Annotated in this window: 803 protein-coding genes, 2 tRNA genes and 33 pseudogenes (2 of these 838 running past the window's edge); 402 read left to right on the forward strand and 436 right to left on the reverse strand. The window is 70.6% G+C overall.

Features of this window, described 5'->3' with window-relative positions; all coding sequences use genetic code 11:
- The 3 genes in view from ABR737_RS37475 to ABR737_RS37485 are tightly spaced (at most 15 nt apart) and all read right to left on the reverse strand, a layout consistent with a single transcriptional unit that may run on beyond the window.
- A protein-coding gene (locus ABR737_RS37475; RefSeq protein WP_350255619.1) for a GMC family oxidoreductase crosses the window boundary here: on the reverse strand, positions 1-174 show its 5' portion. It extends 1,389 nt beyond the left edge of the window; the window shows 174 of its 1,563 coding nt (coding positions 1-174); the start codon lies at positions 172-174; its stop codon lies beyond the left edge, outside the window.
- A 15-nt stretch (positions 175-189) separates the two neighbouring features.
- On the reverse strand, positions 190-1,764 hold the full coding sequence (locus ABR737_RS37480) for an APC family permease (RefSeq protein ID WP_350255620.1): 1,575 nt from the start codon (positions 1,762-1,764) through the stop codon (positions 190-192).
- Positions 1,761-3,230: an aldehyde dehydrogenase family protein gene (locus ABR737_RS37485; RefSeq protein ID WP_350255621.1), complete on the reverse strand. Its 1,470-nt coding sequence runs from the start codon at positions 3,228-3,230 to the stop codon at positions 1,761-1,763. The genes ABR737_RS37480 and ABR737_RS37485 overlap by 4 nt, the downstream gene beginning before the upstream one ends.
- A 246-nt stretch (positions 3,231-3,476) precedes the next feature.
- Between ABR737_RS37485 and ABR737_RS37490 the strand changes: the two genes are divergently transcribed.
- Complete coding sequence (locus ABR737_RS37490; RefSeq protein ID WP_350255622.1) at positions 3,477-4,067, forward strand: DUF6314 family protein; 591 nt, start codon at positions 3,477-3,479, stop codon at positions 4,065-4,067.
- 130 nt (positions 4,068-4,197) lie between these two features.
- On the opposite strand, the gene ABR737_RS37495 is transcribed toward ABR737_RS37490, so the two are convergent.
- The gene (locus ABR737_RS37495; protein ID WP_350255623.1) at positions 4,198-5,718 is read right to left on the reverse strand and encodes a hypothetical protein; all 1,521 of its coding nucleotides are present in this window, start codon (positions 5,716-5,718) and stop codon (positions 4,198-4,200) included.
- Between the two features lie 191 nt (positions 5,719-5,909).
- Here ABR737_RS37495 and ABR737_RS37500 point away from each other — a divergent pair, with 191 nt between their 5' ends.
- Positions 5,910-7,295 carry a PucR family transcriptional regulator gene (locus ABR737_RS37500; protein ID WP_350255624.1) on the forward strand — a complete coding sequence of 462 codons (1,386 nt, stop codon included), beginning with the start codon at positions 5,910-5,912 and terminating at the stop codon, positions 7,293-7,295.
- Between the two features lie 112 nt (positions 7,296-7,407).
- On the opposite strand, the gene ABR737_RS37505 is transcribed toward ABR737_RS37500, so the two are convergent.
- Together ABR737_RS37505 and ABR737_RS37510 are read right to left on the reverse strand one after the other, a co-directional pair.
- A complete protein-coding gene (locus ABR737_RS37505; protein WP_350257073.1) occupies positions 7,408-8,217 on the reverse strand; it encodes a class I SAM-dependent methyltransferase in 810 nt (269 codons plus the stop codon).
- Between the two features lie 247 nt (positions 8,218-8,464).
- Positions 8,465-9,112, reverse strand: a complete 648-nt coding sequence (locus tag ABR737_RS37510) for a TetR/AcrR family transcriptional regulator (RefSeq protein WP_350255625.1) — start codon at positions 9,110-9,112, stop codon at positions 8,465-8,467.
- Positions 9,113-9,766: 654 nt separating this feature from the next.
- On the opposite strand from ABR737_RS37510, the gene ABR737_RS37515 reads away from it, so the two are divergent.
- Positions 9,767-10,582, forward strand: coding sequence for an SAM-dependent methyltransferase (locus ABR737_RS37515; protein WP_350255626.1), 816 nt, complete (start codon positions 9,767-9,769; stop codon positions 10,580-10,582).
- 99 nt (positions 10,583-10,681) lie between these two features.
- On the opposite strand, the gene ABR737_RS37520 is transcribed toward ABR737_RS37515, so the two are convergent.
- Both ABR737_RS37520 and ABR737_RS37525 read right to left on the reverse strand, forming a co-directional pair.
- Entirely contained in the window at positions 10,682-11,590 is a 909-nt protein-coding gene (locus ABR737_RS37520) for a Sco1979 family transcriptional regulator (RefSeq protein ID WP_350255627.1), read from the reverse strand.
- Positions 11,591-11,702: 112 nt separating this feature from the next.
- Positions 11,703-11,945: a DUF397 domain-containing protein gene (locus ABR737_RS37525; protein WP_350255628.1), complete on the reverse strand. Its 243-nt coding sequence runs from the start codon at positions 11,943-11,945 to the stop codon at positions 11,703-11,705.
- A gap of 264 nt (positions 11,946-12,209) precedes the next feature.
- Here ABR737_RS37525 and ABR737_RS37530 point away from each other — a divergent pair, with 264 nt between their 5' ends.
- Both ABR737_RS37530 and ABR737_RS37535 read left to right on the forward strand, forming a co-directional pair.
- On the forward strand, positions 12,210-12,647 hold the full coding sequence (locus tag ABR737_RS37530; protein WP_350255629.1) for an ATP-binding protein: 438 nt from the start codon (positions 12,210-12,212) through the stop codon (positions 12,645-12,647).
- A 143-nt stretch (positions 12,648-12,790) separates the two neighbouring features.
- A complete protein-coding gene (locus tag ABR737_RS37535; protein WP_350255630.1) occupies positions 12,791-13,738 on the forward strand; it encodes a LysR family transcriptional regulator in 948 nt (315 codons plus the stop codon).
- Positions 13,739-13,788: 50 nt separating this feature from the next.
- Here the strand turns inward: ABR737_RS37535 and meaB are convergent, their stop codons facing one another.
- From meaB to mutA, 3 genes are read right to left on the reverse strand one after another with little or no spacing between them, the layout of a single operon-like run.
- Positions 13,789-14,790: a methylmalonyl Co-A mutase-associated GTPase MeaB gene (meaB, locus tag ABR737_RS37540; RefSeq protein WP_350255631.1), complete on the reverse strand. Its 1,002-nt coding sequence runs from the start codon at positions 14,788-14,790 to the stop codon at positions 13,789-13,791.
- Positions 14,791-14,800: 10 nt separating this feature from the next.
- Positions 14,801-17,032: a methylmalonyl-CoA mutase gene (scpA, locus tag ABR737_RS37545; RefSeq protein ID WP_350255632.1), complete on the reverse strand. Its 2,232-nt coding sequence runs from the start codon at positions 17,030-17,032 to the stop codon at positions 14,801-14,803.
- Positions 17,032-18,915 carry a methylmalonyl-CoA mutase small subunit gene (gene mutA, locus ABR737_RS37550; protein ID WP_350255633.1) on the reverse strand — a complete coding sequence of 628 codons (1,884 nt, stop codon included), beginning with the start codon at positions 18,913-18,915 and terminating at the stop codon, positions 17,032-17,034. The genes scpA and mutA overlap by 1 nt, the downstream gene beginning before the upstream one ends.
- Positions 18,916-19,172: 257 nt before the next feature.
- Between mutA and ABR737_RS37555 the strand changes: the two genes are divergently transcribed.
- Entirely contained in the window at positions 19,173-20,447 is a 1,275-nt protein-coding gene (locus ABR737_RS37555; protein WP_350255634.1) for a DUF5005 domain-containing protein, read from the forward strand.
- 125 nt (positions 20,448-20,572) lie between these two features.
- Here the strand turns inward: ABR737_RS37555 and ABR737_RS37560 are convergent, their stop codons facing one another.
- Genes ABR737_RS37560 through ABR737_RS37570 form a run of 3 tightly spaced genes read right to left on the reverse strand, consistent with a single transcriptional unit; the run spans position 20,573 to position 23,579 of the window.
- Positions 20,573-21,271, reverse strand: coding sequence for a hypothetical protein (locus ABR737_RS37560; protein WP_350255635.1), 699 nt, complete (start codon positions 21,269-21,271; stop codon positions 20,573-20,575).
- Positions 21,268-22,854 carry an ATP-binding protein gene (locus ABR737_RS37565; protein ID WP_350257074.1) on the reverse strand — a complete coding sequence of 529 codons (1,587 nt, stop codon included), beginning with the start codon at positions 22,852-22,854 and terminating at the stop codon, positions 21,268-21,270. Before ABR737_RS37565 ends, ABR737_RS37560 begins: the two co-directional genes overlap by 4 nt.
- A gap of 17 nt (positions 22,855-22,871) precedes the next feature.
- Positions 22,872-23,579: a response regulator gene (locus ABR737_RS37570; protein ID WP_350255636.1), complete on the reverse strand. Its 708-nt coding sequence runs from the start codon at positions 23,577-23,579 to the stop codon at positions 22,872-22,874.
- Positions 23,580-23,724: 145 nt separating this feature from the next.
- Between ABR737_RS37570 and ABR737_RS37575 the strand changes: the two genes are divergently transcribed.
- Positions 23,725-24,495, forward strand: coding sequence for a polysaccharide deacetylase family protein (locus ABR737_RS37575; protein WP_350255637.1), 771 nt, complete (start codon positions 23,725-23,727; stop codon positions 24,493-24,495).
- Positions 24,496-24,672: 177 nt separating this feature from the next.
- On the opposite strand, the gene ssgD (ABR737_RS37580) is transcribed toward ABR737_RS37575, so the two are convergent.
- The 3 genes from ssgD (ABR737_RS37580) to ABR737_RS37590 form a co-directional block, all read right to left on the reverse strand.
- Positions 24,673-25,086, reverse strand: coding sequence for a spore wall synthesis regulator SsgD (ssgD, locus tag ABR737_RS37580; RefSeq protein ID WP_350255638.1), 414 nt, complete (start codon positions 25,084-25,086; stop codon positions 24,673-24,675).
- 293 nt (positions 25,087-25,379) lie between these two features.
- Positions 25,380-27,107 carry a PH domain-containing protein gene (locus tag ABR737_RS37585; RefSeq protein WP_350255639.1) on the reverse strand — a complete coding sequence of 576 codons (1,728 nt, stop codon included), beginning with the start codon at positions 27,105-27,107 and terminating at the stop codon, positions 25,380-25,382.
- Complete coding sequence (locus ABR737_RS37590; protein ID WP_350255640.1) at positions 27,104-27,622, reverse strand: PH domain-containing protein; 519 nt, start codon at positions 27,620-27,622, stop codon at positions 27,104-27,106. Before ABR737_RS37590 ends, ABR737_RS37585 begins: the two co-directional genes overlap by 4 nt.
- Positions 27,623-27,875: 253 nt before the next feature.
- Here ABR737_RS37590 and ABR737_RS37595 point away from each other — a divergent pair, with 253 nt between their 5' ends.
- On the forward strand, positions 27,876-28,496 hold the full coding sequence (locus tag ABR737_RS37595; RefSeq protein ID WP_350255641.1) for a TetR/AcrR family transcriptional regulator: 621 nt from the start codon (positions 27,876-27,878) through the stop codon (positions 28,494-28,496).
- Between the two features lie 154 nt (positions 28,497-28,650).
- Here ABR737_RS37595 and ssgD (ABR737_RS37600) read toward each other — a convergent pair whose 3' ends face one another.
- Positions 28,651-29,064, reverse strand: coding sequence for a spore wall synthesis regulator SsgD (gene ssgD, locus ABR737_RS37600; RefSeq protein WP_350255642.1), 414 nt, complete (start codon positions 29,062-29,064; stop codon positions 28,651-28,653).
- A gap of 871 nt (positions 29,065-29,935) precedes the next feature.
- Between ssgD (ABR737_RS37600) and ABR737_RS37605 the strand changes: the two genes are divergently transcribed.
- On the forward strand, positions 29,936-31,009 hold the full coding sequence (locus ABR737_RS37605) for a WD40/YVTN/BNR-like repeat-containing protein (protein WP_350255643.1): 1,074 nt from the start codon (positions 29,936-29,938) through the stop codon (positions 31,007-31,009).
- A gap of 49 nt (positions 31,010-31,058) precedes the next feature.
- On the opposite strand, the gene ABR737_RS37610 is transcribed toward ABR737_RS37605, so the two are convergent.
- Together ABR737_RS37610 and ABR737_RS37615 are read right to left on the reverse strand one after the other, a co-directional pair.
- Positions 31,059-31,565, reverse strand: a complete 507-nt coding sequence (locus tag ABR737_RS37610; RefSeq protein WP_350255644.1) for a MarR family winged helix-turn-helix transcriptional regulator — start codon at positions 31,563-31,565, stop codon at positions 31,059-31,061.
- Positions 31,566-31,647: 82 nt separating this feature from the next.
- Entirely contained in the window at positions 31,648-33,657 is a 2,010-nt protein-coding gene (locus ABR737_RS37615) for an FUSC family protein (protein WP_350255645.1), read from the reverse strand.
- Positions 33,658-33,893: 236 nt separating this feature from the next.
- On the opposite strand from ABR737_RS37615, the gene ABR737_RS37620 reads away from it, so the two are divergent.
- On the forward strand, positions 33,894-34,511 hold the full coding sequence (locus ABR737_RS37620) for a TetR/AcrR family transcriptional regulator (protein ID WP_350255646.1): 618 nt from the start codon (positions 33,894-33,896) through the stop codon (positions 34,509-34,511).
- A 66-nt stretch (positions 34,512-34,577) separates the two neighbouring features.
- Here ABR737_RS37620 and ABR737_RS37625 read toward each other — a convergent pair whose 3' ends face one another.
- The 4 genes from ABR737_RS37625 to ABR737_RS37640 all read right to left on the reverse strand — a co-directional run bounded on the left by ABR737_RS37625 (position 34,578) and on the right by ABR737_RS37640 (position 38,148).
- On the reverse strand, positions 34,578-34,889 hold the full coding sequence (locus tag ABR737_RS37625) for a hypothetical protein (protein WP_350255647.1): 312 nt from the start codon (positions 34,887-34,889) through the stop codon (positions 34,578-34,580).
- Positions 34,890-35,343: 454 nt separating this feature from the next.
- Positions 35,344-36,147 carry a DeoR/GlpR family DNA-binding transcription regulator gene (locus tag ABR737_RS37630; RefSeq protein ID WP_350255648.1) on the reverse strand — a complete coding sequence of 268 codons (804 nt, stop codon included), beginning with the start codon at positions 36,145-36,147 and terminating at the stop codon, positions 35,344-35,346.
- A gap of 142 nt (positions 36,148-36,289) precedes the next feature.
- Positions 36,290-37,171, reverse strand: a complete 882-nt coding sequence (locus tag ABR737_RS37635; RefSeq protein WP_350255649.1) for a class II fructose-bisphosphate aldolase — start codon at positions 37,169-37,171, stop codon at positions 36,290-36,292.
- Positions 37,172-37,242: 71 nt separating this feature from the next.
- Positions 37,243-38,148 (reverse strand): SIS domain-containing protein, encoded by a 906-nt coding sequence (locus ABR737_RS37640; protein WP_350255650.1) that lies wholly within the window; start codon positions 38,146-38,148, stop codon positions 37,243-37,245.
- A gap of 449 nt (positions 38,149-38,597) precedes the next feature.
- On the opposite strand from ABR737_RS37640, the gene ABR737_RS37645 reads away from it, so the two are divergent.
- Entirely contained in the window at positions 38,598-40,058 is a 1,461-nt protein-coding gene (locus ABR737_RS37645) for a sugar porter family MFS transporter (protein WP_350255651.1), read from the forward strand.
- Between the two features lie 90 nt (positions 40,059-40,148).
- Here the strand turns inward: ABR737_RS37645 and ABR737_RS37650 are convergent, their stop codons facing one another.
- Both ABR737_RS37650 and ABR737_RS37655 read right to left on the reverse strand, forming a co-directional pair.
- Entirely contained in the window at positions 40,149-40,448 is a 300-nt protein-coding gene (locus ABR737_RS37650) for a YciI family protein (RefSeq protein ID WP_350255652.1), read from the reverse strand.
- Positions 40,449-40,683: 235 nt separating this feature from the next.
- The gene (locus tag ABR737_RS37655; RefSeq protein WP_350257075.1) at positions 40,684-42,105 is read right to left on the reverse strand and encodes an amidase; all 1,422 of its coding nucleotides are present in this window, start codon (positions 42,103-42,105) and stop codon (positions 40,684-40,686) included.
- 214 nt (positions 42,106-42,319) lie between these two features.
- On the opposite strand from ABR737_RS37655, the gene ABR737_RS37660 reads away from it, so the two are divergent.
- A complete protein-coding gene (locus ABR737_RS37660; protein WP_350255653.1) occupies positions 42,320-43,024 on the forward strand; it encodes an endonuclease V in 705 nt (234 codons plus the stop codon).
- 32 nt (positions 43,025-43,056) lie between these two features.
- On the opposite strand, the gene ABR737_RS37665 is transcribed toward ABR737_RS37660, so the two are convergent.
- A complete protein-coding gene (locus ABR737_RS37665) occupies positions 43,057-44,244 on the reverse strand; it encodes a saccharopine dehydrogenase family protein (RefSeq protein WP_350255654.1) in 1,188 nt (395 codons plus the stop codon).
- Between the two features lie 366 nt (positions 44,245-44,610).
- On the opposite strand from ABR737_RS37665, the gene ABR737_RS37670 reads away from it, so the two are divergent.
- From ABR737_RS37670 to ABR737_RS37695, 6 genes are all read left to right on the forward strand, one after another.
- Positions 44,611-46,179 (forward strand): sialate:H+ symport family MFS transporter, encoded by a 1,569-nt coding sequence (locus tag ABR737_RS37670; RefSeq protein ID WP_350255655.1) that lies wholly within the window; start codon positions 44,611-44,613, stop codon positions 46,177-46,179.
- 408 nt (positions 46,180-46,587) lie between these two features.
- Complete coding sequence (locus ABR737_RS37675; RefSeq protein ID WP_350257076.1) at positions 46,588-46,968, forward strand: MmcQ/YjbR family DNA-binding protein; 381 nt, start codon at positions 46,588-46,590, stop codon at positions 46,966-46,968.
- A 177-nt stretch (positions 46,969-47,145) separates the two neighbouring features.
- Positions 47,146-48,330 carry a CaiB/BaiF CoA transferase family protein gene (locus ABR737_RS37680; RefSeq protein WP_350255656.1) on the forward strand — a complete coding sequence of 395 codons (1,185 nt, stop codon included), beginning with the start codon at positions 47,146-47,148 and terminating at the stop codon, positions 48,328-48,330.
- 214 nt (positions 48,331-48,544) lie between these two features.
- Positions 48,545-49,687 (forward strand): acyl-CoA dehydrogenase family protein, encoded by a 1,143-nt coding sequence (locus ABR737_RS37685; RefSeq protein WP_350257077.1) that lies wholly within the window; start codon positions 48,545-48,547, stop codon positions 49,685-49,687.
- Positions 49,688-49,753: 66 nt separating this feature from the next.
- A complete protein-coding gene (locus tag ABR737_RS37690) occupies positions 49,754-50,968 on the forward strand; it encodes an acetyl-CoA C-acetyltransferase (protein WP_350255657.1) in 1,215 nt (404 codons plus the stop codon).
- Between the two features lie 31 nt (positions 50,969-50,999).
- Complete coding sequence (locus ABR737_RS37695) at positions 51,000-53,204, forward strand: 3-hydroxyacyl-CoA dehydrogenase NAD-binding domain-containing protein (protein WP_350255658.1); 2,205 nt, start codon at positions 51,000-51,002, stop codon at positions 53,202-53,204.
- Positions 53,205-53,313: 109 nt separating this feature from the next.
- Here ABR737_RS37695 and ABR737_RS37700 read toward each other — a convergent pair whose 3' ends face one another.
- Positions 53,314-54,075 carry a MerR family transcriptional regulator gene (locus ABR737_RS37700; protein WP_350255659.1) on the reverse strand — a complete coding sequence of 254 codons (762 nt, stop codon included), beginning with the start codon at positions 54,073-54,075 and terminating at the stop codon, positions 53,314-53,316.
- Between the two features lie 482 nt (positions 54,076-54,557).
- On the opposite strand from ABR737_RS37700, the gene ABR737_RS37705 reads away from it, so the two are divergent.
- On the forward strand, positions 54,558-56,018 hold the full coding sequence (locus tag ABR737_RS37705; protein ID WP_350255660.1) for an amino acid permease: 1,461 nt from the start codon (positions 54,558-54,560) through the stop codon (positions 56,016-56,018).
- 227 nt (positions 56,019-56,245) lie between these two features.
- Entirely contained in the window at positions 56,246-56,767 is a 522-nt protein-coding gene (locus ABR737_RS37710) for a macro domain-containing protein (RefSeq protein WP_350255661.1), read from the forward strand.
- Between the two features lie 44 nt (positions 56,768-56,811).
- Here ABR737_RS37710 and sph read toward each other — a convergent pair whose 3' ends face one another.
- From sph to ABR737_RS37725, 3 genes are all read right to left on the reverse strand, one after another.
- Positions 56,812-57,783: a sphingomyelin phosphodiesterase gene (gene sph, locus ABR737_RS37715; protein ID WP_350255662.1), complete on the reverse strand. Its 972-nt coding sequence runs from the start codon at positions 57,781-57,783 to the stop codon at positions 56,812-56,814.
- Between the two features lie 241 nt (positions 57,784-58,024).
- Positions 58,025-59,671: a DUF6895 family protein gene (locus ABR737_RS37720; RefSeq protein ID WP_350255663.1), complete on the reverse strand. Its 1,647-nt coding sequence runs from the start codon at positions 59,669-59,671 to the stop codon at positions 58,025-58,027.
- Positions 59,672-59,749: 78 nt separating this feature from the next.
- Positions 59,750-59,962, reverse strand: coding sequence for a hypothetical protein (locus tag ABR737_RS37725; RefSeq protein ID WP_350255664.1), 213 nt, complete (start codon positions 59,960-59,962; stop codon positions 59,750-59,752).
- Positions 59,963-60,514: 552 nt separating this feature from the next.
- Between ABR737_RS37725 and ABR737_RS37730 the strand changes: the two genes are divergently transcribed.
- Positions 60,515-61,441 carry an oxygenase MpaB family protein gene (locus ABR737_RS37730; RefSeq protein WP_350255665.1) on the forward strand — a complete coding sequence of 309 codons (927 nt, stop codon included), beginning with the start codon at positions 60,515-60,517 and terminating at the stop codon, positions 61,439-61,441.
- Between the two features lie 90 nt (positions 61,442-61,531).
- On the opposite strand, the gene ABR737_RS37735 is transcribed toward ABR737_RS37730, so the two are convergent.
- Positions 61,532-63,019, reverse strand: coding sequence for a M1 family metallopeptidase (locus tag ABR737_RS37735; protein ID WP_350255666.1), 1,488 nt, complete (start codon positions 63,017-63,019; stop codon positions 61,532-61,534).
- 274 nt (positions 63,020-63,293) lie between these two features.
- Between ABR737_RS37735 and ABR737_RS37740 the strand changes: the two genes are divergently transcribed.
- From ABR737_RS37740 to ABR737_RS37755, 4 genes are all read left to right on the forward strand, one after another.
- Entirely contained in the window at positions 63,294-65,258 is a 1,965-nt protein-coding gene (locus ABR737_RS37740; protein ID WP_350255667.1) for a Xaa-Pro dipeptidyl-peptidase, read from the forward strand.
- 108 nt (positions 65,259-65,366) lie between these two features.
- On the forward strand, positions 65,367-66,713 hold the full coding sequence (locus ABR737_RS37745; RefSeq protein ID WP_350255668.1) for a M14 family metallopeptidase: 1,347 nt from the start codon (positions 65,367-65,369) through the stop codon (positions 66,711-66,713).
- Between the two features lie 39 nt (positions 66,714-66,752).
- Entirely contained in the window at positions 66,753-68,531 is a 1,779-nt protein-coding gene (locus ABR737_RS37750; protein ID WP_502964437.1) for a BCCT family transporter, read from the forward strand.
- Between the two features lie 320 nt (positions 68,532-68,851).
- Positions 68,852-69,613 carry a GNAT family N-acetyltransferase gene (locus ABR737_RS37755; RefSeq protein ID WP_350255669.1) on the forward strand — a complete coding sequence of 254 codons (762 nt, stop codon included), beginning with the start codon at positions 68,852-68,854 and terminating at the stop codon, positions 69,611-69,613.
- 97 nt (positions 69,614-69,710) lie between these two features.
- Here ABR737_RS37755 and ABR737_RS37760 read toward each other — a convergent pair whose 3' ends face one another.
- Together ABR737_RS37760 and ABR737_RS37765 are read right to left on the reverse strand one after the other, a co-directional pair.
- Complete coding sequence (locus ABR737_RS37760; protein ID WP_350255670.1) at positions 69,711-70,583, reverse strand: D-alanyl-D-alanine carboxypeptidase family protein; 873 nt, start codon at positions 70,581-70,583, stop codon at positions 69,711-69,713.
- 237 nt (positions 70,584-70,820) lie between these two features.
- A complete protein-coding gene (locus ABR737_RS37765; protein ID WP_350255671.1) occupies positions 70,821-71,864 on the reverse strand; it encodes an NAD(P)/FAD-dependent oxidoreductase in 1,044 nt (347 codons plus the stop codon).
- A 229-nt stretch (positions 71,865-72,093) separates the two neighbouring features.
- Here ABR737_RS37765 and ABR737_RS37770 point away from each other — a divergent pair, with 229 nt between their 5' ends.
- Positions 72,094-74,100, forward strand: coding sequence for an FUSC family protein (locus ABR737_RS37770; RefSeq protein ID WP_350255672.1), 2,007 nt, complete (start codon positions 72,094-72,096; stop codon positions 74,098-74,100).
- A gap of 120 nt (positions 74,101-74,220) precedes the next feature.
- Here the strand turns inward: ABR737_RS37770 and ABR737_RS37775 are convergent, their stop codons facing one another.
- Positions 74,221-74,808 (reverse strand): TetR/AcrR family transcriptional regulator, encoded by a 588-nt coding sequence (locus ABR737_RS37775; RefSeq protein ID WP_350255673.1) that lies wholly within the window; start codon positions 74,806-74,808, stop codon positions 74,221-74,223.
- Positions 74,809-74,976: 168 nt separating this feature from the next.
- Between ABR737_RS37775 and ABR737_RS37780 the strand changes: the two genes are divergently transcribed.
- Complete coding sequence (locus tag ABR737_RS37780; RefSeq protein ID WP_350255674.1) at positions 74,977-75,957, forward strand: alpha/beta hydrolase family protein; 981 nt, start codon at positions 74,977-74,979, stop codon at positions 75,955-75,957.
- 147 nt (positions 75,958-76,104) lie between these two features.
- Here ABR737_RS37780 and ABR737_RS37785 read toward each other — a convergent pair whose 3' ends face one another.
- Together ABR737_RS37785 and ABR737_RS37790 are read right to left on the reverse strand one after the other, a co-directional pair.
- Entirely contained in the window at positions 76,105-78,570 is a 2,466-nt protein-coding gene (locus ABR737_RS37785; RefSeq protein WP_350255675.1) for a Tex family protein, read from the reverse strand.
- Between the two features lie 204 nt (positions 78,571-78,774).
- Positions 78,775-79,644: an SCO6745 family protein gene (locus tag ABR737_RS37790; protein ID WP_350255676.1), complete on the reverse strand. Its 870-nt coding sequence runs from the start codon at positions 79,642-79,644 to the stop codon at positions 78,775-78,777.
- 143 nt (positions 79,645-79,787) lie between these two features.
- Here ABR737_RS37790 and ABR737_RS37795 point away from each other — a divergent pair, with 143 nt between their 5' ends.
- Both ABR737_RS37795 and ABR737_RS37800 read left to right on the forward strand, forming a co-directional pair.
- A complete protein-coding gene (locus tag ABR737_RS37795; protein ID WP_350255677.1) occupies positions 79,788-80,759 on the forward strand; it encodes a GlxA family transcriptional regulator in 972 nt (323 codons plus the stop codon).
- Positions 80,760-80,827: 68 nt separating this feature from the next.
- Positions 80,828-81,472: a DJ-1/PfpI family protein gene (locus ABR737_RS37800; protein WP_350255678.1), complete on the forward strand. Its 645-nt coding sequence runs from the start codon at positions 80,828-80,830 to the stop codon at positions 81,470-81,472.
- A gap of 129 nt (positions 81,473-81,601) precedes the next feature.
- On the opposite strand, the gene ABR737_RS37805 is transcribed toward ABR737_RS37800, so the two are convergent.
- Positions 81,602-82,372 carry an enoyl-CoA hydratase/isomerase family protein gene (locus ABR737_RS37805; RefSeq protein WP_350255679.1) on the reverse strand — a complete coding sequence of 257 codons (771 nt, stop codon included), beginning with the start codon at positions 82,370-82,372 and terminating at the stop codon, positions 81,602-81,604.
- A gap of 55 nt (positions 82,373-82,427) precedes the next feature.
- On the opposite strand from ABR737_RS37805, the gene ABR737_RS37810 reads away from it, so the two are divergent.
- The 3 genes from ABR737_RS37810 (at position 82,428) to ABR737_RS37820 (ending at position 85,035) form a co-directional block, all read left to right on the forward strand.
- Complete coding sequence (locus tag ABR737_RS37810; RefSeq protein ID WP_350255680.1) at positions 82,428-84,101, forward strand: ABC-F family ATP-binding cassette domain-containing protein; 1,674 nt, start codon at positions 82,428-82,430, stop codon at positions 84,099-84,101.
- Positions 84,102-84,219: 118 nt separating this feature from the next.
- Positions 84,220-84,293: transfer RNA gene (locus ABR737_RS37815), tRNA-Met, on the forward strand.
- Positions 84,294-84,543: 250 nt separating this feature from the next.
- Positions 84,544-85,035 carry an ATP-binding protein gene (locus tag ABR737_RS37820; RefSeq protein WP_350255681.1) on the forward strand — a complete coding sequence of 164 codons (492 nt, stop codon included), beginning with the start codon at positions 84,544-84,546 and terminating at the stop codon, positions 85,033-85,035.
- On the opposite strand, the gene idi is transcribed toward ABR737_RS37820, so the two are convergent.
- The gene (gene idi, locus ABR737_RS37825; RefSeq protein WP_350255682.1) at positions 85,010-85,621 is read right to left on the reverse strand and encodes an isopentenyl-diphosphate Delta-isomerase; all 612 of its coding nucleotides are present in this window, start codon (positions 85,619-85,621) and stop codon (positions 85,010-85,012) included. The genes ABR737_RS37820 and idi overlap by 26 nt on opposite strands.
- 561 nt (positions 85,622-86,182) lie before the next feature.
- Here idi and ABR737_RS37830 point away from each other — a divergent pair.
- From ABR737_RS37830 to ABR737_RS37905, 16 genes are all read left to right on the forward strand, one after another.
- Positions 86,183-87,988 carry a DUF5941 domain-containing protein gene (locus ABR737_RS37830; RefSeq protein ID WP_350257079.1) on the forward strand — a complete coding sequence of 602 codons (1,806 nt, stop codon included), beginning with the start codon at positions 86,183-86,185 and terminating at the stop codon, positions 87,986-87,988.
- On the forward strand, positions 87,985-88,722 hold the full coding sequence (locus ABR737_RS37835; protein ID WP_086720811.1) for a phosphocholine cytidylyltransferase family protein: 738 nt from the start codon (positions 87,985-87,987) through the stop codon (positions 88,720-88,722). The genes ABR737_RS37830 and ABR737_RS37835 overlap by 4 nt, the downstream gene beginning before the upstream one ends.
- Positions 88,710-89,771, forward strand: coding sequence for an iron-containing alcohol dehydrogenase family protein (locus ABR737_RS37840; RefSeq protein ID WP_350255683.1), 1,062 nt, complete (start codon positions 88,710-88,712; stop codon positions 89,769-89,771). The genes ABR737_RS37835 and ABR737_RS37840 overlap by 13 nt, the downstream gene beginning before the upstream one ends.
- Complete coding sequence (locus ABR737_RS37845; RefSeq protein ID WP_350255684.1) at positions 89,749-90,528, forward strand: CDP-alcohol phosphatidyltransferase family protein; 780 nt, start codon at positions 89,749-89,751, stop codon at positions 90,526-90,528. The genes ABR737_RS37840 and ABR737_RS37845 overlap by 23 nt, the downstream gene beginning before the upstream one ends.
- Before the next feature lie 23 nt (positions 90,529-90,551).
- Positions 90,552-91,424: a glycosyltransferase family 2 protein gene (locus ABR737_RS37850; protein WP_350257080.1), complete on the forward strand. Its 873-nt coding sequence runs from the start codon at positions 90,552-90,554 to the stop codon at positions 91,422-91,424.
- Positions 91,425-91,502: 78 nt separating this feature from the next.
- Positions 91,503-92,432, forward strand: coding sequence for an ABC transporter permease (locus ABR737_RS37855; protein WP_350255685.1), 930 nt, complete (start codon positions 91,503-91,505; stop codon positions 92,430-92,432).
- On the forward strand, positions 92,425-93,228 hold the full coding sequence (locus ABR737_RS37860) for an ABC transporter ATP-binding protein (RefSeq protein ID WP_350255686.1): 804 nt from the start codon (positions 92,425-92,427) through the stop codon (positions 93,226-93,228). The genes ABR737_RS37855 and ABR737_RS37860 overlap by 8 nt, the downstream gene beginning before the upstream one ends.
- A gap of 450 nt (positions 93,229-93,678) precedes the next feature.
- Positions 93,679-94,545, forward strand: a complete 867-nt coding sequence (gene hpnC / locus ABR737_RS37865; RefSeq protein WP_350257081.1) for a squalene synthase HpnC — start codon at positions 93,679-93,681, stop codon at positions 94,543-94,545.
- Positions 94,542-95,495 (forward strand): presqualene diphosphate synthase HpnD, encoded by a 954-nt coding sequence (gene hpnD, locus ABR737_RS37870; protein ID WP_502964438.1) that lies wholly within the window; start codon positions 94,542-94,544, stop codon positions 95,493-95,495. The genes hpnC and hpnD overlap by 4 nt, the downstream gene beginning before the upstream one ends.
- A 100-nt stretch (positions 95,496-95,595) precedes the next feature.
- Positions 95,596-97,053 carry a hydroxysqualene dehydroxylase HpnE gene (hpnE, locus tag ABR737_RS37875; protein ID WP_350255688.1) on the forward strand — a complete coding sequence of 486 codons (1,458 nt, stop codon included), beginning with the start codon at positions 95,596-95,598 and terminating at the stop codon, positions 97,051-97,053.
- A gap of 53 nt (positions 97,054-97,106) precedes the next feature.
- On the forward strand, positions 97,107-98,171 hold the full coding sequence (locus tag ABR737_RS37880) for a polyprenyl synthetase family protein (protein WP_350255689.1): 1,065 nt from the start codon (positions 97,107-97,109) through the stop codon (positions 98,169-98,171).
- Between the two features lie 107 nt (positions 98,172-98,278).
- On the forward strand, positions 98,279-100,390 hold the full coding sequence (gene shc / locus ABR737_RS37885) for a squalene--hopene cyclase (protein ID WP_350255690.1): 2,112 nt from the start codon (positions 98,279-98,281) through the stop codon (positions 100,388-100,390).
- Positions 100,390-101,055, forward strand: coding sequence for a phosphorylase family protein (locus ABR737_RS37890; protein WP_350255691.1), 666 nt, complete (start codon positions 100,390-100,392; stop codon positions 101,053-101,055). The genes shc and ABR737_RS37890 overlap by 1 nt, the downstream gene beginning before the upstream one ends.
- Before the next feature lie 5 nt (positions 101,056-101,060).
- On the forward strand, positions 101,061-102,086 hold the full coding sequence (gene hpnH / locus ABR737_RS37895) for an adenosyl-hopene transferase HpnH (RefSeq protein WP_311621631.1): 1,026 nt from the start codon (positions 101,061-101,063) through the stop codon (positions 102,084-102,086).
- A gap of 126 nt (positions 102,087-102,212) precedes the next feature.
- Positions 102,213-104,093, forward strand: a complete 1,881-nt coding sequence (gene dxs / locus ABR737_RS37900) for a 1-deoxy-D-xylulose-5-phosphate synthase (protein WP_350255692.1) — start codon at positions 102,213-102,215, stop codon at positions 104,091-104,093.
- The gene (locus tag ABR737_RS37905; protein WP_350255693.1) at positions 104,090-105,475 is read left to right on the forward strand and encodes an aspartate aminotransferase family protein; all 1,386 of its coding nucleotides are present in this window, start codon (positions 104,090-104,092) and stop codon (positions 105,473-105,475) included. Before dxs ends, ABR737_RS37905 begins: the two co-directional genes overlap by 4 nt.
- Before the next feature lie 70 nt (positions 105,476-105,545).
- On the opposite strand, the gene ABR737_RS37910 is transcribed toward ABR737_RS37905, so the two are convergent.
- Together ABR737_RS37910 and ABR737_RS37915 are read right to left on the reverse strand one after the other, a co-directional pair.
- Positions 105,546-106,196 (reverse strand): hypothetical protein, encoded by a 651-nt coding sequence (locus ABR737_RS37910; RefSeq protein ID WP_350255694.1) that lies wholly within the window; start codon positions 106,194-106,196, stop codon positions 105,546-105,548.
- The gene (locus tag ABR737_RS37915) at positions 106,196-106,741 is read right to left on the reverse strand and encodes an RNA polymerase sigma factor (protein ID WP_350255695.1); all 546 of its coding nucleotides are present in this window, start codon (positions 106,739-106,741) and stop codon (positions 106,196-106,198) included. The genes ABR737_RS37910 and ABR737_RS37915 overlap by 1 nt, the downstream gene beginning before the upstream one ends.
- Positions 106,742-107,498: 757 nt before the next feature.
- On the opposite strand from ABR737_RS37915, the gene ABR737_RS37920 reads away from it, so the two are divergent.
- A complete protein-coding gene (locus ABR737_RS37920; protein WP_350255696.1) occupies positions 107,499-107,912 on the forward strand; it encodes a hypothetical protein in 414 nt (137 codons plus the stop codon).
- A complete protein-coding gene (locus ABR737_RS37925) occupies positions 107,909-109,882 on the forward strand; it encodes a hypothetical protein (RefSeq protein WP_350255697.1) in 1,974 nt (657 codons plus the stop codon). Before ABR737_RS37920 ends, ABR737_RS37925 begins: the two co-directional genes overlap by 4 nt.
- 75 nt (positions 109,883-109,957) lie before the next feature.
- On the opposite strand, the gene ABR737_RS37930 is transcribed toward ABR737_RS37925, so the two are convergent.
- Positions 109,958-110,767, reverse strand: a complete 810-nt coding sequence (locus ABR737_RS37930; RefSeq protein WP_350255698.1) for a tyrosine-protein phosphatase — start codon at positions 110,765-110,767, stop codon at positions 109,958-109,960.
- Between the two features lie 241 nt (positions 110,768-111,008).
- Here ABR737_RS37930 and ABR737_RS37935 point away from each other — a divergent pair, with 241 nt between their 5' ends.
- Positions 111,009-111,809: an SGNH/GDSL hydrolase family protein gene (locus tag ABR737_RS37935; protein ID WP_350255699.1), complete on the forward strand. Its 801-nt coding sequence runs from the start codon at positions 111,009-111,011 to the stop codon at positions 111,807-111,809.
- Between the two features lie 102 nt (positions 111,810-111,911).
- Here the strand turns inward: ABR737_RS37935 and ABR737_RS37940 are convergent, their stop codons facing one another.
- Complete coding sequence (locus ABR737_RS37940; RefSeq protein ID WP_350255700.1) at positions 111,912-112,373, reverse strand: ATP-binding protein; 462 nt, start codon at positions 112,371-112,373, stop codon at positions 111,912-111,914.
- A gap of 137 nt (positions 112,374-112,510) precedes the next feature.
- On the opposite strand from ABR737_RS37940, the gene ABR737_RS37945 reads away from it, so the two are divergent.
- Genes ABR737_RS37945 through ABR737_RS37955 form a run of 3 tightly spaced genes read left to right on the forward strand, consistent with a single transcriptional unit; the run spans position 112,511 to position 114,561 of the window.
- A complete protein-coding gene (locus ABR737_RS37945) occupies positions 112,511-113,377 on the forward strand; it encodes a Sco1979 family transcriptional regulator (protein WP_350255701.1) in 867 nt (288 codons plus the stop codon).
- Between the two features lie 3 nt (positions 113,378-113,380).
- Positions 113,381-113,659: a DUF397 domain-containing protein gene (locus tag ABR737_RS37950; protein WP_350255702.1), complete on the forward strand. Its 279-nt coding sequence runs from the start codon at positions 113,381-113,383 to the stop codon at positions 113,657-113,659.
- Positions 113,656-114,561 (forward strand): SAM-dependent methyltransferase, encoded by a 906-nt coding sequence (locus tag ABR737_RS37955; RefSeq protein WP_350255703.1) that lies wholly within the window; start codon positions 113,656-113,658, stop codon positions 114,559-114,561. The genes ABR737_RS37950 and ABR737_RS37955 overlap by 4 nt, the downstream gene beginning before the upstream one ends.
- A 43-nt stretch (positions 114,562-114,604) precedes the next feature.
- On the opposite strand, the gene ABR737_RS37960 is transcribed toward ABR737_RS37955, so the two are convergent.
- Both ABR737_RS37960 and ABR737_RS37965 read right to left on the reverse strand, forming a co-directional pair.
- Positions 114,605-115,645 (reverse strand): carbohydrate kinase family protein, encoded by a 1,041-nt coding sequence (locus ABR737_RS37960; RefSeq protein ID WP_350255704.1) that lies wholly within the window; start codon positions 115,643-115,645, stop codon positions 114,605-114,607.
- Positions 115,646-115,950: 305 nt separating this feature from the next.
- A complete protein-coding gene (locus tag ABR737_RS37965; RefSeq protein WP_350255705.1) occupies positions 115,951-116,172 on the reverse strand; it encodes a hypothetical protein in 222 nt (73 codons plus the stop codon).
- Between the two features lie 711 nt (positions 116,173-116,883).
- Between ABR737_RS37965 and ABR737_RS37970 the strand changes: the two genes are divergently transcribed.
- Together ABR737_RS37970 and ABR737_RS37975 are read left to right on the forward strand one after the other, a co-directional pair.
- Positions 116,884-117,585: a hypothetical protein gene (locus ABR737_RS37970; protein WP_350255706.1), complete on the forward strand. Its 702-nt coding sequence runs from the start codon at positions 116,884-116,886 to the stop codon at positions 117,583-117,585.
- 261 nt (positions 117,586-117,846) lie between these two features.
- Positions 117,847-119,022 carry an MBL fold metallo-hydrolase gene (locus ABR737_RS37975; protein WP_350255707.1) on the forward strand — a complete coding sequence of 392 codons (1,176 nt, stop codon included), beginning with the start codon at positions 117,847-117,849 and terminating at the stop codon, positions 119,020-119,022.
- A 223-nt stretch (positions 119,023-119,245) separates the two neighbouring features.
- On the opposite strand, the gene ABR737_RS37980 is transcribed toward ABR737_RS37975, so the two are convergent.
- The 4 genes from ABR737_RS37980 to ABR737_RS37995 form a co-directional block, all read right to left on the reverse strand.
- Positions 119,246-119,533 carry a DUF3817 domain-containing protein gene (locus ABR737_RS37980; RefSeq protein ID WP_350255708.1) on the reverse strand — a complete coding sequence of 96 codons (288 nt, stop codon included), beginning with the start codon at positions 119,531-119,533 and terminating at the stop codon, positions 119,246-119,248.
- Between the two features lie 2 nt (positions 119,534-119,535).
- Positions 119,536-120,018: a DUF2269 family protein gene (locus ABR737_RS37985; RefSeq protein ID WP_350255709.1), complete on the reverse strand. Its 483-nt coding sequence runs from the start codon at positions 120,016-120,018 to the stop codon at positions 119,536-119,538.
- Between the two features lie 17 nt (positions 120,019-120,035).
- Positions 120,036-120,197, reverse strand: a complete 162-nt coding sequence (locus ABR737_RS37990) for a hypothetical protein (protein WP_350255710.1) — start codon at positions 120,195-120,197, stop codon at positions 120,036-120,038.
- Between the two features lie 157 nt (positions 120,198-120,354).
- Positions 120,355-121,038, reverse strand: a complete 684-nt coding sequence (locus tag ABR737_RS37995; RefSeq protein ID WP_350255711.1) for a DJ-1/PfpI family protein — start codon at positions 121,036-121,038, stop codon at positions 120,355-120,357.
- Positions 121,039-121,287: 249 nt separating this feature from the next.
- Between ABR737_RS37995 and ABR737_RS38000 the strand changes: the two genes are divergently transcribed.
- The 6 genes from ABR737_RS38000 (at position 121,288) to ABR737_RS38025 (ending at position 126,619) form a co-directional block, all read left to right on the forward strand.
- Positions 121,288-122,226, forward strand: coding sequence for a GlxA family transcriptional regulator (locus ABR737_RS38000; protein WP_350255712.1), 939 nt, complete (start codon positions 121,288-121,290; stop codon positions 122,224-122,226).
- Positions 122,227-122,446: 220 nt separating this feature from the next.
- Positions 122,447-124,582, forward strand: coding sequence for an ATP-binding protein (locus ABR737_RS38005; protein ID WP_350255713.1), 2,136 nt, complete (start codon positions 122,447-122,449; stop codon positions 124,580-124,582).
- Entirely contained in the window at positions 124,572-125,021 is a 450-nt protein-coding gene (locus ABR737_RS38010; RefSeq protein WP_350255714.1) for a roadblock/LC7 domain-containing protein, read from the forward strand. Before ABR737_RS38005 ends, ABR737_RS38010 begins: the two co-directional genes overlap by 11 nt.
- 2 nt (positions 125,022-125,023) lie before the next feature.
- The gene (locus ABR737_RS38015) at positions 125,024-125,422 is read left to right on the forward strand and encodes a DUF742 domain-containing protein (RefSeq protein WP_088801078.1); all 399 of its coding nucleotides are present in this window, start codon (positions 125,024-125,026) and stop codon (positions 125,420-125,422) included.
- Positions 125,400-126,020, forward strand: coding sequence for a GTP-binding protein (locus tag ABR737_RS38020; protein ID WP_350255715.1), 621 nt, complete (start codon positions 125,400-125,402; stop codon positions 126,018-126,020). The genes ABR737_RS38015 and ABR737_RS38020 overlap by 23 nt, the downstream gene beginning before the upstream one ends.
- Complete coding sequence (locus ABR737_RS38025; protein ID WP_350255716.1) at positions 126,017-126,619, forward strand: GAF domain-containing protein; 603 nt, start codon at positions 126,017-126,019, stop codon at positions 126,617-126,619. The genes ABR737_RS38020 and ABR737_RS38025 overlap by 4 nt, the downstream gene beginning before the upstream one ends.
- A 183-nt stretch (positions 126,620-126,802) precedes the next feature.
- Here the strand turns inward: ABR737_RS38025 and ABR737_RS38030 are convergent, their stop codons facing one another.
- Complete coding sequence (locus tag ABR737_RS38030; protein WP_350255717.1) at positions 126,803-128,128, reverse strand: acyl-CoA dehydrogenase family protein; 1,326 nt, start codon at positions 128,126-128,128, stop codon at positions 126,803-126,805.
- Between the two features lie 298 nt (positions 128,129-128,426).
- Positions 128,427-131,651: an amidohydrolase family protein gene (locus tag ABR737_RS38035; protein WP_502964439.1), complete on the reverse strand. Its 3,225-nt coding sequence runs from the start codon at positions 131,649-131,651 to the stop codon at positions 128,427-128,429.
- Between the two features lie 211 nt (positions 131,652-131,862).
- Here ABR737_RS38035 and ABR737_RS38040 point away from each other — a divergent pair, with 211 nt between their 5' ends.
- Positions 131,863-132,786 (forward strand): alpha/beta fold hydrolase, encoded by a 924-nt coding sequence (locus ABR737_RS38040; RefSeq protein ID WP_350255718.1) that lies wholly within the window; start codon positions 131,863-131,865, stop codon positions 132,784-132,786.
- Between the two features lie 182 nt (positions 132,787-132,968).
- Here ABR737_RS38040 and ABR737_RS38045 read toward each other — a convergent pair whose 3' ends face one another.
- Positions 132,969-133,262: a YiaA/YiaB family inner membrane protein gene (locus ABR737_RS38045; protein WP_328382723.1), complete on the reverse strand. Its 294-nt coding sequence runs from the start codon at positions 133,260-133,262 to the stop codon at positions 132,969-132,971.
- Positions 133,263-133,427: 165 nt separating this feature from the next.
- On the opposite strand from ABR737_RS38045, the gene ABR737_RS38050 reads away from it, so the two are divergent.
- Positions 133,428-133,501, forward strand: a tRNA-Pro gene (locus ABR737_RS38050).
- Between the two features lie 175 nt (positions 133,502-133,676).
- Here the strand turns inward: ABR737_RS38050 and ABR737_RS38055 are convergent.
- Entirely contained in the window at positions 133,677-134,855 is a 1,179-nt protein-coding gene (locus ABR737_RS38055; RefSeq protein WP_350255719.1) for an MFS transporter, read from the reverse strand.
- A gap of 161 nt (positions 134,856-135,016) precedes the next feature.
- On the opposite strand from ABR737_RS38055, the gene ABR737_RS38060 reads away from it, so the two are divergent.
- Positions 135,017-135,868 (forward strand): helix-turn-helix transcriptional regulator, encoded by an 852-nt coding sequence (locus ABR737_RS38060; protein ID WP_350255720.1) that lies wholly within the window; start codon positions 135,017-135,019, stop codon positions 135,866-135,868.
- A gap of 381 nt (positions 135,869-136,249) precedes the next feature.
- On the opposite strand, the gene ABR737_RS38065 is transcribed toward ABR737_RS38060, so the two are convergent.
- Positions 136,250-137,509: an MFS transporter gene (locus ABR737_RS38065; RefSeq protein WP_350255721.1), complete on the reverse strand. Its 1,260-nt coding sequence runs from the start codon at positions 137,507-137,509 to the stop codon at positions 136,250-136,252.
- A gap of 54 nt (positions 137,510-137,563) precedes the next feature.
- Here ABR737_RS38065 and ABR737_RS38070 point away from each other — a divergent pair, with 54 nt between their 5' ends.
- The 4 genes from ABR737_RS38070 to ABR737_RS38085 all read left to right on the forward strand — a co-directional run bounded on the left by ABR737_RS38070 (position 137,564) and on the right by ABR737_RS38085 (position 140,908).
- Entirely contained in the window at positions 137,564-138,310 is a 747-nt protein-coding gene (locus tag ABR737_RS38070; protein ID WP_350255722.1) for an AraC family transcriptional regulator, read from the forward strand.
- Between the two features lie 205 nt (positions 138,311-138,515).
- Entirely contained in the window at positions 138,516-139,004 is a 489-nt protein-coding gene (locus ABR737_RS38075; protein ID WP_336051647.1) for a helix-turn-helix domain-containing protein, read from the forward strand.
- A 79-nt stretch (positions 139,005-139,083) separates the two neighbouring features.
- Complete coding sequence (locus ABR737_RS38080; RefSeq protein WP_350257083.1) at positions 139,084-139,695, forward strand: hypothetical protein; 612 nt, start codon at positions 139,084-139,086, stop codon at positions 139,693-139,695.
- On the forward strand, positions 139,688-140,908 hold the full coding sequence (locus tag ABR737_RS38085; protein ID WP_350255723.1) for an MAB_1171c family putative transporter: 1,221 nt from the start codon (positions 139,688-139,690) through the stop codon (positions 140,906-140,908). Before ABR737_RS38080 ends, ABR737_RS38085 begins: the two co-directional genes overlap by 8 nt.
- A gap of 170 nt (positions 140,909-141,078) precedes the next feature.
- Here the strand turns inward: ABR737_RS38085 and ABR737_RS38090 are convergent, their stop codons facing one another.
- Positions 141,079-141,648 (reverse strand): TetR/AcrR family transcriptional regulator, encoded by a 570-nt coding sequence (locus ABR737_RS38090; RefSeq protein ID WP_350255724.1) that lies wholly within the window; start codon positions 141,646-141,648, stop codon positions 141,079-141,081.
- An 83-nt stretch (positions 141,649-141,731) separates the two neighbouring features.
- Here ABR737_RS38090 and ABR737_RS38095 point away from each other — a divergent pair, with 83 nt between their 5' ends.
- The 3 genes from ABR737_RS38095 to ABR737_RS38105 all read left to right on the forward strand — a co-directional run bounded on the left by ABR737_RS38095 (position 141,732) and on the right by ABR737_RS38105 (position 145,832).
- Positions 141,732-142,652, forward strand: coding sequence for an NADP-dependent oxidoreductase (locus tag ABR737_RS38095; protein ID WP_350255725.1), 921 nt, complete (start codon positions 141,732-141,734; stop codon positions 142,650-142,652).
- 547 nt (positions 142,653-143,199) lie between these two features.
- Entirely contained in the window at positions 143,200-144,435 is a 1,236-nt protein-coding gene (locus ABR737_RS38100) for a cytochrome P450 family protein (protein ID WP_350255726.1), read from the forward strand.
- Between the two features lie 209 nt (positions 144,436-144,644).
- The gene (locus ABR737_RS38105; protein WP_350255727.1) at positions 144,645-145,832 is read left to right on the forward strand and encodes a D-alanyl-D-alanine carboxypeptidase family protein; all 1,188 of its coding nucleotides are present in this window, start codon (positions 144,645-144,647) and stop codon (positions 145,830-145,832) included.
- A gap of 68 nt (positions 145,833-145,900) precedes the next feature.
- Here ABR737_RS38105 and ABR737_RS38110 read toward each other — a convergent pair whose 3' ends face one another.
- From ABR737_RS38110 to ABR737_RS38135, 6 genes are all read right to left on the reverse strand, one after another.
- Positions 145,901-146,581 carry a DUF309 domain-containing protein gene (locus ABR737_RS38110; protein WP_502964531.1) on the reverse strand — a complete coding sequence of 227 codons (681 nt, stop codon included), beginning with the start codon at positions 146,579-146,581 and terminating at the stop codon, positions 145,901-145,903.
- 206 nt (positions 146,582-146,787) lie between these two features.
- Complete coding sequence (locus ABR737_RS38115; protein WP_350255728.1) at positions 146,788-147,120, reverse strand: DUF427 domain-containing protein; 333 nt, start codon at positions 147,118-147,120, stop codon at positions 146,788-146,790.
- Positions 147,121-147,305: 185 nt separating this feature from the next.
- The gene (locus tag ABR737_RS38120) at positions 147,306-147,788 is read right to left on the reverse strand and encodes a thioesterase family protein (RefSeq protein ID WP_350255729.1); all 483 of its coding nucleotides are present in this window, start codon (positions 147,786-147,788) and stop codon (positions 147,306-147,308) included.
- Entirely contained in the window at positions 147,785-148,774 is a 990-nt protein-coding gene (locus tag ABR737_RS38125; RefSeq protein WP_350255730.1) for a 3-hydroxyacyl-CoA dehydrogenase NAD-binding domain-containing protein, read from the reverse strand. Before ABR737_RS38125 ends, ABR737_RS38120 begins: the two co-directional genes overlap by 4 nt.
- A 71-nt stretch (positions 148,775-148,845) precedes the next feature.
- A complete protein-coding gene (locus tag ABR737_RS38130; protein ID WP_350255731.1) occupies positions 148,846-149,733 on the reverse strand; it encodes a beta-keto acid cleavage family enzyme in 888 nt (295 codons plus the stop codon).
- A gap of 109 nt (positions 149,734-149,842) precedes the next feature.
- A complete protein-coding gene (locus ABR737_RS38135; RefSeq protein ID WP_350255732.1) occupies positions 149,843-150,712 on the reverse strand; it encodes a TetR/AcrR family transcriptional regulator in 870 nt (289 codons plus the stop codon).
- Between the two features lie 206 nt (positions 150,713-150,918).
- On the opposite strand from ABR737_RS38135, the gene ABR737_RS38140 reads away from it, so the two are divergent.
- The 7 genes from ABR737_RS38140 (at position 150,919) to ABR737_RS38170 (ending at position 159,864) form a co-directional block, all read left to right on the forward strand.
- Positions 150,919-152,982, forward strand: coding sequence for a SpoIIE family protein phosphatase (locus tag ABR737_RS38140; RefSeq protein WP_350255733.1), 2,064 nt, complete (start codon positions 150,919-150,921; stop codon positions 152,980-152,982).
- Positions 152,983-153,066: 84 nt separating this feature from the next.
- Positions 153,067-154,461, forward strand: coding sequence for a type I glutamate--ammonia ligase (locus ABR737_RS38145; RefSeq protein ID WP_350255734.1), 1,395 nt, complete (start codon positions 153,067-153,069; stop codon positions 154,459-154,461).
- Positions 154,455-155,597, forward strand: a complete 1,143-nt coding sequence (locus ABR737_RS38150) for an amidohydrolase family protein (protein WP_350257084.1) — start codon at positions 154,455-154,457, stop codon at positions 155,595-155,597. Before ABR737_RS38145 ends, ABR737_RS38150 begins: the two co-directional genes overlap by 7 nt.
- Before the next feature lie 151 nt (positions 155,598-155,748).
- Positions 155,749-157,023, forward strand: a complete 1,275-nt coding sequence (locus ABR737_RS38155; RefSeq protein ID WP_350255735.1) for an MFS transporter — start codon at positions 155,749-155,751, stop codon at positions 157,021-157,023.
- A 237-nt stretch (positions 157,024-157,260) separates the two neighbouring features.
- Entirely contained in the window at positions 157,261-158,499 is a 1,239-nt protein-coding gene (locus ABR737_RS38160; protein WP_350255736.1) for a cytochrome P450, read from the forward strand.
- Positions 158,500-158,514: 15 nt separating this feature from the next.
- Positions 158,515-158,709, forward strand: a complete 195-nt coding sequence (locus ABR737_RS38165; protein WP_350255737.1) for a ferredoxin — start codon at positions 158,515-158,517, stop codon at positions 158,707-158,709.
- 369 nt (positions 158,710-159,078) lie between these two features.
- Positions 159,079-159,864 carry an EamA family transporter gene (locus ABR737_RS38170; RefSeq protein WP_350255738.1) on the forward strand — a complete coding sequence of 262 codons (786 nt, stop codon included), beginning with the start codon at positions 159,079-159,081 and terminating at the stop codon, positions 159,862-159,864.
- A 22-nt stretch (positions 159,865-159,886) separates the two neighbouring features.
- Here the strand turns inward: ABR737_RS38170 and ABR737_RS38175 are convergent, their stop codons facing one another.
- The 3 genes from ABR737_RS38175 to ABR737_RS38185 all read right to left on the reverse strand — a co-directional run bounded on the left by ABR737_RS38175 (position 159,887) and on the right by ABR737_RS38185 (position 164,032).
- Positions 159,887-160,516: a response regulator transcription factor gene (locus ABR737_RS38175; RefSeq protein ID WP_350255739.1), complete on the reverse strand. Its 630-nt coding sequence runs from the start codon at positions 160,514-160,516 to the stop codon at positions 159,887-159,889.
- Positions 160,517-160,947: 431 nt separating this feature from the next.
- On the reverse strand, positions 160,948-162,777 hold the full coding sequence (locus tag ABR737_RS38180) for an MOSC domain-containing protein (protein ID WP_350255740.1): 1,830 nt from the start codon (positions 162,775-162,777) through the stop codon (positions 160,948-160,950).
- Positions 162,778-163,312: 535 nt separating this feature from the next.
- Positions 163,313-164,032 carry a L,D-transpeptidase family protein gene (locus ABR737_RS38185; protein ID WP_502964532.1) on the reverse strand — a complete coding sequence of 240 codons (720 nt, stop codon included), beginning with the start codon at positions 164,030-164,032 and terminating at the stop codon, positions 163,313-163,315.
- Positions 164,033-165,120: 1,088 nt separating this feature from the next.
- On the opposite strand from ABR737_RS38185, the gene ABR737_RS38190 reads away from it, so the two are divergent.
- A complete protein-coding gene (locus ABR737_RS38190) occupies positions 165,121-166,518 on the forward strand; it encodes an NADP-dependent succinic semialdehyde dehydrogenase (protein ID WP_350255741.1) in 1,398 nt (465 codons plus the stop codon).
- Positions 166,519-166,981: 463 nt separating this feature from the next.
- On the opposite strand, the gene ABR737_RS38195 is transcribed toward ABR737_RS38190, so the two are convergent.
- The 5 genes from ABR737_RS38195 to ABR737_RS38215 form a co-directional block, all read right to left on the reverse strand.
- Positions 166,982-169,126 (reverse strand): SpoIIE family protein phosphatase, encoded by a 2,145-nt coding sequence (locus ABR737_RS38195; protein WP_350255742.1) that lies wholly within the window; start codon positions 169,124-169,126, stop codon positions 166,982-166,984.
- A 464-nt stretch (positions 169,127-169,590) separates the two neighbouring features.
- Positions 169,591-170,811, reverse strand: a complete 1,221-nt coding sequence (locus ABR737_RS38200; RefSeq protein ID WP_350255743.1) for a metallophosphoesterase — start codon at positions 170,809-170,811, stop codon at positions 169,591-169,593.
- A 253-nt stretch (positions 170,812-171,064) separates the two neighbouring features.
- Entirely contained in the window at positions 171,065-171,571 is a 507-nt protein-coding gene (locus ABR737_RS38205) for a DUF1990 domain-containing protein (protein ID WP_350255744.1), read from the reverse strand.
- A 136-nt stretch (positions 171,572-171,707) separates the two neighbouring features.
- On the reverse strand, positions 171,708-172,481 hold the full coding sequence (locus tag ABR737_RS38210; protein WP_350255745.1) for a crotonase/enoyl-CoA hydratase family protein: 774 nt from the start codon (positions 172,479-172,481) through the stop codon (positions 171,708-171,710).
- Positions 172,481-174,151 carry an acyl-CoA dehydrogenase family protein gene (locus ABR737_RS38215; RefSeq protein ID WP_350255746.1) on the reverse strand — a complete coding sequence of 557 codons (1,671 nt, stop codon included), beginning with the start codon at positions 174,149-174,151 and terminating at the stop codon, positions 172,481-172,483. The genes ABR737_RS38210 and ABR737_RS38215 overlap by 1 nt, the downstream gene beginning before the upstream one ends.
- A 150-nt stretch (positions 174,152-174,301) precedes the next feature.
- Between ABR737_RS38215 and ABR737_RS38220 the strand changes: the two genes are divergently transcribed.
- Positions 174,302-175,129, forward strand: a complete 828-nt coding sequence (locus ABR737_RS38220; protein WP_350255747.1) for a PaaX family transcriptional regulator C-terminal domain-containing protein — start codon at positions 174,302-174,304, stop codon at positions 175,127-175,129.
- Between the two features lie 327 nt (positions 175,130-175,456).
- Positions 175,457-176,608: an ABC transporter substrate-binding protein gene (locus ABR737_RS38225; RefSeq protein ID WP_350255748.1), complete on the forward strand. Its 1,152-nt coding sequence runs from the start codon at positions 175,457-175,459 to the stop codon at positions 176,606-176,608.
- 136 nt (positions 176,609-176,744) lie between these two features.
- Here the strand turns inward: ABR737_RS38225 and ABR737_RS38230 are convergent, their stop codons facing one another.
- Positions 176,745-177,968 carry a lactonase family protein gene (locus tag ABR737_RS38230; RefSeq protein ID WP_350255749.1) on the reverse strand — a complete coding sequence of 408 codons (1,224 nt, stop codon included), beginning with the start codon at positions 177,966-177,968 and terminating at the stop codon, positions 176,745-176,747.
- Positions 177,969-178,267: 299 nt separating this feature from the next.
- Between ABR737_RS38230 and ABR737_RS38235 the strand changes: the two genes are divergently transcribed.
- Complete coding sequence (locus tag ABR737_RS38235) at positions 178,268-179,356, forward strand: tetratricopeptide repeat protein (protein WP_350257086.1); 1,089 nt, start codon at positions 178,268-178,270, stop codon at positions 179,354-179,356.
- Here ABR737_RS38235 and ABR737_RS38240 read toward each other — a convergent pair.
- A complete protein-coding gene (locus ABR737_RS38240) occupies positions 179,250-180,674 on the reverse strand; it encodes a lipase maturation factor family protein (protein ID WP_350255750.1) in 1,425 nt (474 codons plus the stop codon). The genes ABR737_RS38235 and ABR737_RS38240 overlap by 107 nt on opposite strands.
- A gap of 390 nt (positions 180,675-181,064) precedes the next feature.
- Here ABR737_RS38240 and ABR737_RS38245 point away from each other — a divergent pair, with 390 nt between their 5' ends.
- Complete coding sequence (locus ABR737_RS38245; protein WP_158686011.1) at positions 181,065-181,235, forward strand: hypothetical protein; 171 nt, start codon at positions 181,065-181,067, stop codon at positions 181,233-181,235.
- 265 nt (positions 181,236-181,500) lie between these two features.
- Here ABR737_RS38245 and ABR737_RS38250 read toward each other — a convergent pair whose 3' ends face one another.
- Complete coding sequence (locus tag ABR737_RS38250; RefSeq protein WP_350255751.1) at positions 181,501-183,330, reverse strand: alpha-L-fucosidase; 1,830 nt, start codon at positions 183,328-183,330, stop codon at positions 181,501-181,503.
- Positions 183,331-183,641: 311 nt separating this feature from the next.
- On the opposite strand from ABR737_RS38250, the gene ABR737_RS38255 reads away from it, so the two are divergent.
- Positions 183,642-185,204: an AMP-binding protein gene (locus ABR737_RS38255; protein ID WP_350255752.1), complete on the forward strand. Its 1,563-nt coding sequence runs from the start codon at positions 183,642-183,644 to the stop codon at positions 185,202-185,204.
- 36 nt (positions 185,205-185,240) lie between these two features.
- Here ABR737_RS38255 and ABR737_RS38260 read toward each other — a convergent pair whose 3' ends face one another.
- Both ABR737_RS38260 and ABR737_RS38265 read right to left on the reverse strand, forming a co-directional pair.
- Positions 185,241-185,675, reverse strand: coding sequence for a VOC family protein (locus ABR737_RS38260; RefSeq protein ID WP_350255753.1), 435 nt, complete (start codon positions 185,673-185,675; stop codon positions 185,241-185,243).
- 231 nt (positions 185,676-185,906) lie between these two features.
- Entirely contained in the window at positions 185,907-186,110 is a 204-nt protein-coding gene (locus ABR737_RS38265) for an SCO3870 family protein (RefSeq protein ID WP_350255754.1), read from the reverse strand.
- Between the two features lie 237 nt (positions 186,111-186,347).
- Here ABR737_RS38265 and ABR737_RS38270 point away from each other — a divergent pair, with 237 nt between their 5' ends.
- The 7 genes from ABR737_RS38270 (at position 186,348) to ABR737_RS38300 (ending at position 194,742) form a co-directional block, all read left to right on the forward strand.
- Positions 186,348-186,689 (forward strand): DUF1330 domain-containing protein, encoded by a 342-nt coding sequence (locus ABR737_RS38270; RefSeq protein ID WP_350255755.1) that lies wholly within the window; start codon positions 186,348-186,350, stop codon positions 186,687-186,689.
- Positions 186,690-186,949: 260 nt separating this feature from the next.
- The gene (locus ABR737_RS38275; protein WP_502964440.1) at positions 186,950-189,031 is read left to right on the forward strand and encodes a restriction endonuclease; all 2,082 of its coding nucleotides are present in this window, start codon (positions 186,950-186,952) and stop codon (positions 189,029-189,031) included.
- Positions 189,032-189,102: 71 nt separating this feature from the next.
- Positions 189,103-190,164: a protein kinase family protein gene (locus tag ABR737_RS38280; RefSeq protein WP_350255757.1), complete on the forward strand. Its 1,062-nt coding sequence runs from the start codon at positions 189,103-189,105 to the stop codon at positions 190,162-190,164.
- A 143-nt stretch (positions 190,165-190,307) separates the two neighbouring features.
- Positions 190,308-190,502 carry a ferredoxin gene (locus ABR737_RS38285; RefSeq protein WP_350255758.1) on the forward strand — a complete coding sequence of 65 codons (195 nt, stop codon included), beginning with the start codon at positions 190,308-190,310 and terminating at the stop codon, positions 190,500-190,502.
- Positions 190,499-191,956, forward strand: a complete 1,458-nt coding sequence (locus ABR737_RS38290; protein WP_350255759.1) for an NAD(P)/FAD-dependent oxidoreductase — start codon at positions 190,499-190,501, stop codon at positions 191,954-191,956. The genes ABR737_RS38285 and ABR737_RS38290 overlap by 4 nt, the downstream gene beginning before the upstream one ends.
- A 34-nt stretch (positions 191,957-191,990) precedes the next feature.
- The gene (uvrA, locus tag ABR737_RS38295; RefSeq protein ID WP_350255760.1) at positions 191,991-194,447 is read left to right on the forward strand and encodes an excinuclease ABC subunit UvrA; all 2,457 of its coding nucleotides are present in this window, start codon (positions 191,991-191,993) and stop codon (positions 194,445-194,447) included.
- 82 nt (positions 194,448-194,529) lie between these two features.
- Positions 194,530-194,742, forward strand: coding sequence for an EF-hand domain-containing protein (locus ABR737_RS38300; protein WP_350255761.1), 213 nt, complete (start codon positions 194,530-194,532; stop codon positions 194,740-194,742).
- Between the two features lie 18 nt (positions 194,743-194,760).
- Here ABR737_RS38300 and ABR737_RS38305 read toward each other — a convergent pair whose 3' ends face one another.
- Entirely contained in the window at positions 194,761-195,684 is a 924-nt protein-coding gene (locus ABR737_RS38305; protein WP_350255762.1) for a LysR family transcriptional regulator, read from the reverse strand.
- 98 nt (positions 195,685-195,782) lie between these two features.
- On the opposite strand from ABR737_RS38305, the gene ABR737_RS38310 reads away from it, so the two are divergent.
- Positions 195,783-196,439 carry a LysE family transporter gene (locus ABR737_RS38310; RefSeq protein ID WP_350255763.1) on the forward strand — a complete coding sequence of 219 codons (657 nt, stop codon included), beginning with the start codon at positions 195,783-195,785 and terminating at the stop codon, positions 196,437-196,439.
- On the opposite strand, the gene ABR737_RS38315 is transcribed toward ABR737_RS38310, so the two are convergent.
- From ABR737_RS38315 to ABR737_RS38335, 5 genes are all read right to left on the reverse strand, one after another.
- Positions 196,404-198,788, reverse strand: coding sequence for a GH92 family glycosyl hydrolase (locus ABR737_RS38315; RefSeq protein ID WP_350255764.1), 2,385 nt, complete (start codon positions 198,786-198,788; stop codon positions 196,404-196,406). The genes ABR737_RS38310 and ABR737_RS38315 overlap by 36 nt on opposite strands.
- 142 nt (positions 198,789-198,930) lie before the next feature.
- Positions 198,931-199,311 (reverse strand): hypothetical protein, encoded by a 381-nt coding sequence (locus ABR737_RS38320; protein WP_350255765.1) that lies wholly within the window; start codon positions 199,309-199,311, stop codon positions 198,931-198,933.
- A 160-nt stretch (positions 199,312-199,471) separates the two neighbouring features.
- The gene (locus tag ABR737_RS38325) at positions 199,472-200,593 is read right to left on the reverse strand and encodes an alkene reductase (protein ID WP_350255766.1); all 1,122 of its coding nucleotides are present in this window, start codon (positions 200,591-200,593) and stop codon (positions 199,472-199,474) included.
- Between the two features lie 56 nt (positions 200,594-200,649).
- A complete protein-coding gene (locus ABR737_RS38330) occupies positions 200,650-201,300 on the reverse strand; it encodes an SAM-dependent methyltransferase (RefSeq protein ID WP_350255767.1) in 651 nt (216 codons plus the stop codon).
- A complete protein-coding gene (locus ABR737_RS38335; RefSeq protein ID WP_350255768.1) occupies positions 201,297-202,841 on the reverse strand; it encodes an MFS transporter in 1,545 nt (514 codons plus the stop codon). Before ABR737_RS38335 ends, ABR737_RS38330 begins: the two co-directional genes overlap by 4 nt.
- 114 nt (positions 202,842-202,955) lie before the next feature.
- On the opposite strand from ABR737_RS38335, the gene ABR737_RS38340 reads away from it, so the two are divergent.
- On the forward strand, positions 202,956-203,534 hold the full coding sequence (locus ABR737_RS38340; protein ID WP_350255769.1) for a helix-turn-helix domain-containing protein: 579 nt from the start codon (positions 202,956-202,958) through the stop codon (positions 203,532-203,534).
- Between the two features lie 11 nt (positions 203,535-203,545).
- On the opposite strand, the gene ABR737_RS38345 is transcribed toward ABR737_RS38340, so the two are convergent.
- A complete protein-coding gene (locus tag ABR737_RS38345) occupies positions 203,546-204,607 on the reverse strand; it encodes an NAD(P)/FAD-dependent oxidoreductase (protein WP_350255770.1) in 1,062 nt (353 codons plus the stop codon).
- A 331-nt stretch (positions 204,608-204,938) separates the two neighbouring features.
- Entirely contained in the window at positions 204,939-205,397 is a 459-nt protein-coding gene (locus tag ABR737_RS38350; RefSeq protein WP_350255771.1) for a bestrophin-like domain, read from the reverse strand.
- Between the two features lie 98 nt (positions 205,398-205,495).
- On the opposite strand from ABR737_RS38350, the gene ABR737_RS38355 reads away from it, so the two are divergent.
- The 7 genes from ABR737_RS38355 to ABR737_RS38385 all read left to right on the forward strand — a co-directional run bounded on the left by ABR737_RS38355 (position 205,496) and on the right by ABR737_RS38385 (position 209,880).
- Entirely contained in the window at positions 205,496-205,879 is a 384-nt protein-coding gene (locus ABR737_RS38355) for a hypothetical protein (RefSeq protein ID WP_350255772.1), read from the forward strand.
- Between the two features lie 313 nt (positions 205,880-206,192).
- Positions 206,193-207,062, forward strand: a complete 870-nt coding sequence (locus ABR737_RS38360) for an alpha/beta hydrolase (protein ID WP_350255773.1) — start codon at positions 206,193-206,195, stop codon at positions 207,060-207,062.
- Between the two features lie 258 nt (positions 207,063-207,320).
- Positions 207,321-207,713, forward strand: a complete 393-nt coding sequence (locus ABR737_RS38365; protein WP_350255774.1) for a VOC family protein — start codon at positions 207,321-207,323, stop codon at positions 207,711-207,713.
- 256 nt (positions 207,714-207,969) lie between these two features.
- Positions 207,970-208,296 (forward strand): PadR family transcriptional regulator, encoded by a 327-nt coding sequence (locus ABR737_RS38370; RefSeq protein ID WP_350255775.1) that lies wholly within the window; start codon positions 207,970-207,972, stop codon positions 208,294-208,296.
- Positions 208,293-208,649 (forward strand): DUF1048 domain-containing protein, encoded by a 357-nt coding sequence (locus ABR737_RS38375; protein ID WP_350255776.1) that lies wholly within the window; start codon positions 208,293-208,295, stop codon positions 208,647-208,649. The genes ABR737_RS38370 and ABR737_RS38375 overlap by 4 nt, the downstream gene beginning before the upstream one ends.
- 1 nt (position 208,650) lies before the next feature.
- The gene (locus ABR737_RS38380; protein WP_350255777.1) at positions 208,651-208,977 is read left to right on the forward strand and encodes a DUF1048 domain-containing protein; all 327 of its coding nucleotides are present in this window, start codon (positions 208,651-208,653) and stop codon (positions 208,975-208,977) included.
- Between the two features lie 426 nt (positions 208,978-209,403).
- The gene (locus ABR737_RS38385; protein ID WP_350255778.1) at positions 209,404-209,880 is read left to right on the forward strand and encodes a hypothetical protein; all 477 of its coding nucleotides are present in this window, start codon (positions 209,404-209,406) and stop codon (positions 209,878-209,880) included.
- A gap of 94 nt (positions 209,881-209,974) precedes the next feature.
- Here ABR737_RS38385 and ABR737_RS38390 read toward each other — a convergent pair whose 3' ends face one another.
- The 4 genes from ABR737_RS38390 to ABR737_RS38405 all read right to left on the reverse strand — a co-directional run bounded on the left by ABR737_RS38390 (position 209,975) and on the right by ABR737_RS38405 (position 213,217).
- Complete coding sequence (locus ABR737_RS38390; protein ID WP_350255779.1) at positions 209,975-211,441, reverse strand: amino acid permease; 1,467 nt, start codon at positions 211,439-211,441, stop codon at positions 209,975-209,977.
- A gap of 125 nt (positions 211,442-211,566) precedes the next feature.
- On the reverse strand, positions 211,567-211,782 hold the full coding sequence (locus ABR737_RS38395) for a dodecin (protein ID WP_350255780.1): 216 nt from the start codon (positions 211,780-211,782) through the stop codon (positions 211,567-211,569).
- 107 nt (positions 211,783-211,889) lie between these two features.
- Positions 211,890-212,351: a universal stress protein gene (locus tag ABR737_RS38400; RefSeq protein ID WP_350255781.1), complete on the reverse strand. Its 462-nt coding sequence runs from the start codon at positions 212,349-212,351 to the stop codon at positions 211,890-211,892.
- A gap of 134 nt (positions 212,352-212,485) precedes the next feature.
- Positions 212,486-213,217, reverse strand: a complete 732-nt coding sequence (locus tag ABR737_RS38405; protein ID WP_350255782.1) for a PAS domain-containing protein — start codon at positions 213,215-213,217, stop codon at positions 212,486-212,488.
- Positions 213,218-213,323: 106 nt separating this feature from the next.
- On the opposite strand from ABR737_RS38405, the gene ABR737_RS38410 reads away from it, so the two are divergent.
- Complete coding sequence (locus ABR737_RS38410; protein WP_350255783.1) at positions 213,324-216,500, forward strand: bifunctional cytochrome P450/NADPH--P450 reductase; 3,177 nt, start codon at positions 213,324-213,326, stop codon at positions 216,498-216,500.
- Positions 216,501-216,630: 130 nt separating this feature from the next.
- Here the strand turns inward: ABR737_RS38410 and ABR737_RS38415 are convergent, their stop codons facing one another.
- Positions 216,631-217,170 (reverse strand): DUF2165 domain-containing protein, encoded by a 540-nt coding sequence (locus ABR737_RS38415; RefSeq protein ID WP_350255784.1) that lies wholly within the window; start codon positions 217,168-217,170, stop codon positions 216,631-216,633.
- A gap of 176 nt (positions 217,171-217,346) precedes the next feature.
- Between ABR737_RS38415 and ABR737_RS38420 the strand changes: the two genes are divergently transcribed.
- Positions 217,347-218,381: a phosphatidylinositol-specific phospholipase C domain-containing protein gene (locus ABR737_RS38420; RefSeq protein WP_350255785.1), complete on the forward strand. Its 1,035-nt coding sequence runs from the start codon at positions 217,347-217,349 to the stop codon at positions 218,379-218,381.
- On the opposite strand, the gene ABR737_RS38425 is transcribed toward ABR737_RS38420, so the two are convergent.
- The 7 genes from ABR737_RS38425 to ABR737_RS38455 all read right to left on the reverse strand — a co-directional run bounded on the left by ABR737_RS38425 (position 218,353) and on the right by ABR737_RS38455 (position 226,811).
- On the reverse strand, positions 218,353-219,561 hold the full coding sequence (locus ABR737_RS38425) for a trypsin-like serine peptidase (protein ID WP_350255786.1): 1,209 nt from the start codon (positions 219,559-219,561) through the stop codon (positions 218,353-218,355). The genes ABR737_RS38420 and ABR737_RS38425 overlap by 29 nt on opposite strands.
- Before the next feature lie 273 nt (positions 219,562-219,834).
- A complete protein-coding gene (locus ABR737_RS38430; protein WP_350255787.1) occupies positions 219,835-220,764 on the reverse strand; it encodes a phosphatidylinositol-specific phospholipase C in 930 nt (309 codons plus the stop codon).
- A 147-nt stretch (positions 220,765-220,911) separates the two neighbouring features.
- Positions 220,912-221,874 (reverse strand): L-histidine N(alpha)-methyltransferase, encoded by a 963-nt coding sequence (egtD, locus tag ABR737_RS38435; RefSeq protein WP_350255788.1) that lies wholly within the window; start codon positions 221,872-221,874, stop codon positions 220,912-220,914.
- Entirely contained in the window at positions 221,871-222,626 is a 756-nt protein-coding gene (gene egtC, locus ABR737_RS38440; protein WP_350255789.1) for an ergothioneine biosynthesis protein EgtC, read from the reverse strand. Before egtC ends, egtD begins: the two co-directional genes overlap by 4 nt.
- A 37-nt stretch (positions 222,627-222,663) precedes the next feature.
- Entirely contained in the window at positions 222,664-223,983 is a 1,320-nt protein-coding gene (gene egtB / locus ABR737_RS38445; RefSeq protein WP_350255790.1) for an ergothioneine biosynthesis protein EgtB, read from the reverse strand.
- A complete protein-coding gene (egtA, locus tag ABR737_RS38450; protein WP_350255791.1) occupies positions 223,980-225,257 on the reverse strand; it encodes an ergothioneine biosynthesis glutamate--cysteine ligase EgtA in 1,278 nt (425 codons plus the stop codon). Before egtA ends, egtB begins: the two co-directional genes overlap by 4 nt.
- 342 nt (positions 225,258-225,599) lie before the next feature.
- Positions 225,600-226,811 carry a pyridoxal phosphate-dependent aminotransferase gene (locus ABR737_RS38455; RefSeq protein WP_350255792.1) on the reverse strand — a complete coding sequence of 404 codons (1,212 nt, stop codon included), beginning with the start codon at positions 226,809-226,811 and terminating at the stop codon, positions 225,600-225,602.
- Positions 226,812-226,925: 114 nt separating this feature from the next.
- Here ABR737_RS38455 and ABR737_RS38460 point away from each other — a divergent pair, with 114 nt between their 5' ends.
- The 5 genes from ABR737_RS38460 (at position 226,926) to ABR737_RS38480 (ending at position 231,794) form a co-directional block, all read left to right on the forward strand.
- Positions 226,926-227,660 carry a winged helix-turn-helix transcriptional regulator gene (locus ABR737_RS38460; protein ID WP_350255793.1) on the forward strand — a complete coding sequence of 245 codons (735 nt, stop codon included), beginning with the start codon at positions 226,926-226,928 and terminating at the stop codon, positions 227,658-227,660.
- On the forward strand, positions 227,657-228,139 hold the full coding sequence (locus ABR737_RS38465) for a phosphatase domain-containing protein (protein WP_350255794.1): 483 nt from the start codon (positions 227,657-227,659) through the stop codon (positions 228,137-228,139). The genes ABR737_RS38460 and ABR737_RS38465 overlap by 4 nt, the downstream gene beginning before the upstream one ends.
- A gap of 300 nt (positions 228,140-228,439) precedes the next feature.
- Positions 228,440-229,438 (forward strand): NADPH:quinone oxidoreductase family protein, encoded by a 999-nt coding sequence (locus ABR737_RS38470; RefSeq protein ID WP_350255795.1) that lies wholly within the window; start codon positions 228,440-228,442, stop codon positions 229,436-229,438.
- On the forward strand, positions 229,435-230,637 hold the full coding sequence (locus ABR737_RS38475; protein WP_350255796.1) for an acyl-CoA dehydrogenase family protein: 1,203 nt from the start codon (positions 229,435-229,437) through the stop codon (positions 230,635-230,637). The genes ABR737_RS38470 and ABR737_RS38475 overlap by 4 nt, the downstream gene beginning before the upstream one ends.
- Positions 230,634-231,794, forward strand: a complete 1,161-nt coding sequence (locus tag ABR737_RS38480) for an acyl-CoA dehydrogenase family protein (RefSeq protein ID WP_350255797.1) — start codon at positions 230,634-230,636, stop codon at positions 231,792-231,794. The genes ABR737_RS38475 and ABR737_RS38480 overlap by 4 nt, the downstream gene beginning before the upstream one ends.
- Before the next feature lie 54 nt (positions 231,795-231,848).
- On the opposite strand, the gene ABR737_RS38485 is transcribed toward ABR737_RS38480, so the two are convergent.
- Positions 231,849-232,418, reverse strand: coding sequence for a hypothetical protein (locus tag ABR737_RS38485; RefSeq protein ID WP_350255798.1), 570 nt, complete (start codon positions 232,416-232,418; stop codon positions 231,849-231,851).
- 202 nt (positions 232,419-232,620) lie between these two features.
- Here ABR737_RS38485 and ABR737_RS38490 point away from each other — a divergent pair, with 202 nt between their 5' ends.
- Entirely contained in the window at positions 232,621-233,988 is a 1,368-nt protein-coding gene (locus ABR737_RS38490) for a hypothetical protein (RefSeq protein WP_350255799.1), read from the forward strand.
- Positions 233,989-234,129: 141 nt separating this feature from the next.
- Here the strand turns inward: ABR737_RS38490 and ABR737_RS38495 are convergent, their stop codons facing one another.
- A complete protein-coding gene (locus ABR737_RS38495) occupies positions 234,130-234,669 on the reverse strand; it encodes a cell wall hydrolase (RefSeq protein ID WP_350255800.1) in 540 nt (179 codons plus the stop codon).
- A gap of 103 nt (positions 234,670-234,772) precedes the next feature.
- On the opposite strand from ABR737_RS38495, the gene ABR737_RS38500 reads away from it, so the two are divergent.
- The 13 genes from ABR737_RS38500 to ABR737_RS38560 all read left to right on the forward strand — a co-directional run bounded on the left by ABR737_RS38500 (position 234,773) and on the right by ABR737_RS38560 (position 249,733).
- Positions 234,773-236,002 carry a S1 family peptidase gene (locus ABR737_RS38500; RefSeq protein ID WP_350255801.1) on the forward strand — a complete coding sequence of 410 codons (1,230 nt, stop codon included), beginning with the start codon at positions 234,773-234,775 and terminating at the stop codon, positions 236,000-236,002.
- Positions 236,003-236,302: 300 nt separating this feature from the next.
- Positions 236,303-236,728, forward strand: a complete 426-nt coding sequence (locus ABR737_RS38505; protein ID WP_350257087.1) for an acyl-CoA thioesterase — start codon at positions 236,303-236,305, stop codon at positions 236,726-236,728.
- A 116-nt stretch (positions 236,729-236,844) separates the two neighbouring features.
- Positions 236,845-237,750 carry a LysR family transcriptional regulator gene (locus tag ABR737_RS38510; RefSeq protein ID WP_350257088.1) on the forward strand — a complete coding sequence of 302 codons (906 nt, stop codon included), beginning with the start codon at positions 236,845-236,847 and terminating at the stop codon, positions 237,748-237,750.
- Between the two features lie 146 nt (positions 237,751-237,896).
- Entirely contained in the window at positions 237,897-239,066 is a 1,170-nt protein-coding gene (locus ABR737_RS38515; RefSeq protein WP_350255802.1) for a CaiB/BaiF CoA transferase family protein, read from the forward strand.
- Between the two features lie 82 nt (positions 239,067-239,148).
- Positions 239,149-239,961, forward strand: coding sequence for a crotonase/enoyl-CoA hydratase family protein (locus ABR737_RS38520; RefSeq protein WP_350255803.1), 813 nt, complete (start codon positions 239,149-239,151; stop codon positions 239,959-239,961).
- 11 nt (positions 239,962-239,972) lie between these two features.
- Positions 239,973-240,710, forward strand: coding sequence for an acetoacetate decarboxylase (locus ABR737_RS38525; protein ID WP_350255804.1), 738 nt, complete (start codon positions 239,973-239,975; stop codon positions 240,708-240,710).
- 27 nt (positions 240,711-240,737) lie between these two features.
- A complete protein-coding gene (locus ABR737_RS38530; RefSeq protein ID WP_350255805.1) occupies positions 240,738-241,709 on the forward strand; it encodes a 3-hydroxyacyl-CoA dehydrogenase NAD-binding domain-containing protein in 972 nt (323 codons plus the stop codon).
- Positions 241,706-243,034 (forward strand): acyl-CoA dehydrogenase family protein, encoded by a 1,329-nt coding sequence (locus ABR737_RS38535; RefSeq protein ID WP_350255806.1) that lies wholly within the window; start codon positions 241,706-241,708, stop codon positions 243,032-243,034. The genes ABR737_RS38530 and ABR737_RS38535 overlap by 4 nt, the downstream gene beginning before the upstream one ends.
- Before the next feature lie 363 nt (positions 243,035-243,397).
- A complete protein-coding gene (locus ABR737_RS38540) occupies positions 243,398-245,419 on the forward strand; it encodes a LodA/GoxA family CTQ-dependent oxidase (RefSeq protein ID WP_350255807.1) in 2,022 nt (673 codons plus the stop codon).
- Positions 245,416-246,564, forward strand: coding sequence for an NAD(P)/FAD-dependent oxidoreductase (locus ABR737_RS38545; protein WP_350255808.1), 1,149 nt, complete (start codon positions 245,416-245,418; stop codon positions 246,562-246,564). Before ABR737_RS38540 ends, ABR737_RS38545 begins: the two co-directional genes overlap by 4 nt.
- Complete coding sequence (locus ABR737_RS38550) at positions 246,561-247,280, forward strand: hypothetical protein (protein ID WP_350255809.1); 720 nt, start codon at positions 246,561-246,563, stop codon at positions 247,278-247,280. Before ABR737_RS38545 ends, ABR737_RS38550 begins: the two co-directional genes overlap by 4 nt.
- A 263-nt stretch (positions 247,281-247,543) precedes the next feature.
- Positions 247,544-248,014, forward strand: coding sequence for a GNAT family N-acetyltransferase (locus tag ABR737_RS38555; protein WP_350255810.1), 471 nt, complete (start codon positions 247,544-247,546; stop codon positions 248,012-248,014).
- A gap of 528 nt (positions 248,015-248,542) precedes the next feature.
- Positions 248,543-249,733 carry an IS110 family RNA-guided transposase gene (locus ABR737_RS38560; RefSeq protein ID WP_502964441.1) on the forward strand — a complete coding sequence of 397 codons (1,191 nt, stop codon included), beginning with the start codon at positions 248,543-248,545 and terminating at the stop codon, positions 249,731-249,733.
- Between the two features lie 24 nt (positions 249,734-249,757).
- Here the strand turns inward: ABR737_RS38560 and ABR737_RS38565 are convergent, their stop codons facing one another.
- Positions 249,758-251,200 (reverse strand): NF041680 family putative transposase, encoded by a 1,443-nt coding sequence (locus ABR737_RS38565; protein ID WP_350257089.1) that lies wholly within the window; start codon positions 251,198-251,200, stop codon positions 249,758-249,760.
- 105 nt (positions 251,201-251,305) lie between these two features.
- On the opposite strand from ABR737_RS38565, the gene ABR737_RS38570 reads away from it, so the two are divergent.
- A complete protein-coding gene (locus ABR737_RS38570; RefSeq protein ID WP_350255812.1) occupies positions 251,306-251,908 on the forward strand; it encodes a hypothetical protein in 603 nt (200 codons plus the stop codon).
- Between the two features lie 283 nt (positions 251,909-252,191).
- Here ABR737_RS38570 and ABR737_RS38575 read toward each other — a convergent pair whose 3' ends face one another.
- Positions 252,192-252,641, reverse strand: coding sequence for an SRPBCC family protein (locus tag ABR737_RS38575; protein WP_350255813.1), 450 nt, complete (start codon positions 252,639-252,641; stop codon positions 252,192-252,194).
- Between the two features lie 214 nt (positions 252,642-252,855).
- On the reverse strand, positions 252,856-253,638 hold the full coding sequence (locus ABR737_RS38580; RefSeq protein ID WP_350255814.1) for a DeoR/GlpR family DNA-binding transcription regulator: 783 nt from the start codon (positions 253,636-253,638) through the stop codon (positions 252,856-252,858).
- A gap of 374 nt (positions 253,639-254,012) precedes the next feature.
- Here ABR737_RS38580 and ABR737_RS38585 point away from each other — a divergent pair, with 374 nt between their 5' ends.
- The 14 genes from ABR737_RS38585 to ABR737_RS38650 all read left to right on the forward strand — a co-directional run bounded on the left by ABR737_RS38585 (position 254,013) and on the right by ABR737_RS38650 (position 281,900).
- Complete coding sequence (locus ABR737_RS38585) at positions 254,013-255,338, forward strand: MFS transporter (protein WP_350255815.1); 1,326 nt, start codon at positions 254,013-254,015, stop codon at positions 255,336-255,338.
- Between the two features lie 13 nt (positions 255,339-255,351).
- On the forward strand, positions 255,352-256,914 hold the full coding sequence (locus ABR737_RS38590; RefSeq protein WP_350255816.1) for an FGGY family carbohydrate kinase: 1,563 nt from the start codon (positions 255,352-255,354) through the stop codon (positions 256,912-256,914).
- Positions 256,907-258,421: an FGGY-family carbohydrate kinase gene (locus ABR737_RS38595; protein ID WP_350255817.1), complete on the forward strand. Its 1,515-nt coding sequence runs from the start codon at positions 256,907-256,909 to the stop codon at positions 258,419-258,421. The genes ABR737_RS38590 and ABR737_RS38595 overlap by 8 nt, the downstream gene beginning before the upstream one ends.
- Positions 258,418-259,044, forward strand: a complete 627-nt coding sequence (locus ABR737_RS38600) for a histidine phosphatase family protein (RefSeq protein ID WP_350255818.1) — start codon at positions 258,418-258,420, stop codon at positions 259,042-259,044. Before ABR737_RS38595 ends, ABR737_RS38600 begins: the two co-directional genes overlap by 4 nt.
- Positions 259,045-259,198: 154 nt before the next feature.
- Positions 259,199-260,242 carry a 2-hydroxyacid dehydrogenase gene (locus tag ABR737_RS38605; RefSeq protein ID WP_350255819.1) on the forward strand — a complete coding sequence of 348 codons (1,044 nt, stop codon included), beginning with the start codon at positions 259,199-259,201 and terminating at the stop codon, positions 260,240-260,242.
- Positions 260,243-260,487: 245 nt separating this feature from the next.
- Positions 260,488-267,939: an SDR family NAD(P)-dependent oxidoreductase gene (locus ABR737_RS38610; RefSeq protein WP_350255820.1), complete on the forward strand. Its 7,452-nt coding sequence runs from the start codon at positions 260,488-260,490 to the stop codon at positions 267,937-267,939.
- Positions 267,932-272,977: a type I polyketide synthase gene (locus tag ABR737_RS38615; RefSeq protein ID WP_350255821.1), complete on the forward strand. Its 5,046-nt coding sequence runs from the start codon at positions 267,932-267,934 to the stop codon at positions 272,975-272,977. Before ABR737_RS38610 ends, ABR737_RS38615 begins: the two co-directional genes overlap by 8 nt.
- Complete coding sequence (locus ABR737_RS38620; RefSeq protein WP_350255822.1) at positions 272,967-273,284, forward strand: phosphopantetheine-binding protein; 318 nt, start codon at positions 272,967-272,969, stop codon at positions 273,282-273,284. Before ABR737_RS38615 ends, ABR737_RS38620 begins: the two co-directional genes overlap by 11 nt.
- Before the next feature lie 8 nt (positions 273,285-273,292).
- Positions 273,293-274,093 (forward strand): alpha/beta fold hydrolase, encoded by an 801-nt coding sequence (locus ABR737_RS38625; RefSeq protein WP_350255823.1) that lies wholly within the window; start codon positions 273,293-273,295, stop codon positions 274,091-274,093.
- Positions 274,090-275,577, forward strand: a complete 1,488-nt coding sequence (locus tag ABR737_RS38630) for a glycosyltransferase (RefSeq protein ID WP_350255824.1) — start codon at positions 274,090-274,092, stop codon at positions 275,575-275,577. Before ABR737_RS38625 ends, ABR737_RS38630 begins: the two co-directional genes overlap by 4 nt.
- A gap of 5 nt (positions 275,578-275,582) precedes the next feature.
- Entirely contained in the window at positions 275,583-277,520 is a 1,938-nt protein-coding gene (locus tag ABR737_RS38635; protein WP_350255825.1) for a class I SAM-dependent methyltransferase, read from the forward strand.
- Positions 277,517-278,650 (forward strand): galactokinase, encoded by a 1,134-nt coding sequence (locus tag ABR737_RS38640; protein WP_350255826.1) that lies wholly within the window; start codon positions 277,517-277,519, stop codon positions 278,648-278,650. The genes ABR737_RS38635 and ABR737_RS38640 overlap by 4 nt, the downstream gene beginning before the upstream one ends.
- 178 nt (positions 278,651-278,828) lie before the next feature.
- On the forward strand, positions 278,829-280,019 hold the full coding sequence (locus tag ABR737_RS38645) for an alkaline phosphatase family protein (RefSeq protein WP_350255827.1): 1,191 nt from the start codon (positions 278,829-278,831) through the stop codon (positions 280,017-280,019).
- 261 nt (positions 280,020-280,280) lie between these two features.
- On the forward strand, positions 280,281-281,900 hold the full coding sequence (locus ABR737_RS38650) for a phospholipase D-like domain-containing protein (protein ID WP_350255828.1): 1,620 nt from the start codon (positions 280,281-280,283) through the stop codon (positions 281,898-281,900).
- Between the two features lie 130 nt (positions 281,901-282,030).
- Here the strand turns inward: ABR737_RS38650 and lysX are convergent, their stop codons facing one another.
- Positions 282,031-285,348: a bifunctional lysylphosphatidylglycerol synthetase/lysine--tRNA ligase LysX gene (gene lysX / locus ABR737_RS38655; protein WP_350255829.1), complete on the reverse strand. Its 3,318-nt coding sequence runs from the start codon at positions 285,346-285,348 to the stop codon at positions 282,031-282,033.
- A gap of 67 nt (positions 285,349-285,415) precedes the next feature.
- Entirely contained in the window at positions 285,416-286,273 is an 858-nt protein-coding gene (locus ABR737_RS38660) for an Ig-like domain-containing protein (protein ID WP_350255830.1), read from the reverse strand.
- 416 nt (positions 286,274-286,689) lie between these two features.
- On the opposite strand from ABR737_RS38660, the gene ABR737_RS38665 reads away from it, so the two are divergent.
- A complete protein-coding gene (locus ABR737_RS38665; RefSeq protein WP_086718035.1) occupies positions 286,690-286,884 on the forward strand; it encodes a hypothetical protein in 195 nt (64 codons plus the stop codon).
- A gap of 90 nt (positions 286,885-286,974) precedes the next feature.
- Here the strand turns inward: ABR737_RS38665 and ABR737_RS38670 are convergent, their stop codons facing one another.
- From ABR737_RS38670 to xylB, 6 genes are all read right to left on the reverse strand, one after another.
- Positions 286,975-288,189, reverse strand: a complete 1,215-nt coding sequence (locus ABR737_RS38670; RefSeq protein WP_350257090.1) for a phosphodiester glycosidase family protein — start codon at positions 288,187-288,189, stop codon at positions 286,975-286,977.
- 200 nt (positions 288,190-288,389) lie between these two features.
- On the reverse strand, positions 288,390-289,028 hold the full coding sequence (locus tag ABR737_RS38675; protein ID WP_350255831.1) for an N-acetylmuramoyl-L-alanine amidase: 639 nt from the start codon (positions 289,026-289,028) through the stop codon (positions 288,390-288,392).
- Positions 289,029-289,272: 244 nt separating this feature from the next.
- Complete coding sequence (locus tag ABR737_RS38680; protein ID WP_350255832.1) at positions 289,273-290,688, reverse strand: family 2B encapsulin nanocompartment shell protein; 1,416 nt, start codon at positions 290,686-290,688, stop codon at positions 289,273-289,275.
- 140 nt (positions 290,689-290,828) lie between these two features.
- On the reverse strand, positions 290,829-292,241 hold the full coding sequence (locus ABR737_RS38685) for a family 2B encapsulin nanocompartment shell protein (protein WP_350257091.1): 1,413 nt from the start codon (positions 292,239-292,241) through the stop codon (positions 290,829-290,831).
- Positions 292,242-292,397: 156 nt separating this feature from the next.
- Positions 292,398-293,684, reverse strand: a complete 1,287-nt coding sequence (locus ABR737_RS38690; RefSeq protein WP_350255833.1) for an ROK family transcriptional regulator — start codon at positions 293,682-293,684, stop codon at positions 292,398-292,400.
- 59 nt (positions 293,685-293,743) lie between these two features.
- Complete coding sequence (xylB, locus tag ABR737_RS38695; protein ID WP_350255834.1) at positions 293,744-295,171, reverse strand: xylulokinase; 1,428 nt, start codon at positions 295,169-295,171, stop codon at positions 293,744-293,746.
- A gap of 129 nt (positions 295,172-295,300) precedes the next feature.
- Between xylB and xylA the strand changes: the two genes are divergently transcribed.
- Positions 295,301-296,464 carry a xylose isomerase gene (gene xylA / locus ABR737_RS38700; RefSeq protein WP_350255835.1) on the forward strand — a complete coding sequence of 388 codons (1,164 nt, stop codon included), beginning with the start codon at positions 295,301-295,303 and terminating at the stop codon, positions 296,462-296,464.
- 80 nt (positions 296,465-296,544) lie between these two features.
- Here xylA and ABR737_RS38705 read toward each other — a convergent pair whose 3' ends face one another.
- Both ABR737_RS38705 and ABR737_RS38710 read right to left on the reverse strand, forming a co-directional pair.
- Positions 296,545-296,892 (reverse strand): YciI family protein, encoded by a 348-nt coding sequence (locus ABR737_RS38705; protein ID WP_350255836.1) that lies wholly within the window; start codon positions 296,890-296,892, stop codon positions 296,545-296,547.
- Positions 296,889-297,536, reverse strand: a complete 648-nt coding sequence (locus ABR737_RS38710) for a CatB-related O-acetyltransferase (protein ID WP_350255837.1) — start codon at positions 297,534-297,536, stop codon at positions 296,889-296,891. The genes ABR737_RS38705 and ABR737_RS38710 overlap by 4 nt, the downstream gene beginning before the upstream one ends.
- A 53-nt stretch (positions 297,537-297,589) precedes the next feature.
- Between ABR737_RS38710 and ABR737_RS38715 the strand changes: the two genes are divergently transcribed.
- Positions 297,590-297,802 carry a LysR family transcriptional regulator gene (locus tag ABR737_RS38715; protein ID WP_502964533.1) on the forward strand — a complete coding sequence of 71 codons (213 nt, stop codon included), beginning with the start codon at positions 297,590-297,592 and terminating at the stop codon, positions 297,800-297,802.
- 61 nt (positions 297,803-297,863) lie between these two features.
- Positions 297,864-298,139 (forward strand): hypothetical protein, encoded by a 276-nt coding sequence (locus ABR737_RS38720; protein WP_350255838.1) that lies wholly within the window; start codon positions 297,864-297,866, stop codon positions 298,137-298,139.
- A 253-nt stretch (positions 298,140-298,392) separates the two neighbouring features.
- On the opposite strand, the gene ABR737_RS38725 is transcribed toward ABR737_RS38720, so the two are convergent.
- From ABR737_RS38725 to ABR737_RS38760, 8 genes are all read right to left on the reverse strand, one after another.
- Positions 298,393-299,358, reverse strand: coding sequence for an acetylxylan esterase (locus ABR737_RS38725; protein ID WP_350255839.1), 966 nt, complete (start codon positions 299,356-299,358; stop codon positions 298,393-298,395).
- A gap of 179 nt (positions 299,359-299,537) precedes the next feature.
- Positions 299,538-300,377 (reverse strand): amino acid ABC transporter ATP-binding protein, encoded by an 840-nt coding sequence (locus ABR737_RS38730; protein ID WP_350255840.1) that lies wholly within the window; start codon positions 300,375-300,377, stop codon positions 299,538-299,540.
- The gene (locus ABR737_RS38735; RefSeq protein WP_350255841.1) at positions 300,374-301,168 is read right to left on the reverse strand and encodes an amino acid ABC transporter permease; all 795 of its coding nucleotides are present in this window, start codon (positions 301,166-301,168) and stop codon (positions 300,374-300,376) included. The genes ABR737_RS38730 and ABR737_RS38735 overlap by 4 nt, the downstream gene beginning before the upstream one ends.
- Before the next feature lie 11 nt (positions 301,169-301,179).
- Positions 301,180-301,977, reverse strand: a complete 798-nt coding sequence (locus ABR737_RS38740; RefSeq protein WP_350255842.1) for an ABC transporter substrate-binding protein — start codon at positions 301,975-301,977, stop codon at positions 301,180-301,182.
- Between the two features lie 287 nt (positions 301,978-302,264).
- Complete coding sequence (gene mmuM / locus ABR737_RS38745) at positions 302,265-303,185, reverse strand: homocysteine S-methyltransferase (protein WP_350257092.1); 921 nt, start codon at positions 303,183-303,185, stop codon at positions 302,265-302,267.
- A gap of 215 nt (positions 303,186-303,400) precedes the next feature.
- The gene (locus ABR737_RS38750) at positions 303,401-306,499 is read right to left on the reverse strand and encodes a glycoside hydrolase family 2 TIM barrel-domain containing protein (protein WP_350257093.1); all 3,099 of its coding nucleotides are present in this window, start codon (positions 306,497-306,499) and stop codon (positions 303,401-303,403) included.
- 492 nt (positions 306,500-306,991) lie between these two features.
- Positions 306,992-308,419, reverse strand: a complete 1,428-nt coding sequence (locus ABR737_RS38755; protein WP_350255843.1) for an SWF or SNF family helicase — start codon at positions 308,417-308,419, stop codon at positions 306,992-306,994.
- Positions 308,419-311,565, reverse strand: a complete 3,147-nt coding sequence (locus ABR737_RS38760; RefSeq protein WP_350255844.1) for an SCO1167/SCO6262 family helicase — start codon at positions 311,563-311,565, stop codon at positions 308,419-308,421. The genes ABR737_RS38755 and ABR737_RS38760 overlap by 1 nt, the downstream gene beginning before the upstream one ends.
- Positions 311,566-311,711: 146 nt before the next feature.
- On the opposite strand from ABR737_RS38760, the gene ABR737_RS38765 reads away from it, so the two are divergent.
- Entirely contained in the window at positions 311,712-311,894 is a 183-nt protein-coding gene (locus tag ABR737_RS38765) for a tail-anchor membrane protein (RefSeq protein ID WP_030077786.1), read from the forward strand.
- Between the two features lie 229 nt (positions 311,895-312,123).
- Here ABR737_RS38765 and ABR737_RS38770 read toward each other — a convergent pair whose 3' ends face one another.
- Positions 312,124-312,906, reverse strand: coding sequence for a hypothetical protein (locus tag ABR737_RS38770; RefSeq protein ID WP_350255845.1), 783 nt, complete (start codon positions 312,904-312,906; stop codon positions 312,124-312,126).
- 201 nt (positions 312,907-313,107) lie between these two features.
- On the opposite strand from ABR737_RS38770, the gene ABR737_RS38775 reads away from it, so the two are divergent.
- Positions 313,108-313,365: a hypothetical protein gene (locus ABR737_RS38775; RefSeq protein ID WP_350255846.1), complete on the forward strand. Its 258-nt coding sequence runs from the start codon at positions 313,108-313,110 to the stop codon at positions 313,363-313,365.
- 224 nt (positions 313,366-313,589) lie between these two features.
- Here the strand turns inward: ABR737_RS38775 and ABR737_RS38780 are convergent, their stop codons facing one another.
- Positions 313,590-314,213 (reverse strand): class I SAM-dependent methyltransferase, encoded by a 624-nt coding sequence (locus ABR737_RS38780; RefSeq protein ID WP_350255847.1) that lies wholly within the window; start codon positions 314,211-314,213, stop codon positions 313,590-313,592.
- A 341-nt stretch (positions 314,214-314,554) separates the two neighbouring features.
- Here ABR737_RS38780 and ABR737_RS38785 point away from each other — a divergent pair, with 341 nt between their 5' ends.
- On the forward strand, positions 314,555-315,169 hold the full coding sequence (locus ABR737_RS38785) for a GTP-binding protein (RefSeq protein WP_350255848.1): 615 nt from the start codon (positions 314,555-314,557) through the stop codon (positions 315,167-315,169).
- Positions 315,170-315,226: 57 nt separating this feature from the next.
- On the opposite strand, the gene ABR737_RS38790 is transcribed toward ABR737_RS38785, so the two are convergent.
- A complete protein-coding gene (locus ABR737_RS38790; protein WP_350255849.1) occupies positions 315,227-315,655 on the reverse strand; it encodes a PPOX class F420-dependent oxidoreductase in 429 nt (142 codons plus the stop codon).
- 165 nt (positions 315,656-315,820) lie between these two features.
- Between ABR737_RS38790 and ABR737_RS38795 the strand changes: the two genes are divergently transcribed.
- Together ABR737_RS38795 and ABR737_RS38800 are read left to right on the forward strand one after the other, a co-directional pair.
- Positions 315,821-316,228: a roadblock/LC7 domain-containing protein gene (locus ABR737_RS38795; protein ID WP_350255850.1), complete on the forward strand. Its 408-nt coding sequence runs from the start codon at positions 315,821-315,823 to the stop codon at positions 316,226-316,228.
- Positions 316,229-316,307: 79 nt separating this feature from the next.
- The gene (locus ABR737_RS38800; RefSeq protein WP_350255851.1) at positions 316,308-317,201 is read left to right on the forward strand and encodes a DUF6397 family protein; all 894 of its coding nucleotides are present in this window, start codon (positions 316,308-316,310) and stop codon (positions 317,199-317,201) included.
- A gap of 16 nt (positions 317,202-317,217) precedes the next feature.
- On the opposite strand, the gene ABR737_RS38805 is transcribed toward ABR737_RS38800, so the two are convergent.
- Positions 317,218-318,081: an acyl-CoA thioesterase gene (locus tag ABR737_RS38805; protein ID WP_350255852.1), complete on the reverse strand. Its 864-nt coding sequence runs from the start codon at positions 318,079-318,081 to the stop codon at positions 317,218-317,220.
- 52 nt (positions 318,082-318,133) lie between these two features.
- Positions 318,134-320,647, reverse strand: coding sequence for a DEAD/DEAH box helicase (locus ABR737_RS38810; RefSeq protein WP_350255853.1), 2,514 nt, complete (start codon positions 320,645-320,647; stop codon positions 318,134-318,136).
- A 971-nt stretch (positions 320,648-321,618) separates the two neighbouring features.
- Between ABR737_RS38810 and ABR737_RS38815 the strand changes: the two genes are divergently transcribed.
- The 3 genes from ABR737_RS38815 (at position 321,619) to ABR737_RS38825 (ending at position 324,340) form a co-directional block, all read left to right on the forward strand.
- Positions 321,619-322,410, forward strand: a complete 792-nt coding sequence (locus ABR737_RS38815) for a metal-dependent hydrolase (protein ID WP_350255854.1) — start codon at positions 321,619-321,621, stop codon at positions 322,408-322,410.
- Between the two features lie 198 nt (positions 322,411-322,608).
- A complete protein-coding gene (locus ABR737_RS38820) occupies positions 322,609-323,412 on the forward strand; it encodes an alpha/beta fold hydrolase (RefSeq protein ID WP_350255855.1) in 804 nt (267 codons plus the stop codon).
- A gap of 223 nt (positions 323,413-323,635) precedes the next feature.
- Positions 323,636-324,340, forward strand: coding sequence for an alpha/beta hydrolase (locus tag ABR737_RS38825; RefSeq protein ID WP_350255856.1), 705 nt, complete (start codon positions 323,636-323,638; stop codon positions 324,338-324,340).
- 97 nt (positions 324,341-324,437) lie between these two features.
- Here ABR737_RS38825 and ABR737_RS38830 read toward each other — a convergent pair whose 3' ends face one another.
- On the reverse strand, positions 324,438-326,219 hold the full coding sequence (locus ABR737_RS38830; RefSeq protein ID WP_350255857.1) for an ABC transporter ATP-binding protein: 1,782 nt from the start codon (positions 326,217-326,219) through the stop codon (positions 324,438-324,440).
- Positions 326,216-328,018, reverse strand: coding sequence for an ABC transporter transmembrane domain-containing protein (locus tag ABR737_RS38835; protein ID WP_350257094.1), 1,803 nt, complete (start codon positions 328,016-328,018; stop codon positions 326,216-326,218). Before ABR737_RS38835 ends, ABR737_RS38830 begins: the two co-directional genes overlap by 4 nt.
- 227 nt (positions 328,019-328,245) lie before the next feature.
- On the opposite strand from ABR737_RS38835, the gene ABR737_RS38840 reads away from it, so the two are divergent.
- Positions 328,246-329,013 (forward strand): hypothetical protein, encoded by a 768-nt coding sequence (locus ABR737_RS38840; RefSeq protein ID WP_502964442.1) that lies wholly within the window; start codon positions 328,246-328,248, stop codon positions 329,011-329,013.
- Between the two features lie 117 nt (positions 329,014-329,130).
- On the opposite strand, the gene ABR737_RS38845 is transcribed toward ABR737_RS38840, so the two are convergent.
- The gene (locus ABR737_RS38845; RefSeq protein WP_350255859.1) at positions 329,131-330,597 is read right to left on the reverse strand and encodes a Gfo/Idh/MocA family protein; all 1,467 of its coding nucleotides are present in this window, start codon (positions 330,595-330,597) and stop codon (positions 329,131-329,133) included.
- Positions 330,598-330,930: 333 nt separating this feature from the next.
- Between ABR737_RS38845 and ABR737_RS38850 the strand changes: the two genes are divergently transcribed.
- Positions 330,931-332,301, forward strand: a complete 1,371-nt coding sequence (locus tag ABR737_RS38850; protein WP_350255860.1) for an alpha-amylase — start codon at positions 330,931-330,933, stop codon at positions 332,299-332,301.
- Here ABR737_RS38850 and ABR737_RS38855 read toward each other — a convergent pair.
- Both ABR737_RS38855 and ABR737_RS38860 read right to left on the reverse strand, forming a co-directional pair.
- Positions 332,291-335,254, reverse strand: a complete 2,964-nt coding sequence (locus ABR737_RS38855; protein WP_350255861.1) for an FAD-binding and (Fe-S)-binding domain-containing protein — start codon at positions 335,252-335,254, stop codon at positions 332,291-332,293. The genes ABR737_RS38850 and ABR737_RS38855 overlap by 11 nt on opposite strands.
- Before the next feature lie 32 nt (positions 335,255-335,286).
- On the reverse strand, positions 335,287-335,799 hold the full coding sequence (locus ABR737_RS38860) for a MarR family winged helix-turn-helix transcriptional regulator (protein WP_350255862.1): 513 nt from the start codon (positions 335,797-335,799) through the stop codon (positions 335,287-335,289).
- A 257-nt stretch (positions 335,800-336,056) separates the two neighbouring features.
- Between ABR737_RS38860 and ABR737_RS38865 the strand changes: the two genes are divergently transcribed.
- The 4 genes from ABR737_RS38865 (at position 336,057) to ABR737_RS38880 (ending at position 339,711) form a co-directional block, all read left to right on the forward strand.
- Positions 336,057-337,874: an ABC transporter ATP-binding protein gene (locus ABR737_RS38865; RefSeq protein WP_350255863.1), complete on the forward strand. Its 1,818-nt coding sequence runs from the start codon at positions 336,057-336,059 to the stop codon at positions 337,872-337,874.
- A 148-nt stretch (positions 337,875-338,022) separates the two neighbouring features.
- Entirely contained in the window at positions 338,023-338,427 is a 405-nt protein-coding gene (locus ABR737_RS38870) for a DoxX family protein (protein WP_350255864.1), read from the forward strand.
- A 74-nt stretch (positions 338,428-338,501) separates the two neighbouring features.
- Positions 338,502-338,942: an ASCH domain-containing protein gene (locus tag ABR737_RS38875; protein WP_350257095.1), complete on the forward strand. Its 441-nt coding sequence runs from the start codon at positions 338,502-338,504 to the stop codon at positions 338,940-338,942.
- 184 nt (positions 338,943-339,126) lie between these two features.
- The gene (locus ABR737_RS38880) at positions 339,127-339,711 is read left to right on the forward strand and encodes an NUDIX hydrolase (protein WP_350255865.1); all 585 of its coding nucleotides are present in this window, start codon (positions 339,127-339,129) and stop codon (positions 339,709-339,711) included.
- Here ABR737_RS38880 and ABR737_RS38885 read toward each other — a convergent pair.
- The 5 genes from ABR737_RS38885 to ABR737_RS38905 all read right to left on the reverse strand — a co-directional run bounded on the left by ABR737_RS38885 (position 339,605) and on the right by ABR737_RS38905 (position 345,183).
- Entirely contained in the window at positions 339,605-340,390 is a 786-nt protein-coding gene (locus tag ABR737_RS38885; protein WP_350255866.1) for a hypothetical protein, read from the reverse strand. The two genes, ABR737_RS38880 and ABR737_RS38885, sit on opposite strands and share 107 nt — an antisense overlap.
- Before the next feature lie 243 nt (positions 340,391-340,633).
- A complete protein-coding gene (locus ABR737_RS38890) occupies positions 340,634-341,875 on the reverse strand; it encodes a hypothetical protein (RefSeq protein WP_350255867.1) in 1,242 nt (413 codons plus the stop codon).
- A gap of 328 nt (positions 341,876-342,203) precedes the next feature.
- Positions 342,204-342,893 (reverse strand): LutC/YkgG family protein, encoded by a 690-nt coding sequence (locus tag ABR737_RS38895; protein WP_350255868.1) that lies wholly within the window; start codon positions 342,891-342,893, stop codon positions 342,204-342,206.
- A complete protein-coding gene (locus ABR737_RS38900; protein WP_350255869.1) occupies positions 342,890-344,434 on the reverse strand; it encodes a lactate utilization protein B in 1,545 nt (514 codons plus the stop codon). The genes ABR737_RS38895 and ABR737_RS38900 overlap by 4 nt, the downstream gene beginning before the upstream one ends.
- The gene (locus ABR737_RS38905) at positions 344,431-345,183 is read right to left on the reverse strand and encodes a (Fe-S)-binding protein (RefSeq protein WP_350255870.1); all 753 of its coding nucleotides are present in this window, start codon (positions 345,181-345,183) and stop codon (positions 344,431-344,433) included. Before ABR737_RS38905 ends, ABR737_RS38900 begins: the two co-directional genes overlap by 4 nt.
- A 133-nt stretch (positions 345,184-345,316) precedes the next feature.
- On the opposite strand from ABR737_RS38905, the gene ABR737_RS38910 reads away from it, so the two are divergent.
- On the forward strand, positions 345,317-346,633 hold the full coding sequence (locus ABR737_RS38910) for an MFS transporter (protein ID WP_350257096.1): 1,317 nt from the start codon (positions 345,317-345,319) through the stop codon (positions 346,631-346,633).
- 357 nt (positions 346,634-346,990) lie between these two features.
- Here the strand turns inward: ABR737_RS38910 and ABR737_RS38915 are convergent, their stop codons facing one another.
- The 6 genes from ABR737_RS38915 to ABR737_RS38940 all read right to left on the reverse strand — a co-directional run bounded on the left by ABR737_RS38915 (position 346,991) and on the right by ABR737_RS38940 (position 353,433).
- Positions 346,991-348,262 (reverse strand): NAD(P)-binding domain-containing protein, encoded by a 1,272-nt coding sequence (locus ABR737_RS38915; protein ID WP_350255871.1) that lies wholly within the window; start codon positions 348,260-348,262, stop codon positions 346,991-346,993.
- Between the two features lie 171 nt (positions 348,263-348,433).
- The gene (locus tag ABR737_RS38920; RefSeq protein WP_350255872.1) at positions 348,434-349,639 is read right to left on the reverse strand and encodes an LLM class flavin-dependent oxidoreductase; all 1,206 of its coding nucleotides are present in this window, start codon (positions 349,637-349,639) and stop codon (positions 348,434-348,436) included.
- Between the two features lies 1 nt (position 349,640).
- Positions 349,641-350,693, reverse strand: a complete 1,053-nt coding sequence (locus ABR737_RS38925) for an ABC transporter substrate-binding protein (RefSeq protein WP_350255873.1) — start codon at positions 350,691-350,693, stop codon at positions 349,641-349,643.
- 393 nt (positions 350,694-351,086) lie between these two features.
- On the reverse strand, positions 351,087-351,965 hold the full coding sequence (locus ABR737_RS38930) for an ABC transporter ATP-binding protein (RefSeq protein WP_350255874.1): 879 nt from the start codon (positions 351,963-351,965) through the stop codon (positions 351,087-351,089).
- Positions 351,938-352,861: an ABC transporter permease gene (locus ABR737_RS38935; RefSeq protein ID WP_350255875.1), complete on the reverse strand. Its 924-nt coding sequence runs from the start codon at positions 352,859-352,861 to the stop codon at positions 351,938-351,940. Before ABR737_RS38935 ends, ABR737_RS38930 begins: the two co-directional genes overlap by 28 nt.
- A 482-nt stretch (positions 352,862-353,343) precedes the next feature.
- Positions 353,344-353,433 carry a putative leader peptide gene (locus ABR737_RS38940; RefSeq protein ID WP_350255876.1) on the reverse strand — a complete coding sequence of 30 codons (90 nt, stop codon included), beginning with the start codon at positions 353,431-353,433 and terminating at the stop codon, positions 353,344-353,346.
- 144 nt (positions 353,434-353,577) lie between these two features.
- On the opposite strand from ABR737_RS38940, the gene ABR737_RS38945 reads away from it, so the two are divergent.
- From ABR737_RS38945 to ABR737_RS38955, 3 genes are all read left to right on the forward strand, one after another.
- Positions 353,578-354,000: a secondary thiamine-phosphate synthase enzyme YjbQ gene (locus ABR737_RS38945; RefSeq protein WP_350255877.1), complete on the forward strand. Its 423-nt coding sequence runs from the start codon at positions 353,578-353,580 to the stop codon at positions 353,998-354,000.
- A 142-nt stretch (positions 354,001-354,142) separates the two neighbouring features.
- Positions 354,143-354,957, forward strand: a protein-coding gene (locus ABR737_RS38950) for an IS5 family transposase (protein ID WP_190842255.1) whose coding sequence is annotated in 2 segments (ribosomal slippage) — positions 354,143-354,500 and positions 354,500-354,957 — 816 coding nt in all. Because the reading frame shifts where the segments join, the coding sequence is not laid out codon by codon here.
- Positions 354,958-355,159: 202 nt separating this feature from the next.
- Positions 355,160-355,726: a hypothetical protein gene (locus tag ABR737_RS38955; RefSeq protein ID WP_350255878.1), complete on the forward strand. Its 567-nt coding sequence runs from the start codon at positions 355,160-355,162 to the stop codon at positions 355,724-355,726.
- A gap of 56 nt (positions 355,727-355,782) precedes the next feature.
- Here ABR737_RS38955 and ABR737_RS38960 read toward each other — a convergent pair whose 3' ends face one another.
- The 3 genes from ABR737_RS38960 to ABR737_RS38970 all read right to left on the reverse strand — a co-directional run bounded on the left by ABR737_RS38960 (position 355,783) and on the right by ABR737_RS38970 (position 361,128).
- Entirely contained in the window at positions 355,783-359,910 is a 4,128-nt protein-coding gene (locus ABR737_RS38960) for a golvesin C-terminal-like domain-containing protein (protein WP_502964443.1), read from the reverse strand.
- Between the two features lie 47 nt (positions 359,911-359,957).
- Positions 359,958-360,542, reverse strand: coding sequence for a hypothetical protein (locus ABR737_RS38965; RefSeq protein WP_350255880.1), 585 nt, complete (start codon positions 360,540-360,542; stop codon positions 359,958-359,960).
- A gap of 106 nt (positions 360,543-360,648) precedes the next feature.
- Positions 360,649-361,128: a hypothetical protein gene (locus tag ABR737_RS38970; protein ID WP_350255881.1), complete on the reverse strand. Its 480-nt coding sequence runs from the start codon at positions 361,126-361,128 to the stop codon at positions 360,649-360,651.
- A gap of 197 nt (positions 361,129-361,325) precedes the next feature.
- Here ABR737_RS38970 and ABR737_RS38975 point away from each other — a divergent pair, with 197 nt between their 5' ends.
- Positions 361,326-361,517 carry a hypothetical protein gene (locus tag ABR737_RS38975; RefSeq protein ID WP_350255882.1) on the forward strand — a complete coding sequence of 64 codons (192 nt, stop codon included), beginning with the start codon at positions 361,326-361,328 and terminating at the stop codon, positions 361,515-361,517.
- A 1,194-nt stretch (positions 361,518-362,711) separates the two neighbouring features.
- Positions 362,712-363,005, forward strand: coding sequence for a transposase (locus ABR737_RS38980; RefSeq protein ID WP_502964444.1), 294 nt, complete (start codon positions 362,712-362,714; stop codon positions 363,003-363,005).
- 242 nt (positions 363,006-363,247) lie between these two features.
- On the opposite strand, the pseudogene ABR737_RS38985 reads toward ABR737_RS38980, so the two are convergent.
- Positions 363,248-363,993: pseudogene (locus ABR737_RS38985) on the reverse strand (LysR substrate-binding domain-containing protein).
- Between the two features lie 6 nt (positions 363,994-363,999).
- A complete protein-coding gene (locus tag ABR737_RS38990; protein ID WP_350255883.1) occupies positions 364,000-364,392 on the reverse strand; it encodes a hypothetical protein in 393 nt (130 codons plus the stop codon).
- Between the two features lie 1,502 nt (positions 364,393-365,894).
- Between ABR737_RS38990 and ABR737_RS38995 the strand changes: the two genes are divergently transcribed.
- On the forward strand, positions 365,895-366,884 hold the full coding sequence (locus ABR737_RS38995; RefSeq protein WP_350255884.1) for a phage tail tip lysozyme: 990 nt from the start codon (positions 365,895-365,897) through the stop codon (positions 366,882-366,884).
- Between the two features lie 294 nt (positions 366,885-367,178).
- Here the strand turns inward: ABR737_RS38995 and ABR737_RS39000 are convergent, their stop codons facing one another.
- From ABR737_RS39000 to ABR737_RS39020, 5 genes are all read right to left on the reverse strand, one after another.
- The gene (locus tag ABR737_RS39000) at positions 367,179-367,718 is read right to left on the reverse strand and encodes a hypothetical protein (protein ID WP_350255885.1); all 540 of its coding nucleotides are present in this window, start codon (positions 367,716-367,718) and stop codon (positions 367,179-367,181) included.
- A 1,161-nt stretch (positions 367,719-368,879) separates the two neighbouring features.
- The gene (locus ABR737_RS39005) at positions 368,880-369,797 is read right to left on the reverse strand and encodes an NADP-dependent oxidoreductase (protein WP_350255886.1); all 918 of its coding nucleotides are present in this window, start codon (positions 369,795-369,797) and stop codon (positions 368,880-368,882) included.
- 107 nt (positions 369,798-369,904) lie between these two features.
- The gene (locus ABR737_RS39010) at positions 369,905-370,003 is read right to left on the reverse strand and encodes a nuclear transport factor 2 family protein (RefSeq protein ID WP_350257097.1); all 99 of its coding nucleotides are present in this window, start codon (positions 370,001-370,003) and stop codon (positions 369,905-369,907) included.
- A gap of 282 nt (positions 370,004-370,285) precedes the next feature.
- Positions 370,286-371,521 (reverse strand): serine hydrolase domain-containing protein, encoded by a 1,236-nt coding sequence (locus tag ABR737_RS39015; RefSeq protein ID WP_350255887.1) that lies wholly within the window; start codon positions 371,519-371,521, stop codon positions 370,286-370,288.
- Positions 371,522-371,866: 345 nt separating this feature from the next.
- Entirely contained in the window at positions 371,867-372,307 is a 441-nt protein-coding gene (locus tag ABR737_RS39020) for a substrate-binding domain-containing protein (RefSeq protein ID WP_350255888.1), read from the reverse strand.
- Here ABR737_RS39020 and ABR737_RS39025 point away from each other — a divergent pair.
- Positions 372,230-372,688 carry an NUDIX hydrolase gene (locus ABR737_RS39025; protein WP_350255889.1) on the forward strand — a complete coding sequence of 153 codons (459 nt, stop codon included), beginning with the start codon at positions 372,230-372,232 and terminating at the stop codon, positions 372,686-372,688. The two genes, ABR737_RS39020 and ABR737_RS39025, sit on opposite strands and share 78 nt — an antisense overlap.
- A gap of 274 nt (positions 372,689-372,962) precedes the next feature.
- On the opposite strand, the pseudogene ABR737_RS39030 reads toward ABR737_RS39025, so the two are convergent.
- From ABR737_RS39030 to ABR737_RS39045, 4 genes and pseudogenes are all read right to left on the reverse strand, one after another.
- A pseudogene (locus ABR737_RS39030) lies at positions 372,963-373,117 on the reverse strand (transposase); the annotation flags it as partial.
- 65 nt (positions 373,118-373,182) lie between these two features.
- Positions 373,183-374,625 (reverse strand): FG-GAP-like repeat-containing protein, encoded by a 1,443-nt coding sequence (locus ABR737_RS39035; RefSeq protein WP_350255890.1) that lies wholly within the window; start codon positions 374,623-374,625, stop codon positions 373,183-373,185.
- A 584-nt stretch (positions 374,626-375,209) separates the two neighbouring features.
- Positions 375,210-375,446 (reverse strand): annotated as a pseudogene (locus ABR737_RS39040) (ABC transporter permease); the annotation flags it as partial.
- Between the two features lie 575 nt (positions 375,447-376,021).
- Positions 376,022-376,894, reverse strand: coding sequence for a helix-turn-helix transcriptional regulator (locus tag ABR737_RS39045; protein ID WP_350255891.1), 873 nt, complete (start codon positions 376,892-376,894; stop codon positions 376,022-376,024).
- A gap of 205 nt (positions 376,895-377,099) precedes the next feature.
- Between ABR737_RS39045 and ABR737_RS39050 the strand changes: the two genes are divergently transcribed.
- On the forward strand, positions 377,100-377,954 hold the full coding sequence (locus ABR737_RS39050; RefSeq protein ID WP_350255892.1) for an oxidoreductase: 855 nt from the start codon (positions 377,100-377,102) through the stop codon (positions 377,952-377,954).
- 37 nt (positions 377,955-377,991) lie between these two features.
- Here the strand turns inward: ABR737_RS39050 and ABR737_RS39055 are convergent, their stop codons facing one another.
- On the reverse strand, positions 377,992-378,537 hold the full coding sequence (locus tag ABR737_RS39055; RefSeq protein WP_350255893.1) for a transposase: 546 nt from the start codon (positions 378,535-378,537) through the stop codon (positions 377,992-377,994).
- On the reverse strand, positions 378,534-378,875 hold the full coding sequence (locus ABR737_RS39060) for a winged helix-turn-helix domain-containing protein (RefSeq protein WP_350257098.1): 342 nt from the start codon (positions 378,873-378,875) through the stop codon (positions 378,534-378,536). Before ABR737_RS39060 ends, ABR737_RS39055 begins: the two co-directional genes overlap by 4 nt.
- On the opposite strand from ABR737_RS39060, the pseudogene ABR737_RS39065 reads away from it, so the two are divergent.
- Positions 378,871-379,110: pseudogene (locus tag ABR737_RS39065) on the forward strand (winged helix-turn-helix transcriptional regulator); the annotation flags it as partial. The gene ABR737_RS39060 and the pseudogene ABR737_RS39065 overlap by 5 nt on opposite strands.
- Positions 379,111-379,452: 342 nt before the next feature.
- On the opposite strand, the pseudogene ABR737_RS39070 reads toward ABR737_RS39065, so the two are convergent.
- Positions 379,453-379,601 (reverse strand): annotated as a pseudogene (locus ABR737_RS39070) (LysR family transcriptional regulator); the annotation flags it as partial.
- A gap of 158 nt (positions 379,602-379,759) precedes the next feature.
- Between ABR737_RS39070 and ABR737_RS44020 the strand changes: the two are divergent.
- The gene (locus tag ABR737_RS44020) at positions 379,760-379,987 is read left to right on the forward strand and encodes a hypothetical protein (RefSeq protein WP_502964445.1); all 228 of its coding nucleotides are present in this window, start codon (positions 379,760-379,762) and stop codon (positions 379,985-379,987) included.
- 206 nt (positions 379,988-380,193) lie between these two features.
- On the opposite strand, the gene ABR737_RS39080 is transcribed toward ABR737_RS44020, so the two are convergent.
- Positions 380,194-380,331 carry a hypothetical protein gene (locus ABR737_RS39080; RefSeq protein ID WP_350257169.1) on the reverse strand — a complete coding sequence of 46 codons (138 nt, stop codon included), beginning with the start codon at positions 380,329-380,331 and terminating at the stop codon, positions 380,194-380,196.
- Between the two features lie 137 nt (positions 380,332-380,468).
- On the opposite strand from ABR737_RS39080, the gene ABR737_RS39085 reads away from it, so the two are divergent.
- Positions 380,469-381,638, forward strand: coding sequence for a hypothetical protein (locus ABR737_RS39085; protein WP_350255894.1), 1,170 nt, complete (start codon positions 380,469-380,471; stop codon positions 381,636-381,638).
- A gap of 191 nt (positions 381,639-381,829) precedes the next feature.
- Here ABR737_RS39085 and ABR737_RS39090 read toward each other — a convergent pair whose 3' ends face one another.
- Entirely contained in the window at positions 381,830-382,810 is a 981-nt protein-coding gene (locus ABR737_RS39090; RefSeq protein ID WP_350255895.1) for a DNA-3-methyladenine glycosylase family protein, read from the reverse strand.
- Between the two features lie 2 nt (positions 382,811-382,812).
- The gene (locus ABR737_RS39095) at positions 382,813-383,184 is read right to left on the reverse strand and encodes a VOC family protein (RefSeq protein ID WP_350255896.1); all 372 of its coding nucleotides are present in this window, start codon (positions 383,182-383,184) and stop codon (positions 382,813-382,815) included.
- Positions 383,185-383,272: 88 nt separating this feature from the next.
- On the opposite strand from ABR737_RS39095, the gene ABR737_RS39100 reads away from it, so the two are divergent.
- Positions 383,273-383,734 (forward strand): MarR family winged helix-turn-helix transcriptional regulator, encoded by a 462-nt coding sequence (locus tag ABR737_RS39100; RefSeq protein ID WP_350255897.1) that lies wholly within the window; start codon positions 383,273-383,275, stop codon positions 383,732-383,734.
- 776 nt (positions 383,735-384,510) lie between these two features.
- Here the strand turns inward: ABR737_RS39100 and ABR737_RS39105 are convergent.
- Positions 384,511-385,359 carry an ABC transporter ATP-binding protein gene (locus ABR737_RS39105; RefSeq protein ID WP_350255898.1) on the reverse strand — a complete coding sequence of 283 codons (849 nt, stop codon included), beginning with the start codon at positions 385,357-385,359 and terminating at the stop codon, positions 384,511-384,513.
- A 139-nt stretch (positions 385,360-385,498) separates the two neighbouring features.
- Here ABR737_RS39105 and ABR737_RS39110 point away from each other — a divergent pair.
- Positions 385,499-385,555: pseudogene (locus ABR737_RS39110) on the forward strand ((2Fe-2S)-binding protein); the annotation flags it as partial.
- A gap of 4 nt (positions 385,556-385,559) precedes the next feature.
- Here the strand turns inward: ABR737_RS39110 and ABR737_RS39115 are convergent.
- On the reverse strand, positions 385,560-387,017 hold the full coding sequence (locus tag ABR737_RS39115; protein WP_350255899.1) for a hypothetical protein: 1,458 nt from the start codon (positions 387,015-387,017) through the stop codon (positions 385,560-385,562).
- 97 nt (positions 387,018-387,114) lie between these two features.
- On the opposite strand from ABR737_RS39115, the pseudogene ABR737_RS39120 reads away from it, so the two are divergent.
- The 4 genes and pseudogenes from ABR737_RS39120 to ABR737_RS39135 all read left to right on the forward strand — a co-directional run bounded on the left by ABR737_RS39120 (position 387,115) and on the right by ABR737_RS39135 (position 390,115).
- A pseudogene (locus ABR737_RS39120) lies at positions 387,115-387,784 on the forward strand (HEAT repeat domain-containing protein).
- Between the two features lie 3 nt (positions 387,785-387,787).
- Positions 387,788-388,792, forward strand: coding sequence for a MerR family transcriptional regulator (locus ABR737_RS39125; RefSeq protein ID WP_350255900.1), 1,005 nt, complete (start codon positions 387,788-387,790; stop codon positions 388,790-388,792).
- Positions 388,793-389,147: 355 nt separating this feature from the next.
- Positions 389,148-389,828 carry a nucleotide-binding protein gene (locus ABR737_RS39130; RefSeq protein WP_350255901.1) on the forward strand — a complete coding sequence of 227 codons (681 nt, stop codon included), beginning with the start codon at positions 389,148-389,150 and terminating at the stop codon, positions 389,826-389,828.
- Positions 389,825-390,115 carry a hypothetical protein gene (locus tag ABR737_RS39135; protein WP_350255902.1) on the forward strand — a complete coding sequence of 97 codons (291 nt, stop codon included), beginning with the start codon at positions 389,825-389,827 and terminating at the stop codon, positions 390,113-390,115. Before ABR737_RS39130 ends, ABR737_RS39135 begins: the two co-directional genes overlap by 4 nt.
- Positions 390,116-390,187: 72 nt before the next feature.
- On the opposite strand, the gene ABR737_RS39140 is transcribed toward ABR737_RS39135, so the two are convergent.
- The 7 genes from ABR737_RS39140 to ABR737_RS39170 all read right to left on the reverse strand — a co-directional run bounded on the left by ABR737_RS39140 (position 390,188) and on the right by ABR737_RS39170 (position 402,801).
- Complete coding sequence (locus tag ABR737_RS39140; protein ID WP_350255903.1) at positions 390,188-390,883, reverse strand: formyltransferase family protein; 696 nt, start codon at positions 390,881-390,883, stop codon at positions 390,188-390,190.
- A 158-nt stretch (positions 390,884-391,041) separates the two neighbouring features.
- A complete protein-coding gene (locus ABR737_RS39145; protein WP_350255904.1) occupies positions 391,042-391,239 on the reverse strand; it encodes an MbtH family NRPS accessory protein in 198 nt (65 codons plus the stop codon).
- Positions 391,239-392,477, reverse strand: a complete 1,239-nt coding sequence (locus tag ABR737_RS39150) for a cytochrome P450 (RefSeq protein WP_350255905.1) — start codon at positions 392,475-392,477, stop codon at positions 391,239-391,241. Before ABR737_RS39150 ends, ABR737_RS39145 begins: the two co-directional genes overlap by 1 nt.
- Positions 392,474-394,258 (reverse strand): beta-ketoacyl synthase N-terminal-like domain-containing protein, encoded by a 1,785-nt coding sequence (locus tag ABR737_RS39155; RefSeq protein WP_350255906.1) that lies wholly within the window; start codon positions 394,256-394,258, stop codon positions 392,474-392,476. Before ABR737_RS39155 ends, ABR737_RS39150 begins: the two co-directional genes overlap by 4 nt.
- A gap of 35 nt (positions 394,259-394,293) precedes the next feature.
- Positions 394,294-396,114: a non-ribosomal peptide synthetase gene (locus ABR737_RS39160; protein WP_350255907.1), complete on the reverse strand. Its 1,821-nt coding sequence runs from the start codon at positions 396,112-396,114 to the stop codon at positions 394,294-394,296.
- Positions 396,111-402,182 (reverse strand): acyltransferase domain-containing protein, encoded by a 6,072-nt coding sequence (locus ABR737_RS39165; RefSeq protein ID WP_350255908.1) that lies wholly within the window; start codon positions 402,180-402,182, stop codon positions 396,111-396,113. The genes ABR737_RS39160 and ABR737_RS39165 overlap by 4 nt, the downstream gene beginning before the upstream one ends.
- A 466-nt stretch (positions 402,183-402,648) precedes the next feature.
- A complete protein-coding gene (locus tag ABR737_RS39170) occupies positions 402,649-402,801 on the reverse strand; it encodes a hypothetical protein (protein WP_350255909.1) in 153 nt (50 codons plus the stop codon).
- A gap of 717 nt (positions 402,802-403,518) precedes the next feature.
- Between ABR737_RS39170 and ABR737_RS39175 the strand changes: the two genes are divergently transcribed.
- The gene (locus tag ABR737_RS39175; RefSeq protein WP_350255910.1) at positions 403,519-404,895 is read left to right on the forward strand and encodes an MFS transporter; all 1,377 of its coding nucleotides are present in this window, start codon (positions 403,519-403,521) and stop codon (positions 404,893-404,895) included.
- 182 nt (positions 404,896-405,077) lie between these two features.
- On the opposite strand, the gene ABR737_RS39180 is transcribed toward ABR737_RS39175, so the two are convergent.
- From ABR737_RS39180 to ABR737_RS39230, 11 genes are all read right to left on the reverse strand, one after another.
- On the reverse strand, positions 405,078-405,491 hold the full coding sequence (locus tag ABR737_RS39180) for a PaaI family thioesterase (protein ID WP_350255911.1): 414 nt from the start codon (positions 405,489-405,491) through the stop codon (positions 405,078-405,080).
- A gap of 231 nt (positions 405,492-405,722) precedes the next feature.
- Positions 405,723-407,342 carry an ABC transporter ATP-binding protein gene (locus tag ABR737_RS39185; RefSeq protein ID WP_350257099.1) on the reverse strand — a complete coding sequence of 540 codons (1,620 nt, stop codon included), beginning with the start codon at positions 407,340-407,342 and terminating at the stop codon, positions 405,723-405,725.
- A 58-nt stretch (positions 407,343-407,400) separates the two neighbouring features.
- Positions 407,401-408,339 carry an ABC transporter permease gene (locus ABR737_RS39190; protein ID WP_350255912.1) on the reverse strand — a complete coding sequence of 313 codons (939 nt, stop codon included), beginning with the start codon at positions 408,337-408,339 and terminating at the stop codon, positions 407,401-407,403.
- Positions 408,336-409,289 (reverse strand): ABC transporter permease, encoded by a 954-nt coding sequence (locus ABR737_RS39195; protein ID WP_350255913.1) that lies wholly within the window; start codon positions 409,287-409,289, stop codon positions 408,336-408,338. The genes ABR737_RS39190 and ABR737_RS39195 overlap by 4 nt, the downstream gene beginning before the upstream one ends.
- Positions 409,286-410,857, reverse strand: a complete 1,572-nt coding sequence (locus ABR737_RS39200) for an ABC transporter substrate-binding protein (RefSeq protein ID WP_350255914.1) — start codon at positions 410,855-410,857, stop codon at positions 409,286-409,288. The genes ABR737_RS39195 and ABR737_RS39200 overlap by 4 nt, the downstream gene beginning before the upstream one ends.
- 34 nt (positions 410,858-410,891) lie before the next feature.
- Positions 410,892-411,707 carry a class I SAM-dependent methyltransferase gene (locus tag ABR737_RS39205; RefSeq protein ID WP_350255915.1) on the reverse strand — a complete coding sequence of 272 codons (816 nt, stop codon included), beginning with the start codon at positions 411,705-411,707 and terminating at the stop codon, positions 410,892-410,894.
- A gap of 13 nt (positions 411,708-411,720) precedes the next feature.
- Entirely contained in the window at positions 411,721-412,980 is a 1,260-nt protein-coding gene (locus ABR737_RS39210) for an MFS transporter (protein WP_350255916.1), read from the reverse strand.
- A complete protein-coding gene (locus ABR737_RS39215) occupies positions 412,964-414,028 on the reverse strand; it encodes a dipeptide epimerase (protein WP_350255917.1) in 1,065 nt (354 codons plus the stop codon). The genes ABR737_RS39210 and ABR737_RS39215 overlap by 17 nt, the downstream gene beginning before the upstream one ends.
- Positions 414,025-415,119: a PLP-dependent cysteine synthase family protein gene (locus ABR737_RS39220; protein WP_350255918.1), complete on the reverse strand. Its 1,095-nt coding sequence runs from the start codon at positions 415,117-415,119 to the stop codon at positions 414,025-414,027. Before ABR737_RS39220 ends, ABR737_RS39215 begins: the two co-directional genes overlap by 4 nt.
- Positions 415,116-415,964: a Rossmann-like domain-containing protein gene (locus ABR737_RS39225; RefSeq protein WP_350255919.1), complete on the reverse strand. Its 849-nt coding sequence runs from the start codon at positions 415,962-415,964 to the stop codon at positions 415,116-415,118. Before ABR737_RS39225 ends, ABR737_RS39220 begins: the two co-directional genes overlap by 4 nt.
- Positions 415,961-417,217, reverse strand: coding sequence for an ATP-grasp domain-containing protein (locus ABR737_RS39230; RefSeq protein WP_350255920.1), 1,257 nt, complete (start codon positions 417,215-417,217; stop codon positions 415,961-415,963). The genes ABR737_RS39225 and ABR737_RS39230 overlap by 4 nt, the downstream gene beginning before the upstream one ends.
- Before the next feature lie 139 nt (positions 417,218-417,356).
- Here ABR737_RS39230 and ABR737_RS39235 point away from each other — a divergent pair, with 139 nt between their 5' ends.
- Positions 417,357-418,850, forward strand: a complete 1,494-nt coding sequence (locus ABR737_RS39235) for an alpha/beta fold hydrolase (RefSeq protein WP_350255921.1) — start codon at positions 417,357-417,359, stop codon at positions 418,848-418,850.
- Positions 418,851-418,982: 132 nt separating this feature from the next.
- On the opposite strand, the gene ABR737_RS39240 is transcribed toward ABR737_RS39235, so the two are convergent.
- Positions 418,983-419,117 (reverse strand): hypothetical protein, encoded by a 135-nt coding sequence (locus ABR737_RS39240; RefSeq protein WP_350255922.1) that lies wholly within the window; start codon positions 419,115-419,117, stop codon positions 418,983-418,985.
- A gap of 43 nt (positions 419,118-419,160) precedes the next feature.
- Entirely contained in the window at positions 419,161-419,856 is a 696-nt protein-coding gene (locus tag ABR737_RS39245) for an alpha/beta hydrolase (protein WP_350255923.1), read from the reverse strand.
- A gap of 52 nt (positions 419,857-419,908) precedes the next feature.
- Here ABR737_RS39245 and ABR737_RS39250 point away from each other — a divergent pair.
- Positions 419,909-420,281, forward strand: a pseudogene (locus ABR737_RS39250) (IS5/IS1182 family transposase); the annotation flags it as partial.
- A gap of 80 nt (positions 420,282-420,361) precedes the next feature.
- On the opposite strand, the gene ABR737_RS39255 reads toward ABR737_RS39250, so the two are convergent.
- A complete protein-coding gene (locus ABR737_RS39255; RefSeq protein ID WP_350255924.1) occupies positions 420,362-420,790 on the reverse strand; it encodes a VOC family protein in 429 nt (142 codons plus the stop codon).
- A gap of 82 nt (positions 420,791-420,872) precedes the next feature.
- Positions 420,873-421,439 carry a DUF1648 domain-containing protein gene (locus ABR737_RS39260; protein WP_350255925.1) on the reverse strand — a complete coding sequence of 189 codons (567 nt, stop codon included), beginning with the start codon at positions 421,437-421,439 and terminating at the stop codon, positions 420,873-420,875.
- 215 nt (positions 421,440-421,654) lie between these two features.
- Here ABR737_RS39260 and ABR737_RS39265 point away from each other — a divergent pair, with 215 nt between their 5' ends.
- Positions 421,655-422,326, forward strand: coding sequence for a DUF6445 family protein (locus ABR737_RS39265; protein ID WP_350255926.1), 672 nt, complete (start codon positions 421,655-421,657; stop codon positions 422,324-422,326).
- A 358-nt stretch (positions 422,327-422,684) separates the two neighbouring features.
- Here ABR737_RS39265 and rpsR read toward each other — a convergent pair whose 3' ends face one another.
- Genes rpsR through rpmG form a run of 4 tightly spaced genes read right to left on the reverse strand, consistent with a single transcriptional unit; the run spans position 422,685 to position 424,635 of the window.
- A complete protein-coding gene (gene rpsR, locus ABR737_RS39270; protein ID WP_350255927.1) occupies positions 422,685-422,921 on the reverse strand; it encodes a 30S ribosomal protein S18 in 237 nt (78 codons plus the stop codon).
- 54 nt (positions 422,922-422,975) lie between these two features.
- The gene (locus ABR737_RS39275) at positions 422,976-424,166 is read right to left on the reverse strand and encodes a CobW family GTP-binding protein (RefSeq protein WP_350255928.1); all 1,191 of its coding nucleotides are present in this window, start codon (positions 424,164-424,166) and stop codon (positions 422,976-422,978) included.
- A complete protein-coding gene (locus ABR737_RS39280) occupies positions 424,166-424,420 on the reverse strand; it encodes a type B 50S ribosomal protein L31 (protein WP_350255929.1) in 255 nt (84 codons plus the stop codon). Before ABR737_RS39280 ends, ABR737_RS39275 begins: the two co-directional genes overlap by 1 nt.
- A 50-nt stretch (positions 424,421-424,470) precedes the next feature.
- Complete coding sequence (gene rpmG, locus ABR737_RS39285; protein ID WP_350255930.1) at positions 424,471-424,635, reverse strand: 50S ribosomal protein L33; 165 nt, start codon at positions 424,633-424,635, stop codon at positions 424,471-424,473.
- Positions 424,636-424,698: 63 nt separating this feature from the next.
- Here rpmG and rpmB point away from each other — a divergent pair, with 63 nt between their 5' ends.
- Both rpmB and rpsN read left to right on the forward strand, forming a co-directional pair.
- On the forward strand, positions 424,699-424,935 hold the full coding sequence (gene rpmB / locus ABR737_RS39290; RefSeq protein WP_350255931.1) for a 50S ribosomal protein L28: 237 nt from the start codon (positions 424,699-424,701) through the stop codon (positions 424,933-424,935).
- The gene (rpsN, locus tag ABR737_RS39295) at positions 424,935-425,240 is read left to right on the forward strand and encodes a 30S ribosomal protein S14 (RefSeq protein ID WP_350255932.1); all 306 of its coding nucleotides are present in this window, start codon (positions 424,935-424,937) and stop codon (positions 425,238-425,240) included. Before rpmB ends, rpsN begins: the two co-directional genes overlap by 1 nt.
- A gap of 516 nt (positions 425,241-425,756) precedes the next feature.
- On the opposite strand, the gene ABR737_RS39300 is transcribed toward rpsN, so the two are convergent.
- Both ABR737_RS39300 and rpmF read right to left on the reverse strand, forming a co-directional pair.
- Positions 425,757-426,962 carry a GTP-binding protein gene (locus ABR737_RS39300; protein ID WP_350255933.1) on the reverse strand — a complete coding sequence of 402 codons (1,206 nt, stop codon included), beginning with the start codon at positions 426,960-426,962 and terminating at the stop codon, positions 425,757-425,759.
- A 9-nt stretch (positions 426,963-426,971) separates the two neighbouring features.
- Entirely contained in the window at positions 426,972-427,142 is a 171-nt protein-coding gene (rpmF, locus tag ABR737_RS39305; RefSeq protein WP_350255934.1) for a 50S ribosomal protein L32, read from the reverse strand.
- Positions 427,143-427,690: 548 nt separating this feature from the next.
- Here rpmF and ABR737_RS39310 point away from each other — a divergent pair.
- Both ABR737_RS39310 and ABR737_RS39315 read left to right on the forward strand, forming a co-directional pair.
- Positions 427,691-428,806, forward strand: a complete 1,116-nt coding sequence (locus ABR737_RS39310) for a hypothetical protein (protein WP_350255935.1) — start codon at positions 427,691-427,693, stop codon at positions 428,804-428,806.
- A 94-nt stretch (positions 428,807-428,900) separates the two neighbouring features.
- On the forward strand, positions 428,901-429,404 hold the full coding sequence (locus ABR737_RS39315; protein ID WP_350255936.1) for a hypothetical protein: 504 nt from the start codon (positions 428,901-428,903) through the stop codon (positions 429,402-429,404).
- 140 nt (positions 429,405-429,544) lie between these two features.
- Here the strand turns inward: ABR737_RS39315 and ABR737_RS39320 are convergent, their stop codons facing one another.
- The 11 genes and pseudogenes from ABR737_RS39320 to ABR737_RS39370 all read right to left on the reverse strand — a co-directional run bounded on the left by ABR737_RS39320 (position 429,545) and on the right by ABR737_RS39370 (position 444,185).
- Entirely contained in the window at positions 429,545-431,599 is a 2,055-nt protein-coding gene (locus tag ABR737_RS39320) for a collagenase (protein ID WP_350255937.1), read from the reverse strand.
- Positions 431,600-432,077: 478 nt separating this feature from the next.
- Positions 432,078-433,367 (reverse strand): condensation domain-containing protein, encoded by a 1,290-nt coding sequence (locus ABR737_RS39325; RefSeq protein WP_350255938.1) that lies wholly within the window; start codon positions 433,365-433,367, stop codon positions 432,078-432,080.
- Between the two features lies 1 nt (position 433,368).
- Positions 433,369-436,536: a non-ribosomal peptide synthetase gene (locus tag ABR737_RS39330; protein ID WP_350255939.1), complete on the reverse strand. Its 3,168-nt coding sequence runs from the start codon at positions 436,534-436,536 to the stop codon at positions 433,369-433,371.
- 55 nt (positions 436,537-436,591) lie between these two features.
- On the reverse strand, positions 436,592-437,764 hold the full coding sequence (locus tag ABR737_RS39335; protein ID WP_350255940.1) for a cytochrome P450: 1,173 nt from the start codon (positions 437,762-437,764) through the stop codon (positions 436,592-436,594).
- Positions 437,761-438,147: a condensation domain-containing protein gene (locus ABR737_RS39340; RefSeq protein ID WP_350255941.1), complete on the reverse strand. Its 387-nt coding sequence runs from the start codon at positions 438,145-438,147 to the stop codon at positions 437,761-437,763. The genes ABR737_RS39335 and ABR737_RS39340 overlap by 4 nt, the downstream gene beginning before the upstream one ends.
- The gene (locus tag ABR737_RS39345; RefSeq protein WP_350257100.1) at positions 438,144-438,683 is read right to left on the reverse strand and encodes a phosphopantetheine-binding protein; all 540 of its coding nucleotides are present in this window, start codon (positions 438,681-438,683) and stop codon (positions 438,144-438,146) included. The genes ABR737_RS39340 and ABR737_RS39345 overlap by 4 nt, the downstream gene beginning before the upstream one ends.
- A 192-nt stretch (positions 438,684-438,875) precedes the next feature.
- Positions 438,876-439,385, reverse strand: a pseudogene (locus tag ABR737_RS39350) (AMP-binding protein); the annotation flags it as partial.
- A gap of 29 nt (positions 439,386-439,414) precedes the next feature.
- Positions 439,415-439,915 (reverse strand): AMP-binding protein, encoded by a 501-nt coding sequence (locus tag ABR737_RS39355; RefSeq protein ID WP_350255942.1) that lies wholly within the window; start codon positions 439,913-439,915, stop codon positions 439,415-439,417.
- Positions 439,916-440,172: 257 nt separating this feature from the next.
- Positions 440,173-441,132, reverse strand: a complete 960-nt coding sequence (locus tag ABR737_RS39360; RefSeq protein WP_350255943.1) for a LysR family transcriptional regulator — start codon at positions 441,130-441,132, stop codon at positions 440,173-440,175.
- A 293-nt stretch (positions 441,133-441,425) separates the two neighbouring features.
- Complete coding sequence (locus tag ABR737_RS39365; protein ID WP_350255944.1) at positions 441,426-443,165, reverse strand: PKD domain-containing protein; 1,740 nt, start codon at positions 443,163-443,165, stop codon at positions 441,426-441,428.
- A gap of 441 nt (positions 443,166-443,606) precedes the next feature.
- Positions 443,607-444,185 (reverse strand): TetR/AcrR family transcriptional regulator, encoded by a 579-nt coding sequence (locus ABR737_RS39370; protein ID WP_350255945.1) that lies wholly within the window; start codon positions 444,183-444,185, stop codon positions 443,607-443,609.
- Positions 444,186-444,556: 371 nt separating this feature from the next.
- On the opposite strand from ABR737_RS39370, the gene ABR737_RS39375 reads away from it, so the two are divergent.
- From ABR737_RS39375 to ABR737_RS39415, 9 genes are all read left to right on the forward strand, one after another.
- Positions 444,557-445,168 (forward strand): 2Fe-2S iron-sulfur cluster-binding protein, encoded by a 612-nt coding sequence (locus ABR737_RS39375; RefSeq protein ID WP_350255946.1) that lies wholly within the window; start codon positions 444,557-444,559, stop codon positions 445,166-445,168.
- Entirely contained in the window at positions 445,165-446,157 is a 993-nt protein-coding gene (locus tag ABR737_RS39380; RefSeq protein ID WP_350255947.1) for an FAD binding domain-containing protein, read from the forward strand. Before ABR737_RS39375 ends, ABR737_RS39380 begins: the two co-directional genes overlap by 4 nt.
- Complete coding sequence (locus ABR737_RS39385) at positions 446,154-448,301, forward strand: xanthine dehydrogenase family protein molybdopterin-binding subunit (protein ID WP_350255948.1); 2,148 nt, start codon at positions 446,154-446,156, stop codon at positions 448,299-448,301. Before ABR737_RS39380 ends, ABR737_RS39385 begins: the two co-directional genes overlap by 4 nt.
- A 238-nt stretch (positions 448,302-448,539) precedes the next feature.
- Complete coding sequence (locus ABR737_RS39390) at positions 448,540-449,697, forward strand: XdhC family protein (protein ID WP_350255949.1); 1,158 nt, start codon at positions 448,540-448,542, stop codon at positions 449,695-449,697.
- Positions 449,698-449,968: 271 nt separating this feature from the next.
- Positions 449,969-450,466 carry a SigE family RNA polymerase sigma factor gene (locus ABR737_RS39395; protein ID WP_350255950.1) on the forward strand — a complete coding sequence of 166 codons (498 nt, stop codon included), beginning with the start codon at positions 449,969-449,971 and terminating at the stop codon, positions 450,464-450,466.
- Positions 450,459-450,899 carry a hypothetical protein gene (locus tag ABR737_RS39400; RefSeq protein ID WP_350255951.1) on the forward strand — a complete coding sequence of 147 codons (441 nt, stop codon included), beginning with the start codon at positions 450,459-450,461 and terminating at the stop codon, positions 450,897-450,899. Before ABR737_RS39395 ends, ABR737_RS39400 begins: the two co-directional genes overlap by 8 nt.
- Positions 450,900-450,974: 75 nt before the next feature.
- Positions 450,975-452,429, forward strand: a complete 1,455-nt coding sequence (locus tag ABR737_RS39405; protein ID WP_350255952.1) for a mannosyltransferase family protein — start codon at positions 450,975-450,977, stop codon at positions 452,427-452,429.
- Between the two features lie 90 nt (positions 452,430-452,519).
- On the forward strand, positions 452,520-453,293 hold the full coding sequence (locus ABR737_RS39410) for a DUF72 domain-containing protein (protein ID WP_350255953.1): 774 nt from the start codon (positions 452,520-452,522) through the stop codon (positions 453,291-453,293).
- Positions 453,294-453,354: 61 nt separating this feature from the next.
- Entirely contained in the window at positions 453,355-453,648 is a 294-nt protein-coding gene (locus ABR737_RS39415) for an acylphosphatase (RefSeq protein WP_350255954.1), read from the forward strand.
- A 19-nt stretch (positions 453,649-453,667) separates the two neighbouring features.
- On the opposite strand, the gene ABR737_RS39420 is transcribed toward ABR737_RS39415, so the two are convergent.
- The 6 genes from ABR737_RS39420 to ABR737_RS39445 all read right to left on the reverse strand — a co-directional run bounded on the left by ABR737_RS39420 (position 453,668) and on the right by ABR737_RS39445 (position 462,674).
- The gene (locus tag ABR737_RS39420) at positions 453,668-455,179 is read right to left on the reverse strand and encodes a lanthionine synthetase C family protein (RefSeq protein ID WP_350255955.1); all 1,512 of its coding nucleotides are present in this window, start codon (positions 455,177-455,179) and stop codon (positions 453,668-453,670) included.
- The gene (locus ABR737_RS39425; RefSeq protein ID WP_350255956.1) at positions 455,176-458,352 is read right to left on the reverse strand and encodes a lantibiotic dehydratase; all 3,177 of its coding nucleotides are present in this window, start codon (positions 458,350-458,352) and stop codon (positions 455,176-455,178) included. The genes ABR737_RS39420 and ABR737_RS39425 overlap by 4 nt, the downstream gene beginning before the upstream one ends.
- Positions 458,353-458,473: 121 nt before the next feature.
- Positions 458,474-458,614 (reverse strand): hypothetical protein, encoded by a 141-nt coding sequence (locus ABR737_RS39430; RefSeq protein ID WP_164993100.1) that lies wholly within the window; start codon positions 458,612-458,614, stop codon positions 458,474-458,476.
- A 461-nt stretch (positions 458,615-459,075) separates the two neighbouring features.
- Positions 459,076-460,251: a UDP-N-acetylmuramate dehydrogenase gene (locus tag ABR737_RS39435; protein ID WP_350255957.1), complete on the reverse strand. Its 1,176-nt coding sequence runs from the start codon at positions 460,249-460,251 to the stop codon at positions 459,076-459,078.
- 243 nt (positions 460,252-460,494) lie between these two features.
- Positions 460,495-461,508, reverse strand: coding sequence for a 2-hydroxyacid dehydrogenase (locus tag ABR737_RS39440; protein WP_350255958.1), 1,014 nt, complete (start codon positions 461,506-461,508; stop codon positions 460,495-460,497).
- A complete protein-coding gene (locus ABR737_RS39445; protein ID WP_350255959.1) occupies positions 461,505-462,674 on the reverse strand; it encodes a lactate 2-monooxygenase in 1,170 nt (389 codons plus the stop codon). Before ABR737_RS39445 ends, ABR737_RS39440 begins: the two co-directional genes overlap by 4 nt.
- 115 nt (positions 462,675-462,789) lie before the next feature.
- On the opposite strand from ABR737_RS39445, the gene ABR737_RS39450 reads away from it, so the two are divergent.
- On the forward strand, positions 462,790-463,962 hold the full coding sequence (locus tag ABR737_RS39450; RefSeq protein ID WP_350257101.1) for a PucR family transcriptional regulator: 1,173 nt from the start codon (positions 462,790-462,792) through the stop codon (positions 463,960-463,962).
- A 135-nt stretch (positions 463,963-464,097) separates the two neighbouring features.
- On the opposite strand, the gene ABR737_RS39455 is transcribed toward ABR737_RS39450, so the two are convergent.
- Positions 464,098-464,559 (reverse strand): MarR family winged helix-turn-helix transcriptional regulator, encoded by a 462-nt coding sequence (locus tag ABR737_RS39455; protein WP_350255960.1) that lies wholly within the window; start codon positions 464,557-464,559, stop codon positions 464,098-464,100.
- A 99-nt stretch (positions 464,560-464,658) separates the two neighbouring features.
- Between ABR737_RS39455 and ABR737_RS39460 the strand changes: the two genes are divergently transcribed.
- Together ABR737_RS39460 and ABR737_RS39465 are read left to right on the forward strand one after the other, a co-directional pair.
- Positions 464,659-465,498, forward strand: coding sequence for an SDR family NAD(P)-dependent oxidoreductase (locus tag ABR737_RS39460; protein ID WP_350255961.1), 840 nt, complete (start codon positions 464,659-464,661; stop codon positions 465,496-465,498).
- 648 nt (positions 465,499-466,146) lie between these two features.
- Positions 466,147-467,229: a sugar ABC transporter substrate-binding protein gene (locus ABR737_RS39465; protein ID WP_502964446.1), complete on the forward strand. Its 1,083-nt coding sequence runs from the start codon at positions 466,147-466,149 to the stop codon at positions 467,227-467,229.
- Positions 467,230-467,509: 280 nt separating this feature from the next.
- Here ABR737_RS39465 and ABR737_RS39470 read toward each other — a convergent pair whose 3' ends face one another.
- Both ABR737_RS39470 and ABR737_RS39475 read right to left on the reverse strand, forming a co-directional pair.
- Positions 467,510-467,986: an Lrp/AsnC family transcriptional regulator gene (locus ABR737_RS39470; protein WP_350255962.1), complete on the reverse strand. Its 477-nt coding sequence runs from the start codon at positions 467,984-467,986 to the stop codon at positions 467,510-467,512.
- 167 nt (positions 467,987-468,153) lie between these two features.
- Positions 468,154-469,326, reverse strand: a complete 1,173-nt coding sequence (locus ABR737_RS39475; RefSeq protein WP_350255963.1) for a winged helix DNA-binding domain-containing protein — start codon at positions 469,324-469,326, stop codon at positions 468,154-468,156.
- Positions 469,327-469,768: 442 nt separating this feature from the next.
- Here ABR737_RS39475 and ABR737_RS39480 point away from each other — a divergent pair, with 442 nt between their 5' ends.
- A complete protein-coding gene (locus ABR737_RS39480) occupies positions 469,769-471,277 on the forward strand; it encodes an FUSC family protein (protein ID WP_350255964.1) in 1,509 nt (502 codons plus the stop codon).
- A 252-nt stretch (positions 471,278-471,529) separates the two neighbouring features.
- Positions 471,530-472,591, forward strand: coding sequence for a lactonase family protein (locus ABR737_RS39485; protein WP_350255965.1), 1,062 nt, complete (start codon positions 471,530-471,532; stop codon positions 472,589-472,591).
- 39 nt (positions 472,592-472,630) lie between these two features.
- On the opposite strand, the gene ABR737_RS39490 is transcribed toward ABR737_RS39485, so the two are convergent.
- The 7 genes from ABR737_RS39490 to ABR737_RS39520 all read right to left on the reverse strand — a co-directional run bounded on the left by ABR737_RS39490 (position 472,631) and on the right by ABR737_RS39520 (position 479,729).
- Positions 472,631-472,972 (reverse strand): nuclear transport factor 2 family protein, encoded by a 342-nt coding sequence (locus tag ABR737_RS39490; RefSeq protein WP_350255966.1) that lies wholly within the window; start codon positions 472,970-472,972, stop codon positions 472,631-472,633.
- Between the two features lie 503 nt (positions 472,973-473,475).
- Entirely contained in the window at positions 473,476-474,429 is a 954-nt protein-coding gene (locus tag ABR737_RS39495; RefSeq protein WP_502964447.1) for a sirohydrochlorin chelatase, read from the reverse strand.
- 93 nt (positions 474,430-474,522) lie between these two features.
- Positions 474,523-475,560, reverse strand: a complete 1,038-nt coding sequence (locus ABR737_RS39500; protein ID WP_350255968.1) for an N-acetylglucosamine kinase — start codon at positions 475,558-475,560, stop codon at positions 474,523-474,525.
- Positions 475,553-476,614, reverse strand: coding sequence for an LURP-one-related family protein (locus ABR737_RS39505; RefSeq protein ID WP_350255969.1), 1,062 nt, complete (start codon positions 476,612-476,614; stop codon positions 475,553-475,555). The genes ABR737_RS39500 and ABR737_RS39505 overlap by 8 nt, the downstream gene beginning before the upstream one ends.
- A 23-nt stretch (positions 476,615-476,637) precedes the next feature.
- Positions 476,638-477,315, reverse strand: a complete 678-nt coding sequence (locus tag ABR737_RS39510) for a uracil-DNA glycosylase (RefSeq protein ID WP_350255970.1) — start codon at positions 477,313-477,315, stop codon at positions 476,638-476,640.
- 78 nt (positions 477,316-477,393) lie between these two features.
- Positions 477,394-478,479 (reverse strand): WD40/YVTN/BNR-like repeat-containing protein, encoded by a 1,086-nt coding sequence (locus ABR737_RS39515; RefSeq protein ID WP_350255971.1) that lies wholly within the window; start codon positions 478,477-478,479, stop codon positions 477,394-477,396.
- A 146-nt stretch (positions 478,480-478,625) separates the two neighbouring features.
- Positions 478,626-479,729, reverse strand: coding sequence for an NADH:flavin oxidoreductase/NADH oxidase (locus tag ABR737_RS39520; protein ID WP_350255972.1), 1,104 nt, complete (start codon positions 479,727-479,729; stop codon positions 478,626-478,628).
- 175 nt (positions 479,730-479,904) lie between these two features.
- Here ABR737_RS39520 and ABR737_RS39525 point away from each other — a divergent pair, with 175 nt between their 5' ends.
- On the forward strand, positions 479,905-480,276 hold the full coding sequence (locus ABR737_RS39525; RefSeq protein WP_350255973.1) for an ArsR/SmtB family transcription factor: 372 nt from the start codon (positions 479,905-479,907) through the stop codon (positions 480,274-480,276).
- 190 nt (positions 480,277-480,466) lie between these two features.
- Here the strand turns inward: ABR737_RS39525 and ABR737_RS39530 are convergent, their stop codons facing one another.
- Complete coding sequence (locus ABR737_RS39530) at positions 480,467-481,849, reverse strand: FAD-dependent oxidoreductase (protein WP_350255974.1); 1,383 nt, start codon at positions 481,847-481,849, stop codon at positions 480,467-480,469.
- A gap of 136 nt (positions 481,850-481,985) precedes the next feature.
- Between ABR737_RS39530 and ABR737_RS44025 the strand changes: the two genes are divergently transcribed.
- Positions 481,986-483,251: a DUF6214 family protein gene (locus ABR737_RS44025; RefSeq protein WP_502964448.1), complete on the forward strand. Its 1,266-nt coding sequence runs from the start codon at positions 481,986-481,988 to the stop codon at positions 483,249-483,251.
- 9 nt (positions 483,252-483,260) lie between these two features.
- Here ABR737_RS44025 and ABR737_RS39545 read toward each other — a convergent pair whose 3' ends face one another.
- Positions 483,261-483,902, reverse strand: a complete 642-nt coding sequence (locus tag ABR737_RS39545) for a TetR/AcrR family transcriptional regulator (protein ID WP_350255975.1) — start codon at positions 483,900-483,902, stop codon at positions 483,261-483,263.
- Between the two features lie 596 nt (positions 483,903-484,498).
- Between ABR737_RS39545 and ABR737_RS39550 the strand changes: the two genes are divergently transcribed.
- The 3 genes from ABR737_RS39550 to ABR737_RS39560 are packed head-to-tail and all read left to right on the forward strand — an operon-like array spanning position 484,499 to position 488,286.
- Positions 484,499-485,068: a 2Fe-2S iron-sulfur cluster-binding protein gene (locus tag ABR737_RS39550; protein ID WP_350255976.1), complete on the forward strand. Its 570-nt coding sequence runs from the start codon at positions 484,499-484,501 to the stop codon at positions 485,066-485,068.
- Entirely contained in the window at positions 485,065-486,048 is a 984-nt protein-coding gene (locus tag ABR737_RS39555; RefSeq protein ID WP_350255977.1) for an FAD binding domain-containing protein, read from the forward strand. Before ABR737_RS39550 ends, ABR737_RS39555 begins: the two co-directional genes overlap by 4 nt.
- Before the next feature lie 9 nt (positions 486,049-486,057).
- The gene (locus ABR737_RS39560; RefSeq protein ID WP_350255978.1) at positions 486,058-488,286 is read left to right on the forward strand and encodes a molybdopterin cofactor-binding domain-containing protein; all 2,229 of its coding nucleotides are present in this window, start codon (positions 486,058-486,060) and stop codon (positions 488,284-488,286) included.
- Between the two features lie 97 nt (positions 488,287-488,383).
- Here the strand turns inward: ABR737_RS39560 and ABR737_RS39565 are convergent.
- Both ABR737_RS39565 and ABR737_RS39570 read right to left on the reverse strand, forming a co-directional pair.
- Positions 488,384-488,551: pseudogene (locus ABR737_RS39565) on the reverse strand (HAMP domain-containing protein); the annotation flags it as partial.
- Positions 488,552-488,657: 106 nt separating this feature from the next.
- The gene (locus ABR737_RS39570; protein ID WP_350255979.1) at positions 488,658-489,416 is read right to left on the reverse strand and encodes a DinB family protein; all 759 of its coding nucleotides are present in this window, start codon (positions 489,414-489,416) and stop codon (positions 488,658-488,660) included.
- A 572-nt stretch (positions 489,417-489,988) separates the two neighbouring features.
- Between ABR737_RS39570 and ABR737_RS39575 the strand changes: the two genes are divergently transcribed.
- The 9 genes from ABR737_RS39575 to ABR737_RS39615 all read left to right on the forward strand — a co-directional run bounded on the left by ABR737_RS39575 (position 489,989) and on the right by ABR737_RS39615 (position 501,346).
- On the forward strand, positions 489,989-491,260 hold the full coding sequence (locus ABR737_RS39575; RefSeq protein WP_350255980.1) for an MFS transporter: 1,272 nt from the start codon (positions 489,989-489,991) through the stop codon (positions 491,258-491,260).
- Positions 491,257-493,110, forward strand: coding sequence for a S9 family peptidase (locus ABR737_RS39580; RefSeq protein ID WP_350255981.1), 1,854 nt, complete (start codon positions 491,257-491,259; stop codon positions 493,108-493,110). Before ABR737_RS39575 ends, ABR737_RS39580 begins: the two co-directional genes overlap by 4 nt.
- Positions 493,111-493,381: 271 nt before the next feature.
- The gene (locus ABR737_RS39585; protein WP_350255982.1) at positions 493,382-495,310 is read left to right on the forward strand and encodes a RiPP maturation radical SAM C-methyltransferase; all 1,929 of its coding nucleotides are present in this window, start codon (positions 493,382-493,384) and stop codon (positions 495,308-495,310) included.
- An 87-nt stretch (positions 495,311-495,397) separates the two neighbouring features.
- Positions 495,398-496,084 carry a DUF5825 family protein gene (locus tag ABR737_RS39590; protein ID WP_350255983.1) on the forward strand — a complete coding sequence of 229 codons (687 nt, stop codon included), beginning with the start codon at positions 495,398-495,400 and terminating at the stop codon, positions 496,082-496,084.
- 188 nt (positions 496,085-496,272) lie between these two features.
- Entirely contained in the window at positions 496,273-497,394 is a 1,122-nt protein-coding gene (locus ABR737_RS39595) for an NADH:flavin oxidoreductase (RefSeq protein WP_350255984.1), read from the forward strand.
- Between the two features lie 209 nt (positions 497,395-497,603).
- Positions 497,604-497,978 carry a DUF2267 domain-containing protein gene (locus tag ABR737_RS39600; protein WP_350255985.1) on the forward strand — a complete coding sequence of 125 codons (375 nt, stop codon included), beginning with the start codon at positions 497,604-497,606 and terminating at the stop codon, positions 497,976-497,978.
- Positions 497,979-498,373: 395 nt separating this feature from the next.
- Entirely contained in the window at positions 498,374-500,107 is a 1,734-nt protein-coding gene (gene ctaD, locus ABR737_RS39605; protein WP_502964449.1) for an aa3-type cytochrome oxidase subunit I, read from the forward strand.
- A 12-nt stretch (positions 500,108-500,119) separates the two neighbouring features.
- Positions 500,120-500,548 carry a hypothetical protein gene (locus tag ABR737_RS39610; protein ID WP_350255986.1) on the forward strand — a complete coding sequence of 143 codons (429 nt, stop codon included), beginning with the start codon at positions 500,120-500,122 and terminating at the stop codon, positions 500,546-500,548.
- A 387-nt stretch (positions 500,549-500,935) separates the two neighbouring features.
- The gene (locus ABR737_RS39615; protein WP_350255987.1) at positions 500,936-501,346 is read left to right on the forward strand and encodes an Asp23/Gls24 family envelope stress response protein; all 411 of its coding nucleotides are present in this window, start codon (positions 500,936-500,938) and stop codon (positions 501,344-501,346) included.
- Positions 501,347-501,450: 104 nt separating this feature from the next.
- Here the strand turns inward: ABR737_RS39615 and ABR737_RS39620 are convergent, their stop codons facing one another.
- The 3 genes from ABR737_RS39620 to ABR737_RS39630 form a co-directional block, all read right to left on the reverse strand.
- Entirely contained in the window at positions 501,451-502,758 is a 1,308-nt protein-coding gene (locus tag ABR737_RS39620; protein ID WP_350257105.1) for an NAD(P)/FAD-dependent oxidoreductase, read from the reverse strand.
- Positions 502,759-503,019: 261 nt separating this feature from the next.
- The gene (locus ABR737_RS39625) at positions 503,020-503,502 is read right to left on the reverse strand and encodes a DUF5709 domain-containing protein (protein WP_350255988.1); all 483 of its coding nucleotides are present in this window, start codon (positions 503,500-503,502) and stop codon (positions 503,020-503,022) included.
- Positions 503,503-503,617: 115 nt separating this feature from the next.
- A complete protein-coding gene (locus ABR737_RS39630) occupies positions 503,618-504,028 on the reverse strand; it encodes a DUF2795 domain-containing protein (RefSeq protein WP_502964450.1) in 411 nt (136 codons plus the stop codon).
- Between the two features lie 337 nt (positions 504,029-504,365).
- Here ABR737_RS39630 and ABR737_RS39635 point away from each other — a divergent pair, with 337 nt between their 5' ends.
- Positions 504,366-505,505, forward strand: coding sequence for a baeRF2 domain-containing protein (locus ABR737_RS39635; RefSeq protein ID WP_350255989.1), 1,140 nt, complete (start codon positions 504,366-504,368; stop codon positions 505,503-505,505).
- Positions 505,506-505,722: 217 nt separating this feature from the next.
- Here the strand turns inward: ABR737_RS39635 and uriT are convergent, their stop codons facing one another.
- A complete protein-coding gene (gene uriT / locus ABR737_RS39640; protein ID WP_350255990.1) occupies positions 505,723-507,165 on the reverse strand; it encodes a uridine transporter UriT in 1,443 nt (480 codons plus the stop codon).
- A complete protein-coding gene (gene uriH, locus ABR737_RS39645; RefSeq protein ID WP_350255991.1) occupies positions 507,162-508,109 on the reverse strand; it encodes a uridine-preferring nucleoside hydrolase UriH in 948 nt (315 codons plus the stop codon). The genes uriT and uriH overlap by 4 nt, the downstream gene beginning before the upstream one ends.
- A 346-nt stretch (positions 508,110-508,455) precedes the next feature.
- Here uriH and ABR737_RS39650 point away from each other — a divergent pair, with 346 nt between their 5' ends.
- Together ABR737_RS39650 and ABR737_RS39655 are read left to right on the forward strand one after the other, a co-directional pair.
- Positions 508,456-509,532, forward strand: coding sequence for a LacI family DNA-binding transcriptional regulator (locus ABR737_RS39650; RefSeq protein WP_350255992.1), 1,077 nt, complete (start codon positions 508,456-508,458; stop codon positions 509,530-509,532).
- 365 nt (positions 509,533-509,897) lie between these two features.
- Complete coding sequence (locus ABR737_RS39655; RefSeq protein ID WP_350255993.1) at positions 509,898-510,845, forward strand: hypothetical protein; 948 nt, start codon at positions 509,898-509,900, stop codon at positions 510,843-510,845.
- 230 nt (positions 510,846-511,075) lie between these two features.
- Here ABR737_RS39655 and ABR737_RS39660 read toward each other — a convergent pair whose 3' ends face one another.
- A complete protein-coding gene (locus ABR737_RS39660; RefSeq protein ID WP_350255994.1) occupies positions 511,076-511,501 on the reverse strand; it encodes a DUF779 domain-containing protein in 426 nt (141 codons plus the stop codon).
- Between the two features lie 370 nt (positions 511,502-511,871).
- Here ABR737_RS39660 and ABR737_RS39665 point away from each other — a divergent pair, with 370 nt between their 5' ends.
- From ABR737_RS39665 to ABR737_RS39700, 8 genes are all read left to right on the forward strand, one after another.
- Entirely contained in the window at positions 511,872-514,793 is a 2,922-nt protein-coding gene (locus ABR737_RS39665; protein ID WP_350255995.1) for a helix-turn-helix transcriptional regulator, read from the forward strand.
- 313 nt (positions 514,794-515,106) lie between these two features.
- The gene (locus ABR737_RS39670) at positions 515,107-515,487 is read left to right on the forward strand and encodes a hypothetical protein (protein WP_350255996.1); all 381 of its coding nucleotides are present in this window, start codon (positions 515,107-515,109) and stop codon (positions 515,485-515,487) included.
- Positions 515,488-515,579: 92 nt separating this feature from the next.
- Complete coding sequence (locus ABR737_RS39675; protein ID WP_350255997.1) at positions 515,580-516,275, forward strand: hypothetical protein; 696 nt, start codon at positions 515,580-515,582, stop codon at positions 516,273-516,275.
- A gap of 44 nt (positions 516,276-516,319) precedes the next feature.
- Positions 516,320-516,706: a hypothetical protein gene (locus ABR737_RS39680; RefSeq protein ID WP_350255998.1), complete on the forward strand. Its 387-nt coding sequence runs from the start codon at positions 516,320-516,322 to the stop codon at positions 516,704-516,706.
- A gap of 39 nt (positions 516,707-516,745) precedes the next feature.
- Positions 516,746-517,129: a hypothetical protein gene (locus ABR737_RS39685; protein ID WP_350255999.1), complete on the forward strand. Its 384-nt coding sequence runs from the start codon at positions 516,746-516,748 to the stop codon at positions 517,127-517,129.
- Positions 517,130-517,267: 138 nt separating this feature from the next.
- On the forward strand, positions 517,268-517,843 hold the full coding sequence (locus tag ABR737_RS39690) for a PadR family transcriptional regulator (RefSeq protein WP_350256000.1): 576 nt from the start codon (positions 517,268-517,270) through the stop codon (positions 517,841-517,843).
- A 137-nt stretch (positions 517,844-517,980) separates the two neighbouring features.
- Positions 517,981-519,702, forward strand: coding sequence for an acyl-CoA dehydrogenase family protein (locus ABR737_RS39695; protein WP_350256001.1), 1,722 nt, complete (start codon positions 517,981-517,983; stop codon positions 519,700-519,702).
- A gap of 110 nt (positions 519,703-519,812) precedes the next feature.
- Positions 519,813-520,433, forward strand: coding sequence for an L-threonylcarbamoyladenylate synthase (locus ABR737_RS39700; RefSeq protein ID WP_328382202.1), 621 nt, complete (start codon positions 519,813-519,815; stop codon positions 520,431-520,433).
- Between the two features lie 133 nt (positions 520,434-520,566).
- On the opposite strand, the gene ABR737_RS39705 is transcribed toward ABR737_RS39700, so the two are convergent.
- Positions 520,567-521,361 carry an oxidoreductase gene (locus ABR737_RS39705; protein WP_350256002.1) on the reverse strand — a complete coding sequence of 265 codons (795 nt, stop codon included), beginning with the start codon at positions 521,359-521,361 and terminating at the stop codon, positions 520,567-520,569.
- 291 nt (positions 521,362-521,652) lie between these two features.
- Between ABR737_RS39705 and ABR737_RS39710 the strand changes: the two genes are divergently transcribed.
- Complete coding sequence (locus ABR737_RS39710; protein WP_350256003.1) at positions 521,653-524,502, forward strand: helix-turn-helix transcriptional regulator; 2,850 nt, start codon at positions 521,653-521,655, stop codon at positions 524,500-524,502.
- Between the two features lie 124 nt (positions 524,503-524,626).
- Here ABR737_RS39710 and ABR737_RS39715 read toward each other — a convergent pair whose 3' ends face one another.
- The 8 genes from ABR737_RS39715 to ABR737_RS39750 all read right to left on the reverse strand — a co-directional run bounded on the left by ABR737_RS39715 (position 524,627) and on the right by ABR737_RS39750 (position 538,634).
- Positions 524,627-525,766, reverse strand: a complete 1,140-nt coding sequence (locus ABR737_RS39715) for an RICIN domain-containing protein (RefSeq protein ID WP_350256004.1) — start codon at positions 525,764-525,766, stop codon at positions 524,627-524,629.
- Positions 525,767-525,983: 217 nt separating this feature from the next.
- A complete protein-coding gene (locus ABR737_RS39720; RefSeq protein ID WP_350256005.1) occupies positions 525,984-527,135 on the reverse strand; it encodes a substrate-binding domain-containing protein in 1,152 nt (383 codons plus the stop codon).
- A 44-nt stretch (positions 527,136-527,179) separates the two neighbouring features.
- Positions 527,180-528,220, reverse strand: coding sequence for an ABC transporter permease (locus tag ABR737_RS39725; protein ID WP_350256006.1), 1,041 nt, complete (start codon positions 528,218-528,220; stop codon positions 527,180-527,182).
- Positions 528,217-529,752: a sugar ABC transporter ATP-binding protein gene (locus ABR737_RS39730; protein WP_350256007.1), complete on the reverse strand. Its 1,536-nt coding sequence runs from the start codon at positions 529,750-529,752 to the stop codon at positions 528,217-528,219. The genes ABR737_RS39725 and ABR737_RS39730 overlap by 4 nt, the downstream gene beginning before the upstream one ends.
- A gap of 208 nt (positions 529,753-529,960) precedes the next feature.
- Positions 529,961-532,951: an ATP-binding SpoIIE family protein phosphatase gene (locus ABR737_RS39735; protein WP_502964534.1), complete on the reverse strand. Its 2,991-nt coding sequence runs from the start codon at positions 532,949-532,951 to the stop codon at positions 529,961-529,963.
- Between the two features lie 215 nt (positions 532,952-533,166).
- Positions 533,167-534,162, reverse strand: a complete 996-nt coding sequence (locus tag ABR737_RS39740; RefSeq protein ID WP_350256008.1) for a cyclase family protein — start codon at positions 534,160-534,162, stop codon at positions 533,167-533,169.
- A gap of 139 nt (positions 534,163-534,301) precedes the next feature.
- Entirely contained in the window at positions 534,302-536,146 is a 1,845-nt protein-coding gene (gene asnB / locus ABR737_RS39745) for an asparagine synthase (glutamine-hydrolyzing) (RefSeq protein WP_350256009.1), read from the reverse strand.
- Positions 536,147-536,546: 400 nt separating this feature from the next.
- A complete protein-coding gene (locus ABR737_RS39750; RefSeq protein WP_502964451.1) occupies positions 536,547-538,634 on the reverse strand; it encodes a SpoIIE family protein phosphatase in 2,088 nt (695 codons plus the stop codon).
- A gap of 377 nt (positions 538,635-539,011) precedes the next feature.
- Here ABR737_RS39750 and ABR737_RS39755 point away from each other — a divergent pair, with 377 nt between their 5' ends.
- The gene (locus tag ABR737_RS39755; protein ID WP_350256010.1) at positions 539,012-539,167 is read left to right on the forward strand and encodes a DUF6131 family protein; all 156 of its coding nucleotides are present in this window, start codon (positions 539,012-539,014) and stop codon (positions 539,165-539,167) included.
- 76 nt (positions 539,168-539,243) lie between these two features.
- Here ABR737_RS39755 and ABR737_RS39760 read toward each other — a convergent pair whose 3' ends face one another.
- The 3 genes from ABR737_RS39760 to ABR737_RS39770 form a co-directional block, all read right to left on the reverse strand.
- Complete coding sequence (locus tag ABR737_RS39760) at positions 539,244-540,758, reverse strand: PepSY-associated TM helix domain-containing protein (RefSeq protein WP_350256011.1); 1,515 nt, start codon at positions 540,756-540,758, stop codon at positions 539,244-539,246.
- Positions 540,759-540,909: 151 nt separating this feature from the next.
- Positions 540,910-541,359, reverse strand: a complete 450-nt coding sequence (locus tag ABR737_RS39765) for a DUF3237 domain-containing protein (RefSeq protein ID WP_350256012.1) — start codon at positions 541,357-541,359, stop codon at positions 540,910-540,912.
- The gene (locus ABR737_RS39770; RefSeq protein ID WP_350256013.1) at positions 541,356-542,522 is read right to left on the reverse strand and encodes a flavin-dependent oxidoreductase; all 1,167 of its coding nucleotides are present in this window, start codon (positions 542,520-542,522) and stop codon (positions 541,356-541,358) included. The genes ABR737_RS39765 and ABR737_RS39770 overlap by 4 nt, the downstream gene beginning before the upstream one ends.
- Before the next feature lie 74 nt (positions 542,523-542,596).
- Between ABR737_RS39770 and ABR737_RS39775 the strand changes: the two genes are divergently transcribed.
- Positions 542,597-543,100, forward strand: a complete 504-nt coding sequence (locus ABR737_RS39775) for a MarR family winged helix-turn-helix transcriptional regulator (RefSeq protein WP_350256014.1) — start codon at positions 542,597-542,599, stop codon at positions 543,098-543,100.
- Between the two features lie 23 nt (positions 543,101-543,123).
- Here ABR737_RS39775 and ABR737_RS39780 read toward each other — a convergent pair whose 3' ends face one another.
- The 6 genes from ABR737_RS39780 to ABR737_RS39805 are packed head-to-tail and all read right to left on the reverse strand — an operon-like array spanning position 543,124 to position 548,856.
- Positions 543,124-543,708: an O-methyltransferase gene (locus tag ABR737_RS39780; protein WP_350256015.1), complete on the reverse strand. Its 585-nt coding sequence runs from the start codon at positions 543,706-543,708 to the stop codon at positions 543,124-543,126.
- A 32-nt stretch (positions 543,709-543,740) separates the two neighbouring features.
- Positions 543,741-544,511: a sulfite exporter TauE/SafE family protein gene (locus ABR737_RS39785; RefSeq protein WP_350256016.1), complete on the reverse strand. Its 771-nt coding sequence runs from the start codon at positions 544,509-544,511 to the stop codon at positions 543,741-543,743.
- Positions 544,508-545,035 (reverse strand): hypothetical protein, encoded by a 528-nt coding sequence (locus ABR737_RS39790; protein WP_350256017.1) that lies wholly within the window; start codon positions 545,033-545,035, stop codon positions 544,508-544,510. The genes ABR737_RS39785 and ABR737_RS39790 overlap by 4 nt, the downstream gene beginning before the upstream one ends.
- A 4-nt stretch (positions 545,036-545,039) precedes the next feature.
- Complete coding sequence (locus ABR737_RS39795; protein ID WP_350256018.1) at positions 545,040-546,818, reverse strand: FAD/NAD(P)-binding protein; 1,779 nt, start codon at positions 546,816-546,818, stop codon at positions 545,040-545,042.
- A 13-nt stretch (positions 546,819-546,831) separates the two neighbouring features.
- Complete coding sequence (locus ABR737_RS39800) at positions 546,832-548,127, reverse strand: pyridoxal phosphate-dependent aminotransferase (RefSeq protein ID WP_350256019.1); 1,296 nt, start codon at positions 548,125-548,127, stop codon at positions 546,832-546,834.
- 9 nt (positions 548,128-548,136) lie between these two features.
- Complete coding sequence (locus ABR737_RS39805) at positions 548,137-548,856, reverse strand: iron-containing redox enzyme family protein (RefSeq protein ID WP_350256020.1); 720 nt, start codon at positions 548,854-548,856, stop codon at positions 548,137-548,139.
- A gap of 965 nt (positions 548,857-549,821) precedes the next feature.
- Here ABR737_RS39805 and ABR737_RS39810 point away from each other — a divergent pair.
- Positions 549,822-550,631 carry a HipA family kinase gene (locus ABR737_RS39810; RefSeq protein ID WP_350256021.1) on the forward strand — a complete coding sequence of 270 codons (810 nt, stop codon included), beginning with the start codon at positions 549,822-549,824 and terminating at the stop codon, positions 550,629-550,631.
- Positions 550,632-550,987: 356 nt separating this feature from the next.
- Here the strand turns inward: ABR737_RS39810 and ABR737_RS39815 are convergent, their stop codons facing one another.
- Complete coding sequence (locus tag ABR737_RS39815; protein ID WP_350256022.1) at positions 550,988-551,482, reverse strand: peptidylprolyl isomerase; 495 nt, start codon at positions 551,480-551,482, stop codon at positions 550,988-550,990.
- 864 nt (positions 551,483-552,346) lie between these two features.
- On the opposite strand from ABR737_RS39815, the gene ABR737_RS39820 reads away from it, so the two are divergent.
- The 7 genes from ABR737_RS39820 to ABR737_RS39850 all read left to right on the forward strand — a co-directional run bounded on the left by ABR737_RS39820 (position 552,347) and on the right by ABR737_RS39850 (position 559,977).
- Complete coding sequence (locus tag ABR737_RS39820) at positions 552,347-552,469, forward strand: hypothetical protein (RefSeq protein WP_350256023.1); 123 nt, start codon at positions 552,347-552,349, stop codon at positions 552,467-552,469.
- Between the two features lie 497 nt (positions 552,470-552,966).
- A complete protein-coding gene (locus ABR737_RS39825; protein ID WP_350256024.1) occupies positions 552,967-553,449 on the forward strand; it encodes a hypothetical protein in 483 nt (160 codons plus the stop codon).
- 418 nt (positions 553,450-553,867) lie between these two features.
- Positions 553,868-554,977: an IPT/TIG domain-containing protein gene (locus ABR737_RS39830; protein WP_350256025.1), complete on the forward strand. Its 1,110-nt coding sequence runs from the start codon at positions 553,868-553,870 to the stop codon at positions 554,975-554,977.
- Between the two features lie 481 nt (positions 554,978-555,458).
- The gene (locus tag ABR737_RS39835; protein ID WP_350256026.1) at positions 555,459-556,193 is read left to right on the forward strand and encodes an IPT/TIG domain-containing protein; all 735 of its coding nucleotides are present in this window, start codon (positions 555,459-555,461) and stop codon (positions 556,191-556,193) included.
- Between the two features lie 601 nt (positions 556,194-556,794).
- Positions 556,795-557,511, forward strand: coding sequence for an AfsR/SARP family transcriptional regulator (locus tag ABR737_RS39840; protein WP_350256027.1), 717 nt, complete (start codon positions 556,795-556,797; stop codon positions 557,509-557,511).
- A 520-nt stretch (positions 557,512-558,031) separates the two neighbouring features.
- Positions 558,032-558,754, forward strand: coding sequence for a DUF5819 family protein (locus ABR737_RS39845; protein WP_350256028.1), 723 nt, complete (start codon positions 558,032-558,034; stop codon positions 558,752-558,754).
- Positions 558,751-559,977 (forward strand): HTTM domain-containing protein, encoded by a 1,227-nt coding sequence (locus ABR737_RS39850; RefSeq protein WP_350256029.1) that lies wholly within the window; start codon positions 558,751-558,753, stop codon positions 559,975-559,977. The genes ABR737_RS39845 and ABR737_RS39850 overlap by 4 nt, the downstream gene beginning before the upstream one ends.
- Before the next feature lie 258 nt (positions 559,978-560,235).
- Here ABR737_RS39850 and ABR737_RS39855 read toward each other — a convergent pair whose 3' ends face one another.
- Together ABR737_RS39855 and ABR737_RS39860 are read right to left on the reverse strand one after the other, a co-directional pair.
- Complete coding sequence (locus ABR737_RS39855; protein ID WP_350256030.1) at positions 560,236-561,018, reverse strand: hypothetical protein; 783 nt, start codon at positions 561,016-561,018, stop codon at positions 560,236-560,238.
- 265 nt (positions 561,019-561,283) lie between these two features.
- Positions 561,284-562,204, reverse strand: a complete 921-nt coding sequence (locus ABR737_RS39860; protein ID WP_350256031.1) for an alpha/beta fold hydrolase — start codon at positions 562,202-562,204, stop codon at positions 561,284-561,286.
- A 106-nt stretch (positions 562,205-562,310) separates the two neighbouring features.
- Here ABR737_RS39860 and ABR737_RS39865 point away from each other — a divergent pair, with 106 nt between their 5' ends.
- Together ABR737_RS39865 and ABR737_RS39870 are read left to right on the forward strand one after the other, a co-directional pair.
- A complete protein-coding gene (locus ABR737_RS39865) occupies positions 562,311-562,949 on the forward strand; it encodes a helix-turn-helix domain-containing protein (RefSeq protein WP_350256032.1) in 639 nt (212 codons plus the stop codon).
- A 99-nt stretch (positions 562,950-563,048) separates the two neighbouring features.
- Positions 563,049-563,327: a hypothetical protein gene (locus ABR737_RS39870; RefSeq protein WP_350256033.1), complete on the forward strand. Its 279-nt coding sequence runs from the start codon at positions 563,049-563,051 to the stop codon at positions 563,325-563,327.
- Between the two features lie 95 nt (positions 563,328-563,422).
- On the opposite strand, the gene ABR737_RS39875 is transcribed toward ABR737_RS39870, so the two are convergent.
- The 6 genes and pseudogenes from ABR737_RS39875 to ABR737_RS39900 all read right to left on the reverse strand — a co-directional run bounded on the left by ABR737_RS39875 (position 563,423) and on the right by ABR737_RS39900 (position 570,207).
- Positions 563,423-564,307, reverse strand: coding sequence for an ABC transporter ATP-binding protein (locus ABR737_RS39875; RefSeq protein WP_350256034.1), 885 nt, complete (start codon positions 564,305-564,307; stop codon positions 563,423-563,425).
- Between the two features lie 209 nt (positions 564,308-564,516).
- Positions 564,517-565,539, reverse strand: a pseudogene (locus tag ABR737_RS39880) (ABC transporter ATP-binding protein); the annotation flags it as partial.
- Between the two features lie 5 nt (positions 565,540-565,544).
- On the reverse strand, positions 565,545-566,414 hold the full coding sequence (locus ABR737_RS39885) for an ABC transporter permease (protein WP_350256035.1): 870 nt from the start codon (positions 566,412-566,414) through the stop codon (positions 565,545-565,547).
- Positions 566,411-567,361, reverse strand: coding sequence for an ABC transporter permease (locus tag ABR737_RS39890; protein WP_350256036.1), 951 nt, complete (start codon positions 567,359-567,361; stop codon positions 566,411-566,413). The genes ABR737_RS39885 and ABR737_RS39890 overlap by 4 nt, the downstream gene beginning before the upstream one ends.
- A 6-nt stretch (positions 567,362-567,367) precedes the next feature.
- A complete protein-coding gene (locus ABR737_RS39895) occupies positions 567,368-569,053 on the reverse strand; it encodes an ABC transporter substrate-binding protein (protein ID WP_350256037.1) in 1,686 nt (561 codons plus the stop codon).
- Positions 569,050-570,207, reverse strand: a complete 1,158-nt coding sequence (locus ABR737_RS39900) for a C45 family autoproteolytic acyltransferase/hydrolase (RefSeq protein WP_350256038.1) — start codon at positions 570,205-570,207, stop codon at positions 569,050-569,052. Before ABR737_RS39900 ends, ABR737_RS39895 begins: the two co-directional genes overlap by 4 nt.
- 174 nt (positions 570,208-570,381) lie before the next feature.
- Between ABR737_RS39900 and ABR737_RS39905 the strand changes: the two genes are divergently transcribed.
- The gene (locus ABR737_RS39905) at positions 570,382-571,266 is read left to right on the forward strand and encodes a MurR/RpiR family transcriptional regulator (protein ID WP_350256039.1); all 885 of its coding nucleotides are present in this window, start codon (positions 570,382-570,384) and stop codon (positions 571,264-571,266) included.
- Between the two features lie 598 nt (positions 571,267-571,864).
- Positions 571,865-572,035 (forward strand): hypothetical protein, encoded by a 171-nt coding sequence (locus ABR737_RS39910; RefSeq protein ID WP_350256040.1) that lies wholly within the window; start codon positions 571,865-571,867, stop codon positions 572,033-572,035.
- Positions 572,036-572,212: 177 nt separating this feature from the next.
- Here the strand turns inward: ABR737_RS39910 and ABR737_RS39915 are convergent.
- From ABR737_RS39915 to ABR737_RS39925, 3 genes and pseudogenes are all read right to left on the reverse strand, one after another.
- Positions 572,213-572,916, reverse strand: a pseudogene (locus ABR737_RS39915) (SDR family oxidoreductase).
- Positions 572,917-573,129: 213 nt separating this feature from the next.
- Positions 573,130-573,867: an SDR family NAD(P)-dependent oxidoreductase gene (locus tag ABR737_RS39920; RefSeq protein ID WP_350256041.1), complete on the reverse strand. Its 738-nt coding sequence runs from the start codon at positions 573,865-573,867 to the stop codon at positions 573,130-573,132.
- A 141-nt stretch (positions 573,868-574,008) separates the two neighbouring features.
- Positions 574,009-575,163, reverse strand: a complete 1,155-nt coding sequence (locus tag ABR737_RS39925) for a 2Fe-2S iron-sulfur cluster-binding protein (protein ID WP_350256042.1) — start codon at positions 575,161-575,163, stop codon at positions 574,009-574,011.
- 129 nt (positions 575,164-575,292) lie between these two features.
- Here ABR737_RS39925 and ABR737_RS39930 point away from each other — a divergent pair, with 129 nt between their 5' ends.
- The 3 genes from ABR737_RS39930 (at position 575,293) to ABR737_RS39940 (ending at position 578,167) form a co-directional block, all read left to right on the forward strand.
- On the forward strand, positions 575,293-575,907 hold the full coding sequence (locus tag ABR737_RS39930; RefSeq protein ID WP_350256043.1) for a TMEM175 family protein: 615 nt from the start codon (positions 575,293-575,295) through the stop codon (positions 575,905-575,907).
- 465 nt (positions 575,908-576,372) lie between these two features.
- On the forward strand, positions 576,373-577,242 hold the full coding sequence (locus ABR737_RS39935; protein ID WP_350256044.1) for an alpha/beta fold hydrolase: 870 nt from the start codon (positions 576,373-576,375) through the stop codon (positions 577,240-577,242).
- A gap of 220 nt (positions 577,243-577,462) precedes the next feature.
- On the forward strand, positions 577,463-578,167 hold the full coding sequence (locus tag ABR737_RS39940; protein WP_350256045.1) for a DUF2470 domain-containing protein: 705 nt from the start codon (positions 577,463-577,465) through the stop codon (positions 578,165-578,167).
- A gap of 152 nt (positions 578,168-578,319) precedes the next feature.
- Here the strand turns inward: ABR737_RS39940 and ABR737_RS39945 are convergent, their stop codons facing one another.
- From ABR737_RS39945 to ABR737_RS39955, 3 genes are all read right to left on the reverse strand, one after another.
- Positions 578,320-579,078: an SDR family NAD(P)-dependent oxidoreductase gene (locus ABR737_RS39945; RefSeq protein ID WP_350256046.1), complete on the reverse strand. Its 759-nt coding sequence runs from the start codon at positions 579,076-579,078 to the stop codon at positions 578,320-578,322.
- A gap of 268 nt (positions 579,079-579,346) precedes the next feature.
- Complete coding sequence (locus tag ABR737_RS39950; RefSeq protein WP_350256047.1) at positions 579,347-580,213, reverse strand: helix-turn-helix transcriptional regulator; 867 nt, start codon at positions 580,211-580,213, stop codon at positions 579,347-579,349.
- Positions 580,214-580,328: 115 nt separating this feature from the next.
- Complete coding sequence (locus tag ABR737_RS39955; RefSeq protein WP_350256048.1) at positions 580,329-581,282, reverse strand: helix-turn-helix domain-containing protein; 954 nt, start codon at positions 581,280-581,282, stop codon at positions 580,329-580,331.
- A gap of 135 nt (positions 581,283-581,417) precedes the next feature.
- Here ABR737_RS39955 and ABR737_RS39960 point away from each other — a divergent pair, with 135 nt between their 5' ends.
- Positions 581,418-582,224 (forward strand): alpha/beta fold hydrolase, encoded by an 807-nt coding sequence (locus ABR737_RS39960; protein WP_350256049.1) that lies wholly within the window; start codon positions 581,418-581,420, stop codon positions 582,222-582,224.
- 348 nt (positions 582,225-582,572) lie between these two features.
- The gene (locus ABR737_RS39965; RefSeq protein ID WP_350256050.1) at positions 582,573-583,010 is read left to right on the forward strand and encodes a VOC family protein; all 438 of its coding nucleotides are present in this window, start codon (positions 582,573-582,575) and stop codon (positions 583,008-583,010) included.
- 29 nt (positions 583,011-583,039) lie between these two features.
- Here the strand turns inward: ABR737_RS39965 and ABR737_RS39970 are convergent, their stop codons facing one another.
- From ABR737_RS39970 to ABR737_RS39980, 3 genes are all read right to left on the reverse strand, one after another.
- Positions 583,040-583,678 carry a molybdopterin-dependent oxidoreductase gene (locus tag ABR737_RS39970; RefSeq protein ID WP_350256051.1) on the reverse strand — a complete coding sequence of 213 codons (639 nt, stop codon included), beginning with the start codon at positions 583,676-583,678 and terminating at the stop codon, positions 583,040-583,042.
- A 257-nt stretch (positions 583,679-583,935) separates the two neighbouring features.
- Positions 583,936-584,730 carry a phosphotransferase gene (locus ABR737_RS39975; protein WP_350256052.1) on the reverse strand — a complete coding sequence of 265 codons (795 nt, stop codon included), beginning with the start codon at positions 584,728-584,730 and terminating at the stop codon, positions 583,936-583,938.
- Between the two features lie 315 nt (positions 584,731-585,045).
- On the reverse strand, positions 585,046-585,498 hold the full coding sequence (locus tag ABR737_RS39980; RefSeq protein ID WP_350256053.1) for a VOC family protein: 453 nt from the start codon (positions 585,496-585,498) through the stop codon (positions 585,046-585,048).
- A 524-nt stretch (positions 585,499-586,022) separates the two neighbouring features.
- Here ABR737_RS39980 and ABR737_RS39985 point away from each other — a divergent pair.
- Entirely contained in the window at positions 586,023-586,700 is a 678-nt protein-coding gene (locus tag ABR737_RS39985; RefSeq protein WP_350256054.1) for an HdeD family acid-resistance protein, read from the forward strand.
- Between the two features lie 276 nt (positions 586,701-586,976).
- On the opposite strand, the pseudogene ABR737_RS39990 reads toward ABR737_RS39985, so the two are convergent.
- The 3 genes and pseudogenes from ABR737_RS39990 to ABR737_RS40000 all read right to left on the reverse strand — a co-directional run.
- Positions 586,977-587,348 (reverse strand): annotated as a pseudogene (locus ABR737_RS39990) (YdcF family protein); the annotation flags it as partial.
- Between the two features lie 147 nt (positions 587,349-587,495).
- Positions 587,496-587,855 (reverse strand): DoxX family protein, encoded by a 360-nt coding sequence (locus ABR737_RS39995; protein ID WP_350256055.1) that lies wholly within the window; start codon positions 587,853-587,855, stop codon positions 587,496-587,498.
- A 174-nt stretch (positions 587,856-588,029) separates the two neighbouring features.
- Entirely contained in the window at positions 588,030-588,524 is a 495-nt protein-coding gene (locus ABR737_RS40000; RefSeq protein ID WP_350256056.1) for a cupin domain-containing protein, read from the reverse strand.
- A gap of 81 nt (positions 588,525-588,605) precedes the next feature.
- Between ABR737_RS40000 and ABR737_RS40005 the strand changes: the two genes are divergently transcribed.
- The 3 genes from ABR737_RS40005 to ABR737_RS40015 all read left to right on the forward strand — a co-directional run bounded on the left by ABR737_RS40005 (position 588,606) and on the right by ABR737_RS40015 (position 591,998).
- Positions 588,606-589,457 carry a LysR family transcriptional regulator gene (locus ABR737_RS40005; protein ID WP_350256057.1) on the forward strand — a complete coding sequence of 284 codons (852 nt, stop codon included), beginning with the start codon at positions 588,606-588,608 and terminating at the stop codon, positions 589,455-589,457.
- Positions 589,458-590,391: 934 nt separating this feature from the next.
- Positions 590,392-590,550 carry a hypothetical protein gene (locus ABR737_RS40010; RefSeq protein ID WP_350256058.1) on the forward strand — a complete coding sequence of 53 codons (159 nt, stop codon included), beginning with the start codon at positions 590,392-590,394 and terminating at the stop codon, positions 590,548-590,550.
- Positions 590,551-590,801: 251 nt separating this feature from the next.
- On the forward strand, positions 590,802-591,998 hold the full coding sequence (locus tag ABR737_RS40015) for an acyltransferase family protein (RefSeq protein ID WP_350256059.1): 1,197 nt from the start codon (positions 590,802-590,804) through the stop codon (positions 591,996-591,998).
- Positions 591,999-592,144: 146 nt separating this feature from the next.
- On the opposite strand, the gene ABR737_RS40020 is transcribed toward ABR737_RS40015, so the two are convergent.
- The 5 genes from ABR737_RS40020 to ABR737_RS40040 are packed head-to-tail and all read right to left on the reverse strand — an operon-like array spanning position 592,145 to position 597,727.
- Positions 592,145-592,597 (reverse strand): hypothetical protein, encoded by a 453-nt coding sequence (locus tag ABR737_RS40020; RefSeq protein ID WP_350256060.1) that lies wholly within the window; start codon positions 592,595-592,597, stop codon positions 592,145-592,147.
- A gap of 20 nt (positions 592,598-592,617) precedes the next feature.
- Positions 592,618-593,676 (reverse strand): hypothetical protein, encoded by a 1,059-nt coding sequence (locus ABR737_RS40025; RefSeq protein WP_350256061.1) that lies wholly within the window; start codon positions 593,674-593,676, stop codon positions 592,618-592,620.
- The gene (locus tag ABR737_RS40030; RefSeq protein WP_350256062.1) at positions 593,673-595,670 is read right to left on the reverse strand and encodes an nSTAND3 domain-containing NTPase; all 1,998 of its coding nucleotides are present in this window, start codon (positions 595,668-595,670) and stop codon (positions 593,673-593,675) included. The genes ABR737_RS40025 and ABR737_RS40030 overlap by 4 nt, the downstream gene beginning before the upstream one ends.
- The gene (locus ABR737_RS40035) at positions 595,667-596,422 is read right to left on the reverse strand and encodes a toll/interleukin-1 receptor domain-containing protein (protein ID WP_350256063.1); all 756 of its coding nucleotides are present in this window, start codon (positions 596,420-596,422) and stop codon (positions 595,667-595,669) included. Before ABR737_RS40035 ends, ABR737_RS40030 begins: the two co-directional genes overlap by 4 nt.
- 12 nt (positions 596,423-596,434) lie before the next feature.
- Positions 596,435-597,727, reverse strand: a complete 1,293-nt coding sequence (locus tag ABR737_RS40040; RefSeq protein WP_350256064.1) for a helix-turn-helix domain-containing protein — start codon at positions 597,725-597,727, stop codon at positions 596,435-596,437.
- 290 nt (positions 597,728-598,017) lie between these two features.
- On the opposite strand from ABR737_RS40040, the pseudogene ABR737_RS40045 reads away from it, so the two are divergent.
- Positions 598,018-598,675 (forward strand): annotated as a pseudogene (locus ABR737_RS40045) (HAD family hydrolase).
- Positions 598,676-598,756: 81 nt separating this feature from the next.
- Here the strand turns inward: ABR737_RS40045 and ABR737_RS40050 are convergent.
- The 4 genes from ABR737_RS40050 to ABR737_RS40065 all read right to left on the reverse strand — a co-directional run bounded on the left by ABR737_RS40050 (position 598,757) and on the right by ABR737_RS40065 (position 603,105).
- Positions 598,757-599,983: an MFS transporter gene (locus ABR737_RS40050; RefSeq protein WP_350256065.1), complete on the reverse strand. Its 1,227-nt coding sequence runs from the start codon at positions 599,981-599,983 to the stop codon at positions 598,757-598,759.
- 488 nt (positions 599,984-600,471) lie between these two features.
- The gene (locus ABR737_RS40055) at positions 600,472-601,542 is read right to left on the reverse strand and encodes a hypothetical protein (RefSeq protein ID WP_350256066.1); all 1,071 of its coding nucleotides are present in this window, start codon (positions 601,540-601,542) and stop codon (positions 600,472-600,474) included.
- 164 nt (positions 601,543-601,706) lie between these two features.
- The gene (locus ABR737_RS40060; protein WP_350256067.1) at positions 601,707-602,882 is read right to left on the reverse strand and encodes a cupin domain-containing protein; all 1,176 of its coding nucleotides are present in this window, start codon (positions 602,880-602,882) and stop codon (positions 601,707-601,709) included.
- Positions 602,883-602,964: 82 nt separating this feature from the next.
- Positions 602,965-603,105 (reverse strand): hypothetical protein, encoded by a 141-nt coding sequence (locus tag ABR737_RS40065; protein ID WP_350256068.1) that lies wholly within the window; start codon positions 603,103-603,105, stop codon positions 602,965-602,967.
- A 565-nt stretch (positions 603,106-603,670) separates the two neighbouring features.
- Here ABR737_RS40065 and ABR737_RS40070 point away from each other — a divergent pair.
- The 5 genes from ABR737_RS40070 to ABR737_RS40095 all read left to right on the forward strand — a co-directional run bounded on the left by ABR737_RS40070 (position 603,671) and on the right by ABR737_RS40095 (position 609,680).
- A complete protein-coding gene (locus ABR737_RS40070) occupies positions 603,671-604,330 on the forward strand; it encodes a YceI family protein (protein ID WP_350256069.1) in 660 nt (219 codons plus the stop codon).
- A 538-nt stretch (positions 604,331-604,868) separates the two neighbouring features.
- Positions 604,869-606,167 carry an erythromycin esterase family protein gene (locus ABR737_RS40075; RefSeq protein WP_350256070.1) on the forward strand — a complete coding sequence of 433 codons (1,299 nt, stop codon included), beginning with the start codon at positions 604,869-604,871 and terminating at the stop codon, positions 606,165-606,167.
- A 670-nt stretch (positions 606,168-606,837) separates the two neighbouring features.
- Positions 606,838-607,146: a hypothetical protein gene (locus ABR737_RS40085; protein WP_350256071.1), complete on the forward strand. Its 309-nt coding sequence runs from the start codon at positions 606,838-606,840 to the stop codon at positions 607,144-607,146.
- 969 nt (positions 607,147-608,115) lie between these two features.
- Positions 608,116-608,871, forward strand: coding sequence for a nuclear transport factor 2 family protein (locus tag ABR737_RS40090; protein ID WP_350257108.1), 756 nt, complete (start codon positions 608,116-608,118; stop codon positions 608,869-608,871).
- Between the two features lie 380 nt (positions 608,872-609,251).
- Positions 609,252-609,680, forward strand: coding sequence for a PPOX class F420-dependent oxidoreductase (locus ABR737_RS40095; protein WP_350256072.1), 429 nt, complete (start codon positions 609,252-609,254; stop codon positions 609,678-609,680).
- A gap of 279 nt (positions 609,681-609,959) precedes the next feature.
- On the opposite strand, the gene ABR737_RS40100 is transcribed toward ABR737_RS40095, so the two are convergent.
- From ABR737_RS40100 to ABR737_RS40120, 5 genes are all read right to left on the reverse strand, one after another.
- Positions 609,960-610,889, reverse strand: a complete 930-nt coding sequence (locus ABR737_RS40100) for a helix-turn-helix transcriptional regulator (protein WP_350256073.1) — start codon at positions 610,887-610,889, stop codon at positions 609,960-609,962.
- A gap of 520 nt (positions 610,890-611,409) precedes the next feature.
- The gene (locus ABR737_RS40105; RefSeq protein ID WP_350256074.1) at positions 611,410-612,243 is read right to left on the reverse strand and encodes a PIG-L family deacetylase; all 834 of its coding nucleotides are present in this window, start codon (positions 612,241-612,243) and stop codon (positions 611,410-611,412) included.
- Positions 612,244-613,073: 830 nt separating this feature from the next.
- The gene (gene adh / locus ABR737_RS40110; RefSeq protein ID WP_350256075.1) at positions 613,074-614,597 is read right to left on the reverse strand and encodes an aldehyde dehydrogenase; all 1,524 of its coding nucleotides are present in this window, start codon (positions 614,595-614,597) and stop codon (positions 613,074-613,076) included.
- Positions 614,598-614,664: 67 nt separating this feature from the next.
- Positions 614,665-615,990, reverse strand: a complete 1,326-nt coding sequence (locus ABR737_RS40115) for a GAF domain-containing protein (RefSeq protein ID WP_350256076.1) — start codon at positions 615,988-615,990, stop codon at positions 614,665-614,667.
- 254 nt (positions 615,991-616,244) lie between these two features.
- Positions 616,245-617,528, reverse strand: a complete 1,284-nt coding sequence (locus ABR737_RS40120) for a glycoside hydrolase family 18 protein (RefSeq protein WP_350256077.1) — start codon at positions 617,526-617,528, stop codon at positions 616,245-616,247.
- A 335-nt stretch (positions 617,529-617,863) separates the two neighbouring features.
- Between ABR737_RS40120 and ABR737_RS40125 the strand changes: the two genes are divergently transcribed.
- Entirely contained in the window at positions 617,864-619,036 is a 1,173-nt protein-coding gene (locus ABR737_RS40125) for an acyl-CoA dehydrogenase family protein (protein WP_350256078.1), read from the forward strand.
- 122 nt (positions 619,037-619,158) lie between these two features.
- Here the strand turns inward: ABR737_RS40125 and ABR737_RS40130 are convergent, their stop codons facing one another.
- Entirely contained in the window at positions 619,159-620,316 is a 1,158-nt protein-coding gene (locus ABR737_RS40130; RefSeq protein WP_350256079.1) for a pyridoxal-phosphate dependent enzyme, read from the reverse strand.
- Between the two features lie 180 nt (positions 620,317-620,496).
- Between ABR737_RS40130 and ABR737_RS40135 the strand changes: the two genes are divergently transcribed.
- Positions 620,497-621,636, forward strand: a complete 1,140-nt coding sequence (locus ABR737_RS40135; RefSeq protein ID WP_350256080.1) for an Rv3169 family protein — start codon at positions 620,497-620,499, stop codon at positions 621,634-621,636.
- Positions 621,633-622,742 carry a phosphotransferase family protein gene (locus ABR737_RS40140; protein WP_350256081.1) on the forward strand — a complete coding sequence of 370 codons (1,110 nt, stop codon included), beginning with the start codon at positions 621,633-621,635 and terminating at the stop codon, positions 622,740-622,742. Before ABR737_RS40135 ends, ABR737_RS40140 begins: the two co-directional genes overlap by 4 nt.
- A 31-nt stretch (positions 622,743-622,773) precedes the next feature.
- Here the strand turns inward: ABR737_RS40140 and ABR737_RS40145 are convergent, their stop codons facing one another.
- Positions 622,774-623,202: a hypothetical protein gene (locus tag ABR737_RS40145; protein ID WP_350256082.1), complete on the reverse strand. Its 429-nt coding sequence runs from the start codon at positions 623,200-623,202 to the stop codon at positions 622,774-622,776.
- 209 nt (positions 623,203-623,411) lie between these two features.
- On the opposite strand from ABR737_RS40145, the gene ABR737_RS40150 reads away from it, so the two are divergent.
- From ABR737_RS40150 to fxsA, 5 genes are all read left to right on the forward strand, one after another.
- Positions 623,412-623,852, forward strand: a complete 441-nt coding sequence (locus tag ABR737_RS40150; RefSeq protein WP_026170119.1) for an Lrp/AsnC family transcriptional regulator — start codon at positions 623,412-623,414, stop codon at positions 623,850-623,852.
- Between the two features lie 57 nt (positions 623,853-623,909).
- Positions 623,910-625,565, forward strand: a complete 1,656-nt coding sequence (locus ABR737_RS40155) for an amidohydrolase (RefSeq protein ID WP_350256083.1) — start codon at positions 623,910-623,912, stop codon at positions 625,563-625,565.
- A gap of 561 nt (positions 625,566-626,126) precedes the next feature.
- A complete protein-coding gene (gene lnt / locus ABR737_RS40160) occupies positions 626,127-627,800 on the forward strand; it encodes an apolipoprotein N-acyltransferase (protein ID WP_350256084.1) in 1,674 nt (557 codons plus the stop codon).
- Positions 627,797-628,552, forward strand: a complete 756-nt coding sequence (locus tag ABR737_RS40165) for a polyprenol monophosphomannose synthase (RefSeq protein ID WP_350256085.1) — start codon at positions 627,797-627,799, stop codon at positions 628,550-628,552. Before lnt ends, ABR737_RS40165 begins: the two co-directional genes overlap by 4 nt.
- A gap of 139 nt (positions 628,553-628,691) precedes the next feature.
- Entirely contained in the window at positions 628,692-629,336 is a 645-nt protein-coding gene (fxsA, locus tag ABR737_RS40170) for an FxsA family membrane protein (RefSeq protein WP_350256086.1), read from the forward strand.
- Positions 629,337-629,531: 195 nt separating this feature from the next.
- Here fxsA and ABR737_RS40175 read toward each other — a convergent pair whose 3' ends face one another.
- From ABR737_RS40175 to yczE, 4 genes are all read right to left on the reverse strand, one after another.
- The gene (locus ABR737_RS40175; RefSeq protein WP_100605284.1) at positions 629,532-629,909 is read right to left on the reverse strand and encodes an RNA polymerase-binding protein RbpA; all 378 of its coding nucleotides are present in this window, start codon (positions 629,907-629,909) and stop codon (positions 629,532-629,534) included.
- Positions 629,910-630,221: 312 nt separating this feature from the next.
- Positions 630,222-631,604 carry an MFS transporter gene (locus ABR737_RS40180; RefSeq protein ID WP_350256087.1) on the reverse strand — a complete coding sequence of 461 codons (1,383 nt, stop codon included), beginning with the start codon at positions 631,602-631,604 and terminating at the stop codon, positions 630,222-630,224.
- A 145-nt stretch (positions 631,605-631,749) separates the two neighbouring features.
- The gene (locus tag ABR737_RS40185; RefSeq protein ID WP_350256088.1) at positions 631,750-632,550 is read right to left on the reverse strand and encodes a glycerophosphodiester phosphodiesterase family protein; all 801 of its coding nucleotides are present in this window, start codon (positions 632,548-632,550) and stop codon (positions 631,750-631,752) included.
- Positions 632,547-633,230: a membrane protein YczE gene (gene yczE, locus ABR737_RS40190; RefSeq protein WP_350256089.1), complete on the reverse strand. Its 684-nt coding sequence runs from the start codon at positions 633,228-633,230 to the stop codon at positions 632,547-632,549. Before yczE ends, ABR737_RS40185 begins: the two co-directional genes overlap by 4 nt.
- A 100-nt stretch (positions 633,231-633,330) precedes the next feature.
- Between yczE and ABR737_RS40195 the strand changes: the two genes are divergently transcribed.
- The gene (locus tag ABR737_RS40195) at positions 633,331-634,836 is read left to right on the forward strand and encodes an SCO1417 family PLP biosynthesis transcription factor (protein ID WP_350256090.1); all 1,506 of its coding nucleotides are present in this window, start codon (positions 633,331-633,333) and stop codon (positions 634,834-634,836) included.
- 48 nt (positions 634,837-634,884) lie between these two features.
- Here ABR737_RS40195 and ABR737_RS40200 read toward each other — a convergent pair whose 3' ends face one another.
- Entirely contained in the window at positions 634,885-636,804 is a 1,920-nt protein-coding gene (locus tag ABR737_RS40200; RefSeq protein WP_350256091.1) for a hypothetical protein, read from the reverse strand.
- A 254-nt stretch (positions 636,805-637,058) separates the two neighbouring features.
- Entirely contained in the window at positions 637,059-637,253 is a 195-nt protein-coding gene (locus tag ABR737_RS40205; RefSeq protein WP_018092434.1) for a hypothetical protein, read from the reverse strand.
- 266 nt (positions 637,254-637,519) lie between these two features.
- On the opposite strand from ABR737_RS40205, the gene ABR737_RS40210 reads away from it, so the two are divergent.
- Positions 637,520-637,933, forward strand: coding sequence for a YchJ family protein (locus tag ABR737_RS40210; protein WP_350257109.1), 414 nt, complete (start codon positions 637,520-637,522; stop codon positions 637,931-637,933).
- 12 nt (positions 637,934-637,945) lie between these two features.
- Here ABR737_RS40210 and ABR737_RS40215 read toward each other — a convergent pair whose 3' ends face one another.
- Positions 637,946-638,320: an RNA-binding S4 domain-containing protein gene (locus ABR737_RS40215; RefSeq protein ID WP_350256092.1), complete on the reverse strand. Its 375-nt coding sequence runs from the start codon at positions 638,318-638,320 to the stop codon at positions 637,946-637,948.
- 81 nt (positions 638,321-638,401) lie between these two features.
- The gene (gene ku / locus ABR737_RS40220) at positions 638,402-639,526 is read right to left on the reverse strand and encodes a non-homologous end joining protein Ku (protein ID WP_350256093.1); all 1,125 of its coding nucleotides are present in this window, start codon (positions 639,524-639,526) and stop codon (positions 638,402-638,404) included.
- Between the two features lie 30 nt (positions 639,527-639,556).
- On the opposite strand from ku, the gene ligD reads away from it, so the two are divergent.
- On the forward strand, positions 639,557-640,504 hold the full coding sequence (gene ligD, locus ABR737_RS40225) for a non-homologous end-joining DNA ligase (RefSeq protein WP_350256094.1): 948 nt from the start codon (positions 639,557-639,559) through the stop codon (positions 640,502-640,504).
- Between the two features lie 276 nt (positions 640,505-640,780).
- Positions 640,781-642,349 carry a murein biosynthesis integral membrane protein MurJ gene (gene murJ / locus ABR737_RS40230; protein WP_502964535.1) on the forward strand — a complete coding sequence of 523 codons (1,569 nt, stop codon included), beginning with the start codon at positions 640,781-640,783 and terminating at the stop codon, positions 642,347-642,349.
- 63 nt (positions 642,350-642,412) lie between these two features.
- Here the strand turns inward: murJ and ABR737_RS40235 are convergent, their stop codons facing one another.
- Positions 642,413-642,844, reverse strand: coding sequence for a hypothetical protein (locus tag ABR737_RS40235; protein WP_350256096.1), 432 nt, complete (start codon positions 642,842-642,844; stop codon positions 642,413-642,415).
- A gap of 157 nt (positions 642,845-643,001) precedes the next feature.
- Here ABR737_RS40235 and ABR737_RS40240 point away from each other — a divergent pair, with 157 nt between their 5' ends.
- From ABR737_RS40240 to ABR737_RS40255, 4 genes are all read left to right on the forward strand, one after another.
- Positions 643,002-643,628, forward strand: coding sequence for a class I SAM-dependent methyltransferase (locus tag ABR737_RS40240; protein ID WP_350256097.1), 627 nt, complete (start codon positions 643,002-643,004; stop codon positions 643,626-643,628).
- 309 nt (positions 643,629-643,937) lie between these two features.
- Positions 643,938-644,837, forward strand: a complete 900-nt coding sequence (locus ABR737_RS40245; RefSeq protein ID WP_350256098.1) for an endonuclease I family protein — start codon at positions 643,938-643,940, stop codon at positions 644,835-644,837.
- 187 nt (positions 644,838-645,024) lie between these two features.
- Positions 645,025-646,272 carry a D-alanyl-D-alanine carboxypeptidase family protein gene (locus tag ABR737_RS40250; protein WP_350256099.1) on the forward strand — a complete coding sequence of 416 codons (1,248 nt, stop codon included), beginning with the start codon at positions 645,025-645,027 and terminating at the stop codon, positions 646,270-646,272.
- 293 nt (positions 646,273-646,565) lie between these two features.
- Positions 646,566-646,769: a cold-shock protein gene (locus ABR737_RS40255; RefSeq protein ID WP_006601696.1), complete on the forward strand. Its 204-nt coding sequence runs from the start codon at positions 646,566-646,568 to the stop codon at positions 646,767-646,769.
- A 181-nt stretch (positions 646,770-646,950) separates the two neighbouring features.
- Here ABR737_RS40255 and ABR737_RS40260 read toward each other — a convergent pair whose 3' ends face one another.
- Together ABR737_RS40260 and ABR737_RS40265 are read right to left on the reverse strand one after the other, a co-directional pair.
- Positions 646,951-647,142, reverse strand: coding sequence for an antitoxin (locus ABR737_RS40260; protein WP_350256100.1), 192 nt, complete (start codon positions 647,140-647,142; stop codon positions 646,951-646,953).
- Positions 647,143-647,280: 138 nt separating this feature from the next.
- Positions 647,281-648,306, reverse strand: coding sequence for an alpha/beta hydrolase (locus tag ABR737_RS40265; protein WP_350256101.1), 1,026 nt, complete (start codon positions 648,304-648,306; stop codon positions 647,281-647,283).
- 196 nt (positions 648,307-648,502) lie between these two features.
- Between ABR737_RS40265 and ABR737_RS40270 the strand changes: the two genes are divergently transcribed.
- A complete protein-coding gene (locus ABR737_RS40270; protein WP_350256102.1) occupies positions 648,503-648,817 on the forward strand; it encodes a hypothetical protein in 315 nt (104 codons plus the stop codon).
- Between the two features lie 204 nt (positions 648,818-649,021).
- On the opposite strand, the gene ABR737_RS40275 is transcribed toward ABR737_RS40270, so the two are convergent.
- The gene (locus ABR737_RS40275; RefSeq protein WP_350256103.1) at positions 649,022-649,735 is read right to left on the reverse strand and encodes an SDR family NAD(P)-dependent oxidoreductase; all 714 of its coding nucleotides are present in this window, start codon (positions 649,733-649,735) and stop codon (positions 649,022-649,024) included.
- 101 nt (positions 649,736-649,836) lie between these two features.
- Between ABR737_RS40275 and ABR737_RS40280 the strand changes: the two are divergent.
- A pseudogene (locus ABR737_RS40280) lies at positions 649,837-650,684 on the forward strand (helix-turn-helix transcriptional regulator).
- Positions 650,685-650,771: 87 nt separating this feature from the next.
- Here the strand turns inward: ABR737_RS40280 and ABR737_RS40285 are convergent.
- Together ABR737_RS40285 and ABR737_RS40290 are read right to left on the reverse strand one after the other, a co-directional pair.
- Positions 650,772-651,155: a hypothetical protein gene (locus tag ABR737_RS40285; protein ID WP_350256104.1), complete on the reverse strand. Its 384-nt coding sequence runs from the start codon at positions 651,153-651,155 to the stop codon at positions 650,772-650,774.
- A gap of 92 nt (positions 651,156-651,247) precedes the next feature.
- Positions 651,248-652,498, reverse strand: a complete 1,251-nt coding sequence (locus ABR737_RS40290) for an erythromycin esterase family protein (protein ID WP_350256105.1) — start codon at positions 652,496-652,498, stop codon at positions 651,248-651,250.
- A gap of 380 nt (positions 652,499-652,878) precedes the next feature.
- On the opposite strand from ABR737_RS40290, the gene ABR737_RS40295 reads away from it, so the two are divergent.
- Together ABR737_RS40295 and ABR737_RS40300 are read left to right on the forward strand one after the other, a co-directional pair.
- Complete coding sequence (locus ABR737_RS40295; protein ID WP_350257110.1) at positions 652,879-654,378, forward strand: SDR family oxidoreductase; 1,500 nt, start codon at positions 652,879-652,881, stop codon at positions 654,376-654,378.
- A gap of 70 nt (positions 654,379-654,448) precedes the next feature.
- Positions 654,449-655,888: a phytoene desaturase family protein gene (locus ABR737_RS40300; RefSeq protein ID WP_350256106.1), complete on the forward strand. Its 1,440-nt coding sequence runs from the start codon at positions 654,449-654,451 to the stop codon at positions 655,886-655,888.
- Between the two features lie 63 nt (positions 655,889-655,951).
- Here ABR737_RS40300 and ABR737_RS40305 read toward each other — a convergent pair whose 3' ends face one another.
- The 3 genes from ABR737_RS40305 to ABR737_RS40315 form a co-directional block, all read right to left on the reverse strand.
- Positions 655,952-656,410 carry a spore-associated protein A gene (locus ABR737_RS40305; RefSeq protein WP_350256107.1) on the reverse strand — a complete coding sequence of 153 codons (459 nt, stop codon included), beginning with the start codon at positions 656,408-656,410 and terminating at the stop codon, positions 655,952-655,954.
- 226 nt (positions 656,411-656,636) lie between these two features.
- Positions 656,637-657,506, reverse strand: a complete 870-nt coding sequence (locus ABR737_RS40310) for a lysozyme (protein WP_350256108.1) — start codon at positions 657,504-657,506, stop codon at positions 656,637-656,639.
- A 387-nt stretch (positions 657,507-657,893) separates the two neighbouring features.
- Positions 657,894-658,538, reverse strand: a complete 645-nt coding sequence (locus tag ABR737_RS40315; protein WP_350256109.1) for a transglycosylase SLT domain-containing protein — start codon at positions 658,536-658,538, stop codon at positions 657,894-657,896.
- Positions 658,539-659,252: 714 nt separating this feature from the next.
- Here ABR737_RS40315 and ABR737_RS40320 point away from each other — a divergent pair.
- The gene (locus tag ABR737_RS40320) at positions 659,253-659,471 is read left to right on the forward strand and encodes a hypothetical protein (protein WP_350256110.1); all 219 of its coding nucleotides are present in this window, start codon (positions 659,253-659,255) and stop codon (positions 659,469-659,471) included.
- A 249-nt stretch (positions 659,472-659,720) separates the two neighbouring features.
- On the opposite strand, the gene ABR737_RS40325 is transcribed toward ABR737_RS40320, so the two are convergent.
- The 7 genes from ABR737_RS40325 to ABR737_RS40355 form a co-directional block, all read right to left on the reverse strand.
- Complete coding sequence (locus ABR737_RS40325; protein ID WP_350256111.1) at positions 659,721-660,425, reverse strand: transglycosylase SLT domain-containing protein; 705 nt, start codon at positions 660,423-660,425, stop codon at positions 659,721-659,723.
- A 524-nt stretch (positions 660,426-660,949) separates the two neighbouring features.
- Positions 660,950-661,801 carry an SRPBCC family protein gene (locus tag ABR737_RS40330; protein WP_350256112.1) on the reverse strand — a complete coding sequence of 284 codons (852 nt, stop codon included), beginning with the start codon at positions 661,799-661,801 and terminating at the stop codon, positions 660,950-660,952.
- A complete protein-coding gene (locus tag ABR737_RS40335; protein WP_350256113.1) occupies positions 661,798-662,115 on the reverse strand; it encodes an ArsR/SmtB family transcription factor in 318 nt (105 codons plus the stop codon). The genes ABR737_RS40330 and ABR737_RS40335 overlap by 4 nt, the downstream gene beginning before the upstream one ends.
- Before the next feature lie 78 nt (positions 662,116-662,193).
- The gene (locus ABR737_RS40340; RefSeq protein ID WP_350256114.1) at positions 662,194-663,099 is read right to left on the reverse strand and encodes an alpha/beta fold hydrolase; all 906 of its coding nucleotides are present in this window, start codon (positions 663,097-663,099) and stop codon (positions 662,194-662,196) included.
- 115 nt (positions 663,100-663,214) lie between these two features.
- Entirely contained in the window at positions 663,215-664,453 is a 1,239-nt protein-coding gene (locus ABR737_RS40345) for a beta-ketoacyl-[acyl-carrier-protein] synthase family protein (protein ID WP_350256115.1), read from the reverse strand.
- Positions 664,450-664,683 (reverse strand): acyl carrier protein, encoded by a 234-nt coding sequence (locus ABR737_RS40350; protein ID WP_350256116.1) that lies wholly within the window; start codon positions 664,681-664,683, stop codon positions 664,450-664,452. Before ABR737_RS40350 ends, ABR737_RS40345 begins: the two co-directional genes overlap by 4 nt.
- Positions 664,684-664,954: 271 nt before the next feature.
- Positions 664,955-665,416, reverse strand: a complete 462-nt coding sequence (locus tag ABR737_RS40355) for a MarR family winged helix-turn-helix transcriptional regulator (protein ID WP_350256117.1) — start codon at positions 665,414-665,416, stop codon at positions 664,955-664,957.
- Positions 665,417-665,542: 126 nt separating this feature from the next.
- Between ABR737_RS40355 and ABR737_RS40360 the strand changes: the two genes are divergently transcribed.
- Positions 665,543-665,953, forward strand: coding sequence for an organic hydroperoxide resistance protein (locus ABR737_RS40360; protein ID WP_350256118.1), 411 nt, complete (start codon positions 665,543-665,545; stop codon positions 665,951-665,953).
- A gap of 93 nt (positions 665,954-666,046) precedes the next feature.
- Here the strand turns inward: ABR737_RS40360 and ABR737_RS40365 are convergent, their stop codons facing one another.
- Both ABR737_RS40365 and ABR737_RS40370 read right to left on the reverse strand, forming a co-directional pair.
- Complete coding sequence (locus ABR737_RS40365; protein ID WP_350256119.1) at positions 666,047-667,762, reverse strand: amidohydrolase; 1,716 nt, start codon at positions 667,760-667,762, stop codon at positions 666,047-666,049.
- 175 nt (positions 667,763-667,937) lie between these two features.
- The gene (locus tag ABR737_RS40370; protein ID WP_350256120.1) at positions 667,938-669,464 is read right to left on the reverse strand and encodes an APC family permease; all 1,527 of its coding nucleotides are present in this window, start codon (positions 669,462-669,464) and stop codon (positions 667,938-667,940) included.
- A 285-nt stretch (positions 669,465-669,749) separates the two neighbouring features.
- Here ABR737_RS40370 and ABR737_RS40375 point away from each other — a divergent pair, with 285 nt between their 5' ends.
- From ABR737_RS40375 to ABR737_RS40390, 4 genes are all read left to right on the forward strand, one after another.
- On the forward strand, positions 669,750-670,445 hold the full coding sequence (locus ABR737_RS40375; RefSeq protein ID WP_350256121.1) for a TetR/AcrR family transcriptional regulator: 696 nt from the start codon (positions 669,750-669,752) through the stop codon (positions 670,443-670,445).
- Between the two features lie 76 nt (positions 670,446-670,521).
- A complete protein-coding gene (locus ABR737_RS40380) occupies positions 670,522-671,763 on the forward strand; it encodes a PP2C family protein-serine/threonine phosphatase (RefSeq protein WP_350256122.1) in 1,242 nt (413 codons plus the stop codon).
- A 400-nt stretch (positions 671,764-672,163) separates the two neighbouring features.
- Positions 672,164-672,400 (forward strand): DUF6400 family protein, encoded by a 237-nt coding sequence (locus ABR737_RS40385; protein WP_350256123.1) that lies wholly within the window; start codon positions 672,164-672,166, stop codon positions 672,398-672,400.
- Between the two features lie 2 nt (positions 672,401-672,402).
- On the forward strand, positions 672,403-672,633 hold the full coding sequence (locus ABR737_RS40390) for a hypothetical protein (RefSeq protein WP_350256124.1): 231 nt from the start codon (positions 672,403-672,405) through the stop codon (positions 672,631-672,633).
- 23 nt (positions 672,634-672,656) lie between these two features.
- Here the strand turns inward: ABR737_RS40390 and ABR737_RS40395 are convergent, their stop codons facing one another.
- Positions 672,657-673,565 carry a S41 family peptidase gene (locus tag ABR737_RS40395; protein WP_350256125.1) on the reverse strand — a complete coding sequence of 303 codons (909 nt, stop codon included), beginning with the start codon at positions 673,563-673,565 and terminating at the stop codon, positions 672,657-672,659.
- A gap of 22 nt (positions 673,566-673,587) precedes the next feature.
- Here ABR737_RS40395 and ABR737_RS40400 point away from each other — a divergent pair, with 22 nt between their 5' ends.
- Entirely contained in the window at positions 673,588-674,481 is an 894-nt protein-coding gene (locus ABR737_RS40400) for an SCO6745 family protein (RefSeq protein ID WP_350256126.1), read from the forward strand.
- 44 nt (positions 674,482-674,525) lie between these two features.
- Here ABR737_RS40400 and ABR737_RS40405 read toward each other — a convergent pair whose 3' ends face one another.
- Complete coding sequence (locus ABR737_RS40405; RefSeq protein WP_350256127.1) at positions 674,526-675,383, reverse strand: SCO4651 family lipoprotein; 858 nt, start codon at positions 675,381-675,383, stop codon at positions 674,526-674,528.
- A gap of 236 nt (positions 675,384-675,619) precedes the next feature.
- Here ABR737_RS40405 and ABR737_RS40410 point away from each other — a divergent pair, with 236 nt between their 5' ends.
- The 3 genes and pseudogenes from ABR737_RS40410 to ABR737_RS40420 all read left to right on the forward strand — a co-directional run bounded on the left by ABR737_RS40410 (position 675,620) and on the right by ABR737_RS40420 (position 678,083).
- Entirely contained in the window at positions 675,620-676,480 is an 861-nt protein-coding gene (locus ABR737_RS40410) for a hypothetical protein (protein WP_350256128.1), read from the forward strand.
- A 126-nt stretch (positions 676,481-676,606) separates the two neighbouring features.
- Positions 676,607-677,545, forward strand: a pseudogene (locus tag ABR737_RS40415) (SDR family oxidoreductase).
- Positions 677,546-677,690: 145 nt separating this feature from the next.
- Entirely contained in the window at positions 677,691-678,083 is a 393-nt protein-coding gene (locus ABR737_RS40420) for a hypothetical protein (protein ID WP_350256129.1), read from the forward strand.
- A 51-nt stretch (positions 678,084-678,134) separates the two neighbouring features.
- Here ABR737_RS40420 and ABR737_RS40425 read toward each other — a convergent pair whose 3' ends face one another.
- Positions 678,135-679,007, reverse strand: coding sequence for an undecaprenyl-diphosphate phosphatase (locus ABR737_RS40425; protein WP_350256130.1), 873 nt, complete (start codon positions 679,005-679,007; stop codon positions 678,135-678,137).
- A gap of 278 nt (positions 679,008-679,285) precedes the next feature.
- Positions 679,286-679,987, reverse strand: a complete 702-nt coding sequence (locus tag ABR737_RS40430; protein WP_350256131.1) for a TVP38/TMEM64 family protein — start codon at positions 679,985-679,987, stop codon at positions 679,286-679,288.
- 104 nt (positions 679,988-680,091) lie between these two features.
- On the opposite strand from ABR737_RS40430, the gene ABR737_RS40435 reads away from it, so the two are divergent.
- The 4 genes from ABR737_RS40435 to ABR737_RS40450 all read left to right on the forward strand — a co-directional run bounded on the left by ABR737_RS40435 (position 680,092) and on the right by ABR737_RS40450 (position 683,548).
- Positions 680,092-680,253, forward strand: a complete 162-nt coding sequence (locus tag ABR737_RS40435; protein WP_350256132.1) for a hypothetical protein — start codon at positions 680,092-680,094, stop codon at positions 680,251-680,253.
- A 109-nt stretch (positions 680,254-680,362) separates the two neighbouring features.
- Positions 680,363-681,535 (forward strand): elongation factor Tu, encoded by a 1,173-nt coding sequence (gene tuf, locus ABR737_RS40440; RefSeq protein WP_350256133.1) that lies wholly within the window; start codon positions 680,363-680,365, stop codon positions 681,533-681,535.
- A 170-nt stretch (positions 681,536-681,705) separates the two neighbouring features.
- Entirely contained in the window at positions 681,706-682,551 is an 846-nt protein-coding gene (locus ABR737_RS40445; protein ID WP_350256134.1) for a patatin-like phospholipase family protein, read from the forward strand.
- Between the two features lie 142 nt (positions 682,552-682,693).
- Positions 682,694-683,548, forward strand: a complete 855-nt coding sequence (locus tag ABR737_RS40450) for a spermidine synthase (RefSeq protein WP_350256135.1) — start codon at positions 682,694-682,696, stop codon at positions 683,546-683,548.
- A 42-nt stretch (positions 683,549-683,590) separates the two neighbouring features.
- Here ABR737_RS40450 and ABR737_RS40455 read toward each other — a convergent pair whose 3' ends face one another.
- Entirely contained in the window at positions 683,591-684,874 is a 1,284-nt protein-coding gene (locus ABR737_RS40455; RefSeq protein WP_502964536.1) for an MFS transporter, read from the reverse strand.
- A 349-nt stretch (positions 684,875-685,223) separates the two neighbouring features.
- Here ABR737_RS40455 and ABR737_RS40460 point away from each other — a divergent pair, with 349 nt between their 5' ends.
- Both ABR737_RS40460 and ABR737_RS40465 read left to right on the forward strand, forming a co-directional pair.
- Complete coding sequence (locus tag ABR737_RS40460) at positions 685,224-685,679, forward strand: DUF4442 domain-containing protein (RefSeq protein WP_006601666.1); 456 nt, start codon at positions 685,224-685,226, stop codon at positions 685,677-685,679.
- Between the two features lie 255 nt (positions 685,680-685,934).
- Complete coding sequence (locus ABR737_RS40465) at positions 685,935-686,585, forward strand: DedA family protein (RefSeq protein WP_350256137.1); 651 nt, start codon at positions 685,935-685,937, stop codon at positions 686,583-686,585.
- Positions 686,586-686,733: 148 nt separating this feature from the next.
- Here the strand turns inward: ABR737_RS40465 and ABR737_RS40470 are convergent, their stop codons facing one another.
- On the reverse strand, positions 686,734-686,943 hold the full coding sequence (locus tag ABR737_RS40470) for a hypothetical protein (protein WP_350256138.1): 210 nt from the start codon (positions 686,941-686,943) through the stop codon (positions 686,734-686,736).
- Positions 686,944-687,044: 101 nt separating this feature from the next.
- The gene (locus ABR737_RS40475; RefSeq protein ID WP_350256139.1) at positions 687,045-689,099 is read right to left on the reverse strand and encodes an ATP-binding protein; all 2,055 of its coding nucleotides are present in this window, start codon (positions 689,097-689,099) and stop codon (positions 687,045-687,047) included.
- Between the two features lie 296 nt (positions 689,100-689,395).
- On the opposite strand from ABR737_RS40475, the gene ABR737_RS40480 reads away from it, so the two are divergent.
- From ABR737_RS40480 to ABR737_RS40520, 9 genes are all read left to right on the forward strand, one after another.
- Positions 689,396-690,388 (forward strand): alpha/beta hydrolase, encoded by a 993-nt coding sequence (locus ABR737_RS40480; protein WP_350256140.1) that lies wholly within the window; start codon positions 689,396-689,398, stop codon positions 690,386-690,388.
- Between the two features lie 132 nt (positions 690,389-690,520).
- A complete protein-coding gene (locus tag ABR737_RS40485) occupies positions 690,521-690,877 on the forward strand; it encodes a DUF4333 domain-containing protein (RefSeq protein ID WP_350256141.1) in 357 nt (118 codons plus the stop codon).
- 433 nt (positions 690,878-691,310) lie between these two features.
- The gene (locus ABR737_RS40490) at positions 691,311-692,549 is read left to right on the forward strand and encodes an ATP-binding protein (protein ID WP_350256142.1); all 1,239 of its coding nucleotides are present in this window, start codon (positions 691,311-691,313) and stop codon (positions 692,547-692,549) included.
- Positions 692,546-692,962 carry a roadblock/LC7 domain-containing protein gene (locus ABR737_RS40495; RefSeq protein WP_350256143.1) on the forward strand — a complete coding sequence of 139 codons (417 nt, stop codon included), beginning with the start codon at positions 692,546-692,548 and terminating at the stop codon, positions 692,960-692,962. The genes ABR737_RS40490 and ABR737_RS40495 overlap by 4 nt, the downstream gene beginning before the upstream one ends.
- The gene (locus ABR737_RS40500) at positions 692,959-693,339 is read left to right on the forward strand and encodes a DUF742 domain-containing protein (RefSeq protein WP_350256144.1); all 381 of its coding nucleotides are present in this window, start codon (positions 692,959-692,961) and stop codon (positions 693,337-693,339) included. Before ABR737_RS40495 ends, ABR737_RS40500 begins: the two co-directional genes overlap by 4 nt.
- Complete coding sequence (locus tag ABR737_RS40505) at positions 693,314-693,904, forward strand: GTP-binding protein (protein WP_350256145.1); 591 nt, start codon at positions 693,314-693,316, stop codon at positions 693,902-693,904. The genes ABR737_RS40500 and ABR737_RS40505 overlap by 26 nt, the downstream gene beginning before the upstream one ends.
- A gap of 10 nt (positions 693,905-693,914) precedes the next feature.
- Entirely contained in the window at positions 693,915-695,282 is a 1,368-nt protein-coding gene (locus tag ABR737_RS40510; protein ID WP_350256146.1) for a cytochrome P450, read from the forward strand.
- A 132-nt stretch (positions 695,283-695,414) separates the two neighbouring features.
- Positions 695,415-696,653, forward strand: a complete 1,239-nt coding sequence (locus ABR737_RS40515) for a cytochrome P450 (RefSeq protein ID WP_350257111.1) — start codon at positions 695,415-695,417, stop codon at positions 696,651-696,653.
- 24 nt (positions 696,654-696,677) lie between these two features.
- A complete protein-coding gene (locus ABR737_RS40520; protein WP_350256147.1) occupies positions 696,678-697,442 on the forward strand; it encodes an enoyl-CoA hydratase/isomerase family protein in 765 nt (254 codons plus the stop codon).
- A gap of 136 nt (positions 697,443-697,578) precedes the next feature.
- Here the strand turns inward: ABR737_RS40520 and ABR737_RS40525 are convergent, their stop codons facing one another.
- Entirely contained in the window at positions 697,579-698,118 is a 540-nt protein-coding gene (locus ABR737_RS40525; protein WP_350256148.1) for a gamma carbonic anhydrase family protein, read from the reverse strand.
- A gap of 143 nt (positions 698,119-698,261) precedes the next feature.
- Between ABR737_RS40525 and ABR737_RS40530 the strand changes: the two genes are divergently transcribed.
- Positions 698,262-699,044 (forward strand): acyltransferase, encoded by a 783-nt coding sequence (locus ABR737_RS40530; RefSeq protein ID WP_350256149.1) that lies wholly within the window; start codon positions 698,262-698,264, stop codon positions 699,042-699,044.
- Between the two features lie 40 nt (positions 699,045-699,084).
- Here ABR737_RS40530 and ABR737_RS40535 read toward each other — a convergent pair whose 3' ends face one another.
- Entirely contained in the window at positions 699,085-699,954 is an 870-nt protein-coding gene (locus tag ABR737_RS40535; protein WP_350256150.1) for an EamA family transporter, read from the reverse strand.
- A 106-nt stretch (positions 699,955-700,060) separates the two neighbouring features.
- Here ABR737_RS40535 and ABR737_RS40540 point away from each other — a divergent pair, with 106 nt between their 5' ends.
- A complete protein-coding gene (locus tag ABR737_RS40540; RefSeq protein WP_350256151.1) occupies positions 700,061-700,633 on the forward strand; it encodes a cupin domain-containing protein in 573 nt (190 codons plus the stop codon).
- Between the two features lie 42 nt (positions 700,634-700,675).
- Positions 700,676-701,233, forward strand: coding sequence for a YbaK/EbsC family protein (locus ABR737_RS40545; protein ID WP_350256152.1), 558 nt, complete (start codon positions 700,676-700,678; stop codon positions 701,231-701,233).
- Between the two features lie 54 nt (positions 701,234-701,287).
- Here the strand turns inward: ABR737_RS40545 and ABR737_RS40550 are convergent, their stop codons facing one another.
- A complete protein-coding gene (locus tag ABR737_RS40550) occupies positions 701,288-701,779 on the reverse strand; it encodes a GNAT family N-acetyltransferase (RefSeq protein ID WP_350256153.1) in 492 nt (163 codons plus the stop codon).
- Positions 701,780-701,953: 174 nt separating this feature from the next.
- Between ABR737_RS40550 and ABR737_RS40555 the strand changes: the two genes are divergently transcribed.
- The gene (locus tag ABR737_RS40555) at positions 701,954-702,181 is read left to right on the forward strand and encodes a hypothetical protein (RefSeq protein WP_350256154.1); all 228 of its coding nucleotides are present in this window, start codon (positions 701,954-701,956) and stop codon (positions 702,179-702,181) included.
- 25 nt (positions 702,182-702,206) lie between these two features.
- On the opposite strand, the gene ABR737_RS40560 is transcribed toward ABR737_RS40555, so the two are convergent.
- Together ABR737_RS40560 and ABR737_RS40565 are read right to left on the reverse strand one after the other, a co-directional pair.
- Positions 702,207-702,614, reverse strand: coding sequence for a CoA-binding protein (locus ABR737_RS40560; RefSeq protein WP_350256155.1), 408 nt, complete (start codon positions 702,612-702,614; stop codon positions 702,207-702,209).
- 191 nt (positions 702,615-702,805) lie between these two features.
- Positions 702,806-703,594, reverse strand: coding sequence for a type VII secretion system-associated protein (locus ABR737_RS40565; RefSeq protein ID WP_350256156.1), 789 nt, complete (start codon positions 703,592-703,594; stop codon positions 702,806-702,808).
- 263 nt (positions 703,595-703,857) lie between these two features.
- On the opposite strand from ABR737_RS40565, the gene ABR737_RS40570 reads away from it, so the two are divergent.
- Together ABR737_RS40570 and ABR737_RS40575 are read left to right on the forward strand one after the other, a co-directional pair.
- Positions 703,858-704,484, forward strand: a complete 627-nt coding sequence (locus ABR737_RS40570) for a YigZ family protein (protein ID WP_350256157.1) — start codon at positions 703,858-703,860, stop codon at positions 704,482-704,484.
- A gap of 186 nt (positions 704,485-704,670) precedes the next feature.
- Complete coding sequence (locus ABR737_RS40575) at positions 704,671-706,215, forward strand: APC family permease (protein WP_350256158.1); 1,545 nt, start codon at positions 704,671-704,673, stop codon at positions 706,213-706,215.
- A 489-nt stretch (positions 706,216-706,704) separates the two neighbouring features.
- On the opposite strand, the pseudogene ABR737_RS40580 reads toward ABR737_RS40575, so the two are convergent.
- Positions 706,705-706,938 (reverse strand): annotated as a pseudogene (locus ABR737_RS40580) (chaplin); the annotation flags it as partial.
- A gap of 385 nt (positions 706,939-707,323) precedes the next feature.
- On the opposite strand from ABR737_RS40580, the gene ABR737_RS40585 reads away from it, so the two are divergent.
- Together ABR737_RS40585 and ABR737_RS40590 are read left to right on the forward strand one after the other, a co-directional pair.
- Positions 707,324-708,490 carry an exonuclease SbcCD subunit D gene (locus ABR737_RS40585; RefSeq protein ID WP_350256159.1) on the forward strand — a complete coding sequence of 389 codons (1,167 nt, stop codon included), beginning with the start codon at positions 707,324-707,326 and terminating at the stop codon, positions 708,488-708,490.
- A complete protein-coding gene (locus tag ABR737_RS40590) occupies positions 708,487-711,696 on the forward strand; it encodes an AAA family ATPase (protein ID WP_350256160.1) in 3,210 nt (1,069 codons plus the stop codon). The genes ABR737_RS40585 and ABR737_RS40590 overlap by 4 nt, the downstream gene beginning before the upstream one ends.
- A gap of 67 nt (positions 711,697-711,763) precedes the next feature.
- Here the strand turns inward: ABR737_RS40590 and ABR737_RS40595 are convergent, their stop codons facing one another.
- From ABR737_RS40595 to ABR737_RS40620, 6 genes are all read right to left on the reverse strand, one after another.
- A complete protein-coding gene (locus ABR737_RS40595; RefSeq protein WP_350256161.1) occupies positions 711,764-713,296 on the reverse strand; it encodes a GNAT family N-acetyltransferase in 1,533 nt (510 codons plus the stop codon).
- Between the two features lie 94 nt (positions 713,297-713,390).
- Positions 713,391-715,085 carry a DUF885 domain-containing protein gene (locus tag ABR737_RS40600; RefSeq protein ID WP_350256162.1) on the reverse strand — a complete coding sequence of 565 codons (1,695 nt, stop codon included), beginning with the start codon at positions 715,083-715,085 and terminating at the stop codon, positions 713,391-713,393.
- Positions 715,086-715,258: 173 nt separating this feature from the next.
- The gene (locus tag ABR737_RS40605; protein ID WP_350256163.1) at positions 715,259-716,656 is read right to left on the reverse strand and encodes a GNAT family N-acetyltransferase; all 1,398 of its coding nucleotides are present in this window, start codon (positions 716,654-716,656) and stop codon (positions 715,259-715,261) included.
- Positions 716,657-716,740: 84 nt separating this feature from the next.
- Positions 716,741-718,363, reverse strand: coding sequence for an alkaline phosphatase D family protein (locus ABR737_RS40610; RefSeq protein WP_350256164.1), 1,623 nt, complete (start codon positions 718,361-718,363; stop codon positions 716,741-716,743).
- A gap of 442 nt (positions 718,364-718,805) precedes the next feature.
- Complete coding sequence (locus ABR737_RS40615; RefSeq protein ID WP_350256165.1) at positions 718,806-719,648, reverse strand: alpha/beta fold hydrolase; 843 nt, start codon at positions 719,646-719,648, stop codon at positions 718,806-718,808.
- Between the two features lie 186 nt (positions 719,649-719,834).
- Positions 719,835-720,500 carry an aspartate/glutamate racemase family protein gene (locus tag ABR737_RS40620; protein ID WP_350256166.1) on the reverse strand — a complete coding sequence of 222 codons (666 nt, stop codon included), beginning with the start codon at positions 720,498-720,500 and terminating at the stop codon, positions 719,835-719,837.
- A 299-nt stretch (positions 720,501-720,799) separates the two neighbouring features.
- Here ABR737_RS40620 and ABR737_RS40625 point away from each other — a divergent pair, with 299 nt between their 5' ends.
- Positions 720,800-721,546, forward strand: a complete 747-nt coding sequence (locus ABR737_RS40625) for a GntR family transcriptional regulator (protein ID WP_350256167.1) — start codon at positions 720,800-720,802, stop codon at positions 721,544-721,546.
- 175 nt (positions 721,547-721,721) lie between these two features.
- Here ABR737_RS40625 and ABR737_RS40630 read toward each other — a convergent pair whose 3' ends face one another.
- Both ABR737_RS40630 and ABR737_RS40635 read right to left on the reverse strand, forming a co-directional pair.
- Positions 721,722-722,909 (reverse strand): ROK family transcriptional regulator, encoded by a 1,188-nt coding sequence (locus ABR737_RS40630; RefSeq protein ID WP_350256168.1) that lies wholly within the window; start codon positions 722,907-722,909, stop codon positions 721,722-721,724.
- 191 nt (positions 722,910-723,100) lie between these two features.
- Positions 723,101-724,855 (reverse strand): CocE/NonD family hydrolase, encoded by a 1,755-nt coding sequence (locus ABR737_RS40635; RefSeq protein ID WP_350256169.1) that lies wholly within the window; start codon positions 724,853-724,855, stop codon positions 723,101-723,103.
- 136 nt (positions 724,856-724,991) lie between these two features.
- On the opposite strand from ABR737_RS40635, the gene ABR737_RS40640 reads away from it, so the two are divergent.
- Both ABR737_RS40640 and ABR737_RS40645 read left to right on the forward strand, forming a co-directional pair.
- Positions 724,992-725,693 (forward strand): TetR/AcrR family transcriptional regulator, encoded by a 702-nt coding sequence (locus tag ABR737_RS40640; protein ID WP_350257112.1) that lies wholly within the window; start codon positions 724,992-724,994, stop codon positions 725,691-725,693.
- A 114-nt stretch (positions 725,694-725,807) separates the two neighbouring features.
- Positions 725,808-726,245, forward strand: a complete 438-nt coding sequence (locus ABR737_RS40645; protein ID WP_350256170.1) for a hypothetical protein — start codon at positions 725,808-725,810, stop codon at positions 726,243-726,245.
- A gap of 37 nt (positions 726,246-726,282) precedes the next feature.
- On the opposite strand, the gene ABR737_RS40650 is transcribed toward ABR737_RS40645, so the two are convergent.
- From ABR737_RS40650 to ABR737_RS40680, 7 genes are all read right to left on the reverse strand, one after another.
- The gene (locus tag ABR737_RS40650; RefSeq protein ID WP_350257113.1) at positions 726,283-727,299 is read right to left on the reverse strand and encodes a TolB family protein; all 1,017 of its coding nucleotides are present in this window, start codon (positions 727,297-727,299) and stop codon (positions 726,283-726,285) included.
- A gap of 56 nt (positions 727,300-727,355) precedes the next feature.
- Entirely contained in the window at positions 727,356-728,681 is a 1,326-nt protein-coding gene (locus ABR737_RS40655; RefSeq protein WP_350256171.1) for an MFS transporter, read from the reverse strand.
- Between the two features lies 1 nt (position 728,682).
- Positions 728,683-729,561, reverse strand: coding sequence for an alkaline phosphatase family protein (locus ABR737_RS40660; RefSeq protein WP_350257114.1), 879 nt, complete (start codon positions 729,559-729,561; stop codon positions 728,683-728,685).
- 162 nt (positions 729,562-729,723) lie between these two features.
- Positions 729,724-730,281 (reverse strand): G/U mismatch-specific DNA glycosylase, encoded by a 558-nt coding sequence (gene mug, locus ABR737_RS40665; RefSeq protein WP_350256172.1) that lies wholly within the window; start codon positions 730,279-730,281, stop codon positions 729,724-729,726.
- A gap of 11 nt (positions 730,282-730,292) precedes the next feature.
- Positions 730,293-731,726: an adenylosuccinate lyase gene (gene purB / locus ABR737_RS40670; protein WP_350257115.1), complete on the reverse strand. Its 1,434-nt coding sequence runs from the start codon at positions 731,724-731,726 to the stop codon at positions 730,293-730,295.
- A 206-nt stretch (positions 731,727-731,932) separates the two neighbouring features.
- Positions 731,933-732,436, reverse strand: a complete 504-nt coding sequence (locus ABR737_RS40675) for a tyrosine-type recombinase/integrase (RefSeq protein ID WP_350256173.1) — start codon at positions 732,434-732,436, stop codon at positions 731,933-731,935.
- Positions 732,437-732,619: 183 nt separating this feature from the next.
- The gene (locus ABR737_RS40680) at positions 732,620-732,745 is read right to left on the reverse strand and encodes a hypothetical protein (RefSeq protein ID WP_350256174.1); all 126 of its coding nucleotides are present in this window, start codon (positions 732,743-732,745) and stop codon (positions 732,620-732,622) included.
- Between ABR737_RS40680 and ABR737_RS40685 the strand changes: the two genes are divergently transcribed.
- Together ABR737_RS40685 and ABR737_RS40690 are read left to right on the forward strand one after the other, a co-directional pair.
- Complete coding sequence (locus tag ABR737_RS40685; RefSeq protein WP_350256175.1) at positions 732,739-733,089, forward strand: hypothetical protein; 351 nt, start codon at positions 732,739-732,741, stop codon at positions 733,087-733,089. The genes ABR737_RS40680 and ABR737_RS40685 overlap by 7 nt on opposite strands.
- A 95-nt stretch (positions 733,090-733,184) precedes the next feature.
- Positions 733,185-733,898, forward strand: coding sequence for an esterase-like activity of phytase family protein (locus ABR737_RS40690; RefSeq protein ID WP_350257116.1), 714 nt, complete (start codon positions 733,185-733,187; stop codon positions 733,896-733,898).
- Positions 733,899-733,970: 72 nt separating this feature from the next.
- Here ABR737_RS40690 and ABR737_RS40695 read toward each other — a convergent pair whose 3' ends face one another.
- From ABR737_RS40695 to ABR737_RS40710, 4 genes are read right to left on the reverse strand one after another with little or no spacing between them, the layout of a single operon-like run.
- Entirely contained in the window at positions 733,971-734,543 is a 573-nt protein-coding gene (locus tag ABR737_RS40695) for a phosphatase PAP2 family protein (protein ID WP_350256176.1), read from the reverse strand.
- Positions 734,540-735,706, reverse strand: coding sequence for an MAB_1171c family putative transporter (locus ABR737_RS40700; RefSeq protein ID WP_502964537.1), 1,167 nt, complete (start codon positions 735,704-735,706; stop codon positions 734,540-734,542). Before ABR737_RS40700 ends, ABR737_RS40695 begins: the two co-directional genes overlap by 4 nt.
- 52 nt (positions 735,707-735,758) lie before the next feature.
- On the reverse strand, positions 735,759-736,346 hold the full coding sequence (locus ABR737_RS40705) for a toxin (protein WP_350256178.1): 588 nt from the start codon (positions 736,344-736,346) through the stop codon (positions 735,759-735,761).
- On the reverse strand, positions 736,343-736,753 hold the full coding sequence (locus ABR737_RS40710) for a hypothetical protein (RefSeq protein ID WP_350256179.1): 411 nt from the start codon (positions 736,751-736,753) through the stop codon (positions 736,343-736,345). The genes ABR737_RS40705 and ABR737_RS40710 overlap by 4 nt, the downstream gene beginning before the upstream one ends.
- A gap of 333 nt (positions 736,754-737,086) precedes the next feature.
- Between ABR737_RS40710 and ABR737_RS40715 the strand changes: the two genes are divergently transcribed.
- Positions 737,087-737,494 carry a hypothetical protein gene (locus ABR737_RS40715; protein ID WP_350256180.1) on the forward strand — a complete coding sequence of 136 codons (408 nt, stop codon included), beginning with the start codon at positions 737,087-737,089 and terminating at the stop codon, positions 737,492-737,494.
- A gap of 1,128 nt (positions 737,495-738,622) precedes the next feature.
- Here the strand turns inward: ABR737_RS40715 and ABR737_RS40720 are convergent.
- Positions 738,623-739,393 carry an SGNH/GDSL hydrolase family protein gene (locus ABR737_RS40720; RefSeq protein ID WP_350256181.1) on the reverse strand — a complete coding sequence of 257 codons (771 nt, stop codon included), beginning with the start codon at positions 739,391-739,393 and terminating at the stop codon, positions 738,623-738,625.
- Between the two features lie 125 nt (positions 739,394-739,518).
- Between ABR737_RS40720 and ABR737_RS40725 the strand changes: the two genes are divergently transcribed.
- Positions 739,519-740,142, forward strand: coding sequence for a TetR/AcrR family transcriptional regulator (locus tag ABR737_RS40725; protein WP_350256182.1), 624 nt, complete (start codon positions 739,519-739,521; stop codon positions 740,140-740,142).
- Here the strand turns inward: ABR737_RS40725 and ABR737_RS40730 are convergent.
- The 5 genes from ABR737_RS40730 to ABR737_RS40750 all read right to left on the reverse strand — a co-directional run bounded on the left by ABR737_RS40730 (position 740,117) and on the right by ABR737_RS40750 (position 745,481).
- Positions 740,117-741,397, reverse strand: a complete 1,281-nt coding sequence (locus tag ABR737_RS40730; RefSeq protein WP_350256183.1) for an FAD-dependent oxidoreductase — start codon at positions 741,395-741,397, stop codon at positions 740,117-740,119. The two genes, ABR737_RS40725 and ABR737_RS40730, sit on opposite strands and share 26 nt — an antisense overlap.
- A gap of 165 nt (positions 741,398-741,562) precedes the next feature.
- Positions 741,563-742,582 carry a hemolysin family protein gene (locus tag ABR737_RS40735; protein ID WP_350256184.1) on the reverse strand — a complete coding sequence of 340 codons (1,020 nt, stop codon included), beginning with the start codon at positions 742,580-742,582 and terminating at the stop codon, positions 741,563-741,565.
- Entirely contained in the window at positions 742,579-743,922 is a 1,344-nt protein-coding gene (locus tag ABR737_RS40740) for a hemolysin family protein (RefSeq protein WP_350256185.1), read from the reverse strand. The genes ABR737_RS40735 and ABR737_RS40740 overlap by 4 nt, the downstream gene beginning before the upstream one ends.
- Positions 743,923-744,199: 277 nt before the next feature.
- Positions 744,200-744,625, reverse strand: coding sequence for a GNAT family N-acetyltransferase (locus ABR737_RS40745; protein ID WP_350256186.1), 426 nt, complete (start codon positions 744,623-744,625; stop codon positions 744,200-744,202).
- A gap of 160 nt (positions 744,626-744,785) precedes the next feature.
- A complete protein-coding gene (locus ABR737_RS40750; protein ID WP_350256187.1) occupies positions 744,786-745,481 on the reverse strand; it encodes a maltokinase N-terminal cap-like domain-containing protein in 696 nt (231 codons plus the stop codon).
- 218 nt (positions 745,482-745,699) lie between these two features.
- Between ABR737_RS40750 and ABR737_RS40755 the strand changes: the two genes are divergently transcribed.
- Together ABR737_RS40755 and ABR737_RS40760 are read left to right on the forward strand one after the other, a co-directional pair.
- Positions 745,700-746,071: a nuclear transport factor 2 family protein gene (locus ABR737_RS40755; RefSeq protein ID WP_350256188.1), complete on the forward strand. Its 372-nt coding sequence runs from the start codon at positions 745,700-745,702 to the stop codon at positions 746,069-746,071.
- Between the two features lie 77 nt (positions 746,072-746,148).
- Complete coding sequence (locus ABR737_RS40760) at positions 746,149-746,571, forward strand: hypothetical protein (RefSeq protein WP_350256189.1); 423 nt, start codon at positions 746,149-746,151, stop codon at positions 746,569-746,571.
- Between the two features lie 147 nt (positions 746,572-746,718).
- Here the strand turns inward: ABR737_RS40760 and ABR737_RS40765 are convergent.
- Positions 746,719-746,943: pseudogene (locus ABR737_RS40765) on the reverse strand (pyridoxamine 5'-phosphate oxidase family protein); the annotation flags it as partial.
- Between the two features lie 50 nt (positions 746,944-746,993).
- On the opposite strand from ABR737_RS40765, the gene ABR737_RS40770 reads away from it, so the two are divergent.
- Positions 746,994-747,530: a hypothetical protein gene (locus ABR737_RS40770; RefSeq protein WP_350256190.1), complete on the forward strand. Its 537-nt coding sequence runs from the start codon at positions 746,994-746,996 to the stop codon at positions 747,528-747,530.
- 36 nt (positions 747,531-747,566) lie between these two features.
- On the opposite strand, the gene ABR737_RS40775 is transcribed toward ABR737_RS40770, so the two are convergent.
- Entirely contained in the window at positions 747,567-748,040 is a 474-nt protein-coding gene (locus ABR737_RS40775) for a carboxymuconolactone decarboxylase family protein (RefSeq protein ID WP_350256191.1), read from the reverse strand.
- 862 nt (positions 748,041-748,902) lie between these two features.
- Here ABR737_RS40775 and ABR737_RS40785 point away from each other — a divergent pair.
- Complete coding sequence (locus ABR737_RS40785) at positions 748,903-750,447, forward strand: helix-turn-helix domain-containing protein (protein ID WP_350256192.1); 1,545 nt, start codon at positions 748,903-748,905, stop codon at positions 750,445-750,447.
- A gap of 105 nt (positions 750,448-750,552) precedes the next feature.
- Here ABR737_RS40785 and ABR737_RS40790 read toward each other — a convergent pair whose 3' ends face one another.
- Together ABR737_RS40790 and ABR737_RS40795 are read right to left on the reverse strand one after the other, a co-directional pair.
- Positions 750,553-751,296, reverse strand: coding sequence for a DUF4232 domain-containing protein (locus ABR737_RS40790; RefSeq protein ID WP_350256193.1), 744 nt, complete (start codon positions 751,294-751,296; stop codon positions 750,553-750,555).
- 439 nt (positions 751,297-751,735) lie between these two features.
- Positions 751,736-752,476: a MerR family transcriptional regulator gene (locus ABR737_RS40795; RefSeq protein WP_350256194.1), complete on the reverse strand. Its 741-nt coding sequence runs from the start codon at positions 752,474-752,476 to the stop codon at positions 751,736-751,738.
- 47 nt (positions 752,477-752,523) lie between these two features.
- On the opposite strand from ABR737_RS40795, the gene ABR737_RS40800 reads away from it, so the two are divergent.
- The 8 genes and pseudogenes from ABR737_RS40800 to ABR737_RS40835 all read left to right on the forward strand — a co-directional run bounded on the left by ABR737_RS40800 (position 752,524) and on the right by ABR737_RS40835 (position 758,293).
- Positions 752,524-752,979 carry a DUF6194 family protein gene (locus ABR737_RS40800; RefSeq protein WP_350257117.1) on the forward strand — a complete coding sequence of 152 codons (456 nt, stop codon included), beginning with the start codon at positions 752,524-752,526 and terminating at the stop codon, positions 752,977-752,979.
- 106 nt (positions 752,980-753,085) lie between these two features.
- Positions 753,086-753,820, forward strand: a complete 735-nt coding sequence (locus ABR737_RS40805; RefSeq protein WP_350256195.1) for an SDR family oxidoreductase — start codon at positions 753,086-753,088, stop codon at positions 753,818-753,820.
- A 26-nt stretch (positions 753,821-753,846) separates the two neighbouring features.
- Positions 753,847-754,320 (forward strand): nuclear transport factor 2 family protein, encoded by a 474-nt coding sequence (locus tag ABR737_RS40810; protein WP_350256196.1) that lies wholly within the window; start codon positions 753,847-753,849, stop codon positions 754,318-754,320.
- A 362-nt stretch (positions 754,321-754,682) separates the two neighbouring features.
- Entirely contained in the window at positions 754,683-755,522 is an 840-nt protein-coding gene (gene sigJ, locus ABR737_RS40815) for an RNA polymerase sigma factor SigJ (RefSeq protein WP_350257118.1), read from the forward strand.
- Positions 755,510-755,950: pseudogene (locus tag ABR737_RS40820) on the forward strand (SRPBCC family protein); the annotation flags it as partial. The gene sigJ and the pseudogene ABR737_RS40820, both read left to right, overlap by 13 nt.
- Before the next feature lie 798 nt (positions 755,951-756,748).
- Entirely contained in the window at positions 756,749-757,309 is a 561-nt protein-coding gene (locus ABR737_RS40825) for a CAP domain-containing protein (protein ID WP_350256197.1), read from the forward strand.
- 343 nt (positions 757,310-757,652) lie between these two features.
- On the forward strand, positions 757,653-757,925 hold the full coding sequence (locus ABR737_RS40830) for a toxin-antitoxin system HicB family antitoxin (protein WP_350256198.1): 273 nt from the start codon (positions 757,653-757,655) through the stop codon (positions 757,923-757,925).
- Positions 757,922-758,293, forward strand: a complete 372-nt coding sequence (locus ABR737_RS40835; RefSeq protein ID WP_328381855.1) for a fic family toxin-antitoxin system, toxin component — start codon at positions 757,922-757,924, stop codon at positions 758,291-758,293. The genes ABR737_RS40830 and ABR737_RS40835 overlap by 4 nt, the downstream gene beginning before the upstream one ends.
- A gap of 256 nt (positions 758,294-758,549) precedes the next feature.
- Here the strand turns inward: ABR737_RS40835 and ABR737_RS40840 are convergent, their stop codons facing one another.
- The 4 genes from ABR737_RS40840 to bioB all read right to left on the reverse strand — a co-directional run bounded on the left by ABR737_RS40840 (position 758,550) and on the right by bioB (position 762,749).
- Complete coding sequence (locus ABR737_RS40840; protein ID WP_350256199.1) at positions 758,550-759,257, reverse strand: class I SAM-dependent methyltransferase; 708 nt, start codon at positions 759,255-759,257, stop codon at positions 758,550-758,552.
- Between the two features lie 168 nt (positions 759,258-759,425).
- On the reverse strand, positions 759,426-760,271 hold the full coding sequence (bioD, locus tag ABR737_RS40845; RefSeq protein ID WP_502964452.1) for a dethiobiotin synthase: 846 nt from the start codon (positions 760,269-760,271) through the stop codon (positions 759,426-759,428).
- Positions 760,247-761,551 (reverse strand): adenosylmethionine--8-amino-7-oxononanoate transaminase, encoded by a 1,305-nt coding sequence (locus ABR737_RS40850; protein WP_350256201.1) that lies wholly within the window; start codon positions 761,549-761,551, stop codon positions 760,247-760,249. Before ABR737_RS40850 ends, bioD begins: the two co-directional genes overlap by 25 nt.
- A complete protein-coding gene (gene bioB, locus ABR737_RS40855; RefSeq protein ID WP_350256202.1) occupies positions 761,544-762,749 on the reverse strand; it encodes a biotin synthase BioB in 1,206 nt (401 codons plus the stop codon). The genes ABR737_RS40850 and bioB overlap by 8 nt, the downstream gene beginning before the upstream one ends.
- Before the next feature lie 156 nt (positions 762,750-762,905).
- On the opposite strand from bioB, the gene ABR737_RS40860 reads away from it, so the two are divergent.
- The gene (locus tag ABR737_RS40860; protein WP_350256203.1) at positions 762,906-764,132 is read left to right on the forward strand and encodes an 8-amino-7-oxononanoate synthase; all 1,227 of its coding nucleotides are present in this window, start codon (positions 762,906-762,908) and stop codon (positions 764,130-764,132) included.
- A 31-nt stretch (positions 764,133-764,163) separates the two neighbouring features.
- Here the strand turns inward: ABR737_RS40860 and ABR737_RS40865 are convergent, their stop codons facing one another.
- Positions 764,164-764,916, reverse strand: coding sequence for a hypothetical protein (locus ABR737_RS40865; RefSeq protein WP_350256204.1), 753 nt, complete (start codon positions 764,914-764,916; stop codon positions 764,164-764,166).
- Positions 764,917-765,067: 151 nt separating this feature from the next.
- On the opposite strand from ABR737_RS40865, the gene ABR737_RS40870 reads away from it, so the two are divergent.
- Positions 765,068-765,604 carry a GNAT family N-acetyltransferase gene (locus ABR737_RS40870; protein WP_350256205.1) on the forward strand — a complete coding sequence of 179 codons (537 nt, stop codon included), beginning with the start codon at positions 765,068-765,070 and terminating at the stop codon, positions 765,602-765,604.
- Positions 765,605-765,795: 191 nt separating this feature from the next.
- Here the strand turns inward: ABR737_RS40870 and ABR737_RS40875 are convergent.
- Positions 765,796-766,712, reverse strand: a protein-coding gene (locus ABR737_RS40875; protein WP_502964538.1) for an IS5 family transposase whose coding sequence is annotated in 2 segments (ribosomal slippage) — positions 765,796-766,355 and positions 766,355-766,712 — 918 coding nt in all. Because the reading frame shifts where the segments join, the coding sequence is not laid out codon by codon here.
- A gap of 201 nt (positions 766,713-766,913) precedes the next feature.
- Between ABR737_RS40875 and ABR737_RS40880 the strand changes: the two genes are divergently transcribed.
- The 3 genes and pseudogenes from ABR737_RS40880 to ABR737_RS40890 form a co-directional block, all read left to right on the forward strand.
- On the forward strand, positions 766,914-767,780 hold the full coding sequence (locus ABR737_RS40880) for a helix-turn-helix domain-containing protein (protein WP_350256206.1): 867 nt from the start codon (positions 766,914-766,916) through the stop codon (positions 767,778-767,780).
- A pseudogene (locus ABR737_RS40885) lies at positions 767,777-768,677 on the forward strand (aldo/keto reductase). Before ABR737_RS40880 ends, ABR737_RS40885 begins: the two are co-directional and overlap by 4 nt.
- 131 nt (positions 768,678-768,808) lie before the next feature.
- A pseudogene (locus tag ABR737_RS40890) lies at positions 768,809-769,558 on the forward strand (alpha/beta fold hydrolase); the annotation flags it as partial.
- Positions 769,559-769,646: 88 nt separating this feature from the next.
- Here ABR737_RS40890 and ABR737_RS40895 read toward each other — a convergent pair.
- Together ABR737_RS40895 and ABR737_RS40900 are read right to left on the reverse strand one after the other, a co-directional pair.
- Positions 769,647-770,555: an NAD-dependent epimerase/dehydratase family protein gene (locus tag ABR737_RS40895; protein WP_350256207.1), complete on the reverse strand. Its 909-nt coding sequence runs from the start codon at positions 770,553-770,555 to the stop codon at positions 769,647-769,649.
- Positions 770,552-770,968: a nuclear transport factor 2 family protein gene (locus tag ABR737_RS40900; protein ID WP_350256208.1), complete on the reverse strand. Its 417-nt coding sequence runs from the start codon at positions 770,966-770,968 to the stop codon at positions 770,552-770,554. Before ABR737_RS40900 ends, ABR737_RS40895 begins: the two co-directional genes overlap by 4 nt.
- A gap of 104 nt (positions 770,969-771,072) precedes the next feature.
- Here ABR737_RS40900 and ABR737_RS40905 point away from each other — a divergent pair, with 104 nt between their 5' ends.
- The 3 genes from ABR737_RS40905 (at position 771,073) to ABR737_RS40915 (ending at position 774,619) form a co-directional block, all read left to right on the forward strand.
- Positions 771,073-771,660, forward strand: a complete 588-nt coding sequence (locus ABR737_RS40905; RefSeq protein ID WP_350256209.1) for a TetR/AcrR family transcriptional regulator — start codon at positions 771,073-771,075, stop codon at positions 771,658-771,660.
- A 550-nt stretch (positions 771,661-772,210) separates the two neighbouring features.
- Positions 772,211-774,181, forward strand: a complete 1,971-nt coding sequence (locus ABR737_RS40910) for a hypothetical protein (RefSeq protein WP_350256210.1) — start codon at positions 772,211-772,213, stop codon at positions 774,179-774,181.
- A gap of 114 nt (positions 774,182-774,295) precedes the next feature.
- Complete coding sequence (locus tag ABR737_RS40915) at positions 774,296-774,619, forward strand: hypothetical protein (RefSeq protein ID WP_350256211.1); 324 nt, start codon at positions 774,296-774,298, stop codon at positions 774,617-774,619.
- 183 nt (positions 774,620-774,802) lie between these two features.
- Here ABR737_RS40915 and ABR737_RS40920 read toward each other — a convergent pair whose 3' ends face one another.
- Positions 774,803-775,009, reverse strand: a complete 207-nt coding sequence (locus ABR737_RS40920; protein WP_350256212.1) for a Ku family protein — start codon at positions 775,007-775,009, stop codon at positions 774,803-774,805.
- 289 nt (positions 775,010-775,298) lie between these two features.
- On the opposite strand from ABR737_RS40920, the gene ABR737_RS40925 reads away from it, so the two are divergent.
- The 5 genes from ABR737_RS40925 (at position 775,299) to ABR737_RS40945 (ending at position 777,840) form a co-directional block, all read left to right on the forward strand.
- Entirely contained in the window at positions 775,299-775,523 is a 225-nt protein-coding gene (locus tag ABR737_RS40925) for a hypothetical protein (RefSeq protein ID WP_350256213.1), read from the forward strand.
- Between the two features lie 50 nt (positions 775,524-775,573).
- Positions 775,574-776,005 carry a DUF6313 family protein gene (locus ABR737_RS40930; RefSeq protein ID WP_350256214.1) on the forward strand — a complete coding sequence of 144 codons (432 nt, stop codon included), beginning with the start codon at positions 775,574-775,576 and terminating at the stop codon, positions 776,003-776,005.
- Complete coding sequence (locus ABR737_RS40935; RefSeq protein ID WP_350256215.1) at positions 776,002-776,301, forward strand: hypothetical protein; 300 nt, start codon at positions 776,002-776,004, stop codon at positions 776,299-776,301. The genes ABR737_RS40930 and ABR737_RS40935 overlap by 4 nt, the downstream gene beginning before the upstream one ends.
- Positions 776,302-776,581: 280 nt before the next feature.
- Positions 776,582-777,082, forward strand: coding sequence for a hypothetical protein (locus tag ABR737_RS40940; RefSeq protein ID WP_350256216.1), 501 nt, complete (start codon positions 776,582-776,584; stop codon positions 777,080-777,082).
- A 140-nt stretch (positions 777,083-777,222) separates the two neighbouring features.
- Entirely contained in the window at positions 777,223-777,840 is a 618-nt protein-coding gene (locus ABR737_RS40945; RefSeq protein WP_350256217.1) for a hypothetical protein, read from the forward strand.
- A gap of 35 nt (positions 777,841-777,875) precedes the next feature.
- Here ABR737_RS40945 and ABR737_RS40950 read toward each other — a convergent pair whose 3' ends face one another.
- Positions 777,876-778,400 carry a hypothetical protein gene (locus ABR737_RS40950; RefSeq protein ID WP_350256218.1) on the reverse strand — a complete coding sequence of 175 codons (525 nt, stop codon included), beginning with the start codon at positions 778,398-778,400 and terminating at the stop codon, positions 777,876-777,878.
- Between ABR737_RS40950 and ABR737_RS40955 the strand changes: the two genes are divergently transcribed.
- A complete protein-coding gene (locus ABR737_RS40955; protein ID WP_350256219.1) occupies positions 778,387-778,944 on the forward strand; it encodes a hypothetical protein in 558 nt (185 codons plus the stop codon). The genes ABR737_RS40950 and ABR737_RS40955 overlap by 14 nt on opposite strands.
- Before the next feature lie 81 nt (positions 778,945-779,025).
- On the opposite strand, the gene ABR737_RS40960 is transcribed toward ABR737_RS40955, so the two are convergent.
- The 11 genes from ABR737_RS40960 to ABR737_RS41010 all read right to left on the reverse strand — a co-directional run bounded on the left by ABR737_RS40960 (position 779,026) and on the right by ABR737_RS41010 (position 788,730).
- On the reverse strand, positions 779,026-779,250 hold the full coding sequence (locus ABR737_RS40960; protein WP_350256220.1) for a helix-turn-helix domain-containing protein: 225 nt from the start codon (positions 779,248-779,250) through the stop codon (positions 779,026-779,028).
- Positions 779,250-779,864 carry a DUF2975 domain-containing protein gene (locus tag ABR737_RS40965; RefSeq protein ID WP_350256221.1) on the reverse strand — a complete coding sequence of 205 codons (615 nt, stop codon included), beginning with the start codon at positions 779,862-779,864 and terminating at the stop codon, positions 779,250-779,252. The genes ABR737_RS40960 and ABR737_RS40965 overlap by 1 nt, the downstream gene beginning before the upstream one ends.
- 118 nt (positions 779,865-779,982) lie before the next feature.
- Positions 779,983-781,944 (reverse strand): ATP-binding protein, encoded by a 1,962-nt coding sequence (locus tag ABR737_RS40970; RefSeq protein ID WP_350256222.1) that lies wholly within the window; start codon positions 781,942-781,944, stop codon positions 779,983-779,985.
- 458 nt (positions 781,945-782,402) lie between these two features.
- Entirely contained in the window at positions 782,403-782,753 is a 351-nt protein-coding gene (locus tag ABR737_RS40975) for a helix-turn-helix domain-containing protein (protein WP_350256223.1), read from the reverse strand.
- A gap of 11 nt (positions 782,754-782,764) precedes the next feature.
- A complete protein-coding gene (locus ABR737_RS40980) occupies positions 782,765-783,871 on the reverse strand; it encodes a tyrosine-type recombinase/integrase (protein WP_350256224.1) in 1,107 nt (368 codons plus the stop codon).
- A gap of 65 nt (positions 783,872-783,936) precedes the next feature.
- The gene (locus tag ABR737_RS40985; protein WP_350256225.1) at positions 783,937-784,092 is read right to left on the reverse strand and encodes a hypothetical protein; all 156 of its coding nucleotides are present in this window, start codon (positions 784,090-784,092) and stop codon (positions 783,937-783,939) included.
- Complete coding sequence (locus ABR737_RS40990) at positions 784,086-785,204, reverse strand: hypothetical protein (RefSeq protein ID WP_350256226.1); 1,119 nt, start codon at positions 785,202-785,204, stop codon at positions 784,086-784,088. The genes ABR737_RS40985 and ABR737_RS40990 overlap by 7 nt, the downstream gene beginning before the upstream one ends.
- A gap of 5 nt (positions 785,205-785,209) precedes the next feature.
- On the reverse strand, positions 785,210-786,388 hold the full coding sequence (locus ABR737_RS40995; protein ID WP_350256227.1) for a site-specific integrase: 1,179 nt from the start codon (positions 786,386-786,388) through the stop codon (positions 785,210-785,212).
- On the reverse strand, positions 786,289-787,017 hold the full coding sequence (locus ABR737_RS41000) for a site-specific integrase (protein ID WP_350256228.1): 729 nt from the start codon (positions 787,015-787,017) through the stop codon (positions 786,289-786,291). The genes ABR737_RS40995 and ABR737_RS41000 overlap by 100 nt, the downstream gene beginning before the upstream one ends.
- A gap of 351 nt (positions 787,018-787,368) precedes the next feature.
- Positions 787,369-787,644, reverse strand: a complete 276-nt coding sequence (locus ABR737_RS41005) for a transposase (protein ID WP_350256229.1) — start codon at positions 787,642-787,644, stop codon at positions 787,369-787,371.
- Between the two features lie 171 nt (positions 787,645-787,815).
- A complete protein-coding gene (locus ABR737_RS41010) occupies positions 787,816-788,730 on the reverse strand; it encodes a LysR family transcriptional regulator (RefSeq protein WP_350256230.1) in 915 nt (304 codons plus the stop codon).
- Positions 788,731-788,801: 71 nt separating this feature from the next.
- Between ABR737_RS41010 and ABR737_RS41015 the strand changes: the two genes are divergently transcribed.
- Positions 788,802-789,551, forward strand: a complete 750-nt coding sequence (locus tag ABR737_RS41015) for a LysE family translocator (protein WP_350256231.1) — start codon at positions 788,802-788,804, stop codon at positions 789,549-789,551.
- 295 nt (positions 789,552-789,846) lie between these two features.
- On the opposite strand, the gene ABR737_RS41020 is transcribed toward ABR737_RS41015, so the two are convergent.
- The 3 genes from ABR737_RS41020 to ABR737_RS41030 form a co-directional block, all read right to left on the reverse strand.
- The gene (locus ABR737_RS41020) at positions 789,847-790,323 is read right to left on the reverse strand and encodes a C40 family peptidase (protein WP_350256232.1); all 477 of its coding nucleotides are present in this window, start codon (positions 790,321-790,323) and stop codon (positions 789,847-789,849) included.
- A 481-nt stretch (positions 790,324-790,804) separates the two neighbouring features.
- Positions 790,805-791,113: a hypothetical protein gene (locus ABR737_RS41025; RefSeq protein ID WP_350257120.1), complete on the reverse strand. Its 309-nt coding sequence runs from the start codon at positions 791,111-791,113 to the stop codon at positions 790,805-790,807.
- Between the two features lie 5 nt (positions 791,114-791,118).
- The gene (locus ABR737_RS41030; protein ID WP_350256233.1) at positions 791,119-791,754 is read right to left on the reverse strand and encodes an ATP-dependent Clp protease proteolytic subunit; all 636 of its coding nucleotides are present in this window, start codon (positions 791,752-791,754) and stop codon (positions 791,119-791,121) included.
- Between the two features lie 369 nt (positions 791,755-792,123).
- Here ABR737_RS41030 and ABR737_RS41035 point away from each other — a divergent pair, with 369 nt between their 5' ends.
- The gene (locus ABR737_RS41035) at positions 792,124-792,552 is read left to right on the forward strand and encodes a hypothetical protein (protein ID WP_350257121.1); all 429 of its coding nucleotides are present in this window, start codon (positions 792,124-792,126) and stop codon (positions 792,550-792,552) included.
- 117 nt (positions 792,553-792,669) lie between these two features.
- A pseudogene (locus ABR737_RS41040) lies at positions 792,670-794,814 on the forward strand (catalase); the annotation flags it as partial.
- 47 nt (positions 794,815-794,861) lie between these two features.
- On the opposite strand, the gene ABR737_RS41045 reads toward ABR737_RS41040, so the two are convergent.
- Entirely contained in the window at positions 794,862-795,590 is a 729-nt protein-coding gene (locus ABR737_RS41045; protein ID WP_350256234.1) for an SDR family oxidoreductase, read from the reverse strand.
- A 75-nt stretch (positions 795,591-795,665) separates the two neighbouring features.
- Here ABR737_RS41045 and ABR737_RS41050 point away from each other — a divergent pair, with 75 nt between their 5' ends.
- Positions 795,666-796,043 carry a MerR family transcriptional regulator gene (locus tag ABR737_RS41050; RefSeq protein WP_350256235.1) on the forward strand — a complete coding sequence of 126 codons (378 nt, stop codon included), beginning with the start codon at positions 795,666-795,668 and terminating at the stop codon, positions 796,041-796,043.
- 49 nt (positions 796,044-796,092) lie between these two features.
- On the opposite strand, the pseudogene ABR737_RS44030 reads toward ABR737_RS41050, so the two are convergent.
- Together ABR737_RS44030 and ABR737_RS44035 are read right to left on the reverse strand one after the other, a co-directional pair.
- Positions 796,093-796,281, reverse strand: a pseudogene (locus ABR737_RS44030) (hypothetical protein); the annotation flags it as partial.
- A 44-nt stretch (positions 796,282-796,325) separates the two neighbouring features.
- Positions 796,326-797,201, reverse strand: a pseudogene (locus ABR737_RS44035) (helix-turn-helix domain-containing protein); the annotation flags it as partial.
- A 21-nt stretch (positions 797,202-797,222) separates the two neighbouring features.
- Between ABR737_RS44035 and ABR737_RS41060 the strand changes: the two are divergent.
- Positions 797,223-797,513, forward strand: coding sequence for a hypothetical protein (locus ABR737_RS41060; protein ID WP_350256236.1), 291 nt, complete (start codon positions 797,223-797,225; stop codon positions 797,511-797,513).
- Positions 797,514-797,618: 105 nt separating this feature from the next.
- On the opposite strand, the gene ABR737_RS41065 is transcribed toward ABR737_RS41060, so the two are convergent.
- Positions 797,619-798,587, reverse strand: a complete 969-nt coding sequence (locus ABR737_RS41065; RefSeq protein WP_350256237.1) for an Lrp/AsnC family transcriptional regulator — start codon at positions 798,585-798,587, stop codon at positions 797,619-797,621.
- Positions 798,588-798,732: 145 nt separating this feature from the next.
- Here ABR737_RS41065 and ABR737_RS41070 point away from each other — a divergent pair, with 145 nt between their 5' ends.
- From ABR737_RS41070 to ABR737_RS41080, 3 genes are all read left to right on the forward strand, one after another.
- Positions 798,733-800,352 carry an amidohydrolase gene (locus tag ABR737_RS41070; RefSeq protein WP_350256238.1) on the forward strand — a complete coding sequence of 540 codons (1,620 nt, stop codon included), beginning with the start codon at positions 798,733-798,735 and terminating at the stop codon, positions 800,350-800,352.
- A 178-nt stretch (positions 800,353-800,530) separates the two neighbouring features.
- A complete protein-coding gene (locus tag ABR737_RS41075; protein WP_350256239.1) occupies positions 800,531-800,998 on the forward strand; it encodes a PhzF family phenazine biosynthesis protein in 468 nt (155 codons plus the stop codon).
- Positions 800,999-801,059: 61 nt separating this feature from the next.
- Positions 801,060-801,647: a hypothetical protein gene (locus ABR737_RS41080; RefSeq protein ID WP_350256240.1), complete on the forward strand. Its 588-nt coding sequence runs from the start codon at positions 801,060-801,062 to the stop codon at positions 801,645-801,647.
- Between the two features lie 396 nt (positions 801,648-802,043).
- On the opposite strand, the gene ABR737_RS41085 is transcribed toward ABR737_RS41080, so the two are convergent.
- Positions 802,044-803,390: an FG-GAP repeat domain-containing protein gene (locus tag ABR737_RS41085; protein ID WP_350256241.1), complete on the reverse strand. Its 1,347-nt coding sequence runs from the start codon at positions 803,388-803,390 to the stop codon at positions 802,044-802,046.
- 762 nt (positions 803,391-804,152) lie between these two features.
- Between ABR737_RS41085 and ABR737_RS41090 the strand changes: the two genes are divergently transcribed.
- Positions 804,153-804,410 (forward strand): hypothetical protein, encoded by a 258-nt coding sequence (locus ABR737_RS41090; protein WP_350256242.1) that lies wholly within the window; start codon positions 804,153-804,155, stop codon positions 804,408-804,410.
- A 198-nt stretch (positions 804,411-804,608) separates the two neighbouring features.
- On the opposite strand, the gene ABR737_RS41095 is transcribed toward ABR737_RS41090, so the two are convergent.
- The 4 genes and pseudogenes from ABR737_RS41095 to ABR737_RS41110 form a co-directional block, all read right to left on the reverse strand.
- Positions 804,609-805,895: an outer membrane protein assembly factor BamB family protein gene (locus ABR737_RS41095; RefSeq protein WP_350256243.1), complete on the reverse strand. Its 1,287-nt coding sequence runs from the start codon at positions 805,893-805,895 to the stop codon at positions 804,609-804,611.
- A 130-nt stretch (positions 805,896-806,025) separates the two neighbouring features.
- Positions 806,026-806,388, reverse strand: coding sequence for a hypothetical protein (locus ABR737_RS41100; protein WP_350256244.1), 363 nt, complete (start codon positions 806,386-806,388; stop codon positions 806,026-806,028).
- Positions 806,389-806,673: 285 nt separating this feature from the next.
- Positions 806,674-807,344, reverse strand: a pseudogene (locus ABR737_RS41105) (nucleotidyl transferase AbiEii/AbiGii toxin family protein).
- Positions 807,341-807,706 carry a hypothetical protein gene (locus ABR737_RS41110; protein ID WP_350256245.1) on the reverse strand — a complete coding sequence of 122 codons (366 nt, stop codon included), beginning with the start codon at positions 807,704-807,706 and terminating at the stop codon, positions 807,341-807,343. The pseudogene ABR737_RS41105 and the gene ABR737_RS41110 overlap by 4 nt, the downstream one beginning before the upstream one ends.
- A gap of 154 nt (positions 807,707-807,860) precedes the next feature.
- Here ABR737_RS41110 and ABR737_RS41115 point away from each other — a divergent pair, with 154 nt between their 5' ends.
- On the forward strand, positions 807,861-808,145 hold the full coding sequence (locus tag ABR737_RS41115) for a hypothetical protein (protein ID WP_350256246.1): 285 nt from the start codon (positions 807,861-807,863) through the stop codon (positions 808,143-808,145).
- Positions 808,142-808,540, forward strand: a complete 399-nt coding sequence (locus ABR737_RS41120) for a PIN domain-containing protein (protein WP_350256247.1) — start codon at positions 808,142-808,144, stop codon at positions 808,538-808,540. Before ABR737_RS41115 ends, ABR737_RS41120 begins: the two co-directional genes overlap by 4 nt.
- A gap of 77 nt (positions 808,541-808,617) precedes the next feature.
- Here the strand turns inward: ABR737_RS41120 and ABR737_RS41125 are convergent, their stop codons facing one another.
- The 4 genes from ABR737_RS41125 to ABR737_RS41140 all read right to left on the reverse strand — a co-directional run bounded on the left by ABR737_RS41125 (position 808,618) and on the right by ABR737_RS41140 (position 810,569).
- Positions 808,618-809,031: a hypothetical protein gene (locus ABR737_RS41125; RefSeq protein ID WP_350256248.1), complete on the reverse strand. Its 414-nt coding sequence runs from the start codon at positions 809,029-809,031 to the stop codon at positions 808,618-808,620.
- 279 nt (positions 809,032-809,310) lie between these two features.
- Positions 809,311-809,637 carry a hypothetical protein gene (locus ABR737_RS41130; protein ID WP_350256249.1) on the reverse strand — a complete coding sequence of 109 codons (327 nt, stop codon included), beginning with the start codon at positions 809,635-809,637 and terminating at the stop codon, positions 809,311-809,313.
- Between the two features lie 136 nt (positions 809,638-809,773).
- A complete protein-coding gene (locus ABR737_RS41135; protein ID WP_350256250.1) occupies positions 809,774-810,268 on the reverse strand; it encodes an NUDIX domain-containing protein in 495 nt (164 codons plus the stop codon).
- A 103-nt stretch (positions 810,269-810,371) separates the two neighbouring features.
- Positions 810,372-810,569 (reverse strand): hypothetical protein, encoded by a 198-nt coding sequence (locus tag ABR737_RS41140; RefSeq protein WP_350256251.1) that lies wholly within the window; start codon positions 810,567-810,569, stop codon positions 810,372-810,374.
- A gap of 572 nt (positions 810,570-811,141) precedes the next feature.
- Here ABR737_RS41140 and ABR737_RS41145 point away from each other — a divergent pair.
- From ABR737_RS41145 to ABR737_RS41175, 7 genes and pseudogenes are all read left to right on the forward strand, one after another.
- Positions 811,142-811,456 (forward strand): type VII secretion target, encoded by a 315-nt coding sequence (locus tag ABR737_RS41145; RefSeq protein WP_336052252.1) that lies wholly within the window; start codon positions 811,142-811,144, stop codon positions 811,454-811,456.
- A 1-nt stretch (position 811,457) separates the two neighbouring features.
- Positions 811,458-812,552, forward strand: a complete 1,095-nt coding sequence (locus tag ABR737_RS41150) for a WXG100 family type VII secretion target (protein ID WP_350256252.1) — start codon at positions 811,458-811,460, stop codon at positions 812,550-812,552.
- Between the two features lie 6 nt (positions 812,553-812,558).
- Positions 812,559-813,305 carry a hypothetical protein gene (locus tag ABR737_RS41155; protein ID WP_350256253.1) on the forward strand — a complete coding sequence of 249 codons (747 nt, stop codon included), beginning with the start codon at positions 812,559-812,561 and terminating at the stop codon, positions 813,303-813,305.
- Between the two features lie 551 nt (positions 813,306-813,856).
- Entirely contained in the window at positions 813,857-814,210 is a 354-nt protein-coding gene (locus ABR737_RS41160) for an ALF repeat-containing protein (protein WP_350256254.1), read from the forward strand.
- Between the two features lie 99 nt (positions 814,211-814,309).
- Positions 814,310-814,354 (forward strand): annotated as a pseudogene (locus ABR737_RS41165) (hypothetical protein); the annotation flags it as partial.
- 616 nt (positions 814,355-814,970) lie between these two features.
- Positions 814,971-815,597 carry a hypothetical protein gene (locus ABR737_RS41170; RefSeq protein WP_350257170.1) on the forward strand — a complete coding sequence of 209 codons (627 nt, stop codon included), beginning with the start codon at positions 814,971-814,973 and terminating at the stop codon, positions 815,595-815,597.
- Entirely contained in the window at positions 815,594-816,034 is a 441-nt protein-coding gene (locus ABR737_RS41175) for a hypothetical protein (protein ID WP_350256255.1), read from the forward strand. The genes ABR737_RS41170 and ABR737_RS41175 overlap by 4 nt, the downstream gene beginning before the upstream one ends.
- Positions 816,035-816,580: 546 nt before the next feature.
- Here ABR737_RS41175 and ABR737_RS41180 read toward each other — a convergent pair.
- Positions 816,581-817,144, reverse strand: coding sequence for a TetR/AcrR family transcriptional regulator (locus tag ABR737_RS41180; RefSeq protein WP_350256256.1), 564 nt, complete (start codon positions 817,142-817,144; stop codon positions 816,581-816,583).
- A 125-nt stretch (positions 817,145-817,269) separates the two neighbouring features.
- Between ABR737_RS41180 and ABR737_RS41185 the strand changes: the two genes are divergently transcribed.
- Positions 817,270-819,453, forward strand: a complete 2,184-nt coding sequence (locus ABR737_RS41185; RefSeq protein WP_350256257.1) for an alpha/beta fold hydrolase — start codon at positions 817,270-817,272, stop codon at positions 819,451-819,453.
- A 310-nt stretch (positions 819,454-819,763) separates the two neighbouring features.
- Here the strand turns inward: ABR737_RS41185 and ABR737_RS41190 are convergent, their stop codons facing one another.
- The gene (locus tag ABR737_RS41190) at positions 819,764-820,096 is read right to left on the reverse strand and encodes a site-specific integrase (RefSeq protein WP_350256258.1); all 333 of its coding nucleotides are present in this window, start codon (positions 820,094-820,096) and stop codon (positions 819,764-819,766) included.
- 195 nt (positions 820,097-820,291) lie between these two features.
- Between ABR737_RS41190 and ABR737_RS41195 the strand changes: the two genes are divergently transcribed.
- From ABR737_RS41195 to ABR737_RS41205, 3 genes are all read left to right on the forward strand, one after another.
- Positions 820,292-820,435, forward strand: coding sequence for a hypothetical protein (locus tag ABR737_RS41195; protein WP_350256259.1), 144 nt, complete (start codon positions 820,292-820,294; stop codon positions 820,433-820,435).
- A gap of 476 nt (positions 820,436-820,911) precedes the next feature.
- On the forward strand, positions 820,912-821,307 hold the full coding sequence (locus tag ABR737_RS41200; protein WP_350256260.1) for a hypothetical protein: 396 nt from the start codon (positions 820,912-820,914) through the stop codon (positions 821,305-821,307).
- A gap of 113 nt (positions 821,308-821,420) precedes the next feature.
- Positions 821,421-822,238, forward strand: a protein-coding gene (locus ABR737_RS41205; protein ID WP_350256261.1) for an IS5 family transposase whose coding sequence is annotated in 2 segments (ribosomal slippage) — positions 821,421-821,766 and positions 821,766-822,238 — 819 coding nt in all. Because the reading frame shifts where the segments join, the coding sequence is not laid out codon by codon here.
- 20 nt (positions 822,239-822,258) lie between these two features.
- Here ABR737_RS41205 and ABR737_RS41210 read toward each other — a convergent pair.
- Together ABR737_RS41210 and ABR737_RS41215 are read right to left on the reverse strand one after the other, a co-directional pair.
- Entirely contained in the window at positions 822,259-822,858 is a 600-nt protein-coding gene (locus ABR737_RS41210) for a YdcF family protein (protein WP_350256262.1), read from the reverse strand.
- Positions 822,859-822,927: 69 nt separating this feature from the next.
- On the reverse strand, positions 822,928-823,914 hold the full coding sequence (locus ABR737_RS41215; protein WP_350256263.1) for a L,D-transpeptidase: 987 nt from the start codon (positions 823,912-823,914) through the stop codon (positions 822,928-822,930).
- Between the two features lie 303 nt (positions 823,915-824,217).
- Between ABR737_RS41215 and ABR737_RS41220 the strand changes: the two are divergent.
- Positions 824,218-824,478: pseudogene (locus ABR737_RS41220) on the forward strand (DnaB-like helicase C-terminal domain-containing protein); the annotation flags it as partial.
- 107 nt (positions 824,479-824,585) lie between these two features.
- On the opposite strand, the gene ABR737_RS41225 reads toward ABR737_RS41220, so the two are convergent.
- Together ABR737_RS41225 and ABR737_RS41230 are read right to left on the reverse strand one after the other, a co-directional pair.
- Entirely contained in the window at positions 824,586-825,662 is a 1,077-nt protein-coding gene (locus ABR737_RS41225) for a M4 family metallopeptidase (RefSeq protein WP_350256264.1), read from the reverse strand.
- A gap of 174 nt (positions 825,663-825,836) precedes the next feature.
- The gene (locus tag ABR737_RS41230) at positions 825,837-826,010 is read right to left on the reverse strand and encodes a hypothetical protein (RefSeq protein WP_502964453.1); all 174 of its coding nucleotides are present in this window, start codon (positions 826,008-826,010) and stop codon (positions 825,837-825,839) included.
- Positions 826,011-826,197: 187 nt separating this feature from the next.
- On the opposite strand from ABR737_RS41230, the gene ABR737_RS41235 reads away from it, so the two are divergent.
- The 4 genes and pseudogenes from ABR737_RS41235 to ABR737_RS41250 all read left to right on the forward strand — a co-directional run bounded on the left by ABR737_RS41235 (position 826,198) and on the right by ABR737_RS41250 (position 828,209).
- Entirely contained in the window at positions 826,198-826,407 is a 210-nt protein-coding gene (locus ABR737_RS41235; RefSeq protein ID WP_350256265.1) for a hypothetical protein, read from the forward strand.
- 42 nt (positions 826,408-826,449) lie between these two features.
- Positions 826,450-826,746 carry a hypothetical protein gene (locus tag ABR737_RS41240; protein ID WP_350256266.1) on the forward strand — a complete coding sequence of 99 codons (297 nt, stop codon included), beginning with the start codon at positions 826,450-826,452 and terminating at the stop codon, positions 826,744-826,746.
- A gap of 240 nt (positions 826,747-826,986) precedes the next feature.
- A pseudogene (locus tag ABR737_RS41245) lies at positions 826,987-827,223 on the forward strand (Tn3 family transposase); the annotation flags it as partial.
- Positions 827,224-827,309: 86 nt separating this feature from the next.
- The gene (locus tag ABR737_RS41250; RefSeq protein WP_350256268.1) at positions 827,310-828,209 is read left to right on the forward strand and encodes a hypothetical protein; all 900 of its coding nucleotides are present in this window, start codon (positions 827,310-827,312) and stop codon (positions 828,207-828,209) included.
- Between the two features lie 612 nt (positions 828,210-828,821).
- On the opposite strand, the gene ABR737_RS41255 is transcribed toward ABR737_RS41250, so the two are convergent.
- Entirely contained in the window at positions 828,822-829,712 is an 891-nt protein-coding gene (locus tag ABR737_RS41255; RefSeq protein WP_350256269.1) for a universal stress protein, read from the reverse strand.
- Positions 829,713-829,786: 74 nt separating this feature from the next.
- Between ABR737_RS41255 and ABR737_RS41260 the strand changes: the two genes are divergently transcribed.
- Positions 829,787-832,786, forward strand: coding sequence for a cation-translocating P-type ATPase (locus tag ABR737_RS41260; RefSeq protein WP_350256270.1), 3,000 nt, complete (start codon positions 829,787-829,789; stop codon positions 832,784-832,786).
- A gap of 92 nt (positions 832,787-832,878) precedes the next feature.
- Here the strand turns inward: ABR737_RS41260 and ABR737_RS41265 are convergent, their stop codons facing one another.
- Positions 832,879-833,355, reverse strand: a complete 477-nt coding sequence (locus ABR737_RS41265; protein ID WP_350257122.1) for a DUF488 domain-containing protein — start codon at positions 833,353-833,355, stop codon at positions 832,879-832,881.
- 72 nt (positions 833,356-833,427) lie between these two features.
- The gene (locus tag ABR737_RS41270) at positions 833,428-833,760 is read right to left on the reverse strand and encodes a cupin domain-containing protein (RefSeq protein ID WP_350256271.1); all 333 of its coding nucleotides are present in this window, start codon (positions 833,758-833,760) and stop codon (positions 833,428-833,430) included.
- A gap of 339 nt (positions 833,761-834,099) precedes the next feature.
- Here ABR737_RS41270 and ABR737_RS41275 point away from each other — a divergent pair, with 339 nt between their 5' ends.
- A complete protein-coding gene (locus ABR737_RS41275) occupies positions 834,100-834,570 on the forward strand; it encodes a universal stress protein (protein ID WP_350256272.1) in 471 nt (156 codons plus the stop codon).
- Between the two features lie 468 nt (positions 834,571-835,038).
- On the opposite strand, the gene ABR737_RS41280 is transcribed toward ABR737_RS41275, so the two are convergent.
- Positions 835,039-837,810, reverse strand: a complete 2,772-nt coding sequence (locus ABR737_RS41280; RefSeq protein WP_350256273.1) for an aconitate hydratase — start codon at positions 837,808-837,810, stop codon at positions 835,039-835,041.
- A gap of 421 nt (positions 837,811-838,231) precedes the next feature.
- Here ABR737_RS41280 and gap point away from each other — a divergent pair, with 421 nt between their 5' ends.
- The 6 genes from gap (at position 838,232) to ABR737_RS41310 (ending at position 845,836) form a co-directional block, all read left to right on the forward strand.
- Positions 838,232-839,296, forward strand: coding sequence for a type I glyceraldehyde-3-phosphate dehydrogenase (gene gap, locus ABR737_RS41285; protein WP_350256274.1), 1,065 nt, complete (start codon positions 838,232-838,234; stop codon positions 839,294-839,296).
- Positions 839,297-839,310: 14 nt separating this feature from the next.
- On the forward strand, positions 839,311-839,760 hold the full coding sequence (locus tag ABR737_RS41290; protein WP_350256275.1) for a CBS domain-containing protein: 450 nt from the start codon (positions 839,311-839,313) through the stop codon (positions 839,758-839,760).
- Positions 839,761-839,800: 40 nt separating this feature from the next.
- The gene (gene pdhA, locus ABR737_RS41295; protein WP_350256276.1) at positions 839,801-840,904 is read left to right on the forward strand and encodes a pyruvate dehydrogenase (acetyl-transferring) E1 component subunit alpha; all 1,104 of its coding nucleotides are present in this window, start codon (positions 839,801-839,803) and stop codon (positions 840,902-840,904) included.
- Between the two features lie 2 nt (positions 840,905-840,906).
- Positions 840,907-841,923 (forward strand): alpha-ketoacid dehydrogenase subunit beta, encoded by a 1,017-nt coding sequence (locus tag ABR737_RS41300; protein ID WP_350256277.1) that lies wholly within the window; start codon positions 840,907-840,909, stop codon positions 841,921-841,923.
- A gap of 9 nt (positions 841,924-841,932) precedes the next feature.
- On the forward strand, positions 841,933-843,228 hold the full coding sequence (locus ABR737_RS41305; protein ID WP_350256278.1) for a dihydrolipoamide acetyltransferase family protein: 1,296 nt from the start codon (positions 841,933-841,935) through the stop codon (positions 843,226-843,228).
- Between the two features lie 241 nt (positions 843,229-843,469).
- Entirely contained in the window at positions 843,470-845,836 is a 2,367-nt protein-coding gene (locus ABR737_RS41310) for a glycoside hydrolase family 65 protein (protein ID WP_350256279.1), read from the forward strand.
- Between the two features lie 40 nt (positions 845,837-845,876).
- On the opposite strand, the gene ABR737_RS41315 is transcribed toward ABR737_RS41310, so the two are convergent.
- On the reverse strand, positions 845,877-846,371 hold the full coding sequence (locus ABR737_RS41315) for a universal stress protein (protein ID WP_350256280.1): 495 nt from the start codon (positions 846,369-846,371) through the stop codon (positions 845,877-845,879).
- A 469-nt stretch (positions 846,372-846,840) separates the two neighbouring features.
- Here ABR737_RS41315 and ctaD (ABR737_RS41320) point away from each other — a divergent pair, with 469 nt between their 5' ends.
- Positions 846,841-848,511, forward strand: a complete 1,671-nt coding sequence (gene ctaD / locus ABR737_RS41320; protein ID WP_350257123.1) for an aa3-type cytochrome oxidase subunit I — start codon at positions 846,841-846,843, stop codon at positions 848,509-848,511.
- Positions 848,512-848,667: 156 nt separating this feature from the next.
- Entirely contained in the window at positions 848,668-850,482 is a 1,815-nt protein-coding gene (locus ABR737_RS41325) for an APC family permease (RefSeq protein ID WP_350256281.1), read from the forward strand.
- 545 nt (positions 850,483-851,027) lie between these two features.
- On the opposite strand, the gene ABR737_RS41330 is transcribed toward ABR737_RS41325, so the two are convergent.
- On the reverse strand, positions 851,028-852,266 hold the full coding sequence (locus tag ABR737_RS41330; protein ID WP_350256282.1) for an NAD(P)/FAD-dependent oxidoreductase: 1,239 nt from the start codon (positions 852,264-852,266) through the stop codon (positions 851,028-851,030).
- On the reverse strand, positions 852,263-853,390 hold the full coding sequence (gene tal, locus ABR737_RS41335; RefSeq protein ID WP_350256283.1) for a transaldolase: 1,128 nt from the start codon (positions 853,388-853,390) through the stop codon (positions 852,263-852,265). Before tal ends, ABR737_RS41330 begins: the two co-directional genes overlap by 4 nt.
- Before the next feature lie 422 nt (positions 853,391-853,812).
- Between tal and ABR737_RS41340 the strand changes: the two genes are divergently transcribed.
- From ABR737_RS41340 to ABR737_RS41350, 3 genes are all read left to right on the forward strand, one after another.
- Complete coding sequence (locus ABR737_RS41340; RefSeq protein WP_350256284.1) at positions 853,813-854,289, forward strand: Rv1733c family protein; 477 nt, start codon at positions 853,813-853,815, stop codon at positions 854,287-854,289.
- 151 nt (positions 854,290-854,440) lie between these two features.
- A complete protein-coding gene (locus ABR737_RS41345; protein WP_350256285.1) occupies positions 854,441-854,584 on the forward strand; it encodes a hypothetical protein in 144 nt (47 codons plus the stop codon).
- A 193-nt stretch (positions 854,585-854,777) separates the two neighbouring features.
- Entirely contained in the window at positions 854,778-856,028 is a 1,251-nt protein-coding gene (locus tag ABR737_RS41350; RefSeq protein ID WP_350256286.1) for an NAD(P)/FAD-dependent oxidoreductase, read from the forward strand.
- A 97-nt stretch (positions 856,029-856,125) separates the two neighbouring features.
- Here the strand turns inward: ABR737_RS41350 and ABR737_RS41355 are convergent, their stop codons facing one another.
- On the reverse strand, positions 856,126-856,629 hold the full coding sequence (locus ABR737_RS41355; RefSeq protein ID WP_350256287.1) for a beta-class carbonic anhydrase: 504 nt from the start codon (positions 856,627-856,629) through the stop codon (positions 856,126-856,128).
- 452 nt (positions 856,630-857,081) lie between these two features.
- On the opposite strand from ABR737_RS41355, the gene ABR737_RS41360 reads away from it, so the two are divergent.
- The 5 genes from ABR737_RS41360 (at position 857,082) to ABR737_RS41380 (ending at position 861,641) form a co-directional block, all read left to right on the forward strand.
- Entirely contained in the window at positions 857,082-858,224 is a 1,143-nt protein-coding gene (locus ABR737_RS41360; RefSeq protein ID WP_350256288.1) for a PP2C family protein-serine/threonine phosphatase, read from the forward strand.
- A 57-nt stretch (positions 858,225-858,281) separates the two neighbouring features.
- A complete protein-coding gene (locus ABR737_RS41365; RefSeq protein WP_350256289.1) occupies positions 858,282-858,761 on the forward strand; it encodes a universal stress protein in 480 nt (159 codons plus the stop codon).
- Positions 858,758-860,572, forward strand: a complete 1,815-nt coding sequence (locus ABR737_RS41370; protein ID WP_350256290.1) for a glycoside hydrolase family 15 protein — start codon at positions 858,758-858,760, stop codon at positions 860,570-860,572. The genes ABR737_RS41365 and ABR737_RS41370 overlap by 4 nt, the downstream gene beginning before the upstream one ends.
- Complete coding sequence (locus ABR737_RS41375; protein ID WP_350256291.1) at positions 860,569-861,054, forward strand: hypothetical protein; 486 nt, start codon at positions 860,569-860,571, stop codon at positions 861,052-861,054. The genes ABR737_RS41370 and ABR737_RS41375 overlap by 4 nt, the downstream gene beginning before the upstream one ends.
- Before the next feature lie 239 nt (positions 861,055-861,293).
- Positions 861,294-861,641: a DUF3040 domain-containing protein gene (locus tag ABR737_RS41380; protein WP_350256292.1), complete on the forward strand. Its 348-nt coding sequence runs from the start codon at positions 861,294-861,296 to the stop codon at positions 861,639-861,641.
- A gap of 216 nt (positions 861,642-861,857) precedes the next feature.
- Here the strand turns inward: ABR737_RS41380 and ABR737_RS41385 are convergent.
- Positions 861,858-862,106 (reverse strand): annotated as a pseudogene (locus ABR737_RS41385) (DUF488 family protein, N3 subclade); the annotation flags it as partial.
- A 195-nt stretch (positions 862,107-862,301) separates the two neighbouring features.
- Here ABR737_RS41385 and ABR737_RS41390 point away from each other — a divergent pair.
- Positions 862,302-863,891 carry an FMN-binding glutamate synthase family protein gene (locus ABR737_RS41390; RefSeq protein ID WP_350256293.1) on the forward strand — a complete coding sequence of 530 codons (1,590 nt, stop codon included), beginning with the start codon at positions 862,302-862,304 and terminating at the stop codon, positions 863,889-863,891.
- Between the two features lie 63 nt (positions 863,892-863,954).
- Here ABR737_RS41390 and ABR737_RS41395 read toward each other — a convergent pair whose 3' ends face one another.
- Both ABR737_RS41395 and ABR737_RS41400 read right to left on the reverse strand, forming a co-directional pair.
- Positions 863,955-865,397, reverse strand: coding sequence for an NF041680 family putative transposase (locus ABR737_RS41395; protein ID WP_350256294.1), 1,443 nt, complete (start codon positions 865,395-865,397; stop codon positions 863,955-863,957).
- 149 nt (positions 865,398-865,546) lie between these two features.
- A complete protein-coding gene (locus ABR737_RS41400) occupies positions 865,547-866,737 on the reverse strand; it encodes an IS110 family RNA-guided transposase (protein ID WP_502964441.1) in 1,191 nt (396 codons plus the stop codon).
- 921 nt (positions 866,738-867,658) lie between these two features.
- On the opposite strand from ABR737_RS41400, the gene ABR737_RS41405 reads away from it, so the two are divergent.
- A complete protein-coding gene (locus tag ABR737_RS41405) occupies positions 867,659-869,788 on the forward strand; it encodes an insecticidal delta-endotoxin domain-containing protein (protein WP_350256295.1) in 2,130 nt (709 codons plus the stop codon).
- Positions 869,789-870,223: 435 nt separating this feature from the next.
- Here ABR737_RS41405 and ABR737_RS41410 read toward each other — a convergent pair whose 3' ends face one another.
- From ABR737_RS41410 to ABR737_RS41435, 6 genes and pseudogenes are all read right to left on the reverse strand, one after another.
- Positions 870,224-870,391: a hypothetical protein gene (locus ABR737_RS41410; protein ID WP_350256296.1), complete on the reverse strand. Its 168-nt coding sequence runs from the start codon at positions 870,389-870,391 to the stop codon at positions 870,224-870,226.
- A gap of 139 nt (positions 870,392-870,530) precedes the next feature.
- Positions 870,531-871,378: pseudogene (locus tag ABR737_RS41415) on the reverse strand (IS5 family transposase).
- A 68-nt stretch (positions 871,379-871,446) separates the two neighbouring features.
- Positions 871,447-871,599 (reverse strand): hypothetical protein, encoded by a 153-nt coding sequence (locus ABR737_RS44040; protein ID WP_502964454.1) that lies wholly within the window; start codon positions 871,597-871,599, stop codon positions 871,447-871,449.
- A 71-nt stretch (positions 871,600-871,670) separates the two neighbouring features.
- A pseudogene (locus ABR737_RS41425) lies at positions 871,671-871,940 on the reverse strand (DUF488 domain-containing protein); the annotation flags it as partial.
- A gap of 419 nt (positions 871,941-872,359) precedes the next feature.
- Complete coding sequence (locus tag ABR737_RS41430) at positions 872,360-872,809, reverse strand: hypothetical protein (protein WP_350256297.1); 450 nt, start codon at positions 872,807-872,809, stop codon at positions 872,360-872,362.
- 273 nt (positions 872,810-873,082) lie between these two features.
- On the reverse strand, positions 873,083-873,361 hold the full coding sequence (locus ABR737_RS41435; RefSeq protein ID WP_350256298.1) for a DUF6343 family protein: 279 nt from the start codon (positions 873,359-873,361) through the stop codon (positions 873,083-873,085).
- A 438-nt stretch (positions 873,362-873,799) separates the two neighbouring features.
- Between ABR737_RS41435 and ABR737_RS41440 the strand changes: the two genes are divergently transcribed.
- Complete coding sequence (locus ABR737_RS41440; protein WP_350256299.1) at positions 873,800-874,060, forward strand: hypothetical protein; 261 nt, start codon at positions 873,800-873,802, stop codon at positions 874,058-874,060.
- A gap of 14 nt (positions 874,061-874,074) precedes the next feature.
- Here the strand turns inward: ABR737_RS41440 and ABR737_RS41445 are convergent, their stop codons facing one another.
- The gene (locus tag ABR737_RS41445) at positions 874,075-875,694 is read right to left on the reverse strand and encodes an ISAzo13 family transposase (RefSeq protein ID WP_350256300.1); all 1,620 of its coding nucleotides are present in this window, start codon (positions 875,692-875,694) and stop codon (positions 874,075-874,077) included.
- A gap of 44 nt (positions 875,695-875,738) precedes the next feature.
- Between ABR737_RS41445 and ABR737_RS41450 the strand changes: the two genes are divergently transcribed.
- A complete protein-coding gene (locus tag ABR737_RS41450; RefSeq protein WP_350257124.1) occupies positions 875,739-876,164 on the forward strand; it encodes a DUF5996 family protein in 426 nt (141 codons plus the stop codon).
- Positions 876,165-876,244: 80 nt separating this feature from the next.
- On the opposite strand, the gene ABR737_RS41455 is transcribed toward ABR737_RS41450, so the two are convergent.
- The 4 genes from ABR737_RS41455 to ABR737_RS41470 form a co-directional block, all read right to left on the reverse strand.
- Positions 876,245-876,607, reverse strand: a complete 363-nt coding sequence (locus tag ABR737_RS41455) for a UBP-type zinc finger domain-containing protein (protein ID WP_350256301.1) — start codon at positions 876,605-876,607, stop codon at positions 876,245-876,247.
- 327 nt (positions 876,608-876,934) lie between these two features.
- Entirely contained in the window at positions 876,935-878,359 is a 1,425-nt protein-coding gene (locus tag ABR737_RS41460) for a glycoside-pentoside-hexuronide (GPH):cation symporter (RefSeq protein ID WP_350256302.1), read from the reverse strand.
- Complete coding sequence (uidA, locus tag ABR737_RS41465; RefSeq protein ID WP_350256303.1) at positions 878,323-880,104, reverse strand: beta-glucuronidase; 1,782 nt, start codon at positions 880,102-880,104, stop codon at positions 878,323-878,325. The genes ABR737_RS41460 and uidA overlap by 37 nt, the downstream gene beginning before the upstream one ends.
- A gap of 40 nt (positions 880,105-880,144) precedes the next feature.
- Positions 880,145-880,825 (reverse strand): cytidylate kinase-like family protein, encoded by a 681-nt coding sequence (locus ABR737_RS41470; protein ID WP_350256304.1) that lies wholly within the window; start codon positions 880,823-880,825, stop codon positions 880,145-880,147.
- A 112-nt stretch (positions 880,826-880,937) separates the two neighbouring features.
- Here ABR737_RS41470 and ABR737_RS41475 point away from each other — a divergent pair, with 112 nt between their 5' ends.
- Positions 880,938-882,320: a glucose-6-phosphate dehydrogenase gene (locus ABR737_RS41475; RefSeq protein ID WP_350256305.1), complete on the forward strand. Its 1,383-nt coding sequence runs from the start codon at positions 880,938-880,940 to the stop codon at positions 882,318-882,320.
- 23 nt (positions 882,321-882,343) lie between these two features.
- On the opposite strand, the gene ABR737_RS41480 is transcribed toward ABR737_RS41475, so the two are convergent.
- The gene (locus ABR737_RS41480; protein WP_350256306.1) at positions 882,344-883,426 is read right to left on the reverse strand and encodes an FUSC family protein; all 1,083 of its coding nucleotides are present in this window, start codon (positions 883,424-883,426) and stop codon (positions 882,344-882,346) included.
- Between the two features lie 180 nt (positions 883,427-883,606).
- Here ABR737_RS41480 and ABR737_RS41485 point away from each other — a divergent pair, with 180 nt between their 5' ends.
- Positions 883,607-884,458: an SMP-30/gluconolactonase/LRE family protein gene (locus tag ABR737_RS41485; protein WP_350256307.1), complete on the forward strand. Its 852-nt coding sequence runs from the start codon at positions 883,607-883,609 to the stop codon at positions 884,456-884,458.
- Between the two features lie 207 nt (positions 884,459-884,665).
- The gene (locus ABR737_RS41490) at positions 884,666-885,067 is read left to right on the forward strand and encodes a hypothetical protein (RefSeq protein ID WP_350256308.1); all 402 of its coding nucleotides are present in this window, start codon (positions 884,666-884,668) and stop codon (positions 885,065-885,067) included.
- A gap of 278 nt (positions 885,068-885,345) precedes the next feature.
- Here the strand turns inward: ABR737_RS41490 and ABR737_RS41495 are convergent, their stop codons facing one another.
- The 10 genes from ABR737_RS41495 to ABR737_RS41540 all read right to left on the reverse strand — a co-directional run bounded on the left by ABR737_RS41495 (position 885,346) and on the right by ABR737_RS41540 (position 893,179).
- Complete coding sequence (locus ABR737_RS41495) at positions 885,346-885,855, reverse strand: gluconokinase (protein ID WP_350256309.1); 510 nt, start codon at positions 885,853-885,855, stop codon at positions 885,346-885,348.
- Positions 885,856-885,891: 36 nt separating this feature from the next.
- Positions 885,892-886,938: a glucose 1-dehydrogenase gene (locus ABR737_RS41500; RefSeq protein WP_350256310.1), complete on the reverse strand. Its 1,047-nt coding sequence runs from the start codon at positions 886,936-886,938 to the stop codon at positions 885,892-885,894.
- A gap of 263 nt (positions 886,939-887,201) precedes the next feature.
- Complete coding sequence (locus ABR737_RS41505; RefSeq protein ID WP_350256311.1) at positions 887,202-888,149, reverse strand: RibD family protein; 948 nt, start codon at positions 888,147-888,149, stop codon at positions 887,202-887,204.
- Positions 888,142-888,756: a GTP cyclohydrolase I gene (folE, locus tag ABR737_RS41510; RefSeq protein WP_350256312.1), complete on the reverse strand. Its 615-nt coding sequence runs from the start codon at positions 888,754-888,756 to the stop codon at positions 888,142-888,144. The genes ABR737_RS41505 and folE overlap by 8 nt, the downstream gene beginning before the upstream one ends.
- Positions 888,757-889,007: 251 nt before the next feature.
- Positions 889,008-889,370 (reverse strand): DUF488 domain-containing protein, encoded by a 363-nt coding sequence (locus tag ABR737_RS41515; protein WP_350256313.1) that lies wholly within the window; start codon positions 889,368-889,370, stop codon positions 889,008-889,010.
- A 380-nt stretch (positions 889,371-889,750) separates the two neighbouring features.
- Positions 889,751-890,047, reverse strand: a complete 297-nt coding sequence (locus ABR737_RS41520) for a hypothetical protein (protein WP_350256314.1) — start codon at positions 890,045-890,047, stop codon at positions 889,751-889,753.
- A 183-nt stretch (positions 890,048-890,230) separates the two neighbouring features.
- Positions 890,231-890,689, reverse strand: a complete 459-nt coding sequence (locus ABR737_RS41525) for a Crp/Fnr family transcriptional regulator (protein ID WP_350256315.1) — start codon at positions 890,687-890,689, stop codon at positions 890,231-890,233.
- Between the two features lie 232 nt (positions 890,690-890,921).
- Positions 890,922-891,284 carry a DUF488 domain-containing protein gene (locus ABR737_RS41530; protein ID WP_350256316.1) on the reverse strand — a complete coding sequence of 121 codons (363 nt, stop codon included), beginning with the start codon at positions 891,282-891,284 and terminating at the stop codon, positions 890,922-890,924.
- Positions 891,285-891,322: 38 nt separating this feature from the next.
- Positions 891,323-891,820: a VOC family protein gene (locus tag ABR737_RS41535; RefSeq protein WP_350256317.1), complete on the reverse strand. Its 498-nt coding sequence runs from the start codon at positions 891,818-891,820 to the stop codon at positions 891,323-891,325.
- A gap of 975 nt (positions 891,821-892,795) precedes the next feature.
- Positions 892,796-893,179 carry a hypothetical protein gene (locus tag ABR737_RS41540; protein ID WP_350256318.1) on the reverse strand — a complete coding sequence of 128 codons (384 nt, stop codon included), beginning with the start codon at positions 893,177-893,179 and terminating at the stop codon, positions 892,796-892,798.
- On the opposite strand from ABR737_RS41540, the pseudogene ABR737_RS41545 reads away from it, so the two are divergent.
- Positions 893,115-893,372, forward strand: a pseudogene (locus tag ABR737_RS41545) (cation:proton antiporter domain-containing protein); the annotation flags it as partial. The gene ABR737_RS41540 and the pseudogene ABR737_RS41545 sit on opposite strands and share 65 nt — an antisense overlap.
- 17 nt (positions 893,373-893,389) lie before the next feature.
- Here the strand turns inward: ABR737_RS41545 and ABR737_RS41550 are convergent.
- Together ABR737_RS41550 and ABR737_RS41555 are read right to left on the reverse strand one after the other, a co-directional pair.
- Positions 893,390-894,198, reverse strand: a protein-coding gene (locus tag ABR737_RS41550; protein ID WP_502964539.1) for an IS5 family transposase whose coding sequence is annotated in 2 segments (ribosomal slippage) — positions 893,390-893,883 and positions 893,883-894,198 — 810 coding nt in all. Because the reading frame shifts where the segments join, the coding sequence is not laid out codon by codon here.
- 435 nt (positions 894,199-894,633) lie between these two features.
- On the reverse strand, positions 894,634-895,989 hold the full coding sequence (locus ABR737_RS41555) for a hypothetical protein (protein ID WP_350256319.1): 1,356 nt from the start codon (positions 895,987-895,989) through the stop codon (positions 894,634-894,636).
- Between the two features lie 427 nt (positions 895,990-896,416).
- Here ABR737_RS41555 and ABR737_RS41560 point away from each other — a divergent pair, with 427 nt between their 5' ends.
- Positions 896,417-896,884 carry a hemerythrin domain-containing protein gene (locus tag ABR737_RS41560; RefSeq protein WP_350256320.1) on the forward strand — a complete coding sequence of 156 codons (468 nt, stop codon included), beginning with the start codon at positions 896,417-896,419 and terminating at the stop codon, positions 896,882-896,884.
- 185 nt (positions 896,885-897,069) lie between these two features.
- Here ABR737_RS41560 and ABR737_RS41565 read toward each other — a convergent pair whose 3' ends face one another.
- Positions 897,070-897,294: a hypothetical protein gene (locus ABR737_RS41565; RefSeq protein ID WP_350256321.1), complete on the reverse strand. Its 225-nt coding sequence runs from the start codon at positions 897,292-897,294 to the stop codon at positions 897,070-897,072.
- A gap of 224 nt (positions 897,295-897,518) precedes the next feature.
- On the opposite strand from ABR737_RS41565, the gene ABR737_RS41570 reads away from it, so the two are divergent.
- From ABR737_RS41570 to ABR737_RS41585, 4 genes are all read left to right on the forward strand, one after another.
- A complete protein-coding gene (locus tag ABR737_RS41570) occupies positions 897,519-898,166 on the forward strand; it encodes a hypothetical protein (RefSeq protein ID WP_350256322.1) in 648 nt (215 codons plus the stop codon).
- Between the two features lie 196 nt (positions 898,167-898,362).
- Positions 898,363-899,256 carry a hypothetical protein gene (locus ABR737_RS41575; protein WP_350256323.1) on the forward strand — a complete coding sequence of 298 codons (894 nt, stop codon included), beginning with the start codon at positions 898,363-898,365 and terminating at the stop codon, positions 899,254-899,256.
- A 213-nt stretch (positions 899,257-899,469) separates the two neighbouring features.
- Entirely contained in the window at positions 899,470-899,811 is a 342-nt protein-coding gene (locus ABR737_RS41580; protein WP_350256324.1) for a hypothetical protein, read from the forward strand.
- A 364-nt stretch (positions 899,812-900,175) separates the two neighbouring features.
- The gene (locus ABR737_RS41585; RefSeq protein ID WP_350256325.1) at positions 900,176-900,490 is read left to right on the forward strand and encodes a type II toxin-antitoxin system Phd/YefM family antitoxin; all 315 of its coding nucleotides are present in this window, start codon (positions 900,176-900,178) and stop codon (positions 900,488-900,490) included.
- Positions 900,491-900,528: 38 nt separating this feature from the next.
- On the opposite strand, the gene ABR737_RS41590 is transcribed toward ABR737_RS41585, so the two are convergent.
- A complete protein-coding gene (locus ABR737_RS41590; protein ID WP_350256326.1) occupies positions 900,529-901,473 on the reverse strand; it encodes a M28 family metallopeptidase in 945 nt (314 codons plus the stop codon).
- A 538-nt stretch (positions 901,474-902,011) separates the two neighbouring features.
- Between ABR737_RS41590 and ABR737_RS41595 the strand changes: the two genes are divergently transcribed.
- The 6 genes and pseudogenes from ABR737_RS41595 (at position 902,012) to ABR737_RS41620 (ending at position 906,764) form a co-directional block, all read left to right on the forward strand.
- Positions 902,012-902,314: an urease subunit gamma gene (locus ABR737_RS41595; RefSeq protein WP_026170153.1), complete on the forward strand. Its 303-nt coding sequence runs from the start codon at positions 902,012-902,014 to the stop codon at positions 902,312-902,314.
- Positions 902,315-902,331: 17 nt separating this feature from the next.
- A complete protein-coding gene (locus tag ABR737_RS41600) occupies positions 902,332-902,643 on the forward strand; it encodes an urease subunit beta (RefSeq protein WP_159473013.1) in 312 nt (103 codons plus the stop codon).
- Positions 902,636-904,357 carry an urease subunit alpha gene (locus ABR737_RS41605; RefSeq protein ID WP_350256327.1) on the forward strand — a complete coding sequence of 574 codons (1,722 nt, stop codon included), beginning with the start codon at positions 902,636-902,638 and terminating at the stop codon, positions 904,355-904,357. Before ABR737_RS41600 ends, ABR737_RS41605 begins: the two co-directional genes overlap by 8 nt.
- A gap of 140 nt (positions 904,358-904,497) precedes the next feature.
- Positions 904,498-905,173 (forward strand): annotated as a pseudogene (locus ABR737_RS41610) (urease accessory protein UreF).
- 56 nt (positions 905,174-905,229) lie between these two features.
- On the forward strand, positions 905,230-905,925 hold the full coding sequence (gene ureG / locus ABR737_RS41615) for an urease accessory protein UreG (RefSeq protein ID WP_350256328.1): 696 nt from the start codon (positions 905,230-905,232) through the stop codon (positions 905,923-905,925).
- Complete coding sequence (locus ABR737_RS41620) at positions 905,922-906,764, forward strand: urease accessory protein UreD (protein ID WP_350256329.1); 843 nt, start codon at positions 905,922-905,924, stop codon at positions 906,762-906,764. The genes ureG and ABR737_RS41620 overlap by 4 nt, the downstream gene beginning before the upstream one ends.
- A 16-nt stretch (positions 906,765-906,780) precedes the next feature.
- Here ABR737_RS41620 and ABR737_RS41625 read toward each other — a convergent pair whose 3' ends face one another.
- The 4 genes from ABR737_RS41625 to ABR737_RS41640 all read right to left on the reverse strand — a co-directional run bounded on the left by ABR737_RS41625 (position 906,781) and on the right by ABR737_RS41640 (position 909,052).
- Positions 906,781-907,155, reverse strand: a complete 375-nt coding sequence (locus ABR737_RS41625) for a hypothetical protein (RefSeq protein ID WP_350256330.1) — start codon at positions 907,153-907,155, stop codon at positions 906,781-906,783.
- 171 nt (positions 907,156-907,326) lie between these two features.
- On the reverse strand, positions 907,327-907,707 hold the full coding sequence (locus ABR737_RS41630; protein ID WP_350256331.1) for a roadblock/LC7 domain-containing protein: 381 nt from the start codon (positions 907,705-907,707) through the stop codon (positions 907,327-907,329).
- Between the two features lie 70 nt (positions 907,708-907,777).
- Positions 907,778-908,626: a hypothetical protein gene (locus ABR737_RS41635; protein ID WP_350256332.1), complete on the reverse strand. Its 849-nt coding sequence runs from the start codon at positions 908,624-908,626 to the stop codon at positions 907,778-907,780.
- Between the two features lie 42 nt (positions 908,627-908,668).
- Positions 908,669-909,052, reverse strand: a complete 384-nt coding sequence (locus tag ABR737_RS41640; protein ID WP_088801471.1) for a hypothetical protein — start codon at positions 909,050-909,052, stop codon at positions 908,669-908,671.
- Positions 909,053-909,688: 636 nt separating this feature from the next.
- Between ABR737_RS41640 and ABR737_RS41645 the strand changes: the two genes are divergently transcribed.
- On the forward strand, positions 909,689-911,329 hold the full coding sequence (locus tag ABR737_RS41645) for an alpha/beta hydrolase (RefSeq protein ID WP_350256333.1): 1,641 nt from the start codon (positions 909,689-909,691) through the stop codon (positions 911,327-911,329).
- Between the two features lie 159 nt (positions 911,330-911,488).
- Here the strand turns inward: ABR737_RS41645 and ABR737_RS41650 are convergent, their stop codons facing one another.
- The 4 genes from ABR737_RS41650 to ABR737_RS41665 form a co-directional block, all read right to left on the reverse strand.
- On the reverse strand, positions 911,489-912,313 hold the full coding sequence (locus tag ABR737_RS41650) for a TIGR02452 family protein (RefSeq protein ID WP_350256334.1): 825 nt from the start codon (positions 912,311-912,313) through the stop codon (positions 911,489-911,491).
- A 123-nt stretch (positions 912,314-912,436) separates the two neighbouring features.
- Complete coding sequence (locus ABR737_RS41655) at positions 912,437-913,489, reverse strand: NAD-dependent epimerase/dehydratase family protein (protein WP_350256335.1); 1,053 nt, start codon at positions 913,487-913,489, stop codon at positions 912,437-912,439.
- Between the two features lie 92 nt (positions 913,490-913,581).
- A complete protein-coding gene (locus ABR737_RS41660; protein WP_350256336.1) occupies positions 913,582-914,316 on the reverse strand; it encodes a lysophospholipid acyltransferase family protein in 735 nt (244 codons plus the stop codon).
- A 273-nt stretch (positions 914,317-914,589) separates the two neighbouring features.
- Complete coding sequence (locus tag ABR737_RS41665) at positions 914,590-915,345, reverse strand: type 1 glutamine amidotransferase domain-containing protein (RefSeq protein WP_350256337.1); 756 nt, start codon at positions 915,343-915,345, stop codon at positions 914,590-914,592.
- Between the two features lie 154 nt (positions 915,346-915,499).
- Between ABR737_RS41665 and ABR737_RS41670 the strand changes: the two genes are divergently transcribed.
- Positions 915,500-915,829, forward strand: partial view of an SCO2207 family protein gene (locus tag ABR737_RS41670; protein ID WP_350256338.1) — the 5' end (the start) only. The gene runs 357 nt beyond the window's last position; 330 of the gene's 687 nt are visible here — the first part of the coding sequence; it begins with the start codon at positions 915,500-915,502; the stop codon falls past the right edge of the window.

Here is a 915,829-nt window from a genome sequence, read left to right on the forward strand (position 1 = left end):
CATCCAGCGGTCCAGGCGCAGCACGTTCTCGTCACCGACGTCGGAGGGGCCGGCCTCCAGCAGGCAGACGGTGGCCGTCGGGTCCTCGCTGAGCCGGGCCGCCACGACGGCGCCGGCCGTGCCGCCGCCGACCACGACATAGTCGAACTCGTCCACAGGGGCCTCTTGGGGCATCGCGCCGTCTCCTGATCAGGGGGTGGGGGTGCCGCTGCTGCCCGGGGTGCCGCTGTCCGGGGCGACGGCGGCGTGCATGGCCAGGACTCCGGTGCGCTTGCGCTGGACGAACCAGTAGTAGGTGAACCCGCCGATCGCGACGACGCCGATGAACAAGAAGGCGCCCCAGCGCAGGTACCAGTGCTGCGGACCGGTCGCGTTGTAGACCGCGGCGCGTGGCCAGGCGAGGTTGAGGGACATGCCGAAGCCCCAGAGCACGGCGAGGACGTTCACCGGAAGGCCGAACTTGCCCAGGGAGAACTTCCCCTTGGCCGGCGTCCAGTTGCCGCGCAGCCGCTGGAAGAGCATCGGCAGGGTGACCGCCAGGTAGGCCAGGTAGATCATGATGATCGCGATGCTGGTGATCACCGAGAAGATCTGCGGCTGGTTGACGTTGATGAGGAGGATGCCGATCGCCACCAGGCCGATGATCACGGCCGGCAGCACCGGCGTCTGGAAGCGCGGGCTGACCTTGGCGAGCAGCGAGGCGGCCGGGAGGTTGTTGTCCCTGGCCATCGCGAACGCCAGCCGGATGCCCGCGGTGTGCACCGCCAGCTCGCACACGGTGATCGCAATAACCACACACCAGAGCACGATCTGCCCGATGGTCGAGCCGAGCGTGGACAGCACCACGTACTGCAGGCCGTCCACGGACAGCTTCGCGGAGTGCAGATCGGGCACCGAGAGCAGGGCGAAGAGGAGGATCAGACCGCCGATGAGGAAGGACGCGATCAGGGCCCGCAGGATGGCGCGGGGCGCGTTGCGGCCGGGGTCCTTGGACTCCTCACCGAGCGAGGAGGCGGTGTCGAAGCCGTACATGACGTACGCCGAGGCCAGTGCCGCGGTGAGGAACGCACCGAAGTAACCGAGGGTTTGGCCACTGCCCAGACCGAAGGTGTTCAGCACGACGCCGGGTCCGCGGGTGACGTGCGCGGCGAGAAGAATGATCAGAACGACGGCGGCGATCAGCTCGATCGCCACGCCCGCGGAGTTGATCCGCGCCATCAGCTTGACCCCGAAGGCGTTCACCAGGGTGGTGAAGGTGATGAGGATCGTGCCGAGCACCACGGCGTTCTCGGCCGCGGATTTGCCGGTGCCGTCGCCGATGAACTGGAACCACGACGAGATCTGCGGCAGCGTCACCTGGTACGCCAGCGCCACCGCGGACAGCGACACCATGGTGGCGGTCACCATCATCCAGCCGCCGAGCCAGCCGATGTGCGGACCGCCGAGCTTCTTCGACCAGTTGTAGACCGACCCGGCCACCGGGTAGCGGGCGGCCAGCTCGCAGAAGCACAGCGCCACCATCAGCTGCCCGAGGAAGACCATCGGCCAGGACCACCAGTACGCCGGGCCGCCGTGGGCGATACCGAAGTAGAACAGCTGGAAGGTGCCGGTGAGGATGGAGATATAGCTGATGCCGGCGGCGAAGGTGTGGAAGTTGCCCAGGGTGCGCTTGAGTTCCGGCTTGTAGCCGAGTTCGGCCAGGGAATCGTCGTCGTGTGAACCGTCGGCCCGGGTGCCGGGGCGCGGGGACTCGGAGTCGGTCACTCGAACCACCTCTGCGGACGTGGCGCGGTATTGCGCCAGACGTGCTTGGCCTCCTGGTACTCGGCCAGTCCCGCGGGCCCCAGCTCGCGCCCGATGCCCGACTGCTTCATCCCGCCCCACTCGGCCTGCGGCACATAGGGGTGGAAGTCGTTGATCCATACCGTGCCCGCGCGCAGCCGGGCGGCGACCCGGTGCGCACGCCCGCTGTCCTGCGTCCACACCGCCCCGGCCAGCCCGTACACCGTGTCGTTGGCGAGCGAGACCGCCTCGTCCTCGGAACGGAACCGCTCGACGGTCAGCACCGGGCCGAAACTCTCGTCACGCACGACGGACATGTCCGGGGTGCACTCGTCCAGCACGGTCGGCAGGTAGTAGAAGCCGTTGGCCAGCGACGGATCGTCGGGCCGGGAACCGCCGCAGAGCAGTACGGCGCCCTCTTCGAGCCCCGCCGCCACATACGCCTCGATCTTCGCGAGGTGCGCGGCCGAGATCAGCGGGCCGGTCCTGGCATGCTCGTCGAACGGCCCGCCGAGCCGGATCCGCTGGGCGCGGGAGACCAGTTCGTCGACGAACGCATCGTGCAGCTCTTCCTGGACGAGCAGCCGGGCGCCCGCCGAGCAGACCTGCCCGGAGTGCAGGAAGACCGCCATCAGGGCGTAGTCGACGGCGGTGTCGAAATCGGCGTCCGCGAAGACGATGTTGGGGTTCTTGCCGCCCAGCTCCAGGGCGATCTTCTTCACCGTCGGCGCCGCCGCTGCCATGATGCGCCGCCCGGTGAGCAGACCGCCGGTGAACGACACCATGTCCACCCGGGGGTCCTCGGTCAGCGGCGCGCCCACCACCTGGCCGGTGCCCAGCACCAGATTGGCGGCGCCGTCCGGCAGCCCGGCCTCGGCCAGCAGCCGCATGAGGTGGACGGCGGTGTGCGGGGTGAGCTCACTGGGCTTCAGGATGAAGGTGTTGCCCGTAACCAGGGCGGGGGCGACCTTCCAGGCGGTCTGCAGCAGCGGGTAGTTCCACGGGGTGATCAGCGCGCAGACGCCGACCGGCTCGTGCCGCACCGTACTGGCGATCTCCGGGGCGCCGGCGTCCACCACCCGGTCGGTCCCGCCGGCCGCGCCGAGGTTGCCGAAGTAGCGGAAGCAGTTGGCGATGTCGTCCATGTCGTAGGCGCTCTCGACCAGCCGCTTGCCGGTGTCCAGCGACTCGGCCCTGGCCAGCGCGTCCTTGTCGCGCTCCAGCAGCTCGGCGACGCGCAGTACGAGCCGGCCGCGCTCGGCCGCCGGTGTCCGCGGCCAGGGCCCGTCGTCGAAGGCCGTCCGGGCAGCGCCGATCGCCGCCGCCACGTCCTTCGGCCCGCCCTCGTCAACGGTCGCGACCAGCGTGCCGTCCGCCGGGCAGCGGATCTCCCGCACCTGCCCGTCGGCCGCTGCGGTCCACTGACCCCCGATGAACAGCTCCGGCATGGTGGTGCCTCCGGTCTCCGGCTCGTACGAGGCGGCGGCGTCGGCCGCGGCGCCCCGGCCGACGGCGTCGGGCCGACGGGCGGCCCGCCGCGCGGACCTCGGTGACGATCACTGAACCGAGAGTAAGACGGGCGGTGCGGCTCCGCACGGTACGAAGGGCCGGGGGAGAAGGAGCCGGAGGAGAGGGGAACGCCGCCGGGCGGGGCCGACGGGGTGACGCCCGCGGGCGCACGGGAGAATGGGGGGATGGGCAGTGAGCTGGACCGAGGGCAGGGGCAGGAAGCGGCGCGGGCGCCGCGGCCGGGGCGGCCCCCGGAGCCAGAGCCAAAGCGGCACTCGAAGCCGGGGCGGGCCCTGGGGCAGGAGCCTGAACCGGGGCCGGTTGCCGGACCGCATCCGTCCCCGCACCCCGTCCCCGACGCCGCGGCGTACCTCTCCGGCCGCTGGAGCATCGAGCGCACCGTGTGCGACCTGCGGACCGGCGTCGAGGGCAGCTTCCGCGGCACCGCAGAGTTCCGGCCCGACCCGGCGGGGAAGGGCCTGTTGCATAGCGAGGAGGGCCGGCTGCGGTGGGGCGCCGTGGTGCATCCGGCGAGCCGCACCCTGCGACTGCGGCCCCGCCCGGACGGCACCGCCGAGATCGACTTCGCCGACGGCCGGCCCTTTCACGACCTCGACCTCAGGACCGGCCGCTGGCGTGCCGTCCACCCCTGCGCCGAGGACCGCTACGAGGGAACGTTCACCGTCACCGGGGCGGACACCTGGCATCTGGAGTGGCGGGTCGGCGGGCCGGCGAAGGATCAGCTGCTGCGCTCGGCCTACCGGCGGCTGAGGTGAGAGCGACGGGGCAGGGTGCGGACGGCCGCCGGGCGCGGCCGACCGCCGGGCCCGTACGCGGACGCACGGACGGCGCCGCCGGGGAGCGGATGTCCCCGGCGGCGCCGTCCGGTGTGTGCTGGGCGAGGGCTCAGGCGGCGGGCAGCTTCCCGCGTCCGAAGAGCTTGCGCTCGTCGTGCAGCGCGAACGGTGTGGTGCGCAGATCGGCGATCTGAATGCCGAAGATCTTCAGTTGCAGCATCAGCTCGGTCTTGAGGTCGTACCCCGCGCTGAGCGCCCACGCCGGGGCACCGCCGTCACTGGCCGCCGCGGCACGTCCGGTCAGGTGGACGGAGAGCTCACCGCCGACGCCCGCGGTGTCGTAGAGGAACACCTGGGCGCGCGTCCCGACGCGGGCCGTCGCGGTGGCCGCCCCCTCGACCCGGGGAGTCGCCCCCTTGGTCTGCTGGTATGCCTCGTGCAGCGGCTGCCACCCGTTCTGCCGGTCGTACTTCGCGCCGACGGCGAAGGCACCGGAGGTGCGCTGGTCGGCGTCGAGCACGATGCGGCCGCCCGCGGTGAAGCGGTAGGTGAAGGTGACCTCGGTGCTGACCACGACGGGGACCGGGCCCACCCAGAAGACGTGCCGCCCGGTGACCGCCGCCAGCGGCACCGCGATCTGCCCGGTGTCAGCGGTCTTGCGGACCTTGCCGTGCACCTGCCAGCCGTAGCCGTACGAGCCGCCGAGGCCGATGGCCGCGCGCTGGGGCAGCAGGTTCAGCCCGCCGCGCTTCTCGTACTGGAAGATCAGCTCGGGCCGGAACGTCACCTCGCCGGCCAGCCGGGCGGGAGACTTGCCGGTCGCCTCCACACCCTTGGGCAGCGGCACATTGACGCCCAGCCGCAGGGTGGTGAGCGCCTTGCGCGCCTCGGGCGACAGCGCGCTGCCGGAGGAGGTGGGGGCGGGACGGTTACCGGAGGGAACGAGCTGGGTGCGGATCCCGGAGAAGTCGGACGCCGAGGGGCTCGGGGAGCCGGAGGCGGTGGCGCCAGGGGTGCCCGACGGCGCGTCCGGACCGCCGGACGGAGTGGCGGGGCCGCCGCTGCCCGCCCCGCTGCCGGAAGCGGGCTTCTGCATGGTGACACCCGAGGAGAGCGGCTTGACCGAGACCTCGCCGGGCCGCAACGCCGTCCGCTGGTCCACCTTCTGATCGCCCAGCAGCTCCGAGAGCGTCGCGGGAGCGGTGGTGACCCGGACCTTGCCGTCGTGGGAGCCGGTGACCTTGCCGACCTTGAACAGCGCACCCGAAGGGGCGTGCCGGTTGGGCGCGGCGGCGATCACATCACCGGTCCGTACGGTCTTACCGGCGGACGGCTTGAGCTCCGCCTGCTTGCGGTGCGCGTCGTACGACGAGAGCTGCACGGAGACCGAATTGCCGGAACGGGTCGGCGCGTCGGACGGCCTGGCGACCGCGGCACCGCCCTCGGGACCGGAGGCCCGGGCATCGTCCGGCACGGCACCGGGGACCGTCGCCCCGGTGGCCGGTATGCCGGCCGAGGACGTGCGCGGTGTGTCGGGGCCCGAGAGCAGTGCATGGGCGCCGAGAGCCGCGGGGACGAGTACGCCGACCGCGGCGGCGGGCACCGCGATACGGCGCCAGGAAACAGCCATGGGATTCCTTGGTGGTGCGGGGGGGTGGGGAGGAAAGCGGGGCCGGGCGCCGAACGCCGAACGCATGCCGGACGACCGGGGAAAAGTCGTCCAGGATCGAACATCTGTAGGGGTTCGGGCGGCTTCCTCGTAGCATGGCGACGAATGATCGCTTTCGCCATGGGGAAAGACACCGAGTCGGGAGGGGACGGGTGGAGACTTCCACAACGGTGCCGGAGGCCGTCGCCGCGCTGCACGCCGGGATCGGCGCCCTCACCGACGAGGTCATCGGCGGCCTCCGGGCCCAACTCCCCTCCTATGCGGCGCTGTCGGCCGATCAGCTCCGGCCGCGGGTGCAGGCGTCCCTGCGCAACGGCCTGTCGCTGGTGCAGCGCTGGTCCGCGGAGCGCAGGACACCACAGGGGCCGGGCGACGGGCGGGCGTACGGCATCCCGGAGGCCCACCTCGACGAGGTGACGGCCCTGGCGCGCTCACTGCCCGTTGAGGACATCATCTCCGCCTACCGGATCGGCACGGATATCGTCTGGCGGCGGTTCGGCGAGGAGATGGCGGCCCGGCGCGGGACCGCCGAGGACCTGCTGCCGATCGCCGAGACGCTGCGTGCCTGGGCCGACGCGAACACGCTGCGCATCGTGCGCAGTTGCCGGGTGGGCGCCCAGGGCGACTCGATGACGGACCGTCGGCGCGCGGCGAGGGTCCGCGCCCTGCTGCTCGGCGAGGCGCGGTGGGGCACCGCCGGTTCCCCGGGCGGTGCGTGGGGCGCCGGGCCGGCCGGCGGCGGCACGGGCGAGGGGCACCACGTCGGCTACCCCGTCGGCGGCTACCCCGACGATGGGCGCCGCGCCGGCGGATACCCCGAGGACGGGGCCGCAACGGAGGGCGGGTACGACCACAGCGCGCTCCGTCTGCCCTTCCGTGCGCGCCTGCCCGAGGATCCCGCGCCCGGCGCGCCGGACCGCACCCCGGAGCCCGGACCCGCCCCGCATGACACCGTCCATCCCGGCCCCGGTGACCGCGCCTTCGGCCGGATCGTCGCCCTGTTGCGCCCCTGGCTCGCCCTGGACGGGACCGGGAAGCCTCTGGTCACGACCGTGGACGGGGAGGTGGCGGGGCTGCTGACGGGGCGACCGGGCGGGCTGTGCCGCGGCCTGGTCCTGGGGCTCGGTGCCCCGGCCCCCGCGTCCGGACTCGCCGCGGAGTTCACCCGGGCGACCCAGGCGTTCCGGGCCGCCGTCGGCTTCGGGCTCGTCGGGGCGTTCACCCGTGAGGAACTGGGGCTGCGGGCCACGGTCGTGGCGCTCCCGGCCCTGGGGGAACAACTGGTGGGGCTCCGTCTGGCGCCGCTGGCCGAACGGGGCGAGGAGGGCGTCCAGTTGGAGGAGGCCGCGGCCGCCTATCTGCAGCAGGGGCTGCGCCTGGAAGCCGCCGCGCGGACCCTCTACGTCCACCCCAACACCCTGCGCAACCGCCTGCGGCGCTTCGAGGAGATCACCGGCACCAGCCTCCGCGACCCGGCCGATCTGGCGGAGGTCTGGTGGGCGCTGACACACCGAAGGATCCACGGGCCGGCGAGCTGAGGCGCCCACCGGCTCCGGTGCCGCCCGGTGCCGCCCGGTGCCGCCCGGTGCCGCCCGGTGCCGGCCGGGCGGGGGCCGGCGGGCCGCCGGGCGCCCGCGCCGGCCGTGTGGCTCAGGCCTTGACCGCCCTTAGCGCATACAGCAGCGGAACGATCGGCTCCGACGGCGGGAGACGCCACCAGCCGTTCTCGGACGGCACCATCGCATCGAACCGCTTCCAGGGCAGCAGTTCGGTCTCCCTGACCAGCTGCACGGTCAGCCCCGCCCCGATCACGGCCGAGATGACCTCCCCGAGGCCGTGCCGCCACTCGTAACTCGTCGTGGCGCCCTGCACCGGCGGACCGTCGGTGTACGTGGACGGGGTATCGCTCCTCAGCGGGCCCCGGCCTCCCAAGTAGTCATGATGGAGCCGGAGTTCCTGCCGGTCCGGGCTCGGCGTCGGCCCCAGGGAGTCGAGCAGGGGATGGAACTCGACGAGGTAGAACGTCCCGCCGGGCCGGAGCAGCGCGCTGACGATCCCGGCCCAGGTGGCCAGATCGGGGAGATAGCACAGCGCGCCCTTGCCGGTGTAGATCACATCGAACCGGCGCTCACCCAGCGCCTCCACGGCCCGGTGCACATCGGACCGGACGAACTCCATACTCCGGCCGCCCTCCTGGGCGAGCCGCCGCGCCTCCGCGACCGCCGCAGCGGAGAAGTCGAGCCCCACCGTGCGCGCGCCCCGCGCGGCGAACGCGGCGGTCTCGGTGCCCAGATGACACTGCAGATGCAGGACGTCCCGCCCGGTCAGATCGCCCAGATCCGTCCACTCGAACGGCGCGAACCAGCCCTCGGCGGTCCGGGAACCGTCCAGGCCGTAGAACTGGCTGGCCACATGGACCGGCGTACGGGCGTCCCAGTTCGCCTCATTGGCACGCACCATCTCGTCGGTGGTGGGCGCCTTGGCGGCAGGCTCCTCGGTGGTGGGTGCCGGGGTGGTGGGTGAGGCCCCCGGGGCGGTCGGCAACTCGCTCTGCTCTGTGGTCATGCCTCTCTTGTACCGGCCGGGCGGGGGAGTGGGCCAGTACGGCTCGGCGCGGCAGACGGGACAGGATGCAGCCGACGGGACGCGGCGCGGCGGGGTGGGCAGGGTGCACCAGGCGGGGCCGGCGCACCCCAAGCCCCCACGCCTAAGAGTCCCGGGCCGGCGTCGTCCACACCTCGCCGACGAGGGCATTGCGCATCCCCACCCACACCATGTTCATCAGCCGCAGGGTGATCCGCTCCGGCGGCTCGCCAGGGTGGAGCGTCATCCAGTCGGTGAGCGAGTCCGCCGCCCCGACCAGGGCGTACGTCACGAACCCGGCCTCGTCGTCGGGGCGGGCGGGCCCGGTGTCCACCGTGCCGCCGGCCCGGACCAGCCCGAAGACCTCCGTCATCACCGCCCGCCGGGTCCGGACCAGCTCCGCCGCGATCGCCGGGCTCAGCTCCGCCGCCTGACGGTGCAGCACCACCCAGCTGTCCCGGTGCTCGGTGACGAAGGTGAAGAACGCGAGCAGCCCTGCCCGCAGCCGCAGTTCGGGAGTGTGCGCAGGGCTCGCGGCAGCGCGTAACACGGCCACCAGGCGCTCGGCCTCACGCCGCAGACAGGCGAGGAACAGCCCCTCCTTGGAGTCGAGGTAGAGATAGACCATCGGCTTGGAGATTCCGGCGAGTTCGGCGATCTCGTCGACCGAGGCGGCGTGGTAGCCGCGCCTGGCGAAGACCCTGATCGCCGCGTCGATGATCTGCTGCTCCCGGACCGGACGGGGGACACGTCGCCTGCGTATGTCAGTCATTGGCGCCAGCCTACCGTAACCTTACTGGCTGGTAAGTTTACGCAAAAGTAAGGCAGCAGGCGGGTGTGCGGATGTCTCGGCGGCACTTCCAGGGGGTGTAAAGCGGGTCGATGGTGGTAGGCGACCTTATACAACGCCCCGCTCCGCACCGGCTGTTGCTCGGGTGTGTGCCGAGGCGGAACCGGATGCGGTCCGGGCCCGGGGGTGCTCCTGCCCGGGACGGGTCGCGCGGGGGCGTACCCGGCGTTGGGTGTCGCCGGGGGAAAGAGGAACGGGCCGCCGCCTGTGAGTGGCGTGGCGGCGGCCCGTACCCCCGGCCAGGGGGCTTCAGTTGCCGGGTACGGACTTGGATGCAGGCCCTCGACGCAGGCCCTCGATGCAGGTCCTGGATGCGGAGCCTGGATACGGGGTGGTCGTCGGGCCCCGGAGCGCGATCTGGCCGATTGAACACCCTTCATTCGTACGCTTGTTGGGGCGCTCATCCGTGCTGACCGACCGGCACCCGTCACTTCTTCTCAAGGGACCCTGCCGCTCGTCTGCAACAACCGCCTTCCGATGGGTATGTTGGGGGCTCGCAGCGTGTGGTCGCTCCTATACGGAGAGATCACCCCTGCCCCATGGCTGATGACTGTCGAACCGACGGGAAAGTGTGGAATGAGCCAGGAATCACGACCGCAGGCCGGCGTCGTCGATGTCAGTACCCCGAGTGTGGCGCGGATGTACGACTACTACCTGGGCGGCAAGGACAACTACGCCGTGGACCGCGAGGCCTGCGAAGAGCTGAGCAAGGTCGTCCCGAGTACCCAGGTGCTGGCGATCAACAACCGGCGCTTCCTCCAGCGGGTGGTCCGCTGGCTGGCCCGCGAACACGGCATCCGCCAGTTCATCGACCACGGCTCAGGCCTGCCGACCCAGGACAACGTCCACCAGGTCGCCCAGCAGGTCGACCCGGAGTCCCGGGTGGTGTACGTCGACAACGACCCCATCGTGCTGGCGCACGGCCGTGCGCTGCTGGAGGAGAACGCCCACACCGCCGTGATCCAGGCGGATATGCGGGACACCGAGGGCATCTTCGGCAGTGCCGAGGTCGAGCGGCTGATCGACTTCGAGCAGCCCGTCGCCGCGCTGTTCGTCTCGGTCCTCCACTGCATACCCGATGCCGATGACCCGGCCGGGCTCATCAAGAGGGTCGCCGACCGGCTGGCTCCCGGCAGCTTCCTGGTGGTGTGTCAGTTGGTCAGCGAGGACGCCGCCACCCGCGACTTCGTCACCGAATTCATGCGGGTCAGCACGCACGGCCAGTGGGGCCGGGTGCGGCAGGCTCATGAGCTGGCCGGGTTCCTGGAGGGGCTGGAGATCCAGGAGCCGGGCCTGGTGGAGGTCTCCACCTGGAAGCCGGACGCGGACCTCGGTCCCAAGCAGCTCACCCAGGAGTGGATCGAATACGGCGGAGTGGCCCGCAAGCTGTAGCGCGCACGCGCCGCAGCAGGAAAGAGGGGGCGGGGCGCCCGATGGGTACCCCGCCTCCTTTTGTTGGGCTCCGGGTTCCGCGCGTCAGCCGCCCGCGCCTCAGCTCTCCTGCTTGAGCAGCCGCTCCAGGATCGCCAGGGACTCACGGGGCGACTCGGACTGCGCGCTGAGCCGGTCCATCACCGCGAGGTAATGATCGACGTCATCGCGCTTGTCCAGATAGAGCGCGCTGGTCAGCTGCTCCAGATAGACGATGTCCGGCAGATCCGGCTCCAGGAACCGGAGGATCGTGATCGGACTACCGGCCGCCGCCAGACCGCCCAGGCTGAACGGCGCGATCTGCAGCGTGACATTCGGCAGCTCGGCCATCTTCAGCAGATGTCTCAGCTGGCCAGCCATCACCTCAGGGCCGCCGAGCGGACGGCGCAGCGACGCCTCGTCGATCACGGCCCATACCCGCGGTGCATCCGGGACGGTCAGCAGCTCCTGACGCTGCACGCGCAGCTGTACCCGTCGCTCGATCTCCTCCTGAGAGGAGCGCGGATGACCGAGCTGCGCCACCGCGCGGGCGTAGTCCGAGGTCTGCAACAGGCCCGGCACGAACTGGACTTCGTAGGTACGGATCACCGAGGCGGCCTCTTCGAGACCGATATGCGTCTCGAACCAGCCGGGCAGGACATCGTTGTACTGATGCCACCAGCCCGGAGTGCTGGTCCTGCGGGCCAGCTTGAGGAAGTCGGAACGGACCGCGTCGTCCGTGACGTTGTAGAGCGTCAGCAGATCGGCGACATCCCGCTCCTTGCAGCTCACCCGGCCCAGCTCCAGGCGGCTGATCTTCGCGTGGGAACCCCGGATGGCGTCCCCCGCGGCCTCACGGGTGATGCCCGCCCCTTCACGCAGCCGGCGAAGCTGGGTGCCCAGCACGATCCGCAGGACGGTCGGGCCGCCCCGCGGATGCTCCAGGTAGCGGCGCAGGGACGGATCGCTGCTCGGCTGCGCGGCGGTCATGCTGACTCCCCTGAGTGGTCGGGCGAGCGCCCAGTGTCCCACCGCCCCGCGCGCTTCGTACAGCCGGGGCGACTATCCGATCGACATATGCGCCAATCACGACGGCGCATCGTCAGTGGCCGGCGATGAGATCGTCGAAGTCACCGTCCTTGGCTCCCTGGACGAAAGCCATTATCTCGTCGTGGGTGTAGACGAGCGCCGGACCCGAGGTGAACCGGGAGTTGCGCACCGCCACCCCGCCGTCCGAAAGAACGGCCAGCTCCACACAGTTGCCGCTGGGGTTACTGCGGCGGCTCTTGCGCCAGACGACGCCTTCGATGCTGGTCGCCTGCATGCCGTTGGTCACCGGCTCCATAACAGTTGCTCCTTGCTGGAGGTCTCTCCTCCGACCGATCCCGAGCCTGCGATCACGTTGGCGTGAACAAGCCCCTGAGCGACCGTCCTTACTGATGTAATTGCAGATGCACTTGCATCCTGTGACGGCTGACGAGGATATTAGCCCTCCGAGGCAGTCCGGCCCAGCCCTGAATTCCCCCTCGCGGAGATGTTGATGACCACACATCCGGCAGAGACCGTGCACGACGCCCTTCGGGAGGAACCGTGTGAGGGCGGATGGTGGATGCCAGCCCCCGACGGCTTCGCCGCCTGCGCCCTCAGCGGCACCGCGCGCACCGTGCCGGAGGCCCGCCGGTTCACCCGGGCGACTCTCGCGGGCTGGCAGATGTGCGCCGATGTGGCCGATGACGTGGCCCTGGTCGTCTCCGAACTCGTCAGCAACGCCTTGCGTTACGGCGCCAAGGACGCGGGGGACGACGACGCCGTCGAGGCACCCGCCCCCTTCTGCAACGCCTGGCTCGCGCTGACCCGGCAGAACTCCACCGTGCTCTGCGCGGTCTCGGACGCCGGAACCGACGCCCCCGTCGTCAAGCCGCCGGACGCCCTGTCGGAGTCCGGACGCGGCCTGCACATCGTCGACCAGCTGAGCGACTCCTGGGGCTGGACACCGCCGGACGGGACCGGGAAGACGGTCTGGGCGACGGTGTCGAGTCGGGGCTGAGACGCGGCTGAGGCGGGGGCCGGGGGAGCGCGGCGCGGGCCGGCCCCGCGGAACGGGGCCCGGTCGCCCCGCGGAACGGGGCCCGCTCCCGCCGTGTGACGATTCCCGGGTCGCCCTCACCCGAGCGGAAGGCCCGAGAAGCCGTGGATCTGCTGTCCCTGCGCTACTTCCGGGAGGTCGCGCGCCGGGAGCACGTCAGCCGGGCCGCCGAGGAACTACGAGTGGCCCAGCCCTCGGTGAGCCGGACGATCGCCCGGCTGGAGGCCGAGCTGGGCGTGCCGCTCTTCGACCGGCAGGGCCGCACCATCCGGCTCAACCGCTATGGCGCCGCGTTCCTGGCCCGGGTCGAGCGGGCCCTGGACGAACTCGACGACGCACGGCGGGAGATGGCCGATGCCGCCGGACTGGACGACGGCTCCGTCGCCGTGGCCGCCGAGACGCTGTTGCCCCTCACCGAACTGCTGGCCGGATTCCGCGCCGCCCACCCCGGGGTCATCGTCCGCTGCCTGCAGTCGACTCCCGATGTGATGCACCAACAGTTACGGTCCCGGGAGGTCGACTTCTGTATCGCCTCCCAGCCGCTGTCCGGGCCCGGTCTGGGCGCCGTGCGGCTCTCGCGCGAAGAGGTGCTGCTCGTGGTGCCGGCCGGTCATCCGCTGGCCGCCCGGGAGCGGGTCACGGTGGCCGAGATCGCCGACGAGCCCTTCATCACCACCAGGACGGGGCACTGGCAACGTGCGCTGCTGGAGCGGCTGTTCAGCGGGATCGGGCGGCGGCCGGTGATCTCCTGCGAGGGAGACGAGCCGGGTGCCACGCACTTCCTGGTGGCAGCCGGCCTCGGCATCGGCCTGATCCCCGCGCTCGCCCGCGCCGAGCTCCCGCAGGTGCCGCTCGCCTGGCTGCACCTCGACACCCCTGACTGCGTACGGACCCTGAGCCTGGTCCGGCGCGAGGACAGCTATCTCTCCACGGCCGCCAGGCGGTTCCGCGACATGGCCGTGGCGCACTTCGCGGCACGGGGGCGAGGCGACCGGCCGGGAGATGTCCGGCCGGGCACGGCGCGACCGGAGGAGGCATCGGGGTCCCGGTAGCGCGGAACTTCCCTATGCCTCGCCCGTCAGCCCGTCAGCCCGCAAGGCCTTCAGCCCGCGAGGCCGTCCCCGAGCCCGAACGCCTCCAGCAGGCGTTCGGCTGCCAGCGTCGCGGTGATCTCGCCGTCGCGCACCGCCTTTTCGACGCCGGGGCCCAGCCGGCGCACCTCGGGGTGCTCCTGGAGGCGGTCGATCAGCCGGTCGCGGACCATCGACCAGGTCCAGTCGACCTGCTGGGCGCGGCGCCGCTCGGCCAGTGCGCCGGTGGACTCCAGGAGGGTGCGGTGCTGCTCGACCCGCTCCCAGACCCCCTTCAGACCGGTGCCCTCGCGGGCGCTGCAGGTCAGGACGGGAGGTGTCCAGGCCGCGTCAGGGGGCTGCAACAGCCGCAGCGCTCCGGACAGTTCGCGGGCCGCCGAACGCGCGTCCCGCTCGTGCGGGCCGTCGGCCTTGTTGACGGAGACCAGGTCCGCCAGCTCCAGTACGCCCTTCTTGATGCCCTGGAGCTGGTCGCCGGTGCGGGCCAGGGTCAGCAGCAGAAAGGTGTCGACCATGCCGGCGACGGTGGTCTCGGACTGGCCGACGCCGACCGTCTCCACCAGGACGACGTCGTAGCCCGCGGCCTCCATCACCACGATGGACTCCCGGGTGGCCCGCGCCACCCCGCCCAGCGTGCCGGAGGTGGGGGAGGGGCGGACGAACGCCGCCGGGTCCGTGGCCAGCCGCTCCATCCGGGTCTTGTCGCCCAGGATGGAGCCGCCGGTACGGCTGGAGGACGGGTCGACGGCGAGCACCGCCACCCGGTGTCCGGCGCCGGTCAGCAGCGAGCCGAGCGCGTCGATGAAGGTCGACTTGCCGACGCCCGGCACCCCGCTGATGCCCACTCTGCGGGCCGCGCCGGAGTGCGGCAGCAGCTCGACCAGCAGCCGCTGGGCCGCCGCCCGGTGGTCGGGCCGGGTGGACTCCACCAGGGTGACGGCGCGGGCGATCCAGGCGCGGGAGCCCGCACGGACACCTTCGGCGTACCGGTCGACATCGATCGTCGCAGGCATGACCCCCCGCTCAGAGCTCGTGGCCGAGGACCGACGCCAGGTCCCGCACCAGGTCGTGCGCGGCCTCCGGAATGACCGTGCCGGGCAGGAAGACCGCGGCGGCGCCCATGTCGCGCAGCGGCTGCACGTCCTGCGGCGGGATCACCCCGCCCACCACGATCGTGATGTCCTCGCGGTCCTCGGCGGCCAGTGCCTCCTTGAGCGCGGGCACCAGGGTCAGGTGCCCGGCCGCCAGCGAGGACACCCCGACGATATGGACGTCCGCCTCCACCGCCTGGCGGGCGACCTCGGCCGGGGTCTGGAACAGCGGGCCGACATCGACGTCGAAGCCCAGGTCGGCGAAGGCCGTGGCGATCACCTTCTGGCCGCGGTCATGGCCGTCCTGGCCCATCTTGGCCACCAGGATGCGCGGCCGGCGCCCCTCGGCGCGCTCGAACTCGGCCACCAGGTCCCGGGTGCGCTCGACACCGGAGGAGGGGCCCGCTTCGTCTCGGTACACACCGGAGATCGTACGGATCTGGCCGGAGTGCCGCCCGTAGACCGATTCCAGGGCATCCGAGATCTCGCCGACGGTGGCCATCGCACGGGCCGCGTCCACCGCCAGCGCCAGCAGATTGCCCTCCAGGCCCTCGCCGGGACCGGACTCGGCCGCCGCGGTCAGTGCCCGCAGCGCTGCCTGGCAGGCGTCCTCGTCGCGCTCGGCACGCAGCCGCTTCAGCTTGTCGATCTGCTGGGCGCGCACCGAGGAGTTGTCGACCTTGAGGACGTCGATCTCCTCATCGGTCTCCACCCGGTACTTGTTCACGCCGATCAGCGCCTGCCGCCCCGAGTCGATCCGCGCCTGGGTTCGGGCCGCGGCCTCCTCGACCCGCAGCTTGGGGATGCCCGCGTCGATGGCCTTGGCCATCCCGCCGGCCGCCTCGACTTCCTCGATGTGCTGCCAGGCCCGCCGCGCCAGGTCGTGGGTGAGCTTTTCGACGTAGGCGCTGCCGCCCCACGGGTCGATGACCCGGCAGGTGCCCGACTCCTGCTGCAGGAACAGCTGGGTGTTACGGGCGATACGGGCGGAGAAGTCGGTGGGCAGGGCCAGCGCCTCGTCGAGGGCGTTGGTGTGCAGGGACTGGGTGTGGCCCTGGGTGGCGGCCATCGCCTCCACACAAGTACGCGTGACGTTGTTGAAGACGTCCTGCGCGGTCAGCGACCAGCCCGAGGTCTGCGAATGGGTGCGCAGGGAGAGGGACTTGGGGTTCTTCGGCTCGAAGCGCTGGACCAGGCGTGCCCACAGCAGCCGGGCCGCCCGCAGCTTGGCGATCTCCATGAAGAAGTTCATGCCGATCGCCCAGAAGAACGACAGCCGCGGGGCGAAGGAGTCCACGTCCATGCCCGCCGCCATGCCCGCGCGCAGGTACTCCACCCCGTCCGCGAGGGTGTACGCCAGTTCCAGGTCGGCCGTCGCGCCCGCCTCTTGTATGTGGTAGCCGGAGATGGAGATGGAGTTGTAGCGCGGCATCTTCTGCGAGGTGTACGCGAAGATGTCGGAGATGATCCGCATCGAGGGCTGCGGTGGGTAGATGTAGGTGTTGCGGACCATGAACTCCTTGAGGATGTCGTTCTGGATGGTCCCGGCCAGCTTCTCGGGCGGTACGCCCTGCTCCTCGGCGGCCACGATGTAGAGGGCGAGAACGGGCAGCACCGCGCCGTTCATCGTCATCGACACCGTCATCTTGTCCAGCGGGATGCCCTCGAAGAGCTGCCGCATGTCGTAGATCGAGTCGATCGCGACGCCCGCCATGCCGACGTCGCCGGTCACCCGTGGGTGGTCGCTGTCGTAACCGCGGTGGGTGGGCAGGTCGAAGGCGACCGACAGGCCCTTCTGGCCGGCCGCGAGGTTGCGGCGGTAGAAGGCGTTGGACTCCTCGGCGGTGGAGAAGCCGGCGTACTGCCGGATCGTCCAGGGCTGGTTGACGTACATCGTCGGGTACGGGCCGCGCAGATACGGCGTGATCCCCGGGTATGTGCCCAAGAAGTCCAGGCCGTCGAGGTCCACGTCGGTGTACAGCGGCTTGACGTCGATGCCCTCCGGCGTCTCCCACGTCAGATCCGCCACGCCCTTGCCGGTGGACTGCGCCACGGCCTCGGCCCACTCCCCGGTGCCGCCGGCGGTGTCCGCCGCAGCCGGCTTCCCCAGCTCGACCGTGCTGAAGTCCGGGATGGCGCCCGTCTGCTGTGTCGTGTCGTTCATCACGCCACCTCCATGACATCCAGGGCCGAGGACAGCACCTCGACTGCGTCGCAGCCCGCGAAGACGAAGGAGTCCACCCCGGCCGCTACGAATTCCTCCCGGCGCTCACCCGGCTTGCCGGCCAGGTGCACCCGCAGCGCCCCCGCCGACTTCAGCGCGGTCGCCACGGCCGCCGCCTGCTCGCCGTACACCGCGTCGCTCGAACACAGACAGGCGATCCGCGCGCCGCTGCGGGCGAACGCCTCGGCCACCGACTCCGCGTCCACCGGCGCGGCCTCCTGCACCGTCTCGATGCCGCCGGCCTGGAAGAGATTGGCGGCGAACGTCACCCGCGCGGTGTGCGCCGCGACCGGGCCCAGCGCGGCCAGGAAGACCTTCGGCCGGTCACCGCTCGCCGCCAGACGGTCGTCGGAGCGCGACCGCAGCCGCTCGTAGGCATCGTCCCTGCGCACCCGAGGCAGCCCTCCGCCGATCGGGTCGGGCGCCGGCTCGCGGTGCACCGGGGGCTCGGCGAGGTGCGGGAACTCGCTGACCCCGGTGATCGGTTCGCGCCGGTGGGCGAGGTCCTTGCTGCGGCGCTCCCAGGTACGGGCCAGCCGCCCGGCGATCATCCCGGACCGCAGCGCCGCGGCCTGACCGCCCGCGCCCTCGATCTCCTGGAAGAACGCCCAGGCCGCACCGGCCAGCTCGTCGGTCAGGTTCTCCACGTACCAGGAACCGCCCGCCGGGTCGATCACCTTCGACAGATGCGACTCCTCCAGCAGCACGGACTGGGTGTTCCGGGCGATCCGGCGGGCGAACGCATCGGGCACGCCCAGTGCGGCATCGAACGGCAGGACCGTCACCGCCTCCGCGCCGCCCACGCCCGCGGACAACCCGGCGACCGTGGTGCGCAGCATGTTCACCCACGGGTCCCGACGGGTCATCATCACGGTGGAGGTGACGGCGTGCTGGCGCTGCGCGGCGGCCGCGGGGGAGGCCCCGCAGACCTCGGCGACCCGCGCCCACAGCCGCCGGGCAGCGCGCAGCTTGGCGATCGTCAGGAACTGGTCGGCGGTGGCGGCATAGCGGAACTCCAGTTGCCGGCAGGCGTCGTCGATGCCCAGGCCGGACTCCGTCAGCTGCCGCAGATAGGCGACACCGGTCGCCAGCGAGGCGCCCAGTTCCTCGGCCGCGGAGCCGCCCGCCTCGTGGTACGGCAGCGCGTCCACGGCCAGCGCGCGCACGCCGGGCGCCTCCGCGGCGCAGCGCGCGGCGATCCGGGCGGCCGACTCCCCCTGCAAGCGGAGCTTGGCGTCGTCGCCCGTACGGGCCAGCAGACCGAGCGGGTCGGCGCCCAGGCAGCCGACCGCCTCGGTGAGCGGCGCGCCGGACGCGGTGTAGAGCCGCAGCAACTCCTCGGCGGCGGGCGCGAAATCGGCGCCGGCGTCCAGCACCACCGCGGCCAGGTCCAGATAGACACCGTCGAGCGCGCGCTCCAGGCCGTCCACCGGCAGCCCGCCGTCGCCGACGGCCAGCCAGACCGAGGTGACGCCGTTCTCCAGGTCGGCCAGTACCGCTTCATTGGCACGCACCGGATCGGTGTGGACATGGCGCTGGCGTACGTCCCACCCGGCGACGGTCGTGCCCTCGGGCCGGCCGGCCCGTACGAACGGCGGGAAGCCCGGAAGGCCCAGGGAGCCCGTGGCGTCCTCGGCGGTGTAGAGCGGGCGGATGCGGATACCGTCCTGCAGATCGGTGGCGAGCGCATCCTCGGCGGCGGTGCCCGTCGCCTCTGAGGCGCCCGATTTGCGCAGCACGCCTTCGACGAGGCGCTGCCACTGCTCTCGATCGGCATCGGGGAAGGCGGCGGCCAGGGGGAGTTCGGAGGGCTCGGCGGTCATAGCAGCAGGCTAAGCGAACGACCGTTAGCTGGAGCAGGGGCTCCAGCTGTGACCTTGCCCTCGTTGACCTCCCATGGATCTTCATATTTATGCGCCGGAAGGGGCAGGTGAGACGGTTCGGTCCTACGGTGCCGAGTCATCCTTTTCCCCCCGCGGGACGCGCCTGCCGCGGGCCGCCGCGGAGGTTCCGTAACGTGGGCGCGGCACCCTCCCTCAAGCCCGCGAGCCCTCAAGGGGCAGGGGCCCGGAGGAGCGCGATGCCCAAGGCGACGATGATCCGTACCGCGGCCGCCGCTGCCCTGCTCCTCGCCGGTGCCGGGCTGCTGTGGGCGCTGCCGGGGGCGGCCTCTCCCGGCAGCGCCGCGGACTGCCGCGGGCGCCGGATCGCCTCCTGGCCCGCCGATTCCCGGCATACCGCGGAATTCGCCCGCTACGGCGACGACAACACCCGGGTGGACGACTGGACCGGCGGTGACGGCACCCACTCGGTGCGCCTTCCCGACGGCCGCACGCTCTGGCTCTTCTCCGACACCTTCCTCGACCGGATCCAGCCGCCGCCCAACCCGCAAGGGGAGCGGCATCGTTGGCGGACCGCCGACGCCGGGGGCACCCCGCTCCTGCGGCACAACGCCGCCGTGGTGATGTCCCGTTCGGGCCGGCCGACGCGCACCCTGACCGGCGGCACCGCGGCCGCCCCAGGGCCGATCTTCCCCGACCCGCCCGGCGGCGGACTGCGCTGGCCGGTCCGCGCGAGCGTGGAGCCCCGTACGCCCGGCGCGCACGAGAAGGTCGTCCGGGTGCTGCTGTGGAACCGTGCGCCCGGAACCGGACCGTGGATCTTCGGCCTGCCGTGTGGCACCGAGGTGGCCACGCTGTCACTCCCCGGCCTGCGGCTGGAAGACATCACCGAGACCGTCGGCCGGATCGCTGCCGACCCGGGCCGGCGCGTTCTCTACGGAGCGGCGGCGGTCCGTGCCGGCGGCTGGACCTATGTCTTCGGCGGCGACGACCCGCCCTCGTCACCGGCCTCCAGCGCCTATGTCGCACGGGTCCCGGGCGGGCGGCTCGCGGACCGCAAGAGCTGGCGGTTCTGGGACGGCGCCCGCTGGCAGCCGCAGGCCGGGCGGGCCGGGCCGGTGCTGCGGGCCGGCGGCCGGCGCGGTGTCGGGAGTGCCTTCTCCGTGGTCCGCGACGGTCCGGCCTGGCTGCTGTTCACCATGGACACCGGTGGCGGCGGGGCGGCCGGGCTGCGGGCGATCACCACCTACTGGTCCTGCTCGCCGACCGGCCCCTGGCACGGGCCGGACGGCCGCCTCACCCCGCCCCGCCCACCGGCCCCCGACCCGCAGTACGTCGCCGCCTACAACCCCCAGGTACACCCCGAATTCACCACGAACGGGGAGTTTCTGCTCAGCTACGACATCAACTGGCTCGGCCCGCCCGGCGTCCCGCCCGATGCCCGGCTCAACGGCGATGTGGAGCTGTACCGGCCGCGGTTCCTGCGGGTGCGAACGGGCCCCGCCGGGTGGTGACGGCGGGGTGGGCGGAAACGGGCCCGCCCGTCTTGACGGGACCTCCGGGCTTCAAGGGACCTCCGGGCTTCAAGGGAACTCCGGGACGGGCCCGTGGGCCGGCCGACCGCTCAGCCCGTCGGGTCTCAGCCCGTCGGGTCCGGTTCCGCCGCCTCCGGGCCCGGGGCGGTCGTGCCGGTGCCGGTCCCGGTCGGGCTGGGCTCCACGACGGGGAAGGCATTGTTGCCCCCGCACACCATGGGGCCCACGCGCACGGTCTTGCTCACCAGCGTCACGGAGACCTCGCCCGACGGCTTGTTCCCGGGCACCCGGGCATTGGCCGCGGTGCACACCAACTGGTTCAGCGAGGCGGAGTCCAGCCGCTTGACGTCCATCGGCAGGGTGATCACGACACTGCCCACATGGGTGGTGGCGGTCAGCGGACCGGGGAACTTCGGCAGCACGCTGGACAGACCACGCATCCGCTCCGCGTGGTTCGGCCCCTTCATCAGCATGTCGATGGCCATCTCCGGGTCGACCGGCACCTTGGCCGGGCGGGTCGCGGAGCGCAGGCCGGAGGGCCCGTAGAAGAACAACTGGACATCGGCCGCGGGCTGGCCCGGCGACTTCACGCCGGTGGCGGGCTCGCCGGCGTCGATGACATCGGTGGGGGCGATACCGCAGCCGGTCAGGCCGCCGGCCAGTGCGCCGGTGAGTACGCCGGCCAGCACACCGGTGAGCCCGCCGGTCAGCACCCGCCGGCGGGCACGCGTCGCACGCAGGGCGTTCAGGGCGTTCAGGGCGTTCAGGGCGTTCAGGGCGTTCAGGGCGTTCGTGCGGCTCATGCGTGCAGCTCCTTTCCGGCCGCGGAGCGGAGGCCGCCCCGGTCGTCATCCGCGGTCTGCTCGTCGACCGCCCCTCCGTCGTCGTCCGGCGGGTCGCCGTCCCCTTCGGTCACCGGCTCGCCCGCCTCCCGCAGGCGCAGCGGCAGATCCACCGTGAACACCGCGCCCCCCTCGGGGGAGTTGGCGGCGCGCATGGAGCCGCCGTGCAGCCGTACGTTCTCCTGCGCGATGGCCAGGCCCAGGCCGCTGCCCTCCGAGCGGGCGCGGGCGGAGTCCGCCTTGTAGAAACGGTCGAAGACATGCGGCAGGACCTCGGGGTCGATGCCGGGGCCGCTGTCGGAGATCTCGATCAGCAGCCGGTCGGCGCCCGGCTCCGGGGCGTGCAGCCGCACCCGGACCGGCTCGCCGCCGTGGTGCAGGGCATTGCCGACCAGGTTCGCGACCACGACATCGAGCCGCCGTGGATCGAGTCCGGCCCGTACGTCCGCGGGCAGTTCCGCCGTCACCCTCTTCTGCCAGGCCCGGGCCTGGAGGGTCTTGCGGATGGTCTCGCCGACGTCCACCTCGTCCAGATGGAGCGCCGCGGCCCCCGCGTCGAAGCGCGACACCTCCATCAGATCCTCCACCATCCGCGCCAGCTTCCCGGTCTCCTGGCTGATCAGCCGGACCGCGGAGGCGGTGTCGGGGTCGAGGGAGTCGGCGTCCTCGTCGAGCACATCGGTCACCGCGGTCATCGCCGCCAGCGGTGTCCGCAGCTCGTGCGAGACATCGGCCGCGAACCGCCGGGAGTTGGACTCCAGGCGGCGCAGCTCGGCCATGCTCTCCTCCAGCCGGGCCGCCATGTCGTTGAAGGTCCGGGACAGATCCGCGATCTCGTCGGCGCCCTTGACCTCCAGCCGGGTGTCCAGCTTGCCCTCGGCGATCCGTCCGGCGGCCTGCCGCAGACCCCGTACGGGCCGCAGCACTCCGCGCGCGGCGAGCAGCGCCAGGACCACGGTCAGTACCAGCACCGGCAGCGCGCCCCGCTGGGCCGCGCTCACCAGCGCCTCGACGTTGGACTCCTCGGCGCTCAGCGGAAGTTGGGCATAGACGGTCAGCGCGGAGGCCCGGCCGTCGGACTGCCGTACCGGCATCCCGATCAGCAGCCAGGGGTCCCCGCTGCGGTCCACGCGCTGGAAGGCCGGCACATGCCGCTTCTCCACCGACGCCTTGAGGTCGTCCGGTATCACGACGTCGCCCCGCAGGCCGCCGTCGCCACTGTCCCGTACGCCGCTGTAATGCACGGAAATGTCCCAGTCCCGGGACTTCCCTGAGCGCTCCAACTGGACGCGCAAGGAATCCAGATCCGCCTGGGACGGCGGGACCGGGAGCTCGGGTGCCAGCGAGTTGACCTGCGCCCTCAGGTCGTTGACGGCAATGTCCTGGGAGCGCTGCAGTATGGCGTTACGGGCTTCCTGGTAGGTCAGCAGAGCGGTGGTCAGCGCACTGACGGCGGCCACCACCAGGAACCCCACGACGAGCCGGGCCCGTAGTCCCCGCAGCAACTGGGGGTTTCCCGTCCGCAGGCGGGGCAGGGCCGGCATCCGGGGGCCGGGGCGCTTCACAGGGGTCCGAAGCGGTAGCCGAAGCCACGCACGGTCTGGACGTAACGGGGGCTGCGCGGGGTGTCCTCTATTTTCGTCCGCAGCCGCATGACACAGGCATCGACCAACCGCGAATCGCCGTGATAGCTGTGCTCCCACACATGCTCCAGCAGCTGCTGGCGGCTGAAGACCTGCCCCGGGGTGGCGGACAGGAACAGCAGCAGCTTCATCTCCGAGGGGGCCAGCGACAGATCCTGGCCGCCCTTGCCGACGACCAGACCGGCGCGGTCTATGGCCAGTTCGCCGTAGGTCTCGACCGGGGCGGGGCCGGGCTCCGCGACGGCCGGCGTGCCGTCGGCGGGCAGCGCGGTACGGCGCAGCACGGCGCGCATCCGTGCTTCGAGGACTTCGCCGCGGGCCGGCTTGACGATGTAGTCGTCGGCGCCGGCCTCCAGACCGAGCACCACGTCGAGATCTTCGCCACGGGCGGTGAGCATGATGATGGGCAGCTGCCGCTCGGCGCGGATCAGCCGGCAGACCTCGAAGCCGTCCTTGCCGGGGAGCATCAGATCCAGCAGCACGATGTCGGGGCGGAAGCCCGGCAGGACCTCCAGCCCCTCCTCGCCGCTGGCCGCGGCCGCCACTTCATGGCCGCGCCGCCGTAGGGCCAGGGACACTCCGTCCCGTACGGCGGCGTCGTCCTCGATCAGAAGTACACGTGGCATGGGTCCAGTATCAATAAGTTTCATGATGGATCGGTAACAGGAGCAGCCTGCCCGGGCTCTGGTGCATCTCACGTGGTGCAGGGCGGTGCGCACACGCGGCCACCGCCGGTCGTACGCACACGAGCAGGGTAGGGACGGGGTCGGGATGACACGGCGCTTCGGCATTCAGAGCGGCATCATCGGAGTGGCCGCGGCGGCGGTGGTTTCACTCGCGGTCGCGGGGACGCTCGCCTTCGGTGATTTCGGGGCCACTTCACAGGCCGAGGCCGGCACCGTCGGCTCCGGCCAGGCCAAGCAGGCTCCGGTCGTCAAGGTCGACCCCTCGATCGTGCACGCCTCGGACCGCCCCGGCCGCAGCCTGAACATCACCATCGACGACGGCCCGGACCCGACCTGGACCCCGAAGGTGCTCGCCGTGCTGAAGAAGCACAACGTCAAAGCGGTCTTCTGCATGATAGGTCCGCAGGCCAAGGCGCATCCGGACCTGGTCAAGCAGGTGGTGGCCGCGGGGCACAAGCTCTGCGACCACACCGTCAGCCACAACACCGGTATGGATCACCAGCCGGAGAGCTACCAGTCGCAGCAGATACTCGACGCGCAGAAGATGATCGAGGACGCGGCGGGCGGCGCGCGGGTCGAGTACTACCGCGCCCCCGGCGGCGCCTTCACCCCCTACAGCCGGAAGCTGGCCGCGGACCGCGGGATGCGGCCGCTGGGCTGGAACGTCGACAGCAAGGACTTCGAGGGCGGCACCCTCGAGGGGATCAAGGCGACGGTGCGCGGTGAACTCCCCAACGGGCCGACGGTCCTGTTCCACGACGGTGGGGGCGACCGTTCCCGGACCGTCGAGGCGCTGGACGCGCTGCTGCCGTGGATGCAGCAGCAGGGCTACGGGTTCGGGTTTCCGAAGCGCTGAGCGGTGGTGGGGGCGGCTGACCGCCTCCACCGGAACGCCCGGGGCCTGTCCGTCACCGACCTGCCGGACAGGCCCCGATGCGTGCCGTCACCTTCCGCACCCTTGGGCGACGGCCTCCTCCCCCGGCCTCATGCCGTGCACGGCCCGCTTCTGACTGCCGTGCACGGCCCGTCTTCCTTACGCCGTGCCGAACAGCTCCGCGAGGCCGCGCTCCATACCGAGGTGCGCCGGCTCGCCGCCCGCGGGTACGGCCTCGTAGGAGCGGGCGAGGAACAGCTGGACGTCCGCGGTCTTCAACTGGACCAGCGCGACGCCCTCCTCCGCGTGGAACTCCATCACCGTGCGGTCCGGGCCGGACGGCCGCACCCGCACATCACCCCGCCCGACCGGTCTCCGCATACCCTCGTCGAGCAGTTCCCGGGCGAAGGCCCAGTCCACGGCGGCGCCGTCCAGCGAGATCTCCGGCGGGAAGAACATCCGCACCGCCAGCGGATCGGCGGGCTGATAGTGCAGCACCGCGGGCACCGCATGCGGGCCGAAGGTGGTGGCGATGAGGCGGACCTGGACGGCTTGGTCGATGGCGGTGTTCATCGCGCTGCTCCCCCTGCGGCTGTCGGGTCATGGGCAATGGCTCGTCCGGTAAGACGGTGTGCCCACGCTCGCCGTGCACGCGACATCGGTGTGAGATGTGTCTCATGTGGCCGGAGGGGGTGCCCGGTGGTCCGTTGTACGCGCTGTGCTCGGGGGGTGGTGCGGGGACGCGCTCGGCGTGCGCGGAGCGCGGTCCGTTCGACGTGCGGGGTGCGCGGTGCGCTCGGCGTGCGCGGTGCGCGGTGCCTGCGCCGGGGACGCGCCGCTTGCCTGGGGAGGAAGTGCCCTTTCCGCTACGGCAGTCGCTGCCCCGGAAGGTGATCCGGCGCCTCGGGGTACGTCAAGAACTCCTCCAGGATCCCCGGGGCCGCCATCGCGGCGAAGGCCGGCGCCTCGGCCGCCGCAAGGTCCGGGATGCGATAGCCGTCCTCGCCCGCCGCGACCGCGGCGGTGAGCGTGACCAGGCCGGACCGGCGGGTGAACGGCGAGGTCGAGAACGTCCAGGCGGAGATGGCTTCACGCTGGAGGGCGAGGGTGTCGCGGCTGAAGGTGCCCGAGCGGGCAACCAGGTAGGGGCCCTCGACCCCGTGTCCCAGATTGCGGTACGCGTCCCGGGCCAGCCACAGCACCAGCGCCGTGGTCACCACCGCGTAGACCCAGGCGCAGTGCAGCAGGACGGGGGTGAACGCCGCACCGAGACCGGCCAGGACGGCGGTGCCGGGCAGTACCGCCCACAGCAGTCCCCGCACCCGGCGCGGGCGAAGCGCAATGCGGGGGTGCGGTGCCAGCGCAGCCGGAGACCCGCTTCCCGGGAAGGGGGACCGCAGGGCGCCGCCCGCCACCCGCAGCGCCTCCGGGCGGGGCGCCGGAGGCAGTAGCCCGCTGCGCTTGCGGTTCTCCTCGCGGTTGCCCAGACCGCCCGCCACCGCGCGCACCAGCGCTCCGCCACCGGCCCTCAGCAGCAGTGGCTCGCGCAGCAACACCCCGCGCAGCCGCGCCCGTTCGATGGTCACCGACCGGGTGGTGAACAGCCCGCGGCGTACCCGCAGGGTGCGCGCATCGGTCCAGTCCAGGCAGTAGTGGAACCAGTTCTCGACGTACAGGGCGACGGCGCCGACCGAGCCGAGGGCGAGGACGACGAGCAGTGCCGCCGGTACCGTCAGCCAGAGGGCGCTCGCGCCGAACTCGGTGAACGCCCGCTGGACGAAGCCCAGTTTCCAGGGCTCGATGCCGATGCCGTCCAGGACCCGGTAGGCCGAACCGGCCGCCACGAACACCCCGCCGATGACCCAGAAGGTGAGCGGCGCGTACCGCAGCCAGCGCCAGCTGATACGGGCCACCACCGGGTCGTTCGCTGCCGCCTCGGCGTCCGCATACGCCAGCAGCTCGGCGCGCAGCCGTTCCGCGTCAGCGACCGTGAGCGCCTCCAGCGACAGCTCGCTGCGGCCGTCCCCCGAGCCCGCCGTGCCGGCCCGCAGCACGGTGACCCCCAGCAGCCGGTGCAGCGGTGACGCGGTCAGGTCGACGGTGCGGATGCGGTGCAGGGGCACAGTGCGCAGCCGGCGCGTCAGCAGCCCGCTGCGCACCTCGAGGGTGGGCGAAGCGTGGCCGTGGCCGCCGGAAGTACCCGTTCCCGTGCCGTCCGGGCCCCCGGGGAGCGTGACCCGGAACTCCGTACGGGCCCAGCGGATCAGGCCGATGGTGGTGACGACCGCGAACGAGGCGGCGATGGCGGCGAGCGTGATCCAGGCCTGGGCGGTGATCCGGCCCCCGGTGGCCAGCGCCGTCAGCGCCAGCGAACCGAGCGGGGCGGCCATCCAGCCGCAGTGCACCAGCAGGGTGCGCGGATCCAGTCGCTGCCACTGGCCGGTGCCGGGGAGGGGGGCAGAGGAGGCAGTAGTGGGGGCGGCAGAGGAGGTGGCAGAGGAGGTGGCAGAGGTGGTGGTGGGCGCGCCGGATGCCGCGTCAGGTATGTCGCGGTCCACGCCGTCGGGTGCGGAGGGCTCGTGTGGCGTGCTCATGTGGCATCACCCGATACGTCCTGCGCCGCCTCGCCGATCCGCCGGGACAGCTCCTCGGCGTCCGCATCGGACAGCCCGGCGATCTTGATGTCGCCCGCGGTCGAGGCGGTGGTGACGGTCACCGTCGCCAGCCCGTAGCGCCGTTGGAGCGGCCCGCGCACGGTGTCCACCGTCTGCACCCGGGTCAGCGGGGCGATCCGCCGCTTCTGCCAGAACCAGCCGCCCGCCGCATAGACCGCACGCTCGCCCAGCTCCCAGGCGTGCACCGCATACCGCCACCGCGGCATGACCACGAGGTAGCCGACAGCCGGCAGCACCAGCACGACCAGCAGCAACGGCCCCAGCCACGGCAGTGCGCCGGGGAAGAAGAGGAGGGAAAGGACCGCCATGACGAGGGCGACGAGCAGCATCGGGCCACTGAGCGTCAGCAGGGCCTGGGCCGTCCACCAGTGGCGGGCCCGGGGATCGACCCGGTGGCGGGGTGGGCGCAGCAGCGGGGCGGCATGCTCGGGCATGAAGGTCACCGGTTTCCAAGTCAAGCGTATTGAGTGCTGGTACGTTATAACGGTACAGGCGACTTGTAAAAGCGGGCCGGTCTTCCTGAGCCGGCCCTGCTGAGTAGGCCCTCCTGAGTCGGAGCATGCGCCAAAACCATGCGCTGGAGTCATGAGCCGGAGTCAGGAGCCGGAGTCAGGAGCCGATTCCTGCGAAGGGCCGGGTCGCGCACGGTAGGAGAGCGGTACGAGGACGGTAGGAAGGAGGTCATCCGTGCCCAAGAAGGTGGACCACGAAGCGAGGCGCCAGGAGATCTCCGAGGCGCTGGGGCGGATTGCCGGCACCCGCGGGCTGGACGGCGCGAGCCTGCGCGATGTCGCGGCAGAGGCCGGGATCTCGCTCGGCCGGCTGCAGCACTACTTCCGCACCAGGGACGAGATGCTCCTCTTCGCCCTGCGGCACATCAACCGCCTCGCCGCGGACCGGATCCGCGCCCGCATCGAGGCGCTGGCCGAGGAGTCGGCCGAGGAGCCGACGCCCCGTGAGGTGCTGCGCGCCTGCCTGTCGGGCATGCTGCCGCTCGACGACAAGAGCCGTACCGGGCTGCTGGTCGGCGCCGCCTACTTCGCCCGCGCGGTGCACGACAAGACCCTGCGTGCGGAGGCCGAGAACGGCATCCCCCAGCTCCGTGCCTTCTTCGCCGGTCAACTGCGGCTGGCGGCGGACCGCGGCGAACTGCCGCCCGAACGCGCCACCGAGGACGAGGCGATGCTGCTGATCAGTATGACCGACGGGCTCGCCACCCACGTCCTGCTGGGTGTGCACAGCCCCGAAACCGCGCTACGGCTGCTGGATCTGCAGTTGGCGAACCTCTTCGGGGCGGCGGGGGCGTGAGCGGCAGACGCGCCGGAACTCATCGCTGCGGCTGCGGCTGCGGCTGCGGCTGCGGATGCGGTCAGGGGGGTACGGCTGCGACTGCAGCGGCGGCTGCGACGGTGGGCGCCCCGGACCCTCGGTGCCCGCGCCCTTGCCGTCGTCTCTTTTGGGGTTACGCCTCGCGCAACAAGGCGACGAGATCGGCCTCGACATCCAGGTGCCGCGCCTCGTCACCCTTCGCGACCACCTGGTACGACCGGGTCAGAAAGGTCCGCAGCTCCTGTGCGTCGAACTGCACCACCGCCATGCCGCCTACGGCATGGAACTCCACCACCACGGCGTGGGTGTCGTACGGCCAGATCTGCACATCGCCCGCCCCGGCCGGCTCGCACAGTCCCTCCTCCAGCAGCTCCCGCGCGAACGTCCAGGTCACCTCGGCCCCGTCCAGCGACGCGGCGGGCGGAAAGACCAGACGCACCGCGAACGGATCGGCGCGGTCATAACGCAGGCTCGCCGGTATCACCTGCGACCGGGGAGCGGTCGCGATGAGACGGGCCTGAACGGCTTGGTCGATGACGCTGGACATCGCCGGCTCCCTTGCATTCGGTGCGGATCGTCGGTGCTGTGACCACTAGGACGCGTAGGTCATCACGCCAGGTGCATTGGATTCCTGCGTGACCTGCATCACGGGCCATTGAATGTACGCAAATGCCCTCTTTGCTGTGCGTCAGGGGGCGCGATGGGGCCTCAACTGGTTGATGTGACGGATCGTTAGATGTGCTTGAGGTGCTGGTGGTGTGCGCTGTGGGTGCGTGCGGCGTGGGCGAGCGGTGTGGGTGGGGGAGCGGGTGGGGGAGGGGTGTCGGCGGAGGTGAGTGGTGCGCGTCGCCGGCGGGCGTGGTGGGTGCGGGTGGTCGGCGGGCGTGGACGGTGAGTGCGGTCGGTGTGTCATGAGTGCGGCTCACGGTGACTCGCGGGGCTCACCGGCTCGCGGCGGCTCAAGGTTGCCTCTGGCTCTCGTCGGCTGTCGCCGGTTGTCGTGAGCGGGGGTGGGCGATGGCATCGGCGACGGTGCGAGGGGTGGGTATCGGCAGCTGAGGGCGGTGGTCCGGGTGATGGCCCGGATGGCGGTCTGGGTGGTCGCCCGGATGGTGATCGGGACGATGGTCTGGGCGGTGGTCTGGACGGCCGGGTCGGGCTGGGCTAGCTTCCAGCCCACAATCAGAGCGGGGTGGGGCGAATTGCGGCGCACGGGACGCTTGTTGCGCGGGGAACGGGACCATGACTGGGGTCGGATCCGTTACCGGGGCCGGAACCGGGAGTGGGACTGGGAAGCGGGCCGCGACCGGGAAGAGGGCCGGGACCGGTTAGGAAATCGGGGCGCGCGACGAGTGCTGCGTACCCGTAGGGCTCGGTGGTGGGCGGCCATGGCGGCCGGTATGGCGGTGCTTGCCGCAATGACAGCCGGGCCGGCGACCGCGGCCCCGGTGGGTTCGCCCGCGGTGCCACCGGTATCGGAAGGCGCCGGGCCGGCAACGGCGGCATCACTCACCGCCCCGCACGCCGGCTGGCGCCTCAAGGACAGCGGCAGCACCGCCCGCTTCCGCGGCCTGGCGGCCGTCAGCCGTACGACCGCCTGGGTCGCCGGTACGGCCGGGACGGTGCTGCGCACCCACGACGGGGGCAAGCACTGGAGCGACATCTCCCCACCCGGTGCCGGTGCGCTGGAGTTCCGCGACATCGAGGCGTTCGACGCACGCCGTGCGGTGGTTCTCGCGATCGGCGAGGGGGAGGCCTCGCGGGTCTTCCGCACCGAAGATGCCGGCGCCACCTGGACCGAGAGCTTCCGCAACACCGACCCTCGCGCCTTCTACGACTGCCTGACCTTCTTCGACCGGCGGCACGGCATCGCGCTGAGCGATCCCGTCGACGGCAGGTACCGCATCCTGTCCACGGCGGACAGTGGACGCAGTTGGCGCGTACTGCCGTCAAAGGGCATGCCGTCGGCCCAGCCGGGCGAAGCCGCGTTCGCCGCCAGTGGCCAGTGCCTGGTCTCCGCCGGCAGCCGTGATGCCTGGATCGCGACCGGTGGCGCGGGCACCGCCCGCGTCCTGCACACCGCCGACCGCGGCCGTACCTGGTCGGTCACCGACACCCCGATACCGGCGGGCGACCCGGCCCGCGGTGTCTTCGCGCTCGCCCTCCGCGACCGGACCCATGTCCTCGCCGTCGGTGGTGATTTCCGCCCGGACCAGCCCTCGCCCCACGCCGCCGCGGTCAGCGACGACGCCGGCAAAACCTGGACACCGGCCGCCGAACCTCCCAAGGCCTACCGCTCCGGCGCCGCCTGGCTCCCGCATTCCCGGCGCTTGGCTGTGGCCGTCGGCCCGTCCGGCAGCGATCTGACCCTCGACGGCGGCCGCACCTGGAACACCTTCGACCAGGGTTCGTACGACACCGTCGACTGCGCCCCGGACCTGGGATGCTGGACCGCGGGCGAGCGAGGCCGGATCGCACGACTGGAGCCGTGACGGCGAGTCCTGGCGGCAGGCCTGAGGCGGGGCTTGGCGGGCGGTGGGTTTACTCCATCAGGCTGCCGAGCCGCCCCTCCAGCACCACCAGCAACTCGCCCAAGGCCACGGAGAGTTCCTCCTGCCGCTGATCGCCGATGCCTTCGAGCAGCGCCGCTTCGTACCGCAACTGTTCGGGCAGCAGCCGGTCGATGGTCTCGCGTCCCTCGTCGGTGAGCGAGAGATGCGCGACGCGGCGGTCCCGGTCGTCGGGGCGACGGGCGATCAGCCCGCGCTCCTCCAGTTGCCGTACGCGCTTGGTCACCGCGGCACCGGACGCAAAGGTCTCGCGGGCCACCCGCCCGGGGGTCAGCTCGCGGTCCATCCGGCGCAAGGTGCCGAGGATGTCGAACTCGGGACGGGTGAGTCCGGCCTTCCGCAGTGGCGCATCTGCCGCCTGCTGCAGCAGTGCGGAACAGCGGTTGAGCCGCCCGATCACCGCCATCGGGCCGGTGTCCAGCCCGGGGTGCACCTGCTGCCACTGGCGCAGCACCCCCGCGACGATGTCCTCGGTCACCCGCACACTCCTCTCGGCCATGCCGTACGCCTGCAATTGTGCCTGGCGTGGTGCCGGCCGCCGCGCCGGGCGGGCCCGCGGGTCAGGCGACGGGAACCGGTGCCGGGAGCCGGCGGACGAGGCCGGCCAGCGTCCGGTGGCCTTGCTGCTCGGCACGGACGATCCGCTCCTCGGGGAGGGCACGCTGCCACCACTCGCCGGCCGCCACCTCCACGGCTTCGCGGAGCTCGACCAGCCCCGCGACCAGCCGGTCACGGGCCCAGCGGATTTCCTGGTCCCGGTCGGTCTCCTGGGCCCGGTCGGCCCCGGGGGCCCAATCAGCCTCCCGGGCGCCGTCCGCCCCGGGCGCGGTACTTGCCGCGAGCAGCCGCAAGGCGGCGGTCTCCGCGGCCGCAACCCGCCCCAGGGCGACCTCGATACGGTGGGCGGCCCGCCGGTTGGTGATCAGGACGCAGCAGGCCAGCCCCATCATCGCGCCCACCACGGTGTCGATCCAGCGGTCGGCGATCAGCGTGCCGGCCGGCAGCCGTCCGCCGAACTCGGTCAGCAGCAGCGCCATCGGGGTGACGCACACCGAGCCGAGCCAGTAATTACGGGTGATACAGGCCTCCGCGCCGAGCTGGAAGACCAGCGCCAGCGCCACCATCGCGAGCTCCCCGAGGTGTGTCAGCGGCAGCAGTGCGGTGTAGAGCAGCAGACCGAGAAGGTTGCCCAGGGTCCGCTGGAGCGCCCGTTGCCAGGAGAGCGTGGTGTTGGCCTGGTAGATCGAGGCCGCCGTGACCACGGCCCAATAGGGGTGCCCGACGCCGATGGCCATCGACACCCAGCCCGCCAGCACACACCCGGCGGCCACCCGCGCGCCGATGGGCAGCAGCGGTGACCCGGGTGCGAGTCGGGCGAGCACCGCGCGCACCCCGCGCGGACGGCCGGGCGCAGGCTGCCGCGGCTCCCGCGCCTCGTCGGCGACACCCACCAGCTCCTCGGCCTCCACAGCCGAGAGCGCAACCCGGGGCAGCGGCCGCCCGCTGCGCAGTTCACGTACCCAGGCGCAGAGCTGCTCGGCTTCGCCCGCGGCGGACCGGCCGTCGTGGCCCAGCACCGATTCGGCCCGCACCAGCAGCCGTTCGAGCCCGGCCCGCGCGGCGGCTCTCTCCGGGGTGTGCACCGGAACCAGAAACAGTGTGTGCCAGGCGGCATTCACGGCGGCCGCCGTGGCATGCCGCGCCTGCGCCACACCGGCGAGCTCCTCACCAGCGGTTTCCTGACCGGCGGGCTTCTCACCGGCGGGTTCCCGACCGGCGGATTTCCCATCAGCGGGTTTCCGACCGGCGGGTTCACCCCCAGCGGATTCCCGACCGGCGCCCCCAGCGGTTTCCTGACCCACGGGTGCCTGGCCGGCGGGTTCCCAACCGGCAGATTCCCCACCAGCCCCTTCCGTCCCGCCCAAGCCTGCTGCGGCAGTACGCAGCAGTCCTGCCGCAGCCTCCAGGGCGCGGGCGACGGCGATCCGCTCCGGCCCCTGCGGCCGTATCAGTGCCGGCGCCATACAGACCAGCCAGGCGAGTCCTCCGGCGCCGAGTGCCGCCGCCGTATGCAGGGGCACCTGGCCCAGGCGCTGCGGCACGAAGAACGCCGAGGCCGCGATGAACGTCAGGATGATGTTCGCCGGCGGGCCGATACGCGTGGCGTCGCAGACCATCTTGTGGACCGCGGCCAGCAGTGAGGCGAACACGACGAGCAGCGCGGTCGACGTGATCAGCGAGGCGGCGGTCAGCGCGATGCCGAGGCTCGCGACCATCCCGAGCACCACCCACACCAGGGTGCGGGCGCGGGCGGCATACGGCAGACCGTGTGCGTACAGGGCGCACATCGCCCCTGCCGAGGTGTACAGGATCAGATCCAGCCGCCCCAGGAAGAACAAGGTGAGATCGGGAATCGCCAGCGCTGCCACCGCACTGAGCGCCGGTTTGTGCCAGATGTCGACGGGCCGGCGCAGCCGCACGGTGCTCCTGAGGGGCAGCGGCTGGACCCGCACGGCACTCCCCGAAGCGGTATAGGCGCTCTTCCCGGACTGTCTGGCATGCTTCCCCATGCCAAAAGATTAACAGGTGTTTTACTAGTGAAATATATGCGCCTCGTCACGTCGGGCTCAGAGAGCGGAGCTTTGGGCCGCGCCGGGGGACGGCAGCGCGGGAGGGGGCGATCAGAGCGAGAAGGGAGAGGATTGGCGGAGCGGGAGGGGAGAGGGCTGGTAGAGCGGGAGGGGAGAGGGTTGGTAGAGCGGGACTGGGAGGGGAGAACGCCGGCGCAGGGGGCGACAATAGCCAGGTGCCAGCCGCCAAGAAGAAGACAACGACCGCGAACGCGTCACCGGAGCGCCGCCGCGAACTGCTCAACATCGCGGCGGAGGTATTCGCCGCACACGGCTACAACGCCACCACCGTCCGCCGCATCGCCGACGAGGCGGGAATGCTCGCCGGCAGTCTCTACTACCACTTCGATTCCAAGGAATCGATGCTGGACGAGATCCTGTCCAGCTTCCTGACCGAGCTGTGGGACGGCTATGACGCCGTACTCGCCGCCGGGCTCGGCCCCAGGGAGACCATCGAAGCCCTGGTCACCGAATCCTTCCGGGAGATCGACCGGCACCGCGCGGCCGTCGCCATCTACCAGAAGGAGTCCCGGCATCTGGTCGGGCAGTCCCGCTTCGGCTATCTCGCCGACTCGCAGCGGAAGTTCGAAAAGGCCTGGCTCGGCACACTGGAACGAGGCGTGGCAGATGGAGTCTTCCGAGCCGACCTCGACATCCGGCTCACCTACCGCTTCGTGCGCGACACCGTCTGGGTTGCGGCGAGCTGGTACCGGCCGGGCGGACAGCACAGCCCCGAGGAGATCGCCCGTCAGTACCTCTCCATGGTGCTGGACGGCGTCGCCGTACGCGCCTGACCCACCCGGACGCGGTGGCGGCCCGCGAACTTGTCAGCTCTACCGGAGCGCCCGGCAGGAACCCGTTCAGCAGGAACTGTTCTTCACGTACAGGGCCCGCGAGGCCCAGGTCGTGCCGTAGCGGACGTCCTTCGTCGTGCCCTTGGAGAGGCGGCCGTGCGGGTCGCGCTGATGCGGGACGACGATGGTGTAGCACGCGGTGCGCCGGCTGCACAGGTTCGTCAGGCGGACGTAGCGCTGATGCCCCTTGTTGAAGTACTTCCGCACCACCACGCAGTGTGGCGGCCGGTCGGCCGCTGCCGCGGTCGAGGCGCTGAGCATTGTCAGCGAGGCGCTGCACGTCACCGTTGCCAGCGCTATGGCCATGAACTTCCGCACGTCATCTCCCCCGCTGGAAACCTCGGACACCCCCGCGAAGCCCACATCGGGTTCGCACGTTCATTCCCATTGTCCATACCCACCCAGGGAAAAGCAGCCCCGGGGGTCACACAGGGACAAGACCGCGACATAAGACACGACATACGAGCAGCCCTTCTCGGAAGGGGCCGGGCGGGACGGGAGCGAGCCGGGAACGGTCGGGGCGGGGTGGTCGGGGCAAGCGAGCGAGGGGTGAGTCAAGCGACCCACGGCGCTGTCCGGGCGGGCTGGGGCGGTGATCGGGGCAGGCGAGGCGAGGGTCTGGCCGGGCAGGGTTCGGCTCGCAGCTGACCGGGCTGACCGGGCTGACCGCGCTGACCGCGCTGACCGGGTTGACCGGACCGCTGACCGCCGAGGGCCGGCGATCGGGGGCCGGCTGCCGAGGGCTGGGCTCGCCTCCGCCCTCGGCCGGGTATCACTCGCCCGAGGGCGGGCGTGCCGCCACCACCTTCAGTCCTCGATCCGAGAACTCACGGCGGATTGCCTCCTTCGCTCCGTTGTCCGTGATGAACGTGTCAAAGACATCAGCGTCGCCGACCCGGGCGAAGCAGCGCTCGCCGATCTTCGACGAGTCCGCGACGACCACGGCACGCCGGGCACGCTCGGCCATCAGGCGGTTGACCCGGGCCTCCGCCTCGTCGTGCACCGTGGCCCCCATCATCGGGTCCATGCCGTTGGCGCCGATGAACGCGATGTCGATGGAGATCTGCTGCAGCACCAACTCGCTGAACGGCCCGACCAGTTCAAATGACCGCGAGTGCGCCACCCCACCGGTGAGCACGATCTTGATCTGCGGCCGCACGGCCAGCTCATTGGCGATATTGAGGGAGTTGGTGACGATCGTCAGATGCGGCTGCGGGCCGGCCTCCGCGAAGTCCGCACGGGTGGCAAGCACCCGTGCGATCGCCGTGGTGGTCGTGCCGCCGCTCAGGCCGACCACATGCCCCCGCTCGACGAGCTTCGCCGCGGCCCGTGCCACTGCCTCCTTCTCTTCCGACCGGTGAGCGTGCTTGTAACGGATGGGCAGGTCATACGCCACCGAACTGAGCACCGCCCCACCCCGGGTACGGGTCAGCAACTGCTGCTCGGCCAGGGCGTCCATGTCGCGCCGCATCGTGGCGGCCGAGACCTCCAGCTCGGTCGCCGCCTCCTCGACATCCACCCGGCCTCGGTCGCCGAGCAGCTCGAGCAGTGCGTTCATCCGTTCATGGCGCTTCATGGCGCGAGCCTAATTCGTCTCAGCAGGTCAGCGTGACGCGCCGTAGGCGCCCTGGTACTCCGCCGCGCCGGACCCTCCCCTCCGCTGTGACGAAGCGCCCCGGAGGCGGTGACCGCCTGCCGCCGTCTCACCCCCGGGTGCCTCACCCCCGGGCCGGTGCCTGGGCTGCGTACTGGTCCGGCACCGTCGCCGGAGTGCCCAGCACCTCCAGCAGCCTCGCCGCTTCCTCGGCCACTGCCTCCCGGGCGGGCTTGAGGTACTTCCGGGAGTCCACGAGCGAGGGGTCGGCGCCCAGCGTGTGCCGTATCGAGTGAGTGAAGACGGAGACCAGATGAGTGGAGATATTGATCTTCGTCATTCCGGCGGCGATGGCCCGCCGCAGCTCGTCGTCGGGCACCCCGGACGAGCCGTGCAGTACCAGCGGCACCGGCAGGGTGGTGTGCAGCGCCTCGATGAGGGCCTTGTCCAGTACGGCCGTGCGCTCATGCATGGCATGGGAGGAACCGACGGCCACGGCGAGAGCATCCACCCCCGTCGCACGGACGAAGGCCAGGGCCTCGCCCGGGTCCGTACGCACCCCTGGCGCATGGACCCCGTCCTTGCCGCCGACCTCGCCGAGCTCCGCCTCGACATAGGCGCCACGGTCATGGCACCAGGCGGTGAGCTCGGCGGTGGTGGCCACATTCTCTTCGTACGGAAGCGCCGAGGCATCCACCATGACGGATCCCACCCCGGCGGCGATGCCCTGATGGACCAACTCGGCATCGGTGATGTGGTCGAGGTGCACCGCGATCGGAGCCGTGGAGCCTTCGGCCAGAGCGAGGGTGGCGCGGGTGAGGGGCAGCAGACTGCCGTGATAGCGGATGCAGTTCTCGCTGATCTGCAGGATCAACGGGATCGCGGTGCGCTCGGCGGCGGTGACGAGCGCTTCGGCCGTCTCCAGATGAATGACGTTGAAGGCCGCGGCACCGACCCGCGCCTCACGCGCGGCGTCCACGATCGATGAGGTCGGAACGAGGGGCATCGGAGGCTGGCTCCCTTGCGGACGGGACTGATTGACGGTGGGAGGAGGGGCGACGTGGGGGAGGCGGGTGTTTAGGAGGCGGCCGGCGTTTCGAGCATCACCGAGCGGGTCAGGCCGCGGGGGTTGTCCGGGTCCAGACCACGGGCGCGCGCCCGCTCCAGCGCCACCCGCTGCACCAGCACCAGATCGGCCAGCGGATCGCGTGCATGGCACACAAAGCGCGCCCCGGTCCGCACCACTTCGGCCTCCAGTCCGTCCGGTGCCGGACCGAACAGCCAGGTCACCCGGCCGGGTGCGGCTATCGAGATCGGACCGTGGCGGTACTCCATCGCGGGGTACGACTCGGTCCAACTCTGCGATGCCTCCCGCATCTTGAGGGCCGCCTCATTGGCCACACCGAACGTCCAGCCCGTCCCGAGGAAGGCGAACTGCTCGGCGTCCACCCATTCCTTCTCCACCGGCGCGGTCAGCGCCTCCTCCGCGTCGGTCACCGCCCGGGAGACGTCCTCGCCCAGTTGTGCACGCAGCATCGTCAGCGCAGTCGTCGCGAAACGGGTCTGTACCACCGACTCCTCATCGGCGAAGGGGAGCGCGACCATCTCGTCGGAGACCGCCGCCGCTGGTGTCGCGGCGCTACCGATGATCGTCACCGTCGGGATGCGCCCCTTGACCGCATCGAGTACGCGCAACACCTCGGTCGTGGTGCCGGACCGGGTGATCGCGACCACCGCGTCATAGCGGCGGTCGGTGCCGAGGAACGCCTCGGAGGCGGCGAAGGGGTCCGTCACCCCCTGTCCGGATGCCTCGCGCAGTGCCGCATACGACTGCGCCATGAACCATGAGGTGCCGCACCCGACGACGGCCACCCGCTGGCCGGCCTTGGGCAGCGGGTTCGTGGCCGCCCCGATCCGCGCGGCCTCCCGCCAGGTCTTCGGCTGGCTGTGCAGCTCCTGCTCCATGTACGAGATCTCGCTCATGGCCCACCCTCCTGCGATGTGCATGTGCTCATCGGTCTGCATGTCTGCATGGCTTGTGTGTCTGCGTCTCTGCGTGCTGTGCAGCGACGCAGTTCTGCATGAAAGTGCAATATTCGCGTTCGTTGCAATCGACTGTACGCAGAAAGTTGCCAGGCTTCCATCCCTCGTTCGGGCGGATGCGCCAGAGGGGAGGGGTGGGTCGGCGGCTCTGCGGGGCGCCGTGCACCGCTCTCACCTGGGTGAAGGTGGGGTTGTCGCAGGATGCCGAGGATGAGGGCGGGGAGGCGCAGGGGGTGCAAGCGGGCGGGGGAAAGTGTTGACAGCTGCGAGAAACGCGTCGAATACTTGCAAGATCACTCATGCGCTTGGAGCTTGCAGTGCAAGCGCGCAGTCCAGTCACGCAGCTCAGTCATGCAGCAAGGCCCGCTCCGCCGCACAAAGGACTTCCCATGTCCATTGCCACGCTCTCCGCGACGCCCCCGCCCCCGTCATCCGGGACCGCTCGCCGCACCGGCAGACTGTTCGCGCTCACCGGCGCCGTCGTCGGCGTCATCTACGGCTACGACACCGGCAGCATCTCCGGTGCTTTGGTATTCCTGAGCAAGGACTTTCATCTCACCGAGGCCGAAAAGGGCCTGGTCAACAGCATCCTGGTGTTCGGCTCCATCGTGGGCGCGCTGATCGGCGGCAAGCTCGCCGATGCCCTGGGCCGCAAGGCGGCGATGCTGATCGTCGCCGGTTCGTACGCCGCATTCGTCGCACTCTCCGCGGTCGCGCCCAATGTCATCGTGCTGGATGCCGTCCGCTTCCTGCTCGGCATCGCCATCGGCATCTCGATCGTCGCCGCCCCGCTCTATGTCGCCGAATCGACTCCGGCGCGTATCCGTGGAGCCTCCGTCGCCGCCTACCAAGTGGCCACGGTCGCGGGCATCGTCATCACGTACTTCGTCAACTGGGGCCTGTCCGGCGGCGGTCACTGGCGCTGGATGCTCGGTCTGTCCGCGATCCCCGCCGCACTCGTGCTGATCCCGCTGCTCAGGCTGCCGGACACCCCGCGCTGGTATGTCCTCAAAGGACGCACGGAACGAGCTGTCGAGGTCATGGCCATGACCGACCCGGACGTCGATCCGCGTGAGGAGGTCGCTGTCGTGGCGTCCGCGCTCGCCCAGGAGAGCGGTGGATCGGCGCGCTCCTTGCTGCGCAAGCCGTACGCCCGTGCCGCGCTCTTCGTCGTCGGCCTCGGGTTCTTCTGCCAGATCACCGGCATCAATGCCGTGACGTACTACAGCCCGCAGATCTTCGAGGAGATGGGCTTCACCGGCAGCGGCCAGAGCTTCCTGCTGCCGTCCTTCGTCCAGCTGGCCTCGCTGGCCGCGACCGTGCTCGCCCTCCTCATCATCGACCGACTCGGCCGCCGGGTGGTGCTGCTCTGCGGTATCGGCACGATGGTCGTCATGCTCGCCGTCCTGACCGCGGTCTTCGCCAGGGGCGAGCTGCACGGCGCCTCGACCTGGGTGGGCTTCGCCGCGATCCTGCTGTTCACCGCAGCCTTCAACTTCGGTTTCGGATCGCTGATCTGGGTCTACGCGAGCGAGGCCTTCCCCGCCCAACTGCGTTCAACGGGGGCTTCGGTGATGCTCACCGCCGATCTGGTGGCCAATCTCCTGATCGCCCAGTTCTTCCCCTCGTTGATGGCCCGGGCCGGTGCGGCCCTGACCTTCGCGGGCCTTGGCGTCCTCGCGCTCGCCGCACTGGTCTTCGCCGCCGCCACGGCACCCGAGACCAAGGGACGTCAGCTGGAGGACATCCAGGACTACTGGCGTAACGGGGGGCGCTGGCCCGCGTCGCCCGTTCCCGTGAGCGCCGGCTCGCTCAGTGGTTCAGCGGTGCCGCCGACGACGACTCCGTAGTCCGGGGGAGGGGCCGGGCCGGGGGGCGTCCACAGCGCCGAGGGTGGACGCCCGGAGCGCCGGCGGTCCGGGGCCGAGGGGGACGGCCGCTCAGGACGGCAGTTGTTCCCGGTACTGCTCCAGAGCCGGGGCGGTCGTCGTCGCCGCGAACTCCATGATCCGGTACTCACACACCCCGGCGAGGACGAACGGGTCCTGGGTCACGATCCGCTCGACGGTCGCACGGTCCGTCCCCGCGGCGAGAATCACGCCCCCGTCCCGCGGGATCTTGCGGCCGGCGGCGAGGAAGTGCCCGGCGGCGTACTCCTTCTCCAGCCACTCCCGGTGCTCCTGAAGGACAGCGTCGACGCGTTCGAGGGGCGCGGTGTAGGTCAGTTCCAGTACGAACATAGCTGCAATATAGACGAGATGGACGAGGCATCAGGCGGAAGCGCAGCTTCTCCCGGAAAGGGAATGCGCAGGCCAGGGCGGATGCCACAGCATGTGTCTCCGGCTGGTGCGGCGAACGCCGCGGACACGTCTCTGCGGCATGCCTCTGCAGCATGTCTCCCCGGACACGTCTCTGCGGGCGTGCCTGCCCAGGTCCGGGAAGTGTCGCGACTTCAGGGGCAGAACGCCGGGACGGTCAGACCGCGGGCAGGTCCGGACGGCGCCGGCCGTGCCGCGTTGCGCGCTCGTAGGCATGCCCTGCCTGGAGGACGGCGAGATCCGCACGCGGCGCACCGATGAACTGCAGCCCCACGGGAAGACCGGCCGGGGTGAATCCCGCGGGGACCGAAAGGGCGGGCACGCCGAGGACGGAGATGAGGTAGGCGGAGCGCATCCAGTCCAGATAGGAGCGTGTGGGCCGGCCCGCGACCTCCCGGGGATACTCCAGCTCCGCGTCGAACGGCGTGACTTGGCTGACCGGCGCCAGGAGCAGGTCGTACCGGGAGAAGAAATCCACCATGCCGAGGTACAGCCGGCTGCGGGTCGCGGTGGCGGTGCGCAGGTCGGCGGCGGTCAGCCGGCGGCCCTGCTCGATGTTCTCGACGATGCTGGGTTTGAGAGCCTGCCGGTCGGAGTCGAGCAGGGTGCCGAGCGCCAGGTCGAAGCTGTGGGCCCGCAGCGTACGGAAGGTGTCGTCGGCCCCGGTGAGGTCCGGACAGGCGATGTCGACACGGCAGCCGAGTTCCTCGAAGACCCTCAACTGCGGCTCCAGAACGGCGAGTACGTCCGGGTCGGCCGGGGCGTGGCCCCCGAGGTCCGGTGTCCAGGCGATGCGCAAGCCGCGCAACTCGCGATCGAGGGGCACACGGAACGCCTCGCCGGGGGTCTCCAGGCCGATGGGGCAGCGCGGATCCGGCCCCGCCATCGCCGACAGCAACAGCGCCGTATCCGCAACGGTCCGCCCCATCGGGCCGGGGACGGACAGGGTGTCCCAGAGGTCGCCACCGGGGTGCCGGGGGACGCGGCCCGGCGTCGGCCGCAGCCCGACGACATTGCAGAAGGACGCGGGGTTGCGCAGCGAGCCGCCCATGTCACTGCCGTCGGCGAGGGGTTGCAGCCCGGCCGCGAGTGCCGCGGCGGCGCCGCCACTGCTGCCGCCTGCCGAACGTGTGGTGTCGTAAGGATTGCGGGTGGTGCCGAAGACGGGGTTGAAGGTGTGCGAACCGGCGGCGAATTCCGGCACATTGGTCTTGCCGAGGCGGATGGCGCCGGCCTGCTGCAGCCTGTTGACCAGCAGCTCGTCCTCGTCGGGGACGTGGTCGGCGAAGAGCGGTGAGCCGTGTGTGGTGCGCATACCGCGGGTGAGATGCGTGTCCTTGAAGGCGATCGGAAGCCCGTGCAGGGGCGGGACGGCGGCGCCGCGGGCGAGGCGTTCGTCGGCGAGCGCGGCCGCGGCGAGTGCGCCCTCGGGGTCGAGGGTGACGAGGGCGTTGACGGCCGGATTGACCTGTTCGATGCGGTCCAGATGTGCCTGGACGACTTCCCGGGCGGAGAGGTCGCGGCGGCGCAACCGGGCGGCGAGGTCGAGGGCATCGAGCTGATGGAGCGCGTCGGGCATGAAGACCTCGGAGGGTTGTTTCAGGGCGGCGAGGCACCGGTGGTGGGGCACGAGCCGATCGTCGAGAGGCTGCCCTCGGCGGCGGCGCCTGTGCGGTCGGCGGGGTCCGGGTTCACGCTCACCAAGGTACCCAGCGCCACTGACAACGCCTCATGATCAGGCCTCCCGGCCTGGTCAGAGGCTCGCTCACCGGTTCGGTAGCGTGGTGGTCACCATGGACACTCCCGGAATGATCTCCTGCGACGACGAACTGCGGAACTGGCCGGCCGACGAAGACCAGGCGCGGGCGGTCCAGGACCGGTTGCGGCCCTGTGTGCGGCTCGATGAACCCGGTCCGGAACCGGGGTTCGAGGGCACGGTCGTCGGGGTGGACGTCGCCTATGACGACGCGCGTGACGTCGTCGCGGCTGCCGCCGTCGCGCTGGACGCCCGTACGCGCGCCGTCGTCGACGAGGCGACCGCCGTCGGGCAGATCTCCTTCCCGTACGTCCCCGGCCTGCTCGCGTTCCGCGAGATTCCCACCGTGCTCGACGCCCTCGCCCGCCTCACCCGCACCCCTGACCTCGTGGTCTGCGACGGTTACGGGCTGGCGCACCCGCGCCGCTTCGGGCTCGCCAGCCACCTGGGAGTGCTGACCGGGCTGCCCACCATCGGTGTCGCCAAGAACCCCTTCACCTTCCGCTATGAGCTTCCCGGACCGGACCGCGGCGCCACCTCTCCTCTTCTGGACGGGGCCGAGGAGGTGGGACGTGCGCTGCGTACCCAAAGGGGCGTCAAACCGGTCTTCGTCTCCGTGGGGCATCGCATCGACATCGACCATGCCTGTGCGCATACGCTCCACCTGGCAGCGCATTACCGGCTTCCCGAGACGACCCGCGCCGCGGACGCGCTGTGCCGGAGGGCGCTCGCCGACGCCTGAGGCGGTGGAGGCAGGGAGAGCCGGGGCCGGGGCTACCCCTGGACGACGCGAAAGGCGATGCCCGCCTCCTGGAGGCGGGCCGTCAGCGCGTCCCCCATGGCAACCGCGGTGGTCACCTGGCCGGCAGTCTCCGGCAGGTCGTCGAAGGCCAGGCTGAGCGCCGACTCGGCGAGCATCTTCGCCGTCTCGTCGTAGCCGGGGTCACCGCCCGAGACCTCGGTGATCAGGCGTTCGCCGCCGCCGGAGGCGACGAAGCGGATCCTGAACCAGCTGCGTGCGCGCCGCTCGGGGCCCGGCCCGTCGCCCGGTTCCAGACGCCGCGACAACCAGCGCCGCGCGGCCGGCACCTGGGCGAGTGCGCACATGGCCCCCACTCCCACCGCCCCGCCGACGGCGACCGGCAGCCGTCGTACGCCTGCGTAGTGGCGGTAGCGGAAGTCGGGCCCGTAACGGTCCAGTGCGGCGGCGGAGCGAGCGATGACCTGAGGATCGAGGGTCGGCAACGGCACGCCCCAGGTGCGCGTTTCGCCGCTCCTGAGCGGCGGCCCGAAGGACGCCCGCACTGTACGGCCGGCCGGTCGCGGCTCCGCTCGCTGCCGCTCGCGGGCGGCCCGCGCCATGGCGACCGGACGCGATGCGACGGTCAGTGCCGAGGCCAGGGTGCCGCCGGAAAAGGCGCCGTTGGTCCGCACGAAGCCGTCGATGCGTACGGGGACGCCTTCGGGGAGGAGCCCCACCGTGAAGAGCACCCCCAGGTCGTGCGGGACGGAGTCGAATCCGCAGGCGTGTACGAGGCGCGCACCGGAGGCGCGGGCCGTCGCATCGTGACGCACGTACATCCGGTCGATGAACTCCGGCTCACCGGTCAGATCGACATAGTCGGTGCCTGCCGCGGCGCACGCGGCGACCAGCGGCTCACCGTGGAGCAGATACGGCCCGACGGTCGTCACCAGCACCTTGGTGCCGGCGGCGAGGGCGCGCAGCGACTGGGGATCGTCGCTGTCGGCCTGCAGTAGCGGCAGGCCGGCGCAGTCCGGGTTGATCGCTGTCAGCCGGTCGCGCAGCTGCTCCAGTTTGGCGGTGTTGCGCCCGGCCAGCGCCCAGCGGCAGCCCTGGGGAGCATGTGCGGCCAGGTAGGCGGCGGTGAGGGCGCCCGCAAAACCGGTCGCGCCGTAGAGGACGAGGTCATGGTCCCGTCCGGAGGTGTCCTGCCGTCGCATCGTGCGTCCTCTCGACCACCCACTGGGCACGGAGCCCGGACATTAGGCAGTCACCGTCGACCCGTCAACGTACGCTTCCGGCCGCCGCCTTGGTTGTTCCCTTGCCGTCCCATGGGCGGCACGGAGTGTGGCACGCAGTCTTGACAGAGCACGGCGACCGGTCCAGATTCACCGATGGCACCGATGACATAGGACGTCCCATGTCTGGCCTGCTGCCCCGACCGTGGTCCGGCCCTGCTGCCCCGACCGTCGTCTGGCTGTACTGCCCCGAATGTCACCCAGACAGCCCCGAATGTCACCCAGCGGCTTCCCCGACGATGCCGCGAACCGTACCGTCCGCCGATTGCCGGAGGAGGCCGGACAGCCGTGACGCTGCGTCCCGCGGACCCCCCTGAGCACAGCCGGAACCGGTGGCAGGAGGTCACGCCGGGCCAGTGGAAGGCGATGTTCGCCGCCTGGATCGGCTATCTCCTGGACGGCTTCGACTTCGTCCTGATCACCCTCGTGCTGACCGAGATCGCCGCCGACTTCCATCTGAGCACCGCCACCGCCGCCTCGCTGATCTCCGGCGCCTTCATCACCCGGTGGCTGGGCGGCGCCGTCCTGGGCGCGATGGGTGACCGCTACGGCCGCAAGACCGCCATGGTCACCAGCATCCTGCTGTACTCGCTCGGTACCTTCGCCTGCGGTTTCGCCTGGGACTACACCAGCCTGTTCGTCGCGCGGCTGGTGATCGGTCTGGGCATGGCGGGGGAGTACAGCGCCGGCGTGACGTATGTGCTGGAGAGCTGGCCCGTCCGATGGCGCAACCGCGCTTCCGGATTCATCATCTCCGGTTACGCCGGCGGCACCGTCCTCGCGGCGCAGCTCTACAAGTGGGTGGTGCCGCACTGGGGCTGGCGCTGGATGTTCTGGATCGGCGTCCTGCCCGTACTGGTCGCCGTCTGGATGCGCCGATCGCTGCCGGAGGCCGGTGACTGGCAGCGGCAGATCGGCACCACCGGCACGGAAGAGGAACGTCCCCATCCCTTCCGGCCGTTGTTCACCGGCCGCATCCGGCCCTGGACCAACACCGCCCTGGCGGCGGCTGCCTCGGTCGCGCTGTTCTGCGTTTTCACACCCGTCGGCGCGGGCGCCGTACCGGGGCTGTCCGTCGTCGCGGCGGTGTGTCTGGTGGCATTCGCCGTGCAGCTCGGCGGCCGTCGCGGGTGGCTGCTGTATGTGGCCCTGATGGCGACGGTGTTCTGTGCCTTCCTCTACAGCTGGCCGGTCCAGGCCCTGCTGCCCACCTACCTCAAGACCGACCTCGGGTACGCCCCCGGACAGGTCACCGACGTGATGTTCTACGCGGGCTTCGGCACCATGGCGGGCTGCTGGCTGGCGGGCTTCGCCGGCGACCGGTTCGGTACCCGCCGCGCCTATGCCGGCACCCTGCTGGCCTCCCTCGCCTTCGTCTTCCCGGTCTTCGCGGTGCAGGACAGCCTGCCGGCGCTCGGTGTGCTGGTCTTCGGGCTGCTCGCGCTCGGTCAGGGCATCTCCGGGATCCTGCCGAAATACCTGGCCGGGCACTTCCCGACCGCCACCCGCGCCGCCTCTCTGGGCTTTGTCTACAACGTCGGAGCCCTGGGCGGCGCGGTGGCGCCCGTCCTGGGAGCTCATCTGGCCGAAGGCATGTCCCTGGGGCGGGCGCTGGCCGTGCTCACCTTCGGGCTGACGCTCGTGGTCATCATCCTGGTGGGCGGCGACGTCCCGCGGCGGCTGGGCCGGCTCGTGGACGGTCAGGCGCCCGAAGACCACCTTGCGCCGAAGGCCGGGGAAACGGGGGCGCTGCCCGCGGGGCAGGCGCCTGCTCCGGCTTCCACGCCCATGCCCACTCCCACATCCGCTCCCGCTCCCGCTTCCGCCTCCGGGGAGGTGCCGCCGGACTCCGCGTAGCGGTGCTCCACCGGGCGCCGGGGGAGCAGGCCCGGCCGGTTGGGCGCCGGGCCCTTTCGGTAGGCGGCGCGCGGAGTCGGCCCCCGCCGGACGGAGCAGCGCCGCGGCCGGCGCTCTGCTGTCTCGCCTCGCGCTCCAGGCCGGTCAGTGAGGGCAGCAGCAGCGCTCTCGCAGGCTCGGTGAACTGCCGTCACCCCTGACCGCTGGGGAAGTCGAACAGCGCAGTGGCGAGTTGCGGGGCGGACATGACAGCGATCGTCCCTCGGTCGGCCCGGCGTCCGGCGCTCCGCGGGCCGTTGTCAGTGGTCGCCGTTAGCGTGGAATGCGTTGGGCGGCCCGCGCGTGACGAGCGTGGCGCCGGGCGGCGGCGCGGGCGGTGCCGTACGGGGGACGGATGTGGAGGAGCGCATGGCGAAGGTGGCGGATCCGGCGGCGGTGCGGGAGCGGGTGCGCGTGTTCGCGCTCGGGCTTCCCGGGGCCGTGGAGGAGTTCCCCTGGGGCGAAAGCGTCATCAAGGTCAACAAGAAGGTCTTCGTCTTCCTCGGCATCGATGACGGCGGCTGTCCGCGCGGGGTCACGCTGAAGCTGAAGGATCCCGCAGCGCATGCCCATGCCCTGACCTTGCCCGGCGCCAAGCCCGCGGGCTACGGCCTGGGCAAGTCCGGATGGGTGCAGGTCCCGCTGGCGGAGCCGGGCGCTCCGCCGGCCGAACTGCTCTGTGACTGGGCGGAGGAGTCGTATCGCGTCATAGCCCCCAAGAAGCTCATCGCCGAGCTCGACGGGGGATAGCGGCGCAGCGGCAGCAGGCGCGCAAAGGCCCGCGACGGCGATGGCAGTTCAGCATCGCCGTCGCGGGCCTTTCACCTGCTGCCACGGGGCACGGGGGTCTTGTGGAAAGTGGAACACGTTCTTAACATCGCGGGTGTTACATCAGAAGTGTCACAGTGCGGAAAGGCATGGGGCGCGATGACGGAGTCAGGGAACGGCCCGCTCAGCGGGGTGCGGGTGGTCGAACTCGCGGGCATCGGCCCCGGTCCGTTCGCCGCCATGCTCCTGGCCGACCTCGGCGCGGATGTCGTCCGCGTCGACCGGCCCGGAGGCCCGGGGCTGGGCGTCGATCCGGCCTGCGACGTCACCAACCGCAACAAACGCTCCGTGCTGGTGGACCTCAAGAGCCCCGAGGGGGTGGCGCAGGTCCTCGAACTCGCCGGGCGCGCCGATGTGCTGATCGAGGGGTACCGCCCGGGCGTGGCCGAGCGGCTGGGAGTGGGCCCCGAGGAGTGTCTGGCGCGCAACCCCCGGCTGGTCTACGGCCGGATGACGGGCTGGGGACAGCAGGGCCCGCTCGCCGGCACCGCCGGGCACGACATCGGCTATATCGCCATCACGGGCGCCCTGGGCATGATCGGCCCGCCCGACGGCCCGCCCGCGATCCCCGCCAATCTCCTCGGTGACTACGCCGGCGGCTCCCTCTACCTCGTCATCGGTGTCCTCGCCGCCCTCCAGCACGCCCGCGCCGAGGACGGGACGGGTCAGGTCGTCGACGCCGCCATCGTCGACGGCACGGCTCATCTGACGGCGATGATCCACGGCATGCTGGCGGCCGGCGGCTGGCAGGACCGGCGCGGCGCCAATCTGCTCGACGGCGGGGCACCCTTCTACGGCACCTACGAGACCGCCGACGGCGGCTATATGGCGGTGGGCGCGCTGGAGACGCGGTTCTACGGCGCATTCATCCGGCTGCTGGGCATCGAGCAGGAGGCACCCAGTCGCGACGACCTCACCGCCTGGGGCGAGCTGCGCACCACCATCGCCGCCCGCTTCAAGACCCGTACCCGCGAGGAGTGGACGGCGGTCTTCGCTGAGTCCGACGCCTGTGTGGCGCCGGTGCTCTCCCTGGGAGAGGCCCCGCGGCACCCGCATCTCGCCGCCCGCGGCACCTTCGTCGAGCACGGCGGCCTCACCCAGCCCGCGCCCGCGCCGCGCTTCTCGCGCACTCCGGGCGCGGTACGCAGACCCCCCGCGCAACCCGGCGCCGACTCGGCCGAGATCGCCCGTGACTGGCAGGTCCCCGGCCTCCTCGCGCCGCGCGTCGGCGGCGAACCGCCCGCCGGCCCGGTCCGCGCCGGGCAGAAGGACACGGCCGGCTGATGGCACCCGCTATCACGCTTCCGTACGCGGCCGGTCCGCGTCCGGTTGCCGAAGGGGCCGAGGCCTTCCCCCGGGGGAGGGCCGGCGACGTGTGGGGCGGGCCGCTCGCCCTGAGCGCCCTCCGGCACGCTCCCGTGGGCCGGCCGGGGGCCCCACACCGACCGACACCGCCAGGAACCGGCTCCGAGGAGGGCCCGAACCGATGACCGCGCAGATGAAGCGCCAGATTTTCACCGAGGACCACGAGGCGTTCCGCAAGGTCGTACGGACCTTCCTGGCCAGGGAAGTGACGCCGTATTACGAGCAGTGGGAGAAGGACGGCATCGTCAGCCGTGACGCCTGGCGGGCGGCCGGCAAGCAGGGACTCCTGGGCCTGGCGGTTCCCGAGGAGTACGGCGGGGGCGGGCAGCACGACTTCCGCTACAGCGCGGTGCTGGCCGAGGAATTCACCCGGGCGGGGGCAGCCGGGCTGGCCGTGGGCCTGCACAACGACATCATCGGCCCCTACCTGACGACGCTGGGCACCGAGGAGCAGAAGAGCCGCTGGCTGCCCGGCTTCTGCAGCGGCGAGATCATCACCGCCATCGCCATGACCGAGCCCGGGGCGGGCTCCGACCTGCAGGGCATCCGCACCCACGCCGAGGACGCGGGCGACCACTGGATCCTCAACGGGTCCAAGACCTTCATCTCCAACGGCATCCTCGCCGACCTGGTCATCGTCGTGGCCAAAACGACACCGGAAGGCGGGGCGCACGGCCTGAGCCTGCTGGTCGTCGAGCGGGGCATGGCGGGCTTCGAGCGTGGCCGCAACCTCGACAAGATCGGACAGAAGTCCCAGGACACCGCCGAGCTGTTCTTCCACGACGTCCGCGTCCCCAAGGGGAACCTCCTCGGCACGCTGAACGGCGCCTTCGTCCATCTGATGACCCATCTCGCCCAGGAGCGGATGGGCATCGCCGTCGCCGCCGTCGCCGGTGCCGAACACCTGCTGGAGATCACCAGCGAGTACGTCAAGGAGCGCGAAGCCTTCGGAAGGCCGCTGGCCAAGCTCCAGCACATCCGCTTCGAGATAGCCGAGATGGCCACCGAATGCGCCGTCACCCGGGCGTTCCTCGACCGCTGTATCGCCGACCACTCCGCCGGCGAGCTGGATGCGGTGCACGCCTCGATGGCCAAGTGGTGGGCCACCGAACTGCAAAAGCGCGTCGCCGACCGCTGTCTGCAACTCCATGGCGGCTACGGCTATATGGCGGAATACCGCGTGGCCAAGGCCTTCACCGACGGCCGTATCCAGACGATCTACGGAGGGACCACCGAGATCATGAAGGAGATCATCGGACGCTCCCTGCTCGGCTGACCGCGGACCGGCCCCGGTCCCCACCCGCTGCCCCTGCCTCCACCCTCATGCGAAAGGCTTGTTGACTTGAGTACCGAAGCGTACGTATACGACGCGATCCGCACCCCGCGCGGCCGCGGCAAGGCCAATGGCGCGCTGCACGGCACTAAGCCGATCGACCTGGTCGTCGGTCTGATCCACGAAGTGCGCCGGCGCTTCCCCGGACTGGACCCGGCCGCCGTCGACGACATCGTGCTCGGCGTCGTCGGACCGGTCGGTGACCAGGGCTCCGACATCGCCCGGATCGCGGCGATCGCCGCCGGGCTGCCCGACACCGTGGCCGGCGTCCAGGAGAACCGCTTCTGTGCCTCGGGTCTGGAGGCCGTCAACATGGCCGCCGCCAAGGTGCGTTCCGGCTGGGAGGACCTGGTCCTGGCGGGCGGCGTCGAATCCATGTCGCGGGTCCCGATGGCCTCGGACGGCGGTGCCTGGTTCGCCGACCCGATGACCAACTTCGACACCAATTTCGTCCCGCAGGGCATCGGTGCCGACCTGATCGCCACCCTTGAGGGCTACTCGCGGCGCGATGTCGACGAATTCGCCGCGCTCTCCCAGGAGCGCGCCGCCGAGGCCTGGAAGGACGGCCGCTTCGACCGCTCCGTCGTCCCGGTACGCGACCGCAACGGCCTGGTCGTCCTCGACCACGACGAGCACATGCGCCCCGGCACCACCGCCGACTCCCTGGCCGGCCTCAAGCCGTCCTTCGCCACCATCGGTGACGCCGGCGGCTTCGACGCGGTCGCCCTGCAGAAGTACCACTGGGTCGAGAAGATCGACCACGTCCACCACGCCGGCAACTCCTCCGGCATCGTGGACGGCGCGGCGCTCGTCGCCATCGGCTCCAAGGAGGTCGGCGAGCGCTACGGCCTGACCCCCCGGGCCCGTATTCTCTCCGCCGCGGTCTCCGGCTCCGAGCCGACGATCATGCTCACCGGCCCCGCGCCCGCCAGCCGCAAGGCCCTCGCCAAGGCCGGGCTGACCATCGACGACATCGACCTGGTCGAGATCAACGAGGCCTTCGCCGCCGTCGTCCTGCGCTTCGTCAAGGACATGGGCCTGAGCCTGGACAAGGTCAATGTCAACGGCGGCGCCATCGCCCTGGGACACCCCCTCGGCGCCACCGGCGCGATGATCCTCGGCACCCTGATCGACGAGCTGGAGCGGCAGGACAAGCGCTACGGCCTGGCCACCCTCTGTGTCGGCGGCGGTATGGGCATCGCCACCGTCATCGAGCGCCTCTGACCCTCGTCCCACCCACTACGGAGTACGCACCATGAGTGAATCCGCTGCTGTGTCGACCATTCGCTGGGAACAGGACGAGACCGGCATCGTCACCCTGGTCCTGGACGACCCGGGCCAGTCCGCCAACACCATGAACAACGCCTTCAAAACCTCCCTCACCGCGGTCGCCGACCGCCTGGAGGCAGAGAAGGACAGCATCCGCGGCATCATCTTCACCTCCGCCAAGAAGACCTTCTTCGCCGGCGGCGACCTGCGCGACCTGATCGCCGTCACCCCCGACAAGGCCGAGCAGGCCTTCGAGTCGGGCATCGGCATCAAGCGCGACCTGCGCCGCATCGAGACCCTCGGCAAGCCCGTCGTCGCCGCGATCAACGGTGCGGCGCTGGGCGGCGGTTACGAGATCGCCCTGGCCTGCCACCACCGCATCGCCCTCGACACCCCCGGCACCAAGATCGGCCTGCCCGAGGTCACCCTCGGCCTGCTGCCCGCAGCCGGCGGCGTCACCCGTACGGTCCGGCTGCTCGGCATCGCCGACGCGCTGCTGAAGGTGCTGCTTCAGGGCACCCAGTACAACGCCACCCGCGCCAAGGACGCCGGGCTGATCCACGAGGTCGCGGCCACGCCGGAGGAGCTGCTGGCCAAGGCCCGTACCTTCATCGAGGAGCACCCCGAGTCCCAGCAGCCCTGGGACGTCAAGGGCTACCGCATCCCCGGCGGCACCCCCGCCCAGCCGAAGTTCGCGGCCAACCTCCCGGCATTCCCCGCCAACCTCAAGAAGCAGCTCAACGGCGCGCCCTACCCCGCCCCGCGCAACATCCTGGCCGCGGCGGTGGAGGGCTCCCAGGTCGACTTCGAGACCGCGCAGACCATCGAGGCGCGCTACTTCGTCGAGCTGGTGACCGGCCAGATCTCCAAGAACATGATCCAGGCGTTCTTCTTCGACCTGCAGGCCGTCAATTCCGGCGCCAACCGGCCCAAGGACATCGCGCCCCGCAAGGTCGAGAAGGTCGCGGTCCTCGGCGCCGGCATGATGGGCGCGGGCATCGCCTACTCCTGTGCCAGGGCCGGCATGCAGGTCGTCCTCAAGGACATCACCCCGGAGGCGGCGCAGAAGGGCAAGGCGTACGCGGAGGGACTGCTCGCCAAGGCGCTCTCCCGGGGCCGGACGACCGAGCAGCAGCGCGACGAGCTGCTGGCGCGCATCACGCCCACCGCCGAGCCGGCGGACCTCGCGGGCTGTGACGCCGTCATCGAGGCGGTCTTCGAGGACGTCGCCCTCAAGCACAAGGTGTTCAAGGAGATCCAGCACATCGTCGCCCCCGACGCGCTGCTGTGCTCCAACACCTCCACCCTGCCCATCACGCTGCTGGCCGAGGGCGTGGAGCGCGACCAGGACTTCATCGGACTGCACTTCTTCTCGCCGGTCGACAAGATGCCGCTGGTGGAGATCATCAAGGGGGAGCGGACCGGCGACGAGGCACTGGCCCGGGCCTTCGACCTGGTCCGCCAGATCAAGAAGACCCCGATCGTCGTCAACGACTCGCGCGGCTTCTTCACCTCCCGCGTCATCGGCCACTTCATCAACGAAGGCGTGGCGATGATCGGCGAAGGCGTCGACCCGGTCTCCGTCGAGCAGGCCGCGGCCCAGGCCGGCTACCCGGCCAAGGTGCTGTCCCTGATGGACGAGCTGACCCTCACCCTGCCGCGCAAGATCCGCGAGGAGACCAAGCGGGCGGTCGAGGAGTCCGGCGGCGACTGGCAGCCGCACCCGGCCGACGCGGTGATCGACCGGATGGTCGACGAGTTCGGCCGCCCCGGCCGCAGCGGCGGCGCCGGCTTCTACGAGTACGGGGACGACGGCAAGCGCGCCGGCCTGTGGCCCGGCCTGCGCGAGCACTTCACCAAGAAGGACGCGGCCGTTCCGTTCCTCGACATGCAGGAGCGGATGCTCTTCTCCGAGGCCCTGGACACCGTCCGCTGCTTCGAGGAGGGCGTGCTCACCTCCGTCGCCGACGCCAACATCGGCTCCATCTTCGGCATCGGCTTCCCGGGCTGGACCGGCGGCGTGATCCAGTACATCAACGGCTACCAGGGCGGGCCGGGGCGGGAAGAACTCGTCGGCCTGCCCGGCTTCGTGGCTCGCGCCCGCGAGCTGCAGGCGGCATATGGAGACCGGTTCGCGCCGTCCGCGCTGCTGGTCGAAAAGGCCGAGAAGGGCGAGAAGTTCAGCGACTGAACGGCCAGGGACTGCCAGGCCAGGGACCGACCGGCCATGGACTGACAGACCACGGACGGACCGGTCAGGGACCGACCGGTCAGAGGGGCGGGCCCCGGCGGCCCGTCCCTCACCCCGGTGAGGTGCGGCCGCCTCCGGGGCCCTGGTCGCCCTCCTTGCCGAACGACTCCCGCAGCTCCTGCTTCATCGACCGCTGGAAGGCGGTGACCAGGGCCTGCACCACCATCGGCTGCATATGGGCCGAGAGCGACTTCATCCGCGCCAGCTCCTCCTCGTCCGGCCCGCCGCCCCGGTTCGGCTCCCACACCTCGTCCTTGAAGAGCCGGCTGAGCTCCCGGGCCGCCGAGCGGGTGTGCTCGATGACGACGGTGCGCGCCGCGATGACGGTCTCCAGCGCGATCGGGACGTCCAGCAGCCGGGCGCCCAGGTGCAGCAGCCCCGGATCGACCCGGAAAACGTGCCGGTCCTCGGTCCGTACGAGCACACTCATGGCTGCCAGCCGGTCCAGGTCCTCCTCGGTCAGCGCCCGGCCGACCCGCCGCTCCAGCTGGTCCCGGGTGGCGTCCTCGGCCTTGTCCGGAATCCAGCTCGCCACCAGCGCCCGGTGGATGGCGAGATCCTGGGCGCTCAGATCAGGCGGCAGCTGGTCCAGATAGCGTTCGATGGCGGAGAGTGTCAGCCCCTGGTGCTGAAGTTCCTCGATGAGCGCGAGCCGTGAGAGGTGGTCGGGCCCGTAGCGGCCGACCCGGCGCGGCCCGATCTCCGGCGGCGGCAGCAGGCCGCGTGTGCTGTAGAAGCGGATCGTGCGGACGGTGACGCCGGCGCGGGCGGCCAGTTCGTCGACCGTCAGGCCGGTGGCTGACTCCATCATGTTCAACAGTATTGCTGTCTCACCACCTCTGTAAAACCTTCTGGGCGCTTCTGCCCCTTCTCCGCCTCTTCGCTCGCCCTTCTCTGGCTCGGGAGCCGGCCGGGCATCCGGGGGCGCGCGGAAGTCGAGCGGATCGTCGTGGCCGCCGAGCGGACCGCAACGGAGGTCGATCGGACCGTTACGGAGACCAAGCGGACCGTCACGGAGGCAAACACGCCCCTGAGCCGGATCAAACAGGTCAAGAAATTCCGGTTGTCGGGCGCGAGGGGAGGCCCGGAATGCGGCGAGCTGAAACCTCCCTGAAACTATTCCGCCGGGTAATTCGTGACAAATGCGGACAGATCTTAGGTGGCCTGTACACGATGTGATCTTGCACACAGACGGGGGAGCACTCTTCGTGGAAGGTGTGCCGTCGGCCGTCCGCGCGATCCGCGGGATTGGCAATCGCTCAAGCGCCTCCCCGAAAGCGAGATGCACCACCAGTGAGCACAGAAGCCGTCACCGAGACAGCCCACAGGTCACCTGACGGGGGAAGCGGCGCGCAGCAGGATGCGGGCGACGCGGGCTACAGCAAGGGCCTCAAGGGCCGGCACGTCAACATGATCGCCATCGGCGGAGCGATCGGCACCGGCCTGTTCCTGGGCGCCGGTGGCCGACTGCACTCCGCCGGACCCGCACTGGCGATTGCCTATGCGGTGTGCGGTCTCTTCGCTTTCTTCGTGGTACGGGCCCTGGGCGAGCTGGTGCTGCACCGCCCGTCGTCGGGTTCGTTCGTCTCCTACGCCCGTGAGTTCCTGGGGGAGAAGGGCGCCTACGTCGCCGGCTGGATGTATGTCGTCAACTGGTCGACGACCGGTATCGCCGACATCACCGCGATCGCGCTCTACACCCACTACTGGAGCTTGTTCACCGATGTCCCGCAGTGGGTCATGGCGATGATCGCGCTGGCGGTCGTCCTGACGGTGAACCTGATCTCGGTGAAGATCTTCGGTGAGCTGGAGTTCTGGTTCGCGATCATCAAGGTCGCGGCGCTGGTCGCCTTCATGTTCATTGGCATCTTCCTGCTGGCCACCCAGCACCCGGTCGACGGGCACACACCGGGCATGAGCCTGCTCACCGACCACGGCGGCATCTTCCCGACCGGCCTGCTGCCGGTGGTGATCGTGCTCCAGGGCGTGGTCTTCGCCTACTCCGCCGTGGAACTGGTCGGTGTGACCGCCGGTGAGACCGGTGAGCCGCAGAAGGTCGTGCCGAAGGCCGTCAACTCCATCATGTGGCGTGTGGGCGTCTTCTACGTCGGCTCGGTGATCCTGCTGGCCATGCTGCTGCCGTGGAACAAGTACACCGGCGACGAGAGCCCGTTTGTCACGGTGCTGTCCAACGTCGGTGTTCCGGCGGCCGGCGATGTGATGAACCTCGTGGTCCTGACCGCGGCGATGTCCAGCCTGAACTCCGGGCTCTACTCGACCGGCCGCATTCTGCGCTCCATGTCGATGGCGGGCTCCGCTCCCAAGTTCGCCGGCCTGATGAACCGCAACCAGGTGCCGTACGGCGGCATCATGCTCACCTCCGCGGTGTGTGTGCTGGGCGTCGGGCTCAACTACGTCATGCCGGGCGAGGCGTTCGAGATCGTGCTGAACATCGCGGCGCTGGGCATCATCAGCACCTGGTGCACGATCATGGTTTGCCACATGGTGTTCGTGCGGCGGTCGAAGGAGGGCCTGGTCGAGCGCCCGCGCTTCCGGCTTCCGGGCACCCCGATCACCGATATCGCCACCATCGCCTTCCTGCTCGGCGTCATCGTCCTGATGTGGTTCGACGACGGTGTCGGCCGGAAGACCGTGATGCTGATCCCGGTCCTCGCCGTCGCGCTGGTCGTCGGCTGGTTCGCGGTCCGCGGCCGGGTGAGCCGGATCGCCGAGGAACGCAAGCTGGCGAAGTAGTCGCGCAGTAACGCACGCCTGCGGAATCAAGGGCGGTCGCGGAGGCCGGAAGGCATCCGCGACCGCCCTTTCGCCTAGGCGAGGAGCAACGGCCGGGGACGGGCCCCGCGGTGGTCCTGCCCCCGCTCCTGCCCTCGCTCCTGTCCTAGCTCCCGTCCTTGGTCAGGTCCTCGGTCCGGTCCTCCCGGCCCCGGTCGATTGTCAGTGGTCGCCCTTACCGTGGAGACATGACTGAGAACACGGGGATCTCATACGTCAAGGGGGACGCCACAGCGCCGCACGGCGAGGGCGTCAAGGTGATCGTGCATCTCTGCAACGACCTGGGCGGCTGGGGCAAGGGCTTTGTGCTTGCGCTCTCCCGGCGTTGGCCCGAGCCGGAGGTCGCCTACCGCCGGTGGCACCGCGAGCGTGCGCGGAACGACTTCGGGCTGGGCGCGGCTCAGTTCGTCCAGGTCGCGGACCAGCTCTGGGTGGCCAACGTCGTCGGGCAGCGGGGAATCCTCTCCCGAGCTCCCGGCTCCGTCCGAGCCGGGGAGACTCCGCAGGGCAGCAAAGGTGCCCCCGTGCGGTACGAGGCCATCGACGCCGGACTCGGCCGGGTCGCGGACCGGGCCAGGAAACTCGGCGCCTCGGTCCATATGCCACGGATCGGCTACGGCCTGGCGGGAGGAGAGTGGTCCCGGGTGGAGCCGCTGATATCCGGGCGGCTCACTCGGCGCGGCATAGGGGTGACGGTCTACGACCGCTGAAGCCCCTGGTCGCCGCCGCCCAAGACCGCAGTACGGCCGCGGGTTCAGCTGCCGATCAGCGGATAGTGATCGGAGAGATTGGTGTAGGTGTATTTCTTGCCCCAGCTGGAGACCGTCCAGGGCGCCGACTCCTCCTGGACCACGGTGTTCCGCCAACCGGCGGGCCGGGCGTGACCCTTGCGGTGGAGGACATAGTCGAGGTCCTCGCGGGGGTCGTTCGGGTAGCGGTACTTCGCGATCGAGTTTTCCTGGGTGTCGAAGGAGTAGGGGTGACCCGTGCGACTGTCGGCCGGCGCCAGATCGGCGTTGCGGAGCAGTGCGTCGTATTCGGCGCTGTGTGAGTCGATGTTCAGATCGCCGGCGACCAGCACCTCTTCGTCCGCCGGGATGTTCTTGGCGTCGAGAAAGGCGTCCATCTCCTTGAGCTGCTTGGCGCGGTCGGCGGCCGCTTCTCCCGCCTTGCAGCCCGAGTCGGTGGACTGGGTGTGGGTGCCGACAACATGCACCCTGGTGCCGTTGACGTCCAACACCGCATAGACGAAGCCCTTGTTGGAGAAGTAGTCCGAGCCGCAGGCGTCCTTGTAGATGTACTGCTCCTTGCGCAGGACCGGCCACTTGCTCAGCAGGGTCACCCCGCCGTCCTCCGGGGTGACGGTGGAGTAGGCGCCGCCGGTGGCGTCCCAGCCGCTCCTGCTCCGGCCCACCACGGGGGTCTGGTACGGATACTGCGCCGCGGCCCGGGATTTCAGTGCATCGGAGGAGGAGTTGTCGAAGGCTTCCTGGAGGACGACGACATCATTGCCCTGGAAGAAGTCCGCGGCCGCGAGTGCCTGGGTGCGGTGGTCCTGGCCCCAGTTGGGGTAGAGATTCTTGCTCATCAGGAAGGTGTTGTAGCTGAGCACCTTGAGACGCGGGGCGTCGGCGGCCGACGCGGGCGGTGCGGCGGCCACTGTGACCGCGGCAAGGGTTGCGGCGAGGGCGGCGATCCGGGACGTGCGCAGCGATGAGTGCGGCACTGAATCTCCCTGTGGGGGTGGGGACTTGCTCCGGCGACGCCTATCCAAGCAGCTGGAATTACCTCTAGGTAACCTTCTGGGGGGTGCGAGATGGACAGCCCGAAGCTCCGACCGCTGATGTCGTGGGGAGCGCATGGTCCACCGGCAGCCGGTACCCGAGCCTCCGCCTGGCGCCTGGGGCCTGGCGCCTGGGCCCTAAGGCTCGGGTTCGTGGGGCTCGGGCGGGTCCCGGGTTCCCGGGTCAGGGGCAGGGCTGCCGGGCCGCGGGAACCGGGCCGCAGGTGGTGTGTACGGCGGCCAGGGCGGTGATGATGCTCTGGGTCCAGGAGAGCATGGTGCGTTCCCGTGTTGCCGGATCGTCGCAGGCCGGGCGGCCGAAGGCGCCGCAAGGGCTTTGCTGGGCGAGGAGAAAGGCGATCGCGTCGCGGGTGATGCGGTGCTGTGCCCGGCCGGTGCGAGACCAGTCCCGGACCAGGGCGGCAATGTGCCCCAGGCGGTAGTTCTTCCAGGCGTGGGGAAGGGTGGCAGCGGCCGTCGTCGGTGCTGAGTACGGTGCGTCTACTCTCTCGTCCCCCAGCGCGGCCGCGCACCCGGGGGAGAGCAGCCCCAGGTCGACGAGGCGTTGGGCGTTGCACGCGGCCTGCGGCGGAACGTCCTCCAGGAGTTCGACGGCAGCGGCGGTGGACTTGAGGAAGGCGTCGAGTGACGTGCAGGTGAGCGCGTGAGTCCGCAGACCGAACGCGAACTCGCCCACGACCTCCATCCCGTGTCCCTGCCACACGTCCGCGTCCACGTCCGCGAGACGTCCGGAGAATTCCAGGAGCAGGGGACGGGCGAGCTCGGGTTCCCCCAAGGCCTCGGCCGCATGCGCGACAGCTGCCGCGGCCGGCAGGTACGTGACAGGGTCATGGCGCCGGGTCGCGTCGGCCAGCCACACCACCGCCTGCCGCAGCGGTTCCTCCACGCTCAGGTGGGGCTTCGGCGCGGGCGGCCGGTGCCTGCGCACCACCCTGGGACTGCGGTCCAAGAGCGCGGCCAGGGCGGCGACGATGGTGGTGTGGTAGCCGGTGGCCCAGTGTTCGTACGCGTCGTCCCCGTCGGCCAGTTCGGGGTGGACCACACCAGGGGGCCCGTTGACCCGTCCGTCAGCCTCTTGCACGGCGGCGAGGAACTTCCATGCCCGGCGGGCTTCCTGGGAGTCCCGCACCCCGAGGCACAGCAGACAGCACAGGAGTTCCCCCACCAGGTCGGCATTCTCCTGGCCGAGGGTGAGCACGAGCAGAGCTTCGAGCAGTTCCACCGCCGCGCCCGCGTCGAAGTCCCGTGGCCAGCGGGGCTCGCGGAGGCCGAAGTCCGTGGCGTAGAAGATCGTGTGGGTGATGGCGTAGATGTCGCGGTCGGTGAGCTTGGCGACATTGGGGCCGTTGCAGAGCAGGGTGAACGGCAGGACGTCGTCCATCTCCGGCAGCGTGTGGCGGACGCCGCACAACTCCAGGGTGTGCAGCAGATCGAGCTGCCGGTACGGGATCCGTTCGAAGACCGTCGCGTACCCTCCGGCCGCGGCCTGCGTGATGACGTGCCGGAATTCCGGGTCCTCGCGTCCGCAGAGCCGGAGTGCCGCATAGGTCCCCGCGTACAACAGGAGGGCTGCTTCATCCCGGGCGATCAGCTCCCGGTAGGAGGGGCGGGCCGTGATCTCCTCGATCTGAGTGAGGAGGGCCGCGTAGTCGTGCTCCAGTGGCTCCGGGTCGAGGCGCGCCCGCAGGCCCACGAGGAAGGCGGTTTCGATGAGCGCCTTGCGGGCGAACAACACCCGGTCCGTGGCGGCTCCGGCTGGATCGATCAGATGGCGGCGCGCAGCGAGCCAGGCGACTGCCCGGGTCTCCACCGCGCGCCTTTGTGACATTCCGTCACCGGGTTGCGTCATGTCCATCGGATGCCTCCCGGCGATCGGTGCAGTCAACGATCAGTTGCGCGCAGCGGAGTCGTCGGGCTCCGCGACCTGGTTGGCGACCACCAGGACGTAGCGCTCCCAGGCGAGTACGTAGCCGGCCACATCGTCGAGCTGGCTGACCTGATCTACGACTCGCTCCAGCGGAACGCTGAGGTCGACGAGTCCGCTCGTTCTCAGGAAGTCGAGTGCCTTGCGGGCGTCAACCGGAGGGGGAGGACAGGACATGTGTTGCTCCTTTCGGGTGGTTCGGGCAGATGTCGCGAGTGTCGCGTTACGTGATGCCCTTGTCACTATCTGCGCCCGGCAAGGAAAAGTGGCGATGCCGTCAACCCAGCTCATGGGGGGTTATCTCAAGGCAAAATCACCCTTACGGTCTAATGTCGCTCCAGGGGATGTGGTGGCTGCGGTGTGGCATGTGACATGCGGCGGGATGACGGGTGGAGGGTGGAGTTGCTTCATGGGGTGCGCCATGGGGGTGGGGTGGGGGGCGTGGTGATCTCCCCGCGGCGGCGCAGCGGCCCTGGAGTGGTCCGTCTGCAGTGGCCGGCCGTGGCGATCTGCCTCTGGTGCACACGCCCCCGGCCCGATCGAGGGCAACTCGCCTGTGCGCAAGCCTCGTTCCATGCCGACCCGGTCGGGCGCGTCCATGCGGCAGAGGTGGTGAAGGGGCGCACCGGCCGGGCACGGTACGGCCCTTCAGTGCCGAGCCGGCCGGGCGCGCCCCGTGCATCCGTTGCGTCCACCAGCCACCGGACTCGCCGTATCATGATTAATGACATGAATACGGTAGAAAATTATCCAAAACCCCCTCCGGTCGGAGGTGTGCTCTGGTCGCTGGCCGGCGACGTCCGCATTCTGCTGACCCTGCCGGCCGCGCTGACGATGCAGGTCGCGCACCCGGCGGTGGGTGCCGGAGTGGATGACCACTCCGTGTTCCGTACGGACCCGTGGGGGCGCGGGGAGCGGTCGCTGACCTCGTTGCAGCTGTGGGTGTACGGAGGCGAGGGTGCGGCCGCGGAGGGGCGCCGGCTGCGGCAGCTGCACAAGACCATTCAGGGGACCGACGCGCACGGCCGCAAGTATCACGCGCTCACCCCCGCGTACTACGCCTGGGTGCACGCCACCGGCTATCCCGTCTTCCGGAACGCGCAGCGCTATCTCGGGCGTCCCTTCACCGAGGCGCAGGAGCGGCAGCTGTATGCGGAATGGCTCCAGGTGGGGCGGGTCCTGGGGATCCACGACCGCGATATGCCGCGGTCCGTCGAGGAGTTCTGGCCTTACTACCAGAAGGTTCTTGACAACGAGCTCGAAGACACCGTTGTGGTGCGGGAGTTGGTGGCGAGGAATCCGTCGTTGCCGGTCCCGGACCGTGGTCCGTGGTGGCTGCGGCTGCTCCTCCGGCTGACGTGGCCGTGGCTGTGCCCGCGGTTCGCCCGCTTCCGGCGCTTCCTCACGATCGGCCTGATGCCGCCGGACGCCCGGTGTGCCCTCGGGCTGGAATGGACGGACGCACAGGAGCGCAGGCTGCGCCGCTTCGGGCGGGTCGTCCGCGCCGTGGTCCCGGTGCTTCCGGAGCGCCTGCGCTTCCTGCCGGTCGCTCGCCGGGCCCGGCGAGCGGCACGCGGGCAGGCGGCACGCGGACAGACGGCGCGCAGGCAGGCGGCGCCCGACCAGGCGTCGCTCGGGCACGCCGCGCCCGGGTAGACAAAGCGAAGCCGGCCGGAGCCGGGGGATCACCCCAGGCTCCGGCCGGATCGCTGCCACGGGCGCCGGAGCGGGCGCCCGTGGGCCGCGTCAGCGCCGGTGCACGTCGTGCGTGGCCGCGATCTGCTTCCACGACTTGGGCTCGGCGACCGGCGACTTCCCCGCGCCGAATGCCTGCTTGCCCGCGCCCACCGCGGGCTTGGACGGCTGGAACAGCCAGGTGTCGAAGAACCCGGCCAGATTCTTGCCGGACTTCTTCTCGGCGAACTTCACGAAGTCGGCCACCGAGGCGTTGCCGTACCTGTGCTCCGTCGGCCAGGTCTTGAGGAGCCCGAAGAAGGCCTTGTCGCCGATCTTGTTGCGGAGCGCCTGGAGGGCCAGCGCGCCACGGTCGTAGACGGCGTCGTCGAACTGGTTCTCCGCGCCGGGGTTGCCCGGCTTGACCTTCCAGAACGGATCGTCGGCCGGGTGCTGGGCGTAGACGTAGTCCGCGAGCTCCTGAGCGGTGCCCTCGCCCTCCTTCTCGGACCACAGCCACTGGCTGTACGAGGCGAAGCCCTCGTTGATCCAGATGTCCTTCCAGTCCTTGAGCGAGACGCTGTCGCCGTACCACTGGTGGGCCAGCTCGTGCACCACGACGGAGACGTTCGTCCCGCGGTCGAAGGCCTTCTCGCCGTAGAACGGGCGGGTCTGGGTCTCCAGGGCGTAGTGGGCCGGAACGTTCGGCACATAGCCGCCCACCGCATTGAACGGGTAGGGGCCGAAGACGCTCTCCAGCCACTCGGTGGTCTCGGCGGTGCGCTCGATGCTGGCCCGGGCCGAGCCCGCGTTCGCACCGAGGTCCTTGCTGACCGCGTTGATGACCGGCAGGCCGTTCGCGGTCGTGTCGGTGGTGATGTCGAACTTGCCGACGGCCAGCGTCGTGAGGTACGTCGCCTGCGGCTTGTCCGAGCGCCAGTTGTAGCGCGTCCAGCCCAGCTTGGAGGACTGCGAGGCCAGCACGCCGTTGCTCAGCGCCTGGGTGCCGTCCGGGACCGCCACCGAGATGTCGTAGGTCGCCTTGTCGGTGGGGTGATCATTGCTCGGGAACCACCACACGGCGGCGTCCGGCTCCTGTGCGATCACCCCGCCGTCGGGTGTACGGGCCCAGGCGCTGTAGTTGTCAATCTTCAGCTCCGAGGGCTTGCCCGCATAGCGCACCACGACGCTGATCTGCTTGCCCTTCTCCAGCGGCGTGGCCGGGGTGACCTCCAGCTCGTGCTTGCCGGACGTGGCGAAGGAGGCCTTCTTGCCGTTGATCCGGATCTCACTGACCTTGAGACCGAAGTCCAGGTTGAAGCGCGAGAGGTCCTGGGTGGTCCTGGCGAGCAGCGTCGCCGTGCCCTCCAGCAGGTCCGTCTTGGGCTGGTACTTGAGTCGCAGGTCGTAGTGGGAAACGTCGTATCCGCCGTTTCCGCTCTCGGGGTAGTAGCTGTCGCCCACACCCGGAGCGCCCGGGGTGAAGCCGGCCGCGGAGGCCGGGACCGCCAGCAGCAGGCTGAGTGCGGCGGCACCCGGGACCAGGAGTCTGTGACGCACGAGTCCTCCAACTCGTAGGGGGATGGCTCGAGTCAGACCCTATGTACTCCGTCGGGGCCGCGTCATGTACATGGCCTTATCTGACACATGACCGACATGAACCCCACCCGCGGGCCCCGTTGGCCGGCCGGTCGCAGCGAGCCGGCCGGGTTTCCCGTGAGCGCCGCACCCGGGGCCGCTTTCACCGGTGCCGCGTCCTCCGCTACGGCCGCGGCCGCCCTGCTTGCGGGACAGGCTCTTACGCACGGGAGTTGAGCCGCGCTACCGTCCGCCCGTGACGAATCCTGCGCGGATCCTCCGCACCCCCTTCACCGTGCTCGTGCCGGCGATCGTCGCCGCCTTGCTGTCCGCCCTGATCGGGCCGGCCGCCGCGCAGGCGGCGCCCCGCGAGAGCAGACCCGTCTACTCCTACGACCACGCGATACGCGAATCGGTCTGGGTGGACACACGGCTCGACGGCGACGCGGACGGGAGGACCGACCGCGTCGCCGTCGACATCGTGCGGCCCGCCGAACCCGCACAGCAGGGGCGCCGGATCCCCGTGATCATGGACGCCAGCCCGTACTACTCCTGCTGCGGCCGCGGCAATGAGAGCCAGAAGAAGACCTACGACGACCACGGCCGGCCGGTCCAGTTCCCGCTCTACTACGACAACTACTTCGTGCCGCGCGGCTATGCGACCGTCCTCGTCGATCTCGCGGGGACCAACCGCTCGGACGGCTGCATCGATGTCGGCGGCCGCTCCGACATCGGCTCGGCCAAGGCCGTGATCGACTGGCTCGGCGGCAGAGGCCGCGCCTATACCGCCCGTACGGGAGGCACACCCGTCACCGCGGACTGGTCCAACGGCAGTACTGGCATGATCGGCAAGAGCTGGGACGCCACCATCGCCAACGGCGTCGCGGCCACCGGCGTCAAGGGGCTGAAGACCATCGTCCCGATCGCAGGCATCTCCTCCTGGTACGACTACTACTTCGCCCAGGGCGCCCCGCTCTACGACTCGGGCCCCGACGCCCTGGCGGATCTGGTCAACAGTCCCGACGCGCACCGGCGCTGTGCCGCGATGCAGAAGAGACTCGCCGACGGAGCGCCGCGCAGCGGCGACTGGACCGGTCTGTGGACCGAGCGCGACTATGTGCGGCGCGCGGACAAGGTCCGGGCCAGTGTCTTCATGGTGCACGGCATGCAGGACCTCAACGTCCGCACCCGGCACGCCGGGCAGTGGTGGGACGCGCTCGCCCGGCACGGCGTCGAACGCAAGGTCTGGCTCTCCCAGACGGGGCACGTCGACCCCTTCGACTACCGCCGCGGGGAGTGGGTCACCACCCTGCACCACTGGTTCGACCACTACCTGATGGGCTACGACAACGGCATCGATCGCGCCCCGATGGCCGATATCGAGCGGTCTCCCGGCACCTGGTCCACCGACCCGCAGTGGCCCGCTCCCGGCACCCGGACCACCACCCTGCGGCCGCGCGGCGGCAGCGCACCCGGCGTCGGCGTGCTGGGCACCGCCAAGGCGCCGCACGGTGCGAGTGCGGCCTTCACCGACGACCCGAAGCTGAGCGAGGCCGACTGGGCGGCCCGGATCGACGAACCGACGCCCGCCAAGGCCGGGTTCAGCACCGCACCGCTGCGCGCCCCGCTCCGGCTGTCCGGCTCCGGCAAGGTGACGGTGACCGCCACCCCCAGCACCTCGACCGCCCATCTCTCCGCCGTCCTGGTGGACCTCGGCCCCGACACCATCCGCAACTACGCGGCCGACGGCGAGGGCATCACCACCCTCGGCAAGCGCACCTGCTGGGGCGCCGGAACCCCGGGCGACACCGGCTGCTTCAAGGAGACCGCGGCCGACACCCGGAACGTCGGATACACCGTCTTCAGCCGTGGGTGGGCCGACCTCGGCACCTACGCCGACCCCCGCAAGGGCCGCCCGCTCACCCCGGGCAAGCGCTACACCCTCACCCTGGATCTGGCCGCGAGCGATCACGTCGTGCCCGCCGGACACCGGCTTGCGCTCATCGTGGCCGGAACCGACGCTGGCCTGATCGACCCGCCCGCATCCACCCCGAAGCTCACCCTCGACCTCTCCCGCACCTTTGCCCGACTGCCGCTGACCGGCGGCGCCCCGGCCTTCGCACGGGCCACCGCGGGCGCGCCCCGGCACCCGGCCGCCGCCACACCGCACGACGGGATCGCCCCGCCGCGCTCGATCAGCCGGATGCCGGCCGGCGGATGACCGCATGGGGCCGCCCGCCGCGGGCGGCCCCGCCCCGGCCCCAACGTCGCGTCACCGCACGTCACCCCACATCACCGCACGTCACCCCCACTCAAGGGAGGCACCCTCGTGAGGTCCCGCTGCTGTCGCCTCGCCCTGGGGACGCTGGTCATCGGACTGACGGCCCCCCTCCTCGGCGCGACCCCGCCGGCCTTTCCCGCCGGCGCAACCGGAACCCCCGCGCCCCGTACGGGATTCGAAACCAGCCATGGTGCCCGTTGGACCACCGGAGCCGAGGAGCAAACGTTCCTCAGCACGGTCGACCGCGCCTCGGCACGGGTGCGCATCGACCGGATCGGCACCACGCAGCAGGGCCGCCCGATCCGGCTGGTCAGGATCGGCGCCCCGGCCCCCGAGCGCCCGGAGGACGTCCGCCGCGGCAACTCCGTCCTGTTGGTCTGCTCCCAGCACGGGGATGAGCCCGCCGGGCGCGAGGCGTGTCTGACCACCGTCCGCAACCTCGCCTACAGCAAGGCCCCGGCCACCCGGCGGCTCCTGGAGCACACCAGCGTGCTGGTCCTCCCGACCGCCAACCCCGACGGCCGGGCCGCGGACACCCGTGGCAACTCCGACGGCGTGGACATCAACCGCGATCACCTGGAGCTGCACACCGCCGAGTCCCGCGCCATGGCGGCCGTCCTCCGCGACTACCGCCCCGACACCCTCCTCGACCTGCACGAATACGGTCCCACCGCGCCGTATTACCTGAAGGACCTGCTGTCCCTGTGGCCCCGCAACCTCAACACCGGCGACGGGGTGCACCGCGAGGCCACCGCCCTCTCCCGGGACTTCGTCGAACCCGCCGTCCGCCACGCCGGATTCTCCACCGGCGTCTACGGCATCTGGACCGACCCGGAGACCGGCGACCCCGTCAAGCAGGTCGCGGGCGACGGCCAGGAACGGATTCTGCGCAACACCACCGGCGTGAAGGGCTCGGTCGGACTGCTCGTCGAGACCCGGGTCGACGCCCTCACCGCCGCCGAGAAGGCCGACCCCGCGCTCAACAACCGACGCCGGGTGGACTCCCAGCTGGCCGCGCTGGACGGCGCGTTCACCTTCGCCGTCCGGCACCGCCCACGTATCGAGGCGGCCACCGCGGCCGCCCGCCTCGCCGGATACACCGACCGCGGCCCGGTCTACCTCGGCGGTGCGGACAACGAACCCCCCGGCGCCGGCGAGGTCCTGGCCGACCCGCCCTGCGCCTACCGCCTCGACGCGGCACAGTTCGCGCAGGTCAAGGACGAACTGGCGCTGCACGGGGTGCTCTGGCAGCGGGCGGGGGACGGCGTCGTCGTACCGCTGCGCCAGTCGCTGCGCCCGCTCGTCCCGCTGCTGCTGGACCAGCGGGCCGGTTATCACCTTACGGTCGCGAAACCCATGAACGTCTGCCCTCGTGTGGTAGGGGGTAACGGGTAAGGAAAATATGGCCCATTGACGTCCATGGAAGGTTGACACGTGTCGGACACAGTCAAGGAAACCAGAGACGGGGGTGCCACCCCCTCCCTTGCGGATCTTCCCGAAGACCCGCGGCGGACCGGGCCCCCGCAGACCGACCGTGTGGTCTTCGGTGTGACCGCCCTGCTCACCCTCGCCTTCATCGCCTGGGGAGCGACGTCCACCGAATCCCTCAAGAGCGCCTCGACAGCCATGCTGAACTGGGTGATCGACAACGGGGGCTGGGCGTTCGTGCTCTCCGCCTCCGGCTTTGTGATCTTCGCGATCTGGCTCGCGGTGAGCAAGTACGGCCGGATCACCCTCGGCAAGGAGGGCGAAGACCCCGAATTCCGGACGGTGTCCTGGATCGCGATGATGTTCAGCGCGGGCATGGGCATCGGCCTGATGTTCTACGGCGTCAGTGAACCACTGGGGCACTTCAGTACACCGCCGCCGGGCACCGACCCCAAGGACGCCGCCCAGGCGATGGACACCGCGATGGCGACCACGATGTTCCACTGGACGCTGCACCCGTGGGCCATCTACGCGGTCGTGGGGCTGGCCATCGCCTACAGTTGCTTCCGGCGGGGGAGGCGGCAGACGATAAGCGCGGTGTTCACCCCACTGATCGGGACCCGGCGGGCGAACGGCTGGGGCGGTCAGGTCATCGACATCCTGGCCATCTTCGCCACCCTCTTCGGCTCCGCGGCCTCGCTCGGGCTCGGCGCGCTGCAGATCGGCAGCGGCATCAAGGTGCTCGGCTGGATGGACAGCGTCAGCACCAGCCTGCTGGTCATCATCATCACCGTGCTGACCATCGCCTTCATCCTGTCCGCGGTCTCCGGCATCGCCAAGGGCGTCCAGATGCTGTCCAACATCAATATGGTGCTGGCGCTGATCCTGGCGGTCTTTGTGTTCGTGGTCGGCCCGACGATTCTCATCCTCAACCTGGTGCCGACCTCCCTCGGCTCTTTCATCGGCGAGCTGCCGCAACTGGCGGGCCGTACGGAGGCCAGCAGCGGCGCCGACGTGGGCAGCTGGTTGCGCAGCTGGACGGTCTTCTACTGGGCGTGGTGGATCTCCTGGACGCCGTTCGTCGGGATGTTCATCGCCCGGATCAGCCGTGGCCGGACGATCCGTCAGTTCATCGGCGGCGTCATCCTCGTCCCGAGCGTGGTCAGCCTGGCGTGGTTCGCGGTCTTCGGCGGCTCGGCGATGAAGCTCCAGGCCGACAAGAAGCTCAGCGGGTCGAGCACCCCGGAAGGCCACCTCTTCGACGTGCTGCACCAGTATCCGCTCGCCACGGTCATGAGCATCCTGGTCATGGTCCTGGTCGGCATCTTCTTCGTCTCCGGCGCCGACGCCGCGTCGATTGTCATGGGCACCCTCTCGCAGAAGGGCACCTTCGAGCCGACCCGGCTCGTGGTGATCTTCTGGGGAGTGGTGACCGGCGCGGTCGCCGCGATCATGCTGCTGATCGGCGGCGGCTCGGGCGACGCCCTGACCGGACTGCAGAACCTGACGATTCTGGTCGCGGTGCCGTTCATGGTCGTGATGATCGCCATGTGCTGGGCGCTGATGCGCGATCTGCGCAGCGATCCGCTGATCGTGCGCGGCCAGAGGGGCGAGGAGGCCGTCGAGATGGCCGTCATCGCGGGCCATGAGCAGTACGACGGTGACTTCGAGATCCAGATCGGGCCGGGCGGCAACGGGAACGCTGACGCCAGCGCCAGCGGCAGCGGCGACGGGGACGGTCACGTCGCCGGGGTCCGGAGTGAGGACCGGCGCGCGAGTCCCTGACGGATCCCTGACGGATTGCCCGCCGCACCGGATGCGGGCTGCCCGGTGAGCGGTCACCGAGGTGGTCCGCGGGGCAGGTGAGGGGCCGGCCGGACGCGGTGTCCGGCCGGCCCCTGCTGCGTCCGCTTCCTGGCAGGTGAGGGCCCCGGGACCCTGATTTGCACCGGCCCGGGGGCGGTATGCCAGAGTGGACGCCCCGGTCGGCCGGGCGCGCGGGTGCGCAGCCGCTGCCGGGATCCCCCTGTACCCAGATCGACGGACTCCGGTCGCGCGCGTGCGCGTGTCCGGGCGCCGTTCGCCTCCTTTACTTCTTGAGAGCGATGCAGGCAACGACTCTTCTCCCCCGGACCGCAGACCTGTTCGACCAGGGCCTGGAGCGGCAGGCCGGCGGCGCGCTGCTGCGCTTCGGCGCCGCCCGGCGCCGTCCGTCCGGCCGCGTCAGCTGGTCGGGCCAGGGCGCCGCCGCCTGGCTCGACGACGCCCGCGGGCATCTGTGGTGTGTCGGCGAACCGGATCCCGCCGCCGGACTCGTGCTGCGTGCCGCGCAGGGCCTGCCCGAGCGGGTGCGGGAGTTCACCGGGCCGCGCGGCACCGTCGGCCAGGTCAGGCGGCATCTGCCGGTGACCGAGGTGGTGGAGTGGATCTTCCGTTGGACGCTGGAGGAACCGCCCGTACACCCGGCGGAGGAGCGGGTGGTCACTCTTGACGCCTCACACCACGGGGAACTGCTCGACTTCCTCAACGAGCACAGCCCGGCCCACTCCACCGGCCCCGGCTCCAGCGAGGTGACCCTGTGGACCGGGATCCGCGGCACGGACGGGCAGCTGGTGGCCTGCGGCGCCCTGAGCAGCCTGCGGGACAGCGGCGCTCCGCTGATGGCGTCCGTCGCGACGGACGCCCGCCAGCGCGGTCAGGGGCTCGGGGCGGCCGTGACCTCGTGGCTGACCCGATACGCCGTACGCCGCCACGGCTTCTGCACGCTGTGGCAGCTCGCGGACAACACTCCCGCCGAACGGCTCTACGACCGCCTCGGCTACCGCAACGAGGACCCCTGCGTGTCGGCGCGCATCGCCACCGGCTGATCTGCTGACCTGCGGCGGCCTGAGGGCAGCGGGACGACGAAGGGGCCTGCGTGCGGCCGGATGGCTGCGCGCAGGCCCCTCGTACGTCCCGACCGGGCTACTTCTTGAAGCTGTAGTCCATCAGCTTCTTGGCGTCCGCGGTGCGGTTGACCACCGAGGAGGAGGCCAGGACCGTGCCGATGACCGTCTTGCCACCCCGGGTGGCGGCGAAGACCAGGCAGTACTTGGCCTCCGGACCCGAGCCGGTCTTGACGCCGATGGTGCCCGAGTAGCTGCCGAGCAGGGCGTTGGTGTTCTCCCACGACATGCTGCGGTAGCCGCCGCTCTTCGTCGTGACCTTCTGCTTGGTCGACTTCGTCTTCACGACCGTACGGAAGGTGGAGTACTTCATCGCGTTGCTTGCCAGCTTGGTCAGGTCGCGCGGCGTCGAGTAGTTCGCGCCCTTCCCGATGCCGTCGAACGAGTCGAAGTGCGTGTTCTTCAGGCCCAGGGACTTGGCGGTGGAGTTCATCTTGCCGATGAACGACTTCACGCGCGCGGCCCGGGTGGAGCCGCTGCCGAACTTGTCGGCCAGCGCGTACGCCGCGTCGCAGCCGGACGGGAGCATCAGCCCGTACAGCAGCTGGCGGACGGTGACCTTGTCGCCGACGATCAGCTTGGCCGAGGAGGCCCAGTTGTTGTCAACGATGTAGTCGCTGTACGCCTTCTGGACCGTGACCTTGGCATCCAGGTCGAGGTTCGCCTGCGCCAGCACCACCCGAGCCGTCATGATCTTGGTGGTGGAGCCGGTGGACCGGCGGGTGTCCGCGGCCTTGGAGAAGAGGGACTTCCCCGTGCCGTTGTTCATCACGAAGCCGCCCTTGGCGACGATCGTGGGGGGCTTGGGCGTGGCGGCCTGCGCCGGAGCGGCGAGCGCCCCGGCGGTCAGGACGGCTCCCGCGGTGACAACCGCCGCGGACGCGCGACGCATGCCCCTTTTGCCGATTTTGCGGTTTTTCAAAATGTATACTCCAAATGCCCCTGAAGTGCGGCGATATGGAAATGCCGCTTGCTCATGAGACGCACGAGACCGGTGAAGGGATGTGCGCCCCTGGGTGGCAACTTCATCTCGTCCGGCGCCGATTCACAAGTCCCGGGTGTCCTTCGGCCGGGCGGCCGGCAGGCGCCACGGAGCCCGGCGCCGTGGCCGGGCGGGACTTCGCCGCCGTCACCGGCCCAATGGCCCGTCACCCTCCCGGAGGGTCCGCACACTCCGCAACACCTCGTCGGCGCATCCCCACGACACGGTCACCCCCGCACCCCCGTGCCCGTAGTTGTGGACGCACGGCGTGCCGCCGGGCAGCCGCTCCACCGCCAGCCGCACCGCCGGGCGGGCCGGGCGCAGCCCTACCTTGTGCTCCCGTACCCGGGCCCCCGCAAGCTCCGGGAAGCGACGCGCACAGCGCGCCACGATCGCCTCCGCCACCGCCGGATCGGGCTCCCTCGACCACGCGTTCTCCCGCGCCGTCCCGCCCAGCACCACGCCGTACGGCTGCGGCAGCACATACGTCGTGTCCGCCGAACCCGCGTCGGCGGCCACGTACCACTCCTCGATACCGGGGTTCTCCACGATCACCAGCTGCCCCTGGACCGGATGGACGTCCGGATCGGGTACGAGCTCACGCGCGCCCAGCCCCGAGCAGTTCACCACCACGTCGGCCGTCCGGCCGGCCTCGGTCAGCGAGGTGATCTCCTGCCGTTCCACGCTGCCGCCCGCGTCCGTCAACCGCCGCTCCAGGTAACGGAGATGGGCCGGCATGTCCACCAGAGGAGTACGGGCCCGCCACCCGGCCGCATGCCCCTCGGGGAGCTCCGTGACGCTCGCCCGCCGCAGCCCGGGCACCGCGTCGTACCAGGCGGACAGGTCGTCGTCGGGGCGGTCGCCGGAGTGGGCTTCCCGGCCGCCGTCCGTGCTGTCCGTGGCGTCCGTCATCGTGCCCGTCACCATCCGGGCGCCCGTCTCCTCCGGCCGCTCGGCGAGCGCGGCGAGCACGTGGAAGGACCGCACGGACCACTGCACCGCCCGCTCGTAGGGCCGGATGCGGTACGGCCAGCACAGCCCGCCGGCCACCGCCGACGTCGTACCGCCCGCGGCGTCCCGGCTCAGCACCCGCACCCGGTGCCCGTCCTCCGCCAGCGCGATCGCCGACGTCAGCCCGATCACACCGCCGCCGATCACCGCTACATCCATGCCACCTGTGTTGATCGCCATGACGGGACGCTAACGGGTGGGGCGGGGACTGACGAGGGTGGGGGAGGGGGCGGGACGGCAGATGTCCACCGGGGGGAGCCGCCTTCCTGCCGTGTGTTCGTGATCTTGCGGTAACCCCGCGGCAGTGGTCCGGACAGGCCCGGACCTTAGGGTGGTGGCAGCACCGTTGGCCGATGTCGCCCCTCGGATTCCGTTCCTGCCGTCCGTACGCCGTCGTCTGAGGAGGCTCATGCTCCGCGCGCAGCGCGCCGTGCCCGCCTGGCTGGCCCACCCCTTCCGCTGGCAGCGGCTGCCCGTGCCCTGGGCGGCCGTCGTCCGCGGTGCACTGTGCGCGGGACCGCTGCTGGGCGCGGGCATCGCCACCGGCCACCCGGCGCCCGGCGTACTGAGCGGTCTCGGCTCCATGCTGGCGGGGGTCAACGACCGCCCCGGCACCCGGCGCACCGGCATGGTCCACGTCGGTCTGCCCGCCCTCGCCTCCGCTTTCGGCATACTGATCGGCGCCTCGCTGCAGACGGCAGATGCGGGCTGGTGGATCGTCCCGGCGCTGTTCGCCGTCGGCTTCGTCTCCGGCGCGGGCAGCGTCGCCGGGCCGGTGCGCTCCAACGCCGGAATGCAGATGCTGGCCACCACCGTCCTGGGCGCCGGGATGCCGCTGCCCGGAGCGCCCTGGGCGAAGGCCCTCTTCGTCCTCGCCGGCTGCCTGTGGCTGCTCCTGCTGCGGCTCGTCCTGCGCTCGCCGCGGCCCGCGGGGGGTGCGCTCAGCGGCGAGCGGGCGGCGGTCGCCACAGTCTTCGACGCGCTCGCCGATGCCCTGGGCGCGGCCGGCGGGGCCGGTGCCGAGAGCGCCAGGCGCCGGCTCACCGCCGCCCTGGACCGCGCCGACGAGGCCCTGCGGCTGCGCCGGCTCACCAGCAGCCTGCTGCGCCGCCACGCCCGTACGGAAGAACTCCTGCTCGCCGAGCGGTTCGCCGCGGCGACCGCGCTGTGCGAGGCCAGCGTGGCACTGCTGTGGGAGGCCCGGCCGCTGCCGTCCCGGGTGGCACAGAGCCCCCGGCAGTTCGCCGAGGCCCTGCGCACCGGGCGGTCCCCGGGCCGGCTGTCCGCTCCGGAGACCAGTACGGCCGCCCGCGGCGCCTTCGACCAGGCGTTGCTGGACGCGGCAGTCGCGTTCGCCCGCCGAGAGCCGCTGCCCCCGGCACCGGAGCCACCCGCACCGGCCCCCTCAGGCCGTCCCGTCTGGCTGGCCGTGCCGCGCACCGTGGCCCGGGCGGCGCTGGCTGCCGCCGGCGGGCGGACCCGGCGCGGACGCAGCCTGTTCGGGCCCGCCGGGCGGGACTACGGCCTGCGGGTCGCCGTCTGCATCGCCGCGAGCGCCGCCGTGGCCCTGCTGCTGCACCCCGAGCACTGGTACTGGCTCCCGGCGACCACCACCTTCCTCGTCAAACCCGACCTCGGCCCGCTCTTCTCCCGTACGGTCAACCGCTTCGCCGGGACCATCGCCGGCGTGCTGCTCTTCGCCGGGGCGGGCCTGGTGCTGACCGGTTCCTGGTGGCCCGCGCTGGTGGCGGGTGCGGGCGGAGCGCTGCTGCCGTTCGCCACACGGCACTTCGCGCTCCAGACCGTGGCGATCACCCTCATGGTGCTGTCGTTCGTCTACGTCGGCGGCTCCCCGGAAGCCGCCGCCGAGCGAGTCGTCGACACCTCCATCGCCTGCGGCATCGTGCTCGTCGTCGGACATCTGCCACGGCTCGCCGACCCGCGCCGAAGGGTCGGCCACCGCGTCACCTCGGCGCTGCACAGCACCGAGGAATTCCTCCGGCACGTCCTGGAGTCGGAACCGGGCACGGACCCCACCAGGCGGCTGGCGCTGCGCCGGGCCGCCTACCGGTCGCTGGGGGAGGCCAGGGCCGCGGCGGAGACCGCCGCGGCCGAACTCCTCGCCGCCCGCGACCGCAACCCCGACTGGCTGACCGTTGTCACCGCGGCCGAACGCATCGTGGACGCCGCGACCGCCTGCGCGGTACGCCTGGACCACGGCGCCCACCGCCCGAGCGTGGCCGAGGCCGAGCGGCTGTGCCAGGCGCTGTCGGCAATGGCCGACGCCCTGGAGGACCCGCGCCGCCGGTCCGCCGATGTGCCGGGCCCTGATCTGCTGCCGGTTCCGGACTGCGCCACGCTCACGGATGTGGCGGCGGAGGTGGAGCGCATTCGCGGCTATGCGGGGGCGTCCTGAACCGCAGGGCCCCGTCGCACGCCGTCGGCGGTGAACGCCGCAGGCGGTGAAGGCCGGTGAACGTCGGTGTCGGTGAACGCCGGTGAACTTGGCCGTCGGTGAACGCGGCCGTCAGGCCGGTCAACGGTGCTGGAGCCCCTGGAGAAGCAGTTCGATCAGGCGGCGGGGGTCATAGCGGGGGTCGCTGTCGCGTCCGATGCAGAGGTTGCCGATGCCGCGCATCAGCTCGTAGGGCTGTGTGCCGGGCCTGATGTCGCCGGCGTCGACCGCGGCGTCGAGCAGTTGGGCGCAGACGGGCAGCAGGCGGTCGAGGAAATAGGTGTGCAGCGCGGCGAAGCGGTCGCTGTCGGACTGCAACGCGTCGGCGAGTCCGTGCTTGGTGACCAGGAAATCGACGAACAGGTCGATCCACCGGCGCAGTGCGTCGAGCGGGGAGTCGGCGCCGGCCAGCAGGTCGGGGCCGGCTTCGGCGCAGGCCTCGATCTGGTGGCGGTAGACCGCGGTGACGAGATCCGCCCGGGTCGGGAAGTGGCGGTAGATCGTGGCCATCCCGACGCCCGCCCTGGCCGCGATCTGCCGGATCGGCGCGTCGACGCCGGAGGTGACGAACACCTCGGCGGCGGCGCTGAGCACCGTCTGCCGGTTGCGCTGGGCGTCGGCCCGCTTGCTTCGGGCCGGCGGCTCCGTGGTGGGGCCATCGGTGGGCATCACGTTCTCCTTCGGCACCTTGACAAAGCGGAGCGCTGTTCCGGATATTAAATGGAACAGTGTTCCGTTTCAGCTTAGCCGAAGCGGGACGCTCTCTACTGCCCTGCCCGCCGCCGGCCGCACGAGACCGCCGGGCGGCAGGGCTCACAGAAGGGGAACCCACGCCTCGTGAACGCCTCCACCGACACCGCCACCGCCGCTTCCGACACCGCCGACGCGACGGGCGCGCCCGCCCCGGTCCTGTCCTACAGCCCGGTGGTGCTGCCCATTCCCGGACGTCCCGTGGACCTGCAGGTCCGCGTCTCGGCACCCGCGACCGGAACGGGACTTCCGGTCATCCTGTTCTCGCACGGTCACGGACCCTCGAACCATCTCTCCTCGCTGAACGGCTACGCACCGCTCGCCAACTTCTGGGCGGCACACGGGTTCGCCGTCGTCCAGCCCACCCATCTCACTTCCAGGACCCTGAGCCACCTGGTCGCCGACGCCCCGGGAGCACCTTTCTTCTGGCGCTCGCGTGCCGAGGACATGACGCACCTCCTCGACCGGCTCGACGTGATCGAAAAGGCCGTGCCGCTGCTCGCCGGACGGATCGACCACACCAAGGTCGCCGTTGCCGGACACTCTTTCGGCGGCTTCACCGCGAGCCTCCTGCTCGGCGCCCGGGTCACCGACCCCGACAGCGGCGAGGAAGTGAGCCTCATCGAGCCCCGGATCAAGGCGGGGGTGCTGCTGGCCGCGCCCGGCAGGGGCGACGTCCTCAACGGGCCCATGGCGCAGACGCTGCCCGTCCTGCGGACCACCGACTTCGCCACGATGACCACGCCCGCGCTGGTCGTCGCCGGCGACGAGGACGACTCCCGGCACTTCACGGACCGGGGGCCGGACTGGCACGCCGACCCCTACGCCCTGAGCCCCGGCCCCAAGTCGCTGCTCACCCTGTTCGGCGCGGGGCACGCACTCGGCGGGATCCCCGGATACGACGCCGCCGAGACCACGGACGAGAGCCCCGAGCGGGTCGCCGCCGTGGGGCGGCTCACCACGGCCTACCTCCGGACCGAGCTCCACCCCGGCGACCACACCTGGCAGGCCGCACGTGAGGCGCTGCCCGGCGGCGCCCACCCGGTCGGACGGGTCGAATCCAAGTAGGCCGTTGCTCGGACGGGCCGACTCCGAGCAGGCCATCGGGCGGACGGGGCGACTCCGAGCAGGCCGTCCGCATCGCCTCGGCACCACGGCCGTGCCGGCGGCAGCGGGCGTCCGGCCCGCTGCCGCCGGTGGCAGCCGTGCTCCGCGTCAGCGGCCGCCGCGCTCCGTGCCCAGGAGCCCGGCGCGCCGCAGGGCGTCCGCCATCGCGTCGTTGGCCGGTCCGGCGTCACGGCCGCCGCGGCGGTCACCGCCGCGCTGCCCGCCGCCCTGCCGCTGCCGCGGCGCACCGCTCCGGCCACCGCCCTCACGTGGTCCCCGGCTGCCGCCCTCACGGGATCCCCGGCCGCCGCCGGAGCTGCCGGAGCCGCCCCGGCGCTCGCCGCCGCCGGCCGCCGCGGCGCCCTTGCCGTGCTCGTCGTCCAGCCGCAGCGTCAGCGAGATCCGCTTCCGCGGAATGTCGACATCGAGCACCTTGACCCGCACGATGTCGCCCGGCTTCACCACGTCCCGCGGGTCCTTGACGAAGGTCTTCGACATCGCCGAGACATGCACCAGACCGTCCTGGTGGACGCCCACGTCCACGAACGCCCCGAAGGCGGCGACATTGGTCACCACGCCCTCCAGGAGCATCCCCGGCTGCAGATCGCCGATCTTCTCCACGCCGTCCTTGAAGGTCGCCGTCTTGAAGACCGGACGCGGGTCGCGGCCCGGCTTCTCCAGCTCCTGCAGGATGTCGCTCACCGTCGGCAGGCCGAAGGAGTCGTCGACGAAGTCCGCGGCCTTCAGCGTGCGCAGCACCGTGGCGTTGCCGATCAGCGAACCGACCTCGGTGGCCGCCGACTTCACCATCCGGCGCACCACCGGGTACGCCTCCGGGTGCACGCTGGAGGCGTCCAGCGGGTCGTCGCCGCCCCGGATCCGCAGGAAGCCCGCGCACTGCTCGTACGCCTTGGGGCCGAGCCGCGCCACGTCCTTGAGGGCCTTGCGGGAGCGGAACGGGCCGTTGCCGTCGCGGTGCGCCACGATGTTCTCCGCGAGACCGGAGCCGATGCCCGACACCCGCGAAAGCAGCGGCGCGGAAGCGGTGTTGACATCCACGCCGACGCCGTTCACACAGTCCTCGACCACCGCGTCCAGCGAGCGCGACAGCTTCACCTCGGACAGGTCGTGCTGGTACTGCCCGACGCCGATCGACTTCGGGTCGATCTTGACCAGCTCGGCCAGCGGGTCCTGCAGACGGCGGGCGATGGACACCGCGCCACGCAGCGAGACGTCCAGCTCGGGCAGCTCCTGCGAGGCGAACGCGGAGGCGGAGTACACCGAGGCGCCGGCCTCGGAGACCATCACCTTCGTCAGCTTCAGCTCCGGCTGCGCGGCGATCAGATCGGCTGCCAGCTTGTCGGTCTCGCGGGAGGCGGTGCCGTTGCCGATCGCGATCAGTTCGACGTCGTGCTCGCGGGCCAGCTTCGCCAGCGTGGCCAGCGAGGCGTCCCACTTCTGCTGCGGTACATGGGGGTAGATGGTCTCCGTGGCGGCCACCTTGCCGGTCGCGTCCACCACCGCGACCTTCACGCCGGTACGGAAACCGGGGTCCAGGCCCATCGTGGCGCGCGTACCGGCGGGCGCCGCCAGCAGCAGGTCGCGCAGGTTCGAGGCGAAGACCCGCACCGCCTCGTCCTCGGCGGCCTGCCGCAGCCGCAGCCGCAGATCGATGCCGAGGTGCACCTGGACCCGGGTGCGCCAGGCCCAGCGGACGGTGTCCTGCAGCCACTTGTCGCCGGGCCGGCCCCGGTCGGCGATGCCGAAGCGGTGCGCGATGGACTGCTCGTAGGAGCTGGGGCCCTCGGTCGCCGCCGACGGATCCTCCGGCTCCAGGTTGAGATCCAGGATCTCCTCCTTCTCCCCGCGGAGCATCGCCAGCACCCGGTGGGAGGGGAGTTCGGTGAACGGCTCGGCGAAGTCGAAGTAGTCGGCGAACTTCGCGCCCGCCTCCTCCTTGCCCTCACGGACCTTCGCCGCGACCCGCCCGCGCGACCACATCCGCTCGCGCAGCTCGCCGATCAGGTCCGCGTCCTCCCCGAACCGCTCGGTCAGGATGGCCCGCGCGCCCTCCAGGGCGGCGGCCGGATCGGCGACGCCCTTGCCGTCGTCCACGAACGCCGCGGCGGCCGCGGACGGCTCCACCGAAGGATCGGCGAGCAGTCCGTCGGCGAGGGGTTCCAGGCCCGCCTCCCTCGCGATCTGCGCCTTGGTGCGCCGCTTGGGCTTGAACGGGAGGTAGATGTCCTCCAGCCGCGCCTTGGAGTCGGCGCCGCGGATCTGCGCCTCCAGGGCGGCGTCGAGCTTGCCCTGGGACCGTACGGACTCCAGGATCGCGGTCCGCCGCTCCTCCAGCTCCCGCAGATAGCGCAGCCGCTCCTCGAGCGAGCGCAGCTGCGCATCGTCGAGCGTTTCGGTGGCTTCCTTGCGGTAGCGCGCGATGAACGGGACCGTCGAGCCGCCGTCGAGCAGTTCGACCGCGGCCTTCACCTGCCGCTCCTTGACGCCGAGCTCCCCGGCGATCCTCGCTTCGATGGACCCGAGGGTCCCGATGGGCTCAGTGGCTGCCGTCACGTTGATCCTGACCCGCCTTCCAGCGCTTGCGTAAGCCTGCATTGTGCCGGTTGGCGGGCCGGACTGTCGCACCGCCCGGCCGCCCGGGGGTGTCCGCGCGGCCCCCGCGCCCGCCCGCCGGCGGGGAGAGCCGCCCCGGCCCCGGGCGGCGCGAACGGATCCGCCCCTCCCGGAGACCGCGGGCCCGGCGGTGCTACGAAGGCCTCACTTGCCGAACAGCGCGGCGGGGAACGCCCCGGCGTTCATGGCGGCGGTGGTGAAACCGGTCGCCAGCTCGGTGAGCCGGGCCACGCCGTCGGCGCCCAGGTGCTCGTAGGGCGCCCGGTCCAGCCGGTCCGTCGTCCGCTCCAGGTCCTTGCGCAGCTGGACACCGGCCTCGGTCAACTCGCCCTCGGCGTCCAGCAGGCCGCGGGTCCGCAGCCGCTCCTGCGCCGCCGCCCAGTCCTCCTCCGACCAGCCACGGGTCGCCATGACGCCCTTGTAGCTCATCCCGCGGCCGCTGGCGGTGTGGCTGACCAGCGCTTCCAGCCCGTCCAGTTCGGCGTCGAACAGCGCCAGCAGGTGGCCGTCGCCGCGGTGTTCGCGCAGCAGCGTCGCGGCGTGCCAGTACGCCAGGTGCGGGGCGTCCGGCACCGGCTGGTCGGCGTGCGCGGCATACAGCGGCCGGGCCTGGCGGGTGCAGCCCTCGACGGCGCGCAGCGCCAGCTGCGCGGCCTCGGCCATCTCCGGCGACTCGACGGCCTCCGGGCCCAGGAGCCGGCGCAGCGTGGCGTCCACGGCGCGCAGCCGGGCGTCCAGCACGGCCTGGGGCGTGGTGACCGTCCAGACGTCCGGGACGTGCTCGGCGATGAGCTCGTGCTTGAAGTTGTAGAAGGTGGCCGTGATGGTGCCGGGGCCCACCGCGCCCATGGCCGCTCCTCGGCAGGCGAAGTAGGCGGCGCTGCGGTTCTCTATCCCGGCCTTGGCCATCTCCGCGGCGAGCTCCGGCGCGAAGTAGTGCGTGGAGTGGAACGGGTTGACGACGTTGTGACAGGTACGGCCGGCCTGCTCGGGAAGTGCACTGGAAGAGGTCATACGGGCAGGCTACCGACCCGTCGGTATGGGGGTGAGCGCAGGGCGCCGGAGGAGGGCCGTAAGCCGCTGCCGGCCCGGGCGATGGCAGAAAGGGTGGGAAATCCGTCGTTGCCGCCTTCGCCGCCGCTGACCAGGATGGAGGCATGGAACAGCGCGAGGTACTCGTCGTTCTCTTCGACGGTGTGCAGGCTCTCGACGTCTCCGGACCGGTCGAGGTCTTCCACGGTGCGGCCCAGGAAGTCCCGGGCGTCTACCGGATCCGCACCGCCAGTCTTGACGGCGCCCCGGTCCGCACCACCAGCGGGCTGACCCTGGTCCCCGACACCACGCTCGCCGCCGCCGGGGCGCCGCACACCCTGCTGGTGCCCGGCGGCCAGGGCACCCGCACCCCCGACCCCCGGCTGATCGACTGGCTGCGCGACAACGCCCACCGCGCCCGGCGGAAGGTCTCGGTGTGCAGCGGAGCGCTGCTGCTGGCCGAGGCCGGGCTGCTGGACGGCCGCCGCGCCACGACCCACTGGATGCTCTGCGACACCCTCGCCGAACGGTTCCCCGCGGTACGGGTCGAACCCGAGCCGATCTACGTACGGGACGGCGATCTGGCCACCTCCGCGGGCGTGACGGCCGGTATCGACCTCGCCCTGGCCCTGGTGGAGGAGGATCTGGGCCGGGACGTCGCGCTGAGCATCGCCCGCCATCTGGTCGTGTTTCTGCGGCGGCCCGGCAACCAGACCCAGTTCAGCGCCCAGCTCGCCGCGCAGACCGCCCAGCGCAGACCGCTGCGCGACGTCCAGCAGTGGATCACCGAGAACCCGGCGGGGGACCTCTCCGTCGACGCCCTCGCGCAGCGTGCGCGCCTCTCCCCGCGGCACTTCGCCCGTGCCTTCCGCGACGAAGTGGGCATGACGCCGGGGCGCTATGTCGACCGGGTCCGGCTGGAGGCCGCCCGACGGCATCTGGAGGACTCTGCCGACGGCATCGAGCAGGTGTCGCGCCACTGCGGCTACGGCACCCCCGAGGCGATGCGCCGCGCCTTCCTCCGGGCCCTGGGCGCCTCTCCGGCCGAATACCGCCGCCGCTTCCGGACCGCCGGACCACCCCTCATCTCTTCCTGAACCCCTACCGGCCGTCATCGCTCCACCGGGCCGGCACCACCTCTACCGATCCACCGACAGGAGACGCCATGCAGCTCGCGATCCTTCTCTTCGACGGCTTCACCACGCTGGACGCCGTCGGCCCCTACGAAACGCTCAGCAGGCTGCCGGGTGCCGAGGCGGTGTTCGTCGCCGAGCGCACCGGCCCGCACCGCAATGACCTCGGTTCGCTCGGGCTGGTCGCCGACGCCACGCTGGGTGAGGTCACCGCACCGGACATCCTCGTCGTGCCCGGCGGCCCGGGGCAGGCCGCGCAGATGGCGGACGGCCCGGTGCACGAGTGGATCCGCGCCGTGGACGCCGGCACCACCTGGACCACCTCGGTGTGCACCGGCTCGCTGATCCTGGCCGCCGCGGGGCTCCTCAAGGGGCGCCGGGCGACCTCCCACTGGCTCGCGCTGGACCAGCTCCCGGCGCTGGGGGCCGAGCCGACGGGGGAGCGGGTGGTCGTCGACGGCAAGTACGTCACGGCGGCCGGCGTCTCGTCCGGCATCGACATGGGGCTGACGCTGGCCGGCCGGATCGCCGGGGACACCGTGGCCCAGACGATCCAGCTCGGCATCGAATACGACCCGCAGCCGCCCTACGACGCGGGCTCGCCTGACAAGGCACCGGCCGAGATCACCGCGATGATGCGGGAGGGCGGCCGGGCCCTGCTGACCGGGCAGCAGTGAGCAGCCGTCCCAAGTCCCGGGCCGGCCTGACCCGCCCCGGTCCCGCGTAAGACCTGGCCCGCGTAAGACCTGGCCCGCGTAAGACCCGGACCGCGTAAGGCCCGGACCGCGTAAGGCCCGCCCCCGGCGTCAGCCCGCCGGCCAGGTGAAGCGCGGCGCCCTGCGCTCCAGGAAGGCGGCGGCACCCTCCGCGGTGTCGCCGCTCGCCCGCGCCTGCTCGGCCCAGTGGGCGCCGCGCGCCTCGGCCTCGGTCGGCGGCACGTCCCACGTCCCGTCGGCCAGTTCCTTCGCCGCGGTCTGCGTCAGCAGCGACCGGCTGGCCAGGACCGCCGAGAACTCCGCCACCCGCTTGTCCAGCGCGCCCTCGGGCAGCACCTCGTCCACCAGACCCGCTCGCAGCGCCCGTGTGCAGTCGATCAACTCGCCCGAGAACAACAGGTACTTGGCGGTGGACAGCCCGGCCAGCCGGACCAGTCGCCGGGTCGCCGCCGCCGGATAGGCGACCGCCAACTTGGCCGGCGTCACCCCGAACAGCGCGCCCTCCTCCGCGAACCGCAGATCGCAGGCGGCCGCCAACTGGGTGCCGCCGCCCACGCAATAGCCGCGTATCGCCGCCAGCGTCGGCCCGGGGTACGCCGCCAGCGCCTCCTCGGCCGCCGCCGCCAGGCCCTGCGACTCACCCGCCGGATCCCGCAGCGACCCGATGTCGGCGCCCGCGCAGAACGTCCCGCCCTCGCCGGTCAGCACCAGCGACCGGACCGAGCGGTCGGCCGTCAGCCGCTCCAGCAGCGGCGGCAGGTCCCGCCACATCTGCACGGTCATGGCATTCCGCTTGCCGGTATTGCTGATGGTGACGGTCGCTGTGCCGTCGCTGACATGCGTCTTCAGGCCGGGTTCCATGCTCCGGATATTAGAGCGACCGCGACGGACCGGGCCGGATACGATCGGCGGCCTGATGTCAGCAACTCTTGTCGCCAAAGACCTCGCCGCCGGCCACGGCGAGCGCGTCCTGTTCTCCGGCCTCGATCTGGTCGTCGCCCCCGGCGATGTGGTCGGCCTCGTCGGCGCCAACGGCGCGGGCAAGTCCACGCTGCTGCGCCTGCTGGCCGGCCTGGACACCCCGGAGGACGGCACGCTCTCGATCGGCCCGCCCACCGCCACGGTCGGCCACCTCCCCCAGGAGCCCGACCGCCGCCCGGGAGAGACCGTACGCGCCTTCTTCGCCCGCCGTACGGGCGTGACCGAGGCCCAGCTCGCGCTGGACACCGCCACCCAGGCGCTGGTCGACGAGCGGCCCGGCGCCGACGACGCCTATGCCACGGCGCTGGAGCGCTGGCTCGCGCTGGGCGCGGCCGACCTCGACGAGCGCGCCGAGGAGACCGCCGCGCAGCTCGGCCTGTCCATCGGCCTCGACCAGCCGATGACCACGCTCTCCGGCGGCCAGGCGGCCCGCGCCTCGCTCGCCTCGCTGCTGCTCTCCCGTTACGACCTCTTCCTGCTGGACGAGCCGACCAACGACCTCGACCTGGACGGCCTGCACCGGCTGGAGTCTTTCGTCACGGGCCTGCGCGCCGGCACCGTCCTGGTCAGCCACGACCGCGAGTTCCTGGCCCGCACGGTCACCCGCGTCGTCGAACTCGACCTCGCCCAGCAGCAGGTGAACACCTACGGCGGTGGCTACACCTCTTACCTGGAGGAGCGCGAACGGGCCCGGCGCCATGCGCGGGAGCAGTACGAGGAGTACGCCGACACCAAGGCCGCCCTGGAGACCCGGGCGCACACCCAGCGCAACTGGATGGAGAAGGGTGTCAAGAACGCCCGCCGCAAGGCCCCCGACAACGACAAGATCGGGCGCAAGGCCCGGGTGGAGGCCACCGAGAAGCAGGCCGCCAAGGCCAAGCAGACCCAGCGCCTGATCGAGCGGATGGAGGTGGTCGAGGAGCCGCGCAAGGAGTGGGAGCTGCGGATGGAGATCGCCGCCGCGCCCCGGGCCGGCGCGGTCGTGGCCACCCTGCGCGGCGCCGGCCTGCGGCGCGGCGACTTCCGCTTCGGCCCGGTGGACCTGCAGATCGACTGGGCGGACCGGGTCGCCATCACCGGCCCCAACGGCTCCGGCAAGTCGACCCTGCTCGCCGCCCTGCTCGGCCGGCTCCCGCTGGACACCGGGCACGCCGTCCTGGGCCCCGGCGTGGTGGTCGGCGAGGTCGACCAGGCGCGCGGCCGGCTCTTCGGCGCACCCGGCTCGGGCGACCAGGCACAGGGCGACCAGCCGCTGATGGACGCCTTCCGGGCCTGTGTTCCCGACCTTCCGCCCGCCGATGTCCGCACACTGCTGGCGAAGTTCGGGCTGAAGGCGGCGCATGTGCTGCGCCCCGCGCGCACCCTGTCACCGGGGGAGCGGACCCGCGCCGCGCTGGCCCTCCTCCAGGGCCGCGGGGTCAACCTCCTCGTCCTGGACGAGCCGACCAACCACCTCGATCTGCCGGCCATCGAACAGCTGGAGTCCGCGCTCGCCTCGTACCCCGGCACCCTGCTGCTGGTCACGCACGACCGCCGGATGCTGGAAGCGGTGCACACCACCCGCCGTATCGAGGTCGACGGCGGACGGATCACCGACCGGGCGGTCTGAGGACCGCGGCGGGGCGCCGTCCGAAGGGCCCAGGACGCCGCCCGTGGAGGCCCGCGGCACCCGCGATGATTATCGATTTGGCCCTGAGGCGGCCGACCCGTAGTGTGGTGTTCACCGACGCGGGGTGGAGCAGCTCGGTAGCTCGCTGGGCTCATAACCCAGAGGTCGCAGGTTCAAATCCTGTCCCCGCTACTGAAACAGCGCGGCGGGACCGGTGCCAGACACCGGTCCCGCCGCGCTGTGCGTTCCGGATGCACCGCCCGGGGGCGCGGATCGTACGGGGGTCACCTCCGGTAAGTCCGCGAACAACCCATAAAAGCAACAGGATCGGTCGCCGGGCCGAGCGCCTCATTCGCAATCGGCCATAAGGCGTCGATAAGCGCTGACTTGTGTTCAGCTGGCCGGTCCGGACCAACGCATTCTCAACACTCTTCCTGTGAGGATGCCTTCCGGACCCCCTGCAGAACCCCCCGAAGAGCTGACCTCCCCGCTCGCGTACGAAGGTGTCTGGCGGTTCACCGCCCCGGCACTGGAGTCTTCGGTGCCGCAGGCACGCCACGCGGTCCGGGATCTGCTCGCCGAACAGCGTGTTCCCGTGGCCGCCGAGATCATGGACGGCCTGTTGCTCATCGTCTCCGAACTCGTCACCAACGCCGTCCGGCACGCCGCCCTGCTCTCGCCCCAGATCGCCGTCCAGGTCACCATCGGGGCGAACTGGCTACGGGTCGCGGTCGAGGACAGCCACCCCTACCGCCCCAAGGCATTGGAGGCGGATCAGGGCGACGTCGGCGGCCGCGGGCTGTGGCTCGTCAAGACGCTCACTGCGGAGGCGGGCGGCAAATGCGATGTGGAGGACACGAGGAGCGGCGGCAAGGCCATCTGGGCCGAACTGCCGCTCACCCCGCTCGCTACCAGCCCGCCGAACCTCCGGTGAGCTCACGCACCGCCGGTCGCGCCGCGTCCAGCACGGTCATGAACCAGGCGGAGAACGGCGCCTCGGCATGCCGCTCGGCAAGCTCCTCCGGCGTCACGAACGCGATCTCGCCGATCTCCTCGGGGTCGGGTGCCGGCTCGGCCCGCACCAGCCCGACGAACAGGTGGTTGTACTCCTGCTCGACGAGGCCGGAGGCCGGGTCGGGATGGTTGTAACGCACGGTTCCCGCCTCCGCCAGCAGAGCGGGCGCCAGGCCCAGCTCCTCCGAGGTCCGCCGGGCCGCGGCGACGAACGGTGCCTCACCGGGATACGGGTGGCCGCAGCAGGTGTTGGACCACACACCGGGGGAGTGGTACTTCCCCAGCGCCCGGCGCTGCAGCAGCAGCCGCCCCTTCTCGTCGAAGAGGAAGACGGAGAACGCCCGGTGCAACTGCCCGGGAGCCTGGTGTGCCGCGAGCTTTTCCGCGGTGCCGATCGTCGTACCGTCCTCGTCGACCAGCTCCAGCATGATCGGTTCGGCGGCGCCGCCCGGTGTGCTCACCGCCGGGTCGCCGGCGGTCTGTCCGTTGGCAGGTGTGATCGGCATGCCCATCCTTGTCGTCGGTTCTTCGACGCCAAGTCTGCCCTAGCCGGGTCCGCATCACCGGCAGAGTGCGTGCGCGGCGCCACATGCCAGCGCGCCGCTCCTGCCGTGCGCCCGGCCGTGAGATGGTCCACACCCGCTGCCGCGCCCCGCACCCCCGATACGGACGGCGCCGCGCGTCCCCGTGACGGCGTCCCCGTGACGGCGGACCGCCCCCGGACCTGGGATGGCTCTCGCCACACCGGCCCCGGCACAACCCGCCCGCCCCGTGACCAGCCCTCTCATAACCGGCACCGGAGGGAGTGCCAGGTCCGCGGGCCAGTTGTTCATGGACCACCTGATCCACCATGATGATCGCGGCAGGCGCAGCCGTCGGTCACCCGATCGAGCGGTGAATGCGCGGTGAACGGCCGCATCCGGCGATCCGATAGCCTCTGCCGACGTGCCACCCCAGCCCACCGGGCGCCAGGTGTGCCACGCCCGCTGCCCGGGTAGTTCGTATCGAATGCGGATCGATCACGAACCGTCCGTGCTGCCTTGTCAGCATCCAAGGAGTGAGTTCGACTGTCGACCGCCATCCTCACCGGTCCGCCGGTCGCCGGGTCGCCGCTCGAAGCCGACCTGCGCACGCTGGGCTTTGACGTCCGTATTGCGGACGATGCCGCCTCCGCCGCCGAGCTGCTTGCCGCGGTGCCCGCCCAGGAGCGGGTCGCCGTCGTCGACCCCCGTTTCGTCGGCCATCTGCACACCCTGCGGCTCGCGCTGACCGACCCCCGCTTCCCCGCCGCGGCGGTGCCGGGCGCGCTCACCGCGCAGCCCGGGGCGCGCGCCGCGCTGGCCCGTGCGGTCGGCAGGATCCCGGTCGGCGCCGGCACCGCCCACCTCACGGATGTCCTCACCGACACCCTCACCGATTCCCTCGACCGCGAGGTGACCGGAGTGCACCGCGTCGAGCTCGGCAGCCTGGTCGCCACTGTCGCGCTCACCCCGGCGCAGCGCGAGGAGGCCCGGGAGGCCGTCGCCGCGGTCGACGACGAGGCCGTACGGCTGCGCACCGCCGTGAAGTCCCGCGACGGGTTCTTCACCACGTACTGCATCAGCCCGTACTCCCGCTACCTCGCCCGCTGGTGCGCGCGCCGCGGGCTGACCCCCAACCAGGTCACCACCGCGTCCCTGCTCACCGCGCTGATCGCGGCGGGCTGCGCGGCCACCGGAACCCGCGGCGGCTTCGTCGCGGCCGGCTTCCTGCTGCTCTTCTCCTTCGTCCTGGACTGCACCGACGGGCAGCTCGCCCGCTACTCCCTGCAGTACTCGACGATGGGCGCCTGGCTGGACGCCACCTTCGACCGGGCCAAGGAGTACGCGTACTACGCGGGCCTGGCCCTGGGCGCGGCCCGTGGGGGGGATGATGTCTGCGCGCTGGCGCTCGGCGCGATGGTCCTGATGACCTGCCGCCACGTCGTCGACTTCTCCTTCAACGAGGCGAACCACGACGCGAGCGCCAACACCAGCCCCACCGCCGCGCTCTCCGGCAAGCTCGACAGCGTCGGCTGGACGGTCTGGGTACGCCGCATGATCGTGCTGCCGATCGGTGAGCGCTGGGCCATGATCGCGGTGCTCACCGCGCTCACCACCCCGCGGATCGTCTTCTACGCCCTGCTCATCGGCTGTGCGCTGGCCGCCTGCTACACCACGGCAGGACGGGTGCTGCGCTCGCTCACCCGCCGGGCCCGCCGCACCGACCGCGCCGCCCAGGCGCTGGCCGATCTCGCCGACTCCGGGCCGCTCGCCGAGTTGATCGCCGCCGGGGCGCGCGGCCGCGGCCGGACCGGTTCCTACCTGGCGCCCGCTATGGCGTTTCTCTCGGCCGCCGTGCTGCTGGTCTGGGTGATCTTCCAGGACGACCCGATGTCCTGGCTCACCGTCGGCGTCGCCCTCTGCTCCGCGCTGCTGGCCGGTGCCGCCGTGTCCCGCCCGCTCAAGGGCGCCCTCGACTGGCTCGTGCCGCCCTTCTTCCGGGCCGGCGAATACGTCACGATTCTGGTCCTGGCCGCCCGTGCGGACGTCCCCGGAGCGCTGCCCGCGGCGTTCGGGCTGGTCGCGGCGGTCGCCTACCATCACTACGACACCGTCTACCGCATCCGCGGTGGCACCGGGGCCCCGCCGCGGTGGCTGGTCCGGGCAACCGGCGGACATGAGGGACGGATCCTTGTGGTCACCGTCCTTGCCGCCGCACTGTCCCCCTCAGGTTTCACAATCGCGCTGACGGCCCTTGCTGTGGCCCTGGCGCTGCTGGTGCTCATCGAGAGCATCCGTTTCTGGGTGTCCTCCCAAGCACCCGCCGTACACGATGAAGGAGAACCCGCATGATCGGCCTCGTGCTGGCTGCCGGCGCCGGACGGCGTCTGCGCCCCTACACCGACACCCTGCCCAAGGCCCTGGTGCCGGTCGACGGGGACACCACCATCCTCGACCTGACCCTCGGTAACTTCGCCGAGATCGGCCTGACCGAGGTCGCGATCATCGTCGGCTACCGCAAGGAAGCCGTCTACGAGCGCAAGGAGGCCCTGGAGCAGAAGTACGGCCTCAAGCTCACCCTCATCGACAACGACAAGGCCGAGGAGTGGAACAACGCCTACTCCCTGTGGTGCGGCCGTGACTCGATCAAGCACACCGTGATCCTCGCCAACGGCGACACCGTGCACCCGGTCTCCGTCGAGAAGACCCTGCTCGCCGCCCGCGGCAACGGCCAGAAGATCATCCTCGCGCTGGACACCGTCAAGCAGCTCGCCGACGAGGAGATGAAGGTCGTCGTGGACCCCGCCAAGGGCGTCCAGAAGATCACCAAGCTGATGGACCCGGCCGAGGCGACCGGCGAGTACATCGGTGTCACCCTCATCGAGGGCGAGGCGGCAGAGGAGCTGGCCGACGCCCTGAAGACCACCTTCGAGCGGGACCCCGACCTCTACTACGAGGACGGCTACCAGGAGCTCGTCAACCGCGGCTTCAAGGTGGACGTGGCCCCGATCGGCGACGTCAAGTGGGTCGAGATCGACAACCACGACGACCTGGCGAAGGGCCGTGACATCGCATGCCAGTACTGACCCGCCTCATTCCGTCCCCGGTCGTCGTTGACATCAACGCCGGCGCTCTGGACGACCTGGCGGGCCTGCTGGCCGATCAGCGCATCTCCGCGTCGGGCAAGCTCGCCATCGCGATCAGCGGCGGATCGGGGGCACGGCTGCGCGAGCGGCTGTCCCCCGCGCTGCCCGGCGCCGAGTGGTACGAGGTCGGCGGCGGCACCCTGGACGAAGCGATCAAGCTCGCCGACGCCATGAAGAAGGGGCACTACGACGCGGTCGTGGGCCTCGGCGGCGGCAAGATCATCGACTGCGCCAAGTTCGCCGCGGCCCGCATCGGCCTGCCCCTGGTCGCCGTCGCGACGAACCTGTCGCACGACGGCCTGTGCTCGCCGGTCGCCACCCTCGACAACGACGCCGGCCGTGGCTCCTACGGTGTGCCGAACCCGATCGCCGTGGTGATCGACCTCGACATCATCCGCGAGGCCCCGGTCCGGTTCGTCCGCTCCGGTATCGGTGACGCGATCTCCAACATCTCCGCGGTCGCGGACTGGGAGCTCTCCCACCGCGAGACCGGTGAGGCGATCGACGGACTGGCCGCCGCCATGGCACGCCAGGCGGGCGAGGCCGTGCTCCGGCACCCCGGCGGGGTCGGCGACGACGCCTTCCTCCAGGTGCTGGCCGAGGGCCTGGTCCTGACCGGCATCTCGATGTCGGTGGCCGGTGACAGCCGTCCGGCGTCCGGCGCCTGCCACGAGATCAACCACGCGCTCGACATCCTCCACCCCAAGCGCGCCGCGAGCCACGGCGAGCAGTGCGGCCTCGCCGCCGCCTTCGCCACGCATCTGCGCGGCGACAAGGAGACCCGTGACCTGATGGTCCAGGTGCTGCGCCGGCACGGCCTGCCGGTCACGCCGGGCGAGATCGGCTTCACGGACGAGGAATTCGTCGAGGTCGTCGAGTACGCACCCAAGACCCGCCCCGGGCGCTACACCATCCTCGAACACCTCGACCTGTCCACCGACCAGATCAGGGACGCCTACGCCGACTATGCACAAGCCATCGGTAGCTGAGCTCCGGCCGGTCGTTCACCCCCCGGGGGTGAAGGACCGGCGGAGCGGCGAGCACTGGGCCGGCCGGCTCTACATGCGCGAGCTCTCGCTGCGCATCGACCGCCACCTGGTGAACACGCGGATCACGCCCAACCAGCTGACCTACGTGATGACCGTCGCCGGCGTCCTCGCCGCCCCCGCCCTGCTGGTGCCGGGGATCCCGGGGGCCCTGCTCGGCGTGCTGATGGTCCAGCTCTACCTGCTGCTCGACTGTGTCGACGGCGAGGTCGCCCGCTGGAAGAAGCAGTTCTCCCTGGGCGGGGTGTACCTGGACCGGGTCGGTGCCTACCTGTGCGACGCTGCGGTGCTCGTCGGCTTCGGCCTGCGCGCCGCCGACCTGTGGGGCTCCGGGCGGATCGACTGGCTGTGGGCCTTCCTCGGCACCCTCGCCGCGCTCGGCGCCATCCTGATCAAGGCCGAGACCGACCTCGTCGGTGTCGCCCGTCACCAGGGCGGTCTGCTGCCGGTCAAGGAGACGGCGTCCGAGCCGCGCTCGTCCGGTATGGCGCTGGCCCGCAAGGCGGCCGCGGCGCTGAAGTTCCACCGCCTGGTCCTCGGGGTCGAGGCCTCCCTGCTGATCCTGGTCCTGGCGGTCCTGGACCAGGTCAGGGGCGACCTGTTCTTCTCGCGGCTCGGTGTCGCCGTGCTGGCGGGCATCGCGCTCCTGCAGACCCTGCTGCACCTCGTGTCCATCCTCGCCTCCAGCAGGCTCAAGTGACGGGAGCCGGTGTGGGTAGGAGCATGCGGCTCGGTGCGGTTGTCCTGACCATGGGCAACCGCCCCGAGGAACTGCGCGCGCTGCTGGACTCGGTCGCCAAGCAGGAGGGCGACCCGATCGAGATCGCGGTCGTCGGCAACGGTTCGCCGCTGCCCGAGCTCCCCGAGGGCGTACGGACCGTCGAGCTGCCGGAGAACGTCGGCATCCCGGCCGGCCGCAATGTCGGTATCGAGGCGTTCGGCCCCGGCGGCAGCGAGGTCGACGTCCTGCTCTTCCTGGACGACGACGGGCTGCTGGCCAGGGAGGACACCGCACAGCTGTGCCGGGAGGCCTTCGCTGCGGACCCCGAGCTCGGGATCATCAGCTTCCGGATCGCCGACCCGGACACGGGGGAGACCCAGCGCCGCCATGTGCCGCGACTGCGGGCCTCGGACCCTCTGCGTTCGTCGCGGGTCACCACCTTCCTCGGCGGTGCCAACGCGGTCCGTACGCAGGTGTTCGAGGAGGTCGGCGGGTTGCCCGACGACTTCTTCTACGCCCACGAGGAGACCGACCTGGCCTGGCGGGCGCTGGACGCCGGCTGGCAGATCGACTACCGGTCGGACATGGTGCTCTTCCACCCGACGACGGCGCCGGCCCGGCACGCGGTCTACCACCGGATGGTGGCCCGTAACCGGGTGTGGCTGGCCCGGCGCAACCTCCCCGCCGCGCTGGTTCCGGTCTATCTCGGTGTCTGGTTCCTGCTCACCCTCGCCCGCCGGCCCTCGCGACCGGCGCTGCGGGCCTGGCTGGGCGGCTTCAAGGAGGGCTGGGCGACCCCGAGCGGTCCCAGGCGCCCCATGAAGTGGGCTACCGTTTGGCGACTGACCCGACTGGGCCGCCCTCCCGTCATCTGACAAGCTCATATCTGAGAGCATCAGGCGCGAACCGGGGCGTGGCCCCGGCAGCGCACCTTGAGGACGAAAGTGTCAACTGTGAGCGAGACCACGCACGACGGTGCGGTCGCCATGAGTGCCCCGCCATCTTCCGATGACGGGCTCACGCCTGCCCAGCGGGCCCAGAAGTACGGGCTCTCGCAGAGCGGGGCCCGTCCCTCGCTGCCGGAGTACGTCCAGCAGCTGTGGGACCGGCGGCATTTCATCTCCGCGTTCGCCGGCGCCAAGCTGACGGCGCAGTACAGCCAGGCCAAGCTGGGCCAGGTCTGGCAGGTGGCCACACCGCTGCTGAACGCGCTCGTGTACTACCTGATCTTCGGTGTGCTGATCGGCACGAGCCGGGGCGTCCCCGACTTCGTCCCGTTCCTGGTGACCGGTGTCTTCATCTTCACCTTCACCCAGAGCTCGGTGATGGCCGGTACGAGGGCGATCTCCGGCAACCTCGGTCTGGTGCGGGCGCTGCACTTCCCGCGGGCCTGTCTGCCGATCTCGTTCTGCCTGATGCAGCTGCAGCAGCTGCTGTTCTCCATGGGCGTGCTGGTGATCATCCTGCTCGGCTTCGGGCAGGTCCCGACCTGGTCGTGGCTGCTGGTCGTGCCGGCGCTGACGCTGCAGTTCGTCTTCAACACGGGCCTGGCGATGGTCATGGCGCGGATGGGGGCGAAGACGCCGGACCTGGCGCAGCTGATGCCCTTCATCATGCGGACGTGGATGTACGCGTCCGGCGTGATGTTCAGCATCGACCTGATCCTGAAGGGCAAGCACGTCCCCGCCTTCGTGGAGGTCCTGCTCAACGCCAACCCGGCCGCCGTCTACATCGACCTGATGCGTTTCGCGCTGATCGACAGCTTCACCTCCGCGAAGCTGCCCCCGCATGTGTGGGCGTTCGCCGGCGGCTGGGCGCTGCTGATGGGCGTGGTCGGCTTTGTGTACTTCTGGAAGGCTGAGGAGCGGTACGGACGTGGCTGAACAGAAGAACGGCATCGAGCCGGCCGAGGCCGCCGAGGCCCGTATCCCGACGGTGATCGCGGATGATCTGCACATCGTCTACCGGGTCTACGGCACCGGCGCGGGCAGGGGCAGTGCCACCGCGGCGCTGAACCGCATCGTCCGCCGCAAGCCCTCGTCGGGTGTGCGCGAGGTGCACGCGGTCAAGGGCGTCTCCTTCACCGCCTACCGCGGCGAGTCGATCGGCCTGATCGGCTCCAACGGCTCGGGCAAGTCGACGCTGCTCAAGGCGGTGGCCGGGCTGCTGCCCGCCGAGCGCGGCAAGGTCTACACCCACGGCCAGCCCTCGCTGCTGGGCGTGAACGCGGCCCTGATGAACGACCTGACCGGCGAGAAGAACGTCCTGCTGGGCGGCCTGGCCATGGGCATGAGCCGCGAACAGGTCCGCGAGCGCTACGACGGCATCGTCGACTTCTCCGGCATCAACGAGAAGGGCGACTTCATCTCGCTGCCGATGCGCACCTACTCCTCCGGGATGGCGGCCCGGCTGCGGTTCTCCATCGCCGCGGCCAAGGACCACGACGTGCTGATGATCGACGAGGCCCTGGCCACCGGCGACCGCAGCTTCCAGAAGCGCTCCGAGGCCCGCATCCGCGAACTGCGCAAGGAGGCCGGCACCGTCTTCCTCGTCAGCCACAACAACAAGTCCATCCGCGACACCTGCGACCGGACCCTGTGGCTGGAGCGCGGCGAGCTGCTGATGGACGGCCCGACGGACGAAGTGATCAAGGCGTACGAAAAGGAGACGGGCAAATAGTCCGTCCCGCACCCGAAGGCCTCCGTGAGTCCGCCTCGCGGGGGCCTTCGAGCGTGACGAAAAGGTCAACTCCGTTGACACCTGGAACAGTTCGGGCGTAATGGATGTTGACGGGATGGTTGCCCCGGGCTTCGGTACCCCCTCGGACGCGGGTGAGGTGTACGGCGTAAGCTGTACGGGTGCCGAACGGCACAAGTGGGATATGTCGGGCAATGCTCGCCCAAGCGGGTGAAGCGGGCTCGATCAGGGCGTGGCGTCGAGTGCGGCGTGTCCGAAATGGGATGTTTTGGCTTGGCGGTGTAGAACGGGAGACGTGACGGCAATGGCTACTGGTTCGCTCCGGCACCGGAATGCGCCGGGCAGTCCCCGGTGAGCCGAGACGACGAGCAGGCGCGTCGCGCCTTCCTCCGGAGGGGGGCGGCAGGTGACGGACGGGAGCAGACGCGCACCGTGCTCGAACAGGCCGCACACGAGAACTTCCCCGTCGCACCGTTCTTTCTGCCCCGTGCCTGGCGGACCGATCTGATGGCCGTCTACGGCTTCGCCCGGCTCGTCGACGACATCGGTGACGGCGATCTCGCACCCGGCGGCGGCGATGCCGTACTCCTCGGGCTCGACCGCGCACAGTACGACGACCGGCCCGCGCTGCTGGACGCCCTCGAGGCGGACCTGCGCCGCGTCTTCAGTGACCGCGCCCCCGGCCCCGGGCATCCGCTGTTGCGCCGCCTCGGCCCGACCGTCCGCCGCTGTGGGCTGACCCCGGGGCCGTTCCTCGATCTCATCGAGGCCAACCGGCAGGACCAGCGGGTGAGCCGCTACGGCACCTACGGCGACCTGGCCGCCTACTGCGAGCTCTCCGCCAACCCCGTCGGCCGCCTCGTCCTCGCCCTCACCGGCACCGCGAGCCCCGAACGCATCCGCCACTCCGACGCGGTCTGCACCGCCCTCCAGATCGTCGAACACATCCAGGACGTGGCCGAGGACCTGGGGCGCGACCGCATCTACCTGCCGGCCGAGGACAGGAAGCGCTTCGGTGTCGACGAGGCCGATCTGGCCGCGCCGAGCGGGGGCGCATCGGTGCGCGCGCTGATCGCTTACGAGGCCGAACGCGCCCGTGAGCTGCTGCGTGAAGGCACCCCGCTGGTGGGTAGCGTCCACGGCAGACTCAAGCTGCTGCTGGCCGGTTTCGTGGCCGGCGGACGCGCTGCACTCCAGGCGGTCGCGGCCGCCGATTACGACGTACTCCCTGGACCGCCCAAGCCGACCAAGCTCAGCCTGCTGCGCGAGGTAGGGGCGACATTGCGAAGAGAGGGGTGAGTCGGACCGTGGAGGCAACCGCACACGCGTCCGCGCCGGTGCTCGCTGCGTACCGCTACTGTGAGGCCGTCACCGGGCAGCAGGCACGGAACTTCGCCTATGGCATCCGGCTGCTGCCGGCCGACAAGCGGCAGGCCATGTCGGCGCTCTACGCCTTCTCCCGCCGGGTCGACGACATCGGCGACGGCACCCTGGAACCCACCGACAAGCAACGCCGCCTGGAGGACACCCGGGCGGTGCTGGCGCGCATCAAGGACGGCCGGATCGACGAGGACGACACCGACCCGGTGGCCGTCGCGCTGTCCGACGCAGCCCGCCGCTTCCCGCTGCCGCTGGAAGGGCTCGACGAGCTGATCGACGGCGTGCTGATGGATGTGCGCGGCGAGACCTACGAGACCTGGGACGAGCTGCGGGATTACTGCCGCTGCGTCGCCGGCGCCATCGGCCGGCTCTCGCTGGGCGTGTTCGGCACCGTCCCGGGCGCGCCGGACGCCGAGCGCGCCTTCGAGTACGCCGACACCCTCGGCCTGGCCCTGCAACTCACCAACATTCTCCGGGACGTTCGCGAGGACGCCGGGAACGGCCGTACGTACCTCCCCGCCGAGGACCTTGCCAAGTTCGGCTGCGCGGCGGGCTTCGAGGGGCCCGTGCCGCCGCCCGGCTCCGACTTCACCGGCCTGGTGCACTTCGAGGTGAAACGTGCCCGCGCGCTGTTCGCCGAGGGGTTCCGGCTGCTGCCGATGCTCGACCGGCGCAGCGGCGCCTGCGTGGCCGCGATGGCCGGCATCTACCACCGGCTGCTGACCCGGATCGCCGCCGACCCCGAGGCGGTGCTGCGCGGCCGGGTCTCGCTGCCCGGCAGGGAGAAGGCCTTCGTCGCGGTGCGCGGGCTCTCCGGGCTCGACGCGCGGGCGATCGGCCGGCGGGAGTCCGTGCGGAGGCGCGGATGATGCGCCGGGCGGCGAACGACAGCGGTGATCCCGCTTCACTGCGGCGGGCAACCCTCCCCGGGCAGGCTGCGTCCCTCACAGCAGCACGGGGGGAGACCACATGACATCGGGAGCCAGGCGGCCCGGCCTGCGGCACGACCTGCCGTCCGGCCGTCCCGCAGGGGCGGCGGCGGTGGTGATCGGCGGCGGGCTCGCGGGCACCACGGCGGCGCTCGCGCTGGCCGACGCGGGGCTGCGGGTCACCCTGGTCGAGGGCCGGCCCCGGCTCGGCGGACTGGTCTTCTCCTTCCGCCGCGAGTCCGGCGCCGGGGAGCTGACCGTCGACAACGGCCAGCATGTCTTCCTGCGCTGCTGCACCGCCTACAGCCGGCTGCTGGAACGGCTCGGCGCCGCGCACCTGGTGCCCCTGCAGGACCGGATGGACGTACCCGTCCTCGACGCCGACCGGATGCGGCTCGGCCGGCTGCGCCGCACGGCGCTCCCCGTACCGCTGCACCTCGCCGCGAGCCTGGCCGGCTACCCGCACCTCTCGCCCGCCGAGCGCGCCGCGGTCGTCCGCGCCACCCTCGCGCTGAAGGGCCTCGACCCGGCCGACCCCGCCCTGGACCGGCAGGACTTCGGCAGCTGGCTGCGCCGCCACGGCCAGTCCGCCCGCGCCGTCGAGGCGCTGTGGGACCTGGTCGGCATCGCGACCCTCAACGCCCCTGCCGGGGACGCCTCGATGGGCCTGGCCGCCAAGGTCTTCAAGACCGGACTGCTCTCCGCTCCCGGTGCCGCCGACATCGGCTGGGCCCGGGTCCCGCTCGGCGACGTCCACGACGACCTGGCCCGCACGGCCCTGGAGAAGGCCGGTGTCCGCATCGCCCTGCGCACCCGCGCCGGGGCCCTCGCCCGCCGCGATGACGGCTGGCAGGTCACGGTGGAGAAGGGGCCGCACGACAGCGAGCAGCTGACCGCCGACACCGTCGTCCTCGCCGTACCGCAGCGCGAGGCACACGCCCTGCTGCCCGACGCGGCGCTGGACGCCAAGGACCGGCTGCTGGACATCGGCACGGCCCCCATCCTCAACCTCCATGTCGTCTACGACCGCAAGGTGCTGCGCCGCCCCTTCTTCGCCGCGCTCGGCTCCCCGGTCCAGTGGGTCTTCGACCGCACCGATGCCTCGGGGCTGACGGGCCTTCCCGGCCAGGAGCGCAGCCAGTATCTGGCGGTCTCGCAGTCCGCGGCGCAGGAGGAGATCGACCAGCCGGTCGCCAAGCTCCGCGCCCGTTACCTGCCCGAGCTGGAGCGGCTGCTGCCCGCCGCCCGCGGCGCCAGGATCCACGACTTCTTCGTCACCCGCGAGCGCACCGCGACCTTTGCGCCCGCCCCGGGCGTCGGCAGGCTCCGCCCCGCCGCCCGCACCCAAGCCCCCGGCCTGTTCCTGGCCGGTGCGTGGACCGCCACCGGGTGGCCCGCGACCATGGAAAGCGCTGTGCGCAGCGGCACTGCCGCCGCTCGCGAGGCACTCAGCGAACTCGGCTTCCCTCAGGGCCAGTTGCCTCAGGAGGCGGCATGACGACGCGTACGAGCGCTCCCACGAGCACGAGCACCGGAAACAGAGGAGAAACCGTGAATCCGGCTTCCCCAGCTATCGACACCGAGAGCGTCACCGCGCTGCTGGAGCGCGGGCGGACACTCGCCACTCCCGTGCTGCGTGCCGCCGTGGACCGGCTCGCTCCTCCCATGGACACCGTCGCCGCCTACCACTTCGGATGGATCGACGCCGAGGGCCGCCCCACCACGGGCGACAGCGGCAAGGCCGTACGGCCCGCGCTCGCCCTGCTGTCGGCCGAGGCCGCCGGCGCGGCCCCCGAGACCGGTATCCCCGGCGCGGTCGCCGTCGAGCTGGTGCACAACTTCTCGCTGTTGCACGACGACCTCATGGACGGCGACGAGCAGCGCAGGCACCGCGACACCGTCTGGAAGGTGCACGGTCCCGCACAGGCCATCCTCGTCGGTGACGCGCTGTTCGCCCTCGCCAACGAAATACTGCTGGAGCTCGGCACGGTCGACGCCGGCCGGGCCACCCGCCGGCTCACCCAGGCCTCCCGCAAGCTGATCGACGGTCAGGCCCAGGACATCTCCTACGAGCACCGCGAGCGGGTCACCGTCGAGGAGTGCCTGGAGATGGAGGGCAACAAGACCGGCGCACTGCTGGCCTGTGCCGTCTCCATCGGTGCGGTGCTGGGCGGCGCCGACGACCGCACCGCCGACACCCTGGAGCGGTACGGCTACCACCTCGGCCTCGCCTTCCAGGCCGTGGACGATCTGCTCGGCATCTGGGGCGACCCGGACGCCACCGGCAAGCGGCCCTGGAGCGACCTGCGCCAGCGCAAGAAGTCGCTGCCGGTCGTCGCCGCGCTGGCCGCCGAAGGCCCGGCCGCCGAGCGGCTTGCCCGGATCCTCGCCGAGGACGCGAAGAAGAGCGAGACCGAGATCGCCGACTTCACCGAGGAGGAGTTCGCCTCCCGCGCGGCCCTCATCGAGGAGGCCGGCGGCCGCGAGTGGACCTCCCAGGAGGCGCGCCGCCAGCACGCCACCGCCATTGCCGCCCTGAACGAGATCGAGATGCCGGAAAAGGTCCGCGCACAGCTCGTCGCACTCGCGGACTTCGTCGTTGTCCGGGAGAGATGAGCACCAGCGACACCGAATAGATCGCAGTCGCCGGCCGGCGCCAGCCAGGCGCCGGCCGACGGAATCCCTGAGCACGCTTTGCACAGTTCACTGCAGAAGGGGAAGCCATGACAGCGACGACCGACGGAAGCACCGGGGCGCTGCCGCCCCGGGCCCCCTCGGCCAGCGACGCCACCGCTGAGACAGCCGGAACCGCTCCACCCACGCGCACCGCCGCAGCCACGGACACGGCGGACGCCGCCCGGCGTGCGACCGCCCGCGCCACGGACTATCTGCTCTCCGTGCAGGACCCCACCGGATGGTGGAAGGGCGACCTCGAGACCAACGTCACGATGGACGCCGAAGATCTGCTGCTCCGTCAATTCCTGGGCATCCAGGACCCGGAGCTCACCGAGGCCGCGGCCCGTCACATCCGCGGCGAGCAGCGCGCGGACGGCACCTGGGCCACCTTCCACGGCGGGCCCGGTGAACTCTCCACCACCATCGAGGCCTATGTCGCCCTGCGCCTCGCCGGCGACGCCCCGGACGCTCCGCACCTGGCCAAGGCCTCCGCATGGGTACGCGAACAGGGCGGAGTCGCCGCGGCCCGGGTCTTCACCCGCATCTGGCTGGCCCTCTTCGGCTGGTGGAAGTGGGACGACCTGCCCCAACTCCCGCCGGAGCTGATCTATTTCCCCGCGTGGTTCCCGCTCAACATCTATGACTTCGGATGCTGGGCGCGGCAGACCATCGTGCCGCTGACGATCGTCTCGGCGAAGCGCCCGGTGCGCCCGGCGCCGTTCGCCCTCGACGAGCTGCACACCGACCCGCAACGGCCCAACCCGCCGCGGCCGCTCGCCCCCGCCACCAGCTGGGACGGGCTCTTCCAGCGCCTGGACAAGGCGCTGCACCTCTACCGCAAGGTCGCCCTGCGCAGGCTGCGCGGCGCCGCGATGCGCTCCGCCGCCCGCTGGATCATCGAGCGGCAGGAGAACGACGGCTGCTGGGGCGGCATCCAGCCCCCCGCCGTCTACTCCGTCATCGCCCTGCACCTCCTCGGCTACGACCTCGACCACCCCGTGCTGCGCGCCGGCCTGGCCTCTCTCGACCGCTTCGCCGTGTGGCGCGAGGGCGGTCCCGCCGGGCCTGACGGCCAGGGTGGCGGTCCCGCCGGGCCTGACGGCCAGGGTGGCGGTCCCGCCGGGCCTGACGGCCAGGGTGGCGGCCCCACCCGGATGATCGAGGCCTGCCAGTCCCCGCTCTGGGACACCTGCCTGGCCACCATCGCGCTCGCCGACGCCGGGCTGCCCGCCGGCCACCCGCGGCTGCTCAAGGCCGTCGACTGGCTGCTCGCCGAGCAGATCCGCCGGCCCGGCGACTGGAGCGTGAAGCGGCCCCAACTCCCCTCCGGTGGCTGGGCGTTCGAGTTCGAGAACGACAACTATCCGGACATCGACGACACCGCCGAGGTGGTGCTCGCGCTGCGCCGGGTCGAGCACCCCGACCCGCAGCGGGTCGACGCCGCGGTGGACCGCGCGGTGCGCTGGATCTTCGGGATGCAGTCCAAGGGCGGGGGCTGGGGCGCCTTCGACGTCGACAACACCAGCCCGTTCCCCAACCGGCTGCCGTTCTGTGACTTCGGGGAGGTCATCGACCCGCCGTCGGCCGATGTCACCGCCCATGTCGTCGAGATGCTGGCCGATGTCGGCCGTACCCACGACCCGCGCACCCGCCGCGGCATCGCCTGGCTGCTGGCCGAACAGGAGCCCAGCGGCGCCTGGTTCGGCCGCTGGGGCACCAACTACCTCTACGGCACGGGCTCGGTGCTCCCCGCGCTCGCCGCGGCGGGCATCCCCGCCTCGCACCCCGCGGTGCGCCGGGCGGTGCGCTGGCTGGAGCAGGTGCAGAACGACGACGGCGGCTGGGGCGAGGACCAGCGCTCCTACCAGGACAAGGAGAAGTGGGCCGGGCACGGCGCCTCGACCGCCTCCCAGACCGCCTGGGCGCTGATGGCGCTGCTCGCGGCCGGGGAACGGGACAGTGCGGCGGTACGGCGCGGAGTGCGCTGGCTGACCGCGACCCAGCGCGAGGACGGGTCCTGGGACGAGCCGTACTTCACCGGCACGGGCTTCCCCTGGGACTTCTCCATCAACTATCACCTCTACCGCCAGGTCTTCCCGCTGACCGCCCTGGGACGCTACCTGGGCGGGGGACCGGCCGGCCTGCCGGTGAGGGCCTGATGCCACGTCCCCCGGCGGACGCGGACCCGCCCCTGCTGGTCGCCTGTGCGCTCGGCATCGAGCGGTTCGCGCTGCGCGGCGGTGACCGCGGGGGAGCGGCGCGCGGGGACGGTCCGCAGTTGGTCACGCTCCGTACCGGCATGGGCCCCCAGGCGGCCGAACGCGCCCTCGCCCATGCGCTGAGTGCGGGCGCGGTCACCGAACGTTCCCCCGTCGTCGCCAGTGGTTTCTGCGCCGGCCTCGCGCCCGGGATGCGCCCCGGGGACGTGGTCGTCGCCGAGGCCACCCGCGATCACCACGCGGATGCGCCGGAAACGCTCTGTCACGACAACGGCCCGCTGCTCCGGGCGCTGCGGCAGCGGGGGCTGACCGTGCACACCGGGCTGCTGCGCGGCTCCGACCACGTCGTACGCGGTGCGGAGCGGGCCGCGCTGCATGCCGCCGGTGCGGTCGCGGTGGACATGGAATCCGCCGCGACCCTCCGGGTGGCCCGGCGCGCCGGGATCCGTCCGGTTGCGGCCGTCCGGGTGGTCGTGGACGCTCCAGAACATGAACTCGTACGCATCGGCACGGTGCGCGGTGGAATATCGGCCTTCCGCGTGCTGCGCTCCGTACTTCCCGTTTTCTACGAATGGCACCGTTCTTTGCTGCTCCCCTGGAGGTGAGCCAGATGGCTATGCCGCTCCGTCAGTCCATCCGGGTCGGAACCTATCTTTTTGAACAGAAGATGATCCGCCGGCGTGAGAAGTTCCCGCTCATCGTCGAGCTGGAACCGCTCTTCGCGTGCAACCTGAAATGCGAGGGCTGCGGGAAGATCCAGCATCCGGCGGGCGTGCTCAAACAGCGTATGCCGGTGGCGCAGGCGGTCGGTGCAGTGCTGGAGTCCGGCGCCCCGATGGTTTCCATTGCCGGTGGCGAGCCCCTGATGCACCCGCAGATCGACGAGATCGTGCGGCAGTTGGTGGCCAAGCGGAAGTATGTCTTCCTGTGCACCAACGCGATGTTGCTGCGCAAGAAGATGGAGAACTTCACCCCCTCGCCGTATTTCGCCTTCGCCGTGCACATCGACGGCATGCGTGAGCGGCACGATGAATCCGTCGCGAAGGAAGGCGTGTTCGACGAGGCGGTGGCGGCGATCAAGGAGGCCAAGCGGCGCGGTTTCCGGGTCACCACCAACTCCACCTTCTTCAACACCGACACCCCGCAGACCATCATCGAGGTCCTCAATTTCCTCAATGACGATCTGCAGGTCGACGAAATGATGCTGTCGCCCGCCTACGCCTACGAGAAGGCCCCCGACCAGGAGCACTTCCTCGGTGTGGAGCAGACCCGTGAGCTGTTCAAGAAGGCCTTCGCCGGCGGCAACCGGCGCCGCTGGCGGCTCAACCACAGCCCGCTCTTCCTGGACTTCCTGGAGGGCAAGGCGGACTTCCCGTGCACGGCGTGGGCGATCCCCAACTACTCGCTCTTTGGCTGGCAGCGCCCCTGCTACCTCATGAGCGACGGGTACGTCCCCACCTACCGGGAGCTCATCGAGGAGACCGACTGGGACAAGTACGGCCGCGGCAAGGACCCGCGCTGCGCCAACTGCATGGCGCACTGCGGCTACGAGCCGACCGCCGTCCTCGCCACCATGGGGTCGCTGAAGGAGTCCCTGCGGGCGGCCAGGGAGACCGTCGCGGGCAACCGCGGGTGACCGCCCACCAGCGGTGAGCCGCACCCGGGCGCACCGTCGTCCCGGTCAGGCCCGGCTCGTGCGCCTCATGGCCGCACGAGCCGGGTCCGGCCGGTCCCTGTCAGCCGAACCGGAGGGGGAGCGCACATGACGATGCTGGAGAACATCCGGCAGCCACACCACCTCAAGGCGCTCCCCGCGGAGCGCCTTGCCGAACTCGCCGAGGAGATCCGGCACTTCCTCGTGCACGCCGTCTCCCGTACCGGCGGCCACCTGGGACCCAACCTGGGCGTGGTCGAGCTGACCATCGCCCTGCACCGGGTCTTCGACTCACCGGCCGACCGCATCCTGTGGGACACCGGCCACCAGACCTACGTGCACAAACTCCTGACCGGCCGGCAGGACTTCTCCAAGCTGCGGGCCAAGGGCGGCCTGTCCGGCTACCCCTCACGCGCCGAGTCCCCGCACGATGTCATCGAGAACAGCCATGCCTCGACGGTGCTGGGCTGGGCCGACGGCCTGGCCAAGGCCCGCCAGGTACGGGGCGGCAGCGAGCAGGTGGTGGCCGTGACCGGGGACGGCGCGCTCACCGGCGGGATGGCCTGGGAAGCCCTCAACAACATCGCCGCCGCCAAGGACCGCCCGCTGATCATTGTCGTCAACGACAACGAGCGCTCCTACGCCCCCACCATCGGCGGCCTCGCCGACCACCTGGCCACCCTGCGCACCACCGACGGCTACGAGAAGTTCCTGGCCTGGGGCAAGGACGTGCTCCAGCGCACTCCGGTCGTCGGACCACCGCTCTACGGGTCGTTGCACGGTGCCAAGAAGGGCTTCAAGGACGCCTTCGCGCCCCAGGGCATGTTCGAGGACCTGGGACTGAAGTACCTCGGGCCGGTCGACGGCCATGACATCGCGGCCGTCGAATCGGCGCTGCGCCGCGCGAAGGGCTTCCACGGCCCGGTGCTGGTGCACTGCCTCACCGAGAAGGGCCGCGGCTGCCTGCCCGCCCTGGAGGACGAGGCCGACCACTTCCACACGGTCGGGGTGATGGACCCCCTGACCTGCGCACCCGTCACCGTGGCAGACCGGCCCTCCTGGACCTCCGTCTTCGGCGACGAGATGGTCCGCATCGGCGCCGAGCGTGCGGACGTCGTCGCCCTCACCGCGGCGATGCTGCAGCCGGTCGGGCTCGGGAAGTTCGCCGAGGCCTACCCCGACCGGGTGTGGGACGTGGGCATCGCCGAACAGCATGCGGTGGTGTCGGCCGCGGGGCTGGCCACCGGCGGTCTGCACCCCGTCGTCGCGGTCTATGCCACCTTCCTCAACCGGGCCTTCGACCAGGTGCTGATGGATGTGGCGCTGCACAAGTGCGGGGTCACCTTCGTACTGGACCGGGCCGGCATCACCGGCACCGACGGTCCCTCGCACAACGGCATGTGGGACATGTCGGTCCTGCAGGTCGTCCCCGGTCTGCGGATCGCCGCGCCGCGCGACGCCGACCAGCTCCGCGCCCAGCTGCGCGAAGCGCTGGACGTGGCCGACGCCCCGACCGTCGTCCGCTTCCCCAAGGAGCCGGTGGACGACCCGGTCCCGGCCGTGGACCGGATCGGCGGTGTCGATGTCCTCCACCAGGCGCCGCATCCCGACGTCCTGCTGGTCGCCGTCGGCGTGCTGGCTCCGGTCTGTCTGCGGGTCGCGGAACTGCTCACGGCACGCGGCGTCGATGCGACCGTCATCGACCCGCGGTGGGTCAAGCCGGTCGACGAGGCCGTCCCCCGGCTCGCCGCGGACCACGCCATGGTGGTGGTCGTCGAGGACAACTGCCGGACCGGAGGCGTGGGCTGGGCGGTCGGCCAGGCGCTGCGGGACGCTGGCGTGGATGTGCCGCTGCGCACCTTCGGCATCCCCGAGCAGTTTCTGGCACCCGCCAAGCGCGGTGAGCTGCTGGCCGACGTCGGCCTCACCCCGGCCGAGATCGCCGGCCGGATCAGCGCCGCGCTGGCCCGTAAGGAGAGCCACGCGTGACCGGATTCGATCTGACCCGGCTGCTCGCCGAACGCGGCGGCGAACGCTACGACCTGCACGCCCGCCATCTCAACCACCAACTCCCGCGCATGCTGCACACCATCGGCTTCGACAAGGTCTACGAGCGGGCCGAGGGCGCCTACTTCTGGGACGCCGACGGCCAGGACTACCTGGACATGCTCGCGGGATTCGGGGTGATGGGCCTCGGACGGCACCACCCCGTCGTCCGCAAGGCGCTGCACGACGTCCTGGACGCCCAGCTCGCCGATCTCACCCGCTTCGACTGCCAGCCGCTGCCTGGCCTGCTCGCCGAGAAGCTGCTGGCCTGCGCGCCCCACCTGGACCGGGTCTTCTTCGGCAACAGCGGCACCGAAGCCGTCGAGACCGCCCTGAAGTTCGCCCGCTACGCGACCGGCAGACCGCGCATCCTCTACTGCACCCACGCCTTCCACGGCCTGACCACCGGCGCGCTCTCCGTCAACGGCGAGGACGGCTTCCGGGACGGCTTCGCCCCGCTGCTGCCGGACACCGCCATCGAGATGGGTGACCTGGACGCGCTGGCACGGGAGCTGAAGCGCGGCGATGTGGCGGGCTTCGTGGTCGAACCGATCCAGGGCAAGGGAGTCCACCCGGCCCCGCCCGGATTCCTGCGCGCCGCACAGGAGCTGCTGCACCGCCACAAGGCCCTGCTGATCGCCGACGAGGTGCAGACCGGCCTCGGCCGCACCGGCGACTTCTTCGCCTACCAGCACGAGGACGGAGTCGAACCGGACCTGGTCTGTGTGGCCAAGGCGCTGTCCGGCGGCTACGTCCCCGTCGGCGCGACCCTCGGCAAGGACTGGATCTTCAAGAAGGTCTACTCGTCCATGGACCGGGTGCTGGTGCACTCCGCCAGCTTCGGCGCCAACGCCCAGGCGATGGCGGCCGGTCTGGCGGTGCTCTCGGTGATGGAGGACGAGCAGATCGTCGCGGGCGCCCGGCACACCGGCGAGCTGCTGCGCTCCCGGCTCGCCGCGCTGGTCGGCACGTACGAGCTGCTGCACGACGTACGGGGCCGCGGCCTGATGATCGGCATCGAGTTCGGCCGCCCCACGTCGCTCGGCCTGCGCAGCCGCTGGACGATGCTGCAGGCGGCCCGCAAGGGGCTGTTCGCGCAGATGGTCGTGGTGCCGCTGCTGCAGCGCCACCGCATCCTGACCCAGGTCTCCGGCGACCACCTCGAAGTCATCAAGCTGATCCCACCGCTGATCATCGGCGAACGCGAAGTGGACCGCTTCGTCGAGGCGTTCACGGCCGTCATGGACGACGCCCACGGGGGCGGCGGCCTGATGTGGGACTTCGGCCGGACGCTGGTCAAGGCACACCTGGGGCGCCGGGAGTAGCCGGGTTCCCGGCCGCGTACGTGGGAGGCCGGTTGTCCGGCGGCAGATGGCCGCCGGACAACCGGTGGGTTCAGAGGCCGGCCGGCAGACGGCTGCCGGTCAAAAATGTCTGCAGGCTCCTGTCCAGGGAGCGGGCGAAGCCCTGGGCGAGTTCGGAGGACCCGCGTACGGGCACCGGCAGGTGCACCTCGAAGGCGAAGCCCATCAGGCGCGCCATCGCACGCCACACCCGGGCTTCGGGCCAGGGCCCGACGGCCGCGTGATGAACCGCCAGCAGATGGGCCGCCAGTTCGTCGCCGGCCCCGGCGGCGAAGCGCCACCAGTACAGCGCGCCCTCCCACTTGTCGAGGCTGTAGAGCAGACAGGCGAACGTCCGGGCGCCCACGGGGTCGTAGTCCGCGGCGAACGCGCCGAGCGCATCGACGTCATCGCTGCGCAGCACGATCTGACACAGCCGCCGGACCTCGACCAGGACAGCCGCGGGAGCGACCGCCGGGTCGAGGAGGGGAGTGGGCCGGCGCCGACGGCGGCCGCGGAGCACCGCCGGGCGGACCGGGACGGGACGGCCGCCGCCGGCCGCCGCGCGGGTGACGCGCGCGGGCGGCCGGCACCCCTTGTCGGCGATGGCCTCGGCGAGGCGCCGGGTGAAGGCGGCCACGTCGTGGTCGGCGTACTCGTCACGGATCTTTTCGGCTTGGAGCCGGAGCACGTTTTCGAGCATCACTCGTCCCTTCCGGAACGTTTCGTCATGATCTCTTTGAGGCGTTGCAGACCGATGCTCACGCTGACCTTCGCCGAGCCGGGAGTGGTTCCCAGCCTTTCGGCGATCTGCTCGTACGACAGCCCCGCCAGGTGGTAGAGGCGCACGGAATTGGCCTGGAGAGGAGCCCGGGACTCCAGCTCGTCCAGCGCAAGATCGAGCGGTTCGTGGTCCCCCAGCTCCTTCAGGTACGAGCTGTCCGGCCTGTCCGGAGGCTCGGCGAAGGCCTGGACGCGCGCGTCGCGGATTTCGCGGCGGTAGAAGTCGCCGATCACGCCATGGAGGATCCGGTAGGCCATCGCCGTCGGATTCACATGGGCCAGGATCCGCTCCCACTTCGCGTACATGCGGCGGCCGGCTTCGAGGACGGCTTCCTCCGCGTCGCGCCGGTCCCGGAGCTTGAAGCACGCGAGGGCGAGAAACGCCTTCTGCTCGCGCTGGAAGAACGCCTCGAAGTCCAGCGGCAGGTCGGCGGTGGGCCGGGCCGCGGGGAAGTTCTCGTTCACCGCACCTCCCCGCAGCGCGGGCCCGACGGAGGCCGGGGCACCGCGGGCCTGGCGGGGGCGGGGTGGGTGCCGTTCTCGGGACGGGGGCTCAGGCGTGGGCCGGGCTGTTGTCCCGGCGCAGCGCCGGTACAGGGGTGTCGGTGCAGCGCGGCCTGCAAGGCGGTGTGGGTCACGCGCCGGACAAGGGCGTCGAGTCCTGCGGCGGTCAACCGGTAGGCGCCGAAAACGGCCAGCGCGTACCAGGGCCATGAGTGCCCCAAGTGCTCCACGTGCCCTCCCTTCAAGAGAGTTGCTGCCCACCCGCACTGTGGCGGGTGGGTCGGAACGTGCGTTCCTGCCCCTCTCACCGACGGGGGACCCCCTCAGGGTTAACCGCGGCGCACACATCATCAGCCGAACGTGATCGATCAACTGCGCACAGTGCTACGACCTGCGCTTTTCTCTGGGTGAGTGACGGAGGACACATTGACTATATGTTTAATGACCAGTAACTAGCGTTCGAATGCTGCAAGTTCACGCTCGCAAAACAGATGGGTGGCGGGCGCAGAGGGCCGTCGCCGCGCGAGTCGAACGGGCCGCGTGTGCCGCTGCCGAGCCCGAAGTGACGGGCATGCATGGGAGTAAACGGCAGAGTTCCGGGAAGACGTAGGGCGGTCAGTGTGGAGCTGAGCGTGAAGCTCTGCGTGAAGCCCGGTCCGGGAAGAGCCGCACCGGCGGAGCTGACTGCTGTTCATCGGGACAACCACGGGGGAGAACAGTGTCCGACATCAATTCCTTAGTCGGTCAGATCGTGCCCGCCGTCGGCGCGGCAGTGGGCGCCTATGGCGTCAACGTGCTGAACCAAGCCGAGGGCCAGGCAGCCGATGCGACGGTCCTGCTGGGCCGGCGACTGCTCGACCGGATCCTGCGCCGTGCTCCTGACGGCGCGCCGATCGAGGCGGCGGTGACCGACCTGGCGGAATCAGACGGAGATCCGGACGCGCTGGCGGCACTGCGCCTTCGGATCAGGGGCGTTCTGGCGGCCGACCCGTCGCTGGCCGCGGAGTTGGCGGCGCTGCTTCCCGCACCGCCGGCGGCACAGGCCGACGGTGCCCGGAGCGTGGCGGTGAGCGGGAGCGTTCCCGGCATCGTGTCGACCGGGGACGACGCGATCAACATCCAGCGCCGGTGAACGGGAAGTCCGGGCCGGCCGACCGGTCCGCGGCCCAGATGTCCCAGGATCCGGCCCAGATGTCCCAGGACCCGGCCCGCTCCGCCGCCCGGCGGTCGGTCGTGGTCCACGGCGATGTCCAGGGCAATGTGAGCACGGGTGACTACACCCTCAACGTCGTCTACGTCGACGGCAAGTTCGTCGAGACCGAGAGCGTGCTGGAACTGCCGCTGCGGGAGCCCCGTCCTCTGCGGGCTCCCGCCCGCGCCGACCTGTTCGGCCGCGACGAGATCGTGGAACAGACCGTCAGGCAGCTGACCGAGGGCACCAGTGTCCAGCTGTACGGGGCCGCGGACGTCGGGAAGAAGGCGATCGCCGAGGAGGTGCACCGGAGGCTGGCCGCGCAAGGCCGGCGCGGTCACGTCCTGTCGCCCCGGGCCGGGGAGACCGGCACGCTGGAAAGCCTCTACCAGCGGCTGACCGAGGCGTTCTTCGGCAAGACCTTCCTGCGCGGGGTCGACGAGGCCGTGCTGCACGAGGCCGTCGCCCATGTCTCCGACGTCCACCTCACCGTCTTCGACTGCGCACTGAGCCGGGAGGAGGTGGCCCGGGTGATGCAGACCTTCTCCGGGTGCACATTCCTCTTCACGTCCCCGTACGCGACCCTGCCGGACTCGGCGGCGGCGCACCATGTCCAGCCCCTGGCCCGGGCCGCCGCGATCAAACTGCTCAGCTCCGAACTCGGGCTGACGCTGGGCCCGGTCGGTCTGCAGAACCTGCAGTTCGACCACGCCTACCGGATGGCCGAGGGCAAGCCTCAGCGCCTGCGCCAGTACGCGGAGTTCATCAAGGGCTCCGACCAATGGCGTGCCAGGGCGGACAGGGAGCCCCACGACCAGCCCCCGCCGGTCGACCCGGACCAGCTGAGCCCGCAGCGTCAGGCCGAGGCCCTGGCCGTCGCCCTGAGCGAACCGGCCCGCAGCGCGCTGGTCGCGCTGGCGACCTTCGGCGTGCCGCTGCCCGCCGCCTGGTTCGCACCGGTCACCGGAGACCCGCAGGCCGCAGGGGCCGGGCCGGAACTCTACGACCGCCGCCTGGTCACCTACAGCGGCGGCACCTACCTGATCACCGAGGACGCCTTCGCCGCGGTCCGCCACCAGAACTGGGCCCCCACCGCGGCGGCCACCGCCGCTGAAGGCCTGACGGCGGGGCTCACGGCGAAGACCGCGCAGCCGGGACCGGACCCGTATCTGCTGTTGACCGTGGCACGCGCCCTGAACGACGCGCAGCAGTGGGTACCGCTCTCCCGCCTGGTCAGGGTCGCCGCGCCGACCGCGCTGGCCGCCGGCCGCGGGCAGATCGCGCTGCAGCTCTACATGCTGGGCAAGATCGCCGCGACGCACGGCGGAATGAGCAAGGACCTCAAGTTCTTCGTCAGCACCGAGGAGCAGATCCGCAATCTCCTGAAGGGCGACAAACTCGCCGTGGCCGCGGCCCTGGCGATCCTCGCCGCGCCCGTCGCCCCCACGGCGAAGATCGGCAGCCTCTTCGGCTACCTCGCCAAACTCGCCTCCGCTAACACCGCCGCCACGGCAGGAACCGCCGCCGTGGCGGTCGCGGCCGCCACCACCGTCCTGGTGGTGACGCACGCGAACGAGGTGCCGGCCGGCTGCGCCGAGGCCAAACAGATCATTGCTCCCACGCAGCGGCCGACGGAGCTGCGCACGACGAAAGCTTTCGTCGACCGGTCCAGGCAGGTGGCAGCCGGCCTGCATGCCGCGGCCGGAAAGGCGACCGATGCCAAGGTGAAGTCCGCCCTCCAGACCCGGGCGGACGAGCGGAACAGCGCGGCCGACGCCAAGGAGCGCGAGGGGGACGAGGCCGGCATGCACCCCGATGTCGTCGCCGCGCTCGTGGCGAGCAAGGCGCTGCGAGAGGAGATCAAGGACACCCAGGAGATCTCCCCGGTCTGCTCCAACGTGCTGGAGTGACACGGGGATCCCGCGCTCCGACGCGCCGGCCGCGGGGCGGGGCGTCGGAGCGCAGGACGGGTCGTGTCCCGCTGGTCAGTCCGTCAGCAGCCGGTCACGCAGCCGCTCGCGGGTGGCGGGCGCCAGCTTCAGGCCGTCGGTGAGGTACTTCTCCGTCGAGCCCCAGGTCTGCTCGATGGCGTCGTAGGCGGCCGCGAGGTAGTCGGTGTGTGCCCCGAACAGCGGCGCAAGCAGCTCCATAACCTCCTGCGACATCCCGACCGCGGAGTTGTCGGAGCGGCGGATCTTGTAGCGCCGGTGGGGATCGTTGGACTTGAGGTAGTCCGCCTCGATGGCGTCCCGCTCCACGCCGACCGCGAGCAGGGTCACGGCAACGGACAGGCCGGCGCGGTCCTTGCCGGCCGCACAGTGCATCAGCGCAGGGACGCTGTCCTCGGCAAGCGCATTCAGCACCCTGCTGTGGTCTTCGGTGCGGGTGGTGATGATGTGGCGGTAGGTCTTGGCCATCCGGGCCGCGGCCTTGCCGTCGCCGAGCGCGGAGCGCAGCTGGTCCAGCTCACCGTCGCGCACCATGGCCCAGAATTCCGCGCCGTCAGCCGGGTCGGTGAGCGGGATGTTCACATTGCGCACGCCGGGCAGCGTGACATCGGGGCCTTCCAGCTTGATGTCCGAGGCATTGCGGAAGTCGAAGATGGTGTGCAGCCCGAGGCCGGCCAGAAATGCGGCATCCGTCTCGGTCGCATGGGCGAGGTGTCCGCTGCGAAACAGCCTCCCCTCCCGTACGCGACGCCCGTCCACGGTCGGCAGACCGCCCACATCGCGGAAGTTGCGGACCTCCGCGAGCTCGGGCTGGGCCTGTGGGACCTGCGGCGTCTGCTGCGTCACGCGCGCTCCTCGGGTTCGTTCGCCGACGCCGCTCGTCGGCGAGGCGGGCACTTCCGACGATACGACATTGATGCAATAGGCAATCGGGCCGACATGGAGGCTCCGCGATATGCGGGGGAGCAGGGCGTTGCCGATCTTTATTCCAACTTGACAAGAATTTGACTTGGTGGCATTAATCACCCCTCGTCAACCCCTGGTTACGGTGGCGTAAGTCACTTCTTGAGGTGAAGTATGTCTTGACGTGGCAGACGATTCGAAGTACTTCAGCAACGGCGCCCACGGCGCCATCGGGTCGTACGCAGCCGTCGGGGACAGCTTTACAGAGGGGGTCGGGGATCCCGGCCCTGACGGGGCGTACATCGGTTGGGCGGACCGCCTGGCGGTCCTTCTCTCGGACCAGCAGGCCGAAGGGGACTTCCGCTATGCGAACCTCGCGGTCAGGGGGCGGCTCTTGGACCAGGTCGTCGAGGAGCAGGTGCCCCGGGCGAAGAAGCTCGCCCCCGCTCTGGTGACGTTCTGCGCCGGCGGCAATGACATCCTGCGGCCCGGTTCGGACCCGGACGCGGTCGCCGAGCGCTATGAGGCGGCGGTCGCCGATCTGCGGCAGGAGGTCGGTACGGTCCTGCTCTGCACCGGCTTCGACACCCGCGGCGTCCCCGTCTTCAAGCATCTGCGCGGCAAGATCGCCACGTACACGGCGCATGTCCGGGCCATCGCGGACCGGCACGACTGCCCGGTACTGGACCTGTGGTCGTTGAAGTCGGTGCAGGACCGGCGGGCCTGGGACGGCGACCGGCTGCATCTCTCCGCCGACGGGCACACCCGGGTGGCGCTGCGCGCGGGGCAGGTGCTCGGACTGCGGGTGCCGGCCGACCCGGACCAGCCGTGGCCGCCGGAGGCGGAGCGGTCGGCCGCCGAGGCGCGGCGGGACAACATCCACTGGGCGCGGGAGCACCTTGTCCCGTGGATCGGGCGCCGGCTGCGCGGTGAGTCGTCCGGTGACCATGTCGAGCCCAAGCGGCCCGATCTGCTGCCGCTGTAGGGGACACCCGCCCGGGAGGTGTCGTCCCCTGGGGCGGCCGGGGCCGTCAAAGGCCCAAGGCGCGCCGGAGGCCCCGTTTCCGCCGATGCGGAGCGGGGCCTCTCAGTGGGCGAGCGAGGAGTACGGCAGATCCGCCCAGACGACCCGGCCCCGGCCGCTGTCGGCGGGCCGCGATCCCCAGCTGTCGGAGAGCGCGCCGACGAGGAACAGTCCTCGTCCGCACTCCTTGTCCACGCTGCCGGGCTGGACGTGCGGCGCCGAATCCTCCGGGCCGCCCTGGTCCGTGATCTCTATGCGTATGTGCGCCCCGAAAAGGGCGAGTTCGCAGCCGACCTTCTCGCTGTCGGTGTGCCGCAGCGCGTTGGTGAACAGCTCGGAAACCACCAACTCCACGTCGTCATGGACGTGTTGAGCCGCGCCCCACTCGTGCAGCAGCGCACTGACGCGTCTGCGCGCCTCGGGAACGGAGGTGCGCCGCGCCGGCAAGTGGAACGCGTCCTGCGGGTACTGGGCGACGAAGCCGCCACAGCGCCCTAACGAGGGAGCGTTGTTGGAGGAAGCCACTCCGTAACTATGTGCGATGCCGGTCACCGATGGCAAGGATCACTCTGCAATTTGCAGAATCGTAAGGTGCAGTCTGTTCGTGCTGTTGACGGCATGACACACTGCTGACCACTGAAGTCAGTTGGAGGCGATCGGACGTGGCGGACCCACGGTCGGCAGGTGCACCGACCGTCCTGCGGGTGGTGCTCGGCAAGCGACTGCAGGACCTGCGCGAGAAGGCGGGAATCTCCTTCGAACGGGCCGCCGCGGCCCTCGATGTGACCCACGCCACGATACGACGTATGGAAAAGGCCGAGGTCGGCCTCAAGCTCCCCTACGTCGAGAAGCTGCTCGCGACCTACGGCGTCACCGACGAGGGCGAGATCGAGGGCTTCCTCTCCCTCGCGCGCGAGGCCAACAAGCCCGGCTGGTGGCACCGGTTCCGGGACGTCCTTCCCGAGTGGTTCAGCGCTTACGTCAGCCTGGAGAGCGAAGCCAACCTCATCCGGGCCTATCAACCGCACTACGTCCCGGGGCTGTTGCAGACCGAGGACTACGCCGCCGCCGTCCTGCGGGCCGGCATGCCGCACGCCTCCGCGGCGGACATCGACCGCATCGTCGCGCTGCGCATGGAGCGGCAGTCGCTCCTCACCCGTGAGGGCGCACCGATGCTGTGGGTGGTCATGGACGAGACCGTGCTGCGGCGGCCGATCGGCGGGGCCCAGGTGATGCGCGACCAGATCACCCGGCTGATGGAGGCCACCGCACTGCCGAACGTCCGCCTGCAGGTCATGCCCTTCGCCGCGGGTCCGCACCCCGCCATGTACGGCCCCTTTCACATTTTCCGCTTCCCGATTCCGGAACTCCCGGACATGGCCTACGCGGAAAGCCTCGTCGGAGCCGTGTACTTCGACCAGCGCAACGACGTCTCGCAGTTCCTGGAGGCCCTGGACCGGATGTGTGCGCAGGCCGCGCCGGCACACACCACCGAGGCCATTCTGGGTGGCTTTCGCAAGGAGATCTGAACCATGGATCGCATACGCATCTACAACGGCATGCCCGCCAAGGAACTGGGCACTGAGGGCTGGCACAAGCCGTGGAGCGGCGGAAACGGCGGCGAGTGCGTCGAGGCCATGCGGCTGGGCGACGGCCGGATCGCGCTGCGCCAGTCGACCGACCCGGACGGCCCGGCGCTGATCTACACCCACCACGAAATGGTGAGTTTCATCGAGGGCGCGAAGGCCGGCCACGCCGACTTCCTGCTCGCGGCGGCGCCGGGCCGGCGGTCCGAGCGGAGGACGGCATGAACGAGCAGGACATCTCCCCGGGGGTACCGGAGGGCACGGTCCATGAGATCGGACCGTACGTCCAGGGGCCGGAGGCCTCGGGCTTCCCTGCCGAGGAGATCGACACCAGCCGGCCGCATCCGGCCCGGATGTACGACTACTACCTCGGCGGCTGGGACAACTACGAGGTCGACCGGGTGGCCGCGGAGCGCGTCATCGAGGTCCACCCCCAGGTCCGGCTCAGCGCCCGCGCCAACCGGGCCTTCATGCGGCGGGCGGTGCGCGAACTGACCGCCTGCGGCATCCGCCAGATCATCGATATCGGCACCGGCATCCCCACCTCCCCCAACACCCATGAGGTGGCCAGGGAGACCGCTCCCGACACCCGCGTCGTGTACGTCGACAACGACCCGATCGTCGCCACCCACGCCGGGGCCCGGCTGACCAACACCGAACGCACCGGATTCGTGCTCGGCGACGTCCGCGACCCCAAGGCGCTGCTCGACCACCCCACCGTCCGGGAACTGATCGACTTCGACCGTCCCGTGGCGCTGCTGCTGGTCGCCGTACTCCACTTCGTCCGGGACGACGAGGATCCCGCCGGCCTCATCGCCACCCTGGCCGAGGCGCTGCCCGCAGGCAGCCATCTCGTCCTGTCGCATGCGACCGGGGAGCCCTACGAGGCCTATGCGGCGGGCCGCACGGACGAGCAGGCGCGCGACGGCGTCGTGAACGTCTACAAGAGCGCCACCGCCTCCCTCAACCTGCGGTCGAAGGCCGAGATCGCGCCGCTCTTCGGGCCGTTCGCCCTGCTGGAGCCGGGGGTGGTACGGGTGCCGCTGTGGCGTCCCGACGGCCCGGTGCCCGGTGCGCAGGAGCTCAACAACACCATTTTCTACGGCGGGGTGGGCCGCAAGGGCTGACCGGCCGGGCTCGCGGGCCCGGCCGGAGGTTCCCGCCGGCGAGCTACGCGCCCGCGGGGGAGACCCGGGCGTCCGGCGGACCCGCGAGCGGCTGCCCGTCGCCGGGCGGTGCGGTGGAGGGCGGTGCGGTGGCCGGCGCCGTCGAGTTGAGGGGCGCCGCCGGGGTGAGAGCCGAGTGCAGGTCCTCCGGTCCGGCGAGGCGGGTGTGGGTGCCCGGCGAGGTGCAGGCGTACGCCCCCGCGATCGCACCCAGGCGCGCGCACTCGTCGAGATCCCGGCCCGCCAGCCGGCCGTAGAGGAACCCGCAGGTGAAGGCGTCGCCCGCGCCGTTGCTGTCCACGACCGGGCCGGGCGGGACCGCGGGCGGGACCAGGCGTGGGGTGCGGTCGTCGGTGGTGAGGAGGTAGGCGCCGCCCGCCCCGGCCGTCGCGATCACCGCCTCGGCCCGCCCCTCGTGCAGGATCTCCCGCATGACGGAGCCGATCCGCTCGCCCGCCCCCGCCGTACTGAGGAACACCAGGTCCGAGCGGAGCGCGAACTCGCGGTGATGGTCCGTCAGTCCGTCCCAGTCGTGCAGATCCGTGGAGACGGGGATGCCCAGAGCCTCGATGTCGTCGTAGAGGAACCGGGCGAAGTGCATGATCGACAGATGGACGTGCCGGGCCCGGCGCAGCGGGGGGAGATAGTGCTCGGGCGGCATCCGCAGCTCGACCGGGTCACGGCCGTCGTAGAACGACATCCGGCGGCCGTCGGAGGCCACGAGGTTGACCGCCCGCCGGGTGCCGTGCGGCGAGAGCAGCGGCCGGAAGTCGACGCCGGTACCGGCCAGCCGCTCACGGACCAGGCGGCCCGGATGGTCGTCGCCGAGGAAATCCACGAATCCCGTGGTGAGCCCGAGCGCCGCGCAGCCGAGCGCGACGCCGGTGCCGGTGTGTCCCGCCCCTTCGTGAAGAGGGGGGACCGCATAGGAGTCGGCGAGCGGTACGGGCAGCGCGGCGACCGACACGACGGTGTCCACGCCCGACCCGCCGACGACGAGTACGTCGTAGGCGTCATACGGCTCAGAAACCTGCTGGAATGTCACAAGCGTCCCTGAATCCCTTGCTGGTGAGACGAATCCCTTGCTGGTGGAACCGTTTGCGGACGATGTGCGTCCGCTGCCGGGAGTCTAGACGCACACTCGGCTCATCACGGGATGTCAGGGACTCCGGTGACACGAGGGAGAAAAGGGACCGCAAGAAGCCGCGCCGGTGATCAGGGGCCGGTGCGGAACGGGCGAGGAGGCCCGGCTCGCGGTCCGCGGGACTGCAGGGATGTCCCTCGAACGGTTGGCGGAAAGGGCCGTTGACGGGGAGGGTGAGGGCACTGAAGCCTGAGGTCCCTCGGTGATCAAGCTCCGTGGGCGGCGCGGGCGGTGAGGCCGGTGCGGGCCGCGGTCGAAACCCGGCGCGGGCGGCGATCGGAAATCCGGCGCGGCGTACGGACCCCGGGGAGGAAGAGCGGATCCGGGGCAGTGACGGGCGGGCGCCGGCGGCCGGACGGGCCGGCGGGGGACGAGGCGGAAATGGCGGACAGGGCGGACAGGACGAACAGGGCAGACAGAGGAGACATGGCAGAGCGCTCCCGGGGCGGGCGCACCGCGATCGTGATCGGTGGCGGGCCGGCCGGGACGCTGGCCGTCACCGCCCTGGTCGGACAGGTCGACGCGATCACCGTCGTCGAGCGCGACCGCTACCCGGCGGGGCGGGCCTTGCGCAAGGGCCTCCCGCAGGCCCGCCATCTGCACATCCTCCTCAGCGGTGGTCAGCGCGCGCTGGAGAAGCTGCTGCCCGGGACGCGGGACGGTCACCGCGCTCGGTGCGGCGGGCGCGCGCAGCCTGTATCTGCCGCGCGATCTGCTCACCCGTACCCCCACGGGCCGGCAGCGCCGCTTCGACGAGCGCCGGCATCTCACGCTGAGCGTCACCCGTCCGGTGCTGGACACGGTGGTCCGGGAACGGGCGCTGCGGGCTGCGGCGGGCTCCGCCACCCGGGTGGAGGTCCTGGAGGCGACCGAGGCCATCGGGCTGAGCGGGGACGCCGGCCGGGTGACCGGGGTACGGGTCCGGTCACGGGACGGTGAGCCGGGCGCGCGGTCCGAGCGGGAGCTGCCGGCCGCGCTCGTGGTGGACGCCTCGGGCCGCGGCTCCCGTACACCCCAGTGGTTCGCCGCGCTGGGCCGGGCCGCGCCGCAGGAAGAGACCGTGGACGCGGGGCTGGCCTACGCCACCCGGATGTGCCGCCCCCAAGGACCCGGCCACCGCGCCCGACGCGGGCGTCAACGTGCCGGGCCGGCCGGAGTGCCCGCGCGGGGCCGCGTATGTGCCGGTCGAGGACGGCAACTGGCTGCTGACGCTGTCCGGCGTACGGGGGCACCACCCGCCGACGGACGCGGCGGAGTTCACCGCCTTCACCGCCACCATCGGCGACCCCTACGTCCATGAACTGCTCGCCCGGGCCGAACCGCTCTCACCGGTCCACGGCTTCCGCGATACCTGCAACCGCCGCCGCCACTACGAGCGGCCCGGTGCCCTCCCCGAGGGATTCCTCGTCCTCGGGGACGCCGGCTGTACCTTCAACCCCGTATACGGCCAGGGCATGTCGGTCGCCGCACTCGGCGCGCCGGCCGTGCGCACCACGTTCGCCGAGGGCGGCGGCCTGCGCCCGGGGATCACCGCCGAGGCGCAGCGGGCGGTGGCCCGCGCCGCGGAACCCGCCTGGCTCGCCGCGGTCGGCTCGGACCGCCCGTACGCGGGCACCGCCGACACCACGGCGGGTCTCGGGGAGCGGCTGACCACGTGGTACCTCGACCGGCTCGCCGCCCGTGCCGCCATCGACCCCGTCGTCGGGGCGGCCTTCCGGGACGTCTTCTGCCTCACCGCGCCGCCCGCCCGCCTGGTCGCCCCGCAGATCTTCCTGCGCACGGTCTTTCTGCCCCGCCGGCCCGGGCTCCCCGGCCCGCCCACTGTCGTGGAACGGGTGTGAGGGCGGCCTGCCCGTCGCCGCTCCCATGGACGCGTTCGAGTTGCCGGGCCGGCCGGCATCTGCGGTGGCGCCGGGGAAAGGTCACACCCTTACTCCGGAATGTCACGGCCGGTCGCGCCGTTGCTGTCTACGGGTGATGGTGTGGAGAGTCCGGGTGTCGTGGTGCGGAAACCGTACGGCGGCGCCGTGTGGCGCGGCGTACCGGAACCCGCCGCCCAGGCGGCCCGTTCACTTCGCGACTACCCCGACCATGGAGGTGCCGTGACCGGTTCCAGACCCCGTCGTACCCGACTCTCCGCGCTGCGGCCGGCGGCTTTCGGCGCTGTGCCCACCGGGGAGCGGCTGGCCAGGCTGCGCAGGTCGCCCCAGTTCGTGGACGGCCAGTTCCGCAATCCCGTGGAGACCAGGCAGCTGCTCCACGGCTCCGCGCTGCCGATGGTGCGTACCCAGCTGAGCCGGGAGGGGCGGCGGCGCCGGGCGCCGGCCGGCCGGATCCCGGTCTACCGTCCGACCGCCGCGGACGGGACCGAGCCGCCCGCCTCCGGGCTGCGGCTCACCTGGATGGGTCATTCGAGCGTACTGGTCGAAATAGACGGGCAGCGGGTGCTCTTCGACCCGGTCTGGAGCGAGCGCTGTTCACCGTTCGGCTGGGCGGGCCCCAAGCGGATGCATCCGGTCCCCATCGGGCTGGACGAGCTGGAGCCGGTCGATGTCGTGGTGATCTCCCATGACCACTACGACCATCTCGACATGCCGACGGTCCAGGGCCTGACCGGCAGCGGCGCGGCCTTCGTCGTTCCGCTCGGTGTCGGTGCCGACCTGGAATTCTGGGGTGTGCCCGCGGAGCGGATCACCGAGCTCGACTGGCACGAGTCCACCCGCATCGGCGGGCTGACCCTCGCCGCCACCCCCGCGCAGCACTTCTGCGGCCGCGGTCTGCGCGGCCCGCAGCACACCCTGTGGGCCTCCTGGGTGGTCGCAGGACCCGATCACCGGATCTACCACAGCGGCGACACCGGCTACTTCTCCGGCTTCGCGGAGATCGGCGCGGCGTACGGCCCGTTCGATGCGACGATGATCCAGATCGGCGCCTACAGCGACTACTGGCCGGACATCCACATGGATCCCGAGCAGGGGGTGCAGTCCCACCTCGACCTGCAGGGCCACGCGCCCGGCGGTGTGCTGCTGCCGATCCACTGGGGCACGTTCAACCTTGCACCGCACCCGTGGGCGGAGCCCGCCGAGTGGACCCTGACCGCCGCCCGGAAGGCCGGGGTCACCAGCGCCCACCCCCGGCCGGGCGAGCCGTTCGAGCCCGCCGACCCGCCGGCCGTCTATCCGTGGTGGCGGGCGATTGCGGTGCCCCCCGCCCATGGCTGGCCGGCCTGGCAGCCGGCGGTTTCCCCCACCGACGTGGATCTCGTCGCCGACCGCTGAGGCGGCAGCGGGATGGTGCCTTGTGGGGCCTGTGGGGCCTGCGGCCCTGTGGAGCGTGGCGTCGTACACACCGGTGCGTACGGGGTGGGGTGGCCCTGTGGCCCTGTGGCCCTGTGGCCCTGCGGTCCGGCGGTCCGGCGGTCCGGCGGCCCTACGGTCCGGCGGCCGCGGACGTCCCGGCGTACGGCGCGGCCCCCGGTATCCGGCTGCGGCCGTGCCGCGGCTACGGGAGGCCGCGCCCCCGGAAGGCCGGATTCCTCGTACGGTCGATCCGGCGGTGGGCGAGGAGACCGCCGATGCCGGGGATGACCGCCGCCGCCTTGGCCGTGCTGTCGGCGCTCTCATGGCGCCATGCCGCGATCACGACGAAGAGGTAGGCACAGCCGTGGAGGGGGCCCATCAGGGCGGCGAGGGACCGCAGGTGGACGGTGGCGAGGTTGGCCAACAGCACGATCAGTGAGACGAGTTCGAGCTGGGCGGCGGACCACAGCGGGCGTGGACGCATGCGCATCCTCATGCTCCCGTGGTGGATCCGGGCCTGATGATCATCAGGACGGTGACGGTTGCCCACAGCAGGTTGAAGAGGCCGGTGAGCATCGCCAGCCGGCCCGCGGCTTGATGACCGGGAATCGGGGCGCCGGCGAGGTCCGCCGCGGCCTCGACCGCGGCGAGTGCGCTGTCCTGGCAGGGCAGGACGAGCAGCGCCAGGACCGCGGCGGCACCCGCGGTGAGCACCACGGACGCGATCAGCCAGGGGCTGCTCAGAACGCCGAGGCTGCCGGCGGTGGCGAGCCCCAGAACGGGTACGGCGATGCCGATGGTGGCGTATGCGCGGCAGATGCGGTGCAGGATGCGCAGGCCGCTGCGGGCGGCGCTGTCCCGCGGATCCCTCTGGGCGCGGCGCAGGACCCGGGGGAACATGCCGGCGGCGACGGTGACCGGCCCCACGGCGATGATGGCGGCCAGGACGTGCAGCGCAAGGAAGAGCTTTGTCACGGTGTGTGTCCTCAGGTTCAGTGGCTGCGGCGCCGGCCGGTGACCTTGGAGACGGGCTGCCGGCCGGCGCGGGGGGTGCCGGCCGGTGAGCCGTCGTCCGCGGAGCGGAGTTCCGTGACGGCCTCGATCTTGCCGATGGGGGTGGAGATGTCCAGGTCCCGGGTGCCTTCGACGGGCATAGGTGCGGTCTTCCTCGGTGTGCTGCGGCCCTGTTGACGGGCCGGGGGCGGGTGAGCGGAGTGAGGGGGGCTGAACTGCCTTGCCATACGTGCGAGTTGACGGTTGACGGTCGCGACTGCCGTGAACGGGCGGCAGGGCGGCGGTCGCGAAGAGAAGTCAGCGCGCGGTGGGTGCCCGCCCTCGGTTGCGCCAGACGACGCCGCGGCGCTCGTGGGCGAACAGCTCCTCCACGGCGTGCGCGACCTTGGGTCCCACCTCGCGTTCCAGCAGGTAGAGCCCCAGGTCCAGGCCGGACGTCACCCCCGCGCCGGTGACCAGATCGCCGTCGTCGACCACGCGGGCCCGCACCGCCTGCGCACCGGTGGCGTCCAGCAGGTCCATACCCATGTGATGGGTCGTCGCATGGCGTCCCTCCAGGAGCCCGGCCATGGCGAGGATGAGCGAGCCGCCGCACACCGCGCCGACCGTCAGCCCGGGCCGGTCCATGGCGGCCCGGAGGAGCGGCGGCAGGCCCGTCTGCAGGGTGCGGCCCAGCACGGCGGGGATGGAGTCGTCCGGTGTCAGGTCGCCGGTCTCCGGATCGGGCACCTCGCCCGGCTCCCCGACGCGGCCCGAAGCGCCGGGCACCACGATGAGGTCGGCCCGCTCCGGATCGAGGGCGGCCGTGGCCCGTAGTGCCAACCCGCCGGTGCCGCTGACCACTTCACGCGGTCCTTCGGCGGATACCAGCTCCACACGCACCGCCCCGTCGGTGGCGGCGCCTCCGGCGTGCAGGACCTCGAAGGGGGCGACGACATCGAGCGGATCGAAACCATCGAACAGGACGATCTGGGCGTGCATGGGCATTCCTTCGGCGGGGGAGTGGCCCGGTCCGTGCCGGGGCACCACCGAAGTTAATCCGCGCTGCCGTCAGGCCCCAGTGGCATTACTGTCAGGGTTCAACGGAATATCGCCAGCTCGCCCGGCGCACTGTCCGCGGGCAGTTGAGCTGGAGTTATGCCACGGGTGAAGGTCACCCGCCCGTCGGTGACTGCCCTCACCGGAGTAGGCGGGCGGTGGCGGAATTCCGGTGGCCGGTACGTTATGGCCATGCATACCGTGGCCGTTCTGGCGCTCGACAAGGTGATCCCCTTCGACCTCTCCACCCCGATCGAGGCCTTCACCCGCACGCGCCTGCCGGACGGCCGCCCCGGCTATCAGGTCCGCGTCTGCGCCGAGCGGCCCGAGGTCGATGCCGGTGCGTTCACGCTGCGTGCGCCGTGGGGGCTGGAGGGGCTGGCGGGCGCGGACACCGTCATCGTTCCCGGCACCGCCGACCCGGCCGCCCCGCTCCCGCCCGCCGTCCATGACGCGCTGAACGAGGCCGCCGCCCACGGCACCCGCATCGCCTCCATCTGCTCGGGCACCTTCCCCCTGGCCGCTTCCGGGCTCCTCGACGGGATGCGCGCCACCACCCACTGGGCGGCGGCCGGCATGCTGGCCGCCGCCTACCCGGACATCGAGGTCGACCCCGATGTCCTCTACGTCGACAACGGGCAGATCCTCACCTCGGCCGGTGCCGCCGCCGGACTGGACCTGTGTCTGCATCTGATCCGCCGCGACTACGGATCGGCCGTCGCCGCCGACGCCGCCCGGCTGTCGGTCATGCCTCTGGAACGAGAGGGCGGACAGGCCCAGTTCATCGTCCAGCCCTACCCGGCCGCACCCCGCGGCTCTGCCCTCGAACCTCTGCTGACCTGGCTGCAGGACAACCTGGCCCGCGATCTCACCCTGGCCGATATCGCCGCCCGCGCCGACACCAGCACCCGTACCCTGATCCGCCGCTTTCGCGAACAGACCGGCACCACACCGCTCCAGTGGCTGCACCGCGCCCGTGTCCGCCAGGCGCAGCATCTGCTCGAAACCACCGCGCATCCCGTCGAACGCATCGGCGCCCAGGTGGGCTTCGGCTCACCCACCGCCTTCCGCGACCGCTTCAAACGCACCACCGGCGTCAGCCCCCAGACCTATCGCCGCACGTTCCAGTGAGGGCCCCGCACGGAAGGGCTCTTCGTCAGGGGTTTCAGCTTTCCTTCCAACTGACCCTCCATGAACGGGAGTTCGGATTGCCTCGCACTGATGTGCGCAAGGCGCCCACTCAAGGAGGTGGCGAGGGGTAGCGAAACCCCGAAGTGGGCCCGGACCCCACCCGTGCAACAACTAGCGTGCGTGCTCCGCGAACTGCCAACGGCCGATCCGGAGGGCGCCGATGCCTACCGCATTCCCCCAGGGGAACCAGACGTTCCAGGAGGCTCACAGATCCCCAGGGCCCCAGGGTTCCCCGGGGGCTGTCCCTGTCCCCGCCTCCGTCCGGCGGCGGGAGCGTGAGGGCGGACGACACGGCCGGGCCTCGTTCCCCGAATCCGCTGCCGACTCGGCGATACGGGCGCGTCTGGTCCGGCTCGCCGCCGTCCCCTGCCTCCTCGTCGCCGTCATCTGCACGGCCGCTGCCGCCTTTGTGGTGCACACCGGCGGCGCCCGGCTCACCGGCCACGAGTGGGTGGTGCTGTGCGGCGGTCTCGCGCTGGTCTGCGTCATCGTGCTCACCGCGAGCGCCGCCGCCAACGCCGAGGCCCGCGCCACCGTCACCCGCTACGCCCGGCTGCGCCAGGTCTGCGCCCGCAGCCAGTCCGACCTGTACGACCTGCTGGACCGCGTACGGCAGGGCGAATGGATCCAGCGCCGCGAGCCCGAACAGGGCCTGGTGCCCACCGGTGACACGCTCGACCTGCTCGCCCACGAGGTGGCCGCCGCGGGCCGGGCCGCCGAGTCCGCCGTCATCGACGCGGTCGCCATCGCCCGCAGCAACGCCAGCGGCAGCGAGCAGAAGGTCGAGGTGTTCGTGAACCTCGCCCGCCGTCTGCAGTCGCTGGTGCACCGGGAGATCGAGCTGCTGGACGAGCTGGAGAACCAGGTCGAGGACCCGGACCTGCTCAAGGGCCTGTTCCACGTCGACCACCTGGCCACCCGGATCCGCCGGCACGCCGAGAACCTCGCGGTGCTCGGCGGCGCCATCTCGCGCCGCCAGTGGAGCCGCCCGGTGTCCATGACCGAGGTGTTGCGCTCCTCGATCGCCGAGGTCGAGCAGTACCCGAGGATCAAGCTGGTGCCGCCGATCGAGGGCACCCTGCACGGACACGCCGTCGCCGACGTCATCCACCTGCTCGCCGAACTCGTCGAGAACGCCTCGATCTACTCCGCCCCGCAGACCCCGGTCCTGCTGCGCGCCCAGCTCGTCACCGCGGGCCTCGCGGTCGAGGTCGAGGACCGCGGCCTGGGCATGTCGGCGGACGAGCAGTCGCGGATGAACGCCCTGCTGGCCGACCCCGAACACATCGATGTCGCCGAGCTGTTGAGCGACGGACGGATCGGACTGTTCGTGGTCTCCTCGCTCGCCCGGCGGCACGGCATCGTGGTGCGGCTGCAGAGCAATATCTACGGCGGCGTGCAGGCCGTGCTGATCGTGCCCCAGGAACTGCTCGGCGACGAACCGGCCGACGGGGACGCGGAGGGAGCGGACACAGCGGACGGAGCGGAGGGGCCGCGCGCCGGATCGCCGGACACCGACCCGGCGCGTGAGCACGACGGGGGCTACGCCGGCGGCTTCGCCGACGACCCCGACTACCCCGACGGGAGCCCTGCGCGTCACGAACGCCCCCGGCATCACGACGCCGTCGAGCCTCCCGAGCGCCATGACCCGGGCCTCAGCCCCGGCCGCCCGACCGTGGCCATCCCCAGCCCGGCTCCCGCCCCCGACGCGCTCGACATGGCGCCGCACGGATACGGCGACCGTACGGCCCCGGTTCCGGCCCCGAGCACCCTCCCCGCGGACACCCATGCCCTCTCGGATCCCGACGCCGGTGCGGCTCGTCGCCGGCTGGTCCGCGCAACGGGCGTCTACACTCCCGACGTCCACCTGCCCGGCGCGCGGCTGCCCGAGCCGCACAGCCCTGACGCCGCTCCCGCCGACCGCCCCGCCGATCCCGGCCCGGTCGTGCTTCCGCCCGCGCCGCCTGCCGTGGACAACAGCGCCCGCCCGCGGCTGCCCCGGCGGCGCAAGCAGACGCACCTCGTCCCCGAGCTGCGCGGCGACCCGATCCTGCCCTCCACGACCCCGCGTACGGGGCCCGAGCCCGAGCACGACCCCGGCCTGATGGCCGCCTTCCGGCGCGGCTTCAGCCTCGCCGACGACACCTACGCCGGCGACACCGCCGGCGGTAACGGCACCACCCCGGCCGACGGCGGCGACACCAGCAGCCCGGCCGGCAACGACCTGCACTACGACCGTGACCACGATGCCACGATGGCCCGCCCCCGAGGAGACGACCGCAACCATGGTGAGTGATGTGCGTGCGCAGGCGCATTCGCAGTTGCAGGGAGGCCAGCACACCGATCTGTCCTGGCTGCTGACCGGGCTCGTACAGCGGGTGCCGCACGCCCGGAGCGCGCTGCTGCTGTCCTCGGACGGCCTGGTGAAGGCCGCCCACGGCTTCGACCCGGACAGCGCCGACCACATGGCCGCCCTGTCCTCCGGCCTCTACTCCCTCGCCCGCAGCGCCGGTGTGCGCTTCGGGGAGGGCGACGAGGTGCTGCAGGTGGTCGTCGAGCTGGAGTCCGCCTTCCTGTTCGTCTCCACCGCCGGATCGGGCGCGTGCCTGGCCGTGCTCGCCGGCCGCGAAGCCGATGTGGCGGTGCTGGGCTACGAGATGTCGATGCTGGTCAAGAGCGTCCGGCCCTATCTGTCCACCCCCGCACGCCACCAGACGCCCGCGGGCGGTCGTTGACCATGACCGTGCGTCGCCGACGGCGGCAGGGCGGCGAGCCGTGGTATGACGACGCGGCGGGCCGGCTGGTCCGCCCGTACACCGTCAGCAACGGCCGGACCCGTCCGACGGCGCACTTCGACCTGCTGACCATGGTGATGGCCACCGGCCGGCGGCCCGTCTCCTGCCAGGGCCCCGACTACGCCCAGGTGCTGGGGCTGTGCGGCGGGCCGGTCTCCGTCGCGGAGATCGCCGCCCACATACGGCTGCCCGCCGTGGTCACCAAAGTGCTCCTCGCCGACCTCGTCGACTGCGGGGCGCTCACCGCGCGGGCCCCCGCAGCCGTTTCGGCAGGGCCCGCGTCCCGTACCGACCGAGCCCTGCTGGAGGCGGTGCTGAATGGACTTCGCAAACGACTGTGACCCCCACACCCCGGGGGACCCCTCGACCGATCTCTTCCCCACCGCGCTCAAAATCCTGGTCGCGGGGGGCTTCGGGGTCGGCAAGACGACCTTTGTCGGCGCGGTGAGCGAGATCGAGCCGCTGAGCACGGAAGAGCTCCTGACCCAGATCAGCGTGGGCACGGACGATCTGGCGGGTGTCGAGAACAAGGACACCACCACCGTCGCCATGGACTTCGGCCGGATCACGCTCAGCCCCGCGCACGTGCTCTACCTCTTCGGGACGCCGGGGCAGCAGCGCTTCTGGTTCATGTGGGACGAGCTGTCCAACGGTGCGCTCGGCGCGGTCATCCTCGCCGACACCCGGCGCCTGGACCAGTGCTTCGCGGCCGTCGACTTCTTCGAACGGCGCGGCATCCAGTTCATCGTCGCCGTCAACGAGTTCGACGGCTCCTACCACTACGACCCGGACGAGGTCCGCACCGCCATGGACATCCCTCCCCACATCCCCGTCGTGCTCTGCGACGCCCGCCGGTGCAGCTCGGCCACCCACGTCCTGGTCTCGCTCGTCCAGCATCTGCTCACCCCCGCCCTCGCCGCGACCCCGGAGCTGCCGTGAACCACCCCGCCTCCCGCGTCCCGTACCTCTCCTACGATCCGACGCGCCATCTGCTGCTCACCCCGCAGGACGACGAGGCCCCGGCGCGGGTCGCCCGGCTGCGCGCCCTGGGGATCGGGGAGTCCCCGCTGCCCGCCTTCGACGAGTTCGCCCGCAAGCTCGCCCGGACCACCCGGGCGCCGTACTCGATGGTCAACTTCATCGACGAGCGGCGGCAGTACTTCGCCGGCCTCTACACCCCCGCGCAGGACCGGGCCGTCGAGCTGGGACCGGCCCCCGCCAGCGCCCAGCCGGGCCGGGTGATGGACCGTGACCACGGGTACTGCCCGCATGTCATCGTCCGCCGGAAGGCCCTGGTGCTGGAGGACGTCTGCGACTACCCGCGGTTCGCCGGCAACCCCGTCGTGGACGAGATCGGCATCCGCTCCTACCTCGGTGCGCCGCTGATCGACCGTACGGGGATGGCACTGGGCACCGTCTGCGTCGTGGACCTCGAACCGCGTCCCTGGGGCCGGGAGGGGCTGGAGACCATCAAGTCGATGGCCGCCGAACTCGTCGAGCAGATCCACCGTATGGAGAAGCAGCAGAGCGACGCCTGAGGAGGCGTCCGGGGGAGGCGCGCGAGGCGTCCTCTCCTTGGCGCTTCCCCGGTCCGGAATCCGGCCCCGGTGCCCGGCGCGGACTGTCCCAGGGGGTATCTCTCCCGGGGCAGTCCGCCCGGCCCGGGGCCGCGGCATCGGCCGGCTGCCGATGACCGCGCACCCCGTGACGGAAGCTGCCGCTCACCTCGGCCGGGCGCACCACGAGCGTCCGGACACCGGACCGGTGCGCTGGCCGGGCACCGTGGCCGTGGTGTCCTCGCTCCGCCCTGCGGGAGCCGGTACCTCCGCGGGGGTACCGCCCTCCTCCGGCCACTCCGAGGGCTCCAGCCGCAGCAGATCCGCGAGCTTGCTGGACCACTCGCCCCGCGCCCGTCCCAGGGCCAGCTCGCCCAGGCGCAGCAACTGGATCTCGGAGGTGCCGGCCGGCGCGACAATGTGGTGGGCGTCGCGCAGGAAGCGCTCCACCGGCCGGTCGGTGAACAGCCCGCACGCGGCATGGATGTCCATCGCGTCGCGCGCCGACTCCAGCGCCGACTCCACATTGACCAGCTTGGCGTTCATCAGCTCCGCATCGCACGGCAGCCCCTGGTCCAGCAGGTGCACCGCGTGGTACGCGGACAGCCGGGACAGCAGCAGCCGCGACTGGATCCGGCCGAGCTTGAGCTTGATGTTGCCGAGGTCCGCCAGCGGATTGCCGTAGCGCTGCCGCTCGGCGCAGAACGCCGTGGTCTCGTCCAGCACCGCCTGATGGATGCCGAGCGATACGGCGGTCAGATTCGGCCGTCCGTACAGCACGCTGGAGGAGTAGGCGACCGACAGTCCGTCGCCCTCCCGGCCCAGCAGGTTCGCCGCCGGAATCCGGCAGTTGTCGAAGAACAGCTCGCCGAAGCTGAAGCCGTGCAGCCCCATGGCGGGCTGCTGCGGCCCTACCCGGAAGCCCGGGCTGTCGGACTCGACGAGGAACGCCGACAGGCCCCTGGAGCCCTCACCGGTGCGGGCCACCACGCCGTGGAGATCCCCGACATGGCTGTTGCCGACGTAGATCTTCCGGCCGTTGAGGACGTAGTCGTCGCCGTCGCGGACGGCGGTGGTGGCCATGCCCAGCACATGGCCGCCGGACTGCGGTTCGGTGACCGCGATGGTCGGCAGGCAGTCGCCGGAGGCTATGGCCGGCAGCCAGGTCTTCTTCTGCTCCTCGCTGCCGAAGTGGACGATCTTCGCGACGCCCAGCTGCGACGCCTGCGCCATGGCGCCCATCGCGGCGCTCACCCGGGAGAGCTCTTCGATGATCAGGGTCTTGGCGACATGGCCGGCTCCCATTCCGCCGTAGGCGCGGTGCACGGTCGCGCCTATCCAGCCCTGCCGCGCGATCAGGCGCGAGAGGTCATGGCACACGGAACGGTTCGCCTCCATTTCTGCCACCCGGGGGCGGACCTCCCTCTCGGCGAACTCCCGCACCTGGTGCCGGAGTACCTCATGCCGCTGGTCCGTGAAGTAGCGGTGCAAGACGAGCCCCTCCTTCGCGATCTCCCCCGTGCTGGTCGCATCACGCCTCGGACGGCACCCGGTGGTGCCGTCGCAGCGAACGTTCCGGAAAGTGATCTTTCGCTTACCCCGTGCAATACCCGTTGGCATACCTACTGCGGGGCGCATAAAACATCAACTGGGTGCATTTAAGTGAAGAGTTGAAGCGCGAAGCAGATGCGCACCACCCCCGGATTCGAGGACGCCTGTGCGCGGTTCCGAGGGTTCCGGAACCGCGCCACCCCACGCCTCCCACCCCGCCGCGGCGGGGTGCCGCGCATCAGTGTGAGGCGTCGCAGCAGGACTCGCGGCGCTGCTGCCGGCCCACCTCCAGCCAGTCGGTGCCGGCTGATCGCAGCGAACGGGTGGCGGGCGCCGGGAAGGAGTCGGTCAACTCCTGCTGAGCGAACAGCCGTCCGCCGCGCAGGACCGCCGAGGTCCGCACCAGCGCGTCGAAGTCCCGGAACGGATCGCCGTCCACCAGCGTCATATCGCCGAGCTTGCCGACTTCCAGCGTCCCCAGATCCCGTTCCGCGCCGAACACCCGGGCGGGCAGCGCGGTCGCCGTGCGCAGCGTCCGGCTCACGCTGAGGCCGCCGCGGTGCAGGGCCCGCAGGCACAGGTGCAGGCCCAGTCCCACCGGCACCAGGGGCTGGTCCGTACCCAGCGCGACCAGCCCGCCGCCCTCCAGTACCCGCCGGTAGACGCCGACCTCGGTGTCGATGTCGGCCAGCTGCGCCGGGGTGGGGCGATGGCCGGCGTTCTCCCGTACGAGCGCGGTGTCCCAGGGCGGCATCAGCCGGGTGACCCGCACATCCTCGGCCAGCGCCGGATCGTCGCCCAGCAGCGCGGCCGCGGAGAACGGCGTGGCGAGGAGGTGGAAGCCGGTGCCGGTGTAGATCTCCTCGACATCCTGGTAGGCGTGCCGGGAGGCGCTGACGGCATGGCCGAACTCCAGTCGCTGAGTGGCTTGCAGATGGGTCGTCAGGTCCTGGCCGAGCTGGACGCCCGGGGAGAGCAGGTGACTCCCGGCCCGGACCCCCAGCCGCTGGTGGGCGAAGCGCGCGGCCTCCTCCATCACCCAGCCCGGCGCCCGTACATAGGTCTTGACGAAGTCCCAGTCCAGGGCCGCACCGCGCGCCAGCGAGCGGCGCAGCCCCGCACGGGTGCGGTGCGCCCGCCCCATGCTGTACGCGACCCGGCTGCCGTCCAGCAGCTCTCCGCAGGTCAGCAGTCGGGGCCCGGCGAGCACACCGGCCGCCACGGCCTCCCGGATGCGGGCCTGTTCATAGGAGAAGCCGCCGCAGGAGACCGCGGTGGTGATGCCGTAGGCGAGCTGCAGCGCGGTCTGCCGGCCGCCGTAGGTCGTCTGCCAGGGGTGCGTGTGGGCGTCCCACAGTCCGGGCAGCACGGTCTGCCGGGAGGCGTCGACCCGGCGGACGGCGCCGGACCGGGCCGGGCGGTGCGCCTCCACCGCGGTGATCCGCCCGTCCCGCACCACCACATCGACGTCCTCCCGCACCTCATCGCCCGTGCCGTCCCAGAACCGGCCCGCGTGCACCACGGTGTCCCGGGCGCGCGCGGGGCGGTGCCCGAGGGGCAGCGGCACGGTCCGCGCCGTGCCGCCGAACACCCCGATCAGCCGCAGCTTCCCGGCCGAGAGGTACAGGAGCGTGCCGGAGTCCCCGGACCACGACGGATGGTCGGCGCTCTCCTCTGTCAGCTGCCGCGGCGCCCCGTCCGGCGTGCCGTCGGGCCGCACCGGCAGCACCCACAGCGCGGACTCGACGATCACGGCCAGCCAGTGCCCGTCGGGCGACCACACGGGCCCGGAGTCGTAGCGGTCGGCGATCGACACGTGCTCGGCGACCGGGTGCAGCCGGTCCTTGCCGGTCTCGGTGTCGACGATCCGGATGACGTTGTAGCCCTCGCGGAAGCGGCGGTTGAGGCGGGTGCGGTCGCAGTACGCCAGGTAGCGCCCGTCCGGTGACCAGCTGGGACGGCTGGGCAGCCCGCCGGCACCCATCGGTGCGGCCAGCACCTTCTCCGTGCCGTCGGACAGCGTCCGTACGACCAGGTTCCCCGACATGTCCAGTGCGGCCAGCCGTCCGCCGTCGGGCGACAGCGCGGGCTGCACCCGGCCGCCGGCGGCCAGCACCGTCTCCTCGCCGGAGGCGAGATCGCGGCGGCGCACCGCGAACAGCCCGTCCCGGTCGTCGGCGTAGAGCAGCGCCCGCCCGTCGCGGGACCAGCTCGGCGCCAGGACGTAGCGGGTGGCATCGGCCCGGACGATCCTGCGCGGGGCGCCGCCACCCGAAGTGGGCGCAATCCAGAGGCCGTTGAGTGCGGCGAAGGCGACCCTGCGGCCGTCGGGCGACAGCGCGGGCAGATGCACCCCGCGCACCGGGCCGGCCGCCGTCCGCTCGAAGCCGTAGTCCTTGACGCGGTAGCGGGGGCGGGCCAGCGGCAGCCGCGCGGTGAACGGGATGGTCTCGGCGTGCTGCGGGGCATCGACCGGGACGATCCGGAACTGTCCGCCGACCGTCAGCAGCAGCTCGTCCCGCGAGATCCAGCGCGGCGGCACCGGCTCCACATCGCCGTCGACCGCGACCCTCCCGCCGTCCACCACCAGCGCGCAGGTGGGCCCCGGGTAGTCCGTGGTCCGCAGATAGGCGAGCCGCCCCGTGGGGGACAGTGCCGGCGCCATCACCTGCGCGGTCGCCGTCTCGGTGTGCTCGGTGCGCACCGCGCCCCGCCCGTCGGCCGGCACGGAGGCGACGGTGCGGGAGACCAGCGCCGCGCCCGCCACCTGCCCCCGTACGAACACGATCCGCGCGCCGTCCGGCGACCAGCAGGGGTCGAAGTCCTCCCAGGCGGCGTCCTGGTGAGGGCCCTCCTGACCGGACAGGCCGGTCACCCGGGTCAGCCTCCGCGTCGCCACCTCCAGCACCCAGATCCGGTACGGGCTGCCGGCCACCGGGTCCCCGCCCCGCTCCGAGGCGAAGGCGATCCGGGTGCCGTCGGGCGACCAGGCGGGGCCGCGGTCGTCCCACGGGCCGTCGGTCAGCTGCCGGAGACCGGAGCCGTCGGCGCCGAGCGTCCACAGATGGAAGGCGCCGCCCCGGTAGGCGCAGACGGCGATCCGCCGGCCGTCCGGGGAGTACACCGGACGGGTGGGCTCCAGGTCGGGCGGGGTCAGCGCCACCGCGTCGCCGCCGGCCCGCGGCAAGGACCACAGGACGTTCTGGACCTCGGCGACCAGCCGGTCCCCGGCCGGGGAGAGCGAGGCGGCGCCGTTGGTCGCGGCCGTGAAGGACAGGGCGGCGCCGCGCGCACCGGCGTCCTGCGCCCAGGCGCCGGCGTTCGTGACGCCGGCCAGACCCGCCGCAGCGGCGGCCGTGGCGGTGCCCTGCAGAAATCTGCGGCGGGACAGCGGCGCGGAGGGAAGGGGGGAGTTCTCGAAATGATCCTCGAAACGGTCCTCGGAACGATCCGTGGTGTCCAACGTTCCTCCTGCGAAGGGGGGTTGCGGCACAGAGTCATCAAAGAACCGGCTGATCGTGTCACGCCGCCGGGGGACCGGGGCAACCACGCCACGCGCGCCCCATGGCGCACGGCCGCCTCGCGCGCCAGAGTGGGCGCCGACGACTCGTCAGCCACCGCCCCGCCAGCCACCCGCCCGTCAGCCACCGCCCCGGCAGTCAGGAGACGACGCCATGCAGGCCACGCAGCAGGACTTCCACCAGGCCCCGGACGGCGCCCGTATCGCCACCTACACCTGGCTCCCGCAGTCCGGTCACCCGCGCGCCCTGGTCCAGATCGCCCACGGCGCCGCGGAACACGGACGGCGCTATGACCGCTTCGCGCGCTTCCTGACCGGCCACGGCTATGCCGTCCTCGCCTCCGACCACCGGGGCCACGGCGCCACCGCCGCCTCCACGGGCGGCCGCGGGGTGGTCGGCGAGGACGCCTGGCGGGCGATCGTCAGCGACCTCAAGGGCATCGGCAACCATGCGGCCGCCGCCCACCCCGGCGTCCCGCTGGTGCTGCTCGGCCACAGCATGGGCGCGATGCTCGCCCGCGACTACGCCCAGGAGTACGGCGCCGACCTCGCCGGACTGATCCTCACCGGCGCCTTCCGCACCCTGCCGGGACTGGACATCGACGGCGCCCTCGCCGAGCTGGACCAGGAGATCGCCGAACACGGCCGCGACGCGCTCTCCTCCTTCATCCCGCGCACCTTCAGCTCCCTCAACGACGCCTTCCCCCACCGCACCGGCTACGAATGGCTCTCCCGCGACCCCGCCGAGGTGGACGCCTACGTTGCCGACGAGGACTGCGGCTTCCCGTTCTGCGCCGGTCTCGCCGCCGACTGGGTGCGCGCCATCCGCAAGATCAACGACCCGGCACACCTCGCCCGCATCCCGCGCGGACTGCCCGTCCACCTCGCCGTCGGCGACCAGGACCCCTGCCATCAGCGGCTGACCCTGATCCATGAACTCCTGGAGGACTTCCGCTACCTGGGCACCCGCGACCTGACCTGGCGCGCCTACCCGGACGCCCGTCACGAGATCCTCAACGAGACCAACCGTGACGAGGTCCAGGACGACCTGCTGGCCTGGCTCGACAAGCACGTCTGAGCCGCCGCCGCGCTCCGGGGCACGGCGGCGCGCCGGCTGTCAGGGCCGTGCCGCCAGGAACCCGGTGATCCGTTCGCGCAGGCCGTGCGGGGCGAAGCGTGCATGGCCAGGCTGTGCGGGTCGAAGCCGCGCGCGTCGAGGTCCCCGCCCCCGAGAGCGGGGAGACCCCCGGCCTGCCGAGATCAGACCTGCCCCGGCTTGAAGACGTCCTGCTCGATGAGGATCTTGTCGATCCGGGCCTTGTCCACCCGGTTCGTCACCTCCTCGACCTCCTGGCGGTCGCGGATGCACTTGGCCAGCGTGAATGCCGAGGACACCACGAAGACCAGGCCGATGGCGAGGAAGCCGCGCTCCCAGGGGCCCACCGGCAGTTTGATGATCCCGATCACCAGCGCCACCAGCGACAGCCCGAAGGAGATCGCGGCCTGTACGAAGAAGGCCGTGGTCGTCGGCCGCTGAATCGATGGAGTAGTCATGCGCGTAGCGTGACGGCACCGTGACGGCGGTGCATGAGTACGGGTACTCATCTCTTCTGCCGTCCGTACGCGTGCCGACCCGCGGGATATGGCAGCACCCACCCTCTGACATGCGGTATTGTTCTCGTGCGCGGTCAGCCGGGGATTCCCGGCCGAAACGGGCACCGGGACGTGGCGCAGCTTGGTAGCGCACTTGACTGGGGGTCAAGGGGTCGCAGGTTCAAATCCTGTCGTCCCGACTGGAGTTCTCTCCATTGTCGCAGGTCAGAGCCTTGTTTCACGAGAGTGAAGCAGGGCTCTTGACCGTTTTCCGGGCCTCTCTCGGCTTCTCGCACCGGTAATGATCATGGTTGGCCAGGCGGGTGGCCTGGCTGGACGTCGGCCAGGCCGCCCGTCCGGCGCGGCGCCCTCAGGTCACCGGTACCGACTGCGCCCCACCGCCGCCGCGAGGGTCAGCGGAACCGTCAGCAACAGGGCGATCAGGAAGAGCTGCCCGTACCTGTGGCCGGCCGCCATGGTGGCCGTCAGGCTGCTGGCGAGGGCGCTGCCGCCGTAGAGGCTGACCCCGAACATCGCCACGCCGGTGGCCCTGGCCGCCGGGGCGACGGCGATCGCCCATGACTGCAGCGTGGTGTGCATGAACGACCAACTGCCGCCCAGCAGCAGTGCGGTGACCGCCAGTGCCGGGACGGACCGGCTCGTCGCTGCGGTGGCGTAGGCCGCGGCCGCCGCCGCCCCGCCGGCCAGGATCAGCACCGCAGGGCTCCACCGTCCCACCAGCCTCTTGACCACCTGCGCGAAACCCATGGCCCCCGCGCCGTACAGCGCGGACACCGCCCCGGCCACGGCGGTCGGCACGCCCCGGGCTTCCAGCGCGGGCGCCAGGTACGTCAAGAAGCCCAGTAGTACGGCCCCTTCGGTCAGGGCGAGCGCCATGACGTACCACATCCACCGCGAGCCCAGCACGATACGGAAGGGCGCCGGCAGGGAACCGGCGGGCTCCCGCTCGGGCTCGGGCAGGTGCCGCAGCGCCCGGGCGAGGTAGGCCGCGGCCAGGCCCGGCAGCAGGAACACCGTGCGCCATCCGGCGTAGTGCGCCAGCGCCCCGGCCACCACGGTGCCCAGCGCGGTCCCCAGGGAGAAGGCGGTCATCAGGTCGCTGAGCGGACGCTGACGGACCTCGGCGGGCACGACGTCACCGACATAGCTCAGCGAGGCCGGTACGCAGGCGGCGAAGCAGGCCCCGGCGAGGGCGCGGGCCACGATCAGGAAGGTGAGGTCGGGGGCGAGGGCGGACAGCAGTGAGGAGAGCGTGCCCGCCATCAGCGAGAGCCGCAGCACCCGCACCCGGCCCAGGCGGTCACTGGCCAGCCCCCACACCGGCTGCGTCAGGCCGTAGCACAGGAAGTAGACGCTGGCCGTGAGCACCACCGTGGCCATGCCGGCACCGAGTTGGGCGGCGATGAGCACCAGCATGGGGGTGATGCAGAAGCGGTCGAAGTTGCTGACGAATCCGGCCGAACGCAGCAGCCGGAGTGAACGGGGGGACAGTGCGCCGGAGTTGGGAGGTGCGGTGGTGGGGGCGGCGGACATGGGCAGCCGGCTCCTTTCTGTGCCCGGGTGTACCGGGGTCCCCTCAAGGTCACCACCCTGGCCGTCCGGATGGTCGTCCCAGGCGATTACGATCGCTCACACCCTGCCGTGCGTCGCTGTGCGAACACCGTGGCCCGGCGGAGAGGGGAAGGGGGCGCGTGATGGGCGGGGTGGAGCGGCCGTCCGGCGAGGGCGGCGCGGCGCAGGCCCTGCGCCGGGAGCTCGGCGCGTTCCTGCGCTCGCGCCGGGAGCGGCTTTCCCCGGCGGAGCTGGGCCTGCCGGTGGCACCGCGGCGCCGCACCCCGGGGCTGCGCCGCGGCGAGGTGGCCGAACTGGCCGGCATCAGCAGCTCCTGGTACGCGTGGCTGGAACAGGGGCGGGTGCGCACCTCCGAGCAGGTGCTGCGGTCGGTGGCGCGGGCCCTGCGGCTGGACGAGGCGGAGACCGCGCACGTCCTGTCGTTCACCGAGGACGCGGCACCGCCGGGGAAGCCGCCGGGCTGGGTCTCGCGCAATCTTTTGTCGCTGGTGGAGTCGGTCTCACCGAACCCGGCCGCGGTCATCGACCCGCACTGGGACCTGCTGGCCTGGAACGCCGGTTACGCGGCGCTGCTGACCGACCCCGCGCGGCTGCCGCCCCCGCGGCGCAATCTGCCGTGGTTGGTCTTCCGCTGGGCTCCCGCCCGCAGCCTGATCGTCAACTGGGAGTCCGAGGCGCGCTATCTGCTCGGGCAGTTCCGCGCCAATGCCGCCCGCCACCCCGCGGACCGGCGGTACGCCGAGATCGCCGCCGAGATCACCCAGGACCCGGACGCGGCCCGCTGGTACGGCGGGCGGGAGACGGCGCTCTACCGTCCCGCGGTGCGGCACTTCAGACACCCCACGGCAGGTGAACTGCGCCTGCGCTACGTCAAGTTGGCGGCCGTCGACGAGCCCGGCCATCACCTGCTGTGCTACCTGCCCGATGACCGGGACGCCGAGGCGGCCGTGCGCAGGCTCACCGAGGACGGGTGAACCACTCAGTCGGGCCAGGCCATGTAGCGGCGCCGGCCGTGGAGCAGCGGCCCGGGGCCGGACTCTGGTCAAGTGCCCCCCCCGAGCTCAAGAGTTCGTCACCATGAGTGCTTCCTCCACCCAGGCGCAGCGTGCCGTCGCTGCCGTCGGCCCGGAGTCCTGAACCGCGTGCGCGAGCTGTGCGGGCGTCACGCGGTCGGCGGACAGGTCGAAGTCCCTTATGTCAGCGAGGCGTTCTACGGAGCCGCCGCTCCATGGCCGGGGTCCGCTCCATGACCGGAGTCCGCTTCGTGCCCGGGTGTGAGGCGGACGCGGCGGCCCCCTGCGCGCCCGTCGGCTCGGCTCCGGCCATCCTCGTGGCCCCGGGTGCGGAACGCCGGCTCACGAACGGGAAACGGGCGTGGTGTTGCCCTGGGGGTCGGGGTCAGGGCCGGGTCCGGAGCCGGTGCCGGAGGCGGTGGTCGCCATGTTTTCCGGCATTTCTGGTTCGTGCAGGGTGCGCAGGAGCAGCCAGCCCAGGGCGGGCAGGGCGATGAGCGGGGCGAGTGCGGTCTGCAGGGAGGTGGCGTCGGCGGCGGCGCCGATGAGCGGGCTTGCGAGGCCGCCGATGCTGACGGTCAGGCCCAGGGTGACGCCGCCGGCGGTGCCGACGTGCCGCGGGAGGTAGTCCTGGCCGAGGGTGACGTGCAGGGAGAACGGCACGTACAGGCCCGCCGAGGTCAGGGCGGTGAACAGGTACAGGAGCGGGCCGGGGACCAGGACCACGCCGGCGACGGCGGGGACGGTCAGGGTGTAGGACCAGCGGACCACCGCGATCCGGCCGTAGCGGGTGGCGAGCCGGCCTCCGGCGACGGTGCCGATCGCGCCGCCCAGGTAGAGCACGAACAGGGCCGCGGTGCCCGCGAATTCCCCTCCTCCGGTGCGCTGGCGCGCGTACAAGGAGAGGAAGGCGCTCAGGCCGACGAAGACGATCGAGCGGCACACGACGGCGCCGGACATCGTGAGGAAGGCCGGCCAGTCGTCCCTGCCCGCGGGACGGCCTCCGGCTGAGGAGGTGGTTGCGACCGTGGCGGGGAGGCTGACGGTCCGCAGTGCGGCCACGCACAGGGCGGCGCCCGCCAGGGCCGGGACGACCAGCAGGGGCGAGGCGCGCAGGCCGCCGGTGGCGATCACGGCGGAGACCAGCAGCGGCGCGGTCGCGAAGCCGATGTTGCCGCCGAGGGAGAAGAGGCCCATCGCGGTGTGGCTGCCGCGGCTCGCGATACGGGCGACACGGGCGGACTCGGGGTGGTAGGCCGCCACCCCGATACCGGCGACGGCGACGACGGCCAGGGTCACGGCGTAGGAACCGCTGAGGCCGCTGAGGGCGACGCCGATGCCCGCGGTCAGGGCGCTCACGGGCAGCAGCCAGGGCATCGCGCGTCGGTCGGTCAGCGCGCCGAACAGCGGCTGCGCCACCGAGGAGAGCAGGGAGGCGGCCAGGACGATGCCGGAGGCCGCGGCGTAGGTGTAGGCCCGTTCGGAGAGGAAGAACGGTACGAGCGCGGCCACGGCGCCCTGGTAGACGTCCACGCAGACGTGGCTCAGGGACAGCAGTTTGAGGGATGTGGTGGAGCGAGCCGGGGGCTGGGTGGTGGACATTTTCCGATCGTCACCGCCGCGCCCGCTGTCCCGCTTCCGATAAAGTGCCAACGTATGCCGAATATCCGCCACACGCCCGCCGCGCCGACCCACACGCTGGCGCTGGCGGCCGGCGAACGCATCGACGCCCACCGCCATGACAACCACCAGATCGTCTACGCGGGCTCCGGCGTCCTGGCCGTCACCACCGACGCCGGCACCTGGTTCGCCCCCGGCACCCGCGCCATCTGGGTCCCCGCCGGCACCGTCCACGCCCACCGCGCCTACGGCCACCTCGACCTGCACACCCTCGGCCTGCCCGTCGGCGACAACCCCCTGCGTCTGGACGCGCCCACCGTTCTGGCCGTCAGCCCCCTCCTGCGCGAGCTGATCCTCGTCTACACCCGCGAGCCCACCGGGAGCGGACCGGAGCGCCGCCGGCTGCGCGCCGTTCTCCTCGATCAGCTCCGCGCCTCACGGCAGCAGCCCGTACAGCTGCCGTCGCCCGCCGACCCGAGGCTGGCCGCCGCCTGCGCCCTCCTGCACGACAACCCCGCCGACCCCCGCACCCTTGCCGAGCTCGGCGCCCACACGCATACCGGGGAACGCACCCTCAGCCGCCTCTTCCGCTCCGAACTCGGGATGACCTTCCCCCAGTGGCGCACCCAACTGCGCCTGTACCACGCCCTGAAGATGCTCGCCGACGGCGCATCCGTCACCACCGTCGCCCGTCGCTGCGGCTGGTCCTCCACGAGTGCCTTCATCGATGTCTTCCGCCGTGCCTACGGATACACCCCGGGCAGTCACCACCGCCGGGGGTAGCCGTGTGGTCCGGCCGGCCCGCCCTGCCCCGGTCGGCGGGCGATCGGCGGCGAACCTCAAATCCAGCTCAACTCCCGGTTAAGCCGGTGCGGTCCCTACTGTCCGTAAGTGGACTGGTGCACCGCGTACCCCTCGTGCCAGGATGAGAGCGGCGGTGACGGGGCCTTAACTGTTCGTTGGGGCCGATCGATGGGGGACGGTGGGCATGAGCGTGGGGGACGACGGCCGGTCCGACGAGGCGGGCAGCACGCTCGCGGAGCGGCTGAGCCACCTCTTCGCGAATATGCACCCGCCGGGGGCCCCGTATACCAACGCCTTTGTGGCCGAGGAGATCAGCGCCGGGGACGAGGAGTACGGCGGCGTCAAGGTCACCGAGCAGTATCTGTCGATGCTGCGCAACGGCCGGCGTACGAACCCGAGCCCTGAGCTGCTGCGCGCGCTGTCCAAGTTCTTTGCCGTTCCGGTCGGTTATCTGCTGGGCGACCTCTCGCAGCCGCAGGCCGCGCGGGTGGAGGAAGAGGTCCGCTTCCTCGCCGCCATGCGGGACCAGCGGGTGCGGGCCATTGCGCTGCGCTCCGTGGGGCTGCCGCCGGAGGTGCAGGACAGTCTGACGACGATCATCTCCCAGTTCCGGCAGCAGATGAACCTGCCGGCCGACCCGCCGGAGCAGGGCGGTGACCGGCACGGTGAGTGAGCCGACGCGGACCGCTGAGCGCGGCCGGATTTTCGCTTCCTGGCAGCGGGCCGGACACGAGGACGGGACGAGCATGCGAGTGGGGCAGATACGCAGGCGGTGCAAGCGGCTCATCAAGGAGCTGGCGCTGCCCGCCACAACCGACCTGCGGGGGATGTGCGACATCGTCGCCGCACGGGTGGGGCGGCCCGTCCATCTGGTGCCGATGAGCCTGGGCGGGGTGGTCTCGGGGATGACGGCCGTCACCGACGACGGCTACTGGGTCTTCTACGAGCTGAAGACCTCTCCCTGGCACCAGGCCCACATCGTGCTGCACGAACTGAGTCATCTGCTCCTGGGGCACGGCCAGGACCCCGCCGTCACCGAGGACGCGCTGAAGCTGTGGACGCCCTCGGTCGACGTGGCCACCGCCATGCGGCGCATGGGGCTGACCATGGGCTTCGCGCGGCACCACGGCTATGACAACCTCGCCGAGCGGGAGACCGAAGTGCTCGGCACGCTGCTGATGGAACGGGTGGCGCCGTCCGCCGGCGAGCGCGAACTCCCCCTGGAGGGGCAGGCGGCCGAGCTGGCGGCGGCGCTCGGGCCCGCGCTGCAGCACCTCAGGCGCCGGGAGGAAGCGCCGTCCGGCGGTGCGGGCTGTGACGGTGTCGGTGCGGGGGCGACGGGGGACGGGGGACCGCGTGTTTGATGTCATCTATCTGTCGTTCGGCGTGGCGGCCTGGGCGATCGTCGGGTACAAGTCCCGGGCCTGGTTCCGCGACCGCAGCAATGCCGACCTGGGGCTGGCCTGTGTGATGACCGGTGGCGTGGCCACGGTCTTCCTCTTCTCCGCGCCGAGCCTCTACCGCGCCTTCGACCGGCTGACCGGCGTGTCCAACCTCGCCATGGTCTTCCTCTACTCCTCCGTCGTGGTGTTCGCCGCAGGCGCGTTGGTGCTGATGCTGCGCTGGACGTCGGGCGAGGGTGCGGCCGCGCGGACTCGTGCGCGCAGCAGAGCGCGCGCCGCCGTCGGGGCCGTGGCCGCGCTGTGGGCGGTGGCGATCACCGGGTTCGTGGTCGGCAGGCCGGACGCCGTCGAGCACCCCCGCGACTTCAGCACCGCCTACACCGACTCGCCCGGCGTCATGCTCTTCCTGGTGCTGTATCTGGCCATCTTCGGCCTGAGCTCGGCGGCCCTGGGGACGCTGTGCCCGCGGCTCGCCGCCCGGCTCGGCACGACGTATCTGGCCCGCGGGCTGCGGCTGCTGGCCGCCGGCTGCTGGCTCGGCCTGGGCTACTGCGGCTGCAAGGTCATCGGCTTCGTGCTGTCCTGGACGGGCCACCCGGCACTGTGGCTCTCCAACGGGGTGGCTCCGCTCAGCGCCTCGGTCGCGGCGCTCATGGTCCTTGCCGGATTCGCGCTGCCGGCGGCCGGCCCCCGGGTCGCCGCCTGGCGCCGGCTGCGCCGGCTCTCCCCGCTCTGGCGGACCGTCACCGCCCGCTCCCCGGAGGTCACGATGGAGGCCTCGGCGTGGGCCGTACGGTGGCCGTTCGCGGATCTGGAGTGGCGGGCCAACCGCCAGATGGCCGAGATCCGGGACGTACAGCGCGGCATCCGCCGCCATGTGGAGTCCGACGCCCTCGACATCGCCCGTGAACGCGCCCGCGCGGTCGCCCTGGACGACCGGCAGCTGGCGGCCGTCGCGGAGGCCGCCGCCCTCCGCCGTGGCCTGGAGAACCGCGCGGTGGGCCATGTCCCCGTCCACGGCGCCGACAGCGTGGTGGTCTCCAGTGGCACGAAACCGGCCGAACTCACCGCGGAGTACGAGCACTTGGCACTGGTCGCGGACGTCTACCACTCACCGTTGATCGAGACCGTGCTCACCGAGCTGCGGCAGCGGAGCACGCTGGCACGCAGCTGAGGAAGCACCACACAGACGGGGTGGCCCGGTACGGGGGTCCGGGCCGCCCGAACCACCAGGCGGCACCGGTCCGGCGGACCGGTGCCGCTGCCGTCAGATGGCCTGCGGGGGAGAGGACTTGGGCGTCCCGGCCCCGGCCTGCCGGAGGGCGCAGGGCGGTAAGACCCTAGCTAGCGCACGGCTCCGGCCGCGCGTACTTCGGCGAGCGCTTGCCGTGCCAGCGGGCCGAAGCCCTCGCTGTTGTCGGTGTCGATCCACTGGTCGTAGGCGATCTCCCAGACGAGCGTGCCCAGTTTCGCGGCCACGCGCGCGGTCAGGCTCGGGACTCCGCGGCGGTTGAGGGCCTCGATCATCGAGGCGGTGAGCTCGATCCTTTTCAGGGCTTCGCGTTCACGCAGTTCCGTATTGGCGTTCAGCACGGCCTGGCGCCGGCCGCTGAACTCGCGGCGGTCGACGGTGAAGAACGTCCGGCCGAGCGCGTCGAGGGCGTGGGCCACCGCGTCGAGCGGCCCGGCTGCAGGCGGCGCCGAGGCGATCCCTTCGACGAGCAGACCGGTCACCGTGCCCCTGCCGAAGAGCACCTCACGCTTGTCCGGGAAGTACCGGAAGAACGTGCTCTTGGTAAGCCCCGCGCGCTCCGCGATCTCGATCACGGTCGTGTTCTCGTAGCCGTGCTCCTCGAAGAGGTCGAGGGCGGCGGCGGCGAGTCGTCCGGGTGCGTCGGGTTGCCAGCGAGCCATGGGAGCAGTGTACGGGACTTCGTCCCATCACTGGTGTACGGTCAATGAGACCAAGTCCCATCACCGGCCAGGAGAGGTCACCGATGAGTAAAGCTGTCCGATACCGGCGCTTTGGCGGTCCCGAAGTACTCGAACTGCAGGAGATACCCGAGCCGCACGCCGCACCGGACGAGGTTCGCGTCCGGGTCACGGCCGCCGGGCTGAATCCGATGGATTGGCAAATCACCACACAGCCCGACATGGCGGCGCGGTTCGGCATCACCTTGCCGGCCGGGTTCGGCAGCGACTTCGCCGGAGTGGTGGACGAGGTGGGCGCCGAAGCCACGGGATTCGCGACCGGCGACCGGGTGTATGGGGCTGCGATTGGCCGGTCCGTCGCCGATTTCGTGCTGGTCAAGACATCCGCGGAAACGCTGTGGCCCACCCCGGAGGGCATCGGCGACGAGGTGGCCTGCACGCTTCCGGTGTCCGGTCTGACGGCCTCCGCCGCGCTCGCCGCGATCGGGCTCCGCACCGGGGACACCGTCCTGATCGGTGGGGCGGCGGGTGGCGTGGGCATCTTCGCCGTGCAGCTGGCGAAGCTTGCGGGTGCCCGGGTGCTCGGCACCGCCTCCGAAGGAACGTTCGGATTCCTGCGCGGGCTCGGCGCCGAACCCGTGGCGTACGGCCCTGGCCTGACGGATCGGGTGCGGGCCCTGGCGCCCGAGGGGATCACCGCCGCAACCGACCTGTTCGGAAGGGAGGCGGCCGAGACCGCGCTCAAGCTCGGCGTGGCACCCGAGCGGATCACCGTCGTGGCCGACGGCCCCGCCCCGCCGCCCGGTGTGCGCAAGACGGGCGCCCTCGATGCGGGGCCGGGCACCCTGGAACGGATCGCCGACGCGATCCGTTCCGGCGAGATCACGGTGCCGATCGCGGCGACCTTCCCGGTCGAGCGGATTCGCGAAGCCGTGACGACGCAGGCCGAGAGGCATGTTCACGGCAAAATCGTGGTCGCTCTGTGAACCGGCACAAGGTGGACGTGGACTCAGCGACCAGGATTAACAGGCGTGCTGAATTCCCGATTCAGCCCGCAAACTTACGGGGTCGTGTGTGGTGGGTGGTGGCGCGTCGATGCCGTGATCGTTGACCGTGACCTGTGTGGTGGGGCCCGGTCTCGCGCAGTGGTCACCCGAGATCGGCGGGTCACGGGGCTGACGCCCGAAGTAGTCGCCGAGTTCGTCGCAAAGGTCGGCCCGTTGTGGCATGAGCGTCACAGGCGGCACTCGTCGCACGTCATCGCCGCAGGGCTGTGGGTGCCGGGACCAAACACAAACTAGTGACGTCCTGTCCGGAGTTCCGGACTTGTACACGGAACGCAGCACCGTGGAACGGTCCATCCAACCGACTGCGGAACTGACGCGGCATAGCGACCCGGTTCGACAGCCCCGCAGAGCTACGAGGCCGGGCTCCACCTCTGCGGTGTGATGCTTTGGCTCCGCAGCATCGCACGGCACCCGTGATCCGAACTCCGGACAGGACCTAGGGAAGTCACCCCCTAAGGTCGGGATCATGCCGAACACCGCCGATACCGGACCTGACGCCCCCATCGACGTGACGCCGCTCCTCGACGATCCGCACGCCACCTACGCCGCGTTGCGCGAAGCCGGGCCGGTGCACCGGATCACCGGCCCCGACGGGAACCCCGCCTGGCTGGTGACCCGCTACGACGACGTCCGCCGTGGTCTCGCCGACCCCCGGCTCTCCCTGGACAAGCGCCACGCCGCGCCCGGCGGCTACCGCGGGTTCTCGTTGCCGCCCGCGCTGGACGCCAACATGGCGAACATGGACCCCCCGGACCACACACGGATCCGGCGTCTGGTGGCCAAGGCCTTCACTCCGCGCCGGATCGAGGCGTTGCGGGGGCCCGTACGGAAGATCGCCGACGAACTGCTGGACGCGATGGCGGAGCGGGGGCGTGCGGATCTGATCGCCGACTACGCGGGGCCGCTGCCGATCACCGTGATCTGCGATCTGCTCGGCATTCCGCACCGTGACCGCCGCGACTTCCTGGCCTGGTCGGACGCGCTCATCACACCGGATCCGAAGCGCCCGGAGGCGATGAAGGAAGCGGTCGGGGCGATGCTGGAGTTCTACACCGGCCTGATCGCCGCCAAGCGCGCGGAGCCGGGCGACGATCTGCTCTCGGACCTGATCGCGGTACGCGATGAGCCGGGCGCCGGTGAAGCGGGCGGCGAGGGGAGCGAGAGGCTCAGCGAGGACGAACTGACCTCGCTCGCCTTCCTCATCCTCTTCGGCGGATACGAGAACACCGTCCACCTCATCGGCAACGCCGTGCTCACTCTGCTCGACCACCCCGACGAGCTCTGCCGGCTGCAGCACAATCCGGCCGAACTGCCTGCCGCCGTGGAGGAGTTCCTGCGCTACGACGGGCCCGGACCGCTGGCGCTGCGCCGCTTCCCCAAGGAGGACCTGGAGATCGGTGGCGTACGGATCGCGGCCGGGGAGAGCGTGTTGCTGTCGATAGCGTCCGCGAACCGCGACCCTGTGCGCTTTGCGGATCCGGACACTTTCGACCGCGGCCGGGACCTCTCGGGGCACCTCGCGCTGGGACACGGCATCCACTACTGCCTGGGCGCACCGCTGGCCCGTATGGAGGCGGTCATTGCGCTGGAAGCGCTCCTCGACCGCTTCCCGGAGCTGCGTCTGGACGTCCCGCGTGGTGATTTGCGGCACCGGCGGTCCCTGCGGTCACGTGGCCTGATTTCGCTCCCCGTCGCCTTCTGAACGGCGAACGAACAAGTTTTTGAGGCATAACCGTTCGCTCATGAGGTAGAAAGGTCTCTGAGACCCGCCCGGTGTGCATCCCCCGTCGCACCGGGCGGGTCCTTCTTTGCAGCCGTTGCAGTTGCGACACGCCGGGTGCGCGGCATACCGCGTGGTCCGTCTGGCTCAACTGTGCTGCGGGCCGCGGCACTGCTTCTTAGCGTGACGGCATGGCAATTGACGCGCGAGTGTCCCAGAAGGCAGCGGCGATGACCCTGATCGCCGTCGCCGGTGTATCGCTGACGTCCATACCGGCCGTGGCGCACGGCTCGACGGCGCGTCAGCCCGCCGCGGCCGGTGCCGGGGTGCAGGCCGTCGCCGCTCCCGGCACACCGAGGCTGCCCGGTGGTCTGTCCGCCCTGTCCTGGATGGTGGCCGACGCGGACACCGGCAGCGTGCTGGCCGCGAAGAACGCCCACCGCAAGCTCCCCCCGGCCAGCACCCTCAAGACGCTGTTCGCGGTCACCGTCCTGCCGAAGTTCCCGTCCGGCTCCGTACGCCGGGTCAGCACGGCGGACCTCGCGGGCATCGGGTCCGGCAGCAGCGTCGTCGGCGTCAAGGAGGGCCGCCGCTACAGCGTCGCCGACCTGTGGCGCGGGGTCTTCCTGCGCTCCGGCAACGATGCGGTGCACGTGCTGGCCGCGATGAACGGCGGCTGGCGGACCACTGCGCAGGAGATGCAGGAGACCGCCCGCAAACTCGGAGCGCGCGACACCACCGTCAAGTCCCCGGACGGCTATGACGCGCCCGGCCAGGTGTCCTCGGCGTACGACCTGTCCGTCTTCGCCCGCGCCGGGCTCGCCAATGACGACTTCGCCCGCTACTGCGCCACCAGCCGTGCCGCCTTCCCCGGCGCCGGCGGCACCACCATGATCGAGAACACCAACCGGATACTGGTGGGCTCGCACGGACTGTCCCGCTACCCCGGCATCATCGGCGTCAAGAACGGCTACACCAGCAAGGCCGGCAACACCCTGATCGCCGCCGCCCGGCGGAACGGCCGCACCCTGCTGGTCACCGTGCTGAACCCGCAGTCGAACGCGACCAACGCCGTCTACAAGGAAGCCGGTTCGCTGCTGGACTGGGGCTTCGACACCGACGGAAAGGCCCAGCCGGTGGGCACTCTGCACGCCGTGCGCACCCCCGACGGCGACGGCGACGCGCCGCTCCGCCCGGTCGCCGCCGAGATCACCGGGGCCGAGGCGCACGGCGGTCCGCCCAGGCGCTCCACCCTCGTCCTGGGCGCGGGCGGAGCAGGTGTCGCGGCCCTCGGGCTGGGCGCCCTGCTCGGCCGGTGGCGCCAGGCGCGAGGGCGTCGCAGGCAGGGGGAGGGGCGGCGTAGGTCCTTGGGGCGGTAGCTGTTGGCCGGTGGCTCTTGGCCGGCGGCCCAGGCCCGTGGCTCCGCCCGTCCCGGCGGCGCCCGGCGTCAGCCGCCCGCGCCGGGGCGGTCGCCGGTCCCGTTGCCGGTGGGGCGGTTCCCGGTGTCGTTCCCGGCAGGGCGGTTCCCGGTGTCCTGCCCGGTGGCCCGCAGCCGGGGCGCGGTCCGTGCTGCCGGTACGGCCGCCCCGGTGCCGGTCAGACGTCCGGTCAGCTCCGCGGCCCACGACATCAGTCCCGCGACATCGATCCCGTAGGGGGCGGTGTCCGCGTACGGCGTGATGGCCGCCGTACCCCGTTCGAGCAGCGCCGTGCCGCCCACGGCATTGCCACGCGCCGCATGGGTGAGGCCCACCGCGAGCTGGGCGAGCCCCCGCCACAGCTCCCGCTCCGCCTCCGGAGCCGCCTTCCAGGCGTCCTCCAGTACCTCATGGGCGTGGAACGGCATCCCCTCGTCGAGCAGCCGCTGCGCCTCGGCCAGCGACTGCGCGGGCGTACGGGACACCCCCTCCGGCTGCCGTGCCACGCCCGGGGAGCCGTACGGCAACGGCCGGCCGAGGCCGTCGCGCGGGCGGGCGTTGCGAGCCCGGCCCTCCTCGTCGCGATCCCGGCGGGGGGTCCGCCGGCCGGCGGCGGAGGAGCCCGCCCCGCTCGGCGCCGCCTCCGTCGTCGTGCCGTCCGGCCCGGCCCCGCAGTGTTCGCAGACCGCGCTGCGGGGCCGTTCGCGGATCCGGCCGCAGGCGTCGCACACCTGGTCCAGCCAGCAGGCCGGGTCGCCGCCCTCGTGCGGCGGAGGCGCGCCGGGCGCGCGGGAGGTGCCGGGCTCGTGGGAGGCGCCTGGCTCGTCGTGGGGTCGCTCCGCGTCGTTCACCCTTCGATTGTGCGCCGTGCGGGGGTCCCGCGGCGCGGGAGGGGTGCCCGCTCCCGCACCCGGGCTCAGTCCGGGTCGACCTCGTAGAAGCAGAAGTGATCTTTGATCTGCGCCACCTCGGGGCGCGGTTCCGGGTAGGCCCACGCGATGTCCTCCGGCCCGTCGGGAAGCGACCAGTAGGAGGCGGTGCCCTTGAAGGGGCAGACGGTGTGTGTCTCGGACGGGGTCAGCAGATCGGTGCGGACGTCCTCGGGCGGGAGGTAGTAGCGCACGGGGTAGCCGGTCTCCTGGAGGAGGAGCGGGCGGCGGCTGTCGGCCAGCAGCCGGCCGCCGACCGTGACGCGGACGTGGTCCGTTCCCTGCCTGACCTCGATGTGATGGCCCCTGGTGGCGGTCATGGTGGCTTCTCCTCGGTGAGTGGTGAAGATCCTCGCTCCTTCCAGGATGGCACCGGAACGACGGGGCGGGCCCGGTCGCTCCGGTGCCGCGTGGCGGAGGGACGTGGCACCGGGATGCGGTGGAGGTACGTGGCGGAGGCACGGCCGGGGCCGCGGCGCTCCGGCCGTGCCTGCGGTCGTCGTCCTTACCGGTGCGGCTGCACCGCGCGGATCCCCTTGCCCGCCCACGGGGGCGCCGGCGCCAGGAGCCCGGCGAAGTACTCCCGGCTCGCGTCGGGCAGCGGTGCCGCGCTCCCGGCGGCCTGGTCGACATGCAGGGCGAACAGCTCCTCGGTGGCCACCGGGGAGCCCGACGGCGCCCGGGCGAACATCTCGTGGACGAGGCGCAGTTTCCTGTCGTCCACGCCCAACACGGTCGTGCGGACGGTGAGTTCGCTGCCGCGGGCGACCTCGTGGAGATGGCGGACGTGGGCCTCGACCGTGTACAGGGAGCAGCCGGTCCGGTCCCGGTAGGCCGCGTCGAGGCCGGCCGCGTCCATCAGGGCATCGGTGGCGAAGCCGAAGACCAGGACGTAGTAGGCCTCGCTGAGGTGGCCGTTGTAGTCGATCCAGTCGTCCCGGACGGTCTGGTGGAAGAGCGGGAGGCCGCCCGCAGCGTCGGCGGTCATCGGCGGGCGCTCCCCAGCCGGCCCGTGGCGCGCAGGACGTCGATGACGCCCTGGTCGCGTTCGGCGACCAGATCCGCGTACGTACGGCCGCCCGCCGCCTCCGCGCACCCGTCGACCATGGCGTCGCGCAGCTCGCGGTCCAGCTCGGGAGCCGCCAGCCGGGTCCACGGCGACTTCAGGGACGGGCCGAAGTGGTCGAGCATATGGGCCATCCCGCCCTCGCCGCCGGCCAGCGCGAAGGTCAGACAGGGGCCCATGAATGCCCAGCGCAGCCCCGGGCCCTCGGTGATCGAGGCGTCGATGTCCTCGACCGAGGCCTCGCCGTTCGCGACCATGTGCAGCGCCTCGCGCCAGAGGGCTTCCTGCAGGCGGTTGGCGATGAAGCCGGGCAGCTCGCGGTCCATGGTGATCACGGACTTGCCCGCCAGGTCGTAGAAGCGCGCGGCCCAGGCGACGGCCTCGCGGTCGGTGCGCTCGCCGCCGACGACCTCGACCAGCGGGATGAGGTACGGCGGGTTGAAGGGGTGACCGACGACCAGGCGGCCGGCGTCCTCGGCTGTCGTCTGCATATCCGTCATCGGGTAGCCGGAGGTGGAGGAGGCGATGACCACGCCGGGGCGCGTCGCGGCGGCGAGCTCGGCGAGCAAGGAGCGCTTCAACTCCAGGTTCTCGGGGGCGCTTTCCTGGACGAAGTCGGCGTCGGCGACCGCCTCGGCGAGGGTGGGAGCGAGCGTCAGCCGGTCCGGCGAGGCGCCGTCGGTCAGGCCTATCTGCTCCAGCGCGGGCCAGGCGGCGGCAACCAGGCGGCGGAGCTTGTCCTCGGCGTCGTCGGCCGGGTCCCAGGCGGTGACGTCGTAGCCGCGGGCGAGGAAGTGGGCGACCCAGCCGCCGCCGATCACCCCGGCGCCGATACAGGCGATACGGCGTACGTCCTCGGGGGCACAGGGGGCGGAGGGGGCACAGCGTGCGGAGGTGGATTCGGGCATGGGGAATCGACTCCTGGTGGAGAGGAGGAAGAGAGGAAAAGAGGGGGAAGGGAAACGAGGACCAGGGGCGCTCAGCCGCGCGGCTTCAGGCCCAGGCGGGCACGTGCCCGGTCGGGGGTGGCGACCGTGGCTCCCAGCAACTCGGTGATGTGGACCGCGCGTTCGACGAGCTGGCCGTTGGTGGCCTTGACGCCCTTGCTGAGGTAGAGGTTGTCCTCCAGGCCGACCCGCACATGGCCGCCGAGGAGGATCGACTGGGCGACCCACGGCATCTGCATACGGCCGAGCGCGAAGCTCGCCCACTGGGCGCCCTCGGGCAGCAGGTTCACCATCGACTGCAGGACGCCCGGGTCGGCCGGCGCGCCCCACGGGATGCCCATGCACAGCTGGAAGACCGTCGGGTCGTCCAGCAGCCCCTCGGCCAGCAACTGCTTGGCGAACCACAGCTGACCGGTGTCGAAGATCTCCAGCTCGGGCCGCACCCCGAGCTCCTGGATGCGCCGGGCACCCGCCCGCAGCATGTCGGGCGTGGAGACATAGAGGTTGGAGCCGTCGCCGAAGTTGAGGGAGCCGCAGTCCAGGGTGCAGATGTCGGGCAGCAGTTCCTCGACGTGCGGCAGCCGCTCCAGGCCGCTCACCAGGTCCGTACCGGGCAGCTGCCGGAGCGGTTGCTCGGGGTCTATCACCAGGTCGCCGCCCATACCCGCGGTGAGGTTGATGACGACGTCGGTGCCGGTCTCCTTGATCCGCCCGACCACCTCGGCGTACAGCCGCGGGTCACGCGACGGGGCGCCGGTCTCGGGGTCGCGTACGTGGATGTGCACCACCGCGGCGCCCGCGGAGGCCGCCTCGACGGCCGACGCGGCGATCTGCTCGGGCGTCACGGGGACGTGCGGGGAGCGGTGGGTGGTGTCGCCGGCGCCGGTGAGCGCGCAGGTGATGATGACCTCGTTGTTCACGGGGGTTCCCTTCGGTGGGGTGTCGTGCCTGGTGCCGTGCTTCGTGTCGTTCCTCGGGGCTCGGTCCGGTGAGCGGCGGGGGAGTGGCGGCTGAGCGGGGGCGGCGGCCTCAGCCGGCCGGGGCGGCGGCGAGTTCGCTGTCGACGAAGGCGAGCAGCGCGGTGTGCATCGTGTCGGGGCCGGTGCTGTCCGGCGCGGTGGCGAGCACCTGGGTGGCCAGGCCGTCGATCAGGGCGGTCAGCCGCAGCGCGGCGAACTCCGGATCGACGGCGCGGAAGACGCCCTGGCCGACGCCGCGGCGTACGACATCGGCGACGGTGGTGCGCCACTGCCGGTAGTAGTGCTCGTGCAGCCGCCCCACGGCGGTGGAGCGGGCGGCCTGGGCCCACAGATCCAGCCAGACCAGCCACTGCCGGCGCTGCTGCTCGGTGCGCGGCGTCTGCAGCGCGATCAGGTGCAGCAGCTCGCCGCGGGCGTCGGGGGCCGCGGCCAGGCCCGCCGCGCGGCGTTCGGTGTCCTCGTCCATGCACCAGCGCACGGCCGCTTCCAGCAGTTCGTCGCGGCCGGGGAAGTGGTAGTGCACCGCGGCCGGGCTGGTACCGCAGGCGGCGGCGATATCGGCGACCCGTACACCGTGGAAGCCGTGCTCGGCGATCAGCCGGACGGTTTCCCGCACGATCTGCAGCGGCCGGCCGCCCTCGGGGACGGCCGCCGGTGCGCGGTCCGGCGCTGCCGAGGGCCGCTCGGGGGCGCCGAGCAGCCAGCCCGTGTCCACCTCGCCGATGTCGGCGATGCGGACGATCTCGGCCAGGGTGAAACGCCGGGTGCCCCCCAGTGACCTGGACAGTTTCGACGGGTCCATCACGATCCGGCGGGCGAATTCGCGGTGGCTGCAGCCGAGCCGGCCGATCACCTCACGGACGCGGTCCGTGACCTCTCCGGCGTCGTCGGTGACCCGGGTTCCGGGGGTGTCCTTCATGGTCAGGGACCGTAACAGCGCGTTGAGAACATCGCAACGGATCGACGAGGGAGTAGCCCCGGGAATGCCGGTTCTGGTGGGCTTCGAGAGAGGGTGTTGCGGGAGAGCTGATGACCGAGTCAGTGCGATGGCCGATGCCGCCGCAGCAGGGAGGGGTGAAGCGGCCGGACCCGCCGCAATCCGGGTGAATGTGGCAAAGTGACGACATGGCTGACCGGGGAGCGAAGCGGCCCACCGTGTCGGTGCCGGACGACTGGCCCGCCCACCCGGACCTGACCCTGGCCCTCAACGGCATGGGCGGCTTCGACTGGGACCTCGACAGCGGGCTGATGCACATGGACGCGCCCGCCCTCGAGGTGTTCGACATGCTCCCGTCGGAGTACGACGACCGCCCCGCCACACTCGGCTGCCGCGTCCCGGCCCACGAGGCGGCCCGGCTGGACGCCCTGGTCGCCCGCGCGCTCAAGGACGGCAGCGACTCCTACGGCGCGTACTTCCGGGTCCGGCTGCGCGACGGCGAGCTCCGCTGGACCCACAGCCAGGGCAGCATCCGCCGGGACGGCACCGGCAAGCCCCGCCGCATCATCGGCGTGGTCCGCGACGCCAGCCACGAATACACCCATGCGGCGGAGCGGCTGGCCGTCGACGAGGAGCGCCGCCGGCACACCAGCGTCGTCGAGCGCACCACCGCCGCCCTGGCACACGCCAGAACGGTCGGCGAAGTGATCGCCGTGCTCGCCGACGAGCAGGGGCTGAGCCGGCTGGGTGCCGAGAACGTGATCCTCGGGCTGGTCGAGGCGGGGCGCATCCGGCTGATGTCCGAGGGCAAGGCGGGCAGCTTCGTACCCGATCTCGAATACACCCGGGTGGGGGACGAATTCCCGATGAGCGAAGTGGTCCGCACCCTCACTCCGCGCTATGTGGGCAGCCGCGAGGAATTCCGGCGCAACTACCCACGGCTGTGGCCGGCCATCGAGCCGCTGAACGTCCACTCCGCGGCCTACCTGCCGCTGATCGCGCAGGGCCGCCCGATCGGTGTGATCGGCCTGTTCTTCGAGCGGGAGAGCGACTTCCACGACCCGGAGCGCAACGTCCTGGTGGCGCTCGGCAGCAGCATCGCGCAGAGCCTGGCCCGCGCCATGCTCTACGACCAGGAACACGATCTCGCCGCCGGCCTCCAGCAGGCCATGCTGCCGCGCCGGATCCCCGGCGTCGCCGGTGCGCAGATCGCCGTCCGCTACCGCTCCGCCCGGATGGGCCGGGACATCGGCGGCGACTGGTACGACGTGATTCCGCTGCCCGACGGCCGGGTCGCCGCCGTCATCGGCGACGTCCAGGGCCACGACACCCAGGCCGCCGCCCTCATGGGCCAGCTGCGGATCGTGCTGCGCGCCTACGCCTCCGAAGGGCACGCCCCGGCCACCGTCATGGCCCGCGCCTCCGCCTTCCTCAACGAGCTCGACACCGACCGCTTCGCGACCTGCATCTACGTCGACGCGGATCTGAGCACCGGCGCAGCCCGGATCGTCCGGGCCGGCCATATCGACCCGCTGCTGCGGCACGCCGAGGGGATCTGCCGCAGGCTGCCGGTCGCCGGCGGGCTGCCGCTCGGTATCGCCTCCGAATTCCGGCGGCTCGACTACCCGGTCACCACCGTCCTGCTCGCCCCCGGCGACACCCTGCTGTTGTGCACCGACGGCATCGTCGAACAGCCCGGCACCGACCTCGACGACGGGATGCGGCATCTGGCCCGCGAGGTCCGCCAGGGCCCCCAGGACGTCCAGCAACTCGCCGACCGGCTGTGCGAATCGGCGGACGAGCGGACCGGCGAGGACGATATGGCGCTGCTTCTGCTCCGCCGCCTCGGTGCCCCCGAACACGACATCGTCGGACGCTTCCGCCAGCACATCGCGCCCGCCGACCCCGAAGGCCTCTCCGCCGCCCGGCACATGATCCGGGCCGCGGTACGCGCCTGGGGCGCGGCGGAGCGCGCCGAGGAGATCGAACTGGTCGCCGACGAGCTGATCACCAACGCGCTGCTGCACACCGACGGCGAGGCCGTGGTCAACATCCGGATGCCGCACAGCGTCGGGCGGCTGCTGCGGCTGGAGGTCGAGGACCAGTCCAGCAGTCTGCCGCGGCGCCGCGAGCCGGGGGAAGCCGGTGTCTCCGGCCGGGGGCTGCTGCTCGTGGACCGCCTGGCCGATGTCTGGGGTGTGGAACCGCGCGGCAGCGGAAAGTGCGTATGGTGCGAGTTCAACTGCTCCTGACCGGGGAGGCGTCGCACCGTCCCGGGAAGGGCACACAGCGCGAACGGGCGCCGAGGCATCGGCATGGTCAGTGAGGACGGCTCTATGGGATCGCGGGCTGCACAACAGCGCCAGGAAGCCCGCCAGTTGGCGGCACGTCTCTCCGCGGAAGGCGTCCGGAACGTGGCGCTGACCTGGGTGGACAATGCGGGTATCGCCCGCGTCAAGACCGTGCCGGCCGAACGGCTCGCGGCCGCGGCGGAACGCGGAGTCGGGATGTCGCCCGTCTTCGACGTGTTCACCTCCGACGACGCCATCACCGCCTCCGACCACCTCGGCGGACCCGACGGCGACCTGCGGCTCTTCCCCGACCTGGACCGCGTCACCACGCTCGCCGCACAGCCCGGCTGGGCCTGGGCGCCGGCGGACCGCTACGACCAGCTCGGGCTGCCGCACGCCGCCTGCCAGCGGCAGTTCGCCCGGCGGATGACGGAGCGCGCGGCCACCGCCGGCCTGGAGCTGCGGATGGGCTTCGAAACCGAGTGGGTGGTCACCCGTGCCCCCGCGGGGCACCAGACCGCCACCGGCGACGAACCGCTCGACTACCCCTGCGCCGGCCCCGCCTACGGCATGACCCGGGTCGTCGAACTCTCCGACTACCTCCGCGATGTCACCGAGGCGCTGAGCGTCCAGGGCATCGACGTCCTCCAGCTCCACCCCGAGTACGCCCCCGGCCAGTTCGAGGTCACCACCGCCCCCGGCGACCCGGTCCGCGCCGCCGACGATGTGGTGCTGGTCCGCGAGACCATCCGCGCCGTCTCCGTCCGGCACGGACTGCGTGCCTCCTTCGCCCCGTCGTTCGTCGCCGGGCAGGTCGGCAACGGCTGCCACCTCCACCTCGGCCTGTACCGCGACGGCACCAGCCTGCACCGCAGCCCCGACGCCCCCTGGGGCCTGGCGCCGGACGCGGCGGCCTTCCTCGGCGGCGTCCTCGGCGCCCTGCCCGCCCTGCTCGCCATCGGCTGCCCCTCACCCGCCAGCTACCTGCGGCTGCAGCCCTCCCAATGGGCCGGCGTCTACCAGTGCTGGGGCGTGGAGAACCGGGAGGCGGCGCTGCGCCTGATCACCGGCGCCCCCGACGACCCGGACGGCGGACACGCCGAGATCAAGACATTCGACGCCGCCGCCAACCCGTACCTCGCGGTGGGCTCGGTCATCGCCGCCGGACTGCACGGCATCGACTCCGGGGACCGGCTGCCGGAACCGCAGACCGGTGACCCGGGCGTGCTCGGCGTCCGCGAGCGCGCCCGGCGGGGCATCGTCCGGCTGCCCGCCACCCTCACCGAGGCGGCCGACCGGCTGGAGAAGTCGGCCCCGCTGCACGAGGCGATGGGCGAGGTGCTGCACGGCGCGGTGCTCGCCGTCCGGCGCGCGGAGGAGGCCCACTTCGCCGAGAGCGAGGACGACGAGATCGCCGCGGCCACCCGCTGGCGCTGGTGAGGCCCGCGGACGCGGTGGGAAGCGTCCCCGGCGACGGCCTGCCGCCGCTGGTGGACCACCACTGCCACGGAGTGCTCCGGCAGGCCCCGGACCCCGGGACGTTCGCCGCCTACCTCACCGAGTCGGACCGGCCGCCCGCCGCGGGCACCACCTTCTTCGACACCCAGGCGGGCTTCGCCGTGCGCCGCTGGTGCCCGCCGCTGCTCGACCTGCCGGCGCACTGCCCGCCCGACCGCTATCTGGCCCGCCGCGCCGAACTGGGCCCGGACGAGACCCGCCGCCGTCTGCTGCGTGCCACCGGCATCGGCGCCTACCTCCTGGACACCGGGCTGCCCGGCGACCTGACGGGCCCGGCCGAGACCGCGGAGGACGGCGGCGGCGCCGGCTTCGAGGTCGTACGGCTGGAGACCCTGGCCGAGCGGATCGCGGCCGGCTCCCGCGACGCGGAGGAGTTCACCGACACCCTCGCCCGTGCGGTCCGGGACGCCGCGCGCACCGCCGTCGCCTTCAAGTCGGTCGCCGCCTACCGCCACGGTCTCGCCCTGGATCCCGCGCCGCCCGCCCCGGGCGCGGTGCACACCGCCGCCCGCTCCTGGCTGGCCGCCGGCGCGCCCCGGCTCACCGACCCGGTCCTGCTGCGCCATCTCGTCCAGCTCGCCGTCGCCACCGGCCGCCCCCTCCAGCTCCACACCGGCTTCGGCGACCCCGACCTCCGGCTCGACCACGCCGACCCGGCGCTGCTGACCGACCTGGTGCGGGCCACCGCCGGCACCGGTACGGACCTCGTGCTGCTGCACTGCTACCCGTACCACCGCCAAGCCGCCTACCTGGCCGCCGTGTTCCCGCACGTCTACGCCGACATCGGGCTGACACTCACCCACACCGGCCCGCGCGCCGCGGCCGTGCTCGCCGAATTCCTGGAGCTCGCCCCCTTCGGCAAACTGCTCTTCTCCACCGACGCCTACGGCCTGCCGGAGCTGTATGCCGTCGGCAGCGCCCTGTTCCGGACCGCACTGGCGACCGTCCTCGGCGACTGGACGGCCTCCGGGGCGTGGTCCGACGAGGACGCCCGGCGGGTCGGCGCGATGATTGCCGCGGACAATGCCCGTAGGGTGTATGGGCTTCCGGGCGGCTGACCGGGCCAGCGGGGAGGGAAGAGCCCGTTACGGCCGTACGCACCGAGCCTGCCGAGCGTGCCGAACACCGGGCGGGTAAGGGGCGATCGGCCCGGGCGCCGCTTCCGCCCTGCCGTCCGCCGCGCCCCTGCCACGTGCTTTACTGCGCCGCGTGGCCCCTACAACGACCCCCAGGAAGAGCGATATATCCCCGCGCTCCCGGATATTCGCCGACCTGACCCCGCTGCGTCTCTCCCCGGACTACCGCCGCTTGTGGTGCGGCAACACCATCTCCTGGATGGGCCAGCAGATGACCGCGCTCGCGGTCTCCCTGCAGGTCTACACCCTCACCCACTCCACCTTCGCGGTCGGCCTGGTGGGCCTGTGCTCACTGGTCCCCCTGGTCGTCTTCGGGCTGTACGGCGGCGCCATCGCCGATACCGTCGACCGCCGCAAACTGGGCCTCTACAGCGCCGCGGGCGCCACCGTGATGTCCCTCGCACTGGCCACCGCGGCCCTGGCCGGATACCACCGGGTCTGGCTGCTCTACACCGTCGTCGCGCTCCAGGCCGTCTGCTTCGCGATGAACTCGCCGGCCCGCTCGTCGATGATCCCGCGGCTGCTGCCCACCGAACAGCTGCCGGCCGCCAACGCCCTCAACTCCCTGACCAGCAACCTCGGTCTGATGGGCGGACCGATGCTGGGCGGCGTCATCGTCGGTCTGTGGGGTTACCAGGCCGCCTACCTGATCGATGTGGCGGCCTTCAGCGGCTCGCTGTACGCGATGTGGCGGCTGCCGTCCATGCGGCCCGAGCAGGGGGAGGGGCCACGGCGCCGGGCCTCCGTACTGGACGGCCTGCGCTTTCTCGCCACCCGGCCGAATCTGCGGATGACGTTCTTCTCGGACCTGGCCGCGATGGTGCTCGCCCAGCCGCGCGCCCTGTTTCCCGCGGTCGCGGTGCTCTGGTTCGCCGGGGACGCCAAGACCGTCGGCCTCCTGGTCGCCGCGCCCGCGGTGGGCGCCGTACTGGGCGGGCTGTTCTCCGGCTGGCTCGGCGGGATCCGCCGGCACGGCCTGGCCATCCTGATCGCGGTGGCCGCCTGGGGCGCGGCCATCGCCTCCTTCGGTCTCTCCCGGCAGCTGTGGCTCGGCCTGTTCTTCCTGGCCGTCGCCGGCTGTGCGGACACCATCTCGATGGTGTTCCGCAGCACCATGCTGCAGGCCGCGACACCGGACGCGATGCGCGGCCGGCTCCAGGGCGTCTTCATCGTCGTGGTCGCCGGCGGGCCGCGGCTGGGCGACTTCCTCGCCGGATCCATGGCCGATCTGACCTCCCCGGCCACCGCGGTGATCGGCGGCGGGCTGGCCTGCGTCCTGGTGGTGACCGGCCTGGGCCTCGGCCGCCGCGCCTTCGCCCGCTACGACGCACGGGATCCGCAGCCTTAAGGGCGCGTCAAGCGGGTCTCCCCGATCGTGCGATTCGGTCCGGTCGATCACCTCACTGATGGGCGGCGGACGGAACCCGGCCGCCGCTCCGACCGCTGGGACCTGCGCTACATCTTTTGATGCATCACCACTGCACCGTCAGGCATGCTCCGGAACACCCCGGCCGGGCAATGCGCCCGCATTCCTGAGCGACCTACCTTTGAGGCACTGCTGATCAGATTCGAGGAGACAGGTGACATGCACGTGCCTCATGCAACCGACTCCGCAGCCCAGAGCATGCACACCGAATTCCCGGAATTCCCCATGCCCCGGTCCTGCCCGATGCGAATACCCGAAAAGTACGCGCAGTTACGTGCCGAGGCGCCCATTTCCAAGGTGACTCTTCAGCACGGAAGCACCGCGTGGCTGCTGACCCGGCAGGAGGACATCCGAGAATTCCTCGTCCATCCCCAGGTGGGCACGGACCGCCTGCTCCCCGGCTCCCCCCTGCAGGTGCGGCTTCCCGTCGGGGTGCCGAAAGAACGACTCGTCGGCATGGTCGGGATGGACGGCCCGGAGCACCTCGCACGACGCCGGCTGGTTCTCCCGGAGTTCACGGTCAAGCGGATCCGGCAGATGCGGCCACGCGTCCAGGAGATCGTGGACGCATGCCTCGCGTCCACGCTCGACGCCGGCCGTACGGCGGACCTGATCGAGGCCTTCGCCGCCCCGGTGCCCTCGATGATCGCCTGTGAACTGCTGGGAGTGCCGTACGAGGACAGCGCGTTCTTCCTGGCCAAGACGGCGGTCATCCTCTCCCGCAACGCGACCCGCCCGGAGCAGGAGAACGCCTACGCCGCACTCCTCGACTATCTCGAGGTGGTGGTCTCCGACAAGGAGCGCGAACCGTCAGACGACCTGATCGGCCGGCTCATCGGCAACCTCCGTGCATCGGGCTCCTACGACCGGGACCTGGTCCTCGGCATGGCCAGACTGCTCCTCGTCGCGGGCCACGAGGCGACACCGAACATGATCGCCCTCGGCACGGTCGGCCTGCTGGAGCATCCTGACCAACTGGCGGAACTGCGGGCCGACCCAGGGCTTGTCCCGCAAGCCGTCGAGGAGTTGCTCCGCTATTTCAGCATCTCGGACCAGGCCACTTTCCGTGTCGCTCTGTCCGATATCAAGATCGGCGACGTGACGATACGGGAAGGTGACGGCGTACTCGGGCTCAACGCATCGGCCAATTGGGACAGTGAATTCTACGAGAACCCCGAAGTTCTGGACATCCATCGTGACGTGGGCCGTCATCTGGCATTCGGCTACGGCCCGCATCAATGCATCGGTCAGAACCTTGTCCGGATGAACCTGGAGGTCGTCTTCAGCACCTTGTTCGCCCGTGTTCCCGGTCTACGCCTGGCAGTTCCCGCGGCGGAACTCCCGCTGAAAAACGATCAGATCGTGTACGGGGTTCATGAACTGCCCGTCACCTGGTGACCTGGAGGACATGTCATGCGGATCACCATCGACCGGGAAGTCTGCGTCGGATCGGGACTGTGCGTGCTCATCGAGCCTGCCGTTTTCGATCAGAACGACGACGGTCTCGTCGAACTGCTCGACGAAGGCCCTCTGACGGACGCCGGCGGTACGGTCGAAGACGCTGTTCAGCGCTGCCCTGCGGCCGCCCTCGGCATCACCCCGGACTGACCGGGCACCGCTCGCCGCGGGCGGGCAGCCGAAGGATCTCCGACCGGCCTCGACGCGGCACGGCTCGGGAGGCGTCTGCCCTTGGCGGGCGGTCGTCACCCGGCCGTGGAACCGCGGGACCGGATTACCGGAGGACCAGGACAAGAAGGCCGGCACCGGGTCGGCCCGCCGGGTGTGTGCGCCGGCCGCCCGGCCGGCGTTGTGCCGCTGCGAAGATTTTCTAGGAGCACCATGACGGGGACTCAAGAAACGACTACTGCACAGACGGTGCAGCAAACTGACCGGGCGGCGCGCCCCCGGCCCGGTGCCGGGCGGAGCGCCGGACGCCTTCTGGAGGTGGTGCCGCCGCCGGGGCTCATCCTGTGCGGAATGCTCTTCCGGCAACTGGGAGCCGCACTGGCCAAGCCGTTGTTCCAGGTCACCGGGGCGTTCGGAGTGACGACGCTGCGGCTGGTCTTCTCCGCCCTGGTCCTCTCGCTCGCGTGGCGCACGTCCCTGCGGGTCGGACGGCGCGCTCTGCCCGCCGTGTTCGCCTGTGGAACGGTGCTCGCCGGCATGAACTTCGCCTTCTACCAAGCGCTGGACCGTATCCCCATGGGCGTCACCGTCGCCATCGAACTGCTGGGGCCGCTGGCTCTTGCCGTCGTGAGCTCCCGTCGCTGGTCCGATGCCGCGTGGGCACTCCTGGCCGCCGCGGGGGTGGTACTGCTCACCGAGGTCGACGGCGGCCTTTCCTGGGTCGGTGTCGCCTTCGCGTTGATCGCCGCAGGATGCTGGGTGGGGTACATCCTGCTGGGTGCGAAGCTCAGCAGCCGTACCAACGACGGCGCGGGCCTGGCCCTGGCCATGGTGTGGGGCGCACTGCTCGCTCTCCCCGTGGGCTTCGCCGACGCCGGAACCAGTCTTCTGCAGCCGCATGTGCTGGCCATCGGCTTCTGTCTCGCCCTGCTGTCCTCCGTGGTTCCCTACTCCCTGGAGTTCAGGGCCCTTCGGCAGATACCTCCGCGGGTTTTCGGAGTGCTGATGAGCCTCGAGCCGGCGATCGCTGCCCTGGTAGGTCTCGTGATCCTCTCCCAGCGGCTCGGCCCCAGCCAATGGGTGGCGTTGGGCTGTGTGGTGGCTGCGTCCCTGGGAGTGGTGACGAGGAACCGATGACTCGCCGTACAGCTTCGTACCGTCAATGAATTCCCGTGATCAGCCGCAGTTTCACGCCGGTGTGCACGGCCTCCATGCGCGATCCGACATCAAGCTTCACATAGATGTTGGAGAGATGTCGTTTCACTGTCCCTTCCGTGACGCACAGAGACGAAGCGACCTGTGCATTGCGGAATCCACTGGAGACGAGTTGCAGAATCTCTTTCTCCCGAGCCGTAAGGGGGTTCTTCGTGGGAAACCTCAATTGCTCGGCCACCCCTCTGGAGAAGGAGATGAACATGCGGTCCCCGTTGCTCACTATGGCCCGTACCGTCTCGAACAGCTCCTCACGCGTCGAGTCCTTTGAGATGCAGGCGTGCGGCCTTACGGACATCGCCCGCTCCATCAGATGCGCATCTTCATGCGGGGTCAGCATCACCAAGCGCGGGGCCACAGGCTCCTGGTGAGCCGTCCGTACGGCTCCGACTTCGGGAAGCTCGGCATCGATGAGCACAACTTCGGGGCGCTCCTTGCGAATGAGCGACAGGGCCTCGAGTCCATCGTCGGCCTGGCCCACCACCTGGATTCCCGGCTCCGCCGTACAAAGCGCAGACAACCCTTCACGGAATAGTTCGCGGCTGTCGGCGACGACTAACCTGAACTGCGCAACCACGGCTCTCGACTCCCCCGTAACAGCGACTCCGCGTGAATGCATACCCCTTGATCATCGGCTAATCTACGGCGGTTCCGGGCGGGCGTCAACGCTGGGCAGAACCGGGCCGCAGTGGCTGAAAATCAATTTCCGCTCGTTTGCGGAGCCCGAGTTCAAAACCAGAGTAATCGTGAGTTACCGCAGAAGAGAGACCGCTCCGGCGGCGGGGCGAACTCCCGCCGGGAGGAACGCGGCGGTGGCTGAGTCGCGCCCGTTCGGCCACCACCACCCTCCTGCTCCGCCCGACTCCGTGACGGACCTCACGCCTCTGCAGGGACAGAGCTTCGGCGGAGCATCGTGGACCGATTCCCGCGTGCGCGGAACACGGGGCGGGTCCGTTCCCGCGGCTCGCCGATCGCCTTGCGACCCGACAGGCGGATCGACCGGCGGGCTCACAGCGGCATATCGACGTCGCCGGTGGGGACAACGCAGCACAGGAGCGCGCAGTCGGGCTTCGGAGGCAGGGCGGGCGGCGTGGTGTAGGTGACGCTTCCGCTGCTGATGCGTTGTTGACAGAGGTGGCAGGCACCGACGCGGCAACCGGACGGGGCCGATATCCCCATTTCGTCGGCAAGGTCGAGGAGCGTTCCGTGGTCCGGTGTCCAGTGTGCCTGGCGGTGGCTGACGGTGAACGACACGCGGAACGGGCCGGGGAGCGGCGGCCCGGGAGTCTGCAGTGGAGCTCGGGGCGAGGCGAAGATCTCCTGGTGAACCGCCTTGGCGGGCAGCCCGCGGCGTATCAGGCTGTCCCGAGCGGCGTCCATGAACTCAGGGGGGCCGCAGAGGTAGGCCGTCGCACTCGGAAGGTCGAGCAGCGGAGTGGCGACGGCGCCGAGATCGGGGCGACCGGCTGTGGCGTTCCACCGGGTGAGGTCGCCTTCTTCGGGGCGGGTCAGGAACAAGCGGGCCCGCCCTTGAGGCAGCGCGGAGATCAATGCGCGGGCTTCCTCCCACAGGGCGAGCCAGCGGCCGCTGCGGGCGGTATGGCAGAGCACGAGGGGACGACCGGGGTCTTCCTCGGCTGCGGCCTGCAGAAGGGCGAGGGTCTGGGTGATTCCGATTCCGGCGCCGGCCAACAGCAGCGGCGAGCGGGAGCCGGAACCGGAGCCGGGCCCGCCGGTCAGGGACCCGTGCGGGCCGGAGACGAGCAGCGTCGCACCGAGGCGGGCGTGGCGGTGCAGCCACGGTGACATGCGTCCGTCGGGATGGCGTTTGACGCTGATGCGCAGGTCGCCGTGGTGGCTGCCGGAGATGGTGTAGCAGCGCCAGACCGGCCCTCGGTCGTCGGTGACGTGGATCCGCAGGTGCTGTCCTGGGCTGTGGGGGCCGCGAAGGTGCTGCAGCGGATCGCGCAACCAGAGGCTCGCCACATCGTCGCTCTCGGCCTCGTACCGGACGACGCGGGCAGGTCGGGGCCACTGCTCGGGCGGCAGCCCCGCTGTGGGCGGCCGAGGCCTGCCGCGGTGCCGGAAGCGGGTCAGCCGATCCCCGGTGTGCAACGCTCCGGGGGAGATGACGCGGGCCCGGACACCGCAGAAGAGATGCCCGAAGTGGGTCATCAGCGAGGCGGGAATGTTGAGGTCCACCTCGCTGGTCACGGGGTTGACGCAGGTGGCCCGGCACCGGTTGACGGGGTGCAGTACCTCGAGTTCCGCCTCGCCGAGCATGATGCGTTCGCCGGGGAGGGACATTTCCGCCCATGCGCCGAGTCCGGCCAGGTAGACGTTGCCGCGGAAGCGCAGCGGATCGACCGGTGTTCCGACCGCGTCAGCCAGTGCGTTGACGGTGTCCAGGTTGATCAGTGAGACGGTGCCCGTCCGATCGTCCCAGTAGCCCCGATCGGCGCGTACCAGCTCCGGTCCGCCATAGGGGCCGGCCGGTAGCCAGTGGCGCAGCAGCGCATCGGCTTCCCTGCGGCTCTCCGGCTGATCCAGCAGTACGGTCACCGGGCTCTGATCCGTGGGGTGCAGGGTGACGGTGGCGGTGGTGTCGTCGAAGGCGGCTCTCAGCCTAAGGAGGTCATGGTGGGTGGTCAGCCGGGCGAAGGTTTCGGTGGGAGCCCATTGTCCCGCGCGGGGCAATGGGCTCTGCCCGTTGGCGATGGCCAGCACGCGGTCACCCGGCAGTCCGAGCCCCGGGCGCAGCCAGGCGCTGGTGATGTCCTGCCCGGCGCAGCCCTTGACCGGATACCGGACCAGCCGTCGCACGTGCACTTCGTTCACCGGATGCCGTTCCCCTTCCCTCGACGCTGGGCTTTGCCCGCCGGCCGGGCCCATCCGCACGGGTCACGTCCGATCGGCATCAGCCTGCGCCCGCACGCCTTCGATGTCTACGGAAGAGCCGCTTTCGGGGCGCGATGCGGGCTCGATGCGGCGCCCCCCACGGCCGGATTCCATCGGCGCGTGTCGCAGCCGATGCGTGTCGTCGCGGCCCGTTACCCACTGGAGTCCCGCAGGCGTGCCTTGGTGCAAAGCCGCAAGGTGGCAGGACGGGGCGGCAGCCCTGTGATCCGGTGTCAAGTTGTCCTGGTCTGTGCGGCGTTCGGTGGGCGCCGGACGTTCGGAGCTTCGCGTCCATGGGCCCGCGGATGCGCGCGGGCACCATGCTGCGCGAACCGCTGGTGGAACCGCAGGCCGGTCGAACTGCCGTCGGCCGAACCGCCGCCCACCGGACCGCCGTCGGCCGAACCCGAGCCGGCAGGGCACCGGGGTGGCCTGCCACCCCGGGCACCTCATCTCCCGCGCACCGCGGCCGCTGTCAGTAACGGGTGATGACGGTTGGCCCGTACGCCGTGCCGAGGGCGATGTGCGGGTGGGCGGACGGACGGATCCAGGCCAGGATCCGTGCCATTGCCCCGGCCGGTACGGAGACACAGCCGGCCGTGGCGCCCTTCCCGTTGACATGGAGGAAGATGCCGGCGCCGCGGCCGTGCGCCGGACGGTGATAGTTGAAGCCGATGACCAGGGCCCGGGCGTACTGCGTGGGATAGTCCGCCAGCCGTTCGGACTCGCCCGCCGCGCAGTCCGGCGGCAGCGGCGCCACCCAGCGGTTGTAGGAGGCGGAGGCATTGTCCTCGCACCACCAGGAGTCCGCGCCCACTCGGCGGTACGGCACGGCGGTGCCGGGCGGGGGCGGAGCGGTCCCGAAGCCGAACGGCAGGTCGTAGAGCCCGGTCGGGGTGGTCGACGTGCCCTGCACCCGGCTGCTGCCCTCGGCCAGCCCGTTGGCTCCGAAGCGGGCCGGCGCCCAACCCGCCTGCCCCCAGCGGCCGTTGTGCCGCTGCCACCACCGCACGGTCCCGGTGGTGGCGCGCGTCGTGGGCGCACGGGCGGTGATCAGCTGCTCGCCGCCGCCGGTGTCGGCCATGAGGTCGGGTAGGGGGACGCGGCGGTCGGGAAGGGGGATGTGGCGGCCGGGAGCGGCTGCGGACGCGCCGGCCGCCGCCGGGGCGGGCACGGCGAGCGCGAGCAGCGCCAGGGTGACCGCGGACAGCGAGGCCGAGGCCCGGCCCCGGACCGTGCCCCGGGCCGTGACCCGGGCTGTGCCCCGCACCGCGGCCCACCCCGTCCGGGCCCTCCGCTCCGTTCGCACCGCCGGGGCCGTCAGTACCCTCCGCACCCTCCCCGCTGTCCGCACCCACCTCACTGTCCGCACTCTCCGCACCGCCCGGAGCGCGCGCCCGGCTACGGCCCTGTTCCCGGCTACGGCCGTCCTGCCGGTCACGGCGGCCCTACCGGCCATCACCAGGCGCATCGTCCTCGTACGCAGCATCACGGGCATGAGCGCAATCTAGGGGGTGTCTCCCCGACCATGCCGGGCTCGCGGGGGCTGGCACGCACTCCCCCACGCCTGAACGGCGCGGGGGGACCCCCATCCGTGTTGTCGTCACTCTTCCCCAAGCTCTCGGCTCCGCTCGAGCAGGGGAGACCCCAACCGCTCCGCGTCGACTCCCTCCTCCGCCTTGCGATCGCGCTCGGCATCCGGTGGCTGATGTGGAGCCGAGACGGAGAGAGCGCAGCGAACGAAGTGCACCAGCCCCCGCTCCCTGATCCGGCCTGATCGGGGAGACACCCCCTAGAACGCGACCGGCCCGCCCGGCGCCGTCCGATCAGGTCACATACGCCGCCCCCGGGCCGTGCGCAACCCGTCCGCGGCAATCCGCCGTGCGCGGGGGCCATGGACGGGCGAAACTCGGGTACGGGGGCTCATGTGCCACTAGCCGTCTCAGTCTGGAGGCCCACCGTGCAGCGGCAACCGCATACGCGCAGTGAGCGCACGCTCGACCGCGATCCGCAGCCCACGCCCCCGGATCCGGGAGGCCCGCCGCCCGTCCCGGACCCGCTTCCCGGCCCACCGAGCCCGCCTGGGCAACCGGATCCCATTCCGCCGGAACCGTCGCCGATACCCCGTCCGCCCGGACCCGATCCCGATCCGGTCCCGGAGCCGTCACCGGAGCCTTCGCCCCTCTCCTAGGCCGTGGCCGCTCTCCTAGGAGGGCCGCCCGGACCCGTCGCCCTCTCCACCGGGGGTATCCCGCTCCCGCACCCACCAAGGAGGTGCTGATCATGGCCATCGCCACGGTCAACCCGGCCACCGGCGAGACCCTGAAGACCTTCGACGCCCTCAACGGGGGTGAGATCGAAGATCACCTGGTCCGGGCGGACCAGGCCTTCCAGGAGCACCGCACCACCAGCTTCGGCTACCGCAGGGAGCGGATGCTCGCGGCCGCCGACCTGCTCGATGCCGACCAGGACGGCATCGCCCGCACCATGACCACCGAGATGGGCAAACCGCTGGCCCAGGCGCGCGCGGAGGCGGCGAAGTGCGCCAAGACCATGCGCTGGTACGCCCACCACGCCGAGGCACTGCTCGCCGACGAGCACCCCGATCCGGCCGATGTCAGCGACTCCGGCGCGATCCGTGCCGTGGTGCGCTACCGCCCCCTCGGCCCCGTCCTCGCGGTGATGCCCTGGAACTTCCCGCTCTGGCAGGTCGTACGGTTCGCCGCGCCCGCCCTGATGGCGGGCAACACCGGGCTGCTCAAGCACGCCTCGAACGTGCCGCAGACCGCGCTCTACCTGGAGGAGCTGTTCCGCCGCGCCGGTTTCCCCGAGGGCTGTTTCCAGACCCTGCTGGTCGGCTCCGGGGCGGTCGAGGACATCCTGCGCGACCCGAGGGTGGTCGCCGCCACGCTGACCGGCAGTGAGCCGGCCGGCCGCGCGGTGGCGTCCATCGCCGGTGACGAGGTCAAGAAGACCGTCCTCGAACTCGGCGGCAGCGACCCGTTCCTCGTGCTGCCCTCCGCCGACCTCGACAAGGCGGTCCGCGTCGCGGTCACCGCCCGCGTCCAGAACAACGGACAGTCGTGTATCGCGGCCAAGCGGTTCCTGGTGCACCAGGACATCTACGACACCTTCGCCGAGCGGTTCACCGCCCGCATGGCCGCGCTGACCGTCGGCGACCCGATGGACGAGCAGACCGACGTCGGACCGCTCTCCAGCGAGCAGGGCCGCTCCGACCTGGAGGAGCTTGTCGACGACGCGGTCCACCAGGGCGCCACCGCACTGTGCGGCGGCCGGCGGCCGCCCGAGCACAGCGCGGGCTGGTTCTACGAGCCGACGGTGCTGTCCGGCATCACCGAGGGGATGCGTATCCACCGCGAGGAGGCGTTCGGCCCGGTCGCCACGCTCTACCGCGTCGCCGACCTCGACGAGGCGGTGCGCCTCGCCAACGACACCCCGTTCGGGCTCAGTTCCAACGCCTGGACCAGGGACCCCGAGGAACAGCAGCGCCTCGCCCGCGATATCGAGGCCGGCGGTGTCTTCTTCAACGGGATGACCGCCTCCCACCCGGGCCTCCCCTTCGGAGGGGCCAAACGCTCCGGCTACGGGCGGGAGCTGTCCGGGCACGGCATCCGGGAGTTCTGCAATATGACGACGCTCTGGTACGGGCCGGAGGAGTGAGCCGGTGCCGGAGGAGCGGGCCGGCGCCGCGACCTGAGTCGGAAACCCGGTCCGGCGTCGGAGAACTGAGCCGGTGTCGGGAGGCCGAGTCAGGAGCCCGGGCCGGCGCCGCGCATCAGGAGCCCGGGCCGGTGCCGCGAACCTGAGCCGGTGACAGAAGACCGAGCCGGGTGGCGGAAACGGTCGCCCCGGGAGGGCGCAGGCGCCGGAGCGGTTTGCGTCATGGACGTGAAGGTGTACGTTCCGGTCAGGTCGAGTCGGCCAACGGCCAGGTTGGTCGGCTCGGCCACTGCCGGGCCGCGACGTGGGAGCCCATTCCCCGGACCCAACAGCTCAGTTGATGTGCCGTCATCGATCCTGAATGCGGACATGTTCCCTGGGCGAACGCCACCCCTCGCCGGACCGGACGTTCACCACACCGCAGCCCGGGCCTTGACCACACCGCACACCGCAGCCCGGACGTTCACCACACCGCCTCCTGGCCGTCCGGTACCGCGAATTCACACCACAGCGCCTTGCCCGCGCCCCGCGGTTCGGCGCCCCAGTCGTCCGCCAGCGCCTCGACCAGCATCAACCCGCGCCCGGAGGTGGCGGTCTCGCCGGGACTGCGCCGCCGCGGCCACCGGCTGGAACGGTCCTCGACCTCCAGCCGGATCCGGCGCGGCGTGCCCGGCAGCAGTTCCATGGAGACCAGGGCGCCGCTCTCGGTGTGCGTCAGCGCGTTGGCGATCAGCTCGGAGGCGGCGACCTCGATGTTGTGCATGACGGTGCCCGCCCGCCACTGGTCCAGCGTACGGCGCAGCGCGGAGCGGACCTCCGCGGTGCCCGACGGGTCGGCCTGATGGACGTGCAGCCGCAGCCGCGGGGTGGCGACGACGCCGGAACCGGGCAGCCGGTGCAGCAGCAGGAGGGCCATATCGTCCTCCGAGCCGGGGTCGGCCCACAGATGGTCCGAGAGCCGGTCGGCAAGCGCCTCCAGATCCGTGGGCCCGGTGCGGACCGCCGCGGACAGCGCGTCGATACCGCGGGAGATGTCCTGGCCCGGTTGTTCGACCAGGCCGTCGGTGCACAGCAGCAGTGTCGAGCCGGGCTCCAGGAACAGCTGGGTCTCCGGGAAGTGGTCGTGCCCGAAGACCGTGGCCAGACCGAGCGGCAGCCCACCGCGGACCTCGGGCCAGTCGATGTGCCGGGAGCTGTTGCTGATCAGCGGGCCGAGGTGGCCGGCCCGGGCGAGGTGCAGCGCTCCCGATTCCATATCGGCCTGGATATACGTGCAGGTCGCGAACCGCTCGGTGTCCAGCTCCGCCAGGAACCGGGAGGCCCGAACCAGCACGGTCTCCGGTGAGTGTCCCTCACTGGCGTAGGCCCGCAGGGCGATGCGCAGCTGGCCCATCACGGCGGCTGCATGGGTGTCATGGCCCTGTACGTCGCCCACCACCAGCCCGGTCCGCCCCTGGGGCAGGGCGATCACGTCGTACCAGTCGCCGCCGATGTCCCGCCCGACGCTCGCCGGGTGGTAGCGGACGGTGACCGCGCCGCCCTCGATGGGCGGGAGCCGGCGCGGCAGCATCGTCGCCTGCAGCCCCGTCGCGAACTCCCGCTCCTGGTCGAAGAGGGTCGCCCGCTGCACCGACTGCGCGACGACACCGGCCAGCGCCAGCGCCAGGTTCCTGGCCTCCGGCGACCGCACCGCCGGCTCGGCGTTGAACAGTCCCAGCGCCCCGATGACGGTGTCCTGGGCGATCAGCGGCAGGAACGCCGCGCTGCCCGTCGGCAGCACCCTGGTGTACGGGCGCAGCCGCGGGTAGCGGGCGATCAGCTCGCCGCGGGTGCTGAGGAAGATGGGACGCCGCGAGCGCGCCGCGTCCGCCAGCGGGAGGGTGTCGTCGAGCCGCGAGGTCATCATGTTGTCGGGCACGTCGCCCTCCAGCCCGGCGGTGGCGATGACCTCGAACCGGTCGTTCGCGACCAGGCCGAGGACCAGCCCGTCCGCGCCGAACCGCCGGGCGCCGCCGGTTCCGGTGAGCACCCGGGTCACGTCCTTGACCGACAGCGCACGGGCCAGTGCGGCGGTGGTCTGCTGCACCATCACCGTCTGCCGCTGCCGCTCCTGCTGGAGCGAGCGCAGCAGTGCGGAGTCCGCCAGCTCGCTGGTCGCCTCCCGCACGATGCCGATGACCCGGTACGGCACCCCGTCGGCGGTGTGCAGAATCCGGCCCTGGGAGTGTGTCCAGCGCTGGGTGCCGTCGCGGCACCGGACCCGGAAGTAGGCGCCGTACGACGAGTGACCGTCCAGCAGTGCCTGGGAAAGTGCCTCGTCCAGGCGGCGGCCCTCCGCCGGCGGCACCCGCTTGACCAGGGACGCCGGCGCGCCGTCGTATTCGTCCGGGCGCAGATCGAAGACGTCCATGGCACCGGGGTCCAGATTCATGTAGCCGCGGTCCAGGTCCCAGTCGAAGGTGCCCATCCGGTTGAGCGAGAGCCGTTGGCGCAGTCCGATCGGCTCATGGTCCGACACCCCGGAGGCGTCCTCCTCGACGAGGCGCCAGTCCCGGTCGGTCCGGGGGTCGTAGCCCTCGTCGAACGGGTGCGGAGGGACGTCGGTCATGGCGTGCCACGCCTGGGGGCCGGGGGGCGCAGAACTTCCGCACGCACGCGTCGCAGAAGCTCCATACGCACGCGGCGCAGAACCTCCGCACGCACGCGCCCGCGGCATCGGCGTATCGCGGCAGTGGCCGGCGGCACCGGGCCGAGCCTGCCTCGTGCCCACGGTCGCGGGCCGTTGACCGGGGCCGATATCCACCGGAACGCGGCCATGCGCTCACCCTAGGCGCGCGCCGGAGGGCCCGCATGTCCGGTGCTCCGGATGCCGTCCGGGGGGAGGGGAGAGGGGTGAACGCGCGGGTGGGGACAGTGTGCCGGCACCCCCGTTCGGTGTCCGCCGCCGTCGGTCCCGGCCCCGCCGTCCGGTCCCGTTCACAGCCGCCGTCCGGCCCCGCGCGGCCGTCCTCCGGTCCCGCAGGGTGAGCCGTCCCGGGCGCGCATCACCCCGGCCCGGGACGGCCTCCGCCCTCAGGCGTGTGCCGGTACCGCCGCGACCGGCCGGGTCTGCCGGGCGCGGTGCCGCAGCGTGGCCTTCCGCGTGGCCACATCGACCGTGTACGCATCGATGGTCAGCCGCGCGCCGGACACCTTCAGCACCATGAATCCGTGGTCGGAGAAGTTCTGCCAGGCAGCCGGGTTGTGGAAGTGCGCCGTGCCGCCCTCCGTCTTGGCCGACGCACCGCACACCACCTGCCGGGTGCCGCCCGTACGGGCCGTCGGCTCCAGGATCTGCAGCGTGTGGTCGTGGCCGGACAGAATCAGATCGGCCCGTCCGCACACCACCTTCTCGTACATGTCCTTGAGATGGACACCGCTGGTGTAGTTCCCGATCTCGAAACCGTCGTACGAACCGGCGCTGCCGTGCTTGCCGTTGTTGAGGTACGGGTGGTGCCCGATCACCACCTTCCAGCGGGCCCGCGAGGCGCGCAGCGCACCGTCCAGCCAGCTTCGCTGCTCGCGCATGTACGGCCCGTCCCAGCGGTAGTGCGGGTCGAGCTGGGCGACGTACGACGACCAGGGGATGGTGTCGATGGCAAAGAACTCCACCAGCGGATCGGCGGCCGGCAGCGGCACGCTGTAGTAGCGGCTCGGCATGTACCAGCGCCGTGAGGTGGCGGCATAGGCGACCTCGCGGTCACCGCGCGACGGGTCGCCGCCGCTGCCGGGGATCAGCCCCGAGCAGTCGTGGTTGCCCAGCACCATCAGCCAGGGCACATCGATGCCGCCGTTCGGCTTCTCGAACTTGTCCTGGAACTCGGAATCGTCAGCGGACTCCGGGCCGTTCTCGTAAATATTGTCGCCGAGTCCCACCGCGAGGCCGATGCCCTCGGTCTTGCAGATATCCCGCGCGGCGGCCGCCACCGCATACTGCGCCTCGTCCCCTGTTCCCGCATCACCGGTCACCAGAATCGCGAAATCGCCGTCACCATTGGGGTGTTCGGGGAACGGAAAGGCCCCGGGGGCCTGGTGGCGGGGCGCGGCGGACGCGGGCGACTGGGCCGGCGACGGCAGCACCGTGAGCGCCGCACCGGCCATCGCACCGCCCAGCAGGGTCCGCCGGTTCACCCACTGCGGAACGCGTCCCGTCGTACGCATCGGCGGTTCCCCGGCCGTCGTCGCCGAGCCGGTCCGCAGCCACTCCCGCTCGGTCATGTCCGCCTGCGGCGGGATCATTTCGTCTTCACACATGCCTGGTTTTCTTTCACAGTCGGCAGAGGTGATGGTGACGAAATGATGAAGCAGAGGTGGACGTATGGCGATCACGGATCACGCCCCTACGCGCCGGTAACAAAGCGTATTCCAGGGGTCATCAGGCGGTGAGCGGAACGCCGAACCAGAAGGCGGGGGCGTGCACTCAGCCGCTGTGACGGGGGACGCCCGGGCCCCGCCCGGCAGGGCAGGCTCAGCGCAACATCACGAGTTCGGCATCACGAGTTCAACATCACGGGTTCACCAGGCGACGGAGCGTCCGGCCCAGGTGGCGGACGTACCGGTGCTGGAACACGGGCACCAGCGGGCCGGCGAGCCGGGTGACTGCCTTGGCGGGCCGGCTGAAGGCGGTCACGGTGAACCACACCGCACCGTCGGGGCGCAGCTCGGCGACGAACGCCTCCTCGCCGCACATGGGGTGCCCCTTCCTCGCCCCGTATCCGAAGCCGATCCGGTCCTCCTCGGCGACCGTCCACACCACGGCGCACGGCGCCCGCAGCCGGAACGGGCCGACGCCCAGCGACACCTCGACGTCCACCCCAGGCGCGGCCCGCGGGGCATCGGACCGGATCCGGGCGCCGGCCGCGCGATGCATCCGGAAGGTGGTGATCGCCTCGCCCGCCGCGGCCAGCACTGCCGGACCGTGGCCGATCGGCAGCTCCTCGTGGAGGTGGTGGTAGCCGGGCGGCAGAGGAGTACGCCGAGTGCCGCCCTCCTCGGGATAGTTCAATCCGGTCATGGCATGCGCTCCTCGGGGCGGGCGGCTGTGGGCGGGGGAGGCGAAGGCAATGGTTAGGAGGAGACCGTAAGCCAGACGGCTACGCGGAGACCGTAAGCGACCAGCAGCCCCGCTCACGGTCGCCGTTCCCGTCCGTTCAGCCCCCCAGCCCCCCGTCCGGCGCCCCGTGCCGCCCCGCTCCCGCGGTGAACCGGGCCGCGCCCGTCATCGACTCGGCCAGTACCGCCTGGCCGTGGCGGAGTTCCGCGGCCATGGCCGACTGTTCGTCCCGGCCCTCCTGGTCCAGGAGGGAGGCGCGGTCGCTGCGCAGACAGGCCTGCGGGAAGCGGGCGATCTCCGCCGCCAGCAGTTCCGCCTCCGCGCGGGCCGTCCCGGTGGGCACCACGCGGTGGACGAGGCCGATGTCCAGCGCCTCGGCGGCCGGGACCGGGCGCCCCGTCAGCACCAGGTCCATGGCCCGGCTCGCGCCGATCAGCCGGGGCAGCCGCACCGTGCCGCCGTCGATCAGGGGTACTCCCCAGCGCCGGCAGAACACCCCGAAGACGGCGTCCTCCTCGGCCACCCGGAGATCGCACCACAGTGCCAGCTCCAGGCCGCCGGCCACCGCATGACCGGCGACCGCCGCGATCACCGGCTTGCCGAGCCGCATCCGGGTCGGCCCCATCGGCCCGTCCCCGTCCGGGGCCACACGGTTGCCGCGCTCGGTGCCGACCGCCTTGAGGTCGGCGCCGGAGCAGAACGTCCCGCCCTCGCCCCACAGCACCGCTACCCGTGCGCCGTCGTCTTCGTCGAACTCCCGGAAGGCATCGGCGAGTCGGTCGGCCGTCGCGCCGTCCACGGCGTTGCGCGACGCGGGCCGGGAGAGCACCACCGTCGTCACCGGTCCGGCGCGCTCCACCCGTACGGACATCAGGCCCCGCTCCCGGCCGCGGCCGCATCCGGCGTTGCCGACCGGGTGCGCTCCAGGATCGCGGTCAGGTCGGCGCCGGCCGGCAGGGTGCCGAAGGCATTGCCCCACTCCCCGTCGAGCCGCGAGGCGCAGAACGCATCGGCCACCGCCGGGTGGCTGTACCGCACCAGCAGCGACCCCTGCAGCACCAGTGCCATCCGCTCCGCCAGCGACCGCGCCATCAGCTGCGCCCGCTCCGGATCGGTGAGCCCGCCGAGCATCTTGCGGACCCCGGCCACCGCCGCGTCCAGCCTGCGGTCCGCGCCGGCCGCGGTCTCCACCTCCGCGAAGAACGCGTCCAGCGCCGCCGGTTCCTTGCCCAGCGCCCGCAGTACATCGAGCGCGGCGACGTTCCCCGAGCCCTCCCAGATGGACAGCAGCGGCGCCTCCCGGTAGAGCCGCGGCATGCCGGAGTCCTCGACGTAGCCGTTGCCGCCCAGGCACTCCAGCGCCTCTGCGGCATGGGTGCTGCCCCGCTTGCAGACCCAGTACTTCCCGGCCGCCAGCGCCAGGCGGCGCAGCGCCGTCTCGCCGGCGTCCCCGGCCAGCGACCGGTCCACCGCCGTCGCCAGCCGCATCCCCAGCACGGTCGCCGCCTCCGACTCGACCGCCAGGTCGGCGAGCACCGAGCGCATCAGCGGCTGCCGGTCCAGTTCCCGTCCGAAGGCCTGCCGGTGCGCGGTGTGGTGCAGCGCCTGCCGCAGCCCCGCCCGCATCCCGGCGGCCGACCCCAGCACACAGTCCAGCCGGGTCATGTTCACCATCTCGACGATGGTCCGCACCCCGCGGCCCGGTTCACCGACCGGCCAGGCCACCGCCTCGTCGTACTCGATCTCGGAGGACGCATTGGAACGGTTGCCCAGTTTGTCCTTGAGGCGCATCAACCGCATGCCGTTGAGCGTGCCGTCCGGCAGCACCCTCGGGACCAGGAAGCAGCCGAGACCCTCCGCGGTCTGCGCCAGCGCCAGGAAGACATCGCTCATCGGCGCCGAGGTGAACCATTTGTGACCGGTGAGGCGGTAGGTGCCGTCGCCGGCCGGGACGGCGCGGGTGGTGTTGGCCCGTACGTCGGAGCCGCCCTGCTTCTCCGTCATCGACATGCCGGCGATCAGGCCCGACTTGGTCAGCGGCGCCCGCAGCCCGAAGTCGTAGCTGCGGGCGGCGAGCAGCGGCTCGTACTGCGCGGCGAGCTCCGGGGCGGCGCGCAGGGCGGGGACGGCGGCGTACGTCATCGAGACCGGGCAGCCGTGCCCCGCCTCGGCCTGCGACCAGACGTAGAACTTCGCGGCGCGCACCAGATGCGCCCCGGGGCGGTCGTCGGCCCAGGGTGCGGCATGCAGACCGTGCTCCACCGCGACGGTCATCAGCTGATGCCAGGCGGGGTGGAAGGCGACCTCGTCGATGCGGTGCCCGAAGCGGTCGTGGGTGTGCAGCCGGGGCGGCTGCTCCTCCGCCCAGCGTGCCTGGTCCTGGACAGCGGCGGAACCGGCCAGCGCGCCGAGCTCGGCCACTTCCCGGGTGCCCCACTCGGCGCCGTCCCGGACCAGCGCCTCCCTCAGGGCCGGTTCGTCCGCCGTGCTGAAACCGGTCAGCGGCGGGGCCTGATTCACGACTTCATGAGTGACGGTCATACCTTGACGTTACAGAATCAGAACAGCCGAGGGAAGATTGTAAGACGCACGGTGTCATGTGCGGGTTGGTGTGCGCTCATCGACGAGGGCCATGCGCTGACCTGCGAAAGGCTGTTCTGGCGCCCTGCGTCGCTAGAATTTCCTGCACATATGAACGACGACGACACCGGCACCCCCGACGACACCGGCACCCCCGACGGCACCGGCACCCCCGACGGCACCGGTACCTCCGACGCCACCGAGGCCGCCGCCCTGGCACTGCGGCCGCTCACCGCACGTTCGATCGTGCTGAGCACGCTCCTCGGTCACCACCCGCCACGGCTGCCCGCGCGCGCCCTGGTGCGGGTGGGCGAGTTGTTCGGTATCGCCGAGGGCACCGTCCGGGTCGCGCTCTCCCGCATGGTGGCCGCCGGCGACCTGCGGCAGGACGACGGCTCCTATGCCCTCACCACCCGCCTCCTGGCGCGCCAGGCCCGGCAGGACGAGAGCCGTTCGCCGAGGACCCGGCCCTGGAGCGGGGAGTGGGAGATCGCCGTGGTCGCCACGGCGGAGGGCCGGCCGCCGGCCGAACGCACCGCGCTGCGCCAGGCCATGGCGGCGCTGCGGCTGGCCGAACTCCGCGAGGGCAGCTGGCTGCGCCCCGCCAACCTCGACCGGCCCCGCCCCGCCGTCGTCACCGAGCAGTGCACCTGGCTCACCGGCGCCCCGGACGGCGACCCGGCCGCGCTCGCCGAGCGGCTGTGGGACCTGACCGGATGGGCACGCCGCGCCCGCGCCCTGGCCTTGGCACTGGACCGCGCCGACGCCCCCGCCGACCGTTTCACCGTCGCCGCGGCCGCACTCCGCCATCTCCTCTCCGACCCCCTGCTCCCCGCCGAGCTCCTGCCCAAGGCCTGGCCCGGTGACCGGCTCCGCCGCCGGTACGCGGCGTTCGAGACCGATCTGCGCGATCTGCTGCGGCAGTACCTGGCCGGCTAGGGAGAGTCCTGTGCATCAGTCCGCCCCGGCTCCCCGGCGATCGCCTCATGACGTGCCGCCCTGCTGCCCGGGCCGCGCGGAGTTGTGTGCGGAGTGTGCAGCGCGGCCGGCCCGGGCGAGGTGCCGTCGTGACCCCCGCGAGCTGCGATTGCGAGCGAATCGGAGTCAGTACTTTTACCAATGTTTACCTGCCGGACACCATAGTTGGGCCTACTGAGGCCCACTTGTCAGACAACCCATCGGACAGGTGCTCACCCCCCACGTGCATCCCCTGTGTGGCCCCGCATGAATCCCCCTCAACCCTCTGCGCGTACCCCTGGAGAGATCGTGACCGTGTTCCCGCCGAGGACTGCCGTCCTCACCGGCGTCCTCGCCATACCCGCCGCACTCGCCCTCAGCGCATGTGGCGCGGCCTCTGACGCGAACAACGCCGACGGAAAGAACGCGGCCACCGCGACCACGGCCGAAGCCCTCGGCGGCATCGACGCCCTGGCCGAGGCGGCCAAGAAAGAAGGCACCCTGCATGCGATCGCGCTGCCCCGCGACTGGGCCAACTACGGCGCCCTGATCGACGGCTTCACCAAGAAGTACGGCATCAAGGTCGAGGTCGAGAACCCGAAGGGGGCCAGCCAGGACGAGATCAAGGCGGTCACCTCGCGCAAGGACAAGGACAGCGCGCCCGACGTCCTCGACCTCGGCAGCTCCTTCGCGCAGAGCGCCGCCCAGGACGGGCTGCTCGCGCCGTACATGGTCGCCGGATTCGCCGACATCCCCGACGTCCAGCGGGACTCGATCGGCCGCTGGGCGAACGACTACGGCGGCTATGTCTCCTTCGGCTGCGACGCCAAGCAGGTGCAGACCTGCCCGACCAAGTTCAAGGATCTGCTCCAGCCGCAGTACAAGGGGAAGGTCGCGCTCAATGGCGACCCGACCACTGCAGGTTCGGCCTTCGGCGCCGTGTACGCGGCCGCCCTCGCCCGCGGCGGCTCCTTCGATGACATCCAGCCCGGCATCGACTTCTTCACCAAACTGAAGAAGGACGGCATTCTCGCACCCGTGAAGTCCACCGCGGCCACCATCGCGAAGGGCCGCACGCCGATCAGCATCGACTGGGACTACCTCAACGCCGGCTACACCGACGCGTTCAAGTCCAAGGGCCTCGACTGGAGGGTCACGGTCCCCACGGACGGCAAGTTCTCCCAGTACTACTCGCAGGCCATCAACAAGGACGCGCCGCACCCCGCGGCCGCGCGCCTGTGGCTGGAGTACCTCTACAGTCCCGAGGGCCAGAACCTCAGACTCAAGGGGTTTGCCCGCCCGGCGCTGATGGACGCCATGAAGAAGGCCGGCAAGCTCGACAAGTCCGCGGCGGCGAAGCTGCCGAAGGTCTCCGGTACGCCGGACTTCCCGACCGAGACCCAGCAGAGCAATGCCAAGCTCGCCATCACCCAGAGCTGGGGCGGCGGCGCTTCCCAGTAGCCGCGACGCGCGCCCGGACCGGCGTGGTGCCGGCCGCTTCCGGTCGGCGGCGGCACCGCGCGGCCGGTCGGCCGGCCCGTTTCCCCCGGCCGCGCAGTTCCGGCAACGGGGTGCCGCGTGGCGCCGTGATCCGCCCTCACAGCGGCAGGACGCAGACAGGGACGGGAGCCGCGAACGGCGCGTCCGTGCGGTGGAGCGACCCGGTCCGGGCATCCACCGAGAACACCGTCACCGACCCGGACTTCTGGTTCGCCGCGAACAGCCACCGCTGATCCGGCGAAAAGGCGATCTGCCGCGGGAAGTCCCCGCCCACCGGCACGGTGTCCAGCAGCCGCAGCCGTGCCCCGGCCGCTTCCACGGCATAGCGGGTGAGGCTGTTGTGACCGCGATTGGCGAGAAAGGCGAAGCCGCCGCCGCGGGTGACCAGGAGCTGCGCCGGATAGCTGGTGCCCGGGCCGGTCCCCGTGGACTGCGGCGCACCGGGCGTCAGCCGCCCGGTTCTCCCGTCGTAGCGGCAGACCACGACCGTGTTGTCGACCTCGTTCGCCAGATAGGCGAAGGCGCCCGACGGGTGGAACGTCAGATGCCGGGGGCCGGCGCCGGGCCGCAGCGACGTATACGACACCTGGGTGAGCTCTCCGGCCGACTCGTCCAGCCGGTAGGTGTAGACGGTGTCATTGCCGAGATCGACGGCCAGTACGTGCCGGCCGTCCGGGGCGGTGATGATCTGGTGGGCATGCGGCCCGTCCTGGCCGGGACCGGGCGGCGGTCCGGTGTGGGTGACCAGATCCGTGCGCGCGCCCAGGGAGCCGGTGGCGCGGTCGACCGGATGCACGGCGACGCTGCCGGAGAGGTAGTTGGCGCTGAGCAGCCAGCGGCCGCCGGGGTGCACCGACAGATGACAGGGACCGGCGCCGCCGGTGGACCGGGTGCCCAGCACCGTGGGCGGTCCGTCCGGCCTCAGCGTCATCGCGGTCACCTCGCCCCGCTCCTGCTCGTTGACGGCGTAGAGGGTGCGGCCGGACGGGGCCAGTGCGAGGTAGGAGGGGTCGGCGACCCCCTCGACGGCACCGGTGCCGGTGATCCGGCCGGTCACGGTGTCGTACGTACCGAGTCCGACCCCGGCCCCGCCGCCCGCGGCGGAGGTGTACGTCCCCAGGAAGAGCGGCCGGACCCGGCGCCGGCGGTGCCCGGCGGCGTGGTGGGTGGCGTGCCCGGGCGCCGGATCCTCCGCCGTCAGCAGGCCCGCCCCACCTGCCCCGCCCGCCGCGGCCAGCCCCGCCGCGATGCCGAGGAACCGTCTGCGGTCGGTGCGGTTGCTCCCTGTCCCGGTCTGCGTTCCCGTGCGCGCTGCGCTCATGCCACACCTCGGTGCTCGGCGGTCGGTGGTCCGTGATCGGGTGGTCGTGGCAGCAGGGTGGCCCGCCCTCGCCGCTGCGGCAAGTGACGCCGCCCGAGTGGCGTGGCGTACCACGCCATGGCGGTACCCCACCGGCCGGGGTGACCCTGACCTCCCCCTACATCCTCATGATGACCATGACCCCTGCCGTAGCACTCCAGTCGTACGGCATAACCCATACGCGGACTGATTCGCCGCGCCTTCATGGCTCGTAGGTTGTTGATCAAGGCACAAAGATGATCGAGAGGCCACGGGTATCTATGTACGGCAAGGCATTCGCCCCGGAATACCAGGGCGAGTTGGGAACGGCACTGGGCGTGAACTCCTCTTACGAGGAGGTGCTGACGAAGGCGAGCCGCGCGCATGCCGAAGCCGGCACGGCGCTGGAGCGGTCCCGGGCCGCGCTCGCGGTCGCCGAGGCGAACCGGCGGCTCGGCCGGGTGGCGCAGGCGGGTGAGGCCTGGCGGGAGAGCTACCGCAGTGCCCGTGGAGCCGGTGACCCTGGTGCCATGGCCTGGGCGCTGTGGAGCGGTGGCACCCTGGCCCGCCAGTGCGGCTCCCTGCCGCTCGCCCGCCGGCTGCTCACCCATGCCGTGGCGCTGGCCGACGGCAGCGGCGACCGCCTCGCCCACGGCTACTCGCTCGCCGGCCTCGCCGAGACCGGCCGCATACAAGGCGACTACGAAGCGGTCGCCGAGCTCCACGAGCAGTTGCTCGCCCAGGGCCGGGCGCACGGCGAGGCCCGGCACATGGTCTGGGCGATGTCCGGCATAGCCCAGATGCACCGCAACACCGGCGGCTACGACAAGGCCCTGGAGCTGTTCGAGGAGTCCGCCCGTATCGCCGCCGAGGCCGATGACTTCCGCGGGCGCGCCTGGTCGCTGCGGGGCGTCGCCGATGTCCTGTCCGTCCAGGGCGAGACGGAGCGGGCGCTGACGCTGCTGTCCGAGGCGGAGACCATCTGCCGCACCATGGACCTGGCCAGCGCGCTCGCCTACAACCACAAGATGCGCGCCAATGTGTTCTACCGGGCGGGCCGTTACGAGTCCGCGCGCGAGACGTACACCCGCTCGCTGCGGGAGTTCCGCGAGATGCAGGAGCCCCGCGGGGTGGCGCTCTCCCGGCTCGGTCTGGCCAAGTCCCGCGCCCGCCTCGGCCGCGACCGGGACGAGACCCTGGTCGAACTCGCCGCCCTGGAAGGGGACTTCACCCGCATCGGACTGCGCCACGCCCGCGATATGGTCATCGCCTTCCGTGCAGAGCTGACCGCGCAACCGGCGCCAGAAACTCCCGCTCCTCGGTGCGATGCCACCACTCCCGGGTCTCCCGCAGTTCCCGCCAGGTCGTGAAGCGGTAACGGAAGACCCGGGCCCTGATCCGGGCCGGCGGCAGATCCGGGAACGGATTGCGGTGCAACAGCCGCAGCGTGTCCCGGTCGTTCTCCAGCAGCCGGGCGATGAACGGGACGAACCACGACCGGGCATAGGCCGGTGACAGCGCGGCGAACCACATCAGCCAGTCCAGCCGGAGGTGATAGGGCGCGAATTGGCGCGGCAGCCGTCCTACCGCGCCCGGCTTGCCCCGGAATTCATAGGGGAGCCAGGTCGTCTCCGGCCCGGTCACGGCGTCCGCGGTCCCTTCCACCACGATTTCCCGGCGCACTCGCGTAATGGTGCCGAAGGCTCCATAGGAATTGACCAGATGCAGTGACTCGTAGGACGTGTTCATCATCTGCTGCCGGGCCAGCAGATTGCGCGCCGGGCGATAGCTGAGGACGAGGACCCCGGCCGTGGCGATGAGGACCAGGACCTCGAACCACACCGGAGGCGCGGGCAGCGGCGTGGACGGCCTGCCCCACAGCGGGGCCGCGGCCGACAGGGCGAGCGCGATGGTCACCCAGTTCAGCCAGGCGAAGTTGCCGGAGAGCACCAGCCACAGCTGGGTGACGACCATCGCGACCGCGGCCCACCCGGCGACCGGCTGCGGGGTGAACAGCAGGACGGGCACCACGAGTTGGGCGACGTGGTTGGCTGCCACCTCGACCCGGTGCAAGGGTCTTGGCAGATGGTGGAAGAACCAGCTCAACGGGCCGGGCATCGGCTGCGTTTCGTGGTGGTAGTACAGGCAGGTCAGATCCCGCCAGCAGTGGTCGCCGCGCATCTTGATCAGCCCGGCCCCGAACTCCACCCGGAACAGCACCCAGCGCAGCAGCCAGATCACGGGCACCGGGGGAGCGATCGCGTCGTTCCCGAGGAACACCGCGAGCGAACCCGCCTCCAGCAGCAGCGACTCCCAGCCGAAGCTGTACCAGGTCTGTCCCACGTTCACGATCGACAGGTACATCGCCCACAGCACGGCCCACAGCACCATCGCCGCCCACAGCGGTACGGCATCCGCGGCCCCCGCCGCCACGGCCGCGGCCAGCAGCGCCCCGCTCCACGACCAGAGGGCGAAGAAGCGGTCCGAGAAGCGCCAGTGAAAGACCGAGGGCGCGGCACGGAACGGCACCTGCGCCACGAACACGGGCACCGGCAGCATGCCGCGGGCGCCGATGAGTGCCCGGAACTGCCGGGCCGCCGTGAGGAACGCGACCACGTAGAGAACGGCCAGCGTGCGCTGGAAAGCCAGCCGCCCGAGCCAGTAACCGGAATCCGAGAACCATGCCACCCGCCCATGGGTAGCACTGCCCCCGCGTGCCTCGCAGCAGGGCACGCGGCGACCGGAGCCGGATCCGTCGCTCACTCTTCAGCGTAGGGATCGGGGCGAATGCAGCAACCTGAGGGCCATTGGAGTGAGTGACGTGCATCACATATTCCGCCCGATTTCCCCTCGTTCAGGGGCCCCGTATCCGCATCTTCCGATGACGGGCCCTTGCCGCCGGGAAACGTCGAGCGCGCGGAGTGCGGCCTCGTTACTCTGAGGGGCGACGGACGACCTTTCTGGGAGACGCCAACACCATTGGCCCGTCGCGGGAACGCCACAAACCTTGGCTGACCTCCCGGTTTGTGAACAAGGCGCCACCGCGTCGGACCAATACCTCAGATGAAGGAGTGCGTGGTGGCATTGCACAAGGCTCAACACAAGCAGCCCCGTTTGAAGCAGGGCGAGCGGCCCGGACGGATCAAGGAAGTCCGCAATCTGGAAGTCTGGGACCGCTGCGCCCCCGTGCGTCTCGCCGGCTGCGATGACGATCCCGCCGAACCGAATATCTTCCGCGGCATCGACTGAATCACCGATCGCTCGGGCGTCGGCCCTGACCCGTGGGCCTCCTCCTCCGGGGTCAGGGCCGGCGCCCGAGCAGACCCAGCGGCCGGGTGAGCTCGTCGGCATCGGCCGGCGGCGCCACCGCGGGGGACGAACCGGGCACCCCAGGGGCTCGGACTGACCCGAACGGCCCAACCGGGGGGCGAAACCCTTCTCGCTTGCCCGACCCGGTCTGCCCGTCTGCCCGTCTGCCCGCCGCCCGGCCGTGGCCGGCCCGGTACGGCCGTGGTCAGTCGGCGTAGAGCTGCCGCTGCGGCACGATCTGCTGGGGCTGACTCGGGCTGGACCACAGCAGCTTCAGATAGGCCTCGCCGGTCTGCTCCGTGTAGTCGAGGCGGATGCTGTGCCGGTGACCGGCCCGCAGGGTGACGGTCCCCTTGTCGGCCTTCGGGCCGTGCGGGGTGGTGCTGTCGATCACCGGCTTGCCGTCGATCCACAAGCGCACGGTGTCGTCGGAGACGGTAGTGAAGGTGTACGTCTCGTCGAAGCGCGGCTGAATGCTGCCGGTCCAGCGGGTGCTGAAGTGATCGGAGGGGATCGCCGGGTCCGGTGATCCGTCGAAGCGGTAGGCCTTGTTCACCGTCGGGTCGACGGTGGTCGCCGCGGGCGGGCCGGTGAAGGAGTCGTTCGCCCAGCTCTGCGCCGTCAGCCCTGTTCCGGTGCCGGCGGGTGCGGCGGCCGGCGGTGTGATCGTGAGCCGGATGACGGTCGCGAGCGGACCGGTGGCGGTGCCGGACGGGGTGAGGTCGAAGCCGTCCCCGGCCCGGGCGACCTTGACCTGCTGAGAACTTCCCAGCACCCGGGCCGCGGTGATCTCGAACCGCCCCTTGGCGGTGAGGTGAAGGGGCGCGCCGGCGGCCGGCCAGGAGGTGACCGAGGCGTACAGCGTGTCGCCCCGCCGGGAGACCGTGCCCCAGGCCGGGTCCGCCACCAGCCCGGTGTACCCGGCCCCGTGGACCGCGTCGCCCTGACCGTGCGCGGCCAGCCACCGGCCGGTCTCGCGCAGCCGGTCGACGGACGGCTGCGGGATGCGCCCGGATTTGTCGGGGCCTACGTTGAGCAGATAGTTGCCGCCGCGGCTCGCCACCTCCAGCAGGTTGCGCACCACCGTCGCCGCCGGCTTCCAGTGGGTGTCGTACTTGGCGAAGCCCCAGTGGTCGTTGAGCGTCATACAGCTCTCCCACAGCTGCCCGTCGACCGGCTCTGCGGGAATCTCCTGCTCCGGCGTGCCGAAGTCCCCGTCGACCACCTCGCGCTTGCCGACGCGGTTGTTGACGATCAGGTGCGGGTCCAGCCCGTGCAGATACGCCTGGAGGTCGGCGCCGTCCTGGCGCGACCAGCGGTTGGTGGGGCGGTCCGCGTCCCATTCGCCGTCGAACCACAACAGCGCCGGGTCGTAGCTGTCGATCAGCTCCTTGAGCTGGGCGTACATCCGCTTCTTGTAGCGCGGGAAGGTCGCCGGGCCGGCGAAGTCCGGGTCGTGCCAGTCCCAGATCGAGTAGTAGAAGCCGAGCTTGATCCCGGCGGCGTCGGCGGCCTTCTTCAGCTCGGCGAGGATGTCGCGGCGGGGATCGAAGGAGGAGTGGTCGCGCAGATTCCAGGTGTTCTGCCGCGTCGGCCACATCGCATAGCCGTCGTGGTGCTTGGCCGTGATGACGATATAGCGCTGGCCGGCGTCCTTGGCCGCCCGGACGATCGCCCTGGCGTCGAAGGCGGACGGGTTGAAGGCGGCGGCCTGCTTCTCGTACTCGTCGTCAGGGATCCCGCACTCGCGCTTGATCCACTCCGCGTTGCGGCACACCGTGCCGTCGGGCCGGGTGTACTCGCCCTCCAGATGGGAGTAGGCGCCGAAGTGGATGAACATCCCGAAGCGGTCCTGACGCCACCACGCGGTGCGCGACGAGGTGAAGGGGTCGTCCGTCGCGTGGTTGGTTCCGGGGCCGGCGGTGGGCCGCGGCGGGGGCTTCGCGGCGGCCACGGGGCCGCCTGCGGCCAGCAGCAGGGTGCCCAGCACCCCCATGAGCCCCAGCAGCCGGAACGGTCTGGTGCGGCTGTGCATCGCATGCTCCTCGGGTCAGTTGGTCACGTACGTGCCTCCTGTGCCACCCCGCATGGTGCAGCGCCCGAACCCGGACCGGAAGACCCCGGACGCGACAAACATCGGAGCATCTTCCGGAAACCGGACGGAAGTTGGGGAAAGAGGGGACCAGAAGGGCGCAAGACCTCGGATCTAAGCGGGGTTTAGGGGGAGAGCGACCGAAAGAGACGCCGCCGAGGGCCCGGGGGAGGGCCGGCCCGCGGCGGGCGCTCTGGATAACCACCGGACTTGTCGGTTCAATGGGCCTTCCGGTCGCACTCACTGGAGGCACCATGGAAGCCGTCGTCCCGCCCGCCGCCGGCGCCCCGGCCATTCGCTGCGCGGGGCATGAACGCGACTATCCGTCCTTCCTCGACCGTGCAGCGCGGATCGCCACCGGGCTGCGGGCGGCGGGCGTCGATCCCGGCGACCGGATCGCCGTCGTGATGCGCAACGAGCCCGCCCATCTGGAGATCACCGCCGGGGCCGCCCTGCTGGGCGCCTCGGCGGTACCCGTCAACTGGCATTTCCGCCAGGACGACCTGCGGCATGTGCTCACCGACAGCGGCAGCAAGGTCGTCTTTGCGCACAGCGACATGCTGGACGCGGTGACCGCTGTGCTCCCCGACGGCGTACGGATCGTCGAGGCCGCCGTTCCCGCGGGGGTCGCGGCCGCCTGCGGGATCGCCGTACCGCCCGTCACGGGAGAGCATCCGCTGCTCGACCGGTGGCTGGAAGGCTTTGCCCCGCTGGACCAGGCCGCGGGGGAACGCCCGCCCACCGTGATCTACAGCTCGGGAACCACCGGGCTCCCCAAGGGAGTTCTGCGCGAACCGGTCGCCCCCGACCAGCTCGACGAAGCGGTACGGCTGTTCCTGGAGTACTTCGCCGTCGCCCCCGGCGGACGCACGCTCATCCCCGCCCCGCTCTACCACGCCTCGCCCAGCCAGCACGCCGTCCTCGCGCTCGCGGCCGGCCTGGACGTCACCCTGATGCCGCGCTTCGACGCCCAGGAATTCCTCCGGCTGATCGACCACCACCGCATCGAGCAGGTGCAGGTCGTGCCCACGATGTTCGTACGGCTGCTGCGGCTGCCGAAGGACGTACGCGAGCGCTACGACCTGTCCTCGCTGACCTCCGTCGTACACGCCGCGGCGCCCTGTCCGCCGCATATCAAGTACGCCATGATCGACTGGCTGGGACCGGTACTGCGGGAGTACTACGGCGGCAGCGAGACCGGCGCCGTGACCTGGTGCGACAGTGCGGAGTGGCTGGCCCACCCCGGCACCGTCGGACGCGCCACCGAGACCTGCGGGGTGGCGGTCGTCGGCCCCGACAACAAGCCGCTGCCGGCCGGAGCCACCGGTGACATCTACCTGAAACCCGGCGACGGCTGGCCCCGCTTCACCTACCTCGGCGACCCCGGCCGGCGCGCCGCCATGGAAGCACCGGACCTGCCCGGATACGTCACCATCGGCGACATCGGCCATCTCGACGCGGACGGCTATCTCTTCCTCAGCGACCGCCGGAACGACATGGTCATCTCGGGCGGCGTCAACATCTACCCCGCGGAGATCGAAGGCTGCCTGCTCGCCCTCGACGGGGTCCGTGACGTGGCGGTCTTCGGCATCCCCGACGAGGAGTTCGGCGAGGTCCTGGCCGCCCATCTGCAGACCGAACCCGGTGTGCTGCTCAGCGCCGAGGAGGTACGCTCCCACGTCGCCGGGCGGCTTGCCGGGTACAAGGTCCCCCGGGCCGTGGTCTTCGAGGAGCTGCTGCCGCGTGACGAGTCGGGAAAGCTCTTCAAGAGGCAGCTGCGGGACCCGTACTGGGCGGAGCACGACGGCGCGATCTGAGCGTCGGGCCCGCCCGCCCGTGCGTCATCCCTTGCGTCAGGTCGATACGCAGAGTTCGTTGTTCTCCGGGTCGGCGAGTGTGGTCCAGGCAAAGGGACCCTGCTTGCCGTGGTGCACGAGCGTGGCCCCCTTGGCGATCAGCCGCTCGACCACGGCCTGGGGATCGTCGCCACCCGTGCGCACGTCCAGGTGGACGCGGTTCTTGACCACCTTGGGCTCGGGCACGAGCTGAAAGAGGATGCGCGGCGCCCGGTCCAGGCCCTCCGGATGGCGGATCGCGGCGCCGACCCTCCAGACGAGAGTGCCCCGGTGCGTGGTGGTGTCGTCCTCGCTCGCCCGGCCCTCGGCGACCATCCGGCGGATGAACGTCTCGTCGCTCGGCTCCACTTCCCAGCCGAGAGCGTCGGCCCACCAGTCGGCGAGGGAGTGCGGGTCGGCCGAGTCAACGGTGACCTGGAAGGTGTATGCCATGGCTGGACTCTACTGAGGGTGTTCACGGCACGGCGGCATTCCCTGTCGGCAATGCGCTCACCTCCGTACGGCCTCCGGCAGTACCGGAGCCGGGGGAAGAGGTGGGACGGCTTCCCCATCGGCGTCATGAGCTTCAAGAGCGTTGGATGAGGCAATCGGCGCGCCCGAGGAAAGCGCCGCGCGCAACGGGCGCCGGGCTGATGCCTCGGCGCCCGTCGGCGGGTGGGGAACTCAGCTCGATTTCCCCTGGCGCCAGCGGGTCCAGGTCACGACCGTCAGGCAGGCGGTCGTCCACATCACGACGCTGGCGGTGGCCACGGACTCGACGTACTGCTCGTAACCGTCCGTACGCAACTGGACTGCGAGAAAGCCCAGCACCGTCCCGAGCGCCGCAAGTGCGGCGGCCAGGGAGGCGAAGGGGGGCGGCTGTTTCATTCCATCTCCTTTTTCAACTGTGATCCGGCACGGTGTCCGTCGAGTCTAAGGCGATCTCGTCACGCGGTGACCGCACTTGGCCAACGGCGAGGCTGTGCAAAGGACCTGGTGCATTCCCTGCCAACTGGCGCCGCCCGCCCGGTGCCTGGCGTCTTACCCGGGAGGTAATCGACCCGTACGGCGAGGACTGGAAACGTGGACGCCGATGGACCGGCAACCCGCAGGAAAGGCAGTCCCATGACGGCATACGCCATCGCTCACCTCCGCCCCGCCGCCCCGCATCCGGAGATCTTCGACTACATCGAGAAGATCCAGGCGACGCTGGACCCCTTCGGCGGTCACTTTCTCGTTCACGGCTCCGAAGTGGAGGTCACGGAAGGTGACTGGCCCGGAGCCGTGGTCGTCATCGCCTTTCCCGACCTGGCCCGGGCCCGCGGCTGGTACGACTCGCCTGCCTATACGGAGATCCTGCCGCTGCGTACCCGGCACATCGACGGTGATGTGGTGCTGGTGCCGGGGGTGCCCGACGGCTACGACCCGGCCGCGACGGCGGCGAAGCTGCGGGCGGCGGCGGGGTGACGGCGGGCGGCCGGGCCCGTACGGTGGCCGGCTCACGTCCGGACGGGCCGCAACGGCGGCCGGGCGATGCTGCCGGGCGCCCCCCCCGGAGCGGTTCAGGAAACGGCGTCGGCGGGCACCGCACGAAGGGCGCGGGATATTCCTCCCCGACCGTGACCAGCCTCTCCTGCCCCCGCTAAAGTCTCACCCAACAACGCAGGTGAAACCGCTTCCACAGGGTTCCGGGGGCAGCCCGCCCCGGGGGGAGGACACACAGCGATATGAGCCGCCGTTCCCATGGATTAATGGCCGTCTGGGCCGAGGCGCAGCGTCAGCAGCAGCGCCAGCAGGAAGCCCAGCGCCGCGCGCGAGCACAGCAGCAGCGCGACCAGGAACGGCAGGCACGGGACGCCGAACGCGCCATGGCCCGGATGCACCGTGAGCGGCAGACGGCCTACCGGCAGCAACGCGAGGCAGACGCCCGCCGGCGGACCGAGGAACTGGACGCCCGCGTCACCGCCCTGACCGGCTTGCTCGCCGACGGCTGCCGCGCCCCCGCCTTCTCCGCCGCCGCGCTGCTGCGCCCCGAGCGGATCGAGGAGTTCGCACCCGGCGCCCTCGCCACGCCGGTACCGATGCCCGACCCGGCCCGCTATCACGCACCGACGGGCGGCTGGCACCTCGGCGCCCGTCGCGACCGGGCCCAGGAAGAGGCCCGCGCCCGCTACGAGCAGGACTGGTACACGGCGCAGGCCGCGGAGAGCCGCCGGCAGGCCCAACTCGCCGCCTACCGGCAGCAGTACGACCAGTGGGCCGCGGGCGCCGTGGCCGAGATCCGGCAGCACAACTCCGGCATCGAGGAGCTGCTGTCGGGCCTGCGCGGCGGCGACGCGGACGCGGCCGTCGAGTACTTCTCCGCCGCGCTGTACTCCTCCACGGCCTGGCCGGAGGGCTTTCCCCGGCAGGTCGCGGCGGCCTACGACCCGACGGCCCGCCAGCTCGTTCTGGACTGGGAACTCCCGGGCTACGACATCGTCCCGGAGGCCAAGTCCGTCCGCTATATGCCCACCGCCGACCAGGAGAAGGAGACCGCCCGGCCGGCCGCGCAGCGACGGGCGCTCTACCGCGAAGTGCTGGCCCAGAGTGTCCTGCTGGTGCTGCGCGACCTCTTCGCCGCCGACGGTTACGGCACGCTCGACTCGGTCGCGCTGAACGGCTTCGTGGACGACGTGGACCCGGTGACCGGCCGCCCGGCCCAGGTGTATCTCGCGACCGTCATGGCTCCCCGCAGTTCCTTCGACACCTTCCGCCTGGAGCAGGTCAGCGCGGTGGAGTGTCTGACCGACGGGCTGCGCGGGCAGCTCGCCGCCCGCCCCGACCAGCGGACCGCGGTGCGCCCCGTGCGCCTGCCCGGAGACGTGGGCGGCGGGGTCGTCTCGCACGGCACGGACGGCGAACCGGATCTGTACGAGATGGACCCGATCGCCTTCGAGAACCTGATCGCCGAGCTGTTCCGCGCCATGGGCATGCAGGCCGTGACCACCCAGCGGTCCGGCGACGGCGGGGTCGATGTGGATGCGCTGGACCCCGACCCGATCCGCGGCGGCAAGATCGTCGTGCAGGTCAAGCGCTACCGCAACACCGTCCCGCCGACCGCCGTCCGCGACCTGTACGGCACGGTCCAGTCCGAAGGTGCCAACAAGGGGGTGCTGGTGACCACCTCCCGGTTCGGCCCCGGCGCCCACACCTTCGCCAACGGCAAACCGCTCAGCCTCATAGCCGGCCCCGAACTCGTCGATCTGCTCGGCCGTTACGGGCTGCGCGGACGGCTCGGCGGGGACGCCCCGTCCGGCTCGGCCGCCGCCGCCGACGAGCCGGCGGACCACAACATCCTCGGGATGAACTGGTCCGGCGAGGTCGCCCTCGATGTCTGTGCCCTGGTGTGCAAGGGGGGCGACGTGCTCAGCGACGATCACTTCGTCTTCTACAACAACCCGCGCAGCCCGGACGGTTCGGTCCGGATGCTGCCCGGCTTCGCCCCCGACCGGGCCGCGATGCAGGTGCGGTTCGACGCGCTGCCGCCGGCCGCCGACCGGCTGGTCCTGGTCGCCGCGATCGACCCCCAGGTCAACCCCGACGCCGATCTCTCCGGTTTCACCGACGCCGGGATCCGGCTGCTGGACGCGTCGGGGGAGGAGCTGGGCCGCCTGGAGGTCTCGGACGGGCGGCGCGGGGAGACCGCTCTGGTCCTCGGCTCGTTCCGCCAGCGGGCGGGCGGCGACTGGGATTTCGTGATCGGCGGCAAGGGCTTTCCCGGGGGGCTGGAGGCGCTGGTGCAGGAGTATGGCATCGAGGTCGCCTGAGAGCCGGGCGGGGCAGGGCCGGGCCGGGGCGGCGCGTGTCCTATGGGAGCCGAACCCGGCTGGAGGTACGAATGGATGGTCACGACAGGTCCCGCCGCGCACGGCTGGCCGCCCACAGCGCCGTTTCCACCTCCCTGGCCCTGTGCAGTGATCGCGGACTGCGTGAGCTCGTGGACGCGGCCGCGCCGCTCGGCTCCGGCATCGGTGGACAGTCGGCAATGCTGGACGTTTCCGGAACCCCGGTCTTCGTGAAGCAGGTGCCCCTCACCGATCGGGAGCGACAGCCGGAAAACGTCCGGTCCACGGCCAATGTGTTCGGATTGCCGCCCTTCCTCCAGTATGGCATCGGCAGCCCGGGCTTCGGTGCCTGGCGGGAGCTGGCCGCGCACACCATGACGACGAACTGGGCGCTGGCGGGGGAGTACGAGGGCTTTCCCCTCATGTATCACTGGCGGGTGTTGCCGGACACGGTGACGCCGCTTGCCGGGGAACTGGCGGACGTGGAACGGGCCGTCGCCTACTGGGGCGGCGGGCCGGAGGTGCGCAGCCGTATCGAGGCGCGTCACGGTGCCTCGGCGACGGTTGCGCTGTTCCTGGAGTACATCCCGCAGAACCTGCACGACTGGATGGGCGGTCAGCTCGAAGCCGGTGACGAGGCGGCCGGCCGGGCGTGCGCCATGGTGGAGCGGGAGCTGGCAGCCGGCACCTCGTTCATGAACGCGCGCGGACTCCTGCACTTCGACGCCCACTTCGAGAACATCCTGACCGACGGCCGGCGTCTCTTCTTCACGGACTACGGCCTGGCGGTCTCCTCCCGGTTTGAGCTGTCACGGGACGAAACCGCCTTCTTCGACCGGCATCGGACCTACGACCGCTGCTACACCGTCACGCGCCTGGTGCACTGGCTGGTCACCGCTCTGTACGGGTACGGCAGGGACGACCGCGACGCGTGGGTGCGCGCCTGCGCCGCCGGCGCGCCTCCCTCGGGAATCCCGGCCCCGGCCGCGGAACTCATCGCCCGTCATGCGCCGCTCGCCGCGGTGATGGCGGAGTTCTTCCGCAAGGTGCAGAAGGAGAGCAGACAGGCGCCGTACCCGCTGGAGGAGATCCGCCGGGTGACCGGCGGGAGGTAGCTCGTCCGTCGGCTGATGGTCCGTGGGCTGCACGGACGCCGTTCTCCGCCCGTCACCTGGTGACACCGGTTCGCCGCCGGGCACTCCCGGTGCGTCCCGGCCGTTGTTCCCCACGCCACCTCACCGCAAGGGAGCCCACTGACGTGAAGATCACCCTCGACGCCGACAAGTGCTGCGCCGCCGGCCAGTGCGTGCTGATCGCCCCCGAGGTCTTCGACCAGCGCGACGAGGACGGCGTGGTCGTGCTGCTCGACGCCGAGCCGCCCGCCGCACAGCACGACGCGGTGCACGAGGCGGCCGCCATCTGCCCCGCCGCCGTGATCGAGGTCCACGCATGACCGGCCTGCCGATCGCCGTCGTCGGCGCCTCGGCGGCCGGTCTCGCGGCGGCCGAGACGCTGCGCCGCTCCGGCTGGCGCGGCCCGCTCACCCTCATCGGTGACGAACCCCATCTCCCGTACGACCGGCCGCCGTTGTCCAAGCAGCTGCTGCACGGCGCCTGGGCGCCGGAGAAGCTGCTGCTGCGCACCACGGACCAGCTCGCCCCGCTCGACCTGGACCTGCGGCTCGGCACCCGCGCCACCGGCCTCGACGTGGCCACCCGTACCCTCACCCTCGACGGCGGCGCGGAGCTCGCCTGCGCCGGCGTGATCATTGCGACCGGCGTCTCGGCCCGTACCCTGCCCGGCGCCGACCGCATCGCCGGGGTGCACACCCTGCGCACTCTCGACGACGCCCTGGCCCTGCGAAGCCGGCTGGCTGATGGGGGTGCCCCCGCCGGTGAGGGCGTAGCCGCCGGCGGAGCGGGAGGCGGACTGCGCCTGGTGATCGTCGGAAACGGCGTACTGGGCTGCGAAGCGGCCGCGGTGGCACGGGAGTTGGGGCACGAGGTCACCCTCGTCGGCATCGAGGCGACACCGATGGCCGCCGCCGTCGGCACCGAGGTCGGCGACCTGCTCGCCGAGGAGCACCGCGCCCGCGGCGTCCGGCTGCTCACCGGAGTGGTGGACGGCTTCGAGACGGCGCCCGCGGACCCGGCGGGCGCCAACGGCCTGCCTGGTGGCGGCGACCAGCGGGTCACCGCCGTACGACTGGCCGGTGGGGGACCCGCCGGCAGTGGGGGCGTGGCCGCCGGGGGAGGAGGAGGCCACCGCCTGCCCGCGGACCTCGTGCTGCTGGCGATCGGCTCCCGGCCCGCCGTCGAGTGGCTGGACGACCCGGCGCTGGACACCAGCGACGGGCTTCGCTGCGATGCGTACTGCGCCGCCGCCCCCGGCATCTATGCGGCGGGCGATGTGGCCCGCTGGGACCATCCGGTCCACGGCCGCCCGCTGCGCTTCGAACACCGGATGAACGCCACCGAACAGGGCATGGCCGCGGCCCGCAACCTCCTGGCCGAACTCGCCGCGGAGGCGCCCGCCCCCGCCGGGCCGGAGGACCCCGCCGGGCCCGAGGACCCCGCCGGGCCCGAGGCCGCCGCCGGGCCCGAGGCCGCCGCCCCCGCCCCGGAGCGCCGCCCCTTCGCCCCCGTGCCGTACTTCTGGTCCGACCAGTACGCCGTCAAGATCCAGGCGTACGGCCTGACCGCGGGCGCCGACCGGGTCGAGACCACCGTCGTGGACCGGGCCGAGCGGCGCGTCCTGGCGCTCTACGGCCGGGACGGCAGCGCCGTCGGCGTGCTCATGGCCGGGCTCCCGCCCCGCCAGGTCCGGGCGCTGCGGGCGGTCGTCGCCGCTCCGCTGCCCTGGGAGGAGGCACGCGAGCGGATCGCCGCCGCCACGGCGCCCGGCTGACCGCGCACCGGCGGCCGTGCCCGATCATGGAGGTATGGCCGACTCGTACGTACGGGTGCGCGGCGCCCGTGAGCACAATCTCCGCTCCGTCGATGTGGACATCCCGAGGGACGCGCTGGTCGCGTTCACCGGGGTGTCCGGATCGGGCAAGTCCTCCCTCGCCTTCGGCACCCTCTACGCCGAGGCGCAACGCCGCTACTTCGAATCCGTGGCCCCCTACGCCCGGCGGCTGATCCACCAGGTCGGCGCGCCCAAGGTCGAGGACATCACCGGACTGCCGCCCGCCATCGCCCTGGAACAGCGCCGCTCCGCGCCCACCTCCCGCTCCTCGGTCGGCACCGTCACCACCCTCTCCAACACCCTGCGCATGCTCTTCTCCCGCGCCGGCGACTACCCGGAGGGGGTGCGGGAACGGCTCGATTCCGACGCCTTCTCGCCCAACACCGCGGCCGGCGCCTGCCTGGAGTGCCACGGGCTGGGCACCGTCCACCGCGTCACCGAGGACTCCCTCGTCCCCGACCCCTCGCTCACCCTCCGCGAGGGCGCCATCGCCGCCTGGCCCGGGGCCTGGCAGGGCAAGAACCTCCGTGACATCCTCGACGCCCTCGGGTACGACACCGACCGGCCCTGGCGCGAGCTGCCGCAGACCGACCGGGACTGGATCCTGTTCACCGACGAACAGCCCGTCGTCACCGTGCACCCGGTCCGCGACGTGGGACGGATCCAACGCCCCTACAAGGGCCAGTACATGAGCGCCAAGCGCTATGTGCTGCACACCTTCGCCGACTCGAAGAGCGATACCCTGCGCAGGCGCGTCCAGGGGTTCATGGTCGCCGAGCCCTGCCCGGTGTGCCACGGGCGGCGGCTGCGCCCGGAGGCGCTGGCCGTCACCTTCGAGGGCCACGACATCGCCACCCTCGCGGGCCGGCCGCTGAGCGCCCTCGCCCGGCTGCTGCGGCCCACCGCCGGGCGGGCCGACGACGAGGTGGCACCGGTGCTGGCCCGCGACCTGGTGGCCCGCATCGACGTCCTCACCGAACTCGGCCTGGGGTACCTGAGCATGGACCGGCCGGCGCCCACCCTGTCGGCCGGTGAACTCCAGCGGCTGCGGCTGGCCACTCAGCTGCGCTCCGGTCTCTTCGGCGTCGTCTACGTCCTGGACGAGCCGTCCGCCGGCCTGCACCCCGCCGACACGGAGTCCCTGCTCACGGTCCTCGGGCGGCTCAAGGAAGCCGGCAACTCGCTGTTCGTCGTCGAGCACGACATGGACGTGGTGCGCCGCGCCGACTGGATCGTGGACGTCGGCCCGCACGCCGGGGAACACGGCGGGCAGGTCCTGCACAGCGGCCCCGTCGCCGCCCTCGCGGACGCCCCCGCCTCCGCCACCCGCCGGTTCCTCTTCGAGCCCGCACCACCCGCCGCACGCACGGTGCGCAGCCCCTCGGGCACCCTCACGCTGCGCGGCGTCACCCTGCACAATCTGCGCGGCCTGGACGCCACCTTCCCGCTCGGCGTCTTCACCGCCGTCACCGGCGTCTCGGGATCGGGTAAATCGACGCTGGTCACCCGCGTGCTCGCGGACGCCGTACGGGACCACCTCGGCGCGGGCGAGGAGCAGCAGGACGCCGCCGACGGTGATTCCGCCGGACCGATGGCCCGCGCCCGGCTCACCGCGGCCGAGGGCCTGGAGACGATCGACCGGCTGGTCCGCGTCGACCAGAAGCCGATCGGCCGGACCCCGCGCTCCAACCTCGCCACCTACACCGGGCTCTTCGACGCGGTGCGCAAGGTCTTCGCCGCCACCGACGAGGCCCGCGCCCGCGGCTACACGCCCGGACGGTTCTCCTTCAACGTCGCCGGCGGCCGCTGCGAGACCTGCCAGGGCGAGGGCTTCGTCGCCGTCGAACTCCTCTTCCTGCCGGGCACGTACGCCCCCTGCACCGACTGCCACGGCGCCCGCTACCGCCCCGAAACCCTGGAGATCACCTACCGGGACCGGACCGTCGCGGACGTCCTGGCGATGACCGTCGACGCCGCGGCCGGCTTCCTGGCCGATCTCCCCGCGGCGGCCCGCAGCCTGCGCACCCTCCAGGACGTGGGCCTGGGCTACCTGCGGCTCGGCCAGCCCGCCACCGAGCTGTCCGGCGGCGAGGCCCAGCGCATCAAGCTCGCCACCGAACTCCAGCGCACCCGCCGCGGCCACACCCTCTACCTCCTCGACGAGCCCACCACCGGACTGCACCCCGCCGACACCGAGGTGCTGCTGCGCCAGCTGCACGGCCTGGTCGACGCCGGGCACACCGTCGTGGTCGTCGAGCACGACATGGGGGTGGTCGTGGGCGCCGACCACGTCATCGACCTCGGCCCCGGCGGCGGCGCGGACGGCGGCCGGATCGTGGCGGCCGGAACCCCGGCCGAGGTCGCGGCGGCACCGGAGAGCCGTACCGCGCCCTACCTGGCCCGGCGGAGGGCGCGGCCGGACGCCTCTTGACGGTCCGCTAATGTACGCAGGTCAGATCAGCAGGCAACAGCACCGCGCAGCACTGCGCAGCACCACGAAGGGGGCACCTCTCATGGCAGACATCGAGAAGGCCAGGGCGGCGTTCGCCCGGTTCGACGCGGACGGCGACGGCCAGGTCACGCCGGAGGAGTTCAAGCACGCGATGGCCGAGATGGGCGACCCGTTCGTCACCGGCCCGGTCGCCGAGGCGGTCATCAGGGCAAAGGACACCGACAGCGACGGCCGGATGTCCTTCGACGAGTTCTGGAAGGCCCTGCAGGACTGACGTCCGCACCTGCCTTTCTCACACCCCCTTCGCCTCTCGTTCGCCCGCGGCCGCGCGCAGCGCCGCCAGCCCGCGGGCGACCGGGGGCTGCCGCTCGCTCCCGCGACGGACGGCAGCCACGAACCGCCGTACGGGAAGGGGCTCCCCGCGCAGCGGCACCCTGACGACCGGGTACCGCTCCGGCACCGGCGCCAGCCGTGGCACCAGACAGATCCCGAAGCCGTGCGCGACCAGCGCCGCGACCGCGGACCAGTCGACCGCGTGATGGTGCACCCGCGGGGTGAAGCCCGCCGAGGCGCAGGCGGCCAGCAGCAGCCGGTGCTGATCGGCCGGATCGCCGGCGCGGATCCAGCTCTCCCCGCCCGCCTCGGCCAGCGTCACGCCCCGTGCCGCATGCCCGGCGAACCGGTGCCCGGCCGGCACCAGCAGATCCTGCGGCTCCGCCAGGACCGGCTGCTGGACGAACCGCGCATCGTCAGGCGCCGGGGCGCCCTCCGCCACGATCACCACCGCGATGTCCGCCCGCCCGGCCAGCAGCAGTTCGAACCGGTTCACGTCCGGATCCTCCCCGATCTCCACCGCCAGCCGCGGCAGCTCCTCGCGCAGCCGCGCCGCCGCCGGCGCGATCACCCCCGTGATCGCCGTCGCCACCCCCGTGATCCGCAGCCGCCCCGCCACCCCGTCCGCGTACCCGGCGAGATCCGCCCGGGCCTCCTCCCAGCGCAGGAACAGCGCATCGGCGTGCTCGACCAGCGCCAACGCCGCCGGAGTCAGGCGCACCTTGCGGCCGTCCGGCTCCAGGAGTTCCAGCCCGAGCCGGGCCGAGAGCTGGCGCAGTTGCTGGGAGACCGTCGACGGCGTCAGCTGCAGCGCCGCGGCGGTCGCGGTGACGGTGCCCTGGGTGTGCAGGACGCGCAGGGTCTGGAGCCTGGGATCGATCATGCGCGCAGCGTAGGGCGCAACCATGTGGGGATACCACACGGTTCCCTGCGGAAACTTTCGATGGACCCGCACGGTTGCCGCGTCCGACGCTGGACGGCATGACCGAGATCCTGACCGATGCCTTTCTGCCGGGACTGTGGGCGGGCTACGCCCTGGCCGTCCCCGTCGGCGCGCTGGCCGTGCTGCTGGTGAGCGTGACCGCCCGGACCTCCTTCCGGGTCGGCGCCTCGGCGGCGCTCGGGGTGGCGACCGCCGACGGCCTCTACGCGCTGGCTGCGGTGGCCGGCGGCGCCGCCCTCTCCCGTGCCGTCGCGCCGATCGCGGGCCCCTTGCGCGTGCTCGCCGCCGTCTTCCTGCTCGGCATGGCGTTACGGACCGCCGTCCAGGCACTGCGCCACCGCCGCACGCACCACGGCCCGGAACGGGACGTCCTGCAACGCCCCGCCCGGGCCTATCTCGCCTTCCTGGGGCTGACGTTGATCAACCCCTGGGCTCTCCTCTACTTCTCGGCGCTGGTGCTCGCCGGCGGTGCGGGCACCCCCGGTCCCTTGGGCACCCCCGGCTCCGGCGTCGCCGGCCCCGCCGCCTTCGTGACGGCGGTGACCCTGGCCTCCCTCAGCTGGCAACTGTGCCTGGCCGCCGGCGGGACCGTCCTGGGCAGGGCGCTCACCGGCCCACGGGGGCGGGTGGCCACCGCCCTGCTCTCCGCCGTGGTGATCTCAGCGTTGGCGACCGGACTGCTGCTGCGCGGCTGAGGACGTGCCCACCGGCGGCGGCGCGGCACGGTCGCCGGTACCCCAGCCGGACGGCTCCGTGCCCACGGCGAAGGCCAGTTCACGGCCCGATCGCAGCTCCTCGGTGGTGAGGTACGTCCGGTCGTGGCCGGCGCCGTCCAGACGCACCGACTGCACATAACGGCGGGCATCGGACGTACCGGGCGCGGTGACGGTGAAGTGCCCGGCCGGGTAGTAGCGCCGGTCCAGCGTCAGCTCCACCCGGTCGAAGACGGGGGTGCTCAGTCCCCAGGTGCCGGTGCCCGGCTGCACCGGGAACACCCCGATCGAGGAGAGCACCATCCACGCCGACATCGTCCCCAGATCGTCGTTCCCGGTCATACCGGTGGGGGTGTCGGTGAACAACGTCAGCGCCGCATGCACCACATCGGTGGTCTTCCAGGGGTGGCCGGTGGAGAGATAGGTGTACGGCGCGATGAGGTCGGGCTCGTTCTGCGGGTTGTACTTGTCCGCGTTGTAGTAGTCGTACGGGCCGTTGACCCACACCTCCCGGGCGGTCTTCGCCGGATCCTGGAGCAGCTTCGGGTAGGCGAAGAACGCGTCCAGACGCTCCTCGGCCTTCTCCTTGCCGCCGATCAGCCGCACCATCCCCGGCAGGTCCTGCGGCACCAGCCACTGGTACTGCCAGGAGGTGCCTTCGTGAAAGCCCTCGCTCTTGGCCGGATCGGCGGGTCCGGCGAAGGCGCCCTTCTCGTCACGCGCCCGGAAGAAACCGGTCGAACCATCAAAGATCTTCCGGTAGTTCTGGGCGCGGGCCGCATAACGGTCCGCGTCCTCGCCGTGCCCCAGATCGCGCGCCATCTGTGCCAGCATCGCGTCCGACAGGGCGTATTCGAGGGTGGCCGAGGCGCCGTGGTCGAAGTCCGAGTCACCGGGCTTGGTGTGCGGACGCCCCTTGAGGTACGGGACGAAACCGTCCTTCAGGTACTGCGCGTTGGCCTCCCGCCCGACGGCCGGCGAACCGGCCGACGGCACACCGTCGGCGTTCTTCTTCAGCGCCGCGTACGCCTCCTCCTCATGCCCCCGCAGCAGCCCCTGCTGATAGGCATTGGTGAGGAACGGAGTGACCGGATCGCCGGTCATGATGTTCGTCTCGACCGTTCCGTAGCCCCACTTGGGCAGCCAGCCGCTCTCCTTGTCGATCCGCAGGACCGACAGCGCCATATCGCGGGACTCCTGTGGCGCCAGCAGCGCCAGCAACTGCGCCTGGGTGCGGTAGGTGTCCCACAACGACCAGTTCTGGTAGTACGTGAACCCCTTGGCGCGATGGGTCCGCTGGTCCCAGCCCGTATAGCGGCCGTCCACATCACTGCCGATGTTCGGCGCGAGGAAGGACCGGTAGAGGGAGGAGTAGAAGGTGCGGCGCAGCGTCGTGTCACCGCCCTGGGCCCGCACCAGCCCCAGCCGCCGCTCCCATGCGGCGTCGGCCGCCGCCCTCACGCGGTCGAAGGAACCGCCGCCCTCCGCCCGCAGATTGGCTGCCGCGCCCGCCGCGTCCACATAGCTCAGGGCGGTGGTCGCCTCGACGGTCCGGTCCTTGCGGGTGTCGAACCGGACATAGGCGCCGTGCCGGCCGCTCGCGGTGGAGCTCTTGGAGCCGGCCGTCACCTTGTCGCCGTCCCAGGTCCCGTACGACGCGAAAGGACGGTCGAAGCGGGTGATCGTGTAGACGGTGTACGGCTTGGTGTCCTGGCAGAAGCCGCGGCCGGTGAGGGTGGTCCGGACGGTGCGGGAATCCAGCACCTCGACCCGCGTCGAGACCGTCCTGTGCAGCGACTGGCCCGCGTTGAGCAGCACATTCGCCTTGTCGGTGGCCGGGAAGGTGTAGCGCTGCCGGCCGGTGCGGGCGGTGGCGGTCAGCTCGGCGGTGATCCCGCCGTAGGACGTCAGACCGACGCGGTAGTAGCCAGGCCGGGCCGACTCGTCGTCATGGCCGTAGCCGGCCGCGTACTTCGCATAGTCGGTCTCGGTGATATCGCCGGTGGTGGGCAGCACCGGCAGATCTCCGCCGAGTCCGCAGCCGACGCCGGAGAGGTGCACCGAACTGAAGCCCCGGATGTGGTCGTCGTCGTAGCTGTAGCCGGTGTCATGCCCGGTGTCCGGGGAGAGCTGCACCATCCCGAACGGGACGGCCGCACCCGGGTAGGTGTTGCCGTCGTTCCGGCTGCCGATGAACGGGTTGACCAGGCCGGTGAGCGGGCCACCGGCCGACTCGGCCTGCGCGGCGGGGGCCGCGAGCGCGCCCCCGATGAGCGCGGCCGCCAGCACCGCCCCTGCGGCGCGCAGCCGGGTGCGACTGAGCCATGGCATGGTTCCAGACCTCCGGTATCCGGGCCGCACAACGGCCTCCGAGCCCTCCGGAAGCCGCCTGAGGGTCTGCGGAAGCCCCTACGGCCCAAGCGTCGACAACGTTGTCAGGACGCGCTCATTCTTGGTACTCGTCAGGTCTGCGTCAAGAGGGCCCGCGTCGCGAGGGCGTCGCGAGGGCCCGCGTCGCGAGGGGCCGCGTCAAGTGGCACTGCGACGCCAACTCCGGTGTGCTTGGCGCCCGCTGCGAGGCCGGGCGCGGTGAGCGGATCTTCTTGCGGTGGCCGCGGACCAGGTCGGCGAGACAGTCCGAGGTGGCGCTCGACAGCGGCAGTAGGGCGGTCTGCCGCACCGCGGTCAGGACGCGCTGACAGTCCGCCGGCAACGCGGACTCGTCCGCCCCCGGCGCACGGTCCAAAACCAACCGCACCGCCCGGCCCGCCACCTGCGCGACCGGCGACCCGGCCGCTGGTCGCTCGCCGGCGAGCTGCTCCCTCATCCGCTCCAGCACCTCGGGATTCACCATGCGCCGGTGCGTAGGAGCGGCACCAGCGGCGACGGGCCGGAAGGTGCAAACCCACCCTGCCAGGCGATCTACGCTCCGGACTGCCGACCACGACCCGCACGACTACGCCGAAGACCCCTCACGCCACCCCCGTGACCTGCAGCTTCACGATGCACAGTGCTCAATGCGCGGATCCTCGGGCGCAGTGAGGCCAAGCCGTCTCCGCCGTCTCCTGGGTCAACGGCGGGTAGTCGGTGTAGCCGCGGTGGTCGCCTCCGTAGAAGGTGGTGCCGTCGGGCTGGTTCAGCGGGGCTCCGGTCTGCCAGCGGTGCACCAGGTCGGGGTTGGCGATGAAGGCCCGTCCCACGGCCACCAGGTCGGCCCCACCGGTGTTGATGAGGTCTTCCGCAGCGGTGACATCCGTGACCGGGTCCCAGCCGTTGCTGACGATGTGGGTACCCGCGAAACGGTCAGCCAGGTCGGTGAGCAGATCGGAGGCAGGGTCGCCGATGGTGTGCAGGTAGGCCAAGCCCATTTCGGACAGGGCGTCGACGAGGGGGCGGTACGTGGCCGCAGTGGTCTCGGGGTCGGCCTCCAGTGCGCCGTGGAGGTTGATCGCCGGAGAGATGCGGATTCCCACACGTTCACTGCCGATGGCGTCACTCACGGCCTGGGCCACCTCAAGGACGAAGCGGGTGCGGGCCTGGGGCGAGCCGCCGTAGCTGTCGGTGCGTTGGTTGGTGGAGGGGGCGAGGAACTGGTGGAGGAGGTAGCCGTTGGCGCCGTGCAGTTCGATGCCGTCCAGGCCGGCGTCGACCGCGGCACGGGCGGCCTGGACGTATCCATCGACGACATCCGGGATGTCGTCAGTGGTCAGGGCGCGCGGCGTGGGGTGCGGCTGGCGGCCGGTGGCGGTGAACATCTCCCCCGGTGCGGCGATGGCGCTGGGGGCGACGGTTTCGGCCTGGTGCTTGTTGTCGGGGTGGGAGATGCGTCCGGCGTGCATGAGCTGTGCCACGATCGTGCCGCCTGCCTGGTGTACGCCGTCGGCGACGGCGCGCCAGGCGTCGATCTGTTCGGGGGTGTGCAGGCCGGGTGAGTTCATGTAGCCCTGCCCGACGGCGCTGGGCTGCACTCCCTCGGTGATGATCAGGCCGGCGGTGGCCCGCTGGGCGTAGTACGTCGCCATGAGGTCGGTGGGTACGCCGTCCGGGGTGGCCCGGTTGCGTGTCATGGGGGCCATGACGATGCGGTTGTGCAGCGTCCACTTGCCCACTGTGACGGGCGCGAAGATGTCGGTCATGAGAGGTGCTCCTGTGAGGGGTGTTCAGCATGCGTGGCGGGCACGGCATGCGGTTGTCAGGCGATGCGGCGCACGGCGATGACGGTGTCGGTGACGGGCGCGGTCTGTCCGTTGGGGCCGGTGGCCACCCGTTCCGAAGTGGCCAGGCGCTGGGGTATCCACCGCGCCGCCTCGAGGGCGAGGTCGTCGTAGATGTCTTCCGGGTCGGGGAAATGGGCGTCGGGGTCTGTGTGCCAGGCCCAGGGGCGTATCGAGCCGTGATCGACGATGAGGAGGATCCCGCCGGGAGTGAGCGCGTGTGCGGCCTGGCGCAGGATGCCGGTGCGCGGGAAGGAGTAGGGGGTTTGCAGGTACTGGGCGGAGATGAGGTCGAAGGTGCCGGCGGGGAATGTGCCGGCCAAGTCGTGCTGTTCAGTGCGCACACGGTCCGCGACGCCGTTTCGGGCCGCGAGTTGGGCAGTGCGCTGCAGGGCGGTGGGGGCGATGTCGACGGCCGTGACGTGCCAGCCGTGAGTGGCGAGCCGTAGTGTGTCGCCGCCTTCACCGCAGCTCAGGTCGAGGGCGCGGCCGGGTGTGAGGTGTGCGGCGGTTTCGGCGAGCAAGGGGTTGGCGGTGTTCTTCCAGACGCCGTCTTTGCTGCGGTAGAGCCGCTCCCGGAACCGGGCGGCGTCGTTGGCGGCGTGGATCTCGCGGACGACCTCGTTCATCGCGGTGTCTCTCCTTCAGACGACCTGGGCGGGGGTGCTTCAGTGGACGGGGATGAGGCGGGCATGGCACCGGGGTTGGTCTTGGGGGTTCTCACCAGGGCGAGCAGGGCGATCAGGGCGGCAGCCAGGAGAGCGCCGGCGACGATGAACGCGATGCGGTAGCCGTGGAGGAAGGCCTCCAGCCGTACGGTCTGCGGACCCTCGCCCGGGGCCACGGTGTGGGAGGCGAGGTAGCCGGTGACGGCGGAGATGTAGAGGGTGTTGAGCAGGGCCGGTCCCAGGGCTGCGCCGATCTGCTGGCTGGTGCTCAGGGCGGCGCTGGCTACGCCCGCGTCGTGCGGCTTCACGGCGGAGAGCGCGACGTTGGGGCCGGCGAGGAAGAAGAACCCGACGCCGATGCTGACCAGGGTCTGGGTCGGCAGTACCTCGCCCGTGTAGCCAGAAGCCGAGTCCAGGCGGGTGAGCCAGAGCAGTCCCACCGTGGCCAGGGTGGTTCCTGCCGCCATCAGGGTCTTGGGGCCGAAACGGGTGACCAGGGGAGCGCCGAGGGTGGTGGTGGCGATGATGCCGACACTGAAGGGCAGGAAGGCGCAGCCGGCCTGCAGCGGTGTGTAGTTGAGGTTGACCTGCAGGAAGTAGGTCATGAAAAGGTTCATGCCGAACATGCCGGCGCCGATGAGGAGGTTGGCCAGGAACACTCCGGCGCGGGAGCGGTCGAGGACAACCCGAAGGGGAAGCAGCGGGTGCGTGCTGCGGTGCTCCACCATCACGAAGACGGTCAGCAGGACGACCGCGGCCGCCAGGAGTACAAGCGTTGCGGGGGCGGTCCAGCCGTCGCCGTCGGCTGCCTGGGCGAAGCCATCGACGAGGGCGACAAGGCCGCCGGTCACCAGTAGAGCCCCGGGAATGTCGTAGTGGCGGTCCCCCTCCGCACGGCTTTCACGGATGTAGGGGCGAGCAGCGAGGGCTGCGGGCAGGGCGATGGGAATGTTGATGTACATGCACCAGCGCCAGCCCGCGTACTCGGTCAGCACGCCGCCGAGCAGCAGCCCGACGGCGCCGCCTCCGGCTTGGAAAGCGCCGAAGATGCCGAAGGCCTTGGCACGTTCCTTCGGGTCCGTGAAGGCGACCGTGATCAGGGAGAGGGCGGCGGGGGCCAGAAGGGCGGCGAAGCCACCCTGCAGAGCACGGGCGCTGAACAGGGTCCCCGGGTTGGGAGCCAGGCCGCCGAGCATGGAGGCGGCGGCGAAGCCGAGCAGGCCGATGAGAAGGGCCTTCTTGCGGCCGACGAAGTCGGCGATACGGCCGCCGATCAGGAGCAGGCCGCCGAATGCCAGCGCGTACGCGGTGATCATCCACTGGCGGTTGGAGTCACTCATCCCGAGATCGCTCTGTGCCTGGGGCAGAGCGATGTTCACGATGGACACGTCGAGGACGACCATGAGCGTGGCAACGGACGCCACGATCAGTGTTATCCACCGGTGCGGGTCCGCCACGGCAGGATCGGGCGTCGTGCGGGCGCGGCGAGCTGGGCTGGTCATCGGGAGCTCTCCTGAGCAGTAATCGAAAGTGAGGGCGGCGGGACAGGTGCCGCGCCGCCTGGAGAGTGGGACGCGGACTGCCAAACTTGCAAACCGTCATGCCGCTTCAGCAAGATGCGTGACATGAAGAACGTCGATCAGGTTCTGGCCACCGTCGGCCCGCGGCTGCGTGCACTGCGCCAACAGCGCGGCATCACACTGGCAGCCCTCTCCCAGCTCACCGGAGTCTCCGAGAGCACGCTCTCCCGCCTGGAGGGCGGTGGCCGCAAAGCGAACCTGGAACTGCTACTCCCCTTGGCCCACGCCTACCAGGTCCCCCTGGATGAACTGGTCGGGGCGCCCGAGACCGGCGACCCGCGCGTGAACCTCCGGCCCGTCACGCGCGGCGGAATGACGTACGTGCCGCTCAGCCGCCGGCCCGGCGGGCTGCACGCGCACAAACTCGTCATCACCCCCTCCGCCGGCGAGCCCGAGCTGAACATCCATGAGGGCTACGAATGGATCTACGTGCTGGACGGCCGGCTGCGCCTGCTGCTCGGCGAGCGCTCCTTGAGCCTGGCACCGGGTGAAGTGGCGGAATTCGACACGCATGTGCCGCACTGGCTGGGCCCGGACGACGATCAGCCGGTCGAGCTCCTGGTCATCTTCGGCAAGCAAGGCGAGCGGGCCCATCTCAAGGCCCACCCTGCCTAGCAGTACCGCCGTCACTCCCCGAAGGGCAGCAGGGAGTCGAGGCCGTGGCGACTCTCGCCCAGAACGCGCGCGCTGACCTTCGCCTCACTCTCGGCGCTGAAGGTCTCCTGAAACCGGGCCGCACGGTGGCGTGCGACCGCTTCGTCCACGTCGGCGTTGACGAGGTCGGCGTTGATGGCCGCTGCCGCCGACACGCCCCCGGCCTGGGCCTGGGCGAGACCGGCCATCACATCGGTGACGTTCCCGGCCACCCACACTCCGGCGACGTCCGTCGCGCCGCCGGCGTCGGCGGGCACATAGGTGCCCACTCCCATGGCGTGCGGTGCCGGAACGACGCCCAGCCGGGCCAGGACTCCGCCCTGCGCGATGAACCGGGGGGCCACCACCAGGGACTGAACGGGAATCACCAGACCGGAGGCGAGTCGGACACCGCCCAGCTTGTCGTCCGCGATCTCCAGGCCGGTCACCTCGCCCTGCACGACCTCGATACCGCGGGCGGCAAGGCGTTCCCACTGGTCCTCCTCGGGCTCGGGGCCGGTGTGGAGGAACAGGGTCACCTGGCTGGACCACTGACGAAACAGCAGTGCCTGGTGCACCGATGCAGCCCCCGTGCCGAGCACACCGATCGGCGTGTCACGCACCTCCCAGCCATGGCAGTACGGGCAGTGCAGCACATCCCGCCCCCACCGCTCGGACAGCCCCGGCACCTGAGGCAGTTCGTCCACCAGGCCCGTGGTCACCAGAAGCCGCCGGGCCCGGAAGGTCTTGCCGCCTTGCGTGCCGACGGCGAAGACTCCGTCCACGCGCGTGGCGGTCGTGGCGCGCTCCGAGAGCACCCGTCCGCCGTACAGGCCCACTTCCGCCCGCCCGGCACGCAGCAGATCCAGGGGCGCGACGCCATCACGCGACACCAGGCCGTGGGCCGCAGCGGCGGGCACGTTGCGGGGCTCTCCCGCATCCAGTACCAGAACAGAGCGCCGGGCACGCGACAGGGTCAGCGCCCCAGACAGACCGGCCACACCGCCACCGATCACGATCACATCAAAAACGTCAGAATCCAGTTCCTCACTCATGCGACACACCGTGCGGTGACCTGGGGCAGAGCGCCATTCTTCTTGCCGGTTCGGCAAGGCCGAAGCCGTGTACACGGTGTGCCCTGGCGTGACGAACCCGCCCCTGTCCGGCCCGGAGAGCGATGACATTCGCTGCCCGGCCAAGGCCGCTTCCCGCTTCGCGAGCACCGGCAGGCGTACGGCTGACTACCCTTTCCCTGCAGATCAGGGCCGCGTGGCGTCAAGTGCCTCGAAGAGGGTCACATCTCGGGAAACGGATCGAAGGACGGCAGACGCAACGACTCCGGCTCCTCAAGCCAGTGCAGCCGCCGCAGCAGATCTGCCGGCTCGGTCACCGTCGCGTACTCCTTGTGGTCCTGGGCACTTTCCCCAACTCGCCCAGGAAGGGGTGGGAGAGTTCTGTGACGAGGAACAGGTTGGCGGCGACGAGTATGCTCACCGCCCCGACCATCCCGTAGCGCATCGTGGTCTGCCCGGCGTCGAAGATGACGGCGAAGCCGAGGACCGGTGCACTGGTCAGGAAGACCACCATCCACAAGGACAGGGGTGGGCCGACGTTGGCGCGTGCCTGGAGCAGGCGTTCCGTTCGTGCGAGAGCCAATTCCCGCAGGGACGCGAGCGTGCCGGTGAGGAAGGCCCGTTGGGAATCGCTGCGGGGTTTGACGTTCTCGTATGTGCTCTGCAGACGGTTCAGCGCGTTCTCGGCCTCGGGTGTGGTGCGGCCGATGGCGGCACGGGGCCACTCGGCCGCTGCCGCGGGTGGCCAACGACCGCACCGGGCCGCGGACACGCCCTCGCCGCCTCTTCGGGGAGAGGCGACCGCACCTGTCCGGCATCTTCCATGGGGCGTCGGTCATGGTCCGGGATGCCGTCAGGGAGCATGGGGCGATGAACTCGGATCAGCCGGTGCCCCGCGAGCTGAAGGCCCTTGATACGGCTTCGCTGCTCAGACTGGAGGAGCGAGCCGGTGAACTCGGCCTCAACCAGCGGCTGAGCCCTGCGTGGGTCGAGGCGCATGCGGCGTCCGACGGAACCCACTACCTGTGGCCGGGCTTGTGGGTCAGCTTGTCCCATCGTCCCGGGATCCCACGTCAGTTGCGGTGCGAGTTGCTGATCGCGCTTCGTGCGGGAGAGCGGGTGAGGAGTCTGCTGGACGTGCTGCCCGATGACTTCGCCCCGCTGACGCAGGTGACCTCGCGTGACGAGGGCATGCAGGCCGGCCGGCTCTGGGACGGTGCCCGGAGCGTCAGGGAACGGAGGCCGGCTTTCTGAGCAAGTCCCGTCCGGCGGGGACGCGGGCGCGCTTGTGTGCGGCGCCACTGGGGTGGCGGAGCGCGTAAGCGGAAGGGCTTATACCGGTAGTGCGGATGATCTTCTGCTGGGTAATGTGGGCCGTCGGGTAGGGGGCAGTGGGCGCCGGGCATCCGGCACTTGGCACTTGGACTTGGCATCCCCGCACTGGGTATCGGTCACCGGCCCTCCGGCCCCGAGCCTCCGGCACCGGCAACGCGCCGGGACCGGCGCCGTGCGTCCCGCCGACGCCGCCGAGGTCAGAGAGTGAGTGGCAGTAGTAGTGAGTAGACAGATGCAACCGACGTTCGTGCTGGTTCACGGAGCCTTCGCGAACTCCTTCTCCTTCGCCCCGCTCCAGGCCGAACTCGGCCTCCTCGGGCACCGTTCGGTCGCCGTCGACCTGCCGGGCCACGGATTCGGGGCGTCCTACTCGCGTGCTTATCAGGCACCGCAGGATCTCGAAGGGCTCGGCACCGAGCCCGGCTCGATCAGGGGTGTGACGCTCGCCGACAACGCCGCGTATCTGATCGGGATCCTGGAACGGGCCAAGCGGAACGGCCCCGTGATCCTCGTCTCGCACAGTCGCGGCGGCGTGACGGCCACGGCCGCGGCCAACGCACGGCCGGATCTGATCGACCGCATCGTCTACGTCTCGGCTTGGTGCCCGGTCGAGCTCGACGTCGGCGACTACTACGCGGAGCCGGAGATGGCCGGCGTCGACGTCGCTTCCCTGGCCCCGGCGATGGTCGGGAACCCGGCTGAACTCGGCCTGCTCCGCACCAACTTCCGCACAGCGGATGCGGATGTCCTCGCGGCGTTCAAGGCGGCCCTCCTCGCCGACGGCACCGACGAGGAGTTCCTGACCTTCCTGAACACCTTCCAGCCCGACGAGAACCTGGACGCCGGTACTTCCGCCGACCGGGCGCAGGCCGCGACCTGGGGCCGTATACCCAAGACCTTCGTCCGACTGGCCCGCGATGTGAGTCTGCCGCTCGCCGTGCAGGACCGGCTGATCAGCGAGGGCAACGAGCTGACCCCGGACAACCCGTACGACGTCCGCACTCTCGACAGCAGCCATCTGAAGTGGCTGATCGACGCGGCACCGGCGGCCCGGGTTCTGGGTGAACTCGCCGCGCCTTTGGGCATGCCTGACGGGTCGTGACCGGAGCCTCCTGCTGGGGCGCCGTCATCGGAGCCGATGAAGCGGCGTGCGGTGGCCGTGATGGTGATGTGATGGTGATGGTGCCCACGTGCCCATGCAGCGGGTGCCTGGACGTGTCCGCGCTGGTGCTATCGGGCCGGCCACTGCACGCCACCGGGCCGAGCCGGCGAATCGACTAGGATGCGCAGCGACATCGCGTGTCGGTCACCGGCTGGGTGAGGCATGGAGGTGTCGGGGAGATGCCCCTGGAGGCATTCCTTGTCAGTCGAGTTGAACCACACGATCATCCACGCCCGGAACAACCGGGAGTCCGCCGAGTTCTTCGTGGACCTGCTGGGCCTTGAGATCACCGATGAGTGGGGCCCCTTCATCGCCGTCGGCCCGAGCAACGGCGTCACGCTGGACTTCGCCACGATCCCCGAGGAAAGCATCACACCGCAGCACTACGCCTTCCTGGTCTCCCAGGAGGAGTTCGATGCGGCATACGCACGGATCACGCAGCGCGGCATCGAGCACTACGCCGACCCGCAGCGGCAGCATCCCGGCGAGATCAACCACAATGACGGTGGCTGCGGCGTGTACTTCATGGACCCGGCCGGCCACGCCATGGAACTGATCACCCTCCCGTACGGCGGCCGGCCGTCTCGCTGATCGCTTCAGAGCTTGGTCACGCGCCGCATGCTCATGCGGCGCGTGACCAGTGCTGCGGTGCAGCAGAGTAAGACGTTCCGCTACGGCAAGTGCCCGCGTCCAAGCAACGTCCAGTCCCCTCACATGCCGCGCATCAAGCGTGCCGCTGAGGATTCGCCTCGCTTCCCCGCCCCCGAGCCCGCGGGCTACTCGGTGATACTGTGTAGTGGTACTCAGTGCTACGCAGTACTGGGAGAGGGTGAAGGGGAGATCCGCGATGGACGACCTGACGGAGATGCTGAAGGGCACGCTGGAGGGCTGCGTGCTGGAAATCATCGGCAGGGAGGAGACCTACGGGTACGCGATCACGCGTCGTCTGAATGAACTCGGCTTCGCCGACGTCGTCGAGGGGACGGTCTACACCATCTTGCTGCGGCTGGAGAAGAACGGGCTCGTTCAGGTGACGAAAAGGCCTTCCGGGATGGGTCCGCGGCGCAAGTTCTATGCACTCAATGACGCGGGGCGCGAAGAGCTCGGCAGGTTCTGGGCGAAATGGGAGTACCTCTCCTCGCGAATCAACAAGCTCAAGGAGGGCGGGAGATGAATTTCCGGGAGACCATTACCGGCAGTGACCTCACCAGGGAATGGAAGGCGTTCGCAGCCCGGGCCGAGGCATTGCCGGCCGACCACCGGGCGGCGTGGGAACAGATCAAGGTTCACCTCTGCCCCTACTCGGGCTTCACAGGTCGCCACCTGACGTCGATCCTCGACGGTGCCCTGGGGCTGCTCGAAGAAACGGCGGCGGACGGGCAGAGCGTTCACGAGGTGCTGGGCGACGACATCGAGGGCTTCTGCGCGTCGCTGGCCGGCGAAGAAGGGGCTCGGAGCTATCGCGACCGGTGGCGCGAGCAGTTGAACCGGAACGTCGCAAGGAAATTGGGCCGGCTAGGAGGCTGACGTGGGCATCCAGGACATCATCGAGGGCAAGAAACGGTGGCGAGCGCACAGGGCGCGGCTCAAGGCACTCCCACCGGACTACCAGATCGTCTACAAGGAGATGGAGAGGTACTACTTCAAGATCGGACCGATCGACTTGCCTGACTGGACCTTACTTTCAGGGATTGTCGATTTCTTCGAGGAGGGTGTCGCGGCCGGCAAGGGAGTCCTGGAACTCATCGGCAACGATGTCGCTGCCTTCTGTGACGACCTGGTCAAGGACTCGCGCACCTACGCGGACATCTATCAGGAGTCCATCGGCGGGAAATCCGGCACGGTCGAGAAGTAAGACTGATCGGCAGATGGACTGCCCGGTCGGGCCCTGTCCTGAGGGCCGCACCCCGGCTCGGGGGTGCGGCCCTCAGCCGTCAGCAGCACCCAAAACAGCGGCTCCGAAGGGGTCCTGAAACGACGCCTTGGGCAGCGGTGTGCCGCTCATTGCGGGATCAGTGTCCCGATGCCGGGCCGGCCGGGTGCGGGGCATGGCTTGTTTTGGTGTAGGCATGTCAAAAATCATGAGGTGGCTGCCTTGCTCTCTTCAGGGGTGCGTGCCTCAATGGTCAGCGATTCAGGTCGCTGACCATCCGTCAGGTCTGGACGGTGGTCGGCACGGGGGTCCGACCGCGGGCTCCTGCGTGGCTGCCGGCCGTTCCCGCGCGTCCCCCCGACGGCCGGGGCCATGGGCCTGCACCCCCCTCAAGAAGGCGGTACCCCCATGAGACACCTCGGATCAGGCACGTGCAGATTCGGTACGGCACTCGTCGTTGCCGTCGCCGCCGCGGGCACGCTCGCGATGGCGCCGGCCGCCTCGGCGGTTACCCCCGACACCGCCACCGTTTCGTTCGACTGCGGAAGCTTCGGGTCCGGCACGGCGACGCTCACCGCGACCCAGGACGGTACGGCCGCGACCATCAGTCTTTCCACGTCGGCGATCACCTCACCGATAGACGTCGGTGCGAACTCGGTCAGCTCCACGCTGACCCTCACCAAGAACGGCTCCGGGACCACGGAGTTCAGCGGCAGCTCCAACCCGGCGATCCCGGCCGGCAGTCAGGTCTCCACCGGCCCCCTCACCGGCACGGTCGCCGCGGGCGACAGCCTGGAGGCCACCTCCCTGAAGGTCGTGGTCTTCGGCGTCACGGCCACCTGCACTGCCACGTCGCCGCAGTCCCCGGGGCCGTTCGTCTTCTGATACCGAGGGCAGGCGGGGGCCGGCGGGATGTCGTCCGCCGGCCCCCGCGGGTCACCGCTGCGTGCTTCACCGTTGCGCGGTCAGTGGCCGCGGCTCATGGCCGCGCTCCGCCGCTCTCCCCGCCGCCGCCCTTCCCGCCGGCGTTCGCCCGCTCCGCCCGTGCCAGGTTCGAGCGACGGTAGGAGTAGGTGAAGTAGATGACCATGCCGATCAGAAACCAGACCACGAACCGCACCCAGGTCTGCCATTCCAGGAACGTGATCAGCCAGATCGAGAAGCACACCCCGATGGCCGGCACCACCGGCATCCCCGGCGTACGGAACGTCCGCGGCAGTTCGGGACGCTTGTAGCGGAGCACGATCACCGCGACGCAGACCACCACGAACGCGAGCAGGATGCCGATGTTGGTGAGCTCGGCGGCCTCGCCGATCGGGAGGAAGCCCGCGATGACCGCGGAGGCGAAGCCGACGATCCAGGTGACCCGGGTCGGCACATGGTGCTTGGGGCTGGTCTTGGCGAACCACTTCGGCAGCAGTCCGTCCCGGCTCATCGAGAACCACACCCGGGTCACCCCGAGCATGAAGGTGAACATGACCGTCAGAATGCCGATGATCGCGCCGACCGCGATGACATCCGCCAGACCGCTCAGGCCCACCGACTTGAACGCCGAGGAGAAGCCGCTCTCCGGGTCGATGTGCTTGTAGTTCTGCATACCCGTCAGGACCAGGCAGGCCAGGACGTACAGCACCATCGAGATGGCCAGCGAATACATGATCGCCTTGGGCATATGGCGCTGGGCGTCCTTGGACTCCTCGGCCGCGGTGCTCATCGCGTCATAGCCGAAGACCGCGAAGAAGACGGTGGCCGCGCCGGTGAAGGCGCCGCTCACGCCGAACGGGAAGAACGGCGTGTAATTCGAGGTCTTGATGTGGAAGAAGCCGACCGCGATCACCACGATCACCACCAGGACCTTCAGGGCCACCACGATCGTCTCGAAGCGTGCGGCGTTCTTGATGCCCAGGGTCAGCAGATAGGCGATCAGGAGGCAGAGGACCGCGGCGAAGAGGTCCACCTGGTGTCCCGGCCCCGTTCCCGGCGCGCCCAGCATCCAGGCGGGCAGATCGAGGCCCATTTCGCCGAGCAGAAAGCCGAAGTAGCCGGAGATTCCGATCGCGACCACCGCCACGATCGCGGTGTACTCCAGCAACAGGTCCCAGCCGATGAACCAGCCCGCCACCTCGCCGAGGACCGCGTACCCGTAGGTGTAGGCCGAGCCCGCCTTCGGGATCAGGCCGGCGAATTCCGCGTACGAGAACGCGGCAGCGGCGCTGGCGATGCCCGCGATGAGGAAGGAGATCAGGACCGCGGGTCCCGCTTTCCCGTTCGCGACGGTACCGGCCAGCGTGAAGATTCCCGCGCCGATGATGCCGCCGACGCCGATGGCCGTCAGCTGCCACAGGCCGAGCGCACGGGTGAGCTGTTCGCTCGCGGTGCCTTCCGTCTCTTCAATGTGTTCGATCGGTTTACGGCGCAAAATGCCCTGTCCCGCGCGCAGACCCATACGTCATCCCTCCGTACGCTCCGTCGTGGTCCGACGGCGGATCATCATGGACCCTCGGGGGCGACTAGGGAAGGCGACTCCCTAGTACTGCCGGGACTCGCCGGGAGACGTACACGGGAGAGGCGTCAATCGGCGTCCTCGAGCCGGAATCCGACCTTCAGGCCGACTTGGTAATGGTCGATCTCGCCGTCGACGATATGGCCGCGGACCTGGCTGATCTCGAACCAGTCGAGGTTGCGCAGGGTCTGCGAGGCGCGCTTGATGCCGTTCTCGATCGCGGCGTCCACGCTCTCCTGGGACGTTCCGACGATCTCGGTCACGCGATACGTGCGGTCGGTCACGGTGGTCTCCCTCGCCGGGGCGGCGCTCCGCCCGTGCACTGTCCACCGTGCCTCAGGGCGGCCCGCCCCACCAGCGGAGCGCCGGGGCGGGCCCTGGGGTGTGCGGCTCAGGGGACGACGGTGACCGGCCAGCGCCCGGCCTTGACCAGGCGCACCGCGACCGAGCCCATGATGCGGTGCCCGGCCTGCTCCGAGGCGCCGACCACCACGGCATCGGCCTTGAGCTCGTCGGCCATCTGCACCATGCCGTTGTACGGGTCGCCGCGCAGGGTGTGGAACTCCCAGCGCAGGCTGTATATCCCCGCCAGCCGCTCGGTCGCCTTGCGGATCTCGGCCATCAGCTCCTCGGCGACCTGGTCGGTCGCATCCGCGATCGGGGCGCCCATCGCGGCGCCGGCCGGCAGCACCGGCTGGACGTAGACCAGCACCAGCTTCGAGGACTGGCGCCTGGCCAGGCCCGCCGCGTACGAGGCGGCACGCCACGACGAGTCGGAGCCGTCGATGCCGACGACGATGACCTTCGGGCCGTCCGTTCCGCGCTCGAACGGCGCGGCTGCGTTCTCCTCCACACCAGGGAGGTTATCCGCACAGGTGTGCTGGGGGAGTGGCGGGCCCGGGTCGCCGACCGCGCGCTGCCGGGCCCCTGCCGTCGGGCTCGCGCTGCCGGCTCCCGGTCGCCCGGCCCGCACAGGCTCCTGCCCGGTCAGGCAGGGGCCGGGGGCCAGCTGTCCGGGGAGAGGACGCCCAGCACATAGGCCCTGGCGACCAGCGCGGTACGGCCCTGGACCCGCCAGCGACGGGCCAGTCGGGTGAGGTGGTAGTTCACCCCGTCGACCGTCAGCCCCAGTGCCGTGCCGATCGACGAGGTGGTCGCGCCGCCCGCGGCCAGCGCCAGGATCCGGGCCTCCACCGGGCTCGCCGCACCGCGCGGTGCCGGCTGCGGAGCGCTGTCACTCACCCGCAGCAGCGCCAGCAGGGCGGGCGGGTTCACCGAGGGGTCACCCACCGGGTCGATGGTCAGTTCCCCTTCCCGCTCGGCCCCGTCCGTCCCGGCGCGCCAGCGCACCTCGACCGGATAGCGGGAACGGCGTCCCAGGCGCAGGGCCTCGGTGAGCCGGTCGATCTGGGCCATCGCGCGGGGCTCGAACAGGTCCAGCAGGTTCCGGCCACGCAGCTGTCCCGGGGCCGTGCCCCACTGCTCGGCCATCGCCGGATTGGCGATCAGCACCTCGCCGTGGGCCCGGCACACCGCGATCGGCGTGGGGATACGGTCCAGCAGGATCAGGAAGTAGTTGCGCCACGGGCCGCCCGCGTACGGCCCGGCCGGGTCGATGTAGGTGCGCTCGCAGGGCGCCTTCTCCCCTTCGTCCGCGTCAGCAGCCGCAGCCGCAGCCGCGTCCCCGTCCGGCATCCGGTCGGCAGTCCCGTTGTCCATTGCCCCTTCTCTGGTCCGTGCGCAAGAGCGAGCACCGAAAAACCACTGCACAATCATGCAGTTGTCCGGGCGTGACCTGCACGTGGGGGGCTGCACGCTTGGAGACATGACCGACACCATCGCGCTCCACAGCGACGAACGCGCCGCCGATGACGGCATTCCGGTGGCCGACCTCACGGCGGCCGGGCTCACCCACACGCCCATCCAGCAGTCCATGGACCTCGCCCGGCTCCACGGCCCGGTCTTCAAGCGCAAGTTCGGCGAGCGCGAGACGCTGTTCCTCTCCTCGCTGGACCTGGTCACCGAGGTCGCCGACGAATCCCGCTTCGCCAAGGGCGTGTCGGTCGTCCTGGAGAACGTCAGAGAGTTCGCCGGTGACGGTCTGTTCACCGCCTACAACGACGAGCCGAACTGGGCCAAGGCGCACGAGGTCCTGATGCCGGCCTTCGCGCTCGGTTCGATGCGCACCTACCACCCGGCGATGCTCAAGGTCGCCCGCCGGGTCATGGCGGCCTGGGACCGACGGGTGGCCGACGGTACGCCCGTCCAGGTCGCCGAGGACATGACCCGGATGACGCTGGACACCATCGGGCTCGCCGGTTTCGGCTTCGACTTCGAGTCCTTCTCCCGCGGCGACGGCGCCCATCCGTTCGTCGAGGCGATGGTGCGCTGCCTCGAATGGAGCATGACGAAGTTCTCCCGCGACCCCGGCGCCGACCACTCCGCGGCGGACGCGGCGTTCCAGGCCGACGCCGACTACCTCGCGTCGGTCGTCGACGAGGTCATCGCCGCCCGGACGGAGAGCGGACAGACCGGCGACGACGACCTGCTGGGCCTGATGCTCGGCGCCGGGGGCCAGGGGGACGACGGTCCTGCCCTCGACCTCGCCAACATCCGCAACCAGGTCATCACCTTCCTGATCGCCGGCCACGAGACCACCTCGGGCGCGCTCTCCTTCGCCCTCTACCACCTGCTCAAGGACCCGCTGGCGCTGCGCATGGTCCAGCGCGAGGCCGACGAGCTGTGGGGCGACCAGAGCGACCCCGACCCCTCGTTCGAGGACATCGGCCGGCTGCCGTTCACCCGCCAGGTCCTCAACGAGGCGCTGCGGCTGTGGCCCACCGCCGCCGCCTTCACCCGGCAGGCCCGCGAGGACACCCTGCTCGGCGGCCGCTACCCGGTGAAGGCGGGGGAGCTGGTCACGGTGCTGACCCCGATGCTGCACCGCGACCCCGCCTGGGGCGACAACCCCGAGCTGTTCGACCCGTCACGCTTCAGTCCGGAGGCCGAGGCGGCCCGCTCGCCGCATGCCTACAAGCCGTTCGGGACCGGTGAACGTGCCTGCATCGGGCGGCAGTTCGCGCTCCACGAGGCGACCATGCTGCTCGCCCTCCTCGCCCAGCGCTACCGCCTGATCGACCACGGCGACTACCGGCTGCGCATCAAGGAGACGCTGACCCTCAAGCCGGAGGCGTTCACCCTCACCCTGGCCGCCCGTACGCCCGCCGACCGGGCCGCGGTCCGCGCCGCGCTGGCCGTGCTCCCCGGCGGCGGCGCCGGCGCCGCGGACGACCCTGCGACCGACGACGGGCTGCCCACCCGCGCCGTCCAGGGCACCGGCCTGCTGCTGTTGCACGGCAGCAACTACGGCACCTGCCGGGAGTTCGCCGAGCGGCTCGCCGACGAGGCCACCGGGCTCGGCTTCGCCGCCGACGTCGCGCCGCTGGACGCATACGCCGGAGCGCTGCCCGCCGACCGGCCCGTCGTCATCGTCGCTGCCTCCTACAACGGCCGGCCCACCGATGACGCCGCCGCCTTCGTGGACTGGCTGACCACCGCCCGGGACGGCGCCGCCACGGGTATCCCGTTCGCCGTCCTCGGCGTCGGCGACCGCAACTGGGCCGCCACCTACCAGCACATACCGACCCTCATCGACGACCGGCTCGACGCGCTCGGCGGCGACCGGCTGCTGCCGCGGGCTGAGGCGGATGCCTCCGGCGACCTGGGCGGCACCGTCAAGGAGTTCACCGCGGCGCTGCGCACCCGGCTGCTGACGCGCTACGGCGACCCGGCGAGCATCGGCGCGAGCGCACCGGACGCCGAGGACACCGGCTACACCGTCACCGAGATCACCGGCGGTCCGCTGGACGCGCTCGCCGCCCGCCACGACCTCGTCCCGATGACCGTCACCGAGGCCCACGACCTCACCGCCGAGGGCTGGCCGCGGCCCAAGCGCTTCCTGCGGATCGCCCTGCCGGACGGCGTCGGCTACCGCACCGCCGACCACCTCGCCGTGCTGCCGGCCAACGCCCCGGCCGCCGTCGAGCGGGCCGCCCGGGTCCTCGGCGCCGACCTCGACACCGTCCTCGCGCTGCACTCCGGCCGCCGCCCGAGCCGCGACACCCTGCCCGTCGACCGGCCGCTGACGGTGCGCGAACTGCTCACCCACCACCTCGAACTGGGCATGCGGCCCACACCGGAGCAGGTAGCCGTGCTCGCCGCGCTCAACCCCTGCCCGCCCGAGCGCCACGCCCTGGAGAACCTCGCGGAGGACGATCCGCGCACCGTGATCGACCTGATCGAGGCCCACCCGGCGCTGCGCGGCGCGCTGCCCTGGCCGGCGGTCCTGGAGCTGCTGCCGGCCCTGCGCATCCGGCACTACTCCCTGTCGTCCGCACCCGCCGCCGACCCCCGGCACGCCGATCTGATGGTCTCGCTGCTGCCCGGCGGTACCGGCTCGACCCATCTGCACTCCCTGCGGCCCGGCGACACCGTCCTGGCCCGTGTCCAGCCCTGCCGCGAGGCCTTCCGCCTCGCTGCGGACGATGACACCCCCGTCATCCTCATCGCCGCGGGGACCGGTCTCGCGCCGTTCCGCGGCGCCGTCGCCGACCGCCTCGCCGCGGGCCAGAAGGCCCCCGCCCGGCTCTACTTCGGCTGTGACGACCCGGAAGCGGACTTCCTGCACGCCGCGGAGTTCGCCGCCGCCGAGGCCGCCGGTGTCGTCTCGATGCACCCCGTCTTCAGCGAGCGCCCCGAGAACGGCCACCGCTTCGTCCAGCACCGGATCGCCGCCGAGGGGGCCGAGGTGTGGGAGCTGCTGCAGGCCGGCGCGCGGGTGTACGTCTGCGGTGACGGCAGCCGGATGGCCCCCGGTGTACGGGCCGCCTTCCGCGAGCTGCACGCCGCGAGCACCGGTGCCTCGCCCCAGGAGTCCGAGGCCTGGCTGCGCGAACTGACCGCCTCGGGGCGCTACATCGAGGATGTGTACGCGGCGGGCTGAGGCCCGGCGCCCTTCTCCCGGCGGGCTGGACCCGGCGCGCCGGCTCTCCCGGCGGTCCGGATCTTCCGGCCCGCCGGGGCCGCGGGGTGGGGGGAGAGGACGTGGCGGGGAGTGGTGGGCCGAGTGCCCGCTACTCCCCGCTTCCCTGTTTCCCGGCCGCACCCGGCAGATGGACCACCACCAGCGCGATTCCGGCGACCGTGAGGTTGCGGGTCGCGGCCTCCAGCCCGTTCCACTGCTTGGACTGCCACATCGAGAACCACTCACCGCCTATCGCGAGGAACCCCACCCCGAACAGCAGCACCATCATCAGCAGTCCGACCGTGCTCACCTGCCGGGCACGGGTGAGGCTCCCGCGCCGGGCGCCGGTGACCCACAGCGCGGTGGCCGCGAGCAGCACCACCGCGGCCACCGTCTCCCAGGCGATGATCGCCAGATACGCGGCGTCCTGCAGCCCCTGCGAGGTGAGGGCCCGCCACATCAGGTCCGGGTCCTTGAACGTGGTGTCCATGGCCAGCACATGGCGGACGAAGTCCCGGTTGGTGTCGAAGTCGGTGATGTTGCCGAAGGCGACGAGTGAGATGTAGAGCGCGACCGTCCCGGTGAGCACGGCCGCGGCGAGCGGCAATCCGGTACGTGGTGCGAGTTCGGTGGGGTTTCTGTCGGTCATGCGCCCTCCACGGCGGTTCCTGTCATCTGCTGTTTCCTTGTCTGTCGCGGCCCTTATGGTCCCTCATCCGTCGAACTCCCGTACGCTGCTCCCCGGTCGGCCGGGGGACGCACCGGTCGACCGGGGCGTTCGGGAGCAGTGCCGGCGGCCCGAAGACCTAGAGGAAAGCGGGGCACATGAACGGGAAGCGGTGTGTGGGAACGGTAGCCGCCGCGGCGGCGGCGGTGATCGCGGTGAGCGGACCGGCGGTCGCCGAGCCGGCCGCCACGACATACGGCACCAGCACGTCCGTGGGCGTCCACAATGCGTATGAAAAGGAGAAGTACCCCTACTTCGCGGACGCCCTGGACTCCGGCGCCGCGCTGCTCGAACTCGACCTCTGGTCCAACGGGCTGGGCCGGTCCTGGCGGGTCTCGCACAGCAACCCGCTCGGGAACAACAGCAACTGCGAAGGCGCCGCGAACGCCTCGGAACTGCGCACCAAGAACCGCGATCAGGACTTCGCCGGCTGCCTGGCCGATATGAAGGCCTGGCACGACGCCCACCCGGGACACCGCCCGATCCTGCTCAAGGTCGAGATGAAGGACGGCTTCAACGCCAAGGGCGGCCGAGGGCCCGCCGAGTTCGATGCGCTGGTGCGGCAGAAGCTGGGCGATGCGGTCTACGGCCCCGGGGACCTCACCGGCCGGCACGCCACCGCCGACGAAGCCGTACGGGCCGGCGGCTGGCCCTCCCGGGCCGACCTGGCGGGCAAGTTCCTGTTCGAGCTGATACCCGGCACGGTCGAGGAGAAGAACCCGTTCGACAAGCTGTGGACGGACGTCGAGTACGCCGGCCACCTCAAGGACCTTGCGGCGCAGGGGAAGCTGGCGCAGTCGACGGCGTTCCCCGCGGTGCACGGGGCCGCTCCCGGTGACCCCCGCGAGCGCTACACCGACCCGGCGCTGCGCCCCTGGTTCGTGGTCTTCGACGGCGATGCCGCGACGTATCTGAACGGCAGTATCGACACCTCCTGGTACGACACCCGCAACTACCTGCTCATCATGACCGACGCCCACAACGTGCCGCCGGTCATCGACGGTACCCACCCGACCGAGGCGCAGGCACTGGCCAGGGTCCGGCAACTCGCCGCGGCACACGCCAGCTTCGCCACCGCCGACTGGTACCCGCTGCCGTCCGTCCTCAAGACCGTGGTGCCGCGCGGGGCATGACGCCGGACGCGGCGGCGCGGGAGCCGGGCTGGGCGGCCCGCGGGTCCGGCTCCGTGGTCGCCCGCCGGTAGAGCGCGGCCACATCCTCGCCGAACCGGCTGCTGTACGAGACGAAGTCGTCACCGCCCTCGTTGAGGCCGCCTATCACGCCGATCAGCGACCCGGTGCCGGTGGCCGGGTCGAGGTCGGTGAGCATCGGCCCGCCGCTCGTCCCTTTCGGGAAACCCGGGCAGACGAACCGGAGTTGGGTCGGGCCCTGGGCGTCCGCGGTGTGCCGGCAGCTGACCGGGGATTCCTGGTCCTCGGGGTAACCGGTCAGCTGCGCCGGGCGTCCGGCCGGTGCGCCGAACCGGATCCGTTCGGCGCCGGTGACGTCCTCGATCCGGCCGCCGGGCCGCCCCGCCCGGCGCACCCGCAGGAACGCCACGTCGTGGTCGGGGTCCCGGTCGCTGATCCAGCGCGGGTCGACAAGGATCCGGGTGGGCACCCACAGTCCGTACGGCGCGATCCCGTCGTGCAGGCCGGGCGCGAACACCAGCCGGGTACGGAAGCCGTCGTCGTGGACACAGTGCGCCGCGGTGACGATGAGGTCACCCCCGGGGGCGTGCACCACGCCGGCCGTGCAGTGGTGGACCGGGGCACCGTCGTCGCCGGGGGAGAAGAGCGCACCGATCGCCGGTGCGGGCGCCGCCGGGGCCGCCCGCAGGGGCCGGGACGCCGTCAGCGGGACCGGTGCCCGCGGGGCCGCCGTCCCACCGCCGTACCGTGCCGTCACCGGCGGTCCCGGCCGCTCCTCATAGGGGCCGGCGAGCACCGCGGCGGCGGCCTGCTCGCCGTCGGCCCTGGTCGCGAGGTAGGAGCCGGTGGCGGTGTCCCCGGCGGCGAGGAACGGATCGCGTGACGGGGGCCCCAGGGCCAGCGCGGTGCTGCCCACGACCACGGTCAGCACCCCGAGCGCCAGGGTCGCCCGCAGCGGCACGCCGGCCCGGCCGCGGCCCGTGCAGGCCGGGCCGCCGGGACCGAGGCAGTCCTCGGCCGCCGGTACCCCGGCGTTCCGGTCCGCCCCGCCGGCGTGGTCCGCCGGCTCGGTCCCGCGTGCGCTCGTCTCCACCAGCAGCCGCCTCGCCGCATCAGCCGGTATTACCCCGTCGGATGCTGGGGTGACACCGGAACCAGACATTTCACCCAGTCTGATGCAGGGATGCATGCCGTGGTTCGGTCAGTTGGCGCAACTTTCCGCTCAGGCGGCGAAGATCACGGACAGAAACCGGCATCGGAAGCCCGGCGCACCCGCCCTCCGAGAGGCCCGGCGGGCCCGGCGTGTCGGGTCAGGCGGCCGCGTCGCCGGGCCCGGCCTCGTTGGGCCGGTCGGGTGACGCGCGCCGTGCCCCCGTCCGGGCCCGGCCCGGTCCTTGGCGGTGCACCGTCCCGCGCGTGCCCGACGGCTCCCCGCTCACGCCGCGAGCCGCACCCCCTGCCCCGCGAGCTGGTGCCGGATCAGCGTCTCCGCCAGGCCGGCCTCGTTCGGGAAGTCCATCGGGACGATCCCCAGGCCCGTCCAGCCGCTCCCTTCCGGGCCCTCCAGCAGCCGCTTGACCTGCGGGTTGAGACGGTCCGCGTTGGAGCGGGGCGGAAGCAGGGCGGCGGTGCTGACGTAATTGACGAAGAGCTTGCCGGGCTGGGTGACGGCCTTGCGGAACTGGGCCTCGATCTTCGGGTACTTGCCGAACGGCTCCGCCATGTAGTCGTCCTGGATGTCGAACAGCTGCGGATCGGCGTAACGGACGCCGCCCAGACCGTCGGAGTCCGCCAGCAGGACCACCCGGCCGCGGGCCTGGCCCAGCGTCGGCAGCCCGGCGTCCAGCCGGAACAGCGACCGGTAGCCCTTGTCGTCCAGGTAGATGCCGAAGATCCGGCGGAACTCCTCGGCGCTGACCTCCGAGTACTCCTGCTTGACCCGCATCAGCACCGTCTCGGAGGGATGCGCCTGCAGGAACGCCCGGCAGGCGTTGAGCACATCACCGAACATCAACTCCTGGTAGAAGGCGCCGTGATGGATGGCGAAGACGTTGTCGATGGCCCGGCAGCGGACGTCCAGGAAGCGGATACCGCTGCTCAGCTGGGCGTCGACGGGGGTGTTCTGGCAGGCCACCCAGGGGCCGCCCACCCGGGCGCCCGAGTCATGGGTGCCGGGAATCGTCAGCCGCTGGACGGGGGTGGCGTCGCCGAGCGCCGACATCCAGTCCTGTACGGACAGCCGGGGCGCCCGGCGCTGGGCCGCCTCCGCCGTGTACTGCCCGCTGCCGACGCCCGCCAGCACACCGGCGGCCGACAGCCCGGCCGCGCCCCGGAGGAAACCCCGTCGATCCAGTCCCAGCCCCATACCGCTTCCCCTGTCCGTCGAGTCTGCGTGGGTGCGCAGCGACAGCCCCGCTGTGCACCGGCGATCGGGGTATCGAACCACAGGGAACGTACGAGCGGCACCCGGCCGGCGGACCCGGGGGGCACGCCGGCCGGGAAGGGACGGAAATCAGACGCGGAAGGACAGCGACAGCGCGAAGCGGTCCGCGCTGTCCGTCCACCAGCTGCTCAACTCCAGTCCGGCCGCCGCGAGTTCCGCCCGCACGCCCTCCTGGCGGAACTTGGCCGAGACCTCGGTCCGCAGATCCTCGCCCGCGGTGAAGCTCACCGCCAGGTCCACTCCGGGGATCTTGACGTTCAGGTCCTTACGGGCCCGCAGGCGCATCTCGATCCACTCGCACCCGTCGTTCCACAGGGCGACATGGTCGAAGTCCGCCGGGTCGAAGTCGCCGCCCAGTTCGCGGTTGATGACCTCCAGGACGTTCTTGTTGAACGCGGCCGTCACGCCCTGCGGGTCGTCGTAGGCGGCGACGAGCGTGGCCTCGTCCTTGACCAGGTCGGTGCCGAGTAGCAGCGCATCGCCCGGGGAGAGCATGGCGTGCACGGAGTGCAGGAACGCGGCGCGCTCCTCGGGGAGCAGATTGCCGATGGTGCCGCCGAGGAAGGCGAGCAGCCGCGGGCCGGGGGTGTCGGGGAGTTCGATGCCCTGCTGGAAGTCGGCGACCAGGGCGTGCACGGCGAGGCCGGGATGGTCGGCGAGCAGTGTCTCGCCCGCCACGGCCAGCGCGGATTCGCTGACGTCGATGGGTACATAGGAGTGCAGTTCGGTCAGCGCGCCCAGGAGATGGCGGGTCTTGTCAGAAGAGCCCGACCCCAGCTCGATCAGGGTGCGGGCCCCGGTGGCCGCGGCGATGTGATCGGCACGGGTGAGCAGGATCTCCCGCTCGGCGCGGGTCGGGTAGTAGTCGGGCAGCTTGGTGATGTCCTCGAACAGCTCGCTCCCGCGGGCGTCGTAGAACCACTTGGGCGGCAGCTGTTTGGGAGTACGGGACAGGCCCTGGGTGACATCGGCGCGCAGCGCGGCCGCGGTGGCGTCGGCAGGGAGGGTGCGGGTGATGCTGAGCGGGCTCACGTGGCGGGCTCCTTGAGCGGGGTGAGGTGGACCTCGGTTCCGGTGGCGCGCAGCAGCGTGCGGTCCGGGACCTCGGCCCAGTGGGGGGAATCGTCGTACGGTTCGGAGGCGACCACCGTGCCGCCCTCGGGAACGGCCAGGTGGGACAGCGTGTCGCCCCAGGTGGTGGCGGCGATGGCGGTGCCGTCGGTCAGCAGCAGATTGAGCCGGGAGGCGGGTGCGGCCGCGGCGACCGCCGCCACCGTGCCGGCCAGCGCCTCGCCGAGCTCGTCGCCGCGCGCCAGCCGGTGGCGGACCAGCGCCCACAGGAACGCCGCATCGCAGCGGGCCGGCAGCCGCAGCAGCTCTCCCGGCGGCAGCTCGGCCGCCAGCGGGGCGAGCGAGTCCGGCCAGCCGGACACCGCGCCGTTGTGGCTGAACAGATAGCGCCCCTCGGCGTACGGCGCGGCCGCGGCCTCGGCGTCCGCGCCGGCCACGGTGGCATCACGCACCGCGGCCAGCAGCGCGCCGGTGCGCACCACCCGCCCCAGGTCGGGCAGCAGATCGTCGCCCCAGATCGGCCCGGCCCGCCGGTAGCGGGCGGGCACCGGATCGCCCGGCGCGTACCAGCCGACGCCGAACCCGTCGGCGTTCACCGTCCCGTACCGCTGCCGGCGCGGTTCCCACGACTGCCGGTACAGGCTGTGCGGCGGGGCCAGCACCACCTGTCCGATGGGGATCTCGGGCCCCACATAGGCAAGATGACGGCACATCAGGCACCGGCCTCCTGGGCCGGCGGAGCCGCGGCCGTCATGCGCCCACCGCCGGATCCGCGTCCCGGGCGGTGCGGAACCCGGAGAAGATCTGCCGGCGGACCGGCAGGTCCCAGTTGCGGAAGGTGCCCCGGCAGGCGACCGGGTCGACGGCGAACGAGCCGCCGCGCAGCACCTTGTACTCGTCGCCGAAGAACACCTCCGAGTACTCCCGGTAGGGGAAGGCGGCGAAGCCCGGATACGGCAGGAGGTCGCTCGCCGTCCACTCCCACACATCGCCGATCAGCTGCCGTACGCCGAGCGGCGACCCGCCCTCCGGGTAGCTGCCGATGGGCGCGGGCCGCAGATGCCGCTGGCCGAGGTTGGCATGCGCCGGTGTGGGGTCCTCGTCGCCCCAGGGATAGCGCCTGGACCGCCCGGTCGCCGGATCGTGCCGGGCGGCCTTCTCCCACTCGGCCTCGGTCGGCAGCCGCCGGCCTGCCCAGCGCGCATAGGCGTCCGCCTCGTACCAGCTCACGTGCAGCACGGGCTCGTCCGGCGGCACCGGCTCGGTCACCCCGAACCTCCGGCGCAGCCACTGGCCCCCGTCGCGCTTCCAGAACAGCGGTGCCCGCAGCGAGTGCTCCTGCACCTGGGCCCAGCCCTCCGGGGCCCACCAGCGCGGCTCCTCGTAGCCGCCGGCCTCGATGAACCGCTGGTAGGCGCCGTTGCTGACGGGGGTGGTGTCGATCAGGAAGGAGGGCACCAGCCGGTGGTGTGCGGGCCGTTCGTTGTCCAGCGCCCAGGGCTCGGTGGAGGTGCCCATGGAGAACGGCCCGCCGGGCACGAGGACTTCCGCGGGAAAGATGTCGTCGGGGGCGGGCGGTGGCTCGGGTGCGGTGAGGACGGCCGGGCCGCGGCGGAGCTGGTGGGTGATGAGCATGGTCTCGTCGTGCTGCTGCTCATGCTGCGCGATCATGCCGAAGGCGAAGCCGGAGTCGAGCAGCGGACCGCCGTGCAACTCGGCGCGCTCCAGGATGTCCAGCACCCGGCCGCGGACCTCGGCGACATAGCCGTGCGCCTCGTCGGGCGCGAGCAGCGGAAGCGAGGGGCGCCGGGCACGGGGGTGTTCGAAGGCGTCGTAGACGGAGTCGATGTCCGGGCGCAGCGCGTCCCGGCCGCCCACCGTGCGCAGGAGCCACTGCTCCTCCTGGTTGCCTATGTGCGCCAGGTCCCACACCAGCGGGGACATCAGCGGGGAGTGCTGCGCGACGAGGTCGGGATCCTCGACACAGGTGGTCAGCAGGCGGGTGCGGTTACGGGCGGTGAGCAGCGCCGAGGCCGCGCGCTCACGCAGGAGCTCGGGATCGGGGGTCACTGGCTGTCCTTCCCAACGATGAGATCGCCCTCCGCGGCGTACAGGGCGTCGAGATGATCGTCCGCGGGGCAGCGGCCGCGTGCCACATACCGTTCGGTGAACTCCGCGACCGCCGCCAGCACCTCGGGGGAGGCTCCGAGCCGTGGCAGGGCATCCTGCGCGGCGGCGAAACAGGCCACCGCCGCCGAGTGCAGTTCCGGGTCGGTCAACGCCGCGCGGGCGGCACGCCGCCACAGCGGATTGCGCGGGGCCGGCCGGGAACCCGCCGTCTCCGCCAGGGGTTTGACGATGCGGTACGCCCGCTCCGCGGCCTCCGGGTCGTCGAACAGCGCGGCTGTGACGGCCAGCGGTACGACCCACCCGGCGTCGCCCGACTGTGCGTCGATCATCCGCAGTTCCAGATGGCCACGCGGCCGTACCGGCGGGAAGAGGGTGGTGAGGTGGTAGTCCAGGTCCTCCCGGGTGGGCGGTCGGGGCACGCCGGTGCGGATCCACTCGCGGAAGGTGAGCCCTTCCGGTGCGTCCCAGGGCCCGTCCTCGGTGCGGATGCACAGCACCGGAGCGTCCAGGACGTACGCCACCCAGGCGGTGCGCGGGTCGGGCCCCTGCGGCGGGGCGAGCGTACGGCCCGGGTCGAGCTGCGACCAGACGACCTGGCGGGTGGTGCGGTAGCCGGTGGGGCAGCCCTCGCTGGTGGGCGAATTGGCGAAGGCCGCGGCCAGCACCGCGCCCAGCAGGTGCGCCAGCAGCCAGCGCCGGCCGTGCCCGAGCGGCCCCGGCTCCTCGTAGCCGGCGTCCACGCACACCTGCACGGAGGCGGTGGCGCACATCATGGACCGCCCGGCGGAGCCCCAGCGGTCGAAGTACGCCTCCATGGCGTTGTAGCGCGGCTCGGTCAGCACCCGCTGCGGGCGGTGCCACGGATTGTGACCGTGGCCGGCCATGCCCAGGCCCATGGCCAGCATGGCGGGGCGGACCAGTGCGAGATCGGCGGTGACCGCCTCGATGCACTCGGTGAGGGTGCGGGCGGGGGGTGAGCTGAGCTCCAGCTGGCCGCCGGGCTCGAAGGTCAGCAGGGAGCTGAGGGGAAGGGCGCGCAACGTGGTTGCCGCGCTGTGCAGCCGGGCAGGCTCAAGGGGACATCGGGGGTTGCGCGCGTCGTGGACCAGCCATTCGATCTCGACGCCGATGCGGCGCGGGGGCCCCGTCTTGAAGCATATTCCGCGCAGGTGAGCTTCCAGCTCCGCTTCTGTTTCCGCAGGCCGTACGGGCATGGAATACCTCTCCCTGGTGGGGTGGCGGCAGGATTGCCGCCCTCCACCTAATCCGCTGCGGGCGATGCGCTCAAGGGCGCGTTCGCGCCGCGATCGGCGGGACGGGCTTTCACGGGGCGAGCGGGCCGTCCGGGCCGGGAGACCCCGGAAGGAGCCGCGGCGCCCTCCCGGCGCCAGGACGGCCTTCTGGCCCGCCGCGGCGGCCGGTGACCGGACCGGTGGACGGCGGACGGGGGGTGCCAGAGGCGTACGGCCGTTCGAGTGAGTGCCGGGCGGGGTGTGTTTTGCCGTGACGGCGGTCCGGCGCGTCCGCCTTCCGGTGCCCCCGGCGGCAGCCCGGCGTCACTGGCGATAGCCCGCCAGGAAGCGCCCGATACGGCTGATCGCGGCGTCGAGGTCGTCGGCGTGCGGGAGGGTGAGGATGCGGAAGTGGTCGGGGTGCGGCCAGTTGAAACCGGTGCCCTGGACGACCTGGATCTTCTCCCGCAGGAGGAGGTCGAGGACGAACTTCTCGTCGTCGTGGATCTTGTGGACGGCGGGATCGAGGCGGGGGAAGGCGTAGAGCGCGCCCTTGGGCTTGACGCAGGAGACGCCCGGGATCTCGTTCAGCCGCTCCCAGGCCCGGTCGCGCTGCTCGCGCAGCCGGCCGCCCGGCAGCACCAGGTCCTCGATGCTCTGCCGGCCGCCGAGTGCGGCCTGGATGGCGTACTGGGCGGGCGCGTTCGGGCACAGCCGCATGGACGCGAGGGTGCCCAGGCCCTCCAGATAGTCGGCGGCGTGCTGCTTGGGTCCGGAGACCACCAGCCAGCCGGAGCGGAAGCCGGCCACGCGGTAGGACTTGGAGAGCCCGCTGAAGGTGAGGCAGACCAGGTCGGGGGCGAGCACCGCGGCGTGGTGGTGGACCTCGTCGTCGTACAGGATCCGGTCGTAGATCTCATCGGCGAAGACCATCAGGCCGTGGCGGCGGGCGAGGTCGAGCATGCCCTCCAGCAGCTCGCGGGGGTAGACCGCGCCGGTCGGGTTGTTCGGGTTGATGATGACCAGGGCGCGGGTCCGGTCGGTGATCTTCGAGGCGAGGTCGTCGAGGTCCGGCAGCCAGTCCGCCGACTCGTCGCAGAGGTAGTGCACGGCCTTGCCGCCCGCGAGGGTGGTGACGGCCGTCCACAGCGGGAAGTCGGGGGCCGGGATGAGGACTTCGTCGCCGTCGTCGAGCAGCGCCTGCACCGCCATCGAGACGAGTTCGGAGACACCGTTGCCGAGGTAGATGTCGTCCACGCCGACATCCGGCAGCCCGCTCTGCTGGTAGCGCTGGGCCACCGCGCGGCGGGCCGAGAGGATGCCCTGGGACTCCGTGTAGCCGTGCGCGCGGGAGAGGTTGCGCACCATGTCCTGCAGGATCTCGTCCGGGCACTCGAAGCCGAACAGCGCCGGATTTCCGGTGTTCAGCCGCAGCACGCTGTGGCCGGCCTCCTCCAGTGCGTCCGCGTGCTCGATCACCGGCCCGCGGATCTCGTAGCAGACGTCGGCCATCTTGCTGGACTGCTTGAACTGCATGCGGTGGCCTCCCGGTCCCTCGCTCACCGCGCGGCGCGGCAGCATTCGATACACCGTACTTGGTTTTACCAAGCTGGGACTTGGAAAGTCCAACTTCTGTCTATGCTGGGTGTCATGCCGCGCCGAAGTTATGACCAGTACTGCGCCGTTGCCCGAGCCCTGGACGCCGTGGGCGACCGCTGGACGCTCCTGATCGTCCGGGAGCTGCTGGGCGGCTCCCGGCGCTACACCGATCTGCACGCCGATCTGCCGGGCGTCAGCACCGACATGCTCGCCTCCCGCCTCAAGGACATGGAGCGGGACGGCCTGGTCACCCGCCGCCGGCTCGCCCCGCCCGGCGCCGTCTTCGTCTACGAACTCACCCCCCGCGGCCGCGCGCTGCTGCCCGCGCTGACCGCCCTCGCCGACTGGGGCGCCCCCGCCCTCGACGAGAAGCGCCCGACGGACGCGGTGCGGGCCCACTGGTTCGCGGTGCCCCTCGTCGCCCGGCTCGCCCGGCACTTCGCGGAGGGCGTCGAGGTGATCGGTATCGCCCTCGACGAGGGCGAGTTCCATGTCGTCCTCGGGGGTGGCGGAGCGGAGGCCGGCGGCTCGCATTCCGGCGGCCCGCAGCGCGGCGGTCGGGACGGCGGGTCCGGCTCCGCGGACGGCTTCGCGGACGGCGGTCCCGGCTATGCGGACGGCCCCGCCGAGCGCCCCGATGTCCGGCTGCGGATGGACACCGCGACCTGCGCCGAGATCGCGTACGATCGCCTCTCCCTCGCGCAGGGAATCGAATCCGGCCGGATCGTGGTCACGTGGCCCGAGAGGTCCGGCGAACGGCGGCGGAAGAGGACGGCAACGGCATGACGACGCGCCCCCTGGCGGTCTTCGACCTGGACGGCACGCTCGCCGACGCCGGTCACCGGCAGCATCTGCTGCAGCGCACCCCGCGCGACTGGAAGGCCTTCTTCGCGGCCGCCACCGAGGACCCGCCGCTCGCCGAAGGAGTGGCCCTGGCCCTGCGCAGCACCGAGGACTGCGAGGTCGTCTATCTGACCGGCCGTCCGGAGCGCTGCCGCCGCGACACGCTCGCCTGGCTCGCCCGGCACGGGCTGCCCGAGGGCCGGCTGTGGATGCGCCCCGAAAGCGACCGGCGCCCGGCCCGGCACACCAAGCTGGAGATCCTGCGCCGGATCGCCCGCGGCCGCGAGGTCCGCCATGTCGTCGACGACGACGAACTCGTCTGCGACGCCTGCGAGAAGGCCGGCTTCCCGGTGGTACGCGCCCGGTGGGCCACACCGTCCGAGACCCTGCGGGACGCCCAGCAGCGGTCCGGGCGGACCTGAGCCTCCTCGCGGCCCGGGTCCGGACGGACCTGAGCCTCCTCGTGTGCCGGGTCCGGGCGGACCTGCCTGCCCCGGGCATCGGCGAGGAGGCGAGTAACCGCAGCGCCGCCTCGGGCGGTCGACCCTGCGCCGCGGGGAAGCGCCATCACACCGGGGCAGGCGCCGGGGGCGCCGAGGGCCGTCGCCGCGATGTGGCGGAGACTGTTCCCTGGAGGATACCGACCGCTTAGTATGTCGCTGGCGAGGGCGCCGGCGCGCCCTCCGCCCCACCCGCGTATCCAAGGTCTGTGGAGGCACCAGGTGAAGGCATGGCGCGTACACGCGAACGGCGAGCCGCGTGAAGTGATGCGGCTGGAGGAGGTGCCGGATCCGCAGCCGGGACCGGGTCAGCTGCTGCTGCGGGTGCGGGCCGCCAACGTCAACTTCCCCGACGCCCTGCTGTGCCGCGGCCAGTACCAGGTCCGGCCGCCGCTGCCGTTCACCCCCGGAGTGGAGATCTGCGGCGAGGTGATCGCCACGGGGGAGGGGGCGGCCGGTGAGACCGGGGCGCGGGTGCTGGCCCAGCCGCCGCTGCCCGACGGCGGTTTCGCCGAACTCGCCGTCGTCGACGCGGCGACGGTCCGCCCGGCCCCCGAGGCGCTGGACGACGCCGAGGCCGCCGCACTGCACATCGGCTACCAGACCGGCTGGTTCGGACTGCACCGCCGGGCCCGGCTCCAGGCGGGCGAGACCCTGCTCGTGCACGCCGCCGCCGGGGGCGTCGGCAGCGCCGCCGTACAGCTCGGCAAGGCCGCCGGCGCGCGGGTCATCGGTGTCGTGGGCGGCGAGGACAAGGCCCGCACCGCCCGCGAGCTGGGCTGCGATGTCGTCCTCGACCGGCGCCACGACGACATCATCGGCGCCGTGAAGGAGGCCACCGGCGGCCGCGGCGCGGATGTGGTCTACGACCCGGTGGGCGGCGAGGCCTACGCCAAGTCCGTCAAGTGCATCGCCTTCGAGGGCCGGATCATCGTCGTCGGCTTCGCCGGCGGCGCCATCCCCACCCCGGCCCTCAACCACGCGCTGGTGAAGAACTACGCGATCCTGGGCCTGCACTGGGGCCTCTACAACACCAAGGACCCGGCCGCGGTCGACGCCAGCCACGAGGAGCTGGCCAAGCTCGCCGCACAGGGCGCCGTCAAGCCGTTCATCGGCGGCAGGTTCCCCCTGGAGGACGCCGCCGAAGCCGTCCAGCGGGTCGCCGACGGTACGTCCACCGGCCGGCTCGTCATCCTGCCCGCGGCAAAGGAGACCCGATGACCGACGCCGAAGACCTGCGCCGGCGCACCGCCGAGCTGCTTGCCGCACATCCTCCCGCCGAGACGGAGCGACTGGAGTTCCTGCGCGCCCGCTTCGACGCCGGACTGGCCTGGGTTCACTACCCGGAGGGCCTGGGCGGACTGGACGCGCCACGCTCCCTGCAAGCGGTCGTGGACGCGGAGCTGGCGGCCGCCGGCGCCCCCGGCAACGACCCCGGGCGCATCGGCATCGGCCTCGGCATGGCCGCGCCCACCATCCTGCGCTTCGGCACCGACGAGCAGAAGCGGCGTCTGCTGCGCCCGCTGTGGACCGGCGAGGAGGTGTGGTGCCAGCTGTTCAGCGAGCCCGGCGCCGGCTCCGACCTCGCGGCCCTGGCGACCCGCGCGGTCCGGGAGGACGGGGGCGAAGCCGGGAGCGCGGGCGACTGGATCGTGGACGGCCAGAAGGTCTGGACGTCCAGCGCCCATCTGGCCCGCTGGGCGATCCTGATCGCCCGCACCGACCCCGGCCTGCCCAAGCACCGCGGCATCAGCTACTTCATCTGCGATATGACCGACCCCGGGGTCGAGGTCCGTCCGCTGCGGCAGATCACCGGTGAGGCCGAGTTCAACGAGGTCTTCCTCACCGGCGTCCGCATCCCCGACAGCCGCCGCCTCGGCGAGGTCGGCGAGGGCTGGAAGGTCGCCCAGACCACGCTGATGAACGAGCGGGTCGCCATCGGCGGCGCCCGGATCCCCCGCGAGGGCGGCATGATCGGCGTGGCCGCCGCCGACTGGCGCGCGCGGCCCGAACTGCGCACCCACGATCTCCACCAGCGGCTGCTGACGCTGTGGGTGGAGGCCGAGGTCGCCCGGCTGACCGGCGAACGGCTGCGCCAGCAGCTGACCAAGGGCCAGCCCGGCCCCGAGGGCAGCGGAATGAAGCTGGCCTTCGCCCGGCTCGCCCAGGAGATCAGCGGCTGGGAGGTGGAATTCCTCGCCGAGGACGGTCTGACCTACGACGACTGGACGATGCGCCGCCCCGACGGCGTCGACTTCACTGGCCGCGAGGCCGGCTACCGCTATCTGCGCGCCAAGGGGAACTCCATCGAAGGAGGCACCTCGGAAGTGCTGCTCAACATCGTCGCCGAACGTGTGCTGGGGCTGCCGCCCGAGCCGCGCACCGACAAGGACGTCGCGTGGAAGGACCTCCCCCGATGAACGACGGGACACCCCTGACCGGCACCCCGGCGCCCGACCCCGACCTCCTCTACTCCCAGGAGGAGGACGCGCTGCGCGATGCCGTACGGTCGCTGTTCGCCGACCGCAGCGATCCGGCCACCGTGCTCGCCGGCCTGGAGTCGGAGGCCGCCTACGACACCGCCCTGTGGCGGGCGCTCGCCACGGACATCGGCGCCGCCGGGCTGCTGGTGCCCGAAAAGCTCGGCGGAGCGGGCGCGAGCGCCCGCGAGGCCGCCGTGGTGCTGGAGGAGGTCGGCCGCTGTGTCGCGCCCGTCCCCTATCTGACCAGCGCGGTCATCGCGGTGACCGCCCTGCTCGGCTGCGACCACGACCAAGAGGATGTGGCCGCGCCGCTTGCCGCGCTCGCCGGGGGCGGCACCGTCGGTGTACTCGCCGTCCCGCTGCCCACCGCTCCGGGCGGGCCGGCCCCATCCGCCGTACGGGCCGCGGCGGACGGCGCCCTGACCGGCCGGGTGACCTCGGTCGCCGACGCCGCGGGCGCCGGACTCCTCCTGGTCCCGGCCGAGGGTCCCGACGGCCCGGCCCTCTACGCGGTCGAGGCTGCGGCGGACGGTGTCCGCACCGAGCCCGTCACCCCGCTCGACCTCACCCGCCCCCTGGGGCACCTCACCTTCGACGGTGCCCGCGGCCGGCTCCTGGCGACCGGGGACCGGGCCCGCACCGCCGTCGCGGGCGCGCTGCTCACCGGCGCCGGGCTGCTCGCCTCGGAACAGCTGGGTGTCGCCGAATGGTGCCTGGCCGAAACCGTGCGCCACACGGCCGAGCGCACCCAGTTCGGCCGCCCCGTCGGCTCGTTCCAGGCGCTCAAGCACCGGATGGCCGCGCTCTGGCTGGAGGTGGCATCGGCCCGCGCCGCCGCCCGCAACGCCGCGGACGCACTGGCCACCGGCAGCGCCGATGCCCCGGTGGCGGTGGCCGTCGCCCAGGCGTACTGCGCGCCGGTGGCGGTGCGCGCCGCCCAGGAGTGCATCCAGCTGCACGGCGGCATCGGCATGACCTGGGAACACCCGGCCCATCTGTTCCTCAAGCGGGCCAAGAGCGATGAGCTCGCCCTGGGGTCGCCGGGGCGGCACCGGGAGGCCCTGGCGGGGCTGGTCGCTCTCGACGCCCCGTAGCTCTTGACGCCCGGTAGGCCACCTCCTGTCGAATGACCGGCCGCCGCCGGCCGGTCATTCGGTGATGGCGAAGGTCCGGCTGACGGCGCCGACCGCGCCGTCACCGGCGGTGGCCACCTCCAGGACGTAGCGGGGGCCCGGCGGCACCTTGGGCAGCGTCACGATCGCCTCACCGGTCGGTCCGGCCTCCGCCCTGGGCACCACCAGCGCCACCCGCTGCGAGCGGCCGTGGCCCGTCGCCGCCCGCAGCCAGACGTCCACCTCCTCGCCCGTGCTGTTCTTCCAGGCCGCCGTGAAGCTGCCGTTCGCCTTGTAGTCGACGCCGGGCTTCGGTGCGGTCACCTCGATCCGCCCCGTCGGCGGTGCGGCGAAGTCCTCGGGCTCCCCGGGTTCCTCGGGCCGTTCGGGTCCGGCGCCTGCGGCGGTGGTGTTGAGGGCGGAGGTGGCGGCCCGCGCGGCCGAGCCCGCATGGCCGGACACGGCGGCCGCCGAACCGCCGGCCGAGGGCCGGCTCCGGCCGGTGTCCGGGCGCGACGGCGTCAGCGAGATCACCAGCATGCATCCGACGGCGGTGGCGGCGACGGCGACGGCCAGATTGGTGGCCATCGAGGTGGCCCTGCACATCGTCTCCTCGTTTCCTCGGGGGAGTGGCGAGCCGGAACATCCCCGGCGCTTTGATCATCAAAAACGACGCGCGGAGCGATCACCTGGATGGACATCCCCGGCGCGACAGCCGTCCGTGGACGGAGGAGAATCCCCCGGTGCGGGACGAATCGACCCCTGCACCGGTGATGTCTGGAAAGTGCGGTTCAGGTAGCGTCGAACCATGAAGACCGCAACACGTCGTGCGCTGATCGGACCGGTTCTGCTGCTGATGGCCGCCCTGCTGGTGGTGGCCGCCGCACTGGCACCGGGAGCCCGTGCCGCCGGCGGGCTCGACGAGGCGGCGGCAGCCCTCAAGAAGGGCCCGGTCTATGTGGATCCCCGTGCCGCGGGCCAGTTCTCCTCGGCCGAAGCGGATGCGCTGGCCAAGAAAATCAAGGACGCGAACAAGCCGGTCTTCGTCGCCGTGCTGCCACGGGCCGCCGAGTACCAGCCCAGCACGCTGCTGCGCGATCTGCGCACCAAGACCGGCATCAGCGGCGTCTACGCCGTCGAGCTGGGCAACGGCTTCAACGCCGGTGCCGACCCGCGGGTGATGCCGCACAGCGCGGTGCAGAACCTCGTCGGGTCGGTCAAGCGCTCCCACTACCCGAGCGTCAACGCCCGGCTGAACAGCTTTGTCGACACCGCGACCGCCTCGGCGCACGGCCAGGCACCCGCCTCCTGGGGCGACTCCGGCGGCACCGGCTTCGACGCTGGCACCGCGATCGGTCTCGGTGTGCTGGTGGTCGTCGGCGGTGGCGGCGCGTACGCCCTCGCGCGCCGCAACCGCAGAAGGCGGGCCGAGGAGGAGCGGGCGGCGCTGGAGGACCTGCGGGTCGTCGTCGACGAGGACATCACCGCCTTCGGCGAGGAGCTGGACCGGCTCGACTTCCACCCCGGCGAGCCCGGTGCCGACGACCCGATGCGCGCGGACTACAGTCATGCGCTGGACGCGTACGAGAACGCCAAGTCGTCGATGGCGGCGGCCGGGCACCCCGGCGATGTGCAGGCCGTGACCAAGGCCCTGGAGGAAGGCCGGTTCTCGCTGGCCACCCTTGCCGCGCGACGCGAGGGCAAGCCGCTGCCCGAGCGCCGGCTGCCCTGCTTCTTCGATCCGCGCCACGGTCCGTCCGTCGTCGATGTCGCCTGGGCCCCCGCGGGCGGTGCGGAGCGCACCGTGCCGGTCTGTGCCGCGGACAAGAGCCGCCTGGACGACGGCCGGGAGCCGCTGGCCCGTACGGTCCGCACCCCGGGCGGCGACCGCCCCTACTGGGACGCGGGCCCGGCCTACGGCCCCTGGGCGGGCGGCTACTTCGGCGGCGGCCTGCTGCCCGGCCTCCTGGTGGGCACGCTGCTCGGCAACATGATGTGGTCGACCGACGCCTATGGCGCCGGCTTCGGCGGCCCCACGGGTGCCGAGGGCGGCGACTCCTCCGGAGCCGACTTCAACTCCGACGACTTCGGCGGCGGCTTCGGCGACGGCGGTGGCTTCGGTGACGGCGGCGGCTTCGGCGGCGGAGGCGACGGGGGCTTCGGCGGCGGTTTCTGAGCGCGGGGCGCCTCCCGCGCTCCCGCGCCGCCGCCTCGAGGCGCGCACCGCCGCGGCCGCACGCGCTGGGCGCTCACCGCTGCGTGGCACTCGCCGGGCGCTGCACTCGCCGGGCGCTGAGCGCTTCGCCCCCCGCCGCGCTCAGCCTTCCGTAGTGCCCACCGCCCGCTTGGCGCCGAGGAACCGCCCGTAGCGCGGGCGCGCCGCGAAGTCCGCATAGCGCCATACGGCGGGTTCGCCGACCTCCCGGCACAGGTGCAGGACCTGGTCGGGCCCCAGGTGCACGCCCACATGTGCGCCGTACCCCGGTGGCCGGCCGTCGAGCGGCCCGGAGTCGAACAGCACCAGATCCAGCGGTTGCGGAGCGGCGGCCCGCCGTGTTGCGTGCTCGTCCGCCCAGAGCTCCGCCGAGCGCAACGGCGGTATCCGCAGGCCGAAGTGGCGCAGCACGGCATAGGCGTAGCGCTGGCAGTTCGCGCCCCCGGCCACGTCGGCGAAGGGATCAAGGGCGCCGCCGGGTGCCTCGCCCGCCCTCGCCGGGTCGTGTGACGGGCATTCAGGTGTCGGGGCTCCCGGATGGCGGGCGCCCGAGTAGGTCACCTTCCGCAGGGCTCGAGGAAGCCGCCGGAACGCTACCGTGCCACCGGAGGCGGGGATTTGACGGCCGGGGTCGTACCTCACCCGGTCATGATGCAGGGGATCTCCCTCGTGCCGCACGTCCCGGTGTCGAGCAGGCTCGACGAATCGGATCCGACGTGCACTCGACACCGCGAGGAGATCCCCGATGGAACGCCGCTTTCGCAAGGCAGCTCTCTGGGGCGCGACCGTCGCCGCCGTCGTGGCGGCCGCCGGCCCGCTCGGCCCGGCGCATGCCGTGCCGCGGCACGACCCGTCGCCCCCGCCCTCGCCGCGCGCCATGCTCGATGCGATGCGCCGGGACCTCGGGCTGACGGCACAGCAGGTGCGCACCCGGCTCGCGCAGGAATCCGAGGCGCACCGTGCCGTGGCCACCGTGCACCGGGCGCTCACCGCACCGTCCGCCGGGATGTGGTTCGACAAGACGACCGGCAAGCTCGTCGTCGCGGTCACCGGCGCCGCCGATGCGCAGCGGGTACGTGCCGCCGGGGCGGTGCCCAAAACGGTGCCGCACAGCCGCGCCACGCTCACCGCACTGGTGCAGCAGATCAGCCGGAAGGCCGGCAAGGGCGTACCGGGCGTCACCGGGTGGGGCGTGGACGAGCGCGCCAACGGCGTCGTGGTCCGTATCGACCACACCAGGCGCACCGCCCGCACCGATGTCTTCGAGGAGGACGTCCGCGGTCTCGGGGCACGCGCGAAGGTCCCCGTCACCGTCGAAGGCGGCGACCGGCGACCACGCCAGCAGGGCGGCTCGGTGGTGGGCGGCGAGCGGTGGATGCCGGGCAGCGAGGGCATCTGCTCGATCGGCTTCTCGGTGACCGGGCCGGACGGCTTCCAGGGATTCCTGACGGCCGGTCACTGCACCCTCACCGCCGACCAGACCGCGTACGGCAAGGACGGCACCCGTATGGGGATCTCCAACGAGGGTGGCCATCACAGCGTCAACGACCGCGAGGGCGACTTCGGGCTGGTGGGCGTCGACCAGCCGGGCTGGATCGTCAGCTCGTACGTGGCGGGCCAGGGCGGTACGCCGGTCACCGTCACCGGTTCCCAGGAGGGCCTGGTGGGGATGTCGATCTGCCGCTCGGGGCAGAGCAGCGGCTGGCACTGCGGGGAGATCACCCGGACCGACCAGGCCGTGGACTACGGCAATACGGTCATCGAGGGCCTTTCGTTCACCAACGCCTGCTCGGCGCCCGGCGATTCGGGCGGCTCGTACGTCACCCAGCCCAACGCCCCGATGGCGATCGGCATGCACTCCGGCGGTGGCGCCGCCACCTGCGGCAACTTCGGCGGTGCCACCGTCACCATCTTCCAGCCGGTCGGGGAGCCGCTGGCCAAGTGGAACCTGAGACTGAAGACGGGCAGCCCGTGACGGACGGCTCGTGACGGGCAGCCCGTGATGGACAGCCCGTGATGGACAGCTCTTGACGGCCGGTGCCCGACGCGGTCGGTGTCCGCCGGCCCCCGGCGCCTACGATGAGAAACCGGTGGCCAGAAGGCCCGGGTGCGCCCGAGCGGCGGACCGGCAGGTACGGGTACGGGTATGGGGACGGGAGAAATCGTGGTGGGAGCGGCACAGGCGTCGGACAGGGAAACCGGTACGGACGCGGGATCCGGTACGGACACGGGGAATGGTGCGGGCGCGGAGACCGCCGGTGCGGACGCGGCGGCCGTGCCGTTCGCCGTCCCGGTCACCGTGCGCGGCTACGAAACCGACACCCAGGGCCATCTCAACCAGAGCGTCTATCTGCAGTACGCCGAGCACGCCCGCTGGTCGCTGCTGCAGGTGAGCGGCATCCGCCAGAGCGCGATGGTGGAGCGGCGGGTCGGCCCGGTGACCGTCGAGACCACCATCCGCTATCGGCGCGAGCTGCGGGCCGGTGACGAGGTCGAGGTGAGCTGCGCCTTCGTCTGGGGCGAGGGCAAGACCTTCCGGATCGAGCAGACCGTCCGCAAGACGGACGGCACGGTGGCCGCCGAGGTGAGCGCGGTCTGCGGGCTGCTCGACCTCACCGAGCGCAAGCTCCTCAAGGACCCGCGCGCGGCCTTCCGCGACCTGGCCGACGACCCCTCGCTGCTCGGTCTCACCGACGGCTGACGAGAGCACCGCCGGGCCGGTCGGGGGCGCTCCGGGCTGCTCCGGGGTGCCACCACGGTCCGTGAAAGTGCGGTCCCTTCCCCCTTGGGTGGCCCGGGTAATGTGGGCCTGTGGACATGCTGCACTTGCGCTACTTCGTGGCGGTCGCCGAAGAGTTGAATTTCTCCCAGGCGGCACGCAAGCTGCACATGGCGGCGTCTCCGCTGAGTCAGCGGATCAAGGACCTCGAGCGTGAGCTGCACCAGACGCTCTTCGACCGCACCACCCATCACGTCGAGCTGACACCCGCGGGTGCCGCGTTGCTGCCGATGGCGCGCGATGTGCTCGACCGCGTCAACTCCATTCCCTGGCGGCTGCGTGAGGCGGTCCGTCCGCAACGCACCACCCTGCTCATCGGGATGCCCTCCGGGGTGCACCCCGGCCTCCGTGCCCGGGTCCGGGAGCTGGCGGAGGCCTGCGGGGAGACCTACGAGCTCAAGCGCTGGCCCGGCCGCTCCACCAGCCTCGCCGAGGCGGTCCGGGACGGGCGGCTGGCTCTCGCGCTGGCGCGGCTGCCGGTCGCGGACCCCGGGCTCGGCATCATCGAGGTCATGCGCGAACGGCTCGGGGCGGCGGTTCCCGCCGACCGATTCGAGGGCCGGGAGTCGGTCACCCTGGACGAGCTGAAGCAATTCCCCTATGTGGCCACCGCCCCCGAGGCCATGCCCGCGTACTTCGATGAAATCGATGCCCGGCTGAATTCCGCGGGGCTGAAGAAAAGAATTCGCATCAATAGCTCCGATTATGCCGGAACCTCGGAACTGGTATCCGGCGGCCTTGCGTTCTCGATGACGATGCTTTCTCCGGAAAGCCCGATGCATCTTTACCGGCTGGAGAATGTGAAGGTGCTGCCGGTGCTGGACTTCCAGCCCGAACTGGCCACCGGCCTGCTCTTCCGTACGGACCGGGCCGAAGTCGGCGGCGACCTCGAAGAGCTCGTCACCGCGGCTCGGCGCATCTTCGCCGAGGAACTTTTCGCCTGATCCACGGGCGCCGGCAATCCGACGAGAAGGGTATGACCGCTGTGGTCATACCCTTCTTCGTTTCTTGATCGTTCTCATTCTGTGGCATCTCGCCTAACGTCGAAAGCGGAAACATTCGCAGTACAGCTACTTCCGCAGGAGCGACAATGGACGCCACGACCGAAAGCGCCAACGGCCCGCTGGACGGCGTACGGGTGATCGATCTGTCCACGGTGGTGATGGGGCCCTATGCCGCCCAGATCCTCGGGGACCTCGGCGCGGACGTCATCAAGATCGAGTCGCCGTCGGACACCGTACGGTCGGGCCGGTACCGGACCACGCCCGGGATGACTCCGCTCAACCTGAACGTCAACCGCAACAAGCGCAGCGTCTCCCTGAACCTCAAGGACGAGGCCGACCGCGAGCGGGCCGTGGCGCTCATCGGCACGGCCGACGTGCTGATCACCAATATGCGCCCCGGCGCCCTGGCCCGGCTCGGCCTGACCTACGCCGACCTCGCCGAGCGCCACCCCGGACTGGTCTACGCCCACGCCCAGGGCTTCCGCAGCGACTCCGACCGGGCCGGTCACGCCGCGTACGACGAAACGGTCCAGGCGTCCTCCGGGCTGGTGGACGTGGCCCACCGCGCGCTGGGCCGGCCCGTCTACCTTCCGACGATCATCGGCGACAAGGTCGCCGCGCTGACCATCGTCTACGCGGTGCTCGCCGCGCTGGTGCACCGCGACCGCACGGGGCGCGGCCAGCACGTCGAAGTCCCCATGACGGACACCCTCCTCGCCTTCAACCTCGTCGAGCACCTGTCCGGCCACGTCTACGAGCCGGCCGAAGGCTCCACCGGCTTCTCGCTGTCGATGAAGCGCGGCCACCGGGCCGTGCCCACGGCCGACGGGCTCGCCTGCATCGTGCCGTACTCCCCGCAGAACTACCGCGACTTCTTCGCCGCCGCCGGCCGCCCCGACCTCGCCGAGGACCCCCGGGTGGCGGGCCCGGCCATCGAGGACGCCGATGTCGACCCGCTGCTGGAACTGGTCGCCGGGTGCGCGCCGGTCCTGACCACCGAGGAGTGGGAGGAGATCTGCGCCAAGCACAGCATCCCGATGGCGCCCGTGCTGGAACTGGACCGGGCGGCCGACGATCCGTACGTCCGTGACGGTCACCTCCTCGACCTGGTCGAGCACCCGAGCGAGGGCCCGATCCGTTCGGTCGGCATCCCCGTGCGCTACTCCGCCACGCCGGGCTCGGTCCGGCGGCTCGCCCCGCTGCCCGGCCAGCACACCGACGAGGTCTTCGACGAGCTCGCCGCGCACCGGCGCTGACGGTACGTCGACACGTCACGCCGCACGCCGCACGCCGCACCCTTCCCGCGCCACACCCGACGACCACCGAAGGACCCGGGCCATGCCCAGCACACCGGACACCACTCCTGCCCACGACCGTCCCGCGGACCCCGCTCCCGAAGTCCGCACCGAGAGGATCGGCACCTCCCTCCTCATCACCCTCGACCGGCCCCGCGCCCGTAACGCGGTCAACGCCAACGTCGCCCTCCAACTTGCCCACGCAATCGACGAGTTGGAGGCCGACCCCACACTGCGGGCCGGTGTCCTCACCGGCGCGGGCGGCACCTTCAGTGCCGGTATGGACCTCAAGGCCGCGCTGGCCGGTGAATCGCCCGAGATCCCCGGCCGTGGCTTCGGCGGACTCACCGAGACCGTGACGACCAAGCCGCTGATCGCCGCCGTCGAGGGCTGGGCCATGGGCGGCGGCTTCGAACTCGCCCTGGCCTGCGACCTCATCGTCGCCGCCGAGGATGCCCAGTTCGGCCTGCCGGAGGTCAAGCGCGGCCTCATCGCGGCGGGCGGCGGGGCGATCCGGCTGCCGAAGCGGATCCCCTACCACCTGGCCATGGAACTGCTGCTGACCGGAGAGCCGGTCTCCGGCGGGCGGGCCGGGCTGCTCGGTATCGCCAACCGGGTGGTACCGGCCGGTGAAACGGTTGCCACCGCACTGGAGTTGGCCGCGCAGCTCGCGGCGAACGCGCCCCTCGCCCTCGCCGCCGTGAAGAAGATCGCCCACGCCGCCGACGGCAGGCCCGAGCCGGCCGCCTTCGCCGCCCAGCGCGACGAGATGGCCGCGCTCGCCGCATCGGCCGACGTACGGGAAGGCATGACGGCCTTCGCCGAGCGCCGTGCCCCCGTATGGCAGGGAAAGTAGGAGGAGCACCCATGAAGCAGAGCGACGTTCTCCGGCACCATGCCACCCCCCTGCTCAATCCGGCCTATCCGCCCGTCATCCCCCGCTTCACCCACCGCGAGTACTTCAACATCGTCTACCGCACGGACTACGACGCCCTGCGCGCGGTGGTACCCGAGCCGCTGGAGATCGACGAGCCGCTGGTCCGCTTCGAGGTGATGCGGATGGGCGATGTCACCGGATACGGGCCGTACACCGAATCCGGCCAGGCGATCCCGGTGCGCCTCGACGGCGAACGCGGCGAGTACCTGCACGCCATGTACCTCGACAACTTCGCGGCCACGGCCTCCGGGCGCGAGGCGAGCGCCTACCCGAAGACCATTGGATCGCCCGCCCTCTACGTGGACCACGGCGCGCTCGTCGGCGTCCTCGACTACGGCACGGTCCGGGTGGCGACCGCCACCATGGGCTACAAGCACCACGAGCTGGACCCCGGCGAAGCGGCCGCACAGATCACCGTGCCCACCTTCATGCTCAAGCTGGTCCCGGGCTACGACGGAGCGCCGCAGGTGGCCCAGTTGGTCCGCACCGAGATCAGCGACGTGGTGGTCAAGGGCGCCTGGACCGGCCCCGCCCGGCTGCAGCTGCAGGCGCATGCGCTGGCACCGCTGGCCGATCTTCCGGTCTGCGAGATCGTCTCGGCGAGCCACCTCCTCACCGACCTCACCCTGGCACCGGTCGAGCCGGTGCACGACTACCTCGCGCGCTGACGCCGCGCACGGAAAGAAGCAGCTGTCATGAGTACCACCCACCCCACCGTGCGCACCGTGGCCGTGATCGGCGCCGGAACCATCGGCCTCTCGTGGGCTGCCTTGTTCGCCGGGCACGGACTGCAGGTGCGGGTCACCGACCCGCGCCCCGACCTCGCCGAGGCCGTCGACGCGGCGCTGGCCGAGGCGGCCCCGCAACTGGCCCGGCAGGGCCTGGACACCGACGGCCTGGCCGGCCGCGTCCACCTGGCCGGCGAGGTCACCGAGGCGGTCCGGCACGCCGATGTGGTCCAGGAGAACGGCCCGGAGAACACCGCCTTCAAGCGTGAGCTCTTCGCGCAACTGGTCCGTGAAGCCCCGTCCCATGCCCTCCTGCTGAGCTCGTCCTCCGCCATTCCCTCCACCGCGTTCACCGACGGGCTCGACGACGCCGGGCGCATCCTGATCGGCCATCCGTTCAACCCGCCGCACCTCGTACCGCTGGTGGAGGTGGTGCCCGGACGGCGCACCCGCGAGGACTCCGTCACCAGGGCGGTGGAGTTCTACCGCTCGGTCGGCCGGGTCCCGGTGGTCGAGCGCAAGGAGATCCCCGGCTTCGTCGGCAACCGCCTGCAGAACGCCCTCAGCCGCGAGGCGATCCACCTGGTGGAACAGGGCGTGGTCGGCCCGGCCGAGCTCGACGCGATCATGGTGAACTCGCTGGGGCTGCGCTGGTCGACGGTGGGTCCCTTCCTCGGTGCCCACCTGGGTGGCGGCCCCGGCGGCTACCGGCACATGGCCGAGCACATCGGCCCGTCGATGCAGCGGATGTGGGACTCCCTCGGCCGCCCCGAGGCCGGCCCCGAACAGACCGAACGGCTCATCAGGGCCGTGGAGGACGCGTACGGCTCCCGCTCGTACCGCGACCTCAGCCAGGAGCGCGACCGCAAGCAGCTCGCGGTCCTCGGCGCCCTGGAGAACGCCACCGCCCACGAGCAGAACGAGGAGACCCGGTCATGACCGCCACCGACGCCACCGACGCCGCCGCCACCACCGACGACGCCGGCGCCACCGCCGCCGAGACCGCCACCGCCGCCGCCGAGACCACGCCGACCGCCACGCGCCCCGAGACCGCTCTGGCCGACGGCCACCCCCAGACCGTCTTGACCGACGGCCTCACCGCCGACTTCTACGGCTACGAGGACCTGCTGCCCGACGACGAGCGCAAACTGCTCCTCCACGCCCGCGACTTCCTGCAGACCGAGGTGAAGCCGCTGGTCAACGATGCCTGGGCCAAGGGGGAGTTCCCCCGCGAACTGATCGACAGGTTCCGCGGGCTGGGCCTCGCCGGTGTCCCGTACGAGGGGTACGGCGACCCGCTGCCCGCCGGGAGCAATCTGCTGGTCGGCATGCTCGCGATGGAGTACACCCGCACCGACGCCTCGTCCGCGACCTTCTTCGGCGTCCACAACGGACTGGCCATGTACAGCATCTACCGCGGCGGCGACCAGGAGCAGCGCGACCGCTGGCTGCCGGCGATGGCCGCCCTGGACAAGATCGGTGCCTTCGCCATGACCGAACCCCTCGGCGGCTCCGATGTGGCGGGCGGGATGCGCACCACCGCCCGCAGGGCCGGCGACCACTGGATCCTCAACGGCGCCAAGCGCTGGATCGGTAACGGAACCTTCGCCGACCTGGTCATCGTCTGGGCCCGCGACGAGGCCGACAACAAGGTCAAGGGCTTCGTGGTGGAGCGGGGCACCCCCGGCTTCTCGGCCACCAAGATCGAGAACAAGACCGCCTTCCGGATCGTCGAGAACGCGGACATCACCCTGACCGACGTCCGGGTTCCGGAGGCCAACCGCCTCCAGCGGGTCGACTCCTTCCGCGATGTCGCGGAGATCCTGCGCGCTACCCGCAGCGGCGTCGCCTGGCAGGCCCTCGGCGTGATGATCGGCGCCTACGAGCTCGCGCTCGCCTACGCCAAGGAGCGCCGGCAGTTCGGGCGCCCGATCGCCCGCTTCCAGCTGGTACAGGACCTCCTCGTCAAGAGCCTCGGCAACATCACGGCCTGCTGGGGGATGCTCGTCCAGCTGGCCCGCCTCCAGGACGCCGGCATCTTCCGCGACGAACACTCCTCGCTGGCCAAGGCCTTCGTCACCGCCCGGATGCGGGAAGTCGTCGCCTGGAGCAGGGAGATATTCGGCGGCAACGGCATCGTCCTGGACTACGACGTGGCCCGCTTCTTCGCCGACGCCGAGGCCATTTACTCCTTCGAGGGCACCCGCGAGATGAACACCCTCATCGTGGGCAAGGCCATCACGGGCGAGAGCGCCTTCGTCTGACCGTTCTCTGACCGTTCTTTGGCCATCGCTGACTGCCCCTGACCGTCCCCGACGGCCCCGACCGTCCCGGCCCCTGCCGCGCCACTCGGCGGCGGGCGGCGCCCCCCGCCGCGCCCGGTGCTCCGGTACCACCGGGCGCGGCTTTCGGCCGGGTGCGCCGTTCGGCGGGGTGTGCCCTTCCGGCCCACCCGGCGGCCGGTGTCACGGTCCGTGAGCAAGCCGGAAGCGGCTCGGCGTGCCGGCCTCTCGAAAGGGTGAATCCGTGCACCCATTGTGACGCCTCGACGGCACAGCACGAACGACGGCGATCCTACGTTTGAGGCCTTGGGGACCATCCACGCCCGCCCAGCGAAAGGCTCCTCGATGGACACACGGATCGCACAGGTGAAGATCCACCCCGCCATAGGCATCGCCCGGGTCGGCAACAGCGACAAGCAGCCCTTCATCGGCCCGGAGTCACCGGACCAGCCCCCACTGCCGCCCGGCTCCTACAAGGACAGCTCGGGAAAGATCGTCCGGCAGGCCGCCCGCTTCCGGATCTACGGCTACAACCAGGCGGGCGAGATCGTCCGGGAGCTGACGCTGGACGACGAGGACGTCACCGAGATCACGTGGTCGGTGCACCTGGCCAACAAGAAGGCCGCTTGGTACCAGTTCCACATCCCGCTCGACATCCCCGAGGCCACCGGACTGCCGGACAGCCAGCGGACCCGGCGCAACGCCGACGTCCGGGGAGCGGAGCGCAAGAAGCTCGTGATCGACCCCGGCCGCCAGACCATCCGCGCCTCCCGGCACGAGACCGCCACCTTCGCCGGAAAGATCATGACCAGGGCGGTCGCCCTGGGCTCGATCGCCACCCAGACCGACGGACGCCTGCTGGTCGTCGGCGGTGCCGGCACGTCGGCCTCCTACGCCACCCCCGAAAAGCCGATCTCGGGCGTCGCCAACAACGACACCTGGTACGACGACGTCTCCGACGGCCCGGTGACGGCGGAGATCACCATCGGGGGCGTCACGAAGAGTGCGACCCCGGCGTGGGCCGTGGTCGCCCCGCCGCACTACGCGCCCGGCGTGAAGACCGTCCGCACCCTCTACGACGTGCTCCACGACGTGTTCGTCACCGAGCACACCCTCCCCGCCGAACAGCAGGTGTCCTTTCCCGACCACATCGAACCGATCCTGCGACGGTTCTGCGATCTGCAGTGGGTCAACCACGGCTTCGCCACCCAGTTCGGCTGGGACGGCCCGAACCACTTCCTCGACCCGGCCATGCGCAAGCGGCTCGCCGACCCGGGCGAGGCCAGCCGGGAACTCCGCGGCCAGGTCTACGTCCACATGCGCGACTACGACCGGGACGGCACGTCCCCGCTGCCCTGGCCCTGGCTCTACGGCGATGCCATGTCCGGCGGCAAGCCCACCTCCGTCCGGCAGCACATCACGCTCTCCGCCGCCCAGGACCGGATGCTGGCCCTGTGGGCCGACGGCCGCTTCACCACCGGCCCGCCCCGCACCGGCTTCCCGGACGTGGACCAGGCGCCGCCCGCCGACCAGCCGCAGCTGCTGGACCGGGCCGCGCTGGAGAACTGTGCCGCCGACGCGTTCCACCCCGGCTGCGAGGTCACCTGGCCGATGCGGCACAAGACCCTGTACTCCGAGCCGTTCCGTATCCTGCACCGCGGCCCGGAGAACCCGGAACGCGACTACGGCGATGTGCTCACACTCCAGGACGCCCTGGGCAAGAACGGCCCGCTCTTCGCGCAGGGGCCGGGCGACCTCACCCGCTGGATGGCCGCCCCCTGGCAGTGCGACACGGCCAGCTGCCGCTCCGGCTACCAGGTGCAGTCGGGTCTCGGCCCCCGCTACAGCCCCTATCTGCCCACCTTCTGGCCCGCCCAGATGCCCAACCATGTGCTCAAGCAGTCGGACTTCGCCATCGTCAACACCCCGCCGACCGGCTCCGACGACAGCGCCAGGGAGAAGGCCTTCGAGAACCGCGCGGTGTGGCTGCGCGGCCTGAAGGGCACCAACTTCAATATTCAGCGCCGGCAGATGATCGACGACTGGTTCAAGTTCGGCATCGTCGAGCCGCACGAATACACCGTGGGCGACGCGAAGTTCCCCCGGTACCTCCAGGTGGAGTCCGAGCCCGGCTATCCGCCGGCCGCCGATCACGCCAACCTGATCAACATCCAGGTCCCCGAGGCCGGCGTGCCCCAGCGGGCCGGCGCGGCCGATGCCTGGACCGGGGAGATCCCGGCCGAGACCGTCGAGTCCATGCTCGTGGACCAGGCGGTCCAGGAGGTCAAGGAGGCGACCGGCCGGGACGAGGAGGCGATCGCCGCCGGGTACCTGGAGAAGCTCGACCCCTTCCACGGCGCCCGGTGAGCCCCGTACCGGGCTATGACGTGGTGGTCGCCGGCGGTGGCCCGGCCGGCTGCGCCGCCGCGCTCGCCCTCGTACAGGCCGGGCGCAGCGTCCTGCTGGCCGACGCGGGCACCGGCCCGCCCAAGGCCGGCGAGGCGTTGGTGTCCGTCGGGCGGCTGCTCCTGGCCGACCTCGGCATCGAGGAGCCGGTCCTCGGCAGCGGCCATCTGCCCTGCCACGGCAACCTGTCCGCCTGGGGCTCGGCCGAACTGCACGCCGTGGACTCCATCGACGACCCGTACGGCCACGGCTGGCACCTCGACCGGCCGCTCTTCGACCGGCGGCTGCGCGATGCCGCCCGCGCGGGGGGTACCGAGGTCGCCGAGCACACCGGCGTACGGTGCCCCTCCCGGCAGCCGGACGGCACCTGGCGGCTCGCCCTGCGCGACCGCGCAGGCGGCCGGGAGCGGACGGTCCGCTGCCGCTGGGTGGTGGACGCCACCGGACGGGGCGCCGCGATCGCCGTCCGCTCCGGTGCCCGGCGGCGCACCGGGGACCGGCTCACCGCCTTCCACCTCACCCTCGAACCGGCCCCGCAGGCCACCACCGACGGCCGTTCGCTGGTCGAGTCCGACCAGGACGGCTGGTGGTACACCGCCCTGCTGCCCTCCCGGCACCGGCTGGTCGCCTACTTCACCGACCCCGACCTGCCCGCCGCCGCCGCGCGCGGCGCCGAGCGGTTCCACGACCGCCTGCTGGCCACCCGGCACATCTCCCGCCGGGCCCGCCCGCACGGCCTCACCGTCCTGCAGCCGCCCCGCCGCGCCCCCGCGCACAGCGCACATCTGGATCGGGTGCACGGCGACGGCTGGACGGCCGCCGGAGACGCGGCGGCCGCCTTCGACCCGCTCAGCTCCCAGGGCATCCTCACCGCCCTCTACACCGGACTGAGCGCGGGCCAGGCGGTCCACGCCCGGCTGCACGGCGACCGGGCGGCGCTGCCCGACTACGCGGCGAAGGTCGCCACGGCCCGCGCCGCCTACCAACACGGCCACCAGGCCGTGCACGCACAGGAAACCCGCTGGACCGACCACCCCTTCTGGGCCCGGCGGCAGCGGCACACCCGACCGAACCCCCACCCGACGAAAGGTGAAACCTCAGCATGAACACCACACCCGGACCCGACCATGACGGACACGAGCACATCCACCGCTTCCTGCTGCTGGGCAAGAAGAAGCTGTTCTTCTACCACCTGGCGCTGTACAACCCCCAGTCCGGCCACAACTACCAGGCGGTGTTCACCTTCACCATCAAGGACAGCGGTGAGCTGCGGGAGATGTACCTGAAGGATCTGGCGCAGCACGAGAACGAGCGGGTCTTCTACTCCCTGCGCTGTCCGCACCACTTCGAGCTCCCGGAGCTGCAGCAGGGCAAGGAGTTCCGCGTCCACCTGGAGCGGGTCATCGTGAAGCCGGACGGCAGCCGCGACTTCCAGCAGATGACGACCACCGAGACCCCGGTGGAGTGCAAGAGGGAAGACGTCCTCTCCTTCCGCAAGCTCGGGCAGCTGCCCTACCCCGAATACCTCACCTACCTGATCTTCGGCGAAGGCGACGAGATCCACCTCGCCCACCAGCTCGCGGAACGCCCGAACTGGGACGAGGCCATGACCATCAGCACCGCTTCGCCGATCGACCAGGCGATGCTCAAGAAGGTCCCGACCCTCGTCATCGACTCGATCCAGGACGCTCACGACAAGCTGATCGAGAGCCCGCTGAAGAAGGGCCAGCAGTACCAGGGCAAGATCGACGCAACCGGCCCGACGGTCGACTTCACCGTCGGCCGCCAGAGCTGGTGGAACCACACCAGCCTCAACAACTGACCTGCCACAGCACACCTTCGTTCGTCCTCGTCTCCCCCGGCCCGGGCCGCGACACCGTCGCGACTCGGGCCGTCCGGGATGGGCGGGGGCTTTCGGGTCCAGTTCCCGGGAGAGCCTTGCTGAAAAGGGGAGTTGCAGACCGGCGTAGCGATTCGGCCAGGCTCGTGGAGTGTGCCGGTCAGCAGGCTGATCGGCCGCCGGCAGCCCTTAGGCTCTGAGCTGACCACTTCGGCGATGATCTTGCGGAGGCTGACACCACCCCCATGGACATATCCCTGCGCGAACTTCAGGACAGCGACCTGCCGGTCTTCTGGGAGCAGTTGACGGACCCCGAACTGCACCAGATGGCGGCTCTGACCAGGAAGTACCACTACGACCGCGGTCACTTTGACCGGCACTGGGCCAAGGTGCGGTCCGATCCGGCAGTGCTCTTGCGGACCGTTCTCGCCGACGGCGTCGTGGCTGGGCATGCCGCGGTATTCGGTTCGCCGTCCGAGCGCGAGGTGACCTATGTCGTCGGACGGTCTCACTGGGGGCGAGGCATCGCTTCCCGGGCGCTCGCTGAACTGATCGAGCTGGAGAGCGCCCGTCCTCTGCACGCCGAGGCCGCTGCCGACAACACCGGCTCCCTCCGCGTACTGGAAAGGTGCGGCTTCGTCGCCACGGGCCGCAGTCGTTGCTTCGCGAGGGCTCGCGGTGAGGAGATCGATCTCGTGCACTTGACGTTGAGCTGAGGAAAGCGTGTCCGCGCAGGCTGCTCACCCGGCCGAGGCGCGGTGGTGCAGGCGGGCGATGCCGGGCATGAACTGGATTTGAAGGGATCGGAAAAGGCCCACGAAGAGCGACGCAGCCAAGCAGCGGATGCGCAGCATTCTCACCGGAGAGGTTCGTCGCGTGGCCAAGGTCTGTGCATCAGACCGACGCTTCAAAGTTTGGCAATACACCGTCAGTCATCGGCGGCTGTTGCCGAGGAGTTCTCGCGAAGAATGCGGTACGCGTATCGATATTCTCTTTGCGGGCGTTGAGCTTGTCCTACCTTCCAAGCGTGGGTCTGAGGCGGTCATTCGTAAGATCGTCGGGCCCGGGGGTTCTGGGTATGGCTGTGAGCTTGTCGCCGTTGGATGGCTCAAAGAACTTGGCCGCCCGGAGCCCCGCGACGACTCGACCGCTAATTGGGATACGCGACTTGATCGCTGTGTAGGACAACGTCGGCGAGGTCGTCTGCGGGATCGATCTGTAGCGACGAGCTGGCGGAGGTGACCGTGCCCCAGATCTGGGCCGGAGTGGACATCGGCAAGGAACACCACCACTGTGTGGTGCTCGATGAGCGAGGAGACCGCCTCCTCTCTCGCCGCGTCCTCAACGATGAGTCGGCCCTGCTGGAGCTGATCTCAGACGTCCTCGCACTGTCCGAGGACACCTTGTGGGCGGTGGACATCAACCACGGTGGTGCCGCTCTGCTCATCGGCCTCCTGCTCAGCCACGATCAGCCGATGGTTTACATCACCGGCTTGGCCGTGCATCAGGCCTCGACCGCCTACCGCGGCCAGGGCAAGACGGACGAGAAGGACGCCTTCGTCATCGCCGACCAGGCCCGCATGCGCCAAGACCTCGGCTTCCTTCGCCCTGGCGATGAGATAGCCGTTGACCTGCGTACTCTGACAGCTCGACGCCTGGATCTGGTCAACGATCGGACCCGCCAGACCAACCGACTGCGTGCCCAACTGCTGGAGTTTTTCCCGGCTTTGGAGCGTGCACTGAATCTGAGCAAGAAGGGCCCGGTCGTCCTGCTGACCGGTTACCAGGTGCCGGCATCGATACGCCGCAGCGGAACCAAGCGGATCGGAACCTGGCTGAAGAACCGCAAGGTGAAGAACGCTGCAACGCTCGCCGAAACCATCGTTGAGGCGGCCAAGTGCCAGCACACCGCGCTTCCCGGTGAGACGCTCGCGGCCGCCATGGTGGCCCGGATCGCCAAAGGTGTATTGGTCATTGATGAGGAGATCGCCGAACTCGACGCGCTCATCGAGGCCCGCTTCCACGAGCACCGTCACGCCGCCGTAATCCGCAGTCTGCCCGGCATGGGCGCCCTTCTCGGCGCCGAGTTCATCGCCGCCACCGGCGGAGACATGGACGCTTTTGGCACGGCCGACCGCCTGGCCTCCTTCGCCGGCCTATCACCCGTGCCACGGGACTCCGGCCGCGTCAGCGGGAACATGCGCCGTCCGCGCCGCTATCACCGCGGCCTACTCCGAGCCTTCTACCTTTCCGCCATGGCCAGCCTGAGAACCTGCACCGCCTCGCAGGCCTACTACGGACGTAAGCGGAACGAGGGGAAGGGGCACAAACAGGCCTTGCTCGCTCTGGCCCGTCGACGAGCCAACGTCTTGTGGGCCATGATCCGCGACGGAGCGTGTTATGAGGTACTACCAACCGTCACGGCAGCCGCTTGACATCGTCATTGGGAAGTTCTTTATCTACCAAGATCTTCCAGGTCTGCCGATGGCCTTGAGGGTCTCGGGGCGTTTGACGGTTTTGCCGACGTCGTAGCGAGGTGCCCGGTGCTTGTTCTTGGCGCCGGGTGGACGTCCGGGGCCAGTGCCTGTGGGTTTGGGAACACGGGTCGGGCAGGCGAGGTGAGCGCGGATGTTCCTGAACCCCCGGCGGACCCGGGCCGGGGTGAGCCGGTTGAAGGTGGCGGGTTTCTCCCACGGGCGGCGGAGGTCCTCGGCGAGGGGCCTGGCGAGCCGGAGCTGGGTGTGGGCGACGACCAAGAGCCAGGTCCAGCGGTCCGCGGCCTCGGGCGTGCGAAGTTTCGGGGTGGTCCAGCCGAGGGTCTGTTTCGTGAAGCGGAAAGTGTGCTCCAGATCGAAGCGGCGCAGAAACGCCTGCCAGCAACGGTCCACATCGTTGGAGGCGGCGCGGGTCTTCGAAGACCACAACCACACCGGCGGAGCATCCCGTTCCTTCGACAGGTGCTCGACTTTCAGGCGGATCAACGTGCCTTCCACCAAGGGGAGTTCACCCTCGTGGTCCAGCCATGCCGAGCGGTGGGTGAGCCGGGGGTGGACCCGGTCCCATGCCTGGGTTTCGGCCTTGCCGTAGTTGCTGGTGTCGGTGGCCGTGGTGATCGCGGGATCGGGCCAGGTCTCCGGCTTGGCGAAGCGGAACTCCGGACCGTGCTTGGGCGGCCGGCCGTTGACGCCGTGCGTCCGCGGTGGCTTCGGCAGTCGCATGACGCGGTCGGAGCGGACTCGGCCGACCAGCTCGACGGGCAGATCGCGCAGGACCCAGGCCAGGCGGGTGACGTCGTAGCCGGCATCGCTGACGATCACGATGTCCGGGTCCCCGGCCTGCCACTGGCCCGCGGTGATGAGCCGCTCGACGACTCCTCGGAGCTGGACGGCGGTGACAGCGGTCGCGTCGTCCACCGGTCCGAGCCGCACGGCGTCCAGGATCGCGGTCCAGGAGGTGGCGCCCGGCTCCAGCACGGCGACGAAGGAGTAGGGCCACCCCGGAATGAACTGCGAGGCCGATTTCGCGCGACCGTAGACGTGGCAGAACAGCCGCTCCGCCGAGCACGGCGCGTCTGAACGAAGCCACGGCGACACATCGACCGCCAGCACCAGCCGCCCGCCATCGAACCGAGGCAGCGACAGCCCTGCCAGCACGGTCCGCAGCCGGTCCATGTTGATCCGGCCATGGTTCAAGCCGCCGTACATCGCTCCGTGCCCACGCCGATGCTCGGGCAACAGCGTCAAGTCCACCGGGGACTTCACCGCCCCGTCTGCGCACAACACCGCGTCGGACAGCTCGAACAGTTCATCGCGCCGTGCGGTCAGACACTCGTAGAACTCACCCCGGAAGCGTGACGCCTCCGCCAACGCTTCCCTCCGGACAGCATCTGGCAGCAGACTCACCCTCACGGCCTTCGTCTTGGTCACGTGCACCTTGGTCGGAGCACATGATCAGACGAAGGCCGCCTCCACGTCCGGTGAATCCCCAGGTGAGCGACTCAGTTCGAGATGCCGTTCGAGGCCGAAATGGCCCGCCTCATCCGATGTGTGGTGGACATGACGAGCTGGCAGGATTACCCGAAAGGCGCTGAGGCAGGTGACGTAGGGTGCCGCCAACCAACCGGGGGCAGCATGAAGCAGCAGGCATCGACAGGTCCGCTTGCCCAAGGGGAAGGGCGACCGAGTCACCTGTCGCGACGGGTGCTGTTCGTCGTGACGGTGTACGTCATCTGTTTCCTCTGGGGGACCGCCATGCACCTCGTGGACCTGGCAGGTGGCGGTCACCACAGCTATGCCTCTGCTGCACCGGCTCCCATCCGGGTCTACTTCGTCGCCCTGGTCCTGCTCGACCCTCTGGTGGCCGTTCTGCTGACACGACTCCGGCCCATCGCTGTGATTGCGGCTTGCGCGGTCATGACCGTGGACGTGTCCGCCAACTACTACGTCAACTGGCCGCAGATCTCACAACACCCTGACTACCTGCTCCGGCCCCTCGGGCTGCTGCCATTCACCCTGTTCGCGCTCTTCGTCGCCCTGACCGCGTCGCCCCTCTACCAGCACCTGGCCCGCATTGCCGGAGCACGGAAGCCGATAAGTGACAACGCCGGTTGATGCAGTCCGCTCCATCCTCACCACGAGCGACAACACCTCGCCTGGCAGCGAACTCAACAGGTCCCGTCCCGCGAGAAGAGGGAACACTCGTTGCCACGGGGTGTGGAAGATAAAGAACAAGTTGAGTACATGTGCGTGAAGCGGATGTATGACGGTTTGGCCCTCCATGCCGTGGTGGACGACGAGGACGGGCGCCGGCCCGGCCGGGCGGAGAGCGGACGAGCGAGCAAGGCCGAGGTGACGCTCCCCGGGGCATCGGCCCTGCCGTGTCCGGCCCGGCCGCTCAGTCGAAGGTGCCGGCCAGGTGGGCGTTGCGGGCTCTGATGAGGTGGGGCATGTACCGGCTCAGGAGGACTCTGTCGACGATGCGACCGACAGGCCCCAGGGGCGAGGCGAAGTCGATGACGTCTCTCATCACGGTGCCACCGGCGCCGTCCGGCTCGAAGTGGTGGGCGTGATGCCATCGCTTGAAAGGCCCGGACTCCTGCTCGTCCACGAATCGTCGGGGCCGGTCGTATGCGGTGATGCGGGCCTTGAGCCGCCAGGTCAGGCCGAAATGCCGAGCCTGGAAGGTCACCGTGTCACCGAGCGACAGCTCGCCCCGGGTCCTGCCGTCCACCGCTCGCTCCGACGACGAGGACATCGAGCGGGTATGCGCCTGGACATCCAGGCATACCGCGAACACTTGGTCCGGGGGTGCGGCAACGGCTGTCACGACCTCGAAAATCGGCACCATCTCACCCTAGGCGCACTGCTCTTGGCCAAGGAGGCGGGCCCGTCGTTGCAGGCGATGCCGAGGGTTTGGATGCGGCGCCCCTCCGCGCGCAGGGGCGCCGTCCGCGCTGCTGGACAGGGCGGTTCAGAGTTCACGGCGTGGCCCCGTCCTTGCCGGCCCCACCCGCTGAGTCCGCGGACACCTCTACCCCGCTTGAATTCAACGACCCGTATCAGCCCCGGGCCGGTACCACCAGCACCTCGGTGCCGGCCGTCCGGATGTTCCGTACCTGGTCCGGCGGGAGTCCGTCGTCGACGATCAGGAGGTCGAAGTCGGTCAGGGGGGCCAGGGCGTAGAGGCCGCCCTTGGTGAACTTGGTGTGGTCGGCGACCAGGATGCGGCGGCCGGCGCTTTCCATCATGGCTCGCTTGACCTGCACGGTCTCCGGTGAGGTGTGGTAGCAGCGGCCGTTGGTGACGGCCGTGGTGGACATGAACAGCACATCGGCGCGGAAGGCCCGTACCGCCTCCGCGGTGTGCGGGCCCATGAAGGCGTCGTACGCCGGGAAGTACGCGCCGCCCAGCGTGATCAGTGAGATGCCGGGCTCCTTGGCGAGGGTGGTGATGGCGGGCAGGGAGTTGGTGATCACCGTCAGCGGGGTGTGCCCGGCGACCTGGTGGGCCAGCAGCAGGCACGTCGTGCTGTCGTCGAGCAGCACCGACTGCCCGGGGACCAGCAGGGTGGCGGCGGCCCGCGCCAGCTGCTGCTTGGTCTGCGCCATGGTGGCCATCCGCTCCGCGACGCTGCCGTGGAACTGTGCCGACGGCAGCCCCGTCGCGCCCCCGCGGACCTTGCGGAGCCAGCCCTGCGCCTGCAGGGCGTCCAGATCGCGGTGCGCGGTCATCAGGCTGACGTCGAACTGTTCGGCGAGGTCCGCGGTGCGGACGAAACCGCGGGCGATGACGGCGTCCCGCATCCGGCGGCGCCGTTCCTCCTGGGCCTCGACCCGGTCCATGGCTCTGTTCCCTTTCGTTCCCGTGCGGCGGGGCCCGTGCGGGAAGGGGTTCGTGCGGCGGAGTCCGTACGGCGGGGTGGGTGCCGCCACCGCGCCGAGCCGACTCCGCTGCGCAGGACTCCGCCGAGCCGGCTCCGCTGCACCGGCCCTGCCGCACCCGCTCCGCCGCGTGAATTCGCCGCGTTATGTTCGCACGGACTTCACATGGCGCGCGCGGTGAAGGCGGCGGCCACATGCGGGTTCCGGTACGACACAACATGGCAGGTCGCGGCCCGGATGCGAAGATTCCGGCGGCCATTGACGCCCGTTTCCGCCCGGCGGTTCCATCGCTGCGTTCACCCCTCCTGCCCCGCCGCCGCAGAAAGGGAGCTTCGATGACGAACTCTCCTCCGCGTTCGCTGATCACACGCATGGGTATCCCGCCGACGCTCGCCTGGGGATACCTCGGACTCCTCCTCTTCATGATCGGAGACGGGGTCGAGTCCGGCTATCTGTCGCCCTACCTCGCCGACCAGGGCATCCCCGAGCCCCGGGTCGCGCTGCTGTTCACCGTCTACGGGGTCGCGGCGGGCCTCGCCGCCTGGCTTTCCGGCGTGCTGTCCGAGCTGTGGGGGCCGCGCCGCGTCATGTGGGCGGGCCTGGGCATCTGGGGCGCCTTCCAGTTGCTCTTCCTGCTGGCCGCCGTTCCGCTGACCAGCTACCCGATGATGATGCTCGCCTACGGGCTGCGCGGGCTGGGGTATCCGCTGTTCGCGTACGGGTTCCTGGTCTGGGTCGCGGGGGTGACGCCGCGCGCCCGGCTCGGTACGGCGATGGGGTGGTTCTGGTTCGCCTTCACCGGCGGCCTGCCCACGCTCGGCTCGCTGGTCGCCGGCGGACTCATCCCGCACATCGGTGCCTACGCCACGCTGTGGGCCGCGCTGGTGCTGGTGGCCGCGGGCGGGCTGACCGCGCTGCTGCTGGTGCGGGACGACCACGGCGCACGGCGGCCCCGCGGGGCGGGGAAGGGACCGGTGGCCACCCTGGTCGGCAGCGTCACGATCCTGTGGCGCAACCCCAGGGTCGGGGCCGGCTCGGTGGTCCGGGTGATCAATACGGCCTCGCAGTTCGGCTTCTTCGTGATCATGCCGATCCACTTCACCCGGACGGTCGGCTTCAGCCTCACCCAGTGGCTGCATCTGCTCAGCGCCATGTTCGCCACCAATATCTTCGCCAACCTGCTGTTCGGCGTGCTCGGCGACCGGTTCGGCTGGCGCCGCACCATCGCCTGGTTCGGCGGCGCCGGCTGCACGCTCAGCACCCTGCTGCTCTTCTACGTCCCGGACGCGGCGGGCCCGAACTTCCCGCTCGCCCTCCTGGTCGCCGCCTTCTACGGCGCTACGCTGGCAGGTTATGTACCGCTGTCGGCGCTGGTGCCCACCCTGGAGCCGAAGCACCAGGGGCAGGCGCTGGCCGCCCTCAACCTGGGCGCGGGAGCCAGCACCTTCGTCGGCCCGGCCGTCGTCGCGGCCTTCGTCGGGCCGCTCGGCGTCGAAGGGGTGGTCTGGATCTTCGCGGGGATGTACGCCGTGAGCTGTGTGCTCGCCCATTTCCTGAAGCTGCCGGACGAGCCGGGTGCGGCGGCTGCGGGCGACGCCGCCATACGGCGCGGCGAGGCCCCGGAGGACACCGCGGCCGGCGCCGCCCCGTCCCCGGCGTGAGAGGACCCCACTGATGTCCGTACTGACCATCGATGTCGGCACCACGGTGATCAAGTCCGTGGTCTTCGACGACCAGGGCACCGAGATCGCCGTCGCCCGCCGGGCCACCGAGGTCCTGCGCCCGCACCCCGGCTGGGCGGAACAGGACATGGACGCGGTCTGGGACGCCGTCGTCCACACCGTCCGCACGGTCCTCGACGGGCTGGCCGACCCGGTCTGGCTGGTGTCGTTCACCGCCCAGGGCGACGGCGCCTGGCTCGTCGACGATCGTGGCCGGCCCACCGGGCCTGCCCTCCTGTGGTCCGACGGCCGGGCCGGGGACCTGCTCACCGGCTGGCAGCGCGGCGGCGTCCTGGAGGCGGCCTTCCGCCGCAACGGCTCGCTGACCTGCGCGGGGATGCCCAACGCCCTCTTCAGCTGGCTCGCCGCACACGACCCGGACCGGCTGGCCCGCTCCGCCACCTCGCTCACCGCGGCCGGCTGGCTCTTCCTGCGCTTCACCGGCGTGTGCGCCAGCGATGAGTCCGACGCCTCCGCGCCGTTCCTCGACCACGCCACCGGTGACTACGACCCTTACATCCTGGAGCTGTTCGGCCTCGGGGAGTACGAGCGGCTGCTGCCCACCGTCCTCGGGGAGTCGCAGCGGATCGCCGAGATCACCGGCGCGGCGGCGGACGAACTGGGGCTGCCGGCCGGGCTCCCGGTCGTGATGTCCCCCTACGACATCGCCGCCACCGCCCGCGGCGTCGGCGTCGTCAACCCCGGCCAGGCCTGCAGCATCCTCGGCACCACCCTGTGCACCGAGATCGTCCGGACCGACGTCGACACCAGCGGCGAACCGTCCGGAATCCATATCGCCTACCGGGGCCGCGAGCGGGTGCTGCGTGCCTTCCCCACGCTCAACGGCGCCGAGGTGCTCGGCTGGGCGGCCCGGCTGCTGCATCTGCCGGGGCCGCCGGAGCTGGCACAGCTGGCCTTCGAGTCGGAGCCGGGCGCCCGCGGGCTGATGTTCCTGCCGTACCTCTCGCCGGCCGGGGAGCGGGCCCCCTTCCTCGACCCGGGCGCCCGCGGCACCTTCTGGGGCCTGTCCCTGGAACACACTCCCGCCGATCTCGCACGCGCCGTCTTCGACGGGCTCTCGCTGGTCCTGCGGGACTCGCTGGCCGCCGCCCGTACGGACGTCAGCGAGCTGCGGCTGTGCGGCGGCGGAGCCAACAGCGACGCCTGGTGTGCGCTGATCGCCGATGCCACGGGCGTGCCCACCGCCCGCTCCGGCGACACCGAACTCGGCGCCAAGGGCGCCTTCCTCACCGGCCTGGTCCGCACCGGCGCCGAGACCAGCATGCACAGCGCCGCCGCCAAGTACGTCCGGATGCAGCGCGGTTGGGAGCCCGACCCGGAGCGCACGGAGTTCTATGCCGCGCTGTACGAGGACTTCCTCGGGTGGCGGGCGCACGCCCGGGAGGCCGGCTGGCGGGGCGGCGCGGTCTGGCGGGGGAACTCCCGCCGCCGGGCCGAGGCCCCCGGCCGGCCGACCGAGACCACCGGCACCACCCCTGGAGACCCCCGTGACTGACCCGCGCCGAAACCGCGGCACCCCCGCCTCCGCCCTCGACGGCATCTGGCTCGGGCTCGACCTGGGCACCCAGAGCGCGCGCTGCGTCGCCGTCGACGGCACCGGGCAGGTCCTGGCCACCGCCGCCCGCCCGCTCACCGGCCGGCGCGACGGCAACCGGCACGAGCAGGACCCCGAGGAGTGGTGGAGCGCCCTGGCCGCCGCCTGCCGGGAAGCGCTGGGGCAGATCGACACCCGGCGCGTCCGCGGACTGGCGATCGACGGGACCTCCGGCACCATCCTGCTCGCCGACGCCCACGGCACCCCGCTCACCCCCGGAGTGATGTACGACGACGGGCGCGCCGCCGCACAGGCCGCGGCCGTCAACACCGCCGGGGAGACGATCTGGCAGGAGCTGGGCTACCGCAGCATGCAGCCGTCCTGGGCGCTGCCCAAACTCGTGCACCTGCTGGCCGATGCTCCCGCCCCCGGCCCGGGAGTCCGGCTGCTGCACCAGGTCGACCTGGTGACCTGGCGGCTGGCGGGCCATCAGGTCGCGGCCGACGCCAGCCATGCCCTCAAGACCGGCTACCACCTCGTCGAGGAGCGCTGGCCGCACCGGGTGATGGCGGAACTGGGCGTGCCCGAGGGGGTGTTGCCCGAGGTCGTACGCCCCGGCAGGGTGCTCGGCTCGGTGTGCGCCGCTGCCACCGCGGTCACCGGCATCCCCGAAGGAACCACGATCGTCGCCGGGATGACCGACGGCTGCGCCGCACAGATCGGCGCCGGGGCACTCGCCCCGGGCGCCTGGAACTCGGTACTCGGCACCACCCTCGTCCTCAAGGGAAGCAGCCCGCACCTGGTCCGCGACCCGGCGGGCGTCGTCTACTGCCACCGGGGACCGGGCGACAACTGGCTGCCGGGCGGCGCCTCCAGCAGCGGCGCCGGGGTCCTCTCCCGGCACTTCCCCGGCGAGGACCTGGACGCGCTCACCGCGCGGGCCGCGGCCCTGCCCGATCCGGACGCGGTCGCCTACCCCCTGGTCGCCGGCGGCGAACGCTTTCCCTTCCGTGCCCCTGACGCCGAGCCCTTCGTCCTGGGCCACGTCCCCACCCGTGCACACGAGTTCCATGCCTATCTGCTCGGTGTCGCCTGCCTCGAACGGCTCTGCTTCGACTACCTCGACCACCTCGGCGCGCCCGTCGACGGGCCGCTGACCCTCACCGGCGGCGGCGCCCGCAACGCCTACTGGTGCCAGTTGCGCGCCGATGTCCTCGGCCGTCCCGTACGGCTGCCGCAGCAGGCCGAGGGCGCCCTCGGCATGGCGGTCCTCGCCGCCACCTCCTCCGGCGCCGGCCTCCGGGAAGCGGCCGCCGCCATGGTCCGCATCGACCGGGAGCTCACGCCCGACCTCGCCCGCACCGCCCGCTACGCCCCCGTCCACCTCCGCTTCATCGACGCACTCACCCGCCGCGGCTGGCTCGACCCGGCCGTGGCCGACCACGCCCGCAGGAGGGCAGCACCGTGACCGACTTCCTCCTCGTACGCCACGGCGAGACCGTCTGGCATGCGGAGAACCGCTACGCCGGCCGCACCGATGTGCCCCTCACCGACCGCGGCCGCGAGCAGGCCGCCGCCCTCGCCACCTGGGCCGCCACCGCAGGCCTCACCGCCGTCCACAGCTCCCCGCTCGCCCGGGCCCGCCTCACCGCCGCGCCCGCGGCCGCCGCCTGCGGCCTCGCCGCACACACCGACGAACGGCTCTACGAGCTCGACTTCGGCCAGGGCGAGGGCCTGACCAGGGACGAGATGCGCCAACGCTTCCCGGAGCATCTGGCCGCCTTCCTCGCCGACCCGGTCGGGAACCACCTGCCCGGCGGGGAGGACCCGCGCCGCGCCGCCGAGCGCGCCGCCGACTGCCTCGCCGACCTCGCCCGCGAACAGCCGCACGGCCGGATCCTGGTCGTGGCGCACTCCACCCTCGTCCGGGTTCTGCTCTGCCATCTGCTGGGCATCCCGCTCGCCGACTACCGCCGGGTCTTCCCCGTGCTGCACAACGGTGCGCTCACCGAGATCCGCATCGAGAACGGGCGCACCGCGCTGCTCAGCTTCAACACCCCGGCTCTGAACCGGGCGCCTGCCCTGCACTGACCGTCTCGCCACTGACCGTCCGTCCACTGAACGTCCGTCCACTGAACGTCCGTCCACTGACCGTCCCTCCACGGGCCGTCTCTTCACCGACCGTCCGGCCACCGCACCGGCCGCCCCCCGGCGCCACCGCTCCCGCCCTTCAGGAGAAGCCCTCATGAGCACCACCGTCCTCGCTGCCGGCAACCACTTCATCCGCCCGGGCCTGTTCACCCGGGCCGTGCACGAGGCCGCCGGGGAGACACCGCTGGAGGTGCGCGAGATCCGGTTCGACTGGCCGCACACCCCCTTCGGCCCGGTCGGCGAGGTCATCGAGGCCTCCGGCACTGAGGACGAGATGATCGAGGCGCTGCGCGGCGTCGAGATCTGCGTCACCGAGCACGGCCCGCTCACCGAGCGGATTCTTGCCCACTGCCCCGATCTGAAGCTGTTCTGCACCAGCCGCGGCGGCCCGGTCAACGTGAACGTCGAAGCCGCCACCCGGCACGGGGTCGCGGTCTGCTACGCCCCCGGCCGTAACGCCACCGCCACCGCGGAGCACACCCTCACCCTGATGCTGGCCGCCGCCCGCGGCGTCGGCGACACCCACACCGCTCTGCGCCGGGGCGTCTGGCGCGGCGACTACTACGACTACGACAACTGCGGCATCGAGATCGAGGGCGCCACCGTCGGGCTGATCGGCTTCGGCGCCATCGGCAGCCGGGTCGCCAAGGTCCTCGCCGCCATGGGCGCCCAGGTCCTCGTCCACGACCCGTACGTCCGCCCCGAGGCGCTGGCCGGCCTCGCCGAACAGGTCTCGCTCGACGCGCTGCTGACCCGTTCCCGCATCGTCTCCCTGCACGCCCGGGTGACCGCGGAGACCACCGGCATGATCGGGCGCGCGGAGATCGCCGCGATGCCCCGTGGCGCGATCCTGGTCAACTGCGCCCGCGGCGCGCTCCTCGACTACGACGCGGTCTGCGATGCGCTGGACTCCGGACAGCTCCGCGGAGCCGGCTTCGACGTCTTCCCCGAGGAACCGCTGCCCGCCGGCTCCCGGCTGCTGACCGCCCCCGGCGTGGTGCTCACCCCGCACATCGCGGGCGGCAGCCAGGAAGTCGCGCACAAGGCCGCACGGATCGCCGCCGCGGAGGCCGGCCGCTATCTGCGCGGCGAGCCGTTGGTGCACTGTGCCAACCCTGGTGTATTTCAGGCCAGGTGAGATCCCGAAAACCGGCGTTCGAGTGTGTGTTCGCCCAGGTGGTGGGGTGGTGGGGGAGGTGGCGCGGCACCTTTGTGACCTTGGCGGAATCAACTACCGCCTGATGCACGTGCGTTGACAGTGCATGGGGGTGGCTCCACCATGCAACGCGGCATCAGCGGGTCAGGGCCTGCCCTCCGGGTCTGACCGCTGGTTACCGCAGGTGGCAGTGGTAAGCGTGTCCGCCCCCAGCAGAAGGAGCGCCCGTGGCCCCCTGGCCCCCACTCTCCGGCACCCCTCTCCCCGGTACCCCCCACTCCGGCCGTGACCTCGTCGTTGCGCTCTCGCCCTTCGAGGAACCGGGCGAACGGATCGTCGTGGCGGCCGAACGCGCCGGCGCGCTCGGCCTGCTGGACCTCGGCAGGGACGCCGGGGCCGCGCGCGAGGCGCTGGCCCGGCTCGGGCGATTACGCCACGGCGTACGGGTACCGGCGGGGTGTCCGCTCACGCCCGCCGATCTGCCCGAGGGGACCGACACCGTGCTGCTCGCCGACCCGCGGGCGTACGGCGGCGGCCCGCGGGCGTGCGGCGCCGATCCGCGGGCGTACGGCGCCGGCCCGGGCGCGGTCCCGGGATCAGAGGGCGCGGCTTCCGGCCCGGACGGGGCGGCTCACGCTCCGGCCGGCGCGGTCCCCGGCCCCGACGACTGGGCCGGTGGCGGGCGGCGCCGCGTATGGGCCGAGATCACCACCCCCGAGGAGGCCGCGGCGGCGTGTGCCGCCGGCGCCACCGCGCTCGTCGCCCGGGGCCACGAGTCGGGTGGCCGGGTCGGCGAACTCACCACCTGCGTCCTGCTCTCCCGCGTACTGGCCGACCCGTCCGTGACGGTCCCCGTGCTCGCCGCCGGGGGAATCGGCCCGCACACCGCCGCCGCGGCCGTCGCCGGCGGAGCGGCCGGGGTGCTGCTCGACTCCCAGCTCGCGCTCACCGCCGAGGGGGCGGCCCGGCTGCCGCGCGCGGTCGCCGACGCCGTCCGGGCCATGGACGGCAGCGAGACCACGCTCGTCGCGGGCCACCGGGTCCTCACCCGCCCCGACCTCGCCGCCCCGGCGGCCGCCATGGCCACCGCAGGCGACGACGCCGGGAGCGCCGGAGGGGACGACGCCGGGAGCACCGGGGCGGAGACCGGCCCCGCCGCCCGCATCGCCGCCCTCCTCGGTGCCCGGGACCTGCAGACCCAGCTGCTCCCCATCGGCCAGGACGGGGCGTTCGCCGCCCGGCTCGCCGCGCGGCACCGCACCACCGGCGGCGTCGTCCAGGCGGTACGGACCGCCCTCGCCGAGCACCTTGCCGCGGCGGCCCGTACCCGGCCGCTCGCGCCGCGCCCCGGTGCCCGCCACCTCCCCGTGGCCCAGGGGCCGATGACCCGGGTCAGCGATGTGTCCGCCTTCGCCGCCGCGGTCGCCGCCGAGGGCGGGCTGCCCTTTCTCGCCCTCGCCGTCATGGACGGGGAGCAGGTGCGCCGGCTGCTGGCCGAGACCGCCGGGCGGCTGGGCGAGCGGCCCTGGGGCGTCGGCCTGCTGGGTTTCGCCCCGCCCGAGCTGCGGCGTGAACAGCTCGCCGCCGTCGCCGAGTTCGCCCCGGAGTACGCGCTCATCGCCGGTGGCCGCCCCGCCCAGGCCGCGCCGCTCGAAGCGGCCGGGACCCGGACCTATCTGCATGTCCCGGCACCTGGCCTGCTGGAGCGCTACCTCGCCGAAGGCGCCCGGAGATTCGTCTTCGAGGGGCAGGAGTGCGGCGGTCACATCGGCCCCCGGGCCAGCTTCCCGCTGTGGGAGGAGCAGATCGAGCGGCTGACCGCCCACGCCCGGACGCACGGTGGGACGGCCGACGGCCTGGACCTGCTCTTCGCGGGCGGCATCCACGACGCCCGCACCGCCGCCATGGCGGCCGCCGCCGCGGCCCCGCTCGCCGGACTCGGCGCCCGCATCGGCGTCCTGATGGGCACCGCCTACCTCTTCACCCAGGAGGCCGTGGCCACCGGCGCGGTCCTGCCCGGCTTCCAGGACACCGCCCTGGCCTGCGACCGGACCGTCCTGCTGCGGACCGCACCGGGCCATGCCACCCGCTGCGCCGAGACCGCCTACGCCGAGGAGTTCACGGCCGCCGAACGGCGCCTCGCCGCCCAGGGCACGGACCCGCGGGCCCGGTGGGAGGAGCTGGAGCGGCGCAACCTCGGACGCCTGCGCCTGGCGAGCAAGGGCCTGCGCCATACGGACGGCGGGCGGCCCGCGCCGGCCGGGGAGCGGGAACAACGCCGGGAGGGCCTGTACATGCTGGGCCAGGCCGCCACCGCCCACAGCGCCACCACCACCGTCGCCGCGCTGCACACCGCCGTGACCGAGGGGGCCACCGCGCAGCTCACGGCCCGGGCGGAGCAGTTCGCGACCCCCGACGGGCAGCACGAAGGACACCGGGAACCGGAGGCGGAGCCGCTGGACATCGCCATCGTCGGCATGGCGTGCTGCTATCCCGGCGCGGCCGACGCCGCCCGCTTCTGGTCCAACATCGTCTCCGGCGCCGACTCCGTCACCGAGGTACCCGCCGAGCGCTGGGACACCGGTACGTACCACGACCCGGACCCCGCACGGGCGGGCGAACGCACCCCGTCGCGCTGGGGCGGCTTCCTGCCCGCCATCCCCTTCGACGCCCTCGCCCACGGCATCCCCCCGGCCTCCCTCGCCGCCATCGAGCCGGTGCAGCTGCTCGCCCTGGACGCGGCCGCCAAGGCCCTGGCGGACGCCGGATACGCTGAGCGCGACTTCGACCGCGCCCGCACCAGCGTCGTCTTCGGCGCCGAGGCGGGCACCGAACTGGCCGGCGCCTACGGCCTGCGCGCCCTGCACCCGGCCTACCTGGGGGACCTGCCGCCCGCACTCGACGCCGAACTGCCCCGCCTGACCGAGGACTCCTTCCCCGGCGTCCTCGCCAATGTCATCGCCGGACGCATCGCGAGCCGGCTCGACCTCGGCGGTGCCAACTGCACCGTGGACGCCGCCTGCGCCTCCTCGCTCGCCGCCCTCGACCTGGCCTGCCGCCAACTGCGCGACCGCGACAGCGACATGGCGCTGTGCGGCGGCGCCGATCTGCACAACGGCATCAACGACTACCTGATGTTCGCCTCCGTGCGCGCCCTGTCGCCCACCGGCCGCTGTCGCCCCTTCGATGCGGCGGCCGACGGCATCGCGCTCGGCGAGGGCGTCGGCGCCTTGGTCCTGAAGCGGCTCGCCGACGCCGAACGCGACGGCGACCGGATCTACGCGGTCGTCAAGGCCGTCGGCACCTCCAGCGACGGCCGGTCCCTCGGGCTGACCGCACCACGGCCCGAGGGCCAGCGGCGGGCCCTCGAACGCGCCTACCGGCGCGCCGGGATCAGCCCCGCGCAGGTCGGACTCCTCGAAGCCCACGGCACCGGAACCGTCGTCGGCGACACCGCCGAACTCGGCGTCCTCACCGAGGTGTTCGAGGCCGCGGGAGCCACCCCGGGCAGCTGCACGCTGGGCTCGGTCAAGTCGCAGATCGGGCACACCAAATGCGCGGCCGGCCTGGCCGGGCTCGTCAAGGCCGCCCGCGCCGTGCACACGGGCGTACGGCCGCCGACCCTGCATCTGACCCGGCCGGCCGCGGACAGCGGACCGTTCCGCTTCGACACCGGGAGCGCCCGGCCCTGGCCGGTCCCCGCGGGGCGGCGCTTCGCCGGGGTGAGCGCCTTCGGCTTCGGCGGCACCAACTACCACGCCGTGCTGGCCGGTTACGACGGTGCGCCCGAGCCCGCCCACGCCCTGACGGACTGGCCCGCCGAACTCTTCTGCTTCCGGGGGAGCGACCGCCCCGCCGCCGTACGGGCCATGGAACGGCTTGCCGCACGGCTGGCTGACAACGACGCCGCCGGGCGGCCGTGGCCGCTGCGCGACCTGGCCGCCGAGTCCGCGGCGGCCCAGGGGCCGGTCCAGATCTGTGTGGTGGCCGACGACCTCGACGATCTCGCCGTCAAGCTGGCGGCCGCCCGCCGGTTCGATGCCGCCGAGGGCGTGTATCCGCGCCGCCGGGACGCCGACCCCGGACTGGTCTCCTTCCTCTTCCCCGGCCAGGGAAGTCAACGTCCGGGAATGATGGGGGAGTTGTTCCTCGCCTTCCCCGCCCTGCGCGGTCTTCTGGAGGACGCCGATCAGGAGTGGGTCGCGGCCATGTTCCCGCCCACCGCCTTCACCGCCGAGCGGCGGGCCGCCCAGCAGGCCGCCCTCACCGACACCCGCGTCGCCCAGCCGGCGCTCGGTCTCGCCTCCGCCGCCGCGAACCGGTTGCTCACCACGCTCGGCGTGCGCCCCGACTGCACGGCGGGGCACTCCTACGGCGAGCTGACCGCACTGTGGGCCGCGGGCGCCTACGACACCGCGACGCTGCTGCGCCTCAGCGCCCGCCGTGGCGAGGCCATCCTCGGGGCTGCCGGGGACGACCCCGGCGCGATGGCCGCCGTCGTGGCCACTCCGGAGCGTGTCAGGGAGCTGATCCACGCGGCCGGGGTCGTCGTCGCCAATCACAACGCGCCCGAACAGAGCGTCATTTCCGGTCCCACGGATGCCGTGGAAGCGGCGGTGGCGGCACTGCGCGCGGCCGGCCTGGACGCGCGCCGCCTGACGGTGGCCTGCGCCTTCCACAGCCCGCAACTCGCCGCGGCCCGCGATGCGTTCGGCGCCGAATTGTCCGCGGCGCAGGTGTCCGTGCCCGCCTTCCCGGTCTGGTCCGGCGCCACCGCGCGCCCGTACGACCGCGCGGCGTCCGCGGTCCGCGCCACGCTGGCGGACCAGGTCGCCGCACCCGTGCGCTTCGTGGAGCAGATCGAGGACATGTACGCCGCCGGGGTGCGCACCTTTGTGGAGGCCGGGCCCGGCCGGGTGCTGACCGGCCTCGTCGGGCGCATCCTGGAGGGCCGGCCGCACACGGCCGTGGCACTGGATGTCCCGGGCGAGCCGGGACTGGCCCGGCTGCCGCACGTGCTGGCCCGGCTCGCGGCGGCCGGCGTCCCGATCGCCCCGGAAGCCCTGTTCCACGGGCGTACGGAGACGCTGCCCGCGGTCGCACCGCGCCGCCCGGGATGGCTGGTCGACGGGCATCTGGTGCGCACCGCCGACGGCGCCTGCCTGCCGGGGGGACTGCGCCCCGCGCGACGGGTGGAACCGGGGTGGCGGGACGGGGAGGGTGTGGTGTCGGGCTCTGCCGCACCCGGGGGCTTCACGGCATCCGGAGGTTCTACCGTGTCCGGAGGTTCTACCGTGTCCGGGGGCTCTACCACGTCCGGGGCCACCGCGTCCGGAGGCTCCGCCGCGTCCGGAAGCTCCGCGGCGTCCGGGGGCGTTGCCCAGCAGGATGTGGTGCTGGAGTATCTGCGGGCGTCGCGAGAGCTGATCACGGCCCAACGGGATGTCGTGCTGCGGTATTTGGGTGAGTCGGGGGTGGCCGGGGAGGCTGCTGCGGTCGCACCATCGAGGGCCGTGCCCGAGCAGGCCGCCGCGTCGTATGCCGCGCCCGTCCGGTCCGGCGCCGGGGACGCGGCCGACGCCGATGCCGGGCCCGACGCCGATGCCGGGCCCGACGCCGGTGCCGGGCCCGACGCAGGGCTCGGGGCCGCCGACGCCGCCGCAGGGCAGGCGCCCGGCACCACGGCACGGCGTCTGAGCCCCGCGGAACTCCTCGATGCCGTACGGGACATCATTCACACCAGGACCGGATATCCGCACGAGATGCTTGACGCGGGTCTCGACCTGGAGGCCGACCTCTCGGTGGACTCCATCAAGCGGGTGGAGATCATCGGTGCCCTGGCCGACCGGATCGGACTGCCCCAGGACGCCGACGGAGCCATGGAACCGGCGGTGGAGCAGCTTTCCCGGGTCAAGACCATCAGCGGCATCGTCGACTGGATCGCCGCCGCCCACCGCGAGAGCGCAGCGGAGACGCCCCCTGCTCCCGAGCCCGCAGCGGAGACGCCTCCTTCACCCGTGCCCGCAGTGGCCCTCGCGGGGGCGGCCGGTCCCGCGAGGGCGCCGTCCCTGTCCGAGCCATCCGATCCCACGCCGCCCACCTCCGCGCACCCGCCCGCCACCCCGAACCAGCCTGTCATCCCGAACCCGTCCGCCATCCCCAACCCACCCACCGGGCCCCGGGCCGAAGCCGACGGCACCCCCGTGCCCCGGCCCCCCACCCGCTACCTGGTCCAGGTAGCGCCCCTCGGCCCGCCGGCGAGCCGGCCACCCGCCGAGGTGGTGGCGGGCAGTGACTTCGCCGTGGTGGAGGACGGCCAGGGCGTGGCGGTCGCCCTCACGGCCCTTCTGGAGAGCCATGGCGCCCGGGTCCGTACCGTGCCCGCCGAGCGGCTGGCCGAGGTCATCGCCGACGGGGTGGGCGGACTGGTGGACCTCAGCGCCCTGCGAGCGGGCCGCGGCGCGGTACTGCCCGGACAGTACGCGGGGCTGCGCACCGCCCTGACCGGCGGAGCCCGGTGGCTGCTGCTGGCCACCGCGGCCGGGGGCACCTTCGGCCAGGACGCCGCCGAGGACGCCCCCGACCCCCTGCCAGGCGCCGGGCTGCGCGGCTTTGCCCGTACGGCCGCCCTCGAATACCCCGGCGTCCTGATCCGCGCCGTGGACATCGACCCGAAGGACCGCCCCGAACGCATCGCGGCTCACCTCCTCGCCGAACTCTGCGCCCCCGGCGAACCGGTCGTCGTCGGCCGCACCAACGGCACCCGCACCACCTTGCGCACCGTTCCCACACCGCTGCCGCACGACCGGCTCCCCACCGGCCGGCCGGCGCTCGACGCCGGTTCCGTGGTGCTGCTGACCGGCGGCGCGCGCGGCATCACCGCCCGTACGGCGCACGCCCTGGCCCGCGCCCACGGCTGCCACCTCGAACTCCTCGGGCGCACACCCCTGGACGAGACCCCCGAGGACCCGGCCCTCGCCCATGCCCACGACCGCATCGCGCTGCGCGCCGCCCTCCTCGCCCAAGGGCTGCGCAGGCCGGCCCGTATCGAGGCGGCGGCCACCCGCGTCCTGGCCCGCCGCGAGATCACTGCCACCCTCGCCGCCCTCGCACCGCACGCCGCTTCCGTGCGCTACCACGCGGCCGATGTCTCCGACGCCGACGCCGTACGCGCCGTGGTGGACGACATCCGGCACCGGCACGGCCGCCTCGACGGGATCGTGCACGGCGCGGGCACCCTGGAGGACAAGCTGCTGCGGGACAAGGAACCGGTGTCCTTCGCCCGGGTCTTCGCCGCCAAGGTCGACGGCGCCCGCCACCTCCTGGAGGCCGCCGGCGACGACACCGGCTTCCTGGTCCTCTTCGGTAGTGTCGCCGGAGTCTTCGGCAACCGCGGCCAGGCCGACTACGCCGCCGCCAACGACGCCCTGGACACCCTCGCCAGGGCCTGGTCGGCCCGTGCGGCCGGGCGCGTCCTCGCCGTCGACTGGGGACCCTGGGCGGCCGACGGCGGCGGCATGGTCACCCCGGAGCTGGAACGCGCCTACGCCCGCCGGGGCATCCCGCTCCTGGACCCCGGCGCCGCGGCCGACGCCTTGCTGGCTGAACTGGCCCACGGCACCTCGCCCCAGGTCGTCCTGGCGGCAAAGGCCGCCGGGGAGGCGGCGGGCGATGAGTGACACCGCTGCCGGGCGGGCCGGCCCGCGCCCCACGGACGCCGCGATCGTCGGCATGGGGGCGCTCTTCCCAGGTGCCGCTGATCTCGCCGCGTACCGGCGCAACCTGATGGCCGGCCGGGACTGCATCACTCAGGTGCCGCCCGGCCGCTGGGACCCCGAGGTCTACTACGACCCGCACGGCGCCGAGGGCCCCGTCCGCAGCGACCGCTTCTACTGCCGGCGGGGCGGCTTCCTGGACGAGCTCGCCGCCTTCGACCCCACCCGCTTCGGCATCATGCCCGCCACCGTCCCGGGGGCCGAGCCCGACCAACTGCTCGCGCTGCGCGTCATCGCCGACGCCATCGCCGACGCGGGCGGCCAGGAGCGGCTGCCCGCCGACCGCTCCCGTATCGGGGTCATCCTCGGCCGCGGCGGCTTCATGGGCGTGGCCACCGCCCGGCTCGACCAGCGGGTCCGTACGGCCCACCAGCTCGCCGCCACCCTGCGCCAACTCGCCCCGGAACTGGGGGAGTCGAAGATCTCCGCGGTACGCGACGCCTTCCAGGAGAGCCTGGGCCCCGAACGGCCCGAGGCCTCCATCGGCCTGGTGCCCAGCTTCACCGCCGCCCGGACCGCCAACCGGCTGGACTTCCGGGGGCCCGCCTACACCCTGGACGCGGCCTGCGCCTCCTCGCTGCTGGCCGTGGCCCAGGCCGTCGATCTGCTGGCCGCCGGGCGCTGCGACAGCGTGGTCGCCGGAGCCGTGCACCACTGCCATATCGCCACCCTGTGGAGCGTCTTCACCCAGCTGCGCGCCCTGAGCCCCAGCCAGTGCATCCGTCCCTTCGACCGCCGGGCCGACGGCACGCTGCTGTCCGAGGGCACCGGCGTCGTCCTCCTCAAACGTCTGGCCGACGCCGAACGCGACGGGGACCGGGTGTATGCGGTCATCCGCGGGGCGGGGGTGGCGGGGGACGGCCGCGCGTCGAGCCTGATGAACCCCCGGACGGAGGGGCAGACCAGGGCGCTGCAGCAGGCCTGGGGCAGCGCCGGCCTCGATCCGGAGCACCCCACCGCGCTCGGACTGCTGGAGGCGCACGGCACCGGGACGCCGGTCGGTGACGGCGTCGAACTGGACACCCTGGCCCGGGTCTTCGGGCCGCCCGGCGCGGGACGGCCGCCGGTCGGCCTGGGTTCGGTGAAGTCGATGCTCGGCCACACCATGCAGGCCGCCGGGATCGCCGGACTGATCAAGGCCGCCCTCGCGGTGCACGACCGCACCCTGCCGCCGACCCTGCACCTGGACGAGCCGCACGAGGGCCTGGCACGGACCCGGATGCGTCCGGTCACCGAGGCCGAGCCCTGGGACGCCGGACGGGCACCCTTACGGGCCGGCGTCAACGCCTTCGGCTTCGGCGGCATCAACGCCCACGTCATCCTGGAGGAAGCCCCGGGAAGCCGGCCCGCCGCCGGGGCGCCCGTGCCCCACACCTCCCCGTTGCGGACGGCGGAGCCGGAGCGCACCGTACTGCTCGCCGCGCACTCGCCCGCCGAACTGGCGGAGAAGTTACGGAATGGGGGAGGGGGCGGGGGACAGGGCGAGGGTGAGAGAGCGGGGGAGGGGGAGGGAGCGGGGGGCGCGGGAACCGGCGTTCCTGTGGGCGACGGCCCTTGCCGTCTCGCTCTCCTCGGTCCCACCCCGCAGCGCCGCGCCCTGGCCGCCAAGATCCTCGCCCGAGGGCTGCCCTGGCGGGGGCGCGGTGAGGTGTGGTTCACCCCGAGCCCCTTCTTCGGGCCGTTCGCCCGGGAGACGGGAGCGCGGCTCGCTTTCGTCTTCCCGGGACTGGAAGCGGACCTGCCGCCGTGCGTGGACGAGATCGCCGACCGGATGTCCCTGCCCCGCCCTGTGGTTTCCGGGGGCAGCGGCCTGGTCGAGCGGGCCGTCGACTCGCTCGCCGTCGGCCGGCTGCTCGCCCGCGCCCTGGCCGGACTCGGCATCGCCCCCGATCTGCTGACCGGCCACAGCCTCGGGGAGTGGACGGCCATGGTGGTCGCCGGAATGTACCCGCCGCAGGCCGTGGACACCTTCCTCGGCTCGCTGCGGCCCGGCTCCCTCGCGGTGCCCGACCTGGTCTATGCGGCCCTGGGCTGCGGTGCCGCACAGGCGGCCGCGGCGCTGGAAGGCCTGGAGCGGGTGGCGGTCAGCCACGACAACTGCCCGCACCAGTCGGTGATCTGCGGAGCTCCGGAGCCGCTGGCCGAGGCCGTCCGCAGACTTGCCGCACAGGGCGTATCGGCCCAGGAGATGCCGTTCCGCTCCGGCTTCCACACGCCGATGTGGGCGCCCTACCTCGCCCAGGTCGGGGCAGCCTTCGACGCCCTCCCGCTGCGGGACCCGGACGTCCCCGTCTGGTCGGCGACGACCGTCGCGCCCTTCCCCGAAGACCCGTCGGAGGTCCGTGAGCTGGTGCTGCGGCACCTGCTGGAGCCGGTCCGCTTCCAGCACCTGACCAGGCGGCTGTACGAGACGGGTGTACGCGCCTTCGTCCAGATCGGCGCCGGCAGTCTTACCGGCTTCATCGGCGACACCCTCCACGGGGAGGACCATCTCGCCGTGGCGGCGGCCGGCACCCGCGGCGGGGGAGGGGCACAACTACTGCGGACCGCAGCCGCGTTGTGGGTGGAGGGGATTGCTCCGCGCTGGGAGCGGCTGGCTCCACCCGTCGGCGGCGTCCCGGGCGCGGGGCGCGCCACCGGCCTGGACGGTGTCACGGCCGCGGGCCGCGCCACGGTCCCGGGCCTCGCCACCGTCCCGGAGGGAGCCACCGACTCGGAGAGAGGCACGGGCCAGGAGGGAGCCGGCGCATCGGTGCGGCTCGATCTCGGGTCGCCGCTGGTCCGCCTGGGCGGGGCGGCGCCGGGGGGACTGCTTTTCGCGTCCGCGGGCCCTCCCCCACCCCCGAACCCACCCCCCGCCCCCTCCCCCGAAGGGGGAGGAGGGGGAGGGGGCGGGGGAGCGCTGCCGGACGACGGAGGAGCCGGTGGTGCGGGAGCGTTGCCGCACCCCTGGCCTTCCGTCGGGGACCCCGTACGGCAGACCTTGGACGCCGTCCTCGCCGAAACCCGGGCCGCCACCCGCGCGGTCGCCGCCGCGGCCACTGCGGCCACTGCGGCCACCGCGGCCGCCCGGCCCACCCCGGCATCCTTCGCCGGCCGGACCGCCGGCCCGGCCCCGGCCCCGGGCCTTTGCCACACCGCCGAGCCGGCGCCCGCACCGGGCAGCCACACCGCCGAGTCGGCCGCCTTACCGACCCCTGGCCGTACCGCCACCCCGGGGCCGGCCCCGGGCCTTGGCCGCTCCGCCGAGCCGACCCCCGTACCGGGCTCTGGCCACACCGCCGCCCCGGCCCCGGGCCTTCGCCACACCGCCGCCAAGGCCCCGGCCGCCGCCCCGGGCCTTGGCCGTACCTCCGTCCCCACCCCGTCCCCCGCCCCCCGCCACACCACCCGTCACCTCTCCCTCCGCACCCTCCCCTACGTCCGTGACCACTGTGTCTACCTCCAGCCCGGCGACTGGCCGGAGCCCGCCGACCGCTTCCCCGTCGTCCCCATGACCACACTGCTGGAACTGGCCGCCGAGGCGGCCCACGAGGTGCGCCCCGGGCTCACCGTCACCGGCTACTCCGACGTCCGGGCGCTGCGCTGGATGCCCGTCGCGCCGCCCGTCGACCTCGGCGTCACCGCGACCCCGGCCGACGGCGGCCGGGTACGGGTGCGCCTCGGTGACCATGCCACCGTCACCGTCCATCTCGCGGCACACCATCCGCCCCCGCCGCCCTCCGGCCCCCCGGCCCTGACGTCCTGCGGGCCGGCGCCCGTCAGCGCCGCGGCCCTGTACCGGGACCGGTGGATGTTCCACGGCCCGGAGTTCGCCGGGGTACACGAGGTCAGCGCGCTCGCCGCCGACGGCATCCGCGGAACGCTGCGCGCACTGCCTGCCCCCGGCGCCCTCCTGGACGCCGCGGGCCAGCTCCTCGGCCACTGGATGCAGCTCAAACTCGCCGGCGACCGGCTGGTCTTCCCCGCGACCCTGGAGCGGGTACGGCTCTACGGACCCCCGCCCCCCGAGGGCGCGCTGCTGGCGGCCACCGCCCGGATCCGCGAGGTGGGCCCCGGCTCGGTACGCGGCGACGTGGAACTGCGCGGCGCCGACGGCGCCGTATGGGCGCAGCTGGAGGGCTGGACGTACCGGCGCTTCGGCGCCGACGAACGGGTGTGGCCGATGAAGTTCACCCCGGAGGTGTGCGGCATCGGCGAACCCCGGCCGGGCGGCTGGTGTCTGGCCCGGCGCCGCTGGACGGACCCGGCCTCGCAGGAGCTGGTGATGCGCCGCTATCTGGGCGCCGCCGAACGCGCATGCTACGAACGGTGCGTGCCGCGCGCCCGCGCGGGCTGGCTGCTGGGCCGGATCGCCGCCAAGGACGCGGTCAGGGAGCTGCTGTGGGAGTCGGGAGCAGGCCCCGTCTTCCCCGCCGAGGTCGCGGTCGGCGCCGACCCCCACGGCCGCCCCAGGCCCGAGGGTCCGCTCGCCGCCGGCCTCCACCTCTCGCTTGCTCACAAGGACCACGTCGCCGTCGCCCTCGCCCACCGGTCGGGCCCCGTCGGCATCGGCATCGAGCCGGTCACCGACGACCCGCGAGCCCTCGAACAGATCGCCCTCACCCCGGCCGAACGCCGCCTGGCGGACGGCCTCCAGGCCCGCGAGGCAACCGGCGGAACGGGCCGCGCCTACTGGCTCACCGCCCTGTGGTGCGCCAAGGAGGCCGCGGCCAAGGCGGCGGGCAGCGGTCTCGGCGGCCGCCCGCTGGACTGGGCCGTGACGTCCGCGCCGGGCGGCGCGCTGCGGGTGGACTCCCCGGACGGCCGGCACCACCTCGTCCACCTCGACTCCGTCCACGACCTGTCCGCGCACCATGTCGTCGCCTGGACCGGGCCGCCGCCCGGGCCCCGTACGGACACCGACACCCCCACTTCCACGGAGGCCACCCATGGCAGCTGACCCGCTCCCCGAGCGCACCGGGACGATCCTGGCCGAGATCACCGACATGCTGGTGAGCGTCGTCGGCGACGAACTGCTCGTCGTGGGCGAGGTCACCCCCGCGACCACCTTCAACGACGATCTGGCGCTGGAGAGCATCGAGTTCGTCGCCCTCGCCGAGCTGCTGCAACAGCGCTACGGCAGCGCGGTGGACCTCCTCGGCCTCCTCGCGGAGAAGGACATCGACCAGATCCTGGCCATGACGGTCGGCGAACTCGCCGTCCATATCGACACGGTCACCGCCGCCGACCAGGCCTGCACGGGCTGAGCGCACCCATGTCCCTGACCCCCGCGGGCGGGCTGCGCCTGCACACCCAGCGGCTGCCGGGCCGCGGCGACGGCGACGGCGGCCCCACGGTCGTCTTCCTCCACGGCCTCGTGATGGACAACCTGTCGAGCTTCTACTGCACCCTCGCGGGTCCCGTATCCCGCGCCGGTCACCCGGTGCTCCTCTACGACCAGCGCGGACACGGCCGCAGCGACCGCCCGCCCGGCGGCTACGACCGGGACACCGCGGCCGCCGACCTCGCCGCCCTGCTCGGCTCCCTCGGCCTCGACCGCCGCCCGGTCCATCTGGTCGGCAACAGCTACGGCGGGGTGCTCGCCCTGCACACCGCGCTCGTCCGGCCCGAGCTGGTCGCCTCGGTGGTGCTGATCGACGCCCAACTGACCGGCGACTGGGTGGAAGACATGACCGACACGCTCTCCGTCGCGGCCCTCGGCCTCGAACACCGCCGGCTGCCCGAGCAGCTTGCCGCGCTCGGGCGGCGCAAGGAGGCCCGGCTGACCGCCGGTGCCGACGCCCTGCTCAACCGCACCTCCCTGATCGAGGACATCGCAGCGGGCGCCGCCTTCACCTCCCACGACTTCGCCCGGCTGAGGTGCCCGGTCCTCGCCGTCTACGGAGAGCACTCCGAACTCCTCCCCGGAGCCCGGGAGCTCGCGGCCGGCGCACCGGACTGCGAGCTGTACGTGCTCCCGGGCGTGGGACACACCGTGCTCAACGAAGCCACCGAAGGGCTCTGCGCCGCCGTGCTGGAACGTCTCGGCGAGCGGGCCGGGGCGGTGGTCCGATGAGAGTGCTGTTCGTCGTCCCGCCGCTCGCCGGACACGTCAACCCCACGCTCGCCGTCGCCGCCGAACTCACCGCGCGCGGCCACCGGGTCGCCTGGACCGGACCCGACGCGGCCCTTGCGACCCTGCTCCCCGCGGGCTCCCTCCTGTACCCGGCGGGAGACCGGAGCGGGGGCGACGGCATCGACGTCCTGCACGGGCGGTGGCGCGATCTGCGGGGCATCGCCGCCCTGCGCTTCCTGTGGGCGGACGTCCTGCTGCCCCTGGCCCGCGCGATGCTGCCCGGTGTGCACGCCGCCGTCGAGGACTTCGCGCCCGACCTGCTGGTGACCGACCAACAGGCCCTGGCCGGGCCGCTGGTGGCGCGGCGGCACGGTCTGCCCTGGGCGACCTCGGCGACCACGACGGCCGAGTTCACCCGGCCCTTCGACGGGGTTCCCAAGGTGGGGGAGTGGGTGGCACAGCGCATCGCCGCACTGCTCGCCGAATGCGGCGCGCCCAGCGGCTGGGACCCCCGCTTCTCCCCGCACCTCGTCCTGGTCTTCTCCACCCCCGCGCTCTTCGGGGACGGCGGACCGGCTGGAGACGGGGCCGGGGTGCCGCCCGGTGCCGAGGCCCGCGCGAACGCACCGGCCGCCGTCGGCGTAACGGGTGCGGCGTCGCGTCCCGCACAACGGCGGTATCCGCCCCACTACGCCTTCGTCGGGCCCGCCTTCGGCGCCCGCCCGTCCCCCGGAGACTTCCCGTGGCACCGGCTGGACCCCGATCGCGCGCGGGTGCTCGTCTCCCTCGGCACCCTCAACCGCGAGGCGGGCGCCCGCTTCTACCCCGCGGTCCTGCGTGCCGCGGACGCCCTCGCGGACCGGGCGCAACTGATCCTCGCGGCCCCCGCGGACCTCGCCGGGACCGTCCCGCACCATGTGGTGCACCAGGAGTACGTCCCCCAGCTCGCCCTGCTGCCGCACCTCGACGCGGTGCTGTGCCACGGCGGCCACAACACCGTGTGCGAGGCGCTTGCGTACGGGCTGCCGCTGGTCGTGGCGCCGGTCCGCGACGATCAGCCGATCGTCGCCGGTCAGGTGACCGGGGCCGGGGCGGGGGTACGGGTGCGGTTCGGCCGGGCCCGTGCGGACGAGCTGCACCAGGCGCTGGCCGCCGTCCTGGACGATCCGGCCCACCGCCGTGCGGCCCGCCGTATCCAGGCGTCGTTCGCCGCAGCGGGCGGCGCCCGCACCGCGGCCGACCGTCTGGAGAAGCTGCAGGCCGGCGCCGTGGCCGCCGGTACATCCGGTGCCGCGCACCCCGGCACGTCCGGTGCCGCGCACCCCGGCACATCCACCGGCCGGCCCGCCGGCGCATCCGCAGCCCGGCACCCCCGCCCGCCCGGGCCGGGTACCGCCCCCACCAAGGCCGCGACCGAGCCCGAGAACGAGCCCGAGAACGAGGCCAAGCCCGAGCCCGAGACCGAGAACGAGAAGGGACCGTGAGCCCGATGACGCGAGCGCACCGTTCGGGAGCCCGCACACGATGGGTGGCGGCCGCCGCCGTGACGGCCCTGGGGGCGGGCACCGTGCGCGCCCGCCGCAGGCTCGCCGCGCTGCCCGTGCTCGACCCCGCCCCGGCCCAGGACGCCCCGCTACCGCCGCTGCCCGGCTGGCACCTGATCACCGCGCCCGGTGTCACGGCCGACGCGGCGACCCTGCGTGCCGCTGCCGACCACGCCGTACGCGACGGTCTGCGCGTCGTGGACCTGATTCCGGCACGCCTGGACGCCGAGAGCGCCCTCGGCCTGCTCCGGCTGCTCGACCCCACGGCCCACCGCGCCGACCGGTGCGCCCCGGGCCACGGCGCGGGTCACGCCCTGCTGGTGGCCGACGACGTCCACCGGCGGGCCGGACTCGGCGCCGGGACCCCGCCGCGTTCGGTGGCCGATCTGCTCCGCCTCGTCCGCACGCTCAAGGAGTACGCTCCCGACGCCACCGGCTGGGCCCTCGCCCCCGGGCTGACCGGTCCGCCCCCCGACCCCGCGCGGCACGCCGAGGAACTGCGGGCCCGTGGCCTGCCGCCCGCCCTGCTGTCCGCAGCCCAGCTCGCCGGTCTCGCCCTGCTGGTGAAGTGCCTGGTATCCGCGCCGCGTTGGGGTATTGCGGCGAGCGCCCTGTACTGGCTGCAGCCCGCCGTCGTCCTGGGCCCGGTCCGGGGACCGCGCCCCGCGGGCCTCGCCCGCGCCACCGCCCTGCGTCCGCTGCGCGCCCTGTCGACCGCACTGCGGACCCTCGCCGCACCGGCCGCCGAAGGGCCCGGCGCCACCACCGAAGAGTGTGGTGTCACCGGAGATTCCGGTGTCACCGAAGAGTCCGGTACCACGGAGGAATCCGGTCCCGCCGGTGTTGCGGCGCGCCGGGCCGCGTACGCCGGCGCACTCGCCCGCGGCACGGACCGGTTCTTCGAGCCGCGCCGTACGGACTGCCCCTGGTGCTCGGCGCCCGACCCCGTGGTGCGAGTGCGCACGCCCGACCTGATGCAGGGCAAGCCCGGCCGGTTCACTTTGGAGGAGTGCCGCCAGTGCGGCCACATCTTCCAGAACCCCAGGCTCACCCCGGACGGACTCGACTTCTACTACCGCGACTTCTACGAAGGCCTCGGCGGTGACGGCACCGCTCTGGTCCTGGGCCGGATGAGCGGCACCTACCGCGACCGCGCCGAACTGCTCCGGCCGTTCACCACCCCCCGGGCCTGGCTCGACGTCGGAACCGCCGCCGCACACTTCTGCAACGCCGCCCGTGCCGTATGGCCCGACACCCGCTTCGACGGGCTGGACATGGGCGAAGGGGTCCACGAGGCCGCACGCCGGGGCTGGATCGACACCGCCTACCAGGGCCAGTTCCCCGACCTCGCCGACCGGCTCGCGGGCCGCTACGACACCGTCAGCATGCACCACTACCTCGAACACACCCGGGACCCGCGCGCCGAACTCGACGCCGCCGTCAAGGTCCTGGCCCCCGGCGGTCATCTGCTGATCGAACTCCCCGATCCCGAGTCCCGGGCGGGCCGGCTGTTCGGCCGCTACTGGCTGCCCTGGTTCCAGCCCCAGCACCAGCACCTCATGCCCGTAGGGAACCTCAAACAGGCCCTGGCGGCACGGGGGTTCACCGTGCTCGTCGAGCAGCACGGGGCGGCCCACCAGCCCAACGGCGACTTCCTCGGCGCCACCGTCCTCGCCGCGAACAGCCTCGTCCCCGACCCGGACACCCCCTGGTCCGCCGTTCCCTCGACCCCGGCCCGCCGTGCCGCCCGAAGCGCCGTACAGGCCATGGCGGTGCCCTGCTACGCCGCCGCGCTGGGCCTCGACAGCCTGCGCACCGCGGTGGCCCGGGTCGCCGACGGCGGCAACGCCTACCGGCTGCTCGCCCGCAAGGAGCTCGGGTGAGCGCGGTGGGCCTGGCCGGGAGCACCACGGCGGACCCGCTGCTGCGCCTGCTCTCCCATGGCTTCTCGATGGGCTGTCACCGTCCGCCCGATGCGGTGTGGCGGGCCCCGTACGCCTTCCGGGTCTCCGCCTCCGCCTGCCAGGCCTCCGCGGCCGCCTTCCGCGACACCTCGGCCGCCCCCCGGGCCTCCGCGCCCGCCTTCCAGGGCTCCGCCTCCGCCGTCCCGCCCGGCCCGCCGGGTACCGGGCCGGCGCCGGGGACCGACTGGTTCGGGGCGGCCGGGCACTACGTCGATGTGGCCGTCGCCCCGCGCGCCGACGGGATGCTGCGCTGCGCCTCGCTCAACCACCCGGCGGAGACCGCCGAACTCCCCCTCACCGGACCGGCCGCCCGCGCCCCCGACTGGGCCGCCCGCCCGTATGCCGTGCTGCGCAGCCTCGCCGCCGCCGGTTGCGGCCGGGGCGGCGCCGATCTGCAGCTGAACGCCCCCTTGCCCGAGGCCGTGGGGCTGCCCGTCGCCGAACCGCTGGAGTGCGCGGTCGCCCTGGCCGTCTCGGGTGTGCACGCCGGCCGGGGCGGGGACCCGCCGACCCGCCCGCAACTGGCGCGCCTCCTCGGCGCCGCCGTGCCCGGGGACGACGGGCTGCGGCGGGCGGTGCTCTTCGCCCGGGCCGGCCACCTCCTCGCGGCCGACGGCCACACCCATCTGCCGCTGCGCGCCCCCGACAGCGCCAGGGATGCCTGCCTGCTCCTCCTGACGGCCCGTCCCACCGCGTCCCGCGACGCGGATACCGGCGATGCCGCCCCTGCCACCACGCCCACCCTCACCACCATTGCCACTCCCGCCTCTGCCACCCCCGACACCCCAACCGCCCCTGCCCCCGCCTCCTCCCCGTCCACCGAGCTCGCTACCGGACTCGCCGCCGCGGTACGTGAGGCCCTGCGCGCCGGTGCCTGGTCCGCCTGGTGGCCCGGCACCCGCCCGGGCCGCAGCGTGCTGCTGCTGGTACCCCCGGACCGGCGCGCGGCGGTCCGCTCCGCCACCGCCGAGGCCTTCCGCCGCTGCGACCTGCCCGTACCCCGCCTCCTGCGGATCAACGTCGTGGACGCGGCCCGCCGCGAAGCCTGACGCCCACGACCACGACCACGACCACGACCACGAGCCCGGCCCCGACCCCGGCCCCGGCCCCGGCCCCGACCCCGGCCACCGCCTCGACCTCGACCACCGCCCCGACTTCGACCACCGCCCCGACTTCGACCACCGCCCCGACCCCGGCCCCGGCATCTCCGGAACGGAGGGAGACCTGATGAAGCGAACAGCCGTCCATCTGCGCAGGGCGCTCGTGGCGGTGCTCGGCGCGCTCGGCCTGACGTTTGCCGCCACCACCGCCGACGCCCGCACCACCCCGGAAGTCACGGCGGCCCACGCGAGCGGCACCGGCACCCGGGCCGCCCTGCCGAACTACGACCACGTCGTGATCGTCGTCTTCGAGAACAAGCAGTACGGCGAGATCATCGGCAACGCCGCCGCGCCCTACCTCAACCAACTCGCCCGGGAGGGCGCCGACCTGACCGGTATGCAGGCGCTGACCCACCCCAGCCAGCCGAACTACTTCAACCTGTTCTCCGGCGCCACCCAGGGGATCACCGGCGACGGCTGCTACACCGCGCAGTCGACGACCGCGCCCAACCTCGGCCAGGAACTGCTCGCCGCCGGCAAGACTTTCGCGAGCTACAACGAGGGCCTGCCGAACGAGGGCTCCACGACCTGCTCCGACGGCCGCTACGCCCAGAAGCACAACCCCTGGTTCGCCTTCAAGAACGTGCCCGTGAGCACCGGAAAGACCTTCGCCCAGTTCCCCCGGGACGACTTCACCCGGCTGCCGACCGTCTCCTTCGTCATCCCGGACATGTGCAACGACATGCACGACTGCAATGTCGGCAGCGGCGACACCTGGCTCAGCAACAACCTCGCCTCCTACGCCCGGTGGGCCAAGGAGCACAACAGCCTGCTGATGGTCACCTGGGACGAGGACAACTACCTCGGCTCCAACCGGATCGCGACCGTGTTCCACGGAGCCCATGTCGCACCGGGCAGCCTCAGCGGCGCCTACAACCACTACAGCCTGCTGCGGACGGTCGAGGACATGTACGGCACCGGACATGCGGGCAATGCCGCCACCGCCACGCCCGTCACCGGTGTGTTCGACACCGGCGGCGGCGAACCGCCCGGCGGTGACCTGAAGTTCACCGCCCCCGGCCCGCAGACCTGCCGATTCCTCCAGGACTGCACCGTCCAGCTGACCGCCACCGGCGGCACACCCCCGCTCACCTACCGCGCCACCGGCCTGCCGCTGGGCCTGGGCGCCGACGCCCCCGGCGGCCGGATCGGCGGCAGACCCTGGCAGACCGGTACCTTCCAGATCACCGCCACCGTCACCGACTCCCGCGGCGCCACGGCCACCGCCGCCTTCCCGTTCACCGTCAACTGGTTCTGAACACCCGCACCTTTGCGGCATCCACGGCAGCGACCTCCACGGCAGCGGCCCCCGCGTCAGCACCATCCACGACAGCGGCGTCCGCGACCGGGGAACCCCGGACGCCGCAACCGGGGGCCCGTAGTTGTAGCGGAGATCGTCTCCTGCACGAAGCGCACAGAACGGAGCCCGATACCTTCTGAGGGCAACCGGAGCCGGGCATGCGATCAGTGACATGTGATCAGCGCCCGGCTCGCCTCATCACCCAAAGAAGGCAAGCTCTTGGCTCCCCACCGGCTCCACCGGCTCATACCGGTGTCCGTCGCCCTGACGACGGTATGTGCGACATTGCCGACCTCGGCCGCATACGCCGCGGACACACCGCCCACCCCTCATCTGGACTCCATCGAGCGGTCGCTCCGCGAAACCTCCCCCGGCCTCGAAGGCTCGGTATGGGAGCGCACCAACGGCAACCGCCTGGACGCCCCGGCGGACAACCCCTCCGGCTGGCTGCTGCAGACCCCCGGCTGCTGGGGCGACGTCGGCTGCAAGGACCGCGCGGGCACCCGGCAGCTGCTCGACAAGATGACCCGCAACATCGCCGACGCCCGGCACACCGTGGACATCTCCTCGCTGGCGCCCTTCCCCAACGGCGGGTTCGAGGACGCCGTCGTCGCCGGTCTCAAGGCGTCCGTCAAGGCAGGACACTCCCCGCGGGTGCGCATCCTGGTCGGCGCCGCCCCGATCTACCACCTCAATGTGGTGCCGTCCCGCTACCGGGACGACCTGATCGGCAAGCTCGGCGCGGCGGCCGGCAAGGTCACGCTCAATGTCGCCTCGATGACCACGTCCAAGACGTCGCTCTCCTGGAATCACTCCAAGCTCCTTGTGGTCGACGGGAAGACGGCCATCACGGGCGGGATCAACGGCTGGAAGGACGACTACCTCGACACCGCCCACCCGGTGTCGGACGTGGACATGGCGCTCAGCGGGCCGGCCGCCCGCTCGGCGGGGAAGTACCTCGACACGCTGTGGGACTGGACCTGCAGCAATGCGTCCGACCCGGCCAAGGTGTGGCTCGCCACGTCGAACGGTTCCTCCTGCATGCCGTCGATGGAGAAGGAGGAGGCGGGCGCCACCCCCGCCGGGCCCACCGGTGACGTCCCGGTCATCGCGGTCGGCGGTCTCGGCGTGGGCATCAAGGAGTCCGACCCCTCCTCGGGGTATCACCCGGACCTGCCCACGGCCCCGGACACCAAGTGCACCGTGGGGCTGCACGACCACACCAACGGCGACCGCGACTACGACACGGTCAACCCCGAGGAGAACGCGCTGCGTTCGCTCATCGGGAGCGCGCGCAGCCACGTCGAGATCTCGCAGCAGGACCTCAACGGCACCTGCCCGCCGCTGCCGCGCTACGACATCCGGACCTACGACACCCTCGCGGGCAAGCTGGCCGCCGGGGTGAAGGTCCGCATCGTCGTCAGCGACCCCGCCAACCGCGGAGCCGTCGGGAGCGGGGGCTACTCCCAGATCAAGTCCCTGGACGAGATCAGCGACACCCTCCGCAAGCGGCTGGTGGCGCTCACCGGTGACAACGAGAAGGCGTCGCGGGCGATGTGCGGCAACCTGCAGCTCGCCTCGTTCCGCAGCTCCGACGCCGCGAAGTGGGCCGACGGCAAGCCGTACGCGCTGCACCACAAGCTGGTGTCGGTGGACGACTCGGCGTTCTACATCGGTTCCAAGAACCTCTACCCGGCCTGGCTGCAGGACTTCGGCTACATCGTCGAGAGCCCGGCCGCGGCGAAGCAGCTGAAGACCGGACTGCTCGACCCGGAGTGGAAGTACTCCCGGCAGGCTGCGGCGACCCCGGCCGGGTGCCCGGCCCCCGCAACGGGCTGACCCCGCGGGCGGACAAGCCCCTTCGGCCCCGGCAGCATCGGGGACCCGGACGCGGCGGCGAAGGCCGCCCCCACCGCTCGGTGGGGGCGGCCTTCGCCGCAGGCCCGCCGGCAGCGGGCCCTTGCTGCCGTCAGCGGCGCCGCACCAGCGGGAACGGCAGCGTCTCGCGGATCGACAGCCCCGTGAGGAACATGACCAGCCGGTCCACGCCGATGCCCAGACCGCCGGTCGGCGGCATCGCGTACTCCAGGGCCTGCAGGAAGTCCTCGTCCAGCTCCATCGCCTCCGGGTCACCGCCGGCCGCCAGCAGCGACTGGGCGGTGAGCCGGCGCCGCTGCTCCACCGGGTCGGTCAGCTCCGAGTAGGCGGTGCCCAGCTCGGTGCCGAACGCGACCAGGTCCCAGCGCTCGGCGAGCCGCGGGTCCCGCCGGTGCTGACGGGTCAGCGGCGAGACATCGGTGGGGAAGTCCTTGTAGAACGTGGGAAGCTCGGTCCGCTCCTCCACCAGCCGCTCGTACATCTCCAGCACGATGTCGCCCCGGCCCATCTCCGGCTTCACCGGCACCGACGAGGCAGCGCACAGCCGCCGCAGCGCCTCCGGCGAGGTGTCCGCGTCGACCTCTTCGCCGAGCGCTTCGGAGATCGCGCCGTAGACGGTCTTCACCGGCCAGAGCCCCGAGATGTCGTGCTCGACCAGCCGGCCGCTCTTGTCCGCCTTACGGGCGGTGGCGCTGCCGAACGCGGCGATCGCCGCACCCTGGATCAGCTCCCGGGTCAGGTCGAGCATCACGTCGTAGTCGGCGAACGCCTGGTACGCCTCCAGCATCGTGAACTCGGGGTTGTGCTTGTAGGAGATGCCCTCGTTGCGGAAGGTCCGCCCCATCTCGAAGACCTTCTCCATACCGCCCACGCACAGCCGCTTGAGATACAGCTCCGGCGCGATCCGCAGATACAGATCGAGGTCGTAGGCGTTGATATGGGTCTGGAAGGGACGGGCGTTGGCGCCGCCGTGGATCTGCTGCAGCATCGGCGTCTCGACCTCGAGGTAGCCGCGCTCGATCAGACCCTGGCGCAGTGCCTGTACGGCCGTGCTGCGCGCCCGGACGTTGTCCCGCGAATCCGGCGAGACGACCAGGTCCACGTACCGCTGGCGGACCTTGGCCTCCGGGTCGGTCAGCCCGCGCCGCTTGTCCGGCAGCGGCCGCAGGCACTTGGCCGTCAGCCGCCACTGCGTCACGAACACCGTCAGCTCACCGCGGTCGCTGGTGCCGACCTCGCCCTCGGCCTCGACATGGTCACCGAGGTCGATGTCCGCACCGAAGCGTTCCAGCAGCTCCTTGCCGCTGCCCTCGCGCGTCAGCGCGATCTGCAGATCGCCCGACCAGTCGCGCAGCACCGCGAAGAGCACGCCACCGTGGTCGCGGGTGAGCAGCACCCGCCCGGCGATGCTGACGGTCTTGCCGGTCCGCGCGCCGGGCGTCAGGTCCGGGTACTCCTCGCGGACCTCGCCCAGGGTGTGGGTACGCTCCACGCCCACCGGGTACGGGTCGGTGCCGGCCTCCCGCAGCCGCTCCAGCTTCCGGTGGCGCACCCGCACCTGCTCGGGCAGCGCGGCCAGCTCCCGTTCGTGCAGCTCCTCCTCGGTGGCCGGTCCGCTCTGCACCAGGCCGAGCTCGTCCAGCGACGGCAGGCCCGCGGTGCTCGCCGGGGCCAGCACCCGCTTCTTGTGGCCCTTGCCCCACAGCTTGCCCAGGCTCGGCACGGCCACGAAGCCCTCGGCGATACCGGAGGCCAGACCGATCCGGGCCAGCGCACCGGCGTCCGCGTAGCACAGGAAGCGCGGGTACCACTCGGGGTTGTACTTCGCGTTGGAACGGTAGAGGGCTTCCAGCTGCCACCACTTGGAGAAGAACAGCAGCAGCCGGCGCCAGAACTTCAGCACCGGTCCGGCACCGATCCGGCCGCCCTCCTCGAAGGCGGACCGGAACACCGCGAAGTTCAGCGAGATCCGGCGCACGCCCATGGCACCGGCCTGGCCGCAGAGCCGGGCCACCATGAACTCCATGACGCCGTTGGGCGCGGTGCGGTCACGGCGCATGACGTCCAGCGAGATGCCGTCCTTGCCCCACGGCACGAAGGACAGCAGCGCGATCATGTTGCCGTCGCCGTCGAACGCCTCGGCCAGCAGGCAGTCCCCGTCCTCCGGGTCGCCCAGCCGGTCCAGCGCCATCGAGAAGCCGCGCTCGGTCTCGGTGTCCCGCCAGGCATCCGCCCGGTGGATGACCTCCTGCATCTCCTCGTCGGTCAGCGCGGAGTGGCGCCGGACGCGGAAGGTCGCGCCGGTGCGCTCGACGCGGTTGACGGCCTGGCGGGTCACCCGCATCTCCCGGCCGTCGAGGTCGAAGTCCTTCACATGCAAGATCGCTTCGTCGCCGAGCTGCAGGGCCCCGAGGCCGCTGCGGGCGAACGCCTTGGCGCCGCTCTCGCTGGCCCCCATGACGGCGGGCTGCCAGCCGTACCGTCCGGCGACCTCCAGCCAGGCCTCGATGGCCTGGGTCCACGCCTCCCGGTCACCGACCGGGTCACCACTGGCCAGGCAGACACCTGCCTCGACGCGGTAGGTGACGGCGGCCTTGCCGCTGCGGGAGAAGACCACGGCCTTGTCGCGGCGGGAGGCGAAGTAGCCGAGCGAGTCCTGGCTGCCGTAGCGGTCCAGCAGCGCCCGGATGCGGGCCTCTTCGTCGCCGTGCAGCGCGGCCTCCATGCGCTGCGAACGGAACAGGGTGGCCGCGGCGTTCAGCAGCGCCAGCGCCCCGAGCAGGCCGAGCACGGCGCTGGTCCAGTGCGGGGGATGGCCCTCGATCAGCCGGCCGCCGACGAGTCCGCCGCAGACGCGGTTGGCGGCCCACAGCAGCCGGTTGGTGGCGCCGGGCTCCAGCGTGCCGGGGGCCAGCGAGACCAGGCCCCAGCCGATCAGCACCGCCGCGGCGAGCCCGCCGACCAGCACCAGGATCGCGCGCAGGAACGCACCCCGCCGGGTGATCGCATAGAACTCGCGGTGCGAGACGAGCAGGAGCACCAGCGCACCGGCGCACAGCACCAGGGAGAAGGTGTACTCCCAGTACCTCTCGACCAGGAACAGCGCATCCGCGAGGGTGACCAGCACCATGTAGGTCACCACGAACCACAGTGCCACCTGTTTGCGGGCGGTCATCGCCGCGGCCAGGAGGAAGAGGAACACCGCGTAGGCGAAGTTCGGCACCACCGGGATGGTGAGCGTGTCCAGCCAGTAGATCACCGGGTGGAATCCGCGCCGGAGGGGCCCGATCAGCGCCATCAGGGCACAGAAGAGCCCCAACACGCTGAAGATGATGGCGAAGCCATTGGGGACGCGGCGCCGGAAGCGCTGCCACCCCGTGAGTTGATCCTGGTCCTGCACGGTGCTCATTCCGTCACATTAGGTTTGGAAAGGGTTCAGCTGCGCGCCGCGCGGCGCTGGTTCTCTGCCACGGGGATCAGCCGTCATTCCAGTCTCCGATCCCGATGGCCCTGTTGTCTCCCCCTCGTAGGGAGGGTGTGGTGACCTCTATGGGGTCACTCCCGTGGACCTTGCCACAAACTGGCTCCATGTCCGAGTCGGTGCAACTCCGGCCGATGGTGAACTTCAGGTCATAGTCATGGACGAAGTAGCGGCCGCCCCCGGAGTCCACCCCGTCGAGAGCCGCCCGCAGCGTGACCTCGGTGCCCGGTTTCCAGGGCCGCGCGGGCCGCCAGTCCACCCGGTCACCGCCGCCGTGGTCCTGTTCCCAGTCCCACGACCCGGTCATCCGGCTGTCGGTGGTGACGCTGAGCCGCCGCTCGACCGCGGCCCGGTCGGCCACCGGGAAGTTGAAGAGGATCGTCAGGGGCCGGTCGGCTCCGGACACCACGCCCGGCGAGTGGGGATCGAGCATCAGTGTGTTGAGCCTGGCCGCGTTCGCGGTGGTCAGCGACTCCTTGGCCGCGCCGACGCCGCCCTGTGCGTTCCTGGTCCTGGCGACGACGGAGTACTTGGTACCCGGTGCGGTTTTCGCCCGGGATGTCCAGCTGGTCCCGCCACGGCTGAGTCCGCCGGGCAGCTGCCGCCCCCTGGGGTCGGTGACGGACACCTCGGTCAGGACGCCGCCCTCCGCGGTCACCTGGAGGCGGTCGCCGGCCTGTACGGTCCTGGCCCCGCCCGCCGCGCCCAGCGCCACCTGCACCGGATCGCCCTGCGGGGACGCCTCCGCGCTGCCCCCGCACCCGGTGAGCGCGCCCATTCCGATCACCGGGACCAGCGCGAGTGCGATACGCCGCGGCCGGGAGGACCGGCGGCGGGAGGGGGGCTGGCTCATGTCGGGTGCTTCCGTCTGCGGTGCGGAGAGGGTGGTGATGCGGGCAGGGGCATCGGCGTGGGGGAGGGGCTGCGTTGTCGGCCGCTAAGACGAGGGATCGCCATACTTCGTTGCAGGGAGTGATGTGATCCACGGCACAGTGGCCGACGGGGCGTGGTGGCGCGGGGGTGACGGGTCGGAACCCGGAGCTTGTGCTGATATGGGCGATTGATTCCGTACGGGCCGGTTGCCGTCGGCCCTGCCGCGCCTCTGTTGCCTGCCCGCTGCGTCCCGCAAGCGCCCGCCCGGCGCCGGCAGTGACCCGCAGTGATCACCTGATCGGAGCACCCGGAGGAGAACCTGACATACCCCGAAATACGCCAAACTGGCCACCCCTTGCTGCCCGTTCGGGCGGCGGTTGAGGAGGTGTGCGTCCCATGGCCATTTCCATCTCGGTCGTACTGCTGCTGGTCGTCCTGACCGTGATCTTCCTGCGCAGCGGCAAGCTCAAGATCTCGCACGCCCTGGTGTGCGCGCTGCTCGGCTTCTACCTGGCGAACAGCAGCCTCGCGCCGGACATCCACCAGGGTCTCTCCGGCGCCGCGGATGTGGTGAGCAGCGTGCGTCCGTGACGGTGGCGGGCTGCGTCCGTGACGATGGTGCCCTGCCCGCCGTGACGGTGGCGGCCTGCGGCCGGGCGCCGCGGGCGGCTGCCCCGGTGCTCACCCGGCGGAGAACACCCCGATCGCATTGGCCACCGGCCGCTCCGCCCCGCCCGACGGATGATTGCGGACCGTGGCCCCGTACCTGTCGCCGGTGACCAGCGTCGACGACCCGCCGCCGTCCAGGTCCATCGCGTCCCGCGCACCCAACTCCACCATCAAGTCCGCCAGTTCGCGCACCGTCAGGCCGGTCTGGCCGGGGGCCCCGTCCAGCGCCATGAGATACAGCAGCCGCCCGCCGTCCCCGGTCCCCGCGGACGTACGCACCGCCACCGCGACGCCGTCCAGGCCGGCCACCGGCTCGTCGTCCCGCACGATCGGGAAGCCGCCCACCGCGAACCGCAGGGGGACGGGCCCCCGGCCGACGAGGCGGGAGACGAGATGCACCGGCTCACCGGGCTCCAGGGTGCGCAGCCGCCGCGCCCCTTCCTCCCGGCCCACCAGCACCACACTGCCCCCGGGCACCCCACCACTGCCCGGGACGTCCTCCACCGCCGTCACCCGGCCGTGCCGGACGGTCACCTCCGTGGTGTCCCTGCTGCACGGCGCCGCCCGGTCGGTGTCCGTGCCGCAGGTGGCGCGCAGCCGGGACACCGTGCCCCACTGCGGGGTGTAGGCGCCGATGCCGCCGACGGGGAGGGCGTACTGGTTCAGACCGCGCAGCGGCAGCGTCCCCTCGGAGGTCAGCACCGCGCCGCGCAGCGTGAGCCGGTCCAGCCGCGCCCGGTGGTCGTAGCCGACGCCGATGACGTCCTCGGTGGTCGCGCCCGGCGGCATGACAGGGCCGAACCGCTGGCCGCCGGGCACCGCGCCCTTGAGCTGCCGGCCCGAGGCCACCGCCGGGCCGACCGAGGCGCCGGTCGCCTGCACGCCCGGGTGCTGGGTTTCGGTGATATTGAAGAAGTCGCCGTTGACGGCCCCCACCACGCCGCGGTCGGCCGCCAGCGCGGACACCGGCGACCGTGCGCCGACCGCCCCCGGGTACAGCAGATCGACCGACACCCGTGGATCGGCCAGGTCGACCGTCAGCAGATGCCCGTGCACGAGGCCGCGCGGCACCGTCATCCGGAATTCACCGTAGGCCACACCGGGTGCCACCAGCCGGGCGGAAGAGCGGTGCAGAGCGCTGTCCGCGGCGGTGGCCCGTGCCCCGCCCGCCATCCCTCCGCCGGCCAGCACCCCCCACGCCACCAGCACCGTCAGCACCGCGTGCACTCGACCGAATCGCCGCTTCACGATCCCCCCTGACGTCGTGCCAACTGTCCCTGGTGCCGGAGACGTTCACTATGACCCGGAGATGTCATCAATGCGTAGACCCGCGCAACAGCCGTCGTGTCGCCGTCTCCGGCGCCGCCGGGGGCCGCACCGTGCCGATCCGGACACCCCGAAGGGCGTGCCACGGCGCCGCGTCCGCGTCATCCCAGGCCTCGCCAGGAGGCCGCTTGAACCAGCACCAGATAGCGCGCCCAGTCCCAGAACTCACCCGGGTCGGTGTGGTCGGTGCCCGGCACCTCGACATGGCCGATGATGTGCTCGCGGTCCTTGGGGATCCGGTAGCGGTCGCAGATGGCGGCGGTGAGCCGGGCGGACTGCTCGTAGAGCGGGTCGGTGAACCATGTCGGGTCGTCGATCCAGCCCTCGTGCTCGATGCCGATGCTGCGGGTGTTGTAGTCCCAGTTCCCGGCGTGCCAGGCGACGTCCCGCTCCCTGACGCACTGCGCGACCTTGCCGTCCGCGGACCGTACGAGATAGTGCGCGGCCGCCTTGTGCCGGGGGTCCTGGAACAGCTTGAGGGTGTCCTTGTAGGTCTCCTGGGTCACATGCACCACGACCTTCTTGACCGGATACTGCGTCGGGCGGTCGGCGGCGGTGAAGTTGGACGGGCTGGCCGGAACCCACTGGTGCGGGGGGTAGGCGCCGCCGCGCGGAGCCTGCCGGCGCACGGCGGCCCCGGCCCCGGCCGCGGTGAAAGGGACGAGTGCGGCGGATGCGGCGAGCGCGGCCGCACCGGTGAGCAGGCGACGGCGGTCCGGGCAGCGGCGGTCGGGCTCCATGTGAACTCCTGACAGGGACCGTGGGGGCATGGTCGCGTACATGTCACACACCTGCGGTGCGTTCATGATGCGCAACAGGGCACGCCCTGCCAAGGGAATGGCCGCTTTGCCAATGGCTCGACCAAAGGCAGGAACGGTGCAGGTCAGGAGAGCGGAGATACCTGATCGGACGTCACCCGGGTGCCGCGCCCCGGCCCTGACGGCCGAACGCGGGCGTGGCACCCGGACCGAGGTCCCCCGCCGGTCAGTGACCGATCTCTACGTCCTCCAGGATGCCCAGCGCGTCCGGCACCAGCACGGCCGCCGAGTAGTAGGCGCTGACCAGGTAATTGATGACGGCCTGGTCATTGATCCCCATGAAGCGCACCGACAGCCCGGGCCGGTACTCGTCCGGGATGCCGGTCTGGTGCAGCCCCACCACGCCCTGGTTCTCCTCGCCCACCCGCAGCGCCAGAATCGAGCTGGTCTGGTCCGGGGTGATGGGGATCTTGTTGCAGGGCAGCAGCGGGATGCCCCGCCAGGCGCGGACCGCCGTGCCCTCGCACTCCGCGGTGGTCGGGTAGATCCCCCGGGCGTTCCACTCCCGGCCGATCGCCGCGATGGTGCGCGGATGCGCCAGCAGGAACTGCGTCTTACGGCGCCGGGAGATCAGCTCGTCCAGGTCGTCGGGGGCCGGCGGGCCGCTGCGGGTGTGGAGGCGCTGCTTGAGGTCGGCGTTGTGCAGCAGCCCGAACCCGGGGTTGTTGATCAGCTCGTGTTCCTGGCGCTCGCGCAGCGCCTCCACGGTCAGGCGCAGCTGCTGGTCCAGCTGGTTCATCGGGTCGTTGTAGAGATCGGCCACCCGCGAGTGCACCTTCAACACGGTCTGGGCCACGCTGAGTTCGTACTCCCGCGGCGCCAGGTCGTAGTCGACGAAGGTGCCCGGCAGCGCCGGTTCGCCGACATGGCCCGCGGTCAGCTCGATGGCCGCCTCGCCGTGCTTGTTCTGCGCGGGGACCAGCGCCTCGCGGAACTCCGCCAGGTGGCTGCGCAGCGACTCCGACCGGCCCAGCGCCTCTTCGAGGTCACTGCGGTAGAGGGTCAGCGCGGTCACCCGGGTCACCGCCCGCACGGAGTGCTCCCACTCCGCGTCCGGCGTCAGCAGGGCCGCGGCGCCGAGGGCGTCACCGTCGGCCAGCACCCCCAGGACCGTCTCGTCGCCGTACTTGCCGGCGCCGATACGGTCGAGCTTGCCGTGGGCGATCAGGATGACCCGGTCCGTGGGCGCGCCGCTGCGGGCCAGCACCTCACCGGGGGCGAACTCCCGCTGGACGAAGCGGTCCGCCAGCGCCTGGAGCGTCGCGGCGTCGGTGTACCCGCGCAGCGGCGCCAGCTCCCGCAACTCCGCCGGGATCACCCGGACTTCGGAGCCGGTCGAGGTGAACTCCACCCGGCCGTCACCGAGGGTGTGGGTCAGGCGGCGGTTGACGCGGTACGTACCGCCGGAGACCTGCGTCCAGGGCAGGATGCGCAGCAGCCAGCGGGAGGAGATCCCCTGCATCTGCGGCACGGTCTTGGTCGTGGTCGCCAGCTTGCGGGCGGCCGCGGTGTCCAGGCTGGACCGGCTCTGCTCGACCGGGGACTGCTGCGGGCCGGACGTCGGATCCACCGATGTGGTCATGGAGAAGGCTCACCTGTTCTTGTCGGTGCGTGCTGTGCTGTGCGGGCGAGGCCTGCCGGTGCGTATGGCCGGCGCGGCCGGGCGGGGATCGGGCCGCTCGCGGGCGCGCCGTCACGTTTTGCGGGCCGGTCAGTGGCCGGTCAGTGGCCGATCTGTACGTCGTCGAGAACGCCCAGCGCATCGGGCACGAGAATGGCCGCCGAATAATAGGCGCTGACGAGATATTTGATAACGGCGCGGTCGTCGAGTCCCATATAACGCACCGAAAGGCTCGGCTCGTATTCATCGGGAATTCCGGTCTGGTGCAGACCGACAACTCCCTGCTTTTCCTCGCCGGTGCGCAGCAGCAGAATCGAACTCGTCCGCTCCTTCGTCACCGGAATTTTATTGCACGGGAAAATCGGCACCCCGCGCCAGGACGGCAGGGAATGCCCCATGACATCGACCGCGGTCGGATACAGTCCGCGGGCGCTGCACTCCCGCCCGATCGCGGCGATCGTGAGGGGATGGGCGAGCAGGAAGCCCGGGTCCTTCCACACCGTCGCCAGCAGGTCGTCGAGGTCGTCGGGGGTGGGCGGGCCGGTGCGGGTGTGGATGCGCTGCTTGAGGTCGGCGTGGTGCAGCAGCCCGAAGCCGGGGTTGTTGATCATCTCGTGTTCCTGGCGCTCGCGCAGCGCCTGGACGGTCAGCTTCAGCTGCTCCTCGACCTGGTTCATCGGGTCGCTGTAGAGGTCGCCGACCCGGCTGTGGGCGCGCAGCACCGTCTGCGCGACGCTGAGTTCGTACTCCCGCGGCGTCAGGTCGTAGTCGACGAAGGTGCCGGGGAGGGACGGCTCGCCGTGATGCCCCGAGGTGATGGAGACCGCCGATTCCCCCGTGGAGTTCGTCGGCTGTGCGGTGTCCTGCCCGGCCTCCGCCAGATGGTCGCGCAGCCCGGGGGAGCGGTCGGTGATTTCCGCCACGGCCTGCCGGGGTAGCGCCATCACGGTCACCCGGGTCACCGCGCGATAGCTGAACTCCCACGTGGCTTCCGGGTCGGTGAGCGGCGCGTCACCGAGGTGGTCCCCGCCGGCCAGCGCCTCGAGCACCGCCTCGTCGCCGTACTTGCCGGTGCCGATACGGTCCACCCGGCCGTGTGCGATCAGCACCAGCCGGTCGCCCGGGGTGCCCGCCTCGGCGATCAGTTCACCGGGTGCGTAGTCCTGCTGGGTGAACCGCTCGCCGAGTGCGGCCAGCACCTCGGTATCGGTGAATTCCCGCAGGGCCGGCAGCTCGCGCAGCTCGTCGGGGATGACCGAGACGTCGCTGCCGCTGATATCGAAATCGATGCGCCCGTCGCCCAGGGTGTACGTCCGCCGGCGGTTCACCCGGTAGGTGCCACCGGACACCTGCACCCAGGGCAGCAGCCGCAGCAGCCAGCGGGACGTGATGCCCTGCATCTGCGGCGCGGTCTTGGTGGTGGTCGCCAGATTCCGCGCGGCGGTGGTACTCAGACTGGAATTCTGAGCTTCTTCCGCACTGCCGGGCAGTGATTCGTCGGCAATCGTCACAATGCCACCTGTCTCTTCGGAGGGCGCGATGCGGACCGCCTCCGAAGCACCCTTTCACGGGAGTTCCGCGGCAGCCCGCCGAACCGAAGATAGTGGTGCTGTTTTTATCGACACAATCGCTCGATGGGGTGGCATGGAATTCTCGTTCCATGGATAGGTTTAGCGGGTTCCATTCCGGGGAGAGTGTGCCGGGGCGCACGAGCGGAGGGGATCGTCCAGCACGGCCTGCAGTGCCGCGTGCGCCGCCCCCAGCAGTGGTCCGTCCGCGCCCAGGCGGGACACCGTCACCAACGGCCCGGCGTCTTGCCCGCGATCCGCCGCGACGGCCGTGCGCAGCGCCAACTCCCGCTCCAGGGAAGGCAGAATCCAGGGCGCCAGCCCGGCCAGCGCGCCCCCGAGGACCACCGCCCGGGGATCGAGCAGATTCACCGCCCCGGCGAGCGCGATACCGAGTGCCGTCCCCGCCTCGTGCAGCGCCCGTACGACGGCCGTGTCCCCGTCGGCGGCACACCGCGCCAGCAGTCCGATACGGGCACCCGGTCCCGGATGAGCGGCCGCCGCCCGCCCGGGGACGAGCCCGCCCGCGCGCAGCACGGCCTCCTCCCCGGCGTACTGCTCCAGGCAGCCCCGGCCGCCGCAGCCGCACACCGGGCCGTCCGGATACACCGGCACATGCCCCAGCTCGCCCGCGAACCCCCGTGCCCCCCGCAGCAGTTGACCGTCCACGACGACCGCGGCACCGATACCGATCTCCGCCGACACATGCACGAAGTCCGGGGGCGGGCCCGGCCGTCCGCCGCTCCCGTCCAGCCGCAGTTCGGCCAGCGCCCCGAGGTTGGCCTCGTTCTCGACGGTGAGCGGGAGGGCCGGGGAGCCGTCCCGCGGGGCCGTCGCCCCGGCGAGCCCCGGCGCGAGATCGGCGGCCCGCCAGCCGAGATTGGGGGCGTGCACCACGGTCGTCGCACCGCGGGCCACCAGACCGGGTACGGCCACCGCCAGCCCGGCCGGCCGCAGCCCCTCGGCGGCGATCGCCTCGGTCACCTCCGCGAGCAGCGCGGACAGCCGCCGCAGCACCGGCCCGGGAGCGCTGTGCCGGTTCGCCGCACCGGCCGCCACCCGGGCCCGGACCTGCCCGCGCAGATCGACCGCGCACACCGCCAGATGATCGACGCCTATCTCGGCACCGAGCCCGGCCGGGCCGCGGTCGCTGACCACCAGCTCGCCGCCAGGACGGCCCCGGCCGCCGGTGGCCGCCCGCCCCGCCTCCACCAGCAGGCCCGCCCGCAGCAACTCGTCGACCAGCGGGGCCACCCCCGCCCGGGTCAGCCCGATCCGCGCCGCGACCGCAGGACGGGAAAGCGGCCCCTGCGCGGCCACGGTCCGCAGCACCCGGGCCAGATTGCGCCGCCGGATACCGTGCTGGGTGTCGCCGCCGGGCGCGGTCACGGGGGTCTCCTCGGGGTGCGGGCGGGAGCGTGTCCCGGTGGACGACTGCGGTGGCGCGGTCACCGTCGCAGCAGTGCCCCGCCGTCGGCGAGCGTCGCCGCCAGCCGGTCCCAGGTCGCGCCGTCCCTCGGCTGCGCCTCGTACTCCGCGCCGCGCGCCGTCCCCCACCGCCGGGCCACCGCCGCCGGGTCCTCCTCCAGCAGCAGCCCGGCCGCCTGCGCCGCCGCGCCGAGCGCCACCAGCTCCTGCGCCTCGGGCACCACCACCGGGCGGCCCGACATCCGGCGGACGGTCTCCCGCCAGGCCCGGCCCTTCGCTCCGCCGCCGATCAGCAGCAGCGGCGTATCGGGCGCGGCATCCGCGTCCAGCACCCGGTCCAGGGCCTGCAGCAGCGCGAACACCGCGCCGTCGTACGCCGCCTGGAGCAGCTGGCCGGCGGTGGTGTCGTGCCTCAGCCCGTGGACCAGGCCCGAGGCGCCCGGCAGGTTCGGGGTGCGCTCCCCGTCGAGGAACGGCAGCATCACCACCTCGCCGCCGCCTTCCACGGCCTCCCGCTCACGCCCCAGCAGCGCCGCCACCCGGTCCACGGCGAGGGTGCAGTTCAGGGTGCAGGCCAGCGGCAGCCAGTCGCCGCGGGCATCGGCGAAGCCCGCCACGGTGCCGGTCGGGTCGGCGGGCCGGTGGGTGGAGACCGCATAGACCGTCCCCGAGGTGCCCAGGCTCAGCACCGGCTGCCCGGGACGCAGGCCCAGCCCGAGGGCGGCGGCCATGTTGTCTCCCGTCCCGGCGGCCACCAACGCGCCGTGGGGCAGCGGCAGATCACCGGCGTGCACCGCCCCGGCGGCCTCGCCGGGGAGCGCCACCCGCGGCAGCGCCTCGGGGGAGAGACCGACGTGTTCCAGGATCTCCGGGTCGTAGGCCCCGGTGGACGACGCCCACCAGCCCGTCCCGGACGCATCGCCGCGGTCGGTGACGGACTCGCCGGTCAGGCGCTGGGTGAGGTAGTCGTGCGGCAGCCGCACCGCGGCGGTGGCGGCGGCCGCGGCCGGCTCGTGCTCCCGCAGCCAGGCCCACTTGGCCACCGTGAACGCCGGCCCCGGCACGCTCCCCACCCGCTCGGCCCAGGCCCGCGCGCCGCCCAGCTCCGCGATCAGCCGCTCGCTCTGGGGCGCGGGACGGACGTCGTTCCACAGCAGGGCGGGACGCACCGGCTCACCGGCCGCGTCCAGGGTGACCAGCCCGTGCTGCTGTCCGCCGACGGACACCGCCGAGGCCTGCCGCGCCGCGTCGCCGCACTGCGCCAGCGCCTCGCCCAGCGCCCGCCACCACTGTGCGGGGTCGCTCTCCTTGCCGTCGCCGCCGACCGTGTGCGGCGCCTGGCCCCGGGCGATGACGGCTCCGGTCGCCGCGTCCACGACCAGCGCCTTGGTGGACTGCGTCGAGCTGTCCACCCCGACGACCAGCGGTCCCGCTGACTGTGTGCCCATCGTGCACTCTCTCCCTCGGTGGCCCTGCTCCACGGCCCGGGTCCAGGGGGTTCCCCGGCGTGCTGCCGCATATTAGTTTGGCCGCGGCGTAATTTGTAAAGCGCGTTGACGAAATCACCGGGAGTCGCGATGAGCCACCAGCCCGTGCCCGAGGACAAGTTCAGCTTCGGCCTGTGGACCGTCGGCTGGCAGGGCCGTGACCCGTTCGGTGACGCCACCCGCCGGGCCCTGGACCCCGTCGAGTCGGTCCACCGCCTCGCCGCCCTCGGCGCCTGGGGCGTCACCTTCCACGACGACGATCTGATCCCGTCCGGCGCCGGGGACATCGAGCGCCAGGCGGCCGTCACCCGCTTCCGGAAGGCGCTGGACGCCACCGGCCTGACCGTGCCGATGGCCACCACCAACCTCTTCACCCACCCCGTCTTCAAGGACGGCGCCTTCACCGCCAACGACCGCGACGTGCGCCGCTACGCCCTGCGCAAGACGCTCCGCAATATCGACCTCGCCGCCGAGCTGGGGGCCCGTACCTATGTCGCCTGGGGCGGCCGGGAGGGCGCGGAGTCCGGCGCGGCCAAGGATGTACGGGCCGCCCTGGACCGGATGAAGGAGGCGTTCGACCTCCTGGGCCAGTACGTCGTCGAGCAGGGCTACGACCTGCGGTTCGCCATCGAACCCAAGCCCAACGAGCCGCGCGGCGACATCCTGCTGCCCACCGTCGGCCACGCCCTCGCCTTCATCGAGCGGCTGGAGCGCCCGGAGCTCTACGGCGTCAACCCCGAGGTGGGGCACGAGCAGATGGCCGGGCTCAACTTCCCGCACGGCATCGCCCAGGCACTGTGGGCGGGCAAGCTCTTCCACATCGACCTCAACGGCCAGAGCGGGATCAAGTACGACCAGGACCTGCGCTTCGGCGCGGGCGATCTGCGGTCCGCCTTCTGGCTGGTCGACCTGCTGGAGACGGCCGGATACGACGGGCCGCGGCACTTCGACTTCAAGCCGCCGCGTACCGAGGACCTGGACGGCGTCTGGACCTCGGCGGCCGGCTGTATGCGTAACTATCTGCTCCTCAGGGAACGCGCCGCGGCCTTCCGTGCCGACCCGGCCGTCCAGGATGCGCTGCACGCCGCGCGCCTGGAGCAGCTGAGCCGGCCCACCGCTGAGGACGGCCTCGCCGGGCTGCTCGCCGACGGCACGGCGTACGAGAACTTCGACGCCGAGGCGGCGGCCGCCCGCGGGATGGCCTTCGAGCATCTGGACCAGCTGGCGCTGGAGCACTTGATGGGGGCTGTCTGAGGGGGCTCTATGAGCACTGGGCTGTTTTCCATGCCCTCGGAGGACACTCCGTCGGGCGCGAGGTGAGCTGCGGGCCCGGCTCAGGCGGAGCCGAGGATCGGGCGGATCTCGATCGTCTCCGGGGTGGGCAGGGTCTTGGCCAGCGCGAGTGCTTCCGCCCGGTCGTCGACTTCCAGCACGAACCAGCCACCGAGGGTCTCCTCGCCCCTGTGAGCGGGCCCGTCGGTCACCGTGGGCGTTCCGTCGGCCGCCTTGCGCACCGTGAGCGGGGTCTGGAGCTCGGTCTCGAAGGCCTCGCCGCCGACGAGGTGGCCCCTCGCAGCGATCTCGCCGATCCATGTCTCGTACACCTTGCGGTACGCGTCCCGGTCGGCCTGGATCCGTCGGCGCGACTCGTCCGTCTCGAAGATCATGAGCGCGTACTTCATGAGTGGTCCCCTCCATTGGCGACTCGTTCGATGTCGGCCGGAGTTCCAGCCATGATGGTGCGGGCGTGTTCGGTGACCAGGTCGGCGGGCCAGTCCCACCACGTGGCGCGCAGCAGGCGCTCGATGTCGGGGTCGGTGAAGCGCTGCCGGATCGGTGTGGCCGGGTTGCCGCCGACGATCGTGTAGGGCGGAACGTCGCCGGTGACCACGGTGCCGGCCGCGATGATGGCGCCGTCGCCGATCCGGACGCCGGGCATGACGGTCGCCCCGTACCCGAACCAGACGTCGTTGCCGACGACGGTGTCGCCGCGGCTGGGCATGGCGGTCACGATGTCCAGGGTCTGTTCGGCCCATCGGCCGCCGAACATCGTGAACGGGTAAGTGGACACTCCCATCGTCGGGTGCTCGGCACCGGCCATCAGGAACCTGGTTCCCGCGGCGATGGCGCAGTACTTGCCGATGATCAGCCGCTCCGGCCCGTAGGCGTAGAGCACGTTGCGGTGCTCGAACTCCCGGGCGCCGTCCGGGTCGTCGTAGTAGGTGTAGTCGCCCACGACGACCTTTGGTGAGGCGACCAGGGGCTTGAGGAACACCACTCTGTCGTGTGCGGGCAGCGGATGGACGGAGGTGGGATCGGGCGACAAGGCCAGGCCCTTCGTAGAGCGGATCGTGACGAAATCGAGCCTCGCCCATCTTCCTGACGCTCGCCGAGGAACTGCACTTCGGCCGGACGGCGCAGCGGCTGCACCTGTCCCAGGCGCGTGTCAGCCAGTCGATCCGTCAGCAGGAACGCCGCCTGGGCGGTGCCCTGTTCGACCGCAGCACCCGCACCGTCGCGGTGGAGTTCGCGGAGTTCCACTTCAGCGATCCGCTCGCGCGGATGCGGGCCGGCGAGACCGATGTGAGCTGATGTGGCTGCCGGTGGTGGAGCGAGGCTTGCGCACCGGCCCGTGGTGCTCACGGAGGGCAGAGTGCCGGCCGTCGCCGCTGGTTCCCGGCTGGCGTCGCGGGAGCGCCTGTCGCTGGAGGATCTGGCCGGGCGGACGGTGCCGGAGTTCGGTGATCGTGGCGACGGGCAGTGGATACGGGCGATATGCCCTGACCGGACACCAGGCGGACGCCTGATCCACCACGGCTGCCACCACCGACCTGGGATGTGTCGGCTCGATGACAGCGGCCCGGACGCTGACCCGGCGGTGATCACCGGCTACAAGGCCACCCCGAACCGTCCTGACCCCGAGGTCTGAAATTTCCAAGCCCGCCGCTTTGCGCCGAAGGCGGCGGCCCGGCTCACCTTCGCCAGGTCGCCCGTCGGCGTACGTGGAGGAACTGGGCCAACAGCAGCGCCGCGTCTGTTGACGAACTCCGTCAGAGAGAGTTGCTGCAGATTGCCATGATCGGAAACCTACCGGGCGCTGTGCACGCGCACACGAATATTCCGGTGCCTGATCGCGAGATTGGCGAGGCCCTCGGAGGCTGCGGTGGGTTGATGTCTGTCGCTCAGCCGAACAGCTTGCGCAGGAAGGCGATTTCGGCGGCCCGTTGTTCGCCGCCGCCGCTCTCGTGGGCGTTGAAGCGCCACACCTTGAGTTCCTTCTCGCCCGCGTAGTGGTGGTGGGCGGCGAAGCCGGTGGACGGGGGGACCACATCGTCGCGCAGGGCGGTGCCGAAGAGGGCCGGGGCGGTGGCGCGGGCGGCGAAGTTCAGGCCGTCGAAGTGGTCCAGGGTGTGCAGCGCGGTGTCGATCCGGCCGCGTTCTCCCGCGAAGTAGCGGGTGAGCTCGCCGTAGGGTCCGCTGTCCGTGATCTCGACGGCGCGGCGGATGTGGGTCAGGAACGGTACGTCGATCAATGCGCCCGCCAGACCGGGGGCCAGTCCCGCGGCCGCCAGGGCGGCGGCGCCTCCCTGGCTGCCGCCGGCGACCACGATCCGGCCGGCGTCCACCGCCGGGTGCCCCCGTGCCGTCTCCACGGCCCGTACCGCGTCGGTGAACAGCCGCCGGTAGTAGTAGTCCTCGGGGCGGAGCAGCCCCTGGGTCATCTTGCCGGGCACGCCCGGATTGCCGGAGCCGACCGGATCGAGGGTGTCACCGGGCCGGTTGGGGCCGCTCTGCCCGCGGGTGTCCATGACGAGGGTGGTGTACCCCGCGGACGGCCACAGCAGCCAGTCGTGCACCAGCCCCCGGCCGCCGCCGTAGCCGAGGTACTGCACGACGCACGGCAGCGGCTCGTCGGCCGCGCGCGGGAAGAGGAACCAGCCGCGGATACGGTGCCCGCCGAAGCCGGAGAACGTCACATCGTGGGTGCGCAGCAGCGCCAGCCCCGCATCGACCTCGGTGAAGTGTGCATCGAGGTCATGGGCACGGGCTTCGTCGAGGGTGCGCTGCCAGAAGGCGTCGAAACCGGCCGGCTCGGGGCGCGGCGGGCGGTAGTTGTGCAACTCGTCCAAGGGCAGGTCGGTGAACACAGAAAACCTCCGAGCCGTAGGTGGCTTGCTGCTTGCTTGCCTGTCGCCAACGGTGCCCACGAGCCGGACAGTTCAGACGTGGCTTCGGGCCGGTCAGCGCCCGCCGTGGACGGCGACTTCGAGAGCAGCCCGCCGACGCCCGCCGACGCCCGCCGATGCCCGCCCACGGCAGCGGCCGGTCAGCGGTCGATACGCTTGCCCGCCGCGCCGGCGTCCGTGACCTCGCCCACCTCGGCGGCGGCCGGATCCAGCACCCGCGCCAGGAACGTCCTGGTCCGCTCGTGCCGAGGGGCGCCCACCACCTGCTCCGGAGTGCCCTGCTCGACGATCACTCCGCCGTCCATGAACACCACCCGGTCGGCGACCTCCCGCGCGAAGCTCATCTCATGGGTGACGACGAGCATCGTCATGCCCTCCTGCGCCAGACCCCGCATCACCGCCAGCACATCGCCGACCAGCTCCGGGTCCAGCGCCGAGGTCGGCTCGTCGAAGAGCATCAGCTCCGGGTCCATGGACAGCGCCCGGGCGATGGCCACCCGCTGTTGCTGCCCGCCGGACAACTGCGCCGGATAGGCAGTCGCCTTGTCACTGAGCCCGACCCGTTCGAGGTTGGCACGGGCGATCCGCTCCGCCTCGGTGCGGTCGCGGCGCAGCACCCGCCGCTGGGCAATCGTCAGATTCTCCAGCGCGGTCAGATGCGGAAAGAGGTTGAAGGCCTGGAAGACCATCCCGATCCGCTGCCGCACCCGGTCGATGTCCACGTCCGGGTCGGTCACCTCGGTGCCGGCCACCACGACCCGGCCCGCGCTCGGCTCCTCCAGCAGATTCACACAGCGCAGCAAGGTCGACTTCCCGGACCCCGAGGGCCCGATGACACACACCACCTCACCGCGCGCCACCGAGAAGTCGATCCCGCGCAGCACCTCCAGCTCACCGAACGCCTTGCGCAGCCCCTGTACGTCGATGGCCTTCGCATCCGTCGTCCCCGGTGCCGCCTGGTCGGTCGTCACACAGCTCACCTGGCCTTCGCCGTACGGGCCTCCAGCCGACGGACCAGTTGGCCGAGCGGGAGGGTGATCACGAGGTAGAGCAGCCCGGCGATCAGGATCGGGGTCAGGCTCTTGTGCTCATTGAGCGCATCGCGCCCGAAGTTCGCCAGCTCGAACTGGCTGAGGGAGAGCCCCAGCAGGTACACCAGCGAAGAATCCTTGGTCAGCAGGATCAGTTCATTGGTCAGCGGCGGCAGCACGATGCGGAATGCCTGCGGAATGACGATCGAGACCATCGCCCGGCCGTGCGACATCCCCAGGGAACGCGCCGCCTCCGTCTGGCCCTTGGGAACCGCCTGAATACCGGCCCGGATGGTTTCCGCCATGTACGCCGCGCCCACCAGCCCGAGCGACAGCATGACCGTGACGTTCATATCGAGCGCGACCTCGAAGGCCAGCGGCACACCGAAGCCGAGCGCGATGAACACCAGCAGACAGGGAATGCCGCGGAAGAACTCGATATAGGTGACCGCGATCCAGCGGTAGGGCGGCACCGAGGAGAGGCGCATCAGGGCGAGCACCAGTCCCAGCGCCAGACCGAAACCGAAGCCGAGCAGGGTGTAGAGGACGGTGTTGACCAGCGCCGTGGTGATGATGTCGGGGAACAGCGCCTTCGCGACCTCCACGTCGAAGAATGCCATCCGCAGCTGATGCCAGTCGGCGATCAGCGCGAAGACCACCACGGCGAGGACCAGCACGCCGTACTGCACGCCGCGGATCACCCGGGCGCGCTGTCGTTTCGACAGAGGAATGACAGACATGACGGCGGGCCTCAGCTCTGCGGGGTGGTGCCGAACCACTTCTTGTAGATCCGGTCGTAACTCCCGTCCGATTTCGCCTTCTTGATGACCGTGTTGATCTTCTTCCGCAGTGCGTCGTTCCCGGTGCGCACACCGATGCCGTAGTGCTCACCGGTATTGAATTCCGCGGTGACCGTGGTGTCCGGATTCTGCTTCACATAGTCGAAGAGCACACCGTTGTCATTGATGCCGGCATCGACCTGGCCGGACTTCACGGCGGTCAGCAGCAGCCCCAGATCCTCGAACTCCACCAGCTCGACGCCCTTGCCGTGCTTCTTGGCGTAGATCCCGCCGGTGGTGGCCTTCTGGTAGCCGAGCTTCTTGCCCTTGAGGTCCTCGACCTTCTTGAAGGGCTTGCCCTTCTTCGTCAGCAGCGCCTGCGTGGCATTGAAATACGGGTCGGAGAAATCCATGACCTTGTCCCGCGCGGACGTGATCGTCATACCGGCGGCGGCCAGATCGCATTTGCGGATCGTGAAATCCTGGCCGGTCTCAATGCCTTCGAAGGGGGTGTTGACGATCTCCTGCTTCACACCCAGGTCCTTGGCGACCAGGTCCACCAGATCCACATCGAACCCGACGGCCTTGCCGTCCTTCTTCACCTGGAACGGCGCGTAGGGAAGGTGGGTGCAGGTCTTCAAGGTCCCGGAGGAGACCAGTTCCAGGCCGCCGGAACCCTTCTTCCCGCCGGACGTGGTGCTGCTGCACCCCGCCAGAACGGCGACGGCTGCGGCGACGGCTATGACAGGCAACGCGGAGCGAGCGGACACAGGCCCTCCAGGGGCAGGATGAACATCAACCAAGCCGTGCGTGCTGCGATGTGGCTGCATCCTGCCACCGGTCCTGGGCTCTGTCCCCGCTGCGTCGGTTGCGTCTGTGTAACGCCTTCGGCCCGCATCCGGGACCGTGAACGGGCGCCCGGGCGTGCGCCCGGCTGCCGCTCATGCGCCTGTGCCGACGCGCCGGCTGCCGCTCACACGCCCGGGCGTGCGCCCGGCTGCCGCTCATGCGCCGCCGATGTCTCTGGCCCTGGCTGACGCCCCCCCGGGCCGCTGCTTCAGCGGCCGAGCCCCGCCGCCAGCTCGGCGATGGCTTCCGGACCCACCCGGCAGCAGCCGCCGATGAGCCGGGCACCGTCCGCGGCCCAGGCGGCCACCCGGTCCGCGCGGAACGCCGCCTCGCCGCACCAGGCCCGCGCCCCGGCGTCCCAGCTCTCCCCGCTGTTGGGGTAGACCACCACCGGCTTGCCCGTGACCTGCGCCGCCAGCCGCACCGCCCGGTCCGCATCCTCCGGTGCGCAGCAGTTCACCCCCACCGCGATCACCTCATCGGCCTCGGCCGCCACCGCGAACGCCTCCGTCAGCGGCTGCCCGGCCCGGGTGCGGTCACCGGCCACGCTGTACGACAGATAGGCCGGCACGCCCAGTCCGCGCACCGCCCGCAGCAGCGCCCGGGCCTCCTCGGCATCCGGCACCGTCTCCAGCGCCAGCACATCGGGCCCCGCCGCGGCCAGCACCTCCAGGCGCGGCCGGTGGAAACGCTCCAGCTCGTCCACCGACAGGCCGTACCGGCCGCGGTACTCGGAACCGTCCGCCAGCATCGCCCCGTACGGGCCCGCCGACGCGGCCACATACAGCGGCCCGGCAACCCCGCCGGCCAGCGCCCGCCCTGCCGCCTCGCGGGCCAGCTCCACACTCCGGCCGAGCAGCGCCGCGGCCCGCTCCTCGCCGATACCGCGCCGCGCGAAGCCCTCGAACGTCGCCTGATAGCTGGCGGTGATCGCGACCTGCGCCCCGGCTTCGTAGTACGCCAGATGCGCTTGCAGCACCGCCTCCGGCTCCTCGGCCAGCAGCCGGGCCGACCAGAGCGCGTCGCCGAGGTCGTGCCCGGCGGCCTCCAGTTGATTGGACAGCCCGCCGTCGAGGACGAGCGGCCCCGCGGCGAGGGCGTCGGTGAGCGGCGGGGACGTGCTGACCATGGTGCAGAACCTCTCGTTGTTGCGGGACGCGCGGGTGCTCACGCCTCACCCCGGAGCGTAACGCCGACCGCTGACACAACCCCTTGCCGCAGTGCTGCGCACGCCGCGGCGTAGGACACCTGCGTACCCCGCGGGGTAGGGCACGTGCGCCGGCCGTTACGGCACGGCGGCCGGCGCACCACCGGCGACTGGCCGACGCCACGTCCGGCGCGGGCTCAGTGCAGCGACGAGAACACGAACGAGAACCGCGCCGGCGCCACCTCCAACCGGTGCCGCGGCAGCACCCCGGGCCCGCACGACTGGCTGCCGATGCCGTGCTGTGCATGGTCGAGATGGAGCCACAGATCCTCGCCGGGCCGCAGATCCGTGGTGTGGCGGGCCGCGGCCAGCTCCTCGGTCGTCCACCGGCGGGCGGTGAGGAAGAAGTCCGGATCGCCCTCGATCCGCAGGCCCGAGCCGTCTGAACGGGTCAGCTCCGCCCAGCGCACACCGGGCCGCGCACCGTTCTCCTGCGGCCGCACATACGGCGTCTGCAGGGCGTCCACCGACATCGACCAGCGGCTGACCCGGGCGGCCGCCCGGCTGTCCGGATAGCCCTCGCCCGGCCCGCCGCCGAACCACCGGACCAGGCCGAGGCTGCCGCACACCCGCATCCGCACTCCGAGCCGCGGCAGCGGCACCGGCCAGTCACCCTCGGGATCGACGCTCAACTCCAGCCGCAGCAGACCCCGTTGTGCTGTCCAGCGATAGACCGCGCGCAGCGCCAGCGGCGACCCGGCCGGGGCGACCCGGGACCGTACGACCACGGTGTCCGGGCCGGTCTCGACGGCATCGACGCGGTGCCGCATCCGGTGCAGGCCGATCCGCCGCCACTCGGTGGCAGGACGCGGCCCCGGCTGCCAGGGCGCGGCCTCGTCGTTGTCGGTCGGCGCCCGCCAGACGTCCAGCCGGGGGCCGCCGATCCGGACGCCGTCCAGATAGGCCAGCGTCCCCGTCCCCGCGTCGAAGGTCCCCGGGCCGAGGACGATCACATTGCCCTCGCCACGGCGCGGCGCGGCGGTGGCCGCCGGGGGAGTGGCGGCGGGGCGCGGGGCGGCCGGCAGCTGGCCCCAGGCGATCTCGTGCCCGGCGGATGCCCAGGGGGTGTCCTCGTCCAGCACCGCCCGGACCGTCCAGAGCGCTTCGCCTACGTCCCTCTCGTCGCCCTTATCGCCCCCGTCCGCCCGGTCGCCCTTGTTGTCCGGCCCGGCCGGCGGCGCCGGCAGCTGCACGACGGCCGACTCGCCGGGGCCCAACGGCGGCACCGTGAGCCGGCCGTGACCGCGCGGCTCACCGTCCACCTCGTAGCTCCACCGGAAGCCGAGGTGGCCCAGGCCGGCGAAGTCGTACAGATTGGTGATCCGGACCGTGCGGGCCGCGCCGTCCTCGTCGGTCCCGGTCCCGGTCCCGCCCCCGGTCCCTGCCCCAGCCCCGGTCCCGTCGGTCCCGGTCTCGATCCGTACCGGTTCCACGACCTTCTTGAACTCCAGCAGGCCCGGGGAGGGCACCCGGTCGGGAAAGACCAGGCCGTCGCAGACGAAGTTCCCGTCGTGCACCTCCTCGCCGAAGTCTCCGCCATAGGCGTGGAACACCTCGCCGGCGGGCGTCTGCTGCCGCAGCCCGTGGTCGATCCACTCCCAGACGAAACCACCCTGGCAGCGCTCATAGCGCTCGAACAGCCGTTGGTACTCGCTCAGCCCGCCCGGCCCGTTTCCCATCGCATGCGCGTACTCGCACAGGAGGAAGGGGAGTTGGCGCCGTCGGGCGTCCAGCTCCGGATCCGGCAGCGGCGCCTCGGCGCGCTGCCCGATGCGCTCCACCTCGGCGTGGTCGGCATACATCCGGGAGTAGACATCGGTGTCGGCGCAGCTGGGGTCGCCCTCGTAGTGCAGCGGCCGGGACGGGTCGCGCTCGCGCATCCAGGCGGCCATGGCGGACAGCCCGCGCCCCGTACCGCACTCGTTTCCCAGCGACCACAGCACGACGGCGGGGTGGTTCTTGTCCCGCTCGACCATCCGCCGGGCCCGGTCGAGCAACGCCGGCTCCCAGCGCGCGTCATCCACCGGGTTGTCCCGCCGGCCCTGCCCGCCGAACCCATGGGTTTCCAGATCGCACTCCTCGACCACCCACAGGCCCAACTCGTCGCACAGGCCGAGGAAGGCGGGGTGCGGCGGATAGTGGCTGGTACGCACCGCGTTGATGTTGTGCTGCTTCATCAGCAGCAGATCGCGGCGCATCGTCTCGGGGTCGAGGGCCCGTCCATAGCGCGGATGGAACTCGTGGCGGTTGACGCCGCGCAGCAGGATCCGGCGGCCGTTGACCTTCAGCAGCCCGTCCTCGACGCGGACCGTACGGAATCCGATGCGCAGCGGGATCCGCTCACCGGAGGTCACCAGCTCCCCGTCGTAGAGGTGCGGCGCTTCGGCCGTCCAGGGGTGCACCGGCACCGTCGCGCTCTGACCGGTCGCCAGATCGAGGCCGAGCGCCGGAACCGTCACCCGTCCTTCCGGCTCGGACTCCACCCGCAGGGTGCCCTGGCCCGTGACGTGATCGAACTCGGCGTGGACGAAGTGGTCGGCGACCGACCCCTCCGGACGGCGGTGCAGCGAGACCTCCCGGAAGATGCCGGCCAGCCACCACTGGTCCTGGTCCTCCAGATAGCTGCCCGACGACCACTGGTGGACGCGCACCGCCAGCACATTGCCGCTCGGTCGCAGCAGCGGCCCGACCTCGAATTCGTGCGGCAGCCGGCTGCCCTTGAAATGGCCCAGCTCCTGGCCGTTGAGCCAGACCCGGGCGCAGGATTCCACCCCGGCGAAGTGCAGCACCGCGGGGCCCTCGCCCCACCCCTCGGGCAGGTCGAAGACCTGCCGGTGATCGCCCGTCGGGTTCTCGTCCGGCACCCGCGGCGGATCGACCGGGAAGGGGTAGGCGGTGTTGGTGTAGACGGGTGCCCCGATCGGCTGCGCGGTGCCGCTGCCCTCGTAGGAGCCTTCCGAGGCGAAGCGTCCCTGGAGCGCCCAGTGGCCGGGCACCCGCAGCTCCGGCCAGTGCGCATCGTCGAAGTCCGGGCGGGCGAACGAGTCGTCCTCGGCGGTGGCGCTCGCCGAGAGCCGGAACCGCCAGCGGCCGTGCAGCGAGAGCCGGACCGCATCCGACCTCGGGTACCAGGCACGCGGCGGAAGGGCGCCGCTGCCCGGTGAGCGGTCTTCGTAGTACGGGGGGTGCTGGTCCTGGCCGGGGTGGTGCGGTGCGTTGTCCGTCCCGTCGGCGATCGGGGGCGGCGGTGCGTTCTCCGTCCCGTGGGCGCTCCGGGGCGGCGGTGCGCTGTCCGTTCCGTCGGTGTTCCGGAGCGGCGGGGCGTCGGCGGCGTGGGTCGGCGGTGCGTCGGCGGTCCGGGGTGGCGGCCCGTACGACGTGTGGTGCGGCGCGTGCGGCGAGGTGCCGGTCACTGGTCCTCCTGCTGCGGGCGACGTGCCTGGCGTGGGGGGATCAGTTCAGCGAATCATGTGCGGCGGCACGGCGCAGCCGGATGAGGAGGATGGGGCCGGGGCGCCGCGGGGGTGCTGCCCGGCCGGCGCCCGGGCCAGGGGGCAGCGGCGCACCTCGGCGGCGGAACTGAGCTACCGGCAGCGGGCGTTGGCCCGCTCCGCAGCCCTGGCGGCCCTTCCCCGCACCCGCCGGCCTCACGTCCCCTCCCTTCATCCCCTCCTCTCATCTCCCTCCCCCTCATCCCTCACCGCTCACCTCATCCCTCACCGCTCACCTCACCCCTCGGCCGACAACACCGCCCAGGCGCCCGCCGGATCGTCCGTGGCCGGGCCCGCGGGCGCCCACTGTCCGTCTTCCCTGCGATACGGCCGCCAGCGGCCGTCCCGCCCGTAGCGCAGCTGGGCCCCGCCACCGATCACCGTCCACCGGTTGCGGGTGGCCCGTAGCCGCGGCCGGATCTCGCCTTCCTCCCAGGCGGCCGCGAGCCGCCCGGTGGCCCGCGTCAGCTCCTCCGGTTCCGGTGTCCAGTCCTCCTCCAGGACCGCGAGCCCGGCCGGGCCGCCCAGTTCCCAGGCCCGTACGGCCAGTGCCAGCGCCCGCGTATCACGCCCCGAACCGGCGGCCAGCCGCGCCGATATGGCCTCCCCGGGATCGGCCGCCGCCAGCCGGACCGCGTCCTGGGCGGGGGTGAGCTCCGGCGGCAACGGGGCGTCCGGATGCCCGGCGGAGAGCGCATCCGCCAGCAACCCCCGGGCGCGCGCCGCCGCGTCCCCGATCAGGAACTCCAGCGCCGCCACTTCCACCCCGGGCGCGGGAGGGGTGGCGCCGCCGAGCACCGGCGGTACGCCCGGTGCGGCGACCGGCGACGGTGCCGCGGGCAGCGACGGCAGGATGTCGCGCGCCGCGTAGGCCTCCGCTGCCGGCACCCCCGAACCGGGACGCTTGTCCCCGTCCCCGTCCCCGCCTCTGCTCGCTGCTCCGGCCCCGCCCGCCGGCCCCTCAGCCCGCGCCGCGCTGCGTGCCTGCAAGGCGTCGAGCAGGTCCCGCTCACCCCGGCCGCGCAACAACAGCAGGACGAACGGGTCTTGATCCAGCAGCCGCGCCAACTGGTAGCAGAGCGCAGCCGTATGCGCGCAGTGGTCCCATGCGCCGCAGCTGCACTCCGCCTCCAGGTCGCCGATGCCCGGCAGCAGTTCGATCCCGGCGGCCGACGCGTCCTCGACGAGTACCGGCGGCATGTCACGGTCCAGCAGCGCCGCGATATGCCCGGCCCGGTCCGCGACCACGTCGAGAAGGCGGTCCCAGCCCGCCGCGCCCAACTGCTGCAACAGGACGTCGGACCGGTGACGCGTATGGTCACGGTCCTGGACGATCGCGGTGATCCGGCCGGGTCGCACCGAGACCGCGCCGACCGCACCGGCCCGCGCATGCCGCCGGCCCAGCTTCAGCTGCCCGTTGTCCAGCGCGGTGTCCTCCAGTGCCTTGATCCACGCCTGCCCCCACCAACTCCGGGCAAAGGCCCGCCCGCGTGCCGGGGGCAAGGCACCGAACGTCCGCTCACCGGCCGCCGGGCCCCTGTCGTCCGCGTGCCTCGCCTGCGCCGGGCCTCTGCCGTCCGGATTCCCGTCCCGGCCCGGGTCCCTCTCGTCCGGATACCGCTCCTGCGCCGGGTCCATCGCTTGTTCCTCTCCGGGCCTCGTCATCACTCACTCCCTCGCAGTGCGACCAGGTCCGCCAGCTCGGCGTCGGTGAGTTCGGTCAGCGCGGCCTCACCGGACCCCAGCACCGCATCCGCCAACTGCTGCTTACGGGAGAGCATGTCGGCGATCCGGTCCTCGATCGTGCCCTCCGTGATGAACCGGTGGACCTGCACCGGGCGGGTCTGCCCGATGCGGTACGCGCGGTCGGTGGCCTGCGCCTCGACGGCCGGATTCCACCAGCGGTCGAAGTGGACGACATGCGACGCCCGGGTGAGGTTCAGACCCGTACCCGCCGCCTTCAGCGACAGCAGGAACACCGGTGCCGCGCCGTCCTGGAAGCGCTGCACCATCTCCTCGCGGCGGGCCACCGGCGTCTGGCCGTGCAAGAACTGCGTGGGCACCCCGCGCGCCGCCAGATGGCTCTCCAACAGCCGCGCCATCTGCACATACTGGCTGAACACCAGCACGCTGGAGCCCTCGGCCAGGACGGTGTCGAGCAGTTCGTCCAGCAGCTCGACCTTCCCCGAACGGCCCGCGGTCCGCACCGCTTCCGCCGCCTGCCCGCGGTCCGCCCGGCCGCCGCCTTCCTTGAGGTACTGCGCGGGGTGGTTGCAGATCTGCTTGAGCGAGGTGAGCAGTTTGACCACCAGCCCGCGGCGGGCAAACCCGTCCGTCTTGGCGATCTCATCAAGCCCCTCGCGCACCACGGCTTCGTAGAGCCCGGCCTGCTCCATGGTGAGCGCCACCACCCGGTCGGTCTCCGTCTTGGGTGGCAGCTCCGGCGCGATCCCCGGATCGGACTTACGGCGGCGCAACAGGAAAGGCCGCACCAGCCGGGCGAGCCGTTCGGCCGCCGCGCCCGCCTCCGGGGACGCCGCCGCACCGCCCTCGATGGCCTGCGCATAGCGCGTCCGGAACCGGCTGAGCGGCCCCAGCAGGCCGGGCGTCGTCCAGTCCAGGATCGCCCACAGCTCCGACAGATTGTTCTCCACCGGGGTGCCGGTCAGCGCCACCCGTGCCTTGGCGGGCAGGGTGCGCAGCGCCTTGGCGGTCGCGGAGAAGGGGTTCTTGACGTGCTGCGCCTCGTCGGCGACGACCAGCCCCCAGCGCACCTGCGCCAGCTTCCCGGCGTCCAGCCGCATCGTTCCGTAGGTGGTGAGCACGAACTCGTCGTCCGCCGGCTCCGCCAGGCTGCGCCGCCCGCCGTGGAAGCGGCGCACCGGTGTGCCCGGCGCGAACTTCTCGATCTCCCGCTGCCAGTTGCCCATGAGGGAGGCGGGACAGACGACCAGCGTGGGGCCGGCCGAGGCGGGGGTGGTCTGCCGGTGCAGATGCAGGGAGATGAGCGTGATCGTCTTTCCCAGCCCCATGTCGTCGGCGAGACAGGCGCCCAGTCCCAGCGACGTCATCCGGTGCAGCCAGCCGAGTCCGCGCACCTGGTAGTCGCGCAGCGTCGCGGTGAGTGCCGCCGGCTGCCGGACGGGTGCGGCACCGTCGTTCTCCGGGTCGGCGAGCAGGTCGCGCAGCCGGGCCGGCCATCCGGAGGCCTCCACTTCCACCCGCCCGCCGTCCGGGGTCCCGGCGGATCCGATGAGCGCGGCGCCGAGCGCATCGAGCGGCGTGATCTTATGGTCCGGGCGGTCCCGGGCGGCCCGCACCGTCTCCGGGTCGATCAGCACCCACTGGTCGTGCAGCCGCACCAGCGGCCGTCCCGCCTCGGCGAGCCGGTCCAGCTCGTTCCTGTCCACTTCCTGGCCGCCCACCGCGAACCGCCAGCTGAAGGAGAGCAGGGCATCCGCCGACAACAGCGAAGGCAGCCCCGACTCCGGTCCCTCCCAGCCGCTGCCGTCGCCCGCCTCGGGCGACCCCACCACGGCCCGGCTGGTCAGCGTGCGGGCCAGATCCTTCGGCCAGTGCACCTGCACCCCGGCGGCGGCCAGCGCACGGCCGGCCGGGCCGAGCAGTTCGGCGACCTCTTCCTCGGCCAGCTCCAGTGCCCCGGGTACCGCGGCGGACAACAACGGGCCGAGTGGCGCCCAGACATCCGCCGCACGACGCAACGCCAGCAGCGTGTCCATCCGCGCCCGCGGCCCGAAGGCCTGCCCGGCGGACGACGCCCCCGCCCACACCTCGGCGGCCTCGGCGACCAGCGTCGGATCGGTGAGGCTGTGCAGTTGGAGCACGGCGGTGAAGGTGATGCCGGCGTCCGGGGCGTCCGCAGTCTCGGCGTCCGTGAGGTCCGTAGCCTCGGCGGCCTTGGTGGTCTTCGTGGCCTCGGCGGCCTTGGTGGCCCCCGTAGCCTCGGCGACCTCGGTGGCCCCCGTGGCCTCGGCGATCTCGGTGGGCTCCGAGGTCTCGGTGTTCCCCGCCACCTCCGTGCCCCGCACGTCCACCCGCAGTGAGATCCGTACGCCCGCGTCATGCCCCGCGGCGACATCCGCGGCCCAGGCGCGCTGTTCGGGGATCTGCTGCGGTGCCGGCGCCGCGAAGGCCGGCGCGCCGGTGACCAGCGCCGCGCCGGGGGAGCGCGGCAGCCCGTCCGCCACCGCGTCGAGGAAGGACCGGAGCTGCCGCTCGGGGTCCGGCAGCGCCGGCGGTGCGGAATCCGGCAGCGGGACGGCGTGCGCGTACGGCGGCATGGCGGCGGCGAGATCGCGCAGCCGCTCGATGTCCACCGGATCGAGCGGACCCAGCCGCCAGGCGTCATACCCGTCGGGACTCACCCCCGGCAGCAGCCGGCCGCGGGCCGCGAACTGCAGCGCCAGCACGGCCGCGGCCCCCCAGAAGGCGGCGGCCGGATGGGTGCCCCGTGCGGCCCGCGCGCGGGTGAGCACCGGCACCGCCTCGGCAACCGTCAGGACGAGCGCCGGGACCTCGCACAGGGGAACCCCACCGTCCTCGTCCGGCAGGACCACCTCCAGCCGCTCTGCCGCCCAGCCCTCCCCGTCCGTCGCACCGCCGTCCTCGTCCGCCGCCCCGCCTTCTCCGTCCGTCGCACCGGCCGGGCTACGTGCCTCTTCAATGGGCGCGCCATCGGGGCGCCAGAACGCCACCCGCCCGGCACGCGGCGGATCCGACGGCAGGAAAACCGCTGCACAGCGGGACAGAGCGGAGAGCCGAGCGGGCGTGACCGCCGGGGGTGGTGTCACCGGACAGAACTCCTCAAGTTTGACTACTGGCGCCTGAAGCGCCCGAGAGTACAGGACCGGGCGCGAATACATGGAACCTGTTACGCGAAAACGGCGTTCAATGGAGTACACAGAGCGCGGCGTACGCCGCGGAAGGGGCGTGAAGGATGTCCACACAGGCGAAGGTCGCGGTCGGCGGCGTGGCGGTGGGAGTGATCCTGCTGTGGCTGCTGCCCTTCTGGGCGGCCCTCTTGGTCATGGTCGGGGTCCCGGCCGTCGCGTATCTGACGCTCGACTCCTCCCAACGACGCCGGCTCCGCCGCGTCAGCCGCAAACAGATCGGCCGCTGACCGAGCCCGAGCGCCCTCCCGCGCCACGCCGCGCCGTCCGCCCGGCGCCCGTCCAGCACCTGTCCGGCATCCTCGCCCGGCCTGAGCCTTGTCGGCTTGGGCCTTGCCTGGCTTGCGCCTCGGACGGTTCCGCCCTTCGTCCCCGGTGTCCCGCCCGCGCCCTGCCCGTTCCCGCGCGAACAGCCCACCGAAGCAGCCTGCCGAAGCAGTCCGCCGAAATCAGTCCGCTTCAGACCGGCCGTGCCGCCAACTCGTCGAGCGACGAGAGCAGCGCGGGAAGCGCAGGCCCGCGCCCCACCGGATGCACCTCACCCGGTTCGTCGTCCAGCAGCACGAACGCAATGTCATCGGTACGCGCGACCATGCTCCAGCCGGGACCGTCGACCCGCAGGGTGCGCGCCTCACCGGCCGCGAACGACGACCGCACCCGCCCGGGCGGCGGCGGCTCGCTCACATAACCGTGCGCCTCCTCCAGCACCCTCCGCACCCCCTTGTGCGCATGATCCCCCGGCTCGGCAAAGGTGTCCTCGTCATCCACCTGCTCGCGCCACGCCGCCCACTGCATGGCGATCTCGTCCGCGCCGAGCCGCCGTTGCGCAGGCCCCCACTCCTCGGCGTCCGGCGGCGCGAGCGGCGCCGGGTCGCCTTCCTGCGGCTCCGGATCGTGCGGCTGCGGCACACCCGGCGCCGCCACCGCGAGCGAGAGCGGCCAGCCGGGAAGCGCTCCGACGATGCTGTGCTCCCCGGGGGAGAGGTCGTACTCCATCCCGCAGTCCCAGGCCGCGATCGCACAGGCCACCAGCGACACGTCCTCCGTCGCCACGGTCCAGCGCGCGCCGTCACTGTCCTGACCGAGGACCAGCCCGTAGCCCTCCGCGTACGGTTCGAGGCCGAGGCCCGCACACACCTCGGGGTAGTCGTCGCCGAGCACGCTCGGGAACTGCGCGGGCGTCAGCAGCACCGCCGTCAGCACGAACAACTGGTCGTTGTCGGCGCTCTCGGTCGTGGGCACGCGAGCCTCCCCATCCAATCCATCGCGGAGTATGTCGGCGCACCCTAATTGGCTCGGTACGGGCTTGTCACCAGCCATACGCTGCGCAGATGTGTTTTTACAGCAGCCGGATGCACTTCGTGTGCCTGGGCTGCCGGGCCGCGTGGAAGAAGACGGCAACCTCACGGGGGCCGGGCCGCTGCCCGCAGTGCCGCGCCGAGCTTGATCGACGCGGGCGCCGACCTCGCCGTCCCCAGGCGGCGCGACGCAGCAGGCCGGCGCGCCCTGGAGGCCGTCCTGCGTGCGGGACTGGCCTTCCACGGCGGCTGCTGCGGTACGGGACCCGGCTACCGCCCGCGCACCCCGCGCGAGGTCCGGGAGCGGCTGGCGCTCGCCGGCCGCACCGGGATGCCGCTCACGAAGGCCCTGGCCGTGGCGGATCCCACGCGCATGCCCTTCAACGACCGCCCACGCCCCTGAAATTGGCCGTCGGAAAAGTCAGCGAACGTCGGCGGACGAAGGGGCGGCTGCCGCCAAGTGCGGGGCTATGGCGCTATGTCGTCTGCACGTTGTCCTCCGCACGTCCGTGGAGACGCCCAAGCGGTGGCGCGACGCCTACGGCTGGCGCCGTTCACCGGGTACCCCGCCCCTTGGGCAGGCAGCCCCGGCCAGGGCCTCTGGTCAGACCCCGCCCGGATGGCCCGCTACGCCCGGCGTACCGCCAGCGCCAGGTAGCGGGAGTCGCGGTCCTCGTACCGGATCAGGTCCCAGCCGCACGCCGCCAGGAGGGGCCGCAGATTCGGCTCGGCACGCAGGTCGTCGGGGGTGATCGGGCGGCCCTTGCGGGCGGCGAGGGCCGCCCGCCCGATGGGGTGGAAGAGCGCCAGCCGGCCACCGGGACGTACGGTCCTGGCGAGTTCGGTGAGGCCGCCCGCCGAGTCCGGCAGATGGGAGATGAGCCCGGCGGCGAAGACCGCGTCCAGCGCGGCGTCGGGCAGCGGCAGCCGGGTCACGTCGGCGAGCAGCAGCGCCGCGTAGCGGTCGCGCCCGGCCCGTACGGCGGCCTGCAGCATCTCGGGCGTGAGATCGGCGCCCAGCACCGTCCCGCGCGCTCCCACGGCTCCCCGGAGCGCGGACAGCGCGCGCCCCGTGCCGCAGCCGGCGTCCAGCACCCGGTCGCCCTCCCGGAGGCCCAGTTCGGCGGTGCCCGCCGCATAGGCGGGACCGTCGCCGGGGAACTTCGCATCCCAGCCGGCGGCGCGTGGCGCGAAGAACGCCCGGACCTCGTGCGGGCGGTCGGCGTGGTGGTCGCCGTGCTGGCCGGTCATCGGGCTCCTCCGGGGGCGGAACGGTCAGGGGGAGGGAGACGGTACAGGTAGGTCGTCGGGGCGCCCGTCCTCCGACCCGCTCCCGGACGTGACCCGCTCGGCCTCCCGCTTGCCCGGTGGTGCCCCACAGGGGTCCAACTACCATGAAGGGGACGGTTGATGAGTTTCTTGATCCGAAGACGTGGCGGCTTTGGCGAATCCGGGGAAATCCCCCTCAGCGGGGGGTACGGTCCACGCCATGGATTTCGGACGGCCCTCCGCCGCCGAAGGCTCCCTTCGTCGAGCCGTGGATCCGTACACCCCGTGACGCGCAGGACCCTGCATCCTGGAGGAGACGGCAGATGAACGCCGCACAAGGGGCCCCGGAGGGCGCAGCCCCGGGCCCCGACGCCGAGTTGACCCTGAAGATCTTAGTCGCGGGCGGCTTCGGCGTCGGCAAGACAACCCTGGTGGGCTCGGTCAGCGAGATCCACCCGCTGCGCACGGAGGAACGGCTCAGCGAGGCGGGCGAGACGGTGGACGACACCGGGGGAGTGGACGCCAAGGGCACCACCACGGTGGCGATGGACTTCGGCCGCATCACCATCAGGCAGGGACTGTCCCTCTACCTCTTCGGCACCCCCGGACAGGACCGCTTCTGGTTCCTGTGGGACGACCTCTCGGAGGGTGCGCTGGGCGCCGTGGTGCTGGCCGATACCCGGCGGCTGCAGGACTGTTTTCCGGCCGTCGACTACTTCGAGCGCCGGGCGATCCCGTTCCTGGTGGCCGTCAACTGCTTTGCGGAGGCCCGGTCCTACGGGGCCGACGAGGTCTCCCGCGCACTGGACCTGGACCGTGGTACCCCGGTGGTGCTCTGTGATGCGAGGGACCGGGACTCCGGCAAGGAAGTGCTGGTCCGGCTCGTCGAGCACGCGGGGCGGCGGCACTCCGCACGGGTGCTGGACTCGGTGGGCTGAACTGGCGGGCGGAGGTGGCGCGGACGCCGGACGGCGCGCGCCACGCACCCGTGCCCCTCAGCTCGCGACACCCGCGAGGGCGACGGCCTTGTCGATCCTGACCCGGACCACCACCTCGCCCGGAACGCCGTTGCGGGCGCCGTACTCCTGCGCACGGTCCTCGCCCATGTAGCGGGCCGCGATCCGGGTCGCCCAGTGACGGACGTCCGTCAGATCGTCGCTGATCTCCGCTGTTCCCTGCACGGACACGAAAGCGAACGGTGGCCGATCGTCGTCGACGCACAGTGCCACCCTGCCGTCCCGGGCGAGATTGCGTCCCTTGACCGTGTCCGCGCCGGTGTTGAACACCAGCTCGTCACCGTCCAGGAGGAACCACACCGGTGCGAGGTGCGGGCTGCCGTCGGCCCGTACGGTCGCCAGCTTCCCGGTACGCGTGCCCTCGGAAAGGAACCTCTGCCACTCATCCTTCGTCATCTTGTGTGCCATGCCGACATCCTCAGCCATGCGGCCCGCACACGCACCGTGTGGCACGCCGGACCGCGGGGCCGCTTGCCGAGACGGCGGAGGTGGGACAGGCTGGCACGGCAGTTCGCGGACCGCGGGCTGCCGTCCGGCCAGGGATGCGGACGGAGACACGGGGAGGAAGCAGCAATGGCATTGAGCAGCGGACTCGACTGGCTGCTGGACGATCTGACCAAGCGGGTGCAGAAGGTACGGCACGTGTTGGTGCTCTCCAACGACGGGCTGGTGACCGGGGCGAGCGAGCGACTGGAGCGGGAGGACGCCGAACATCTCGCGGCGGTCGCCTCGGGACTGCACAGCCTCGCGAAGGGCTCGGGGCTGCACTTCGGAATCGGCCGGGTGCGTCAGACCATGGTCGAATTCGACGACGGAGTGCTGTTCGTGACGGCCGCGGGAGACGGCAGCTGTCTGTGCGTGCTGGCGGGCGCCGACGCCGACATGGGGCAGATCGCCTACGAAATGACGCTGTTGGTCAATCGCGTCGGGGAGCATCTGGCCGTCGCGGCCCGCCAGCCGGAAAGTTATCCACAGGTCTGAGGCGGGGGTTGACCCGCTGTCGCCGCCTGCGGCTATCGTCGTCACTGTCAGTGATCGAACGAGGTGCGGGGGAAGCGACATGACAGTGGTGTGCGACGGGCAGCAGACGCTCACGACGGGGCGGGCGGCCCGCGAACTGGAGCTGCGGACAGGCGAGTTGGAGCTCGCCACCCAGCTCGGCGAAGTACGGACGGCCGCGGCCGGGGCCGACGGTCGGCCGGCCGGAGCCGGAGCGCTCGGCCGGCGCCGGGTTCCGGCGGAGGAGATCGCCCGGCTACAGGCCGAGCCGGGCTTCCCGGACGCGCTCCGCGAGCGGATCCGCGCAGTCAGCACGACCGAGGCCGCCGCTCTCATGGGCATCGGGCCCGGCCGGGCGGTCCGCCTGACCCGGGCGGGCTGTCTGGGCCCCGTCCGGTTCTATGTGAACCGCTTCGGCGCGGTGGTCTGGCTCTATCTCGCGGCCGAGGTGGCCGACTTCGCCGACCGTGAACCCGACCTGATGCGGGGCAACACCCCGGCGGCGATGCGGGTGATGCTCGACAGCGGACAGGACTGGCGGGCCCGCCAGTGGCGCAGCCGGCGGATCGCCCAGCTCATGGGGCAGACCGACGATCCCTGGGAAGCGGCCGCGGTGATCGCCGCCGTGCTGCCGCCGGAGGAACTGGCCTCGGTGGCCGAGAACCCGCTGGAGCGGTCCCTGCTGCGCCGGCTCAGGCCCACCCTGGCCTCCGTGATCACGGTGACCCCGGCCGCCAGGGAATCCTTCGAACGCGTCCTGACGGCGGATGAGTTCGACGAAGTCCTGTGGTACCGCGTCCATCTCTCCCGCTGCCTGGAAAGGGCCCGCAGGGAAGACCCGGGCCGCCCGCGGACACCGGTCGCCGTACCCTCCGCCGTCGCCCGCCCGGGTCAGTCCCCGAGCTTTCTGAACAGCCCTTCCTGGGATGGTCGGACACTTCCTGCAGTGCCCTGAACAACCCGTTCCGGGATTAGACAGGACGAAACAATCCCTCCTGGACGACCGAGACCAGCAGTCTGCCCTCGCGGTCGTAGATCCGTCCGCGGGCCAGGCCGCGGCCGCCGGTGGCGATGGGCGACTCCTGGTCGTAGAGGAACCACTCGTCCGCGCGGAACGGACGGTGGAACCACATCGCGTGGTCGAGCGAGGCCATATCGAACCCGCGCGGGCCCCAGAGGGGTTCGACGGGGATGCGGACGGCGTCGAGCAGTGTCATATCGCTGGCGTAGGTCAGCGCGCAGGTGTGCACGAGCGGGTCGTCGCCCAGCGGACCCACCGCGCGCATCCACACCGCGCTGCGGGGTTCCGCGCCCTCGATCTCCTCCGGGGTCCAGCGCAGCCGGTCGGCATACCGGATCTCGAAGGGCATCCGGCGGGCCATCCGCTCCAGCGACTCGGGCAGGCTGCGCAGGCGCTCGCGGACCTCTTCCGCGACCGTCGGCAGCTCCTCAGGGTCGGGAACCACCCGACGCAGCGGCAACTGGTGATCGAAGCCGGGTTCCGGCTTGTGGAAGGAGGCGGTCAGATTGAAGATCGTGCGTCCCTGCTGGACGGCGACGACCCGGCGGGTGGTGAAGGACCGCCCGTCGCGGACCCGCTCGACCAGGTACACGATCGGCACCCCGGGCCGGCCCGGGCGCAGGAAGTACGCATGGAGCGAGTGGACCGGGCGGTCCCCTTCCGTGGTCCGCCCGGCAGCCACCAGCGCCTGGCCCGCGACCTGCCCGCCGAAGACCCGCTGCAACGATTCCTGCGGGCTGCGGCCCCGGAAGATGTTCACCTCGATCTGCTCCAGGTCCAGCAGATCGACCAGCTTTTCGGCGGGATTGGTCATGACCGGTGGCCCTCCGTCAGATCCTTCGGCGGCCTCGGTCGAAGCCGTCGCCTCACAACTGACCCACATCCGTGACCCGCACCACCGCGCGCCCCTCCTCGTCGGAGGCGGCCAGGTCCACCTCCGCGGAGATGCCCCAGTCGTGATCACCGTTCGGGTCGGCGAAAGTCTGCCGCACCTTCCACAGTCCGTGCTCGGCATCCTCCTGAATCTGCAGCAGCTTCGGGCCGCGCGCGTCCGGGCCGGTGCCCAGCTCGTCGTATTCGTCCCAGTAGGCGTCCATCGCCTCGCCCCAGGCGTCCACGTCCCAGCCGGAATCGGCGTCCATCTCGCCGAGCTCCTCGACCTTGTCCAGCGCCGCCAGCTCCACCCGCCGGAACATCGCATTGCGCACCAGCACCCGGAACGCCCGCGCGTTGGACGTGACCGGCCGGACCTGATCCGCCCGCTCCGCGGCCTGCTCGGCCGTCTCCACCTCCGGGTTGGCGAGCTGTTCCCACTCGTCCAGCAGACTGGAGTCGACCTGCCGCACCATCTCGCCCAGCCAGGCGATGATGTCCTCGAAGTCCTCGGACTTCAGATCGTCCGGGACGGTGTGGTCCAGCGCCTTGTACGCACTCGCCAGGTAGCGCAGCACGATTCCCTCGGTGCGGGCCAGCTCGTAGAAGGACGTGAACTCCGTGAAGGTCATGGCGCGTTCGTACATATCGCGGATGACCGACTTCGGCGACAGCGGATGGTCGCCGACCCACGGGTGGCTCTTGCGGTACAGGCCGTAGGCGTGGAAGAGCAGTTCCTCCAGCGGCTTGGGGTACTCGACGTCCATGAGCCGTTCCATACGGTCTTCGTACTCGACGCCGTCGGCCTTCATCTGGGCGACCGCCTCGCCCCGGGCCTTGTTCTGCTGCGCGGCCAGGATCTGGCGCGGATCGTCCAGTGTGGACTCCACGACCGAGACCATGTCCAGCGCGTAGGACGGCGACTCCGGGTCGAGCAGGTCGAAGGCGGCCAGCGCGAACGTCGACAGCGGCTGATTGAGCGCGAAGTCCTGCTGAAGATCCACGGTCAGCCGGACGATCCGGCCCTCGGCGTCCGGCTCCGGCAGCCGCTCCACGATCCCGCCGTCCAGCAGCGAGCGGTAGATCGCGATGGCCCGCCGGATGTGCCGGAGCTGATTCCGGCGCGGCTCATGGTTGTCCTCGAGCAGCTTGCGCATCGCCTCGAACGCATTGCCCGGCCGGGCGATCACGGACAGCAGCATCGCGTGGGTCACCCGGAAGCGGGAGTTCAGCGGCTCCGGGTCGGACGCGATCAGCTTCTCGAAGGTGTTCTCACCCCAGTTGACGAAGCCCTCCGGTGCCTTCTTGCGCACCACCTTCCGGCGCTTCTTGGGGTCATCGCCCGCCTTGGCCAGCGCCTTCTCGTTCTCCACGACATGCTCGGGGGCCTGTGCGACCACAAAGCCCGCGGTGTCGAAGCCGGCCCGTCCTGCGCGACCCGCGATCTGGTGGAACTCCCGTGCCCGCAGCGTCCGCACCCGCGACCCGTCGTACTTGGTCAGCGCGGTGAACAAAACCGTACGAATAGGGACATTGACCCCCACGCCGAGGGTGTCCGTGCCGCAGATGACCTTCAGCAGGCCTGCCTGTGCCAGCTTCTCGACGAGCCTGCGGTACTTCGGCAGCATCCCGGCGTGGTGCACGCCGATGCCATGGCGGACATACCGCGACAGATTCCGGCCGAACTTGGTGGTGAACCGGAAATTCCCGATGAGCTCCGCGATCTGGTCCTTCTCGGCACGCGTGCACATATTGATGCTCATCAGCGCCTGCGCCCGTTCGACGGCGGCGGCCTGGGTGAAGTGCACGATATACACGGGCGCCTGGCGGGTTTCCAGCAGCTCGGTGAGGGTTTCCGTCATCGCCGTCGTGCGGTATTCGTACGACAGCGGCACCGGCCGCGTCGCCGAGCGCACCACCGACGTGGGCTTCCCCGTGCGCCGGGTCAGGTCCCCCTCGAAGCGCGACATATCGCCGAGCGTGGCCGACATCAGGATGAACTGCGCCTGCGGAAGTTCCAGCAGCGGAATCTGCCAGGCCCAACCACGGTCCGGTTCGGCATAGAAATGGAACTCGTCCATCACGACCTGGCCGATGTCGGCGTCCTTCCCGTCCCGCAGCGCTATCGAGGCAAGGACCTCGGCAGTGCAGCAGATGACCGGGGCATCGGCATTGACCGAGGCGTCACCGGTGAGCATGCCGACGTTCTCGGTGCCGAACATCTTGCACAGGTCGAAGAACTTCTCCGAGACCAGCGCCTTGATGGGGGCGGTGTAGAAGGTGACCTGATCATTGGCGAGCGCGGTGAAGTGCGCGCCGGCCGCCACCAGGCTCTTACCGGAACCGGTCGGGGTGGACAGGATGACGTTCGCCCCGGAGACCACCTCGATCAGCGCCTCCTCCTGGGCAGGGTAGAGCGAAATGCCCTGCTGCTCGGCCCAGCCCGAAAAGGCTTCGAAGAGGGCATCGGGGTCGGCGTCGTTCGGGAGATGATCGATGAGGGTCACGCCCCCATACTGCCTGTCTTCGGCCCGGATCAGGGAACCGGCGACCCGGAGGGAGCCCGGTTCAAGATCGACGAGGCCTGTGGCCGCCCGCCCGGAAGGCCCCCGGACCCTGCCCTCCCGGCCCCGGCGCCGGCTCGGGACGCCGTTCCGGCGCCCCCGGCCTGCGGAAATACGCCCCGTCGTGGCGCAAACGGGAGGGGAGAGAGGCGCCGCCCCATTACCCTCCGTACAGAGTTGAGGTCACACGGTTGCCGCCGGCATCACCCTCTGCGCCGACGCCCGGAGGGTGCGTGGCGCAGATCACGCGTGGGGCGTAGGGGCGGACGCTTCGGACCGTTCCGGTCCTCGCCGGTCGCCCGGTCGCCCGGTCGCCCGGTCGCCCGGTCGCCCGGTCGCCGGCCACTCACCACCGGCCACCCACCACCGACCAGCCCATCACCGACTTGCGACGACCGATCGTCGACGACCCACCACCGACCAGCCCATCACCGACTTGCGACGACCGATCGTCGACGACCCACCTCCGATCGCCGATCGTCGTGGGGGAGGAGGCGCGTGAGATGGCCTCCCTAGTTAGGGGCCAGGCGGGAGGGCCATCCCAACGGCATTCACCGTCCGAGCAGTTGGCGTCGCCTGCAGGGCGCGCCCCGATGGCATCATCCGGGACGACAGACAGGAAGGGGCGCGGGACGAGCAGTGGACCCTGGGCGGTGCCCATGGCCGCCGCCTGTCCGTCAGCCGGTCCTGCGGACGCTGCGCCCGTGCGGGGCGTGTGCCCATGTGCCCATGTGTCCGTGCGCTCGTGTGCCTGTGCGGGCGTGGCCTCACCCCCTCCTCGTAGGGAGATCATCTGACGCTACGCTGAGTCGCCGACCGGGCGTCAGGGGCGCGGCTCAGCAGTACGAGAGGCACACCGTCCGCGCCGGAGCACGAGCGCAAGAGAACCAAGAGAACAAGGGGTGGGAACAACCATGATGGGACCGGCGCACTCACTGTCCGGGGCCGCGGCCTGGCTGGGGGCGGGTGCGGCGGCCGCTGCCGCCGGACATCCCATGCCCTGGCCGGTGCTCGTCTGCGGAGCTCTGATCTGTGCCGGTGCGGCACTCGCCCCGGACCTCGACCACAAGTCCGCGACCATCTCGCGGGCCTTCGGGCCGCTCTCGCGGTGGCTGTGCGAACTGGTCGACGCGATCTCGCACGCGGTCTACAAGGCGACCAAGATGCGCGGTGACTCGAACCGCAACGGAGGCCACCGCACGCTCACCCACACCTGGGTGTGGGCCGTGCTGGTCGGCGCCGGGATGTCGCTGCTGGCGATGCAGGGCGGTCGCTGGGCCGTCCTCGGCATCCTCTTCGTCCATATGGTGCTCGCCATCGAGGGGCTGTTGTGGCGGGCGGCGCGGGTCTCCAGCGATGTGCTGGTGTGGCTGCTGGGCGCCGCCTCGGCCTGGATCCTGGCCGGCATTCTCGACCAGCCGGGCAACGGCGCGAGCTGGCTGTTCAGCGAGCCGGGGCAGCAGTACCTCTGGCTGGGGCTCCCGGTCGTACTCGGAGCGCTCGTCCACGACATCGGCGATGCCCTGACCGTCTCGGGCTGCCCCGTCCTGTGGCCCATCCCGATCGGCCGCAAGCGCTGGTACCCGGTGGGCCCGCCCAAGGGCATGCGCTTCAAGGCCGGCAGCTGGGTGGAGCTGAAGATACTGATGCCGGTGTTCATGCTGCTGGGCGGCGTCGGCGGGCTGAGCGCGCTCGGCTATCTCTGACGTGTATCTCTGACGTGCGCGACCCGGTCACCGAAGGCTGATGCGGAGGCATGGGGGAGGTCCTGCGTCCTTCCCGCGAGCCTCACGAAGCGGGCGCGCTCGTGGGCTCTGACCCGCGGGGTCGGCACGGAGCCTGCAGACCGTCGCTGTCGGTGGAATGTCGGTGCGTTGTAGGCCCAGCGGCACAGAATTGCCCGCATGGCTGAACTTGTCACCACCTCCACTGACGGCACGCCCGTCACTGCTCTCGATCACGGCAGAGGGCCGACGCTGCTCCTCGTACACGGGGGCGGTGGGGACGCCACGTCCTGGGACGGCGTCATGCGGTCGCTGGTCGACGACTTCCGGGTGGTCAGGATGACCCGGCGCGTCTATGCCCCGGGGGCGAGTATCCCGCCGATGCACTCCATGGCTGTCGAGGCGGCGGACGTGCTGGCAATCGCCGGACTCCTCGACCGGCCTGTGCTCGTGGTCGGTCACTCCTCGGGTGCGGTGGCCGTGTTGGAAGCCGCCTTGTCGGCGCCCGGGATGTTCGCAGGCTTGTTCCTCTACGAGCCGCCGATGCCCACCAGCTCGCTGGTCGGAGCGGAGGCGGCCCGGCGCGCCCGCGAGGCCCTCGCCGCAGGGGATCCGGGTGAGGCGATGCGGATCCACCTGCGGGACATCGTCCAACTCCCCGCGGAACTGGTCGACACCCTGGTCGTGGATCCGACGGGGCTGGCTGTGTTCGCTTCGAAGGCGGCGGGGCAGGTCGCCGATGTCGATGCGCTCGATGCGCTCGGGGTCGGCATCGACCGCTTCAGGCGGCTCGATGTGCCGACCACCCTGGTCGAGGGCGACATGAGCCCGGCGCACCTGCGGGAGCGACTGGCCGACTTGGCGGTCACCCTGCCCACGGCCCAGGTCCGCACCCTCGCGGGCCAGGGGCATGCGGCTCACCTCACAGCCCCTGAGGTACTGGCGGACGCGATCCGGGAGGCGGCCGAGCGGGTGTTCAGCTGACTTCTCGCCGGGGCTGAGGGGTGTGCCGAGGTGGTGTGCCCAACGGGCCGCAGTCCGTCCGGTGAAGGCCGGATGCCGCCGGCTCAAGCAGGTGACCGGGAACGTTTCCGGGTTCCCCTCAGCGGTTTCGTGGTGTGCGGACGGACGCGGTGCTTGCTTGCCCGGCCGCGCGCGTCCTGCCGCGAGATGGCGGGAACGGGTCTGATCGATGGGGAGGGTAGGCGTGTTCACATCGCGCGAACGCAGTGCAGCGCTGACGGAGTGGCAAGGGGAGGGCGTGGTCAAGGCGGTGGCTCTGCTGCTGCCCGGTGGGTTCGTCCGCAGTCGGCGGGGGCCGCTGAAGATCGCTGAGGTGGGACTGCAGGACCTGGTGGCCGAACTCACGGAGCGGGGACGCTCCGACGGCATCGCCGTGCACCTGCTCCACTACCGCTATCGGGGCTGGAACGGTGATGCCGCAGACACGGCCGTCGACACCCGCTGGGCGCTGGACGAGATCAGCCGTCGCTACGGCGACGTCCCCGTCGTACTGATCGGCAACTCGCTCGGTGGTCGCGCTGCCTTCTGGACTGCCGGCCACCCCTCCGTGGTGGGTGTGGCCGGTATCGCCCCCTGGCTGCCGGGCGGCGACCCGGTGGAGCATCTGGCGGGCCGCCGGGTGCTGATCATCCACGGTGAGCGGGACCGCAGTGCGGCGAGCGCCGCCCGATCGTTGGAGTACGCCAGGCGGGCCCGCGAAGTGGTGCCGGACCTGGGCCGGTACGAGGTGCCCGACGGCCGTCACTACCTGATCAAACGGGCCGACGACGTCCGCGCCCTCACCACGGCCTTTGTGCTCGCCGTCCTTGGAGCGGGGCCGTCGCCCGCCCCCTCCGGCGACCTGCGTACCCCGCTGCCGTCCCGGGCCGGGAGCCTTTCCGGGCCCTGATCCCGCGCCGGCGACGTCCTCGCGGCGACCTCGCGGAGGCCGCGCGCGCTGCGGTCGGCTCCGTAACAGCCGTGCCGGGCTCCGCCCGTGCCCCGTATCAGCCGTGCCAGGACCGCCACAGCGCGGCGTACGCGCCACCGGCCGAGACCAGTTCGTCGTGGCTGCCGAGCTCGCTGATCCGGCCTTCCTCGACGACCGCGATCACATCGGCGTCATGGGCGGTGTGCAGCCGGTGCGCGATCGCCACGACCGTACGGCCCTCCAGCACCCTGCTCAGCGAGCGCTCCAGATGGCGGGCCGCCCGCGGGTCGAGCAGGGACGTCGCCTCGTCCAGCACCAGGGTGTGCGGATCGGCGAGCACCAGCCGGGCCAGTGCGATCTGCTGGGCCTGGGCGGGCGTCAGCGTGTGGCCGCCCGAGCCCACCCCGGTGTCCAGCCCCTTGTCCAGGGCCCGCGCCCAGTCGTCGGCGTCCACCGCGCCGAGCGCCGCCCATAGTTCGGCATCGGCCGCACCGCTGCGCGCCAGCAGGAGGTTGTCGCGGAGCGAGCCGACGAAGACATGGTGTTCCTGGTTGACCAGTGCCACCTGCTCGCGGATCCGCTCGGCCGGCAGCGCGGAGAGTTCGGCGCCGCCCAGCGTGACGCTGCCCACCCGGGGGCCGTAGATGCCCGCCAGGAGCCGGCCCAGTGTCGACTTGCCGGCGCCGGAGGGCCCGACCAGCGCCAGCCGGGTCCCCGGACGGACCCGCAACGACACCTCCCGGAGCACATCGACGCCCGCACGGTAGCCGAAGCTGACCCCGTCGGCGCGGACCTCCCGGCCGTCCGGGAACCGCTCCGCAGCGGTGTCCTCCGGCTCGATCTCCCGGACGCCGACGAGCCGGGCGATGGACACCTGGGCCACCTGCAGCTCGTCGTACCAGCGCAGGACCATGCCGACCGGCTCGATCATCATCTGCGCCAGCAGTGCCCCGGTCGTCAGCTGCCCCGGAGTGATCCATCCCTGGATGACGAAGGCTCCGCCGAGCAGCAACACCGAGCCCAGGAGCAGCACATGGGTCAGATCGACGACGGGGAAGAGCACCGAGCGCAGATAGAGCGTGTAGCGCTCCCACTGGGTCCACGATCGGATCCGGTCCTCCGACAGGGCGATCCGGCGGGCGCCCAGCCGGTGAGCCTCGACCGTACGCCCCGCGTCCACGGACTCGGTGAGCACCGCGGACACCGCCGCGTAACCGGCCGCCTCGGAGCGGTAGGCGCTCGGTGCCCGTTTGAAGTACCAGCGGCAGCCGACGACCAGTAGTGGCAGGGCGATGAGTACGGACAGCGCGAGCGGCGGTGCGGTCACCGTCAGCCCGCCGAGCAGCAGCGCCACCCACACCACGCCGATGGACAGCTGCGGAACGGCCTCGCGCATCGCGCTGGAGAGCCGGTCGATATCGGTGGTGATCCGCGACAGCAGGTCGCCGGTGCCGGCCCGCTCCAGAACGCCCGGCGGCAGCGCCACGGACCGTACGAGGAAGTCCTCGCGCAGATCCGCGAGCATCTGCTCACCGAGCATCGCTCCCCGCAGCCGGACCATGCGGACGAACACCGTCTGGGCGGCCAGCGCCACGGCGAACAGCCCGATGGTGCGCTCCAGCGGGAGGTCACGGGCCCCCGCGGACAGCTTCTCGACGACTCCGCCGAGCAGATACGGGCCGGCCATGGAGGCGATCACCGCGGCCGCGTTCACGGCGACCAGCAGGGTGAACGCCCTGCGGTGACGGCGGATCAGGCCGCCGACATAGCTGCGCACCGTGGCCGGCGAGCCGACCGGAAGGGTGGTGAGGGTCTGCGGGGCGTCCGGATCGTGCTCCGGCGGCGCCAGGCCGATCATGCGGTCTCCTCGATCGGGGCGGTCGGCATGGCCGGCTCGGGGTCCGGTTCGCGGGTGACGATCGCGCGGTAGTCGGGGTGGCTGTGCAGCAGTTCGCGGTGGGTCGCCTCGGCGACGGCCTTCCCCTCCTGGAGGAACACCACCTGTTCGGCCCGGTCCAGCAGGAGCGTGCTGGAGGTGAGCACGACCGTCGTACGCCCCTTCCTGATCTCCCGCAGGCCCTCGGCGATCCGGGCCTCGGTGTGCGCGTCGACGGCGCTGGTCGGTTCGTCGAGCACCAGCACCTCCGGGTCGGCGACCAGCGACCTGGCGAGGGCGAGCCGCTGGCGCTGCCCGCCGGACAGCGAGCGGCCGCGCTCGGTGATGTGGGTGTGCATCGGGTCTCCCGAGTCGTCGGCGGACGCCTGCGCGAGCGCGGTCAGCACATCGCCGCACTGCGCAGCGGTCAGCGCCTCCTTCGCGCCCACCCGGCCGGATGCCGGTACGTCGAGCAGTTCGCCGAGCGTGCCCGAGAGCAGCATCGGGTCCTTGTCCTGGACGAGCACGGCACCACGGGCCGTGTCACGTGCCAGGTCGTCCAGCGGGGTGCCGCCGAGCACGACCGGGACCGGCACGGAGCGGTCTCCGCCGCCCTCGGCTGGCTGCGGCGGGTGTCCGCCGAGGCGTTCGGCGAGCCGGCCCGCGCTGTCGGGGTCGCCGCAGACCACCGCGGTCAGCCGGCCGGCCGCGGCGGTCAGGCCGCTGACCGGGTCGTGCAGATCGCCGGTGGGTGCCGCCTCGCGGCCCGTGTCCCGTCCGCCGGCCGGGCGGCTCTGTGCCAGTACGCGGGCCGTGCGCGTGGTGGACGGTTTGGCGAAGGAATAGGCCTGGGCGATCTCTTCGAAGTGTCTGAGGGGGAGGAGCAGGAAGGTGACCGCGCTGTAGACGGTGACGAGATCGCCGACGGCGAGGGTGCCGTCGAGGGCCAGCCGGGTGCCGTACCAGACCACCGCGATGAGCAGCAGGCCCGGCAGCAGTACCTGGATGGCCGAGATCAGCGACCACATCCGGGCGCTGCGGACGGCAGCCTGGCGCACTTCCTGGGAGGCGCTGCGGTAGCGGCCGAGGAAAAGCTCCTCGCCGCCGATGCCGCGCAGGACGCGCAGTCCGGCGACGGTGTCGGAGGCCAGCTCGGTGGCCTGGCCGGCCTTCTCGCGCTGTGCGTCGGCGCGCCGGGTGGCGTGCGGCAGCAACGGCAGTACGGCCAGGGCCATGACGGGCACGCCGACGGCTACCAGGACGCCGAGCTCCGGCCGGTAGAGGGCCAGGGCGACGGAGACGCCGATGGCGGCGACCGCGGCGGCAGCGAACCGGGAGAGCGCTTCGACGAACCAGCCGATCTTCTCCAGGTCGCCGGTGCTGACGGCGACGATCTCGCCGGCCGCGACCCGCCGCGTCATGGCCGATCCCAGTTCCGTGGTCTTGCGGGCGAGCAGTTGCTGCATCCGGGCGACGGCGGTGATCCAGTTGGTGACGGCCGCGCGGTGCAGCATCGTGCCACCGATCGCGATCAGGGCGCCCAGGGCCAGGATCAGGGAGCCGGCCAGGAGGAGCCGCCCGGCGTCGCGGTCCACCACGGCCTGGACGGCCATACCCACCGGCACCGGGGAGGCGGCGATGCCGCCGAAGTTCACCAGCCCCCAGGCGAGGGCCTTGAGCTGCCCGCCGAGCTGTTGTGCGCACAGCCAGCGGAGAAAGGCGCCGCCCGTACGGACGTCAGGGACGCCCGGGTCGGGATGCGGAAGGTCGCGAATGTGCATGATGTCCCAGGCGAAGTCGTGGTGGGTGGGCGGCAACAGGCCGTTGCGGCAGGCGAAATGCCCCTCTCGCCCGTCTCGTTTCCGGCGGAGGTCCTGGAAGACTGGCCCGCGACGTGGGCGGATTTCAAACGGTTTTTCCGCTGTGGCCATGCGATCCGGACAATCGTGCGGTGGCGGCCCGCGGGCGGCGTCGGGTGCCCGCCGGCTGCCAGGCCGACGGTGCGACCATGGGCGTCATGCGAACAGCGGGCAGTGCGATGCGGATGGCGGCGGTGGTTGCGGCGGGACTGGTCCTTCTGGCGGGCTGTGGCGGCGGTGCGACCGGCGGCAAGGACGGGGACGGCAAGGGCGAGGGCGCGGGTAAGGGGGAGCGCCCCGGCGGCCCGGCCCGGGGCGCGTCGGCCACCACCCACCTCAAGAACATCCCCGAGGTCGGCACTGCCCTGCGGTCGCGGATCCCGGCCGGCTCCCGGCAGGTCGTGGCGGTCTACGGCAAGGGCGTGAACTCCACCCAGGCCACGGTCGTCCTCTACGACAAGGGCACCAAGGGCTGGGACCGCAAGGGCAGTTGGACCGCCCACAACGGCCGGCGCGGCTGGACGGTGGACCACCACGAAGGGGACAAGCGCAGCCCCGTCGGGGTCTTCCCGCTCACCGATGCCGGCGGGGTGCTCCAGGACCCCGGCGCCAAGCTGCCCTATACGCACTCATCGGCGTTCACCCCGCCGTCGTACTGGTCCAGGAACACCCGGCACGACTTCGACTACGTCGTCGCGATCAACTACAACCGCGTGAAGGGAACCTCCCCGCTGGACCCGACCCGTCCGCAGGGCGAGTCCAAGGGCGGCGGGGTCTGGCTGCACCTGGACCACGGCAGTGGAACCTCCGCATGTGTCAGCGTCCCGAAGGCCGGGATGCAGGCATTGCTGCGCGCCCTCGATCCCGCGCGGCACCCCGTGGTGGTCATGGGGGACAGGGCGCACCTGGCGGGGTGAGCGCCCGGGGCGCGGTGCGCGTCCGAGGGGCGCGCGCCACCGGACCACCCGCGACACCGGAGGCCACGGGCCCGGCCGGCGCACCGCCGCCCGCCGGGCCCCGCACCGTTGCGGGCCTTACCCCTCCGGCTTGGACGAATCCATCCCCGGCCGCGCCTTCTTCCACAGCCCGCGGGTGAAGTCGGGGATCTCCTGCGGGGCGCCGTTCGCCTTGATCGAGAGGTCGCTCAGCGGCACCGGCGCGGTCCAGGTCGCCGCGTCATAGACATCGAAGTCCGGTACCAGGCCGAGCCGCATGCACTGCATCAGCCGGAAGACCAGCATGTAGTCCATGCCGCCGTGCCCGCCGGGCGGATTGGCGTGCTCCTTCCAGAGCCAGTGGTCCCACTCCGCGTACTTGGCGAAGTCGCCCCACTCGTCGTTGCTCTGGTCCGGCTCCAGGTAGATCCGCTCGGGGTAGTCCTCGAAGAGGCCCTTGGTGCCGCCGAGGCTGTTGATCCGGCTGTAGGGGTGCGGGGTGGAGACGTCGTGCTCCAGCCGGATCACCCGCCCCTTGGCGGTCTGGACGAGGCTGATCGTCCGGTCGCTCCCGATGTACGACTCCTTCCAGCTGGGGTCGTTCGCCGGCATGTGCTCCTTGCGGTACTTGGCGAGGCCGAGGGCGGGCGTGCCGATGCTGGAGATGCGCACGGCGCGGTCCCCGCGGTTGATGTCCATGTAGTTGGCGACCGGGCCGAAACCGTGGTTGGGGTAGAGGTCGCCGCGCAGCCGGGTGTGCCACAGCCGCCGCCACGGCCCCTCGTAGTACGTGGGGTCGAACATCAGGCCGCGCAGATCGTGGATGTACGCACCGGCGCCGTGCAGCAGATCGCCGAACAGGCCCGCATGGGCCATCCGCAGCACCCGCATCTCATTCCTGCCGTAGCAGCAGTTCTCCAGCTGCATACAGTGTCTGCGGGTGCGCTCGGAGAGGTGGACCAGTTCCCACAGCTGGTCCAGACGCAGCGCGAGGGGGCATTCCACGCCCACGTGCTTGCCGTTGAGCATCGCCGTCTTCGCCATCTCGAAGTGCCGGTCCCACGGCGTGGCCGCGTACACGAAGTCGATGTCGCCGCGCCGGCAGAGGTTTTCGAAGTCCTGGTCGCCGTTGGTGTAGACGGCGGGCGCCGGCTGTCCCGCAGCGGTGACCTTCTTGGCGGCCTTGGCGGTCTTGTCCTTCACCGGATCGCACAGGGCGACGACGCGGACGCCCGGCATCGCGAGAAAGAGGTCGATCATCGTGCCGCCGCGGTTGCCGAGTCCGATGATGCCGACGCGGACGGTGCTGCGCCGCTCGAACGGCACCCCGATCATGGTTCTGCCCTTGGCGTCGGGCGACGCGGCGGCGGCCGTGGCGGATTCGGCCGCCGCGGTCGTCGAGGGTGCGGCCGCCGCGGCCGGTCCGGACGGCAGGCCGCCGAGCCCGAGTCCGGCGCCCGCCGCACCGGCGGTCCACAGCACCGAACGGCGGCTCGGACCAGCCTCGTCGTGGTTGCCGTCGTGGTGGTGGTCGTGGTCGTGGTTCTGCGAGGGTGCCTCGTTCATCGGTCCTCCAGGGGAGCGGTGGTGTGCCGGGGCATACGTGAACCTCGGTCAGGACCCTGTCGGTCGGCGGCCTGAGGCACAAGAGGGCCGATTGGACTCTTGATGCGGCGCTCTTGGACTCTTTGCCGCAATACCGGACGGCTCATGGCAACACCGGAGATGCCGTCACCCGCACCTTTCGCAAGTCGCTGAAAAGTCTTGCGGAAAACCTTGACGTGTCCACAAGGCAAACGGCAGGCTCCGATGCGGACATCCCCCCATGGCGGCCCGGCGCGTGGCTGCACTCGCGGGCGCGGTGCGTCCTGCCGTGCCCCATGACCAAGGAGCCGCAAGATGCAGCAACGTTCCCGTGTGCTGGGCGGGGCGCTGGCCGGAGTGCTGGCCGCGGCCGGCCTCGCCACCTTCGCGCCGTGGTCCTCCCAGGCCGCCCCAGCCGGTGAAAAGACCGTCACCGCCACCCTGTTCGAGTGGAAGTACGCAGAGGTCGCCAAGGCCTGCCGCACGCAGCTGGGCCCGGCCGGCTACGGCTATGTCGAGGTCTCGCCCGCCTCGGAGCACATCCAGGGCGACCAGTGGTGGACCTCGTACCAGCCCGTCAGCTACAAGATCGCCGGACGGCTGGGCGACCGGAACGCGTTCGCCTCGATGGTCAGCGCCTGCCACGGCGCGGGCGTCAAGGTCATCGCCGACGCCGTCATCAACCACATGGCGGCAGGCGGCGGTACGGGCACCGGCGGCACCCGGTACAGCAAGTACCACTACCCGGGTTACTACCAGGACCAGGACTTCCACGGCTGCCGCAAGAGCATCTCCGACTACACCAACCGCGACGACGTCCAGAACTGCGAACTCGTCGGGCTCGCCGACCTCGACACCGGCAGCGACCACGTCCGCACCACCATCGCCAAGTACCTTGACGACCTGCGGTCGCTGGGCGTGGACGGCTTCCGGGTGGACGCCGCCAAGCACATCTCCGCCACCGACCTCGCCGCCGTCAAGGGCAAGATGCACGACCCCGGTTACTGGGTGCAGGAGGTCATCCACGGCGCCGGCGAGGCGGTGCAGCCCGAGGAGTACACCGGCATCGGCGATGTCGACGAGTTCCGCTACGGCACCCACCTCAAGAGTGCCTTCCAGAGCGGCAACCTTGCGCAACTGAAGTCCGTCGCCGACGGCAAGCTCGGCAGCGACAAGGCCCGCACCTTCGTCGACAACTGGGACACCGAGCGCAACGGCTCCACGCTGACCTACAAGGACGGCGCCGCCTACACCCTCGCCAACGTCTTCATGCTGGCCTCGCCGTACGGCTCACCGAACGTCTACTCCGGCTACGAGTGGACCGACAAGGACGCCGGACCGCCCAGCGGCAGCGGCGGCTGGACCAACGAACACGCCAAGCAGGCGATCACCGGGATGGTGGGCTTCCGCAACGCGGTGGGCTCGGCGGAGCTGACGGACTGGTGGGACAACGGGGGCAGCGCCCTCGCCTTCGGCCGGGGCGGCAAGGGATTCGTGGCCCTCAACAACGGCGACGCCGAGTTGCACCAGACCTTTGCGACCTCGCTGCCGGCCGGCACGTACTGCAATGTCGTCGCCGCGGCGCCGTCCTCCTGTGAAGGGCACACGGTCACCGTCGGGAACGACGGCAAGGCGCAGCTCTCGGTCCCGGCCAAGGGAGCGGTGGCGCTGCACGTCACCCGCTGAGGCGCGCCCCCGAAGGCAGCTCACGGGCGGGGCGGGTGGCCCGCTCCAGCGCCAGGAGGGCCGAGCAATAGCCTCGGCCCTCCGCTGCCTGGTCCATGCCGATCTCGCACATCCGGTTCGCCGACAGATACGCGTCGAAGTGCCGGGTGTTCACCTCGGCTGCTTCCTTCGCGGTGGCCGACTCCGTGAGCTCCTTGTGCAGCATCCCGCGGTCACCGGCGAAGGCGCAGCAGCCCGCGTCGTCCGGCACCACCACCTCCCGTGCACACGCCCCGGCGACCCGGCGCAGTTGCTCCTCGGCCCCCAAGTGCTGCAGGGAACAGGTGGGATGGAGCACCGCGGAGCCGACCGTGCGCAGGATGTCCAGCCGCGGCAGCAGCTCCTCGGCGGCCCAGACCACCGAGTCGACGACCGTCAGCCCGGCGTGCAGTGCGGCATTGTCCGGCGTCAGATACGGCACCACCTCACGGCCGAGGCCCAGGGTGCACGAGGACGCGTCCACCAGCAGCGGCAGCCTGCCGCCGGCCGTCCACCCCCAGGCCGCCTCGACGATGCGGTTGGCCATCAGCACGTTGCCGCGCCGGTACCCCTTGGAGTGCCAGATGGTGGCGCAGCAGGTCCCGGCCACGTCCGACGGGATCCACACCGGCCGGCCCGCCCGCTGCGACACCGCCACCACCGCCTCGGGCAACGACGGCCCCCGGTACTCCGCGGGCTCACCGAAGATCCGGTTCACACATGCCGGGTAGTAGACCGCCGCCGCCCCGGACCTCCGTGTCGCGGGCAGCGTACGGGCCGCCGCGCCGGGCATCCGCGGGAGCCATTCGGGCACCAGGTCGGGGCGTACGGCCCTGCGGGCGGCGCGGGTCAGCGACGCCGTCAGCCGGTCGCCGAGCCGGTCGGCGGCGGCCACCGCCAGCCGTGCCGCCCGCTCGGCGGCCTTGAAGTGGCGGGCGGACCGTGCGGCGACCCACTCCTCGCGCGGCGAGTGGCGCCGGTGCCGGAAGTCCCTCATCAGCGCGCCGGTGTCGATCCCCACCGGGCAGGCCGGCCGGCAGAGCGAGTCGCCGGCGCAGGTGTCCACCGCGTCATGGCCGTACGACTCCAGCAGCGCGGCGGTGACCGGTGAGCCCGGTGACTGCCGCGCCATCTCGCGCAGCAGCACGATCCGTTGGCGGGGCGTGGTGGTCAGATCCCCGCTGGGGCAGGCCGGCTCGCAAAAGCCGCACTCGATGCAGGGGTCGGCAGGGGCCTCGGTCTCCGGGATGGTCTTGAGCCCCCGCAGATGCGCCCGCGGATCGCGGTCGAGCAGGATGCGCGGAGCCAGAATGCCGTGCGGATCCACGGTCTCCTTGATCCGCCACATCAACTCCGTTGCCCGCGGCCCCCATTCGAGCTCCAGGAACGGTGCGATGTTCCGGCCGGTGGCATGCTCCGCCTTCAGCGATCCGTCGAAGCGCCGGACGGTCAGCCGGCAGAAGGCGTCCATGAAGGCGGCGTAGCGCGCCACGTCCGCCGGGTCCGCCGCGTCGAAGGCGAGCAGGAAGTGCAGATTGCCGTGTGCGGCATGGCCCGCGACCGCCGCCTCGAAGCCGTGCCGCGCCTGCAGTTCCCGCAGGGCCGTACAGGCCTCGGCGAGCCGGTCCGGCGGCACCGCGAAGTCCTCCGTGATCAGCGTCGTACCGGGCGGCCGGCTGCCGCCCACCGCGGTCACGAACGCCTTGCGGGCCTTCCAGTAGCCGCCGATGGCCGCCGGGTCCCGGGTGAAGGCGTTGGTGACGGACGCGACCGGAGCGATCAGCTCCAGCTCCGGCAGCACCTGGGCCGCGGCCCGTTCGTACGCCTCCCGGGCGGCCTCGTCGGGCGCCCGGAACTCCACCAGCAGCGCGGCGGTCTCCCGGGGCAGCGCCGCCCAGTCGGCCGGTACTCCGGCCACGCTCACCGAGGCGCGCAGGGTATTGACGTCCATCAGCTCCACGGCCCGCGCCCCCGCCTCGTTGAACCGCGGTACGGCCGCGGCCGCGGCACTCAGCGTCGGGAAGAACAGCAGCGCGCTGGACGTGTGCCGGTCCAACGGAAGGGTGCCGAAGACCGTCTCGGCGATGAAGCCGAGGGTGCCCTCGGAGCCGACCGTCAGGCCGCGCAGGATCTCCACCGGCGTCGCGCCGTCGAGAAAGGCGTCCAGACGGTAGCCGTTGGTGTTCTTGATCCGGTACTTGGCACGGATCCGGGCCACCAGCTCCCCGTCCGCCTCGATCTCCGCCTTGAGCGCCAGCAGGCCCGCGCACAGCGCCGGCTCGGCGTGCGCCAGTTCCGTGTCGGCGTCCGGCTGCGCGGTGTCCACGACCGTGCCCGACGGCAGGACGAGGGTGACCGAGGCCAGCGTCCGGTAGGAGTTACGGGTGGTGCCGGCCGTCATCCCGGAGGCGTTGTTGGCGACCACACCGCCCACCGTGCAGGCGACGGCACTGGCCGGATCGGGCCCGAGCAGCCGCCCGTAGCGGGCCAGGGTGGTGTTGGCGCGCAGCACGGTGGTGCCGGGCCGGATCCGGGCGCGGGCGCCGCCGTCGAGCACCTGGATCCCGCTCCAGTGCCGGCGCACGTCGACGAGGATGTCCTCGCCCTGCGCCTGGCCGTTGAGCGAGGTCCCGGCGGCCCGGAAGACGACGTTGCGGCCCTTGCCATGGGCGTAGGAGAACACCGCGGAGATGTCGTCAAGGTCCTCGGCCACCACCACGACCTGCGGGACGAAGCGGTACGGACTGGCGTCGGAGGCGTAGCGGACCAGGTCGGAGACCTTGTGGAGCACCTTGTCGGGGCCCAGGAGCGCGATCAGTTCGCTGCGCAGCGGCTCGGGGGTGCCCAGGGCCCGCCGGTCGGCCACCCGGTCGTGCGCGGGGCTGCCGGTCGCGGTGGGGCGCAGGGCCTGTGGGTCCGGTTCCAGCAGGGGCATGGCGGCACTCCTCCGGTTGACTCCGCGTCAGCTCAATGCGGTCGGTCCGGTCGATGCGGTCGGTCCGGTCGATGCGGCAGGTCCGGTCGATGCGGCCGGTCCGGATCGTCGACCAGGGTGGACAGCAGACCGCCGAGCACCTCGCGCTGATCGGCGGTCAGGGGGGCCAGGATCTCCTCCGCCGCGGCCCGCCGCGCGCTGCGCAACGCGCGCAGCGTGGAACGGCCGGTGTCGGTCAGCTCGATCCGTACCACGCGGCGGTTGGCCGGATCCGGTACCCGGCGCACCGCGCCATGCGCCTCCAGTGCGTCCACCAGGGTGGTCACCGCCCGGGGCACCACCTCCAGCCGTTCGGCGAGGTCGGCCATCCGCGGCGGGGTGTCGCGGTAGTGGTCGACGATCCGCAGCAGCCGGGACTGGGCGGGGGTGAAGACGAGGTCCAGGTGCTCCAGGTGGTGTTTCTGGGCGCGGTGCATCCGGCGGGTCAGCCGTACCAGTTGCTCGGCGAGGTTGGTGGTGCTGACCGTCGGCTCGGGGGAGGGCATGGCGCGAGGATAGCGGATGGCAGGACTTAATTCATTGTGAGCATAGGTAACAATGAGCTAAGCTCCACGATGCTCGTCCCGTATCCGGCCGTTCGAAATCCGGCCCGTCCGTAGTGCCGGTCCCGTCAGCGGCTCCTGCTCGTCCGTAGGCCCGGCCCCGACCGTGGCTCCGGCGCCGACCGTGGCTCCGGCCCCGTCCGAAGTTCCCGCCCGTCCGTAGTTCCGCCCCGTGAAATCCGCACCCCTCGAAGGAGCCCATGCGCAGCGACGAACCCCAGTGGACCCCACCGCCGAAGGACCCTGAAACGCCGGTCCAGCTGCGGCGGATCCTCGCGCTCTTCCGCCCCTACCGCGCCCGGCTGGCCCTCGTCGGCCTGCTCGTCGGCGCCTCCTCGCTGGTCTCGGTCGCCTCTCCCTTTCTCCTCCGCGAGATCCTGGACGTGGCGATACCCGGCCGGCGCACCGGCCTGTTGACCCTGCTCGCCCTCGGCATGATCGCCACCGCCGTCACCACCAGCGTCTTCGGCGTGCTGCAGACCCTGCTGTCCACCACCGTCGGCCAGCGCGTCATGCACGATCTGCGCACCGCCGTCTACGCCAAACTCCAGCAGATGCCGCTGGCCTTCTTCACCCGCACCCGCACCGGCGAGGTCCAGTCCCGGATCGCCAACGACATCGGCGGGATGCAGGCCACGGTCACCTCCACCGCCACCTCCCTGGTCTCCAACCTGACCTCCGTCATCGCCAGCGTGTGTGCGATGCTCGCCCTCGACTGGCGGCTGACCGTCGTCTCGCTGCTGCTGCTTCCGCTCTTCGTCTGGATCAGCCGCCGGGTCGGCAACGAACGCAAGAAGATCACCACCCGGCGGCAGAAGCAGATGGCCGCGATGTCCGCGATGGTCACCGAATCCCTCTCGGTCAGCGGCATTCTGCTCGGCCGCACGATGGGCCGCGCCGACTCCCTCACCAAGAACTTCGCCGATGAGTCCGAGCGCCTGGTCGACCTGGAGGTCCGCGCCAACATGGCCGGCCGCTGGCGGATGGCCACCATCGGGATCGTCATGGCCGCCATGCCCGCACTGATCTACTGGGCGGCGGGCCTGGTCCTCCAGCTCGGCGGCCCGGTCTTCTCCCTCGGCACCCTGGTCGCCTTCGTCTCGCTCCAGCAGGGCCTGCTGCGGCCGACCGTCTCGCTGCTGTCCACCGGCGTGCAGATGCAGACCTCGCTGGCGCTCTTCCAGCGCATCTTCGAGTACCTCGATCTGCCGGTCGCCATCACCGAGCCCGCCGAGCCGGTCCGCCTCCCGGCGCCCCGCGGCGAGATCCGGTTCGAGAACGTCCGCTTCTGCTACGACCCCGAGGCCGCTCCCACCCTCGACGGCATCGACCTGACCGTCCCGGCCGGCGGCAGCCTCGCCGTCGTCGGCCCCACCGGCAGCGGCAAGAGCACCCTGAGCTACCTCGTACCGCGGCTCTACGACGTGACCGGCGGCCGGGTCAGCCTCGACGGCACGGACGTCCGTGACCTCGACTTCGACACCCTCGCCCGGTCGGTCGGCGTGGTCTCCCAGGAGACCTACCTCTTCCACGCCTCGGTCGCCGACAACCTCCGCTTCGCCAAGCCCGACGCCACCGACGACGAGATCGCCCGAGCCGCCAGGGCCGCCCAGATCCACGACCACATCGCCGCCCTCCCCGACGGCTACGACACCCTCGTCGGCGAGCGCGGCCACCGCTTCTCCGGCGGCGAGAAACAGCGCCTCGCCATCGCCCGCACCATCCTGCGCGACCCGCCCGTCCTCGTCCTGGACGAAGCGACCAGCGCCCTGGACACCCACACCGAACACGCCGTACAGCAGGCCATCGACGAGCTGTCCGCGGGCCGTACCACTCTCACCATCGCGCACCGCCTCTCCACGGTCCGCGACGCGGACCAGATCGTCGTGCTGGACGCCGGCCGGATCACCGAGCGCGGCACCCATGACGAACTGCTCGCCGCCGACGGGCACTATGCAGCGCTGGTACGGCGTGACGCACACCTCACTCCCGCGGACGATCAGATGATGGCCCCGTAAGTGACCCGCGGGTAAGGTCGAACGCGCGGCGGCCAGTTCACTGGTCGGGGTGGCCGCCGCACCCACTCCCCGGCCGCCGGGCCTGCGGATTGCGGCACGCGCTGCCCTTCCTGCCCTGCCTTCGTCCGTCCGATCAGGGGAGTCCTCCGTGACAGCCGACGACCGTTCCGCCCGCGCGCTGGCCCGTCTGCTCGCGGGGATGGGGACCCTCCACTTCCTCGCCCCGAAGCCGTTCGACGCGATCGTGCCCCGGCAACTGCCCGGCAGCCCCCGCACCTGGACGTACGCCAGCGGGGTCGCCGAACTCGCGGTCGCCGCCGCCGTCGCCCTGCCGCGCACCCGCCGGGCCGGCGCGCTGGCCGCGGCCGGCCTGTTCGCCGCGGTCTTCCCGGCCAACCTCAAGATGGCCCACGACTCGCGGCACCGCCCCGCCCCGCTCAAGGCCGTGGCCTACGCGCGGCTGCCCGGCCAGCTCCCGCTGATCGGCTGGGCCCTGCACACCGCCCATACCGCCCACGCGGCCCGCGAGACCACACCCGCACGGCGTCGGTAGCGCCTACGCTGCGTGGCGTGACCACGCACCAGGACCACCAGGATTATCAGGACTACCGGGACCACCACGGTTACCTGGATCTCCCGCAGTTCGAGCTCGGCTTCCCCGGGCCGTTGCGCGACCAGCTGGTCTCCGCGGTGCTCTCCGGAGCCAAGACCGCCACGACCGGTCTGCTGACCGAGTACGAGCGGGACGACGAGCCGCTGCCGTCCGCCGGTCAGCGGTCGGTCGTACCCGACTCCGCCGGCCGGCCGGTGGCCGTGATCGAGGTGACCGGGGTACGGGTGGTGCGCCTGGCAGAGGCCGACCGGGCGCACGCGCAAGACGAGGGCGAGGGCCACACCACGGTGGCCGCCTGGCGCGCCGCTCACGAGGCCTTCTGGCACGGCCCGGACGTGCGCACCGCACTCGGGGACCCGGAATTCACCGTCGACGACGACACCCTGGTCGTGCTCGAACGGTTCCGGATCGTCGAGCGTCTGGAGAGCAGGAGAGCTTCCGCTCAAGAGCGGTGAGGCGGACGTAGCGAGGTCAGGCAGACGTAGCGAGGTCGGGCGGACGTAGGGCCGTACCGCACGCCGGGGCGCCCGCCGGGTGCTCCCACGGGTGCCCGCCAAACCGGCCCGCCGTGGAGTCATCGCCGGTACGGTGGACCTCCGCCACGGGCCTGCGCCCGTCTCTTCGGATTGCGAGAGTCCGATGAACCAGATTGCAGCAGACACTTATCTGGCCGCGGCGGTGGTGGTGCACGATGCTCGTGTGCTGATCGTGCGCCGTAGCTACCGCGAGCGTTTTCTGCCCGGCGCGTGGGGCGTGCCGTGCGGCAAGCTCGATCGAGGGGAGTCCGCCGAGAGCGGTGCCCTGCGCGAGCTGAAGGAAGAGACCGGGATTCTCGGCACCATCGTCGCGCACACCGGATCCTCCGGCTTCCTGAGCGACTATCAGGGCCGCCGGGTCCACAACCACCAGGACAACTTCATCGTCCGCCCCCTGACGCTGGATGTGGTCCTGCCCAGCACGGATCAGGCCTATGCCTGGGCACGGCCCGCCGAGCTGGCCGGGATCGGGGTGGACGCCTACAACCTCGGGGTGATCCGCCAGGCACTCGGCGGCCGGCTCGACGCCGCGGGTATCCGTGCCCTGACGGCCCGCTTCGAGCGCCTGGCGCCGGCCCCTTTCAGTAGCCCAAAGAGCCTGCCAGGGAGTCGAGTTCGGCAAGGTAGACGGCCGGTGACAGCGGAGTCTTGGGTGGCGGATCCGCCCGCTCGGCGCCGCCGGCCCTGAGGGCGCCGCCGGTCAGGACCCCGCCGCCGTCGGGGGCGGCGCCGCCCCCGGCGACGGTGCCCCTGACGCCGCCGCTGTTCCTGACGTAGACATCGGTCACCGACCGCTGCGGGGCGGTCTCCAGGAACAGCGTCACCGTCGGCTCGTCGCTCACCACCCGGTGCAGCGTATGGGCGGCCAGGCCGTAGCTCCGGCCGGGGCCGTACCGCTCCGTGCACATGAGCCGCAGGCGTGCGTCCCCGACCCGTCGGAGCCGCCAGGCGCCGCCGGGGCCGTCGATCGTCTCCCGGTAGGCGGTCGCGGGCACGCCGTTCGCGGCCGTTTCGTAGCACTCCATCCGGACGCTGCCGCGCACCACCGCCGAGGCGATCGCGCACCGGTGGTTGTGGATGTCCTCGGGGGCCCCGCCGGCCCTGCCGTGCCAGAAATGCACCCGCAGCATGAACCGCGGGGCGCCGGCCAGCAGCAACAGTTTGTCGAAGCCCAGTACATGACGGTACGAGAGCCGGGCGCACTCCGCCAGGTCCAGATCGCCGGCGGCTAACCGGCGCGCCAGCGGACCGAGCGTGTCCGGGTGCGCCAGCCGGGCGGTCACCGCGCGTGCCGACTCGGGCGACGGCGGCCCCGGTCCGCCGCCCAGCCGTTCCGCCAGCAGCCGACGGGCTTCCTCGATCTGCATGAGTCCGACTCCTCTTCGCCGCCGCCGACCGTTCCGCCGCTGCTCATCGCACCCTTGGCTCTTCGGGCCGACCCGAGCGCCCGACCCGATCAACCCCAGTTCGGTCACCCCCGGTTCGACGAGTCCAGCTCGATCACCCTGACTCGACCAGCCCGCCCCTGGCCCGTCACCGCCATGAGCGTCATCGCGCCCCGGGTGGCCCGGCCCCGCCTCTCGCACCCCCGGGGAAGTAGCGCCGTCGCCTCATGGCCGGTAGACCATCAACGCATGCCGCCGCAGCACCGAAAGACCCTGATACGCCATCCACACCGGATGCCCCATGGGCCCGTCGTCCCACCGCCACACCCCGCCCCGCTGCATGCTGTGGACCCGCGCCACGGCAGCGGTCAGCTGCGCCTCCCACGCCGGCAGCCCCGCGTCCTCGGCCGCGACCTTGCGGGCTCCGTCCGTCATCAGCGCACGCGCCACCCATGCCGCGGCGAAATGCCGTACCGACAGCAGCTCTTGGTGCAGCGGATCCTCCTGGTCCGGCCGTCGTACCTCTTCCTGGCAGTTCTGCAGATCGGTCATGCCACCCGCCGGCGTCGCCGGGCCGGCCAGCAGCCAGCGCAGCCCCTCCTCGCGCACCGTACGCTGCCGCTCGTCCTCGCCCAGCACGCCGGCGGCCCGGTCCAGCGCCACCACAGCCCGCGCGGTGTGCGCCGCGGACGGTGCCGGGTTGCCGCGGCCGCCGGCCAGCGCCGCGCCCCAGCAGCGATGATTGCCGCGCGCCGGGTCGGCCGTGGCGCCATGGACCAGCACCTCGCGCAGTCCTTCCAGTGCGGTGGCGCCGGGCGCCGCCCGCAGCAGTCCGCGCAGGACGTTCGTCACGACATAGGTGTTGGCCAGCCCGGACGCGTCATGGTCGGGATTCCACAACACCTCGCAGGAGCGTATTTCGGCCTCCAGCAGTCGCGGATCGGCGCCGGCCCGCGCCAGCGCACCCAGCACGATCGCGGACACCTCGGGCCGCGCCCCGCTGCCCTGGGAGCGGGCGGCCCACCCACCGCCGGGAAGCCGCAGCCGCCACAGCGTCTCGGCCACCTGCCCCGCCCGTATGCGGCCGTCATACGGCGCGATGTCGAGCAATAGATGCAGCCCGTACGCCGTACCGAACGCCGTCGGATGCACCGGCGGATCGCTCTCCGCGAGAGAGTGCGGCCACCCGGTGAGCGGTCCGTGCCCGGACACCTCGATCACCGAGAGGCCGCGCCGCAGTGCCTGGTACGTGCCGTCGGTCAGCTCGGGGAGTGATCCGGCGGGCGAGGGCGCGGTGCCCGCCGGTGCTGCCGCGACGGCGTCCGTGGCCACCGCACGCGTCCGCAGCAGGGCCGCGGCGAGCCACACCACCGCGCCGACGCCTGCGCCGGCGGTCGCCGCCACGCAGTAACGCGCCGCCTCGCCCGCGAGGTTCTGCGGCAGGATTCCCAGCAGCGTCTGGAACACGGCGAATGCGGCGGCCGGTACGCCCAGCCGCCCCAGCCACGTCAGCAGCCGCGAGGGGGCGGAGTCCGGCGGAGGGGCAAGAGGCGGCCGTCCGGGATCCGGTGCGGGTAAGCGGCCGTCCGGGCCGGAACGTCGTGAGGGTAAACGGCCGGCCGCGCCGGAACGCCGTGGTGGTAAGCCCTGCCGAAGCACCATGTGCTCCCTCCTCCCCCCCCCGGGCGCGCACCCCGCACAGCGTGTGCGAAAGGCATCCCGATCAGTGTAGGAATCCCCACTGACAGCGGGGTCGCACACCTGTCGTAGCCCTCCGCGGCCGCGGCCACCGCGCTCAGTCCGCCCTTTGTGCCGCCGACAGCAGAATCACCTCCAGCGTCCGCGGCCCGTGCACCCCCTCCACCCGGTCGAGTTCGATGTCGCTGGTCGCGGACGGGCCGGAGATCCAAGTCAGCGGGCGGTCCGGCGCCACCCGTGGCAGCGCCTCCGGCACCGAGCCGACCACCTGGTCAGGGACCCGGACGACACAGAGGTGATGGTCCGGCACCAGGGTGATCCGCCGTCTGCCCTGGCCGGGGCCCGCATCCAGGATCAGGGTGCCGGTCTCCGCGACGGCCACCGCACAGCCGGTCAGCACGCTGTCCACGCGGTCGAGTTCACGGGCCGTGCTCGATACGCGGTCCTCGACGAGGGTGACATCGGCGCCGGTCGTCCAGGAGGCGTCCAGGCCCGGCGGCACCAGCACCGACCGAGCCCCGCGCTCCGCCAGCAGCCGGCCGATCAGCCCGGGCAGCCCCTCGGCATCGGTGCGGTGCACGATCGCCCGGTAGTCCGCGAGATTCTCCGCGAGCAGATCCACGGTCTGCGCTTGCGTCCGGGACCCGTGCACCCGGTGATAGTCCCGCACCACCGGCGGCCCGGCCGACCCCTGACCGCCCGTCCCCCCGTCGCCCGGCCCCTCACCGCCCGGCACATCAGCCAGAGCCTGCCGCACCCGCGCCAAAACCAGGTCCCGGCTGCTCACTTGGCGTCCCCTCGCTGCTCCGACGACGTACCGGGCTCCGATGACGTACCGGGCTCCGCCCAAGTTCCGCGCCCCGAAGACGTACCGCGGGTGCGCTGCCACCAGTCGCGGAAGGACTCGGCGGGCACCTCGGGCAGATCGCGTGTCCGCGACCAGACGCGGCCCGGCCCCGGCAGCCGCCGTGGATGCAGCCTGCGGGTGCGAGCCGCCAGCCGCATCCCGGTACGCAGCGCGCCCGGGTGATCGAAGGCCCAGCCCGCCGCCCGCATCGCGGCCCGCTCCGCGGCATGGCCCTTGGCCGGTTGGAGGACGGTGCGCGTCCCGCCAAGGGTGACCGGCCCGCCCTGCACGACCCGCTCCCGCAGATGCACCAGCACCTCGGGGATGTCGATGGCCACCGGGCACACCTCGTAGCAGGCCCCGCACAGCGACGAGGCATACGGCAGCGATTCCTCCAAGGGACCGGCCAGACCGCGCAGTTGAGGGGTGAGGATGGCGCCGATCGGACCGGGGTAGGGCGAGCCGTACGCATGCCCGCCGGCCCGCTCGTACACCGGGCAGACGTTCAGACACGCCGAACAGCGGATGCAGCGCAGCGCCTGCCGCCCGACGGTGTCGGCGAGGGTGTCCGTGCGCCCGTTGTCGAGCAGCACCAGATGGAAGGTCTGCGGCCCGTCGCCGTCCGTGGTGCCCGTCCAGGTGGAGGTGTACGGATTCATCCGCTCGGCGGTGGAGGAGCGGGGCAGCAACTGCAGAAAGATCTCCAGGTCCTGCCACTCGGGCACCACCTTCTCGATGCCGACGACGGAGATCAGCGTCTCGGGGAGGGTCAGACACATCCGGCCATTGCCCTCGGACTCCACGACGACCAGGGTGCCGGTCTCCGCGACCATGAAGTTGGCCCCCGAGATCCCGACCTTCGCGGACAAGAACTTCTCCCGCAGATGCAGCCGCGCCGCCTCGGCGAGCTCGGCGGGGGAGTCGGTCAGCCCTTCGGGTGCCGGGCGGCCCCAAGAGGCCATCTCACGGCGGAAGATGTCGCGGATCTCGGCGCGGTTGCGGTGGATCGCCGGGACCAGGATGTGCGACGGCCGATCGTGGCCGAGCTGCACGATCAGCTCGGCCAGATCCGTCTCGTACGCACGGATACCTGCCCGGGCCAGGGCCTCGTTGAGCCCGATCTCCTGCGTCGCCATCGACTTGACCTTGACGACCTCCGTCTCGCCGGTCTCTCGTACCAGCCGGGTGACGATCCGGTTGGCCTCGTCGGCGTCGAGGGCCCAGTGGACCTGCCCGCCCGCGGCGGTGACCGCGGCCTCCAGCTGCTCCAGATAGTGGTCGAGATGGCGCAGCGTACGGTCTTTCACCGCGGCGCCCGCGGCCCGCAGCTCCGCCCAGTCGTCCAGCTCCGCCACGGCCTTGGCCCGCTTGTCGCGGATGGTGCGGGTGGCATGGGTGAGGTTGGCGCGCAGCCGGGTGTCGCGGGTGGCGGTGGCAGCGGCACGGGGGAAGGCCGGCATGCCCAGGTAGGTGCCGCTCACCGCACGCTCCCTTCCGTACTGGCCAGGATCTCGGCGATATGGACCGGGCGGACCGGCGCGCCCCGGCGGCTGAGGGTGCCGCCGATGTGCAGCAGACAGGAGTTGTCGACCGCGCAGACCACCTCCGCACCGGTGGAGAGGATGTGGCGGACCTTGTCGGCACCCATCGCCGCCGAGACCGCCGGGTTCTTCACCGCAAAGGTGCCGCCGAACCCGCAGCACTCCTCGGCGCCCGGCAGCTCCCGCAGCTCCAGCCCCTCGACGTGCTCCAGCAACCGCCGCGGCCGGTCGCCCAGCCCCAGCACCCGCAGACCGTGACAGGTGGGGTGGTAGGTGACGGTGTGCGGGAAAGAGGCGCCGACATCCTCCACCTTCAGTACGTCCACCAGAAACTCGGTCAGCTCGTACATCTTGGGCACCGCGACCGCTGCCGCGTCGACGAGCCCCCGGCCACGCCGCTCGGCGGCCGCCTTCGCCCCGATCCGCGGGTAGTTGTCCCGCACCATCGCCGCGCATGAAGCGGACGGGGTGACCACATACTCGTAGTCCTGGAATGCCCGGTCGAAGCGGCGCATCAGCGGCTCGGCCGCATGCCGGTATCCGGTGTTGAACTGCGGCTGGCCACAGCAGCTCTGCTCGGTGGGGAAGCCGACCTCGACCCCCAGCCGCTCCAGCAGCGCCACCACCGCCTGCCCCGTCCGCGGATGGAGCATGTCGTTGATACAGGTGACGAACAGTGCTACGCGCACGTTGCCCTCTCCTTTCGGCTGCCTTTCGGCTGCCACAGCCCCTGGCGGCCACCCGCTTCCGCGGTACATGATCACCTGGCGGCTCATCCTGCCCCAGCAGCAGGCCAACGAGAAGAACCAGGAGCGGAGGACCATGTCGAGTGCCGAGCACATAGCCAAGGATCAGGCACCGAACGATGCCCGCCCACCGTCACGGCTGCGGCAGCTGGCCGCAGCCTCCATCGGCAACGCCGTCGAGTGGTACGACTGGTACGCCTACTCCTTCCTCGCGGTCTACTTCGCGGGGCAGGTCTTCCCCCAGGGCGCCGGCAATTCGCTGGTGCCGCTGCTCTCCACCTTCGCCGTCTTCGCGGTCGGCTTCTTCATGCGCCCGGTCGGCGGACTGCTGATGGGCGCGATCGCCGACCGCCGCGGCCGGCGGACCGCACTGACGCTGACCATCCTGCTGATGGGCGGCGGCAGCCTGCTGGTCGCGCTCACCCCCACCTACGGGGCCACCGGCCTGCTGGCACCCTTCGTCCTGGTCATCGCCCGTCTGGTGCAGGGCCTGTCGGTGGGCGGTGAGTTCGCGGCCTCCACGACCTTCCTCGTCGAATCGGCGGGACCGGGCAGGCGCGGCCTGTTCTCCAGCTTCCAGTACGTGTCCACGACACTCGGCCAACTGCTGGCCTCCGGGACCGCGGCGCTGCTCGTGGCGCTGCTCAGCGAGCGCCAGATGGGGCAGTGGGGCTGGCGGGTGCCGTTCCTCATCGGCGCGCTGCTGAGTCTGCTGGGGCTGTGGATCCGTCGCGGTGCCCAGGAGACCCTTCCCCAAGCTCTTGACGCCTCCCCCGAGGCGGCAGACCGGCCCGGACTCTTCGAGGCGCTGCGCCGCTACCCCCGCCAGTCCCTGCTGATCTGCGGCATCACCGCGGGCGGCACCATCGCCTACTACACCTGGACGACCTACCTGCCCACCTACGCGCAGGTCAACGCAGGCTTCGACAAGGGCGATGCGCTCACCGTCGGCACCCTCTCGCTCGCCTTCTTCGCCCTGCTCCAGCCGCTGGGCGGCATGCTCTCGGACCGCATCGGCCGCAAACCGCTGCTGCTCGGCTTCTCGCTGGGCTTCGCCGTCCTCGTGGTACCGCTGCTGCACCTGGTCACCGATACGTTCGCCTCGCTGCTGCTGGTGCAGTGTGCGGGCATGGTGCTGCTCACCGGCTACACCGCGGTCGCCGCGGCCGTGAACGCCGAGGTGTTCCCCGCGCGGGTGCGTGCCGCCGGTATCGGCTTCCCGTACTCGCTCACCGTGGCCCTCTTCGGCGGCACGGCCCCCTATGTGGGCACCTGGTTCAAGCAGGCCGGCCACGCCGACCTCTTTCCGTGGTACGTGGCCGTGCTGTGCTTCGTCTCGTTCCTCGTCTATCTGACGCTTCCGGAGACCTCCAGGCGGAAGCTGGAGAAGTAGCCGGGAGGGAACGGGGGAACGGGACCAAAGGAACGAGGTTCGAGGAACGGGAACACAGAAAAGCGCCGCCCCTCCCGGGACGGGGAGGGGCGGCGCCTTGGGGATGAGGCCTGTCAGATGAGCCAACCCACGAGGTGGAGGACGTGGGCCAAGAGAGCGGTGAGGATGTCCATCGGGATCTTCTCCTTGAAGTTGTGGGACTCAACTCTCCGGCCCAGCAAGGGGTTTGGGCCGGAGGCGTGGTAACGGTCTGCAGCCCGCCGCTCGCGCCCCGTCATCATCGCCCGTTGCAATGAGTCAATTGAAGCCCTTCCCTTTTCGATCATGCGCACCGACGAACAGATGCTCACGGGGTCGTCAGTTCGCCTGAACGTGTGCGGGGAGAGGCTCCTGGGGAGGGCGGTTGTGGTGTGGTGCCGCATGGGCTGGTTGCGGTCGTGGTCGAGCTCGTGACCGCGTAGGCGTGGCGAGCAGTCGGCGGAGGTCGCCGACCGCGGCACGTCCCGCGCGGTTGGCGCCGATGGTGCTCGCCGATGGCCCGTAACCGACGAGGTGGATCCGTGGATCGCGCAGCGTGTGGGTGCCGTCCATCCGGATGCCGCCGCCTGGTTCGCGCAGATGCAGCGGGGCGAGATGGTCGAGGGCGGCACGAAAGCCCGTGGCGTAAAGGATCACGTCGGCCTCGGCGGTGCGTCCGTCGTGCCAGCGCACGCCCGTGGGGGTAAGGCGCTCGAAGAGCGGCAGCCGCTCCAGTACGCCGCTCTCCCGGGCCTGCCGGACGGCCTCGGTCATCGATAGCCCGGTCACGCTCACCACGCTCCGCGGCGGCAACCCCTGCCTGACCTGCTCCTCCACCAGGGCGACCGCGGCCCGCCCCTGTTCCGCGCCGAACGGCCCCTCGCGGAACACCGGCGGCCGGCGGGTCACCCAGGTCGTGGCGGCCGCGACCGGCGCGATCTCCATCAACTGCTGGACGGCAGAGGTCCCGCCGCCCACGACCACGACCCGCGTGTCACGGAAGCTCTCCGGCCCGTTGTAGGCAGAGCTGTGCAGCTGACGGCCGCCAAATGTCCCCTGCCCGGGAAATCGCGGCCAGAACGGCCGGTCCCAGGTCCCGGTCGCATTGATCAGCGCCCGCGCCGCGTAGGTCCCCTCCGAGGTTTCGACCAGCAGCCGCCTTCTCTCCAGGGCCCCCAGGGCCCCCATGGCCCCGACGGCCCCCATGGCCCCGACAGGCTCGGTCCAGGGGGGCCCACCGCCATCCCGCACCGCCGTCACGCTCACCGGCCGGTGCACCCGCAGCCCGAAGGCCTGCTCGTAACGCTCGAAGTACGCGCCGATCACCTCGGACGACGGGCGTCGCGGATCGGCACCGGTCAGTTCCATGCCCGGCAGTGCATGCATCCCGTGCACCTTCGCGTACGTGAGCGAGGGCCACCGGAACTGCCAGGCACCCCCGGGGCGCGGCGAGTGATCGAGCACCACGAAGTCGCGGTCCGGCGCATAGCCGGCCCGCCGCAGATGAAACGCGGCGGCCAACCCGGCCTGCCCGGCACCGATCACCACGACGTCGACTTCGGTCACGACGTCGGTCTCGGCCGCGGCCTCGCGCACCCCGGGGTAGTTCATGTTTCATCTAACGAGGTGAGGGGTGGTTGTCTTCCCGCGAGGTGCGGGGGCCTTCCGCGAGGCGTGAGCCGTTTCCCACCCTGCCTCACGGCCCACGGCCCACGGCTCACGCCTCACGGCTCAGCTCACGCCCCACGGCCCCACGGCCCCACGCCCCACGGGCACCCAAACTCAGCGCCCACCCGCGATCAGCAGCGGCGCCCCACCCGGTGCGGACGCCGGACGGCCATGGGCGGCCGGTACGCCCGCCAGGGGAGAAGGGCCCGCATCCAGCAGCCCGCGGGCGGCAAGTTCCGGCCGTACGCCCTCGCCGAACCAGTACGCCTCCTCCAGATGCGGATAGCCGGAGAGCACGAAGTGCTCGATGCCCAGGGAGTGGTACTCCTCGATCCGGTCGGCCACCTCGGCGTGACTGCCGACCAGAGCAGTGCCTGCCCCGCCCCGCACCAGCCCCACACCCGCCCACAGATTGGGTGAGATCTCCAGCTTGTCGCGCGAGCCGCCGTGCAGTGCCAGCATCCGCTGCTGACCCACCGACTCGCTCTTGCTCAGCGCCTGTTGTGCGGCCGCGACCGTCGCCGGATCGAGGTCGTCGAGCAGCCGGCCGGCGGTCGCCCAGGCCTCCTTGGCGGAGTCCCGGGAGATCGTGTGCAACCGGATGCCGAACCGGACCGTACGCCCCTCCTTCTCCGCCAGCCCGCGTATCCAGTCGATCTTCTGCTTGACCTCCTCGGGCGGCTCTCCCCAGGTGAGGTACACATCCACATTCCGGGCAGCGACCGGACCGGCGGCAGCGGACGAGCCGCCGAAGAAGATCTGCGGCAGCGGATCCGGCGGCAGCGCCGTCAGACCGCCCTCGACCTGATAGTGCTCACCCTGGAAGTCGAACGGCGCGCCGCCCCACACTCCACGTACGACCTGCAGAAACTCATCCGTACGGGCGTACCTCCGGTCATGGCCGAGATGATCGCCGAACCGCTTCTGCTCGGTCGAATCACCCCCGGTCACCACATTCAGCAACAGCCGCCCGCGCGAGATCCGCTGATAGGTGGCGGCCATCTGTGCCGCCAGCACCGGCGAGATCACTCCCGGCCGGAAGGCGACCAGGAACTTCAACCGCTCGGTGACCTGGGTGAGCGCCACCGTCGTCAGCCAGGCGTCCTCGCACCACGTACCGGTCGGCGTGAGCACCGCCTCGAACCCCAACTGCTCGGCAGCCTTGGCGATCTGCGCCAGATATTCGATGTCAGGGGCCCGTACCCCGCTGACCGGGGTGATGCGGTCACGCCTGATGCCGCCGTCGGTGTAGGCGTGGCGGTCGACGAGGGTCCGCCCGTCTCCGCCGGTCGGCAGGAACCAATGCAGGTGTACGGACATTTCACTGAGCCTTTCCATAGGTACGCGGCGCCGTGCCCGAAGGCGGCAGGTCACCGTTGAAACGGGGATCGACGAACTGCCCGAAGTCGAAGGAGCGGGGAATCAGCTTCAGCGCCGCGAACGAGTCGACGATCTGCTGCTCGGAGGCGATGGCGGCCTTGTCCACGGCGACCGCGACCGCCGTACCCCTGGTGCGCTTGACCGCGTCCAGCGCCACCTTGTCCGGCAGCCCGGTCTCCTTCGCCCAGGCCTTCGCCCAGACTCCGGGATGCTTGAACACCCAGTTCTGCGCGCGCCGCAACCGGTCCGTGTAGTCCTTGAGCGCCGCCGCCTTCTTCTTGTCGTCCAGGGCGGCAGGCGCGGCCACCTGAAAGCTCAGCCCGTTGACGACCCCTTGCCCCGTGGTCAGTACCCGGGCGTCGGCCTGGTCCAGTGCCTGCGAGGTGTACGGGTCCCACACTGCCCAGGCATCCACCTTCCCCCGGGTGAACGCGGCGAGCGCATCGGCCGGCTGGAGGTAGTTGAGCGTGACGTCCTTCGAGGTCAGCCCGGCCTTCTTCAGCGAGGCAATGAGCTGATAGTGCGCGGAGCTGCCCTGGGCAACGGCGATGGACTTGCCCTTCAGCTGTGCCGGCCGCTTGAGGGGCGACCCCTTCTTCACCAGGATCGACTCACCGTCCGACCTGCTGTGCGTCCCGGCGATCACCTTGATCTTCGACTTCGCCGCCGCGGCGAACACGGGCGGGGTGTTGCCGACCGCACCGACATCCACCGCCCCCGCGTTGATCGCCTCCAGCAGCGGCGGCCCCGAGGTGAAGGTCGACCACTTGATCTTGTACGGCAGGTCGTCCAGTTCGCCGGCGGCCCGTAGCAGCGCCTCCGAACCCCCCTTCTGGTCACCGACGTTGAGGGTCAGCGACCCCTTGCCGTCGGTACCGCTGCCGGTACCCCCGCCGGCCCCATTGGCCCCCGACGAACCACCCCCGCAGGCGGCCAGCAGCAGGGCGAGCGGGAGCAGCAGGGCGGCGGCTGGGGCGATGGGGCGAGCTCTCATGGGGCAGTCCGTTTCCTTCGGGGGGAGGTGGGGGCGGGGTGGGGTGGTGCGGGCTGGAATGGTTGAGGGGAGTGGGTGGTGCGGGCTGGAATGGGTGAGGGGAGTGGGCGGTGCGGGGGAGGTGTTGAGCATGGGGCGTCGGGTCGCGGAGATTGAGGGTCGGGCATCCGGTGTCGGGCATCGGCCCGTAGGCGTCGGCAATCGGGCCACGGACATCGGGTCGCGGAGGTCGGGCGTCGGGCGTCGGGCATCGGGCGTTGGGCGTCGGGCTACGGGCTACGGATAGCGAGCGCCGGGCACCGAGCGCCAGGCACCAGGCACCAGGCATCGGGTGAAGGCCGGCGACCGTCCAGCTACGACGGCTGGTTGCCGACCGTTCCCTCCGTGACGGGGTCAGGCAGCAGCGGGGGAGTCGCCGGCCGCACGGGAGCCGACGCCCGCCGAACCGCCCGCGACCGCGCCAGAACCCTCACCGTCTTCCGTACCGTCCTCGCTGTCCTCGCTGTCCTGGTCCTCCACACCGAGGCGGTCGAGCAACCGGGCGCGCAACGCGCCGAAGCGTGGATCGGAGAGAGTGCGCGGTCGCGGCAGATCCACCGTGGTCTCGTACGCGATCCGGCCGTCCTCCATCACCAGTGCCCGGTCCGCGAGCAGCAGAGCCTCCTCCACATCGTGGGTCACCAGCAGCACCGCGCAACCGCGCTCCTGCCACAACTCGGCCACCAGGCGCTGGGCCTTGATCCGGGTCAGTGCGTCGAGGGCACCGAACGGCTCGTCGAGCAGCAGCAGGTCCGGCTCCCGCACCAGCGCACGCGCGAGTGACGCACGCTGGGCCTCGCCGCCGGAGAGTGTCTTGGGCCAGGCATCGGCCCGATGGCCGAGCCCGACCTCCTCCAACGCCCTTACTGCGACGTCGCGTTCCTGGCGGCCCGGCAGCCCCAGCAGCACATTCCGCCAGACCCGCTTCCAGGGCATCAGGCGCGGCGCCTGGAACGCCACGGCCTTGCGGCGCGGCACCAGCACCTCACCGTCGATTTCCTGGTCGAGCCCGGCCAGGACCCGCAGCAAGGTCGACTTACCGCAACCACTGCGCCCGAGCAACGCCACGAACTCGCCCGGCTGAAGGGACAGGTCAAGACCGTCGATTACGGCCCGTCCGCCGAAGGACCGCACCAACCCGCCGATCCGTACGGCGGAACCGGAGAGCCCGGCACGCGTGACCTGCCGTCCCTGCTCGGTATCGGTCACTGACCCGTGAATGTCGGTCGCCATTGCAGCAGCAGCCTTTCAAAGGTACGGACGAGGAAATCGGCAATGAGCCCGAGAATCGCGTAGACCACGAGGCACACCACGATCACGTCGGTGCGGAAGAATTCCCTGGCCTGGTTCATCAGGAAGCCGAGGCCGTCGTCGGCGTTGACCTGTTCACCGAAGACCAGTGCGAGCCACGCGGTGGCCAGCGAATAGCGCAGCCCGGTCATGGCACCAGGCAGCGCGCCGGGTAGTACGACATGCCGGATGAGGCCCCACCGACTCAGTCCGAGGGACTGGCCTGCCTCCACCAACTGGGCATCGACGCCACGGATTCCGGCATAGACATTCAGATACAGATGGAAAGCCACACCCAGCGAGATCAACGCAATCTTGGGTGCCTCTCCGATGCCCAGCCAGATGATGAACAGCGGAATCACGCCCACCCAGGGAATGGAACGCAGCATCTGCACGGTCGCGTCGACCAAATCCTCACCGAGCCGCGAAAGCCCCGACGCCAGCGCCAGCGCCACACCGATCACACCGCCCAACAACAGCCCGACCGCGACCCGTTGAAGGGAAACCAGCATCGCCGACGGCAGCGTCCCGTCCGAGACCAGGTCGTCGGCGGTCGCGGCGATGGCCCCGGGCGACGCCAGGATCTCGGCCTCCAGGGCGCCGCTGGCACTGAGTACCTGCCACAACACCAGCAACGCGACCGGCCCCACCGTACGGCGCAGCCACCGCGGCACCGACCACCGGCGCCCGGATACCGGATCGACACGCACCAACTCGGGCCCACCGGCACCGATCCCGGAATTGGGCCTCGCCCCCACTCCCTTCGTCAGCGACGGCGCGGCTGCTTCAGCGGATATATCGGGCGGCGCATGGTGCACCACGGCCTGATCAACAGTCATCAATACTCCACGAGGAGGGGGATGGCAGGGGGGGAGAACAGGGGAAGAAAAGGGAGGGAAGAGAACGTTGAGCGGGAAGAAGAAAGGAAATCCGCATGCCCCGGCTGCACGACAACACAGCGCCCACCCGCCGGCAACAAGACCACCACCGAAATCGCTTCCAGATCGCTGCCGAAGCCGCCGCCGGGATCGCTGCCGAAGCCACCGCGCGTCAGACCGGCATCCGGACTCCGGCACCCGGGCTTCCGGCAGTCGTCAACACCGCAACGCTCTACGGCAACCCAACCACCCGAGAAGCCACGGACGGAATCCAGGCCCCACCAAGGCAGACAGAAAAGCAGAAATCCTCAAAACGACCACGCACAGCCGCAGCGAGCCGAACGCCGGCCCCAAAGCGCCGCGAAAGCGAACCCTAGAACGCCCTCACCAACAACTTCAGCGACTACTTCACCAACGACGTCAGCAATGGCGACGCAAAGGCCTCAACAACAGCCGCCGCGGTGACACGCGGCAGAGGCCACCCGCAGCAGGTCGATATGACCGCGCGTGGTGAGCTGGGCTGATGTAGGCATGTCGTTGAACGTAGCGGTGTGCCGCGAGAGGGGTCAAACGTCATCTCGGCTGGTGGACCTTTGTTGCCGGAGTATTGAGCAGCATGGCGGAAGAGGCCCGCGGGGGTGCGGACCTGGGCAGGTCGTCCGTACCAAAATGGACCCATGAGCACCGCATTCACCACCCGCACCCTCGACGTCACCACAGGCTCGTCGGAGACCGTCACCGACCTCACCGCCGACTGCGCCGCATTCCTCCGGGAGACGGCAGACGGCCGCGACGGCCTGCTGAACGTCTTCGTTCCGCATGCCACCGCCGGCATCGCCGTCCTGGAAACCGGCGCAGGCAGTGACGAAGACCTCCTGGCGGCCCTGCACGACCTCCTCCCCGCAGACAACCGCTGGCGTCACCGCCACGGCACCCCAGGCCACGGCCGCGACCACGTCCTCCCGGCCCTCGTCCCACCCCACGCCACCCTCCCCGTCATCGGGGGCCGCCTGTCCCTCGGCACCTGGCAGTCCGTCTGCTTGGTCGACACGAACACGAGTAACACGGACCGTCGGGTCCGGTTGAGCTTCCTGGGGTGACTTCCCTGCCTCCCCAGGAGCAAGTCTTGTCGGTCGGTCGCTGGCCGAGCCCGTCGAACGCCATCTGTGAGTGACGAGGGCGCTGGGGTTTCGTGAGGGTTAAGAGCGTGTCCTACATGGTCAGTTGGCGGTTGTGCTGGACATGGGGAGTGGACGGTGGGGATGGATCGTTCCGGACGGCTTGTGGGAGTTGGCAAGACCGTTGCTGCCGGCGGCGCGGGTTCGTCCGCAGGGCGGCGGGGTCGCGAACATCGATGATGAGGCGGTGTTTGCCGCGATCATCTACGTCCTGGTCAGCGGCTGTGCCTGGCGGGCGTTGCCGCCGTGCTTCGGAGCGTCGAAGTCGACCGTGCACCGCCGCTTCGCCATCTGGTCTCGTGCCGGGGTCTGGGGCCGACTGCATCAGAAGGTTCTCCAGCTTCTGGATGAGCAGAACCTGGTCGACCTGTCCCGTGCGGTCCTCGATTCCGCCCACGTGAGGGCTAAAAAGGGGGCGCACTTGCAGGCCCGAGCCCCGTGGACCGAGGTAAGCCCGGTTCCAAGATGCATGTCCTGTCCGACGCGAACGGACTGCCCCTACGGGTCGCGCTCTCCGCGGCCAACATCCACGACAGCCTCGCTCTGAAGCCGATGCTGTCCCATTTCCACATGGGACACGAATCCCACGCGGCCGACTCCAAACCCGCGCGCCTTCATGCAGACAAGGCGTACGACATCCCTCACCTGCGGCGTTGGCTGTGGGGCAAACGCATCGGCATCCGTATCGCCCGCAAGGGCATCGACTCCAGCGAGCGGCTCGGCCGTCGCAGGTGGGTCATCGAACGCACCATGTCCTGGCTGACCGGCTACCGCCGCCTCAACCACCGCTACGAGCGGAAACCAGGCAACTACCTGGCCTTTCTCGGACTGGCATCCGCTCTCTGCTGCTACAAGCGGTTCCTCAAACTGACCATGTAGGACACGCTCTTAGTGAGGATGGAGCCCTCCAAGTGAAACCATGGAGAGTACTTCGACGGTGCCGATGGGTGGGAGAACACCGCCCTTCACGTCATCATCTGACCCGAAGCCGGAACTTCCTGATCGACAGCGACGGCTCCGTGGACAATAGAGGAATGCTTGACGAACTGCATGCACGTACACCACATAACGGAGGATCCTGGTGCGGAAGCGGATAGCACGATCTGTCGTAGCAGCCGCGGCGCTGACTCTCGCAGGATGCGGCACCGGCATATCAGCGCAAGACCGCAAAGATGCCAACCGCGCAGAAGAAGTGACGGAAAAGCGCATGATGGGCGTTGCGGAGAACTTCGACAAGGCCATCGACGGTTTAGCGCTCAAGGACCGCACGGTAGAGAAGGGCTGCGAGGAGAAGGCGCCGAACCTCGACCCGAATCCGGCGGATGCCCCTGAGGTCAACTGCAAGGTGAAGATCACTTCCACGTATTCGACGCGCCTGAGTCCGGCCGAGGTGGTGTGCGCTGCACGGAAACATCCCGAGGTGGTCAAGTGGAGTCCCCCGAAGCACGGCGTATGCGGCGAGGCCGATTACATTATCGGCGATACGCACTTGATTGAGAAATACCGCATGCACAATGTGAGGCTGACCTGGACTCCCAAGAAGCCTGGACTCTTCACCCTGGAGCAGAGCGAAGACTACTTCTACTGCGAGAAGAGCGATGATGGCAAGCGATACTGCCACGAAGGTGACTGGTCTCCCTCTTCGTGATAAAGCACCGTGCCCCGGCCGTTGATCCGGCCGGGGCACGCTGTCAGGCTAGCGGCTCAATACCAACCGTTCAGGCTCCTCTCCAGGACGTTGGCGTACAGGCGTGCGCCGCCGATCTTGGGGTGGAAGGACTGGGCCGACAGGCCGTACTCCCCGAGGAGAGGGAAGTCGATCTTCGGTTCGTCGCTGTCGACCGTCTTCAAAACGATGCCGTGGATCGACTCCGGATCACCGCAGATTCCCTTTCCGGAGAACTCGGAGATGGGGTTGGCGTACTGGACGGTGATACCCTTTGCCTTCGCGTCCGCCGCCGCTCCTTCCATCTGCGTCGCCAGCGTTTTGGCCACACTCTTGAGCCATATGTTCGACTGCGGTGAGATGCCATACGGCAGGAGCACATTGAGCTTGATGCAGCTCGCATCCCCGGCGATCAGCTCCGGGTAACCCACGAGCGTGATCTTCGCGTTGGGCGCCTTCTCGTGAATCTTCTGCAGGGCGGAAGTAATGTCGGTGCGGACCAGGTCGGAGATCAAACCGGGGACGGCTTCCTTCATGGGCTTGTCCTGATATCTGCCGTCACGGTTCTCGTTCGGGGTGGCGTCGATGTCCTCGTCGTGGTCCTTGAAGGGGCTGTCAGCGCAGTTGTTGTCCCCAGCGAGGATGCACGCCTGGATGATCGGAGTGAACCGGGAGTCGTTGCCACCGATCGAGATGGTCACCAAGGTCGTGTTCTTGTCGAGGTAGCCCGAGTCGAGTTGGGGAAGTTCCCCGTACTCATTCTTCTTGGTGATGTTGTAGGTGCGTGCACCGGAGCAGGCCACCATGTGGTAGTCGAGTGACGCATCCCGTCCGTCGGCCAGCTCCCCGATGGACTTGCCGGCCCTTGGCAGTTTCGCCTGACGCGACCACGCCTTGTCGGAGCGGTGGCAGGCGTCACGGGCCGACTTGTTCTGCGCGTCCCGGTAGTTGGTCTCCGGGTAATAGTTGGCGTTCCCGTCCGAGGCGCCTTCGCCGGAGGAGAAGGAGTCGCCCATGGCCACCACGAAGTCGGCAGGCTTCTTCGGGAGTGGCTGGAAGGCAACGGCATCCCAGGCGACGTCTTCGTTTCCGGTGCCGTCCTTGGTGAAGTTGCTCAAGGAGATGCTGGGCTTGCCGGTGAAGTTGAAGACCCCCAGAGGGACCCAGGTGTTCTTGCCGATGCGCTGCTGGACGACGCGGGTGGTGCTGGAGGAGGAGTCGGCCCCACCGACTTCGTAGGAAGCCTGGCGGGTATGGGCCCCGTGGTCGGGGATGTGCACGTAGGCCCGCGCCCAGCCGCCGATGTTCTGGTTCAGGGTCCAGGTGCCGGTGGCCTTCATCCGCCCGGCGTTGCCTGGGTAGGACTCAGGCTGGCGGGTGTGCGCGAAGTAGAAGTGGTTCTGGTACCCGGCCCCGATCTGATGGGTGTCGATCTTGGACGGGAAGGCGCCGTTCCACTCAGGGAAGGAGAACTTGAACGTGCCATGTGAGGAGATCGCACCGCAGAGTCGTGACCCGTCGCCTGCTGGGATGGCGCCCGCCGGGAGGTCGTCGATGACGAGGCTCCCCGAGGGGAGGCCATGGGAACAGCGCGGCGGGTAGGCGCTGCCATCGGGCTGTTCGGGATAGGTGGTGTTGAAACGGTGGACGGCGTTACCGCATTCCGGAAACAGCCCGCCGCAGTCTTTCCACTGGGGTGCGGCTTTGTTCCACCAGCAGTGCAGCCAGTGCGGGTTGGACTTGTCGTCCCCTGTATCCAGCGTGCAGGCGCCCTTTCCCGCGTCGTTGGAATCGCCTTCGCCGATCTTGCCAGGGTTACAGGCGTTGGACGTGTCGCAGAACAGGTCGACGGGTGGTTTGGAGTCGTGCCTGGAGCCGTTGGTGTTCCACCAGGCGGGACGGTAGCCGGCCTGGAAGTCGCCGGGGGCGAAGAGCGCGGAGATGGGACGTGCGGCCCAGCCGATGACCTTCTCCTCGTACGGCCAGTCCTGGGGGTGGGCAGCGTGGCTGTAGTCGTCCTTCGAGGGGTCTGCGGCGCTTTCCAGGAAGGGGACTCGGTTGGACTTCCACAGCGGGTTGGCCGGGTTGTTGGTCCAGCCCAGACCCCAGTGGGTTTCCTGGCCCTTGGGGTGGAAACCGGAGTTGTAGGCCCACAGCGCGAAGACCCAGTTTTCGATCCACTGGGGCTTGCCGTCGTTGAGGGTCAGGCCCGCGTCGTAGGTGTCGTTCCACTTCTCGGACAGGATCTGTGCTCCGGCCGCGATGTTGGCGGCGTAGTCCAGCGCGATGGCTTCCTGTTCGAGGGGCGTCTTGGTGGTCTGTCCCTTGTCGGGAAGACGCATGCCGTCGGTGGCCTGGGTGATGCCGTAGCCGCAGTCGGCCTTCGACCAGTCGATTTTCCACGGGTCGAGCTGGTCGCCGTCGGCGCTGTACTTGATGCCGTAGTAGTTGCCGATGAGCGAGTTGGCGGTGACGCCGGGCACGGCGTAGCGGGTGGCCTGCCACATGTTGGATTCCTGCGCGGTGATCCCGAGGAGGATCTGCGCGGGGATGTGCCAGTGGTCGTTGTTGCTGGCGTCTTCGGGGTCGAGTTTGTGGTTGGGGTCACCGGAGAGTACGAAGCCGGGGAAGAGGCCCTGGGGGCTGTAGCTTCCCATGCCGGTGTTTTTCCAGTTCGCGGAGCGGGTGATGTTCAGCTTGCCGACAACGGCCTGGTCCACAGCCCATTCGACCTGGCGGGGTGTGGGCTGGAACGCCTGCTTTTTGTAGTTGTTGCGCGGTACGGAGCACGTGCGGTCGTTTTCGACCGGGTCGGTGGGCGAGCCGGCGCCCAGGGCCTGTGCGCGTGCGGTCTGCGTGGACAGGCTGGTGGCTTTCTTGCCTGAGGGCAGTGCGGGGGAGGGCGCCTTCCCCGCACTGCCCGCGTCCTGGCGTGCAGCGTCGGGGTGGGCGTCCAAGGTGACGTTCTTCCCGCTGGCCAGGATGTGCAGTGTGGTGCGGGCGGTGCGTTCGCTCAGCGCTTCCTCGGGCCGGATCCGGCTGTCTTTGCCCTCCGCCCATGCGGTGGTGACCGCAGCCTGGCCATGGGTGGAGATTCGGGCGCCCATGGCGATCTTGCCGGGGTTCTTGACCGTCTTCGGCAGCGCTCTCTTGGTGGTGGCCTTCCCGGTGATGACCACCGTGCCGCTCGCTGAGGCGTCCAGGTCCCAGGCGGAGAGTTTTCCGCTGGCGAGAGTGACCGGCGTGGAACGCCCCTTGGTGATCTGCGCGGAGGTCAGATGCCGGGCGCTGCTGATGGAGTTCTTCTTGACGGTGTCGGCGGTGCGGTCGATGTAGGTGAGGCCGCCGTCCGCGTCGGTCTTGATCTGGAATGGAGTGTTGTTGCCGACTGCCAGGGTGGTGAGCTTGCCGGCCGCGGCCTTGACGAGATCCTTGCCGTGCGCGGCGATGATGCCGTGGCTGGTGGGGATGGCGGAGACAACCTGACCCGGGTAGGTGACGGGCCGGGTGGTCTTCCCGGTGGCCGCGTCGACGGCGATCAGGCGGGTCTGCTGCTTCTTGTCGCCGTCATGCGAGAGCTGGGAGAAAACGGCGCTGTCACCGATTCCGCAGCCGGGGGAGAAGTAGGCCAGTGTCGCCTGATAGGGCAGCTTGGTGACCTTGCCGGTGGCCAGGTTGACGACAGCGGTGAACGCGCCGCGCACCATCAGCTCGGGCTTGTTGGTGAAGGTGCGCGGGGCGTAGGCGACGGCGGCGTACTTCCCGGATCCGGTGACGCAGGCGTTACCGATCCAGGCGTCGGTGTCGAAGCCGTCCTCGGACAAGGTGGCTGCGGTCTTCCACGCGTAGCCGTCCCTGGCGTTGGCGGTCAGCAGGTGGAGGCCGGTTCCGTCACCGGAGGTGGTGAACGCGGTGTCCTTGGAGGACGTGTAATTCTTGCCGAGGATGCTGGTGCGGTCCTTGGTGTCGATGGCGGTGGGCTTGTCGACGTCCTGGGTTTGGGGCTGCTGCCACTGAGCCGCGCCCTTGGGGGGTGGATCGGAGGCTTGCGCCTGGGGTGAGGACAGGGGTATCAGTGTGGCCCCGAAGGCCAGGGCCGTGCACAGGCGCACGGCGGTCTGCCGTCTTAATCGTTTCACTGCGCTCCTTGGGATGAAGCCGGGCATGACCAAGCCGCACCGCCCGCATGGTGCGGGCGGTGCGGCTTGGGTTCCTAGTTGCAGGCGCCGACGGTGAAGCTGCCGCGCGCAAGGTCACTGCTGGTCTTCGTCTTCTTCATGAAGAAGTAGTACTTGCCGCAGTAACCCTTGGCCTGGCGGACCGGTCCGGCGTAGGAGGCGAAATAGCCGGCGTCGGTGGCGCAGGGTGTGTCGACGTAGTTGTCGCACAGCGTGGCGCTGAGGTACATCGACTTGCCGGAGTAGTTGCCTTCGGAGTAGAGGAGGCCGCAGGTGGGGTCCTCGTAGAAGCCGTTGTTCGGGATGTCCTTGTACCAGGAGTAGGCGGTGAGTATCGGCACGCCGCCTGAATCGGTGATGCGCTGTGCCCCGCCGGAGTGGGTGTAGCCGCTGCCGCAGGCGTTGCTTCCCGCGAGGGGCTGGGCGTCGAGAGGGGTGCCGTTTTCCCGAGCGAAGAGCTTCTCGGCTTCTTCGGGGCTGTACTCGATGGTGTAGGTACCGTCGGCGTTCTTCGTGGTCTTGTTTTGTGCTGCGGAGGCCGGGCTGGCCATGGCCGCGGTGGCGGCGAGGGGCAGCAGGATGGAGAGAACTAACTTGGTGGTGGTTCGTCGGATGCGCATTGATTCCCCCTTGAGGATAGCCCTCCTGACCCAGGAGCATTCGATCTGTTGTTCGTGGGTCAGATGGGTAGAGCCTTACAGACCGGGGACAGGCATGTCCTGTGATTTATGGTTTTTCGGTGATGACGTTGTAAATGACCGCATGCGGAGTTTTGCCTTCCTCGACGTTGGTGCCGCCCTGGTCACGGGCCGTGTAGACGCCGGAAACGGTCTGTCCGGGTTGCACCGTGTCGGTCTTGACGTGGAGGAATGCGAGGTAGCCCCGCGGGCCGATCAGTCGCACGTTGACCTCGTACCGCGCTGCCTTTTGACCGCAGTTGGGCACATCGACGCCGACGAGGAAGCCGTTCGTGTCTTTCTGGCGTACTGGGGCGGCGACGCGTACGCCGTCCTTCTCCGCTACGGGCGTCGGGGCCTTGGGGTTCTTCGGCGGGCAGTGCGGCGACGGTCTGGAGTCGGGTGCGGTTGTCTCAGTGGCGGTGGCGACCGGGTGCGCTTCGGGCTTGGCCGGCGGGGAGGTGCAGGCGGTCAAGGTGAGGGCGCAGGCGGTGACCGCCAGCGCTGTCTGCGATATGGACTTCAACAAGATTCCAGGTCCTTCACTTGGTGGGCATGGCACGCGAATGGCTGGCATCGGATCCTGCCACGGCTCCACTCAAGTTGCCGACGGCTTCTGGAATCCCCCAAGGTGCGGTGCGCGTCGGGGAACCGCGCGCAGTGGCGGTAAGGGTTGGTAGCTGGTTCAGCACATCGGCCAGCGAACCGTCTTGTGTCGCAGATCAGTTGGAGGACGGTCTGCTGGTAGCCGCACTCGGCCAGCTCGTCCGGGGCTGTCCACGCGAGGCCGAGCTGAACGCGGCTCTCGTACGGCCCGCAGTCGAGCGGGAGTTCCACATCGGTCAATCCGTCTGGAACGTACAGGACGTGTGCGTGCTGGTGTGCATGGTGGCCCCTCGCTGGGGCGTCATCGCATGAGCGGGCGCCGGTCACCACAGAGTGTCCTTGCTTTGCTCTCCACGCCTGTACCGCATGGGCGCAACCTCGCGTGTGGGGGGAGGAGGAGGCCGCCGAGGCCAACGAGCGCATACGCCAGGGACCAACCCCGCATGCGCGGGGACCACGACCGTGGTCCTTTCCTCGGCTTGACCCCGCAGCCGTGACGTAGTCCGAGCTTGGCGGTCGGTGGGCAATGATCGTGGCGAAGTCGTGATCCCTATGCCTTCCGAGTCGGTGGTTGAATTGATCACCAGCGTTGTCAGGTCGCAGCAGCACCTATCAGTTCGGGGTTACGGGTACGGGCCGGAGCAGCCGCCGAGGCTCCGCAACGTCGGGGGCGTACCTAAAGGTGCCCAGCTGACTCTGACGCGTTGGTCAGCTGAGAGGGCGGATGGCTTCCCCTGAGGCCCTCGCCGGCCGGGGGCATTCCGGGGACTCTTCAGGGACTTTCACGTCTGTCCCTGGGAGATTCCAGGGACTTTCCGCCGGGTAAGCAGGGAAGGCCCTGACAGCTCTGAAAGGTACGAACGCGCTGGCCAGGGCCCACAACCTCAGCACTCGATGATGTTCACCGCGAGCCCGCCCCGTGCCGTCTCCTTGTACTTGACGTACATGCGAGGCGCCTCGGATCTGACAGGTGTCACCGAGTATTGTGCGGGTTGCCTTAACGGAGGTTGGCGGACACGAACACGAGTAATACGGACCGTCGGGTCCGGTTGAGCTCCTGGGGTGACTTTCCTGCCTCCCGGGGAGCGACTTTTGTCGGTCGGTCGCTGGCCGGGCCCGTCGAACGCCGTCCTGTGAGTGACGAGGGCGCTGGGGGTTTCGTGGGGTTAAGTGGTGTCGCTGATCCACGGGTGCGGAACGCCCAGCAAGTTCTTCGTCTGTTGGTGGTACACGCCTGACCTCGCTTCTGACCTGCGGCAAAGGGTGGAAACGTCTGGTGCGAGGCCGAGTTGGTCCGCACCTGGTCCGGATCTCGGTGAGTGGTCCGTGGTGCTGGCGAGCGGGCCTCGCGATACCACATGGCACAGGTTGTAACCCGTGTCCTGGGGCGTCCAGCCGAATCAGGGAATCGCTCCCAAGGGCCATGTCGGAGCCCTGAGTCCGGGGGCGTCCACACAGTCTGTGAGACGCGTGTGAGAGGTGGGGACTCGCCGTCGGCTGGTGTCGATGGGGGTTCTGGTGAGGGGCGCGTCCTTCCTCGCCACGGGCGGTAACACCAACGGCTGCACCCAGTTCACCGCCCTGATGGACGCGATCCGGGTCCCCCGGACCGGCCCGGGACGGCCATGGGTCCGGCCCGCCCACGTGGTGGGCGACAAGGGCTACGGCTCCCAGGCCATCCGGACCTGGCTGCGGCGACGGGGCATCGGCCACACCATCCCGAAACGAGCCGACCAAAAGGGAGAAAGGCATGCAGCTCCCGCCGGGCCTGGAGCACCCTTGTGCGGAGGCGGTCAGTGACCAGTGTGTGGAGGCGCGTCGTGACGGGGTCGGGTACGTCGATTCGCCCAAGCGTGAAGCTCGGGAGTCCAGGAGGGCCGGCCCGCCCGACCTCGGTACTGGATCGGCTTCGAAGGGTGGTGGCGCCCGGCCTGGGGGAGCGAAGTCGTCTGCCGCGGATTCGGCCGCGCCCAGGCTTCTGGCCATGGTCGGGTTCGGGTCTGTGTCCGGGTGCCCGGGTATGCCCGGGCCCGCGCCATGAGCTATTCCTCTCGGACTGGACGGAGCGCCCGGCGCACGGCTCCGCGCAGCCACTGGTGAGCCCCGTCGGCGCTGTGGCGCGGGTGCCATGTCATGCCGATCGTCAGTGGCGGCAGCGGCAGCGGGATCTCCAGCAGACGCAGTCCCAGTGCGTGCGCCGCGTCGCTGAGTGGTGAAGGGGGCTCGCCCGGCAACGCGGTCGGCACCAGGCAGACCACGTCGCCGGCTGCGGCCAGTGCCATCGCCGCCAGGTGACCGGACAGGACGGCGCTGACCCGCCGACTAAGCCCTTGCTCGGCCAAGGCCGCGTCCAGCGGGCCGGTGAGGCGTCCCCGGCGGCTGACCGCGACGTGCTCGGCCGCAGCAGCCTCGCCGCTGCCAGGGGTCCTCGAGTGAGCGGGTGCCCGGCCCTGACGCCGGCCGCCATCCGCAGCGTGACGAGCTTTTCGACCTGGGTCTCCGGGTCGACGTGGTCGATGGCCCCGATCTCCAGGTCGATCCGGCCTTCGCGCAGTGCGCGGCCCGCTTCCCACTCCTCGGCCAACACCCGCAGCGAGACGCCTGGTGCCCGGCGCCGGGCCAGTCCGAGCAGTCTCGGCGCCAGCGCGGCGCCGACCAAGTCCGCGGCCTCGGGGGAGGTGTGCAGCCGCGCGGCTGCACGGGTGACGCTCTGCTCGGTCAGCAGGGCGTTGAGGGCGACGGCGAGGTTGGCGTCGAGGTTCGGGGCTGGGCTGCTCACCGGCACAATTCCGTTTTAGAACTGCGCGCAGGCCAGCTCGCCTTCCTCGACCTGGCCGTCGGTCGGCGGTGCGGGAGCCCGCCGCGTCAGCCGCAGGGCCTGACCATCCACCACCGCCCATGCTCCGGGCGGGAGTTCTGCGCCCGCCGGGGTGCCGTCGACGAGCAGCAGCTTCCGGCCCTCGCCGAGATCGGCGACGGCCGGCGTCCCGGCAATCAGCTCACCATCACGGGTGAACGTGATGTGCACCGGCACGGGGGACGAGAGCCCCGTGGTGACGGCCTGCCCGGTGATCCACAACTCCTTCGGATCGCACACCGAGCCGTCCACCCGCAGCACACCGCTTCGGAAGACCAGACCCACGTCCTCGGCAGAGCCGTCCAGAGCGTAGGCCGGAACTTCGACCATTCCCCGCAGTGTCGTCTGCTCGAGAAGGTTCCGGATTTCGCCCGCACTTACTGCCATGGAGCTTCAACCCCTCGACCGCCATAGAATGGAAAATGGCACAGGCGTTTGTCGCGGTGTCGGGGGGCACGGAACACCCGGCGCGAACCTCGGTAACTGTGGCCGAAAGCCGGTAAGCGACACAACCACGCATTCGAGACACGGCCGGAAGGTGTCCATAATTCCCGAACGGCCGGTACGAGACGGCACGTTTCGCCAATCAAGCCCGCAGGGCCACGCATCAATTTCCGTCACAGGAGGAGGGAAAGCGAAACGCATACGCACGTCTGCGCGTACCTTCACCCGGGGGCCGGTCGCACACGAGTGGGTGGCGAGCGGTTCTTGCTGGGCGTACTGCAACGTGCGTGGCTCACTCTCGTGGACTTCTTCGCGAGCCCGGGCGCCGGCCGCGTCGATCGCCGGCCCCCTCTCCCATGCGCAGCCGGGACCACGGCCGGCGGGGTATTTCTCCCTCGCCGATGCGTTAGTTGATGTCGGAGTGGGATTTTTGCAAGGAGCACCCTCAGGGATCCGTAACCTACGAAGTTGGTAGGCGCGACAGTGGATGGGCGATAAATGGCTGGCAAGATCGGGGCCGAGATCGGCACCACGGGCCACCAGACGTCGCAGATTGCGCGGGGGAAGTAGACACGGTCGACGACCGTCGACGTGCGTCATCGGCGAGGTGGGCGCACGGTGGGGGTATGGCCGAGCGTCCCCCGCAGCGCATCCGCCGTCGCCGACCGACGGCATACGGGTGACAGTTGAGGCTGATCCTATGCCTTCGCTTACGGGCCCGAGATCTCGTGGAGTTTCTGCACCGGGCTCGTCTGGATGAAAGTGTCATTTCGCTCGATGACCCGCGGCTCATTCGAATGGCTCGGCGGCGGGCCGGACGAGTGGCCCGCCTGGTCAGTAGTCGCCGCCACTGCTCCGCAGGCGTCGAGCATGGCATCGCCCACCTAAAGAACTGGAGGGCCCGTCCAAGCCGTCGCTGGCCTGCTGCCTCATCACCAGATCACCGACCTGGCATCGGCACGGCAAATGTGAACACCGAGCCCCACCGAAGTCCCGGACGTCTCACCGCCTACTGTGCACGAGCTCGTTAGTCGCTGTTAGAGATGTCTATGCGTTTGGTGGTCGCGATTATGCTCGTGCCTGAAGCTCATGTTGTCCGGTAGCGCATCACAGACGTGTGACCCCGCGTGACAGCCTGCCGGGCGGCCGCGTTTGGTTACCTGATGGCCGCGTAATGTGATGCAGGGCGGGCTGCAATACTTCGCAGTACAATGAAAATGGTTTTGGGTTGGGCTTCGAACAGGGCCGGGGCGATCGCTACTGGCGGCCCACCAGTGCACAACTCGAGACAGCATGTCTCTGTCCTCCCCTCACCCGGCTTCTCCAGCCGTGGGGGACGCCGTGCGCCCTCGCGACGGGCGAAGCGGGCTTCGCGTGAGGAGCCTGAAATGAACGGCAAATTTTCGAACATCGAAGCAAGGCATCTTGCAGCCGATGCCGACTGTCCCGGTCGCGGACTGGGACACGCGCCCGCCGCGGTCGCGGTGGTTCCGTCGGCTGGCGACTGGACACAGGTCGGAACCGACGACCGCATGCGTTACTGCATGAGACAACTCGTCGACCGGTACGGTTTTCCGCCCGCAGGCGCCGCCGGGATCGTCGGGAACTTGTGGGCAGAGTCGGCCATTCTGCCGAATCGCATCGAGGGCAGCTCGCCGTCCACCCCGATGCGAGCGAAGAACTTCGCCGGAGTAACCACGAATTTCACAGCCGCCCAAATCATGGATCGGAAATCACCTCATCAGGGGCCCAAGCTACCCGGCGCCGGCCTCGCCCAGTGGACTTCGCCCTCTCGGCGGTCGGGGCTTTTCAGGCACGTTTACAACGGAGCTGCGCGCGGGGCGGATGTCCTGTTCAACATGGATGCCCAACTGGACTATCTCGAGCACGAATTGCGTACGAGCTACTCCGGAGTCCATCAGGTCCTTTCCAGCCAGGTGGTGTCGGTTGAGGCTGCAAGCGACGAAGTCGTTTACAACTACGAAATTCCGGGGGCCATTCTCAGCGGCCACAGCAAACTGCCACGCGCCGACGCCCGCGTGCAGACGGTCTTCAAGCAACGCCGCTCACCATCGAACAGGGCACTGACCGCCTACCAGTCAGGTGGCGGCCCCGCCGGTCCCGCCGCCTTCGAGCCGTTCCCTGGTGAGTCGTTCTTCCACACGGGACGGAAATCGCCGATCATCGCCGCAATGCACCATCGGCTCGTCGCCGAAGGCTGCAACCGGTACCAGTCGAGCGTCAACGCCGACGTATGGGGCCCGGGCGATGTGCAGTCCTACGCCGCCTGGCAGGAGAAGCTCGGCTTCGAAGGCGACGATGCCAACGGCACCCCCGGCAAGAACAGTTGGGACAAGCTGCAGGTCCCCAACGTCTGACCGTCCTCGCTGATGGCTTGGGAGGCACCGGGTCTCTTGCCGGATGGACGAGCGTGGCCAGGAGACGGTCGACGCACACCAGCCGGTGCGTCGCACCGGCGCCCACGGCTCGCTTCCGCGGCCGGGAGGCCAGCCTGGCCTGATGCCGTCCCTGCCCCAACGGACCTACTTCGGGCAGGAGTTCAGCGATCGCATCGGCCGCCAGGCCCGTGATCCGCCGATCGCTGATGACTGCCGCACGGTTCGCGTTCCCCACCACGCCACCATGATCGACGATCAAGAGCTCATCGTACTTCACCGCCTACCATGCACGAGCTCGTTAGGTGAGGAGCCCTGCGGTCTGGCTCCCACTGCAGCCTTACACGCCCGCTCCGCGGCAGACGGGGAAGCGCATACGGCTGAGCCGGGGGCAACGCCGAAGCCGTTGCCCCGCTGCCAGCCCGTGCTGATCTTCGGGCTGCCGTGGGTGTGGTCGGCCCAGCCGTAGAAGTGCTGCCAGGTCACATCGTCGCCGTACCAGTGGTTGTAGTCCGTCTCCGCGTACGCCTGGACCGCCTTGCCGTCGCGCCTGGTGTCCCACAGGTAGAAGGCGCCGGAGACGTACGACTTGCCGCTGACCTTCTTCGTGCACTCCATGTACTTGGCGGCGCCGCCGGTGATGTGGATCTCCTTCCAGCCGGAGCACCTGTTGGCTGCGGCCTCCACGTGCCCGGCGGACGGAGCCGACGGTGCGGCCGGCGCGGCCGGGGCGGCGGTCGCGGCCGGGGCGGCAACGAGGCCGCCCGTTAGGGCCAGTCCGGCGGCTGCGAGAGCGATGCGCTTGCCTGACGTCACGGTCAATCCCTTTCGTCGGCCGGAGGACGGTCCCCCCGTTGGGACCCCGTGGCCCGTCGGCACGAGACCACCGTGCCCGGTCGCCCCGGCCCGCCCCAGTGGTCTCGGGGCAAGTGATGTCCTCTTGGGATCCCACCCTTGTGACCTGCTAAGGCGTCACCAAGGGTGGGACGGGAACGGGGACGGCTCAGCAGGCTGGTACCGCGGGAGGTTCCGATGGGGCAGAGCAGAACGTGGGACCTGACGCTGCCGGTGTGCCTGCCCGCCCGTCGCCCCGACAGGGAGCCCCGGCACCCGGTTCCGAATGGAGCGACAGATCCGGAGGGCGTAGGCCTGTCGCACGCCTGCCGCCCGGTGCACCGTGTTCACCATGGTCGCGGTCGGGCAGGGCGTTCCACCGGGAGGAATCCGAGCCCTCGTTCGCCTCCGGACCGGCTACTGCGACAGGTAAGGAGCAGCGATCTTTGGCTTCCTCCGTTCACCTTCCGGGGTGAAGGTGAACGATCGACGGAACGAGCCCGTGGCGAAGCGCACGGCGAGGAGAACCGGTTGCTCGTGCTCGGGCGGCCTCGACCGGCCCCCGGACCGCTGCCGTTCCACAGGTGGAAGACCACCATCGGCTGCTGCGGATCCTCGCTGAGGTAGCCGAGCGCCTTTGACGCTGTTGAGGCCTCGCTCGTTGCGTTGGGCGTCGGGTATCGCAGACGCCCGCGGCGGTGTTCACGCGGTCGGGTTTGCCGCCGTAGAGCAACGCGTGACGGCCGCCTACCGCCCGTACCCCGGAAGCCGGCCGCCGTGAACTCCTCGTTGGGGGACACCGGAGACGGTTCAGGCGCGGGATGTTCACCTCGGCCGGGGTGTAGAACGGCACTCCGTCCCGCCGGTGGCGTTCTGCAGTTACGGGACAGCCCTTGGCCAGGTGACAGTTCGGCGTGCGGGGATCGTAAAGTGCCGGTCGGGAAACCGTCACCGTGACGGTTTCCCGACCGGCGGCAAGGCTGCGTCACCCGCCGGCAGCAGCGACCGCGGCGACGATTCCGGCGGCGTGGGCCTTGAGCGCCTCGTTCGCGAGCCATCGGTCGGGTCGCACGAGCGGCCACGCCTCGGCCTGCCTGAACTTCCCGCTCGTCAGCTCCGGCTGCTCCGTCCGTTCCAGGAAGCTCAGGGGCGCACGCGAATGACGGTCTTGCCCTTGCGCCGCTCGGTCGGGTTGAGCGCGGGGACGGCGTCGTCGAGGGTCGCGACGGTTCCAATGTGCGTGCGAAGGCGCCCGTCCCGCACCCGGTCGACGATCTCCACCAGCTGACTCGGAACGGACTCGACGACGAAGTCGACCGCGAGACCGTCGACAGGGCGAGTCTCAGCAGGCCCGACCACCGACACCAGCGTCCCGCCAGGCCGGATGATGCTCGCCGAGCGCCTCTGGATGTCACCACCGATGACATCGAAGACCAGGTCGACCCCTCCGATGTCTTCGAGATCGTCGTCGTCGAGGGCGAGGAACTCGTTCGCGCCGAAGTCGAGCGCCGCCTGACGGTCCGGCCCCCGCCCGGTACCGATGACGTAGGCGCCGAACTCCCGGGCGAGCTGCGTCACCACAGATCCGACCGCGCCAGCGGCGCCGTGTGCGAGGACGCTCTGCCCCGCCTGAAGACGACCGTGCTGGAACAGGCCTTGCCATGCGGTCAGGCCGGAGATCGGCAGGCTCGCACCCACCGTGAAGTCGACGGCCCCGGGCAGCGGCGCGAGGTTGCGTGCCTCCACGGCCGCGTACTCGGCCAGGGTTCCATCGCGGTGCCAGTCCGTGATCCCGAACACCCGCTGGCCCAGCGAGAGTCCCGTCGTGCCGTAGCCGAGGGAGATGACCACTCCGGCGAACTCGTGGCCGATGATCGCCTGGGCGCGGTCGTGACCGGAGCGATCGACCCACGTCGAGGGCCACTCCCACTCTGCCGGGACGAAGCCCGACGCATGGACTTCAACGACGACGTCGTTGATCGCCGGCGTCGGCTCAGGCCGCTCCGCCAGCCTGATCCCGGCCGCTTCCGCGCCCTGATCAGTCGCGACGATTGCCTTCATTTCTCTCTCCACATACCTCGTGCTCGCTGGCCCTGTGCTCAGGTCTGTGACTGTGTGTTTTTGTCCAGAGTAATTGTCAATTCCTATGGATCGATGGCGCCGCCCGGTTATGCGCTGAGGTGTTCGTGAAGCATCTGCCAGGTTCCGGCGTGGTTGACGAGCACGTTGGTGCCGCGGCCTCTTCCCCGTCGCGGCTGGCCGTCAATGGTTCCGGTCCAAGCGAATCGGTAGCGTCATACACGAGTCAACGGGCTCCCTTCGCCATGGTCGCGGCCAGCACAAACATCGGACTCATTCATCTAGGATCACCTCGTACCGTGACCGGGGAAAGACGACAGCGGTGCGCTCACGCACGGCCTGGCTCCCCTCACTCGTCACGGAACGCGCGCCGCGAGAACGGGGCGGCGCGCACTGCCTGGTGAGAACCGGTCGGCGGCGGAGCACTGGATTTCCCTCTCTCCCGCCCGCACCGGCTCCGGCATCCTTGCCTACCTGGCCGCGGGCTCCGCGGGCAGGTTGAAGACGTGGCCCGGCGTGACGATCTTCGTGATCTCCTCGCCGAAAAGCGTGGTGGGCTCCTGGTTGTCATGGTCGATGTCGGTGTTCAACAGGACGACGAGGGTCGCCCGTGCCGACGGCAGATAGACCACCAGGGACTCGTAGCCCGGCAGCGAACCGTTGTGCCCGATCCACCCCTGGACGCTGAAGATGCCGAGGCCATACCCGATGCCCGGGATGGGGGTCGGGGGTGTGGTGAGCCGCTGCTTCTGCAGGTCGGGACTGATCAGGTCGCCGCCGTCGGGCAGTTTGCCCGTGGCCACCGCACGCGCCCATACGCGCAGGTCCTGCAGATTGGAGATCATCGCGCCGGCCGCCCAGGCCCATGAAGGGTTCCAGTCGGCCGCGTCCTGGACGTCGCCGTTCGCGGTCTGGGTCGTGTATCCCTGCGCGTGCGGGGTCGGGAACGTGGCGTCGACCGGCAGGAGCGTGTGGTCCAGGCCGGTCGGTTCAAGGACGTCCTTCTTGATGTAGTCGTGCAGTTGCTGACCGGTGACCTTCTCGATGACGAGGCCGAGCAGGATGAGGTTGGTATTGGAGTACTCGAACTTCTTTCCCGGCGGGAACAGCACATGGTGCTGGAAGGCGTAGCCGAGCAACTCCTTCGGGGCGAACGGCTGGTGTGGGTCGTTCGTCAGCGCCTCGTAGAAGGCCTCGTCCTTGGAGTAGTTGAACAGGCCGCTGCGCATCCCAGCCAGCTCGCGCAGGGTAATCTTGCTTCCGTTGGGTACGCCTTCGACGTACTTCCCGATCGGATCGTTCAGGTTCACCTTGTGCCGGTCGACCAACTGCAGCAGCGCCGTCACGGTGAACGTCTTTGTCACGCTCCCGGTCCGCATGTACAGATCCGGCGACATGGCCTGGCCGTTGCTCGGGTCGGCGAGCCCGAAGGACCGCACATAGTTACCGTCGGGCGTCCACAGTCCCACGGTCACACCCGGGATGTTCGCCTCCCCCATGATCCGCTGGACGACGGTGTCGAGTTGCTGCGTCACGCCAGGGGTGATGTCACGGACCTCGTCCGGGGACGCCGATGTGGAAACGGACGGCGACGGTTTCGCCGGCACGGCGGGGCCACCGCACCCGGCCACGCCCGCGATCGGCAGTGCGAACATCCCTGCCGCGGCAGCCGTCGCAGCAGCCCGGCACAAACGGGAATGCGTCATGGAGTGACTCCCCACCATGCGAGGCCACGTTCCGCAACTCCGAGCACGAGCGTGTGTTTACCCCCGTGTGAGCACGAGCGCGGGATAACGATGTGTCCGCCTACGGCGCGACTGCACAGAAGCCGCAGGTCACGGCACTGCCCTGGGACACGGGCCGCAAGGTCCTGAACCTCCAGCATAAGAGCGCCCGCGCCCTGCCGCGCGTCGGCGCCCGACGCAATCCGGTCGGCGCCGTCCGGGTGATCCCCTCAGCCTTGGGTCCTCAGCCCGGAGCCCTGGAGCCCTGTTGTCGGCCTCGCGCCTGCCGGGCGACGCCTGGCCTGTCCCGCGGGCGGACGACGGGAGTTACGACAGGGCCCGGCGCGGCGCCGCCGTGGTCGCGTGGACCACGAGTCGCGGCACGATGACGGTCTCGGGGCCCGGCGCCGCCTCCGCCTCCATCCGGGCGATGGCCCGGCCGACGGCGAGTTCCGCCAGGCGCGGGATGTCCTGTCCGACAGTGGTCAGGTCGATGGGGGCGCGGCGGGCCAGGCGGCTGTCGTCGAAGCCGGCCACGGACATCTCGTCGGGGACGGGGACACCGGCGCGCAGGAAGGCGTCGAGGACGCCCGTCGCACAGCGGTCACCCGCCTGGTTACCGAGGCCGGCGGAACCTGGAGCCGATACGCTCCCGGCGCCATGAAAGGCACGATGACTGACAATGCCGGGATGACCCCACCCAGAATCCGTGTCGCCGCATACGTAATCCGGGATCGCGCGGTCCCCGAATTTCTGGTGTTCGACCACACCGGCATGCCGGAGGCCGGCACCCAAGTCCCTGCGGGAGGAGTCAAATCAGGCGAAGGACTGGAAGAAGCGGTCCTTCGAGAGGTCGCCGAGGAGACCGGTCTGCTGAGAGCCGCCGTGGTCCGGCAGATCGCCGTGGAGGACAAGCCCCATCCCGACACGGGTCAGCCACGACGAACCAGCTTCTTCTTCCTCCAGGCACCAGCAGACACCTCCGATGCGTGGGACCACCACGTCCACGGCGACGGAGACGACGCCGGCCTCACCTTTGCCTGCCGGTTCCTCCCCCTTCCCCTGAAGCAACCACTGGCCGACGACCAAGACACATGGCTGGGCCACATCGACCCGCGCTGGACCACCGTGACCAGCGACAGTCAGTAATCAGTAACCGGAGTCATCCACCGAATACGCGGCACCTCAACATGCGAGCCCCCCAGCCCCAGGGGCCGACTGGCGCCGGCGAGGACCTGGGCGTCGGTGATCCGCGCAGCTAGCGCATGCGCGTGGTCGGCGGCGTGGGTGCGCAGGGCCTGGTGCAGAGCAAGGGTGTCGGCCTGGTCCGGTCGAGGGTCTCCGCGGGGTGGGGGGATCGGCCACGGATCTCCGTGAAGTGCCCGGCGAGACGACCGGCACCCTCAAGGGTCTACGAACCGTTCGGAAGGTCACGCCACTGCACCCCGGTTGCACTCGGTGCAGAATCCCGTCGATCACCTGCCGGTGGTCCCGCCACCGTCCACAACGCCGGTTACTGACCGGCAGGAACGGCCGCAGCCGTTCCCACTCGGCATCTGTCAGATCACCCCGCCCCATGTCGGCAACAACGAGCCCACCAGCCGACAGGCACGTGATCTGCGAACAGGCCCCAGCGTGCGGGCCTACTTCGCCGGGTTCGTCAGCTCCGTGCCGAAGCGGCCCTTCGTCGCCGGGGAACCCAGGTCACTCGGGTCGATGAGTGACGAGTCCTTGGCGCTCAGCCCGTCGGTGCCCGCGTACAGCAGGGCCGCCGCGCCGACTCCCTCGGTGCGGTTCGGGATGCCCACGGCCAGGTCCGCCTTCCCGTCACCGTTGTAATCGGCCGGCGAGACGGAGGCACCGAACTTGTCGTTGCCCTCCATGGAGCCAGGGACGCCCTCGGTGTCGAGCGAGAAGGTCTGCGCCCCCTGGTCGGTCAGCCAGTTCTCGGTGCCCTTGAGCACGTTGATGGCACCGGCGTTGTTATAGCCCCCGGGCGCCTCGGCGCCGGTGTTGCTGACCACCAGGTCGTCGTGGCCGTCGCCGTCGAAGTCGGCGAGCCGGATAGCCTCACCCTCCTGCGCCTTGCCCTTCCAGTCCACCGGCTTGTCGGAGTCGAGCCCGTCGGCGGTGCCGGGGTAGGTGCGCAGCTTCTGCTCTTGCGGACCGTCCGAGAAGCCGGTGTCCGTGACGACGTCCTCCTTCCCGTCGCCGTTGATGTCGCCTACCACGGGGCGGTACTGCGCGAACGGCAGTGGGATGTCCTTGCCCAGCGGCGTCTTCTTCAGGCCTCCGGATGAGCCGGGCAGCACGCCGAGCGTGCCCTCGTCGGAGGGCGAGTCCTGGGAGGCGACGGTGACGAGATCGGCGTAGCCGTCCCCGTTGATGTCGCCGGAGGCCAGGTGCTCGACGCTGACGCCGCCGCCGGGTGGGGTGACGCTGGTCATCTTCGGGGTCGCGGTCTCCCGCAGGTTCTTCGCGCCCTTGACGAGCTGTACCTTCGCGCCGTCGGAGATGGCGATGTCGCTGAGGCCGTCCTTGTTGTGGTCGCCCACGGCTATCTGGTCGCCGAAGTGCGCGTTGGCAGCGACCTTCGGCGCGTGGAAGGCGATGGCGTCGCCGGACAGACCGCTCTTGGAGCCGAAGACGACCGTGACGGAACCGGCCTGCGTAGTGCTGCCGATGGCCTCGTTGTTCGCAGCGACGATCAGGTCGGCGTAACCGTCCCCGTCCACGTCGCCACGCACCACGGCCGAGCCGAAGCCGTCCTTGGCCTCCGGGGTGCCGGGCACGCCCGCGCTGGCCTGCGTCAGCGTGCTGTGCCGCTTGGTGTCGACGCCACCCTTGGCGCCGTAGGTCACGCCCACGTAGCCCGCCTTGGACTTCCCGGAGACCGTGCCCTCAGGCGCTCCCACGCCGAGGTCGGCGTGGCCGTCGCCGTCGAGGTCGCCCTGGGTGATCTTGCTCCGCTTTGCAGCACTCGTGGAAGGCTGGTCCTGGCCCCGCCCGTTGCCGTCCGTCACTGCTGCCATGGCGCCGCCGGCCGCGGCCGCGACAAAGGCGGCGCCCACAGCGCCTGACACCATGCTCCTGGTTCGGTTGCGCACAAATCCTCCAACGGGTAACACATCGATCGCCCCTCGGGTCCGCCCCCCTGAGTTGTGAGCCCGGTGGGATGGAAGGGGTTGTAGAGATAGACAGAAACAAAAGCGAGACGGTTGCAGAATGAACAGAAAATAACTCGGTCCAACAAATTCGCGCAGCGCACGGCAACTCCGTTCCGGGAAGCCGCACTTGGCGCCTACCATCCGCCCCTCGATTCACTCCTTCATGCCGCACAGCGAGTGGTCGACCAGCGTTCCGGTGGTGCTGAATCGCCTGCCCCGGCGACCGGTCTTCGGTAGATGCGGTACGAGTCGTGCCCACTCATCGTTCGTCAGACCGCCCCGCCCCGCCCTGCTTCGCCTCACGAACAGGACGGTGCTTGTGCCGGGTTCTGTGTCTGCGCCTGGGACCGTGTCGGTGTCTGTGTCCGACGGGCCACGGACCGTCGGACACACCCCGGTGAGGCCGTCAAGCGACCGGCGGCACCGCCCCCGACACCTCGGCCAGCAGGCGCTCGACCTCCGCGCCCCAGCGCGAGGCGATCACCAGCTCGCGTGCCGGGTCCACCCACAGCAGGTGACAGTACTTCGTTGAGCGTGTTCGCACTGCCCAAGCTGGAGACCCCGCGGAAGATCTGGTTGCCAAGCCCGGGCCCTGAGGCACAGGCCGCGATCGCCGCGATGCCCGTGCAACTGGGTCGATACCCGGACACCGATGAGGATTGGCGGCTGGGCTAGGGGCAGTTCGCCCCTGAGCAGCTGGGCGAACGTGACATCCCTATGCCCTTGGCGGCCTCGACGATCCCGCCGAAGAATACGGAGAGCGCACCAATGCGACGGGCAGCACCATGATCGGCTGAGCCCTGCCTGCTGCACTGGATGCCGACGAGATCGCACACTTGCTGAAGTCGGTGAACGAGAAGCCGCTTGCTTGCTCAGTGCACCGAAGACGTGTGCCCGTTCCGAGGAGATCGTGGACGTCATTTGAGGAGATGGCCCTTGCAGGGCACCGGACTCCGGTAAGTCCAAGGGCGCTACCGCGCGGAGCCGGGGCGGCCGTGCCCGCGAAGGCTTTGCACTGGAGGCGTTGTACTGGGACACAGGCACCGCCCAGCGCCAGGGATGTATGGCGAGCGCGCAGTTTCCGCCACTGTCCGGCCCCGGCCGCACAGCAGGCCGCGCAATCGCTGGTGCTCGGCCGACGGCCGCGTCGGCATTCACGGAGGGAGGGGCGCACACTGACCACAGCCTCGCCGGGAGGGCGGACGATGCCGGCGCTTCGATCGAACACCCGGAGAGGGCCATGTTCCATAACGCCCATCCCGGCTCATGGGACGCAGCCACCATGGTCGACCGCTCCTCGCGGACCGGCGGGCGTCTAATGACCCGTGTGCTGCCCGTGCGAGGTCTCGGACTGCCCTATCCATGCGGCCAGTAGCCGAAGCGCCTCTTCGGAGCTGGAGCCTGCCTCGGCGGTGTAGACACTCAGCCGCTGGTCGGTGTCGGCGGGCAGGGTGAGGGACTCGTAATTGAGGGTGAGCGGGCCGACGATCGGGTGGCGGAAGTGTTTGCTGCCATGCGTGTGCCGATACACGTTCTGGTCGGCCCACCAGCGGCGGAAGTCCTCATCCGTGATGGAGAGTTCGCCGACGAGTTCGGCCAGCAGTGGATCGTGGGGATGGCGTCCGGCGTCGCGCCGGAGCGAGGCGACAATGTCCTGGGCGTGGGTGTCCCAGTGGGTATACAGCGAGCGGGCGGTCTCGTCGCAGAACATGAACCGCACCAGGTTCCGCTCGCGGTGCGGCAGCGCGTCGAAGTCGGTGAGCAGCGCACGTGCCATCTGGTTGGACGCAAGGACGTCCAGTCGTCGCCCCAGAACAAGGGCGGGGGTGTGCTCGAGGATCCGGAGCAGGTCGCGCAGCCCCGGGCGGACCGGCTGCGGACGCGTCGCCGTGCGGCGGGGCCTGCCTGCGGCGGGCTTGGCGAGCTGGAACAGATGGGTGCGTTCGACTGGATCGAGGCGTAGCGCGCGGGAGATGGCGTCCAGCACGGTCTCGGAGACGTTCAGGCGGCGTCCGCGTTCCAGGCGTACGTAGTAGTCGACGCTCACGCCCGCCAGTTGCGCGATCTCTTCGCGGCGCAGTCCTGGCACTCGCCGAGAGCCGCCGCCGTCGGACAGGCCCGCCTGGCGCGGGGTGATCCGTGCCCGCCGAGAGCGGAGGAACTCACCGAGAGCTGTGTTGCGGTCCATGCCGTTCACGATACGGCCCAAGAGCGGCCCGACGGCCTGCGAAAGGGGGACTGGCAGTCCCCCCGTCCGGCTGTCCCCGGGGCGAAGCGGACCCCCCGGAAGCCGATCAGCAGCCGATTCCGGTGCTGAAGTGGAACGTGTCGAGACCGACCGGGGCCTGACCGCCCCGGTCGGCCTCTGTTCGTATCGCACGAAGGGAACTCCTGTGTCGGACACCAAGACATTCCTGATCACCGGCGTCAGCACCGGCCTGGGCCGCGCACTCGCACGCGCCGCCTTGGCCGCGGGCCACCGGGTGGTGGGCACGGTGCGCACGCCCGCCGACGTACGGGCCTTTGAAGCGCTCGCCGGTGACGCGCACGCCCGCATCCTGGACGTGACCGACCATGACGCGGTGGACACGGTCGTGGACGAGACCGAGCGCGACCTGGGCCCGGTCGACGTACTCGTCGCCAACGCCGGGTACGGCCATGACGGTCTCTTCGAGGAGTCGTCGATGGATGACCTTCGCCGTCAGTTCGAGGTGAACGTCTACGGAACCGTGGCGGTGATCAAGGCCGTGCTGCCGCACATGCGGGAGCGCCGTTCGGGCCACATCATCGCCGTCACCTCCATGGGCGGGCTGATCACCATGCCGGGCCTCAGCTTCTATCACGGCAGCAAGTTCGCGGTGGAGGGCATCCTCGAAACGCTCGGCAAGGAGGTCGCCGATTTCGGCATCCATGTCACCGCCGTCGAGCCGGGCAGCTTCCGGACCGACTGGGCCGGCCGCTCGATGATCCGCGCACCCCGTGTGATCGCCGACTACGACGAGCTGTTCGAGCCGCTGCGCGCCCGGCGCATCCACGGCAGCGGGCGCCAGCCGGGCGACCCGGACAAGGCCGCAGCCGCGGTGCTGCGCATCGTGGCGGCCGACCGACCGCCGACGCGCCTGCTGCTCGGAACCGACGCGCTTCAGCTCGTCCAGGCCGGACGCGACGCCTTCGAGCGCGACATGCTGGCATGGGCCGAGCTGTCGGCCTCGACCGACTTCGACGACGTCAGCCGGTCCGCCTACTGATCTTTTCGTAAGTTCGGTGGGTGTGGTGGGTGGATGGTCAGGCCGGTGTGCTGGGGTAGGACCATGGCAGGTGCTGGTTGTGGTTGATCCGGTGGATGCCTTGTTCGGTGGCGTCGGCGACGTCGGCGAGGTGGTCGTCGGCGAGGTTGGCGAGTTCGCGTTTCTTGAGCGAGGACCACAGGAGTTCCACCGGGTTCAGCTCGGGTGCGTATGCGGGTAATCGCTCGAGCGTGAGCCAGTCCTGTTCGGCGACCCAGGCTCGCATCGCCCGGCTCCAGTGGGCGGACAGCCCGTCCCAGACCAGCACCACCCGCTCCCCGCCGTAGAACGCCTTGACCTGCTCCAGAACGTCGATCAGTGCGGCGGTGTCGTAGCTGCCGGGCTTGAGGTGGAAACACAGGCGAGGACCACGATCCGGGTCGGTGGAGTGGTAGCCCAGAGCCGCGGCCATCGACGCACGTTTCCAGTTCAGCCGGTGCCGCAGGAGCGGAGTACGGCCCCGAGGTGCGTAAGTGCGGCGGATCTGGGGCAGCAGCGAGACGCCTGATTCGTCGAGGAACACGATCCAGGCACGTGTGTTCACCGCCCCATTTTGATGCGCGGCCACTCGTGCGTGATCCAGCGGGCGATCTCGGACTCGTCCCGCTCGACCGCCCGCCGCTCAGGCCGCTGCAGACTCCATCCCAGCCGGCCGGTCAGCACACGCCACACCGACGCCCGTGACAGCGACACTCCTGTCACCCGCTCGACGACGGCGCCGACTCGTTCCAAGGTCCACAGATCGGCCTCGAACCCATGAGCCCGGGCACCTCGCTCCAAGGCGGCCCGCACCGTCTCGACCTGGGCGTCATTCAGCTTGGGCGGGCGACCGGTGGCCGGACGCCGGCGTAACGCTGGAGCACCCCCTTCCTCCCACTTCAGCGAACTGCGGAACGAGGTTGAGGGCGTGAGTCACAAGATGCTCACCCAGAACCTGCGCATGCTGGAGCGCAACGGCCTGGTCGACCGGAAGGCGTACCCCACCGTGCCACCGCGGGTCGAGTACGCCCTTACCGAACCGGGCCGGGCCCTGCGCGCCACGGTTGACGCCATATGCGGCTGGACCCACCAGTACCTCGGTCACATCGAGGACGCGCGCCGTCATTTCGACGCCTGACGGGTGCACAGCGCCACACTCCCGTTGCGCGCTTCCTTGATCGATCTCGAGTTGGTGGCCACCAACTTGGCCTGCGCTGCACCTGCTATCGGGCTGCTGAGCCGGCCCATGCACTGCTGCTATTTCTCGTAAACATCCACGAGCTTCAAGATCACCAACTGCTGACCACACCGGTAGGCAAACGCTGCTGCTTGAGGTGCACGAAGCCAGACTCCCCTAGGTAGCGCAGTGTGGAAGGTGGCTATATCTGGCCGGCTGATTCCAGATCGATGATTCCATCCGTGTATGTCCAGATCGGCGGCTACCTGGACGGCGATGCGATGCCCTCTTCCCAGGGATCGAATCGATCAGCTCCGTATCCAGTTCGCGTTCGAGCCGGCGGAGCTGCTGACTGCCCGCGGACTGCGCGATGTGCAACCGCTCGGCGGGCCGGCCGAAGTGCAGTCCCTCCGCCACGGTGAGGACGTAGCTTGCAGCTGACGCAGCTCCATGGCCCCCGGCCCCTCTGTCCGCCGCGACCAGCATTGATCACCGTTCGCGATCGCTGTAGGCGCGGATCGCTCATTGGTCGGCGGGGGTGATCGCGGTTGGCTGGGGGCATCACGAACCGCGCGGGTCCCAAGGGCCCGAGGAGGCAGAGGGGACCGCCATGCCCAGTCTGGACGTCAACGACACCACGCTCCATTACGAGGACGAGGGGACCGGCCCGGCGCTGCTGTTCCTGCACGGCTGGATACTCGCCTTTACGCCGGGCGCCGCGCTCAGTGTGATCGCCGGCGCCGGCCATATGCCACACCAGGAGCTCCCCGACCGGTTCAACGCCGCGCTGCGCGCCGCACTCGCTCGGATGGTGCAGGCTGCCCGCACCACCGCGTAACCCGCCCGGACGAGCCCGCCAAGACGGAGAACACCCCGCGTCCGTCACAGAGATATCCATCGGCGCCGGTCCGCCCCCTCGAACGGAAGGGTGGCCAGGTACTGCGTCACCGGGGTCCGATCGCGGTGCACATTGACGGTCCCGGGTCTGTGATCAACCCTCTGCTGCTGGAGCGGGGGCGGGGGGGGGGCAGGGCGCGGGCCGATTCATGGGGACTGCGGGACGGTCGGTCCGAGGATTTCGCGCAGTGCCGCTTGCAGGGCATGGGTGCCGGAGTGGGCTTGGCGGGCTCCGAGCCGCCACTCGGCATCGATGGCGGTGACCACCCCCTCGCCGAGGGACAACTCACCTTCGGAGACGTGGATCTGATGGGCGACCAGCCCGGTTGCCCTGTCCCTCCCGTGATCTGTATGTGATGAACGGCCCGTAATCTGCCCTGCGTTGGGATTGAGGGGATAGGCGACCAAGGCGGGGGAAAGTCATGACATACCGGCGCGCGGTGTTACCGGCACTGGCTGGAGGGCTGCTGCTCACGGCGCTTCTGTGGTGGGCGGGGGCGAGTGCGCACGCACTGCACTTGCCGGGTGCTGCCGCCATGCTCGACAGCCAGACCGCCGCCGAGCTGGAGCGCTGGCTCGCCCCCTGGTCGTACGACCCTCCGAGCTCGGCCTGGCTCGGTACCGAGGTGTCCGGCGGGGGCGGGGGAGCAGACGGGGCCGTCGGTACCAACTACCGCGCGCTGTATTCCACCGCACTGCAGATCCGGTTCGGCGCGGTCTTCGCCTTCTTCATACCTGGGGCACTGCTCCTGGTCCGCAGGCTGCCGCCGGTGCGCGGCCGGATGCCGGCTGCGCTGCTCGCCATATGGGCCTGGGGCCTGGTAGCCGGGACCCTGGCGGTGACCGTTTCCGCACCGTGGCTGATCGGCTCGGGAGGGCGCGGGGGTTACCGTTTCCTGCCCCACCTGGCGAGCGTAATCGCCTCCGGGCGGCAGGTATTGGTGGTGACCGCGCTGGTCGCGGCGGCGGTGACTGTGGTCGCAGCGCGAGTCGCTGCCAAGGGGGCCGGTGCGTTGTCGCACGAGGTCGTCCCGGCTCGCGCCGCCCGCCTGGCAGCCTCGGTCGGAACTGCCGTGATCGCAATCTCCCTGGTCGTCCTCTCGTACCAGCCGGTCGCCGCCGCACTTCAACAAGTCTCCCCGAGCATCGGTCTGTTCGCTGAACCCGGTGACCTTCTACGCCAGTGGCTGCTGCTCGGCGCCTGGGCGGGCCCAGGGGCCGCGCCGCTTGGTTACTGGCTCCTGTATCGCGCCGCCGATCTGCTGCTGCTCGCCGTGGTGTGGTGGGCACTGCGCCGGCTGCCGGGACTGCTCACCCGAGCCACTGTTCCCGCGATGGCGGCCGGCGCAGTGTGCGCGACCGTCTTCGGGCTGCTGGCGAGCCAGCTGCTGAGGATGGCGTTGGACGGGGTGGGCTCGGGCCTGCGCCGGGACCTGCTACATCTGGCCGCTGAGCTCGGTAATGGCGTCCCTGCCGCCCTGACCTGTGGCCTGGTGGCAGGATCCGCCGCCGCCCTGACGCTGCGGGTGGCCGCGAGCCGCGCGGAGATCGCCGATGCCGCCATCTCCCCTCAGGATTCCGGGCGGCCTTAGCTTGTTCTTGAGGGGCCGTCCTGTGAACTCGGTGGAGCAGCGGGCGGCGTCAGGTGCGGTGCATCGCAAGGCGGAGGGTCGTCGTACTGGGCGTATTCGGCCGATCCGATCACGCGGCGAGGTGCCGCAGCGTCGTGGTGTGCCCGCCCGCCGAGGACCACGGGACCTTTCAGCGAGTGCGGAAGACGACGTCACGACGATGGCGGGGAGCCGTGGCACACGGGGCCCGGTTGGGGCGTGTCCTGGGCGCGGACTCGGACTAGGAAGGCGACCCAGCTGCGGTAGGGCTTCCAGCGATCGGCGATCTTGGCCAGTTGGGTGACGTCGTCGTCGGTGGTCGGGGCGCCGAGTCCGTATGCGGTGGCAATGGCTTTGTGGACGCGTGGTTCGTGGCGGGGGAAGACGTCGGGGTGTCCTGCTCCCCGGATGAGGATGAGTTCGGCGGAGAAGGGGCCGATGCCGGGCAGGGCGCGCAGTTCAGTGAGGGCGTAGTCGGCGGGCAGGGCGCGCAGGTGGGCTGCGTCGAGTCTGCCGTCGAGGGCTGCTTCGGCCAGTGCGTGCAGCCGCTCGATCTTGATGCCGGTGAGGCCGGGCACGTGGGTGATGGCGCGCAGGGCCGCGGGGGTGGGGAATGCGTGCAGGGGCCGGCCTGCGATGTGGACGCGGTGTCCGTGCTGGTGGGCGATGCGGGCCTTGATGGTTGCTGCCTGGGTCATGCGGATGCGGTTGCCGATGATTGCCCAGGTGGCGGCTTCGTAGGGGGAGTGGAAGCACACCGGGCGCAGCCCCGGGTGGTCCGCCATGAGCCCGGCCACCACGGGGTCCCCGGCAAGACCGGGGAATCCGGTGGCGTCGACGTCGAGCGAGAGGATGCGGGCGAGTTGGGCCCGCACGGCTTGTGTGGCCGCCGCCTCCGCGGTCACTGCCTTCGCCGGGTGCGGGGTACCGGGGTGCACGGTGAATTCGGCCCGGACCGTTCCCGTGCCGCCGTCTGCCCTCACCTCCTGCCGGACGGCGGCCGCGACGACCGAGTCGCCGTCGTCGGCAGGGAAGGCCAGGCGGAGGATTCCGTCCGCCGTGTAAGGGTGGTTCGCGGGGCCGAAGCCCTCCAGGAACCGGATGCCGGAAGCAAGCGAGAAGGGCCCGGCCGGGGTGAGGGTGACGGCGGGCACGGTCAGCCTCCGTGTGCCGTGAGGGTGTAGCCCTCGGGGCCTTCGAAGGAGAACATCGGCCCGAAGGGGCTGTCCGTGATCGGAGTGAGGATCGTGATCCCGGCAGCGGTGAGCTGGTCGTGGAGCTGGTGGGCGTCGGAGGTCTGGAACCAGAGCACCGCGCCGAGTCCGGGCCGTGCGGTGTCGGCGAGGTCGACGCCCGGGAGGAGCTCGCGGACGGCGAAGGGGGTCGGCTTGGTGTCGAAGACGACTGCGTGGGGTGGCGAGACCGCGGCCCGGCGCAGACCGAGGTGCTGCTCGCAGAATTCCGCTGCCGCGTTCAGGTCGCGCACCTGCAGGGCGACGAAGTCGGGGCCGTCGATGGTGACAGGCATGGGTCTCCTCGAACTCGATGAACTCGATGTCAGGACTTTGACATGGTCGAGGTTAGGACGGCCGGGTCGCATATGTCAAAATGCTGACATGCTGGAGAACGCGTCGGCCGAACCGCCCCACCCCACGAAAGACGTCACTCACCACGTGGGATACCTGCTCAAACGGACGCAGGCCGCCCTCCGTGGGGCCATGGACAAGGTCCTGCGCGAGCACGGCCTGACTGTGCCGCAGTACGCCACCCTCGAACTTCTGTCCCTGCATCCCGGCATGTCCAACGCCGACCTCGCCCGCGCGACCTTCGTCACCCGGCAGTCCGGAAACGTCGTCCTGCGGGCCCTGCAGGAAGCGGGAATGATCACCCGCCCCGCCACCGCCGACCACGGCCGCGCCCGGCCCGCCCACCTCACCGCGGAGGGCAACGCGCGCCTGGCCGCCGTCCAGGCCGCCGTCTACGCCATCGAACAGCGCATGGTCGAAGCGATCCCGGCGCAGCGCCTGGCAGTGCTCCTCGCCGACCTCGAACGCATGGCGGCAGCGCTGGAGGAATGACCCCACACCCGGGCCGGTGAACTCCGCCAGGACGCCGTGGGCAAACTGCTCGTCGAGCCTGTCGGCTTGCGATTGGCCCTCGGTGTGCCGGAGTCCTGCCGGGAGGCGTTCGGCTCCAACCGAGCCTTTCGCCTGACCAAGAGGAGCTGACGCAAGGTTCGGACGCGTCGGTAGGTGATTGCGCAGCAGGCCGAATTGAGGAACACCTCGTGGATGTTGCCCTGTCGGCGGTCGGCGATCGGTGCAGGGCGACCACCGCGCCCGTTCGTTCGGCGGCGATCTTGACGGCGAAGCCCGTCGGCGCGGTGCTCATCGCATAGCGGTGCAGGTGCTGCCAGAGCGGGTGCCGGGCGAAGAACCCGGCGAAGAACCCGGCGAAGAACCCGGCGACGGAGCCGGCCCTCGCGATGACGAACGCGTCGCCCGCGGCCCCCACCGCGATCTTGGCCAGCCCCAACAGCAGCTCCAAGGGAAGCCCCAACAGCAGCCCCCGCAAGCCGACACGGCCGCGCTCCCTGTCGACGCGACGAACCGCGGCAGCAGCGAGATGCAGAGGACGGCACCTTGGGATGGAGCGGGCAGGTGAGGAAGCCCGTCAGGAAGAGCTTGCGGGCATCGCATTCTGCGTCGCGGGCGCGTGATGCGTCAGGGTGCGGTGGTGCAGGTGGTGCAGGTTACGCGGGTGGGACAGGCGGTCCGATGTGGCCGAAGGCCGAGGCGATGGGAAACCGACCGACGGCCGCCCGACCGGCCCTGGGCTTGTGTCTCTCCTGCGGTCACGCTCCTTGCTCTGCCTGGTCTCCTCCGTTCGGGACGGCGCTGCCCGCCGCATGCATTCCGGGAAGCACGGTCACGTACGGCACGCCGGTGCGCGGGTGCTCGGTCACCTCCGCCTCGACGCGGTAGACCTCGGCCAGCAGCGCGGGCGTGAACACCTCCACCGGGCTTCCGGTCGCGACCACCCGGCCGCCGTCCATCACGCAGATCCGGTCGCAGAAGGAGGCGGCCAGGTTGAGGTCGTGCAGCGCGACGACGGCGGTGACGCCGAGCCTACGGACGAGCCGCAGCGCATCGAGCTGATGACGCAGGTCCAGGTGGTTGGTCGGCTCGTCCAGGACCATCGTTCCCGTGCGTTGCGCGAGTGCACGGGCGATCAGGACCCGCTGCTTCTCCCCGCCGGAGAGCTGGTCGAACGGCGCGTGTGCCAGTTCACCGACGTGCAGTTCCTCCAGCGCTCGCAGGATGATGTCGCGGTCGTCCGCGTCGTCGCCCGCGAAGGCCCGCTTGTGCGGCGTGCGGCCCATGGCGACCACGTCGTACACGGTGAGTTCGAAGTCCCCGGGAGTTTCCTGGAGGACGGCCGCCAGTCGCTGCGCGAGCCGTTTGCCGGGCATCCGCCAGACGTCCGTGCCGTCCAGCAACACCCGTCCTGATGTGGGGCGCTGCGCCCGGTAGAACGTGCGCAGCAGCGTCGACTTGCCGGCCCCGTTGGGGCCCACAAGCGCCACCATCTCGCCGGGCGCCACGTGCAAGGAGGCTTGGTGGACCAGGGTTTTGCCGTTCACCACGACGGAGACCTCGTGGGCGTCGAGCGCTCCGGCCGCCGCTATCGCACTCGTCGTCATCGGGCCGCCTTCCGCCCCGTCAGCCGCAGGAAGAACGGGCCGCCGACCAGGGCGCTGAGAATGCCGACGGGTATCTCCTCCGGACTCACTTGCGAGCGCGGGCACCCTCACCGTCCACCCCCTCGAATACCGTCGCCACAACTGCTGCCTCTACTACCGCGTCCGGGGCTCCGGATACTGCGACGAGTGCGTGCTCCACCTCAGGGGGCACAGCTGTCCACCCCGGCCTCCCACTTGCGCCGGCGCAGCACATGGTCGCTGAAGAGGTGTCGGCTTCGGTCGAGCAGTTCCCCCACCTCCGCGGCGTGGCACCGCACGTCCGCCGGCGATTGCCAGCGCTGCACGGACTGCCCGGCCCAGGTGCGCAGCTTCGCGTCCGGGTCCTCCAGCAGACCGACCGCCGTGCGGAGCGCCACGACGCCGCCATGCGCGTCGAGCAGCCGGAAGGCGCCGACGCGGACGTGCCGCGGCTGGTCGGAGCCGGTGCGTTCCAGGAGCCAGTCGGCGGGCAGTTCCTTTGCCGAGGGCAGCAGGGCGAGGGCTGTCTCGCGGACAACACTGGCGCCGGGGTCGTCGAGGAGCGGTCGCAACTGCTTCATCTCCACGCAGTCCAGTGTCCGCAGTCCGGCCACTGCCCGCGCTCGCACGCCGGCCTTCGGGTGTGCGAGCAGCGGCCACAGCAGCCCGGCGTCCGCGCGGTTCCCGCACTCGGCCAGCCCGATGACCGCACCGGGCGGCAACTCGGGGTCGTCCACTGCCGTGCACCGCTCCCGGTACCAGGCCACCGGATCGCCTCCCTGCCGTCGTACGACATACCGGGCGCAAGCGCGCACGAGCGCGGACCGGTCGCTGAGGAACGACTTTGCCTGTTCGGACCATCCCGCCCGCCGCAGGGCGGTGACGCCGGCCGAACGCGTACGCGGGTGGCGCGCGGAGAGCAAGGGAGGCAGCACGTCCTCGTACGCCTCCCCGTCCCTATCGCTCAGAGCCGTGAGCGCCGCTGTGGCACACAGGTCCTGGACCACGGTGTCCTCGTCCCGGGCGGCCGCGCGGGACAGCTCAGCGGGACGGAGCAGCCGGCCCTCGACGGCCAACCGGTAGGCGAACCGCCGGACGGTGCGGTCGGGGTGAGCGAAGAGAGGAACGAGCTGTCCGTGGGATGCCCGGCGCAGGACCTGACCGAGCACATCGACGCCGAAGGCCCCTCTGCCGCGGCGGCCGACGCGGAGGATGAGCGGCGCGAGGTCGCGGGCGGAGTCCACATCAAGGGCCTCGCACAGGAGTTGGCAGGCGCGTTCGCGTACGGGGCCGACCCAGTCGGCGCAGCGGATCACGACCAGCGGCAGCAGGCCGGGGTATCGGGCCGACCGGCCGACCGCCTCCTGACGGATCCGTCCGTCGCGGTGGCAGAGAGCCAGTGCGAGCCGGGACTCGCCGAGCTGCGTCAGATCGGCGGGCAGCGGGGCACCGTGCTCCCGCTCCGGCAGGAAGTGCAGGCGGTGCCAGGCCACCTCACGCACTCCTGCATCCAGCGCGAGCCAGTCACCGGGGTCGGCGACATCAAGCGTTTCCCGAAGCGGCGCACCTCCCACGAGCCGCATCGCTGCCGCTGTCCCGCCCTTGACGCCCTCAAGCATTCCGCCCCCTCCAGTGGCCATACCCGGGCGATCGTAGGGTGTGGGGATCGCGCAGCGGGCCGTGTTTGACCTTGACGCGGTGTCAGGGTCTTCACTGCTTGCCGAGGAGGTGGTCTCGATGACGATCACGCGAGAGAACACGGATGGGAGACGAGCGCTTCAGGGGCTGGAGGACGACCGCTCGTCCGTGCGCCTGCGGGCTGCTCTGGCGGTCGGCACGACGCCTGACCCGCGCTTCGTCGACAAGCTCATCGAGCGATGCGCGATCGAGCCCGAGTTCTTGGTCCGCGACATGCTGACCTGGGCACTCACCCGCCACCCGGTGTCCATGACGCTCCCCGGGCTGATCCGCGAAGTCCGCTCGGAGCGTGCGCAGGCACGGAGCCAGGCGCTGCACACGCTGTCCAAGATCGGGGGCCGGCAGGCGTGGCCGGCGATCACCCGGGCGCTGTTGTCCGACGGCGACGTCGAGGTGGCGCGGAGCGCCTGGCGGGCCGCGGTCGTGCTCGTGCCGGAAGGCGAGGAGTCCGCCTTGGCCGCGGTGCTGGCGACGCAGCTCGGGCGCGGTGAGCGGGAGACCCAGCTGAGTCTCAGCCGGGCGCTGGTCGCGCTGGGTGAAGTGATTCTGCCGGCACTGCGTGCCGCGACGACGGCCCCCGGCCCGCGTGTGCGCGCACGCGCTCGCCACCGAGCGGCTGCTGCGCGACCCGGACACCGGATTCGCGTTCGCGATCGAGGAGGCGAAGCGCGTCGTGGCCCTCGGCGGGTCCGGCCAGGCGGGAGGGTAGGACGTGTTGATCGGCGAGGTGGCACGACGGTCCGGGGTCAGTGCCCGCATGCTCCGGCACTACGAGTCGCGCGGCCTGGTGCGCCCTTCGGGGCGTACGGGCTCCGGTTATCGGGAGTACTCCGCGGAGGACATCCGACGGATCTTCCATATCGAGAGCCTGCGGTCGCTGGGGCTGTCCCTGCGCGAGATCGGGCGCGCGCTCGACGATCCCGCCTTCACGCCCTCGGCACTCGTCGACGACCTCATCCGTCAGACGCGCGAACGCATCGCGGCGGAAACCGAGTTGCTTACGCGGCTGCGCCGGATCGATGCGGCCGAGCCCACCGGCTGGGAGGACGTCCTCCAGGTCGTCGCGCTCCTCCAGGCACTGGGGTCGAAGAGCGCCGAGGCGCGCCAGCGCGCGGCCCTTTCCTCGGTCGACGAGGTTCCGGTGCCGGTGGAGGCCCTGGTCGAGGCGGCACTGAGCGAGACGGAGCCGAACGTCGCCGGGGCCCTGCGCTGGGCGCTGGCGCGATCCGGCGACGGCGGCCCGGCACTGCTGGCGGCGGGCCTCGGCTCACCGGTGGCCGCGGTGCGGGAACGCGCCGTTCAGTCCCTCGCCGAAATGCCCGGTGATGAGGCCACCGCGCGGCTGCGGGACGCTCTCGCGCACCCCGACGTCGTGGTCCGCGGGTATGCGGCTCTGGCGCTCGGGACACGCGGAACGGCCGATGCGGTCCCGACGCTCATCGACATGATCGTGGAGGGAAGGAACGACACCGACGCAGCCGATGCGCTGAGCGTGCTGGCGAGCGACACCGCGACGGCGGATCAGATCGCGACCGGGCTCGTCGACCGCCTCGCCCACGACACCGCTGAAGCGCCGGCACGCGGACGGCTGGCCCAGGCACTGGCGGGCATCCCGGGGACGACAGCCGCACGTGCCCTCGTGGAGCTGTCGCATGACGAAGACCGTGCCGTTGCGCTGACCGCGGCGTACCTTCTTCAGCTACGCGACGCCCGGTGACGGACCGCTCCTGGGGTGCCGCGTACGCGGGACGCCTGACGGACATTTTCCGGGCCGGGGCCGCCCCCTGTCCGACGGGTCAGGGGGCGGCCGTCCGGGGCAGAGCGTGTGCGAGAAGGGTCTCGGCGGCGGCGCGTGCCGGCCGTAGTTCGCCGTGACGGGTCCTTTCCGCACCACGGTCTCCCGCCGAACCGGACAGCCGGCGGTGGTGCGGCAGCCGGCCGGGCCAGGGCTTTGGATCCCCCGCTCTCACCGAGCCGCTGGTTGGCTCGCCTCGTGTTCACGGTCGGCCGCACCACAACCGGGTGTCCGACGTTTCTCACTCCTTGCGGGTGAACCGCGAGGCCATGCCCTCGTGTCGACCGAAACTGGACGATCGCGCCCGCTATTGTCCGTTATTGTGTCTTTGAGTTGTGCGTTTGTGAATCTTAAGCCCGGCGTCGGAAAGACGACGACTGCTGTGTGGCTGGCCCACGCGCTTCATGAGTTGGGTATCTCGCCGCTGCTGGTCGACGGTGACCCGGCCGCTTCCGCGCTGCGCTGGAGCGAGCTGGCCGGCGGCTTTCCGTTTCCGGTGATCGCCCTGCCGGTGGGGGATGTCCACCGTCGCGTGAACGACTTCCTCGGCGACCGACAGGCCGTGGTGCTCGATGCGCCGCAGCTGGAGGACCATCCCCGCATTGCCCGCAGCATCATGAGGTACGCCGGTGAGTGGATCGTGCCCGTGACCCCCGCCCCCATCGAACTGGACCGGATGGCACCCATCCATGGTGAGATGGCGGACGTGCAGTCCCTACGTGCCGAGCCGGCCCGCTCGGCGGTGCTGCTCAATCGCACCAACCGTCCCGATGCCACGCGCACCGGGCCCGATGCGGACGCTCGCGAGGCACTCACCGAGCGGGGTTTCGAGGTGCTGGACACCCAGATCGCGCGGCTCGACCTGTACGCCCAGTCCTTCGGGAACTCGGTCCAGGCCAAGGGTTCGGCGTACATGGACTTCGCGGAGGAACTGATCAAGCGTCAGGATGAGACATGAGTCAGCGCAAGGAGAGCTACCGCGCGGCATTGCAGCGCGGACGGGACGTTGTCGCACCCCGGCCCACCAAAGTCACCACGCTGCAGAGCAGATACCTCCGGGTGACCGTCGAGGTCGATCCCGACCTGCGAGGCGATCTGACGCGATGGATGGGGCGGCCGGTCTCCTCGGTGGTGTTCGCCGGCGCTACCGTCCTGCATACTCTGGCCGCCACCGCCGGCTGGATCTCTCGCCCCGGAGACCGGACTCCGTCCGCCCCGCGCGAGGTTCCGGATTCGGATCACTGACCGGTCGGCTCGCATGGCCGGGGGCAGGGGGCCTTGCCCGAGGCTGCAGCTGTCCTTGCGAGGTGAACCCCTTCACTGCCCGTGAAGTGCCCACCTGCTGCCGTCGACGTACGCGGTTCCCGGCAGCGCGATGAGTTCGGGCTTGAAGAGTGGTGGCGAGTCCATTGCGGGTTCCCAGGTCGCCACCTTCTCGTCCTGCGGGACCTCGATCCGCCTGTCCTGGGCGAGGTCGGTGACCACCTTCAAGAGCAACCGCACACCGAGCGGGGCCAGGTGCTCGCGCCATAGGCTCTGCGGGGTCGAGCCCGGGGGTACGAACAGGTGCTCCTGGGCGGCGAGCGGGCCGGCGTCGGTGCGCTCGGTGAGGTGGTAGACGCTCCCGCCCGTCACCTTGTCACCGTCGCGGATCGTCCATCGGATCGCGTCGCGGCCGCGGTGCAACGGCAGCAGGCTGGGGTGGTAGCCGATGGTGGCGACGGCGGCCCTGGCGCGCGTGTGGCGGCCGAGGAAGGCGTGTGAGTGTGCGGCGATGATGATGTCCACCCCGTCCGGGACGTGCATCGCGCGCAGTGCGGTCGAGTCCGTCCACGGTATGTCCCTGGGGTACGCCCAGGAGCGCAGGCGGTCCCAGGACATCGCGTTGCTCTCGTCGGACTGCCCCTTGCGCAGGCGGGGGGCGGCTACGCCGACGATCTTGTGCCCTTCCTCCAGCAGGGCGTCCGCGACCTGCACCGCGAACGCACCTTGTCCTGAAATGTAGATGTTCATCACTCGCGCTCCGTGCGGTCGCCGGTCGGGTGTCTGTTCAGTAGGGGTAAGAGCGCCGAGCCCGCGGGCAGGTGCCCCGCTTCGAGGTCATCGCCAGATCCGGACGGCGGACTCGCCGGTGAGTGCGGGTGCGGAGGACCCGGCCTTCTCCATGGTGGTCAGGCCGTCGGTGTTCCCACCGCCGCGGTGAAGTTCCGCTCGACGTGGTCGAGGGCACCGTCCCGGTCCGGGCAGGAGTGAACGATCCGCCAGCCCTTCGGTACCTCCAGGTACGGCCGCCACAGCGCGTACTGCCCGTCGGTGTTCGCCACCACCAGCCAGTCGGCCTCGCCGCCGACGAAGGGGTTTCCGCTCATCAGTCGGCCTCTTTCAGTCCGGAGTGATCGGGCCGGAACCGCACCGGCAGGGTGGAGAAACCGGTCAGGAAGTTGGACCGGATGCGCAGCGATTCGCCGGTCTGCTCGAATCCGGTGGTGAAGTCCCGCAGAGCCAGCAGCAGTTCGGAGATCTCGACCTTGGCCAGGTACGAGCCGACGCAGAAGTGCGGGCCGTAGCCGAAGGCCAGGTGTTTGTTGGGGGTGCGGCCGAGGTCGAACTCCCCGGGCCGCTCGAAGACCCGTTCGTCCCGGTTGCCGGAGGCGTGCCAGAGCGTGACGATCTCGCCCGGCCGCAGCCGTACGCCGTGCAGTGCGGTCTCGCGGACGACGCTGCGCCCGAAGTGCATCGTGGGGGACGCCCAGCGCAGCACCTCGTCCACGGCGGTCTCCACGGCGACCTCACCGTGCTTGAGCCGCCGCCACTGCCCGGGCCGGCCCGCGAGCGTGTGGACACAGTCGATCATCGTGAGCCGGCTGGTCTCGTCGCCCCCGATGATCAGGCTGTAGCAGTTGAGTACGACGTCCTCGTCGGACAGGGGCACACCGTCGATGGAGCTGCCGATCAGCATGCTGATCACGTCGTCGCCCGGCGACTCGCGCCGCTCCTCGACGAGGTCCATGAAGTACATCAGGATCTCGTTGCGGGCCATCTCGGAGTCGACCTCGTCGATGTCCTCGTCGTCGGTCGACAGCGCGGTCTTGGTCAGGGAGAGAAGGAAGTCCCGGTCCGGCTCGGGCACGCCGAGCAGGTTCGAGATCGTGGTCATCGGGATCCGGCTTGCGATCTGCTCGGCGAAGTCGCAGCCGCCGGACTCGACCGCCTCGCGGATCAACTGCCGGGTGTTGACCCGCACCGTCCGTGCGACCTCGTTGAGCACCCGCGGCGAGAGCACCCGCTGAAGGATCTTGCGCAACTCGTGGTGCCGGTGCCCGTCGGTGACGGCCAGCATCCGGCCGGCACCGGCGTCACCGCCGTCCAGCAACGTGACGAGCACATTGCCGCGCTCGGACGTGAAGTTCACGTCGTCCCGGTAGGTGGCCATGATGTCGTCGTAGCGGGAGAGCACCCAGAACCCCCGGCGATCGCCGGCCGGAGGGTTCCAGTACACCGGGGCGGTGTCCCGCAGGGTGTGCCAGAACCGGTCGAGGTCGTGGTCCGCGAAGGTGTTCGGGTCGCCCAGGTCCAGGGTGTCCAGTGCCGGTGTGCTCACGGTCACCAGTCCGTACGCCAGAACCGGCGCGGCTGGAACGGGTAGGTGGGCAGCGGCACGCGGTGGCTGGTCTCCCCCAGGTGGAGGGAGCCGAAGTCCACCTGCTGACCGGTCACCCAGGCGGCGGCCAGCTCGGACAGCGCCTGTGCGTCCGTACCGGACTGCACGATCCCGTGGTCGTTGCGCCGGAAGGAGTCGGTGTCCACCCGCGGCGCGGCAGCGGTCTCGGTGGCCAGGCCGCGAGGGGAGTCGTCGGACAGCGCGGCGATCAGCTCCGCACGGCTGCGGACCACGGCCGCCCACCGGCGGGACATCACCTTGCGGCCCAGGTTGAGGCTGAAGCAGATGTCGTCCAGGCGCAGGTCGGGGTGGGCCTCCAGCCAGTCCTTCAACCTCGTGCGCTGGCGTGCCAGCGCTTCGTCGTCCAGGGCGGACAGGGTGGCGAGGCGCGGCCTGCCGTCGGCCTCGGGGGCGCGGTCGGCGACCGCCGGTGCCTCTTCCAGCACCAGGTGCGCGTTGTAGCCACCGCCGCCGATCGAGGTGATGCCCGCACGGCGGATGCCGGACTCCGTCTCCCAGTCCGCCGTCTCCAGCTGCGGGACGAACGGGGTGCCGGGGAGGTCGAGGTCTTCGTTGACCTCGGTCAGGTTGATCGTCGCCGGCAGCTTCCTGTGGTGCAGGGCCATCGCGGCCTTGATCGCACCGAAGCCGCCCGACACCACACCGCCGTGGCCCACGTTGCCCTTGACCCCGCCGATCGAGGTGGTGCCGGTCTGCTTGCCGAACGCCATGCTCGCCGCGTGCACTTCGAGCTCGTCGGTCATCGGCATACCGAGACCGTTGGCCTCGTACATGGACACGGTGTCCGGGGTGACGCCGCCCACCTCCATGGCGCCTGCGATGCATGCGCTCAGCCGCTCGGGCTGGGCCAGGCCGTAGGCCATCGCGCTGACACCGTTGTTGTTGACGGCCGAACCCTTGACCACGGCGTAGAGGTGGTCCCGGTCGGCGACGGCCTGGGCCAGCGGCTTGAGCAGCACGGTGACGACACCGCTGGACAGCGCGGTGCCGGTGCCGTGGGCGTCGAACGGGCGGCAGTGGCCGTCCTTCGACAGGATGCGGTTCTCCTCCCACAGATGACCACGGGGGTGGGGCAGCCGGACCATCGCGCCACCGGCGACGGCCATGTCGGTCTGGCCGAGCAGCAGTGACTGGCAGGCCAGGTGCACCGCGTAGTGGAAGCCGGCGCAGACGGCGGCCACGGTGACGGCCTCGCCGGTGAGCCCCATGTAGTACAGCGCGTTGGACGTCATGGTGTCCGGCGACCACGCCAGGCTGGCCTCGATCGCCTCGGGGCCGACCGACACCCGGTCCGGCGGGGAGCTGTACAGCGCCGCGGTCTGCGGGTTGTTGGCGCCGTACATGCCTATCTCGGCCTTGACCCGGTCCGGGTCGTAGCCGCCGTCCTCGAGCGTTTCCCATGCGCTCTCCAGGAACAGCCGGTTCTCCGGGGTCATCGCGGCCGCCATCCGGTCGCTGATGCCGAACACCGACGGGTCGAACTTGTCGTAGGTGTCGAGGACGCCGCAGGCCCGCACGTAGAACGGGCTGTGGATCAGGGTCTCGTCGACGTGGATGTCGTCCTTGGCGAGGAACGACACGGACTCCCTGCCGTGTACGAGGTTGTCCCAGAACTGTTCCTTGGTGCGGGCGCCGGGCGCCCGCAGGGACATGCCGATGACGGCCACATCACCGGGGTCGTAGTCCTGCTCGGGGCTGTCGGTCATGGAAAGGCTCCTGCTTCGGGTCGAGTGGGGGCTGCTCAGCTGCCGGTGGAGGCGCCGCGGCCGCGCAGCGCGGCGCGGCGGGTGTGGGCGCGGAGGCGAGCCGACTGGACCACCTCGGGGGTGGCGCCGCTGTCCTCGTCGAGCCAGCGGCCGAGGGAGGAGATGTCACGGAAGCTGAAGAGGTCGGGCACGCGGACGCGGCGGTCGAAGCGCCGGGTCATCAGCCTGGCCAGCCGGACGAGCAGCAGCGAGTCGCCGCCGAGGTCGTAGAAGGCGGCCCGGACGTCGATGCTCGCCGGTTCGAGGCCGAGCAGTTGGCCCCAGATCTCCGCCAGTGCCACCTCGGTCGGCGTGGCGGCGGCCGTCAGGGGCCCGCCGGTGTCGGCGGCCGGCGGCTCGGGAAGCGCGGTGCGGTCGAGCTTCCCGCCCGGCGCCAACGGCAGCGCGGCCAGGAACACGACCGTGCCCGGCACCATGTAGTCGGGCAGCTGGGTGGCGAGCTTGCCGGTGATGGCGGTCTGGAGCCCGGCATCCAGCCAGACGCCGTCCCGGGGGTCGCCCTCGGGCACGACGTAGCCGGTGAGCCGGTTGCCCCGTACGACGGCGGCGGCTTCCCGGACCCCGGGGCAGCCGGTCAGCCGGGCCTCGACCTCTTCCAGCTCGATGCGGTAGCCGCGCAGCTTGACCTGGTGGTCGGTGCGACCGCCGAACCTGAGCTCGCCGTCGTCGGTGAACGTGACGACGTCGCCGGTGCGGTACATGCGTTCACCGTCGAGGAACGGGTCCGGCACGAACCGTTCGGCCGTGGTACGAGGCCGGTTGACGTAGCCGTGGGCGAGGCCGGCGCCGCCGATGTAGAGCTCACCGGGCACGCCGGCCGGCAGCCGCTTCAGGTTCTCGTCGAGCACATAGGCACGGGCGCCGGCCGATGGCCTGCCGATCGAGGGCTCACCGGTCTGCTCCTCCGGTACCAGCCCGAAGGAGCAGAAGACGGTTCCCTCGGTGGGGCCGTAGGCATTGAAGACCCGGTCGGCGCTGGTCTCCCGGTACGTCCTGTCCACCAGCTTGCGCCGCAGGGGCTCGCCGCCGAATACGACGGTGCGCACGTTCGGTGGCAGACATCCGGCGTCGAGCAGGCCGTTCATCACCGACGGTACGACGTTGAGGTGGGTGATCCTGTCGACGTACCGGCTCTCCGGCAGGTGGACGGCGCTCTCCACGAGCACGACGGCGCCGCCGCGGCACAACGCGGCGAAGATCTCCATCACGGACATGTCGAAGCAGACCGAACTCGCCGCCGAGACGCCGCTCAGGTCGCAGCCTTCGAAGATGCGGTCCATCGCGGAGAGCATGGCCACGCAGCCGCTGTGGTGGACGGCCACACCCTTCGGCCGGCCCGTGGATCCCGACGTGTAGATGAGGTACGCGGTGTCGCCGGGTACGACCGGAACGGGCTTCTCGCCGGGCTCGGTCGTCACGGTCTCGTCCAGCACGACCACGGTGGGGCCGGCCGGGCAGCCGGCCCGGGACGCGGGCGTGGTCAGCAGCAGGTGGGTCCCGCTGTCCCGGACCATGAAGGTCAGCCGCTCGGCCGGATACTGCGGGTCCAGGGGCACGTAGCAGGAGCCGGCGCGCAGTGTGGCCAGGATGCCGACCAGCAGGTCGGGTGTGCGCTCGACGCAGATGCCGACCGGCACACCGGGTCCTGCGCCGTCGGCGACGAGCCGTTCGGCCAGCAGGCGGGACCGCTCGTTCAGCTCGCCGTAGGTCAGGACGCCGGCATCGGAGTAGACGGCCGGTGCGTCGGGGTTCTTGACCGCTTGCTCGATGAACTCGGAGTGCAGGGTTTCGGTCACTGGTCCGTCTCCTCGGGGCAGCCGCTCGGGGCGATGTCCTGGAGCACCAGGTCGGGGTGGGCGATCGACTCGAAGAGCACAGTGCGGTAGAGCGCGAGCAGTGCCGTCACGGTCTCCCTTTCCAGGTAGCTCGGCTTGTACTGGATGTGGCCGGCCACCTCGCCGTCGATGTCGGCCATCGAGATCTCCAGGTCGAATTTGGCGAGGTGCCTGCGTACGTGAAGCGGTTCGAGCGGGAGGGCGCCATCGGGCGCGATGGTGTCGCCGATGCCGTGGAAGAGCTTGACGGACCGGGGGAACGCGTCCGAGGACAGCCAGTTCACCACCACGTCGAACCACGGGGAGCGGCCTTCCGCCCTCGGCGGCTTCAGGGCGGAAGCCAACAGGTCGAGGGGGTAGTTCATGTGCTCCAGCAGACCGAGCGAGAAGGCGTGGACCTCGCGCAGCAGGTCGCGGAAGCTGCGGTCACCGGCGGGCTTTGCGCGCACCAGCACCGTGTTCAGGTAGTAGCCGATGGCGGATTCCCAGCCGGGTTCGCCGCGTTGGGCGATGGCGGTGGCCAGCACGGAGTCCTCGACCCCGGCCGCGCGGTGGAGCGTGGCGAAGAAGCCGGCCAGCACGACGGTGCTGATCGACACACCTTCGCGTACCGCGAACTCCCTGAGCAGACGGGTCTCTTCGGCGCTCCAGCGGAAGGTGAGGTCGCGGCCTTCGTAGGTGACGCCGGGAGGCCGCTCCATGGTGGACAGGTCGAGGTGGGCGGGCGGGTCGGCCAGCTTCTCCGACCACCAGCTCAACGCCGCGTCGGCCGCCGGGCCGGCCAGCCACTGCCGCTCCCACTCGACGAACTCGGTGTAGGGGGCGGCCGGCTCTCCGGCGGCGGGGCCGACGCCCTCGTAGTACTCCTGGAGTTCGCGGATCATCACGTCGGCCGACGCCGCGTCCGACGCGATGTGGTGCACGAGCACCAGCAGGTAGTGGTCCGCCGGACCACGCGTCATCAGCACCACCCGCACCAGCGGCCCGTTGTCCATGTCGAGCGGCAGGTGACCGTACTCGGCCAGCTCCTCGCGGGCTTGTTCGTCGTCCCGGTCCGTGCTGTCCACCACGACGAACTCGTATTCCGGTTCGTCCAGGATGACCTGGTACGGGCTGCCGCCCGCCTCGACGAAGAGGGTGCGCAGCGCGGGGTGCCGCTCCATCACGGCCCGCACGGCGCCCTCGAGCGCCTGCTCGTCGACCGCGGTCCGGATCCGGGCGGCCACCATGAAGTTGTAGGGCACGGCGTCCGGCGCGACCATCTGCATGAACCACAGCGATGCCTGGCCGTGCGAGGCCGGTGCCAGTTCGAACCCGAGACCGTCGGCCCGCAGCTGGTCGAACGCCGGTGCGTCGGTGGGGTCCAGCAACCCGCGCGCGTCCAGTTCCTCCACCAGCTCCTCGGCGTCCAGCTCGGACAGATCGTCGAGGAACGTCCGGGCTGGCTCGGCCACCGGCTCCGGCGCTTGCACGACCACCGCCTGCGGCTCCGCCTTCGACGCCTTCGACGCCCGTGCCGGATGCACCTCCGCGACCGGTGCCCGGTCGCCCGCCGCGGTCTCAGCCGGCCGGCCGATGGTCTCGATGACGTGGTCGACGACCTCGGATATGGTCCGGCCGTCCAGGAACACCACCGGCGACACCCGCTGCCCGAACAGCGCTTGCAGCCTGTTGACGAGGCGGAGCGCCAGCATCGAGTCAAGACCGAAGTCGCGCAGGCTCGCGCCCTCGCCGAACTTGCTCGCCGGCACGCCCAGCGCGTCGGCGATCTCGCCGAGCACGACCTCCTCCAGCGGCCTGTTCTCCACGGTCTCGACGACGGGCTCGGCCACCACCGTCGCGACCACGGACTCGGCCACTGCTTCGGCAACCGGCGCCGGCCCGCCGCGGGGGTGCGGCGTGGTGTCCAGCCAGTAGCGCTCCTTCTGCCACTGCACGAGCGGGGTTTCCACGACCTCGACGTCGTCGGCGAACAACGAGTCGAAGGTCAAGGGGAGGCCCCTGACGTACAAGGACGCGGCGGCCCCCAGCAGACAGCGGACGTCACTTTCGTTGCGCCGCAGGGAGTTGACCGCGTGCACCTGGGCACCACGGGTCAGTGCGATCTCCTCGACCGCGCCGCGCAAGGTCTCGTGCGGGCCGATCTCGATGAAGGTGCCGACGCCGTCCTCGACCAGCGCACCGATCGTTTCGGCGAACCGGACCTGGTTGCGCAGGTTGTGCACCCAGTAGTCGACATCGGTGACCGGGTTCACCGTGTCGGCCAGTGCCGTGGAGTGGAAGGCGAGGGTGTTCGTCAGCGGGGTGATGCCGTCGATGCGTTCGCGCAGCGGCTGGATCAGCGGGTCCATGCCGGGGCTGTGCACCGGCCTCTCGACCCGGATCCTCCGGGTCGATATCCCGGCCCGCTGGAGGTCGGCCTCCAGAGCGGCGATGGCATCGGGCGATCCGGACACCGCCGCGCTGGTGGGGCTGTTCACCACGGCGATGGCCACGTGCGCGGCGTACGGGGCGATCCTCGGCAGCAGATCCTGCTCCGGCAGGTCGACCGAGATCATGGCGCCGGCGGCCGCTTTCCGTTCGAGCAGGTGCGACCGGGCGACCACGACACGGGCGGCGTCGTCCAGAGACAGCGCGCCGGCGATATGGGCGGCCGCGACCTCGCCCAGGCTGTGCCCGACGACGGCGGTCGGCTGGATGCCGAGTTCGAGCCAGACCTTCGCCAGCGAGACCTGCAAGGCGAACAGCACGGGCTGCTGGAAGTCCATCTCCTCGAACCTGGCCCGGTCGGCCGGGGCGGCGAGCTCGTCGAGCACCGAGCAGCCGCCCGCCGCGCGCACGGCGGCGTCGCACGCGCTCATCCACCTACGGAAGCCGGCGTGCGAACGCATCAGCTCCCGGCCCATGCCGGCCCATTGCGTTCCGCCGCCGGAGAACACCAGCGCCACCCGCCGGTCGCTGTTGCCGGCGACCGTGCCCGTGACGACGTCGGGGTGCGGCTGACCGGCGGCGACCCTGGCGAGTCCGTCCAGGACGTCCTGGCGGTTGCGGGCGAACAGCGCTATCCGGTGGTTGTGGTGGGTACGCCTGGCCGCCAGCGTGTAGGCGAGGTCGGAAACCCGCAGGCCCGTGTCGCGCTCGACATGGTTGGACAGCTCGCGGCAGGTGTCGGTCAGCGCGTCCGCCGTACGCGCCGTGACGGGTACGAGATGCACCCGCTCGTCGCCCGCGGCATCGCCCGGGTTCGGTGTGACGTGCCGCCCGCGGTCGCCCGCGGTGAACGGGCCGGGGGTGACCGGGAGGCCGGCGGTGTACAGCACGCCGAGCGAACCGAGCAGGGTCGACGCCTCGTCGGCGCCACGACGGAGCGAGGGCAGGGTGGTCGCCGTCAGGATCTCCGACACGGACTTGAGCAGGAGGGGATGCGGACTGAGTTCGATCACCGCGTCGATGTCGTGGTCGCGCAGGTTCGTCAGGGCGTCGACCACCCGGATCTCCTGGCGCAGGTTGTTCACCCAGTAATCCGGCCCGAGCTCGGCGCCGTCGACGAGTTCGCCGGTGACCGTCGAGATCATCGGGATGCGCGTGGTCCGGGGCTTGATGCCGTCGAGTTCGGTCCTCAGCGGAGCGAGGACGTGGTCGACCAGCGGCGAGTGCGGTGCGTGGCCCATCCGCACCCGGTGGTTCGTGATGCCCTCGTCCGTGAGCCGCTGGACCAGGTCGTCGATCTCCTGCGGTGTGCCGGTGACCAGGGTGGAGTTCAGACCGTTGTGGCCGGAAAGGGTGAGCCCTCCGGTCAGGTGCTGCTTGACGTCGTCCGCACCGGTCATGACCACGATGCCGTCACCGCGTCCGACGGCCAGCTGCTGGAGGAGCCGGCCGTGGTGGGCGGCCAGACGGGAGGCGTCCTCGAAGTCGAGGGCGCCGGCGATGTGAGAGGCGGCGAACTCGCCGACGCTCTGTCCCACGACGACGTCCGGCTCCACCCCCAGCGAGCGCCAGGCGTCGGCCAGAGCGACCTGGAGGGAGAACAGCAGCGGCTGGAACACGTCCATGTCGTCGATGCGGCCGTCCGGTGACAGCAGCTCGTCGACGAGCGAGAAGCCCAGCAGCTCCCGCATCCGCTTGTCGGAGCGCATCATGGACCGTCGGAACACGGGCATACCGGCGAGCAGCTGCCTGCCCATGCCCACCCACTGCGAACCGTTGCCCGAGAACAGGAACGCCACCCGCGGCCGGTGTTCGGTGATCTCCCCGGCGCTTACCCCGGCGGCCTTCGCACCGGTGCCGAAGGCATCCAGCTGCGCCCTGAGTTCGGTCATGTCGTGAGCGGTGGCCGCGAGCCGGAACCTGCCGTCGCCGGGTGTCCGGCCGCATACCGCCCGCAGGTCGTTCTCCTCGCGCAGCGCCAGGGCCCGCTCGGCCAGCGCCTCCTGGGAGTCCTCGGCCAGCAGGAGGAGTGAGCTCTCGGGGCGCGGCAGCTCCTCGACGACGACGTGGCAGATCGCGCCGCCGAATCCGAACGAGCTGACGCCTCCTCGGCGCGCGTCGGACCGCCGCGGCCACGGCGTCAGCCGGTCCTGGACGGTGAGGTGGTACTCGTCGAACATGATCTGCGGGTTCGGAGAGGCGTAGTGCAGGCTCGGCGGCAGCACACCGTTGCGCATCGACAGCGCGAGCTTGACCAGGCCGACGATGCCCGCCGCCGCCTCCAGATGCCCGACGTTGGACTTGACGGAACCGAGCCGCAGAGGCTCCCCGCGGTCACCGCCCAGGACCGCGCCGATGGCATTGGCCTCGATCGGGTCGCCGAGGGGCGTCGCGGAGCCGTGGCACTCGATGTAGTCCACGAGGGAGGGTTTGATGCCGGCCCGCTGGTAGGCGGTGCGGAGCATCTTCTCCTGCGCCTGCGGGTTCGGCGCGGTCATGCCGTTGCTCAGACCGTCGTTGTTGGACGAGCTGCCCTTGATCACGCAGTACACCGGCAGTTCGCGCTCGAGCGCCACGCTGAGCGGGGCGAGCACGACGACACCGGCGCCCTCACCGCGGACATAGCCGTTGGCCCGGGCGTCGAACGACTTGCAGCGGCCGTCCGGAGCGAGCGCGCCCATCTGGTCCATGGCGGTGTAGTAGTCGGAGACGAAGCTCAGGTTCACGCCCCCTGCCAGCACCAGCTCGCTCTCGCCCATCCAGATCGACTGGCATCCCACATGCACCGAGACCAGCGATCCGGCGCAGGCGGCGTCGATGGCCATGCTCGGGCCCTGCAGGCCCAGGAGGTAGGAGACGCGGTTGGCGATGATGCCGTCGTGCATGCCGGTCGCGGTGTGCGGGGTGATCTGGCTGTCGGGACCGCGATAGTGCGCCAGAGCGGCATAGTCGCCCCAGCAGGAGGCCATGAACACGCCGGTGTCGCTGCCGACGAGACTGTGCGGCGCGACCCCCGCGTCCTCCAGCGCCTCCCAGGCCAGCTCCAGAATCAGGCGCTGCTGCGGGTCCATCTGGACGGCTTCGCGGGGTGAGATACCGAAGAACAGCGGATCGAACTGGTCGATGCCGTCGATGAACCCGCCCCACCGCACCGCATCGTTCAGGAGGTCGCGTCGCGCGGCCGGTACCGGGCCGACGGCGTCGCGGCCCTCGGACAGCAGCTGCCAGAACGAGGACGGGTCCGGTCCGCCGGGGAACCTGCAGCCGATGCCCACGATCGCGATGGGTTCATGCGATGCCGTACGGCGATCTTTGCCCGGGGCTGTTGTGGTCTCCGCGGCTCGTGGACCCTGGACGAGCGCACGGGACAGTTCGTCCAGGGTCGGGTACTGCCACATCCAGGTGACCGGAACTTTCCAGCCGAGGAATTCGGATAACGAGGTGGCAAGAGTCGTCAACTTCATTGAGTCCAGCCCGAACTGGTGCATCGGCGCCCAGCGATCCACCATGTCCTGGGACATGTCCAACAGCTCAGCAACGCGAGAGAGCAGAAACTCTGATATGGCATGCACATCTCGTGCTGCGCGCTCTTGGGGCATTTCGGCTCCTCAACAGGGCGGATGGAATGGACTCGACTGGGCTGGGCTGGACTGGGCCGGCGAAATTTTGCGGCTTGCGGCCGGATGATTAACGGGCTCAGGAACTCCGTCCGCAAGGTAAGGGCAGAGGGCAGCGGTATTGAGGTGGTGGGGCGCAGGTGTGGCCGTGCGGGGTGAACATGGCCGGGGCCGGCACTTCTCGAGATGGTGTGCCAGTGCTCAGGCGGCCGGCCATGGACATGGGCAGGGTCAGGGCTCATGGGCTCAACGGCTCATGTCGCGGAAGCTTCGCTTCGACGTGCGGGCCGAGTGCCGCAGTGGGGCCACACCTGAGGAATCCCCGTCAAGGACAAGGGGATCCGTGTCCTGTTGGGCAGACTGTCCCATCCCGGACTGGATGGCATGGCTGCAGAAAGACTGGTACCTGCACCGCGCCCCGACCCCCCGCTAAGTCGTTTTGACTGAATCAGACCGCGATCTGATTCAGGATCACTGCCCGGCATTCCAGCCGCCGGCGTGCATCGTCCATTTTCTGGTCAATTCGATCGGCGACTGCATTGCCTTCGGGGACGCGCACGCGGAACTCTCCATCTGCGCAACCACTGCCGACCAGCGTCAAGATCCATTTCCAGGTAAAGGTGATGTGGGCTGACGGGGCCGCATTACGAGGTGCTCGTCGGCCCGACGAACTTCAGAGTGCCACCCTGTGAATGGTGAAACAAGTGTGACGTGTGTGCCAGAAGGTGCACTGGCGTGATTTAACCCCCGAGTGACTGGTTTGCCCTCTTCTCGCGATCGCCGCGGGGTGGTTCGGACGGCATGGGTAACAGGGGGCATCCTGGTCCAACACGGGGCGATCTCGACACGGCTCGGCCCGTATCGGGGTGCAGGAAGGCGTCCGGTTCGGACGTGCACTGCCTGCCGTCCCCATGCCTCGGCCGGCGGGAGGCGGCATGACCTGCCAGGGATGTTCCGGTGGTGGCATACGGGCAGGGTCGGGCTGGACAGGGGACGAGCGGCACTGCAAGCTGCTCGGCATGAAAATCATGAAACCTGAACCGACGCTGACTGACACTCACCTTCTGGTGGTGGGCACCAGACGGAGGGAACGCGCCACCACACGACAGCCGCGTGCGGCCGACGCCGGCGACACGTTATCCAGGCATTCCCCACCCACCCCACACCGCCCGGTGGCCGCACGCCCCGGCACTCCGGTGACGGCGGTGATTGCGGGTGCGGGTGCGGGTGCGATTGCGGGTGAAGTGTTCGCCCCATTACGGCTCGGCTACCACCTCGTGGTCGACATAGCCGGCGGCGGATTCCGGGGGAGGCCCGCATGACCACTACTGAGGTGATGTCACGGCAGCGGCCGGGCCTGGCGCTTGGGGTGCTGGCCGGGGCGCTCGCACTGGACGTGAGTGGTCTCGGGGTGCTCAATGCCGCCCTGCCGTCCGTCGGAGCACATTTCGACCTGGACGAGGCCACGCTCCAGTGGGTCATGATTGCTTACGCCGTCACGTTCGCCGGCTTCCTGCTGGTGGGCGGCCGCCTGGCCGATGTCTTCGGCCGACGGCGGGTGTTCGAGTGCGGTGTCGCCCTGTTCACGGTGGCAGCGTTGGCCGGTGCCGTGGCCCCGGAAACCGGGGTTCTGCTCGGTGCCCGGGCGGTCCAGGGCATCGGCGCTGCCCTGTCGGGTCCGGCCGCACTGGCCCTGCTGACCGAGGTGTTTCCGGCCGGTCCGGCGCGCAACCGAGCCCTCAGTGTGTACGCCGCGGTCGGCGCGGCGAGCTTCAGCGGCGGGGTGCTGCTGGGCGGTGTACTGACCCAGTTCTTCGGCTGGCGGTCGGTGCTGTGGTTCTCGGTGATATTGGGCCTGGCCGTGCTGGCCGCGACGCGCGCCGGACTGCCCGGTGGTGTCGGGCGCGGCGGCCGGCTCGACCTGCCCGGTGCGATCTCGGGCACTCTCGGCCTCACCCTGCTGGTCGTCGGCGCGAGCAGTACGGGCACGTTGGCATGGAGCGCACTGTGCGTCGCAGTGGCCTTCCTGATGTTCTTCGTCGTGCACGAGCACCGCACCGCCGACCCCGTGCTTCCTCTCGGCCTCTTCCGGGTCGCATCGGTACGGGCCGCGAGCCTGGCGGCGTTCCTGCAGTACATGGGCTCGGTCGGGATGCTGTTCTTCGCGCCCCTGTATCTACAGGAGATGCTGAAGTACTCTCCGCTCCAGTCCGGTCTCGCACTGGTACCGATGTCGGCGAGCGTCTTCCTCACCGCCAACTTCGTCACCGGACGCCTGCTGGCCACGTACACGCCGCGAACGCTGATGGTCGTCGGACTCGTTCTGATCGGCGGAGGTACAGCGCTCTGGATGACCACACCGCACGAAGGCAACTATCTGCTGCATGTGCTGCCCGGCCTGGTGATCAGCGGCATCGGCCAGGGCCTGAACTTCCCCTCGATGACGTCCTCCGCGCTCACCGGCGTCGAGCCGGACCGGCACGCGGTCGCCGGCGCGGTGAATGTCGTGGCACAGCAGATCGGCGCCAGCGTCGGAGTGGCGGTCATGGTCCTGGTCGCAGCGACCAGCAGCGACCAGCTCACCGGCTACCACCTCGCCTACCTCGCAGCCGGCATCGCCTGTGTGCTCGGAGCGGCATTCATCGCAATGGGCCGGCATGACAAGCAGGGCCTGAAGAGCCCTCATACGGAATAAAAGTTCCCTCTCCGGGCGGTATCAGGTGACGCGGAGTAGTGCCGTGCACGTGGAACCGTGGCTGGTCGTCGAGGAGGAGTGGCAATGGCGTGCGCTGCCCGGCGGGGGAGCGGCCGGGCGGGGCATCAACAACCAGCAACGCCATAAGAAACGACGTCTATGGCCGGGAACGGGCGGATCTCTCAGGCCGCGTTCCGCTCCGGTGGTCGGATATAGGTCAGGGTGTGGTGGGATACGAGCTTTCCGGCGGTGTCGGTCGTGTCAGCGGTGCCGTAGACGATCAGGCGACCGGGTCGGACGATCGTCGACTCGCAGACCAGATCGGTGCGCGCCGGGCCGAGGAAGCTCGTCGTCATCTGCTGGGTGACGGACGGATCGTCCTCGCCGAACAGCGACATGATCGCGATCCAGCAGGTCACATCGGCGAGCGTCATCGCGCACCCGCCCTGGAGGACTCCGCCTGGGCGGAAGAGCTCCGGGCGCCGGCGTAACGAGAGCTTTGCCTGCCCCTTTCCGACGGCTTCCACCTTGAATCCCCACCAGGGTCCGAAGGGGCTTTTATCGAGGACGGCTTGCGCTGCTGCGACATCCATCATCGACCTAACATAGCAACGTTGCGTATCCCGGCGATGTGAAGAAGTCGGCCTACGGGATTCCAGATCCATGAACCCGGCGACCTTGGCCCGTAAAGCGTGCTGTATTCCACCTACTGCTCCTTCACCGACGAGCAGAAGGCCCCGGCATCGGCCACCGCGACGGGGAATGCCTCACCGCTCGCGCCAGTGCGGGGAGCGGTGTGCGTGGATCGTTGTCTCTTGAGGGGCGGGTCAGGGGGCCGTCCGCGCCCCCGGGCGATTTGTCGTTGCCATGAGGGAGAGGGTGAAGGGGTGTTCCGGCTTGGTGAGGAGCTGTGGGGACGGGCCCTGTTCGACTACTTTTCCGGCGTCGAGGACGGCGATGTGGTGGGCCAGGGCCGCGGTGTGCAGGTCGTGGGTGATCAGGATGAGGGAGAGGTCTTCGCGGGTGCCGAGAAGGGTCGTGAGGGTGTCGAGGATGCTGCGGCGGGTGACCGTGTCCAGGCCGGAGGTGATCTCGTCGCAGATGAGGACGCGGGGGTGGGCGAGCAGGGCGCGGGCGAGGGCGGCGCGCTGGAGTTCACCGCCGGACAGCTGACCGGGGCGTCGACCGGTGAGCTGTTCGGGGAGGCCGAGGCCGGTGAGCGCGGCCAGGGCCTCGGCCCGTGCGGTGTGGTGGTCGGTGGTGCGCAGACGTATGGCGGTGCGCGCGACCTGGTCGAGGACGCTGCGGTGTTCGTCGAAGGCGGCGCGCGCGTCCTGGAAGACGTACTGCACGGCCGCCAGCTGTGCTCGGCTGCGGTGGCGCAGGCTGCGCGGCAAGGGGACGCCGTCGAGAAGCATCTCTCCGTCGTGCGCCCGGTGCAGGCCGGCCAGGCAGCGCGCAAGAGTGGTCTTGCCGCTGCCGGAGCGGCCGACGACGGCCAGGCATTCGCCCGGACGGAGGTTGAGCTCGGGGGCCTGCAGGACCACGGTCGTGCCGCGTGTGCCGTTGCCGTGGCGGGCGGTGAGGTCGCGTACGCGCAGGACGGCCTCTCGCGGAGCGTTCTTCGCCGGAGCAGCGATCTCTGCTGGGGTGGGGTAGTCGTCGAACGAGGGCTGGTCGGCCAGTAGTTGGCGGGTCCACTCGTGCCGGGGAGCGAGCCACAGGCGCTCTGCCGGGCCCGACTCCACGACCCGGCCCGCTCGCATGACGATCACCTCGTCGGCGAGGGCACGTACGACGTCCAGGTCGTGGCTGAGGAGGACCACGGCGATGCCTTGTGCCGCCACCGTCGTGAGCTGTTCCACGATGCGGTGCTTGGTCAGGGCGTCCTGGCCGGTGGTGGGCTCGTCGGCGACGATGACGCGTGCGCCGAGCAGGAGCGCCTGGGCGAGGACGACGCGTTGCTGCTGGCCGCCGGAGAGCTGGTGGGGGTAGCGTCGCAACAGGGGCTCGGTGTCCGCGAGTTGGGCATCGACGAGGGCCTGCAGGATGCGTTCGCGGGCCGCTGCTCGGCGTTCGGCACGGGGGAGGTGGCGTACCTGTGTACGGGCGATGTCGGTCAGGAGGGCGGCGATCCGGCGGGCGGGGTTGAGGACGGCCGCCGGGTGCTGCGGGATGTAGCCGGCCAGGCCGTCGGCGGCCAGGCGGATGTCGCCGGTCACCCGGGCGCTCGACGGGTACTCGCCGAGCAGGGCGAGGCCGGTGGTGGTCTTGCCGCTGCCGGAGGCGCCCACCAGGGCGGTGACCTTGCCGGGCAGGGCGCGCAGGCTCACTCCCTCGACGATCGCCCTCCCGCCGACCACGACGCACAGGTCGCGGACCTCGGCCACGGGATCGGCGGCGCCGGTATGCGGGGATGCGCCGGGCGTGCCGGTCCGGTCCGTCATCTCATTCTCGTGGTTCACGGACGTACGTCACTCTCTGCTCGGCTGCGCGGGAACCTGGTCATCGTGTTTCGGTGCGTGGTGCGTGGTGCGTGGTGCGTGGTGCCCGGTGCTCGGTGGCTCGCGTCGGGTGCCCCGGGCCCTGTTGCCCCGGGCCCCGGACCCTCGTCCCCCGGTCTCTGGCGCCCTTGCCCCCAGCCCTGATACGTGTGCCACCGTCACCCAGCGCGGCGTCGACGAGCAGGTTGGTGCCCATCGTCAGGGTCACGATCAGCAGCGCGGGGACGAGCACGGCCCATGGCTGGACGAACAGGCCGACGCGGTTGCGGTCGATCATGACTGCCCAGTCGGGGGCGTCCGGCGCGACGCCGACGCCGAGGAACGCTGCGGTGGCGACGAGGTACAGCACACCCGTCAGCCGGGTTCCGGCGTCGGCGGCCAGCGTGCGCAGCATGGCGCGGCCGACGTAGCCGACGGCTGTGCGCCACCATGTCTCGCCCTGCATACGTAGCGCTTCCACCGCGGGCCTGGCCGCGGCTTCCGCGGCGGCGGCACGCACCATCCGGGCCGCATCGGGCACGTTGACCAGCGCAACCAGCAGGGCGAGGCCGACCGGGCCGGGAGTGAACACGGAGGCCACCAGCAGGATCAGCAGCAGCGACGGCACGGCGAGCAGCACGTCCAGCGGCCGCATCAGGATCTCTTCCAGCCAGCGGCGGTGGGTGAGCGCGCCGAGGAGGCCGACCGGGAGAGCGACCAGGTAGGTCAGGGCAGTGGCGCCGAGGGCGGTCAGCACGACCGGACGGCCCCCGTGCAACACCTGCTGCCACACGTCCCGGCCCACGAAGTCGGTGCCCAGCCAGTGCCCATGGCCGAAGGTGAAGGACGTGGCCCGTGGGCCCGGGTCGCCCGCGGCCAACGGGCCCAGGAGGGCCAGCACGAGGGGTACGGCGATGACGGCCGCACCGAGAGCGAAGCGGCCCGTGCGCGAGGGCTTCACGCGACCACCCCCGCCCGCGGCGCCAGCCGGTGGGCGACCAGATCGGCACCGAGGTTCAGCACGACGGTCAGGACGCCGAACAGCACGGCCAGTCCCTGCACGACGGGCACATCGCACTCGGCGACGGCATTGAGCAGGACAGTGCCCAGGCCAGGAATCGCGTAGAGGGCTTCGACGACGATCACACCGCACAGCAGCCAGTCGAGGGTGCGCGCGAGCTGCTGCGCGGCAGCGGGAAGGGCGCCCGGCAAGGCATGGGTGAGGTGGAGGCGTGCCCCGGAGATGCCGTAGCGGCGGGCCTGCGCCACGTACGGGGAGGCGAGCGCGTCGATCATGCCGGCGCGCACCAGCCGGGCCAGCGAGCAGACAGGGCGGGAGAGCAGGACCAGCACGGGCAGGACCAGGGCGGCGGGATGGGCGAGCAGATCCGTGCCGTAGCCGACGGCGGTCGGCGGCAGCCAGCCCAGCCGGAGCGCCAGGACGGTCACCAGCAGCACTCCGAGAGCGAACTCCGGTACCGCGTACACGGCGAGGGTCACGGAGCTGACCAGCCGGTCGATCAGCCCTCCCGCGTGGCGGGCGGCCAGCATGCCGAGGCCGAAGCCGATCGGGACGAGCAGCGCCATGGTGAGTGCGGCCAGCAGCAGGGTGGGGCCGAAGCCGCCGGTGACGTACGAGCTCACCGGGCGTCCGGAGGTGAGCGAGGTTCCGAGGTCGCCGTGGAGCAGGCCGGTCACCCAGTCGGCCAGACGCTCGGGGGCGGCCCGGTCGAGGTGCATCGCTTCCCGGATGGCCTCGATGTGGGCGGGGTCCGGCTGGTCCCCGGCCAGCGCCACGGCGGCGTCGCCCGGCAGTGCCTCGGTGAACGCGAAGACCAACACCACCACGGCCACGGTCTGTGCGACGCCGAGGAGCAGCCGCCGGACGGCGAAGGAGCGCAGTCCGCTCACGCGAGCCACACCTTGTCGAATCGGGCCCAGTCAAGGGTGTTGGCGGGTGCTTTCGCCTCAACTCCCTTCACTTTGGGGGAAGTTCCTAGGATCCAGTCCGCGAAGCCCCAGATGAGGAAGCCGCCTTCGGCGTACAGACGGCGTTGCATGCGCGCGTACACGGCGGCCCGTTCGGTCTTGTCACGCGTGGACTGTGCGTGTTGGTAGAGCGCGTCGAAGTCCTTGTGCTTCCACCGGGTGGCGTTGGTGGCGGAGTCGGTGAGGAGGCGTTGGGAGATGTGGGCGTCGAGGGGCATGGCGCCGGAGCGGTAGCAGCACAGGGTGCCGTTGTCGAGGGTGTCGCCCCAGTAGGTGTCCTTGCTGCCCGTCTTCACGTCGATGGTGACGCCCGCCTTCGCGGCCTGGTCGCGGAAGATGCCGGCGGCCTCCGTGAACCCGGCGGCCACGGCCGAGGTGTCCAGGGTGACCTTCAGTTTCCCGGCGCCGGCCTGCTGGAGCAGGGCACGGGCCCTGTCGAGGTCCTGGTGGCGCTGCGGGAGGCCGTCGGCGTAGTACTCGTAGCCCTTGCCGAACAGGTCGTTGCCGATCTCCCCGGCGCCGGACAGGGCGCCGTCGACGAGTTCCTTGCGGTCGGCGATGAGGAAGAACGCCTGGCGCACCCGCTTGTCGTCGAAGGGCGGCCGGTCGGTCTTCATGCAGAACGCCTGCATGGCGCTGTTGCGGAGCCGGACGATCTCGATCTGTCCCTTGCCCTCGTGGGCACGGGCGGTGGTGGGGTTCAGCTCGTGGGCGTACTCGACCTGGCCGCCGAGGAGTGCGTTGACGCGGGCGGACTCCTCGTTGGCGATGACGAATTCGAGCTCGTCGAGGTGGGGGGCGCCGTCCCAGTAGTCGTCGTAGCGGCGGAAGACGGCCGAGCGGCCGGGCGCGAAGGACACGAACCGGAAGGGTCCGGAGCCGACCGGCTTGTTGTCGAAGTCGGTGGCGTGCTCGGGCACGATGTACGCCCCGAAGGCCGCCAGGACGTTGGGGAATTCGGCGGTCGGCCGCCTGAGCACGAACTCGATGCTCCGCCGGCCGGTGGCACGGCTGGCGTCGAGGTCGATGGGCTCCAGGGACGCCTTGGCGCGGAACGCCTTCTTCGGGTCGGCGATGCGCCGGTAGCTGTAGAGGACGTCCTGGGCGGTGATCGGCTTGCCGTTGTGGAAGGTGGCCTTGCGCAGGGTGACCTGCCAGCGGTCCAGGGTCTTGTTCGGCTCCCACTTCTCGGCGAGGCGGGGCCGGGCGGACAGGTCGGCGCCGTAGTCGGCGAGCTTGTCGAAGAGCGCCTTGGCGCGGGCGGCGTCGGCGAACAGGTTGGCCAGGTGCGGGTCGAGGGTCTCGCTTGCGCCACCGCCCGCGAAGGCGGCGCGCAACCGCCCGCCGCGCCGGGGCGTGCCACCCGTGTCGTCCCGGCCCTTGTCGCCGGGGCCGCCGCAGCCGGTCAGGGCCAGTGCGCCCAGCGTGGCCGCTCCGGTGGCGGCGAGGAAGCCACGGCGGCGCAGGCCGGGGAAGCGTTCGTCGTGCATGAAGGTGTCCTTGAGGTGTGGTGGGGAGGCGGGGTCAGCGGGGGGCGACGAGTCGCGCGACGAGGTGCAGGCGGTCGGCGTCGGCCGTCCGGCCCGGCAGTCGCCCCTCGCTCCAGGCGGGTTCGGTGCGCGGTCCGGGGCCGTCGTGCAGTTCGAGGACCTCGAAGCCGTGCGCGGCGAGTACCTGCCGCATCTCCTGGGGGAACAGCAGCCGCCAGGCGGAGCGCTGCTCGCATGCCGTTGATCCGTCGTCGGCGGTCCAGGTGCGCGTACGGCGCAGGAGCTGGGCCGTGCGGTCCACGGTGAGGGTGGTGGTCGAGCGGTACGCGGTGCCCTGCCAGGTGAACCGGCTGACGGTGGGCGCGTCGAGCAGGTCGGTACGGCCCAGGAAGTACGCGCCGTTGCGCATCTCCGCGACCAGCAGGCCGCCGGGGACCAGCGCGCGGCGGCAGGAGGACAGGAACCCGTCCACCTGGTCGTTGGTGTGGCAGTACAGGAGGGCGCTGTCCAGGCAGACCACCGCGTCGAACCCGTCCCGGCCGACGTCGAATCGGTGCAGGTCGGCGTGGACGTACTCCGGCCCGGCGTGGTGCGTACGGGCGTAGGCGAGCATCGTCTCCGACAGGTCGGCTCCGGTCACCTTGCGGCCGGCGCCGTGCAGATGGGCGGCGTCGCGGCCGGTGCCGCAGCCCATGTCGAGGAGGCGCGGACCGGCGCCGTGCCGCCGCAGGCAGTCCTCCGTCCAGCGTCCGGCGAGCCGGCCGGGGTCGGGGAAGCGGGCCTCGTAGAGCTCGGGGTTGTCGGTGAGCAGGTTGCGGGCGGCGTCCGTCGTGGCCGTCGTGGAGGTCATATCGGTTCCTTCCTCAGGCCGTCGCCGCTGCCGCGGGTTTCTGCGGTGTCGGTTTGTGCGGCGCCGGCAGCGAGCCGTGCCGCCGCAGCCAGACCACGCCCAGGGCGGAGGCGAGTCCGAACAGTGAGCAGCACACCCAGGGCAGCCAGCCGGCGTCGTCCCGTGCTCCGGTGTCCATGGCCCAGCCGACGACCGTGTTGCCGACGGCGGCGGCGATGCCCGAGACGACGTAGAAGATCCCGAAGTACGTGCCGGTCAGCTCGGGCCGGCCGAAGCCGGGGATCAGCTCCATCACGAAGGGCTGGGCGACCATCACGCCGAGGTAGAGCAGGAGGGCACCGAGCAGGACGGGCACGGCGTCGGGCCAACCGGGGGAGCCGGTGTCCGCCACCAGGGCCGGCGGCAGGAACGCCAGGCCCATCAGGGAGAGGCCGACGATGATCCAGCGGGCCCGGCTGCCACGGGAGGTGAGTGCACGGGTGATGCGCAGTTGGAGGGCGAGGTTGGACACGGTGCCGACGAGGAAGACGAGGCCCGCCGCGCCGTCCCAGCCGGTCGCGCGTCGCGCCCCGTCGGGCAGCAGCAGGTACAGCTGGTTCTGCAGGGTGAACATGCCGACCATGGCGAGGGCGAAGGCCAGGAAGGCCCGGTTGCCCAGGACTTCCCGCCAGTCCGCCAGCACGGTGCCCTCACTCGGCTTGACCTGCCGGGCGGGGAGGACCAGGGCCTGGGCGACCGTGAGGGCCGCGAAGATCCCGGCCGCGGTCAGCGCGGACGTACGGAAGTCCACCAGGAGCAGCGCGCTGCCCAGCAGCGGCCCGATCAGCGCGCCGGTCGTGGCGAACATGTTGAACAGGGCGAACGCCTCGGCCTTGCGGGCGTCGGCCTCCTGGGCGAGGTAGGCGCGCACAGCCGGGTTGAACAGTGCCCCGGCAAGGCCGCTGAGTACCGAAGCGGCGAGGAGCAGGGGCAGGCCGTCGCCGAGGGCGAACAGCGCGAACCCGACGGTGCGCAGCGCACAGCCGGCGATGATCACGCCCCGCGCGCCGAGCCGGTCGGAGGCGGAGCCGCCGATGAGGAAAAGGCCCTGCTGACTGAGGTTGCGTACGCCGAGGACAACTCCGACGACGGCCGCCGAGAGGCCCAGGTTCTCGTCGAGATGGGTGGCGAGGTAGGGGATGAGGAGGTAGAAGCCGGTGTTGACGCCGAGCTGGTTGACCAGCAGGAGCTGGACCGCGAGCGGGAAGCGGCGCATCTCATGCCACGTCTTCACGGCCCACCTCCCGCAGCTCCACGCCCAGCCCGGGCAGGGCACCGGCGCGTACGCAGCCGTCCTGGCCCCCGATCCCGGTCCACGGGTCGTGCGCGAGCAGCAGATGTCCGTCGAGGTCGGCCCAGCGGGCGCGGTCGGCGAGGTGCACGGCGGGCGCCAAGCCGAGACTGCTGGCGGTCAGGCAGCCGAGCATCAGCTCGGTGCCGCTGCCGTCGATCAACTCGGCGATCCGCAGCGCCGCGTGGACGCCACCGCACTTGGCGAGCTTGACGTTGATGCCCTGGACCCGTCCGGCCAGCCGCTGGGCGTCGTCGAAGCCGACGGCGTCCTCGTCGGCGATGACCGGCAGGGGCGACTTCTCGGCAAGGGCGCCCAGCGCGTCGGGGTCACCCGGAGCAAGCGGCTGTTCCACGGCTTCGACGCCCAGGTCCGCGAACCGTGGCAGCAGGGCCGTGGCCTGTGCCGTGCTCCAGGCGCCGTTCGGATCGAGCAGCAGCCGCGTCCCGGGCGCCGCGTCGCGGATGACGCGGACGCGCTCCACATCGTCCTCGGGATCGGGTGTGCCCGCCTTGACCTTGATCACCTCGAAGCCGCTCGCGGCGAGGCACCGGGCCTGTGCGGCGGCGCGCAGGGGCGAGGTGATGCCGATGGTCCGGGCCGTGGCGGCAACCGGAGCTACGTGCGTACCGAGGAGCCGGTGCACGGGACGGTCCGCCCGCTTGCCGACCAGGTCGAGCAGCGCGGCGTCCACGGTGGCGGTCACGGCCGGGGGAGTGTCCGGCGGCCCGGCCAACTCGCCCGTCCGCAGGGCCTCCAGGGCGCTCTCGGGATCGGGAAAGCGGGCGAGATCCGTGCCGACGGCGAAGAAGCGTTGCCGGAGCGTTGCGGCGTCGAGCCCGTAGTAGACGCTCGTCACCGCCTCTCCGTGGCCGCGCAGACCGTCGTGTTCGACGGTGAGCCACACGGCCTCACGGGCGGACAGGGTGGCGCGGGAGATGCGCAGCGGCTCGGTGAGTTCGAGGCGTACGGTGCGCAAGCCGGACTTCATGGATTCCTTTCCGAAGGGGGTGTGGCCGCCCGGAGCGGGTCGGCGATGCGCGTGCACCGCGCCCAGCCGACGGCCTCGGCCGCGCCGGGGTGCGGGATCTCGACGGGCCGGACGGCCGCGGTGGACGGGGCCAGGCCGTGCGCGGCGGTGAAGTCGTCGTCGAAGACCGTGCCGAGGTAGCGGTGCGGTCCGTCGGGAAAGACGGTCGCGACCACCGCGCCCGGGTGCACACGGGAGGCCCATGCGGCGACGCGTGCCACTGCCCCCGTGCTCCAGCCGCCGCTGACGAAGCTGCCGCGGGCCAGGCGGCGGCAGCTGTCCACCGCCTCGGCGGGGCCGACCCAGTGGACTTCGTCGAAGGTGTCGTAGGCGACGTTGCGCGGGTGGATGCTGCTGCCCAGTCCGCGCATCAGCCTCGGGCGGGCCGGCTGGCCGAAGATCGTCGACCCGGTGGCGTCGACGCCGATCAGCCGCAGGGCGGGCCAGTGCCGGCGCAGCGGGGCGATGATCCCGGCGCTGTGTCCGCCGGTACCGACGCTGCACACCAGGACGTCGGCGTGGTCCAGCTGCACGGCGAGTTCGGCGGCGAGGGAGGCGTATCCGGTGTTGTTGTCGGGGTTGTTGTACTGGTCGGGCCAGTAGGCGCCGGGCAGCACCGCGAGCAGTTCCCGCAGCCGGGCGAGCCGGGCCGCCTGCCAGCCGCCTTCCGGAGCGGGCCGGTCCACGAGTTCCAGGCGCACCCCGTGGGCACGCAGCAACTGCCGCATGGAGGGCTCCAATTCACTGTCGCCGACCAGCACGACGGGGTGGCCGAGGGCCTGTCCGGCGAAGGCCAGCCCGATGCCGAGCGTGCCGGACGTGGACTCCACCACCGGGGCGCCGGGCCGCAGTTCACCGCGCTCGCGGGCGCCCAGCAGCATGGACACCGCGGCCCGCGCCTTCATACCGCCCGCGCCGAGCCCTTCGAGCTTGGCCCAGAAACCGGGGTGCGGGCCCGCCAGCTCGGTGGTGATGCGCACCAGCGGAGTGCGGCCGAGCAGGGTCAGCAGCTCCGGGCGGGCGACGGCCGGCCCGGCGTCTGTCACGGTCACGGGGTACCTCCGGGACGGTCCGCGCGGTAGCGGTGGACGGTGCCGGGGCCGCCGTCCAGCCAGAAGAACGGGTAGGGCTCCGCGCACACCGCGCTCACCCCGTGGCCGAGGAAGCGCGGCAGGATCGCGCTACCGGTCTGGGCGAACATCACCAGCTGCTTGCCGTGCCGCAGCGCGTGCTCCCGCAGCGGCTCGAAGGTCCCGTTGCCCAGCGTCATCCCGGACACCAGCAGCGCGTCGCACCGCCCGGCCGCGCCGAGCGCGTCGGTGACGACCGGTTCGCCCCACTCCGTCGTCCCGCCCTTGAGGTCGCACGGCACATAACTGAATCCCCGCGAACGCAGCGCTTCCAGAAGGGAGTTGACGACGCCGACCACGAGCACGACCGCACCCGGTGGCAGGTCGACGAGCTCGACGACGGCCCCGGCCCGAGCCCGGGACTTCTCCAGTGACGTCCCGGCCGGCAACGGCACCGGCCAGGCTCCGTGGTCCGGAGTGTGCGGGGCGGTGTGCATCAGATAGGCATCGAGTGCCGCGACCCGTACCGGCGGCAGCGGATGCTCCAGCAGCCGCGCCACGTCGGCGCCCACACACTCCTCGACCGCGTCGTCGGACAGCGCACCGGGCTCGACCGCGCACGAGCCGACGGCCCCACCCAGCCGCAGACTGAGCACTTCGTTGCGGTACCCGGTGCCGCGCCCGGCGTGCCGTACGGCCTGCCGCGTGGTGAAGGCCACCTCGATCCGCTGACCGGCGGGATCCCGGCCCAGCTCGCCGGCCAGGGTGCGCCGTATGAGCTCGTCGTACGTCGTCCCGCGGACGGACGCCGCGGCGGCGGAGGTCATCGGATCACCAGCCCGGACCGCAGTTCGGCGAGCAGGTCCTCGACCCGGTCGCGGGCGCCGGTGCCCTCCGGGGCGCCCGCCATGACGTGCCCCAGGTACGCGTTGTTGCTGCCCGCCGCCTTGACCTGACGGCCGGGCTCGGCGAGCTGGACCTCCAGCACGTCCGGTGCGTCCCGTAGCGGGCCGGCCTCCAGGGATACGAGGGTGCCGGCGGTGTGCGGTACGAGGAAGCCGATGGCGGCGCTGCGCACCCCGGTGTCGGTACGCCGGAGGTCGGGGGCGCGGCCCAGCGCGACGTCCACGAAGGCCGCGGCCAGATCGATACCCATCACGTGGCGGATGAGCTCGGTGATCCGGTTCCCCGCGGGGCGCGGATTGACCTCGACCACGCGCGGGCCGCCGGAGGTCAGCTTGATCTCGGTGTGCGCCACGACCCCGTCGGTCAGGCCGAGCGCCGTGAGTGCCGCCAGCGCGGTCCGCTCGGCGGCCTCCGCGTCCGCGGCGGACAGCGCCGCGGGGAACATGTGGCCGGTCTCGATGAAGGCCGGCGCCCCGCCGATGCTCTTGTCGGTCACACCGACCACATGGACCGCGCCCGCGTGCGAGACGGTCTCGACGCTCACCTCGGGGCCGTCCAGCATCTCCTCCAGCAGCACCACGGGCGCCCGCCGCTGCCCGCGTGCATTGACCGGAAAGTCGGCCAAGTCGCGTACCACAGAGGCAAGTTGGGATTCATCATCCACTCGTCGTACATACATGCCCGCGCACAGGTCGATGGGTTTGACGACCAGCGGATAGCCGATCTCCCGCGCGGCGCCCGCGAGGTCGGCCCACTCCTCGTGGACGGCGAAGCGCGGACCGGGCAGCCCGGCGTCGGCGAGGACGCGGCGGGTGGCGTCCTTGCGGCAGGCGTTCTCGACAGCCTCGGGGCTCGGGCCGGGCAGGCCCAGGTGGCCGGCGATCCGCGCCACGGCCGGCAGGTAGTAGTCGCAGGACGTGACCACGCCGTCGAACCCCAGGGCCGCGTGCAGCCGCTCCACCAGGGGAATCAGCGTCGCGGTGTCGTTGGTGTCCGCGGTGATCACATGGCGGGCGGCGAGGAGCGGGTGCGCCGTGCCCTCGGGGGCGGAGCGCAGGTAGTGGTGCAGGTCACGGGTGAGGAAGGTGAACTCGTGCCCGCTCTCCCTGATCGCCCGTGGCAGCAGCCTGCTCATCGATCCGACCCAGCTCTCGACCACCAGTAGATGAGCCACAACTTCCCTTCCCAGGCTGATGTGCAGGTATCGGGGCAGCCCGACGGCGCCCCTCTGGGGGCGGACGGTGTTGCCAGGAGAGACGATATCGATAATCATTTTCATTGTCATGTTCGATGCACCTCGCTGGAGACACCCCGTGATTCCTCCCGCACGCCGCACGGCCCACCTGTGCGCGCTGGCAGCCCTCGTCCTCACCCCGCTCCCCGCCGTACCAGCCCAGGCAGCGGCACCCCCGGCCGCACTCCGCTTCGGCGCCTGTCCCGACTCCGTTCCCGCTCCGCCGGCGCCGGAGCACGTCGAGTGCGCCCGGCTGAGCGTGCCGCTGGACTGGGACCGGCCCCAGGGACAGCACATCGAACTGTCCCTCTCCCGGGTGCGCGCCTCGGGCACCCCTGCCGAACGGCGCGGTGCCCTGCTGGTCAACCCCGGCGGCCCGGGCGGCTCCGGGCTGCCGTACGCGGTCACGAAGCGGGCCAAACTCCCGGCGGGCGTGCGGCGTTCGTACGACGTCATCGGCTTTGACCCGCGCGGCGTCGGACGGAGCGCTCCCGCCGACTGCGGCACCATGGGCGGCCTCTTCGCCGCCCCGGGCGCGGACCCCGTACCGGTCGCCCCCGCCACCGAGCGGACGTACCTGACCTCGCTCCGGAACATGGCCGACGACTGCGCAGCGGGCGCGAAGCACGCGCTGCCGTACCTCTCCACGGAACAGACCGTGCGGGACATGGACGCGATACGCGTCGCGCTCGGCGAGCGGAAGACGAACTTCCTCGGCGTCTCCTACGGCACCTATCTCGGCGCCGCCTATGCGGCACGCTTCCCGCACCGCACCGGGCGCATGGTCCTCGACAGCGTGGTCGGGCCTTGGGACTGGTACGACTTCGACGTCGTGCAGAGCCGCGCGCTCCTGCGGCAGCGGGACCGGTTCTTCGCCTGGGCCGCCGATCACCACGAGCACTTCCGGCTGGGCGGCGACGCGCACCGGACCCGCCGGGCCTACCTGCGCGTGCGCGAAGAGCTCGCCGCCCGCCCGGTGAACGGCTTCGGCCCCGCGGAGTTCGACCGCGCCGTCTACCGTGCGCTGGGCCGCACGGAACGCTGGTCCGGCCTCGCCGACGGACTGCGCGCGTATCTGGACGACGGCGTCGTCGACGGCCTCCGGCCCGACAGCGCCTTCGACGGCCCGGACTCACGCAACTACGAGGCCGCCAACCGCATCGTCAAGTGCGCCGACGGCCCCGCCCCCGCACCGCGGCGGATCATCGCGGACCTCCGCCACACCCGCAGTCTCGACCCCCAGCCGGTACTGACCGGCATGGAAGCCTCCACCTGCGCCTACTGGCAGCACCACCCCGCCCGCCGCACCCCGCTCGGCAGCCGCGACGCGCCACCGGCCTTGCTGGTGGCCTCGGCCCACGACCCCGTCACCCCCATCGAGGGAGCACACCAGCTGCAGCGCCTGCTCCCCGGCTCGCGCCTGCTGACCCTCGACAACGACTTCTCCCACGGCGTGTTCGCCAGCCGCGGCAACGCCTGCGTGGACCACGCCGCGGCGGCGTATCTCGTCGGCGGCAGGACGCCGGAGGCGGACGTGCGCTGCGAAGGCCCCGGGCTGCCGGCGGTGTCCTGACGGTTCAAGGGCGGGCGGGGCATTCTGATCGCCGACCGAGGCCGGCGGGCTGCGGCCTGGGGACTTCGAAGTGCACCGCGTCGACGCCAGGCCCGTGCTCGCCGGTGGTGCGGGCGCCGAAGATCTCCTTGGTCATGCTCCGCCCGGAGGCTTTGGCGCCTTCTGCCCTGACGTGGCGTGCAGGGAGATCAGGTAGGTGCTGCCGTGGACGTGGCCGTAGCTGTAGCCGGGAGTGGTGGCGGCGAAGCCGGAGGCGATGCGCACCATGGCGCGCGCCGGCCGATGTCCACGGTGTGGTCGCCGGTCGCTGTCACAAGCTCAGCACGAGGTCGCGGACGGCGGCCGGCTGGGACAGGAACGGGTGGTGGCCGGCGTCCAGTTCCACGACGCTGCCGGCCCGGCGGGCGAACTCGCGTTGGAGCTCGGCGGGGGTGCCGCGGTCCTGTGCGCAGACGAGGTACGTCGCGGCCACGTGCTGCCAGGCCGCGGACTGCACCGGCTGCTCGAGGACCGTCAGGCTCTGCCGGGCCGTCTTGTCCATGGCCTGTCGCTGGATCTCCGGACCGCAGTCTTGGAGGAATGTCTCGGCCAGGGCGTCCGGCCGGACGGTGAACGTGCCACCCTCGGGATCGATGTCGAGGAACGGGGCGGGCTCCTGGCCGCCGAACGAGGAGAGGCTCTGCCCGGCCTCGGGCAGGTAGCTGGACACGAGCAACAGATGGCGCACAGCCTCGACGCCTGCCGCTGCCTCTGCGGTGACGATGCCGCCGTAGCTGTGGGCGACCACGACGGTCGGCTCGTCGCTCGCCGTCAGCACCCCGCGGACCGCGGCGACGTCCTCCGCCAGCCCCGGGCCTTGCGCGCTTGTCGGCTCACCCGTCTCGCCGCAACTCGGCAGGGCGGGCGCCTCGCAGGCGACGTTCCGCTCGGCCAGCAGCTCAGCGGTGTGGTGCCACCACCACGATCCGTCCTTGACGCATGCCCCATGCACGAAAACGACTCTCATGACGACCTCCTGGTCCGGATCCGATCAGCTACCGAGGACCCTAGATGTTCCGGTCGTCGGCCGCCTCGGACCGTCGCTCGCACTTCCGCCCCGTCAGCGATTTCGTAAGGACGCCGTGTTGATCGTCGACGGCGCCCTCCTTTCTGGTGCGAAGGCCGCCGTCGGCCGGGCCGCGGTCATCGCGGACGGCGGTTACCGGGGCACCAGCCTGCTCATCCCGCACACTGCCGTGAATGCGGCCAGACCGCACTGCCGGCTCGGAAGGAGGCGCACAACACCTCTCACCGCAAGGGTTCGGGCCCGTGTCGAGTACGTCTTGGCGCGGATGTAGGCCTGGAAGACCCTTCGCGCTTGCCGTCTGAAGGCGACGGCGTTCACGCGCCATGCTCGGCATGACCCGGCTGTACCACCTCGCCCTCACGGGATATCTCCCGTCCCATACCGGGCCAGAGAGGTCCAAGGGAGGAGGCTCCCCCAGCTCCCACCCCTCCGGCTCGGAGAATGCTCAGTCGATACAGAACTCGTTGCCCTCGATGTCCAGCATCGGGATGCACGAATCATCGCCGTCATACAGCGTTTGCACGTGTACCGCGCCGAGCGGGATCAGCCGTGCGCATTCGGCCTCAAGTGCGGCCAGTCGCTCCGGCCCGACGAGTCCGGTGCCGACCCGCACATCAAGATGCACCCGGTTCTTGGCTCTCTTCCCTTCGGGGACGCGCTGGAAATACAGTCGCGGGCCCACACCAGAGGGATCACTGCAGGCGAACCATGAATCCCGCTGCTCAGGTGGCTGCGCGCACTTGAATTCGTCCCAGGTGGCAAACCCCTCCGGTGGCGGCGGCACGACGTACCCCAACACCTCGCACCAGAAACGAGCGAGGCGCTCAGGTTCTGCGCAGTCGAAGGTGACTTGGAACTTCTTGATCGCTGGCATCGGCGCAACATACCAGGGGAATTCTGCCTTCCACCGGTGGTGCCCGGGATCCAGCCCTGACCAACCACCATCAAGCCAAAGATCAGTTACGGGACGGCCCTTCGTATGCAGGTGTTCGGCGATCGCGAAGGGCGGAGGCCACCGTCAGAGCAGTCCCGGCGAGGATCGGCACGACCATCGCGGTGAACAGCCACCCGGATACGTCTCGTTCCGGCGTGGAACGCCACAGAACTGCGCAGCCGATCAGGAGCGAGATGCCCACGCAAGCGTTGAGTGCCAGCAATGCCCGGGCGGACCGGACGGCGGAGGCGCGGGTGCGAGGCCGGTTGAGCGACGACCTCGCCGGCCCATTGCCGAATGGCCCATTGCCGGCTGGTGCAATGTCGTCCGGGAGTTCGGAACTCGGAGTTACCCGCAGTGTCAGCTCGGCACAGGCGGTCAGCAGAACAGTCACGCCGATGTGCACGAATACGAGCGCGAAGGCGCTGCCGACAGACCGGTTCGTCCAGGCGTCCACCCCGTCGATGCCGATGTGCTGCGGTATCCGACCCGGCAGATGCGGATAGCGGACGATGCCCCAGATGGACGCCGCGGTCAGGAGAGCGGCGTTGGGGAGGAGCCACAGTCGTGCGGGAGATGACAAGAGCATGAGGGCGATTGTCCGACGAAGAGATAGAGGGTGGGTAGCTTTTTGCGGTGGGTGGCGGCCGGCCCGAGAGTGGCGCCAGCCAGCCAGCCAGCCAGCCAGCCAGCCAGCCAGCCAGCCAGCCAGCCCGCGCGGTCCGTCGACGGATGGGGAACCCTTGACTGAAGGTTGACCGCTTGAGTGGCGAGCTGTGGCAAGGGGCGAACTACGTTCCCTTCATGCCTCTACGCCCCTCCCCTCTACCGGTCCTGCCGTACCGCAAACCGACCCGTGGCCGGGACTACTGGGTGCTGGACGATGTGCTGCCGGACCCGGCAGCCGTACGGGAGCGCTGCCTGGCCCGGAACGATTGGACCGAGGGCTACCCCCACAAGCCCGAGAGCTGGCCCGGCCTGCGCAGCATGCCCGCGCTGGAGCCGGATGAGCTGGCGCACGTCGAGAAACTGGTGAGAAAGGCGACCGGGGCCCCGAAGATCTGGGCCGAACGTCTCGCGAGCGGCGGCACGTTCCACCACAACTGCGTCCAGGTCGTCGGTGAGGGCGAGTGCGAGCCGCGTCCTCACACCGACTCCCGCACCCTGTGCCGCTATGCGGCCGTGCTGTACCTCAACCCCCTGGCACCCAAGGACGTCGGCACGAGCTTCTACCGCCAGTGCCTGCCGGGCGGCTCACTCGGCGGCAACCAGGTGGCCGCGCCGTACAACAACCTGGTCGACGCCCTCGGTACCCGCTTCGTCGCAGCGGACTCCTTCGTCGAGGACATCCGTGTCCCGCACCGCACCAACCGTCTGCTGCTCTACTCCGCGAATTTGATTCACACGGCCACCGGCTACTGCGGCACCACCCTGGAGGAGAAGCGGATGACGGCGGTTTTCTTCTGGATGACCTGAGTCGCCGATACCTCACCGGCTGAGCCCGGTCCAGGTGGGCAACTCCTGCCGCCGACGTCGCGTACCTGTGCGAGGCGTGGTGTCCCCGGCAACTCGTAAAGCAGCGCGGCCGGTTGACGGCGAAGCCCGCCGACGCGTGTCAGCGGGCAGAAGGGCCGGTGGGTGCGCAGTCAGCCCCAGGGCGATGCCCCTGAGCACCACCGTCCCCGTATCGAGACAGGCCCCCTGATCTCTCTGCGCGTCTCCCGCCCCTGCCTTCCGTACCGCTCGCCGGCGGTCGGTCCGCTCGCCGGCGGTCCGCACGCCGCTGCCCGCAGGGCCACGAGCCGACCGCCGACGAGGCACGGTGCCGTGACTACTACCGGGGCGCGTACGGGAGCAGCGCCATCTCGCGGGCGTTCTTGATGGCGCGGGCCAGCTGCCGCTGCTGCTGTGCGGTGACCCGGGTGACCCGACGGCTGCGGATCTTGCCGCGGTCGGAGATGAACTTCCTCAGCAGGTCGGTGTCCTTGTAGTCGACGTAGGTGATGCCGGCCTGGTCGAGCGGGTTGGGACGTGCCTTGAGGGGCTTGCGGGGGTCGGAGCGGCGGGGCATGGGAGTTCCTTTTCTCGGTAGGCCGGTTGTGGGTTCGGTGTGCTGTGAGCGGGGTCAGGAGACGGGGTGGAGGAGCGCGTCGAACGAGGCCGGGAGACGCTTCCATGCCTCCCGCCCGCCGGCGAACTCGTCCTCGGTCAGCAGGCAGGAGTCGAGCAGTCGCTCCAGGCCGTCGCGGTCGAGGCCGGGGGCGGTGAAGACCAGGTGCTGGCAGCAGTCGCCGTGTTCGGGATGCCAGTCGAGGGCGGCGGCCGCCCTGCGCATGGGCGGCACCATCTCCCAGGCGGCGTCGGGGAGTGAGGCGAGCCAGGGGCCGGCGTTCTCCACGCACAGGGCGCCGCCGGCGGCGTCCCAGGACAGCAGGGCGTCGGGGCGGTCGGCGAGCCAGAAGCGGCCCCGGCTGCGGGCCCCGGCGCAGGCCAGGTCTTCCAGCGCTTGGTAGAGCCGTTCCGGATGGAAGGGGCGCCGCCGGTGCCACACGAGGGTGGACACTCCGGCTTCCTCCGCCTCCTGCGGCAGCAGCGCGCAGGCCGGGTGCTGGGCTGCGGCTGCCGTCTCGATGTCGAATCCGGCGAACGCGATCTCCGCCAGCTCTCCCGAGGCGGCGGTCACGCGACGGGCTGTCGGGTGCAGCTGGGAGAGGAGCGCACGGTCCTCGTCATCCGCGTCAGGGCTGCCGACGAGCGCGAGCACCGGGGCGTACTCGAGCTGGCGTGCCCAGGTGTCCCCGACGGTCCGCTGATCGGTTGCGGCCGCCGCGAGCCCCGTCTCGGCCAGGTCGTCGCCATTGGCGAGGTAGGGCAGCACGAGCGCCGGGTCGACCGCGGTCACGACGTTGGAGAGCGTCAGCGCTTCGCCGCCGTGCGCGGCGATGACCTCGGCCATCGCCCTGGGTTCGACGGAGTCCCAGAGTTCGACCACGGCGAGCCGGTACAGGCCGCTGCCGGCCAGCCGCTGGAGCTCGGGAACCAGGTCCTCGCGCAGGGCGCAGCACGCGCAGTCGTTGACGAGGGGTGCCTCGCCGGAGGACAGCGTGCCCGAGGCGTCGTGCACGGTGCGCCGTACGGTGCCCTCCGCGGCCGTGGAGAGGTCGTGGTGGAGAGCCACACTGCCGCGCACGGTGTGCAGCAGCCGCCGCACCACCTCCTCCCGGGCCTCGGAGTGCAGTCCGCCGACGATGACGACGGGGAGGCCGGGGGCGCCGGGGAAGTCGGGACGGCCGGGGTGGCCGGGGTGCCCCGCCATCAGGCTGCCCCGCGCCGGCCGTACCGCCGCTCGAAGCGCTCGACGCGGCCCGCCGTGTCGAGGACCCGGGTGGTGCCCGTGTAGAAGGGGTGGCTCTTCGACGAGATCTCCACGTCGATGACGGGATAGGTGTTGCCGTCCTCCCACTCGATCGTCTGGTCGCTGGTCGCGGTGGACCGGGTGAGGAAGGCGAAGTCGGCTGCCCTGTCACGGAAGACGACGGGGCGGTAGGCGGGGTGGATTCCGGGTTTCATGACGGCATTCCTGTCTGTGAGCTCGGCTGGGGGCGGGGCTGACCGATGAGTCAGCGCTCTTCGCGGAAGTCGACGTGCCGGCCGACGACCGGGTCGTACTTGCGCAGGACAAGGCGATCGGGGTCGTTCCGGCGGTTCTTGCGAGTGACGTAGGTGAAGCCGGTACCCGCGGTGGAGCGGAGCTTGATGACCGGGCGTAGTTCGTTGCGAGCCATGGCAGGTACTATATGGCAATGGTTTCCATTACCGATAAGTGCCCCGACGAGAGGTAGACCACCATGTCCGCTCACTGCCAGCTGACCGGCGCCAAGCCGGGCTTCGGCAAGACCATTTCCCACTCGCACCGCCGTACGTCCCGCCGGTTCGACCCGAACATCCAGCACAAGCGCTACTGGCTGGCGAGCGAAGGCCGTCATATCCGGCTCACGCTCAGCGCCAAGGCGATCAAGACGGTCGATGCCATCGGCGTCGAGGCCGCGGTGGCACGTATCCGCGCACGAGGGGTGAAGGTCTGATGGCCAAGCAGAGCAAGATTGCGAAGAACGAGAAGCGCAAGGCGATCGTGGAGCGGTACGCGGCCCGGCGCGCCGAGTTGAAGGAGGTCGTCCGGCGTCCTTCGTCCACCGAGGCCGAACGCGCCGCCGCACAGGCCGAATTGCGGCGCCAGCCGCGCGATGCCAGCGCGACGAGGGTAAGGAACCGGGACAGCGTGGATGGCCGGCCCCGTGGACACCTGCGGAGGTTCGGCCTCTCCCGGGTACGCGTGCGCGAGCAGGCACACGCCGGCTTCCTCCCCGGGGTGACCAAGTCCTCCTGGTGACGTCTTGCCGTTGAGCCCTTGAACTCCTGCGGCCCGGGCGAAGACCCGGGCCGCAGAGTTCGTTTCCGCCCCGCAGGGCTCTCGGTGGTGCACCGATGGGCTTCACCGCACGAGGTACACCGAACCCGCCCGTTCAGGCCTGTCTGCCGCCCTCAGGTGCCGAAGAGCGGGGAGGGGGCAGGATGCTGCGGATCAGGCTCGGCAACCGGCAACCGGCAACCGGCAACCGGCAACCGGCAACCGGCAACCGGCAACCGGCAACCGGCAACCGGCAACCGCCCGCCAGCAGTCAGCAACCAGCAACTGCGGAAGCCCTGGGAGCGGCCATGTCTGCCGTGACGGTTTCGCCTGACGAGATCGGGCGGGCTGACGGCGCCCTTGCTGCCTTCTGCCGTTCGTGTTCCGTCTGCCCGTCCGCCCACCTGGTCGCTCGGCGGGTTCGGAGCCGGAGCCGGAACTGAGTCGGAGCCGGGTTGGGCAGTGCCGTGGCTGCGACCACTGCCCAACCCGGAGCTTTCAGGCCCGCGGTACGAGGTCCGGGTGCTCGTGTTCACAGGCGCCCTCGATCCCGTAGGTGCCCGCGTTCCCGTAGGCATGCTCGATCCCGTAGGTGTCCCACGCCGGGAACGGGTCGTCGGTGGGCTGTTCCCCGTCGGCCAGGAGGCAATGGGTCAAGGCAGCCTGAAGCGCCTCGGTGTGCAACCCGGTGCCGATGAAGACCAGTTCCTGGCCCTGGCTGTCGCCGGGGGCGCGGGTGCCGGACGGTTCGAAGCGGGCGACGGACCCGGCCTGTGACCACAGCCCGGTGACGTGCGGGCGGCCGGCCAGCCAGAAGAAGCCCTTGGAGCGCAGGATCCGGCCGTAGTTGCCGCTGTCCATCCCTTCGGTGACGAAGCTCCAGAGCCGGCCGGGGTGGAACGGGGCATCGGCGCGGAAGACCGTACTGGAGATGCCGTACTCCTCGGTCTCCGGTACGTGGTCGCCGTTGAGTTCGCGCACCCAGCCCGGCGCTTGCTGGGCCCGTTCCAGGTCGAACAGCCCGGTGCCGAGGATGTCGGCGGTGTTTACCCGCCCGTGCCGGGCCGGCACGATGCGGGCGGCCGGATTGAGCCGGGCGAGCGTGGCCTGGAGACGGCCGGCGTGCTCCGCGTCGACGAGGTCGGTCTTGTTGAGGACGATGACGTCCGCGAACTCGATCTGGTCCATCAGCAGGTCGCTGACGGTGCGTTCGTCGTCCTCGTACTGGTCCAGTCCCCGCTCGGCCAGTCCGTCGCCTCCGGCCAGCTCCGGCAGGAAGTTGGCGGCGTCGACGACGGTGACCATGGTGTCCAGCCGTGCGAGGTCGCCGAGGGTCGCGCCGTCGTCGCGAGGGAAGGCGAAGGTGGCGGCGACGGGCATCGGTTCCGAGATACCGCTGGACTCGATGAGCAGGTAGTCGAACCTGCCCTCGCGGGCCAGCCGGTCGACCTCTTCGAGGAGATCGTCGCGCAGGGTGCAGCAGATGCAGCCGTTGGTCATCTCGACCAGGCGTTCCTCGGTGCGCGAGAGTGCGGCCCCGCCTCCGCGCACCAGCATCGCGTCGATGTTGATCTCGCTCATGTCATTGACGATGACCGCGACGCGCAGGCCCTCCCGGTTGCCCAGGACGTGGTTGAGCAGGGTGGTCTTGCCCGCTCCGAGGAAGCCGGACAAGACCGTGACGGGCAGTCGGTTGTGGGTCATTCCCTCGGCTCAGCTCTCCGGGCGCAGCAGACCGCGTTCGTACGCCTTGGCCAGGCGCTGCGGTACCAGATACGACGAGCCGTCGACGGTGACGGGCACGAGCTGGGGAGTGGCGGCTTTCCACTGGGCGCGGCGGTGGCGGGTATTGCTGCGGGACATCTTCCGCTTGGGTACGGCCATGGCGGACCTCCTGTGTGTGGGTAGGCGAGAACTTCCAGACTACATGAAAATGGATCCCATTATCGAAAGAGCTCTGTGGCCGGGAGTCGTAGCCCCTCGAGTCATGGGGGGGGGAGTCGGCCCGCGTTCAAGGGCCCCCGAGGTGATTCCCTTACGGCGGCGTCCCCAGAGGGCGGTGTACCGTCCGGAACGGGGGCGAGCCCGTGTGCCCTGGTTTCGATGAGTTACGTTGATCATGCACGAACCAACGGCCGGGGCGTTGCATGGAGGGTAAAGCTGCCTGTCGGCAAAGGGAGTTCAGCGACCTCCGCTTGGCCAACACGCCACAGACGACGCCGGGGGACGACGGCCGGCAACGACGTCATCTGAATCGGAGAACAGCAATGCGGTACGAGCCGTCCGCGCAGCCTGACATGTGCGGGACGCCGTCCATCGCGAGGCCGACCTCGCGTCGCCGGCTGCTGGGAGTGCTGGGAGTGTCCGGCGCGGCCCTCCTCACTGCGGCGTGCAATCCCACAGGAGGCAAGCCGTCGGGTGGGGAGGGGAGTGTGCAGCCGAATGCGAAGAGCGGCGGTGCACCCACGGGCGAGGCGCCGAATGGCGCGCTCGGGGTGAACTTCAACGAGGACCCCTCGGACATGAACTTCGCCCAGGTGAAGGACCTTTCGGCGGAATGGGTGCGCGGCTTCGTCCCCATGACGGACTTCCTCGATACGCACGCCCCGGGCCGGCAGCGGTCCATCGCCAGGCTGCTCGATGCGAGCGGGAACGACTTCAAGACCATCCTCTCGCTGAAGTTCCCCTTCCTGACTCTCGGGCAGTCGCTGCCCAAGGCGGGCAGCAAGGAGATGGCAGCGCAGCTGAAGCGCGTGGACCGGGTGCTGGACGCCGTCATGGGGAAGATGGACATCCTCACCATCGGCAACGAGCCCTGGCTCGAGACCAAGAAGGACGAGCGCGACGCGCGGCTCAATGCGTTCTACGAGCACCTCGCCGCACACGTCATCGCCTACCGCAGGAAGAAGTTCCCGCACGGCTGCAGGACCCGCCTGTACATGGGGGCTCTCAACCGCCTCGAGACGAAGGAAGGGCGCACGAAGGCCACCGAGCGGTGGGTCACCTTCGTCAACAGGACGCCGGAGATCGAGGGCCTGGACATCCACCCGCATGTCGACTCCCTGCAGGCGGCCGGCAAGTACGTCCAGTACGTCGTGTCCCGTCTGGGCAAGGGCAAGAAGTTCCTCGCCACGGAGTTCTCCCTGGTGCAGCTCTGGGAGAACCACATGGATGACAAGATTCCCGCGGCCTACGCCGAGAAGTACGAGGTGCCCCCGGACACCCGCGTGTGGCAGGTGATCGGCAACGCCATCGAGAAGCCCTTCCCGCAGAAGAGGTGGGACGACTTCCTCGCGATGAGCCCGTGGTTCGCGTCCCACAAGGACTATCTGACGCGGCAGGTGCAGATGTTCCGCAAGACCGGGAAGCTCGCGGTGGCCACCTACGGGGCGGTGCAGATCGAATCCATGGAGTCGGGCTGGGGCGCCGACAAGAAACCGTGGATCCTCAACCCCCTGTACGCGAACCGCACCGTCAGGGAGGAGAATGGACGGGTCGGGCGGACCACCGTCTGGTTCGACTCGTTCCGTGCCCTGCAGGGTTCCTGAGCGGCTTACGAGGGCGGGTTCGGCCGGGGCGGCCACGCTTCGTGCGTCCACCGAGGTCGGTGCGCGCCGTGTTTCCCTGGGAGATTCCGATCCTGTGAGCAGCAGCAAACCGGCGTGGTCCGAGCGTGAGCTGCCGGTGTTCTTCCGGCGGTGGCGGAGCGACTGGAAGGACGAGGAGCTTGCCCCGGAGAACTACCTTGACTTCGAGGGCGGCCTGCGTTTCGTCCTGGCTGCGGCGTGGTTGTTCTGCCCCGAGACGGTCGAGTACCGCGGTGGCGTGTTCCTCGAGGAGCGCTTCAGTCAGGACACTGTCGACGAGTGGTTCACGAACCTGGGCGACGATCGGAGACGCATCGAAGCGGTGACCAATCACGTCGAGTTGTGGGACACCTTCATCAACACCGCCCTGACGGATGACGATCAGCTCGGGGAGGAACTGCCCCAGCTCGCACTGGCTCTGGGCGAGTGTTGGCAAGGTGTCCTGTCCGCGCGCTACTCCGACCGGGAGATCACCGTCGAGGTGAGCGACGAGAAAGACGGCTCCTACGGGCCGACGGTGACCTTCTGGACATCTCCGGCTGACTCGGCCGCCGGCTAGCGCGACAGGTCCCCCCGCTTCTCCGGCCCCGTCGCGGGCCCTGGTCGACCAGGGCCCGCGACGGGGACCGCTTCCGCGCCGCCCGGTGTCGCGACCGTGAGGTGAGGCTGCCGCCGCCGGGGTGGGTGGGGCCTTGTAGGTCAGGTGGAGGGTCGGGCCGGAGGCCGCTGTACCGGAGGCCGCTGTGCCGGAAACTGGTGTGCCGGAGGTGTGGTGGTCGGGCCTGGGGTGGCGGCGCAGGCGCCGGTCGCGCAGGCGGTGAGCCAGGAGTCGAAGTCGGCGTCGTAGCGGGTGCCGATGTCGGTGTGGTAGACGGCGTAGCCGCCGGTGTAGTCGCCGGTCCGGAAGTGCTCCAGCATGGTGGTGACGTCCGAGGGGTGCTTCTCGACCATGTAGCGGGCGGCGAGGTAACCCCAGGGGTAGGTGCGGGTCACGTTGCTGTTGGCGTAGGTGGTCTCGAAGAGCGTGCTGAGTGCGTAGGTGTGCTTGCCGGCTTCGGTGACCGCCTCGTCGTCGGTGATACCGCGGTAGCTGTACGAGACATACTCGGCAAGACCCTCGATCCACCACACGTCGGGGACCGCGGTCTGCTGGCCGAAGTCGCCCTTCATGTCGTCACGGGCGTCGAGATAGTGCGTGTACTCGTGGTTGAGGTTCCAGATCCGGGCCGGAAAGCCGTCGTCGGAGCTCTTCTGGTACATGACGGAGGTGGGCTGGTTGTCGGGCTGGGTCGGGTCTCCGACCATGGTGATGCCGCCGTTGTTGGTGTCGACACCGAAGATGGCTCCGGCGTAGGTCTGGTAGTCGTTGCGGCTGCCGAACACCACGAGTCGGACGGTCGATTCGTACTGGTGGGGTATCGGGCCGTTGTCCTTCACCAGGCCATGGAAGTACGGGTCCTGGCCCAAAATGCTGGCGCAGGTGGCATCAAGCTCCCCGGGCGTCAGAGACTGCGCCTTGATCGTGTGCGTGGCATCGCAGGTGTGGGTGATCGGCAGCGCGGCCTTGGTCAGCTGGTCCGACAGGTCGCAGACGCCGAAGTACGAGCAGTTGGCTTTGTCGTAGGCGTCGGCCTGGGAAGCGACGGTGACCCACAGGGGCGCGGTCGGACCGCTGATCTTCGAGGCGTCCAGCAGCCCCTTCATCAGCGGCCGGACCTTGTCCTGGAGAGCCGGGTGTTCGACGTACCGTGCCACGTTCATGCCGGCGTTGGAGTCCAGGTAGGAATTGTCGGTGCCGAGCAGGTCCAGGTGGTCGAGCGCGAACGTGTTGAGGGTGTCGATGATGCTCGGATCGGCGGTGACCGCCTTGACGTAGTCGGGGTTCCAGTTTCCGCGCCAGAGTGGGGTGTAGACGTCGTTGACGGCGGCCAGCATGCTGGGGATGGCGTCGTAGGAGCTGTTGTAGCCGCTCAGGACCTGCCGGTAGGTGCTCAGGTAGCGGGCCTGTTCGTCGGCGCTGTCCGTGAGGATGATGACCTCGCCCAGGACATCGCCGTTGTCCGACGTGACGTCCTTGGAGTGCGAGGTGGCGAGGAAGGCGTCCAGGCCGCCTTCGGTGGCCGCGGCCAGGGTCGGGCCGTAGCTGCCGACATCGTCCGGATGGTTGGACTGCACGTAGTAGCCGGCGCGGAGGAACAGCACGAGCTGCCACACATGGTCCGAGTTGTCACCGGGGTACGTCGTCGCCCCGCTCCGGAAGGCGTTGGCGACGGTGACCATCTGGTCCTCGCGAAAGACGTCGTACGCGTCTTTGCCGGTGACGCTGAACAGGGTGTTCACGCAGTCCGTGGTCGAGGCTTCGACGAACGTGACCAGTTCGGATCCGGTCCGGCTGCCGAAGTCGGACGGGCTGCAGGAGGCCGCCGCGCCGTGCTTCGCGTCGTGTTCCGCTCCGTGCTCCGCGCCATGGTGCCGTGCCGCCGCAGTCGAAGAAATGGGGGGATTCTTCGCGCTGAGCGGGGGGAGTTGGGCGATGTCGAGCGGCCGGCCCCGCAGTGCGGGCCTTTCGTTGGTGCCGGCTGCCGGGCCGGTCGGCGGTACGGGGTGGGGGGTGGTCCGGGGCCCGGTGACGGCCTGGGCGGCGGCCGGCGGGCGGGGCGCCGCCAGTGCCGGCGCGGAGAGCAGACCGGCCGTGGCAACGCAGGTGGCCAGTCCGCCGACCACATATCTGGGCAGGGGGAAGCGGTAGCGCATCCATGCTCCTTCGTGGACAGATGCGCCTCGGGATCGAGCTGAGGCGTGAGTGGCACCGTCTCAGCGGATGCGGACCGCCGACAATAAGGTGTGACATAGCACCTGAAGGGAATGTGCCATAACATCCGGCCGGTGGCGGGGGTACGGGGGCGGTGCCGGTCTCGACGCCACTCGCGCAGGGGTTCGACCCATACGAAGATGGAGCACGTGCCGCAGTGGATGTACTCGCTGTCCTGGCAGGCGTCGTGACCATCGCGGACCCGGCCTCCGAGGCGTCAGCGCATGCCTCAACTCGGCAGTCGGAGCCTTCAGCGGCCACGATGACGATCTCTTCGGAGGCGGCTTCGGGAGTGCAAAGCCGACACGCACGTCGAGCTGCCGCTCTGGGAACAGGGCTTGCCGGTGCCTCTCCCCGGTTTGGTGAAGACCAGTACGTCCTCGTGCTGGACGACCGAGAGGGGGATGCCTGGCCTCCGGCTCAGCGGGCCGTCGACGGCCGGACGAGTGCACCCGGCAGTTCGCGCAGCCGGGCCAGGAACACGCGGACGAAGCGCTGAGCGGTCGCCGGGGTGAGCACGTCGTCACGGTACTGCAGGACGCCGTGGACGCCACCCCGGTCGTATTCAACGATCAGGGCCACGTCGAACTTGGCCTGGGCATGCGGGATGCGGATCCTCCGGCATTCCAGGCCGGTCAGGCGCAGCGGTGTCGGGGTGTCCATGCTCAAATAGATCTGCGGGAAGGTCCGCGGCCTCGGCCGCACGTCCCGCAGCAAGTGGCCGGCCACCGCGGTGAAGGGGATGTCCTGGCGGGCCACCGCCGCGGCCAACTCCCGTGCGCCGGAGCGGACATGCTCACGGACCGACAGCGCCAGGCCGCTGTTCGCGGGCACCAGCACCGTGTTGACGAAGCAGCCGACGACCGCCTCGAAGTCCGGCAACCAGCGGCCGGCGGTGACGCAGCCGAGCAGGAAGTCCTCCAGCCCCAGCACCTCCCCGGCCGCGCGCCGGCAGGCGGCCGCCAGCAGCATCGGCACCGTCAACCGGGCGGCGACCGCCGCCTCGGCCAGGCCTTCGACGGCGCCGTCCCATTCGCCGATGACCTCGCGGCGCGACGCCCCCGCCCCGGCCCCGGTCCGGGGCAGCGGCTGGAGGGCGAGCCCCGTAAGGCGATCCGCCGCCGCCCGGGCCCGTTCCCGGGCCGCCGCCGACTCGGCGGCTGCGAGGTACGCCAGGTTGGCGTCGCACACGGTGGGTCCGCCGGCCTCCGGCAGGCGGGCCGGATCGTCCCAGCAGTCCCGCAAGGTCTCCAGTAGCACACGCAGTGCCATCCCGTCAGCCACCAGGTGATGCCAGACCATGAGCATCACGTGGCGCTCGGGCGTCACCGACAGCAGTAGACAGCGCGTCAGCGGGCCGCCGTCCAGCGCCGGACCGGTCAGCGACTCGTGGTCCAGCACATCGGCTAATTCACCCTCGGCGACGTGACGGTGCTCCACCTCGACGATGTGCTGGTCGAGGTGCAACTCGGGGACGCCGCGGAGCCCCGGGAGCACCGCGGCGCCGAAGGCCGGATGCGCGGCGACGGCCGCGCGCAGAGCGGTGGCGAAGCGCTTCGGGTCCAAGGGGCCGAGCAGTTCGTAGCAGGCGTGCTCCCGGTAGAGGGTGGGATCGCCGGTCATCCGGTCCCGCAGCCAGATGGCGAACTGCGCCGGGCTCAGCGGTGCGTGGCGGGCGCCCGCCACGGCCGGGGTCGATCGCACGGCCATCTCAGAACACCGACCCGCGCGGGTCGCCGGCCAGCGCGGCCAGTGCCTCCTGGTAGGCGAGCGCTGTGCGGTGGAGGTCTTCCGCTTCCCACAGCGCGCAGTCGCCCGTGAGCTCGATGCGCATGCCGTCCCCGACGGCGTCCAGCGCAACGTCGACCACCAGCGGGTAGCTCGACTTGTCCCACATACGGGTCGCGCCGACACGCGGGCCTTCCCGGTGCGAGTCCAGTCCCGCCCATAGGCGGAAGTGCGCGAAGTTGAGGACCACGTCGAACAGCGGCCGACCGGCCAACTCCCGGATCGCGGGGTACGGGAAACGGCGGAACGGCAGCACGGCCCGCTCCTCGTCGAAGGCCCGGCGTGCCAGGACGTCCCACGTCACGTCGGTCAGGTCTGCGGACACCGGCACGATGTTGAGGAACAGCCCGACCAGCCGGTCGGCCCCGACGACTTCGGGTCGGCCGTTGAGCTGGAGCCCGGAGACCGGCCGGTCGGAAACGGTCTGTGCGCCGACCACCGACAGGTGCGCTGCCAGAACCAGACTCTTCAGCGGGAGGCGCAGGTCGGCGGAGGCCTTCTCCAGCGCGGTGCGCAACGAACCGGGCAGCGGCCGGGAGACCCGGCGGCGATCCGCGCCCCGGCTCGCCGCGCCCGGCCTCAAGGGCGTCGGCTGGAGGCTGGAGCAGCGCTCGCTCCAGAAGGCGCGCGCCTCCCGCGACTCCAGCATCCGCTGCTCCAACCGGACGAATTCCGCGTAGGACACAGCCGGTTGGCGGGGCACCGGAGTGCGGCCGTCCCGGGCCTCGGCGTACGCGGCGACGAGGTCGGACAGGAAGACCGTGTCGCTCCAGCCGTCCATCACGGCGTGGTGGAAGCCGTACACCAGCCAGAACGAGGCGTCGTCCCGAGCCGCAGCGTACACGCGCATCAGCGGGGCCTCGGCCACGTCGAAACGGCGGCCGGCGGAGGCCGCGATCCGGGCGAGTTCCTTCTCCTCCTGCTCGGCGTCGAGCCCGCGCAGGTCGTCGAGGACGAGCGGGAGGCGCGGCTCGGGCTCGACGACCTGGCGGGGGCCGGTCGCGGCGCCGAGGTCGAAGCGGGTGCGCAGCACCTCGTGCGTGGTAGCCACCACGTGGAGCGCGGTACGCAACGCGGCGGCGTCGAGCGGCGCCTCGATCCGGTGAGCCATCACATCGTGGTAAAGGGCTCCGCCCGTGGCTGACGCCTCGAAGATCAGACCGAGCTGGAGCCGGGTCGCCGGACACGAGGTCTCCCGCGCCGGGACGGGCGATCCGTCCGGCGTCCCGGGAACACCGGCAGCCGCCGCGGCGACACGGTTCGCCGCCGGAACGTCGGGCACGGCGGTGCCGGCCGCGGCGACCTCGGCGGCTTCCTCGTCAGGGGGGCAGATGTGCCGCAGGACCGGGTTTTCGAACATGTCGACCAGTGAGACCCGTACGCCGCGCTCCTCGGCGTCGGCGATCGCACGGATGGCGAGCATGGAGTCACCGCCGAGCGCGAAGAAGTCGTCGTCCGGACCGACCTTCGGAACGCCCAGAACATCGGCCCAGATCTCGGCGAGGACCGTCTGGTTGCGGCCGCGCAGCACCGCGTCCCCGGCTCCCGGGGCGGGGACCGGGACGGGGGCCGGGGCGGGGACCGGGCGTTCGCGGAGCCGGCCGCGGTCCAGCTTGCCCGACGGAGTGCGCGGCAGAGCGTCCACCAGCACGACCCGGGACGGCACGAGGTGTCCGGGCAGCGTCGCGGCCAGAGCGGAACGCAGACCGGAGGGCTCGGCGTGGTGACCGGGCTCGGCGACGACGTAGGAGATGAGCTGTTTGCCGCCGTCCGGTGACGCCGCCGCGACCGTCCCGGCGTCCCGCACCCCCGGCAGAGCCAGCAGGGCCGCCTCGACCTCCTTGGGCTCAATGCGGAAGCCGTTGACCTTCACCTGATCGTCAACTCTGCCCACGAACTCGATGACGCCGTCGGGGCGTCGGCGGCCGAGGTCCCCGGTGCGATACATGCGGGCGCCGGGGACCCCGGCGAACGGGTCGGGCAGGAAGGAGCGCGCGGTCAGGCCGGGGCGCCCCAGGTAGCCGCGGGTCACCCCCCGGCCGCCGATCCACATCTCGCCCCGCTGCCCTGCCGGTACCGGCGCGAGCTCGGCGTCGAGCAGATGGACGGCAACGGAGCCGAGCGGGCGGCCCACCGGGATGGCGCCGTCCGCGCCGTCCGCGACCCCGACCCGGTGGGCGGTGGCGAAGGTCGTGGTCTCGGTCGGACCGTAGCCGTTGACGAGGACCACCGGCCGGGAGAGCAATGCACGGTGTGCCAGGAAGGAGGTGGCGCGTTCAGCGGACAGCACGTCGCCGCCGACCACCACACGCCGGACGCCGTCGAGGATGCTGATCCGGCCGCGCACCACCTCGTGAAAGTGCGCGGGCGTCAGGAAGAGCGTGCTGACCGCTTGCTCGCGCAGCAGGTCACCGAGTTCCTCGATCGCCTGGTAGGAGGCCGCGGGCAGCACGAGGCGGGCCCCGTTGGTGAGCGCGCCCCAGATCTCGAAGGCGGAGGCGTCGAAGGCGACCGGGGCGAGCTGGAGGAACGTCTCGTCCTCGGAGAAATCGGCGTAGTCCTGGTCGCTCACCAGGCCGAGGGCGTTGCGGTGGCTGACGACCACGCCCTTGGGCCGACCGGTGGAACCGGAGGTGTACAGGACGTAGGCGGCGCCGTCGGCCGGCACCTCGGGCCGACGTACCGGTATGTCGCCCGCCCCCTCCGGCCCGCCCGGGGTGACGTGGACCGGGCCGCCGGGCAGTTCGGCGCCCGCCGGGGCGATCACGGCGGCGGCACCGCAGTCGTCGAGCAGGAAGCGAACCCGCTCGGCCGGGTAGTCCGGCGGGACAGGCACGTAGGTGGCGCCGGCCCGCAGCACGGCCAACATCGACACGATGAGGTCAGGGGATCGTTCGAGGTGGATCGCCACCCGCTGCTCGGGGCGGACGCCGAGGCGCAGGAGCCGGGCGGTCAGGGTGTCCGCGCGGCGCAGGAGTTCGGCATAGCTGATCCGCTCGTCCTGGAAGACCAGGGCGATGTGCTCGGGGGCGTGGCGTGCAAGGTCGGCGACGCGGCCGTGAAGGGTGTCCTGGGTGGGTTGACCGGGCATGCGGATGCGCTCCCGTACGTGTCGAGGGCTGTGGAGGGTGTGTGTGGTCGCCGGATCAGGCAGGAAGCATCAGTATGGGAAGGCCGGCGGAGCCGCCGACGAAGGCGGAGTAGACCGGCGTGGCCGGTCCGGCCGGCCGCAGCTCCGCCACCTGGTCGCGCAGCTCGCCGAGCAGGATCTCCAGTTCCTCGCGGGCCATCCGCGCGCCGAGGCAGAAGTGCGGGCCGTGGGCGAATGTCAGGTGCCGGTTGGGCTGCCGCCCGACGTCGAAGCGGTCCGGCTCGGTGAACTCCCGTTCGTCGTGGTTGGCGGAGGGGATCCACACGGTCGCCACCTCCCCCGCCGCCAGCGACCGTCTGTGCAGGTCGATGTCCTCGGCCAGGGAGCGGCCGAGGTGGAGAACGGGGCTGGTCCAGCGCAGCACTTCCTCCACCGCGTCGCTGAGCCCGACCTCACCGTCGCGCAGCCGGCGCCACTGTTCCGGGTTTTCGGCCAGCGCCCGGATGCCGCCGATCATCGCGAGCCGGGTGGTCTCGTCACCGCCGAGGATGAGGCTGTAGCAGTTGAGGACGACCTCGTCCTCGCTCAGCCGCTCCTCGTCGATGCCACTGTCGGCCAGCAGGGACAGCGCGTCGCGGCCGGGGCTCGCAGCGCGGGTGCGGGCGAGTCTGGCGAAGTACAGCAGCAGTTGGGCCTGAGCCAGCACGAACGGCCGGTCGGCTTCCGGCACGTCGAGCATCGTGCAGATCGCACCGAGCGGGATGTGCGCCGCGATGTCACGGGCGGCGTCGACGGGCTCACCGGCCGCACCACGCAGGACGGCCGCCGCCAGCAGCCGCCGGGTGGTGGTGCGGACGTGGTCGCCGATCTCGTTCCGTGCCTCGGCGGTGAACGCCCGGCGCATCCGGGTGCGCAGGACGGTGTGCCGTGGCGCGTCGCTGACCACCAGCATTCGGTTGCCCGCCGAGTCCCCGTCGCCGAGCAGCGTGGTGAGCATGTTGCCGCGCGCCGAGGAGAACCGGGCGGTGTCCCGGCTCACGCGCAGGGCGTCCGCGTGCCGGCTCAGCACCCAGAATCCCCGGTCACGTCCCGGGGGCGGCTCGTGCCAGGCGACGGGTTCGTCCCTCCGCAACCGGGCAAAGAGGGGACGCACGTCGCGTTCCGCGTGGGTCCGCGGATCGGTGAGGTCGACTCCGGCGAGTACGGAGGAGGTCGGGATGATGCTCACTGTGTCCGGTTCCCCCGGATGCTGAGCGGGCGGATGTCCGGCCAGTGCTCGTCCACCCCGTTCCGCGGCCTGCGGAACGCCGGTGAGGTCGACCACCCGAAGCGGTGCCGGGCCCGGTGCAGGGTCCGCTGCACCGGTTCGTCGTCACGCAGCGGGTAGTGGGTGCGCAGTGGTTCGTGCCGGGCCGGCAGAGCCGCCAGGGCGGTGCGGAGGACCGGCACAGCGACCCGTCGCGGGAAGCGCAGGAGGAGCGGTACGGCGTAGGCGGAGAGGTTGGGGTCGGCGGCGTGCAAGAACCACAGGCCCCGTTGCGACGATGGCAGGGGTGCCTCGATGGCGCCGCGCCGACGCAGGTCCGGGCGGCGGTCGGTGGCGGGGATCACGCGGGGAGCTCGGCGAGCTGTGCGGCGAGCAGGCAGGCGAATTCCGCCATGCTGTCGGCGAAGAGAAGGTCCGCCGGATTGAGCTCGACGCCGAACCGGTCGCGCAGCCGTGCGGTGGCCTGCATCGCCAGGATGGAGTTGCCGCCGAGAACCAGAAAGTTTTCGTCCGGGCCGACGCCCGGGAGCTGGAGGAGGTCCGCCACGACAGCGCGTACGGCCGTGAGCGGGTCGTTCTCGTCGCCGTCCGCGGGGACGGCGTCGCCGGGTGTCGGGGTCCCGTCGGCGGATCCCGGCTCCGGCAGCCGGCCGCGGTCGATCTTCCCGTTGACGTGCATCGGCATCTCGGCCATGACGATCCAGCGGCCGGGCACCATGTACGCGGGCAGCGCCTCGCGGACCGCGGCCGCGAGGCGGTCGGTCAGGTCGTCGGCCTGTGCTGCGGCACCAGCGGCGGGCCGCACGTAGGCCACGAGGCCGGCCCTGGCGCCCTCCCCGGTCTTCTCCACCGCCACGGCGGATGCCATACCCGTGGCCATGAGGGCGAGTTCGACCTCTTCGGGCTCGATGCGGAAGCCCCGCAGTTTGATCTGCCGGTCGATCCGCCCCAGGAACTCCAGCGCGCCGTCGGGGCGGCACCGGACCAGGTCCCCGGTGCGGTAGACGTGTTCGCCGCCGGGCAGGGTGACGAACTTGCGGGCCGTCAGGGCCGGGTCTCCGAGGTATTCGGTGGCCAGCTGTGGTCCGCTGACACAGAGTTCACCGTCCTCGCCCGTCGGGACGGGCCGCGCGTCGGCGTCCAGGACGTGCAGGGTGCCCGGCTGGATGGGGAAGCCGATCGGGACACGAGTGACCTCCGCCGTCGACTGTGCCGTGCACACGAAGGCGGAGACCATCGTGGTGGCTTCGGTGGGACCGTAGACGTTCACCAGCCGGCGCGGCGGTTCGGCCTCGCACACCCGGCGGATTGTCACGGCGTCGGCCTGCTCGCCGCCGAACAGCAAGGTGTCCAGAGAGCGGAAGGCGGTCGGGTCCTCGCGGGCGATCATGTCGAACAGCGCGGTGGTCAGCAGCATGGCGGTGATGCGGTGCTCGCGCAGCAGCCCGTCCCACGCCTGTACCGGGATGCTCGCGGGGTTGGGCAGGACGACCAGTGTCGCCCCGGCCACCAGGGTGTTCCAGATCTCGAAGGTCGTGATGTCGAACGCCGGGCTGGACAGGCCCGCCACCCGGTCTCCGGGACCGAGCGGGCAGTAGTGCGACGAACGGACTAGGAGGCGACCGCGCGATGGCTGATTACCACGCCCTTGGGGCGGCCGGTGGAACCGGAGGTGTACCCGACGAACATCGGTTTCCCGGCGTCGGTTCGGGCCGGAGCCGGCGGCCGAGAGGCTGGGGCCGCATCGGGCAGAGCCACCACTGCCGGGCCTGCCGGCGGCATCCAGCGGGTGCCCGGCCCTCGGACGACGGCGCGTGGCGCGCAGTCCTCCACCACGGTCCGCAGCCGCTCCTCGGGTACCGCTGGATCCAGCGGTACGTACGCGGCGCCCGCTCGCAGAACTCCCAGCGCGGCGACCGGCAGTTCGACGGACCGTTCCACCGCGAGGGCGACCAGGTCTCCCGGTGCCACCCCGGCCTCCGCAAGCGCTGCGGCCATCCAGCCGGCACGTTCCCACAGCTCGGCATAGGTCAGTGACCTGCCGGTGGTGTCGCGCAGCGCGCATTCCTCGGGCTGTTCCCTCACGCGGCGGGCGACCAAGGCGCTGATCACAGATTCGCCAGCGAAGCAATCCGCATGTTCACAAGCGTCAACGACGTAGTCAGTGGACCGCAAAGTCGCCCCCAGGCAGATCATCTTCTCAGCTCGGGCCATCTTTGAAGGAGCCGTGACCGTTGTCAACGGCCGTCGGGGTGCCCAGGGGTGGCCAGGGGAATTGACTCTCGTCCACATTCTGCGGAGTGGTGACACGGCGTCACCGGCGAGTGGGATGATCGGATGCGACAGTCTAGTAGGGGGATGCCGCCGAGCTATGGCCTGGCCACGCTCCAGGTCCGGGAGGCCCATGTCCGGAAGTGTGGAGACTGTGCGATGAGGGCCCGGTAGGCCTCGGCGGCGGAGCCGAAGAGGGTGTCCGCCAGCTCGTCGGCCAGGCCCTTGCGTCGCCAGGCCAGCACATAGCGGCACCACAGGGGAGCGCCGGCCAGGGGCCTGACGAGGACACCGGGGATCGGCCGGAGCGTCGCTTGCACGATGGAGATACCGATGCCTTCGGCGATCATGTTCTGCAACTGCTGCTGGTCGCCCAGGAATTCGTGGACCGCCGCCGGGGTGAACCCGGCCGCCCGGCAGGCCGCGTAGAACACTCCCGGCCAGCCGGCCCCGTCGTCCGGAGTCAGAAACCACGTGTCGTCGGCCAGATCGGCGAGCGCCACCTCCCGGCAGTGCCGGAGCCGGTGCCCGGCCGGCAGAGCGACGAAGGACGGCTCGGTGACGATCCCGCGGTGTGCCACGGCTGCTGAGTGCCGCAGTTCACGTCCGGGATAGTCCGCGGCGATCGCGGCGTCCACCTCGCCGTGCTCCAGGAGCTCGACGATCTCCGAGGACGGATACACGCTGCTCAACGTGAGCGCGAGATCGGGCAGCCGGCTCCGGAGCCGGATGAGCATACCGGCCAGGACCGGCGAGTTGGTCGCGGCCAGGCGGAGGTGCCGGCGTGTTCCCGTACGGTCTGCGACCGGCCGGCGCCCGATCGCGGCCGCGCGGGCCAGCACGTCACGGGCCTGGGCCAGGACCTCGGTGCCGTACCGCGTCAGCTCCACGCCCGAGGTGTTCCGCTCGAACAGCGGATGGCCGAAGTACTGCTCAATCCGCTGCAGTTGGGTGCTCATAGCCGGCTGCGAGTACCCCAGGTCCGAGGCGGCCCGGCCCACGCTCCCGGCATCGGCGATCGCACACAGCACTCTGAGGTGCCGAAGCTCCAGCTCCATGCCTGCACTCCTCCTGTCCGCGCTGCTCCTGCCCGAACCGTCCGGGGCCACCGCGGGCGGCCGCCGGGCACGTGGCCCTCGTCCGGCGGTCCGGTGCGGTCCGGCGGAGTCCGGTGGAGTCCGCTGTGGAAGCCCACCTCATCGCTCCCGGCCCGCTCGCGCCAGGGCCGGGTACGGCCCGCAGACATCCGGCGTCTCGAAGCCGTGGGGAAGCGCGGGTGCGCGGGGGAGGGAGCGGCGCGACCGTGCCGAGGGGCGGCCCGCATCTGCGAGCCGCCCCTCGGGCGGAGTACTCAGTCCGCCGCGGTGAGGGCCCGGGGCGCCTCGACCAGGACCTTCTTACCGTCCTGACCAGTCATCACGAGGCGTGGCAGCCAGGGCCCCTTACGGTCGTAGACATGCGTGACGGCCGCTTCGCCCGTCTCCCGCTGCGTACCGTCGCCGAAGTACCAGTGATAGCGGTACCCGGCGGCGGGCGGCTTGCCGTTCACCGTCACCGACATGCGCACCTCGCTGCCGACGGGCGCGTTCGCCGGGACGTCCAGCTGCGCCCGGGGACCCTGCCGGGGGAGGTGGAACCACTCGCGGACCTGCGGGTTGAGGAGAAAGGCATCGGCGTACTGCCGGGCGCCCTCGATGTCGGGGTGGGCGACTGCCGCAGTCAGACACTGCGCCGGAGTCGCGCTGAGCTCGGGGCAGGCCCGCGTGCGCAGCGGGAACGCCGGGTCGCTCACCGGAGTGCCCCAGACCTTGGAGTCAGGGGCGAGAACGGCATTGTCCACGGTAAACAGTCCGTCGGCCGCGACCGCGTACGGGCCGTCCGGGGACGCCTTGTTGGCGGTGGCCGCCGCTTGGTGGTAGGCGGCATTGGCCAGTTGTGTGTACTGCTCGTAGCGCTCGGCCACCCTGCCGAGGGCTCCCCTGCAGGAAGTCAGCCGTGCCCCGGAGACTCCCGGGGCCGAACAGGTCCGCACCGGGATCGGAGAACTGCTGCGGCTCAGCGCGTAGTAGAAATCGGCCACGATCACCTTCGGCCGCCCCGGCAGGGAATGGGCCTTCTCGATCGCCGCCTGCATCCCGCGTCCGCCGTATCCGACCTTCGCGCCGCTGAAGTAGGGGACGTTCTTGGCCGGGTTCTCCGGCGCCGCGCCGATGCCGGAGCACTCGCGCTTCACTGCTTCGGGCAGATGCTGTGAGCCGGGGGTGATGCCGACGCCTATACCGAAGAAGGGATCGAGGTCGTTGATGCAGCCGTTGATCACGACCAGATCGAGACCGTAGCCGCCCGCCCGCGCCTGCGCGCCCGCCTTCTCCAACTGGCAGAACACATCCGGCGTTTGCTGGGTGACCTCGCCGAACTCCATCTCCCCGTCGCCGTCCGGGTCCTGCTTCTCCGCCGTGCGCAGACAGGCCGCGTCGTCGTTGCCCACGGGCAGATCCGGTGCGTCGAGCACCGCGCCGGAGATCGAGTAGTCCATGTTCTGATGGCCCCGGCCGGTCTCCCGGCCGAGCAACTGACCCGTCAGATAAGGAAACTTCTGGTCATGGTCCAGGCCCTGTCCCCAGACCACGGAGTCACCGACGGATGCCACCCGCACCGGATCGCACCCCCGGCGCACCGTGTCCCGCCAGACCTTGCCGTAGCGGCCGTGGGCATGACTCCCGGACGAGGTGGCGATGCGGGCGTCGACCTGCAAGGCGGTCTCGGCTGCGGGCACCCGGTCGAAGGGGATGCTGAACTCCGCCGTGCCGACCGGGGCAGCCATGGCGAGGTGCCCGCCGGCCAGCTGCTTCTCACCGGCGCGGACGCGCCACTCCACGGTGGCGCCGGCTCTCGCCGCGGCGGGGTCGTAGACCTGCACCCGGCCGTGCACGGCTCCGCTGCACACCGGATTCGGCGTCAAGTCCACGTCGAGGACGAGGGGGAACGCCGAACCCGGTAAGGCGCCGGCCTGTGCCGCGGCGGGCAGTCCGCCGAGGAGCTGGCCGAGGAGGACGGCGACCGCAGTGGCCGCCGCGAAACGCCTTGGCACGAAACGCCTTGCCGCGCGTCGCTTCGCCGTGAACCGCGTTGCTGCGAAACGCCTCACCGCGAGCGAGCGACGGCTCACCCCCGGCCCGCTGGGAACGGAACTCGCGCCGGTGCCCGCCCGTTTGGGCACAACCCACCGCGACCACACTGATGCCACGCCAACTCCCCTGATATCGCTGCCATTTCGGTCCGCGCGGGATCCACTGCTATCCACTGCTCCCCGCACCGGTAGGGATGATGGCAGCCGGGAGACCGGTATGGACCGCGGACGGGGCCCCTGCTGAGTGAAAGTGATCACTTACCCGCAGTTACGGCCGGCGTGTGTGATGCGGCGCCGGCGGCGTGGTGCTTCTCGGGGCGGCATCCCGGGCGGCAGTCGTGCCGTACCGGGCCGGGTGGCCTCGGCCGGTCGTGTCGCTCGTGGCAGGTGGGTGCGCGTAGGTCACGCGCCGGGAGCGCCGGCCCGTAGTCCGTCCATGACCAGGTCCAGGAGGCGTCCGGCGCGCGACTGCCAGTCGCCGTGGGGGTCGATCTGCCAGAGGCCGGCGATGGCGAGCACGAAGTCGTCGGCGGTCACCCCCGGACGGATGGTCCCGGCCTCCTCGTTCGCCTGCAGCAGGAGGGTGACCGCTGAGGTGACGGGGCCGTGCCCCAAACCGGCCAGGGCATTCTGCTTGCTGGTGGCCCTGCGCATCGCGTCGGCCAGGCCTGCCTTGGCCATGGCGTACTGGGCGAGGCGGTCCATCCACTCCCGCAGGGCCTGGTCGGGTGTGCGGGTCTCCAGCAATTGGGCCGCGGTGTCGGCGACCTGCTGGACCTCGTAGCGGTAGACCTCCAGGACCAGTGACTCGCGGTTGGGGAAGTGGCGGTAGAAGGTCCCCTGTCCGACACATGCCTTCTTCGCGATGGAGCTCAGCGGGGCATCGGCCGAGTGCGTCAGCTCCTCCAGTGCCACTTCGAGGATGCGCTCGCGATTCCGTTGCGCGTCCGAGCGCAGGGGCGCGTCCTTTTTCTGCTGCACTCGTCCTCCTTCCGGAAATCAGCGAGGGCCGGCCTTGCTAACCGGACAGTTGTCCGGTACGTTACGAGGGTAATGGACAGTTGTCCGCTTAGGTCCACCATAGCGGCAGATACGGCCGGTGTGGACAGCCCGTGGGCACTGTGACCTGCCTACCATCCAGCGCCTTCGCCGTCGGCGCTCCGAGCCGGCGCCGCTACGCACCCCGCCGTCTCTTCCCCCACCGTCTTCCGAACTGTCCCCGGGAACCTCTGTCGTCCGGCACTCCCGCTCCCGCAGTACAGGGGCCGCTCGGCCTCCGGGCCGGCCACGTCGGCATCAGGGTCCGCGCCCCGATGACCACCGCGCCTCCCATACGCGAAAGAAGGCTGACCATGGCCCTATCGACGTCCAGCGCCATCACCCTGAACATCAACGGCGAGAAACACACGCTGCCCGTCGACCACCGCACCACCCTGCTCGACGCGCTGCGCGAGCACCTGGATCTGACCGGTACCAAAAAGGGCTGTGACCACGGCCAGTGCGGGGCTTGTACGGTGCTGCTCGACGGACGCCGGGCCGTCGCGTGCCTGCAGCTCGCGGTGGCCGCCGAGGGGCGCGGGATCACCACCATCGAGGGCGTGGCGGAGGGCGAGCGGCTGCATCCGGTGCAGCAGGCGTTCCTCGACCTGGACGGCTACCAGTGCGGCTACTGCACACCGGGCCAGATCTGCTCGGCGATCGCGGTGATCGAGGAGCATGCGGCGGGCTGGCCGAGCGCCGTGAGCGCGGACGTACGGCCCGAGGCGGGCGTGCCGCCGCTCACCGCCGATGAGATCCGGGAGCGGATGAGCGGGAATCTGTGCCGCTGTGGCGCCTATGTATCGATCGTGCAGGCGGTCGCGCAGGCGGCGCAGGCCGGTGCGGCGCCGTCCCCTCCCGGACCGCGGCAGGAAATCGGCCCCTCCACGGCTGCCGGCACGGACGGCGCGGAGGTGACGGCATGAGGGAGTTCGGTTATCAGCGCGTGTTCGACGTCCCTGGTGCGGTCGCCCTGCTCGGCTCCGATCCCGGGGCGCGCGCGCTCGGCGGCGGCACCAACCTCGTCGACCTGATGAAGGCCGGGGTGGAACGGCCCGCGCTGCTCATCGATGTACGGGAACTCCCCCTCGACCGGATCGAGGCCGGGGACGGCGGCGGTCTGCACATCGGCGCGACCGTCACCAACAGTGAGCTCGCCGCCCATCCCGAAGTGCGGCGCCACTACCCGGCGTTGGCGCAGGCCGTCCTGTCCGGTGCTTCGGGGCAGTTGCGCAACATGGCCACGGTCGGCGGGAATCTGCTCCAGCGCACCCGCTGCGGCTACTTCACCGACGCGACCAAGCCGTGCAACAAGCGGGACCCCGGCAGCGGCTGTCCCGCTATCGAGGGCGAACACCACAACCACGCGATCCTGGGCGCCTCCGCGCACTGCGTGGCCGTCCACCCGTCGGACATGGGAGTGGCCCTCGCCGCCTTCGATGCCGTGGTCCGGTACGAAACGGCGGACGAGCCTGCGGAGTTGCCGCTGACGGAGTTCTATCGTCCCGTAGGTGCGACCCCGCACCTGGAGACGGCGCTGCCGCCGGGCGCGCTGATCACCGGCATCACCCTGCCGCCGGCCCCCGTTGCCGCCGTCTCCCGTTACCGGAAGGTGCGCGAGCGCGCGTCGTACGCGTTTGCGATCGGCTCGATCGCCGCCGCCCTCGACGTCCGGGACGGAGTCGTCCGCGAGGTCCGCCTCGCCTTCGGGGCGGTGGCGTCCCGGCCGTGGCGGGCCCGGGAAGCCGAGCGGGTGCTGACCGGGGGACCGGCGAGCGCCGACGCCTTCGCCGCCGCCGCGGATGCCGAACTGTCGGCCGCCCGGACGCTGCCCCACAACGGATACAAGGTGACACTGATGCGCAACCTCGTCGTGGCCGTGCTGACCGAACTCGCCGAGGAGGCCGCCCGATGACCACCACGGCCGAAAGCCTCGCGGTGACGCGGGCCTCGGGCACCGCCCACACCCGCCTGGAGGGCCGGGACAAGGTCACCGGGGCGGCACGCTACGCGGGTGAGATCCCCTTCGCCGAACTCGCCCACGGCTGGCTGGTGTTGTCCACCGTCGCCCGTGGCCGCATCCGCTCCGTGGAGTCCGGCCCCGTACTCGCCATGCCCGGTGTCCTCGCCGTCCTGCACCACGGCAACGCCCCGCGGGTCAACGGGGACTACACCAACGCCTTCGGGACGGCCGAGCCGATCCTTCAGGTCTTCCAGCACGACCGTGTGCCGCACGTCGGCTGGCCGGTCGCGCTGGTCGTCGCCGAAACCTCCGAGCAGGCCAGGGAAGCTGCCGAAACCCTGGTGGTCCAGTACGAGGAGGAGCCGCACGACACCGCCTTCTTCTACGGACGCCCCGGAGTACGCACACCGGATGGTTCCCTCGGGACGCCGACGGAGACACAGAAGGGCGACCTGGCGGCCGAACTCGCCGCGTCCTCCGTGGTCGTGGATGCGGAATACACCACACCGGAAGAGCACCACAGCCCGTTGGAACCGCATGCGGCGATGGCGCGCTGGGACAGCGGCCGGCTCGAAGTCGTCGACTCCAACCAGGGCAGCAGGTTCGTGTCGGACGAGCTTGCGAAGCTGTTCTCGCTCGACCCCGCCTCGGTACGGGTGCGGTCCGAGCACGTCGGCGGCGCCTTCGGAGCCAAGGCGACCCGTCCGCATGTGGTGCTCGCCGCCATGGCGGCAACCGTTCTCCACCGCCCGGTCCGGGTCGTACTGACCCGACGGCAGATGTTCTCCGTCATCGGCTACCGAAGCCCCACGGTGCAGCGGGTCAGACTCGGCGCCGACGCCGACGGACGGCTGCGCGCCTTCGACCACCAGGCGCTGTGCCTCACCTCGACCGTGCATGAATTCGTCGAGCGGAGCGCGCAGTTCGGCCGGGTGATGTACGACGCGGACGCGCACCACACCGTCGACCGCGTCGTCCCGCTCGATGTGCCCACACCGAGCTGGATGCGTGCGCCGGGCAAGGCCCCGGGCTCCTTCGCTCTGGAGTCCGCGCTCGACGAGCTCGCCGAGAAGTGCGGTATGGACCCGATCGCGTTGCGGGCACGCAATGAACCGGAAGCGGGACCGCTCTCCGGTCTGCCGTTCAGCAGCCGTCAACTGCCCGCCTGCTTCCAGGAGGGCGCCGCTCGCTTCGGCTGGGCGGACCGGGACCCGCGTCCCGGCACCCGCCGGGAAGGACGCTGGCTGCTGGGCACCGGCACGGCTGCGGCCACCTTCCCCTCGGCGGCCGCCCCGTCCACGGCGGCCGTGACGGCCGAGGCGGACGGCACGTTCACCGTACGGATCACCGCGGCGGACGTCGGGACCGGCGCACGGACCGCGCTGGCCCTGATCGCCGCGGACGCACTGGGGGTGGAACCGGCGCGCATCCGTATGAAGATCGCGGACAGCGACTTCGGCCCCGCGATGGTCGCCGGCGGCTCGATGGGCACCCGCTCCTGGGGCTGGGCGATTACGGCCGCGGTGCGTGAGCTGAAGGAACAGCTGGCGCTGGGCGGGGCCATCCCGCCGCAAGGGATCACGGCACGTGCGGACACCAGCGAGGCCATCGCCGCGCTGGCGAAGAAGGAACGGCACTCCTACGGGGCGCAGTTCGCCGAAGTCGCGGTGGATGTCACCAGCGGTGAGGTACGCGTTCGACGGATGCTCGGCATCTTCGCCGCGGGCCGGATCATCAACCCGCTGACCGCCCGCAGCCAATTCATCGGCGGTATGACCTGGGGCCTTTCCATGGCGCTGCACGAGGAGGCGGTCAGGGATCCGGAGTCGGGCGGCCATGTCGGCGCCGACCTCGCCGGCTACCACTTCGCCGCGCACGCCGATGTACCGCTCATCGAAGCGGACTGGGTGGACGACCCGGACGAAGACGACCCGGTGGGGATCAAGGGCATCGGCGAGATCGGGATCGTGGGAGCCGCGGCGGCCATCGCCAACGCGGTCTGGCACGCGACCGGTATACGTCACCGGAACCTGCCGATCCGTCCGGACCGTGTCCTGCTGGCGGGAGTCGGGAGCGGTAACAGCGGAACCGGCTGAGCCCTCAGGGACGCCCGGGTCCGGCTCCTGTCCCGTACGGATGCCCGGGTTCGGCTCCTGTCCTGCACGGATGCCCGGGTTCGGCTCCTGTCCCGTACGGATGCCCGGGTTCGGCTCCCGTCGTGCACGGGCGCCCGGGCTCGGGTCCCTTCCCCTTCGCACCGGACGTCCGGGTGCGATGACGTCCGCTCCATAACGGGCCTTCGTGCGGGGCCCGCACACCAGGAGGAGAACCGAGATGCTGGACATCGCCGACGAGCTGAACCGATGGATGGCGGACGGGCGGGACTTCGCCGTCGCCACCGTCGTGGCCGTCGCCGGCAGCGCGCCGCGCAGCCCGGGCGCTGCCCTCGCCGTCGACAGCCGGGGTGCGGCCATCGGATCGGTCTCTGGCGGATGTGTGGAAGCAGCGGTGTACGACCTGTGCACCCAGGCACTCCAGGATGGCGGGACGGTCCTGGAACAGTTCGGCTACAGCGCCGAGGACGCCTTCGCGGTGGGACTGACCTGCGGCGGGGTGATCGAGGTCCTGGTCACGTCGGTGCGGGCGGACTCACCGGGCAGGAAGGTGTTCGCCGCGGCGCTGGCGGCCGCCGCCCGGGGGGAGCCGGCGGCAATCGCCCGTGTGGCCAGGGGACCGGCCGAACTGCTCGGCAGAGCACTGCTCATACGCCCCGACGGCTCCTATGAAGGGGGACTCGACGGGCATCCGGAGCTGGACCGTGCGGCGGTGGCGGAGAGCCGCGCCATGCTGGACGCGGGGCGCACCGGTACGTTCTCGGTCTCGGAGAGCGGATCGCGCTGCGCGGCCGACCTGACCTTGTTCGTCGAGTCGAGCGTGCCGCCGCCCCGCATGATTGTCTTCGGCGCCATCGACTTCGCCGCGGCTCTGGTCCGTACGGGCAAGTTCCTCGGCTACCACGTGACCGTGTGCGACGCCCGCCCCGTCTTCGCCACCCGGGCCCGCTTCCCGGAGGCCGACGACATCGTGGTCGACTGGCCGCACCGCTACCTCCAGCGCACCGGGACCGACGGCCGCACGGTCCTTTGCGTGCTCACCCACGACGCCAAATTCGACATCCCCCTGCTGCAGGAGGCCCTGCGGCTGCCGGTCGCCTTCGTCGGCGCGATGGGCTCACGCCGTACCCACGAGGACCGCAACCGCAGACTCCGCGAAGCCGGCGTCACCGGCCCCCAACTGGCCCGCCTCCGCTCCCCGATCGGCCTCGACCTCGGCGCCCGCACCCCCGAGGAGACCGCACTCTCCATCGCCGCCGAGATCGTCGCGGCACGCCATGGCGGCACGGGCGCCCCGCTGACCGGCTCCGGGACACCGATTCACCAGGAGGCGGGGCAGGGGGGAAGCGGCTTGACCGGAACGCGGGTGGTGGCGTGATTCCGGGGGAGCCGGCGGTGCCGGGTACCGGAGCGCCGCGGTTCTGAGCCGGCGGCGCCGCGTGCCGGTGCGCCGCGGTTCTGAGTTGGCGGTGCCGGGTGCCGGGTGCCGGGTGCCGGGTGCCGGGTGCCGGGTGCCGGGTGCCGGGTGCCGGGTGCCGGGCGCCGCGGTCTGTGATGACCGTCACCCCGGAACTTTGCGCTGCGTGTCGACCGGATGCCGTGCGCCAGGCGTATGCGAGGGGAGACCGAAAAGAACCGGGGAGTGGCCGTTGACCGTCGAGGAGTTCGAAGAGTTTTACGCGCAGACGGTCGCCCGGCTGACCGGGCAGCTGTACGTGATGCTCGGCGATCAGCACGAGGCGCAGGACGTGGTGCAGGAGGCGTTCGCCAGGGGGTGGAGCCGGCGGCGTCAGCTCGACCGGAACGGTCAGCCCGAGGCCTGGATCCGTACGGTCGCCTGGCGCCTGGCGGTGAGCCGGTGGCGCGTACGGCGCCGTGCCGCGGATGCCTGGCAGCGCAGCGGCGCCCCGCCGCATGTCGAGGGCCCCGGGCCCGAATCGGTGGCCTTGGTGGAGGCGCTGCGGCAGCTGCCCGCCAATCAGCGGCGGATCATGACGCTGCACTACGTGTGTGACCTGACGGTGGAGCAGATCGCCGTCGAGACCGGGCTGTCCGCCAGCACCGTCAAGACCCATCTGGTCAGGGGCCGGACCGCACTCTCCGTTCGTCTGCAGGACCCGCGTATTGAGGAGGCACCCGGTGCCTGAACCCCATGACCCGCTGCGGTCGTTGTTCCAGGAAGCGGCCTCCACCGGGCAGTCCCGGGCGCGTTGTGCACCGGTCGTGCTCGTCGCCCGGCGCGGGGAGCGGCTGCGCCGTCGTCGGATCGCCGCGCTCGCCGCCGGCGCCTGCCTGGTCTTCGCCGGTACCGGTGCGGCCGCGGCCGTACTGCTGCCCGGCAGCCCGAATACCGGCGTCCCGGCCGTCACCCCGTCTCCCTCCCGGCCGAGTCCCGCCCCGAAACCCGTACCGACGACGCCCCGCAGCACGTCGTCGGTGACCAGTACTCCCGTTCCCGGCCGGACCGAACCGGGCACACCGCCCGCCACCGCGCCGCCCCGGACCGGCCGGGGAGCCCCGGGGGCGTCCGCCACCGCCACGCACGGAACATCCCCTCCGTCCACCGCGCCACCGCGCTGACCTCTCCGCACCCTGACCCGGCGGTCCCGCCGCCGGGCGGCCCCGCACGCCCGAAACCCCAGCAGGAGATCCCGTATGCCCGCCTTGTCGCCCCGCCTGCGCCGGACGCGCCCGCCGCTCGCCGCCCGCCCCGTCGCCGGACCACGGGCCCCCTCGGCGTCGGCGCGCACCGTCGGTACGACGATCCCGGGTGGCAGGGTGACGCCGGGCGGTACGGCGATCCCGGATGGCACAGCGGCCCCGGGCAGCACGACGATCCCTGGCGCGACGGCGGCCCCGAGCGACACGGCGCCCCCGGGCGGTGGCCCCGCAGACGCCGCCGACCCGGCAGTCGACTCCGGACCGGCAGGCCGCTCTCGTCCGGCCCACGCGCCGGAGCCGGGACCCCGCCGCCGACGCTATGTCCCGGGGCCCGCCGACCGCGAGGTGCTGTGGCTGTATCTGCTGACCCGGGTGGGGATCTGGACCACCGCCTACTGCACCCGGTGGCTGTTTCTCGACGACCGTGATGCCCATCACCCCGCCGACTTCCTCGCGCCGTGGCGGCGGTGGGACTGGGGGCACTTCCTGCACATCGCCAGCGAGGGCTACTTCCCCGGTCAGGCCGGGCCGTGGATGAACGGCTGGGACAACAGAGAAGCCTTCTTCCCCGGCTTCCCCCTCCTCCTGCGGGCCGTCCACACCGTCGTCCCGCACTGGGCCACCGCAGGCCTGCTGATCTCCTTCGTCTCCGGCGCCGTTGCCGTCCTGGCACTCGCCCGGATCGCCCGGCTGTACCTGTCCGACGAGCGCGCCGGGCGGCGGGCCGTTCTCTTCCTGCTGCTCTCACCGTGTGCGATATTCCTGGCGGCGGGGTACACCGAAGCGCTCTTCCTCGCGCTCGCCCTGCCGGCCTGGCTCGCTGCCCAGCGGCAGAACTGGCCCGCCGCGGCCGTCCTGGCCGCGCTGGCCACCGGCGTCCGGGTCAGCGGACTCTTCCTCGCCGCCGCCCTCGCCGTCCAGTTCGCCGTCACCGTCCGCACCCGCCGGCAGTGGCGCGCACTGCCGTGGCTGGCGCTTCCCGCACTGCCGCCCCTCGTCTACAGCGGGTATCTCCGGATGCACACCGGCGACTGGATGGCCTGGAAGCACGCCGAAGAACGCGGCTGGTACCGCGACTTCCACGCCCCCTGGGAGGCCTGGGGGAACACCTGGCATGCCGCCTTCGCCGAGTCACTGCCCACCGGGTACGCCCTGATGTCCCAGGCCGAACTCCTCGCCATGGTCGTCGGCCTGCTGCTCGTCGGGGTGCTGGTCCGGCGGCGCCGCTGGCCGGAAGCCGTCTACGTCGGCCTCAGCCTCTGGGCCCTGGGCACCTCGTACTGGTACACCTCCATACCCCGCGCCACCCTCCTGTGGTGGCCCCTGTGGGTCCTCCTGGCCGGATGGAGCCTGCGCACTCCGCGGGTGAAAACCGCGTACGTCTGCCTCGCGGCGCCGCTGATGACGGTCTTCGCCCTCACCTTCCTGTCCGGGCGCTGGGCCGGATGACACCACCCCGCCGGACGGGCCCCGCCGGACGGGCCCCGCCGGATGAGCCCCGGCTGATAGCCGCCGCTCCTGACCGGGCAGGGATCCGTCATGACCGTCTTCGTCGGAACGTCCGGCTGGCAGTACAAGGACTGGCGCGGCGTCCTCTACCCGCACGACCAGCCGCAGCGGCTGTGGCTCGAGGAGTACGCGCGGCAGTTCGCCACCGTCGAAAGCAATGCCGCCTTCTACCGGCTGCCCGAGGAGAAGACCTTCGCCACCTGGCGGGAACGCACCCCCGGCGGGTTCGTGATGGCCGTCAAGGCGAGCCGCTATCTGACGCACATCAAGCGGCTGCGGGATCCGCAGGAGCCGGTCGGGCGGCTGATGTCGCGCGCCGCCGCCCTGGGCCCCCGGCTCGGGCCCGTCCTGCTCCAACTGCCGCCCACGCTGCCCGCGGACGCCGGGCTGCTCGACGCCTGCCTCGGCTGCTTCCCCGCCGGAACCCGAGTGGCGGTCGAGCCGCGCCACACCTCGTGGTGGACCCCGGAGATCCGCACCGTGCTGGAGCACCGGGGTGCCGCACTGTGCTGGGCGGACCGGCGCTCGCGGCCCGTGACGCCCCTCTGGCGTACCGCCGACTGGGGGTATCTGCGTCTCCACGGGGGCCGTGCGGAACCCGGGCCCCGCTACGGCAGCCAGGCGCTCACCACCTGGGCACGACGGATCGCCGACACCTGGCCGGAACGGGCCGACGTCTACACCTACTTCAACAACGACACGGGCGGCGCCGCCGTCCTCGACGCCGCCCACTTCGCCCGCGCCGCGTCGGCCACCGGACGTTCCGTGAGCCGTACGCCGCCCGGGCGTGGCTCCGCCCGCTGACCGCGGGGGCGGGATATATCTGCGCTCGTACCGCCGGACGAACGAGCGAGGTGAGGCACGGATGATCCGCAGACGGGTGGTGGTCTCCGGAGACGTGCAGGGGGTGTTCTTCCGCGACACCTGCCGGCGCCTGGCCGACGAGCACGGAGTGGCCGGCTGGGTACGCAACCTGTCCGACGGGACGGTGGAGGCCGTGTTCGAGGGGGAGCCCGAGCACGTACGGAAACTGGTGGACTGGGCACACGAGGGTCCCCCCATGGCGACCGTCAACACCGTGTCCGTCCATGAGGAAGAGCCGCAGGGACTCACAGGCTTCGAGATCCGGCCGACGCCTGGCGGATTCCAGGAAGGGTGATCACCCCTCTGAAGCGCCGTCACCCCATCAGCAGCGCCGCGTCCCAGCCGTCACGCTCGGTCGGTGCGGTTCCCCGGCGGGCGTCGGCGTAGTCGGCCAGTACGAGGGCGATTCCGGTGGCGCCGTCCAGCAATCCGGGGTGGTGGATGCGGTGCGGGGCGGTCCGCAAAGAGGGTGACGGCGGGGGTGCGAGCGGCAGAACTTGGGTGTAACCGAAGGGAGTTCGCTCGTCGAATGCCGCGATGAGCTCCCGGGCGAGGGCGTCCGCGGCCGTCCACAATGCGGGGCGTCCGGTGGCGGTGGCCATGCGGACGGTGGTGTGGAGGACGCCCGCACGGCCGTGGCAGAGGCCCGGGTCGTCGGACGCGGGTCTGTCGGACGCTGACCCACCGGACGCCGGCCCGTCGTGGGTGCGAGGTGCGAGGGCGCCGATCGCCTCCTCGGCCAGTGCTGTCAGCCGGTGGTCGCCGAGCGCCTGACCGGCCAGGTGGAGGCTCCAGGCGATACCGGAGGTCCCGTAGCACCAGCCCGGTCGGCTGCGTGTCCCCGCCCGCGGGGAGACTCGGCGGTGGGCAAGCTCTCCGGGGCGGCCCGGGAAGGCGACCCGGCCGGGCCATTGCATGCCGTGGCCGTCGGTGTACCCGATGCTCTGCACCCAGTCGGCCATCCGCCGGATGGCGTCCGGCATCCCCGGTACCCGGTGCCCGGAGCGGTGGGCCAGTGACAGCAGGGCGAGCGGGCCGCAGATCCCGTGGGCGACACCGACGTTGAAGTCACCTCCCGGGAACTCCTCGCGGTCGCGCGGGACGAGGTACCGGTCGGGTGCGCACCACCATCCGGGCACCTGGATGCCGTCTTCTTCCGCGGGGCGATCGGGGCGATCGGGGCGGCCGGAGTGGCCGTAGCGGCCGGGGTCGGCGAGGCGGACGGGGTGGCTGATGCCGACGAGAAACTGCAGGACGTCGCCGAGGGCGGGTACGCACCGTTCGTCGCCGTGGTCGGCCGCCAGCAGGAGGCTGCGCCCCTCTCCCGCCAGGCCCGCGATCGCATCGTAGTCGCCGTACGCCAGCCCGGGCCCGTGTTCTTGCCGTCGTGCGACGAGGTGGGTGACGCGGGCCCGGACGTAGGCGGCATGGACCTCGACGCAGCGTGCCAGCAGCCGGGTGTATCCGCCGTGTGCGTTCGCGTGCAGCCGCGCGGGCAGCAGCAGGTCGCCGACCGCGGCCTGCCCGGCGTCGCGGGCCGCCGCCACGGCCGCCGCGAGATGGGAGTGCCCGAGGGCCGCGTACCGGGCGTCGTTGCGGGCGCACCGGGTGTGCAGCAGCGCGATGCCGGGGTGTCCGGTCAGCAACGAGGCCGGCTGCCAGCCGGACTGCGGCAGCTCGGGCGGCAGCGCGGCGAAGGCGTCACGGGCGGCGCCGGCCACCTGTTCCGGTGTGCTCAGCAGGTCGGCGACGCGGTGGGCGACGGCCGACGCCGCGTCGCACAGTTCCTCGGGTGCGGTCCCGGTCACGGGTGTGGTCCCGGTCATCGGTTGTTCCGCTTCCGGCCGAGCCACAGGGCGAGCGCTTCACGGGCCGTCGCATGGGCCGACAGTTCCTGTTCGGGGCGGGGGCCGAACAGCCGGTTGCAGTGCAGATGCGTCAGGCTCAGGGCGATCCGGCCCGTGCGGTCCCCGTCCCCGTCCCCTTCACCGGAGAGAAGCACGTCGCGCAGACCGGCCAGCGCCGGGCCGCGGGTGCGCCACCCGACGCCCCAGCCGTCCGCGGCGGCCGGCGGCCCGGGCCTGCCGTGCGGGTCCAGCAGTGCGGCGAGAGCCTGCTTCCGGGCCCGCGGTACGTCCTTGCGATGCGCCAGGACCGAGGGGGTGCTGAGCCAGCCGAGCGCCTGGTCCGGGGACCCGAGGTGGGTGAGGATGTCGAGGATGCCCAGCGCGGCCGGCAGCGTCGGGTTGCCCAGTTGGTCGGGTGACATGGCCAGCAGAGTGACGGCGGATTCGCTGTCGGCGTGGAAGAAGCGCTCGGCGTGACCGAGCGCGGCCGGGCCGCCGTACCGCTCGGTCTCGGGCTCATAGGTGTCCAGGACCACCTTGGCGAGCAGCCCCGCCTCCGTGCGCGCCTGCGCCCAGGAGTGGAGCTCGGGCAGCAGCACCGGCCACAGGGATTCCGGCTTGCCGTGGAAGCGCAGCCGGATGTGGGGAGCCGGATCCTCGTAGCGGAGGAAGAACCACAGGTCGGCCCCCGCTCTGCTGAGCAGGCCGGGGTCGGTCAGCGGTGCGAGATGACGGGCCAGCACCTCCGTCTGGCGGGCCCGGGGCAGGTAGATCTTCGCGTAGAGCCATGCGCCACCGGGCAGTTGAGCGCGCGTTCCGCGGCCGCTGTCCGTGTCCCGTGTCAGGGGCGGGACCGGCACCGGCGCGGGGAGGGGCCTCCGGGTGTCGGGGGAGCGGGAGGAGTCGCGGTCGGTAGGCCGGGCGAAGACGGGAAAGAAGAACTCCGCGGCATGGGAGCCCTCCGGCCCCCGGAGCCACTGCCTCCCGGCTGCGCCTGCGAACTGCTCCACCACCGTCAGGCCGGGGGAGCGCCGCACCTCGTCGCGGAAGGCCATGAGGTGCAGCGGGTCGCCGAGGTCGGCCGCGACGCGGTGGTCCGCCTTGGTGAGCAGCACCTGCCGCGGCACGTCCCACCGCTGCCGCCAGCGCCCGACCTGCCGCTCCCACTCCTCGTCCCCGCCCCCGGCCGCGGCGCGCAGCGCCCGGTCCGGCAGCCAGCGCGCCGGGCAGAGCACGGTCCGGCCGTGGCGCACCCGGGGCAGTGCGGGGGCCGAGGCCCAGCTGCCCCAGCTCCACGGAGCGCAGAAGGCCTGCCCCTCCTGCCCGAGTTCGAGCAGGAACCTGGCCACGTACGGAAGATGGCCGCTGCTGGGACGGAGCATCGAGTACGACAGCGGCCGCACCCTTCGGCCGGTCGAGGTGTCGACGAGCCGGAGGCGGTCCGCGTCCGCGTACACCGCCAGGTTCTCCAGGCGCAGATCGTCTGCGGTCCCCGCCACGGCGGGGCCGACGCCCAGGGGGAGGCGATGGGACAGCCACTGCGGGACGGCGGACACATTGCCGGAACGCGCCACCCTGGGCCGGTAGGCGACACACGCCGGGATCTCGTCCTGCGGTGCGGTCCGTTCGGTGTGCCGGGCCAGCTCCCGGATCCGGCCGGCCGACCGCTCGTCGAGCACCGGCGCGAACCGGCTGAACACCGCCCCGGCCAGCGGTGACACCGCATGAGGGCTGAGCACCAGATCGAAATCCCCGCCGCACAGGGCCTCCCAGCCCGGTGCCACCAGCTCGGCTCCCACCTCCATGCTCGGCGGGGCCGGCCCGCGCTCCGCCGGTTCCAGGGCGCGTACGGCCTCCTCGTCGAGGTCCACCTCCCCGCTGCCGCGGCGGGCGGCGTCCATCAGCAGCTCGCCGAGCACGCGGTCGCGCGCGAGGGCGTCGGCGCCGGGCGCGGCGGGCGACGGGGCACCGTGCTGCCGGTCCTCGCGACGAAGTCCGAGCCCCCGGGTCTCGTCGAGCAGTTCCAGCACCGGGACGGGCCGGTCGGTGCCGTACCGCTCCAGAAAGGCCAGATGGTAGTCGCGGAGGTGCGGGTTGCCGCGGTGGACGGGGGAGGTCCGCCACAGCACCGTCGCGGCGCGCTCCGCTTCCCGGGCCACTTCGTGCGGCAGGGTCAGCCGTACGTCCAGCGCCAGATCCGCCTGGAGGACGTCCGTGGCCGGCTGCAGGGCCTGCATCCGCGCACGGGCCGCGGTCAGCCGGGCATGCCGGGACTCCGGTGGCGCGGCGTCCAGGGAACACAATTCTGCTCTGATGGCGTGCAGTTGACGAACCGTCGGGTGATCGACGCCGTGCAGCAGGTCGCAGATGTGGTCGAGCGGGGTGGTGCAGTCGGGCGGCGGGGTCAGCTCGCTGAGCAGGAAGTGACCGCGGACGAGCTGCGCGATGCTGTTTTCGACCGCGCCCTCGGGTGCCTGAGGGAACTCCCGCTTTCCCTCCTCCACCAGTGCGGGGAATGGCGTGGGCCGGGCCGCGGCCGCCAGGAGGTGACGGACCACCCGGGTGTGGCGTACCGAGCCGGTCCATTGCCGTGTCCCGGTGCGGTCATGATGGTCGACCAGGACCAGCCGGCCGTCCCGTACGGTGTGCAGGTTGTTGGCGGTGAGCCGTGAACGCTGCCATGCGGCCGGGACATCGAGCAGCGTCGCCAGCACGCCGTCCAGCCAGTCCGCGTCGGGCCGGGTCGCACTGCGCCCGCCGACCAACGGCTCCCGCGCGGGGGCAGCTCCGAACCCGGCGGCACCGACCCCCGCGAAGAAGCCGAACGGGGTGGGGCGGTGGGACATCCGCGAGTGGTACTTCGCCAGTGACACCGCGATACGGCGCAGCGATTTGAGCCTCAGCCGCTCTCCCGTGACGGCTCGGTCCACCTCCGCCGCGAGGCTTGCGCTGGCGAGGGTCACCGCTTCCATGAGCCGTGGATCGGCGGCGAGCCGGGTCACCTGACGGCGCAGCCAGCCCTCTTCGTCCACTTCCCCGGCGGACGGCCGCGGCGGCCGGGCAGGTGTGTCATCGGGGGGCAGGGGGAGTGCCGCGGCCCGTACCAGAGCCACCTCCCCGCACGTGAAATCGACGTCGCTCTTGCCGCCCATTGCTCTCTCCGCCCGCCCGTTCCCCGCCCACCGCTTCTCCGGACGACGGTGCGGGGCGGCGGGACGATGTCCCCGGTGCCGCCCCGCACCGCTGTCTCAGCAGCTTGTCCCAGGGGCTCGTTCAGCAGCTCCAGGAGGTGACCGGACAGACCTGCGTCATGAGCTTCGACTCCTGCGCACTCATGGCGACCGTGGCCGAATCCGTGATTTCCATGTCGAGGTCGAGGTCGAATTCGTCCATGCTGGTGATGATGTTCTCCATGGTCCCCTCCAAAGAAAGATGGTTAATCCCGGAGCGTGTCCGGCTGTTGCAAAGGGCTTTCGCAACCGGCGGTCATTTCACCTTCGGCGCGTATGTCATGTCAAGCATGGAGAGGTGCGCTCCTCTTCTCGCGGATCCCGGAATGACGGAATCCGGTTCGGTTCCTTGCGACTGCTTATTCCGGTGATAGGGCGAGGGGGTGGAGGTCACCCTCCCCGGCCGTTCGAGCCATCAAGAATGGCTTGAACATCACCTGAGGGAAAGAGACTTGCTCGTACCTGACAAAAGCGCACGAGGGGAAAGAGGTGCGACGGAATGCCGCTGTGCATCCGGTCGGGCGCCGTCAAAAGGCCCTTGTCTCCGGCCTTCCGGGTATTCGGCTCGTGGTGAATGCCGAATCATCGGGCCGTGAAACCGGTAAGGCGGCGTGAGTTCCCTCACTCCGGGATATGGGGCTGAAATCAGAGGAAGTCGACTTCGGAGGTGAGCCGCACTCCGGTACGGCGCAGAACCTCCTGGAACACGATGTCGATGGCCCGGGTGAAACCGGCGGCGCTCGCGCCCTCCTCGGCCACGAGGGTGTAGTGCAGGGAGGAAACCCGTACGCCGGTGACGATCGGCCGGCCCAGCTCGAATCCGGCCTGCCGGATGAGCCAGCTCGCGCTGACGCGTATCGAGCCGTCGGGGAAGCGGTTCACCGGTGCATGGCGCGCCCGCAGGTCGTCGGCCTGGGCGGGGGAGATCTCGGGGCTGAGGAACACGCTGCCGACCGAGCGGTCGTCGGTGCCACTGCACCCCAGCACCATGCCCTTGCTCTTGCGGACGGTGAGCACCGCCCGGGCCACCTCGTCCAGCGGCAGCCTGCTCCCGACCGGTACATCGAGTTCGGCGGCGACCGTCCGGTAGGTGACCGGCGCGCTCAGCGCGGACCGGCGCAGCGCAAAGACCAGGCTCAGCACGGTCCAGCGGCGGGAGCGTTTGAAGACGCTGGTGCGGTGGCCCAGGCCGCAGGCCGCGGCATCCATGGTCACCTTGCGGCGCAACGTCCAGTCCCATGCCGTCACTTCCACCAGGGTGTCGGCGGTCTCCTGACCGTATGCGCCGACATTCTGGACGGGGGTGGCGCCGGCGGTCCCGGGGATGCCCACCAGCATCTCCATGCCGGTCAGGCCCTCGGCGACGGTGGCGTCGACCAGATCCCCGAGCGGATGACCGGCCTGGACCTCGACCAGCACCCGCCCGTCGGCGGTGCTCCCCGCCATGCGTATGCCCTTGGTGCTCATCCGCAGCACGGCGCTGTCGCATCCGGCGTCGCCGACCAGGACATTGCTTCCTTCGCCCAGGCAGACGGGCTCGCCGGGGAAGACGCCGGCCAGTGCCACGAACTCGGGGAAGTCCGCGGAGTCGTACAGCTCGATGAGGGCCGCCGCCGGCCCGCCGATGCCCAGCGTGGTCATCGGCGCGAGCGGTGCCTCGTGGGTGACGCGCATGTGTTCCTGTTTCTCCTGGCTGCCGTTCCGGGGCCGGAGGGCCGCCACGGGCGAGGAACCGGCCCGGCCGGCCGGGGTGATCGGCGGGACGCTGTCCATGGTGATCACAACGGAGCCGGACCGGTACCGCACCGATGCGCCGAACATTGGCCGGAATGAGGGGCGGAGCGGCGTGCGGCGAGCCGGGAACGGCAGGGGGAAGCGGGAACGGCAGGGGAAAGGGATTTCGGGACAGCCCTTTGGAGCGGCCCCGGCGGCCGGCAACTCCCGCACGAGCACGCCACCGGCCGTTCCCGCTCCCGCTCCCGCACGAGCACGGCAGCGGCCGGTCGTGCGGGAGCCGCCGGCACCGGAGCCGCCGCCCCCGTAGAGCGCCGATGCGGTGTGGCGTTACGAGACGATGTCCCGCAGCGGCTTGCCCTCCAGGTGGCCGAGGACATTCTGTACGGCGGCCAGCGCGATGCGGACCAGCGTCTCGCGGGTGACCCCCGCGACGTGCGGGGAGAGCACCACGTTCGGGGCCTTGAGCAGGCGCAGGGCCGCCGTGGGCGGTTCGGGGTCGAAGACGTCGATGCCGGCGCCGGCGAGGGTGCCGGCTGCCAGGGCGTCCGCGAGAGCGTCCTGGTCGATCAGGGCGCCACGGGCGGTGTTGATCACAAAGGCGGTGGGCTTGAGGAGCGCCAGGCGCTCCGCGTCGAGCAGATGGCGGGTCCGCTCGGTGAGCGGGGCGTGCAGGGTGATGTAGTCGGAGGTGCGCAGCAGTTCGTCGAGACCGAGATGACGGGCGCCGCCGAGGCGGGCCGCGGTCTCCGGGGCGACCGGCTTCGGCCCGGTGTAGACGATGTCCATGTCGAACGCGAGGGCGCGGCGGGCGACTTCCTCGCCGATGTGGCCGAGGCCGATGATGCCGAGGGTCTTGCCGGACAGCTCGGTGATGGACTGCTGCAGGCGCGGCAGCGCCCAGTCGGCCTCGGTGAGCGCCGTATGGGCCGCGACCAACTGCTTGGCCAGGGCGAGCATCAGGGCGAAGGTCTGCTCGGCGACGTTCTGCTTCTCCGCGCCGCTGGAGCCGATGTTGCAGACCGGGATCCCCCGTTGGCGGGCCGCCTCCAGGTCGATGTAGTCGAAGCCGTGGCTGGCGCACTGGACGAGCTCCAGGTCCGGCGCCGCGGCGAGATGTCCGGCGGTGACCGGGCCCAGGCCGGTGATCAGGACATGGGCCTCGCGCAGCGCCGCCGGGTCCTCGTCCGTCGTCTCGACGATGGTGACCCGGGCCTGCTGGGGGAAGAGGCCGGCCAGCGCGGCTCCGGCGGCGCGGCCGCCGACATGCGGCGAGATGACCGCGAGGACGTTGCGCACGGGGTGCGGCGAGGCGGTGGAGGACGACTCCGGCGAGGTGGTCATGCGGATTCCTTGGTGAGGTCGTCGGCGGTCAGCGTGGCCGGGCGGGAGTGCCCGGACAGGGCGAGGGTCAGGTCGAGTTCGGCGAGCAGGCAGCGGATGACGTGCTCGACGCCCGCCTGTCCGTCGAGGCCGAGCCCATAGGCGTACGGGCGGCCCACCAGCACCGATTTCGCGCCCAGGGCCAGCGCCTTGAAGATGTCGTCACCCGTGCGGATGCCGCTGTCGAAGAGCACGGTGAGCCGGTCGGCCGCGGCCTCCACCACGCGGGGCAGCGCGTCGGCGGCGGCGATGGAGCCCGCCACCTGGCGGCCGCCGTGGTTGGAGACGACCACACCGTCCATCCCGGCCTCGGCGGCCTGCAGGGCGTCCTGGGGGTGCAGGATGCCCTTGAGCACGATCGGGCCGTCCCAGTTCTCCCGCAGGAACGCCAGGTCCGGCCAGGTCTTGGCGGGGTCGGCGAACATCCCCAGGAAGTGCATCACCGCCGCGTTCGGGTCCTCGTGCACCGGCTTGGCGAGCCCCGCACGGAACGCGGGATCGGTGAAGTAGTTGGCGGTGCCCACGCCGTGCAGGAACGGCAGGTACGCCTGATCGAGATCGCGCGGCCGCCAGGCGAGGAGCGGGGTGTCGAGGGTGACGAACAGGGCGGTGTATCCGGCCGCCTTCGCCCGGTGCAGAAAGCTCCTGGTGACCTCGCGGTCCTTGGCCCAGTAGAGCTGGAACCACCGTTCCCCGTCGCCCATCGCCTCGGCGACCTCTTCCATGGGGGTGCTGGAGGCGGAGGACAGGATGTACGGCACACCCTGGGCCGCGGCGGCACGGGCGGCGCCGGGCTCGGCGTCGGGATGCATGATCGACAGCACGCCCACCGGCGCCAGCGCGAGCGGCGCGGGCAGCGCCCGCCCGCACACCTCCACGGACAGATCGCGTTCGTGCACCTCGCGCAGCATCCGCGGGACGATCCGGTGACGGTGCAGCGCCGCCCGGTTGGCGTCGGCGGTGCTGCCGGTGCCCGCGCTGCCCGCCACATAGCCGACCGGGCCGGGACCCAGGCGCCGCTCGGCAAGCTCCTCCAGCCGCGTCAGATCGGTCGGCAGCCGCGGTACGGCGCCGGTCATGCCGTGGAGATAGATCTCGTACTGGAAGTCCGCCCAGTGCTTCGCCATTCGTACGTCCCGCCTCTCGTCGCTGAGACTGCGTGCTCACCCGAGATCCTGGCGACAGTGACAACACCCGTCCACCGCGGTGCGCACAACACGCGGGTGGAATCATCACCCTGTGATGAAGGAACGGGAGCGCATCCGGCAGCGGCTGATCGCCGACCCCAGGGTGGTCGCGGCGATCGTCACCGCCGTGCGCGAGCAGGTCCCGGCCTATGCCGCCCTCGATGACGGCCGCCTCCACGAGGTGCGGGCCATCGCCGCCTGGGCGCTGGACCGGCTGCTCCACCTCTGGGCCACCGACGGCGCCCTCACCCCCGCAGACCTGCGCCGGTTCCGCGGGATCGCTGCGGCGCGGGCCGCGGACGGCCGCCCGGTGCAGGCGGTCTTGAGGGCCTACCGGGTCGCGGCGACGGTGCTGACGGACGAGATCGCGGCCGCGACGCCCCCGCCGGGCGCACCGGACGCCTTCGCCCTGGCCCGGATGGCGCTGACCACCCTCGACACCCTCTCCGAGGAGATGGCCACCGCCTACACCGCCACCAGCGAAGATCTCACCGCGGACCGCGACCGGGCACTGCGGCTGCTCCTCGACGACCTGATCGCGGGACGGCACGCCTCCATCGGCGCGCTGACCGACCGCGCCGCCCGGCTGGGCAGACAACTCCCGGACCCCTACTGCCTGCTGGTGGCCGAGCCGACCGGTGCGGACGGCGCGGGCGTGACACAGGAGACGGCCACCGGGCTGCTGTCCTCGCTCGGCGGCGACGGCGGCCACGGCGGCGGTCTCACCCCGCTGGTGACGGTCCGGGGCTCGCGCGCCGTCCTGCTGCTGCCCGCCGCGGCCGGCGCGGCCGCGCCCCGGGCCCTGGGGGAACGGGGCCTGCGGGGCTGTGCCATCTCGGGGGAGAGCCTGGACCGGATCGCGGTCGCCTACCGCCTCGCGGCCGACGCGCTGGACACGGCACCCGCGCACGCCCACCACCCCGAGCGGGTCCTGACGGACGGCGATGCCCAGGTGCTGGCGCTCCTCGGCGGACGCCCCGCCACCACTCCCGAGCAGATCAGCCGGCTGATCCTCGGGCCTCTCCTCCAGCCCGGCCGGCGGCACCTCATGGACGCGCTCACCACCTACCTCGACACGGGCTCGGCGAATGCCGCCGCCCGACGGCTCGGCCTGCACCCCCAGTCGCTGCGTTACCGGCTGCGCCGGATCGGCGACCTCACCACGCGGGAACCGCGCGACCCCTGGCAGCGGCTCACCCTGGACATCGCCCGGACGATCGCGCACTGAGGGGCCGGCGGCGGCACCGCGGGCTCCGTCCTGGTCCGCAGGGCAGTCCCGATCCGTCAGATAGTGCCGGCCCGTGGGGCGGTCCCGACCCATGGGGCAGTCCGGATCCGCAGGGCAGTCCCGTGACGTGACTCCTCAGCCGTCCTTGTTGGCCTTCAGCTTCCGCCACACCGTGCTCAGCGCTTCGAGGTCGTCCTGGTCGAGGAGGTCGGTGAACACCGGGGCAAGGCAGGAGCGGCGGGTGGCGTCGGCCTCTTCGAAGAGCCGGCGGCCCTCCGGAGTGAGGGACACCTCGACGGAACGTGCGTCATGCGCGGCGGGGGTGCGGGTGACCAGGCCGCGGCTCCGGAGGGCGTCCACGACACGGGAGACCTGGCTGCGGCTGAGCATGGTGCTGTTGCCGAGCACGGAGGCCGGGACCGGGTCCGGGCTGGAGGCGAGCCAGAGCATCACCTCGAACCAGGAGACCGGCAGATCGTGGGCCTTGACCAGCGCACGGTCCACGCGTTCGGTCAGGACGGTGCCGGCCCAGACCAGCCCGTAGAAAGCATGGTCGGCCACCGGCATCTCGGCCTGGGTGAGCTTCCTTTTCGCCATGTCGCACAGGCTACCGGTTGCGTGTGCGCACACATAATGCCTATGGTGTGTGTACACGCACTTAAATTGCTCCGTCGCAACGGGGCCGAAAGGTTCGCCATGTCTTCCAAGGTTGTTCTGATCACCGGCACGTCCTCCGGCATCGGCCTGGCCGCCGCCGTCGCCGCGGCGCAGGCCGGCTGGCGGGTCGTGGCGACGCTGCGCGACACCGGCCGTGCCGGTGCCCTGCGCAAGGCGGCCACGGAAGCGGGGGTGGAGCTCGAGGTGCGGCAGCTCGATGTCACCGACGAGGCGTCCGTCGCCGCCGCGGTCGACGGGGTGATCGCCGATCACGGCCGGCTGGACGCGGTGATCAACAACGCGGGCGCCGGACACCTCGGCACGCTGGAGAACGAGTCCGTCGCCGAGGTGCGCACGGTGATGGAGGTCAACTTCTTCGGCGTGCTGACGGTCTCGAAGGCGGCGCTGCCTCATCTGCGCGCCTCCGGGGGCCGTCTGATCACCGTTACCAGCGTCGGCGGGGTCATCGGCCAGCCCTTCAACGAGGCCTACTGCGCCGCCAAGTTCGCCGTCGAGGGCTACATGGAGAGCCTGGCGCCGGTGGCCGCGAAGGCCGGGGTGACGGTCTCCGTCGTGGAGCCCGGCGCGGTGGCGACCGAGTTCGTCAACAACATCGGGGTCGACCGGGAGGGGGAGGTCGCCGCCGCGGGCCCCTACGCGGACGCGCTGCAGGCCTACCTGGACCGCACCGTCGCGCAGTTCGCCGGCAGTGCGCAGACCCCGGCCGAGGCTGCCGAGGCCGTGCTGGAAGCGCTCACCGCGGACCGGCCCGCGTTCCGTATCCAGACGTCGGACTGGGCGCGCGGCTTCACCGGCACCAAGCTCGCCGACCTGGACGGCTCGGCGGTGCTCGGCCTCACCGGCAGCTGGGTTGGCTGACCCGTCGCGAGCGATTCCCGGAGCGTCGTGGCCCGGGCTCTCTTGGCGGAGAAGGCCCGGGCGTAAAAAATTAGGCTAAAGAAATTCCCAGGGATTCCCCATTTCGGTTGTGGTATTTGGTCGTTGAGCGGAAAGGTTCGGCGTGCTCCTCGCCCGGGGCGTGGAGGTCCGGCCGCTGAATTGGTCTTGACCACTCGCCGTTCGGCTCGGCGGCACTCCGGAAAGGCTGCGTGCAGCATCTATTTCTCCCCTCCGCTCGCGGTCCGGTGTGCGCGGTGAAAGGGAGGGTCCGCGTTCACGTCCGCGTTCATGTCGCCGCTCGCGTGCGCGTCGAAGCCTGGCGCCTTCGGTCAACTCCATTTGGATATCGCCTTGTTGGTGCGGTGGGCGGCGGGGCGAAACCCGGCGTCCTCCCATGTCACACGGCCGGAGTGGCGGGGTCGGAACCGGAGCGTTACGGCGTGTTCCGGAGTGAATTGACCGTTTCGGTACTGTCCGGAATGCCCGCCGCGTGACGGGGGTTCAGAGAGCGATATCACAGCACCCTTCCATATCGTTATTGCTGCGATTCTTGACGGTAGGCCCGGAGATGACGTTCACTTCAGCCGTTCATGGGCCGGTCAGGCGGCCCCTTTGGAGGTACCGGGAATGAATGCAATAATGCGGCGTGCCGTCACCGGCGCGATGGCGCTTTCGCTCGCAGCGCCGTTGGCGGCCTGTGGAAGTGATCAACAGGACACCGGTCCCGGCAAGGACTCCATTGGGCTGCTCCTCCCGGAGAGCAAAGCGGCCCGGTACGAGAAGTTCGACCGCCGCATTATTTCGTCGCGCGTTGCGTCCCTGTGCCTTGAATGCAAAGTCGACTACCACAATGCCGAGCAGCAGGTCGATGCCCAGAAGAGGCAGTTCGACGCCCTGGTGAAGAAGGGCGTCAAGGTCATCATTCTGGACCCGGTCGACGCCGCGGCGGCCAAGAGCTGGGTGGACTCGGCCGCCAAGAAGGGCGTCAAGGTCATCGCGTACGACCGGCTCGCCGAGGGCGATGTCGCGGCGTATGTCTCCTACGACAACGAGAAGATCGGCCGGCTCCAGGGGCAGGGAATTCTCGCCGCCCTCGGTGCCCAGGCAGCCGCCTCCGATGTCGTCATGATGAACGGCTCGCCGACCGACCCGAATGCGCCGTCCTACAAGAAGGGCGCCCATGCCGTCCTCGACGGCAAGGTCCGTAAGATCGTCTACGAGAAGGACATCCCCGGCTGGTCCGCGGCAACGGCCAAGAAGGAGATGGGCGACTTCATCGACGCCCATGGCGCGGAGGGCTTTGGCGCGGTCTACTCGGCCAATGACGGTATGGCGGGCGGTATCGCCGCGGCACTCAAGTCGGCCGGTATCAAGAATGTGCCGGTCGGGGGCCAGGACGCCGAACTCCCCGCGCTGCAGCGGGTGGTAGCCGGCACCCAGACCTTCACGATTTACAAGGAAGTCAGGCCGGAGGCCGAAACCGCCGCCGAAATCGCCTTCCGGCTGCTGCGGGGCAAGAGCATCAAGTCCCTCACGTCGGCCACCGCCGACAACAAGACCAAGTCCGGTATCCCCGCCCAGCTGTTCAAGGCGCAGATGGTCACCCGGAAGAATATGAAGAACACCGTCGTCCGCGACGGCGCCGTCCGCGTCGACCTGCTCTGCGCCGACGGCCTCGCCGCCGAGTGCAAGTCCCTCGACCTGGAGTGACCACCCCCGGTCAGGGGGAAGAACGGACCGGCCGTCCGAGCCGGTCGTACGCTGCCCGCGCCGTGCCTTCCCCCTGACCGCCCCGGAACACCTGACCGTCCTGACCGTCCTGACCGTCCTGGACAGCCGGACAGCCGGACAGCCGGACAGCCGGACAGCCGGACAGCCGGACAGCCGGACAGCCGGACAGCCGCCCGGCGCCCGCGAACGCCGGGGTGTCGGCGCCGGCGGTCACCTAAGGGACGGCGAGGCACCGCACTCCCGCCCAGTAGCGGCCGGCTCACCGCGATCCGGCCGCGCCCACCGCCTCGACCAGCGGCAGCATGCGATGCGGCACCCGCTCGCGCAGCGCCACCTCCGTACGGGTGCGGACCACGCCCGGCAGACTGATCAGCTGCTGGATCACATCCTCCAGATGCTCCGCGTCCCGTGCCACCACCCGGGTGAGCAGATCCCCGCCGCCGGTCGTCGAGAACGCCTCGATGATCTGCGGGACCTCCGCCAGCGCGTCGGCCACCTCCTCCAGATGGCCCTGGGTGACCTCGATGTGGACGAAGGCGAGAACGGGATGACCGAGCGCGGCAGGGGACAGCCGGGGACTGTAGGCGGTGATCACACCGTCCCGTTCCAAGCGGTCGAGGCGCGCTTGCACGGTGCCCCGGGCCACCCCGAGGAGACGTGCGTACTCCCGCACACTGGTGCGCGGCTGCTCCAGCAGCAGCCGAAGGATCTTGGCGTCGAGGGCATCCACGGACATGGTGCAACGGCCTCCTCACGAGGTCGGCGGGCTTCCTGGGGAGTCGTGACTGTACCCAGGGCCCCGGTGAAGGCAGTGCCGGGTGAGCAATCTGTGCTGCCCGCCGGTGTGGGGTTCCTTCGCGGCCGTGTACGCCGCCCGCCTACGCCGCCCGCCTACGCCGCGTACTACGCGTGGGGCCCGACACCGACCTTCCCGATCGTCAGCTCCGCGGTCCCCTCCAGCACGTACGCCAGCCGCTCCACCTGCAGGTCGAGTTCTGCGCGCTGCATGGCCGTCAGGGCGGTGCCCGGCTCGACGGTGACGGCCAGCCGGCGGCCGGACCGGCGCTGGTGCCAGACACCGCTCACCACGCCGTCGACCAGCAGGACCGGATAGTTGCCCGCCTGGCCGCTGGGGGTCAGCGCCCGCTGGGCCATGGCCCCCGGGTAGAGCCGGTCGCGTGGCCGGCCGGCCACCACGTAAGCGTCGAAGTACGGCAGCAGTCTCACCCCGCGCGGCGGTTCCCCGGGCATGTCGGTGTCGCCCGCGTTCACCCAGGCCGCCGTGCCCTCCAGCTCGACGCGCTGGAGGGCGCCGCCCAGGGAGTCGAACAGCTCGGTGGCCCAGCGCGGTGAGACATTGAGCCACCGCGCGAAGTGCTGCGGTGTGGCCGGGCCGTAGGTGTGCAGGTACCGCTCCACGAGCCGGGCCAGTGCCGCCGTGCCCGCCATGGCGCGGCCACCGGTCAGATGCTGCGGGTGGGTGTACGTGACCTTGCGGCCGCGGTTCGGGCCGAAGCACAGCTGCCCGCGGTGCGAGGCGAGGGTGATGGCCTGCCGCCAGCGCGGCCACATCCCCTGGAAGGCCGGCATGACCAGGTCACCGGCCCAGGGACCGGTGGCGTCTATGACGGCCTCGCTGAGCTCGTCGACGGTCAGCTCGGCGTCCCGCAGGGCCGCGCCGATGGCCGCGATGACCTCATCCGTCTGGCCGGGCGTCATCCGGATGTCCTGGGGGAACGGACTGGACGAGGGCGGCAGCGCGGTCAGGGCGCCCACCCACATCGGCAGGTCGGCCGCCGGCAACAGATGGACGGTCCCCCGCGGCCCGTACATCTTGATCAGCGCGGCCTCCTCCCACAGCGCCTTGCGGACCACGCTCCGGGTGATGCCCTCGCCCCGTATGCCGATGGACAGTTCGGCGGCGCTCAGCACCTGGGCGTGTGCACCGCACAGGGCGCCGGCGATCCCCGCGGCGTCCAGGTGCGGCGCAGGCGCGGCCAGGGCGCTGCGCTCCAGACGCCGGGCGGAGACGGCGGGCCACCGCAGGGGGACGGCCTCGCGCGTGGTGTCGCTCATCAGTGATCACTTCCTGTTCCTCGGCGCCGTCCCGGCGGCAGACGGACCGGTGAACCTGACCACGGACTGGCGAACCTCTACGGACTGGTGAACCTCACTATGGAGACTCGCTCCCGGCGTGTCCGGCATTCGCAGGTATCGGTCCCGCGCCCGGGCGCGACGAGACGGCGGGTCGGGGACGGCGGAACGGGGGACGGCGGGACGGCGGAGGCAGCCCCCGGGGGGGCCGACCCACAGACCGGTCTCTCGCCCCGGTCCCGCCCATTGGCCCCCTCTTGGCCCGGCGCGAGACCGCCCTGCTATACCAATGGCACAGCCTTTCCGGCCTCTGTTGATCAACATGCCGAAGAAGTGTTGTGATGGCCCCGTCGATGGCGCTGCGGATTCCGCGGCGCCTTTTTCATGCCGGATTTCATGCCGGAACGTCGAAGGGCGGAAAGCTGTGCTGAAGAGGATGTTCGTGGCTCCGGATCCGGGGTGGCTGCGGCTGCGCAGCGCCGCCCGGTCCGTCCTCGGCATCGGTCTGGCGGTCACCGTGTGCGGTCTCGCCGGGCACTCGCTCGTCGCGGCCATCACCGGCGGGCTCGCCGCGCTGCTCGCCCTCTTCACGGTCACCGACGCGACGGTCCGCGCGCAGCTGGTCACCACCGGCCTGCTGCCCGCGGTCGGCTTCCCGGTGCTCGCCGTCGCCGCGGTGCTCCACGACCATCCGGTGGGGCGGGGCGTGGTCTTCGCCGCGGTGGTGGGGGCGGGGGTCTACGCCCGCCGCTGGGGACCGCGTGGCCATGCGCTGGGGGTGTTCGCGTTCATGACCTTCTTCGCTGCGCAGTTCCTGCACACGGTGCCGGGCCAACTGCCCGAGCTGTATGCCGCGGTCGCCCTCGCCCTGGCCGCCTCCTCTCTCGTCCGCTTCGTGGTGTGGTGCTACGAGCGCGGGCTGCCCCCGGCCGTCCTGCCCGCCCCGCCGGCCGGCAGGGGACTCGCCAGGGCGACCACCCGCCAGGCGATCCAGGCCACCGCGGGCAGCGCCTTCGCCCTCCTCGCGGGCCAGCTGCTCTCCGAACAGCGCTGGTACTGGGCCGTGGGCGCCACCTGGTGGATCTTCGTGAACACCACCTCGCGCGGCGAGACGCTGGTCCGGGGCTTCCGCCGGACCCTCGGCACGGTGATCGGCATCGTCCTCGGTCTGCTCGTCGCCCTCCCGCTGCACGGCGCCGTCGTCCCCACGGCGGCCCTGATCGCGGTGAGCGTGTTCGGGATCTTCTACACCGCCGCCGTCTCGTATACCTGGATGATGCTCGCGGTGACCTTGATGGCCACGTTGCTGTACGGGCTGCTGGGAGTGCTGGACGCCGGTCTGCTCACGCTGCGTCTCGCCGAGACCGGTGTGGGGGCGCTCGGCGCGGCGCTGGCGGTGGTCTTCGTGCTGCCCGTCACCACCCATGCCACCACCGATGCCTGGATCGAGCGCGCCCTGCGCTGTGTGCACCAGTGCACCGCCGAGGCCGCCGCCCGCCTCGCGGGCTCCGCGACCGCCGACCCTGCCCCGCACGTCGCCGAGCTGGGGCCGTTGCTGAGCAGGGTGCGCCTGTCGCTCTCCCCGCTGGTGCACCCCCTGAGCCCGCTGCGGGCCCGCAAGGCACGGGCGCGTCAGGTGCTGGCGCTGCTCGACGACTGCGCCCATGAGGTGCGCGGGCTGGCCTCCATCGCCGCCGACCCGGAGGCCTCCCACGATGCCCGGCTCACCGCCTCGTGCCAGCGGGTGGAGGCCGCCGTCGAGGCGCTGACCACACCGCGCGGGGCACGCGAGGCGGGAGCCGCCGCCGTCGTGGTGGCGCACCCTCCCGCTGCGGAACCCGCGCTGGCCCACCTCCACGGCCTGGAGCGGGCGCTGGCCGAACTCTCCGCGCCGCTGCGCAGCTCGCCGCGCGCCCCCCTGGCCGACGCCTGACCACGGTCCCTCAGGAGGGACGCGGCGGGCCGTGCGCCTTTCCCGGCATCGCGTCCGGAGCGCTCCGTGACGCACGTACGGGCCTGCGGGCTCACGGCGGCGCACGCCCGTGGGCGGGAACCGGCCATCGCCACCGCGTTCCCGCCCCTGGCTGTTAGCGTCGCGGGGGCACCGTGACGGACACCTTGACGGCCACCTCGCCGGGGCACCTCCACGGGCACCCCGACGGGCAGGCGGACGAAGGGCGGACCAGTGACGAAGGGCGGACCAGCGGAGGCGGGCGACCACGGGCTGCGTGCGTACATCGGATCGTTCACCGCGGCCGGCGGCCTCGGCATCACCACCGCGGCCATCCACCCGGATACCGGCGCACTCACCCCGCTGCACTCCACCGGCGTCCTCCCCAACCCCTCCTACCTGGCCCCGAGCCCCGACGGCAGGTTCCTCTACGCGGTCAGCGAGACGCCGGACGGCACCGCAGCCGCCTTCGCCCTCACCCCGCAGGGGCCCCGCCTGCTCGCGCCCGCCGTCCCCGTGGACGGCGCCGACCCCACCCACCTCACCCTGGCCGACGGCCACCTCGTCACCGCCAACTACAGCTCCGGCAGCGTCAGTACGCTCCCCGTACGGGCCGACGGCACGCTCACCGGCCCCGCCACGGTGCTCGCCCACCGGGGCAGCGGCCCGCAGGCCGACCGCCAGGAGGGCCCGCACGCCCACGCCGTCCTGTCCGACCCCGGCGGCCGCTGGCTGCTCAGCGTCGACCTGGGCACCGACTCCGTCCGCAGCTGCGTCCTGGCCCCGGCCGACGGGACACTGTCGGTGCACGCCGAGACCCGGCTGCGGCCCGGGAGCGGCCCGCGCCACCTCGCCTTCCACCCGCACGGTGACCGTGCCTACGTCCTCAACGAACTCGATCCGACGGTCACGGTCTGCCGATGGGATGCCGCTGCCGGTGCGCTGACGCCGCTGGGGGAGACCCGCCTCCTCCCGGACGGGGACGACGACGCCGGCACCTTCCCCTCCGAACTGGTCGTCTCCCTCGACGGCCGCTTCGCCTGGGCCGCCAACCGGGGCCACGACAGCCTCGCCGTCCTTGCCCTCGACGGCGACACCGCCACCCTCGTCACCACCGTCCCCTGCGGTGGCCACTGGCCCCGGGACCTGGCGCTGCACCCCGACGGCCGGCACCTTTACGCCGCCAACGAGCGCTCCGGTGACGTCACCTGGTTCACCGTCGACCCGGCGACCGGCATCCCGGCCCGGGGCGGATCCGTCGAGGCGCCGGCCGCCTCCTGCGTGGTCTTCGCCTGAGCCGCCAAGGGCGGCCGTCCCACGCCGGCGGTAGCCGTCTCACCCCTGCGGAAAGCGCCCGCCGAAGTACACCTGTGTCTCGGCGAGACGGCCGTCCCGCACCGTCATCACCTCGACGTTGCGATGCCGCTCGCCCGTCTTCAGCTCGTACTCGTACCGGACGAAGACCTGCTCGCCGTCGAGGGACACGGCGTCGAGAATCTCCTGCGAGCGCAGCCGGTCCGCCGTGGGGAAGCAGATGCCGAGGAATGCGGCCTTGCCGATGTGGTCGTCCTGCGGGCTGGTGAAGACGAAATCCTCGGCGAGCAGCCGGTCCATGGCGGCACGGTCCTGGGTGAGATAGGCCGCGAAGGCGGCACGGACGAGGTCGACGTTCGACATGAACTTCCTTCCGTGGGCGGCCCGCTCACGCCACGAGGGGCGAGCAGCCGGCGAATGGCCTCTGCAGGACGGTAGACCTCGTGGTGCTCCCGGACTCATCGGTCGGCGCGTCAGGCGTACGGCAAGCCCCCTGTGCGGGCACCTGACGGGCGTACACCCCTCGGCCCGACTGCGTCTCGGCCGCCGGCCTCCCGGGCCTCCTGACAGGCAACTGCGCCGCTCGGAGCGGAATCGGACGTATCGCCTCCGCCTGGACACGGCAGCCGGGCAAGGCGACGGGGGAGGGTGACGGGCAGGGCGATCGGACGGTGGCGGGGCAAGGCGGCCGGACGGCGGCGGGGCGGGGCGTCCCGGCAAGGTGCTCGGCCAGGCGGCGGAGCACGACGACCGGGCACGGCGAGCAGGCACGGCGCCCGGGAAGCCGGCCGGACGCGACGAAGGGCCGCCCCGCGCGCTGCGCGAAGACGGCCCTTCCGGGAGCGGCGTCCGCTCCGGGGAGAGTCCTAGCGGACCGGTGCCCCCTGTGCCTGCGTCGGCAGGGTGATGCCCACCGCCGCCGCATAGTTCGACAGCGCCAGGCGGCCGACCGTGCCGTAGGCGCCCAGCGCCTCGGCCGAAGCGCAGCCCGCCTCCGCCGCGGCCGCCCCCAGAAGGCCGTCGGTGATCTCCGGGCCGATCAGGTACGGGGCCAGCGCCAGCTGCTGCGAACCGGACTCGCGCAGCTGCTCGGCCGTACGGGAGATGGCGCCCTCCTCGTCCAGGGCGGCGGCCAGCACCGGCACCGCGAGCCGTGCGGAGAGCAGCATGCCGGTGATCCCGGCGGCCTGCACGGCCTCCTCGCCGCCGACGGTGGCGAGGATGATGCCGTCCGCCGCCGTGGCGACGGTGAACAGCCGGGCACGGTCCGCGCGGGCCAGACCGGCCTCGGAGAGCCGGACGTGCAGCGCCTCGGCCAGCAGCGGGTGCGGGCCGAGCACATCGGTCAGCTCGGCGCCGGAGCCGCTGTTCATCATGGCCTGGCGTATCCGGCGCAGCAGGGCGCTGTCCGGTCCGGCCAGCAGCGGCACCACCACGGCGGCGGGGCCGGGGTCGGGCTGCCCGTCGGCGCCCGCCCGGGCCTTGTGCTCGTTGGCGGCCTGCGCCAGCACGGCCTCCAGGGACGGGAACTCGTCGTCGCCGCCGTCCACATAGCCGATCCGGGCGTCGAGGCCCGGGAGCTCGGAGCGGGCGATGCTGGAGACCTCTTCCGCCAGGCTGCGCGAGGCGCTGGAGGGGGTGCCGGGCACGGCCAGCACCAGCGCGGGCGCACCCTCGGGTGCGGCCAGCGGTTCCGGCTTGCGGTGGCGGCCGGACTGCCGTCGCGGCATACGTACAGGCAGGCCGGGTGCGGCTCCCGGGCTCGGGGGTGCGGCGTCAAAATCGGGCGAGCCAGGTGCGGGCCCAGTGGGGGAACTCATGGCGCCGCATGCTAACGGTTCGGACCACCCCTGCGCGGAGGGAGGGTTCGGTGAAGAGGTATCCGTCCCGATTTATCCCGCGCGTCACGCCCGCTACCCCGGCGCAGGCCGTGTGATCTGCAACAACTGCGCATCGACGGGCAGTGTCAGACGGTCTGCGGCCAGTGCCGCGGCGATGGCCAGCGCCCCGTCGAGCGGACTGCCGGCCGCGGCCGCCGGACGGGCGTGCGGCAGCCGCTCGGCCAGCGCCCTGCGCAGCGGCGCCAGCAGCGGTTCGCCCAGGCCGAACAGCCCGCCGGTGCAGCCGACCGCGGTCGCGTCCCCCGCCGGGCAGACCGCGGCGGCGGCATCGGCGATATGGCCCGCCGCGGCATGCATGATGCCGCGGGCCACGGCGTCGTCCTCGGCGGCGCAGTGGGCTACCTCCGGGGCGAACGAGGCCAGTACGGCGGGCCGGTCGGGGCGCGGGTAGAGCATGCCGGGCAGCCCGGAGACCGTCCCGAACACCGCTTCCGCGCGCGCCAGGAGGGCGGCGGAGCCGTCCGTCCGTCCGTCGTACGCCCGCATCGCGGCCTCCAGTCCGGCGCGGCCGATCCAGGCGCCGCCGCCGCAGTCGCCCAGCAGATGGCCCCAGCCGTCCGCCCGGCGCCAACCACCCTCCGCGGTCAGATCCGTGCCCAGGGCGATCATGCCGGTGCCCGCGGCGACGACGGCACCGGGCCGCTGGCCCAACGCGCCGGCGTACGCGGTCACGGCGTCCGCGGCGAGGGCGAGGTGGTGTACCCCGAACGCGGCGGCCAGCGCGCCCGGCAGCCGGGCCCGCAGATCCCCGCCGAGAGTCGCCATACCGGCCGCTCCCACGCACACCGCGGCAAACCCGTGCACGCCCGTCTCGCGCCGCAACTCCTCTGCGGCGGGCAGGAGTTGGGACAGCAGGTGTTCCGCATCGATCCCGGCCGGGCCGGTGCGCACCGGCTCGCGGCAGGCGCGGGAGGCGAGCGGCCTGGCATCGAGGTCATCGGCGCGGGCGACGGCGACCCGCAGTCCCGACCCGCCCGAGTCGATCCCGAGCACCCCGGGGAAAGGGCCGGACCCGAGGGCGCCCGGGGTGCGGCCCGCGGGCTCACCCAAAGCCGCGGGCGTCCTGCTTGAGGGCGGTGTCGACGGTCAGGGCCGTGGCGACGACCAGGCTCAGCAGCGGGTCGGGCAGCTGGTGGTGGATCTGCAGGACGTAGTTGTCCGCCGTCGTGAACATCGTCTTGGCGAGGCCTTCCCAGGTCTTGGTGATCCGGGCGACCTCGGTGTCGGCGTGGTCCACGATGGCGAAGTTCCAGGCGCGCCAGTTCTCGGCCTTGATGGCGCCGATCTGCTGGCCGTTGACCATCAACGCGAAGTTGATCTTCCCGATGGCGTTCTGCTGCACGATCTCGCCGACCGGTGAGCCGTCCGGACGCTGCACGATCACCTTGGACTTGAGGATCTTCGCGGGGCGGGTCAGGATCAGCTGCGGCTGGCCGTAGGCGTCCCGGATCTCCAGCTTGTGGGTCATGTACTGATCGAGACTGGAGACGACGCGGAGCACCTTCTTCGCCGTGCTCTGGCCGACCTGGACGACCGCACCGATCGTGTTGCCGTGCTGGTCGAAGACGCTGTACTCGTTGCTGACCTCGATCAGCTTGGCCTTCTGGTTGACCACCAGCACCGGCTCGGTGAACAGACTGCCGCCGCCCGGCCCGCCGGGTGCGACCCCGGCCTGCTGCTGCACAGCCCCCGGATGTCCGCCCGGCATCGGCTGCTGCCCGTACGGCTGCTGCATGGGCTGTTGCATCGGTTGCTGCATCGGCTGGCTGGGCGCCTGCTGGCCGGGCGCCTGCTGGGGGTGGCCGTAGCCCTGCTGACCGTACGGTGCGCCGCCGTGCTGCTGACCCGGATACGGGGCCTGGCCCGGCGCCTGCTGCGGTGCGGACTGCTGCGGCATCTGCTGCTGCGGGGCCTGCTGCTGGGGAGCCTGGTGCGGTGCGGCCTGCGCAGGGCCCGGCTGCGGTGCCTGGCCCCGGTCGGAAGCCGCGGGCTGTTGTCCCGGGTGGGTGTGCTCGGTCCACTGGGACCCGTCCCACCAGCGAAGTTGGTGGGGGGTGCCCTGCGGATCGGCATACCAGCCCGCAGGGATGTTCGCATTCGTCATGCCAGGCACACTATCTCCCGGTGTCAGGGGAGCCTCCAGTCGACGGGCTGTGCGCCCTGCCGCACCAGGAGGTCGTTGGCCCGGCTGAAGGGCCGCGAGCCGAAGAAGCCGCGGTCGGCGGACATGGGGGAGGGATGCGCGGACTCGACGGCCGGCAGATCGCCCAGCAGCGGCCGCAGATTACGCGCATCGCGCCCCCACAGCACCGACACCAGCGGGCGCTCGCGCGCCACCAGTGCGCGGATGGCCTGCTCCGTCACTTCCTCCCAGCCCTTGCCGCGGTGTGCGGCGGGCTTACGGGGTGCCGTCGTCAGCGCTCTGTTCAGCAGCAGCACGCCCTGCTGCGTCCACGGGGTCAGATCGCCGTTCGACGGGCGGGGCAGGCCGAGGTCGGAGTGCAGCTCGCGGAAGATGTTCTCCAGGCTGCCGGGCAGCGGACGCACCTCCGGCGCCACGGAGAAACTGAGCCCGACCGCATGCCCCGGTGTGGGGTAGGGGTCCTGTCCGACGATGAGCACCCGCACCTCGTCGAAGGGCTGTTGGAAAGCGCGCAGCACATTGTTACCGGCCGGCAGATAACTTCGCCCCGCGGCGATCTCGGCCCGCAGGAAGTCGCCCATCGCGGCGATCCGTCCGGCAACGGGCTCAAGTGCCTTGGCCCAGCCCGGTTCGACAATGTCTTGGAGAGGTCGTGCAGCCACGGGATCACCCTACTGGCCGTGGCCCGCTCCCGATCAACCGATGGCCAACACCCAGGCCGTCTCCCCTCCCGGCTTCCCTCAGGCCACCGCGGCCGCCCGTACGCACAGCACGTCCGGCAGATGGGAGGCGAGCTGCTGCCAGCTGTCGCCGTCGTCCGCGCTGGCGTACACCTCGCCGTTGCGGTTGCCGAAGTACACCCCGGCGGGATCGGCGTCATCGACCGAGAGCGCGTCCCTGAGCACCGTGCCGTAATGGTCCTCCTCCGGCAGCCCCTCGCTCAGCGCCTGCCAGCTGTCACCGGCATCGGCCGTGCGGTAGACCCGGCAGCGGTTCCCGGCCGGCACCCGGTCGATGTCGGCGGTGATCGGGAAGAGGTAGGCGACATCTCCCCTGTGCGGATGGGCGGCCACGGCGAAGCCGAAGTCGGAGGGCAGCCCGCCGCCGATATCCGTCCACTGCGCGCCGGCGTCGTCGCTGCGGTAGACGCCCCAGTGGTTCTGCAGATACAGCCGGTCGCGGTGCACCGGGTCCTGCGCGATCTTGTGGACGCACTGGCCGAACTCCGGATGCTGGTCCGGAAGGAAGACCGCCTTCACGCCGTTGTTGGACGGGGCCCAGCCGGCGCCTCCGTCGAGGGTGCGGAAGACCCCGGCGGCGGAAACGGCGACGGTGACCGCGTCGGCGTCCCGCGGGTCCGTGACCACCGTGTGCACGGCCAGCCCACCGCCGCCCGGCTGCCATCTCTCCCGGCTGGGGTGGTCCCACAGCGCCCGCACCAGCTCGAAGGTCTCGCCGCCGTCCTCGGAGCGGAACAGGCCGCCGGGCTCGGTGCCCGCATAGACCACCTCGGGGGCGGCGGGGCCGGCCGGATGCAGCTGCCACACCCGTTCCAGTGAAGTCCCGGTGTACTCCGGGTACTTGACCGCGGGGCGGGAGGGCTCGTGCCAGCTCTCTCCCAGATCGTCGGAGTGGAACACCGAGGGACCCCAGTGCGCGCTGTCCGCCCCGGCCAGCAGCCGGGGCGTGGCGCGGCGGGTGTCGATCGCGAGGGAGTACACCGCCTGCGCGGAGAAATGCGGACCGCTCACGTCCCAGTCGCCGTGCCGTCGACGGCCGATGAAGAGCCCTTTGCGCGTGCCCACCGCGAGTACTACGTCAGTCATGCCGGAACACCTCCGGGACGCCGTTGTCTCAGATAGGGGCAAGTCTGCACCCGGCCACTGACAATGGCGTCCCGGACGGTATCCGCGCAGGTCGGACGGTGCGGCTCCCGTTCCTGCCACGGCTGCCGCACGTCCTCCCGGCGGCCTCAGACCGCCCGGTGGTACTGCTGCGGCACGGCGGCCCCGGCACCCAGTTCCCGTGCCGCGTGCTGCGCGAAGCTGGGGGACCGCAGGAGTTCCCGGCCGAGCAGCACGGCGTCGGCCTGGCCGTCCGCGATGATCTTCTCCGCCTGCCGCGCCTCGGTGATCAGACCGACGGCGCCCACCGCGAGACCGCTCTCCTTCTTGACCCGCTCGGCGAACGGCACCTGGTAGCCGGGACCCGTGCTGATCTTCGCGTCCGGCGCGTTGCCGCCCGTGGAGGTGTCCAGCAGGTCGATGCCGTGCTCGTGCAGCTCGCGGGCGAAGCGCACGGTGTCGTCGGCCGTCCAGCCCTCGCGGGCGTCGCTCTCGTCCTCGGTGAGCCAGTCGGTCGCTGAGATCCGGAAGAAGACCGGCAGCTCGTCGGGCCAGACCTCCCGTACGGCGTCCACGACCTCCAGTGCGAACCGCGTCCGGTTCTCGTACGAGCCGCCGTACTCGTCGGTGCGCCGGTTGGTGAACGGGGAGAGGAACTCGTTGATCAAGTAGCCGTGCGCACCGTGGATCTCGGCCACCTCGAAGCCGGCCGCCAGCGCCCGCCGGGCCGTCGCCCGGAACTGCGCGACGATCTCTTCGATCTGCGCCACGGTGAGCTCCGCGGGGGCCGCGAACCCCTCGCCGAACGGCACCGGGCTCGGCCCGACCGGCTCCCAGCCGTACCGCTGACCGGGGAGGATCGGCGCACCACGGTCCACCCAGGTGCGCTCGGTGGACGCCTTCCGGCCTGCGTGGGCGATCTGGATTCCAGGGGTGGTGCCCTGGTCCTTGAGGAAGCCGGTGATGCGCCGGAAGGCCTCGGTCTGGGTGTCGTTCCACAGCCCGAGGTCGTACGGACTGATCCGCCCCTCGGGGCTGACCGCGGTGGCCTCCGTGAGGATGAGGCCGGTGCCGCCCGCCGCCCGCGCGGCCAGGTGCTGGAAGTGCCAGTCGCCGGGCGCCCCTTCCGCCGGGCCCTCGGGGGCCGCGGAGTACTGGCACATGGGTGCCATCCAGAGGCGGTTCGGAACGGTCAGCGCGCGAAGGGTGATGGGCTCGAAGAGGGCGCTCACGGCGGGCTCCTGTACCTGGAGGCGAACGGGTGCCGGCCGGCCCCGCACTCATACGATAGGAGTCGTACTACGGTGGATGTCAAACTACGACGCTTCTCGTACAATAAGCGGGCGGCGGCGCGCCAGGCCCCACCGAGCCCCGCAGACCGAGCCGCAGGATGAGTCAGGAGCCGTCATGCCGACCGAAACGACCTCCGCGCGGGCTCCGTCGGGCTCCCGGTCGCTGGAGCACCCGGCCCGTGCGGACATCCGGCTGGCCGATGTCCTGCATGCGCTCGCCGACCCCGTGCGACTGCGGATCGTCTGCGCGCTGGCAGCCGCGGAGGGTGAGCTGAACTGCGCGGACATCGAACTCCCGGTCAGCAAGTCGACCTGCACCCACCACTTCAGGGTGCTGCGCGAGTACGGCGTCATCCAGCAGCTCTACCGCGGCACGGCCAAGATGAACGGGCTGCGCCGGGCCGATCTGGAAGCGCTCTTCCCCGGCCTGATCGACGGTGTGCTCCGGGCGGCGGATCTGCAGGCCGGCCGCCTCGGGGAGGGGTAGCGGGGCTGCCGGGAGTGCCGGGAGTGCCGGGAGTGCCGGGAGCGCCGGGAGTGCCGGGGCGGCCGTCGGGAATGGCGGGACCGCTCCGGTCCGGCGGGCCGGAGCCCGACGGACCGGTGTCAGGTGCACCGGGGCTCGGCCGAACGGAGCCCGGCGCCGCGGAACCCGGCGCCCCGACCCGCCCGCGGATTCAGCGGGTCAGGTCCGCCGCCCCCGCCGCTTCCAACAGTCCCGCCCAGTCCGGAAGTTTGACGGTGCCGCGCCCCAGCCCGCGGCCCCACTCCGCCTCGGCGGCCTCGATGGCCAGCCAGCCCGGCCACGGGACCGGCCGCTGCCCCGCCCGGATCAGCGCGGCCACCGGGTCCTCGGCCGCCTCGCGCACCGCCAGCGCGGGGGCATCGGCCAGCAGCGACTGCGCGGTCTCCTTGGCGCAGGGCCGGTTCGTGCCGATCACCCCCGTGGGGCCCCGCTTGATCCAGCCCGCCACATACGCACCGGGCAGCGGCGCCCCGTCCCGCAGTACCCGCCCCGCCTGGTGCGGCACCGTTCCGGTCGCCTCGTCGAACGGCAGGCCGGGCATCGGCGTCCCCCGGTAGCCGACCGAACGCAGCACCAACTGCCCCTCGATGTCCTCGAATTGGCCGGTCCCGGTCACTCCGCCGTGCCCGTCGGGTGCCGTCCGCTCGAACCGGACCGCGCGCACCCCGGTGGCGTCCCCGAGCACTTCGACGGGGCGCAGGAAGAACCGCAGATGAATGCGGCGCCCCGGTCCGGTGGCCCTCGCGTCCGGACCTGCCGGGGCCGCCGGCCGCTCCGCCCAGCCGCGCAGCACCTCGATGTTCCGCCGCCCCATCGCGGGCAGTCCGCCCGGGTCCCGGTACGCCGGATCCAGCGCCAGCTCCTCGGGCCGTACGCACACCTCCGTATCCGGAAGGGAACCCAGTTCCCGAAGCTCCTTGGTGGTGAACTTGGCCTGGGAAGGGCCGCGTCGGCCGACCATCCAGACATCCTGGACGCGGCTGTCCGCCAGCGCGCCCAGCGGGCCCTGCGGCATATCGGTGGCGGCAAGCTCGGCGGCACCACGGGACAGCATCCGCGCCACGTCCACCGCCACATTCCCCACGCCGATCACCAGGGCGGACCGCGCCGCGAGGGTGAAGCGGACGGCGGCCGCATCCGGGTGTGCGCTGTACCAGGCGACGAACTCGGTCGCCGGATGGCTGCCGGGCAGCTCCTCACCGGGGATGCCCAGATGCCGGTCGGTGGCGGCGCCCACGCAGAACACCACCGCATCGAAGATCTCGCGCAGTTCCTCGACGCCCAGCCCCGGCGCTCCCACCTCGATGTTCCCCAGGAAGTGCACCCCGGGGTGCTCCAGTACCGTGCGCAGGTTGTTCTGCAGCGATTTGATCTTTTCGTGGTCCGGCGCGACGCCGTAGCGCACCAGACCGTACGGGCAGGGCAGCCGGTCCAGGACGTACACCTCGATGTCCGGTACGGTCTGCTGCTCGATCAGGGACTGGGCGGTGTAGACGCCGCTGGGTCCAGAACCGATCACTGCGACACGAAGCACGAGTGGCCCCTTCCGCGGAATACCCCCAGGATCGCACCGGCGGACGCGCGGCGGGAGATGCGCTATCGGGGTTGCTCCCGGTGGGATGAGCGTGCCGCGCTACTGGGCCGGGTGAGCGGGGGGCTAGGTTTTCAATGTGTCGGAAAGTGACTTTTATACCGTTAATCACCGATATGAAGCCCAGGACGCGCCATGGGAGTGGCCCACGTGGGAGCTGCGGGCGCACGGCTCGGCCGCGCCCGCTCTCGCCCCCGGCCCCGCCGCCCCGGACGATCCCGCCGGATCGCGGGGCCCCGGGTGTCCGCTGCCCCGGCTCGATCCGCTGGGCCCCTGGTGCAGCGCCCGGCTGACGTTCGCCGACGGCGCCCGGGTCGATGTCCTTGTGACGGTCTCCGACGACCACATCACCGTCGAGGACGTACGGGCCGACCCACCGCTGACCCTCGCCGGCCTGACCGACCTGGCCCGCTGGATCGAAGGCCCGCTGGACGACGCCTTCCGGGCCGCCACGGGGCAGCCGCACAGGAACCGGCCCGCGCCCCGGCAGCCCGGGGGGCCGGTGACCACCTCGGTGGAGCCGGAGAGCGGGCCGCGGACGGGGCCGCGGACGGGGTCGCAGAACGGGCCGCAGGCCGGGCCGCACGCGGCGCCGTTGGGGGGCGCGGCAGCCGAGCCGGTGACCGGGCCGGGGTCGGGGGGCGAGCCGCGGGGCGAGCCGGGGACGGAGCCGGAGCCGATGGGCGCTGGACAGGGGGCGGCGACAGGGGGGTGTGTGGTACCTGCGACGCAGGGGGAGGCCGTCCCGGAGGAAGGAACGACGGGCGAGGGAACGACGGGCACCATCCGGGGAGACGGGGTGCTTCACGGGGCGGAGGCGGGCACCGGCGCCGGGCGCCTCGCTGAGCAGACCGCCGAGCCATCGGCATCGGCCGGACCGCCCGACGAGCCCTCCGCCGGGAAGCCCTCCGTCCCTTCCACCTCGCCTGCCGCGCCCGCCCCGGCCGTTACGCCGGCGACTGTCCCCGTCTCCACGTCATCGGCAACGGCGGTACCGGCGGGGTCGTCGACGTCGCCAGAGTCGCCCGAGCCATCGACGTCAGAGCCGTCGGCGTCAGAGCTGACGGGGGCAGAGTCGTCAGCGTCGCCCGACCCGTCGACGCCATCCGGGTCGTCCGCCGCGGCCCCGCCGTCCGGGCGTGCCCGTTCCACCGTCCTTGCCCGGTCGCGGGCCGGTGAGCGTCGCAGGGTCGCCGCGGACGCGTACCGCCGGGCTCAGCGGGAGGGGAACGATCCGGTGCTGGCCGTCATGCTTGCCACCGGCCGTAACCGTCGAAGATCGCTACGTCTGATCGCCGGTGCCCGTGACGAAGGCCTGCTGACGCCACGTCACAACAAGCGCTGACCGGCGAAGCTAGGGGGTGTCTCCCCGGTAAGGAGCCTGCACCTCCCCGGCGGCGTGGGGTTCGCCCAACTCCCAGTCCAGTCCGTACCGTTGGAACAGCTCGGCGCGCAGTCGCACCCGCGGCATCGAGGCTCCCGGCAGCAGCATCGCCACCGCCGCACCCATCAGCAGCGCCCGCAACAGCGGATAGTCGGCCTCGGGGTCCGGGGAGCCGTACGCCACGACCGTCTCGCGGAGCAACTGGGCCAGCCGTTGCTGCTCGGGGCACTGGATGAATCCGTCGGCCGTCAGGATTCCCGCCAGATGCGTCCGCATCAGCAACGGGCGGTCATGCGCAAGGCCCAGGATCGCGTCGATGGCCCGCGCCAGCAGCTCCCGTCCCGCCTCCGGCCCGCTCGGCCGTGGCGCGCGCTCCAGTGCCGCCTGCAGCGTGAGATGCATCAGCCGGTGGACGGCGGACTGGAGGAGCTGACGCTTGCCGGGGAAGTAGTACGACACCAGTCCCCGCGCGACCCCCGCCCGCTGGGCGATGTCCCCGAGCGTCGTGGCCTCGAAGCCGCGCTCTCCCACCAGCTCGACCGTCGCCTGCAGCAGCCGTTCGCGGGACCGCCGCCGCAACTCTTCATTGACCGATGCGCTGCGGGGAGACATCCTGTAACTCCTGCGTTGACTGGCTCAGGGCCAATATACTTCGTATAATGCAGGGTTTCGTCCATGGACGAAACCCGGTCGAGCTGCCCGGATCGGGCGACGCGGGGGATCGCCCGAACCGGGTGAGGATGGGGCCGGCGGCGGTCTCGCGACCTGCGTCTTTGCGGGTCAAGAGGCCGCCCGTCGGCTCGCATCGGGAGACGGGTTCGGGCGGCGCCGGTCGCCTCTGATCGTACTCTCGCGGGTCTTCGGACAGATTCCTGATGGGACGTCAGGCCGCCCGGTGATCCGCCGCCCACGCATCGGTGCCATGTGAGGAAACACCACTCGGCGCCGCTCGGGAGATGTCTCGGAACGTGGCCCGCCGGCTGCGGGCGACCCCGTGGGAGCGGCCGGCGCCCGAGGGCGGCTACGAGGCGCTCATGAGCTGCGGCTTCCAGGGCCTGTCCGCAGGGCGCGCACCGGAGAAAGCCTCGCGGTGCGGCGGTCATGTTTGTGCGAGACCCTGAAGATCAGGGGAGCGCGCCCGACAGTGGTGCTGCATTTCCAGCGTGATCCAGCGTGACACCGCACCCGGTCGAGGAGGGCGGGCTGTGATGAGCGAGGCAGAGAGAAGCGCCACGGGGCGGAGCCAGGGCGGGACGGCTCCGCTGTCGGCGATCACATTGCGGGTCAACGATCAGGTGCGGCGGCTCGAGGTGGATCCGCGGACCTCGCTGCTCGACGCACTGCGCGAACACCTGCGCCTGAGCGGCACCAAGAAGGGGTGTGACCACGGGCAGTGCGGCGCCTGCACGGTGCTGATCAACGGCCGGCGGGTCAACTCCTGTCTGACGCTCGCCGTCATGCACGAGGACGACGAGGTGGTGACGATCGAAGGCCTGGGCGATCCCGAGGGCCTGCACCCCATGCAACGCGCATTCGTCGAGTGTGATGGCTTCCAGTGCGGCTACTGCACTCCCGGCCAGATCTGTTCGGCCGTCGGCATGCTCGCCGAGGTGGAGGCGGGCTGGCCCAGCCACGCCACCGCCGAGGTGGCCTCGTCGCGGATCGCCTTGAGCAACGAGGAGATCCGCGAGCGGATGAGCGGCAACATCTGCCGGTGCGCCGCCTATCCGAACATCGTGGCGGCCATCCGCGGCATCGCGGAGGGAGGCCCGGAATGAGGTCCTTCACCTACGAGCGGGCGACGGACGCACAGGCCGCCGTCGCCGCGGTGTCCAGAACCGGCGCGAAGTTCATCAGCGGCGGCACCAATCTGCTCGACCTGATGAAGCTCGGCATCGAGCACCCCAGCCATCTGGTCGACATCAGCCGGCTTCCGCTGCGGGAGATCGAGGAGCTGCCGGACGGCGGACTGCGCATCGGCGCCCAGGCGGGGAATTCCGACGTGGCCGCCGATACCCGGGTGCGTACCCGCTATCCGGTGCTGTCGCAGGCGCTGGTGTCCGGCGCCTCGGGGCAGTTGCGGAACAAGGCGTCCACCGGTGGAAACCTGTTGCAGCGCACCCGCTGCCCCTACTTCTACGACCCGGCCGCGGGCTGCAACAAGCGCAACCCCGGATCCGGCTGCTCGGCCATCGGCGGTTTCAACCGGATCCACGCGGTCCTCGGCGCCAGCGAGTCCTGCATCGCCACCCACCCCTCGGACATGGCCGTCGCGATGACCGCGCTGGAGGCGGAGATCGAACTGCTCGACGCCGACGGGTCGGTGCGCCGCGTCGCCATCACGGACTTCTACCGGCTGCCGGGCGATACACCGCACATCGAGACCGTGCTGCGGCCCGACGAGATGATCACGGGGGTGCTCCTGCCTCCGCCCCTGCCGGGCCGGCAGCTCTACCGCAAGGTGCGTGACCGGGCGTCCTACGAGTTCGCGCTGGTCTCCGTGGCGGCGGTCGTCTCGACCGGGCAGGGAACCATCAGCGAGGCGCGGGTGGCGCTCGGCGGAGTGGCGCACAAGCCGTGGCGGTCCCTCGAAGCGGAGGCCGAACTGGCCGGCCGTCCCGCCACGATGGCCACCTATCGCGCCGCCGCCGAGGCCGCCATGCGTGACGCCGTGGGGCAGGGGGACAACGACTTCAAGATCGAACTGGCCCGGCGCACGCTGTGCCGCACGCTGGCGCAAGCGGCCAGGTCGAGCTGAGGAGGCGAGATGATCGGGCAAGGCCTGAACCGCGTTGACGGCCCGTTGAAGGTCTCCGGCCGGGCCCCCTACGCCTACGAGCACTGGGAGGCCGGCCGGCCGCTGTACGGGGTCATCCTCGGCGCGACGATCGGCAAAGGCCGCATCACCCGGATCGACACCGAGGACGCCGAATCCGCAGTCGGCGTCCGTATGGTGATGACGTACCACAACGCCCCGGTGCAAGGCCCGCGTGATGAATCCATCCCGTTGGAGTACTGGCGCGCCCAGCCGGAGCTGACCGGCCCGGAGGTTCACTATTACGGCCAGCCTGTGGCACTCGCCGTCGCCGAGACCTTCGAGCAGGCCCGAGCGGCCGCCGATCTCGTCGACGTGGAGTACGCGGTCGGGCGGGGACGGTTCGACTTCTCTGCGGACGACGAGGAGACGTACATCCCGAAGGTGGTCAACGCCGGGCTTCCCACCGACACATCGGTGGGCGATTTCGATGCCGGATTCGATGACGCCGCGGTGAGAGTCGACCAGAACTACACCACGCCGTACGAGTTCTCGATGCCGATGGAACCGCATGCGTGCCTGGTGGAACCGCGTGGCGAGGACCTGGTCGTCTACGTCAGCAGTCAGATCGTCGACGCGGCACAGTCCTCGGTCTCCGCCACGCTGCGGATGGACCCCGCGCGGGTTCATATCGTCAGCCCCTTCGTCGGCGGGGGATTCGGCTCCAAACTGGGCATCCACGCCGAGACGATCCTGGCCGCGCTCGCCGCCCGCGAGCTGCGCCAACCGGTCAAGGTCGCGCTGACCCGGCAGCAGGTCTTCCAGCTCGTCGGGCTGCGCCCCACATCGAGCCAGCGGGTGCGGCTGGGCGCGGGGCGGGACGGACGGCTGAATGCGCTCGCCCATGACGTCACCATGCACACCAACCGCGACCTGGAGTATGCCGAGCAGACCGCCGCCACGACCCGCAGCCTCTACGCTGCGCCCCACCGGCTGACCAGCCACCGGCTCACGCCGCTCGATCTGCCGCGCGGGTCGGACGTCCGCGCGCCGGGCGAGGCGCCGGGCCTGCTGGCGGTGGAGTCGGCGATGGACGAGCTGGCCGATGAGCTCGGGATGGACCCGGTCGAGCTGCGGATCCGCAACGAGCCCACCGTCGATCCCGAGCGGGACGTGCCCTACAGCGACCGGCATCTGGTCGACTGCCTGCGCGACGGCGCGCGCCGGTTCGGCTGGGGGCGCCGCCCCGCCACCCCGGCGAGCGTGCGGGACGGCAGGTGGCTCGTCGGCTACGGCATGTCGGCCGCCATCCGCGGGCATTTCCAGGGGCCGACAGCGGCGCGGGTGCGACTGGAGGCGGACGGCACCGCCGTCGTCCAGTCGGACATGACCGATATCGGTACGGGCACCTACACCATCCTGACCCAGGTCGCGGCCGAGGGGCTGGGGCTGCCGCCCGACCGGGTGCGGATCGAGCTCGGGCGCTCCGAGCTGCCCTCCAGCTGGGGGTCCGGTGGCTCGTGGGGCGCCGCCAGCTCGTGCACCGCGGTGCACCGGGCGTGCGTGGTCCTGCGGGAGAAGCTGCTGGTCGCGGCGCGTGGCGACGCGGGTTCTGCGCTGCACGGCCTGGACCCGGCCGGCGCCGTGTTCTCCGACGGCACCGTGCGCATCGGCGACGCTTCCCAGGCGATGGGCGAGATCGTCGCCCGCCACCATCCCGACGGTGCGGAGGCGGAGGGCACGACCCTCTTCATGGGCGATGACCCGAACTACTCGGCCTACTCGATCCACACCTACGGCGCCCATTTCGCCGAGGTGGGGGTCGACGCGGACACCGCCGAGATCCGTCTGCGGCGGATGCTGGGCGTGTTCTCGGTGGGACGGGTGCTCAACCCGAAGACGGCCCGCTCGCAGCTGATCGGCGGCATGATCTGGGGGGCCGGCGCGGCCCTGGAGGAAGAAGCCGTGGTCGATCTGCGATCCGGCGCCTTCGTCAACCGGGATCTCGCGCAGTACCTGGTTCCGGTCCATGCCGACATCCCCGATGTCGAGGTCGTCATCCTCGACGGGTACGACGACAAGGCCAACGTCCTGGGCGCAAAGGGCCTAGGCGAACTGGGCATCTGCGGGTCCGGTGCGGCGGTCGCGAACGCGGTGTTCAACGCCACCGGGACGCGCGTGCGCGAGTTCCCCATCACGATCGAGAAGGTGCTGCCGGGGCTGCCGCCCGTCGAGTGCTGAACCCGTGACGGACCGTCCCGTCCTGGCCCACCGGTCAGAGCCCCCCGGTCCGGGGCTCAGCGCAAGCCGGCGCGAGAGGACGCAGCGCGGGAGGATGGTTGAAGGTGTGGGCGAGCTCGGCCAATTCGTCGCGGCCCTTCTCCTCGACCCGGATGCTCAGCTCGCCGGTGGCCAGCCTGCGTACCGGGCGCAGCACAGTACGGGCCGCGAGCAGCGCCAGCAGGGCGGCCAGCAGCACCACGGGCACCAGGCTGCCCTGCACGCTGCACACCTGACCGGCGGCTTTTCCGGTCGTCCGGGCCGGCGAGGCAAGGAACGCTCTCGCCGCGCCGAGCCCAGGCCCAGGTGTGCTGTCCGGACAGCACACCTGGCTAGCCACCGGTGGTGAAACGGGCCCGCCACAGGTCGCGGAGCAACGCGATCTCGGCCATGTGGTGGATGAATTCGAGGTTGGCCCCCGCCAGCACGGCGATGAAGGGGTCGTCGGGATCGGAGCCGTACGGATACTGCGAGAAGCCGACCGTGTCGAGCTGCTCGTCGGTGACGGTGGCGACGCTGTCGCGCCAGCGGTCGATCAGCGTCCAGAACCGCTCCAGCGCCAAGGCGGCGGAGGGGGTGAAGTCCACCAACAGCTTCGGCTCCTGCCGCCGTGCGCCGAAGGCCCACTCCCATCGGCCCGCGAAGCCGGAGTGCAGGTGCGCCAGCCGCCACGCGATGGTGGCTACCGGTGTCTCGTCGGGCTCCGGCGTACCGGTGTGGGCAAGGACCTGCTCGACCCGCTCGACGCTCACGCTCCAGTCATCGGCGATCTTGGCGACGCTCATACCGCCGGCGGCCTGGCGGGCGACCTCGGCGTACTCGCTCGCCGGAATGTCCGGGGCGCCCTTGTCGAGCACCCACTCGCCCGGCCCGTACGCCCTGGGCGTGGCCGCTTCGCCCCGGCGCCGGATGGACCAGCAACCGGCCACCGGCTCCCATAGGTACTCCTCGTCACCGAGCCCCGTCAGCCGCACCTGGGCCATCTCCCTGGCCTGGTCGAACTGGTCGAGCAGCAAGCCCAAGCGGTCGGTCCGCGCGCCCCCGGTCTCCCTGCCTGGCTCCTCGGTCCCCATGGGTATCCCGGTCTCCATGTCTCACTTCCTTGGTCGCCGCGTCGTGCATCTCACCGCGTTCAGGCGGAAGTTAACGGCTCGGCGCGCGGGCCGCGACCGATTTCCCCGCCCACGAAGGGGTGCGGCACCACCCGCATCACCGCACTCGTTCGGGCCGTCCGCCCCCTCCATGTGACCCGCTCGCGCCGAGGCCGGAAAAGGCTCACTGCCCGACACCTTGTGGCCTGCGTCACTGGCTGGTTAAGCTCCAGCACGCTTCTGGCACATTTCCTCCGCAAGTTGACCTATTGGTGTGGCAATCTTCACGATCTGCCCACGAACGTGAGGTGGCTTCGCATGGAACGGCGAGCAGCGACCCCACGCGCGGACGACTCACCGCACGGCTTACCGCCGGCGTTCCTCCGGAGTGCGACGGCACACCGTCCGGCAGCAATCCGTCCGGCAGCCGGCCATCCGGCGGCCATCCATCCGCCGGTAACCCGTCCGGCAGCAATCCGTCCGTCGGCAAACCGCCCGGGGAACAACCCGGTGCGGACGGTGCCGGGCCGCACCGTCCACGGCACCGCGAGACCGGACGCGGGCCGGCCCTGATGACGCACTCCGCCCCGGCGCCCGCGCCCGCCGTCCCCCTGCCGCACGCCCGCCGCGACGTCCGGCTCTTCTGGTGGGCGGGCACCTGCGACGCAGTCGGCAGTCAGGTGTCCGGGTTCGTTCTGCCGTTGCTGTTGTTGCGGCTCGGCCGTTCCCCCGCCGAGGTCGGCGTCATCGCCGGGCTCTTCGCGGTCGCCACCCTGGTCCTCGGCCCGCTCGCCGCCGTACCCGCCGACCGCGGGGCCCGTAAGCGGGTGATGGTGGGCGCCGCGCTGATGTCCGCCGCGGCGATGGCCGGTGTCACCGTGGCGGTCGCCGCGGGCCGGGTCCCGTTGGCCGTTCTCCTTGCCGCCGTGCTCGTCGAGCGGTGCGCGACCGCCTGCTATGAGGCGGCGTCGCTGGGCACCGTGGCCCTGGTGTGTCCCCCGGAGGAGCACCGGCGGGTGCTGTCCCGATTACAGGCGGGGGAGCGGGGCGCCCTCGTCGTCGGGCCCGCACTGGGCGGGCTGCTCTTCGCGGCCGGTGCCTGGCTGCCGTTCCTCGTGGACGCCCTGTCGTACGTCGTCGCGGCGGGCGGCATCCGCGCCATGCGCTCGGGTCTGTCCGCGCGGCCGGAACAGCGGTTGCCGGGCGGTAATACGCACCGGACCTGGCGGGCGCTGCTCGCCGAAGCCGGGGCAGGGGTGGCGCTGCTGCGCCGGGAACCCCTCCTGCGGCTGGCGCTCGTCTGGATCTCGGCCGTCAACGCCCTGCTCGTCGCGTTGTATTACACGACCGTCTTCGCCCTCCAGGACCACGGCAGGGGCGCGGCTCCGCTGGGCCTGGTCCTCGCCCTGACCGGGGCGGCCGGCCTGGCCGGGGCGCTGGCCGCCCCGCGACTGGCCGGCCGGCACACGGCGGCGACGGTGCTGGTGGCGGTGTCCTGGCTGATGGTGCCGCCCGCCGCGGCCCTGGTGGTGGCCCGCGACGCCTGGCAGTTCGGACTGCTCCTCGGACTCCTCTGCTTCCTGACGCCGCCGGCCACCGTGGCGCTGCAGGCCCGGATCCTCCAGATCACACCGCCCGGACTGCAGGCCCGCACCGGCACCGTGCTGGCCACGGCGTCGGGCGCGGCAGCGGCCCTGGCCCCGGCCCTCGCCGGGCTGTCGGCCGGCCGCGCCGGGGCCGGGACCACCCTCATCGGCTGTGCGGTGCTGCTGGCCGTGCTCGCGCTGTACGCGACCTGCAGGGCACCGAGCTTCCCCCGCGGGACGAAGGAGGAGACCGTATGACTGCGACCGCGGCAGGTACCGCCGCACCGCCGCCCGGCACCGGCATCGGTTTCCGGGTCTACCGGCCGGCGCTCCCCGAGGTCTGCCCGCGCGACCCGGAACGGATGGCCCTGGCCGCGGACGCCGACGGCCGCTGCGAGATCTTCACCTGGAACGCCGCCACCGGCACCGCACGCCAGGTCACCGACAGCCCGGACGGCACGGTGCACTGCGCCCTCGACGCTGACGCCCGGGTGTGGTGGTTCACCGAGGACCGCGGCGGCCTCGGGCTCTGGTACTTCCAGGACTTCGAGGGCGGGCCGCGGCACCCCGGTCTGACCGGCCTGCGCCCGGGCCTCCCGTGCGGCCTCGCCCTCAGCGACGCCGGCACCGTGGCCGTCGGCCTCGGGGACGGCCACGGGATGACCGTCCACCTCGGCACACCGGGCGGCCCGGCCCGGCAGGTGTGCACCGTTGACGGCCCTGCGCTGCTGACCGGTATCTCGCCGTCGGGCGGGCTGCTGGCGGTGTCGGGGGCGGCCGGATCCGGCCGTGCCCTCACTCTCGTGACCTGTTCCGGGGCGGTCCTCGATCAGCTCTCCGGGCGGCGCGGACGGCTGTGGGCGCTCGGCTTCGCGCCGACCCCCGCCGCCACCGAACTCCTGCTGGTCCAGGAGGACAACGACGGCTACCGGCTGGCAAGTTGGCGGCCGGGCGCCGGACTGCGGCCGCACCACTGGTGCCGCTTCGACACCGAGATCACCGCCCGCTGGTACCCCGAAGGGCGACGGGTCCTCATCCGCCACGACCGCCACGGCCGCTCCGCCCTCACCACCGCCGACCTCGACCGGCGCACCCTGACCCCGGTGCCCTCCCCGCCCGGCACCCTGCTCGACGCCGTCCCGCACCCGGGCGATGACGTGCACTACCTGTGGACCGATACGGCCACCCCGCCGCGGATGGGCTCCACCGCCGGCACCCGGCTGCCGGCGCTCCCCGCCCTGCCGGCCCCCGCACCCGGCCGGCACCGTGACCTGTGGACCCCCGGCCCGGACGGACCCGTGCACACGCTGCTCGGCGAACCGGAACCGACCCGCGGCCCGCGGCCCCCGCTGGTGTTCCTGGTGCACGGCGGACCCGCCGACCACGACCGCGACGCCTACGACCCGCAGGTGCACTCGCTGATCGCCTCCGGCTTCGCGGTCGCACGGGTCAACTACCGCGGCTCCACCGGCTACGGGCCCACCTGGCGTGCCGCGTACGGCGAGGGGGTGGGACTCACCCAGGTCGCCGACCTCGTCGCGGTCCGGGCCGACCTGCTCCGCCGCGGCCTGGCCCGCGAGGACGCGATCGGCCTGTGGGGCACCTCCTGGGGCGGTTACCTGACCCTGCTCGCGCTCGGCACCCGGCCGGACCTCTGGCAGGCGGGCGTCGCCGTCAAACCGGTCGCCGACTGCGCCGCGGCCCACCGCACCGGCACCCCCGCCCTGCGTGCCCTGGACGAGCGGCTGTTCGGCGGTACCCCCGACGCCGTTCCCGGGAGCTACGCGCGCAGCTCGCCCGTCCACTACGCGGCCGAGGTCCGTGCCCCGCTGCTGGTGATCGCCGCCACCCGCGACGCCAAATGCCCGCCCGGCCAGGTCCGGAGCTACCTGGCCGCCCTGCACCGTGCGGGTGTCGCGCACGAGTCCCGGTGGCTGGACACCGGCCACGACGGTTACACCGGCGCGCACCATGTGGCCGCCCTGCAGCACGCCATGGGCTTTCTCGGCCGGCACCTGCGCCGCACCCCGCGGCCCACCGAACCCCCCGTCCCGCAGCGGACGGGGTCTTGGGGAGCACCGGCCCGTCCGGCGCCCCCGGAAATGTGAACCGTTCCCGTCATACCGGCAGAACAGGAGACACAGCCATGCAGAAGGACATCATCCACAACGACCCGCTCGCGGGTGACGAGGAGAACCGCAAGCCGGGCATCGGCATCACGGTGACCGTCCCGTTCCGTAACGCGGAGGACACCGAGGAGGACTGACCCTCCCCGGCCGGCCCGGTGCACCACCGGGCCGGCCGGACCGCCGCACGTCACCGGCCGGCCGCCGGCCGTGGCCGCCTCCCCTCCCACCCCGCCGCCTACGAGGAGCCGACATGCGCGTCCTGCTGGTCAACATGCCCTGGTCACCGATCGACCTCCCGTCCCTCGCACTCGGAATCCTCCGGCGCAGCGTCGACGAGCGCACCTCCGGCCATGCCGATGTCCTGCACGCCAACCTGGAGTTCACCGACTGGATCACCCGGCGTACCGAGTTCACCGCGGACGACTACCAGTTCTATGCGCTCTCCTCCTACTTCATGGGATGCGGCGACTGGGTGTTCTCCTCCGCCCTCTACGACGATCCCGAGTGGCGGGTAGCGGAGTTCCGCGCCTCGATGCGCGGCAAGCTGCGCGAGGAGCGGCTGCGGATGTCCCACGAACTGCACCGCGTGGTACCGGAGTTCGTCCAGGAGACCGCCGAGCGGATCGTCGCGGCCGGGCCCGATGTCGTCGGCTTCACCTCCACCTTCCAGCAGAACACCGCCGCGCTCGCCGCCGCCAAGTACGTCAAACGCCTCGCCCCGCACATCAAAACCGTGATGGGCGGCGCCAACTGCGACGCCGAACAGGGCGCGGCCGGCCACCGCAACTTCCCCTTCCTGGACTTCGTGGTCCGCGGCGAGGGCGAAGCCGTCTTCCCCCAGCTGCTCACCGCCCTCGACGAGGGCGGCGACCTGTCCGCCGTCCCCGGGCTGTGCCACCGGAGCCCCGACGGCACCAGCACCGCCAACCCGATGAGCCCCAGCCCGCTGCCGCCCGCCACCATCCTCCCGCCCGACTACAGCGGCTACTTCGAGCGGCTGGCGTCCTCCGTCGCCCGCAACTGGGTGGAACCCAAACTCGTGGTCGAAGGGGCCCGCGGCTGCTGGTGGGGGGAGAAGCACCACTGCACCTTCTGCGGCCTCAACGGCTCCTTCATGCAGTTCCGCAGCAAGAGCCCGGAGACCTTCTACGAAGAGATCATGGACCTGGCACGCCGCCACCGCGTGCTGGACATGTACGTCGTCGACAACATCCTCGACATGGGCTACCTCAACACCGTCCTGCCCCGCCTCATCGACAGCGGCTACGACCTGCGCCTGCACATCGAGATCAAGGCCAATATGCGCCGCACCCAGCTGCGCACCCTCGCCGACGCCGGGATGATCTACGTCCAGCCGGGCATCGAAAGCCTCAACAGCCGGGTGCTCGACCTGATGGACAAGGGGGTGAGCGGCTGCCAGAACGTCCGGATGCTCCGCGACGGAGCCGAGACCGGGCTCTCGGTCTCCTGGAACTACCTCCACGGCTTCCCCGGCGAGACCGCCGCCGACTACGAGCCGGTCATCGCCCAGCTGCCCGCCCTGGAACACCTCGACCCGCCGGTCGACCTCTCCGCCCGCATCGCCATCGAACGCTTCAGCCCGTACTTCAACCGGCCCGAACTCGGCTTCACCGGTCTGCGGCCCGAGGAGCACTACCGCTTCACCTACGACCTGCCCGAGTCTGAACTGTACGACCTGGCCTATGTCTTCGAGGCACCCGAACGCGGCATCGGGGAACCCACCGTCACCTCCCTCAACGACGCCCTGGGCGCCTGGCGCAAACACCACGTGGACAGCAGGCTCACCCACACCGACCTCGGTGACCGCATCGTGCTGGTCAGCCGCAGACGCGCCTTCGACTGGGGAACCATGGAGCTCACCGAGCCCGCGGAGATCGCGGCCTTCAAGCTGCTCGACCAGCCGCACGCCCCCGCCGCTCTGACCCGCAAGCTCGCCGCACGGCTGCCCGGCCAGCCGCTCGACGCCGCGGCGGTGCACACCCTCCTCCAGCGCTGGGTGACGCTCGGGCTGGTCTTCACCGACGGCGGGCAGTACGTCCACCTGGCGCCGGCGGCCGTCAACGAGGACCTGCTGCGGCTCGACTTCATGCGCCACCGCCACGCCGCGCCCGCCCGCCACGAGACACCGGACGCATCCCGAGACGTCGTCCACGCCTAGGGGGTGTCTGCCGCTAAGGGACTACGGGGCAGCCCTCAGGGGCTGTCCGCAAAGCCCTGACGCCGTCCGGCCCACGAGGAGACATCCATGACCTGCACCACCACCCCCGCCCCCCGGGCTCTGACGCTCGCCGCATGGCGGGACTACGACGAGGACGCCTGCACCCTGCCCGGCATGAGCCTGGGCGAGCTCGACCTGGCCGGACCGCCGGAGAAGCACGCCGCCCGGCTGTGGGAGCTGGGGGTACGGCGGGTGCGGCTCGCCGGGGAGATCGACCTGACCACCGTCGACGACCCCGACGCCGCCCCGGACGCCGCCGCGCATGCGGTCCGGCAGCTGTGCCTGATCCGTGATCTGACGGCACGCGCCGTGCTCGTCCAGTGGCAGCTGCGCCTGCCGGCCGAGCCCGTGGACGGCTGGCGCGAGCTCTGCCACCTCCAGCCGCCCAGGACCCTCAGTGGCCCCGCCGACGAGGCGGCCGCGCTCTCCCGGTGGCGCGACGAGCACTACCTCTGCAAGTGCGTCTGGCGCCAGGGCCCCGGCTTCGTCCAGATCCGTGACCGCCGGTGGGGCCATCTGCGCCGCTTCACCACGGACGAGTCCGCGTACCGGGAGGCGATCGGCCAACTGGCCTACGGCGCGCCGCTGTCGGCCGTCCCCGAGGCGATCGCCGCCGACTTCCTCGAGGAGCGCCTGGTCTCCCGTACCGGGCCGCTGCTGTGGTGGCTGCCGTACCGGGTGAACCGGTGGATCCAGGAGGCGATGGCCATTTGAGGGCTTCTGCGCGGCCCGCGCCCGGCCGGAACGGCGAGCCCTGGCGGCCACTGCCGGGGCAAGCCGGCGAGCACTGTGGCGCAGACGACAGCCGAAAGCGGATGAAGGCTCCGTTCTCGCGTGTTGCGTACAGCGGAGCGTCCGTCCGTGGCGCTCCGCGACCGCATTCTCGTCCTAGGAGTCCCCACGTGCATTCCAGCGATTCCGCCGCCCGGGCGGCCCAGGTGCTCTCCCGCCCCTTCACCCTGGGCGGCCTCACCGTGCCGAACCGGATAGCCATGGCACCGATGACCCGTGAGTTCTCGCCGGGCGGCGTCCCGGGTGCCGATGTCGCGGACTATTACGCGCGCCGGGCCGCCGGCGGGACCGGGCTGATCATCACCGAGGGCACCTACGTCGATCACGCGGCCGCCGGGACCAGTGGCGCCGTGCCGCGATTCCACGGCGAGGACGCCCTCGCCGGCTGGGAGCGCGTCGTCCGGGCGGTGCATGCGGCGGGCGGGACGATCATGCCGCAGCTGTGGCACGTGGGCATGGCCCGCACCGCAGGCGCGCCGCCGTTCCCGGACGCCCCGCCCTCCGGCCCGTCCGGCATGACCGTGGACGGCACCCCGTCCGGTCACACCATGAACCAGCGGGACCTCGACGACGTCATCGCGGCGTTCGCCGACGGGGCCGCGGCAGCCGAACGCCTGGGCTTCGACGGGGTCGAGCTGCACGGTGCCCACGGCTACCTGATCGACCAGTTCCTGTGGTCGGGCACCAACCGGCGCACCGACGCGTACGGCGGCAGCCTCCGTGCCCGTACGCGCTTCGCCGCCGAGATCGTGGCGGCCTGCCGGGCGGCGGTGTCACCGGACTTCCCGGTCCTCTTCCGGATGTCCCAGTGGAAGATGGGCAACTACGAAGCGCGTCTGGCCGAGACCCCGGACGAGCTCCAGGCGATCGTGGGGCCGCTCAGTGACGCGGGGGTCAGCGCCTTCCACTGCTCGACGCGCCGCTACTGGCTGCCGGAGTACGAGGACTCGGACCTCAACCTCGCCGGGTGGGTCAAGAAGCTCTCCGGCAAGCCGACGGTCAGCGTCGGCTCCGTCGGTCTCGACAACGAGTTCATGGGGACGTTCCGGGCCGAACAGGCAGGCGTCACCGGTATCGACCGGCTGCTGGACCGGATGGAGCGGGACGAGTTCGACCTGGTGGCCGTCGGACGGGCCCTGCTCGGTGACCCGGAGTGGGCGGCCAAGGTCTTCGAAGGCCGCACCGGCGAACTCCAGCCGTTCCAGGTATCGATGCTGCAGACGCTGAGCTGACGCGGCGCGGTGCGGAAGGGGCGGTGAGGCAACCAGGGCCGGGCACGTTTGGTGGTCACACAGTCACACCGGGTGTCCGGTGCTGGTGGGTGATCCACCGCCCACGAGGGGTGGCCTTGCGGTGCCTCGCACGGGGGATGCGGGCGTGGCAAGGTGGTGGGTGAGGCTGCCTCCCTCGCCCACCCCTCGATTCCGATGTGGAGGCTCGCATGGACGACAAGGAGTTCTTCCAGCTGGTGGCGGTTCGAACGGGACTCTCGCGGCAGGAAGCGGCCGATCTCACCCGTGCCACTCTCGAGACACTCGGTGTTCGGCTCAGCAACGGCGAAGTCCGCGATCTGGCCCTCGAACTTCCCGAGTCCCTGCGTGACTCGCTCCAGCGGGGGAGCGGCGAGACGGAGACCTTCGGGCCGGACGAGTCGATCCGCAGGGTGCGGGAGCGCACGGGCCTGACCCGGCCGGAAGCCGGCCGCGGCCTCCGCGCGGTGCTCGGTACGCTGCACGAGGCCATCTCGCAGAAGGAGTTCGACCACGCCATGTCGCAACTCGGGAAGAAGTACGTGCAGTTGGTGGAGACCGGCTGACAACTGACGGGTCGGCCGGCCCGGCAACCGGCTGACGGACCAGCGGGCAATTGGCTAATGGCCCGGCCGGGAATCGTTGCGCCGGCGGCAGGTGCGCGGTGGCAGGTGTGGGGGGAGGCGCGCGGAGGTGGGTGCGCGGAGTGCCGTCCGCCCCGCGCGAGGTGCAGAGCGTGACCACCCGCCGCCGTACAGCCGCGGCAACGCCGAAGCGCTCTTTCCCCGGCTCGCCGCCTGACCGCACGGGAGCGAAATGCACCGCGCCGCGGTCCGCGGCCCGCGTTCTTTCCTTGGTGTGACTGATGGCCTGCGGCGGCGAGCCTCTTTGGTGTCTTCCGAGGTGTCTGTAACCGTCAGCCCGGCGAGGGGGCGACCGCGGGCGATGAGGAGTGCGGACCGTGACAGCCGTTCAGCAGACGGAATCCCTGCAACTGGTCAAGCGGCGGCGGAATGCCGGACGCGTGGTGGTGGACTGGCTGACGACCACCGACCACAAGACGATCGGCACGCTCTATCTGGGCACGTCGTTCGGGTTCTTCATGGTCGGCGGAGTTCTGGCGCTCGCGATCCGGGCGGAGCTTGCCCGCCCGGGGCTGCAGATTCTCTCGAACGAGCAGTTCAATCAGGCCTTCACGATGCACGGCACCATCATGCTGCTGATGTTCGCGACTCCGCTGTTCGCCGGATTCGCGAACTGGATCATGCCGCTGCAGATCGGCGCGCCCGACGTGGCCTTCCCGCGGCTCAATATGTTCGCCTACTGGCTCTACCTGTTCGGCTCACTGATCGCCCTGAGCGCCTTCATCACACCCGACGGGGCCGCCGATTTCGGCTGGACCGCCTACACCCCGCTGTCCGGCCCCCTCCACACCCCCGGAATCGGCGGCGACCTGTGGGTGATGGGCCTGGCCTTCTCCGGTTTCGGCACCATCCTGGGGTCGGTCAACTTCATCACGACGATCATCTGTATGCGCGCGCCCGGCATGACGATGTTCCGGATGCCGATCTTCACCTGGAACATCCTGCTGACGGCCGTGCTGGTGCTGCTCGCCTTTCCCGTGCTGGCCGCCGCGCTGCTGGTGCTGGAGGCGGACCGGAAATTCGGTGCCCATGTCTTCGACCCCGCGAACGGGGGCTCCTTGTTGTGGCAGCACCTCTTCTGGTTCTTCGGCCACCCCGAGGTGTACATCATCGCGCTGCCCTTCTTCGGCATCGTCACCGAGATCCTCCCCGTCTTCAGCCGTAAGCCCATTTTCGGATACATCGGACTGATCGCGGCGACGATCTCCATCGCGGGGCTGTCGGTCACGGTCTGGGCGCACCACATGTTCGTGACGGGCGCGGTACTTCTGCCGTTCTTCTCCTTCATGTCCTTCCTCATCGCGGTCCCGACCGGGGTGAAATTCTTCAACTGGGTCGGCACGATGTGGCACGGCTCGCTGTCCTTCGAGACCCCCATGCTCTGGTCGATCGGGTTCCTGGTGACCTTCCTCTTCGGCGGCCTGACCGGCGTCCTGCTGGCCTCACCGCCGATGGACTTCCACGTCTCCGACTCGTACTTCGTCGTCGCCCACTTCCACTACACCGTATTCGGCACCGTGGTCTTCGCGATGTTTGCCGGGTTCTACTTCTGGTGGCCCAAGTTCACCGGCAGAATGCTCGACGAACGGCTCGGCAAAATCCACTTCTGGACCCTGTTCATCGGTTTCCATCTCACCTTCCTCATCCAGCACTGGCTGGGAGTCGAAGGCATGCCGCGCCGCTATGCGGATTATCTGGCGTCCGATGGTTTCACCACGCTGAACACGATCTCCAGCATCGGTGCGTTTCTGCTGGGTCTCTCGGTGCTGCCGTTCGTCTACAACGTCTGGAAAACGGCCAAGTATGCCCCGAAGCAAGCGGCCGACGACCCGTGGGGCTACGGCCGCTCCCTGGAGTGGGCCACCTCGTGCCCGCCGCCGCGGCACAACTTCACCACCCTGCCCCGGATCCGCTCCGAGTCGCCGGCCTTCGACCTGCATCACCCCGACGTCGCCGCCCTGGAAGAGGCCAGGAAGGGCGCGCGGCGCGACGTGGCCGCACCGGAAGTGCCCGCTCGTACCGACCGCCCTTCGGGGGACGAGCCGCGCTGAGCGGGGTACGCCATGACCGACCACCGCACGCCGGGCCGGCGCACGCCGAACAGCGACACGCCGGATGGCGACGCGCCGGACGGCGACACTCCGGACCGCCGCACGCCGGACAGTCGCACCGTCCAGGCGGGTATCGCCGGCATCGAGGGGTATCTGCTGTGGCAGGCGGAGACGGACCGCGCCCGCGCCGAGGCCGAAGCCTTCGTCGACGCCCTCGACTGGCCGACCACTGCCCAACGGCAAGAGCTGGTGCGCCTCTTGGCCCTGCGCCAGCTCGATCTCTCGCAGCGGGCCGTCACCCGTATCGCCGGCCGGGCACTCCAGCTCCGCCGGGAGTACCAGCAGCGCTATGACTGCCTCAAACGCCGTGTCCTGGCAGCAGCGTTGGCCCTGCTGGCGGCCCTGGTACTGCTGAACGTCCTGCTGCTGGCGGCCTGCTGAGCGGAGCCGCGACCCGGCAGGGAGCGCGTGGCCGGGAATCGGTCTCGGCCGACCCCGCGGGAGACCGGCCCAGCGGGGCGGCCCGGCGGTCGGCGTCAGCCCTCGGCACCGGTCGCGCCGGGCCGGGTGCCTCCCCGGGCGGGCCCCGGGGCCCCGGACAGTACGGATTCTCCAGGCGCATGCCGAGGAACAAGGGCTCGCCGAGCGTGCGCGAGCGGACAAATCTCCTTGCCGGAACGGCAAAGCGCGGGGCGGCGCCGGGGTACAGGTGCGTACCCCGAGCCGCCCCGTCCCGCCCCGCTTCGGGAGGCAGCGTCACCCGTACGGCCATAGCGTGAAGAGAGGGTCCGAAGACTTCCCCTCGATGGAGCGAAGAGGTGAGGCGCGATGACCGAGTCCGCAGAGCGCGGGGCGCGGAACACCGGGAACCTGGGGCGGACGACCATCGCCGACGGTGTGGTCGCCAAAATTGCCTATCTGGCAGCCGCTGAATCGATCGGGGTTCATGCCCTCGGCAGCGGATTTTCGAGATCGGTGGGAGCCCTGCGCAAACGCGTACCCGGCGGAGGCACGACCACCGTGCACGGCGTCAAGGTCGAAGTCGGCGAGAAGCAGGCTGCGGTCGACCTGGACATCGTCGTCGATTACGGCGAGGTCATCCCCCAGGTGGGCAGAGCTGTGCGTCAGAACGTGATCTCCGCGGTCGAGGGGATGACCGGCCTCCAGGTCGTGGAGGTCAATATCGGGGTGAGCGATGTGTGGCTCCCCGAAGAGGAGGAAGAGGAACGGGTGCAGTAGGGGAGAGGCCGTGCAGTAGAGGAGAGGCCTTTGAGGGGCCTGTGAAAGCCCCCTACGTGAAAGCCCCCTACGTGAAAGCCAAGCCCCCTTACGGGAAGGCCCCCTTACGTCGTGGCGGACTTGCCTCCGGGCAGGCGCGGCAGTTCGGGGGCTTCCGTGTCCAGCGGCACGGACCAGGAACTGAGCAGCCCCAGCTCAACGCCATGGCGCGGCAGCACGGCTTCCAGGAACCAGTCGGCGGCCACCCTGACCCGGTTGCCCGGCATCGCCATCAGGTGATAGCCGCGGGTGACGGCTGCGGCGAGGGGGCCGGAGATCGGGAGATGCAGGGGGTTCGCCGCTGCCTGCGCACCGCCCAGGTCGACCATGAACCCCAGGTCACGGTGCTCGTAAGCGCGCCGTGAACCCTGGCCGCAGGACGCCGCGACATTGTGCGCAGCGACCTTGCCCTGCCGCTGGGCGTGCTGGGCGGTCATCGGCGTCACCTCGCCGGGGCGCGTCAGGTCAGGGACGGCCGCCGCGTCACCGCAGGCGAACACCTCCGGCCGGCCGGGCACGCCCAGGAACTTGTCCACGCACAGGCGCCCCTTGTCGGTGGGCAGCCCCAACGAGTCGACCAGCGGGTCGGGCCGTACGCCCACACACCAGATCAGGGAACGGCTGTGGATGAACTCGCCGTCGTCGAGCAGCACCCCGTCGGCGGTGGCTTCCTTGACGGAGGTGCGGGTGCGGACATCGACGCCACGGGAGCGCAGGACCCGGTCGGCGGTGTGCGACAGCCGTGCGTCGAGCCCGGGCAGCAGCCGGTCGGCGACGTCCAGCAGCAGCCAGCGGGGGCGTGGACCGTCCTTCAGCCCCGTGTTCTGCCGGGCCAGCGCATCGCTGAACAGCACTCCATGGGCGGCGACTTCGGTTCCGGTGTATCCGGCACCCACCACCACGAAGGTGGTCCTGGCGGATCGTTCGGCCGGGTCCTCGGCCGCACCGGCCAGTTCGATCTGGCGGGTGACGTGGTCGCGCAGGTACAGCGCTTCGGGCATCCCGCGGAAACCGTGGGCATGCTCGGCGACGCCGGGGACGGGAAGCAGCTTGTTGACGCTGCCGACCGTCAGGACCAGCCGGTCGTAGGACAGCGCGCCCTTCTCGCCCTCGGGGTCGGTGTAGTGGACCTGACGGGCATCGAGGTCCACGTCGTGGGCCTGCCCGAGGACGAGCCGGGTGCCCGGCAGGTTCCCGGTGAGCGATACCGCGACCCGGCGGGGTTCGAGGATTCCGGCCGCCACTTCCGGCAGCAGCGGCACATACAGAAAGTAGTCATGGGGGTTGAGGAGCACGATCTCGGCGGCTCCCCTGGCAAGCCGGGAGAGCGTACGGGCGCATGCGAACCCGGCGAAACCGGCTCCGACGATCACGATCCGAGGACGACGTCGCTGCACGTGGACTCCTGCGGTCGAGGGGTGTTCCGGCGCCGGGCCGGGCGCGGCGGTCGCGGTCCGGTGCGAGCGGACGGCCGGCGCAGGTACACCGAGCGTGTGGTGCCCTGTCGGTTAACCGGTGAGCGGCCGGATACACATGGTGGTGTCGTGGTGCTCCGATGTCCGGCCGGAGCGGGATCCCCGCGGGCAACCCGAGAGGAGTTCCCGCGGCAACCCGAAGGCGACCCCTGCGGGCAATCAGCCGCTCTCCCGTTCCCCGTCCCCCGCATTGTCCCGCGCGATATGCACCGCCGCCTCCTCCGCCGAGGCGGCGCCGCCGTCGATCCCGACGTCCCGGGCGGCGATGTCATTGCTTCCCCCGCGCCAGAACCCCTCGTCGGAGCCCACGAGCCGGCCGGCCCGCTCCTCGCCGCATTCGAGGTCCGTCGGTTCCCCCACCCCGTCCGGCAGGTCGCCGATGCCGTCGCCGTCGGGCGCGCAGACGTCCGGTACCTCCACCGCCAGCCGGTGGTCGAGCGTGTCGCGGTCGTGCAGCTCCCGCGCGGTGGTCCCCTCGTGGTTCACCACGAAGGGACGCTCCGGAGGCGAATAGCCCGTGTCCAGCGTCTCGTCGAGATCCGGCTCGTCCAGGGCGTCCTCCATGTCGAGGTCGTTGGGGTTGTCCTGGGGATCGGATCTGGGCGGCTGATAGACCTCGTCGCCCATTGCGTCGTCGGACATAACCGCCCTCCTTCTCCGCCTTCGCCGGCCCGGCCGCGGGGTGCGGCAGGTGCGTGTACAACCGATTGTCCGCCTCCTGGCGTCTCACGGCAGCGCCAGGAGGCGCCCCGCCGCTTCAGGCGCGTCGGTGTTCGGTCGCGATGCCGACGGCCTCGGCGATGCTCTGCACATTGCCGAACCGCTCGTGTGCGGGCAGCCGCTCGGCCATCGCGACCAGCCGGTCCGGAGCGTTGTTCCGCCGCAGGGTTTCGATGATCGCGTACTTGTCGGCCGGATACAGGCTCCGCCCCAGGTGCTGGGCGAGTTCGGAACGCAGCCCGACATCCCGCTCGCTCATCCCGCTCGGCGTGCCGCCCCTGAAGTCGCTCTCGGGGGACCACGCCGCCACCGGCTGGTCCTCTCCGGCCGGCTGGAGTTCGTGCTCCTCATCGGTCCGCAGGGAGCGCTCCGCCGTCAATTGCCCCCGTAGTTGCTTCTTCATCACGTCATCCCGGGCGGGGCCGGTCTTGTCCGTGCCGTGTTCCATGACCATGGGGTGCCTCCGGCTCTACGAGTCGTACAGACCCGACGCGTTACTCCCAGTTTCCCTGGTCCCCCAGCCCTAACAACCCGACGGCTCCCTGTACAACCCGGCGGTGCCTTATTCCCCTGTGCACACGGAAATCATCCGGGCGTGCGCGGAACGTGACGGCAGATGCATATGCCCGCCATGCATACGGCTTTCGGGAACGGGAATTCGTAAGGCACCCAGCTCCATAACGGCAGTTCCCTAACGGCATACCGATGACATCGGCCGCACACCGATGACAGCCCACCTCCACGGGAGAATCCGCGGAAACCGAGGAAGCCAAGGAGGCAGCGCCATGCGACTCTCGCTCCTGAAACCGGTCATCAACCGGCCAGGCCCCTGGGCATCCGTCTATGCCACCGTCCCGCTCAGCGCCGAGGACGCCGCAAAACAGCAGGAGTTGCCGGCGAGTGCCACCACGGCGCAGCTGTTCGCGCTCGGCGCGGACGAGGCCACCTGCGGTGCCGTGCACGAGGCCCTGCTCACGCCGCGGGAGGGCGTTCGCGGGGCACATGCCGGACGGGTGTTGTTCGCCGCCCACGGTGAGATCGTGCTCGACACCCCGCTCCCGGGGGCCCCGGCCACCCCCTTCGCCGCCTGGGGCCCGGTGCCCAGGGTTACCCCCTTGCTGGCGGCCATCGGGGACGACCCCATCTGCCTCGTGGTCCGTCTCGACCGGGCCGGGGCGGACTTCGCCCTCGTCGGCGAACGGGGCGCCGGGCCCACCGGCCGGCACAGCCGCGCCGCATCACCTCTGCCCCGCACCGCCTCGGGCGACCCGTCCGAACGCCACGTCCGGACCAAGACGGAGAACACCTGGGAACACAACGCCGGCGAGATCGCCGACGCGGTGCGCGAGGCCTTCGAGGAGAGCGGTGCCGAGGCCGTCGTCCTGGTCGGGGAGGCGCGCGAACGCCATCTGGTGCACGAGAAGCTGCCCGAACCGCTGCGTGCCCTCACCTACGAGAGCTCCCACGGCGGGCGTGCGCCCGGTGCCGAGAGCGCCCTGGTGGACCGGGACATCGCCCAGGTCAGAGCGGACTGCGAGCGCGAACATATCGCGCAGGTGGCGGACCGCTTCCGCACCGGCGCCGGGCCGGGGAACGAGAGCGCCCCGCACGCCGCGGCCGGTATCCCCGCCCTGATCGAGGCGGCGCGGGAACACCGGATCGACACCCTGCTGGTCAGCCCGCACGGCTCGGACATCGCCCGGCAGGTCTGGGTGGGCTCCGACGCCGACCAACTCGCCGTACGCGGAACGGAGTTGTCGTACCTGGGAGAGGAACATCCCGCGGTCGCACGGGCGGATGACGCGCTGGTGCGGTCGGCGGCCGCGACAGGGGCGGATGTCGTGGTGGTCCGGGACCCCGACCGTGCACCGACCGGCGGGCTCGGCGCCATCCTGCGGGGGACGGTGGAAACGGGGCCGCAGTGATCCGGCTGCCGGGTGCCTCCTCTCGGCGCGCCGTACCGGAGACGCCGCATCACCTCTCCCGTGCGCCGTACCGGAGACGCCGCATTACTTCTCCCGTGCGCCGTACCGGAGACACCGGTACTACCTCTCCCGTGCGCCGTACCCGGGACGCCGGCACCACACCGCCCGCCGACCGGAGTCCGGTCGGCGGGCGGCGGGGCAAGAGCAGGCGGGTGCCTCAGTCCTGGGCTTCGGCGGCCACCGGCTTCGGGATCAGGAAGGACGTCGCAATGGCCGCGGCGAGGATGGCCACGCCCGCGATCATGCCCGCGGTGTAGCCACCGGGTGACGACGGGTCCGCCGGGGTGGCGGCGGTCTTGACCGCGTAGAGGAGCGCAAAGCTGAGCCCCGCGCCGAGATTGAACGCGCCCGCGTTGAGGCCCGGCAGGAAGCCCGGGTTCTCGGCGGGGGAGAGGACGATGCCCAGCCCGTTGAGGACGATGTTCGCCACACCCGCGTAGGCGATGCCCACCAGGACGGACGTCACCAGCAGCAGGACCTGCGAATGACTGTGCATGGTGAGCAGCATCAGCACCACCGTCGCCACCGACCCGGCCAGGCCGCACCGCAGGATGCGGCCGTAGCCGAACGTGGCCGCGAGGCGGCCGGCCAGCGGCCCCATGGCCAGTCCGGCGAGCGCGTACGGCGACAGCGTCCACCACGCGGAGGCCTCGGCGCTCATCCCGAGACCGGCCTGGGCGTCCTGGGCGAACGCCGGGATCAGCCCGTTCATGACGGCGAACACACCGGTCATGGTGAGCACCGTGGTCAGCAGGGTCGCCCAGGTCGCGCGCTGCTTGAGGTGCCGGGTCGCGACCAGCGGGTGGCCGGTGCGGTTCTCGGTCCGCCAGAACAGCGCGAAGGCGGCCGCGGACAAGACGAGGAGGACGGCGATCAGCGGCCAGTCGGCGGCCGCCAGCTTGCCCGCCTCGTTGAGCGCGATCAGCAGCGAGCCCACGGAGACGACGAGCAGCGCGACCCCGGGCCAGTCCATACGGGTCGCCGCCGGCGACTTCGACTCGGGCGTCAGGGTGGCGACCAGCACGGTGGCCAGGGCCGCAACGGCCGCCATCGCCCAGAAGACCGACCCGAAACCGTGCCGGTCGGCGAGGTAGCCGCCCGCGAGGGAGTCGACACCGGCGATCCCGCCGTTGACGGCGGTGATCACGCCGAGCAGGGTGCCGTACCGCTTCGGCTCCTTCACCTCGACCCGCAGCATGATCAGACACAACGGGACGACCGGACCGCTGACACCCTGGATGACCCGGCCGGCGAACAGCATCGGCACGCTGGTGGCCAGCGCGGCGACCACACATCCGACGACCATCAGGCCGAGCATGCCGGCCAGTACCCGGCGGCGGCCGATGACATCGCCCAGCCGCGGGAGGAACAGGGAGAACAGCGCCGCCGAGGTGAAGAACGCGGTCTGGGTGAGGCCGATCTCGGCGGAACTGGCGCCGAGGGAGTCCTCGATGTTCTTCAGCGCGGGGCTGAGCATGCTGGCGTTGAGCTGGAAGGCGAAGCACGCCGCGAGGAGCGCCGCGACCAGGACGCCTATCCGGACGCCGGACCCGCCGCCGTCCGTCGCCTCGGCGGGACGCGGGGTGGTGGAAACGTTCATGCCTCGACGTCACCGATCCGCTCGAGCGCGTCCACGACGAGGTTCCAGAACCGCTCGTGGTCGAGCTTGACCGCCACCTGGGTGGTGCAGTCCTCGGGGGCGGGCGCGCGGAAGTCCGTCACGGTCATCCCGACCGTCAGCGCACCGCGCAGCTCGATGTCCACCGGGGCCTTGCGTACGGTCATGACCTCCGGGTCGATGACGTAGGCGACCGCGCACGGGTCGTGCACCGGCGGGTGGTCGAAGCCCTGGTTCTCGCGGTAGGCCTCGCGGAAGAAGTCCAGCAGCTCCAGGACGAAGCGGGCAGGCGCCGTGCCGACGGCGGCGATCTTCTCCTCGACGGCCGGGGTGGCCAGCGCCTGGTGCGTCAGATCCAGGCCGACCATGGTCACCGGCCAGCGCTCGTTGAAGACGATGTGCGCGGCCTCGGGGTCGATGATGATGTTGAACTCGGCGACCGCGCTCCAGTTGCCCTCGTGGTAGCCGCCGCCCATCAGGACGACCTCGCGGACCCGCTCGGCGATCCGCGGCTCCTTGCGTACGGCCAGGGCGATGTTCGTCAGGCCCGCGGTCGGGACGATGGTGATCTCGCCGGGCTCGTGGGACATCACCGTGTCGATGATCAGGTCCACCGCATGCCGGCGGTCCAGCTCGAAGGCCGGCTCGGGCAGGTCCGGGCCGTCGAGACCGGTCTCGCCGTGGATGTCCGGCGCCGTCTCGATGGCCCGCACCAGCGGACGCGGGCAGCCGGCGGCAAAGGGCACGCCCGTGATCCCGGCGATGCGCGCCACGGACAGGGCGTTGCGGGTCACCTTCTCCAGCGTCTGGTTCCCGACCACGGTCGTCACGGCGACCAGCTCGACGTCGGGATTGCCATGTGCCAGGAGCATGGCGATCGCATCGTCATGCCCCGGGTCGCAGTCGAGGATGATCTTTCTGGCCAACGGAGGAGCCCCTTTGCTCTGCTGCTCGGAAAAGCGGTGATGAAGGTGTGGTGTGTGCGGGCCGGTATGGGGTCCGGCGCACAGCGCGCCCGGCGGTCACCCATGGTGAGCCCGGGCGTGGAGTCAGCCGGCGAGCGAGCAGCATGGAAAACGTTCTCCGGAAACTTGACCCATGGGCCCGCGGGTTGTCAATGGTTCAATCTCTGGCCATCCGGACGTTATCGGGACGAAGAGCTGGGGTGACGGCCGGGGGGGCCGCCTTCGACGGGACAACGTTTGCCGGGTGAACAAGGGGGCGTATGCTCCCTCCGGTTCGGGCGGGCCGAACGAAGGGAGCCGGGAGACGGTGGCCGAAGTCACGTTGAGGGATGTCGCGCTGGCGTCGGGCTGCTCCATTGCCACGGTCTCCCGTGTCCTGGCCGGCACCCGACCGGTCGGCGCCGAGACCGCACGCACCGTACGCGCGGCGGCGGAGCGCCTGGGCTACCGGCCCAATCAGGTGGCCCGGGCCCTGCGCAGCCGTTCCACCGGCACCGTCGGGCTGGTGCTGCCGCAGATCACCAACCCGTTCTTCCCCTCCCTCGTCCGGGAGCTGGAGCACGCCCTGCACGCCGAGGGGCGGGCCGTCCTCCTCGCCGACTGCGACGACGACCCGGTGACCGAGGCGGCCCGGATCCACGCCTTCCTGGGGCGGCAGGTCGACGCCTTGCTGCTGATACCCGTCGACGAGCGGCGCAGCCGGGAAGCGGTGGCCGGTGCGGCCGCCCGGGTGCCGCTGGTGCTGCTCGACCGCGGCTGCGGACCCGGTGTCGCCGACTCCGTCGCCGTCGACAACGCGGCCGGTATGGCGCTGGTGCTCGATCACCTGGCTGCCACCGGCCGCCGCCGCCCGTGCTTCGTCGGCGCGGCCGGGACCGCTTCGGCGGCGGTGGAACGGCGCGCGGCCTACGAGACCGGGGCCGCGGCGCTGGACCCCACGGCCACTGGGCGCATCGAACTCGGCGACTTCTCGGTGGAGTGGGGGCGGGCGGCCGTCGACCGCGTCTGGCCGTCCCGCCCGGATGCCCTGATCTGCGCCAACGACCTCGTCGCCGCCGGTGCGCTGCAGCGACTGCGACAGCTGGGCGCGGAGGTACCGGGCGAGGTCGCGGTCACCGGCTTCGACGACATCCCGCTGGCGGGCCTCGCCGACCCGGCGCTGACCACCGTCCGCCAGCCGGTCGGCGAACTGGCCGCCGAAGCCGCCCGCCTGCTGAGCCGCGGCCCGGCCGGAGCGGAACCCGGGGCGCGGCGCACGGTCCGGCTGGCACCGGAGCTGGTCGTGCGGGCTTCCAGTGTCTCCGTGGGCGCGCCCGGCGTGTCCGGCTCCACCGGCGCGCCCGGGGTGCCGTGCGCTGAAGTGTCGCGGGCCCGCAGGGGCTGACCAGTCGTCACAGCGGCGGCGACAGTCATGGCGACGTGACGGCGACGGCGGGGACGTCCTGCCGGCCGCAGCTGAGGGCGCGCCCTTCAGCTGATGACAGTTAGCTGATGGGGCGTCATGTCGTCGGCACCGGCCGTATTTCCCTTGAGGGAGAGAAGACGCCCCCTTCCCTCGTCCCTCCCCGTCCTTCCCCCGGGCCCCTCCCCATTCCTCCTCGCCCCCTCGTCCCGCCGGCCCCGCCACCTCGTCACCCTGCGGCCGGTCACCTCCAGGACGGCAGACCGCAGGGCGACGAGGGCAGCGACGCACCCGTTACGATCGGCCCATTCGAGGCCGTCGTTCGTGGCCGCTGCCGGGAGGAAGAGATGGGCCTGTTCCGCCGAGGACCGAAGCGGGATCCCCGCGACCTGGCACGCGACGGGGAGTTCGGCTTCTTCTCCGAGCGCGAAGGCGGCGTCTTCAGATCGCAGGTCCGGCAGGCCTTCGCGGAACAGGGGCTCGAAGTCACCGCGTATGCGGGCGTGGTCACCGACTCCGCGGGCCGGCAGTTCGGCCTCGGCAACCTCGCCGCGGTGTGCCACCGCGACCGGCGCGGTGAGCGCAGCTGGCCCGCGCTGATCCGGGATCACGTCGGCAAGGTGCTCCGTACGATGGACGGCCCGCAGCCGCTGGAGATCCTGAGCGCCGACGAGATCCGGGCCTGCCTCTACCCCCGCGTGGTCGCCCAGGAGACGCTGCCCGCCTCCGACTCCTTCCGCTACGGCCGCGCACCGGCGCCGGGGCTGCGGGAAGTGCTCGCCCTCGATCTGCCCGAGGCGGTGCAGATGCTGAGCGAGGACTCGCTGACCGACCTCGGGGACGTGGCGGAGCTGCGGATCCGGGCGATGAACAATCTGCGCGCCCTGCCGGTCGAGGGGCATGAGACCGTGCGGCGCGGCGACGGTTCGGCGTTCGAGGTGCTGCTCGGCGACTCCTTCTTCACCGCGAGCCGGGTGCTGGTGCTGGACGAACTGGTGCAGCGGCTGATGGGCATCGATCTCACCCCGGACGGTGCGCTGGTCGCCCTGCCCTTCCGCCACCAGCTGGCCTTCCACCGTATTCACGATGCCCAGGTCGTCCCGGCGTTGCAGGCCATGGCGCAGTTCGCGGCGGCCGGCCACGAGGACGCGGCGGGCGCCATCAGCCCCAGGGTCTTCTGGTGGCGCCGGGGCGTGATGACTCCGCTGAGCGAGCCGTCCGGCGGCGGGCTGCGGGTGGTGGCGGACGGGGACTTCCAGTCGATGCTGGAGCGGTTGGTGCAGGACGACGCCTGAACGCCGACCAGGGGTGGGGCCGGGGCGGGGCATGGTCGTGCACACCGCGCACAAGATTTTCTTGCGGAATTTTCACCGTGAGGGAACCCGAGGCGCCATCCACCCGTTTTAAAGAGTGAGGCCCCACGCTCTCCCCCGTGCGTGGGGCCTCACTGTGTCTCCGGATCGGCGTGTTCTCCGGCCCGCCCCGGTCCCTCCCCAGAGGGGCCTCCTCGGGCGCCGCGCGGCCCTCAGTCGCCGAGAGCCGCGCGTTCCTCGTCGGTGAACAGCCGCGAGCGGATCAGGAAACGGACGCCCTCCGGCGCCTCCAGGGAGAAGCCACTGCCCCGCCCGGGTACGACGTCCACCGTCAGATGGGTGTGCCGCCAGCGCTCGAACTGGTCCCCGGACATCCAGAACCCCACCGGCTCCGGCACGCCCTCCACGGTCAGCCGGGCCAGCAGCACATCCGACGATCCCGTACGGAACTCCCCGGCCGGGTAGCACATGGGGGCACTGCCGTCACAGCAGCCGCCGGACTGGTGGAACATCAGCGGGCCGTGCCGGTCGCACAGCAGACGCAGCAGTTCGGTCGCCGCCGCGCTGAGCGCGATCCGGGAAGTTTCCTCCGCAGCGGTGCCCCCGGCGGCCGCCAACGGCTCCTCGCCGCCGCTCATCAAAAACGCCCCGGCTCTGTCGTGGAGCCGTTGACCTGCGGATTGTCGGTCTCTTGTCGGTACACGTGCCGTTCCTCTCCTGACCGGCCACAACGGACAGCGCTCCCGGGACGGCGGCGAGCCGGCCCGGCCCGGGCCGGATCATGGTCACCGAGCCGCCACGGAGGCAGTGCCCCAGTTAACTCCCTGCAACGTTGCGAGGTGGTTGCACACGACGGCGGGCCGCGGATCCGTCGGGGAACGCCGGCCTCCCAAGCCCACCGCGGCCGTGCGGCAGGGCGGCGGTACGGATCCGAGTGCCCAGCTCAGGCAACCGCGGTGGGCATCGCAACGTCTCGAACAGCAGATGCGCACGACGAGAGTTGAGCAAGTGGTGACGTTCGGACATTCCCGCGATGCATGCGGTGACGACTGGCCGTTGGTGGGGCGCGAACGCGAGCTCGCCGCCCTCGACGCCGTGGCCGCCGAGGTCCTGTCCGGCCGGTCCCGCGTCGTACAGCTCGAAGGGGCGGCCGGGGTCGGCAAGTCCGTCCTGCTGAGCACCTGGTGGGAGCGGAACAAGCAGTTCCGGGTGCTGCGGGCCCGCTGCCACCCCCTGGAGCGCGAATTCGCCTTCGGCGCGGTGCGACAGCTGTTCAGGCCCCTGCTGGCCGCGGTGTCCGAGACCGACCGCGCCCGTCTGCTGGAAGGCGCCGCGGCGGCCACGCTCCGGGCGCTGGACGACGCCGCCGCCACGGAACCGCTGCCGGAGGCGGCCGATGTGACGGCGTCGACGCTGCGGGGACTCGACGCCCTCGTCTCCCGGCTCTCCCGCCGGCAACCCCTGCTCCTGGCGGTCGACGCCCTGCAGTGGATCGACCAGCCGTCACTGCGGTGGCTCGTGCACTTCGCCGGACGGGCGGACAGCCACCCCGTTCTGATCGCGGTGACCACGCGGAGCGCCGAGGTCAGACGGCTCGATCCGCTGCTCGCCGAGCTCGTCCGTCCCGCGAACTGCCACACCCTCGTGGTGGAGCCCCTGGACATCGCCGGTGTGGGACAGCTGGTGCGGACGCTCTGGGGCGCGGAGGAACCCGATGACGCCTTCTGCGCCGCCGCTCACGCCGCCACGGGCGGGCACCCGCTGTTCGTCCGCGCCCTGCTCCACCAGGCCCGGCGCAGCGGGGTACGGCCGACCGCGCCCTTCCAGGACCGGATCCCCACGGTCATGCTGTCGACGCTCGCGGGGGAGATCTCGCACCGGCTCTGCCAGGCGTCCGGCGAGGTCGTGGAGCTGGCGCGGGCACTGGCCTTCCTGGGCGACCGCAAGCCTCCGGAGCTGCTGGCCGCGTACTGCGGAACGGGCCGGGCGGTGGTGCTCTCCGCCGCACAGGACCTGCGGTCGCTGGGGCTGCTGCGCGCGGACGGCGACCTCCGTTTCACCCATCTGGTCGTCCGCGACACGGTGCTCGGGATGCTGTCGCCCGAGGAACTCGGTGCCGGTCATGCGCGTGCGGCCCAGGTGTCCTGCCTCAGCGGGCGTCCCGACGAGGAAGTCGCGGCCCATCTGCTCGCGGCCGGTCCCGTACACGGCTCCTGGGTCCTGCCGGTGCTGCGCAGAGCGGCCGGTCAGGCCTTACACCGCGGCGCACCCGAAACGGCCGTGACCTATCTGCGCTCCGCCCTGCACCAGCCGCTGGACGACGCCGAGCGCGCCCGCGTGCTCCTGGAACTGGGCACCGCAGCCAGCCATTACGATGCCGCGCTGGCCATCTCCTGTGTCACCGGCGCGCTCGAAGAGCTGACCGACGAAACGGCCCGCAGTGATGCCCTGGGCGTGCTCGCCTACTCGCTGCTCCTCTCCCGCGGCTCCCGTACGGACCTGTCGAATGTGGACCGGAAGATCGCGGTGCTGTGCGACCGGCGCACCGCGGACTCCGGGGCCGCCGACCGTGAACTGGCGCTGCGGATGGGGGCGCTGCGCGCCTGGATGGAGTTCGAGCGGCCCTCCGCCACGAGCCCGGCCCCCGCGCCGTCCCCCGGCACGGACGACGACCTGGCCGACCGCACCGCGGGAGAACGCCAGCTGCTCGCGATCCGCGCCTTCCGAGCCCTGCGCGCCGGCCTGCCCGCCCCGTACATCGCCGGTCTCATCGAGCGCGCTTCCGTCAATCTGCCGGCGTTCTCCCATGATCTGTTCCCGCTGCACTACTTCGTCGCCCAGACACTGCTGTACCTCGACGAGCTCGACACGGCCGACCAGCTCAACCGTCATCTGACCCGGGAGATCTCGGGCCGGGGCATGGAACTGCTCGTCTCCTCCCTGATGCTCTACCAGGCAGGACTGGCGCTGCGCCGAGGCCACATCACCGAAGCGCTCACCACCGCACAGGGCGCCGTTGACCAGGCGTCCTCCACCGGGCGGCTCCCGTACGCACTGACCTTGGACACCCTCAGGATCGACGCCCTCCTCGCACAGGGCCGGACCGAGGCGGCCGACCGGATCGCGGGCACCCATGCCGTGGCCGGGCAGGCGGAAGTGGCGTGGGAGCGGCCCCGCTTCCTCATGAGTCTGGCAGCGCTGCGGATCGCTCAGGGCAATCCGCGGGCCGGGCTCTCGCTGCTCCGCGAGTGCGGCCACCACTGCGAGGCCGCGGGGACCATCAGCCCCGCGATGGCTCCCTGGCGCTCCCGTTCGGTGGCCGCCCATCTCGCCCTGGGGGACACCGCGTCGGCCCGTACGCTGGCCGAGCAGGAGCTCGACCTCGCCCGGCGCTGCCGGATCCCGCGGACCCTCGGGGTGGCGCTGCGGGCGACGGGGCTCGCCACGAGCGGTCCTCGGGGGCTGGACCTGCTGGCCGAGGCCGTCGACGTACTCGGCCCCACCCCCGCCCGCCTCGAACTCGCCCGCGCTTTGCACGACTTCGGGACCGCCCTGCTGCACCGGGACGACAAGCGGGGCGCCAGGAGCGCCTTGCACCGCGGGCTGGACCTGGCCGTGGGGTGCGGTGCCACGGTGCTCACCGCGCGTCTGCAGGAGCGGCTGCACCTCGCCGGCGGGCGGGCCGGCAGAGCCGCCGGGGGCGCGGGGGCCGGGGCGCTGACCGCGGGGGAGGAACGCGTCGGGACCCTGGCGGCGCAGGGATACAGCAACAAACAGATCGCCGAACTGCTCGTCGTGTCGCTGCGGACCGTGGAGACCCATCTGACCGGCGCCTACCGCAAGCTCGGCATCGCGGGGCGCCCGCATCTGGCGGCGGCCATGGCGGCTGCGGACCGGTCCCGCCGGGGGAGCGGCACGGCGGACTCCTGAGGCGCGGTCCCGGGACCCGTGTGCCCGGCCGGACCGGAAAGGCCCCTCACCTTCTGGCGAGGGGTCTTTCGGCATTGCGGGGCAGCCGCCGGCCCTGTGGTCGGCAGCCGCAAAGAGCTGTGGTTCTCGTGGTCCGGTGCCGTGGTGTCCCGTTTCCCGGGGCGTTCCTCGTGGTTACCCCGGTCCTTTTCTCCGGGGTACCGCAGTCTTAGCCGGAACCAATTGATTCGGCCCGCTTCTCATGACTTACTCAGATCTCACGACGTCGCAATTCTTCCGATGTCGCAGGAGAGTTCAAGAGGGAGTGGCAACCGTGAGGTTCAACCATCGAGCCGTATTCGGTCTTCTCGCGGCGGGCGCCGCAAGCCTGTCGGCGGTACTCACCGCCCCCGCCGCACAGGCGGATTCGAGTCACTACATTCAGATCACCAATCACGCCGGAATCCTCGCCAACACCTGCTACAAGTGGCGTGATGTCGAGGGCAAGGACTACTGCCACAACGTCCGTCCGGTGAACACGACCTGGCAGGCGTATTTCCCCGACGGTGCGAGTGGCGCGAAGATCGACCTCAGCACCAGCATCGTGGATTACGCCACGAGGGACAGCGCCGCGGTATTCGACACCAGCAAGAATCACTGCTTCGAAATCACGGGTCTCGCCGACCGGCCCAAGCTCACGGAAACCGGCTGCTGAACGCGGCAATCGAGGGAGCGCCGCCGTCGCGCTGTCCCGTGAACCGGCGTCCACTGCACCGGGTCCCCCCCATTCACAGAGCGAGGAAAACGTTGATCTCCACATCCGCATCCCGCATCGGTATCGCCCTCGGTGCCGTCACCGTGGCGCTTGCCCTGACGACGCCCACGGCATCGGCCGCCGATTCCACCGACATCAACGGCCACACGAACACCTGGCTGCAGGAGGGCAGCCCCTCCGTCACCTATGACAACGGATACCAGGTGAACTCCGCCGACGAAGTCAAGCGCGCCATGGACCAGTGCAAGAACAGCGATGTGTCCTGCACGGCGACGGCCGTGGAGTCCAAGAACGTGACGAAGTGGTTCGACGTGGAAAACACCGCCATGGGCGTGGGACCCATTCAGAACTGCAGTGGAGGGCAGGGGGAAATAAACCAGACCCTCAGCGGGAGCAAGACCTTCACCTGGGGCTGGAACGTCGGCGTCAACGTCGATATCACCCTCGTCAAGGACAAGCTGGGTGTGGGGGCCTCCGCGCAGTACAGCGAGACCAACGCCGAGTCGAAGAGCGGTGACGTCCGGATCACCATCAAGCCGGGGCGGAAGGGGATGCTGAAGCTGGGCCATGACATGGAGCAGCGCGTCTCCGATGTGCGGATCCAGGGCGGCGAGTTCGGCGGCGCGAAGATCACGGGTCTGCGCACCGAGGTGCCCCTCAGCGCGGCCGCGCGGGCGGACACCGACGAGGTCGCGTGTGACGGCGGAAAGCTGATGAACGGCAGCTGAAGCAGCCGGTCTCCCCTCGCCAACTCTCTCTGAAGGAGCACTCCGTGCGGAAAATCAAGAAGTCGGCGGCGTATGGTGCCGCCGCCCTGGGACTCGCGCTGGCCGGCGCCGTTATGACGGCACCGTCCGCCGCCGCGGCCGGCTCGGGCAATTACATCGGGTTCACCAACAACGGCTGGTTCCTGGTCGACACCTGCTACCACTGGCAGGGTTCGTCGACCTCGGATTCGTGCGACTATGCGAAGCCCAAGGGCACCGACTGGCGGGCGGAAATCCCCGCTGACGCCCAGGGCGTCCAGCTCGAGGTGAAGGTGGCGGCCCAGATCGGGGGCGGAAATGTGACGCCGCAGATCACGGACCTCAAGCGCGGCCACTGCTACGAGCTGAGCGGCTACACCTTCGACCCGAAGATCACCGAAAAGACCTGTTAGAGCATCTCCGGATCAGCGAAGCGAAAGGCTTACTCCCGTATGCGCAGCAGAAAGCGTTCCCTGACCTACGGTGCCGCGGCACTCGGACTGGCGCTGGCCGGCGCGGTCCTGTCCGCGCCGGCCGCCGCTGCCGCCTCGGACAACTACATCTCGTTCGAGCACAACGCGGGGTCGCTCATCGACACCTGCTACGAGTGGAAGGGCCCGGCGGGCATAGAAAGCAAGAACTACTGCCAGCACGACCGGCCGATCGGGACCAGCTGGAAGGGGTACTTCCCCGCCGAGGCGACCGGCGTCACGGTCACCGTCTACTGGACGGGCGGCTCCAAGCCCCTGTACATCAACGAGGCCGACAAGAACCACTGTTACAAGCTCGAAGGCACTCTGGTGTCCGGGATCCACGTCCTCGACGTCAACTGCTAGCAAGTCCCCGGGGCCCGTCGGCGCACTCCGCCGGCGGGCCCCGCCGCATGCCCGCGTACCGGCTCGCGGGGTGAGCCGTGTCTCACCCGGGCGGTGCCCACTTGTCTATGCAACAAGTTGCATAGAAGGATTCGGGGCATGGCGCTCGACCACGCGATCCTCGTCTCCCTGCTGGAGAAGCCGGGCTCCGGCTATGAGCTGGCCCGGCGGTTCGACCGGTCCATCGGATACTTCTGGACCGCCACCCACCAGCAGATCTACCGCGTGCTCAAGCGCATGGAGAGCGACGGCTGGATCGATGTCCGCGAGGTGCCCCAACAGGCCCGGCCGGACAAGAAGGAGTACTCCGTCGCCGCCCCGGGCCGGGCCGCGCTCTCCGGGTGGCTCCACGAGCCGATCGAACCCGAGAGCGTCCGGCACGACCTCGCCGTGAAGATCCGCGGCGCGGCGTTCGACGATCCGGCCGCGCTGATTCGTGAGGTCGAGCGCCACCACCGGGCGCACTCCGACCGGCTCGCGCACTATCTCGCGGGGGAGCGGCGGGACTTCACCGGTCCCGAGGCCCCCGCGCCGCCCGACGCCGGGCAAGAGCTCCAGCATGTCGTGCTGCGCGGCGGCATCGCCTACGAGCGGATGACCCTCGCCTGGCTCGACGACGTGCTCGCCACCCTCCACCGGCTCGCCGGCCCGCACCGGGACGGCCCCGAGCGATGAACCGGCGCCGGCGCACCACCCGGCGAACCACCCCCGCCGGCCGCCGGCCCGCCGTCCACCGTCCCGCCGACCCCGGCACGCCCCGGAAGCCTCCCGTCACCACCCGCAACCCCCGCATACAGGAAAGGCGACCATCCATGGCCGACCAGCTGCTGTTCAACCCCCGCACCTACGACCCGGCGCACTTCGACCCCGAGACCCGCAGGCTGCTGCGTGCCACCGTCGCCTGGTTCGAGGACCGCGGCAAGCGCAAGCTGATCGAGGACTACCGCTCCCGCGCCTGGCTGGCGGAGTTCCTTGAGTTCTCCGCCAAGGAAGGGCTGTTCGCCACCTTCCTCACCCCGGCCTCCGCCGCCGACGGGCAGCCCGACAAGCGCTGGGACACCGCCCGGATCGCCGCCCTCAACGAGATATTCGGCTTCTACGGACTCGACTACTGGTACGCCTGGCAGGTCACCATCCTCGGGCTCGGTCCGGTCTGGCAGAGCGACAACGCCACCGTCCGGGCCCGCGCCGCCGAACTGCTCGCCCAGGGCGAGGTGTTCGCCTTCGGCCTGTCCGAGAAGGCCCACGGCGCCGACATCTACTCCACCGACATGCTCCTGGAGCCCGACGGCGACGGCGGCTTCCGTGCCACCGGCTCCAAGTACTACATCGGCAACGGCAATGCCGCCGGACTCGTCTCCGTCTTCGGCCGCCGCACCGACATCGAGGGCCCGGACGGTTACGTCTTCTTCGCCGCCGACAGCCGCCACCCCGCGTACCACCTCGTGAAGAACGTCGTCGACTCCTCCAAGTACGTCAGCGAGTTCCGCCTCGACGACTACCCGGTCGGCGCGGACGACATCCTGCACACCGGACGGGCCGCCTTCGACGCCGCCCTCAACACCGTCAACGTCGGCAAGTTCAACCTCTGCACCGGCGCGATCGGCATCTGCGAGCACGCGATGTACGAGGCGGTCACCCATGCACAGAACCGCATCCTCTACGGCCGTCCCGTCACCGCCTTCCCGCACGTGCGCCGCGAGCTGACCGACGCCTATGTCCGTCTCGTCGGAATGAAGCTCTTCAGCGACCGCGCCGTCGACTACTTCCGCTCCGCCGGGCCCGACGACCGCCGCTACCTTCTCTTCAACCCGATGACGAAGATGAAGGTGACCACCGAGGGCGAGAAGGTCATCGACCTCATGTGGGACGTCATCGCGGCCAAGGGCTTCGAGAAGGACACCTACTTCTCCCAGGCCGCCACCGAGATCCGCGGCCTGCCGAAGCTGGAGGGCACGGTCCACGTCAACCTCGCCCTGATCCTCAAGTTCATGGGCAACCACCTGCTGAACCCGGCCGAGTACGAGGCGGTGCCCACCCGCCTCGACGCGGCCGACGACGCGTTCCTCTTCCGGCAGGGACCGGCCCGCGGCCTGGGCTCCGTCCGCTTCCACGACTGGCGCGCCGCCTTCGACGCCTACGCCGAGGTGTCCAACGTCGCCCGCTTCCGGGAGCAGGCGGACGCCCTGTGCGAGTTCGTCACCACCGCCGCTCCCGGCGAGGACCAGAGCCGCGACCTCGACCTCCTGCTCGCCGTCGGCCAGCTGTTCGCGCTGGTCGTGCACGGCCAGCTGATCCTGGAGCAGGCGCGCCTGACCGGCCTCGACGCCGATGTCCTCGACGAGCTGTTCGCCGTCCTCGTCCGTGACTTCTCCGCGCACGCCGTCGAACTGCACGGCAAGGATTCGGCCACCGCGGCGCAGCAGGAGTGGGCGCTGGGCGCGGTCCGGCGTCCGGTCGTCGACGAGGCCCGCTCGGCGCGCGTCTGGGAGCGTGTCGAGGCACTGGCCGGGGCGTACGAGATGGCGCCGTAACCCACCGTCCGCCTGCGGACCAGCGGGTTCGGCCGATGCCCCCGGGTGTCGGCCGAGCCCGTCGCTGCTGCCACCCGGGCAGCGAAGCCGGTATCCCGTAGGCTCGATGGATGGCGAAATACTTCGATGTGCACCCCGACAACCCCCAGCGGCGCACTATCAGCACCGTGGCCGAGAGCATCCGCTCCGGTGCGCTCATCGCGTACCCGACGGACTCCTGTTTCGCACTGGGATGCCAGCTGGGCAGCCGCGACGGCATCGACCGGATCCGGTCGATCCGCAACCTCGACGACCGTCACCACTTCACCCTGGTGTGCCAGAACTTTGCGCAGCTGGGCCAGTTCGTCCATGTCGACAACGATGTGTTCCGCGCGGTCAAGGCGGCGACGCCCGGCAGCTACACCTTCATCCTGCCCGCGACGAAGGAGGTGCCGCGCCAGCTGATGCACCCCAAGAAGAAGACCGTCGGAGTCCGGATCCCGGACCACGTCGTCACCCAGGCATTGCTCGCGGAGCTGGGTGAACCGCTGCTCTCCAGCACCCTGCTGCTGCCCGACGAGGAAGAGCCGATGACACAAGGCTGGGAGATCAAGGAACGGCTCGACCACGTGGTGGACGCAGTGATCGACTCGGGCGACTGCGGCACCGAGCCGACCACCGTCATCGACTTCTCCGGCGACGGCCTGGAGATCGTCCGCCGGGGAGCCGGCGACCCCGCGCGCTTCGAGTAACGGCCCGGTGAGTTCATGGCCGACGGCGCCGGCCGGGCGCGCGTACACCCCATCGTCCGGCGCCGCTCGACCGGGACGGGGGCCGGGACCGCGAGGACGGGCCCTGCGTATGGGAGGCGCGCCGCCCCGTATGTCAGGTGGTCTTGATCTGGCCGCCGTCGATGACGAATTCGGCACCGGTGATGTTGCCGGCCCGCGGGGAGGCCAGGAAGACCGCGAGGTCGGCCACCTCCTGGGGTTCGGTGATCCGTCCCGTGGAGATGCCCATCTGCTGGGGAACGACCTGGTCCAGGGCCTCCTGCGCCGTGCCGCCCGCCCCGGCCGCGACGGTGTCGGCGAAGGCGCCGGGGGCAGTCCAGAACGGGGTGCGTACGGGACCGGGGGCGATGGCGTTGACGCGGACACCCCGGGGAGCGAACTCCTCCGACAGTGCTTTGGTGAGGTTGCTCAGGGCGGCCTTGGCCGCTGAATAGTCCACCACCATGGGGAACGGCAGCCGGGCATTGACCGAACTGATGGTGACGATCGCGCCCTCGCCATGGGCCAGCAAGTGCGGCAACGACGCACGGCTGGCGCGCACCGCGCTCAGGAACGTCATGGTGAGGGCATGCAGCCAGGCTGCGTCATCGACGTCGAGGAAGCCGGCGCGTGGAGTGGTGGCACCGACGTTGTTGACCAGCACATCGATCCGGCCGTAGCGGTCCGCTGCCGCCCGGACCAGGGCGTCGGCACCGTCGGCGTCGGCCAGATCGACGGGGTGGAAGGTGACGTCGTACCGCTTGCGCAGAGCCGCCAGCTCGGTGGTCTCGGTGCGGCTGCCCACCACCACGCGCGCGCCCTCACGGCCGAGTGCCTCGGTGACGGCCAGGCCGATGCCCTTGCTGCCTCCGGTGACCACGGCGACCTTGTCCGTCAGCTTCAGCTCCACCGGGCACTCCTCCTCCGTCACGCTTCCCAACCGGGCCCATGCGCCTGAACAGCCGCATGGGGCGAGTATCGGTCCCTCGGCTCGGGGCGGTGTCCTCGCCACGCGGCCTGCGCCGCGGGATTCCCCCGCACCACCGCCCGGCCGTACCCGGGTCCCAAGGCCGCCTTGACCGACGAGCGGATCCTGTCCGGCTGACGGTCGTTCACTTCACACATCCAAGACATGTGCTAAGAAACCCCTGGCATTGCATGGCGTGGGGGCGAAGTGATGACTTCATTCGAAGGTTGGCTTGTGGGGCGTGCGGCTGAGTTGGCGGAGCTGTCCAGGCTGGTGGAGTCCACGCTCGCGGGCGAGGGGCGGGCCGCGTTCGTCGTGGCTGAGGCCGGCCTCGGGAAGACCGCGGTGCTCGATCAGGCCGCGGCGGCTGCGGAGCGCAGGGGGCTGCGGGTGCTGCAGGGGAGTGCCCAGGAGCTGGAACAGGCATGTCCGTTCGCCTTCATTTCCAGCTGCTTGAGGCTGGAGGAGTCCCCCTCGGACGCACGGCGGGCCCGGGTCGCCGAGGTGCTGCGTGGCGATGCCCGCTACGGTCTGCCGGGCGCCAAGGGCGAGACGTCCGGGGCGTATGCCGCGACGATCGAGGCGATCATCGGGCTGGTCGAGGACCTGTGCGCACAGGGCCCGCTGGCGCTGTTCCTCGACGACCTCCAGTGGGCGGACCCGTCAAGCCTGGCAGTGCTGTACAAACTGGTGAGTTCGGTGCATCAATTGCCGCTTCTGGTGGTGGGTGCGCACCGGCCCGTGTCCGGAGCCGGGGAAGTCGACCAGCTGTCACGGAGCCCGATCGCCGGCAATCGCACCCTGCTGGAGCTGGCTCCCCTCGATACGGCGGCCGTGGCGGCCCTGCTGGCGGACCTGTGCGGCCGGCCGGCCGGTCCGCGACTGCGCCGCATGGCCGAGGGAGCCGCCGGCAACCCGCTGTACCTCACCGAGTTGATCGCCGCGCTGAGGCGCGAGCACGCCATCGAGACCGGTGAGGCCACGGCCGAGACCGGTGAGGCCACGGCGGACATCGCCGCCGGCTGCTCACTGCCGTCGCTGACCGCGCTGGTGACGCACCGGCTTCGCCATCTGCGCGATGACGTGCTGCAGGTGCTGCGCGTCGCCTCCGTACTGGGCGCCGGTTGCACCACCGCCGAACTCGCAGCGGTGGTGGACCTTCCACTGCGCGACCTGCTGGCCGTCATGGCCGAGGCCGAGGCCGCCGGGGCGCTGAGGGACACCGGCCAACGCCTGCGCTTCCGGCATGAGCTCATCCGGCATGCCGTGTACGACGCCGTGCCGGGGTCGGTCCGGGACATGCTGCACATGAGAGCAGCGCAGTGCCTGGCCGAGGCCGGGGCGGCTCCCGAACGCGTTGCCGAGCATCTCCTCAACGGGCTGCCGAGCCCGGAGTTCCTGCTCACCTGGCTGGAAGGATCCGCGGCACGGCTCACCACGCGGGCACCGGCCATGGCTCTGCGGCTGCTCACCACGGCGCTGGAACTCGGCGACCCCACGGATGCCGGGTACGCCAACCTCCGTCTGCACCACGCCCTTGCGCAGCTCTCCTGCGGTCTCCTCGCCGAGGCGGAGGAGAGTGCCCGCTGCGCCCTGGCCAAGGCGCCTGACCCCGGGTGGGAATGCCTGATGCGCTGGATCGTCATCCAGGCCGCGTTCGCCCGGGGCCGGCCCGACCTGGCGCTGGCGGAGACGCGGGCCGGATACCGGAGCCCGGGCGTACCGGAGATCGAGGCGGTCCGGCTCCAGGCCTTCGGCGCGGTATGTCTCTTCGCACTGGGGGACCTCACCGAAGCCGGCGCGGTCGCCTCACGTGCCCGGCGCGCCGCCGACAAGGCCGGCGACAGCCACGCCCTGGCCGGCGCCCTGCACATACTGGCGGCCAAGCGATTCCTGGAGACGCCCGACTCCGAAGCGGTGGAACTCGCGCGGCAGGCGTCCCGCCTCATGCCCGACTCGATGCACCCGGCGCAGTGGATGGGGCTGCAACTCGCCCTGGTGAACTACTACGTCGATCTCGATCTCGGGGACGACGCCCAGCGGACCCTCGCCGCCATACGCATCCCGGCGGAGCACACCGCAGGGATGTTCCTGCCCTGGTACCACCTGTCCTGCGCGCTCCTCGCGTTTCACACGGGGCGCTGGGACGACGCGCTGGCGGAGATCACCTCAGGTCTTGACTGCGGAGGCCAGGACGCACTGAGCCGGGCGCTGCGGGCGGTGGCGGCGCTGATCGCCGTGCACCGGGGCAGGCGCCCCCTCGCCGAAGCGCATCTGGCCGCTCTGCTGCCCGAGACCGAGAACTCGACGGTCGCAGCCTTCTACGAGTACCTGCCGTTGTGCGCCGGCGTCCTTCTGGACGAGGCGCAGGGCGATGCCCGGCGCGCCTACTCCCGGCTCGCCGAGGCGTTCGACAGCGGCGTCGGCCATCTGCCGGGCCAGCTGATCCTCGGCTTTCTGACACCTGATCTGGTCCGCCTCGCCCTGGCCCGGGGAGACCGTGCGAACGCCCAGCGGTACGCTGCCGCCGCGCAACGACGCGCCGACCACAGCGGTGGCCTCTACCACCTCGGTGACGCCTACCGCTGTCAAGGTCTGCTGAACGGGGACCCTGATCTGCTCATGGAAGCGGTCCGCTGCTACCGCAACGCCCCGCGGCCACTCAATGCGGCACACGCCCTTACGGATGCGGCGGAAATGCTGGCCCGCAGTGGGCAGCTGGACGACGCCCGCGTCCTGCTCGATCAGGCGCTGGACACGTTCACGCAGCTGGGCGCGGTCTGGGACGCCGCCCAGGCGACATCGCGGCTGCGTGCGGTCGCCGTCCGCCGGGGCTCACACCGGACCCGCACCGGCTCTCGTGACGGCTGGGAAGCCCTCACCCACACCGAACGCCTGGTTGCGGAGCACGTGGCCGAAGGGTGTTCCAATCCCGAGATCGCGGCTCGGCTGTCCATCGCCCGAAGCACCGTCAGCACCCATGTGTCCAGCATCCTCAGAAAGCTGGCGATGACCTCACGGGTCGAGATCGCCGCGGAGGTGACCCGCCGGCAGAAATCCGGGCGGTCACCTTCGCAGGACTGATCCCCTCGGCGCTCGACGCGATGTTCCCCGGCTCCCTTCGAGGAGGCCGGGGAACGCTCCGACGGCGTGCCGTCAGATCACGCGGCGCAGCCCACTCGGATCACGAGGGAATGCGCTGCACAGGTCAGCGGTTGTTGACGCACTCCGGAGCGGGGCTGTCGCTCGTGCACAGCACCAGGTCGCTGCTGAGGCTGTCGGTGCCGTCCTTGGCGGGGACGGTGGCGGTGCCGTCGCCGGACCAGGTGTCACCAAGATCGTTGGTGAACGTCCACTTACCCGTCACCGTCTTCATCAGCTGGCCTCGCATCGCCCAGCTGTAGTTGCCCGGCTTCACGGATATCTTGTTCGCGTCGCTCACGGCTTCGGTCTGGGTCCAGGAGTGCTCGTAGCGTGCGGTGAGCGCCGTACTGACCTTGGCCGTGACGAACTCGACGTTGACCCCCACCTCGCTGGTGACGGTGAGGGAGGTGCCCACCGTATTGGTCTGGGACGTGGTCTGCGTCCAGGTGATGGTCCGGTCCCCGGGGTCGGTGCTGTTGTTCCACACGTTGGAGCTGACCCGCTTCAGGTCCCCCACGGAAGCCACGCTGTCGCCGGTGACCTCGTAGTCGCACGACTTGACGGCGCCGGCACTGTTGCTGCACTGCTTCAGGGCGTACGCGGTGGCCAGGTCCGCGAGGGACGGGCCCGTGTACTCCGCGCCGGGGGTCGGACCGATGGTCCACTCCTGGTTGCTGTCACCGTTGCAGCCGTGGGTACCCACGGTGGTGCCGTCGTTACTGCTTCCCCCGAACACATCCATGCACTTGCCGGTGTTGACGTTCCGGATCAGGTAGTAGCCGTCACCACCGCCAGAGGGCTGCAGATACCAATTCTGCTTGCTGTTTTTCTGGTCGCAGTACCTCGGCTCGACGAGGTGGTCGTTGTCGGTGTTGAAGTCGACGCACTTCTGCGTCTTGTCGTTGCGGATCAGGAAACTCCCGTCCCTGTTGGGAAGGATGCTCCAATTCGCTATCGGCGACTTGTTGATGACCATTTCGGTCCCGTAGTCCGGCGAGTCCTTCGCCAGATCCAATGACGGCGCAAGACCGTCGCCCTGGGGCAGGCGCGGCGACAGGGACAGGCCGGTCATGGCGGGGGTTTCCGCGTGAGCCGTTCCGGTCGTGAGCGGAGAGACTGACGTGGCGAGCGTGGCGAAGGCGACCGCGGCAAATGCGGCCATCGTCCGCCGCACCGGTCCGTAGGGGGTCGGCTCGGTGATCATGGCTATTCGGTTCTCCTTGGCAGTTCTTGCCTGGGGGCGGGTTCGGTAACCGGCCCTGCTGCCGCGGCAAACGGCGCCCGGACAGGGGAGGAAGCGCCCCGTGCCCGGCTGTGGTCCCTGCTGCGGCGGTGCCAACGTATGGGGCACGGCGCGGCGTTACATCCGTCAACTGAAGGAGGGCTTGCGCGTGGTGGCGGCGGTGGCAGTGGCCCGGGGCCTATCTGCCCCAGATCTTCCGGTACGCCGCGCGATAGCCGGACGGGTCCCAGGTCGTGGCCCCGCGGCTGTTGCCGGCCGTGGCGATGTGCACGGGGGCGACATAACCGCTGGCGGGTCTGCCCGAGAAGGCGCGGTTGAATTCGTCGAGGATCTGCCAGCCCTGCTGGGAGAAGGGCTCCGGGACGGTGGCCGCCTGGAACTGTCTGCTGTTGATGCGCTGGAAGGCGGACGGGTCGCCGTCGCCCGCGCCGATGTTGAAGGGGATGCCGCCGCCCTTCCGGCCGGCGGCGCGCAGGGCCGGCGCGGCATCGGCGAAGTACACATCGTTGATGGCGACGGAGTGGGTCCAGCGGTCCCCGAAGCGGGAGAGGAGTGCGGAGACCTCCTGGGGCGTGCGGCTGCTGGTGTCCGGGAGCGGGATGTTCTCCTCCTCCAGGAGCCGTACGCCGGAGCAGGTGGCGAGCTGTTTCTTGATCAGTTCGGACTTGTTCCTGGCGAACGGGATCGAGGCATCGGTGAACACGACGACTCCCGCGTGGCCCCGGGAGTGCGTGATGATCCAGTCCGCGCTGACTTTCGCGACATCCTGGACGTTGGTGGTGATGTTGCTGAAGAGTCCGGGGTCCTTGCTCGGGCCGGGGGCATCGACCGCGTGCCAGCCGACGAGCGGGATGTGTTCGGCGGTGGCCGTCGCGACCTGCCGCGACGTCAGGCGTGGGTCGAAGCCGCCGATGACGATGCCGGCGGGCCGGAGGGCGAGGGCCTGGCTGAAGGCCGCCTGGATCCCGGCGGGGGTGCCCTGACCGTCGATCACCCGGACCGGCCAGCCGAGGGTCTTCGCGGCTTGCCGGAGGCCCTCGGCGGCGCCTGCGACACCGGGATTGGTCATGGTCTGCGCGACATAGACGAGGCGTTTGCCGAAGACCGCCCGGGGGCCGCTGGTGGGCCCGTCCCAGGAGGTGTGCGGCTTCTCGGCCCGTGCCACGGCAGCCCGGGCCCGGGCCAGGACGGCGGGACAACCGGTCTTCGCCGGCCCCGGCGAGTAGGGTGCGGCGCCGGTCGAGGCGCCCCGTTCGCAGCCGGCGAGGACAGTGGCCGCCAGAGCCACGACGACTGTGCCGCAAACGGCGGTCTTGCGGTGCGAGTGCACGGGCGCTCCCTGCGGAGGGACGACACGGTGGCGACGGCCGGAGATCACGAGCTGATACGGACCGCGTCATGGCGGGGCCGGGACGGTGGTGTCCGCCGTTGGCGCAGCTGGCGGCGGGCGGCATAGCCGGCCATGCCGACGGCGAGGAGCAGGGTGGCGCCGTTGAACAGCGGGGTGACCCAGAACTGCGCGCCGAGCTGGCCGATACCGGCAAGGCCGATGGCGAGGATGACGACGGCGACCAGGGTGCCCAGGGCGTTCGGGCGTCCTGGTCTGATCGCGGTGGACCCGAGCAGGGCACCGACGAAGGCGGGCAGCAGATAGTCCAGGCCGACGCTGGGGTTGCCGATCCGCTGCTGGGCGGCGAGCAGGACACCGGCGATACCGACGACCAGCCCCGAACCGGCGAACGCGTGGACGACGTAGCGCCGGGTCGGGATGCCCACCAGCTCGGCGGCGCGCGGGTTGGAGCCGATGACGTACAGATAGCGGCCGAGCGGCAGCCGCTCCAGGAGCAGCCACAGCACGGCGGTCAGCGCGAGGACGTAGAAGGCGGATACCGGCAGGCCGAGGAACCTGGAGTCGTAGAGATCGGTGAAGGCCGCCGGCAGGCCCTGCGGGCCGGGAACGATCCGGGCCCCGTTGGTGATCCAACCGGTGAGGGCGTACAGGATGCTGCCGGTGCCCAGCGTGGCGATAAGGGAATTGATCTTCGCGAATTCGACGACGATCCCGTTGAAGACGCCGACGACCGCTCCGCCGACGATTACGGCGAGGCAGGCGAGGGGCCAGGGCCACGCTTCGTTGGCGATCAGCTGCATCGTCATGACGTGCGCCAGGCCGAGACCGTAGCCGAGGGACAGGTCGAACTTGGCGGTGACGATGGGAAGCATGGCGCCGAGCGCGAGGAGGGCGGGGATCGACTGGTTGGACAGGACCTCGGAGATGTTGTCCAGGGTGGGAAAGGTGTCCGGCAGGGCGAGGGAGAAGGCCAGGAAGAGCAGGGCGGCGAAGGCCAGGAGGCCGTAGGCGCCGAGGAAGTGCCCGAACCGGCGGCCCGGCAGGAGGCGGGGGGAGGGGGTCATGGTTCCACCGTCCCGGTGAGCGCGCTCATCGCCGAGGAGGCACGGGCGAGTTCGGAGACCGTGAGAGCCCCGCCGCTCAGCTCCTCCGTCATCACCCCGCGGACGAACACCAGGGCGCGATGGCACACGTGGGCGACCTCCTCGAAGTCGGTGGAGAGGAGCAGGACGGCGAGGCCTCCGGCCAGCGCCTCCCGGAGCAGGCGGTAGATCGCCGTTTTGGCGCCGACGTCCACCCCGGCGGTCGGCTCTTCGAGGATCAGCAGGCGCCGGCTCGTCCTGAGCCCCCGTCCGATCATGACCTTCTGCTGATTCCCACCGGAGAGGGTGGCGATCGGCGCCTCGGTGTCCCGGGGGAAGACCGAGAACCGCTCGATCAGGGCCGCGGCCTCGGCGCGCTCGTGCCGCGGAACGATCCGGCGCCAGGACCGCACACCGCTCGCCCGGGGATTGGCCAGGAAGTTCTCCCGCACCGTCAGCTCGGGTGCGCAGCCCTCTTCCTGACGGTCGCTGGTCACCAGGCCGACACCGGAGCCGACGGCGGCCATGACCGTGTGCGGGGTGTACGGGAGGCCGTCGAGCAGCGCCCGTCCGCCGGTGACCGGCCGGGAGCCGGCGAGGGCACGGCCCAGTTCCATGTGCCCGGCGCCGGTGAGGCCCACCATGCCGAGGATTTCCCCGGCGTGCACCTCCAGGCTGACCGGCGCCGTGTTCTCGGTCCGTACCCGGTCCAGGCGCAGTACGGCCGGACCCGAGGCGGCGGCGAAGCGTAAGCCGGCCGGTTCGTGGCCCACGATGTCGCGCACCAGCCGGGCCGGCCGGTAGCCGGCCACCGGGCCCTGGCTGACGACGCGTCCGTCACGCAGGACGGCGAAGTCATCGGCGACCTCGTACACCTCGTCGATCCGGTGGGTGACATGGACGAGGGCACGGCCCTGGTCGCGCAGGGTGCGCAGGACGTCGAACAGCCGGGCGCAGTCGGCTGCCGGGAGGCTGGCGGTCGGCTCGTCCAGGACGATGACGGCGGCCTGGGTGGACAGCGCGCGGGCGAGGGCCACCAGGGAGCGTTCGGCGCGCGGGAGACCGGCGAGCGGGGCATCCGGATCGAGATGCGCGGCGACGATGTCCAGGGCCGCGGTGCACCGACCGCGGACCCGCCGCCACGACAGCAGACCCGCGCGGCACGGATAGCCGGCCCCCAGGGCAATGTTCTCGGCGACCGTCATCCAGTCGACCAGGCCCAGGTCCTGATGGATGAAGGACAGGGCGCGGGAGGCCGCGTCGGTGCCGAGCGGGTGCCCGTCGACGCGCACCTCGCCCTCGTCCGCGGAGTGGACGCCCGCGAGCACCTTGATGAGCGTGGACTTCCCGGCGCCGTTGGGGCCGAGCAGGGCGAGGATGCGGCCGGAGCGGATGTCGAGGTCGACCGCGTCCAGTGCGAGGGTGCCGCCGAACCGCTTGCACAGGCCGCGTACCCGGACGAGAGGCCGGGGGGCGTCGCGCGGGGGAGGGGTGCTGTCAGGAGCGGCATGCACAGACGTCTCCGGAGGTCGGCCTCATGGTCCTGCCGGGTGCTTCCCGACGGACGGGGCACTGCTGCGGGGCACAGCTACGGGGCACTGCTGCGGGGTGCTTCGTGGTGGTGAGGGTGGCGCGCCCGGGGCCCGGCAATGCCACATCCGTACCGATTACCGCAATTCCGTCATGGTACGGCCCGCCTTGGCCCGGATGCCGGAGGGACGGTCAGAGGGCGGGGATGTTGTCGACATACGCTGCGGCGGCGTCCGGTGTTCCTGCCGGCGCCTCCAGAGCGCACTCGGCCCAGATGACCTTGCCGCCGGCCGTGTAACGGGTGCCCCAGGCCTGGGCGAGCTGTGCGACGAGGAACAGGCCACGGCCGCCCTCGTCGGTGCTGGCCGCATGGCGCAGATGCGGGGCGGTGCTGCCGGCGTCCGAGACCTCGCAGATCAGCGTGCGGTCATGGAGCAGGCGCACCTGGATGGGGGCGGTGCCGTAGCGGATGGCATTGGTGACCAGCTCGCTGAGCAGGAGTTCGGTGGCGAAGACGACCTCGTGCAGCCCCCATTCGGTCAGCTGCCGGGTCACCGCGGCGCGGACGCCGGAGACGAGCGCCGGGTCGGCTGCCACCTCCCAGGTGGCGATGTGCCGGGGGGCGAGGGCACGGGTGCGGGCGACGAGCAGCGCGATGTCGTCGGTGGGGTGCCGGGGCGCCACGGCCCGGAGGACCGCCTCACAGGTGTCCTCGGGCGGACGGTCCGGGTGCGCCAGGGCGTGGCGCAGCAGGTCGAGGGCCGTATCGACGTCGCGCTGGCGGTCCCCGATGAGTCCGTCGGTGTAGAGGACGAGCCGGCTGCCTTCGGGAAGAGTGAATGCGGCGGTCTCGAACGGGAGGCCGCCCAGGCCCAGCGGCGGGCCGGCCGGCAGGTCCGGGAAGGTCACGGTGCCGTCGGGGCGGACCAGCGCGGGCGGAGGGTGCCCGGACCGGGCCATCACGCACTGCCGCGTGGTGGGGTCGTAAATGACGTACAGACAGGTGGCGCCGATGATGCCGGTGCTGTCGGCCGCGGGACCCTCGGTGCCTTCCTCCCGGTCGAGGCGTCCCACGAGGTTGTCGAGATGGGTGAGGACCTCGTCCGGGGCGAGGTCGAGCTCGGCGAAGTTCCGCGCGGCGGTGCGCAAGCGGCCCATCGTGGCGGCGGCGTGCAGGCCGTGGCCGACGACATCCCCGACGACGAGGGCCACCCGGGTGCTGGAGAGGGGGATGACATCGAACCAGTCGCCGCCGACGCCGGACTCGGCGGGCAGATAGCGGTAGGCGACATCGACGGCGCTCTGCTCGGGGAAGCTCTGCGGCAGCAGGCTGTGCTGCAGGGCAAGGACCATGGTGTGCTCGCGGGTGAAACGGCGGGCGTTGTCGATGCAGATGGCGGCACGGGTGGCGAGTTCCTGGGCCAGCGACAAGTCGTCGTCCCCGAACGGGGCGGGGTCGCGCGAGCGGTAGAAGCTTGCCGTGCCCAGGGCGATGCCGCGGGCGAGGAGGGGGACGGCGATCAACGAGTGCACGTCATGGCCGAGGAGGCGCCGGGCGTGCACGGGATCCTGGGCGATCCAGCCGCCGGCCGCCCTCAGATCGGGTTCGAGAACGGGCTGCCGGTCGTCCAGACAGCGGAGCTGGGGCGTGGAGGGACGCAGAGCCACCCGCTCACCGGCAGGGTAGAAGGGGCAGTCGTCCCGGATTCCGTGGACCACGGTGCGGTAAAGGCCGGTGCGGGGATCCGTCGGCTCCTCGCCGCGCAGCACCGCCTCGGGAAGGTCGATGGTGACGTAGTCGGCCAGGCGCGGGACAGCCATCTCGGCGAGTTCCCGGGCGGTACGGCTCACGTCCAGCGTGGTGCCGATGCGGGTGCTGGCCTCGGACAGCAGCTCCAGGCGGCGCCGGGCCGCCACGGCGTACTTCCCCACTTCCGGCTCACCGATCAGCACCAGCCCACCGGCCGCGGCGTGGGAGAGACGATCGGCGGGGCCCTCGGCGTGACGGCCGGAGGGACTTTCAGCGGGACGGTCCGAGGGACGTCGTGCGGTACGGGGCGCGCCCGCTGGGCGGCCCGGGGCCGCCGCCCGGCCCGGTCCGCTGCCGGCAAGGTGCGCGGGCAGCGGGACGGCGAGGGCGAGAACCTGGTCGGGCGCCGGGCCGGGAGCGGCGCCGGCTGCGCTGAGGACGGCGAGGTGCTGATGCGGTGTGGGGAGAACCGCCTCGATGACGACGCCCTCCACGCCGGAGGGGCTGGTCACCGGCCGGCTCAGCAAGGTGATCCGCCGGCCGCCGGGCAGCGGGACCTCGATGGCGGCTCGCTGCGCCGAGGAGATCAGCTCGGTGGCCCGCTCCTTGAGGATCATCTGGTCACGCCAGTCCAGCCCGCTGTCGACCAGCCCGCTTTCGGTCGGTGCGCTGTCGGCCGGCGCGTGCTCGGCCGGCGCGTGCTCGGCCGGCTCGCCCGGCTGCCCGTCGCCCGTCGCCTCACCGGTCGGTGCGCGGCTCCTGGCGTCGAGGTACGCCTGCAGCAAGGCGCGCTCTCGCGTCGAACTCTGCTCCAGCAGCCGCCGTTCGATGGCCCCGGCTGCCCTGCTGAGCACGTCGTTCAGCGCCACATCCGCATCGGTGGGCGGAAAGCCGAGGCACAGGATGCCTTCGATACGTCCACTGAGCGGGTCCCGGACGGGAATGGCCGCACACGCATTGGCCTGGGAGCGTTCGGCGAAGTGCTCGGCGCCGTAGACGTTGATCAGCTGCCGTTCCGCAAGGGCCAGACCGATGCCATTGGTCCCCGCGAACTCCTCGGCGAACACGAACCCCGGGACGCTCTGGATCGCGGCCAGATGTCTGACCAGCGAGGTGTCGCCGAAGCGCCGCTGCAGGACGGCCCCGCGGCCGTCGGCGAGGGCCACGTTCATACTTCTGCCCGCGAACCTGGACTGCAGGCGGTCCAGCACGGGGGCGGCGGCGCGGACGAGCCGGCCGTCCAGATCGAGATCCTGACGGAAGGGAAGCTCGCACTCCTCCGGCGACAGCCCCAGCGACCGGGAACGCTGCCACGAATTCAGGACGGTGCTTCGCACGGTCCCCTCGACCGCCCCGCCGCGAAGAAACTGCTCACGGGCGCGCGCGGGGCCGATATCCGCTCCCACGAGCCCCATCCCGACCACTTCCCACATCGGTATGTGCCGCTCCGGCCGCCCGTGCAGGGGCGGCCGCGCCATACCGTCTCATTGTAGATCTCTGAGCAGAGAGTGAGAGAGGCAGAGAGTGGTACTGATCATGGACATCGTGGACAGGGGAAGCCGAGTCCGGCAGCTCCCGGCTGTCACACACACTCCCCACCGTCACACACGGTCACGACCGGGAACGCCGTCACAGGACCGCGACCGGGTCACAGAACCGCCACCGGATTGACGGGCGAGCCCGTGCCGCCGGGGATGTCCAGCGGGGCCACCACGAGGAGGAACGCATAACGGCCCGCCCCCGCGGCGGTGGCCGAGAGGGCTTCGAGGTCGAGATTGTCCAGGAGCGGCACTCCCATTGCGGCGAGGGCGAGCGCATGGACCGGAGAATGCAGGCCGTCGACCGGTGAGGGCCGTACATCGCTGTCGCCGTCGCCACCGAGCAGAGCGATACCCCGCTCGGCCAGCAGAGGCACGGCGTCCACATGGAAGCCCGCGCTCGCCGTGCCGGGATCCCAGACGCCCAGTTCCCGGCGCCGGCGGACGCTGCCGGACCGCAGCAGCACCGCGTCCCCCTCGCCGATCGTCACGTCGAGTGCCTGCTCCGCGGCCACGATGTCCGCCGCGTGCACGGCCCGCCCGGGCTCCAGCCAGGCGCACCCCAGCACTGTGGGCAGGTCGAGCAGCACCCCCCTGGTCACGAGGGGGCCCAGCGCCGATACGTCACCGAAGCGGGCCCCGCCGGCATCGACCCACTCGTGCGCGCTGCGGCCGTCGTAGAGCTGCCCCCGGTAGGCGACGTGGGACAGCGCGTCCAGATGGCTGACGGCCTTGCCGTGGTAGTCGGCGGCGAGGAAGTCCTTGTGCGTGGAGGGTTCCGGGGGCTCGATGTCGCCGAGGTCGGACATGTAGTGCAGGGCGGGTCTGCTGTTGTCCGGCCCGGGGGTCGTGTTCCAGGGGCGCCCCAGAGGGACGGTGGTTCCGGACCGGACCAGAGCGGTGGCCCGCCGTACGTGGTCCGGGGTCACCCGGTTCCAGGCGCCGCGGTCGGCGCGGGTCCAGCGGCCCCATGTGCGCACCGTCTCGAAGAGCGCGTCGAACTCCTGGCGGGAGACGGCAGGCCCGTTGCCCGCACCGGCAGGCCCGTTGTCCGCACCGGCAGGCGCAGGCGGGGGAATCGGCGACTCGCTGGGGTTGCCGGTCATCTGCGCAGCGCTCCATGGGGGGGAGGGGACACCCTGCTTCCGGGCGTCGTCACCGTGTCCGGTCGGCTGCAGTATGGCTCAGCGTCGCGCCGTGGTGACGACGCCACCAGGAGTGTCGTCACACCGGACGCGTCCCCGGTCAAGCAACCGTCACCGTGGGGGAGTACATGTCCCACCACAGGGCCAGATCCAGCGTCCGTTCGAGGCCGCTCCGGGACGCCTGGGTGATCCGGGGCGCCTCGTGCTGCGCCACACGCTCCAGCCAGGCGCGGTCGACGAGGTCGAAGACGGGGTGCGAGGGGCGCGACAGCAGGTCCTTGGCGTGCTGCTGGAGCGCGACCGCGTACTGCGGGTCCTGTGTGGAGGGGTAGGGGCTCTTCACCCGGTCGTACACCGACTGCGGCAGCAGATCCGCCGTGGCCTCGCGCAGCAGGCTCTTCTCCCGTCCGTCGAAGGACTTCAGCGACCAGGGCGCGTTGTAGACGTACTCCACCAGCCGGTGGTCACAGAACGGCACCCGCACTTCCAGTCCGACCGCCATGCTCGCGCGGTCCTTGCGGTCGAGCAGGATCCGCACGAAGCGCGTCAGGTGCAGATAGCAGATCGTGCGCATCCGGAACTCGAAGTCGCTCTCCCCGTCGAGACGTTCCACGCCCTTGACGGCACAGCGGTAGCCGTCCTGGATGTAGGACCCGAGGTCGAGGGCGTCGGTGACGGCGGGGGTGAGGATGTTGCCGTCGTCGCCGAAGCGCTCGGCGATGCGGACGAGCCAGGGGAAGGTGTGGGCCTTGCGGGCCTCTTCGTCGAAGAACTGCTGGTAGCCGCCGAAGACCTCGTCGGCCGACTCGCCGGACAGGGCGACCGTCGAATGCTGCCGGATCGCCTTGAACAGCAGGTAGAGCGAGGCGTCCATATCGCCGAAGCCCATCGGGAGGTCCCGCGCGCCGATGACCTTTGCGCGGACATCGAGGTCGGCCAGGTGGGCCGAGTCCAGCACGATGTCCTGGTGGTCGGTGCCGGCGAGACGGGCCACGTCGTGCACAAAGGGCGTGTCGGGAGTGGCACGCAGCTCGTCGGCCACGAAGTGCTCGGTCCGGCCGGCGAAGTCGACGGCGAAACTCCGTACGCTCCCGCCCACCTCGCCCAGCTGACGGGCCGCCAGCGCGGTCATCGCCGAGGAGTCCAGGCCGCCCGACAGCAGGGTGCAGCGCGGCACATCGGCGACGAGCTGACGCCGGACGATGTCGTCGAGCAGCTGACGGACACGGGCGATCGAGGTCTCCTGGTCGTCCTGGTGGGCCCGGGTCCGCAGCGACCAGTAGACGTGCCGGCGCAGTCCGTCGCGGTCCACGGTGACCACCGTGCCGGGCTCCACCTCGTGCATGCCCTCCCAGACGGCGTGGCCGGGCGTCTTGACGAAGGCGAAGAGCTCGCGGAGGCCGTCGGGGCCGACCTTCCGGGCGGCGAGCGGATGGGCGAGGATCGCCTTGGGCTCGGAGCCGAACAGCACGCCATCGGGGGTGGGGTAGTAGTACAACGGCTTGATGCCCATCCGGTCGCGGATCATGACGAGCCGCCTGCGCTGCTCGTCCCAGACCGCGAAGGCGAACATCCCGTTGAGCCGTTCGGCGACCGCCTCCCCCCATTCGAGGTATCCGCGCAGGACGACCTCGGTGTCGGAGCCGGTCGTGAAGCGGTGGCCCCTGGAGGCGAGTTCGTCGCGCAGCTCGCCGAAGTTGTAGGTCTCGCCGGAGTACACGAGGGCGACCGGGCTCCCGTCCGCCCGGTCGGCGGTCATCGGCTGACGTCCACCGGGCAGATCGATGATGGCGAGGCGGCGGTGCCCGAGAGCGGCGGACCCCTGCACCCATGTGCCACGGGCATCGGGCCCGCGGCAGGCCATCGTCTCGGTCATCGCGTCCACGGTTTCCCGCTCGGAGCGCAGATCACGGTCGAAGGAAACCCAGCCGGTGATGCCACACATGCCATGTCCTCCCGATCACGACTCGAAAGCCGCCGGTCGGCACGGGCGGGCACGCCGGTGCCCGGTCGCCCGGCAGCCGGCCTCGCGGCGAGTCAGTTGTATCGAGCACCTATGTGACGAGCGTGTTCCTCGGTCGCCGCGCCGTCAACCTGGCCGTCACCCGCCGGGACCGCGCGCCGGCCACGGCTCTCCACCCGGAAAACCGGCCCGGCGGGGCACGTGAGCTGCCGCTCTGCTGCGCCGGCCGGGCCGGGCGGGCGGTCCGGCGGAAAGCTACGCCATACGGGAGCGAGGGCAAGGTTTTACCCGGCACCCGGCACCCGGCACCCGGAAGCCGGCATCCGCCGCCTGCCCCTGCCACCCGGCATCGGGGGCCCCTGCGCGCCGGAGCACCGCCGCGCTAGGAACCGGCGCCGAAGGGCCGGGTGCGGGCAATGAGCAGGGCGACGTCATCCGGGTCGTCGGGCCGCCGCAGGTCGCTGAGGAGCCGGTCGCAGGTCTCCTCCAGCGAGCGGCCGGGCGCGTCGAGCAGGCGGAGCAGGGTGTCGAGACGTTCGTCGATGGGGTGGTAGCGGGTTTCGACCAACCCGTCGGTGTACAGGACGAGTTGGTCGCCGGGGTCGAGACGGAAGGTGACGGTCTCGAAGGGGACGCCGCCGACTCCGAGCGGGGTACCGGTGGGCAGGTCGAGGAGTTCGGGGCGTTGGCCGCTGCGGACCAGGACGGGCGGCAGGTGGCCGGCGGTGGCGATATGGCATTCGGCGCGATGCGGATCGTGGACGGCGTAGACGCAGGTGGCGATGTAGTGCTCCAGCCCTGAGGTGATCTTGTCGAGGTGCTGGAGGACCTGGGCGGGGTCGAGATCGAGGTCGGCGAAGGCGCTGGTGGCGGTGCGCAGGCGGCCCATGGTGGCGGCGGCGTCGATACCGCTGCCCATGACGTCGCCCACGACGAGTGCGGTCTTGTCCCCTTCGAGCGGAAGGACGTCGTACCAGTCGCCGCCGATCTCATAGGTGGCCTGCGCGGGCCGGTACCGGGAGGCGATCTGCAGACCGGGCAGGTGGGGCGGATGGTCGGGGAGCAGGCTGCGCTGCAGGGTCTCGGCGGCGTTGCGCACGCTCTGGTGCGACCGTGCGTTGTCGATGCAGACGGCGGCGCGGGAGGCCAGTTCGGCGGCGAGGGCGAGGTCGTCCTCGTCGAAGGGCAGCGGGTTGCGGGCGCGGGTGAGCCCCAGGCAGCCGAGGATCTGGCCGCGGGCGGTGAGCGGGGCCAGCAGGTAGGAGTGCACCCCGGCGCGGGCCAGCAAGGTGGCGGCGTGGTCGTCGCGGGCGATGCGTGCCAGGTCGGCGTCATCCGCGTGGGAGACCAGGATCGGGCGGCCGGTGCGTACGCACCGGGTGGCCAGGCGGTCGGCCTCGTAGGCGGCGGTCTGGCCGGGAGGGTCGGCGGCCTGGAGGGCTTCGGTGGGATAGGCGCCCTTCACGGCGAGGGCGCGGAAGAGCGCGGGGCCCTCGTCACGGGCCGGGCGGTGCTCGCCCAGGATGGAGTCGAGCACATCGACGGTGACCACGTCGGCGAGTTCGGGAACGGTGACCTCGGCCAGCTCCCGCGCGGTCTGTTCCACCTCCAAGGTGGTGCCGATACGGGCCGAACCGTCCGCGATCAGGGCCAGACGCCGCCGGGCCTCGCTGGCCTCCAGGGCGGACTGATACCGGTCGGTGACGTCCACCACCAGGTCGGCCACCCCGAGAACCCGCCCTTGGGGGTCCTCCAGCCGGTACAACGAGATGGACCAGGCGCGCTGCTGGTCCGGGTCGGAGGGGCTGCGGCCGACAACCGTGGCCTGGTCGACCATGGGGACGCCCGTTTCGAGTACCTGCCGCATCGCGGCCTCGGGCACCTCGAACTTCGCGGCGGTCATGATCTCGCGGTAGCGCCGGCCGAGGTGATCCTTCGCGGGAATGCCGTGCATCCGTTCCAGCGCGGGGTTGACGGAGACGTAGCGCAGCTCGGTGTCGAGAATCGCCAGCCCGATGGGGGACTGGGAGATCAGCCGGGTGGACAGCGCGACATCCCGCTCCACCTCGCGGAGCGTCGGTGAGTCGGTGGCGAGCCCGAGGGCGTAGAAATCGCCGTGGTCGTCCGTCAGCCGCATATTGCGCAGCTCCACCAGCCGCGCCGCGCCGTCCTTGTGGCGGATGGGGAAGGTGCCGCCCCAGCTCCGGCCGGTCTCCATGACCTCGGCGAACTTCTTGATGACCAGGTCCCAGTGCTCTTCGTGGATGAGCAGCGGCGCGGCGTACTGCCCGAGGGCTTCCTCGGCGGAGTAGCCGTACAGGTCCGCGGCCTGCGGGCTCCACAGCACGATCCGCCCGTCGGCATCCACCAGCACCGCGGCGACGGCGAGAAGGTCCATCAGCCCGCTCGGCTGCGACGACTTGCCCTCCGGTCCACCGGCGCCGGCCGGCCGCGCCTCGTCTGCGCTCACCCCGGCACTCCTTCCGTCTGCCGGACCACGGGAGGTGTGCCCACACCCCGTTCCGTGGCCCGACCCGCCCACGTGTCTCTGTGGCCTGCCCCTGGCAGGTGAGTGCTGTGGCTTCCATCGTCCCCCGGGATCGCCCGCCCGCATACTCGTCGCCGCCGCGTCTGCGCGTTTCGAGCGGCCTGGGCTGCACACAGTGGCCTGCGCGCCCGGGCGGCCACGCCGCTCACGTCGCCCCCGGGACATCCATGCGGTCATGAGGCATGCAAGCGGCGACCGAGCTCCCCCGATCCACATCTATTGCCGCACTGCCAAAACTTGCCGATCCGGCAACCGAGGATCAAAGTTGAATCCACACTCAAGCGAGATCGGAGCACGCCGTGGTCGTTCTCGGAATCATTCTGCTCGTCATCGGATTCGTGACCGGCATTTCCATCCTGTGGACCATCGGGGTCATTCTTGCCGTGATCGGCGCGATTCTGTGGCTCCTCGGCACGATGGGGCACGCGGTCGCCGGCCGAAAGCACTACTGGTAGCGCGACCGCACTACGGGTCTGACCCCTGGACGGGTCTGCCCCTTGGACTGACGACCCCTGGCCGCCTCAGGAGCCGTCAGTCCGTGGCGGCCGCAGCGGCAGCCCGCCGGCGTGCGAGCACGCCCAGAACGAGGTCCACGACCAAGAACACGGCGAGCGACGTGCCGAGCAGTGGCACTGCCCAGCCCACCACCACGACGACGAGCGCGAGCGGAATCAGCACGGGCAGCGGAACCTGCCGCCAGGCGCCCCGGGAGATCGGCCGTCCGACGGACAGGGTGCGGTCGCGGGTGGGACGGCGCTGCCACCACATCCGGTATCCCCAGAGAACGAGGAAGATCAGCGCGAGGGCGAGCGCGGCCAGCGCGAGCTGGTTGACGATGCCGAAGAGCGTGCCGGTGTGCAGGTCGATGCCGTAGCGGGTGAGCTTGGCCAGGACGGGATAGTCGGCGAAACGCGAGACGTCGGTGATCTTTCCCGTGCCCGGGTCCACCGCCACCGCGTCCTGCTTCTCGGGCCAGCTGCGCTGGACCTGCTTGACGACATAGGTCGTGTTCTTGCCCGTCGGCAGGTCGATCTCGACGGGGTTGGACAGCCCCTTGGCGCGAGCCGCCCCGAGTACCTTGTCGATGCCCACGTCCGCGGACGCCGCCCCGCTCGACGCGCCGCCCTTCTTCCCGTCCATCCCCGGCATGTCGGGCATCCCCGCCATCCCGCCGGAGCCACCGTGGTGCGCATGCTCCTGCGCCACCGCCGTCGAGACCACCGGTGTCGCCTGCCCCAGGGCCTGACGCAGCTCGTCGATGTTCCCTCCGGCGTACGTGGACCAGGTCAGGCCGGTTGCGGACAGGAAGAACAGGCCGACCGCCGCCCAGACGCCCACCGCGCCGTGCCAGGACAGCGTCCGGCGCCGTCCGGTGGCGGTGCGATCCGGCAGGGCGAGGGCCCGCAGCTTGCGGTTCGTACGCTTCCGGCCGATCCACAGCGCGAGCCCGCCGCCGGCGACCACCCACAGCCAGCTGGCGGCCAGTTCGCTGTAGAGGCGGCCGTTCTCGCCCAGGTGCAGGTGGCGATGGAGATCGTCGAGCCAGGTGCGCAGCGGCAGCGCGCCCGTGGCGCCGTACGTCGGCAGCGCTCCCCGGATGCTGCCGGTGTGCGGATCGACGAAGACGGCGAGTTGGTGCTCGGCGGACACCCCTGGGACGCCGGCGAGCAGGACGCGCGTGGTGTCGCCCGGCTGCGGCGCCGGGCGCACGGCAGCGATCTTGCCCTCGGGATGCGCCTTGCGGGCGGCGGCGACCTGCCGCGACAGCGGCATCGTGTGCGCACCGGCCGGGACGCTCAACTCCTGCGCATAGACCACCTTCTCCGCCTGGAACGCCCCGGCGTACAGCAGTCCGGTGACCGCGGTGACCAGAAGAAAGGGCGCGACGAGCACACCGGCGTAGAAGTGCAGTCGCCACACCAGCGGGCGAAGGGCGGACCACCCGGTCCGCCGTACGGCCGCCCGCTGCGCACCGGAGCCGACGGCGTCCGGGGCATCGCCGGTATCGCCGGCATCGCTCGATGCGAGACGTTGTTCAGTGGGCACCCGGGTGCTCCCAACTCGAAGGTGAGGTGGCCCGGTCCTCTGCCGTGCCACTTCAGGGAGTCGGATAACCGGACGTGCGAGTTCCGGCGAGCTGGTGTGACGTGGCCCATAGAGGCCCCCGCGTGCGGCACCGGCTAGGGGGAGACACCCCCTAGCCGAGGGAGTACGCCTCGTAGCGGACGGCCTCGGTGGTACGGGCGCCCGAGGCTACGGCCAGGGTGCGGTTCAGCCACCGGTAGCGCTCGTCCCCGGTCTCGAAGCGGCAGAAGAGCCGGAAGTAGTACTCGGCGGGGTCCACCGCCTCCCCGGCGGCCAGCCTCCGGAGAACCTCGGGCGGGCCGTGGCGTACTCCGCTGGTCGAGAGGTAGAGAAGTGCGCCGTCATGAGTGCGCAGCGTGGAGCGGGTATCGATGCTGGCCATGCCGTCGGGGTGCAGCACCTGCCAGTCCGCCCCGCCGGGCAGGATCTCCCCGGACAGCCGGGGCCCTTCGAATGTCCCGCCGACGATGTTGATCACTCGGCGGCTGCCCCAGTGCGAGTCTCCGAGGTCGAGAACCGGGTCCAGTTTCACCTCGAAGACGGCGAGACTTTTCAGGTTCACCGCACGCTCCACGACGCGCGCTCGTTGAGCAGGGTCGGGTCGAAGCCCGCGGTGCGCTTGTAGGCAGCGGCGATCTCCGTGCGCTCTGCGAGCGGGACCACCTGCTCGATGTCCGCAAAGCCATCGGGAGCCCGCTCGTGGGCGAGCCTCATGACGACCTCGGGCCCCTGGCGCCGGTTGGCGAGTTGGAGCGCGGTGGCGGCCGGCCTGCGGATGTCCTCGTACGCGGCGGCGGAGCCGGTCGTGGCGAGCGAGTGGGCGAGTACCCGGGCGTCGATGATCGCTTGGGACGCTCCGTTGGAGCCGATGGGGTACATGGCGTGCGCGGCGTCGCCCAGGAGGACGACGTCATCCCTGGTCCAGTGCGGCAGGGGCTCGCGGTCCACCATCGGGTACTCGTAGGCCGCCTCGGCCCCGGTGATGATCCCCGGCACGTCGAGCCAGTCGAACTTCCAGTCGGTGAAGTGCTCCACGACCGTGGCCAGGTCGGCGGGGCGGTTCCAGTTCCCGCGCTCAGGCGGTTCGCCGTCCAGTGGCCGCTCGGCGATCCAGTTGATCAGCCGTCCGTCCCCGATCGGGTAGGCGACGAATTTCTGTGTGCCGTCCCCGGCCATGATCATGGACCGGCCGGTCAGGAACGGCTCGCAGGAGGACGTGCCCCGCCACAGTACGAGCCCGTTCCAGGGCGGTGCCCCTTCGCCGGGGAAGAGCGCGGCCCGGACGGCCGAGTGGATTCCGTCGGCGCCGATGAGCAGGCCGGAGTCGTGGCGCAGGCCGGTGATCCGGCTTCCGGTTCGGACGGAGCGGGTACCCAGGCGCTCGCGGACGGCGTCCAGCAGCAGCATTTGCAGCCTGCCCCGGTGCACCGAGTACTGCGGCCACCGGTAGCCGGCGCCGAGCCCGCGCGGTTCGGACCAGATCGCCTGCCCGTACCGGTTGAAGTAGGTCAGATCGGCGGTGGGGACACCGATCGCGGCCAGCCGGTCGGCCAGACCGAGCTCAGTCAACTCCCTTACGGCGTGCGGAAGAAGGTTGATCCCGACGCCGAGCGGACGGATCTCCGGGGCCGCTTCGTGTATGACGACGTCGTCGAGTCCGGCCGCATGCAGGCTGAGTGCGGTGGCGAGCCCGCCGATACCGCCTCCTGCGATGGTGATCCGCACAGCACCCTCCAGGGATGATTGTTATGGCCGTAACAATCTCCCATCGCGCCGCTTCCATGCGCAAGACTCTGTCCGTGGACCGACCAGATCTCAGATACGCCGCCTACGCCCGCGACCGACTGGCGGGCATGCCCTCACCGACCGACCCGGAGGCATTCGCGCTCGCCTACCACCTGCTCCACCTGTCCTACCTGGTCGTCGCCGACCTGGAGAGCCACATCCACCGCCCGCGCGGCTGGACGCTCTCCGGCTTCCGGCTGATGTTCAAGCTCTGGCTGCTGGGCCCCACCCAGCCCGCCAGGCTCGCCGAGATCTCGGCGATGTCCCGCTCGGCGGTCACCAACGCCATCAACACCCTCGAACGGGACGGCCTGGTCGAACGCCGCCCGGTCCCCGACGACCGGCGCGCGGTCGCCGCCGGCCTCACCGCCACGGGCGAGAAAGCCGTCCGGGAGGCGTTCGCCGAACAGAGCCGCCGCGAGCAGCAGTGGTTCGCCACCCTCGACGCCGACGAGCGGGCCACCCTCACCGATCTGATCACCCGTGTCCTGGCCGCGCGACCCGAGGACGCCGGCTGAGTGCCGTCCCGGCGCAGGGCCCGTCAGGTGTCCTTCAGGATCACCAACTCGCCTTTGCCGATCGGGGAAAGGGAGCCGAGGTAGCCGTCCGAGGCCGCGACCAGGCGGTTGAAGTCTTCCATCTGGTGGGCGTGGGAGACCGCGTTGTCGACCACGAGCAGGTGGCCGTCCGCGAGGATCCGCTGCAGTGCGGGCCACCAGTCCGCGTACTGTCCGCGATCGCTGTCCAGGAAGATGAAGTCGTACTCGCCCGCCTCGCGCGTCGCGATGAACCGGCCGGCCTCGCCCTCGATCTGCTGGATGCGGGGGGAGAGCCCGGCGCGCCGAAAGTTCCGCTCGGCCATCGCGCGCTTGTGAGGCGCCTGTTCGACGGTGGTGACCGAGCCGTCCCCGCCCACGGCATCGGCGAGCCACAACGTCGAGTAGCCGTTCGACGTCCCGATCTCCAGCACCTTCTTGGCCTTGGATGCCTTGACGAGTAACGCGAGGAACACGCCGGTGTCGTGCGTGATATTCAGCATCTTCCGGCTCCGGTCGTCCGTCGCCGCATCGTTGGCAGTGCCGAATTCCTCCAGCTCACCCAGCAGTTCGGCGAGACCATGCTCCATGGTGATTCCTCTCCTTGCTTCATGAATCCTCATCAGCCGGCCAGACTCTGTATCGCGACATACAGGCCGAGGAGCAGCAGGGCAACACACAGTACGGTGCGAAATTTCTCCTCGGAGATCTTCCGGCGTATCCGGTTGCCGATCGACATCCCGAGAAACGCCGGGGCCAAGGCGGCGGCCGACATCACGCCGAGATTCACGCTGAGCAGGTCTTGCGTCCGCAGCGACCATGCCAGACCAACGGTGGAGAGCGTGAAGAGGATCCCCATGCTCTGCACCAGTTGGTCGCGCAGCAGACCAATGGACTGCAGGTAGAAGACTCCTGGGACGGCTGACGAGCCGGTCATTCCGGTGAGGAAGCCGTTGGTGGCTCCGAAGAGCACCCCCGCGGGGTGGTGCCACCATCTGTCTCTGATGTTCACCCGGAGCTTGAACAGCCCGAGCAACCCGTACACCGCGAGCCCCACGCCGAGCAGGGCGGACATCACGTCCGCCCGGAAGTAGCTCAGGGTGAACGCACCCGAGACGGTAAAGACCGTGGCCGCCAGGAGAAACGGCCAGGTGAGACGGACGACTTCCCGGCCGTGACCGCCGCGCGAAGCCTGAAGGACGTTGGTCAGGAATGTCGGAATGAGTATCAACGCCTTCGCGGGGTGGATCCCGACCGTCGCAGCGAGAATTCCGAGGACGACGGGCGGCAGGCCGAGGCCGGTCAGACCCTTGACCAACCCACCCGCGAAGAACGTCAGAACAATCAACGTGACGGTGGCCACGTCGAAGGAGAGCAGGGCCGTGTGGGTCAAGAGTTGAGGTCACTCCGCGGGTGCCCTGTCTCCAGCCCACGGGAGGCGAAGCACCGCAGTGCCGTCACGACGTCAGCCTGCTCCTCCGGGTCCAGGCCCTCGGGCCTCTCCTGTTCGAAGTGATCGGCGAGTTTGACGATGTCGCTCTTGCGGTCCTCGATGTAGACGGCGCCGCCCGTGACCTGCGTCGCGTCGCGCTCGGCGAACTGCCCCGCGATGTCCTTGGCGTCCCGGACGAAGTTGATGTCGAATGCGCCGATCTGGAGAAGGACATAGCGTGAGGGCGTTCCGACAGGTGCGCCGTTGACGAACCTGTGCTTGCTCGGGTGGGGAACCTGGAACACCTGGTCCGGAAGGACGGTGAATACCTCGTCCGTATCGGGCAGCTCGATCGTGATCTGACCCCGTGAGCAATACATCATGTCGGACACTTCATTATGGAAGTGATAGGGGACAGCCCTGTGGTCGAGATTGAACAGGCTGACCCGCAGGCCGTCCTGGTAATGGAACTCTTTCATCTCCATTTGCTCAACTCCCTGTCTCGCTGGTGACCAACCCGGGACTGTCGACGGCGGCGGAGCGTACGGTGACGTCCGCCGCGGCGTCAAGCCATTCGTCGGCAACCCACTCGGCCGCCTCGACGAATGCGCCGGCGAAATTGTGTTCGTGCTGCCAGAACCTGACGGGCGAACCGTAGGAGGTGAGATGCGGCGACGGAACGCACCCGCCGCCCGTCCGCTTCAGTACTCGATACCCGCCGCGGGCATCGAGCGCGATACCGCCCGTGACATATCCGCCTTCCTCATGCGGGACGATCTCGCCTCGCCTCAGAAGGTTCTGCACCAACGGTGACGGATGGTTCTCCATGCGGAAGTCCTGCCCGCTGGCACGGATCACACAGTCGGCCCGCAAGGTCGACTGCCCGCCCTCGCCGGACCGGTAGGTGATCCGGAAATCACCGTCCTCACCCACTGCCGGGTGCGGCGCGTCATAGCCCTGCTTCACGGTCGTCAATATCCCGGCGTCCATCAAAGCGAGGAGCTTCTCCGCGTTCGCGGACGGCATCGGCACGGCCGTCCGGATGAAGTGGGTGTCGAGCAGACGGTCGTACGTAGCCTTGTCCATCGGTTCGAGCTGGTGGTAGAAGCGCATCCGCCGCGCTTTGAGTGCAATGGTGTGGACGAGGTTTCCGGTGTACGAGTCCTGGAGATCGCTCGCGAGCTTTTCCCTGGCGGAGTCAAAGCGGGGACTCTTGAAGTCGTCCCACCCCACTGCCCCCGCAGTGGCCCGGCGCAGGTCCTTGTCCAGGAGCTCCAGAATGCGCTCGATCTTCAGATGCCCTTGGTGATCGCGCCGGATCTCCGCAAGGCGCTCCGCCGTGAGATGGTGCGGCTCGAACGGTGCGAGCGGCCCCCGAACGGGAGGGAAGAACCCGCAGCGCGATCCGGCGACGATATGCAACGGCTCGTCGCCGGCCTGCGCCGCCGGCCGGTACGACGCGATATGACCGTCGTCGGTGTACGTGAACTCGCCGTCACCGCACAAGGTCATGATGGCGTCGATGCCGCTCGGGCCCATGCCCTGAACGAACACCCGGGGGCGCTCGCCGCGTGCGCGCCGCGACCGGACGCGCTCGGATACCGCAGCTTTCACCGCGTCCGGCGGATAGGGCGACGCGAGGTATCCACTCGCTCCGGAAAGCGGGTGGGCCGCCTTCGACTGCCAGTGCCCGGTGCTCAGCAGGACGCGGTCGATCCCGTCCACGGTGAACCGGTGGCCGGTGTCGAGGCTGCGGAGGGAGAGGGCGAAACCCTGCTCCGTTGCGTAGCCGTCGACGGCCTCGTGGCGCACGTACTGCTGAGCGTCGATGCCATGCGCACGGGCCCGCTCGACCGCCTCCTGGAAGCGCCTTTCGAGATACAGACCGAACAACGCACGCGGATAGAACTCGGCGTTGTCGGGCTGCCATGCACCGAGCTCGACTCCGGGGTGGGTCTCCAGGACCAGCTCCGGATGGTCCCTGATGAGCCATGGTTTGCTCTCGGCCAGCCAGTCGACGAAGTCATTGCCGTGGATGCCCATGGTGCTCGCCTCGTTGTTGCACCGATGCGCAAGCTGGACGTTGTCTTTCGCGTAGGGATATCCCGGCCCGTTCACCGGCCCCCGCTCCACCGTGACGATCGTGACGGCGGAGCGGGAGAGCGAGGGCCTGCGGCGTGGATCGGTGAGCCGTTGCACCACATGCCACAACGCGCAGGTACCTGCGAACCCTGTGCCGATGATGCAGTAGGTGATGTTTCCCCTCATCGTGGCATTCAGGTCAGGACTCCAAGCGTGTGAGGGCGCGCCTGATACGTCTGCCGGCCTCGCTCACGAGCGCACCCGTCCGGCCGCAGTTGATCCGCACGAAGTGATCCAGGAGGTGGCCCTCCGCGAAATGGCTGCCGCGGATCGTGGCGACCTTCGCCTCGTCCAGCAGGAACTGATCGGCGCTGCTGTAGCCGTGTTTCCGGTAGGCGTCGGCGTAGCCCGAGAAGTCGACGAAGAGGAAGTAGCCCCCTTGGGCAGGGCTGATCTTCAACGAGGGGACGGCGCCGAGCTCACGCAGCATGGTCTGGAGATTGGTGCGTGCGGCCTCCGCTCTGGCGGTTGCCACCTCGTCCATGTCCGGCTGCAAGGCGACGTGCGTGGCGACCTGCCCGTAAGTGGACGCGAACGAGGTGAGGTTGACCTGTGCACGCGCCGCCGCGTCCACGATGTCCGGCGGACCGCAGAGGTAACCGATCCGGTCGCCGTGCATGCCGTACGTCTTGCCCGGTCCGGTCACCGACAGCGTCCACGGCCGCATGGAGCAGCGGCTGCCGTCGGGGAGCGCAACGTCGATGGCGGCAAACGTCTTGGCGCGGGCCCCCACGATATGGGCCTCGTAGGGAGAGTCGAACAGGACATGGACCGGGCTCTTGCCAGCGGACTCGCGCCGCACATTGTGCCGGGCGACGACATCCGCCAGCGCCGACAATTCCCCGGTCGAATAGACCTTCCCCGTCGGATTGATGCAGTCGCCGAGCACGACGATCTTGGTTCGCTCCGAGAGCGCTTCCTCAAGAGCCGGTGCCGTGAGGCCTTCGTGCGCCGTGACCAGGACGGTCTTCGGGACGGCTCCGTGCAGCCGCACCATGTCCGAGTAGTGCGGCCAGTTGGGCACGGGGATCACGACGTCGTCGCCCGGATTCAGCAAGGCATGGAAGATTACCGAAATCGAACCTTTCACACCGCCCGGGGTGACCATGATTTCACGGTCCGGGTCGTACGCAATTCCGTGCAGGCGAGCCACACGTGCGGCCACGGACTCCAGCAGGAACGGAAACCCTCTGATGGGCGCAAACGCATGAATCGCGTCGGACTGTTTCTCCACGAACTCGATCACACCTCGGTCGATCCGGGGATCGGTCGGTGTGTCCAGCGCGCCAATGCTGAGATCGATGATCTGGTCGTCTTCGGGGAGTGACTTGTTGAGCGCGACGATCTTCGCCGCGGTTCCGTGAGTCACCGATTCTGGAATGCTCAGGACGGCATCGGAAATGCCACGATTCTTCTGCACGGTCGGCCGGGTCACCTCTCCCCGTTAGGAATGCAACTTGCGGACGGCCTTGTGCATCGCGTCCCACATTTCCAGTTGAATTTTCAGCGTCTCGTTCGCGCCATAGGCGATCTCGGCGACGTCGGCGTCGGTGCGGCAGTTGTTCTGGACGCACTTCTTCGCATCGGCGGCATGGCGTTCCTCGACACCCTCGTCGCCGACGTGGACGTTGAAGTAGATCTCGACGTTGTTGACGAACTCGGATTCGGCCAGCTTGTTGTTGCTGTTGCGGAACGCCGTACGGCAGACCTGCAGCATCCGGTCGGCGTGGGACTCCAGAGCCATGGCGACGCCCAGCATGCGGTGGTAGTTGGCGCCCAGCAGCTCCCGGGTGCGCTCGCGGTAAGCGAACGTCTCCGGTATGACCAGGTTGCTGTTGCGCGCGTCCTTCACGCGTAAGGGCGCCAGGCCGAACTCCGCCTGTCCGTGTAAGTTGTGGGCGTTCTCCATCAGCACCTCATGGCAGTGGGCGGCCTCGCCGTTCCCGGCCTCCTCGTTGAGGATGTAGGAGAACAGGACCAGCGTGTCCCGGTCATCGTTGGCCGCCGCCTGTGCACACACGTGGGCGATGCCTTTGACCGTGCCCTCGGTGCGCTGGAAGAAGTTCGCCCGGTGGAAGTCGTAGGTGTCGCTGTTCCATGGCGAGTTCTCCAGGAACGTGAAGTACTCGTTGTCGTAGACCGGATGCCGGTCCAACTCGTCCATGAGCGAAGTGACTTGATCGTGAAGTGTAGTTGCCGTGCTGGTCGTCATATTGCTTCACCCCAGTTCACACAGGTGTGGATCGTGGTCAATAAGATGCCAAAACTGACGCAACGACCCACTGGATGGATACCGTACGACGTCTTCGATTGCGCTTGATCACTATCACGAGCCATCGTGGCGGCCCGGCCGGCGAACCGCGAGAGTCATCCCGCGAATTCACCCGCCTCGTACGATGAGAGTCGTTTGAGCGAGGAAAGCTGCTGTCATTCCGCGGTCGAGAGAAAGTCACTCTCTCTGTGCACCGCACTGCACCGCACTGCGTCGCGCAAAACTGAAACCTGGAATCGGACAGGGCCGAAGAAACCTGCAGAACTCTCTCCTGGCGAAGGCAGACGCATTGCTGAACGTATGTCCACCCTCCAGGTGAGCCACGATGAACACCCCGGCGTTCGGTCGTGATCCATGATTGCCTAAAGGTCGTTTCGGGGACAGCGTTTACCGGCCACTTGTCGGCGGCCGCCACACTACCCATGGTCACGATTCCGTTACTCGTCCGGGAAGATCGATGCGGCGTAACGGTTGGCCACGGTGGTGCGGCAGTGGCGGTGGGGACAGCGCCGCCCCAGGAAGAACCGGCCGTACGCTCCGGAGCGCGGGCGCAGGATCACGGCATGGCGGCGAGCCCCCTGGGATCACCGGCTCCCGCGTGACAGGAAGTCCTGGTCGGCTTGAAGTAGCCAGTTTGGGCGAGCCGTGGCGGCATGTTCCGACGGGAGGCCGGCGGTGGCTGCCCCGCCCTCCGTGTGTCCGTCGGGGGAGAATGGTGTGGGGGACGCGAAGCCGGAGTAGCGGGTTGCGATGCTGGTTACTGTCGGGGCCGACTCCAAATCCGACTCCAAACCCGACTCCGACTCGATGCGGGGGCCGGGGCCGGGGCCCGAGACGGGGAGAGGGAACCTCGGAAGATGTTGAGACACGTGACTGCCATCCGCTACCTCGAACCCCTGCGCTCCGGTGGCTCCGTGCCCGGAGTCGTCGAGGCCGATGACTTGGGGACGTACGTCGTCAAGTTCACCGGCTCGGCGCAGGGGCGCAAGGCGCTGGTCGCCGAGGTCGTCGTGGGCGAGCTGGCCCGCCGACTCGGGCTGCGCGTACCGGAGTTGGTCCTGGTGCACTTCGACCCGTCGGTCGCCGGCGAGGAGCCACACCAGGAGATCCAGGATCTGCTGCACTCCAGCGCCGGACTCAACCTCGGCATGGACTACCTGCCGGGAGCCGCTGATTTCACACCGGACGCGCTGGAGGTCGATCCGGCGGAGGCCGCAAGGATCGTCTGGCTGGACGCCTTCACCGCCAACGTGGACCGTACGGTGCACAGTCCGAACCTCATGGCCTGGCCGGCCTCCGGTCACCAGGAGCCCCATCTGTGGCTCATCGACCACGGCGCCTCGCTCGTCTTTCATCACCGCTGGGATTCCGCGGCGGACGCCGTCGGCAAGGCGTACCCCTTCCAGCACCACGTTCTCGGTTCCCGTGGTCCCGACGTGGCGGCGGCGGATGCCGAACTCGCCCACCGCGTGACGCCGGAGCTGCTGCGCGAGGTCGTCACCGCCGTCCCGGACGAATGGCTGACCCCCGAACCGGGCTTCACGACCCCGCACGAGCTGCGCGACGCTTACGTCGCCCACCTCGCCGCCCGCGCAAAAATATCCACGCAGTGGCTCCCCACGAATTTTCTTGCGGCCGCGCGCCCGCAATCAGCCGCGAGCCGGTAGGCAGTCACGAGGCCGCGAGGCGGTCCTCGTCATCGGCACGGCACACGACGGTCCGACTCCGGCGTGGGCGGCCGCCGCACCTACGGCGGCGGCCGCCCAGAGCGCAGCTCGGTTGCCCAGGGCCCGTCCCGGCGCACACAGGGCGCCGAGGGCCTTGATCGTCACGCCGAGCGAGGCCGGGCACGGCGGTCGTGCTCGCCCTGCAGAAGGGCGGCATCCGCAGTGCTGTCCGACGTGTCATCCGCAGGGGCATCCGAAGCGGTATGCCAAGTGGCATCCCAAGCCCGCGTGACGTCGGCGCCCCTGGGATTCGGTGGCGTCGACGGGGCCGGCCGACGCCGGAGGCACGGTGGCTACTACGCGACCACGCCGGACTTGGCGATGACGATGTCGGCGCGGGTGGCGCCGCTGCGGGAGCCCAGGGACTCGATCTTCCGGACGATCTCCATGCCCTCGACGACCTCGCCGAAGACGACGTGCTTGTTGTCGAGCCAGTCGGTGACGATGGTGGTGATGAAGAACTGCGAGCCGTTGGTGTGCGGGCCGGCGTTGGCCATCGACAGCTGACCGGGCTTGGTGTGCTTGAGCTGGAAGTTCTCGTCCTGGAACTTCTCGCCGTAGATGCTCTTGCCGCCGGTGCCGTTGCCGGCGGTGAAGTCGCCTCCCTGGAGCATGAAGTCGGGGATGACGCGGTGGAAGCCGGACCCCTCGTAGCCGAAGCCGTGCTCACCGGTGGCGAGCTCACGGAAATTCTTCGCGGTCCGGGGAACCACGTCGTCGAACAGGGTGAAGACGATCCGCCCGGCGGGGGCGCCATCGATGGTGATGTCGAAAAATACGTTGTCAGTCATGACGGCATCCTTACATCCGCCCGCGCCGGGGCGAGGCGGGGCCCCCGGCGCCCGTCGCGATGGAGTCCGTGTAAGGGGCTCGAAAGGACTCGAAGGGGCTCGCCCCCCGCGAAAGGCAGGGTCCCTCACCACCGGGAAAGGCATGGTCCCACCGGGAAACCCCGGATCCCCCGCCTGGGAGGCAGGGCCCCCGAGAAAGGCAAGGTCCCCCTGGAAATACAGGGCCCTCCGCGATATGGATGGCCCGCGCGAGAGGCATCGCCCCCGGCCTGGATGCCGGCGCGTAAACCGTCCCGGTCGAGCGCACTTCCGGACCGCGAGAGCAAGGGTTGGACCGACCCGTGACCGAAGGTGAACCGTCCGGTACGTTATTGCCGCTTTTGCGCGCCGAACCGTGGCATACGCAAGACTGCCGAGGTGGATTCGGGCATAGCGGCGATCTTGGGAGCTACCGTCGGCGCACTCGGTACGGGAGGTGCCGCAGCCGTCACGGGGCTTTGGGGAGCCCGGACCGCCCGGAGTCAACTCGCGGCCCAGGAGGCACAGCTGAGGCGCGGTCTGCGCGTCGGTCATGTGCGGGAGCGCCGTGAGCCGCGCCGTATCGTGTACGCGGTTTTCCTGGAACAGGCACGAGCCACCGAGCGCGCGCTCGGAAGGTACCGGGAGTCCCACACCACGGACCTGGACGCCTTTCACCGAGAGCTCGACAAGCTCGATCATCTCGGAGTGCACGTACTTCTGGAGGGGCCGCCGCCCGTGGTCTCCCCTTCACAGGAACTCATCAGAACCGCACACCGATGCATCAGGCCCTTGCGGAATTCCATCGAAGCAGGAGAGCGATGCGACGCCGGGTCCCACGAGTGCGTGGACGCCGCCGCATCCGTTGCCGAAGCCGGGCTGGCCTTCACCGCCGAGGTACGAGACTTCGCGGAGGCCGCCCGCCGCGTTCTCGACGACGCTTCGGCGATCGAGACTCCGACCCCCTGAGAACGCGCAGCCTTCGGCCGATCGGCCCGACGCCGCCGCCTTCCCGCCCACAGAACGCCAACGACAAGGACAGGGACAGGGACAGGGACAGGGACAAAGACGGGGACGGAGGCGGTGGGGTCGAAGGGAAGGGGCGGTGGGCCGAACCGCAAGGGCGAACCGTAGAAGCTACCCACGGACCGCACCCTCATCCGCGCAGCCGGCACGCATGGAAGCGCGTGCGGCGAGATTGCCGCCGGAAGTCCCGATTGTGCCGGTGGCATGGGCCACGAGCAGTCGGCCGTACCGGGCGCTGCACCCTCTTCGCGCCTCGAGCCCACCACGAATGCGCCGTTCACCACCAATTGCCGTCCGGCAGCCCTGCCCGGATTTCGCTCGCCGGTACGGGGGTGCACACTTTCTGCTGAAGGCCGTTCCTGCGGGCTTGGTGCAGCAGGAAATCAGCAAATCCTTCTCTGGAATCGGGCGCGCCGTGCGCCCACGAGGGAAGGACGGCTATGCGACGCATTATCGTCGGCACCTGCGCTGCACTCGTTGCTCTGGGGATCGGGCTGGCCGGTCCGGCCGTTGCTGCTCCGGTACCGGTGACCGCGCTCAACTGCGATGGCGACACCTACAAGTGCACAGCCAACCTCCGCTTCGGTGACAACAATTGGAAGGCCAGCTGGGGCGCGACCATCTCCCACCAGTCACCCCGCTCCGCCTACCGTGCTCCGGTACCGGTAACGGGCCTCAACTGCGACGGCGACACCGGCAAGTGCACCGCCAACTTGCAATTCGGCGACGGGAATTGGCGCGCGAGCTGGTCAGCCAGCATCTTCCACCAGGCGCTCCGGTCCGCCGACGGCGCACGGCTTGCCGCTCCCGTGCCGGCGAACAGCCTGACCTGTGACGGCGACACCGGTCGCTGTTCCGTCAACCTCCAGTTCGGCGACGGCAACTGGAAGGCCAACTGGGCCGCGACCATCTACCACCCGTAACCGATCGGCCCTCGGCCGTGGGGGCGAACAGCGGAAGACGGAACACGAACAACGGAAGACGAACGACGGAACACGGAACGCGGAAGCGGTGCCCGGGGACGAGCGGCAGGTGTCCCCGGGCATCACCACTGCCGCACGGCGGGGACCGCCCCGCGCGCACGCCGGGCGGCTCGTGAAACGGGTCTGCGGAATACCGGCGCACGCCGGTCGGCGGCCCGGGAGTCACGCTCATTTACTTATTGTCATGTTGATTGTGGAACGCGTCATTGCTGACACGTACGCGCCTTCTTTCGACCGGCCGGGAACCCTACCGTCGCATGCACCCAACATTCGACGACCGGCAACTTCCGCTCCCACCAGACCCGTTCACGAACGGAATCGTGAGGGAGAGGGAGCGGCGGCTGCCCAGGGAGAAGTCATGTCCGCAGTCGTACAGCAGCAAGAAAGTCCGCAGTCCCCGGGCTCCTGGCCCGGCGGGGACGGGGGAAACTGGCCCAGATATCCGAGGCTCTACGAGGCCATTCCGGACTCGGGACCGACCTCCGGAGGAAATACCGTCCTGCTCACCGGGGCGGGCCTGCAGGGCACAAGCCAGGTCACCTTCGGTGGCATCCCCGCCACCATCGTCGCCCAGGACCCTTCCGGCGGCTCGGTCACCGTCGTAGCGCCCCCGCACACAGCGGGTACGGTCCAGATCATCGCCACCACACCGAGAGGCAACACCAACTCGGTGAGCTACACCTACACCATCGCTCCGCCCACCGGTCCGACGGTCACCGCTCTTGTGCCCAGCAGCGGGTCCACCGCCGGCGGCACCGCGTTCGCCATCATCGGCACCAACCTCACCGGCGCAACCGTCACCTTCAACGGCGTGCCGGCCACCGGAGTGTCCATCAACCCCATGGGGACGGTGCTCACCGGCGTCACGCCGCCCGGCCCCATCGGCAATGTCCCGGTCGTCGTCACCACCCCGGCCGGGAGCACCGCCGTCGCCGGCGGGTACACCTATACGGCGCCTCCGCCCGTGGTCACGTCGCTGTCGCCGTCGTCGGGCAGTGCTGTGGGTGGTACGGCGTTTGTGATCACGGGGAGCAGTTTGAGTGGTGCGGTGGTGACGTTCAACGGGGTTGCGGCGACAGGGGTTTCGGTCAATGCGTCGGGTACGGCGCTGGTCGGCTTCGCCCCTGCCGGGGCGCCGGGCAACGTTCCGGTCGTCGTCACCACCCCGGCGGGCAGTACCACGGTCGCCGGTGGGTACACGTACACCGCCCCGCCTCCGCCTGTCGTCACGTCGCTGTCGCCGTCGTCGGGCAGTGCTGTGGGTGGTGCGGCGTTTGTGATCACGGGGAGCAGTTTGAGTGGTGCGGTGGTGACGTTCAACGGGGTTGCGGCGACGGGGGTTTCGGTCAATGCGTCGGGTACGGCGCTGGTCGGCTTCACCCCTGCCGGGGCGCCGGGCAACGTTCCCGTCGTCGTCACCACCCCGGGCGGCAGCGCCAACGTCGCCGGCGGATACACCTACGTGTGAGCGGTCCTCCTTGCACCGGTTCGCCCGCGGCAAGGAGGACGGTCCGGGGTTCGCATCCGCCGTAATCGGTCGAGTGGCCGAGCGGTCGAGCCGCCGAGCGGTGATGCGACACCTCTGCCGGGTCCGCCCCGCCCTGTCGCCGGCTCATCAGGAACCGGTGGCAGGGCGCCACGAGCAGGGCGTTACGAGCGAGGTCCGAGGAGCGGGGGGAGTACGAGCAGGACGACGAATAGGGCCATGAATAGGGCGCCAAGAAGACGGCGGCACAAAAGACGGCGGCACGCACGAGACGCGTCATGGCGGCACGTCACCCCAGTTGGCGGGGGCCGGCCGGGTGGCATCCGCTCAACGCTCAGGCTGCGCCATCCGGGTGAAGAGGTAAGGGCCGTCTCACCTCGGATCGTATTTCCTGCGTAACTGGTAGACGACGGGCAAACGGGCTTTTCAAGGGTTTCGCCGACACCGAGGCGGGGGCGGGGACATGCCGATCAATCCGGACCAAGGGTCAACCGGTGGTGGGGCCACGGTCACCTTCACCGGTACCGGCCTCGCAGACGCCACCGTGGTGCACTTCGGGAACAAGTCGGCCGCCATCACGGCCAATACCCCCACCTCCGTGTCGGTGGTCGCCCCTTCGGGGGCCGGAGTGGTCGACGCCACGGTGAGCACCCCGGGGGGCACCAGCAACCCCGAGCCCTTCTACTACGTTCCCCCGCCCGTCATCGTCGCCGTCGCGCCGTCGTCCGGGCCCCTCGCGGGCGGCGAGACGGTTACCGTCACCGGGCGCGGCCTCGCCACCACCACCTCGGTGGCGTTCGGTGCAACAGAGGTGACGCCGACGGTGGTGTCCGACAGTGAACTGACTGTCGTGAGCCCGGCCCATGCGGCCGGTGCCGTGGCTTTGGTCGTCACGGCTCTGGGCGGTACCGCCACCGCCTCCGGAACCTTCGGCTTCGTGGGCCCGCCGACCGCCACCGGCTTCAGCCCGCTGACGGGCCTCCCCGCAGGCGGCACACTGGTCGGCATCACGGGCACTCGGCTGTCGACGACCACCGGTGTGACCTTCGGCGGTGTCCCCGCCACGTTCGCGGTCCTGTCCGACACCCAAGTCGCAGCCATCGCCCCCACCCATTCTCTGGGCGCGGTCACCGTCGCGGTCACCACTACGGGCGGCTCCGCCACCGCGCCCGGGGTGTTTCTCTACCTGCTCGGTTGACGAGTGGTGCGCACGCGCTGCCTTGAGTGTCCGCCCCTACCTTGAGTCACCACCCCTCCCTGAGTCTCCTCCATCCCTCCCTTGAGTGGTCGGGCCTGTGCGCACTGTGGTGCCCGTGCGGCGCCGGTCCGGCCCCGGCCCGTAGGCCTGACGTCACGGCACACAATGCGCCCGAGTTGGTTTCGACCCAGGTCAGGGCCCTTTTCGCGTTTCGTGGCTCTTGGAAGGGGCCCGGACCCGTCGCCGGATGGCTCACCGGCAGGTTCCGCGCAAGCGACCGGCCGCCCCGTCGCCTCGCGGCGCGGAACTTGCGCCGCGGTCCTCGAAGATCGGTCCCGGATGCTGCCCAGTTGCCATCGGAGGGTATGTGTGCCCACGCGCCTCAGGAGGGCATTTGTCCAGCTGAATTGGAACAATTCGACAACCCACCGAGGGCAGCGCAACATGTGGTTGTGGGAGGTGCACAGATGATCGCGAACCTCGAACATGGGGGGCACGGCCAGTCGGCTTACGTCGCACTGGACGTCCCCCTCCGCGATCAACAGCCATGAGCTCAGATGACCTGATCTTTTCCTGGCCACCCGCGAGCAGCCGGCCAACCGTGCACATCGCCCTTCTCGGCGGTTTCGACCTAGTGGTGAACGACGTCCCGGTGACGGTGCCCGTCGGTTCGAAACGGCTGCTGGCGTTCATTGCGCTCAACGGTCGTGCCGCTGCCCCTCGCTCCCTGGTTGCGGGGAGCCTCTGGCCCGAGGCATGCGAACAGAGCGCGTACGCGAATCTACGGTCGGCGCTGTCACGCCTGCGTGGCATCGGCAGGAAAGCCCTGGAGGTCAGTCCTACCGAGGTGCGCCTGGCGCGAAAGGTCACCGTTGACCTGCATCACGCCCGGTCGCTGGCCCAGCGCATACTCGACCCCGGCGTCCCGGCCGAAGACCTCAACATCAACGCGGCCACCGTCGACCAGCTCACCGACGACCTGCTGCCCGGCTGGTACGACGAGTGGGCCCTGCGGGAGGCCGAGCAATGGCAGCAGCTCCGGCTCCACGCCCTTGAGGCGCTGGCGGGAGCATTCATCGACACGAAGCAGTTCGCCGGGGCTGTCGCGGCCGCCCACGCGGCCGTACAAGCCAATCCACTACGGGAGAGCAGTCAGGCTTCGCTGATCCGCGCCCACCTGGCGGAGGGCAATCCGTCCGAGGCCTTGGACGAATTCGAACGCTATACGCACCGTCTCCGCGACGAGCTCGGACTTCGCCCCACGCCGCGGCTGTGCGACCTGGTGGACGGACTGCAGCGGCCGGGTGCCGGCTGGTGACGTCGGCTGGTGCCCTCGGTCGGTCACCAACTCCGATGGGCAACTCCGGTTGGTGACTCCAACTGGTGACTCCCCGTGGCCGCAGAGCTGTGGGTTCCTCAGGGCCCCGAGGTGGGGCCCTCCGAGGTTCCCCTCAAGGTGCCGCCACGTCGTTCAATGTGCCACGCCCCTCAAAGTGCCGCCCGTTCGAGGTGCTGTGCCGGTGCCTGCGCCTGCGGCTGTGCCTGTGCTTGTTCCTGTTCTGTTCGCGGTGCCAGCTGACTCAAGGTGCGGCCGACCCTCGTGACGCGAAGTGGCTCAGTCCGTCGGGTCGGGCGCTCCGGCGGCCTCGGCGCTTTCGTTCGTACTGCGCGGTCGCCGCACAGGGGAGGGGTACGTCCCATCAACCATTCGGCTCAATAGAGTATTTGTGCGGCAATGCACTCATTTATTCTCATTTAGACGCGGTGATCCGATGAAAGACCAGGTGACCCGCAACTGAATCCGCCGAATGTCCGGGACCTGCGATCGAGGGAGCATTGTGGAGCCACGCGAGACAACCTCGGTCGAGACCGGCTCGGACGCCGCCGACGGAGGCCCTGCACCCAGTGCGTCATCTGCCCCCCGTGCGCTGCCGCCTGCGCCCAACGGGTCCTGGTCGCTGCTGTCGCGAATAGTGATCGCGGGAACCATCGCGGTGTTGGCGATCGTCGTCACACTCCACGTGGTCCTGATATTCCTGTTCGTCGCCCCGTCGAACGCCCTCAGCAGGCAGTACAACGGGCTGGTCAACGGCTGGGTCTATCCGGAGTTCGACCAGAACTGGCAGCTTTTCGCCCCGAACCCGCTCCAGCAGAACATCGCCGTGAATGCGCGCGCCGAGGTCAAGTTCGCCGACGGTTCCCGGCGTTTGACGAACTGGGTGGGCCTGACCGCCCAGGACCTCAAGGCGATCAGAAACAATCCCGCACCCAGCCACGCGCACCAGAACCTGCTTCGCCAGGCCTGGGACTTCTACAACAGGACGCACGACGTCAAGGGGCGTCCGGTCGGCCTGCGGGGCGAGCTCTCCGAGGCCTATGTGCGCCGGATCGCGGCACACCGGATCGGGCCCCGGGTCGACGGCGGCCAGGTGGTCAAGGTGCAGATCTACGCGTCGAACACCCCGATTGTCCCGCCGAAGTGGAGTACTGAGCGCGTGAACACCCAGACGACCTACCAGGTGCTTCCGTGGTGGCCGGTCTCCAAGAAGGAGTTCCAGTGAGCGTCGAGAAGGACACCGCCCGGGCACCTTCCCCCTTCAAGGACTTGGGCACAAAGCTCGACCGGGCCATCGCCAGAGGTCTGAACAAGATCACGGGGATGACGCTGGCTCCCTACCAGGCCGCGGTCGTCCGGATCGGCTTCGCGCTGACCTTCGGCCTCTACCTCATCCGCGAGTGGCCGCACCGCCAGGAGCTCTACGGCACCACCAGCCCATGGGGATTGGACCTGGCCCATCGCCTCGTCGACTCGAACCACGCGTTCACGGTGCTGCTGTGGTCGAGCGACAGGCTGTGGTTCGAGCTGGTCTACCACGGGACGATCGTGGCGTGCGTGCTGCTGCTCATCGGATGGCACACCCGCACGACCTCGTTGCTGTTCATGATCGGGGTGTTGTCGCTGCTCAACCGCAACGTCCTGCTGGGCGACGGTGGCGACACCCTCATCCATCTGATCGCGAGTTATCTGGTGCTCACCCGCTGCGGGCAGGTCTGGTCGCTGGACGCGCGACGGCGGGCGCGCGCGGCGGCGTTGGGCGAGGAGGACAGGAACCCGGTGGGCGTGGCCCTTTGGGGGCTCTGCGGCCTGGGCCTCGCCCTGGCGCAGATCACGGGATTCGCGCAGCTCCCCTGGGGGTGGATCCTGATCTTCTGGGGGCTGTGGCTGATCCAGGCCCTCTGGTACTGGGCCGGGCGGAGCCGCTTCTCCGAGGTGCGAGGGGTGCTGGATGTCACCGCCAACCTCGTCCACAACTCGGCGATGCTGGTGATCGCCGCCCAGGTGTGTCTGCTCTACGCCACGGCCGGCTGGTACAAGATCCAGGGGCCGCGCTGGCAGGACGGAACCGCCCTGCACTATCCGCTTCACCTGAACTACTTCAGCCCGTGGACTCCGCTGTCCCAGGCACTCGACAGCGGCTCCGTGATCGTCACGCTGATCACCTACGGCACTGTCATCGCGCAGGTCGCCTTCCCCTTCACCCTCCTCAACCGCCGGGTGAAGAACGTGCTGCTCGCGATCCTGATGACCGAACACGCGACGATCGCGGTGATCTGCGGCTTGCCGTTCTTCTCGCTGGCGATGGTCGTTGCGGACATGGTCTTCCTCCCGACCAACTTCCTGCTGTGGATCGGGTCGAGGGTGTCGTCCACACGGAACCGCATCACCCGCCCGCTCCGCCGCGACAAGGAACCACAGGTAACCGGGGCGAAGGCCCCAGTGTGAGGTGAGGTAAGGGACCTCCCCCGCAGGACACGGCGAACGTCCCCCGGCGGAGTCGGCCCGTGGTGGGGACGATCCGCCGGGGAGACCTCGGGGTTCACATCACCTGGCGACTGCGCAGGCAGAGCAGGGAGATCGCGAGATCGCGTCCGCCCCTCGGCCGGAGCCGAGAGCTCTGCGCTGTGCGTCGCCCGGGCGGCAGCCGGTGGTGGCGCCGGTGGTGACGCCACTCGTGCGGCTGCTGCCCCAGCTGTTGTTGCGTCAGCCGATGGTGGCGCCGGTGCTGGTGGCACCCGTCGTGCCGCCGACCACGCCACCGATGGTGGCGCCGGTCGTGGTGGCACCGGTCGTGCCGCCTGCTCCGCCGCCGATGGTGGCGCCGGTGGTGGTGGCACCGGTCGTGCCGCCTGCGCCGCCGCCAATGGTGGCGCCGGTCGTGGTAGCGCCGGTGGTCCCGCCGGTACGTCCGCCGATCGTGGCACCGGTGGTGGTGGCACCCGTGGTGCCGCCTGCGCCGCCGCCGATGGTGGCGCCGGTGGTGGTGGCACCGGTCGTGCCGCCTGCTCCGCCGCCGATGGTCGCGCCGGTCGTGGTGGCGCCCGTGGTGCCGCCTGCTCCGCCGCCGATGGTGGCGCCGGTCGTGGTGGCACCGGTGGTGCTGGAGGCGCCAGTTGTGGTGGTGGTCGCGCCGGTCGTGGTGGCGCCGGTGGTGCTGGAGGCACCGGTTGTGGTGGTGGTCGCGCCAGTTGTGGTGGCGCCGGTGGTGACCCCTCCGGTGCGTCCGCCGATGGTGGCTCCTGTGGTGGTGGCTCCGGTGGTTCCACCGCCGCCGAACCTGCAGCCCCTCGGGAACACGAAGAGCTTGCCGGTCTTCTTGTTGAGCACCAATCGGCACCGCACATCCGGCGCCGACTTCGACGTTGTTGCCTTCGTGGGTGTCGCTTCAGCGCCCACAGCGCTCATGGCGCCCATTGTGCCGGTGAGTGCCGCGGCCAGGAGCGAGGCGCCGATCACGTGCGGAAGCCGCTTCCGGAGATTCGTCATGATGCTTCCCCTTGTCTTTAGGAGCTGGCATACCTGTTGCAGCGTGGAAGGTCGGCCATGACCGTGGCGTGGAACTGACGTGACTCCCGCGTGACGCCGCCGGCGCAAGGCGCCGGAATGCGGGCACCCGGCCGCTGAGATGCAGCATGCGACTGCTGTGGTAGCGCTGCGTGTCGGCGGGATCACCATGGATTTCCTCACCGGCCCTGGGTGAGGACGACGATCGGCAGTCTTGATCCAAGGCCGGCGGCCCCCGTGCCCTGCGTTATTCCGCCGTGCGGAGCAGGTCGGTGATTGCCTGGAGTACGGATTCCGGCTGCTCCTCGTGGAGCCAGCCGTGCCCGCTCTCGTCGAGGGTGCGGTGCTCACCGCGGGGGACGGACGCGGCAAGGTGCTGGTGCAGGGTGGTCTTGATGCTGTTCACCTCAGACAGCGTTTTTTCGGACCACAGTTGAGCCTGGGTGGCGTCGTATCCCAGGGCGGTCAGCACGATCAGCGGTACGTCGGGGAGGCCGGGAGCGTGCCGGATTTCGTGTGCGACGTCGTCGTAGACGTTCCGGCTCTCGTACAGCCCGGTCTTCCACGTGGCGAGGTGGTGTTCGATGAGCGGCCGGCGGACGGGGGCAGGCCACTTCGCGAAGAACGGTGTCGCCCGGTCGCGGGCCTGCTGAAGCTGCTCGTGCGACGCCTCCGGCAGGTCCTGCCGGCTCATCCGCTCCAGCTTCTCCCGTACCTCCTGGGGTGCGTGGTCGAGGAGGTCTTCGTGGAAGGGGTCCAACAGGAGCAGGCCAGTCACCTCGTCGGGGAAGCGCTGCGCGTAGTGACGGGCGTAGGCCCCTCCCAGGGAGTGGCCGACCAGCACGTAGGGGGTGGGTATGCCGGCGGCACGCAGCAGGCCGCGGAGTTCGTCGGTGACCTCGGCGGCGCTGCGGGGCAGGTCGACCTCTTCGCTCCAGCCGGTGCCGGCGCGGTCGTAGAGCACGCTGGTGGTCAGTCCGGCCGCCCGGTTGTGGGTGTTCAGATAGTCCAGGCCGACCAGTCCGGCCCCCGGAAGGAACACCACAGCCGGGCCCCCGCTACCGGATCGGTGCAGCATCAGCCGCCGGCCCCCGACGTCGTACAGCTCCCCCAGCGGCGGTTGGGGGAGGGCGGATTCGGACCGGGGCGAGGGCGATGAGCGCGGCATGGGATGTTCCCCTTCTCTTTCCTTCAGCGGTTCTTCGCTCAGCGGTTCTTCGCTGTGCTGGTGTTCTCAAGTTTGAGAAAGGTATCGAAGGTGAGACCATGTGTCCATGGACACGGTTGATCTGCTCCTGCACCCGGTTCGGTTGCGCGTCGTACACGCCATGTACGACGGGCGGACGCGTACGACCACCGAGCTGTGTGCTCTGCTTCCCGACGTATCGAAGGCCACGGTCTACCGGCACGTCGGGCTCCTGGCCGACGGCGGTCTGCTGAGGGTGGAGGGCGAACAGCGCGTGCGTGGCTCCGTTGAACGCCGGTACCGGCTCCATCGCGCCCGAGCGGTGATCGATGCCGACGCGGCCGCGTCCATGTCACTGGAGGACTACCGCCGGGGCTTCGCGGTGGCCATGGCCACGTTGCTGGCCGAATTCAACGCCTACCTGGAGCGGGACGGCGCCGACCCGCCGGCCGACTTGGTGGGATTCCGCCAGCATGCGCTCTGGCTCAGTCGGGATGAGCTGGCTGAGATGATCGGTGAGATGCGGGAGGTGATCGTGTCGCGGATGGGGCATGATCCCTCACCGGAGCGCACGCGGCATCTGCTCAGCCCGATTCTGTTCCCCGCCGAGGGGCCGTCTCGGCGTTCACCTGGCAAGCAGGCAGAACCCGGCACCGAGCCCGCAGAACCCGGCACCGAGTCCGCGGGACCCGGCACCGAGTCCGCGGGACCCGGCACTGTGTCCTGAGGCTCGGCTCGCTGTTGTGCTCCGCTTTCTTCGAACGCTCTGCAGCGTCCAGAACGCTCCATTGCCCGCCCCGACGGAAGCCTGAGTAGGGTCATGGGCATGATCAAAGCAAAGGGGCGGTGGCCCAAGGTGGGTCTGGACAGTGGCGTCGAGGACGCGACGCTCCTCATCCTGGAGTGGCTAGGCGAGCAGGGGGTGGGGGCCATGATCAGGGTCGATGCGGAGCGTATGCAGGAAGGGCGGCCTGCATGGACGTTCGCTGCCGGCGGTGGACCGTTGCCTGGTGGCGGGATGCGGGCTGATGGGGCGTCGGTCGCAGAGTGCATGGGCAGGGCGCTGATACGGCTGCGAGAGGCCGGTCTGACCGTGCCGTTCTGACCGGACGCCCGGACCCGCCGTCGAGCGAGCGACCTCGGTCGCGCCCGGATCGTGCTCGTGCTCGACGCCGGGATGCCGTGCCTGCGCGTCGATCGTTATGGGGTGAACCCTGCTGCCGCGGCGGCCGCTGTCGCCGTTGCCGTCGCGGGGTCCCAGCCCGGGTGCGGCACGGCCGCCAGGAGGGCCCGGGTGTACGGGGCCGCCGGCGCGGCGAGTACCTGCTCGGTGGGTCCCTGTTCCACGGTCCGGCCGTGCCGCATCACCAGCGTCTCGTCGGTGACGTGCCGGACCACGGCCAGATCGTGGCTGACGAACACCAGCGCCACCCCCGTCTCCCGGCGGATCCCGGCCAGCAGGTGCAGGATCTGTGCCTGGATGGAGACGTCCAGCGCGGCGACGGCCTCGTCCAGGACGAGCACCTTGGGGCCGACGGCGAGCGCGCGGGCGATGGCGAGGCGCTGCCGTTGTCCGCCGGACAGTCCGTGCGGCCGGGCTCCGGCCTCCCGTGTCCCCAGCCCCACCAGGTCGAGCAGTTCCGTCGCCCGCTGGTCGGCGTCCCGCGGCGCCGCGCCGTGCAGCCGTAGCGCGGTGTGCAGGCACTGGCGTGCGGTGAGCCGGGCGTCGAGCGAGACATAGGGGTCCTGGAAGACCATCTGGATGTCCCGGGCCCTGGCCAGCCGCGCTGCCCGGCCCCGTGGCGTACGGGGTGTACGGGTGTGACCGTCGACGGTCACGGTGCCGGCGTCGGGCCGTACCAGTCCGACGAGCATCCGGGCCACGGTGGTCTTGCCGGACCCGGACTCTCCCACGATCCCGGTCGAGCCGCCGCGCGACAGCGTGAAGGAGATCCCGTCGGCGGCGCGGTGCCGGCCGCCGCCCGGCAGGGGGTACGTCTTGCCCAGTCCCTCGGCCACCAGAACGGGCGGGCTGTTGTGGGCGGGCGGGTGCGCCGGGCCGTGGAGCGGATGTGCGCCGGTCATGGCTGCCTCTTTTCGTGTGAGGGCGAGGGTGAGGGTGGGGTCGGGGCCGGGGCCCGGGAGGCGGATGATTCCGGGGCCGGGGCCGGGGCCGGGGCTGGAGCTGGGTTTGAGGCTGGGGAGGCGGGCAGCCCTGAGGCTGGGGTTGAGGGCGGCGAGGCGGACGGTCCCAGGGCCGGGTTCGAGGCCAGGGAGGCAGACGGCCCCAGGGCGTCCGGCAGTTTGCGGCAGGAGGCGGAGCCACCGCCGGGGAGCGCGGCCGGGGTCGGTGTCCAGGCCGCGCAGCCGTCGTCGGCGTGTGCGCAGCGCGCGTGGAACGGACAGCCGGGGAAGGCGTCGGCGAGGGACGGCGGGCGGCCCGGGATGGGGTGCAGCACGCGCGGCGCCTCGGACAGGTCGGGTGAACAGGCCAGCAGCCCACGGGTGTAGGGGTGCCGGGGCGTGCGGAACAGGGCGCCGGCCGGCTGTTCCTCGACGACCCGGCCCGCGTACATGACGTACACCCGCTCGCAGTAGGCGGCGGCCAGCTGCAGATCGTGGGTGATGAAGAGCAGGCCCATGCCGTGCTCGTCGCGCAGGGTGCGCAGCAGGGCGAGGATTTCCGCCTGGGTGGTGACGTCCAGCGCGCTGGTGGCCTCGTCGGCGAGCAGCAGCCGGGGAGCGGCGGCGAGCGCGCCGGCGATGACGACGCGTTGCAGCATGCCGCCGGAGAGTTCGTGCGGGCGCTGCCGGATGCGGTGCTCCGGGTCGGACAGGCCCACGCTGGCCAGCAGTTGGAGGGCCCGGGCGCGCATGGCCGGGCGGTCGAGGCCGCTGCGGGCGAGCCGTTCGGTGAGGAAGTCGCCGATCCTGCGGACCGGGTTGAGAGCCGAGCGCGGGTCCTGGTGGACCATGGCGACGGAGCCGGAGCGGTGGGCGCGCAGTGCCGCCCCGCTCAGGGGCAGTACCTCGGTGCCGGACACCCGGACGGTGCCCTCGGTGCGGGCGTCCTGGGGCAGCAGTCGCAGCGCGGCCTTGGCGGTGGTGGACTTGCCCGATCCGGACTCGCCCACCAGGCCGACGATCTCGCCGGGGCCGACGCGCAGGGAGACTTCGGCGAGGACGGGGCGGGCGGTGCCGGGGAGCCGGAGGGTCAGCCGGTCGATGTCCAGCAGCGGAGCGGCGTCCGGCGGGGGAGCGGCGTCGGGCGGGGGAGTGGACGGGGCGGGGGCAGGGGGTGTGGTCGGGTTCGGCATGGCGGCTATCCCTTGGCGGAGAGGCGGTCGGCGGCCCGGACACCGGCGACGTTGAAGGCCACCACGACGGCGGCCACGGCACAGCCCGGCACCAAGGCCGGCAGCAGCGCCCCCTGGGCGATCGCGGCCTGGCCTTCCTGCACCATCAACCCCCAGTCGGAGCTGGGCGGCTGGGTGCCGAAGCCCAGGTAGCTGAGGGTGGCCAGGCTCATCAGCGCCTCGCCGAAGAGGACGACGAGGTAACCGGCGAGGGACCGGCCGAGGTTGGGGACCAGGTGGCGGGCGCAGAGCCGGGCGCCGCCCATGCCCTGGACGAGGTACGCATCGACATAGGGCTTGGCGCGTTCGGCGAGGGCGATGCTGCGGGTGTATTTGGCGATGGTGGGGGCGAAGGCCAGGCCCAGGGCGATCACCGAGGTGGTGATGCCGGAGCCGAAGACCGCGATGATCAGCACCACGAACAGCAGGCCGGGGAAGGCATACATGACGTCGGTGACCCGGCTGACCAGGGTGTCGACCCAGCCTCCGTGCCAGGCGGCGACGGTGCCCAGGGTGACGCCGAGCACGGCGGCCAGCGCGAGCAGCAGCAGCGGCGCGATCAGGCTGGTCCTGGCCCCGTACAGGACCCGGCTGAGCAGGTCCTGGCCGGAGGCGTCGGTGCCCAGCAGATGCGCCCGGCCGGTGCCTTCGAGCGAGGACGACAGGTCGATGGCGTCCGGCGCGTACGGGGCGAGCAGCGGCGCGCAGAGCGCGGCGAGCACCACCAGGGCGAGGAAACCGGCGGCCACGGCCGGGGCGATCGGGCGCCTGGTACGCGGGCGGGGGCCGGCGGTCACCGTCGGGACGGGGCCCGCAGCCGTGTCGAGGGAGGTCATACGGTGCTCCTTGCGGCCTTGACCCGCGGGTCGAGCAGGGGGTGCACGAGGTCGACGAGGGTGGTGGCGAGGATGTAGCCGGTGACCATCAGCAGCAGGACGGCCTGGGCGACGGGGAAGTCATGGGTGTTGATGGCCCCGACGAGCAGCGAGCCGATGCCGCTGATCCCGAAGGCGGTCTCGATGACGACGGTGCCGGCCAGCATGCCGGCGGTGACCAGACCGCACATGGTGACGATCGGCCCGAGGGCGTTGCGCAGCACATGCCGCACCACGATCTCGCGCTCGGGGACGCCGCAGGCACGGGCGACTTCCACATGGTCGGCGGCCGCGGCATCCAGCATGGCCTGCCGGGTGACCCGGCTGATGATCGCCAGCGCGCCCAGGGCCATGGACAGGGCGGGCAGGGTGAGGTGGTGGACGGTCCCGGCGAAGCCCGTTCCGCCGCCGGTCACCGGGAACCAGCCGAGCCGCACCCCGAAGAGCGCGATCAGCGCGAGGGCGGCGACGAAGGAGGGGACGGAGCCGGCGAGGGTGGTGGCGCCGACGACCGCGGAGTCCACCCAGCCGCGGCGGACCGCCGCCAGCACCCCGGCGCCGACGCCCAGCACGACGAACAGCACCGTCGCGTAGCCGACGAGTTCGAGGGTGGTGGGCAGCCGGGCGGCCAGCAGATCGGCCACCCGGTCTCCGTAGCGGAAGGATTTGCCCAGGTCGGTGTGCACGCAGTCCCACAGCCACCGGCCGTACTGGACGACCAGCGGTTCGTCTAGGTGGTACTGCGCGCGGACGGTGGCGATCTTCTCGGGGGTGAGCTTGTCGCGGCCGCCGGCGAGGAAGACCGCCGGGTCGCCGGGGGCGGCGTAGACGGACGCGAAGATGACGAAGGAGGCGGCGAACAGCGTCGCGAGGAGGCCGGCGATGCGCCGCACGAGTCTGCGGACCACGGCGGTTCAGTCCTTTTCTCGGGGCTGGTGGGCGGGGGCGGCCCCGGGCGCGGTACCCAGTGCGGCGGCCCAGGGGTAATAGAGGTGGGCCTGTGAGGCGGGCGGCCCGGTCAGACCGTCCTTGAGGACGAGGACGGAGGGCACCTGTGCCACGGGGATCCAGACCGCCGCGTCGGCGAACTCCTTCTGCACCCGTATGGCGAGCCGGGCGCGCGCGCCGTCATCCAGGGTGCGCAGCGCCTGGTGCACCGTGCTGTCGTAGGCACGGCTCTTGAACCCGACCCAGTTGTTGGGGCTGTCCGACAGTCCATTGTCGTAGAAGCCCATCGGGTCGCTCTTGGAGATGTACCAGTCGCCGACCAGTACATCGATCTCCGAGCGGGCCTGCGGGGAGCTGTAGAACTCCTCGAACTGGGCGGTCGGCACGGTCTTGATCTGTCCGACGAGCCCGATGCGCTGCAGCGCGGCCCGTACCGCGTTGGCGATGACGGTGCGGCCCTGGCTCGCGTCCGTGCCGATGACGATCGGTTCGGCCGGGGCCCCTGCCGCCTTCACCAGCCGCCTGGCCCGGGCGAGAGCGGCGGCGTCCGGCCGCGCGGGGGCGGACGCGTTCAGCGTGTGCTGCGCCGCGGAGAATGCGGGTTTCGCATAGCCCCAAGCGCCGGAGCCGACGGGGGCGGCCCAGGGCTGGACGAGCCCGCCGTAGCCGGAGGCGGCGATGCCGGCGCGGTCCAGGGCGAGGGAGAGCGCGCGGCGGATCGCGGGGTTCTTGAGGCCACCGCGCTCGGTGGGGATGAGGGCGAGGGAGGCGGTGCTGGGGCCGTAGTGCTCGGTGAGCCCCTTACGGCCGGCCAGGGCGGCGGCGGTGTTGGGGGATTCGGCGTAGCCGCCGTCGGCGGCGCCGGTGGTCAGGGCATTGACGAAGGCGCTGTCGGAGGCCCAGCGGAAGACGACCTGCCGGGTCAGCGGCTTGCGGCCCCAATAGCCGTCGTAGCGGCGGATGGTGAGCGAGTCACCCGACTTCCAGCTCGTGAGCTCGTACGGGCCCGAGCAGGCGTCACCGCGCCCCGGGGTACCGAACTCCGCTCCCGCCGCCTGGACCTGGCTGCGGTGGTACACCAGCCCGGCATCGCCCGCGAGTGCCTTGGTGAAGAGGGCGTCGGGTTGTTTGAAGGTAATGGTGATCTCGTGCGGGCCCGTTGCGGCCATCTTCTTGACGTTGCCGAACTCGTCGGCCTGCTCCATGTCCGGGTCGGCGTGGCGTTTCAGGCTCCACAGCACGTCGTCGGCGGTCATCTTCGCGCCGTCGTGGAAGGTGACGTCGTCGCGCAGGCTCAGCACCAGAGTGGTGGGGTCGGGGCGGGTGACCTTGCGGGCGAGGAAGGGGCGAACGGACATATCGGGTTGCAGCTGGTACAGCCGCTCGCAGACGTTGGTCAGGACGGCCCGGCCGGCGCTGGTGCCCTGGGTGTCCAGGTCGAGGGAGTCCGGTTCGTCCTCCAGCAGCCAGTTGACGGTGCCGAGCCGTCCGGTGGCCTTGGCGGTGGTGGGGGTGAGCCGGAGATCGGCGGCGTTCAGCGTCTTGCCGCCGCCGAGGGTGTGGGTGGCGCCGCTGCATCCAGCCGCGCTCAGGGCGAGGGCGGCGACGGCCGCGGCCAGCAGCGGGGCGGTCGGCCGGGAGCTGCGCTTCATCGGTGTGCCCCCGGTCCGTCGTAGAGGTTCCACGGCACCCGCTGGTACTCGTTCTCGCAGGGGGTGCCCGCAGTGGCGTGGTACTCGCCGCTGGTCAGATCCACGCACGAGGAGACCAGCGTCGTCCAGTGCCGGAGCGTGGGTTTCCGGGGATCGGGGTGGGTGCACAGCGACTCGGGGTGGCCGAGGTGGTCCGACATCGCCTGCCGGATGATCTTGCGTGATTCGTCGGGTCCGGTGGACGTACGCAGGGCCCGCAGCCCGGCCTCGGCGCGCGGGACCCGTATGAGGGAGTCGGACGACACCGGGCGGTATCCGGCGCTGAGCGCGGCCGGGACACCGGCCTGGTAGTGATTGCCGTGCACCAGCAGCCCGTCGGTGGGGTACATCCAGCCGTGTCCTGCCGGGGTGGTCTCCAGGTCGACGGCGAACCCCTCGCGGCAGGTCAGCAGCGCGTTGCTGGCGATGTGCGCGCGGGTGCGGCACAGCACGTCGATGGCGTCGGTGATGCTGTCCTGGTCCAGGACACTGCGCCGTACGACGGTCTGCGGCAGCCCGATCGCGTCGTCGAACCGCCCACCGAGGCCGTTGGCGTTGAGTGCGATCCCGGCCGAGTTGGCGCCCTGACGGCCGATCTGCCCGGCCTCCACCTGCATGATCAGGGTCGGCCGGGGCGGCTGGACGATCCGGATCAGTACGACGGTGTCGGCGACGCCGGCCCGCCAGTCCCAGTTCTGCCCGGCATAGACATGGCCGTCGCCGCTGGCCTCCCCGTAGGCGGCGTACGAGGTGCAGCCCTCGGCGGGTTCCTCGCCGTCCGCCGGTGCCGCGTCGCTGATCTCGGCGAAGGACTTGTCGTAGAGCACCTCGCCCCGGGCATTGAGGGCGAGGATGTCGAGCAGGCCCAGGCCCGCGCCGTCGGCGATCCCCTGCATCTCTTCGATCAGGTGGGGTGCGTAATCGCGGACCGGTGTCAGCCAGCGGGCGGCCCGGGTGGTGACCTGCTGCCAGGTCAGCCCGCTGGCGGCGCCGAAAGCGGTTTCGTAGTACGCGGCCGCGGCATGGATGCGATCGCGCACCGCCTCGCCGTATTGGCGGCCTCGCTCGGCCGGCGGACCGGCGATCTCGATGACCGGAAGGGTGCGCTGTGCCATGTCTCTCCCTGCGCAGGACCCGGTGCCTCGACGCCGTTGTGCTGTAACGTCGATTTCAGCAAGTGGGTCTCTTGGAATGCGTTGTCCAGGAGAGTAATGCCGGTCTCATGAAAGTCAACGGTTGTAATGGGGATTCCAGAAGGCTCCGTGGGTTCCGCGGGTGAGGGCACCGGCATGACGCGGCTGCGAGCCGCAGTCCGCGATGCCTGGGACGAGCTCTCCACCTCCGAGCGCGCCGTCGCCCAGCACCTCATCGGCGCCGAGCCCGAGCAGCTGCTCTTCGCCAGCGCCCAGGAGCTGGGGAGCGCCAGCGGCACCAGCAATGCCACCGTCGTACGCGCCCTCCAGCGCATCGGCTACGCCGGTCTGCCCGCCCTCAAACGCGACCTGACCACCGACTTCACCACCGCAGTCGCCCCCGAGGTCCGTCTTAGGCAGCGCATCGCCCATGTCGGCAAGGACCTGTCGGGCATCTGGAACGACGTCTTCGGCGAGGCGGCGGACCGGATCGGACACGCCCGGCGGCTGACCGACACCGCGTCCTTCCAGCGTGCGGTGGCCGCACTCGCCCAGGCCCAAGAGGTCTTCTGCTACGGCGTCGCGGCCTCCGAAATCGCCGCCCGGCACCTCGCCCTGATGCTCGCCCGGACCGGCCGCCGGGCCCGCTTCCTGGGCGCGACCGGATTCGCGTTCGCCGATGCGCTGCTGCCACTGGGGCGTGGCGACGCGGTGGTGGTCTTCCAGCCGGCCCGCCCGCTGACGGAGTTCACCGTCCTGGTGGAGCGGGCCCGCGCGGTCGGCGCCAAGGTCGTCTTCGTCACCGACGAACTCGGCGACACCTTCGAGGACCGCGTCGAAGCCGTACTGACCGCGCCGCACACCCCCACCGGCATCACCGCCGAGTCGCTGCCCGGCCTGGTCATCGCCGACGCCCTGCTGCTCGCCCTGACCACGCTGGACGGGACCCGCGCGGTGGAGACCTCACACCAACTGACGGCACTGCGCGAACAGTTGCTGCCGCCGGCGGTGAGGGCCCGCGCCCGGAAGGAGGCTCCATAGCCGTTCCTGGTCGTTCCTGGTCGTTCCGGGCTGTCGCCAGGCGTTCCCGGTTGTCGCCGGTCGTCCTCGGCTGCCGCCGGCCTCCCCGGCCGTGCTCTTTGCCCTTCCGCGCCCCCGTCGCCGCGACCGGGGCAGGTGCTCACGCAGATGCTCGAAGGCTGCGAGAACGTGGACCTGAACTGACTGCCGGTTGCTCCGGTTGCTCCGGTTGCTCAGGTGGCGACCGGAGTCGGCAGACCGGCCGCGCGGCGGCGCAGCGGAATCCCGAAGGGCCCTCGTGAGCCGCTACACGTATCATGATCACCGAATCGAGGCTCCGGCGCGATTCGAGTCCTCAGTCGACACTGAGACCTGCTACGACACCGCACCGAACGGGCCCCACCGCATCATCTCCACGGCTGTGCCGACGCGGTTGAACCCGCGAGAGCGGGGGGAGAGGCATCGGCCCCCGACGTCATGGCAGGCCTCCACCGCACTACGCCGCACCGCACCACACCGCATCACATGGCATCGCATCCAGAGTTCGTCGACGACGGCCCTGGCCGTGCGATCCTTACCATCCGACCGCCGCTTGCGGCGTAGAACACCAAGGAACCTCATGCCCCCCACGACACCGCAGTCGCACCCCCAGCTCGCTGCCCCGCTTCCTCGCCCCGCGAAGCCCGATTACCGCAATGTCTTCATCGAACCGGTCTACGGGAACACCTTCCTCGAAGACGACCTGGAGGACGACTTCGACGCCCCTGCTACTTCCCGCGCCGGCTACTGACGGCGAAGTGCTGACGGCGAGCTGCTGCGGTGAAAGTCCCATAGCGGCCGTCCAGTTGCCGGCCCACAGCGCCGATCAGGCCGTATACGTCCACGACCCCGAACCGGGGCGGTGCGAGCCGTCTCTCTGATGGCCGGTTGCTGGGACGACCCGCCCCACCGTCGACGTGAAACGCGCTTATACGGGCTGGCCGATCGGCCTGACGATCACCGTGTTGATGTCGACACCACTCGGCCGGCCAATGGCCCAGACGATCGTCTTCCCCAATTGCTCCGCCGACAGAAGGTCGCGGTCGGGCAGACCGCCGGGGGCACTGTCGAAGAAGTTCGTCTCTGTCGCGCCCGGCGAGATAAGGGTGACGCCGATGCCGTCAGCGGTCACCATCCTCCTGGTGTTCTCCGCGATGCCGGTGACGGCCCATTTCGTTGCGCCGTACATGTTTCCCGGCGTGTAGACGTGACCGGCCACGCTGCCGACGAGCACGATCCGGCCCTTGCTCTCGCGCAGCGCGGGCAGTGCGGCGTTGATGAGCAACGCGGGGCCGAGGACGTTGGTCAGCACCATGTCGTCCCAGCGGGTGGGGTCACCGTCGGCCAAGTCGTCGAAGGTGGCATAGCCCGCGTTGGCAACGACGACGTCCAGCCGCCCGACGTCGTCACCGTCGTCGCGACCGCCGTCCGGACGGCATCATGGTCCGCCGCGCTTCCCGGCATCACCAGCAAACCGTCCGGCTCGCCGAGCTCCGTGGCGAATCGGCGGAGCCGGTCCTCGCTCCGGCCCGTAATCGTCACGCGGTACCCCTGCTCGACCAGTTGCCGAGCCGTCGCGGCCCCGATCCCGCTACCGCCGCCGGTAATCAGTGCGACAGGAGAGTCAGTCATGTCAGGCATGTGCAGCCCCAAGGGATGTGTGGTGACGTTGGCTTGGAGAGTTGAGCACTTGAAGTGCACTCCAAGTCAACGGAGTTGGGGGGGGCTGGGAAGGTCGCGCAGATGCCAACCGCCGCGTATCGGCGTCGAGAGCGGACGGCGAACTCGGAGAAGCCGGCCGGTGGCTCGGCTCTGCGGCCCGGCGGCTCGGCCCGGCGTCCCGACTCACACAGCGGTGCGGCCGCCGTCGACAGGTAGCACCACGCCGTGCACAAAGCTTGCGGTGTCGCCGGCCAGGTAGGCGATTGCCTCGGCGATCTCCCTCGGGGTAGCGGGCCGTCCGGCGGGTGCCTGGGAGGCGAGGGTGTCGAGGTCCGTCCCCATGTCTGCCGTGCCCTCGGTCCGCGTCGGCCCCGGCTGGACGGCGTTGACCCGGACCCCGCGCGGGCCGTACTCGGCGGCCCAGGACTTGGTCAGCAGGTTCACGGCGGCCTTGCTGGAGCCGTACAGCGCCGCTCCCGCGATGCCGAGCTCGGCGGCCATGGTGCTGACGTTGACGATCGCCCCGCTGCCCCGGTCAGCCATTGCCGGGGCGATTTCGGCCACCAGGTAGAACGGCGCCTTCACGTTCAGCGCGTAGACGGCGTCGACCTCGCTCTCGGATGCCTGCGCCGTGGGCCCGAGGGGGTAGATGCCCGCGCTGTTGACCAGAATGTCCACCCGGCCGTCGCCCAGTTCCCTGGCTGCCCGGGCCAGCTGTCGGACCGCGGGGGCGTCCAGCAGGTCGGCGGCCACGAAGTCAGCGGCGCCGCCACGTTGCCGGATGGCCTCGACGACGCTCTCACCGCGTTCTCGGTCCCTGCCCGCCACCAGTACGTACGCACCACGCTCGGCGAGCGTTTCCGCAGTGGCTGCTCCGATACCGCTGGTCGCCCCGGTCACCAGCGCGACTCTTCCTGTCATCGACACGGTGGTCACTGGCGCACCCCTTCTCTTCCAGTCGCTTCCCGATGCCGGCGCACGCCTCGTCTCCACATCAGCACCGACCCCTGGAGGCCGCAACTGCTCCGGTACGGCTCGGCCTGTGCCGTTGCCCGGCGGCTGTTAGAGGTCGAGGACGACTTCCGTGGCCGGGGTGCTGCAGCAGACGAGGATGGTGCCGGCCTCGGGGAGTTCGAGGGGTGGGGTGGTGTACGTGATGTCGCCTGTCACGAGGTGGGTGACGCAGGTATGGCAGACGCCGGTGCGACAGGACCACCGGGTGGGGATGTCGCAGGCCTCGGCGAGGTCGAGGAGTGACGCGTGAGCGGGCGACCAGGGGGTGGTGATGCCGCTGCGGGCGAAGGTGATCAGGGGGCCGGAGCCCGGTGGGCCGGGTGGTTGGTGCGGCCGGATCGCGGCCGTGGGCGTGACGCCGGGATTGATGGCGGGGAGGGCGCTGAACTGTTCCGTATGGATTCGCTCGGGGCGCAGGCCGTACTCGCGCAGGTAACCGCCGAGGTCGTCCATGAAGGCCGGCGGTCCGCAGAGATAGGCGTCGGCATCCGTGGGAACGCCCATGGCCGCGAGTGAGGGGGCGGTCGGACGTCCCTGGGTGACGTGGGGCTCGCCGGGATGCGGGACGGCCCCGGCGGTGTAGTAGATGTGCTCGTGGGCGTGGGGGAGTTGCGCCAGGAGCGTGTGGGTCTCGTCCGCGAAGGCGTGGTGGGCGCGGTCGTGGGCGGTGTGGATCCACCAGACGGGGCGTGGGTCCCGGGCGGCGGCGAGTCGGTGGAGCATGGCGAGCACGGGCGTGGCACCGATCCCCGCGGAGACGAGGACGACCGGTCGGGTGCCTTCTTCGAGCACGAACGTTCCCCGGGGGCTTGCGATGTCCACGAGATCCCCGGGGCGGAGCGTGCCATGGAGGTAGCCGCTGACCTGCCCGTGGGGCTCGTGTTTGACGCTGATGCGGTAGGTGTCGGCGGTGGGCACGGCGGACAGGGAGTAGCTGCGCACCGTGGGGGCGGCCTCGCCGATGGCGAGGCGGAGGGAGAGGTACTGGCCGGGGCGGGACTCGGGAAGGGGGGTGTGGTCGGTGCTGCTGAGGTAGATCGACGAGACGGCCGCGGTCTCGGGGACGATGCGGGCGACGCGCAGGGTCTTGAAACCCGGCCAACCCGGCTCTGCCCCGGGCTGCTGGGTGCCGGCGCGTTCGCCCGGCCACGTGCGCTCGGGCCGATGCTCATTCTTGTGCAGGTGCCGCCGTGATTCCGTCATCACGAGTTGCCCTGCACCGCTCGCCGGAGAAACGCCACTCGGTTGCTCGCTCAGCAGGGCCCGGTGCCTGAGGCTGGGGCGGTGACAGAGCCACTTCCTGGACCAGGAGGACGGCCCACGACGTTCGGGGTGGAACGCGACCCCACTCGGGTGGTCGCGTTCAGCGACGGCGTCATCGCCATCGCCGTCACACTGCTCGTTCTGGACATCCGCCCGCCGCACGACACCCGCCACCTGTTGCACGGCCTCGCCTCGCTCTGGCCGTCCTACCTGGCCTACGCCCTCACCTTCCTGCTGATCGGGCAGGTGTGGGCCAACCACCACCTCATGTTCGACCACATCCGCAGCGCCGACCGGGTGGTGCTGTTTCTCAACACCGTGCTGCTGATGGATATCGCGTTCCTGCCCTTCGCCGCCTCCGTACTGGCCCGGGCGTTCCGCGAGGGACACGGGCAGCGCACCGCCGTCGTCCTGCACGGCATCGCGTTCGAACTCGCGGCCGTGCTGTTCAACGTCATCTGGTGGTACGCCCGTCATGACCGCCGGCTGCTCGCCACCACGATCGATGCGGACGGCGTCACAGCCATCACCCGGCGCTTCCAGCTCGCCGTTGTCTGGCTCGCCACCGGCATCCTGCTCGGGGCCTTCTTTGCCCGCGCTCGGCGTGGCCGTGATCGCCGCCTTCATTCCCTACTACTGGCTGCCCATTGCGGGCGAGATCGCCAAGGTGAAGCGTCGGCGTGACCGTGGGCGTCGCACGTGACCGTGACCGTGGGCGTCGGACGTGATCGTGGGCATCGGGCGTGACGTGGTGGCGGGCATCGACCGCCTGGGAGATCGGCTCGGGTGGGTGGCTGGGCGTCTGGGTGACTGCGCTGGCTGGCGACCGTCCACGGGCGGAGGCTTGAGGCAGGGGGACGTCCCGCCGTCGGCACGGTGACGTCCGTGCTGCCCTCCCGCCGTCCGCTGCCGGGCCGTCCTGCATCCCTGCTTCACCGACGTCTACGACTGCACCGCATCGCGCCGAAGCACATCGCGCCGAAGCACACCGCACCGAACTGCACCGAACTGCACCGAACCGCGCCGCGCCGTACCGCCCCGCACCGCGTCCATCCACTCCGTCTAACCAGTAAAAGAACCTTGACAGGTTAGACGGGAGATGCGTGACTGGATGCATAACTGCTAAATCTCGATAGAGAGGTTAGGGATATGGCTTCCGCAGTTCACCACCGCACCGCCACCGTCAACGGTCTCGAGGTCTTCTACCGGGAGGCCGGCGACCCCGAGGCGCCCGCCGTGGTTCTCCTCCACGGCTTTCCGACCAGCTCGCACATGTTCCGCCAGCTGATCCCGGCGCTGGCCGACCGCTACCACGTCATCGCCCCCGATCACATCGGGTTCGGCCAGTCCGCGATGCCGGCCCTGTCGGACTTCCCGTACACCTTCGAAGCCCTCACCGACGTCACCTCCGGACTGCTCCAGCACCTGGGCGTCGAACGGTTCGCCATGTACGTACAGGACTACGGCGCTCCCATCGGCTGGCGGCTTGCCCTCCAGGCCCCCGACCGTGTCACCGCGATCATCACCCAGAACGGCAACGCCTACGAAGAGGGCTTCGTCAAGCCGTTCTGGGACGGTGTCTTCGCCTATGCGCAGGCACCCGGCCCGGACACCGAAGCCCCCATGCGAGGCGCGCTCACTCCCGAGATCACTCGCTGGCAGTACGTCAACGGAGTGGCTGACCCGAGTCTGGTCAGCCCCGACAACTGGGTCCACGACCAGGCGCTGCTGGACCGCCCCGGTAACGAAGAGATCCAGCTCAAGCTCTTCCGCGACTACCCGACCAATGTGGAGCTCTACCCGCGGGTCCACCAGTACTTCCGTGACTCGCAAGTCCCGCTGCTGGCGGTCTGGGGCGCCAACGACGAGATCTTCGGCCCCGACGGCGCCAAGGCATTCGCCCGGGACCTGCCCCAGGCCGAGATCCACCTGCTCGAGTCCGGGCACTTCGCCCTGGAGAGCCACCTCGAGACCATCACCGGGCACATGCGCGACTTCCTCGCGCGCGTCCTCACCTGACGCTCGGGGGTCGGGTCGGGTCGGGTCGGGCCGGGCGAGGGTGAGGGCGATAGTGAGTCGGGTCGGGCCCGGTGAGGGCGAGTCGTGTCGGTGCAGCAGTCCGCCACCGGGACGGTAACCGTGACCGCAGACCGGCTACCGTATCGGCGACGAGCGTGAGTTAGGTTAGGCTTACCTAAGTAATCTACCTTGCTTCTCTAGCCGCGCCTGGAGCACCCGGATGCGTCCTTTCCACACCCCTGCCGCCTCACCGACTGCTGCAGAGCGCGTCCGGTCGATTCTGGCCTCCGCCCATTCGATGACCGTGGTGAGCGACGGGAGGCTCACCGAAGTGCGTCGCCTCGACGGAACCGGGGCAATGGGCCATGTCCACCTGCACGCACCGTTCGAGGACACCGGCGCCCAGACGGCGACGCGCGTCCCGGTGAAGTTGGAACTCACCGACATCGCCCCCACACCCGTACGGGACCGAGTCCGTGCCCGCGTCACGGTGACCGGGCTGCTGGCAGCCCCGTACAGCACCGAGGCCACGAAGAGCACCTGTATGGAGTTCGGTCAGGCGGTCCTCGAAGACGCCCGGGAACGCACCTACGTCACCCTCCACGCCCTGGAGGCAACCGACCTCGATCCGATCGCGACGAGCGAGGCAGGCATGCTGACCCACCTCCTGGACGACCACGCCGAACTCGTTCCCCTGCTGCTGCGCCTCGTTCGGCCTCGTCCGGGAACTGGCATGCAGCGCGCCCTGCCGGTGGCGATGGACCGCTACGGCGTGACGTTGCGTCTCGAATACCCGCACACCCATCACGACGTCCGGCTGCCGTTCAAGACGCCGGTGACCGACATCGACCAGGTCGGCCCCCAGATCCACGCCCTCCTGGCCACGGCGCGCCGCTTCTCCCACCCCAGCCATCTGTTGACCTGATCCGGCGGGCCCGCGTACGGCCCCGGTTGAAGTGAGTGACTGCAAGGCGATCGCATGGAGCAGCCGGGTAGCAGGGTCAGCAGGACAGCGGCGGGGACGGGCGCGGCCCCGTCGCCCTTCTGCCTACTGAAGCGGAACGCTCGCCGCGGCGCTCACGTGGCCGGCACCGAGCCGACGAGTCCGCCGTCGACGACCAGATCCTGGCCGGTGATGTACGCGGCGTCCTCGGAAGCGAGGAAAGCCACGGCTGCGGCGACCTCGTCCGGGTGACCGAGTGACCCCAGCGCCACTTCGGCGGAGTTGCGGGCTTCGGCACCCGGATCGGTGTTGGCCTCGCGCCACATCGGCGTGTCGATGTAGCCGGGGCTGACGGAGTTGACGCGGATACCGCGAGCGGCAAGATCGGAGCCCATGGTGCGGGCGAGGTTGTGGACCGCCGCCTTGCTGGCCGAATAGACCGAGGCGATGGGCAGCCCCCGGTACAGGGTCCAGGAGGCGTTGATGACGATGGCGCCACCGCGCGGCATCAGCCGCAACGCCTTCTGCACGGTGAAGAAGACGCCCTTGAAGTTGACGTTCACAGTGCGGTCGAAGTCGTCCTCGGTGATCTCGACGGTCGGCTTGAAGACGCCGGTCCCGGCATTGGCGAAGACGGCATCGAGCGTGCCGCGCCAGGTCTCGATGCGGCGCATCAGCGCGTCGAGATCGGCAGGCGAGGCGGCGTCGGCCCGCACGGCCAGTACCCGGCCCTCCACCGCGTCGAGCCGGGCGACCGCCGCGTCGAGGCGCGCCTGGTCGCGGCCGGTGATGACGACGTACGCCCCCTCGTCCAGGAGCCGCCGCGCCGTGGCGAATCCCATTCCGCTGGTGCCGCCGGTGATCAGTGCTGTCTTGTTCGTGAATCGCTGCATGGACACGATCCTGAGGCGGCGCGGCCCGATCCGGCAGTGCCACCTGAACCTGGGTCTGTCACCACCACCCTTAGGCCGTTTCTGATGGCTCTTGGCGACAGCGACAGCGACACGCGGCCGGGGCCGCGACCGTGGCCGGCGAGCGGGGCCAACTCTGCGCGACCGGGCAGCTCTGCGGCAGGGCCGCCCGAGCCACCACGCCGCCCGAGCCACCACGCCGCCCGAGCCACCACACCGGCAGGGCCGCCCTGCCGGCCGGGCAAAGGGCCTACGGAGTAGCGACCACGGCCCGATCACCCGCATCCAGCAGGCCGACCACCCGGGCCTCGGTCGGCGTCCCCTCCGCAGGGGTGTACAGCAGCAGCCGGGCGCCGGGCAGATCGGAGACGGGCAGCATCGTGTAGTGGAACGTCAGCTCCCCCACAGCGGGGTGCACCAGCGACTTGATGCCCTCGGTCGCCGCACCCACCGGGTGTTCGGCCCAGACAGTCGCGAAGACAGGACTGGCGGCGCACATGTCCTCCGCGAGCCGGCCGAACTCCGGATCGTCCGGATAGCGTGCAGCATCCGCGCGGAACAGGCCGACGATCTGCCGCGCCGCGTCCTCCCAGCCACACAGCACGGACCGGAAGTGCGCACTGGTGAAGAAGCTGACCAGACAACTGTGGTCAAGTTCGCCGTAGCCAAATACCAGTTGGGCAGCCCGGTTGACGGCGACCAGCTTCCAGTGCCGGTCGATGACGTACGCGGGCCGCCGCAGCCAGCCGTCGATGACCCGGCGGATCCCGTCCGGCACCGCGCGGTCCGCGGGCGCTGCCTGCGGAGGGTTCAGCCCGGCCAGCAGGTAGAGGTGTTCACGCTCGGCGGCGTCCAGCCGCAGCACGCGGGAGACGGCGTCCAGCACCTCGGCCGACACCTTGATGTCGCGCCCCTGTTCCAACCACGTGTACCAGGAGACCCCCACCCCGGCGAGGACCGCCACCTCCTCGCGCCGCAGCCCCGGTGTACGGCGCCCGCTGCCAGCTGCCATGCCCACGTCCGCGGGCGTCACCCGCGCCCGCCGTGAGCGCAGAAACGCCCGTATCTCCGCACTGCGCCGCTGCCGCCCCTCGGCGGAAAGCTTTGAGACCTCCATGCGGTCATGCTAATACGCCTCTCCGAGGAGAGATGTTCTGATCCGAGGAGAGGTGTTCTGTCGGTGGCGGGGCCCGGCCGTCGTTGCTGCACTGAATGGTGCCGTCGAGCTCTGCTCAGCGGCCGTTGTGCCGCGTGCGCCAGCGGCTGGGGGACAGCCCGGCCTGGCGCTGGAAGAACGTGGTGAAGTTCGCGGCGTCGTGGAAGCCAAGGTGCTCTGCGCAGCGCGCGGCGGGCAAATCGGTGTGTGCGAGCAGCCGTTTGGCCTCCAGCAGGATCCGTTGGTCGAGGAACTGCTTGGCACCCAGGCCCGTTGCGGCGCGGGTCGCGCGGGTGAGGGTGCGTGGTTCGTAGCCGAGGGCGGAGGCATAGTCGCGTACGTGGTGGTGCTCGGCGAACCGTTCCTCGACCGCGGCCCGGTAGCGGCGGAAGACGGTGTGTTCGGGGTCGGGTTCGGGGGCAGGCCCGGGTCTGGGGTCGGGCCCGGGCCTGCGGTCGGATCCGGGTTCGTGTTCGTGGGGGGTGCCTGTCGGGGCATCGGCCGGCCCGGTGGGCAGCACCCGCAGCACGAGGGCTGACAGGAGGTGGGCGAGCAGCGGCGCCGAGGCCAGCCGCGGATTCGATACCGCTGCCGCGTGCTCGTGCCGCAGATGGTCCGCGGCCCGCATGGCCAGTTCCCAGGCCTCCTTGTCGAGTCGCCAGCAGGCCGGGCCGAAAACGTCCCCCGTCGCCTGTGCCACGGGGCCAGGAGCAGGCGGGAAGCCCTGCGTGAAGAGCAGGAGGGGGCCCTCCACGTCGTCGACATCGGTCCAGCGGTGCACCACACCCGGACGTATCCACACGACGGTCCGCTCCCGCAGGGGGTGATCGATGAAATCGGCGGTGTGCCGTCCCACGCCCGCCTGCACCAAGGCCATGACATGGAAGTCCGGGCGCTGCGGGCGGGTTCGCCGGCGGCCGGGGTCCATGAGCCGCAGTTGCGCGAAGCTGAGCACTTCGACATCGAACTGGGCCCCGGGAGCCGGGGTGTAGCGCAACTGCTTGACTCCGGGAAGCTGACCGCTTTTCACAAGAAGCTTGCACCTTTCAACCGGGCTTGCGCTGCGGCACGTCTGTAGCGTTTGAGCCATATCCACTGCTCAGCGGCGTGAAATCGGGCTGGAGCAGTTCTTCGTACCCTTCAGCGAAATGGCTCAGAGGTCTCCATGACGACAGTATCCACAACACACCACGTAGCCGTGGCAGACGGCTCGATCGAGGTCCGCCGACGAGCAGGGGACGGGCCCACGCTGGTATTCGTGCACTACTGGGGCGGGTCCGCCGGTACGTGGGACGCCGTCGTGGAGCAGCTCCCGGCCGACCGGGACACGGTCCGTTTCGACCAGCGCGGCTGGGGCTCGTCGCGGGAGCTGCCCGGACCGTACCGACTGGACGAGCTCGCTGACGATCTGATCGACATCGTCAAGGGCCTGGGCCTGGGCACGTTCGTCCTCGTCGGGCACTCGATGGGCGGCAAGGTGAGTCTGCTCGCCGCCGCCCGCCGTCCCCCGGGCCTGGCTGGGGTGGTGTTGCTGGCTCCCGCGCCGCCGCAGCCGCCCGCGAGCGTGACTGCCGAGTACCGGCAGTCCCTCTCCCACGCCTACGATTCCGCGCAGTCCGTCGGGCAGGCACTCGACCACGCCCTCACCGCCACGCCGCTGGCGGGGGCCGTCCGCAGCGCCGTCGTGCGGGACAGCCTGAACAGCGACGACGCCGCCCGTCTGGAGTGGCCCATGCGGGGGATTGCCACGGATGTCACGGACGCGGCCAGGACGATCGAGGCCCCCGTCCTCGTCCTGGCCGGCGAGCGCGACCAGGTCGAACCGCCGGATGTTCTCCGTAGCTGCCTCCTGCCCAGCGTCCCCCAGGCCCGGTTCGAGATCGTCCAGGCCAGCGGGCACCTGCTGCCCCTGGAGGCCCCCGCCGCAGTCGCCGCAGCACTGGAAGACTTCACTGCTGGTCTCGCCTGCTGATACGTACCCTGCCGCCTGCCGCCTGCCGCCTGCCGCCTGCCGCCTGCCGCCTGCCGCCTGCCGCCTGCCGCCTGCCGCCTGCCGCCTGCCGCCTGCCCGTCTGGTGCCTGTCGTCTCGTGACTGAGTGCTTCAGGCGGCCCGTTAGCGCTGTGGTTGGCCCGGCATGGCGGCGCGCACGCTTCTGACCTGCACAGTTGTCACCCAAGGACATAAGGGCGCGAGGCGTCCGCGACATCCACCGACGTCTGACCCGCACTCAACCGACGGCTTCGCAACGCAGCCCCGGTCTCCGGTCGTAGACCCAAAGGCCGATTCGGCCCCTGGGGGACGCGTGCCAGCATCGCCCTATGTCTCACTCCTGGCCCAGCCACCTCGATGTAGGAGCGGTCCGCTTCGCCCGGCCGACTGCGAAGTACGACGACGTTCTGGTCTTCTACCGCGACGTCCTCGGCTTGCCGGTACTCGCCGAATGGCGCGGCCATCACGGCTATGACGGCATCGTCCTCGGCCTGCCCGGCACCCCGGTGCACATGGAGCTCCTGCAGCACGGCGACCCACCCCGCGTCCCCGAGCCGCACCCGGAGAACCAGTTGGTGCTCTATCTCCGCGGCCCCGAAGCCGTCGCCGTCGCCTCCCGACGTCTCGCCGAGCACGGACACAGCCCGGTCCCCGCCGCGAATCCCTACTGGCCGGAGCACGGCGCCGTCCTCTTCAAGGACCCGGACGGCTGGCTGGTCGTACTGGCGCCCTGGGTCTTCGGCGAAGAGCCCCCACCGGCCGGCTGAGCAAAGGATCACGGGACCTTACTGCCTCCTTACAGCGGAGGCCCGTCGCCGTCTTCCTCTTGGTAGGAGTGGCGCCGGCCTCGCCATGCCTCGCCGATGTTGTGGTAGCCGCGCTCTTCCCAGAAACCGCGGCGGTCGGCAGTCATGTACTCGATGCCGCGCAGCCACTTGGGGCCCTTGTAGCCGTAGAGGTGGGGAACGACGAGGCGCAGGGGAAAGCCGTGCTCGGCGGTGAGCGATTCTCCGTTGTGGTGGGTGGCCAGGAGCGTCCGGGAGGAGGCGAAGTCGCTGAGCCGCATGTTGGCGCTGTAGCCGTACTCAGCCCAGGCCATGACGTGTGTGACCTGGGGGGAGGGAGGCGCCAGTTCCAGCAGTGTGGTGGCAGCGACGCCGAACCACTCGTGGCCGGTCGACGTGGGTCCTGTCGCGCAGTGCAGATCGGCGACGACCTCGATGGTCGGCAGGGCCGTGAATGCGTCGAGGGTCCACGTGGGGTTGTCACCCGTCTCGGTGGCGCCGAAGACCTTCAGGTCCCAGCGATCGGGCCGGAACCTGGGGACGGGGCCGTAGTGCGAGACGGGCCAGCCCCGGGCGAGCCGCTGCCCAGGGGGAAGGAGCCCGTCGGTGGTGTACGGGCCACAGCCCGCGCCGGGCTCGTCACGTCCCATCGGATCGATCCTCCCTGCTCGTCGGCAACGCCATATCGCACACATTCTCCTCTACAGGCCGCCGGCGGACTCGGCCGGCATTCGCAGCCGGGCGCGTCGGCCGACTGGCGCGCCCACGGTGCCACCGAAGCCGATGGGCCCGCCCCAGGACCGCTCCTGGCCGGCCCGCACGGTAGACGTCGGCTGAACCCCTCGCCCGAATCTCTCGGCTGAACTCCATGGCTCAAGCACGCGGCACAGCAGCTCAAGCGCTCGGCTCAGCGCAGCAGCGCCGCGACGAAGGCTTCCTCGTGGCGGGCGATGTGCGCCCGGTCCGCCCGGTAGAGCGCGTCGTGGCCGTCGGCAATGTGCCGGGCGAAGGCGGCGACACCGGCTGTGGCCTGTTCGTGCATGTGTCCCACGAGGCGTTCCAGCCGCTCGGCCGCAGTGTGGGGCAGGACTTCGCGGATGGCACGATCGAGCCCGTACGCGTCGGCGAACAGCCGCAGCCGACGTGCCTGATCGGCGACCGGCAGGGGAAAGTCCCGGTTGTCCGGCCCGGTCAGTGGCACGAACCGGTATGCGGCATAGGCGAGGTCCCAGACCCGCGGGCCGGGGTGAGCGGTGTCGAAGTCGATGAGCGCCACGGGGACCCCGTCCCGGTAGACCGTGTTGTACGGGGCGAGGTCACCATGGCAGACCACCTCGGCAGGCTCGCGCGGTGGCTGGTACCACTTGGCGTCCGGAGGCGGAAGGAAACCGGCGGTCGCGTCGTGATAGGCGCGCAACAGCAGGGCGACCGCTTCGAGGGACGCGTCCGTCCGTACGTAATCGGGCAGGGGGTAGTGCGCCACCTCGCCCGGCAGATGGTCCAGGATTTCCCGGCCGTCGTCGTCGAAACCGTGGGCGCGCGGCGCACCGGTGAATCCTGCCTCTCGCAGGTGGCCGAGGAGAGCGTGGACGGTGGGGCTCCATGGCCCCACGGGACGCCGGACCGTCCGCCCGCTGCGTACGACGTGATGGACGCCGCCACCGGCCAGTGATTCTTCGTCGTGGTGGGATGAGGCCATCATTCACGTCCTCCGTATTTTCCTCGTTGACAGGCGAGTTGAGAGGGGGATCGTATGTCACAGGGGGTGAGGGGAGACACGAATTATGGGCAGGTGGGGGAGCGCTACAGTCGCGCTCGCCGGACCGACCCCCGGATCGCTTTCCTGGTTCACGACGCACTCGGCAACGCACGGACGGCCCTGAACGCCGTTGCGGGCGCGTCTCGTCCGAAGCAGGCGCAGGCTCGTACGAAGCGGAGGGCCGGCATGTCCTGCCCGCCCAGTACCGCTCGTACAAGCCGCCGGCTGACGACCCGCCGGCCTGCTCGGGAAGACGAACTACCCGGAATTGCTGTCGGTGCGGGCGAAAATACCTTGCAGCATTCCGGTGGCCTGCCCGACCTCGATCAGGTAGCCATCAGGGTCGCGCAGGTAGCAGCGGACCTCGGCACGCCGGTCGATCGGCGGAGTCAGGAACTCCGCGCCTTTCGCGCTCCATTCGGCGTAGCAGGCCTCGATATCGGCAACTCGCAGGTTCATGAAGCTGGAGATGGTGTCCGGTTCGCCGGGCGGGACCAGCGTCACGTCGGGCTTGTCCGGGGTGGGGCCGCCGCCCGGATTCATGATGATCCAACTGTTGGCGAGCTTCACAATGCAAGGGTTCTCGTCCAGGACGACCTGCCCGCCCAACACCTCGCTGTAGAACCGGCGCGAACGCGCCACGTCACGCACCGTCAAGAAATGTGTCATCAGAAGCCCCTCACTCGGGGCCGGAATACCCTCGTTGCCCATCTCGGTCTCCCTCCGCCGACCGCGATCACACGAAGGCACCGCGATAGGCCGTCGGCATCCCTCGGGAACTCGGGAAACTCGGGGGATTCATGCAGCGGCGGCCAGCGGCAACCAGCGGCAATCAGCCGCCACCAACAGCAGCTAGCGGAGACCGGCAGTTGGCGCATCCTTCACCGACAGAGAGATCAGCCGAAGGTGACCGACACTCTCGCGATGGCCGTGAGCAACCCCGTGGCGCGGCTTACCTCGAAGACATCCGACATGTCCAGAAGTCCCATGCGCCCAAGAGGGCCACACGGCCAACACGGCCTCCGCCTTCCATGTCATCGCGCCACGGTGCCCGCTGCAACCCGTGGACCCATGGCCGGACCCCGACAGGGCTCTCTGCCTCCTCGGGGGACGTATGCCGCCGCGGCCGCCGGACGGGACCTCCCAGCGCCTGCCAGGCGGGACGGGGCCAGGCGGGTGACCATGGAACCACTGGATCCCACCGACCGTGCTCTTTCCTGGAGGAGGCAGACGGCATGACATACCCCTCCGATTCCGCAGGCACCAGCCCTCCGCACGACACCGAACCCAGAGACGTCTCCCCGGCCGGGGGCCTGAACGCCCTGGCGAACATGGGCTGGCAATTCCTGCTCGTCATGGGCCTGGCCGCGATCGCGCTGGGCGTCATCGCCCTGGCCTGGCCCAGCCAGACCCTGCGGGTCGTCGGCGTACTCTTCGGCATCTACCTGCTGGCCACCGGTGTCTTCCAGCTGGCCGCTGCCTTTGGCACACACGTCCCCCGGCACCTGCGGGTGTTGCATTTCGTCGCGGGTGCGCTCTTCATCCTGCTGGGCCTGGTCTGCTTCCGCGGCACCCTGGAATCGATTCTGCTGCTCGCGCTGTGGATCGGCTTCGGCTGGCTGCTGCGCGGCATCATGGTGACCGCCACGGCGGTCTCCGCCGAGGAGATCCCGGCGCGCGGCTGGCAGATCTTCTCGGGAATCATCACCACTCTGGCCGGCATCGTGCTGATCGTGTTGCCGTTCGGCTCGATCGCCGCCCTGACCTTGGTGGTGGGCATCATGGCCATCGTCGTGGGTGCCGTCGAGGTCTTCCACGCCATCAAGATGCGCGTCGAACTCGGCCACCTCACCCAGGGCACAGCCACCAAGCGCCGGCCCATGTTCCACTCCCGCCCCCACCCCCAGCACTGATCACGGTCACGCCGGCCCAGGCAGCGAGGCCGAGGCATTTCGAGCAAGTCGCGTGCCAACTGGCCGATGCGGCCCGCGTGGTGGCCGTCGCCGGCGCACTTGCTCCGCGGCGAGAAGACCGAAAGGGCAAGGGTGGCCAGGTGAATGATCCCTTATGCCGCCCTGCCCTGCTCTGCCCTGTCTGGCCTGGGGCGAGGACGACGGTCGGGCCATCCGGATCAGGCGGTTCTCGGGTTCTCGGTGGTCGCAAAGCGATCTTTCAGGGTAGGCGTTCGATCAGTGGAAGCAGCGAGCGCAAGTGCTGAGCCTCCGAACTCTCCGGCAGGTGGGTTTCGATAGTGTCCTTCTCCCTTCCCTTTCGGCGAGATCAGGGCGCTGACGCCGCAAGTACGCGCGGGCCTTGAGTGTGTGGGCCGGCTGGGAGGCGATTTTGATGCGGTCGGCGTCCTCGAGCAGTGGGATCACGTTCGTGATGTTCTCCCATGTCGTCGTGCTTTGGTCTTCGAGGAGAACTGTGCCGTCGAACTTGAGCACCGACTTCGCGTAGCCGGCCATCAACTGTGCCTCCGCGGCGCTGCTGCTGGTCGCACCGCCGCTGAAGATTACGCGAGTGGCACGCGCACTGTCAGCGGCGATGGAGCGCATTCCATGGCTTTATTCACGAGTTGGGACGGCAGATGTGCGCCTCACCGAGCAGCGCGTAGATGGCGGCGTGTTCGACGTTCATGAGAAGTGACAGTGGCGGTGGGGCGGCTGGCCCTGGATTCGCATCCTCCGGTCGAAGTCCGTGCTCGATCACCGCCTGGTGGCCAGCCAGATGGTCACGGCCGCGGTGGCGGTGAGCCCGACGTTGAGTGCGATCCGGCGGTCTTCGCCGGTCAGGTGCACGGCGATCGCACCGGTCTGCAGAAGGACGAAGCCGATGGCCGCGGCCGGCGCCAGCGAGGGCGCGATGCCGGTCAGCGGTGGCAGGACCAGGCCGGCCGCGCCGAGTATTTCGACCGTCCCCAGCGCCCTGACGGCGGGCAAGGGTATGCGGTCGACCCAGGCCATCATCGGGCGGAGTTGATCGCGGCTGCGGATCACCTTCAGCGTTCCTGCGTAGCAGTAGAAGAGGGCGAGCAGTCCGGCGACGATCCAGTAGGCGATGTTCATCGTTCCCGTTCCTGGGCCACCGGTTCGCGGGGGCCCCGTCGATTGCGTCGATTGCCAGGGCCAGGGAAGCCCCTGGAGAAGGCCCGGTCCGTCGTCCGAGGGGCCGGCGGGGCGGCAGCACCACGGCCTCGCGGGTCGGAAGAAGAGGGGCTGGGCCGTTCCGTCCCGTCGGCTTCAGGCGAGGTTGGTGGCGGGCTCGGTCGCGTAGCGGCTCATCGCATCGATGTTGGCCTGTCGCGTCAACGGCCGGCCGTCGGCGAACACCTCCTGGAGATCCCGGAAGTACTGCACGTACAGGTCCGGGGTGAATGTGCTGAGCATGACGGCGGGCTGGTCGGTCAGGTTGGCGAAGGCGTGCGGGGTGCCTGGCGGGACCGTCACGAGCGTGCCCGCGGTGGCGTCGTAGTCCTCGTCCCCGACCGTGAACCGCAGGGTGCCGGAGAGGACGTAGAAGCCCTCGTCGTGTTGGGCGTGGCGGTACTGCGGCGGTTCCTGGGTGCGCGGGGAGAGGACGGACTCGGCGATGGCGAGGCGGTGCCCGGTGTGGCTGCCGTCCTCCAGAACGCGCATGCGCGTGGTGCCCAGAACGATCGTCTCACCGCCGCCGGGACCCACCACCGATACGGCGGGGCCGGCCTGCGGCTCGCTGGTCTTCGTCTCTTCGGTCATGCTCACGAGTGCACCGCCGGGACCCCGCCGGTGTCCAAGACCCATCCCGCAGCGCCGATACCTCGTGGGTATCGTTGCAGTGTGGAGCTACGGACCTTGCGCTACTTCGTGGCGGTCGCCGAGGAACTTCACTTCGGCCGGGCCGCCACCCGACTGCACATGAGTCAGCCGCCGCTGAGCCGGGCGATCAAGCAGATGGAGGCCGACGTCGGGGCCCTGCTCTTCGCCCGCTCGCCCACCGGCGTCACGCTCACGCCGGTGGGCACGGTGCTGCTCGACGAGGCGCGCGCATTGCTCGACCATGCCGAGCGCGTCCGTGTACGCGTCAGCGCGGCGGCCGGCGCCGCGACCATCACCGTCGGCATCCTGGGCGACGGCACCGACCCGGGAGTGTCCAGGCTGGCCGCCGCCTACCGCCGAAACCACCCCGGCATCGACATCCGCATCCGCGACACCGACCTGACCGACCCGACGTGCGGGCTGCGCGCCGGACTGGTCGACGTCGCCCTCACCCGGGCGCCGTTCGACGAGACCGCCCTGACGGTGCGTGCGCTGCGAACCGATCCGGTCGGCGTGGTCCTGCGCGCCGACGATCCGCTGGCCCGCCGCGACCGGCTGCGGCTGGCCGAGCTGAGCGACCGCCGCTGGTTCCAGTTCCCGCAGGGCACCGACCCCATCTGGCAGTCGTACTGGAACGGCGGCAGGCCGCGCGAGGGGCCAATGGTGCGCGCCGTTCAGGAATGCCTGCAGGCCGTGTTGTGGAACGGCACAGTCGGCCTGGCCCCGTTCGGACACGACCTGCCCGCGGAGTTGGCCCTGGTACCGCTGATCGACATGGCGCCGAGCCGAGTGGTGGCGGTGTGGAACGAAGGTGACACCAGCCCGTTGATCCGATCCTTCGTCGAGATCGCGACAGCCGCGTACCGCCACTGAGCGCCGGCAACTGGTGCTGCCGCATCCCGTGAACAATGCGAACGCTGCGGCGCCCTCGGGACTGCCTCCCCAAGCGGTGAACGTCTGCTGCCCCCTTTCGGGTGCAAGGCGAGGGCGCGGCTATGCATGAGGACCATCGGGAAAGCGAGTTGGCGCGTCGGCAAGTTCGTGTGTCAGTACGTCGCAACGAGCAGTATGGTCCTGCAGGGACAGGCTCCACGGTCGGCCCGCCGCGCCGCCGTGTCCGCACCCCTACGTCCCGGTGTGGCCAGGGCGTTCCGCAACTGGCGACCACCGACGCCCAGAGCAACAACCACACCAGAACAGCAGCCACACCAGGACGACGGCCACATGCGTGACCGCGAGCGTCGCGTTCTGTGGCGCGATGGGACGGCTGGACGCAAGGGACTGCGGTACCGGGCTGAGATGGACGGACGCCGCCTTCGGGCTGAGGACGTTGGACCGCTCCCTGGCTAACGGCTAAAGGTCCCCCCAGCTGAGCCCGCGGCAAGCGTCATGGCCTCCGCGCCGTTGGTTGGACGCCGCGCTGCGTCGAGCGCCAGGTGGTCACACCCTGCCACATGAGATAGAGGCCGCCCATCGGCTTCACCACCGTCATCGCCTGAGCCGACGACACGACGAGGGCCGACAGAAGACCCATCGCGGCAATCGCTGCGTGTTCCAACAGCCGTCACCGGCTTGAGGCGACGTTGAGCCATGTAAGGGGAGGAGAGAGGAGAGGTTGCACCGGTGACGCAACCTCGATCGGGTGCGTTCCCTCTTACCTCACGCAATCGCTTCCACCCGTAACCCTTGTTATCGGGGGCGCTGTTGCAGCGCTGAGTGCCCGTGTGTCTCCGGTCGCCGGGTGCGAGGACGACGATCTGCCGCGGTTCGCCCGTGCAGAGGTAGCCGCCCCCACAGAAAGTGCTCCATGTCTCTCACCGGCCAGAAGATTCTCACCCTGGCAGTGACAGCAACGGCGCTGTGCTTTGCCCTGCTCAGCTGGCCCTCGCCACACCTGTCCCGGGACGCAGCGCCGTCCAGCCTCGGACGTACCACCAGTCTGGTGACCACCCAGGATGCCCCCTGATGTCGCCTGATGTCTCCGCAATCCGCATCAGCGCTATCCGGCCATGGACTGAGTGGCTGGAGCTTGACGGCCCATCAAGCTCCGTCAAGCTTCCTTCCGCAAGCTGCCACCGCCATCAACCGGAAAAGCTTCCGTCCATCACGGCGGCACGACCAGATGCTACGACCGCCCCGAACCCGACATCCCGAAGCGACTCTGCCCTGTAATACGCGACTCTTCCCTGTATTCGTTGCTCCGTTGTAAGGACCGGAATGGCTTGCACCGTGCCGAAAAAATCTTCCGCTCCTCCGAGGAATCGACCGCCGAGACTGTACGCGCTGGACGGGCTGCGTTTCGTGGCTGCGCTTCTGGTGGTGGCGTACCACTACATCACGCTGCGGGATGGCTGGGGGGAGGATTCAAAAGCCATCTCGTCATCCGTGTACCATATTTCGGAGTATGGCTGGCTCGGGGTGGAAGTATTCTTCCTGATCAGCGGATTCGTCATCTGCATGAGCGGCTGGGGGCGTTCGCTCGGCGACTTTGTGGCATCTCGGGTCTCACGGCTCTACCCGGCCTACTGGGTTGCAGTTCTGCTGACGGCGGCAGTTTTGACGGCGTTCCCGGATGTCCGCAGTGTCGGCAGTTGGCAAAATATCCTCACCAATCTCACCATGCTCCAAGAAGGAGTCGGGGTACCTGATCTCGATGACGTCTACTGGACACTGTTCGTCGAGTTGAAGTTCTACCTGCTGTTCGCGATCGTCATCTTCCGCGGTGTCACCTACCGAAGGTGCGTGCTCTTCTGCGGGCTGTGGACAGTGGCCGGAATCTTTTCGCTGGGTTCTCATAATGATCTGCTCACCTCTTGGGCGGTCTCTCAGTACTCCCCATACTTCATCGCCGGAATCGCCTTTTACCTCATCCATCGATTCAGGCCCAACGCCTTGTTGTGGGCCATCGTGGCCGTGTCATTCCTGCTCGCCCAGCATTACGTCCATGGGCGTTTGGTCACAAATCTCGGTGCGAAAGCCGGTCTGGTGGAGGAATGGCCGGCGCGTCTGGTGATCCTGCTGGCCTTCGTGACGATGGGTGCGATCGCTCTGGGGGGTTTCGACCGGCTGCGATGGAGATGGCTGGCGGCCGCAGGGAACCTCACCTACCCGCTCTACCTGATACACATGTATGTGGGCTTTACGCTTATCGACCTACTGCGCCGGAAGGTGCCTGCCGGGCTCCTCCTTCCTGCGATCACTGCGTTCATGCTGGCGGTCTCCTGGATCATCCATCGCTACGTGGAAAGCCCGATGGGCACGAAACTACGGCAGGCGATGAAAAGAAGCATGAAGGAGATGCGAGCATATTCGATGGACTACGAGCGTCCGCGTACCCCTGCTCACGCCGAAGCAGAAGCGGAAGTCCGTTCACGTGTCGATCGAACCGAGCGTCAGAAAGTTCATGCTCCGTAGGTGCTACCGGGGTTCACCAGCGCACACTCGCGCACGTATGCCACCCATGCGGGCGGGGTGGCGGGGTGGCCGGGTGGCGAAGTAGCCGAGAGGCAACCTGCCCCGGTCCGGGAGAGAAGGACTCGCCCGGACCGAGGGCCAGGAGATCAGTCCTGCGAGGTGCCGGCGGGATGGTGGATGTGCAGGGTGAGCCCCGTGATCCGGCCGGATTGGATGACGGGGCCGTGTTGGGTGCCGCCACTGATGTCGTTGTGCACGGTGGTCCCTCGGGTGCCCGCTGCGGTGTTCGCGAGCCGCTGCAAGGAGGCGAGCAGGTCGCGCAGGTCGTCGCCGGTGGCGGAACCGGCCCGTAGAGCATGGTGAAAGTAGGCGTGCCACTGGGCGGTGACGTCATCGGCGGTGTGGGTGCCGTCGGCAGCCCCGACGTCGAGCAGCCGGGACCGGGCGCAGTCCAGGGTGGCTACCGTGGCAGCGTCCGCACCGGCACGCGAGAAGAACCGTCCGGCCAGCTCACGGGCGTGCGTCCAGGAGTCGGTGACCATGAGGGAGACCAGAGTGGTGGCACCCGATGCTGCGAGGGAGGCCAGTTCGCTGTCCATCGTTTCTCCTCCGGGAAGGTTCAGAGTCCGGGCGTTCCGTCGGCCGCGTCGTCAGCCGGTGCGTAACTCGCCGGCGGGTCGAACCTTCTCAGCAGTTCCTCGGCCGTTTCGTGCCGGTCCTGTGTCCTGATGACGTCGGCGATCTGTTTGGCCAGCATGCCCCGCCGCACGTCTTCGCCTGTGAAGCCCATACCGCTGAGGAAGGCTTCGAAATGGTCAGCGGCCGTCGGCTCGCGTTCGAAGGAAGGGGCCGGCCCGTCCACGACTTCCGGTCCGGGCCGCTCACTGTGCGGCCGAGGCATGAATTCCCGCAGGCGTTCGGGTACATCGGTGTTGTTGGCGGCGGAGGTGAGCTGGGCGAGCAGACCGAGGTCCGACACGGTTTTCTCGATGTGATCGTCGTTCTTCGCAAGCCACCAGACCACCGCGCTGCCGGTGTCCTTGAGGACGTCCGCGCCCAGGTACTCGCGCTTGCTCTGCTCGTACTTCCGCTGGTGTTCCCAGACCGCTTTGTCCTTGCGCACGTCGGCGAGCTTGTCCAGCCGCTCCTGATCGTGTTCGCGCAGGGTGAGCGTGACATTGTCCGCCATGACCTGGAGGTGTCCGGTGCGGTCCGGGCGCATCCTGCTGAGCGCACCACTCAGCTCGTGCTGGACGAGTGAAGCCCGGCCGGGCTCCCGCTGTTCCGTGATCGCCCGGGCGCGGTCCAGCACCGTTTCGACGGCGAGGCCCGCCGGGTTGACGACGGGTTCGCCGCCGACGGGTTCGAGGGGGTACCACCGTACGGTCGCGGAGAACAGGACGTCGTAGTCGGCCCACTGGCTGGGCAGTGCCACCTGGCTGACGCGGTGCTCCCGGCGTTCGATGGGCGCGGCGGTGTGCTGCTCCTCGAAGTCGACCGGTACGGAGCCGCGCCGTGTCGCCGCGACCTTGAAGGCTGCCGCGGGCACTCCGGCGAGGAGAACGACGAGGGTGGCCCACGCCCAGGTGGGCCACTCCTGCACTAGGCCGAGGATCGTCAGCAGCAGAGCGCACAGGATGGTGAGGAAGACGGTCGTCGTCTTGCAACTGGTCGTCATGGTGTGGCCCCCCTGGGTGGCACCGGTCGAGAGGGTGCGGCCGACGGGCGGAGGCCCTGGGCCGCGGAGATCTTCTGGAGCAGGTGGTCGGTGGTGGCGACGCCGCGTGCCGCGCCACCGGTGGTGGTGGGTTCCGCTGCGCGGGCCGCGGAGTAGAGCGCTGCGAGATGTCCGCCGTTCCGTCCGGCGGCGTTGACCAGTAGGTCGAGCAGCAGGTCATGGTGGTCGCCGGCGTCAGAGGCGGTATGCAGCCAGCGCTGCGCATACGGCTGCCAGTACGGCTGTGGAAGCTCGGCGAACGCCTCCCGCCAGCCGCTGGTCACACACTCCTGTACGTAGCGCTCGTCCACCAGTGCGCGGGGCGCGCCTCCCGGGTCCGTCAGCGGCACCGGGTCGCAGATCCGCAGGAAGAGACGGGTGTCGGTGGCCGAGGGGGACGACTGCCGGGTCAGGCGGTCGAGCATGCGGCGCCTGAGCCGGCTGCTCGTCGCCACCAGCTCGCACAGGGCGTCCAGCGCGGGTGTGGCCCCGCGCTCACGGCGGGCGAGGTGGTGCAGCCGGACCATCGCCTGGTCGGGATGGGTCGGCGCGATCACATCGGTGCAGACGCGGAGCAGAACGTAGGCGAGATGTCCCGTCAGGTGCTTGTCCCTGCACCACGTGTAGACCAGCTGCCGGAAGCTCCCGCCGTAGCGCTTGTGCTCGAGCCCGGGGGTGAGGGCATGGACAGCCGCAGTCGAACGGGTCGGGGTCGTGGCGTTGGTGCCCCACCCGTCCGCCATGGCCGCCAGCTCTTTCCACTGCCCGGCACGCAGGTACTGGTGGGCGAGCCTTTCCACCAGGTCTTTACGGAGGCCCGCGGTCAGGTGCGGATCGTCCAGCTCCGTACTGCGGGCGGTCCAGACGCCGAGGAGACGTCTGAGGTCGGGCAGGTGGTCCCAGAAGTGGGCGCGGACGGCGGCATCGAAGTCCAGCTTGTCGAACCGGACATGGCCGTCCGGTCCGGCCGACGCGGAGATCTCGGTCAGGCGCTCGGCCAGGTCCTTGCCTTCGAGGGGGGCAATCCTGTCTTCAGGGATCTCGAGGGTACGGAGCAGAAGAGCGGCGGCGTGGTGGATGACGTCGGCATGCGCGCCGTGCAGCATGGCCGTGGTGATCAGCAAGGCCCGCTGCGGCACCTCGCACCGTTCGGCGACGAGGGCGGCGACCTCTTGTCGCCAGGTCTTCCGGGCATCGCGGGCCTGCTCGCACCAGCCGGCGAAACCGTCGCGCGCCGGGTGCGCCGTACGAGCCCGCCGCACCCGGTCGGCGAAGTCCGCGATCTCTTCGTTCGCACGCTGCTCGGCCAGGAAATCGTCCCATGCGGGCGCGGACTGCAGATACTCCTCGTGCGGTATCCCGTGGAGCCGCAGGTGACGCCGGAACACCTCCTGAGCCGGCGGGGGTTCGATATCGGCCCGGTAGAACTGGAGGTCGGATTCCAGCGTGCCGGCGTACGGCATGACGACCACCAGGTGGGCCTGTTGCTCCTGTACGGCCTTGCGGAGCGCAGGCAGATCTCTGCGATTCCTCCACCATCGGGCGCCGTCGGCCTCGGCGAGGTCCAGCAGCAGCCGGTCCCCGGCGCCGACCAGCCCGGCATCCGTGAGAGGGGTCTCCTCCTCGTCGCCGGGCAGCAGTTCGCGGAAGATGCCGGTGTCCCGGTGAAGTTCGTACAGGAGGACGCGTGCCGCGGCGGTTCTGCCGCTGCCCGGCTCTCCGTGCAGGATCACGGTGCTGTGCTCTGCCAGCAGGCGGCGCGCCTCGCCCATACCCGTGGAGTCGACGAACCGCTGCCTGAGCAGGCGGAGTTGGTCATCCGCGATGCGGCGGGGACTCCGGCCGCCCGTCTCCTGCCTCGACGGGCTTGCGGTGTAGTAGTTGTGGATGTCGCCCCAGCCGGCGTGCACCGAGCCGCCGGACTGTTCGACACGCGTGGTGAACGCTTCCTTCACCGTTCGTCGTCCTCGTGCCGCGCCGGCCCACCGAACCGGTGCCGGATATCACCGTGATGGTTGCCTTCGATGTTCGTCATGCCGTCTCCCGAGTAGTGACGGCCACCCGACTCATGGCGGGAGTTCTGATAGATGTTGCCGTGGCCGGAGTGCACGGGCCCGGTCGGCCCCTTGACGACGGTGCCGCCGACGTCTCCGGTGAAGTCCCGGCTCTGTATGGCCGTTCCGTGAACATCGCCGGCCGCGTTGGACACGGAGCCGTCGCCGGGGCCCGGTGCGTCGGCGCGCTCGATGTCATACAGCTCGGGAACCATCTCGGCGACCAGATCACCGAGGCGCTTCAAATCGGCTTCGGCGTTCTGCGTGTCCAGCCGTACGGACTGCAGCTCGGCCAGGCGCGCCAGCTCTTCCGGCAGATCGTCCTTCTTCAGGCGCTCCGTCGTCCTGCCCGCCAGGACGGGGATCACCGGAAGTCCGCAGGCGAATGCCTCCAGGATCTCCTTCCGTACCCAGTCCTCCGGGTCGCCCAGCCTGGACCGGAAGTTGATCCAGTCGGCTCCGATCACCGCCAGCAGCAGAGCGCTGCGGCGCAGGCTCGTCAGCAGGGCATCGGGATAGGCGGTGCCGGGAGGGATGGACTTCGAGGCGCGGAAGGCGCGCTCCTTGCCGAAGCGGTTGGAGAGTTCGTTGTCGATCAGGGCGGCGGTGTCATTTCCGTCGCCGGTGCGGTAGTTGATGAAGACATCGGCCATCGGGGTTCCTCCTCAGGAAGGGGTGGAGCGGGATAACGTGCCGAGACGCGGGCAGAGTTGGCGCACCCCGGCGTGGTCCGAGTGACGGGCCAGGACGCGGGCGAGCCGTCGGAGGTCGAGGGTGACTGTCGCGGAGCGTACGGCCGCCACCCCGTCGAGCAGGGGTTCCGTCAACGTGCAGGCATGGTCGATCTCGCCGTCCGTCGCGTAGGCGAGTGCCCGACGGACGCCGTAACGCACCTGCGTCCGTACCGCGTCGGGGGAGACCCGTGCGAGCTGCTGGTTCAGCTCTTCGGCCGCCTCCCGCGGGCGGCCCAGGTCGAACAGACACCAGCCGGTGACCATGCCGACCGAGTCGGGCAGGTGCATGCTGCCGATCACCGGTGCCTCGGCATCGTCCGAATGGCCGGCCAGCAGCCCCCGGGCCGTGTCCAGGGCGCGCTGACAGGCGTCGCGGTCGCCCGCGAGCGCGTGGCCCTGCGCCTCTCGCTGCGCGGCGAGTCCGCGGATCCGGGAGGGGAGTGTGCCCGTCTGCGCCCGCTGGGCCAGGGCGACCGTCTGCTCGGCATCGTCCTGATACAGCGTGACCAACGCCCGGCGGACCAGCGCATATCCGGCCAGTGCCTGGTCACCCCCGGCAGCCGCAAGATCCACCGCACGCTGTGTCCACCACAGCGCCGCCCGCTCGTCTCCAGTCTCCTGCACCAGCCAGCCGATGTATTCGGCGTACCTGGAGCCGAGCGCGAGCAGTTTCCGGCGGGTACGGGAATCGGCATGCGCGGACAGTTCCCGCAGCGTGTGGGTCTGCGCGATCAGCCCGGGCAGCAGGACGCCGGGCTCGACGGTCTGGCCGAGCCGCCGGTAGTGCGTGAACAGGGAGCGGGACGCCTCCAGCATCCCGGCACCCGTGGCCGTCGAGACCGGGCCCTGACCGCCGGTACGCCAACTCATCAACGAAGCGGCGCCGGCGCTCACGACCTGGCGTCGGCCCAGGGGCTGGAACCAGCCCGAGCCGTCCGGTGACAGCTGCATCGTCCACTCCTCCTCATCGATTCCGCCCGGTGCCGGCTCATCGGGATCGCCGGAAGCGGATGCGGCGACCAGGGCGATCAGTGCACCGTCGGCCCGGAGGGCGGCGTCGCACAGTCGGGCGAGATCGCGGCTGGGGGGCTTGATGCCTCGTTCGACCTTGCTCAGCTGTGCCTTGCTGTAGTGCACGGCGGCAGACAATCCGGTGAGACTGAGCCCGGCGTCCAGGCGCCGCCTCCTCAGCTCCTCACCGAACTCGGTGGACGGCTGCGGCACGGGAACCTCCATAACCATCCATCCAGGTGAACGGGGTTGCTGCACGAAAGAGTGCGGCAACCCCGGCCGGACGGACAAGGCGAATGGTGCTGTTTCCCGTTTCCTTCTCCGCAGTTGAGACGCGGTATTCCCGGGAGCACGGAGCCGTGTGGCGACCGGAGCCCGGCCGGCGAGCCTTGCGGTCAGCGAACCGGGGGCGTGCGGTGTCGTATGACTCGTCCCGCGCACTGTCCGTCCGGGCCCGCTGGCATGATCGGGGTGTGATGAGTGGATCCGGCCGGCCCGGGGCGATGCGGTGTGTGCTGTTCAATGTCGATGGCACGTTGATCGACGCCGTGGACATCCAGCGCCAGGTGTGGCGCACGTGGGCGGAGCGATACGGACTTGACCCCGATGAGGTCTACCGTGTGGCACTGCGGACGCGGCCCATGGAGACCTTCGCGCAGGTCGCTCCGGGCCAGGATCCCGGGAAGTGCCGCGCCGTACTGCACGAGTTGGAGGACGAGGACGTCCGTTCCGGCACCACTACGGCCGTCGGCGGCGCCTCGGAACTGCTGAGCGCTCTGCAGCCCGGGTCCTGGGCCCTGGTGACGTCGAACTATGAGCACCGGGTCCGCGGACGCTTCGCACGGACCGGCCTGCCGGTCCCGGAGGTTCTTGTGGACGGGGCCGCCGTGGTGGAAGGCAAGCCGTCGCCGGCGCCGTATCTGCAGGCGACCGCGCGACTTGGTGCCACACCCCAGGACTGTCTGGTTCATCGAGGACGCCCCTTCCGGAGTGGAGTCCGGGCTGCGTGCCGGGATGACGGTGTGGGGCGTCAACACCCCTGCGGCGGTGGACGGTGTGCATCGTCACTTCGGCAGCCTGCGCGAAGCGGTGCGCGATGTCCTTGCCTTCGTGTCCGGGCCCGCCGGCCGGGGCTGGCGGGATTCAGCGGCAGGGGGATGACCTGATGTGGCGGGTGTGATCTTCGCGTGGCCGGTGTGATGACGTGCCGGCGCCGTTATGCAGGTCACGACGAGAGATACCTCAGCCGACGGGGAGGGCCGCTTCCGGTGCCGGAAACGTCCGTGTGCGCAAGGCCCAGCGGGTGAGCGGCCGGGTGGCGAGGCCGCAGAGTGCGAGGAGGACGCCGAGTACCACCCAGCCGGGCTTGCCCCCTTGCAGGCACAGAGTGGTGAGCACGACCGGTGACGCGGCACGTACCACGCCGTCAGCCAGGTTGAAGGAGCCCTGGTACTGCCCTTGGGAGTGTTCCGGGGCCAGCACGTAGCTGATTTCGAATGCCCCTGCGGCCAGGCCGAGTTCACCCGAGGACAGAAGGAGCACGCCGACGAGCAGCAGGGCCGTGGCGACGAGGGCGGGAACCCCTGCGGCGAGCGCGAGAGCAACACAGCCGGCGAGGGACAGGAACCCCGCTCCGCGGAGTGCGGTGGCAGCGGCCAACGGGCCTCTCACCCAGCGGGTTGCCCTGACCTGGAACAGAACCACCACTGCCGTATTCAGCACCAGCAGTGCGGAAAGCCACCACCGGGGCGCCGCGGTGTGCGACACCAGCCAGAGCGGCAGAACCAGGGACACCACGTCGTACTGGAACCCGATGACCCCGCACAGCAGCGACAGGGCGAGGTACGGCCTGTCCCGCAGGGCCTCCATGCGCCGCGCACCCGGAGGGCGTGGCACCGGCCCCACGGAGGGGACCTTGAGCAGCAGGCCCGCCGCTGCGAGGAAGCTCAGCCCGTTCGCCAGGATCAGAACGGTGTAGCCCGCCGCCGAGTCGAGTTGGAGCGCGATTCCGGCTGCGGCGGCGCCGATGTCCATCCCGAGGTTGGTGACGGCGCGGAGGTGGCCTCGGATGCGGGTACGTTCTCCGGGCTCGCTGATCCGTGCGACGAGGGCGCCACCGACCGCCTGGGCGCCGCGTTGGCCGATGGCGGCGACCGTGACCAGCGCGAGAAAGGCGGCGAAGGAGTGTGTCATCGGGAACAGGAACATAGCTGTCGCCTGGACACCTTGGGTGGCGACGTACAGTCCCCGGGGCCCGACGCGATCGGCCACTGCGCCGAGGGGGAGGCCCGACAGGATGCCGACCAGCATCGAGATCGCAAGGCCGGTGCTCACGTCCGGCACACTCAGTCCGACCACGCGGGTGAAGAACAGCATGCTGCCGGCCAGATAGAGCCCGCTGCCGACGGTGGTGACGAAACTGGCGGTCGTCAGGAAACGTACCGGGCCACGGAGTGCATCGGTCGTCATATACGCCTCTGCGGGGCGCCGTTGGTCTCCTGCTTGTACACGTTGCTTTCCTTCGAATCGTGTTCTGGGGTTGTTTGTGTTCCGGGGCGGTGGGTTTCCAGGACTTCGGGGTGGTGTGGTGCCTATGTGCCCCGTCGGGTCTTTGACCTGCTGCTCACGGTCACACCGTCGCTCACCCGCTTCACTGCCGATCACCGGCACACCGCCGTGCAACCGGCACACCGCCGCGCCGCGCCGCGCCGCGAACGCGGGCACGGGGCTCGCGCAGGGAACGGCCGCCGACGAGGACGGTCTACAACTGCCCGCTGGTGCGCTGGTCTGCCGGTGCGCTGGGGCGTCCTCGCTCCGGGTACTCGGCAGAGTGGACCTCTTCCCTCGCGAACGGCCCTCGCGAACGGCCCTCGCGAACGGCCCTCGCGAACGGCCCTCGCGAACGGCCCTCGCGAACGGCCCTCGCGAACGGCCCCGTGAACGGCCCCCGCGAGTGGCTAAGAAGGGGCCAGTTGCTCGCGCATGGCCGAAAGGCACTCGGCCCGATAGGCCTCCAGACCTGACGTCGCCGCCCGTTTCCTGCGGTTGAACTCGTCGGTGTTCACCCAGGTAACGATCAGGTCCGCCAGGGACGGATGGCAGCCGTACCGTGCAGTCATCCCGTCGACATGGTCACTCAACGGATAGAAGGCCGGCAGGAGCGCGGGAAGACCGAACCGGACCATGCCATTGATGTTGCCCGTGACGCAGGTCCGGCCGCGGGTCTCGACAATGCCGTTACGTGTCAGGCGCTCGGCCACCGGCAGAAGGAGAAAGTCCGTCTCCGCGAGAGTCCGGTCGAACTCCGCCTGGGCGACGTAATCGGGGTGATCTCGTAGTTCGACCGAGGGAGCGACCGCCTTCCTCGCCGCTTCGACAGCAGCCTTGGTCTCCTCAGTGGCGTGCTCCCCCAGAAAATCGACTCGTAGCCGCCTCGTCAGCCGCGGGGCGGCGACTTCCAGGGCGGACAGAACTTCGGCGTGGTTCCTGCCGGAATACAGCCTCCCCGGAATGCAGCACCGCACCTCGTCCCTCACGAACTCCGTAGGCGGATGCTGCGGGTAGGCGATGTTGATGGCGCGGCTCCGCAGGGGGTCTCCGGATTTCATGAGCCGGAGATCCGGAAGAAGCACGTCTGCCGCACCGTCGAGAACGAGCTTCGCGATGGCAGCGCTCGGCCGGTTGCCGTCCGACGAGGTGAAGGTGTGGAGGTTGTGTACCAGGCAGTGCCAGGTGGCTGACGTCGCGCTCGCATCGGAGAGCAGACCGCACAAGGCATCGACCGGGGTGATGATGAAGAGGTGATCCTGTGAGCCGATCGAGGGTTTGCATTTCTCCAAGAATTCAGCGTACGGCAGACCTGGGGGAGACACGTGCCACTCGACTGCCGAGGAATCGGCGGCCTCCGACTGTGCGGCACAGAACGGGTTCGTATAGACGGTCGGTCTTGCCCCGACGTCAAGGGTTTGCCGTATGAGGCTTTCGAGGACCTCACTGTGTGCGCTGAACTCGATCAGGCCGATCTTCATCGGGTTTTCTCCGTCAATGGTGAGCGCCCCGCGGGGCCGGAACCTCCAAGAGGATCCGGCCCCGCGGGATGGGTCCGGGGATCAGGGACCGCCTGACCGTCGTGCCGCAGGCCGGGCAGGGCTGCGGCACGACGGGTCGGCCGGGCTGGCATGCCTGGCGATACTCACCCCGACGGAGGGTGCTCTTCCAGAAAGAGTCCTTCCTCGACTAACAACCGCAGCAGTGGGACGACGTCTTCGGCCGGGTCGAAGGCGGGGGCCCATCCTGTGGCTTCCCCGAGAGTGAACGACTCGTGGCGGAAGAGATTTTCAATGAGTTCAGCAGGAGCGCCGTCGAGCGTGATCTTCCGCGTACCGAACAGAATGCGGTGCTGTTCGGACTCGGCGTCGTATTCAACCTTGACGGCGTTGAAATGCGTTTTCCGCAAACGCGTGTCGCTGTTCGTGGAGAGCGGATGGAACCCGGACTGGCTCGGGAGGCTGACCTCCCGGTGACGACTGTCCTGGGTGGTCAGATGATGGTCGAGATAGGCCTTCACCAACTGCTCGTCGTCGGCCAGCGCGGCGATTCTTCCCATCAGTCCGCGCACATGATCGGCGAGTTGTATCGTGTCGCCTCCGACCACCGGCGGGAGGTTGCGCCGCCACTCCTCCTCGTCCGCCAGCCACTTCAACCAGTAGACGCCTGTGCGGCACGTCACCCCCAGCGTCAGGTGCAAAGAGGGCTCGCCACCGGCCACCGCGTAGTGCCAATGGCCACGTGGAATGTAGAGCACGTCCCCCGGACGGAGTTCGGTCTCGATGTAAGGGGGGCCCTTGGGCTCTCCTGTGTCGGCGGAGACGTTGTTGTATTTGTCGAGCGGGTATTTGTACGTCTCCTCGGAGACGACCCATCGCTTCGTCCCCTCGATCTGCAGGATGAAGACTTCATGGTCGTCGTGGTGCTGGTCGAACCCCTGTTGCTCAGGCCAGGAGCAGTACATGTTGACCTGACTCCGGTGGCCGATCGCACGCTCGATCGCCGATGACAGTTCGGCGATCGCAGGAAGCCGCGCCTGCACTTGGTTGATGATGAGGGTGTAGCCGTCCTGGCAATGCCTGATCCACTCCTCAGGCGTCTCAGGCTGGTCGTAGATCTTCCTGCCTATGGCCGCCAGGCGGATTTCTTCACCGAAACGGAGACGGTGGAAATTGAGAAGGTGGTTGAGCTGATCCCAAGAGAAGAGCGGGCGGAAGCGGTCCCGGTCCTGCCCGCGTAAGACGACGCCCCGGGTGGTCCAGTTCTCGCGAAGAAATTGGTCGAGGGGCATCGGGGCAAGCAAGGATTCGAGATCGAACACGCCATTCCTCACGGGGTAAAGGGGGTGCCCGGTGACTCCAGGAGCCACCGGGCGGGTCAGGACAGTGACTCGACCCCTGCCCTTACACGTCCTTCTGGTCGACTTCGAGGTTCGGCACGCTCTTGACCTGGGCTGTCTTCACCGTCTCGGCAGAGAACCCGATCCTCTTCGGGCTGCGGGCCGCGTGAGACCCGGTCTTGGGAGCTGCGGAAATCTTGGCCATCGATGACTCCTCAACTAGGGGACTTACCCTTTCATTCGTACTACTTACTGTCGCCAACTACCGGAAACGTGTGAAAGGTCATGAGGCGATACATTGAGCCATAATTAGCAAATCGCTTGCGCAGCCGGGCGCTCGTGTGATCTCGGGGGCAGGCAAGTTCAACGGCCCGGCGGCACGATACGAGGAAGCATCGAAGTCATCGAGGCCATCGAGGCCGTCAAGGAGGCAGACGGCGGCCGCGAGCCGTTGGGGGGGCGAGCTGTCCGGCTCCGGCTCCGGCTCCGTAGGCCGGCGTGGCGGGGAGGTGCCCGGCGCAACTGGCTGAACGGCGGTCCCTGACCACGAGGTCAAGGAGCAGGCGTAGTTGGCGCGAGGTGCGAGGTGCGAGGTGCGGGGTGAGGGATGCGGGATGTGGGCCCCCTCAGCACATCCCTCTTCGTGTCGATCCTGTGCATCTTTGCAGTCGGGGACATGGAATCCGGACGAGGCCGCCCATCTCGCCGGGTAGCGGCTGTCTACGCCGTGATAGCACGGAGTGATCCGATTCAAGGGAGGCTACGTCCGCATGGGCATCTTCAGCCGTCGCCAGACCGCGACTACCGAGCCGACGCAGGCTGTTGGCCTCCGTACGCCTTTCCCGGCGGCCGAGGCCGCCGAAGTCGCACTCGACCCCACCCTTCGTGCGCTCACCGGGCAATGGACCATCGACCGCCCGCACAGTCGCATCGGATTCTCCGTGCGACACGCGATGGTCACTACGGTGCGAGGTGCCTTCACCGATTACGACAGCGCGCTGTATTTCGACGGAGCGCAGCCTTCCCAGTCCCGGGCCGAACTCGTCATCCGGGTCGCCAGCGTCGACACGGGCGTAGAACAGCGGGACGCGCACCTCATAGGCACCGACTTCTTTGACGCGGAGCGCTACCCGGAGATGGCATTCCGCAGCAGCTCCACGATCCACGTGGGCGCAGAGAACTTCCGCATGACCGGGGATCTGACCATTCGCGACATCACTCGTCCGGTCGAGCTGCAACTCGCCTATCTCGGCTCGGTGTTGGACCCATTCGGCTATGAGCGGGCCGGCTTCGACGCGACCACCACCATCGACCGCACCGATTGGGGCCTGGTCTACAACCAACGCCTGGAAGCGGGTGGCGCCATGGTGAGCGAGAGGGTTCGGCTGCAGTTCGACATCTCCGCGATCCGGTCCGTGCCCCTGGCGTAGTTGTCCTGAAGATCGTCTCGACGTCACTGCACGGCAGATCGCGGTCCCTGGTGGGCGAGTTGCGCCTCTTCGTCTGTCCACTTCTCCGCCGCTCGATGGTCTTCTGACGGAGCATCCTGATGCCGTCGGCCTCACCACCGCGGGCCAGGACTTGGGGGAAGCGGGCGACGGAGCGGGCGTTGCCGTGGCCGTTGGCCGCCCGGATGTCAGCGGCCCGTCACTGCAGGGTGTTGGCCACGGTAACGTCCACGGCAGGACCGTTCAGGGCCTTGCCGGCTGGGGTGTGTTCCGAGGGCGCCGTCGGCCTCGCGAACAACCATCGCAATATTCGCGTGCGCGCGTACGGCGCCCGCTGCTAGCTTTCGATCATGGCAATTTGCAGCAACTTTCTCTGACGGGGTTCGTCGACAGACGCGGCGCGCCGTTGGCCCAGTGGCCCGGCGCCGGTTCCGTGTACTCGTCGACGCATCGCTCGTCCGCCCGTGTGCGGACGAGCGGCTGTGTTCTGAACCTCCGAGCCGAGAAATGAGCTCTCCCTGTGCCTGTTCATCCCTCTTCCCGCACTGTGCTTGCCGATTGGTTCCGCGAGCACTCCACCACCCTGGCCACCCTTGATCCGCAGGAGTCCCTCGACGATCTCGAAGCGCTCCGGGAGATCGTCGGCGACGCCCGGGTCGTCGCGATCGGTGAGGGCGCCCACTTCGTCGAAGAGTTCTCGCACGCACGCCAACGGGTGCTCCGTTACCTCGCCGAACGCTGCGGATTCACCATCTTCGCCATGGAGTTCGGCTTCGGCGAAGCCTTCCCACTCGACCGCTGGCTGCAGGGGGAGGGGAACGACGGTGCCCTGGCAGAGGTGAGCCGGGCCGCCGCCGAATGGGGCGCCTCAGACCTCCTGAACTGGCTGCGTCACCACAACCGCACCAGCGCCCACCCCTTGCGCTTCGCCGGCATCGACGTTCCCGAAGCCGGCGGGGCGCTACGGCCCGCCCTGGAACCGGTGGCCGACTACCTGCGAGAGGTCGACCCCGACGCACTCCGCCTCGTCGATACGGCCCTGGAGGTCAGCGACCGGTTCCTCGAGGGCTGCGGCTCCGGCGCCGCGGCCGGGCCTGCTTGGGCCGGGCTTCCGGTGGCCGAGCAGAACGAACTGACTGCCGTACTGGCGCGGCTGTTGCTGCGGCTGCGCGCCGTCGAACCGCTCTACGTCTCCCGCAGCAGCCAGCGCCGCTTCGACATCGCCAGGCGCAGGGTGGAAGCGGCCTGCCACACCGACTACATGTTCCAGGCGATGAACGCCCTGCTGTCCGGCCGGGGCCTGGCAGCGGACCTGTCGGTGCGAGAGATCTACATGGCCGAATCGGTCCGTTGGCACCTGGAGCACGCCGCACCGGGGGACCGGATGGTCCTTGCCGCACACAACAGCCACATCCACAAGACGGAGCTGGAGCTCGGCGGTGGCCTCACCGCACTGCCCATGGGCCAGCACCTCCACCGGATGCTCGGCCGGGACTACCGCACAGTGGCCCTCGTCCACACCGCCGACCATGTCCCGGAGATGTACCCCGACCAGGGCGTCGCAGTGGGCTTCACCCTTGCCGAAGCCCACCTCGATCCTGCCGAGCCCGGCAGCGTCGAGGCCGCCCTCACCGACGCCGGACTCGCCGACCACATCACCTTGACCGACTTGCGCCACGCACCACGCGATGTTCAGGGGGCACCACTGCTCAACGGCATCCGCTCCCAGAGCTCCCCTCTGAGCAGCCCAGTGCCTGACGCATTCGACGCCGTACTCGCCGTCCCCACAGCCACCCGAGACCGCACAGTGCGCTTCTGACCCACCCGAACCCGACCAGGCGGGGCCTCCGGACGGGGGTCCCGCCTGCCTACGTTCCACAGCGGCGAGCCCCGTGCCGCCGCCCCTACCGAACGCGGGACACGAAACCCGTGAGGTAATGCCAACCGGGCCCCACCAAAACCTCACTGAGGGGCTGTTGATACGCGCCTCCGCTTTATTTTTTCGCTTGAGTTGCTTTCTACGCCGTCCGGTGTCGGCTTGGTGAGGGTGATCAGACCGGGCTCGGGTCCGGGATCGTGTGCTCGGATCTGACGGCGACGGCGGGGGCAGCGGCGGTTGCTCCGGGAACTGTAGCCCCGCTCTTCGCACATATGGTCCGCCCGCGCACGCGGGTCCCCGCCCAGGTCCTCCCACCCCGATGATGCAAACGATAGCTGCGTGACGCTGGGCCGCCGCGGCCCTCCAGGTCGCGCGAGCCACCATCTGCAGTTGCTGGTATCGCCGGTGTTGTTGGCGTGGCTGGTTACCCTTGGGGCGGGCGGACGGTGTCGGGGTACTCGCCGCTCTGACAAGGGCTACAGCGATGCCCGGCTTTTCCCCGGGGCGGGGTGTCGCCTTGGCGGGGATGCTGCATCCATGCGTTTAGTGATCGTTTATTGGGGCTCGGCAGGATGTGAAGTGTCGAGAAGGATCCTTCACAGGGGACGGTATGGCCAAGCTCTATCTGGAGAAGCTCAAGTGCGTCACGACTGAGGGCTGGAGCGGCTTCGACGAGCCGAGGCTTGTTGTCCAGGATCGTGGCACCGTGTGGAACGGGACGGTGCTGGGAGACCGGATGTACACCGTCAAGTACGACTGCGACTTCACGGGAACGATCGCCGTCTCTCTCGGGGAGGCCGGCGCAACAGCCGGGGACGGCAGGCTCGGGGAACAGTGGATCACGGATACGCCTGGTGAGCGCAGTCTGCGCTTCAGGGCGGATGGTGCCGAGTACAACCTGCTGTATGCGGTGGAGTAGGTAGCTCGAACTGAACCAGGTAGCTCGAACTGAACCACGTAGCCGCCCGTCGGCCCTGGATGGAACTCTGCCGCGCAGAAGGCAAGGCATACCCGCGCTGTTCGGGCGGGAGCCTCACGTGTGGCTCTGGCCAGTCTTCGGCCTGGTCGTCGACCTGCTTGAGCTTCATCCGGGCCATGACGAGGTCCGGTCCGCTGAAGGTGTCCCTCCTGCGACGCGGCCGGCTCTCCAACGTCGCCTTCCGCATCCCCGAACACCTCGTCCATCGCATCCAGCTCCGTCTACCCACATCCATACCGCAGCCACCCCATAGGCGGCTGCCTGGCAGAGCTGGGCTACATGGTCTTTCGGCCAGGGGCTCGCCCTCGTCCTTGAGAGGTAGCTCGCACGCCTCGCGGTGAGTACGAAGGCCCCGGAGCTTTGAGCTCACCTTCCGGCCGGGGCGGGCGCTCGCACTTGCCCTGCCCAGCCGGCCGCTGTACGACGATCCGCGCCGCTGGTGAGGGTGATCCGTACCCACCTGGTGCTTGGCCAGCCGCCATCGAGGTCGTACGGAGCCCTCCTCGCCGTCATGTCACCTGAAGCCGGCAACGATCACGGTCGGACCCGCCGCCTCCCGGGAAGGCGCTGAGGGGTGATGGAGGGCGCAACGGCTTGCCGGTCACCTGTCCGCCGGCAGGCATGAACCTTCGTCCGTGATTTCCCGAGGTGCGGACGGACCGCGGCATGGCGAGCGCCTCCGCAGGCAATCGGCTCTTCAGGCTGGTGTGGTCGAGGAATTCCATGCCCAGGTGCGGTCGGTCGGGATAGCTGTAGCCGATCCCAGCGAGGGATGAGGCATTTGAAGGCTGTCCGCTTTTCCCCATGGCACGTCACGATTTCACCTCGTGGACCGGATCAATTCCGACGACTCTGGAGGCGCAGTCGGCGGACACCGGTCCGCTGCTCCGGGCGGAATGGATGTGTGTCATGAACAACAAGGATCTGGTCCTCAAGGCTGTAAGTGAGCTGTTCGGCGACAAGGACCCCTCCGCGGTGGACCGCTGGGTCTCCCCGGCATTCAGGCAGCACAGCGCGCTGGTCGCCGACGGCCCCGAGGCTCTGCGCGAGCTGGTCTCCTCGCTGTCCGCGGACTTCCGCTACGAGGGCGCGAGGGTCATCGCCGACGGGGACCTGGTCGCGCTGCACGGGGTCTACTACGGCTTCGGTCCTGCGCCGCTGGTTGCCTTCGACCTCTTCCGTGTCGAGGGCGGCAAGCTCGCCGAGCACTGGGATGCCCTGGTGCCGGTGGTCAAGGAGACCGCCAGCGGCCGCTCCCAGACCGATGGCCCCAGCGAGGTCAGCGACCTGGAGAGCACCGAGGCGAACCGCAAGCTGGTCGCCGGGTACGCCGAGAAGGTGCTCAAGGGCGCCGACTACTCGGCGTCGACTGACTACACCTCGGCTGAGACCTACCACCAGCACAACCCGGACGCCGGTGACGGTCTGAGCGGCTTCGGCGTGGCCGCCGCCAAGTGGGCTGAGCAGGGCAAAACTGTCGTCTACAAGACGATCCACAAAGTCATTGCGGAGGGCAACTTCGCCCTGGTGCAGGCCGAGGGCGTGTTCGGCGAGCCGGTTGCCTACTACGATCTGTTCCGCATCGCCGACGGGAAGATCGTCGAGCACTGGGACGTCATTCAGGAGATCCCCGTCGAACTGCCGCACAGCAACGGCCTGTTCTGACGGACTGTTTCAGTACGAGGTTGGGATCCGGCGGGGGCAGACGACGCTGCGGACCGGTTCCGGTCGGCTGAGCGGAGGTCTGCTCGGCGTCGGCAGCAGACGCGGAGCCGGCGGAACTGGTGCAGCGAGGCGGGAGCGGCCCAGCGGGTGCAGCTGGTGCCGTGTTCGTTGGAACCCACAGGACGCTGCCGCAACCTGGCTCATGAGCCGGCAGAGCAGACGTATCGCCACAGCCCCGGCTCGTCCTTCAAATCAACCACCAGTCACCGCTCGGGTAGCCAGAATGCGAGGCCGAGCTTGCAGGTCCGGGCAGGTGACAAGCCTTCCGACTCCCGCAGACCACACCGCAACCGACCCTGCCGTGAGGAAACCCAAGATTCATGGCCACACCCATGACCGATGCCACATGGCGCGCCTTCCTCAGCGAAGGCACCCGGACGGCGAAGATCGCCACCACCCGTGCCGACGGACGTCCACACGTAGCACCCGTGTGGTTCCTGCTGGACGGCGACCACCTCGTATTCAACACTCACAAGAACACCATCAAGGGCCGGACCCTGATCCGCGACGGGCGGGTCGCCCTCTGCGTCGACGATGATCGTCCGCCGTTCTCCTTCGTCACCATTGAGGGCCGGGCACAGGTGAGCGAGGACGTACCGCAGGTGCGCGACTGGGCGGGCAGGATTGCTGCCCGCTACGTGGGAAAGGACCGTGCACCGGAGTACGGCGCCCGCAACAGCGTGCCCGGGATTCTCCTGGTGCGAGTGTTGATCGACAAGGTTGTAGCGCTCAGCGGCGTTGCCGACTGACAGCGTGGATCTTCGTGAAGCTCTTTGAGGTGGAGTCTGTCCCAGCGACTGGCTGAGTCCTTCAGGGCAGCCACAGATCGGGTGATGCGGGGTGCTGCCAGAACGGACAAGCTTTCCGGGTCGTTAGGGAGGTGTTCAGCGTCTCCACTCGCGTGCCGAGAAGCGTCGATGGTGCTCGATCCCGCCCCACTGGCTCTGCCACAGGCGTGATCCGAGCGGCCACGGCTGCTCCCGCCACCGGTGTGGCGGCGGCGGGTGGCAAGTAGGCCACTCGCAGGTTCAGCCGTGTGCGGGGGACCTCGCCGACGTGTCACCGCTCGCCGGGGCGGAGAGTGCCACCGGGGCTGTCCCTCGACCCACCTCACGGAATTGCAGTGGTGTCCCCCCGTCACGTTTCCGGAAGAACTTCGTGAAGTCGCTGGGGTCACGGAAACCCAGCTGGCGGGATATCTCCGCGGACGTGGCATCGGTGTGGACCAGAAGCCGCCGGGCTTCCAGGAGGATGCGGGCGTCGAGGTACTGCTTGGCGGTGGAGCCGGTCGCTTCCTGGGTGGCGCGGGTCAGGGTGCGAACGCTGTAGCCGAGTGCGGCGGCATAGTCGTTGACGTGGTGCGAGTCGGCAAAGTCGCGTTCGACGGCGCTACGGAAGCGGTGGAAGGCGTCGTGGGACGGGCCGGGGGACGACGCGGAGGCCGGGCACGCGTGGGTCAGGCGCAGCAGGAGGACGCTGAGGAGGTGGCGCAGCGTCTCGATGTGGGCGTCGAGGGGAAGGGAGGCCAGGTCGCCGTATTCGTGGATGAGGCACCGAAGGGCGAGGCCGGCGGAGCGAGCGTGCGGGCCCGTCAGGAGCATGGGCGAGTCATTGTGGAGGGGCTCTGCAGCGACGAAGCCGGGTTGCCAGATGACGATGGTGCCCCGGGCCGTGGTGTGATCGCGGGGGACGTACTGGTGGACCTGGCCGGCTCGCACCCAGAGCCAGGAACCCGAGTCCAGTTTGTAGTTCTGAAAGTCCACGATGTGCCGCACCGGGCCCTGCCTGACGTGGATCAAGTGGTGGAAGTCCGGCCGGAGCGGCGCCGACAGGTCCAGCCCCCGCCGGCCTCCGCGTGTGGACAGCTCAGCGAAATTGAGGACGTCCATGCCGACGGGTGCGCCCCGCGAGGGCCGGTAGGGCACGTCGGTAACGGAGTGCTGTCGGTTTTTTCCCATGGTGCGTCCCTAGGTTACCGCCCGTCCCATCGGGGTGCCTCATAACTTCAGAGGAAGCGCCGTGCGGCTACCGCGACTCGGCTTGTGCCCGTCCCACCCCATTCGTTTGCATCCTCCGCGCGCACATCGAACGGTTCGCCGTGGCACCGGACGCGTCAGCCAGGGTGCGGCACCTGCTGGGTAGGTGCGCCGTTTGGTCCGTGACCGGTCCGGAAGCGCTGGTCAGGGGCGGGATACCGGTGGGAAGAGACCGGGAGGTGCAACGTGAACCGCCTCTCGCTCTGGGCGGGCCGAGGGAACGGCGCCTGACGGGGGAAAGCCCAGTTCAGACGCCCCTCCTCAAGGGGGTGACGTCGCGCGCCTTCCGAGTCGGCAGCCCGCAGTCTCCCACCTGCACGGTTGTCAGGTGGTCGCGGGCCGCCGGAGCGGAACGCGGCGTCGACAAGCCTTCAGGTGTGTGACGCCCTCGGTCGTGCTGTGCGGCTGATGGCCTTTCCCAGGCCCCGGCCGGACGGTCGGATCAGCGCAGTCCGGCGAAGAGATCGTTCTCGGGTACGGCCGCGCCGGTGGCGTCCTGGACACGGACGAAGGTCTCCATGCCCATCAACTCGCCGAACCTCTCCTTGCCCATCTTCAGAAAGAAGATGTTCTCGCCCTGACTGGAGTGTGCGGCCAGTGCGTCGAACTTCTGACCGCTGAATGCGGTGGTGTCCACCCACGTGGTGATCTCATCGTCGGGGAGGCCAATCTCGGCCATCGCGGCGGCCTCGGCAGGATCCGGCTCCGGCATGTCCTCATGGAGCTCGCGCATGATCTTCCCGAACCGCTGCATCATCGAGCGGGGCATCGTCGTCCAGTACACCTTCGGTGTCAGCGCGGTCATCTCCAGCGCCGCCATGGTGATGCGGTTTGCCTGGATGTGGTCGGGGTGGCCGTAGAAGCCGTTCTCGTCATAGGTGACGACCACGTCGGGTCGGTAGTGCCGCATGAGGTCCGCGAGTCGGGCGGCGCCTTCCTCCACGGGGGTCTGCCAGAAGGATCCGGGGGCGTCGTTGCTCGGCCAGCCCATCATCCCGGAGTCGGCATAGTCCAGCATTTCCAGATCGCTGATCTTCAGGGCTTCACAGCTCACCTCCAGTTCTTGACGGCGCATCAAAGCGACGGCCGCCGGATCGTGCCCGGGGTCGCCCGGCTTGGCACCCCCCGGTCCATCACCGCAACCGCCGTCGGTACACGTCACGAGAACCGTGCGGATGCCCTCCGCCGCGTACCGCGCCAGGACCCCTCCGGTTCCGGTGGCCTCGTCGTCGGGGTGGGCATGCACTGCCATGAGTGTCAAAGGCCGGTCGGTCATGAACAAGTCCTCCTGCGCGATACGTCTTGGTCCGAGCGCGCGGCGGGCGTACCGCGATCCCGGGGCCCGGATCCTGTCGGGGCGGATGATCTTGCTCCCACCGTGCGACGCCGGTCCCTCCGTCGATGCAACGGTGCCGGCCGGCCCGGATGTTCCCGGCGAGGCCGCTCGGACTTCCCAGGCGTCGGCGTGAGGACTCGATCGCGGTCAAGGCGCGATCGGCATGACTCTGTGCCACGTCGGATCCGACTTCCCTCCGGCACCAGCCGTGAGATTCCGACGCGGAATTTGAGACCTTACAGACGTGAAGGGAGGCGCAGGGAGTTGGTGCGCTCAGCGCCCTTGTCACCCTCGGTGAACTCGCCAGTGTTGCTGCAGTGGTGCCTTGCGAACGCGGATGCTCACGAATGGCTCGTGCCGTCGAGCCGGGCACGGCTTCGGCTTCGGCCCGGCGCACGCTTTGGCGCATATGCACCAGGGACGATGTGGTGCGAGTGGGCTCCCCAGGACCCGTGTGCGGGGGCGACACCGTGTTGGTCAGCGGAGTCGGCCGACCGGGAGTTGCGGGCCGGTTGGCACGGGGGCTGGATCCGTAATGGTGCGCTGGGACGGTTGCCGAGGCGCGCCGGGATTAGCGGGTGCCGGTGCCGGTGCCAGTGCCGTGTGCGAGTGCTGTGGCCAGGCCGGCGAGCAGGGAAGCCGGCGCACGGGAGCGGGATACCGGTGGGAGCAACCGGGAGGTACGACCTGTACCGGCCGTCGCTCCGGGCGGGCCGAGCGAAAGGCGCCCGACCGGTAAAAGACCAGGTCAGGCGCCCTTCTTCGGGCCCTTAGAAGAACCCCAGCTTCTTCGCCGAGTAGCTCACCAGCAGGTTCTTCGTCTGCTGGTAGTGGTCCAGCATCATCTTGTGGTTCTCCCTGCCGATGCCGGACTGCTTGTAGCCGCCGAAGGCCGCGTGTGCCGGGTAGGCGTGGTAGCAGTTGGTCCATACGCGGCCGGCCTGGATGGCGCGGCCCGCGCGGTAGGCGGTGGAGCCGTCGCGGGTCCAGACACCGGCGCCGAGGCCGTAGAGCGTGTCGTTGGCGATGCCGATCGCGTCGTCGAAGTCGCTGAAGGGGGCCACGGCGACCACCGGGCCGAAGATCTCCTCCTGGAAGACCCGCATCTCGTTGTTGCCCTCGAAGATCGTCGGGCGGACGTAGTAGCCGCCCTCCAGTTCGCCGCCGAGTTCGGCGCGCGAGCCGCCGGTCAGGACGCGGGCGCCCTCCTTCTGGCCGATGTCCAGGTAGGAGAGGATCTTCTCCAGCTGGTCGTTGGAGGCCTGGGCGCCGATCATGGTGTCGGTGTCCAGCGGGTGGCCCTGGACGATCTTCTCCGTGCGGGCCACGCCGGCCTCCAGGAAGTCCTGGTAGTGGCCGCGCTGGATCAGCGCCCTGGACGGGCAGGTGCACACCTCGCCCTGGTTGAGGGCGAACATGGTGAAGCCTTCCAGTGCCTTGTCGTGGAAGTCGTCCACCGCGGACGAGACGTCGTCGAAGAAGATGTTGGGGCTCTTGCCGCCCAGTTCGAGCGTCACCGGCCGCAGGTGCTCGGACGCGTACTGCATGATCAGACGGCCGGTGGTGGTCTCGCCGGTGAAGGCGACCTTGGCGACCCGGGGGCTGGAGGCCAGCGGCTTGCCGGCCTCGGCGCCGAAGCCGTTGACGATGTTGACCACGCCGGGCGGCAGCAGGTCCGCGACCAGGCTCATCCAGTAGTGCACGGACGCGGGGGTCTGCTCGGCCGGCTTGAGGACCACGGCGTTGCCGGCGGCCAGGGCCGGGGCGAGCTTCCAGGTCGCCATCAGGATGGGGAAGTTCCAGGGGATGATCTGGGCGACGACGCCGAGCGGCTCGTGGAAGTGGTACGCGACGGTGTCCTCGTCGATCTCCGACAGGGAGCCCTCCTGGGCGCGGATGGCGCCCGCGAAGTAGCGGAAGTGGTCGATGGCGAGCGGGAGGTCGGCCGCCAGGGTCTCGCGTACCGGCTTGCCGTTCTCCCAGCTCTCGGCGACCGCCAGGGCCTCCAGGTTCTCTTCCATCCGGTCGGCGATCTTGTTGAGGACGGTGGCGCGTTCGGCGGCGGCCGTACGGGCCCAGCCGGGCGCGGCCGCGTGCGCCGCGTCCAGGGCCCGCTCGACGTCCTCGGCGGTGCCCCGCGCGATCTCGGTGAACGGCTGCCCGTTGACCGGGGTCGGGTTCTCGAAGTACCGGCCCAGTGCGGGCGCCACGAACTCGCCGCCGATCCAGTGGTCGTAGCGGGGCAGATAGCTCATGACGGCATCGGCGGAACCCGGGCTGGCGTAACGGGCCATGGTGCGGCCTCCCAATCGCTCTCGGCGCGGTGCCCGCCACTCCCGTGTGACGGGCGTTGCGCGCAGGCTATGGCGGGGGAGGTTGCGTGAACGTTGCGACGCGCACGGCCGCGGGCGCGGGCAGGGCACGGGGGGAGGCGCCGGTCGTCAGGCCGTACGCCGCGCGCAGCCGGTCCGCGGTCGCCATCGGTGCGCTGCGGGCGGGGGAGCGTTCCGGGAGGGCGTCCACCAGCGCTTCCCAGACCTCCAGGTCGTCCTCGCCCCAGGGGGTGCGCGACCACTCGCGCAGCAGGCCGGGGTCGCGGGTGGCGAGCAGCGTACGCCGGAGCCGGTCCTCCAGCGCGCCGCGCAGCCGCTGTACGCCGGGCGCCTCCGACAGAGGCAGCAGCGGGCCGCGGTACGCGCCCAGTGCGGTGCGCACCTCGCCGGCGTTCAGGGCGTCCTCGACCGCACCCAGGTCGGTCTCGACGGGGCGGCTCAGCCGGTACGGACGGGAATGGAGCAGTGTGCCGACGAGGTGGCGCAGCCGGGACAGCTCGGCCCGCAGCGTCACCGGGCGCATCTCGCGTGCGCCGTACAGCAGCACCGAGAGCTGATCGCCCGTCAGCCCCTCGGGGTTCCGGGCCAGCAGCACCATGATCTCGCTGTGCCGCCGGCCGAGCCGCAGCCGCTTCCCGTCCACCGTCAGCAGCGCCTCATCCCGGCCGAGCGCCGACAGGCAGACGCCCAACTCGGGTATATCAGCGGCGAGATGGGCCTCCGCGGCGCGTGCGGTGGCCTGTACGAGGGCCAGGCTGTGGGGGCTCGCCAGATGGTCGCCGCCGGTAATGTCGACCGCGCCCAGCAGCCGTCCGGTCCGCGGATCGTGCAATGGGGCGGCGGCGCAGGTCCAGCGCTGCACCTGCCGGTTGTAGTGCTCGGCGGCGAAGATCTGTACGGCGTGATCGGCGGCGAGCGCGGTGCCCGGGGCATTGGTGCCGGCGTGCCGTTCGTCCCAGCGGGCGCCGACCACGAAGTTCATCCGCTCGGCACTGCGCCGCACCCCGCGGTGCCCCTCCACCCACAGCAGCCGCCCCTGCGGATCGCAGACGGCCAGCAGATGCGCGCCGTCCTGCGCGAAGCTGCCCAGCAGCTCCCGGAAGACGGGCATCGCACGGGCCAGCGGATGCCCGTCCCGGTAGGTGCCCAGCGTGGCCTCGTCCAGATCGATGGGCGCGACGCCGTCCGCCGCGGCCCGGGCGTCGGCAGAGCGGCGCCAGGAGTCGGCGACCACCTGGCGGACCGGTGGCGCTACGGTCCCGTCGCTGAGGAAGGCCGCATGGGCCCGCCGCACCGTCCGCGTACGCTCCACCGGATCGGCACCGGTCTCCATCGCCAGCCAAGGGTTGACCACGTGTCACCTCTTCACCTGCAGCACCTGCTCCCGTACGGCCGATGGTGCTCGTACCGGGCGGGAGCGTAAACCCCGCGGGCGTGCCGGGTCACCCACGGGCGTCACCCTGGCCACCGTGTACGCAGCCGTAACCGGAGTGGGCCGTCCTGCCAGGGTCGGAGGGTGCCGGACGGTGCCGTTGGAGGGGCCGCTGCCGCACGACAGGCGGGCGGGAGGCCGCCGCCTCCCGCCCGCCCGGTTCCGCTCCTGCCTGCCTACCTGATCGCCTTGATCAGCTCACCGCCTGCGGTGTCACCGCTCAGCTCCCAGAAGAACGTGCCGCCCAGGCCCTGCGCGTCCTTGTAGGCCATCTTCGTGCCGATGGTCTCCGGGGTGTCATAGCTCCACCACTGGTCGCCGCACTTGGCATAGGCGGTGCCGCCGACCTTGCCGGTTGCCGGGCAGCGGCCCTTGAGCACCTTGTAGTCGTCGATACCGGCCTCGTACTTGCCCGGTGCCGCGCCGGTCGCGGTACCGCCCGGCGCATCCTGGGTGACGCCCGACCAGCCACGGCCGTAGAAGCCGATCCCCAGCAGCAGCTTGCCTGCCGGAACGCCGAGGCCCTTGAGCTTGGCGATGGTGTCGGTGCTGTTGAAGCCGGCCTTGGGGATGCCGCTGTACGACGTGAGCGGGGAGTGCGGCGCCGTCGGGCCCTTGGCGTCCCAGGCGCCGAAGTAGTCGTACGTCATCGGGTTGTACCAGTCGACGTACTGCGCCGCGCCGGCGTAGTCGGCCGCGTCGATCTTGCCGCCGGACGAGGCGTCCGCGGTGATCGCCGCGGTCACCAGATTGCCCGGGCCGAACGCCGACCGCAGTGACCGCATGACCTTGGTGAAGGCGTCCCTGCCGCTGGTGTCGCAGGTCAGGCCGCAGGCATTGGGGTACTCCCAGTCGATGTCGATGCCGTCGAAGACATCCGCCCAGCGCTTGTCCTCGACCAGGTCGAGGCAGGAGCGGGCGAACGCGTCGGGGTTCTTGGCGGCCTCGCCGAAGCCGCCCGACCAGGTCCAGCCGCCGAACGACCAGATCACTTTGAGGCCCGGGTGCAGCTTCTTGAGCTTGCGCAGCTGGTTGAAGTTGCCGCGCAGCGCGCCGTTGTCCCAGGTGTCGGCCTTGCCGTCGACGCTCTGGTCGGCGGTGTAGGCCTTGTCGTAGTCGGCGTAGGAGTCGCCGATGGCGCACCTGCCGCCCTGGACGTTGCCGAAGGCGTAGTTGATGTGGGTGAGCTTGGCCGCCGAGCCCGAGGTCTCGATGTTCTTGACGTGGTAATTGCGGTCGTAGACACCCCAGTTGGTGAAGTATCCGACGACCTTGTTGCCCGCCGCGCCGGGCTGCGCGGCGGGCCCGGCGGCCGCGGACGGGTGGCGTGCGGCAGGGGTGCCGGCGGGGTCGGCGGCGGCCGGTCCGGCGAGCAGGGTGCCGGCCAGGGCCGCCGTACACAGCGCGGTGACGGCGGCGATCACTTTGCGCGGCGAGCGCATCCGGTGCGGTCTGAGCATGGTGTCTCCTCGGAGGGGGGCGAGGGGTGGAGCCTGACCTGCGTCCGAATTGGCATGAACGCGTTGAACGTTGGGGGAGAAGGTAGAAGGACTAGACCAGTGCGTCAATGGTTCGGACCAATACGGTGACCGAGCGGTGCGGGGCCGGTTCCCGCAGTTCGTGATGATCAACCCGTGACGCGGGGCCGCCGATCGGGCATACTCCTAGCGCCACCGCCGCAGGTCATCGCCTTCCGCAACCCGGAACGCGATCATCGGCCTGGCACGACGAAACCGGCGCCGCCGCCCACCCTGCGCGTGTCGCCGTAGCGCCCGACAGGGAGGAGAGCGCCGCCATGACCGAGTACGGCCCCCGGCCGGTGGACCGCAGGCTGCCCACGGAGGAAGCCCGCGACCTGTTGACCCTCGTACGTGAGCTCGCCGAGCGCGAGATCAGGCCAACCGCCGCCGAGGAAGAGGACGCCGGCCACTTCCCGCGCGAGACCTTCACCCTGCTGTCGGAGTCCGGACTGCTCTCGCTGCCCTACGACGAGGAATTCGGCGGTGGCGGCCAGCCCTACGAGGTCTACCTCCAGGTCCTGGAAGAGCTCGCCGCCGCCCGGCTCACCGTCGGCCTCGGCGTCAGCGTCCACACCCTCGCCTGCCATGCGCTCGCCGGATACGGCACCAAGGAGCAGCGCGCCGAACATCTCCCGGACATGCTCGGCGGCGGACTCGTCGGCGCCTACTGCCTCTCCGAGCCCTCTTCGGGCTCCGATGCCGCCTCCCTGAGCACCCGGGCGACCCGGGAGGGCGACACCTGGCGGCTGGAGGGCACCAAGGCCTGGACCACCCACGGTGGCGTGGCCGACTTCTACACCGTGCTGGCCCGCACCGGCGGCAGCGGCGCCCATGGCATCACCGCCTTCCTCGTGCCCGGCGACGCCGAAGGCCTCAGCGCCGCGGCACCCGAGCGCAAGATGGGCATGAAGGGCTCCCCGACGGCCCAGCTGCACTTCGACGCCGTCCGCATCCCCGACTCCCGCCGCCTCGGGGACGAGGGGCAGGGCTTCGCCATCGCCCTGTCCGCCCTGGACTCCGGGCGTCTGGGGATCGCGGCCTGTGCCGTGGGTGTCGCCCAGGCCGCGCTGGACGAAGCGCTCGCCTACACCGCCGAGCGGCAGCAATTCGGCCGCCCGATCGTCGACTTCCAGGGTCTGCGCTTCATGCTCGCCGACATGGCCACCCAGATCGAGGCCGGCCGCGCCCTCTATCTCACCGCCGCCCGGCTGCGCGACGCCGGTCTGCCGTTCTCCAAGGAAGCGGCGATGGCGAAGCTGTTCTGCACGGACACCGCGATGCGGGTGACCACCGACGCCGTCCAGCTCCTCGGGGGCTACGGCTACACCCTGGACTTCCCGGCCGAGCGCTATATGCGCGAGGCCAAGGTCCTGCAGATCGTCGAGGGCACCAACCAGATCCAGCGGATGGTCATCGCCCGCCATCTCGCGGGGCCCGAAACGCGCTGAGTGGGGGCGGGCGAGGCGAGGCCGGGGCGGCCCCGCCTCACCTCGCGCCGCCGGGCTCGCCTGGCCCGGCCGCCCGGCTGCGCGACGCCGGTCCCCTCGCCCGCCCGTCAGGCCGCCCGGCCCTAGCCCACCAGCCCCTTGAGCCCCGTGGCCGTCCCGATTGCGACCACCAGGTTGCCGGGTGTGCGGGCCAGATCCCGCGCCACGGCGGACCCGACGGCCGAGGACGGCTCCAGGACCAGGCCCTGTGCCGCCAGCCTCCGGGTTTCCGCCCCGATCGACTCGTCGTCCAGTGCCACGGCCGTGCCCGCGGTGCGCCACAGCGCGTCGAGCCCCTGCCAGCAGGGCCGCTCCTCCCCGAGGGAGAACGCCACCGTGGGCCGGGCCGCCACCCGGGTACGCTCCTGGTCCGCGCGGTCCGGGCAGCGCAGCGCCGCGGTGAACGGCGCCGCGGCGGACGGCTCGGCGGCCGCCAGCCGGGGCTCGTGTGCGATCAGCCCCGCGGCCGCCAACTCCCGGAAGCCGCGGCCGACTCCGGCCAGCAGATCCGCCCGGCTGGTGGGCACCACCACCATGTCGATACGCCGTCCGGCAAAGTCCCGCGCCAGCTCGTAGGCGACCGACTTGTACCCCTCGTTGGCGTACGGATTCCCGCCGGGCGACGGTGCGGAGTAGCTGGTCAGCGGGTACCAGTGGTGCTCCTCGACGGCCTCGGCCATCGCCGCGTTCCGTGCGGCGGTGGTGCCCGGGTGCACCCTCCGCTCGGCGCCGAGCGCATCGATCTGGGCCTGCAGCCCGGCCGGCACCTTCTCGTTGGTGAACACCACACAGCGCAGCCCGGCCCGCGCCGCATACGCCGCGGCCGCCGCCCCGGCATTGCCGGACGACGCGGCGACCACGGTGCCGGCACCGGCCGCCACCGCCGCGGCCACCCCGACGGCCATCGCCCGGTCCTTGTGCGAGCCGGTCGGATTCCCACCCTCGTATTTCAGCCACAACTCCCCGGCGGGCGCGCTGTCCTGGGCCCGGTCCGGGTCCGTCCGCAGCCGGATGCACGGGGTGTTGCCCTCGCCCAGCGTGACCGGTGGTCCGGAGACCGGCAGTGCCGTCGGCAGGCCCCACGGCCCGCCCGGATACGCGGCGAGGTCCACACCGGCCAGATCCGCGAGCGGCGGCATCGTATTGACGCCGATGCCCTCCGCGGCACAGGTCCGGCACCCCGCGAAGCCCTCCGAGAAGCGGGTGCAGCGCAGGCAGTGCAGGGGAGGTCGTGAGGTCACCGTGGCTCCAGGGGTGGTCGGTTCGGCATCGACTCAGAAGGTAACAGGTGAATGGCTCCTTAGCCCCCTACCGCTTTCGAAGGTCTGGTCGTCCGCCCCGGGCTGACGTACCGTCAACTCCCGCTGAGGAGGCCCCTGCTACAGGAAACGCCCTGCCGACCGCGCGCCCAGGAGGAGACCGTGCCCGACCGCCCGATCGCGCTCGACGAGTACCCGATCCACCAGGTCCCGCTGTCCATGCGGCATGTAGCCACCGGAGACCGCAACGCCTACGACCGGTGCATCTTCCACGTCATGGACCACTCCGGCCGCGCCCTGCTGATCGCCGGCCTCGGTGTCTACCCCAACACCGGGGTCATCGACGCCTATGCCACCCTCCGCCTCGGCGACCGGCTGTACGCCGTACGGGCCTCCGACGCGCTCACCGACGACCGCATGGCCCTCACCGTCGGCCCGCTCACCATCACCGTCGAGGAGCCGCTTGCCCGCCTGCGGCTGACCTGCGCCGCGGACCCCGGCGACCCGGACGGCCTGGCGTACGACCTGACCTGGGCCGCGGCGTTTCCCGCCACCTGGGAGCCGCACCACACCCAGTACCGCGGAGACCGGCTGCTGCTCGAAGGCCGGCGGTTCGTCCAGGCGGGCACCTGCAGGGGCCGCATCCGCGTGGCCGGCCAGGAGCTCGCCGTCACGGCGGGGGAGTGGACCGGCACCCGCGACCGCAGCTGGGGCGTACGCCCGATCGCCGGTGAGGACGGCGGGCGGGCGGCCGAGGAACTGCGGCCGGAGGGCTTCCACTGGATCTGGTGCCCGGTGCGCTTCGACGACCGCTTTGTGATGGTCATCGTCCAGGAGGACGCCGACGGCCACCGCACCCTGAACGAGGCCACCATGGTCCGCGAGGGCGCCCGCGGTACCCAACTCGGCTGGCCGCACGCGGACATCAGCTACCGCCCCGGCACCCGCCACCCCGAACGCGCCGTCATCCATCTCACCGACCCGGCCCGCAAACCCCTCGACCTCACCGCCGAGATCCTCACCTCCTCACCCCTCGCCGTGGGCGCCGGCTACCCTCCGGCGAGCCCCGACGACTGGCAGCACGGCACCTGGCGGGGCCGCGGCTGGACCGACCGCCGCACTTACGACCTCTCCGACCCGGCGGCCCACCCCCTCGCGGCATACGGAGTCACCGACCACGCCGCCCGCTTCACCCTCGACGGGCGGACCGGCTACGGAATCTTCGAGCACGGCAGCTTCGGCCGGCACGACCCGAGCGGCTTCACCGGCTATGACTCCGTCGCTCAGGAGGCCGGACAGTGAGCACGGCGCCCCGGCCCCGCACCAGCACCCGCGATCCCGAAGACCTGACGCGCCGCCTCACCGCCTGGCTCGGCACCCGCCTCCCCGGCGCCCGCGCCGTCTCCCCGGCCGTACCGGACTCCAACGGCATGTCCAGCGAGACGCTGCTCTTCGACATCGACCACCCCCGGCCGCCGTCCGGGCCGGAGGACGTCCCCCGCTCCTGCGCCCTGCGCCTCGCCGCCGACCCCGCCGCGTACACCGTCTTCCCGCGCTACGACATGGCCCGGCAGTACCGCACCATGCGCCTGGTCGCCGACCACACCGACCTGCCCGTGCCCCGCACCCTCTGGCTCGAAGAGGACCCGGCGTACCTCGGCGCGCCGTTCTTCGTCATGACGCGCGCCGCCGGCCGCGTCCCGCCGGACGTCATGCCCTATACGTACGAGGGGAATTGGCTGTGCGACGCCACCGACGCCCAGCGCGACCAACTGGAAGCCGCCAGCGTGTCGGTCCTCGCCCGGCTGCACGACCAAGTCCCCTCCGGCGCGGCCGCCTTCCTCGCCACGCCCGGAACAGGAGACGCGCTACAGCGTCACGTGGAGGCTCAACAGGCCTACTACCACTGGGTCGTTGACGGTCGCCCCCGCTCGCCGCTGATCGAACGCGGCTTTGCCCGGCTGGCCGACCTGTGGCCCGCGGACCCGGGGGAGACCGTTCTGACCTGGGGCGACGCCCGGATCGGCAATATCGTCTACGACGGCTTCGAGCCGACGGCCGTACTCGACTGGGAGATGGCCGCCCTCGGCCCCCGCGAACTCGACCTGGGCTGGATGGTCTTTCTGCACCGCTTCTTCCAGGACCTCACGGAGAGCGGCGGCCAGCTGGGGTTGCCCGGATTCCTGCGCCGTGACCGCGTCGAGGACCGCTATGCCCGGCTCACCGGGCACCGGCCTCGCGCCATGGAGTTCCACACCCTCTACGCGGCCCTGCGGCACGCCATCGTGATGCTGCGAGTGGCCTACCGCCAGGTCCACTTCGGGGAACTGCCGGTCCCGGCCGACGCCGATGCGCTGATCCTGCACCGCGGGACCCTGGAAGCGATGATCGAGCGCCGCTACTGGTGAGACCGGGTGTTGTACGGGCCTGCCGGCGCTCTCAGCTGAGCGGGCGCATCCGCGGCACCCGGACCGGCCGGGTGCCGGGCCCGCCGAGGTGCGAGAACGGCTGGCGGCGCCAGTCCAGGCTCTCCGGGAGCGTCAGCAACACGGCCGCGTCCTGCTCCTGGGTGTCCAGGGTGTCAGCGTTCCTGGGAGCCTCGGACACCGTCCGCCCGGAACCCTGGCACACCGTCAGGCCGAAGGGGTTCCACGGCGAGGCGCACAGTGCGTGCTCCGGGAGCGTGTCCTCGTCCGCCAGCAGGGCGATGGGCTGCAGGCAGTCGGCGCAGGTGACGCGGTAGATCTCGTAGGTGTCGAAAGAGTCGACGTCCGCACCGTCGTCGCCGAAGCCGCCCGGACTGTCGCCCTCCTGGGCGTCGAAGTGTGCGGCAGCAGAGTCCTGCTCAAGGCGTCGCATGATGTCCATCCCCCTCGGGTGGGTCGGTCGTACCGCTGACTTCCTGTGACGGGCGGTCCCGGCCACCAGCAGCAATTCCCTTCATGCCGCACGCATAATCGCGGGCACCCTACCGACACCGGATCACATGTGTGGCATTGGTCACATGGACCGGCGTGGAGGTGTCCACGATCCGGCGCACGGTGCGCATACGCCCCCGCGCACAGTAGGTTGAACATGTGGAGGAGTTGGACCGACAAATCGTGGATCTGCTCGTCAAGGACGGGCGGATGAGCTACACCGACCTGGGCAAGGCCACCGGCCTGTCCACTTCGGCGGTGCACCAGCGGGTGCGCCGCCTGGAGCAGCGCGGTGTCATCCGGGGCTATGCCGCCATCGTGGACCCCGAAGCAGTGGGCCTGCCGCTCACCGCCTTCATCTCGGTCAAACCCTTCGACCCCAGTGCGCCGGACGACATCGCCGACCGCCTTGCCGAGGTCCCCGAGCTGGAGGCCTGCCACAGCGTCGCCGGCGACGAGAACTACATCCTCAAGGTCAGGGTCGCCACCCCGCTGGAGCTGGAGCATCTGCTCACCCGCATCCGGACCCTCGCCGGTGTGTCGACCCGCACCACGGTCGTGCTCTCCACCCCCTACGAGGCCCGGCCGCCGCGCATCTGACCGGCGAACGCCCCCCTGCGCGCGGTCCGTCCGTCCGCAGGGGCCAAACTGTCCGGTATGAGCGAGCCCCTTTCCCACCAGGCCCGGAAGCACCCTTCCCGGCCCCGCACCGTCCTGCTGCGCGGCGGTGAGGTGCACAGCCCCGCGGACCCCTTCGCCACCGCCATGGTCGTGGAAGGCGACCGCATCGCCTGGGTCGGGGAGGAGGGCGCGGCCGACTCCTTCGCCGAGGGCGTGGACGAGATCATTCCGCTCGACGGTGCGCTCGTCACTCCCGCGTTCACGGACGCACATGTGCACACCACGGCGACCGGCCTCGCGCTCACCGGTCTCGATCTGGTCGGGGCCGGCACCCTGTCCGACGCACTCGCCCGGATCCGCGCCTACGCGGACGCGCGCCCGGCGGACCGCATTCTGCTCGGACACGGCTGGGACGCCGGCATCTGGCCGGAGGGACGCCCGCCCTCCCGCGCCGAGCTGGACGAGGCCACCGGTGGCCGCCCGCTCTATCTCACCCGGGTCGACGTGCACTCCGCCGTCGTGACCACGGCGCTGCTGGACCTGGTCCCCGGCATCCGCGACCGGGACGGGTTCCACGACGGTGCCCCGCTGACCGGCGCCGCCCATCACGCGGTGCGCAAGGCCGCTTACGCCACCGTCACCCCCGCCCAGCGGGCCGAGGCCCAGGCCGCGGCGCTCGCCCGTGCCGCCTCGCTCGGTATCGGCAGCGTCCACGAGTGCGCCGGTCCGGACATCTCCGGCGAGGACGACTTCACGGGGCTGCTCGCCCTGGCCCGGGAAGGCAACGGCCCCCGCGTCATCGGCTACTGGGCCGAGCTGATCGCATCCGCAAAGGATGCGGAGCGGATCCGTGAACTCGGTGCCCTCGGCGCCGCGGGCGATCTGTTCGCCGACGGCTCGCTCGGCTCCCACACCGCCCATCTGCACGCCCCCTACGCCGACGCAGGCCACACCGGCACCCCCCAGCTCGAGTCCGAGGCCGTCGCCGCCCATGTCGCCGCCTGCACCGAGGCCGGGCTCCAGGCGGGTTTCCACGCCATCGGCGACGCCGCCCTCACCGCCGTCGTGGCCGGTGTACGCGCCGCCGCCGACCGGATCGGCCTCGACCGGGTCCGCGCCGCCCGGCATCGCGTCGAACACGCCGAAATGCTCACCGAGCACACCCTCGCCGGCTTCGCCGACCTGGCCCTGACCGCCTCCGTCCAGCCCGCCTTCGACGCGGCCTGGGGCGGCGCGGACGGCATGTACGCCGCCCGCCTGGGCGCCGACCGGGCCCGCACGCTCAACCCGTATGCCGCGCTGCTCAAGGCCGGTGTCCCGCTCGCGCTCGGGTCCGACAGCCCGGTCACCCCGCTCGATCCCTGGGGCACGGTGCGCGCCGCCGTCTTCCACCGCACCCGCGCCCACGGCATCTCCGCCCGCGCCGCGTTCACCGCCCACACTCGCGGCGGCTGGCGCGCCATCGGCCGGGACGACGCGGGCGTCCTGGTGCCCGGAGCCCCCGCCGACTACGCGGTCTGGCGCACCGGCGACCTGATCGTCCAGGCCCCCGACGAGCGGGTGCAGCGCTGGTCCACCGACCCCCGTTCCGGCACCCCCGGCCTGCCCGATCTCACCCCCGGCAACGACCTCCCGGTATGCCTGACCACGGTCGTCGGCGGGCGAAAGGTCTTCGGGCCGCCGAACGAGTGACATCGCGCGGGCAGGTACCGGCGGGGGCTGCGCCTGCCGCTCCTTGCCTCACTTGGGGGCGCTCGCGGCTGACCTGGGGCGACGCGAAACGACGCAGGTGCAGCACCTGTTGACAGCAGACGGTCGGCGGCCGGTAGGTTCGGCCGAGTCCACCACCAGGACGTCCGACCGGGAGACCTCCGCGCAGTCGTCGAACGCAGCTGGGCCATGGGGTGGTGCGCCACTGGGCACACCGCCACTGGGAGCCAGGTCCAGCACCAGCGGCACGGGACAACGGAGTGTTTCGGCTGGATGGGGGTCCCTCCCTGCTCCGTGGGAGCTTGGGGGAAGGTGCGACCCGGGTGGGGCCCGGACGCTCAGTAGACAACGGCTTTCGGTCGACCCGCAGCCAGCGGGTCCCAGGTCGGCCCGAAGGGCGCCGGGCCCCTATCCGCACCGCGGCAGCCCGTCCGCACTCCCCGTGGTGCGTCTTTCACCTTTTGTGCACCCCATATCCGCAATCCCGGCCTCCCGATGTACGGTCAGCTCACCACCGCACGACCTGCAGGAAGGCCCGCGACCGTGCCATCGGGTTCCGACACCACCGAAGAAGCCGTCAGCGGCACCGCGCCCGACGGCCAGGTGCCGCGCGCCGGGACGGGCTCCACCGCCGCGCCCGCGCGCCCCGGGCGGGCGCGGCGCCTCGCCGCCCTGATCCGCCGGGAGACGCTGCGTACCGGCCTTGCGGCCGTCTTCGGCATCGCACTCGGCCTGGCCTTCCCGCCGTACGACCTGTGGCCGCTGTCCGTGGTGGCCGTCGCCGCGCTGTCGCTGCTGACCCGCGGCCGCACCGCCCGCCAGGGCGCCTGGACGGGCTTCGCGTTCGGGCTGCCGTTCTTCCTGATCCTGCTGAAGTGGCTGCATGTCGTCGGCTGGGACGCCGTGTTCGGCCTCTCGGTCGCCGAAACGCTCTTCCTGACGCTGCTGGGCGCGGCGCTCGCCGTGACCTCCCGGCTGCCGGGCGGGCCGCTGTGGGCCGCCTGCCTCTGGGTCGCCGAGGAATGGGCCCGCGACCGGTTGCCGTTCGGCGGCTTCCCCTGGGGCCGGCTCGCTTTCGCCAACACCGGCTCGCCGTTCACCCCGCTCGCCGCGCTCGGCGGCGCCCCGCTGGTGACCTTCGCCGTGGCGCTGGCCGGCGCGCTGCTCGCCGTATGTGCCGCCACCCTCTGGCAGCTGCGTGGCAACGGATCGCTGCGCCGGGCCGTCCCGGCCCTGGAGGCGTTCGGGCTCGCCGCGGCGGTCACCCTGGCCGGCGCCGTGGTGCCCGTACCCACGAAGGCCGACGACACCGCTGATATCGCTGTCGTCCAGGGCAACGTCCAGCAGCCCGGCATGGACTTCCTGGGCCGCCCCATGATGATCACCGACAACCACGCCACGGCCACCGAAAAGCTCGCCGCCGACGTCAAGGCCGGCCGGGCCAGGAAGCCGGACCTGGTCATCTGGCCGGAGAACTCCTCCGACCTCGACCCGTACAAATACCCCCAGGCCTACGACCGGATTGACGAGGCCGTGAAGGCCATCGGCGTGCCCGTCCTCGTCGGCGCCCTGATCGACCACCCCTCCAAGAAGGGCTATGTCTTCAACGAGGGCATCGTCTGGGACCCGAAGAAGGGGCCGGGCGCCTCCTACACCAAGCAGCACCCCGTGCCGTTCGGCGAGTACGTGCCGTTCCGGGAACAGCTCAGCAAGATCATCACGCGTTTCCAGCGGGTGCCCCGCGACTTCTACCCCGGCGACCACACCGGCGTGCTCCACGTCGGCCCCGCCCGGCTCGGCGATGTCATCTGCTTCGAGGTCGCCTACGACCAGATCGTGCACGACACCGTCGACGCGGGCGCCCGCGCGCTGGTCATCCAGACCAACAACGCCACCTACGGCCGCTCCGGCCAGCCCGAGCAGCAGCTGGCGATGTCCAAGCTGCGCGCCGTCGAACACGGCCGGGCCGTGGTCACCGCGGCCACCAGCGGGATCAGCGCCGTGGTCGCCCCGGACGGCAAGATCACCCACCGGATTCCCGAGTTCACCCAGGGCGTGGTCTCCGCACGGATTCCGCTCCGGGACGAAACGACGCTCGCCGACCGCGTCGGTGCCGCTCCCGAGTGGGTGCTCGCTATCGTTGGGCTTCTGTCCTGCGCCGGCGCGGTGGTTGCAGGCCGGCGCGGGCGAACGAAGGACGAGAAGGGGCAGCAGTGACAGACGGGCAGCGGCAGTACGGTCCGCTCGGCACCACGTTGGTGATCATTCCGACGTACAACGAGGCGGAGAACATCAAGCCGATCGTCTCGCGGGTGCGGTCCGCCGTCCCCACGGCACATGTCCTCGTCGCGGACGACAACAGTCCTGACGGCACCGGCAAGTTCGCCGACGAACTGGCCGCCGCCGACGAGCAGGTCCACGTCCTGCACCGCAAGGGCAAGGAAGGCCTCGGCGCCGCCTACCTCGCGGGCTTCCGCTGGGGGATCGACCACGGCTACGACGTGCTGGTCGAGATGGACGCCGACGGCTCCCACCAGCCCGAGGAGCTGCCGCGGCTGCTGACCGCCCTCAAGGGCGCCGATCTCGTCCTCGGATCGCGCTGGGTGCCCGGCGGCCGCACCGTCAACTGGCCCACGTACCGGCGGCTCATCTCCCGCGGGGGCAGTACGTACTCGCGGCTGGTGCTGGACCTGCCGCTGCGCGACATCACCGGCGGTTTCCGGGCCTTTCGCGCGGAGGCGCTCAAAGGGCTGGGCCTGGATGACGTGGCCTCCCAGGGCTACTGCTTCCAGGTCGACCTCGCCCGCCGTGCCGTGCAGGCCGGCTATCACGTCGTCGAGGTGCCGATCACCTTCGTCGAGCGGGAGCTGGGCGACAGCAAGATGAGCCGCGACATCGTCGTGGAGGCCCTGTGGCGGGTCACGGCCTGGGGCGTCGGCTCCCGGGTGGACAAGATCCGCGGCCGCTGACGCCGGAGCCCGCTGACGTCGAGGTCGGCTGACGGCGGGTCCGGCTGACGTTGTGGCCGCTGTGCCGGGCCGCCCCGAGATGATCCATGCAGCGCGACCCTCGCGGAGTGGGGCGGCAGGGGCCAGGCACACTTGAGGCATGACGTTCGGAGTCACGCCACCGCCGAGTTCCCGCCCGCCCCAGCGCTCGCGCGCCCGCCGGTTCGTCCCCTTGGGCATCGCCGCCTGGATGGTGCTGGAGATCTGGCTGCTGACGGTGGTCGCCGGGGCCACCAACGGACTGACGGTCTTTCTTCTGCTGGTCGCCGGAGTGATCATCGGCGGTTATGTGGTCAAGCGGGCCGGCCGCCGCGCCTGGCGCAACCTCACCGAGAGCCTGCAGACCACCGGTGGCCCGGCGGCTCCCGGCAACCCGGCCGCGTCCGGCAACGGCGCCTCGGGCAACGGCAAACCCGGCGACGGCACAACTGGTGGCAAGTCCGGCAGCGGCAAACGAGGCAGCGGCAATACGCTCCCGATGGCCGGCGGGCTGTTGCTGATGATCCCCGGTCTGGTGTCCGATGCCTTGGGGCTGCTCTGCCTCTTCCCGCCGACCGGGAAGCTGATCCAGCGCCGTGCCGAAAAGCTGCTGAACCGGCGGGCGGGCTACGCCCAGGAGTCGTTCGGCAATGCCTTCCAGCAGGCCCGGATGCACCGGCCCGACGGCAAGGTCGTCCAGGGAGAGGTCATCCACGAGGACGAGCCATCTTCCCCGCGCCGTCAGGACCCGCCGCTGACCGGCTGAGCGCACGCGGGCGCCCGATGCCGGGCGGACGACACCCGGCCGTGGGACGAGGCCCGGCCGTGGGACGACGTCCGGCGCGTGCACACACGGGATGCAGCCGCGCCGGGCGCATGCCGGTGCGGACGCAGCAAGGGCCGGGACCCCTGCACAGTGCAGTGGCCCCGGCCCTTCGTGCTGCTTGGCGCAGGTCCGTTGTCAGGCGGACTTGCGGTTGGTGTCGCGCGGATGCACGGCAATGTTCATGGTGCCGGAGCGCAGGACGGCCAGCCTTTCGGCCAGCACCTCCTCCAGCTCCTCGCGGGTGCGCCGCTCCATGAGCATGTCCCAGTGCGTACGCGCGGGCTTGCCCTTCTTTTCCTCAGGGCCATCGCCATCCACCAGAAGCGAAGGTGCACCACATACCTTGCACTCCCACTCCGGCGGAATCTCGGCCTCAACCGAGAACGGCATCTCGAATCGATGTCCGTTCTCGCATGCGTACTCCACCGCCTGGCGCGGGGCCAGGTCGATGCCGCGGTCGGTCTCGTAGCTGGTCACCACGAGTCGCGTGCCGCGGAGAGCTCGCTCACTCATGAATCGTGCCTCCCGGGCTTGTCGCCCACAGGACAGGTGTCGCTGTCGTCGTCATCCGGTCAACGTCCGGTCGGCGGTGAAGATTCCCGTATTCGAAATTCGGGACATGCGCCCACCCGTCGCCCACCACCGCCCATGATGGAGGCGCTGTGCGCCGCTGCCTTCCTTCGTGCCGCCCCTTGTTGTACCCACCAGCGCCCGGTTTGTCACATCTAGCAGCAGATGTCACCCAGCGCCATCCTTAGTTGAGCGCGCAGTAACGGTCCGCCTGGTGAGCCAAAGGCGTACACTACCGGCCCGCACCCCCTGGGGCTAAATCCGGTCAGGTACAGGATTTCCCGCCGCGGCGATCGCCCGTCCCACCGGCACCCTCGCCAACAGGACAAAACCGATCACAAAGAACGCCACCAGGGACACGATCGCATCCCGGTAGCTCCCGGTGAGCTGATAGGTCACCCCGAACACCAGTGGTCCCAGCCAGCTCACGCCCCGGTCGCTCATCTCGTACGCGGAAAAATATTCCGCTTCTTTGCCGCGCGGCACCAGATGGGAGAACAGCGAACGGGACAGCGCCTGGCTTCCGCCCAGGACCAGGCCGATGCCGGCGGCCAGCCCGAAGAACCACCCGGGCGCCTTCGCGGGCAGGAAGTAGCCGGCCGCGAGCGTCAGCACCCACGCCACCAGGGAGCCCAGGATCGTCCGCTGGGCGCCGTACCGTCCGGCCAGCCGTCCCATGAGCAGGGCGCCCGCCGCGGCCAGCACCTGGACCAGCAGGACCGCCACGATCAGCGTCGTCTGGTCCAGGCCGAGTTCCTCGGAGCCGTACACGGAGGCCTGGGTGATCACCGTCTGTACGCCGTCGTTGTAGACGAGATAGGCCAGGAGGAAGGCGAGGGTGAGGGGATGACGGCGCATGTCGCGCAACGTCTCCCGCAGCTGCCGCCCTCCCCGGCCGAGCGTGGTGGCACCGGACCCGGCGGGCTCCTCGGCGGCGGCCGTCCGCCGCTCGCGCAGCCGGCGCAGCGGAATCACCGAGAACGCGCCCCACCACAGCCCCGCCGACGCCAGGCAGATGCGCACCGCGGTGCCCGTGGAGAGGCCGAAGGAGTCGTGTGCGCCGTAGAGCACCAGGTTGGCGATCAGGACCAGCGCTCCGGCCGCGTAGCCGAATGCCCAGCCGCGGGAGGAGACCGCGTCCCGTTCGTCGGGCCGGGCGATCTGCGGCAGGAAGGAGTTGTAGAGCATCATCGACACCACGAACGCCACATTCGCGAGGACCAGCAGCGCCCCGCCCAGCAGATAGCGGTCGCCGCCCAGGAAGAACATCCCCGTCGTCGCCGCGGCGCCCGCGTAGGCACAGCAGCCCAGCAGCGGCTTCTTCCGGCCGGTCCGGTCAGCCAGCGCCCCGGCGAGCGGCATGGCCAGCACGGACAGCAGCAGCGACGCGGACACCGCGTACGCATAGAAGGAGCCCGCGCGCACCGGAAGGCCCAGAGGGTGCACAAAGCCGTCCGCGTCCGCCGCGGCTTTCGCCACCGAGGTCAGATAAGGCCCCAGGAACACGGTCAGCACGGTCGTCGAATAGACGCTGTTGGCCCAGTCGTACCAGTACCAGCCGCGTTGTTCACGGCGCCGGGCGGCCGCCTCGTCCCCGTCCTCGGCCGCGCCCCCGGCCACGGCTTGTGTGCGCTCCATGCCCACCCCCGTCTTCCTGTCCCCGTTCACGGCGGCGGACGACGGCCGGCGGGCCCGGAACCGGGTGCGTCCGCATCCGCCGTCCGGCTCGCGACGCCCCTGGATCCCGCACCCTCGCTCGGTCGGCACCGGCACCCCCACCCGGTCAGACCCAGCACCCTCGCTCGGTCAGCACCGTCCGCAGCGTCTCGATGTGGTCCGTCATGATGCCATCCACCCCGAGGTCCAGGAGCGCCCTCATCCGGTCCGCGTCATTGACCGTCCAGACGTGGACCTGCATGCCCAGCGCGTGCGCGGCGCGCAGGAAGAGCGGATCGACGACGGGGAGGCCGGACTGCCGCTCGGGGACCTGGACGCAGACCGCGCTGCGCCGCACCGCCGCACCCAGCAGCCGGTCCAGCGGCAGCACCCCGCGGCCGTACGACCGCAGCCGCAGGCCGGCCACGCCGCGGGTGCCGAGCGAGGTCGCCATCCGGCGTCCGGCCAGCCGCTGGGCGCGGGCCACCCGGGCCTCCGAGAACGAGCCGACGCACACCCGGTCCCAGGCGTTCGTGCGGCGCAGCAGGGCGAGCAGCGGAGCGAGCGCGGCGTCGGCCTTGAGGTCGACGTTCCAGCGCGCCCCGGGGAACTCCTCCAGCAGCTCCTCGAAGAGCGGCAGCGGCTCGTGACCGCCGACGCGGGCCCGTCGTACGGCTCGCCAGGGGAGCTGTCCGATCGTGCCGCGGGAATCGGTGACGCGGTCGAGCGTCGCGTCGTGGAAGGCGACGAGCTCTCCGTCCGAGGTGGCATGCACATCGGTTTCCAGATAGCGGTAGCCGAGGCCGACCGCGCGGCGGAAGGCGGCGGCGGTGTTCTCCAGGCCCTCGGCCGCCCCGCCCCGGTGGGCGAAGGGGAGCGGCACGGGGTGGTCGAGATAGGTGTGGCGGGTGCGTATCGCTGGGGTCACTCCGGCAGTATTGCGTGCTCGGGTGAAGTGCCTCCGCGGGCCACCACCGTGGAGGGCTTCACGGGCCGGTCCTTGATCGCGAAGCGCCGCAGGAAGAACTGCGCCATGGGCCCGATGGCCAGCGCATAGACCACCGTGCCGGCCCCGACGGACCCGCCGAGCAGGAAGCCGGTGGCCAGCACCGTCACCTCGATGCAGGTCCGCACCAGCCGCACCGGACGGCCGGTCCGCAGATGCAGCCCGGTCATCAGCCCGTCGCGCGGCCCCGGACCGAAATCGGCGGAGATGTACAGGCCGGTCGCGACACCGTTGAGCAGGACGGCGCCCGCCAGCAGCGGGATACGCGCGGCCAGCGAGTGCAACTGCGGCATCCAGGCCAGCGTCGCGTCCATCACCAGCCCGAGGATCACCACGTTGGCCACCGTGCCGAGGCCGGGACGCTGGCGCAGCGGGATCCACAGCAGCAGGATCAGCGCACCGGAGACGATGGTGACCGTGCCGATCGACAGGCCCGTATGGCGGGATATGCCCTGGTTCAGCACGCTCCACGGCTCCAGGCCGAGCCCGGCCCGCAGCATCAGCCCCATGCTCACGCCGTACAGCGCCAGTCCCGCGAAGAGCTGGATGAGCCGGCGCACCGGCAGCCCCCTCCCCGGTCCGGTTTCCCTGAATATGGACATGATTTTCCCCCTCCTGGCAGGATTGGACCGACGCATGACACCATGTGGCAGGTCCGGGCTCACGAAGTAGAGCCAATTCGGGGAAGGTGGACTGATCTTTATGGCTCAGTGGACTTCAGCGGTGGGTGCACCCCAACTCGCCCGGCTGCTCCGGTCGCAGGCCCCGTGCGATGCCCAACTCACGGCCGCCGGACGCCGGTTGCCCGCCTACCGCAGCCTCGCCGACGGCATCCGGCTGCTCGTACTGGAGGGCCGGGTGCCGGTCGCCGCGCGCCTGCCCGCCGAGCGCGAGCTGGCCGCCGCCTTCGGCGTCAGCCGCACCACCGTCGCCGCCGCCTATGAAGCGCTGCGCGCCGAGGGATTCCTGGAGTCCCGGCGCGGCTCGGGCAGTTGGACCGCCGTCCCGGCCGGCAACCCGCTGCCCACCCGCGGCCTGGAACCGCTGCCCCCGGAGGCCGCCGGCTCCATGATCGACCTGGGCTGCGCCGCGCTTCCGGCTCCCGAGCCGTGGCTCACCCGCGCCTTCCAGGGCGCGATGGCCGACCTTCCGCTCTACGCCCATACCCACGGCGACTACCCCGCAGGGCTGCCGGTCCTCCGCCAGGCCCTCGCCGACCGCTACACCGCCCGTGGGATCCCCACCATGCCCGAGCAGATCATGGTGACCACGGGCGCGATGGGCGCGGTGGCCGCGATCTGCAAGCTGTGTACGCGCCCCGGCGAGCGGGTGGCCGTCGACTCCCCGTCGTACGCCAACATCCTGCAGCTGATGCGGGACGCCGGCGCCCGGCTCGTCCCGGTCGCGCTCGCCGACAAGCTGGCCGGCTGGGACATCCCCGTCTGGCGCCAGGTGATGCGCGATGCCGCGCCCCGTATGGCGTATGTCGTCGCCGACTTCCACAACCCCACCGGCACCCTCGCCACCGAGGACCAGCGCCGGCGCCTCGTCGATGCCGCCCGGTCGGCCGGCACCCTGCTCGTCGTCGACGAGACCATGGCCGAACTCCAGCTGGACGAGGACCCCGCACCGCCCCGCCAGGTGTGCGCGTTCGACCCCGCCGGCAGCGCCGTGATCACGGTCGGCTCGGCGAGCAAGGCGTTCTGGGCCGGGATGCGGATCGGCTGGGTGCGTGCCGCCCCCGACATCATCCGCAGTCTGGTTGCCGCCCGCGCCTACTCCGACCTGGGCTCACCGGTTCTCGAACAACTCGCCATCGCCTCGCTCCTGGAAGGCGGCGGCTGGGAAGCGGCCGTCGGCATCCGCCGCGAGCAGGCCCGCGAGAACCGCGACGCGATCGTAGAGGCGCTGCACCGGCACCTCCCCGACTGGGAGTTCAGCGTCCCCCGCGGCGGCCTCACCCTCTGGGCGCGTACCGGCGGACTCTCCGGCTCCCGGATCGCGGAGGCGGGGGAGCGGCTCGGGGTACGGGTGCCCTCCGGCCCGAGGTTCGGTGTCGACGGTGCCTTCGAGGGCTTCGTACGGCTGCCCTTCACGGTCAGCGGAGCCGTCGCCGAAGAGGCCGCGGTCCGGCTGGCCGGCGCCGCGCGGCTGGTGGCGACGGGCGCACCCGTGGACACGGAGATGCGGCACGCGTTCGTGGCCTGACGGCTGATCAGGGCCCGTCCTCCGGGTGGGACCTCGCACTCGGAAGCCTCACCCCTCGGTGGGCACGGCCTCCACCGACCCGTTGACCGCGCGGGATTCGCCACCCTTGACGGTCCGCACCCGCGCCGCCGCGCCCACCGGCTCGGCGGGGGCCTTGGTCTTTCCGGCATCCGGTGCCGCAGCGGTCGCCGCGGCATCGCCGACCGCCGTGGTGTCGCGGGGCGGCTCTGCCGCATCGGGGTCTCCAGCCTCCCCGGCCTCCCCGGACTTGCGCATGCTCACCCGCCGGCCGGTATCCGCGGACGGACCCACGTCACCCGGCCCGCCGCCGGTCGCCGGTGTGGCCGATTCCGCCTCGTCGGCGGGCTCCGTCCCATCGGTCGGTCCCGCCTCGTCGACCGGCCCCGCCGCCTCAGCCGGTCCCGCCTCGTCGGCCGGGACCGTACGCTCCGGCAACAGCGACAGGACGGCCTGCCGGAGCGCCTGCCCGGTGGCGTCGTCGAGCGGATCGGGCGTGGCCGGCACCTGGAGGCGCAGTACCGGGGCGGACCCCAGGCGCACATAGCCGCGGCCCGGTGGCACGCTCGCGGTCGGCGTGGTGTGCGGCGGCGCCCCGAGCACCGCCCGTACCTCCTCCGCCGTGGCGGGGCCGAGCACCACCCGCGCCTTGGTGTGTGCCCGCACGGGCTCGCTCAGCAGCTCGGCGCTCTCGAACTGGTCGGCCACGACCACCGTGATCTGGGCGGCCCGGCCGTGCCGCAGCGGCGTCTGAAGCCACCGCTGCGGATCGTCCCGGCCCTCCGCGACCGCCACATGGGCCAGCGCCGTCGGACGGTCCGCGAGGATCCACAGGGGCCGCCGGGTGTCCTCCGGCGCCGGCCTGCCGGCCTGCCGGGCCCGGTTCGCCGCGATCAGCCGCCGCTCGGTCTCATGGGACGCCCACTCCAGGGCCGCCAATGCACCCGCAAGACCGCTCTCCACCCCCAGTACCCCACGGCGTCCGGACAGACAGCCGTACTCGCCGGTGCCGCCGCCGTCGATGACCAGCACCTCACCGTGCTGCAGTGCCTGCAGCGCGATCGAGCGCAGCAGGGTCGTGGCGCCCGTTCCCGGCTGCCCCAGGACGAGCAGATGCGGTTCGGTGGAGCGCGGCCCGGTACGCCAGACCACCGGCGGCGCATCCCGGGTCTCGTCCCCGGCGGTGACCGGCAGGGTCCGCCGGACGGCGTCCGCGTCGGTGAATCCCAGCACCGTCTCGCCCGGTGAGGTGACGAAGCGCTGCGCGGCGATATCGGCGGGCAGCGCGCCGAGCACGCTCACGGTGAGCTGATTGGCCAGCTCGTCCCACCCGAAGTGGTACTCGCGGCCGCGGCCCGCCTTGGCGTACAGCACCTGCTCGATGCGGACCCGGGACTGGTCCTCACCGTCGGTGAAGTACGCCGGGTACTTCAGCTGCAGGCGTTCGATCCGCCCGCTCTCGTCGAAGGCGTGCTCGGTGAAGACCCGCTCCCAGCCGCCGTCGTGCGCATACAGGGGGCTGGGGTCGCCCTCGACGGAGAAGTAGGGCACCAGCGCCTCGTAGAGCGCCTGCAGCCGCTCCCGCTCGGCCTCTCCGGGGCCGGTGTCCACGGGCGTGCGCTCCCGTCCCGCCCAGGCCCCCGCGCCCATCACCGTGATCAGGGCGAGCAGCGGCCCGTACGGCACCAGGCACACGACCAGCACACACGCGCCGACGAAGAAGGCCAGCGGACCGCGGCTCTCCCGGGGCGTCTCGACCCAGCGTCCCCGTCCTGCCGCACCCAGCCGGCGCAGCCCCCGGCCGATGGTGATCAGTGGATGGAACACGTCACAGGCGCTGTCGGCAGCGGTCCGCGCGAGTTCCCGGCTGCGGGCGAGCGAAGCGCTGTGGGTCATGCGGGCGAGCGGTGCGCTGTGGGTCAGGATGCGGGGCAGGGGTCGACGGGCCACATCGTCTCCTGTTGCTCGTGGCGGTGGTGGTGCGGGGCGTGGCAGTGGTCGTGGAGGCGGCTCGGTGTGGGCGGCGAGCCGGGAGCGCTGCATACGGAGCCGCCCGGACGGAAGGTGGTGCGGCCCGTTCGGGCGGGACCCGTGGAGTGGCACCGGACGACGGCTCCGCACCGTGGACGACGACTCCGGAACGACGGCTGAGGTTCAGGAACGAGGGCTGACGACTCCGGAGGACGGATGACGACCGGACGGCCCTAGATCTTGATCCCCCCGAGGAGGCTCGCCAGGCTCGCCCCGCCGGCCTTGATGCTGGGGGCGATGGCGGAGCTGGCGAGATAGAACCCGAAGAGCGCGGAGACCAGTGCATGCGACAACTTCAGGCCGTCTTTGCGGAAGAAGAGGAAGACGATGACACCGAGCAGGACGACGCCGGAAATGGACAGAATCATGGGGGTTCTCTCCTGGGTGATGGGGACGGACACCATGAGTTCTTCCAGCCTCACAGTACGTATCAAGCCACGAAAAGCTGCAAATGGGTGATTTGTCGTGGGAATTCCCCAAATGGGTGTATCTCCAGGGCGTGCCGCTCCGGCGTGTGCTGGGCGTGTCGCGGTCCCGGTCGGCCGACCGGCACAATCGTGGGGTGTCGAAGCCGAACAAGCCGATCAAGTCCAAGAAGCCGGGCAAGTCGAAGAAGCCGGGCAAGACGGAGAGCGTGCCGCGCCGCCCGGCCGCCGCTGTCAGCGCCGCCTCACCGTGCCCGTGCGGACGGACCGAGGCCTACGGCGACTGCTGCGCCCCCTTTCACCAGGGGAGCGCCACCGCCCCGACCGCGGAGCGCCTGATGCGTTCGCGCTACAGCGCCTTTGCCGTCGGTGACGCCGGATACCTGCTGCGCACCTGGCACCCGACGACCCGTCCCGGCAGTCTCGAACTCGACCCGGCCCAGCGCTGGAGCGGCCTGGACATCCTCGGCACCACCGGTGGCAGCGCCTTCCACGCCGAGGGCACCGTGGAATTCCGTGCCCACTTCACCCTGCACGGCCACGCCGACAGCCAGTACGAGCACAGCCGCTTCGTCCGCGAGAACGGCCAGTGGGTCTACCTCGACGCTCTGCCGTCGGCGTAGGCGCCGCTCCGTTCAGAGCCCGCGCAGTTGGTCGATCTCGCGGCGGTCGCGCTTGGTGGGCCGTCCGGTGCCGCGCTCGCGCAGTGCGACGACCGGAACCTCCTCGCGCGGCGGGACCGGCGGACTGTTGTCGATGAAGCACTCGGCGGCAACGGCCGCGCCCACCCGCTTGCGCACCAGCCGCGAGACGACCACGATCCGCTCCCGGCCCGCGTGCCGCAGCCGCACCTCGTCGCCGTTGCGCACCGCATGGGCCGGCTTCACTCGTTCGCCGTTGACCCGTACGTGCCCCGCACGGCAGGCCGCCGCGGCCATCGACCGCGTCTTGGTGAGCCGTACCGACCAGATCCAGCTGTCGATGCGGGTGGTCCCCTCGTCTGAAGCCATACCAAGACTCTAGAACGGGCGCCCGGCGAGCGGTGGCGCGACGGCCGGGGGGTGTCCCACTACGGCCCGGCGGCCCGACCGTCAGCCCGTCTTCCGGCCCGCCTTCCCGCCCGTCGCCTTCTTGGCGGTGCTCTTCGATGCCTTCTTCGTGGAGGCGCCGGCGCCCGAGGTGCGGGAGCTCGTGCCGGTCTTCCTGGCCGGCGAAGCGGCCTTCGTCCGGCCGCCGGAGGTCTTCGCCGCGGACGCCGTCTTCTTGCCGGTGGTCTTCTTCGCGGTGGCCGAACCGGAGCTGGTCTTCTTCGCCGCCTTCTTCGCCGGAGTGCCGCTCCGACCGGAGGCGCGCGGCCCGGCCTCGGCCTTCTTCTTCGCCGGCTTCCGCCCCCGTAGGGAGGTCACGGACGCCGACTCCGCCCGGGCGTCGGGCTCCCCGCCGCCCTGCGCCGCCCGCACGCTCTTCTCCAGGGCCGCCGTGAGATCGATGACCTGGGCGCCGGAGCTGTCCGACGCGGCGGGGGCGGCCGGCTCCCCGCCCTCCACCTTGGCGGCCACCAGCTCCTCGACGGCCTCGCGGTAGTCGTCGTGGAGTTCGGCGGGGTCCAGCTCGCCCAGGGAGTCCATCAGCGTCTCGGCCAGCGTCAGCTCGTTCTCGCGAAGGTCGACATCGTCGGGTGCCACTCCGTCGGCGGAACGGATCTGATCGGGCCACAGCAGCGTATGCATCACGATCGCCTGGTCGTACGCCCGCAGCATCGCCAGCGACTCCCGCCCCCGCATCGCCACCTTGCCGACCGCGACCTTTTGGTGGTGCTCCAGCGCCTCCCGCAGCAGGGTGTACGGCTTGGTCGCGGATGCTCCGTTGGGGCCCAGGTAGTAGGCCTTGTCCATCTGGAGGGGATCGATCTCGGCGGGGTCGACGAAGGACAGGATCGACAGCGTCTTGGCGGTCGGCATCGGCAGCTGGGACAGATCGTCGTCGGTGATCGGTACGACGGTCTCGTCGCCCGGCGCCTGATAGCCCTTGCCGACCTCCTCGTTCGGGACCTCCTCGCCGTCGAGCTCACAGATCTTCCGGTACTGGACCTGCGCGCCGTCCTTGTCGTGAATGCGCACGAAAGAGACCGACGAGGTGCGCTCGGTGGCGCTGTAGGTCTTCACGGGGATGGTGACCAGACCGAAGGAGATGGAGCCGTTCCAGATAGATCGCATCGTTCATCCCTTATGTGGGATTCTCATCGTATGTCGCCGATCACCGACGTGGAGGGGCGGCGCCTCCCGCTGACCAACCTGGACAAGGTCCTCTACGCCGAGACCGCCACCACCAAGGGCGAGGTCCTGCACTACTGCACCACCGTCGCCGGCCCGCTGCTCGCCCACCTCCACGACCGGCCGCTCTCCTTCCTGCGCTACCCCGACGGGCCGGAAGGCCAGTGCTTCTTCACCAAGAACGTGCCGCCCGGTGCGCCCTCCTGGGTGAAGACCTGCGAGGTCCCCCATACGACATCCGGGCCCGCCCGTCAGGTGCTGCTGCAGGACCTGCCCTCGCTGGTCTGGGCCGCGAACCTGGTCGTCGAACTGCACACCCCGCAGTGGAAGTGCCAGGCACCGGGCATCGCGGACCGCCTCGTCCTCGACCTGGATCCCGGCGCCCCGGCGACCATCGTGGAGTGCTGCGCCGCCGCGCAGTGGCTGTACGACCGGCTGGCCGCCGACGGCCTGGAGGTCTGCGCGAAGACCAGCGGCTCCAAGGGACTGCACCTCATCGTGCCCATCGAACCCACCCCCTCCGAGCGGGCCACCGCATACGCCAAGACCCTCGCCACCGAGGCCGCGGCGGCCCTCCCGGACCTTGTCGTGCCCAAGATGACCAAGGCCCTGCGTCCCGGCAAGGTCTTCCTCGACTTCTCCCAGAACGCCGCCGCCAAGACCACCGCCGTCGCCTACACGCTGCGTGCCCGCCCCACCCCCACCGTCTCCGCCCCCGTCACCCGGGACGAGATCGCCGAGTGCACCGATCCACGGCAACTCAGCTTCCTCTTCGACGAGATCGCACCCCGCCTCGCACACCACGGCGACCTGCTCGGCCCGCTCCTCGACCCCGACCGGGCCCGGCCACTGCCGCGTGCGGCACCCCCGCGTGCGCCCGCAGCCCCCAACCGGACCGGTCCCAAGCGGAGTTCGACGTAGATTGGCGGCATGCTGGAGGGGACACCACACACGCCACACGACACACTGCCGCTTCGTCTGCCGGACCGGTGGACGGACGACGGGAGTGCCGGCGACGGACCGGAGCCCGGCAACGAGGGGGACCCGGTCGGGCGGGCTCCGCACCCGGGACGACGCCGGCACGCCGCGGGCAAACGGGGCGGCGCGAGCAACCGGGACGACGAGAGCAAGCGGGGCGGCCAGGACGAGCGCAAGGGGGGAGGCGAGGGCGGCGGCCTGCAGCGCTCCTCACTCCTGATGGCGCTGGGGACCGTGGTCTCCCGCGGCACGGGCATGATCCGGCAGGTGCTCCAGGCGGCCGCACTCGGCACCGGCCTGCTCGCCACGACGTACACCACCGCCAACATGGTCCCGATGAGCATCTACACCCTGCTGATCGGGGGTGCGCTGAACTCGGTCCTGGTGCCGCAGCTGGTACGCGCCAGGGCCGAGCACGCGGACGGTGGCCGGGCCCATGAGCAGCGCCTGGTCACCCTCGTCCTGAGCGTGCTGGCGCTGGGCACGGGGCTCTCGGTCTGGGCCGCGCCTCAGATCGTCGCCGTCTTCACGCCGGACACACCCGGTCACCATGCCGCCTTCGAGCTCACCTTGGTATTCACCCGGTTCCTGCTGCCGCAGCTCTTCTTCTACGGTCTGTTCTTCATCCTCGGCCAAGTCCTCAACGCCCGGAACAAGTTCGGCGCGATGATGTGGACGCCGGTCCTCAACAACATCGTGCTGATCACGATGTTCGGGATCTACCTCGGCCTGCTGGCGGGCCCCGACCGCATCGAGGACATCAGCCCCGGCCAGGTCGACTTCCTCGGCATCGTCACCACCGGTGGCATCGCCGTACAGGGCCTGGCCCTGATCCCCTTCGTGCGCGCCGCCGGCTTCCGCTTCCGGCCCCGTTTCGACTGGCGTGGCACCGGGCTGCGCAAGAGCATCGCGGCGGCCCGCTGGACCCTGCTGTTCGTGCTGGCCAACCTGGCCGCGATGGTCGTCGTCACGCACTACGCCGTTGCCGCCGACCAGCAACTCCCCACCGCAGGCGTCGGGTACAGCGTCTACAGCTATGCCCAGCTCATCTGGACGCTGCCGCAGTCGATCGTCACCGTCTCGCTGGTGACGGCGCTGCTGCCGCGGATGAGCCGCGCGGTCGCCGAAAACCGTCTGGACGACCTGCGCGGTGATCTCTCCCGTGGGCTGCGCGTCAGCGGCGTCGTCATCGTCCCGGCCGCCTTCTTCTTCCTCGCGCTCGGCCCGCAGACCGCCCAACTCCTTTTCGCGCACGGCAGTGTGGACGCCGCATCGGCCGTGCCTGCCGGGCACATGCTGCAGGCCTTCGGGCTCGGTCTGATCCCGTACTCGGCCCAGTACCTGCTGCTGCGGGGTTTCTACGCCTTCGAGGACACCCGCACGCCGTTCTGGATGGCCGTCTGGATCGCGGCCGTCAACATCGCCCTGGCCACCGGGTGTCATCTGCTGCTGCCCGCCCGCTGGGCGGTCACCGGTATGGCCGCGGCCTACGCCGTCGCGTACGGCATCGGGCTGCTGGTCACCGCGCTGCTGCTGCGCCGGCGGCTCTCCGGACGCCTCGACGGCCGGCGCCTGTGCCGCACCTACGGCAAGCTGGCCGGGGCCGCCGCCACGGCCGCCGCGGTCGGCTGGCTCGCGGCCCGGGCCTGCTCCGGCGTGCCCGTCCCGGCGGCCTGGACCCCTGTACTGGGCCTGGCCGCCGGCGGCCTCTGCATGGCACTGATCTTCCTGGCCCTGGCCCGCGCGCTGAAGATCGGCGAGTTGCGCAGCCTGCCAGGGTTGCGGTGACCAGGGCTGCGGTCACCGGACTGCGGTGACCCGGGCTGCGGTGGAGCCGGCCGGAGGGCTCCCTCACACCGCGCGCGACCGTGGCCAGGACGCCTGGGCGGCAACCGCCAGCCAGCCGATGACGGCACCGACGGTGGTGTCACCCAGGCTCGCGATCTCCGCCAGGGCGGCCAGGTCCCCGTCCGCCGGAGCGACGCCGGCCGCGGTCAAGGCGGCGTGGAGGTCCAGCCGCCGGTGACCGGGCAGCGCCACCGGCCCTTGCCGCTGCGCTTCGGGACGTGGGGGAGCGGAGAGGCCGTACGGCTGCGACGGCCCGAAGGACAGCCGGTCCTCCGGGCGGGGCGGCGGGAGAAACGGGTGTGCGGCGGAGGCGGACCGGTGCGGCGGTTCATGCGGGGACGCGGCCGCGCCGAGGCGTTCCTCGGGGCGCGGGGGAGCGAGCACATAGTCCGGCGTCGCGCCGTACGGCGGGGGAGTGGGGCGGAAAGGCGACATGGCGGCCTCCACAACTCGCGGTCCGAAGGGTTCACCGGCTTTCGGCGAAGACGGTGTCAGTTCTTCGGAAGCCGGACGGTGCCCGTCCGGTTGCGGATGAGGCGAGGGTTCACCCGATGGGCCCAAGGGGCGCCGCCCTTCCCGTTACCGTTGCCGGATGCCTCGCCCTGACGAACCGTCGCCCGCTTACTGGAACCACAATGTGCACTACCACCGGCTCGTGCTGGGCGCCGTGCCGGAGGGCTGCGGACGGGCGCTGGACATCGGCTGCGGCGACGGTCTGCTGGTCCGCAGGCTGGCGGGCCGGATCCGCGAGGTGACGGGTGTGGACCGCTCGGCCGCGATGGTCCGGCTGGCCCGCGAGCGCAGCACCCGGGTGCCGAACGCCGCTTTCCTCGAGGCGGATTTCATGACGGCGGACGGCGTCACGGCGGGCAGCTACGACTTCATCACCGCGGTGGCCGTCGTCCACCACCTGGACTTCGCTGCCGCGATCCGCCGGATGGCCGACCTGCTGGCACCCGGCGGCCGCCTCGTCGTCATCGGCCTGGCCCGCAACCGGACTCCCCTGGACTGGCTGGTCAGCGGCGCGGGCGTGCCTGCTGCCCTCCTTCTGGCGCGGCATCACGGGGGCAAGTCCGATCCGCCGGGGGTACCCGTCCTGGATCCGGCCATGGCATGGCGCGAGGTCCGGCGCGCGGCGCGGGGCGCGTTGCCGGGAAGCCGCTACCGCCGCCATCTGCTGTGGCGCTATTCGCTGGTGTGGGACAAGCCGCACCCCTGAAGGCGGGAGCGGGACCGTGCGCCGTCTGCCTGCCCTCGTCACGCCGCCGACCCCGCCGACCCCGCCGAATGGAAAACGGCCCGGGTGCGGTACTCCTGACGTGGGATCGGCTATCCGTGACGGAATGCCATTTTCGGCGGAATTCTTCGGTTGTCGCGATGTGGGATAAGTAACTCTCCCGCCGATGTTCACACCGTGGTGATTACCGCGATGGAAAGCTGCCTGCGGCCGTATTTCCCAACGGCCGGTGCCGGTCGTGCCCCACACTTTCGCGACTCGGCGCCACAATTCGGGGAAAGGACACCCTTCGTGGACAACACCCGCGTGAACCGCCGGGCCCGGACCGCTGCCCTGGCCATCGCCGCCGGAACAGTACTGACGGTGGCGGTCGGACAGATCCCGGCCGGTGCGACGGTCGCTCCGGCCGCCCCCCACCGTGCCGCTGCCGCGTCCGCCACCCAGCACTCGTCCATATCCGCCGGCGCATCTGATGCCGCGTCGTATGACAACACGTCCTATGACGACGACTACTACAAAGACGCCGTCGGCAAGACCGGCCAGGCGCTCAAGGATGCGCTGCACCGGATCATCAGCACCACTCAGACCGGAAAACTGACGTACGACCAGGTGTGGGACGCCCTCAAGGTCACCGACCAGGATCCCGGCAACAGCGCGAACGTCATTTTGCTGTACAGCGGCCGGTCGCAGAGCAAGGACGCCCACGGCGGCAATCCCGACGACTGGAACCGCGAGCACGTCTGGGCGAAGTCCCATGGCGACTTCGGTACCGACACCGGTCCGGGAACCGACCTCCACCACCTGCGCCCTGCGGACGTGTCCGTCAACAGCGAGCGCGGCGACAAGGACTTCGACAACGGCGGAACGGAGGTGGAAGGGGCGCCGGGCAGCCGCACCGACGACGACTCCTTCGAGCCCCGTGACGCGGTCAAGGGCGATGTCGCCCGCATGATCCTCTACATGGCGGTCCGCTACGACGGCGGCGACGGCTTCGCCGACCTGGAGCCCAACGACAAGGTCGGCAACGGCACCCAGCCGCACATCGGCCGGCTCTCCGTCCTCAAGCAGTGGAGCAAGCAGGACCCGCCGGACTCCTTCGAGAAGCACCGCAACCAGGTGATCTTCGACAAGTACCAGCACAACCGGAACCCGTTCATCGACCACCCGGAGTGGGTCGAGGGGATCTGGTAGACCGCATCCGGTCGGCCGGGCCGGGGCCCGGCGGCGGTCTTTCCGCCGGCCCCGGCGTGTCCAAGTACGGCAGCCGGCGTGTCTGCGTAGGGCAGCCGGCGTGCCGCGTACGGCAGTCGGGGCGCTCGCACATCGGATGGCGTAGGCCAGCCAGCGCGCGGCCGGGGTCGTTTTTAGCGTGGGCCACATGTCGAGCGCGAGTTGGGCCCCCGTCAGAGTCGTTACCGCAGCCACCGTTTGTGCCGCGATCCTGCTGGCCGTGCCCGGTCCGGCGGTCGCCGATGGCCCCCATGGCATCGACGACCTGCGGGCCGCCGCGCACGTGGCCGATCCGGTCCGTGCCGAGAGCCGGCTGGACGGCCGGGGCGTGCAGTTCCTGCCCCGGCCGGACGTGCCGGAGCCACCGGATGTCTCCGCCCTGTCGTGGATGGTGACGGACCTGGCGAGCGGCAAGGTCCTCGCGGCCAAGGACGCCCACCGGCCCCTGCCACCCGCCAGCACTCTCAAGGCGCTCTTCGCCGTGACCGTGCTGCCGAAGTTCTCCCAGGGGGAGGTGCACACCGTCTCCCTCCGGGACCTGGACGGTATCGAGGCGGGCAGCTCGCTCGCCGGCCTCAAGGAGGACTTCCCCTATCGCGTCGCGGACCTGTGGGACGCGGTCTTCCTCCGCTCGGGCAGCGATGCGGTGCACACCCTGGCCGGTATGAACGGCGGCTGGAACAGGACCATCGACGACATGCAGGCGACGGCGGACCGCCTCGGCGCCCGCGACACCACGGTGGCGTCCGCCGACGGGTTCGACACGCCGGGCCAGTTCTCGTCCGCGTACGACCTGACGCTCTTCGGACGGGCCGGCCTGGCCGACCCCGACTTCGCCCATTTCGCCGCCACGAAACAGACGGAACTGCCGGAGGAAGGCGGTCCGGACGCGTTCGGCATCGTGAACACCAACCGGCTGCTGGTCGGCTCGCACGGCGTCAAACCGTACGACGGCCTGATCGGGGTGAAGAACGGCTATACGACCCACGCCGGAAACACCCTGATCGCCGCTGCCCGGCGGGACGGCCGGACGCTGCTGGTCACCGTGATGAACCCGCAGTCCGGCAGCCGGAACGCCGTCTACGAGGAGACCCGGGCCCTGCTGGACTGGGGATTCGAGGCGGCTCCCCGGGCGGCGGCCGTCGGCGTGTTGCCCGCGCTGGAGCACCGTAGGAGCACGGGCGTGTCGCAGCCCGTCGCGCACCGCTCGCGGTCCGTCATGCCGCTGCACAAGACGCCGGTCGTGGCGCAGACGGACGTCGACACGCAGGCCCGGTACTGGTGGTTCGTCTCTGCCGCCGGAGCCGTCGGGGTCATCGCCCTCGCCGCGCTCGGCACCGCGCTGTGGCGGCGCCGTCGCGAGCCGTCCGAGAGCCGGGGCGGGGAGTCCGGCTGAGACCCTGCCGGGCGCCGCCGGACGTCGTACATCCATCCGATCGGTCAGGGATACGGAGGACGCGCGATGGCCTTGCCCGGTGAAGGGCGACGCGTCCGCCACGGTTGTGCGGCCTGCCGGGCGCTGCTCGGTGTAGCGTCCTGATCAGCTGTCGTGGTTCCGAAGTGCCGGGCGCCCGTGTCGCATTCACGGGCGTCCTTGCTGTGTAGCGCGTCTCCGGACCAGGGCGATCACCTCCGGGGTCCGCAGCACGCGGAACCCGATTCGAGCCCCCTTGAACGAAGGAGACGGATATGGCGTCCGGCACGGTGAAGTGGTTCAACTCGGAGAAAGGCTTCGGCTTTATCGCGCAGGACGGCGGCGGCGCCGACGTCTTCGCGCACTACTCCAACATCGATGCCACGGGCTTCCGCGAGCTGCAGGAAGGCCAGAAGGTGACCTTCGAGGTCACCCAGGGCCACAAGGGCCCCCAGGCGGAGAAGATCCGTCTGGCGTAGGTCCGCGGATCCGCCGTCGGCGCCCGTTCCCGGCCCGGGGGCGGGCGCCGACACGCGTGCCGGGCGCCCGCGGCCTCACCCGGTCGGCCGCAGGGAACGGCAAAGGGGGCCGGTTCGCCGGGACGGCAAAAGGGGCCGGTCCTGGCCCTCGTGTGCGGGCGGGCCCGCCGGGGCCGCCGTCTCAGGGCTGCGGTGGCCGGTCCTGGCCCTCCCCGCCGAACTGGTCCCGCATCTTCTCCTGGGCCGTGTCGACCTGACCCTTGTACTTGCCCTGGGTCTTGTCGTCGACCATGTCGCCGGCCTTCTCGACGCCCTTGTCCGTCTGGCTTTCGTGGCCCTTCAGCATGCTCTTGATCTTGTCCATCATGGACATGAGTGGTCCTCCTCACCACGGTCCCCCACGACTCCAGCATCACCCCCTGTCAGGTGATCTGCATCCGCGCACCGGGGCGGTGCCGGGCCGGTGCCCGGGCGGTGCCGGGACGTCCCCGGCCGCCGTGGCAGCCGCGGTTCAGGAGCCGCTCGCCACCGGTGCCTTCATCCGGTCGCTGATGAACTTGATCGAACCGGCGGCCATGCCCTTCTGATAGTCCCAGGCGTTGTGCCGGCCACCGGGGATCAGCTGCATGGCGGTGTGGACCGGGCCCTTGCCGTAGGTCCGGCGGAAGCCCTGTATCGCGGAGGTGACGGCGGCGGGCTCCCGGGTGCCGGCCTGGAAGGCGAGGTAGATATCCGGACCGCCCTTCTGCAGCAGCCGCTGGGCGAGCTTTGCCGGATCGTTGGCGTCCCGCTGAGCCCGGTGCCCCGCCCACAACGGCGAATCCGGCACCATGTCCGGGCCGCTGGCTATGGCCGCCTTGAACTTCTCCGGATGTTTCAGCACGGACTTCAGCCCGGCGAAGCCGCCCGAGGACGACCCCATGAAGGCCCAGCCGTCGCGGGACTTGAACGTACGGAAATTGGCCTTGGCCAGTTGGACGACGTCGTCCGTCAGCCAGGTCCCCATCTTCTGCCGGCCGGGTATGTCACTGCCGTCGTGGTACTGCGTGTCCGGGTTGAGCATCGGCATCACCACGATGAACGGGAGGCTCTTGCCCTCCTCGGTCCACCGGGTGAGGTTCTCCTGCAGCTCGATATCGCCGCCCACCCAGTAATTCGTGACGCCGCCGGACTCCTTCGGGCTGCCCAGGCCACCCGGCAGGGCTATCAGTACGGGAAATCCGCTCTTGGCGTATTTCGGGTCGTGGTACTCCTTCGGCGCCCAGACCCAGACGCTTCCGGTGACTCCGGATTTCGGGCCCTTCAGGGTCGTTCGCGCTATATGGGTGCCGTCGTCCAGGGTCCGGGTGATCCGGAAGTCGCTCTTGGGGCCGGTCGGCATGAGGGTGTCCGCGTCGGCGGGCTTGGCCCGCGCGGCGCTGTCGCCGGGGGCGCCGGCATTGAAGTCGACCGGGTTTCCGGTCTCCGAGCAGCCGGCGAGCAGCGCGCAGGCGGCGACGAGGGTGGCCACGAGCGCGACGGCAGAGGGGCGTTTCACGAGGGACTCCGCGACTGGATGATCAAGTGGAAGTGCCCATAAAGAGGGAAAAGATGCCGGGCAGGTTCCCTTGCCGGGCGCCGGCTTTCGGGGCTTCGTTCACTCATATGGAGTAATGCGTCCGCGGTGGTTGCCCTCGGGCGGCCTCCGGTTCGCTCAACGGGCACGGTCGTGCGGCCCGGCCGAGAATGCAGCGGTGAGCGATGAACACCGCAGTGAGGAACACCGCAGTGCCGAGGACCCCGCACCGCGCGCCATGCCGTGTGACGAGGAACGCAGGCTCGCCAGGAAGGCGCTGGCCGGCCGGGCACGGGACGCGGACGATCTGTCGTTGTTGACGGACATGCTGGGCCTGGACCCGAGCCGCGATCCGGACCACGAGGCGGCGTACGGCCGTCAGCCGGGCCGTGGCCAGGGAGCCGGGCGCGGCACCGGGCGCGAGCGGCGGCAGGAGCAGCGCCGTGACACCTGCCGTGACGCCCGGTCGCGCTGGGGCGGACCCGGGGCGTAAGCCACGCCCGGGCCCGCCCGCCGTTTCCTGCTGCTACCGGCAGGCCGCCCGGGGCAGCCGCACGGTCACGAAAGGGGCGGAGCCGCGCGTCCTTCCCCATGAGCGACCGTGTCGGCGCGTAAGGCGCGCGCCCGAGCCCGGGGGCCCGCCTCGTCAAACGCGCGGTCACGATGCCCAATGTCCGGCGACCCGCGCTCCCGACGCCTACCAGGGCAGCGGCCCCGCCGCATCGAAGTACCCCCCGGTGGGGCCGTCCGGGCCCACCTGCGCCATGCGGACGATGATCTCGGCCCCTTCCTCCACCGACTGGATCCCGGTGTGCCCGTTCAGGTCCGTCTTGGTGAAGCCGGGCTCCACCGCGTTGATCCGCATGTCAGGGAACGCCTTCGCGTACTGCACGGTGATCATGTTGACCGCGGTCTTCGACGCCGGGTAGGCGACTCCCGGGTAGGCGGCGGCGGGGTGGTCCGGGTCGGTCACGCGTGTGAGGGAGGCCAGGCCGCTGCTGACGTTGACCACGACCGCAGACGCGGACCGCTGCAGCAGCGGCAGGAATGCGTGGGTGACGCGTACCGTGCCGAAGACATTGGTCTCGAAGGCCTCCCGCATCATGTCGGCGGTGACCTCCGCGGCGCCGGCCACCTCGTTGTCCGGGCCGCGCACCTCGATGCCCGCGTTGTTGACCAGCACGTCGAGGCCGCCGTTGGTCTCGATGGTCCGCACCGCGGCCGCGACGGACGCATCGTCGGTGACATCGAGCTGTACGGCCCGGGCGCCGGCACCCAGTTGCCCGGCCGCCCGGCGGCCGCGGGCCGCGTCCCGGCTGCCGACGTAGACGGTGTGGCCCGCCGCGATGAGGCGTCGGGCGGTCTCGTAGCCGAGGCCCTTGTTCGCTCCGGTGACCAGTGTTGTCGTCATGCCTCCAGCATCCGTCCCGCCCTCCGCCGCAGCCAGGAGACCTGCCTTCCTGGGACCGGCAGTACCAGGAAGCCCCCCGGCGGTCAGGGCACACTGGTCGGATGGCGACGGCAGAGTTCGGCAAGGCGGTGCGCCGCTGGCGCGACCGGGTGGTGCCCGAAGCGGCGGGGCTGCCGGCCGGCGGGCAGCGGCGCGCGGCAGGCCTGCGCCGCGAGGAGCTGGCCCTGCTGGCCGGCATCTCGGTCGACTACGTCACCCGGCTCGAGCAGGGGCGTGCCACCCACCCCTCGGGCCAGGTCGTCGAAGCCCTGGCCCGGGCACTACGGCTGTCGGAAGAGGAGCGTGCGCATCTGTTCCGGATGGCCGGGCTCGCGCCGCCGGGCCCGGAGACGGTGCCGGCGTACCTCACCCCGAGCGTGCAGCGGCTGCTGGACCGGTTGACGGGACGCCCGTGGCGGTCTTCGACGCGTCCTGGACCCTGCTCGTGGCCAATGCGCCCTACGCGGCCCTGATGGGTGACCCGTCCGGCCGACGCGGCAACGAGCGCAACGGCGTATGGCGTCACTTCCTCGGCCCGGGCACCGGGGCCCGCCGCACACCGCAGGCGCAGCGCGACCACGAGGCGGCGCTCGTCGCCGACCTGCGCGCGGCCGCCGAGCGCTACCCGGCCGACCTGCGACTGCGGCGGCTGACAGCCGAACTGCGCGCGGGCAGCGAGCGGTTCGCCGAGCTGTGGGCCACGGGCGCCGTCGGCCGTCACGAACCCTCGCGCAAGACGATCGACCACCCTCGGGTCGGGCCCGTATCGCTGGACTGCGATGTCCTCACCGTGGCGGGCAGCGACCTGCGGATCATGGTCTACACGGCCGAACCCGGCACCGAGGACGCCGAACGCCTCGCCCTCCTCACCGTCCTCGGCACCCAGGACCTTGCCGACCCCGCCCGCTGAGGCGCTCCGCCGGATATCGCTCTACCTGTCCGCCGGCTGCGGGTGGCCGTGAGCCGGGGACTCCGGCCGACGGCTACGGGACGGCCCTCAGCTGAAGAGGAGGTCCACGTCCTTCTCGACGCAGAGCTGCAGGACGACCACCAACTGGCGGACGTCGTCGAGGTGTCGTGGGAGGAGGGGAGCGGCGCTTGCCCGGTACCGGTGGTCGCCGATCTCCCGCAGGCGAGGCAGCATCGCGGCGCATTGGGCGGGTGTGAGATCGGGACCGGCGTCGTCGGGGTGATCGAGGAGGGGTGCCAGCGTGGTGGAGACGTCGTTCCACGGGCGCTGTCCGCCGAAGCCGTGCATGTCGTCGAGCGTGAAGCCCTCAGCTCGCGCCAGCCACTGCCGGAACACTCCGAAGCTGGTGTAGGACCAGCAGACATCCGGGCTGCCGGTGTCGTCGTCTCCCGGGAACAGCACGAGCCCCATCATGTCCTCCTTGCCGAGGGAGCACACAGGATCGGCCGGGACACGGGCGAGGGCAACCGAAATGATCTCCCTGTGGTGCTGAGCGGCCCTGCTCAGCTCTGCACGGGGGGCAGGAGGCGGGAGCAGGTGGAGCGGGCGACGAAGGCGATGCCGTCGTAGTCCTCGGCCGGGACGAGTGGTGCCACGTGGAAGCGGTAGGCGAACCGCGGCACGCCGGCACCGAAGCTGCGGTGCAGGTGCGTGGTGTGCAGCCACCGGGCGGCTTCGGGTGAGGGGCCGGCGGTGCGCAGGTCGGCGTAGTAATCGCCGGGGACGGATTGTGCGAGGCGCGCTTCGAGGGAGCGGATTCCGGTGCCGATGCGGTTCCGGCGCGGTGGGCCCTGCAGGTCGTTGACGCGGCGGGCGAGGAAGGAGCCCTTGCCGAAGAGCAGGGCCAGCGCGTAGTAGCTGTCGCCGTAGCGTTCTCGGAGTCTGCTGCCGAGCGCGGGCACTCCGTCGCCGTATGTGCCCTTGGTGAGGTGTCCGTTGTGGGCCCAGAGCAGGACGCGTGCTGAGGGGCTGTCGTCGACGAGCCCTGCCACGGCGTCGGCCATATAGCGGTCACGGGCGGCGAACACGCTGTGTTCCCCGGGGTGCATTTCGGGAGAGCGGGTCACCAGATCGGCGGCGCGGGTGAGGATCCGGGCGTGTTCCAGGGCCTCGTGCGCGGTATCCGCTGTGGTGTGCCGGGCGAACCGCTCCCGGTGGTCCTCCAGGAAGCCGGCAAGTGCCTCGACGCGGCGCAGGAGGGCCTGATCCGGGTCGGGCCGGGAAGCGGGCTGGGCCTGCTTGAGCACCTGCAGTTCCTCCACGTCCTGCACCCGCTCGGGCGCCACCTGGCGCAGGAAGGCGGCGACCGCCTCGAGCGAGTCGGTGCAGCGCTGGGGGTCTATGCCGACGAAGCGAACCCGCCGGCTCTCGGGGAGGCCGCGGTTGTGGGCGCGCAGCCATTCGACGAGGCCGAGCATTTCCTCGGTACGCCAGGTCCAGAACCCCAGGCGGGTGATCAGCCGCGCGGGGTCGCCGGTGCCGTACCGCACGTATGTGTCCAGGGCCCGGGCGGCAGATGCGCCGGCCTCCAGGGCGAAGGTGGTGAAGCCCGCCTCGCGCACCAGGAATTCGACGATCCGGTGCTTCAGCCGGAAGAACTCGCGGGTGCCGTGGGTGGACTCGCCCAGGCCCACGATCCGCACGTCCCGCAGCGCCGCCCCGAGCGGTTCGAGGTCCTGGTGGGGCGCGCCCGGTGTCAGCGTGCCGAGTGGCCTGGCGTGCTCGGTCAGCCAGCGTGCGATGTCATCGGGCACCGTGGTGCGTCTCCTTCCGGCGTGCGGCCGGGCGGCGCCTCGGCGCGCCCGTGCTCCCGCACCTGACCATGTGTCTGTGTCTGTGTCTGTATCTGTCCCTGCTCCCGGCACACGGCACCGCGAGGAGGCCCTGGGGTCTCGCACGGCGCCCGGGTGTCAGTGCTCGGAGTACACGCCCGCGACGTGGACGACAACTTCGTTCCCACCCGCTCGACCGTATTCGGCCAATTGCTCGACGATGTCCTCGGGCGAGCCGTGATGCCCCGTGCCGGTGCCGGTGCCACACTTGGCGGGAAGGATCATCGTGCCGCCGCCAGCCCGAGGAGGCCGTGCCCGTGGCCGACAAAGGCACCGCCAAAGGCGAGATCCCGGCGCCGCCCGTGCGCCGCCCCCGTGTCCTGGTCACCGGCGCCACCGGTTACATCGGCGGGCGTCTGGTCCCCGAACTGCTCGCGGCTGGATACGCCGTACGGGCGCTGGCCAGGACGCCGGAGAAGCTGCGTGACCACCCCTGGGCCCCGGACACCGAGATCCTGCGCGGCGATGTCACCGACGCCGAGTCGGTCCGTAGCGCCATGGACGGTGTCGAGGTCGCCTACTACCTGGTGCACGCCCTGGGCAGCGGCCGGAGCTTCGAGGACACCGACCGCAGGGCCGCGGAGATCTTCGCCCGGCAGGCCCGCGCCGCCGGCGTGCGCCGGATCGTCTACCTCGGCGGTCTCGGCCCCCGGGGCATCCCGGAGCGGGACCTGTCGCCCCACCTGCGCTCCCGCGCCGAGGTCGGCGGCATCCTGCTGGCCTCCGGTGTCCCCACCGCGGTCCTTCGCGCAGCCGTCATCATCGGCTCCGGCTCGGCCTCGTTCGAGATGCTGCGCTACCTCACCGAGCGGCTGCCGGTCATGGTCACGCCGAGCTGGGTGCGTACCCGCATCCAGCCGGTCGCGGTCCGCGATGTGCTGCGCTACCTCGTGGGCTGTGCCGGCCTCCCCGGTGACGTCAGCCGTACCTTCGACATCGGCGGGCCCGACATCCTCACCTACCGCGACATGATGCAGCGCTACGCACGGGTCGCCGGGCTGCCCGAACGGCTGATCCTCCCCGTCCCGATGCTCACCCCACGCCTGTCCAGCCTCTGGATCGGACTGGTCACCCCCGTGCCCCCCGGCCTGGCCCGGCCACTGGCCGAATCGCTGCGCTACGAGGTCGTCTGCCACGAGCACGACATCGCCCGCTACGTCCCCGCCCCCGACCCACCGGGCCACCCCCTCGCCTTCGACGATGCCCTGGAACTGGCGCTGCGCCGGGTACGGGACGCCGAGGTCACCACCCGCTGGTCCAACGCCGCGGTGCTCGGCGCGCCGAGCGATCCGCTGCCCACCGACCCCGACTGGTCCGGTGGCAGCCTCTACACCGACCGGCGGGAGCGGACCGTGGACGCCCCGCCCGAGGTGCTGTGGCGGGTGGTCGAGGGCATCGGCGGGGACAACGGCTGGTACTCGTTCCCGCTGGCCTGGTCGCTGCGCGGCTGGCTGGACCGGCTGGTCGGCGGGGTCGGGCTGCGCCGCGGCCGACGGGACGCGGGCCGTCTGCGGGTCGGGGACTCGCTCGACTTCTGGCGGGTCGAGGAGGTGGTCCCGGGCCGGCTGCTGCGGCTGCGCGCCGAGATGCGCCTGCCGGGGCTGGCCTGGCTGGAGCTGACGGTCGGCCGTGACGCCGAGGGCCGCACGCGCTACGGCCAGCGGGCCCTGTTCCACCCGCACGGACTGACCGGCCATGCGTATTGGTGGTCCATCTCCCCGTTCCACGCCGCGGTGTTCGGCGGGATGGCCCGTAATATCGCGGCCGCTGCGGCAGCCGAGCACCAGGCCCGCCCGGCGTGAACGCCCCGAGGACACAGCGGAATCCGCGGCTGCTCGCGCCGGATTCCGGGACCCTTGGCATGCTGGTGCCATGACGGAGGCCGGGCGTGCGCGGGAGCGGGCAGTGGTGGTGGGGGCGGGGCCGAACGGTCTGGCCGCGGCGGTCACCCTGGCCCGCAGTGGGCTGCAGGTGACGGTCTTCGAGGCGGCCGACGAGATCGGCGGCGGGGTCCGCAGCGGTGAACTGTCCGTCCCCGGGGTGCTGTTCGACCACTGTTCCTCGACGCATGTGATGGGCGCCGGCTCCCCGTATTTGCGCACCCTCGATCTCGCGCCGTACGGGCTGGAGTGGCTGTGGCCCGAGATCGACCTGGCACACCCGGTGGACTCCGGAGGCGCCGGAGCGCTGTACCGGTCCGTGGGGCGGACCGCCGCCGGGCTCGGCGCCGACGGCCCCGCCTGGCGGCGGCTGTTCGGGCCGCTGGCCGCCGACGCGGAGGCGCTGACCGACGAGGTCATGCGGCCGCTCCTCAAGGTGCCCGGCCACCCGTTCCGGCTTGCCCGCTTCGGTCTGCACGCCCTGCAGCCGGCCACGCTGATCGCGCACCGTTTCCGCACGGAGGCGGGCCGCGGTCTCTTCGGCGGGGCGGCGGCCCATCTCTTCGGCCCGCTGAGCCGGCCGCTCGGTGCGTCCGTGGGGCTCATGATCATCGCGGCCGGGCACCGGTACGGCTGGCCGGTGGCCAAGGGAGGCTCCGGGGCCATCGCCACGGCGCTGGCCGCACTGCTCACCGAGGCCGGCAGCCGGATCGAGACCGGCGTCCCGATCCGCTCGCTCGATGAACTCCCGCCCGCATCCACGGTGTTGCTCGATCTGATGCCGGCCGCCGCCGCAGCGCTGATCGGCGACCGGCTGCCGCCCCGGGTACGCCGCGCCTACGCCCGCTACCGGCCCGCCCCCGGTGCGTTCAAGCTCGATCTGACGGTCGAGGGCGGGGTGCCCTGGCGCGCCGAGGCCTGCCGGCGGGCCGGAACGGTGCACCTCGGCGGCGGCTTCGAGCAGATCGCCCACGCGGAGCGGGAGGTCCATCTCGGGCGGATGCCGGCGCGGCCGTTCCTCCTGGTCTCCCAGCAGTACCTCGCCGACCCGGGCCGCTCCGCAGGTGGCCTCCATCCCGTCTCCGCGTACGCACATGTGCCGCACGGCTACACCGGCGATGCCACCGCCGCGATGCTGGCGCAGTTCGAGCGCTTTGCGCCGGGGACACGGGAACGCATCGTGGCCGCCACCGCCACCTCGGCCGCCGAGCTGGAACGGGGCAACGCCAATCTCGCCGGCGGCGACATCATCGGCGGCGCGAACACCCCGTTGCAGCTCACCCTGCGTCCCCGCGTCGCCCTCGACCCGTACCGCACCGGCGCCCCCGGGGTCTTCCTCTGCTCGGCGGCCACCCCACCGGGAGCCGGCGCCCACGGGATGAGCGGCCACAATGCGGCCCGGTCCGCGCTACGGGCGCTGGGCAGGGCCTGACCGGAGACGCCCGGAAGGCGGGTTCCCGGGCGCGCTGCCCGGGAACCCGCCCTCACGATCTGCTCAGTGGCGCGTGTGGTGCGTGACGACACCGGCCGCCATCCGGCCGCAGTTCGAGCCGGAAACGTTGACGCTGACCGTCTCGATCGTGCCGCCCCAGTCCACGCAGATGCCCTTGGCGGGCAGGTAGACGGGACCGGCGTACGAGGTGTACTTCCCCTCGTCGTAAACCCAGCCGGAACCGCCGTTGGTGGCGGAGAGATACGTGTACATGTACACCGGCTTACCCGGGCTGTTCCGCACCGTCACCACGCAGTTCTTTCCGGTCTTTGCGCTGTACGTCAGGTACACGGTCCCCTTTCCGGTGACCGGTACGGAATTCACTACGCTGTAGCCGCTTCCGCAGGCTCCGTTGTACGCGGCGGCCTTTGTGGTCGCGGAAGCGGTGGTGGCCGCTGTCATCGTGGCGATACTCGCCACGGCCAGCACTGCGGATCCTGCGATGGCACGTGAACGCTTCATCTGAATTACCCCCGTTGGGTGAGTGCGTCGCGTGGTCTTTTCGCAGTGTTGGACAACGGCCGGCCGCGGATGGTTGCACCGCGGAAGGTAATTCACCTTTGTTCGAACGGAGTTGTCCAAAAACCGTACGCGGGCGGTGCGCGGCGGACGCGGGCGCACAACGGCCGGTCCCCGGCGCCACAAGAGGCGCCGGGGACCGGCCGGGAGCGTGGGGCGAGGAGCGGTATCAGCTGCCCTTCGCGAGGACCTTGAGGCGGGTGTACGTGCCGTTGAAGCGGTTGCGGTCGCCGACCGAGTGGCCCGAGGAGGTGTGCTGCCAGATGCTGTGGTACTCCCAGCCGCGCGGCAGCGAGCCGACGGACGAGCCGTAGCGGGGGATCCACAGCGGATTCGTCCTGCCGAACTTGCCGGAGTTGCCGGTGCAGCGCTTCCACCAGTTGGTGGAGGTGTAGATGACCGGGTAGCGGCCGGTCTCCTCCCGGTAGGTCAGCACGAAGTCGCGGATCCAGCTGACCATCGACTTGTGGCTCTTGCCGTAGCAGGTCGCGCCGTAGGGGTTGTACTCCATGTCGAGCGCGCCGGGCAGCGTCCTGCCGTCCCTGGACCAGTCGCCGCCGTGATCGGCGAAGTACTCCGCCTGGGAACTGCCGCTGGAGTGGTCGGGCAGCGCGAAGTGGTACGCGCCGTGGATCATGCCGGAGGAGTACGAGCCCCGGTACTGCTGTGCGAAGTACGGGTTCGTGTAGCTGGTCCCCTCGCTGGCCTTGACATACGCGAAGCGCACCCCGGACTTGTGCAGCGTCTTCCAGTGGACCCTGCGGTTGTGGCTGGAGACATCGACGCCGGACACGGCTCTTCTGGACGACGCCTGCGGCTCCAGGCCACCTGCCCGGATGCCCGTGCTGCTGCCCTCGTGGGCCACGATGGTGGAACCCATCCAGTCCTGTTCGGGGTGGGCGGGTCTCTTCTCGGAGTCCGACGCCGTGGCGGAGCCGGGCAGCGCGAGGGGCAGAGCGAGCACGGAGAGAAGAGAGACGAGAGTTCCGGCCGCAAGAGGGACTGTACGGCGGGCCGGACCGGATCTGCGCAAGGGCATCGCATGCCTCCGAAGGCCTTCGGTTGAGTCAGGTTCGGCAGCTTTTGAGCAGAATCCTGCCGATAAGAGACTTATACGCAGAACTGCCTGACGCTATGGCCCAACAGGCCGTCGGTCCGCCGACCGGTCCCACATCTCACCCGTCCGGCGGTCAGCAGCGGATGCCCGCGCCCCCGGGGCCCGGCCCCGGTGTCGCACGACAGAGCGAAGCGGGCCCCGGCATCGCCGGGACCCGCTCCACCGCGCAGCGGCGAACGCGCCATTCCGCCGCTTCGCAAGCTGCCTTATGCCGAGCCTGTCGGCTCGCTTGTGTGGTCCGTCATGCCCATGGCCTCATTCGGCTGGGGCGGCCGGGAGGGCCGGCGACGGCCTTTCCGCTCCCTCGGCTCAGTAGGCCGAGTTGACCTTGTCGATCGAGCCGTACTTGTCGGCCGCGTAGTTGGCCGCGGCGGTGATGTTGGCAACCGGGTCGGTGAGGTTCTTCGGCGTACCGGACACGTGGTAGCTGTTGAAGGTGGGCTGGATCACCTGCAGCAGGCCCTTGGACGGCACACCGTTGACCGCGTTGACGTCCCAGTTGTTGACGGCGTTGGGGTTACCGGCGGACTCCCGCATGATGTTGCGGTGCAGGCCCTCGTAGGAGCCGGGGATGCCCTTGGCCTTCATGATGTCCAGGGACTGGCGGATCCAGCCGTCCAGGTTGTTCGAGTAGTTCTTGACGTCGGTGCGCTCGGCGGAGCGGCTGGCGGCCTGCTGGGTGCTGTGCTGCTTGGCGACGTCGGCGACCTTGACGTGGTCGGCGACCGAGGCGGTCACGGCACGGCCGGTCTTGGCGTCGTCGGCCTTGCCCGGCTGGCCCTTCGCATCGACGGGCTGCACGGCGGCCGGGGCGTGTGCGGACGCCGCCTGAGCGGTGGCCGGAGCCGCGGTCATCGCCAGGCCCGAGGTGGCACCCGCGGCGGCCAGAACGGCCACGGCGATCTTGTGGGTGCGGGTGATACGGGCAGCGCGGGGCAGGGTGAAGCTAGGCATGCAGATTGACCTCTTCCAGGTACTGGGGACGGGGAGGCGGCCTTTTTGGCGGCGCGTTCCGCACCGGAGGTCTTTGCTGCGATCGCCTTGGGGCGTAAGTCGCAAGCTCGCTCTCAGTGCGTCGGAATCCATGGTTAACGCCGGTCCCGAATCGAGGCAATAGTGCTCGGTACTACTCATCTTCGTGAGGTAAACCCGGATACCTGAAGTGATAAGCGTTTCTGGCGGCGTTGGCCCGGAATGGCGGCACGGAAATCAACTAGGCAAGCTCGTACGTGACGTACGTCGCGTGCCCCGAGTCACCTGAGAGGGCCTTCAAAGGCCGCTCGACCGGTCCGCATAAGTTGCCTGGCTCACACCGGAATTACCGGTCTCCGGTGCCGTTTTACACGCGGAAGCCGGCAGATTTATCCCGGCAACTGCCCGGTGCGGCGGCCGGACAATCTCCAAATGTGGTGCGGCGCACTGCGTCCGGGGCCCAATAGGGCCGCAATTGTGCGCTGATTCACGAGCGCGGGCAGGGTCTTGCTTCGCTGAGGCGTGGCACGGGGAAGGGCGCATGCCGGATGGGCCGGTGGCGAGTCCTCGGTACGGCGATACGGCGGTGCTGCTGGTCCGTTCGCAGCAGCCCCCGGAGCTGTCGCATGACTACGGGCCCTCGGCTCCCCGATGGTGGCACCGCACACAGTCATCACTCATCGTAGGGACGTGCTCATGCTCCGTCGTCGTCTTGCCGTCGTTCTCACCGGTCTTCTCGTCTCGGGCTTCCTTGCCACGGGCGTCGCCGCCGCGGCCCCGGCCGACAGTCACCGCCAGCCCGGCTGGCACCGCGACCACCCGCTCACCCCCAGGGAGCGGGCGGGAGTTCGCCTCGCCGCCCAGATCCTCGACACCCTCTTCGGTGGCGGCACGGTGCGACGCGACCGCTTCTGACCCGCGGCGCAGGGCCCGGGCACCCGGTACGGGAGCCGGCGTCCGGCACCCGCGCCGGACGGCAACGGCAAGAGCCATGGCGCCGGAAGGGGCCTCGGCGAGGTCAACCGCAACGGCAACCGCAACGACAACGGCAATGGCCCCACCCGCGAGATGCGGGCAGGGCCACTGCCGTTGCCATGCCTGGCGCCGCACAGCGGCGCCGGTATCAGTCTGCTCCGACCGTCCGCACGGTCGCGTCGCTCCGGCTCAGTAGGCCGAGTTGACGTTGTCGATCGAGCCGTACCGGTGGGCCGCGTAGTTGGCGGCGGCGGTGATGTTGGCGATCGGGTCGGTGAGCTTCTTGGGCGTGCCGGACACGTGGTAGGTGTCGAAGGTGGGCTGGATCACCTGCAGCAGGCCCTTGGAGGGCACGCCGTTGATGGCGTTGATGTCCCAGTTGTTGACGGCGTTGGGGTTGCCGCTGGACTCCCGCATGATGTTGCGGTGCAGGCCGTCGTAGGAGCCGGGGATGCCCTTGGCCTTCATGATGTCGAGGGACTGGCGGATCCAGCCGTCGAGGTTGTTCGCGTAGCGCTTGGGGGCAGCCTTCGGCGCTGCCTTGGGAGCCGACTTGGGCGCGGCTATGACCTTGCGCTCGACGGACCGGTTGGCGGCCTGCTGGGCGGTGTGGCCCTGCTTCTCGACCGCGGTGACCTTCAGGCCGGCGCTGACGGACGAGGCGATCTGGTGGTCCTTCTTGCCGTCGTCGGCGCGGTCCTTCGCGGTGAGCGGAAGGCCGTTGGCGCTGACGGGCTTGACCGCGGACGGCGCGTGGGCGGCGGTGGTCTCGGCGTTGCTCGGCGCCGCGCTGAACGCCAGCGCCGCGGCGCCGCTCGCGGTGGCCACCAGCGCCGCGGAAATCTTGTGGGCGCGGGTGATGCGGGCAGGGCGGGACAGGGTGAAGTTCGGCATGGGGATTCTGACCTCTTCCAGGGCTTGATGGCGGGGGAGGCGGCCTTCGGTTGGCGCGTGAGACCGAGGGTCATTGGCCGCGTTCGCCGCTCTGGCTGAGATCGCAGGCTCGTTCTCGGTGCTACGCCGAACATGCTTAGCCAGCGCCCTGGATGGTGGCAAAGGTGCCTTGTACTACCTATCTTCGTGAGATACAGCGAGATGTCCGTTGTAAATGCGCTGTTTCGCGCTCAGGGCCGGGAAGGCATCGACTAGGTGTGCTCGTACGTGACGTACGTCGCGTGCCGGGCATCACCCGGGACCGGCGTTCAAGGTCCCTTCGCGGCAGCGCAAAGTTGTGTGGCTCACATGGATAAGTGACCCGACCCGCAGGGAAAAGGAGCAATTCGGCAGGGGGCGGGGTGCCGGATGCCGACGGGCACGGCGGAATGTGCCGTCATGGCATCGCGCCCCCCAGAGCCTTCCTGGAGGGCGCGAGAATGCGGTGGCGTCGACCGCGAGCTGTCGGCCGGTATCCGTGCGTGTCAGTTCTCCAGCAACTGGGCCGCAAGATGCTCGATGCGGTCGTGCCACGCCGCCAGCGCGGCATCCGAGTCAGCGCCCGGCGGGCCGGTCTGGACGAGGACGAGCCGCGCGCCATGGCCGGTGCCCTGGCCCAGCTCCCACCGGACCGTGCCTTCCGGATCCGGGCGGTAGGCGAGCACCGAAGGGGCCCGTACCTCGGTGACGGGCCCGGCCGGTGCCTCCCCGGTGGTGAAGCCGGCCGGCGCGGGCTCACCTTCCACGGGCTCGTCTCCCGAGGTCAGCGCCGCCCAGACGGCCTCGGCGGGCCGTACGAGCTGGCGCTCGAAGCGGATCCGCGGGCCGTTCGGGGTGGCCTCGGTCACCCCCTGTCCGAGATCGAACTGCTCGACGTAGGCCTCGTGCAGCTCTCCGGTGTCGCGGGGCACGGCCGTCGGCGCGCCGTCCAGCAGCTGTGAGAGCGCGGTGAGGCACAGGTGCCAGCCGGAGGCGAAGCTCGCGCCGCCGAACCGGTCGCCGAAGGTGTGCACCAGGGTCAGCAGCGAGCCGTCGCCGTCCGGAGTGATCTCCCAGCGCAGGTGGTCCTCTCCCCAGGTGAAGGCGAACAGCCGGGGCTCCTCGGCGTCGGTGACCGTACCGGTCATGGCGATGCCGGTCACACCGGGCATGGAGAAGGTCATCGCCCCGCCGGGCCGCAGCTCCACGGTGACCTCGGAGGGGAACCACCGGCCGATGTGCGCGGGGTCGGTGATCGCCGACCAGACCTTCGCGGGCGGATGGGCGAGCCTGCGCTCCATGCGCAGGGTGTTCCGGCCGTCGCCGGTGGGGCTGAGGCTGTCGGAGTGCGGGTTCATCGGGGGTCGTCCTCCATGGCGTCGAGATGCCGTTCCAGGGCGTCAAGGGACCCGGTCCACAGATGCCGGTAGTGCGCGAGCCAGGCGTCCAGCTCCGCCAGGGGCTCGGGCCGGAGCTCGTACCAGCGGCGCTGGGCGTCCTGCCGGACCTGGACCAGGCCGGCCTCGCGCAGCACCCGCAGATGCTTGGAGGTGCCGGGCTGGCTCAGTCCGAGCTGCTGCGTGAGCTCGCCGACCAGCCGTGGGCGCTCCAGGAGCAGATCGAGGATCTTGCGCCGGCTCGGCTCCGCAAGTACGTCGAACGGTAGGGGCATGACTTCAGTATGCATGCCGTTCTGGCTATATAACCACAAGAGAATATAATCTCGGTGAAGGATCGCCGGGTCGCTGGGTCACGCACACGCCGGATCGGCCGCCGGCGCCTCCTCGCGCTCGCGCGCCACCGGTGCGAGACAGGGCGCCGAGCCCAGCGGCCCATCGGTGAAGAACCGGGCGGCCAAGTCCGCGACGTCCTGCGGGCGTTCGAGCACCACCCAGTGATCGGCGTCCGGAATCGTCAGAAAGCGGCTGCCCGGGATGGTGGACGCGAAGTGCCGCTGCCGGGCCGGCGAGGTCACCGTGTCGTGCTCGCCGCTGAAGACGAGCGTGGGGATGCCGGTCAGGCCGGCCGAGAAGTCCGGACGGTCCGAGATCCCGCGGCGCAGCGAGTCGACGGCGTGCCGGGAGTTCCGGGCCGCATGCAGCATCGAGCGCCGGACGTAGCGGTACGCCAGCTTCCGGTGGGCGACGTGCCGGCGGTCGTCGAGGCACATCAGCCCCTCGGTGACCAGGGTGGCGAAGGCCTCGGTGTCGCCCTGCGCGAGATGGTCGGACGCCCGTCGCCACAGCTCCCTCTGCGCCTCGCTGATGTGCGCCGGAACCCCGCCCAGGGCGAGCCGTGCGATCCGCCCGGGGAACCGCCGGGCGCATCCGTAGGCCAGGCCCGCCCCGTAGGAGAAGCCGAAGAGATTGATCCGCGGGACGTCCAGATCCTCGATGATGCCCTCGATCGCCGCGCACACGACATCGATGCTCGGCCCCGGGGGAAGCGGGTCGGCGCTCCCCATCCCCGGCAGATCGGCGGTCACCACATCCGCCAGTGGACCCACATGATCTTCCATCTGCGGCCAGCCGAACATCCCCTGCAGCGCGCCGCCCAGCACCAGCACGGGTTCGGTGATCCGCTCCGGCTGCTGCAGGCGCCGGTAGGAGTAGGACACCCCGTCCACCGACAAGGAGCGGATCATTTCCTCGGACATGTGAGATTCCTTCTCGAAGCACCGGCGGGAACGGACGCGCCGACGCGGCGCGCCGGGGGCGGTCCGGGGCTGTCGTCGCGACGGGACGCCGACGACAGGCCCCAGGGGTCTCTCCCTAGCGGGTCAGCACCAGTGCGGCGTTGTGCCCGCCGAAGCCGAGCGACGTCTTGACCGCGCAGTCGAATGCCGCCTGCCGGGCTTCCTTGTGCACGATGTCGACCGGGATCCGCGGATCCAGCACCTCGAGGTTGGCGGTCGGGGGCACCAGCTGCTGCTCCAGGGCGAGCACGGTGAGCGCGGCCTCGATCCCGCCCGCGGCGCCCAGTGTGTGCCCGGTCATCGCCTTGGTCGAGGTGACCAGGGGGTGATCGCCGAGAACCCGCTGCAGCACGGCGGCCTCGATGTGGTCGTTGGCGACCGTCGAGGTGCCGTGCGCGTTGACGTGGCCGACATCGCCGGCCTGCACCCCGGCGTCCGCCAGCGCGGTGCGCAGTGCCCGCTCGATCCCCTTGCCCTCGGGGTCGGGGGCCACCGCCGCGTAGGCATCGCTGGACGCGCCGTAGCCGCGGATATGGGCCCGCACGGGGGCGTGACGGGCCCTGGCGTGCTCCGGCCGCTCCAGCACGAGCAGCCCGGCGCCTTCACCGACCACGAAGCCGTCCCGGCCCGCGTCGAAGGGGCGGCACGCGGTGGCCGGATCATCCCGGCGGGTGGAGACCGCCTTCATCTGGCAGGCGCTGGCGATCAGCAGCCGGGAGAGGACCGACTCCGCCCCGCCGGCGAGGGCAATATCGCAGACCCCGGCGCGCAGCAGCTGGTGCGCGGTGCCCAGGGCGACGGTCCCGGAGGAGCAGGCCGTGGCCACGCCCAGGCTGGGGCCGTGGGCGCCGATGTCCATACAGACACTGCTGGCGGCGCTGTTGACGACGGTCAGCGGGGCGAGCTTGGGGGAGACCCGGCGGGCGCCGCGCCCGGCCATGGCGACGTGCTGCTGGTCGTAGAAGGGCAGCCCGCCGTGTGCGGAGCCGATGACCACCGCGACCCGGCTGCTGTCCCAGGATTCCGGGTCGAGGCCGGCATCGAGGAGGGCTTCCCGGGCGGCGATCACCGCGAGCTGCGCGAAGCGGTCCATCAGCCGCTGGGTGGCCACCCCGAGCAGTTCCGTGGTGTCCAGACCGGCGATGGTGTACATGAAGTCGCAGGGCAGATCGGCGAGTTCTTCCTGGTGGGTCACGCCGCCGGGCACGGTTTCCTGGGTGACGGCATGCCAGGTGGCCTTCGCCCCCACCCCTGCCGCGGTCACCAGTCCCAGTCCTGTCACGGCCGCGGCGAACGGCTCCTGGCGGGCCGTCATGCCGGAACTTTGCCGTCGACGGCCGCCACCAGCTGGCCCACCGTGTTCCGCGGGGTCAGCGACACCTCGTCGAGGTCGATGTCCAGCCGTTCCTCGATCAGGACGCGGAGTTCTTCCAGCGCCAGGGAGTCGAGGCGCAGGCCGCGCAGCAAGGACTCCTCGGTGATATCGGCGGGGGCGACCCCGAATCGTTGGACCAGCAAGGTGTTGACAACTTCTGCCGCGTTCACGTGGCGCTCCTCCGCTTGTCGTAGGCGATGCTGCCAACCGCGTCGTGGGCGGGATTTCACCGGCGGCTCCGGCTGGTTTGACCCCCCTTTATACGCCTTTGTCCCGATGACTCCCCAACCTTGGTAGCTCAATGGGGTGATGAGCGCACCGGGAGGGACAGGGCGTTGGCGCCTCGCCTTGCGGACGCCGCGGAAAGCACCTACGTACGTAACGCCGCGGACCGGCGGGAGGTACGGGCCCGGGGCCGGCGGACTCCGGGATGCTCCGGGGTCAGGCCTTGTCCAGGGCGCTGGTCACGCGTCCCAACAAGCCCTGGAGTGTGCGGAGTTCTTCGATCGTGAGGCCCGTGGCGGCCAGCATCCTGCGGGGGACCGGCAGGGCCGCCGCGCGCAGGTCGTCGCCGGCGGGGGTCAGGTGGATGGTGACCGACCGCTCGTCCTCGGTGCTCCGTTCGCGGCGCACCAGGCCGGCCGATTCCAGGCGCTTGAGGAGCGGGGAGAGGGTGCCGGAGTCCAGCCGGAGCTGTTCGCCGATGGCCTTGACCGGCTGGGATCCGTGCTCCCACAGCACCAGCATGACCAGGTACTGGGGGTAGGTCAGGCCCAGGTCCTTCAGGGCGTCGCGGTAGACGCCGCCAAAGGCCCGTGAGGCGGCGTGCAGCGAGAAGCAGACCTGGTGGTCGAGGCGGAGCAGTTCGGCGTCGGGTACCGGGGGCCTGGTGGCGGAGGTCATGGGGCCAGGTTAGCTCGCCGCGGCATTTAGTTGTGCGCAATCTAGTTGCGAGCAACTTAAATGTGTGTCACTGTGAGGCCATCGGGCGGCCGGGAAGCGGCCGCCCGCCACCGAAGGGGAACTGTGATGGACGCGCTGTACACCGCTGTCGCCACCGCCAACGGCCGCGAAGGCCGGGCGGTCAGCTCCGACGGCCGGATCGACCTGGCCCTGGCCATGCCGCCGGCCCTCGGCGGCAACGGCGCCGGCACCAACCCGGAGCAGCTTTTCGCCGCCGGCTACGCGGCGTGCTTCGCCAGCGCGATGGGCAATGTCGGCCGCCAGATGAAGCTCGACACCAAGGACGTCTCGGTCACCGCCGAGGTCTCCATCGGCAAGGACGACACCGGCTTCGGCCTGGCCGTCGTCATGCGGGTGGAGCTGCCGGACGCCCTCGCGGGCGAGACCGGGCGGCAGCTGGTCGAGGCGACGCACCAGTACTGCCCGTACTCCAAGGCCACCCGCGGCAACATCGACGTCGAGCTGGTCATCGAGTAAACGACGTCGAGCCGGTCGTCGGGCGGGGGAGCGGCGTGCCCGGCGGACCGGGGCACGCCACTCACTGAAGGCTGAGCCTCCCGTGCGACGCGCTCAGGCGTCCTCGGCCGCGTAGACCCGGCGTCCGCCGACGAAGGTCTGCAGCACGCGGGTCGCGGCGATCTCCTCGTCGGCCCCGTCGAAGGGGTCACGGTCGAGGACGACCAGATCGGCCAGGTTGCCCGCCTGGATGGTGCCGGTGTCGTCGAAGTGGTTGGCGTAGGCGCTGCCGGCCGTGTACGCGGCGAGTGCGGAGCCCAGGTCGATGCGCTGCTCGGGGAGGAAGACCGGCGCCGAGGCCGGGCCGTCGGGCTCCCTGCGGTTGACCGCGACATGCAGGGCGGCAATCGGGTCGGGTGAGCTGACCGGCCAGTCGCTGCCCGCCGCAAGGGTGGCGCCCGAGCGCAGCAGGTCCCCGAACGGGTACTGCCAGGCGGCGCGCTGGGGGCCCAGGAAGGGGATGGTCAGTTCGTCCATCTGCGGCTCGTGGGCCGCCCAGAGCGCCTGGATGTTCGCGGTGGCGCCGAGCCGGCGGAAGCGCGGGACATCGTCGGGGTGGACCACCTGGAGATGGGCGAGGTGCGGCCGGGTGTCGCGCCGGCCGTTCGTCTGCCGGGCCGCCTCGACGGCGTCCAGCGCCTCGCGTACGGCCCGGTCGCCCAGGGCGTGGAAGTGCACCTGGAAGCCTTCCGCGTCCAGCAGCGTGACGTAGGTCCGCAGGTCCTCGGGGTCGATGAACGAGATGCCGCTGTTGTCGGAGGCGCAGCCGCAGGCGGTGAGGTAGGGGCTGAGCATGGCGGCCGTGTGGTTCTCGGCGATGCCGTCCTGCATGATCTTGATGGTGGTCGCCCGGAACCGTCCGCCCGTCAACTCCTCCCGGCGGGCGATGAGTTCAGGAATCTGCTCGGCCCCACGTGCCCGGTCCCACCACAGTGCCCCCCTGACCCGTGCCGTGAGCTTGCCGTCGCGCCGGGCGGCCACATACGCGGGGGTGGGATCGGCGCCCGCGGGGGCGCGGCCGAGCATCGCGTCCTGCCACGCGGTCACCCCGTACCCGTGGAGAAGGCGCTGCGCCCTGAGCAGTCCGGCGGTCCGCTCGGCGAGCGTCGCTTCCGGGACCAGATCGCCCACCAGCTCCATGGCACCCTCCTGCAGCATGCCGGTCGGGTGGCCGTCCGCGTCCCGCTCGATGCGCCCGTCGGCCGGATCCGGCGTACGGGAGGTGATCCCGGCGCGTTCCAGGGCGCGGGAGTTGGCCCAGCCACCGTGGTGATCGCGGTTGACGAGGAACACCGGCCGGTCGGGAACGAGGGCGTCCAGGAACTCCCGGGTCGGCATGCCGCCCGGGAAGGCCTCCATCGACCAGCCGCCGCCCGTGATCCACGCCGCCTCCGGATGCGCCGCCGCATACGAGCTGATCAGCTCGCGGTACGCCTCGGCGGTGACGGCCGCGCTCAGATCGCACAGCGCCAACTCCAGTCCGCCGCCGACCGGATGGACATGCGCGTCCTGGAATCCGGGGATGAGCAGCTTGCCGCGCAGATCGACGACCTCCGTGGCGGGCCCGATCAGGTCGCGGACCTCCGCGTCGTGCCCGACGGCGATGATGCGGTCCTCGCGGACCGCCACCGCACTCGCCCGGGTGCGCGCGGCGTCGACGGTGTGCACGGGGCCGGAGAGGAAGACGAGGTCGGCGGGGCCGTCATCGGCGGCGCCGCGGGCGGCGGTGTCCGGGGTGGGCTCGGGGTCCACGGTGGTGCTGAGATCCATGGGGGGTGTCGCTCCAGATGCGTCGGGTGCAGTGCGTGGGTATCGAGTCGAGCGGGGGCGGCAGCGGGTGTCGTAGTGGCGGTCGTGGTGCCGGTTGTGGTGGGTGCGGTGGAGGTCCGGGGCGGGCCGGAGGGCGGGCGGTCGGTCGGTGGGAGAGCGGTCCGGTGCGAGGCGGTCAGCCCTCCGACGGGCTGGGGAGCGCGGCGCCGTCCGCGTCCATCGGCAGGCTGATCGCGTCGCCGTCCGTCCCCTGGCCGGTACGGAAGTACGGGGCGCGGCGGACCCACTTGGCCCAGGCGGCGGTGCCCAGGCCCAGCGCAATGAACAGCGTGGGCAGCAGCAGCATGAACCAGCCGTTGTCCGGGTTCGCCTCGAAGTGGTCGCTCATGGTCGCGTAGTCCCAGACGAGGTAGCCACCGAGCCCGAACAGCGCCAGTGCGCTCACCGCCGGGACGACCACATCGCGCAGCGCGCGCACCGCTCCGTCGCGCAGGCTCGCGCGGAAGCGCACCGCGCAGGCGAGTGCGGTGAGTCCGTAGTAGAGGGCCACGGTCAGGCCGATCGAGTTCACGGCGGTCAGGATCATGTCGTTGAGCTGGGGGATGCCGACCGCGAGCACGGCGAGCAGCGCGGCGAGCGCCATGATCACCAAGGTGCCCACGGCGGGGGAGCCGTAGCGCGGGTGCAGCCGCTGCCACATCGGGCCCAGCGTGCGGTCGCGGGCCATTGCCAGCGTGCCGCGGGCGGTGGGGATGACGCTCGACTGGAGAGAAGCGAAGGCCGAGCACATCAGGGCGGCCAGGGGCAGCGAGGCCCAGGGCTCCGGCGCCAGCGCGCTGCCGAGGAAGGTGAGCGCCTGCGGCCCGTTGTGGATGAGCTCGTCCGTGCTCAGCACCCGCTGGAAGGCGAGCGCGCCGATGAGGAAGAGCCCCAGCATCGCCACCAGTGCGATCAGTCCGCCGCGGGCCGCGTCGGTGGAGTTGCGGGTCTCCTCGTTGACACTGAACGCGGCGTCCCAGCCCCAGTAGAAGAACACCGCCAGCACCATCCCCTGGGCCAGCGCCTGGGGCGAGGAGATCTCGAACGGGTTGAGCCAGGAGAGCGAGAACGGCTGGTCACCGGTGGCGAGGGCGTAGCCGCAGAAGACCAGCAGGACCGTGTACTCGAAGACCAGCAGCCACATCTGCAGCCGGGTCGCGGCGTGCACCCCCGTGATCGCGGTGATCGTGACGACGACCAGCGCGACCAGCCCCACGGCGGTGCTGATGCCGGTCGAGGCCGGGTCCAGCCGGAGCCCTCCGATGCTGCGCAGGCCCAGCTTGTTGAGGAACTGCAGGACGACGGAGCCGGTCACCGCACCCGTGTACGCCATGAAGATCACGTTGCCGACCAGCACCACCCACCCGGTCAGGAATCCGGGCCACGGTCCGATGGACCGGCCCACCCAGGTGTAGCCGCTGCCGCAGTTCGGCTCGGTGCGGTTGAGGCGGGCGTACGACAGCGCGATCCCGAGGATGGGCAGGAACGCCAGCAGCAACAGGGCGGGCGTCTGCCGGCCGGTGTACGCGGCCAGGGTGCCCATACCGATGCCGATGCTGGTGGTCGCGGCGGTGCTCGACGCGGCGATCGCGACTCCGTCCTTCACGCCCAGTGAGCGGCGCATTCTCGCCGGGCCGGGGTCCTGCTGCACTGCGGAAGGCATGGCACTCACTCCTTGGGCTGCGGGCCGGACCGGTCTCGGGCGGGCCAGGGGGACGCGGAGGTGCGGGGTGGGGCGGCGGGGCAGGACGGCGCGGGCCGGGCCCGGGGTCGTGGGCCGGCTGCGTCGTACGGAAGGGGGGTGCGGGATACGGCACCGCGGTGATCCGTGTATGTCCGCCGATGAAACAGGCCGTTCATCCTTGTGTCAACGGTGTTGACGTAACCGGATTTGGTTAACTGGCCCGAGGCCCGGGGATCGGGGCGTGACGAAGCGGAGGGGTTCGGTGTGACGGAGAGCGAGCGCGTCCCGGTCGAGCGCAAGCGGCGCCGGCCGACCAGTTCCGGCGTGGTGCTGTCGGCCGATCTCATCGTCGACGCCGCCTGCGAACTGATCGACGCCCAGGGGGCGCAAGCGTTCACCGTGCGCAAACTCGGCGTGGCACTCGGCGCCGATCCGTCCGCCGTCTACCGCTACTTCCGCAACACCGAGGATCTGCTGCTGGCGCTGGCCGACCGCCTCATCGGGGAGTCCATGACGGGCTTCGCGCCCAGCGGCGACTGGGCCGCCGACCTGCGTGATCTGGGCCTGCGGGCCTACCGTTCCGCGTTGCGCCACCCGCAGATCGCCGTGTTCAGCACCGTCCGGGTCACGGGCCGGCCCCATGAACAGCACGCGGTCGACACGGGCATCGGACTGCTGCTCCAGGCCGGGTTCGACGAGGCCGCCGCAGTCCGCCACTACCACGCCCTGGTCGACACCGCCCTGGGCCACGCGGCCCTGGACGCCGGCGTACTGCGGCTGGCCCCCGCCCAGCGCGTGGCGGACGAGCAGGCCTGGCGGGACGAGTACGCCGGTCTGCCCGCGGAGGAGTTCCCCAGCCTGTACCGCGTGCGGGAGCACCTTCCGCTCATGGGGGGCTCGGCGGTCGAGCCCGCGCTCGATCTGCTCATTACAGCCCTGCGGGGAGTGGCGCCTCTGTAACGAGAGGTGGGGCAGCGGGAGGAGGGGCGACGGGGGAGATCCGGGCATTTCGCTCACCCGGGTGCAAACATGAAGCATGCCCCTTCCACGGCGGGTACCGCTGCATGGACGACGGGAACTGAGCCGCGTCCTGGTGCTGATCCCGATCGGGCTCATCGCGGCGGTCTGTGTGATCGACGTTCTCGCGCCGCCCGACATCCATCTGGGGCCGCTCCTCGTCGCGGCTCCCGCGATCACCGCGGCGTTCGCGCGGCCCCGCCTGACGGCCGCGATCGCTGCGCTGGCGGTAGCCGCCCAGGTGTTCATCGGGATCGCGCGCGGGGTGCTGTTCACCGCGAATCTGCAGGCCCAGATCGCCGCACTGGTGGTCGTCTCCGGCCTGGTCGTGCTCTTCACCGTCGTACGGGACCGCAATGAGCGCCGCCTCACCCAGAGCCGCTCGGTGGCCGCGGTCGCCCAGCAGGTACTGCTCCGGCCGCTGCCCGCGCGCAGCGGTGCCCTGGAGATCGCCTCCTTCTATCTGGCCGCCGAGGAGGAGGCGGAGATGGGCGGCGATCTGTTCGCGGCGGCGCGCACCACCAGCAGCACCCGGCTGATCATCGGCGACGTCCGGGGCAAGGGACTGCCCGCCTACGGTCACGCCGCCCTCCTCCTCGGCGCCTTCCGGGCGGCCGCCCACCGACAGGCCACCCTGCCCAGGCTGGCCGTCCACCTCGACGGCGCCGTCCGGTGGGACAGCAGCCAGTGGTACGAGGTGCCCGGAGCCGACACCGGGACGGAGCCGGCGGCCGCCCCGGACCCCGGCAAGAACGACGGCCTCCTTCCCGTCGCCCCGCCTCCCGGCCCGGACTCCGTCATCGACAGCGAGGAGGCCTTCGCGACCGCCGTGCTGCTGGACCTCCCCGACCGCTGGCCCGTGCTGCGCACCATCAACTGCGGTCACCCGCCCCCGCTGTTGCTGCGCGAGGGCCAGGCCCTCCCCTTGTGCGGCGAGCGGACCGCCTTGCCGATCGGTCTCGGTGGCCTGGCCGGCGCCCCGGACTACGAGGTCGAGACCTTTCCCTTCGCGCCAGGAGATCTCCTGCTCCTCTATACGGACGGGGTGACCGAGGCCCGCGACGACAAGGGAGCCTTCTACCCCCTGGGCGAGCGCGCCGGCTCCTGGGGCGGCGGCAGTCCACAGCAGGTTCTGCGCCGGCTGCGCGCGGACCTGCTGGCCCACACGAACGGCAGGCTCGGCGACGACGCCGCCGCGGTCGCGGTACGGCGCCTGCCCGGCCGGCCGCCGTCCACCGCCGGCGGCGCCGGCGCTCCCTGAGGCGTCCGCACTGGCCCCTCACGCGCCGGGAGGGTGCTCTCCGGTGACCGGCACACTTCCCCTCACCGGCACGCACTCCTGCAGCCCCCCGCGCACGCACTCCTGCCGCACAGGGGCCGGACCCGCTCCACTCCCACAGGGAGGATCCGGCATCGCAGGGATGAATTACGTCACACCGTGAATTCCCCTCGAAGCCCCAAGAAATCAGGCATAACGCGTGCAATGCCTTGCCGGGGGCTTTCGTTTTGCCCCGAAAAGCGCCATTAACTTCATTACGTTGAGCCACTGACCCCGCACTCCAGGCTTCCCCGGCCCGGTGCGCTCCGCCTGACGCTTCCTCAGTGCCGCCCGGCTTGATAGACACGTCCGCATCATCCGCAAGGGGTACAGGACGCGCACCATGAACGACCGCAACACCTCTGACCACCAGATATTCGAGCTCGACCTCGCCGCTCACGAAACCCGGCGGCGGACCGAAGTCCTCGCGGCGCTGGGTGACAGCTGGGACCCCATCGCGGTGGTGGAGGGCGAGGACGAGGCGTACCGGCTCCTCTACTCGGGCCTGGACGCGGAGCAGCAGGCCACCTACGACATGCTGGTCGCCGCCGAGGTGCTGCCGGGCCCCGGGCAGGCCTGAGCATGCTGCCGCTCGACCCGACCGCCGATATCGGCCGCCGCGCCTGGGTCCCGTGCCCCCGCTGCCAGGACCACCAAGGCTGCGGTACCTGCCTCGACGGCCGCACCTGCGATGACCACTGGCGCTACCTTCTGTCGAACAAGGGCAGCGTCCTGCACCTGCAATGCCCCAACTGCACCCACCTGTGGGCCTGGCAGTCGGGCTTCGGAGCGGGCGGCCGCACCGACGGCTGACCCCGGACCACCACCGGGCACCGCTATCCCAGCCGCTCCCTCGCCTCCCCGTGCGCCGTCTCCAGTGCCTTCTCGGCCGGCACGGCATGATCCGGCTGCACTCCGACGCCCTCCCAGTTGGTGCCCGTGACGGCATTGACGGTCCGGGCCGTCGGCACGGTGACCGTGATGTGCTCCGTCACCGGATGGCGGGCGGTGGGGTGCGCACCGCCTCTCGTCGTCTCGCCGACCACCTCGGCGCGCCCGTGCGCCTGCAGGGTGTACGCCAGGTCCTCGCCGCCCGAGAAGGTGGTCGCGCTGGTGAGCACGTACACCGGACGATCGAGATAGCGGGGCCCGGGCAGATACGGGAGCGTCCAGTACTGCCGGGTGGCGTCGGTGGAGCGCTCGTAGATGTCGTTGAGGTGTACCTCGTCGTCGGGGAAGAAGTAGCTGCACCACATCGCGGCGCCCGCGGGTGAGCCGCCCCGGCACTTCCGCAGATCGAGAAGGAGGGCACGGGTGCGCGCGACCAGTTCCATGGCTGCGCCGATCGCGGGGGCGCCCTCCCCGGCGTCGGCCATCCATCGCACGTCCAGATAGCCGATACTGCCGTCGAGCTGTTCAGTGCGATGGAGGCCGTGGTTCTCGGCCCGCATCAAGGCGAGGAACGCTTCCCGGCCTGCATCGTCGTCCGCGGGTGTGGTGAGCGGCCCGGGCTCGTCCTGCCACAGCAGCCTGAGATGCCTGTCCGGGCAGACCTCCTGCAGATATGCGGTGACCGCCTCGCAGAGCGCGGGACCGCTCAGTGCGTCGTACTCACCGGCTGCCAGCCGTGCGCGGAGGGCGCGGTCGACCTCCGCGGCGCGCAGGGGGAAGACATAGCCCGCCATGATGCGGTCGAGGGCGCCGGTACCGGCGGCCTTCGCACCGCGATGCGGTGCAGCGGACATCCGCCGGCGGTAGCGTGCGGGCATGGAGCTGCACGCGCGATCGCTTTGGCTGCTGTCCGAGCCGCTGCATGCGGTCTGCTACTTCGATGACGGGTGCCGCCGCCTGGGCAAGGACCTCGGCCTCAAGGGCTTCTGGATGGGCTATTTCGCCTCGCGTACGGCGCCCATGGGAGCTGTGGAACCCGCGGCGGCCACGGCCGCACTCGGGGTGTTCGCCCCGGGGATGGTGGCCCGGGCGCTGCCCGCGGCCTGGAGCGTCGTCAGCCCGGCACATGTCCTCGACGAGCGCGGCCGTCGCGCGGCCCGTGCGCTGCGCGCGATCGACCCCGGGCTGGAGCGCACGGCGGCCGCAGCACTGCCCCCGCTCCAGACGATCGTCGACGAGGCACCGGCGCTCGCCCGTCCGCTGTTCGCCGCCAACCGCGCGCTGTGCGACCAGGCCGACCCCGTCGAGCGCCTGTGGCAACTGGTCACCGCCGTAAGGGAGTTCAGGGGCGAGGCCCATCTCGCGGTGCTTGCCGACGAACGGCTCGACGGCTGCGAGGCACTGGTCCTGGCCGTCGCATCGGGTCGCGTCCCCAGGGACACCATGCGACAGGACCGCGGCTGGAGCGAGGAGGAGTGGGCGGACGCGACGGACCGGCTGCGGGCCCGTGGCCTCGTGGACGCACACGGCGACGCGACCGGACACGGCCGGCAGGAACGCGAGCGCATCGAGGCGGCGACCGACCGGCTGGCCGGACAGCTGCTGCATCCGTTGCCCGAGGCGGAGGCCAAGGGGCTGCTGCATACGCTCGAACCCCTGGTCCGGCGCCTCCTGGCAGCGGATGTCCTGCCTTTCCCCAACCCGATCGGTCTGCCGCACCTCGACGAGCCCGCGCCGCGCCCCGGCCCCCTGTCCGGACCACACGGCTGAGCCGCGTCGTCCCACCACCCGTAGGGCCTGTCGTGAAGGCCTTGCTAGCCCAGGCGCTTTCCGGCCTCCTTGAGCTTCTGCTCCAGATCCACCGTGTCGGCAGCGGGCGGCGCCTGGACCGAGACCGGCTTGTTGACGTCGAAGAACCGTATGCTCACGTCCAGCGGGCCCTGGGCCGTCTGTGCACGCTCACGGAATTTCACCGTGCGGTCACCGGGGCCGACCCACATGTCGAGGGTCAGCTTGCTCACCCCGAGCTGCTGATACTGCTCGATCACCTTCTTGCGGCGCTCGGCATCCATCGCGTTCTTGGTGCCCTGCTTGTTCAGCAGATCCGCCACCTCGACCACGCCGGCGTAGTGCGACGTCCGCACCCCGTCGACGGTCTCCTCGCCGACCTTCTTGACGTCGTCGGACTGGGGCAGCAAGGACGCCTGCGCCGCCGGGTCCTGGTCTGCCTGCTGCTCCATCCCCCCGAGCGCCCCGGCCCCCTTGTCCTTCATGGCGAACTTGATCCAGTGCTTGCCACCCAACGCAGCCGTCGCCTTCCCGCCCCCGCCGAGATACACCGCGTCCCCGACGAGCCGCACCGAGAACTCGCCCTCCTCCTTGCCCCCGGAGGCCTTCATCCGCATATCGATGGCGCGCGGGCGCATGCTGAACGACACCTTGCCGTCGACCGTCCCCTGGCCCGGAATCCTGCCGGAGAGGCGGTACGAGACGGAGTTGAGCCGGGCGCCCTTGTCGACGGCCTTTTGCACCGCGGCGACCGGAGCGGCGTTGATGCTTCCCGACGCCGCGGTGTGGTCGCCCGATGTCGTGCAGGCCGCCGTGCCGCACAGCACGGCTCCGGTGAGCAGCGCCCCCGCGGCGCGCGACGAGAAACGGGAAAAATGAGTCATGGCCCCCCATGAGCACATGGAACTATGAAAATGTCATCGATCATGACAGTAACCCATGGCACCGACAATCCGCGTCGAGTATGTACGCAAGCGTGTGACCAGGGAATATGACATCCCGACCGGACCGGGGGCGAGCGCGGGCCGCGCGCCGGGGTGATTGTCATCTGGTGGTTCGATGAGTGCTTTGGGGTGCTTTGCTGAGCCGGGTCGGGACACCTCTGACCAAGAGCCGTTGAATGGGTATGGATCCTAGAGAGCTGTGGGACCGCAACGCCGTGCTGGCAGAAGCGTTTTGTCTGGGCGATGAGCGGGTGCGCGAGGCGCAGGCCCGACTTGACGAGGCGCAGGCGGACCGGTCACGGGTTTTGGCGGCATTTGCGGTAACGGTGGGCAGCACCGGCGCGGTGGCCGGCCTGTTCGGTTTGAACGAGCGGGAAGTACGGATCGCCCGGCGCACGGTGGGCAAGGACGACGCCCGTGCCGTCGCCGAGGAACTGCTGGCGGCCGCCACTCCCGCCGCGCCGCCGCGGGAGCCGGAGGAGGCCGCGCCGGCGCCCGATCCCGTCGCCGAATATTCCCACCAGAACCCGATGACCGGAACGCGCTCCACCGGCCTGCCGCGCGAGGGGGCCGGCGGCACGGGGACGGCGGAACAGTCCTGGTCCCCGGCAATGGACGCGGTCCTCATCGGCAGTTGGCAGACCGGGGTGGACTTGCGCGAACTTGCCGCCGAATTCGGGATCGATCTCACCCGCCTGGTCACCCGGGCCCAGCAACTCTCCGCCCAGGGGCGGTTCTACCCCGGCCCCGCGGAGAGCCACGCGGGGCGCCACCGGCGCGGCCCCGGCGATATGCACGAGTCCGAATACACCATCCCCGCGCAGCAGACGAACACCTGGAACGCCGCGCCCTCGGGGCACCCGATGGCGTCCGCCTGGCACACCGGCACGATGCCGTCCGCGGAATCCGTTCCGGACATGGCCGCCCTGGCCTCGGAGTGGGACAACGCTCTCGCCCCGTGGGGGACCCTCGCGCCCTCCCACGAGGAGGCCGCACCGGCCCATCAGCCCTGGGCTCAATACCACCTCAGTTCCTGACACCGCACCCCGCACTTGCGATACGTACCCACCCTGCCTCGCAGGCCGGCACCGGCCGCGCCGAGGGCGACCCGTCCCCGCCGGGATTCCTGAGCGGGGACGAAGAGAAGGGAGCAGACTGCAGACATGGCAACGGAGGGCGCGCGGGCCGGTGCGCTGGACGGGAAGGTCGTGCTGGTGGCCGGTGCCACGCGAGGCGCCGGACGCGCGATCGCGGTGGAGCTCGCCCGCGCCGGTGCCTTCGTGTACGCCACCGGACGCAGCAGCCGTACCGCGGGCCGCTCGGAGATCAACCGGCCGGAGACGATCGAGAAGACCGGCGAACTGATCACCGCGGCCGGGGGCACCGGCACGGCCCTGCGGGTCGACCACCTCGACAGCGATCAGGTCCATGGCCTCGTCCGGCGCATCGACCGCGACCACGGCCGCCTCGACATCCTCGTCAACGACATCTTCGGCGGCGATGCCTACGCCCGGTTCGGCACCACCCTCTGAGAGCACGATCTCGCCGGCGGCCTGCGGATGCTGCGGATGGGCATCGACACCCATGCCATTACCAGCCACCACGCGCTGCCGCTGCTCATCCGCCACCCGGGCGGGCTGGTGATCGAGATGACCGACGGCACCGCGGAGTACAACGCCGCCTACCGCCACCACGAGGGCTTCTACTACGACCTGGTCAAGGCCGCCGTGCAGCGGATGACCCTGGCCCAGAGCCATGAACTCGCCCCGTACCAGGGCGCCGCCGTCGCCGTGACGCCTGGCTGGCTGCGTTCGGAGAAGATGCTCGAGGCGTTCGGCGTGACCGAGGACAACTGGCGGGAGGCGACCGCCCGCGTGCCGCATTTCTGCATCGCCGAGTCCCCGGCCTATGTCGCGCGTGCGGTGACCGCCCTCGCCGCCGACCCGGATGTCGCGCGCTGGACGGGCACGGTCGTCTCCAGCGGCCAACTCGCCCCGCTGTACGGGTTCACCGACACCGACGGCACCCGGCCGGACTGCTGGCGCTACGTCGTGGAGGTCCAGGACCGGGGCCTCGCCGCCGACGACACGGGCTATCGCTGACGGCCGATGCCCCGTGAGGCATCGCCGGGCGGCGCGGAATGTAACCCCCCGTGATTCCATGGCTACTTGCCGAATCCGGGCGGGCCCGCGACAGTGTGGAGAGCGATGCGGTCAGCCGACTGCAGGCAGCCAAGGGGGTCTTGTGATGCACACGCACCAAGAGAGCGTCCGGCCGGTGACCACTGCACGGCGACGATCGGCGACGGTCGGGGCGGTCCTGGCCGCGGTCAGCGCGGTGGGGCTGGTGACCGCGGCACCGGCGAACGCCGAGGTCAAGTCCACCTGCGGCACCTACATCTGCGTGGCCACTGCCTACCAGGGGCGCGACTACGTCCAGGACATCACCGTGACGACACGGGACGGACTGCCGGGGACCGTGCGCGCCTTCGTGGGCGATTACGGGAACCGCAAGGCCAACGTGTCCCGGTGGCGGTTCGTCGTCAACCGCGAGTTCAGGGCGTATCCGCGACTGGCCGTCTGCGGCGGCCTGGATCGCAGTGGCAGGGTCATCGAGAACCACTGTGTGCTGATCCCCTGATCCCCTGATCCCCTGATCCTCCGCTCTTCCCAAGGGCGTGACCGTGCCCTGTCAGCCTGTCGTCTCGCCCGCATGCGGCGTCAGCGTTCCCGCCGCGACCAGGGCGAACAGGGTTATGCCCAGGAGGATGCGGTAGATGACGAACGGCATGAAGGACTTGTGGGAGATGAACTTCATGAACCACGCGATGACGGCGTAGCCGACGACGAAGGCGATGAGCGTGGCGAAGAGGGTGGGGCCCCAGGAGACGTGGCCCTCGCCCGCGTCCTTGAGTTCGAAGACGCCGGAGGCCAGCACCGCCGGGATGGCGAGCAGGAAGGAGTAGCGGGCCGCGGATTCGCGGGTGTAGCCCATCAGGAGGCCGCCGCTGATCGTGGCGCCGGAGCGGGAGACGCCGGGGATGAGTGCCATGGCCTGGCAGATGCCGTACAGCAGACCGTCCTTGACGCTGAGATCCGTGAGGGACTTGCGCTGCTTGGCGGCACGGTGCCGGCCGCCGGTCTCGTCGCGGGCGGCCAGTCGGTCGGCGATGCCGAGCACCACGCCCATCACGATGAGGGTGGTGGCGATCAGCCGCAGATCGCGGAACGGGCCCTCGATGGCGTCCTTGAGCGTGATGCCCAGGACGCCGATCGGGATCGAGCCCACGATCACCAGCCAGCCCATCTGGGCGTCGTGATCGTGCCGCAGTTCCCGGTTGAAGAGGGAGCGCGCCCAGGCCGAGATGATCCGCCCGATGTCCTTGCGGAAGTAGATGATGACGGCCGCTTCGGTGCCGATCTGGGTGATGGCGGTGAACGCCGCACCGGGGTCCTGCCAGCCCGCGAACGCCGCGGTCAGACGGAGGTGCGCACTGGAGGAGATCGGCAGGAACTCGGTCAGCCCTTGGACGAGTCCGAGGACGAATGATTCAAACCAAGACATGGAAAATACGCTATCCAAGGGTGGTCAAGCGCTGACCTGCGCAAGAGGGGAGAAAGCGGACGGTGGCGGCGGATGCGGATGATCGCCGACAGGGGGCAGCGTAACGTCCGAAGATGTCCGGGTGGCCAAAGGGTTCTGGACGTACGGTGGCCGCTCGCCTCGACGCACCTGCCGCCCCGCACCTGCCCGCCTCGTGGCCGCGCGACCCCGGCCTGTCCGCTTCCCGGCCGCCCGCTCCGTGGCCGTCGCGGGGGACACCGCGCCCGCCCGTACTGCCGTCAGTCCTCGTGCAGCGCCTTGCGTTTGCACCACGCCACCACCAGCGCGCCCAGAGCGCTGACCGCGATGAAGCCCATGGCTGCGAGGAACACCGGCGAGGTGGGCGTCGAAGCCCGCGCGCCGGCCACGGCGTAGGCCGCGGTGTTCGGGATGCTGCCGAGTGCCGTCGCGGCCAGGTAGGCACCCCAGCCCATACGGGAGATGGCGGCGCAGTAGTTCATGGCGCAGAACGGCAGACCGGGGAGGAGCCGGATCACCAGCATCGAGCGGAAGCCGTGCTCGCTCAACTGCCGGTCGACGGCCGTCAGCCAGCGGGCGCGGAGCCACGGGCGCAGGGCGTCCTGTCCGAGCAGCCGGCCGAGCCCGAATGTCAGCGCGGCGCCCAGCACCGTACCGGCGAGTGCCGCGGCCAGCCCGGCCTGGCTGCCGAAGAGGGCCCCCGCCGCGAGATTGAGGACCGGGCGCGGGACGAAGGCGCTGGTGCACGCGCCGTATGCCAGCGCGAAGAGCGCCAGGGCGGCAGGCCCGGACGACTGGGCGGGCCGGGCGCCGGTCAGCAGATGCTGCGGCTGCCACCACAGCGCCATGACCGCGCCGCAGGCCAGCAGGATCAGCAGCAGGCCCAGCCGGGACCAGGGGGAGAACAGCAGACGCGTACAGCGGGCGGCGAGGCCGGCGGGCCCCGCGGCGGGCGGGAACATCCCGGGAGCGTAACCGACCGGGACGCCGGGGAGCTGCAACGCTCCCTGGGCGGCGCCGGATAAATCAGTCGACGCCGCAGCGGGCACCCGGCACCATAGGGCGCATGTTCCGGTACGCCTTCCTCCCGCTCCCGTCCGCAGTCGCGGACGAGCCGAAGGCTGCCGTCGATCTCCTCGCGGCCATCGCCGCCTGCGTTCCCGCAGTCACTGCCGCCGCAGCGGTCGCCGTCCCGGCCGCCGCAGCGGCCGACGGCGCACGAAGCTGACCCTCTCCGGATCGTCCGGCGGACCCTGCAGGGGGAGGGTCGGCCGGGTTCAGGGGTCCCCACGGCGCCAAGTCGCCGTCCTCACCGCATTGTTGCGAGGAAGAACACCATGCCCAAGACGGCATATGTGCGCACCAAGCCGCACGTGAACATCGGCACCATGGGTCACGTCGACCACGGCAAGACGACGCTGACCGCGGCCATCACCAAGGTCCTCAGCGAGCGGGGCAGTGGCACGTTCATGCCCTTCGACCGGATCGACCGGGCCCCGGAGGAGGCCGCCCGCGGCATCACCATCAACATCTCGCACGTCGAGTACGAGACCGGCACCCGCCACTACGCCCATGTCGACATGCCCGGTCACGCCGACTTCATCAAAAACATGGTGACCGGCGCGGCGCAGCTCGACGGCGCGATCCTCGTGGTCTCGGCGCTCGACGGGATCATGCCGCAGACCGCCGAGCATGTGCTGCTCGCCAAGCAGGTGGGCGTCCGGCACATCGTCGTCGCCCTCAACAAGGCCGACGCCGGCGACCCGGAGCTCACCGACCTGGTGGAGCTGGAGGTGCGCGAACTGCTGAGTACGCACGGCTACGACGGGGAGCATGTACCCGTCGTACGCGTCTCGGGACTGCGTGCCCTGGAGGGCGACCCGCGCTGGACGGCGGCGATCGACGCGCTGCTGGACGCCGTCGACACCTATGTGCCGATGCCCGAGCGGTATGTGGACGCGCCCTTTCTGCTGCCGGTGGAGAACGTGCTGACCATCACCGGCCGCGGCACGGTCGTCACCGGAGCCGTCGAGCGCGGCACCGTACGGGTCGGCGACCGGGTCGCGGTGCTCGGCGCGGAGACCGAGACGACGGTCACCGGGCTGGAGACGTTCGGCAAGCCCATGGAGTCCGCCGAGGCCGGGGACAATGTCGCGCTGCTGCTGCGCGGTCTGCACCGCGACCAGGTGCGCCGCGGGCACGTGGTCGCCGCGCCGGGCAGCGTCACACCGCGGCGCCGTTTCACCGCCGAGGTGTATGTGCTCTCCACCGAGGAGGCCGGCCGCCGTACGCCGCTGTCCACCGGCTACCGGCCGCAGTTCTACATCCGTACCGCGGATGTGGTCGGCGACCTCGACCTCGGCGAGCGGGGCATCGCCCGGCCCGGAGAGACGGTGACGGTGTCGGTCGAACTGGGCCGGGACGTGCCGCTGGAGCGGGGCCTGGGCTTCGCCATTCGCGAGGGCGGGCGCACCGTCGGCGCGGGCACGGTGCGTACCGTCGAGGAGTAGACACCGCAGGGCAGCAGGCTGCGCCCGGCACCTCTCCGGAGGCCGGGCGCAGCCGCCTCCTGTCGCAGGGGAGGCGTGGGTGCGAGACTGCTCGCCCGGACGAACGGGTACGAGGGCTCACCGCTGCGCCACCCTGCGCGGGCGGCCGGCCGGACAGGGAGGGAGACCCGATGGCGGGCACGGCACTGGTCCTGGGCGGCGGAGGGCTCACCGGCATCGGCTGGGAGATCGGAGTGCTCGCGGGTCTCGCCGAGGAGGGCCTCGACCTCGTCGGCGCCGACGTGGTCGTCGGCACTTCCGCCGGTTCGATCGTCGGCGCCCACCTCACCTCGGGGCACCTCCCCCTGGAGGAGATGTACGAGCACCAGCTCGCCCCGCCCGATACGGCCCGCCCGTCCGCCCGGATGGGCCCGGCCGCGCTGGCCCGCTTCGCGGCCATCGCGCTGCGCTCCCGGGACGTGGTGTCCTTCGGCGTACGGATGGGGAAGCTGGCCGTTGCGGCGCGTACCGTCACCGAGGCGGAACAGCGCACGGTGATCGCCCGGACCCTGAGCCTGACCGACTGGCCGACCCGCCGGCTGGTGATCACGGCGGTGGACGCCGCGACGGGGGAGCGGACCGCCTTCGACGACACCAGCGGGGTGCGGCTGCTGGACGCGGTGGGCGCGAGCTGCGCGGTCCCCGGTGTCTATCCGCCGGTCACCATCGACGGCACCCGGTGGATCGATGGCGGGGTGCACTCCAGCGCCAATGCCGATCTGGCCGCCGGATACGAACGGGTGGTGATCGTCGCGCCGATGGCGGCCAGTGGCGGGCCGATCGCCGGACCGCGGTCGCAGGGGGAGCAACTGGCCCGCCGTGGTGCGCGGGTGTGCGTGCTGACCCCCGACCGCGCGGCCCGGGCGGCGTTCGGCCGCAATGTCCTGGACCCCGCCAAGCGCGCGGACGCGGCCCGTGCGGGGCGCCGGCAGGCCGCAGCCCAGGTGGCGCGGATCCGGCAGGTCTGGTCGGACTGACCCGGGGCCCGGCAGGTCTGGTCGCAGTGACCGGGCGGGGCAGAGCAGGGCAGCGCGGGACAGGGCGGGGCAGCTTCGTCGGCCGGTTCCCCGCCGCGACCGCGGGGCCGGGGCACCGTGGCCGTACCGGCACAATGGGACGGTGGACGAAGCACCCGAGCCGATACCCGTCACCCGGACCGTGGACTGCGGCACGGCCAAGCTGCTGCCGGACGTCGACCGCCCGCGTGCCTGGCTGCTCACGGTGGATGGTGCACCCCAGTCGTACGTGGACCTCGACGCGCCGGCCCATCTGGAATTCGAGTACGTACGCCGCCTGGCATACGTCCTGGACGAGGTGGCCGCCCCGGGCCGGCCGCTCGACGCGCTGCACCTGGGCGGCGGGGCGCTGACCCTGCCGCGCTATCTCGCCGCCACCCGTCCGCACTCCCGGCAGGACGTCATCGAGGCCGACCGCGGGCTGCTCGCCCTGGTGACGGAACACCTGCCGCTGCCCGGCGACTGCGGGATCACGGTGCACGCCGAGGACGCCAGGACGGCTCTGGAGGCGGCGCCGGAGGGCAGCGCCGATGTCATCGTGGCGGATGTCTTCGGCGGCTCGCGGGTGCCGGCCCATCTCACCTCGGTCGAGTACGCGCGGGCCGCCGCCAGGGTGCTGCGACCGGACGGCTGTTACGCCGCGAACCTCGCGGACGGCGCGCCGTTCGGCTTTCTGCGCGGCCAACTCGCCAATTTCGCCGCGGTCTTCGCACACCTCGCACTGATCGCCGAGCCCTCGGTGCTGCGCGGCCGCCGGTTCGGCAACGCCGTGCTGCTCGCCTCGCGCGCACCGCTTCCGCTCGCCGCGCTGGCCCGGCGGACGGCCGGTGACGCCTTCCCGGCCCGGGTCGAGCACGGCGGGGCCCTGCGGCGGCTGATCGCGGAGGCGGTCCCCGTACGCGATGCCGACGCGGTGGCGTCCCCGATGCCACCGGACGGCGCGTTCAGCGTCGGCTGAGCGCGGGCCGCCGCGGCTTCGGAGCAGGACCGCGGCGCGTGCTCACTCCGCCTGCGCGGCCTGCGCCGGCGTCGCCCCGGCGCCAGGGGAGAGTGCTGGGCCCGCCGCGGGCTCCGGCGGTGTCCGCCGGGTGAGCCGCCGCACCCCGGGGACGCACAGCACCGCCGCCGTCAGCAGCGCGATCATGGCGGAGCAGCCCCACAGCGCGGCTTGCCGGCCGATGAGGTCCTGTACCGGGCCGGCCAGCGCGGTGGCGAGCGGAACCATGGCCAGGGACCCGAGCCAGTCGTAGGACGAGACCCGGGAGAACTTCTCCTCGGGGATCTCCTGGTGCAGCGCCGTCATCCAGGTCACCGCGAAGACCTCGACCGCGATCCCGGTGCCGAACATGACCGCGGCGAGCCCGCCCGCCGGGAGGGGGACGGCGAGCGCGGCGGACGGCAGGGCGAGCGGGAACACGCACAGCGTCCCGGTGAGCAGGAGGCGGTGCGGCTTGACCCGGGTCATCACGAGGGCGCCGCCCACGGTGCCCGCCCCGAAGGCGGCCAGCGCCAGCCCCCAAGGTTCCGGGCCGCCCAGATGCTGTTCCGCGACCAGGGGCCCGTAGACCGCCTCGGCGGCCGATACCACCGCGTTGACGAGGGAGAACTGCACCACCACCGCCCACAGCCAGGACCGGGAGGCGACCTCGCGCCAGCCGTCCCGCAGATCGTGCAGCACCCCACCGCCGGGCGCCCGCGCGGCGACGCCGCCGACGTCGAGGAAGGCGCGCAGCAGGGCCGCGAGGGCGAAGGAGGCGGAGTCGACGGCTAGCACCCAGCCGGGACCGACCGCGGCGACCAGCGCGCCGCCGAGTGCCGTGCCGCCGATGTTCGCGCCGTTCATGCCCATCCGGAAAACGGCGAAGGCACGCCCCGCCTGCTCGCCGGAGACACTGGCGAGCACCATGCCCTCGGAGGCCGGCGCGAAGAAGGCCTGTCCGGTGCCGCCGAGTGCCGCCAGCACGGCCATCTGCCACAACCGTGGTTCGCCGGTCAGGACGAGTAGCGCGAACAGGCCCTGTGACACGCAGCTGAGGACGTTCGCGGCGACCATCACCCGATGCCGGGGGAGCCGGTCGGCGACCGCACCGCCGACCAGCAGGAAGAGGACCAGCGCGATCGTCCGCGCGGCGGCCACCAGGCCGACATCGGTGGCGGAGCCACCGGCGGCGAGCACCGCGAAGGCGGCGGCGATCAGCGCGCCGGAACTGCCGAGGTTCGCGATCACCGTGGCACCGGTGAGCAGCACAAAGTTGCGCCCCGCCCATGCGGGGCGGGCCCTCACCACGAGGGCATCCGCGCGGCGGGATCCGCGGGGAGCCGCTGCCGGTCCGGGGTGCCCGCCGCACGGCTCACGAGGTGTGCCGGGGGCCGCCCCCCTCCGTCGTCGCTGTGCTGTTGTCCTCGCCGCATGAGCGTCAACGATAAACAAGGTGAGAGGTGGGCCACACAGGGATATCCCCCGGGTAACCACTACGGGCATCCGCGGGCAACCGCCCGGCTCCGGCGCCGTGGAGGTCGTGGTGCACCGCCCGGCCCCGGCGCCGGAGAGGCCGTGGCGCACCCCCCGGTCGCGGCGGCCGGACGCCGCCCGCCCCTTCACACCTAAGCTACCGCTAGGTAACATGATCCCCATGTCCTCCGAGACCCTGCCGTCGATCGGCGAAATGATGGCGGCATCCGTGCCGATGGTCCGCACCCTGAACCTCGAGTTCACCGAGACCACCGCCGAGCGCGCCGTGGTCCGCATGCCCGACCAGTCCGACTTCCACAACCACGTCGGCGGACCGCACGCCGGCGCGATGTTCACCCTCGCCGAGTCCGCGAGCGGTGCCATCGTGATGACGGCCTTCGGCGATCAGCTCGGCCGTGCGGTGCCGCTGGCCGTGCGCGCCGAGATCGGCTACAAGAAGCTCGCCATGGGGCCGGTCACCGCCACCGCGGAGCTGGGCCGCCCGGTGGCCGAGGTGGTCGCCGAGCTCGACGCCGGCGGGCGTCCGGAGTTCCCCGTGAACATCGCCCTCACCCGCGAGGACGGCGCGGTCACCGGCGAGATGAGCATTGTGTGGACCCTGCGCCCCAACAAGTGAGCTGCTTCACAGCGGGGTTCCCCGGCCCGTCGTGCCTCGCACGGCGGGCCGTCGTCATGCCGTAGGGGCCGCTGGGCTCCGGATCGGGCCGCGGAGAGCGGGTGTTGTGCAGCGCACCTGGATTCGGCCCTCCGACGGTGCCATCGAGTACGCTTCCCGGGCGTGCTGTGGCGCGCCAGGGGGATCGACCGGCACCGCCGAGACGGCTGCCGGGTCACGGCCCACGGGGGCCCTACATCAGCGGAGGAAGCGGCGTTGCACATCCAGGAGTGGCTCGAGACCGTACCGGCCGTGAGCGTCTACCTCCTGGTGGGGGTGGTGATCGGACTGGAGAGCGTGGGTATTCCGCTGCCCGGCGAGATCGTCCTCGTCAGTGCGGCGATCCTGGCGGCGACCCAGGACCACATCAATCCGGTCGTGCTGGGTGCCTGTGCCTCCGCCGGGGCGATCGTCGGTGACTCCATCGGTTATCTGATCGGCCGCAAGGGAGGCCAGCCCCTGTTGCAGTGGGCGGGCCGGAAATTCCCCAAGCACTTCGGCCCCGACCATGTCGCCATGGCCGAGGCGAAGTTCGACAAGTGGGGCATGTGGGCGGTCTTCTTCGGCCGTTTCATCGCCCTGCTGCGCATCTTCGCCGGCCCGCTCGCCGGCGTACTGAAGATGCCGTACTGGAAGTTCCTGATCGCCAACGTCCTCGGCGGCATCATCTGGGCCGGGGGGACGACCGCGCTGATCTACAGCGTCGGCATGGTCGCCGAGTCGTGGCTCAAGCGCTTCTCCTGGCTCGGGCTGGTCGCCGCCGCGGTGTTCGGCGTCGGCTCCTTCTTCCTCATGAAGTACCGCGCGAAGAAGGCGGCCGCCGCGCGCGAGGAGGCCGAGGCCCCGGTCACCGCGACGGTCGACTGACCGGTCCCGTCCACCGCGGCGCCTCCGCACGGCTCGTACGGCTCGTACGGCGTCACGGCATCGAGCGCAGTCCGCAGTCCCCAGTCCGACGTTGGCCTCGGCGCAACTCGCCTGTTGTAGTTGTGGACCGGTTGACGAGCGCGTGACGTCAGGGCATCAACCAGACGTCGGGTCCGCCGTCGCGCCATTCGAAGACACCGGTGTCGTCCCAGACGAACTTCGTGGTGCAGAAACCGGCCCGGCGCAGTATCGCGGCCACATCACCAGGGCGCAGCGCCCGTCCCAGATCCTGTCCGTTGAGGGTCACACGGCGGCCGCCCGTGGAGGGCGGGTGCACGATCACGGGGGCACGCTTCATGCCTCCCAGCATGCGACCGGCCCGCACCTCCCGCATCCCGAACGCGGTCGGCGCGTCACACAGCGTGTCCCTTTCGCGTCCCGCGGAGCGTGGCACGGCTCTCAGGACCCCGCCCGCAGCCGCGAGAAGAACGGCCGGGCCCGTACACCGGGCCCGCCGCGCTGCCACCACGGTGTCTCCTCGTCGGCGTCCGGCCGTGCCGCCCCGTTGCGCACCGCCCGGCGCAGGCCCGCCAGCATGTTGCGGACGCCCGCGATGAACAGAGGGTCACCGATGAGTTTCTTGGCCACCAGCGCCTTGTGGCAGGCGCGCAGCGCCGCCGCCGGTTTCCCATGGACGCTCTCGGTCATGGCACGGGCGTAGAGGACCGTCGAGTACAGCCAGAAATCACCGTCGCAGTGCCGGACCTCCCAGGCGCGGTGGGCGGCCGTCCTCGCCCGTTCCGCGTCGAGCGGCGCCAGGGCGATGGCGAGCAGCGCCCAGCTGTGGGCGGGCCCCGGACCGAACCATGGATCCCTGGAGTGGTGCCGGGTCGCCTCCTCCAGACACGCCACGGCCGCCGCGGTGTTCCCGCGGTACAGCTCCAGTACGGCGTGCGCATGCGCGATACGGGCCAGTCCGTCGGAGTCCGCATGCATCACGGCGGCCGTCCAGGCCTCGTCGAGCAGGGCCTCCGCGGCGGCAAGCGAATGTTCCTGTGCGGCGAGGTAGCCGGCCAGCCACAGTGCCCGGGCCCGCAGCGCGGTGTCGTCCCGGGAGAGCAGCAGCAGGCGGTCCAGATGGGCCCGCCCCTCACGGCGGAAGCCGCAGGCGGCCCAGTGGAACCACAGGGACACCGCGATCTCCAGCGCCCCGAGCGCATCCTCCGCGTCCTGCGGCGGCCGGGTCAGCGCCGCGTCGAGATTGGCCTGTTCGTCCTCCACCAGCCGCACGGCGACCTGCTGGTTCGGTCCCTGCCAGGCGATCTGGGCCTCGGCCGCGAGCGCCGCACACGCCTGCCGGAAGCGTCGCAGCGCCGCGGACTCCTCGCCCGCCTCCCGCAGCTGCGTCCGGCCGAAGTCCCGGGCGGCGCGCGGCAGTCGGTAGCGCGGTGGCAGCGCGGCCCCGGTGTCCTCGTGCGCGCCGCCCGCGTCCCGTACACGTTCGACGACCGAGGCCGTACGGAGCCGTTCCAGCGCGCTGTCGACCGCCGCTGCGGGCACGTCACTGCTGGTGCAGACGCATCCGGCGAGCCAGGGGTCGAAGTCGCCGGGAAGCACCGAGAGCCTGGCCCACACCCGGCGGTCGGTGGGCGAGCAGAGGGCGTACCCCGCGGCCTGCGCGGCGTGCAGGGAGGTGTGCCGCACGGTTGCCGCCGGCCCGGAGTAGAACAGCGGACCGTCCGTGCCCACCTGCGCCGCGAGCTGCGGCAGGGACATCCGGTCCAGCTGGTGCGCGGCCAGGGCGATTGCCAGCGGTGAGCCCTCCAGCGCCTGGCACACCGTGACCAGGAGCTCGGGCGCCGCGGCCCCGGCCCGCGTGGCCAGCAGTTCGACCGCCGGTCCGGCGATCCCCTCGCCCAGCGTCACCGGCAGCGGCGCGAGGTCGACGACCCGCTCCTCGGCCAGCCCCAGCGGGCCCCGTGCGGTCACCACGATACGCAGCGACGGATCGGCCCTCAGCAGCCGCCGCACGAGCTGTGCGCACTCGGCGAGCACCGGGTCGCAGTCGTCCAGCAGTACGGTCGCGCGCTGCCGCCGGCAGTATGCGGCCAGCGCCGCGAGGGCGGTGGCGCCCGCGGGAGGGCATGCCGCGGTGGCATCCGTCCGGCCCGTCCCGCCGGGAAGTGGTGCGCCGGCACCGGGGTCGGCCGCCTGCCGGGCGAGGGGGCGGGCGGTGTCCCGGCAGGCGGTGTCCGACTGCCCCGCGGCCCGGAGCAGCGCCTCGGCAGGACCGCCCTCGGTCAGTCCGTCCCAGCAGCCGACCCGGATGACCGTGCCGCCGTGCCGAGCGGTGTGCTCCTCCAGGACGGCGCGGGCCAGCACGCTCTTGCCCACCCCGGCGGCCCCGGTGAGCGTCACCAGCGGAGCACCGCTCAACAGCCCGGACACCTGCTCATGCTCAACTGCCCGCCCCACTACGGCGGGCGGTGGCCGGCGATCGGCCCACGCGGTCATCGGTCATCCCCAACCACGGCACAGTGCCGCGCCCTTCCGAACTGGGAACCCACGATGCCAGAACCGACCGTCCGGTAAGGAACGAGTGGGCGCATCGAACGAGGGAATCCCCGGCGCCGTATTTGACGTGACGCGAGGTCGCCGCGGGCCCCGGGGAGGGCGGAACGCCAGGTCACGGCGGTCGGGGTCGGCGTCGAGGACCCGTCGGGCGATCTTAAAGTGGTGTCTTTCGACCGGCGGGGCAGTGGCAGCGTGGCGGTCCGCGGCCGGCCCGAGTATCCAAGGAGTACGTCCCGATGAAGCGCCTGCGTGTCCGTGCTGCGGTGAGTGTGGTGGCCCTGGGGCTGCTGGCCGGCTGCGGAGACGGCCGGGACTTCGTCGACGCCTCGGGCGTGCCGCCGCTGCCGGCCCGTGCCGCGGACGCCCGCAACGGCAAGCCCCGGGTGGCCGAGCCGCGGGGCCCGCGCTCCTCCTTCACCCCGTTCCGTACGGCCGGGGACGGCACCGAGGTCGTGACGACGAAGTGGCACGGGCGCAAGTCCGGTTTCACCGGGGACATCTGGGCCTGGGTGCCGCCGGAGTACCACCAGCGGCAGTACGGCACGAGCGGCTTCCCGGTTCTGATCGCGCTGCCCGGCGCCTACGGCTATCCGTTCAACTACTGGGCCGGGGACGCCTTCGCGCTGGAGGAGCGGATCGCCCAGTGGTCGCGGCAGGGCAAGACGCTGCCGTTCATCGTCGTGATGCCGGTGCTCAATCCCGGCAGGAAGTACTACGACGGCAGCGACATACCGGGGCAGCCGAAGATGGGCACCTGGCTGACCGAGGACGTGCCGGACTTCGCGCGAGCCAACTTCCGCACGTACAACAGCCGTGACGGCTGGGCCTTCATGGGGTCCTCGTCGGGCGGGTTCGCCGCGCTGAAGACCGTGCTCAAGGAGCCGCGGAAGTTCAAGGCGGCCATCGTCAACGGCCCGGACACGGCGCCGGATTCGCCGATGTGGCAGGGGCACCCCGAGGCGATGCGCGCCAACGACCCACGCCACCTGGCGCGGCAGCTGGCCGCGCGGAAGAGCCCGCCGGTCTATCTGGCCTTCGAGCTCGGCAGCAAGGAGGCGGCGGTGCCCGATGTGAAGCGGTTCATCAAGGACTACACGGGCGGCCCGGTGCACTCCACGCTCTTCGAAATACCGGGTGGTGTGCACAGCGGTCACACCTACATCCAGCGGATGGCCGACTCGCTGCACTGGATCAGCGAGCAGATGCAGGGCCCCGTGCCGTCCGTTTGACGCACCGTCGCCCGGGTGGTCGCACGGGAGGGGTCCTCCTGTTGCCGGCGCCCGGTCGGCCGCAAGAATTGTCCGTGACCGGCCGGTGGGCGTGGCCGACGTAGGACGGGTGTGCCCGTTGGAAGGAGAGCCGTGCGGAATCTGCGAGTCGTCGGTCTGACGCTGGCCGGCACGGCTCTGCTGGCGGGCAGCCTCACGGCGGGGACCCAGTGGCTGGGGGAGCGGGGCGCGACCAGTGAGGTGACCGGGACGACCGATGCCGTCCCGCGCGACGAGGTCGCCCGCTCCATCTCGGGTCATCTGACGCTGCCGGTGATCCCCCGGGGGCCGCGCTCGGTCGACTGCGCCAGGGACCTGCGTGCGGTCAAAGGCGCACGGACCCATTGCACGGCGCACTACCTGCAAGGGACGGACCGCGGCATGACGGTACGCGTCGTCCGGGTCCGCGGGGGCGAGATCACTTATGTCCACGACGCCCCGCATCGCTGACCCCGGCTGACAATTGCCGTGCACGACGTGGTCCACGTCACGTGAACACGTGTTAACGAGCCGTCAGGAATGGGCTGATCCGTGGCCCCCGGGGGCCGACAACGCCCCCAAAGTCCTCTGCACAGGCCTTTGTTGAATCCCCATCGGATCTGTCTCGTGATCAGATCGCCGTTGGACGAGGGGTGTTGCTGTGATGCTAAGATCATCGCACTTGCCAACGGGGTAGTCACCTGATATGGCATGAAAGAAATTCCGCGCATTGGCCTAAGAAAACCGCCACCCCGGGGAGAACTATGCCATTAGCCGGCCCTTTGATGGCTTTCTGGCAGGCGACTGTGCGTGGCCGTTCACGTATGTCTGGGAGCGCGATTGATTCGCCACGTCATGGCCAGACATACAACACCTGGTGGCTCCGTCGTCCGAAGAGAGTCCTATGACGCAATACTTCCAGGATCCAGCGTTCTGGGGTTTGATCGCTGGCACCCCTGTCGCCGCCACCGCGATTGTTCGCGGCAGAAAAAAGATCACGGAACTCCGACAAGAAAAGGCTGAGCTCAAGCAGCACTACGCCAATCTTGAAAACCACTACGCGGAAGCCGTGGAAGAGGCCAAGGACCGGGCGGAGGAGGCCACCAAGACCACGCTGAAGGCCGCCATGCGGACGCTCCAGGGTCTTGCGGGCGAGCAGCAGCTGGCGATTTCCAAGCTGCAGGAGGCCTATGGCGAGCACAAGATCCTTCAGGATCTGCTCGACATCGACCACATGAACTCGCAGTTTGCGCGGCGCGCGCAGTCCATCGCCGTGCTCTGCGACGGCTGGCTCGGCCGCCGGCGCCACAATGCCTCGCTCTACGACGTGGTGCGCAGCGCGAAGGGCCGTATCCGGCATTTCACGCGTGTCGAGATCCGGTCGCAGAGCAATTTCGCGATCGTGAGCCGCGCCGTGGAGCCGGTGGCTCTCGTGCTCGCCGAGCTGCTGGACAACGCCACCAGCTATTCGGCGCCGGAAACGATGATCGAGATCAATATCCGCCCGGTGCCCAAGGGCGTGTGCATCGTCGTCGACGACGCCGGTGTCGGGATGAACGAGGAGGAGAAGGCGCGGGCTGCCCGGCTGTTGTCGAGCGACCATGCGGCCAGTGTCTCCAGCCTCGGCAACCCGCCGCAGTTCGGATTCACCGTCATCGGCGTGCTGGCCGCCCGCTACGGCTTCAGTGTGTCGGTGGATTCCACCTCTCCCTATGGCGGCGTGCGCGCGGTCGTCCTGCTCCCCGACGATCTACTGGCGTCCCTGCACGAGCCCGAGGAGAGTCCTGCCGTGGCCGCATCCGCCCCGTTGCCGCCCGAGAACCTTCCTGGTCAGCCGGCCCCTGGCGGCCCGGCTCCGGTCCCTGCGGCCGCCGGTTACCCGGCCGCAGGACCTCCGTATCCCGGGTCCGGGCCCATGGGGCAGCAGGCTCCGGCTCACCCGGTTCCGGAGACGACGGCCGGCGGTCTTCCCAAGCGCCGCCGGCGCGGTGCGATATCCATCGTGCCGACCGATTCCGAGAGCACTCAAACCCCGGCCCGCGACAGCGCACAGGCCGCTTCCGTCATGGGGGCATTCCAGCGCGGCACGCAATCCGGCCGTCGTTCCACCAATGCAAGCAATGAAGGGCATGAGGTTCAGTGAACTACGATCTGTCGTGGATGCTTGACAGTGCTCTGGAATTGCCCGAAGCGCAGCACGCCATTCTCGTCTCCGCCGACGGCCTGCTCATGGCCCGCTCCAAGGAAGTCGGCCGGGACCACGCCGACACCGTCGCCGCCGCGATGAGCGGAATGCAGTCGCTGAGCCGTACGGTCGCCGATTTCTGTCATGGCGGTGCAGCCCCCGCCAGTCGGCCGCAATGGCGGCAGACGCTGGTCGAGTTCGACCACGGCTGGGTCTTTCTCATCTCGGCCGGCGAGGGCGCCTATCTCGCGGTCTCGGCTTCTCCCGATGTCGACATGGCGGAGATCACCTTCCGTATGCAGCAGCTTGTCGGCCAGCTCGGTAAGGCACTGACCAGTCCGCCGCGCGAGAGGGCTGATATCCAGTCATGACCACCGATGACGAGCCGGAGCTGGAACACGAAGCAGCGGAATTAGTGCGGCCGTACGTCATCACCAACGGCCGAGATCTTCTTGACGGCAGCAACTTCTCGCTGATCACCCTGGTCACCGTGCATGCGGAACCGCCCAGGACGAAACCCCTCGATCCGGAGAAGTTGCGTCTGCTGGACCTGTGTTCGGGGGGCTTTCTCTCGATCGCCGAGATAGCCGGGCACACCCGGCTGCCGGTGGGCGTCGTCAAGATTCTGGTGTCCGATCTCGCGCGGGAGGGCCATCTGTATTCGCGTGCGCCCATACCCAGCGCTCAGCTTGTCGACCGGCAAATTCTTGAGGAGGTGCTGAATGGGCTCCAGGCTCGCTTTGGGTGACGGCGTGTACCTGCGCAATTCAGTGCAGACCGCGGCGAAGATCCTCGTGGTCGGCCACTTCGCCGTGGGCAAGACCACATTCATCGGGACCATGTCCGAAATTCCACCGCTGCGGACCGAAGAGATAATGACCCAGGCGGGTGCGGGAATTGACGATCCCAAAGGCGCGCCCGACAAGACGACGACCACGGTCGCCATGGACTTCGGGCGACTCACGCTCGGCGAGAAGCTGGTCCTGTACCTGTTTGGAACGCCCGGCCAGCAGCGCTTCGTTCAGGTGTGGGAAGACATGACGCGTGGGGCGCTCGGGGCGCTGGTCCTCGTCGACCCCCAGCGGCTCGACGAGTCCTTCCCTGTCATGGACCTGGTGGAGCACTACGGAATCCCCTACGCCATCGCGGTGAACCACTTCGACGGGACCCCCACGCATTCGCTCGACGAGATCCGGGAAGCGCTGGACCTCCTTCCTGAGACACCTGTCGTCAACTGTGACGCACGGGACCAACGTTCCTCGGCGGATTCGCTGATCGCGCTCGTCCGTTATCTGCAATCCCGCCTCAACTAGGAGTTCAGGTATGCAATCTCACTCGGAATTCCAGGGCCCACCGCCCGGCTGCCCCGCCCATGCCGATGGCCGGCGGACTCCCTTGCACGGGCCCGAATTCGCCGCGGACCCGGCGGCCTTCTACGAGGCCCTGCGACAGCACGGACCCAGCGCACCGGTCGAACTCGCCCCCGGTGTGGAGGCCGAACTCGTCACGGACTACGCCGCGGCGCTCCACGTGCTACAGAATCCGGACACCTTTGCGCGTGATTCACGCCATTGGCGTGCGCTGAACGAGGGGTGCGTGCCCCTGGACAGCCCCGTGCTGCCGATGATGATGTACCGGCCGAACTGTCTGTTCTCCGACGGTGCGGACCATATGAGGCTGCGTCAGTCGGTCACGGCGAGCCTGGCCCGGGTGGACACCCACCGGCTGAGCCGTCATGTCGACCGCGTCGCCGCGTACCTCATCAGCCAGTTCAGCAGCCGGGGCCGGGTGGATCTGGTCGCCGACTACGCCCAGCTGTTGCCGCTGCTGGTCTTCAACGACCTCTTCGGCTGCCCCGCCGAGATCGGTGACCGCCTGGTCTTCGGCATATCGGGCATCTTCGACGGCGTCGACGCGGAGAAGGCCAACGAGGTCCTGACCGAAGCGCTGCTGGAGTTGGTGGCGCTCAAGCGGCGTTCACCGGGTGAGGACATCACCTCCTGGCTGATGGAGCACCCGTCCGCACTCTCCGACGAGGAGATGGTCCATCAGCTCGTCACCCTCATCGCGGCGGGGACGGAGCCCACGCAGAACATCATCGCCAGCGCGCTGCGGCTGCTGTTGACGGATGAGAAGTACGTGGGCGACCAGAGCGCGGCCGGCCTGCTGGTCGACGACGCCATCAACGACGTGCTGTGGAACAGTCCTCCGATAGCCAACTACGGTGTGCACTACCCTGTGCACGACATGGAGCTCGGGGGAGCCAAGCTGCCGGCAGGTGAGCCCGTGGTCATCAGTTTCGCGGCCGCCAACGCCGACCCGAACCTCTCGACGGGCCGTCAGGTGCTCAGCAAGCGTGCGCATCTCGCCTGGGGTGCGGGCCCGCACGCCTGTCCCGCCAAGGATCCCGCCCTGCTGGTGTCCGTCCTGGCCATCGAGAAACTGCTCAACACCCTGCCGGACATCGATCTGGCGCTGCCCGCGGAAAGCCTGACCTGGCGTCCTGGCCCCTTCCACCGGGCGCTGGAAGTCCTGCCCGCCCGTTTCACCCCGGTACGCCCCGAGCGGCGTCCGTCCGCTGTCAGGGCAACGGGTGGCCATATGACGGAAAATACCCCTCGACAGGACCGGGGGAATGAGGTGTCAAGGGGCAAGTGGTGGAGCTCATTCCTCTCCTGGTGGAAGGTGTGACATTGGCGACAACAAATCATTTTCCACTGGGCGTAAAAGTTCAATCACTGGGGTAGTCAGGGTTGGTCGTCCTGGCCTGATGCATTGAATGAAGGAGTTCTCGCAGTGGAATCCGCCGTGGTTGCCCCACCCATGGTCATGTCCGTGGACCGACGCTCTGTGATAAGGCTTCTCTCTCGCCTGCGCACACCGGAAGGCCAAGCGAATCTGCTGCCGCACTACACGGAACTCCGATCGATGGGAGATATCGTTCCGGCACCTTGGGACGGCCATTTGGTGACCTCTTTCGGCCTGTGCGACCACGTGTTGCGCAACAGGTCATGGCTGGTGCCGGACAGCGGCTGGCGGGCCAGGCAGGGCGAGGCGACCCGCTGGATGGCGCCGTCTTCGCGACAGATGGCCAGCACGCTGCCCGGGCTCAACCCGCCGCACCACACACGGGCCAGGCGGTCGGTGGGCAACATGTTCGACCGTAAGTGCCTGGATTCCATCAAGAATTCGGTCGAGCGTAATACGGAGGAATTGCTCGACCGGCTGACGGAAAGACTGAAGGACGGTGAGGCGGACTTCAGTTCCCTTGTCAGTGAAGAATTGCCGGTGATGACGATAGGGGAATGGCTCGGTCTGCCGAAAGTCGATTATCCGCTGCTGCGGTCGCTCACCCACGATCAGGTTTTCGCCCAGGAACTGCTGCCCACGGCGAGTCAGCTCGCGCAGTCCGACGCCGCGACCGGGAAACTGCGGGAGTATTTCCTCGACTTGGTACAGGAACGCCGCCGTGCGCCCGGAAACGACCCGATCTCGTCGTGGATACGGACCTGGGACGAACTCGAACCACATCAGGATGCCGCGGACGAGGCCGTCTACCGACTCGCCCTCTTCGTGGTGCTGGCAGCCCTGGAGACCACCTCGAACCTGCTGTCCACGATGGTGTGGCTGATCGCCGAACACCCCCGGCAGATGGGGTGGTTGCGTGCCTACCCGGACTGCATACCGGCGGCCGTCGAAGAGGTCCTGCGCTACGACTCCCCGACGCATGTGGTGAGCCGGATCGCCGGCGAGGACACCACGCTGGCGGGCATCCCCGTGGAGAAGGACCAGATGGTGCACCTCATGGTCGGTGCCGCTAACCACGATCCCGCACACCACATCGATCCCGCGTTCTTCGACGTCCGCCGCAAGGCCACTCACCTGAGCTTCAGTGGCGGGATCCATTACTGCCTCGGTGCCGCCCTGGCCCGGCTGGAAGCGACCACCGTGCTGACCGGGGTGCTCCGGCGGTTCCCCGCCCTGCAGTTGAGCCGTACGCCCGACTGGGCGCCGCGGGTGGCCTTCCGGCGGCTCATGACGCTGCCCGTGGTGGAGTCCTGAGAGCATTGAGGTAGGAAGTGCGTCGTGATCGATAACTTCAAGACCCTTGCCGTTGCCCATCAGGGCCCCCTGCTCAACGTCCAGTTGAACAGCCCGGACACCGGCAATGCGCTCGGCGAGCCGATGCTCGACGAACTTCTCACCGTTCTGGGCGCGTTGCACGACCGCCCCGAGATACGGGTGCTGGTCCTCTCCGGCGCGGGAGCGGACTTCTGCCTGGGCGGAGACCGCCAGGAGTTCGCGGCATCCCTCGCCGCGGACCGCTCGGGAGCGGCCCTTCGCGCCATGGGCAACAAGGCACGGCGGGTCTGTGAAGCACTCGCGGCCACCAGCGCGGTCACCATTGCCCGCCTGCACGGCGGGGTGATCGGTGCGGGCATCGCGCTCGCGGTGTTCTGCGATCTGCGGGCCGGTGCGCAGAGCTGTCGCTTCCGGCTGCCGGAGCTCGCGCTGGGCATGCCGCCCGCGTGGGGAGGCGTACTGCCACGCCTGCTCAACGAGTCGGGAGCCGCCAGGATCAGGGAGTTGATCCTGACCGGGGAGAGCTTCGACGCGGCGAAGGCGGTCGAGCTCTCCCTCCTCCACAAGGCCGTTCCGGAGGGCGAGCTGGACGAGGTGATCGCCCGGTGGACAAGACCGTTGGTCCGCAGGTCGCCGGCCGCCCTGCGGACCGCCAAGGTCATGATGAACGCCTACGCGGGCGCCGGCCGCCTTGCGGACGCCACCCTTTTCGACGCGGAGATGCTGACGTCGGTGCTGGCGGCCGCCGGGTCGGAACGGCGTCGCTGACAGGCACCAGGAGGCGACGGCGCAGGCACGCGGGTGTGGTCCGGTCCCGGCCTGCCTTACCTCCCGGGTCCCTTCAGGTCGCACGCGTCGGGCCGCATCAGGCCGCACGCCCGTGGCGCTCGGCCGGCGGCCCGGCTCAGTCCTCGGCGCCCGGCACGTCCTCCCGGTGCCGCGCCGCCAGCTCCCGGTACATCGTGGCGTTGAGGCTGAGGCCCTCGCGCTCCTCGTCGGTCAGTTCCCGCCTGACCTTCGCCGGCACCCCGGCGACCAGGGAACCGGGCGGCACCTGCATGCCCTGGGGAACCAGCGCCTGCGCGGCGACCAGCGAGCCGGCGCCGATGTGCGCGCCGTTGAGCACCGTGGCCCCCATGCCGATCAGCACGTCGTCCTCGACGGTGCAGCCGTGCAGGACCGCGTTGTGCCCGACCGAGACCCGCGCGCCGACGGTCACCGGGAAACCGGGGTCCACGTGCACCGTGCAGTTGTCCTGGATGTTGCTGTCGGCGCCGAGCACGATCGGGCCGCAGTCGGCCCGCAGTACCGCGTGGTACCAGAGGCTGGAGCCCGCCGCCATGGTGACCTCGCCGAGCACGACGGACGTCGGGGCGGTGAATGCCTCCTGATCGACCTTCGGCTCCTTGCCGCCCACCGGTGAAATCAACGCCCGTCCCGCCATCTGTGGATCTCCTCGCCGTGATGCGCCGCGCCAACAGCACCGTAGACGACGGTCGCTGCGCCGGGCAGAGGCGGCGGCCGGTGGGGCGAAGATCACAGCCGGGCGCGCGGTCCGCCGACCGGCGGGCTGAGTACGGTGTGCGGGTGCCGATAAACCAGAACGTGTTCTCATCCATCGCGGCCTGGCGGCGCCGGGCCGTGTCGCGCGCCGTCCACCGCGGCGCGCGCTGGGTGAGGGAAGCCGCGGCCGTCACGGCCGAGCGCCCCGGCCCGTACCGCTTCCGGCGGATCGGTACCGGCACCCGGCTCGCCTATCCGCAGGGCACGCTCTTCGGCGACCCGTGGATCGAGCTCGGCGACCACTGCATCATCGCCCAGGACGTGACGCTGACCGCGGGCATGATGCCGGACCTGGACCTCGGTCCGGAGCCGATCCTCACGCTGGGGAACGGCGTGGTGCTGGGCCGCGGCAGCCATGTGATCGCGGATGTCCGGCTGACGATCGGCGACGACTGCTTCTTCGGCCCCGGTGTCTACGTCACCACCACCAACCACAGCTACGACGACCCCCAGGTGCCGGTCGGCAAGCAGTGGCCGCGCAGCGCCCCGGTGGCCATCGGCCCCGGCAGCTGGATCGGTACCGGCGCGGTGATCCTGCCCGGTGCGCGGCTGGGCCGGAACGTGGTGGTCGCGGCCGGGGCCGTGGTCCGCGGCGAGGTCCCCGATCATGCGGTGGTGGCCGGTGCGCCCGCCCGGGTCGTCCGCAGCTGGGATGCCGAGCAGGGCTGGCAGCCGCCGCTGCGGACACCGGCGCCGGTGCCGATTCCCGAGGGCGTCACCCCGGACCAGCTGGTCGCGCTGCGGGCATGGCAGGCGGAGGAAGCCAAGGAGACGTACGAAGCCAAGGAGACGTACGAAGCCTCCTGAGCCGCCGTCAGGAGCCGGAGCTGCCGCCTGCTCCTTCTCCTCAGCTTCCCGACGCGAGCAGGACCGAGCCGACCAGCGCGAGGGAGGCGCCGGCCGTCTGGATCGCCCGCAGCCGTTCCTTGAGGACGCCGAGCGCGGCGAGCGTGGTGACCACCGGGTAGAGGGAGGCGAGCACCGCCGCCAGGGTGACCGGCCCGTTCTGGGCGGCCAGGGCGTAGGTGCCGTTGGCGGCGACATCGGCGATTCCGACGAAAGCGAGCGCGGGCAGGTCGCCCCGGAGGGCCGGGAGCCCGCCCTCGGGCAGCGCCGGGGTGCCACGCCGCACCGATGCGTACAGGGCGGCGCCGCCGACGGCGACATTGCACACCCGCTGGACGAACAGGGCGAGGAAGAGGCCGGTCACGGTGGTGGACGCCTCGGAGATCAGCGCCATCACCGCGCCGAATCCGAGCGCCGAGATCAGCGTCAGCGCAATGGTCTGCCGGGCCACCGACGCGCCGCTGATCCGCGGGCCGCCGGCCAGCACGACACCGATCACGGCCACGACCATGCCGGCGGCCTGCAGCAGCCCCGGCCGCTCACCCGCCACGATCCCGACCCCGAGCGGTACGAGGACCGTGCCGACCGAGGCGAGCGGGGAGACCACACCCATCGGGCCGAGCGCCAGGGCGCGGTAGAAGCAGAGCATGGCGGCGGGCCCCACGACGCCCGCCCCGACCGCGCACCACAGCTGCGGTCCGGCCTCCCGCCAGCCCCCGGTGGCTATCACCACGGCGCCCAGCACCACGGCGGCCAGGGTCTGCGAGACAACCACCACGGTCAGCGCCTGGAGGCGTCGGGTGAGCAGTCCGCCGCCGAAGTCGGCGAGCCCCCACAGAAGGCTGGTGGCCAGGGCGAAGACCGCTGTCATGGTGAAACCTCGCAGTACAGTGAACCGGACGCTGAAGTACACCACACCGTAGTGCAACAAACTGTATCGCTGCATCCAATATATTGCCCTTCGACTTGGACGGACCGTGACGGACCTCGACCAGCTCACGCAGTCGCTCGCCCGCAACCTCAAGCACTGGCGCGCCGAGCGCGGCTTCACCCTCGATGCACTGGCGGCCCGCGCCGGGGTCAGCCGCGGCATGATCATCCAGATCGAGCAGGCCCGGACGAATCCGAGCGTGGGAACCACCGTCAAGATCGCCGACGCGCTCGGCGTCAGCATCACCACGCTCCTCGACTACGAACAGGGCCCGCAGGTCCGCATCGTGGCGCCGGACGAGGCGGTCCGGCTGTGGTCCACCGAGGGCGGCAGCTTCACCACGCTCCTGGTGGGCGCCGAGGCACCCGGCCCGTACGAACTGTGGGACTGGCGGCTGATGCCCGGCGACAGCAGCGCCTCGGATCCGCACCCGCCCGGCACCGTCGAACTGCTGCATGTCCGGGCCGGCACGCTGACGCTGGTCGTGGACGGTGTGGAGCACACGGTGCCCGCCGGTGCCTCGGCAAGCTTCGAGGCCAAGGTCGCGCACGGCTACCGCAACGACGGCACGGAACCGGTCGAGATGACCATGTCGGTGATCATCCCGCTCGCCGGCTGAGGCGGCCGGCCGCCGCTCTGCCAGGACTGTTAACTTGGCGGCATGCCCGTGCCGATGGATGCTTTCGACGACGTCCGGCCCGCCGTGGACTGCCTGGACCTGCTGACCGCGCCGGTGGCCGCCGTGCTGCGCGCCTGGAACGGATCCGTACCGGTCGAGGAGCTGCGCTTCGTCGACACGGACCCGGCCATCGCGGACACCGCACTGCTCGTCGAGCGCCACGGCCCCTGGCTCCTGCAGCAGTCCGCGAACTGCGTGGTGGTGGCCGGCAAGCGCGGCGGCGAGACCACCCTGGCCGCCTGTGTCGTCCTCTCGCACACCCGCGCCGACGTCAATGGCGTGGTGCGGCGTCAGTTGGGCGCCCGCAAGGCCTCGTTCGCGCCGATGGACCAGGCGGTCGGTGAGAGCGGGATGGAGTACGGCGGGATCACCCCGATCGGCCTGCCCGCCGACTGGCCGCTGCTGCTGGACCCGGCCGTCGCCGATATCCCCTACGCCCTGATCGGCAGCGGCAGCCGCCGCGGCAAGCTCATCGTGCCCGGCAAGGCACTGGCCGAACTGCCCGGCGCCACGGTCCTGGAGGGGCTGGCACTCGCCTAGGGGGAGACACCCCCTAGGGGCGCCGCCCCCTGGCCGCAGGCCGCCCGGCCGGCTCTACGGGGCGAACGTGCCGGAGGGCAGTTCCAGCGACAGCGCCGTGGAGTGCTCGGTGAATCCCAGGCGCCGGTACAGCGGCTCGGCCTCGTCGGTGGCATGCAGATCGACCCGGGTGACGCCCTGCTCGGCGAACCAGCCGAGCAGGGCCTGTGTCGTGGCGCGCGCATGGCCGCGGCCCCGGTAGCGGGGGTCCGTACAGACGTTGAAGACGAAGCCGAAGCGCCCCGTCGGATGGCTCGGTGACGGCAGTCGCTCCTCGATGGTGCCGAGCGCGCACGCCGCGAGATGAGGCGCACCCGCCTCGTCACCCGGCACCACGAATCCGGCCAGCCGCGCCCGCGGCCCGGTCAGCTGCCGATGTGCGGTTACCTCCGCGTCCCGCTCCCAACTCCCGGGCACGTCACGCCCGTTCATGGCGAGGAACATCAGGCGGCGCAACCGGACCAACTCGGCGGCGTCCTCGGGCACAGCGGCTCGCATCCGGCTCATGCCCGGACGCTAACGCACCCGCAGCCCAGCCCCAACGGGGTACCTCCCCTCGTTCACCAGCTGCCCACGGCGCGGAGGCCCGGCGTACGGGATCATTCGGTCGGCCGGCCGGGGTGGGCGTTCAAGCACCGCAAACAGGCCCCCACGAGCTCGCGATCTGGCTACGGTGGGTGTATGACCGGTAACGATGGCGACAGCGATCACGTCAATCGGATTCTTCATGCGGCTACCCAGGGGCGCGAAGGGAAAGCCGTGCTGTGCGATCGCTGCGATATGCCCCTGATCTTCACCGGACGAGAGCGCGCCACCAGCGTGCAGACGCCCATGGTGGTCATCACCGGACACTGCCCGAACGTCGAGTGTGCCGGGGACGGGAGCCCTCCCCGGCACCCCGAGGAGTGAGGAGGGCGCGCCCCGAGCCCGCCGCTCAGCTCAAACGGGGTATCTCCATCGCGGGACAGCGGTCCATCACCATCGCGAGTCCGGAGTCGTGCACCCGGTCCCAGGCAGCCTCGTCCACCACCCCGAGCTGGAACCAGACCGCCTTCGCCCCGACCGCCACGGCCTCGTCGGCGATACCGCCCGCCTGCTCGCTGTTGACGAACACATCGACCACATCGACCGGGAAGGGAATGGCGTCCAGGGACCGATACCCCTGCTCGCCGTGCACCGTCTCCGCCTTCGGATGCACCGGCACGATCCGCTTGCCGTAACGCTGCAGCACCTCGGCGACGCCGTGCGCCGCACGCTGCTCATTGCCGGACAGGCCCACGATGGCCCAGGTGTCGCCGAGCTCGGTGAGGATCTTGCGGATCGTGCTGGGGTCGCCGTACACGCACTGCCTCCTGCGGATGGAAGGGTCCTGTGCCGGACAACGGACGGCGGGACCCGGAGATTCCCGTTGCGGGAGACGGCGCGAAGGCGCGGCGGTGCGGCCGCGGGGCGCGCCACGCTCGGCGCGCGCCGGACGGCAGACGCCCCGCCCGAAGGGGAAGACGGGCGGGGCGGGTCTTCGGTGCCGGTGGCTCAGTTGGCGCCGCGGGCCATACCGCTGCCGGCCATTCCGGCTCCGACGGCGGTGCTGCCCTTCGCGGCGCGGGCCGGTTTGCCGATCCCCCGGCCGCCGCCCACCGGCTCGGCCCCGGCGGCCCCGGTACCCGGGCGCGGCGGCACGGGCACGGCCACATCCCGCGGCTCATCCGCCGTTCCGGACGCGCCGGCCAGCACGGCGCGCAGCTCCTCGGTATCCACCAGCATGCTCACCGGGCCGGTCGGATTGAGATACAGCGCATGCCCCGGCGGCAGCTGCTCGACGAGTGCGGCCACGGGCCGACGGTCGTACAGCAGACGCCCCACCGATTCGAGGTAGCTCTGCGAGGTGTAGACGGGGATCACCGGGGTGCCCTCGGGTGACGCGGCGGCCAACGGGCTACCGGTCGCGGTCACCAGGACAAAGACCTCCGCGCGCCCAAGCGCCTCGGAGACGGCCTCTCCCGGTCCGTAGCCGGTCGCGGCCAGTTGCAGCGCGGCGTCGACCGCATCGGTCGGCTCCGCCCAGTCCAGCATCTGCGGCGACGGCCGGTACTCCGGATTGTCGCGCCACTCGACGATCTCGCCGGACGCGTCCGAACGCCACTGCCCGATCAGCGCCCAGAGGGGCGGTGGCCCCTCTCCTTGCCAGGTCAGATCCACCATGGCCAGCCAGTGGTCGGGTGCCTGGCGTGCCGCCTCGATGACCTCCGGTGGGGGCTCGGGCATCTCCTCGCCCGTGACGGGAACGCCCGCCGTCATCGCCGACTGTGTGCTCTCTTCCATGCAGCCCTCCGCAAACCCGCCGTTCCTACACGTACGAGCGGGGCCCCGGAAACACGAGGCTCTCGCACTGACCTCACAGTGCCCACGGCCGGCGCGGACGTCGCACCGACGCACCGTGCGGACGGGGTGGGTACGCCGCTCGGCCGTGCGCTCTGCGCCCGTACGGCGGACACCCGAGCCCGTACGGCGGACACCCCAGCGCGGCGCGGTCCGGCCACGCCGGCCGGTATCCGCATGTCACAGGGGCCGCATAGGCTGGTCCGATGCAGGAGCAGTACCGCACGCTCGCGCGCGAGGGCGTCCATGAGATCGAGATCAACAAGTCCCGCTTCCTCTGTGCGCTCGCGCCCGTCGCGACCGAGGCCGAGGCCCAGGACTTCATCGCGCGCATCCGCAAGGAGCACCCCACCGCGCGTCATCACTGCTTCGCCTACATCCTGGGCGCCGACGGCGGGATCCAGAAGGCGAGCGACGACGGGGAGCCGGGCGGCACCGCGGGCGTACCGATGCTGCAGATGCTGGTGCGCCGTGAGATCCGCTATGTCGTCGCTGTCGTCACCCGCTACTTCGGCGGCGTGAAGCTGGGTGCCGGCGGCCTCATCCGGGCGTACGGAGGCGTCGTCGGCGAGGCGCTGGACGCACTGGGCACGGTCACCCGGCAGCGCTTCCGCCTGGTGACGGTCACCGTCGACCACCAGCGCGCGGGCCGGGTGGAGAACGATCTGCGCATGACGGGACGGGCGGTGCGCGAGGTCACCTACGGGGCAGAGGTCAGGATCGAGATCGGATTGCCGGAGGCCGACGTCGAGGCCTTCCGTGCCTGGCTCGCGGACACCACCGCCGGCACGGCGAGGCTGGAGCTCGGCGGCGAGGCGTACGGCGACCTCTGACGGCCGGGGCCCGGGGGCCTGCCGGAGAGACGGCGGCGGGTGCGGACGCAGAGACGGCGGCAGGTGCGGACCGCACCGGAAAGTCCGGGACGCACCGGTGCGCCGGAGCGCCGATCGTGTCAGCCTGTGGCGCGGCGAGACCAGGCCGCGAAACCGGTGTGCGCGCCGGCACGAGAAAGGGTCCCGATGCCTGAACTCCTCGATGAGCGCGTGGGATTCGTCCGCCGGATCGGCCTGTTCCAGGCCACCGCCATCAACATGAGCCAGATGTGCGGCATCGGTCCCTTTGTGACCATCCCGCTCATGGTCGCCGCGTTCGGCGGGCCGCAGGCCGTGACCGGGTTCCTGGCCGGTGCGGTTCTTGCGCTCGCGGACGGACTGGTCTGGGCCGAGCTGGGCGCGTCACTGCCCGGTGCGGGAGGCAGCTATGTCTATCTGCGGCAGGCGTTCCAGTACCGGACCGGCAAGCTGATGCCGTTTCTGTTTGTCTGGACGGCCATGCTGTTCATCCCGCTCGGCATGTCCACCGGGGTGATCGGTTTTGTGCAGTACCTCGGCTATGTGTGGCCGGACATGAGCCCGGTGCAGGGCGACCTCGTCGGCCTCGTCGTCACGGTGGGCATCATCGCGCTGCTGTGGCGGCGGGTGGAGAACATCGCCAGGCTCACCGTCGTCCTGTGGACGGTGATGATCGCTTCCGTCGCCCTGGTCATCGTCGCCGCCTTCACCCACTTCAGCCCCCAGCGGGCGTTCACCTACCCCGCCCATGCCTTCGAGCTGACGGCAGGCCACTTCTGGATCGGCTTCGCGGCCGGCCTGACGATCGGCATCTACGACTACCTCGGCTACAACACCATCGCGTACATGGGCGCCGAGATCAGAGAGCCCGGCCGCACCATCCCCCGTGCCGTCATCACCTCGATCCTCGGCATCATGACGATCTATCTGCTGCTGCAGATCGGGACCCTGGGCGTCGTGGACTGGAAGGACATGCTCGACCCGCACTCCACGGCGTCCTCCTCCGTCGCCTCCGCCGTGCTGGAGAAGGCCTGGGGCAAGGGCGCTGCCGACATCGTCACCGTGCTCATCCTCATCACCGCCGTCGCCTCCGTCTTCACCGGACTCCTCGGTGGCTCCCGGGTCCCCTACGACGCCGCCCGCGACCGGGTCTTCTTCCGCCCGTACGGCAAACTGCACCCCCGTCACCGCTTCCCCGTCCTGGGCCTGCTGACCATGGGAGCCGTGATGGCCGTGGGCTTCCTCATCGGACGGCACACCGACCTGGCCACCATCATCCAGCTCCTGACCACGGTCATGGTGATCGTGCAGTCGCTGGCCCAGATAGCCGCGGTCACCGTGCTGCGGCGCCGCCAGCCGGGCCTGCGCCGCCCGTACCGGATGTGGCTCTATCCGCTGCCCGGTGTCGTGGCGCTGGTCGGCTGGCTGGTGATCTACGGCTATGCGGACCGCAACTCGCCCGGCAGGCACCCCATCGAATGGTCGCTGGCCTGGGTCGGCGCGGGTGTGGTGGCCTTCCTCGCCTGGGCCCGTTACGAGAAGGAGTGGCCGTTCGGGCCGAAGCGGATCAGCGAGGAGTATCTGCACGGCGCGGAGCCTGCCGAGGTGACGGCTGCGGTCCCTCACGGAGAGCGCCCGTGTGGGGAAGACGTCGGACGCCGCGATCAGGGTCGCGGCGCGGAAGGCGGCGTGCCTCAGGGCGAAGGCCCATGATTGCTCGTACGCGGGCTCATACGCGGGCCGAAGCCGGCGGGCGAGGGGGATGAGGGGGAGACCCTGAGAGGGACCTGAGGGGGATGCCCTGGAGGGCCTGAGGGGGGAGGCCCTGAGGGGGAGGCGCGGCCAGGTCGCGTCCGGGTCGTATCCGGGGTGTGTCCGGGACGGCGGGGCCTCCGGGTGCCGGAGGGCACAAAGGAGCCCGGGGCCGGGTCGCCTGCTCCGATGAAGGTGGAAGGGCTGTCGGTGCAAACGGCCCGGCCCCGGGCCTGGTGATGCGTTGGTCAGTGACCGTCCCGGGTGGGGCCGTGGTGACCGGCCGCACCCGGGACGCATCGCGTACTAGCGCATCAAGCCGCCGCCGCCGGTGTGGATACCGCCGCTCGGGTGGTGCTTCTTGTGGTGCTTCACGACGCGCTTGATGATGTGCTTGGTGACGTGCCTGGTGACGTGACGGTGCACGATCACACGGCGCTCGACGTTCCCGTTGAAGCAGGTGTTGCCGAAGGCCGGGTTCAGCAGCCCCACGACGTTAATGGTGTTGCCGCACAGATTGACCGGAATGTGGACCGGGATCTGAAACGCGTTGCCCGACACCACTCCCGGTGAATTGGCCGCGCCACCGGCCGCGCCACTGTCTGCGAACGCCGCCGTAACGCCCCCCAGGGCAGTACCTGCCGCAAGAGCGGCCACAGCAGCCACCCGCGTGATCCGTGACATAACAAATCTCCCGATCGATCCAAGCGGCTCACTGCCGCTTCCTGTTACTTCCCTTCGGCGCTTGCGGCCGCAACATGAGTAAACCTGGGATGGTTTCACGCTTTCGAGTGAAAAATGTGGTTAATGGTGCCTTATGTGTGTAAAGGGTCTGGTGGGTTGCGTGTTGCTGGGATGCCGGACCACGGAGTCCGGGCCCCGGTACGGCCGCATCGGTGCCGCAGGCCGCTGCTCGCACCGGCCCCGCCGGGCCTCCGGCCCACCGGCCCACCCGGCCCCTCTGTGGGTGCGAGAATGAGGTCCGTGACGGACGGGGGGCCGAGGCTCACGCCGGCCGTGCTGACGCGTAGCCCACGGAGGGGAAGAACATGCAGGTCGGAGTCGCCACGTGAGGCTTCTGCACACCTCCGACTGGCATCTGGGGCGGTCTTTTCACCGCGTGAATCTGCTCTCCGCCCAGCGCGCGTTCCTCGACCATCTCGTCGCCACGGTGCGCGACCGGGGAATCGATGCGGTGCTGGTCGCCGGCGACGTCTACGACCGGGCTGTGCCGCCGCTCGCCGCGGTCGAGCTTTTCGACGATGCCCTGCACCGGCTCGCCGCCCTCGGTGTCCCGACCGTGATGATCTCCGGCAACCATGACTCCGCCCGCCGGCTGGGCGTCGGTGCCGGGCTGATGGAGCAGGCCGGGATCCACCTCCGTACCGACCCGGCAGGCTGCGGCACCCCCGTGCTGCTCTCCGACGCCCATGGACCGGTGGCGCTCTACGGTCTGCCGTATCTCGAACCCGCGATGGTGCGCGACACCCTCGGCGCGCGGCGGGCGGACCATGCGGAGGTGCTGGGCGCGGCGATGGAGCGGGTGCGGGCCGACCTCGCCGGCCGGCCCGCGGGAACCCGGTCCGTGGTGCTGGCGCATGCGTTCGTCGCCGGTGGTGCGGTCAGCGACAGCGAGCGCGACATCACCGTCGGCGGGGTCGCCTCCGTTCCGGTGCCGGTGTTCGACGGGGTCGACTACGTCGCCCTCGGGCATCTGCACGGCTGCCAGACCCTCACCGAGCGGGTCCGCTACTCCGGATCGCCGCTCGCCTACTCCTTCTCCGAGGCCGGTCACCGCAAGTCGTCATGGATCGTCGACCTCGACGCGGACGGCGCCGTGCGGGCGGAGCGGGTGGACTGCCCGGTGCCGCGGCCGCTGGCACGGATCCGCGGGCCGCTGGAGCAGCTGCTGGAGGACCCGGAACAGGCCCGCCACGAGGAGTCCTGGGTCGAGGCGACGCTCACCGACACCGTCCGGCCGCACGAACCCATGGCCCGGCTCGCCCGGCGCTTCCCGCACATCGTCAGCCTGGTCTTCGACCCCGACGACGGGCCCGACCGCTCGGTGGCCTCGTATGCGCAGCGGCTGCGCGGGCGCAGCGACCAGGAGATCGCCGAGGACTTCGTGGCGCACGTACGGTCCGGACGGGCGGTCGATGAGCAGGAGCGGACCGAACTGCGTTCGGCGATCGACGAGGTGCGTGTCGACGACATGGTGGCCGAGGTGGCGCGTTGAGGCTGCACCGGCTCTCCCTCACCGCCTTCGGACCCTTCGGCGGCACCCAGACCATCGACTTCGACCGGCTGTCGCGGGGCGGTCTGTTCCTGCTGCACGGCCCGACCGGCGCGGGCAAGACCTCGGTCCTGGACGCGGTGTGCTTCGCGTTGTACGGGTCGGTGCCCGGGGCGCGGCAGAGCGGCCAGGCCCTGCGCAGCGATCTGGCCGACCCGCTGACCCTCACCGAGGTCGTGCTCGAACTGACCGTGGCGGAACGGCGGTTGGAGATCACCCGGCTCCCCGAGCAGCCCCGCCCCAAGAAGCGCGGCAGTGGTACGACGAAGGAGAAGGCGCAGAGCAGGCTGCGGGAATTCGTGCCGGCGGCGGCCGGCGGCGGGGGAGCGGCGGACGGCTCGGGCGGTCACTGGAAGGCGCTGAGCCGTTCGCACCAGGAGATCGGTGAGGAGATCGGCCAGCTGCTCGGGATGAGCAAGGAGCAGTTCTGCCAGGTGGTGCTGCTGCCGCAGGGCGACTTCGCGCGCTTTCTGCAGGCCGATGCGGAGGCCCGCTCCCGGCTGCTGGGCCGGCTCTTCGACACCCGGCGGTTCGCCGCCCTCGAAGAGCAGTTGAATGTGCGCCGCAAGGCCGCCGCCGACACGGTGACGGCAGGCGACGAACGGCTGCTGGCGCTGGCGCACCGGATGGCGCAGGCGGCCGGTGAGAGCGCCGACCTCACCGATCCGTCCGTCCCGGCGCCGGAGCGCGCCGGGCAGGCGGCGCCGGCCGCACCGGCGCGCGGACGCGGGCGGGCGGCGGCGACGGCGGCCCGGGCGGCGCGGGCGACCGTGCCGGGGCAGGCCGGGCCCGTGGAGAGCGGCGGACGGGGTGGCACCGGCCGTGCCGCGGCCGGGGAAGACCGGGCCGCAACGGGCCCCGGCGAGCCGGGTTTTGCGGAAGCGGTGCTGGTCAGGGCGGCCGTTGCCCGGGTGAGTGCCCGGGAGCGGCTGGCGGTCGCGCACTCCGCGGTGCACGCCGCCGAGGCCGCCGAGCACCGGGCGGCCCGGGAGTGGGAAGAGGCCCGGGAGCGCGACCGGCTCCAGCAACGGTACGCGGACGCCCGGCGACGGGCCGCCCGGCTCGATGCCCGTGCCGAGGAGCGGGAGCGCACCCGGGAGCGGCTGGAGCGGGCCCGTACGGCAGCGGAGGTCGCGCCCGCACTCGCCCTGCGGGACGCCGCCTGGCATGAACTGGACGCCGCACAGCGCGCCGAGCGGCAGGCCAGAAGCCCGCTGCCGGCCGACCTCGCCGAGGCCGAGAGCGAGCACCTCGCCGCGAGGGAACGGCAGGTGAGGGAAGATCTCGGCTCGCTCGGGGCGGCCCGCAGGGCCGAGCGGCGCGCCGCCGACATCGCCCGGGAGCGGACCGCCCTCGACCGTGAGGCGCACGCCGATGAGCAGACGCTCAGGGATGCCGCCGAGTGGCTTGCCGCATGGGGCGACGCCCAGCGCGCCCATCAGCAGCGCATCGAAACCGCCCAGGAGGCCGCCACCCGGGCCGACCAGCTCGAGGCCCGGATCGCACCGGCCGCCGAACGCTGGGAGGCGGCCCGCCACCGCGACCGGCTGTCCGCCGAGGTGCGGGCGGCGGAAGGGGAACTGCTCGCCGCCAGGGAGCAGTCCGCGGCGGCCCACGAGCACTGGCTCGATCTCAAGGACCGTCGGCTGCGGGGGATCGCCGCCGAGCTTGCGGACGGGCTGCGCGACGGTCAGGCCTGCGCGGTGTGCGGTGCGACGGAGCACCCCGCCCCGGCCCGGGCGGGGGCGGGCCATGTCGACCGGACGGCCGAGGAAGCCGCGCTGGAGGCTCACCGCAAGGCCGAGGAGACACGGCAGCAGGCGGAGGCCCACTGCCAGTCGGCCAAGGAAGCGCTGGCCGCCGCGGCCGCCACGGCCGGTGGCACCCCGACCGGTGAACTCGGCGACCGGGTGGAGGAGCTGCGCGCCGACTTCGCCCGTGCCGATGCACTCGGCGCCGGCCTTCCTGCCGCCCGCGAGGCGCTGGCACGCGCCGAGCGCGCATACGAACGGCGCCGCGACGGACAACAGCAGGCCGAGCGCCGGGTCGCTGCCCGTACCTCCCGGCGCGAGGCGCTCGACCGTGAACGGGCCGCCCTGGAAGAGGAACTGGCCCGGGCGCGCGGCGACTCCCCGAGCGTGGCCGACCGGGCCGCGCGGCTGGAGCGGCAGGTCGCCCTGCTCGCCGCGGCGGCGGAGACGGCCCGTACGGCCGGCGCCTGCGCCCAGCGCCTCAAGGAAGCCGAGGCCGGGCTGTCCGACGCCGCCCGCCGCGCCGGATTCGACACCCCGCAGGCCGCCGCCGAGGCCCTGCTGCGGGACGGCGAATGGCGGGAGCTGCAGCAGCGACTCGACGACTGGCAGGCCGAATCGGCCGCGGTGGAAGCGGAGTTGGCCGATCCCGGTGCCTGCGCCGCCGCGGCCCTGCCGCCCGCGGACCCGGCCGCCGCACAGGCCGCGCACCAGGCGGCGGCGGTGCGGCTGCGTACCGCCTCGGCCACCCACGCCGCGGCCCGGGATCGCTGCACCGAGCTCGACCGGCTCTCCGCGCGCGCCGAGGCCGACGCCCGCGCCCTGGCCCCGCTGCGTGCCGGCTACGAGCGCATCGCCCGCCTCGCCGCCCTCGCCTCCGGCACGTCCACGGAGAACGAGCGGCGGATGCGCCTGGAGTCGTATGTGCTCGCCGCCCGGCTCGAACAGGTCGCCGCCGCCGCCACGGCCCGGCTGCAGCGGATGTCCGCGGGCCGCTACACCCTCGTTCACTCCGACGAACGGTCCGGCGGCGCCCGGCGCTCCGGCCTCGGTCTGCATGTCATCGACGCCTGGACGGGGCACGAGAGGGACACCTCCAGCCTCTCCGGCGGCGAGACCTTCTTCGCCTCGCTCGCGCTGGCGCTCGGCCTCGCCGATGTGGTCACCGACGAGGCGGGCGGCACCCGGCTGGACACCCTCTTCATCGACGAGGGGTTCGGCAGTCTGGACGAACAGACCCTGGACGAGGTGCTGGACGTGCTGGACTCCCTGCGTGAGCGCGATCGCAGCGTCGGCATCGTCAGCCATGTCGCGGACCTCAAGGCGCGGATCCCCGCTCAACTGGAGGTCGTCAAGGACCGGTCGGGCTCGACGGTCCGGCATCGCGTACGGAGCTGAGCATGACCTGAGCGTGCCGCGCGGGGCCGCCGGACCGAGGAGGCGGCCTGGATCACCGGCCAGGTCATCAACTCCGAGGGCGGCTTCCGGCGTTGGCTCCGGCTCCGGCTCCGGCTCCGGCTCCGGCTCCGGCTCCGGCTTCGGCTCCGGCTTCGGCTCCGGTCCCGGACGCTGCCCCGGCCCCGGCTCCGGTCCCGGCCGCGGACCCGTCGATCTCGTAGGCGCGCAGACCGTCGCGCTCCCCGGAGAACCGGAAACCCGCCCGCTCCAGCACCCGTTGGGACGGGACGTTCTCCGGCTCCGTCAGGGCGCACACCGTCCGTACCCCGGGGCGGGCGGCCGCCCAGCCGGCGAGCAGCCGCGTGGCGTCGGTGGCCCAGCCGGCGCCGCGCGCGGACGGGGAGAGGTCGTAGCCGATCTCCACGAAGCCCTCGGCATCCGGCGGGCCGTGGAAGCCGATGCTGCCGAGCGCCGTTCCCGAGGCCGCGTCGGTCAGGACGAAGACGCCCCAGCCGGGCCGGTAGTGGCCGGCCGCGGCTGCCCGTACGGCGATACCGGCACCGCCCGAGGTGGCCGGGGGCGGGGTGCCGTCGATCCAGTCGAACCCCGCGGGCTCGCCGTCCGCGACCCGCGCGGCGGTGGCGGGCAGCAGCGCACGCAGCGCCACCCGGCCGGACGTGAGCACCAGCGGGTAGCCGGCGCCCGCGGTGACCAGCGCCTCGAACAGCGGCCGGTGGTCCACCCCCGCGGGCAGACCGCTGACCTGGCCGTCACCGACCTCCACCACCCGCCACACACCGTCGGTGCGCAGCGCCAGATCCGTGGTGACGAAGCACAGCCCCAACTCCCGTACGGCAGGCGCCACCTGGGTGAGATCGGGGACAGGGCGCAGTCCCGGGGTGTCGGGGTGCGGGCCGGTCAGTACCGGCTCGCCGTCCACCCACCACACCCGCGCCTCACCCACGGCCTCGAAGGACTCGAAGTCGCGCAGCACCACGCCTCCGGTCAGGAACTCCTCCTGGAGGGCGACGAAGCGGCCGACGACCGCGGTCAGGTGTTCGGTGTCGCCCGCGTCGGGGACGAAGGCGGCCTCGTCCCACTCGTGTTTACGGGACTTGACCCAGTCCTTGACAACGAGCGGACGGGGCCGGCCCGGCGGCGTGCCGGTCCCTTCGGCAAGACCCGCCAGCGCCGCCCGCTCCGGGGCCCGGCCGGGCGCGCAGGGGAGCCAGACGCTGTGCGGGGTGAGCGCGCGGAAGGTGTCGTACCAGCCAGGGAGCTCATGGGCACACCGGTAGGCGGAGGGGGAAGTCAGCAGCCGGCAGCCGCGGTCGGCGAGCGCCGCGGACAGCTCGGCATAGCGGCCGGCGGGCAGCATCCAGCCGCGGTACCAGACCGGCCCGGCCCCCCGCGGGACCCGTGCCACCGCCGCTTCGGCGTCCCCGGCGACCAGGGCCTCGTGGTCGAGCACCGCGGTCGCCGCGCCGGCCGACTGCGCTGCGGCGGCCTCGGCCGCGAAGTGCGGATCGGGGCGCCGGGGACGCAGCGGGTTACCGGGGAGCAGGAGGAGCGGCCGGTCCGCCGCGGGGTCCACTGTCATATCAGCGGACCCTACGGACAGCGGCGGCCGTCCACCACACCCGGTGTGGTGACCGGCCGCCGTCCACCCGGGCCGCCGTCCACCCGGGCCGGCGTCAGAGCGCCGACAGCTCGGCGAGCAGATCGTCCAGGCCCAGCGAGCCCTGCGACAGCGCCGCCATGTGCCAGGCCTTGAGGTCGAAGTCCGCGCCGTGCCGGGCGCGGGCCGCCTCCCGGCCCTGCAGCCACACCCGCTCGCCGAGCTTGTAGCCGATCGCCTGCCCGGCCATGCCCTGGTAGCGGATGATCTCGCTCTCGACGAAGTCGGCCGGGCGGCTGCTGTGCTGGGCGAAGAACGCATGCGCCAGCTCAGGCGTCCAGCGCTCACCGGGATGGAAGGGGGAGTCCGCCGGGATCTCCAGCTCCAGATGCATCCCGATGTCGATGATGACCCGGACCGCCCGCATCATCTGCGCGTCGAGATACCCCAGGCGCCGCTCGGCGGTGGTCAGGAAGCCCAGCTCATCCATGAGCCGTTCGGCGTACAGCGCCCAGCCCTCGGCGTTGGCGCTGACGATGCCGACGGTCGTCTGGTAGCGGGAGAGCTGGTCGGCGACGTGTGCCCACTGCGCCAGCTGGAGGTGATGGCCGGGCACGCCCTCGTGGTACCAGGTGGAGACCAGGTCGTACGCCGGGAAGCGGGTCTCGCCCATCGTCGGCAGCCAGGTCCGGCCCGGGCGGGAGAAGTCCAGCGACGGCTGGGTGTAATACGGGGCGGCCGCGCCGCCGGGCGGGGCGATCCGCGACTCCACCCGGCGCACCCGCTCGGCCAGTTCGAAGTGAGTACCGTCGAGCGCGTCGATCGCCTCATCCATGAGCGACTGGAGCCACGCCCGGGTCTCCTCGACGCCCTCGACGGCCTCGCCGTGCTCATCGCACCAGGCCAGCGCCTCCCACGGCGTCTTCGCACCGGGCAGGACCTTCTCCGCCTCGGTCTCCATCTCGGCCAGCAGCCGGTGGAACTCGGACCAGCCGTACGCATACGCCTCGTCCGGGTCGAGGTCGGCGCCGTTGAAGTAGCGGGCGAGGCGGGCGTAGCGCTCCCGGCCCACCACGTCGGGTGCACCCTCGACGGCCGGGGCGTAGCTGTCACGGAACCAGTCGCGCAGCTCCACCAGGGCGCCGGTCGCCACCTCGGCGGCCTCGGTCAGTTCGGCGCGCAGGGTGTCCGGGCCGGCGTCGGTGAACTCGGCGAACCAGCCGCGGTCGGTGCCGATCCATTCGTCCAACTGGCCGATGACAGTGCGGACCTGGGTCGGTCCGGCGGGCAGGTCGCGCTTCAGACCGGCGTCGAGAGCGGCGCGGTAGCCCTCCAGCGCGGCGGGTACGGCCCGCAGCCGCCGGGCGATCGCCGTCCAGTCCTCGTCGGTCTCGGCCGGGGTGATCGTGAGGACCTCACGGACGTGGTGCAGCGGCGAGCTGAGGTTGCTGACCGTGCGCAGGCCCTCGCCCGCTTCGTGGACCGCCAGCTCGGCGGTCAGCCGCTCGCGCAGCAGCCGCGCACAGATCTGCTCGGCGGCGCTGTCCGCGCCCGGCCGGGACTCGGCCTCGGCCAGCTTCTCCAGCGTCGTACGGGCGAGCTGGGCCACCGCTTCCTGGCCCGTCGGTGAGAAGTCGGGGAGCTTGCCGGAGCTCTCGGCGATGCCGAGGAAGGTGCCGGTGATGGGGTCCAGGTCGACGAGGGCGTCGACAAAGGCATCGGCGACCTGGCGGGGCAGCGGACCGCCCCCGGAAGTAGTGGTGTGGGACATGCGTCCATCCTCGTACGGATGGCCCCGCCACGTCACCACCAAGAGGCGGTACGTTGCTGTCGCTTTGCGCTCGTGTCCGGATGCGGGAGTTCCGGATGCGGGGGCGCCGGCCGGGCGCCGGAACGCCCGGCGCGGCGGCGCCGGTGGCCCGGCCGGGCACCACGGGGTGGCGCTCAGCGGCGCCCCGTCCCGTCCTGGATCCGTACGCTCTGCCGGGTCTCCCGCCGGGCGGGCAGATCCGTGGGGCGGGTGGTGATCACCAGCGTGCCTTCCTCGATCTGGTAGTCGAGCGGCAGCCCGAGTCCGCGCATCGCCGCCACCATGCCGGTGTTCGAGGCCTTGGTGATCGCATAGACGCTCTCGCAGCCGGTTTCGGCCGCCATCGTCACCAGCCGACGCAGCAGCTCGGCGCCGATGCCGCGCTGTTGCCAGGCGTCCTCGACCAGCAGGGCGACCTCGGTCTCGTCGCCGTCCCACAGCAGATGTCCCAGCGCCACCAGCCGGCCGGAGGCGGTCTCCACCGCCAGAGTGCGGCCGAACCGCGGGCTGAGCAGATGGCCGAGATAGCGGTCCGCGTCACCGACCGGGCCGTGGTAGCGCAGCCCCAGGGTCTGCGGGGAGCAGCGGTCGTGCATCTCGCGGGCCGCGGCCAGATCGGAGGTGTCGGCGCGGCGGACCGTGATCTCGTTGCCCTCGGGCAGCGTCAGGACATCACGCCGCGGCGGTACCCGCTGGCCGAGTCTGGCGTCCAGGTCGACCAGGGCGCGTACCCGGGCGAACTCGGCGGGCGTGAACGGCAATTGCGGCCTTTCGATGGTGAGCGAGCCCCCGGAGGGGTCGCGGAACTTCATACGGTGCTTCTCCAGCACGCCCTCCGGGGGTACCTGCTCGGCGAGCGGCCGGCCGTGCAGTGAGCGCGCGGGCACCGAGCGGATCGTGCAGCGGCCCAGCAACTGACGCAGCACCAGGGGGAGTTCGGCGGAGTCCAGGGCGGTACGGGTCGCCAGGCCCAGCATCCGGGTCGGCGCATCGACGAGGTCGTGCGCATCGGCCCGCTCCAGCCAGTTCTGCGCACCGCCCGCGCCGGTGACCGTGCGGGTCAGTTCCGCGGGTGTCAGTGCGCCGGGCGCGCGCAGCAGGAACTCGTCGACCGTGCCCTCGGACAGCGGGTGGGTCTGCAGGCTGAGGATGTCCACCCGCAGCGCGCCCAGCGCTGTGCACAGCGCGGCCAGGCTGCCGGGCTCGTCCCGGACCGTGGTCCGCATCCGCCACAGCACCGTCTCCGCTCCGTCCGCCCCGGGGGCCGGTCCGGACGAGGACGCCGCCGTGGCGCCGGTATCGGTCGGCGGCGGGGCGTTCTCGTGGCGTCGTGACCACCAGACGTGGAAGCCGGCCGTGGCCAGCAGGGCGACCGCGGCGGAGCACAGCAGCAGCGGGCCCGACGGGCCGTGTGTGACGGTGTTGGCGAGGGCGCCGGCCGCGGTAACGGCGGTGAACAGGGCGGCCAGCTCGACGATATCCCGCCGCCGGTGGTGACGGCGGGCGGCCCGGGCAGAGGATGCTTCAGTCATGCACACGATCCTGGCGCACAGGTATTGCCTGATCGCCAACACCTTGTGTCCGACGGGTAAAAGACGCAATCGACGCATTGGACTCTACTGTCCTACCTGTCCCGGTTGCAGCACCTTGCTGAACAGCACCTCGCCGCCCTCCTGACGCAGCCGCACCGTCATCTCCCCGCTTCCCCCGTCGATATCGATCTCGCCGAAGTACTGCGGACTCTCCGCGGGAGAGGTGTTGGCACGGTCCGGCGCCTTGATGAACGGCTGCTCGGGCCCGAATGTTCCGTCCAGCTTCACCGCCTGGAATCCACCCGCGTTCAACGGGCCCGACACGAACTCCCAGAACGGCGCGAAGTCCTTGAACGCGGCCCGCTCCGGCGCGTAGTGCTGCGCCGCGGTGTAGTGGACGTCCGTCGTCAGCCATACCGTGCCGGTCACCCGGGCGTGCTTGATGTGCCGCAGCAGTTCGGCCAGCTGCAGCTCGCGCCCCAGGGGCGCGCCCGGATCGCCCTGGGCCACCGCCTCGAAGTTGGTTTTGCCGTCCGGGACGACCAGACCCAGCGGCATATCGGAGGCGATCACCTTCCACACCGCAGCGGAGCGGGACAGCTCGCGCTTGAGCCAGCGCAGCTGCTCGGCCCCCAGAATGCCCTGCGGGTCGTCGGTCTGCCGGTCCGGCGAATTGGCGTTCCGGTAGCGGCGCATGTCCAGTACGAACACATCGAGCAGCGGGCCGTGATGCACCACGCGGTAGACCCGGCTGCCCCGGTCGGGCCGCAGCGTCCGGATCGGGAAATACTCGCTGAACGCGCGCAGCGAGCGCGCGGACAGCACATCTGTCTCCTTCACCGTGTACCGGTCGTCGTCGAGCAGTTGCCCCGGATACCAGTTGTTGTGCACCTCGTGGTCGTCCCACTGGGTGATCATCGGCACCTGGGCGTTGAAGCGGCGCAGGTTCTCGTCCAGCAGGTTGTAGCGGAACGCACCGCGGAACTCCGCCAGCGTCTCGGCGACCTTGGCCTTCTCCCCGGTCGTCACATTCCGCCAGATCCGGCCGTCCGGCAGCGTCACCCGCTCGGAGATCGGACCGTCGGCGTAGATGTTGTCGCCGCTGCACAGGAAGAAGTCCGGATTCCGGCGCCGCATGTCCTCGTAGATGCGGTAGCCGCCGCGGTCCGGGTTGATCCCCCAGCCCTGCCCGGCCAGATCCCCCGACCAGTGAAAGCGCACGCCCTCCCGCCGCCCGCCGCCGACCCGGCCGGAATCTCTCCCGGCATCCGTGGGGGTGCGGCCCGCGGGCGCCGTGCGGAAGGTGCCGGTGACCGGCTCGCCGGACCGCCGGGGATCGTCCGGGTCGGCGAGCAGCACCCGGTAGTGGATCTGCTCACCGGACGGCAGGCCGTGCAGCGAGGTCACGCCGGTGAAGTCCGTCCCCGCCCCGGTCACCGGGCCGTGCCAGGTCCTGGCGTTACGGAACGACTCGGTCGCCGCGGTCTGCACGACCATCCGGGCCGGCCGGTCGGACCGTACCCACACCAGACCCGACGAGGTGGTCACATCCCCCACCTGCACGCCCCAGTCGGCGCTCGGCCGCCCGCTGCGGGCCTGCGCCGGTGCGGCACAGGAGATTGCGGGCAGCGCCAGTGCCGCCGAGCCGGCCGCCGCGCCCTGCAGCAGCGACCGCCGTCCGAAGCCGCCGCCGGATCCCTGCGCCATCTCCAACCTCCATGCTCGCCCGACTTCACTGCCGCCCCGTTCGTATCGCTGTCCGGTGCCCGGCAGTCGAACGGACGGTGAACAGCGGCCCGTTCGACTCCGCGGGCCGTCCGTCGGCCGGGAGTGGGTCTCCGGTCCCGGCCCTGTGGCTCACCGGACCAGGGCCATGGTCGCAAGACCCCCGGCCGATCGCCAGGATGTTGCCGGGACGTTTACGGTCCGGGTACGCGCGTTCGGTGCAACGGCGGCCGCCGGGTCGGTCGGGCGGGGTGGTCGGGCCGTACGGGGCGCTCGGGACGTACTGGGGGCTTGGGACGCATGGGATGCCCAGGACGCACGGGATGCCCGGGACACGCAGAGCGCTCGGGACGCTCGGGGCACCCGCCCCGGAGCGCCGCAGAGGTCTTCGTGCCGCCGCGGGCCGGGGAAGCCGGCACTCCCGCTAGGAACTTCCCCGGCCGACGGTGTCGAGGACGACCCGCGCCACCAGCGCCGGGTCGTCGTGCATCGGCACATGCCCGCAGCCCGGCAGCCGTACCAGCCGCGCGCCCGGAATCGTGTGCTTGGCGCGTACGCCCTGTCGGGGCAGCAGCAGGCGGTCCCGGCTGCCCCAGCCGATCGTCACCGGGACGTCCGGCACATCGGCGGTGAACCGTACCTCCCGGCCGGCCGCCAGCGTCGGCGCAAAACCGGGGCCCTCGCGCAGCGCCCGGGTCTCCGCCACGACGGCCGCGGCCGAACGACGGCCGGGGTGGGCGTAGATGGTGCCGGTCAGTGAGGCGCGGCCGAGTGCGGTCCGGGCCAGGGTCTCCACCACCGGCCCGGGCAGCGCCTGCGCCCCGGCGTACATGCCGCGCAGCACACCGAAGGCGTAACGCCGCTCGGCCCGGGTCCAAAAGCCCGCGGGCGAGAGCGCGGTGACCGACCGGACGGCCCGCGCGCGGCCCAGCTCCAGGGCGAGCAGCCCGCCCAGCGAGTTCCCCACCACATGCGGGCGGTCGGCACCGAGCTCCTTGAACGCGGCGATGAGCAGCGGGACGACCGACGACAACGCGTAGGAGGAACCACCGGGCAGTGCGGGGGAGGCGCCGAAGCCCGGCAGATCGAGGGCGATGACCTCATGGGACGCGGCCAGGATGTCGCACACCGGGCGCCAGGCCTGGAGATGGTGGCCGATTCCGTGCAACAGGACGACGGGCTCGCCCGCGCCCTTGCGCTCGTAGGCGACCGTGAACGGCGGCCGGTCCTCGGGGGTGACACGGGCGAAGGAGACCGGGGTGGCCATCAGAACTCCTCGGGGTGCGGTGCGTGCGGTGGTCCCGGGCGTGCGCTGACGCGATGCCAGGTGTGGCTACTGAGCGGTATGGGGCCGCCGGGACGAGTCCGCGAGACGCCGCAGGTCACCGCAGCCGGGACTTCGAAGGCAGCCCTCAGACCGCCCGCGATGCAGCCGGGACTTCGAAGGCAGCCCTTAGACCGCCCGCGATCCGGAGCAGCCGCTGTCTCCCGTGGCCAGTTGAGCGGCGGCGCGCAGACCGGTCCGCGGGCCGGCCAGCACCGGCACACCGACATCGAGACCTTCGGCGGCCGGCGCCATGGAGGCCTGCGCCAGGACGATCACGTCGGCGTCCCGGATCTCCCGCGCCGCGGAGGCGACCGCCGTGAGATAGCCGTCGCGGTCGCCGGCCTCGAAGCGCTCCCAGGCGTCCGGCACCAGCACGGTACGCACGCTGATCTCGCGGACGGCCCGGTCGGCCTCCTGCCTGATCAGGTCCTCCGTGGGGACGAGGGTGCTTTCCACCGTGGCGAGTACGGCGATGCGCGGGCCGGTGGCGACTGCGGTCGCGGCCATCGGGCGGTCCACCCGCAGGACGGGCAGGCCGAGCGCCGCACCGGCCGCCTCGGCGACCGAACCGATCGTCGAGCACGTGCACAGCGCCACCCGTGCCCCGTCGCGGGCCGCCCCCGCCAGGTCGGCTTCGAGGTCCTTGGCCACGGAGTCGGGACCCTGCGCCCTTGCCCGGTCCAGGAGTTCGGGGCGTACGAGGTGATGGAGCGTCAGGCCGGGGGCCTCCTCGTCGCGCAGTGCGTCGAAGACCGGGACGTGAACGGGAGAGGTGTGCAGGAGGGCGAGCATGCCGGTGACGGTAGCGGGTGGAGTGGGGAAGGGCGTCGGTGGGGCGGCCGGTACGAGTGGTCGGGACGGGCCGTCGCGCCGATCCGTAACGGATGCCGGATTGGTCTTGACCAAGGGTGGGGGCGGCCATATCGTCGGGATACTGCAACAACCTTTCATAAAGAAACGCTCATTATCGGGTGTGCCACGCAGGCTCGCGAAGAAACGGGCGTGCAAGCGGGCCCGCGAAGGCGGCGTCTGGGGTGTGGGCCCGAGCCCACGGGGGCGCAGAACCGGCAACGGCCAGTGCGGAGGACAGGGTGGGGACCACGCAGCTCGAAACGGTGCCGGAGCCGAAGTACTGGCACCTCAAGACCGTGCTCAGCGAGGCACTGGACTCGGAGTTCACGGTCGGCGAGATTCTGCCCAACGAGCGTGAACTGGCCGCGCGGTTCGGCGTCGCCCGGGCCACGCTGCGGCAGGCGCTCGAACAACTGGAGCTGGAAGGCAGACTCCAGCGCCGCCGCGGTGTGGGCACCACCGTCGCACCGCCGCGGATCGGCGTAGCCGTCGACCCCGTCCGCCACACCTGGCCCGGCGCCACGGGCGACGACTGGCAGCCGCTCGACGCCGTCGAGAGCGATACGGTGCCCGCCGCGGTCGCCGGCCTGCTGGCGACCGCCCCCGGTGAGCCGGTGCACATCGTGCGCCGCAGCCGGGTCACCGACGGCCGGCCCGTCGCCGCCGAGCTGCTGTACGTCCCGGCGGCCGCGCTCCCGGACTGCGCGCCGGCCGCCTCGCTCGGCGCCCCGGCCCGCGCCCGCGCGGTGCTGCACGCGCTGCAGACGCTGGAGCTGGACGGCCAGGACCGTACCGTCGAGCTCGGCTCGGCCCGTGCGGAGGACGCCAAGCAACTGGACCGGCTCCCCGGCGCGCCCGTCCTGGTGGTCACCACCCGCTATGTCTCCGGGGGCCGCACGACTGCCGTCGCGGTCTCCACCTACCGTGCGGACACCTGCCGCCTGACCTTCGGCGAGAGCGACGCGGTCGCGCTGCTCGCGGGCTGAGCCGCCCCGACGGCCGAGGTAGCCGGCTTCCGCCGGACAGCGGTCCGGTGGGGGCCCGTTCGCGTGCGGTCGTGGGCCGGGGGGTCGGATGGTGGCCTGCCAAGCGCGGCGGGGCCCCGGCGGAGCTCCGTACAGGCTGCGGTCGTCGGTGCGGGTCGCTGCGGGTCGCTGCTGGTCAGCGGCGTCCCGGCACCACGTCGTGGCGCGTGGGGCGGGCCGTCACCGTGCCCTCCACCGCGAAGAGTTCGCCCTCCACATGATCGAGCGCGAGCCGCAGTGCCCCGGTGGCGACCGCCGCCTCGCCCAGCCGGGACAGGGCGACCTGCGGCGGGCGCAGGCAGTAGCGCGCCAACTCCGCGCGCAGCGGCTCCAGTACGCGGTCCAGCCCCGCCGCCCAGCCGCCGATCACCACCAGCTCCGGGTCGAGTGCCAGCACCAGGGCCGCGACATCGTGCACCAGCCGCCGCAGGAACCGGTCGACCGCCTCCCGGGCCTGTGCGTCACCCTCCCGCGCCGCCGCGAAGACCGCTGCGACCTGTGCCTCGTCCAGGGGATGCAGCGGCTCGCCGGTCGTCGACAGCAGCCTCTCCGGTGTCGCCTCACGGCCGAGCAGGTGCAGGGCACCGATCTCTCCGGCCGCCCCGCCGAATCCGCGGTGCAGGCGTCCGCCGATCAGCGAGCCGGCTCCCGGGCTGAGTCCGGCCAGCACGAAAACGATGTCATCGGAGCCGATGGCGGCACCCTGCCAGTGTTCGGCCACCGCGGCGGCGTTCGCGTCGTTCTCGACCAGCACCGGGCAGCGGAACGACCGCCGTAGCCGCTCACCGAGCGGCAGACCCGTCCAGCCGGGCAGCGCCGTGCTCAGCCGGACGGTGCCGTCCGCCTCCATGATGCCGGGGCCGGCCACACCGACGGCCCGCAGTGAAGGCCGGGGCACGCCCGTGCGGCGCAGCAGATCGGCCACCACGGCGCGGACCCGCTCCAGCCGCTCGTCGGCCGGTGCGCTCTCCTCCACGGGACGTTGAGCGGAGTCCAGCACCCGCCCGCTCAGATCGGACAGCAGGGCCGCGACGCGGTGCGGGCCGATCTCGATGCCCAGCAGATGCCCGGCCTCCGTACGGAACCGGAACCGGCGGGCAGGACGTCCCTGGCGGCGGGTCCCGCTGTCCTCGGCGACCGCCTCGACCACCAGACCGGTCTCGATGAGCCCTTCGACCACGCCCTCGACCGTCGGCCGGGACAGGCCCGTCACCTGGACGAGGTGGGTGAGCGTGGGGGAGTCCGCGGCGCGCAGCGCATGCAGCACCACAGCGGAGTTGATCCGTCGCAGCAGGGAGGGGTCCCCGCCGGTGAGCCGCCCCAACGTCCGTCTCCCTCACTTCGCGTGTGGGGCGGATCGTAGCCGGTCACCGGAGGGGCGGCGAGTCCCGCGGGTCGGCCGGGCGGGCGCGGGAGCCCGGCCCGGCGCGCGCCCGCGAGAGAGAGCGGCGTAGGGGCGGCGCCTTCGCCGGCAGGGGTGGGGGCGGGGGCGAAGGCACCGGTGGTCGGCTCCGGTCAGCGTTGAGGGTTGGTGGCGTTGGTGCCGCTGTTCCCGTTGATGTCGTTGACGCCGTGGGCATCGTTGGCGTCCGCGATCTCCTCGCCTGCGACAGGAAGGACGAGCCGGGACGGGTGGTGGAGCGAGACCTCGGCCGGTATGAGCCGGGTGGCCGTCGCCGGAGGCTCGCCGGTGCCGGTGTTGCGGGCGAAGCGTGGGTGGGCGCCGCCGCTGACCTGCAGGCGGATCCGGTGTCCGGCGGGGAAACGGTAGGCCGTGGAGCTCATCGCCACCGTGACGGCAGCCGGGGTGGCTCCGGTGGTGTCCGTGGTGGGGCCGGGCCGCAGTCGTTGCAGGCCGTCGCAGATGTTGGTCGAGCGGCCCCGGTCGTCGACGTCGCAGAGGCGAGCGAAGACATCGGCGTGACCGGTGTCCGTGGTGACCCGTAGCTCCACGCCGACCGGTCCGAGGAGGTGGACCGGCTCGGTGAGCGGCGCGGTGGTGAAGGTCAGGACGTCGTCCCTGGCTTCCAGCGCGGTGTTGTCCTGGTACCCGGCCTTGCCGGACAGCAGGGGGCCGCCGACCGAGGGCGTCGGATCGGCCGGGTCGTAGCGGAAGGACACCGGCGCCGGGGCATTCTCGGGCATCCGGGTGCGCAGAGTGCCGTCGCCGTCGAGGTACCAGTGGTGGGCCGTCGTCGCCGGGGGCCAGTCGGGAAGGTCCTGCCATGCCTGCCGGCCGCCCGTGTGCACCCGCGCCTTCGTCGTCCGCAGGCGGGACGGGTCGTCGCACAGATGGGCCCGCAGCCAGCCGAGGCTTTCGGCGAAGACCTCGGGCCAGCCCTGCTGCAGGGCGGAGTTGTGCGTCCAGGGACCGACGAGCAGGCTGCTCTCGCAGCCGGCCCGCCGCAGTCTGCCGTACTGCTGCAGGGTCTGGTCGAGGGCCACGTCATGCCAGCCGGTGATCAGGCTGGTCGGCACCCTCAGGTCCTCGGCCACGGACCCCAGGTCCACCCCGTGCCAGTGCGCGTCCTCCGGTTCGGGGCGGGCCATCGCCTCCTCCAGGAACGGCACCCTTCCGCCCAGGCCGGGCACATAGGCCGTGCCGAGCGGAAGGGTGCGCGTGATCGTGCGGAAGTGGCGCTGCAGCCGCAGTGCGGCCCGCAGAAACCTCGGTACGCCCCGGTGCTGATGGACCATGCCCATGGAGGTGGCAAGGGCGCGCTCCAGCGCGAAGGCGCCGCCGGGGTGGAAGTAGCCGTGCAGGTCGTGCAGGCCGACCTGGATCACCATCGCGCGCAGTTCCGGCGGCGGGTCGGCGGCAAGCGCCCACTGGACGTAGCCCAGGTAGCTGGCGCCGATCGTGCCGAGTACGCCCGTGAACCAGGACTGCCGGCGCAGCCAGGCGACGGTGGCCCGGCCGTCGGCGGCCTCGTGGTGCCACAGGTCGAAGGTGCCGCCGGACCCTCCGGTGCCGCGGCAGCTCTGCAGGACGACGTGGAAGCCCTGTTCGGCGAAGAGCACGCCGTACATCGGCGCCCACGGGAAGCCCCGGCCGTACGGCGAGCGGACCAGGAGCGTGGGGAAGTCGCCCTCGGCCAGCGGGAAGTAGTGGTCGGTCAGCAGCGCACTGCCGTCGGCGGCGGGCACCACGAGGCCGGGCTCGTAGGCGATGTCGTGGAGTTTGGGCGGCAGGCCCCGGAAGGTGTGCCGCAGGGCGCGGATGCGCAGGGGTGGCTGCTTCGCGGACGCGTGATGCGTGGCCGTCGTCATGGTGCCTCGATTCCTGGAGCGGTCTCCGCCATATTTCCAGTACGTTGTACGATAATAGCGTGTGGTGGGATGGCTCCAGGACTGAGGAGAGGTTGCCGTGGCCCGTACAGGAGGCTCATCAGGCCGTCATGCCGGGGTGGATCCCGAACTGCTCTGGTCGCGGGCCGAACGCCCGCGCCGGGGCAGGCCGCCGGCGCATGACCGCGGCGCGATCACCGCCGAGGCCGTTGCCCTCGCCGACGCCGAAGGGCTCGCCGCGGTCACGATGCGCGCGGTCGCGGGCCGGATCGGCGCGGGAACGATGTCCCTCTACAGCTATGTCCCCAACAAGGAGACGCTGCTGGAGCTCATGATCGACCAGGTGAGCGGCGACCACCGGCTGCCGCCCGGGCCCTCCGGCGGCTGGCGCGCCGACCTCCGGCGGATCGCCCACGAGCAGCGCGCGATCATGCACCGCCACCCGTGGCTGCCCGGCGCTCTGCCCGCGCAGCAGACGCTCGGCCCGAACACCCTCGCCGTCTGGGAGCACACTCTGGCCGTCCTCGCCCCCGCCGGCCTCGATGCCCGGGCGAGGCTGGAGACCTTCAGCCTGCTCACCGGCTTCGTGGCCAGCCACGTGCTGTACGAACTCGCCCAGGAGAGGGCGGTCGAGGCGGCCGGCCGCACCTCCGGCGAACTCCTCGACGCGCAGGCGCGCTACCTCAAGTCCGCTGCCGCCGCGGGCAGCTTTCCCCACCTTGCCGCGGCGCTGGAGGCGACGGGCGACGACCCCACCCCGCAAGCCGTTTTCGACCGCCTCCTCGACCGCATGATCAACGGCCTTACGGCGGCGACGTGACCCCGGTACCGGAGCTCCCGCCGGGGTGCCCGCCGGAATTCCCGCCGGGGCGCCCGGCTGCGGCTGCACGGTCCGGGAGAGCCAATTGTCAGACCCGGGCGGTTTACTGACGGCATGACCACTGACGCGTATCTGGCCGCCATCGACCGGTTGCGGCTCCGGGATTTCCCCGCCGGCCCGGCCCGGTCCGCCATGGTCGAGAGCGGGCCGGGGTTCCACATAGCCGGTCTGCGGGTCAGTCAGGAGTTCTGGGACGCGGACCTCGCCGAGGTGGCCGAGGCCGCGGAGGAGTTCGAGGCCGAGCTGACGGCGCTGGTGCAGGCTCTGTCGTTACGGTGGGGCGAGCCCGAATCGTTCGATCTCGCCGACCACCTGGAACGGTCGGCGAGGGGCCTGCCCGTCCCGCCACCGCTGGACACGCTGTGCGGATATGTCCCGCGGATGCACGGCTGGCGGGTCCAGGGCCGGTGGATCGGGGTGGGCGTGGGGCAGGGCGACCGTGAGCTGCCCTTCCAACTACTGGTGGCGGTGGGGGAGGGGGAGCCGAGGTGACGTAGAGGCGGTGTCGCGGGGGCGCCGTACCGCGGTGTCAGCGGGGGAAGACGGGGGCGAGCGCCGCGGTGACGAGCCGGTGCGGGGCGCCGGTGCCGTCGGCGGGGACGGTCCACAGGTCCGAGCCGAAGTCGCCCGGCAGGGAGTAGACCAGAGTGTGGTCGTCGCGCCAGACGGCCTGGTCGTCGACGTTGCGGTGTTCGCCGGTCGGCCTCTCGCGCAAGGTGCGCAGATCGAGGACGTACAACCGCCAGGGAGCGTTGGGGTCGGCGCCCTTGACGCGCTTCTTGTACGCGAGCCGGGTGCCGTCGGGGGAGAGTGAGGGGCATTCGACGTTGGGGTGCAGCGCCCGGAGGGTGCGGGTGGTGCGGTCGCCGCGGACGAGGTAGGTCTTTCCGGCCGTGGCGGCGGTGGCGTAGAAGTGGGTGTCGTCGGCGAAGGTCACGCCCCAGACATTCACATCGGCCGCGTGCACCCGGCGCCCGTCGATGGTCAGGGCATAGGTCTCCAGGTTGGCGTCCAGGTGCCGGCCGCGGGTGTCGACGACGGAGGTGCGGGTGGAGAAGGCGGTGCCCGCGTAGGAGTCCCCGCTGACGAAGACCGTCCAGGCGACGGTACGGCCGCTGGGGGAGACCCGGGCGCGCGTGGGGGTGCCGGCCAGGTCGTAGTGGCGCAGCGGACGCAGGCGCTTGTCGAGGACCACGGCCCGGTAGGTGTCGCGGAGTGTGCCGTGGACCGCCTGGAGACAGACGCCGGTGCCGGCGGCCGCGTGAAAGCGCAGGCAGCGGACGCCGGATGCGGTGCGCGGGCCGGTGAGCCGGTCTGCCGGGACGGCGGTGATCTCGTCCCGGTGCGGGCCCCAGGCCATGGTGCGGAAGAGGCTGCGGCGCGGGTCGTCCAGGCGTACGGCTCCGGAGGCGACCGGGGGGCCGCCCGCCTGGGGGCGCTCCTTGCGGGCTGCGCGCCCAGCGGCGTGCAGTGTCGCGCCGACGGCGACCCCGCCGAGCACGAGCACGGTGACGAGCAGGAGGAACAGGCGTGCGCCGCGGCTCAAGGGAGTGCGGCTCAAGGGAGCGTCGCTCGAGGGGATGTGGCTTGAGGGGGTGCGGCTCACCGTGCGTCCTCCGAGGGGGAGTTCGAGGCCCGTGCCGGGACGGCACGGCGCAGGAGGCCGGCGCTGACGGCCGCGGCGAGCGCCAGGCCGATGGCAGCGGTCAGGAGGGCGGTGCGGTCACCCCAGGCGGTCCAGGCGGCGCCGAAGGCGAGGGAGCACACGAAGCGGGCGGCGGTCTGGCCGGTCTGCACCACGGCCAGACCGCTGCCGCGGGCGTCCTCGGGCACCGCATCGGCGGTCGCCGCCGCCAGCACTCCGTCGGTCGCCGCATAGAACGAGCCGTGCAGCACCAGCACGGCACAGACCAGGGCCGCCCCGCCGGCCGACGGCACCAGCAGCCCGTAGGCACCCAGCAGCGCCAGATGTCCGGCAAGGAACAGCCGCCGCCGGCCGATCCGGTCGGCGACGGCCCCCAACGGCACCGCCAGCAGCAAGAACGCCGCGGCCGTGCCCAGCGGCAGCAGCGGGAACCAGCCCGTCGGCAGCTCCAGCCGCCGCTGCAGGGTCAGATACAGGAAGGAGTCGCTGACGGTGGTCAGCCCCAGCAGCACCGCACACCCGGTCAGCCGGCGCACCTCCGGCCGCCGCAGCAGAGCGCGCACCGGCGTCCGGGGCCCGGCCGGGGCACGGTCGTCAGCGGCTCCTGCGGCATCCGGGAGGCGGCGTGGGACGAACAGCAGCAGGACGACCACACCCAGTACGGCCACACAGAAGCTGACCGTGAAGACCGCGTCATAGCCTTCCGCCGCCACCCGCAGCAGCACGAACGCCACCAGCGGCCCGCACAGCGCCCCCGCCGTGTCCATGGCCCGGTGCACCCCGAACGCCCGCCCCCGGACGGCCGGTTCGGCGGCCAGGGAGATCAGCGCGTCCCGCGGCGCGGTCCGCAGCCCCTTGCCGGTACGGTCCACCGCCAGCACCGCTCCGATCAACGGCAGCGAGTGCACCATCAGCAACAGCGGTTTGCACAGCGCGGAGAGCCCGTACCCCACCGCGGCCACCGTCTTGTGGCCGCCACCCCCGCCCCGGTCCGACAGCCGGCCCCCCACCAGCCGGACCAGCGCGCTCACCCCGTTGTAGACCCCGTCCAGCACCCCGAACCCCCAAGGCGACAGGCCGAGTTCGGCGACGAGGTAGAGCGGTAACACGGCGGTGACCATCTCCGAGGAGATGTCCGTGATGAGGCTGACGGTGCCCAGCACGAGCACCGTCGAGGGGAGCGCGGCCCCGGCGCGCCGACGCGGACGGTGGTCCGTCGTGGCGCGCCGGTCACCCGGCGGAGCGGAGGCCGAGGAGGTGGAGCGGCGGTCCGCGAGATACACGTCAGCCGGCCCAGATGCCGCTGATGTCCTTGGCGTCGGCGGCGTTGCCCGCGTGTGAGGTGCCGTACATGTCCTCGAGGGTGCGCAGGACGTCGTAGTGGTTGTAGGCGGTGGCGGAGGTGGCGCCTGCCTTCACCGGCTGGCCGTAGAGCGCGGTCGGGATGCGGTTTCCGCTGAGCCGGTTGTCCTCGTCGAAGGTGAGCAGCAGCAGGCTGTTGTGGGTCTTGGCCCAGTCCGCATAGCTCTTGAGGTGGTCCTTCAGCCAGGTGTCACCGCTGGCGACCGAGCAGTCGTGCATATCGCTGCACAGATTCGGCACGACGAAGGAGACGGTCGGCAGCGTCGAGAAGTCGGAGGGAAACGCGTCGAAGGTGTGCGCCGAGCCGGTGGAGACATTGCCGAAGCCGAACCACGGGTTGTGCTTCTGCGCGTACTTGCCGCTCTTGCAGGTGGTGGACCCCTCGGACGGCAGCGACTCGTTGTAGCTCGCCCAGGACTTGCCGGCCGCCGTCAGCTCCGAGGCGAGGTTCGGGGCGTCGCTGAACCCCGGGTCGACGCAGCTGTCGTCGGTGACGCCCTGGGTGTCACCGGAGAAGAGGGCGTAGTAGTTGGGCTGGCTGGGGTGGGTCTCGGCGTAGGACGCAGTGAGACTGGCACCCCCGGAGGCCAGGGAGTTGATGTACGGGGCGCCGGAGCTGCCGATCACCTGGCCGTAGGCGTGGTTCTCGAAGACCACCACGACCACATGGTCGGGGGTGGGCACGGCGGCCGCGGCCGGCTCGGCGCCGAAGCCGTTGCCCGCCCAGACGCCGAGTCCGGTGGTGGCGAGGGCGAACGCCCCGGCGAGCGCGGTGACTTTGCGACGGCGGGAGCGTCGGATGCGGTGGGAGGAGGGGGACGCTGCGGCGGAGGGGGACGCGGAGGGGGCAGGCACAGGAGTCTCCGTAGGGGAGTGGGGGCTGCGCGGGCGGCGTCAGAGTAGAGCCGTCAGATAGGCATGTACATGCCTTCAAGGTGACGGCCGGCCGAACGGCGGACGACCTTATGCGCCCTCGCCCTCCGCGAACGCCGCCGCGCGCAGCCGCCCGTACTCCTCCGCCAGGGTCGCCGGCGTCCAGTGGGCGTTGAGCCCGCTCGGGTTGGGCAGTGCCCAGATGCGGGTGGCGCCCAGGGTGCGTTCCTGGGGGCCGATCTTGGCGTGTTTGTCGTCGAAGGCGACGCGATAGGCCGTGACGCCCGCGACGGCGAGCCAGCGCGGGCGTAGCCGGGCCACCTTCTCGGCCAGCAGCCGGCCGCCCTCGCGGTACTCGTCCGCGGTCAGCTCGTCGGCCCTGGCGGTCGCCCGGGCCACGACGTTGGTGATGCCGAGGCCGTGGGTGAGGAGTTCTTCCTGCTCGGCGGGCCGGAACTGGCGCGGGGTGAACCCGGCGGCGTGCAGGGCCGGCCAGAAGCGGTTGCCGGGGCGGGCGAAGTGGTGGCCGGTGGCCGCCGTCATCAGCCCGGGGTTGATACCGCAGAAGAGCACGCGAAGGCCGCTCGCGGCCACGTCGGGGACGAGGCGGTCGCGAGCGGCTTCCAGCTCTTCGGGGGTGAAACGCACGGTGCCTCGGGTCAGAGGATCGAGCCGGGGGTGTACGCCGCGGCCTCCGGGTGCTGCTTGGCGATCTCCTCGATCCGGGCGACGACGGACGCCACCTGGTCTGCCGCCGCGCCGGTGAAGGAGAGCTTGTCCGCCATCAGGGCGTCCAACTGTGCCTTGTCCAGCGGGATCCGCGCATCCGCGGCCAGCTTGTCCAGCAGCTCGTTGCGCTCCGCGCCCTGCTCACGCATGGCCAGCGCCGACGCGACCGCGTTCTCCTTGATCGCCTCGTGCGCCTCCTCACGGCCCACACCGGCGCGTACGGCGCCCATCAGCACCTTCGTGGTGGCGAGGAAGGGCAGGTAGCGGTCCAGCTCGCGGGCGATGACGGCGGGGAAGGCGCCGAACTCGTCGAGCACGGTCAGGAACGTCTCCAGCAGGCCGTCCAGCGCGAAGAACGAGTCCGGCAGCGCGACCCGGCGCACCACCGAGCAGGACACATCGCCCTCGTTCCACTGGTCACCGGAGAGCTCACCGGCCATCGAGGCGTAGCCGCGCAGGATCACCATCAGGCCGTTGACGCGCTCGCAGGAGCGGGTGTTCATCTTGTGCGGCATCGCCGAGGAGCCGACCTGGCCGGGCTTGAAGCCCTCGGTGACCAGCTCGTGCCCGGCCATCAGCCGGATGGTCTTGGCCAGCGAGGACGGGGCGGCGGCCAGCTGCACCAGCGAGGTCACCACGTCGTAGTCGAGCGAGCGCGGGTAGACCTGGCCGACGGAGGTGAAGGCCTGGCCGAAGCCGAGGTGCCCGGCGATCCGCTGCTCCAGGTCGGCGAGCTTGGCGGTGTCACCGCCGAGCAGGTCGAGCATGTCCTGGGCGGTGCCGACCGGGCCCTTGATGCCGCGCAGCGGGTAGCGGGAGAGCAGGTCTTCCAGCCGCGCGTACGCCACCAGCAGCTCGTCCGCGGCGGTCGCGAAGCGCTTGCCGAGCGTGGTGGCCTGCGCTGCGACGTTGTGCGAGCGGCCCGCCATCACCAGCTCGGCGTGCTGGCCGGCCAGCGAGCCCAGGCGCGCGAGCACGGCGACCGTACGGTCGCGCATCAGTTCCAGGGACAGCCGCACCTGCAGCTGCTCGACGTTCTCCGTCAGGTCGCGGGAGGTCATGCCCTTGTGGACCTGCTCATGGCCGGCGAGGGCGTTGAACTCCTCGATGCGGGCCTTGACGTCGTGCCGGGTGACCTTCTCACGCTCGGCGATGGAGGCCAGGTCGACGGTCTCCAGGACGCGCTCGTAGTCGGCGAGCGCCTGCTCGGGGACCTCCACCCCCAGGTCCTTCTGCGCGCGCAGCACGGCGAGCCACAGCTTCCGCTCCAGCTTGACCTTGTACTCGGGGGACCACAGCACGGCCAGCTCCGCGGAGGCGTAGCGGCCGGCCAGGACATTGGGGATGCGAGGCTTCGCAGACACAGCAGTCACGTGGTGAGAGTCTACTGGCGCTGGAGCATGCACCGGACATTGGGAGTGCCCCCGGCGAGCGAAGCTACTGGTCAGAGCCGATTCCGGGTATCGGAGGACCCTTCGCCAGCCCCCGTTCCGCCCGGGTTGAAACCGGATCTTGCCGGACCGTAGGGAGGGGGTAGGGATGGTGCTGAAGCAGAGCAGGGGAGCTTGAGCTAAGCAGCCGCTTGGACCCGAAGGGGCCGGGCAGTCAGACGGTTGACCTGACCCCTGTGGTCCGCCACCTGCTCGTCGAGAAGGTGGTTGTACGTGCGTCGGATCTCCTTGACGCTGTCGCGGCCCCACAGGGCCACAGTCTCGGGTGGCAGGCCGTTCTGGAGCATCTTCGAGATGTACGTGTGCCTCGTGTCGTGGAAGGTCGGCAGGGTTCCGCCATTGTGCTTGATCCCGAACTTTCGCAGCGTCGGTTTCCGTGCCCTCTCGTTGAACGTGTCGTTGCTCAGGAGGTTGCCTTGAGGGTTCCAGAAGAGCGCCTTCGCAGGGCCTCGCCGGCAGGTCTCGATCGTCCGCCCATGGGTCCATAGGGCGGTCTCAGCAGGAAGCGGCCGGTACCTGGCCTCGTGATGGTTGATGGCTTCCAGCGGGTGATCGGGCATGGGTACGGTTTTCGTGTGGATGCCGCTCTTGCGGCGGTTTGTCTTCAGCCGGTTGACAAGCATCGGCTTGTACTCGTCTCCTTGGTGCGAAGGGCCTGACGGTGCACCGTCAGTACCCCCTTCTTCCGGCCGATGGCGTCCGTACACGTGCCGAACGCCTCACCTTGCCTGACGCCGCACCCGAAGCCGAGAAGCGGTATGACCACGTACCTTTCAGGAAAGGCGTCACAGAGGGCCCACGCCTCGTCATCGGTAGTCGCGCACCAGGGCCTCGCCGAGGCCGCCCATGACACCGCTGAGGACGATCGCGGCCATGACCGGGGAGACGACGTCGGCGGCCTGCTGGAAGGCCTGGAGCGGCTTCCTTGCCACGGGTAGGACAGGCGGAAGCCGACGAGCAGCCCTGCCTCCGCCTCGGTGAGCCGGTAGCCGTCGTCGGCGCCTACGGCCCGGACTGGTGCACCACCATGCGCGAGGTCCGTCACCGGCTGGAGCAGCCGTACGTGAAGTGCACCGTCGACGGCGATGCTTCGGGCCTCGGAGACCATGAGGTTCTGGTCCGGTGGGCGACGCCGGAGGAAGCGCAGGCTCGTAAGCGTGCTCAGGCCCAGCGGCAGGTCCCGCTCGTTGCCCTGCTGCGCAAGCAGGATGCCGCTGCCAAAGCAGCAGCGGAGCGGCAGACCCTGGAGGACGCGGGCCAAGCCGGTCTGTGGTGACCGTACGCCTGGCCTGCCCCGATACCCGGTGATGCCCCCGCCGGAGAGAGGCGTGCACCATGCGCTGGAGGATGCACGGTACGACTGCGTGATGCATCGGACTCGACTCCGAGGGGCTGGCCATCCAGCACGACGGCACCCGCTTGGTGACGTCCGAATTCGAGCCGTCCGTCCGGCGATACGACCGCCGCGGCAAGCTCCTGGGCCAACTCCCCGTGCCCGAGAACCTGACCACGCACCGGATCACCAACCGGACCTTCGAGGGCCTGACGTTGGCCGGCCGAACCCTCACCGCGAGCATGGAAGGGTGGTTGACGACGGACGGCACCGACACCCGACGCTTCCAGACTTGGCGGCGCGGGCACCAGGGAGAATTCCGCGTCGACCGCCAGTTTGCGTACATGGGCGACATCGGTTATGGCATCTCGGAGATCGCGGCAATCGGCGACGGTCGCCTTCTGGTCCTGGAACGGTCATTCAACGACACCGTCGGCTGGACTGCGCACCTCTACGTCGCCGACCCGCGGCGGGCCACAGACGTCAGCAAGGTGACGGACCTAGCTGACCGGGACCCGCGGGTGCGCATCGCGTCGAAGACGCTGGTCGCCAAGCTGGAGGAGTGCCCCTCTCTCGACGCGCCAACGAGGTTCCCTGTCCAGGCCGCCCCGCTCGTCGGCAACGTCGAGGGGATGGCGATCACTGGCCGGCGCCATGGAGTTCTGCGTCTGACGCTTGTTGCTGACGACGACCAGAGCCCGGCCGCGATCACGCGCCTGTACAGGTTGGACGTCCGGTTGCCGCGCCGCTGACGCCCGTGAACATGGAGGTGGGCCCGGACCGTTCGTCGGTCCGGGCCCACCTCCATGTCGGGGGAGGCCGGTTCATGTCACCAGGAAGGCCGCCGCGGTCGTCGCGCCCAGCGAGGCGCCTGCCACGGTCTGAGCGACGGTGTGGTACGTCAGCGCCACCCGGGACCAGCACACGGCCGCCGTCAGCAGATAGGCGAGCAGCCACCACGGGGAGTGGACGACGGCGAGCAGCGCGGGTACCGCGGACGCCACCGCCGAGTCGACGCTTATCTTCCAGACCGTGTTCACCGTGAGGAGGACGACAGTCATCGCCCACAGGGCGAGCATGGCGACGAGGATGCCGGCCGGTGCGCGGCCGAGGACCATGACGAGGGAGCCGCAGCCGATCGACGCCAGGATGACGAAGAAGATCGGAGCCCGCTTCGCGCGGTCCACCACGTGCCGGTCGCCCCAAGTGCCGCGCGTCCGTTCCCACTCGATGTACCCCGCGGGGATGAGCCCGGCGCAGAGCGCGCCGAGCAGACCCCAGGGGATGCCGGTCCAGTCGCCTGCAGCGGCCAGGCCGATGCCGACCATGCCGGCCACGAGGACGTTGCGGGGCTGGAGAATGTCGGTGACGGTCCGGGCCGTTGTGGTTTCGCTCATGCGGCTGCCTCCGTGGTCGTGAGTAGGGTCTGCACCTGGGCCGTGCTGCTCTTCCCGTATGCCTTGGCCACTTGGCGCAGCCAGGCGACCTCTCCGTCCTGGTCGACGGCCGCGGGCTGTTCGAACGCCGCGACCGGGCCCGGGGGCGCTCCTCCCGCCTTGGCCGCGAGCGCGGCCTTGATCCAGTACGCCTGGGCGGCAGCACCGTGGGCGGCCCTCTCCTTGGCGGCAGCCATCAGGTCGTCGGGGACGTGATGGCGCAGTTTCTCGATCGCGTCGGCGACATCATGGACCCCCCGGTCGAGCTGGAGCACGGCGTCCATGTCGCGGCGTGTCAGCTCCCGGTACCGGGAGCGCGGCGGCTCCATCGGGATGCTGGGGAAGGCTGCCATCAGCTCCCGCCACATCGGGTACAGGCGCGCGAGGGCCCACCAGGCGCGGGCACGGCGGAGGCCCGCCTCCGAGGCGGGGATCGACACGCCGAGCGCGAACAGCACAAAGAGGAGGAGCTGCATCGCCTCGGTGGAGGACTCGATTTGGTGGGCGACGGCGTAGCTGGGCTGGTTGGCGAGCCAGACCCACATGGCCAGCATGCGGCCGAAGGCGTACAGGACGCCGAGCACCATGGCGAGGGCCATCATGCCCAGGCCGACGCGCAGCAGCCCGCGCCTCTCGCGGCGGAACGCCCCGGCCCACTGGTAAAGGCAGAGGGCGGACGCAGAGCCCAGGTAAATGTAGAAGACGCTCATATAGGCGGTGGCGCCCCACTGCCCGGCGTGATCGCTGACGAAGTGGTCGCTCGGTACCGACCGGTCGACGACCGTGAAGAACATGACGGTCATCAGGGCGAAGGAGGCGAGAGCCGTCTTGGTCGCCACGCGCTGCATGACGCGGGCCACGCGCACGGCACGGGCCATCTCGCCGTCGGCGGGGTACTTCCCGTAGACCGCGACGATGTAGTACATGATCGCCAAGATCGCCGCGCCGGCCGAGTAGTGCTTGAGCAGAGTCGAGGCGTCCGTGATCGAGCTGTTGTTGAGCCCGATGCGGACGATCTCCGTCTTGGCCCACAGGGCGATGGAAAAGCCCACGAAGCAGCCCCAGAGGCTTCTTCGGCGGGCGTCGGAACCGCCAAGCGCACGCCAGACGGCGACGGCGGTCATCAGAGCGGCTACGAGGTAGCCGGCAATGTCGAGCACGAGGGTGGTCCTTCAGTTACGAGCGGCGGAAGAGGCTGCGAAGACGGCGCCCTGTGCGGTATCCGCCGCCGGCGGGCCGGGACAGGGTGTCGCCCAGGCGGCCAAGCACGTCGTCGCTCGGAAGTTCGCGGGCCATGCGGGGAATGAGGGAAGCGCCCACTTCGGCGATCCGCTCCTCCAAGGTGCGGTAGTTGGAGCGTGCCTGCACGGTGACCTTGCCCGCCATGACGCGCTTGACCAGGTCCGGACCGAAGACAGGCAGCAGCGCCCTGAGTTCGTCGGGGCTGAGCTGCGTGCCGTGGTCGAGCCACTCGTGGACCAGCTCATGCAGCTTCACGTGCTCGGTCAAGTAGGCCGACGGTCGCTGGCGGTGGAGAATCACGCTGAAGCCCGTGTCTTTGATCCTCAGCCCGCACGCCGTGCTCGCGGTGATCAACGAGTCAGGGATGGGCTGCATGATGATCCGACGGCCGCGGGCCCGCTCCATGTTGATCCGCAGTTGCTCCACCGAGAAGGGGCTGGGGATCGGAAGGTCCGCCAACCCGACCTCACACAGCTCCCGTACCTCGCTCAAAGACGGCTCGGATGAGGGTATGTCCGTCATGCCTGCGGTTCCGTCGGATGCTCCTGCGCCTCCTGGCGCGCCTTTTCCACCAGGTCCAGCGCGAAGTTGAGCAAGTCGGGTGAGAGCCCCCCCTCGGCGATCCCTCGCCCGGCGATCCCGCTGATGCCGCCCGAGCGCTTGTCGACCAGGAAACGGAGCCCGGCGAACACTTCTGCCTCAAGCTCCGATTCCGGCTTGAAGAAGCGCCAGTCGCAGTCGAAGCCCAAACCCAGGGCTTGCAGCGTCTCGTCCCGAACCTCGGTGAGTTCTCCCTTGCGGAGCTTGCCGAAGTAGCTGTGCGACAGGGCGCCCCCGCGGCGCGCCACGGTTCGGCAGAACTCCCGATCGCTCGGGGCTCCGCCGTCGGGGAACGACTCCTTCAGCAGGTAGGCGATCTTCTCCTGCAAGGTGCGTGGCTCGTCTCTCTCGCCAGCACTCATCTCCGCCCCCAGGCTACTCATGTCCACTTTTGCGTTGTTTGCTTCAATAGCTTCGTCACTCTAGACCACGCCTCCGTGCAGGAGTTCGCCCCCTGTCTATGCTCCGCCCTCGTGATCCGCACGACACTCATCCAGCCTGCGTAAACACTGTACGTCACTGTTAACTCAATGACACACAGGGCCGCCTGGAGAGGCAGTGCGCCGGATTTCGCCGCGCCCTGAAGTCGCGCACGGGTCTGCCCGGCTCGGGGGAGCGGGCAGCCTCGTGCGTCCATTTCGATGCGGTGGAGTGATGGAGGAGTGACCATCTCCGACGCAGAGCCTCTGCTCTGGGCCTCCAGCCTGCGGAACTCCGCGACCAGGCGGAACGCCGACGTGCCACAGGTTCTCCTGCCGAACTCCCTTGAGTTTCGACTCGGCCCCGAAGATGCGCCCGCCGAAGCCCTGCGCCGCTCACGCCGGTTCGCCGCAATGGCACTGCCGGCGCTGCTCGGCCCGGTGCTGGACGCGGGAGCTGTCGTCGAGTGGGTGCTGGGGGTCCTCACGGAGCTGGTCGACGTCACCGCGCGGCATCGCGCAAGCGCGGACCTGGCAGGCCGGATCTCGTGCGACGGAATCCATGCCCTGGTCGCCGTCGGAGAGATGGATCGGCCCCTGCCGGACCGGAGGCTGAGCCGGCCTGTTCATCGTGCATCGCACGGTCGATGACATCGGCCAGTGCCGTGGCGACGAGGCTGGGTACGTGACCTGGGCGGCTGTGTCGGTCCGATCGGGTGCCCAATAGCTTTATGTGGCCAGGCACATATGGCCAATTGCCGTTTCGGGAAACGGTGCCCCCTAATCGCCGAAGCCGGTCACGCCGTCAAGTGTGGGCACAGCGCCCGCGATCGAGCGGGCTCCGGAGTGGAGTCGCCGGCATTCGTCAGGGCCCGGGCTGGGATTATTCCGACGGGGCTCGACGGGTGTGTTCCAGGATCGAGCGGCAGTTCACGCGAGGAAGAATTCGTGGGCAGTGCAGTCTGGGGTCTGTATGCGTAAATACCCCTCCAGGAACTCCCTTTCCACGACGACCAGGCGCATTACTAACCCCACTCCGCTCGGCTCTGAACGGACGAGGGGCCGGCCGCCCGTGTACTGCCTCAACGGCCCTCATGGTGGCCGGAAATGACAGACGAAGGTGTATAGGCCTGCGGCAGTATCACCCATCATGGACTCTGCCGTCGTCGCCGCCCTCATCGCCACCCAGGACGGCGAAGCCCTTATCTTCGCTGCCGCAGCCTCAACGACACCACCGGTCGTCAATAGGCAACCCGGTCGCCGTGCAGGGTGCGCCCGCCGACCAAGGGGGGGACGCCAGGGCTATGGCTGGCAGGGACGGTGTGGTGATTCTCCCCGCCATAGTCTCGTCCGTCCCGAGGAGCCCCGTTTCGCCCTGCATCAAACCTCGGCACCCGGGCTGGTCAGTGGGGCTCGGCCTGTCATAGGCCGGGCGGCGGCCAATCTGGCGTCCAGTCCCAGCCCGCGTGCGGCATGATCGCGGTAGGCGATGGGTTACGGCTGGCCGCGGCATTCGTGGCGTGGGTGGCAGGTGAAGCCCCGCCGGTGGCCCTGTCGGGGCGTCGGCGGGGCTTCTGGGCATGGGGAGGGGCTCAGGGAGGGGCAAACCCTCCCGCTGGGTGTGTTCCTGCAGGTGACAGCATTGCCTTGGTGCACCTGGCGCTTTGCGAAGGTCGGCGGCCCGGTCCCGGCTGTACGTTCCTCCAAGCATTCTTCGGGGCCTTTCGCCGGGCCGGGACGCCGGATGCGGCACCCGGCGTCCCGGCCGGGAGCGGGCGGTCAGCCCTCGTACGGCAGCAGCTCGGGGCGCTTCGCGGGGCGGCCGTCGCCCGAGGAGCGGCCGGTGAGCCGCCGTCCTATCCACGGCACCAGATGCTCGCGCGCGAAGCGCAGATCCCCGGCGCGCCGCGCACCCCAGCCAGGCGGCGGGGCGGCCGGCAGCGGTGCGTCCCAGTCGGAGTCGGCGGGCAGCCCGAGCGTCTGCCAGACGGCCTCCGCCACCCGGCGGTGCCCCTCGGCGTTCAGGTGCAGCCGGTCATCGGCCCACATCCGCGGGTCGGACAGCGCCCGCGACGCGTACAGGTCCACGACCACCGCACCGTGCCGCGCGGCCACCTCGTCGATCCGTGCGAACAGCTGCTCCATCCGCGACCGGAAGCGCTCCAGCACCGGCCCCTGCCGCCCCGGACTGCGCATCAGCACCAGCTGCCCGCCGCCCCGCGCCAGCAGCGCCGCGGACTCCTCGAACCGCGCGCACACCTGGTCCACCTCACACCTGGGCCGCAGGACGTCATTGAGCCCGCCGACCAGCGTGACCAGGTCGGCGCCCATCGAGGCGGCCGGCCCGCACTGCTCGTCGGCGATCTGCCCGATGAGCTTGCCGCGCACCGCGAGATTGGCGTACCGAAAACCGGGCGAGGCGGCCGCCAGCCGGGCGGCGAGCAGATCGGCCCAGCCGCGGTACGAGCCATCCGCCAGCCCGTCCGACATCCCCTCGGTGAAGCTGTCGCCGACCGCGACGAAACTGGTGTAGTGAGCATTCATCTCCATGGCGCGGTGATCCTACCGCTCGCCATACCGCGCGGTATGGCGAGGCCCACGGCGGTGCGCCCGGCACCTGCGGTGTACGGTCTGAAGTCGTCGTCAGGGCGAGGAAAGGTACAGGTGGAAGCGCGATGACTCCTCGCCGGGAGGCCGGACCCGACGCGCTGACCTTCACCGAACGGGGCCGCCGCCGGCAGCTCATCGAGGCCACCATCGACCTGATCTCCACCCGCGGTTACCCCGCCACCTCGCTGTCGGCGATCGCCGAGCGCGCCGGGCTGTCCAAGGCCGCGGTGCTCTACCACTTCTCCTCCAAGGACAACCTGACCCGGGCGGCGCTGGAGCAGGTGATGGAGCAGTTCCGCGGGCATGTCGGCGAGCGGGTGGCGCGGGCGGCGAGTCCGCGGGACGCGATCATCGCCTACGTACGGGCGATGATCGGCTACCAACAGGCCCACCGCCGCCAGGTGCGCGTGATCACCGAGATGCTGCTCGACGACGAGGGCGGCACCCGGCTCAAGACGCCCGGATCGCACGACACCCACGGCCGCTGGCAGGCCCTCGCCGCATTGCTGACGGAGGGTCAGGAAGCCGGTGTATTCCGGGAGTTCGACGTCCAGACCATCGCCCTGGCGATCGGCGGGGCGATCGACGGGGTGATCGCGCACTGGCTGGTCCACCCGGAGCTCGACCTGGACGCCGCGGCCGCGGAACTGGAGGAGTTCACCCTCAACGCGATCGAGCCCCGGGCCTGACCCGGGCAAAGGCGGGAGCCCGCTCGGGACGGACCCCGATCCCGCCCAGATAGCCGGCCACCGTCCGCAGCGGCGGCACCCGCCGCAGCAGCCGCATCGGCACCGGCAGCCGGTCCGCGTCGAGCGTGCCGTCCAGCGCGGACCGGATCATCGTGTGCTCGGCCTGCTGGGACTTCTGCACCACGGCCATCGGCAGGTGCCGCCGCTTCTGGACCCGCGCCAGATCGGCCACGCCGACGGTGCCGCGGCGCAACGGTGCCGCCAGGATCCGGGCCGCCGCGACCGCGTCCTGCAGCGCCAGATTGACCCCTACGCCGCCGACGGGCGACATGGTGTGCGCCGCGTCCCCGATGCACAGCAGACCGTCCCGGTACCAGCGCCGCAGCCGCCCGAAGGTCACCTCCAGCAGCTTGACGTCGTCCCATGAACCGATGGCGCCGGTCACCTCGTCGTCCCAGTCGAACAGCGCCCCGAGCCGGTCGCGCAGCCACTGGATGCCGTGGGCGCGCAGCTCCGCGTCCCGGCCCTTCTTGATCAGATAGGACGTCTGGTAGTACGTGCCGCGGTCCATGGTGACCGCTGCCTGGCCGCCGCCGAAGCGCGCGAAGACCCGGCCGTCCTTGCGGGCGTCAGCATGGGGGTCCCCCCTGCTCGAACGTAGTTGAGAGCTTGGGGGAGCTTCCACCCGCACCTGCCAGACGTCCATCGGCACCTCGAACAGCCGCTGCCGGAGCCCGGCCGCCTGCCCCACCCGCGAGTCCCGGCCGTCGCACGCGACGGTCAGATCCGCGGCCAGCTCGCCGGGGTTGCCGTGCTCGTCGAGGAACCGCACCCCCGTGACGCGGCCGCCCTCGGTCAGCAGCCCCGTCACCTCGGTGCGCATCCGCAGCGTGAAGCACGGCTCCTGGGCGGCCGCGCTCGCGAGCAGATCGAGGAAGTCCCACTGCGGAACCATGGCGACATACTTGTGCCGGCCGGGGATGCGCCGCATATCGCCCAGTACCACGGTGGTGGTGCCCACCTGGGCCCGCATCTCCTCCAGTTTGGCGAACGGCAGCCGGGCGAACGCCTCGCCGAGGCCCAGTTCGTCCAGCAGCCGCAGGGTCGACGGATGGACGGTGTCCCCGCGGAAGTCCCGGAGGAAGTCGCCGTGCTTCTCCAGGACGGTCACCTCGATGCCGGCCCTGGCCAGCAGCAGTCCGAGCATCATTCCGGCGGGTCCCCCGCCCGCTATGCAGCACCTGGTGCGCTCCATGCCCCTGCCCCCTCGTCGCGTCGGATGCGATGGCGACCGGTGAGGGCACGCACGCATCCGAGCGCGCACGTGTCTGAGCACGCACACGTCCGCGCGCGACAACGCGCCTGACCGATCGGTCAATAATCTAACCGATCGGTCAGGCGCTCGGACTGCCGCCCCTCGTCAGGCCGCGGGCCGCTGCAGCACCAGCTCCCGGAGCACGTCCTCCATCGTCACCAGCCCGGCCAGCCGCCCGTCCTCGCCGATCACCGCGGCCAGATGCGTACGGGACGCGCGCATCGCCGTCAGCACGTCGTCCAGCAGCGTCGAGGCCTTGACCCGGGCGATCGGGCGCAGCGCGGAGACCGGGAAGGGCACATCGCGCGGGGTGGCGTCCAGCGCGTCCTTGACGTGCAGATAGCCGAGGATGCGGCTGGTGTCGTCGACGACGGGGAAGCGGGAGAAGCCCGACTCCGCGGCCAGCTGCTCCAGCTCCTCGGGCGTGGCCCCCATCCGCGCGGAGACGACCTTCTCTGCCGGCAGCACCACATCCCTGACCGGGCGGCGGCCCAGCTCCAGGGCGTCCCGCAGCCGCTCCTGCGCCCGTTCGTCGAGCAGTCCGGCCGCCCGCGAATCCTCGACCATCTTCGCCAGCTGGTCGTCCGAGAAGGTCGCGGCGACCTCGTCCCTGGTCTCCACCCGCAGCAGCTTGAGCAGTGCATTGGCGAGTGCATTGATCGCGAAGATCACCGGACGCAGCGCCCGGGTCAGCGCGACCAGCGGCGGCCCGAGCATCAGGGCGCTGCGGACCGGCTCGGCCAGTGCGACGTTCTTCGGCACCATCTCGCCGAAGAGCATGTGCAGATAGGTGGCCAGCGACAGCGCGATCACGAACGAGATCGGATGGATCAGCGTGTCCGAGATCCCCACCGCGTGGAACACCGGCTCCAGGAGATGCGCGATGGCCGGCTCGGCGACCGCGCCCAGCACCAGGGTGCACAGGGTGATGCCCAGCTGGGCGGCCGCCAGCAGGGCCGAGACATGCTGCAGACCCCACAGCACGCTGGTCGCCCGGCGGTCACCGCGCTCGGCGTACGGCTCGATCTGGCTGCGGCGCACCGAGATCACGGCGAATTCCGCGCCCACGAAGAAGGCGTTGACGACCAGCGTCAGCAGGCCCACGAAAAGCTGCAACCCGATCATCGGCGGGCCTCCGCGTCCTGCTCGTCGTGGCTGCCCGGGATCGGCGCGTGCAGCAGCACCCGCGCGGCACGGTGACCGGCGGCGTCCAGTACATCCATCCGCCAGCCGGCCACCTCCAGGGTGTCGCCGGCGACCGGTATCCGGCCGAGTTCGGTGGCGACCAGCCCGGCAAGGGTCTCGTACGGGCCCTCGGGCAACCACAGGCCGATCCGCTGCAGGTGGTCGGTGCGAGCGGAGCCGTCGGCCTGGTAGACCCGGCGGCCCTCGGCGTCGGTCCCGGCCGGCGCCAGGTCGGGGGTCTCCATCGGATCGTGCTCGTCGCGGACCTCGCCGACCACCTCCTCGACGATGTCCTCCAGCGTGACCACGCCGGCCGTGCCGCCGTATTCGTCGATGACCACGGCCATGGTGCGCCTGCCGGAGAGCCGGTCCAGCAGCCGGTCCACGGTCAGCGTCGTGGGCACCAGCAGCGGCTCGCGCACCAGCTCGGACACCGGGTGCCGGGGCCGGCGTTCGGCGGGGACGGTGAGGACGTCCTTGATGTGCGCCACCCCGACGACGCTGTCCAGGCTGCCGCGGTAGACGGGGAAGCGGGACAGCCCGGTCGCCCGGGTCGCATTGGCCACGTCCTCCGCGGTGGACTGCACCTCCAGCGCGATCACCTGCACCCGCGGGGTCATGACGTTCTCCGCGGTCAGATTGGCGAGGTTGAGGGTGCGGACGAACAGCTCGGCGGTGTCGGGCTCCAGCGCGCCTTCCTTGGCGGAGTGCCGCGCCAGCGCCACCAGCTCCTGCGGACCGCGCGCCGAGGCCAGCTCCTCCGCGGGCTCCAGACCCATCCGGCGGACCATGTGGTTCGCGGCGTTGTTGAGATGCCGGATCAGCGGCTTGAAGGCGGCGCTGAAGCCGCGCTGGGCGGTGGCCACCCGCTTCGCGATGGCCAGCGGGTCGGAGATGGCCCAGTTCTTCGGCACCAGCTCGCCGACGACCATCAGGACGACCGTCGAGATCGCCGTTCCGAGTACCAGGGCGGCCGAATCCGCCACCGAATGCGGCAGGCCCATGGCGTCCAGCGGCCCCGCCAGCAGGGTGGCGATCGCCGGCTTGGACAGCATGCCGATGACCAGGCCGGTGACGGTGATGCCGAGCTGGGCGCCGGAGAGCTGGAAGGTGAGGCTGCGGACCGCCTTCAGCCCGCTGTCCGCGCCCCGGTCGCCGCGCTCGGCGGCGCGTTCGAGGTCGCTGCGCTCGACGGTCGTCAGGGAGAACTCGGCGGCGACGAAGACCCCGCAGGCCAGGGTCAGAAGGAGCGCTACGCCCAGAAAGAGCAGGTCGGTCATCGAGTCACCTCCGTCCCATGATCGAACAGGATCGGGAGGTTCGCGCTCTGTCGAATGGATGATCGACAACTAGGAGGCTCGCCCATGGCTGGACGCTCACACACCTTTCACTCGGGGGAGGGGGAGACTCCATGGTAAAGGGTCAGCAAAGTTGCCGGTCGGGGGCGAGCCCGCCCCGTGCCGGGGGCCGGGGCGGGCTCTTGGGGCGTCGGGGCGTCGGGCGCCCGTGCGACGACGTATTCGTGTGTCGATGTCTCGGTGCGTCGAGGTGCTGCCGTCAGCCGTCGAGATGCTTGACCCAGCGGCTCCACTGTGGCTCGGGCGCGTAATCCGCCGCGCGCCACGCATGCTGCGCCGTTTCATTGCGGTCCAGCACCATCGCATCGCCGCGCCGCCCGCCCAGCGCACGGAACCGCTCCTCGGCGGCCGCCAGCAGCGCACCGCCGATGCCCTGCCTGCGGTGCCCGGGGTGCACGGCCAGCCGGTAGAGGTGGCAGCGCCATCCGTCGAAACCGGCTATCACGGTCCCCGCGAGAATGCCGTCGCGCTCTGCCAGGAGCAGCGCTTCGGGGTCCCGGGTAACCAGCCGGGCCACGCCGTCGTGGTCGTCGCTGATGCTCGTTCCTTCCGCGGCTTCGCGCCAGAACTGCAAGACGGTGTCGAGGTCCGAGAGGGTGGCGGAGCGGATCTGCAGATCATTCATGGGGTGAGCCAAGCAGAGCGTCGGCCTGTCCGGCGATCGGTTTCACTGCCGGTGAATCGACGGAGACGGAGGGGGAGGGCTCGGTCCCGTATCAGCTCGGCCCCGTATTTCCGTACGCCGCGAGCCCATCGGCCGAGCCGAAGCGTCCGGCTTCCCGGGTTTACGAGTGCCCGTGGGACGGCCCTTGACTCCCAGAACCGGCGTGCAAGCTGGCGAACAGTCCCACGGCACGGCTGCCGTCCGGCAGGTGCCAGGAGCCGGCGACATGACCGGTCGTTCCCCGCAGGGGGAGGGAGGAGGCGTCCGGGGCGGGCCGAAGTACCCGGTGCAGCCGGAGGACCACGCCGTTCAGCGTGGGAAGTTCCGTGCTCTCCCGGGTGTCGGTGGCAGCCGTGGTGAGGTCCATGGGGATGGCGCCTTCGCCGGCGTAGGCGCAGATGACGTCCCGGGCCGGGACGCCAGTGGTGTTCTGGTCCTGGGCCTGGGCCCGCCCTTCGAGCAGAGCCGGCAGTTGGTCGATCAATACCGGGTCGTGGCAGCCGTCGTAGACCCAGCGCCGCCCCAGCACTCCGTGCTCCATGGTCCCGACGAGCGCGTGCTCGGCCCCGTCGAGCGCGGCACCGCGATAGGTGAGCGGAACGAGGTAGGCGGTCGGGAGCGCGTCAGGGCCAGAGGCGTCGGTGACCACGATGAACTCGATCCCGACCGCACCGTGCGGGTCGTCCAGCCGGAAGCCACCCGCATTGGCCAACTCCGGCCCTCCCGTGCTGTTGCCGTACCACGGACGGGAGGGGAGCCAGGAGGCGAGGAGTTCCAGTTTGGTCGGTTCGAGGCGGGTGTGATGGATGACAGCCATGCCGGACCTTCTCCCGTGACGCGGATGCGGGCCTGTCCCATCCTTCCACTCCTTCCACCTGCACCGCGCCGCCGGAGCGGCCGTCCCGGCGCGAAGGGGACAACGGCTCCAGACGGGCCCACTGGCAGTGCGTCAGATCACCGCCCCCCGCCCGCAAGACATGACCGAACTTGACCAAGATCCACTCTCGCTGACAGGCCAGACCCTAGGCTCGCTCCATGAATGACGACGAGGACCAGTCCCTGCGAGCCGCTGTCGAAGGTGAACTGCGGCTCCTCGACCCGGCCATTCGCGCGTCGCCGGCCCTCGCAGCCGAACTCCTGGACCCGGAGTTCGTCGAGTTCGGGGCGTCCGGGCGCCGCTGGGACCGGGTGTCGATCCTGACCGCCATCGCTCCTGGCCCGGACACCCCACCGGATCGCATCGCCACGAGCGACATGACAGCGACGCTGATGGCCCCGGGCATCGTGCACGTGACGTACACCTCTGACCACAACGGTCGCAGAGCTCGACGCAGTTCACTGTGGCGCAGGAGTGCGGCAGGGTGGCGTCTGTATTTCCATCAAGGCACGCTGACCGACAACACATAGCCATCAGCTGGCCATCCGCCGGGGCCAAGAGGCCAGAGAACGGGGCCAAGAGGTACCTCGCGGGCTACCGTGGCCGCGTGGACTCCGAGGCCAGAACGTTCCCTCCCCGCCCCATCCTGGGTGTCCAGGCTGTGTACGCGCGTCAGAGCAGCTGTCCCGCCGATTTCGCGATGGTCACCGTGGACTTCGAGCCCCGGGAGGGCGGCATCGCCTTCCAGGTGGCCGCCGATCTCGACATAGGTGGGTGGGACCATCGGTCCGGCATCAGCCGGTCAGACATAGCCACCTTCCACACTGCGCTCGACAGCGGAGTCCGCGAAGCGCTGGCAGAGCTGGGCGTCGGAACCACTGCGGCGGTATCGGTTGTACTGCGCAGCATGCGTGTCCACGAACTGGATTCCCACGCCAAGGCCTTCCGGGCGGCCGGACACGTCGCAGTGCGCAATGCCCTCGCCTTGGCCTACGAACCGTCCCCGGGGCCCCGGCGTCGCCGCACATGACCACCCGCTGCAGTGCCGCCGACGGGCCCCCACCTGGCGAGGCGCCACTATGGCGCCCCGGCACATCGGGCTTGTTGACGTTGCCCGTCCACCGGCAAGTACCTCTCTCCGCGAGCCCGGAACGTCGTGGGTCAACCGCTCAGCCCAGAACGCCCACCGCGTATGACTGAACACCCCGTTGGCCCGACCGAAGCCGTACGCCGTGGCCGGGGCGACCGCGAAGACCACCGCGTCCCCCCTCCGGAATGCCTCCCCGATCCCATGGAAGATGCCTTCGGGCGAGGTGATGTGCGGCCCGTACTTCGCCTCGTACGCTGCGATCACCTCGTCCAGAAGCGCAGCATCGGCAACCGGCTCCGCCCGGCCCTCGACGAAGGTAGGTGGAAATACGGCTGGCTGAAGGGCGCGGGGAGGAGCTTGCCGTGACGGATATCGAGGTGCCGGGGCCCGGCCCCGACTGGCAGCAAGCCGCCATCCCGCCCTACTACACGGGCAACAACCCTGCCCATCAGTGGAGTGTGTGGGAGCGCTGTTCGTCGCTCTTCCAGATGATCGGAGGGCTGGCGCTGCCGGTGCAGCCCGTGGCCGGGCGACTGCGACTGCACGTGGAACGGTCGTGGGACGGGCTGGGCGAACTCGATGTCGTCCTGTTCGGGCTGCGGGGCTTCAGCTTCGCCATCAGCGAGCACGATGGCAATCCGGCCGGAATTTCCTTGGTCTGGCTCACCCAGCGGCACGAGGACGCCGACAAGGCCCTGGACGTCCTCCTGGAGGTGGTCGGGATCGGAGAGGAGGCCGTTGCCTTCCGCGGGGATCCGCATGAAGATCCGACTGCGCGGCGCTCCGCGGGCCGCGAAGATGCCCGGCGTCCCCAGGGCCCGGGCCCTGGGGACGTGCCGGGGACCTCTCGCTGGGCACGCCTTCGCCGCCTCTTCGGTGCGGCACCGTCCTCTTCATGAGGTCGGCGAGGGCCGTGTCATGCCGCAAGCCCCTGGTTATGCGAACTGGCCGGGCCGGTAGTCGCCGGCGGGCTGTTGGATGAGGACGTTCGCCCGGTTGAAGGCGTTGATGAGGGCGATGGCGCACACCAGGGCGGCCAGTTGCTCCTCGTCGTAGTGCTTGGCGGCGTTCGCCCAGGCCTCGTCGGTGACCCCACCGGCCGCATCCGCGATGCGGGTGCCCTGTTCCGTCAGCTCCAGCGCGGCCCGTTCGGCCTCGGTGAAGACCGTGGCCTCCCGCCACGCCGCGACCAGGTTGAGACGTACCGAGGTCTCACCGGCCGCGGCGGCGTCTTTGCTGTGCATGTCGGTGCAGAAGCCGCACCCGTTGATCTGACTGGCGCGGAGCTTCACCAGCTCTTGCGTCGTGGCCGGCAGTGTCGAGTCCTCCAGCACCTTGCCTGCCGCAATGATGTGCTTGAAGACCTTGCCCATGGTCGGGCTGCCGAAGGCGTTCAGTCGGGCACTCATGGTGCGCTCCTCTGTCGTGGTGGGGCTTACGTTCGTTCGTTGCTTATCGGTGCTTGCACACTGATGACGGAACAGCCCGGCAGAATGTGACATGAACGCCTGACCTGCGGTTTCCTTCCTGCGCCGTAGCGGGGCCACTGAGGCGACGCACAGGTCCACTGCGAGAGGCCGCCCCCGGTGGTCAGTCCCACGAGCGTCACGGAGACCCGTTGCACGGCGGAACGTCCGTGGCTCGTGGCCCGTGGGGTTGAGGCCGGGGGGAGTCCACGCCGTGGCGGGAGGTTCGGGTCAGGCCGGGTCTTGTGTGGTGGCCGGGGCGGGGTGCCGTGGTGGAGGCGCCAGTTGGGGTCGATGCGCATGGTGGCCTGCCCGTCCGTGTCGTAGGGCTGCCAGCCGGGGTCACCGTGGGTGGCGAAGGCGACCCAGGCGGCGTGGGTGCGGGCCGCGAGGTCCGCGACGTCCCGGTCTGGCCGGTCGGGGCCGAGAAGGCCTCGCCCTCAGGGCGGCCGCTTCGGTCTTCACCTACGTAGGCGTCTTCCGCGACGAGGAGCACCTTGCCGACTTCCTCACCGGCGGGTTCGAGGGCAGCGAGGGAGTCACCTCCCAGGGGTGCTCCCTGCAACTGGAGGTGTTCAAGCGGTACTGGACGGCCCGGCCTTGAACTCCGCCGAACCGGTGCCGATGACCGTGTCGGCGCGCAAAGTGGGCCGGTGCCCTGCAGAATCCAGTACCGAGAACCCAGTACCGGCAGAGGAATTGGCGATGTCGGGGTGGGGCGGGATGGGGCGGGGCGGTCCGGCTCGGGCGGTCGTGTTGGGTGAATGGTCCGTGCGCGGTGTGCGCGGGCGGGGAGGGAGTCACAGTGGGGGCGGTCGAGGGAACAGCCGGGGTCGCGGAGCTGCTCAAGGAGTTGAAGGACCGCTCCGGGAGCAGCTACGGGGCGCTCGCCAAGCGGCTGCACATGAGCACGTCGACGCTGCACCGCTACTGCAACGGTGATGCGGTGCCGACGGAGTACGCACCGCTGGAGCGGCTGGCACGGCTGTGCCGGGCAACGCCGGAGGAACTGGTGGAGCTGCATCGGCGGTGGATCCTGGCGGACGAGGCACGACGCCGGGAGCGGGACCGTAAGCAAGCGGGCAGGGCCAGGGCGGTTGTTGAGGCGGGGGGCGAGACGGGGGATGAGACGGTTGCCGGGCCATGGACCGCGGCCGCGTCCGAGCGAAGTGCCGGGGCCGAGCGAAGTGCCGGGTCCGGGTCCGGCTCCCGGCGTACGTCCGGCACGCGGTCCGGGCCCGACTCCGGCGTGCAGTCCGCGTCCACATCCGAGGCCACATCCGAGGCCACATCCGAATCCGGCTCCGGGGCCGACTCCGGCGCCGCGCCCGTGCCGCCACCCGCTCACCTTGAGACCGTGGCCGCGTCCGCCCCGGGTCGCCGGGTCGCCGAGATCAGCCCCGAGGGGCGGCCCGTCGGCCAGGTAACGCCCGGGGGCCGCCGGCGGCGCATCGCACTGGCGGCCGGCATTGCCGTGGCCGCCGTGGCCGTCTCCGCCGCGCTGACCGCCGGCCTGGTCGCCGGTGGGGACGGGTACGACCGCGACGCGGCAGCCGGGCGGACCGCAAGTGCGGAGAGCGGCGACGGGGCGGCGCGGGCCGAGGACGGCCGGTTGCCCTCGGCGTCCGCGAAGCCGCCCGTGACGGGGAGCACGGGCCCGACGCCGTCTCCGTCCGCCTCCCCCTCCCCGTCCCGTCCGGCCGGCGGCGGGCAGGCGAACCCGCCGGGCACGGACGACCGGGCCGGGCTCCCGGTGAGTGTGGATGTCCGCCCGTACCGCTGGGAGAGCCCGTGCAGCCAGCGCTACTTGGTCGACCGGCCCCCGGGCAAGATGCCTACGCCACCGCCCGAACAGGACGCCCGGGGCTGGATTTCGTCGCTGGGCGCGGTCTCGGCGGACAGCCAGCTGGTGCAGGTGTCGGTGCAGGGCACGGGGGACGAGACCGTGGTGTTGCACGGGCTGCGGGTGCGGGTGGTGAGTAGTACCGCGCCGCCCGCCTGGAACGCCTACAGCATGGGCGTGGGCTGCGGCGGCGGCATCACGCCCAAGACGTTCGGGGTCTCCCTGGACGCGGCGCAGCCCAGCATCGTGCCGCAGGGCGGACAGCGGGACTTCCCCTACAAGGTGAGCGAGCGGGACCCCGAGGTCTTCAAGATCACCGCGCGCGCCGGGGCCCGCGCGGTGCGCTGGTACCTGGAACTGGAGTGGTCCAGCGGGAACCGGCACGGCACGCTCCGCATCGACGACAACGGGGAGCCGTTCCACACCAGCGGGATGGAGGGCCGGCCGCAGTACGACTACCCGCTGGGCGGGCACGAATGGATTCCCGCCCCGAAGGAGAACGGCTGAGCCCGGCCCGGACCGGCCGCTACCGGGGTCGTGCTCCGGCCTGCTACCGGGACCGTGCTCGCACCAGCTACCGGGCCGGTCTCTGACCAGATCAGCGGTGCTCGTTCACCAGGTCAGCGCGTCCTTGGAACGGGACTGCCAGTAGGTGACCCATGCCGAACTGTCGGTGTGGACACCTCCGTTGGGCAGCTTGAGCTGCACGGACGGGCCGGTGGATCCGTTGCCCGCCCGGTTGCCGAACAGGACGCCCAGGTTGCGGGCGGTGTTGCCGCCGCTGCCCGAGCCGTCCGCGGACTGGTACATGATCCCCGCGTACGCCGACTCGCCCGGCGCGAGCGTGACCACAGCCTGCGGCTTGGAGGCGTCGAGGAACGTGGTGGCGGCCTGGGCGTCGTCCCAGCGGAGGTAGGGCGCGCCGTAGGCGTTGCAGGGCACGGAGCCGGTGTTGGTGGCGGTCAGCAGCATGTGGTTGACGGGGCGAAGGACCTTGGTCACGGTGACCTTGACGTGCGCGCCGGTGCAGGCGGTGGTCGTCGACCGGCTGCCGGAACCCTGTCCGGCGGCCCGACCCGGGCCGTTCTTACCGGCCTTCGCGCCGCCGGAGGCGCCGGACGACATGGTGGTCCCGGACGTGTGATCGCCCTTGGCGGGGCCGTTGCCGTCGCCCTTGCCGTCGCCGTCCGAAGGGGACTCAGCACCCTGGCCGCCGGTCAACGGCCGGGAGGACGCGGTCGGGGCCTGGCCGCCGGTGTCCTTGGTGGCGTCGTTCTGGCAGGCGGTCAGCGCCAGGCTTGCCGTCAGGACGGCGGCGGAGGCGACGAGATGGGTGACGCGACGGGTGGTGCGCATGGTGAGCGGGTGCCTTCTGTTCGGTTGCGTGGGGTCGGTATGCGTGCCGTCAGAGACGGCCGGCGAGCAGGAGGAAGACGGTGGTGGCCGATGCGACGAGCACGGCCACAGCTACCGCGTCGGTGATGTCGGCGTCGCGGAACCGGCGGAGCCGGAATCGTGTCCGCACGGGGTCTCCCTTCGGTCGGCGGCATACGGCAGCGGCATACGGCCTGCGAGACGCGGGCCTGCGGCATACGGCCTGCGGCGTGACGCCGTGGTTGCTTGCCGGCCTCAGCTTGCGGCGCCCTCTGACCCGGTCGCCACGGCCGACGCCGAAAACGGGACGCGGGAACGCTCGTACCCCGTCTGACCTGCGGGAACGGTCCCTGCCTGGAACGCTGTGATGGGACGGGGAGGCAGTAGGGGGACGCCGCCGGAGCCAAGGGGGCGTCCCCCTTTACCGGCGCCCGGCCGCCTCGACAACGACGGCCAGGTCTGCGCCCGCTCGGAGGAGTGCCACGGTGCGTGTGGCGATCTGCTCCACACGCTGCCGCAGGATGCGTTGGGCCTCTCCCTGGCCGTCGAGTTGCCGCAGGGAGTCCATGGCCTCGCGCACGGCGGGAATGCTGTAGCCGGCGCCGCGGAGAGCCGTCACGATGCGCGCTGCCCTGATGGCCGGCAGGCCGTAGCGACGTGCTCGCAGGGACGTCACCCGCTCCGGGGTGACAAGCCCTTCCTGCTCCCAGAACCGCAGGGTCGAGGGGCGTACGCGGAGCGCTTCGGCGAGCTCCGTGATCGTCATCGCGTCGCTCTCCTGCTCACACCCGGTGGCCTCCGCTTCGGCCTGGATCGCCCGCAACGCCCGTTGGGCACGCAGCGCCTCCTCACGTTCCCGAGCGAGCCGGACGTGGACCGCATTGATCGCCGAGGCCGCCTCCGCGGTCGTCTCCGTTCGCAGCCGTGCGAGCATCTGCCGGGCCGCGACCGGCCCCATGGCACCCGCGAGTGCCCGGTAGGCCCGAAGCGCGTGCACATGAAGCGGTGTGTAGGAGCGGTAGCCGTTGCTCGATCGAGCGGCTGCGGGAATGACCCCCAGCCGTTCCAGGTCGCGCACCTGCTGCACCGAGTACCCCGACTGCCTGGCCACGTCGACGGTGCGCAGCAGTACCCGTTGCGCACCGCTCGCCGGCTCGCCCATCGCCCAACCCCACATAAGCACTTGAAGGTGATGCTTGAACCATGAGTATGGAACAGATCATTGAGGCCGTACGGGGCTTCGACGGCGCGCTCGTGGTCATCCCGGAGCTGGGCGGTGACTTCCCGGAATTCACGTGGGGGAGCGCATTTTTCTCTTTCGCCCCCGACGGTCAGCTGCCGCAGAACGGCCAGCCCTACGGCACGATCGTCGCCAGGAACTACCCCGACGACACCGCTTCCGCCCTCGACGCTCCGGGCCGGTGGCGCGTGAACATCCATGTCGACCGAGCGACGTTCCGGGAGCTCACCGGGGAGGAGCCACGCAGCCTCACCCGGCCTCGCGACCACTCAGCCGCCGATTGCGTGATGCCGCACCCGGTGTACGGGGCGCTCGGCTGGCTCGCTGTCGTCAATCCGGGGGAGAGGACCACGGACACGGTGGTGCAGCTGCTGCGCGGTGCTCACGACGCGGCTCGTGCGAGGTTCGCGCGGCGCCGGTCGTAGCTGGGTGTGCCATACCCAGGAACAACCCGTCCTGGATGGTCCTTCCACTGCGGCCCAGACTCCGGAGAGCAGACCCCCGTCACGTTCTCTACGAGGAGGCAACAACATGCCACCGACCACCAAGGTTGTCGCGATCACCGGTGCGAGCAGCGGTATCGGTGAGGCGACCGCACGCCGTCTGGCGGCCGACGAGCACCAGGTCCTTCTCGGTGCGCGCCGCACCGGCCGGCTGGAGCGACTGGTCGAAGAGATCACGAAGGAGGGCGGTACCGCCGCCTTCGTCAAGCTGGATGTCACCGACGCGGCAGACATGCGGGCGTTCATCGATGCGGCGCTGGGCCGGTACGGCCGGATCGACGCCCTCGTGAACAACGCGGGTGTGATGCCCCTCTCCCCGCTGGAAGCGCTCAAGACCGATGAGTGGGACCGCATGATCGACGTGAACGTGCGGGGAGTTCTGCACGGCATCGCCGCCGCCCTGCCCACGATGCGCGCACAGGGCGGCGGGCACTTCGTGACCATCGCCTCCGTCGGCGCGTACGAGGTGTCGCCCACCGCCGCCGTCTACTGCGCCACCAAATTCGCCGTCCGGGCGATTTCCGAAGGGCTGCGCCAGGAGTCGGCAGGCGACATCCGGGTCACCCTCGTCTCCCCCGGCGTGACGGAGTCCGAACTCGCGGACAGCATCTCCGACCCCGCGGCCAGGGAGGCGATGAAGACCTACCGCGCCGTGGCACTGCCCGCATCGGCCATCGCGGAGGCCATCGCCTACGCCCTCGCGCAGCCGCCGCAGGTCGATGTGAACGAGATCGTCGTCCGCCCCACCGCCAGCGCCCAGTGACCCACCCCGAAAGGAAAGGAGCAGGCATGCCACCCACTGCCGCCGACTACGACAGCCTGGTACGAAGACTGCGGGTCCTGGAGGACCAAGAAGCCCTGCGCGCCCTCATGATCCGGGGATGGCGGGCACTCGACCGCAAGGACTGGCAGACCTGGATCGCAGGCTGGGCCGACGACGCGGTGCTGGAGTTCGGGCCGTGGGAGCAGATCCACGGGAAGGACGCGGTCCGGGCGACGGTGGAAGCAGCGGAAGCGCCGTACCCGAGCATGCAGCATCACCTCCTCAACATGCACTTCGACGTAGACGGTGACCGGGCGACCGGCATCGGCTACATGTGGTTCGTCGCCGTCACCGAAGCCGGGAAGACCTCCTCCCCGTATGCGATGGGCGGCCCGTACGACTGGGAATTCAGCCGTGGCCCGAACGGCTGGCTCCTGACGCGTCAGAGGCTCGGTGTCTGGTGGACCCAGGGTGAGGACGCGGTGAAGGCCTTCGAGTAGCGGGGCCCGGGAAGCGGGGAAGCGGGGAAGCGGGGAAGCGGGGAAGCGGGGAAGCGGGGAAGCCGGGGAGCCGGGGAGCAGGGGAAAGCGGGGGAGGCGCGCCGCCCGGCTCGCGGCAACTGCCGCCCCGCCCACGCGAATTGCCGCCCACCGCGCCGAGAACGCTCCCGCCATCCCTGCCCATGACGCGCATCACAGCGGCGGACTGTCACGGTTCGCTGCTGTGAAGTGTCTCGATGGGCAGCCGAAGAGGGGAGCCGCGCGTGAAACCCGGGTACCGACGCAGGGGCGTGGTGGGGGCAGGCCTGGCTGAGGACGCCTTCATCGAGCACCGTCCGCTGCTCTTCACCCTCGCCTACGAGATGCTGGGCAGCGCCACCGACGCCGAGGACGTGCTGCAGGAGAGCTACCTACGGTGGAGCGCGGTCGATCCGGCCCGGGTCGAGCATCCGCGCGCCTACCTGGTCCGGGTGGTGACCCGGCAGGCCCTCAACCACCTGCGCGCGGTCAGGGCGCGGCGTGAGGAGTACATCGGATCGTGGCTGCCCGAGCCGATCCGTACCGCACCTGACGTGAGTGGCGACGCAATCCTGGCCGAGTCGGTGTCGATGGCCATGCTGCTAGTCCTCGAAACGCTGAACCCGACCGAGCGCGCGGTGTTCGTACTGCACGACGTGTTCGGGTACACCCACGGTGAGATCGCCGCCGCGATCGACAAGACCGAGGTCACCGTCCGGCAGATCGCCCACCGCGCTCGCCGGCACGTCCATGCGCGGCGGCGCCGCTTCGCGGCCGACTCCGACGCCACCCGGAAGATCGTCCAGCGATTCCTGCACGCGGCGACGACCGGCGAAGTCCAGACGCTGATGGACCTGCTGGCGCCCGATGCCGTGCAGATCTCTGACGGCGGCGGAAAGGCCGTCGCCGCCCGCCGCCCGGTCACCGGTCGCGCCGACGTCGCCCGGCTCGTCCTCGGGGTGCTCCGCACCACCACCGCGGCGACCCGCATCGAGCACGCCACCTACAACGGCATGCCCGCGGCACGGTTCGTCACCGGCGGTGAACTCGACTGGCTGGTCGCGTTCGAGATCCACGACGGCCGGATCACCGGCCTCTACGGCATCCGCAACCCGGACAAGCTGCACCGCGCCGAGACGGTGCTCCCACTCGACAGAGGAGGTCACCAGCCGTGGAAACCATGACGGTGGAACGTGTCATCGACGCCCCGATCGAGGACGTGTTCGCCTGGCTCACCACGACCACCCACTACACGCGCTCCCCCTTGATCCTGCGCTGCCGCCTGACCCGGCACGGCGAGTCCGCCCCCTACGGAGTCGGCGCAGTGCGCAGTCACCTCTGGCTGATCGGCTGGTTCCGGGAACGCATCACCCGGTACGACCCGCCGTACGCCACCGAGTACGTCGTCGAGCGGAGTTGGCCGCCGTCCCGGCATGACCTCGGACGCATGACGTTCACCGAGATCGACAGCGGGACACAGGTGTGCTGGACCACCCGCGCCGAGATCCCCCTTCCCTTGCTCGGCACCCTCCTCACCCGGCACCTCGCGAGGCCGGTCATCACCCGGACCTTCCGCAACATCCTCGACACCGCCAATGCCGCGTTGACCCCACACCCCCGGGTGCAACCAAGCATGAGGGCCCCGCACGCGCCAACGGATGGGAGCGGGTCAACGGATGGGAGCGGGCCAACGGACGGGGACGGGTCAACGGGCAGGAGCGGGCCAACGGGCGGGAACGAGCCCCGCTGACCGCCTCCGGCGAAACACTGCCCAGGAATGCCCGCGCGCGAATATCAGAGTGCGAACCCCGATATTCGCGCGGGGCCCCTGCTGCCCCCAGGCACACGATTTCTGTGGCTGGGCCGCAATTTCCTTTCCCTGGCGCGGGGGAGGGGCTTCTCGTGGTGCGGATTTCTCGGACCTGAGGCCAGGCCGCGCCAGATCCTTCACACAAGTGGCGCGGCGGCGGCGGTCTTTCGACGGTGAAATCAAGGACCTACTCGTGTATATCGGGCAACCAAGGTGTCGTGGTTGATGAACTCGCCTATGTAAAGGCGTAGTTGAAATTCTCCGGGAGGATGGGGGTCGTGAGGGGGGTAGTGTCAGGCCTTCGAAGTGTGGTGAAAAGCGGGTGTTCCCGCATTCCGGCCGGACCGGGCGGGGCGTCGCACATCATTGGCCGGGGGGTCGGGGAGGCAATTGCTTTGTTACGGTAACCCTGCTCTCGGAAAGGCAGTTCGGTTCACCGGGCGAGCCTGTGGGAGAGGGCGGGTGCCTTTCGGGTGCCCGTTCCCTGCCCTTCCGTATCCCCCCATGGAGAAGATTTAGTTGCACGTGAAATTCTCTTCGTCGAAGCGTGAGTCGCGCGGTTCGCACCGGCGCAGGGCCAGGATGATTCCGCTCGGTATCGTGGCCGCGACCGGCGTTCTCGCCGGATCGCTGGCGGTGTTCAACTCCCAGGACGACGCGAAGGCCAGCGAGGCCTTCCCGCCGGCCTCGCACCCCGGTGCCGCCACGGCGACGCCGGGCGCGCGGCCCTCCGCTCCCGCGGCCACGCCGACCGCCGCCAAGCGGGGCACCAGCAAGGTCGAACGCTACGAGGCGGAAATCAACCGGCTCGTCAACAACGCCCGGAAGCAGCACGGCTGCAAGCCCCTGCATCGCGACCCGCGTCTGGACAAGGCGGCCCGGCTGCACAGCCAGGACATGGCCGCCCACGGCTTCTACGGGCACACCGCCCCCAGCGGCAAGGGGCCCAAGGAACGAATGGAGGCACAGGGCTACGACGACGCCTCCGGGGAGAACATCGACGCCTGGCCAACGACTCCCCAGGACGCGTTCGACGCCTGGATGCACAGCACCGGCCACCGGAACATGCTCCTCGGCTGCAACTCCAAGGCCACCGGCATAGGTGTCGCCCTGGGCGGCAAGCTCCGGGCCTACTGGACCCAGGACTTCGGCTACAAGTAAAACGCCGGCCCGTGGGGCGCCGCCCGTCCGATGACCGCACTGAGCGGCATCCGGTGGGCGGCGCCTTGAGCGCGCCGGGCGGCCGAGGTGTCGACCGAGATGCCGACTGAGGTGCCGGCCCCGGTCCGGGCGTCCCGGCCCCGGTCCGCACGCCCCGAAGTGATCTTCCTGTACGCCGTCCGTCTCCGGCGCGCTCCGTCGGTCTCCGGCCCAGGGAGTGGGGCTCCGGTAGCTACCTCCCGCTCCCCTTTCCCTCCCCCTCCCCATCTTCCGGACCAACCAGTGTTTGCCCCGGACCGGCCGGTGCTTGCCGCTGCTAGCGGATGCGCGCTAGCTTGGAGGGGTGGCGAAGACACAGCTGAACGTCCGTGTGGATGAGGCCACCGCCGAAGCGGCGCGGGAGCGCGCCCTGCAGCGGGGAGTGAGCATGAACCGCTATATCGAGGAGCTCGTCCTCAAGGACGCCGGCGAGGTCGGCCAGACCTTCGTCGAGGCCGCCTCCGACTTCATGAAGCAGTACGAGCGCGTCTTCGCCGAGGAATTCGGCCTGGAACCGGGCGGCGCCGAGGGCGTCGCGACCGCCACCCACCACGAAGGAGTGCCGGGCACCACGTGACGCTGCGCATCGACCTCGCCTGGCTTCTTCTCATCGCCGAACAGCACACCCCCGGAGACCCCCAGGTCACCGACTGGGGTGCCCTGGTGGCCGCCGTCAGCCGCCATGAAGCCGAGATATTCGGTGTGCCCGTCTACACCGAACCCCAGGACCGTGCCGCCTCCCTCCTTCAACTCCTGCTCCAAGTACCGGCGCTGGAGCGCTCGAATGCCATGTTCGCGACCGCCGTCGCCTATGGGTATCTCGTCGCCAGCGGACTGAAGATCACCATCTCTCCCGAGCAGGTCCGCGACCTCGCCCGCCTCGTCAAGGAGGGCACGGCCGACGTCCGCACCATCGCAGACGAACTGCGCACCTGGACGGTGTGAGCGACGGATTCCTGCGCCCTGCCGGCGGGCGGCCGGGGTACCCGCCCAGCCGAGCGCGGCCGTGGGGGCCGCTCAGCCGACCGCGGCCATGGGACCCGCTCCGCCAACTGCCCGCAGCGGGAGCGTCAGCCGGACGTCTGCCGCCGGGCGCGTCAGCCGACCGTCCGACGCCGAGACCGTCAGCCGGCCGCCCGCCTGAGCCAGCCGTCCGCGTAAGCCGCCGTCCGCGTTAAGCCGCCGTCCGCCCCGGGGGTCGTCAGTCGCCCGGCCGCCGCGCAGTGCCCAGCACCGCCGGCGACGTGGGCAGCGTAGGCCCGCGCTCCGGCACCTTCAGCCGGCGCACCCGCAGCACCTCGAAACCGGCCTTCCGGATCTCGCCCAGTGGATCCCGGCCGGTGTGACAGCCGCCCATCAGCAGTGGCCAGACCGTCCGGTCCAGCGACCACTGCACGGCCGCCAGCCCGCGCCCCGCGGCCCGCCCGTGCTCGAAGAACCGCAGCTCACCGCCCGGACGCAGCACCCGCCGCAGCTCCGCCAAGGCCCGCTGCACCTCGCGGACGGAACACAGCACCAACGAGGCCACCGCCGTATCGAATGCCTCGCTCTTGACCGGCAGCGCCTCCGCCACTCCGGGCACCAGATCCACCGGCACCTCCGCACGCGCCGCCGCCGACCTGGCCACTTCCCGCAGTGTGGCCTCCGGTTCGATCGCCACCACTTCCGAGACGGTGCCCGGATAGTGCGCAAAGTTCAGCCCGCTCCCCGCGCCGACCTCGATGACCCGGCCGGTGGCGCCCGTCAGCAACTCCTTCCGGAGCGTGGCCACCCCCGCCCGCGCGTCCGCGGCAGGACCGCAGCAGCTCGCGTAGAAGCGGGCGAACACCGGGTGATGGACGCTGCCTTGCGGAACCCGGGGAGCCCGGGAAACTCGTGGAACTTGCGGAATTCTCCTGCGCTGCCCCATGACGGACCCTTTCGCCGACGATGCCCGCTCCCGCAGTCAGTCTCCCCACTGCGCGGATCGGAAGCCGCAAGGAGCGGCCTCGGTCGGAGTCCGGAAATTTGTACGGGCCGGCCCCGGAGCGGAGGGCGCCCCGGGAGTGACGAATTCCCCTCCGGAGGCCCGCCGCCCTCACGAGGGAATACGGAACGTACCCGATCCGCCGAGCACCGGCGCCAGCCAGTCCGGGGCCGCGGCGCGGAAGTCCCGCGGCGAGAGTCCGCCGGAGCCCTCCGGGATCAGGCCGAGGAGCGGTGCGCCCGCGGCGTCGGGGAGGTCCGCCAGATTGCAGCGGGATGCCAGGTCGGGCTCGGCCGGCCAGCTGCCGACGACGACGCCCGGGGAGTCGAGCCCGTACGAGCGGAGCGCCAGCGCGGTCAGCGCGGTGGCATTGAGGGTGCCCAGGCCCGCCTGGGCGACGACCAGCACGGGGGCGTCCACCAGCCGCGCGGCGTCGGCGAGCGTATGCCCGTCGGCGTCGAAGCGGACGAGCAGCCCGCCCGCGCCCTCGACCAGGACCAGGTCGTGCGAGGCGTCCAGTTTGGCGGCGGCCTCGGCGATGTCCTGGGGGAGCACCGGCGGCAGACCGGCCCGCAGCGCGGCCGTCGAGGGCGCCAACGGGTCGGGGAAGCGGGCGAGTTCGGCGGTGGTGACCGGACCGGCCAGCCGCTCGACCTCCGCCGCATCGCCGCTCTCGTGCGCCGTGACACCGGTCTGGGCCGGCTTGAGTACGGCCACCGAACGTCCCCGGGCGAGCGCCGCCGCGGCGATCGCGGCCGTGGTCACGGTTTTGCCGATCTCCGTGCCCGTGCCCGTCACGAACAGCACCGACATGGTCTGCCTCCGACTCTGCGCGGCGACCCCGCGCGGGGATGGTGCGAATGGTTCCTGGTGGCCGGCTGGTGTGTGACCGGCTGACCGCTCCGGCCGGCCACCGCAGCCGGTGCGTACCGTCAGCCCTCGCGAGCCGCCGCGCACACCGCCGCACAGATGCGGGCCACATCCTCGTCACCGGTGATGTACGGCGGCATGGTGTAGATCAGATCCCGGAACGGGCGCAGCCATACGCCCTCCCGGACCGCCGCCCGGGTCGTGGCCGCCATGTCCACCTCGTGGTCGAGCTGGACGACACCGATCGCGCCGAGTACGCGTACCTCGCGCACCCCGGCGATGCCCGCGGCCGGTGCCAGACCGTCCCGCAGCCCGGTCTCGATCCGCTTGACCTCCTGCTCCCAGTCCTGGGACAGCAGCAGTCCGATCGAGGCGTCGGCGACGGCGGCGGCGAGCGGATTGCCCATGAAGGTGGGGCCGTGCGCCAGCACCGGCAGCGCGCCGCGGGAGATGCCGTCGGCGACGGCCGTGGTGCACAGCGTCGCCGCCAGGGTCAGATAACCGCCGGTCAGCGCCTTGCCGAGACACATCACATCGGGTGCGACCCCCGCGTGGTCGGCGGCGAAGAGCGCGCCCGTACGGCCGAAGCCGGTGGCGATCTCGTCGAAGACCAGCAGCACGCCGTGCTCGTCGCAGGCCTCGCGCAGCACCCGCAGATACCCGGGGGAGTGGAACGACATTCCGCCCGCCCCCTGCACCACGGGCTCCACGATCACCGCCGCCAGCTCCTCGGCGTGCCGGCCGATCAGCTCCCGCAGATGTGCCGCATACGCCTCGTCGGGCGCGGCATCGAAGCCGGCCGGCGGCGCGTCCGCGAAGATCTGCCGCGGCAGCACCCCCTGCCACAGCTCATGCATACCGCCGTCCGGATCGCAGACCGACATCGGCTGCCAGGTGTCGCCGTGATAGCCGCCCCGCCAGGTCAGCAGCCGCTGTTTACGCGGCTTGCCGAGCGAGCGCCAGTACTGCAGGCACATCTTGACGGCGACCTCGACCGACACCGAGCCGGAGTCGGCGAGAAAGACGTGCTGCAGTGGCTCCGGAGTGATGTCGACCAGCCGCTTCGCCAGCCGCACGGCGGGCTCATGGGTGAGCCCGCCGAACATCACATGGCTCATCCGCTCCAGCTGGCCCCGCGCGGCGTCGTTGAGCACCGGGTGGTTGTAGCCGTGCACCGCCGACCACCAGGAGGACATCCCGTCCACCAACTCGTCCCGGCCCTCGACCGGTTCGGCCAGCCGGAGCCGGACGCCGGATGCCGACTCGACCAGCAGCGGTGCGGCCTTGCCGGGCATCGGCCCGTAGGGATGCCACACATGCTGCCGGTCGAGCGCGAGCAGTGCGCCGGGGGTGAGTGGCTCAGGCATTGGGCGGAAGGTCGGTACCGGCGCCGCGGCGGCGCACCGAGACCAGGTCGCGCCGGGCCTCGTCGGACGGTGCCGGGACGGTGGCGGCCGGGGCTGCGGCGTCCTCGGTGGCCACCGAGGCACCGGTGTCGTCGGCGGTGTCCTCGGCGGTGGCCCCGGCGGTGGCCCCGGTGGGCGCTGCGCCGCCGCACGGCCTGCGGTGCTCGGGCAGCGTCGTGGTGTCGGAGCCCTCCACCTCGAACCCGGCGTCCTCGATCATCGCGAGGTCGTCCTTGCCGGCCTGCCCCTCGCTGGTCAGGTAGTCGCCCAGGAAGATGGAGTTGACCAGGTGCAGGGCCAGCGGCTGCATGCTGCGCAGATGCACCTCACGGCCGCCGGCCAGCCGTACCTCGATGTCGGGGCAGACGAACCGCACCATCGCCAGGATGCGCAGCGCCCGCTGCGGGGTGAGGTTCCATTCCTTGGCGAGCGGGGTGCCCTCGAAGGGGATCAGGAAGTTCACCGGGACGGAGTCCGGGTCCAGCTCGCGCAGCGCGAAGACCACATCGACGAGGTCGGCGTCGCTCTCGCCCATACCGGCGATCAGCCCCGAACAGGCGGACATGCCGGCCGCTTGGGCCTGCTGAACGGTGGACACCCGGTCCGAGAAGTCGTGGGTGGTGCAGATGTCGCCGTACGTGGCTTCCGAGGTGTTGAGGTTGTGGTTGTACGCATCGGCGCCCGCTTCGCGCAGCCGCCCCGCCTGGCCGTCGGAGAGCAGGCCGAGGCAGGCGCACACCTCCACGCCCTCGTTCTGCTCCTTGATGGCGGAGATCGTCTCCGAGACGCGGTCCACGTCCTTGTCCGTCGGGCCGCGGCCACTGGCCACCAGACAGACCCGCTTGGCGCCACCGGCCACCCCGGCCGCTGCCGCCTTGGAGGCGTCGTCCGGCTTGAGCCAGGTGTACTTGAGGATCTCCGCCTTCGACCCCAGCCGCTGCGAACAGTACGAGCAGTCCTCGGGGCACAGACCCGACTTGAGGTTGACGAGATAGTTGAGTTTGACCCGCCGCCCGAACCACTGGCGGCGCACCTTTCCGGCCGCGGCCACGACATCGAGCAGTTCGTCATCGGTGGTGGCCAATACGGCCATCGCCTCTTCGCGGGTCGGCAATTCGCGCCGCAGTCCCTTGTCCACCAGTGTGTTCAGCAGGTCCATGGGCTTGATCCTGGCCTACGTCACCGCCCCCGGCCAAGGAGGATTCCCACAAGGAGCTGCGATCGAGGTGTGTGTATCGCCACACCGTGGGCCTGCGGAACGACCGCTAACGTCTATCGACAGCCCACAATCGAGGCCGAGAGACGAAGGACGCCGATGCCGCAGGACTCCGCCCCGCCGCTGCTGTGCGACACCTCCCCGGCGAGGCCCGCCGATCCTGGTGCCGAGCCGGCCCGCCCGGCGTACGACGCGGCCTTCGACTGGCTGGATGTGGCCAGTGCGGAGCGCCGTCACGCGGGGCTGGTACGCACCTTGCGCCCCCGCCCGGCCGACTCCCCGCTGCTCGATCTGGCCGGCAACGACTATCTCGGGCTCGCCCGGCACCCCGAGGTCACCCGCGGCGCTGCCGAGGCCGCGCACCACTGGGGCGCCGGCGCGACCGGCTCCCGGCTGGTCACCGGCAGCACCGAGCTGCATGCCCGGCTGGAGACGGAACTCGCGGCGTTCTGCGGCTTCGAGGCCGCTTTGGTGCTGTCCTCCGGTTATGCCGCAAATCTCGCCGCGGTGACCGCGCTCACCGCTCCCGGCGCGCTGATCGTCTCCGACGCCGGCAACCACGCGTCCCTCATCGACGGCTGCCGGCTCTCCCGGGCCCGTACCCAAGTGGCCCCGCACGCCGATCCGCAGGCCGTACGCGCCGCGCTGACCGGCCACGACGGCCGGGCGCTCGTCGTGACCGACTCGGTGTTCTCGGTCGACGGGGACGCCGCGCCGCTCCCCGCGCTGGCCGAGGCCTGCCGGACAGGGGGCGCCGGACTTCTCGTCGACGACGCCCACGGACTGGGGGTGCTGGGCGCAGGGGGCCGGGGCGCGCCGTGGGCGGCCGGTCTCGCCGGTGACGGGGATGTGGTGACCACCGTGACGCTCTCCAAGTCGCTCGGCTCCCAGGGCGGTGTGGTGCTCGGCCCGGCCCGCGTCATCGAGCATCTGGTCAACACCGCCCGGTCGTTCATCTTCGACACCGGTCTCGCCCCGGCGGCGGCCGGCGGCGCCCTCGCCGCGCTCCGGCTGCTGCGCCGCGAACCCCAGCGCGCCACCCGGGCCCTCGCGGTCGCCCAGGGGCTGTACGACCGGCTCACCGCGGCGGGCCTGACGGCGGTGCGCCCGGACGCGGCAGTGATCTCCGTCCGCGCCCCGTCGCCGGAATCAGCGCTCCGCTGGGCCGCCGACTGCCGCACGGCCGGACTCGCGGTCGGCTGCTTCCGTCCGCCGTCCGTCCCCGACGGAATCTCCCGGCTCCGGCTCACCGCCCGCGCGGACCTGACGGACGACCAACTCGACACGGCCGTCGACACGATCGTGTCCACGGCGCCGACGGCCTGAAGCCGCATCCGACAGCCGCCGCCGACCGGATTCAGCACCAGGCGGTGAGGTCGTATACGGCCCGGCAGCGGCCATCGGAGACCGGTCGCTGGAAACGTTCGAGGTCGTGGGACGACGCCAGCGCCGGGAAGATCATGTCGGCGGTCCCACCGCGTGCGTCGACCTTCCCCGCCTCGTCACGCATGCAGAAGTCGAGCCCCCAGACCTCGCCGGTCCCTGCCCATCTGACGTAGTACCGCGCGTGCCGCTCGTCGACGAGCATGAAGCCGAGGAGGCGCCACTCCGCCTCACCTGCTTCCTCCGCCTCATCCGCTTCCTCTTCCACGTTCCCGGAAAGGGGCGGCGGGCCGTTCGCCGGACCGAGGGAAAGCAGCGGCAGGTGCAAAGCATCCGCCAAGGTGAGGGGCGGGGCACCGGCGGCATCGAGGAAGTGACGCCGGGCGTCGATGACAGGCACCGGGAAGACTTCGTCGGGGAAGGACGGACCGAGAGCGTGGCGCTGGGCAATGCAGGCGCGTAGTGCGGCGATGAAGCGATCGTGGGGGATCTCCTCGCCGTCCTCGTCCAGCAGCGGAATCTCCAGCGCGTACGTGGAGTCAAGATCGTGGCCGTCCCACAAGACGACTCTCGCACCACGGTCCCCTTCTGCCGGCGGGAGCAGCCCCCGCAGCACATACGAACCCGGCGTCAAAGGCGAGGCCACGAATTCTCGCAGCCTCCCCAGCAGGCTCTCCAGGAGCACGTCGTGCGGGGTTGGGCCGGCGGTGGGGTCGTCCTCAACCACGGCGATCGATCCTCCCAGGGGTGCGAGTCAGGCGGTGTTCCTGACGTCAGGGCAACGGTTGACGTCAGGGCAATGGTTGACACCATGTCAGATGTCGCCTTGGCGACCGTCTGAGGCCCCTGTCCGGCGGATGGGCGATAGGTTGGACGCCGTGCCTGAGCTTGGACCTGTCGCCTGGCCACCTGCCCCGATCAGGACGGAGCGGCTGGTGCTCCGTGAGCCCGAGGCCCGCGACCGTGCGGCGGTCATCGAGCTGCTGGCTTCGCCGGAGGTGGGCACCTACCTCGGTGGCCCGCAGCCGCGTGACGTGCTGGAGCGCACGACGCCCGAAGCACCCGAGCGGCGCCCCGGCCTGTTCGTCGTCGATCTCGACGGAGCGATGATCGGCCTGGTCATGCTCACCCGTGGAACGGGACACCTTCCTCACGCTGCCGGGAGAGTCGAGCTCGGTTACCTGTTCCTGCCGCAGGCTTGGGGCCACGGGTATGCCGCCGAGGCGTGCGCAGCGGCACTCGACTGGTTCGCCGGCGCGCTTCCCGGCGGACCGGTGGTGCTCGCCACCCAGACCGCCAACGTCCGCTCGATGCGCCTCGCGGCGAAGCTGGGGTTCATCGAGGGAGAGCGGTACGAGGCCTACGGCGCCGAGCAGTGGTTCGGCGTGTGGTCCTCGGTCACGCCGTCCGGCTGAACTCGTGCGGCGCCGCCCAACGACGGTGGGGTGCGGGTCTCTTCAACGGCCGCCAGGTGCCCTGCCGCTGCACTGGCCGGGCACACCCCAGTGACCGTAAGGCTGCCATGGCGGCGGTCCCCACCAGGGTGAAGACGGCCGCCACCAGGTACGCCATGTGAGAGCCGGTCAGCTAGGAGCTGTCCGGGCGATCACGTTCGCAGCCAGATCACCAGGGCTGCTCCTGTGGCGGTGCCGAGGAAGACGTAGTCGCGCTTGTCGTCACGGGTGGCGACTGCCCGGGACTGTTTCAGGCGGTTGATGGCCCGTTCGACGGTGTTGCGTTTCGTGTAGCGGCCTTCGTCGAAGCCGGGTGGCCGTCCGCCGCGCGATCCCTTTAGCAGGCGGGCGGCCTGGCTGCCGGTCTTCTCGGGGATCGTGTGGCGGATGCCCCGTCGTCGCAGGTACTCGCGGCAGGGTCCGTTGCTGTAAGCCTTGTCGGCCGCCAGGCTGTCGGGCTTCTTGCGCGGCCTGCCGGGACCGGTCCGGGGGATCCGGATTTTGTCCAGGACCGGCATGAACTGGGCGCAGTCCGCCCGCTGTCCGCCGGTGACCGCCAGGGACAACGGGCGGCAGCGGCCGTCCGCGCTCAGGTGGAGCTTGCTGGTGAACCCGCCCCGCGAGCGGCCCAGGCCCTCACCTCCAGCACCACCTCCACCAGGCGGGCGATCAGGCCCTGCCACGGTGTTTCGCCCCGGTGTTCCACCTCTTCGGCCCCCTTTGAGGCGGGTGCCGGCGGTGGCTCGGTCCGAGCGCCGGCAGCGTGCTGATGAGCGCGCACGATGGTGGAATCGACCGCGATGTCCCAGTCGACTTCACCGGCCGCGTCGGCCTCGGCCTGGACCTGCTGGAGCAGACGCTCCCATGTTCCGTCGGCCGACCATAGCCGGTGGCGTTCATAGACGGTCTTCCACGGCCCGAACCGTTCGGGCAGATCACGCCACTGCACCCCGGTCCGCACCCGGTGCAGAATCGCGTCGATCACCTGCTGGTGGTCCCGCCACCTGCCACAACGCCTGTTGCTGACCGGCAGGAACGGCCGCAGCCGTTCCCACTCGGCAGCTGTCAGATCACCCCGCCCATGCCCACATCAACGACCGGGACGCGGAACAGTCACATGATCGGACGGAAAGGTCCTAGTTGTACTGCCCTGTGAGGTGGGGGATGCGGCCGGCGGGCGGCTTCCATGCGGGTTGCCGGGTAGCCGCGGTCCCGGGTAGGTGCACTGCACCCACGCCCTGACCCATGGGGTGGATCTAGCGTGGCGGACATGGAATGCAACAACGAACTCGGTGAGTACCTGCGTGCTCGCCGCGCGATGATTACGCCGCGGGAGGTCGGGCTGCTCGACGGCGGGGACCGGCGGGTGCCGGGGCTGCGGCGGGACGAGGTGGCGCTGCTGGCCGGGGTGAGCACGGACTACTACATCCGCCTGGAGCAGGGTCGTGAGCGGAACCCGTCCGAGCAGGTGCTCCGGGCGATCGCTGCGGCACTGCGACTGGACGGTGCCGCGGCGGGTCACCTGTTCCGGCTCGGCCTGCCCGTCTTCGCCACGGCGGCCGCGGCACCTACCGTCGCCCCGGAGCTGGTGCGGCTGATGGACGGCATGCGCGACGTGCCGGCCTTCGTGGTCGGCGCGGCGCAGGACGTGCTGGCCGCCAATGCGATGGCGGGCGAGCTGTACCGCGGGTTCGCCCGATACGACAACCTGCTGCGAATGATCTTCCTCGACCCGCTGGCGCGGGAGTTCTACGTCGACTGGGACAAGGTGGCGCACACCGCGGTGGGCAACCTGCGGGCGTCCTCCTCGCAGTTCCCCGAGGACGAGCGGATCGAGCGGATCGTCGGCGAGCTCAGCGTGCGCAGCCCCGCCTTCACCGGCCTGTGGGCACGCTACGACGTCCGTCCCCGCACGCAGGAGGACAAGCACTTCCGGCACTCCCGCGTGGGTGAGGTGCGGCTGCACTTCGAGGCGCTGGCCGTCACCAGCGCCCCGGGCCAGCACCTGTCCGTCTACAGCGCGGAACCCGGCAGCGCCAGTGCCGATGCCCTGGTCCTGCTCCGCCGACTGGCCGAGCAGGGCTCGGCTCCCACCGTTCAGGACACCCCCGCAGAGGAAGAAGCCGCCCGGCCATGACCGCCGCCCTGTCCGACACCGCCGGCACCTTCAAGATCGCCGGCAAGGAAGTCACCCGTCTCGGCTTCGGTGCCATGCGCCTGACCGGGCTCGGCGTGTGGGGCGAGCCCGACGACCGCGACGAGTGCGTGCGCGTGGTGCGCCGGGCCGTCGAACTCGGCGTGCAGCTGACCGACACCGCAGACTCCTACGGCCCCCACGTCAGTGAGGAGATCATCCGGGAAGCGATCCACCCCTACCCCGACGACGTACTCATCGCGACCAAGGCCGGGCTGACCCGCAACGGCCCGGACACGATCAGGACCCGCGACGGGCTGGTGCGCCTGGGCCCCCAGGCGTGGCCACCGGTCGGGCGCCCGGAGTACCTGCGCCAGCAGGCCCTGATGAGCCTTCGCCGGCTCGGCCTGGACCACATCGACCTGTTCCAACTGCACCGCGTCGATCCCGAGGTCCCGCTGGAGGACCAGGTCGGTGAGCTGAAAAGGCTCCAGGACGAGGGAAAGATCGTCGCGATCGGCCTGTCCCAGGTCACCGTCGACCAGATCGAGCACGCGCGCACGATCGCGGAGATCGCCACCGTCCAGAACCGCTACAACCTGGCCGACCGCAGCTCCGCCGACGTCCTGGACTACTGCACCCGCCACGGCATCGGCTTCATCCCCTGGGCGCCGGTGGCCGCTGGCGAGCTCACTCGCCCCGGCGGCTTGGTCGACCGGATCGCGACCGCCCACGGCGCCCGGTTCGTCCCAGGTGGCGCTGGCCTGGCTGCTCGCCCGCTCCGAGGTCGTGCTGCCCATCCCGGGCACCTCCAAGGTCGCGCACATGGAGGAGAACCTGGCCGCGGCGACGCTGCGCCTGACCGATGCGGAGCTCGGCGAACTCACCGACGCCGCATGACCCGCACCCCCGCGGGACCGGCCGCTGCCCTCCACGCCGGCCGGCCCTCCCCCACCCATTCACCGAAGAAGGCACCTCAAGCCATGCTGCTTCCCTCCACCGAGGCAGGCCGGGGACGGCCCGTCGTCCTGCTGCACGCCCGGCCCACCGACCGCACCATGTGGGACGCCCACCTCCCGCTGCTCGCCGAGGCGGGCGTGCGGGCCATCGCCCCGGACCTGCCCGGCCACGGCGACGCGATCGTTCCCGACCGCCGCGAGGTGGCCCCCTGGTCGGACGTGCTCGACACGCTCGACCACCTGGGGGCCGACCGCTTCGTGCTCGCCGGGAACTCACTGGGCGCCCTGGTGGCACTCCAGGCCGCCGTCACGGCACCCGAGCGGGTGGAGGGCCTGGTACTGGTGGGGTACCGGCCCCACGACCAGCCCGCCTCCCCACGTCTGAACGCCGCCTGGGAGGCCGAACGGACGGCGCTGGCCGCCGGCGACCTGAACGCCGCGGTGAAGGCTGGCGTCGAGGCGTGGACCTCGGCCGGGGCCACCGAGGAGGTGCGCACCCACGCCGCCCGCATGCTCCACCGCCAGCTGACCGCACAGCTCACCCACGGCGAACCGCCGCAGGCGGCGGATCCCCTCGGCACGGGCCCGGCGGCGCTGCGCACGCTCAGGGGCATGCCCGCTCTGGTCGGCGTCGGCGAGCACGACATGCCCGACTTCCACGAGGGCGGCGAGGGCCTGGTCCGCGACCTCGATGCGGGTCGGACCACCGTCATCCCCGGCGCCGGACATCTCGCGCCGCTGGAACAGCCCGCGGTGTTCTGCACCCTGCTGATGGACTTCGTCCGCCGCCTCCCGCAGCAGTCGTCGCCCGCGCGCAGGTAGGACCCGCCGCTGGCGGTCGGCGTCACCTGCCGGCTCCGACCAGATGCCCACACCGGCGCCGCAACCGCAGCAGCCCCTCGTCGTCTGGCTAAGCATGATCGACCGGACATTTCCTAGCCCCGAGCGGATTGCCGGGGGCGGCAGCCGAGGGGGATGAGGCCCACTCCTCCACCACGTCGCGGAGGGCACGTGGCGGGCGTCCGGTGATGCGTTCCACCGTGTCGGTCACCCGGTCCTCGGCTCCGGCGGCGATCGCCCGGTCCAGTTCGGTCAGCAGGTCGGCGAACGCCTCGGGCAGCGCGGTGGCCAGCCGGGCGCGCAGTGGTGCGGGGGTGAGGGACAGGTGGCGTACGGGGCGGCCGGTCGCCTCTGTGAAGAGGGTGGCGACTTCGTCGTGGCTCAGTGCCTGCGGGCCGGTGAGCACCAGGCCGGTGGCAGGCGGTGCTGAAGCATGGGTGAGGAGGCGCGCCGCGACGGCGGCGATGTCGCCGGCGTCGACGAAGCCGACGCGACCGGTGCCGGTGGCCGTGCGGATCACGCCCTCCGACCGGATGCTCTTCGCGTGCAGGTGGTCGCCGGTGAAGTTCTGCATGAACCAAGAGGGCTGCAGCACCGCCCACTCGTCGAACAGCCCGGGGAGCGCCGCGTGCACCTGCCCCACTCCGGGGCCGCCGGCCGGGATGGCCGACGAACCGAGCAGGACCGCCCGGCGCACTCCGGCCGCCCGCGCCTGCCGGAGGAAGGGCAGCATCACTGCGGCCGGGTCGGGGTCCCCGACGGGCGGCACGAGGTAGGCCCGGTCCAGGCCGTGCAGCGCCGCGCCGTGGCCGGCGGGGTCGTACCAGTCGAAGCGGACGGCCCGGGCGGCACCAGGCGGCAGGGACGCGTGGCGGCTCGCGGCGACGGCGGTGTGACCGTCGGCGGCCAGGCGGGCCACGATGCGGCTGCCGGTGGTGCCGGTGGCGCCGGTGACCAGGACGGTGTGGTGACGGGTCATGCGGCCTTCGCCTCACCCATGGAGGCCGGGATCGCCAGCGGGTTCCAGTAGTCGCGGTAGTGCGTGATGCGCCCGTCAACGACCGTCACCACGGCGACGTAGGCCATCTCGTACGGCTCTCCGGTCGCCACGATCCGGCCGACGGCGCGCATTTCGACGACGAGAGTGCCCGGGGCGTCGGTCCGGTGGATCTCCAGGTGGGGGAAGTCCTGGAGGTCGATGTGCTCGGGGTAGTCGTGCAGGTAGGCGGCGATCGCCGCCTTGCCGTCGAGCCGGGCGGGGTAGCCCGCCGGGGCGAAGGGAAACTCGAAGACCGCCCGGTCGTCGCACAGGTCCACCCAGCCGTCCATGTCCTTGTCCAGCAACAGCTGCAAGCCGTGGCGGAAGAGCTTCGCGGGGTCGGTGTCGCGCATGGGAATGCCTCGCCTCTAGACTGCGGAAGATGCGGACCGGCGGTCCGCTTGGCTGTCATGGACTATACGGACTGCTGGTCCGTTTCGTAAAGAGGAGGCTTCCCATGGCCGAACGCAAGGCCGCCCGCGCTGACGCGCTCCGCAACCGGGAGGCGGTCCTGGCCGCGGCCGACGCGCTCTTCGCGCGCAGCGAGAGCCCGCGTGGCGTGTCGATGGACGACGTCGCTGCGGCAGCCGGCGTCGGCAAGGGCACCCTCTTCCGCCGCTTCGGCGACCGCACCGGCCTGATCCAGGCGGTCTTCGCGTCCCGGATCGAGCCGCTGCGGGCAGCCGTGGAGGCCGGCCCCGCGCCGCTCGGCCCCGCCACCCCGCCGCGCGAGCGGGTGCCGGCCGTGCTCGACGCGCTCCTGCAGTTCAAGCTCGACAACCGTCACCTCTCACTCGCCCTGGAGGAGGCCGGCAGCGGCAGCCCCTACCAGGCTGCGCACTACGCCTGGTGGCACGGCACCCTCCGGGATGCTCTTGGACAGCTTCCCGGCACGGACGACGACGCCGACTTCACCGCCCATGCCCTGCTGGCAGCCACCCGCGCCGACCTGATCGAGCACCTCGCGGGGGCGGAGGACATGAGCCCCCGGAGGATGAGGAATCGACTGGCGACCTTCGTGGACGCCGTCTTGGGGCGGGCGTAGCGGGAGCAGTTCGGCAACAGGCCGTGGGCCGTCTTGTTGTGGCCGACCCGGCCCTGCGTTTGCCGCGACAGAGAGGGTTCTCTGGGGCATCGACTGTGGCGCGAGGCCAGCTGATGAGGCTATGTGCAGCTCAGCGCCGGTTTCGTTGACGCTAGCGGGCGCAACAGGTGTGGTGATATTGCCGATTCAGGTGAGTCTCTGCGGCTGGTGGGGCTGAGCATTCCCGTTGTGGTTTCGGCGTCCGTGGTTGCGGGGTGCGCACATGATGATCGCCTCCCGGCGCGGCAGATGAGGGGACGCCGTCACCAGCCTGCTCGCACCCGTCGACCTTCGGTCGGGGTCGGGCGTGACCCTGGGTTGATGACCACGCCCAAGGGCATGCCAACAGCGCCTTTCTAGCTCTTTATGCGGCCATTTCGGGAAGTACCGGGCGATGGTGGGGTGGTCGCGCGTAGCGTCCGGATGGGCGCGGGTCTTCTGCCTGTGGTCTGCGGTTTCCATGGAGGGAGCGATTGTGGTCAGTGGTGGGGATACGACTCCGGAGCAGCGGTTGGAGAAGTTGCGGGGCCTGTTGATGGGCACGCGCAGTGGTTCGCGGGTGGAGCAGGCGCTGGGGCAGGGCAGCAAGGGCAATGTGCTGTTCGGGGCGGCGTTGCATGCCGCGGACCGGCTACGGGCGGGGAAGCCGGCGACCGATCTGGAGCAGAAGGTGCTGGGGGTGCTGCGGGCGGCACTGTCGGATGCTGAGATCAAGCAGTGGGGTGAGGTCTACCGGGAGGCGGTGACCAAGCTCGGCACGCTGGCGGTGGTGCCCGAGGTGATCACCAGCCGTTCGGTGAACACCGGCTACAGCTTCGCCGATTTGAAGGCGGGGTTCGCTCCGGTGGCGGCCGAGCACATGGCGCGGGCGAACGCGCAGGTCGTCGACCGGGAGGCGCTGGCGGCCGGCGGCGGCTTCGACAGCCCGGCGTTCCGCGCGGGCACGCGTGCTGCGGGCTTCGGGGTGACGGTCTTCAACTCTCCCGAAGCACCCACCGCCCTGACGGCGGACGGCACCGAGGACACGGCCGACACCGAGGCCGCGGCCGGGGAACTTGCGGCGCCGCCGACGTTCAGGGCCAAGCTGGAGCTGGAGAGTTTCTACGTCCATCGGGCGGTCGGTGACCAGGGGGGCGGGAAGGACGAGATCTACTGGTGTGCCTCCTCCACCAGCGACAAGACGACCGGCCCCGGCTACAAGTCGCAGGAGTTCGGGGCCGTCAAGAAGGGGCAGACCCGTACCTTCACCGGGAACCGGACCGTCTTCGACGGCCAGGTGAGCAACGGCATGATCCTCAGCATGTACTGCTGGGAGGCCGACCAGTCCACCAGCGCCTGGTACGACAAACTCCAGACCGCCCTCAACCTCCTGTCCAAGAACCTCTTCGACACCTGGCAATGGAACCTGTACACCGGGGCCCTCGGTCCCGGTCTCAAGCTCGGCATCGCGATGGATGTCGCCATCTTCTTCATCTCGGTCGTCGAGCACCTGCGCAACGACGACGATCTCTCCTGCGAGCAGGTGTTCGTCCTCGACCGGTTCGACCTGGCCCTGCTCTCCCACCGCGGCGCCATCGACTGGCACTTCGACGGCGACGGCTACCACATCCTGAAGGTGAAGTACTCCGGCGACAAGGTGCCCTTCCCCTCCGGGAAGCTGGAGTACGTCGTCTATACCGGCGACACCCCCAGCACGCCCATCACCCTGGACTTCGACAGCATGTCCCCGCCGGCCCTGTGCTCGTACAACGGCAAGCTCCACGCCCTGTACGTACGCCCCTCCGACCAGGCGGTCATGTGGACCTTCCAGAGCACCGGCGGAAACTGGAGCACGCCCCAGCGCATCCACGGCTGGAAGTCCTTCTACGCCCCGGCCCTGGCCGTCTACAGGGGCAAGCTGTACACCACCATCGTCTCCAGCAACGCGGCCGCCAGCCTAGTCTGGGCCTCCTTCAACGGCACCTCCTGGACCACGACGTCATCGGCCAACGCCGGGGACGGCGCCAAGGCCCCCGCCCTGGCATCGTGGCGCGACCAGCTGTGGATGTCGCACGTCGGACCGGACGGACGGATGTGGGAAAACTTCTCCGTCGGAGCCGACTGGAACAAATCCGGCGTTTATCACCCCTGGAGGACTGGCAGTCCCACCACCTTCGCCACACATGGGACCACTCTGTGGCACGCCTGCCGCGGGAGCGGCGACAAACAAGACCGTGTGGACTTGACCTACTGCGAACACAGCGGAGGCTACAAAGACGCTCCGACCCCCACCGGCTGGCGCGTATCGGCCGGACCGACCCTCGTCGCCCACAACAACAGACTGTGGCTCTTCCTCCGCAGCATGAACAAGGTCCTGCTCGCCTCCACCCATACAGGCAACACGTGGAGCAACCCCCAGGCAGTCAATGCCGAGGCCAAACCGCAGAGTGAGACGGCCGCCGCCGTCCACAACGGCAAGCTCTACGTCATGTACCACCGCTGACCCGCACCCCCACACCCGGCGTCGGGGGACGGACAACCGGCCGCACCCCGACGTCGGCCCCAGGCCCAGCCCGCGATCTGCCACCCGCCCCATCACGCCAGGCAGGAGAGCACCATGACCGTCGAGGAAACACCGCCCGCACAGGCCCCGCCCGACGACGCCGTCACGCAGGCCCCGCCTGTGATCACCGTGCGGGAAGTACCGGCCGCCGCCGACGCACGCGAGGCCCTGCTCAAGGCCATCGCCGCCGAAGCTCAAGCCGTCACCGACCAGCAAGCAGGGCAGGCCGCCCCGGCCCTGGAGACACTCGCCCGCGCCTACGCCCTGCTGACCGCCTCCGCCACCGCCGCCGCACCCGTCGGCGAGACCACCACGATCCCCCTGATGAACCGGGCCGGCGGTCACCAGGTCGGGCTCTGCCTCGAACTCGAACCGTAGGCAGCGAATGGGCAGTCGCGGTGACATCCGCATTGGGGCCAGCTCTCCGTGATCGCCAGCCGCTCACCGCGGTGGCCTTCTGCCGGACCGCCGCGGCCTTCGCCCACTCGACCCTGGCGATGGCCACAGTGTGGTGCCGTCTCCGATTCAGTGGGCGCGTCGCGCGAGGCATCACGGCGCCCGTCACGAACGCGCGCTTCGAGCGCGGCGCACCGAGGCTTCCAAAGCCGCCATCAGGTCTTCGGGAGGAGCCGGCTCTCGCGGCGGGGCCGTCTGGCCGCCGGCGGCGAGCGTGTCCACGAGCATGTTGAGGGCGGCGGCATAGTCGTCGTGCAGTTCGGCGACCTCCACCCCGGACATTTCCGAGATCAGCACCTCCGCGAGTTCCACCTCCCGTCCCGTGGTCGGGACAGAGCTACTGATTTGGGGGTATGGCGATGGTTCTTGGGGGGTGTAGCTCTGCGGTGGATCGTGGTGATCATTCCGTCGAGTTGAGGTACGGCCCGGTGTGCCAGACGCTTGAGGAGAACGCCGAGGCGGAGGTGAAGGCGGCGACCCTCGACTACGAAAACGTCGCTCCGGACGCGAGGGGTGCCAGAAGATCGCGCCGGTAGGGGGCTGGCACACCGTTGTCGCCCTGGGACACACCCTCCTCCGTCAGGACAAGACCGTCCATCTGATGCTCACGATCGAGTCGGCGGAACTCCGCATCGCGGTAGGGCCGCAGAGCGACGCCCGCCTCGATCAGCTCTTCGACGACACGTGCGCAACGGTGGTCCGTACGGCGCTGGAGCAGGAGCAGGCCCAGCCGGGAGACCGCCAGGTCGTCTACAACCCCATTGCCCGTCTCTCCCGGACCCGTCCCGCCGTGAACCGCAGGCGTACACGTCAATTCCTGCCGTAGAGGTCTCCGTTCGCCTGTCGGTAGAAGATCTGACGTCTACCGTGGGTGATGTGTCCTCCGCATCTGCGCCCCCGGCTGGTGGGCCCCCGCCACCAGGCCGACGGCAGCGGCTGCGAGCACGCTGGGCCGACCGGCACGCTCTGCCTCGGTTCGCCTTCTGGTTGCTCAGCCGGGGCACGGTTGTGCTGGCGGTGTGCGCGGGGCTGTATGTGCTCAACGGGTTCCTGATCGGCTGGGCGAACGCCTACGACGTGATGACCGGGATCACCTCGCCAGCGGCTGTCCGCTCCCCGTGGTGCGCTTGGCCGTTGTCCCTCGCGGGCTGGGCCGCGATCCCCGCCGTCATCGGCGCTGCGGCCGGCTACGTCATCACCGAGCAGATCCAGGCCCACCACGCGCGCGAGCTGAGCGACGTCCTGGATGAACTGCGCCGCCTAGCCGAACCCCCCGGCCCGCCCCCCTCCTCCGGGAGTGGCTCGTGATCACCCTGCACGAGGTGCACGAGCAGGGCAGCGAAGCCGTCAGGGCCGCAGTCCTGGCTTTCGGCGCCCGCCACCCCCTTGACGGCCCAGGCGCCGAACCGGACTGGAGTTGGGCAGAGAAGCACTTCACCTACCTGATCGAGGCCATCATGGGAACGGCAGCACCCCCGCAGAACAGCGCCGCAGCCATCGTGCGCCGGACCAAAAACGAAGCCATCGGCTTCCTGTTGGCGGTCAACACCCGGCCGAACTACCGCTGCCCCATCTGCGTCAAGCGGCAACGGCACTCGCTGTGAGCCACCGGCCTACCCTGGAGACGTGGTGACGGACGCAGAACGCGCCGAGCACGCAGCCCGCCTGCGCGGACTGCTCTCGCTCGCCTGCCCGGACGCCTCCGACACTGCCATCGCCGCCACCGCAGAAGCCATCACACAGCAGGCCGGGGAAACCCCTCACGAACCAGTCCCTCAAGCCTCTCAACTCAACCAGCCCGAACTTCCATCAGCCTCTAAGGGACACTCCCGGCGCGCCGGTTCCGAAGCGACTTGGTCTGGCGGCCGGACGGTCCCGACGGATGTGACGCGAGTACGCGACGTGGTCCGTGATGTGGTGGCCGAGGTGGCCCCAGAGGAACTGCCGCTGGTAGCGGGGTTGGCCGAATTCGACGACGCTACGGCCGTACAGCGGCTGGGCGGTCGGGGCGGGCGGCGCGAGCTCCTGGGATTCGGTCTCGACGACGCCGCGCTGGTGACTCCCGTCGTGTGGCTGACGGTGCACCAGGCGGTGCAGCGGATCGTGGGTGCTGCGGTGGGCAGCGCGGCCAGCGCAGCGAGATCCGCGCTGCGCAAGCTCTTCCACAGGCGGACTGAAGCCGTGACAGTTCCGCCGCTGACCCGTGAACAGCTGGCCGAAGTGCGGGAGTCGGTGCTGGAGATGGCCAGTCAGCAAGGCCTGGGAAAGGAGCGCGCGTCGACGATTGCCGACGCGCTGATGGCCAGGCTGGCGCTGCCCGGGGCGGAGGATTCCGGTCTGGACAGCACAACCGGTCCGGCCGGACCGGCCGACGGCGAGGCGTAATGGTCGGCTTACCCATCGATGCCGCTCCTGAAGCTGGGGAACGGTCCACCTCGGACCGCTCGACGAACGGGTCCCCGCGGTCAGCATGACGCCCCGTTTCCGGTCTCGGGGCTTAGCCCCAAGGCCGTACATGTCCGGCCTTGCCGGACGCGGGCGCGTTCCTCCGTGCCGCGCCGGGCTGGTTCGCCCTGGACCGGACCGCCGGCCAGGTGGCCGCTCTGTACGCGGCTTGCGAGAAGGACACTCTGCGGGCCCAGCTGACCGGCTGGCTGGAGCGTACGGGCACCCCGGTCCTCGTCGTCCGTGGCCTCGGCAGCCAGAGCTACGTGCAGGTCGTACGCGAACGTACGGCCCGCGACCCGCGCCCGGCCGTGCTGCTCTACGTCGGCGACTTCGACGCCTCGGGCGCCGACATCGAGCGGGACTGGTTGGCCCGTACGTCCTGCTGGAGCCATGTGGAGCGCGTCGTGCTCACGCACGACCAGGTCCGCGAACACGCTCTGCCCGCGGCCGCGGGGAAGGCCGGTGATCCGCGTTGGGCGGGGTTCGCACGCCGGTACGGGCTCGACCCGAGCCGGCCGGTGCAGTGGGAGGCTGAGGCCCTCGAACCGACCGAGCTGCAGCGCCTGGTCCTCGCCGCCGTCACCCCATACGTCGACGAGGGTGTGCTCGGCGACCGAATCGCGGAGGAAGAGCGGCAGCGTGAACAGCTCCGGGCCTTCGCCGAGGGGTGGCCGTCTCCGCCGGGCGCCGGGTGACTTCCGAAGGCGTCGACAGGTCTACCGTCTCGGTGTCATCCGCGTTGGTTCAGTGCCCGGGTCAGCTCGCGGTTGGCGGCGCGCGCGGCTTCCAGTTCGGCTTCCCGTTCTTCTAGGCGTGGTGCCAGCTCGACATTGCGCTGTTCCAGCTGGGCGATCCTGCGGCGGTGTTCGTCGATGTCCGCCGGGGCGCCGAGTCCCGACTCGCGCCACGCCTGTTCTCCAAGGTCCTGGGACAGGCGCTTTTCCAGTTGCTGGACGCGGGCGGCGAGGCGGGCGGCGCGGGCGCCCGCGTTGGCCAGATCGGCTTGGAGGGACGCCTGGGTAGCAGCCGACCCGCGGGCAGGTGTGGGGCCGGTTGGTTGGCGGGCGGCGGCGTGCAGTTCTTCCAGGAGGTCGCGGTGGCGGTAGAGGAAGGTGCGGTCGACGCGCGCGGTACGGGCGATGGCTGAGGCGGTCAGTGAGGTGCCGTCGCGGGTGGCGCTGGCCAGGGCGGTGCGCACGCGCTGGCGGCGCCGTTCGGTGTCCTGGTGGCGGCCGTCGTTCATGGGCGTGGTCACAGCGGGTTCCTCGTCGGTCGGACGTCGGGCGGGGCTGTCCGACGCGGGGCATGCCGAGCGGGACGGTGCGGCTGCGGCGCACGAGGCCGACGGCCTGCTCGATCTGGGCGCGGTCTTCGGGGGTGAGGTCGTCGAGGTCGGTCTTGACCCGGTCGATGAGGCGGCGGATGCGCTGGATCTCCTCTTCGGCCGGCATGGCCTGGGCTCGCGCCCAGTCGTCGGCCTCGAACGCGGACATCAGGCGTTCGCGGCTGCGGAGCAGGTCGGCGAGGTGGGCCTGGAGGTCGGGGAGGTAGGAGACGTCGGTGGAGAAGTGCTCGCAGCCCAGGCAGCGGAACCGCAGGGGGCAGGCGTGGCCACCGGCGGCGACGTTGGAGGGTTCGCGGCAGACGCCGTAGGGCGTGGCGACCTCGCCGATCGAGCGGCGGACGTGCTCGGAGTCGAGCAGGCTCTTCGCGGCGCGCCAGACCCGGTTGCCGTGGCGGTCGAACTGCAGGGCGGTGACGCGGTCGACGGCTTCGCGGCGTCGTTCGGTGTTGACTAATGGTGGAGTCGGGTATTGGAACCGTCGGAATGCCTCAGCCACTGCGGCCCCAATTAGCACCGGCCCGGCCGTCGAATCGCCTCACTTGGTGCCGAACATGAGGACGTCTCCGGGTTGGCAGTGGAGCTCGCGGCAGATCGCGCTGAGGGTGCTGAAACGGATCGCCTTGGCGCGGTCGTTCTTGAGAATGGATAGGTTCGCAACCGTCACTCCGACACGTTCGGCGAGTTCGGCGAGGGTCATGCCGTGGTCGGCCAGTAGCCGGTCGAGGTGGCAGTGGATCTCGTGCGGGTCCTCCGGTGGCATCAGACCAGGCCCTCCGTGTCCTCTCGCAGTCGAGCACCCCGGCGGAACGCCGCTGCCGCAGCTGCGGTCAGCAAGGCCCCGAACTCCGCCGCTGTGTTCATGGCGTAGGGAGTGTGGACAGCCTGCTCCACCGGCGTGCCGTCGATCAGGAGGTTCGTCGTCAGGATGTCCAGGGCCGGAGGGAGTATGCCGATCAGGAGGAGGGCTCCGGCGATGACGAGCAGGCGGCGGGTGTTCCGCGGGAGGAAGAAGTCCCCCGCGTGGAATGTGCGGGCTATGAGGAGGACAACGTAGAAGATCACGATCAGCAGGACCGCGCCGGTCAGGTTGGGCAGGGTCAACAGCAGTCGATCGACGAGCCCCGGGTCGTGGAAGACCAGGTTGGCCTGGCCGGTCCCGCGCAGCGTCACCGGCCCGGTGGCAGTGGCGCTGGGCACAGACGCGGCAGCGTCGATACTGACCTTGCGGGTGTCGATCATGGACGGGAAGGGCCCGACCACCCCGAGGATCGGGAACACGACCTTGATCAGGCCCACCAGCAGCAGCCCCAACCCCACGGCCATCTCCAGCACATGATTGTTGGCCCGCACCCACCAAGGCGACGTTTCAGACATGAGGATTCCCCTTGCTCGAACGGCTCCATATCGTTATTCGATGCTATCGATAAACGATATGGAGCTGTCAAGGTGGGCGCGATATCTCGACGGGGTCCTTGGCGAACGCCCTGGAGAGTCATGATCGGACGGGATCCTCGCGCGGGCGTTGACTGACGTCGGCTGCGTAGGCGGCCCAGTCGCCTGCTGAGAGACGCTGCCAGGCGACGGCCACTTCGATGTGGAGGCCCAGGGTGCGGGCCAGGAGCGCGGCCGGGAGCTCGGTGGCGAGTTGGAAGAGTGCGGTGCTGCGGTCCTGGTTGGGGCGGATCCCGAGCTGATTGAGCCGATTCGTCAGTTGGGTGGTGCTGATCGGGCGGCCGGGCTGACCACCAGGGAAGAGCCACGGAGACGCGGTCAGGGCTCCGATGGTTGCGTGCCCTTTGCGGTTCGCGGCGACGTGTCGGGCCAGGGTGGCGACAGGCTCGGGGAGGTGGATGGGGGCCTGGCCGAGGTGAAGACGTACTTCCTGGGCGCCGACTTCGACGTCCTCGGTGGTGAGGCGGCTGATGGCTGCCGGTCCCTGGGCGTAGAGGAGAAGGAGGAGGCCGGCGAGGCGGTCCTCCGGTTTGAGGGTGTCGTCGTGGAGGAGACGGCGTGCGATATGCCAGCGATGTTCGTCATCGAGCGGTTGGGTGGGGCCGTTCCAGCGGATGGCGGGGACATGGACTGCGGTGAGCTTGTTGGTGCGGGCCCAGCGGATGAAGTGCCCCGCGTGGTAGCGGTGGGTTGCCGAGTCGTCGGTGAGCCACCGCTCAAGGTCCACTTGCTGGCAAGTCTCCAATGTGAGCTCGGCAGCCGCCAGCCAGTTGAGGAAGGCTATGGCTGCTCTGGTCCGCTGACGTGCGGAAATGAACTGCTGCGAAGTGAGGGGCTTGCCAGCGTTCCGTCGTCGGAGTCGCCGGACGAGGTGCCAGATCGCGTAACGATGCAGGATTTTGCGGTGCTCGGGGTCTTGCGGGGATGTGAGAAGGCTGGTCAGGAGGCGTTCGAGGCGGGCCATGTACTCGTCCCGTTGAGGCAGGGCGCCGACGCTCACGAGAACTTGCCGGAGGTGGGCGAGGGGCGGGCTGTCGGGTAGCTCGTCGAGGGCCTCGTGTGTCAGTGCCCGGCGCCCGGCTGCGAGGTCGGCAAGGACCGGAGAGACGGACGGCTTGTTCAGCCAGCGCCTGGCCGTGATGGGATGCTCGGTCGTGGCGATGTTGTTCCGGAGGGCTTCAAGGCCGGGGTGATGGACCTCGGACGGCGGGCCGAGCAGTTCGTTGAGGCGTCGGTTGATCAGGCAGCGGGCGCACTGGCCGGGGTGCGGGTAGTCGGGATCAGTGCAGGTGGGGCAGATGTGCCAGATCTCGGAAGGCGTGCAGGCCGCGCAGACGGGCTGGTCGAGGGTGCCGGAAACGATGGGTGCGGCATTTCCGCATGCCGAGCACGGCGCTGAACGGCGCTGACAGTTCGGACACCACGGTCGGCCTGTGGCGCGGGAGATGCCGCAGGGCTTCTCCTGACGGCAGATGCTGCAGGTCGTGGTGCGGAGGGAGGGGCAGCTCGGGCAGAGCGGTCCGTCCGGCGTGCGGGTGCTCACGACCTTTCGCCTGCCGCAGCTGATGCAAGTCTCCAGGTTGGCGGGGTCGTTGACCAGGCAGTTCGGACACAGCGGCCGACCGTGGTCGTCGCGGGTGGCCGGTTCGCGTCGGGTGCCGCAGCGTGAACACTCTTCGATGCGGGACTTGGCGATGCAGTTGCGGCAGACCCGCTGGCCGTCGAGGGGCTTGCTGATGCGTACGGCTCTGTGACAGCGAGGGCAGGCGGGACGGGTGATCCCGGCGACTCCGGCATCGATGAGCCGGTCGATCAGCCGCAGGATTACGGGGAACGGCGCGAGGTGTCCATTGCCGGTCAACAGCGAGGGGTCGGCTTCCAGAGCCCACGCGATCTTCTGCTGGTTGGCGGGCCGCGGTGCCGAGCGGCGGACCACGTCGGCAATCACATCCAGGTCGGCATGCAGATCCAGTCCAGCGATCACGGCGTGAATCACCGCCATGGGATCCCGTCCGTCGATGTCGCGACACCTCACACAGCGTGCTCTGCCGGCCCGGTCCCGTGTGGAGACGCGTCGGGTCTTCCCGCAACCGGCACAGGGTTCGAACGTCGCGGGCCCGCACACTCCGCAGTACCAGTCTTGACCACGGCGTTGGAGCGTGCGCAGGTGTTTGCCGCACTCGGCGCAGACCGGTGGCGAGGTCGCCTGGGCCCCAGCCTTGCGTAGGGCAATGAGCAGGTCACCGACGGCCCGTGGGGCCGGGGACCGGCCGTCGTTCAAGACCGCGGGGCGGCGGGCCAGCGCGGCGGCGAGCATGCGGGACTTGGCCCGCCCGCCGCCGACCGTGGTAATTACGGCTCGGATCGTCTCGGGCCCGAGTCCCTTCTCAACTCGCATGATCAGGTCAGTGGCCAGGCCGATGGGGTCGGTGACAGCACGACCGTCATGATCTGGGGTGGTCATGAAAGGTCAACGCCCCTGATCCTGGCTCGCTTTGGGCGCAGGCCGCCGAGCCCCTCCGCGGGTGCCTCGTTGCCGCCCGCGGCGGCCTTCCTCGGCTTCTTCACGGTGCCGGCCGCGGCGATCGGCTCGATGAGGTCGTCCATCGTGCAGTCCAGGATGTCGAGCAAGGCCATGAGGATCTTCAGGCTCAGCCGTTCGGGTCGCTCCACGACGAGCCGGTAGACCTGGCTGGTGGACAGCGTGATGCCGCGGTCAGCCAGCGGCGGGATGAGGTCGGTGGTGGAGAACATCCCGCGGTCCGCCATGACCTTGCGCAGGTGCCAGCGGTAGTCGAGTTTGCCGTCCATCCCGTTCCTCCTCATCCCGCCCCGGCGAACGCCGGGGCCAGTGCCTTGTTCAGGGCAGTGTTCATGAAGTCGTCGCTGACGTGCGTGTAGATGGCGGTGGAGCTGTCGCAGTCATGGCCGACTTGCTGCTGGATGAACCGACGGTCGACACCGTCCTCCGTGAGGTGGGTTACGTATGAATGCCTGATCGAGTGCGGAACTAGCTCTTTTGGGAGTTTTAGAGCGTCTCGGTATGTCTCGAAGCGATCGTTGATGGAACCTGGCTGAAGGCGTCCTCCACGTTCGGTGACCCAAAGCGCCGGATGATCGGGGAACCCGAACCGTGGCCGGACGTTCTCGACATAGTCGGCGACCGCCTCGACGGCCCAGTCCATCACCGACAGCACGTTCCGCCGCCGCGGCGGCTGGCCCTTCTTCGCCTTGCCGTAGCGGACGTTGAGCGTGCCGTACCGGCCGAACTGCGGAGCCTTCGAGTTCCGCCCGAAATCGACCAGATCCAGCTTGGACGTCTCAGTCCGGCGGAGCCCCCAGCTGTAAATGACCTTGAAGAGGGTGGCGTCGCGGTAGGCGGCAAGGGCGCCCTTGCGCTTGGACTTCACGGCGCGGTCGACCTGGTCGTCGGCGTAGTCGAGGAACCGCTGCAGCTCTTCGCGGGTGAACGGCCTCGCTTCCGGGTCGCCCTCATAGTCCTGCAGGTGGGGAAGGGTGTTCCACTCGTGGGCGATCGCCACCGGGTGGGTGCCGAAGGTTTCCTCGCAGGCCAGCCCCCATCCGTAGCGGGCGTCGATGAGGAACTCGGTGAACAGGCGAACATCGCCCTGGTAGCCGCGGATCGTGGACGGTGCCAGATGCTTCTCGCCCGTCAATGAGGCCGACCACTCGTCCATGTGACCCGGTGCCCACTGCCACGGGTAGTCGTTCGTGAACTCGAAGAACCGGCGGACCAGCCGTTCCCGGTCGTCGACCGTCTCGTCCTGAAGCCCCCGCGACTTCTGCTGAGCCCGCCAACCCCGCAGCATCGCGTCGAACATCGCGTCCTCGGGACGCAGCTGGACGACCCCGGAAACGAGCTCCAGATGAGCCGATCCAGCCAGGGCCACCTTGCGCTCATGCACCACTCCAGACCCTCCCTTCTGGAGGGCAGATCATGCATCAGACGGGATGGCGCAGGCAACTTCCCTGTTCAGGCGGTTAGTTCGTAGTAGCGTTGGAGTCCCTCAGTCTCTTGCCGTGAACTGGCGACCTGCGGTTTCTCTCCCGTCAGATGCAATTCCCGAGGGTTGGTGTAGTAGCCCTGGGTGGTGGTGATCAGCCGGTGGTCCATCAGCTCCTTCAGCACGTCGACGCGACGCCCGCGTCGGCGTGGCGTTGGGCGTAGCAGTGCCGGTAGGCGTAGGGGAAGATCCGCTTCTTGTCGAACGGCTCCAGTTGGGTGACGCGGGTATCTCCTTCGACGGCGATGACCGGGACGAGGAAGTCGGGCAGCACGTCCACCCAGGTCCGGTGGGCGGAGGAGATGTCGGTGAGCGGTTTGGTCCCCTCCGGGTTGATCCTTACCCGGGGCAGGAGCTTGAGCCGGGTGGGGTCGGTGGCGGGGAAGCGTTCACGGATGCGTCGTTGCTGGCGGCGGATGGTCGCCGCGGTCTCGGCTGCGACCGGCAGGCGACGTCCGAGCCGGTATGCCTTGTGGTTGTCGTAGACAAGGACGGGTGATCCGTCGGGGTCCTGCTCCAGGCAGTTGAGGGGGAGGGTGTTGATCTCGTCCGGGCGGCGGCCGGTGTCGATCATCAGCTCGGTGGCGACGCGGGTCTCGGTGTTGCTCATCGCCTCCAGCTCATCGAGGTGGGCGCACAGCTGGCGCATCACCTCGTCGGGCAGGCCCCGGCTGGCCTCGGTGTCTTCCGGCTCGTCGGGCATGTCTTCGGGCCAGATGGCGAAGTCGACCGGCATCCCTTCCAGGGCCTGGCCGGGGCCGGTGAGTCCGAGGGTGCGGAAGCGGAGCAGGACCCTGCGGACGAAGCGGGTGAAGGTCAGGCGCCGGACGGCGCTCAGTTCTCCGGTCGCGGTGAGGTAGCCCATGCGGTTGGAGAACGCCACGATGTCGCCGCGCGCCCACGCTGCGGGCACCGTGCCGCGGTCCTCGCGCTGGGTGCGCAGGCTCTCGGAGAGCAAGGTCATGGCGGAGATGACGGCGCGGGCGTGGTGCACGGCGTTCTTGTTCCGGCGCCGGGGCAGATCGTCGTAGACCCAGATCTTCATGGCCTCCCGCAGCGGCTCCTGCGCCAGGCTCGTGAACGGCAGGACGCCGGGGTGCCCGAAGACCGCCATGTCCCACACGTCCTTGACGCGTTCGGTCTCCGGCGTCGCATTCAGCCGGCGCAGCGCCCTCTGCCAGGCCCGAATCATCATCTCCTGCTCGCGGTTGTGGCCGTGGGCTGCTGGTTCGGTCACCTCGTTCAGCTCCTGCACCTGGTGGGTGCGCAGCCGGTCGTAGAGGGGGCGCAGGCACTCGGGCCGAGCCTTGATTCCTTCCTCGACGCGGGTCTGCAGTCCGTAGAGGAGTTAGGCGACCAGGAGGTCGGGGAGCCCGCGTAGGCTGGCCTCGCGGGTGGTGCAGCTCGCTTTGTCCGTGCGGCGCCAGCGCGCCTCGTCGAACCCGGGCGCTGCGCGGTCCCGGCGCAGGCGCCGGTAGTGGACCTTGCAGTAGGGGCCTGGGCCTGGTGGCCGGCGCGGTCGAGGTAGCACGCAGCGACCTCACACGGCCCCAGGCTCGCGTATCCGGTCACCCTCGGGTGATTGAGGAACTCCTCCCAGGTCAACGCACTCAGCGCCATGCTCTCGCGCTGGCTGCGGTGGGTGTTGCAGAGCTGGCAGGCGACGGTGTCCCGGGGCCGTTCGCAGCCCGCGACCGCGCACGGTTCCTGTACGACCCCGCGGCTTGTCAGCTTCGGTACGAGCAGGAACTCCTCCGAGGTCAGCTCGGAGCCGCGCCACCGCTCCATGCAACCCCCGCACATCGACCGCGTCAGGACGGTGATCGTCGAAGGGCAGTCCGGCACAGGGCAGTCCGGTACGCCGATCACCGGATGCTGCCGTGGGAACGTGATCACCCGCCGCTCCCAGTCCCAGCCCAGCAAGGCGAGGAAGTCACCGTCCAGCGCGGCCAGGATCTCCTCGCGCCGTCCCTCGCTCGCCGGGCCGGCGGGCTGCGGCACCGCCTGCGCCGTCGTGAGCATCACCGGCCGCCCTCTCCACCGTCGATACCGCGAGGTGAGGGCACCCGCTCGACCGCTGCCCGTACCCGTCCCGGGTCGGGGAACAGGTACGGCCCCTGCGAGACCGGACTCCGGTGGCCCAGTACCGGCCTGGACTTTATCCGGCGTACCACCGGCGTCGGCGACGTTCGATGCGAACGCACGGCGGGCCATGTGTGCCCCGACCCGGCGGTCCAGTCCCGCCCGCGTGCCCAGCCGCTCCAGCAGCTCTCCGACCGCTTCCGGTGATACCGGCTCGCCCAGCGGGGCCCGGAACAAGTTCACCAGAAGGAAGTCGCTCCCGCCGCTCCCGAGCAGGCGGTGGCGCTCCTCGTAGTAGAGGTCGAACGCGCTGACCACGAGGAAGTCCAGCGGCGCCACCCAGGCATGGCGCGACTTCGACCACGCACCGTTGGCGTTCTCCCGGCGCCGCACATGCACGTGGGCACCGGGATGGCCGCAGCCCAACCCGCGGGAGTCCGGCAGCAGATGAACGTCGCTGCGCCGCAGGCCCGCACCGGCCGCGGCCGGTAGAACAGGCCGCCGTCCTCCCCCTGCGCCTCCGCCGGCAGGTCCCGGCTGTCGGCAAGCTCGTAGATCTGCCCCAGCACCGCCCACGGCGCCTCCCTCACCGACACCGCGTACGACAGCAGGCCCCGGACCGCGACCAGAACCCGGTTGACCCGCCGCTCGCCACGGACCGGCTCGGCGCCTGGCCCCGGCTGCACCACCGGCGCCACCCCGTCCCGGGGCGCTGGCGTGTACTTCAGCCAGACGATGAACAGACCGAGGTCGCGGCCGGCCGACGCCCACTGCCGGTTCGTCGACCGGCACCAGCGGAGATACAGCGCGACGCTGCCGGCGTACGACTTCGTCGTCAGCTCCGCCCGGTCCCGTCCGAACCGAAGATTTCGAAGCCACCGGTCAACGACCGGGACGACCTCCAGGTCGTCGTCGAGGACCGTCCAGTACCTCTGCCCGGACGGCAACACCACGGGAAATGCCCGCATCCCAAGCCCCTGCCACGAGTTGTGCAACAACCCGCCGCAGAGCCACACCCCCCGAAAACGAGTCCCAGGGCCTCAACGAACCCGCCTCACACCACGTCACACCGCGCCCATTCCGCCCCCAGAGAAAGTTGATGGGCATCCCGTGCACCGGCTGCGTGGACGGCGCGAAGACACTCGCGTTGCCGGCCGGGGCGAAGGGAAGCATCACTCCATAGGCCAGGCACAAGCGCCGCATCTCCCGCTCGACCCGGCTGCCGGCGGGTGCATACCGTACGTCCACTCCGCCCCCGCGAGGGAGGATGCGCCCCCCCTGCGAGGGCAGTTGAGCCGCCCGAGGGCGCCCGCTGAAGATCACACACGAACCACCCCAGCCGCGCCATGGCTCGGGCAAAACCGATCGCGGGCGGATGGGGCGCCGACGTCGAGGTCGCCTTGGGCGTCGGTCTGGGCCAGGAGCGCGGTGAAGATCCGGTGCCAGGTCCCGTCGGCCGCCCACTTCCGTAGCCGGTTGTGGGTGCCATTCCATGACCCGAATTCGGCGGGCAGGTCCATCCACGGGCAGCCGGTCCGGTAGTTGAACGCGATCGTGTTGATCACCCGCCCGGGATCCTGCCAGCGGCCGCCCATCCGAGGCGTCCGGTTCAGGCAGCAACGGCTCAATCCGCGTCCACTGCACGGCAGTTAACGACACAGCCAGTCCAGCGAGCAGGGTTCAGATGATCGGCAGCCGTCGTACGCCGTGGACGCCCGTCGTCGTCACGCCGTGGATGCCGTCATCCCCCCCGCAGACGCCCGACGTCACGGCCCGGGCGAGTGGCGGAGGAAGGCCCCGCGCAGCAGGGCGCGGAGGGTGTCCGCGGCTGGGGTGGCTCCGGGGCGGTAGGCCACCGAGATGCGGCGGTGTAGCTCCGGTGGGTCCAGTCGGCGGACCCCCAGCGGTGTCATCGACCCCTCCGCCATCATCTCCGGGACCACCGCCACCCCGAGCCCGGCGCTCACCAGCGCGCACACCACCGCGTAGCTCGGCGACTCGCAGCGCACCGCGACACTCGCCCCGGCGGCCGCCAGCGTGGCCTCCACATCGCGCCGGTTGGGGTTGGCCGGCGCCATGCTGACCAGTGGCTGACCGGCCAGCTCGGCGAGCGGCAGGCGTCCGGAGCCCGCCGACAGGGCGTGACCGGGTGCCGTGACCAGCACCAGCTCCTCGGTCAGCAGCGGCTCCAGACGCACTCCCTCCGGCGCCGGCATCGCCTCGCCCGGCACATACTCGTGCGTCAGGGCCAGATCGACCTCGCCCAGTGCCACCGCCCCCGCCGCGTCCGGCGGTACGTACTCCGTGACGCTCAGCTCCACGTCGGGGTGGGCCCGCCGGAACGCGCTGAGCGCGGGCGGCAGCAGATGCGTGCCGGCGGTCATGAACGTGCCGACCCGCAGCCGCCCGCCGGACAGCCCCGCCAGCCGGGACAGCTCGTGCCGCGCCTGATCCAGTTCGTCGAGGACCCGCCGGGCCCGTACGAGCAGCAGCTCACCGGCCGCCGTCAGACGTGCACCGCGATGGTGGCGTACCAGCAGGGCCGCCCCGGCCTCCCGCTCCAGCTTGGCGAGCTGCTGGGAGAGCGCCGGAGCGGTGTACCCGAGCCGGGCGGCGGCCCGGGTGATCGAACCGGCCTCCGCCACCGCTACCAGGGCGGCCAGCCGGGTGGGGTCGTACATAAGAATCTCTTTAGGCTCACCAAGAACATTGCCAATACCCATTAAAGCCTCTGACCGGCGAAGCTGCTCTTATGGACGGACAGCTGATCGCCTTCACCGGAGTCGCCGCGGGCATGGTCGCCATGCCGGGCGCGGATTTCGCGGTCGTGGTGCGCAATGCGCTCGACTCGCGCCGGGCGGGGGTGGCGGCCGCCGTCGGAGTCGCGGGCGGGCTGCTGGTGCACACCGCTCTGGCGGTGGCCGGTCTCGCGGCGGTGCTGGTCGCCGTGCCCGCGCTCTTCGGCGCGGTCCAACTCCTGGGCGGCTGCTACCTGTTGTACCTCGGTGCCCGCGCCCTGACCACGGCCTTCCGGCGCCCGGCGGCCACCACGGACAGTACGACCCGCATGGACAGTACAACCCGCATGGACAGCACGACCCGCACGGATGGCTCGACCTGCATGGCCGGTACGGACCGCGCGGACCGCACGGCGGCGGGCATGCGGCCCGACGGCACCCCGCCCGCCGCCCTCCTGGGCACTGCGCAGAGCCTGCGCCAGGGCTTTCTGACCAATGCCCTCAACCCCAAGGCGCCCGTCCTCTTCCTCAGTCTGCTGCCGCAGTTCGTTCCGGCGGGGGCGCCCGCGCTGCCCCGTACGCTGCTGCTCGCCACGATGGTCGTCGCCATGGCGCTGGTGTGGTTCCCCGCCGTCGCCCTGCTGGTCGACCGGCTGGGCGTCTGGTTGCGCCGCCCCTCGGTGGCCCGCGCCCTGGAAGCCACCACCGGAGCGCTGCTCACGGCCCTGGGAGGCATCCTGCTCGTCGAGCTGGCGCTGTCCTGAGAGCGGCGCGCCCAGGGCTGTTCACGGGGTGCGGTGGACGGGAGGCGGGCAAGGGGGCGGCAAGGAGGCAGGCAGTGGCAGTCCGCACAGGCGGCGGACTCAGCAGCCCGCTGCGTGGCGTAGCGAACGGGCCGGATCGGCTTGATCGGCAGATCAGCAGATCGGTCAGATCCGCCTGATCGGCCAGGTCTGCCAGGTCTGCCAGGTCTGTCGGCACGGCCGGCTCGCCCCAGCAGCTCGGCGAAATCGGCCCAACACCTTGGTAATTGGCCGATCGGAAGATGAACGCCCAGGATCACCCCACCCGCCCGTACCAGACCGAACGGCTCCAGATCCGTTCCAGCCGCACCACGCTCCCGGCCTTGGGGGCATGCCACATCCGGCCCCGGCCCGCGTAGATGCCGACGTGGTAAATGCCGCTGCGCGAATGGAAGAAGACCAGATCGCCGCGGCGGCGCGCGCCGGCCGGGATGTGCCGGGTGCGGCCGTACTGCGCGGCGGCGGTGCGTGGCAGCAAGCGGCCGGCGCGTTTGAACGAGTACAGCATCAGCCCCGAACAGTCGAAGGCGTGCGGCCCCTGGGCGCCGTACCGGTAGGGAGCTCCGCTCTTGGAAGCCGCGATCCGCAGCGCATGGGCGGACACGGATGCGGCGGCTTCGGCATTCCCGGCCGCTCCTGGAGCGACGGTGGTCCCGCCGAGCGTGACCAGCGTCAGAGCGGTGACGGTGCCGGCGCGCGCCAGCAGATTCGGCGTATGCATGCGCATGGTCATGCGCAAACCCTTCGTCAGCCGCCTGCGAAGGAAGACCTGTCGGGTTCGGGCAGGCGAAGATGCCCGGCCGTGCGTACGGCTTCACCCCAAGGAGCCCTCGGCCGTGTTGGCCGGGACCCCGTCCTGCTCGGGTCCTCCGCTCCCGCCGGTCCACGTCGTCGACCGGACGTCCGGCACGGCGGCGGGATTAGGCGCCCGTCCGGACCGCCCCGTCGCTGTGGCGGGGTCTTGTCGTCGAAGGGATCGTCACGCACCTGGCATCCGAATTCCGAGTTGAAAATGCCGTATGTGAGATGGGTCACAATTGCCCCGAATGGTTAGTTTTGTTCCCTCAGGTGCCGCGGCGCGGGGTGTGGCACCCCGCGGACCAGGGGCGAAACATCGGGGACGGAGGAATTGTGCCCGCACTGCGCAATTCGTCGCCTCCTCAGATCGGGTGCGGACGCTACGCCGTATGCGCAGCCACGATGCGTGTGCCGGGTCAGATCTTCTCGGGTGGCGGCATCGTCACCAGCCCGGCCCGGCGCTCGCCGTCCAGGACCCGCAGCGCCCGGGTCAGCGTCGCGCAGTGCAGGTCGGTCTCGCCCCGGTGGTGCATCAGCGTCAGGGCGTCCCGCAGCCGGGTGGCCTTGCCGACCAGCGCCTGGGCGGCGCGCAGGCCGCTGTAGGTGCCGCCGCAGCGGGCCGGGTTGATCCGGCCCAGCAGGTCGATCACCTCCAGGTAGCTGTCGATGAGTTCACCCTCCGCGCGGGTCAGTGCGGGCAGCGGCGGCGGTTCGGGCGGCAGCATCGGGCTCACCGCGCCACGGGCCGGGACGCCGACAGCTTGCGGTTACGGGTGATCTGGTCGATCAGGCCGTACTCCTGGGCGGCGGGGGCATCGAAGATCTTGTCGCGCTCGATATCGGTGGCGATCCGCTCGCGGGTCTGCCCGGTGTGCTTCGCCAGCATCTCTTCCAGTACGTCGCGGGTGCGCAGCATCTCCAGCGCCTGGATCTGCAGGTCGCTGGCCTGCCCCTCGACGGGTTCGCTGAACGACGGCTGATGGATCAGGACCCGGGCGCCGGGCAGCGCGAGCCGCTTTCCGGGGGTGCCGGCGGCCAGCAGCACCGCGGCGGAGGAGGCGGCCTGCCCCAGGCAGACGGTCTCCACGTCGCACGACACGAAGTGCATCGTGTCGTAGATGGCGGTCATCGCGGTGAAGGAGCCGCCGGGGGAGTTGATGTAGAGCGAGATGTCCTGGTCGGGCGCGGCGTGTTCGAGGTGGATGAACTGTGCCATCACATCGTTGGCGGAGGTGTCGTCGATCGGGGTGCCCAGAAAGATGATGCGCTCGCCGAGCAGCTTGGAATACGGGTCCATGGTGCGCGTGCCCTGCGCGGTGCGCTCGGTGAACTCCGGAAGGACATAGCGGGCCGTCGGTTGCAGCATGTCTGCTCCTCTCCTCGTGAAAAATGTACAGGATGTACATTCAGTTGGAATGAGACTCGATTCTAGTGATCAAGTCAACTGTCCAGGTCAGAGGCCGTTTTGACTCCTCGTCGAGGGCGTATGTCTCACAAATCTTTTGCGCAGTCGTAACTGAATAGGCGCCCCTCGGGGTGGGGTGATTTGATCTTGCTGTCCGTTATGGTGATGCTTGTGGATCATGTCGCCTGCTGGCCCGCTGCCCACGTATGAGGAGCTCGCCGCACTGGTGGTCGAGCTGCGGGCCGAGTTGACGGCGACCCGCGCGGAGTTGGTGGTGGCGCGTTCCGAGGTGGCGGCAGCGAAGGCCCGGATCGCGGATCTGGAAGCCGGCTGGGCGCGAATTCGAAGAATTCCTCGAAGCCGCCGTCGTCGGACGGGTTGGCCAAGCGGGCGGCTGCGCGTCCACCTGGCTATGACGGTGCGCGAGCTCTTGGTCCGTGCCAACGCGACCGCTACGCACGACCGCACCGAGGCAGTGGCAGACCTGCGGGTGGCCGCCGGCGCATTGGGCTGAAGCAGTCCGCACGAAATGACGCAGAGGGAGACGTTTCGTCGCATGCTGCTGGGCATCTCACTGCCGAAGTGGTCGGCTGTGCAGTGGGACTCCATGGCCGCAGCGCCCTCGGGCGAGGTCAGGCCTCACTCGATCGGGACAGGATACGAGTCCTCGGGAGCCGCGTGGCACAAGGCGTGGGGCGAGGCCCATCGGGTTGCCCGGCGCATCGAGAAGCAGCAATGTGCCCGAGTTCAAAACGGTGAAGCTGACGCGTCGGAGTAGGTCGCAGACGGCCGATTGCGCCTGCTTTCGATGGGCACTCGCCAAGAAAGCTCGGCACGATCGGTGGGGGCGACCTTGTGGTGGCCCCGGGCGACCTGCCCAAGCCGGACCAGGACGCGCCGGAGACCGTGAGCCCCACCGGCCAGGCCACTGGTGCGGACCGAGCCGCGATGGCCTAGGCCGGCCCGTTCCTGACCACCGCCCAGGGCAACCGGCTCCACGACACGAACCACTCCCTCAAGGCCGGCTCCCGCGGCCCGGTGCTGCTGCAGGATCACCACCTGCGGGAGAAGATCACGCACTTCGACCATGAACGGATTCCCGAGCGGGTTGTCCACGCCCGGGGCGCGGCCGCGCACGGCGTCTTCCGCGCCTACGGCACCGCAGCAAAGATCACTAAGGCTGCGTTCCTGGCTGAGGACGTCGAGACGTCGGTGTTCGTGCGATTTTCGACAGTTCTGGGATCGAGGGGATCGGCCGACACGGTCCGCGACACCCGCGGCTTCGCCACGAAGTTCTACACGACGGAGGGCACCTTCGACCTGGTCGGCAACAACATCCCGGTGTTCTTCATCCAGGACGCCATCAAGTTCCCGGACGTCATCCACGCCGGCAAACCCCACCCCGACCGGGAGATCCCACAGGCCCAGAGTGCCCACGACACCTTCTGGGACTTCGTCACCCTGCATACCGAGGCCACCCACCACACGCTGTGGAACATGTCCGACCGCGGCATCCCCCGCTCGTTCAGGATGATGCAGGGATTCGGCGTCCACACCTTCCGCCTGGTCAACGCCGAGGGCAGCACCACCCTGGTGAAGTTCCACTGGAAGCCGCGGCTGGGTGTCCACTCCCTGGTCTGGGAGGAAGCCCAGATCACTAACGGCATGGACCCCGACTTCCACCGCCGTGACCTGGCCGACGCCATCGAAGCCGGCGCGTTCCCACAATGGGAGCTGGCCGTCCAGACCTTCCCGGACACCCCCGAGCAGACCTTCGAAGGCATCGACCTGCTCGATCCGACCAACATCGTTCCCGAGGAACGTGCACCCGTTCAGCCGATCGGACTGCTCACCCTCAACGCGAACCCGACGAACTTCTTCGCGGAAACGGAGCAGGTCGCTTTCCACCCGGGCCACCTGGTGCCCGGTATCGACGTCACGGACGACCCGCTGCTGGCCGGTCGCTTGTTCTCCTACCTCGACACCCAGATCACCCGGCTCGCCGGTCCGAACTTCGCCCAAATCCCGATCAACCGCACCCACGCCCCCGTCAACGACATGACGCGGGACGGCTTCCACCAGGACGCGGTCCACAGTGGCGTGGCGCCCTACCGGCCCAACTCCCTCGACGGCGGCTGCCCCTTCCTCGCCGGAGCAGACACCGGCGCCTACATCGAGGTACCCGTTGAAATCCCCGCAGCGAAGAAGGTCCGCGAAGCCCCCGCAAGCTTCGATGACCACTTCAGCCAGCCCCGTCGCTTCTGGCTCAGCATGTCCCCGGTGGAACGCGAGCACATCATCGCCGCCTACACCTTCGAGCTGGGCAAGTGCTACGAACAGGCGATCAAAGAGCGCGCTCTGCACGTCCTCGCCAACATCGACCCCGAACTCTGCGAAGGCGTCGCCACCGGCCTTGGACTACCGGCCCCCGAGGCCGACCGCCCTCTCGCCTCCGTCGACCCCAGCCCCGCACTTTCCCAGATCGGCCAGACCTGGCCGCTGGACGGACGCATCATCGGCGTCGTCGCCGACGACAGCAGCGACCTCGACGGCGTACGCGCCCTGCGCCGGGCCGTGCTCGACGCCGGCATGGTCCCCCTGGTCATCGCCCCCGCCGGCGGCAAACTGGACCCCGGCGGTGAGGCGATCACCGTGCAGCGCACCTTCGCCACCGCCCGCTCCATCGAGTTCGACGCCCTCATCCTTGCCGGAACCCCAGGGCCCGGAAAGGACGCCTATGGTGCGCGTGACGCCAAGGCCGGCGAGCCTGCCGAGGCGGAGCGGGCCGAGACCGATCCCCGGGTCCTGCTGATGCTCTCCGAGGCATACCGCCACGGCAAGGCGCTCGGCGGCTGGGCCGGCGCCGAGCGTGTTTTCCACGCCGCGGGAGTGCCGACGGCCGCCCCCGGAGTGGCCCTTGGGAGCGACGGCAGTGCCACCCTGAACCAGATCACCCAGCCACTACCGTCGACGCGCGGCCACAACATGAAGATCCACAACTGCGGATGGAGTATCAAGTGACCGACCTCAGAAGCAACCGACCGAAGCCAGCGTGGCCCGAGGGCCCCTCAGGCCGCCGTTAGCGCCGCCAGGGCTCGGTCCATCGCGGCGTTGAACTCTTCCGGCGTCAGCGGCAGCCGGGACTTGACGTCCCGACTCCACTGGTCGGCGAGGACCTCGGCGGAGCCCGCCTCGACACCGTCGAGCGCCGCGTCGGCCAGGTCCGACGGCGCGATCTTGTCCACGGGCCAGCCCGCGGCCATGTCGGTGTCGGCCAGGCCGAGGTGCACCGCCGTAACGAGCGTGCCCTGCTCGGCGAGCTCCAGGCGGACGCCGTTGGTCATGGCCCACGCGGCGGCCTTGGTCAGGTGGTAGGCGCCTGCGCCCTTGCCCCCGAACCACGACATGGCGGAGAGGACGTTGACGATCGCGCCCCCGCCGTTCCTGGCGAGCGCCGGCGCGAACTCCCGGATCATTCCCAGGTGGCCGAACACGTTGGTCTCCATCTCGTGCCGCACCGCGTCCAGCGAACCGGTCACCAGGTCGGTCCCCGTCTGGATCCCCGCGTTGTTGACGAGCAGTGAGACGTCCCGGGCTGCCTCGGCGGCGGCCTGCACGGATGCGGGATCGGCGATGTTGAGGGGCAGCACCTCGACCCCGGGCAGGTCCACGGACTCCGGTCGGCGGGCCGTCGCGTAGACCTTGCGGGCGCCCCGTTCGAGCAGGCGCTGGGCGAAGGCGCGGCCCAGGCCGCGATTGGCTCCGGTGACAAGGGCAACTGAGTTGTTGATATCCATGTCCGGTACGCTAAAACCTGACGTTAACGTCAAAGGCAAGTGCTGGTCGTCAGGACCGGGGTGAGAGGCATCACCATGACCGTCACGGAGACCGCGGCCGATCGGCTCGTCCGCATCGGCGAGGTGGCGCGGGCCGCCGGTGTCTCGACACGCGCCGTGCGCTACTACGAGCAGCAGGGGCTGCTCATCTCGGAGCGCAGCCCATCCGGCCAGCGCCTCTACAGGCAGGACGCCGTCACCCTGGTGCGCTTCTTCCAGCAGATGTTCGCCGCCGGCCTGACCAGCCGAAGGATCGCGGAACTCCTTCCGTGCTGGGACTCCGGGCACACCGACGCCGAGCAACGAGCCATGCTGCGCACCGAGCGCGACCGCATCCAGGCCAAGGTCGACGACCTGCAGGCCGCCCTGGACCGCCTCGACGAGGTCATCGCGATCACGGACACGCACCCGTAGGCGAGGTCGGTCGAACGGCGCACCAGCGATCTACGGCTGGAGTATTAGGTCATCCTCGGGTGGCGCCCTGCGGCCAGACCACGTGCACGGGGGTGCCGGTGCGCTCGGCGTAGGTGACTACGTCGGCGGTGCCCCCGTGGCCCCGCGCGGGCTTCCCGTCCCACACAGCGAGTAGCTGATCGGCCAGGCCGACCAGGATTTCGCTGCCGGCCATGTGCGCGGCGGAGTGCGCTGTGCGCCCAGGGAGCGCCGGGCCCGCCGGGTGAGGTTGAGGGCCTCGGTGGCGTTCTTTTTGTCCGCCTCGAACTGGGCGAGGGTGCCGAGCTGGTAGGCGGCCAGCAGCGGGTCGCCCGCCGAGCCGGCGGCCTTGATGGCGGAGCCGTACCAGGAGCGGGCGGAACCGTCGTCGCCCTTGTCCCAGGCCAGCCATCCGGCCAGGCTCGCCGCCTCACTGCCGACGGCCGCCGGCCGTCGCCGCTCGGCGTCGTCCGTCGCGTTGCGGGTGATGGACTGGATCAGCCGCAGGTGGGACTCCACGGTGTCGGACAGGTCCCGCGACGGTGTCGTGCCGTCGAGCCGGCGGTAGGCGCTGGTGCTCAGGCGCAGGGCGGCGGCCTGGCCGGCGGTGGTGTCCGAGGGGTCGGGGAGTGCGTCGAGTACGGGGGTCGCGGCCACTGCGGCCACCGCGCCCAGGAAAGTTCGTCGGTCCACGTCGGAGTCCGATCCGTTCACCGGTCCCCGGTGCCGTCCGTGTCCGTCTGCGAGTCCCACCAGGGACGGCGGGAATCCCAGATGTGCGGACGCCGCTGCCAGGATGTCCGTGCTGTAGGCCTCGGCTCCGCGCTTCTCCAGACGGGAGACGGCAGACTGGGACAGGCCGCACGCCTGGCCTAACTGACTCTGGCTCATGCGCTGTTCCTCGCGTGCGAGCGCGATCACCCTGCCGTAGTCCCCGGCCCGGGAGGCATCCCGGATCGGTCCTGTCTGCCAGTTCATGACCACGGCACACCCCCACGCTACGAGCCCCACCACCAGCGCCCGGCATCCGTATGCGCTGTGCGCATATCCGTATGCGGGTGCCGGGTATCCGATGGTCCCATGCCTGTAGCTGGTCGTTGACTGTCTGTCAGTGCAACGGCGCCCCGGGCGTCGGCCCATCCCTGTATCGAGGCGATGACGATGACGATGGCGACAGACCACCAGCGAGCCGACCACGCCGCGGCCGCGCCCTTCCACATCGGTGAACGCGTAACCGGCATGACCTACGTCCCCCCGGAAAACCGGCCCTTCGAGCAGCCGCGCCTGAAGCAGACCAGCGCCAACAAGAACGAAGAACTCACCAGACTCCGAGGGGACATCCCCGCACTCGTGCGAGCGCTCAACCAGCTCACCGCCGAAAACGAAGAACTACGCCAGCAGCTACAACTGCCGTCGCCCAGCATCGTGCCTCTGCGCCCGGCGGCAAAGTGACGCCGGCCCTCACTTGCCCGGCGGCGCCTGCACGCGAGTGCCTGTGCCAGGTCTTTCGATACTCAGGGTGATTCACCGGCGACGGATGGGGATGCGGCGCTGTTGTCAGTGGCGGATCAGGCCGGTGCGTTTGACAGTCGCCAGGAGCGGGGTGCTGTCGATGGCGGTGACCCCGTCGAGGGGGCCGACGGTGTCGGTGAGGAAGGTGTACAGGGCGTCGAGGTTCGCGGCGGCGACAGCGGCGACCAGGTTGGCGGGACCGGTGGTGGCGGCGCAGAACCGGACGTGCGGGTGGGTGCTCAGGGTCTGCGCGGTCTCCTGCAGTGCACCTGGCTGTACGGCAATCCACAGCAACGCCTCGGACTGCGCGCCGAGCAGTGCGAGATCGAGCTCGGTGGCCAGGCGCAGCACCTGGCCCTCCACGAGGGCCTCTAGCCGTCGGCGGGCGGTGAGCGCGGTGGAGCCGGCGCGGCGGGCCAGGTCCGTGTAGGTGGCCCGACCGTCCTCGGCCAGCGCGGCGATCAGCGCGCTGTCGACGTCGAGAGGCGTGTACGACGCTGTCGGCATCGACGCCGGCGCCGGATCGGGGGCGAGGTCGGCCAGTTCCGCGGGTGAGAGGAGACCGGCGGTCCAGCGGAACGCCGTGGGGAAGACGCGCAGCAGGGTGTGGGCGGTCCAGGAGCCGACGGCGTCGGTGGCGGGCAGATCACGCAGCAACAGGTTGTTGCGGGCCTCCGGCCCTTCCAGGAAGAAAACCGTGGAGATCTCGTCGCCGCCGCCGAGGATGTCCACCCAGACGGTGTCGGTGCGGCGGGCCAGCGCCTGGGCGACCTGACGGATCTTGCTGGGGCGGCAACGGATGCGCAGGGCGACGGGAACCAGGTGCGGGAAACGCGCCGGGTTGCGTACGACGGTCCCGCGCAGGGTGTCGTCGGCGTAGAGCAGGGCGACACGGCGTACGACGGTGCGCTCGGACAGGCCCAGGCAGCGGGCCACCTCGCGCCAGGAGGCGCGCGGCGAGGCGACCAGCGCGGCCGCGATCCGTCGATCGGTTTCATCGAGTACCTGTCGCATGATCCGCATGATAGGCCGATGTCCTGGCGTACTTTCTGCGCAGAAGCCTTCAGCTTGGCGATGGATCCCCGTATCCCTCCTACAACAGTCTCGTCACCGAACGACACGTTCGGGATCCGGCACCCGCGAGATGGGGGAGAAGACGATGACTGATCACGGAGCCGACCTGCTGATCCGCGCCGGCGCGGTGCACACCCTGGTGCCTGGACAGGCCCCGCAGCGGGCACTGGCCGTGCGCGGCGACCGTATCGCCGCCGTGTCCGCCGACCCCGACGGCCTCGACCACCTGGTGAGCGCGGACACGCAGGTCCATGACCTGCCGGGTGCCACCGTGCTGCCCGCCTTCGACGACACCCACACCCACCTGATCTTCGCGGCGCTCGGTGCCCACGACGTCCCCGTCCACCGGGCCCGGAACATCCCCGAGTTCCTCGACCTGATCCGGCGGCGGGCCGCTGTCACCCCCGAGGGCGAGTGGATCCGCACCACCACCAACTGGCAGGAACTCAACCTGGCCGAGCGTCGCATGCCCACCGCGGCCGAACTCGACCAGGCCACCGACCGGCACCCGGTCCTCGTCAAGCGCGGCGGCCACAACGACATCGTCAACACGTTCGCGCTCCGTCTGGCGGGCATCACCGAGGGCACCCCCGTACCGCCGGGTGGCATCATCGGTCGCGGCGCCGACGGCAAGCTGGACGGCCGGCTGATCGACAACGCCCTGCACCTGGTGGAGCACCTGGTCCCGGCCCCGGACCGGACCGAGCGCATCGACGGACTGCGTCTGGCCAGCCGCGACTACGCCGCCACGGGCATCGGGACCGTGCGCGACTGCGCGGTGACCCCCGAGGACTACGCGGTGCTCCTGGCCGCCCGCGAGACCGGGGCGCTGAGCACCCGGGTGCGGGCCCTGATCTCCGCGCTCGGACTGACCAGCGCGGCCCAGGTCGAGGACCTGCTCGACGTCATGGAGGAGTGGCGTGACAACTCCGACCCGTGGCTGTCGGTGTGGGGTGTGAAGTTCGGCTTCGACGGCGGCCTGGAGGCCGGCGCCACCGAGGAGCCGTACGCCTGCGACCACTCCTACTCCGGGATGCTGATCTGGGAACCGGACGCCCTGGTCGAGGCGGTCGAGGCGGTCGTCCGGCGCGGCTGGCGGGTCGGCACCCACGCCTACGGCGACCGCGCGGTCCGTGCCCTCCTGGACGTCTACGAACGCGTCCTCGACCGCAACCCCGGTCTGCCCGCCGGCACGCTGGTGATGGAGCACGGCGGCCTGGCCGGCCCCGAACAGCGCGCCCGCGCCGTCGCGTTGGGTGTTCCCGTCACCATCCAGCAGCCGCTGCTGCACGACACCGCCGAGGTGGAGGAGGGCTTCTGGGGTCCGGAACGCGTCGCCCGCCTCTTCCCGGCCCGCGGCTGGGTCGACCTGGGTGCCGAGGTCAGCGCCGGATCCGACTTCCCCGTCGGCCAGTTCGGCGCCATGCGCTCGGTCTGGGGCATGACCACGCGGCAGACCGTCATCGGCGTCAAGGGCCCCGAACACGCCATCACCTACGACGAAGCTCTCACCCTGCACACCGTCAACGCCGCCCGCCTCACCGGCGAGGAGCACCTGCGCGGCACCCTCACCCCCGGCCGCCTCGCCGACCTCACCGTCTGGGACCAGGACCCCGCCCACTGCCCCGGCGACGCCCTGCGCGACCTGAGCCCCACGCACACCTTCGTCGGCGGCCTCCTGGTCACACCCGCCGGCACGCGCTAATCGCGCCCCTTCCTCATGACAGGGCCAGTCAATCCACTGTGTGGCGACTGGCCCTGTCGCGGCCGTGCGGGCGCCCGTTGGGATGGACCTGCTTCCGCCGACGGGCGGGATACGCAGATCCCGCTGCAACAGCTTTATCGACGGGTCCTCGATGACCATGCCGCGTACACGCTCGTTCGTGCAGGTAGACGTGTTCTCCACGAGCCCCTACTCCGGTAATCCAGTCGCGGTCGTCCTGGACGGGGCGGACCTGAGTGATGAGGAGATGGAGCGTCTGGCGCGGTGGACGAATCTGTCCGAGACCACGTTCGTCCTGCCCTCCACCGTCCCGGAGGCGGACTACCGGCTGCGGATCTTCACCCCGGGAGGCGAGCTTCCGTTCGCCGGGCACCCCACGCTCGGCTCCGCGCGGGCCTGGCTGGACGGCGGCGGCACACCGCAGCACGCCGAGTACCTCGTGCAGGAGTGCGCCGCAGGCCTGGTCACCGTGCGCCGCGGCGAGGACTGGCTTTGTTCGCGAGAACGGACAGCAGATGTTCACCATTTCCGGAGGCACCACGGTCGGCGACTGTTCGATTCTCGTTTCCGCCCCCACGGGCCCATCGGGCGTGTAGGCACACTGCATCGACCTGTCAGGGTTGCCTGACAAGAACGCGGGCGTCAGGGTAGCCTGACGCTCTGTTGCCGTAGATGTAGGAGGAAGCGCCGTGTGGGATGACGACCGTGACGGACGCCGTGAGCACGAGGGCCTGGCCCGCGCGCTGGATGAAAGCGGGGCTCCGGACCGCAGGATCTGGAACGGGCACCGCTGGCAGGACTGGGACTCTTGGGGTGAGACCGGGCTGGTCACCTTCGACCTGCACCCCGGAGAGCCGGCCGCACTGCGAGCCGAGTGCCAGTGTGTCTGGCACGGCGAAGCCCACCCGGTGAACGGCGACCCCATCTCGGCCGCGGCCGAGGTCAAGACCGACTGGGAGCAGCACATCGCTACGGTCACCGCAGCGATGTATCCGGTGGACGTCGCCGACGAGATGGGCGACCTGATGAGTCGGCTGTACATGCTGACCCAGGAGCAACCACTCGCCGCCCTGACCGCGCTGCGCGAGCTTGAGCAGAAGATCGAACCGCTACGGGTGGTCACCGTGGCCCACGCCCGGCATCTGCCGCTGTCCTGGCAGAAGGTCGCCGACGCGCTCGGCGTCACCCGGCAAAGCGCCTGGGAGAAATACCAGTTCGCTGGGACCGGGGCAGACGTCGATGCCGCCTACGCGAAGGCCGCACCGCCTGTCTCATGAGATGCATGGCCCCTGTGCATGGGCTGTTCGATTCCCACGGTTAGCTCAGGTGCCTCCGGAAATGGTGAACATCTGCTGTCCGTTCTCGCGAACAAAGCCAGCGAGGATGTGCTTCGACAGCCTAGTTAGTCGAGTACAGCGCGCTGACCTGCGTCGACTGAGTTGGGTGTCAACACGACGTTCGATGGACCGGATCATCGTGTCAGAGGGGGCGCGATTGCCGTGGGAGGTGTCGGACTTGTCGTCGGCGACCGCCTCGGGGTGAGAACGTGGGCGTCCGATCGGGTCGCGGTCCTGGAGGGCCAGCCCCCTGAACCTCCGTCCAGGTCCAGGTGCAGGTCCCGGCCGGCACCCCCAGGGCCGGCCGTTTCACGGGCTGGGACAACAAACAGGTGTCTACGAACCTTGGTTCTTGCTAGGGGTGAGCGGGAAGGATGCCTCGTCGCGGTCCGTGCCGTCGGTGATCCACCACCTGCCCCCGCCGAAGAGTGCCAGTTCTGCGCGGCCATCGCCGTCCCAGTCGTGGGTGTCGAAGAGCATGCCGTCGCTGGAGCCGTCGTCACCCGGCACGGAGCGCTTGGTGGCGCGCCAGGGCTTCGACCCGAGCCCGTGCTCAGAGCCGCCCCGCAGCACCTCGATCCGCGCGTCCCCCGTCTCTTTCTTCTTGGTGAGCTGGACGGCCAGGTCGTCGCAGCCATCGCCGTTGAAGTCTGCGGCGGCGAGCTTGCTGCCGAAGCCCTCCTTGAAGTCGCCGCCTTCCATGGTGACCCACTTCCCCGGCTCCTTCCCATAGCGGACGCTGACCTGACCGCGCCGGTGAGGCGTGTCCTCCTCGTCGTCGCTGTCGACGAAGCTCCGGCCGACAGCGACGTCCTGCCGACCGTCGCCGTCGAAGTCGCCGAAGACGACGTTCTCGCCCTCCGGCAGCCGCTCGGGCTCCTTGCTCAGGCCGCTGGCGGTACGGGCGCCGCCGGTGAACAGCAGGGGCGGATCCCACGGGGAGTCGTAGAGCGCGAGATCGGTGGCGCGGTCGTCGTTCGCGTCCCCGGCGACCAGCACGGGTGTCGCGCCCTTGTGGACCGGGCTGGGGATCTTCACGGCCCGGGCGGGGGCACCCGAGCGCTTGAACGGTCCCTTGAGGACGACCAGTTCGCCCTGCTCATCGCCCGAGTCCTTGAAGACCGCGAGGTCGGTGTGGCCGTCCCCGTCGAAGTCGCCGGCGATCGGCGCGGAGTGGTAGCCGCTGCCCGGCAGCGGGACGCGCCCGTGCGGCCCGTCGGCCCGCGGGCCCTTGGGGCCTCCCCACAGGACCTGGGCGGCGCTGCTGACGACGAGGTCGGCGTGGCCGTCCTCATCCAGATCGGCGACCGTGGGCTGGAGCGGGTCGTCGCCCACCTGGATGTCGTCCGGCACACCGAGGTCGTCCTGCGTGAGGACGGTCGTGCGGTCGTGGTCCGGACCGCGCTCGGAGCCGGGCACGACGACCACGTCGACCTTCAACGACCGGGAAATCTCGTGCACCAGATCGGCGAAGCCGTCCCCGTCGAGGTCGGGGGTCGCGGGCGTGTCCTCAGACGCGGAAACGACCGGTCGGCAGGGACTGCCGGGTACCGAGCGCACACCGTCGTCGGACGGGAGAAGGACGAGGAACGCCACCACCGCCACCACGACGAGAGAGGCCACCACGGCGTGCCACACGCGCAGGTGGCGGAAGAACGGACCGCCTGCCGTCGGAAAGTGCATCAGCCCACTGCACAGGCGTGGACGCGGGCCGCACAAGGAAGTGGATCATTCTGTTACGGGGGTGATGCACGACGGCCCTGCCCCCCCGTTGCGGCCCACGGGTACGTAGGGCGGTGAGCCAGGGCCTCTGCCGGGAAGCGATGCGCGCGGCCCAGCTACACGGTTGGGACGTCTGCCTGATCCTCACGCCGTCCGCTAGCTCACCGAGGACGCCGAGGGCGAGATCGAGGGAGTATCCGGCGGCAAGCCAAGCAGCACCTCCCGGATGTGGCCCGCCGACCAACGAGCCTGGCCAGCGCCCTTCTTGGGGACTCTGCGATCCGGGCGCCGGTGGAGCCCGTCGCCCGTCGCCGGTCCTCCGTCATCCGATACCCCCCCGCCCGCCAGGCGCACGACCGTGCGCGACCCCAGCAACTCGACCGCCATCCCCTCGGCGGACAACTCCCGCCTCCACAACAGGTGGAACAACACGGGCAGCGTCGGCCCGGCCATTAGCGGCCCGGATGGCCAGAAGACCTTCATCAGCCGGGTCCAGCAACGGACGCCGCCGACGCCCGCGCACGCCCTCCACCCACGACAACTCGACGTACGGCACGGCGCTGTCCGCCCTTGCCGATACCGACATACGACACCCCCCGCGCGCTCACCCCCTCACGACTGGATTCACTGCCAGCGAAGCCGAAACGGCTGGATTCGCTGTCAAACGCCTCGATTGGATGGCAGAGGACAGAGGACACTCTGTCCTTCGCCGCCCCGCCCCGGGTGCGCGACGGCGCGCTCGACGACGACTACCTGAATCAGATCGTGGCCGCGTTCGGCATCAGGCGGGAGAGGGCCGTGGCTCATCAGTGGGTCGACAACGGTCCCGGCTGGGCCGTGGTCCAGCTGGCCACGGCCCAGGAGGTCCTCGATCTCGAACCCGATCTGGTCCTGATCCCGGACGCGATGGTCGGCGCGATCGGCGCCTACCCCGAGGGATTTGAGTACGCCTTCGAGCTGCGTACGTCGCTGGCTCCCTGATGGTCGGCGAGGAGGCCAGTGTGGCGCGGGGCACTGACATCACATCAGGCCGTGGCGGGCTCCGGCTTCCCGTCGCCCTGTTTGATTCTAGAGCCACCACGGCAAGGCTCTTGCGGCGTCAGCGTTCTACTGACACCCGCCAGGGCGGAAGCACTGAGGGCCCGGCGATTGCCGGGCCCTCAGTGCTTGGTGGGACGGTCAGCCGGTGGCGGGGTGGGCGATCAGCGTGCGGTGGTCGGTCTCGTTGAGGGCAACGCCGGTGTACTCGTTGACAGCGTTCGGGGAAGCGCCGGGGGAGGTGCTGCGGTCGGCGCCGGTCTTGGCGTCCAGGGCGACGGGGCCGTTGCTGGTCGTGCCGTAGACCACGCCGTGCCAGGCGGCCGTGACGGTGGGGGCGACGCGGTTGGCGCCCTTGTCCGGCAGGCTCCACAACTGTTTGCCGGTCGTGGCGTTCAGCGCGATGGTGCGGGGCTCCTCGGTCTGGCAGATGGTGACCGAGGCATCGTCGTAGTGGCAGGCGAGACCGGACAGGTCGCCGGAGAGTTCAGCGGCCTGGCTCCCGTCCGCCGCGAGTACGACGCCCATGGCGTCGCCGCTGTTGTAGTCGTTGCCGGTGATGGCGATCAGGTCTGGGCCGGCGGGATGCGCAGTCAGCTCGTATCCGTCCAGCTTCTTCCAGATCTGCTTGCCGTCGTGGTTGATGTCGAGGCCGATGACCTGCTGCCGGACGCTGTCCTTGCTGGTGACGGACACGGCGGTGTTGCCGATGACGGTGGCGGTGCCGACGTGTTCCTTGTGCCAGGAGGCCTTGTGGGTGCCGAGGTCGACCGCATATGTGACGGCGTCTCCGCCGTATGCGCTGACCACGGCGGTGCTCTTCGTGGCGGCGACCACCCGGACCCGGGAGTCGTGCTCACTGCCCCAGCTGGGCAGGTCATCCAGGTCGACCGTCCATGCGGTCTTGTTGGTCTTGGTGTCCACTGCGTCCAGTTCGATGCCGACTTGGCTTGGTGTGGTGCCCTTGCCCGGGAATTCGACGAGGAAGGGTACGAGGATCAGCTGGCCGTCGTGGGTCAGGACCGGGGCGTCGGTCTCCGCGTCGGACTCGGCGACCGGCTTGTGGCGCGGCCGTACGGTCGCCGTCGTCTTGCCGGTGCCGGTGCCGGTGCCGGTGTCGATGACTTGGAGGCTGTCGGCGGCCGCGACGTAGGCATTTGTGCCGTGCAGCGCGAGCGGCAGGGGCCTGGGGACCGTCCCGTCCCTGGTGATGCTTCCGCGGCCGGCGGCTTCGGGGAGCGGTACGCCCTTCGCGGCGAACCGCTGTGGTGGGTCGTAGCTCTTGCGCGGGGGAGCGCTGGCGGCTGGCTTCTTCGACTTCGACGCCTTCGGCTTGTGGTCGGCCCCTGGCTCCGCGGCCCCACCGCACCCGGCCACCAGCACCAGCGTGGCTGACAGGGCAGCGGAGACCTTCAGGATCGAGCGCATTCGAGACTTTCCTCCATGTCCGGGACCAGATCGCCCTGCCGAAACTACGTGTCGTGCCGCCAACGCTCAGTCGCTGCGCCGATTTTGACCGGATCGGAATCAGCGCTCGGGGCCGCCGCGGTCGCGGTCGTCACGCTGCCGGTGCTACCGCTCCCAGCGCGACCGCCACGCCGAGGCCCTGTGGGCCGACCAGCACCGGGCCGAGATCATCGCCTTGGCCCGCCGGCTCCTGGCCGTCCCCGATCTGCAGTAGCGTGCCGACCGGTCCACCAACGCAGCGGGCACCACCATGCGGGCCGCCGAACTCGCCGCAAGGGCCGGCACGTCCCCTCCGGCGCCCGTCCGGATGCCCTGGCCCGGCCTGCTCGCCGAGTACCTGCAGGACAGCGCCAACGCGGTGTGGCCGGGTGGCGCGAAGCGGAAACAGATGCACATGCTCTTCGGCCTCCTCGGGCACGCCGTCGACCCCGACTACATCGACTTGAGCGATCACGACGACATCGTCCGCGACATCCGTCAGCTCTACCGCGACGCCGGCCCCGCCGCCCCCCGCATCCGCTACGAGCAGCGCCCGAGCTGGTCGGAGGTCTGTCCGCTGTTGAGAGCGATGCACTGGGATGATGACCCGCCCCGGAAGAGCAAATCTACGCGATGGCACACCTGGACGGCGGTCACCGCCCGAGTTCGAGCCAGCCGGCCTTCGGACGACTTCAACTCACTGGCCGCCTATGAGAAACAGGGCGGAGGCGGGAATGGCCAGGGCTGCTGCGCAGCGAGGTCAGTTGTCGTCCGGGTCTTCCCCGGCGTAGAGCCGGGTGTCGAGATCGCCGGCCCAGCCCAGGGCCCAGGCGCGCAGGTCCTCTACCTGCTCAGGGCTCAGTCCGTAGTCGGCGAAGTCCTGGTCATCCCACCACTCGGCACCGGCGAGGCGGTCGTGCATATCGTGGAGGCTGAACTCGAAGTGGGCGTGGCGGCGGCCAAGGTTTTCCAGGTCGGCGGTGGAGCGATGCCGGGTGGCGGCGTGGACGTCGATGAGGTCGCGGACCGCGCCGCGGTCCGCGAGCGCGCGGACCTTGGTCGCGATCCCGTCGTCCAGCGCGAGAACCGCCCGTACTCGGTGACTGTCGGCTGTGCCCAGAACGCCTCTTTGAGGACGTCGACCTCGCACTCCTCGCCGGTGGCGGGGTCGGTGGCGATGAGCCGGCCCGACAACGGACTGGGCTCGATGTGCCGCACACCCCAGCCACGCTCGGCCAGCCCGTCACCGACCGTACGGACGATCTCGTCGATAGGAGCCGGGCTCTCGATGGCCACGTCCAGGTCCTGGGAGAGCCGGTCGACCAGGCCGTGGGCCTGCACGGCATACCCGCCGGTGATCACCAGCGGGTAGGGCGTGCCGATAGCAAGGACGTCGGCCAGGAGCCGGCGGTGCAAATCCGTCAGGTTCACGCGGCCGTCGCGGCCGACGCCGTGGCGAGCTCAGGAAAAGCGGCTTCCCACACGTCCCTGAGCGGGCGGCTGATCAGCGTGCGCAGCACCGGCCACTGTGCGAGGAGCAGGTCCCGGTTCAGGAAGTCGATCAGGTCCTGGCGCTGTCCTTCGGCCAGGACAGTGCGGTACAGGCTCATCCGGGAGCGCGGCTGCTCCAGGCCGTAGGAGCGGCGGCCCGACCAGGCCACGTGCAGCGGCAGGTCGACCGTACCGTGGGTGGGACCGTTCAGGTCCTCCAGATGCGCGGGCAGCCGCTGTGCGTACTGGGCACACAACAGCTCGAACGCGTTCGGCGGAGACGACGGAGGCTGCACGGTCATGCCCCCAGTATCGCCCGGCGGGCCCAGCGGTTGCTACGCCGCGGCTGAGCTCGAGGGGTGAGTGCGTTACCCGCGACGGCCGGCCGCCGAGCTCATGGTCAAAAGAGGGAGACCGGGGGAGACCCCAGCCCCATAGTTGTTCTATAGTTTACCTATGGCATCGACGACGATTCAGGTCCTCCGGGAGACCCGTGATCACCTGGCTGAGCTGGCCAAGGAGCGCGGCGTGAGCATCGGCCAGCTGGTCGAAGCGCTCGCCGCGGAGCAGCCGACTGCGGCACAGCGGGCTGAACGGCTGGCCGCCGACCGGGAGGCCGTACGCCGCATGATGGGCGTGGACCTCCCCGACGAGGAGTTCGAGCAAGCTCCCGATGTGCTCGGCAACATCTACAAGATCGCTGCCGAGAAGGTCCGGGCCGCCAGGGGCACCGCCGCGTGATCATCCTGGACACTAGTGCCGTCAGGGCACTCGCCGATGGCCACAAAACGCTGAACCTCCTGGCCGGCAACATGGCGAAGACACCCGGCGAACGCCTCAACATCCCCGCCCTGTGCCTGACCCAGGCCGAAGCCGGCGAAGAAGACCTCTCGCAGCACGTCCTCGCCCTCTCCTCCGTGGTGGTCGACAGCCTCGACACCATGGCCGCCGTCAGCGTCGGCACCATGATCCGCGACGGCTACGGCGGGCCCGACACCTGCCACGCCCTGTACTGCGCACTGCCACGCCCCGAGTTCACTGGCATGTCGATCCTGCTGACCGGCAACGAGGACGCCTACCCGCCCGGCGTGGTCACCGTCGACATCGACTCACCCGGAATGCTGGGCTTCCACTGACAGGACTCCGCGGAACGACCGGGCACTGCCCGCCGCCTGAACCACTGGGTCACCATCGCCGCGGTCGCGGTGCGCGCTCACCGGGTGGCCGTCCGCAGGTAGGAGCGAGCGAAGCAGCCGGCCGGCTCGACGAGCGGCGCCGCTCCCTCGACGTCGCCGAGTTCCTCAGCCCGGTCCTGGAGCGACGCGGTGGTCTCCAGCCATGCGGCGAGCAGGACCGCGGTCTGCGGGTCCAGCCCGGCCATGTGCGCAGCTGCCCCCAGGGCCTGCGCGTGGGTGCGTTGCTCGGGGTCGTCGGCGTAGGCGAACGAGGCGAGGACGCTGTTGCTCACCGTCCCGTCCGGCTCGACATCCTCCGGCGCGAAGGCGGCCAGGATCAGGGTGCCCGTCTCGTCTTGGTCCACCATCCAGCGCTCGTCAGGTGAATCGGTCGCCTCGGCTGCGCGGCGCCGGAGAAGCGTCGCGGCCTGCCGCAACAGTTGCGCCGTCATGCGCTCCTCCACCGCGCGGCGGTGCTTCCATTCTCGCCCCGGTCCCGTCGTGTGGCCTGTCCGGCTGACGGGACGGCGAAACGCGGCCGCTAGACGGGATTGGTCCGTGCTGACGCGGCATGGCGACGGCGGCGGCCTCGCGCATGCCAAGGAGATAGGAGGGGCGACGGGTTCATCGGCGAGCAGCGGAACATCAACGCCACTCTCGTGGAGCTGCTCTCCTCCCTCGCGGGCAAGGACCCCAACGCCAGCTGAACCATCCCGTTACGTAACGCACCGCTAGCTCCCCTTCACACGTCCGTCGCGGGCGGTGGTGAGCTCGGGGAAAGCGCCTTCCCGCATATCCCTGATCGGGCGGCTGATCAGCGTGCGCAGCACGGGCCACTGTGCGAGGAGCAGGTCCCGGTTCAGGAAGTCGATCAGGTCCTGGCGCTGTCCTTCGGCCAGGACGGTGCGGTACAGGCTCATCCGGGAGCGCGGCTGCTCCAGGCCGTAGGAGCGGCGGCCCGACCAGACCACGTGCAGCGGCAGGTCGACCGCGCCGCGGGCCGGACCGGTCAGGTCCTCCAGCTGCGGGCAGCCGCCTTGGCGGCGGGCATCGACCACGACCGCGCTGGAGCTCGGGCGTGGTCGAGGGACACGTCAACCGGATCAAGATGCTCAAACGCAAGATGTTCGGCCGCGCGGGCTTCGCCCTCCTGCGAAAGCGAGTCCTGCTCGCGCCGTGACGCGGACTGTCTGCTCAGAGGCCGAGCAGCACCGGTCTGGCTGGAACACCAGAGGTGATCAATGCCATCAAAGGAGTCGCAAGGTCGCGGGGGGAGAACAGGTCGGGACCGTCATAACTGGCGACTTCGCGCGAGTGCCACCACTTCAGACCGCTGATGTTCTCCGCGGCGAGCTCGTCGTCGGACAGCGTCGCGCGCGGGTTGAACCCGGCAGTGCGCACGAGGAAGTAGTCGTTGACGACGCCGTCGTAGCCCGCGGCATGTCCAGGCGCCACAACTTCCTGGTGCCACACGTGCGGCGGATCGGTCCTGACCGCGAGGCCCACCTCTTCCTGCAGTTCACGGCGCAGTGCGGCAAGTGACGTCTCGTCCTGCTCGATCCCTCCGCCCGGAGCTGCCCACACCACCGTTCCCGCAGGCTCCGGAATCGCGAACCGGCAGAGAAGGATGCGGTCGTCCTCGCCGAGGATGATCGCGCGTACTGAGTGACGCAGGTTCACGGATGGCATCCAGACACGCTAACTGCCTGGGCAAGGGTGATGTGATCGGACAGGTGGGCCGAGCACAGTCGCTCACCGTCACTGGCCACAGAAGTTGAGCCGGAACCCGTTCTCACGTACAAAGCCAGCCGGGGGCTCCGCAGCGCTCGCAGGTGTGCTCGAAGACGGTCTCGGCGTCGTCGGTGAGGGCCGTTGCGGCGTCGATGAAGGCGCCGTCGTTCTCGCCGGCCTCGTCGAAGCGGTCGGCGAGACGGATACGTAGGCCGCCGAACCTGGTGGTGAGGCTTGTCGAGCTGGTAGTCCGGGGCAAGGGCGAGCAGGTCGCGGTGGAGCTGGTCGAGCAGGCGGTCCAGCCGGGCCCGACCATGTGAGCCCAGGCGGGGATCTGACGTGGGCTCCAGATAGAGGTGGTGCTCTGGTCCGTCAGCTCCCGCCTCCGCATGTGCTCCGCCGCCGCACAGCTCGTGCACACCGGTCGCCGCCGCTGGCTCCGCCTGCCCGTCCGATGGCCCTGGACGCACGTGATCACCAGCGCCATGGACCAACTGCAAGCCCCGCAAACCCGGCTGAGCAGCCATTTCAACCGTCCCAACGTCCCGCACCACCCACTCCGGGAAGTGGGAACCCGGCACCCACCCGACGCGACAACTGGGCCACCAGCATGCCCCCCGACCCGAAAAGACGACACCACACAAGCACAGAGTCCGTCAGCAAACTGACGAGGACTCATGAACGATCGAGGTTAAAGAGCGCATTTGCGGGGCCTTCGGATTGCGTCAAGGGTCCATAAATCCCATACCCAATCGAGCAAGTATTCGGGACCTGTGTGCCTACGCTCTCTGGGCGCATTGATCACAAACGGCTTCACCATGGGGGGCTGCGTTGGCGCACGAGCATTTTTCGATACATCCCGAGCCGGTCACGGCTCTGGCCAAGGACTTCACGTCCTCCTCCGACCATCTGGACGGCCGCATCAGCACCTTCGCCTCGCGGGCGGAGAACGTGGATGACGCCTTCGGTGTGATGTCCGAGTCCACCGAAGTCCTCTCCCAATACGTGGAGATGACCCGTCACACAGTGACTTCCCTGCGGCAGCTGAGCGCCGGACTGAAGCACTACGCCGCGGGCCTGCACCACACCGTTGCCTCCTACCAGGAATCTGACTCCGCGCAGGCGCAGCAGTTCGGGGGGAAGTGACATGGGCGACCAGCATCAGGAACACCAGCCGAAGATCGAGAAGAGCTTCGACCTCTTCAACCCCGGCGGGGACCCGTCCGTGCTACGGGCCTGCGCCGAGGCGTGGCGGCACATGGCCCACGACCTGAAGACCACGATCGAGACGCAGGACCACGAGGTCGCCCGGCTCGGCGGCAACTGGACCGGCAAGGCGGCCGACGCCTTCCACTCGCACTGGACTCACACCAGGGGCCAGGTGGGGAAGGTGTTGCCGCAGTTCGCATCTGTGGCCCATCAGCTGGACACCACTGCTGACGCCATCCAGAAGGCCAACGACGAGGTCCACCGCGTGGCCGAGGAAATCGCCGCGACGGTGGCGATCGGCATCGGCCTGACGGTGCTCACCGCAGGCTTCTCCGACGCTATCGCGGCGGGTGCGGCCTCGGCGGAGATCGCCGAGGCTACGGCCGAGATCACCCGGCTCGGACAGCTCCTGATCAGGGCTGCCAAGGCGATCGAGACGGTGAAGCAGGCAATGGCGGACAGCAAGCTGCTCAAGTTCACCATCGAGTTCGCGAAGGGGACCGGCGCCAACTTCGTCGGCAACGTTGGCGGACAGGCCCTCACCGGACAGAAGATCACCTGGGGGCAGGACCTCCAAGACGCCGCCATCGCCTCCGGAGTGGGCACGGGAATCTCGGCAGGAGCGGGGAAGCTGGGGCAGGAAATCGGGGACTGGGCGCGCAGTGGCGGGTCGCACGGAGCGGATTGGGCTCCCGGCAAGGCCATCGGCGAGGGGCTGAAGGGAAACAACCTCCTCGGCAGGACGGCCGTGGAGGGCGCGGGCGGTGCGGGCGGGCAGGCCGCGGCGGACGGGGGAGAGATATGGATCGAAGGCGAAGACCGGAACGTCGGGCGGGACATGCTCTTCAGCGGTGCCGGCGGCGCTGTTGGTGGGGCCGCAAACCACGCAGGAGACAAGGCCTTCGAGTCCATCAGCGGCGCGCACCGCAAGGGCGGCCCTGCCCATCTCCCCGCCTTTCAGCAGATCGCCATCGACGGCCTCATCTACGGCAACGCCAATAAGCTCAACACCGATACCGCATCGGACGATTGATCCATCGTGTTCGAGGTTCGCAAAAGCATCAAGCGCTTCCGGGAGGACCCGGCCTGGGCGTACCACAAGCACGGTCGGGACTTCCTCGATACGTTCGACCGCCTCGGCTACCCGTTCAGCCTCGGCACCGAGGGTGTCGGTATCCGCGATCTGGTCCAGGGCAGCTTCCACGGTCAGGAGGTGAGCCTGTTCCATGTCCTTGCCTGGGAGCGTTGCGCCAAGAGCAGTGTCGCGTGGAACTATTCCGTGGCCGTACTCCCCCTGCCCCGTGCCCTCCCGTCGACCGCCGCCACGGCCCGTCGGCTGAATGTCCCCGACGAAAAAATTTCCGCCCTCAACCGCGTCACCGGCCGCGGCAGGGACCTGCCCAACCTCGGCACGCACCTGGTCCGCTACTGCGCCGACGATCCCGATTTCGCGGCTCTCATCAGCACATACGCCATGGAACGGGTCATGCACGACGCCCGGCTGGCCTGGCGCATCGAGGGCGACCGCATCATCGGGTGGACGTACGGGCGTAAGACATACGAGGACATTCTGACCCTGGCCGAAACCCTGGCGGCCATCGTCGACGACTTCCCCGAAGAGGCGTGGAACTGGCCACAGCAACAAGAATCCGGCAGTACGCCACGCAACGGCCCCGGCAAGCATTGCGCGCCCACCCGGGAAGGGTTCCTCCGCCGGGCAGTAGATCCCAGTCGATGGCCTGTAGGACGACGGCCACGCCACCAACCTGAACAGGCGGATGACTGACCGTCCCTGAGGTTCCCCCGTTGTGTGGGAGGTGCTGACCAGCTGGTCGTGCCGAGTTCGCCAAGGCCAAGCAGTGGGCGGCAACCGCCCGCAGCCAGGCCCGGGAATCACGCCGTGCAGCCCTCGCAGCACGCAACCTCGCCTATGAAGCCGCCGACGCTGCGAAGGGCGCCCGGGCAGCGGCACGTGACGCTGCCAAGCACGCCAGAAATGCCGCGACCGCAGCGAAACAGGCAGCAGATCATGCGGGTGAGGCAGCAACGGCTGCCAAGGAGTCCTCCGAACATGCCGATGCAGCCAAGGAGGCTGCTGACAAGGCAACTGAGGCGGTTGCCACCGCTAACAAGGTCCACAACATCGCGACCAAGGTCGAAGCCGAGGAGCTCAAGGCCCGAACCCAAGCCAGCATCACGCAGGCCAGGGCCGAGCAGCAGGCCCAGACGCTGGAGGAGGCAGAAGCAAAGAAACAGGCCAAGACTGCCCAGGAGCTCGACGACGAAGCCAGGCGCCTGGTCGCTGAAGCCGCTAAGTCTGATGCCGACGCCAAGGACGTGGTGGCCAAGGGCCGCCAGGCCGCTGTCCTGGCAATGAAGGTTCGCGGACCTTGGAGCCAGGCAGCCGCTAAGGCCGCACTGACAGGCTCCGACGACGCCGTTAAAGAGTACCTGCGCACGGGCTGGCAGCAGGCCGCAGAACAGGACGAGCGATCACGAGCCCAGAACCTCGCCATCAACAGCACTTACGAGAACGTTCGCAAGGCGGCCGACGAGGCACTCAAGGGCGACGCAAAGCAGATCACAGAGTTCCTCCGCACCGGCGCGGATGAGGCCGCACAGACCGACTACGGCATCCTCGTCACCCGGATCGCCGGCAGCGGGGGTACGGAGCTCAACAAAGCCGCCTAGGCAGCGTTGAGGGATGGCTCAGTCGCCAAGCTCCGCGAATTCTTAAGCGAGGGCCAGTACGCTGCCCAGGAACTCGACGAACGGATCCGCGCTACCCAGATGGCAGGTAGCGGCGGTGACGAGACCAAGGCAGCGGCCCGGATCGCTCTCGAAGGAACATCCGAGGCCCTGCATGATTTCATCCAAGTCGGGCAATATGCGACCGCGCACCGGGACCATCTCACCGCCATCCACGTCGCCATAGTCCAGCAACTCATCGCTGAAGCCGCCGGAACGGCCGCCACCGCGCAAAAGAACGCAGCGGAAGCAAGGGTCGTCGCGGCCAAGGCCAACAACGCCGCAGCTGACGCTGAAAAGTACAGCAAAGAGGCAACGCAGGCGGCCGGCCAGGCGAACGAATACGCCAAGCAAGCCAGCAAGCACGCAACGGAAGCCGAAGAATCGGAAGCCGCCGCCGCAAAGTCCGCACGCACCGCCGACGCGGCAGCCAACGCAGCCGAACGCGATGCCGACAAGGCCGAATACGAGGCATCACGCGCCTCCGTCTCCGCCATGCAAGCGAACGCCTCCGCCAACTCCGCCTACACTGCTGCGAACGCAGCACGCGCCTCAGCAGAATCCGCCGGCAAGGACGCAGCGGCCGCCGCTACGGCTTACAAGCAAACCCTCGCCGCCTACGTCACTAAGAAGCGCGAACGAAGAAGAGGCTCGCCGCCAGGAGGAGGAACGGCGCCGCAAGGCAGAACAGGCCCTTTCGGAAGTGGAGCGGCAGCAGCTCCAGTTCCTGCGGGAAGCGCTCGTCGCCGGCTGGAAGGATGGTCAAGGCCCCAAGCCGGATGCCATCGACCTCGGATTTCAATGGCTGTTCGGCACCGGAAACAAGGTGGACTTCTTCACCGCCGGAGACGAGTTCACCGAGCAAATCCGCAATGATCATTCGATGGACTACGTCCGCGCAGAGATCGTCACGAAGATCCGCAACGGCGATCCGGACGATTTCCTTGGCGGTTATAGCGTCATGAAGCTTGAGGGCTGGCCTCGACTGCTATCGGACGCCACGGATGTACTCTCGCTCGGCTGGACAGGAACAGCCAAGAACCGGACCTCCGACGGGAAGTTCGGCACCTCAACCGCCACCTTCCTTGGTTCATACGGCTATAAATTCAAGGTCATCTCGCGAGACTCCAAGACAGGAAAAGCCAAGATAGGTATCCAGATCAAGAACGACACCACCATCACCTCCTCTACTCACCTACCGGGGCCCGCCAAGGCGTATATTGAGAAATATGTCGTCAACCCACTCACCTATATTGCGGATCGGTTCAATCTTCCGCTCAGGACAAAGCATCAGGCCGTTTATTGGGAGGAAGGGGTTAACTTGCGATGAAAAAAGTCATCATGATTTCCGTGCTCTGCGTCGTACTGGCGCTCGCCGGTGGAGGGTTTCTCCTCTACCGCGTTATTGACTCAGGGTTCTTCACTGGTGCCTCCGCAAAGCGGAGTGAACTGGTAGGTACCTGGTCCGGGCCTCGGGGGGCACGGGTAACCCTGCATGAAGACGGCACGGTCGAGGCGGTAAAGATTCCAGGTGGCTTGGTCGGCGAGACACCCGTAGGTTCCATCACCGGCGACGGGACATGGACCCTACCGAAGAGGCCCACCTCCTTGGCGGATCAGCAGATCACTCTCGATCTCAAGACGGGTCCAAAGATCCGCGCGCTCATAGATGACCTTTACGTCATGGGTAAGGGAGCTAAGGACGGAATCTACATCCAAACCTCGGAGGATTCACCGAACAGATTCGTTTTCAAGAAGTCTCCCTAGCGTATGTCGTTGCCGTCGCCTTCAGCTGACGCCATGCACGGCAGTGGTCATCGATTTCGTGCTGGACATAGGTGACGCAAAGGGAATCGTGAAATACTAGGCTTCGATCTTGCAATAGGGTCTGCCAGCCTAATGGCAGCCCCTCATTGACCTCAATCAAGAAGCATGGCATTTCGGGTTTCTGGCAGGGCGCCACTTGCGAAAAGCTGGGTTGGCACCGGGGAACGACTGCCCGCGACCTGTTCGGACTCCAGCCCGCGGTCGGCCTGCTCGGCCTGCCCCAGCAGGCCCTCGGCGGACCCGTCGGCCAGCGCTGGCGCAACCCCGCCGACTGGCGGGACCCGAACTCGACCTCCAGTACCGCATGTTGCCCGCGGTCCGGAGCCTTGACCGGGACTACTCGCGCGGTGGGCACGGTGGCGCTCTGGGCCACGTCGTAGGCGAAGCGGATGAACATCGGTACCGAGGTGTGGTCGGGCACCACCATCTCCGGCTCACGCCGCCGTGCAGGTCCAGCAGCGCGTCCAGCATGTGTGGGACAGCCTGTCACTCAGCCATAGCCAGCACATCGCGGACCAGACGTCGCGCGTACTCGTGATCGACGGGCAAGGCGAATACGACGTGGTGGTACAGAGGTGCGATGACATGGTCGAGGATCTGCGGGACGCTCGGTGTCTTCTCACCGCGTTCGCGGGCCCGGCTCACCACCTCCGATGCCTGCTCGCGCCGTTTCTCCGTGACCGGGCAACTCGCGACGATCTCGGTGCGGGCCGACACCATCGCGCGCAGGTATCGGGCTCGGTGGGGACGTGTGATGTCGCGGGCGATGACCTGCGCCCACTCGGTCAGATCCTGCTGGAGGGATCCGGTGTCGGGCGCTGACTCACCGTCCCGAGTCAGGGCGGCGACAGCGACTTCCTCAAGGAGAGCGTGGACGCTGTCCCAGCGTCGGTAGAGCGTCGTCGGGTTGACCCCGGCCCGTTCGGCGACCACGGGAAACGTGATCTTTTCGGCGCCCTCGCCCACGAGTTCACCGACCGAGGTGTAGATCGCGGTCAGTACTCGACTGCTCCGCCCTCCGGGGCGGCTGGCGGCTGCATGGTGAGACACGTCACCAGCATACGCAAAGATCTTTGCTTCTACTATGATGGGCCGCCCGGGCTAAAGCAAAGATCATTGCGTTTCGAGGAGGTCGCGTGCTCAACCGTTCCGTTTCGTTCTTCCTGGCCGGGGCCGTGGGCGCGGCCACGCTCACTGCCGCTTCGGCGCCGTCCCCCCTCTACCCGGTCTATCAGCGCCTGTGGGACCTCTCCGCGTTCACCTTGACGGTCGTTTTCGCCGTCTACGTCTTCGCCTTGCTCGCCGCCCTGTTGACCGTCGGATCGGTCTCCGACCGGGTGGGCCGTCGGCCGGTCGCCTGCGGTGCCCTGGTGCTGCTCGCTCTGGGCATGCTGCTCTTCGCCGTCGCCACAGGCGTCGGCGGCCTGATGGCCGCGCGCATTGTGCAGGGGCTTGCCGTGGGGACAGCCGCCGGCGCCACTACGGCCCTGATCATGGAGTCCGCGCCGAACCCCCGGCTCGGCTCGACCATCAGCAGCGCGGTCCCTTCCTTGGGGATAGCGATCGGCGCTGTCCTCGCCGGCGCCTTGGTGGAGTTCGCGCCGCTGCCCCGCCAACTCGTCTTCTGGATCCTCACCGTCGTGTACCTGGTGCTCGCGGCACTCGTCTGGCTGGTTCCCGAGAAAGCTCGATCCAACTCGCCAACCCGGGAAACGATTTGGCGGTCACTGCTGCCCAGCGCTCAACTCCCGCGGGCCACGCGGCCAGTCTTCGTCGCACTGCTGCCGTCGATCAGTGCGACGTGGGCCCTTGGCGGCTTGTACCTCTCGCTCGGATCGTCGATCCTCACCACCGTCCTCGACGTGCACAGCCACTTCGTCGCGGGCGTCATCCTCGGCGTCTTCTTCGTCGCAGGGACGGCGGGCACTGTCGCGTCGGCCTTCGCTCCGCCACGACACCGCGCATGGTTCGGCCTCGGGCCCCTCGCCATCGGCGTCCTGGTCACTATCGCAGCCATGCCGACGGGTGTACTGCCGCTCTACGTCGTCGGGTCGCTGATCGCGGGATTCGGGTTCGGGGCGACGTTCCGGTTCGCCGTCCATGCCCTCGGTGAGGCGGCACCGATCGCCCGACGGGGCCAGGTGTTCGCGACGATGTACATCGTCAGCTATCTCGCCTTCAGTGTGCCTGCGCTCGCCGCCGGGCTCGCTGTCGAGCGATTCGGGCTCAAACCAACAGCCGTCGGGTATGGAGCCCTGGACATCGCATTGGTCCTGTTCGCTCTCATTGCCGGGACCGCCCACGCGCGTCGACGGGATGGCGAGGAGGATGTTCGGCGCGATATCGCACCGCCGTTGGTCTCGCGCATTTTCGGCACGCCTCGCCACACCACGCACTACCTGGAGTGCGGACCAGCCGATGGACCGCTGATGTTCTTCCTCCACGGGTGGCCGGGCATCGGGTTGTTGTGGCGGGCCCAGATGGAGGCGTTCGCTGCCGACGGGTGGCACTGCGTCGCGCCCGATCTGCGCGGGTACGGCGAATCCTCCGCCCCGGCGGATACCGACGCCTACACCGTCGAGGAGGTCGTGATGGACCTGACGGAGCTCCACGACCATCTCGGCGGCAGAACCGCGGTCTGGATCGGCCACGACTGGGGCAGCGTCGTGGCGGGAGCAGTGGCCGCACACGAGCCGGAGCGGTGCCGCGGCGTGGTGTTGACCTCGTGGGCCTACTACCCCACCGCCAACAGCCTGGCCACGCTCGCACCCCTGGTCGACCGTCAGCTCTACCCGGCTGACCGGTATCCGGACGGACAGTGGGACTACTACCGCTACTACACGACACACTTCGAAGCGGCGGTCGCCGACCTTGACGCGGCTCCGGCGGCAACGCTGGCATCGGTTTATCAACCGGGCAGCCCCGCCGCGATCGGCGCCATCTCACCGACGGCCACGGTCACACGCGACGGCGGACGCTTCGGCGCCGCGCACCGCGCACCGCCGACGCCGGCCGATCCGGCTCTCTGGCCACCGGCGGACTTCGACACCCTGGTGCAGGCGTTCGCAACTCACGGCTTTCGTCCTCCCTCTGCGTGGTACACCAACGACGACGCCAACATCGCTTACGCGCGCAAAGCACCCGACGGCGGGCGCCTGACGCAGCCGGTGCTGTTCGTCAACGGCGAGTGGGACGCGATCTGCAACATCTCGGGAAACCGCCAAGGCGACCCGATGCGCGCGGCCTGCGCAGATCTCACCGTGGCGCGGGTGCCTGCAGGACACTGGCTGCCGCTCGAGAGCAAGGCTCAACACATTGAAGCCATCCGCACCTGGCTCCGCTCCAAGAATCTTCGATGAGCAGCGAGATAGGGGCTCGTCCGGCTCGAAGCTCCGGCAGAGCGGCGTCATCTTGCCGGGCGGCGCGGGACCTGCATAGACGTAGGGACCCGTTACCGGCCTGTAAAAGCACCACGCGAACCCCGTATCCGCAAATCACCCCGAGGCGAGCACAGTTTCCCCGGCGACGGCTCGTGCACCGGGTGCCGAGCGAGCATCCGGCACGGAAGCGGCCGGTGCGAGGACCAGCCGGGAATTCATGTCCAGTTCGAACCGGCCGTAGGGGTTCACATGCGTCCAGAACAGCGGCGACAGCGCCCGCCGGTCGGCATCAGTGAGTCTTGGAGACGCGGACGTCGATCTCCAGGCCGTGCTCGGTCTCGACGAGGTCGCGCAGCCGGAGGTGGGCGACCTCCTGTTCTCGGCCGATGATGGCGTACTGGACCAGGACGATGGCCCGGTCGCGGATGCCGAGTCGGGTGTCCGGGGTGGCGTCCAGGCCGGCCCGGAGGTGGGCGACGAGCAGGGCGGGGGCCGGTCCGCGGCCGCGGACCTCGTCGGTCTTCTGCAGCGCGCGGACCTTGGCCTTGAGCACGCGGCGGGCCCGGGCGGCCACCGTGCGGTCCAGGGTGAGCTTGTACTCGGTGCGGCCGGTGACGACCACGCCGGACAGGCGGCGGTCGATGGCCGACGGCGCGGTGAAGGTGCCGGCCTTCCACCGGCTGGACCCACAGCCACTCGACGAACGCGGTCACGGACCCGAGGGTGATGGCGGTGGTCGGCAAGCCGAGCAGCGCGCAGAAGGTCTCCCACTGCTTCCAGTCCGCGGCGTAGCCCTCGACGGCCGGAGGTCGATCTCGTGCTCGGGGGAGCGCTTCTCCAGCTCGGCGAGCTTGGCCAGGACCTCGTCGTCGAAGTCGGTGCCGGCCGGGGCGAGGTCGGCGGGGGCGGGCAGTGCGCCTCGGTGATGCGGCACGGCTTCCGGTCCCTCGAATTTGGTTGAACCTTCCCCCTTGCCTGTTGCTGGTGGGATCCTCCCCGCATGTGACGTACTCGTGGGTTGGGGGCCGTCGCGGTCGCGGCAGCAGGATTGCTGCTGGTGACGGGGGTGGGAATGACGGCGGGAAGAGGGACGGAAAGTCGTCGCGGTCGCCGCAGGCAGAATCGTGCCGGCGTGTCGTGCCCACCGCATATCGATGACGAACCCCTTCGCGGCAGCTCTGGCTGGATTGTGGCTGGACAGTTGATATGGGCCGCCGGACCATGGCGCGCAGGCGCGAGGCCGTTCAGGGGAGGACCGTCGGCATGGGCTTGAATGATGGAGAAGAGCCAGGCGGACAGCGGCCCTGGCAGCGGGCGCGCGCTAGCGGTAACCCAGGGGCGGCTGGGCCTGGAGGCCCTAGTGGGCCCTGGGCGCTCAGCCAGGGGCGGATCCCCTCAGGGGCGCAGATGCCACAGCCGGTAAAGAGCCTTCGCGTCTTGATGATGATCCTGGGCGGTATGCAGGCTGTCCTCGGACTTGCTCTGCTGACCAACAGCGTGGCTATCGCCACAGCCATCTGGGGCGAGGGCGACGCCTCGACCCCGTGCTGCACCACGCCAGGTGAGGCTCACTCCGGGAACATCGTATTCGCCGGAGTGCTCGTGCTTGCGGTTGCTGCATGGGGCGTCACTACCGCTTTGAAGTTCACCACGCGCCACCCAAATGTGCGCGTCTCCGCCTTCGCCTACGGTTGGACGGCGCTGCCCTTCACCCTGGCATTCTTCGAGGTAGCGCCCATTCTGGGTCTGATCTGGCTCGTGCCGGCCATCCTGGCAATCGTCCGCCCTAACCAGCCGGAAAGCCGTGCTTGGTTCAGTCATCAGCCCCTCTGAGGCGGGACCAGCGCAGCGGAACCTGGGCACCTGTTACGCGGCCTAAGAACTCCTAACGAAATGATCTCTGAGGTGGTTGGATCACTCCGGAGCTGGTGATCTGGAGGTCCGGGGTGGCGCGGCCGAAGCCGTGGAGAGTCGATGACGAGCTGTGGGCGGTGATCGAGCCGCTGTTGCCGAAGGTGGAGCGTCGGGCCCGGCATCCCGGGCGCAAGCGGCATCCGGACCGGCTGGTGTTCCAGGGCATCCTGCTCGTGCTGCACACCGGGATCGCCTGGGAACACCTGCCGCAGGAACTCGGCTTCGGCTCGGGCATGACCTGCTGGCGCCGCCTGGCAGAGTGGGCCAAGGCCGGGGTATGGCGCCGACTGCACGTGGTGCTCCTGGCCAAGCTCCGCAGCGCGAACGCTTTGGACTTCTCCCAGGCGGCGGTCGACGGCTCTCATATCCGAGCGTTAAAGGGGGCTCCAAGACCGGACGAAGCCCCGTTGACCGGGGCAGGACGGGCAGCAAACACCACCTGATCACCGACGCCACCGGCATCCCACTCGCCGTCACTCTGACCGGCGGCAACCGCAACGACGTCACTCAGCTCATCCCGCTTGTGCAAGCTGTGCCGCCGGTGCGGGGCAAGCGCGGCCGGCCCCGGCGCCGCCCGGACGTGCTACTGGCCGACCGCGGCTACGACCACGACAAGTACCGCCGTCTCGGCTGGGATCTCGGGGTGAAGCCGCTGATCGCCCGCCGCCGCACCGAGCACGGCTCCGGCCTGGGCACCCAACGCTGGGTCGTCGAGCGCGCATTCGCCCACCTGCACTGGTTCCGCCGCCTGCGCATCCGCTGGGAGATCCGCGACGACATCCACGAAGCCCTCCTCACTCTGGCGTGCAGCATCATCTGCTGGCGTCGGCTAAAGAACCACCATGCGTGAGGCCAAGCGACAGCGGCCTTCTACAGCGAGACCTTCCGCTCGTCGGCCTTGAGGCCGCGGAGTGTCCAAAGTCCGTACACAGCCAACAACGGTTTGACGACCATCCACTCGCCAGGGCGGTAGTCATCCGCGCGCACCAGTCTCTCGGCAAGATCGGGTCGCTGCCGCCGCAAGTACGCACGGGCCTTGAGCGCATGCGCTGGCTGGGAGGCGATCTTGATGCGATCCACGTCTTCAAGCAGTGGGATCACGTTCGTGATGTTCTCCCACGTCGTCGCGCTTTGGTCTTCGAGGATCGCCGTGCCGTCGAACTCAAGCACCGACTTCGCGTAGTCAGCCATCAGCTGGGCCTCCGTGGCGCCGCTGCTGGTCGCACCGCCGCTGAAGATCACGCAGGTTCCATGTGCACCGTCAGCGGCGATGGAGCGGATTCCAGCACGGACTCGCCATCGGTTGATCAAGTTCGCCGTCGCTTGGGGATTCCGGTACCCCAACACCACCACGGCCGCGGAAGCGCCCCCGCTACTCCCCACGAGCGCTCGAGACCAGCGCCAGTTCAACCACTCGCCCCAGGCCAGGGCTGCAACCCCAGCTATCGCCAGTCCCGTCCTTCGCCGCATGCGGCGACTCTAGGACACCTCGGTATCGGGCCGCGAAGGAACCAGCACGCTAGTCGCCGCCGCAGCGCGTCACAGCGTCGCGGTCGTCTGATCCCCGGACGCGCTGCCTGCGAGCCACTGGTCCCATCCCAGGTTGAAGTCGGCGTAACCGTTGTCGGCCGGGGCCTTGGCACGGGAGGAGCCGGTGATGGTGACGGGATCGCCCTGCTTGACCTGGCCGTAGAACCACTTGGCGTCTGACATGGACAGATGGACGCAGCCGTGCGAGCCGCGGGCGCTGCCGCTGCCAGGAGTGGGGTCGCCGGTCGAGTAGTGCACGTACGTGCCGGACTGAGTCAGATGGATGTCCCAGGGCAGCGTCAGGTCGTAGTAGTTGGGGCTGCCCTTGTCGCAGCTGATGCCGACGCTGCAGGAGGTCATGTGGACCTTCTCCTGCTTGTCGATGACGGCCATCGTGCCGTTCCACGTCGGGTACTGAGGACTGCCCGCATTGATCGACAGGGTGCGCACCGCCTTGCCGTTCCGGGTCACCTTCATGGTGTGGCCGGTCACCGAGACATCCGCGCGCACGTCGTCGCCGATCGTGAAGGTGTGCGTGTAGTCGTTCACGCCGTAGCGTCCGTTGCCGTTGCTGACGCCCTTCATGTCAGCATCGATCTTCACCTTCGTGCCGGAGGGCCAGTACGTCTTCGGCCGCCAGTCGGCGCGCCTGCCGCCCATCCAGTGCCAGGCGCCGACCACGGGCTTCGACGCGCTCACCTTCATGTGCTTCTCGACCGTGGCCCGCGCCTTTGCGGCCACCGGGTTGGTGAAGGCCACCGAGATCGGCATGGCCACGCCGATCGTGGTTCCCGTCTGCGGGGTGATCGTATCCAGCAGCATCGGCGGGCCCGCGGGCTTCGTCGGTGACGGCGAGGCACTCGCACTCGCCTTTCCCGACGCCTTCGCGTCATCCCCGCTCGCCTTGCCGCTGCCGCCCACGCCGCAGGCACTCGAGCCCACCAGCATCGCGACCGTGCCGAGTGCGATCCCTATGGCTCCCGTGTGCCGCCCCATGACCTGCCCCGCTCTCTCGCTCCCCGGCCCTTAGGGGCCCGACCCCTTGCTCAGACAGCGACGGCACGGGCCGCAGTTGCGTGTGGCACATAGATCTTTAGTGATACACGTCACTCAGTCTTCGACGGCACGTGCTCAACGTTCGATGGCACGGGACAACCGCGTCCGACCGGATCGACGACCGCCGGCACGGGCCGGCGCCGCCCAGGCCCGCGCGGCCGTGACCGCCCACCCGGCCCAGGACAACCATGCCGACCAGAGTGAGGCCGCCCGGCGCAGCAGACGCTTGCAGCGTCCGGAGCCCGACGCGCTGCAGGCCAAAACGACGTCAGGCTCATCGTCGTCGACGCCCTGCACCTCCTCACCTACGGCACCCGCCCCTTCGCGTCCCGCTACGAGGAGATCTCCGAAATCTCCCGCTGCCTGAAGCTCCTGGCCAAAGAACTCGGCGTGCCCATCGTCGCCATCTCCCAGCTCAACCGCGGCCCGGAGCAGCGCACGGACAAGAAGCCCGTCGCCTTCCAAGGCCACTATTCGCGCTTTAGGGACATGGTGCAGACGTAAGCAGAGCTTGCGGGGTCTCACCAGCTGTGGCACAGTCTCACGATCTTGGCATCGAACGCGGCATCGAATAGAAAAGCCGCAGGTCAGAGGATCGACGCTTATTGGGACTACTTCACATTGACCGCGGTCCACGCCTTCTCGACGGCGTTATACTCCGCACTGCTCTTGCCGTACAGGGCAGCGGCGGCCTTCAGCGTGCCGACCCGGGCGTCCTTGTATTTGGTGGTCGATTTGAACTGGGTGGTCAGCGCCTTGTACCAGATCTTTGCGGCCTTCTCGCGGCCGATACCGGTGACCTTCGAGCCGTCGTACGTGGGGCTGTCGTAAGCGACACCATTGATGACCTTCTTACCGCTGCCCTCGGCCAGAAGATAGAAGAAGTGGTTGGCCACCCCTGCCGCGTGGTGGGCATCCTTGAGACGATCAAGGCCCGGCTTCCAGTAGTCCGGGGACTTGCCGTCCCTGGAGGGTTTGTCCATGTAGCGCATTGGTTTGCCGTCACCATGGAAATTGGCCTTCTCGCCGATGAGGTAGTCAGGGGTGTCGGCGGCGATGTTCGCGTAGAACTCCACCATCGTGCCGAAGATGTCACAGGTGGCTTCATTCAGACCGTCGCCTTGGAACGCGGCCGTCGCCTCGACGACGCCGTGAGTGAACTCATGGGCCACGACGTCGAGTTCGGTGAGGGGGTTCTTGTCATTCTTGCCGTCGCCGAACCGGGGCACGCCTTCCTCGTAGTCGGCAGAAGTGCCCTTGCCGTAGTGGACGCCGATCACAGGGCCCACGCCGCTGCCCCTCATCCCCTTGCGGCCGAAGGTGTTCTTGTAGTAATCCCACGTTTTTCCGGCAGCGAAGTAGGCATCGACAGCGGCCGACTGGCGGCTGCTCATGGTGCCGTTGCCCCAGACGTTGTCCCTGTCTGTGAACGGCTTGGACGACGCTCCATTGCGGTTGCCGAGGTCGACGACCGACAGGCCGCCGCGGGTGGGGTCGGTGAGCTCGTACCTGTCCTTGCGCAGCTTTGTGGTGATCTTGACCTTCCCGACGCGCACGCCGTTGCCGGTACCGGTGCGGGCCCCCGCAGGCGCCGCGGCTTTCGCGACGCTCGCAGTGCCCTTCGCTGTGGTAACGGTTCCCGACGCTGCGGCTTCGACGCCGACGGCCAACACCGCTGCGGCGCCCACCGCAACTCCCAAGGTCAACTTTCTACGCACGGTTCCTCCATCTTGTTGTTGCGGGTCTGCGAGCCGACCGCACGGTCGGATGCAACGGGTGGGTGGCAGCGCTCGTGCACCTGTCAGACACACGAGCACTGCCGAAGACTGTTGCCGCGTCACCAACCTCTGCGGACAGCACACCTAGCGCACGGTCACCTGGAAGACGCCGGAGGCCGTCGTTCCGTTCACCGTGCGCAGGTCGTTCTTGCCCTTGAAGCCGAGCTTGACGCCCAGCGAGTAGGAGCCGTTGCGCGCGACGGCCGCGGAGGCGGGCAGCGTGACCCACTTGCCGCGCTGCTTCTGCTGCAACGTCACCTTGGTGCCCGCCTTCAGGCCGGTCCTCTTGCCGGTGATCCGGCGAGCCGGCCTGGCGGTTCTACGCCCCGCTGGCTCTCCCGGCCAACGACGCGGAGCTCGCATCGGCGGTACTGCACCACACCATGTGGATCACCACCAGCGACGGACACGTTCATCCCGCGCCCTGCACACCGACCGAGCACCTGTGGTGGGGCGACGGCTGGGACGACCCAGCGAGGCCGCGGCCGTCATCGACGCGCTCCTGGACGACCTCGACACCACGGTGAACCTGCGCGAGCACTGGAAGGCCCCCAAGGGCCTGACCGCGCTGTTCAACGAGGAACACAAGCATGCCGCCGAACTCACCCGCGCCACCCTGCTCCATGTCCGCATGACCCCGCCCCGTACACGCTGAACACGGCCCCGTCCGACGGCAGAAGAACTGCGTCTCGACGCGTTGGGGACCGGGCCGCTCCCGCCCACCGCTGGGTCCACTGCCGAGACCGTCCCGGGCCGCCCGCAGCCCGGAACGCCGCAGGCCACCGAGGACCGGCTTCGCAGGCGCTGGGGGCTGCTGCGCACGTGGCAGGGGCTGGACCCGCAGGCTGCGGTACTGCTCGCTGCGTGGCTGGAGACCACCGCGTCACTCCAGGGCCGGGCCGAAAAGCGCGAAGACATCGAAGGAGCGGCACCGCTCGTCGCGCTGGCGACGCGCTTCGCGCACGTCTACCTGCGGACCACCACAGCCCGGTGACGACACGACACGGCGGCTGACGAGCGGCTGATGTCGGTGGCGGGTGAGGTGGTGCTCCGATGGGCGCGGGCAGGTCGGCTGGGCTTGCGCGGAGCGGAGGCGGTACGAGAAGAGCTGCCGCCCAGGCCGCCGAGGCGGGCCGCAAGGGCGCCGGCACCGAAAACAGCACTCCACAGGAGGGCATCTGCACCGGAGAAGAACTACGCCAGGGCGGTGGTGTTCAGACTTGCGGTGCGCAGCCACGAGGCCCTGACCCGGGCCCGGCTCGTGCACGCCGACCAGTACTACCTGCGCGCCGAGACCATCGCCGCGGCGAACGCACGGCTCATCGCCGCCCAGGCCGAGGTGCCCATCGTGAAGTTCTGGGGCAACGGCCTGCTCGCCTCGGTGGACGGACTGCGGTTCGTCGTCCCCGTGCGCACGATCAGAGCGGCGCCGTCGCCGAAGTACTTCGGGTTCAAGCGCGGCATCACATGGCCGGAAGGCGTTCTAACGGAAGGTAATCGAACAACTGCATGATGCTGCTCGGGTGATTGTCGAGCCCGCGAACACGAGGAGCATCCATGACCACGAACGCCGAGCCCAGGCTGATCCCGCATCCCGACCGACTGGAGAGGCTCCGCGGCGAGTTGTCGGGCGCGACGGGGCTTCACGACGCCGGTCGGAATGTGTCCACGCTCGCCACCCGCGAGAAGCGCCTGCTGCTCAACCCGGCCGCGAACCTGCTGTACGGGGTGATGCTGCGCGCCGCGGCCCGTTACGAGCAGAACGAGGAGCTGACCGACCTTGAGGAGCGCCTGCTAGGTGTGCTGCGGCTGTCCGACCCTGCGGATGAGGAGATCAAGGCGATCGGCCTGGTCTTCCGCGAGCAGGCGGATGCTCCCGGCACCCGGGCGGTGCTGCCCCAGGAGCTGACCTCCCGACCGCTGTCGCAGGGGTACGCGATCACGGACCTGGTCGAGGCAATGCCGCGGCTGTCCTCGGAGATCGCCATGATGCCGAACTACCGGCTCGTGCGCGTCGACGAGATCGACTCCGATGGCCTTTTGGACACCGAGGACGCAGCGGCCGCGCGGGCGGAGTACGGTGGCGGCGCGATCATCTGCCTGACGGCCGAGGATCTCGGGCCCTTCGCCGCCAAAGCCCCGGCTGTCCCCGTCCGGGTGGAGTACAACAAGTTCCACGCCGTCCGCGCCGGCGAGGGTGCGGTGGGCCGGGTCGAGGCCGTCGGTCCGCAGCGAGCAAGCATCCCACGGCTTGCGGCGCCCCCGGAGCCGCCACCTGCTCGGCGATGTGGGGGCTGGGTGGAGATCCGCCCAGCCCCCGGTGCCTCGTGGCGCACCACGGGATGTCGCACAGACGGGCAGGCGCCCGCCCGGACGGAACTCCGTGCGGGGCCGGTGGAGCGGGGTGTTCCGTCGCACCGGAGACCCACAGGATTCAGGGTGATCAGAAAACTCTGAGTCTCACCCGTCTCTCACACGCGAGAGCGCACGGGAGCACGCGAGTACCTCTGACCTGGATATTCGCTGCCACCGCGGACCACGGCGGACCAGGTAGACAATATATAGGCTAGGACCCGATTCTAGTGATCAAGTCAAATGCCCAGGTCAGAGGCTATTTTTACTGTTCGCCGAGGGCTGATATCTCACACATCTATTGCTGGAACTGCGGCACGAGGTCGAGATCCTTCGGATGACCGGGCGGGTCGTCGAGTGCCCGATCGACGAGATGAACCGCCCGCGGGTATCCAAGGACGCCGTCCTGCGGATCCGCCGACCGAGCCGGAGGCCAGGCGCTGTTCACCGGCTGGGGTGGCGAGCTGGCGACCTGCCGCAAGTTCGCCCTCACCGCACGGAACTACACCGCATCGAAACTGATGTCACAGGTCGGACTCAGGGTGAGCGAGGCATGCAAACTCGACCTGGCCGACATCAAGTGGGACCTGGGCCGCTTCGGCAAGCTCCATGTGCGTCACGGCGAGGACGCCCATCTTCACGTGCTGCTTGAGCCCGCGCAGCTGGCACGGCGACGCCGCGCCATGTTCCGTCCGCGGCCGAAAGGCTCAGCGGCGGTCAGGGGCTACCGGCGGTGCCGCGGACCACCGCGACTGGGCAGTGTGCATGATGCAGCATGGCCTGGCTCACCGATCCGAGCAGCAGTCCGGCGAAACCGCCGCGTCCGCGCGCGCCGACCACCAGCAGCTGGGCCGTGCGGCTCGCCTCGATCAGCGCTTCCCGCGTCCCGCCTTTGACAACCTCGCGCCTCACGTTCACGCCCGGATGCGTCTCCTGGTGGCTGGCGAGCGCCTCGGACAGGAGACGTTCCTCCCCCGCGGCGAGCGCTCCCGGCTCGTTCGCGTACGGCATCGCCTCGTCCTGCGGCGGTGGTGGCATCGGCGTGTTCCAGGTGGTCCAAGCGTGCAAAGCAACGATGTCGGCCCCGCGTAGTGCCGCCTCGGCGAAAGCGAAGTCAACCGCTCCGGCAGCGGCCGAGGAGCCGTCGACGCCCACGACGATCGGTCCTGTGCTCTCACCTTGCTCCCGAACGACGAGGACCGGGCACCGGCCATGAGCTGCCAGGTGTACGGCCGTCGATCCCACCATCAGCCCGACGAAGCCTCCCATACCGTGCGACCCGACAACTACGAGCTCTGCGGCACGCGATTGCGCCTCCAGGACTGTCAGCGGTTCACCCGTAAGCAAAGCGCGGGATACGTCGACCTCCGGTGCCACCGTCCTGGCGCGCTCCTCCGCCTCGGCCAGCAGGCGTTCGGCCATGTTGCGCAAGCCGCCCTCGGGCGGGCCCAGTGGCGACGGGCCCAGTGACACATGCATGGCGGGCCAGATGAACGCGTGCACCAGCCGCAAACCTGCGCCGCGCCACCGCGCCTCCCGCGCCGCCGCCTCTACCGCGGCAAAACTAGAGGCCGAACCGTCCACGCCCACCACAACCAGACCACTCATCACACCTCCCGTATCCGTACCCTCCAGGTTCACTCCGACGACTTCCCGCTGCCAATGGAGCAAGAGCCCATCGCATGGGCCCGTCCGGCACGCTGGGGGAGGCTCCTTCAATCACTGTTAGTAGTAGCGGTTCAAAACACGAGGTCGTCGAACAGTTCGGATGGCACGTTGCGATCAGGGGGCCGGCTTCAAGCGGGACGGACCGGGTCGTCGGGTTTCGACGGCCAGCTGCTCGGTGTAGGAGCGTGGTCCCGCAACGCTGTGCCCGTACTGCGTCAGTGCTCGGTCGCGGAAACAATGAGGGCATGGCTCCATCGTCGAGCGCGGGAGTGCCGCCCTTCTGGCACGCTCTGCCTGCCCGTGAGGTGGCCGCCGGGCTCGATGTGGATCTTTCCTCGGGGCTGTCGTCGGCTGAGGCGGCCCGGCGGCTTGCGGAGTATGGGCCGAACCGGCTCGCGGAGGCTCCGCGAGAGCCCGGATGGCGGGCGTTCCTACGGCAGTTCCAGGACCTGCTGATCGTCATCCTGCTGATCGCGGCGGTGGTCAGCCTGGTGGTGTCCCGGGAGTGGGAGACGCCGGTGGCGATTGTCGTCGTGGTGTTGCTCAACGCGACGATCGGGTTTGTGCAGGAGTCTCGCGCCGAGGCGGCGCTGGATGCGCTGCGGCAGATGACCGTGACCACCGCCACCGTGCGCCGTGACGGCCGACTGGTGCGGTTGGACGCGGAGGAGCTGGTGCCCGGGGACGTGGTCGTGCTGGCGGCCGGTGACCGGGTGCCCGCGGACGGCCGGCTGTTTGTGTCGAGCTCGCTGGAAGTGCAGGAATCTGTCCTGACGGGTGAGGCTCTGGCCGTGGCGAAGTCGGCGGATGCCGCTGTCGGGGCCGAGGTGCCGCTGGCAGACCGGGTGACTGCGCTGTACATGAACACGGCGGTCACTCGTGGTCGCGGGGAGGTGCTGGTCACCGACACGGGTATGGCCGGCGAGACCGGCCGCATCGCTGACATGCTCCACATGGCCCAGCCGGGGCCGACACCGCTGCAGCGGCAGATCGACGCCCTGAGCCGCACCCTGGCCTGGGTCTCCGGGGTGGTCATCGTCGCTGTGTTCGTCCTGGGGCTGGTGCGCGGGCAGGATTTCGGTGACCTGTTCGTCAGTGCCGTGTCCTTGGCGGTCGCGGCCATCCCTGAAGGGCTGCCGGCCGTCGTGGCGTTCACGCTGGCCATGGGCACGGGACGGATGGCCAAGCGAGGCGCGATCGTCAAACGGCTGGCTTCGGTGGAGACCCTGGGCAGTACCTCGCAGATCTGCACCGACAAGACCGGCACGCTGACCTTGAACCAGATGACCGCAAGCGAGTTGCTGCTGGCCGGGCGTCGGTTCACGGTCTCGGGGCAGGGTTACTCCTTTGACGGCCGTATCCGCACCACCGACGGCTTACCCCTGCCGGCCACCATGGACGATGCGTTGACCGCGATGGCCCTGTGCTCCGATGCCGTGATCCGGGACGGGCAGGTGGTGGGGGATCCGACCGAGGGCGCGCTGGTGGTGCTGGCCGAGAAGGCCGGCATCGATGTGGCCCGGCTGCGCCAGGAGCGGCCCCGGCGACTGGATATCCCTTTTGACTCCGCTTACAAGTTCATGGCGACCTTTCACGACTGGACCGATGACACCGGCCGTGAGGTGATCCGGTGCTTCGTCAAGGGTGCCCCCGATGTACTTGCCGACCGTGCGGACCGCTACCTCGGCGGCGAAAAGGTCCTGCTGTTCGACCAGGAGGCCCGGCAGCGCTACGAGCAGGCCAACAGCGCCCTGGCCGGACAGGGCATGCGGGTGCTGGCCCTGGGGGCGGAAGACTTTCCGGCCGAGGACTTCCAGGCTCCCGAGGATCCGAAGGAGCTGCTGGACCGGGTGGTGTTGCTGGCTCTGGTCGGCATCGTCGACCCACCGCGCGCGGAGGCGCGCACGGCGATCGCCGAGTGCCGCGACGCCGGGATCCGGGTCCGGATGATCACGGGTGACCACGCGATGACCGCCGGGGCCATCGCCGGTGAACTCGGCATCCCGGGGCAGGCCATCACCGGCGCCGAACTGGACCGGATCGACGAAGACGCCCTGCCCGGCTGGCTCGACGAGGTGGGGGTGGTCGCCCGGGTATCGCCGGAGCACAAGATCCGGATCGTACGGGCGCTGCAGGCCCGTGGGGACGTGGTCGCCATGACCGGCGACGGAGTCAACGACGCACCCGCGCTGCGCCGCGCCGACATCGGGGTGGCGATGGGCGTCACCGGGACGGAAGTGACCAAGGAAGCCTCGACGATGGTCCTGACCGACGACAACTTCGCGACCATCGTGGCCGCCGTCCGCGAGGGCCGGGGCATCTACGACAACATCGTAAAGTTCGTCCGCTTCCAGGTCTCGACGGCATTGGGCTTCGTGACCATGTTCCTCGTCAGCTCGCTGACCGGCCTGGCAGGCGGGGCACCGTTCACGGCGCTGCAGATCCTGTTCGTCAACCTGGTGATGGACGGCCCGCCGGCGATGTCCCTCGGAGTCGACCCGGCCAGCCCGGATGCGATGAGCAGGCCCCCACGCACGACCGGCGAACCCATCCTCAGCAGAACGCGGCTTGCACGGATCCTGCTGACCAGCGCGGTGATGGCGGCAGGCACCCTCGCGGTGCTGACGTGGGCCCCAGGCCCGGAGGCGGAACCGGGACAGGCCACCGTCGCGGGCACCATGGCCTTCGTCACCTTCGTCTTCTTCCAGGTCTACAACCTGCTCAACGTCCGGCACGACACACACAGCGTGTTCAGCAGGAGGACGCTGGAGAACCCCTCCATGTTCGTCGCCGGTGCCGCCGTGATCGTGCTGCTCGTCCTCATCGTCGAGATGGACGCCCTGCACGGCTTCTTCACCACGACCAACCTGACCTCCAGCCAGTGGCTCGTCTGCGCAGCCGTCGGCTCGACCATTCTGTGGGCCGGCGAGCTGGTCAAGACTGTGCTCCGGTCCCGTACCCGCCGCCGCACGCGCTCACGGACCATGCAGACGCCGCCCGCCGGAACCCAGTGATCTTTCGGTTGCCTGCACTGCTCAGCCATCGGCCGCTCGTGGGCGCGCGGGCGTCTCGATGCGATCACCGGGTTCGTGGTGTAGCGGCCTGCTCAGTGCTGGTCGTACACCAGGAGGCCGTCGTCACGCAGCCGGGCACCAACCGTCGGCCGGTGTTCGGTGAGCCGCCCGTCATGGGACAGGTGCAGCACCGGGGTACCGCGGGCGAGTACCGCGAAATCGGCGATGATCCGCCGGTGACAGCGCCACCACACCGCCTCTGCGCACATGACCGTGGTGCGTACAGCCGCGGCCTGCATGAGCAGTTCGTCCATTGCTGCCACGAAATGCGGGTCCCGCGTGTATCCGGCGTATCCGCGGAAGGAGGCGTTCTGCCAGAACGTGTCGGGTGAGTCCGGCGCGGTCCTGCGGAAGCCACCGAGCCGGGGTTCCCACCGGTAGGCGATCCCCTGACGCGGCATCCACTGCTCCAGTACGCCTCGGTTCGCGTCCGGATTGTGGCGGCTTCCCGGAGCGGTGCGGACGTCGACCACGGCCAACACCTCTGCGCCGTTGAGGAGGCCGGCCATCTCTTCTCTGGTGGCGGTGCTGTGCCCGAAGGTGAGTAACCGTCTGCGGCTCTGACCTATGCGGTTCACCGGTCAGCCGTGTTTGACGATGGTGAGGAGCACCGCCGCGTCCTCGATCGCCTGGAGGCTGTGGCGGGCCGAGGGGATGACGATCAAGTCGCCGCTGCCTCCCTCCGACGTGGTGTCGCCGCTGGTGAGCCGCACGCGTCCGCGCAGCACCACCAGGGTTGCCTCTCCGGGATTCTCGTGCTCGGCCAGCGACGTGCCGGCGGTCAGGGCGAGGACGCTCTGGCGCAATGTGTGCTCGTGGCCCCCGTAGACGGTGGTGGCGCTGCGCCCGCTGGAGGTAGCGGCGGCCCGTTCCAGTTGCTCACGAGCCTGTGCCTCTAGGGAGATCTTCTGCATATGTGCGGTCTCCAGGTATGTGTGACGGCATCCATCCGCTGGGGCGCCGTTTCGAACAGTGGCAGTAGCGGGGGCGCGGATGCGGTGCGGCGTCATCCGCAATCGCCACCGGCGAAAACCGCCTCATCGACGGTAGCGTCACGTACGTCCACGAGTGCCGCAAGTTTGTCTCCACGCCCCCGCATGGCTGTTGCGTGCGACCGGTGGGACGCGCCGACCGGTACCGACTCCCAACCGCTCGCCGGATCGGCGGGGTGTACCTGTCGGCTGCGGTTGTATGGCGGATCACCCCTGTGTCACCCACTGTGGACGCATATGAGAGCAGAAGGGGCAAATTTCATGGTGAAACGAGACTCGGCCTCGAACGTCGTGGTGGGTGTCGACGGCTCGCCTTCGTCGCATGCCGCGCTGCGGTGGGCGGTCCAATATGCCGAGCTGATCGGCGGTGATGTGGTAGCGGTGGCTGCCTGGGCGTTTCCCTGGACGTACGGGTTGGCCGCACCCGCGGTGGACCCCACTTTTGACAGAACCATCGCCGAGCGGGACCTCGTCAACCGGGTGCACCAGGTTCTTGGCGAGTCCCGCGCTGCCCAGGTGCAAAAGCGTCTGGTGAAGGGCCATCCCGTCGAGGTGCTGCTCAGTGAGGCGGAGGGCGCCGAGGCCCTCGTGGTGGGCAGCCGGGGGCTGGGCGGATTCCGTCGAGCGCTGCTGGGTTCCGTGAGTCAGCAGTGTGCGCTGCACGCCACCTGTCCGGTCGTCATCGTCCGTCCGACCATCGAGGTGACGGACTCCGGTACACAGGCCGAGTGAGGCGGGGCCCGTCGGCGGCACCAGGCCCCTGGCGGCCCAGTCCCGCGGCTCACAGTCCCTGCTTCTTTGGCGTACGCCTCCACCAGCGCTACCTGGCCGGGTCACGGCTGGTGAGCCGTAGGTGTGCCGTACTCCGAGCTCATGATGCGGAGAACTCGACGAGCTGCACGACGAGTACATGGTGACTTCCTTCCGGTTCGTCGACGACCTCTTTCTCGGAGCCTCCCGCGTCCTCAGGGAGCAGATGGAGGCTCTCCGGCACCGCATCGGCGAGCGCTACCTGTGGGACGCCACCCGACGCACAACGCACCGTCCTCTTATTCGCGAGGCGCGACGGGCATGGCTTCGCTTCGCTGCATCGCCACCACCGCCTGCACCGGCAGCGGAGGCGGGCGACGACATCGCTGCCGGCCCGCCAGGAGTCGGCTTAAGGGTCGGAAAGATCGCGGTGCGGCTCTCGGCGCGGTGTCATGTGGGGAGCAGGGCGCGCAGGGCGTAGGGCAGGATGCCGCCGTGCCGGTAGTAGTCGGCTTCCGTGGGGGTGTCCAGGCGCACGCGTGCGGTGAAGCGCGTGGTGCCGCCGGGCCCTTCCGTCTCGACGGTGACCTCGTGGGGCAGCTTGGCCAGGCCGTGGACGGTGTAGGTCTCCTCACCGGTCAGGCCCAGAGAGCGGGCGCTGTCGCCGGGGGCGAATTGCAGCGGCAGGACGCCCATCCCGATCAGGTTGGAGCGGTGGATGCGCTCAAAGGATTCGGCCAGAACGGCTCTGACGCCGAGCAGCGCGGTCCCTTTGGCGGCCCAGTCGCGCGACGATCCGGAGCCGTATTCCTTGCCGGCGATGACGAGGAGGGGGACGCCCTCGGCGGCGTACCGCATCGCCGCCTGATAGATGGTGGTCTGCTCGCCGTCGGGCAGGTGCCGGGTGTAGCCGCCCTCGGTTTCGGGGGCCAGCAGGTTGCGCAGTCGGATGTTGGCGAAGGTGCCGCGGATCATCACCTCGTGGTTGCCGCGCCGGGAGCCGTAGGAGTTGAAGTTCTCGGGTGCGACGCCGTGGGCTTGCAGGTACTCGCCCGCCGGTGAGTACCGTTCAATCGTGCCGGCCGGGGAGATGTGGTCGGTGGTGACCGAGTCGCCGAGCAGGGCCAGTACCCGGGCGCGGGTGATGTCGTCGGGTGGCTGCGGTCGGCGGGGCATGTTCTCGAAGTAGGGCGGCTTGCGCACGTATGTCGAGGCGGGATCCCAGGCGAACAGGTCGCCCTCGGGGGTGGGCAGGGCCTGCCACTGCTCGTCGCCGGTGAACAGGTCAGCGTAGCCGTCGCTGAACATGCTCGGCCGCAGGCTGGCGGAGATCACCTGCTGGATTTCGTCCTGGGTGGGCCAGATGTCGCGCAGGTGGACGGGCCGGCCGTCGTTGCCGGTGCCCAACGGGGCGCGGGTGAGGTCGACGACCATGGATCCGGCCAGCGCGTAGGCGACCACCAGCGGCGGTGAGGCCAGATAGTTCAGTTTCGTCTCGGGGTGGATGCGGCCTTCGAAGTTGCGGTTGCCGGAGAGCACGGACGCGATCACGAGGTCGGCGTCAGCGGCCGCCCGGGAGACTTCACTGATCAGGGAGCCGGAGTTGCCGATGCAGGTGGTGCAGCCGTAGCCGACCAGGTCGAAGCCGAGCGCGTCCAAGTACGGAACCAGTCCTGCGCGTTCGAAGTAGTCCATCACGATCCTCGACCCCGGCGCGAGGCTGGTCTTCACCCAGGGCTTGGACCGCAGGCCGCGCTCGACGGCCTTCTTGGCCAGCAGCGCTGCGGCGACCATCACCTGTGGGTTGGAGGTGTTGGTGCACGAGGTGATCGCGGCGATCACGACAGCGCCGTGCCCGATCTCGAAGCTGCTGCCATCCTCGAGCGTCACCGGGACGCGCTCAGGCGGCCGTGCCTTGCCCGGTCCGGTCGCATCGAGGCACCCCGGCTGGTCGCCGGGGTGGTTGCCGGTGACGGCTACCGGGTCGGAGGCCGGGAAGGACTCCACGCCGCTCTGGTCCAGCCCGACCGGGGCCGCGCCGTAGGTCGCGTCGCCGTCCAGGACAGCGCGCAGGACCCGCGACGCGTCCGCCAGGGCGATGCGGTCCTGCGGCCGTTTGGGCCCGGCGATCGACGGGACGATGGCCGACAGGTCCACTTCGAGGGTCTGCGAGTAGTCAGGCGTGTGGCCGGGGTCGTGCCACAGCCCCTGCTCTTTGGCGTATGCCTCCGCCAGCGCTACCTGGCCGGGTTCCCGGCCGGTGAGCCGCAGGTAGGAAAGAGTCTCAGCGTCGATCGGGAAGATCGCGCAGGTGGCGCCGTACTCCGGGCTCATGTTGCCGATGGTGGCCCGATTGGCCAGTGGCACCTCGGCCACGCCAGGTCCGTAGAACTCGACGAAGGCGCCCACCACGCCGTGATGGCGCAGCCGCTCTGCGATGGTCAGCACCAGATCGGTGGCGGTGCTCCCTTCAGGCAGCGCGCCGGTGAGCCGCACACCGACGACCCTGGGGATGAGCATGCTCACCGGCCGGCCGAGCATCGCGGCTTCCGCCTCAATGCCTCCCACCCCCCAGCCGAGCACGCCAAGCCCGTTGACCATGGGGGTGTGTGAATCGGTCCCGACCAGAGTGTCGGGGAAGGCCGTACCGTCCTCGGCGAACACCACCCGGGCCAGGTGCTCCAGGTTGACTTGGTGGCAGATTCCGGTTCCAGGAGGCACGACGTGCAGATTCCGTAGGGCGCTCTGCCCCCAGCGCAGGAACTGGTAGCGCTCCCGGTTGCGCTGGTACTCGAGCTCCACGTTGCGGCTGAACGCCGCTGGGGAACCGAAGTGCTCGGCGATCACCGAGTGGTCGATCACCAGCTCGATGGGCCGCCGCGCGTCGATCAGAGCCGGATCGCCGCCGAGCGTAGCCATCGCTTCGCGCATCGCCACCAGGTCGACGATGCACGGCACCCCTGTGAAGTCCTGCATCAGCACCCGCGCGGGGGTGAACTGCACCTCGGTCGCCGGTTCCGCCGCCGGGTCCCACCCGGCCAGCGCCGCGATCTGGTCGGCGGTGACGGTGCGGCCATTCTCATTGCGCAGCAGGTTCTCCAGCAGCACCTTCAGGCTGTACGGCAGCCGTTGTGCGGCGGGCAGGGCGTCGAGCCGGTGGATGGAGTAGGAGGTCCCGTCGGCGTCGAGCGTGCCGCGGGCGGCGAAGCTGTCCAGGGACATGGGCGTGCCTCCTCAGCATGGATCGGCGAGGCTCGACGCGGGCCGGCGCCCACCACGCATCCCGGCGCAGGGCCCGCTCCCTGATCGGCCGTCCGCCGCGGGACTCGCACACCGGTCGGCTCGCCGACCGCTCCCGCCGTCACCTCAGGTCACCACCCTGCGCCCGAGCCCCCGGTCCGCCGTGTCGACAGGGCCGGCGCAGCCCTGCAAGTGCAGCACCCGCCCAGACGGGCGGAACCAACCACGGTCAGTCTCGACCACGCATACCCGGCCCGCAAATGGGGCGAGACGGCAGCACAGGGCAAGGGGGGCGGGGATTCTCGGCTTGAGGCATCCCGCCTGCGCGCGGAGCGGAGGGGTGATAGGACGGGTCAAGGGTCTCGTCCGCATTTGCCCGGAAATGATGGGAAGGGAACTCCGGATGGCGAAGATCGCGATCAACGGTCTCGGACGTATCGGGCGGGCCGCGTTCAAGATTCTTCACGACGTCGACGGGGTTGAGGTGGCCGCGGTCAACGACCTGGTCCCCGCCGAGAACCTGGCCTACCTTCTCACCCACGACACCGTCTACGGACGCTATGGAAAGTCCGTCACCGCTGCCGGTGACGCGCTGGTCGTCGACGGACACACCGTCCCGCTGTACAGCCGACGCGACCCGGCCGAGCTGCCGTGGCACGAACTGGGCATCGACCTCGTCCTGGAGTGCACGGGTGCCTTTCGGCGCGAGGAGGAACTGGCCCGGCACCTGTCCGCGGGCGCACGATTCGTGATCCTCTCAGCGCCCGCCCGTACCGAGACGATGGCCACCGTGGTCCACGGCGTGAACACTGCCCCGGCCGGGCGGCAGGTCATCTCCTGCGCGAGTTGCACGACCAACTGCATCACCCCCGTGGTGGAAGTGATGGACCGCAGAATCGGCGTGGAGCGGGCCGTGATGACCACCATCCACGCCTACACCTCCACCCAGCAGCTCATCGACGGACCCAGCAAGGACTTCCGGCGCGGCCGGGCCGGAGCCGCCAACATGCTTCCCGCCTCCACCGGCGCCGCGCTCGCGACCACCAAGGCACTCCCGGAGCTGACCGGCCGCTTCGACGGCGTGGCCCTCCGGATCCCGATCCCGGTCGGGTCGATCGCCGACATCGTGTTGGTCACCGCCCGCCCGACATCGCCCGAGGAAGTGAACGACCACTTCCGTGCGGAGGCCACCACCGACCGCTACCGCGGCATCCTCGGCGTCTGTGACGAGCCGATTGTCTCCAGCGACATCATCGGCGACCCCCGGGCCTCGATCATCGACGCGGCGATGACCCGGGTCGTGGACGGCACCCTGGTCAAGATCATGGCCTGGTACGACAACGAGTGGGGCTTTATGCACCAGATGGTCCGTGAGGCGCTCTCCGCGCTCGGCATCTCTCGACCGCGGGGAAACGCCCCGGCGCGGTCGAGCGGACCGGCCGCACCTACCCGGAAGGGAACGCGGTGAAGGTCAGAGAGATCATGACCACCCGGGTGGTCACCGTAGCCGAGGACAGCCTGGTGGCCGACATCGCCGCAGTGCTGCGCGGACACCGGATCAGTGCCGTGCCGGTCTTGGACATCGCCGGCGCGGTGGTCGGCCTGGTCAGCGAATACGACCTGCTCGCCGGCGAGGGAGCCACCGCCCGCGAGGTGATGACCCGCGAGGTCATCACCGCTACCGAGGACACCGACGTCGAGCAGGTACACCACCTGCTGGTCGAGCGCCGTATCCGACGCGTCCCGGTACTGGCCGGACAGCGCCTCGTCGGCATCGTCAGCCGGTCCGACGTGATCGCGCTGCTCACCACCGAATGGGCCTGCCAAGTCTGCGGGCAGACCGAGCGCGGCCCGCACCCGCCGCCGCGCTGTCCCACCTGCGACGCCGGCCAACACCGGTTCCTGCCGCAGGTACCGCCCCCCGGCAGCTGACGCACCGCGGCAACAGGCCCAGACAGCAGGAGACACCGCCATGGACCCGACGCAGGACCCTACCCAGCCACACACCTTGACATCCCCGGCGAGTGAGGACCCGGCGGCGCTGCGGGGCTACTACCAGCAGATGGCCCTGATCCGGCAGTTCGAACTGCGGGCCGCGGAGATGTACACCCGGGCGAAGATCGGCGGCTACTGCCACCTCAACCTGGGCGAGGAGGCCACCGTCGTCGGCCTGATGACCGCACTGCGGCCGACCGACTACCTGTTCACCACCTACCGCGACCACGGCTATGCGCTCGCTCGCGGAGCCGACCCCGGCAAGGTGATGGCCGAACTGTTCGGCCGCGCCACGGGCCTGTCCGGCGGGCGCGGCGGCTCTATGCACCTATTCGACGGCGGGCTGCGGATGCTCGGCGGCTACGGGATCGTCGGCGGCCAGATGCCCCCGGCGACCGGAGCCGCGCTTGCGATCGCCCACCGTGGCGCGCCCGGCCCCGGCAGCGAGGCCGTGATGTGCCTGCTGGGCGACGGCACCACCAACATCGGCGCCTTCCACGAGTCACTCAACCTCGCGGCCGTATGGCGCCTGCCCATCGTCTACGTCATCGTCAACAATCACCTCGGCATGGGCACCCCGGTCGAGGCCGCCTCCGGGGAGCCCGCGCTCTACCGGCGCGGCTGCGCCTACCGGATCCCCGGCGCGCGGGTCGACGGAAACGACGTGATCGCGGTCCGCGACGCCGCGCAGACTGCTCTGGAGCAGGCACGCACCGAGCACCGGCCCCGGCTGCTGGAGGCCGTCAGTCACCGGCTGCGCGGCCACTCCGTGGTCGACCCGGCCCGCTACCGCTCGGCGCAGGAGACCGAGCGGCTGCGTGAGCAGGACCCGCTGCCCGCCTTCCGGGCCCGCCTGATCGAGGACCACATCCTCGATCAGGCGGCGGTGGACCGCATCGACGAGGAATGTGGCCAGGCGGTCACCGCCGCCGTCGACTTCGCCGATGCCAGCCCGCCCCCGGACGTCGCCACCCTGTTCGACCACGTGTACGCCACCGAGGTCGCCAACACCCACTTCGGCCTGCCGGGAGACAGCCCGGCCGGCGCCGGGCTCTTCGCCGACCACCCAGGGAAGGAGTAGCCGTGGCCGCCGTCACCTACCGCCAGGCACTGCACGACACGCTGCGGGCGGAGATGCTGCGGGACGCGAACATCCTGCTGATCGGTGAGGAGATCGGCGTCTTCGAAGGCTCCTACAAGATCACCGCCGGGCTGCTGGACGAGTTCGGCCCGCGCCGGGTACGCGACACACCGATCTGCGAGGAGGGATTCGTCGGCGCCGCGATCGGGGCGGCCATGCTCGGCCTGCGGCCGGTCGTGGAGATCATGACCATCAACTTCAGCCTGCTGGCTATCGACCAGATCGTGAACCACGCCGCCAAGATGCACGCCATGTTCGGCGGCCAGGTCTCGGTGCCGATGGTGATTCGCACCCCCGGGGGCGGCGGGCAGCAACTGGCCGCCACCCACTCGCAGAACCTGGAGGTCTTCTACGCCCACGTGCCCGGCCTCAAGGTCGTCGCTCCGGCCAGCCCGGCAGACGCCAAAGGGCTGCTGACCGCCGCCATCCGCGACGACGACCCGGTGCTCGTGCTGGAGAACCTCGCGCTGTACAACACCAAGGGCGAGATCCCCGACGGCGAGCACGCCGTACCCATCGGCACCGCGCAGATCACCAAACCCGGCCGGGACCTCACCGTCGTCGCCTACTCGCGCGCCGCCGCGATCGCCCTGGACGTCGCCCACCGCCTCGAGACGGAGGGCATCTCGGTCGAGGTCGTCGACCTGCGCAGCCTGCGCCCACTGGACCGGCAGACCGTGTGCGCCTCGGTGCGCAAGACCACCCGCGCCGTCATCCTCGAGGACGACTGGCTCAGCTACGGCGTCGGCGCCGAGATCGCGGCGACCATCGCCGAGGGGGCCTTCGACCGCCTCGACGCGCCCGTCCGCCGCGTTGCCGCCGCCGAGGTCCCCCTGCCGTACGCCAAACAGCTGGAGACCGCCGCCCTGCCCGACGCGGCGGCCCTGGCCCGGGTGATCTACGAAACCCTCGACGCCACCGGTTTCACCGCCCACTCGACGACACCCGCAGGCGGTTAGGAGGCCGCGATGCCCGAAGTCCTCATGCCCCGCCTGTCCGACACCATGGAGGAAGGCACCCTGAGCCGATGGCTCACCCACGAGGGCGCCCCGGTCCACAAGGGCGATGCCATCGCCGAGATCGAAACCGACAAGGCCGTGATGGAACTGGAGGCATACGACGAAGGGCCCCTGAGCCGCATTCTCGTCGCCGAAGGCACCACCGTGCCCATCGGAACCCCTCTCGCCGTCATCGGAACCGAACCCCAGGCCGCGCCGGATCAGGCCGCCCCTGAACAAGCCCGGCAGACGGCCGCACCTGCCCCGGCACCGCCCACCAGGCCAACCGAGCCCGTTCCGACCATCCCCGCCGCCGTGGAGCAGCCCACACCCGCCCGCGGGGACGAGCATGAGGTGCGTACCTCCCCACTGGCCCGCACACTGGCCCGCCAGCACGGCATCGACATCACCGCCCTCACCGGCAGTGGCCCCGGCGGCCGTATCGTCCGCGCGGACGTGGATGACGCCATCACCCGGCACGGCGGACAACCAGGCGTCATCCGGCCCCCCACCGCACCCGGCCCCGCACAGCCCGCCGGACTCGCCAGGGCGCACCCGATTCCCGCCGAGGAGGCCGAGGACGTCGAGGAAGTGCCACTGAGTACCATCCGCCGCCTCACCGCACAGCGCCTGACCCAGAGCACGCAGCAGGCCCCCCACTTCTATCTGACCACCGTCATCGACGCCGAACCGCTGCTCACGTTCCGCGCCGACATCAATGCGCAACTCGGCGAACCTGGCCCCCGCATCAGCGTCACCGACCTGCTCGTCAAAGCGTGCGCGACAACGCTGCGCACCCACCCGCAGGCCAACTCCTCCTGGGACAGCACCCGCATCCTGCGCCACCGTCGCATCCACATCGGCATCGCCGTCGCCCTCGAAGAGGGACTGACCGTTCCGGTGGTACACGACGCCGACCGCAAGACCCTGACCCAGATCGCCCGCGAAGCCCACGCCCTGGCCGACAACGCTCGCGCCGGCCACCTAGCCTTGCAGGACCTTAGCGGCGGCACCTTCACCATCAGCAACCTGGGCGCCTACGGCGTCGACCACTTCACTGCCGTCATCAACCCGCCCCAGGCCGCGATCCTCGCCGTCGGCGCCGCGCAAACCCAGCCCGTCATCCGCGACGGCGAACTCGCCATCGGCACCTCCATGGCGCTGACCCTGTCCATCGACCACCGCGTCCTGGACGGCGCCATCGCAGCCACATTCCTCGCCGACCTCAAAACACTCCTCGAACACCCCCTGGGCATCGTGGTGTAGCTGATGATGACGCTGCCTGCCCGCACGTCCGGACGGCGCCGGATCTTGAGGACTTTGCCCTCCGCGAGATTGGCCCCACGCCGAGCGGCCCGGCATCATTCCGCCGGTGCCGAGCCGGCCGACGCTAGCCGAGCCCTGCCGCCGGATCACCCCGCAGCACGAGAGCCCCCGGAACAGACCAGCAACAGTCAGGACCACGGCTCCAACGTCCTCGACCGTCACCAATTGTCGGAGGCTCGACATGATCAGCCATCCTTCGTACATCGTGGAACCGTGGTGTCTGCGCGAGTCCGAGCTCGATCTGGACGTGCTGGCGCAGAGCGAGTCGGTGTTCGCACTGTCCAACGGCCACATCGGCTGGCGCGGCAATCTGGACGAGGGCGAGCCGCATGGAGTGCCGGGGGCCTATCTCAACGGCGTGTTCGAGTTCCGTCCGCTGCCGTACTCGGAAGCCGCCTACGGATATCCGGAGTCCGGCCAGACGATCATCAACGTGACCAACGGCAAGGTGATGCGGCTGCTGGTGGACGACGAGCCGTTCGACCTGCGCTACGGCCGGCTGCACCGCCACCAGCGGGTGCTGGACTTCCGCGCCGGGGTACTGCGCCGCACGGTCGAGTGGTCGGCCCCGTCGGGTTGCACGGTGCGGATCCGCTCGACCCGGCTGGTCTCGCTCACCCAGCGGGCCATCGCCGCGATCGCCTACGAGGTGGAGGCGGTGGACGAGGAGGTGCGGATCGTGCTCCAGTCCGAGTTGGTCGCCAACGAGCAGCTTCCGGAACCGGCAGGCGATCCCCGGGTCTCGGCCGCCCTGGACTCTGTCCTGCGCGCCGAGGAGGACATCGCGCAGGGCACCAGGCTTCGTCTGGTGCACCGCACGGCCCGTAGCGGACTGCGCGTGGTGGCGGCCGCCGACCATCTCATCGCGGGCCCACAGGGCGCCACCACCGACACCGAGAGCAGCCGGGATCTCAGCCGGCTGACCGTGACCTCGCTGTTGCGGCCGGGCCAGCGGCTTCGGGTGCAGAAGACAATCGCCTACGGCTGGTCGGGTACCAGATCACTGCCCGCGGTACGCGACCAGGTCGACGCCGCGCTGGCCGGGGCGGCCGACACCGGCTGGGAGGGCCTGCTCGCCGAACAGCGCAGGTACCTGGACGCCTTCTGGGCCCGGGCGGACGTCGAGTTGGAGGGCGACACCGAGATACAGCAGGCCGTCCGGTTCGGACTGTTCCACGTGCTGCAGGCAGCCGCCCGCGCCGAGGAACGGGCCATCCCAGCCAAGGGGCTGACCGGCCCGGGCTACAACGGCCACTGCTTCTGGGACACCGAGACGTATGTGCTGCCGATGCTCACCTACACCGCGCCGCACGCGGTGGGGCCGGCCTTGCGCTGGCGGCACACCACGCTTCCCGCCGCGCTGGAGCGGGCCCGTCAGCTCGGCCTGGCGGGGGCCGCGTTTCCGTGGCGGACCGTCGACGGCGACGAGTGCTCCGCCTACTGGCCCGCCGGCACTGCGGCGTTCCATATCAACGCGGACATCGCGGACGCGGTGGTGCGGTACACCGCCGCTACCGGCGACCTGGTCTTCGAACAGGAGGCGGGGCTGGAGCTGTTGGTCCACACCGCCCGGCTGTGGCGCTCACTCGGCCACCACGACCAGCACGGGGCGTTCCACCTGGACGGCGTCACCGGGCCCGACGAGTACAGCGCGATCGCCGACGACAACGTCTACACCAACGTGATGGCCCAGCAGAACCTGCGCGCGGCGGCCGACGCGGCCGAACGCCACCCTGACCTGGCCGCCTCACTCGGCGTGGCCGATGAGGAGACCGCGGCCTGGCGGGATGCCGCCCAGCGGATCGTGCTGCCGTTCAACGAGGTACTCGGCGTGCACGAGCAGTCCGCCGGCTTCACCTCCCACCAGGTGTGGGACTTCGCCGGCACCCCGCCGGAGAGCTACCCGCTGCTGCTGCACTACCCGTACTTCGACCTGTACCGCAAACAGGTGATCAAGCAGGCTGACCTGGTCCTGGCCATGCACCTGCGCGGCGACGCGTTCACCGAGGAGCACAAGGCCCGCAACTTCGCCTACTACGAACCGCTCACCGTGCGGGACTCCTCGCTGTCCGCTGGCAGCCAGGCCGTGATCGCAGCAGAGGTCGGCCGACTGAACCTGGCATACGACTACCTCGGCGAGGCGTCCCTGATGGACCTCGACAACCTGGAACGCAACACACGCGACGGCCTCCACATCGCCGCACTGGCAGGGACCTGGACGGCGCTGGTGGCGGGCTTCGGCGGGATGCGACACCACGCGGACCTGCTGTCCTTCGCCCCGCGACTGCCCGAGCAGCTCAGCCGACTGTCTTTCACCGTGCAGTTCCGCCGGCGCTGTGTGCGCGTGGACATCACCCACCAACAGGCCACTTACACCCTGCTGGAGGGCGCCGAACTCGAGATCCACCACCACGGCAGCCCGTTGACGGTGACCAAGGACGCCCCTTGCAGCGGACCGGTACCCGCCGCACCCGATCTGCCGGAACCACAACAGCCTCCCGGCCGCGCCCCAGCACGCCGCAGTTGGGCGGCGGGCCGCAGCGAATGACATCTGACATGCCCGATCGGCTCCGGGTTCGCCGTACGCGTCAGGAAGCGGCGCAGCTGGAACCGGCTGGCACGACAACGACGGGCAGGTGCGCGTGGTGCACGACCTCGGTGCTGGTCGACCCGAGCGCGAGGCGACCCCAGAGGCCCGAACCGCGACTGCCGACCACCAGCAGACAGGCATTCTTGCTCGCGTCCAGCAGAACCTGCGCCGGGCGTCCCGCCTCCGTGACGATCTCCACCTCCACACGGGGGCCGCCGAGCTGCTCCCGCAGTTCGTCGACCGTGTCGGTCACCGCCTGCCGGGCCACATCGTGGAGCTCTTCGTACAGGCTGCCGTCGCCCTCCGGCACGGTCATCCATCCATAGCCCGTGTAGCGAGCTGGGGTGTAGTCGTAAGCGCAGACCGCGCGCAGGCCGGTGCCGCGCAGCTGTGCTTCACGCAGGGCGAAGAGCACGGCTTGGAGGGCGTGCGGGGAGCCGTCCGTGCCGACTACGATCGGGCCGGCCGGGACGTGCGCGGGAGTATCGGTCATCGAAAATCCCTCCAAGGCAGACGATGACGACCGGCCCTGTTGGGCAACAGTCCGACCAGCGTCGGGAAACGGGTACCCCGATCTCTTCCTCCGTTACCGGTTCTGATTCCGGCCTCGGCCAGCCGGCGTCACACGGCGCTGTCCGCCACGTTGTGACTGCCATTGAATCTCATCGAACAGCTGGCCCGGCTCCACGCCCACTGGACTGCGTGGCATTCGAGTTCGTCAAGGCGGTGGCACTTCTGTTTCTCGGCATCCGGCTTCTCTCCGCGTGATTCCCACGGCCCAACACCGGGTGTCCGGAGACAGCCAAGGATGCATAACACCCCTGAGCGGAGGAATGCCGCAATTTCTCTGGAGGTGACGCCATGCTGGCTGCCATGCACACGCGTAACCGCAGGAGGTCCCAGTGACAACGACGGGCAGTACCGGAACGGCCGTATCCGGCGCCCGGCACCGTCCCGAGCGCCTGCCGGGCGGGAAGATGGTGGTGTCCTGGCTGACCACCACCGACCACAAGACGATCGGCTCGCTGTACCTCATCACGTCGTTCGCGTTCTTCATCATCGGCGGCGTCATGGCGCTCCTCATGCGCGCAGAACTGGCCCGCCCGGGTCTGCAGATCATGTCGAACGAGCAGTTCAACCAGCTCTTCACGATGCACGGCACGATCATGCTGTTGATGTTCGCGACACCGCTGTTCGCGGGCTTCACGAACTGGATCATGCCGCTGCAGATCGGCGCCCCCGACGTGGCCTTCCCGCGGCTGAACGCGTTCGCCTACTGGCTGTACCTGTTCGGCTCGCTGATCGCGGTCGGCGGTTTCCTCACCCCGCAGGGTGCGGCCGACTTCGGCTGGTTCGCCTACGCCCCGCTCAACAACATGGTCCACTCGCCGGGCATCGGCGGCGACCTGTGGATCATGGGTCTGGCCTTCTCCGGCTTCGGCACGATCCTCGGCTCTGTCAACTTCATCACCACGATCGTCTGCATGCGCGCTCCAGGCATGACCATGTTCCGCGTGCCGATCTTCACCTGGAACGTCCTGCTCACCGCGGTGTTGGTGCTCCTGGCATTCCCCGTGCTGGCCGCGGCCCTGCTGTGTCTGGAGGCAGACCGGAAATTCGGTGCCCATGTCTTTGAAGCCGCCAACGGCGGACCACTGCTGTGGCAGCACTTGTTCTGGTTCTTCGGACACCCGGAGGTGTACATCATCGCGTTGCCGTTCTTCGGCATCGTCACCGAGGTCATCCCGGTCTTCAGCCGCAAGCCGATCTTCGGGTACGTGGGTCTGATCGGCGCGACCATCGCGATCGCCGGTCTTTCGGCGACAGTGTGGGCGCATCACATGTTCGCCACCGGCGGTGTCCTACTGCCGTTCTTCTCCTTCATGTCCTACCTCATCGCGGCCCCGACCGGCGTGAAGTTCTTCAACTGGATCGGCACCATGTGGAAGGGGTCGCTGAGTTTCGAGACGCCGATGTTGTGGGCGTCGGGTTTCATGGTCACGTTTCTCTTCGGGGGTCTGACCGGTGTTGTGCTGGCCTCGCCACCGATGGATTTCCACGTCACGGACTCGTACTTCGTCGTCGCTCACTTCCACTACGTCGTCTTCGGCACTGTCGTCTTTGCCATGTTCTCGGGGTTCCATTTCTGGTGGCCGAAGATGACGGGCAAGATGCTCGATGAGCGGCTGGGCAAGATGACCTTCTGGATGCTGTTCACCGGTTTTCATGGCACCTTTCTCGTCCAGCACTGGCTGGGTGCGGAGGGGATGCCGCGCCGTTACGCGGACTACCTGGCAACGGACGGGTTCACCACGCTGAACACCGTCTCCACCATCAGCTCATTCCTGCTCGGCCTGTCGATGCTGCCGTTCTTCTACAACGTGTGGAAGACAGCCAACTACGGCAAGAAGGTCGAGGTCGACGATCCGTGGGGCTATGGCCGATCTCTTGAATGGGCGACGTCGTGCCCGCCGCCCCGGCACAACTTCCTCACCCTCCCCCGCATCCGTTCCGAGTGCCCCGCGTTCGACCTGCACCATCCGGATATCGCTGCGAGGGAGGCAGAACAATTCAGGGCGGCTCACCCGGTGCAGGCACGTCGCGAGTACGGCAAGGGCGGGCACGAAGGGTGAAGCCGGCCTGACGCCGATACCCACGCCGATGCTCGCGCTCCGCCGATCGGGCATTGAGCACGCCGCGCGCTGTATCCGTCCGGCGGGTTACGGCACCGCGATCGCAGCGCCTCGACACACTGGTGTGGAAGCGGAGCGTGGGGAAGTGAGGCTGCTGTGGCGTTCGGGCTGGCTCCCCGCAAGGTGCGGCCGAAGGTGCCGCTGCGTCATGGCGAGGGCAGCAAATTCCGTTTGACCAGCCTGGAGGGGCTGGCCGCGTTGGCGCTGGACGCGCTCAGCTCGGTGGCCTACGGGCCACAGGCGATCGTGGTGGTCCTGGCCGCGGCCGGGACCGGGGCTGTGACTGCGGTACTGCCGGTGACCCTGGTCATCACCGGACTGCTGGTGGTGCTCGTCATCTCCTACGGTCAGGTGATCGCCGTCCATCCGGATGGCGGTGGCGCGTACGCGGTGGCCAAGGAAAGCCTCGGCGTGCGGTCCAGCCTGCTGGGGGCCGCGAGCCTCGTCATCGACTACGTGCTCAGCGTCGCCGTCAGCCTCGTCGCCGGTGCGGCCTCGCTCGCGTCGGCCTTTCCGGTGCTCGCCCCTCACCTGCTCGCCGTGTGCTTGACCGGACTGATCCTGCTGACCGCCGTGAACCTGCGCGGGATCGCCGAGAGCGCACGGGTGCTGATGCTTCCCGCCGTGCTCTTCCTCGTGAGCATGTTCGGTGTCATCGCGGCGGGACTGCTGCGCTCGCACCCGGCCGCCACGGTGGGCACCGGCCAGCCCGTTCATGCCAGTCAGACGCTCGGTGTCCTGCTGCTGTTGAAGGCTTTCGCGGCCGGGTGCTCGGCGCTGACCGGGGTGGAGGCCATCGCCAACGGCGTGCCGATGTTCCGCAAGCCGCGGGTGAAACGGGCGCAGCGCACCGAGTTGATGCTCGGCGCCCTCCTCGGGGCGATGCTGGTCGGCCTGGCGGTCCTGATCCGCCGCGATCACGTGGCTCCGCGCGGTGGTGTGACGGTCCTGGCCCAGGTGACCGCCGGGGCCTATGGCACCGGCTGGGCGTACTACGCCACCAACCTGATCGTCGCCCTCGTCCTCGGCCTGGCCGCGAACACCAGCTTCGGCGGCCTGCCGGTCCTGATGAGCCTGCTCTCGGGAGACAACCGGTTGCCGCATCTGTTCGGCCTGCGCGCGGAGCGGCCCGTTCACCGGTACGGTGTGGTCGCCCTGGCCCTGCTGGCCGGGGGCCTGCTCATCGCGGTGAACGCCGACATCGAGCGTCTGATCCCGTTGTTCGCGATCGGGGTGTTCACGGGCTTCACGATCAGCCAGGTGGGGATGGTGCGGCACTGGGCCAGGCAGCGTCCCGCCGGATGGGTTTCCAGGGCACTGCTCAACGCCGTCGGGGCCGTGCTGACCGCTGTGGCGGGGGTGGTCCTGCTCACCACCAAGTTCCTGGCCGGCGCCTGGATCGTCGTCCTGGCCATCCCACTGCTGATGCTGTTGTTCGCCAGGATTCAGCGCTACTACACCGCCGTCGGTGCCGAACTCGGGCTCGGCCGCATTCCCGCCCGGCCACACCAGGCCGCCAGCCTGGTCATCGTCCCCCTGGGCGAGGTCAGCAAACTCGCCGAACGCGCGATCACAGCAGCGCTCGCACTGGGCGACGAGGTTGTCGCCCTGGCCGTCCACTCCGACCCCGGTGCTGCTGACGCCCTGCGGCAGACCTGGGAACGCTGGAAGCCCGGCATCCGGCTCGACATCGTCGACAGTCCCCACCGCTCCTTGGTGCACCCCGTCGTCGACTACGTCCGGCGGGCCAGAGCCGACGGCCGGCAAGTCGCCGTCCTCATCCCCCAGGTCGAACCGAGAAGCCGCCGCTACCAGATCCTGCAGAACCAGCGCGGCACCCTGCTCGCGACCGCTCTGATCACCCACACCGACGTCGTCGTATGCATGCTCCCCTACCGTCTGGCCCGCTGAACCCGTGTTCAGCGCACCGCGACTCCAGTCGGCGCCAAGGACAGGTCACCAGGGCTACCTGCTGCGACAGCAATAACGCAAGAGCGCGGCTCAGCCTGCCGGGTCCGCAGCCGTCCGCCGGAAGCATGAGGGGGGAGGCGTTGGAGGCGGTTGGCACGATGACGGGCAGGTGTGCGTGGTGCACGACCTCGGTGCTGGTCGACCCGAGGACAAGGCGCGCCCCCAGAGGCCCGAACCATGTGTGTCGATCACCAGCAGGCAGGCATCCTTGCGCGCCTTCGGCAGGACCTGCGCCGGGCGTCCCGCCTCCGTGACGATCTCCACCTCCCCGCGGGGCGCGAGTTGCTCCAGCCACTCGTGGACCGTGTCGGTGACCAGGTGTTTCGGTGATCGCTGCTTGCGCGGCGTGGACCAAGCGGGCTGCGCTCGGTTCTTCTCCCTGTGCGAGCACCGAGTCTGCCGTTCTTCGGCATGGCGTGCGCGGGCGACATCGTCAGTGACCGCCACGGTGGGCAGGACACCGGCTCTTGCTCGTGGGGTGCTGCTCAGCATTCTGGCAGGAGCGATTCGATGGGTACCTGCGGGTCGGCGAGTTTGCTGATGTCAACCTGCTGGCCGGAGCGGACGAGGGCCTGGATCGGCTCGGTGACGTCCCAGATGTTGACGTTCATGCCCGCCAGCACCCGGCCACGTTCGAGCCAGAACGCGATGAACTCACGGGCGCCGGCATCGCCTCGGAAGACGACCTGGTCGTATCCGCCGGGCTCGGCGTATCCGGCGTATTCCATGCCCAGGTCGTACTGATCGGAGAAGAAGTACGGCACCCGGTCGTAGGACGCCTCCCGGCCCAGCATCGCCCTGGCGGCGGTCTGTGGCTGATGCCGCGCGTTGGCCCAGTGCTCCACGCGGATGCGCCGGTTCAGCAGGGGGTGGAAAGCATTGGCGACGTCGCCCGCGGCGTAGACGCCCGGTGTGGAAGTGCGCAGCCGCTCGTCGGTGAGAATGCCGTTGTCGACCTGAAGGCCCGCGGCTTGGGCAAGGCCGGTGTTGGGGACGATACCGATGCCGACGATGACCGCGTCCGCGTCGATGCGGGTGCCGTCGGACAGCAGCACGCCGTCGACGGTACCCGCGCTGCCGGTCAGTTCGGCGACCTGTACGCCGAACCGCAGAGTCACCCCGTGGTCGCGGTGCAGGTCCGCGAAGACCTGGGCGACCTCGCGGCCAAGGACACGCAGCAACGGCAACTCGGCCATCTCCAGCACGGTGACTTCCACACCGGCGGCGCGGGCCGCGGCAGCGGTCTCCAGGCCGATCCAGCCGGCCCCGACGACCGCCACCCGTGAGGCGGAGGAGAAAGCGTCCTTGATCCGGTCGCTGTCCTGGACCGTGCGCAGATACAGCACCCCGTCCAAATCGGCACCCGGCACTGACAGACGGCGCGGTGAGGAGCCGGTGGCCAGCAACAACTCGGCGTACTCCAGTCGACTGCCGTCCGCGAGCGTCACCTCGTGCGGGGCCGGGTCGAGTCTGGTGACCGCCGTCCCCAGGCGCAGGTCGACGTGGTGCTCGGCGTACCACTGGGGCGGGTGGACGTAGATCTGCTCCCGGGCGTCCTTGCCCATCAGGTAGCCCTTTGACAGCGGCGGCCGCTCATACGGCCGTTCGCTCTCCTCACCGATCAGGATCAGCGTGCCGTCGAAGCCCTCCTCTCGCAGCGCCTGCGCGGCCTTGGCCCCGGCCAGACTGGCTCCGACAATCACATACGCGCTGTTGTCAGTCATGATGAGTCCCTGGTCTGCGGCGGACGCGCGCTGTTGAGAGTGACCGAGAGCTGGTCGGCGAGCTTCTCCCAACTGGCGTCGAACTTCTCCACGCCCTCGTCCTCAAGGGTCTGTACGACGTCGTCGTAGTCCACGCCGGCCGCCCGCAGCCCGTCGAGTACCCGTTGGGCCTCGCCGTAGCCGGAGCGTACCGAGTCGGCGGGCACCTGCCCGTGGTCCGCGACCGCGCGCAAGGTGGCCTCGGGCATGGTGTTCACCACGCCCGGCGCCACCAACTCGACGACATAGCGCGTGTCCAGGTAGGCGGGATCCTTGGCGGACGTCGAGGCCCACAGCGGTCGCTGCGGTCGCGCGCCGGCGCCCTGCAGCGCCTTCCACCGCGGCGAGGAGAACACCCGCTCGTAGTGCTGGTAGGCCAGACGGGCATTGGCGATCGCCGCACGTCCGCGCAGACCGGCCGCCCGCGAGCTGCCCGCCTTGTCCAGCCGCGCGTCGACCTCGGTATCGACGCGCGAGACGAAGAACGAGGCCACCGATCCGATCGCGGACAGCTCCCGGCCCGCGGCGCGGGCCCCTTCCATCCCGTCGAGGAAGGCATCCATGACCTGGTCGTACCGCGACAGGGAGAAGATCAGCGTGACGTTGACGCTGATCCCCTCGGCCAGGCACGCGGCAATCGCTCCCAGGCCCTGCCGGGCGGCCGGAATCTTGATGAACAGGTTGGGCCGGTCGACCAGCCACCACAGTGCCCGCGCCTCCGCGATCGTGGCCGCCGTGTCATGCGCGAGCCTCGGGTCGACCTCGATCGAGACCCGTCCGTCGACGCCGTCCGTCGCCTCGTAGACCGGGCGCAGCACGTCGCACGCCCACCGCACGTCGAACGTGGTCAGCGCTCGCAGCGCCTCACCGACCCCAACTCCGCGGGCCGCCAGGTCGCCGATCTGCCCGTCGTATGCGTCACCGTGCGTGATCGCCTTGGCGAAGATCGTCGGATTGGTGGTCACGCCCACCACATGGTCACGCTCCACCAGTTCTCGAAGGCTCCCGGACACCAGTCTCTCCCGGCTCAGATCGTCGAGCCAGACCGACACTCCCGCTTCACTCAGTGCGGACAACGGATTCATGGCACTGCCGCTCCTCTCCGCCGTGCGGCCGAGACTGCGCAGGGGATCTTTGCTCAAACCGGCTTCGGCCGGTGCCACGCCACGCCAGTGACGGGGCCTGCCGCCTCATCGAGACCACACCTCCCACCAGGTTGGGCGGGGGCGAGCCCGGCCGCCACTGGTGGGCCAGGAACCCATCACAGACGCGACGGCTGCCGCGGCCAGGGCATCGAAGTTCAGCGCCGAAGCAGGGGCTGGCGACTACTGGCACAAAACGAAGCGCTACCGGTGGTGGTATCCCGTCCAGGTTCTGGATACGGCTCGACTCTCCATGCTCCTGGCGTTGCTCCGTGGCCGGTTAGCCGCCCGACCATGCGTCTCTGGCCCCAGGCGCGGCGCGAGCGAATGGTGGTACGGCACTCGTGCCTCGAAGGGGTGCAGTCATGCCTTCGATGCCGGCCAGTCTGTGGAGGCGGCGGCGCAATCCGCTCAAACGGCGTTCGGACATCGTGGAGGCGTGGGCCGCGCTGCCGGCCCTGCTCGTGCTGTCGATCGCCGCCCCGGCAGCGGGCATCGCCACGTGCGCGGCCCTCCAGGACTACGCAGCCCATCAGCGTGCCAGCATCCACCGCATCATGGCGGTGGTGCAGCAGGACGGATCGAGCCTGCCCGACGGGTCAGCTGGGGACGGCAAGGTTCCGTTGGTTCAGGCGCCGGTCCGCTGGAAGGCACCCGATGGTTCGACACACACCGGTACGGCACATGTCGCACCAGGACAGAAGGCCGGAACGCGTACCACCGTGTGGGCTGACCACGCCTCACGGCTCGTGCCGCAACCGCCGACCGCCGCACAGTCCACGGCTTACGCCGTCATCGGCGGCATCGGAGCGTCCGCTGGGGTCGGCCTCCTGGCGCGATAGGGCGTGTCGCCCGCATGGTCCTCGCTCTGGAAAAGGTGGCGACTTCCGGGAACTTCACCCAGATCGAGGGTGGGCAGCTTTGCAGGTGAACTTGAGGATGAGGAGAACCGCTGCTGTCTGAACCCGTTGTACCCGGGCGGTTCGTCCTGCCGTGAGGGCACACGCACCCGTATGCCATGCCTTGGGCCGCCTCCTCTGGCGGGAGGACGAGGGCTTCGCCAAGTTCACCGCCGTCGGCAACGAGCTGTTCGAGCAACTGGAGGCCGAACTCCACACCAAACGCACCGCTGCCTGACGCAGGCCGCCGCCGTCGAACGGTCCCCAGTGCCCCAGTCTTCGGCGACTACCGGTCGGCAGACACACCGGGGAACAAATCAACCGCTAACAGCGCCGGACTATCGAGGACGATGGCCTGGCCACGTGCAACGACGGCAGGGAGCGGATCACTATCCGCCTGCGGGCCGAGCCAACGCAGCAGAGGAGAGAGCATGGCCGCGAACAACGCATTCGTGATCGTCGGAGCCAGCCTGGCCGGCGCGAAGGCAGCCCAGACCCTCCGGGAAGAGGGCTTCGACGGCCCGATCGTGCTGCTCGGAGATGAAGCTGAGCGCCCCTACGAACGCCCGCCGCTCTCGAAGGGCTACCTGCTGGGCAAGGACGAACGTGACACCGTCTACGTCCATCCTTCCCAGTGGTACGCCGAGCAGGACATCGACCTGCGGCTGGGCGCCACCGTCACCGCGATCGACCCGCGCGCCCATGAGGTGACGCTCGCTGACGGCGGCCGCATCGACTACGCGAAGCTACTCTTGACCACCGGCTCTTCACCTCGCCGACTGCCAGTACCCGGAGCCGACCTCGGCAACGTCCACTACCTGCGCAGTCTCATCGACAGCGACCGCATCAAGGATTCCTTCGAGTCCGCGTCCCGCATCGTGGTGATCGGTGCCGGCTGGATCGGGCTGGAGACAGCGGCCGCCGCCCGCGCGGCGGGCGTGGAGGTCACTGTGCTGGAGATGGCGGAGCTGCCGCTGCTGCGTGTGCTGGGCCGCGAGGTCTCCCAGATCTTTGCCGACCTGCACACCGATCACGGGGTCGAACTGCGCTGCGGTGTCCAGGTCGCCGAGATCACGGGGAACGGCAGCCGGGCGAACGGTGTGCTGCTGGCCGACGGCAGCCGCGTCGCTGCCGACGCCGTCATTGTCGGGGTCGGCATCACCCCCAACACCCAGCTCGCCGACGCTGCCGGCTTGGAGGTCGACAACGGCATCCGCGTCGACGCCCACCTGCGCAGCTCGCACCTGGACATCTCCGCCGCCGGGGACGTCGCCAACGCCTTCCACCCCTTGCTCGGCAAGCACATCCGTGTCGAGCACTGGGCCAACGCCGTCAACCAGCCGCAAGTCGCGGCAAAGGCGATGCTCGGCCAGGACGTCACGTACGACCGCGTTCCGTACTTCTTCACCGACCAGTACGACCTGGGCATGGAGTACACCGGCTACGTCGAGCCTGGCGGCTACGACCAAGTGGTCTTCCGCGGCCGGAGGGACACCCGCGAATTCATCGCCTTCTGGCTCGCCGAGGGCCGCGTCCTGGCCGGGATGAACGTCAACGTCTGGGACGTCACCGACCCGATCCGCGACCTTGTCACCTCTGGCCGAGCAGTCGACGCAAAGGAACTCGCCGATGCCGCCGTGCCCCTGACGCACCTTCTCGGGCGCCCCGACGGGACGGGTTGATCAACAAGGTCGTATCGGTACAGCCTTTCCTGCCGGCCCGGTACCTCGATCCGATGAGAGGCGATCAGACAGCCGTCGGCTGCGGTCGGCTCGCGGCTCACCGGCGGCGTATTGGTTCGACCTCTTCAAGCTGCCCTGTGGCGACATCGAGAACGAACCCACGCACGGATTCGCGGTGGGGGAGGAAGGTACTCGACTTGATGCGGCTGATGGACCGTTGTACGTCGGCTGTTACGTCGTGGAAGGATTCCACCGGCCAGAGGGGCCGGAGACCGTCCTCGCTGCGGATCGGCTCTTTGAGCGTGTAGCCGGGGTAGGCCAGCATCCGGCAGTCAGTGTGGTGGATGAGGATGATCTCGTTCGTTCCCAGCAACTGCTGGCTCACCGCCAGCGATCGGATGACGTCGTCGGTGACCACTCCGCCTGCATTGCGGATCACGCTGGCCTCGCCTTCCTTCAGACCGAGGACGGCGTAGATGTTCAGTCGCGCATCCATGCAGGCCACAACGGCGACATGCTGGGAGGGTTCCATCGGAAGTGGGCCGGTGAAACGAGAGGCATAGGCTCGATTGTTCGCGAGATACTGCTCGGTGACCGACATCCTTTGCCGCCTTCCCACAGTGGTCTGTCTTGGCACGGATGGGCGCTGTGGACGCAGGGTCCTCCGGTTTCGCAAGCCCCCTGCCCGGTGCGGACGGCTGTGCCGGCACTGGCACGTGGCCTGTGCCAGGCCGCGCAGCAGTCTGGGCGAGAACTACGTCCCTCACTTCGATGGTCGCTCCGAATGCGGACGGCGCCATCTCCGGGCGGGCACCGCCACCCCCCCCCCGGGCCGGGCAAGGCAGTGAGAGGAGCGTGCCGCGAGACGTCTCCTCGACCGACGGGCGTACGCAGCCGCACAGCTCAATCCAATCCGGAGCCGCCAGATTCGCAACCGTGTGTCCCGAGCGTCCGGACGCTCGGCACCAGCGCTGAGCAGCAGCAATTCTCCTTGGCGGGCGACACGAAGCCCGTCGTTTTGCGGCGCCGGGTGGACCGCGGGAGGCTGAAAAGGTGATTCGTCGGCGTGTGGCGGCCCGTGCGCCCGGCGCGCCACTGCCGTCGCGCGCCGAGAGCGGTGCCGAGTCATCTCTCAGAGCCGTCGTCAGGGCGCCGATGGTCTATGTGGTCGCAGCGACCGTACCGATCGTGCTGCTGGAGCTGATGATCGATGACCGCACCGTGCGGCTCATCCCCCTGCTGATCCTGCTTCCCGCGTTCCCGGCCGCGGTCGGCACCGTGCGCCAGACCGTCTATGCGGTGGGCTGGGTGCTGATAGTGATCACCGCAGTTCTGCTCTACCGGCCGCTTCCCTCGTCGTACGACTTCGCGATCGTCATCGTGCTGGCCTTCGTTCTCGGCCTGCTGTGCGTGGTGACCTGCCACTGGAGGGTCCGTCGGGAGCGGGAGCTGCTGCGGGTCCGGTCCACGGCTGTCGCCCTCCAACGGCAGATGCTGCGGCCCCTGCCGATCCTCACCGACCGGGTGATCGTCGACGGCGTGTACCTGCCGGTGGAGGCGGACAGGCTGGTCGGAGGAGACCTCTACGAGGTGGTGGACTCCCCGTACGGCACGCGGCTGCTCGTCGGCGATGTCCAGGGCAAGGGCCTGCCCGCGCTCGGAGCCGCCTTCGCCGCGCTCGGAGCCTTCCGCGAGGCCGCCCTGCGTGAGCCCACGCTCACCGCGCTCGTGGACGCCCTGGAACAGGCCGTGGTCCGGCACAACGCCTTCGCTCAGCAGACCGGCGAACCGGAGCGATTCGTCACCGCTCTCATCCTGGGTATCGACACCTCGACTGAGACGCAGGCCGTCAACTGCGGCCATCCTCCGCCCTACCTGCTGGAAGCCGGGCCGGTCACGCCTGTGCAGCTCGGCGACCCAGGCGTACCACTCGGTCTCGCGGACCTCTCTCCCAAACCCAGGACCGTTGCCTGGTTCCCCTTCCCGCCGGGCGCCACCCTCATCAGCTGCAGCGACGGCGTGACCGAGGCCCGCAGCATCACCGGCGCCTTCTATCCCCTCGAAGAGCGCCTACAGGCATGGGCGGGTATCTCCCCCTGGGAAGTCGCCGGTCACCTGACCGAAGACCTCAGCCGCCACACCGCAGGCGAACAGCGGGACGACATCACCGCGCTCGTCGTCCGCAGGGCTGACTGAACAGGTGCTTCCCCGTAAGGGCAGCACATCACACGACATGGCTCGGAGGTATCCGCAATGACGAACGCCGCCCCTCCCGCACCGATCGTGGTCGGCACCGACGGCTCTCCCGCCTCCGGGCCGGCCGTACGCTTTGCCCTTCAAGAGTCACAACTGCGCGGGACCGGGCTCCGCGCCATATGCGCGTACGACTTCACCATCAGGTACGGCGGTTTCCAGTGGCCTACTGCCTCCGGTTTCCACGATCTGGACACCCAGCTGCGCGATACCACGTTGGAGGCGGTTACCAAGGCGCTGGAGGAGGCCCAGGAGCAGGTCGGCGGCGCGCCGGTGGAGGTCGACATCAGAGTCGAGGCGGGCCGCCCGTCGCAGGTCCTGCTGGACGCGAGCGAAGACGCCTGCCTCCTGGTGGTCGGCAGCCGGGGCTCGGGCGCATGGGGGCGCCTCACCCTGGGCTCCACCAGCACTGAGGTCGTGCATCACGCCCATCTCCCGGTCGTCGTCGTGCCCGGCGGGCAGCCGGGCCGGCCGTCGTGAACGACTCCCTTGCCGCCGCACCCGCACGGGTGGGCGGCTACGCGGCGCTGCGGGACTATGCGGTGATCGGGGACGGCCGCTGTGTCGCGCTCATCGCCCGCGACGGAGCGGTGGACTGGCTGAGCTGGCCTGACTTGGACTCGCCGACCCCGTTCGCTGCCGTTCTCGACCATGTCCGCGGCGGCAGATTTCTCTTGCGGCCCGACGTGCCGTACACCGCAGCACGCCGCTATCTTCCCGGCACGAACGTGCTGGAGACGACGTTCGTCACCGCAGGCGGCACGGTCCGGGTGACCGACGCGCTGACCCTGCCCGACACCGCCTCGCTGGCGCCCGGACGGGAGCTGGTCCGGCGGATCGAGGGCCTGGCGGGCAGCGTCCCGATGCGCTGGAGCATCGAGCCGCGCTTCGGCTACGGCGCCCACGTTCCGCACCTGGCGCGCCGTGCGGGCGTACCGGTGGCCATCTGCGGCCCCGATGCCGTCGCGGTCTGCGCCTGGAACGCGGGCGAGCCGCAGTGCACAGCCGATGCCATCACCGCCCACTTCCGGTCCGATGCCGACACCCGCGCCCTGGTCGCGTTGCCCTACGCGCACCAAGAGCCGCTGGTCCTACCCACCCGCGCCGAGTGCGAGGCCCGCCTGGACCACACCGTCGCCACCTGGCGGCAGTGGGCGGAGCACCGCACCTACACCGGGCCGTGGCACGACGCTGTGCTGCGCAGCGCCCTCGCCCTCAAGCTCCTGGTCTTTGCCCCCTCCGGCGCGGTCGCCGCCGCCGCGACCTGCTCACTGCCCGAGGAACTCGGCGGGGAACGCAACTGGGACTACCGCTTCAGCTGGATCCGCGACTCCGCCTTCACCCTGGACGCCTTCCTCCAGCTGGGCTGCGCACCGGAAGCAACCAGCTACTTCTGGTGGCTGATGCACGCCTCCCAACTCACCCACCCCCGCCTGCACGTCCTGTACCGCCTCGACGGTGGCACCCGCGCAGCCGAGCGGACCCTGCCCCTGTCGGGCTACCAGGGCTCGGCGCCCGTGCGCGTCGGCAACGCCGCCGCTGACCAGCTCCAGCTCGACACCTACGGGGAACTGCTGCAGACCGCCTGGTTGTACAGCGCCGCAGGCCACCGGCTCGACGCCGACATCGCCCGCCGGCTGGCCGAGACCGCCGACTTCATCTGCACCATCTGGCAGCGGCCGGACGCGGGCGTCTGGGAGGTCCGCAGCGGCCCCGAACACTTCACCCAGTCCAAGATGATGTGCTGGAACGCCCTGGACCGCGCTCTCGACCTGGCTCAGCGACGGCTGATCCCGGACCGGCACGCGGCCCGGTGGCGGCACGAACGGCAGGCCATCGCCGAGTTCGTCGAAACGCGCTGCTTCAGCGAGCATCTGAACAGTTACGTGCGCTCCGCAGGCAGCGAGGACCTGGACGCCGGCCTGCTCCTCGGCCTGCTCCACGGTTACCGCCCGCCCGGCGACCCGCGCATGGGCGGCACGGTCGCCGCGATCCAGCGGACTTTGCAGGACGGCCCCTACGTCAACCGCTACCTCGGCCCCGATGGCCTCCCCGGGGACGAGGGCGCCTTCCTCGCCTGCTCGTTCTGGCTCGCCGAAGCCCTGGCCCTGTGCGGCCGCGCCGACGAAGCCGCCCATCTGATGGACCGGCTCGTGGCCCTCGCCAACGACGTCGGCCTCTACAGTGAGGAAATCGCCCCCGCGACCGGTGCCTTCCTCGGCAACCTGCCTCAGGGCTTGTCTCACCTGGCCCTGATCAGCGCCGCCTGCGCGATTGGGGAGGCCAAATGATGAGCATCTGGGCCGCACTGGCGGGCGGGTTCGCCGGAACGCTGGTCTTGACCACTGGACTGCGGGCGGCCAACACCTTCAACCTCACCCGCATCGATCTGCCGTTCCTGCTCGGCACCGCCTTCACCAGCGACCGGACCCGCGCCAAGGCTCTCGGCTACGGTGCGCACTTCGTCAACGGCCTGGTCTTCGCCCTGCTCTACTACGGGGTTTTCCTCGCCATCGGTTACAGCAGTTGGTGGCTGGGCACCGTCTTCGGCCTCGTCCACGGTCTGTTCGCTGCTACCGCGCTGGTCAACGTCCTGCTGCCCCTGGTCCACCCGCGCATGGGCAGCTCCCAGACGAGCGCCCCCGATGTCGCGCTGCTCGAACCGCCTGGCTTTCTCATGCTCAACTACGGCCCTGGCACACCCGCCGTCACCCTCGTCGCACACCTCGCTTACGGCACCATTGTCGGGGGGTTCCTCACCTGGCCGGGCTGAGAACCGCCGGCCGGCGCCGCGCGGGGCCTGCTGCGTGCTCCGGCAGGCCGTACGCGGGCCGGGTGGCGTGGAACCAGGACCAAGAACCCGCACAAAGCAGCCTGCCATGCGGGGCGAAGGCGGAAGGGTCCTCAAGGCACATTCACATGAAGCGGCGCCCACCGGTCCGCATCCTGCGCCGCTTCCGGCGGCTTCGGAGCCTGCGTGGCATGTCATGCGGGGTCCGGAAGGAGGCGGCCATGACTTTGCCCATGCATGACCGGCAGGTCCTAGCCCAGATCGAGAAGCACTTCATGACCCAGGACCCTGAGCTCGCGCTGCTGCTGAGCACCTTTGGCGCTTCCCGGTCCATCCGCCACCGGATCGCCCTTGCTCTGCGCCACCACGCCGGCGCCGTTGTGGCCTACGCGGCTGTGACGGCGGCCGCGATGCTGCTCGTCGCAGCCTGCGCGACCCAGAGTGTGGCCGTACTGATAGGGGCCGGGGGCATGGCGCTCGCAGTCGGAGTGGCGAAGCTCACGGCATACCTCCGCGCCACGTTCGGCCGCCGGGCCCACCAGGCCCGCTGCCGTGATTCTCAGGGCTGAGGACTCCACCACCTGTGCCGTACGGGCGGACATCGCCGGTCGGTATAGAAGCGTCAGCTGTGCTCTTTCGGCAGGTCGCGGAGATGCTCCAGCGCTTCGGCGCCCTCCGTGGCCCTTACTCTGCCCGATAGCGGTGCCCGACCTCCTCGAACCGCTCGGGGCATGCGCGTACCACTTGCGTAGGCCAGTTGAGGGCGCCGCTTCCTTGCACCACTCATCAAGGCGTGCCTCGTCTTTGGCCAGCCTGCGCGGCCAGATGCGATCAACGAGCACCCGCGTCCCGTCCTGGAACGAGGGACCTTCGTAGACGCGGCGCACGTGTACGAGAGGTCTGCTCGCCCTCGCCGCCTCCTGACAACCACTGATACCCGGCTCGGCGTCCGAACGCTCCACCGTCACTATCTCTCCAGAGGTCCTTCGGTGCAGCACCGACACGTACGGCCTTCGGCCCCTACCCGAGAGCATTGCTCCTCGCAATGCTTATATCGGCATAAAATAGACCTGCATGGCAAAGGCGGGAGGACGGATCCGATGAAATGTCACGACTGTGCGTCGGTGGACATGGTCGTGGACGCTCGCTCAGTCTCGGGCGTACTCGGTGGCGGCGAAACAACACGGAATAGGGTCGCCGAATAACTGCACGCGACGTAGGGAGGCGTTATGAGCCGCAGAGTCGCAGTGCTCGCCATGGTGCTAGCAGCAATACTCGCCGGGAGCGCCGCGGTAAGTGTGTCACCGTGGTGGTGGTGTGCGGCCGGCCCATTGCTCGCATTCGCAGGCACCGGCACATACGACCTCACGCAAAAACGTCACTCGGTACTGCGTAATTACCCAGTCATCGGGCATCTTCGGTATTGGATGGAGGACGTCCGGCCCGAGCTCCAGCAGTACTTCATCGAGCGGAATTACGACGGGCGCCCATTCGACCGGGACACCCGCTCCACGGTCTATGAGCGCGCCAAGGGCACCTCAGACGTGGACCCGTTCGGCACCGAACTGTCGGTGTACGAGCCCGGCTACGAGTACTTCGCACATTCCGTCGTGCCCTGCCGGGTGCCCGAAAACCCGGTCACGGTGACCGTGGGTGGGCCCGGATGCGGCCGTCCATACGAGATGGCGCTGCTGAACGTGTCCGCGATGAGCTTCGGCTCTCTGTCGGCCAACGCAATCCTGGCTCTCAACCGGGGCGCCGCCGCAGGGAATTTCGCACATGATACGGGTGAGGGCGGCATCTCCGAATACCACACCCGCTATGGCGGGGATCTGGTCTGGGAAGTGGGGACGGGTTACTTCGGCTGTCGCACCCCGGGCGGAGATTTCGACGCCGAGGAATTCGCCCGGAAGGCGGCATGGGAGAGCGTCCGCTGTGTTTCCCTGAAGCTTTCGCAGGGCGCAAAGCCCGGAACGGGCGGGGTCCTACCGGGGGTAAAGGTCAATGCGGAGCTCGCCCGTGTACGTGAGGTGGAAGAGGGCCGCACCGTCATCTCACCCCCCTATCACCGTGTCTTCTCCACTCCGCGTGAACTGGTGCTGTTCCTTGCCCGGATGCGCGAACTGGCCGACGGCAAGCCGGTCGGCTTCAAACTGTGCGTCGGCAGCCGCCGCGAAGTGCTGGCAATATGCAAGGCAATGCTGGCCGAAGACATCACGCCAGACTTCATCATCGTAGACGGCGCCGAGGGCGGTACCGGCGCCGCCCCGCTGGAATTCGTCGACCATGTAGGTACACCCCTGACCGAAGGGCTTATCACGGTCCACAACGCGCTGGTCGGCACCGGGCTGCGTGCCCGCATCCGCATCGGGGCGAGCGGCAAGGTCGCCACCGGTGCGGACATCGTCAAACGGCTGATCCAGGGCGCGGACTACACCAACGCGGCGCGGGCCATGATGTTCGCGGTCGGCTGTATCCAGTCGCAGCGCTGTCACACCAACACCTGCCCCGTGGGCGTCGCCACGCAAGACCCCCACCGGGTACAGGCGCTTTATGTACCGGACAAGTACCTACGTGTGCAGCGCTTCCAACAGGCCACGGTGCACAGCGCCATGGAGATCATGGCCGCGCTCGGCGCAACGGACCCCTCTCAGCTACATCCTCGTATGCTCTACCGGCGGATCTCACCGCACGCCGTCGCGTCGTACGACGAGCTGTTCACTTGGCTAGATCCCGGCCAGCTGATGTCCGGCGATCGACTTCCTGAGGACTGGGCGCTCGATTGGGCCGCTTGCGCACCGGATACATTCCGCACCTGAGCAGTTGCTGCATCTGCCCGGTTGGAGTCGTGCACGCGGCGTTGATCTGAGCTTGTGCTTTATCTACCAAGATCTTCCAGGCTTGCCGATGGCCTTGAGGGTCTCGGGGCGTTTGACGGTCTTGCCGACGTCGTAGCGGGGTGCCCGGTGTTTGTTCTTGGCGCCGGGTGGTCGGCCGGGGCCGGCTCCTCGGGGTTTGGGAACACGGGTCGGGCAGGCAAGGTGAGCGCGGATGTTCCTGAACCCCCGGCGGACCCGGGCCGGGGTGAGCCGGTCGGAGGTGGTGGGTTTCTCCCAGGGCCTGCGGAGGTCCGCGGCGAGGGGCCGGGTGAGCCGGAGCTGGGTGTGAGCGACGATCAGAATCCAGGTCCAGCGGTCCGCCGCCTCGGGAGTACGGAGTTTCGGGGTGGTCCATCCGAGGGTCTGCTTCGCGAAGCGGAACGTGTGCTCCAGATCGAAGCGGCGGAGAAATGCCTGCCAGAAACGGTCCACATCGTCCGGGGTGGCGCCGGTCTTCGAAGACCACAACCACACCGGCGGGGCATCCCGGTCCTTCGACAGATGCTCGACTTTCAACCGCATCAACGTCCCTTCCACCAAGGGAAGTTCACCATCATAATCAAGCCATGAGGAACGGTGGGTGAGCCGGGGGTGGGCCCGGTCCCATGCCTGGGTCTCGGCCTTGCCGTAGTTGATGGTGTCCGTGACCGTGGTGATCGCGGGCTCGGGCCAGGTCTCCGGCTTGGTGAAGCGGAATTCCGGGCCGTGCTTGGGTGGCCGGCCGTTGACGCCGTGCATCCTCGGTGGTTTCGGCAGCCGCATGACGCGGTCGGAGCGGACCCGGCCGACCAGCTCGACCGGCAGATCACGCAGGACCCAGGCCAGGCGGGTGACGTCGTAGCCGGCATCGCTGACGACCACGATGTCCGGGTCCCCGGCCTGCCACTGGCTGGCGGTGATGAGCCGTTCAACGACTCCTCGGAGCTGAGCGGCGGTGACCGCGGTCGCGTCGTCCGCCGGGCCGAGCCGGACCGCGTCCAGGATCGCGGTCCAGGACGTGGCGCCTGGCTCCAGCGCGGCCACGAAGGAGTAGGGCCAGCCCGGAATGAACTGCGACGCCGTCTTCGCACGGCCGTAGACGTGGCAGAACAGCCTCTCCGCCGAACACGGCGCGTCCGAACGAAGCCACGGCGACACATCGACCGCCAGGACCAGGCGCCCGCCGTCGAAACGCGGCAACGACAGGCCAGCCAGCACCGTCCGCAGCCGATCGACGTCGATCCGGCCGTGGTTCAAGCCGCCGTACATCGCTCCGTGCCCACGTCGATGCTCGGGCAACAGCGTCAAGTCCACAGGGGACTTCACTGCACCGTCCGCACACAGCACCCCGTCCACCAGCTCGAACAACTCGTCACGCCGGGCGGTCAGGCACTCGTAGAACTCTCCCCGGAAGCGTGACGCTTCCGCGAACGCTTCCCTCCGGACAGCATCAGGCAGCAAACTCACCCTCACGGCCTTCGTCGTGTTCACGTGCACCTTGGTCGGAGCACATGATCAGACGAAGGCCGCCCCCACGTCCGGTGAATCCCCAGGTGAGCGAGTCAGTTCGAGACATCGTTCGAGGCCGGAAGATAAAGAACTTCCCAATGACGATGTCAAGCGGCTGCCGTGACGGTTGGTAGTACCTCATAACACGCTCCGTCGCGGATCATGGCCCACAAGACGTTGGCTCGTCGACGGGCCAGAGCGAGCAAGGCCTGTTTGTGCCCCTTCCCCTCGTTCCGCTTACGTCCGTAGTAGGCCTGCGAGGCGGTGCAGGTTCTCAGGCTGGCCATGGCGGAAAGGTAGAAGGCTCGGAGTAGGCCGCGGTGATAGCGGCGCGGACGGCGCATGTTCCCGCTGACGCGGCCGGAGTCCCGTGGCACGGGTGATAGGCCGGCGAAGGAGGCCAGGCGGTCGGCCGTGCCAAAAGCGTCCATGTCTCCGCCGGTGGCGGCGATGAACTCGGCGCCGAGAAGGGCGCCCATGCCGGGCAGACTGCGGATTACGGCGGCGTGACGGTGCTCGTGGAAGCGGGCCTCGATGAGCGCGTCGAGTTCGGCGATCTCCTCATCAATGACCAATACACCTTTGGCGATCCGGGCCACCATGGCGGCCGCGAGCGTCTCACCGGGAAGCGCGGTGTGCTGGCACTTGGCCGCCTCAACGATGGTTTCGGCGAGCGTTGCAGCGTTCTTCACCTTGCGGTTCTTCAGCCAGGTTCCGATCCGCTTGGTTCCGCTGCGGCGTATCGATGCCGGCACCTGGTAACCGGTCAGCAGGACGACCGGGCCCTTCTTGCTCAGATTCAGTGCACGCTCCAAAGCCGGGAAAAACTCCAGCAGTTGGGCACGCAGTCGGTTGGTCTGGCGGGTCCGATCGTTGACCAGATCCAGGCGTCGAGCTGTCAGAGTACGCAGGTCAACGGCTATCTCATCGCCAGGGCGAAGGAAGCCGAGGTCTTGGCGCATGCGGGCCTGGTCGGCGATGACGAAGGCGTCCTTCTCGTCCGTCTTGCCCTGGCCGCGGTAGGCGGTCGAGGCCTGATGCACGGCCAAGCCGGTGATGTAAACCATCGGCTGATCGTGGCTGAGCAGGAGGCCGATGAGCAGAGCGGCACCACCGTGGTTGATGTCCACCGCCCACAAGGTGTCCTCGGACAGTGCGAGGACGTCTGAGATCAGCTCCAGCAGGGCCGACTCATCGTTGAGGACGCGGCGAGAGAGGAGGCGGTCTCCTCGCTCATCGAGCACCACACAGTGGTGGTGTTCCTTGCCGATGTCCACTCCGGCCCAGATCTGGGGCACGGTCACCTCCGCCAGCTCGTCGCTACAGATCGATCCCGCAGACGACCTCGCCGACGTTGTCCTACACAGCGATCAAGTCGCGTATCCCAATTAGCGGTCGAGTCGTCGCGGGGCTCCGGGCGGCCAAGTTCTTTGAGCCATCCAACGGCGACAAGCTCACAGCCATACCCAGAACCCCCGGGCCCGACGATCTTACGAATGACCGCCTCAGACCCACGCTTGGAAGGTAGGACAAGCTGAGAGCGTGTTTTTGAACTCGGGTCGTGAGGTCTGCCCGGCTGGATGATCTGGGATGTGGCGTCTGGCGGGTTGGGTCGGCGGTACTGCTGGGAGTGCGGTGATCCGCTTCCGTCGACAATGGCGGCGGAAGCGGTGTTCTGCTCGGGTCGTTGCAGGTCACGGTGGTGGCGGAGGCTCCAGCGGACCCGTCAGCGTGTGATCGCCATGCAGCGTGGCGACCAGGCCGAGTGCCCAGTCTGCGGCCGGTCGTGGACGCTGGGGGTCGAACGATCGAGGTCGGCGTCTACTGCTCGCCACGGTGCAGAGTGCGGGCCTGTCGGCAGAGACAGGCGTCGCGGAACGGCGTCACGGAAACACCGTAGACGAATGGCCCCCCATCACCACAGGTCACAGCCGTTTTTCGCAGGTTCTGAGGCCGGGCAACGGGTGCTTCGAGAGCCCCCGATTCGCGCCCTGTCTTGTCGGCCACACCCACTACCAGGGCATCCGCGCCCCGATTCCGTTGGCCCCCTTTCGCCCCGTCCCAGGAGGGGCGGCTCGGAGAGCCGTCCTTCATGAAGGCACCTTCCTTGCCGTCTTCGCTGGCTGGATTACCCCCTCAGCCAGCGGTGATCTGATTGCCTTTCACCGGGGAGCGGTTCGCCCGGCCCCTGTGAGTGAGAGGAGTGGATAGGAGTGGCTATGGATGAGGGAGAGTTCGACGCCGGTGGTGTCGACGATGCGGCGGGGGCACCGCGGTCAGTGGAACTGCCCGAGGACTACTCGCAGATCGCGATCGGCGGGATGAAATCAGTCATGTCCGCCATAGCGGGGCTGGTTCCGGGCATAGGGCTGGTCACCGGTTTAGCCATGGGGACGGTCCTGGACATTCTCTTCCCCGGGCCGGACGTTTGGAGCGAGCTCCGTGACAAGGTCAAAGAGTTCGTGCATGGTGAGATCAACCAGGCCTACTTCGATGAGCTGCAGGGGGATCTGAGGGGCATCCGCGATGTCGCGGGAGACTACAGCGATCTCGCGCAGCTCGGCCAAGACCCTTCCGCCATCCGGAGCAAGTGGCTAGCGACCGAGACCGAGATCGCCAAGGCGGTCCCCCGGTTTGAGCCCACCGGCGCCCCTGGTGAAGTGCTGGACCCGGTTCCCCTCCTGCCGCTGTTCGTGCAGGTGGTGCATCTGCACCTGATCTTGCTGCGCGACATGGCACTGCACGGGCAGGAGTGGGGTTTCGAGTCCTCGACCGTGGACCATTACAAGGCGAAACTCGCCAAGCTCGCCGGACCCGCCGGTGACGCGTCCTACATGCGGCGGGCCAAGAAGACGTACGAGCGGGGCTACGGCGAGTGTGGCTCCGATGTGGAGCGGATGTCGTACGAACGCGGCATGGTCATGAACGGGTACGCCCAGCACACCGCCTGGGAGTTCGTCGACGTCGTCAAGTACCCGAACGGGCACGACGTCAATCTGGACTGGGTGGTCTACGTGGGCCCGTTCGGAAGGATTACCGGGGGCATACCCGCTACCGCGCGCCCGCATCCCGGAGGCACCACGTCCGTCCGGGACCTCACCGTGTACACAAGCCGCCGTGTGACTGGCGCGCGCTGGCAGCCGTGGGCCAGCGGGCCCGACGGGCCGGCCCTCACGGTCGGCAAGACCGACACCGGCAAGGCCCATCCAGTCGAGTCGGGTGACAGAAGCATCAGGCATCTGTGGGGCTACGGCTGGCCTGCCTCTGTCGAGTTCGGTGTGCTCGGGCTCGCGTTCGGCGTCGGGGCCACCAAGGACGACAAAGAGAAGGCGCCTCCCGGATGGATCGGCGACCCTTCCCTCACCGTCAATAACCCCCCGAACAACTTAGAATTCTTCGCTCCTGGCTACTTCCTGTCCGACATTCGTGGCGGAAAGTATCACGAGTGGGGCTTCGGGAAAGACACCATCGAGTGGATGGCATTCGGATTCCGCACGGGGGCCATGCCCTACCGGCCGTCGGCGGACCCGGTTGCGGGGCACGCGTACCTGCTGCAATCCGTACACGACGGCCGCTACCTCGTACCGCAATCCGCAAAGCAGAACGCGTACGTCCTCTTGAGCCGCGACTCCGACTCCAAGATGGCTTCCTGGCACCTCACGGACGGCGGACTGCTGCGGAACCAGGCGGCGTCGGGGTTCATGCGGGTATCACCCCAGCACTCCGTGCGCATGAACCTTTCCGGCACGCCGTTCAAATGGGTGCGGCAGGAAGACGATACGTACGCCATCTTCAGGAAAGACAACGGCGGTTGTCTGGTGGCAACTGAGGATGGCTGGCTCATGGACACATGGCCCTTCGAGCCGAAGAACCCGCGCATGAGGTGGGCCTTCCGTCCTGTCGTTTCCACCCGGCGAACATTCGGCAGCACCAGGCCGAGCTTCGACCTGGAAACGCGTCGGAAGGACGTCGGATACTTCGAGGCCACTGTCACGGTGTCCAACCCCGGCAATGGCAGGGCCATCGAAGCGGGCTGGCACCTGTCCTTCCTTCTCCCCAAGGGGCTCGGCAGCCTGGTGAACGTCACCGGTGACCCGGTCACGCCCGAGGTGATCACCGCACGGCCGGTCGACCGCGGACTGCTCGTCGAGCTCCGGACCGCACCGTGGTCTGCCAAGAAGGACATCAAACCGGGGGAATCCTTCACCTTCACCCTGACCGGAGAAGCCGACACCACGACCACCGACCTCCGCAAGATCCACATCCAAGCCGACATACCCCGCATCAACGGCATCCCCATCAACAACACCTGGTCCGCAGAGGACACCACCCACACAACAAACCCCTGAGGTGAGGCACCCGGTGTCTGGCAGGGGCCACGGCGTGGCGGGCGCCAGGCCCCGCAGGCGTGAACGATCGCATGCCCCCGGAAGGACACTGGACGGGGCTGCGTCGGTGCTGCGCTCGTGCGGGCTGCGGCGCTGCCGTCGCCTCGTCTGGGGCCGGCTCGCGTATGCCCCGGCTCGTAGCGCTCGCCACGGCCCCACTGCCCAAGACGGGCCAGGAGCACCACCAGAACAGCCTTATACCGTTCCCCGCCCCACCAGGCCCCGGGCCTTCAAGCCCGGGGCCTCCTGCTGCCGGCTACCAGCGATGCGGTGCGATGGTCCGAATCTCCGCGATGACGACGCCGGTCACGGGGTCACGGTGCACCGTGGCGTGCAGGCCCCAGTCGGCCGCACCGACGGTGAACCACCCCGACGCGAAATCGTCGACGCGATTCGCTATTCGACGAGGACTTCGAAGTCGACGCCACCGATCTCCACCGCGAGCGCGGCGTCTCCCCGATACTTCGTGATCGCCCCGACCCGCGTGACCAGTGGATGCGCCGCCAGCAGGTGCATGAGCAGATCCCTGACCCCCTCACAGCGGGGGCCCTCGCATTCGGTCATCTCAAGATCTCCGGCGTCATGGTTCTCCGAGCCTCGCGCTGGCGTGCTGTGTCCTGCTCAACGAGAGCCGCGTGGCCGTGATGCGAACCGGCCCGGCCCGGCACTGCAACCGCCGGGAGAAGAGCAGTAAGGAAGGCGGTCAGCCGTCGGTCGGCGCTTGTTTCCTCGGCCAGTTGGGGGTGGCGCCTTTCCGGGCCAGGCGCCTGGTCATGAGGGTGATGGCGGCCCAGGTGATCAGGGTCTCGGAGGCTGGATGAGCCGCTCGTAATCACGGGCATGGCGGCGGGCGTTCATCATCCAGACCAGGCTCCGTTCGACGACCCAGCGGCGGGGCAGCACGACGAAGCCGGAGGTGTCCTTCGGCCGGCTGACGGTCTTGATCGTCAGGTTGAGCTGGCGTTTGGCCCAGGTCACGAGCTTGCCCGCATAGGCCCGGTCGGCCCAGACGATGGTGATTTCCGGGTGCATCAGGCGGAGTCGGAAGAGGACTTCCTTCGCCGCGGCGGAGTCGTGCAGGTCGGCGGGGGTGACCATCACCATCAGCGGCAGGCCGCGGGTGTCGACCACGAGATGCCGCTTGCGGCCATTGATCTTCTTGCCCGCGTCGTAACCTCGACTGTCCTTGCCGACGGTCGAGGCTGCCTTCACCGACTGCGAGTCGATGATGGTGGCAACCGCCCGGAGCCCTTTGCCCATCTCCCGGCGGATCCGGCCGGCGAGCTGGTCGCGGATCTGGCCGATGACACCGCAGGCGGCCCAGCGGGCCATGAAGCCCCAAACTGTGCGCCAGGGCGGGAAATCCGCAGGTAGAGCCCTCCATTTGCAACCGGTGTCAACGACATAGCGGATCGCATCCACGATCTCGCGTCGGGGATGTTTCTCCGGCCGGCCGCCGTGTGAGGTCTCGCAGGCCGGCGGCGGCAACAGCGGTTCGATCAAGGCCCACTCGGCGTTCGAGGTGTCCGAGGGATAGCGGGGGCGACGCATCTTCTCCTCCGCGGGTGACCTGCTGCGGGGGCCGACCGGCAAAGCCGGTCGGCCCCCCCAAGGAACGGTCAGGCACTGGCGATGAGGTCGAGGGTGGATTCGATGGAGTTGAGCTGGGCGACGATGTGCTTGACCCACTTGTCGTTCGGGTGGGCGGCGGCATGCGGAGCGACAGTGCCGGTGATGAACCGGCGGAACTCGGTCAGCTTTTCCCTGACCACCTGCCGTTCGTATGCCTCCAGCGCGGCGCGTTCGGCACCGAGCTGATAGCCGTCCGCCCTGGTCCATATCAGCGGTGGCCAGCCTTGGCGGCGGCCTCGTCCCGCAGGGCGGCAAGCCCCGCTCTGGCCTGGCTGGGGCGACGGAATTCTGTGAAGCGGCTGGGTTCATGGCCGTACCACTTGCGCAGTTCGCTCGACGGGGCGACGTCACGTAGCCACTCGTCGAGGTGCGCATCCTCCTTACGCATACCCCGCGGCCAGACCCGGTCGACGAGTACCCGCTTGCCGTCCTTGGGCGAGGTCTCTTCATAGACTCGGCGATAGGTGATCTGTTCGGCCATGACGGCACCCTTCAGATCGATCGGCCGCTCCCGGCCCCGGACCGGTGGACAGCGGTGACGTCACCTGTGGGAGCGGATGTGTTCGGCTCACCCAATTTTATCGCCGGGTGGGCCGACCGGAGACCCGAGGCCGACACCCGCGCCCGCAGCCCGCAGCCCGCAGCCCGCGGAAGAAAGGTGTGCGCGACACCGGCCCCGCCACCCCGGAGGCCCAGCACTTCCCGACCGCGACCGCACCGCGGATTCACCACCTGAGCAAGCTGGACGCCGCCGTAGCACCTACCGTGCCTGCCTGGTCGCCTGGCGGGAGGAGGTAGCCCTGGTCAAACGCCGGTCATATAGGGAGTCGGAGTGCTGGGCGACGCCGGTGCCCGGCCTCGGCCCGCCGGCCGCGGCGCTGCAGAGAGGGCGGCAGGGGTTCAGTTCGGCTCTTCCGTGTTCTGCGTACCGGCTGCTCCTGCTGGCCCTTCGCGCTCGTTCGGCGAGGTCTGTTCCCGCAGGAAGCGTTCACTCTCCCATGTCAGGCTGCGCTCGATCTGGATGTAGTTCAGGCCCGTTACGTCGGCGAGCTCGCCCTCGTTAAGGTCCGGCTGCGTGCGCAGGGCACGGGCGATCTTGCCCGCCCACAGCTCTTCCTTGACAAAGGGACGCTGGCGGTACTGCTGCTGGAGCTCGCTGAGGTGTTCGGAGCCGCAGGCTGCCAGCCGGCGCAGGCCGTCCCGGTCCGGGTCGTAAGGGTGGAGGAAGGAAGAATCAGCGACCAGGCTGTAGACCTGCGTTGCCGCAGGGATCGGCATAGCGCACAGGTCACACATCCCCAGGCCAGTCACCCGCTCGCCACCCTTGTCCACACCGCGCTTCTCGCTCATACCCCCAGCCTGCCGGGCTTCGGCCACGCCCGCCTGCCGAAGATGCGGCCGTAGCCTGAGGAGAGGCGCCCCGGTCCGTCACGTCCGAGTGGTTGGCTTTGGTCCACGCACGCGGCTGGAACGCTTCACTCGTATGCAACCGTCCGGGATTTGTGGAAGGGGGAACGCAGCCGTACCCCGACACCGTCTGAGCCCCAAGGCCAACCCACCGCCTTCTCCCGCCGGCCCCACCTCACGGCGCATGACGGGTCGGTCGCCCACGAGCTCGGCTGCTCACCAGCATCTACCGACCGTTTTCCTCATACGCCGCATACGGCGCAGGATCACCGCGAGATTTAGCAATGCGACGAGGGCGAGAACGCCACACACCACCGCCAGTACCACCAGCACGGTGGTACTGGGAGAGTCGCGCGGCCCGGCAGAGCGCGCTCCCATCGCCAGTCGCACCGCCGCCGCAGTGAAGACCGCTAGCGCGCCAGCAGCCAGGATAAGGCGCAACCGCATTGGGCTGCGGGCGGTTACCGGCTCAGTCCCTGTGCGTCGACGCTTCATGACTGCGCTCCTCACAGATACGGGTGTCCCGTTCCGTCTTCAGCGATGCCAGCGCCTGCCAGGTGGCCTCGCAGATTTCCCGTAAGCGGGGCAGCAAGGGTTAGCTGCCGCCGTGAGCCCTGGCGCCGGGCCAGACAGCCGAAACTACTGCACGTGATCGCGAGGTCCCGACAACGACGCGGACCACCTTCTCCGGCCCCCGCCCCGCCGAGCGCGGACACGGCGGGGGCTTCTGTGCGGCCTCGAGCCCGCCACCCATTCGGCGGTCGGTCGTGCCACGAGGTGGATCAATACATTGATGCGAAGGAGGCCCGGGGGGCCGTCATTTATGGTGGGGAGGTTTGAGCTCCTGGGGGCGATGTCTGGTACGCCCGCCACTTCAAGGGAGGAAAGTCCACCGCACGTCACCGTCACAGGCCCCGGCGGCAACACCACCGGATGCTTCACCTACGTCTCCGCACCCGGCATCTGACCCACCCAGGCATCACCGACCGGCCGACCGGGACCGCGCTGGTCCAGGACTTCGCACTTCCCTACGTCCCCAGCGGCCATCTTCAGGGGCCGGGCGGGACAAAGCCGTCGGCAGCGACGAAGAAGGCCGCCAATTGGCTCACCCTGCGGACGAGCCTGTGGCACAACCTCGGCCCGGTCCTGCGGGCCGATGGTTCGTTCGGGGTGAGCGGCCCTCTGGGGGCCTAAGGGCTTGCAGATCATTAACACGTCGTTTTGATCTTGTTGCTGGGCTCGCCAGTCTGGGCGAGGATCCGAGCCTGGAGGGTCGTGAGGACGACGGGTGGCGTCGTCGCGGGTGGGGTGACGATGCCGTGTGTCTTGAGCAGTCTCCTGTTCTTCAGGAGGGTGCGGTGCATCGCGGTCCGGCTGCTGCCGAACAGTACGGCGAGAGGTTCCGCGGCCAAGGAGAGTCGCAGATGGAGCACGGTGGCCAGGATCTGTTCGGGGAAGGCGAGCCGGGGCGGGCGGCCGCGCCCGGCATCGCCGTTGAGGGCCAAAGTCCCTGTGAGGTCGTCCAGTTGTTGCCGGGACATCCCAGTCAGTGCGGGATCGGACAGCAGGGCCTGGTCCCACTGCGGGGCCGGCGTCTGCGGAGCCTGGTCGGCCGGGCAGAGCCGGGGGTGCAGGGCATAGTTCCAGTCGCCGTGGAAGGTGTGCCGGGTCAGCGGCAGGGCCGCCATTTCCGCGTCAGCGATGCGGACGCCGGTGGGATAGGTGTTGGTGTCGAGTCCGGCCTTCACGCGCAGTCCGGTGCGGGTGGTGGTCGCGGCGATGGTTTCCACGATGACTTCGTGGCTGGTCAGCGGGCGTCCCCGCCAGTTCATGGTGATGTGTGAGAAGAGCCGGTGCTCGATCTTGTTCCACTTCGATGTGCCGGGCGGCAGATGACACACGGTGATGGTCAGTCCCGTTTCGGCGGCGAGCTGGGCCAGTTCGAGTTTCCAGGCCCGGGTGCGGTAGCCGTTGGAGCCGCCCGCGTCGGCGGTGATCAGCAGTCGTACTGCCTGCGGGTAGGCGGGTCGGCCCTGACCGTGCCACCAGCGGCGGATCGATTCCACCGCGAATGCTGCCGTGTCGTGATCGGTGCCGACGTTGACCCAGCCGGTGTTCGCCGCCAGATCGTAGATCCCGTAGGGAACGGCCTTGCCGAGGTGCGGGTCAGCGAAGTCGTGGACCTGCACCGGTACCGGGTCACCTGCGGGCCGCCACTGCCGGCCGTTGTTTTTGAAGTCGCCGACGAGTTCCTTCTTCTTGGTGTCCACACTGATCACTGGCTGGCCGGCGTCCCGGTGTTCGCGGGCCTGCTCGTTGAGATAGCGGAACTGGGCATCGCGGTCCGGGTGCCGGCTTCCCTCGATTGTCTTGGCGTTGGCCTGCAGGCTGAAGCCTTCCTCCCGCAGAAGGCCGGCGACGGTGTCGGCACTGACGCGGTGCCCGGCCCGGGTCAACTCCTGCGCAAGAGTGCGGGTGGACTTCACTGTCCACCGCAGCGGCGACATCGGGTCACCCCGCACATCCGGCTCGACCAGCGCCAACAGGGCTGGCCGCAGCCCTGGATTCAGATCCGCGACCCGTTTACGGCCCCCGCCCGGACGGCGCACCCGCCCCAGGGGCTCCTCGCCCGCCTCGAGTTCGAACACGCCCTTGCGGACCGTCGTCTCGCTGACCGCGGCGGCCTGTGCTACGGCCCGGACACCGCCGTGCCCCAGCCCCCGGGCCTCCGCAGCCATCAAGAGCCGCCGCTGCCGCTCGTCCAGATGCGGGAGCAACACCGCGAACTTCACGGTGAGTTGGTCACGAGTCTCATCCGGGATGCGCATACCACAACAACGAGCTTCAGGCCGGGAAGCAACATCTTGATTCCCTGCAAGCCCTTAGCAGATTCGCCTCAACGCTGAGGCGAACCGGCTCGGAGCAGAGTGCACTCTCGGCGACTCGGCGGAGCCTGAGCGCGTTCTCTGGCTCTTTCGCCTTGATCAGCTTCGGCTTCTGGTTCGGGGACGACACGTTCCCCGAACCCGCCTTCTACTCCTACACCTCACCCGAACCCCCAGGGCTGGCCGAAGAGCCGCTCGCACCAGGATCCGCCCGATGGGTGGCGCGCGACGGCAGTCATCTGGCCGTCCTCCGTTACGACGATGCCCGCGCCGAAGCGGACCCCCGCGCCGCCGTACTCGCCTTCTACGACAGCGCCTACCGGGCCGGAGCCGGGCGCGCCAACTGGGACATGGCCGGGCTGGCCTGCCCTGGAGGAGTAACGGACCAGCACCTGGGAGCCCCGCCCGCTTGATCCCGACTCGGCGCGTGCCCGCCCAGCCGTCAGCCCCGGCGTGCTGACCCGTCCGACCTTCTCGTTCGACTGTGGGGCCTTCAGTGCAGTTGCCGCCGGTCCATGGGGAGCTTGTCCTTGGGGCCAGGCACCGGCTGCGATTCCGGGTGCGAGGTGGGCGGCATCAGCTTCGGCCCCTCAAGGAACGTGCCGGTCTCGACATTCCAAAACCAGTTCTCTCCGGGTTCGAAGCTGGTCAAGATGGGGTGCTCGGCATCACGGGCGTGCGCGGTGGCGTGTCGGGAGGGTGAGGAATCGCAGCATCCGATGTGTCCGCAGGCGGCGCAGCGCCGCAAGTGGAACCACCATCCGGGGCCGTCGCCCGCCAAGCACTCCACACACCCCTCCCCACTCGGCCCCACGTTGAGATCGATTCCGGGGATGCGCTCCGCGCCAGCAGACATGAACCCATCGTAACAATTGTGCAGATCTGTATGGCTTTGGTGGGAGCGTGGAGCGACTGGTGCATGGCCGCTTCAGTCACTGATCCACCAACCAATCGTCACCGTGCGTGATTCACCTGCCGGCTCGTGGCATGCACTCTGCTTAGGCGTGCTCGCAATGGCATGTCGGGGGCCACAGTTGTGTGGACGTGCCAGGGCATGCGACGCGATCGCATTGACAATGCGACTGCTTGGGCGCTTTCGCGAGCCAGTGTGTCCATCCGCGTGGGGGCATCTCACCCGGATGCCGGACACGTCGGGCGGGCACCTTCATTGCTTGAGCACTGCTCAAACTCGGGGGGCTCGTGATTCGTCTGGGCCGGGTTCCGCGTGGCGCTGAGCGATGTCAGCGACGATCTGACGGAACTTCTTCTCGGTCAGGGGGTAGGTCACCATGACCGCGATCGCGGGGAGGATGACCAACGCCGGAACCGCCCCGGTCGCGATTCTGATCGCAGTGAGAGCGCCGTCGCTCTGGGTGGCAGCGCCGGATTCGTAGCCTCCGAGGCCGATGATGTAGGCCGCGGCGGCAGCCCCAACGGCTTGGCCGAACTTGCGGCTGAGGGAGAGGACCGAGTAGGTCGCGCCTTCGGCGCGCACGCCGGTTTTCCATTCCCCGTACTCGACGGTGTCGGCGACCAGCGCCCAGATCAGGGTATTGATGGCGCCGATCCCGATGCCCATGATGCCGAATCCGACGATGGCGATCGCGGGGACGGATCCGGGCGCGACGGCGGTGATGATGCCGCCCAGCACGGTGATGGTTCCGCCCGCGATGTAGGAGGTCCGCTTTCCGATCTTGGTCACCGTGGTGGGGATGACCAGGGTGGCCAGGAGCATGCCGACAACCTGTACGGCGACAAGAACGACGTAGAGGCCGGCGTCGTCGAGTACGTACCGGGCGTAGTAGATGGCGGTGGTCTCCAGGGCGAACATGCCGCACAGGAACAGCACGCTGGACAGGCCGAGCCGGAGCAGCGGCTTGTTCTGTTTCACAGTGTCCCAAGCCTGGCGCAGGCTGACCTTCTCGACGTCGCGCTGCACCTGCTCCTTGGCGGTGGAGAAGGTGAACACGTACAGCGCCATCCCGATCCCCACCAGCCCCAGGGTGATGATCGTCAGAGACTGCTGGAGGTCGTCGGCGGTCGCGATCTGCCGTGAGACGACCACGGCCAGCAGCAGGATGACCAGGTTCGTGGCGAGAACTCGGGCGCTGGAGAGTTTGGAGCGTTCGTCGGGATCCTGCGTCATGGCAGTGGACAGGGAACCGTAGGGGATGTTGACCAGGCCGTAGGCGAAGGAGAACAGCGCGTAGGAGATGTAGGCGTATACGAGCGCGCCGCCCTCGCTGAGTCCGCCCGGCACTGAGAAGAGTGCGACGAGCAGCAGCATCAGCGGCAGGGAGGCGAACAGCAGGTAGGGGCGGTATTTGCCCCATCGGGTGGAGGTGCGGTCGACGATGCGACCGGCGATCACGTCACCGATCCCGTCCCAGGCCCGCACGACCAGGAACAGTGTCCCTGCCGTGGTGGCGGAGATCCCCACGACGTCGGTGTAGTAGAGGAGCAGGAACATCGACGCCATCGAGAACGCCAGGTTGTTCGCGAAGTCCCCCGCTCCGTAGCCGATGTACTGGATGGTGCGCAGCTTGGGGGTCCGCTCACCCGTCGGGCCGGTCATCGGCGTGCTCGCCAGCGTTCGCGCAGCTGCCATGCACTGGTTTTGGGTCTGCGGTCGCGGGTGAACACACCCTTTTTGTTGCCGTCGACACGGAGCAGGCCGGGGGCGGTGGCGAAGTCGGCGAAGTTCCAGATCTGCTCGCCGACGACTGCCTCGACGCGGTCGAAGACGCGGTGGTACATCGCGAGTACGTCGGCCTGGTAGTCCTCGGTCCACGGGGTGGGCGTGATGGTGCGCAGGCCCGCTACTGTGTCCGCGCCGTATTCGGTCATGATGATCGGTTTGTCGTGCTTGCGTGTCCAGGCGCGGAGCTCGTCTTCGAGGTTCCGCTCGGCCGCCGCGAGATTCGCCAGGTCCTTGTACCAGCCGTAGTAGCGGTTGAGCAGGAGGACGTCGAACAGGCCGGAGATGACGTCGTTGTCCGGGGTGGCGCTCATGAAGTTGACGAAGGCCAGCGGGCGGGTGGGGTCCAGCCGCCGGGCTTCGTCGACCAGGGGCTCGAAGTAGGAGCGGGAGGCGGTCGTGGTGGACTCCGGCTCGTTGGCGATGCTCCAGATCACCACGCTGGGATGATTTTTGTCCCGGGCGATCATCTCGGCGAGCGCCTGGCGGTGGGTTTCCTGTGTGGCGCTGTTGATGGTGTGCGCGGAGAACGTGCTGAAGACCGCCTCGGCGAGCGTGGCGCCGAGTTCGGCGTTGAGTCCCACGGCGGGGGTTTCGCCGATGACCACGATGCCGTGGCGGTCCGCGTATTCGAGCACCTCTTCCGCGTACGGGTAGTGCGAGGTGCGGAAGGAGTTCGCGCCGAGCCACTCCAGCAGCGCGAAGTCGTGGACCATGAAGGCGTCGTCGTGGCCCTTGCCGCGTACGGGGCTGTCTTCGTGCTTGCCGAAGCCGGTGAAGTAGAACGGCTCTCCGTTGATCAGGAACCGGCTCCCCTCGACCGCCACGGTCCGCACCCCCACCGGTAGCGCGTACGCGTCGGCCAGCTCATCGCCGGCGCCCCGCAGTTCGGCGTGGAGCTCGTAGAGGTAGCCCTCGCCGGGCCGCCACGGGTGCACGTCTTCGACGGTGAGGCCGCCGGTGGCGCCGGTGGCTCGCGCGACCTCGGCGCCGTCGGCGTCGCGGAGGACGACGCGGACGTCATGCTCCTCGTGGCCGGCCGCCTGGGTCTGGTAGTCGACGATGCCCGTCGCTCCGGCCAGCCGGGTGAAGACGGTGATGTCGCCGATGTAGGTGCGGGGGGTGGTGTAGAGCCAGACGCTGCGGTGCAGGCCGGCGTAGTTGAAGAAGTCGTGGAAGTAGCGCTGACGCGGGCCGTCGGGCGTCTGCTCGACGAAGCCTGGCGGGATCGACTGCCACGACAGGGTGTTGTCCACCACGACCGTCACCCGGTGCTCGCCGCCCGGCTCGACCAGGTCGGTGAGGTCCGCCTCGAACGGCGTGTACCCGCCCTCGTGGGCCACGACCTCGGTGTCGTCGACCCAGACCACCGCCCGGTGCGTCGCGGAGTCGAAACGCAGGACGATCCGCTGGCCCTCCCACCGCCTGGGAACCCGTATCACCCGCTGATACCAGACGTCGCCCACATGGTCGTGGACCACCGGGTCCGGGAACAGGTCGTTGTAGCTGGCCGGTACGGGCGCCTCCCGCCGGCCGGGCAGGGTATGTCGCCACCAGCCGTCGCTCCGGCCGACACCATCGGTATCGACGGCGAACCGCCACAGGCCGTTGAGCGAAGTGCACTCGCGGGTGGGCGTATCGCGGGGCCTGAGCATAGGCACTCCTCACGTCATTGCGTTGCGTCTGCACTGCGCGTCATGCCGTTCCGTCCGCAGTGCGCGACAGGTGAAATGTGGCCGCCGCGACGATCAGCTCCACGCATGCGTCCACGCTGAAGGCGGTGGCATCGATCATGAGGTGATACAGGGCCGGATCATCACCGTCGGCGCCGTACGCCCTGTGGACGTACTCCCGTCGCGCCCAGTCGTTGGCCTTCACACGCCGCTCGGCAGTAGCACGGTCGACACCTTCGGCCTCAGCGGCCCGCGCGATACGCGCCTCCAGGGGCCCGCCCAGATACACGTGCAACGCTTGAGGCACCTCACCCAGCACGATCGCGCCGCCACGCCCCAGCACCACCCCGCCGGACCGGACGGCGTCGGCCATGAAGCGACGCATCTGCGCCCGCATCTCGCCCTCCTCCAGGAACCAGCGTTCCTGGGCCGGGCCGGCTGTCAGGCTGGGCGCCCTGCCCAGCAGAGCCAGCAGCCGGTGCCCACGGCTCAGCGGACGCTCATCGGCGGCGGCGACAACCTCCTCGGGCATGCCGGTCTGCGCGGCGACCGACGCGGGGATGGCGCGATCCAGGAAGTCCACGCCGAGCCGCTGCGCCACCTCCGGCCCGATGACGACGCCCCCTGTGCCGTACAGCGCGGCAAGTGTCACCACGGGAGGAGACGGCTTCGGATCCGAAGCCGTGGACGCAAGATCAGGCATACTTGAAATTCTTCACAAAGCTCATGAATCCGCTACTTATATTGATTTCAGTCACAACTGGCACTTCTGGGCTGTCCGGTGTTTCCGATGCCGTCGTAGCGGGGGTCAGCAATTGATCAAGATGTTGGTCCTGCTCGGTGCGACCGGTGACCTCGCGGGCCGGTTCCTGCTGCCCGCTCTTGCCGCACTCCGTGCCGCGGACCGGCTTCCCGACGACTTCCAGGTCGTCGCGGCCGCCCGCGAAGACCTGGGCGACCAAGCCTTCCAGCGCACCGCTGCGGAGAAGCTGGAGCGTCATGCCCCGGAGGTGCCGGCCGCGGCCCGCGCGGATCTCATCCGCTCGGTGCGCTACCGCCGAACCGAGTTGACGGACCCCGCGAGCGTCGGCGGCCTGCTGTCCGGCGTCAGGCAGCCGGTGGCGGTCTACCTGGCCCTGCCCCCCGGCCTGTACACGACGGTGGTGACCGCGCTCGGCGGTACCGGGCTTCCTGCGGGAAGCCGGATCGCCCTGGAGAAGCCCTTCGGCGAGGACCTCGACAGCGCCATGGCACTCAACCGGCTCCTCGACCGAGTGACGCACTCCGCCGGAGAGCAAGCGGTGTTCCGGGTCGATCACGTGCTCGGGCTGCCGACGGTGCAGAACCTGCTCGCGCTGCGCCTGGCCAACCGGGTCCTGGAGCCGGTATGGAACAGCCGGCACATCGAGCAGATTGACATCCTGTGGGAGGAGGACCTGGGCCTGGAGGGCCGGGCGGGGTACTTCGACCGCTCCGGCACGCTGCGGGACGTGATGCAGAACCACATGCTCCAGGTCCTGTCCCTCATCGCGATGGAGCTGCCGACGCGCCTCGACGAACAAGTCCTGCGGGACCGCAAGCTCGACGCCCTGCGCTCCGTGCGCCCTCTGCGCCTCGACGAGGCGGCCTCCCGCACCCGTCGCGCCCGCTACACCGCCGGCCGCCTCCCCGATCCGGCAGGCGGGGCCGGGCGCGCCGTCCCCGCCTACCAGGACGAGGACGGCGTCGATGCGGCCCGCGGCACCGAGACCTTCGCCGAGATCGTGCTGGACCTCGACAGCGAACGGTGGTCGGGCACCCGGTTCCTGCTCCGGGCCGGAAAAGCGCTGCACCGCCGTCGAAAGCAGGTCACGGTCCGCTTCCGGCCGGCCGAGCACCCCTCGGCTCACAGGGCTCCGGCCGACGAACTGCGGATCGGCCTCGACGGCCCCGAGGATCTCGCCCTACACCTGACCGGAGGCGTGTCCCTGAATCCGCAGAGCTGGGCGCCGGTGACGTTGACCGCGCCGCCTCCCGCGGCCGACCTGCCGGCCTACAGTCACGTTCTGCTGGACGTCCTGTCGGGCGGCAGCACGTTGTCGGTCCGCGGGGATGAGGCCGAAGCGGCCTGGCGCGTCATGACGCCGGTACTGTCAGCCTGGAACGCGGGGCTGGTACCGCTGGAGGAATACGCCGCAGGAAGCGCGGGACCGCCCTGACGCCCGGCGGGCACCATTGGTGGTCAACGCCAGCGTCGCCGTCGGTCCGCCGGCTTGCGAGAGCGTAGACGGTGGATCCCCGCCCGGCGTGGCAGGCGGGGAAGGTGGAAGTCTTCCGGCGGTGCGATTGCCCGCGGTTTGCCGGCGCTCTGCTGAAGCACGGCGGAGGCTTCCTTGGGGTCAGCGCCGGCGAAGACCATGATGTCGAGGCAGAGGAACTGCACGCCGGCCGTCGCTGCTTCCCGCTCCATGGAGGGCGCAGGGGTTTCACCGGCCCGGCGGGCGACGGTGAAGGCACGGTCCACCGCGCGTTGGCGGATTTGGTGACTGCCCAGGTCTGTCGAGAGGTCGGTGATCGCTGCGGCCAGCTCCCGCACAGCCTGCGCGAGCCTGTCCTGCCCGGGCAGATCGGCGCTGACAGCGGTGCGCATGAGCATCAGGCAGCTGGACCCAAGCAGCTGGATCTGGGCGGCCTCCTGGTTCGTCCATGCGGCGGCGGGGCGCCGGTAACGCCAGATCAGCGAGTGGCCGGCGACCCGGGCGCCGGCCGGTCCAGCCCTGCCCACCTCGGCGAGGTGTTCCCGCACAGTGGACATGCACCCGATCAGCCCCGCATGCAGCTCCTCGTCGTACGTGCCGCGCTCGATCGCCTCAGCCGTCAGGCGAAGACCCTCGGCCATGGTTGCCAGCGCTGCCCTCTCCGCCCGGCGCACCAGGGCCAGTGGTTCGGGAGGGAACAGAACCTGGGTGAACACCAGCGCCACCCCGGCACCGATCAGCGCGTCGGTCAACCGGTTCACACCAGCCCCGCCGTCGGCCGCGGCGATGGTCAGGATCGCCCCGGCGGCGGCCTGGACGCGCATCAGGCGATTGGCGCCCAGTGCCTGGGCGATGACCAGCGCGACGAAGGTGGCTAGCGCCAGGCTGTCCCAGTCGCTTCCGAGGATCACGACCGTGCATTCTCCGATCGCGATGCCGATGCACACCCCGAGGAGCAGCCGCAGGGCGTTGCGGCCCCGTTCACCTCGCCCGAAGTTGAGAGCGACCACTGCGGCGATCGGAGCGAAGAACGGAGCATCGTGATCGCCGGTCCGGACGGCGATCACCCAGGCCAGCGTGGCCGCTGCCGTTGCCTGGACCAGCGGCCAGGTCTCGGCGAGCCACGTCCGCACCGCTGCGGTCGTGCGCGAACGGGCCATACGGCGATCTCCCGGTTCAGGCACCATGACACGTAAAGAACAGAAAGCACTATCCGCCTAAAGTAGACGTTTCGTCGGGAGGCGCCGATGCGTGTGGAACAGGTGACAGACCCGATCGCCTACCACGCCGAAGGGCCCGTATGGTCGCCGCTCTGGGGCGGCCTGCGCTGGGTCGACATGTTGGCCGGAGACGTGCTGTCCCTGGCCGACGACAGCACCGTCACCCGCCATCACGTGGGCCATGTCGCCGCAGCGATACGGCCCCGCCGCCAGGGCGGCGCGGTCATCGGAATCGAGCGGGGCTTCGCCCTGGAGGACGCCGACGGCACCCTGACGCACCTGCCCCCGCTGTGGGACGAGGACCGCGGGATACGCATGAACGAGGGCGGCTGCGACCCAGACGGCCGCTTCTACTGCGGCTCCATGGCCTACGACAAACGCACCGGCGCCGGCAGCCTGTACCGGCTGGCGCCCGACGGCACCGTCACGGTGGTCTTGACCGGGGTCACCGTCTCCAACGGGCTGGAGTGGAGCCCCGGCGGCGCCCACGCCTACTACAACGACACACCTACACATCGGATCGCCGTGTTCGATTACGACCCCGGCTCCGGCCTGAGAGGGCAGCGCACCTTCGTGACCATTCCGACCGAGGCCGGGCGCCCGGACGGGCTGACCGTCGACGCCCAAGGCGGCGTCTGGGTGGCCCTCAACAACGGCGGAGCGGTGCGACGCTACTCGCCCGCGGGCACCCTCGACGAGGTGATCGAACTGCCGGCGAGGAAGGTCACCGCCTGCACGTTCGGTGGGCCCCACCTGGACGAGCTGTTCATCACCACCTCCCGGGAAAATCTCGAGCCTGCGGAGGACCCGCTGGCAGGCTCACTGTTCCGGGCACGAGTCGACGTCGCCGGGCTGCCTGTCCGGGAGTTCGCAGGATGAGCCAGCCCTGCCGAGGGCGCCCACGCATACGTCAAGGCTTCGGCGCCGCGTTACACGGTCTGCCACGGCGCTGTCATGGGGTCCCGCGAGTGAGCAGCGGCCTGCTTGGGAGATGCACCGTAGCCGGACGCCACAGTGGTTCGCATCGCGCGCGTGCGGTACTCGCAACCTGTCCGCGCCACATCTGGGAACAGTCCACGCGCCCGAATGTGCCGGTGGCTGACGAGAGGCACGTCTTGGTGGTCGCGCGAACCGAAGGACGATGAGCGCGCATTCGCTCGGATCGAGCAACGTCTGGCAGATGATGATCCGGAGCTGGCACGGCGCATCGAATCGCTCAACACGCATTTCACCGAGCTGGCTGGTGACGACCGATTCCCGGACCGCAGGGGCGTGGACCCAGTCGCCGGGCGTACCGACGAAGAGGGGGCCACCGATCCAGTCCTCGATGGCGGTGAAGAGCACTCATGGACGGTCAAGGTCGCTGTGGCACTGGCCATCCTGGCCGCCGTCGGGCTGCTGCTCACAGCGATCCTCTCAACGCCCAGCGGCGGTGAGCACCAGCCGCCCCAGCCGTACGGGCTTGCTCAGCCAGCGGCACGTCCTTGAGGGCGGCCCGGATTAGGCATGAACGCGGATGAGAAGGACGCAGAGGGGAGGGCTGCCGTAGACCGTGGTGCGCCAGTGGTGGACCTGTTCGAGGCAGTGGCCCGGTCGGCGTTCCCCACCTCACCGTGGCGGGGGAAAACTGCCCTTCGGCCATACCGCCGGGACCCTAGCGGATGAGGCGTCGCTCGTGGTGCTGGGTCATCGACACGACAACGGCGGCAATGCCTCTACTTGGCAGGCAGTTCGCAGGTCATAGGCGGCTGCGCAATGTGAACGGTTCAGGAGGCAGTGACGGCGGCATGAGCGAGGGCAACGGTCTCCTGCGGGGTACCGTCGATCGGGATAGCCGCGCCAGCTTCATCGTCGCCCAGCAGTTCAAGGTCGGCAAACTGCGTATCGAGCAGGCCGGGCGGCATGACGTGGCCCTGCCGCGCTGCGGTCCGCGCAGCAATCAGCTCAGGCGAGCCATCGAGGTGGAGAAAGAAGACGTGCGGCGCGGCGGAAGCCAGCCGGTCACGATAGCGCCTCTTCAGCGCCGAGCATGACACCACTCCACCGTTGTCCGCGTGCTCGGTCAGCCATCGTGCGATCTCGTCCAGCCAGGGACGGCGGTCTTCGTCATCGAGCGGATGGCCGGCTCGCATCTTCGCCACATTGGCTGCGGGGTGGAAGTCGTCCGCCTCGGCGTATGGAACACCGAGGCGCTGTGCCAGCAGTTGGCCCACCGTGGTCTTTCCCGAGGCCGAGACGCCCATGACCACGACCAATGGAGCAGTGTTGTGAGGCATCCGTCCAGGCTAGGGCCTGCCTTCGGATCTTGCCCGTTACAACTCGATGAGCACCTTGACGTCGTCCGATTGTGGCGTGACCGCTTCCATCGCGCGCTCCAGCGGAACCCGCCGGGTGATCAGGCGCTCAAGCCATGACAGGTCGGCTTGGGCCAGCGCCTCGGCAGCCTGGCGGTAGTGCCGCAGGTTGGCGTTGACCGAGCCCACCACCGCGTCGTTCTGCAGCACGATCTCCCTGTTGATAGCGCCCGCGTCCACGGTCACCCTCCGGCCGGCGGGCGACACACCGGTCAGGCACACCACCCCGTAGGGCGCGGTGCCCGTCAACGAGGCAAAGACGAGCTCGCTCGCGCCCGTCGCCTCGACGACGACATCCGGGCACACGGTGGAGATCACCTGATCGATGTCCTCCGCGTGGTATGCGGCACCCAAGTCCCGTACGAGAGCGGGCTTGGGCCCCTCGCTCACCCGGTCGAGCACATGCACCTCCAGTCCGCGCTGCGTGCCCAGAAGGGCAGCCAGCAGACCAATGGGCCCGGCACCGGTCACCAGAACACGGCGCGGCTCGAACCACGAACGGGCACCGACACGCTCCACCTGTTCCCATGCCTTCGCCACCACGGTGGTGGGCTCCATGAGCACACCGACGTGCTCCAGATGCGGCTCCAGCTTCACGGCGTAGTCGGCCTCCACGCACCACGCCTGCGCGCCGTAGCCATCGATCTCTTTGATACCGCGTTCGGTGTAGCGGCCGTTGCGGCACATGTCGAACTCCCCGCGGGCGCAGGCCCCGCACGGCTCGGGGTCCGGGCGGCGCACCACCCCGGCGACCAGGTCACCGGACGAGAACCCGCTGTCGAGAGGCGCCTGCCGCACCCGCCCGAGGGACTCATGCCCGAGCACCAACCACTCACGGCCCGGCGGGGCCCAGCCGTACTCGCCTCGGACGATCTCCCTGTCCGTTCCGCACACCCCCACCGCCAGGCCCTGCACCAACAGCTCACCAGCTGCCGGGACGGCCTCCGGCACATCCCGGACCTCAACGGATCCCTCTGCGCCGGGCCGCACCGTCAATGCACGCATCGCCAACCTCGTCCCACTCGTCCGCCGGCGCCTCAAATCCGTGCGCGCCGCTGCTTTCGATCTGTCCCTCTTTGAGGTGTGTCCCGCTCAGAGGTTTTCAGCACCAGATGGTCAGGCAGGAGGGACGCGTCCGTGGGCTGCCCTCCTGCCACCCGGAAGGGATAGGCGGCCAGGTGCTGGTGCGCGCGACGTTGGTGATCACGTGAAGGCCGGCGGTCGTCTCGACGATGCCCACCTACTGGTTGAGGGCGGTCCCCGGACACCTAGCGCGTGCGAAGCCCGGAGGCTGTATGAGCGGGAGGTTCCGCATCGTCCGGCGGCAGCCAGGCGTTCGGCGTCGCGCCTCGGCCGCTTGGGGCACGAAGTCGGTAGCGCAGGTAGAGGTATGAGTTCTGTCGACGGGCGCTGATCAGATCCGTCCACACCGGCTGGTTCGGCAGCAGTTCGAGTCCGGAGATCACCCCGGGCCGGGAGGTGCCGTCCCGGCCGGCGAGCACGGGGGATGTCGTAAGGAACAGCTCATCCAGCAGGCCCTCGCCGAGGAGGTGACCGATGAGCTGCGGCCCACCCTCGGTGAGGACCGCAGTGTGGCCCTGGGCGTGGAGAGCCGCGAGGACGTCGGCCATGCGGAGGCCGGATCCTTCGACCGCGGTGAGTATCGCGCAGGCTGGTGGCAGGCGTCCCTCTAGTCGGCTGGCGCCATCCGCGGTGGTGGCCACGAGCGCGCCCGACTGCAGCGCTGGGTGCTCGGTGGGCACATTCCCGCTCGCCGTGACCACAACCAGTTGCGGTTGGGTGGCGCGTTTCAGTCTGCGTCGTAGCTCGACGAAGTGGGGTGCGGCGTGCGGACAGACGTGGTCGGGGGTCCACTGGTGGCGGGCTGTGGCTCGCAGTGTTCCGGCTCCGATGAGTACCGCGTCGGCGCATGCCCGCAGCAGTCCCATCACGAAGCGGTCCGCGGGTTCACGCCCGCTGATCGCTGAGCCGGAGGAGGGGTATTCGGGGCCGAGGGCGACCACTCCGTCAAGTGAAGTGACGAAGTTCGCGTACACGCAGGGCGTTGTGAAGCCCAGGTCGCCGCCGTACGCCGTGGCGAGCGTGGCAGGAAGACCAAAGCCGGGCTGTCCGGCCTCCTCGTACAGCAGGTCCAGGCGTTCCAACGAGCGTGTCTGTGTTTCGCCGGCGGGGTGTGCGGTGTTGTCCTCAGCCATGTTCGGCCAGGCCGCGTTGGCCGCACAACGTGGAGAATTCGGCGCGCAGTTGCGGATCTTCGTCGTAGGTACCGCGCCAGTGGGTGGTGCGGGTGCTGGACTCGATCTCCCGTACTCCGCGCATCTGCGTGCACAGATGCACTGCTTCCAGGTGGACCGCGACGCCGTGTGGCTGCAGGATCTGCTGCAACGATTCGGCGAGCTGGCGGCCGATGCGCTCCTGCATCGAGAATCGGCGGGCGAACAGCCGCACCAGCCTGGTGAGTTTGGACAGTCCGAGGATGTGCTCGTGCGCGATGTAACCGATGTACGCCTTGCCGAAGAAGGGCAGGCTGTGGTGCTCGCACAGGGAGAAGAACGGGATCGGCCCTTCGACGATTTGGCTGATCCGGCAGTCTGAACCGCCATGGCATTCGGTCTCGAAGGCGGTGACCAGCTTTTCGTCGCCTTCGTACCCGCTGGTGGCGTCGAAGAGGGCACGCAGGAAGCGGTGGGGTGTGTCGGCCGTGGCTGCTGCCCCGGCGGCCAGGCCCAGCGCCTCGAAGATCTCCTTGAGGTAGCCCTCGAACCGCTGCCACTCCTCGGGGGTGATCTGCCGCGGCGACACGGCTGCCCACTCCACCTCATCCGTGAAGGGTATGAGGCCTTCACCGACCAGCCCTGCGACGGGCGGGGGACCATTCATCTGCGGCAGTTGATCATTCACATGCGGCCTCGAGAATGAGGAACGTACATCTCACTGCGCTGGACGTATCCATTATCGACCGCTTTCTGCATGAGTGCTGCCTGGGGACACGATGCCTCTGCGCCAGCGCTGTGAGGCGGCGAGCGCATCCCCGTGTCGTTTGCGCCCAACTGTCAGCTTCGGAGCATCTCGGCGAGGACCTCGGCTTCGCTGATCTCGGGCTGCTTGGTTGCGGTGAGTAGCGTCAAGGGCCCGTCCTTAGCGAGGTCGCGCAGGTGCGTCAGAGCGTCTGCGTGTTCGGGATCTTTGAGCTCGGTGCGGTAGCGACGGCTGAATTCCGCGAAACGCTCGGGGTCGTGGCTGTACCACTTGCGCAGCTCCGTGGAGGGGGCGACCTGTTTGCACCACTCGTCGAGGTGAGCCTTGTCCTTGGTCATCCCTCGGGGCCAGATGCGGTCGACCAGCACTCTCGCACCGTCAGTCTGCGCCGGAGCCTCGTAGACGCGGCGCACGTGCACCGTCCTGCTGCGACCCATGGAAAAACCTCCTCGTGAGCTGGGTGCTCCGCTTCCCTTCGCGTCACACGTATTAGCGAGAGATGATCTCGAGCCGCGCCACTTCGTCCGGTCCCGGATGGGACACCAGCACCGGCAGGCCGCTGGGATCCCGGCCCTCGATGACGGTGAAGCCCCTCCCCGTGTCCAATGTCCACACGGGAGCAGGCTCTGAGCTCGCGCTCGCACCGCTGGACGTCGTCGGGCCGCCCGCCGTCCATGTGAATGCGCGGAGGGCCTTTCCGTCTTAGACCGCGACACGAGGCTTCTTTTTGCGGGTTGTGATCCTGGTTCCACGCTACCTGGCCCGCGTACGGCCCGCCGGGGCACGCAGTCGGCCCCTGAGCGGCGGCGGTGAGGTGTCAGCCCGGCCAGGTGAGAAACCCTCCCACGAGGGTGCCGTAAGCGAGGTGTGCGACGAGGGTGACGGTCGGTGTGCCGGGTCCGTAGTTGAGCATGAGAAAGCCAGGTCCGCGGGAAGGTACGGGTATGGAACGCACGATCACTGTCTGCGGGCAGTCCTGCAGCGCTCGATGCGGCAATCGCGCGGTGGTGGTCCCGGATGCGATGGCGTAGAAGCCCGGTTCGGCGAGCGCGAGCAGTTCGGTGTCAATCCCGGCATCGGGGGAGTCGAAGCTGGCGACCCAGTGTACGGTCACCTCGGAGTCATCCCGGGCACGCTTGAGCCGTTCCGCCAGGGGCCGCAGTTCCGATGATGGTCGGCACGCGGTGGAGGCCGCCGATGCGGACGTTGATGGGGTGGATGGCGCGGCCGCCGAGCAGTAAAGCCGGAGCGCTGAGCGAGTTCACGGAGGCCGTCCGGCGGCGCACCGAGTTGCCAGTCAGGGCCTCGGCCCGCTGCCAGCCGGTCCGTACAGATCCAGCAGGCGGGTTCGGGTTGACTGAAGCCGGCTCCCCACCACCGTAGCGACACACCGTGTGATCGCCAGGCCCAGCACCGGATCCTCCTCGATCAGTGTGCGCACCGCCGCCGCGTCGAATTCCAATGCATGTACCGGGCCATGTGCCTCTGCCCCCAGCTGCCAGGTGTGCGGCGGGACCAGCCACGACCAACCGAGCAGTTCACCCTGGCCGATGGCGTCGACGGTGGCCGCCCGGCGGCCAGGGACACGCACGTCGAGAGCAACCAATCCGGTGAGGATGCTCCAGAACCGGTCGGCCCTGCTGCCCTCCTCGAAGATGCGGGTGCCTGCGGGGAAGGACCGGTCGGCCGCGAACTTCAGCAAGCGGTCGCGGTCTTCGGGCGAGAGCAGGCTCAGCAAATTCGTCGTGGTGGCCATGAGGGCCCTCCCGTCTCGGCGTCACTGTCTACGCGAAACTTTTTCCTGAGGAGCGGCGACAGGACTCGGTCCTACGGGGTCCCATCTCGTCAGGGGCCCTGGGTCCATGACGCCGTCGCGCTAACCGATGGAAGTGCAACCGTCGGCGTCTGCGGCTGTGCGTGTGTGGTGTTGGTTTCGTAGAGCCGCCGCTGGTGCCTGCCGCAAAAGTGGAGCTCGCTTCCCCGTGCTGTCAGCCCCGGAGCAGCTCGGCAAGCACTTCGGCTTTGCTGATCTCGGGAAACTTGGTTGCGGTGAGTAGTGTCAAGGTTCGCTCTTCGGCGAGGTCACGCAGATGCGCCAGCGCGTCTGCGCGTTCGGGATCTTGGAGCTCGGCCTGGTAACGGTGGCTGAACTCCGCGAAACAATCGGGGTTGCGGATGTACCACTTCCGTAGCTCTGCGGAGGGTGCGACCTGCTTGCACCACTCGTCGAGGTGGGCATTCTTCTTCGTCATGCCCCGGGGCCAGAGGCGGTCGACCAGCACTCTGGTGCCGTCGGTCTGCGCAGGTGCGTCGTAGACGCGGCGGATGTGCACGGTTCGCTTGCGCGCCATGGAGGGGCCTCCTGGCTAGTACTCCGCTTCTTCCGGGATCACACGTAGTAACGAGAGATGATCTCCAGACGCGCTACTTCGTCCGGTCCCGGATAAGCCACCAGGACCGGCAGGCCGCTGGGATCCCTGCCCTCGATGAGAGTGAAGCCCTCACCTTCCCTGATGTCGATGCGGTCGGATCGGGCTCTGAGCACGCGCTCGCACCGCTGGAAGTCGTCGGGACCGTCCGCCGTCCAGATCACGTACTGCGCGCCGACGTGGCCCGACGGGTGCAAAGCGCGCGAGCCCACGGCGCGCAGGTATACCTGGAAGCCGTTGTGACTCACTAGTAGCGCGGCAGTGGCGGTGCGTACGGTGACCTCCATTTTCAGCAGTTCCTGGTAGAAGGCCGCCGATGCGTCGTGGTCGTGGACGAACACCACGACCGAGGCTAGCCATGGTCCGCGCGCCTCCGGTCCGTCACCGGTCGGCTCCGAATTCGGCGGAAGCTGCGCAGGGCGCTGACCGGAGGACGCTGCTTCATGCGGGTAGGCCATGAGGCCCCCTTCCGCCTTCGACCGCGATACGGGGCTTCTTTGGGTGGTTTCCTGGTCCGGTTTCCACGCTACCCGGGCCGTGTCCTGGCCGCTGGAACGTGCAGCCGGCCCCCGAGGGGCGCGGCTACGGATTCAGCCTGGCCATGCAAGGAACCCTCCGACGATGGTGCCGTAGGGAGGTGTGCGGTGAGCGTGACGGCGGGTGCGCCGGGCCCGTAGTTGAGCTTGAGGAATCCGGGTGGTTAGAGCAGCGCGACATGGGGGCGCTGGTTACGGGGTGGCGCATGCGCGGTTGGACGAGCGGCAGCAGAATGTTGATGTGCGCGGTGGTGGCGAACAGGCCGTGGATGAGGCCGAACACAGCCAGTCACCAGCTGCTGTATCCGATGGCGACGAAGACCCGTAGTAGAGCAGCGCGAAGATCAGGCAGTTGATGAAGTGTGCACGTGACCGAGGGCGTTGGTGCGGGCCCGGCCGCTGGAAGGCGATCCAGAGCAGGAACAGCAGATCGATGCGGGTGAGGCTTAGGGCATTGGCCGCGCGCAGGCTGGTGGCCAGTACCAGGGTGCAGACAAGCCCGCCTGGCAGTGCGGCCCAGATGCTCACCGTGTGGCCTGGCCGATCGCGCAGGCGGCGCCTATCAGGGCGACGTGGGACAGGCCCTGGGGCAGATTGCCAGGAAGTCGCCGGTGGCGGGGTCGATCTCCTCGCTGTAGAGGCCGACGCCATCGGCGAGAGGTATAAGTTGGCCCATGAGGTGTCGGCTTCGTCCGCGCGGCCGGTCCGGGCGAGGGCTTCGAGCCAGAAGGAGCAAGCGTGGAAGGCGCCCTCGCGGGCGAGCAGATCCTACTCGCTACCAGCCGACCGCCGCGCGGGCGGTGACCAGGACCGGCACGGCGCTGATTCGCTTTCCGCGCAACCCTGCGGCGATGTCGGCCACGGTGACCACCCGAGTGGTCATGATCTCTTTGACCTTCACCGTGTTCCTTTCCGGGTAAGGTGCAACGGCCGGTCCGCTCGACTGCAATGGGGCGTTTCACCGCGGTTGGACTCCCAGGACGGAGAGCACTCGCGGACCATCTGGTGCATGAAGCCCCACTCGTTGTCGTACCAGCTCATGATCTTCACCAGAGTGCCATCCACGACCCGGGTCATTGCCGCATCGACGATGGAGGCCCGGGAGTCACCGATGATGTCACTGGAGACAATCGGCTCGTCCGAGACGCCGAGGATGCCGCGGTAGCGGTCGGTGGTCGTCTCCTCCCGGAAGAGGTCGTTTATTTCCTCGGGGGACGTCGGGCGGGCGGTGACGAGCACAATGTCGACGATCTTGGTCGTCCCGGGCCTCACGCTCCTCATCGCCGGCGTCGCTCAGGAACTCCAAGTCTCCGCGGCCGTCGGCGCCTTCCTCGTCGGCATCGCCCTGTCCGGAGAGGTAGCCGAAGGCGCCAGCGCCGCTCACCCCCTCCGCGACCTGTTCGCCGCCATCTTCTTCGTCTTCTTCGTCTTCTTCAGCCTGAGCACCGACCCCGCGGAGATCCCGCCCGCCCTAGGAGTTGTCTTCAAATGTCACGCCCACATCAGCAGGGCTGCGAGGGTGATGGCGGCTTGGTAGGACTCGGCGGTCTTGTCGTAGCGGGTGGCGATGCCGCGCCACTGCTTCAAGCGGTTGAAGCAGCGTTCGACCACGTTGCGCCGTTTGTAGAGGTGCTTGTCGAAGGCCGGCGGGCGTCCGCCGCGGCTGCCGCGCCGGAGCCGGTTGCGGATCTGGTCGGTCCGTTCGGGGATGGTGTGGCCGATGCCCCGTCGCCGCAGCCAGGTCCGGATGGCCTTGGAGCTGTAGCCCTTGTCGCCCAGCACGTGGGCGGGCCTGACCCGTGGCCGTCCCGGGCCGACCCGGGGCACCCGAATCGTGTCCATCACGGCGGTGAACTGGGTGCAGTCGTTGGTGTTCCCGCCTGTGACGGTGAAGGCGAGCGGGCGGCCGGTGGCGTCGCAGGCGAGGTGAATCTTGCTGGTCAGACCGCCTCGGGAGCGTCCGAGTGCGGGGACGCGCAGCCCCCTTTTCGGGCCCCGGCGGCGTGCTGGTGAGTGGAAACCAGCCAGTCGATGTCCCCGGCCGCGTCAGCGGCCGCCTGGGCGGCCCGGAGCATCCGCTCGAAGGTGCCGTCCAGAGCCCACCGGCGGAAGCGGGTATGCAGCGTGGCCCACGGGCCGTACCGCTCGGGCACGTCCCGCCAAGCAGTCCCGGTGCGGAACTTCCACACGATCCCGTTGAGTATCGTGCGGTCGTCCAGCCACTTCCGCCCCCGCAGCGACTCGGGCAGCAGCGGCCGGACGAACTCCCATTCAGCGTCCGACAGTTCATGGCGACGTATCACCCGACCATGATCCACCACGCGAGATCATTTGAAGACACCGCCTAGCACCCGCTCGTCCTGCTCGCTCCCCGCAGCCTGCGTCATCCCGCGCTTCTCCCGCCTTCGTGTCCTGGCCGCCGCCGTTGTTTGCCGTGCCCGATGGCGCGCGGCGGCGGGCTCACCGTACGCGGCACAGGGGCGGAGATCGGTGAACTCGCCCTGCAGCATGCGGCGGACTCGCCGGCGCGCCACCGCGGCGGTCCGGTAAGGGCGGGCGGCGTCCAGCAGGGTGTGGAGTCGGGAGGCCACGAGCGTGGAGTCGACGCGGGTGGGTCGTCCAGCGCCTGGTGGGCCGCGGCGGCGCCCTGCTCGGGCTCGCCCTCGGTGAACAGTGCGGCGGCCAGTCCGATCCGGTCCATGCCTTCACCCGGCCGGAGCCGAGGCCCGCAACGCTCACTTGGTGGCGGGTCCGGCGTGCTCGTCGGGTTCTGTGTCCTGCTCCGTCGATGTCGGTGGGGTCCCTGTGCTGTCTGGCTCGCTATCAGCCTTGGTGCCTTCCTCGGCTGCTGGGGCGCGGTCGTCGAGGGTGATGGTGACCGGCTCACCGCCAGGCCTGAGGCCGGTCAGGCTCTTCTCGATCCGCTCGTACAAGGTGGCGGCGAGTTCACGGTCGCCGTCGCCGTCGGCGGCGGTGCGCTTGAGGGAGTGCAAGCTGATCAGCAGGGCGATCAGGGAGCGGCCGGACAGTGCGGCGCGGATGCGCTCGTCCCCCTCGGCGGCGACCTGCGGCGGTACACGGAAGTGCGGGTGCCGGCCGGCGTGGGCGCTGATGAACTCCCAGATGTCGCGGTGGCACAGCAGGTTTGCGGAGGAGGCGCGGGCTGCCGTCTTGAGCAGAGCGCTGTGTTCCTCGTTCTCTTCGGCGGCCGTGGTGGCGTCGGGCTGGGGCAGCAGCTTTTCCACGGTGATGCGCAGATCCGCGAGCTCCTGCTGCACGGAGGCGATCGAGACCCGCGTTTCCTCCTGGGCGGTGCTGATCTCCGCCTTGATCTCAACGACCGCTTCGAGCAGCCCGGCCGGTGCGCTCTGCTGGTCGCCGACTGGCCCGTCGCTGTGGCTGTCGGGGGCGGTGAGCAAGGCGAGCACGGGAGCGAGTTCCTCGGTGAAGATCTCGCGGACGGCCTGGCGGACCTCGCCAACCGACATTTCCGGAGCGGGCGGGGCCTCCTGGTCGGTGGTGCGCTGCGCCGGGATCGCTGTGTGGAGGGCCGCTTCTTCCGCGGGCTCGTCGGTCTCGGTGACGGTGGTGACCGGCGAGGCCTGGAGGCCGTTGCGGTCTTCCTGGGTTCGGGGCGCCTCCTGGAGGAGAGGTGCGGGGGCCGGCGGGGCGAGGCCCGCGAGCACGTCACGGACCTCCCGCAGTTCGGTGCGCAGCTGGGCGACGGCCTCGTGGACGGCGTTGTTGAGTGTGTCCCCGCTGGAGTTCAGCTTGTTGTGGACGTCGCGGAAGTTCGCGCGCATCCGGCTGAGCTCGTCCACGACCTCCTGGGTCGTCTTGTCATGGGCGGCCTGGCCAGCTGACTCCAGCTTCTCCACGCTCTTGTCGAGCGCGTCCCGGAGATTCTTGTCCGTGTGCATGACGGCGGTGTGGAGCATCGTCAGTGTGTTGGTGAGGTCCGGGTTCGGCTGGCGTGCCATCATCCCCCATTTCGTCGCGGTGAGTAGTTGGTCGAGTTCACTGCGTATGCTGCCCGGGGTGGAGCTTCCCGCGGGGCGGATCGGGTCAACTGGCTTGAGATCGACCGTCATCCAGGCTGAAACCGACCCAGCCAGGTCTCGTGCCCAGCCCTTGTGGGGATCTGCCGCCGACCACGAGCGGCACCGCGCCCAAGCCGAGGGCTCTGTGCCCCACCGGTCGACCGGGGCACCCACGAGACGGCAGACTTGCAGCAGACTGACGGCGACCAGGCATGTGTCGGCCCTGTGCCCGCCGGACGCCCCGGGAGTGGGAGACGGGGCACAGGGCCGCCGGCCAGTGACGGTGGCCGGCGACGGGCACGGAACGGATCGCACCCGCTGTGAGGGTCGCTCCTGCGGGGCGGGGTCTGGGGGTGCCACGCCCGCAGGTCAGGCAGGTGGGGCAGTTCGGGCGTGCCGGTGTGGTGCGGGCGGCATTCCGGGAACTCGTGGTGCGTCAGCCGGAGAGGTCGGCTGCCGGGCGGAAAGGCGGTGCGCCGTGGGGCACAGCGGTGATGTGGTGGCGGAGCTGATCGCTGACCACCGTGAGGTCGCGGAACTCTTCACACGGTTCGACCAGGCACCCTTGGGCAGTGAGGACCGCAAGCGGCTGGTGGATGCCCTGACGATCGAGCTGGTGCGGCACTTCGTCGCTGAGGAGACGTCCCTCTACCCCGCGATGCGCAAGCACCTCGACGGCGGCCACACCCTGGCGGACAAGGAGCTCGCCGAGCACGCCCGCATCAAGTGCCTGCTCAATGACCTCCAGCAGCGCGGTGCGCTGGACGAGGACTTCGAGTATCTGGTGCGCAGGCTGCGCACCGAGGTGACTGCGCATGTCGATGAAGAGGAGAACAACCTCTTCCTCCAGATGCGCAGCAACGTCGACGCCGCCGTCCTGCTGGAACTGGGGGACAAGATCCGCCGCTCGAAGAAGACCGCCCCCACCCGCCCGCACTCGGGGTGATCTTCGGCGCTCAGCGGCCCACACAGGGAATCTGAGAAGTGCCCGTCGGCCAGGGCCCGGCGCGTGTTGAAATCCCGTGAGCTTCAGCGTGCGCGGCATGTTCTCATAATCGCCCAACAGCCGCTGTTGCCAAAGGTGTTCATTGAGCCCTGGAGCACGTGCGCCGGAGTAGCGCCGCTCGGCGGCTACGGCCTGCCCTCAGTCAGCTGGCTGGCGGTGTTCTCGATCCAGCGCAGCGTCCACTCAACTCCGGCCTGCCACCCGGGCCCCTCGCCCTTGTACCGCTCCTGGGCGTCGGCGCGGATACGGGCCGCGATGGTACGCAGGTCCTTCTGCAGCCCCTGACGCTGGGCAGTGACCATGGCCTGGCGCATCTCGTCGGTGACCTCGATGGGGTTTTCGTTGCTCATCACCCCACCCTGGACGACTGCCCCGCCGATGGCTATGCGTCATGGCCTGGACGCCGGTGCGGCGCGGACACCGGTCGGCGACGCGAAGAGCCCGGCGCCCCGGGAACGGAACGCCCCTTCCCGGCGCCACTCCACCGTCCACGCCTTGAGAGCCGACAACGGCGTCCGCACGGCGACTACCGGTGCTGGAGCCCGCTGGTCTCTGCTGTCGGCTGTGAGCCGTTGTGCCAGCGGCTGGCCAGCAGACCGTAGAGGAGGGTGTCGGTCCATTCGCCGGTGTTGATGCTCTGCACCACGAGGTCTACCAGCACTTCGCCCGGCACCTGCTCGCCAACCCCGACACCGCCTCCGACGCCGTCCAGCGCGCCCTGGCCGCCTCCTGGACCCAGGCACTCGCCGGCCACCGCACCACCGCCATCGCCTGGGAAGCCCTCACCCACCGTATCCAGCGCGCCTACACCCCAGCCAGCGCCCTCTACGCCCTCGTCCCCGCCGCGGAAGCCGACGCCGCCGTCCTCCACCGCGTCCTCGGACTGAGCATCACCGCCACCGCCGACACCATCGGCACCGAAACCATCACCGTCGCGTCCTTGCTGGCCACCTTCGACCGCCGGCTGGCTGGGGAGAATGCCGCAGCTCTCCGGGCGTGCTGGCAAGCAGCCACACACCGGTGCTGCGTGCATATCGGGCGCCGTTCCCGCTCACCGCGAGGCTTCCCAACGGAAACAACTGTCTCACCAGATCAAGGCGACTTCGCCGACGCGGGTCTGGATCTGCTACTACGTCAGCAGTTGGCCCCGCTCTGGGTTTCGCTCCCCGCACCGCGGCTGACGCTCTATCATCTGCTAAACGGGGGAGGTCACCTTCTGTGATGGCCCCCTGTCTCTCAGTGAAGAGCCCCTAGGGCTGGGGCAAGAGGACGCAGGGGGAAAAGTGCCGTCGCCAGTACCTCCACCACCGTCAGTGCCACCGCCATTCGGCCCAGTGCCGCCGCCCGCTCCACCCGCGCCGCCCAGCGGTCCGGATCCCGAACCACCGCACTGGAAGAACATCGGAAGATTTTTCCTCGTGGCCGGTGGAATCGCCGCGATCTTCTCAGCGATCTTTCTGGTGGTTACGCACTTCCAGCAAGAGCGTGGTGTCAAAGCGTCCGAAAAATCTGGAGCAGCGGACAAGGCCGGCGATGACAGGGCGAAAAAGGAGGAGAAGGAGAAGAAGGAGCGAGCCGAAGGCCCGCCCATCACCGCTACGCCTGGAGCCCCCGCCTTCTACGCAAATCGATTCGCCTTCCCTGCGCGCACGGCTAGTCTCGGTCCTGCTGCCAACTTCATGTATGGCCAACAGGAATATGCGGACTGGTTCACTGCGAACAAGGGGGAGGAAGTCGGCGTCAGTGCATACCGCACAACCATCTCACCCCTCCATGAGGGGACGGTCGTTGTACAAAACATGCGGGTATCGGATCTGCGCTGCACACCTACCAAGTATGTGGGGACCGCCGTGGTTCCGCCCGCGATCGGAGACGGTGGAGATGGCGTGACACCAGTCGTCGTCGGTTTCGACCTCAGCACGGTGTTTCCACAGCCGCGGAAGCTCGTCTCGTTCGGCGACCGTCAAACGTCGCCGGGTAAAGAAGTCTGGAACCTTGGTGGAAACGCCTTCGAGAAGGGGATCTACCTTGACGGCGGCGATCACGCCGACGCCCGGAGCTTCGACCTCTTCTTTTTCACAGGAGAAAAGGACTGTACGTTCAACGTCGAAGTAAACGTGACGAGCGGCCCCAAGGATGCTTGGTATCCAATCAAACTTGGCAAAAAATTGGATGGCAAAGGCAGCGTTGCAGGGCAGGCGGCAAGATATGAATCAGTTATCGTTCCCACTGAAACCGGTGATCCGCAGAGCGACCTCAAGGGTCCCGGAAATCCGTTTCCGGCAATCAAGCTAAAAAAGACCAATTTCTGAACAGTGAAAGCTGTCTGCGCAGGCCAGGGGCTCCTCAGACCCTTGCGCTGAGCCAGGGCCGCCATGAGTGCCCTGCTGGCCGCCCCTGCTGCAGGCCACCCGGACGCCCGCGCCGACGGGCTCCGCGGCAGGAAGCACCCGGCACCGCTGGGCCTGCGCTGGGCCGAATGGGTGAGTGCGCCAGCCAGCTGGCGCGATATTGTGGAGCCCCTGATGACCGCTGTTTTCCATGATCTGGCAGGAGTGCCCCGCGTGGCCGAGGACCCCATCGCGCAGAGCGAGATCTCCGCTCTCACCCGCCGCTTCGAGCAGGGGCAGGAGACGACAGCCCGCGAGTTCGGGATCGTCAAATCAGATCTCACCGCGGTGCGGCTCCAGGTGGGGAACCTGGATCAGAAGGTGGGCGGGCTGGACGAGAAGGTGAGCCAGCTCGCTGAAGACATGAGCGCGGTCAACGGCCGCCTCGATGCTCTGGCGGGCGAGGTGCGCACCGGGAACGCGCAGATCCTGGAGCTGCTCTCCCAGCTCGTGGGCAAGAACCCTGACGCCAGCTGACCATCCCGTCGAACACAAAAGGCTGCCCGGACCTGATCTTCAGGTCCGGGCAGCCTTCATCGTGGGGTGATCATGTGGCCGGTGCGGGCCGCGGAACTGACGCGGGGCGGCGTCCTGGAGCGCGGTGAAGTGCCGGGGCGACGGAGTCGGGGGCCAGGAGCAGGCCGTCGGGCCGCAGACGGCCGCCCGGACGGATGCTGAAGGGCGGCGCCCTGAGTGGTCTGTGCATAGCTCTTCGTCTCACCTCGTCTCACACATCTCTCACAAACGAGAGCGCATGGGAGCACGCGAGTACCTCTGACCTGGACATTCGCTGTCGCCACGGACCACGGCGGACCAGGTGGACATTATATAGGCTAGGAGCATGGCCTACGAAATTCCGGTGACGCAAGCACGTGCGGAGCTGGCGGATCTGATCAACCGCGTCGTCTACGGCGGCGAGCGGGTGGTCGTGACCCGTCACGGCAAGCCGCTGGTGGCGTTGGTATCCGCTGCTGACCTGCAGCTACTTGAAGAGCTGGGGCGGCGTGACGAGGGCGCGGAGGACGAGCAGGTGATCAGTACGGTCTCGTCCGTGCGGCAGCTTCCGTCCGCTCCGGGCGAACGGCGGCGCTTCGGTATCGCGGCAGAACACCGCGACCCGGCTGCCGGGGACCGGCGACCGGGTCGCGAGAGCTGACGGTCAGCTACTGCTGACCGTGCGGTGGAGCGGGTGGCTCAGGAGCTGAGCTCCCACATGGCGTTGGCGATGGCGTCCGTGTTGGTGTCCAGCGACTTTTCGTCGATGTTCTTCGAGGTGTCGCAGGCCTGGTGGTAGCAGGCGTCGAACGCCTTGCCCGCCTCGCCGCCCCAGTTCTTCGCCTGCTCCTCGGTCTTCTTGTAGTCCGCGCCGGAGAAGAAGCCGCCGACCGGGATGCCCGCGTCCTTGAAGGAGGCGTGGTCGGAGCGGCCGTCGCCCTCGGTGTCCTTCTCGGTGGTGATGTTCTTCTTGGCGTAGTAGTCCTTGAGGACCTTCTCCAGGCGGGTGTCGTCGTCGTAGACGTAGTAGCCCGGGTTCGGCGAGCCGATCATGTCGAAGTTGAGGTACGAGTCGATCTTCGACTTGTCGGCGCCGAGCTTGTCGACATAGGCCTGCGAGCCGACCATGCCGTCCTCTTCGTCGCCCCACCAGCCGAAGCGCAGGTGCTTGGTGGGCTTGAGGCCCGACTTGGCGACGGCGAGCGCGACCTCGAGGATGCCGGCCGAGCCGGAGCCGTTGTCGTTGATGCCGGGGCCCGCGGGGACCGAGTCCAGGTGGGCACCGGCCATCACGGTCTTGCTCTCGTCGCCGCCCGGCCAGTCGGCGACGAGGTTGTAGCCCTTGGCGCCGCTGCCGTCGAACTCCTGGATCTTCGTCTTGAAGCCGGCCTTGTCCAGCTTCTCCTTGATGAAGTCGACGGAGGCCTTGTAGCCCGGCTTTCCGTGGGCGCGGTTGCCGCCGTTGGCGTCGGCGATCGACTGGAGCTGGTCCAGGTCGGCCTTGACGGCCTTGACGTCGACGTCCGGGGCGGCCTTCGGTGCGGGATCGGCGTAGGCGCCGGCCGTGGTGAAGAGGGTGGCGGCGAGGGCGGTGACGGCGCCCGAGGCCAGCACGATCCGGCGTATTCGGGTGGAACGGGTCACGATGTGGCTCCTGGTGTGGGGGGTTGGTGCGGAGCTGATTCGATGCGCGTCATGAATTGACGCGCACATGAGAATTGCGATCACTCCGGAAACCGTCAAGAGCGCATACCGGACAGGTGAGTTCGCGGAGCGGGTCGCGCCCGCTATGCGCGGATCATGATGATCGGTGATGCGTGGGAGGGGTCTGTCCCTCGGCTTCCCGCGGCCCTCGGGGTGCGGATTTCGCCACACGGAGCCGCGCCCGTCCGGGGGAATGCGGGGCTCATGCCGCGTCGGTGAATCGGTTGCCGCGCCGTAACGGACGGTAATGGCACCGCGTTACATCAGGCATAAGGGCAGACGCGAAGAGGTCCCTGGTTGTAACGCCGATGAAATCCCGCCGAACTAGTCTCCGGGTCTGGGGCTGTTGATGGCCAAGTGCTGGAAGTCGGTTTGCTCCGCCTTTAATTACTGCGTGGTACATCTATCGTCACGGGGTGTGTCCGCGCCTGTGACCTGGGCGAACGCGCCCAGGCGGGAAGACTGTGAGGTGGAACGTATGCAACTGACCCCGCATGAGCAGGAGCGCTTGATGATTCATGTGGCGGCAGACGTGGCCGAAAAACGTCGTTCCCGGGGGGTGAAGCTGAACCACCCGGAATCGATTGCCCTGCTGACCGTGCACATCCTCGAAGGCGCCCGGGACGGCCGCACCGTCGCCGAGCTCATGTCCTCCGGCCGCAAGGTGCTCACCCGCGACGAGGTCATGGACGGCGTCCCCGAGATGATCCACGACGTGCAGGTCGAGGCCACCTTCCCCGACGGCACCAAGCTCGTCACCGTTCACGAACCCATCAACTGATCACGGGAGAGCAGACGATGATCCCGGGACAGATCCTCTACGCCGACGAGCCGGTGCGCCTCAACGAAGGCCTTCCCCTCACGCGCATGACCGTCCTCAACGCCGCCGACCGTCCCGTCCAGGTCGGCTCCCACTACCACTTCGCCGAGGCCAACCCCGGCCTCGACTTCGACCGCGCGGCCGCGCACGGCAAGCGGCTGAACGTCCCGGCCGGCTCCGCCGTGCGCTTCGAGCCCGGCATCCCCACCGAGGTCGAACTCGTCCCCCTCGGGGGCAAGCGCATCGTCGTGGGCCTGCGGGGCGAGACCGGAGGCACTCTCGATGGCTGAACTGACCCGCCAGGCGTACGCCGATCTTCTCGGCCCGACGGTCGGCGACCGGATCCGGCTCGCCGACACCGACCTGGTCATCGAGATCACCGAGGACCGCGCGGGCGGGCCCGGCCGGGCCGGCGACGAAGCCGTTTTCGGCGGCGGCAAGGTGATCCGCGAATCGATGGGCCAGTCCCGCGCCACCCGCGCCGAGGGCACCCCCGACACCGTGATCACCGGCGCGGTCGTGCTGGACCACTGGGGGATCATCAAGGCCGATGTCGGTATCCGCGACGGGCGGATCACCGCCCTGGGCAAGGCCGGCAACCCCGACACGATGGACGGCGTCCACCCCGACCTGGTCATCGGCCCCGAGACCGAGATCATCGCCGGCAACGGCAAGATCCTCACGGCCGGCGCCATCGACACCCACGTCCACTTCATCTGCCCCCAGCAGGCGGACGAGGCACTGGCCTCCGGTGTCACCACGATGATCGGCGGCGGCACCGGACCGGCCGAGGGCAGCAAGGCCACCACCATCACCCCCGGCGCCTGGCACGTGGCCCGGATGTTCGCGTCGATGGACTCGCTGCCGGTCAATGTCGGACTGCTCGGCAAGGGCAACACCACCTCCCTCGCCTCGATGCGTGACCAGCTGCGGGCGGGCATCCTCGGCTTCAAGATCCATGAGGACTGGGGCGCCACGCCCGCGGTCCTCGACGCCTGCCTGACGGTCTGTGAGGAGAGCGGCGTCCAGCTGGCGATCCACACCGACACCCTCAACGAGGCCGGCTTCCTCGGTGACACCCTCGCCGCCATCGCCGGCCGCACGATCCACGCCTTCCACGTCGAGGGTGCCGGCGGCGGCCACGCCCCCGACATGATCGCGATGGTCTCCGAGCCGAATGTGCTCCCGGCCTCCACCAACCCCACGCGGCCGCACACCGTCAACACCGTTGAGGAACACCTCGACATGCTGATGGTCTGTCACCACCTCAACCCGGCCGTCCCCGAGGACCTGGCCTTCGCCGAGTCCCGCATCCGGCCCTCCACCATCGCGGCCGAGGACATCCTGCACGACCTCGGCGCCATCTCGATCATGTCTTCCGACGCCCAGGCCATGGGGCGGATCGGTGAGGTCGTGCTGCGCACCTGGCAGACCGCCCATGTGATGAAGCGGCGCCGCGGCACTCTCCCGGGCGACGGCCGTGCCGACAACCACCGGGCCCGCCGCTATGTCGCCAAGTACACCATCAACGCGGCCCTCGCCCAGGGCATCGACCATGTCGTCGGCTCCGTCGAGGACGGCAAGCTTGCCGACCTCGTGCTGTGGGACCCGGCGTTCTTCGGCGTCAAACCGCAGCTGGTCATCAAGGGCGGTCAGATCGCCTATGCGCAGATGGGCGACGCCAATGCGTCCATCCCCACTCCGCAGCCGGTGCTGCCGCGGCCGATGTTCGGTGCCACGGGCAAGGCACCGGGCGGCAACTCGGTCAACTTCGTCTCGCGGCAGGCCCTGGAGGACGCGCTGCCGGAACGGCTGGTGCTGGACAAGCCCTTCGAGGCGATCCACAGCACCCGAGGCCTCACCAAGGCCGATATGCGCAACAACGATGCCCTGCCGCGCGTCCATGTCGACCCCGACACCTTCACCGTGACCATCGACGGCGAGGTGGTGGAGCCGCAGCCGGTGGCCGAACTCCCCATGGCCCAGCGGTACTTCCTCTTCTGAGGAGCCCGAGGAGCCCGAGGAGCCCGAGGAGTCCGAGGAGGCGCGCCGATCAACGCCGCGATGAGCAATCCGATCAGCACCCTGACGCACACCCCGATAGGTACCCCGATGAGTACCGCGATGAAGGACACGTACCACCGATGAGCCGCGCAGCGCTGCTCGTCCTCGCCGACGGCCGGTTCCCCGCCGGGGGGCACGCCCACTCGGGCGGCGCCGAACCGGCCGTCGCCGCGGGACGCATCAAGGACGCCGCCACCCTGGAGACCTTCTGCCGGGGCCGGCTGCACACCGCGGGACTGGTCGCCGCGGGACTGGCCGCCGCGGCCGCGGGCGGCTACGACCCGCTCCTCCTGGACGACGCCGCCGATGCCCGTACACCCGTACCCGCGCTGCGGCAGGTCGCCCGGCGGCTCGGCCGGCAGATGATGCGGGCAAGCCCGGGCGACCTGGCCGAGCGAGGCGCTGGACGCGCTCGCCGCGGCCCGTCCCCGCGGCGCCCACCAGCCCGTCGTCCTCGGCCTGGCCGCCCGGTCCGCGGGTCTGCCGCCGCTCGACGCCGCCCACGCCGTGGCCTACGAGAACATCAGCGGTCCGGCCACCGCGGCCGTCCGGCTGCTGAGCCTGGACCCCTTCGACGCCACCGCCGTGCTCGCACGTCTCACCGCCGAGGTCGACCAGGTCGCAGAACAGGCCACCGAGGCCGCGCTGCGGACCGCGGCCGAAGGAACCGGCGCACTGCCGGCGGCCTCCGCGCCGCTGCTCGACATCACCGCCCAACAGCACGCCGCCTGGCCCGTTCGGCTCTTCGCTTCCTGACCCGGCCGGCCCGTCCCACGAAACCCACCCCGCTGTACCCCACCACCGGAGTGACCATGCACCTCGACCACCAGGACACCTTCCCCGAGCGGCACACCTACAGCGCCGCCGTCCCGGTACGCCCCGACGGCACCCGCCGCGCCCTGCGCATCGGTCTCGGCGGCCCGGTCGGCACCGGCAAGACCGCAACCGTCGCCGCACTGTGCCGCGCCCTGCGCAACGAGCTGTCCATCGCCGTCGTCACCAACGACATCTACACCCGCGAGGACGCCGAATTCCTGCTCCGCGAGGCCGTCCTGCCCGCCGAGCGGATCTCCGCCGTCGAGACCGGCGCCTGCCCGCACACCGCCATCCGCGACGACATCTCCGCCAACCTCGAAGCCGTCGAGGACCTGGAGGAGGCGGCCGGCCCGCTCGATCTCGTCCTGGTCGAATCCGGCGGTGACAACCTCACCGCCACCTTCTCCAAGGGCCTGGTCGACGCCCAGATCTTTGTGATCGACGTGGCCGGCGGCGATGACATCCCGCGCAAGGGCGGCCCCGGCGTCACCACCGCCGACCTGCTCGTCATCAACAAGACCGATCTCGCGCCCTACGTCGGCGTGGACCTGGAGGGCATGGCCCGCGACGCCAAGGCGCAGCGCGGCGAGCTGCCCGTCGCCTTCACCGCACTGAAGTCGGAGAACGGCGTCCGGCCGGTCGCGGAGTGGGTCCGCGGGCGGCTGGCCGACTGGACCGCGAGCCCGGCATGACCCTCGCACTCCCCACGCCGGAGACGGGCCGCGCCGCCGCCGGGCTGTGTGCCACCGCCCGTATCGTCGCGCGGGCCGACGGGCAGGGGATCACCCGGCTGCCCGTCCTCGACGGCGACGGCCCGTTCGCGCTGCGCCGCATCCGCGGGCACGGCAACCAGGCCCGGGTCTGCGTCGTGGGCGCCATGAGTGCCCCGCTCGGCGGTGACCGGCTGGGCATCGAAGCCACCGCCGAGCCGGGCAGCGCCCTGCACCTCACGGCTGCCGCCGCGACCGTCGCGCTGCCCGGCCGTACGGGCGAGCACGCCCGCTACGACGTGTGGTTGACGGTGGGCGAGGGCGCACGGCTCGACTGGCTGCCCGAACCGCTGATCTCGGCGGCGGGCAGCGACCTGCGGATGACCACCACCGTCGATCTGGCCCCCACCGCACGCCTGGTACTCCGTGAGGAACAGGTGCTGGGACGCAGCGGGGAACGGACCGGCGCCCTGCGCAGCCGGCTCACCGTCCGCCGGGCCGGCCGGACCCTGCTCGACCAGGAGACGGCGTACGGGCCCGGCGTCCCCGGCTGGGACACCTCGGCGGTCCTGGACGGGCACCGCGCGCTCGGCCAACTCCTCATCGTCGGGCCGGAGTTCGAGGAGCGACCGGCCGAGGTGCGGCTGCTCGGCGGCGCGGCGGGCGAGCGGCCCGGCGACGGCGAGGGGCAGGGCGTGCTGGCACCGCTTGCGGGCCCCGGGGCCCTGGCCACGGCCGTGGCCCCGGACGCGCTGCGGCTGCGGCGCCTGCTGGACGAGGCCGCCGGGAGCGCGGCCGTGGGGAGCGCGGCCGCCGGGTGACGGCGGCCGCGCCGCCTCACACCTCCAGATCGGCCTCCAGCCGGGCGAGGCGGAGGCGCGCCAGCGCAAGGTTGGCGCGCTTGCGGTCCAGCACCAGATAGAGGAAGAGACCGCTGCCGTTCTTTCCCGTCACCGGGCGGATGATGTGGTACTGCGCGGTCAGGGTGATGAGCATGTCCTCGATGGCGCCCTGGAGTTCCAGCATCTCCATGGTGCGCATCTTCGCCCGTACGACATCGGTGTTGCCGGCCGCCGCGACATTGAGGTCCAGAGCCTGCTTGTCGCCCAGGGTGGCCAGGGCCATACCGCTGGTGTAGTCGACCAGGGCGACGCCGACCGCGCCCTCGATGGTCGACATTGCGTCGGCGAGGGCGGATTCCAGTTGAGCCATGAGGGGTTCAGACCTTTCGATTCCTTGATGGTGAAGCCGGGTGCTTGCGGTGCGTGTTTCCGGACTTCTGAACTTCCGGACTTCCGAACTTTTGGACTTTGGGGTTCTGCGTTCGTGGCTGCGGCTGCGGGTGCGCCTGTGATGTGGGCGCGGGCCTCGGGCGGGGGGCTCCTATCGGCGGGGCTGCGCGTCCACCAGGGCGCCGATCCGCTCCGCGGCCCTTCTGGCCTGCAGATGGAGCCGCCCCACGTTGGTGTCCGGGCTTGCCACGGCGGTCAGGACCGCGCGCCGTCCGGCCGAATAGGCCGCGATATACCCGTCGGCGCCGCGCGTCAGGGATTCTTCGAAGGCGCCCTGTCCGGTCGCGTCGGTGAGTCGCTTGGCGACGCCGATCGCCGCGGCGGTGAGGGCGGCCAGGCCGTCCGGCTCGATGTCCGGCAGATCATGGGCGATCACCATGCCGTCCACGCTCGCCACCATCCCGCCCTGGAAATGGCGTACTTGATCGCGCAGCGTATGCAATTCCTCCCGTAGCCGGGGTTCTATCGTCATCAGTCTCCTTTTCACGGCGTGCCTTCTGATGACGCGCCTCATGGGGTGCACGGTCTTCGTACGCAAGGGCTCACAGGGTTTCCTCCAGCGCCGTACGCAGTCGGACAAGGAGGGCAATATCCGGATCGGCGGTATCGAGGACATCCGGTGCCGGTAGTTGCCAGGTCGCGGCGGTCCCTCCAGTGGCTACGGGGGCCGCACCGTTCAGGCAGGCGCCGGGCCGCCGCCGGGGGAGGGGCGTGGACGCCCGGGGGACGTGGACGAGGCCGACGGCGGCGAGGCGGCGGATGTCGAGCAGCGTCCCGAACGCGGACTGGCCCAGCGCCCGGGCCAGTTCATGGGGCGTGTGGCGGCCGTCGGCGCGGTCGAGCAGCCGTCGTTGGCGGCTGGTGGTGGGGGCCGGGATGCGTGGGCTGACGGGGACGACGGGTGAGGAGTCGACCGCCGCCCAGGGGTGGAGCCGGTCGAGCAGCAGCCGGCGGCGGGCCGTCGCCTGCTGGAGGGCGACGACGCTGACGGGGCGTATGACGCCCAGCCAGTGCCCGGCACCGGCGGTGAAGGAGGTGGTCTCGGGTGCCAGCGGCAGGGCGAAGAATGCGGCGTCGAGCAGCGCGGCGAGGTGGCATATCTCCAGCTCGCCCTGGGACAGCCACCCCTTGCTGACCAGGAACCGGCCGCCGTCCTGCTGGGGCCCTGCCGTTTCGGCGGCGTACTGCCAGCCCTCCGGCGGCAGTTTGCCGGACGCGGTGAGCCGGGGGCCGAGTCCGGGGGCGGTGGTGCTCTCGATGCAGTAGACCGCACCGTCGAGAAGGTAGAGGCAGCCGTGCGGGCCGCTGAGAGCGCCGGTGATGCGTTCGGCGGCGCACCGGTCGAGCAGTCCGGCCGGGGCGGGTGGGTGAGGAGATATGGGCAGGCCCATGGCTGTTCCCTTACCGTTCGTGCGGTGTGGCGGAGCGCGCCGTCAGGACGCGACCAGCTCCGCCGCCAGATCGCGCAGTCGGAGCCGGGCGACGGCGAGATTGGCCTGGGTGCGGTCCAGCCAGAGGTAGAGATAGGTCTGGCTGTCGAAGGCCGTGTGCACAAAACGGATGAGGTGATAGCTGCCCGCAGCCGTGATGATGAGGTCTTCGAGGTCCGGGCCTGCGGCGCCGGTGGTGTCGAAGGTGGCGTTGCGCGCGACGGTCTGCACCACCTCGGCGGTGTCCGCGGCGGCCGCGTCGTGATCGTCGTGCGGTGCCTGCCCGGCCGTGCCAAGGGTCAGACCACTGGTCCAGTCGATCAGTCCGGCGCATCGAACGCCGGGAATCCCCATCGCTTGGGACAACACCTGATCGATACCCGGCACTTCGGCTCTCCTTCGCGACGGTCGGACGCGGCGTGAAACGCCGAAGCCCTCCCTTGTGGCGGTGAGTGGGAGAGCCTTCACGGAAGGTTACTGAAGGTGTGCGGCTGGCACATGCCCGATGGGCAGGTCTACGGCAATTGACGTATTCTCGCCCCTGCGCGCCCCTTCGGAAGCCATTGCGCCGCTCCGTACTCCAGCAGGTCACCCATGGTGGTGAACTCCGTTGCCGGGCGGCATAACCCGGCAACGAGCTGCCCTGTTGCCTCGTCAATGCCGTCTCGCCACAGCCCCGTTGAGGGTCCCATGGGTGGGGCGGGGGTGACACGGGATCTTGACCGGCTGCCCCCGTTCGTTGGCCGGAATGGTGAGGTTCCGCTACGATCCCCGGCCGTTCGCCGGCAGCTCGGCCGGGCCTGCGTCCGCGCCCAGGGGCCGGCGCAGCGCCCGCCGCGCTCCACGGGCGAGCGGACGTCCGCACTCCCGCGCACCGCCTCCGAGGCTGCCGAAAAAACCTACAGGTTGGTAAAGAAGTGTGCGTCAGGCCTGTTCAGGAGGGGACGCCACAGGTCAGGATCCCTGCGTAAGTCTGTGAACCATCCCGCCACCAGTGCACTCCACGCAGGGGGAATCAACCACGTGAGAAGGACAGCAGCGCTCGGTGCCGCCGGCACCCTGGTGACCGGCGCGCTCCTCGCCGGAGCGATAGCCGCCACGCCCGCCAGCGCGGGCGACAAGCACCAGCGCGGTTCTGCCGAAGCGCGCGGTGTGGCGATCGCCGCCGCGCGCGCGGCCAAGAAGGGCATCAACTGGCAGGAGTGCCCCGCTGACTGGGGCCTCAAGTCGCCCATCCAGTGCGGCTATGTCACGGTCCCGGTCAACTATGCACGGCCCAACGGCCGTACGATCAAGATCGCGGTGGACCGGGCCGTCAGCACCGGAAGCAAGAAGGAACGTCAGGGCGCCCTCGTCTACAACCCTGGCGGACCCGGCGGTTCGGGCATGAAGTTCCCGGCCCGCATCACCACCAAGAGCGCCCTGTGGGCCAAGACCGCCAAGGCGTACGACTTCGTCGGCTTCGACCCGCGGGGCGTGGGTCACTCCGCGCCGATCTCCTGCATGAACCCGCAGGAGTTCGTCAAGGCGCCCAAGGCCGACCCGGTGCCCGGCAGCGAGGCCGACAAGCGCGCCCAGCGCAAGCTCGCCAAGGAGTACGCAGACGGCTGCGCCGAGCGCACCGGCGGTCTGCTGCCGTACATCACGACCGAGAACACCGTCCGCGATCTCGATGTGATCCGTGCCGGACTCGGTGAGAAGAAGCTCAACTACCTGGGTGTTTCCTACGGCACCTACCTGGGCGCCGTCTACGGGACGCTCTTCCCGACCCACGTGCGCCGGATGCTCGTCGACAGCGTCGTCGACCCGGCCCGCGAGAAGGTCTGGTACCAGGCCAACCTCGACCAGGACGTCGCCTTCGAGACCCGCTGGGGCGACTGGAAGAAGTGGGTCGCCAAGAACGACGCCACGTACCACATCGGTGCCACCCCCGAGAAGGTGCAGGCGGCGTGGGAGAAGCTGCGCGCGACCGCCGCGAAGAACCCCATCAGCGGTGTCGTCGGCCCTGCGGAGCTGACCGGCTTCTTCCAGAACGCGCCGTACTACGACTCCATGTGGGCCTCGGTCGCCGAGGTCTGGAGCGCGTACCTCTCCGGTGACACCAAGCCACTGGTGGAGAACGCCGGCCCGAACCTGCTGGATCTCGCGGGCAACACCGCGGCGGAGAACGGCAACGCCGTCTACACGGCCGTCGAGTGCAACGACACCAAGTGGCCCACCAGCTGGCAGAAGTGGGACCGCGACAACACCCGCATCCACCAGCAGGCACCGTTCATGACCTGGTCCAACGCCTGGATGAACCTGCCCTGCGCCACGTGGCCGGCCAAGCAGCAGCGACCGGTCGAGGTCCGGACCGGCAAGGGGCTGCCGAGCGTTCTGATCGTGCAGAGCACCCGTGACGCGGCCACGCCGTACGGCGGCGCGGTCGAGCTGCACCACCGTTTCAAGGGCTCGCGTCTGATCACCGAGCGGGACGCCGGATCGCACGGTGTCACCGGTCAGGTCAACCCCTGCATCAACGACCGGGTCGACGCGTACTTCCTGGAAGGGAAGACCGACGCCAAGGACGTGACCTGCGCCCCGCACGCCACGCCCCAGCCGGGCAAGTCGAAGGCGAAGGCCGCCGCCAAGGGTGCCTCCGACCTTCCGGGCGTTGCCTGGTAACGGAGGAAGAATCACCGCCACGTCATGCCGGCAGGACATGCCGGCATGACGTGGCGGCACGAAGCGGCGGCCGGGAATCCTCCCGGCCGCCGTTTTCGTCGCCGGGGCGCGAGGGCGCCCGGTCTCGGCCCGGCTCGCCCCCGCCCCCGCTACAACTGCTCACGCCGCAAACACCGCGGAGAAGGCGGCCCTGGTGGGGGAGTCCTCCCGGCGGTCCAGCACGGCGAACACAATACGGTCGAACCAGCCGGTGAACCGGCCGTCGTCCAGCAGCGCGGCCGCGAACGCCCGTGCCACCTCGGCCGGTTCATTGCGGAACACCCCGCAGCCCCAGGCGCCGAGCACCAGCTGACGGTGCCCGCCGGCCGCCGCGACCTCCAGCACCCGCTCCGCGCGCACCGCCAGCGCCGCCGCCACCCGGCGCGTCTCGTCAGGACGCTGCCGCGCGATCACTCCCGCGTTCGGCGCGGCGGCCGTCAGGAAGCCCGCTTCGTACGGCATGTCGAGCAAGGTGCCACGGTCGTCGCGGAAGACCGGTACACGGGGGGAGAGGATCACCCGGTCGCTGTAGAACGGGCTCGGATCCGCCCGATGAGCGGCATAGAAGTCGGGGGCCTCGCGCACACAGGTGTAGAGCGCCGACCCCCGGCACAGCGCCTCCTCCTGGGCCTGCGCACCGTTGAGATACCCGCCGCCGGGATTGCGCGCGGAGGCGAAATTCAGCACGGCGAGCGGCCCCTCGCCCGTCTCGGCCAGCCGCCGCCCGGCGGTGAGACTGCCCTCCGCCGTCACTTCGAACACCGTGCGCACTCCCGGGGACGGCGCCTCCACGGTAACCGGCTGCGGTCCGTACAGCCGGGTCCCTGCCCGGGCCCGTCCGACCGCCGCCGCGATGTCCACCAGCCGCCCGTCCGGTGCGCGGTACGCGCCCGCCGCGACGATCTGTTCCGTTTCCCGTGCGATGCCACGCAGCCGGGCGCTCATCGTCGGCACCCCCGTATCCGGTTCTTCATGGTGATCAACGTACGGGCAGGCGGCGCGCCTCGCGATCGGATTTCGCAGCCCGCAGCCCGCAGCCCGCAGCCCGCCGGCTGTCCGCCGCTGTCCTCAGCCCCGCCGGCCCCGCTCCGCCAGCCAGCGGTCCTCGGCCGCATAGCCGAACAGCTTCTCGTCCGGGTAGATGCCGGCCATCATGGGGAACACCTCCCACCAGTTGCGCCCCGTGACCCGGTCGGTCAGCCATTGCACCGTCTCCGGCAGCGACTCCTCGTACGTCGTCACCGGCCGGTAGCCCAACTCGCGCTCCGCCGCCGTCATGTCGAAGACGATGGGGTGCGGGCCCGACCACGGGGTATCGCCGACACCGGACGACGGCGGGGCACCGTCCACCGCCACGACCTCGCTCCGGGGCGCACCCATCACGGCATCCACCGCCGCCGAGATCCCGGCGACCGTCGGCGCCTGCGGATCCCCCGCGTTGAGTACCCGGGTCCCCGGCCGGTGAGCCGCCAGCCGGACCAGCTCCGCGAGGTTGTCCACATGCACGGGGTGGAAGGTGCTGCCGCCGTACGCAAGCACCCGTACCCTGCGCCCGTCCAGCACCCGCTTGACGAAGTACAGCTCACGGGGCAGGGGACTGTACGGCCCGTGAATGGCGCCGGCCCGCAGCAGGGTCACCGGCAGCCGGTCGCCCTGCGCCAGCAACGCCTGCTCCAGGGCCGCCTTGCGGGTGCAGTAATTCTCGTCGCCGGGCGGCACGGTCGGCTGGGACTCGGGGAGGGGCAGCGGGAAGTCCGGAGCGCCGTCCGGCTCGCCCATGGTGGCGAAGCCGCGCCCTTGGCCGTCCGCGTACACCGAGCCGCTGGAGATCACCACCGCCGAACCGATCCGGTCCGCCCATGCGGCCAACTGCTGTGCGTGCGCGGTCCCGTAGGCCACACAGTCCAGCAGCACGTCACAGCCCTCGCCGATCAGCCCGGCCAGCGCCGCGTCGTCCTCCCGGTCCACCGCCACCGGGCGGACCTCCCCGGGCCAGGAGTCATCGCGTCCGCCGCGCCGGGACGCGGCCCGCACCTCCCAGCCGTCCCGCGCCAGCGCCCGTACCGCCGCCCGCCCGATCTGCCCGCTCGCTCCGATCACCACTGCGCTACCTGAGGTCATGGGCGGGACCCTACGGACGGTCAGCGGGCTGCGGCAGTACGGTTCGCCCACGGCGCAAGGGGAACGCACGGAGAGACGGACCCGGCCGGCGCTCAGTCCGCGGGACCCTTGCCGTGCCCCCGCCGTCCGTGTGTCCGCGCCCGCGCCTGTGCCTGCGCCGCGGCCTTGGCCTCGCCCGCGTAGGTGTCGACGTACTCCTGACCGGAAAGGGTGAGGATCGCGTACATGATCTCGTCGGTGACGGCACGCAGCGCCATGCGTTCGTCCTCCAGCCCCGCATAGCGCGAGAAGTCCAGCGGCGCCCCGAAGCGGATGGTGATCCGCATGATGCGCGGCAGCCGCCGGCCCGTCGGCTGTGCCTCGAAGGTGCCGATCATCGCGCACGGCACCACCGGCACCCCGGCCTTGATGGCCATCGAGGCGACGCCGGTACGCCCCTTGTAGAGCCGGCCGTCGTGCGAGCGGGTGCCCTCCGGATAGATGCCCAGCAGCCGGCCCTTGCGGAGGACGGAGAGCCCCGAAGAGATCGCCGCCTGTGAGGCACGGCCCCCGGACCGGTCCACCGGAATCTGCCCGACGCCCCGGAAGAACGCCGCGGTCAGCCGTCCCTTCAGACCGGGCCCGGTGAAGTACTCGGCCTTGGCCAGAAACGTCACCCGGCGCGGCACGATCGCCGGCATCACGAAGTGATCGGCGAACGACAGATGATTGCCCGCGATGATCGCCGCGCCCTCCTCCGGCACATGGGCGAGCCCCTCGATCCTCGGCCGGAACACCAGCCGCAGCAACGGCCCGAGAAGCAGGTACTTCAGCACCTGGTAGAGCACAGGACAGCTCCCCTTCGGTCGGCTTGCCCGGGCGGCCATATCGTTCCAGGTCACACGGGGTGCCCGGGGACGGCCAGTGAGTCTATGGGCAAGTGTCGTTGCCGGTAACCATCTTCGGCCGGATCGATGCTGTCTCGGTGCTCGGTGCTCGGTGCTCGGTGCTCGGTGCTCGGTGCCTAGCCGTCTCGTTCATCGACCAACGGCCCGCCAACCTGCCCCGGCGTCCCGGCCGGGCCAACGGGCCGTTCCTGAGGGCCCCACCGCCGCCGGGCTTCACCGCCGGGGGGCCTCCAGGAGTGCCTGGAACCGGCGTGCGAAGAGATACGCGTCCCCCGGCCACCGCGCCGAGAGATAGCGCCCGTCCTGCACCGCGAACGCAGCCGAGTCGTCGGTCGCGGTGCCCCGCGCGGCCAGGACCCTGGGTCCCCGCTCGAAGCGGGCGTCCGGGCCGGTCAGCGCGGCCCTGACCTCGTCCTCCACATACGCCGGATAGGTGCGGTAGTAGCGGCCGAGCCGCCATGCCGTGGCCAGATACGCCGACCGCTCCATGTACTTGGGCAGACAGGTCGTGCGCCGGTCCGCCAGCAGGCTGCGGCCGGTGGACGCCTCCCGTGCCCGCGCCAGTACCAGCACCCCGTGGCAGATCGCCCCGACCGGCCGGTCCAGCGCCCAGAACCTGCCGACCTGCCGCCGCAGCACCTCCGAGCCCAGGTACTGCCGCATCCCGGGTGCGTGTCCGCCCGGCAGGATCAGCCCGTCGTACTCCTCAGGGGCCAGCGCCGCCCAGCCGACGGTCGCGGTGAACTCCTCGCTCCGGGTGAGCTCTTCGTAGAAACGCCGGGGCTGTTCCGCGGCGCCGAGCTGTCCGAAGAGGACGCCGGTCAGCAGCCGTGGATCGCATGCGGGCCGGGTACCGGCCCGTTCGGTGGCGAAGACGACCCGGTGGCCGGCATCGGTGAGCAGCCGCCAGGGCACCGCCACCTCGGTGACATCGAAATCGCGGTCGGGGACCGGCATCAGCACGCGCACCGGGGCATCTTCGCAGCCCCTCGTCTCCTTCCGCCAGCCGCTTTGGCATCCGTGGACAACTTTCAACTCACTTTGAATGCACGGAGGTTGACTCGCCGTATTGCCCGGAGAGCGAGCCTGAACCCAGGGTCCAGGCCGAGGACAGGAGTCAGAGATGTCCCGGAAGAAGAGAGTCGGCGCGCGTCAGAAGATCGTCATCGGTGTCAGCGCCGCCGCGCTGGTCGGCGGCATCGCCATCGCCACCGCCGGCACCAGCCAGGCCTCCGTGGCGTGCGACGGACTGGCCACCGCCCTGAGCAACAACGAGAAGTTCATCGCCGACCAGCAGGCGAACCCGGACGCCCAGTCGGCGGCACGGATCGCCAACCGCCAGGCCGTGATCAAGGAGATCCAGGTCAAGCAGAAGGCCGCCGGCTGCTCCGGTGGGCAGGGCGGGGATGACGCCGCGGGCGCTCCGCCGACGGGCAACGAGCCGCCCGCCGGC

The organism is Streptomyces sp. Edi2, assembly GCF_040253635.1.
Taxonomy (GTDB): Bacteria; Actinomycetota; Actinomycetes; order Streptomycetales; family Streptomycetaceae; genus Streptomyces.

What these genes read in the sequence shown, in the direction of transcription:
- ABR737_RS41340 (WP_350256284.1), top strand. Translation starts at nt 853,813, where the DNA reads ATGCCTTCGATGCCGGCCAGTCTGTGGAGGCGGCGGCGCAATCCGCTC.
- ABR737_RS38925 (WP_350255873.1), bottom strand. Translation starts at nt 350,693, where the DNA reads ATGAGAGCTCGCCCCATCGCCCCAGCCGCCGCCCTGCTGCTCCCGCTC.
- ABR737_RS38835 (WP_350257094.1), bottom strand. Translation starts at nt 328,018, where the DNA reads ATGCACATTCGCGACCTTCCGCATCCCGACCCGGGCGTCCCTGACGTC.
- ABR737_RS39925 (WP_350256042.1), bottom strand. Translation starts at nt 575,163, where the DNA reads ATGACGGAATCACGGCGGCACCTGCACAAGAATGAGCATCGGCCCGAG.
- ABR737_RS39085 (WP_350255894.1), top strand. Translation starts at nt 380,469, where the DNA reads ATGACATACCGGCGCGCGGTGTTACCGGCACTGGCTGGAGGGCTGCTG.
- ABR737_RS41485 (WP_350256307.1), top strand. Translation starts at nt 883,607, where the DNA reads ATGCGTGTGGAACAGGTGACAGACCCGATCGCCTACCACGCCGAAGGG.
- ABR737_RS40100 (WP_350256073.1), bottom strand. Translation starts at nt 610,889, where the DNA reads ATGGGAAAAAACCGACAGCACTCCGTTACCGACGTGCCCTACCGGCCC.
- fxsA (WP_350256086.1), top strand. Translation starts at nt 628,692, where the DNA reads ATGACGTTCGGAGTCACGCCACCGCCGAGTTCCCGCCCGCCCCAGCGC.
- ABR737_RS38460 (WP_350255793.1), top strand. Translation starts at nt 226,926, where the DNA reads ATGCCGCGCCGAAGTTATGACCAGTACTGCGCCGTTGCCCGAGCCCTG.
- ABR737_RS41600 (WP_159473013.1), top strand. Translation starts at nt 902,332, where the DNA reads ATGATCCCGGGACAGATCCTCTACGCCGACGAGCCGGTGCGCCTCAAC.
- ABR737_RS38355 (WP_350255772.1), top strand. Translation starts at nt 205,496, where the DNA reads ATGAACTCGGATCAGCCGGTGCCCCGCGAGCTGAAGGCCCTTGATACG.
- ABR737_RS38420 (WP_350255785.1), top strand. Translation starts at nt 217,347, where the DNA reads ATGAACGGGAAGCGGTGTGTGGGAACGGTAGCCGCCGCGGCGGCGGCG.
- ABR737_RS41020 (WP_350256232.1), bottom strand. Translation starts at nt 790,323, where the DNA reads ATGACCATGCGCATGCATACGCCGAATCTGCTGGCGCGCGCCGGCACC.
- ABR737_RS38790 (WP_350255849.1), bottom strand. Translation starts at nt 315,655, where the DNA reads ATGGCACACAAGATGACGAAGGATGAGTGGCAGAGGTTCCTTTCCGAG.
- ABR737_RS37805 (WP_350255679.1), bottom strand. Translation starts at nt 82,372, where the DNA reads ATGGAACCCGGCCTGAAGACGCATGTCAGCGACGGCACAGCGACCGTC.
- ABR737_RS40795 (WP_350256194.1), bottom strand. Translation starts at nt 752,476, where the DNA reads ATGGGCGAGCCGGCGAGCGGTGCGCAACGGGTACTGCTGCGCACCGTC.
- ABR737_RS41010 (WP_350256230.1), bottom strand. Translation starts at nt 788,730, where the DNA reads ATGTACGACCCCACCCGGCTGGCCGCCCTGGTAGCGGTGGCGGAGGCC.
- ABR737_RS37605 (WP_350255643.1), top strand. Translation starts at nt 29,936, where the DNA reads ATGACAGCCGGGCCGGCGACCGCGGCCCCGGTGGGTTCGCCCGCGGTG.
- ABR737_RS38305 (WP_350255762.1), bottom strand. Translation starts at nt 195,684, where the DNA reads ATGATCGATCCCAGGCTCCAGACCCTGCGCGTCCTGCACACCCAGGGC.
- ABR737_RS39875 (WP_350256034.1), bottom strand. Translation starts at nt 564,307, where the DNA reads ATGACCGGCGCACATCCGCTCCACGGCCCGGCGCACCCGCCCGCCCAC.
- ABR737_RS38170 (WP_350255738.1), top strand. Translation starts at nt 159,079, where the DNA reads ATGCTCTTCCGGCAACTGGGAGCCGCACTGGCCAAGCCGTTGTTCCAG.
- ABR737_RS40905 (WP_350256209.1), top strand. Translation starts at nt 771,073, where the DNA reads ATGGCCGAACGCAAGGCCGCCCGCGCTGACGCGCTCCGCAACCGGGAG.
- ABR737_RS40425 (WP_350256130.1), bottom strand. Translation starts at nt 679,007, where the DNA reads ATGTCTTGGTTTGAATCATTCGTCCTCGGACTCGTCCAAGGGCTGACC.
- ABR737_RS40705 (WP_350256178.1), bottom strand. Translation starts at nt 736,346, where the DNA reads ATGACGGACATACCCTCATCCGAGCCGTCTTTGAGCGAGGTACGGGAG.
- ABR737_RS38215 (WP_350255746.1), bottom strand. Translation starts at nt 174,151, where the DNA reads ATGACCGTCACTCATGAAGTCGTGAATCAGGCCCCGCCGCTGACCGGT.
- ABR737_RS38920 (WP_350255872.1), bottom strand. Translation starts at nt 349,639, where the DNA reads ATGTCCGTACACCTGCATTGGTTCCTGCCGACCGGCGGAGACGGGCGG.
- ABR737_RS38165 (WP_350255737.1), top strand. Translation starts at nt 158,515, where the DNA reads ATGCGGATCACCATCGACCGGGAAGTCTGCGTCGGATCGGGACTGTGC.
- lysX (WP_350255829.1), bottom strand. Translation starts at nt 285,348, where the DNA reads ATGAGCACCGTGCAGGACCAGGATCAACTCACGGGGTGGCAGCGCTTC.
- ABR737_RS37655 (WP_350257075.1), bottom strand. Translation starts at nt 42,105, where the DNA reads ATGCCCGACGCGCTCCATCAGCTCGATGCCCTCGACCTCGCCGCCCGG.
- ABR737_RS40250 (WP_350256099.1), top strand. Translation starts at nt 645,025, where the DNA reads ATGTCGAGCGCGAGTTGGGCCCCCGTCAGAGTCGTTACCGCAGCCACC.
- ABR737_RS37850 (WP_350257080.1), top strand. Translation starts at nt 90,552, where the DNA reads ATGCGGCTCGGTGCGGTTGTCCTGACCATGGGCAACCGCCCCGAGGAA.
- ABR737_RS37800 (WP_350255678.1), top strand. Translation starts at nt 80,828, where the DNA reads ATGCAGCTCGCGATCCTTCTCTTCGACGGCTTCACCACGCTGGACGCC.
- ABR737_RS39960 (WP_350256049.1), top strand. Translation starts at nt 581,418, where the DNA reads ATGACGACAGTATCCACAACACACCACGTAGCCGTGGCAGACGGCTCG.
- ABR737_RS40345 (WP_350256115.1), bottom strand. Translation starts at nt 664,453, where the DNA reads ATGACGGCCCGCCAGGAGCCGTTCGCCGCGGCCGTGACAGGACTGGGA.
- ABR737_RS40720 (WP_350256181.1), bottom strand. Translation starts at nt 739,393, where the DNA reads ATGGAGATGAATGCTCACTACACCAGTTTCGTCGCGGTCGGCGACAGC.
- ABR737_RS38525 (WP_350255804.1), top strand. Translation starts at nt 239,973, where the DNA reads ATGAAGCAGAGCGACGTTCTCCGGCACCATGCCACCCCCCTGCTCAAT.
- ABR737_RS40175 (WP_100605284.1), bottom strand. Translation starts at nt 629,909, where the DNA reads ATGAGTGAGCGAGCTCTCCGCGGCACGCGACTCGTGGTGACCAGCTAC.
- ABR737_RS41655 (WP_350256335.1), bottom strand. Translation starts at nt 913,489, where the DNA reads ATGACCTCAGGTAGCGCAGTGGTGATCGGAGCGAGCGGGCAGATCGGG.
- ABR737_RS39405 (WP_350255952.1), top strand. Translation starts at nt 450,975, where the DNA reads ATGCCCGCCTTGTCGCCCCGCCTGCGCCGGACGCGCCCGCCGCTCGCC.
- ABR737_RS38940 (WP_350255876.1), bottom strand. Translation starts at nt 353,433, where the DNA reads ATGCCTACATCAGCCCAGCTCACCACGCGCGGTCATATCGACCTGCTG.
- ABR737_RS37675 (WP_350257076.1), top strand. Translation starts at nt 46,588, where the DNA reads ATGGCGAAGGTGGCGGATCCGGCGGCGGTGCGGGAGCGGGTGCGCGTG.
- egtA (WP_350255791.1), bottom strand. Translation starts at nt 225,257, where the DNA reads ATGCCCGTACGGCCTGCGGAAACAGAAGCGGAGCTGGAAGCTCACCTG.
- ABR737_RS39155 (WP_350255906.1), bottom strand. Translation starts at nt 394,258, where the DNA reads ATGACCGACAGCCCCGAGCAGGACTACGACCCCGGTGATGTGGCCGTC.
- ABR737_RS37990 (WP_350255710.1), bottom strand. Translation starts at nt 120,197, where the DNA reads ATGCCCGTCGAAGGCACCCGGGACCTGGACATCTCCACCCCCATCGGC.
- ABR737_RS39165 (WP_350255908.1), bottom strand. Translation starts at nt 402,182, where the DNA reads ATGCCCCAAGAGCGCGCAGCACGAGATGTGCATGCCATATCAGAGTTT.
- ABR737_RS41095 (WP_350256243.1), bottom strand. Translation starts at nt 805,895, where the DNA reads ATGCGCTCGATCCTGAAGGTCTCCGCTGCCCTGTCAGCCACGCTGGTG.
- ABR737_RS37560 (WP_350255635.1), bottom strand. Translation starts at nt 21,271, where the DNA reads ATGAGCCGCACGAACGCCCTGAACGCCCTGAACGCCCTGAACGCCCTG.
- ABR737_RS39505 (WP_350255969.1), bottom strand. Translation starts at nt 476,614, where the DNA reads ATGACGAATGCGAACATCCCTGCGGGCTGGTATGCCGATCCGCAGGGC.
- ABR737_RS37660 (WP_350255653.1), top strand. Translation starts at nt 42,320, where the DNA reads ATGGACACTCCCGGAATGATCTCCTGCGACGACGAACTGCGGAACTGG.
- ABR737_RS41630 (WP_350256331.1), bottom strand. Translation starts at nt 907,707, where the DNA reads ATGACGATAGAACCCCGGCTACGGGAGGAATTGCATACGCTGCGCGAT.
- ABR737_RS39870 (WP_350256033.1), top strand. Translation starts at nt 563,049, where the DNA reads ATGATCAAAGCAAAGGGGCGGTGGCCCAAGGTGGGTCTGGACAGTGGC.
- ABR737_RS39805 (WP_350256020.1), bottom strand. Translation starts at nt 548,856, where the DNA reads ATGGACGAGTTGGACCGGCATCCGGTCTACGACAACGAGTACTTCACG.
- ABR737_RS38780 (WP_350255847.1), bottom strand. Translation starts at nt 314,213, where the DNA reads ATGACCGGCCAGCACGGCGACCACCACGCCGACCGCCCGCACGAGGTC.
- ABR737_RS38075 (WP_336051647.1), top strand. Translation starts at nt 138,516, where the DNA reads ATGAGCGTGGGGGACGACGGCCGGTCCGACGAGGCGGGCAGCACGCTC.
- ABR737_RS40300 (WP_350256106.1), top strand. Translation starts at nt 654,449, where the DNA reads ATGACGGAGGCCGGGCGTGCGCGGGAGCGGGCAGTGGTGGTGGGGGCG.
- ABR737_RS38410 (WP_350255783.1), top strand. Translation starts at nt 213,324, where the DNA reads ATGACCGACACCATCGCGCTCCACAGCGACGAACGCGCCGCCGATGAC.
- ABR737_RS40675 (WP_350256173.1), bottom strand. Translation starts at nt 732,436, where the DNA reads ATGCTTGTCAACCGGCTGAAGACAAACCGCCGCAAGAGCGGCATCCAC.
- ABR737_RS41060 (WP_350256236.1), top strand. Translation starts at nt 797,223, where the DNA reads ATGACGATGGCGACAGACCACCAGCGAGCCGACCACGCCGCGGCCGCG.
- ABR737_RS38555 (WP_350255810.1), top strand. Translation starts at nt 247,544, where the DNA reads ATGGACATATCCCTGCGCGAACTTCAGGACAGCGACCTGCCGGTCTTC.
- ABR737_RS38755 (WP_350255843.1), bottom strand. Translation starts at nt 308,419, where the DNA reads ATGACGAGGCCCGGAGAGGAACAAGCGATGGACCCGGCGCAGGAGCGG.
- ABR737_RS38405 (WP_350255782.1), bottom strand. Translation starts at nt 213,217, where the DNA reads ATGGACAACGGGACTGCCGACCGGATGCCGGACGGGGACGCGGCTGCG.
- ABR737_RS38515 (WP_350255802.1), top strand. Translation starts at nt 237,897, where the DNA reads ATGGACGCCACGACCGAAAGCGCCAACGGCCCGCTGGACGGCGTACGG.
- ABR737_RS41605 (WP_350256327.1), top strand. Translation starts at nt 902,636, where the DNA reads ATGGCTGAACTGACCCGCCAGGCGTACGCCGATCTTCTCGGCCCGACG.
- ABR737_RS38550 (WP_350255809.1), top strand. Translation starts at nt 246,561, where the DNA reads ATGAACACCACACCCGGACCCGACCATGACGGACACGAGCACATCCAC.
- ABR737_RS40470 (WP_350256138.1), bottom strand. Translation starts at nt 686,943, where the DNA reads ATGAAGCGTGCCCCCGTGATCGTGCACCCGCCCTCCACGGGCGGCCGC.
- ABR737_RS41535 (WP_350256317.1), bottom strand. Translation starts at nt 891,820, where the DNA reads ATGGCCTACCCGCATGAAGCAGCGTCCTCCGGTCAGCGCCCTGCGCAG.
- ssgD (WP_350255638.1), bottom strand. Translation starts at nt 25,086, where the DNA reads ATGAACACCGCCATCGACCAAGCCGTCCAGGTCCGCCTCATCGCCACC.
- ABR737_RS39260 (WP_350255925.1), bottom strand. Translation starts at nt 421,439, where the DNA reads ATGCTCTTGTCATCTCCCGCACGACTGTGGCTCCTCCCCAACGCCGCT.
- rpmB (WP_350255931.1), top strand. Translation starts at nt 424,699, where the DNA reads ATGTCCGCTCACTGCCAGCTGACCGGCGCCAAGCCGGGCTTCGGCAAG.
- ABR737_RS40800 (WP_350257117.1), top strand. Translation starts at nt 752,524, where the DNA reads ATGGAACAGATCATTGAGGCCGTACGGGGCTTCGACGGCGCGCTCGTG.
- ABR737_RS41070 (WP_350256238.1), top strand. Translation starts at nt 798,733, where the DNA reads ATGACTGATCACGGAGCCGACCTGCTGATCCGCGCCGGCGCGGTGCAC.
- ABR737_RS39590 (WP_350255983.1), top strand. Translation starts at nt 495,398, where the DNA reads ATGACCTGCACCACCACCCCCGCCCCCCGGGCTCTGACGCTCGCCGCA.
- ABR737_RS38270 (WP_350255755.1), top strand. Translation starts at nt 186,348, where the DNA reads ATGACGGCATACGCCATCGCTCACCTCCGCCCCGCCGCCCCGCATCCG.
- ABR737_RS41310 (WP_350256279.1), top strand. Translation starts at nt 843,470, where the DNA reads ATGATCAGCCATCCTTCGTACATCGTGGAACCGTGGTGTCTGCGCGAG.
- ABR737_RS40320 (WP_350256110.1), top strand. Translation starts at nt 659,253, where the DNA reads ATGCTCCGTCGTCGTCTTGCCGTCGTTCTCACCGGTCTTCTCGTCTCG.
- ABR737_RS37555 (WP_350255634.1), top strand. Translation starts at nt 19,173, where the DNA reads ATGCCCAAGGCGACGATGATCCGTACCGCGGCCGCCGCTGCCCTGCTC.
- ABR737_RS37950 (WP_350255702.1), top strand. Translation starts at nt 113,381, where the DNA reads ATGGATCGCATACGCATCTACAACGGCATGCCCGCCAAGGAACTGGGC.
- ABR737_RS38325 (WP_350255766.1), bottom strand. Translation starts at nt 200,593, where the DNA reads ATGACCGACATCTTCGCGCCCGTCACAGTGGGCAAGTGGACGCTGCAC.
- ABR737_RS40975 (WP_350256223.1), bottom strand. Translation starts at nt 782,753, where the DNA reads ATGGACGGCAAACTCGACTACCGCTGGCACCTGCGCAAGGTCATGGCG.
- ABR737_RS38390 (WP_350255779.1), bottom strand. Translation starts at nt 211,441, where the DNA reads ATGGGTCTGCGCGCGGGACAGGGCATTTTGCGCCGTAAACCGATCGAA.
- ABR737_RS39105 (WP_350255898.1), bottom strand. Translation starts at nt 385,359, where the DNA reads ATGACGACGAGTGCGATAGCGGCGGCCGGAGCGCTCGACGCCCACGAG.
- ABR737_RS39610 (WP_350255986.1), top strand. Translation starts at nt 500,120, where the DNA reads ATGACCGACCACCGCACGCCGGGCCGGCGCACGCCGAACAGCGACACG.
- ABR737_RS38000 (WP_350255712.1), top strand. Translation starts at nt 121,288, where the DNA reads ATGCATACCGTGGCCGTTCTGGCGCTCGACAAGGTGATCCCCTTCGAC.
- ABR737_RS39920 (WP_350256041.1), bottom strand. Translation starts at nt 573,867, where the DNA reads ATGACAGGAAGAGTCGCGCTGGTGACCGGGGCGACCAGCGGTATCGGA.
- ABR737_RS38055 (WP_350255719.1), bottom strand. Translation starts at nt 134,855, where the DNA reads ATGTCCGCCGCCCCCACCACCGCACCTCCCAACTCCGGCGCACTGTCC.
- ABR737_RS39450 (WP_350257101.1), top strand. Translation starts at nt 462,790, where the DNA reads ATGAAGGAACGGGAGCGCATCCGGCAGCGGCTGATCGCCGACCCCAGG.
- ABR737_RS39625 (WP_350255988.1), bottom strand. Translation starts at nt 503,502, where the DNA reads ATGTCCGACGACGCAATGGGCGACGAGGTCTATCAGCCGCCCAGATCC.
- ABR737_RS37775 (WP_350255673.1), bottom strand. Translation starts at nt 74,808, where the DNA reads ATGCCCACCGATGGCCCCACCACGGAGCCGCCGGCCCGAAGCAAGCGG.
- ABR737_RS38580 (WP_350255814.1), bottom strand. Translation starts at nt 253,638, where the DNA reads ATGGACCGGGTCGAGGCCCAGGAGGAACGGCGCCGCCGGATGCGGGAC.
- ABR737_RS40915 (WP_350256211.1), top strand. Translation starts at nt 774,296, where the DNA reads ATGACCGTCGAGGAAACACCGCCCGCACAGGCCCCGCCCGACGACGCC.
- ABR737_RS40775 (WP_350256191.1), bottom strand. Translation starts at nt 748,040, where the DNA reads ATGAGTGCCCGACTGAACGCCTTCGGCAGCCCGACCATGGGCAAGGTC.
- ABR737_RS40480 (WP_350256140.1), top strand. Translation starts at nt 689,396, where the DNA reads ATGAAGCGCCTGCGTGTCCGTGCTGCGGTGAGTGTGGTGGCCCTGGGG.
- ABR737_RS39980 (WP_350256053.1), bottom strand. Translation starts at nt 585,498, where the DNA reads ATGGGCAACGAGGGTATTCCGGCCCCGAGTGAGGGGCTTCTGATGACA.
- ABR737_RS40725 (WP_350256182.1), top strand. Translation starts at nt 739,519, where the DNA reads ATGACTCCTCGCCGGGAGGCCGGACCCGACGCGCTGACCTTCACCGAA.
- ABR737_RS37585 (WP_350255639.1), bottom strand. Translation starts at nt 27,107, where the DNA reads ATGAGCACGCCACACGAGCCCTCCGCACCCGACGGCGTGGACCGCGAC.
- uriT (WP_350255990.1), bottom strand. Translation starts at nt 507,165, where the DNA reads ATGAACGTTTCCACCACCCCGCGTCCCGCCGAGGCGACGGACGGCGGC.
- ABR737_RS39865 (WP_350256032.1), top strand. Translation starts at nt 562,311, where the DNA reads ATGGACACGGTTGATCTGCTCCTGCACCCGGTTCGGTTGCGCGTCGTA.
- ABR737_RS40400 (WP_350256126.1), top strand. Translation starts at nt 673,588, where the DNA reads ATGGAGCTGCACGCGCGATCGCTTTGGCTGCTGTCCGAGCCGCTGCAT.
- ABR737_RS40510 (WP_350256146.1), top strand. Translation starts at nt 693,915, where the DNA reads ATGCAATCTCACTCGGAATTCCAGGGCCCACCGCCCGGCTGCCCCGCC.
- ABR737_RS39330 (WP_350255939.1), bottom strand. Translation starts at nt 436,536, where the DNA reads ATGCCCGGTCAACCCACCCAGGACACCCTTCACGGCCGCGTCGCCGAC.
- ABR737_RS39995 (WP_350256055.1), bottom strand. Translation starts at nt 587,855, where the DNA reads ATGAACATCGCCTACTGGATCGTCGCCGGACTGCTCGCCCTCTTCTAC.
- ABR737_RS39135 (WP_350255902.1), top strand. Translation starts at nt 389,825, where the DNA reads ATGAGTCAGCGCAAGGAGAGCTACCGCGCGGCATTGCAGCGCGGACGG.
- ABR737_RS37910 (WP_350255694.1), bottom strand. Translation starts at nt 106,196, where the DNA reads ATGCTCGAAAACGTGCTCCGGCTCCAAGCCGAAAAGATCCGTGACGAG.
- ABR737_RS41125 (WP_350256248.1), bottom strand. Translation starts at nt 809,031, where the DNA reads ATGACGGCGCAACTGTTGCGGCAGGCCGCGACGCTTCTCCGGCGCCGC.
- ABR737_RS38335 (WP_350255768.1), bottom strand. Translation starts at nt 202,841, where the DNA reads ATGACCAGCCCAGCTCGCCGCGCCCGCACGACGCCCGATCCTGCCGTG.
- ABR737_RS40010 (WP_350256058.1), top strand. Translation starts at nt 590,392, where the DNA reads ATGTCTCTCACCGGCCAGAAGATTCTCACCCTGGCAGTGACAGCAACG.
- ABR737_RS38915 (WP_350255871.1), bottom strand. Translation starts at nt 348,262, where the DNA reads ATGAACTACCCCGGGGTGCGCGAGGCCGCGGCCGAGACCGACGTCGTG.
- ABR737_RS39945 (WP_350256046.1), bottom strand. Translation starts at nt 579,078, where the DNA reads ATGCAGCGATTCACGAACAAGACAGCACTGATCACCGGCGGCACCAGC.
- ABR737_RS40525 (WP_350256148.1), bottom strand. Translation starts at nt 698,118, where the DNA reads ATGGCGGGACGGGCGTTGATTTCACCGGTGGGCGGCAAGGAGCCGAAG.
- ABR737_RS39575 (WP_350255980.1), top strand. Translation starts at nt 489,989, where the DNA reads ATGACGCACTCCGCCCCGGCGCCCGCGCCCGCCGTCCCCCTGCCGCAC.
- ABR737_RS38005 (WP_350255713.1), top strand. Translation starts at nt 122,447, where the DNA reads ATGCCTACCGCATTCCCCCAGGGGAACCAGACGTTCCAGGAGGCTCAC.
- ABR737_RS41490 (WP_350256308.1), top strand. Translation starts at nt 884,666, where the DNA reads ATGTGCCGGTGGCTGACGAGAGGCACGTCTTGGTGGTCGCGCGAACCG.
- rpmF (WP_350255934.1), bottom strand. Translation starts at nt 427,142, where the DNA reads ATGGCCGTACCCAAGCGGAAGATGTCCCGCAGCAATACCCGCCACCGC.
- ABR737_RS40050 (WP_350256065.1), bottom strand. Translation starts at nt 599,983, where the DNA reads ATGACGACCGATGCACTCCGTGGCCCGGTACGTTTCCTGACGACCGCC.
- ABR737_RS39255 (WP_350255924.1), bottom strand. Translation starts at nt 420,790, where the DNA reads ATGCCAGCGATCAAGAAGTTCCAAGTCACCTTCGACTGCGCAGAACCT.
- ABR737_RS39900 (WP_350256038.1), bottom strand. Translation starts at nt 570,207, where the DNA reads ATGGCACAGCGCACCCTTCCGGTCATCGAGATCGCCGGTCCGCCGGCC.
- ABR737_RS37755 (WP_350255669.1), top strand. Translation starts at nt 68,852, where the DNA reads ATGCAGGCAACGACTCTTCTCCCCCGGACCGCAGACCTGTTCGACCAG.
- ABR737_RS39815 (WP_350256022.1), bottom strand. Translation starts at nt 551,482, where the DNA reads ATGACTGACAACGTATTTTTCGACATCACCATCGATGGCGCCCCCGCC.
- ABR737_RS41405 (WP_350256295.1), top strand. Translation starts at nt 867,659, where the DNA reads ATGGATGAGGGAGAGTTCGACGCCGGTGGTGTCGACGATGCGGCGGGG.
- ABR737_RS39425 (WP_350255956.1), bottom strand. Translation starts at nt 458,352, where the DNA reads ATGGGCGGCAAGAGCGACGTCGATTTCACGTGCGGGGAGGTGGCTCTG.
- ABR737_RS37840 (WP_350255683.1), top strand. Translation starts at nt 88,710, where the DNA reads ATGCCAGTACTGACCCGCCTCATTCCGTCCCCGGTCGTCGTTGACATC.
- ABR737_RS40460 (WP_006601666.1), top strand. Translation starts at nt 685,224, where the DNA reads ATGTCCTCCGAGACCCTGCCGTCGATCGGCGAAATGATGGCGGCATCC.
- ABR737_RS38865 (WP_350255863.1), top strand. Translation starts at nt 336,057, where the DNA reads ATGCGCAGCGACGAACCCCAGTGGACCCCACCGCCGAAGGACCCTGAA.
- ABR737_RS40610 (WP_350256164.1), bottom strand. Translation starts at nt 718,363, where the DNA reads ATGGCGCAGGGATCCGGCGGCGGCTTCGGACGGCGGTCGCTGCTGCAG.
- ABR737_RS40970 (WP_350256222.1), bottom strand. Translation starts at nt 781,944, where the DNA reads ATGGCGGTGATTCACGCCGTGATCGCTGGACTGGATCTGCATGCCGAC.
- ABR737_RS41620 (WP_350256329.1), top strand. Translation starts at nt 905,922, where the DNA reads ATGACCCTCGCACTCCCCACGCCGGAGACGGGCCGCGCCGCCGCCGGG.
- ABR737_RS41255 (WP_350256269.1), bottom strand. Translation starts at nt 829,712, where the DNA reads ATGAGTGGTCTGGTTGTGGTGGGCGTGGACGGTTCGGCCTCTAGTTTT.
- ABR737_RS40305 (WP_350256107.1), bottom strand. Translation starts at nt 656,410, where the DNA reads ATGAAGCGTTCACGTGCCATCGCAGGATCCGCAGTGCTGGCCGTGGCG.
- ureG (WP_350256328.1), top strand. Translation starts at nt 905,230, where the DNA reads ATGCACCTCGACCACCAGGACACCTTCCCCGAGCGGCACACCTACAGC.
- ABR737_RS41250 (WP_350256268.1), top strand. Translation starts at nt 827,310, where the DNA reads ATGACCACGAACGCCGAGCCCAGGCTGATCCCGCATCCCGACCGACTG.
- ABR737_RS40420 (WP_350256129.1), top strand. Translation starts at nt 677,691, where the DNA reads ATGCACACGCACCAAGAGAGCGTCCGGCCGGTGACCACTGCACGGCGA.
- ABR737_RS37730 (WP_350255665.1), top strand. Translation starts at nt 60,515, where the DNA reads ATGAATACGGTAGAAAATTATCCAAAACCCCCTCCGGTCGGAGGTGTG.
- ABR737_RS38045 (WP_328382723.1), bottom strand. Translation starts at nt 133,262, where the DNA reads ATGACTACTCCATCGATTCAGCGGCCGACGACCACGGCCTTCTTCGTA.
- ABR737_RS41315 (WP_350256280.1), bottom strand. Translation starts at nt 846,371, where the DNA reads ATGACCGATACTCCCGCGCACGTCCCGGCCGGCCCGATCGTAGTCGGC.
- ABR737_RS41445 (WP_350256300.1), bottom strand. Translation starts at nt 875,694, where the DNA reads ATGCGCATCCCGGATGAGACTCGTGACCAACTCACCGTGAAGTTCGCG.
- ABR737_RS41390 (WP_350256293.1), top strand. Translation starts at nt 862,302, where the DNA reads ATGAGCCGCAGAGTCGCAGTGCTCGCCATGGTGCTAGCAGCAATACTC.
- ABR737_RS40880 (WP_350256206.1), top strand. Translation starts at nt 766,914, where the DNA reads ATGGAATGCAACAACGAACTCGGTGAGTACCTGCGTGCTCGCCGCGCG.
- ABR737_RS39495 (WP_502964447.1), bottom strand. Translation starts at nt 474,429, where the DNA reads ATGAGTTCCCCCACTGGGCCCGCACCTGGCTCGCCCGATTTTGACGCC.
- ABR737_RS39545 (WP_350255975.1), bottom strand. Translation starts at nt 483,902, where the DNA reads ATGTCTCCCCGCAGCGCATCGGTCAATGAAGAGTTGCGGCGGCGGTCC.
- ABR737_RS41435 (WP_350256298.1), bottom strand. Translation starts at nt 873,361, where the DNA reads ATGAAGCGTCGACGCACAGGGACTGAGCCGGTAACCGCCCGCAGCCCA.
- ABR737_RS41555 (WP_350256319.1), bottom strand. Translation starts at nt 895,989, where the DNA reads ATGACGGTCGATCTCAAGCCAGTTGACCCGATCCGCCCCGCGGGAAGC.
- ABR737_RS38120 (WP_350255729.1), bottom strand. Translation starts at nt 147,788, where the DNA reads ATGACCGCCGACGCTGCGGGCGGCCTCCCGCTCTTCCACCAGACCGTC.
- ABR737_RS38340 (WP_350255769.1), top strand. Translation starts at nt 202,956, where the DNA reads ATGCGTGACATGAAGAACGTCGATCAGGTTCTGGCCACCGTCGGCCCG.
- ABR737_RS41505 (WP_350256311.1), bottom strand. Translation starts at nt 888,149, where the DNA reads ATGGCTGAGGACAACACCGCACACCCCGCCGGCGAAACACAGACACGC.
- ABR737_RS39985 (WP_350256054.1), top strand. Translation starts at nt 586,023, where the DNA reads ATGACATACCCCTCCGATTCCGCAGGCACCAGCCCTCCGCACGACACC.
- ABR737_RS38330 (WP_350255767.1), bottom strand. Translation starts at nt 201,300, where the DNA reads ATGAACGAGGTCGTCCGCGAGATCCACGCCGCCAACGACGCCGCCCGG.
- ABR737_RS37725 (WP_350255664.1), bottom strand. Translation starts at nt 59,962, where the DNA reads ATGTCCTGTCCTCCCCCTCCGGTTGACGCCCGCAAGGCACTCGACTTC.
- ABR737_RS39950 (WP_350256047.1), bottom strand. Translation starts at nt 580,213, where the DNA reads ATGGAGGTCTCAAAGCTTTCCGCCGAGGGGCGGCAGCGGCGCAGTGCG.
- ABR737_RS38125 (WP_350255730.1), bottom strand. Translation starts at nt 148,774, where the DNA reads ATGCCCGAATCCACCTCCGCACGCTGTGCCCCCTCCGCCCCCTGTGCC.
- ABR737_RS40120 (WP_350256077.1), bottom strand. Translation starts at nt 617,528, where the DNA reads ATGCTCAGACCGCACCGGATGCGCTCGCCGCGCAAAGTGATCGCCGCC.
- ABR737_RS39700 (WP_328382202.1), top strand. Translation starts at nt 519,813, where the DNA reads ATGGCGAAATACTTCGATGTGCACCCCGACAACCCCCAGCGGCGCACT.
- ABR737_RS41215 (WP_350256263.1), bottom strand. Translation starts at nt 823,914, where the DNA reads ATGGGGCGGCACACGGGAGCCATAGGGATCGCACTCGGCACGGTCGCG.
- ABR737_RS40900 (WP_350256208.1), bottom strand. Translation starts at nt 770,968, where the DNA reads ATGCGCGACACCGACCCCGCGAAGCTCTTCCGCCACGGCTTGCAGCTG.
- ABR737_RS41515 (WP_350256313.1), bottom strand. Translation starts at nt 889,370, where the DNA reads ATGGGTCGCAGCAGGACGGTGCACGTGCGCCGCGTCTACGAGGCTCCG.
- ABR737_RS38510 (WP_350257088.1), top strand. Translation starts at nt 236,845, where the DNA reads ATGCTGCACTTGCGCTACTTCGTGGCGGTCGCCGAAGAGTTGAATTTC.
- ABR737_RS38805 (WP_350255852.1), bottom strand. Translation starts at nt 318,081, where the DNA reads ATGACCAATCCCGCCGAAAAGCTGGTCGATCTGCTGGACCTGGAGCAG.
- ABR737_RS39035 (WP_350255890.1), bottom strand. Translation starts at nt 374,625, where the DNA reads ATGGTGTCAGGCGCTGTGGGCGCCGCCTTTGTCGCGGCCGCGGCCGGC.
- ABR737_RS38765 (WP_030077786.1), top strand. Translation starts at nt 311,712, where the DNA reads ATGTCCACACAGGCGAAGGTCGCGGTCGGCGGCGTGGCGGTGGGAGTG.
- ABR737_RS38880 (WP_350255865.1), top strand. Translation starts at nt 339,127, where the DNA reads ATGAACCAGATTGCAGCAGACACTTATCTGGCCGCGGCGGTGGTGGTG.
- ABR737_RS38485 (WP_350255798.1), bottom strand. Translation starts at nt 232,418, where the DNA reads ATGTGCAGGGCCACCTCGATGGCCACCAATCTGGCCGTCGCCGTCGCC.
- ABR737_RS40700 (WP_502964537.1), bottom strand. Translation starts at nt 735,706, where the DNA reads ATGACCGCCGTCGCCGTCTGGCGTGCGCTTGGCGGTTCCGACGCCCGC.
- ABR737_RS40315 (WP_350256109.1), bottom strand. Translation starts at nt 658,538, where the DNA reads ATGCCTAGCTTCACCCTGCCCCGCGCTGCCCGTATCACCCGCACCCAC.
- ABR737_RS39780 (WP_350256015.1), bottom strand. Translation starts at nt 543,708, where the DNA reads ATGGAGCATGGTCTCGCCGAACTGCTGGGTGAGCTGGAGGAATTCGGC.
- ABR737_RS40360 (WP_350256118.1), top strand. Translation starts at nt 665,543, where the DNA reads ATGGACGCGCTGTACACCGCTGTCGCCACCGCCAACGGCCGCGAAGGC.
- rpsN (WP_350255932.1), top strand. Translation starts at nt 424,935, where the DNA reads ATGGCCAAGCAGAGCAAGATTGCGAAGAACGAGAAGCGCAAGGCGATC.
- ABR737_RS40645 (WP_350256170.1), top strand. Translation starts at nt 725,808, where the DNA reads ATGACCACTGACGCGTATCTGGCCGCCATCGACCGGTTGCGGCTCCGG.
- ABR737_RS39415 (WP_350255954.1), top strand. Translation starts at nt 453,355, where the DNA reads ATGATCCGCAGACGGGTGGTGGTCTCCGGAGACGTGCAGGGGGTGTTC.
- rpmG (WP_350255930.1), bottom strand. Translation starts at nt 424,635, where the DNA reads ATGGCTCGCAACGAACTACGCCCGGTCATCAAGCTCCGCTCCACCGCG.
- ABR737_RS41065 (WP_350256237.1), bottom strand. Translation starts at nt 798,587, where the DNA reads ATGCGACAGGTACTCGATGAAACCGATCGACGGATCGCGGCCGCGCTG.
- ABR737_RS38015 (WP_088801078.1), top strand. Translation starts at nt 125,024, where the DNA reads ATGACCGTGCGTCGCCGACGGCGGCAGGGCGGCGAGCCGTGGTATGAC.
- ABR737_RS40370 (WP_350256120.1), bottom strand. Translation starts at nt 669,464, where the DNA reads ATGCCTTCCGCAGTGCAGCAGGACCCCGGCCCGGCGAGAATGCGCCGC.
- ABR737_RS38520 (WP_350255803.1), top strand. Translation starts at nt 239,149, where the DNA reads ATGCCCAGCACACCGGACACCACTCCTGCCCACGACCGTCCCGCGGAC.
- ABR737_RS41455 (WP_350256301.1), bottom strand. Translation starts at nt 876,607, where the DNA reads ATGTCTGCTGGCGCGGAGCGCATCCCCGGAATCGATCTCAACGTGGGG.
- ABR737_RS39550 (WP_350255976.1), top strand. Translation starts at nt 484,499, where the DNA reads ATGAGCGAGGCAGAGAGAAGCGCCACGGGGCGGAGCCAGGGCGGGACG.
- ABR737_RS40600 (WP_350256162.1), bottom strand. Translation starts at nt 715,085, where the DNA reads ATGTCCCACACCACTACTTCCGGGGGCGGTCCGCTGCCCCGCCAGGTC.
- ABR737_RS39935 (WP_350256044.1), top strand. Translation starts at nt 576,373, where the DNA reads ATGGCTTCCGCAGTTCACCACCGCACCGCCACCGTCAACGGTCTCGAG.
- ABR737_RS37515 (WP_350255626.1), top strand. Translation starts at nt 9,767, where the DNA reads ATGAGCCAGGAATCACGACCGCAGGCCGGCGTCGTCGATGTCAGTACC.
- ABR737_RS39940 (WP_350256045.1), top strand. Translation starts at nt 577,463, where the DNA reads ATGCGTCCTTTCCACACCCCTGCCGCCTCACCGACTGCTGCAGAGCGC.
- ABR737_RS38620 (WP_350255822.1), top strand. Translation starts at nt 272,967, where the DNA reads ATGGCAGCTGACCCGCTCCCCGAGCGCACCGGGACGATCCTGGCCGAG.
- ABR737_RS38855 (WP_350255861.1), bottom strand. Translation starts at nt 335,254, where the DNA reads ATGCCCCTGCTGGAACCGGACCCACAGGCCCTGCGCCCCACCGCGACC.
- ABR737_RS38885 (WP_350255866.1), bottom strand. Translation starts at nt 340,390, where the DNA reads ATGCAGATCGAGGAAGCCCGTCGGCTGCTGGCGGAACGGCTGGGCGGC.
- ABR737_RS44020 (WP_502964445.1), top strand. Translation starts at nt 379,760, where the DNA reads ATGCCCAGTCTGGACGTCAACGACACCACGCTCCATTACGAGGACGAG.
- ABR737_RS40235 (WP_350256096.1), bottom strand. Translation starts at nt 642,844, where the DNA reads ATGTCGCCTTTCCGCCCCACTCCCCCGCCGTACGGCGCGACGCCGGAC.
- ABR737_RS39965 (WP_350256050.1), top strand. Translation starts at nt 582,573, where the DNA reads ATGTCTCACTCCTGGCCCAGCCACCTCGATGTAGGAGCGGTCCGCTTC.
- ABR737_RS39460 (WP_350255961.1), top strand. Translation starts at nt 464,659, where the DNA reads ATGTCTTCCAAGGTTGTTCTGATCACCGGCACGTCCTCCGGCATCGGC.
- ABR737_RS39660 (WP_350255994.1), bottom strand. Translation starts at nt 511,501, where the DNA reads ATGAGCGGCGGCGAGGAGCCGTTGGCGGCCGCCGGGGGCACCGCTGCG.
- ABR737_RS39265 (WP_350255926.1), top strand. Translation starts at nt 421,655, where the DNA reads ATGCCTCTACGCCCCTCCCCTCTACCGGTCCTGCCGTACCGCAAACCG.
- ABR737_RS40925 (WP_350256213.1), top strand. Translation starts at nt 775,299, where the DNA reads ATGCTCACGATCGAGTCGGCGGAACTCCGCATCGCGGTAGGGCCGCAG.
- ABR737_RS39360 (WP_350255943.1), bottom strand. Translation starts at nt 441,132, where the DNA reads ATGGAGCTGGAGCTTCGGCACCTCAGAGTGCTGTGTGCGATCGCCGAT.
- ABR737_RS40620 (WP_350256166.1), bottom strand. Translation starts at nt 720,500, where the DNA reads ATGCTCGCCCTCCTGCACACCTCTCCCGTTCACGTCCCGGTCTTCGAC.
- ABR737_RS38455 (WP_350255792.1), bottom strand. Translation starts at nt 226,811, where the DNA reads ATGCAGTTCAAGCAGTCCAGCAAGATGGCCGACGTCTGCTACGAGATC.
- ABR737_RS41460 (WP_350256302.1), bottom strand. Translation starts at nt 878,359, where the DNA reads ATGGCAGCTGCGCGAACGCTGGCGAGCACGCCGATGACCGGCCCGACG.
- ABR737_RS38360 (WP_350255773.1), top strand. Translation starts at nt 206,193, where the DNA reads ATGCAACCGACGTTCGTGCTGGTTCACGGAGCCTTCGCGAACTCCTTC.
- ABR737_RS39045 (WP_350255891.1), bottom strand. Translation starts at nt 376,894, where the DNA reads ATGGACCGCAACACAGCTCTCGGTGAGTTCCTCCGCTCTCGGCGGGCA.
- ABR737_RS41375 (WP_350256291.1), top strand. Translation starts at nt 860,569, where the DNA reads ATGATGAGCATCTGGGCCGCACTGGCGGGCGGGTTCGCCGGAACGCTG.
- ABR737_RS38605 (WP_350255819.1), top strand. Translation starts at nt 259,199, where the DNA reads ATGAGCACCACCGTCCTCGCTGCCGGCAACCACTTCATCCGCCCGGGC.
- ABR737_RS40055 (WP_350256066.1), bottom strand. Translation starts at nt 601,542, where the DNA reads ATGAAGATCGGCCTGATCGAGTTCAGCGCACACAGTGAGGTCCTCGAA.
- ABR737_RS38060 (WP_350255720.1), top strand. Translation starts at nt 135,017, where the DNA reads ATGGGCGGGGTGGAGCGGCCGTCCGGCGAGGGCGGCGCGGCGCAGGCC.
- ABR737_RS39175 (WP_350255910.1), top strand. Translation starts at nt 403,519, where the DNA reads ATGACCACTACTGAGGTGATGTCACGGCAGCGGCCGGGCCTGGCGCTT.
- ABR737_RS39685 (WP_350255999.1), top strand. Translation starts at nt 516,746, where the DNA reads ATGCGCAGCAGAAAGCGTTCCCTGACCTACGGTGCCGCGGCACTCGGA.
- ABR737_RS40020 (WP_350256060.1), bottom strand. Translation starts at nt 592,597, where the DNA reads ATGGACAGCGAACTGGCCTCCCTCGCAGCATCGGGTGCCACCACTCTG.
- ABR737_RS39015 (WP_350255887.1), bottom strand. Translation starts at nt 371,521, where the DNA reads ATGACGCATTCCCGTTTGTGCCGGGCTGCTGCGACGGCTGCCGCGGCA.
- ABR737_RS37685 (WP_350257077.1), top strand. Translation starts at nt 48,545, where the DNA reads ATGAAGCGCCAGATTTTCACCGAGGACCACGAGGCGTTCCGCAAGGTC.
- ABR737_RS37890 (WP_350255691.1), top strand. Translation starts at nt 100,390, where the DNA reads ATGCCACGTCCCCCGGCGGACGCGGACCCGCCCCTGCTGGTCGCCTGT.
- ABR737_RS39245 (WP_350255923.1), bottom strand. Translation starts at nt 419,856, where the DNA reads ATGAGAGTCGTTTTCGTGCATGGGGCATGCGTCAAGGACGGATCGTGG.
- ABR737_RS40430 (WP_350256131.1), bottom strand. Translation starts at nt 679,987, where the DNA reads ATGTTCCCGCCCGCCGCGGGGCCCGCCGGCCTCGCCGCCCGCTGTACG.
- bioB (WP_350256202.1), bottom strand. Translation starts at nt 762,749, where the DNA reads ATGGACCTGCTGAACACACTGGTGGACAAGGGACTGCGGCGCGAATTG.
- ABR737_RS38090 (WP_350255724.1), bottom strand. Translation starts at nt 141,648, where the DNA reads ATGGCTCGCTGGCAACCCGACGCACCCGGACGACTCGCCGCCGCCGCC.
- ABR737_RS40155 (WP_350256083.1), top strand. Translation starts at nt 623,910, where the DNA reads ATGAGCGAGCCCCTTTCCCACCAGGCCCGGAAGCACCCTTCCCGGCCC.
- ABR737_RS41350 (WP_350256286.1), top strand. Translation starts at nt 854,778, where the DNA reads ATGGCCGCGAACAACGCATTCGTGATCGTCGGAGCCAGCCTGGCCGGC.
- ABR737_RS38275 (WP_502964440.1), top strand. Translation starts at nt 186,950, where the DNA reads ATGAGCCGCCGTTCCCATGGATTAATGGCCGTCTGGGCCGAGGCGCAG.
- ABR737_RS38795 (WP_350255850.1), top strand. Translation starts at nt 315,821, where the DNA reads ATGGCATTGAGCAGCGGACTCGACTGGCTGCTGGACGATCTGACCAAG.
- ABR737_RS40015 (WP_350256059.1), top strand. Translation starts at nt 590,802, where the DNA reads ATGGCTTGCACCGTGCCGAAAAAATCTTCCGCTCCTCCGAGGAATCGA.
- ABR737_RS39695 (WP_350256001.1), top strand. Translation starts at nt 517,981, where the DNA reads ATGGCCGACCAGCTGCTGTTCAACCCCCGCACCTACGACCCGGCGCAC.
- ABR737_RS38705 (WP_350255836.1), bottom strand. Translation starts at nt 296,892, where the DNA reads ATGAAGTACGCGCTCATGATCTTCGAGACGGACGAGTCGCGCCGACGG.
- ABR737_RS39185 (WP_350257099.1), bottom strand. Translation starts at nt 407,342, where the DNA reads ATGACGGACCGGACCGGCACGCCCGGCGCATCCCCGCATACCGGCGCC.
- ABR737_RS41030 (WP_350256233.1), bottom strand. Translation starts at nt 791,754, where the DNA reads ATGCTGCAACCGACGGCCCGCTATGTCCTTCCGGAGTTCACCGAGCGC.
- ABR737_RS38290 (WP_350255759.1), top strand. Translation starts at nt 190,499, where the DNA reads ATGACCGGCCTGCCGATCGCCGTCGTCGGCGCCTCGGCGGCCGGTCTC.
- ABR737_RS40325 (WP_350256111.1), bottom strand. Translation starts at nt 660,425, where the DNA reads ATGCCGAACTTCACCCTGTCCCGCCCTGCCCGCATCACCCGCGCCCAC.
- ABR737_RS39420 (WP_350255955.1), bottom strand. Translation starts at nt 455,179, where the DNA reads ATGACCGGGACCACACCCGTGACCGGGACCGCACCCGAGGAACTGTGC.
- ABR737_RS39225 (WP_350255919.1), bottom strand. Translation starts at nt 415,964, where the DNA reads ATGACCTCCGCCGCCGCGGCGTCCGTCCGCGGGACGACGTACGACGAG.
- ABR737_RS38220 (WP_350255747.1), top strand. Translation starts at nt 174,302, where the DNA reads ATGAACGACGACGACACCGGCACCCCCGACGACACCGGCACCCCCGAC.
- ABR737_RS41650 (WP_350256334.1), bottom strand. Translation starts at nt 912,313, where the DNA reads ATGAGCGCCCGGCTGCGTGGCATCGCACGGGAAACGGAACAGATCGTC.
- ABR737_RS39835 (WP_350256026.1), top strand. Translation starts at nt 555,459, where the DNA reads ATGCCGATCAATCCGGACCAAGGGTCAACCGGTGGTGGGGCCACGGTC.
- ABR737_RS41135 (WP_350256250.1), bottom strand. Translation starts at nt 810,268, where the DNA reads ATGCCATCCGTGAACCTGCGTCACTCAGTACGCGCGATCATCCTCGGC.
- ABR737_RS39515 (WP_350255971.1), bottom strand. Translation starts at nt 478,479, where the DNA reads ATGACTGACGTAGTACTCGCGGTGGGCACGCGCAAAGGGCTCTTCATC.
- ABR737_RS40390 (WP_350256124.1), top strand. Translation starts at nt 672,403, where the DNA reads ATGCTGCCGCTCGACCCGACCGCCGATATCGGCCGCCGCGCCTGGGTC.
- ABR737_RS41280 (WP_350256273.1), bottom strand. Translation starts at nt 837,810, where the DNA reads ATGTCCCTGGACAGCTTCGCCGCCCGCGGCACGCTCGACGCCGACGGG.
- ABR737_RS40205 (WP_018092434.1), bottom strand. Translation starts at nt 637,253, where the DNA reads ATGATTCTGTCCATTTCCGGCGTCGTCCTGCTCGGTGTCATCGTCTTC.
- ABR737_RS38230 (WP_350255749.1), bottom strand. Translation starts at nt 177,968, where the DNA reads ATGAGCGCAGCGCGCACGGGAACGCAGACCGGGACAGGGAGCAACCGC.
- ABR737_RS38300 (WP_350255761.1), top strand. Translation starts at nt 194,530, where the DNA reads ATGGCAGACATCGAGAAGGCCAGGGCGGCGTTCGCCCGGTTCGACGCG.
- ABR737_RS38980 (WP_502964444.1), top strand. Translation starts at nt 362,712, where the DNA reads ATGGGGGTTCTGGTGAGGGGCGCGTCCTTCCTCGCCACGGGCGGTAAC.
- ABR737_RS38995 (WP_350255884.1), top strand. Translation starts at nt 365,895, where the DNA reads ATGAACGGCAAATTTTCGAACATCGAAGCAAGGCATCTTGCAGCCGAT.
- ABR737_RS41150 (WP_350256252.1), top strand. Translation starts at nt 811,458, where the DNA reads ATGGGCGACCAGCATCAGGAACACCAGCCGAAGATCGAGAAGAGCTTC.
- ABR737_RS39895 (WP_350256037.1), bottom strand. Translation starts at nt 569,053, where the DNA reads ATGAAGCGCAGCTCCCGGCCGACCGCCCCGCTGCTGGCCGCGGCCGTC.
- gap (WP_350256274.1), top strand. Translation starts at nt 838,232, where the DNA reads ATGGCGAAGATCGCGATCAACGGTCTCGGACGTATCGGGCGGGCCGCG.
- ABR737_RS38200 (WP_350255743.1), bottom strand. Translation starts at nt 170,811, where the DNA reads ATGTGTGAAGACGAAATGATCCCGCCGCAGGCGGACATGACCGAGCGG.
- egtC (WP_350255789.1), bottom strand. Translation starts at nt 222,626, where the DNA reads ATGTGCCGTCATCTTGCCTATGTGGGGCCCGAGATCCCCATCGGACAG.
- ABR737_RS41000 (WP_350256228.1), bottom strand. Translation starts at nt 787,017, where the DNA reads ATGCGGGCATTTCCCGTGGTGTTGCCGTCCGGGCAGAGGTACTGGACG.
- ABR737_RS40695 (WP_350256176.1), bottom strand. Translation starts at nt 734,543, where the DNA reads ATGAGCGAAACCACAACGGCCCGGACCGTCACCGACATTCTCCAGCCC.
- ligD (WP_350256094.1), top strand. Translation starts at nt 639,557, where the DNA reads ATGTCGCCGATCACCGACGTGGAGGGGCGGCGCCTCCCGCTGACCAAC.
- ABR737_RS39095 (WP_350255896.1), bottom strand. Translation starts at nt 383,184, where the DNA reads ATGCCTGTCACCATCGACGGCCCCGACTTCGTCGCCCTGCAGGTGCGC.
- ABR737_RS39855 (WP_350256030.1), bottom strand. Translation starts at nt 561,018, where the DNA reads ATGACGAATCTCCGGAAGCGGCTTCCGCACGTGATCGGCGCCTCGCTC.
- ABR737_RS39810 (WP_350256021.1), top strand. Translation starts at nt 549,822, where the DNA reads ATGTTGAGACACGTGACTGCCATCCGCTACCTCGAACCCCTGCGCTCC.
- ABR737_RS38260 (WP_350255753.1), bottom strand. Translation starts at nt 185,675, where the DNA reads ATGGCATACACCTTCCAGGTCACCGTTGACTCGGCCGACCCGCACTCC.
- ABR737_RS40955 (WP_350256219.1), top strand. Translation starts at nt 778,387, where the DNA reads ATGGGCGTGGTCACAGCGGGTTCCTCGTCGGTCGGACGTCGGGCGGGG.
- ABR737_RS39910 (WP_350256040.1), top strand. Translation starts at nt 571,865, where the DNA reads ATGCCCCCCACGACACCGCAGTCGCACCCCCAGCTCGCTGCCCCGCTT.
- ABR737_RS37530 (WP_350255629.1), top strand. Translation starts at nt 12,210, where the DNA reads ATGCCAGCCCCCGACGGCTTCGCCGCCTGCGCCCTCAGCGGCACCGCG.
- ABR737_RS39825 (WP_350256024.1), top strand. Translation starts at nt 552,967, where the DNA reads ATGCGACGCATTATCGTCGGCACCTGCGCTGCACTCGTTGCTCTGGGG.
- ABR737_RS40445 (WP_350256134.1), top strand. Translation starts at nt 681,706, where the DNA reads ATGGCGGGCACGGCACTGGTCCTGGGCGGCGGAGGGCTCACCGGCATC.
- ABR737_RS37565 (WP_350257074.1), bottom strand. Translation starts at nt 22,854, where the DNA reads ATGCCGGCCCTGCCCCGCCTGCGGACGGGAAACCCCCAGTTGCTGCGG.
- ABR737_RS40965 (WP_350256221.1), bottom strand. Translation starts at nt 779,864, where the DNA reads ATGTCTGAAACGTCGCCTTGGTGGGTGCGGGCCAACAATCATGTGCTG.
- ABR737_RS38315 (WP_350255764.1), bottom strand. Translation starts at nt 198,788, where the DNA reads ATGCCATGGCTCAGTCGCACCCGGCTGCGCGCCGCAGGGGCGGTGCTG.
- ABR737_RS40850 (WP_350256201.1), bottom strand. Translation starts at nt 761,551, where the DNA reads ATGCCTGAGCCACTCACCCCCGGCGCACTGCTCGCGCTCGACCGGCAG.
- ABR737_RS39475 (WP_350255963.1), bottom strand. Translation starts at nt 469,326, where the DNA reads ATGAGCGACACCACGCGCGAGGCCGTCCCCCTGCGGTGGCCCGCCGTC.
- ABR737_RS41580 (WP_350256324.1), top strand. Translation starts at nt 899,470, where the DNA reads ATGACCGCTGTTTTCCATGATCTGGCAGGAGTGCCCCGCGTGGCCGAG.
- ABR737_RS38280 (WP_350255757.1), top strand. Translation starts at nt 189,103, where the DNA reads ATGGATGGTCACGACAGGTCCCGCCGCGCACGGCTGGCCGCCCACAGC.
- xylA (WP_350255835.1), top strand. Translation starts at nt 295,301, where the DNA reads ATGAGCCACCAGCCCGTGCCCGAGGACAAGTTCAGCTTCGGCCTGTGG.
- ABR737_RS40435 (WP_350256132.1), top strand. Translation starts at nt 680,092, where the DNA reads ATGTTCCGGTACGCCTTCCTCCCGCTCCCGTCCGCAGTCGCGGACGAG.
- ABR737_RS39145 (WP_350255904.1), bottom strand. Translation starts at nt 391,239, where the DNA reads ATGAGCGGAAACCCCTTCGTCGGCGGCGAGGCCGACTGGCTGGTGGTG.
- ABR737_RS40730 (WP_350256183.1), bottom strand. Translation starts at nt 741,397, where the DNA reads ATGGAGCGCACCAGGTGCTGCATAGCGGGCGGGGGACCCGCCGGAATG.
- ABR737_RS38100 (WP_350255726.1), top strand. Translation starts at nt 143,200, where the DNA reads ATGCCGAACACCGCCGATACCGGACCTGACGCCCCCATCGACGTGACG.
- ABR737_RS41635 (WP_350256332.1), bottom strand. Translation starts at nt 908,626, where the DNA reads ATGGGCCTGCCCATATCTCCTCACCCACCCGCCCCGGCCGGACTGCTC.
- scpA (WP_350255632.1), bottom strand. Translation starts at nt 17,032, where the DNA reads ATGAACGACACGACACAGCAGACGGGCGCCATCCCGGACTTCAGCACG.
- ABR737_RS37695 (WP_350255658.1), top strand. Translation starts at nt 51,000, where the DNA reads ATGAGTGAATCCGCTGCTGTGTCGACCATTCGCTGGGAACAGGACGAG.
- ABR737_RS40575 (WP_350256158.1), top strand. Translation starts at nt 704,671, where the DNA reads ATGCCTGAACTCCTCGATGAGCGCGTGGGATTCGTCCGCCGGATCGGC.
- ABR737_RS39380 (WP_350255947.1), top strand. Translation starts at nt 445,165, where the DNA reads ATGAGGGAGTTCGGTTATCAGCGCGTGTTCGACGTCCCTGGTGCGGTC.
- ABR737_RS40355 (WP_350256117.1), bottom strand. Translation starts at nt 665,416, where the DNA reads ATGACCTCCGCCACCAGGCCCCCGGTACCCGACGCCGAACTGCTCCGC.
- ABR737_RS39690 (WP_350256000.1), top strand. Translation starts at nt 517,268, where the DNA reads ATGGCGCTCGACCACGCGATCCTCGTCTCCCTGCTGGAGAAGCCGGGC.
- ABR737_RS38320 (WP_350255765.1), bottom strand. Translation starts at nt 199,311, where the DNA reads ATGGTGAATCCCGAGGTGCTGGAGCGGATGAGGGAGCAGCTCGCCGGC.
- ABR737_RS38625 (WP_350255823.1), top strand. Translation starts at nt 273,293, where the DNA reads ATGTCCCTGACCCCCGCGGGCGGGCTGCGCCTGCACACCCAGCGGCTG.
- ABR737_RS38665 (WP_086718035.1), top strand. Translation starts at nt 286,690, where the DNA reads ATGGCCATTTCCATCTCGGTCGTACTGCTGCTGGTCGTCCTGACCGTG.
- ABR737_RS40255 (WP_006601696.1), top strand. Translation starts at nt 646,566, where the DNA reads ATGGCGTCCGGCACGGTGAAGTGGTTCAACTCGGAGAAAGGCTTCGGC.
- ABR737_RS41365 (WP_350256289.1), top strand. Translation starts at nt 858,282, where the DNA reads ATGACGAACGCCGCCCCTCCCGCACCGATCGTGGTCGGCACCGACGGC.
- ABR737_RS37650 (WP_350255652.1), bottom strand. Translation starts at nt 40,448, where the DNA reads ATGTTCGTACTGGAACTGACCTACACCGCGCCCCTCGAACGCGTCGAC.
- ABR737_RS38660 (WP_350255830.1), bottom strand. Translation starts at nt 286,273, where the DNA reads ATGAGCCAGCCCCCCTCCCGCCGCCGGTCCTCCCGGCCGCGGCGTATC.
- ABR737_RS41440 (WP_350256299.1), top strand. Translation starts at nt 873,800, where the DNA reads ATGCTTCACCTACGTCTCCGCACCCGGCATCTGACCCACCCAGGCATC.
- ABR737_RS39465 (WP_502964446.1), top strand. Translation starts at nt 466,147, where the DNA reads ATGAATGCAATAATGCGGCGTGCCGTCACCGGCGCGATGGCGCTTTCG.
- ABR737_RS38475 (WP_350255796.1), top strand. Translation starts at nt 229,435, where the DNA reads ATGACCGACGCCGAAGACCTGCGCCGGCGCACCGCCGAGCTGCTTGCC.
- ABR737_RS38465 (WP_350255794.1), top strand. Translation starts at nt 227,657, where the DNA reads ATGACGACGCGCCCCCTGGCGGTCTTCGACCTGGACGGCACGCTCGCC.
- ABR737_RS40125 (WP_350256078.1), top strand. Translation starts at nt 617,864, where the DNA reads ATGACCGAGTACGGCCCCCGGCCGGTGGACCGCAGGCTGCCCACGGAG.
- shc (WP_350255690.1), top strand. Translation starts at nt 98,279, where the DNA reads ATGACAGCGACGACCGACGGAAGCACCGGGGCGCTGCCGCCCCGGGCC.
- ABR737_RS40380 (WP_350256122.1), top strand. Translation starts at nt 670,522, where the DNA reads ATGCCCCTTCCACGGCGGGTACCGCTGCATGGACGACGGGAACTGAGC.
- ABR737_RS41595 (WP_026170153.1), top strand. Translation starts at nt 902,012, where the DNA reads ATGCAACTGACCCCGCATGAGCAGGAGCGCTTGATGATTCATGTGGCG.
- ABR737_RS40805 (WP_350256195.1), top strand. Translation starts at nt 753,086, where the DNA reads ATGCCACCGACCACCAAGGTTGTCGCGATCACCGGTGCGAGCAGCGGT.
- ABR737_RS38585 (WP_350255815.1), top strand. Translation starts at nt 254,013, where the DNA reads ATGACGAACTCTCCTCCGCGTTCGCTGATCACACGCATGGGTATCCCG.
- ABR737_RS39970 (WP_350256051.1), bottom strand. Translation starts at nt 583,678, where the DNA reads ATGGGACGTGACGAGCCCGGCGCGGGCTGTGGCCCGTACACCACCGAC.
- ABR737_RS38135 (WP_350255732.1), bottom strand. Translation starts at nt 150,712, where the DNA reads ATGAAGGACACCCCCGGAACCCGGGTCACCGACGACGCCGGAGAGGTC.
- ABR737_RS38235 (WP_350257086.1), top strand. Translation starts at nt 178,268, where the DNA reads ATGTACGGCAAGGCATTCGCCCCGGAATACCAGGGCGAGTTGGGAACG.
- ABR737_RS38820 (WP_350255855.1), top strand. Translation starts at nt 322,609, where the DNA reads ATGGCTGAACTTGTCACCACCTCCACTGACGGCACGCCCGTCACTGCT.
- ABR737_RS39885 (WP_350256035.1), bottom strand. Translation starts at nt 566,414, where the DNA reads ATGACCTCCCTCGACACGGCTGCGGGCCCCGTCCCGACGGTGACCGCC.
- ABR737_RS37520 (WP_350255627.1), bottom strand. Translation starts at nt 11,590, where the DNA reads ATGACCGCCGCGCAGCCGAGCAGCGATCCGTCCCTGCGCCGCTACCTG.
- ABR737_RS37700 (WP_350255659.1), bottom strand. Translation starts at nt 54,075, where the DNA reads ATGATGGAGTCAGCCACCGGCCTGACGGTCGACGAACTGGCCGCCCGC.
- ABR737_RS39005 (WP_350255886.1), bottom strand. Translation starts at nt 369,797, where the DNA reads ATGAAGGCAATCGTCGCGACTGATCAGGGCGCGGAAGCGGCCGGGATC.
- ABR737_RS38255 (WP_350255752.1), top strand. Translation starts at nt 183,642, where the DNA reads ATGGAAGCCGTCGTCCCGCCCGCCGCCGGCGCCCCGGCCATTCGCTGC.
- ABR737_RS39385 (WP_350255948.1), top strand. Translation starts at nt 446,154, where the DNA reads ATGACCACCACGGCCGAAAGCCTCGCGGTGACGCGGGCCTCGGGCACC.
- ABR737_RS40550 (WP_350256153.1), bottom strand. Translation starts at nt 701,779, where the DNA reads ATGAGCCGGATGCGAGCCGCTGTGCCCGAGGACGCCGCCGAGTTGGTC.
- ABR737_RS39240 (WP_350255922.1), bottom strand. Translation starts at nt 419,117, where the DNA reads ATGGTGCGCATCGCCTCCGGCTTCGCCGCCACCACTCCCGGCTACAGC.
- ABR737_RS38500 (WP_350255801.1), top strand. Translation starts at nt 234,773, where the DNA reads ATGGAACGCCGCTTTCGCAAGGCAGCTCTCTGGGGCGCGACCGTCGCC.
- ABR737_RS40365 (WP_350256119.1), bottom strand. Translation starts at nt 667,762, where the DNA reads ATGGATCTCAGCACCACCGTGGACCCCGAGCCCACCCCGGACACCGCC.
- ABR737_RS38140 (WP_350255733.1), top strand. Translation starts at nt 150,919, where the DNA reads ATGGCTGACCGGGGAGCGAAGCGGCCCACCGTGTCGGTGCCGGACGAC.
- ABR737_RS39435 (WP_350255957.1), bottom strand. Translation starts at nt 460,251, where the DNA reads ATGTTCGGCGCATCGGTGCGGTACCGGTCCGGCTCCGTTGTGATCACC.
- ABR737_RS38910 (WP_350257096.1), top strand. Translation starts at nt 345,317, where the DNA reads ATGTCGAGTGCCGAGCACATAGCCAAGGATCAGGCACCGAACGATGCC.
- ABR737_RS41045 (WP_350256234.1), bottom strand. Translation starts at nt 795,590, where the DNA reads ATGGATATCAACAACTCAGTTGCCCTTGTCACCGGAGCCAATCGCGGC.
- meaB (WP_350255631.1), bottom strand. Translation starts at nt 14,790, where the DNA reads ATGCCTGCGACGATCGATGTCGACCGGTACGCCGAAGGTGTCCGTGCG.
- ABR737_RS38990 (WP_350255883.1), bottom strand. Translation starts at nt 364,392, where the DNA reads ATGGTCGAAGTTCCGGCCTACGCTCTGGACGGCTCTGCCGAGGACGTG.
- ABR737_RS38735 (WP_350255841.1), bottom strand. Translation starts at nt 301,168, where the DNA reads ATGTCTGTCATTCCTCTGTCGAAACGACAGCGCGCCCGGGTGATCCGC.
- ABR737_RS38800 (WP_350255851.1), top strand. Translation starts at nt 316,308, where the DNA reads ATGACAGTGGTGTGCGACGGGCAGCAGACGCTCACGACGGGGCGGGCG.
- ABR737_RS39320 (WP_350255937.1), bottom strand. Translation starts at nt 431,599, where the DNA reads ATGCGCTACCGCTTCCCCCTGCCCAGATATGTGGTCGGCGGACTGGCC.
- ABR737_RS40340 (WP_350256114.1), bottom strand. Translation starts at nt 663,099, where the DNA reads ATGTCCGAGGAAATGATCCGCTCCTTGTCGGTGGACGGGGTGTCCTAC.
- ABR737_RS37795 (WP_350255677.1), top strand. Translation starts at nt 79,788, where the DNA reads ATGGAACAGCGCGAGGTACTCGTCGTTCTCTTCGACGGTGTGCAGGCT.
- uidA (WP_350256303.1), bottom strand. Translation starts at nt 880,104, where the DNA reads ATGCTCAGGCCCCGCGATACGCCCACCCGCGAGTGCACTTCGCTCAAC.
- ABR737_RS39585 (WP_350255982.1), top strand. Translation starts at nt 493,382, where the DNA reads ATGCGCGTCCTGCTGGTCAACATGCCCTGGTCACCGATCGACCTCCCG.
- ABR737_RS40410 (WP_350256128.1), top strand. Translation starts at nt 675,620, where the DNA reads ATGGGTATGGATCCTAGAGAGCTGTGGGACCGCAACGCCGTGCTGGCA.
- ABR737_RS40095 (WP_350256072.1), top strand. Translation starts at nt 609,252, where the DNA reads ATGGCCACACCCATGACCGATGCCACATGGCGCGCCTTCCTCAGCGAA.
- ABR737_RS37485 (WP_350255621.1), bottom strand. Translation starts at nt 3,230, where the DNA reads ATGCCGGAGCTGTTCATCGGGGGTCAGTGGACCGCAGCGGCCGACGGG.
- ABR737_RS38370 (WP_350255775.1), top strand. Translation starts at nt 207,970, where the DNA reads ATGGACGACCTGACGGAGATGCTGAAGGGCACGCTGGAGGGCTGCGTG.
- ABR737_RS39740 (WP_350256008.1), bottom strand. Translation starts at nt 534,162, where the DNA reads ATGACCGGCAACCCCAGCGAGTCGCCGATTCCCCCGCCTGCGCCTGCC.
- ABR737_RS41410 (WP_350256296.1), bottom strand. Translation starts at nt 870,391, where the DNA reads ATGACCGAATGCGAGGGCCCCCGCTGTGAGGGGGTCAGGGATCTGCTC.
- ABR737_RS40790 (WP_350256193.1), bottom strand. Translation starts at nt 751,296, where the DNA reads ATGCGCACCACCCGTCGCGTCACCCATCTCGTCGCCTCCGCCGCCGTC.
- ABR737_RS40000 (WP_350256056.1), bottom strand. Translation starts at nt 588,524, where the DNA reads ATGACCGAAGAGACGAAGACCAGCGAGCCGCAGGCCGGCCCCGCCGTA.
- ABR737_RS39375 (WP_350255946.1), top strand. Translation starts at nt 444,557, where the DNA reads ATGGCCCTATCGACGTCCAGCGCCATCACCCTGAACATCAACGGCGAG.
- pdhA (WP_350256276.1), top strand. Translation starts at nt 839,801, where the DNA reads ATGGACCCGACGCAGGACCCTACCCAGCCACACACCTTGACATCCCCG.
- ABR737_RS40565 (WP_350256156.1), bottom strand. Translation starts at nt 703,594, where the DNA reads ATGGAAGAGAGCACACAGTCGGCGATGACGGCGGGCGTTCCCGTCACG.
- asnB (WP_350256009.1), bottom strand. Translation starts at nt 536,146, where the DNA reads ATGTGTGGCATCACCGGCTGGGTTTCCTTCGACCGTGATCTGCGCTCC.
- ABR737_RS39655 (WP_350255993.1), top strand. Translation starts at nt 509,898, where the DNA reads ATGGGCCTGTTCCGCCGAGGACCGAAGCGGGATCCCCGCGACCTGGCA.
- ABR737_RS38630 (WP_350255824.1), top strand. Translation starts at nt 274,090, where the DNA reads ATGAGAGTGCTGTTCGTCGTCCCGCCGCTCGCCGGACACGTCAACCCC.
- rpsR (WP_350255927.1), bottom strand. Translation starts at nt 422,921, where the DNA reads ATGCCCCGCCGCTCCGACCCCCGCAAGCCCCTCAAGGCACGTCCCAAC.
- ABR737_RS39905 (WP_350256039.1), top strand. Translation starts at nt 570,382, where the DNA reads ATGACGCGGCTGCGAGCCGCAGTCCGCGATGCCTGGGACGAGCTCTCC.
- ABR737_RS37810 (WP_350255680.1), top strand. Translation starts at nt 82,428, where the DNA reads ATGTCAGCAACTCTTGTCGCCAAAGACCTCGCCGCCGGCCACGGCGAG.
- ABR737_RS40025 (WP_350256061.1), bottom strand. Translation starts at nt 593,676, where the DNA reads ATGACGACCAGTTGCAAGACGACGACCGTCTTCCTCACCATCCTGTGC.
- ABR737_RS38590 (WP_350255816.1), top strand. Translation starts at nt 255,352, where the DNA reads ATGTCCGTACTGACCATCGATGTCGGCACCACGGTGATCAAGTCCGTG.
- ABR737_RS40505 (WP_350256145.1), top strand. Translation starts at nt 693,314, where the DNA reads ATGGGCTCCAGGCTCGCTTTGGGTGACGGCGTGTACCTGCGCAATTCA.
- ABR737_RS38935 (WP_350255875.1), bottom strand. Translation starts at nt 352,861, where the DNA reads ATGACTGTTGATCAGGCCGTGGTGCACCATGCGCCGCCCGATATATCC.
- ABR737_RS41525 (WP_350256315.1), bottom strand. Translation starts at nt 890,689, where the DNA reads ATGGCCACCACGACGAATTTGCTGAGCCTGCTCTCGCCCGAAGACCGC.
- ABR737_RS38195 (WP_350255742.1), bottom strand. Translation starts at nt 169,126, where the DNA reads ATGACCGACGTCCCTCCGCACCCGTTCGACGAGGGCTACGACCCCCGG.
- ABR737_RS39445 (WP_350255959.1), bottom strand. Translation starts at nt 462,674, where the DNA reads ATGGCGAAGCACTGGGCGGACTTCCAGTACGAGATCTATCTCCACGGC.
- ABR737_RS37490 (WP_350255622.1), top strand. Translation starts at nt 3,477, where the DNA reads ATGGGCAGTGAGCTGGACCGAGGGCAGGGGCAGGAAGCGGCGCGGGCG.
- ABR737_RS40035 (WP_350256063.1), bottom strand. Translation starts at nt 596,422, where the DNA reads ATGGCCGATGTCTTCATCAACTACCGCACCGGCGACGGAAATGACACC.
- mutA (WP_350255633.1), bottom strand. Translation starts at nt 18,915, where the DNA reads ATGACCGCCGAGCCCTCCGAACTCCCCCTGGCCGCCGCCTTCCCCGAT.
- ABR737_RS40740 (WP_350256185.1), bottom strand. Translation starts at nt 743,922, where the DNA reads ATGACCGACCTGCTCTTTCTGGGCGTAGCGCTCCTTCTGACCCTGGCC.
- ABR737_RS37525 (WP_350255628.1), bottom strand. Translation starts at nt 11,945, where the DNA reads ATGGAGCCGGTGACCAACGGCATGCAGGCGACCAGCATCGAAGGCGTC.
- ABR737_RS38210 (WP_350255745.1), bottom strand. Translation starts at nt 172,481, where the DNA reads ATGTCCGTACGGGTGGAGCGCGCCGGACCGGTGACGACGGTGGTGCTC.
- ABR737_RS39215 (WP_350255917.1), bottom strand. Translation starts at nt 414,028, where the DNA reads ATGAAGTCCGGCTTGCGCACCGTACGCCTCGAACTCACCGAGCCGCTG.
- ABR737_RS40555 (WP_350256154.1), top strand. Translation starts at nt 701,954, where the DNA reads ATGACCGGTAACGATGGCGACAGCGATCACGTCAATCGGATTCTTCAT.
- ABR737_RS40310 (WP_350256108.1), bottom strand. Translation starts at nt 657,506, where the DNA reads ATGCCCTTGCGCAGATCCGGTCCGGCCCGCCGTACAGTCCCTCTTGCG.
- ABR737_RS40405 (WP_350256127.1), bottom strand. Translation starts at nt 675,383, where the DNA reads ATGACTCATTTTTCCCGTTTCTCGTCGCGCGCCGCGGGGGCGCTGCTC.
- ABR737_RS40215 (WP_350256092.1), bottom strand. Translation starts at nt 638,320, where the DNA reads ATGGCTTCAGACGAGGGGACCACCCGCATCGACAGCTGGATCTGGTCG.
- ABR737_RS38430 (WP_350255787.1), bottom strand. Translation starts at nt 220,764, where the DNA reads ATGGGGCTGGGACTGGATCGACGGGGTTTCCTCCGGGGCGCGGCCGGG.
- ABR737_RS39860 (WP_350256031.1), bottom strand. Translation starts at nt 562,204, where the DNA reads ATGCCGCGCTCATCGCCCTCGCCCCGGTCCGAATCCGCCCTCCCCCAA.
- ABR737_RS37640 (WP_350255650.1), bottom strand. Translation starts at nt 38,148, where the DNA reads ATGAGCGAGATCTCGTACATGGAGCAGGAGCTGCACAGCCAGCCGAAG.
- ABR737_RS37760 (WP_350255670.1), bottom strand. Translation starts at nt 70,583, where the DNA reads ATGCGTCGCGCGTCCGCGGCGGTTGTCACCGCGGGAGCCGTCCTGACC.
- ABR737_RS38845 (WP_350255859.1), bottom strand. Translation starts at nt 330,597, where the DNA reads ATGAACGAGGCACCCTCGCAGAACCACGACCACGACCACCACCACGAC.
- ABR737_RS38945 (WP_350255877.1), top strand. Translation starts at nt 353,578, where the DNA reads ATGAGCACCGCATTCACCACCCGCACCCTCGACGTCACCACAGGCTCG.
- ABR737_RS39830 (WP_350256025.1), top strand. Translation starts at nt 553,868, where the DNA reads ATGTCCGCAGTCGTACAGCAGCAAGAAAGTCCGCAGTCCCCGGGCTCC.
- ABR737_RS40065 (WP_350256068.1), bottom strand. Translation starts at nt 603,105, where the DNA reads ATGGCCAAGATTTCCGCAGCTCCCAAGACCGGGTCTCACGCGGCCCGC.
- ABR737_RS40735 (WP_350256184.1), bottom strand. Translation starts at nt 742,582, where the DNA reads ATGATCGGGTTGCAGCTTTTCGTGGGCCTGCTGACGCTGGTCGTCAAC.
- ABR737_RS38265 (WP_350255754.1), bottom strand. Translation starts at nt 186,110, where the DNA reads ATGAAACAGCCGCCCCCCTTCGCCTCCCTGGCCGCCGCACTTGCGGCG.
- ABR737_RS39570 (WP_350255979.1), bottom strand. Translation starts at nt 489,416, where the DNA reads ATGGAGACCGGGATACCCATGGGGACCGAGGAGCCAGGCAGGGAGACC.
- ABR737_RS39715 (WP_350256004.1), bottom strand. Translation starts at nt 525,766, where the DNA reads ATGATCACCGAGCCGACCCCCTACGGACCGGTGCGGCGGACGATGGCC.
- ABR737_RS41115 (WP_350256246.1), top strand. Translation starts at nt 807,861, where the DNA reads ATGGCATCGACGACGATTCAGGTCCTCCGGGAGACCCGTGATCACCTG.
- ABR737_RS37790 (WP_350255676.1), bottom strand. Translation starts at nt 79,644, where the DNA reads ATGACCTCTTCCAGTGCACTTCCCGAGCAGGCCGGCCGTACCTGTCAC.
- ABR737_RS39560 (WP_350255978.1), top strand. Translation starts at nt 486,058, where the DNA reads ATGATCGGGCAAGGCCTGAACCGCGTTGACGGCCCGTTGAAGGTCTCC.
- ABR737_RS38070 (WP_350255722.1), top strand. Translation starts at nt 137,564, where the DNA reads ATGCCGAATATCCGCCACACGCCCGCCGCGCCGACCCACACGCTGGCG.
- ABR737_RS39975 (WP_350256052.1), bottom strand. Translation starts at nt 584,730, where the DNA reads ATGATGGCCTCATCCCACCACGACGAAGAATCACTGGCCGGTGGCGGC.
- ABR737_RS39100 (WP_350255897.1), top strand. Translation starts at nt 383,273, where the DNA reads ATGCTGGAGAACGCGTCGGCCGAACCGCCCCACCCCACGAAAGACGTC.
- ABR737_RS38850 (WP_350255860.1), top strand. Translation starts at nt 330,931, where the DNA reads ATGCAGCAACGTTCCCGTGTGCTGGGCGGGGCGCTGGCCGGAGTGCTG.
- ABR737_RS41025 (WP_350257120.1), bottom strand. Translation starts at nt 791,113, where the DNA reads ATGCTGCCGCCCGAACCGCCGCCGCTGCCCGCACTGACCCGCGCGGAG.
- ABR737_RS39635 (WP_350255989.1), top strand. Translation starts at nt 504,366, where the DNA reads ATGCGACTCTCGCTCCTGAAACCGGTCATCAACCGGCCAGGCCCCTGG.
- ABR737_RS41270 (WP_350256271.1), bottom strand. Translation starts at nt 833,760, where the DNA reads ATGCAGAAGATCTCCCTAGAGGCACAGGCTCGTGAGCAACTGGAACGG.
- ABR737_RS40285 (WP_350256104.1), bottom strand. Translation starts at nt 651,155, where the DNA reads ATGGGGCTCGTGCTGTTCCCGGGAGACGACGACACCGGCAGCCCGGAT.
- murJ (WP_502964535.1), top strand. Translation starts at nt 640,781, where the DNA reads ATGGCGCTGGGGACCGTGGTCTCCCGCGGCACGGGCATGATCCGGCAG.
- ABR737_RS41305 (WP_350256278.1), top strand. Translation starts at nt 841,933, where the DNA reads ATGCCCGAAGTCCTCATGCCCCGCCTGTCCGACACCATGGAGGAAGGC.
- ABR737_RS40090 (WP_350257108.1), top strand. Translation starts at nt 608,116, where the DNA reads ATGAACAACAAGGATCTGGTCCTCAAGGCTGTAAGTGAGCTGTTCGGC.
- ABR737_RS37510 (WP_350255625.1), bottom strand. Translation starts at nt 9,112, where the DNA reads ATGACTGACATACGCAGGCGACGTGTCCCCCGTCCGGTCCGGGAGCAG.
- ABR737_RS38840 (WP_502964442.1), top strand. Translation starts at nt 328,246, where the DNA reads ATGGGCGTCATGCGAACAGCGGGCAGTGCGATGCGGATGGCGGCGGTG.
- ABR737_RS37505 (WP_350257073.1), bottom strand. Translation starts at nt 8,217, where the DNA reads ATGGTGCGTGCCAATGAGGCGAACTGGGACGCCCGTACGCCGGTCCAT.
- ABR737_RS41380 (WP_350256292.1), top strand. Translation starts at nt 861,294, where the DNA reads ATGACTTTGCCCATGCATGACCGGCAGGTCCTAGCCCAGATCGAGAAG.
- ABR737_RS38040 (WP_350255718.1), top strand. Translation starts at nt 131,863, where the DNA reads ATGCAGGCCACGCAGCAGGACTTCCACCAGGCCCCGGACGGCGCCCGT.
- ABR737_RS38190 (WP_350255741.1), top strand. Translation starts at nt 165,121, where the DNA reads ATGGCCATCGCCACGGTCAACCCGGCCACCGGCGAGACCCTGAAGACC.
- ABR737_RS39525 (WP_350255973.1), top strand. Translation starts at nt 479,905, where the DNA reads ATGCCGACCGAAACGACCTCCGCGCGGGCTCCGTCGGGCTCCCGGTCG.
- ABR737_RS38310 (WP_350255763.1), top strand. Translation starts at nt 195,783, where the DNA reads ATGACCGAGATCCTGACCGATGCCTTTCTGCCGGGACTGTGGGCGGGC.
- ABR737_RS40755 (WP_350256188.1), top strand. Translation starts at nt 745,700, where the DNA reads ATGAATGACGACGAGGACCAGTCCCTGCGAGCCGCTGTCGAAGGTGAA.
- ABR737_RS38860 (WP_350255862.1), bottom strand. Translation starts at nt 335,799, where the DNA reads ATGCCCTCCCCCGAGCCGACGGTCAGCACCACCAACCTCGCCGAGCAA.
- ABR737_RS38530 (WP_350255805.1), top strand. Translation starts at nt 240,738, where the DNA reads ATGAGTACCACCCACCCCACCGTGCGCACCGTGGCCGTGATCGGCGCC.
- adh (WP_350256075.1), bottom strand. Translation starts at nt 614,597, where the DNA reads ATGGCCCGTTACGCCAGCCCGGGTTCCGCCGATGCCGTCATGAGCTAT.
- ABR737_RS38570 (WP_350255812.1), top strand. Translation starts at nt 251,306, where the DNA reads ATGCCGTTCGAGGCCGAAATGGCCCGCCTCATCCGATGTGTGGTGGAC.
- ABR737_RS38105 (WP_350255727.1), top strand. Translation starts at nt 144,645, where the DNA reads ATGGCAATTGACGCGCGAGTGTCCCAGAAGGCAGCGGCGATGACCCTG.
- ABR737_RS38385 (WP_350255778.1), top strand. Translation starts at nt 209,404, where the DNA reads ATGAGACACCTCGGATCAGGCACGTGCAGATTCGGTACGGCACTCGTC.
- ABR737_RS40105 (WP_350256074.1), bottom strand. Translation starts at nt 612,243, where the DNA reads ATGACCGACCGGCCTTTGACACTCATGGCAGTGCATGCCCACCCCGAC.
- ABR737_RS41530 (WP_350256316.1), bottom strand. Translation starts at nt 891,284, where the DNA reads ATGGCGCGCAAGCGAACCGTGCACATCCGCCGCGTCTACGACGCACCT.
- ABR737_RS40745 (WP_350256186.1), bottom strand. Translation starts at nt 744,625, where the DNA reads ATGAATGATCTGCAGATCCGCTCCGCCACCCTCTCGGACCTCGACACC.
- ABR737_RS37645 (WP_350255651.1), top strand. Translation starts at nt 38,598, where the DNA reads ATGTCCATTGCCACGCTCTCCGCGACGCCCCCGCCCCCGTCATCCGGG.
- ABR737_RS39440 (WP_350255958.1), bottom strand. Translation starts at nt 461,508, where the DNA reads ATGACCACCTCGCCGGAGTCGTCCTCCACCGCCTCGCCGCACCCCGTG.
- ABR737_RS38115 (WP_350255728.1), bottom strand. Translation starts at nt 147,120, where the DNA reads ATGACCGCCACCAGGGGCCATCACATCGAGGTCAGGCAGGGAACGGAC.
- ABR737_RS41210 (WP_350256262.1), bottom strand. Translation starts at nt 822,858, where the DNA reads ATGCGGCGAAGGACGGGACTGGCGATAGCTGGGGTTGCAGCCCTGGCC.
- ABR737_RS39410 (WP_350255953.1), top strand. Translation starts at nt 452,520, where the DNA reads ATGACCGTCTTCGTCGGAACGTCCGGCTGGCAGTACAAGGACTGGCGC.
- ABR737_RS39470 (WP_350255962.1), bottom strand. Translation starts at nt 467,986, where the DNA reads ATGTCCGTGGATGCCCTCGACGCCAAGATCCTTCGGCTGCTGCTGGAG.
- ABR737_RS40895 (WP_350256207.1), bottom strand. Translation starts at nt 770,555, where the DNA reads ATGACCCGTCACCACACCGTCCTGGTCACCGGCGCCACCGGCACCACC.
- ABR737_RS37710 (WP_350255661.1), top strand. Translation starts at nt 56,246, where the DNA reads ATGACTGAGAACACGGGGATCTCATACGTCAAGGGGGACGCCACAGCG.
- ABR737_RS37570 (WP_350255636.1), bottom strand. Translation starts at nt 23,579, where the DNA reads ATGCCACGTGTACTTCTGATCGAGGACGACGCCGCCGTACGGGACGGA.
- tuf (WP_350256133.1), top strand. Translation starts at nt 680,363, where the DNA reads ATGCCCAAGACGGCATATGTGCGCACCAAGCCGCACGTGAACATCGGC.
- ABR737_RS39725 (WP_350256006.1), bottom strand. Translation starts at nt 528,220, where the DNA reads ATGACCCCCTCCCCCCGCCTCCTGCCGGGCCGCCGGTTCGGGCACTTC.
- uvrA (WP_350255760.1), top strand. Translation starts at nt 191,991, where the DNA reads ATGGCCGACTCGTACGTACGGGTGCGCGGCGCCCGTGAGCACAATCTC.
- ABR737_RS40635 (WP_350256169.1), bottom strand. Translation starts at nt 724,855, where the DNA reads ATGACGACGGCCACGCATCACGCGTCCGCGAAGCAGCCACCCCTGCGC.
- dxs (WP_350255692.1), top strand. Translation starts at nt 102,213, where the DNA reads ATGACGATGCTGGAGAACATCCGGCAGCCACACCACCTCAAGGCGCTC.
- ABR737_RS37635 (WP_350255649.1), bottom strand. Translation starts at nt 37,171, where the DNA reads ATGCCCCTCGTTCCGACCTCATCGATCGTGGACGCCGCGCGTGAGGCG.
- ABR737_RS38205 (WP_350255744.1), bottom strand. Translation starts at nt 171,571, where the DNA reads ATGACCGGATTGAACTATCCCGAGGAGGGCGGCACTCGGCGTACTCCT.
- ABR737_RS40475 (WP_350256139.1), bottom strand. Translation starts at nt 689,099, where the DNA reads ATGACCGCGTGGGCCGATCGCCGGCCACCGCCCGCCGTAGTGGGGCGG.
- ABR737_RS39630 (WP_502964450.1), bottom strand. Translation starts at nt 504,028, where the DNA reads ATGGAACACGGCACGGACAAGACCGGCCCCGCCCGGGATGACGTGATG.
- ABR737_RS40535 (WP_350256150.1), bottom strand. Translation starts at nt 699,954, where the DNA reads ATGACAGCGGTCTTCGCCCTGGCCACCAGCCTTCTGTGGGGGCTCGCC.
- ABR737_RS37630 (WP_350255648.1), bottom strand. Translation starts at nt 36,147, where the DNA reads ATGAAGCGCCATGAACGGATGAACGCACTGCTCGAGCTGCTCGGCGAC.
- ABR737_RS40330 (WP_350256112.1), bottom strand. Translation starts at nt 661,801, where the DNA reads ATGAACCCGCACTCCGACAGCCTCAGCCCCACCGGCGACGGCCGGAAC.
- ABR737_RS37590 (WP_350255640.1), bottom strand. Translation starts at nt 27,622, where the DNA reads ATGCCCGAGCATGCCGCCCCGCTGCTGCGCCCACCCCGCCACCGGGTC.
- ABR737_RS41565 (WP_350256321.1), bottom strand. Translation starts at nt 897,294, where the DNA reads ATGAGCAACGAAAACCCCATCGAGGTCACCGACGAGATGCGCCAGGCC.
- ABR737_RS37965 (WP_350255705.1), bottom strand. Translation starts at nt 116,172, where the DNA reads ATGTCTCCTCTGTCTGCCCTGTTCGTCCTGTCCGCCCTGTCCGCCATT.
- ABR737_RS37980 (WP_350255708.1), bottom strand. Translation starts at nt 119,533, where the DNA reads ATGCGCATGCGTCCACGCCCGCTGTGGTCCGCCGCCCAGCTCGAACTC.
- ABR737_RS41265 (WP_350257122.1), bottom strand. Translation starts at nt 833,355, where the DNA reads ATGGCCGGCCTCCTCAACGGCGCAGAGGTGTTGGCCGTGGTCGACGTC.
- ABR737_RS37575 (WP_350255637.1), top strand. Translation starts at nt 23,725, where the DNA reads ATGACACGGCGCTTCGGCATTCAGAGCGGCATCATCGGAGTGGCCGCG.
- ABR737_RS39795 (WP_350256018.1), bottom strand. Translation starts at nt 546,818, where the DNA reads ATGAGGGGAAACATCACCTACTGCATCATCGGCACAGGGTTCGCAGGT.
- ABR737_RS37615 (WP_350255645.1), bottom strand. Translation starts at nt 33,657, where the DNA reads ATGGGGAAGCATGCCAGACAGTCCGGGAAGAGCGCCTATACCGCTTCG.
- yczE (WP_350256089.1), bottom strand. Translation starts at nt 633,230, where the DNA reads ATGTCCATATTCAGGGAAACCGGACCGGGGAGGGGGCTGCCGGTGCGC.
- ABR737_RS39275 (WP_350255928.1), bottom strand. Translation starts at nt 424,166, where the DNA reads ATGGCGGGGCACCCCGGCCACCCCGGCCGTCCCGACTTCCCCGGCGCC.
- ABR737_RS38490 (WP_350255799.1), top strand. Translation starts at nt 232,621, where the DNA reads ATGAAGACCGCAACACGTCGTGCGCTGATCGGACCGGTTCTGCTGCTG.
- ABR737_RS39115 (WP_350255899.1), bottom strand. Translation starts at nt 387,017, where the DNA reads ATGGCCACTGGAGGGGGCGGAATGCTTGAGGGCGTCAAGGGCGGGACA.
- ABR737_RS40335 (WP_350256113.1), bottom strand. Translation starts at nt 662,115, where the DNA reads ATGCCCCTACCGTTCGACGTACTTGCGGAGCCGAGCCGGCGCAAGATC.
- ABR737_RS40490 (WP_350256142.1), top strand. Translation starts at nt 691,311, where the DNA reads ATGACGCAATACTTCCAGGATCCAGCGTTCTGGGGTTTGATCGCTGGC.
- ABR737_RS38815 (WP_350255854.1), top strand. Translation starts at nt 321,619, where the DNA reads ATGATGGGACCGGCGCACTCACTGTCCGGGGCCGCGGCCTGGCTGGGG.
- ssgD (WP_350255642.1), bottom strand. Translation starts at nt 29,064, where the DNA reads ATGTCCAGCGTCATCGACCAAGCCGTTCAGGCCCGTCTCATCGCGACC.
- ABR737_RS38020 (WP_350255715.1), top strand. Translation starts at nt 125,400, where the DNA reads ATGGACTTCGCAAACGACTGTGACCCCCACACCCCGGGGGACCCCTCG.
- ABR737_RS40070 (WP_350256069.1), top strand. Translation starts at nt 603,671, where the DNA reads ATGGGCATCTTCAGCCGTCGCCAGACCGCGACTACCGAGCCGACGCAG.
- ABR737_RS38645 (WP_350255827.1), top strand. Translation starts at nt 278,829, where the DNA reads ATGAAGCGAACAGCCGTCCATCTGCGCAGGGCGCTCGTGGCGGTGCTC.
- ABR737_RS39615 (WP_350255987.1), top strand. Translation starts at nt 500,936, where the DNA reads ATGACCGAGTCCGCAGAGCGCGGGGCGCGGAACACCGGGAACCTGGGG.
- ABR737_RS38160 (WP_350255736.1), top strand. Translation starts at nt 157,261, where the DNA reads ATGCACGTGCCTCATGCAACCGACTCCGCAGCCCAGAGCATGCACACC.
- ku (WP_350256093.1), bottom strand. Translation starts at nt 639,526, where the DNA reads ATGCGATCTATCTGGAACGGCTCCATCTCCTTCGGTCTGGTCACCATC.
- ABR737_RS37995 (WP_350255711.1), bottom strand. Translation starts at nt 121,038, where the DNA reads ATGCACGCCCAGATCGTCCTGTTCGATGGTTTCGATCCGCTCGATGTC.
- ABR737_RS39735 (WP_502964534.1), bottom strand. Translation starts at nt 532,951, where the DNA reads ATGTGGGAAGTGGTCGGGATGGGGCTCGTGGGAGCGGATATCGGCCCC.
- ABR737_RS39345 (WP_350257100.1), bottom strand. Translation starts at nt 438,683, where the DNA reads ATGGCCACGGGTATGGCATCCGCCGTGGCGGTGGAGAAGACCGGGGAG.
- ABR737_RS38480 (WP_350255797.1), top strand. Translation starts at nt 230,634, where the DNA reads ATGAACGACGGGACACCCCTGACCGGCACCCCGGCGCCCGACCCCGAC.
- ABR737_RS40085 (WP_350256071.1), top strand. Translation starts at nt 606,838, where the DNA reads ATGGCCAAGCTCTATCTGGAGAAGCTCAAGTGCGTCACGACTGAGGGC.
- hpnH (WP_311621631.1), top strand. Translation starts at nt 101,061, where the DNA reads ATGGCTATGCCGCTCCGTCAGTCCATCCGGGTCGGAACCTATCTTTTT.
- ABR737_RS38675 (WP_350255831.1), bottom strand. Translation starts at nt 289,028, where the DNA reads ATGGAGCCCGACCGCCGCTGCCCGGACCGCCGTCGCCTGCTCACCGGT.
- ABR737_RS39390 (WP_350255949.1), top strand. Translation starts at nt 448,540, where the DNA reads ATGCTGGACATCGCCGACGAGCTGAACCGATGGATGGCGGACGGGCGG.
- ABR737_RS41625 (WP_350256330.1), bottom strand. Translation starts at nt 907,155, where the DNA reads ATGGCTCAACTGGAATCCGCCCTCGCCGACGCAATGTCGACCATCGAG.
- ABR737_RS41275 (WP_350256272.1), top strand. Translation starts at nt 834,100, where the DNA reads ATGGTGAAACGAGACTCGGCCTCGAACGTCGTGGTGGGTGTCGACGGC.
- ABR737_RS37845 (WP_350255684.1), top strand. Translation starts at nt 89,749, where the DNA reads ATGCACAAGCCATCGGTAGCTGAGCTCCGGCCGGTCGTTCACCCCCCG.
- ABR737_RS40275 (WP_350256103.1), bottom strand. Translation starts at nt 649,735, where the DNA reads ATGACGACAACACTGGTCACCGGAGCGAACAAGGGCCTCGGCTACGAG.
- ABR737_RS39200 (WP_350255914.1), bottom strand. Translation starts at nt 410,857, where the DNA reads ATGCACGACGAACGCTTCCCCGGCCTGCGCCGCCGTGGCTTCCTCGCC.
- ABR737_RS37765 (WP_350255671.1), bottom strand. Translation starts at nt 71,864, where the DNA reads ATGGCGATCAACACAGGTGGCATGGATGTAGCGGTGATCGGCGGCGGT.
- ABR737_RS40180 (WP_350256087.1), bottom strand. Translation starts at nt 631,604, where the DNA reads ATGGAGCGCACACAAGCCGTGGCCGGGGGCGCGGCCGAGGACGGGGAC.
- ABR737_RS37955 (WP_350255703.1), top strand. Translation starts at nt 113,656, where the DNA reads ATGAACGAGCAGGACATCTCCCCGGGGGTACCGGAGGGCACGGTCCAT.
- ABR737_RS39555 (WP_350255977.1), top strand. Translation starts at nt 485,065, where the DNA reads ATGAGGTCCTTCACCTACGAGCGGGCGACGGACGCACAGGCCGCCGTC.
- ABR737_RS38415 (WP_350255784.1), bottom strand. Translation starts at nt 217,170, where the DNA reads ATGACCGACAGAAACCCCACCGAACTCGCACCACGTACCGGATTGCCG.
- ABR737_RS41260 (WP_350256270.1), top strand. Translation starts at nt 829,787, where the DNA reads ATGGGCCCGTCCGGCACGCTGGGGGAGGCTCCTTCAATCACTGTTAGT.
- ABR737_RS41005 (WP_350256229.1), bottom strand. Translation starts at nt 787,644, where the DNA reads ATGGGCGGCCGCTGGCAGGATCCCGGGCGGGTGATCAACACGATCGCG.
- ABR737_RS39580 (WP_350255981.1), top strand. Translation starts at nt 491,257, where the DNA reads ATGACTGCGACCGCGGCAGGTACCGCCGCACCGCCGCCCGGCACCGGC.
- ABR737_RS38535 (WP_350255806.1), top strand. Translation starts at nt 241,706, where the DNA reads ATGACCGCCACCGACGCCACCGACGCCGCCGCCACCACCGACGACGCC.
- ABR737_RS40595 (WP_350256161.1), bottom strand. Translation starts at nt 713,296, where the DNA reads ATGACAGTGGACCCCGCGGCGGACCGGCCGCTCCTCCTGCTCCCCGGT.
- ABR737_RS38680 (WP_350255832.1), bottom strand. Translation starts at nt 290,688, where the DNA reads ATGACCACATCGGTGGATCCGACGTCCGGCCCGCAGCAGTCCCCGGTC.
- ABR737_RS41585 (WP_350256325.1), top strand. Translation starts at nt 900,176, where the DNA reads ATGGCCTACGAAATTCCGGTGACGCAAGCACGTGCGGAGCTGGCGGAT.
- ABR737_RS41050 (WP_350256235.1), top strand. Translation starts at nt 795,666, where the DNA reads ATGACCGTCACGGAGACCGCGGCCGATCGGCTCGTCCGCATCGGCGAG.
- ABR737_RS40545 (WP_350256152.1), top strand. Translation starts at nt 700,676, where the DNA reads ATGCCCGTGCCGATGGATGCTTTCGACGACGTCCGGCCCGCCGTGGAC.
- ABR737_RS38250 (WP_350255751.1), bottom strand. Translation starts at nt 183,330, where the DNA reads ATGCACAGCCGCACCAGACCGTTCCGGCTGCTGGGGCTCATGGGGGTG.
- ABR737_RS39025 (WP_350255889.1), top strand. Translation starts at nt 372,230, where the DNA reads ATGACCCCACCCAGAATCCGTGTCGCCGCATACGTAATCCGGGATCGC.
- ABR737_RS38375 (WP_350255776.1), top strand. Translation starts at nt 208,293, where the DNA reads ATGAATTTCCGGGAGACCATTACCGGCAGTGACCTCACCAGGGAATGG.
- ABR737_RS41495 (WP_350256309.1), bottom strand. Translation starts at nt 885,855, where the DNA reads ATGCCTCACAACACTGCTCCATTGGTCGTGGTCATGGGCGTCTCGGCC.
- ABR737_RS38065 (WP_350255721.1), bottom strand. Translation starts at nt 137,509, where the DNA reads ATGTCCACCACCCAGCCCCCGGCTCGCTCCACCACATCCCTCAAACTG.
- ABR737_RS38425 (WP_350255786.1), bottom strand. Translation starts at nt 219,561, where the DNA reads ATGTCTGGTTCCGGTGTCACCCCAGCATCCGACGGGGTAATACCGGCT.
- ABR737_RS39325 (WP_350255938.1), bottom strand. Translation starts at nt 433,367, where the DNA reads ATGGCCGTGCGATCGACCCCGGCCGTGGCGGGCGCCCGCCACGCACCG.
- ABR737_RS38785 (WP_350255848.1), top strand. Translation starts at nt 314,555, where the DNA reads ATGAACGCCGCACAAGGGGCCCCGGAGGGCGCAGCCCCGGGCCCCGAC.
- ABR737_RS38965 (WP_350255880.1), bottom strand. Translation starts at nt 360,542, where the DNA reads ATGCGCATCCGACGAACCACCACCAAGTTAGTTCTCTCCATCCTGCTG.
- idi (WP_350255682.1), bottom strand. Translation starts at nt 85,621, where the DNA reads ATGCCGATCACACCTGCCAACGGACAGACCGCCGGCGACCCGGCGGTG.
- ABR737_RS38830 (WP_350255857.1), bottom strand. Translation starts at nt 326,219, where the DNA reads ATGATCGGCCTGGCGCCGCCGGAGCACGATCCGGACGCCCCGCAGACC.
- ABR737_RS40615 (WP_350256165.1), bottom strand. Translation starts at nt 719,648, where the DNA reads ATGGCCACCCCGGTCTCCTTCGCCCGTGTCACCCCCGAGGACCGGCCG.
- ABR737_RS38010 (WP_350255714.1), top strand. Translation starts at nt 124,572, where the DNA reads ATGGTGAGTGATGTGCGTGCGCAGGCGCATTCGCAGTTGCAGGGAGGC.
- ABR737_RS41430 (WP_350256297.1), bottom strand. Translation starts at nt 872,809, where the DNA reads ATGAGCGAGAAGCGCGGTGTGGACAAGGGTGGCGAGCGGGTGACTGGC.
- ABR737_RS41540 (WP_350256318.1), bottom strand. Translation starts at nt 893,179, where the DNA reads ATGAGGAGCGTGAGGCCCGGGACGACCAAGATCGTCGACATTGTGCTC.
- ABR737_RS41015 (WP_350256231.1), top strand. Translation starts at nt 788,802, where the DNA reads ATGGACGGACAGCTGATCGCCTTCACCGGAGTCGCCGCGGGCATGGTC.
- ABR737_RS38930 (WP_350255874.1), bottom strand. Translation starts at nt 351,965, where the DNA reads ATGGCGACCGACATTCACGGGTCAGTGACCGATACCGAGCAGGGACGG.
- ABR737_RS39600 (WP_350255985.1), top strand. Translation starts at nt 497,604, where the DNA reads ATGGACGACAAGGAGTTCTTCCAGCTGGTGGCGGTTCGAACGGGACTC.
- ABR737_RS39430 (WP_164993100.1), bottom strand. Translation starts at nt 458,614, where the DNA reads ATGGAGAACATCATCACCAGCATGGACGAATTCGACCTCGACCTCGAC.
- ABR737_RS39790 (WP_350256017.1), bottom strand. Translation starts at nt 545,035, where the DNA reads ATGGAGATGAAAGAGTTCCATTACCAGGACGGCCTGCGGGTCAGCCTG.
- ABR737_RS40240 (WP_350256097.1), top strand. Translation starts at nt 643,002, where the DNA reads ATGCCTCGCCCTGACGAACCGTCGCCCGCTTACTGGAACCACAATGTG.
- ABR737_RS40810 (WP_350256196.1), top strand. Translation starts at nt 753,847, where the DNA reads ATGCCACCCACTGCCGCCGACTACGACAGCCTGGTACGAAGACTGCGG.
- ABR737_RS38635 (WP_350255825.1), top strand. Translation starts at nt 275,583, where the DNA reads ATGACGCGAGCGCACCGTTCGGGAGCCCGCACACGATGGGTGGCGGCC.
- ABR737_RS40395 (WP_350256125.1), bottom strand. Translation starts at nt 673,565, where the DNA reads ATGTCCGCTGCACCGCATCGCGGTGCGAAGGCCGCCGGTACCGGCGCC.
- ABR737_RS37680 (WP_350255656.1), top strand. Translation starts at nt 47,146, where the DNA reads ATGACGGAGTCAGGGAACGGCCCGCTCAGCGGGGTGCGGGTGGTCGAA.
- ABR737_RS40570 (WP_350256157.1), top strand. Translation starts at nt 703,858, where the DNA reads ATGCAGGAGCAGTACCGCACGCTCGCGCGCGAGGGCGTCCATGAGATC.
- ABR737_RS40605 (WP_350256163.1), bottom strand. Translation starts at nt 716,656, where the DNA reads ATGACTGAAGCATCCTCTGCCCGGGCCGCCCGCCGTCACCACCGGCGG.
- ABR737_RS38615 (WP_350255821.1), top strand. Translation starts at nt 267,932, where the DNA reads ATGAGTGACACCGCTGCCGGGCGGGCCGGCCCGCGCCCCACGGACGCC.
- ABR737_RS38145 (WP_350255734.1), top strand. Translation starts at nt 153,067, where the DNA reads ATGGGATCGCGGGCTGCACAACAGCGCCAGGAAGCCCGCCAGTTGGCG.
- ABR737_RS41330 (WP_350256282.1), bottom strand. Translation starts at nt 852,266, where the DNA reads ATGACTGACAACAGCGCGTATGTGATTGTCGGAGCCAGTCTGGCCGGG.
- tal (WP_350256283.1), bottom strand. Translation starts at nt 853,390, where the DNA reads ATGAATCCGTTGTCCGCACTGAGTGAAGCGGGAGTGTCGGTCTGGCTC.
- mmuM (WP_350257092.1), bottom strand. Translation starts at nt 303,185, where the DNA reads ATGGTCAGCACGTCCCCGCCGCTCACCGACGCCCTCGCCGCGGGGCCG.
- ABR737_RS40750 (WP_350256187.1), bottom strand. Translation starts at nt 745,481, where the DNA reads ATGGCTGTCATCCATCACACCCGCCTCGAACCGACCAAACTGGAACTC.
- ABR737_RS39280 (WP_350255929.1), bottom strand. Translation starts at nt 424,420, where the DNA reads ATGAAACCCGGAATCCACCCCGCCTACCGCCCCGTCGTCTTCCGTGAC.
- ABR737_RS40500 (WP_350256144.1), top strand. Translation starts at nt 692,959, where the DNA reads ATGACCACCGATGACGAGCCGGAGCTGGAACACGAAGCAGCGGAATTA.
- ABR737_RS38960 (WP_502964443.1), bottom strand. Translation starts at nt 359,910, where the DNA reads ATGCCCGGCTTCATCCCAAGGAGCGCAGTGAAACGATTAAGACGGCAG.
- ABR737_RS39205 (WP_350255915.1), bottom strand. Translation starts at nt 411,707, where the DNA reads ATGACCTCCACGACGGCCACGACGGACGCCGCCCGCAACCTGCTCACC.
- ABR737_RS41290 (WP_350256275.1), top strand. Translation starts at nt 839,311, where the DNA reads ATGACCACCCGGGTGGTCACCGTAGCCGAGGACAGCCTGGTGGCCGAC.
- ABR737_RS39140 (WP_350255903.1), bottom strand. Translation starts at nt 390,883, where the DNA reads ATGAACATCTACATTTCAGGACAAGGTGCGTTCGCGGTGCAGGTCGCG.
- ABR737_RS41085 (WP_350256241.1), bottom strand. Translation starts at nt 803,390, where the DNA reads ATGCACTTTCCGACGGCAGGCGGTCCGTTCTTCCGCCACCTGCGCGTG.
- ABR737_RS39180 (WP_350255911.1), bottom strand. Translation starts at nt 405,491, where the DNA reads ATGATGGATGTCGCAGCAGCGCAAGCCGTCCTCGATAAAAGCCCCTTC.
- ABR737_RS41355 (WP_350256287.1), bottom strand. Translation starts at nt 856,629, where the DNA reads ATGTCGGTCACCGAGCAGTATCTCGCGAACAATCGAGCCTATGCCTCT.
- ABR737_RS37770 (WP_350255672.1), top strand. Translation starts at nt 72,094, where the DNA reads ATGCTCCGCGCGCAGCGCGCCGTGCCCGCCTGGCTGGCCCACCCCTTC.
- ABR737_RS37665 (WP_350255654.1), bottom strand. Translation starts at nt 44,244, where the DNA reads ATGCGACGGCAGGACACCTCCGGACGGGACCATGACCTCGTCCTCTAC.
- ABR737_RS40145 (WP_350256082.1), bottom strand. Translation starts at nt 623,202, where the DNA reads ATGGACATCATGCGACGCCTTGAGCAGGACTCTGCTGCCGCACACTTC.
- ABR737_RS39300 (WP_350255933.1), bottom strand. Translation starts at nt 426,962, where the DNA reads ATGACCCACAACCGACTGCCCGTCACGGTCTTGTCCGGCTTCCTCGGA.
- ABR737_RS41110 (WP_350256245.1), bottom strand. Translation starts at nt 807,706, where the DNA reads ATGACCGTGCAGCCTCCGTCGTCTCCGCCGAACGCGTTCGAGCTGTTG.
- ABR737_RS39490 (WP_350255966.1), bottom strand. Translation starts at nt 472,972, where the DNA reads ATGTCGAACGTCGACCTCGTCCGTGCCGCCTTCGCGGCCTATCTCACC.
- ABR737_RS40960 (WP_350256220.1), bottom strand. Translation starts at nt 779,250, where the DNA reads ATGCCACCGGAGGACCCGCACGAGATCCACTGCCACCTCGACCGGCTA.
- xylB (WP_350255834.1), bottom strand. Translation starts at nt 295,171, where the DNA reads ATGGGCACACAGTCAGCGGGACCGCTGGTCGTCGGGGTGGACAGCTCG.
- ABR737_RS40385 (WP_350256123.1), top strand. Translation starts at nt 672,164, where the DNA reads ATGAACGACCGCAACACCTCTGACCACCAGATATTCGAGCTCGACCTC.
- ABR737_RS37820 (WP_350255681.1), top strand. Translation starts at nt 84,544, where the DNA reads ATGCCTTCCGGACCCCCTGCAGAACCCCCCGAAGAGCTGACCTCCCCG.
- hpnE (WP_350255688.1), top strand. Translation starts at nt 95,596, where the DNA reads ATGACATCGGGAGCCAGGCGGCCCGGCCTGCGGCACGACCTGCCGTCC.
- ABR737_RS38540 (WP_350255807.1), top strand. Translation starts at nt 243,398, where the DNA reads ATGGACACACGGATCGCACAGGTGAAGATCCACCCCGCCATAGGCATC.
- ABR737_RS41500 (WP_350256310.1), bottom strand. Translation starts at nt 886,938, where the DNA reads ATGCGTGCATTGACGGTGCGGCCCGGCGCAGAGGGATCCGTTGAGGTC.
- sigJ (WP_350257118.1), top strand. Translation starts at nt 754,683, where the DNA reads ATGCTGGGCAGCGCCACCGACGCCGAGGACGTGCTGCAGGAGAGCTAC.
- ABR737_RS37835 (WP_086720811.1), top strand. Translation starts at nt 87,985, where the DNA reads ATGATCGGCCTCGTGCTGGCTGCCGGCGCCGGACGGCGTCTGCGCCCC.
- ABR737_RS40860 (WP_350256203.1), top strand. Translation starts at nt 762,906, where the DNA reads ATGCCGCAGGACTCCGCCCCGCCGCTGCTGTGCGACACCTCCCCGGCG.
- ABR737_RS39455 (WP_350255960.1), bottom strand. Translation starts at nt 464,559, where the DNA reads ATGGCGAAAAGGAAGCTCACCCAGGCCGAGATGCCGGTGGCCGACCAT.
- ABR737_RS38095 (WP_350255725.1), top strand. Translation starts at nt 141,732, where the DNA reads ATGAGTAAAGCTGTCCGATACCGGCGCTTTGGCGGTCCCGAAGTACTC.
- ABR737_RS40515 (WP_350257111.1), top strand. Translation starts at nt 695,415, where the DNA reads ATGGTCATGTCCGTGGACCGACGCTCTGTGATAAGGCTTCTCTCTCGC.
- ABR737_RS38345 (WP_350255770.1), bottom strand. Translation starts at nt 204,607, where the DNA reads ATGAGTGAGGAACTGGATTCTGACGTTTTTGATGTGATCGTGATCGGT.
- ABR737_RS40260 (WP_350256100.1), bottom strand. Translation starts at nt 647,142, where the DNA reads ATGTCCATGATGGACAAGATCAAGAGCATGCTGAAGGGCCACGAAAGC.
- ABR737_RS40195 (WP_350256090.1), top strand. Translation starts at nt 633,331, where the DNA reads ATGGCTCAGTGGACTTCAGCGGTGGGTGCACCCCAACTCGCCCGGCTG.
- ABR737_RS37495 (WP_350255623.1), bottom strand. Translation starts at nt 5,718, where the DNA reads ATGGCTGTTTCCTGGCGCCGTATCGCGGTGCCCGCCGCCGCGGTCGGC.
- ABR737_RS41175 (WP_350256255.1), top strand. Translation starts at nt 815,594, where the DNA reads ATGAAAAAAGTCATCATGATTTCCGTGCTCTGCGTCGTACTGGCGCTC.
- ABR737_RS41470 (WP_350256304.1), bottom strand. Translation starts at nt 880,825, where the DNA reads ATGCCTGATCTTGCGTCCACGGCTTCGGATCCGAAGCCGTCTCCTCCC.
- ABR737_RS40840 (WP_350256199.1), bottom strand. Translation starts at nt 759,257, where the DNA reads ATGGGGCAGCGCAGGAGAATTCCGCAAGTTCCACGAGTTTCCCGGGCT.